Origin of the sequence: Microbacterium oxydans (assembly GCF_026559675.1) — a bacterium.
GTDB classification, from domain to species: Bacteria; Actinomycetota; Actinomycetes; order Actinomycetales; family Microbacteriaceae; genus Microbacterium; species Microbacterium oxydans_D.
The window spans coordinates 2,937,313-3,782,954 of sequence record NZ_CP092891.1; the positions used below are offsets into that span (position 1 = coordinate 2,937,313).

Sequence of the window (845,642 nt, forward strand, 5' to 3'; positions counted from 1 at the left end):
TCGTGCTCGTCGAGGCGGTGCCATCCGTCCAGGTCGGTCCACTGCACGCCGCGCTCCTCCAGGAGTGCCGGGATGGCCTCCTCCGAGGGGTCCTCTGCGTGCCACCAGGAACCCTGGTCGTTGATGATGTGCCGCACGGTCTCCATGGCGTCGGACTTGGTGTGACCGATCAGGCCGACCGGGCCGCGCTTGATCCATCCGGTCGCGTAGATGCCGGGGACGCGCTCGTTCGAGTCCTTCGCGAGCACCTGGCCCTCGCGGTTCGGGATCACGCCGTGCTTCTTGTCGAAGGGCACGCCGGGCAGCGGCGAGCCGAAGTAGCCGATCGCACGGTAGAGCGCCTGGAGCGGCACCTCGCGCAGCTCGCCGGTGCCCACCGCGCCGCCCTGGCCGTCGGGCTGGGTGCGCTCGTACACGAGGGCAGCGACGCGACCGTTCTCGTCCTTGCGGACCTCGACCGGCTTGGCCCAGAAGTGCAGGTGCAGTCGACGCGACGCCGTGCCTCCGGCGTTGTTGACCGAGTCGCGCTTGCGCCAGGACTGCAGGATGCGGTCGATGACCATGACCTGCTTGTTGCTGGCGACGGCATCCTTCGCGGCGTCGTCGTAGTCGAAGTCCTCGTCGTAGACGACCATGTCGACGTCGCGCAGCTCGCCGAGCTCGCGGAGCTCGAGGGGCGTGAACTTCACCTGCGCGGGGCCACGACGGCCGAAGACGTGGACGTCGGTGACCTCGCTGGCCTGGAGGCCCTCGTAGACGTTCGCGGGGACCTCGGTGACGAGCAGATCCTCGGCATGCTTGGCGAGCATGCGTGCGACGTCGAGTGCGACGTTGCCGTTGCCGAGCACACCGACCGAGGCGGCGTCCAGCGGCCACTCGCGCGGCACGTCGGGGTGCCCGTCGAACCAGCTGACGTAGTCGGCCGCGCCGTAGGAGCCGACCGCGTCGATCCCCGGGATCTCGAGCGAGGTGTCGCGGATCGCACCGGTCGCGAAGATCACCGCGTTGTAGTGCTTCTTGAGGTCTTCGAGGGTGATGTCCTCACCGAAGCGCACGTTGCCGAACAGGCGGATGTCACCGCGGTCCAGCACGTCGCGGAGAGCCGTGATGATGCCCTTGATGCGGGGGTGGTCGGGAGCGACCCCGTACCGCACCAGCCCGTACGGAGCGGGGAGCTGCTCGAAGAGGTCGATCGAGACGTCGAACTTGCGCTCGGCCTTCAGGAGGATGTCCGCGGCGTAGATGCCGGCGGGGCCCGCACCGACGATGGCCAGTCTGAGCTTGGTCATGGGAGGTCCTTTCGTGTGCCGTCGCAGCCGGCGCGCGACCCGACGGGCCGCCGCGCGAGATCAGCTGGAGCGTTCGGCGAGGGTCTCAGCGAATCGGGTCAGCGCCTCGCGCACCGTGCCGCGCGGCAGCGGTCCGAGTGCATCGATCGCATCCTGGGTCCAGGTATGGGCGAGTTCCAGGGTCTTCTGCGTCACGGCGTGGTCGCGCAGCTCGTCCAGCGGTCCGTCGAGGATCGCGGGATCGGCGCCGTCGGCGATGAGGGCGACCCCGTCGTCGATCCGCGCCGCGAGGTCGACGGATGCCGCATCGCCCTCGGCCTTGAGCAGCAGGTAGGGCATGGTCGGGACGCCGGCGCGCAGGTCGGTGCCGGGGACCTTCCCGGTCTCCTCCGGCTTCGCCGACAGGTCGATCACGTCGTCGAGCAGCTGGAACGCGACGCCGATCTTCTCGCCGTAGACGCGCAGGGGCTCCTCGTACTCCGAGGGAGCGTTGGAGAAGATCACCCCGCCCTGCGTGGCGGCGGCGATCAGCGAGCCGGTCTTGTCGGCGAGCACCTGGATGTAGAACGCGATCGGGTCGTCGCCCTCCTGCGGGCCGAGCGTCTCGTGCATCTGTCCGAGGACGAGACGCTCGAACGTGTCGGCCTGCAGCCGGATCGCACGCTCGCCGAGACGCGACATCAGCTGGCTGGCACGGGAGAACAGGATGTCGCCGGTGAGGATCGCGATGTTGTTGCCCCACACCGCGTGCGCGGCCGGCACTCCGCGGCGGCGATCGGCGCCGTCCATGACGTCGTCGTGGTACAGGGATCCGAGGTGCGTGATCTCGAGCGCCTTGGCGACGTCGATCACCTCGGTCCTGTTGCCGTCTCCCAGTTGAGCGGCCAGGAGCGTGAGCACGGGACGGATGCGCTTGCCACCGGCCTCGTACAGGTAGCGGCTGGCGGCATCGGCCAGAGGGTCGGCGACGCGCACGTCTTCCGCGAGTCCGGTCTCGACGAGCTCGAGGCCGTCTTCGATCGCGTGGGCGACACGACGCGCGGCGGGGCCGATGAAGACGCGATCGCTGAAGCCGAGACGGCTCGCCAGTCGCGAACCCGGGGCGATGGGGCTCGAAGTCACGTCCCCAGCCTACCTGCGTCGCGGTGCCGCGGTTCGCCCGGGAGGATCACTCGGGCTTGCGCGCTCTGTGCAGGGCGACGATGCCGAACGAGAGGTTGCGGTACGCGACGTCGCCCCAGCCCGCTTCCCGGATCCAGGCGGAGAGCCGCTTCTGGTCGGGCCACTCGCGGATCGACTCGTTGAGGTAGTCGTAGGCGTCGCCGTTGGTGCCGGCGACGCGGGCGACCCGGGGCAGCACCTGGGCGTTGTAGAAGCGGTACGCACCGCGGAACAGCTTGGCCGGCGGGGTCGAGAACTCGTTGATCACGAGCCGACCGCCCGGCTTCGTCACGCGGTACAGCTCCCGCAGCGCCTTCTTCGGGTCGTTGACGTTGCGCAGCGCGTACGACATGGTGACCGCGTCGAACGTCTCATCCGGGAACGGGAGATCGGTCGCATCGGCCTGGACGAACGACAGGTTGCGCATCGTGCCGTGGCGGCGCTCGCCCTCGGCGAGCATCCCCGGCGAGAAGTCGGCGGCGACCACCTCGGCGCCGCTGCGTGCGAGCGAGGCGGAGGACGAGGCGGTTCCCGCTCCGAGGTCGAGGATCCGCTCCCCCGGCTTCGGCGCGACCGCACGGGTCGTGGCCGCACGCCACAGGACGTCGTTGCCGAAGGTCATCGCCGTGTTCGTGCGGTCATACCCTGCGGCGACCTGGTCGAACATGCCGCTCACGCGGGCGGGGTCCTTGCCGAGATCGGCGCGGTTCTTCTCGTTCGGGGTCACGGGTTCAGTCTAGGCGCGAGGCCCAGCGCTTCGAGGCGGTCGAGCCAGGGATCGGCGGTGGCGTCGTCGAACGGCGCGACCCGTGCGCGCACCCGATCCTCGAGGTCGAGCGCGAGGGCCTCGAGGTGTGTCATGACATCGGCCGGATAGCCGTAGCGGGCGCTGTGGTCGGCCCACTCGTCGCGGTCGTCGACCCAGGTGCCGCGCGCGCCCTCGACGCGCACCACGTCGAGGTCCATGTCGATGCCGGTCGCGAGCAGGGGGTCGTCGGACCAGCGGATGTCCCACCCCAGGTCGATGTAGATCCGCATGCCCTTGCGGTGGCGGCGGTTCACCGTCAGCGCGTGGTCGCCGCTCGCCGGGACGAGGGTGACGTTCGGTCCGCCCGCGTGGAACTCGGCGCCCGGTCGCACGCTGTGCCAGCCGACGGGCTGCCCGATCCAGTCGCCCCACTCGTCGGCGCCGAGGTACACGCACTCGTGCCGCCAGTGCGGCGACCCGTCCCACTTGCGCCATTGGAAGACCATCTCGGTGCCGGGTGCGGGGCGTGCGTCGCTCATCCGCTCACCCTACGACCACGCGGATCCATGCCCCCTGAGCGGAATAGGCTGGGTTCGTGCACACCACCCACCTGGTCGTGGAGACCCGAGAGATCGACCCGGTCGAAGACCTCCTGGCCTACGCGGACCCCGCCCGTCCTCTCGCGTGGCTGCGCCGCGGAGACGGGATCGTGGCGGTCGGCGCACCGCTCGCCCAGCTGCGCACGCGCCCGGGCTCCCGGGTGCCGATCGCGACGACCTGGCGCGGCATGGCGGCCGAGGCGGAGATCAGCGACCCGCTCGGGCTTCCCGGGACCGGCCTGGTCGCGTTCGGCGCATTCACCTTCGACGAGGAGTCGGCCGCCGACAGCGTGCTCGTGGTGCCCACGAAGGTGCTCGGCCGGCACGGGGACCGATTCTGGGAGACCCGCATCCGCCTCGCCGGATCATCGGACCCCGACGAGGAGTTCGCCACCCAGCCGTACGGACCGCACTGGGCCGGCACCGTCGGCCCCGGCGCCCAGAGCCCGCAGGGATACCAGGACTCGGTGCGCCACGCCCTCGCCCGCATCGCCGACGGCGAGCTGAGCAAGGTCGTGCTCGCGCGGGACCTGACCGGCAGCATCCCCGCCGGGTCGGACCTGCGCCGTCTCGTGCGCGCCCTGTCGACCGGCTACCCCGACACGTGGGCCTTCGCCGTGGACGGACTGATCGGCGCGAGCCCGGAGACCCTGGTGACGGTGCACGGTGGGACCGTCACCGCGCGCGTCCTCGCCGGCACGATCGGCCGTGGAGCCGATGCGGATGCCGACACCGCGGCATCCACCCACCTCGCCTCCAGCACCAAGGACCTCGACGAGCACGAGTACGCCGTCCAGAGCGTGCTCGCCTCCCTGCGCTCGCACACCAGGGCGCTGGCCGCGAGCGAGCAGCCCTTCCTGCTGAAGCTGCCGAACCTCTTCCATCTCGCGACCGACGTGGAGGGCGAGCTGGCCGACGGCGAGTCGGCGCTCGACCTGGTGCGGGCGCTGCATCCGACCGCCGCGGTCGCCGGAACCCCGACCCCCGCGGCCATCGCCGCGATCCGCGAGCTGGAGCCCTTCGATCGCGGGCGCTACGCCGGTCCGGTCGGCTGGGTGGATGCCGCGGGCAACGGCGAATGGGCCATCGCGCTGCGCTGCGCCCAGTTCACCGGGCGCCAGGGCGACATCGGCGTGACCGCCTACGCGGGCGCCGGGATCGTCGCCGGCTCCGACCCGGAGAGCGAGCTGCTCGAGACGCGCGTGAAGTTCCGACCGCTGGTCGACGCGCTGGCCTGAGAGCGACGGCGCGGACGTTTCGTCTCGTCGCTGCGCTCCTCGCTCAACGACCGGGGGCTCCTCGCTGGGAGGAAAACCGGTCGTCGAGCGAGCGGAGCGAGACGAGACGACGCTCAGCTGGCGGAGAGGCGCTTCTTCTCGGCCTCGATGTCGAAGTCGGCGACCGGCCACTGCGGATCGATGTCCTCCAGGGCCGCGAGCAGCAGCTCCTGCACGGCGAGGCGCGCGTACCACTTGGCGTTCGCCGGGATCACGTGCCACGGCGCTGCCTCGGTCGAGGTGCGGTCGAACACCGTCTGGTAGGCCTCCATGTACTGCGGCCACAGCAGCCGCTCGTCCACGTCGCCGGGGTTGTACTTCCAGTGCTTGTCCGGGCGGTCGAGGCGCTCCATCAGGCGGGACTTCTGCTCCTCGGGCGAGATGTGCAGCATGACCTTGACGATGCGGGTGCCGGATGCCGCGACACGGGCCTCGAACTCGTTGATCGCGTCGTAACGGCGCTCGATCTCCTCGGGCGCGGCGAGCTCGCGGACGCGCCCGATCAGCACGTCCTCGTAGTGGGAGCGGTCGAAGACGCCGATGAACCCCGGCTCGGGCAGCCGCTTCTCCACGCGCCAGAGGAAGTCGTGCTCGCGCTCCTCCGCGGTCGGCGCCTTGAACGCGGCGAGCGCGACGCCCTGCGGGTCGACGCCGCCGACCACGTGCCGCACGATCCCGCCCTTGCCTGCGGAATCCATGGCCTGCAGCACCAGCAGCACCGCATCCTTCGCCACGCCGACCCGGCTCTCGGCGAACAGGCGCTCCTGCAGGTCGTTGAGGGTCTCGAGCCCGGCGGCGAGATCGCGGGCGCCGTGCGACTTCCCGCCGACGTAGCCGGGCTTGGTGTCGGGGTCGACGTCGGCGAGACGGAACCCCTCGTCGACACGGAGCTTCTGCGTCCAGGTGTGCGCGTTCATACGCACATCCTGCCAGTCAACGGGCCAGCGGGACCTCGATGATCTGACGCCCGCCGCGCGGCGAGGTCAGCGCCTGGTCGAGCGCCGTGCGGGTGGTGACCCGCTGGTACTCCCAGCCGTAGGCGAGCGCAAGGTGCTCCAGGCGCACGGTGTGGGGCGTGTAGAAGGCGCGGTCGAGATCGCCGGGACGCGCGGACGCCGCGACCTCCAGCGAGTCGAAGATGGTGCCGCCGCCGTCGTTGCCGACGATGACCTGCAGCCGCGGCTCGGTCTCGTCCGGGGGCAGCAGCAGGGCGCCGACGTCGTGCAGGAACGCGAGGTCGCCGAGCAGCACGCGGGTCACGCCCGGCGCGCCCGCCGCCTGGCTGGCGAGCGCGATCCCGGTCGCCGTGGCGATCGTGCCGTCGATGCCGGCGAGACCCCGGTTGGCGTGCACGGGGACCTTCTTGCCGCCGAGCACCTGGTCGGCGACCCGCACGAGCCGCGACGAGCCGAACACCAGGCGGTCGTGCGGCCAGGTGGCGCGCCACACGGCGTCGGCCAGCAGTGCGCGATCGAGCGGACGGCGGACCGCGTCGAGCTCGGCCTTCACGGCCTCCCTGCGCGCGGCGAAGTCGGTGGATGCGAGGCCCTCCGGGTCGGGGGCGCTCTCGCTCAGGTCGACGGCTTCGGCGGCCGACGCCTGCAGCCACTCGCCGAGCCAGACGCGGTCGGCGGCACCGGGGGCGACGACGACCGCGCCGACGCCGCGCGAGCGGTGGTTGAGGTTCAGTTCCTCGCCGCCGCGGCGCACCGCGATGATGTCGACATCCGTGCGGGCGAGGAGGGCGGCGACCTCGCGGCTGAGCGTCGGATGCCCGAGCACGACGGCCCGCTCGACGCGTCCGCCGAGGTCGTCGCGTGCCAGCAGGCGACGGTAGCCGTGCACCACCTGGCGTCCGAACCGCGCCCCGCTCACGATCTCGGCGATCAGCGGCCAGCCGCCGGCGTGCGCGATCTCCTCGGCATCGGCACCGGCATCGGCACCCGCGATGACGACCGTGCGGGGACCGCGATCGAGCTCGAACGGCTCACCCCCGAGCGGGGCGGGCGCCTCCCCCGGGGTGACGACGATCGGGGGCAGCCCGCCCGAGAGCGGCTCGCGGGAGGGCAGGTTCAGGTGCACCGGGCCCGCGACACCGGGGACGCCGCCCTCGACCTCACGGGCGCCGGTCGCCGCGGACACGGCTCGCTCGGCGAGGCCGGCCCATCCTCCGTCGCCCGGCACGGGAGCATCGACCTGGTCGCGCACCCACGGGTGGAACAGGCCGTCCTGCAGCGTCGCCTGGTTCGCGCCGACGCCGCGCAGCTCGGGCGGACGGTCGGCCGTGAGCAGGAGCAGTGGCACCCCCGCGTGGAACGCCTCCAGGACCGCGGGCAGCAGGTTGGCGACGGCCGTCCCCGAGGTGCAGACGACCGCGGCGGGCACGCCCGTCTCCCGCGCGATGCCGAGCGCCGTGAACCCGGCCACCCGCTCATCGATGCGCACGTGGACCCGCAGGTGCCCGTCATCCGCGAGACGGACCGCGGCGAGCGCGAGGGCCTGCGAGCGCGAGCCGGGAGACAGCACGATGTCGCGCACGCCGTGGGCGACGAGGTCGGCGAGCAGGGATGCCGCAGCATCCATGGCCGGCGACGAGGTCACGGGCGCTGATCCGTGGCGGGAGGCTCGTCGGTCTCCTCATCCAGCCGGGCGAGCTCTTCCTCGAGACGACGGATGCGGGCATCCTGCTCGGTCTTGCTGATGCTGCGGAGGAACGCGGGGTCGTCGTCGGGAGCGATCACGGGGCGGACGCCGGGATCGTTCGCGCGGCGTCGGCCGATCACGAACCAGAGGATGCCGCCGATGACGGGAAGCAGGACGACGATGAAGATCCAGGCGGTCTTGGACACACCCCGGTGCCGCGTCGCCGGCTGCACTGCGCAGTCGACGATGCTGAACACCCAGAACACGGCGGCGAGGAAGCCGCCGATGATCAGTAGTCTCGCCACCCCTCCAGTGTAGGCGTGTCCGCGGCACCCCGGCCCCGGTGGGACCAAGGCGCGGTTGCTAGACTTCGCGGCAAATGCTGCCCTCATCGCCGGATCGGATACCGCGAGCGCGGGCCGAGCGGATGCTGATCGCCCGGGTGATCACGGCGGTCGGCCTCGCGCTCCTGCTCGTGATCGGCGCGTGGTCCACCTCCGGCGGATCCGCCGATGTGCACGCCTCGCTGTGCCTCGCCTCCGGTGTCTCGGCCCCGGCCGGCGCCGCCCCCACCGCGTCCGCCACCGACGGCGCGACGGCGGTCGACGTGCTCGGCTCCGACCTGGGGGTCTGCCTCCTCGCGGTGCTCTGCGGCGTCGCTCTGGTCCTGCTCTTCCGTCGAGTCGTCGGTCACGGCACCCGTCCGCTCGGAGCCCGCGCCCCGCGCGCCGTGGCACCGAGCCGCGCCGGTCCCCTCCCCCTCGTCCACGCCCTCTCCCTGACACAGCTCTCGATCTCTCGCACCTGACCCGCGACGTGCGCATCGAGCCGCCCCGCGCGGCATCCCTCCCCTGTCGTACCCGTGTGTCTGGAGCCCCCTGTGAAGAACTCTGTCAAAGCGACCCTGATCGCCATCGCCGTCGCCATCGTCCTGCTGATCGTCGGCATCGTGTTCGCCATCACCCAGCAGCAGCAGCCTGCCGCCTCGCCCGAGGGCGGCTCGCAGCCCACCGTCCGCACCGACTCCCACGTCCTCGACGACGGAGGCGAGGGTGCCGTGACCGTCGTCGAGTTCCTCGACTTCGAGTGCGAGGCGTGCGGGGCGTTCTACCCCGTCGTGGAAGAGCTCCGCGAGAAGTTCGACGGGGAGATCACCTACGTCGTCCGGTACTTCCCGCTGCCGGGGCACATCAACTCGACCCAGGCCGCCCTCGCCGCCGAGGCCGCGGCGCAGCAGGACCGCTTCGAGGACATGTACCACCGGCTGTTCGAGACCCAGGCGCAGTGGGGCGAGCAGTCCGAGGAGACCCCCGAGGTGTTCCGGGCCTTCGCCGAGGAGCTCGGGCTCGACATGGCCGCCTACGACGCCGCCGTCGCCGATCCCGCGACCGCCGCGCGCGTGCAGACCGACAAGAGCGACGGCGAGAAGCTGCAGGTGAACAGCACCCCGACGTTCTTCGTCGACGGCGAGAAGGTCGAGCTGCAGGAGTGGGACGACCTCGAGCAGGCCATCGAGAAGGCCCTCGAGGGCTGAGGCCGCGCGACTCCGACTCAGGCGTCCTCGCCGCCGTGGGCGCCCGAGTCGGAGAGGGCGGGTGCCAGCATGTCGGCGAGGCGGCGCCGCGCAGCCTGATAGCGCCCCCGAGCCGTCGGACTCGTCGGCGATCCGTCGCGGTCAGAACACCGCGATCCTCCGCGACGCGGCGGACAGATACCGCGTGACCGGATTGGTGATCGTCTGCCGGAGCTCCCGGATCGCCACCGCCTCGGCGACGCTGTCGGTGATGACGCCGTCGACGCCCCGGTCGATGTACTCGGCGAGCAGCCCCGGGTCGTCCACGGTCCACACGAAGAGCTGCTTCTCCTCGCCGTGGAGGCCGACCAGCATCTCGTCCGAGTACGACCAGTCCTCGACCGCCACACCCTGCGCCGGGGTGCGCGGAGCATCGCCGATCTGGAGCCCGGTGACCAGCACCACGGGGCGCTCCGGATCGGCGGCGGTGATCCGCGCGACGATGTCCACGTCGAGCGACTGGATCAGATGATGCCGCGCAGGGTCCAGCCGATCCAGTTCCCGCACCACGCGATCCGCGAGGCCCGGCTCCTCGTGTCCGTGCGGCTTGACCTCGACCAGGACGCGGATGGCGAGCTCGTCGGCGGTGCGCAGATACTCCTCCAGCGTCGGGATGCGATCGCTGAACGCCCCCTGCCGCACCACGAGCCGCGTGACCTCCTCGGTGTCGAGGTCGTACACGTTCCGCGGGTCGCCTGTCAGCCGCCCGAGGTTCACGTCGTGGATGACGACGAATCCGCCGTCGGCCGTCTCCTGGACGTCCATCTCCACGACATCGGCTCCGGCCTCCGCCGCGGCGCGCAGGGAGCCGAGCGTGTTCTCCGCTCCCCCGGCGACGTACCCGCGATGGGCGATCACCAGGGGCGGGGCCGACGGCGCCGTCGCCAGCGTCGCGAACACCGTGGGCGGAACGGCGAGGACCCCGAACAGCACGAGCGTGACGGTCGCGAGCACCCGCGACGGTCGGTCCCGCACCGGGGCCGGGGCGGGGAGGGAGACGGCGCCGCGGTTCACGGCCACGAAGAAGAACGACAGGAACGCCGCGACGACTCCGGTCACGACGAAGCGCACGAGATCGAGGATCGCGAGCATGGTCCCCGCCACGGCCGCCCCGCCGTCTCCGGCGAGCGCGACGGGCACCGCGCCGAGCAGCCCCGTCAGCGTGAGGACCGCCGCCGCCGCCGCTCCCGTCAGGAGGAACAGCACCGCCACGAGCACCTGCGTCCGCCGGGTGAGCGCGATGCTCCGACGCATCGCCGCCCACACAGTCTCCTGCTCCCCGGCGAGCGCGGCCGCGGTTCCGGCGAGACGCAGCCCCAGATAGACCAGTCCGATGACCACCACCGTGTAGGCGACGGTGCCGGGGACGGTCTTCGTGAGCTCTCCGCTGATGAACTTCGGGATGGCGATGTGCGAGGTGACGGTCGTGCCGACGCCGATGTGCGACAGCGGGACGAGGAGCAGTGCGTACCCCGCGAACAGGACGATCTGCCAGCTCAGCGCCCGACGACCGATGCGCGCGAGGCCACGGAGCAGCGCCCGCGCGGACGGAGCCTCACCACGCAGACAGAGCTCGGCGACGACGGTGAAGACGCTGACGGCGACGAGGGCGAACAGCGTCGCGACGAGAGCGATCAGGACGAGGGCGAGGATCGCGACCGGACTGCTCGACAATCCGGGGAGGCCCGCCGTGCTGATCCCGTCGACACCGGCCGCGCGCAGGGCTGCCTGGAACAGGGTCAGCAGGAGCGGAAGCACGCCCCAGACGTAGAGGCCCTCGACGAGGATCGTGACGACGACCACGAGGAGGAGCCGTCGACGCAGGATGCTCCCCGCCATCACGACGGCGGAAGGGACGAGTGACCAGGCGGAGGGCGGACGAGAGCCCGCGACGTCGGTCTGCATGGTCAGAGAGTAGCGTCCGGCGCCGAACCGCTCCGCCATCCCGATACGCTGAGACCAGAATCAGGGAGAGGGCCCGGACGACGATGGAATTGACTTCGGTTCTGCAGGGAACGCACAACGCTCGCGAGCTCGCCGGGTTGCCCACGTCCGGAGGCGGAACGCTCGCCTCCGGTCTCCTCTTCCGATCCGATGCCCTCGCCACGCTGACGGATGAGGGGCTGCAGGCACTCGTCGATCTCCGCATCGGAACGGTGATCGACCTGCGCACCGACGGCGAGCGCTCGCGCGCGGCCGATCGTCTTCCGGCGGACGGCAGCGTGACCCTGCTGCCGCTGCCCATGCAGGGCGGCGCCATGGACGAGATGGTGAAGCACCTGCTGCCCGCCGCCGGCGGAGCGAGCCTGTCGGTGACCCAGGTCGCCACCATCCTGCAGCAGGTGCCGACGCTGGAGGATCTGTACGTCTCGATCCTGGAGGCCAGCGCCGTGCCGTTCGCGGCGGTGGCGCAGACCGTGCTCCAGGCTTCGCGCACGGAGCGACCCGGCGTGCTGTTCCACTGCACCGCCGGCAAGGACCGCACCGGTCTCGCCGCCGCGATCCTCCTGCTCGTCGCCGAGGTGCCGCGCGAAGAGATCGTGGCCGACTACACCGAGACCGGGGAGAACCTCGCGCACGGATTCGCCGAGGCGCTGACCGCGCTCATCACCTCGCTGGGTGTGCCCCTCACCCCGGCACTGAAGACCCTGGCGACCGAGTCTCCCGCGTCCGCGATCGAGGCCGCGATGGACTGGATCGCCGCGAACCACGGCGACGTGGCCGGCTACCTGCGCAGCGGCGGCATGACCGCGGCGGAGATCGTCGACCTGCGTCGCGTGCTGCGCGGGGAATAGCGACTCGGCACGACCACTCCCCGTCGGAGGAGGCACCCGCTCGCTACGCTGAGCGCATGACTGAGGAGCGCTCCCCCTCGCCCCACCCGGCCATCGCCGTCGTCCGCCGCATCCCGGCGACGCTGACCATGGTGCTGCTGATCCTCGTGGTGGGGGTCGTCTGGAACGGCCTGTGGGCGCCGTTCGAGGACACGACGCTCTTCCAGACCGTCGCCTACGGTCTGCCGAATCTCACCGACGGCAAGTGGTGGACGCCCCTCACCGGCACGTTCTTCGTGAACCAGCCGTGGGTCTACGCGTTCACGATCGCCGGATTCTGGGGCATGGCGTTCCTGGAGTTCCGTCGCGGGACGCGCGTCGCACTGGCCTACTACTGGGTCGGTCAGCTGTTCGCGATCTTCGCCACCGCGCTGCTCCTGCTGGTGCTCTCCCAGTTCCCGTGGGAGTGGGCGGCCGACCAGGCGCAGGCGCTCGACGTCGGAGCCTCCGGCGGGACCATGGCCTGCATCGCCGCGGCCGTGGGGCTGTTCCGTCCACCGTGGCGCGTGCGCGGCTGGCTCATCCTGCTGGGGTTCGTGTTCATCGCGATGCTGTTCTGGGGCAAGGTCGCCGACCTCGAGCATCTGCTCGCCGTACTGCTGATCCTCGCGGTCGACAGGTCGCTGCGGGTGCGGCACACCACCGTCCGCGAGCAGCGCCTGATCGCGGTGATCGCGGTCCTCGTGCTCGGCGCGGTCGAGATCATCACGACCCTCGTGCCCACCGACGGCCCGTTCGGACCGACCGACCCGGCCTCCGGAGGGTTCATCGACCTGGCGATCGACCTCGTGGTGATCCTGGTGCTCGTGAACGGTCTGCGTCGCGGCCGGCGCTGGACCTGGGTGCTCGCTCTCCTGCTCGGCATCTTCAACGTGCTGGTCGCTGCGCTCGTGCTGACCCTGATCACGGTCTTCAGCCAGGCCCAGGTGGACTTCCGCTGGGACGGCGAGACCGAGCTCGCGCTGGCGAACGGCTTCCTGTGGCTGATCGTGCTCGTGTACCTGATCTGGGTGCGCCGGGCCTTCCGCGCCAAGCGACGGGCGAGACTCGGCGCGCAACCCGCCCCCACGGCGGAGGACATGAAGCGCGAGCTGCGCGCCCACGGCGGCGGGACGCTGTCCTGGATGACGACCTGGGACGGCAACAGCTACGCCCGCGTGACCGGCGGCATCGTGGCGTACCAGCGGCGGAACGGCGTCGCGCTGGCATTGGCCGATCCGATCGGCCCGGCGGAGGGGCGCGCCGAGGCGGTGACCGACTTCATCCACGCCGCGGAGCTGGCCGGTCTCGTGCCCTGCTTCTTCAGTGCGGACGAGGCCACGCGCGCGGCCGTCCCCTCGACGTGGCGGAGCATCGTCGTGGCGGACGACACGATCGTCGACCTGCCGGGCCTGGAATTCACGGGCAAGCGCTGGAACTCGGTGCGCACCTCCCTCAACAAGGCCGGCCGGGAGGACATGACGTTCCGCCTGACGCACCTCAAGGCGGAGTCGTGGGGCGTGCAACAGCAGCTGCGGGCGATCTCCGAGGCCTGGGTGGGCGACAAGGATCTGCCCGAGATGCGCTTCACGCTCGGGACTCTCGACGAGGCCGAGGATCCGGAGGTGCGCCTCGCCCTGGCGCTCGCCCCCAACGGCGACGTCGACGGCTTCCTGTCCTGGCTCCCCGTGTACGGCGGCGACGGCGCGGTGCGCGGCTGGACGCTCGACCTGATGCGCCGCCGCGAGGGCGGGTTCGGGCCGGTGATGGAGTACCTGATCGGATCGTCCGCGAAGCAGTTCTCCGAGGAGGGCGCCGAGATCATGTCGCTCTCCGGGGCACCGCTCGCCCATGACTATCCGCCGGATGCGGGCGTGATCGCCGCGCTCAGCGATCGACTGGCCGAGGCCCTGGAGCCGGTCTACGGCTTCGGGTCGCTGCACCGGTTCAAGCAGAAGTTCCATCCGCGATACGAGACCATGTACCTCCTGTTCCGCGACGAGAGCGACCTCACCCGCATCGGCGGCGCGCTCACCCGGGCGTTCCTGCCGGATGCGACGCTGCGGCAGTTCGCCGGCGCCGGGCTCGAGCTCGTGCGCGGCGGCGGGAAGGACTGAGGGCGCGCCGCCACGTTCTCCGGATGGCGCGCGCAGCGGCCGTGCGAGAACCACGTGAGTACGATCGGTCTCGTGCTCGATGAAGACCGCCTCCGCTCGATGGCCGCCGACCTGTGCGCCGTGCGCGGAGTGCGCGCCGTCGCTCTCGGCGGTAGCCGCGCCCGAGGCACGCATCGACCCGATTCCGACATCGACCTGGGGCTGTACGTGGATGCCGACGTCGACCGCGCGGGTCTCGGACGAGTGGCGAGCGCCTGGACGAGCGAGCCCGTGCAGATCGCCGAGCACGGCGGATGGGGTCCGTGGGTCGACAGCGGCGCCTGGCTGATCGTGGACGGCGTCCCCGTCGACCTGATCCTGCGCGACGTGGCTCGGGTGGCCGAGCAGTGCGCTCGTGCCGCGCGGGGCGAGTTCGCCTTCCATCCGCAGCCGGGGCACCCGCTCGGCTTCCTCGATGTGGCGTACGCGGGCGAGGTCGCGACCAGTGTGCCGCTGCACGACCCGGAGGGGCTGCTGACCGGACTCGCGCGCACTGTCTCCCCCTATCCGGTGCCGCTCCGCGAGGCGTTCCTCGCGAACCTGTGGCAGGTGGACTTCCTGCTGAACGCCGCCATGAAGGGGGCGAAGGCCGGCGATGTCGCGTATGTCTCGCTGTGCGGCACCACGACGACGATGCTCACCGCCCACGCGTGGCATGCCGCTGCGGGCCGGTGGGTCACGAACGAGAAGGGTCTCGTGACGAACGTCGCTCGGTTGGAGATCGGTACCGGCGGTTTCAGCGGAGCCGCCGCCGCGGCCCTCGGGAACCTCGGGACGACGGCGGCCGAGCTGCTCGCGACGATCGCGCGACTGCGGGAGCTGCCGCGGCCGGCAGCTCCCGCAGACTGACGCTCAGCCGACCGTCTCAGCGAGGGCGACCGGAGCACCGTCCGGGGCTTCGTCGGCCGGGCGCTTCGCGGTGTTCGCGATGTGCGCGCGGCTGACCACGATCACGGCCACGATCATGAGTGCGACGCCGAGCCAGTACGGGGCGGCGTGGCTGACCAGTGCGTAGAGCGCACCCGCGATGAGCGGAGCGGCCGTGCCCATCGCCGCGTTCAGCGACTGGGTCGCACCGCCGAGCCAGCCCTGCTCGTCGTCGCCGACGGCGTTGGACATCGCGCCGTCCATGGCGGCCTGCGAGGCGCCCTGGCCCGCGGCGAGCATGAGCGCGCCGACGATGAAGACCCACGGCTGGGCGAAGACCGAGGCGACGATGGCGAGGGCGGCGAGCCCGAACATCTGCGCGACGATGCCGCTCACGATCACGCCGCGCTCGCCGATGCGCGGGAGCAGGATGCCGAGCAGCACACCCTGGATGAGGATGTCGATGATGCCGACGGCCGCCGTCAGGAGTCCGATCTGCGTGGGTCCCCATTGGATCGAGTCCAGCGCCAGGACGCTGAAGTTGTTCACGAAGAAGCCGAAGGGCAGTGCGAGCAGACCGAAGCCGATCATGAGTCCGCGCAGCTCCTTGCGGCCGAACGCATCCTTGAAGACGGCGAACGGCTGCACGTCGCGCATCTTGATCGCGGTGATGCGGTTCCCGGGCTTGAGGCTCTCGGGGAGCAGGAAGATGCTGAGGATCGCGATCGTGAGGGCTGTGGCCGCCGTGAGGAACACGGGGAGCTGGATGCTGATGGCGGCGAGGAGGCCGCCGATCGCCGGTCCGATCATGGTGCCGATGCCGGAGAGCGCACCGAGCAGGCCGAAGCGCTTCGCGCGCTGCTCGGGCGGGGTGATGTCGGCGAGGTAGGCGAAGAGGGCGGGGAGGTCTCCGGCGGTCAGCCCCTGGATGACGCGGGCGAGCACGAGCACCCAGATGGCGCCGCCGATGCCGAAGAGCGCCATCGAGAACGCGGCACCGAACGCGGCGGCGATGATGACCGGGCGACGGCCGAAGCGGTCGGAGAGGCGGCCGAGGAAGGGGGCGACCAGGAAGGCGCAGAGTCCGTTGATCGCCTCGAGCACGCCCACCCAGATGGCGAGGTCGCTCTCGTGCGAGACGTACTGCAGCACGACGAAGGGCAGGACGGGGAGGACGACCGTCATGCCGATGACGGTGAGCATCGTGAGGACGATGAGCATGATCCACGCGCGGTTCTGATCCCGTCGCGTGAGGGAGTTGGGTGAAGTCATACCGAAAGTGTATCGGTACCAGTTTTGGTGTCAAGTCAGTTTTGGAGTCGGTTCACGGTAAGCTGTTCTCCATGACGACTTCAGAGCCCCTCGGGCGCCGCGAACGGAAGAAGGCCGCGACCCGAAAGGCGATCTCCGACGTCGCGACGACGATGTTCCTCGAGCGCGGCTTCGACAACGTGAGCATCCGCGAGGTCGCCGATGCCGCGGACGTCTCTCCGACGACCGTGTTCGCGCACTTCCCGCAGAAGGAGGCGCTGGTCTTCGATGAGGACGACGAGCAGCGCGACCGGCTCGTCTCCGCGGTCCGCGATCGGCCCGCGGGAAGCACGATCAACCACGCGATCCACGACTTCTACTCCGCGGAGATCCGGGCCAATGTGGACGAGCACGGCAACGACGTCACCCGCGTCTTCATGCGCTTCCTCAACGAGACGCCGGCCCTGCGGGAGTACGCGGGCAAGATGTGGCTCCGCCACGAGGACGCCCTCGCCGACGCGATCGCCGACGAGCTCGGCCTCGCCGAGCCCACCCCCGAGATCCGGGTGTACGCCCGATTCGTCCTGCAGATGCAGCTGCTCGTGAACGACACCGACGATCAGCTCGCCACCCTGGATGCCGGGTTCCGCATCCTCGAGACAGGCTGGGCGCCGGTCGAGGCCGACCTCGCCGGCTCGTCCGACTGACCTCACGCGCCGATCAGACGGCGGCGAGGGCGCGCCACGGATAGTCCGGCAGCTCGATCGCGTCGGACTTGTCGAGCATCCGGGCGACGAGCTGGCGCATCGGCCAGTGATGCATGAGCCGCGCCGACAGGACCCGCATCCGGAGCATGAAGCGTCCGCGCGGAAGGAACCCGTCGACGCCGCCGGGCGGAAGCGCGTGCGAGGCCGCGACATACGGACGCATGATCTCCTCGTAGCGCGCGAACGCCGCCGCGTGGTCGCCCCGCGCATGCCCGAGTTCGCCGGCCAGCACGTACGCGCCGACCAGGGCGAGACTCGTCCCCATGCCGGTGAGCGGGGAGCCGCAGTAGCCCGCATCGCCGAGCAGCGCGACCCGGCCGCGGGTCCATCCGTCCATGTGCACCTGGCTGACGGTGTCGAGGTGGAAGTCGTCGTCCGCGTCGACCGCCGCGAGCAGCTCCTCGGCTCTCCAGCCCATGCCCGCGAAGACCTCGCGCAGCAGGCGCTTCTGGCCCTCGACGTCACGCCGGTCCACGTCGACGCCGGAGTCTGCGAACGCGAGCATCGCCTTCGCGGATCCGCCGCGCTCGGGCCGCAGCGCGAGCATCCTCCCCGGCTCGCTGTACATGTCGAACCAGGAGTCGAGCGGACCCGGGTCCGGCACGGTGCAGTAGCCGAGGTAGGCACCGAGGTGCACGACGTGGTCGGATTCGGGACCGAAGACGAGCGCCCGCACACCAGAGTGGATGCCGTCGGCGCCCACGACCACGTCGAAGGTGCGGCTGATCCCGCTGCGGAACGTGACCTCGACGCCGTCGGGACCGTCCGCCAACCCGGCGATGCGGTCACCGAAGATGATCTCGGTGTGATCCGCCACGAGGTCGTGGAGGATCTCCGTCAGGTCGCCCTTCATGATCTCGATCTCGGTGACGGGGCTTCCGTCGCCGACGAAGAGGTCGGCCGGCATCGTGGCGAGTTCGCGACCCGCGCTGTCGATGTAGCGCAGTCCTTTCTCATGCACGATGCGCTCGCGCACACGGGGCATGATGCCCATCCGCTGCGCCACCACCTCGCCGAGACCGCGGAGGTCGACGGCCTGGCCGCCGAGGCGGAGATCGGATGCCTGCTCGACGATCGTGGAGCGGATGCCCTGCCGGTGAAGCCAGTGCGCGAGTGCGGGTCCTGCGATGCCTGCGCCGGAGATGAGTACGCTGTATTCGTTCATGCCCTGCACGTTAATACGCAGATGTACGGCGTACAAGTGTTCTATTTAGAATCGTGGTGTACTAGTACGATGCGCGTCACTTCTCAGACCATCGCGATGGAGATCGCCGAACGGATCACGTCCGGGGATCTGGGTCCGGGCGACCGGGTGCCCTCGGCGCGCGGCATCACCCGCGACTGGGGCGTCGCGATCGCCACCGCGACCAAGGCCCTCGCACTCCTGCAGCAGCAGGGCCTCATCGTCTCCACGCCCGGCATCGGCAGCGTCGTCACCTCCCCCGCCACCGCACCCTCTCCCCGGCTCACGACCGCGAAGGTCGTCGACACCGCCGTCGCGATGGCCGACGCCGAGGGCATCGAGGCGATCTCGATGCGGCGCATCGCCGCCGAGCTCGGCACCCCGACGATGTCCCTCTACCGCCACGTCGACAGCAAAGACGGCCTCGTCCTGCTCATGATCGACACGGTCCTCGGGGAGGAGTCATTCCCCGAGCCGTCGGCGGATTGGCGTGCCGACCTCGAGGTGTCCGCACGGCTGCAGTGGGCGGGGTTCCAGCGGCACCCCTGGCTCGCGGGAGTGATGTCGATCTCCCGGCCGCAACTGGTCCCGAACGGGTTCCGCTACACGGAGTGGTGCCTGCGGGCGCTCGCCCCGCTGAAGCTCAGCATGGAGACGATGATGTATATCAGCGTCATCGTGTTCAGTCACGTCAAGTCGCTGGCGACCGACATCGCCTTCGAGGCGGAGCAGCGGCAGGACACGGGACTCACGGCGGACGAGTACATGACGACGCGATCCACGGACATCGCCGCGATGGTGTCGCCGACGGATCTGCCGCTGCTCGCCTCCCTGGTGAGGTCGGACGACTTCGACCTCGACCTCGACGCCCTGTTCGAGTTCGGGCTGCAGCGACTGCTCGACGGGATCGAGAGCTGGCTGCGGCGCTGACTCACTCGTCGCGAGGACGCCGACGCAGACTCTTGACGTCGGTGCGCCGCTGCTTCTCCTTCAGCCGTCGCTCCTTCGATCCGCGACTCGGCTTGGTCGGGCGGCGCGGCGGTGCCGGCGGGCGCAGCGCCTCGGTCACCAGCGCGACGAGCCGATCCCGTGCCGCATCCCGGTTGCGCAGCTGCGCGCGGTGCTCGGATGCCGCGATCGTCAGCACGCCGTCGACCAGACGCCCGCTGAGCCGGTCGAGCAGCCGGTCCCGCTGATGCGGGGACAGCACCGCCGAGTTCGCCGCATCCCACACGAGCTCCACGCGGGAATCGGCGGTGTTGACGCCCTGCCCGCCCGGTCCCGACGACCGCGAGAAGCGCCACGCCAGCTCGGACCCGGGGATCGTGAGACCCGCCGAGACGCGAAGACCGGGGCGATGGGCGGAAGGCATGCCTCCATCATCACCGATCCGGTCCCGCGCATCACCCCGGATAGCATGGCGGAGTACGGCAGGCTCGGCGGCCCCTCGTCACGACGATGCCGGCAGCCGTCTCACGCGGAGCACGAATGAACTCATACCGGCAGGACGACTGGGACGCGAGTCCGTCGTATCCGTCGACCGTGAACGAGCCATACCTGATGGGCACCGGCGTCGTCACCGCGGAGGACACCGGCACGCGCCCGCTCTCCCCTCCCCACAGCCACGCCGACCCGATGCTGGCCTGGTGCTACCGCGGCACCGTGTGGGTGCATCTGCAGGACGCCCGGTGGCGCCTCGCCCCCGGGCAGGGCGTGTGGATCCCCGCGCACACGCCGCACACCGCGCACCACGAGCCGGACTCGACGGGCTGCTACACCTACATCCCCGATGCCTCGCTCCTCGCACCGATCGACGGCATCACCCGCGTGCTCGTGCCCCGCGCGGTGCAGGAGATGCTGCTCCATCTCGGCATCAACGACATGCCCACCGACCTGCGCGTGCGCATCCAGTCGGTGCTGATCGAGATGCTGCAGCAGCCGCTGCCGGAGGCCGCGAGCGAGTGGGGCGAGGTGCCGATCCCGTCCGACGAACGTGTCACTCCGCTCGTGCAGACCGTGCTCGCCGACCCGGGAGACCCTCGCAGTGCGACGGAGCTCTTCCTCGCCCACGGCCTCCACGAGCGCACGGTGCTGCGGGTCTTCCAGAACGACGTGGGCATGAGCTTTGGCCGCTGGCGCACGGGGGTGCGGATGACGCTGGGGGCGCGACTGATCGTCGACGGCACCCCCATCGGCGCGGCGGCGCACCGCTGCGGTTACGCCACGACGAGCGCCTTCTCCGCGGCCTTCAAGGAGCGGTTCGGCATGACACCGCGCCAGCACGTGGCTCGCGTGCAGGCCGACGCCGCCCACCAGCTCTACTGGCGCTGACCCTCCGGCGCCGAATCCGCCCGGTGATGTCGGATCAGCGACACAAGTCGTCGCTCCCGCGACACTGACCGCGGCATCCGCGTTCTAGCATCGTTCTGTTAGGGCATGCTTACCTAACTTCCCGCCGCGTGGACGCGGCAACACCCCTCCCCCCTTCCCGAAGGAGAACCATGTCGCTCGCTTCTGCGCGCCCGAAGATCCGCCGAGGCTCCGCCCTCGTCGCCGCGGCCGTCGCCGCCGCCCTCACCCTCGCCGGGTGCTCGTCCACCCCCGAGGACTCCAGCTCCTCCTCCGCCGCCGCGGACGGCGTGGTCATCGAACACGGCCACGGGAAGACCGTGATCCCCGAGAAGCCGCAGCGCATCGTCACCCTCGGCTGGATGACCTCGGACATCGTCGCCGCGCTCGGCACGAACCCGGTCGGCATGGAAGAGGTCTGGGGCGCCGGCGAGAGCGGCTACCAGCCGTGGTTCGAGGACTACGTCACCGGGGAGTACGGCGAGACCCCCGAGATCATCCCCTTCCTCGAGGACGGCCCCAACTACGAGGCCATCAAGGAGCTCAAGCCCGACCTCATCCTGAGCCTCTACTCGGGCATCTCCGACATCGAGTACGAGCGCCTGACCGAGATCGCCCCGACCGTCCCCTACATCGAAGGCCCCTGGAACCCGGGCACCTGGGAGGACATGACCCGCACGGTCGGCAAGGCGCTCTCGGAGGAGGAGAAGGCCGAGGAGCTGATCGCCGAGACCGAGGAGCAGGTCACCACCCTCGCCGGCGAGCACCCGGAGTTCAAAGACAAGACCTTCGTCTGGGGCCTGACCCTGAACGAGGGCGGCACCGACCTCGGCGTGTACCTCGAGTACGACCCCCGCGTGCGCATCACCGAGGCGCTCGGCTTCACGTCGACCTCGGCGATGGACAGCTTCCTCAAGACCGCCGAGGGCGACAACTGGTACACGGGCGTGAGCCTCGAGAACCTCTACGACGTGGAGGCCGACCTGTTCGCCGCCTGGGGCGGAAGCGCCGACGAGGGCACCTACACGGTCGAGAACAAGGTCGTGTCCCGCTGGAACCCGATCGCCAACGACTCCTACGTGATCTACGCCGACGACGCCGAGGCCTCGGCCATCAGCGCGCCCACCGTGCTGTCGCTCAAGTACATCCTCCCGAAGTACGTCGACGACCTGGCCGCCGCGCTGCAGGGCGAGCCGACCATCACGGGCAAGTGATCCGAGAGATGTCCCCGGCGACGGAAGACGACGTGGACGTCTCGCACACGGATGCGGGGAGTCGTGCAGACGACTCCCCGCATCGCAACGGGACGCTCGTGGCCGGTCTGGTCCTCTCGGCCGTGGTGCTGGTGGTCGCCGCCATCGCCTCGCTCGCCGTCGGCAGCCGCGCGATCGACCCGATCACCGTGCTCCAATCCCTCTTCTCCTACGACGACGAGAACCCCCTGCATCTGATGGTCATGGAGCTCCGGGTTCCGCGCACCCTGCTCGGCATCGTCGTCGGTGCCGCCCTCGCCGTGTGCGGCGGGCTCATCCAGGCCTTCACGCGCAACCCGCTGGCCGACCCCGGCATCCTCGGGGTGAACGCCGGAGCATCGTTCGCCGTCACCTTCGCGGTCGGCGTGCTCGGGCTCACCACCCCCGGCGCCTACGTTCCCTTCGCCCTCGGCGGAGCCTTCGTCCTCACCATGCTCGTCTACATCCTCGGCTCGTTCGGCGCCTCGGGCGCGACCCCCATGAAGCTCACACTCGCCGGCGTCGCCCTCGGTGCTGCCTTCACCGGCTTCACCACCGCGATCGTGCTGCGCGATCACAGCACCCTTCAGGTCATGCGCTTCTGGGGCGTCGGCTCGATCGGCGGACGCACCCTCGATCAGCTCACCTGGGCCGTGCCGCTGATCGTGACCGGCCTGCTCATCGGACTCCTCTGCGCCCGCTCCCTGAACGCCCTCGCTCTGGGCGACGACCTCGCCCAGGCGCTCGGCGCCCGTGTGCGCGTGACCCGGGTGCTGGTCATCATCGCCGTCACGCTGCTCGCCGGTACCAGCGTCGCTGCCGCCGGCCCCATCGCCTTCGTCGGACTGATGATCCCCCACGTCGTCCGCTGGTTCACCGGGCCCGATCAGCGCTGGGTGCTGACGTACTCCCTGATCATCGGTCCCGCGTTCCTCCTGTTCGCCGACATCCTCGGTCGCATCGTGCTCCCGAACGGGGAGATGCGGGTCGGGATCGTCACCGCCCTCCTGGGAGCACCCATCCTGATCCTGCTCGTTCGCCGCAAGCGGGTGAGCGGACTGTGAGCATCGACCAGAAGCCGGTCACGCTCCCGGACACCGCCTCCGCGCCCACCGCGTTCACCCCCGTCGACCACGGACGCCGCCTGTTCCGGATCGAGACGTCGCGGATCGCCGCCCTCGTCTCCGTGCGCGCCGTCGTCGTCAGCATCGTGCTCGTCGTGGTGATCGTCGCCGCGGGCCTCGCCTCCATGACGCTCGGCGCCTACGAGGTGGACTTCCCCTCGGTCATCCGGGCGATCGTCGACCCCGCATCCGACCCCGACATCCGTCAGGTGGTGTTCGAGTGGCGACTGCCGCGCGTGCTGTTCGCGGTGCTGTGCGGGGCCGCGCTCGCTCTCGCCGGCGGCATCTTCCAGTCGCTCACGCGCAACCCGCTCGGCTCCCCCGACATCATCGGCTTCGGGATCGGCGCCCAGTTCGGCGTGACCCTCGTGATGATCGTCCTCGAGCTGAACACCTACATGTTCAAGGCGGCCGGCGCGCTCGTCGGGGGCCTGTTCACCGCACTGCTCGTCTACGTGCTGGCCAACAAGAACACCATGTCGTCGTTCCGGCTGATCATCGTCGGCATCGGCGTCTCCGCCGGACTCGGGTCCCTCACCTCCTGGATCCTGATCTCGGTCAGCGTCGAGAAGGCGATGATGGCGGCGACCTGGGGCGCGGGCTCGCTCGCCTCGCTCGGCTTCGACCAGCTGGTCCCCGCGGCGATCGTGTTCGCGGTCGTGACCCTGCTCTCCCTTCCCCTCGCCCGGACGCTTCCGGTGCTCGAGATGGGCGACGACGCGGCGACCGCCCTCGGCATCAGTCCGGGACGCACCCGCCTCGCGGCGATGGTGTTCGGTGTGGCCCTGGTCGCGCTCGTCACCGCCGCCGCCGGTCCCATCTCGTTCATCGCCCTCGCCGCCCCGCAGATCTCCCAGCGCCTCACCCGCTCGAACACCCCGATGGGCACGGTGCCCGTGATGCTGACCGGCGCCGCCCTCGTCGTGGTGTCCGACGCGGTCGCCCAGCTCTTCGCCGTGCCGGTCGGCGTGGTGACGGTCTCGGTCGGCGGCCTCTACCTCGCCTGGCTGCTGGCCGCCCAGTACGCGCGCCGCACCTGAAAGGAACACCCATGACCACTTCGCTGCTGGCCCGCGACATCACGCTGGGCTACGGAGAGACGCCCATCGTCTCCGACCTGTCGCTCGAGGTGCCCGACAACTCGTTCACGATCATCATCGGACCGAACGCGTGCGGCAAGTCGACCCTGCTCCGCGGATTCGCCCGCCTGCTGCGTCCGACCACCGGCACCGTCCTGCTCGACGGCGACGAGCTGCGCTCCCTCAAGCCGAAGGAGGCCGCCCGCAAGCTGGGGCTCCTCCCCCAGTCGTCGATCGCCCCCGACGGCATCACGGTCGCCGACCTCGTGGGGCGCGGACGGTTCCCGCACCAGAGCGCCCTGCGCACGTGGAGCAGCGCCGACGAGCGCGCGGTCTCCGAGGCGATGGCCGCCACCGGCGTCACCGACCTGTCGCGGCGCCTGGTCGACGAGCTCTCCGGCGGACAGCGGCAGCGCGTCTGGGTGGCGATGGCCCTCGCCCAGCAGACCCCGCACCTGCTGCTCGACGAGCCGACGACCTTCCTCGACATCGCGCACCAGATCGATCTCATGGAGCTGTTCGCCGACCTGCACCGCAGCGGCACCACGCTCGTCGCCGTGCTGCACGATCTGAACCACGCCGCCCGCTACGCGACGCACCTCGTGGCGATGCGCGACGGGGCCATCGTGGCGCAGGGCGACCCGCGCGAGATCATCACCGCCGAGCTCGTGCAGGCCGTGTACGACCTGCCGTGCAAGGTCATCACCGACCCCGTCTCGGGAACCCCGCTGGTGCTCCCGCTCGGTCGGCGGACACCGTGACGGCCACGCCGCGGAGGCTCTTCGGGATCGCGCTGAAGTCGGAGGGACGAGGCGTCGCCCTCGCCGGAGCGACCGCGCTGCTCATCGTGCACGCCCTCGCCGAGGCCACGATCCCCGTCATCATCGGAGCGACGATCGACCGCGCCGTGCTCCCCGCCGACCCGGTCGCGCTCGCGATCTGGATCGGGGTGCTGGTCGGCACGTTCCTCGTGCTGACCGTGAGCTACCAGTCCGCCTCCCGACTCATGGTGTCGATCTACGGCTACGGCGAGCAGGCGCTGCGGCACCTCACGCTCTCCCGGATGCTGCGCCCTCGGCTCTCGCGCCGCACGGTCACTCCGGGCGAGGCGCTCACCTTCGTCACCTCCGACACCTACCGCGTGGCCGGGGTCGCCTGGTCGGTGGCGCAGCAGTGCTCCACGATCGCCGCCATCATCGGAGCCGGCTTCGCGATGCTGGTGATCTCGCCCGTCGCGACGCTCGTCGTGTTCGGCTCGACCATCGCGATGATGCTCGTGATGCAGGTCGTGTCGCGTCCGCTGGAACGCCGAGGCTTCGTCGAGCAGCAGGCGGCGACCGAGGCCGGGGCCGTCGCCGCCGACTTCATGAGCGGATTCCGGGTGCTGGTCGGCATCGGTGCGCGCGAGGAAGCCGTGCGGCGCTACGTCGCAGCCAGCGACACCTCCCGCCGCGCCGCGACAGCCGCGGGTCGCTCCCTCGCCTCCTACGAGGCCGTGAGCGGCACCCTCGCCGCCGTCGCGACGACCGCGCTCGCGGGCATGTCTGCGTGGTTCGCCGCGGAAGGACGCATCAGCATCGGCGAGCTGGTCACCGTGCTCGGACTCGCGCAGTTCATCAGCGGCTACCTCGCGTACGCCGGGTCGTTCCCCTCGAACTGGATCCACAAGCTCGCCTCCGCCAAGCGTCTCGCCGAGGTGATCGACGCCGAGGATCTGCTCGATGCGCCCGCGACCTCGTCCGCTTCGGTCGGCCCGGCGGAGGACGTCGTGCTGACCTTCCGGACGGGCTCCACCTCCGCGCCCGTCGAGGTGCGCGAGCGCGAGCTGCTCGGCATCCGTCCCGCCGACAGCGACACGGCTCGCGCCCTCTCCCGGCTCCTCGGCCTGCGCACCCGGCCCGACCACGGCCTCGTCTCGCTCGCGGTCGACGGCGAGCTGCGCGACCTGACCGACCTCGATCCGGTGGAGTACCGCCGTCGCGTCGTCGCTCCGCCGCACGGGCAGACGATCGTGAGCGGATCCCTGCGTGAGTCCGTGCGCGGCCACGGCGCGGAGGAGCTCCCGCACGCGCCGTTCATCGAGATGGCGGCCCTGCACGACACCGTGGCGCAGGTCGGCGGCTGGGAGTCGGAGGTCGGCGAGGCCGGACGACGGCTCTCGGGCGGACAGCGGCAGCGGATCGGCATCGCCCGCGCCCTGCACGCGGATGCCGAGGTGCTCGTGCTCGACGAGCCCACCTCGGCCGTCGACGCCATCACCGAGGCGCACATCGCCCGCGCGCTCGCCGAGCACGACGAGACCGTGATCGTGATCACCACCTCGCCCGTGCTCCTCGGCGCCTGCGATCGGGTGGTCGACCTCCCCTCCGAAGGATCGGACGCACGCCATGAGTGACCAGACCTCGACGACGCTGCTGCCGATCGCCTCCAGCACCCGGGTGCGTGCGGTCGTGGGCGGGCTGCTGCGACAGCACCCCGGTCGCACCGCTGCCGTGGCCGCGCTCTTCCTCGCGGCATCCGGTCTCGGCATCGTGATGCCCGCGTGTCTGGGGCGCATCGTGGATGCCGTGTCATCCGACGCGGGCTTCGCGACCATCGCCGGGTGGGTCGCCGGCGCGGGTCTGGGCGCCATCGGCGCGGCCGTGGTGATGCTGTGGGCGGTCCGCGTTCTCACCGGTCTGGTGCAGGACATGCTCGCGAGCCTGCGCGAAGACGTGTTCGCCTCGGCGATGCGGCTTCCGGTGAGCTCGGTCGACGACGGCGAGAGCGCCGACCTCCTGTCCCGCGTCACCGGTGACGTGGATGCCGTGGCGGAGGCCGGAGGGAACGTGGCTCCGACGCTGCTGTCCGCGGGTTTCGCGATCGGGGTCTCCGTGGTCGCGCTGACCACTCTCGACCCCTGGCTGGCGCTGGCGGGCATCGCCTCGGCGCCGTTCTACCTCCTCGGGACACGGGCGTTCCTGCGGAAGTCGCGCGTGGTGTTCCGCGAGGTGCGGGTCCGGGAGGCGGCACGCAGCCAGGCCGTGCTCGATGCGGTCGAGGGCATCGAGACCCTCACCGCCTTCAACGAGCAGGAGCAGGCGCTGGAGCGCGTGCGTGAGCGTGCCGAGGCGTCGATCCACATGCAGATCGAGGGCGTGCGAGTGACGAACCGGCTGTTCCGGTGGATCAACGGCGGCGAACTCGTCGGTCTGGCCGCGATCCTCGGCACCGGCTTCCTGCTGCAGTCCGCCGGCGCGATCACGGTGGGAGCGGTCACCACGGCGGCGCTGCTCTTCCACCGGCTGTTCGGCCCGGTCGGACAGCTGATCTTCGGACTCAACGACATCCAGCGAGCGGCGATCGGACTCGCGCGTCTCGTCGGGGTCATCGACCTCGCTCCGGCATCCGTCGCCCGCGAGACGGCGCCCGATGCCGCGCTGTCGTCGTCCGCCGGTATCGAGGTGCGCGAACTGACCTTCCTCTACCCGGCCACGGGTCGCGGCATCAGCGACGTGACGCTCCAGGTCGACCACGGAACCACGGCCGCGCTGGTCGGCACGTCCGGATCGGGCAAGAGCACCCTCGCACGGGTGATCGCCGGGCACCATCCGCCGACCGCGGGCAGCGTGTACCTCGCGTCGAGCACGGAGGCCCCCTACTACCTGTCGCAGGAGCTGCACCAGTTCCGCGGGACGATCGCCGACAACCTGCGGCTGGTCGCTCCGCAGGCGAGTCACGACGAGATGGTCGCGGCACTGCAGGCGGTCGGCGCGCAGTGGGCGGTCGAGGCACTGACGATCGAGATCGACGACTCCTCCGCGGAGCCCGCCGTGCCGATGGACGAGGGCCGCATCCAGCAGCTCGCCGTCGCGCGGGCGTTCCTCGCCGATCCGGACGTCGTGATCCTCGACGAGGCCACCGCCGACGTCGGCCTCCACCATCGCGAGGCCGTGGAGGAGGCGATCGCCGCCCTGCGCCGAGGACGCACGGCCCTGCTCATCGCGCACCGCCTGCAGCAGGCCGTCACCGCCGAGCAGATCATCGTCTTCGCCGACGGCCGTGCGACGCAGCGCGGCACGCACGACGAGCTCCTCGCGGCCGACGGGCCCTACCGCGACTCCTGGCTCGCGCAGACCCGCAGCACCTCCCACCCGACCCCCACCGACCCATCCCCCCACGAAGAGACGGAGACTCCGTGAGCATCCACCGCGGCATCGTCAGCAGCACGACCACCCTCACCCCGACCCTGGTCCGCATCACCCTCGGCGGCGAGGGCGTCGCCGACTTCCTCAGCACCGGCATCGGGGACGAGTACGTGCGGGTGTTCTTCCCGCACGGCGACGACCCGGAGGAGGTGTCGCTGCCCGTGCCCGCGGGCGACTGGTGGGAGACGCCGGAGGGAGCACCCGAGGCTCCGATGCGCACGTACACGATCAGCGGCGTGCGCCCGGACGCCGGCGAGCTCGACATCGACTTCGTGATCCACGAGGCGGGAGTAGCGGGGCCGTGGGCCGCGCGTGCGGAGCCCGGCCACGTGCTCGGGCTGAACTCCCCGACCGGCCTGTACTCGCCGCCGGAGGGCATCACGTGGCAGGTGCTCGTCGCCGACCTGACCGGGCTTCCGGCCGTGGCGCGCATCATCGCCGAGGCGCCGGAGGGCGTGCGCACCCGGGTCGTGCTCGAGGTGCCGAGCGAGGCGGACCGCGTGCCGCTCGAGGTGGGCGCCGATGTCGAGGTCACCTGGGTGATCGGCGGCAACGGCCACGGTCCCAGTGCGCTCGGCCCGCTCGTGCGCGGCATCGTCGACGACCGGCTGTCGCTCGACGAGGGCTACGTGTGGGTGGCCGGCGAGACCGTGGCGCTGCGCGACGTGCGCAAGTACCTGCGCAAGGAGCTCGGCCTGCCCGCGACCCGGTTCAAGGTCGTCGGCTACTGGACGCCGGTCGCCGCCTGGGACGAGAAGTTCGCCGCCCTGCCCGAGTCCGTGCAGAAGGAGTTGGACGCGATCTGGGCCGACGCCGAGGGCGACGAGCCGGAGGACGTGCAGGTGCGCTTCGAGGAGCGGTTGGATCAGCTCGGGTTGTGAGGGGCGCGTGCGACCGCCGTGATCAGCACGCCCTGAGGCACGCACAAGAAGCTGAGCAGGGGGCGCCACTGCTGAGGTATCCTTGACCCATAACCACCCGGATGTTTCGACTACCGGGCGCGGCCCCCCGAGAAGTCGGGGGGCCTGCTTTTTTTACGGCCACATCGACGGTTTCCTGATCGTCTTCCCGTCAGTATCGACAAGCTCGGTCGGGAGCTGCGATGCAGACAACGTTCCGCGCCGAATCTGGCGCACGGTCTCAAGTCCCACGTCGTCGAATGCCTTGTTGTACATTCCGTTCGCCACAGACACGAGCGCGATTGCGTGGCCTCGATCGCTGAGCATACGAACGGGTGCCACCAGGTCAGAGTCATTCGTGATCACGGCATATGAGTCGGCAACCCGCTCGAACGCATCGATGATCAGATGGGAGGCGAGGGCGACATCGCTGCCCTTCTCTTCAGGTCGCTTCACCTTCACCGTCACGACTTTCCCCGACGCGTCCAGCTCCTCGGGCGACTTCGGCAGATACTGACGGTTGAATCGGAACGTTCCCTCGATGATGTCGACGCCCACGGTACGCAGGGCTCGCCAGTACACCTGCTGGCGCTGTCCGACGCCTGGGTCGTTCGTCTGCGGCTTGAGCTGCGCCGTGAAGAACTTGACGCCGACCACATCTCGATGCGGGAAGAGCCTCTGAGAAAGAGAGCTCAGATCCAGCCATTTATGCTCCGGGAACCGGCGCTGAAGAAGCCCCTTAAAGAGCGCGAAGCCGTCGACGTAGACCTGCACGGTTCGTCGCGTTCGCATCCTCCGATGCTAATCATGGGCTCACGCGGACAGCCGTTCTCCACCGATATGCAACACCGCGACCATGTGCCGAAGCGTCTTGCTCCAGCGCCGCAAGATCGTCGATACCGAAAGCTCGGGCCACCGGAGTCCGACCCGCGAGCATCTGCCACCCGCGGGGAACGAGCCCGGCTCCCGGTCGACAACCCCGCGCTCGACTGGCAGGGTGAGGGGATGCGAGGCAACGGAACCAGCACCGGCATGCAGTGGGGGCTGCTCATCTTCGGCGCCCTGTTCGGGCTGGTCTGCGCGGTACTGATCCTCACCGAGGTGCTGAGCCCGACGCTGTGGTTCACGGTGATCGCGATGGGCTGCCTGGTGCTCTCGCAGGCGCTCCTGATCCGTTCGAAGCGACGGAACCGCTGACGGCTCCGCGACGTCGTCGACGGACGGCCGCTCAGGAAGTGGACGCGACGGCGGGAGTCGAACCCGCAACGCCATCAGGTATGAGCTGAGGCCCGGGACCGCCCGGATCGCCGCGATGGGAATGACGTTACCCGGCCGTGATCTGACCCGCCAGGACCGTTCCCTGGGATAACCCTATGAGTCTGAGGATGACGGATGACGGTCACCCGGCGTCATCGGGCACCGACCCGCACCCGCCCGCTCAGCGCCGGATCGAGTCCTCGAACGGGTTCGGCTCGAGCGTGTAGTCGGTCGAGGCGTCGGACCAGGTACCTCCCCCGGCCGGCGCCGTGCGCCGACGCAGCGCGGCGAGCGCCCGCGTCGCCGGAGCGCCCACCGCGAGCGCGACCGTCCCGCGCAGCGTGCGCTCCTCCGCCCCGAGCACACTCGCGCGGTGCCAGGCCTCGTGCAGCGATCCGCCGCGGGGCGCGGGCACGCGTCGCGCCGGCAGGGCGCCCGAACGGCGCAGAGCCACCAGCTGCTCGACGCGCTCCCACCACGTCGACTCCGCCTCGGGGTGGAAGTAGTTCTCGCGCAGCCAGTCCGGATGCGGATGCCGGAAGCGCCCGGCCACGACCTCGCTGCGACCGCCGAGCAGCCCGCTCCCCACGAACACCGTGTTCAGCAGGCTCTTGCTCACCCCGAAAGAGTCGAGCGCGATGACGGGCACCCCGAGGGCGGTGGCCTCGATCGCGGCGGTCGAGCTCACCGTGACCAGTCCCGCGGCCGTCTCCAGCGACGTGCTCATCGAGTCGTACGAGAAGACGAGGTTCGCGGGCAGGCGCGAGGGCAGCAGCCCCGCGTACGGTTCGCGCTCGAGGTGCGTCTCGGACTCCCCCGGCCGTGATCGCAGCTTCACCACGACGCGACGGCCCGGGTCGGCCTCGGCCGCTCGGACGAGAGTGGCTGCGATCTCGGCGCGCTCCTCGCGCGCGACCGGCACGAGAGCCTGCGCGGCGAAGACGATGTCCGTCGCCGGAGGCCGGACCGGCGCGGTCGAGGCCGGGCGGTCGGCGACGGCGACGGCGACACCGCCGCGCGGTCCGACGACAGCGTCCACACGGGCCCGCTCCGGGTGCAGCATCCGCTGCCGCCGGCGGGCGAACGGCAGGGTGGCGAGCGCCACGGGGGTCTGCACGCCGATCCGACGGCCGAGCTCCTCGAACGCCCGCACCTCGCGATGTGAGTGCACCACCAGCAGGTCGGTGTGCCGGCGGTAGTCCAGCGCCCCGCGCTGTGCGGGGATGGCCATGCCCGGCAGTCCCGAGACCGTGACGGGCCGATGCTGCAGCGCGTCGATCACGCGCCCCATCAGTCGCACGAACGGTCCGCGCCCCGCGAGGAGGACGACGTCGGGGCGCTGACCCTCGAGCCAGGCGGCGGCCTCCGCGAACCCGATCCGGGTGACGTCTTCGGCGCCGAGCGTCGTGCCGGCGAGTGCTGTGCGCTCCTGCGCCGCGCTGGCCGTGAGCGGCGTGCGCACGAGCAGCAGGTGCGGGCGCAGTCCCGGCACGGAGCCGAGCAGCGACGCCGCCCACTTCACGAACGAGTCGGCGTCCGCGATGGCGACGACGCGGATGCCGGGGGCGGTCGTCATGCGGAGATGCGGCGCAGCTTCGCCATCGGCGCGCGCTCGCTGTCGAACACCCGCTTGACCCCGTCACCGGTCGCGCGCTCGATCACCCGGATGTCGCGCACGAGGTGCTCGAGGCCGGTCGGCTCGAGGGAGGCCGCGTGGTCGGAGCCCCACATCGTGCGATCCAGCGTGATGTGGCGCTCGACGGCGACGGCTCCGATGGCCACCGCGGCGAGGGAGATCTGGAGCCCGCGCTCGTGCCCCGAGTAGCCGACGGGCACGCCGGGGTAGCGGTCGCGCAGTGTCGCGATCACCCGCAGGTTCGCCTCCTCCGGCTCCAGCGGGTAGGTCGAGGTCGCGTGCATCAGGACCACCCGGTCGGTGCCGAGGGTGTCGAGCGCACGGTCGATCTGCTCGATGGTCGACATCCCGGTGGAGAGGATGACGGGCTTGCCGGTCTCGCGCAGGGCCACCAGGAGCTCGGTGTCGGTGAGGCTGGCCGAGGCGACCTTGTGCGCCACGACGTTGAGGTCCTCCAGGAACTCGACGCTCGGAACATCCCACGGCGACGCGAACCAGTCCAGGCCCAGCATCGTGGCGTGGTCGCCGATCTCGACGTACTCGTCGCGGCCGAACTCGACGCGACGACGGTAGTCGAGATAGCTCATGACGCCCCACGGCGTCTCACGCGGAACGTCGCGCATGTGCTCGGGAGTGGAGATCTCCGGCGTGCGCTTCTGGAACTTCACGGCGTCGGCGCCGGCACGGGCCGCGACGTCGATGAGCTTCTTCGCGATGTCGACGTCGCCGTTGTGGTTCAGGCCGATCTCCGCGATGACGTAGGCGGGACGCCCACCGCCGATCACGCGTGATCCGATGCTGACAGTCATGGTTCCTCCGGTCGTCGAGCGTTGGTGCAAACCCCTCCCTCCTGACTACGGGCCGAGGATGAACACCGCGCAAAGACCGGGTTACCGGCGTCGGTCAGCTCGACAACACCCGTTCGATGAGCTCCCGGACGGCGCCTTCTCCGCCCCGGCGGCTCAGCACGACCCGGGCCTCCTCGAGCACCCGCGGATGCGCGTTCGCCACCGCGATCGGCCATCCCACGATCCGCATCGCCGGGAGGTCGTTGACGTCGTTGCCGAGGTAGGCGATGTCGGCGAGAGCCACCTCGTTCTCCTCCGCCCAGTTCCGCAGCGCGGACTCCTTGTCGTCGATGCCGTGCAGCACGGGGACCCGGAGCTTGTCGGCACGCGCGCGGACGACGGGGTTGACCTCGGTGGAGAGGATCAGCAGCGGCACCCCCGCGCGACGCAGCAGGGCGACGCCCATCCCGTCCTCGCGGCTGACCCGCACCCGCTCGCCCCCGTCGGCGTCGATGATCGCGGTGTCGTCGGTGTGCACGCCGTCGAAGTCGGTCACGACCGCGCGCACCGGGATCGGCTGAGGGACCTCGTGCAGGGTGGCGAGCGCGCGTGCGACACGGAGCTGATCCGCGTCGTCGATCTCGATGGCCGTCCACTCCGGCACCGCCGCGATGCGGATCCTGCCGAAGAACCGATGCCTGCTCTCCCGGAAACCCGCGGCCCGGAACACGTAGAACGCCCCGGTCTCGAGGTGGTGCGGTTCGCGGTCCTGTCGACGGGGACGGTGCGCGGCGTCGTGGTTGATCGCGATCGCGTCTCCGGCGTCGCCCTCCCGCCACAGGAAGCCGTAGGTCTCGTGTGCCGCGAAGACGCTGTCCGCGCGATCGGCACGGATCTCCTCCACCGCCGCCGCGAGCGCCTCGCTCGGGATGAACGGCGAGGTCGCCTGGAGGAAGGCGACGATCTCGACCCGCAGGCCGTCCGCCTCGAGCGCGTCCAGCGCATGCAGGATCGCGCTCTCCGACGTCACGGTGTCTCCGGAGATCTCCGCCGGGCGCCGGATGACGCGGGCGCCGGCGGAGGACGCCACCGCCGCGATCTCGTCGTCGTCGGTGGAGACGACCACCAGGTCGATGCCCGGCGCCGTCGCCGCGGCCCGGACCGCCCGCTCGACCAGGGGGACCCCGCCGACGCGCTGCAGGTTCTTGCGCGGCACCTGCTTCGATCCACCGCGCGCCGGGATGATCGCCACCGTCAGGGGTCTCTGCTCGTCCATGGTCCTCATCCTCGTCATCTTCTCGTCAGCGTCCTCGTATCGCCCGCCAGGCCCGCCCGGCTCGTCGCCGTGCGCCCAGCGCGTGGAGTCGCCACTCCTCGATCCTGCCGACTCCGCCGACGGGGCGCAGTGCGCGACGCAGGGCGTTCTCCCGCGGGGACCCCGGCAGGCCCAGCTCTACCAGCCGTCGCGGGGTGAAATACCGTTCCCGCTCGGCGGGATCGAGCTCGGCAAGCAGCTCCTCGGCCCGTCCGCGCAGATGCCCGGCGATCTCCGGCTGCATCGCATAGCCGACGGCGTCGACCAGCAGCTGCAGCCGCTCGGGATCGGCGTACGAAGACGACTCGCGCGTGAGCGCATCGACCAGCGTCACGGGGATGCGGTTGCTGTTCTCATACGGCGTCAGCACCGAGAGCACGGTGTCGTTCCCCGCCGACCCGATCGCGCGCCCGAAGAGCGTGCGGACGGTCGGAAGCGCGGTCGAGAAGCCGGCGACGACCGCGACCGCATCGAGCCGTTCCGCGAGCAGCTCGGCCGCGAGCGGTCCGCGGTACTCGACGAGGGGGATGCCGTGCGCGGCCGCCCGGGCCCGGACCGCGGAGGTCACCAGGGGCGGCGCAGCCGGATGCGGCTTGAAGACGATGCGCCCCGGCGCCCATCCCGCCGCCCGATCGATGAGCTGCCGCTGCAGCTCGATCTCCTCCGCGGCCGTGATCACGCCCAGCGCCGACAGATACTGGCCGAGCACGAGCACGGTCGGCACACCATCCGACGCGGATTCGAGGGAGGATTCGAGGGCGGAGTCGCCGCCACCCGGATCCGTCTCCCTCAGTGCGGCCGCGAAGGCCGCCGGAGGCACCGGCACGATCTCGGCGTCGGGCGCCCCGACCAGCGGTCGGACGCCGGGGACGACGTCGGCGTGGACCACCCGTCCGACGCGCGCCGCGACCGAATACGGCAGCCGCACCCGCATCGGCGAGTAGGTCATGAGCCCGTCGCCCACGATCGTGATCCGCGCCCGGGGGAACAGCGACATCAGCGTGCGGGCCGGCGCCACCTGCGGGCTCTGCACGAACAGCTCCAGCTCGCCCGGATCGAGCTGCCAGGCGCGCGTGAACAGCCTCTCCAGCATCGGGAGGTCGGCCTCCGCAGGCTCCCACGAACTCGGATGCAGGGGGCCGAGCAGCGCTTCGAGCGGCTCGATGCGGTCGAACCGCGCACGCAGCGTCCGCAGCACGAGCTCGTCCGCGATGCCCACCGCCGTCTCGGGCACGCGGGCGGAGGTGAACGGCACGAGCAGGCGCGCACCGGCGCTCCCGGACGAGCTGTCGTCGAGCAGCCCGGCGTCGATCGCGGCGACGGCGGTGGCGAGCCCATAGGCGCTGTGCAGGGCGAAGATCTGCGTCATCTCGCCCGCCCCGCCTGCCGGAGGATGCGCGCGAGCACCCGGCGCCGCGGTCCGTCGAGGCGCCCGAGCACCGCGCCCACCTCGTCGGCGGGCAGTCGGCCGAGCATGTCGCGGATGCCCGTCCGCATCTCGGCGCGGAGCTGCGGACTCATCCGACGCGCGCGCACCAGGTGGTGCGAGCTGAGGGCGAGTGCGGTCCGGACGACCTTCGGCAGGAAGCGCTCGGCCTCGTGATCCTGTTCCACCACGTCGATCACCTGACCCATCGCCCGGGCGAAGTCGAGCTGCCGCCGGTCCCGCACCTGGGTGAGCGAGGTCGCGACCCCACGGCGATACAGCAGCGCCGGGGCGTCGACGACGGCGAACGACGCGGCCTGCAGGTGGAGACGCCAGATCCACGGCCGGTCCTCCGCCGTGAACAGTCCCGGAGGGAAGTCGGCGAGCCCGCGGTCGATGACCCGGCGGTGGAAGACTCCCGCCCACGCGAAGGGGTAGTCCACCATCGTCGTTTCGCCCTCCGGGAGGATCGCCTCCCGCGGCGGGAGCACACGCTCGCGCCAGGGGTACGGCGCCCGCACGAGGGTCCGCTCCCTCCCGGTGACGGCGACGTGGTCGGTGCGCAGGAAGTCGCAGTCGAGCTCCCTCAGCCGCGACACCAGCACCTCGAGCCGTCGCGGCTGCATCCAGTCGTCGCCGTCGAGGAAGCAGAAGGCGTCCCCCTCGACGTGCTCCAGGCCCTGGTTGCGGGCGCTCGCCAGTCCGCGGGCGGTCGGGTTCCGCACCACCTCGGCGTGCGCGAACCGCTCCGCGTACTGCCGCATGAGCGCGCCGGTGTCGTCGCGCGAGCCGTCGTCGATCGCGACGAGCTTGAGGGCGTCCGCGTGCGCGAACTGGCGGGCGAGCGTCTCGAGCGTCGTCCCGATGTACTCGCCGGCGTCCTTGGCGGGCAGGATGACGGTGACGAGGGGTGTGCGCACGGAGCTCCCGGGGCTGGCGGTGTCCCGGAAGAGTGCCAGGCCATCGTTGCCGGTCGGCGACCCGCAGGTGAACGCCGGGTGTCCTCGGACAGGAGGAGGGCACTGAGGTGTGGCCCCGTACCCGAACGGAGCCACACCTCCCAGTGCTTCGCACTGCCGAACGCGGACGTTCGGGGAACGGGAACCGCCGAAGGTGTTCCCGTCGCCGTGGACTGCTGACCCCCATCAGCGGACCACGAACGTTGGCACGGTCTCGCCCGCTCAAGGAGCGGTCGCGACCGATGGGTAACATGATACATGTCGCCGGAGGAGAATCCCAAAGTTCGCACCGCCTCGTCGGATCGGCGACGATGGGACCATGCTCTGGCCTTTCGGATCGACGTGGCGCCCGGTGCGGCAGCGTCGACGCGACACCGTCGATCTGCGATGGCTCAGCGCCCGCACCTGGACGCGACGCTGGTATCCGCAGGGCGTCGACCTCGGCGAGTGGCGCGGTCGGCGCACGCTCGCGGTGAGCTGGTTCCGGCAGGAGCTCTCGGGCGTGCACCTCGCGTCGCGCGTCACGTTCGTGGACCTGGAGCGCTCGCGTCACCTCGACGTCTTCCTCGTCACCGCCGACGACGACGGGGAGCTGCAGCCGGCCCCGATCCACGCCGGTGGGCTCGCCTGGTTCGGGGATCGGCTGTTCGCGGCCGCGACCGGCCGCGGCATCTGGGAGTTCGACCTCTCCGAGATCCGGGAGGTGCACGGTGCGCTCGCGCATCGGCTCTCCGGCGGGCAGGGGCGCGGACGGCGCTCGACGGCACTGGTCGTGGCGCGCACGCGAGCACATCCGGTGGCCCTCCGCTGCTCGTTCCTGGGTCGGGTGTACGACGACGCCGGCGAGCCGCTGCGGCGTGTGCTCATCGGCGAGCACCGCCCGGACGGGAGCGGCCGGATCGGCGAGTTCTCGCTCCCCGAGGGCGAGCACGACGGGTTCGTCGAGGAGGACCGCTTCTCCCCCGACATCACGAGCATGCAGGGTGCCGTCCGCTGGGGAGACCGGTACTTCGTGTCGCAGTCCGACCACCTGAGCCCCGGCACGCTGTGGAGCGGTGGGCGGACGACGCTGCAGCGGGACGCCGTGCCGCTGCCGGTCGGATGTGAGGATCTGGCCCTCGATCTCGAGGCGGGTCTGCTGTGGACGCTCGGCGAGCATCCGTGGCGCCGGGTGGTGCGCGGCATCCCCCTCGCCCGCCTCGGCATCGGCGACGGAGCCCCCGCGCGGCGAACGTAGACTGGTGGAGTGAAGAAGCCCGCGCCCATCCTCGTCTACACCGTGCTGCGGCTGCTGGCGTTCCTCGTCCCGCTCGCGATCCTCTGGATCTTCTTCCCGATCTTCCGCGAGTTCTGGTGGCTGGCCGCCATCTTCGCCGCGCTGATCGGCATGAGCATCTCGATGCTGTTCCTGCGCACGCCGCTCACCGACGCCTCCGCGCGACTGCACGAGCGGCGCGAGAGCCGCTCGTCCGGTGGCCAGGCCGACGCGGATGCCGAGGATCAGGCGATCGACGACGCGGACGAGCCGCGCGACGGCGACGTCCGGGCCTGAGCTACCCGAGTCGGATCAGCCCGAGTCGGATCAGCCCACGAACGCCCAGAACAGGGCGCCCGCGTACAACAGCGACGTCAACGACGTGAGCGCGAGCGCGGTGACCAGCTCCTTGGGCTGACGGTACAGCCACACGATCGTGATGGCCGGAAGCCCGGCGAGCAGCGCCAGCAGGGAGATCCAGGCGATCGGGAACAGCAGCGCCAGGAACACGGCGATGACGAAGGGTGCGAGCACGAAGAGCGTGAACAGCACCTGCGTCGCCCGGCGTCCGATCAGCACCGTCAGGGTGCGCTTGCCGACCTCGCGGTCCTGATCGATGTCGCGCAGGTTGTTGGCGAGCAGCACGGCGCAGGCGAACAGGCCTGCGGCGATCGCTCCGAGCCAGGCCTGCTGCGGCAGCTCGAACACCTGCACCCAGGTCGTGCCGAGCGTCGCGACGAGCCCGAAGAACACGAACACGAAGACCTCGCCGAGGCCGTAGTAGCCGTAGGGGCGCTTGCCGCCGGTGTAGAACCACGCGGCGACGATGCAGGCGGCGCCGACGGCCAGCATCCACCACTGCCCGGTGCGCACCACGATCGCCAGTCCCACGAGCGCAGCGAGCGCGAAGAAGACCAGTCCGATGACCAGGACGGTGCGCGGCTTCACCCGACCGGACGCCGTCAGTCGCGCCGGGCCGACCCGGTGGGCGTCGGTGCCTCGGACGCCGTCGCTGTAGTCGTTCGTGAAGTTCACGCCGATCTGCAACAGGACCGCGACGGCGAGGCAGGCGAGCGCGATGACCCAGTGGAACTCCGGCCCCGTGCTGCGCGCCGCGCCCGTGCCGATGATCACGGGTGCGATCGCCAGCGGCAACGTGCGCAGACGAGCGGCCCCGATCCAATCGGATACCGTCACCGGACCCGCTTCGATGACCGGACGCTTCGCCGGGTTGCCGCTGGTGCGGGCCGGGGTGCGCTTGGCGCTGGGGGTCTTCTTCTTGCGCTGGGAGGATGCTGCCACGCAGGGAATCCTACTGGCCGAGCCGATGCCCGACCTCAGCGAGACCGACGATCAGGCGTTCGGGTTGCTGTCCTTGCCGTCGAGCCAGAGCGTGTCGGATGCATCCGCGTGCGTGCCCTCCGTGCCGACGTGCTTGGCGCTGATCTGCGGGCCCTTGGTGATCACGTGCACGAGGGCCATCGCGTGCCCCTGACCGAGCTGGTAGTCCTCCTTGAGCCACGCGACGATCGGGGCCGCCTTGGTCGTCTTGTCGAACCCCTTCTCGGTGGCGAGCTCGATGAACTGCCGCGGGGTGAGACCGGTCTTGGTCTCGATGTTGTCGAGGTATGCCTGGAAGGACACGGGTGCTCCTGGTGCTCAGTCCTCGTCGAGGAACATCTGGATGAGGGGCCGGATCTGCATCGAAACGTAGCACCGGCCCCCGACGTCCGGGAGTCCCTCTCGCGGATTCCTCCGCCGCTCCCCTACTCCGCCGAGGCCACCGGGATGATCGGACGGTGCTCGTAGTACGTCTGCAGCACCACGGTCGTGCGCGTGCTGACATTCGCCGCGAGCCGCACGTCGCGCACGAGCTCCTCCAGCGCTCGGGGCGACGGGACCCGGACGAACAGCATGTAGCTCGCGTCGCCCGCGATGGAGTGGCAGGCCTCGATCGCATCGAGGTGCTCGAGCAGCTCTGGGGCGTTGTCGGGCTGGGCGGGGTCGAGGGGCGTGATCTCGATGAATGCCGAGAGCGGTGTGCCCACCTGCTCGGGGTCGAGGATCGCGCGATAGCCGGAGATCACTCCCCGGGTCTCCAACCGGCGCAGACGGGACTGGACGGCCGAGACCGACAGGCCGACGGCGTCCGAGAGCTGAGAGAGCGTGGCGCGGCCGTCACGGGAGATCGCGGCCAGGATCGCGCGGTCGACAGAATCATCCATGGCTGTAAGATTATCGTCAGGATTCCGTATATGCCGGAATCTTTCCGTTGATTTCCGCGATCGGAGGTTCCCATGTCCCTCATTTCCGCCAACAGTTCCGCTGTGCAGGCCATCGTCGGCGAACCCGAGGTCGTCGAGGACGCGTCGATCGCCGAGCAGTCCGCCGCCTGGGCGCAGCTCAAGGACGCCGCGATCGCGCTCCGCGAGATGCAGATCAAGGACGGCTCGATCCCGGACGCCGCGCACCACGCCGTGGCCCGCGAGCTCGTCGGCGCGATCACCGTGGCGATCCGCGCCCTGGCCCCCGCCTTCCCGCACGACGCCGAGTACCTGGCCGCATCCGTCGCCGACTTCGACCGCTGGTCCGCCTCGGACTTCGGCGTGCCGGACTTCCTCGACTCGCTCATGGCCTTCCAGCCGCAGCAGCACCGCGTCGACGGCATCCGTCATCTCGTCGTGTTCCCGATGTACACGCAGAACGGCTCGAGCGAGCGCCTGGTCGAGGCGCTGATCGTCGAGACGATCTGGCCGGAGTTCATCGCGGCGCTCGAAGCGGGCGACTACGGCAACAAGCTGTTCGTCTCGCTGCGCCTCGTGGACTTCACCCCCGGCTACGACACCAACTCGGCCGTGCTGTTCCCCGAGACCGTCGCGATGCGTGAGATCCCGACCTTCACCTGGGGCGCGATCTTCCAGGACCGCGAGGCCGCCCGCTACCGGCGCGTCACCCGGGCCGCGGCCGAGATCACCAACCTCGACCTGCCCGAGCGCGCGGCCGCGATGCTCGACGACCAGCAGGTGGCCGAGAAGACCTTCGTCATGTGGGACATCATCCACGACCGCACCCACATGCGCGGCGACCTGCCCTTCGACCCGTTCATGATCAAGCAGCGGATGCCGTTCTTCCTCTACTCGCTGGAGGAGATGCGCTGCGACATGACGGCGTTCCGCGAGTCGGTGAAGATCGAGCGTGCCCTCGCGGCCCGCATCGCCGCCGGTGAAGAGCTCACCACGACCGAGCAGGAGATGCACGACTACGCGCACCTCGTGCAGTACGCGGTGATCTTCGACCGCATCTTCCGCTTCTCGATCACGGGCACCCGCACGCGCAACTACGACGCGGTCGGCGGGCAGCTCCTGTTCGCGTGGCTGCACCAGCGCGGCGTGCTGCACTGGACGGACACGGCCCTCACGTTCGACTGGGACGCCGTGCCGGATGCCGTGGTGGCCCTCGGCGACGCGATCGACGACCTGTACTGGCACTCGATCGACCGCCCGAAGGTCGCGCACTGGCTCGCCGCGTACGACCTCGTCCGCAGCACGCTCACCCCGCATCCCGCGTCGCAGTGGGCCCGCGGCCTGTCCGACGAGATCCTCGCCGGGGCGCCGAAGGGCTACACGGACGCCGTGATGGACGACGAGTTCCCGCTGTCGATGTTCTTCGAGACCCTCGACAAGAAGATGAAGCCGGTCATCGAGTCGACCGTCGGCATCCGGGGCACGGACGACTGATGACCACGCGCGCACCGCGCGCGTTCCGAGTGTGACGCTGGGGCGCACCGCGCTGCGGCCGGAACCCGATCTGCGGATGTCTCCGCGGGTTCCGGCCGCAGAAGCCCCTCCGACCCGGGAGAGTGGACCACATGGCTGAACACACCGACGCCGGATCCGCCGGCCGCACCGTCGTCCTGGCCGGAGCGACCAGCGCCGCTGGCCTCGCCGTGACGCGTGCCCTGATCGCCGCGGACGCCCGTGTCGTCGCCACCGGTCGTTCCGCAGAGCGCCTGCAGGAGCTGGCGGATGCCGGGGCGCAGGTCGAGGTCGCCGACGCGAGCTCCCTCGACGAGATGACCGTTCTCGCCGCACGCCTCGGGCCCGTGGACGCCGTCGTCCCGCTGGTCGGCGGCTGGCGCAGCGGAGGGGGCCTCGCCGGGCAGTCGGACGAGGACTTCGCCGCGCTGCTGCCCGCGCTCGAAGCCGTCCGCGCCACGAGCCGGGCGTTCGACGGCGCGCTGCGCGCGTCCACCGCCGGCCGCTTCGCGATCATCTCGTCCACCGCGGTCGCGCGACCGCTGGCCGGAGGCGCGAACTACGCCGCGATCAAGGCCGCGAGCGAGGCCTGGGCCCGCGCCGTCGCCCAGGGGTATGCCAAGGCCGCACGCGAGGCCGGAGAGCCGCTGCGCGCGGCATCGATCGTGTTCCGCGCGAAGGCGCTCGATCCTGAGGTGCTGGCCGCACGGATCATCGCGCTGTGGGGTGAGGACGCCACCGAGCTCAACGACCGGGTGTTCGACCTGGACTGATCGGCGGCCGGTCACCGCTCGGTGATCAGCGCGATTCGGGTGGCATCCCCGGCACGATGGGCGGCGCATCGGCGCGACGCGTCTCGACCGCGTCGCGGCTCCGGTCGGCGCTGTCGGCGACCTCGCCGGACGACACGTCGTCACCCTCGTCGCCGTGGTCGATCTCCTGCTCCGGCGCCTCGGCGTAGAGCTCGGTGAGCTTGCGGTACGACCGGGTGAAGAACGCGAGCGTGGCGGCCACCACCATGATCAGGCCGGCGAACAGGCAGATGAGGGCGATGCCGCGGGCCTCGCCCTCACCGAGCAGCCACCCCCATTGCCGCTGCCCCTCGGCGGTGTTCATGTACGGGATGATCAGGAACTCGGCGATGGGCGCGATCAGGAACGCGGTGACCGGAGCTGCGGCCGCCTCCATCGCCGCGGCCACGCCGAACACCCGCCCCTGCCTCTCGAACGGCACGACCTTCTGGATCACGGTCTGCTCGGCGGCCTCGACCGGTGGCACCAGTGCCATGTACACCCACATGCCCACCACGTACAGCGGCCACCACTCGCGCAGCATGAACACCGCGCCGAGCAGTCCCATCGCGATGACCACGAGCAGCATCGTCCGCATGGGCCGGGGCCCGAGACCGAACTTCGCCACCAGTCCGCCGCCGATCAGGAAGCCGGTCGAGGCGAATGCCAGCGCGAACCCCCACGTCTGCGCGTTGAACAGCGTCAGCCCGTACGGGTCCATCAGCGCCATGTAGACGCCGCCGATGAGGTTGTTGAACGTGGAGAAGATGATCAGGGCGAACAGCCCGGGGGCGAGCCTGATCGCCTGCACGCTGCCCCGGAAGTCGAGGGCGCTTGACGCGTTCGGGTCGTGTTCCGGAGTGCCCTCGGGGATGCGCACGAACAGCAGATGCGCGAACGTGAGTGCCATCGCGGCGATCGCGATCACGAGCGTCCATCCCATGCCGAGGAAGCCGATCGAGAGACCCGAGAACACGCTCGTCACGAGGAACGCGATGCCCTGCACGGTGCCGACGAGACCGTTGGCGTTCGCGCGCTTCTCCGCGGGGACGAGCAGGGTGACGGTAGTCGACAGCGCGATGTTGCGCAGCTGCTCGATCACGCCGCCGAACAGGATGATGCCCGAGAACAGCCAGAACCAGGGGCCGCCCAGGTCGAGCAGCACCGCCTCCGGCTGCCAGAGGTAGAGCACTCCCGCCACCAGGAACGCGACCGCGGAGATCACGCTCGAGATCAGCATGACCGTGCGTTTGCGGTTCCGGTCGACGATCGTGCCGAACGCCATCGCGAAGAACGCGACGAAGAGCATGTAGGCACCGCCGATGATCCCGGTGGCGAGCACGGACCGCGTCTCGATGTAGACCCAGAACGTGAGCGCGAACCACAGGAAGCTCGTCGTCACGTTCGCGATGAGCGTGTTGACGAGGACGTTGGCGAAGGCCGTCTTCGCTGCGGTGCGCTCCATGCACTGAGGGTAGGACCGGTCTCCGACATCCGGAACCCCCTCTCCGGCCGGCAGGTGCCGATCGGCCAATTAGGCTGGAGAGGTGAGCATCCAGCATGACCCCGCGATCCGGGGCTTCGCCAGTGACAACTACTCCGGCATCCACCCCGAGGTCCTCGCGGCGATCGCCGCGGCGAACGGGGGCCACCAGAGCGCCTACGGCGAGGACGCGTACACGGCCCGCCTGCAGGAGGTCTTCCAGGCGCACTTCGGCGAGGGCGTGGAGGCGTTCCCGGTCTTCAACGGCACCGGTGCGAACGTGACCGGCCTGCAGTCGATGCTGCCGCGCTGGGGCGCGGTGATCGCGGCGTCCACCGCCCACATCAACGTCGACGAGGCTGCGGCCCCGGAGAAGATCGGCGGCTTCAAGCTGCTCACGGTCCCCACCGACGACGGCAAGCTCACGCCCGAGCTGATCGACCGCGAAGCCTGGGGCTGGGGCGACGAGCACCGTGCGCAGCCGCTGGTCGTCTCGATCACCCAGTCCACCGAGCTCGGCACCCTGTACACGGCCGACGAGATCCGCACCATCGCCGACCACGCGCACGAGCGCGGCATGAAGCTGCACCTCGACGGCGCCCGCATCTCGAACGCGGCCGCGGCCCTCGACCTGCCGCTGCGGGCCTTCACGCGCGATGCCGGCGTCGATGTGCTCACGTTCGGCGGCACCAAGAACGGCGCGATGCTGGGTGAGGCGATCGTGGTGCTGAACCCCGACGCCGCCGACGGACTGAAGTACTCCCGCAAGTTCAACATGCAGCTGTCGTCGAAGATGCGGTTCGTGTCGGCGCAGCTGATCGCCCTGCTCGAAGGCGACCTCTGGCTGCGCAACGCGCAGCACGCGAACGCCATGGCGGCGCGCCTGCGATCGGAGATCGAGACCGGCATCGCGGACGGGTCGATCCAGGGCGTGGGCTTCACGCAGCCCACCCAGGCGAACGGCGTGTTCGCCACGCTCCCCGACGGCGTCGCCGACCAGCTCCGCGACTCGTTCCGCTTCTACGACTGGGATGCGGCCCGCAAGGAAGTGCGCTGGATGTGCGGCTTCGACACCGAGGAGGCCGACGTCGACGCCTTCGTCGCCGAGCTCTCCCGCCTCACCACGCGCTGACCCACCGGGCGCCCTCGGGCGTCGCCTCGAACCACACGGCCGTCGGTCGCGACGGTGGGGCCGAGGCGGGAGGCCGCGGGTCGGGTGTCAGTTCTTGGCCTTGCGGTAGCCGGCCTTGACCGCTGCCGCCTCGGTGGAGAAGCAATCCTCGGGGATGGTCACCTTGTAGGACCTCCCTGACGGCACGTGGTAGATCATCGAGTTCGCGTTGCCCTTGATCGGCGCCCACGCCGGGCAGGTCTTCGAGATCGGCTTGGTGCGCGCCGGGTAGCTCACGACCCCGGTCTTGCCGGACGTGCGGGCCGCGGCGATGTAGCCGCTCTTCGTGCCCGTGACCCGCACCGTGATGGTCCCCTTCACCATGGCCGCCGTGACGACCAGCGTCGAGCCCGTCGCCCGGCTGATGGCCTTGCCGTTGCGGTACCACTGATAGGTCAGCTTCGTGCCGCTCGTCCAGGTCTGCGGAACGGCCGTGAGCTTCGATCCGACGATCGTCGAGCCGGTGATCCGCGGAACCGGAGCGGTCAGGATGCCCTTCACCGCGGCCGTCGCCTTCGAGCGCTTGGCGGCCGTCGCGTAGCCCGCCTTGGTCCCGGTGACCACGACCGTGACGGGCTTCACCGCGGCGGCTGCCGGGAGCTTGAACGACGCGGCGGTGGCCTTCGCGACCGCGACGCCGTTGATGTACCACTGGTAGGTCAACCGGGTGCCGGCCGTCCAGGTCCCGGTCTTGACCTTGAGGGTCTGTCCGACCGTCGCGGTGCCGGTGATCGCGGGCACGGGCGCGACCAGCGGACGCACCACGGCGGCCGTCGCGGCGGAGGTGGCGGACGTCGGGAAGTACGACGTCTTGGTGCCGGTGACGCGCACCGTGATCCTCTTGCCGGCGACGGCGGCGGGGAGCACGAGCGATGACGCGGTGGCCTTCGCGATCGCCGCCCCGTTCGCGTACCACTGGTACGTGAAGGCGGTTCCGGCGGTCCATGCGCCCGGTGCGGCCTTGAGCGTCTGCCCGACCGTGGTGGTGCCGCTGATCGTCGGGACCGACGTGTCCATCAGACGCAGGGCCTCGAGCTTCGCATCCACGCCGGTGCGCGACTCGGTCGCCCCGAGCGGGAAGGACTTCGCCTTCGCGAAGCCGGGAGCGTTGTCCCACCACTCCGAGGCGGCGCCGGCGGCGGCCGAGACGAAGGCGACGCGGTAGTTCCCCGCCGGCAGACCGCCGACCGCGAAGGTTCCGGCATCCGTCACGTAGTTCGCCGCAGCGGCGGTGGCGCCGGTGCCGTCGGCCGGGTAGACCGCGACCGCGACCCGCTGGCCGCTGAGGGCGACGGGTGCCGTCACCGATCCCGCGACGAGGGCCGACCGGTCGAGCGTGACGTCGTACGACGCCCCGTCCGCACCCAGCGTGAGGCTGTCGGAGCTGCCCGCGGCGAGCGGACCGCCACGGTCGAACACCGCGCGTCCCTCGGAGAGCACGCCGAGGACGACGTCGCCGAGGGGCGCGTTCATCGCGTAGCTTCCGTCGGCGGCGACGGCGGCCGACGCGAGCGGCGAGAGCGGGTCGGCCCCCGGGGCGTAGGCCACGACGAAGGTGCGGCCCCGCGTCAGATCGGTGCCGCCCGGGAACGTGACCGTCCCCGCCACGACGGCCGTGCCCTCCCCCGGCTCCGGCGCCGCGACGGCGGCCGCCGCGGCGAGGGCGAGCGGGAGCCGGTCGGCGATGCCGGCATGCGCCGGGTCGGCGACGACAGCGGTCGGCACCGGCGATGCCACGGCGGGCGCGGCGACGGCGACGAACATCGAGGCCAGCAGCGCGACGGCGACAGCGCCGGCGGCAGCGCGGATCGAACGGATCGGGGCGGCGAACACCATGGAGCATCCTTCTCGGGCAGGACGCGGTCGGTGACCGCGAAAGTCGTGGCGCTCTGAGCAGATCACCTCCGTCATGAATACACGGGAAAGCGCTGCCGGGACAAGCTCGGCGGAGGATCTCCCGAGACGGCCGGGGCGCGACGTCAGGATTCGACGACGCGGGTGAACTCCTCGCGCGTGGTGCGCAGGTGCGCGCGCATCGCGGCGTCCGCCGCTGCGGCGTCGCCGAGGCGCACCGCCTCCAGGATCTGCTCGTGCGCGTGCCAGCTCGATTCCTTCACGAAGTCGAAGCTCATCAGGTCGACGGGCTCGAACATGCGCACCCGCGCCTCCTCGACGGCATCGCGGACGAAGGAGTTGCCCGAGGCCTCGGCGAGCGCGATGTGGAAGTCGGTGTCGGCGATGCGCGACTCCGCCTTGGTGACGGCCGCCGCGAGATCACGCTGCGCCTGCATCATGGCTTCGAGGTCGGCATCGCTGCGGCGCGCGGCGGCCAGTGCGGCTCCGCCGGACTCCACGATCGAGCGAAACTCGGTGAGCTCGCCGATCTCGGCGGAGCGGGTGCGCACCTCCTCGCGGATGAGGCGCGGATCGAGCGCCGTGTCCTGCACGAACGCCCCGCCGGATGCACCGCGCGAGATGACGATCTGCCCGCTGCCCTCGAGGATGCGCAGAGCCTGGCGCAGGGTCTCCCGCGAGACGCCCAGCTGCTCGGCCAGCCGTCGCTCCGGCGGCAGCCGGTCTCCGGGTCGGATGCGGCCGAGCGCCATCTCGCGCCGCAGGAATCCGGCGACCGCCTGATATCCCGAGACGGGCTGGAGCACGGCACGGGAGAAGTCGTGCGGCGCGTCGTCACGCTCGCTCATCCTGGCTCCTCCGGTCAGAGGGGAAGCCCCGGGCGGTCGGAGCCGACGATCTGCTTCCCCACGAAGAAGTCAAGCACATCGTCGTCGCCGTGGCCGCCCAGACCGCTCGCGCCGAAGAAGCTCTGCGACGACTCCGGCGACATGTCGAGCACGCTCGTGCCGTTGACCTTGACCTCGCCCGCGACGAGTCTCGTGCCGAGCGCGGCCGCCGCGCCCTTATCATCGCCGAAGACGTAGCCGGCGAGCCCGACCTGACCCGTGTTCGCGAGGGCCACGGCCTCATCTTCGGTGTCGTATCCACCCACGAGCAGCATCGGGCCGAACACCTCGTCGGCGAGGCCGGGCCCGTCGAGCACGGCGACCGTCGGCTCGAAGAACCATCCCTGCGCCGGCACCGCCGCGACCCGCAGGATCTCGGCGCCGGCGCCGGCCAACCGCTCGCGCTGCGCGGTGAGCTCCTCGCGGCGCGCGGCGAACGCGACCGGGCCCACCTCGGTGTCCTCGTCCAGGCTCGACCCGATCGTCCGACGACCGAACTCGGCGATCAGGAGTCCGGCGAGCTCGTCACGTCGTCTCCGATCGACCAGCACCCGGCGCGGCGCCTCGCACCACTGACCGGAGAGCTTGAGCACACCGTCCGCCAGTACCTTCGCGGCGGCGGGCAGGTCGGCATCCGCGCGGACGATCGCGGCGTTGTTCGATCCCAGCTCCAGCTGCAGACGGGCGAACCGCGGAGCGGCGGTCGCGGCGATCGCACGGCCGGTCGGCGTGGAGCCGGTCATCGAGATCGCGGCGATGCGCTCATCCGCGACGAGGGCGCGCCCGACTCCGCCGCTGCCCTGCACCAGCCCGACCACTCCATCCGGGATGCCGACCGCGTGCACGCCCTCCAGCAGGAGCTGCGCGCTCCATGGGGAGAAGGACGAGGGCTTGAGCACCACGGTCGCCCCTGCGGCGAGCGCGAACGCGGTCTTCTTGACGGCCATGGCCGACGGAGCGTTCCACGGCAGGATCAGCGCGGTCGGCCCCCACGGCACGCGATGCCCGCGCACACCGCCCTGCGCGGAGGGGAGATCACGCACATCGCCGATCGCGACCGCACGCCGAGCGGCATCCCGCAGGGTTGCCCCGTTCGCCCCGCCGAACAGCCGTGTGACCGAGATCGGCACCCCGCTGTTGAGGGCGTCGAGGTGCGCGATCTCCTCGGCCCGGGCGTCGATCCAGTCCGCGAGGGCGGCCAGCCTCTCGGCACGGCTCTCGGGAGCGAGTCCCCGCCACCGACGGTCATCGTGCGCGTCCTGCGCCGCCGACACGGCCCGGCCGACCTGATCGAGCGAGCTCGACGCGGAAGCGACCAGGGCCTCCCCGGTGTTGGGGTCGTGCAGCCAGGTGCCGTCGCTCTCCGGGCTCTCCTCGGCGACACCGCCGATCCAGGTGCGCAGGGCGGGGTAGGTCATGTCAGATCCGATCGAAGTAGCGGTGCAGGTCCCAGTCCGTGACGCGGGACATGAACGTCGACCACTCGTGGTCGAGCAGCACCTGCTGGTGCGAGATGAGCTCGGGCGCGAGCAGGTCCTGCACGAGCGCGCTCTCGCCGAACAGGGCGCTCGCCTGACGCGGATCCGCGGGCATCGCGCCGTCGGCCGGGAGGTCGTAGGCGCTGCCCACCACGTGGTCCCCGAGCACGGACTGCCTCTCCATGCCGTCGCGCGCCGACGCCAGGACGCCGGTGAGGGTGAAGTACGGGTTGGTGTCGGCGCCGGGGAGGCGGAACTCGAAGCGCAGCGCCTTCGGGGAGTGCCCCACCACGCGCACGGTGGTGGTGCGGTTGTCGAAGCCCCAGGTGCGCCCGCTCCCCGCCACGTCGGAGGAGTTGCTGCGGCGGTAGGAGTTGACGGTCGGGGCGTACCAGGCCATCAGCGCCGGAGCGTGCTCCAGGGCGCCGGCGATGGCGGACCGCATCCGTCCGCTGAGGCGGTCGGCGGCCGACTCGTCCCAGAACACGGCCGTCCCCTCCTCGTCCACGAACGACACGTGCACGTGGCAGGAGGATCCGGGCTGGTCGTTGAGCGGCCGGGCCATGAACGTCGCCGACATGCCGGCGCGCGCGGCCGTGTCGCGCACGGCCAGCTTGTAGAGGGCGTGGCGATCGGCCATCTCCAGCGGATCGCCGTACTCGAACGTCATCTCCCACTGTCCGAGCCCCCACTCGCTCTGGGCCGCCTCGACGAGGATGCCGCTGGCACGGAGGTCGGAGCGCAGCTTCTGGAAGAACGGCTCGTAGAGGTTCCCCTCGTGGATCATGAAGTCCGAGGGCGTGAGCGTCGTGGGGTCCAGGTCGCGGAAGCCCGAGCGACGCAGCTCCCGGGGGTCGTTGCGGAACAGGTAGAACTCCAGCTCGGTGCCCGCCAGCGGGGTGAGGCCCAGCTCCCGGATGCGCGCGAGCTCCTGCTTCAGGATCACGCGGGGCGAGATCGGCATCGGCGCGTGCGTGTGCACGTCCACCGGATCGGCGAGGCAGATCGCCACGCCCTCGAGCCAGGCCGCGGGGCGCAGCGTCTCGAGGTCGGGGATCAGCGTGACGTCGGGGACGCCGTTGTGCATGCCGCACAGGGCGAACCGGTTCGCGTCGATGAGCTCCAGCCCCTGGTCGATGTCCCACGCCCATGCGCAGGTGCAGATGTCGACGCCGTTCTCCACCACGCGGCCGAAGCCCTCGACCGGGATGCGGCGGCCGACGAGCCGGCCCTGCATGTCGGGCGTCGCGACGATCACGGTGCGGATGCCGGCCGCCTCCAACTCCTCCGGGGCGAGGCGCACGTCATCGATCATCGCGTCAGCCACCCTCCGTCGACGGGGAGCTGGATGCCGTCGATCCAGGAGGCCTCGTCGCTGAGCAGCCAGGAGACCGCGGAGGCGATGTCGGCCGGCACACCCACCCGCGGCACCAGCAGGCGCTGCTTCATGAACTCCAGGGCCTCCGGGCTCGTGACGCTCTCGTAGTCGAAGAAGTCCGTCGCGATGGGGCCGGGTGCCACGCAGTTGACGCGGATGTTCTTGGCGGCGAGCTCCACTGCGAGCGCCTTGGTGAGCATGGGCACGCCGCCCTTGCTGGCGTTGTAGTGCGGCTGCGCGGTTCCGGTGCTGGTGACGACGACGAGGGCCTCGACGGTCGAGAGGTTCACGATCGCGCCGCCGCCGGACTCGGCGATGAGCGGGGCGACCTCCTGTGCCACGAGGAACTGCCCCTTGAGGTTGATGTCGAACACGAAGTCCCACGCCTCCTCGGTCAGCGTCTCGAAGGAGTGCTCCGTGACGACACCGGCGTTGTTCACCAGGAGGTGCAGCGTTCCCCAGGCCTCGCGGGCGACGTCGACGGCCGCGCGGATCTGCTCGCGCGAGCGTACGTCGACCACGGCCGCGAGCGCGGTGCCGCCGGCCTCCTCGATGAGGCGCACCGTCTCGGCCGCACCCTCCGCCGAGACGTCGGTCACGAGGACGCGCGCCCCCTCCCCGGCGAGGCGGAGGGCCGTCTCGCGTCCGATCCCGGAACCCGCGCCCGTGAGGAAGGCGTTCTTGTCTGCGTGTCGCATTTCTTCTCCTTGTTCGATGACGCCTAGGCGACATTCTGCGTTTCGGGCGCGGCGCTCAGCGTCGCACGGGCGGCGGCCTGCGCGACCAGCCAGCCGAAGATCGGGTCGGCGTCGAAGGTCTCCGGGTGCCACTGGACACCGACGACGGGGAGCCCTTCGAGCTCGATGGCCTCGACGACCCCGTCGGGCGCCCAGCCGGTCACGACGATCCCGCGCCCCGGCACGTCGACCGCCTGATGGTGGAACGAGTTGACGCGGGTGGTCTCGCCGTAGAGGGCATGCGTCACGCTGCCCGGGGCGATGCGCACCTCGTGCACGCGGTGCGCCCGCGGGTAGGCGTAGGAGCCGTGGGACTCCCCCTCGCCGTGCGCCAGGTGCTGGTGGAGCGTTCCGCCGCGGACCACGTTGAGGAGCTGGGCGCCCCGGCACACGCCGAGCAGCGGCACGCCGCCGTCGATCGCGGCCTGGATGAGCCCCGACTCGAACTCGTCGCGCTGCGGGTCGACCAGGGCGGTGAACGGCCCCGGCGCCTGGCCGTAGCGACGCGGGTCGACGTCGTCACCGCCCACGATCACGACACCGTCGAGGCGCTCGACGAGCTCCGCGGGCGCGGCGTCCATCGGCAGGTGCACGGGCAGTCCGCCGGCACCGAGCACGGACGTCGCGTACTCGCTGAGATACGCCTCGAGCGGGGCGTCGGCGAAGCCGTGCGGCGCGCCCATGGCGGCGGCGCGCAGGCGTCGTCCGGAGATGCCGATCAGGGGGCGGGTCGGGGCGGGAGTGCTGATGATGTCCATCCTTCGTGTGCGGCGGGCGGGTGTCGAGCGTCAGGCGTTCTCGTCGAAGCGGCGCACGATCTGCGCGTAGGCCTCGGGAGCCTTCGCCCGCATGATCGCGGCCTGCACGAGGCTGATCACCGGCGCGATCACGACCACGCCGACCAGGGTGATGCTGATCGGCCCCCAGGCGGGGTTCCCCTCCGCGTCGACGTCGCTCACGAGCAGGGGGAAGTTCGCCGCGATCAGCACGGCGGACACGGCGAGGCCGAGGAAGCCGAGGATGGGGGCGATGGTGGTGTGCCAGGGGCTGCGCAGCACGCGGGTGCGGGCGAAGTAGACGACGACCGACAGGCAGGTGACCGCCATCAGGATCACGATCGCGAGGGTGCCGATGCCGGCGAACCAGGAGAAGATGTTCTCCGGCGCGAAGCCGATGAGCGCGAGGACGATGATCGCGACGCCGGACGTGGCCACCTGCACGATCGAGGCGATGTGCGGTGAGCCGTGATGCGCATGCACCGTGCCGACCCGGTCGGGCAGCACCCGGGCGTTGGCCATCGCGTGGTGGTAGCGGGTGAGCACGTTGTGCAGCGACAGCACCGCGGCGAACATGCTCCCGAGGAACAGCACGGCGACCGCGATGGAGCCGATCGGGCCGAGGTACTGCTCGGTCACGCGCGTGATCAGCGTGGTCGGGTCGGCCGCCGCCTCATCGATGACGTTCCCCTCGCCGACGCCGACCACGATCGCCCAGGCGGCGAAGGCGTAGAAGACGCCGATCACGATGGCGGACGCGTAGGTGGCGCGCGGGATCGTGCGCTCGGGGGTGCGCACCTCGTCCCGGTAGACGACGGTCGACTCGAAGCCGATGAAGCTCGCGATCGCGAACATGAGGCCGAGCGCGGGGGCGCCGGAGAGGACGTTCTGCAGCAGGAACGACCCGAAGGTCACGCCCTCCGCGCCGCCCGTGACGAGGATCACGATCCCCAGGAGCACGACGATGCCGATCTCGGCGAGCAGCACCACGACGAGCACGCGGGAGCTGAGCTCGATCTGCCGGTAGCCCAGAGCACCCACGAGCGCGACCGAGGCGAGGGTGAGCAGCCACCAGGGGATCTCGGGCCCGCCGAGGAGGACGATGCTCGAGCTGATCGTCGCGCCCAGATAGGAGAACACCGCGATCTGCACGGTCGTGTAGCAGACGAGGGCGAGGTAGGCGGTGGCGAGGCCGGGCGTGCGACCGAGCCCGTGGGTCGCGAACACGAAGAAGGAGCCGGCCTTCGGGAGGAAGCGGCTCATCGCCGTGAGCCCGACCGAGAAGAGCAGCAGGATCACGGTCGCTACGAGGAACATGACCGGGAAGCCGATGCCGTTGCCCACCAGGTAGCCGATCGGCACGAGGCCGCCGACCACCGTGAGCGGGGCCGCGGCCGCGATCACCATGAAGGTGACCGACACCGCCCCGAGATTCCCGCGGAGATTGCGCTCCGGAGGAGTTGCTGCTGCGCTGCGCGACGTCGTTGTCGAAGCATCCATGTCGAAGCATCCTTTGCCGATTGGACTAATGGTCTACTTTCTAGCCCATTAGTCGGATCGACGCAAGAGTCGCCCTCGCGACCCGGGGTCCGACGTCACGTCGAGACCCGCGCCCGTGCAGACCCGCGGCCGTGCAGACCCGCGGCCGTCGAGAGCCGCACCGGCTCGCCCAGGCGCCCGGGGTCGACGCGATGGTCGACGTCGCGACGGAGTCCGTCGGTCGACGTCAGCGCAGCAGGCCGAGACTGGCGAGAGCCTGGCGGATGAGCGTGCCGCGACCGTTCTCCATCTCGGCGGCGACCGCGTCGGATCCGGCCGCCTCCGGCGAGAACCAGGTCACCTCCAGAGCGTCCTGGCGGGGCTCGCACGTGCCGGTCACCGGCACGACGAAGGCGAGCGACACGGCGTGCTGCCGGTCGTCGTGGAACGCGCTGACACCCGGGATCGGGAAGTACTCGGCCACCGTGAACGGCAGCGGCTGCGGCGGGAGCAGCGGGAACGCCATCGGACCGAGGTCGTTCTCGACGTGGCGGAACAGGGCGTCGCGGATGGTCTCGCCGAAGCGGACGCGGCCGGACACGATCGTGCGGGTCATCTCGCCCATGGGCGTGGAGCGCAGCAGGATGCCGATCTCGGTCACCTGGCCGGAGCCGTCGGTGCGCACGGGGATCGCCTCGACGTAGAGCATCGGCAGTCGGCGCCGTGCCTCTTCGAGCTCGAACTCGCTCAGCCAGCCGGGATTCGCGTCGGGCGCCGGCGGATTCGCATCGCGGAAGCCTCCGAGACCGTCGTCTTCGGGCTCCGGATCGGGATCAGGTGTGCGGACCGCCATGTGTCCTTTCTACCAGCCGCCCTCTCCGGCCGACACCGGGTGCACGTCGGTCGTGCCTGGCAGGATGACGGTGTGAGCGAGAACCTGACGATCGACGACACCGCGACCCGATGGTCGTCCGCCGACCGCGACGGGAAGCCGTTGCTGGTGCTGCTGCACGGCTACGGGGCCGACGAGCACGACCTGTTCGGCCTCATCCCCTATCTCCCCGAGGGCATCGCCGTAGCGTCCGTCGCCGCGCCCCTCGCACCTCCGTGGCCGATGCCGGGCCGGTCCTGGTACCCCATCGACGGGCTCGACGGCCGCAGCCCCGAGGCCGTGACCATCGCCGCCGAGGCGTTCCTGCGCTGGCTCGACGCCACCGCCGGAGACGCCCCCTCGATCGCGCTGCTCGGCTTCTCGCAGGGCGCGGCGGTGTCGCTGCAGGCACTGCGGCTCGCGCCGGACCGCTTCGGAGCGGTCGTGGCGCTGAGCGGCTACGCGGCACCGGGCGAGCTGCCGAACGACGACGCCCTGGCCGAGCTGCGCCCGCCGGTGTTCTGGGGCCGCGGCACGCACGACGAGGTCATCCCGCCCGCACTGGTCGCGCACACCGCGCAGTGGCTGCCCGGGCACTCCGACCTGTCCGGCCGGGTCTACACCGGGCTGACGCACAGCATCTCGGAGGAGGAGCTGACCGACGTGCACCGGTTCCTCACGAAGTGGCTCGACGGGATCGCCGCGAGCTGATCAGCGGACGATCACGCCCGGACGAGGAAGGTCGCCTCCACTCCCCAGCCCAACGGCAGCACCTGCTCCGTCGACCAGCCCGCCGCCGCGGCGAGTTCACCGAGCGCCGTGGCGGAGCGGAACGGGGCACCCGTCATCGCGAAGCCGACGATCTGATGCTCCTCGGCACCCGGGCTGAGGGCGTCCGGCCGACTCGATTCGAGGAGGATCAGGCGCTCCGTGTGCGGCGCGATCTCGTCCAGGAGCGCGACCGCTTCGACGTCCGTCCGATGGGCGAGTGCGAGCGCGAGGACGGCGACATCGACCAGTCGACCGTCCCAGCCGAGGGGCACGTCCCGCCCGACGGCCTCGACGACGGCGTCTCGCACCTCGCCGTGCTCGTGGACGGCGATGCCGATCCCCTCCCGTCCGCCGTCCTCGAAGGCGCCGACGACCGCGGGGGCGCCGGGGCCGACCACGAGCACGCTGGCGACGTCATCCCACATCCGGCTCGCCACGAACCCGTCGAGGAGGTAGGCCAGTCGCCCCGCGTCCTCCACGAGCTCCTCGACGTGGACGGCATCCGCCTGTGCCTGTGCCGCGAGGGTGTCGCCGTGCGCACGCTGCCAAGGGGAGACGCCATCGCGCAGGGCATGGTCCAGTTCGCGGAGGGCCAGCACGGCCTCCGCCTCGAGGCCGTCGAACTCCTCGCGGTGATGCTCTTCGAGAAGGTCCTCCCCGAAGCGGCCGAGCGCCAGCGCCCCGACGTCGCCGGCGACCACCTCGGTGGTCGTGAGGATGCCGAGCAACGCCTCGATCGATCTCTCGGCCACCCCGAGCCTCGCCGCGAGCTCCGGCAGGGGAAGGGGGCCGTCCGCCAGGGCGTCGACCACGCCGAGCCGGACGGCGGCACGCACGACGAGCCACGACACGGGAGAAGCGGGTTCGACCACCGGCGGCAGCTCCGGCGCCGCGTCCTCGCCCGACGGGACTGCCTCCGCGTGCCAATAGCCGGTGATGTTGATCCGGTCCTTGGCGAGTCCGCGCTCCCGCTGCAGGTAGCGGCGCACGGGCAGGAGGGCGCGGCTCTCCGCGGCCGCCCACGCGTATCCCTCCCCCTCCGGGAGCGCGAGAGCACGCACGGCGCCCTCCAGGGCCGCCGCATCGCCGGCCGCCGCCGTCACCCACGTCACGGTGTCACCCCGGCGGAGGTTCAGCTCCTGTCGCGCATCGTCGTGCTCGACCACCAGAAGCACGTGCGCCGGGGCGTCGACAGGACGCTCGTCGAGGAACCGACCGACCGCGGGCAGGCCTGTCTCGTCGGCGATCAGCACGATCCAGTCGAGGCTCTCCGGAAGGCGCAGCGACGACTTCGGCCCGACGAAGCAGAGCTCGTCGCCCGCAGCCGCGGTCTGCGCCCACGATGCGGCCGGACCGTCCCCGTGCAGCACGAAGTCGAGCGCCAGCTCTCCGGCCTCGGCATCCACCCAGCGCGGCGTGTAGTCGCGCGCCAGTCGGTTCTCGGCGGCGGTCCACTCGATGCCGTGCGGCAGCTGGACGGGCAGCGCCGACTCCAGATCGCCGTCGGCGGCGAAGATCAGCTTGAGGTGGTCGTCGAAGCCCGGTGCCGCGAACGCGCGGTGGGTGTGCCCGTCGACGACGGTCTCCCCGAGCCCTTCCCCGCCGACGACGATGCGCCGCATGCGAGGAGTGACGTCCTCGATGCGGCGCACCGTCACGCGGCGCACGACCAGCGGATGCGAGGTGAATGCGCGATGTGCCATCTCAGCCGAACAGCTCCTCGATGATGTCGAGCAGGGCGAGCGCCTCGTCGTAGTCACCACGGGCCACCCAGTACGGGAGCACGTAGGCGGAGTCGTTCTGGAACGCGGGCAGCGCGGCGAGAACCGGGTTCTCGGACAGGGTGTCGACGTCGCCGATGTCGGTGTTGAAGCCGGTGATGAACACCGTGGGCTGGGTGATGACCTGTCCGACCTGCTCGGTCGACAGCTCGAAGGAGTCGCCGCCCGGCGTGTACGGCTCGTAGTCGCCCTCGGCGAAGAGCGGTGCCGACTCGATGCCGACGGCGTCGAAGACCACGGGAAGACCCATGTCCTCGCGAGCGACGTAGACCGTGCCGTCGGGGAGGATCGACAGGAATGCGGACGGCGCGGTCGGCACGGTGATGTTCTCGGCGACCTCGGCGACGCGGTCCTCATAGGCGGCGAGCGCCTCGTCGTAGACCTCGCCCTTGTCGAAGACGTCGTCGGCGAGGAACGAGTACTGGTCCTGCCAGGTCGCCTTGTCGCCGCTGACGAGGACGGTCGGCGCGATGTCGCTCAGGTCGTCGTAGGCGTCGGTCGCGAGGAACAGGGGGAAGCCGACGCCGCCGCCGATGATCAGGTCGGGCTCGAGCGCGAGGATCGCCTCGAGGTCGAAGCCGTCTCCGCTCCAGGTGATGAACTCCGTGCCCTGCTTCTCGGCGTCCTCCGCCCAGAAGTCGGAGAACGACGCCTCGTATCCGAAGTCCTCCGAGGTGAGCGCCGCGACGGGGACGTCGAGGTCGTACAGGTAGCCGGCGAGCGCGTAGTTCAGCACGACGACCTTCTGGGGGTCGGCCGGGATCGTGACGTCACCCTGCTCGGTGGCGACGACGCGGGTCGCCGCCTCGTCGGTGGCGCCGGCTCCCGATTCGGGGGCGGGTTCGGCCGAGCACGACGCCAGGGCGAACAGGGCGACCACGGGAAGGGCAGCGAGAAGGCGGACGGATCTGGACATGGAGACCTCTGTGTTCGACGGATGCGGGATGACCCGACGGGCACACGGCGGACGGCGCAGCTCGGGTAAGGTAAGGCTATTCTCACTAACCGGTCGAATCGTGACGCATGCGACATCGACGTTGACGGATACGACATGTCTCGGAGGGGAGCAGCGTGCGATCCACCACTCTCGCCGGCACCGTCCCGGAGAACTCGATCCGCTTCCTCGGGCACGACACCCACGAGCACGACGAACCCCACGTCGTCTACGTGGTGACCGGCTCGGCCGTGCTCACCGCCGACGGTGTCGACATCCCCCTCCGTCGGCACGAGGCCGTCTGGCTGCAGCCGCACGTCCCCCACGCCGTCCGCGTCCGTGACGGCGGAACGGTGCTCGGTCCGATCCTGGAGGACGAAGCCGCGCCCTCGGTGCGCGTGCGCGTCCTCGGAGTGGTGCCGGCGCTCGTCGATGTCATGACCACCGCCCTCGTCGCCGCCCCCAGCACCGACGAGCAGATCCTGCCGTTCCGCCGCGCGATCGCGCGGGTACTGCACACCGTGTCGCGCCCGTACTTCCCCGTCGTCTATCCCGAGCATCCGGCCGCGCGTCGGCTCGCGAAGGATGCCGTCCGCCTGCCCCTCCCCCTCGACGAGCTGGCCACCCGCCACCGCATGAGCGCTCGCCAGGTGCAGCGCATCTTCGTGACCGAGACCGGCTGGTCGTTCTCCCGCTGGCGCGGCCGCGCGCGCATGAACGCGGCCGTCGCCCATCTGATCGGCGGCGGCGATCTGACCGCGGCGGCACGGCTCTCCGGGTACGGCACCAGGGCCGGGCTGGTGAAGGCGCTGAGCCGGGAGACCGGGATCGCCGCCGATCGCCTGACCGCCGACCCGCGCAGCGCCCTCGCCGACACCTGAGACGCACCGCCGAGACGGATGCCGACGCGCGGAGCGACCGCCGGAAGCTGTTAGCGTTTCGGCGTCCCGAGGAGCCCCATGACCACCGCCACGCGCACCGAACCGCCCACCGGCATCGTCCGGCGGCCGCGGACCCGGCGCCGGGTCCTCGGACTCCTCGCGTCACTGCTGCTCCTCGCGGTGCTCTGCGTGCTCAGCGTGGCCGTCGGCTCGGCCGCGCTGCCGCTCGACGTGGTCTGGCAGGCGTTCGTGGCTCCGGACGGATCGGTGAGCCACGTCACGGTCACCGCGGCACGCGTCGACCGCACGGTGCTCGGCATCCTCGTGGGCGCCGCGCTGGGCGTCTCGGGTGCGCTCATCCAGGCCCTGACCCGCAACCCTCTCGCCGACCCCGGCATCCTCGGCGTGAACGCGGGGGCGGGTTTCGCGGTCACCCTCGCCGTAGCGTTCCTCGGCATCACCCGGATCGACCAGTACCTCCCGTTCGCTTTCGTCGGCGCCATCACCGCATCCGCGCTCGTGTATCTCGCCGCCGGCGCAGGTCGCGGCGCCGGATCCCCGGTGCGCCTGACGCTGGTCGGTGTGGCGTTCGCGGCCGTGCTCACCGGGTTCTCGCACACCCTCGCACTCATCGATACCGAGACGTTCGACCGGATGCGGTTCTGGGGCGCCGGCACGCTCGCCGATCGCCCCGCGGGAACGGTCGACGCGATCCTCGTGCCGATCGCGGTCGGGCTGCTGATCGCCGCGTTCTGCGTGCGCCCGCTCAATGCGCTGGCCCTCGGCGAGGACACAGCCAGGGCGGTGGGCGTGCGGCTCGGCACCGCGCGGGTCGGGATCATCCTGGCCGTCGCCCTGCTGTGCGGAGCGGCCACGGCCGCCGTCGGACCGCTCGTCTTCGTCGGGCTCGTGGTGCCGCATGCCGTGCGCTGGATCACCGGTCCCGACTGGATCTGGATCACGGTGTACTCCGCCGTGCTCGCTCCGGCGCTGGTGCTCGGCGCCGACATCCTCGGCCGGATCGTCGTGATCCCCGCGGAGCTGCAGGTCGGCGTGATGCTGCCACTGATCGGTGCACCGGTGCTGATCGCGCTGGTCCGCGGCCGGAAGGCGAAAGCACTGTGAGCGCGGTGCTCGTCCTCCGCGCCGGCCCGCTCTCGGTGCGCACCACGCGCCGGATGCTCCTGGTGTGCACGGCGCTCGTCGCGATCGCCCTCTGCCTGGCCGTCTGGGCGATGACGCTCGGAAGCTACGGCCTGAGCGCCGGCGAGGTGATCGGCGCGCTCCTCGGTCGCGACGACGGCGTCGTGCGCAAGGTCGTCATCGAGTGGCGTGCACCCCGGGTCGTCGCGGCGCTGCTGTTCGGCGCGGCTCTGGGCATCTCGGGCAGCATCTTCCAATCGCTCACCCGCAACCCGCTCGGAAGCCCCGACGTGATCGGCTTCAGCACCGGCTCCTACACCGGCGTGATCCTGATGATGCTCACCGGAGCGACCGGGTACGCGGCCTACGCGACCGGAGCGCTGATCGGCGGGGTACTGACGGCGACGATCGTCTACCTCCTGGCGTTCCGCCGCGGCGTGCAGGGATTCCGGCTCATCATCGTGGGCATCGCGATGGGCGCACTCCTCGGCTCCCTGAACACGTGGTTCAGCACGCAGGCCGACGTCGACCTCGCCCTGCGTGCCGCCGTCTGGGGGGCGGGTTCGCTCGCGGCGGTCGATTGGCCGACGCTCGGAATCGCCTCGATCGCGGTCGTCGTCGTGCTGCTGTGCGCACCGGCGGCCCAGCGTCGGATGCGCCGGCTCGAGCTCGGCGACGACGCCGCGGCGATGCTCGGCATCCCCCGCGAGCGCACCAGGGCGATGCTCATGCTGCTCGGTGTGGCCGCGGTCGCCGCGGTCACCGCCGCTGCGGGGCCGATCGCGTTCGTAGCCCTCGCCGCCCCGCAGATCGGACAGCGCCTCACCGGACGCGGCACCTCGGTCGACGTCGTCGGCGCCGCGTTGACCGGGTCGGTGCTGCTGCTGGTCGCCGACGTGATCGCCCAGCACGCGATCCCGGACGTGACCCTGCCGACCGGTGCCGTGACCATCTGCATCGGCGGCATCTACCTGCTCGCACTGCTCGTGCGCGAGAGCAGGCGCTTCACCGGAGGAGGACGACGATGACCCGATTGGCGACCGAGGACCTGCGCGCCGGCTACGGAGGCCGCGGCGTGCTGGACGGCCTCGACGTGCGCATCCCCGACGCGGAGCTGACGGTGATCGTGGGCCCGAACGCCTGCGGCAAGTCGACGCTGCTCCGCGCACTCGCCCGGCTGCTCCCCGCGACGGGCGGGCGGGTGCTCCTCGACGGCGGCGACATCACCCGGCTGTCCACCAAGGAGGTGGCTCGGCGGATGGGGCTGCTGCCGCAGAGCCCCCTCGCGCCGGAGGGGATCACCGTGTCCGACCTGGTCGGTCGCGGTCGCTACCCGCATCAGAGCGTGCTGTCGAGCTGGTCCGTGGAGGACGAGCGCGCCGTTGCCGATGCCATGGCCGCCACGAACGTCACCGACCTCGCGGATCGGAACGTGGACGAGCTCTCAGGGGGTCAGCGTCAGCGCGCCTGGATCGCGATGGCCCTGGCCCAGGAGACCCCGATCCTGCTGCTCGACGAGCCGACGACCTTCCTCGACATCGGCCACCAGATCGAGGTGCTCGAGCTCGTCACGCGGCTGTATCAGGAGGGTCGCACGGTCGTGGTCGTGCTGCACGACATCAACCAGGCGGCCCGGTACGCCTCGCACCTCATCGCGATGAAGGACGGGCGCATCGTCGCCGAGGGCGCACCTCGCGACATCGTGGACGCCGCGCTGCTCACCGAGCTGTTCGATCTCGAGGCCCGCGTCATCGCCGACCCGGACACGGGCGCACCCGTCGTACTGCCCGGTCGCTGACCGCGACACGCCCGGGGTTGCGGAACGCCGACACGCCCGGGTATCGTCGGGGAGTCCTGTCCGCCGTGTCTGGAAGTCCTTTGATCTGATCCGTCGCCTCCGCGCTTCTCTTTCCGCGCGCTGACCCGACGATCGCCGACTCCACGGCTGACCTCCCTCCTCCCGCGACGCTTCCGCATCCGGTCGAGGACCCGGCAGAGGTCCGGTGTCAGTGCACCCTCGCACTCGACAGGAGACACTCATGTCAACTCCCACCACCCTGCACGCAGCGGTCGTCCTCGACCGCCTCACGTTCACCTGGCCCGACGGCTCGACTGCGCTCGACGGCATCTCCGGGGCGTTCGGCTCCGGTCGCACCGGCCTGGTCGGCCGCAACGGCGCCGGCAAGTCCACCCTGCTGCGACTGATGGCCGGCGAGCTCGACCCCTCGTCGGGCGGCGTGACCGCTTCCGGCGAGGTCGCCTACCTCCCGCAGCAGCTCACGCTCGACGTCGACCGTCGGGTCGCCGAGCTGCTGGGGGTGTCCGCGGCACTCGACGCGGTGCGCGCCATCGCCGCCGGCGACGTCGACCCCGCCCGCTTCGATGCGGTCGGCGACGACTGGGACATCGAGGCCCGCGCCGAGGCGTCGCTCGCCGAGGCCGGCCTCGATCCGGAGTTCCTCGACCGCAGCGTCGGGGAGCTGTCCGGCGGCGAGGCCGTGCTCGTCGCGATCGCCGGCATCCGCCTGCGCCGTGCACCGATCACGCTCCTCGACGAGCCGACCAACAACCTCGACCGCGACGCCAGGGCGAAGCTCGCGGCGATGGTGCGCGCCTGGAAGGGCACGCTCATCGTCGTGAGTCACGATCTGTCGCTGCTCGAGCTGATGGACGAGACCGCCGAGCTCTACGCCCAGGATCTGAGCGTGTTCGGTGGGCCGTACTCGGAATGGCGTGCCTGGCTGGATGCCGAGCAGGATGCGGCGAAGCAGGCCGAGGCCACCGCGGCGCAGGCGCTCCGCAAGGAGAAGCGGCAGCGGATCGAAGCCGAGGTCAAGCTCGCCCACCGCAGCCGCACGGCGAAGAAGGCCGAGATCGAGAAGAGAGTGCCGAAGATCGTCGCGCACGGTCGCAAGATGGCCGCCGAGGTGTCGGCTGGAAAGCTCCGCACCGAGGTCGGGGCGAAGGAGGTCGCGGCGCACGCCGCGCGGGAAGAGGCCGGACGCCGCGTGCGCTCGGATGCCTCGATGAAGATCGAGCTGCCCGACCCGCAGGTGTCCCGCAGCCGCCGCATCGCGACGATCGGCGACGAAGAACGGTCCTGGGTGATCCAGGGGCCGGAGCGCGTCGCCCTGATCGGCCGGAACGGCGCCGGGAAGACGACGCTGCTGGAACGCCTGGTCACGGACGGCGGCACCATCGGCGCACTGTCCGCCGAGGCGCACACCGACCTGATCGGCTACCTGCCGCAGCGGGTCGACGGTCTCGACGAGACGCGCTCGGTGTTCGAGAACATCGCCGCCGCGGCGCCCCAGGTTCCGGAGAAGGAGCTGCGAAACCGGCTCGCCCGATTCCTGATCCGCGGGGCGACCGCCGAGCGTCCGGTGGCGGCGCTCTCGGGCGGCGAGCGCTTCCGGGTCGCCCTCGCGAAGCTGCTGCTGTCCGACCCCGCTCCGCACCTCGTGGTGCTCGACGAGCCGACGAACAACCTCGACCTCGACACGGTCGACCAGCTCGTCGAAGCTCTGCGCGCGTACCGCGGTGCGGTGCTCGTGGTGAGCCACGACGACGCGTTCCTGCGCCGGCTCGACCTCGACCTCACCCTCGAGATCGACGGCGAGGGCGCGCTGCACGAGGTCGGGTGACGTCGCAGCCGCACGATCGAGTCACGCCTGCCCGGCCGAATCACCGTTCGACCCGTGCAGGCGTGGCCTCGTCGCGGCCGATGTCCGACCCCGATGTCGGTGCCGTCGACGAAGATGGAGGGATGAGCGACGTGCTCGACCGCTTCACCCCCGCGACGCAGGACTGGTTCCGGGGTGCGTTCCCCGCGCCCACGCCCGCGCAGGCGGGGGCCTGGAACGCGATCTCCGCGGGCAAGCACGCGCTCGTGGTGGCCCCGACCGGCTCGGGCAAGACGCTGTCGGCGTTCCTGTGGGCGATCGACAGCGTGTTCCGTGAGCGCATGGGTGAGACCACCCCTCCCGCGAAGGGCGAGCCGCGCACGCGCATCCTCTACATCTCGCCGCTCAAGGCGCTCGGCGTCGATGTCGAGCGCAACCTCCGCTCCCCGCTCATCGGCATCGGGCAGTCGGCCCGGCGGCTCGGAATCCCCGCCCCCGCGGTGACGGTCGGCGTGCGCTCGGGCGACACCACGTCGAGCGACCGACGCAAGCTCGTCTCCGATCCGCCCGACATCCTGATCACGACCCCCGAGTCGCTGTACCTCATGCTCACGAGCCGCGCGGGCGAGACGCTGCGCGGCGTGCACACCGTGATCATCGACGAGGTGCACGCCGTCGCCGCCACCAAGCGCGGCGCGCACCTGGCGGTCAGTCTGGAGCGGCTCGACGCCCTGCGCCGCGCCGATGGCACCGAGACGCCGGCCCAGCGGATCGGCCTCTCGGCCACGGTCCGCCCGATCGACGAGGTCGCGCGGTTCCTCGGAGGATCGGCACCTGTCGAGATCGTCGCACCGCCCGCGTCAAAGACCTTCGAGCTCGGCGTGGTCGTGCCGATGGACGACATGACCAACCCGCCACCCCCTCCCGGCGTGCCAGGGGATGCGGAAGACGCCGAGTACTCCGAGGTCACCGGGTCGGTCTGGCCACACGTCGAGGAGGCGATCGTCGACCGCATCCTGCAGAACAACTCGACCATCGTGTTCGCCAACTCGCGTCGCCTGGCCGAGCGCCTCACCGGTCGCCTGAACGAGATCTACTCCGAGCGGATCGGCGTCGAGCTACCGGCCGCGACCGTGCCCGCGGCGATGATGGCGCAGGCCGGAGCCACCGCCGGGGCCGATCCGGTGCTCGCCAAGGCGCACCACGGCTCGGTGTCGAAGGAGCAGCGCGCGCAGGTCGAGGAGGAGCTCAAGTCGGGGGTGCTGCGCTGCGTCGTCGCGACGAGCAGCCTCGAGCTCGGCATCGACATGGGCGCGGTCGACCTGGTGATCCAGGTCGAGGCCCCGCCGTCCGCGGCGTCCGGTCTGCAGCGCGTTGGCCGCGCCGGGCACCAGGTGGGCGAGATCAGCCGCGCCGCGCTCTTCCCGAAGCACCGCGGCGACGTGCTGCACACGGCGATCGTCACCGAGCGGATGCTGGCGGGCAAGATCGAGGCGATCCAGGTGCCGCGCAACCCGCTCGACATCCTCGCCCAGCAGACCGTGGCGGCGAGCGCGCTCGGCGCCATCAGCGTGGAGGAGTGGTTCGAGACGGTCCGCCGTTCCGCGCCGTTCCAGTCGCTCCCCCGTTCGGCCTACGAGGCGACGCTCGACCTGCTGGCCGGGCGCTTCCCCTCCGACGAGTTCGCCGAGCTGCGGCCGCGACTCGTGTGGGACCGCGATGCGGGCACGCTGACCGGACGCCCGGGGGCACAGCGCATCGCGGTGACCAGCGGCGGCACCATCCCCGACCGCGGCCTGTTCGGCGTCTTCGTGGCCGGCGAGACGACCGGCGCCCGGGTCGGCGAGCTCGACGAGGAGATGGTCTACGAGTCGCGGGTGGGCGACGTGTTCACGCTCGGCACGACGAGCTGGCGGATCGCCGAGATCACCCACGACCGCGTCAACGTGATCCCCGCCTACGGCCAGCCGGGCAAGGTGCCGTTCTGGCACGGCGACGGCATCGGCCGCCCGTTCGAACTCGGCGAGGCCCTCGGCGCCTTCTCCCGCGAGGTGTCCGCCGCGTCGCCCGAGAAGGCCGCCCAGCGCCTGATCGATGCGGGTCTCGACGAGCAGGCACGGGCGAACCTCATGGCGCATCTCACCGAGCAGCGCGAGGCGACGGGCACGCTCCCGACCGACCGCACCCTCACGGTCGAGCGCGGCCGCGACGAGGTCGGCGACTGGCGCGTGATCCTCCATTCCCCGTACGGCATGAAGGTGCACGCTCCGTGGGCGCTGGCGATCAACGCCCGGGTGCGCGAGCGCCTCGGCGTCGAGGGATCGGCCGTCGCGAGCGACGACGGCATCATCGTCCGCATCCCCGATGCCGAGGCCGAGCCGCCCGGCGCCGAGCTGTTCGTGTTCGACCCCGACGAGCTGGAGCACCTGGTCACCGAGGAGGTGGGCGGCTCCGCCCTGTTCGCCTCCCGCTTCCGCGAGTGCGCGGCACGGGCGCTGCTCATGCCCCGCATGAACCCGAACAAGCGCACGCCCCTGTGGCAGCAGCGGCAGCGGTCGGCCCAGCTGCTCGAGGTGGCACGGCGGCACCCGACGTTCCCGGTGATCCTGGAGACGCTGCGCGAGGTGCTGCAGGACGTCTACGACCTGCCCTCGCTGCGCAAGCTCGCGACGTCGATCGCCGATCGCCGCATCCGCCTGGTCGAGACCGAGCCCGGACAGCCGTCGCCCTTCGCCCGCGATCTGCTGTTCGGCTACGTGGGCGCGTTCATGTACGAGGGCGACTCGCCCCTCGCCGAGCGCCGGGCGGCCGCGCTGTCGGTCGACCCCGCGCTGCTCGGCGAGCTGCTGGGCACGGTCGAGCTCCGCGAGCTGCTCGACCCCGAGGTCATCGCCCAGTTCGAGCGGGAGGCACAGCGCCTCGATCCCGAGCGCCGCGCCCGTGGGCTCGAGGGCGTCGCCGACCTGCTGCGGATGCTCGGCCCCCTCGACCCCGAGGAGGTCGCGGCCCGCCTCGATCCGGAATCGATCGACGGCACCTCGGCGGCCGCCCTGCTCGACGACCTCATCACCGCGCGTCGGGCGATCCCCGTCACGATCGCGGGTGCTCCCCGCGTGGCCGCGATCGAGGATGCGGGTCGACTGCGCGATGCGCTCGGCGCCGCGCTGCCCACCGGCATCCCGGTCGCCTTCCTCGAGCCGGTCGCCGATCCGCTCGGCGACCTCGTCGCCCGCCACGCGCGCACCCACGTGCCCTTCACAACGGACGCGATCGCCTCCCGGTTCGGACTCGGCGCCGCCGTCGCCCGGCACACGCTTCAGCGCCTGGAGACCACGGGCCGGCTCACCAGCGGCTACTTCCTCCCCGAGGCCGCGGGCAGCGGGGACGCGATCGAATGGTGCGACACGGAGGTGCTGCGGCGGCTGCGGATGCGCTCGCTCGCGGCCATCCGCGGGTCGGTCGAGCCGGTCTCCCCCGAGGCGTACGCACGCTTCCTCCCCGACTGGCAGCACCTCGGCCGGCCGCTGGAGGGCGTCGACGGCGTGCTCACCGTGATCGAGCAGTTCGCCGGGGTGCCGATCCCCGCGAGCGCCTGGGAGTCGCTGGTCCTGCCCTCTCGGGTGCGCGACTACTCCCCCGCGATGCTCGACGAGCTCACGGCGGCGGGCGAGGTGATCTGGTCGGGTCACGGCACGCTCCCCGGGCGCGACGGCTGGGTGTCGCTGCATCCGGTCGATCTCGCGCCGTTCACCCTCCCGGAGCGTGACGCCGAGATCGCATCGGACTCGCTCGAGTCGCGCATCCTCATCGCGCTCGACGTCGGCGGCGCCTACTTCGCCGCGCAGCTGAAGGACATGGCCGCGGCCGAGAACGAGCAGTCCGTGCTCGAGGCGCTGTGGTCGCTGACCTGGTCGGGCTATGTGACCAACGACACGTTCGCCCCCATCCGGTCGCTGCTCGCCGGCGGCTCGCAGGCGCACAAGGTCAAGCGCCGCGCACCCCGCGCCCGCACCTACCGCGGCGTGTCCTTCACCGGCTCCGCCGCCCCGCGGCCTCCGTCGATCGGGGGGCGCTGGTCGCTGCTGCCGACGCTCGAGACGGATGCCGCCCGCCGCGCGACCGTCACCGCCGGTCTCCTGCTCGACCGTTACGGCGTCGTCACCCGCGGTGCCGTGCAGGCGGAGGGGGTGCCCGGCGGCTTCGCCCAGGCGTATCGGGTGCTGGCCGGTTTCGAGGAGGCGGGGCACTGCCGACGCGGCTATGTGATCGAGAAGCTCGGCGCCGCGCAGTTCGCCGCCTCGGCCACGGTCGACCGGCTGCGCACCTACGCCGGGCTCGCCGACCCCGCGCCGCGGAAGGCCGTGACCCTCGCCGCGACCGACCCCGCCAACTCCTACGGCGCAGCGCTCGGCTGGCCCAAGCTCGACGGCGTCTCCCACCGTCCGGGTCGCAAGGCGGGCGGTCTGGTCGTGCTCGTCGACGGCGCCCTCGTGCTCTCCCTCGAACGCGGGGGGCGCACGGTGCTGTCGTTCAGCGACGACGGCGAGACCTTGCGCGCCGCCGCGTCCGACCTCGCGGCCACCGCGCGCGCCCGTCGCCTGGACACCCTGACGGTCGAGAAGGTCAACGGCGACGGCGTCTACGGCACCGAACTGGCGCTGGCCCTCCAGGAGGCCGGATTCGTGGCGACCCCGCGGGGCTACACCCTCCGCAAGGCGGTCTGACGATGCGCCTACGCTGGAAGCCATGATCCGAGAGTTCGCCACCGGCATCCGCACGCTGCTGCGCGGATTCGGCCTGTGGCGAACCCGCCCCGGCCTCATGGTGCTCGGTCTCATCCCCGCGCTCATCGCCCTCGTGGTCCTCGCCGCCGCGCTCGTGCCGCTGGTGATCGGCATGCCCTCGGTCTCCGCCTGGCTGACCCCGTTCGCCGAGGGATGGTTCGAGCCGTGGAAGGGTCTGCTGCGCGCCGCGGTGGGCTTCGTGGTCGTGGCAGCCGCACTCGCGCTCGCGAGCGTCGTCTTCAGCGCGCTCACGCTGACCATCGGCGACCCGTTCTACCAGCGCATCTGGCACGCGGTCGAGGCCGACCTCGGCGAGGCTCCCCCGGCCGACGGCGGCAGCTTCTGGACGACTCTCGGCGAGGGGCTGCGACTGGTGCTGCTCGGCATCCTGATCGCGATCCTCGTCCTGCTGATCGGCCTCATCCCGGCCGTCGGAGGTTTCCTCGGCCCGATCGCCGGTGTCGTCCTGACCGGCCGCCTGCTCGCCCGCGAGCTCACCGGGCGCGCGTTCGACGCGCGCGAGCTCAGTCCCGCCGATCGGGCTGCGCTCTTCTCCGGGAGCCGCGCCCGCGTGCTCGGCTTCGGTGTCGCGACCCAGCTCTGCTTCCTGATCCCCGGTGGTGCGGTCGCGATCATGCCCGCAGCGGTCGCCGGCAGCACGATGCTCGCCCGCGACATGCTCGCACGCACCGGTGCCCCGAGCGTCGCGAGCCCTTCGACCGGTGCGATGACTCCGGGCTCCGGCTCCTGGGCGCCACCGCCGGCGCCCCCGGCACCCCCGGCATCCCCGGCATCCTCGGCACCCCGCGAGGCTCCCTGATGCCCGAGGGCGACACCGTCTTCCGCACCGCGCGGCGCCTGGACGAGGCGCTGGCCGGTGCCGACGTCACGCGGTTCGACCTGCGGGTGCCTCAGGCCGCGACGGTCGATCTGACCGGGCAGACCGTGCACGGGGTCGCCCCGCGCGGCAAGCACCTGCTGATGCGCATCGGCGACAGCACACTGCATTCGCATCTGCGCATGGACGGTGTCTGGTTCGTCTACCGGGCCGGCGAGAGGTGGCGGCATCCGGCCTTCAAGGTCCGCGCGATCGTCGGCACCGCCGAACGGGAGGCCGTGGGCGTCGACATCGCCGAGATCGAGGTCGTGCCCACCCGCGACGAAGCTCAGCTCGTCGGCCACCTGGGTCCCGATCCCCTCGCCGACGACTGGGACGCAGCGGAGGCCGTGCGGCGGCTCGGAGCCGACAGCCGCAGCATCCACGTGGCGCTCCTCGACCAGCGCAATGTCGCCGGCTTCGGCAACGAGTACGCCGCAGAACTCCTGTTCCTGCGCGGTATCCTGCCGACCACGCCCACACCTGAGGTCGACGTCGCCGCGCTCCTCGACCTCGGCGTGCGCACGATCCGCGCCAACCGCGACCGCCGCAATCGGACCTTCACCGGCATCGATCGCCCCGGCCAGGCGACGTGGGTGTACGGCCGTTCCGGGCGCCCGTGCCGCCGCTGCGGCACCCTCATCCGACGGGGTGAGCAGGGCGCGGATCCGACTCGCGAACGCCTCACCTTCTGGTGCCCGTCCTGCCAGCGGTGACCACATCCATCCGAGGGAATGAATCCGCCCCACCCGTGGTTGTTGATATATCCGGAGAACTCCGGAGCACGGGAGGAATCGTGGGTAAGAACTACGTCGACATCGAGAACGACCAGGGAGCGACGCTGCGTTACCGCAAGCACGCGAACGGTCGAGGTCTCGTCGCGCATGGCGCGAAGGTGCATCCGAAGGCGCACATCGAGGCGGGTGCCTATATCGAACCGGGCGCGCGCGTCGGCGCCGGGGCGACCATCGCCCGCGGCGCCTGGATCGACGAAGACGCCGTGATCGGCGAGGGCGCGTTCGTCGACGCGCACGCGCACATCGGCCAGGGTGCCGCGATCGGCGATCACGCCTACGTCGGCGTCCGCACCGACGTCGGCGCCGGAGCGCGCATCGTCCGCGGCGCACGCATCGGCGACGACGAGACCGTCGCCGCCGGGCTCACCATCGCGACGGATCAGAAGGGTCTGTGGCTCGCGGCCTGACCGCAGCCACCCCTCGCACCGGTTACAGCAGGCGTCGCTCCGACGCCCAGGCGGTCAGCTCATGCCGCGACGACAGCTGCAGCTTGCGCAGCACGGATGACACGTGCGTCTCGACCGTCTTGATCGAGATGAACAGCTCGGACGCGACCTCCTTGTAGGCGTAGCCGCGGGCGATGAGGCGCATCACCTCCTGCTCGCGCGCCGACAGCCGGTCGAGCTCGTCCGTCGCCGTCGCGGTCTCCCCGGCGACCGCGCCGAACGCATCGAGCACGAAACCGGCGAGCCGCGGCGAGAACACCGCATCCCCCTCGGCCACGGCGTGCACGGCCCTGCTCACCTCGACGCCGGACGAGCCCTTGGTGATGTATCCCCTCGCGCCGGCGCGGATCACCCGGACGACATCCGCCGCGGCATCCGACACGCTCAGCGCCAGGAACCGGGCCGTCGTGGGCGCAGACCCGCGGATCACGTCCTCCCCGCCGGTGGCGTCCTCACCGCTCCCACCCGGCAGGTGCACGTCGAGCAGCACCACATCCGGCTGCGTCTGCGCGATCACGGCGATCGCGGACGGCACGTCGGGCGCTTCCCCCACCACCTCGACGCTCGCGTCCAGATCGGCACGCAGGCCGGAGCGGAAGATCGAGTGGTCGTCGACGATCACGACCCGGATGCTCTCAGCCACGGTTCTCCTCCCGTGCGGATGCCGGTCGCCCGGCGGTACGGTCGTGCGGAAGCCCCGTCGTGATGCGGAGGTGCACCTCGGTGCCGTTCTCATCGCTGCGGACCGCGCCCGTGCCGCCGGCCCGGCGCATCCGGCCGATGATCGACTCGCGGACGCCCAGACGGTCGCTGGGCACGTCGTCGAGCTGGAAGCCCGCGCCCCGATCGCGGATGAAGACGTCGACACCGGATGCGCTGCCCTCGATGTAGACGGAGATCTCGCCACCCGCATGACGAGCGGCGTTCAGGATCGCCTCCCTCGCCGCCGCCGCGAGCTCTCCGCTCGCGCGCTCGGCCGACAGCCCGGCGGACACGACATCGATCCGCACCGGGTAGTCGAGCTCCAGCGCACCGGCATAGTCGCGCAGATCGGTCGGCAGGTCGCTGTCGGCCGGTGCGTCGCCGTCGTACAGCCAGGCGCGCAGCTCGCGCTCCTGCGCCCTCGCGAGTCGCGCGGCCTCGCTGGAGGCGCCCGCGCGGTTCTGGATCAGCGCGAGCGTCTGCAGCACCGAGTCGTGCAGGTGGGCCGCCATCTGGCTGCGCTGCTCCTCGCGGATGCGGCGGATGCGCTCACCGGAGAGCTCGCGCCACCGAGGGATCAGCGTGGACGAAATCACCGCGGCCAACCCGGCGAGCGGGACCAGCACGAGCGCCACTCCGGATCGGGCGACGGGCCACGACAGCAGGACCGAGAAGAGCAGGGCGAGCAGCAGGATCGAGAGGATCCGGATGCTCATCGTGTGCCGCGGGCCGCGGGCGGTGTCGGTGCGGTCGATCAGCGTCGCCCACAGTCCGGCGCCCGTCGCGCACGCCACCGTGCCCGCCACGACCAGGGCGGCGGGGCCGGGCGGGATCGATCCGCTCAGCCAGTCGCTGCCGCCACGCCAGACGAGCACCACCAGCATCCCGACGGCGGCCGGTGCGAGCAGAAGCCAGGCGACCGGGACCCGTCGCGTCGGCGCATCCTCTCCCTCCGCCCACGGGGTGAACATCCAGCACCAGGCGTAGAGGAGGATGCCGGCGCCGCCGCACAGGGTCAGGGCGACGAAGAGCGCTCGCACCACCCACACCCGCGCGCCCAGGTGCCGTGCGAGGCCCGCGCTGACGCCCGCCACCAGACAGTCGCGGTCGCGGGTCAGCGGGGGGCGCGGCGGAGCAGCCACGCGCGGGGGTCGCGCGGAAGCGTGCGCCGAAGAGGACATGTCGCCATCCAATCATCCGCACGGGTCATCCGGGTCCTCCCCGGCCCGGAATCAGGGGTCGCTCAGGGGTTCCCCCCATGGCAGGGCACCGGCGGATGCCGCCAGGATCGAAGCATGACGATTCCGACTGCGCCACCGCCCCCCGCCGATCACGCCGCTCCGGCCGTCGGCACCCCCGGCGCCGACATCCCCCGCGGCGCCGATCGATTCCTGCTCTGGGTCGCCGGACTCGGCGTCGCACGGTCCGAGGGATGGCTGGGCGGCGTCGCCGCGGGCATCGCCGCACGTCTGCGCATCGACCCCCTGATCGTGCGCGGCGTGCTCGTGGTCGCCGCGCTGTTCGGGCTGCCGGTGATCTTCCTCTACGCCGCGGCCTGGGCGCTGCTGCCCGATGTCGACGGACGCGTCCACGTCCGCGACCTGCTGCGCCGCGACTACCAGCCGGTGCAGTGGGGCATCCTCGCGATGGCCGTCATCGGACTGTTCCCGACCGCCCCGCTCGCCGGCCGCCTGTTCGGCCTCGGCTACGACGGCTGGTCGGCCCTGTCGCTCACCAGCTGGGTCGTCGGGCTCGTCCTCGTCGCCGGCCTGCTCTTCCTGATCGTGCGTGCTGCGAGCCGCACCCCGGGTGCTTCCGCGTCGGACCTGCCGATGGCTTCCGCAGTTCCGACGGCCCCGGCCGCGTCCGCTCCCCTCGGTGATTCGGGTACCGCCGAGGGGGCGGACGCCACACTCTCGCAGCAGGCCTCCACGGATGCCGAGACGGTCGTGTCCGAGAGCCCGGAGGCGTCGAGCTTCTATCCGCCGGCGCCCGCCGCCCCCGCGACGCTCACCGCCACGCCCCCAGCCCCGCCGGCTCCGCTGCCGCCCGGGTCGCAGGATCCCGCCGCTCTCGAAGCGTGGCGCGCCCAGCACGCGGCCTGGAAGGAGCAGGACCAGGCCTGGCGCCGCCAGCAGCAGGATGTCGAGCGCGCCGCCCGTGAGCAGCTGCGCCGTGAGCGCCAGGCCGAAGCGGCCGTGTTCGCCGCGGAAGCGGCCGAGCGTCGGCGCATCCGTCGCTCATCGAACCCGCGAGCGGGCTTCGCCTTCGCCGCGACCTTCCTGGGCCTGGCGATCATCACGGGCGCCGCCGTCGGACTCACCAGTGGCGGAGACGCGCTCGCCGGTGCCCTCGGCCTCCTCGCGGCAGCGCTCATCCTCGCACTCGGGATGATCGTGGCCGGAGCGTTCCGGCGCCGCAGCGGCTTCCTGGCCTTCGCCACCGTGCTGACGCTGATCGGCGGACTCGTGGCGGGCGGATTCTCGACCCTCCAGGGCTTCACGCTGGGCTGGGCATCCATCGAGAACAACCAGGCCGCGCACATCCGTCAACCGTTCGGGGACCTCTCGATGACGCTCTATCCGCATGAGGACGGACCGCGACCGATCGTCGTCGAGAAGGGGACGGGCACGACGTACATCTACGTGAACGCCGGCGTCGAGCTGCAGCTGCGCGCCACGGTGGACACCGCGAACGTGGACTGGACGCGCGTCGCGGAGGGCGACGGCGAGGTCCTCGACTCCGGCGTCCTGCAGGGCACGCGCCGAGGAGGCGAATCGGTCATCGTCGAGGACATCTCCGCGGAGACCGGCTCCCCGAAGACCATCCAGCCCGTCACCATCGATCAGGACAGCGGCGACATCTCGATCACCGTCGTCGAACCCGCGAAGGAAGAACAGCGATGAGCACTCCGACGATCACCGAGACGACCACCACTCCTCGCACGCGTTGGGCAGGCATCATCTGGGGCCTCCTGTTCGCTGCGACCGCCGCGACCGCCCTCTGGATGCTCAGCGATGCCGACCGGCGGGCCACGATCGGAGACGGGCTGCTGGCCCTGACGCCGACGACCATCGTCACGATCATCCTGCTGACCATCGGCGTGCTGCTCCTCGCGAACGGCGCCGTGGGCCTCGTCCGCCGGGTGCAGCGGAAGCTCGCGTCCACGGACACCCGGCAGGACGGTGTCGTGCCCCGGGTCGAGGTGCCCGGCTCTCTCGCCGAGTAGCCTGGATCCCATGGCGAATCAGGGAAGACGGCCCGCGAAGGGCGCAGGGCGCGGCACACCGGTGCGCCGGAACAAGGCCGCTCCCGCCGAGAGGTTCCCGCCGCAGAAGCCCAAGAAGAAGACGGCCAAGGTCGTGTTCGACGCCCCGGCCCCCGAGTCGGAGGAGCCGCGCACGTTCCGCCTCGGCGCCGTGCCCGGTGCAACCCCGGGCAAGTGGATCAGCGCCTGGAAGCAGCGGATGCCGCGGGTGCCGCTCGAGCTCGTCCCGATCGAGGCCGCGACACAGCGCGCCGCACTCGACGAGGTCGACGCGGCACTCGTGCGACTGCCCCTCGCCGACGATTCGCTGCACATCATCGCCCTCTACGACGAGGTGCCCGTCGTCGTCGCCGCCGTCGACTCGCACCTGATGGCGGCCGAGAACCTCACCGCCGCGGATCTGGAGGGCGAGGTCGTGATCGGTCTGACCGACGACGTGCTCGGCACGTTCGACCTCCCCGGCACGGTCCCGGCGGCGTTCGCCGCACTGCCGACGGAAGAGGCGATCGCCACGGCGGCCTCCGGCGTCGGCATCGTGATCGTCCCCATGTCGCTGGCCCGCCTGCACCACCGCAAGGATGCCGATCACCGCGTGCTCGACGGTGGCCCGGAGTCGACGGTCGCCCTCGTCTGGCCGCGGGACCGCACGACGCCCGATGTCGAGACGTTCGTGGGCATCGTCCGCGGCCGCACGGCGAACTCCTCGCGGTGACCGCGTCGGACAGCCGCCGCACGCTCGTTAGAATCTCCTGATGGCCTCGCTTCTCTACGTCTGCGTGCGGCCCGAGATCGGGGCGGCGGATGCCGAGCATGCCTCCTTCCGGCGGGCGCTCGGCGTCGACGTGGTCGACCGGCTCGACCTCCTGGAGACGCCGCTGCACATCGAGCGCCTGCGGGGCTACCGCGGTGTCGTCGTCGGCGGTTCGCCCTTCAACGTCTCGGACACCGTGAAGTCCGCGGAGCAGCTGCGCGTGGAGGCCGATCTGCGCACGCTCGCCGACGCCGCGATGGCCGCCGAGATCGCGGTGTTCTTCACCTGCTTCAGCATCGGCGTCGTCACCCGGATGCTGGGCGGCGAGGTCGTGACGGACACCCCCGAGCCCGCGAGCGCCACCGTGATCACGACGACCGCGGAGGGCGCGGCCGACCCGGTGTTCGGCCCCAGCGGCTCCGCACTGACGGTGTTCACGGCCCACAAGGAGAGCGCGGCGGACACCCCGCCCGGCGCCGTGCTGCTCGCGACCAACGAGGTCTGCCCGGTGCAGGCCTACCGCGTGGGCACGCACCTGTACGCCGCGCAGTTCCACCCCGAGCCGACGCCCCGCGACTTCGCCGACCGGATGACGTTCTACCGCACCACCGGCTACTTCGATCCGGACGAGTTCGACGAGGTTCAGCAGCAGGTGCTCGCGGCATCCGTCACCGAGGGCGCCGCGCTGCTCCGCCGGTTCGCGGAGACCTTCGCCTGAGTCGGATCACCTGAGCTCAGCTGTCGGCCGAGCCCCGCAGCAGCGCCACCCGCTCGCGCAGATATGCCTCCAGGGGCATGTAACCGCCGGCCGTGCTCCAGCGCACCGACGGAACGCCGTCGATCAGGGCCAGCGGACCCGACGCGCCCCCGGCATCCACCGCATCCACGTCGATCACGCTCCACCCCACGTGCACGACGTCGCCCTCGTCGAAGCCGCCGCGCAGCGCCTCCGCGCGACGCTCGGCACGCTCCCTGGCCGACTCGGCCGTGTACCCCCGACGCCCGGGATCGGCGGCGCGCAGCACCTCGGCCGTGGCCAGCGCATGCGTGTCGGTGAGCAGCAGCACGCCCAGGTGCCAGGCCTCGCCGACCCGCACGATGCGTCGCCCGCGCCACCGCGAATCCCGCTGCTCCCCCAGCCCCTCCTTCGGGGCGTCGGCGAGGTCGCGCACGGCCTGGGTCAGCAGATCGGATGCGGTGGTCACAGCTCTCCCTGGGTCGTTCGGATCGCACGGGCGGGACCCGCGACCTCCTCGCGGTCGCCGCGCAGGGTCATGCCGATGAGCGGATACAGCAGCACCGACAGCATGCCGGCACCGACGAGCGCGGCGGCCGTGCCGGTGTCGAGCATCTTCTGGTCGACGCCGATCGCGGTGACCGCGACGATGATCGGGAGGCCGGTCGCGGCGAGGAGCCCCAGGGCCGCGCGGTCGCGGACGCTCATCCCGGCCGGGGCCGAGAGCTGCGCGGCCGAGCCGCGGATCACGAGCAGCGCGATCAGGAAGATCGGCACCAGGGCCAGTGCCGCCGGCGAGGTGAGGAGGGCCTGCAGGTCGAAGGTGACCCCCGTGTAGAGGAAGAAGATCGGCACGAGGAAACCGAACGCGATCGCCTCGATCTTGCTCTCCACCTCCTCCGCATCCTTCTTCGGCGCACGCGACATGATGATGCGCCAGATCGCCCCGGCCACGAACGCCCCGAGCAGCATGTCGAGGTCGAGCATCACGCTGAGCCCGACGAGCGCGGCGATCAGGAGGATCACGAACCGCACGCCGAACTGATCCGAGGTGTGCAGGGTGGCCCGGACGATGCGGTGCAGCCGGCCATGCGGCACGCGATGCGCCAACAGCACGGCGAGGCCCGCCAGCACCACGAAGGTGAGCAGGACGGCGGTCGCGATCGGCGTGGTCCGGGTGCTGAGGAAGATCGAGATCGCGATCAGCGGCAGGAACTCCCCGACGGCGCCGATCGCGCTGATCGCGCGGCCGAACGGCGTATCCAGTTCGCGCGCATCGCGCAGGATCGGCATCAGCGTCCCGAGCGCCGTGGAGCTCAGCGCGATGCCGATCACGACCATGCCCTCGCCCGGGGCGAAGAAGAAGCCCAGGCCGATGCCCAGGAGCACGCTGAGGAGCCATCCGAGCGAGGCGCGCGCCAGCGGCTTGCCCGCCACCGTCTTGAAGTCGATCTCGGTGCCCGCGACGAAGAACAGCAGCGCCAGGCCGAAGTCGCTGAGCTTCTCCAGCAGCGGACCGGGCTCGACCCAGCCGAGCACGGCAGGACCGACGAGGATGCCGAGGACCAGCTCGAACACCACGATCGGCACGCGCACCACGGGGCGCACCCCACGGGCGAGCAGGGGCGCGGCGACGGCCAGCAGGGGGATCAGCACCAGGCCGAGGTCGCTCGCTTCCACGACTCTCAGAGTAGCGACTGCGCCCGCGCGATTCGCCCGCTCGTCGCATCCACGGCAGAATCGATGCACACCCTCGAGGAGCCCCCATGTCTCAGCCCGATACCGCCCGCCTGCTCATCGCCTGCGACGACCAGCCCGGCATCGTCGCCGCCGTCGCCGGGGTGCTCGCCGAGCACGGCGCGAACATCATCTCGCTCGACCAGCACTCGACCGATTCCGAGGGCGGACGCTTCTTCCAGCGCACCGTCATCCACCTCGACGGCCTGTCCGCCGCGCGCCCCGCACTCGAGGCCGACATCGCGGCCGTCGCCGAGCGCTTCGGCATGGAGTGGTCGCTGCACGATGTCGCCCGCCGCAAGCGCGTCGCCATCTTCGTCTCGAAGTACGACCACTGCCTCATGGAGCTGCTGTGGCGCACGCAGCGCGGGCAGCTCGACATCGACATCACGATGGTCGTCTCCAACCACCCCGACCTGGCGGAGTCCGTCCGCTCGTTCGGGGTGCCGTTCGTGCACATCCCCTCCGGCGACAAGGCCGCGATGGAGGAGCGTCAGCTCGAGCTGCTGCGCGGCAACGTCGACCTGGTCGTGCTCGCGCGCTACATGCAGATCCTCACCGACGACTTCATCACCCGCCTCGAGGTCCCGGTCATCAACATCCACCACTCGTTCCTGCCCGCGTTCATCGGTGCGAACCCCTATGCGCGCGCCAAGGATCGCGGCGTCAAGCTGATCGGCGCGACCGCGCACTACGCCACGGCGGACCTCGACGAGGGGCCGATCATCGAGCAGGACGTCACGCGCGTGACCCACTCGGAATCGGCGGCACAGCTGCAGAGCCGCGGAGCCGACGTCGAGCGCCTGGTGCTCGCGCGCGCCGTGCAGTGGCATTCCGAGGACCGCGTGATCGTGCACGGCAAGTCCACCGTCATCCTCTAGCGGCCGGCTCCTCCCCGGCGTTCCGGTTCTCGTCGCTCCGGGCGTCGCTCGGGGCCGCATCGGGGACCCCCGCCGCCAGCTCGGCGAACACCTCGGCGGCGGTGTCGTACTCCACCAGCGGCGCGGCCTGCCCCATCCACAGGGACTGCAGCGCGCCGAGGTTCTGCTCCCCCGCCGCCGTGCGGAATCGTCCGGTGAGCCAGTTCTGCATCGGGAACGGCGCGATCGTGCCGCTCGCCTCGATCGCCCGCACCACGCGGTTGCGCGCGCCGCGGGCGAGACGTCCGCTCATCGCACGCGTGAGCACGGTCTCGTCGGCCGCCGTCGTGCGGATCGCGTCGCGGTGCGCCTGGTTGGCTGCCGACTCCGAGGTCGCGAGGAAGGCGGTCCCCACCTGCACCCCGGAGGCGCCCAGGGCGAACGCGGCGGCCACGCCTCGTCGGTCGGCGATGCCTCCGGCCGCGATCACGGGCACGTCGACCGCATCGACGACCTGCGGGACCAGAGCGAACGTCCCGACCAGCGACTCCTCGGCGGGGCGCAGGAACGACACCCGGTGGCCGGCCGCCTCCGCCCCGGTCGCGACGAGCGCATCGACCCCTCCCTCGGCGAGCGCGACCGCCTCCGCCACGGTGGTCGCGGTGCCGACGACCCGGATACCGCGACGATGCGCCTCTTCGACGAGGGCGGCGGACGGCACGCCGAACACCACGCTCAGCACCGCGGGCTCGACCTCCCAGATCGCGTCGAGCTGCTCCTCGAGCGAGGGGTTGTATCGCTCAGGGCGGGCGGGGACGTCGACGCCGACCGCCTCGTAGAACGGCTGCAGCGCCTGCGCGAACACCGTGTGCTGCGGATTCGGCTCGACCTCGTCACCCATCGGGAGCCAGATGTTCACCGCGATCGGTCGGTCGGTCAACGCACGCAGCTCCGCCCCGGTGGCGCGGATGCGGTCGCCGTCATAGCCGTACAGGCCGAAGGAGCCGAGCCCGCCCGCCTCGCTCACCGCCGCGGTGAGCGTCGTGGACGAGAGCCCGCCGAAGGGGCCGAGGATGATCGGATGCTCGATCCCGAGCAGGGCGCGGAGGTCACTCATGCTTCGACGTTACGCCCGCGGCGTACCCGCGAGGCCACCCGTGACGGAGGGAGCCCCGGGTCCCGGTGCTACCCTCGCTGGAGAAGGGAGCGCGCACATGAGCGAGTGGTTCGGGCAGATGCTGACCTTCGTCGCGACCGCGCTCGGCCTCGTCTCGATGCCGGACGCCGCGGCCCTCGGCCTCGCGATCGCGCTCCTCGCCGTGACCGCCCTCACGCTCGCCATCGTGCTGAGCGTGCGCCCGGAGGCCTCGTCCGACTCCCCGCATCCGTTGCGGGCGATCGACGTCGGCACCATCCTCACACAGAGCGATCCTGATGCCGCCGGGCATCCGCGCCCTCGGGCGCCGGGAGTCGCGACCGCCGCGTAGTCCGTTCCGACGGGACGACGCGGCTTTCGCCGACCCTTCCCGACGCCACGAACGGACACTTCCATGGACCCCTTTGCCTTTCCCCCACTCACCGCCCTCCTCGACGCCGCCTACGGCGCCCTGACCGGACTCTCCGATCTCCTCACCCCGATCGCCGGGGCCTCCGCCGCCGCCCTCGCCGTCGTGCTGGTCACGCTGCTGGTGCGGGCGCTCCTCATCCCCGTCGGCATCTCCCAGGCCAAGGCCGAGCAGACCAGGGCACGCCTCGCCCCGAAGCTGCGCGAGCTGCAGCGCCGCCACAAGAAGAACCCCGAGCGCCTGCAGAAGGAGATGATGGCGCTCTACAAGGCCGAGAACACCTCGCCGTTCGCGGGGATGCTCCCGGTGCTGGCGCAGGCCCCGGTCGTCGGCCTCCTCTACACGCTGTTCCTCCGCCCGGAGATCGCCGGACACCCGAACGCCCTGCTCGCGCACGACCTGTTCGGCGCTCCGCTGGGCACGAGTCTGGTCTCGGCGCTCTTCGGCGGCACGGCCACCCCGGCGACGTTCCTGGTCTTCGGGGTGCTGCTCGCCGTGATGATCGCGGTCGCCGAGGTCACCCGCCGCGTGTTCCGCCCGACTCCCGTCGAGGGCGACGACTCGCCCCTGAACTCGCCCACGATGATGCGCGTCATGTCGGCGATGCACTACCTGACGGCGGTGTTCGCCGCGTTCGTGCCGCTCGCCGCCGCGCTGTACCTCACCGTCACGGTGGTGTGGACGCTCGTGCAGCGGGTCATCCTGCGCCGCCGGTACCCCCTGCCCGTCCCGGCGGTCAGTCGGGCAGCGGTATCGGCGCGGTGAAGGGCCCGGAGGGGCCGCCGTCGCGGCGGTCCCTCCGCACACCGAGCGTGGTCCCGACGCTCGCGGCGATCACGAGGCCCACGGCCAGCATGCGCAGCGGGGTCGCGTCCTGCCCGAGGATCAGCCAGCCGGCCAGGGTCGCGAACGCCGGTTCGAGGCTCAGCAGCACCCCGAACACGCGCTGCGGCAGACGGCGCAGCGCCGCGAGCTCGAAGGTGTACGGGATGACCGACGACAGCACCGCGGTGATCGCCGCGAGCAGCAGGAGCTGCGGGTCCATCGCCACGGTCGAGACCGCCGGGATGCCGACAGGGATGAGCAGCACGGCCGCGACCACGAGTCCCATCGCCAACCCGCTGTTCCCGGGGATGAGCGCGCCGACGCGGGCGCTCATCCGGATGTACATGATCCAGAAGCCGGCGGCGATGAGGATGAAGACCACGCCGAGCGGGTCGAGGGGCTCGGCGCCGATCAGGCCGTCGATGCCGAGCACCACCATGCCGAGGAGGGCCACGCCGACCCACGCGGCATCCGCGAGCCGACGCGTGAGCACGGCCGCGAGCACGAGGGGTCCGAGGAACTCGATCGCGACCGCGGGGCCCAGCGGGATGCGGTCGATCGCGGCGTAGAAGAAGCCGTTCATCGCGGCCAAGGAGACACCGAAGAGCACCGCGGCGAGCCACTGCGCGCGCGTCCACTTCCCCGGTCGCGGCCGCACGAGCACCACGAGGAGGATGGCGGCGATCGCCACGCGCAACGAGGTCACGCCCCAGGGGCCGAGCACCGGGAACAGCTGCGCCGCGACCGCCGCGCCGAACGGCAGCGACAGGCACGATCCGATGACGAGTGCCACCCCGACGAGGGGGCCGGAGGCGGCGGGCTTCTGCACCAGACAAGCTTAGGCGGCGGCCCCCGGGGGAACCGCCGCCTCCGCGCGAAGCGTCCGGGTCAGAGCGCCTTGCCGCCCGTGACCGCGATGACCGATCCGGAGGTGTACGACGACTCCGCCGATGCCAGGTACACGTAGGCGCCCGCGAGTTCGGCCGGCTGCCCCGCCCGGCCCAGCGGGGTGTCCGCACCGAAGGTCGCCAGTCGCTCGGCGTCCCATCCGGTCGCGGGGATCAGCGGCGTCCAGATCGGGCCGGGGGCGACGGCGTTGACCCGGATGCCGCGGGGGCCCGCCTCCTCGGCGAGCGCCTTCACAAACGCGACCTGGGCGGCCTTCGTCATGGCGTAGTCGATCAGGCCCGGCGAGGGGTTGTACGCCTGGACGGACGCCGTGACGATGATGCTCGCGCCCGGTTCGAGGTCGGGATAGGCCGCCCGTGCCGAGAACAGCAACCCCGCGAGGTTCGTGTCGAACACCCGGCGCATCCGCTCGGTCTCGAGGCTCTCGAACCCGTCGATGTCGTGCTGGTAGCCGGCGTTGAGCACGAGGACGTCGAGTCCTCCCAGCTCGCGGCGCGTGCCGGCGACGATCTCGGTCGCGAACGCCTCGTCGCGCAGGTCGCCCGCGAAGCCCACGCCGGTGCGCCCGGTCTCGCGGACCAGGGCGAGCGTGTCCTCCGCGTCGTCCTGCTCCTCGGGCATGTGCGCGATCGCGATGTCGGCTCCCTCCCGGGCGAACGCGATCGCGACGGCGCGGCCGATGCCGGAGTCGCCACCCGTGATGAGGGCGCGGCGTCCCTCCAGCCGGCCGTGACCGGCATAGGTCTGCTCGCCGTGGTCGGGTTCGGGGCGGGTCTTCTCGGTCAGTCCCGGCTGGTCCTGGTGCTGGGCGGGGAAGCCCTCCTCGCGGTGCGCGTGCCGGGGGTCGGGTGTGTCGTCGGTCATGGCCGGTCCTCCTCGTCTGGTCGAACTCGTCTGGTCGAACAGGACCCAGCCTCCCCGATGCCCCTCGCCTGGCATCAGGGGGTTGACATCCCTCCGCTCCGACCCGGAAGGCGGTCGAGGCCCCGGGGTACGCCGAGACCCACCGGCGGAGGCGTCTCCACGGGTGGGTCTCGGTGGTGCCGACGGGTGTCGGCTTCAGGTGTTCGGGGTCAGAGCGGAGGCGTGACCGGGACCTCTCCGCCGCCGGGCTCGTCGCCCGCCTCGGCGGGTTCCGGCACGAGGTACAGCCCGCTCGGGGCGTTCGCGGTGAAGGCGAGCGCCTCGATCCATGCGCGGTTGATGGAGGGCTGACGGCTGCCGAAGTACTTGAAGACGAGGGAGCTGCCGGGCTGGATCCACACCGTCGTGCGCCCGCCGCCGACGCTCGCGTCCTCGCGCCAGCTGAACGGGAACGGCTCACCTCGGCGCAGCTTCGCGGTGATGACGAGCTGCAGATGAGTCAGAGCGCGATCCTCGATCTCGGTCTTGACTCCGCCTTCGTAGACGAACTTTCCCATTCCATGCTCCTTGGTTCTCTGTCGCACCGGGACAGGGGCTTGCCCCCATTCTCGCGCATGCGGGGTCGAACCATCGACGGCGGAAGTCAACCCCCTCGGCGGAACCTGACGCGGGTCCTAACGTCGGAGTCCCAGCTCGAGGAGGCACTGCCATGAACGCACGACACATCGACGACCGTCCCGACGAGGGCTACACCCCGACCACCACGCACGCCCAGTGGGGCGCGGGCAATCCGCGACTGCGGATCACGCGCGACGACGAGCGCACCGAGTTCGCGCTCGAGGCCGACGTGGTGCGGATCGGCTCCGCCGACGGCAACGAGCTCCGTCTGCCCGAGACCGACCCCGTGCACGCCACGATCACGCACGACGACCGAGACGAGTACGTGCTCACGCTGCACGGCGAGGGTGAGACGAATGCCAGCCTGGGGGCGGATGCGACCCACCCCGGCGACGACTCCGAGACGCTCCGCACCGGCGCGCACTTCACGGCGGGCCCGTGGACGCTCGTGTTCGCCCGCGACGAGTTCGCCGATCACGGACGGCCCTTCGGAGGCCGATCGGGCGGCGAGTACTCCGACCAGCCGCTGCAGCCTCCGCGCCCGGACTACGACGAAGGCGAAGAGCGATGACGACCACGCGCGACCTCATGACCCCGAGCCCGCGCTGCATCGGTGTGAACGACTCGCTGCGCATCGCGGCGTCGGTCATGGCCGACCTCGATGTCGGCGCGCTGCCCATCTGCGGCGAGGACAGCCGACTCAAGGGCATGCTCACGGATCGCGACATCGTGGTCGGGGCCATCGCCCTGGGGATGGATCCGGAGACGACCCCGGCGGAGGCGCTCGCGAAGGGCAAGCCGATCACCGTGGACGCCGACGACGACATCCACGTGGCGCTCGACCGGATGCAGGAGAACCAGATACGTCGGCTCCCCGTGATCGACGACCATCGGCTGGTCGGCATCGTCAGCCAGGCCGACATCGCCCGCTCGCTGTCCGCCGCCACGACCGGCAAGACCGTGGAGAGCATCTCGCGGTGACCGGGCAGGACGACCACTCTCAGCCGCCCGGGCCCGACGGCCCGAGTGCCCTCGAGCACCTGAGCCGGCTCGCGGTCGAGCGACGCGTGCGCGTGGGCGTCGCGGAGTCCCTCACGTCCGGCCGTCTCGCGAGCACGGTCGGCGCCGGCGACGCCGCGTCCGACTGGTTCGCCGGGGGCATCGTGGCCTATCTGACCGACGTGAAGGAGCGCGTCCTCGGCATGGCGCCCGGGACCGATCCCTGCTCCGCCGAGTGCGCCGAGCAGCTCGCCCGGGGCGCACTCCGCCTCTTCGACGCCGACCTCTGCGTGTCGACCACCGGGGTCGGCGGCCCCGGTGGTCAGGGCGGCCACCCCGCCGGGACCGTGTACCTGGGATGGGCGACCGCGGACGGCGTCGGCCATCGACGGCTGGCGCTGGTCGGGGAACCGGAGGAGGTCCTGGTCGCGAGCGTCGACGCCGCCGTCCGACTGCTCGCCTTCCACGCGGAGGGCCTGCGTCCGCTCGGACCCCGCCGTGGAGCGCGGAGCCCCGAGTAGAGCGGTCGTCAGGAGCCGGGCAGCAGCCCGATCCGCAGCGGAGCTCCCGGCGCCGCCGCCTCCCCGAGCGCCGCGTCGATGTCGGAGAGGGCGCGGACGGCGCCGACCGCATCGCCGAAGGGGTACGCCCGCCCGCGCCCGGCGAGGAACGCGACCGCCTCGGCCAGCTCGGCCCCCGTGTAGTTGTGGATGCCGGCGACCGTGACCAGGCGCCGCACGATGCTCTCCGCGTCGAACGGGACCGGGTCGGCCGGGAACACGCTGCCGACGAGCACGACCGTCCCGCCGACCGCCACCCCCGCGAGGGCCTCACCCACCGCGTGCCCCGACGCCTCGATCACGACGTCCGGGTCGCGGTCGAGACTCGTCGCGCCGAACCGTGCCGCGAGCGCGCGCCGCTCCGCGTTCGGATCGAGCACCTCGACCGTCGCACCCTGCTCCGCGGCGATGGCCGCGGCGGAGAGTCCGACCAGCCCCGCGCCGTGGATCCGCACGGCCGCACCGTCGAGGTCGCGGTCCTTCGCCGCCCGCGCCACCGCGGCCCAGGCGGTCGCGGTCGCGCACCCCGCGGGCGCGAGGACGGATGCCGGCAGCGCCTCGGGCACGCGCACGATGGTCGTCCCCTCCCGCAGCTGCACGTGGCTCGCGAACGCCCCGGTGAGATCGCCGTGCGCGCCGACCCGATCGTGGCCGTACTTGCCCAGGGCGCGGCACTTCTGCGGCATCCCCTGCAGGCAGCGGTCACAGCTCGCGCACGAGATCGTCACCGACCACACCACACGATCGCCGATGCGCAGCGGGGTCCCGTCGACCGTGTGCGCGCCGGTGTCCCCGGTCGCGATCACGCGCCCGACGCTCTCGTGACCGAGCACGAGCGGCGTCGGAGCCGGGCGACGCCCCTGCACGGTGTGCACGTCCGAACCGCAGATGGTCGACATCTCGACCGCGACGAGCACGTCGCCGTCGGCGAGCGCGACCCCCGGGACGGCGATCGTCTCGTGCGGGTGGCCTTCGCCGATCCACACCATCGCGGTCGCCGCCGGGCGCAGGGCGACGTCTCGGCGGTGGCCGGGAGGACGGATCAGCAGGGTTCCCATGTCGGCCCGCTCAGGAGGCCGCGACGAGCGGGAGCAGCTCGCGCTGGACGAGCACGTCGCGCAGGGCGGTGATGTCGCTGAGCACGGCATCGGCACCCGCGCCGCTGAGGGCAGGACGGTCGTGGGCACCGGTGAGCACACCCGCGACGAAGCCCGCACCGGCCCGACGCCCCGACTCGACATCGCTCACGGTGTCTCCGACGACCGCGACGGCCGCGACGGAGGAGGTCTGCGTGCGCAGCAGCGCGCTGAGCACGAGGTCGGGCGCGGGGCGTCCGCGACCGGCGTCGATCGGCGACAGCGCCAGGTCGATGAGTCCGTGCCAGCCGAGGCCGTCGAGGAGCGCCTCGCGCGTGACCGGCGCGAAGCCCGTGGTGAGCACGACCTTCAGCCCGGCATCCTTCAGTCCCTGGATCGCGTCGGCCGCGCCGGGGATCTCCGAGACGCCCTGCTCCGCGACGATCTCGGCGTAGGCGCCCTCGAAGGCGGCGGTCGCGCGCTCGGCCGCGACGACGTCGCCGCCGGCGAGATGCGTGAAGACGTCGATCTTCGACTGCCCCATGGTCACGCGCACGTAGTCGAGCGCTTCGGCCCACGGCATCCGGTCGGCGACGCCGGTGCGCTCGGCGGCGCGCTGGAACGCCTGCTCCACGACGCCGTCGTCGAGCACCGTGGTTCCCGCCATGTCGAGGACGACGAGTTCGAGAGGAGTGGTCATGATGTTCCTTCCATTGCTGCCGCCCACCCGAAGGCGGCGGTGAGATTCTGTTCGGCCAGGCCCAACCCCGTGGTCATCCCGATGCCGGTGGTCGCGGCGAGCACGAGCACGCCGTCGTCGCCCCGGTCGATCAGGAACTCCTGCCGGCCCTTCGCGTACACGCCCTGCCAGCGCTCGAGCACGCGGGGTGCCGGCGCATCGAACAGCGCCTCCGCCTCGGTGAGGAACGCGGAGAAGGCGGCCTCGGGCTGGAACGGCGCCGGCGCTACGGCCGTGGTGTGCGAGTCGCCGATGATGAGCGTGCCGTCGGGCAGCTGCGTGTACATCTGGTTGAGGTCGATCGCGGCGAGGTCGGGGCGCTCGGCGTGCAGACGCTCCCGCAGCGCGGTGGCCTCCGGTCCGTCCGAGAACCGGCCGTAGCGGACGAGCGACCAGCCGGTGAGCAGCGGTGCGGCGAGCGGATGCCGGAACGACACCGCCGCCCGCATCATGTCGAGGGCGCAGCGCACGACCCCGTGGCGTTCGGCGACGTCGGGCAGCAGCTGATCGATGTCGTGGTTCACGGCGACGACGACGCTCGCGCAGCCGATCGGACCGCGGGTGGTGTCCACACGGCCCTCCCCCACCGCGGTGACGGCGGTGCGGAAGCGGAACTCCACGCCCCGCTCCGCCAGGTGACGGACGATCGCGTCGGCCGCCGTGCGCGGATCGGTCTGCAGGTCGGTCTCGATGTGCGCGCCGCCGACGAGCCCCTCGGCACGGAGCGGTGCGAGGCGCAGGAGCTCGGCGGCCTCCAGCATCCGGATGCCGCCGTCACTGGCCGCGGCCTCGAGCACGGCGAGCTCGTCGTCGTGGCGGGCCGCGACGAGTGTGCCCGACTCGCGCAGCCAGAAGCCCGCATCCTGGGAGAGACGCAGCCACAGGTCGCGCGAGGCGTCGGCGTAGCGTCGCGCCTCCCCTCCCTGCGCACCGATGCAGAGGTGCCCGAAGTTGCGGATCGTGGCGCCGATCGGCGCCTCGGTGCGGTCGACCACGATCACGCGCAGACCGCGCCGCACCGCCGCGTAGGCCGCACCGAGACCGACGATGCCGGAGCCGACCACGACGAGGTCGGCCGTGTCGAGGGGACGATTCATCGGAACACCTTCCGCATCCACATGGCCAGCCCTTCGACGACGAGCACGGTGGCGAGGATCATCAGCACGATCGCCGTCACGGTCTCGTAGCGCGAGCCCTGGCTGGCGTTGAGCAGGTAGTAGCCGACACCTCCGCCGCCGACGATGCCGAGGATCGTCGCCGCGCGGATGTTCGTGTCGAGCATGTAGAAGCTGTGGCCGATGAGCGCCTGCATGCCCTGCGGCACGGTGGCCGAGGTGTAGGTCTGCAGACGTGTCGCCCCCACGGCGCGCAGCGCGCGCTCGGGGCCGCGGTCCACCTCTTCGAACGAGTCGGCGATGAGCTTGCCGAGCAGGCCGATGCCGCCGATCGCGAGGGCGATGACGCCGGCCTGCGCACCGAGGCCGGTGATGACCACGAGCACGATCGCGAGGATCAGCTCCGGGATGCCGCGGATGCCGACGAGCAGCAGTCGCGCCGTGCCCCGCGCCCCCGAGCTCGGAGCGACGTTGCGGGCCGCGAGCGAGCCGAGCACGAGCGACGGGAGCAGGGTGAGCACGGTCGCGGCGAGGGCGATGGCGACGGTGTCGCGCATGGCCTGGAACATGGTGCTCGCGTCGTAGTTGCCGAACGACGGCGGCCAGAACTTCGCGGCGACCTCGGGCAGTTTGGCCCAGAAGGTGAGAAGGTCCATCCAGTTGATCTGGCTCACCACGACGCTGCCGATCACCACGAGCACGGCGACGACGCCGGCGATCGTGTGTCGCACGCGCTGCGCGGTCCAGGGCCGACGCACGGCCGACTCCGGACTGGCCGCCCAGGCCGGGCGCCCCGCGGGAGCTGCGGCGGCGCTCGCTCCGAGACGCGGGTGCAGGAGGCGGTCCATCCACGAGCGGGTGTGCTTCTGCTCGCCGAGCATCGCCCCTCGGACCATGCTGGAGACGATCTCCATGACGATGCAGAGGAGGAAGATGACCAGCGCGATGCCGAGGCCCTTGCCGTAGTTGAGCGACTTGAAGGCGTACGACATCTCGAGGCCGAGGCCGGCGACGCCGACGTAGCCGAGCACGACGCTGCCGCGCAGGTTGATGTCGTTGCGGTGCAGCACGGTGGCCACCCAGCTGGGCAGCACCTGCGGCAGGATGCCGGACGTGAACTCCTGCATCTTCGAACCGCCGGCCGCCCGGATGGCGAGACGGGGGCCTTCGTCGATCTGCTCGATCGCGTCGGCGAACATCTTCGAGATCATGCCGATCGAGTGGATGCCGATGGCGAGGATGCCGGGAAGCGTGCCGAGCGAGAACATCAGCACGAACGCCATCGCGAGCACGACGTCGGGGAGGGCGCGCGTGAGGACGCCGACGAAGCGGGCAGCGGCGCGCCACCCGTTCCCCGGCGTCGTGTTCGAGGCGGCGAGGTAGGCGATCGGCACCGACAGCACGGCGGCGAGCAGCGTGCCCACGAGCACCAGGCCCACCGTGAGCGCGATCAGCCAGGCGAGGTCGCCGGGCTCGGGGAATGTGAGGCCGCCGACGCGCGCCATGAAGTTCTCGGCGTTGCCCCAGCTCTGCACCATCGCCGGGATCGAGATGTCGACGTCGCGGACGGCGAGGATGCCGAGCACCACGAGGGCTACGAGCGTGAGGGATGCCGCGATCCGCTCCGGCGAGATCGGGCGCTTCGGGGCGCGCTCCGCGACACCGCGTCCGCCGCCCTGAGGTGCCGATCCGCCACCGTGGATCGCGGAGTCCGTCGAGGCGTCCAGAGCCGTCATGATGCCGCCACCTGGGCCGCGGCTTCCACGAGCTCCTCCTGCACGGCACGGATCTCGGCGGTCGTGGTCGCGACGCGTCCGTAGATCTCCATGACCTCGGCCTTGGTGAGGTCACCGGTCGGGGTGTCCAGCACGACCTCGCCGTGACGCAGGCCGACGATGCGGTCGGCCCACGAGATGGCGAGGTCGACCTGGTGCAGGCTGCACACCACGGTGAGGCCCTCGTCGGCGGCGATCTCGCGGATCAGCGCCATGACCTGCTCGCTCGACTCGGGGTCGAGCGACGCGACCGGCTCGTCCGCGAGCAGGATCGCCGGCTTCTGCATGAGGGCGCGGGCGATGGCCACCCGCTGCTGCTGTCCGCCCGAGAGCGTGTCGCTGCGCTGGTAGGCGCGGTCGAGCAGCCCGACGCGGTCGAGGTGCTCGAGCGCGGTGAGCTTCGAGGCCCGCGAGTAGCCCCAGAGGCCGAGACGCGGTCCGCGCACACCGGACAGGGAGCCGGTGAGTACGTTCTCGAGCACCGTGAGCGACGGCACGAGCTCGAACTGCTGGAAGATGAAGCCGACGCGGCTGCGGAGATCGCGCAGCGCCCTCCCCTTGAGCGCGGGGACCTGGGACCCGAGCACCTCGACGGAGCCGGACGTGGGGATCTCGAGGCCGTCGAGATGCCGCAGCAGGGTGGACTTCCCCGAGCCGGACAGCCCGAGGAGCACGACGATCTCCCCGCGGGAGACCTCCAGCGAGGCGTCCTTCAGGGCGGTCGTCGTCCCGAAGGTCTTCGTCACGCCGTCGAGACGGATGAGGGCGTCGGATGCAGTCATGTCAGTTTCCTGTCGGTCTTCCGGTCGTGGAGCGAGCGAAGCTTCCCGGTCGTGGAGCGAGCGGCGCTCCCCGGTCGTTGAGCGAGCGAAGCGAGTCGAAACGCCCCACCCGGCGCGAGACGCCGGGTGGGGCGGTTCAGCGGGTCAGGCCTTGCACTGCTCCGCTTCGGTCTCCTTGCAGATGTCGCGGATCAGGTCGTAGTACGCGTCGTCGACGGGCTTCGTGGCGTAGAACACGCTGCGGAAGGCGTCGGAGTCGGCGCTGTCGATGCCGGCGGCGATGATGTCGTCGATCGTGATCTCGGAGAGGCCGTCGATGAGCTTCTTCGACACGTCGTCGGGAAGCGTGGACGAGTAGACGAGCGGCGCACCGGGGACCATCGTCTCGTCGATGACCTTGACCTTGTCGGACTTGGCGACCTCGGAGTCCTCGGCGAAGCCCGCCTCGCACTCGACGCCTTCGCCGACCTTGGTGACGCTCACGTCGTGCTTGCCCGCGAACACCGGGGTGATGTCGGTCTTGGGGTCGACGCCCGCCTTGAGGAGGTTGTACGACGGGAAGAGGTAGCCGGAGGTCGAGGACGGGTCGACGAAGCAGACCTTCTTGCCCTTGAAGTCCTCGAGGCTCTTGATGTCGCTGTCCGCGGGGACGATCGCCTGCGAGTAGTAGCCCGGCTCCTGGCCCTCGGCGGTGACGATCGAGGAGATCGGGGTGAGCTTGGCGCCGTTGTTGGTGGCGGTGACGTACGTGAAGCCGGAGAACGACGCGACGTCGACCTTGCCGGCGACGGCGGCCTCGATGAGGGCGGCGTAGTCGGTCGACTCGTGGTACTCGACCGTCTTGCCGGTGATCTCGGCGATGTAGTCCATGAGGGGCTGGTAGTTCGTCTCGGTGTCGACCGAGTCGGGGACGACGCCGAAGACGAGCGTGTTCTCGTCGACCGCGAACCCGCTGGTGGAGGACGACTCGTCGGCGCCGGGGGTGCCGGACGCGTCAGCCGAGCCGGAACACGCGGCGAGGCCGAGGGCGAGGAGCGCGACGCCGGCGAGGGCGGGGAGAGCGCGAAGCTTCATGAGGACCTTTCAGGGTGTGAGGGGTGATCCACGGAAGACTCTCGCAGGTGCCGAGCCGAGATATGTACCTAACTCGAAAGAGTTCAGGGCTCGTTTACCCAGCATTAGCCTGGATGAACACTCCTGTAACGTGCTCACGCCGGACGGGCTGACGAAGTAATGTACCTATGTGGCCGAAGCTGTGTACACCCAGATCGCTGACGACCTCCGCGCGCAGATCGCGGCCGGAACGCTCCGCCCCGGCGATGACGTGCCCACCGAGGCCGAGCTCGCCGAGAGGTGGCGCACATCGCGCGGCCCGATCCGCAACGCCCTGGCCGCCCTGCGCGGCGAGGGTCTGCTCGAGACGAGCCGAGGGCGCCCGGCGCGGGTCGTCGCCCGCAAGGCCAACCAGGCCGTGGACGTGTCCGTCCCGTTCACCCGCTGGGCGCGCGAACTCGGCGTCGCGCCCGGCGCGCAGACGCAGGAGTTGAGCCTGAGGCGCGCCGGCGACATGGCGGCGGCCCTCGGCGTCGAGCCGACCGACACGATCGTGAGCGTGGTGCGGCTGCGCCTGCTCGACGGCCGGCCGACCATGCTCGAGCGCCTCAACTACACGGAGGCCGTCGGTCGCCGACTGTTCGAGGTGAACCTCGACGAGATCTCCATCACGGAGTACCTGTCGTCGGTCGGCCACCCGATCGTCACACTGCAGCACGTCATCGACGCGGTCGCTGCCGATGAGCAGGACGCCGCGCTGCTGCGGGTGCCGCGCGGGACTCCCATCCTGCGGCTCAACCGCACCTCCCGCGATGCCGAGGGGAGGATCTTCGAGGCCTCCGAGGATCGCTACCTGAGCGAGGTGGTGCGCTTCACGGTCGCCGCATCCGGCATCTCGACCGACGGCCACTACATGCGGGCGGTCGGCGCGTAGCGAGCGGGAGAGCCGCCGCGGAGAGCCGGAGAATCGGCCCGTTAACGCAGAAGGCGATCGCGAGCGCGCAAGTGTTTCAGAAGCCAGAAAGACCGCGCCCGCGATCGCAGCGCTGGGGACGCTTTATCTGGGGAGCCTCCAGATTACGGGGGCGGGCAAGCGCTTCTGAAGAGTCGAACGTCGAGACTCTCCTAGACTTTCGTCCAGGGTCTCGGAGACGGAGAAAAAGCGCGCCTCCACACTCTAGGGCATCACACGACCGGAAGACGTGCCGACACGACCCAATGTCCCTCGACCTCTCCGGCGCTGAACTCGCCGCTCGCGCCCATGACGCGCTCGGCCATGCGGCCGAGGCCGGTACGGCTGGAGGAGAGCTCGCGGCGCGGTGTCGTCGGGAGCGGGCTGCGCAACGTGAGGTGCGCCACCTCGTCGTCGACGTGGAGAAGGATCTCCACCTGGCCCGGACCTGCGTACTTGAGGATGTTGGTCGCGGACTCGCGCACGATGCGCGCGAGGACGATCTCGACCGCCCGCGGGATCCGCTCGTCGGCGGGGTCGCCTTCTCGGACCACGGTGTGGCCGGCCGACTGGAATTCTCCCTGCGCCTCGTCGATCGCCTCGGCGAGGTCGCCGGTCTGCACACTCGACGACTGCGGTCCGTCGTCGGCGAGCTCGATCACGAAGCGGAGATCGGTCATGGCCTTGCGGGCCGCGACGCGGATCGCCTCTTGCGAGTCGCTGCTCGTCTGCGGGTCTTCGAGCATCTGCACGTGCAGCGACACCACCGTGAGGTGGTGCGCGATGCTGTCGTGCAGTTCGCCGGCGATCCATCGTCGCTCGGCGAGTACGGCCTGACGCTCCTGCTCGGCCGCCGCTTCGAGTTCACCTTCCAGTCGGCGTCCGCGAGCGAACGCCAGTCGCAGAGCGAGCCCGACTGCTCCCGCCACTGTCGCGAAGATGAGGTAGATGCCCACGTTCACAGGAACCTCGGAATCGCCGTAGGCGATGACGCCGGTGGCGACGAGGAACCCTGCTGTGTAGGACAGGATCAAGGATGTCCACCCGAGCCGCATGACCAAGGCAGCAGCGAATGCCGCCGTGATCAACACCTGGGTCTCCGTTCCGGTGAGGAAGGAGAGCCCCAAGGCCGCCCCCAGCGCGCATGTCGCGATGAGTGGGGACCACAGGTAGAGGGCGAACACGGCCGATGAGGCGATGCTCACCGCGGAGGTGAACGGGTTGACGTTCGGATCGGTGAAGAGTCCGATGACGTCGACGGCGATCATCACGCAGATGATCGCGAGGATGACGATGCGTTCCACACGGCTGAGCCGCTCGCCTCGACCGAGTCGGAAGATATCGGGCGTTGCCCGAGTCGACTGGTCAAAGGCCATGGTGCACTATCTCCTATATGCCAGCTATCCTAGCGGTAGAGACCAAAAAGCTTGCCAACCTGCTGCCAGAAAGACATAGGATTCACCTCCATTTACTAGCCGTTCGTTGATGTCTGTATTCATCTTCTCGGCGAATCCCCGCGGGCACATCGGACTCTGGTCCAGACCTTTTTGGCCAAAGGTCTACATCGCTCTCGCGCGTCGCGCGCGCCGTTAGGCTTCCCCCATGCAGGAAATCCGTGTCGTGATCGTCGATGACGATCCCCTCGTGCGCTCAGCGCTGTCGCACTTCGTCTCCCGCGACCCCGAGATCTCCGTGATCGCGCAGGCGGAGGACGGGATCGAGGCGATCGCGACCGTCGAGAGAGAGCAGCCCGACGTCGTGATGATGGACGTCCAGATGCCCGAGATGGACGGCATCGAGGCCACCGGCGTGATCGCCGAGCGCTGGCCGCACGTCCGCGTCCTCGCGGTCACCACCCTCGACGGCAGTGACACCGTGCTCCCGATGCTGAGCGCCGGCGCCTCCGGCTACCTGCTCAAGGACTCCAGCGCGGAGGAGATCGTCACCGGCGTGCGGGAGGTGCACAGCGGGGCGAGCTCGCTGTCCCCGCGCATCGCGTCGATGCTCATCAAGCACGTGCGCGACTCCACCCCGGTCGCGGCCGACGTGGATGCCCTCGAACCGCTCACCGAGCGCGAGGCCGAGGTGCTGCAGTGTCTCGCCCAGGGGATGTCCAACGCGGAGATCGCCAAGGCGCTGATCGTCTCGGAGGGCACCGTGAAGGCGCACCTCGGTCGCATGATGTCGAAGTGGCACCTGCGCGACCGCGTGCAGATCCTGGTCACGGCCGCGCACGCCGGACTGGTCAGCTTCCGCTGAGACGCGGTTCGGACACGACGATGAGCCCGCCCGTTCCCGGATGGGCCGCTCATCTCCTCGGGCTCCCGGGGGCGGTGTCGTTCCGCCGATACCTGCCGATCGTCCGCGCCGCGGGCACGCTCGGAGAGCGGATGCGGGCGCTGGACGACGCTGCTCTCCGGGCTGAGGCCGGATCGCTCGACCTCCGCACCGGCGTCCGGCAGCTGCCGCCGGACGCGACCGCCCGGTATCTCGCGATCGCGCGCGAAGCGGCCGATCGCACACTCGGCCTGCGGGCGTTCGACGAGCAGCTCCTCGCGTGCTGCGCGTTGCTGTCCGGCCACGCCGTGGAGATGGACACCGGCGAGGGCAAGACCCTGGTCGGCGCTCTCGCGGCCGCGGGGTTCGCGACCGCGGGCAGACGGGTGCACGTGATCTCGGTCAACGACTATCTCGCCGAACGCGACGCCACCTGGATGGGTGCCTTCTTCGGTCTGGTCGGGGTGAGCGTGGGCTGGGTCGGCCAGCACACCCCTCCGGAGGATCGGCGCACCGCCTATCGATCTGACGTCGTCTACGCGCCCGTGAGCGAGATCGGGTTCGACGTGCTCCGCGATCGCTTCGCCGTCGCCGACGACGAACGGGTCGGACCGGTGTTCGACGCGGCGATCGTCGACGAGGTGGATGCGGTGATGATCGACGAGGCGATGGTCCCCCTCGTCCTCGCGGGCGCCACGGACGATCAGGCGGACCCGTTCGAGGAGGCCACGGCGCTCGTGGAGAGCCTCGTGCCGGACGCGGACTTCACGGTGGACGGCGAACAGGCGACCGTGAGCCTGACCGACGACGGGCTCGACCGGGTGGAGGAGCGGCTCGGCGGGATCAACCTCTACAACCTGGAGCATCTCGGCATGCTCACCCGCATCAACCTCGCCCTGCACGCGCGGGTCCTCGTCCACCGCGACGTGGACTATCTGGTGACGGACGGCAGGATCACCCTGATCAACACCACGCGAGGGCGGACAGCGCATCTGCAGCGCTGGCCCGACGGGCTCCACGCCGCGCTCGAGGCGAAGGAGCACCTCGCCGCGTCCGCTCCCGGCGCGATCCTCGACCAGATCACGGTCCAGGACCTCCTCCTCCGCTACGAGACCCGATCGGGGATGAGCGGCACGGTCACCCCGGTGGCGGAGGACCTCCTCGAGTTCTACCGCCTGCCGGCGGGCAGGGTCGAACGCCACGAGCCGAACCGCCGGGTCGACGGACCGGATGTCATCGTCATGAGCGAGGACGAGAAGACCGCGGCCGTGATCGAGGAGATCGCCGCACGCCACCGCTCGGGACAACCGGTGCTGGTCGGCACCCAGAGTGTCGCCGAATCCGAGACGCTCGCCGATCGCCTCCGCGCGACGGGCATCCCGGTGCGGGTGCTCAACGCGAAGAACGATGCGGAGGAAGCGGCCATCATCGCCCGCGCGGGCGAGTACGCGGCCGTGACGATCTCGACGCAGATGTCCGGGCGCGGCACGGACATCAGGCTCGGCGGGCCCGACGAGGAGGACCGCGACCGCACGGTGGGAGCCGGGGGTCTCGCCGTGATCGCGACCGGCAGATACCCCTCACGCCGTCTCGACGCACAGCTCCGCGGGCGCGCGGGTCGGCAGGGTGACCCCGGCGTCAGCCGCACCTTCCTCAGCCTCGACGACGACCTCGTGCGGATGCATGCGACCGCCGAGATGCTCGCCCGCATCGACCGTCAGCGGGACGCCCTGCCCGCCCTCGAGCGTCGGCGCATCGCCGACCAGTGCCAGTCGATCGCCGAGAGCATGCGCACCGACCGTCATCGTGCGACCTGGGTCTACAACCGCGCCATCGCGGCACAGCGCGACGCCGTGCTGCGGCACCGGAGCGACGTCGTCGACGGAGATGTCTCCGACGCCCGGATCCGCGAACTCGTCCCCGAGCAGTGGCGCCGACTCGTGGCGGCCCGGGGCGCGGATGCCGTGTCCGAGACCGCGCGCGCCGTCGCGGTGCACTTCCTGGACGAGCAGTGGGTCACGCACCTCATGGTCCTCCAGGAGCTGCGCGACGGCATCCACCTCCGCGCCCTCGGTGGCGAGAAACCGGCCGACGAGTTCCACCGGCTCGCGCTCCGCGAGTTCCAGGGCTTCTTCGACGGCGCGTACGGCAGCACCGCGGACTTCCTCCGCGAACTCACCCCGGACGACGTCGGACGCGACCTCGTGGATCTGGGCCTCCGCCGGCCGTCGGCCACCTGGACCTACATGGTCACCGATGACCCCTACGGCTCCCCCGGCGACCGCTTCGTCCGCCGAATCGGGAAGTTCGTCCGCTCCCGACTCCTCGACCTGGAGTAGCCGGAGGGAGCGCTGCGGCGCGCGCCAGCGACGGTCCGGGTCCCACCATGCGGGTCCGCGGATCTGCGGGATGCCCCTGTCCATCCGGATCTCCCATCCCGACCGGTCCAGCGAGCGGTGGTGCCACCAGCACAACGGCACACCGTTGTCGGTGTGCGTCTCGCCACCCCTGGCGTGCTCGATCACATGATGGATCTCGCACCAGGAAGCGGGAACATGGCACCCGGGTATCAGGCATTCACGATCACGGGCGACGATGGCACGCCGCTGATGAACCGTGAAAACCCGGTCGGTCACGGACACACCGATGATGCGTCCCGCATCGAGGAGCACACGCTGGATCGCCCCGCCGCACGCGGCCTGTCTCGCCACCCCGAGGGGGACAGGAGCCTGCGAGCCGGCGATCGTCGACCACCCTGCTCCTGTCGCGATGTCCTTCACATCCGCCTGCACCACCAGAGTGGGTGCGGCGCCGGCCAGCTTCGGCATCTCATCGTGACGAGCTGCGATCCCCATCGCCGCGGCCAGCGCATCGTGACGCTTCTGCGCCGCGGTGCGGGCATCGATCACGGCGCGCGGATCGGCGTTCCACGGATCTGTGTTCCCAGGATCGGTGTTCCCGGGATCGCCTTCGGCCGCCACGGCGTCGGAATCTCGGAACACGACGCCCGGATGCGGCGGACCGTCGGTCTTCGGATTGCACTGCGCGTCGATGATGAGTTGCAGCTGCGCCGCGGCATCCGGCAGCAGATTCCCTCGGAGCGGGTGCACGCCGTCGCGCAACCGCCCGACCGTCACGAACCGCTGCTGTTGCGCCCGGAGGTCGGAGGGCTCCGCACCATCAGGGTCGAGGGCCATCGCCAAGGCCTGCGCGAACTGACGGATGTCGTCCGGCGTCGCCGGCGGCGCCGTACCAGCATCGGCATCGGCATCGGCATCGGCATCGGCATCGGCAGGACACCCGCGCGCGAACGCGGCGAGCGCGGCATCCGCCGTCAACCGGTCGGTGACGCCGATCCGATCCCCGGCCTGATCGATCGGTCCGGTCGCCGCGAGAACCCCGGCCACCCCGATCGCACCGTCGAGGAGTGCCTCACGAACCTCGGGGTAGCGTGCAGGAAGCCGCTCCCCCGACGACAACGCCACCTCACGTCGCACGGCGGATGCCGCCTTGAGCATCTTCGATGCACCGGGAGCGTCGACCCGCGCCACCCGCTGCAGAAGCTCGTTCGTCGAGCGGCAGCCGAAGCCGTCGGAGAACCGCGGCTCGGCCGAGGCCACCGTCGCCACGATCACCGCCTCCACGCGGCGGAGCGCGTCACCCGCAGCGCGCAGGGCGTCCATCCGCTCGGCATCCGTGAGCGCGGTGAACACATCGACGGACAGCACGCGATCGAGATCGGCGACGACCTGATCCACAGCATCCGCGAGGGAGTTCATACCCTCGATTCAACGCCGGGCCACGGACATTCCGCCCCCGAAACAGCCCTGTTCAGCAGCCCTTTTGCGGAATATCGGAATGCAGTCGAACAGAGCCGGCGCCCCACGCTCACAGCGCGAGCAGCACGATCCCCGCGACCACCACGAGGGACGCGCCGATCCGCCACCACGGCTTCGACTCCCGCAGGACGAACACCCCGAACAGACTCACCAGCACGACACTCACCTCGCGCAGCGGCGCGACCAGCGCGACCGGCGCGATCTGGATCGCCGTCAGCACCAGGATGTAGGACAGCGGCGACAGGATGCCGAACACGACGATGCGGCGCCACTGCGTGCGGCCCAGCGCCCAGACCGCTCCCCACCGGCGCCGGACCGCGATGGAGTAGAAGGGGATCTGCAGCAGCGTGGTGCCGACCATGAACGCGACCGGCGAGAGGTTCCAGGTGCGCACCGCGTGCGCATCCCAGATCGTGTAGATCGCGATCGTGACGCCGGTGAGCAGACCGAAGAGGATGCCGGGGTCGATGCGGCGGGCGCCGCCACCGCGTCCGCGGTCGACGAGTCCGATGGCCACGACACCGACGATCACGGCGGCGACGCCGATCAGCGCGATGAACGAGGGCCTCTCGCCGAGCAGCAGCACCGCCACGATCACGGACAGGAAGGGTCCGGTGCCGCGCGCGGTGGCGTACACCGTGGAGAGGTTGCCCTCCCGGTATCCACGCTGGAGCACCGCCATGTAGCCGACGTGCAGCACCGAGGACACGACGACCCCGAGGGCGAACGACCAGAGATCGTCGGTGCCGAGGCCGCCGGTGAACGGGACGACCCCGACCCACACGAGGGTGCTGCCGACGGCGCCCCACCAGAGGAACGGCACCCCGGCCCTGCTGATGCCGTGAGCGATGATGTTCCACGCGGCGTGGGCGACCGCCGCCCCGAAGACGAGGACGAACGCGAGTGCCGACACGATGAGACCCTTCCGTTCGGCGCGGGCGCGACGAACAGGGTCCTCCGGGCTTTTGTCCTGTCAGATGACGGCCCTCCTGCGGAGGAGGACCGTGGCGCCGCTCGGACCAGGCGGGTGCGAGACCCCGGAACCCTAGGCGCTATCGAGAGCAACCCTAACGCGCGCGGATGAACGGACGGGAAACGGCCGCGCCGCGTTCTCCGGGCGGGGGAGGGATCCCAGCGCCGCGAGTACGCTCGAAGCAAGCCCGTCTCCAGGAAGGCACTCCATGCCCGTCACCCCGGTCGCCCTCTCGCACGCCGAGGATCTCGCCGACTTCGTCGCCGCCTCGCCCTCCAGCTACCACGCGGCCGCCGAGGTCGCCCGCCGCCTGGAGGCCGCCGGCTTCGCCCGGCTGCAGGAGGAGGACGCCTGGCCGACTCCTGCCGGAGGACGGTACGTCGTCGTCCGTGACGGTGCGACGATCGCCTGGACGGTCCCCGAGGATGCGACCGCCACGACGCCGGTGCAGATCTTCGGCGCGCACACCGACTCCCCCGGTTTCAAGCTCAAGCCGCAGCCGACCACCGGATCCCGCGGGTGGCTGCAGGCCGCCGTCGAGGTCTACGGCGGGCCGCTGCTGAACTCCTGGCTGGACCGCGAGCTGCGCCTGGCCGGACGCCTCGCCCTCGCCGACGGCCGCGTCGTGCTCGCCGACACCGGCCCCCTGCTGCGCCTGCCCCAGCTCGCGATCCACCTCGACCGCGGCGTCAACAACGGCCTCGCGCTCGACAAGCAGGTCGAGACGCAGCCGGTGTGGGGCCTGGGCGATGCGAGCGAGGCCGACATCCTCGCCGAGCTCGCCGCGTCCGCCGACGTCGCAGCATCCGACATCCGCGGCTACGACGTCGTGATCGCCGACTCGGCCCGGGGTGCGGTGTTCGGCAAGGACAGTGCCTTCTTCGCCTCGGGTCGCCTCGACGACCTCGCCTCCGTACACGCCGGCGTGGTCGCCCTCGAAGCGCACGAGCCGGCAGCGGGAGGGCCGATCGCCGTGCTCGCGGCCTTCGACCACGAGGAGCTCGGATCGGAGTCGCGCTCCGGCGCGGCCGGACCGTTCCTGGAGGACGTGCTCGAGCGTCTCTACGCCGGGCTCGGGGCCGACGCCTCCGAGCGTCGCCAGGCCTATGCCTCGTCGTGGTGCCTGTCGAGCGACGTCGGTCACTCGGTGCACCCGAACTACGCCGCCAAGCACGACCCGGTGGTGCAGCCGGTCCTCGGTTCCGGTCCGATCCTCAAGATCAACGCCAACCAGCGGTATGCGACGGATGCGGTCGGAACCGCGTCCTGGCTGGCCTGGTGCGAGCGGGCGGGCGTGGCCACGCAGGAGTTCGTGTCGAACAACAGCGTGCCGTGCGGATCGACCATCGGCCCGATCACCGCGACCAGGCTCGGCATCCGCACGGTCGACGTCGGCATCCCGATCCTGTCGATGCACTCGGCGCGCGAGCTCGCGGGGGTCTCCGACCTGCATGACCTGACCCGCACCGCGCAGTCGTTCTTCGCCGGCTGAGTCGGTCGTCCCGCGGCGGCACATCCGCCCACCGGGGCCCCGGCAGTGCCAGGATGTCACCATGACGGACATCAAGCCGGCTCTCATCGAGCGCGCGGGCATCGAGATCATCCCCGAGTCCGAGCGGACCGCGAAGCCCCGCGACCTGTTCTGGCCCTGGTTCGCCGCGAACGTGTCGGTGTTCGGCATGTCCTACGGATCGTTCGTGCTGGGCTTCGGGATCTCGTTCTGGCAGGCGACCCTGGTGTCGGTCATCGGCATCGTGGTGTCGTTCCTGCTGTGCGGGCTGATCGCGATCGCCGGCAAACGCGGCTCCGCCCCCACCATGGTGCTCTCCCGCGCGGCCTTCGGGGTGCAGGGCCAGAAGATCCCCGGCATCGTCTCGTGGCTCACCTCGATCGGGTGGGAGACGTTCCTCGCGATCATGGCCGTGCTCGCCACCGCGACGATCATCACGCAGCTCGGCGGCGACGGCGACAGCATCGCACTGAAGATCATCGCCACCGTGATCGTCGCCGCCCTCATCGTCACGGCCTCCGTGCTCGGCTATCACACGATCATGAAGCTGCAGTCGGTGCTGACGTGGGTCACCGGCGTCGTGACCGTGCTCTACATCATCCTGGCCGCACCGACCATCGACCTGAGCGCCGTGCTCGCCCGCCCCGACGGCGGCATCGGACAGGTGATCGGCGCGCTCGTCATGGTCATGACCGGGTTCGGGCTCGGATGGATCAACATCGCCGCCGACTGGTCGCGGTACCAGAAGCGCACGGCATCCGACGGCGCGATCGTCGCCTGGAACACGATCGGCGGCTCGGTCGCCCCGGTGATCCTCGTGGTGTTCGGTCTGCTGCTCGCCGGGTCGAACGACGCGCTCCTCGCCGCAGTCCGGGACGACCCGATCGGCGCGCTCGCCTCGATCCTTCCTCCCTGGGTGCTCGTGCCGTTCCTGCTCACGGCCGTGCTCGCGCTCGTCTCGGGCGCGGTGCTGGGCATCTACTCCTCCGGGCTGACGCTGCTGAGCCTCGGCATCCGCATCCCCCGCCCCTCGGCCGCCGCGATCGACGGCGTGATCCTCACGATCGGCACGATCTTCGTGGTGTTCTTCGCGACCGACTTCCTCGGCCCGTTCCAGAGCTTCCTGATCACGCTCGGGGTGCCGCTGGCCTCCTGGGCCGGCATCCTGATCGCCGACATCCTCCGCCGCCGCAAGGACTACGACGAGGCGGCACTGTTCGACAGCCGCGGCCGCTACGGCGCCTGGGACTGGACCTCGATCGGCACCATGGTCGTCACCACGGTGATCGGCTGGGGACTGGTCGTGAACGGCTTCGCCGAAGACGCGCCCTGGAACAACTGGCAGGGCTACCTGCTCTTCCTCATCGGCGGACGCGACGGCGCCTGGGCGTTCGCGAACCTCGGAGTCTTCTTCGCGCTGGTCCTCTCGTTCCTCGTGACGTACTTCGCGCGCGCGGGGAAGATCCGTCGCCAGGAGAGCGCGTGACCTCTTCGACCGTCTCGGGAACCCCCGCTTCGGCAACCACGGCCCCCTGGCTCGTGGTGATCGATCCGCAGGCGATCTTCGCGTCCTCCGACTCCGCATGGGGGTCGCCGTTCTTCGCGGAGGCGATGCCGCGCATCCACGCCCTGGCCGCGACCTTCGGCGAGCGCGTGCTCGTGACCCGGTGGATGCCGACCGCCGACCGCTCCACGTCGTGGGGCGACTACTTCGCCGCCTGGCCGTTCGCGGATCAGCCCGCGGACGACCCGCTCTTCGACCTCGTCCCCGAAGCCGCCGCGCTGTCCCCGCATCCGACGATCGATCTTCCGACGTTCGGGAAGTGGGGCCCGCAGCTCGAGTCCGTCGTCGGGCACGGCGCGCGGGTGGTGCTCGCGGGGGTCGCCACGGACTGCTGCGTGATCTCGACGGCCCTGGCCGCGGCCGACGCCGGAGCGCACGTGACGATCGCGGCCGATGCGTGCGCCGGATCGACCGCCGAGAACCACGCGGCGGCGCTGCAGGTGATGGGCCTCTATCCGCCGCAGATCACGATCAGCGACTCGTCCGCGATCCTCGACGCGCGCTGAGCGGGTTCCGCGCGGCGGTTCAGACCGACGCGCGGACGGCGGCGGCGATGTCGGCCGGCGTTCCGTGCCACGGAGCGCCGTGCCCCGGCAGCACCCAGGACGCCGAGACGGCCGCCAGGCGGTCGAGGGAGGCGAGCGCCTCCGCCGGCTCGTCCGTGAACGGCGCGGGCTGCGCACCGGTGCGCCCGGTGAGCACGTGACGTGTCGTCAGAGCGTCGCCGACGAACACGGCATCGACGGCCGGGACGTGCACGGCGATGCTGCCCGGCGAGTGCCCCGGCATGCCGATCACGACCGGCGCGCCGGGCAGGTCGAGGACCTCGCCGTCCGCGACCTCGACCACATCGGCGACGTGGTGCGTGCGCAGCGCGTTCTTGCGGATGCCGTAGGCGAAGAACCCGAGCGTCGGGCCGAGCCGCGCCGGCCCCATCGAGGTCTTGGGCTTCTCGCCGGTGCGGACGCGATGGCTGTCCGCGGCATGGATGGACACCGGCACGCCCGCTTCCCGACGCAGGCGCTCGGCGAAACCGATGTGGTCGCTGTCGCCGTGCGTCAGGACGAGGCCGCGGATGTCGGACAGCGGGCGCCCGAGATCGGCCAGTTCGCGCTGCAGGTCGTGCCAGTGGCCGGGGAGACCGGCGTCGATCAGGGTGATCCCCTCGGGCAGGTCGACCAGGTACGAGGCGACGATGTCGTTGCCGAGGCGGTGCAGGTGCGGTGCGAGCTTCATGGCGATCCTCTCGGGATGTTTGCGATGGCTACGTTACGTAGCTATCATGGCTATTGTCAATAGCCATCGAGGAGGGCGCGATGCCGACACCCGAACGCACGTCGATCGAGGAGATCGTCTCGGCCGGACGCGAGATCCTGGAGACGACCGGTCCCGCCGGCCTCACGATGCAGGCGGTCGCGACACGCGTGGGCGTGCGCGCACCCTCGCTGTACAAGCGGGTGCGCGATCGGGATGCCCTGCTGGCCGCGGTCGCCGCCGCGTCGATCGACGCGCTCACGGCACGGCTGGAGGCGGCGGGCGACGACCTGACCGCCCTCGCGAACGCCTACCGCTCGTTCGCGCACGAGCACCCGGAGGGCTTCCGCATCATGTTCACGGTGGCAGCCCCGCACGACGCCCTCGAGCGCTCGGCGGCGCCGCTGATCCACGCGGCATCCGCCCTCGTCGGGGAGGACGACGCCCTCGACGCGGCACGATTCCTCACCGCCTGGGCGACGGGCTTCCTGCAGATGGAGCTCTCCGGCGCCTTCCGACTCGGCGGCGACGTGGACCGCGCGTTCGACTACGGCCTACGGCGGCTCCTCGCCGGCCTCACGGACTGAGGCCGCCCCCGCCCCGACCCTCCCCCGCGCACCGAACCGGAATGCTGCCACACTGAGCGGTGGGAGGGGTCCATGAGCATCGACGCGCACGCCGAAGAGTCCGCACGCCCGAAGAAGGCCCGAAAGCCCTGGCACCGGACGAAGGTGGCGCTCGGGATCATCGTCGCCGTGGTCGCCGTGGTCGCGCTCATCGGAGCACTCACGCCGTGGCCCTCGGCCATGGTCATCCGGGCGGTGTTCACCAAGGGCGGCGACGACACCGCCGCCGAGATGGACCGGCACGTGCCCGACACGAAGCTCTCGGTGCAGAAGGACGTCGCCTACGGCGACGACGGCGCGGACACCACGATGGACGTCTTCCGGCCGGCATCCGCGACCGGCCCGCTGCCCACCGTGGTGTGGATCCACGGCGGAGCCTGGATCTCGGGCGCGAAGGAGAACGTCGACCCGTACATGCGCATCCTCGCCGCCGAGGGATACACGACCATCGCGGTCAACTACACGATCGGCCCGGAGGGCGTGTACCCCCTCGCCGTGCAGCAGCTCGACACCGCCCTCGCCTACATCGACGAGCACGCCGAGGAGCTGGGCGTGGACGCGAACCAGATCGTGCTCGCCGGAGACTCCGCCGGCGGACAGCTCGCCAGCCAGATGGCCACCCTGATCACGAGCCCCGACTATGCCGAGATCATGGACATCGCCCCCTCTCTCAAGCCGGAGCAGCTGGTGGCGACCGTCCTCAACTGCGGCGTGTACGACCTGTCGGCGCTCGCGCAGCTCGACGGCATCGCCGGATGGGGATTCAAGTCGGCCATGTGGGCGTACTCGGGCACCAAGACCTGGGCGGAGGACTCCACCGGCGCGACGATGTCGACCATCGACTGGGTCACCGCCGACTTCCCTGCCACGTACATCTCGGGCGGCAACGGCGACGGGCTCACCTGGCTGCAGTCGATCCCGATGGCCCAGCGCCTCGACGAGCTCGGCGTCGAGGTGACGACCCAGTTCTGGCCGGCGCCGCACGAGCCGCAGCTGCCCCACGAGTACCAGTTCCACCTCGACCTGCCCGATGCGCGGACCGCGCTGCAGAAGACCATCGACTTCCTCGACACGCACACGACCCGCTGACGTCGCCCTTTCCTCTGCCGCACGAACATTTCACACCTGTGACGAGCGCCACGGAAGTGATATGTTCGGCGCATGCACACCGAGAACGAACGCGCCCTCGAGTCCGGCATCGTCACCGACCTGTCGGGCCGGATGACCTACGGGTCGTACCTGGCGCTGGACCAGCTGCTCACGGCGCAGCATCCGGTGAGCGAGCCCGAGCACCACGACGAGATGCTGTTCATCATCCAGCACCAGACGACCGAGCTGTGGCTCAAGCAGCTCCTGCACGAGCTCTCCTCCGCACGGGAGCTGCTCGCGCGCGATGACCTGCGCGAGGCCCTCAAGCGCATCGCCCGCGTCAAGCGCATCCAGGACGTGATGACGCAGCAGTGGTCGGTGCTGGCGACCCTCACCCCCACCGAGTACGCGCAGTTCCGCGGCGCCCTGGGCAACTCGTCCGGGTTCCAGTCGGTGCAGTACCGCGCCGTCGAGTTCGCGCTCGGCAACAAGAACGAGAAGATGCTCAAGGTCTTCGCCGACCACCCCGCCAACCTCGCGCTGCTCACCGCCGAGTGGGAGAAGCCGACGCTGTACGACGAGTTCCTGCGCTTCGCCGCCCGTCGCGGACTGCCGATCCCCACCGAGATCCTCGAGCGCGACGTGCGCGAGCCGTACCGCGAGACGCCGGGGCTCGTTCCCGCGATCCGCGAGATCTACCAGGACCCGAGCCGCTACTGGGACCTGTACGAGGCGTGCGAAGACCTGGTCGATCTGGAGGACAACTTCCAGTTCTGGCGCTTCCGGCACCTCAAGACCGTGGCCCGCACGATCGGCATGAAGGTCGGCACCGGCGGCTCCAGCGGCGTGGGCTTCCTGCAGCGCGCCCTGGACCTGACGTTCTTCCCCGAGCTCTACACCGTGCGCACCGAGATCGGCAGCTGATGCGAGCCGCCACGTTCTTCGACGGCGACGGCTGGCGCGAGGGCGTCGCCGAGGTCGTCGACGGGCGCGTGCGGCTGCGCGCCGAGACCCCGGCGGCCGGACTCCCGCGGCTCGACGGCGTCGTCACCGGCGGCTTCACCGACCACCACGTGCACCTGCAGCTCGTCGACCACGCGCTGCTGGCCGCTTCGCTGCTCGGGCGGGTGGTCGACCTCGGCGGGAACCCCGGGGTGCTGCACGATCTCGCAGGACGCCTCGTCTCGCCCCGCGTCGACTTCGCGGGGGCTTTCCTCACCCCTCCGGGCGGCTACCCCTCGGATCGCTCCTGGGCTCCGGCCGGATCCGTGCGCGAGATCCCGGATGCGGATGCTGCCGCCGACGCGGTCGCCGAGATGGCCGAGGCCGGCGCCTCCTGCCTCAAGGTCGCCGACAACAGCACGGCAGGACCCGTCTTCCCGGACGCGCTCCTCCGCACGATCGTCGAGCTCGCGGCGGCCCGGAAGCTGCCGGTCGTGGTGCACGCGGAGGGACCCGGCGAGGCGCAGCGCGCCGCCCGCCTCGGGGCAGCCAGGCTCGCGCACGCCCCGTTCAGCGAGCGCCTCGACGACGCGGAGATCGCCCTCCAAGCCTCGTCCCTCGCGTGGATCTCGACCCTGTCGATCCACGACGGCGCCGACCGTGCGACCGCCATCGACAACGTCCGACGCTTCCATGCGGCGGGCGGCACCGTGCTCTACGGCACCGACATGGGCAACGGCCCCACCCCCGTCGACCTGAACCAGAGCGAGATCGCGGCCCTGCGCGCGGCCGGACTCGACGACGACGCCCTCCTGCGCGCGCTCGCCCCGGTCGACCCCCTCGACCCCGCCTCCCTCCTGCTGCTCCTCCCCGGTCGCGCCTCCGCGACCGCCGACATCCGCAGCGCCCGCCCGCTCACCCCCGCCGACCTGAAGGTGTGACATGACCGCTCCCCGTGAATCCGACCCCCGCGACGCCGCCCTGCTCGATGCGGCCCGCGCCCTCGACGCGGCCGATCCGCTGCGCGGCCACCTGGACGCGTTCGCCGAGGCCCCCGGCGTGACGGCCTACCTCGACGGCAACTCGCTCGGCCGTCCCCTGCGCGACGCCCCGGAGAAGCTCGCGGCGTTCGTGCGCGAGGACTGGGGCACGCGGCTCATCCGCTCCTGGGACGAGCAGTGGATGGCGCTGCCGATGGAGCTCGGCGACCGCATCGCCCGCACAGCCCTCGGCGCCGCGGCCGGTCAGACCGTCGTCGCCGACTCGACCAGCGTGCTCATCTACAAGCTCATGCGCGCGGCCCTCGGACGGGCCGAGGGAACCGATGACGGAGGGACACCCCGCACGGAGCTCGTGATCGAGGCGGGCAACTTCCCCACCGACCGGTTCCTCGCCGAGGGCGTCGCCGCCGAGACGGGGATGACGCTGCGGTGGATCGAGCCCGACCCGGTGTCCGGCGTCACGGTCGCGGACATCGAGGCGGTCGTCTCCGAGGGCACCGCCCTGGTGTCGCTGAGCCACGTCGACTACCGCTCCGGTGCTCTCGCCGACATGCGCGCGATCACGGCATCCGTGCACGAGGTCGGCGCGCTGATGATGTGGGACCTGTGCCACTCGGCGGGCGTCGTCCCGATGCAGCTCGACGAGTGGGGCGTCGACATGGCCGTCGGCTGCACGTACAAGTACCTGAACGGAGGGCCGGGCTCCCCCGCCTTCGCCTACCTGCGCCGCGATCTCCAGGGCGTGCTGCGCCAGCCGATCCAGGGGTGGTGGAGCGCGGCCGACATCTTCGCGATGGGCCCGGAGTATGTCCCGTCCGACGACATCCGCCAGCTGCTGAGCGGCACCCCGCCGGTGACCTCGATGCTCGCGATGCAGGGGATGCTCGACCTCATCGAGCAGTCCACGATCGAGGGCGTGCGGGCGAAGTCCCGGTCGCTGACCGACCTCGCGGTGCGCGCCTACGACGAGGTCCTCGCGCCGCTCGGCGTGCGGCTGCTGAGCCCGCGGGACGCCGATCTCCGCGGCGGTCACGTGACGATCGGCCACCCCGACTTCCGTGAGGTCACGCGCCGGCTGTGGGCCGAGGGCATCATCCCCGACTTCCGCTTCCCGGACGGCATCCGCCTCGGACTCTCCCCGCTGAGCACCTCGCACGTCGAGACGATCACGGGCGTGCTCGCGGTGCGCGACGCCCTGGAGTCCGGTGACTTCTGACCGCGGGGATGCACCCGTCCTGGACGACATCGATGCGCGTCCCGGCAGCACCGCCTCGCTGCTGCGGACGCTCGTCGGCGTCTTCCTGCGCCCGCTCGGCGGGTGGATCTCGGCGGCCGACCTGGTCACGCTCGCGGGTGAGCTGGGCATCCCGCCCGCGCAGGCCCGCACGGGCATCACCCGACTCAAGCAGAAGGGACTGCTGCTCGCCGAGCGCGGCGACGCGATCGGCTACCGACTGAATCCGGCCGCGGTCGGGATGCTGGAGCGCGGTGATCGCCGCATCTTCGAGATGCGCGAGATGACGGACGCGGATCCGTGGTGCCTGGTGTCGTTCTCGATCCCCGAGAGCGCGCGGAGCGTGCGGCATCAGCTCCGCCGTCGGCTGCAGTGGATCGGCGCGGGAGTCGTCTCGCCCGCGCTGTGGATCTGCCCCGGGCACCTCCGGGACGAGGCCGCACAGATCCTCGAAGAGCTGGATGCCCGCCGCTGGGCGACCCTCTTCCAGGCGTCCGCCCCCGCGCCGGCCGGCACGCTCGTCGACGCCGCGGCGCAGTGGTGGGACCTGGAGGCGCTGCGCTCCGACCACCTCGCCTTCCAGGCCTCGCTCGACGCGCTCCCCGCCGAGCCGTTCGCTGCCTATGTGCAGCTCATCGACCGGTGGCGGGTGCTGCCCTACACCGACCCCGGGCTGCCCCCGTCGATGCTGCCGGATGACTGGCCGGGACGCCGCAGCTTCGACGAGTTCGCCCGCCTGTCCGCGGCTCTCGCCGAACCCGCGTGGGAGCGCGTGCGCGACCTCAGTCGTGCAGACGGGCCGTCGTCGCCCTGACGACGAGACGGGTCGGGAGCGTGACGTGCGTCTGCTCGACCTCTCCCCCGCCGAGGAGCGTGAACACCATGTCGGCGGCGACGGCGCCGAGCCGCTGCATCGGCTGACGGATGGTCGTCAACGGCAGCGCCCGCCGGGACGCCTCGGGCACGTCGTCGAAGCCGATCACCGAGAGGTCCTCCGGCACCCGCAGCCCCAGATCGTGCGCGACGTCGATCACCGCGATGGCCGACAGGTCGTTCGCGGCGAACACCGCGGTGGGGCGCGCGGGGCCCGCGAGCAGCACCCGGGCCGCCTCCCTCGTCGTCTCCAGCTCGTAGCGGCCCAGCCGGATCAGCGACGGATCGACCGGGATGCCCGCGTCGGACAGCGCCCGCCGGTAGCCCGCGTCACGCAGCCCGGCGGAGCGCAGGTCGGGTCGTCCGCCGAGGAACCCGATCCGTCGATGGCCGAGTTCGATGAGGTGGCGGGTCGCCGTGAGGGCGCCGCCGAAGCTGTCCGACTCCACTGTCGGCAGATCGGCGCGGCCGGTGTGCGGGTCGATCGCGACGACCGGGATCTCGGTGGCCGCGCTCACGACCGTCGGCGTCACCATGATGGCCGCGTCGATCAGCGTGCCAGAAAGACGACTCAGCGAGCGGCGCTCCCATCCTTCGCTGGCGCCGTGTCGGGAGCCGCTGTACGCGAGGAGGTCGAAGGCAGTGTCGTGCATGGCGGCACCGACACCCTTCAGGATCTCGGCGCTGAACGGCTCGAAGTCGGCGAGGAGCACGCCGACGACCCCGGTCCGACGCGCGCGCATGCTGCTCGCGACCAGGCTGGACTCGTAGCCCAGCTCGCGCACCGCATCGAGCACCCGCTGCACGGTGGCATCCGCGATCCCGTAGCGCCCGTTCACGGCCTTGGAGACGGTCGACACCGACACCCCGGCCGCCCTGGCGACGTCGTGGATCGTCGTTCTCCCGCTCATGACTGGTCAGCGTAGACCTCTGGGACGGCCAGAAGGAAACTGTTTTCGAAAACGTTTGACGGCTCTGTCTCCCGCCAGAAGACTGCTACCCACCGCGACCTCGCCCGAGCCGTCGTGGGGCGCCCGCACCGACGCGGCGCGCAACTCTCGATGAGGAGAACAATCACATGATCAGCAGAAGGCTCCCCCTCGCCTCCGCGGCGGTTCTCGCCGTCGGGGCACTCGCCCTCTCCGGCTGCACGGCGAACGACTCCGGCGACGACGGCGGCTCGACCAGCATGACCCTCTGGCACAACTCGACGACCGGCCCCGGGGTCGATTTCTGGAAGCAGACCGTCGCCGACTACGAGAAGGAGAACCCCGGCGTCACGATCGACATCCAGTCCATCCAGAACGAGGATCTCGACGGCAAACTGCAGACCGCGCTCAACTCGGGCGACGCCCCCGACATCTTCCTGCAGCGCGGCGGCGGCAAGATGGCGGCCATGGTCAAGGCCGGCCAGCTCAAGGACCTCACCGACGTGATCAGCGGACCGGCCGCCGAGGAGATCCCGGATGCCGCGTACTCGGCGAGCAGCCTGAACGACAAGATCTACGCGATGCCGATCGCCGTGCTCCCGGGCGGGCTCTTCTACAGCCAGGACCTGTTCGACCAGGCGGGGATCACCGAGAACCCCACCACGATGGCCGAGCTGGAGGCGGCGACCGGGGCCCTGCGCACCGCCGGCGTCGAGCCCATCGCCCTCGGCGCGAAGGACGCATGGCCCGCCGCCCACTGGTACTACTGGCTCGCGCTGCGCGAGTGCAGCCCCGACACGCTCGCGAAGGCCGCCGACGAGGGCGACTTCAGCGACGACTGCTGGGCGCGTGCCGGTGAAGACCTGCAGGACTTCGCAGCGACCGAGCCCTTCAACTCGGGATTCCTCACGACCACGGCGCAGCAGGGCGCCGGCAGCTCCGCCGGCCTCATCGCGAACCACCAGGCGGCGATGGAGCTGATGGGCGCCTGGGATCCCGGCGTGATCGGCTCGCTGACCCCCGACCAGAAGCCGCTCCCCGACCTGGGCTGGTTCCCCTTCCCCGAGATCGAGGGCGGAGAGGGACTCCCCGGATCGATGATGGGCGGTGTCGACGGCTTCTCGTGCTCGGTCGACGCCCCCGCCGCGTGCGGCGACTTCCTGAACTACCTGGGCACGTCCGAGGTGCAGACCGCGTACTACAAGGCGTTCAACGCCCCGCCCGTGAACACGGTGGCGCAGGAGGCGGTCACCGAGCCGTACCTGAAGACCATCCTGGAGACCTACAACGCGGCCCCTTACGCGTCGCAGTGGCTCGACACCGTCTACGGACAGAACATCGGCAACGCCCTGAACGTCGCCGTCGTCAGCATGCTGGCGGGACAGGGAACACCGGAGGACATCGTCAAGGCTGTCAAGGATGCCGCGGCGAAGGCGTGAGGCGACCGCCCGGCTGGAAGTGCTCCTTCTGGCCGGGCCCGCCCTGCTCGTCTTCCTCGCCTTCGTCATCTTCCCGGTGCTGATGGCCGCGTTCTACGGCTTCTTCAGCTGGCAGGGATACGGACCGCCGACGGAGTTCGTCGGCCTGAAGAACTACCTCACAATCCTGCAGGACCCGCTCTTCCACGACGCCCTCACGCACAACGGGATCATCCTCGTGATGTCGCTCGTGCTGCAGGGGCCGGTCGCGATCGCGCTGGCGCTGCTGCTGAACCGGCGGATGCGCGGGCAGTCGCTGATCCGCGTGCTGATCTTCGTCCCGTACGTGATCTCCGAGGTGGTCGTCGGAACCGGCTGGAGCCTGATGCTCCAGACCAGCGGCGCCTTCAACGCCCTGCTCACCGACATGGGGCTCGGCTTCCTGGCGAACGACTGGCTGTCCGATCCGAGCATCGCCATCTGGACCCTCATGGCGATCATCACCTGGAAGTACGTGGGCTTCGCCGTCATCCTCTTCCTCGCGGGCCTCCAGGGGATCCCCGAGGAGCTGTTCGAGGCGGCGGCGATCGACGGCGCCTCGTACTGGCAGATCCAGCGGCGCATCACGCTGCCGCTGCTGGCACCGACGCTGCGCATCTGGGCGTTCCTGTCGATCATCGGGTCGCTGCAGCTCTTCGACCTCGTGTACATCATCTGGGGGCAGTACATCGCCTCCACCGCCGGCACCTCGACCATGGCCACGTACATGGTCTCCGAGGGGCGCAACGCCGGCAACTACGGATACGGGAACGCCGTCGCGGTCGTGCTCTTCCTGATCTCCCTCGTCGTCGCCCTGATCTATCAGCGGGCGGTCCTGCGACGTGACACCCAGGGCGCGCTGACCGGATCCTCCACCCGACGGAAGAAGAAGGACCGATGACTACCACCTCCGTAATCGTCACGCGCCCCCGCGGCCTCCGGGGGCGCGCACGCCCGCGGCTGCCCTGGGCGAACCCGGCGGTGTACTTCATCGCTCTGATCGCCGTCGGGCTGATGCTCGCCCCGATCGCGTACATCATCGTGGGCGGGTTCCGCACCAACGCCCAGATCACCGCCGACCCCGCCGGGCTGCCGCAGCCGTGGGTGTTCGCGAACTACCTCGACGTGCTCACGGGCGACATCTTCTGGCGCCAGGTGCTCAACTCGCTCGTCGTCGCCCTGTCGACCACGCTGGGCGTCGTCGCGCTCGGGCTGATGGCCGCGTACGTGCTCGCGCGGTATCGGTTCGCCGGGCGCGGAGTCCTCTACGCGTTCTTCGCCGCGGGTCTGATGTTCCCGCTGACCGTCGCGATCACACCGCTCTACATCGTGGTCCGCAGCCTCGGTCTCATGAACTCGCTGGGCGGGGTCATCCTCCCCCAGATCGCGTTCGCGCTTCCGACGACGATCATCATCCTGGTGCCGTTCCTGCGCGCGATCCCGGACGAGATCCAGGAGGCGGCGTTCATCGACGGATGCAGCCGCCTCGGCTTCTTCTGGCGGATGGTGCTGCCGCTCTCCCTCCCCGGGGTGATCACGACCGGCATCCTGGCGTTCATCGGGAGCTGGAACGGCTATCTGCTTCCGCTGTTCATCCTCAACGACGCCGCCTCCTTCACCTTGCCGCTCGGGGTGCAGTCGTTCGCCTCGCAGTACTCGGTCGACACCGCGAAGGTGCTGGCGTTCACCTCGCTGTCGATGATCCCCGCGCTGATCTTCTTCAGCCTGTTCGAACGGCGCATCGTCGGCGGTCTCACCGGCGCGGTCAAGGGTTGACCGCGCAGCCGGACCGCACGACCCCGCATCAGAAAGAGAGAACCGTGTCCCCTCACCGCCTTCCCCGCCTCTCCCCCCGCGTCGAGGCGCTCCTCGCGCAGATGACACTCGAGGAGAAACAGGCACAGCTCGTGGGGTTCTGGGTCGACCAGGGCGACGAGGTGGTGGCCCCGCTCGCGGGCGAGAAGAAGAGCTCGACCAGGTACGAGGAGGCGAGCGTGCACGGCATCGGGCACCTCACCCGCGTCTACGGCACCCGGCCGGTCGATCCGCGGGAGCGCGCGCACTGGCTGTGGGCGGAGCAGGGACGGCTGCAACGGGAGACGCGGCTCGGCATCCCGGCCATCGTCCACGAGGAGTGCCTCACCGGCCTCGCGGCCTGGCAGGCGGCGACCTTCCCGACGCCGCTGGCCTGGGGCGCCTCCTTCGACCCCGAGCTCGTGGAGCAGGTCGGCGCCGCGATCGGTGCCTCCATGCGGGCCCTGGGCATCCATCAGGGGCTCGCACCGGTCCTCGACGTGATCCGCGACCCCCGGTGGGGGCGGGTGGACGAGTGCATCGCCGAAGACCCGCTGGTGGTCGGAACGATCGGCATGGCCTATGTCCGCGGACTCCAGAGCGCCGGGGTCCACGCGACGCTCAAGCACTTCGTCGGCTACTCGGCCTCCCGCGCCGGGCGCAACCACGCCCCCGTGCACGCCGGGCCGCGAGAGATCGACGACATCCTCCTCCCTCCCTTCGAGATGGCCGTGCGGGAGGGCGGAGCCCGCAGCGTGATGAACTCGTACACCGACATCGACGGCGTGCCCGTCGCCGCGGACCCGCGCTACCTCACCGGGGTGCTGCGGGAGCGCTGGGGCTTCGACGGCGTCGTGGTGTCGGACTACTTCGCGGTCGACTTCCTGCGCAGCATGCACCGGGTCGCCGCGGACTCGGCCGACGCCGCACGACTCGCGCTCACGGCCGGCATCGACGTGGAGCTCCCCTCGCCGGACGCCTACCTCACCCTCGCGGATCAGGTGCGCGACGGTCGGCTGCCCGCCGCGGTCCTCGATGCGGCGGTCAGTCGCGTCCTCGCCCAGAAGGAGGAGCTCGGGCTGCTGGACGCCGACTTCTCGCGTCCGCCCACGGATATCGACCTGGACTCTCCCGCGCACCGTGCACTCGCCCGCCGACTGGCGGAGGAGTCGGTCGTGCTGCTGCACAACGACGCGGTCCTCCCCCTGGACCCCGCGACGGCCGCCCGCATCGCGGTGATCGGCCCCAACGCCGACAGCGTCGAGGCGCTGATGGGCTGCTACTCCTTCGTCAATCACGTCCTCGCGCATCACCCCGATACGCCGCCCGGGATCGCGCTGCCGACCGTCCTCGAGTCGCTGCGCACGGAGTTCCCGCACGCGGAGATCACCCACACCGCCGGATGCACCGTGGACGGTACCGAGCGCGACGGGATCGCCGGTGCGGTCGCTGCGGCGGACCAGGCGGACCTCGCGATCCTGGTGGTCGGCGATCGCGCCGGGCTCTTCGGCCGCGGAACGGTCGGCGAAGGGAACGACGTCGAGTCGCTCGAGCTCCCCGGCATCCAGCGCGACCTGGTCGAGGCGGTGATCGCGACCGGGACGCCGGTGATCCTGATCACCATGACCGGACGCCCCTATGTGCTGGACTGGGCGCTTCCCGCCCGCGCCGGAGCGGTCGGCGCGATGGTCGGCCTCGGCGCCGTGAACTCCCCGGCTCCGACGGCCGGGACCGCCGAGCCCGAGGCCGCCCGCCCCGTCGCCGTGCTGCAGACGTTCTTCCCGGGCGAGGAGGGCGGACCGGCGCTGGCGAGGGTGCTCAGCGGTCGCGTCTCGCCGTCGGGTCGGCTGCCCGTGTCGCTGCCGCGGTCGGCCGGCGCTCAGCCGTACTCCTATCTGCACCCGGTGCTCGGCGGTCGGGCCGACGTGACCAGCGCCGACCCGACGCCCGTGCGCCCCTTCGGCTTCGGGCTCACCTACACGTCGTTCGCGCACGAGGATCTGACGGTCGACCCGGTCGTCGCTCCCGGGGGACGGCTGCGCGCATCCGTCCTGGTCCGGAACACGGGCGGGCGCGAGGGCGTCGACGTCGTGCAGCTCTACGCCCACGACGAGGTCGCGAGCGTGACCCGCCCGGTCGCCCAGCTGCTCGACTTCCGACGGATCGCCCTGGCCGCGGGAGCCGAGGAGCGCGTGAGCTTCGACGTGCCGATCGAGCGCCTGTCCTTCACCGCCGTCGACGGCGAGCGCGTGGTCGAGCCCGGGCGGATCCGGCTGTGGGTGGGCGGCGCCTGCGACGACGAGGAGGCGGTCTCGACGTTCGAGATCGTCGAGACCGCCCCGATCGTCTGACGCGCTACCCGGCGACCTCGGCGAGGAACCCCGCGACGTGCTCCTGCAGGCGCAGGATGCGCAGGTCGCGGGCGAACTCTCGGTCGAAGCCCTGGTAGGCCAGCGGCGGCAGGATCCGCACGTTCCGGTTGCAGCCGAACTCGGCGCAGGTGAGCACGCCGACGCTGTCGCCCTTGCGCCCGGCGGGCCCGGCCTTGCGGGCGACGAACAGCTGGACGTCGTTGCGGAGCGTGACGTCTTCGCACCACGAGCACTGGGCTCTGGCGATCACACGCTGCTCGGCGCGCTGCAGGAAGACGCCGACCGGGGCGTCGTCGATCCAGGTGACGACGTAGGCCCGGCGGGGCATCTTCGGGTCGACCCAGCCGAGGAAGTCGAGCGGCTCGAAGTCGAGCTCGGCGAAACCGGGCGGCAGGGTGAGGTCGGAGACCTCCTTGCGGGAGGCGTTGAGGAAGGAGGCGCGGATGCCGCGCTCGTCGATGGGACGCATGGGAGTGGTGCTTTCGGAGTGGTCGCCGCGAGGGCGAGTCGATCGGAGGAAGGATCCCGGCGACGGATGCCGGGTACGACGCGACACCGGGGACGGGGGTTCCGCCTCCGGTGGGTCCTCAGCCTCTGTCCGCGGCGCGGAAGGCGCCTGCGGCTCCGTTCTGCGCCCCGAGGGCGCTCATCGACGACAGCACCCGGCGAGCTTACACCTGTTTGTTTCACTCCGTGTCGGCCCGCCTGGGCACCGCGGAGAAGGCGACCTAGTCTTTCCGGAACGTCGAACAAGAAGGAGACCACCGTGTCCACGCCGCTGAACCGCCTTTCGCCCCTCCCGGTGCGTGAGCGTGCGGCGTGCATGTGCAGCCACGGCGGTCGGTGCTCCTCGTTCGCCCCGGGCCACGCCCTGCATCTGATCCAGGCTCGCCTCGCCTCGGCGACGCCCACGGACTGGGTCGACGCCCTCGTCGAATCCACCGACGCCGTCTCCGGCGACCTCGTCGTGCGGACGCTCGACGGCGACGACCACGCGCTCTGGAACGGCTCCGGCGCTGCGCTCGAGGCCGTTCCGGGCACTCCGGTCGCCCTGCATGCGCGCTACGGCGTGCTGGCCGTCGGCGGCACGCAGTTCAACGTCGCCGCCGTCTGACCTCTCGCGTCGACCCCTGACCGGATCGGGCGCTCAGGCGCTCACCATCAGCATGTCCTTCATGGCCGTGCAGGCATCCATGCAGGCCTGGCACGCCTGAGCGCACATCCGGCACACGTCGCTCTCGTCGGCGTGCCGGGCGCACGCGTCCATGCACGTCTTGCACATCGCGATGCAGGCGTTGAGCATCGCCATCATCGACGCCGGGGTCATGCCCTGCATCCGCATCATCGACCGCATCATCGTGTTGCACATGTCCGCGCAGTTCATGCACGCCGGCGAACAGTCCATCATCTGCGTCGAGCACACCGTGCAGGCCTGCTCGCACGCGGCGCACGCATCCATGCACGCCTGCATGACGGCCATGTCCATCATCTGCATGTCGGGCATCGACTCCATGTTCTTCGACATGGCGCCCATCATCATCGAGTCCATCGCACACCGCTTCCTTCATCGAGGTCCGCGGGCAGGACCACCCGCCTGGCGCCAGGCTAGTCGTTCCACGGGCCCGCGTCGATGGGCCGCCATCGATGGGGCGGAACGTTGACATGGCCCGCGCGGATTGTCAATCCCGTGGCCCCTTCTCGGGAGGAGTGGAAGGCTCGTAATCAATCGATCCGCCTACGAGAGGAGCAGCACATGAGTGCCGCAGATGACATCAAGAACGCCGCCGAGGAGGCCGCCGGAAAGGTCAAGGAAGGCGTCGGAAAGCTCACCGACAACGAGAAGCTCGAAGCCGAGGGCAAGGCGGATCAGGTCAAGGCCTCGGCCAAGCAGGCCGGTGAGAACGTGAAGGACGCCGCACAGAAGACCGGAGACAGTGTGCGGGACGCGTTCGACAAGTAACGCTCCCCACATGGAAAGAGGTGAGACCCGCCAGTGGCGGGTCTCACCTCGATCGGGTCAGACCTTCAGTAGTGTCAGACCTTGCGGCTGCCGCTGATGGCTCGAATCAGCCAGGCGATCACAGCGATCGCGAGGAGGACGAGCCCGACCCACAGAAGGAACTGGAGCGACTGCACCAGTCCTCCGGTGATCGCAAGGATCACTGCGACGACGATGACGATGATCAGGAGGATGTTCATCGGTCTTTCCCTTCTTTCGGGGCGCGAACGCCCGACTGCGGTGCCTCCACGCTAGCCGCGGGAGCCGATCTGCCCGAGGGGGTTGACTTCCACCCTCCGAGTGCGCGAAGGAGCAGAGCACATGCCAGGACGACGCAACAATTCGCTGAAGGATCCCGAGCTGTACGAAGAGCTGCGGGATGACGGCGCCTCCAAGGAGAAGGCCGCGCGCATCTCGAACGCGGCGGCGAAGGAGGGACGCAGCGCGGTCGGTCGTCGCGGTGGAGAGCACGGCGACTACGACGACTGGACCGTCCCGGAGCTGCGCCAGCGAGCCAAGGAGCTGGGTCTGACCGGCTACAGCGGCAAGCGGAAGTCCGAGCTGATCTCCGCCCTCAGGAATCACTGAGGCTCCGGATGGCGCGCTTCGGCATCGAGGAGGAGTTCCTGTTCCTCGATGAGCATTCGCTGGTGCCCGTCACCCTGGCCTCCGGCACGCGCGAGCGCATCACCCGGATGCGGACCGGCGGCGAGGTCACGCGCGAGTACCTGAGCTCGCAGATCGAATGCCTCACCGAGCCGGTGTCGACGGCGGCCGACGCGGAAGCGCAGCTGCGCCACCTGCGCGGCCTCATCGGCTGGCATGCCCAGGAGCAGCACGCGATCGCCGCCGGCACCGGCACTCCCTACGCCACGACCCGCTCCTCCGCGGTCTCCCCTTCTCCGCACTACGACGACGTCGCGGAGCAGCTCGGCCACCTCACCCGCGACCACGAGGTGAACGGGCTCCACGTCCACGTGGAGGTGGGCGACGACGAGGAGCGGGTGCGCGCGCTCGACCGGGTGCGGGGCTGGCTCCCGGTGCTGCTGGCGCTGACCGGCGACAGCCCGTTCGTGCACGGACGGGACTCCGGCTTCGCGAGCTGGCGGAGCATCCTGATCCGACGACTGCCCTCGTCCTGGTGCCCGCCGCGCTTCCGCGACTACGACGACTACCGCGCGCAGGTGCGACGGCTCATCGACCTGCGGGCGATCACCGAGACCGCCTCGCTCTCCTGGGCCGTGCGGATCTCCGAGCGCTTCCCCACCGTCGAGGTGCGGGTGTTCGACGCGCAGCTGACCGCGGAGGACTCCGTGTTCGCGGCGCTGCTCTCCCGCGCGATCGTGCTGACCGACGATCACCGGCAGGAGCACGTCGGCGTCGACGGGATCGACGCCTCGCTGTGGACGGCGGCCCGTCGCGGCATGGACGCCCGGCTGATCGACCCGACGACCGGCGAGGTCGACGACGCGTGGGCCGTCGCCGACCGGATGCTGGCCGTGATCGCTCCCGCGCTCCGCGAGAGCGGGGACGAGGATCGCGTCGGCGAGGGATTCGCCCGGCTGCGCACGCTCGGCACCGGCGCCGACCGGCAGCGTCGTGCGGTCGCGGAAGAGGGACCCGCCGGACTCGCGCGACTCCTCGTCGCGGGCACCCCGGTACCGCACCCGGTACCGGGCTCGCCCCCGCGGCCCGATCCGCAGCCGTCACCGGTCCCCTGACCCGCCCCGACGTCCGCCACCGGGAGTAGTGTCGGCCTGTGGCATCCTTCGCCCCGCTCCAGCGGCTCGTCATCTCCATCGCGGTGCTCGCATCGTTCGTGACCTTCCTCGACGGCACCGTCGTGAACGTCGCGCTGCCCGCGATCAGCCGCGAGCTCGGCGGCGGCATCACCACCCAGCAGTGGGTCGTCGACGCGTATCTGATCACCCTGAGCGCCCTGATCCTGCTCGCCGGCTCCGTGTCCGACGCGTACGGCCGCGTGCTCGTCATGCGCATCGGACTGATCGCCTTCGGTGTGGCGTCCATCGCGGTCGCCGCGGCATTCGATCCGCTGATGCTGATCATCGCGCGCGGTGCGCAGGGAGCGGCCGGAGCCCTGCTGGTGCCGAGCTCGCTCGCGCTGATCACCGCGACGATGCGCGCCGATGTGCAGTCCCGCGCGATCGGCGTGTGGACCGCGTTCACGACCGGAGCGCAGCTGGTCGGCCCGTTGCTCGGCGGGCTATTCGTCGACTTCCTCTCCTGGCGCTTCGTCTTCCTGATCAACGTCATCCCGATCGGGATCACCCTGCTGCTCCTCGCCCGCTTGAAGCTGCCGGAGCACCCCCGCGGCATCAAGGTCGACTGGTGGAGCGGCGCCCTCTGCGCGATCGGACTCGGCGCCGTGGTGTTCGCGCTGATCGAGCAGCCCAACATGGGATGGCAGTCGCCCGCGATCTGGATCCCGGCGCTCGGCGGTGCCGCCCTGTTCGCGCTGTTCCTCGTCCGCCAGCAGCGCTCCACCTCGCCGCTCATGCCGCTGTGGCTGTTCCGCGTGCGCGACTTCGGCTGGGGCAACCTCGCCACCCTCTTCGTGTACGCGGCGCTGTCGCTCAACGGCTTCGTCGTCGGCGTCTATCTGCAGCAGGGCGCGGGTCTCAGCGCGACCGCCGCGGGACTCGCGAGCCTGCCCATGACGATCCTGATGATCCTCGTCAGCTCCCGCGCCGGGCAGTGGGCCGGCAGGTGGGGTCCGCGCATCTTCATGACGGTCGGCCCGCTGATCATGGCGGTCGGCGCGCTGATGCTGCTCCTCGTCGCCGCCGACTTCGACTACTGGTGGCAGGTGCTCCCGGCCATGATCGTGATGGGCCTCGGCCTCTCGCTCACGGTCGCACCGCTGACCGCCGCCATCCTCGGGGCGATCGACGAGAACCACTCCGGCATCGCCTCGGCCGTGAACAACGCGGTCTCGCGCGTCGCCGGTCTGCTGGTGGTCGCGATGCTGTCGACCATCGTCGGCGGCACCCTCGACCTCGACGGTTTCCACAGCGCGGCATGGGTCACGGCGAGCCTGCTCGTGATCGGCGGCGTGGTGTCGTGGATCGGCATCCGCCGCAATCCGGTGGAAGCGGTGCCGGCCGACGTAGCCGCCTCCGGGTCCGACCCGCATTGACCGTGTCGGCGGCCGCGCGCAGACTGGACGCACCGTCGCTCAGCATCCGGAGGTCACCGTGAGCACCGCACAGACGCCCCTTCCCCCTGTCGTCGACGCCGCGACGTGGCGCCGCGAGCTCGACGCCCTGCGGGTGCGCGAGAAGGCCGCCACCCGCGAGCTCGATGCGATCGCCGCGCAGCGACGGCGGCTGCCCATGGTCGAGCTCCCGGAGTACACGCTCGTGGGCGCCGACGGCCCCGCGCGCCTCGCCGACCTCTTCGGCGGGCACTCGCAGCTCATCGTCTACAACCACATGTGGTCGGACGGGAGCGAATGGCAGTGCGCGGGGTGCACCGGCTTCACCTCGCAGTTCACGCGACTCGACGTGCTCGAGCGCTACTACGACGCCCGCTTCGTGATCGTGACGAACGGACCGATCGAGGAGGCGCTCGCCTATCGCGACCGGGTCGGCAACCGCATGGACTGGTACTCCAGCGCCGACAGCACCTTCGGCGCCGACATGGATGCGCCCCCGAACGCGGGCTTCGGCGTCAACGTCTTCCTGCGCGACGGCGACACGGTCTACCGCACCTGGCACACCGCGGGTCGCGGGACCGAGCGGCTGAGCCATCTGCAGGGACTGGTCGATCTGCTCCCCTACGGACGGCAGGAGGAGTGGGAGGACTCTCCGGAGGGCTGGCCCCAGCATCCGACCTACGCCCAGGGCATGGGCTCGAAGGAGATCGCGGAGCTGTACGGGGCGACGCACTGAACCGCCGGTTCCGGGGCGCGACACTGTCGGTCGTCGCCGCGCTGCTGCTCGCACTCGGAGGATGCGCGGCCCCGGCGGAGCCGCCGTCGCCGACCGCGTCGTTCGAGCTCCCGCCCGCCGGTGCCGTTCCCGACTACCAGCTCGGCGGCGCGTACGATCCGGCTGCCGAGGTCGGCATCGTGGGCCGGGACCGGAGTGCGGACCCCGCTCCCGGCGTGTACTCGATCTGCTACGTCAACGGCTTCCAGACACAGCCCGGCGAGCTCGATCTGTGGGCGGAGGATCTCCTCCTGCACCACGACGGCGCAGTGGTCTTCGATCCGGATTGGCCGGACGAGGCACTCCTGGACACGTCGACGGACGACCGCCGGGAGCGGATCGCCGCCCTGGCCGTCCCCTGGATCGAGGGTTGCGCGGACGCCGGTTTCGACGCGGTCGAGTTCGACAACCTCGACTCGTACACGCGCTCGGACGGGTCGCTCACCCTCGAGGACAATCTCGCGCTGGCGACGCTGTTCGTCGACGCGGCGCATGCGGCGGGGCTCGCCGCCGGGCAGAAGAACGCCGCGGAGGACGCGGAGGCGCTGCGATCCCGGGCCGGCTTCGACTTCGCGGTGACCGAGGAGTGCGCGGCCTACACGGAGTGCGGCGCGTACACCGCGGTCTACGGCGACCACGTCATCGACATCGAGTACACCGACGAGCTCCCCCGTCCATTCGCCGAGATGTGCGCCGACGACGAGTCCCCCGCCTCGATGGTGCTCCGCGATCGCGATCTGCGCACGCCCGACGCCGCCGGCTACGCGTTCGAGATCTGCCCCTAGTCGCGCCGCGGCGTCCCGTGGATCAGAGGCCGTCGTCGTCGCTCCAGTGCTCCTGCCAGCGCCAGTCGATCGGCTCGGACGCGCGCTGGTAGCGGATGTCGGTGGACAGTCGGATGCGGTCGAGCGGGTCGACGTTGTCGGTGCTGGCGTGCACCACGTACGAGGAGTGGACCATGACGTCGCCGGCCCGGTAGTCCGCGAGCAGCCATCGGGCGTCGTGCGCGTCGGCGAGCCCGGGAAGGTCGGCCGTGATGGACGCGGCCGGGCGCTTGTCACCGCGCTCGCGCTCCTCCGCGAGCGCCCAGTGGTGGCTGCCCTCGAGGTAGGCGAGCCCGCCCTGCTCGACCGGGCAGTCGCCGAGCGGGATCCACATCGAGAGCACGCGCTCGCTCCCCTCGCGGAGGTAGACCAGGTCGTAGTGGGCCTGCGTCGCGGTGCCGATCCCGGACTCGCCCGGTCGGATGTGCCGGATGATCTTCCGCTTGTGCAGGTGCACGTCCTCGCCGAGGAACCACTCGAACCAGCCGCGCACGTCGGGGTGGCCGGTCAGCGCCGCGTAGCGCTCCCCCGGCACGATGTCGTCGAACAGGGCGGAGCGGATCTTCGCGCGGTCGATCTCACCCTGGGCACCGACGCCGACGGCCGGATCGGAGCCCGGAGCGACGATGCCGGTGTCGGCCATCGCCGTGAAGTAGTACTCGCGGAACTCCTTCACCAGTGCGGGATCGAGCTGCTGCGGCAGGAAGAGGTACCCGTCACGACGCAGGCGGCTCCACAGCGCCTCCTTGTCGTCGCGGATCGCGTCCGGGACGGGCTCCATCCGGCCCATCCGCGTGGGTGATTCGTCGAGGGTGTATCCGTTGGAGGTGAACATGAATCCAGAATCCGCGACACTTGGACTTCCGTCCATGGACTTTCGCTCCGGATCCTTGGATTTCCGGGTGCCCGTATGGGCAGCTTGAACTATTCGCCCACGCCCACGCGGGACTGCTGGTCGCGGAAAACGGTCGGGGAGACCCCGGTGCGGCGACGGAACAGGCGGGAGAAGTAGGCCGGGTCGTCGTAGCCGACCCGCGCCGCGATCCGCCCCACGTCATCCCGTGTCTCGGCGAGCAGCGTCTGCGCCTGGGCGATCCGCACCTCGATCACGAGCTCGTTGACGGTGAGTCCCGTCGACGCCTTCACGACCTGGGCGAGTTCGCGCACGGTGAGCCCGGCCTCGCGCGCCCGTGCGGCGACCGAGAGCGGCCGCGCCGCCCCGCGGACGAGGAGGTCCACGGTGGGCGAGGTGGTCGCCGGCGCCCCCTCGCCGGCGTCGAGGATCGCGAGGAGGAGCCGCTGCGTTGCGACCGAGGCCGCGATCTCCGCCCGCGGGCCGACCGCGGACAGCGACTCCCGCAGAGCCCCGAAGTGCTCGTCGACCGCCTCGACCGGACGGGCGAGCGCCTGCACGGGATCGTGCCGGCTACCGAGGCCCAACTCCTCGAACACCGCGAACGGCGGCCCGGTGAAGAGCACCCAGTGCTCGGTCCAGCCGTCGGCATCGGGGCCGTAGCCGTGCTGCACTCCGGGGCGCAGCCACAGCACCGCCGGAGCCTGGACCGCGATCCGGACCGCTCTCGGGTGGAACTCCTGATAGGTCCCCCGCCCCGCCGAGATGTAGACGAGCGCGTGCGTCGGCAGCGAGCGGCCGGCGAACGGCTGCACCGGCCCGCCCTGCTCCCCCGCGCCGTGACACGAGACCAGGAGCCGCTGCGTCGTGTCGCGCGGCGACGCGTAGCGGGACCACGACGCGGGCTGAGTCATCGCCCGTCAGCCTAGTGCGACGACGATGCCGCTCCCACCCGCACGCGCCCGGCCGGTCGAGCCAGCCCGAGCCGCTCTCGCAGCGTGCCCTCCTCGTAGGCCGTGCGCGTCAGTCCGCGGTGCTGCAGCTCCGGCACGACGAGATCGACGAACTCGCGGAACCCCGACGGCTGGGTGAGCGCCTGCACGACGAAGCCGTCGGCGGCGTGCGACTCGAACCGCTCCTGCACCTCGTCCGCGATCTGCGATGCCGAGCCGACCGTCACCGACTCCCAGAACGACTGCGCGTAGAGGTCGCGGGCGGTCAGCCGCTCCCCCGCCTGCAGCCGTGCCAGCCGCCGGTTCGGCGAACGCGACTCGTTCGAGATGTCGGTGTCCGGCGCGAGGACGATCACCGCGTCGGGGTCGTCGGACAGCGTCTGCCCGATCGAGTGCGCCACGTCCTCCACGATGATCGCGGCGGGCGTGGAGGCGAGGATCCCGGACGCCAGGTCGTGCGCCTCGGCGGCGCTGCGGGCGACGACCGGACGCAGCTGCGGGAGGATCGCCAGCTCGTCGGCCTCCCGCCCGTGCGCGACCACCCGCTCCCGGAGCCCGGCGGCGAACCGCTGCGCCTCGGCGATCGGGAGGGCGCGGGCGAACACGGCATCCGCGGTCGCGGCGGCGAGCTCCTGTCCGGCCTCCGAGCCCCCGGCCTGGAACAGCACCGGGTACCCCTGCGGCGGTCGGGAGATGTTGAGCGGTCCCCGCACCGCGAAGTGCGCCCCGCGATGGTCGGCCACCTGCAGCTTGTCGGCGTCGGCGAACAGTCCGCTCTCACGGTCGGCGATGATCGCGTCGTCGGCCCAGCTGTCCCACAGCTGCTGCACGAGGTCGACGAACTCGGCCCCGCGCTCGTAGCGCAGCGCGTGGTCGAGGTGCCCGTCGCCGCCGAAGTTGCGCGCCTCCTCGTCGTAGCGCGAGGTCACCAGGTTCCACGCCGCACGGCCGCCGCTGATGTGGTCGAGCGAGGCGAGGGCGCGGGCCACGTGGTACGGCTCGTTGTAGCTGGTCGAGATGGTCGCGGCGAGGCCGATGTGCTGCGTCCTGGCCGCGAGCGCCGAGAGCAGCGTGAGCGGTTCGAGGCGGGTCTGGCCGTAGTGGTCGACGCCCGAGGGGAACCGGTCCCAGAAGTACAGGCCGTCCGCCAGGAAGATCGTGTCGAACACGCCGCGCTCGGCGGTCGCGGCGAACTCGGCGTAGTAGTCGATGTCGACGTGCCGATGCGGCTCCGCGCTCTCGTGCCGCCAGCCCGAGACGTGCGATCCGCCCGGGTGGAAGAGGAAGGCTCCGAGGAGCAGTCGACGGGTCATGCGGCATACCTTCCGGGGGGGCGTTCGAGTCCGAGGTTCTCGCGCAGCGTGCTGCCCGCATACTCGGCGGGGTAGATGCCGCGGTCGGTGAGCCGCGGCACGATGTGCTCGACGAAGCGCGTGAGCGTGTCGGGCAGGGTCGGAGCCATCAGGATGAACCCGTCGGCCGCGCCCTGCTCGTACCGTGCGATCAGGTCATCCGCCAGGGAATCGGGAGTGCCCACCGTGAAGCGGCGACGCAGCACCTCCCAGGCCAGCTCGCGGAGCGTGTACGGGCGCTGGGCGAGCAGGTCGGCGATCGCCTGGTACCCCGACTTCGACTGGTTGAAGCCGTCGACGTCGAAGTCGAACGTGAACGGCTCGTCGACGTCGCGCTCGCCCAGGTCCACGCCGAGGTAGTGCGCGAGGAGGTCGACCTGCACCCGCTCGGGGGTGAGCTCCGCGAGCTCGCGGAAACGCTCCTCCGCATCCGCCGCGGTGTCGCCGATGATGGGCGAGAACCACGGCAGCACCTTCAGGTCGTCCGCCTGCCGACCGGCCGCGACCGCGCGCCGCCGGTAGTCGGCGTAGAGCGCCTGCGCGGATTCGAGCGAGCCGCCGCCGAGGGTGAACACGGCGTCCGCCGTGCGGCCGGCGAGCGCCCGTCCCGCCTCGGAGGCGCCGGCCTGGAAGAGCGGCGGATGCCCCTGCACGGGTCGCGGGATGTTGAGCGGTCCGCGCACCGAGAAGTGCTCGCCGCGATGCTCCAGCAGGTGCAGCTTGGACCGGTCGGCGAAGCGGCCCGACGCCTTGTCGAACAGGAAGGCATCGTCGTCCCAGCCGTCCCACAGCCCGTTCACGACGTCGACGAACTCCGCGCCGCGCTCGTAGCGGATGCCGTGCTCGAGATGCGCGTCCCTGCCGAAGTTCCTCGCCTCCTCGTCGCTCGCGCTCGTCACCAGGTTCCACGCCGCGCGTCCCCCGCTGAGGTGATCGAGCGAGGCGAGCTTCCGGGCCACGTGATACGGCTCGTTGTACGTGGTCGAGACGGTCGCGGCGAGTCCGATGCGCGTGGTCCGCTGGGACAGCGCGCTCAGCAGGGTGAACGGTTCGAGCCGGACATTGGTGCCGTGGTCGATGCCGGAGCGGAAGCGGTCCCAGACGTAGAGCTCGTCGGCGAGGAACAGCGTCGCGAAGCGCCCGGACTCGGCGGTCTGCGCGAACCGAGTCCAGTAGTCCAGATCGAGGTACGAGTGCGGTTCGGCGCTCGCGCCGCGCCACCCGGTGATGTGCTCGCCGCCCGGGTAGAACACCCCGGCGGCGAGGACGAGCGGCGCGCGGCTCATGCGGCCACCGCGCGGCGCGACACCCGGTGCAGGGCGGGCGCGACCTCGGTCGTGAACAGCTCCAGCGCATCCTTCTGCTCCTCGAGCGAGTGATACAGCCCGTCGAGCTGCAGCTGGAGCTGGGTGGTGTACGCGAACGCGGGGTGGCGCGCGATCGACGCGGCGATGTCGTCGGCCGTGCCGTAGTGCAGGTTGAGCCGCTCGGCGATCTGGGCACTCGAATCGGCCTTCGGGAGGAAGTCCCGCGCCCAGTTCCATTTCGCGACGAGGCCCTCCTCGGCACGGGCGAGCGCCTCCTCACGGCTGGCCCCGGGGAAGATCCAGGTCGACAATCCGAGCCGCGGCGTCGCCCCCTCGGCGAGTCCACGGTGATACGCCTCGGCCGACACCTCGCCGGGCACGACCTGCGTGGTGCCGACCAGCACGCCCTCCCCGCGCTGTCCCGTCTCGAAAGCGCTCTGAGCCGTGAGCGTGGCATGCCAGACGCGATCCGCGATGCGGGGCCGTGCCGGCGCGAGCACCTCGCCGTCGGTGGTGACCGGTTCGCCGCGGAGCGCGGCGGTCAGCCGGTCGACCGCCTCCAGATAGGCCTTCCGACTCTGCGAGCGGTCGTCGATGTGCGGGATGCCGAACGCTGAGGCCGTCTGCGGCTGCCCGCCGTTGGCGAGGCCGAGTTCGAGCCGGCCGTCGCTGATCGCGTCCAGCACCGCGGCGTCCTCCGCCACCCGCAGCACCTGCTCGAGCGGGAGCGTGATCGCGGCCGTGCCGAGCCGCAGCGTCCGGGTGCGGGCGGCGAGCGCGCCCAGGAAGACGAACGGCGAGGGCAGGCCGCCCAGACGGCCGGCATCCGGCTTCGCCAGGTGGAACTGGCGCACCCACGCCGAGTCGACCCCCATGGCCTCCGCGTGCACGAACAGGTCGAGGTAGTCGAGGTAGGTCTGCTCGACGGCACCGCGATGATCGGCGAGGTGCGCGAACAGGCCGATGCGGAGGGAGTCGGAGGCGCCGGCAGGCGTGTGCGTGGAAGACATGGCGCCACGTTAGAGCGCCGGGACGCAGCGGCGGGCGGTGCGGTCATCCGGCGTCAACACGCGTCACGACCCGTCGACCGGCGTCATCCGCCGACATGTGCTGTCACCGTGGGGAACCATCGTCGCGCGGATCGTCGCCCTGCCGTTGGATGAGCGGGTCACCATTCTCAGGAGGAGCGATGTCCGATCCCGGTCCGGCGCTCACCGCCGCTCACGCGACGTTCCTGTACGGCGCGGAACGTCCGTCCCGTGACGGTCGATCGCGGCCCTGGCTCCCGGTCGTCGCGGTGTTCGTGTCGGTCGCGCTCTGGTCGACGACCTACGGGCTGAGCGCCGTCGCCCTCGTCACGGCGTCGCCGGCCGTGCTCGCGGAGCTGCGTCTCGTGCTCGCGGTCCCGCTGCTGCTCGGTCTCGTCGTGGTGCTGCGACCGCAGCTCGGCCTCCCCGCCCTCGGGCGTGCACTGCGACAGCCGATGGCCTTGGTCCTGGCTCTCACCGGAGTCGCGCTGTTCTACCTGCCGAGCAACCTGGGGCTGACCCTGTCCACCGCCGGCACGGCCTCGCTGATGTCCGCCTCCCTCCCCGTGCTCACCGCCCTGATCGCCTGGCGCGTGATCCGGGAGCGGATCACCGGGCGCGTGACGGCCGGCCTGGTCCTGACCACCCTCGGTGTCGCGATCGCCTCCGCCGGCGCGGTCCGACTCGGATTCGGCGCGGTGCTGCTCGTCGCCGGCCTCGCCTCCTACGCGCTGTACACCGTGCTGCTGCGGCGCACCGGGGGCTCGACACGGGATCCGGCCCTCACCGACCCGCTCGTCCTCGCCACGGCCACGGCCGTCTGGGGCGCCGCGCTCCTCGCCCCGTGGCTGCTGTGGGAGGTGTCGACCGGCACCGCGACCTGGCCGTCGGGCGGGCCCGCCTGGGCGAGCATCCTCTTCCTGGCGCTCGTCGTCACCGGACCCACGATGGCGCTCTACAACTACGGCGCCGAGCGGGTGCCCGCGGCTGTCGCCGGCACCGCCACCGGTGCCGTGCCCGCCTTCGGATACGCCTTCGCCGTCGCGCTCGGCGAGCCCGTCGAGGCCATCAAGGTCGTCGGCGGCGTGCTCGCGCTCGTCGGCATCGTCGTCGCCGCCCTCCCGGCGCGCGACCGGTCGGTCCGCATCGGCCGTACGGCAGCACCGCACAGACAAGGAGCAGGATCATGACGAACACCGCAGTCCTCGATGCCCCCGGCATCGCGACGAACGGCCTCGTGCATCTCGAACGGCACGAGGGCAGGGTCGAGGTGTGGAGCGGCGACGAACGGATCGCCTCGAGCACCCGGGTGATCGAGCTGCACGAGGTCGACGTACCCGTGCGCCTCTACTTCCCGCGCGAAGACGTCGCCCTGTCGCGCCTCCGCGTCATCGACGGCACCACCTTCTGCCCGTTCAAGGGGGTCGCGAGCGACTACTGGGCGCTCGGATCCTCGGCGGACGACGCCCCGGTGGCGTGGTCGTACCCGGATCCGATCAGCGCGTTCGCCCCCATCGGCGGGCACATCGCGTTCTACGACTCGCTGGACATCCGCCCGGCCGCCGAGCGGGCGTGACCCCGTGAGCCGCACGGGGACCGCACCTCGACGGGTCGACCGTCCGGCCGCCGATCCCGGTCCGGTCCCCGTGCGCATCCGCCACTCCAAGGGCGGGGGCGCGCGCGGGCACTTCCAGACCACCGGCGACGTCCGTGCCTTCACGCACGCGGGCCTGTTCCAACCGGGGATCCGCACCGATGTCGTCGTCCGGTTCTCGGCGACGCTCGGGTACCGGGGCAGCCGCGAGGCGTGGCGCGACCTCCGCGGCTTCGCCGTCAAGTTCCTCACCCCGGAGGGCGAGTACGACCTCGTCGGCAACAACTCCCCCGTGTTCTTCCTCCGCGACGAGGCGGCCTTCGCCTCGCTCGTCGTCGCGCAGAAGATGTACACCGACGGCGCGGTCTTCGACTACGACCGGCTCTGGGACTTCTGGACCACGCACCCGGAGTCGGCGCATCAGGTCGCGTGGCTGCTGAGCGATCGCGGGATCCCCCGCTCCTGGCGGCACCAGGACGGATTCGGCTCGCACACGTTCCAGTGGACCAACGCCGAGGGCGAGCGGTTCTGGGTGAAGTACCACCTGCGCACCGACCAGGGCATCGAGAACCTCGCCGAGCACGACGCGGACGCCGTCGACGCCACCGAGGTCGACCATCAGCGGGCGGATCTGCGCGCCGCGATCGACCGCGGCGAGCATCCGTCCTGGACCCTCTCCGTGCAGGTGATGCCCTACGAGGACGCGCGCACCGACGAGTTCAACGCGTTCGACCTGACGAAGGTCTGGCCCAAGGCGGCCTACCCGCTGATCGAGGTCGGTCGCCTCGTGCTCGACCACAACCCCGACGACGAGCTCGCCGAGATCGAGCAGGCCGCGTTCGCACCGTCGAGCTTCGTGCCGGGCATCGGCCCGAGCCCCGACCCGATGCTGCTCTCGCGCATCGACGCGTACTGGCGCTTCCACCGACACCGCGTGCAGGACGGCTTCGCGAGCCGCCCGCCCATCCCCTTCACGGCATCCGTCGAGGGGTGGGACGAGGACCTCGCCCGGCGCGCCCGCACCTGGGACCCCGATGACGACTTCCGCCAGGCCGGCGACCTCGTGCGCCGGGTCCTGGACGACGAGGGACGCGAGCGTCTGCGGGCGACCGTCGTGGCGCAGCTCGCCGAGCTGACCGACCCGGGCCTGCGTGCGCGCGCCCTCGACTTCTGGCGCCGCATCGACGAGGCCGAGGGCGCCGCGATCGCCGCTGCCCTGGGCTGAGCCGGCGCGTCCGCACCGCGGAGAGGACGCGGAGAGGAGATGACCGGGCGCGACCACCCGCTGGTCGCGCCCGGTCCTTCGCAGTCCTAGGCGGCGACGACGTCGCGGAGACTCCGCGTGGTCTCGCCGCGCAGGCTGCGGGCGGCAGCCACGAGGGATGCCGAGTACGGATGCTGAGGATCGCCCAGCACCTCATCGACGGCGCCGGTCTCGACGATGCGTCCGCCGTTGAGCACGGCCACGCGATGCGCGATGCGACGGACGACGGCGAGGTCGTGCGTGATGAAGAGGTAGGACACCCCGGTGCGCTCCTGCAGCTCGACGAGCAGGTCGAGCACGCGTGCCTGCACGCTGACGTCGAGGGCGGAGGTGGGCTCGTCGCACACGACGAGCGGGCTGCGTCCGGCGAAGGCCCTGGCGATCGCCACCCGCTGCTTCTGCCCGCCCGAGAGCTCATCCGGGAGCTTGTCGAGCACCTCGCCGGGCAGGCCGGTGGAGAGGGCGAGCTCCTCGGCATCGGTGTCGCCGTGCAGCAGCTGGATCGACCGGGAGAGCGTCTGCCGCACGGTGCGCCGGGGGTTGAGCGAGGCGTCCGGGCTCTGGAACACGAACTGCACGGGCACGGCGGTCGCGGCATCGTCCCGGTCGAGAGTGACCGTTCCCTCCGCGCGCGCGAGCCCCGCGATCACGCGGCCCAGCGTGGTCTTGCCGCTGCCGGATTCGCCGACCAGGCCGAGCACCTCGCCGCGGCCGATGTCGAGGTCGACGCCGTCGAGGGCGAGGTGCGTCCCGTAGCGCTTGCTGACTCCCCGCACCGCGAGCAGCGGCCGCGCGTGCTCGGGCTCGATCGGTCGCGACGTGGCGTCGAGCGAGGGCACGGCGTCGACGAGCAGGCGTGAGTAGGGGTGCAGCGGGGTCTCCACGATCCCCGCGGCCGCACCGTGCTCGACGAGGATCCCGCGCTCGAGCACGCCGATCCGCTCCGTGTGGCTCGCCACCAGCGGCAGGTTGTGGCTGATCAGCAGGGTGGCGAAGCCGCGTTCGCGGCGCAGCCGGTCGACGAGCGCGATCACGTCGGCTTCCACCCGGCTGTCCAGACCCGTGGTCGGCTCGTCGAGGATGAGCAGGCGGGGGTCGGCGGCGAGCGCCATCGCGATCACGACGCGCTGCTGCTGTCCGCCGGAGAGCTCATGCGGGAACCTGTGCACGAGGTTCTCGGGATCGGGCAGGCCCACGTCGGCGAAGGCCGCGACGGTCGCCGTGCGGGCGGCACCGGTGCGGAGTCCCTGCAGCCGGTAGGTCTCCGCGACCTGGCTGCCCACCGATCGGGTGGGGTTCAGCGCCCGCGCCGGCTCCTGGTACACGAAGCCGATGGCGGTGCGGCGATAGTCGCGCAGGGCCCGGGTGCCGAGGCCGAGCACGTCATGGCCGTCGACCGTGATCTGCGCGGCGCGCACCTGGGCGCCCGCGGGCAGGTACCGCGCGAGGGCGAACGCGATCGTGCTCTTGCCCGAGCCCGATTCGCCGACCAGCCCCAGCGATCCCCCCGCGTCGATGTCGAAGTCGACGCCGTCGACCGCCCGCCGCAGTCGCCCCTCGACCTCGTAGTCGACGCTCAGCCCGCGCACGCTCACCAGTGGTTCGGTCATCGTCGGAACACCTCTCGGAAGTTGTCTGCGATCAGGTTGAGGGAGACCACGAGCGACGCGATCGCGAGGGTCGGGAACGCCAGCGTCCACCACGCCGCCTGCAGGTAGGTGCGGTTCTCGTTGACCGCGAGGCCCCAGTCGGGCGACGGCGGGGCGGAGGCGAGACCGAGGAACGACAGCGACGACGAGATGAAGATGGCCCCGGCCACGCTCAGCGTCGCCTGCACGAGCACCTGCGGCCAGACGTTCGGCAGCAGCTCGCGGAACACGATCCGTCCGGCGCGCTCGCCCTGGATCCTCGCGCTGGTCACGTACTGCTTGCCCATCTCCACCAGCACGGCGGCACGCACGATGCGAGCGATGCCGGGGGCGAAGAGGATGCCGACCGCGACGATGATCGTGAGCGGGCTGCCGCCGAACGCCCCGACGATCACGAGCAGGAAGATCAGGGTCGGCAGCGTGAGGAACACGTCGAAGCCGCGCATGAAGAGCTGGTCGACCCAGCCGCGGCGGTACCCGGCGATGAGTCCCAGCGTCGAACCGAGAGCGGTCGCGAGCGCCGCCCCGAACGGTCCGACGAGCAGGGCGGGTTCCGCGCCGGCGAGCACGCGCGCGTACACGTCGCGACCGATGCGGTCGGTGCCGAACCAGTGCTCGGGGCTCGGCGGAGACAGGCGGGCGCCGCTGTCGGCGAAGGGATCGAGGCCGACCAGCCGCCAGCCCACGGCCGCCGCGATCCAGAACAGCACGATCACGGCGCTGAGGGCGAAAGTGGGTCGGCGCAGGAGGGCGACCCAGCGCCGGGGACGTCGTCCGCGCGGGGCGGCGTCGGGCCGGATGCTCGGGGCGACGGCATCCGCATCGACGGGGTCGATGGTCGTCGCGTCGGAGCGGCGCACCGCCTCGGTGAGGGCCATGTCATTCTCCTTCGTCGAAGCGCACGCGCGGGTCGATGAGCACGAGGGCGATGTCGGTGATCAGCAGGGCGAGGAGCGCGACGACCCCGGTGACCATGACTCCCGACTCGAGCAGGAAGATGTCCTTCTCGACCGTGGCCGAGACGAGGAGGGCGCCGAGCCCCGGATAGCCGAAGAGCGTCTCGACGATGGCGCTGCCGCCCAGCAGGGTGCCGACGTAGATGCCCAGCAGCGACACGGTGGGGATCAGCGCGTTGCGCGCCACGTGTCCGACCGCGAGCCGCGGGCCGTGCAGCCCCTTGATGACGGCGGTGCGGTAGTACTGCGAGTCGAGCGTGTCGAGCACTCCCGTGCGGGTCATCCGCGCCAGCACCGACAGATACCCGAGGGCGAGCGTCACGGCGGGCAGCACGAGCGCCCGCAGCACGTCCCCGGGAGGACCGTCGAGACTGATCGACGACTGGATCGGGAACCACCGGAGCCACAGGCTGAACACGATCAGCAGCAGCACGCCGACCACGAACTCCGGCACCGAGGCGAGCGACATCAGGGCGATCGTGAGCGTGCGGTCGGTGCGCGATCCCTCGCGTCGGGCCTGGATCGCGCCGAGGGCGAAGGCCACGGGCACGAGGATCACGAACGCCACGGCTCCCAGGAAGAGCGAGTTGCCGAGTCGCCCGAGCACGAGCTCCCGCACCGGGGCGCCGTAGATGAGGCTCGTGCCCCAGTCGCCGGTGACGAAGCCGATCAGCCACGAGAAGTAGCGTCCGACGAGAGACCCGGTCAGTCCGTGCGCCTCGTTCCAGGCCTGCACCTGCTCGGACGTCGCGTACTGGCCCAGGGCGTTGCGTCCCGGATCACCCGGCACGACCTCGATGAGCCAGAACACCAGCACCGACACCACGAGCAGCACGAGCGGCACCTGGATGAGGCGCTGGCCGATCAGCCGCGGCACCCGGTTGTGTCGGGAGCGGAGCACCGCCAGCCCTCGCCGGGCGGACGACGCCGTCGAGGCGGTCCCGCCCGACGAGAAGCTGACGGTCATGGTTCACTCGCTCGCGATCGAGATGCCGGCGAAGTTGTAGCCCGACCAGAAGTCGATCGGCGCGATGAACTCGCCGCGGACCCGCTTGTTCTGCAGCACCTCCGACCGCACGAGGGCGGGGATGATCGTCGGGACGTCGGTCCACTCCGTCTGCGAGATCTCGGTGAGCAGCTTCTCGCGCTCGGCGTCGTCGGTCGTGGCATCGAAGTCGGCGACGAGCGCTCCCAGCGCGGGGTTGGCGTAGTGCGCGGCGTTCCAGGCGGCGCCGTCGGCGTAGAACAGTCCGTAGTACTGCGACGGCACCCGCTTGCCCCAGCTCGTGATGGTGAGCGGCGCGTTCAGCCAGGGCGAGTCGTCGCCCTCCGCGTAGTACTGCTCGTCCGACAGCACCTCGAGCTTCACGTCGAAGCCGTCGATCGCGTTGAGCTGCTGCTGCAGCACCTCGCCGTAGAGCTGGAAGGAGGTCGTGATCGTGAACGACACGGTTCGCCCGTCGAGCAGTTCGGCGACCTTGTCGAGGTCCTGCTTCCGCTGTTCGATACCGACCGGCTGCGGCAGGTAGTCGGGCAGGACCGGGAAGTCGTTGCCGACCGACGCGGTCCCGCCGAACACGAGGTCGACGATCGCGTCGCGGTCGATCGCCCAGGCCAGCGCCTGACGGATCGTCTCGTCGTCGAACGGCGGCTTCGTGACGTTGAGGTGCACGCCGTAGAAGTGGCTGTACCCGGCGGAGAGGGTGTCGTAGTCGTCGACGTTCACGGTCGCGAGCACCTCGGGCGACACGGTGATCCGGTCGATCTCCCCGGCCTGGAACGCGAGCACGATCGCCTGGGGGTCCTTGTAGATCTTGAGCTCGACGCCGTCGAGGTCGATCTGGTCCGCGTTCCAGTAGTCGGGGTTCTTCACGTAGGTGACGCTCTGCCCGACCTCGTAGTCCTCGAGCAGGAACTGCCCGGCGCCGACCGGGTTGTCGAGCCAGGTCCCCGGCTCGTAGTCGGCGGGGAGGATGCCGGTGTTGCTGCCGGCGAGCAGCCGCGGGAAGTCCGAGAACGGCCGGGCGAGCGCGAAGGTCACCGTGCTGTCGTCGGTCGCCGCGACCGTGTCGAGGATGCCGGCGAACGCGCTCTTCGCCGGCGAGATGCTGTCTTCTCCGATGATCGCGTCGAACGTCGCCACGACGTCGTCGGCCGTGACCGGGTCGCCGTCGTTGAAGGTCGCGCCGTCGCGCAGCGTGATGGTCCAGGTGAGGCCGTCGTCCGAGGCCTCCCATGCGGTCGCCAGCCGCGGCAGCGCCTCGCCGTCGGCCGTGAAGCTCACGAGCTGCTCCGTGACGAGTCCCGTGATCAGCTGTGCGTCGCCGTCGGCGACCGTGAGCGGGTCGAGCTCCGCGCCGGGGTCGCTGATGCCGATGCGGTACACGGGCGTCGCGGCATCCGTCTTCGTGTCGGAGGCGGTGGCGGTCGCGCATCCGGCGAGCGCCAGCAGGGTCGCGCTGAGGGCGGCGACGATCGCGAGCGGTCGACGACGCCCCGTCGGGGGCGAGAGGAGAGCGGTCATGGGAGGTGTCCTTGGGTTCGGGTGCGGTGTTACTGCGGGAGGAGTTCGGCGGCGTCCACCTGGACGCGCTCGGAGTAGAAGGCGACGTGGCCGGCGATCGGCTGCAGGTAGTCGAACGGGGTCGGGTAGGACCAGGCGACGTCGACGGAGGGATCGCTCTTCAACGACCAGTAGTCGTCGGCGTCGCCCTTGACGGGACAGTGGCTCTTCGACGCGGTCTCCTGCAGCAGCTCCCAGTTCACGTCCTCCCGCGGCAGGTAGTAGCGGTCGGCGTGGTTCGACTCGTGCAGCACGATGGCCCGGGTGGAGTCGGCGAGCACCTGGTCTCCGGCGAGCACGCGCACGCGGTGGGCGGCGGGCTCGGTGGTGACGCTGTGGGTGCGCTCTGCGGTGGTGTCGGACATGGTCGCTCCTCGGATGTTCGGGTGCTCTGGTCGTCGAGCGGGACGGGATCGACGCGCTCCGCGGTGCGTCGTACGCCCATATAAGTCCCGAAGGGCGCCGGAGCCGTCACGAGGTTCCCCGTGATGACGACTCATTTCCTCGCGTGTCCTCCGACGCCGTTCTGCGACACCTCCGGGACGGCCGCACCCTCGCCGCGCGGTGCGTATGCCCCGTGCGCGCGTCTGCGTCAAGTCCCTGGAGCTGCCGGTCCGGGCACGGGAGGATGCGAGGGACCGCACCGATGGGAGCTCCCTTCATGACCGCATCCGCCCCGGCACCCGCCCCGGCCGCATCCCTCGCCTTCCGCGACCGCGGGCCGGTGAGTCGCGCCGTCATCTCCCATCTGACGGGCGACGACGACGCCGCCGACCACACGGCGCTCGCTGCGACGGCCGTCGCGACGGGCACCGACATCGTCCGCGACGACGACCTGCAGCTGGCCCTCTTCGTCCTCTACGCCTCCGCGTACGGATCGCTTCCCGCGCTCGACCCCGACCGGGAGTGGGACCCCGCGCTGCTCGCGACGCGCCGCATCCTGGAGGTCGAGTTCGAGCGTGCGCTGCGCGATGCGGTGCCGATGCCGGACCTCCCCGAGCCGACCGTGGATGCCGTCGGCCGCGCCCTGTTCGCCCTCGCCGCCGCAGACACCGGGCCGAGCCTCTCCCGATACTTCGCCAAGAAGGCGACCAGGGAGCAGGCGGAGGAGATGCTCGTCCTGCGCTCGGTGTACACGCTGCGCGAGGCGGATCCGCACTCCTGGGCGATCCCCCGGCTGGAGGGGCGCGCGAAGGCCGCGCTCGTGGAGATCCAGTCCGACGAATACGGCGGCGGACGGCCGCAGCGCGTGCACGCCGTGCTCTTCGCCCGCGCGATGCGCGCCGCGGGCCTCGACGACACCTACGGCGCGTACGTCGACGAGGTGCCGGCCGTCACCCTCGCCTCGCTGAACATGATGTCGCTGTTCGGACTGAACCGCCGCCTGGTCGGTGCGATCGTCGGACACCTGGCCGCCTACGAGATGACCTCGTCCATCCCGTGCCGGCTCTACGCGGACGGCCTGCACCGCCTGGACTTCGATCCCGAGGTCGCGGCCTACTTCGAGGAGCACGTCGAGGCGGATGCGGTGCACGAGCAGATCGCCGCGCGCGATCTCGCGGGCAGCCTCGCCGAGGACCACCCCGAGCTCCTCCCGGACATCCTGTTCGGCGCCGCCGCCTGTCTGACCGTGGACGGCTGGGGCGGAGCCGCCACCCTGGAGGCGTGGACGGAGGGTGCCTCGTCGCTCCGGACACGGGCCGGATCATGAGCGGGTCGGACGAGCGCGCGACGATCACCCCCTACCCCGACGGCCCGCTGCTGGTGCGCGGCGACGTCGAGCTGCGCACCGCCGACGGCGAGACGATCGCGCCGCACCGTCGCACCGTGGCGCTGTGCCGGTGCGGGCTCTCCACGCTCAAGCCGTTCTGCGACGGGACCCACAAGGCAGCGGGGTTCCGCACCGACGACTGATCACGGCATCCCTCCCCGGGGCGCCGGACGTCAGCGCGCGAACGGATCGATGCCGACCGCGAGGAAGAGCACCGCGAGCTGGACGATCGAGGCCCGGAAGACGAGCAGGGGCCGCAGCTCGGCGCCCTGCCTGCTCCGTGCGTGCAGGCGGTGCGCGGAGAACAGGAACCCCGCTCCGGTGACCAGCGCCGCGGTCCAGTACACCGGGCTCACCTCGGCGACGAAGGGCAGCATGAGCGAGCAGAGCACCGTCGCCCACGCGAAGCCGATCACCCGGACGGCGACGTATCCGGCGTCGCGGGTCGCCCCGAGCATGGGCACGCCCGCGCGTCGATAGTCTTCGCGGTAGCGGATCGAGAGCGGCCAGTAGTGCGCGGGCGTCCAGAAGAACACCACGAGGAACAGCACGATCGCCGGCCATTCGATGCCGCCTCGCACCGCACTCCATCCGACGAGCACGGGCATGCATCCCGCGATCCCACCCCAGACCACGTTCTGCTCGGTGCGGCGCTTGAGCACGAGCGTGTAGAGCACCACGTACAGCACGAGCCCCGCCGTCGACAGCGCCGCGGGGAGCGGGCCGACCGCCGCGACCATCCAGACGACGGATGCCACGGCCAGCACCCACGCGAAGATCAGACCCGCCCGCGGGGAGATGACCCCGGTGACCAATGGTCGGCCCGCCGTGCGCTCCATCAGCGCGTCGCTCTCCCGCTCGAGGTACATGTTGAAGGCCCCGGCAGAGCCCGCGCTCAGCGCCCCGCCGAGGAGGACCGCCGCCATCCGGCCGACGTCGGGCCGTCCGTCGGCGGCGAACACCATGACCGGGATCGTGGTGACGAGGAGGAGCTCGAGGATGCGGGGCTTGGTGAGTTCGAGGTACGCGCGCAGGATCCGCAGCACGTGTGCTCAGCCCTCCGGCCAGTAGTGGCTGTCGGGCAGGGCGCGGGCGCCGAAGATCGCCTGGCCGACGCGCACGCACGTCGCCCCCTCCTCGACGGCGATCTCGTAGTCCCCCGACATGCCCATCGACAGCTCCCCCGCGCCGATGAGATCGGGCGCGTCCTCCCTGGCCTGGTCGCGCAGGGTGCGCAGCAGGGCGAAGCACTCCCGCACCCGGAGATCGTCCGGCGTCAGGATGGCGAGGGTCATCAGGCCGCGTACCCGGAGCGTCTCGTAGGACGGCAGCGCCTCGAGGAAGGCGGGCAGCTCCTCCGGCGGCATGCCGAACTTGGAGTCCTCCGCCGAGGTGTTGACCTGGACGAAGACGTCGAGGCGACGTCCGGCGGCCCGGAGCCGCCGGTCGAGCGCCTCGGCGACGCGGAGCCGGTCGAGCGCCTGGAACTCGGTCGCGAACGCGGCGACGTCTCTGGCCTTGTTGGTCTGCAGGTGCCCGATGATCGACCACGCGACGTCGAGATCGGCGGTCTCGCCGTGCTTGCGCACCGCCTCCTGCACCTTGTTCTCCCCCAGCAGCCGCAGCCCCGATTCGATCGCGACGCGCACGCGGTCGGTCGGCACCGTCTTGCTCACGGGGAGCAGCGTCACCTCCTCGGGCGCGCGCCCGACCCGCAGAGCAGCGGCGGCGATGCGGGCATGGACGCTCGCGACGTTGTGCTGGAAGTCCTCCACGGTGAACGCCGTGGGGTAGCGATCCTCGGCTCCAGCCGGCGCTTCCATCTTTGACATAGGCCAAACACTAACATAGTCTTAGGCCGATCAGATCCGGGTGGAATCCGTCACCCGACGCCGCACGATCGAGGAGCCGCCATGCCCGCTGTCCGCACGCTTCCAGACCTGTCCGCCCCCTCCGTGCGCACCGAGGTGCCGGGCCCGCGCAGCCGGGCCATCCATGAGCGCCGGATGCGGACCGTCGCCCGCGGTGTCGGGAGCATCCTCCCCGTGTACATCGAGCACGCCGACGGCCCCTGGGTCACCGACGTCGACGGCAACCGCTTCCTCGACCTGGGCAGCGGCATCGGCGTCACCACGCTCGGTCATGTGAATCCGGCGGCGACGGCCGCCGCGGCCGCCCAGCTCGACCGGGTCACGCACACCCTCTTCACGGTGACGCCCTACGAAGGCTACGTGCGCCTGGCGGAGCGGCTCGCCGAGAAGACGCCGGGCGACCACGAGAAGCGCTCGATCTTCGTGAACTCGGGCGCGGAGGCCGTCGAGAACGCGGTCAAGATCGCCCGCCGGCACACGGGTCGCCGCGTTGTCGCCGCCCTCGACCACGCCTTCCACGGACGTACGAACCTCACGCTGGCCATGAACCACAAGGCCGCCTACGGCACCGGATTCGGCCCGTTCGCCTCGGACATCCATCGGGTGCCGAACTCCTACCCGTACCGCGACGGTCTCACCGGCGAGCAGGCGGCCCAGCGCACGATCACCCACCTCGAGCAGCGCATCGGCGTGGCCGACCTCGCCGCCGTGATCGCGGAGCCCATCCAGGGCGAGGGCGGCTTCGTCGTGCCGGCCGACGGCTACCTCCCCGCGCTCCAGGAGTGGTGCACCCGCAACGGCGTCGTCTTCATCGCCGACGAGATCCAGACCGGCCTCGGCCGGACAGGCACCTGGTTCGTGAGCGAGCACTTCGGCGTCGTCCCCGACCTCGTGCTCACCGCGAAGGCGATCGCGGCAGGCCTCCCGCTGGCCGGAGTCACCGGGCGAGCCGAGATCATGGACGCCCCCGATCCCGGCAGCCTGGGCGGGACGTTCGGCGGCAACCCGGTGTCGATCGCCGCGGCCCTGGCGGTCTTCGACGAGCTCGACGACGGCCGCTTCTTCGCCGCGGCCCTGCGCATCGGCGAGAAGCTCCAGCGCGGCCTCTCCGACCTCGCCTCCCGCCACCCCCTGATCGGCGACGTGCGCGGCGTCGGTGCGATGTACGCATTCGAGCTGAGCGAGCCGGGCACCACGCGACCGGCGGCGGGCGCCGCCTCCGCGATCGCCGAGTTCGCCGCACAGCACGGCATCCTGCTGCTGACCGCGGGCAGCGACTCGAACGTCATCCGCTTCCTGCCGACCCTCACCACGACCGACGATCACCTCGGCATCGCCCTCGACGTGATCGACCGGGCCCTGGCGACGCTCGACTGATCCCTCAGCCGGCCTCGGCGACGTCGACCACGAGGACCCCCTCGTGCCACCGCACGCCGTCGAGGTCGGCGACCACAAGATCGGGACCTCCCGCCCGGGAGCCCGATCCGACCCCGATCACGGCGCCGATGCCGGCCGCACGTGCCGAGCGGATGCCGGGGACCGAGTCCTCGAACACGATGCAGTCCGCCGGGGCGCGGCCCAGCCGCTGCGCACCGAGCAGATAGGGGTCGGGCTCGGGCTTTCCCCGAGAGACGTCCTCCGCCGCGACGAGGACCGACGGATGCGGCACCTCCGCGCTGCGCAGCCGCGCCGTGGCGACGATGCGGTTGCTGCTCGTGACGACCGCCCACGCACCCCGGGGCAGCGAGCCGACGAGCCGTGCCGCACCGGGGATCTCCCGCGTCTCGGCGGCCGCTTCCACCTCGAGGGCGATCAGGTGCGCGATCGCCGCCGGTGCCGCCTCCGGCCCGACGAGACCGGTGACGACCTCGCTCGGGCGCATGCCGTGCGGCGCATCCCGTCGGAAGTCGAACGCGGGCGCATGCCGACGCGCCCACTCCTCCCACGCGGGCGCGGCGGCGTCCACCGAATCGACGAGCACGCCGTCGCAGTCGAACAGGATGCCGGCCCCCGCGAACTCCCAGGACGACGCGCGCCGCTCATGTGATAATTTTGGCATAGGTCAAAACTATCACCCCGGCGGAGTCGCAGAACCTGCGGCAGGGAGGCTGCAGCGCCATGACGATCCTCGACCCTCGACCACGCACCGCGCTCGCGTTCCGACATGTCCCGTTCGAGGACCTGGGGATCCTCGAACCCCTCCTGTCGGAGCGCGGGTACCGGGTGGAGTATCTCGAGCCGGGCGTCGAAGCCATCGACATCGAGCAGGTCGACGCGGCCGATCTGCTGATCGCCCTCGGCGGTCCGATCGGCGTGTACGACACCGACGGCTACCCGTTCCTCCACGCCGAGAAGGAGGCCATCGCGCACCGCCTGCGAGCGGGACGGCCGCTGCTCGGGATCTGCCTCGGTGCGCAGCTGATCGCCGAGGCGATGGGTGCGGACGTGCGCCCGACCGGAGCCGTGGAGATCGGCTACGCGCCACTGGAGCTGACGGAGGAGGGGCTCGACTCCCCGCTGCACCCCCTGGACGGGGTGCCCGTCCTGCACTGGCACGGCGATGCGTTCACGATCCCCACCGGCGCCCGCCATCTCGCCCGCACTCCCGGTTTTCCACACCAGGCCTTCCGTACCGACACCGCGCTCGCCCTGCAGTTCCACGTGGAGGCGGATCCTCGGGCGATCGACCGCTGGCTCATCGGCCACGCGCATGAGCTGCACCACCACGGGATCGATCCCCGCACCATCCGCGAGCAGGCCAGGCGCGATGGTCCGCAGCTCGAAGTCGCGGCCCGTGCGGCGATCGGCGGCTGGCTGGAGGAGATCGAGTCCGCGGCGAAGCTCCGCGACGAGAGCCGCTAGACACGCACGACGAAGGGCCGGATCCCCCAGGATCCGGCCCTTCTGGTGCGGGGGTGCTCAGGCCTTGCGACGAAGCGCGACGCTCGGGAAGTCGACGGGGACGTCGAGGGCGATGTTCAGGTAGTTCGTGAAGAGGTTCAGCGCGACCTGGCCGATCGCCTCGACGATCTCCTCGTCGTTCCAGCCCTGCGCGCGCACGGCGTCGACATCGGCCGACGACACCTGACCGCGGTCCTCCACGAGCTTCACCGCGAAGGCGAGCAGCGCCGCGGTGCGCGGGTCATCGGACTCGCCGTCCTGGGCGGCGGCGAGGGTCTCCCGGGTGAGGCCGGCCTTCTTGCCGAGGGCGGTGTGCGCCGCGAGGCAGTACTGGCACGAGTTGCGGTTGGCGACGGCGACGGCGATCTGCTCGCCGATCGCGGCACCGAGCGTGCCGTCGCCGTAGGCGCCGAAAGCGCTCCACATGCTCGTGAGCGCGGCCGGAGAGTTGGCGACCGCGCGGAACATCGCGGGAACGCTGCCGAAGGCGCCGGAGATCTGGTCGAGCTGCTCCTTGACGTTTCCGGTGGCGTTCTCGCTGTCGATGAGGGGGACGTTGGGCACGGGGTGCTCCTTCGATCGTGGGATGCGGCCGGTCCGACCACCCCTCCAGTCTTCCGAGAACACTCGGACGATACGCAGCAAAGAGTCTTGCATTCATGACAGATCGTCCAGATACTGGAGACATGCCGCCGCTGGACCGTCTCACTCCCCTGCTCGAGCGCTTCCACGTGCGCACCCGTCTCTTCCACAGCGGCCCGCTGTGCGGCACGAACGTCTTCCCCGCGAGCGGAGGCCACGGCTTCCTCCACGTGCTGCGGCGCGGCGAGATGGAGGTGACGCACCGGGCAGCCGACGGCACCATCGAGCGCGAGAGCATCACGCGGCCGAGCCTGCTGCTGTTCCCCCGGCCGATCGACCACACGTTCATCAACGCCCCGACCGACGAATCCGACTTCGCGTGCGCGACACTCGACTTCGACGGCGGCGCCACGCACCCCCTCGTGCGCACACTCCCCTCGACGATCGTCCTCCCCCTCGACGAGGTCGTGACCCTCGCCCCCGCACTCGACCTGCTGTTCGCCGAGGTCGACAACGTCCGCTGCGGGCGCCCTCTGCTCGCCGACCGGATGTTCGAGGTCGTCCTGATCCAGCTGCTGCGGTGGATGCTCGATCACTCGGAGGAGCTCGACCTGCCCCCGGGACTGATCCCCGGACTCTCGGACGAGCGACTCGCACCTGCGCTGGTCGCGGTCCACGAGTCCCCGGGCGATCCCTGGAACCTGGATTCCCTCGCCCGCACCGCCAACATGTCGCGCAGTGCCTTCGCCGCCCGGTTCAAGGAGGTGCTCGGGCGCTCGCCCGGCGACTACCTCACGGAATGGCGGCTCACGATCGCGCAGGAGCAGCTGCGCGCAGGCATGTCGGTCAGCTCCGTCGCGGCAGAGCTCGGCTACGCGAGCTCCTCCGCGTTCTCACGGGTCTTCGCCCAGCGCATCGGCCACTCGCCGCGCGCGTGGCTGACGCTGGCCGCCTGAGTCCTGCCGGCGCCGCTAGTCCGTCCGCTCCCAGGAGCCGTTCTCCAGGGAGAGGGGAAGCACGACGGCGGGGGCTTCGGCAGCCGCCTGGATCGCCGAGATCGTGGTGAGCCCGTCCACGTACAGGCCCTCATCGACGCCGAGGCTGGGGAAGGAGAGGGATCCGTCGTCACGGATCACACCGATCAGTGCGCCGTTCCGGGCGACCGGGTACGCGTCCGCGGGCGCGAGACGACCGGGCTCTTCGAGGACGGCGAAGATCCGCTGCCCCGAGAAGCCCTCGCGCACCACGTCGGGGTCGGTCGCTCCGTCCAGCCACAGGACCACGTCGATCTCCGAGGGCATCGCCGTCTCCGGGTCGAAGTCGTCCCGCACCTCGACCGTGAGGACCACGGTGCGCCAGTTCGCGGCGGGATCGTCGAACGCGAGCTCGTCGCGCTGGACGGTGTCATCGTCGCGGACGCTGTCCCGGGCGCCGGTGCCGGGACGGACGTCGCGGACCACGCCGTCGATCGTCGCCTCGTAGACACGCGCCCCCGGCGCACCATCCCGGGAGATGGTGAAGTTGGGAAGGGTCTCGCGAAGCGTCCGGTCGAGCCACTGCGCGTCTCCGCCGCCACCCTGACCCGCCAGCACGTCCTCGAGGCGCTCCAGGTCTTCCGCCGACGCCGCCGCGGGAGGCGCGGAGGGCGTCACGGCGGAGTCGCTCGCTCGAACGGTGTCGACGACGGCTCCCCCGGCGACCACACCGGCGAACGCCACCGCGAAGGTGAGGACGATGGATGATGTGCGCATCGGGACCTGCCTCTCGACTCCGAGGACTCGGCATCCACGGCGATCAGTGCTGGTCAGCGTAGCCTCTCGGCGGCGCCCGCGCACCTGTCTGTGGGAGATCCGGGGAGGAGCAGGGCCGCTCGGATCAGCGCCCGGCGGTGAGCCCGGTTGAGGTGGAGGCAGGATTCGAACCTGCGTGCACGGTCTTGCGGACCGCGACCTGGCCACTCGGTCACTCCACCGGGTCGGATGCTCAGCCGCCGGGCGGGGAGTATCCGTTCAGGAACGTGCCGAACCGCTGCAGCGCATCGGTCAGCACATCGGTCTCCGGCAGGAACGCGATCCGGAGATGGTCGGGGGCGGGCCAGTTGAACGCCCTGCCGTGCACAAGGAGGATGCGCTCCGCATCGAGGAGGTCGAGCACGAGCCGCTCGTCGTCGGCGATCCGATGCACCTCGGGATCCAGGCGCGGGAAGAGGTAGAGCCCGCCGCCCGCCGGTTGCGTGCGGACCCCGGGGATCGCGTCGAGGGCCTCGAGCGCCGTATCCCGCTGCCGTGTCAGCCGCCCGTCGGGAGCCACCAGCGCATCCAGGGAGTCGTCGTGCGTGAGGGCAGCCGTGATGGCGTGCTGTGCCGGGACGGACGCGCACATCCGCATCGATGCCAGCAGCCGGACGCCGGAGAGGAAGGGGTCGTCGCGGTGGAATCCGGTCGCCGCCATCCACGCGGCCCGGTATCCCGCGACGCGATGGGTCTTGGAGAGCCCCGCGAAGGTGATGCACGGGACATCCGGGGCGACCTGCGCCGTGGAGGTGTGCGTGAATCCCGGATACACGACACGGTCGTAGATCTCGTCGGAGAGGAGCAGGAGCCCGTGGCGTCGAGCGAGTTCGGCTATCTGCTCGAGCACCGCCCGCCCGTAGACCGCGCCGGTCGGGTTGTTCGGGTTGATGACGACGATCGCCGCGGTGTGCGGGCCGATCAGCGCCTCCATCGCCTCCAGGTCCGGGGTCCAGCCGTCGGTCTCGACGCAGGGATAGTGCACCGCATGTCCGCCGGCCAGGATCGTCGACGCGGTCCACAGCGGGTAGTCGGGGCTCGGGATCAGCACCTCGTCGCCGGGCTCGAGCAGCGCCTGCAGCGTCAGCCCGACGAGCTCGGAGACCCCGTTGCCGACCGTGATGTCCTCGATGCCGAGCGCGGGGAATCTGGGACGGAGCGCATAGTGCGCGCTGATCGCCTCGCGGGTCTCGGGCAGCCCCGCGGACTCCGAGTAGCCGTGGGCCTGCGGGAGCGCGGCGCGCAGAGCCTCGACGACGACCGTCGGCGCCTCGAACCCGAACGGCGCCGGGTTGCCGATGTTGAGTCGGAGGATGGACTCGCCGCGCTTCTCCAACTCGGCCGCGCGCTCGGCGACGGGACCGCGCAGGTCGTACAGCACCCCGTCCAGTCGGGAGGAGCGTCCGACGCGGTACCCGTCGTCCACCGGACCGCCGGCGCTCATCCGTCCGCTCCCGCCGAGCGGGCTTCGCGGACGGCCGCCGCGAGATCGTCGGCCAGACGACGCTGATCCGCGTCGTCGAGGTCGTGCACGGTCAGGCGCAGCCGGGTGGATCCGGTGGAGCTGCCCGGCTCCAGCGCGAACTCGTCACCGGAGCGCGCGAGCCATCCGCGCGTCGCGAGCCGGCGGCCGACCTCGGCGGCGTCGTGACGCACGTCCGTCCACACGTTGAGCCCGCCGTCGCTCTGCGCGGGCACTCCGCGCACCCCGAGCAGCGAGAGGAAGGCGCGATTGCGGCGGACGTAGTGCTCGCCCGCTTCGGCGATCCGCGTCCGCGTGCCCTCGTCGCGCAGCATGGCGGCGGCGAGACGCTGCATCACGTGGCTCACCCACATCGTCCCCGGGCTGAGCCGTCGGGCGAGCCGCTGCGCCGTGACCGGATCGGACGCCGTGATCGCGAGGCGCATGTCGGGCCCCAGGAACTTCGACACCGAGCGCACCAGCGCCCACCGCTCGTGCGTCGGAGCGATGATGCTCGAATACGGCTCCGGGGCGAGGAGCGAGAAGTGGTCGTCCTCGATGACCAGCACGTGCGGGTGGTCGGCGAGGACCTCGCGGAGCTCCCGTGCACGGGCGGGGGACGTGCCGACGCCGGTCGGGTTCTGAGCGCGCGGCGTGCAGACGATCGCGCGCGCTCCGCTCTCGAGGGCTGCGCGAAGACCCTGCACCGTCATGCCCTCCCGGTCGACGGGGATCGGGACCGGCGTGTACCCGGCGAGGCGAGCGGTGTGAATGCTGGAGAGGAAGCACGGATCCTCCAGGCCGACGCGGTCGCCCTGGACGAGGGTCTGGGCGAGCAGCCGCTCGACGGCATCCACGGCTCCCGCGGTGACGGACAGGCGGAAGGCGCGCGGATGGTCGGCGGCGATCCACTCGGTCGCCCATTCCGCCAGGTCCGGGTCGATCACGGATTCGCCGTACAGCACATGCCCGGGGGTGACCGCGGCGAAAGCGGCGGCGAGGTCGGGGAGGTGAGCGGGGTCGGGGTTGCCGCTGCCGATGTCGCGCAGCACCGAGCCGGGAGTGAAGCCCTCGTCGGCGTTCTGCTCCGGCCCGAGCACGGTGGTCCCGGTGCGCCCGCCCGTCGCCGCGATGCGCGCGACGACCAGCGCACGGTAGGCGGCCAGGACCGTGTTCCGGTTGACGCCGAGGTGCGCGGCGAGCGCCCGGACGGACGGAAGGTGGTCTCCGGGGGCGAACTCCCCGCGCTCGACGAGATCGCGCACGCTCTCGGAGATCTCGGCGGCGGTCGCTCCCGCAATGCCGTGTGACATGTCGTCGAGATCGCCCGCTGGAACCATGGCTCGACGGTATGCGAATTTTTGGCCTATGTCAAAATCTGACGCACCAGGGCGGGCGGAGGCGGGAGCCCATCGGGTCGCTCCCCCCTCCGCCCTCACCTGCCGTCGAGGCGTTCGGCTAGGACGCGACGAGAACCGCCTGCGCTGCCTCGAGTCCGCTGGAATGCGCGCTCGCGACCGAGCTCTTGATCGCACCCGCCCAGAACAGCGTGTCCTTCGACGGCCGGTAGATCGTGTCCTGGTCGCGCTCGCCCGTCGCGTACGCACCGAGGGCGAACCTGTCGTCGCGCCAGTCGTAGTTCGATGCGTTCACGTAGTTCAGCCCCTGATCCCCCGCGAGCTTGCGCACACCGGCGAGGGCCGCGTCGAACCGCTCCTTCTCCGGCAGTGCGAGCAGCTCCCGGGCGCGGTCGCCGGTGTCCCAGGCGACGATGAGCTGGCCGTCGTAGCCGGGCATGCCCGTGGACTCGTCCCAGAACTGGCACGGTCCTTCGTCATGCTGGTTCACCATGTCGAAGTTCTCCGGGCGCACCGGGTGATCGAACTCGAGGATCGTCTTGTAGGCGACGGTCTGCTTGACCGCGTCGATCGCCGCCATCCGATCGTCCTCCAACGGCGGAGAGAAGGTGATCGAGCGCTCCTGCAGCACTCCGATCGGCACGGTGACGATGCAGGCGTCGGCCTCGAACGTCTCGGACCCCGCCTGCACGCTCACCCCGGATCCGGAGTAGTCGATCGTCTCGATCGGCGTCTCCAGACGCACCTCCACGCCCTCGCCGACGGCGTTCAGGATGTCGACGTAGGGAGCGAGCAGCTTGAAGTCGCCCGCGTACCCGTCGGGCTCGATCTTCCCGGTCTTCGACACCGTGAGGCATGCCGCGAGAGTGTCGACCACGCCGGAAGCGGGATAGACAGCGAACTGCTCGGTGTCGACCTGGATGCCCAGCAGCGCGAGCGGGTAGTTCGTCGGGGCGATGCCGAGGCGTTCCAGGTACTGCAGCGCGGACTCCTTGGCCGTCGGCTCCGGCAGCGGAACCGAGAGCGCGGGGGCGCCTTCCGGGAACGCATAGAAGTCGGGCGTATCCCAGCCCACCCACGGCGTGCTCGGGCTGTAGCGGGAGAAGGTGTTCTCGAACTTCCGCCCCTCGATCCCGAGCTTCTGCGCCCAGGCCCACGTCTCGGTGTCCGGGCCGCCGTGACACAGCGACGCGCCTCTTTCGTGCGGGATGGAGAGCAGCGTGCGGTCGGTCCACATGCGCCCGCCGACGCGGTCGCGCGCCTCGAGCACGATCACCTTCTTGCCGGCGTCCATCAGCTCCCGCGCGGCCGCCATGCCGGCGGAGCCGGCCCCTATGACGATGACGTCGTAGGACCCTCCCCCGCTTCCCGCGGACGGCGAGGGGGATGCCTCGTCCGGTCCGCAGCCGACGAGCATGATCGCTCCCGCTCCGAGCATCCCGCCCAACAATGCACGCCGTGAGAAGACGACGTCGCTCATGCGCTTTTCCATCAACGAACTCCTTTGATCGTGGAAAGACCGTGTAAACAGCTGAATGTGTGACTGCAGCCCCCTGCAGTCCCCCAGATGTCACGAGCGCCGTGTCCGGCGAAGCCCTCGTGCGCGGCGTCAGTCGCGCTCGTCGACCTCCCTTCCGAGCCGCTGCGAGATCCACACCGGGATGAAGGACGCGACGATGACGACCGTCGCGACGACGTTGACGACGTTGGCCTCGTTGGGCCTCGCCATCTGGTTCATGATCCACAGCGGGAGCGTGTCGACGCCGGGAGGAGCGGTGAAGATCGTCACGTACACCTCGTCGAAGCTGAGGGCGAAGGCGAGGATGGCCCCGGCGATCAGGGCGCTGCGGAACTGCGGGAGCGTCACCAGCAGGAACGTCTGCCAGGGACTCGCCCCGAGGTCCTTCGAGGCCTCCTCGATGCCGGGATTCATCCGACGGAGACGCGCGAGCACGTTGTTGAACACCATCACGATGCAGAAGGTGCCGTGCGCGATGATCATGCCGTAGAAGCCGACCTGGATGCCGATCGGCTCCAGGATCTGGTTGTAGGTGTTGTTCAGGGCGACGCCGGTGACGATGCCGGGGAGGGCGATCGGCAGCACCACGAGGAGGTTCACGGCGCGCTGGCCGAAGAACGAGTACCTCTGCAGCGCGAAGGCCACGAGGGTGCCGAGGATGACGGCGATCACGGTCGCGCCCGACGCGACGAGCACCGAGTTCAGGAGAGCCGCGCGCACCGGCTCGCTCGTGAACGCCTTGCCCCACCATTCGAGTGAGAAGCCGGTGACCGGCCAGCTCACGATGCGGGCGGCGTTGAAGGAGTTGAGCACGACGAGTGCGAGCGGGATGTACATGAACGCGAGCACGATCGCGACGATGATCCCGAGGACGATCTTGGAGGTGCGGGACAGTCTCAGCATGCGCGACTCACATCCTTTCCAGGGCACCGGTGCGCTGCACGCTCACCAGGTAGATGACGACGAACGCGATGGGGACCAGCGAGTAGGCCGCCGCCAGGGGCGGGTTCAGGTTGATGTTCGACGCGATCACGCTGCCGATCATCTGCGTGTCCCCGCCGACGAACCGCGCGACCAGGTAGTCGCCCAGGCTCAGCGAGAACGTGAAGACGGATCCGGCGATCAGCGCCGGCTTGATGAGCGGGAGCACCACCGACACGATCGTGCGCCAGGATCCGGCGCCGAGGTCGGCCGAGGCGTCGAAGAGGTTCGGCGGCAGCTGCCGGATCGCGGTGTAGACAGGGACCGCCATGTACGGCAGCCACAGGTAGGTCAGCGTGAGCACCACCGTGACCACCGTGAAGCCCGGCCCCGAGAGCCCGAACGGCGCCAGCGCCCAGTTCGCGAAGCCCTGCTCCGTGAAGGTGATCCGCATCGCGAGCACCTTCACCAGGTATCCGGCCCACAGCGGCAGCGTGATGGAGACCGCGAGCAGCGCACGCAGCCACGGTGAGGCGACCTTCGCCATGAAGATGCCGAGCGGGACCGAGATGAGCACGGCCAGGACGGTCACGGCGAGCGCGATCCCGAGGGTGCGCAGCGACGTCGACAGATACGCCGGATTGACGAAGAGCTGCTCGAAGTTGCGCAGCGTGAATCCGGGCTTCACCTTCGAGGTGAAGGGGTCGGTGATCCAGAAGGCGGTCACGAGGAGCATGACCAGCGAGAAGATGTAGATCCCGATGAGCCAGGTCATCGGAAGGGCCAGGAGCCCGGCGATCCGGAGGCGGCGCTTCATGTCGATCCCGTTCGTGGTGGCGGAGGTCTGCGGGGTGAGGGGGCGGATCGAGCGACCCGCCCCCTCGATGCGGGTCAGCCCTTGACCGACACCCAGGCGTCGGTCCACTGCTGGAAGTTGGTGCACGTGACATCCGTCCGACCGTCGATGCACTGCTCGATCGGCGTCGTCCAGAACCACACCTTCTTGAAGTACTCCTCGTCGGTGGCGTTGAAGTAGTCGCAGTGCGCCTTGGCCTCGTCGCTCGTGTCGCAGAACGCGGCGTTCGCGGGCGCCATGCCGAAGTTCATGGCGATCGCGCCGTTCACCTCGGGCGAGGAGGAGTAGTCCATCCAGGCGTACGCGCAGTTCGGGTTCTTCGACTCGGTCGCCAGCATCCACGCGTCCGACCAGCCGGTCGAGCCCTCCTTCGGCAGCACGCTCTTGAACTTGTCGTCCTCGGTGAGCTTGCGCAGCACCTCCCACGACGTGCCGAGCACGGTGGTGCCGCCCGCGAACGAGGTGATCTGCGCCGCCGGGTCGGACCAGTACTCGGAGACGAGGTCGTTCTGCTGCTTGAGCAGGTCGACCGCGGCCTTCAGCTGCTTCTCGTCGAGCGCGTACGGGTTGGTGATACCGAGGTCGGGCTCGTGCGCCATCAGGTACACGGCGGCGTCGGCGATGTAGATCGGGGCGTCGTAGGCGATGACCTTGCCGGCGTAGGGGCTGTCCTTCTCCCACGCGACGTCCCAGCTCGTGGGCTCCTCGGTGACGACCTCGCTGTTGTACTGGAGGATGTTCGCGCCGCGTCCGATGGGGATGCCATAGGACTTGCCGTTGATGGTGTCGTAGATCTGCCCCTTCATCCCCTCGACGATGTCGTCGCCGAAGTTCGGGATGAGCTCGAGGTTGAGCGGCTGCACGTCTCCACCGGCGATCAGACGCAGGCTCGCGTCGCCCGAGGCCGAGACCAGGTCGTAGTCGCCGGTGCGCATGAGCTGGACCATCTCATCGCTGGTGCCGGCGACGCGACGGTTCACGACGCAGCCGGTCTCGGTGGTGAAGGCATCGCTCCAGGCGGGTTCGACGAAACCGCTCCAGGCGACGATGTTGACCTCGCCCTCGTAGTCGCCGAGGGACTCCTGCATCGCGATGTCGGGAACATCGATCTGCAGTTCGCCGGATCCCTCCGCCGTCTCTCCGCCGGTGGAACAGCCGGACAGGGCCAGGGCGGCGACCGCGGTCATCGCCGCGGTGGCCAGAATCTTCTTACGCATGGATCGCTCCTTCGTGATCGGTGCTGCAGGTGTGCATGGGTGTTCGGATGGTGCGGTGTTTCAGGGGAGCCGGGCCGCGTGGTCGGGCGACCAGACGGCACGGACGTGGTGTCCTCGCCCGAGATCGGCGTCGGTGGAGTGGCGGGCGTTGGGGCGTTCGGCGATGAGGTCGATCCCCGCGTCGGTCGCGACCAGGTAGCGCGTCGCCGGACCCGTGTAGACGACCTCGCTGATCGTGCCGTCGAGCGAGACCTCGCCAGCGGCGAGCGCGGCATCCCGATCGGTCAGCCGCATGCGCTCCGGGCGCACGCTCATGGTGCGGCGGTCCCCGGTGAGGTTCTCGGCCAGGTCTCCGCCGATGAGGTTCGACAGGCCGAGGAAGCGCGCGACGAACTCCGTCTGCGGGCGCTCGTACACGTCACGGGCGGTGCCGATCTGCTCGATCCGACCGCCGTTGAACACGGCCACGCGGTCGCTGAGCGTGAGCGCCTCCTCCTGGTCGTGGGTGACGAAGATGAAGGTGATGCCGACCTCGCGCTGGATCTGCTTGAGCTCGATCTGCATCTGCTCGCGGAGCTGCTTGTCGAGGGCGCCGAGCGGCTCGTCGAGCAGCAGCACCTGGGGGCGCAGGATCAGCGCGCGGGCGAGGGCGATGCGCTGCCGCTGCCCGCCGGACAGCTGGTGCGGCAGGCGGTCGGCGACGTGGTCGAGCCGCACCTGCTCCAGCGAAGCGCGCACCCGCTCCGCCCGAGCGCTCTTGCCCTCGCCGCGCACCCGGAGTCCGTAACCGACGTTGTCCGCGATGGTCAGGTGCGGGAACAGCGCGTAGTCCTGGAATACGGTGTTCACCGGCCGCGCATGCGGCGGGGTGCGGGTCACGTCCGTCCCGGACAGGCGGATGCTGCCGCTCGTCGCGTCCTCGAACCCGGCGATCATCCGGAGCACCGTCGTCTTGCCGGAGCCGGACGGGCCGAGCATCGAGAGGAACTCCCCCGACGCGACCTCCAGGTCGAGCTCGCGGACCGCGGTGAACTCGCCGAACGACTTCGTCACCCCGCTGAGGGTCACGGTCCCCTCGGAACGGGCGGTCTCGGGGACTGCGGGTGCTGCGGGTGCCGTGGCGATCATCTCGCGCTCCTCGGAACATCGTCGAACTCGGAAGATTCCCAAAACATATAAACCCAGAGGTAATATGTCAACAGCGATTTCTTGGGTATCGTGATCGCGGAAGGGAGAATCGCAGAATGGGATCGAGCTCGCCGACGCACGCCACGCACCCTTCCGCCGAGCCCTCCCCCGATCCCGAGCACGAGCAGCCGCACCGCCTCCAGGGGGCGCTGTTCCAGCCCATCGGCGACGAGGGCCGTGCGGAGCTCGTCGAACGCCGCCTGGTCGATGCGATCACCCGCGGACACCTCCGCGCCGGCGAGCGCCTCCCCTCGGAAGCCGACCTCAGCAAGAGCCTCGGCGTCGCGCCGGTGACCGTGCGCGAGGCACTGCTCGCCCTGCGCGGTCGCGGCCTCGTCGTCACACGCCGTGGGCGCAACGGCGGCAGCTTCGTCGCGGCGCACGCCGATCCGCTGACGTTCGCCCGGGAGGCCGTGCGCCGCACCTCGCGCCTCGCGCTGCGCGACCTCGGCGCCCACTACGCGGCCATCACGGGTGCCTGCGTCCGACTCGCGGCGAGGCGCGCGGACCCCAGCGAGACGCAGCGGGTCCGTCGCCGGATGGAGCGGATCGACGAACTCGACGTGGAGCAGCAGCGGCGCCTGCTGGACGACGTGCAGATCGAGATCGTCGCGCTCAGCCAGTCGGCACGCCTGACGCGCGAGCAGATGAAGCTGCAGGCCGAGCTCTCGCCTCTCCTGCGCCTCGTCGCGCACGAGACCGAGAACCTGCGACGGCAGGCCGAACACCTCGCCGCCGTCATCGACGCCGTGGAGGCCGGCGATCCCGACGCCGCGGGCGCACGCACCGAGCTCATGGCCGCCGAGACCATCGACGCGCTCATCCGGCTCCAGGCGACGACCGGATAGATCAGAGGACCCGCATCGACGTGCACAGGAGGACGCGATGAACACAGCAAGCGACACCGCCATCCAGGCAGCAGCCGCGATCGTGGAGGACTACTTCTCCGCCCCCGTGCGCACGCTGCTCGACTGGGTGGAGCCCTTCGCCGCCCAGGTCGCCGAGGCCAGGACGAGCGGCCCGCTCACACGCTCGAAGGTCGACGCGCTCGTGGAGCCGCATGCTCTGCGCACGCTCGACCTGCGCGGCGTGCCCGTCTACGGCGCGGGGTTCATCGCGGCGATCGACCTGCTCTCGGACGCGCACAGCCACCTCGCGTGGTGGCAGGGCGAGGACCGGAGGCAGCTCGTCCTGGCCTCGCAGTCGGTAAACAAGGAGAACATCGACTACAGCGCCCTCGAGTGGTACCGGGTGCCGATGGCCACGGGTGAGCCCCACGTCGCGGGACCCTACGTGGACTACCTCTGCAGCGACGAGTACACGATCACGATCGCGGTCCCCGCCGAGGTGGACGGGGCGCGCATCGGCGTCGCCGGGCTCGACCTGCTGGTCTCCGCGGTCGAACAGGACCTGACGCGGCGCTTCGCCTCCCTCGGGTGCGAGGTGACCCTGACGAACGGCGTCGGCCGCGTCGTCGTGTCGACCGACCCGCGCTGGGCCACCGGCGATTCCGTGCGCGGCAGCGGCCTCGCCGAGCTGCCACGGGCGGCCTGTCGGGGCGTGGCGCTCGACGTGATCGTCGATCCGGCCTGAGGGGTGCGCACGTCGGAGACCGGGTCCACGATGGGAGCATGACCGACGGCTACGACCCCGACTTCCTCGGGACGCGACTTCCCCTCCCGCGCCCGACCCAGCCGGTCCGCACGCTGCCCTACTCGCGCTTCTCCGTGCTGCTGGATCCGGAGCGGCGGCTCGCGGCCGTCACGGGCGTGAACATCGACGGAGCACTGCTGCGTGATCTGCCCCGCACGGGCGAGTGGCGGCTCGATGATCGCCTCCCGCCGGACGAGCAGACCGGTCCGGACGTGTATGCGCGGAACGACCTCGATCGCGGTCATCTCGTGCGCCGGCGCGACCCCGGTTGGGGCGACGCCGAGGAGGCTCGCACCGCCACGGAGGCGACCTTCTTCTACCCCAACGCCGCGCCGCAGGCCGCCGGCTTCAATCAGTCGAAGGAGCTCTGGCTCGGCCTGGAGGACCACGTGATCGCCTATGCCGAGGCCACCGATCAGCGCCTCTCGGTCTTCACCGCCCCGGTCCTCGGCGACGACGATCCGCCCTATCGCGGCATCCGGATTCCGCTCCGGTTCTGGAAAGTCGCCGCGTGGCGGGGTCCGTCAGGACTCGCCGCCGCCGGCTTCGTGCTCGATCAGTCCGACCTGGTCGACACACGGGGCGAGGCGCTCACCATCCCGCCGCTCGGGGCGTTCCGCACGTTCCAGGTGCCGATCGCGGACATCGCCGGACTGACCGGCCTCGACCTCGGACCGCTGATCGAGGCCGATGCACTCGACCGCCCGGAGGCGAGGGAAGCCGGATGGCGGAGCCTCACCTCGGCGGATGACATCGTGCTGTGAGGGGTGCGTCGTCCGACGAAGGGCTCACACGTCCGAGACGCGCGGCGGCGAGTCCTGGTTCAGCCATCGGGTGTGCGCCTTGAGGGCGTGCAGGACCGCGAGCCTCACCACGACGTACAGTGCCGCCCCCACCACGGCGAGCACGACCAGGTACATGACGATGATGATGACGAAGTGCCAACCCACGAATCCTGTGAACATGGCCCGAGCCTACGGCGTGCGAGCCTCGGCGGCCGGTCAGACGCCCGCGCGCGCGTCCTCCAGCGAGGGGTAGTCGATGTAGCCCTCGGCGGTCGAGCCGTAGAACAGCTCCGGCCGCGGCTCGTTGAGTTCCGCGCCCCGGCGCCAGCGCTCGACGAGGTCGGGGTTCGCGATCACGGGGCGTCCGGCCGCGACGGCATCCGCGAACCCGTCGGAGAGGAGCGCCTCGGCGGCCTCGCGTGTCGTGGCGACCGAGAAGCCGGTGTTCACGATCAGCGGCACGCCCGCCGTACGCCGGATGTGCTGGACGAGCTCGCTCTTCGGGTCGGCGTGGAGCACGTCGATGAAGGCGAGACCGAGCGGCGCGAGGCCCTCGGCGACCGCGGTGTACGTCGCGCGGACATCCGCGTCGTCCTCCTCCAGCACTCCCTGGATGCCGTGCTGCGGCGAGAGGCGGATTCCGGTGCGGTCCGCGCCGACCGCGGCAGCCACGGCCGTGGTGACCTCGATCGCGAAGCGCGCCCGGTTCTCGGGCGACCCTCCGTACCGGTCCTCGCGGATGTTCGACACCGGGGACAGGAACTCGTGGACGAGGTAGCCGTTGGCCCCGTGCACCTCGACCCCGTCGAAGCCCGCGGCGATCGCGTTGCGTGCGGCCTGGGCGAACTGCTCCACGACCTCGGGAATCTCGTCGAGGGTGAGGGCGTGGGCGACGGGCAGATCGGCCTTCCCCTGGGGCGTGCGCGTCTGGCCGGGTGCGGCGAGCGCACTCGGCGCGACGACGCGAGGCTGCCCGGAGATGTCCGGGTGCCCCACGCGGCCGCCGTGCATGAGCTGCATCACGATCGTGCCGCCGGCCGCGTGCACCGTGTCGGCGATGCGGCGCCAGCCTTCGATCTGCGCCGCCGTCACGATGCCGGGCTGCCCGGGATACGACTTGCCCTCGAACGCCGGCCAGACACCTTCGGAGGTGATGAGGCCCTGCCCCGCCCGCTGGCGGTAGTACTCCACCATGACGTCGGTGGGCACCCCGTCGTCATCCGCGCGCGTGCGGGTGAGGGGCGCCATGACGACGCGGTTGGACAGCTGCAGGGCGCCGAAGACGGCCGGTTCGAAGAGAGTCACAGTGGGAGTCAAGGCTCCGTCCGGGTCTTGTATTCCCCGCCGCGTCGCGCAGCGTCACGCATCGCGGAGCGTGCGACAGCGACCGCCTCCCGCTGCGAGACGAGCCGAGCGTCGTCGCCGTACGGCTCCCCAGCCACACGGATCGCGAGCGCACTTGCCGCCGCCTGGTAACGGGCGGTGGCTCGGGCGGCCGTTCGCCCTGCATCCCGCCGCACCTTCGCACGCCAGCGCCGACGCTCGCGAAGGTTTCCGAGGGGGCGCAGCTCACCGGCTGCGATGACGCCGTCGCGCGCGAGGATCGGCAGCCCGGCGAGCACCATCCTTCCCTCGCGACGACGGAGGATGAGAGCGAGCACGAGCACGGCGAGGAAGACGGGCACCATGACGGCGCCGTAGATCTTGTAGATCAGGTACGGGTCCGTGCTGGCGAGACCAGCCCAGTCCCAGACGCCGTGCAGGACGACGGCGGCCAGCATCCCCAGGACGACGGGCAGCGCACGCACGCGGGATCCCCTCCCGGTCGCCGCGAGGCCGACACCGATACCGGTGAGCACCACCATGAGGGAGTGGAAGAACGGAACCATGACGACCCGCAGGAAGAACGTCACGCCCAGCACAGCGACCGCGTTGACGTCGGACGTGCCCGCGGACGCGAAGTCAGTCAGGGCGCGGCCGAAGTACAGGCTGTTCTCCGTGAAGGCGAAACCGGCCCCGGCGAGCCCCGCATAGACGATGCCGTCCAAGACCGAGGTGATCTCGCGCCGTCGACGCACGAGGAGCCACACCAGGAAAAGTCCCTTCAGCACCTCCTCCGTGATCGGCGTGATCAGGAGCGGGCGGATCCATGCCCCCGCATCCGTGCCCAAGGTCAGGTCGACCAGGGCATGGAGCCACTGCTGTGACCAGATCGAGCAGAACGCCGCCACCGACGCACCCCACACGAGCGCCGAGAACAGCAGACTGGGGCGTTCGCGCTCCCAGCGGTCCAGCCAGAGGAAGACGGCGACGATCGGGGCGGTGACGAAGACCGACAGCGTCAGCCCCGCTCCTACTCCGGCAACCCCGATCTGACCGGCAACCCAGACCAGCGATGCCACCCAGGTGACGGCTGCCGCCAGCGGCCAGACCAGTCGCGGCCGACCTCGCCCGTCTCGATTCTTCTCCATGGCCATGTCGTGCCTTTCCTCGTCCGTTCGACTCCGCCCGGCGCGGAGTCGCGACCTCAGCAGACACTGTGCCGTTGCGGCATACTCAAGACGAGCAAAGGAGGTACCGCATGGCGTGGAGCACGCGCGAGGTCGCCCGGCTCGCCGGGACCACCCTGCGGACGGTCCGCCACTATCACGAGATCGGTCTGCTCGATGAGCCGGAACGGATGTCGAACGGCTACAAGGCCTACCGCACGGAGCATCTCGTGCGCCTGCTCGAGATCAGACGGCTGACCGGGCTCGGCCTGCCGCTCGCGAGCATCGGGAAGGTGATGCACGAGTCCGAGGATCTGGAGAGCACCCTGGATGCCGTGGAGGCGGACCTCGTCGCGCGGATCGCCCAGCTGCAACGCGCGCAGCAGGAGGTCGCCAAGCTGCGGCGCACCCCGGTCGAGACCGATCTGCCCTTCGAAGCGGCCGTCGCCGCCCGCGACGCCGCCCTCTCCCCCGCGGACCGGTCGCTGTACGCAGTGATCACGCAGATGGCCGGTGAAGAGGGGCTTCCACACTGGAGTGCGCTTCTGCGCGGCTCCGCTCGCACTCCGGCGGCCGAGGAGTTCGACGCCCTCGACGCCGACGCCGACGAGGCGACCCGCCAGCGCATCGCCGACCTCCTCGCCCCGCAGACGGCGACACTCCTCGCGGAGCATCCGCTGCCGGAAGGCGCTGTGCCGGCGAGCGTGCGCGAGCAGTCCGCGCTGGCCCGCACGGTGATCGAGGCGATGCTCGATCTCTACAACCCGGCCCAGCTCGACGTCATCGCCCGAATCTGGCGCTCAGCCGGCGTCGCCTGACTCGCCGGCGTTGCCGCCGAGCCCGGCGAGCAGGTCGGCGAAGTGGTCGAGGTCGGCCGCCGTCCATCGGCGCAGTCGCTCCCCGATGCGCCCCTCGTATCGGGAGCGTGCGAGGGCGATGCGCTCCTGGGCGAGATCGGTGGCGACGAGGACGCGTGCGCGACGGTCATCCGGGTCGGGCACGCTCTCGACGAGTCCCAGCTGCTCGAGCTGGCGCACCTGTCGGCTCACGGCCGACTTGTCGGTCTGCAGCCGCTCGATGATGGCGCCGGCGGACGTCGCCTTCCCGGTCGCGATCGAGGTCAGCACCTGGTAGCCGAGCGGCTGCAGGTCGGCGTGCACGGTCGCGGCCGCCTCGCGCCAGCTGACGCGGATCCGGGCGAAGAGCCGCCCCAGCTCCTGCTCGACTCGCGTGACGGCCTGATCGAGCTCCGCATCCCCCAGCAGGGCCGATTCGGCGGCGGACGCAGGGGTCTCGGCGGGGCTCACAGCAGGGCTCTCAGCAGGGGTCTCAGCAGGGGTCTCAGCAGGGGTCTCAGCAGGGGTCTCAGCAGGGGGCTCAGCAGAGGGCTCAGCGGGGGCGTCGGAAGGGGCGCTCATGCTCGTCAGTGTACGGCGAAGCCCCGCTGTCGTTCGTGACAGCGGGGCTTCGGGTCAGACCTCTGCGAGCAGACGGAAGGCCTTGGATGCCGCCCGGATCTCGTCCGGAGTCAGCTCGTCGATCACGGCCTGGAGGCGGGTGCCGTACTCGCGGCGGACCTCCGCGAGAGCCGTGCACGCCGCGCTCGTGACCGTGAGCACCCGGAGCCGTCCGTCTCGCTCGTCGGGGTGGGATTCGAGGAGCTCCAGCTCCTCCAGCATCCGCACCTGGCGGCTGATGACGGACTTGTCCATCTCGAACCGCTCGGCGAGCTCGTGCGCATTCGCCGTGCCCGCCCGATCGATGAAGGTCAGCAGCTTGTACCCGGCGACCTGCAACTCGGGGTGGACCCGGGCCGCCGACTCCTTCCACAGCGACCTGGTCCTCGCGAAGATGAGGTTCAGGTGCGCCTGGAGGTCGCCGAGCGCGCTGTCGACATCCGTCGGCACGACCGCGGCAGGGGCCATGATGTCAGCGCTCCCCGTCCCGGTCCTCGCGCTCACGCTCGAGCACGCGCACGGATCCGGTGGCGGGGGCGGAACCCGTGCCCTCGAGCCGGATGGATCCGGTGGAGAGCGGGACGCCGACCTCGGCCTCGGAGACCTCGATCATCGATTCCTCGGCCTGTTCGCGCAGCTGCTCGGCGGCATTCTTCGTCGACAGCGGCTTGTTCTTGATGAACGCGATGGCGATGATGGCGATCACGGCGAGCGGGATGGCGATGATGAAGGCGTCAGCGATGCCGTGCCCGTAGGCACTCTCGACGATCGCGCGGATCGTGTCGGGCAGCTGGCCGACCTTCGGGACATCACCCGACGCCAGGTGCTTCAGCGCCTCGAGCTCGGCGGGCGACGTCGGCGTGAAACCGTCGAGCCCGTCGGTGATGTACGTCGCGACGCTGGTGGACAGCAGCGAGCCCATGACGGTCACGCCGATGGTGCCGGCGATCGTGCGGAAGAAGTTCACGTTCGACGAGGCCGCGCCCAGCTGCTGCGGAGCCGTGTCGTTCTGCACGATGAGGGTCAGGTTCTGCATGACCATGCCGAGTCCTGCACCGAGCACGAACATGTAGACGGCGACGAGCGGGAACGGGGTGTCGTAGCGGAGCGTGGCCATGAGGCTCACACCGACGGTCGCGAGGACCGAGCCGGTCAGCATCCAGCCCTTCCACTTGCCGAAGCGGCTCACGAGCTGGCCGATGATGATCGACGCACCCATCTGGCCGATGATCATCGGGATGGTCATGAGGCCGGACTCGGTGGGCGTGGCGCCACGGGCGAGCTGGAAGTACTGCGCGAGGAACACCGAGGTGGCGAACATCGAGACGCCGATCGCGATCGAGGCGATGACCGACAGCGTGAAGGTGCGGTTGCGGAACAGCGACATCGGGACGATCGGTTCCTTGACGAAGAACTCGACCGTGATGAAGGCCGCGATCGCGACACCGGCGGTGACGGCGAGCATGATGCTCGTCGAGGAGTCCCAGTCGAACTGGTTGCCGCCCATGGAGACCCAGATGAGCAGGGTCGAGACGCCGACGGCGAGGAGCACGATGCCGAAGTAGTCGATCGAGACCTTGGTGTCGCGCTGCGGCTTCGGCAGGTGCAGGGTGAACTGCAGCAGCACGAGGGCGAGGATCGCGAACGGCACGCCGACGAAGAAGTTGGAGCGCCAGCCCCACACATCGGTGAGGAGGCCGCCGAGCAGCGGGCCGCCGATGGTGCCGAGGGCCATGATGCCGCCGACGACGCCCATGTACTTACCGCGCTCACGCGGGGAGATGATGAGGGCCACGGCGATCATGACGAGCGACATCAGGCCGCCGACGCCGATGCCCTGGATGACGCGGACCGCGATGAGCATGTTCGTGTCGGTCGAGAAGCCGGCGATCACGGTACCGACCGTGAAGAGGATGAGGGAGATCTGGACCAGGACCTTGCGGTCGACGAGGTCGGCCAGCTTGCCCCAGATCGGGGTGGAGACCGCGGTGGCCAGCAGGCTCGCGGTGATGACCCAGGTGTACTGCGACTGGGTGCCGCCGAGGTCGGCGATGATGACCGGCATCGAGGTCGACACGACCGTGCCGGAGAGCACGGCGACGAACATGCCGACGATGAGGCCGGAGATCGCGGTGAAGACCTCGCGTGCCGAGCGCGTGGTCTCGGGGGCTGCGGATGAGATGTCTGTCAAGGGGAAACGCTCCTGCGTAGAAAGTTGATCGAGGTCAACCATACGCCGATAGTTGCGAAAGTGCAACTATCGGCGTGGGCTGCCCTCCGAGCCATTCCGAAACCATCGTTGACTTAATAACACTCTTGGTTTTATAGTCTCTGCAAGGCATCGATGCCTGCACGATCCGCACCACCTTGCAACCACGATGGGAGTTTCAATGAGGAAACAAGCACTCCGCGCGACGACCGCGCTGGGCACGATCGTCGCACTCACCGCGATGACCGCGTGCTCCACCGGCACCACCCCCGACGCAGGCGGTGACCTCGACCCGAAGGCCGACGTCACCATCACGATCGGCGACTACCCGACGGCCGACAAGCCCGAGGAGCGCGCCGCCTTCGACGAGCAGATCGAACTGTTCGAGAAGGCGAATCCGAACATCACGCTGAAGCCGTCGACCGAGACGTGGGATGCGCAGACCTTCCAGGCGAAGCTCGCCGGCGGCACGCTGCCGACCGTCATGGGCGTCTCCCTCACCTACGCGCACGAGCTGATCTCGAACAACAAGGTGCCGGACATGACTCCGTACCTCGAGGAACTCGACCTCGTGAAGGACCTCAACCCGCTCGCCCTCAAGAACGTCTCCGACGACTCCGGCAAGATCTACGCCATCCCGACCGGTCTCTTCTCGGTCGGCGTCGCCTACAACCGGGAGCTCTTCGAGAAGGCCGGGCTCGACCCGGATGCCCCGCCCACCACCTGGGACGAGGTCCGCGAGGATGCGAAGACCATCTCCGACAAGGTCCCCGGCGTCACCGGCTACGCGCAGATGACGAAGAACAACACGGGCGGCTGGATGCTCACGACCATGACGTACTCGATGGGCGGCAGCATCCAGGACGACGCGGGAACGAAGTCCGTCATGGGCGACGCGACCAAGCAGGCGCTCCAGCTCCTCCACGACATGCGCTGGGAGGACAACTCGATGGGCGAGCAGTTCCTCTACGACCAGGACGCGGTGCGGCAGGACTTCGCCGCGGGCAAGATCGGCATCGTCCTCCAGGCGCCGGACATCTACCAGCCCGCGATCCAGACGTACGGCATGGACAAGGACGCCCTCGGTGTCGGCGCCCTGCCCCAGGCGAACGGCACCAACGGCACCCTCACCGGCGGCACGCTGAAGCTGTTCAACGTCAAGGCCTCCCCGAACGAGCTGCTCGCCGCCGCGAAGTGGATCAAGTTCTACGAGTTCCAGAAGTACTTCGACGAAGCGGACGCCGTCGCCCGTGCGAAGAGCGACCAGGCGGCGGGCAACCCCGTCGGCATCCCGGGTCTGCCTCCCGTCGCCAACGACATCGACGAGCGCTACCTCGGATGGATCAAGGACTACATCGACGTGCCGCGAGAGCACTTCGACGGGTACATCACGTCCACCCTCCCGCTGATCGCCGAGCCGCCGACGGCCACGCAGCAGACGTATGCCGCACTCGACCCGGTGGTGCAGAAGATCCTCACCGACGAGAACGCGGACATCGATGCGGTGCTCGCCGAGGCGACCACCACCGTCGACGGAATCATCGCCCAGGCCGGACGCTGATCATCAACGCGGGTATCGGACTCCGCTCCTCGGGAGTCCGAGTCCGATACCCGCGGAGAGCATCGAGGTTCATATGAGCACCACTGTCCACGCCGCGACGCCGCCGCAGGAATCCCCCTCCCCGGCCACGCCCCCGCCCTCCCCCCGACGCAAGCGGACCCCCGCCACGTGGTTCCACGGCGGCGGCCTCACCTCGGTCCTGTTCGCGATACCGGTCGTCCTGATCTTCACGTACTTCAGCTGGGGCCCGATCCTGCAGGGACTCGTCCTGAGCTTCCAGAAGACGAACCTGGTCGCGGAGCCGAGCTGGGTCGGTCTGTCCAACTTCGAGTACGTGCTCAGCGATCCCGGCCTCGGACAGGCCGTGCTGAACACCGTCTACTTCGCGTTCCTCGCGCTCGTGTTCGGGTTCCCCGTGCCGATCATCCTCGCGGTGCTCATCAACGAGCTGCGCAAATACGACGGCGTCTACAACGCCCTCGCCTACCTGCCGGCGATCGTGCCGCCGGTGGCGGCCATCCTGCTGTGGAAGTTCTTCTACGATCCGTCGACGACGGGCATGTTCAACACCATGCTCAGCTGGATCGGGCTCGGCCCCCTGCCGTGGCTGAACTCCGAAGCCCTCGCGATGCCATCGATCGTGCTCTATGCGACCTGGGCGGGCGCCGGCTCCACGGCCATCATCTACATCGCCGCCCTCCGCACGGTGAGCACCGAGCTGTATGAGGCCGCAGAGATCGACGGGGCCAGCATCTGGCGTCGCATGTGGAGCGTCACCGTGCCGCAGCTGCGGGGAGTCATCCTCGTGATGATGCTCCTCCAGCTCATCGGCACGTTCCAGATCTTCACCGAGCCGTTCCTGTTCACGGGAGGCGGCCCGAACAACGCGACCCAGACCATCCTGCTGAAGATCTACAACTACGCCTTCGTCTACGGCGACTTCGGAGCAGCGACCGCGCTGAGCGTGATGCTGGCGGCATTCCTCTGCCTGCTCTCCGCCGTGTATCTGTGGGCGACGAAGAGATGGAGCCCGTCATGAGCTACCTCCACGACGCCGCGCCCGCCAGCGACACCGCGACCCTCGTGATCGCCGAGGAGACGCAGGCCCGACGAGGACGCCGACGGTTCGGCCGCCGCGGCCCCGCCGAAGCGAAGGAACGCGGGGTCATCTCCTTCGCCGACCGCAAGCGCCGCACCGTGCGCATCTGGCTCCGGATCATCCAGTCCCTCGCCCTCGCCGGGCTGATCTTCGCCGGCCTCGGCCCGCTGATCTGGTCCGCCAAGGCGTCGATCACCTCGACGCAGGACATCATCACCGACCCGATGGGCATCTTCTTCGCCCCCAACGAGTGGGGCAACCTGATCCTCGCCTGGAACGGTGCGGAGATCGGCCAGTCCCTGCGGAACACCGTCTTCGTGGCGGTCGGCGCGACGATCTCGACGCTCGTCATCTCGATCCTCGCGGCGTTCATCCTGTCGGTGCTCAAGCCGAAGTGGGCCCCCGTCCTCAGCGGGGCGATCCTCGCGACGCTGTTCCTCCCCGGGGTGATCTCGCTCGTCCCGCTCTACCTGACCGTGCTCGACCTCCCCGTCTTCGGGGTCAGCCTGCTGAACACCTTCTGGGCGGTCTGGCTGCCCGCCGGCGCCAGCGCGTTCAACGTCGTCGTCCTCAAGCGGTTCTTCGATTCCATCCCCCGGGAGATCCTCGAAGCGGCCAAGATCGACGGAGCCGGCCCGTTCCGCATCCTCTGGACCATCGTCCTGCCGCTCTCGCGACCGATCGTCGGCGTCGTCTCCCTCCTCGCGGCCATCGCCGCCTGGAAGGACTTCCTGTGGCCGATGCTCGTGCTCCCCGATCCGCTGCTGCAGCCCGTCTCCGTGGTGCTGCCCGCCCTGGCCAAGGGCCCCACCCCGCTGGCCGTGCAGATGGCGGCGGTGTTCCTCACCCTTCTCATCCCCGTGGTGCTCTTCCTCATCTTCCAGAAGCAGTTCCTCCGCGGAGTCGGCACGGCGGGAGGAATCAAGGGATGAGCGCTCTGCACGGAAGCCGGGTGCTGGTCACGGGCGCATCCGGCCGGATCGGCACGGTCACGACCGCACTCCTGCGGCGCAGCGGCGCCCACGTCACGACGCTCTCGGCCGGTCCGAGCGACCACCTGGAGGCCGACCGCGTACTGGTCGGCGACACCACCTCCGAGGCCGACGTGGCGGACGCCCTCGACGGCGTCGACCTGGTCGTGCACCTCGCCGCCCTCGCCCACCGCGACATCGCCCCGGCGTACGACGTGTACTCCACGAACGTGGTGTCCACCTTCAACGTGCTCGCACAGGCGGGGGCGGCGGGCGTGCGCCGGGCCGTGGTGGCCGGGTCGATCAACGCGTACGGGCTGCCGCAGAACATCCACCCCGGGCTCGTGCCGGCGTACTTCCCGCTCGACACCGACATCCCCTCCGACATCGCGGACTGGTACTCGCTGTCCAAGCGCAACGACGAGTCGACGAGCCGCATGGCCGCACGGCACTGGGGCATCGACATCGTGACCCTGCGGTTCCCGCACGTGAACACGGCGGAGCGCCTGCGCGAGGTCGCCGACGGCCTCCGCGCGAATCCCCGCACGGGCGTCACCGAGGCGTGGTCGTACCTCGACGTGCGGGATGCCGCGCGGGCCATCGAACTCGGACTGACCGCCTCCACCACCGGCGCGCACGCGTTCTTCCTCGCCGCGGACCGCACCCTCGCGCCGTACCGCACCGAGGAGATGCTGGACCGCTTCGCCCCCGCCGCCCCGCGTCTGCGGCGTTTCGTCGAGCGCGAGGTCCCGATGGATCTCACCCCGGCACGCGAACTGATCGGGTTCGCCGCGCAGCACGAGATCGACCTCCCCACGCTCGACCTGCCGGACGACGTCTGACCCATGACTGGAGACAGGAGCACCCCGATGCCCATCGACACCTTCGCCAACCCCTGGCAGCCCCGGGAGGACATCCGCATCACCTCGGTGCGGGCGATCACGACCGCACCGTTCGGCACGGCCCTCGTCGTCGTGCGGATCGACACGAACGTGCCGGGACTGTACGGCCTGGGGTGTGCGACCTTCACCCAGCGGTGGAAGGCGGTCAAGACGTTCATCGACGAGCACCTCGCCAGGCTCCTCATCGGCCGCTACCCCGGCGACATCGGCGACCTCACCCGGCTCGCGGCCTTCTCCGGATACTGGCGCGGCGGCCCGGTCACGAACAACGCCATCTCCGGCATCGACCAGGCGCTCTGGGACATCGCGGGCAAGCGGGCGGGGATGCCCGTGTACGAGCTGCTGGGCGGCAAGGTCCGCGCCGCGGCCGACACCTACCTGCACGCGTCCGGCCGCACCATCGAGGAGACCCTCGATCACGCGCACGAGCTGATCGCGCAGGGCTGGCGCCACATCCGCCTGCAGATGTCGACACCGGGAGGCGGCGGCTACGGAGCCCCCGCCGTGCCCACCGAGTACCCCGACTCCCCCTATCGGAACGGCTGGAGTGCGCGCGACTACCTGCGCCGCACACCGGAGCTCTTCGAGGCCGCTCGCGAACAGCTCCCCGCGAACATCGAGCTGCTGCACGACGTGCACTCGCGGCTGACCCCGAAGGAGGCGCTGTGGCTGGCGAAGGCCCTGGAGCCCTACCGCCTGTTCTTCCTCGAGGACATCCTGCCGCCCGAGCACTGGGACCGTCTCCCCGAGGTGCGCGCCGCGACCGCGACCCCGATCGCGGTCGGTGAGCTCACGACCTCGCTGACCGACGCGGTGCGCCTCGTGCGCGACGGCGGCGTCGACTTCATCCGCAGCCACGTCTCCGACATCGGCGGGCTCACCCCCGCGAAGAAGATCGCGGATCTCGCGGAGCTGTGCGGCGTGCGCACCGCCTGGCACGGCCCCGGCGACACCTCGCCGATCGGCGCGGCGGCCAACGTCACGCTCGACGTGGTCTCCCCCGCCTTCGGCATCCAGGAAGGACACGTCTACGCCGAGGCGACGCACGAGGTCTTCCCCGGTACGCTTCGGATCGTGGACGGTTGGCTGACACCCAACGACGCCCCCGGGTGGGGCATCGACATCGACGAGGATGCCGCTGCGCGCTATCCCGCCGAACTCTCGGGACACGACGAGTGGGCCGCCGGTGTGCGCCGACCCGACGGAGCATTGGAGGCACCGTGACCGACACGACCGAACCGATCGCTCCGCGGCGGGCGGAGGCGCGGACGTACTCGACGCGCGATCCCCGTTCGGTGGGCGACCGTCCGGGCGCGAACCAGCACGACCTCGGTTCCTTCAACGAGGTCGCCATCATCGAGACCATCCGGCAGGCGGGCACCATCAGCCGCACGGAGATCGCCGAGCGCACCGGACTCACCCAGCAGTCGGTCTCCCGCATCCTGCGCGTCCTGCTGGAGCGCGGCCTGCTCGCGGAGGGCGAGCAGCAGCGCACCGAACGGCTCGGCAAGCCGCGCACCCCCGTGCGGCTGCGCCCCGAGGCCGCCCACGCGGCCGGCATCCTCGTCGACCCCGAGGTCATCTCCGTGGTGCTCGTCGACCTCGACGGGCGCGTGCTGGAGCACCGGAGCGTGCGGCTCGACCACGAGGTCTCCCCCACCGGGCTCGTGGAGTTCATCGCCACGCAGGTCGAGGAGGTGCTCGAGGCCGCGGCCGTCGACCGCACCACGTTCCTCGGCGTCGGCGTGGCCGTTCCCGGTCCGATAACGGGCGACGGCTCGCTGCTCGACCTGCCGCTGTCGGAGGTGTGGCGCAACGTCCCGCTCGAGCGGATGCTCGAGGAGCGCCTGCCCTACCCGGTCGTGGTGGAGAAGGACGGGACGGCGGCGGCGGTCGGCGAGCGCTGGCTCGGCCGCACGGCGCGGTCCACCGACTTCGCGTACCTCTACTTCGGCACCGGCATGGGCTCCGGCCTCGTGCTCAACGGCGAGGCGTTCCGCGGCATGAGCGGGAACGCCGGCGAGTTCGGCCAGCTCTGCGCCGTCCGCCTCGGGCGGACCGACGGCGACGGGCGCCCCGAGCTCGTCCGGGAGTGCAACCCGACCGTGGCGATCCCGGAGATCGCGCGCGAGCTCGGCTACGACGGCCCCGCCCGCACGTACCGGGAGTTCTGCGCCGAGGTCGCAGCGGGCGACGCCACCGTGATCGCCGCCGTGCAGCAGGTGGCGGACGTCATCGCGCTCGGCGCCGCCGCGCTCATCGATCTGCTCGACCTGCCCATGGTGGTCGTCGGCGGTCCCACGTTCGAGCCGGAGCTGCGCGAGATGGTCATGGAGACGATCGACCGTGCGGTCAACACGTTCCCGACCGCGCATCGCGCCCGACATGTGAGCGTCGAGCGGTCGGTCGTGTCCGGGGAAGCGGGAGCCGTCGGCGCGGCATCCACCATCTTCCACGCCTCCTTCGCCCCGGTCGTGCGTCGCACGCGACCGTACGATCTCCGGTGACCGGGGGCACCGCCGGACGCCGCCACACCCTGCACTCCCCGCACGGCTCGTTCCTCGCGGCCGTCGACGAGACCGGCGCGCGCATCGCGTCGCTCGTGCATGCGGAGAGCGGGACGGAGCTGCTGTTCCGTGTGGACGGGCGTGACGTCGAGACACCGGTCGCACCCGGCGCCTCCGATTCGAACCGCGAATGGCACGAGCGGTACGCGGGCGGCTGGCACACCCTCGTGCCGAATGCCGGCGATCACCGCACGATCGACGGGGTCGACCACCCGTTCCACGGCGAGGCCGCCTGGCGACGATGGACCACGACGACGGTGCAGTCGGACGCCGTGACGCTCGAACTGGCGCTGCGGACCGTCCCGCTGCGGGTCAGCCGCACCACCACGGTGACCGAACAGGGACTGCACGTCCGGCAGCGGGTGCGCAACACGGCCGCGCAGCCGGTCGCCTTCACCTGGACGGAGCATCCGGCCTTCTCGTCCGCGGTCGTCGACCCGGCGACGCGCGTGCTCCTCGGCGACGAGCAGCTCACCGTGATGTTCCCCGAGCCCGGCCATCGGCACGGCGCGTTCCGCTCGCTCCCCGTCAGCGGGCGCGGATCCGCCGTCATCGCGGCCCCGGCCTGGACCGTCACCTTGCGCTGGGATCCCGTCCTGCTCCCCCACCTGCACGTGTGGCAGGAGCACCGGCAGACGCAGACGTTCCCGTGGTGGGGACGAGCCGACACGGTCGCCCTCGAACCCGCCTCCCGCCCCTACGCCGAGACCGGAGATCTACTCGGACCGATCGTCCTCCCCGCCGGCGAGGAGATCGCGACCGCCTTCCTCCTCGACATCACCCCATCCCCCACGAAGGAGAATCCATGACCACCGCATCCAAGACCGCGCTCATCGTGCGCGGAGGCTGGGACGGTCACCATCCGGTCGAGGCGACGGACTCGTTCGTGCCGTTCCTCCGGGACCACGGCTACGACGTGCGCGTCGAGGACTCCCCGGCGATCTACGAGGATGCGGCCTACCTGCGCACCGTCGACGTGATCGTCCAGTGCGTCACGATGTCCACCATCGAGACCGAGCAGGTGCGCGGTCTGGCCGCCGCCGTCCGCGCCGGCACCGGGCTGGCCGGATGGCACGGCGGCATCGTCGACTCGTACCGCGCGTCGAGCGAGTACCTCCAGCTCACCGGCGGCCAGTTCGCCACGCATCGGGCGAAGGCCGCACCCGCAGACCTGCCCGGTGACGGCACCGACTGCTTCGTCGACTACCGCATCGTGATCGACCCCGCCAAGGCGGACCACCCGATCGTCGCGGGGATCGCCGACTTCGACCTCACGACCGAGCAGTACTGGGTGCTCTCCGACTCCTACAACGACGTGCTCGCCACCACCACGGTCGCGGCGCCCGACTTCGAGCCGTGGCAGAGCGAGATCGTCGTCCCGGCGATCTGGACCCGCCGCTGGGGCGACGGGCGGATCTTCGTCGCGACCCCGGGTCACGACCTCCGCACACTCGCGGACACGAACGTCAGAACCATCATCGAAAGGGGCATCCTGTGGGCAAGCCGTTGAACGTGGGCATCGTCGGACTCGGAGCGATCTCCGGCCAGTATCTCGAGACCTTCGCGACGCTCGACACCGTGCGGCTCGTCGCCGTGGCCGACATGGTCGAGTCGCGGGCCGCGGAGGTGGCTGCCGAGCAGGGCGTCCGCGCGCTGACCGTCGACGAGCTGGTCGCCGATCCCGAGGTCGATCTCGTCCTGAACCTGACCATCCCGGCGGCGCACGCGGAGATCGCGCTCAAGGCGATCGCGCACGGCAAGGCGACCTACGGGGAGAAGCCGCTCGCCGCGACCATCGACCAGGCCCGCGAGGTGGTCGACGCCGCTCGTCGCGCCGGGGTCTCGCTCGGGTGCGCGCCCGACACGGTCCTGGGCACGGGCGTGCAGACCGCGCGCAAGACCATCGACGACGGAGCGATCGGCCGTCCGATCGCCGCCACCGCCACGATGGTGACGCCCGGCCACGAGCGCTGGCATCCGAACCCGGACTTCTACTACCTGCCCGGCGGCGGCCCGCTGCTCGACATGGGGCCGTACTACGTGTCGACGCTGATCACCCTCCTCGGCCCCGTCGAGTCGGTGGTCGGCTCCGCCAGCCGCAGCCGCGACACCCGCACGATCGGCTCCGGCCCGCGCGCAGGGGAGACCGTGCCCGTGGAGATCTTCACGCACGTCACCGGCGTGCTCCGGCACACCTCCGGCGCCCTGTCGACGATCGTCATGAGCTTCGACACGGTCGCCACGCACGCGTCGAACATCGAGGTGCACGGCGAGCGCGGATCGATGAAGGTGCCGGACCCGAACGGCTTCGCGGGCGACGTCCTGCTGCACTCGCTGGGTGGCGAGTGGACCACCGTCGAGCCGAGCGCAGGATACGTCGGAGCGGGACGCGGCTTCGGCGTCGCCGACCTCGCCGCGGCGGAGCCGGGGACCGGCGGCCGGGCCAACGGCGATCTCGCCCTCCATGTGCTCGACGTGATGACCTCGCTCCTGGCCGCCGCGGACTCGGGCGAGACCGTCGAGGTCACCAGCACCTGCGAGCGCCCCGCCCTCGTGCCGCTGACGGAAGCACGGCAGAGGTCGGCAAAGTCGCCAGGGTGATTCCCCCTCCGGGCCGGAGAGCCGCGCCGCGCGCGCTCGTATCGTGAGAGCAACCACGACGGGAAGGTGCAGCATGACTCTTGGCCAGGACTCCGTGTTCAGAAACGTCCTTCCGGTTCCGGATCTGGATCGACCGCACCTCACGGTGTACGACGCGAAGGACCCTGAGGCCGCGCATCCGCCGATCGAGCAGGTGCGCCCTCCGGCCGGCGCCCCCAACGTGCTCGTCGTGCTGATCGACGACGCGGGCTACGGCTCGTCGAGCGTCTTCGGCGGCCCGTGCGCCACCCCGAACCTCGAGCGGATCGCCGGTGAGGGACTCCGGTACACGCGGTTCCACACCACGGCCCTCTGCTCGCCGACGAGGGCGGCCCTCCTCTCCGGTCGCAACCACCACTCGGTGAACATGGGCGGCATCACCGAGGGCGCGACATCCGCTCCCGGTCAGACGACCGTGCGGCCGAACACCTGCGCGCCCGTCGCGGAGACGCTGCGCCTGAACGGTTACTCGACCGCGCAGTTCGGCAAGTGCCACGAGGTGCCGGTGTGGGAGACGAGCCCGGTGGGACCGTTCGACCGCTGGCCGCACCCCGGCGGAGGGTTCGAGTACTTCTTCGGCTTCCTCGGCGGCGAGACCAGCCAGTACTACCCCGCTCTCTACGAGAACGTGAACCCGGTCGAGCCGAGCGGCACGCCGGAAGAGGGCTACACGCTGAACGAGGACCTCGCCGATCACGCGATCGCGTACATCGAGCGCCAGAAGTCCCTGACGCCGGACAAGCCGTTCTTCCTCTACTACGCACCCGGCGGGACGCACGCGCCGCACCATGTCCCGCCCGAGTGGTCGGACCGCTACGCCGGCCAGTTCGACGGGGGATGGGATGCCGTCCGCGAGCACACGCTCGCTCGTCAGAAGGAGCTGGGCGTCGTCGCGGCGGACACCGTGCTCACCGAACGCCCCGAGGGCATCGCCGCCTGGGAGGACGTCGACGAGGCGATGAAGCCCGTGCTCGCGCGCCAGATGGAGGTCTACGCCGGGTACATGGAGCAGACCGACCACCACATCGGCCGCGTCCTCGACTCTCTGGAAGACCTCGGCATCCTCGACGAGACCCTGGTCATCGCGATCATCGGCGACAACGGCGCCTCCGCGGAGGGCACCCTCCAGGGGACGCTGAACGAGATGATCACCCTCAACGGCTTCGGCGCCCTCGAGACGCCGGAACGTCTCGCCGCCAGCATCGACGAGCTCGGCACCCCCGCCTCGTACAACCACTACGCGGTCGGCTGGGCCCACGCGATGAACACGCCCTTCCAGTGGACCAAGCAGGTGGCGTCCCACTTCGGCGGAACCCGCAACGGCACGATCGTGCGCTGGCCCGCGGCGATCGCGGCGAGCGGCGAGGTGCGCAACCAGTTCCACCACGTGATCGATATCGCCCCCACGATCCTCGAAGCGGCGGGCATCCCTGAGCCGACGTCCGTGCACGGCGTGACGCAGAAGCCCTACGAGGGCGTCAGCCTCGCCTACACGTTCGAGGACGGAGACGCCGACGAGCGTCACACCACCCAGTACTTCGAGATGGTCGGCAACCGCGGGATCTACCACAACGGGTGGACCGCGGTCACGAAGCACCGCACCCCGTGGGAGACCGGCGCGGAGAAACTCGCCGCCTTCGACGACGACGTGTGGGAGCTGTACGACACGACGGTCGACTGGAGCCAGGCGAACGACCTCGCCGCCGAGCACCCCGAGCGCCTGCACGAGCTGCAGCGGCTGTGGCTCATCGAGGCGGTCAAGTACAACGTGCTCCCGCTCGACGACCGATTCGCCGAGCGCGCCAACCCTGACCTCGCCGGGCGCCCGAAGCTCGTCGACGGCACGACGCAGCGCCTGCGCGGGCGGATGACGCGGCTGACGGAAGAGGCCGTGCTCAACATCAAGAACCGCTCGCACGCGGTGACCGCGCAGGTCACGGTTCCGGATGCCGGCGCGGAGGGCGTGGTGATCGCGCAGGGCGGTGTGGCCGGCGGCTGGGCCCTGTATGCGAACGACGGCGCACTGACGTATTGCTACAACTTCTTCGGCATCGACCACAGCATCGTCCGCGCCGAGAGCCCCCTCACGCCCGGCGATCACCTGCTGCGCTTCGAGTTCGACTACGACGGCGGCGGGTTGGCGAAGGGCGGCACCGTGACGCTGTTCGTCGACGAGGTCGCGGTCGGCTCCGGACGGGTCGAGCGCACGGAGCCCGGGCGCTTCTCGGCCGACGAGACCCTCGACGTCGGGATCGACACCGGCTCCCCCGTCAGCCCCGACTACGGAGCCAGGGGCAACTCGTTCACCGGCGCGATCGCCTGGGCGCAGATCGACACCGGCGACCTCGACCCGCAGCACCACGCCGCCGAGCACGAGCTGCACCTCACGGTCGCCTTCGGCACCCAGTAGGGCGCGAGTGTCTCCGGGGAGCAGGGCCGATGCCTCGCTCCCCGGAGCGGATCACTCGATGGCGTCGTCCGCGCGCTCCCGCTTCGTCGTGCTCCCGTGCGCGGGGATCAACCCGAAGTCGGTGAGGAGCTCACCCATCTGGGTGTTGTCGAGCTTGTCGAGCAGCTTGCCCTTCACGAAGTTCGGTCCGGGGATGTGCACCGCCTCGCCGTCCCGCAGCCGAGCTGTCGCCTTCAACAGGTATCGGATGTCGTAGGTCGAGTTGAACACCTCCGGCACACCGCGCTCGATGTCCAGCAGCTGATAGGTCGCCTCCATCGCGGTGCGCACCGAGTACTCGGTCGTGAAGATCGTGTCACGGGTCGTCTCGGCGAACTGGCCGAGGAACGCGAAGTTCACGCTGCCCTCCGGAACCACCTGCGGGCGGTCGCCGGCCTTGCGCGGCAGGAAGAACGAGGTGACGTACGGCATCATCACCGGCACCGTCTTCGCGGCGGAGGCGGCGAGCTCGGGGATGTCCGCGACGGGGACGCCCAGGTGGTACAGCCACTCCTGCGCGATCTCCTCACCCGTGCAGTCCTGCATCGGCTTGTTGATGAAGTCGCCCGGCGTCTCGACGAACAGCCCGTACACCCACACCACGATCTCGTTGGGCTTCTGCGACTTGAAGTGCGGCTGCCGGTTCACGGTCCAGCTCATCAGCCAGGACGAGTCCTTCGCGGTGACGATGCCGCCGGTGACGACCTTGCCCGAGAAGGGATCACGCTGCGCGATCTTCTCGATGTACGCGGGGATGCGTTCGTCGATCGTGGTGACCGTCGCCGATTCCCACTTCGTCTTGTCGATGTCGTTGCAGAAAACCTCGGGGCGGCCGAAGTCGGGCGACTTCGCCGCGATCCGCTTCCAGAAGTCCCACGCGGGGGCGGGACCGTCGAGGAGCCGCGGTGCCGTGTCCTGGTCGCCGTTGTCGGAGTTCTCCGTGAGCGACCCGATCGTCATGAGGCACAGGTCATCGGGCCCGAGGTCGACGCCTCCCGGTTCGCCGTCCGCGATCCAGTCGATACGCGTCGCCTGTTTGCGCCCGTCCGTGATGTCGAAGTGCACGTCGGTGACGGTGTGATGGAAGCGGAACCGCACCCCGTGATCGTCGAGGTACTTCCGCATCGGGAGCACGAGCGATTCGTACTGGTTGTACTTCGTGAACTTGAGCGCCGACAGGTCGGGGAGTCCGCCGATGTGGTGCATGAAGCGGTGCAGGTACAGCTTCATCTCCAGAGCCGAGTGCCACTCCTCGAAGGCGAACATGGTGCGCCAGTAGAGCCAGAAGTTGCTCGCGAGGAACTCCTCGCCGAACACCTCATCGATGCGTTTGCCCTCCATCTGCTCCCGCGTGGCGAGGATCACGTCGATGATGTCCTTCTGCGCCTTCTCGGAGAGGGTGAACAGCTTGTTCGCGTGCGCGTCCTGCCCCTGCTTCTCGGTGACGCGGCAGAGCGACGAGTTCGGATCGTCCTTGTTCAGCCAGTAGAACTCGTCGAGCACGCTGGCGCCGTCGATCTCGAGCGACGGCACCGAGCGGAACAGGTCCCACAGACACTCCATGTGGTCCTCGAGCTCGCGTCCGCCGCGGATCACGAACCCCTTCTCCGGATACTTGATGCCGTCGAGAGCTCCGCCGGGAAGCCCGAGCTCTTCGAGGATCGTGATCCTCTCCCCCGCGATCTGCCCGTCGCGGATCAGGAAGATCGCCGCCGCCATCGCGGCGAGCCCTCCCCCGACCAACCACACGGTCTTGTCGTCCGCCCCCTCGGGCTTGCGGGGCCGTGCGAACGCTTCGTAGTTTCCGTTGCTGCGATACATCTGGATCTTCCTTCCCACCCACCGGTCGATTCGCGTCCAGTAGACCGCAGGACCGCGAGGAACGGAAGGCGGAGCACGTCATCTCACCCGTAGTAGACCGAGGTGGATCAGCGGATCGCCGTCGACACCGTCCTCTGTGACGAGCCGGTCTGTGCTCCTAGTACACGGTCCCCATCGCCTCGCGCACCTCGGCGAGGGTCGTGTCCGCGATGGCGCGGGCGTGCTCGTTGCCCCGCGCGAGGACGGACTGCACGAGTTCGTCATCCGTGGCGAGCTCCCGGCGCCGTTCCCGCAGCGGGCTCAGGAACTCGTTGACCGCCGTCGCCGTCACGGCTTTCAGCGCACTGCTGCCTCCGTCGCCGATGCGGTCGGCGACCTCTTCCGGCGCCTCGTCCAGGCACAGCCCGGCCGTCGTCAGCAGCGCCGAGACGCCCGGCCGTCGTTCGGGGTCGAACGTGATCCGTCGGTCCGGGTCCGTTCGCGTGCGACGGATCGCCGCCACCGTCTCATCCGCCGTCATCGACAGGGAGATCGCGTTGCCGTAGCTCTTCGACATCTTCCGCCCGTCGAGCCCCGGCACCTCGGGGGTCGCGGTGATCAGCGCATCCGGAACGGGGAAGATCGCCCCGTAACGCTCGTTGAACCTCCGGGCGATCACCCGCGTCATCTCCACGTGCGGCAGGTTGTCCTTCCCCACGGGGACGAGGTTGCCTTTGCAGAACAGGATGTCGGCGGCCTGGTGCACCGGATAGGTCAGCAGCAGTCCGCTCAGCGCGCGACCCGAAGCCTCGAACTCGGACTTGACCGTCGGGTTCCGATGCAGCTCCGCCTCCGTGACGAGGCTGAGGAATGGCAGCAGCAACTGGTTCAGTGCAGGGATCGACGAGTGCGTGAAGATCGTCGTCCGTTCCGGGTCGATCCCCGCGGCGAGGTAGTCGAGCACAGCCCCGTACACGTTGTCGCGGACGTTCGCGGTCGTGTCCCGGTCGGTGATGACCTGGTAGTCGGCGAGGACGAGGAACGTCTCCACCCCGGCTCGTTGCAGACGCACCCGTTCTCGAATGGTGCCGAAGTAGTGCCCCAGGTGCAGCGCACCGGTCGGCCGCTCACCCGTGAGCACTCGGAAGCGCCCCGGATGCGCGGCCACCGCGGCGGCGACCTCCGTCGAGCGCTGCGCTGTGGTGGTGAATGAATCCATCTGTCTCTCCCAACGATCGGGAGCCACACGGAGTTCTCGGGTGCTGTCACGAACTGCCGTGCAGCCCGTGAACATGCTTCAACCGGCTGCTATCGCAGCCACCACCATGCGGAGCGGTTGAAGTTCATGGAACCGATGCTATCGCTCGACGCGACCACCGGACTCACGGCGAGAGCCGGTGCAGGTCGCGCGGGAAGAGCGTGACCTCCCGGATGTTGGATGCCTCGATGAGGCGGGACACCCAGCGCTCGAGGCCGATCGCGAACCCGCCGTGCGGCGGCATCCCGTGCGCGAACGCGTCGAGGTACGCGGCGTAGGCCTCCGGCGATTCACCGCGTGCCTCGATCGCGGCGACGTAGTCGGAGTGCCGGTGCAGCCGCTGCCCGCCAGTAACGAGCTCGAGCCCTCGGAAGATCAGGTCGAAGCTGTTGCTCCATCGCGGGTCGTCCGGCTGGGGGTGCGTGTAGAAGGGGCGCTTGCGCATCGGATAGCCCTCGACCGCGAGCACGTCGCTGCCATGCTTCTCCCGGGCCCATTCGCCGAGCGCGCGCTCGTGCGCGGGTGCCAGGTCGGGCTCGTCCTCCGGCGCACCGACCAGTCGCAGCGCGTCCTGAAAGTGGATCGTCGGGATCTCGTCGGGGATGGCTGGCAGCGCCACCCCGAGTTGCTCGACGGCGTCCCCGCTCTCGCTGCGGATGCTGTCGAGCATGCCGAGCAGCACCTGATGCAGCACGGCGAGCACATCGCGGTGGTCGCGGATGAAGCCGAACTCTGCGTCGAGGGACACGTACTCGGCGAGGTGCCGGACCGTGTCATGCGGTTCCGCTCGGAACACGGGCCCCGTCTCGTAGACGCGCTCGAAGACGCCGACGAGCTGCTGCTTGAAGAACTGCGGGCTCTGCGCGAGATACGCGGTCGTCCCGAAGTAGTCGACGGGGAAGACGTTCGCGCCGGACTCGGTCACGGAGTCGACGAGCTTCGGCGTCTGGATCTCGGTGAATCCCGCGGCGTCGAGCGTGCGACGGAAGCCGCGCAGACTCGCTGCGGCCAGCTCCCACTTCGCCCGTTGTGCCGGGTGGCGCCAGGTCACCGCGGCATGGTCGAGCACGGTCGGCAGGGCGGCGTCGAGCGTGGGCCGCCAGAGCTCGACGACCGGAGTGCGAGCGGGCTCCGAGAGCAGGGAGATCTCGGGCGCCGTCACCTCGATGCCGCCAGGGGCGTGCGCGTTCGCGGTCGCGGTGCCGTCGATGCGCACGACCGTCTCCTCGCCGGGGAGTCCGTCGATCGGGATCTCGTCCGGACGCACCACGACCTGGGCGAGGCCCGAACGGTCGCGGACGATCAGGAAGGAGACCTTCGCGAGCTCTCTGCGGCGATGGACGTGCCCCAGGAGGGTGACCCTGCTCCCCGATGGCGTGTCGGTGAGCTGGGCGGCGAGAGTGCGGACGGGGTCGGATGGCGACATGATTCCTCCAGATGGCGAAAGCCCTGGAGGTGCGGGCGGGGGCTAGATCGCGGTGCCACCACACCTTCGCCGATCGCTCATCGGCCTCTCGTCGATACGCCGGACGCGCGGGACCTGCTTGCCCGAGGGCCGAGGGGCGTCACTCCCTCACAGATACCGCCGTCATGCTAACACCGCCGCGGGCCTCACTCCCGGCCCGGGCCTCGCTCACGAGCACGGCCGCCACACCCGCGCCGCAGAGGGCGAAGCCGAAGAGCGTCACGATCGTGAGGGGCTCTCCGAGGAGGAGCGCTCCGGCGAGCGCCGTGGTCGGGGCGATCAGGAAGAGCAGGGCGTTCAGCGCGGTGATGCCCACGCGACGCAGCAGCCACCAGTAGAGGCCGTAGGCCGCGAGCGTCGGGAACGCGGCGGCGAAGCCGGTGGCGAGCCAGAACGAGACGGATGCCGGAGGCACGAGAGCCCCGAAGACCGCGGCGAGAGGCACGAGCGCCACGGCGGTCACGGTGACGTGGATGGTGAGGGTGACGAGCGTTCCGGTCCGCGGCTCGGAGCGCCGCTGGAGGAAGGTTCCGACGATGAGGCAGCCCATCGCCAGCGCGGGCCAGAGATACGCGGCGGGATGCGCCACGGAGTCGTCGAGCTGCGAGCACACGACCAGCAGAACCCCTCCCGCCCCGACGACGAGCCCCGCCCATTGAGCCCCGCGCACCTTCAACCCGAGCAACGGGCCGACGAGGACGGCGACGATGAGGGGCTGCACGGCGTCGATCAGCGCCGTGGTCCCCGTGGCGACACCGGACGCGATCGCCGCGTAGACCGCGGTGCAGTACCCGAACTGGGCGAAGAGGCCGATGAGCGATTGTCGCCGCACGTCGGCTCGGGTCACCCCTCGCGCGGCGCCGCTGCTCACGACGATCACGATCAGGATCACGGCCAGCGGGACGAACCGCCACACGAGCAGCGTCAGCGGCGAGACGTCGACCACGGCGATCGCGGGCACGAGGAAGCCGGAGCTCCAGGTCACCACGAACGCCACAGCCGCCCCGACGGTCACACCCAGGCGAAGTACACCGATCTGTTTACTCATTTGTTCGACTATACAGGTTGGTATACTCGATGCCATGGCCGTTCCCGTCCCCGAGCTCGCCCCCCTCACGCCGGGCGCCACCCGCGTCCTCGACGCCGCGTCGCTGCTCTTCTACGAGCGCGGCATCCATGCGGTGGGCGTCGACACGATCGCGGAGGCCGCGGGCGTCACGAAGAAGACCCTCTACGACCGCTTCGGCTCGAAGGAGGCGCTCGTCGTCTCGTATCTGCAGCATCGGGACGCCCGGTGGCGCGCCCACGTGGCCGAGCACCTCTCCCGCGTGCCCGACCCCGGCGTCGACCGCATCCTCACCGTGTTCACCGCGGCCATCGCGTGGTCGGACGAGAACAGCCCGAAGGGGTGCAGCGCGATCAATGCCCGCGCGGAGATCGGTGACGGACACGACGGTCATCCCGTGTTCCCCGAGGTCTCGCGCCAGAAGAGCTGGCTGCTCGAGCTCTTCACCGACCTGTGCGCCGAGGCGGGCGCCGCGGATGCCGACCTCATGGCGCGGGCGATGATGCTGCTCTACGAAGGAGCGATCGTCACGGTCGGCATGGAGACGTTCTCCCAGCCGTTCGAGGTCGCTCGGGGTCTCGCGCGCACGATGCTGGAGCAGGACCCAGGGCTGCGCACGGCGTCCCGCTGATCGTCACGGGCATCCGTCCATGGCGGCGCGCGATCCTTCTGCGGGCGGCGACCGAGGGGTAGCTTGTGAGCGTGTCGACAGATTCGAGGAGCGGACGGGCGCCCATCGCCCCGGCATCCCTGGACGCGGCCATCGGCGACATCGACTGGACGGTGGCGCCGACCGGATCGACGAGCTCGCGGTTCTCCGCGCCGAGTGGGGAGCTCGCCGTCGTGTCGCTCGGCGACCCCGCGCATCCCCGGGTGGTGCTGGTGCCGGGCGCGACCGGGTCGAAGGAGGACTTCGCCCTGATGCTGCCTCTCCTCGCGGAGGAGGGCTACTTCGTGCAGTCGTTCGACCTCGCCGGGCAGTACCAGTCGCATGCGGCCGGCGCGGACCGGCCGTACACCCACGAGCTGTTCATCGCCGACCTGATCGCCTTCCTCGAAGCCGGAGCACCCGCGCATCTGCTGGGCTATTCGTTCGCCGGGACGATCGCGCAGATCGTGGCCGTGCGTCGCCCGGACCTCGTGCTCTCCCTCGCGCTCCTGACCACTCCGCCGGGCAGCGGCAATGTCTTCGCGAGCATGAAGTGGCTGGGCCCGGTGGCACCGATCGCCAGCCCGCACCGCGGCGCCGGGCTCATGATCTGGGGCATCGTGACGAACAAGAACCGGGTCCCGCCGCGGCGGCTCGAGTTCGTCCGCTCGCGGTTCGCGTTCACGAGCCGCCGCAGCGTCGACGAGATCATCGGCCTGATGATGGCGTCGCCCGACCTGCGCCGCGACGTGCGGGAGCTGGCCCTGCCGAAGCTGGTCGCCGCCGGCTCGCACGACCTCTGGCCGCTCTCGGCCCACGAGCGATACGCCCGCGACATCGATGCCGAGTTCCGCGCCTACGCGACGGGCCACAGTCCGAGCGAGACCACCCCGCATCAGCTGACGGCCGATCTGCTCGAGCTCTACGCGCGAGCCCGCACCTGAGTCACCCTTCGACCGTGGACGCGGTCGCCTCCCGCCGGGCCTGCCGGCGGCGGTGCGGCGCCTGCTGCGGCAGATGCAGCCGCACGGTGGGCAGCACGTAGCTCAGTCGCCGGCGCAGGGACGCCCAGTCCTGGAACGGGCGCGCCGACACCTCGACGACGAGGCTCCGGTCGCGCAGCACCGTCATCCCCGGGCGCACATGGAACGACAGGTCGAAGTCGTCATGGATGTTCTGCTCCTCACGATGCACCTCGCCACTCAGACTCCGCCACGTGGCGGCGCGCATCGCCATGTTCGACCCGAACAGCGGCGCATGACCGAGCAACGGCGTCATCACCGCATACATGCCGCCGATGTACAGGTGCTCCCCCATCCAATGCACCAGCGGCGTCGATCCGTAGAACCGCGGATCGCCGGTCAGGAAGTCGAGGTCGTCGCGGTCGCGGAACGTGCGCTCGATCCGTTCGATCCAGTCCCGTCCCGGCAGGGAATCGGCGTCCAGCCGCGCGATGATGTCGCTCGTCGCCGCGTCATAGCCGGCCGAGGAGGCGCGCGGGATCCCCTGGATGGGCTCGGACACGACGCGCGCGCCGAATCTCTCGGCGACGGAGACCGTGGCATCGCTGCTGCCGTTGTCGACCACGACGACCTCGTCGGGTCTGCGCGTCTGGCCCTCGAGTGCGCGCAGACAGCGTTCGAGGAGGACGGCGTCGTTCCGCACCGGGATCACCACGGACACGGAACGCGGGAAGACGGTCGTCATCGCTCTCCTGTTCTGCACATCACGCTCTCAGGGACAGTCTCCACCGCTCGGCCCCCGCCGGCGCCGATTGAGAGAGGATGGACGGATGATCCGCTCCCTCCGTCCCGCACTCGACGGGCGAGGCGCGCGGACACTGCTCGCCGCCGCCGCCGCGGTCATCGGCCTCCTCGCGGGTGTCGGCTCGATCCTCTTCCTGCGCATCATGTATCCGCCGCCGCCCCGTCCGCGATCCGACCGGATCAGGGTCGCCGCGATCGGCGACAGCAACACCTACGGCGCGGGCGTGCTCCTCCTCGGCCGCCATCGACGCTCCTACCCCGCGCAGCTCGGGAGGATCCTCGGGGAGCGCCACCAGGTCCTCAACTACGGCGTGAACCGCTGCACCCTGCAGCAGGAGGGCGACTGGCCCTGGGACGCGACGCCGTTCGCCGACGCCTCCCTCCGCGCCCGCCCCGACATCGTGCTCATCATGCTCGGCTCGAACGACGCGCGCGGAGACAACTGGAACGCGGAACGGTACGAGACCGAGCTTATCGACTTCGTCGAGAGGTACCGCTCGCACGGTGCCGACGTCCACCTGCTCACCCCACCGGTGGCGTTCGCGAACCGCGGCGGCGTCTCGGCGCGGATCATCGAGGAGGAGGTCGCGCCCATCGTGCGACGTGTCGCCGAGTCCCTCGGCGTCGATCTGATCGACGTGTTCGACGTCACCGCGCGCTCCGTGAGGAGCCACCCGGACGGCATCCACCTCGACGCCCGCTCCAGCCGTCTGGTCGCGGAGACGGTGGCGGCCGCGCTGCGCTGACGCGGGGCCGTCGCGATCCGCCCGCCGTCGACCTATTCGCTGTCGAGGAAGACGCCGACGCGCTCGCCGTCGAACACGAACTGCAGGGCCCGTCCGCCGGGGAAGCGCTCGCTCAGCTCCTTCGGGACGTCGCTGTCGATCGGGACCTCGACGGTCGCGGGGAAGACGCCGACGCCGCAGGCCGCGTAGACGGGTCCGTTGGAACTCCACCCCGAAGACGAGTCGTACTCGCCCTTGTCCGGCACCTGGTCGGCGCGGACGACGGTGAGACAGTCGGTTCCGGTGGAGCCGTTGATGTACCCGCCGGCCGTCTGCACGAGGGCCAGCCCGAAGAAGTCGAAGACCGCCGAGCTCGGGCCTGCCCCCATCCACCCGCTCGGGATCTCCAGGGTCGAGGACGCCTCCAGCGTGTCGATCTGCGGAGCACCGGAGGAGGCCGGCACGGGCGAGATCGCCACCAGCGCGTACGTGACCGCCGAGGCCGCGGCGGCAGCCGCCACGATCGCGGCCACCCACAGGATCCTGCCCATCCGCGCGGACGTCCGGGACGACGACGCTCGTGTCGCGGGTTCTCCCTCCGATGAGGTCTGCTCCGGCATCGGCAGATCGAGCGCGGCGAACGGGTGCTCCCGCGCGTCGGAGTCGGCGCCGGGGGCGGGCGCACCGGGGTCCGGCTGCGCCGCCTCGTGCATCACAGGTGCGGCCGTCGCGTCCGGCAGCGGTGCGTCGACATCAGACGGCCGCCCCTGACGCTGCTCCTCCAGGTGCCGGAGACGCTCGAGCGCCGCCGGATCGCTCTCGATGTCCGCCTTCGGTCCATACGCGCGAGCCCGCAGCGCGCGGAGTTCCTCGTCGGCAGCAGTACTCATCCCCGGCATCGTCTCACGAGCCGGACGGTCAGCCGCAGAACGCCGAGACCGAGTCCTTGAGCTGGTCGATCGCCTCGATGGTCTCCGGAGCCTGCAGGTCGGTCATCCCGCCGATCTTCTCTGCACCGGAACGGATGAGGTCGCCGAGCTGTCCGTCGACGTTCGTCGCGAGCCCGTCGAGAGAGGCGACGAGGTCGTCGCGCGCCGCATCCGCCTGCTCGGCCGACACCTGCCCCTGGTCGAGCAGGGACTGATACTGCGTGTAGGCGTCGTCGATCGTCGAGCAGGTCGCCTGCACGTCGACGCCGAGCGCGTCACCGGCCATCTGCGTCACCTGCGAGCATCCCGCGAGCAGACCGATGGCGAGGACGACGGGCAGGACGACGATTCGACGCATGCCCCGAGGGTAGCCGCTCGGCCTGAGGGCATCATGCACCTCAGCCCTGATCCCCGGTCACCGACCCGGCTGACAGGGCCTGCACGGGCGCGGCCGTCTATCATCGCAAGCGCGCGGATGCCGGGGAGGTGGGCGCCTGATGAAGGTCATGCTCGTGGATGACGATGCGGACATCTGTCTCGGTTTCACGACCGCGCTGCGGCGTCGCGGCCACGCGGTGGAGACGGCGGAGGACGTCGCCTCCGCCCGTCTGCTCGCCGAACGGTCGACGCCCGACGTCGCCATCATCGACGTCATGCTCCCCGACGGGGACGGGTTCGCGCTGTGCCGCGAGATCCGTGCCCGGTGGGGGTTCCCGACCGTCATGCTCACCGCCCGGGACGAGGACGCGGACATCGTGGTCGGACTGGATGCCGGCGCCGACGACTACATCTCCAAGCCGGTCAGCGTCGCGGTGCTGGAAGCCCGGCTGCGCAGCGTGCTCCGCCGCAGCGCCCGCCCGGCCGACGAGGCCCTGCGCGTCGGCGAGCTCGAGCTCCTCGAGGCCTCGGTCGAGGCGAAGGCCGCGGGCCGGGTGCTGCCGCTCAGCGCCACGGAGTTCCGCCTGCTGCACGAGCTCGCCCTCAACGACGGGCACGCCCTGAGCCGTTCGCGACTCATCGACGCGGTGTGGGCGCAGTCGCCGCCGGACACCCCGCGGGTCGTCGACACCGCCGTCCAGCGACTGCGCGCGAAGCTGACGGCGGCGAAGATCTCCTCGCCGCAGCTGGAGACGGTCCGCGGGATCGGGTACCGGCTTCGATGACCGCCCGTCACCGCCTCACCCGTCGCCGCCTCACCCTCCGTGCGGCGATCGCCCTCGCCCTCGTCGGCAGCACGATCGCGGTGTCCGTCATCGTCACCGGGGTGGTCGTGTTCACGGCCAGCAGGATCGTGTTCGAGTCACGCCAGCAGGGGCTCCTCGACGAGTTCTCCACGACCGCGGATGCGCTGTTCACCTCCATCTCCACCGCGTCCCCCGAGGAGACGTGGAAGTACTACGCGGAGATCCTTCCCGGCGAGACGGTCATCATCGATCTCGACAGCGGCCGCAGCGCCGGCGAGCTCCGCCCCGATCAGGTCCCCGACGACCTCGACCTCGACGGCTCTCGATCCCCCGGAGAGCTGACCTCGCTGCGCACCACGCTCGACGGACGTGAGGTGTTCTTCGTCTCCGTCGTGCGAGACGATCTCGCGCAGGATCCGGGCGCCCGGCTCGCCGTCGTCACCGCCTACTCGATGGAGCCGCAGCAGATCCAGGTGCGCGAGCTCGTCGTCTCCGGCATCCTCCTCAGCGCCGGTGTCGTCGTCGTGGTGGTCCTGCTGGAGCGTCTGCTCGGCGGTGCCCTCACGCGTCCGCTCCGCCGACTCGTCGACACCGCGCACGCGGTCGGCTCCGGCGAGGGCCCACCCGCGTGGACGCCGTCCTTCGACGATGTTGACCGCGTGGCCGAGGCGCTGCATCTCTCCTCGGACCGACTCAACGCGACCATCGCGCAGCTCCAGCGTCGCGAGGCGGAGTCGCGGCAGCTCGTCAGCGACGTCGCGCACGAGCTGCGCACACCCCTCACCTCGATGCTGGCGGTCGACGAGCTCCTCGATGAGGACGAGCAGACGACTCCGGAGGAGCGGGCGGTCGCCGCGGCCGTCGTGCGCACCGGGACCCGCCGCCTGCACACCCTGACCGAGCACCTGCTCGAACTCTCCCGGCTGGACGCGGGGGTCGCGCGCGTGAACCGCACGACCGTCGTGCTCGCGGAGCTGCTGACCGACGTCGTGGATGCGACCGGCGTCGACGTGGCCGAGCGGGAAGTCGCACCCCGGCTGCGGATCCGCACCGATCCGAGCCGGCTGCACACCGTGGTCGCGAACCTCCTGACGAACGCCGCCAGGCACGGCAGCCCGCCGGTGACCCTCCGCGTGCACGAGGAGGGCGAGGCCGTGCACATCGACGTCTCCGACAGCGGCGGCGGCGTCGCGGCGGCCGACGCCGAGCGGGTGTTCGACCGCTTCGTCACCTCGGACCGCTCCCGCTCCGACGGCGTCAGCACCGGTCTCGGACTCGCGATCGCCCGCGACAACGCCCGACTGCTCGGCGGTGATCTGGTGCTGCTGCCCGGCACGTCCGGAGCGACGTTCCGGGTGACGCTCCCCCGCGTGTGACACTCGTGTGACATTCCTCGCCGACACTGGCTGCTCGCCGATGTCGAGAGGTCCTCCCATGAGCCTGCCCCCACCCGCTCCCTCGTCCCGTCGGCGACGTCGGCGTCGCCTGCGGAGGTTCCTCACGCTGACCGTCATCGGGATCCTGGTCATCGCCGGCGGCACGGTCGCGATCGCGGCGATCCGGCTCTCCCAGAACGTGACCACGGTCGAGCTGCAGCCGGTACGCGACAGCGAGGAGCCTCCCGCCGTGGCCGACTTCGACGGGGAGTTCGACGTGCTGCTCGTCGGATCGGACGGCCGCGCCGGGCAGGGCGTCCAGTACGGGGAGGGCGGCGACGTCGAAGGCAGCCGGAACGACGTCACCCTCCTGCTGCACGTGAACGAGGCGCACGACGCCGCCACCGTCATCTCCTTCCCGCGCGATCTGCTCGTCGACATCCCCGCGTGCACCGACCCCGAGACGGGGAGCACCTGGAACGCCGGCTGGCGGGTGCAGTTCAACGAATCGCTCGCCCGCGGCGGACTCGGATGCGTCGCCTCCACCGTCACCGCGCTGACCGGCATCGACCTCGCCTATGCAGCGGAGATCAGCTTCACCGGCGTCATCGAAGCCTCGAACGCCGTCGGCGGCGTCCCCATCTGCTTCGCCGGCCCCATCCACGATCGGCACTCCGGGCTGGAGATCCCTGCCGCGGGGACGTACGACCTGAGCGGCGAGCAGGCCCTGGCGCTCCTGCGCTCCCGCTACGGCGTCGGCGACGGCAGCGACCTCGCCCGCATCTCCACCCAGCAGGTGTTCCTGTCCTCGCTCGTGCGCACGCTGCGCGACCAGTCGACCCTGACCGATCCGGCGAAGCTCTACGGCATCGCCGATGCGGCGACGCGGAACATGACCCTGTCGACGCAGCTGGCCGACCTGGGCACGCTGACGTCGATGGCGAAGGTGTTCAGCGACCTCCCCCTCGAGAACATCGCCTTCGTGTCGTACCCGCACCTGCCCGCGGGCGACCGCGTGGTCCCCGACGAGGCCGCCGCGGCCGCGCTGCTGGAGCGGGTGCGCGCCGGTGACACCGTGTCGATCAGTGCCGACCGCACCGGCCGCGGCAGCGAGCTGTCCGAAGACGCCGAGCCGCCGACCTCGGAGCCCGACGACGGTGCGACCGAGGAGGGACCGCCGGCCGACGCCGACCCGCTCCCCGAGAACCTCGACGGCCAGAGCGCGGCGCAGGACACCTGCGTGCGCCCCTACGGCGGCTAGCGGTCAGCGGGCGCGGGGTGGCGCGCCGAGCGGCACCCGCGCGTTGAGCACGACCAGCGCGATGGCTCCCACGGCAGCGATCGCGGCGGGGATCCAGAAGAGCAGAGGCAGTCCCAGCCACGCCGACCCGACGCTGCCGAGGAAACCTCCGACGGCGGCGTTGATCGCGTAGGCGCTGAGGAACACGCTGGTCGCCATCCCCACCCGCGTCGGGACCAGTCGCTGCGCCACGGTGATCCCGAGCACGCCGAACGAGGCGATCACGCCCGCCATGAGCAGCTGCCCCACGACGAGCATGACGAGGTGCGGCTCCACCCAGTCCGCCGAGGCGTAGGACACATGGGCGGCGACGGCCATCAGGGCGCCGACGAAGAGCACGCGCATCACCCCGAACCGGCTCGCCAGCCGCGCCGCGAACGGCATGAGGAGGAGCTCGATGAGCGGCTGCAACCCGATGATCGCGCCGCGGACGCCGGCGTCGACGCGGAGCTCGCCGTCCATGTACAGCGGCAGGTAGGCGAGCTTGACCGTCTCGCCGCACATGATCAGCACGTAGATGCCGGTGAAGACGAGGAGCGGCAGCATCGACGCGTCGCGCCTGACGGCCGGCTGCGTGGGGGCGACGCCGGGTTCGCCCGCCGCCGTCGCGTCGTCCGGATGCCGGAGGCGCGTCACGGCCGCACTGCGCTCCGCGAGGGACGGCGCCTTCGCCCCGATCAGAGGCAGGATCGAGATCAGCACGGAGATCCCGGTCACGAGCAGGAGCGGACGAAGGCCCAGCACGGCGCCGAGCACCGCGCCGATGACCGGGCCGACGATCCATCCGAACGCCATGGCCATCCGCATCACCGCGACCACCTCGTTGTCGGCGGGAGTGGGCGTCCGGTTCAGCTCATCGCGCACCGCGGCCTGCAGCTGGGCGGCACCCGCGCCGGCCATGCTGAGGAGCAGCATGTTGATCGCGAACGGCATCCAGGGCTGCATCGCGAACGCCATCAGCACCCAGCCGAGGAAGCCGGCGAGAGCGCACAGCCGGAACACGAGCAGCCGCGACCCTGCACGATCGGACAGGGAACCGACGACGTAGCCGGCGATGGGCGCGGTCAGGTTCGTGAGGAAGTACAGCCCCGCCTGCGCGACGGAGAGGTGCAGCTCGTCGACGAGGAACAGCGTGATCTGCGGAACCGTGATCGAGATCCCGATCCCCGAGATGACCAGGCTGAGGAACGCCCCACGGAGCAGCCGCGAACGGAGGATGTACCGCGATGCGGATTCCGGTCGGCCCGCAGCATCGGCGGTTCCTGACTGCTGAGCCGCCACGCGGAACCGTCCTTGCTTGCCGGGGAGAGAGGGGGGAACTCCCAATGTATCAAGGTGGCCCGGCAGTGGACTCGCCTGGTCGGGTCTCAGCCGGTGGCGGGACGGGCGAGACGCCCGAGCGCGAGCCCCCTCCGCGCCGTCGCTCCACCCTCTACGACCGGCCCTCGCGACGTCCTTGATACGTTCGAGGCATGAACGTGTTCGGTGTGCTCCTGTCCGTAGCCGGCTCGATCCTCTTCCTGACCGCCCTGGCGATGACGCTGCGTGCGAATGCGACGAGCACGGTGCCGTTCTGGCGCAACCCGGTCGTGACCCCCGTCGGCTCCGTCGCGATGCGTTCGATCGGCGCGGGTTTCCTGGTCTTCGGAGCCGTGATGCTCACCGCTGAGGGCTGGTGGTGGCCGGTGCTGATCGTGCTCGCCGTTCCGGGGATCGCGTTCGTGGCGCTCGCCCTGCACAACCGGCGAGTCGCACTCCGGGACCGCAGCGCCTGACAGCCCGACGGTCGCGGCCTCCGCCGGAGAGCGGGAGACTCAGGAGCTGCCGACCGTGGACTCCAGCTTCGCCATGACCTGGTTGATCGTGAACGACGCCGACTTCTGCCGCGCCGGGAACTCCGCCAGCGTGCCGAGCATCCTTCCGACGTAGGCCTGCGCGGGCACGAACAGGAAGACGTGGTCGAGCACCCAGTCCCAATAGGTGTTCGACGTGATGTCGGCCCTCTCGAACGGATCCGTGCGCAGGTTGAAGAGCTTCGGGAACCGCAGCTCGATGTAGGGCTCCTGCCAGACCTGCAGGGTTCCGGCCGCACGCTGCTCCAGGAACACGAGCTTCCAGTTGTCGAAGCGCAGGGCCGTGAGGTCGCCGTCGTCCGAGACGTAGAAGAAGTGCCGACGCGGACTCTGCTCGACGGCACCCGTGATGTAGTCGAGCTGGTCGTGTCCGTCGAGATGCACTTTGTACTCGGTGCCGTGCAGCTCGGCACCGGAGGCCAGACGCTCGGCGATGTCGTCGTCGCCCACCGCGGCCAGCAGCGTGACGAACCAATCGTTGTGACTCACGATCCCGTTGAGCGTGGTCCCCGCCGGGATGCGCCCGGGCCAGCGGACCATCGCGGGCACTCGGTACGCGCCCTCCCAATTGGAGTTCTTCTCATTTCGGAACGGGGTCATGCCGGCATCCGGCCAGCTGTTCATGTGCGGCCCGTTGTCGGTGGAGTACATGACGATGGTGTTCTCGGCCAGTCCGAGCTCGTCGAGCAGATCGAGCAGACTCCCGACGACGTCGTCGTGGTCGAGCATCGTGTCGTGGTACTCCGACTGCCAGCGCCCGGCCCGCCCCTTGCTCTCCTCTTTCGAGTGGGTGCGGAAGTGCATGTGCGTCGAGTTGAACCAGACGAAGAAGGGGGTGTCGTCGGCCGCCTGCGTACGGATGAAGTCCGCCGCCGCATCGCGGAACTCCTCGTCGACGGTCTCCATCCGCTTCTTGGTCAGAGCACCGGTGTCCTCGATCCGCTGCGTGCCGTCGTCGTTCGCCCAGGAGTGGATGACGCCGCGGGGACGGAACTTCTCGCTGAACCCGGGGAACTCCTCATCGGTGGGGTAGTCCGGGTGCTCGGGTTCCTCCTCCGCGTTGAGGTGGTACAGGTTCCCGAAGAACTCGTCGAAGCCGTGGGCGGTCGGCAGATGCTCGTCGCGGTCGCCGAGGTGGTTCTTGCCGAACTGCCCGGTCGCGTAGCCGTGGTGCTTGAGCGCATCGGCGATCGTGGGGTCCTCGGGCTGGAGCCCCAGCTTCGCGCCGGGCATGCCCACCTTGGTGAGCCCCGTCCGGTACGGGTTCTGGCCGGTGATGAAGGCCGCGCGCCCCGCGGTGCAGCTCTGCTCGCCGTAATAGTCGGTGAACTTCACGCCCTCGTCGGCGATCCGGTCGATGTTCGGCGTCCGATAGCCCATGAGGCCGTCGGAGTACGTGCTGAGGTTCGCGATGCCGATGTCGTCGCCCCAGATGATGAGGATGTTGGGCTTCTCGGACATACCGACTCCTTGCTTCGACGCGTGAGACGGGGGCGATCGCCCTCGGTCGAAGCCAAGCACTCCCTCACGGGTGCGCCCAGGGGCACCTCACTCGGAACGGGTGAGGCGGAATCCGATGTGCGACATGCCCGTATCCTCGGCCTGCGGCGAGCGCGCGGCCGGTCGGAAGCGCAGGCAGTAGTCCGGCGAGCACAGGTGCGAGCCGCCCTTGAGAACGCGACGCGGGATGTCCGGGAACCCCTCCTGGGCGCTGGCGGCGGCGAGGAGGTTCGTCCGCTTGCCCGCGTCGACCGGGGTGTCCGAGAGACGGATGTGCCGCGGCGTGTAGAAGTCGGTCGTCCACTCCCACACGTTCGCGATCATGTCGTACAGGCCGTAGCCGTTGGGCGGGTAGGAGCCGACGGGAGCCGTGCCGCCCAGGCCCTGGTTGTCGTAGGGGAAGCGCCCCAGCCAGGAGTTCGCCTGGGCGACGCCGTCCGGGTAGGGCTCGTCGCCCCACGCGAACGGTGCGCCCTCCATTCCCCCGCGCGCGGCGTACTCGTGCTCGGCTTCGGTGGGCAGCCGCATCCCTACCCAGTCCGCGTAGGCGACGGCGTCTTCGAAGGCGATATGCACGACCGGATGCCGCAGCCGATCGTCGATCGTCGAGTCGGGTCCGAACGGACGACGCCAGTACGCTCCGGGCTGCCATCGCCACCAGTTGCGCCAGTCGCCCAGGTCGGTGGGGCCGGCGGTGGGGGTGAACACCATCGCTCCCGGAACGAGGTCGGCAGGATCGGCGCCGGGGAAGGCCGCGGGGTCGAGCTGACGCTCGGCGACCGTCACATACCCGGTCGCGTCGACGAACTCGGCGTACTGCTCGTTCGTCACCTCGTAGCGGTCGATGAAGAAGGAGGCGACCTCCCGCTCGTGCACGGGCCGCTCATCGGGGTAGAAGTCGTCCGACCCCATCAGGAACCTTCCCCCGGGGATGAGGACCATGTCGCGAGAGTTCGTCACGGGACTCAGCGTAGTGTCGGGGTTTCCCGCCGGGTGGGCTGATCTGAGAAGATCATCCGCATGATCACCGTTCACCTGCGCTACGAGATCGACCCCGACAAGCTCGACGAGTTCACCGAGTACGGACGGACCTGGATCCGGCTGGTGGAGAAGCTGGGCGGCGACCACCACGGCTACTTCATGCCGAGCGAGGGCGACAGCGACGAGGCGTTCGCCCTGTTCACGTTCCCCTCCCTGGCCGAATACGAGGCCTACCGGACGACGTCGCGCACCGACCCCGAATGCATCGCCGCGTTCGAGTTCGCGCGCACGACGAAGTGCATCCGTCGCTACGAGCGCCGCTTCCTCACCCCGGTCTTCGAGTAGCGGGAGCCCGGCGTCGGTCGGCCGGTGCGTCGCTCGCACGGGCCGACCGCGCGGTCTCCGCCTATGCGGTCTGCACCCAGATCGTCTTCTCGCGGCTCCACTGGGCGAACGCCTGCAGCGACTTCTCCACCCCGCCGAAGCCCGATTGACGCCATCCGCCGAATGGCACCGTCATGTCGCCCTCGCTGTAGGCGCCGACCGAGACGAGACCCGCACGGATGCCGCTGGCGAGTGCGAGCGCGTCCTCCAGGTCCCTGGTCCACACCGAGGCGGCCAGCCCGTAGTCGACGGCGTTGGCGAGGGCGATGGCCTCGTCCCGCGCGGCGAAGCGCTGCACCGTGACCACCGGCCCGAAGATCTCCGTCCGCAGGATCGCGGCGTCATCCGGAAGGTCTGTCAGCACGGTCGGGGCGATGTACCGTCCACCCGACCCCACGGCGACCTCGACGCCCCCGGTCGCGAGGCGGGCACCCGCGGCGACCGCCTCGTCGATCGCGCGCAGGATGCGGGTCGCCGCGACGTCGTCGATCACCGGGCCGATCTGCGTGGCCTCGTCGGCCGGTGACCCGATCCGCAATGCCGAGGCGGCGGCGCTCAGCCGCTCGACGACGTCGTCATGGATCGACTCGTGCACGAGGATCCGCGAACCCGCCGTGCAGTTCTGCCCCGCCGTGAGGAACGCCGCCTCCACGAGCCCCTCGATCAGCCGGTCGCCGAAGGAGAGCGCATCGGCCATCAGCACCTGCGGGCTCTTCCCGCCCAGCTCGAGGCTGACCCGCTTGAGGTTCGTGGCCGCGGACGCGGCGAGGATCTTCCGTCCGGTCGCCGTCGATCCGGTGAACGAGATCGCCTCCACGATCGGATCCGCGGCGAGCGCCGCCCCGGTCTCCGCCCCGGTACCGGGAAGCACACGCAGCACGCCGCGGGGGAGGCCGGCCTCCTCGGCGAGCCCGGCGAGATGAAGCGTCGAGCGGGGCGTCGCGTCGGCCGGTTTCAGGATCAGCGCGTTCCCGGCGGCGAGCGCCGGACCGATCTTCCAGCACGCCATCGCGAGGGGATAGTTCCACGGCAGGATCGCCGCCACCACGCCGTACGGCTCGCGCTCGGTGAAGGCCAGGACGTCGGCGGCGGTCGTCGAGACCCGGCCGTACTGCTTGTCGAGCGCCTCCGCGAACCAGCGGATGGACTCGATCGCGCCGGGCACGTCGTTGTCGCGGCACTCCGTGATCGGCTTGCCCGCATCCTCGCTGTCGAGACGGGCCAGCGTCTCGGCGTCGCGCTGCATCAGCTCGGCCAGGCGCAGCAGCGCGGCGGCGCGCTCCCGCGGCGACGCACCCGACCAGACGCCGGAGCGATGCACCTCGAGCGCATCCGCGGTGTGGCGGGCGACCTCGGCGGCCGTGGTCACCGGCATCCGGGCGATCTCGGTGCCGTCGCCGGGGTTGCGGATGATCACGGTGTCGGTGTTCGTCACGGGGTCTCCACCAGTTCGGGCACGCCGTCGCGGCGCACGATGTGTCCTGCATCCTCCAGCTGACGCAGGTAGGTCGCCAGGCCCCGCTCGCCGCGTCGACGGAACAGCGCCATCAGCCGGGGCAGGGCGTTGGGGAACAGCATCGCGACGCGCAGCAGCACGGATTCGCCGCGGCGCGGGTAGACCTCCAGCCGCGGGCGATCCAGCAGGGAGACCAGGGCGCGGGCCACCGCGTCCGGCGGCTGCGGAGGATCCTGGAACTGCAGGGAGTTGCCGCCGTCGATGGCCTCCTGCCGCAGCATCCGGGTATCCGTCGCCGACGGCATCACCGACCCCGCGATGATGCCGCGGGCACGCAGGTCGAGGCCGATCGACAGCATCGCGCCGCGGAGTCCGAACTTGCTCGCGGTGTAGATCGGCGTCTCCCCCAGCGGGAAGATCCCGCCCAGCGACACGGTGGTCGCCACCCGGGGGTCGTCGGACCGATGCAGCAGCGGCACCGCCAGGCGGGTGAGCACGAGGGGCGAGACCATGTTCACCTCGATCTCCTGCCGGATGCTGTCGACGCTGCGCTGATCGAACCGCTCCGAGTTCGTCATGCCGATGTTGTTGACCAGCACGTCGATGCGACCGTGGACGCGTCCGATGTCGTCGACCAGGGCGCGCACCGCGCTCTCGTCGGTCAGGTCGCAGAGGTGCGTGCTGTGTCCAGCCCCCGGCAGCAGGTCGACCGCCGCCTGCAGGGCACCCTCGCGCCGGTCCACGAGCGCGAGCACGGCCCCGGCCGCGGCCGCCCGCGCACTGAACGCGCGGGCGATGTCACCGGCCCCGCCCGTGACGACGATCACCGTGCCGCGGAAGTCGAAGCTCATGCGCGCACCGCCGTGCGATCGCCGACCGGGGTTCCGGAGAACGGCGGTGACTGCAGCGGCCATCCCAGCTCGCGCGACAGTGTGCGCAGGTACTTCGCATAGGCGTCGGAGTCCACGTAGCCGCGGTGCCGGGGTGAGGAGTCGAAGCGCAGACCGTTCGACATGTCGGGGTGATCCGCGCGGATCCGCTCCTGGAACCGACGGGCCGCCCCGCTGCCGGTCGCACTGTCCGCCAGGAACGCCGCGATCAGGTGCGCCTGCTGGTCGAACAGCTGATAGGCGCCGCTGTTGGTCTCGATGAAGCCCACTCCGAAGAGTCCCGCATGCTCCCGCGAGGCGAAGTTCAGGTACAGATCGGGGTGCTGTTCGTCGCCGAAGTACTCCTGCGCGACGGGGACGCGGTGCCGGTAGCCGGTCGCGAGGAGGATGAGGTCGAACTCGTCGGACGTGCCGTCGGTGAAGGTGACCGTGCGGCCGGCGGTGTCGCGGATGCCGGGTCGGGCGGTGATGTCGCCGTGCTGCAGGTAGTGCATGAGCTGGGAGTTGAGCACCGGGTGCGTCTCGAACAGCTTGTGGTCGGGCTTCTGCAGGCCGAGGCGTGTCGGGTCGCCCACGAGCAGACGCAGCAGCGGCTGCAGCACGGCCCGCTCGAGGCGCTTGGGCAGGAACGAGCCCTTCCCGCCCACGATGTCGCTCGGAACCCCGAACACGTGCTTCGGGATGAACCAGTAGCCGCGCCGCATGCTGATGCTCGCGGACTCCGCGGTGCGCGCGGCGTCGCAGGCGATGTCGCACGCGGAGTTGCCCCCGCCGACGATCAGCACGCGCTTGCCCGCGAACTCGGATGCCGACCGGAAGCTCTGGCTGTGTCGGACCTCGCCGTCGAAGGTGCCCGGCACCTCGGGGATGTTCGGATGCCACTGCGCGCCGGTGCAGACGATCACGCTCTGATGCAGGGACTCCTCCCCCGCCGCCGTGGTGACGCGCCAGAGCGCTCCGTCCCGGGCGATGTCGGTCACCTCGCTGTCGAAGCGGATGCGTGCCGTGAGCCCGTAGGCGTCGGCGAAGGCCCGCAGGTAGTGCAGGATCTGGGCGTGGCCGGGATAGTCGGGATAGTCGTCGGGCATCGGGTACCCGCTGAATCCCGAGACGGTCCGGCTGGAGATGAAGTGCGCCGAGTCGTACATCGGCCCGCCCGGGTTGTCGATGTCCCACGCTCCGCCGGCGCCGCTGTGTCGTTCGAGATGCACGTAGTCGAGACCGCGCTCGGTGAGGGCACGGGCGACGGCGAGACCGGCGGGGCCGGCGCCGATGATGCAGATGGGCGAGGACATCGCAGACTCCTTCGTAGGCGGGCGATCCGTCGGATGGTGCGGCGGATTCCGTGAGCCTACGATTCGGGTGCGGTGCGGCACGGGCCCGGAGAGCCAGCTCACCGGACCCCAGCGGCCATCGTCAATGGCCGCTCTGGAGCCTTTCGCGCATCGCGGCGGGCGAGCATCCGAACCAGCGGCGCGCGGCGCGTCGCAGCGAGCGGTCGTCGCCGTATCCGGCCGCGGCCGCCACGTCGCTGATCGGCAGAGCGCCCTGCGCGAGCATCCGGGTCACCGCCCGTCGGCGGACGTCGTCCACCAGAGCGGAGTACGTGGCCTGCACATCCGCGAGCCGGCGACGCAGGGTGCGCTCGCTCAGCGCCAGTGCCCTCGCATGGCGGCCCAGCGGGGCGATCTCGGGCAGATCGGCATCGATACGCGCGGCGAGGACCGCCACCAGCTCCTGGCGGTCGACCACGCCCGCCGACTCCTCCTCCAGCAGGGCGAGCGCGGCACGCAGCGTCCACTCGTCGGCGAACGGGCTCGGCAGACGCCACTGATCCTCCGACAGCGTCCAGGCGTTGCGGTGCGCCCCGAACTCGACCGGACATCCGAACCAGCGGCCGTGGCGTGCGGCGTCCGCGGGGGCCGGCCGGGCGAGTTCGACACGGACGGGGTGGAACCGCTTCCCGGTCACGTCGCGCGCCATCCGCGTGATGTTCGCGAATCCCTCGTCGATGAGGAAGGCGCCGACGCGATCGTCCCCCTCGGCCACCTCGGCGACGACCGACAGCTGGTCGCCGCGCGCGGCCGTCGACCACCGCACCATGGAGCCCGCCAGGTTCTGGAACCGCAGGCCGAGGTGGATGGCGTCCACGACGCGCGGGCTGCTCATCATCCCCAGCCCCAGCACCCCCGATGCGGTGATGGGCTGCGCACCGCCGACGGCGAGCCCCGCGGCGGGATCGTCGAACAGCCGGAGGGCCGCGTCGATCACGGCGCTGCCCTGCCGGAACGACACGCGCAGCGACGGCGCATCCAGCACCTCCGGTGTCAGCCCCGCCTCGCGCAGCGGCCGCTCCAGGGAGATGCCGCGACGCTCCGCCTCCTGCACGAGATACCGGATGACGTGCGGGCTGATCGTCGCCGAGGGCGCCGGCGGGCTCGGCAGGGTGGGCATCTGGACAGTCTGGCTGTCCGATGATGTCCGGTCAACGGACGCCCCGCGTCCGGGTCCCCCCGAGGGGCAGCCCTATCCTGGCGGTTCCCCTCCTCGACGACGAAAGGGCGGCCATGGCGGAGACGCTCACGGCGCAGCAGCGCATCATCCGGCTCGTGATCAAGACGCTCGGCGCCCTGCCCGAACCCGCGCAGCGCCTGATCGCCGGCAAGCCCGTGCAGATCGACGGGCAGTCGCTGCTCACCGAGGTGCAGATGGCACTGCGCCTGCTCAACGCTCTGCCCGGATCGAGCTTCGAGGAGCTGCCGCTGGCGGATGCGCGGGCGCAGGTCGACGCCGAAGCACTGATCTTCGGAGACCGGGAGCACGTCGACATCGTCGAGGAGCTGCGGATCCCCACGCGCGCGGGGTCGGTCGGCGCCCGTCGCTACCAGCACGCCGCCGGGACGCGGCCCTGGGGTGCCGTCACCTACTTCCACGGCGGGGGCTGGGTCGTCGGCGGGCTGACCTCGACCGATGCGGTCTGCCGGTTCCTGGCCGCGCGCACGGGGCTGGAGATCTACTCGGTCGACTATCGCCTGGCGCCGGAGCACCCCTTCCCCGCAGCGGTGCACGACGCGGTCGACGCGTTCCGCTGGGTCCGCACGCGGACCGCCCCCGAGCTCCCGGTGGCCGTCGCCGGCGACAGCGCGGGTGGCAACCTGAGTGCCGTGGTGTGCGCCGAGACCATCGCGGACGAGTCAGGGCGCCCCGACTTCCAGCTCCTTTTCTTCCCCGTCGCCGATGCCTCCCGCCGCACCCGCTCCTACGAGCTCTTCGCCGACGGCTACTTCCTCACCGCCGCTCAGATGGACTGGTACATCGACCACTACCTGCCGAACCCGGAGGACCGGACCGACCCTCGCGCGTCTCCCCTGTTCGCCGACCTGAACGGGCATCCGCCGGCCCATGTCGCCCTCTCCGGATTCGACGTGCTGCGCGATGAAGGACTGGCCTACGCGGAGGCGCTGCGGGGCGCCGGGGTGCCGACGACGACGCAGCTGGTCGAGGGGCACATCCACGCGTTCGTCAACGCGACCGGCGTGGGGCGGCACAGCTCCCGCGCCCTCGCCGAATCCGCGCAGGCGCTCGTGCGGGGAATGGGCGGTCCGGCTCAGACGTCGGCATCGAGTCCGAGGTGACTCCGCAGGGCCGCGGTGATGTCATCGACCTGAGCGAGCTGCTCGGCGGAGAGTGCGTCGACGAACAGGGCGCGGATGGCGCGGAGGTGCGGCACGTTCGCGGCACGGAAGGCCTCGGCTCCGGCGTCGGTGAGGAGCACGTCGACCCCGTGCACCCCGTCCGCGCACGGAACACGTCGAACCAGACCGCGCTTCTCCATCCGCCCCAGGTGGTGCGACAGGCGACTGCGCTCCCAGTCGATGAGGGCCGCCAGCGCGGATGACCGGGCCGTGTGCCCCTCGGCCTCGCTCAGGGCGAGGAGCACCTGGTAGTCACCGGACGACAGGGACGACTCGGCCTGCAGCTGTGCGGCGAGGCGCGCCCGCAGCGTCTCCGACGTCTCGATGAAGCTCCGCCAGACCCGCAGCTGATCGGGCGTCGGCGTGCTGCGGCGGTGCTCTGCGGTCATCTCGCCCTCCCGGGAATTGATATGTCAATTGTACGGTTGCATCGAGGTGATACGTCAATCCGGAGACACCGGGGCGTGCAGAAGGGTCGTGGTGGAGATGACAGAAGTCGAGTTCGGGCTGAACTCCTTCGGCGAGCTGGCGACGGACGGCGACCGCGTGATGTCGGACGGCGAGACGCTGCGGCTGCTCGTCGAGGAGGCGCAGCTGGCCGAGTCGGTCGGGCTCGACGTGTTCAGCATCGGCGAGCACTATCGCGAGGGTCACATGGACTCCGCGACGCCGGTCGTGCTGGCGGCCGCGGCACAGGCCACCTCGACGATCGGACTGGGGTCCTCTGTGACCGTGCTGTCGACACAGGATCCGGTGCGGCTCTACCAGGAGTTCGCGACGGTCGACGGACTCTCCGACGGACGCGCGCAGCTCATCCTCGGCCGGGCGTCGGCGATCGAGTCCTTCCCGCTGTTCGGGTACGACATCGCCGAGTACGAGCAGATCTTCGAGGAGAAGCTCGACCTGTTCCTGCGTCTCATGCGGGAGGAGCGCGTCACCTGGAGCGGCTCCTACCGCAGCCCCCTCGAGAACGTGCGACTGCAGCCGCGGATGCCGGAGGGCGGCATCCCGGCCTGGATCGGCATCGGCGGCAGCCCCGACTCGGTCATCCGCGCCGCCGAGCACGGACTGCCTCTGATGATGGCGATCATCGGCGGGCGCCCCGAGCGCTTCGCCGGTCACGCCCGCCTGTACCTGCGTGCCCTGGAGCAGTTCGGGCGTCCGGAGCTCCCGATCGGGCAGCACTCCCTCGGCCTGATCGCCGACACCGATGACGAGGCGAAGAACGTGCACTGGAAGCACTGGGAACCGGTCGTGACACAGATGAGCAAGGAGCGCGGCTTCTACCCGCCCACACTCGAGCGCTACGAGGAGGAGGTCGACACGGGAGCCCTCTACGTCGGCGCTCCCGAGACGGTCGCGCGGAAGCTCGCCGCAGCCGTGCGCTTCAACCACCTGTCCCGGTTCGATCTGAAGTACGACCTCCTGCACCTGCCGAAGGACGTGCGCGAACGCAGCATCCGCCTCTTCGGAGAGAAGGTCGCCCCGCGCGTGCGCGAGCTCCTCGCCGAGGAACCGGGTGAAGGCGCGTTCGGCGACCCCGGCCTCGCGCGGATCACGAAGGACGGCAAGGCCGTCCACGCCTGAGGAGGGCACGCATGAACGACACCATCGAGACCATCGAGACCATCGAGACCATCGGCATCCTCGGCGCAGGGAAGGTCGGCACCACCATCGCCCGCCTCGCCCTCGCCGCGGGATACCGGGTGCTCATCGCCGGCTCGGGGGCACCGGAGCGCATCGCGCTCACGATCGACGTCTTCGCGCCGGGAGCCACCGCGGTGCGCGCCGAGGAGGCCGCCGCCGGGGCGGATGCCGTGATCCTCGCGCTCCCGCTCGGCAAGTACCGCACGCTTCCGGTCGAGCAGCTGCGCGGAATACTGGTGCTCGACGCCATGAACTACTGGTGGGAGACCGACGGCATCCGCGACGACCTGAGCGATCCGCGCACCTCGACCAGCGAGCTGGTGCAGGAGTTCCTGCCGGAGTCGCGCGTCGTGAAGGCCCTGAACCACATGGGCTATCACGACCTGGAAGACGAGTCCCGGCCCGCCGGCGTCGAGGGGCGCAAGGCGATCGCGATCGCGGGAGACCGACCCGCCGACGTCGCGGTGGTCGCGGACGTGATCGATCGGCTCGGCTTCGACGCCCTCCCCCTCGACGCCCTCGCCGCCGGCGCGGTGCTCCAGCCCGGGAACCCCGCGTTCGGCGCCGACGTCACCGCCGCGGAGCTGCGGGGCCTGATCGGCATCGCGTCGCCCGCGACGGAGGGAGATCCGCTTCCCCTCAGCTAACTTGCACGTTGGTGTGCACGTATTGTGTAAACTCGTCCTGTGAAACAGAGCTGGAGAGTCTACAAGCGCGACGTCAAGAGACTCTCCCGCGTACCCAAGGCCTGGATCATCATCATCGGGGTGCTGATCACCCCCGCCCTGTACGCCTGGTTCAACATCAACGCGTTCTGGGACCCCTACGCCAACACCGCGAACATCCGCGTGGCCGTCGTCGATCTCGACCACGGCGCCACGTCCGATCTCACCGGTCGCATCGACATCGGCGATCAGGTCACCGACCAGCTCCAGGACAACGACCAGCTCGGCTGGACCTTCATGGGCGAGGACGAGGCACAGGAGGCGGTCAGGACGGGCGACGTCTATGCCGCCATCGTCATCCCCGCGCAGTTCAGCGAAGACCTGCTCAGCATCACCAGCGGCGACTTCACGCAGCCCGCACTGCAGTACTACGTGAACGAGAAGGCCGGGGCGATCGCACCGAAGATCACCGACGTCGGCGCCTCCGAGCTCGACAAGCAGATCACCAGCGCCTTCAAGGAGCAGGTGGCCCTCGCGGCGACGAACGCGCTCAAGGACGTCGGCGACTCCACCGAGCTGCGCCTGCTGAACGCCAGGGACAGCACCCTCAACGCCTTCGACAAGGCGACGGAGACGCTGACATCGGCCCGGGGGAACCTCGCCGAGGTGCAGGACGGCCTGTCCTCGTCGCGCGGCACGCTCTCCTCCGCCCGGAACACGCTGGCCGACGTCGACCGGTCACTCGGCGACGTGCAGAAGTCGCTCGTCCAGACGCAGTCGATCATCGCCGAGACGCAGAAGGAGGTGATCGCCTTCACCGACAGCGCCACCACCGCCTTCCTCAAGGGGACCACCCTGCTCGCCGACGCCTCGTCGAAGGCGAACGTCTCGATCACCCGTCTCACCCAGAGCCTCGAACAGGCCGGTGTGCGCATCGACGCCGGGATCGAGGACGTCTCGAAGGTGCTCGAGGCGAACGAGGCCGCGGTCGACCGTCTGCAGACCCTGCTCGACGACACCGATCTGAGCGACGAGACGAAGCAGCGTCTGAGCGAGGTCATCGCCTCCCTGCAGGAGCGCAACGCCACCGACCAGCAGCTGCTCGCCGACCTCACCGACCTCAAGGCCGGCGCATCCGACACGGTCCGCTCCGTCCAGGCGACGGCGGATGCGGTCGACAAGGCGATGCAGGACACGAGGGACGCCTCCTCGGCGATGCGCGACATCCTCACCGGCACCGTCCCCTCGTTGAACGCCGCGATGTCGCAGCTGTCGGCGAGCGTCGGCTCTTTCTCGGCGGCGCTGGGGGCGCAGAAGGACGTGCTCGCGCAGGCCGACCAGCTGCTGGCCGGGCTGGACGCGCAACTCGTCGCCACCTCGTCGTCCCTGCAGAGCTTCGACAGCGATCTCGCCGGCATCGAGGAGGGCGTGCGCTCGTCGCGCACCGACGTCGTCGCGCTCAGCGCCGCATCCGAGTGGGGCCTGCTCGGCACCCTCACCGACCTGGACCCCGCGCAGATCGCGCAGTTCGTCGCCTCGCCCGTCGAGGTGGACGAGCACCTCGTGTTCCCGGTCGCCACCTACGGGTCGGCGATGGCCGCGCTCTTCACGAACCTGTCGCTGTGGATCGGCGCCTTCGTGCTCATGGTGATCTTCCGGGTCGAGGTCGACACCGAGGACGTCGAGGGCGTCACGGTGCGCGAGGCGTACCTCGGACGCTTCTTCCTCTTCGCGACGCTCGCCATCGGCCAGGCGCTGATCGTGTGCATCGGAAACCTCATCATCGGCGTGCAGACCGTCAGCGCACTCGCCTTCGTCGGCACCGGTGTGCTCATCGCCCTCGCCTACGTGAGCATCATCTACGCCCTCTGCGTGGCGTTCGGACACGTGGGCCGCGGCCTCTGCATCCTCCTGGTGATCATGCAGATCCCCGGCGCATCCGGGCTGTACCCCATCGAGCTGATGCCCGGATTCTTCCGCGCGATCTATCCGCTCCTCCCGTTCTCCTACGGCATCGACGCCCTGCGCGAGACGATCGGCGGCTTCTACGGCGCCCACTACTGGCGCTTCCTGGGTGCCCTGGCGGTGTTCGTCGCGCTCGCGTTCCTCCTCGGCCTCGTGCTGCGGCGCCGGCTCGCGAACTTCAACCTGCTCTTCAACCGCCAGGTCCTCTCGACCGACCTGCTGATCGGCGAGAAGGTGCAGGTCGTCGGTCGCGGGTACCGGCTCACCGATGTGATCCGCGCCCTGTCGAACCGCGGCGAGTACCGCGCGGACCTGGCTCAGCGCGCCGAGCTGTTCACACGGCGCTACCCGGTGCTGCTCAAGGCGACGGTGCTCACGGGCGTCGCGGGACTCGTCGTGCTCGGCGTGATCACCTGGGCGCTGCCCGGATCGAAGGCGCTGCTGCTGGGCCTGTGGACCCTCTGGATCCTGCTCGTCATCGGGTTCCTCGTGACGATCGAGTACATCAAGCACAGCTTCGAGAGCGGCGAGGAGATCGCCGCACTCGACGACGCCGACCTGCGCGACCTCGCTCTCGCCGGTCGCGCGGGCCGCGATGCGGTCCTGTCGTCGGAGGCGCCCGGTCCCCTCCCCTCGCAGACGGAGGCGGCGACGCGCCCGCTGCTCATCGACGACCCGGCGGCGGATGACGCCGTCGCCGCCGAGGCCACCACCCGCGTCACGACGATCGTCGCGGCGGAGTCGGACGACCCGGCCTCCGCGACGGACGCCGACGCGCTGCTGACCGAATGGTTCGAGCCCGAGCCCGAGCCCGAATCCGACGACCAGTCCGAGCCCGAATCCGACGACCAGTCCGAGTCGGAGACCACGTCACGGGCAGAGACGACGTCGCCGGAGGAGGCGGATGCGCCCGAGTCGGCGGAAGCCCCGGACGAACCGGAAGCCCCGGAAGAACCGGAGCACCCGGAAGAACCGGACGAAGAGGGACAGACGGAAGAAGGGGAGCACCGCGCGTGAAGAACATCCTGCAGCTGACGCTCCGCGACGTGCGTCACGCGACTCAGAACGTGATGGCCTGCATCGTCCTGTTCGGTCTCGTCGTCATCCCCTCCCTGTTCACCTGGTTCAACGTCATCGCCAGCTGGGACCCGTTCGCCAACACCAAGGACCTGAAGATCGCCGTCGCCAGCACGGATGCCGGATACGAGAGCGACCTCGTCCCGATCCGCATCAACGTCGGCGAGCAGGTCCTCTCCCAGCTCCGCGGGAACGACCAGCTCGACTGGATCATCACCGACGAGCACGACGCCATCGACGGGACGAAGTCGGGCGAGTACTACGCCGCCATCGTGCTGCCGGAGACGTTCAGCGCCGACATGCTGACGTTCTACGCGGACGGCGGCGACCGGACGCACATCGCGCTCTACACGAACGAGAAGAAGAACGCGCTGGCCCCGAAGATCACCGGCCAGGGCGCGGAGGGCGTCTCCTCCGCGATCAGCGAGGAGTTCACCCAGACGCTCGGCGACGTCGCCCTCGGCCTCATCTCGTCGATGTCGGACTACCTCACCGACGAGGACACGCAGGCGGCGCTGACCCGCGTCGAGGCGCGGCTCGGGAGCGTGGCCGACCAGCTGCGCTCCGGCGCCCACACGGCCGACTCGTTCACCGCCCTGATCGAGGCGAGCGAACCGCTGCTCGACAGCGCCTCGGCCCTCGTCGGCACGGCCGGCGAGGCGTTCCGGGACACGTCGGGCGCTCTCGGCAGCGGTGTCGACGCAGCGGGCACGCTGAAGTCGACCCTGCAGACGGCGACACAGTCCCTGGCGGATGCCCTCGCGGCGACCTCGGACAGCTACGACGCGGTCGGCCGGCGGATCGACGAGCTGTATGCCGGAGCGGACTCGCTGAGCGGCAGCCAGGTGCAGGCGATCACCACGCTCGCGCAGCGGGTGCAGCAGCAGATCGATCAGTACACCGCGCTCAAGGAGACACTGGAGACGCAGGTCGGGCCGCAGCTTCCCGAGTCGGCACAGCCGGCCTTCGCCGCCGTGATCTCGCGGCTCGACGAGGCCATCGCCCGGCAGCAGGCGCTGCAGGAGCAGCTGCAGAAGTCGGCGACGGAGATCGCGGCGGGCAACGACGCGGCGCAGAGCTCCCACCAGGAGATCAAGGCCGCGATCGCGGATGCGAAGAAGGCGATCGCGGATGCGCGGAGCACCTATGACAACGGTCTGAAGGCGCAGCTGGACGCCCTGTCGTCCACGCTCACGCAGATCGGCTCCGACGTGTCGGCGATCCGCTCCGACCTGTCCGGGATCACGTCGGGCCTCTCCGGCGCCTCGGATTCCGTGCGGTCGACGCTGTCGCGGGCGCAAGAGGCGACGACGCAGCTGTCCACCTCGCTGAACACGATGGCCGACCGGTTCGACGAGGTGCAGCAGGCGATGGCGAAGGCCGCGGACACCGGCGACCTCGGCGAGCTGATCGGTGCCGACCCCGGGGTGCTCGCCACCTCCCTCGCCGAGCCGGTGCGCCTCGACCGCACGGCCGTCTTCCCCGTGGCGGGCTTCGGCGCGGCCATGGCCCCGCTGTACATGATCCTCGCGCTATGGGTGGGCGCGCTGCTGATGACCGTGACGATCCGCGTCGACGTGAACGCCGAGACGCTGCCCGACCGGCCGGAGCTCACCCCGACGCAGAAGTACCTCGGCCGCTACGGCATCTTCGGGTTGGTCGGCCTCGCGCAGAGCACGCTCCTGACGCTCGGCCTGATCCTGTTCGTGCAGGTTCAACCCGCCCATCCCTTCCTGCTCATCCTGGCCGGGTGGGTGATCTCGACCGTGTTCACCCTCATCGTCTACACGGCGGTCGTCGCGTTCGGCAACGCCGGCAAGGCGCTCGCGGTGCTGCTCCTGGTGATCCAGATCTCGGGCTCCGGCGGTGCGTACCCGCTGCAGCTGCTGCCCGAATGGTTCCAGAGCATCAGCCCCTTCCTCCCGGCGACCTACGCGGTGAACATGGTGCGGTCGGCGATCGCCGGCGTCTATCAGGGCGACTTCTGGCTGTCCCTGGGCGCGCTCGCGCTGTTCATCATCCCGGCGCTGCTCCTCGGCCTCGTGCTCCGGCGCCCGCTGATGACCTACAACCGCAAGCTCGTCGAAGCACTCGCCTCGACCAAGGTGATGTCGTGACCACCGCGAACACTCCGGCCCCCCGCGGTCGTCGGCGCGATGCCCTGGCGAACCGCGAGGCGCTGCTGCGCGCGGCGCAGGCCGTGCTCGCCACGAACCCGCATGCCTCCCTCGATGCGATCGCGCAGGCAGCCGGGCTCACGCGACGAGCCGTCTACGGCCACTTCGCCGACCGCGACAGCCTCCTGCGGGAGGTGATCGCCGTGGGCGCACAGCGCTTCAACACGATCGCCGAGACCACCGACGATCCCGATCCGCGGGTGACTCTGGCCCGCATGGCGACACGCCTGTGGCGGGAGGCCTCCGCGGTGCGCGCCTCGGCCAACATCGCCCTCGATGATGCTCATCTCGCGGACACCGTGCTCGCCCTCACACCGCTGCGCCGCCGCATCCGCGATCTGACGAAGACCGGCGTGGAGTCGGGGGCGTTCCGCGGCGACATGCCTCCCGTCCTCCTCGCGTTCCTCATCGAGGAGACCGCGCGGGCCACGCTGCGCGAGCTGCGTCTGACCACGGACGACGCCGACTCGACCGTCGTCCGCGTCGTGCTGAGCATCGTCGGCCTCTCCTGGACCGAGCAGGCCGAGCTCCTCCGCGCCCACCCCGAGATCTTCGCCCAGGACTGACCTCTCCGGTCGGGCGGCGCGGGTCGCGCATTCTCAGACCTGCCCTCGCCCGTGTCAACGCCTGGCGGAGACGCCGGCTCCGGAGGGAGACTCGTCACCCACCCCAGGCGATTGGAGACTCCCATGTCAGACGCTCAGGCATACCCCGACGGCGAGAGCGAAGTGGAAGCGGAGGGCATCGACCCCGACTTCCCGTCGACCGACGACGGCTCGACCGATCCCGACGAGGACGACGACGCCGACGCCTGACGCGCGCCTTGACGCGCACTCATCCCCTGCACCAGGATGAGGTCCCACACGCTCGAAGAGGGCGACAACCGGGGGGGTATCGTGCGTCGACTCGGGGAGGGAAGTCCTGGGTCGGCCCGGATGACCGCCGCAGTCACCGCCATCGGCGGACTGCTTCTGCTCAGCTCGACCATGACCGGGTGCACGGGTGAGGCGATAGCGACCCCCGGCCCGACGGAGACGTCGAGCGCGTCCCCGCAGGCCGGCGAGACGGCGGCGCCGGCGCCGACACCGATACCGACACCGACACCGGCACCGGCAGACGTGGTGCACTACGTGCCCGATGGCGAGGACATCCTCGCGAGCGTGGACAACCAGCAGGCAGCCAACCAGATCGGCGTGTTCCCTGTGACGCACAAGAACGCCGTGGTCTACCTCACCTGCACCGGCGAAGGCATGGTCGTGATCGAGATCGCTCCGTTGGGGACCTTCTCCTTGGAATGCGCAGCGACAGTTGCGTCGGAGAATCAGTTCCAGGTCAGCGAGTACGACGAGTTCCGGGTCGGCATCCGGTCCATTGCGGGCCAGACCTGGGCCGCAACCATCACGACGCGCGACTGACGTCGTCGGTCCGATGTCAGATCGGAAGCGCCCGCCGGTGAGTGCATCCGGGCCGACGCCGGGTGACGGCGGTCAGCTCTCGGAGCCGTCCGGGGTGTCGAGCACCTCGTCGACGAGCATGATTCCGCCGGTCGAGTTGGCGGAGTGCATGAGCTCCTCGATCCATCGCACGTTGAGCTGCGGCGTTTCCGGCTCGTCGAACGTGAAGCGGAGCGGGATCGACGGGTGCAGCCAGATCGTGGAACGGCCGACGGGGTCGCCCTCGGGGTGCTTCCACGAGAGCGTGAAGCTCTCGTTGCGACGCAGCTTGGTGGCGATGACCACCTTCAGATGAGCGAGCGCCCGGTCTTCGATATGGATCTCGTCACCGCTGCCGTACTGGACCGTTCCCATGTCAGAACCCTAGCCGGAATCGACCGACGACCGAGTTGAGGAGCCCCTCGGCACGTCGTACAATTCTGGTGAATTCTGGCGGGCTGACGGGCGCCCGTTCGACCAGGCGGTGCAGGATTCTGCCCCCTCGGGTGCGGTGCGCTCCTCGGCAGCCAAGGCTGACTGATGGGAGTGTTGAGATGTCTGCGATGCCCGATCCCCGGTTCGAGCTTCGGAAGATCACCGATACCGAGTGGCTGATCCTCGACCACCGGTACGCGTCGAACGATTCTCGGCAGACGGTCGCCTGCGTCTACCAGGTGGATGCCGTCGAGGTCGAGGTCCTGTGGCTGCGGGACCTCCCGCTGGCGAACTGCTACATGTCCGCCATGGACGTGCTCGAGGACGTGCAGCGGTTCCATGCACCCCGCCGTGCCGGTCGCCCGATCCCCATTCCGCACCGCCCGCCGCTGGCCACCGCCTGAACGGTTCGGGCTCGCGGACGCGCCCCGCCCCCACGTGACGGAGTGCCGACGCGGACGGGAGAATGGAGGACATGTCCGCGAGATCCCGTCGGCCGCTCCTCTCCTCCGTGCGAAGGCTGCTGCACACCGACCCCTCGGCCGTGGCGCACACCGAGGCCATGCCCGTCATCGACGAGCGCACCGTCCCCCGGGTGCTCGATCTCGCGACGCGCATCGGGGAGTCGATGTTCGCGGTCGGCGCCTCCGCCCACGAGGTCACGCTCGCGATCACGCGCGTCTGCGATGCGTACGGGATGCGGGGCGTGCAGGTCGACGTCACGTACAACTCGATCACGGTGTCGTTCCACCTGAGCGGCGAGGTCTGGCCGGAGACCCTCGTCCGGGTCGTCCGGGTGACGGCTCCCGATCACGCGAAGCTGCAGCGGGTGCAGGCTCTCGTCGCCGACATCGACGACGGGCTCGACCTCGAATCCGCCCGCACGACGTTCCGCGCGATCCGTCGGATGCCGTTCCGTTACCAGCAGCCGGTCGTGATCGTGGCCCGAGCGCTGCTCGCGGTCGGCGTCAGCATCATGCTCGGCGCCTCGCCGATCATCGTCGGCCTCACGTTCGTCGCCGCGCTCGGTGCGGCCCTGACGCAGGCCGGGCTCGCCCGGCTCCGGGTCCCGCTGTTCTTCAGCCAGATCGCGGGAGGCCTGGTCACGACGGTCGTGGCACTCGCGGTGTCGGCGCTCGGTGCCGCGGGCATCGAGCCGTTCGTGGGCATCCGCCCGTCGATCATCGTGGCCTCGGGAATCGTGCTGATGCTCGCCGGCCTCACCGTGGTCGGCGCCGCGCAGGACGCGATCGACGGCTTCGCTCTCACGGCGGGCGGGCGCATCCTCGACCTCACGATGCAGACGCTCGGTGTCGTCATCGGCATCCTCGTCGGACTCGAGCTGGGCAGCGCCCTGGGCTTCACGATGGACCTGCCCGACGACCCGGCGCCGTTCGGTCCGCTGCTGAACCAGTTCGTCGGCGCGATCATCGTCGCGGTGGCCGTGGCCGTGTTCAACGGCGCCGGCATCCGGATCATCCTCGTGAGCGCACTGCTCAGTGCCGTGACCCTCGCCGGCTACTCCGCCACGATCGCGCTGAACGTGCACCCCGCCGCGGCGAGCGCGATCGGCGCCCTGCTCGCGAGCTTCCTCGGGATGCTGATCGCCCGGAACCTGCACGTGCCGTCGGTGGCGGTGACGACCGCGGCGATCGTGCCGCTCGTCCCCGGTGTCGCGGTGTTCCAGGGGCTGCTGGAGATGGTGCACGCCGCCGGCACCTCCTCCGCGGGCGTGCTGGTGTCGGGCGGATCGCTCATCGACGCCGCGGTGATCGGCATCGGTCTCGCGTCCGGCGCCTCCCTCGGCCTGTACCTCGGCACCCCGGTGCGGGCGACGCTCGCGAGCGTCGCGAAGACCCGCGCCCGCGTGCGGCGCTGAGCAGTTCTCCGCCCCGGGAGCGGGCGGACATGCCCTAGGTCGCGACGGTGCATGTGCGTTCCAGATAGTCGTCGATCGCCGTGAGGCTGGCGCACACCAGGTGCTGATCAGACAGCGGGCCTCACCGTCCTACGGGTCGACGAGGTCGAACGTCATGTCCTCCGCGTCCGGACCCCAGGGGCCCCAGATCACGTCCGGGTCGTACACGTCGACCGAGGTCTCGTGGGCTGGTCCCCAGAATCCGTCGCCGTCGAGGGCACGGAAGGTGAAGTGGTACCAGCCCACGCCGTTCATCACGAGTCGCTTGCGCGTGTATCCGCTCTGGTCCAGCGTGATCGTCGCGGAGACGCCCTGCATCGTGTCGACGAACACCGTGCCGTTCGCGGGGCCGGTGATCGCGATCACGACACCCGTGGTCTGCGCCTCGCTCAGGAGCATGTCCTCGAACCCCTCGATGTGCTCGAACCCCTGCACGGTCAGGGGCAGCACGGTGAAGGTGCCCGACATGGCTGCCGACGGCGACACGGCGTCGTACGTCCAGACCCGATAGTCGTAGACGCCCGGTTCGAGCTCGAGCCCGCGCGCATCGAAGCTCCAGCTCCCGTCGCCGGCGACCGGTGGCGTGTAGCGCTGCGCCGCCAGCTCGACCACCACGGCGCGGCCCGGTGTCGTCTTCCCCTGGACGACGGGCGCCAGGTATCCCGAGAAGGTGGAGGGAGTGGTGACCCCGGGGGATCCTCCCGTCGAGGGGTCGATACCGGGGCCGGGGGTCTCGGGGCCGGCGGGATCCGGACGGGTGGGGGCGATCGGACCCTGCCTGTCGGGGTCGTCGGTGAGCTCCACCACGGGGATGCGGGGATCGTTCACGCCCGGCCCGATGGCCGGCTCCACCGGTTCGGGCCGCGGGGTCGTCGGCGCCGGCGTCTGCGGGACGACCACCCGGATCACGCTCGGGGCGGTCGTCGGGTCCACTCCCGCCACAGCCGGCGACGGGGCGGGAGGGAGCAGAAGCGTGGAGACGATGACCCCGCTCACCGTGAGGACACTCAGGCCCCCGGCGATGAGCCAGCCCGTGAGCCCGGCGCCGGCGGTCACCGCGGCGACGGCAGCGGCGGTCGTCCCCGAGGTCAGGGACGCCAGCGACGGCACGCCCAGCCCGGCGGAGCCCAGCAGGATCGCGAGCGTCTTGCCCTCGAGACGTGCGGATCCGCCGCGCAGGCTGTGGAGCAGGTCTCGGCAGCTGTCGCAGATCGTCAGGTGGGTGTCGACCTCGGCGGCCAGCGCGGCGTTCCGCGGCTCGGTCACGTACTGCGGGAACAGCCGCGCGACATGGGCGACGTCCTCGCGGAGCGCGAGGGGGATCTGTGTGCTGAGCCACTGGAACTTCAGCCCCGTCCGCGCTCGCCGCTGCAGGGCGGACACCGCGTTGGGTCTGATCCCGAGCTCTTTGGCGATCTCCGGTCGGCTCCGGTCGTCGACCTCGGCGAGCCAGAGCACGCGCTGCCATCGCTCGGGCAGCTCGCGGAATGCCGAGATCACCTCTGCCGAATCGGACTGCTTCTCCAGCCGGCTGAGGCCGTCGTGCGGGTCGACCTGATCCAGGTCCTCGGCGCTCAGGACGCGCTCGGCCTCCCGGTTCCACTTGATCGCCAAGTTGCGGATCACGGCTTTCAGGTACGAGCGGAACGCATACCGCGGACCCTTGTCCGTCGCCGTGACCTGCTGGTAGATCGCGAGGAACGACTCGGACACGAGGTCGTCGGCGCGCGAGGGGAACAGCCGGTGGGCGTAGCGGTACGCCGCACCGGAATGGCGACGCCACAGCGCCTCGTAACTGCGGGCATCTCCGCCGCGCAGACCGTGAAGAAGTTCCGCATCGCTGCGCGCGTCCGACACGCCGTCTCCCCCGCTCGCACTCTCCGTCAGGACCAACGTAGGGCATCCACGGGGTCCGCGGTTCTGCTCGGCGACACGGAGGAATCCCGCGTCACCTTTCACGGCCTGCCGACTCCGATCAGCACCAGCACGGCGACATACTCGCGGCTCAGCGCGACCTCATCGGTGTTCACCTGGGGAGACGTGTTCGGAGACGGCAAGGATCTGACGCTGACCCTCACCACCGTCCCCAACGGCGCGAACAACATGACCATCAACCAGGCGAACAACTTCGTGCTGGACAGCAGTCAGCAGGGCGGGGAGGCAGAGCCCAGCGTGCGGTTGTCGCTCGACACCGCCGACCTCCCGCGTCTACCTGTCCGACGGCGCGGGCACCGGCACCTACAACGCGGACTGGATCCGCGGCCAGGGCACGGGGACGAACCCCTGGCGTCCCTTCACCGGATCGCCGAACGCGGAGGTCGCGCCCGGCAGCGCGGCTGGAAACGTCGATGTCACGGCGCCATCCGCCAGCGCGTTCAGTCTCACCTTCGCCGCCAACAACTCCGGCCGCGCCCTCGGAGAGCGCCCGAACCAGAACATCTGGGTCGGGCCGTTCAGCTTCACCGCGCTGAACCCGGCCTGCGCCCTCTGACCGGGACGGAGTAGTGCGAGGCCCCGCAGGGCCGTTTCCCGTGCGGGGCCTCAGCCGTGCGTCTGCGAGCGCGGTGTCCGACGCTCGTGGAAGCTCGAAGGCGGTGCACCGAACGTGCGCGTGAACGCGGCGGTGAACGAGGCCGGAGACGCGTAGCCCAGGTCGCCCGCCACCTGGGCCACCGGCATCCGGCGCAGCAGTGTGATGCTCGCCAGCAGCCGGGCCCGCGTGCGCCACATCGACGGACTCATCCCGGTGGCCTCCCGGAAACGGCGGTCGAAGTTCCTCGTGCTCATCATCGCTGCGCGCGCCCAGTCGACGTTCGTGAGGGCGACGTCGGGGCGCCCGAGGTACTCCGTGCACAGGGATCGGAACGGCTCCGCCCGGGGGAGCGACACGGAGAGCGGAAGCGGAGTCACCCGCTGCAGCTCCTGGAGGATCAGCTGGACGACGGCACCATCACGACCGGAGGCGTCATATCCGGCATCGAAGTCGTTCGCCTCCCGCAGGAGCTCTCGGAGGAGCGGCTCGACCTCGATCACCGTGCAGGAGGCGGGCCACCACGGCACGGCGCTCGGCTCGATGTAGAGGCTCCAGGTCGTGACATCCCGCATCCGCACCTGATGGGAGGTCTGCGGAGGGATGAGGACGGCGCGGTTGGTGGGGATGGTCCAGGACCCGTCGAGGGTCTCCACCTGCATGATGCCCGTGGCTCCGTAGAGGAGCTGGGCCCGGCGGTGCGCGTGATGCGCCAGCAGGTGGTCGGGCGGATAGTCCGTGCCGATCGGGAGGACGTCGACGGGGAGCCCGTCATATCTCTCCAGCCGGACGTTTCTCACCCCTCGATCCTATTGGCTGAGACTCTATAGTCATCGGCTGATACGAGATTGTCGGCCGGGGCTCGACGCGATCGACTGGAGTGGTGTCCTTCGCTCTTCTCCTCCTCGTCGGCCTCGCTGTCGGCATCACCACGGTTCTCTTCGGTTTCGGCGGTGGATTCGTCACGGTCCCGGTCATCACCCTGATCGACGCCTCGCTCGGCGGCGACGGCGTGCGGGTGGCGACCGCGACCTCGGCTCTCGTGATGCTCGTCAACGCCGTCGTCGCGACCGCCGCGACCTCCCGCTCGGTACTGGGCGGTCTCGGCGGACGACGAGGTCTGTTCGCGCTGCTCGCGGTCGGCGGGGCGGCGGGCGCCGCGGCCTCTCGATTCGCACCGGTCGCGCTCCTCAAGTGGGGTTTCGTGGCCTACATCGTTCTCACGATCGCGGATCTCGTGGTCCGTCCCGGCTTCCTCCGACCCCTCCCCCCGCACCGCATCGCGGGCGCAGCTGTGCGCACAGGCGGCGTTCCGGATTGGCTCGGTCTCCCCATCGGGACGGTTGCGGCCTTCCTCGGTGTCGGCGGAAGCGTCATGACCGTGCCGATGATGCGCCGGGCCGGCGCCAGCATGCAGATCGCCGCGGCTCTGGCCAATCCGCTCACTCTCGCGATCGTCCTCCCCGCGCTGATCGTGTCGCTGTGCACGTCCGGAGCCCTCCCCCACTCCGAGGGCCTGATCGGATCGGTGGACGTCGTCTCCGCGGTGGCGCTTCTCCTCGGATCCATCCCTGTCGTCATCCTGCTGCGTCGGCGTCCGCCTCGGATCCCCGATCGCGTCCACTCCTGGACCTACGTCGCGCTCCTCGCCACGGCGGCGACCACCGTCGCGGTTGCCGGATAGCGCGCGAAGCGGACGGCACCCGGGGCATCGATCTCCTCGAAGAACACGGTGATTGCGCGAGACGAGGGTGGGGGACGATACTCACGCTGAGGCCATCGGCCTCACCGCGACCACGGAAGCAGGGACCTCGATGAACATCGCCGTCTGGATCGTGTCCGGCCTGCTCGCCCTCCTCTATGTGTTCACGGGCGGCGCGAAGATCCTCCGCTCGAAGGAGGCGCTGGCGCCCACGATGAGCTGGACCCGCTCCGCGAAGCCCGGGGTCATCAAGGCCGTCGGCATCCTCGAGATCCTGGGAGCTGTCGGGCTGATCCTGCCGTGGCTCACCGGCATCGTCCCGATCCTGACGCCGATCGCGGCCGTCGGGCTCGTGCTCCTCCAGGCGGGCGCGATCGTGGTGCACATCCGCATCGGCGAAGCGAAGTCGGTGCCGTTCAACGCCACGCTCCTGCTCCTCGCGGCGTTCGTCGCGGTCTTCCGCTTCATCGCTCTCTAGACGGACGGCCCGGAACCGAACCCGAGCCCGAAACCGAACCGGAGGCCCGGGCGCCCGAGGTCAACCCCCTGACGGGTCGGGGCGAGCGGGCGTACGGTCACCGGAACGAATGAAGGAGACACGATGAGCGATCCGAAGAACACCCAGGGCACGCCCGGACCCGAGGAAGAGGCAGACACCGCATCCGGCGGCGCCCCCGACGACACCGACAAGGTGCTCGAGGAGGAGACCACCGACGAGAACGGCAAGCCCCTGGAGAACCCTTCCGGCGGGTGAGCAGGAATCGAGCGGAGAGCGGCCGGTGAGGACCTCCCGGCCGCTCCTGAACCACCGGCTACGCGGCGCGCGCTCCCGACTCCGGGTCCATGAACGGCTCGCGCATCAACTCCCCGGTCGGGAGCGGAGCTCGAAGTCCGGCAGCTGCCAGGTACCGTCGAATGCGGCCGGCTCAGGACCGTAGATGCGGAAGTAGACGAACCATCCGCTACCGGGCTTCGTCTTGATCCAATGCGCGGCCTCGGCGTCCTCGTCAGGACGCTCGGGCGAGAAGTGGAGTCGAACGGTGTCGCCGACGAGGTCGGTCAGCTCGTACATCGAGCGGAGAGCGGCGGAGTTCTGCTCGGTGAGGATCTCGCTGCGGGTCTCGGCGTCGTAGACGGTGACCGACCAGAAGAGTGTCGCGGGCACCGGCAGCGGAACGTCGAGGCTGTAGGAGTTCTGCCCGTAGAGATACTCGCCCTCGGCGTCACGCAGCCCGAGCCAATACAGGGAGCCGGCTCCGGGTGCGCGAGCGAACATCGCGGGCGACTCGACCTGGGCCTGATAGAACCACTTCTCCCGGGCGTAGAGGTCAGTGTAGTCAGGGGTGTCGAAGGTTCCGTTCTGCGACTGCAGCACAGCCCACTCCCACTGGGTGCCCGCCCAGACCTGCTTCGAGGCGCTCCGGTCCGCGAACGACTGTGCCAGCAGATGCGCATGCCCGATCACCGCCGCCTTCTCGAGGATGCCGACCAGCCGATCATCCGGCTCGAATGACAGACCGCGGGCGATGCCGAGCTGGGCGAGCTCGCCGTACTCATAGCGGTACGCGGGGTTCGGAGGTTCCTGCTGCAGGGTGTCGTGCAGCACCCGCCAGAACTCGAGGTTCGTCTCCCATCGCACCGGGGTGAAATCCGCTCCGTCCAGAACGGAGAGGTCCACCCACGTGGTTTCGGGCCACTCGTCGCGTGGCTGGAGCGGGTAGACCCTGACCGATTGCATCAGCCGATCCGCAGCATCCATGTCGCCGCCGATCGGCATCGCTCGGATCAGTCCGAGCACACGATTGGTCGTCGCGTGCGCTGCGTACATCCCGTCCGGCACCTCGCCGGTCCATCCGGGAGGCAGCACGACATGCCTTCCGCCCTCAGCCTTCGCCGGACCCGGCAGACCGTAGTCCATCACCCACAGCTGATTGAGGTCGTTGAAGGTACCCATGATCGGTCCCGGCGGGACCTCCAACACGATCGGGCCGTCGGACAGGTCGAGCGCCACCGCGCCGTAGGGCGTGTCCGAATTCGGGGTGAAGACGAACTGTCGTGGTGTTCCCTTCAACGCGGGGAACACATGATTCGGAACCACGCCACCGGCGAGGTTGCCGCGCCATGTCGCTTCGAAGGAGACCGTCGGGTAGAAGAACCGATACGCGTGCAACGCCCGCACCAGGTCAGCCTCATCGAAGGCGACGGCTGCCGTCTCGGCCGTCGGAAAACCGCCCTCGATCACGCACCTCGCCTCGTCGAACATGACATCCCCCTCTGCGCGGACCGTTGCGAGAGACGCTACCCCCGCGCGTCGAGGGTGTCGACGGCGAATCGGAACCCTCTCTCGCGGCCGACCCCCGGTATCGCGACCCAGCGGCCCGAGGAGACGGTCATGGGCAGCGCTAGGCTCCTCACGTGGATCTGTCACTCACCCCGCCGTCAGCCGCGGAGTTCAAGGCCCTCTACGACGAGACGGGCTGGGCGGACATCCCCCTCTCGACGTTCGAATCCGCACTGGCCGGGACCTGGATCGTGTGCACCGCACGTGAGGCCGACGGCTCGCTGCTCGGTATGGGCCGCCTGATCAGCGACGGAGCCCTGCACGCCTTCGTGGCGGAGATGCTCGTCACCGAGCATGCGCGCGGCAACGGAACGGGCGCTCTCATCCTCGATGCTCTCGTCGCCGCCGCGAAGACACGAGGCGTCGACGACATCCAACTCTTCGCCGCACGCGGCCGCGCGGAATTCTATGAGCGCAACGGCTTCAGCCGCCGCCCCTCCGACGCTCCCGGGATGGACATCTCCACCCCTCAGCTCTAGCGGTCTGCTGCGAAAAGCTCCGCATAGTACGTCTGACTTCGCGATTGGTCGAGGGAGGCGGAGAAAGCCGTCCCCGGGTGCAGTGTGACTCCACACCGCACGACTCACGCACCGGAGGCCGACATGTATTTCCACGTCCAGGAGTTCATCAACGAGATCGCTCACGACGAGCCGGACCCCGCTGCGGCGAATGCGCTTCAGGAAGGGCTGGGTGGTCAGTTCGGTGAGATGCGGACGATGATGCAGTACCTCTTCCAGAGCATCAACTTCCGGGGGCCGGACGGCAAGGCGTACAAGGACCTCATCCAGGGGATCGGCACCGAGGAGATCAGTCATGTCGAACTCATCGGCACGACCATCTCCCGCCTCCTCGACGGCTCCCCGCAGTATCAGGGCACGCCGACCGACCCCCTGGATGAGCCGGGTGCGGGCGGGGCGACCCCGCTGCGCATCGCTGTCGACACGAGCAACATCCATCACTATCTCGTCGGAGCTCAGGGAGCTCTTCCCGTCGACGCGGTCGGCAACCCGTGGTCCGGCAGCTACGTCTACAACTCGGGCAACCTCGTGCTCGATCTGCTCTACAACCTCATGCTCGAATCCACCGGCCGGTTGCAGAAGTGTCGCCTGTACGAGATGACGGACAACAAGATGGCCCGGAGCACGATCTCGTACCTCATCGTGCGGGATCAGGCGCACGAGAACGCCTACGCCAAGGCGCTCGAGACGCTCGGCGTGAACTGGCGCACCTCCCTGCCGATCCCGAAGACGAATGCCGAGCAGTTCCCCGAGGTGAAGAAGCTCCTGGACCTCGGTCTGCAGAGCAAGCAGTACTCGTTCGATCTCACGGCCCAGTCCGAGGCCGGCAAGATCTTCCAGGGGGCGTCGCCGTCGAACGACGGGACAGAGCTCGACGCCAGCGAGCAGGCACCGGTCGGGCATCCCATGACGATCGCGCCGGAGCGCTTCGAGGAGTTCGCCCCCGGTGCGGACGACGAGCTCCGGGCACTGATCGAGGCGACGGCCGCCATGGAGATGGCCGACATCGATGCGACCTTCGGGCGCATGGAATGACGACGGATCGAGGCGTGTGATGGCGACCAACACCCGCCGGATGAGGTGCGCACCACAGGACGTGTTCCGCGTGCTGCAGGACGGCTGGCTCTACCCGAGCTGGGTCGTCGGCGCCACGCGCATGCGCGAGGTGGATGACGCCTGGCCCCGCCCGGACGCCGAGCTCCACCACACGGTGGGATCTTGGCCCTTCGTCCTCGACGACACCACGCGGAGCGTGGAATGGGACCCTCCTCACCGCATGCGACTCATCGCGCGAGGCTGGCCGTTCGGCGAGGCCGATGTCACGATCCGCGTCCGCTCCGACGAGGACGGCTGTGTGGTGCGCATCGATGAGGAACCCCGCAGCGGTCCGGCGACGCTCATCCCCCGCTTCCTGACCACTCCGATGCTCCGTGTGCGCAACGCCGAGACGCTCCGCCGCCTCGCCTACATCGCCGAGGGCAACCGGCCTCGTGCCGCGACGGGCTATGAGCCCACGTTGGGGTTGCTGTCGGCCAGCAGCACGTAGTTGTCCTCGGTGGAGGAGCGATTCTTGCGTGCGTGATCAGCCGCCGCGTGTCGACGGCGTGTGAGATGGCGGGGCGACAGACTGCGCCACAGCGAAGACACCCCAGGCGATGAGGTGGAACGCTGCCAGCGCGACGACTGTTTCGGGGAGAGTCGAGAACGTCGTCGTATCGGACCCTACGAGGGTGAGCTGCACGATCACCACGATGCTGAGTCCCAGTCCGATCAGCGCCGCGAGGAGACTGACGACCACGACGATCCAACGGCGGCCCGATCGAGCGCTCGCGAGCGCCGCGAGCACGACCACGAGGACGGACCACACGGCGAGAGGGATGCTGAACAGCTGGTACCACACCATGACGCCGAAGGCCGCTTCGAGGTCGAAGGGCAGTTCGTGCACGACGACGCCCAGCTGAACCGCGGATCCCGCGAGCCATGAGAGGGCCAGTGCCCACAACGCCGTGCGCACGTTGCGGACGCCGACGGTCAAGGACGACTCTTCGCGCCGGAGGTGTTCCGTGGCTGTCATGGGCTCGACTCCTGGAACTCGATCGCGCCGAGGAAGTTGTCGCTGGGATCGTAGAACTTCAGGAACCGTGCGAAACCGAGGTCTTCGACGCCGACGATGCGCGCCTGCGCCCGATCGAGCAAGGCGAGGAGCTCATCGAAGCGCTCGGTCTTGAGGAAGAAGACCGGCTTTGCCGCGCCTTCGACGGCGACCTGCATCGGGGTGAACTCAGCGGCTTCCCACAGCATGAGGTCGAGCCCGGGCTCCAGGCGCATCATGGCGTAGGTGCCGTAGTTCGTGAGGACTCGGAAGCCGAGGACATCCGAGTACCACGTGATCGCCTCGTCCAGATTCCTGATGGGGAGCTGGAGATGATCGAGTGCAGTGACGACGGGAACCATGGGCGGCCTTCCTGGGTCGGACCCCCAACCTATCGCCGGAACCGAGCGTGCGGCGCTCCGGTGTCGTCGCGTGTACGCTGTTTCGACCGGTGTTCAGAGCAGCGCGGCGACCTTCTCCGCGGTCTCCTTCGCGGACCCGGGGTTCTGCCCCGTGACGAGGCGGCCGTCGACGACCGTGTAGGAGACGAACGGCAGCAGCGCCTTCTCGTAGAGCGCGCCGCGGTTCCTCATCTCCTCCTCGGCGTTGTACGGGACGAGCTTGTCCACGCGGGCGAGCACCTCTTCCTGCCAGGCGAAGCCTTCCGGCCCGCCACGAGGAGAGAACCATCGGAGAGTCGCGTGTTGAGCAGCCCGCAGTAGCCATGGCACACGGAGGAGACGATCCCGCCGCGCTCCCAGATCTCTCGAGTGATCCGCTGCAGCCCCTCACTCTCGGGGAAGTCGTACATCACCGCGTGGCCGCCCGTGAAGGAGATCGCATCGTAGTGCGCCGAGTCGATCTGGTCCGGGCGCGACGTGTGCTCCAGCAGCGCCATCCGTGCCGGGTCTGCGTGCCAGGCTTTCGCAGTCCTGTCGTAGCTGGGGAACTTCAGGGAACGCGGCTCCAGGGGCGAGGCGCCTCCCTGCGGACTGACGATCCGCTGCTCGAAGCCGTGCTCCTCGAACACCTGCCACGCATGGGTCAGCTCCGACAGCCAGAGTCCGGTCGGATGAGACGGGTCGTCGTAGTGGCCGACGTTGGTGACGACGTGAAGGACGCGTCTGGTCATGAGGCTGCTCCTACCGGGGATGCGGGTCGGATGGAAACGGCGAAGATCGCCGCGACGGCAGAACGCACGCGTGCGGCCACCGCGTCGGCGGACTCGGGTCGCAGCTTGCCGTCGAGGTGGAGGAACGCCAGTCCGTGAGCCAAACTCCACAGTGCGGTGGAGAGATTCGGGACGTCGGCCTCGGGAAGCAATCGCTCGATGGCCTCACTCAGCAGGGCATGCAGTTCTGCGGATGCTTTCACCCGGTCGCTGTCGGCCTCGTCGCATCCATTACCGAACATCAGCCGGAAGACGGCGGGGCGACGCACGGCGAAGCCGACGTAGGCGATGCCGAGGTCTGCGATGACATCCGTGACGGATTCCGAGGAGGCGGCTGTCCGCGCGAGCGCGGCGGAGAGATCTGTGCGCAGGTCGGTGAACCCCGCGACCGCCACGGCCGAATCCAACGCCTCGCGGTCGGCGAAATGGCGATACGGCGCCGCCGGCGACACCCCCGCACGGCGTGCGACCGCGCGCAGGGAGAACGGCTCGCCTGCCTCGAGCGCCTGGATCGCCGCATCCAGAAGCGCGGCACGCAGATCGCCGTGGTGGTAGGTCTTCTCGGATGTTGACACTGCTAACAACTCCTCGTACCATCATGTAAGCAGTGTAAACATACCGCATCGGATGCAGCATCGGAAGTCGAGACGAAGGAATGCAGACCATACTGGGCGCGAACGGCCAGATCGCGGTCGAGCTCGCGCGCGAGCTGAACCGGAACCACACGACTGCTCTCCGACTCGTCAGCCGCAACCCGCGCAAGGTCAACGACACCGACACCCTTGCGAGAGCCGACCTGCTGGATGCGGCGCAGACCGCCGCAGCGGTCGAGGGCAGCGACGTCGTGTACTTCACCGCCGGCCTTCCGGCGGACACCGAGCTGTGGGAGCGACAGTTCCCCACGATGCTCCGTAACGCCCTCGATGCGACCCGCAACGCCGGCGCGAAGTTCGCCTACTTCGACAACACCTACATGTATCCGCAGGACGACCGGGTGCAGACCGAGGACACGCCCTTCGCACCGGTCGGCCCCAAGGGCAGGGTCCGAGCGGCGATGGCGTCGATGGTTCTCGACGAGATGGCCCGCGGCGAGATCCCTGTCCTGATCGCTCGCGCGCCGGAGTTCTACGGCCCCGGGAGAACGCAGAGCTTCACGAATGCCCTCCTCCTGGACAGGATCAGGAACGGCCGGAGACCCTTGATCCCCGTGCGCGCCGACGTGCAGCGCACCCTGATCTGGACCCCGGACGCGAGTCGCGCCCTTGCGACGCTCGGGAACACGCCTGATGCCTTCCACCAGACGTGGCACCTGCCGACCGATCCTGATCGGCCGACCTACCGAGAGTTCGTCGCCATCATCGACGATGTCTTCGACCGACGGCGCGCATCCGGGTACACCGTCATCCCGAAGTGGCTGCTGCGCGCGGCAGGCATCGTGTCGCCGCAGGCGCGTGAGATCGAGGAGCTTCTGCCGCGGTACGAATACGACAACAGATTCGACTCCTCGAAGTTCGCCGCACGGCATCCCGGCTTCGCGGTCACGAGCTACCGTCAGGGCATCGAGCTCATTCACCAGGAAGCGGGCGCCGAGGGCTCGGTCTCAAGGCGGCCTTGACCTCGAGTCCACGACGAGCGGCGCGCATGGCGGACGGCGTTTCGATGCCGCACTGACCGCGGCCCAGACTCGCAGGACGCCGCAGATCCTCGTCGCCGATGCAACACTCATGCCGCGCATGCGGGCGTTCGGGCGCGCGCGAGGCTCCGGGCTGACCTCACCCCTGAGAGCGACCCCTGAGAGCGTTCAGGAAGCGAGCTCCTCGCGAAGGAGGGCGGCGCCCGCGCTGAGCGCTCGCAGCTTGCCGCGGGCGACGTCACGTGACAACGGCGCCAAGCCGCAGTTCGTGCTCGGGATGAGCTTGTCCGCGTCGACGAAACGGAGCGCGTTCCGGAGCGTCTCGGCGACCTCCTCCGGAGTCTCGATCACGTCGCTGGCCACATCGATGGCTCCGAGCATCACCTTCTTGCCCCGGATGAGCTCGATGAGGTCCAGGGGGACGTGCGAGTGGTGGCTCTCCAGCGAGATCGTGTCGATGCTCGACTGCTGCAGCAGCGGGAACGAGGTCTCGTACTGCCGCCACTCCGCTCCGAGAGTCGCCTTCCAGTCCGTGTTCGCCTTGATCCCATACCCGTAACAGATGTGCACCACGGTCTCCGCGCGCAACCCTTCGGCCGCCCTCTCGAGCACCGCCACGCCCCAGTCCCGCACGTCGTCGAAGAAGACGTTGAATGCGGGCTCGTCGAACTGGATGATGTCCACCCCGGCCGCCTCGAGCTCCTTCGCCTCCTGGTTGAGGATCGTCGCGAACTCCCAGGCCAGCTTCTCGCGGCTCTTGTAGTGGCGATCGTAGAGCGTGTCGATCATCGTCATCGGACCGGGCAGGGCCCACTTGATGGGCTGATCGGTCAGCTGGCGGAGGAACTTCGCGTCCTCGACGAACACGGGCTTCTCGCGACTCACGGCACCGACGACCGTCGGCACGCTGGCGTCGTACCGGTCGCGGATCCGGACGGTCTCCCGCTGGTCGAAGTCGACGCCGGAGAGATGCTCGATGAACGTCGTGACGAAGTGCTGGCGGGACTGCTCCCCGTCGCTGATGATGTCGATGCCGGCCTGGCGCTGCTCGTCGACGGTGATGCGGAGCGCATCCTGCACACCCTCGACCAGGGCATCGCCCTCCAGCTTCCACGGAGACCAGAGGGTCTCGGGCTGGGACAGCCAGGACGGCTTGGGCAGGCTGCCGACGATCGAGGTGGGAAGAAGAGTGTTCATGAGCGGTGATTCTCCGGTGGTCATCCGACAGGAACGGGGTAGGTGGCGGCCCACTGCTCGAGGATGTGTCCGTGCGGCTTCACGAGGTGCTCGTGCGCGTACTTCCCCTGTTCGGCCGCGAGCCGACTGCGCTCGTCGCGGTCGTAGGCGATCTTCGTCACCGAGTAGTCCTGCTGCTCGAGGCTCGGCTGATAGATGCTCGCGGCGGCCGAGTTGGCGTTGTAGATCTCGGGTCGGTAGATCTTCTGGAACGTCTCCATCGTGCTGATCGTGCCGATGAGCTGGAGGTTCGTGTAGTCGCCGAGCAGATCGCCGCGGAAGTAGAACGCCAGCGGCGCGACGCTGCCGCGGGGCATGAAGTACCGGACCGCGAGCCCCATCTTCCCGAAGTACTCATCGGTCAGGGAGGGGTCCTTCTGCTCGTACTCGACACCGAGGATCGGGTGGTGGTTCTCGGTGCGACGGTACGTCTTGCTCGTCGAGACGCTGATGCAGATCACGGGCGACACGGTGAAGCGCTCCCGATAGGTCTCCGAGTCCAGGAAGTGCTGGAAGAGCTTGCCGTGCAGGTCGCCGAAGTCGGCCGGAACGCTGAACCCTCCTGCAGCCTCGCTGGCCGCCGGCAGTCGCACGCTGAAGTCGAAGTCGCGGACGTAGGACGAGAAGTTGTTCCCCACGATCCCGTGGCTGCGCTTCCCGGTGAGGCGGTCGACGACCTGGATGTCCAGCACCTCGAGGAGCGGGAACTCCTTGTCCTCACCCTCGGCGGCGAATTGCACCGCCACCGAGACGATCTCGAGTTCGACGGTGTAGCGGTCCCCGTCCGGGTTGTCCCAGCGCGCCAGATCGTTGAACCGACGGTCGATCATCGTCAGGGCGTTGCGGAGATTCTGCTGACGGTGCTCCCCCCGTGCGAGGTTGGCGAAGTTCGTGGTGATCCGGGAGTTGTCCGACGGCGAGTAGTCCTCGTCGAACCGGGTCGTCGTGATGCGGAACGTGAATTCGTGTGCCATGAGGGGCCAATCGGTGTGCTGATCGGCCGGGCTCGGCCTCGCGGAAGGGGGTACCTCCATGGTGCGACCCGAGGGCCCCTATCGAGAAATGTGCTCTGACTATGCGATGACATAGTCTGCAACTATGGCCAAGCGTTCGAGCGGCATCACGCTGCAGCAGCTCACCTACTACATCGAGGTCGCCGCGGAGGGATCGATCAGCGCCGCCGCCGATCTGCTCTACGTCGCTCAGCCGACGATGTCGGCGGCGATGAAGGACCTGGAGAGCCGGGTGGGGCGCGTGCTCCTCCTCCGCTCCGCCCGGGGCGTGACCCTCACCACGGACGGCGTGGAGTTCCTCGGGTACGCCCGGCAGGTCGTCGAGCAGGTCGCACTCCTCGAACAGCGATACCTCGGCCGACCACCGTCGCGACGCCTGCTCGGTGTGTCGACGCAGCACTACTCGTTCGCGGTCGACGCACTGGTGCGGATGGTCAAGGCGACCTCGGCGGCCGAGTACGAATTCTCGCTGCGGGAGACGCGGACGTGGGACATCATCGAAGACGTCCGCACCCTCCGCAGCGAGCTGGGGATCCTCTACCGGAACGACTTCAACCGCAACGTCATCGACAAGCTGCTCCGCGACTCCGGGCTCGCGTTCCACCCGCTCTTCATCGCGGAACCGCACATCTTCATCTCCCGCAAGAACCCCCTCGCCACTCGAGATCGCGTGACCCTCGCCGATCTCGCCGACGTGCCGAGGCTCACCTTCGACCAGGGCGCGAACAACTCCTTCTACTTCGCCGAGGAGATCCTCTCCACCCTCTCGAGCCCGCGCGATATCCGCGTGTCCGACCGCGCGACCATCTTCAACCTGATGATCGGGCTCGACGGCTACACCATCTCGACGGGCATCATCAGCGATGACCTCGACCCCGAGATCGTCGCCATCCCGCTCGACATCGACGAGCGCATCGAGATCGGCTGGATCGGCCACTCCGCGATCCCGCTCACCGAGCAGGCGCAGCGCTACCTCGCCGAGCTGCGGACCGTCGTGTCGGACTTCGGGGTGGAACTGCTCGGCTGAGCGTGCTCGCGCGGCTCTATGCGAGCCAGGGGGCGCGGACCGGTGTCCGCGTCGTCTCGATCCGCAGTTTCGGGTCGGAGCGGTCGATCGTCTTGTACCACTCGCTGCGGCCGTGTTGTGTGAACCCCGCGTCACCGGCACCGGGGTCGTGGGAGGCCGCGACGACTCGGCCGTCACCGCTCGAGGCGATCTGGATCGGGACGCCGGCATACGTCCCTCCGTGAGCGATGCGGAAGACGGGCAGACCCTCCTTCCGATCGATGGCCCGGAAGTAGCCGGTCTTCCCCGCTCTCTTGGTGAATCCCGGCGCCGGCGTCCACGACCGGAGTGACCAGCCGAACGTGCTGACGACCTCGTACTCCGCGCCGTCGAGCAGGGCGAACAGACCCGACTTCAGATCATCCATCCGCAGTGCCCTTCTGCTCGGGACGTCTCCCCGATGCGCGAAGCGCGAGCGCGTTCAACCGCTTCAGGTCCACGAACCGGTCCACGCGCACCGGCTCCTCGTCGATCCACACGGTCTTGCCGTCCACGCGCAGAACCCCGATGTACATCACCTCGTCCGCCTCGGAAGAGAACACGGTCAGCACCCAGGAGTCGGCCACGCGCCGGTGCGCGGCCGTGAGCCCCGACACGATCTCCTCGTCGGTACCTTCACGGATCGCCGAGACCAGAGACTGGACCGGGAATGTCGCATCCACGCCGACCACGACCGGGTTCGCGAGCACACCACCCCCACGGACCCGCCAGCGCTGCGACGGCCGAAGGATCATCACGATGCACACCGCGAAGATCACCGGCGGCAAGACGAAGGCCCCGGCGACCGCCAGCCCGGATCGCACGCGACCACCCAACAGCTCGACCGTCGCGTCCTGGTTCAGGTAGACCAGTAGGGCGACCACGACCGCGGCAGCGGCCACGACCATCCAGATCAGCATCTGCCGACGCGACCGTTCCGTCACGAACCGCTCCGGATGCGTGCGGAACCACGCGCCCAGCGACCGGGATCGGGATTGCAGCGGAGTGAAACTCACGACACGGAACCGTTCATCCGACTCAGCGTAGCCAAGAGCGGGAGCGTCCGGAGGGTGACCAGCTCGGCCTCGCGATGCACGCCGCGCCTTGTTCCCTCATCGGCATCAGACCGCGGCGCAGCGTTGCGACGGCATCACTGCTCATCCCGCGTCGAACAAGACGAAGGCCCCGCTTCCCAGTGTTTCCATGGGATTCGGGGCCTTCGTGGTGGCGGTGACGGTGGGATTTGAACCCATTCTGCAGTCCAGACCCTGGGTCCAGCTCTTGCGGAACAGCGGAAAAACAAGGAAGCGACCCACATCTGCTCACACCAGCTCACCTAGTCCCGCACGAGTTCCGTTACTGCTGCGTTACCGCTAACGCTCAGGGCAGAAGTCGGTTACGAACGTGAGCGTGAAGACGACTCAACACGCCGGGTTACGAGAGTGACGTGAGTCGCGCACGTCGCAACCCGTACCCTCAGCGACCGACTCGGCGTGGTACCGGAGCACCCGATCGCTCAGTTCGGCCTTTCGCTATTCATGTCGGTTGCCCATCGTATGCTCGCCTCAAGGAGGCCAACGTGATTGATCCGATAACTGGGGCGGCGATCTCTGCCGGCGGCAAGGTGGCTACTTCTGCTGCCGTCGGTCTCGGGAAGAAGCTGACGCTTGAATGGCGCATCGCGAGGAGCGCTGCATCCGCGGCGCAAGAGCTAGGCGTGAAAGTGCCACTAAAGCCCCTCCGCGCTGCGCTCATGAACTCTGATTTGATGACCGCCTGCAAAACAAATGGTCCTGCTGGTACGGCTGCCAGAGAACTCCTCGACACGATTAGATGCGACGGCCTCGAGGGGCCTCCAAGCGGGTTTCTGCTCCCTCTTCTGCGGACTGCGACCGCACGACAACTAAGCGCTGGTGACTCCCAAGCGCTGGTGTACGAGCAAGTTATCGTTCCGATCACAGAGATGGCGGAGCTTGGCAAGGACACGATGGAGTCCGCTCTTGCCCACTTTCCCGCGGCGCTCGCGGAGGATGCGCGAGCGCTGGAGGGTGCGATCGGCGAGCGGGCCTTGCTCCGGATGCTTCGAACGCTTGCCAAGCCGCAGGAGCGTGGCGAGACTCTCAAGGATTGGCTTCGTGCCCGGCCGTCGTGGCTCGAAGAGAGCGAAGCTGTGGACGGGTGGCTCGGTCTCCTAGCGATCACCTGCGGGAACCACACTAACGCGCGCGCCTGGATCGAGCGTGCGCTCGAAGGCGGAGCCACTCCACGCGCGTACTGGCTTGTGCAGATCGTGGGGATCAATCGTTCGGAGTCGGACGCACTTGACCTCCTCGCCCACGATCGCGGGCACCCGTTGATCGAGGCGATCTTAACGGACAACGAGCTCTCCGAGCGAGAGCAGCACCTGCTGGACTGGACTCCGCAGACAGCGATGCAACGAGCTCTCGCGGCCTCCATTCGCGCGCAGCAGCTAATCGAGGCGCGACGACTCGACGAGGCTATCGAGTTCTCGGTAGATGCGTTCGAAGCCGACGGGTTTGGAGCCGCAGGCGTAATCGGCGTTCGTGCTCTCATCGCGCGGTCCCTGGTGGGTGAGTTTCACACTCAAACCGAAGATCTGTCGGCGGCGCGGCGCCTCGCGATCGATATCAGAAACAGCCAGCGACGGACCGGAGTTCCCAACTCTGAGGCAGTCGTGCTTGCCATCGAAGCCTCCATGCTGCTTCAAGACTATGACCGCGCGAAGGCGCTTTTCACTGCTACCCCAGAAGGAGAGGCGACCGCTGCCGAAGCCGCTCACGCTAGTGTTCGCAACGCCGCGGCGCTCGCGCTTCTCCACACCGGACAGCTGTCAGGCGCGCACACACTAATGGGCGAAACCGCATCAGCCTCGATGCGACTGCAACTCGCAGCACGTGAGGCTGAACTCGAAGTGGAGGGTGACAAGGCCGTCCGACTATGGTCCGAAGCGGTAGATGCCACCGAGGACTGGAACGAGAAAGCAGCGATCTGCTCTGTTCTTGCTCATCGCGGCATCGTGCATCCCTTCGTCGAGATCATGCGCCCGCTCAACGCCCAGTTGTGCGACGAGATTGACAGTATTGCGGCCCTGTTTCGAGAGCAGCCCGGCGCTGAGTCGCGCGCGGCATCCGCGGCGCTAGATAACCCGAGGCTCGCCCGCGCCCTGGGCCAGTATTACGCCGAACACGAACGACCCGATGACGCTCTCCGCCTCGCCGAACAATCAGCGCGTCGGTGGGGCGATCCTGACGAATGGTTCCGGGCAGCGCGGTATCACCTCGATCGCGGCGACCATGAGAAGGCCGTCGACCGGGCACAACGGGCTATCGTTGCGGGCGGACAAGCCTGGGGGGCACGTGCGCGTGCCCTTCGACTACAAATCCAGGCGATGTATCAGGACAGGCAGTGGGAAGAGCTCATCCTGCCAGCGCGAGCTCTGCTGCGCATCGAACCCGATGCAGCCGACGCAGCCTGGTCATTGGTCTTTGCCTACAATCACGCTGCCGACGACCTCCAGGCGTTCAAGGAATGGAAAGCACACCCGGTGTGCCGTGTCCCTCATGACGCCGGTCAGGCGTCTATGTGGCTGCATCTTTTCCAGCGCTTCGGCACAGAGATGGCGCAGGTGAGCGAAGTTCTCAGTCTGAGCCATAGATTCTCTTCTCACGAGCAGGTTCGACGGCTAGCAGTGGGCGCATTGTTAATCGCCCCCATCGAGTATCGAGACACCGAAGTGCAGCTACTCGCCCTAGCTGACGAATATCACACGGACTTCCCCGATCGCCCCCGTCTGGTTTGGGCCGTGACGATGGAGGGAGATGATCCGAAGGAGCTGCTTGCTGCGATCGATCGAGCTGCCGGTGGTCCCCGCCCTACCAATGACCTTGATGCCCACCTGCGCGATGGGTCGTTGCCCGTCGGGTTGATCGCCCACTTCTCGCGGCGGGGCCTTGCCGAGATACTCGTCAAGAGCCGCCATTCGCCTCGCTTCGCGGGTGGTTCGGATGAGAGACCCGTGGACTACACGGCCGTCGAAATAGCCAGCTTGCGGGGCGCCGCCCTGGACACAACGGCAGCCCTAACCCTCGCAACTCTTGATGACGACCTCGCGGAAGTGCTCAGCCGTGTTCCCAAACGACTGTTCGGCACATATGGTCAACTTCGCGACGCGAATGATGCGGGGATCGATTTTGAGCGGGCCGGCGATGTCTTCGTCCCGAGCACCGTCGATCAGGGTCCGACCGTCATGTTCATTCCCGAGGAGGAGGTCGCGGAGCGCCGTCGCCTGACAGAAAAGCTGATCGTTCTCCTCCGGCTCGCCGAACGATCGGATCCGCCACAGCTGGCGCCTCCGACCGAACGATTCGAAGACCTCTTAGGAGCGTGGTCCGAGGCGATCCTCCGGGCTGCCGAAGCGGACGTTCCCCTCTGGTGCGATGATGCTGCGACTAGACAGATAGCTGGTGCCTTCGGAATATCATCCTTCGGGACGCCGACAGTTGTGGAGTACATGCGTGCCGCCGGGCAGCTCACCGAAGAGCAAGCTGACGTCATCGACGCGGCTCTTATTCGTGAACATCTCGTTGGGATTCGCTACAGGAAAAACCCTTGGGAACTGGCGGCTGCTATTGGCCTCGCACCCGCCGGGCTGGGGCAGGCAATCTTGCACGGCGGTCCGACGTCCGCGGCCAGCAAAATCGAGATCATCGTTCGTGGCATGGAAAGATGCGTAGCCGAACCGGATGCGATGCAGGATTGGGCAGCCGTAGGCGCCAGATATGTCACGGGGATCGCGGGCACAGAAGAAGAAGCAGTCGACAACCTCGCGCTCTTCATCCGAGCGGCCCTAACGATGTCGTGGACTGCGGCGCACGTTCTTCAGTTCATCTTCAAGGGGTTGCGGGAGGCAGCGACGGATCGTTGGTACCCTGCGTTTCGCCAAGCAGTGACCGCACACTGGGGAAGTTTGCGATCAATCCTCCCTACCGATCTTGCAGCGACCCTGCTCCTCGGGAAGGTAAAGCTTCTACCGGATCCTGATCGGCAACTCGTGCTGGAAGTCATCTTCCGCGACGACGACTAGGGAGAGCTCGCGGTCGCGGCCCGAGGGCTGAGAAGCACTCTCGTGCGAGCTTCGCTACTGCTGAAAACACAGGAGAACGTGGACGGCGACGTTGTCGGATAGGCCCATAAGCCTGCAGCCAACATGATGGGTGGGGCGACCTTGGTCGCCCCACCCATCATCAAACGTAAATGCTGCTCGGGAGCGGTGACGGGGGCCTGAGTATGCACCTCGTGAATCTGCCCGTGACGTAGAGCTGCACCCCTGTGGCCAGTCTCGTTGCAGGTCACGACGTCCATCGGCCGCTGGGGTCGCGGGGCTGACATGGACGAGCGTCGCCAAGGTCTGGAGCTGTTCGCCGGGCCGAGCACCTTACATATCGAAGCGACTACGAGAGCGCTTCGGGGTCCACCTTCACGGCCTTACACATGTTGTCGAAGTGCTCTCTGTCAACCGCCCGCAGGAACTCCATACAACGGCGGACTTGGCCATGCACAACCCTCGCATCGAGCACTTCGACTGTTTCGTTACCCTCGCCATGGGAAAAGCGATTGCAGAAGTCGTACACGTCACGATATGGCTCATCGGGGTCAGCCAGCACTAGTGCTTCCAGCTGCTGGAGGAAGTTCGGCAGATGCGGTGCCTTATAGCTAGCGAATGACTCGAGTACCCGCCTGGCGGCATTGGGGAGCAAGAACAGGCGCTCATGATCCTCGCCGTCGTGGACCCCCTTCATCACCATCGAGAAGAGATACGCATACTCGGATGTGCTGTTCCGCAGGAGATCCGGCAACGGGCCGACCTTCGTCGCCCGCTTCCCTTCCTTCGTGGCTGCGAACATTTCCAGGAACGCGACCCTCGGGAATCTCGCCTCATTGGTATCGCCGTCGCGCAGAGCCTTGGCAGATGCGCTCCACCTGCTCCTATGCGATGTGATGAAGAGGCGTAGCAAATTGAAGTCATGAGTCAGAACGACGTACTGACCGAAGTTCTGAAGAGTGCTAAAAAGCCACTGATGGGTGGCAAACAATGCTTCGCGGTCAAGCGAACTGGAAGGGTCGTCAATCACAACGATGCGTTCCCGCGGGTCGATACCGTGTGTCTGCTGATCTTCAAGGTTCCGGAGAAAGTAGAGCAGCGACAACGTGGTGCGTTCTCCCTCGCTCAAATTGGTGCCCGCCTTTTCACCCCGTCGACAGGTGTAGGACTTGCCATCATCGGTCACGGCGATGCTGAGATGTGCCTTCCCATAGACACGTGCCAGATCGCGCGTGAGCTTGTCGGCCATATCCTTCGTCGTGAACTGCTCCTGCCGCACGCGATCCAGATTGCGGCTGGCTAGTTCGACCGACTTGGCAGCAGTATCGCTGGCGCTCTTCGCATCTGCTACTTGCTTCTCCAAATCGCGAAAGGCCTGGCCGTGGGATCCGACGATGTGGTCCAGAACAACCGACTTGCGCTGTTCGGTAAGCTCTCGGTGGCCTTTCGCTTGTTCGTTGTGGTCGTGTACGGCCTCTGACAGAACGGTTGCGGAGACTGCGTCGCCGAGAACAGACCAGTCGGGTTCGTCAGGGACCGCACTTGGATCAGCGACCTTGGCTGCGAGAGCGGCCTCAACAAGCTCGAGACTCCTAACGCGTGCGTCGACGTCGCCGCGCGCTCGCTCGACCGCTTGTTCATAGACAACCTGCAAGTCCCTCACAAGTTCCGACGGAGCCGGCAACGAGTCGAGCCAAGCCTCCAGGTCTTGCTTGCGTCCGGTCACAACTCGAAGCAACTGCTGTGCCGCGCTTCGGATCTCCAGCCAGCTCTTATCGAAGTGCTGAGCGAGTTGCTGTCGCCGCGCACTCGTTATCTCACCGTCGCAGAAAAGGCAGTTGTCCCGCTCTTCATGGAGCGCTAGGCCCCGCTCAACCCATGTCTGTGCGTGTGGCGCTGCTTCAAGAGCGCCGAGCGCAACCCGTGTCGGCGTACGATTCAATATGAACCCCAGCTCACTCAGCTCGCCCCTCAGCGCGAGGGGCGCAACCAGTACTGGACTAATGGCAACGGGCGGTTCCTCGCCAAGTTGCACGAGAGCGTCCGCGTGGGCGCCGTCGTCTGGGAAGTCAGTCCTCGGAGCTCGTAACATCTCTCCGACCCTGACCACCGAGTAGCGGTTTCGGCTGTAGTGGCTGTAGTCGAATCGCTGAAGCTCGCTGACAATGCGGTCTTGCGCGTCGCGCACAAGCTTGGCTGCGCGCTTCTCGAGCTTGGTTCGGAGATCTTCAGCTTCGACTGCGCTGTCGCGCAAGCCGGCGATCTCCTCTTCGAGACTCTTCTGCGTCTCCTTCGAGTCGATGGCTTCCTGCCCCAGGGTGACGATGGCCTCGGCATTCTCGCCAGCCAGGAACTCTGAGAGATTTGCTTGAACCCACGCCCGGGTGAAGACAGCCATCGCCGGCGAGGGACTACTGCCGCCAGCGGGGACTGCGACCTTCACCTGATCGCTCGTCTCCCATACAACTCCGGTGGCGGCCTTTCCTGCGCCCAGGCTCAAGAGCAGCTCGGCGAGCGTGGACTTGCCGCTGCCGTTATGGCCGTACACGACGGTCGCGTGACCCAGCGGGCGATCTTCGGGCCACATGCCCTTCTCGAACAATCGCCATTGTTCTTTCATCTCGAGTCTGCGGAGCATGCTCTCACCGTACTGGTCACAATCGCTCGTCCACGCGCAGTACAGCCCGAGTATTCAGATGCGCCGTGCGTGCGGCGACTTCTCACGCGGTCACTCTCACACGAGCTCCAAGTCAACGCCTCTGCTTGGCGCGCAGCCGCCGTTCGTCACTCTCGGAGCCCTGCATGACGCGGGGACATTGGGCGAGTAGCACGACCACGATATGCAGGCTGCGCGAATCAGTTAGCGTCAGACGAGTAGTGAAGCCCCCCTCCGAACGCTTCTGCCCGCGCGCTGTCGAGTGCTGATGCGACGTCGTCGAGGTCGTCGTCAAACAGATCGGCGTACGTGTCGAGGGTCATCGCTGCGCTCGCATGCCCGAGCATGCGCTGGACCGCTTTGACGTTGGCGCCGGCGCTGATCGCGAGCGACGCCGCGGTGTGCCGAAGATCGTGGGGTGTCACGCGCGGCATGACCGCACGAAGCGCCCCTCCGCGCTCGCTCGCCTCAGCAGCAGACGCGTCCTCCAGCCGAGCGCGCTTGCATGCCCCTGCGAACCACCCGGACTTCGAGTTGCCCGGCCGAAGGTAGCCACCGGTCTCCGCAGGGAAGATCAGTTCGTCCGGTCGCTTGAGCGTGACCGCTTGAGCCATCGCCGCATCCAGGAAGGCCGGATAGACAACAGTACGACGTTCGTGCGTCTTCGGCGTCCCGACGACCACATGTCCGTTGACGATGACTGCGTTCGACGAGATGTTCAATCGGCGTCGCGCCACATCGACATCTGTAACCGTGAGTCCCGTCGCTTCACCCCAACGGAGACCTGTGTAGGCGAGGAAGCGCACCACGTCGGGATAGAGCGACGCCGTTGCGAGCCGTTCGACCTGCTGATGCGTAAGGTATGCCCTCTGCTTCCGAACCTTCCGGGGTCTTCACCTCCCGCGCCGGATTGGACTGGAGCCGGCGGTCGCGAACCGCTCCATCAAGGATCGATGCGAGGACCCCATGGCACCGCTTCACGGTCGTGGCTGAACGGTCAACGCTCAGCTCGGCGATCCAAGCAGCAACCTCGGTGTGCCGAATCGTTCCGACACGGCGGGTTCCCCACGCTGGCTCGACGTGCACGCGCCACGCACTCTCGTCACTGTGGAACGTGGACGGCTTCACCGCGACGGCATGCGCGGTCAGCCAGGCAGCACCGAGTTCACCGACCGTGACTCGAGACTCCCCCGGGGCGATATACGCGCCTTGCAGCTTTGCGGACTCCACCGAGGTGATGTACGCCTCAGCGTCCCGCTTACGCGTGAATCCGCCTTTGCGAGCGGTCTTTCCGTCTGGCTTGCGATATCGCGCTTCCCAGCGTTTACCGTTCTTTGTGTCGTACGAGTATGCGCTGCCCATCAGGCGGCTTCCTCCGACGTACTTGCATACTCTTGCGCGAGCAACCATTCGTCGACAGCCTCGGGACGATAGCGGGGGCTGCGACCGATTCGGATGAACTTCGGTCCGCGGCCAGTGATACGCCATTCGCTCAGGCTGCGCTCGGTCGTGCCGAGTCGTTCGGCTAGTGTTGCCGGCGTGATCAACGAGTCCAGCAGGCTCGTGCTCACAGGGGTGGAAAAAGACATGGATCTCCCTTAGAAGTCAAACTTCCAAGAGGACCTCGTAGCCGAACCCGTTAGCGGTTGCTTGGCGTATCCACCGGTCGGACCTGCTTTGGCCCTGCCCTTTTACTGTCATTCAGGCTTGCTCACGACTGTACACAGCACCGCAGACACTTCGACGTGTACACCGATGCCAACCGTCGATGCGTTGCCACTCGCGTCGCCCCTCCGCTAGCGCGGCACGCGGTGTGTACCTGGTACGTACCTGCGGAATCAGAGCTTCCAGTTACACCACCAGTTACATCAAGATCGGCGTCATTCTGCACCTCAAAGCTCCTCTCCCCCGGTGTGTACCTGGTGTACCTGGTCTAACTAGAAAAGGAGAAAGACATTGTCGTTGTCCACATCTCCATCTCGCCTGAGCCAGTAGGCCTCCTATATAGAGGTTTGCGTTCGAGGGCAGGTACACCAGGTACATTTGTGAAAATCGCAGATCAGACGCAAATAGTGCAAAACCTGCATCACCTCGTCCCGACGGCCCGAAAACCCCCCACGAACTGGGATTTCTGCCCCTCGGCCATGTACCTGGCGTTGCAGGAACATGTGCAGGTACACGCGCTCACCAGCGGTCAACCTGTCTGCCGAGGACCCGCATATCGAATCCCGCGGTTCTTGCAAAGTCACCTGCCACCAGAACCTGCAGCGATCGGCACGGAAGTCACGACGAACCACTCCCCGCAGCGAGATGACGTTGGACGCAGCTTGCGGGGCTTCTGTCTGTGAGCCTTCGACAAGTCAGAAGAAGACCGGGTCGAGAGATCTACAGCGTTAGCGGGCCGAGCGAAGCGACAGCCAAGCGCCCTGGGAGGTGTCGGCTACGCCGACCACCGGTCAAGTTTCCGCCGAGCGAAGCGAGGTGAGAAACGCAGCCCGGCGCCACCTCCCCTTATGCTCTTCCCTTCTTTTGGCCCCGAGGCCGAGCTTCAGCGAGGAATCGGGATCTGATCTGCTGCTTGATCGGGACTTTCACCTTGACTCAACCTCGTTGTTGACGCGCTGACTCAGGACGAAGAACGGAGCCAGCGTGTCAACAGGCGTCTCTCTTGCCCCGGAAAGTCGCGGATTCGTTGTTCACAAGCTTGCGAACGAAGTGGCACCTTGTGAACAACGAATCCGCGACGGGCTTTAGCGGAAGCAGCAGATCACTTTGAGCACAATCGTGTCCCCATCATCCATGTCCCCAAGGCCGAATCCGAAGGGCCCGCAGGGGGTCGTGGGGACATGGCGACCCTTTTGCCTTGCGAAGTCGGGGGTGGCGTGTCCCCATGGTTTAAAACGAGGTGGCACCACGGGGACAAGCCTTGAGCGAAGCGACGAAGCGCCTGTTTCCGGTCTTCGCATCATGCTTGTTCCTCCCCCGACGCGACCGCCTGGAGGCGGTTGCCTGAGGCCATCTGTTCACGCTCGACTGCTGCGACGATGACACTCATCCGACAGCTGGAAGAGACACCGCCGCTCTCGATCTCGCCGCGATGATCCAAAACGCTTCCAGACAGGCCGAGAGAGATAGCGCCCGGAGCGCGAGCGTGAGCGCGAAAGAGCCGGCACGTTCCTCCATCGATCGCACCGAGCGCAAAGTTGTCCCGCGGCTCGCAGGCGGCAAGCACCGCTTGAGATCGATTTCGGCGCTAGAGAGTATTGATTTGGTCGCCAAGCGGCCACGAAACGGTCACCACTGGGCGACTGGTGACCACATAGTGGCCATCAGATGGCCTCGAGGCGGACACACTCGAATACGAATGATCGTCTGGCCTTTTGCTGGCCTCTTGCTGGCCTCTTCGGGGCCCCGTGGTGGCCACACGGAGCTGTATAGATAGCAGGATATCCACATAGTGGGAGCGCTTCGTGACCCGCGTGTCCGTTTGGACTACTCGCTCTCTCCGGACAGTCGGTCGTATGAAGACCGTGCAGAACGGGCTAGGTTCGTGGTCCGGAGGAATGTCCGCGGTGTCAGTTACTGTCCTGATCGATGAGCACCAACGACACCTCCTCCCAGCCAGATCCAGCATCGCAGAAGTCCTCGCGTCGGCGTCGGGACGGCGGCAGGCGCTCAGGGGCTCCGCGTGCGGCGCACGCCCTCCCGCTGTGGCGACTGGCGGGCGATGGTCTCGTGCCGGTACTCCCCCAACCTTTCGCTCTCGAGACCAATCTCGAGGACTTGATCGAGTCCACACCTGAGTTAGTAGGCGAGAGGGTCCTGATCATCGGTCGACAGGTCAAAACACCATTCGGCCGTGTCCTGGATCTCCTCGGGCTCAGAGAAGACGGCTCCACTAAAACGATGGAGCTGAAGCGGGATCGCGCGAAGGATCTAGAGGTTGGTCAAGTCATCTCCTACGGTGCGTGGGTAGATGGCCTCGATCGAGCATCGCTGGAAGCCGTCTTCGAGGAGTACATCCTCGAGCGCAACCAACGGTTGAGACGAGAAGCGACGGTCGCCCCTTCTCTCGCGCAGGCATACGCTGAGTATTTCGGTAAGCCGATGCCAGCGGTCCTCAATCAAACTCAGACGATGTCTCTCGTCGCCCGACAGATCGATGCAGCCACTTTGCAGGCGGTCAAGTTCCTGCGCGAGAAGGATCTACCGATCAGCCTCTATGTGGTCGGTGCTTCTCGGCATCGCGGTGAAACCTTTGTGACAGCCAGCGAATGGATCGACCTTGGCCCCAAACAGAAACAGATCAGCGTGCGCGCGCAGCTCGAGGAACTTCACCTAGCAACGGTCGCTGCGGTTGAGCACAGCACCAGCCAGTTGCTCAGCCATATCCACAAGCAGCGGCCGGAGCGCTCCCGTTACGACGGACCATTCTTCACGAAGGGCTCGCACGGCGACATCCTGTGTTTCGCGCAGCTTTTCATGCCTCGCTTCACCACTTCGTTTGTCCCCTACCCGCTCCTGGACGCGCTTTACGACTGGTGGATCAACGAGCAAGCATCTGTCGGCGTAGAACGGTTGAAGCCCACGCACGGGTTTGCACACCAACTGAGGAACGCCGTCAGTATGGTTGGAGGCTGGCGCAAGGACAGAAAATACTGGGACGAGGATCCATCCCTCGAACATGAACGACTTCGCCTGCTCGTTGGTGGCTGGCCGTTGCCAGCCCCAGGTCAGCTGCTCAGTGGTTACGCTCGCATGTGAGATCGACTCCGCCGCGCGCGTCGCTCCGAGCACTCATCGGATTAGCGCGGTCACCAACCCGAGATTCGGGCGTCGGGACAGGGGGAAGACGGATGGACCAGCAACCTCTGACCGAGGCCGAAGTCATGCGCGCCTTAGCTCTGATTCAAAAGGGGCAGCAGCTCGGAGGGCATCAGCCGAGTGCCCAAGATCTCGACCGCGCTCGGCGCATCCTCACTGGAGAGCTATCCCCGGAAGACGCACGAGTCGAGGTTCAAGCGGCACTTCAGGCGCTCGTCGACGGCGAACGGGGGCATCCGCCTACCCGGTGAACGTGTCTTCCACCAGCGCCTGAGCAGCGCCAACAACCTCGTCGAATCGGCCCTCGCGGATGGCGGTGATGGCGGTGTCCTCTCCTCGAAGGAAGGGATTCGCGCCGATGAACCACAGCCGCGCTACGTGCTCCCCTTCAGCGTCACTGACTGAGCGCCAGACCGCATCCGCACACTCCAAACGTCTGATCGCTTCTGTGTCAGGGCGAGGACCGCTATCTTCACTCCACCTCGTCGCAGCTTGCGTGTCTTTCGCCCCAGCCAACGTCGATACGAGCGTCGGACCCAATACGGCGGTCAGACGACGAACGAGTGGTACGTGGCTAGACACGATCATGCTGAGATCTTATTCGTGCCGGTCCGACTCTCGTGATTGGGAGTTCAATCGAGCCAGCACCTCAGCAATGGAGGATCCTGTTTCCTTGACTCCGAAGTACACCAGAGTTCACAACGTACATAAGAGTTCACAGCCCGGAGGATGACCATGGAACTCGAGATCACCGTCACCCCGTGCGAGACTCTCGTATGGGCGCCAGCGGAGCGAGCCGCGCAGAACCTGCGTCGGGAGCTCACTGAGTTCGGGTACCTCGTCCGCGACGCAGACCCGTTCGAGCTGACCAGCGCCGGCCTCATCCCTAAAGGTGCGCACCTCGAGTTCGACCCCGCGCGCATCTTCGATGTAGGGATCGGCGCGGAGGCGAATGCGAGTCTTCACGCGCTGACGGACTCCGGACACTCGCTCGTCTGGCACCGATGGCAGACGCGGCTCTCACGGAAGGTCTGGGGCGTGCCTGTGGCGATACCGCGCAAGGGCCGACCGCGCGCCGTCGGCATCGAGAGAGCCACACATTTCGGCACGGCGGTGCGCAGTCACTTCGGGCTCGGACTCCGCATCTCTCGCGAGACCTACGCGACGATCAACAAGCGCTCGTCGCTGCCGCGATGGCGCCGTGAGGACAACCCCGAGCTGTGGGATTCCCTCGACTGGTCGTACGAAGACGCCGAACACCGCTTCCACTCCGACGAATGGTGCGAAGAGCATCGCGAGAGAGCACTGCAGAACTTCGACTTGAACATGGCGCACTTCGCCTCCCTCGATCGCGAGGAGTTCGAGCGCGCTCTGCAGTCGGCTGTCGCCAGCCGGCGCGGCATGGTCGAAGTCACGGACCTGACGAAGTGGGACGGCGTGCCCGGGCTCTACATCATGGTGCTCGACGAGTACTGCCAGGTGTATGTCGGCGTCGCGAACTCGTCGACGGGGATCGCGAAGCGCATCCGCCAGCACTGGACCAACCAGAAGCAGTTCGACCGACTCATCTGGGGCAACGTCACCTCATCGATTCTCTCGATCGACAGCCTCCGGGCCCTCGACACCACCCGCATCTTCGCTCTCAAGACCAAGCGCACGTTCGACGACGAGAACCCGCTCCTCGAGCAGTTCCCGAGGAAGTTCACGCTGAACCGTGTCATGGGCGGCAACGACGTCGTCCACCTCGCCGGCTTCCTCGGCGTCGCGGCCGTCATGAGGACTCGCGAGTTCATAACCGATGGCTCGTCGACGGCCGAGCTGGATCCTGCGTGACGGTCGCGGTCCACTCTCTGCCTGACGACGCCGCCGCCCGGTACAGCGAGACTCTCGCCGGCGTCGCCGCGGCACTGCCGTCGCTCGAGCTGGCCGAGCAGCGCCTCGCCCCCATTGGCGGCGAGGTGTGGATGGGTAGTCTCACGCTTCACGGCTCGACCACCGCCAGCAACGATGTGCGCACATCGCGCCACGTCTCCGACCGCACGAGAGCACAGGTGTTCCTCCGAGACGGGTTCCTCTGCACCTACTGCGGCGGCCGGACGATCCCGCGCTGCATCCTCGTCGCGATCAGCGATGTCTTCCCCGAAGCATTCCCGTACTATGCCCACTACCGCCGAGGGACGGTGCACCCCGCCTACTGGGCGCTCGCTCCCGAGGCTGATCACAAGCTCGCCCACGCCAGCGGCGGCTCAAGCGACGTCGACAACCTCACAACCCTGCACGCGATGTGCAACACCCGGAAGTCGAGCCTCGCTGCGGAGACGCTTCCCAAGGTGAACCTCGTCTCGCCTGCCGCCGAGACCCATTGGGACGGCCTCCTCTCGCGATACGCCGACATCGTCATCGCGGGCAACCACCGCGGTCGCCGGCATTCAGCCTCCGGCTACCACGACCAGTGGCTGCGGCGCTCCGACCGCCAAGCGGACGTCGCGAGAGTGCACGAAACGCTGACCTCGGACTGACACCCTCGCGACGATCAGGCCAGCAGAGCCGCCACCTCGTGGAACGCCTCGCGTCGACGCTTCACGCGGGCTGCGCGCTCCTCTACGTCGCGCACGAACAGCGCCTGAGGTGACGGATGGAACGTGCGCACGACGGTGAGTCCACGCTCCCGCTCGATGGTCGGCGCGATGCGCAAGAGTCGTCGCCACGCATGATCTGCGTCACCGCCCTGGAGCAGAACGACCTTCATCTTCGGTGCGAGCTCCAGCAGGTGCAGGATCGTCTCGACCCCGGCATCCAGCTCTGACGCCTTCGGCGCTCGGTTGATGTACCAGGGGTAAGCGTTCCACGGGAGCAGCTCGAAGGGTGAGATCCCGGCCTCCTCGAGCAACACCGCCTGCAGCTCAGCGCTGCCGTCGTTGTTCTCGACGCAGATGAAGCCACTGCCGACCTCTTCTTGCGTCGCCGGTCCCGGGTCGCGAAGGATGCTCAGCACCCGGGCCTCGATACCGCCATGGAGCGGTGCGACGTATGGCGCCCAGCCTCGACCCGCCTCGCGCAACTCGTCGACGTATTCGTTCACGGGCGCGATGTGCGGCGCATAGCGATCAGCCCACTGCTGCTCGCGGAACGCCTCGATGGCCATCTGCTTCGGCATGGCTTGACCGTAGCAGTGCGCTGCTCACCGGGCGGAGGCAGCGTCAATCTCGACGCCAGCTCGGTCTCGCCAGAGCTGCAGGTGATGCTCGATGGTCGCTTGATCTCCCCGAAGCGCGGCTTCGCTGACGGGCGTGAAAAGAGCCAGCACGTCCGATTCGTCGAGGGTGCTGAGCCAGCCCGCGAAGGCTGGTCGCTTGTCGTCGCCGTAGAAATCGGCGAGCATCTCCAGGAGATCGCGTCTGACGCCTTCGCCAGCCATACGTCGGGTGAGGCGCGTGTGGGCTGCGTCCTGACTGGCGGCGTTCCACGCATCCGAGAACGACGCGTACGCTCGCGAAAGGTCGAGGTTTGGTGGGATCTTCGGTAGATCTGTTCGTCCTCTCACCAGGATTGGAACGGCCTGCTCTCGGACCCATTCCTCTAACTGCCCCAGTTCGTGCATGAGGGTGTGCACTGTGCCGGTGTGAGGTCTCCGGACAACCACCTCCGGCCACATCGAAACGCCCATCTTCGTACCCCGGGGAACGGAAGCAAGAACGCTGCCAACTTCAGCAATCTGTTGCTCGCCGGCGCGCAATTCGGTGTGTGATCCATCCTCGAGGTCGACCCGACCGACTCGGGTCAGCGTGACGCTCGGTTCTCGGTGCTTCGCAAAGTTCGTGTGCTCTGCGAGACGTCTCAGGGGGTGCAAGTCCACGTCTCGGCGGTGGAAAGGCTGGAGCCGGTGAAGGCGTTCGTACAGCTCGCTCCCGCGGGCAAAGACGCCCAACGATCTGCGTCGCTTGTCGGAGGCCCAGTCATCGAACGCTTCCACCGAGAGCTTCGCCGGTACCTCAATCAGGGCCGCCTCTTTGCGATCCAGGTCGCGCCCCAGCTGCGACTCGACCTCCGCGAACAGACAGTGTTCCATGAGGTTGCGGGTCTGATTGAGAGCGTCGGCGAACAGCCGAGGCACTGCCTGTGGCAGCGGTGCGATCGCAGCGAGCACGACCTCCTCGGTGGTCAGCGTCAACCGCTGAGTCAGTTTCAGGGGGTCGGCAGCCAAGTACGGATGCAAGACCTGACCGAGCCGCAGAATCTGCACATCGATGTGTGCAGCGGTGTACAGCGCATGTTCTTGATGCTGCGGCAGCCAGCTCTCACTCATTCGCGTCATCCGGTCGCGGGCCACCTGAACGCTGAGCCTGTCCCATGTCGTGAGCCTAATCCCGGCGTCAGACCCTCTGATCTACTTTGCAGACGCGCGCACCCTCGCGATCCCGCTCGAGCACCGCTCAAGCAGCAGATATCAACTCAGCCCCATCTCACTTCAACGCCTGGCCCACTACCCCCGATAAGACCAGTTATCCCGACTATCGGCACCGTGGACCCGACCGTTCGTTCCTTGGACGGCGACCGCAGCGGCTGCAGGCGAGCAGCCCAGCTGAAGCGTCCAGGCGGCGGTGGGGCTACTCGCCCACACCGCCGCCTCGAACTCGGCTCACACGACTCCGGGTCAGCGGATGACTCTGCGGGCGAACTCTCGCATCTGCTCAAGACACTCCTTGGCGACCGCATTGGTCCGATGACGGTTCACGTACCCGTGCTCGAGCGAATCCACCGACTGATCCCGATAGAAGTACTCGTAGGGAAGGCCGTCGCGATCGAGAACGTCGCGCAGTGCCTCGGCTGACTGTCGGAAGAAGGGCTCGACGTTGCTGGCGTTGATGAACACCGGAGGGTAGGACCCTGCGATGTTGCCGGGAACGTCGGTCTGCTCGGCCTGCTCGCTGCCTTCGAGGTCGGTGTCCCCCAGCCAGGTCTCGGACAGCGTCCTCATGTTCTCGTCAGCTAGGTCGCCGAGCCCAAGCGCCGCTTCGTCGACGATGAGGCCGCGCACCTGTCCAGCTCGCACTGACGGCTCGATGCCGAGCCGTTCCGCGTAGCGTTCGTCGGAAACGACGAGTCCGTAGATCTCTGTGAGGTTCGCCCCCGCGCTGCCGCCCATGATCACGATCCGGGCGGTGTCCACCGCGAACTCGTCACGGTGGCTCTGCAGGAAGGAGATCACATGATCGACCTGCTTGACCTGCGTCGGATAGCGGTGGTCCGGAGCGAACGCGTACTCGGGACAGACGACGCAGAAGCCGTCGTCGAGGAACGGCTTGATGAGGGACTTCACCCCGACCTGCGTCTCGTCAGCCAGGGGGTCACCGGCGACCTTGTCTCCGAAAAGGAACCCGCCACCGTGAAAGTAGATCAGCACTGGACGTGGTTGCTCGAGATTCGTGTCCGGGTACCAGACGTCCAGGAAGCTGTTCGGATACTCCGTTCCGTAGGGGACATCGTTGATGTAGAGCACGCCGTCGTCGCCGACTTGGGAAGCGCGTTCTCTCGCCGGGGTGAAGGAGTTCGCGGGACGATTGCGCCCCAGCTTCACCATCACGGCTTCCTGCACGGCACGTGCGCGCAGGTCGGATGCATCTGGTCTGGCCATGTTCTTCTGCTCTCTCGTTCTCTCAGCGCGAGACCATGCGGTGCGATCTGGCCATGTCCCCGAGCCAGGCGAGGCTGGGGCGCGGCGCACGCACGAATGTCTCCCGGTCGACGGCGATGAGCCCGAAGGTCGGGCCCCACTCCCCCCACTCGTAGTTGTCCAGCGCGCTCCAATACAGGTACCCGCGAACATCGATGCCATCGGCGATCCCGGAGCGGACCTCATCCAAGGCTCCGGACATGTAGTCGATGCGCTGCGTGTCGTCCGCAGTGGCGACACCGTTCTCCGTCACGAGCAGAGGCGTACCGCCCGTGACGTGCCAGGCGTTGCGAAGCGCACGCCCGACGGCATCCGGTCGGAAGGGCCAGCCGGTCATGGTCTGCCGCTCAGCCGGAGAGTACGGAAGCAGTCCGTTCGGGCCGATGACTCGGGTCGTTTACGACTGGACGCCCACGAAATCATCTTCACGCGACACCTCGAGGTAACGGTCCTCCCAGGCCCACTTGACCTCCGCCATGACCTTCTCGCTGCCAGGCTGAGCTTCGAAGCCCTGCCCGGATACCGTCCATCCCAGCTTCGCGTCCGTGCGAGCGCGGAGCACCTCGATGGCCCGTCGGTGAGCTTCCGTGAGCGTCGCAGTCACAGTGCTGGACGGCATGCTGAGCGCGAGACCCGCGATCGGGCGATCATCCATGGCGGCTACGCTGCTCTCCGCAGCCGCGAGTTTCGCCGGCATCTCGGCGAGCAACGCGATCATATTCGGCTCGTTGATCGTGCAGATCCAAGGAACATCACCCAGGATCTCCGCTGCCTTCCCGGCAAACCTGGCGAACAGGTCCACGGCGTCCGGCGCGTTCCAGCCACCCCTCTGAGAGAACCACAGCGGAGTGGTGAAGTGATGCAGCGTGACGACGGGCGTGAGCCCGAGTTCGAACGCTGTGGAGATCATGTCGCGATAGTGCGCCAGTTCCTGGGCGTCGAACTCTCCGGGTCGCGGCTCGATCCGCGCCCACTCGAGGCTGAATCTGTACGAGTCGAGGCCCGCGCCGGCGAGCAGCTCCATGTCCTCGCGATAGCGGTGGTAGGAGTCCACTGCCTGACCGCTACGCTCCTTGAAAGGCGAGTTCGGCGAGGTCTCGAGGCGCCACCAGTTGGAGTTGGTGTTGTTGCCCTCGGTCTGGTGCGCCGACGTCGCGGCGCCCCACAGGAAACTTACGGGAGACCTCCCAGCGTCTCGACCGAATTGGCGATATCAGTCAATGATGCCCCGTGAACGCCGGCGCGAAGCCGTCGCCGGATGCCGCGTCAACGTGACTCCCCGCTCAGTCCCCTCGAGCTGCCTATCGGGTAAGACGCGAGGCAGCGCACTAAGCCACTAATCATGTCTTCAACTGAGCATCTGATATATTTACCTCTCATCTCAAGATTGGAACCACCGTGCGAATGCTCACCAAGGGCCTTGCAGCCGCAAGCCTCACCGCCGCCGTCCTCGCCGCCGGAATCGTGCCCGCCCAGGCCGCGACGACACAACTCCCCACAGAGAACGCCCCCACCGCCGCGCAGAATGCCTTTTCGACGATCTCGGTCGACACGGTCCATGCCGGGGACCGCTACATCACCGGAAAGGTCACCGGCGACGCGAGGACCGTACGCGTCCTCGGTGTCATCCCCGGCCGAGGCCTCGACGGTACCGTTGAGGCCGACGGATCGTTCCGCGTCGACCTCTCCCCGTTCGCCAGTCGCATCTATCCGATGCAGCGGCTGAACACGATTGCCCTCGACGCCTCGGGCCGCATGATCGGCTCATCGGTCTTCATCGTCGAGTTCGGAGAGCCCGACGCCCCGGCACCCGAACGTGATCTGCTCGTCGGGACGGTCACGTCCGACTCGACGCGCATCTCCGGTTCGGCAACGCCCGGCACGTCGGTCGTCATCGACGGTATCCCCGGCGCCCGCCCCGGCGCCGTCGTCACCAAAGACGGCAACTACACCATCGACGTCGGGCGCTACACGCTGACCGCCGGTCAGGAGCTGACGGCCGTGAACGTCAACGCCAGCACGCTCGAGCCACTCGGCAAGCAGGTCACCTTCACGGTGGGCGCCGGCTCCGAAACGCCCGCCCCCGAGCCGTCCGGCGACATCGAGGCGAACCCCTTCCGCATGGGGCAGTATGTGGTGACGGGCACCGCGCCGGCCGGATCGACCTCGGTGGCCGTCGAGATCCTCGGAACCACTCAGTTCGGCACGATCGACGAGACCGGCAAGTTCTCGGTGCCTGTCGGCAGCCTGATCTACATGCTGCGCCCCGGGGTCACCATCTCCGTGTGGGCGAGCGACGCGGACGGCAACTCTGTCGAGACCGAGATCACCGTCTCGCGCTGACGATCCCGTGGGATGCCCCGAGGTCGTGCGCCTCGGGGCATCCCGCGTATCCGGAACCGATCGACACCTCAGTTGACGAACGCCGAGGCCGGACAGGTCCTCGCACGCTCGCGCGCTCAGGCACGTGCGCTTTGCCTTCGAGCAGACGTGGCCCCCGCCGCATTCTTCAGCCAGTTCTTCTGGAGCGTCGGTGGGTGCTTGCACGCGTCAGACTCGCCGGGAGCGGATGTGGCCCGTTCCCGCATCTTCGCGTCCAGAGCTTCACTGCCACCGACTCGTCCGGGCCACCCGCGACGAACTACCACTTCACGAGATACTCATGCGGTGCCGGTAGCGGGCGGGCCTTGCCGCCTCTGCGGCGATGGCTATCCCCCGCGATCCCGGCCAGTCGAATCAGCTGCGCGACGCCCTTCTTCCCGCATCGGATCCGCAACCCGAGCCGCAGCTCCACGTGCACGCGGCGCGCCCCGTAGCTGACTCGGGAGTCCCTGCGAGTGCGGACGATCGCGACCGTCAGTTCCTCGTCGACTCGTGCTCACTCCGATGGGAGGGCGGCTCTTCCACGCGCAGTGCCGCTATGCCGCTGCGGCTCGACGATCCCGGGTCGGAGCCTGAGGATCAGCGCGCGTGGAAGCGGACAGGGTTCCGACGAGGAGTCAACCGCGGCTGGAGCTCGAAGGGTTGACCGGACAGGGCAATAGATATTGGTCGACCTGTCGATGCGCGCTTCGGCTTGGCGGGCGGGAGCGCGCCACCCGTCCACACCTAAGCATCTAACATATTCCTATGAAGTTCCGAATTATTGCAATCGCTATAGCCAGCGCTGCTCTAGCGACGACCTTGCCAGCCGCCGCGGCTGAGGCTCTGCCCTCCGCAGGTAGGGGTTCCGCAACGAGCACCAGCGTTCCTACCGAAGCAACGGCAACCAGTCTGTCAGCTGCCGCCGCGCAGCAGGTTGAGTTCATCTTGTCGAAGCAGTTACCTAGCGGGGCGATCCAGAAGACCGATGGACATATTGAGCCGTACGCCGCGAACACCGCCGCCCTTGGCCTGCTCGCTTCGGGGACCACTGTCGGGCGGACTGCAACTCACAAGTGGATGGAATGGACGCTCACTCATCTCAACGTCGGGTCAGACGTCGATGGACTCTCATACACGATCAGCGATTGGTCCGTTGCGGATGGCCAGGAACAACCGCATCAAGGCAATGCTGACCATCCGGTTCCATATGACTCGGTCGACAGCTACGCGGCGACGACTCTCATGGTGGCGGAGGCCGCTTATCGGACAGGAGACCCGGAGCTTCAGGCGTTCGTAGAGGAGAACATCCTCACGTACGAAGCGATCGCGAACCTGCTGACCTATGCCCCACCGAATGGAGTGCGCATGCCCGACGGGCTCACCCGTGCGCTCGGGCGTTTCAGTTCGGAGTACACAATGGACAACTCGGAAGTTTTCGCGGGACTGAAGGCCTTCGGTGCACTGGAGTATGAGCTTGGCCGTGCGACCGAGGAGTACAACTACTACGACATCTGGGCGGGAACAACCCGCAACGCGATGCGAGAGCATCTTTTCACGGGCGATGGTTGGGATCTCGCCAAGGGCAGCGCCGGGAATGGCGAGTTCTACCAGTCCGGCATGCCGAACTACTTTCCCATTGTCTTCGGAGTTACCTCCGCGACGTCACCGGAATCGGTCACCGCGTGGGATGCGCTTCGTACGCGGTGGCCTCACTGGGCGACCCGCGAGATCGGCACATGCGCGCCAGCGACATCTCTTGCTGCATCTGGAATCACCATGGGGAACGACGACGACGCACAGACACTTCTGGAACAGACTGTCGCGGCCTTCGCGACTGACTCCTGGTCCTATCCCGCGACGTGCCCACAGGGCACGGACAAGATCGGCTCCTACTGGCACAGCGGTGAGGCCGGATGGTTCCTGATAGCGGCGAAGGGACTTGGCGTCACCCCCGCACCCGAGATTGACTGGAACGACGCCATCAACCCTGCCGGCAGCGCCAAAGTTGAGCAACGCGGCACCATTGGGGGCGGCGTATGGCTCCACGAGGGGTGGTACTACCTGCCGACCGCCGGCCACGTCGTCTACACCCTCGGGAACCCGGAGATAGAGTTCGGGACCGGCCGCGGAATGCTGGGACGCACTTCCCACAGCACCCGGGCAAACGGCGAATCAGGAATGAGAGACATCGGACTCGTCGCGACCGGAACACGACCGATCGAGCCGCGCGTCCGGATCTCCAACACTGCGAAGGCAGATATATCTCGCATCGCAACTCCCGCTGATCTCACCGCAGGGACCGAAGTCTGCCACTCCGGCACCTCAACGGACACCCTGGCCGCGGGTGGCTACCGATGCGGCACGCTGACCAAAGACTGCAAACGATCATCCGAACTCTGCGACATGATGAACGCCGAAGGCGTCGTGAGCAGCGGCGATTCCGGCGGTCTCGTCTGGATCCGCCAACCCGATGACAGCATCACTCTCGTCGGGTGGGTCTCCGCGCGAACCGCAACCGCTGGCTACTTCGTCCCAGCCTGGGCGCTACAAGACCACACATGGACTGCTTCGCAGACATGGGTACCTGGAAACGCGGAGGCTCCCCCCTTCCCGACGGGCCGACAGGACACCGGCTGTTTCGTGACAACCGCGGGATGCGTCCGAGTCGAATGACGCCGGCGGCAATGAAGCATCGCACGGCATGCCCATCACTCCTCTTGTTTGGGATGTTGCTCTGCCCGCCGTAGACCACAGGCGCCGGCTGAGGGTGCCCGGCGTCGCCAATGTGGGGCTTTCGTTGGAGAGCTGACACACATGGCCACCACCCACTCCTGCGGCCAGTTCCCGAGGGAGTGGGTGGGGCATGCCACGAGCCAGACTCGCCGGATTCCTGCTCGTCGTAGCCATGCTCCCTTCAGCATTCGGCCGTGCCCGCCACCCGTTCCCGCATCTTGAACCCCCGAGGGTCGAGCCCTTTATTGGAGGCGGGAGACGGTTTCGATAGCGAGCTCTGCGGCGACGGGGTCGTTGTCGGTCACGGCCGCCTGCAGCCGTGGGTAGCCGTCTTCGAGGGCGGGCCATCTGGTGGTCGTCTCATCGCGGGTGGCGGTGAGCAGGTACGCGAGCGTGTCGATGATTTCCCGGGTGGCTCGCACGAGGCACGGGTTCGGGCACGCGTCGAGGAACAGGTGGATCAGTTCCCACCCTGCCTGCGCATGGGCATTCGTCTGCCTGCTTTCCCACCGACTCATGGACACATGCGGAACCGCGAGAGGCGCCCTTGCCCGACATGGTGGCTGACTACCGGTGGACACCAGGGTCCGAAGCACTCGAGACCCTGATCGCCGGACAACAAGACCAACTCCGTCTTGCCCACCGATTGTGGAAGCTCTGGAAAGCGTAGAAACCCCGAGGACACCTGCCAAGGCCCCGTACAGCCGCCAAGTGCAACCCCGCTATGACGCCATGGAAGCCGTTCAGAACGGTGCGCGTGCCCTCGGCCCTGCATTCTGCGTGCTCGACGCCGGGTTCGGGCCCGAGTTGCGAGGGCAGTCCATGCACACCGCCCCAATATGCTAACCGTCTAATATACGCTGTTGGCATGTCTATTCTCTTGAAGGTAGTTGCGTTGGCCGCCGCGCTGGTGGTGGCATCACCACTGAGTAGTGCAGGGTCAGTGATGCCGAGTGACGGCTTATCTACCCCCGCCAACGCAGCAGCGCCGTCGGGGTTGGGGCAACTCGAGGGACCCTTGGCCTTCCTCCAGCGCCAAAACCATCCGGGATTTCCGTCGTCGTATAGCTCGTACGATGCAGCGTTGAACAAGACGACGCACCCCGATGCGGCGTCCGCGATCGGCAGTCCCACAGCGGCATCTGTTCAGCTACCCCCTTTGGACACATACGGCCCCGTCATCATCAACAGTCAGTGCCTTCAGATGGGTGCACCGCAGATCCCGTCCTACCGGTACGAAGCGACTTTGGCGCCATGCTCAGGGTCCGCCTCTCAAATGATGATGGTGGACTCCGACGAGTACACCATCAGCCCCTACCTGTACCCGCAGCTGATATGGGCACCCGGATGGGCCTTCCACATACCAGACCGGACGAATTCGACGTTCTCGCTGCTACCACAGGGACTCGTCGCGACGGGCGTTTCCCCCACCTCATTGAATATCCTCACCCCGGGTGAGGGTGACGGACTGAGCACGAACGAACCAACCATCACCGGGAAGGGAGAGCCTGGCGTCACCGTCACTGTCTCCCTCCTCTCCCCGATCGGTGAGCCGTCCGGCGCGACACTGTGCACCACCACGGTCGACCCCACCGGTGCATGGGAGTGCACGACGGCACCTCTGCTCGACGGTGTCGTTCACATCGGCGCCATGCACACGGACGCAAACAACATCCCCAGCGCAGACCGACACACCTTCCATATCGACGCCGTCAACACCCCCGTGCGAATCACAACCCCCACCGACGGAGAAACCATCGCCCTCAACGCGGAGGGGTACTTCAGCTTCGGCGGCGACGGTGACACCCAGGCAACCGTCATCCTGCGCGACGCGACCGGCGCCCAACTCTGCACAGACGAAACCGACTACTCCGGAAAGTGGCTTTGCGCAGCAAAACTACCCGACGGGCCCTCCACCATCACAGCCGAACAAACGACCTCCTCCGGCCAAACCTCGATCCACACCATCACCATCATCGGAGTCCGCGACGACCCAGACTCCCCCCTCATCAACTTCCCCGCGATCGTCAGCGCACTCACCCACCTCCTCACACCGGCGCCGTAGCGCAACGAGTGTTCGCCGCCAGAAACCGTGCTTGATCCAGCGCCTACGCCTGGGGAGCCCTCTTCCGCATCCTCAAACGCCAAACCGTCTGGGACGACACCCCACGGTTCACCGGTCCACACCCGAAGCAAACCTCGCCATCGGGTAACACCCACGGGCCACCCCACCCGTGAGAAAAGCGAGGCCGCCGGCCCTACCCGGCGGCCTCGCCACACACCCACTCCCGGCCACGCCTCAACTGTCCTCTTCGGAGAACTCAGCTCAACAGGACAGTGTCCCAACCAGCGCCGAAAGTGATGCACTCGTGAACGCATTCCTCCACACTCCTGCCCGAATCTCTCTGGCAGCAGTCGTCGCCGCAGGACTACTCACCGGATGCTCCCCGAGCGCCGACGCGCGGGGAGCCGACGCAACCCAAACCGCGACGATCGCCTCGGCGCCCGCGTCAATCGACCTGTCCGCAGAGTTGGAACAGCTGGAGAGCGAATCTGACGCCCGCATCGGTGTCAGCGCGTTCGACACCGGCACTGGCCAGACCGTCTCGTACGGGGCGGATGACAGATTCGGATTCGCTTCCAGCTTCAAGGCATTCGTCGCTGGAGGGTTCCTCCTTGCAGTCCCTGTAGCTGAACGGGACACAGTCGTCACCTGGACGCAAGAAGACATCGACGCCGCCGGTTACTCTCCGATCACTAGCGAGCACATCAGCGACGGGCTCACCCTGTCCCAGCTCGCAGAAGCCGCTGTGCGGGCCAGCGACAACACCGCCACCAACATCATCCTCAGAAGGATCGGTGGGCCCGCAGGTCTTCAGGAAATCCTCCGACAGGCCGGCGACAACACCTCACAGATCGTCAACTACGAACCCGATCTCAACATCATCGAACCGGGCAGCACCGATGACACCACCACACCCGCCGCGTTCGCTGCAGGCATTGGAGCCTTCCTGACCGGAACTGTGCTCGCAGCGTCCGACAAAGCGATGCTGATGGAATGGATGAGCGGCAACCCCTCCGGCGACCCCCTCATCCGCGCAGGAGCACCCGAAGGATGGACCGTCGCAGACAAGTCCGGCGGAGCCTATGGCATCCGCAATGACATCGCCATCATCACCCCGCCGGACCGCGAACCCATCATCCTCACCATCCTCACCCTGAAGAACGCCCCGGACGCAGAATACGAGAACGCCACCGTCGCAGACACCGCGAAAGTGGTTCTTGACGCCCTGAAATAGGGGATTTCGATCCTGGCCACGCAGGACAAGAACACTCGCAAGTTGTCCCCGGAGGACACTCCAGCCCCGGCATCGAATTCAAGGGCGCATACGTCGCAAACACCAGCAACCGGAAAGTCTCCTTTCCTGTCAACTTTGCAGATGTCTCCAGCCTGACTCGATGCCTCACCCTGGCAGGCAACCCCAGCAGCTAACGTCTCAAGTAGCGCCACAACCAACCAGGACGGTGGGGACCCCAAAGCGTGGCCCCCACCGTCCTGAACCACCCCATGGCGGCTTCTCTTGCCTACTCCGCGATCAGCTAAGTGACATCGCGTCCGCGCCACCCTGTAGACGATGCCTGACCTCTTTGCCCCGCGGCTTCACATCACACCAATCGAGTTAATGAGCATTAGCCAATAATGGTTATTGTGTCAACTTATGTTGCCGATCCCTCTCGCTTCACTACATCCACGGGCGACGCCAGGGATGACCGGCGGGGTCAGCGAGTCAGCGACGATGCCCTTCTCGGCCCACAACGCGACCCGACCAGCATCCAACATATTCTTTATGATTAGATGGTCTCTTGATATGCTGGTTGCATGTATAGGAAGATGCTCGCATGGGGTGCGGTCCTGGTGACCGTCACGCTCTCGACGGTTCTGGCGTCCGCGCAGGAATCGTCCGCAACAACGCTTGAGCACAACTCGTCAGCCGTAGACACCGATGACGCGTTCCTTGAAACCAGAATGACCATGGGTTACATGGTTCGCGTCACCGGCGGCAGCGTTTTTACGATGGACTACGCCATCCGGGAATTCGAGGGAGACCTCAGCGCCGAGTGGTACAACTCGCCACCTCTTGCCGGCGAGGACGAGCCCTGGTTCGGCATCATGGCTCGCATCCCCAGCGCCAGCGCGCCAGGACCCGTAACCTTCGGCGACCGGTGTTTCATCGGGGACGATACGGACAACTCTGTCCACTTGGGCTCTTGCGAGAGCCCGGCTGTGGTCACGTTCGAAACCGTCTGGGTGCCCTTCCCCCAGGTAGGTGGGTATTCCTACAGTTTGCAACTCATCGGGACGTTCCCAGGAGGTACTCGAGGTGCGCTCTCCCCCCAGGGAGACGGTCGGCTGGTACTCGACGAAACCATGCCCGAGGAATTCCTGTCCGGGAAGGAGATGACGATCGGTGATGGCGCCGGCGAGCAGCTCACGATGACGTCACATGAGGGCGGTGAAGTCTTCACCGACGGAGAATCCATCTCTGGCACCGCCCTGCCAGGCGCGCGAATAAGTATCACCAGCGGCCCCGCAACAGTGGGTTCTTGCGCTGCCGACAAGACCATGCGGTGGGAGTGCACCGTCACCGTTCACCACGACGGCCCCGTCACACTGACTATCAACTCCGGGAACTACAGCGCGCCCCTCCAACTCGACCTGATCGTCGTAGATTCTGCTCCACCCACCCCCCTCATCGACCTTGGCGGGCTCCTCGCCCTGATCACCCGAAGCTGACGCGACTGGAAGCCATACGCCCAAGGCCCACCCCATTCCGACGGCAACTGGAACCGCGACGCCACTGCGGCGTTGCAGCGCAGTTCCAACGCAAGTCACCATCGAAGTGTCTAACGACAACGCTCACTGGGTCCATTTCGGCTCCACCACTCCCGCGTCTACCACGCAAGGAGCGACCCAAATTATCGCGCCAGGACTCGCCAACGAACGATATATCCGCATCGCTACCTCAACCTCGCCTGACACTAGGACCTTCCTTGACGAGGTCACCATCACCAACTAGTCCCCTCAGGGGCGATAACTGACGCACTAACTCCGGTGGAGCACGGCTTTGCAAACCCGAGTGACCGCCGCCACTGATCCGCCCTAGGTCTCGTTCCGACATTTCATCTGGGAGTTGGAACGATGTCGAGAATCTACCCATCCGAGGTTCGCGAACTAACGCTGCGGTTGCTGGCCGTCGCGTGTGCCGTCCCTTACATGGGGCATACCTCTGCTGCGTAGCGTGGGGGGCGCAGCTGACGCAGAGCAGAGAGGAGTCGCAGATGTTGACGAAACTACGGTCAAAGGCGGGGTCCATGGTGGGTTCCGCGATCCTTGCGGGGGCCTTGCTCGCCGGCCCCGGTGCAGCCGTCGTCGTCGCTGGCCTGATGGGAGTCACTGTCACCGTCGTCTGGGTCGACGGCGGCACCGTCTATCACGTGTGCGAGGAGGTCTCGGACATCCAGACCGGAAACGAGAAACGCACCGGCACCACCGCTCAGGCCGTCGAAGCCGGCGAGAGCCGCCTCACCCTCAAGTTCGCATCCGAACTGCGCGCCTGTGGCCTCGCCACTCCCGAGAACACTGACGAGATCGAGGTGGCGCTGCGCTCGATCCAAGGCGGCGCCGTCGACACACCCCTCCCCGCACCCGTTTGGGCCGACCCGGAAGATGCCCCCATCTCCGTTGCGGAAGTCCCCGCCACATAGTCACCCTGCAGTGTCGCGCCGCTCCGATCGCACCCTACAGTGGCTCGCTGCTGCCACCTGGGTTCACCGATCCCCGAGTTGGGCGGAACACGGCTCGACGTTTGTGACCGCGCCGCTACGACGGGTACAGGAGGTGGACCATTGCCCGCGACCTGGGTTCACCCCTCTCCGCGGAGTCCGGAATTACGCTCGGGCAATCTGCCACTCGGGCATGCAGCGTGCAGGGTGATGCTCGACCGGCGCCCAGGTGCACGTGCAGAGGGCGACGGTTCTGTCGCTGCCGAGTAGGCGCCGTAGGCGCGAAGCGAGCCAGCTCCGCCGACGCCATCGCAAGCGACTCATGCCGAGTACGCAACAGTGGGATAGCGGCCCAGGACGTGCTGCACCGCAGACAGGGCGACTCTAGTCAGCTGGCATAAACTCATCTAACCATCATAGATGCTATGTCTGTGTGTCCTCTGCGGACCGGCGATCACACGCTCTGTGTCGATGCCTTCTCCAACCTCCGCATTGCACCGCGTCTCGACGAGTTGTCGGCTGGCGCCCGAGCGAGTACAGGCTCCCAACTGAGACGTGTATGGGGCCGCGCTACACTGGCGGCTGCTGTTCAGAAATATCAAGGGAGATGTATGCCTGTTCCGGGTTCTGACGTGAGTGGGGCTGTCGAGCGTGTGTCATTGCGGATGACGGCTGCGGAGCGGATTCGTACGGCGATTCTTGAGGGCACGCTGGTGCCAGGAGAGCAATTGAACGACCAGGACCTGCAGGCCTGGTTGGGGATCTCTCGGACCCCGATCCGGGAGGCCCTGAATGACTTGGCGCGCGTAGGCCTGGTGGAGATGTCGCCGCAGCGCTATACCCGCGTCGCGACCCCCAAGCCCGAGGATCGCACTCTGATTCTGCAAACATTGGGTGCGCTCGTGGGCGGTGTCGTCCGAGTCACGACCGGCACTCTCAGCGAAAGCCAGCGCGCGGAGATCCTCGCCGCATTGGACACCGTGACCGCCACGGTCGAGCAGCGGGACACAGCCGGGCACGGGCACGCAGCATGGGCCATGGTGGATCTATTCATCGCCGCATGCTCGAATTCCTATCTGATCAACGCGACGCGCGACACAATCGAGGCGCTCAACTATCAGCTGGTTGCGACCCGAACGCCTACCTCGACCGCGTGGGACACACTCGACAGCGGATACCCGCGGCTTCGTGACGCTGTCACTGCCGGCGACGCGACCGCCGCGGAACTCGCCATCGAAACGATCTTCCGCCTCTGACCTCCATCAGGAAAGCCGCAGCTGTCGGTTGCTTCAGGCTTGTTCGGCGAGGTGGGCCCAGCGACGGCCGGCCCAGATCCCGCACGGGAAGCTGCGAGCTCATCCAACGAATGCGAACGAGTTCGCAGCTGCCATCACATCGCGCGCGGCGTCGACGGGGTGCTGGTCACGGATGAACCGGGCCGGTGCCTCGAACCCCCAGCGCGGGATTCGACCCCATCATCCAACTCTGGATCGTGGCGGCGTCTACATGATCGGTAGTTGAATCGCTGATAGCGCCCGTTGATCCATTGGCCGGGCTGCAGCGCGCCCACTCGGGAAGGCCCAGATTGCGAGGAGGGCGGGGGCTACTCCGAGGAGCAGGAGTGGCGTGGTCCAGTCGGTGGCAAGCATGGCGCCGACGAGCACTTGTGGGATAAATGCTCCGAGGGATGTGGCGGCGTAGTTGAATCCCAGGGCTGCGCCTGCGGATCGCGGACCGGCGAACGGCGCGATGTGGGTGAAGTGCGCGCCCTGCCATGCGCAGCCGGCGATCCCGGCGACGACGAAGGCTCCCACAGCGAGCGGTAGCGGAAGACGTTCGCCCCCGAAAAGCAGGCTGGCGAGGCAGACGGCTTGTAGGGCGCTGAGGGCTCGCACGATTGCGGGGCGGGTGAGAGCGGGCACGAGATCCGTGCCGACCCCCAACAGCACACGGAAGGCTCCGCCTGCGAGTTGCATCACGGCGACAACGGCGATGCCCCCCCTGCGACAGGCAGGTCGTAGATCTCGCTGAGCATCACGGGTCTATGGTCGCCGTAGTCAACCAAGTTTTGATGATTAGATGGTCTTATTGCTAGCTTTAGTTCTCATGAGCAAGTCTCGAGCACTGTCGCTCCGCGCTGTCGCTGTTGCGAGCTCGGTTGTTGGGCTGTTCTGCCTCATGGGAGTTCCCGCTGCGGCTGGAGCAACAGTGATAGCGTCATCCCCTCAGCTGTCTGCGCAATGGGTGCCGATCGGGCCGAACGGTCAGGCGGGCGCCATCGCCATCGCCCCTGGCGCCAAAGAGCACGCCGCCCTCATCCCGTCCTTTGGAGTGGAGCTTTGGGTCACTGATGATTCGGGTGTGACGTGGCGCCAGCTCCCTGATGTTCCGGGAGTGCGCAATGCCGGGGACACGAATCGGGTTGTCATTGATCCGGCGGACGGCTCCCATTGGTGGTACGCGGGGACAGCCATCGCCAGTGCTGAATCAGTGCTCCTCGAGACCGTTGACGGGGGGCAGACCTGGTCCGAGGCCGCGCGCTTCCCCGGGGAGCTGCTTACGTTCCTTGTCACCGGCCCCGAATCCGCTCTTGTCGTTGCGACGTCCACAGGGGCGACCACGACAACGGTCCATACCCGCAACGGGTCGGATGCCTGGAGCTCTCAGTCGCTAGATACGGGTGCCCGGGTCTTGAAGGTCATCTCCCACGGCGACGCACTCATTCTTCGCGGAGCTTTCGCTGCGTGGCGGCTCGATAGTCCCGGTAGCGGTTCTGATGCGGTCGAGATCTACCGGGTGAGTGACGCTTCGCGGCGTGCGGTGGAAGAGCAACAGACCAATGCACGCACCAGCGACGAGGATGTGAATCAGATCTGGGATATGGCCAGCACCGAATCGGTCGTCCTCGTGAAGGAATTGGGCGGCAAGATTGTGGGGTCGACGGACGCGGGCACCACGTGGACCGACTGGGGTGTACCGCATGATGTGTCTGCGATCTCCAGCAATGGCGATGCCCTGTACTTGGTCCGCAGCGGCCCACCCCCTCGATGGGTGGATATCACCACCGACGCGGGGGCGAGCTTCACGCCGTTGCGGATTCCCGATGACGGTGCGATCGAGCACCAGTTCACCACCTGGGCGGATGGGTCCCTTACCTCCGCGAATCCGAGATCCGGCCTCTATCGCACGACCGACAACGGGCACCGGTGGGACCGCACAGGCGTTCAAGGAACGAGCGGTCTCGATCTTCTCGCCCATGGGAACCGACTCTTCGCCGGGACCGAGTATGGACTCGCGAGCACGACCATCCCGGCGGTTTCCCCGGAGTGGGGGACAACGGGCGGCGAGGCGCGGGTGGGGACGACCACAGCCGAGCTCGCAGATGCAGGCGACGATCAGTTGGTGTGGAAAGCGGTCAACGCGACATTCAACGAACTCGATGTGCACTCGTCCGCCGACGATGGGAAGACCTGGAACAAGCGAACCAACGTGTACGGCGTGGCCCGGGAACTGCTGGTGCATCCCGCAGACCCGGACACGGTGATCCTCACCTGGCAGCTCGCATCAAGGTGCGGCGTGCACGTTACGCACGATGGTGGGAACACGTGGACCACGTCATTGAGCGAGTGCTTCGACGCCGTGATCGGCGATCCGAACGACCCGGACCGTGTCTGGTTTGGCGGCCCCGCCGGACTATTCCGCTCTGACGACGGCGGCGCGACGGGTGAACAAGTATCCGACATCCCCACGTCCACGATCCTGCTCGACAAACACCAAATCATCATCGGGGGCGACAAACTTCACACAAGCGACGATGATGGCGCGACGTTCACCCAGAGCACTCGACCTGCACCCACCTCCTCGAGCGCGAACACGAACTTCACCTCCCTCGTTCGATCCGGCCCTCGTCTCTTCGTCGGGTTCACAACCGGAGCAAACACCGCCAATACGGGCGTGCTTGTCAGTTCGGACGGCGGTAGCACGTGGGCCGGATTCTCGACCGGACTCCAAAACTCGGAAGTCCTCTCTCTCGCGATCAGTCCCGACGGCAACACGCTCTTTGCGGGAACCCGCAATGGAGGGGTCCACTCAACACCCCTCCCCCCGCGCATAGCCCCCTCAGCAACCGCTGACACCGCGCACACGGTGTTCGGCGAAATGGTATCGATCAACGTGCTCGACAATGACAGCGGGGGCGACTTGCGGATCGATCCCGAGACCGTCGCACTCCAATCTCCCGAAGACGGAACGTGGAACATGTCACTGAAGCTGCCACGTGTCGGCGCATTTACTGTTGACCCCACGGACGGCACCGTGGCATTCGTGCCCGACGCGTCATTCAGCGGCACGACCCGACCAGTGACCTACCGCTTCACGAACACGGACGGTGAAACGGCGCACGCGGAACTGAAAGTCGTCGTCGCCGCTCCGACCGCCCCCGACGACGGATCGGGATCTGGATCCGGATCCGGATCCAACTCTGGGAACGGAGTAAACCCGCCCGGCGGCTCTAAGCCGGGAGTGGGATATCTGGCGAACACCGGCACCGATCCGATGCCCATCATCGCAGCCGCTGTGGCCCTCCTTGCCGCCGGCACCACTCTGGCCGTCCGCGCACGCCGTCGTCGTCGCGCTCCACACCATCACGCAGGGATTGATCTATGAACACGATGACAGCGGGAACCGCTGAGCCGACCGACACCCGCTTCTTCGGTCAGCCATGGTCGCTGGTGCATATTTTTGGCGTGGAGATGTGGGAGCGGTTCAGCTTCTACGGCATGCAGGGCATCCTGCTTATTTACCTTTACTACTCGGCCGCGCAGGGAGGTCTCGGCATCCCCGAAGCGGTCGCCGGCGGGATCGTCGGCGCGTACGGCGGTTCGGTGTACCTGTCGACGATCCTCGGCGCCTGGCTCGCCGATCGTCTGTTCGGCTCGGAGCGGGTGCTGTTCGCCAGCGCGATCATCATCGTGGCAGGACACGTCGCCCTCGCCCTGCTGCCCGGGCTGCTCGGGGTGGGCGTCGGACTCGTGCTCGTGGCGCTCGGATCCGGCGGCCTCAAGGCGAACGCGACCTCGGTCGTGGGCACGCTCTACGCCCCCGACGACACCAGGCGCGACGCCGGCTTCTCGCTGTTCTATCTCGGGATCAATCTCGGAGCCTTCCTCGGGCCAATCCTCGCCGGTGTACTGCAGTCGACTCTCGGATTCCACTACGGCTTCGGACTCGCAGCGATCGGCATGACGCTGGGGCTTGTGCAGTACTCGTTCGGTCGACGCGCCCTGCCCGCCTCCGCCCGAGAGGTGCCGAATCCACTCCCGAAGTCCCGCTATCCGCTCGTCAGCACCATCGCAGCGGGGACTGTGGTCGTCATCGCCGTGCTGGCGCTGACCGGCGTGATCCGCGCAGACAACCTTGCGGTCATCGTCATCGGCCTCACCGTGATCGCATCGATCGCCTACTTCGCCGTGATCCTCGGCAGTCATCGGGTCGACGGCACCGAGCGGTCGCGCGTCTGGGCGTTCCTGCCGCTGTTCGTGACGAGCGTCGCATTCTGGTCGCTGTACCAGCAGCAGTTCACGGTGCTCACGGTCTACTCGGATCAGCGTCTCGACCGCAACCTGTTCGGCTGGGAGATGCCGGTGTCATGGGTGCAGTCGATCAACCCGGTCTTCGTCATCATCCTGTCCGGCGTCTTCGCGGTGATCTGGACCCGCCTGGGGAGGCGCCAACCATCGACTCCGGCGAAGTTCGGGCTCAGCGCGATCATCATGGGCGGTGCGTTCCTGCTGTTCCTGCCCTTCGCGGGCGGCGGTGCGAACTCGACGCCACTGCTGGCGATCGTCGGCATCCTGTTCGTGTTCACGGTGGCCGAGCTGCTGCTCTCGCCGGTCGGACTCTCGGTAGCGACCAAACTCGCCCCCGCCGCGTTCCGCACCCAGATGGTGGCACTGTTCTTCCTCTCGATTGCCCTCGGCACCGCGATCTCCGGCTGGCTGGTGCAGTTCTACGACCCGAAGAACGAGGTGCCGTACTTCTCGATCCTCGGCGCGATCGCGATCGCCGTCGGCATCGGACTGCTGCTCTCGATCAAGCCCGTACTCAGGCTTATGAAGGGCGTGCCCTAGCGAGCCAATCAATCGCAGGTGGGCGATGGTGGCGCAGTCGGTATGTGCGCATTCTGGAGTGGAGATCACCCCGGCGAATCTCTCTGCGTCGAGAACGCCCGCACGGCGGCCGCAGGTGATGAGGACGCAGCGTTCAGGCTGGGATGAGCACGCTGCCATTGTCGATGTTCTCAACCGCGCGGACATAACTGTGGGCGACCGCTACCGCCGACACGGGGGCAAACCCTGGGAACAAGTCGAGCGCTGAACCTTCGGCGAGGACTGTGGGGCTTACAGCATTGAGCCGCAGGCCGCGCGGAAGTTCGGCAGCTGCGCCACGCACAAACGCCTCCAACGCGCCGTTCGCGGCTGCCGAAGCAGTTCCAGCACGCACGGGTTCGCGGGCAAGAACTCCAGATGTGACAGTCAGCGAGCCCCCGTCGGAGACGAAGGGGATCGCACCCAGGATCACCCTGATCTGCTCCATGGCTTTCCCGGCGAGTGCACTAGCAATACCCTCACTTCCCAGTTGAGAGAGAGGCCGGAATGGCGCGCTTCCGAAGGCTGTAATCACAGCATCGACGCGGCCGAGCTCAGCAAAGTAGCCAACAACACCTTCGTCAGTTTCGACATCGATCGCCGGTGTCGTTGAGCGGCTGACGGCAAGCACCTCGTGACCGCGGGCACGCAAGGCCGAGCACACGGCGGTTCCGATCAGGCCGGTACCTCCGACGACCACTATCCGCCGCTGGACCATATGGCTCACTTTGCGCTCCTTATCAACGACGGGGTCAACCATCAGGATACCGGCGTATAGCGGATCTCTGCCTGCTCAAGCGGCGACGAAGTGGAGGCTGCCGGCAGTGCTAGCCGTGCAGACCTCCGCGGTACTGCCACTGTTCGGGTGACGTCAATGGCGTCGACGACCGCGACGAGCTGCCTCATCTCGGAGATCTCCAGCACCGGCACGGGCGTCAGTGGCGCGGTGGCCACTGGCGGCGCACACCCCCAAGTACGAGGACGCTCACGAGGATCGCTCCCCCGCGCAGGTGGTTCATGCGACCGGGCCCTGCTGTTCAGCGGGTACTGATTCGCCGGCGATTTCGTCGGCGCCGCCGGATGGGGCTCAGCCTGCAACGGTCGTCCCTCGAGTGGATGAAACCGCCCGAGGGATGCGCAGACAAGCGAAACGGGCCGCTTGCGATGACCCGCCTCCCCCATGAGCTGCCCTCGCGAAAGCATTGCGCCTGCTCGTGCGCTGTCCCTCGAATTTGGCGGAAGGCAATGCCTCCGAGAGGCTAATGATTGCGGCGCTCCATACGTCCGCGTTCGCGCCGCATCTCCCTCTTGTCTACGCGCCATAGGAAGACCGCCGCAACACTCAGAACAGCGAGGGCCGCGAGCTGAAGTGGCCAGCTGCCCCCAGGATCAACCTCGCTGGCGGCTGCGAGAAGAAGTGTCAACGATGCCCCCCTTCCAGGGGCTGGGCGGTCCCGGCAGATTTTGGTTCAGTGTAGCTATACAGATTCACGGCGCTCCCCAAATCGCCGCACCGTGGTCACAACCGCCCCGGACCACTCCCCCGACAAGAGCACCGAGCGTCTGCAACACGGCCGTACGATCCTCGGGTTTGGCGACCGTGACCCGCGTGTAACGCTACGGCGCGGTCTCCACCAACCCGATCCGAGTGAGGCCACTGAGCGCTTCACGCACCGGCGTACGCGACATCCCCAACCAGCGCTGCAACTCTTCATCACTGAGCCGCTCCCCCGGCACGAGCGTCCCATCAAAGATCGTCGCCCGAATCCGGTCTACCGCAACCTCTCGCAACGACACCCTCGCCGGCCTGTCGCCTCCCGCACCACCCGCTGACCGGTAGGCACAGGTTGCGGCGGCGCCCGCGAGCGTTCAGTTGATTAACAGAGCTACACATGTAATAGTATGAGCGTAGAAAATATTAGATGAGTAGCGCGGATGGGTGCTCCATGCCGCGCAATGGGGATTCGGTCTATCCGACCCCGAACACCACTGCCGGCGTGACTGCAGGGCTCGCTCTGCGTGCTGTGCAGTGACCACCCCACCAATCAAAGGAACAATCACTGTGAACAAGTTCACGAAGATCGTCGCGGGCATCGGGCTCGCGACCGCGACACTGGGCGCCTTCGCCATGCCCGCCAACGCCGCCACCGAACCCACTACCCACGCAGCGGCATCCACCGCCGCGGCCCAGGGCGACCGCGTCACAGGCATCGTCAACTTCCTCTACGAGCCGTTCCCCGGGGATGCACCGCGATTCAGCATGGCAAGACACCCGAACCCGACTCATCCGACATACACCGACCTTGTTCAGGTCGCTGATTCGACCTCAAGTCTCCCGCATGCCGCATGGGAGCTTCCTGCCGCTGGCACACACGGTCCGATCAAGCTCGCAGGAACAAACGACTGCATCACTGATAGGCCAGGAGAAAACGGCGCCAAGTGGGCGGCATGCGATGGCTCCGCCGCACAAGAGTTCACGGTCGTCTTGCGATCTGACGGCTATTACGAGGCCCAGAGGACCGACAACTCTAAGAGCGTTCTGAACAACGGCGGCGCCGTGAACAACAATGCCGCTATCGTCAGGTTCTACGCGCCAGGTGCAGCATTCATGATCTCGAACTACTCGTCCCTGACCCCGGTCCCCGGACACACCGTCGTCCCCGTTGACATCACGGGTCCGGTCGATGGTGAGGTGTCGGATACCCGTAACCCGACGATCACGGGTACGGGTGACGAGGGCGCGGAGGTCATCCTCACCGATGACGCCGGTACCGAGCTGTGCCGTGCGACGGTCTCGAGCGGTGCATGGTCCTGCACGGTGGGCGTGAACCTGCCGGACGGTCCGATCAAGATCACCGCGACGCAGACCGCGACCGACGGCACCACGACGACCGACAACGTCTCGATCATCATCGCTGACCCGCTGAACAGCCCGGTCATCGACCCCACCCTCGCCGGTGGTGCAGGCATCGCCCTGTTCGCCATCGCCGGCACCGTCATCGCCATCCGCAACCGCAAGAACAAGGCCACGATCTAACCACCCGCAGCCTTACAACGATGAAGGTCCCCCGCTCAGCGTGAGCGGGGGACCTTCTTCGTTGCCTGCGGAAGACAACTGGATGTCGAGGGGACGGCGTCGCTCGCCGAGCTCCACAGGGGACCGCTCAGCGACTGCCAACAAAGACCTGTCGCCGCTCCCCAAGGAATCAATCAAAATCAAAGGAGGCGGCGACAGTTACTACTACGGTACCCCGAACGCCTATGAGGATTCAGGATGCAAAGCCAATACTGTGAACCCCGAGAATGCCACCACAGGCGGAAGCCGCCCACGCTCCTTTGAACCGGGCGTGAGAGGCCACGAAGACCCCCGTTCGCGGGGAATGGGGGCTAGCAAAGGGCACCCCTGCGTCGAAGGCGGACGCTATCATTCCGGCCGCTCGAGCACACCCTGCAAGCCATTGACGGCCTGCTCGACGCCGTCGTACGCGTCAGCCTCCAGAACATCGACGACCCCACTCGCGCACAGCTCGCCACGAAGACGGCCGCCGCGCGTGCCCACCACACCGTGCAGTATGTCGACATCGCGTTGACCTAGACTGCCTCCGACAGCTCCGTCTCCGCTGACACGGTTTCCTTCACCGTCCCCGTCAGCGGTACCGTCACTGCAGTTGGAGCAGCTTCTGTTTTCACCATCGCGGCCACCATCCTCGCCGTCCTCAAACGCAAGAAGTCAGCCATCACTCTCGGCACCTCCTGGTCGTCGAGCGCGCATCAGCGCGGCTCTTCACAAGGTGCTCAGATCAGTGGACCGGCACTCCCACAGGCGTAGTTCCACACGACTGTCACAGAGTTCTTCGCGCAACAGTAGGAGCAGCTGCTGACCTTCGACGCGATGCGACCGCTCGTCATCCGCGGAGGCCCACCCCCTCTCCCAGGAGTAGCGCTCATGGAAAGTTGCACTCCACCGATACAACCGTGTGCGTAGAGCGCTGGAGACGTTCCCCTCGCTCAGGGGCGTCCGCCCTTGACAGCCCTCCGCGCGCCACACCGGCCACATCGAACCGAACTCGTTCTGGAGATAGATCGGCATGGCTGCTCCTTTCGACACTCAGGCGCCTGTTCTCGCCCGATACACCTTCAGAGTTCCACCCAGCCATTAACGCCACCGTAAGGCTTCGTCACGACAGACGACACTGCACGCGCACCGCGGCGAAGATACTGGGGCCGGCGCAGCCGGGCGACGATACCGGTCGTCTCGTCGTGGTCATGGAGCTCGAAGACGCGAACCTCCCTCCCGCCGCGACGCAGTGGCTGCACGCGACCTCTGACCAGGTGCAGGCCTTGGTATTCAGTGGCGCTTGAGGCGCGACTCACGGAACTCGAAAGGATCCTGAACCAGCGTGCAGTTCTACGCCCAGCCCGGGTTGCCGAGGCTAGTTGCCCCCGGCCCACGCCGAGCACCATGATGGTGCTGACCGCGCCGACACACGGGGCGGCACCACCTGTTGGAGGGCAAGCATGGGTATCGAAGATCTCACCGCAAAGGCGCAGGAGTTCCTGTCGGACGACCGTGTGAAAGACGCGCTGAAGAGCGAACAGGCCGAGAACATCAGCGACAACGTCCTCGACGGGGTTGCGGGAGTGGTGAACAAGGTCACCGGTGGCAAGTTCGAAGCCCAGGTCGACGGCGCCCGCGACGCCGCAGACAAGGCCGTCGGAAACGAGTGACCAGCTCCTCACCGGTACGGTGATCGGTGGGTGCGAGTGCGCACCGGGGTATGTGGGTGTCGAGTTCAGTCGTTCATGCAGAGTTGCGTTGTGGGCTGGTTCGGAATCTCCGCCACGATACATCTGGCCTGGGCGAGTGGTGAGTCAGCGGCGTCGAAGTTCGCGGTCAGCGTGAGCGCACCATCTCCGAACGTTGTGCGTTGGATACCGTCTGCTGGTCGCTCGAAGGATGTCAGCGACAGTGTTCCTGCAGCGTCTTGCACGGTTGTGAAGAATCTTTGGAATCGCGCGAGGTCGTCGCCGTGGTCGGTGAGGACTTGGGCATCGAGCGCGAGGATGAGGGGAGTGTTGTAGAGCATGCTCGTCAACACACGGTCACCGACGAGCCCCGGGAACTTGTACAGTCCGAGCTCCCACCGGTCGGTTGTGACGACCGAGTCGTGGAGGACGGTGCTGTACATCGGGATGCGGTACCGCGGATCGAACATGGCCGTCGCAAGGTCGTCGGGCAGAGTGACGGGTTTGAAGAAGTTGTCTGGCCTGTTCACTGGCGTGTAACCGCCCCATTGCTCCTTATCCCGCTCAAATGCCCACAAGCCGTTGGCGATCGGAGTGCTGGACCCATGGGAGAAGTCGACACCAGAGCTTGCCCACGATCCAGCTGACTCAGATCCGACCACGAGCGGAAGGCCGTTGCTGTAGCCGCCGGACATGAGCCGCTCCAGCCGTTCGAGTCGCAATGCACGATCCTCCGCTTCAGTCATCGGGTGCCCGGGACTGAAGTCCTTGAACAGTTCGCCGACGGCGTCGACATCGAGGAAGTAGGAGCTTGAGCCGTTCTGGATCAGCGCATTCACACGGTCACTGATGACTCCGCTCTGCGCGTCGGCGGCGGCGAGAGCTGCGGCACTCAGGTAGCAGCCGCGCCCGCCGAACCCGGTGACAGGGTTCCCGTCGGCATCGGTGACACATCCGTCCGGCCATAGCCCAGGCCAGATCGCGAGTGGAGTATCGGCAGTTTCCGGGTCCTGAACGTTCGCCCACGTGTCGTAGGGGCCGACCAGGAAGCCAGCGTCCTTCGCGGCTTGCACGGCAGCCGCACTGACCGGGTCCGTGTCATAGCCTAGCCATGCGTTCGTGATACCAAGATCGGTGAGCTGGTCGACGATTTCTGGTTTCTGCCCAGTCCCCCAGGTGTAGGCGTGGAATGCGCCGAGGAGTTTCGCTACCTCTGGATTCGAGGCGATCTTCTCATCAAGGGTCACGATGTCGCCCGAGGTTTCAAGGTCGCGGCGGTAGTCCTGCGCAGCAGCGACCGGATTGCCGTCCGTCGGGGACATCGCAACGCGGTAACGCTGCGTGCCGCGGCTGGCACTGAAGTTGTGCTCAGCGGTCGCCCGAATACCGTGAAGCGTGTCGTCGAAGGACAGTGATGAACCGATGTCGTCGCGCATGATGTAGCTGACACCAGCACCGTTGAACGTGGCGCCCCACACCGGCAGGGTCAGCCCGCCGGCGAAGTCCCACGATGTACCCATCAGGCCCGCCGCGTCAGACGACCAGAAGGAATCTCGAACGGGGATGCTCTGCCCTTCTCCATTCGCGAACTCGATCGAAGCCAGACCCGCCCCAGTCGGCGACACAGGCCAGGACACCCCCCGATCGGTCACTGACGTGATATCGACCTCAAGGCGACCATCGATTGCTTCCGCCGTCACGGTGATGCCGCTGTCGTAGCTCCACCGCACCTGCCCGCCCACGGTCGTCGGTACGGATGGGGTGCCGAGATCGGTCAGCGAGGGAGCAGACCACCGAGTAGATTCGGCTCCCGCCCCGCTGTAATCGACCTGGAGGTCATCGAGGGCGATCGATACCGTGCCCGAACCAACATCCACCACGACCTGCTCCACAACCGACGCGTGCGTCGGCACCGTCACCGCGGCAGTCGTTGAGACGAGGGCGAACACCGCAACACCCGACACAGTCATCGCTCGGAACAGGGGGCGGGCGAGCACGCGCTTTCGCCACGTTTGCAGCCGATTGAGGCGAGACGTCAAGAGATGTCCAATCCATCGCAGAATCGCGATCACAACCAGCCCTCGAGGCGAGGGGTTCCTGCTAACCAACCGATGACGCACGGGAGCGCGCAGGCTCCGCAAATTGTCCTTAGCGGGGGAGTTCTTTTCGTGAGCTGCCCCCAATACCCTCATGTCTACGCGCAGGGAGGTAAAGCCAGTCGAAAGAGCACGGGAAGCTCACAGGCTCCGATCAACGCCGTGGTTGCCAGTAGTCCTCCATACGCGCATGTCTCGGGGAGTAACCGGCCGTCTGTACCGGTCTGCAACACAGGTCAGGTCAGGTCGGCAACCGCGCGACCGCCTGAAGGAATGCTCGCAGCAGGAGGGCAAGGGCGTGGCCTGACTGGAAGTCCAACACGCTCCTACCGACCGCTGCGCTGTGGGACCATGAGGTCGAGGAATGGGTCGAGACGCTCGAGCTCACACCGGGCGAAACCCACGAGATCAAGTTCGGCGCCCACGGAGATCGACCGTCGACTCGATCTCGTCCTGCAGATCATATGCGGACGATTCCGGTTCGGACGGCCTGGGCTATTGCGGCTCCCCGATTATCGACACGGAGCTTGGTGTAGATGTGGTGCAGATGGGTCTTCACTGTGCCTTCGCTGACGAAGAGCGCGCGTCCGAGGTCACGATTCGAGTAGCCTCGGGCAAGTAGCTCAAGGACCTCTATCTCGCGAGACGTGAGTGCTTCGTCGGGCTTCTGAGTGCGCCCGAGGAGCCGAGTTGCAACGGTTGGCGACAAGGCCGAGATCCCGGCGGCTGCCGAGCGGATCGCCGAGAACAGGTCTGGCGGTCGCGAATCTTTGAGGAAGTACCCGATTGCGCCGGCTTCCACTGCGCGGACTATGTCTGAGTCCGTGTCATAGGTCGTGAAGACGAGCACGCGCGTCTCCGGCCGCGCGGTCATGAGCTGCGCTGTGAGGTCGAGTCCTGAGATATCCGATCCCAGGTTCAGGTCCATCAAGACAACGCTTGGGGAGAACTCCGCGGCGAGGGCAAGGACGACCTCAGGGTCGCCGGTCTCCGCCACGACAGCGAGATCGTCCTGGGTGTCGATCAGTCCAGCCATGCCGTACCGAAGCACTGGATGGTCATCGACGAGCATGACTCGGATCATCCCGCAATATCCGTATCGTGCGTCGGTACCGTGATGGAGACGATGGTTCCCATTCCCGGCGCGGATGCCACTTCGAGTTCGCCTCCCGCGGTGATCGCTCGCCAGCGCATCGCTCTCAGCCCGTAGCCGGCTTCGGGGTCAGGGGTGGCGAGAACGTCAAAGCCTGCACCGTCATCTCCGACGTCGACGCCGACCTGCGAGGCCGCGTAGGTGAGTGTGACGATGATGCGCTCAGCGCGGGCGTGACGTGATGCGTTGGCGACTGCCTCTTGGGCCACTCTGAGAAGCGCGTGGGCTTGGCTCTCGGTCACGGGCCGCTCCGTCCCGATCATGTGCAACTGCGCGCCCGCTTCTGCGGCGACGTCGGCCAGGGCTGCGCCCAGTGACCTGCCTGCGAGATCTGCAGTCGACAGCCCGTTCACCAGTCGCCGGGTCTCGACCAGATTGGCGCGCAGAACGTCCTGCGCTCTCGCGGCACCCGGAGATACCGTCCCCATGCGCTGCTCATCTGTTTCGAGAAGCAGCAGCGCGCTGGCTGTCCCCTGCACGACGGTGTCATGCAGTTCCGCGGCGACGCGTCGCCGTTCCGTCTCGATACCCGCTTCCCTCTCTGTGAGCGAGAGCCGTTGCTGCGTGTCCTCCAGTTCAGCAATCAATGCTCCACGCACTTCATGCAGCCGTTCAAGGGCAGCGTATGCGAGCGTGAGAATGCCTCCGGCGCAGAGTGGTCCGAAGAGCATTCCCGCGTCGCTCCACTCAGACCAGCGGAACAGGCTCACTCCGACAGCGATCACGATAAGTGCCGTCACGCCAAAGGCCCACCCCGTCGGATAGGCCCGGTGCGCGGCGAAGAAGAGCGGCACGGCGCACCAGGCGAAGCTTGGTGCGCCGACGACGAGCAGCATCCAGATGCCGATCGCAAGACCGGCACCGATGCGTCGACGGACCGGGGTGGGATGTCCGACTCGGCCGATGAGATATGCAATCCATGAGACGGAAGCGCCAGCGAGCACGAGTGCACCCATGTCGTCGAGACCATGGTTACCCAGATACCGGGACCCGCACACCACAAGCAGGACCGCGAACGAGATATCCACGGCGAGGTCTATGGACTTCATCTCCGCAGGACGGACGACGGAGAGGGACGCGATCTGGGTGTTCATACCTCCATCAAGTATCCCCAGTCACCTGAGAAGCGCATCAACCGTTCGATAGATCATGCTCGGGCTGAACGGTCGATGCGCGCGAATCGACCCCAGCACAGGATGGAGAAGACCCCATCACCCGAAAGGACTCACTCATGAACATCCGTCCCCGCCGCTCCTTGTTTGCCATGGCCGGCGCCACAATAGGCCTTCTTGCCCTCGTCGGCTGTACTGCGGCCACCGACTCGGCTTCCGACGAAGAACCGACCGAGGTGGCGTCCGTCGTGAGCGTGACGGAGGAGAGCGTAGTGACCCCGGCGCGCCTGAGCGCGGAGACCGCGATGGTCGCAGCCCAGGCCGCGCTCGCCCAGTGTCAGGCCGACGGCCTCGGATTCGTCAGCGTCTCGGTGGTTGATCGGTCCGGTCAGCTGCAGGCGTTCGTGCGGGGCGACAACGCGGCCGCCCACACCATCGAAGCCTCGAAGGAGAAGGCATATACGGCTGCGGCCTTCGGCGCGAACACCAGCGACCTCGCAGCCCGTGCGGATGCGTTGCGCGACCTCCCCGGCACACTGTTCCTGGCTGGCGGAGTGACCGTCAAGTCAGGCGACGCCTCGATCGCCGGCATCGGCGTAGGTGGCGCTCCCTCCGGAGATGCCGACCAGGCCTGTGCGGCCGCCGGTCTCGCCGCGATCAGCGAGGACTCTGCCAGCTAGCTCCGGTGCGCCTGGCCGCCACGTGCAGCCGGGCGCACCGACCGCTCACTCGAGATGCAGGAGCTCCGACGCCCCGGCCCTGTGCAGCCCTCGTTGACCGGGTTCAGCGCCGTCATCGCACGAAGCCCTTCGGCGTCTGCGTGGAGGCTGCTTCGGCTCGTGTCGCAGGATCTTTCTGGGGGCAGCGGCGGTTGGCCAATATCGACAACCGCATGACGCCGAAGGCACACAATGCACCGAGAGCCTGAGCCAGTGGGTTCGTGCAGGTGAGCACAGCGATCACGCAGCCTGTAGCGACACCACGCGCTCGACCCGCGGCACAGCGCCCACCGCAGACCGCATGTTCCCGACGGCGCCTGCGGCACGGTCCTTGCCACTGAAGGCCGTGAGGTACCACGCCGCTGCAGCACAGCCCGCGAAGACGAGCGCCGGGGCGATGGAGTGCGTGAGCAGGAGAGCCGCTATCAGGGCGACGCACGCGACGCCCACTTCGATCGCGACGGTCGCTCGCCATCCTTTCGTGCTGCGGCGCTTCGGCGTGACCGCGAAGACAGCCCGCTTGCCGAAGGCAACCCTGGCGGTCGAACGGATCGTGACCCAGGTGATCGAGGCGAAGAGCGCAAGCCCACGGCCGAGGAACACAGCGGCGCCGATCGGGTGACGTGCGCCGATGCGACGGAAGACCTCGCCGAGGAGCGGCGCTACACCGCAGATCGCGAGAGTCGCTCCCATCCATGTCGGCATGATCGCGCCCCCATCCGGTCCGAGTGGAAGCAAACCGCCGAGGAACATGATGATCGCGAACGCGGCACCAGCAGGAGCGATCACCGTGTCGAGCAGCAGATCGATCTTCTTGGCAGCGCTCAGACGGGACCGGATGATCGTCGATGTGTACCGTCCGACGAACTCGGTGGCGCCCTCGACGAACTTGCCGTACTGCTTCTTGAAGGCGTGATAGTCGACCGGGTAGTCCTCGCTGCTGACGAGCTCGGGCGCATAGACGATGTCGAACCCGGCTCGCTGCACTTCGAGGCTGAAGGCGAGGTCTTCCATGACCATCTCGGGGAAACCGCCGACGGCGTCCACACACTCCGCGGTGATGAGCGCACCGCGTCCCATGAAGAACGAGAAGCCGTAGGCCGAGCGAACGAGCTGCGTCACCTTCACGTGCGTCTCGAACATCGGCCCGAACTCGTCGGCGAAGCGCGACTGACCACGGTGAGGGCGATGACGCCCCTGTACGACACCGACCCCACGCGTGGCGGACTCATGGAAGAGGCGGGCGAGTGCACGCTCGACGAAGTCAGGTTGGAGCACCTCATCACTGTCGAGGATGACGAACGCGTCATAAGCGGGCCGGGTGGCGAAGAAGTGGTTGAGGTTTCCGGCCTTGTAGCCGGTCCTCTCCGCGCGCCGCATGACGTGGGCACCGGAAAGGCGGGCGAACGCGTCGATTTCGCGACGGATCGTCGCGTCAGAGGAATCGTCGAGGATGACCGTGCTCACACCAGGGTGAGTCTGACGCATCGACGCGGCGAGGGCGTCCGCGTCGAAGTCGTTCGCCGTGCAGTACAGCAAAGCGACATGGGTCTCTGAAGCGAGCTGGCTCGCCCCAGCCGTGCGCATCTCGAGTTGACGGGCCACATCGACTTTGCGTTCCCGGTGGGCGGCGAACGGGTAGGCGGCGAGGATCGCGATGGACCGCAACCCTCCGAGCCACACTGTGCCGATGAGCGTCCCAATCAGCACAGAGAAGACCACACCCGCCCAGCCGGAGAATCCGGTCGCCGCCCCGATGCCGACGGCCGCGACCGTGATGAGGCCGGCCCACAGTACGAGTGTGAAGACACCCACGACGATGTCCCGTCGTGAGGGAGGAGCAGACGGAGAGGGGGTTGATGCGGTTGGAAGGCTCATGATTCAATCCTGACCTTCTAACCATCTGAGCACATCAGACCACGGTACGAGATCTGCCATCGGCCACGGGACCCCGACCCCTGCGTACCCCGGCCGGCACGCGAAAACGCCGAGCGAGCCAAGCGCCCTGACATCCGGCGCCGACACGCGCAGTCCGATGGCCCGGTCGCCCACCTCCCCAGGCGAGCGACCGGACTGACGATACGAGATCGTCTGATTCGAGAGGCGAATCTTACTCATCTTATCATCTAATATGTTCAGATGACTAAAGCGTGGTCTGATCGAGTCCAGTCAGGACTCCACGGCACCCCGCCATTCCCTCGTCTGGAGCATCCATGAACACCCGATCCTGGGCCCCCGCTGCGGCACTGGTCGCAACTGCGGCATTCGCGCTCGCCGCCTGCAGCACCCCGGCCCCACCCGAACCGAAACCCACGACGCGAACCGGTGACGACTGGTCGTACAAGGGGTCCGAAGGCCCCGATCATTGGGGGGAGAAGGCTCCGGCATGCACAGATACCGACTCCTCGATGGAATCTCCTATCGACATCGTCACCGCCGACATGAAGGTCGACATTACCTCCCCCGCTCTGACCTTCGCGTATCACGCGGGCGACTATGAGTTGGAGAACAACGGACACACGATCGAAGCCGTCCCGGACGAGGACGACAACAACATCGTGACGTTCGGCGGCACGGAGTACGTGCTGCAGCAGTTCCACTTCCACGCGCACAGCGAGCACCTGATCGACGGTGCTGCCGCCGACGCCGAGCTCCACCTCGTCCACAAGAGCGCCGCGGGCGATGTCCTCGTCCTGGGGGTGCTTCTCGAGGAGGGCGCTGCGAACTCCTCGCTCGATGATCTGTTCGCTCAGATCCCCGAGGAGAACGGCAAAGAGGTCGAGCTGGAAACGCCGATCGACGCCTCGGATCTGGTCCCGGCCGACTCCGCGAGCGCGCGCTACGAAGGATCGCTCACTACGCCGCCGTGCACCCAGGGCGTCCAGTGGAACGTCTTCCTGGAGCCGCAGAGCATCTCGCCCGCACAGCTGTCTACCTTCACGAAGGTCTACCCCGACAACCACCGCCCCGTGCAGCCGCTGCACCACCGCGAGGTCACCGAGATCCCCGCCGATTGACCCTGTCCTTCCCCCGAGACGCAGACCGAATCCCATACGCCGCGGCGGGTGTGCACGCATCCGTCAGTCACAGAAGAGGCCCCCATGACCACTCCCCCCATCCCGCGGATCAGCCGCCTCGCTCTCCTCGTGGGCATCGCCGCCGCCACAGTCGGAATCATCTACGGATATGACTCGTCGAACATCGGCGGGGCGATGCTCTATCTGGCTGACGACTTCGGCCTCACGCTCGGCGAACAGCAACTGGTCACGACAACCGTCGTCGTCGGCGAGATCCTGGGGGCTGTCCTCGGTGGCTCCCTCGCCAACCGTGTCGGCCGGAAACCGGCCATGGTCCTCGTTGCTGCTGCCTTCGCCCTCTTCTCACTGCTTTCCGGTCTCGCGCCCACGCTGCTCGTGCTGGTGGTCGCCCGGTTCCTCCTGGGGGTCACCATCGGGGTCTCGGTCGTCGTCGTCCCCGTGTTCGTCGCCGAATCGGCACCGACCCGCTCTCGCGGAGCCTTCCTCGTCATGTATCAGGTCGCGACGGTCGTGGGCATCATCCTCGGATACCTGATCGCGATGGCTCTCGCTCCTACCGAGAGCTGGCGGTGGATGCTCGGTCTCGCGGCGGTCCCCGGAATCATCATCACGGGCGTGCTCCTCCGCCTGCCGGACACCGCTCATTGGTATCTGATGAAGGGGCGCGTCGCGGACGCCCGCCGGACGCTCGCGCGCCTGGAGGGAACCAGCATCGACATCGAGGCCGAGATCGCAGCCATCACCGCAGCGCAGTCGACGGGTCGGCGAGCGCGCTGGACCGACATGCTTCGCCGGCCCTACGTGCGCGCCACGGTCTTCGTCGTCGGACTCGGGTTCTTCGTGCAGATCACCGGCATCAACGCGATCGTCTACTACAGCCCGCGCATCTTCGAGGCGATGGGCTTCACCGATGACATCGTCAAGCTCGGCCTCTCCGCTCTCGTGCAGGTCGCCGGGCTCCTCGCCGTCTTCGTGGCACTGCTCGTGATCGACCGTCTCGGCCGACGCCCGGTGCTGCTGATCGGCATCGGAACGATGATCGCCGCGAACATCCTGCTCGTGTTCGTCTTCCTCGCAGGAGGAGGCGAGTTCAGCGGGATGCTCGTCGCACTCGGATTCGTCGGCCTGGTGCTCTTCACGGCCGGCTTCACCTTCGGCTTCGGCTCGTTGGTCTGGGTCTACGCCGGCGAGGCCATGCCCGCGCACCTGCGCTCGCTCGGCGCCAGCACGATGCTGACCTCGGACCTCGTCGCCAACGTGATCGTCGGCGCCGTCTTCCTGAGCATGCTCACCCAGCTCGGAGGCGCCGGAACGTTCGTCGTCTTCGGCCTGCTCGCTGCGGCCGCTTTCGTATTCGTCGTGTGGCTCGCGCCCGAGACCAAGGGGCGCCCTCTGGACGACATCGGGCAGTTCTGGGAGAACGGCGGGCGTTGGAAGAGCTGATCTCACATGGACAGAGGGTGCCCGACCACGTCGAGGTCCCACCCGGCGATGAGCCGGGTGAGCTCGCGTGTCTCTTCGTACGGCAGAAGATGCCCTCTGTTCGGGAAGACATGAAACGTGCCGCTCCGAAGACCGCTCCCCTCTTGTGTGCAGGCTTCGGCAGGGCTGAGCGGGTCAGCGTCGGCCCCAAGAATCAGCGTGGGCGACGCCATGGCGTCGACGAAGCCGGCCAACGTCTCCACGGATGAGGCCGCGAAGCTCTCGAGCACGACATTCCGTGACGCGAAGGACCCGGCTTCACGGAGGTGCTCCTCGCGAATCCACTTGCGAAGCGCAGGTTCTCTGGTGCTGGTCATGAGAGAACCTGCGACGCCTGCGACCAGTCTGCTCGCGAGCAGGCGATGTGCGAGGTCCTCGGGGAGAAGGCTCGCGAGGGCGTAGTACGCGCGGGCTGCGGCAGTGGCGAGCTTGCGCGGTCCGTTCATCGGCGGCTGCAGAATCGGGTTCACCAGCACGGCGGCGTCGTGCTCGGCTCCTCGTGCGATGGCCGACCCGACGATGACGGTACCGAACGAGTGGCCCAGCAGCATCCGTTGTCGGGGCATCTGCTGCGTGAGCTCAACCAGCCAGCGACCGTACCCTGCAGCGTCGTGCACGCCCTCGAGCGGGGTGGACCGACCGGCACCGGGGAGATCCGGCACGTGCACCCGATATCCGTGCGAGGCGAGCCCGACCGCGAGCGGTTCGAGACCGAAGTGCGTGCCTCGGAAGCCGTGTACCGCGAGGACACCTGGACCGTCTTCCGGCCCGTAGGCGTGGACGGCTGTCCTCGACCCGTACGCGCTGACCGTGGTGACCTCCGTTGCGTCATGCCGCATGGGGCGCCCCGACCTCGAGCCTCTGGGATCGGCGTCGTCCGTGAATCGCCTGCGCCTGTTCGTACAGCTCTTCCGCCCGGGCGGTGAGTCGACTCTGCGCGAAACTCTCAGAGGGCGGGCGCCGGGTGCCGGCCGCGAGCTCGCACCGGACGAATTCGCGGATGACTGCGGAGAACGACGCGATGGACGCGTCCGCCGCCGTGTACCGAAGGTCTTCCGGGAGGTCGAGGGCGATGTTCCTGTCTCGCAGGATCACCGGTGTACCGACGGATACCGCCTCGTAGACGGTCAGGCCCTGCGTCTCGTAGCCGATCGAGCTCTGCACGACGGCGTCAGCGTTGCGCATCGCCCAGAGCACGTCCTGGTGGGGCACGGCTCCGAAGAAGGTGACGTGCGAGTCGATGCCGAGCTCGACCGTGCGCCTCCGAGCATGGGCCAGGTCTCCCCCGGCACCGTACACATGGACATCGGCGTCGACGCCCGCCCTCGCGAAAGCCTCGAAGAAGTCGCCGATGCGCTTCTCCTGGCTGACTCTCCCCGGCCAGAGGAGAACGGGCCTGCTCCTCGGCTTTCGAGACGAAGTCCGCACGACGTCGAGCAGTGCGTCGTCGACTCCCGTCGGAAGCACATGGATCTCGTCATCGATACCGTAGGTGTGCAGGCGTGCAGCGAAATGCGTGCTCGGTGCGATCACCACGTCTGCGCGGTCGGCGAAGGCTCTCGTGTAGTCGGCGATCGTGCGAATCTTCGAGGCGTTCAGATAGTGCTGCTGCGCGGCGAAGAGCATCCGGAAGATCGCACGCGGAAACGGGAGGATCGCCGGCAGACCGACTTCGATGTTCGTGTGCATCGTATGCACGAGCGGCAGATCGTGCCGTGCCGCGAACCGATACCCGTTCCACGCACCCCAGACGTCACCCTGGATGTGCACGCAGTCGACGGGCGCCTTCCGGGCGAACGCACGGTCGATGGCCTCGTCGAATCGCGGGCCGGCGATGCTGAACGAATGCTCGCCGACCTGGGCGGCCCCGACGAGCACATCATCGGCGCGGGCATATTGGCTCGACGGGGTGCGCTTCGATTTCGGCGTGCACGCGGTGACCGTGTGTCCGCGGAGCTCGAGATGCTTCCGCTGCAGTCCGAGCGAGACCTGCAGACCGCCGAGAGTGGCGGGGTGCTGGTCGCTGAAGAACGCGATGTGCATGATGGCTGTTCCTAACTGTGGGAGACGGGGGATTCCGGGACCGAAGCCGGCGCGGGCCGGATGGTCTTCCGACGGAGCCTGCTGACGCCCGCGACGCCCACACAGGCGATCGCACCGCACGCGATCAACCCGGCGATGGCGGGAAGGGTGAGCGAGACCTCACCGAGGACCACGATCCCGACGACGGCGGCAGCGAGCGGGTCGACGATGGTGAGGGCGGCGACGACGACCGGGACGGGGAAGAACCGGTGCGAGCGCTGCAGGAGCAGGTTCGCGACGAGCCCTCCGAGCGCGACGGTGCCGAGCCCGAGCAGCGTCGCCGGCTGCGTCAGAGTGACGACCAGGCCGTCCTCGAGCACGAGCGTGACGATCGTCTTGAACACGGTGGTGATGCTGCCGAACACCATCGCCCCCATGATGAGACCGAACACGCGGGCGCCCGTCACCGATGATCTGCGGCCGAGCAGCACGGCGCTCCCCCCCAGTGCCGTGAGGCCGGCGAGGATCACTGTCGTGACGACGAGCTGCGCATGGTGATCGAGAGCTGGCGCGCCGGACGCAGGATGAGTCGCCAGGATGGCGACGAACCCGAGGATGCCGATCATGCACAGCAGCACGGACAGCACGCCGGCGCGAGTCATCGTCACCCGTCCCGCGAGGGCACCGAAAGAGGCCGAGGCGGCGAGCGCGACGACGCTCATCGACTGCACCGCGCTGACCGGAGTCAATGCGAGGGCGATGAAGTTGGTCGACACCGCCACTCCGAGAAGCAGGAGCCCGAGAAGCCAGCGGGGCGAACGTGTGAAGGTGCACCAACGCCCCTCGCTTTCGTAGACAGCGCGGGATTGCAACTCGGACCCGGATGCGAGCAGCAGTGCGCCCCCGAACGCGACGAGCAGACCGAGGAAGAAGGACAGGTTCATGACGCTCTTCCCACTGGTTCGAACGCGGCGGAGGCATCGCCGACGTCTCGACGCGGAGCCGTTGCTGGCGTGTTCATTTCGGTCCTCTTTCCGGCGATGGGCACGCTGTGACGTGCACTGTTCACGCTAGAAATCAGGCCCCGGGCGCCGATACCAACCACGGGTCGAACCTCGATGGCCGGCCTCGGCCCACTTCCACCTGTGGGTGGTGGTCAGCACTTTCGCGACCCCGTAGTGTCGGGACTCCGCGTATCTCTCACCGAGCATTCGCGGGGATGAAGCGCCAGACTGGGAGCACACGGAGAGGAGCGGAAAGCCGATGAACCACAACGCCGCGGCATACGACGAGCCAGTGCTGCGGCGACCACGCCTCGTCCGCTGGTTCGCTGATCGCCCTCGCATCGCCGATGTCGTCGTGATCCTCGCTTGCACGGTACCGGCCGTCGCCGCGCTTATCCTCAGCCCGCCTCCACATGCCTGGCTCGGATACCTGTGCGTCGCGGGCATCGCGGTCGCGTTCTGGTGGCGCCGCTCCCATCCGCTCATCGCCCTGATCGTCGTTCTCGCACTTGCGACCCTGAACCCCAGCGCAACGACGAATCCGCTGCCCGCGTTCGTGGAGGTCGTCTTCGCCGTCTACGCCGTGGCCGCCTTTGCCCGCCTGCCTGTCGCTCTGCTTGGGTTCCTCCTCAGCGAAGCGGTGATCTTCGCGGCGTCGTATGCCACGGTCTTGCTGGACTTCCGCGAGGATCCCGCATCGATCGGATTGCGACCGACTTCCCTGGTCGCTCTCGCACTCGGTATCGCGGTGCGCGCCAGCCGATCCCGACGCATGGCGATCGAAGAGGTCATCGCCCTGCGTGAGGATCGCGCGGCGGCAATGGAACGGGCGCGAATCACAGCGGAGATGCACGATGTCGTCGCCCATTCCGTCACGGTCATGATCGCGCTCGCGGGAGGGGCCGCGGCCGGCTGGGAGAAGCACCCCGAGCGGGCACGGCATGCGCTCGACCAGCTGTCCACCGTCGGCGCCAACACGCTCGAGGAGATGCAGCGCATCCTTCGGGTGCTTCGCGAGAACGACGATGATCTGGACCGCAATCTGCAGTCATCCGGCCATGATCTACCGTCGCTCGACGAGCTCGTCGAGGTGTTCCGCACGGCGGGGCTTCCCGTCGCCCTCACCGTCTGCCCGTCGGAGCACGGCCCGTTGCCGGACGCCGATCCGGCGTTGAGGACGACCGTGTACCGGATCGTCCAGGAAGCCCTCACGAACGCTCTGCGACATGCGCGCGATGCCTCCCGGGTCGACGTCGAGGTCGTCTACCTCGAAAGCCACATCACCGTGACCGTCACGGACGACGGTCACGGAGCCGCACTCGGACCGAGCGTGGGCGCGGGAGTGGGACTGCGTGCGATGCGAGAACGTGCCGCCGCCTTTCACGGCGAGTTCGAGGCGGGGCCGATGCTGACGAGCGGGGACCAGTCGAGACCTGGATGGCGAACCCGCGTATCCCTGCCGGTGAGGAGACACTCCTGATGACCCACGCGCTTCGCACACCGATCCGTGTCGTCGTCGTCGACGATCAGCCACTCGAGCGCACCGGGAATGCCTTGATCTTGGATTCCGACGACGACATCCAAGTGATCGGTGAGGCCGGCAACGGCATGGAGGCCATCGACATCGTCGGAGCCAATCCGCCCGATGTCGTTCTCATGGACGTCCGCATGCCGGTGATGAACGGCCTCGAAGCCACCAGCGTCATCACCGCGAGACACCCCGCCACTCGCGTCATCGTCCTCACGACCTTCGACCTGGACGAGTACGCGTTCGGCAGCCTGAAAGCCGGCGCCAGCGCGTTTCTCCTCAAGAGCAGCAAGCCGGCAGTCCTCATAGATGCGGTGAAGACCGTCGCATCAGGGTCAGCGGTCGCGGCCCCGAGCCTGACGGCCAAGCTCATCGAGCACTATCTCACCCCTCCAGCCCCGCATGTTTCCGTGCCGACGAACACAGACGACGCCGTGGAAGTCCGCCGTGGGGTTCTCGACGTGCTCAGCCCACGCGAGCGAGAGATCTTCTCCGCCATCGTTCTGGGCCGCACGAACTCGGAGATCAGCGTGGAGTTCTTCTTGGCGCCATCCACCGTCAAATCCCATATCAACTCGATCTTCTCGAAGCTCGCGCTCCGCGATCGCGTGCATGCGGTCATCCTCGGTTACGAGTTGGGACTGGCGACTCAGGGCTGAGGCCGGGGGCGGCGCTATGGAGCGACGGGAAGCTGCTGCCCCAGTGCGGAGAAGGTGATCATGGATGAGCGACACCTGCGCGAATGCTCTGAACGTGATGGGCATTTTCGCTCAGCTTTAGCCTCTCGCGCGTAGACATGGTCGCACGGGTCAGCCAAGAGCGGGTGGCCCGCTTTCCCCTCAATGAGGTGGGTTCCGCCGGGTTCGGGTCCCGGCGGGGCCCACCTCGACCAGTTGCCATCACTCGCGATCACCCCGGCACATCCCGACGTTGACCATCAGCATCCGACGAGATCGCGGGCTCCAAGGAGTTGCATGTCTCCCCTTCGCCGCGCGATACATCGCGCTCGCTCCGGTCTCACGAACGTTCGATCAAAAGCTCGCCTCTTCGGCTGCTTCACGGCCTGCGCGCTCTCGTCGACGCTCGTCGTCGTTCTGTGCCTGACGCTGTTCCTGGTCTGGGCTGCGTTGTCGGCGGGGAGCGCCGCGGCACTCATGCTGCTCTTCTCAGATCTTCCGATCTGACAATCTCGACGTCGAGAATCCTCCCGGCTAGTTCCTGTCTGAAACCAGCTCGTCATCGAGCTCACGGCGACGGAAGAACGAGCTCTCCCGCCAGAGAAGATAACCGCCCGTCCACACCAGCATGATCGCGATCAGGCAGATACAGGGAAAAAGCACGATGAAGTCGAGGGCCGTACCGATGGGCGGAGCCCCCGGCATCGCCGCGCGCAGCGCCGGGAAGGAGAGCATCGTCGCAGAGAGCCAGATGACATTCGAGAACTCCAGCTTGCGCCGCAGGATCGCGCTGCCGATCGTGACGACAGCCATCAGCGTCGTGATGAGGATCGCGAGCACATAGAACGACACGAGCGTCACACTGAGCGCATCACGGAAGCCATCGATCGTCACGGGCTGGACGCTGTTCCCGTCGACGGTCGTCGGTGCCTCCATGGTTCCGCTGAGCACCCAGGGGCGGGCCGAGTTCTCCATCTGGACCACGAACGGGATGCTCTTTCCCGACTCCTCGTCACGAACACTCAACTGGAAGTTCGCGAACGGGCGGTCCAACGGGTACGCGCTGTCACCGCGGTCGAGCGAGAGACTCATGGCCGTCGGGTCGACGATCGACTCCCCCGGATAGGTCACGACCGAGGTGGTCACCCCGCCACTGGAGATCTCGATGCGCAGGCCGCGCGACATCTCACCCGCTTTGTCACCGACGAGATCCCCATGAGGGATGGGCAGGATGTTCGCACTCATCACCCGATTGGTGAGGTCGACCTCCTGGACCTTCATCTGCAGCGTGAGATAGTTCTCGCTCGTGCTCTCCTCCGCCCCCTCGAGGGGGACCTTGGTGGAGGCGTCGAGGAGACCGCTGAACCCGACGATCACGTAGTAGACCGCCAGGATCGCGACGGCGGCTCCGAGGATCCAGGGCGCAGGATTGCGACGCGAGCGGACGGCGGTGTCATTCACAGTCATTCAGTGTTCTCCTGGGGACGAGAAGTGTCATCGGAATCGGTCTGGATCGGTGGGGCCGCCGCGACGCGAGCGCGGCGAGCCTGCTCGGTCACCGTCGCAGCGAGAGCGAAAAGCAGAAGAGCGAGCAGGGGGAGGAACGCTCCGGGGAAGCTCGCCATATCGAGGGTGAGGAACGACGCTGTCGCGGCCTCACCGCCACCGGCCACCTCAATCGTCGAGGTCGCCGCATTGGCCTGTTCCCGCTCGGACGAGTTCACGACCAGCTGCTGGCGGACCCTCTCCGGAGCATTGAGCGCGTCTGCGTAGAGACGGATCTTCACATCGGCGGTCTCGCCGGGCAGGAGAGTGATCGTGCACGAGAACGTGGTGGTGAGCACGGCGCATTCGCCGCCCGGTTCCACACGCACGGTGCGGTAGATCATGCCCTTGTCCACCGTGCCGCTGAACGTGATGGTGACGGCTTCGTCTGCCGTGCTGGGTCCGATGGTCCCACGCATCGCGGAGACGGTGCCGGGGACGACCGACGCCCCGGGAAAGCGAATGTTCAACGCGAGCGGACGCGTTGACGGCACGGGTGGCGTCGGGTCTGGCTTCGCCGCCGGCGGAGGTACCGGCGCGGGTGTCGGCCGCGGGGTCGCGGGCGCAGGTGCCGGACGTGATGGTCCCGAAGACGTCGGCGGTGCGACGGCGGGCGGCGAGACGACGGTCGGCGCGACCACCTGGAAGGTGCGTGTGCTGCTTCGCGGCGACGTCAGACCGCCGAGCGACTGCGTGGCCCGCACGGCGACCGTTCCGACGGCGAAAGGTTGCACCGGCGCGCAGCTCCATGCCCCGCTGCTCGACGTGGTCGCGGAGCACACGAGGGTTCCCGCCGCATCGTGCACGGAGACGGCGGCACCGGCGAGGGCGGTGCCGGAGATCGAGATCGACCTATTCGTCGTGGTGCTCCCCGCAGCGGGGCCGGTGATCACCGGGGCGGATGGCGCTGCAACCACGACATCAGCCGCAGCGACGACCGGGGAGGAAGCGTCGTTGATCGAGCTCGCCGAAGCACTGACGGTGTAGGTGGTACCGGCGGCCGTCCCCGCGGGCACCCTGCCGACGATCGAGATCACGACCGTCGTCCCCGGCGCCAGATCGCCCAGGCCGACGCCGCCACTCAGAAGGGCGCAGTCCGTCGCGGTTCCGGCAACGGTGCAGGTCGTCGCGGGAAGCCCTCCCAGTTCGACGGAAGCGGAGACCCCGGTCGCGGTTCCAGGGCCGGAGTTGCCGATGCTGACCGTTCGCTCGAACGCCACGGTCGGCACCGCGCTCGCCGGGCCGGCCTGACTCACGGTGAGCGCCGCGGGCTCGAGCACCTCGATCGTGTGCACGGTCGAGGCCGCGGACAGGTCACCTGCGGGGCTGGCCTGGGTCGCGGCGATGGCACGGCTTCCGAAAGCGAGCGGCGTCGACGGCGTGCAGCTCCAGGTCGTGCTTGCGTCAGCCGCGACGGTGCACACGCTCGCCCCGTCGACCGAGGCGATCACGCTGTTGCCTGCACGCTTGGTGCCGCTGATCGCGGGGGAGGTCTCGAGCGTCCGAAGCCCGTCGGCCGGAGCGGTGAGCGTGGGGGCCGGAGGCGCCAGTACTGTGATCCCGTAGAACGCCTCCTCTCCGCCGACGATGTTCGTGAGGGCGCTGGTGTATCCCGCAGCCGCAGTGTCGGAGATACGCAGCACGACGGTGACGATGTTGTTCGGCCCCCACCCTCCGGCCCCTGAGGGGCCGCACTGCACGCTCACACCAGCACCCGTGCACGGAAAGGGGAAGGATCCCGAGGCGGCGGACCCGCTCGCTGAGACAATCGATGTCCCGGCAGGCGCTCGCACCGTCCAGTTGGACGCGACGGGGCCGGCGAAATCGTTACGGATGACGACCGTGACATCGTCGCCGGGATACCCGGATCCCGCCTGCACCTGAGTCATCGCGTGCGCACTCGTCGCGGAGACCGGGAAGACGGCGAGGCCCGTGGCCACGAGGAGCCCTACCAACACCAACGCGAGAAGACGGGCGGGCGACGGCAGCTGCCTCCACCGCCGAGACTCGTACGCACGCATTCATCCAGGCTAGGGCAGTATTCCGGTCGACAACACGTTCGGACGTCAATCGACGGAAATAGGAAGCTCTACCCGGAATCGACAGCCGCCGGGCACCAGGTCCGCCACGACACTGCCCGCATGCGCGCTGACCACGCTGTGGACAATGGCGAGGCCCAGGCCAGTGCCCGGTGACGACATCCGTGTCGCGTCTCCCCGCCACCCCGGTTCGAACACTCGCGCGAGAGCGAGCGGATCCGCAGTTTCGCATGCATCCTCGATATCGAATCGCGCTGCGCCGCGCCCGTCCTCGGACAGCACGATCCTCACCGTCGAGCCGAATGTGGTGTAGCGCACGGCATTCTCCACGAGGTTCTGGAACGCTCTGTGCAGACGCCTCGGATCCCCCGTCACGAGCAGAGCGGAAGGTGAGGCGAGATCGATCCTGACCTCCTTCTGCCAGGCGATCGGGCGCACGGCCGCGACCACTGCAGCGGTAACGACCACGAGGTCGACCGAGTCTCGTCGCGGTGTCGCGGAAGCGGATACGACAGAGGAGTACTCGACCAGGTCGTCCACCAGGCCGGCGAGGGACTCCGTCTGCTCGGAGATGCGCCGCAGGTAGGGACCCGGGTCGGTGACGACGCCGTCTTCGATCGACTCCGCCATGGCGCGGATGCCCGCCAACGGAGTGCGGAGATCATGCGAGATCCACGAGATCGCCTCGACCCTCGCGCGCTCCAGTTGCAGCTCCCGACTGCGCGCCCTGTGCAGTTCCTGTGCGGCATCGCTCAGCGCGGCGCCCACATCGTGGAACTCGCGGTTCGTGTCGGCCCGGGGAACCGACGGCTGGGCACCGGCGGCGATCGCGCGTGTCATGGCGTGGAGGCGACGGCTGCCCGCCCGCACGCGGAGGCCGAGGGCGAGGGCGACGCCCGCCGACACCGCGGCACCGACGATGACGGCGGTGGTGATGATCGCCAGGTCTTCCGCCCCGAGCACCATGAAACGCACGGCAACCACCGAAGACCCGATCACGACGGCACTCCCCGACAAGGAGGCGATCACGACGTGCAGGAAGAGGGGCTTGTCTCGGGTCTTCCAGATGACGGCGAGCGCAGCGGCACCGATCACGAGAGCGATGACCGCGGACCACAGGGCCGCGGGCCACATCACGTACTGATCTCCGATGAGTTCGGCGCACACAGGTAGTAGCCGGCACCCCAAGAGGTGCGAAGGTAGGTCGGCTTCCCCGGATCGGGCTCGATCTTCTCCCTGAGCCGACGGATGTGCACGGTGACGGTCGACTCGTCGCCGATCTCCCATCCCCACACGTGCCGGAGCAGCGCCCCGCGGTCGAACACCTGGTCGGGGCGTCGCATCAGGAAGGCGAGGAGTCCGAACTCACGGGACGTGAGGTCCAGTTCCTCCCCGTGGAGCAGAATCCTGCGACGTGCACCGTCGAGCCGCAGGGCGCCTACAGCGGCATCGGACGCTGGAGCCGTGGTCGCGATCGAACGACGCAGCAGGCCCTGCACGCGCAGCACCACCTCGCGGGGGGAGAACGGCTTGACGATGTAGTCGTCCGCTCCGGCCTCGAGCCCGCTGATCCGGTCTTCTTCCGAACCGAGGGCGGTGAGCAGCAGGACCGGCACGGTGCTCGTTTCCCGCACACGACGACACACCTCGATCCCGTCGATACCGGGGAGCATGCGGTCGAGGACGACCACGTCGGCGCGGGACTGCTCGAGGTCGTCGAGGGCCGCGAACGCATCGCCCACGGCCGTGACGGAGAACCCCGCCTGACGTAGATAACCGACCAGGACGTCTTGGATGACGGGGTCGTCTTCGACGACGAGGACACGTCGATCGTCGAGGGCCTCGTGCTGCGTCATTTCCCCCACGCTACGTGTCCACGACCGCAGAACCGCTGGGAATCCGGCATTCCGGAGCGATCGTAAGCAGCACGTAAGAACCTGGGCCGAGAACGGGCGAACACGAAATCTAGCGTCGAAGAGGTACAGAAAGGAACCACCGTGACTTCCTCCTCGGCTGCTTCTCGCCCCCTCGCCTCCGTCCTCCCGCCCGCCTCCTTCGGGCCCGGGTCCGCGTACCCCACGACGACGGTCACCGCGCTGATCGAGGCGCAGATCGCTCGCCATCCCTCAGCCGTCGCGGTTCGGGACCCGCACGCAGAGCTCACCTACGCGGAGCTGGATCGCGAGGCGTCCGCTCTCGCTGCCCGACTTCGCGACGTCGGTGTCGGCCGTGGCGACGTCGTGGGCATCTTCCTGCAGCGCTCGGTCTCGATGGTCGTCGGCATCCTCGCCGTGCTCAAGACCGGTGCCGCGTATTGCCCGCAGGACGCGCGGATCTCCCCCGTCGCGCAACTGCGTCACATCGCCGCGAAGGCGAAGATGCCGGTGGTCCTGACCACGGCCGCGCACCGTGCCGCGATGCCGGAGGGACCGGTCGTGTTCGCGATCGACGAGGCAGCGGACGCGCTCTCCCTCGCTCCTGCCGCTCTCGGAACCCCGGAAGACCCGTGCGCCGTGATCTTCACGTCCGGAACGACCGGAACCCCCAACGGCGTGGTCGTCACGCACGCGAATCTGGTGAATCTGCTGTCGCAGCACCCGGGGAACCTCGGCATCACTCCCGGAACGACCGTCGGCCAGATCCTGAACATCGCCTTCGACATGGCGGCCTGGGAGATCCTGGGCACGCTGAGCAACGGGGGGACACTCGTGATCCGCGGCTCCGACATCGCTGCCACGGCCGAGACCGTCGACGTCGTCATCGCGACGCCCAGCATCGTCGCCGGCCTCTCTTCCGAGCGCGCGCGAGCTCGCACGGTGGCCGTCGCCGGCGAGCGCTGTCCACAGCCGCTGGCAGATGAATGGGCTGTGGGACGCCGCTTCCTCAACTCCTGCGGGCCCACCGAGATCACCATCATCAACACGCTCGTGGAGCATGCGCCGGGGAGAGACATGTCGATCGGTACGCCGATCCCGGGCACGAGCGTCTATGTGCTCGATGAGCAGCGCCACCCGGTACCGGGGGGCGAGGTCGGCGAGATGTGGGTCGGCGGAGTCGGTGTGACCGCCGGCTACCTCGGCGATCAGGAACTGACCGATGCGAGATACCTGCCCGATCCGTTCCACCCCGACGGCGGCCGCATGTTCCGCACCCGGGATCTCGGGCGGTGGACGTCCGACGGCGTCCTCGACCACCTCGGCCGGACCGACGACCAGATCAAGGTGCGCGGCTTCCGCGTGGAGCTCGACTCGGTGGCGCGAGCGCTGGAGCGGGCGAGCGGATGCGAGAAGGCCGTGGTCGTGCAGCTCGATTCCCGCACGCTGGGCGCGGTGATCACGCCGAGCACGGCAGACCCGGATGCAGCGCGTGCCGCGGCTTCCGCGGTGCTGCCGTACTACAGCGTGCCCGCCGTCATCCGCACACTCGACGCCCTGCCCCTCAGCCCCCGCGGCAAGGTCGATCGGGCCCTGCTGACGCAGACGCTCACGGAATCCGTGTCGCTGGAGAAGGCCGCATGACCGCGCTGCCCGGGCCACCGACGCAAGCAGCCGCCCTCCCGCCCGTGGGATCGGCGGCGCGCATCCGACGCTCGCGTCATCTCAAGCCCTACAACCGTCTGCTCTGGCTCGCATGCCTCGGCAACCTCGCCGCGGCCGTGGTGCTGCTGTCGACCGACGACCTCACCGCCGACACAGCCTTCACGGCGGCCGGCATCAACATCGCGGTCGCGGCCCTCGTCCGTCAGCAGCTCGTGATCAATGCGCTGTTCTGGCTGGCGACCCGGGCGAAGACGCACCTCCCGCTGCGGGTGCGGTGGGGGCTCGGCAAGATCTACAGCTTCGGTGGCGTCCATGTCGGTGCCGCGATCAGTGCCTCGTGCTGGTACGTCATGTTCTGTGTGCTCACGATCCACGCCGGTGAGGATGCGTTCCTCATCGCGACGATGCTCGCCGCGACGGTGATCCTCGTCGGCATGCTCGTGACGTCGCTGCCGCGGATGCGAGCCGGCCACCACAACGTGTTCGAGCTCGTGCACCGCTTCGGCGGCTGGTCGCTGCTGGCCGTTATCTGGGCGCAGACCATCGCACTGACTCTCGCGGAGGGCGGCGGCTCACTGTCGGTCGCCTCCTCCCCCGCGGTGTGGCTGCTCGCCGTGACCACGCTCAGCATCGCGGCTCCATGGCTCCGGCTGCGCCGTGTTCCCGTCCGTGTCGTGAAGCCGTCGGATCACGTGGCGATCGCCGAGTTCGACTACGGCGTCACGCCCTTCGCCGGGTCGTCCACGGCGGTCAGCCGCCATCCGCTTCGAGAGTGGCATTCCTTCGCCAACGTGCCGTCGCCCGGACGCTCCGGCTTCCGCCTGACCATCTCCCGGGCCGGTGACTGGACGGGTGACTTCATCGACGACCAGCCGCAGCATGTGTGGGTGAAAGGCATACCGACGGCCGGCGTGGGCAACATCGATCAGCTGTTCCGCTCGGTGCTGTGGGTCGCGACCGGCAGCGGCATCGGCCCGTGTCTCCCGCACCTCCTGGCGAAGACGGCTCCGGCGCGGCTCCTCTGGTCCACGCGCACGCCGGAGCGGACCTACGGCGAGGAGCTCGTGGCGGAGATCCGTGAGGCGATCCCCTCGGCGGTCATCTGGGACACCACGGAGCGGGGCAAGCCCGACCTGCTGCAGCTCGCCTACGACGAAGCGCTCGCTCACGGCGTGGAGGCCGTGATCTGCATATCCAACCAGCCGACGACGTGGACCATCGTCGAAGGCCTCGAACAGCGCGGCATCCCCGCGTTCGGAGCGATCTGGGACTCATGACCATGCCATACGAACATCTTGCGATCACTTCGGAGAACGACGTGACCCGCATCACCCTCATCCGACCGTCGCGCCGGAACGCCCTGACCGCGCAGATGCTGCGCGACCTCATCTCGGTCTTCCAGCACCCGCCACGGCACCAGCGCGGGGTCATCATCCACGGCTCCGGAGGAGCGTTCTGCGCCGGCGCGGACATCGAGGAGCTGAACCTGATCGGGGCCTCTGCCGACCCGACCGCCGGCGCGGAGGGGGTCGCCCGGATGGCGAAGAACCTCATGGCTCTGATCGAGGCCTCACCCGTGCCCGTGATCGCCTGCGTCGACGGACCCGCTGTCGGAGGCGGGCTCGAACTCGCCCTTGCCTGCGACTGGATCCACGCCACCGACCGGTCGTCGTTCGCGCTGCCGGAGACGACCTTGGGGCTCATCCCCGGATTCGGCGGCACGCGGCGCATCGTCGAGCGGGCGGGGGTGGCGGTCGCGAACGAGATGATCCTCGGCGATCTCGTCCTCGACGCGCACCGAGCGCGAGAGGCCGGTCTCGTGTCGCACGTGCACGAGTCACACCAAGCGAGCCTTGATGCCGCGACCGCGAGCTTCACGGCCGGACGGCCCCGCTCTCCGCACGCCATCGCGCTGGCCCGCGAGGTTCTGCGCGTGGCGGTCGACTCCGACCGGGCGACAGCGTTCACGCAGGAGACAGCTGCATACGGACGGGCCTTCGCGCACCCCGACGGCGCCCACGGCATGACGGCTTTCCTCGAGAAGCGCGTGGCCGAGTTCGGCCGCGACGCCTGAGCGCCCGAGCCTCCACGGCTAAGTGCTCACAGATGAACGATTAAGAGGGATAACCGTTCATCTGTGAGCACTTAGCTCGGGCCGCTCGCGACGGCACGAGCGCGCCATCGACGGACCCGCCACACCGCTCCGACACCCGCGCACACGACGGCGACCACGAGCAGCACGAGACCATCCGGCACCCCGGCGGTCGCCTGCTGCATCCAGCTCTCCAGCCGAGCCTGGTCACTGGCGCCGAGCACTCCGGCGAGCGCGGTCGTGCCCGAGGTGGCGAGCAGCAGAACGCCGACCGCGATGGTCAGCACACCACCGATGATGCCCGTCCAGGTGTTGCGCCAGCGGCCGATCCGCACTTCGCGGGGGCGCACGAGGGCGCGGACGAACGGGAGCCGCCCCCAGACGAGGGCGAGGATCAGCAGGGGGAGGGTCATGCCCGCCGCGAAGGTGAGGAGGATGAGTCCGCCGTAGAACGCATTCCCCCCGAGCGCCGCGAGCGTGAGGACCGCGCCGAGCAGCGGCCCTGCGCACACACCTGCGAGGCCGTACATCGTGCCGAGCGCGTAGACCGAAGCGAGCGACGTGCCCCCCGTGGCGCTGCGGCGACCGAGGAACGGCAGCGGGATGTTCAACAGCATCAGCACGCCGAGCACGATGACGATCACTCCGGCGACCGTCACGAACGTGAAGCGGTGCTGGTTGACGAACGCTCCGAGCGTGCCGGCCAGCACCCCGAGCGGCACCAGCGTCGTGATGAGTCCGAGGTAGAAGATGCCGGTGCGCGACAGCAGCGACCGCGGCGTCGTGAACGCATAGGAGAAGAACGCGGGCAGCAGCATGACCGAGCACGGACTCAGCAGAGTGAGGATGCCGCCGATCAGCGCCCCGAGCAGACCGAGTTCCACAGGCTACTCCGCCTTCGCAAGCGCGTCGTCGAGGAAGGTGCGGAACACGTCGGTTGCCTGAGCCCCCGACATCGCCGTGTCACCGGCGAGGAAGAACGGCACGGCCGTAACGCCGAGCTGCTGCGCCTCCTGCGTGCGCTGGGCAGCAGCGGCGAGGCCCGCGGGTGAGTCCAGGCCGGTGGTGAAGGCCGCCATATCGGGCACGCCGACCTGCTCGGCGAACGCGATCAGCTCTTCCCGAGTGAGCTCGGGGTGGCCCGACTCCGGTGCGACGGCGTAGACGGCCTCGAGGTACTCGACATAGAGGCCCTGGTTTCCGGCGGCCTCCAGCGCCGCGGATGCCCGGGCAGACTCCTCACCGAAGAACGCGACGTCGCGGAACTCGATGCGCACCTTGCCCCCGTCGACGTACTCGTCGAGCAGAGCCGGAAGCGTGTCGCGGCTGAACACCGCGCAAAACGGGCATCGCATGTCGGTCCAGTACACCAGCACGACCGGGGCATCGACGGCGCCGATCGCCGCGGGGTCTCCCTCGTCGCGACGAACGATCGGATGCTCGACACTCGCGCTCACGTCGGCATCGGCGGATGGCGTCGGCGCCGCGGCGCCCTGCCCGGACGCTCCCCCGCCTGTCAGCTGGGCATACGTCAGCAGTGCGGCCAGGGCCAGGGCGACGAGCCCGACGAGCCACCAGACGCGAAACGATCGAGTGCGTGAAATATTAGACACATAGATTATCGTATATCAGAACAGGGGCTTAGGCGAATGAGCAATCACCGCCCCACCCATCATGCCGCGTGCGCTCCGAGCTCCGCAGCCGCTCGTGCCTCCACCTCCAGCCAGGCAAGATACGCGGCATAGGCGCCGACGGGCTCCGTCTGCTCGAGCGGGGCGGCGCTTCGACGCTCCCTCCCCCGCGGCGCGAACCATCCTCCCCCAAGGGAGGGCCACACCTGCTCGCGTTCCATCAGCTTCGCCATGATTCCTTCTCCTTCACTCGGTGGAGATTCCAGGATGCGAGACGAGCCTTAACGCAGGCGTAAACGGCCAGAGAAAGAGATGAAGCCCGGCCGCACGGGGGGGCGGCCGGGCTTCCAGGGGTGCGGACCCTGGGGAGGGATCCGTGATTCTGGGGTGAACCAAGATAATCATAACATCAAGTATTTCAGATTACAAGATGGGGTGACCATCTGCCGTGCGCACGAAGAAGGGGGCGGCCAGCCGGCCGCCCCCTTCTTTCCACCTTGCCTCAGTCGGCGTCGCCGTCAGGCAGCCGGAAGAGCAGCTCAATGGCGAGCTCGGCCTTGATCGCGTCCTTCTCGGCGATCGCCTCGGCGAGGGCCTCGTACCGACGGGTGATCATGTCCCAGTCGAGGCTCGACGACGCACTCGAGTGCGTCGCACGGTAGAGCACCGAGTCGAGCGTGTCGGCGGTCGCGCGGACCAGCACCGGGTTCTCGCAGAGATCGAGGACGACGCGCACGAGGTTCCAGCTGACGACGTTGAACTCGGTGGCGTCTTCGGCGCGGGTCGCCTTGAGGACGGCCTCGATCTCGGCGGCGAGCCTCTTCTGCCCCGTCGCGCCGAGCGTCGGCACGGTGACGCGCACGACGCCACCGATCAGCGCACCCAGGGTCTGCAGGTAGTAGACGACGTGGTCTTCGTTGGCGACGGCAACCCGCGTGTACTTTTGCGCTGCGGTCTCGACGAGGCCGACCAGCGCCAGCTCGTTGAGCGCTTCACGGAGCGGCGTGCGCGAGACGCCTAGCCACTCCATCAGCTGGTCGTCATTGAGCCGCTCCCCGGGCGTGAGCGTGCCATCGAGAATCGCATCGCGGATGCGCTCCTTCGCCACCTCTCGAAGCGTCTTGCGCTCGGGCTTCTCGGCTGTCTTAGGCACGGGCATTGCGGGCTCCTGTCGTTCCTCTGATCACTCTAGTAGGTCACATAATGACAGGGTCAGCACATCGGCCACGCTCGGAGCCGCGCCGCACGCAAATAGATATCCGCTGGAGGGGAGCGCGGCGTCACATATCCCGATAGACGGTAAGGAAATTGCGGCGGGTGGGCTCATACAGCGCGTGAATCAGGTCACCGGTGCGCTGTGCATCACCCGATTCGGCAGCTTCGGCGATCCGAGTTATCTGCTCGACGATCAGTCCTGTGTCGAGGAGCTCTTCACGCGGGGTGAGGAATCGCAGCAGCTGGAGGTTCAGCGATTCGACGGTGTCGACGAGCACCTTGTTGCCGGTGGCTTGCTCGAAGACGAGGAAGAAGTCGCGGATCGCGGGGCCGAGCGCCACGATGTCCCCCTTCTTCTGCGCCGTGGCCGCCGCCTTGGCGAAGGCACGAAGCTCCTTCAGGTTCACGGCGTCCATCTTTCCGACCACCTGGCGCGCTGCGAACTCATGCAGCACTCCGCTCGCGAACATCCCCTCGTTGATCACGCGGAAGTCCAACGGCGCCACACGGGTGTACTTGTGCGCCACGAGCTCGACGACGCCGTCCTCGGCCAGCTTCGTGAGCGCCTCGCGCAGCGGTGTGCGAGAGGTGCCGAGCCAGGTCTGGAGCGCGTCCGCATGAAGCTCTTCACCCGCTTCAAGGGTTCCATCGAGGATCGCCCCGAGGATCTGCTCATACGCCTCGTCACGCAGAAGGCGACGCTTGATGGGCGCCGCGGCGGTCGTCGGGACTGTCACGATGTTCCTTCTTCCTTCGAACCCGGCGCGAGTCCGTCTGCGAACGGAATCAGCGCACTGCTGAAGTACGCGGCGCTTGCCTCCGCGGCCGCTTCGGCATCTCCGCCGACAGCACTGTCGATCAGCGCATACAGTTGCGGGAAGCCGGCGTCGGTGTCGATCCTCGCGCCGAAGTGATTGATGATCCGCTGCATGTGCGGGGAATAGCGCTCTACCAGGCGCAGTGTGGTGCGGTTGCCGTAGCGGTCGAGGAAGATCCGGAACAGATCGAACACATCGGTGGTTCGCTGCGGCGACGGCCCGGCCGCGACGCCCTTCTCCAGAGCCGTACGGATGCGCTTCAGCTGCTTCCGGTCGGCATCAGTGAGGAGCGGAGTCGCTTCACGGATGACGGCGGTGTCCAGTGCTCCGAGGGTCTCGATGATCTGGCCGAACTGGACGATGTCGAGCGCCGCGACCTTCGTCGCCTTCTGCGGCACGACATCGACGAGCCCGAGGTTCGCGAGCCGTCCGATCGCCTCACGAATCGGAGTGCGAGAGGCGCCCAGCCATTCTTCGAGCTGGCTGTCGACCAGGGTTTCCCCGGGTTCCAGCTCTCCGACGACGACCGCGTGAAGCAGACGTTCGAAGATCTGGTCGCGCAGGAGCGTGCGCTTCGGCGGGGCGGCGCTGGTCGGGATGGGCATATCCCCAGGATAGCCGCCAAACCGACACAACATCTAGTATTTGATATCCACAATCAGAAATACAAGCGAGAAGAGGCCCCAGCGCTGGGGAGCGCTGGGGCCTCTGCGACAGACGGCGGACCCGAGTCCCACCGCCGCCGCCAGAGGAAGGCCGTGTAGGGACAGCCTTCCCGATCGATGCCCGGAGGGGTGTGTCGGGCATCGATGGATGTGATCACGCGGCGGCGGGAACGGCGATCGATGATGTGATGGCCACCGGGGCCGGCGTCTCGACGACGCGGGTCGTCTTGTCCCACCCGGTCTTACCCCGGATCATCCGGTACAGAGCACCCCAGGCGCAGATGAACGAGAGGTAGTTCATCACGAGGAACGCGTGGCCCATCAGGATGCACTGGAAGAGGCCGGTGCGACGGTCACGCTTGAAGTACACGATGGTCGTCATGATCGACGGGGCGAAGGTGAGCAGATACCACGCTGTCAGCCCGATGACGAGGCTCACCCATCCGTCGATGTAGGAGAACACCGCGCCCGAGTTGGTGATGAATCCGAACAGCGTCCAGTGCCACAGGATTGACCACGGAAGGTCGAACAGCCACGGCACAGCCAGATAGGCGGAGATCTCCAGAGCCCGCGCGTTGTTCAGCTGCGGGTCGGCCCAGACATCCTTGATTCGGGATCCGGCCGTCATGTGGCCCTGGTACCAGCGCCGACGCTGGATGATGAGCTTCTTCAGGCTTTCGACGGCCTGCTGGTCCACCGACGCATGGGGCGTCGTCTCGAGGCTCCACCCGCGGGTCAACAGGGAGATCGCGAGATCCAGGTCTTCGGTGAGAGACGCCGACCACGGCTTGCCGCCGAGCTGCTCGAGAGCGGACAGCCGTGTGAACTGCCCGTTACCGCCGAGGCTCACCGTACCCGTCTTGCGACGGCCGAACTGTGTAACAGCCGACATCGACCAGAACTGGAAGTCCTGGAAGCGGGTGAGGAAGTTGGTGGAACGGTTACGGATGCGGACGGCGAGCTGCAGACCGCCGACCCGCTCGTTCTCGAACAGGGGAAGGATGTGCGAGAGCGCGCCGTCGGAGAGCTTTCCATCGGCATCCATCACGCAGATGAGCACTCGTGACGGGTCCTGCCCACGCTCGGCAACCATGTCGCGAACCATCTGGTACGCGGCATTGAGCGCTTCACCCTTGCCCTGGCGAGCTTCGGGGAGGACGCGACGAAGCACCGTGGTGTTCGCTCCGCCTTCACGTTCGGCGATCGCTGCCGTGTCGTCGTCCGACCCGTCGTCGATCACGATCACCGTGGAACGCGCTCCGCCGGAGAGGGCCGACACGGTCGCACCGATCACGGCAGCTTCGTTGAGGCACGGGATGAGGAAGTAGACGTCGAACGTCTCGGGGTCACCGACGAAGGGGTTCTCGTAGAGAGTGTCGCCCTGAACGCTGAGCTTGACCTTGCCCTTGCGGAGTTCGTGCATTCCGGCGCCCATGGCGGTGAGGAAGTAGACCAGCGAGAGGCAGATGACGATCGCCGCGACGGCGTTGAGTACTGCGAAGAGGATCTCCATGGCGGGGCCTCAGCTCTGCGCCATCTGGGTGCGGTGCCCTCGGAGCGAACCGAGGATCACGACACGGAAGAAGAGGAACAGGCAGCCGGCCAGACCGAACAGCATCAGGAAGCTTCCGGCGAGGCTGTGCGCCCATTCGAACGCTCCCCGGCCGTAGGTGCCGAGCACGAAGCCGAGCATCAGCAGTCGGACCTGGTTCAAGAGAAGGAGTGCGGCCACGGCGATGGTCGTGGCGGTGAAGACGCGCAGCAGACCCATCCGCGGGATGGCCGTGAGCAGGCCGCCCACCATGATGACCGGGCCGAGATAGAGGGCGATCGCGCATTCGATGGTGACGCGCAGCGCCCACCAGGTGTCGCCGACGCCGAACGCGACCGCCGGCTCACCCTGCGAGGTGGCCCGCAGTGCCTCGTCAGCGAAGACGATCGGGAAGATCTGAGACGCCAGGTCCGTCTCGAACAGGCGGATGGACCGCTCGGAGATCATCACGTACAGACCGAACGCGACCATCGCGAGAGCGATGAGGACTCGGGCGATGCGCAACAGGATGTGCGCACGGGGCGGCTTGCGGAGTTCCCTCCGGCGGGCGGCGAAGGATCTACGCCGCGGTTCTGCGATGGTGCTCATTTCAATCTCCCTACAGATCGATCGATGAAGGTGTCCGCGGCGTACCCCCGCCGCGGAATGGATTCGTCAGGCGACGTCGTCGTGGGCGATGGCTCGACGACGGACGAGCCGCGTGCGCAGAACGGCGAGACCCGCGAGGAGCAGCACGAGGCCGGTGATCGCGATTCCGAAGCTGCTGGCGCCCGTCTGGGCGAGGACGACCGTGCCGGCGATGCCGCCGACGATCGGTGTGCCGATCTCATACATCTGTGCCTGCTTCCCGCCCGAGCCATCTTGACTGGGCATCTAATATTTCTTTCAGGAGTTCAGTGTGCCATACTAATTATGTAGTCGCAACATAATCTAATATTTAAGCGCGACAGGCACTGTACATCGAACCACTGGAGGAAGTTGTGAGCAAGGACATCGCGGTAGTTCTGGGGACGCGCCCGGAGATCATCAAGCTCGCCGGCATCATCACCGAACTCGGTGATCGCGCCCGCGTGATCCACACCGGTCAGCACTACGACCACGAGCTCTCCGGGCAATTCATGGAGCAGCTCGGGCTGGGTGCCCCTGACGTCGTGCTCGAGGGCATCGGCGGAGCCGATCGCAGCACCCAGATCGCCACGGCCATCCGGGCGCTCGGAGACGAGTTCCGCCGCAATCGCCCGGCAGCGGTCATCGTGCAGGGCGATACGAACGCCGTGTCGGCCGGAGCGCAGGCCGCCAACTACGCAGGCATCCCGGTCATCCACGTCGAGGCGGGGCTGCGCTCCTACGACCGCGCGATGCCTGAGGAGCTCAATCGCCTCATCACCGGTGTGCTCGCCGACGTGCACTGCGCCGCCACGACGCACAACCGGGAGAACCTCCTCGCCGAGGGGGTCGACCCGCGTCGGATCGCCGTCACGGGCAACACGATCGTCGAGGCCACGCTGTCCTCGCTCGAGAACGGCGACGGCATGGTCGAGAAGCACTTCCCGGGTGACGACGAGCGCCCCGAGTCCTTCGTGCTCGCGACCATCCACCGTCCGGAGAACACCGATACCGAGCCGGCGCTACGGCGAGTACTGCAGGGCCTGGTCGACATCGATGCACCGGTGGTGTTCGCCATCCACCCCCGCACCCGCGCGGCGATCGAGCGCTTCGAACTCACGACGTACCTCGACCACCTCATCGTGATCGACTCTCCCGGCCACGCCGACTTCCTCGACCTGGCCCTGTGCGCCGACCTTCTCGTCTCCGATTCCGGTGGCGTACAGGAAGAATGCACCGTACTGAAGCGTCCGCTCCTCGTGATCCGCCGCAGCACCGAGCGCCCGGAATCCGTCGAGGCCGGGTTCGCGTCCCTCATCACGCCGGATCAGGACATCGCAGCGGCGGCCAACGCAGTGCTCGCAGACTCGGAGTACCAGCATCGGCTCGCGGAGACGCCGTCCCCCTATGGGGACGGAAGTGCGAGCACGTCCATCGCCGGGATCGCACGGCGCATCGCCGACGGCGCCGACGCGCAGGCGAGTGTTCTCGGCCGCGAAGCCGCCTAGCCGCCGGCCCGCAGCGCATTGGCGCTGCATCGAAGGAGCTGGCTGGTGAGGACGGCGGCCTCCGCGCCATCGGCACGGCGCACCGCCGCCCCCATCCGCTCCCCATAGTCCGCGATCCGAGTCACGTCTCCGGTCAGCGTCACCCCCACGTCTTTGTACAGCCAGGGGGTGATGCTGGCCATGAGTGCGTTGAGCGTTGCATTTTCACTCACCTCGCCGAGCTGGAGGAGCGCCGCGGAGAAGCAGGAGATGGCGGCGCCGAAGTCGCCCAGCGTGGCACCGTCCCGCATGGCGTCGTAGTGCTCGATGAGGAGCGTGCGCGCATCGTCTCCCATGTGCGGGATCACAGTGCACAGCGCCAGATCACTGAAGATCGCCAGCGCCTCGAGCGCCTCCCCGAGTCGGTACGGATCGAAGGCAGGGAGAAGCGCCTGTCGGCCGGCGAGCATCTCGACGACCCCTATCATCTCCAGCCGGTTGAGCGCTTCCTTCACCGGGGTGCGGGAGACGCCGAGCCAGGTCATCAGGTCATCCTCCCGAAGGTGGTCCCCCGCGGTCAGCGTGCCGTCCGCGAGCGCGTCGAGGATCGACGCGTACACCTGATCGCGCAATAACTTGCGCGGGATGCTGCGCCCAGCTTGCAACGGCCTCGAAGGGGGCGGTGCCAGCACCTGATCACGCCATGCTCGCATCGCCGCGTCCGCTCGCTCTCCGTCGCGCTCCACGATGGCAGCGACCAGATCATCGTGCGTGGCAGGGTCCATGCCGATCTCCTGGACGACCGCGGGAAGCACCGCTTCAGCCCATCGCAGGTGCTCGCAGATCGCACATGCCGCACGATCCAACGTGCGATTCCGCGCGGTTGCGACGATGTCGCGCAGCGCGCCCCCGACCTCGAGCGCACTGACGCGCCCGCCGTCATCAGCCGCGGTTCGTCGAGACCCGCTCCCGGGCATCGATGCCGCAGATGTGGATGGCAGAGGAGAGCCGAGGCTTGCGCGGGCCATGTACTGGAGGACCACGAGGGCATCGACCGTCGTGCGACGTGACGGTCGAGAGACCCGTGTGCCCTTCTGTGGCAGAACCTCGACGAACCCCTCCCGCGCCAGCATGCCCACTGCCTCGTGCACCGGAGCGCGGGAGACCCCGGCTCGCGCAGCGATGTCCTCTTCATTTAGTGATGCGCCAGGGGCAAGACAACCACTGACAATATCGGCGCGTAGCGCGGCATAGACCTCCTCTCTGAGGAGTGGGCGGACAAGATGTTGGGGAGTCGTCGGCACTGGCACAGAAATATCATATGGTTTGATAGTCAAGCGCTGGCGTCCTCATGACACGCCGAAGAGGGCGAGCTCCCCGGGGAACCCGCCCTCGACTCAACCTCGCGGCTTAGGCGGCGGTGGTCTTCTTGCGGTTGCGGATGGCGATGACGGTGCCGGCGATGGCGAACAGGGCGATGCCTGCACCACCGGCGAGGGTGGGGTCGATGACCGGGCTGTTCAGCGGGTCAGCGATGATGATCGAGACGTTGTCGGTCGTCGTGGTGCCGTCGGTCGCGGTCTGCGTCGCGGTGATCTTGATCGGACCGTCCGGCAGGTTCACGCCCACCGTGCAGGACCATGCACCGCTCGAGACCGTCGCACGGCACAGCTCGGTACCGGCGTCATCGGTGAGGATGACCTCCGCGCCCTCGTCACCCGTGCCCGTGATCGTCGGGTTACGGGTATCCGACACCTCACCATCGACCGGACCCGTGATGTCAACGGGGACGACGGCGCCGGGGATCGTGACCGGCTGCACGGTGTAGTACGAAAGCGAGAGTCGGCCGTGGAATCGTGTGGGATCGGTGCCTGGCTCATACCAGGCCCAGTCGCCGAGGAAGCGCCCAGTGCCTGCGTCGCTGATGACCCCGTCGGAGCCAACACTGATGTCAGGTGCTACAGCACAATCGACGGGGGCGATAGTCGGTTCGTCGGGAGTGCCGCTTCGGAACTTAGCGCCGAGACACTGGCCAGCGAAGAGCCCGTCAAGGATGTAGACCTTTCCCGTCTCCCCGAGCTGGGGGAACGCGACCTTGTCACCCCGGGTGAGGTTCGTGCTGCTGTTACTCAACTCGCCGAAGGAATTGAACCAGTGGGCCTTGTGGTTGTCCGGAAACGCGGAGAAGTAGTAGATAAGGTCTCCGACGAGCATGTCCTGGGTGGCGTTTGTGCTCGCGGTTGCGGTGGGCTTGACCGTCGTGGGTTCGGCGGCGTTGGCGGGCAGGGCGAAGGCGCCCAGTGCCGCGGTCGCGAGCCCGATGCCCGATGCCCGCGACGATCTTCGTGAACTTGTTCACAGTGATTGTTCCTTTGATTGGTGGGGTGGTCACTGCACAGCACGCAGAGCGAGCCCTGCAGCCTCGACAGCAGTGGTGTTCGGGGTCGGATAGGCCGATACCCCATTGCGCGGCGAGGTGACGCCGGCAAGCGCAGAGATGTACCGACCGAGGTGCTGGTCGGCGATGGCCGCATCGCCGCGATGTGCAGCGTCGATGGCGGCATCGATCAAGGTGTGTCGCTCGTCGTCGGACGACGAGACGTCGAGGCCGTGGGCGCGGAGCACCTCGGGCTGAAAGAAGATCCGGATCGGGGTGATCAGCTCGAGCAGCACGTAGCCGGCGACGCGGTTGACGCCGCTCTCGACGATCGCCGACGCAAGGTCGAGGAACAGCTGCACATCGGCACAGCAGTTTGACCCCGGGGCGACGCGAGCCATGGGAGCGCTGAGCGCCGCGACATCGAGCCGTGGGTCGACGAGCACGAGTCGCACCAGACGCCCGGTGACCTCGAGGCGGTCGCGGATGTCATCCGCGTCCCACTCCGCGATCTGCGTGCGGCTGTTGCGCACCACCTCGACGAAGCGGGTGGCCGCCAGACGGAGCAGCGCCTCACGTACGGGTGTGCGGGAGACACCGAACTCCTCAGCGATCGAATCAACGTTTAGCCGCTGACCGGGCTGATAGCGCATCGCGATGATGTCGCCCAAGACGCGCACGAAGATCGAGTCGCCAAGGACGTTCTTGTCGATCGCACGGTTACTCACCGGCGATGTGACGGATGACCTCAACAACGCGACTCCTCACTCAGGCCCTCTGCTCATCTAATATTTGTGATACAAAGCATGTCACAACGATCATTTAATCGCAAGCTCATCTAATATTTATTCTTTGGATCATCGTCATCAGCGCTCGCCAGATCGCTGTCCCGCCGTACGATCTCGATATGGAACGCCGCTTTCGACAGGTCGATGTGTTCGGCGACGGAACCTGCACCGGCAACCCCGTCGCGGTGGTGCTCGATGCGGAAGGGCTCGACGACGACGAGCTCCGACGCTTCTCGGTGTGGTCGAACCTGTCCGAGTGCACGTTCGTGCTGCCGCCGACGACCCCGGATGCGGACTACCGCGTGCGGATCTTCAGCCTCCACACCGAATTCCCCTTCGCCGGTCACCCCACACTCGGCACTGCACGGGCATGGCTGGACGCTGGCGGGGTGCCCTCCGACCCGACACTGCTCGTGCAGGAATGCGCGGCCGGCCTGATCCCCATCCGCATCGACGCCGAGCTTCTCGCGTTCCGCTCCCCGCCTCGCACGCGGTCGGGCACCGTCGCGCCCGAGGACCTTGCCGCAGTCATCGGCATCCTCGGCGTCGACCCTGCGCGCGTGGTCGGCGCCGAATGGCTCGACAACGGCCCCGGCTGGGTCGGCGTGCTCCTGGACAGCGCGGATACCGTCCTCGCTCTGCGCCCCGACGCATCCCGCCACCCTGGCCGCTGGGACATCGGCGTAATCGGCCCGCACTCCCCCGGCGCGGAAGCATCGTTCGAGGTGAGGGCCTTCTTCACCGAGGGAGACGAACCGCTTCGCGAAGACCCGGTCACCGGGAGCCTGAACGGCGCCGCTGCCGAATGGCTGCTCGCCACAGGCCGCGCCACCGCCCCGTACCTCAGTGGCCAAGGAACAGCGATGGGCCGCCGCGGCCGAGTTCGCATCGACCAGGATGGGGCGGGCGTCTGGGTCGGCGGACGAGCGAACGTGGTCATCTCGGGCTCGGTCATCATCTAGAGCCCCTGGACGGCGGTTCGATCCGGACGTCGCGACAGGCATCCGGATCGAACCGTTCCTTCCGCTCAGATTCACACGCTCAGCGCAGCAGTCGGTGGCGTCCTGGCCGCCCGTGCCGCCGGATACAGGCCGGCGATCGCTCCAATCCCGAGAGTCGACCCGATCGCCGCTCCGAAAAGTTCGGGCGGCACCGAGAACGGCCACCCGTTCGTCGCCCCGACGATCGCGACCACTGCGACCCCGAACACGGATCCCATGACACCGCCCAGCGCGGACAGCAGAAGTGCCTCGGCCAGGAACTGTCGGCGGATGTGCGCGCGCGTCGCGCCGAGCGCCCGGCGCAGCCCGATCTCTCGACGCCGTTCGAGCACCGAGATGATCATCGTGTTCGCCACCCCGATCCCGCCGACCAGCAGCGCGATGGATCCGAGCCCGACGAGCAGCCCGGTGAACGCATCGTCTGCGGCGTTCTTCGCGGCGAGCGCATCCGAGGGCCGGGAGACCGCGACTTCCTCCGGCGCCTGCGGGTTGACCGTGGCGGGGAGCAGATCGCGTGTCTCGTCGATCGTCTCTTCATCCACACGCAGGTAGACCGTGGTGGGGCTGCCGTCATAGTCGAACTCCGTGGTCGCGACTCCGATCCCGATGAGCGCTGCGAGGTCGAGTTCGGGAGCGAGCACCGATGGTTCGAGGATGCCCAGCACGGTGAAGTACTGCCCCCCGAGCCATACCTGTGTACCGGGAGTGTGCACCCCGAGATTCGCGGCAGCGTCGGCCCCGAGGACGACTCCGGGAAAGTCGGACGTGGCTTCGTTCAGCCAGTCCCCCGCGGCGATGTCGGTCGCGGTGACCTCGAGCAGGTCGAGATCCGCCGCGAGGACGGAGATTCCGCCGTTCGCCGACTCGTTGATGAGCTCGCTCCGGTAGATCTTCTGCCCGAGCTTGCCGGTGCCGCTCGCACCATCGGCGCCGGACATGCTGCGCGCCTTGGGGATGGTGTTGACCGGCAGCTTCGTGTCATCCCCGATCAGCGAGGTGTTCGCCTCCGCCGTCAGCAGGTTCGTGCCCAGCGCGTCGAGCTGGGCGGCGAGCTGCGCTTGGCTGGAGGTCGAGATGCCGACGACCGCGATCATCGCACCGATGCCGATGGCGATGCCCAGGGCGGATAGCACCGCACGCAGGGGGCGCGTCCGCAACCCCACTCCACCCAGATGGACGACGTCTGAGAAGCGCAAGCGTGACCGGAGTCGCGGCGCACGCTCCGTCTCCACGTCAGCCGGGCTGGAGGCGGGGGCCAACGACATACTCATGCGAGCACCTCGCTCCACGATCGGTCGTGCGCTCGGGACGAGTCGTCACGGATGCGACCGTCTTTGATCGTGACCTGCCGAGGGAACTGCAGGGCGAGCGACACATCGTGCGTGATGACGACCACGGTCGCACCTTGGGCGTTGAGCTTCTTGAGGAGCTCGACGATGGCAGCGCCCGACTCGGAGTCGAGGTTTCCTGTCGGCTCGTCTGCCAGCAGCAGGATCGGGTCCCCGACCAGAGCTCGGGCGATCGCGACCCGTTGCCGCTCACCACCCGACAGCTGATGGGGCTTGTGATCATGACGGTGGCCGAGGCCCACACGGTCGAGCGCGTGACGCGCACGCTCTCGTCGCAGGTGCCGCGGCGTGCCCAGGTAGAGCAGCCCGTCGGCGACATTGTCGACTGCGGTCACACCATCACTCAGGTGAAACTGCTGGAAGACGAATCCGATCTGGTGCCCGCGCAGTGCCGAGAGGTCTTGATCGCTCAGGGTCTGCACGTCTGCCCCGCCGATTCTCACGGTGCCACCTGTCGGACGGTCGAGAGTGCCGATGAGGTTCAACAGTGTCGACTTTCCCGATCCGCTGGGCCCCACGATGGCGACGAGCTCCCCCGCATGCACCTCGAGGTCGACGCCGTCGCATGCCCGCACCGGAGGTTCGCCGTAGGCGCGCTCGGCGCCGCGGAGTTCGATGATGGGAATCATGCGTCCGGCACCACCACTTCGACTCCGGCGGCGATGTCGTCTCCGGAGATCTCCACACGTCCGCCGGCGAACAATCCCGTGGTCACCGGCACCTGAGAGACGTCGCCCTCGGCATCGACGACCTGCACACCGAAGCCTCCACCGGGCAGCGCGATCAGCGCTTCCAGCGGCACCGAGAGAACGTTCTCCCTCGTCTCCGACGGCACATCGACCGACACGTTCGCCTTCTGGATCCCCTTCGCGTCTTCGGTGTTGTCGAGGGCGATGGTGATCGGGATGACGACCGTCTTCTGCCCGTTGCTCTCACGCTCGGTCGGCTGTCCGACCCCCGTGATCTTGCCGGTGGTCGTCACACCGCCGGGAAGCTGCACCTCGACGACGGCATCCATCACCGCAAGCTTCTGGTCAGCGAGCTTCAGATCTGCCGTCACCTCCTGCACGAGAGAGGACAGCTTGAGGACAGGCGTCCCGGGGCCGATGCCGTCACCGACCGAGGCCAGCACCTCGGCGACGCGCACGCTGGCTGCCGCGGAGAACACCACCCGACCGAGTTCGATCTTCCCGGTCTCTTCCTGGCCGGTGGCTTCCTGCCAGTCGTAGATGGCCTCGACCGTGTCCCACGTGAAGTCCTCGTCCGGGGTGTATCCGAAGTAGCCGAGCGCTTGCAGGTTTTCTTCGAGCTGCTTCACATCCGGTCCGTCCGACATGTAGCTCTCGAAGCTGCGCCAGGCGGGGATCTTTCCCGTGAACAGGAAGACACCCTGGTTGTCGACGTGGAACAGCACGCCGCCGCGCTTGATCGTGCTCCCCGGCGTGGGCGTCCCGGTGAGGGTGCCCCCGAAAGCCGACCCTTGATCGTGGGGCTGGGAGTAGTCCAGGACTCCGGGAATCGTCCGGGTTCCGGAAAGCGTCCCCTCCTCCACATGAACCGTCGTGGGCTTCGGCTCGTCCGAAGGAGCAGGGGGTGCCGCTGCGGACGCGTTGAAAGCGTAGGCACCGGCACCCCCGACGACTGCCAGGGAGACTATTCCCACGATCCACGGTGTGCGAGACCGACGGCGCCGAGGCGGCGAGTGGTCTGACTCCGGAGCTTCAGCGCTCACCTCGACCAGCACGGTCTCCGGGTCATCCTCTGGCGAGGCCCGCCGATGGTGCCTCACGGGGCGTCCTTCGTCTGGGCCATCTGCCCACCGCCGCACTCTTCGATGACTTCCTGCGTCGCATCCGACGGGAACGTGATCGACTTCGAGTCCTGCGGGTCGGGCACGTCATAGCCATGCTCGCGGTAGCACTCCGCTGCCTCCTTGGCCCACTTCAGCATCTCCTTGTCGGCCGCAGCCTGCTCGTCGGGCGACATCGGCGGCGCGTCGCCGAGCTTCTCGATGCACTTCTCGGAGGCTTCCTGAATCACCGACTGATCGATGTCACCGCTGCTCTGCCCGATCGAGATGCCATTCGACCCGGGTTCGGGATCCGGCATGTCGACGCCGTTCTCGCGCATGCATGCCGCGAAGTCGAGCCGCCACTGGTCCAGATCTCCATCGGACGAGTTCCCCGCGCCGCTGCTGCTCCCCTTCGACTCGGTCGGGGCGGCGTCGTCTGCGCTCGGTGCGCACGCGGCGAGGCCGACGACGAGGAGGGGGATCGCGAGAAGTACCGCGAGAGAACTCCGCCCGGGGCGACGTGTGATGTGGTTCATGTCCAGTCCTTTCGGTTCGACAGCGGAACGTGCTGTGTGGGGACGAGTTCATCAACCGGGGGATAAAGAGGGCGTTCAGGCCAGAATTTATGCCCGCGTTAAGCCGTGGATGCTTCACTGGTACCTCCCTCAATCACTGGAGCATCATCATGCGTGCACTCATCGTTGAGGACGAGGTCTACCTGGCAGAGGCCATCCAAGCCGGGCTCAGGCGCGAGATGATCGCGGTCGACGTCGTCCATGACGGCAACTCCGCTGTCGAATACCTGTCCGTGAATGACTACGACATCGTGCTCCTGGACCGCGACCTGCCCGGCCTGCACGGCGACGACGTCTGCGAATGGGTGACCGCCAATCGCCCGGAGTGCCGCGTGCTGATGCTCACGGCGGCTCACTCGCTCGGCGACAAGGTCGAGGGGTTCGAGAAGGGGGCGGATGACTACCTCGCAAAGCCCTTCGCGTTCCCGGAACTCATGGCACGGCTTCGTGCTCTGGGCAGACGCGGTGGGGCTTCTCATCCGCCGGTGTTGCAGGCCTATGGCGTCCGCCTCGACACATTCCGTCGCGAGGCATACCGAGAGGAACGCCTGATCCGGCTGGCGAACAAGGAGTTCGCCGTCCTCGAGCTTCTGATGACCGCGGACGGCGGCGTGCTGAGCGCGGAGACGCTGCTCGAGAAGGCCTGGGATGAGAACGCCGACCCGTTCACGAACACCGTGCGTGTCACACTCTCCAACTTGCGCAAGCGTCTCGGGGCTCCCGCGCTGATCCACACCGTCGTCGGTGCCGGCTATCGGTTCGGAGCAGCGGAGTGAGTGTGACCGGCCGCCTTCTGGAGACCTGGCGCAATCGATTCACGATCCGCACCCGGCTCACCGTCGCGTTCACGCTGCTCCTTGGACTCGCAGGAGCCGCGATCGTGCTGATCGTCACGGTGTTCATGCGCACGGTCCCTGCTTACGCCACTGTGAGCTCTGACGGCGTGCACTCGATCTATGTCTCGCCGATGCAAGAAGGGGAGCCTGCGCAGACCGTGGATGGTCTCGTGCTCAACTCGCCTCTGGCGATCTTGAACGCCTCGTTCGTCGTCTCGCTCGTCGTGCTGGCTGTGCTCATCGCCGCCGGCGCGGCGGTGGCGTGGGTGATCTCAGGGAAGATGCTCGAGCCGCTGCAGGCCATCAACCGGGCCGCGAAGCTCGCCAGCACGGGGTCACTCGATCATCGGGTGGGGCTCCGAGGACCGAAAGACGAGCTGCATGACCTCTCCGACACTTTCGACCTGATGCTCGGGCGGCTCGATGATGCCTTCGAGTCGCACAAGCGCTTCGCGGCGAATGCCTCCCACGAACTGCGCACTCCGCTCGCCGCGACCGAGACGATGCTCGAAGTCGCACTCTCCGATCCCGACATCAGCGTCAACGAGCTTCGCTTCGTCGCCGACCGGGTGCTCGAGACCAACCGCCGCAATGCCCAGACGGTCGAAGCCCTGCTCGCTCTGGCACAGGTCGGGGCGCACCCAGTGGATCCGCAACCCGTCGACCTGGAGTGGGTGGTTCAGGACTCGGTCGCTGCGGTCGCAGAGGAAGCGGAAGCGATGGGCGTCGACGTGATCTCAGTGCTGCGGGACTGCACGATCGTCGGCGATGAAGTACTCCTCCGTCAGGCACTCACCAACTTGCTGACGAACGCCGTACGGCACAACGAAGAGGGTGGCCTCGTCGAGGTGACACTCACCCGGGGCAGAGACGAGGCCCACCTGCGCATCGAGAACACCGGGGCGATGCTGACATCCGCGCGCATCGAGCAGCTGCGGGAACCTTTCGCTCGCGGCACCGGGCGGGTCGCTGGCAACGGCTCGCGGACTCGCGGGCATGGTCTCGGTCTGGCCATCGCGACGACCGCGATCGAAGGGCAAGGCGGAACGCTGGATTTGACGCCCCGTCACGGCGGCGGACTCGTCGCTCATGTGACGCTGCCGGATACCCCGTTCCGCTGAAGGTCAGCGCTTCCTCAGGGTTGCATCATCATCTGGTGTAGAGTATCAGGTAATCAGATGGTCAGTTGTCGGCCATCGATGCTCTCGACCTTCGATACGCTCCCGGAAAGCAACCTCCATGTCTCCCCTCACTCCCCTCGCCACCGGAGGATCACCGGTGCTCGCTGCATCTCTGGACTCCGTCGCGGGAGGATTGGGAGCCCTCGCGGTTGCGGGAGCGTTCGTCGCCGCCGTCTTCGTGTTCAGGAATCGCCTCGGTCGCCGCACGACAGCGCCGACCCCGCACTTCCCGACGTTCGCCCTTGCCGTCGCAATCGCCATCACGTTCGTGATCTCGCTCACGCTGGCGAACTGGTGGTTCTTCGCAATCGCGATACTCGCGCTCCCCGGACTGTTCGCCGTACGGTGGGGCATCAGCAAGTTCGAGTCGCGGCGCGCTGCCTGAAGCCGGCCTCGGCGCGTCAGAGTCGGGCGACGTGGCTGCACCCCTGACTGGGGCAGACGCCTGCAACCCCGATCCGTCTCGTGTTACCGCTGCGTTACCGCAGCCGCCACTCCAGACATGACAAAGGCCCCGCTTCCCAGTGTTTCCAAGGGGAGTCGGGGCCTTCGTGGTGGCGGTGACGGTGGGATTTGAACCCACGGTAGGGGGTTACCCTACACAACTTTTCGAGAGTTGCACCTTCGGCCGCTCGGACACGTCACCGCGGAATAGCTTACGCGACGCGGGCCCGGCACGCGAATCGAGCGCTGCGCATCACCAGGCGGCGGCGACCTCCGCGTGGGTGCGCAGGATGCCCTCGGTCGAGCCGGCGGGCGCACGGCCGATGCCGCACTCGGTCGCGACGCCGAACTCCGTGGCGTACGGGGCGGCTGCGGCGATGCGCCGAGCGGCTCCCTCCGCGCCGTCCTCCCGGTGCACGAGACCCAGGTAGAGCTCCTCGACGGGGGTGAGTTCGGCGAGCGGGGCGAAGTACGCCTCGTCGTCATGGTCGATCGGCACCGGCAGGTGCAGCCAGGTGAGCGGACGGGCGGATGCCGCCACCACGGCGTTCGCGTAGCGGACGAGGTTCGCGGCATCCGTCGGCTCGAAGAAGTGCTTCTCCCCCGCGTCGCCGTAGCAGAGGTGCACGCCTACCTCGACGTCAGCGGGCACCGCGTCGACGAGTGCGGCGAGGCGCGAGACGAGACCGTCGAACGGGTCACCGGACCACCACGCCTCCATGACCGCTCCGTAGCCGGCCGCGCGCTCGATGATGCCCATCTCGCTGGCGACGTCCCACTGCACAGCCAGGTCCTCGTGCGGGATGGCGGCCAGGATCTCGTCGAGGTCGCGCAGGATGGCCGCGGTGTAGACGGGCTCGATCGCCGCCCGGTCGTCGCCGTGGAAGAACGAGGAGATCACGGCGAGCGGCGTCGGCAGCGACACCTGGAACCGGATGCCGGCCGGGATCGCACCCTCGGCGCGGAGGCGCGTGAACACGGCGTACGACTCGATCGCCGCGGCGGCGTATCCGAGCGGAGGCAGCTCGATGTTCGCGGCATCCACTCCTTCGCCGATGCGCAGACCGCGGGCGTCGATGCCGGCCGGGAACGGGATGGGCTCATCGCCGATGCGCTCGATGCCCTCGGCCCGGCCGATCACGTCGGGCTGGAACATGATCCAGTGGAACCGCTTGCCCACCTCGCCGTCCGGGATGCGACGCAGTCGGTCGCCGAGCAGGTCGGCCGCCGCACGCATCGTGGTCTCGGCGTCGTCGTAGTTCACGCTGCCCACGAGAAGGGCGCCCTGAGGCTGAGTCATGCCCCTCAGGATATCCCCGGGGGCTCCCCCAGCGAGAGAAGGCCTTTCGAGTTAGGATTGCCTAAGAACCCGCCGCCTGTGGGGGCAGCGATGACGGGAAGGACGCGCAGCATGGGCTTCATCACCTCCGAGGCATTGGCCGACACCGGATACGTCGTCCTCGACGACCACACCTCGCCGACGGACCCGGCCGAATGGCTCGACCTGGAGTACGTCGGCTGGCGCTCCTCCGGCGTCACCCGCTTCGCCCCGCTCACCAGCTACGCCGGCGACGTCGACTGCAACGGATTCTGGAACCACACCCCGCCGCGCACCGACAAGGACGGCGTCTGGGTCGACTCGCAGGTCGCGATCGCGCCGACCCTGCAGCGGCGGGCCCAGGAGCCGGGTGCCGGCATCGGCCGCTGCCGCGTCATCGAACTGCAGCCCAACGAGTACGCCGATGCGATCTACAACCTGCACCAGGACGACAACAACCGCCTCAACGACGAGGGCACCGGCTGGGTGGTCCGCGGGTTCTTCAACCTGTCCGACGACACTGAGTCGATGCTGATCCTGCGCTCAGACCGCTTCGACCCGGCGACCGAGATCCGCCTCCCCCTGCGCGCGGGCTCCCGCATCGTCGTCGACACGCAGCGCTTCTGGCACGCGGTCTGGCACCGCGGCACCGCTCCCCGCTACGCCCTCATCACCTCGTGGACGAGCGGCCCGGAGCTCGACGCCTACATCGCCGCGAACCACGGCGACCCGCACCCGGCGACGGTCGACCTCGACCCGCAGTTCGTCGACGACGCGCAGATCGAGCTGCACCGCCGCATCGAGGAGCGCCGCCGCGCCTTCGAAGCACAGGGCATCGTGATGGAACCGCCCGTCGACATGAACGTCTGAGCACACCCACCGAGGGGCAGCCGGCTACGCGCGCGGCGCCGCCGTCGAAGCCCGCACGATCAGCTGCGAGGCGAGCGTCGCGACCTCGCCGACGACGACACCCGAGATCGACTGCAGCAGCAGATCCACACCCAGGGCACCGCTGCGTTCGATCGGCATCTGCACGGTCGTCAGACCCGGCGTGACCGCACCGGCGAGGTCGATGTCGTCGATGCCGACGATGCTGACGTCGTCGGGGCAGGTGCGCCCGAGCTCGAGCATCCCGGCCTCCAGGCCGATCGCGACGAGGTCGTTGTAGGCGACGACGGCGGTCGCCCCGCTGGCTGCGGCGAGCGCGGCCGCGGCACGCCCGCCCTGGATCGAGGCCGCGTGGTGGCTCAGCCGGGTGAGACGGATGCCGTGGCGCTCGCACGCCGAGGCGATGGTGTCGAAACGGCGCGCATCGGCCCAGGATCCGAGCGGACCGGAGGCGTAGGCGATGTGCTGATGCCCGAGGGCGACGAGGTGCTCGATCGCCTGCGCCGGCCCGTGCTCGGCATCCATGAGCACACAGGGGACGCCGTCGATCTGCCGGTTCACGACGACCGCGGGGGTGCCGCCGATCAGGGCGATCACCTCTTCGTCGGGCAGTCGCGGAGAGCACAGCAGCATGCCGTCGAGCTTGCGGCCCTGCTCGATCTGCTCCCGCTCGCGCCGCAGATCCTCATCGGCGTCGAACAGCACGATGCGGTGACGGCCGTGCCACGCCTGCCCCTGAATCGCCTTGAGCAGCTTGCCGTAGACGGGGTTCGCCACGTCGGGCACCATCACGCCGATGGTGCGCGTGGCGGTGCCGGCCTGCGGGTTCGCGTATCCCAGGTCGGCCGCGGCTTCGAGCACGCGTTCGCGGGTGGTCGGCGCGAGGCGGTCGGGCTCACCGAAGGCACGGGATGCGGTGGCGATGGACACGCCTGCCCGCTTCGCCACGTCCGTCAATGTCGCTGCCACGTTCGCCTTCCGCTTCGCCGCAATCCTAGAGCACGATGCCCGACATGAAAGCGGGTTGACAAGTTTGTACAACTCATACACACTGCTTTACATGACGATCAACGCCGATCTCCGGATCCTGGCCCGCGCCACCCCCGCGACCACCGCTCCGCTGGTCTCCCCCGCAGGCGCCGGCATCCTGCACCTCGGCCTGGGCAGCTTCCACCGTGCGCACCAGGCGATGTACACCGCCGCGGCGATGCAGCGCGACGGCGGCGACTGGGGCATCATCGGCGTCGCCTCCCGCTCGCGCACCGTCGTCGACGCGATGCACGCCCAGGACCTCCTCTACTCGGTCGCCACGATCTCCCCCGCCGGCACCTCGCTCGCGATCCCGGGCGTCCACACCGATGCGTTCGTCGGCGCCGCCCAGCCCGAGCGCGTGGTCGCGCACATCGCCGACGCGAGCATCCGCATCGTCACCCTCACCGTGACCGAGAACGGCTACAGCTACTCCCCCGCCACCGAGCACCTCGACCTGGACGACCCGACGGTGCGCGCCGACCTGCAGGGCGGAGCCCCGCACTCGACCATCGGCCAGCTCGCCCGCGGCCTCCAGGCCCGTGCAGCCGCCGGCGGCGAACCCCTCTCCGTGCTCAGCTGCGACAACCTCGCCGCCAACGGCAAGCACACCGAGAAGCTGGTCCGCGAGTTCCTGCAAGCGCTGCCCTCCGGCGAAGCCTCCGAGGCCCTCGCGTTCCTCGACCGCGCCGTGACCTTCCCCTCGAGCATGGTCGACCGCATCGTCCCCTCGACCACGGCGCAGCTGCGCGACGAGGTCGCGACCCTGCTCGGCGCGCAGGACGCGATCCCCGTCCCCGGCGAGCCCTTCACCATGTGGGCCATCGAAGACCGCTTCGCCGGCGGCCGCCCCGCATGGGAGGCCGGCGGCGCGGTGTTCACCGACGAGGTCGGTCGCTACGAGCAGATGAAGGTGCGCCTGCTCAACGGCACCCACTCCCTCATCGCCTACCTCGGCGCCCTCCGCGGCGTCGGCACGATCCCCGAGGCCATCGGGAGCGAGCGGATCGCGGATGCCGCGCGCGCCGTCATGCGCGCCGAGTACGAGCCCTCGGTCGAGGTGCCCACGGGCGTCGACATCCGCGCCTACGAGACGGAGCTGTTCGAACGCTGGGGCAACAGCGCCCTCGGCCACCGCACCAGCCAGGTCGGCTCCGACGGCTCGGTCAAGCTGCGCCAGCGCATCCCCGAGCCGGCTCTCCTGGCCCTCGGCGATGGGCGCATGCCGCACCTCATCGCCCTCACCGTCGCCGGGTACCTCTCCTGCCTCGCTCCGCTCGACGGGTTCGACCCCGGCGCGCACGCGGCCACGATGACCGACCCGGCCCGCGACCGTCTCGCGAGCCTCGCAGCGACCGCCCGCGACGGCTCCCGACTGGCCCGAGGGGTCATCGGCGAGTTGCGCCTCTTCGGCGCCGAGCTCGCACACGAAGACGCCTTCATCGACCGGGTCGGCGAGCTGGTCGACACGATCCGCCGTCACGGCGTCGACGCCGCGATCTCGGATGCCCTCTCCGCCACCCCCACCACCACGAAGGAGGGACGACGATGAAGTCGCTCGTCATCCACGGCAAGGAAGACATCCGCTGGGAGGACCGGGATGCCCCGGAGCCTCGCGAGGGCGAGGTGCGCCTGCGGGTCGCCTTCGTCGGCATCTGCGGATCCGACCTGCACTACTACTTCCACGGCGCCAACGGCGAGTACACGATCCGCGAGCCCCTGGTCCCCGGCCATGAGCTCTCCGGGGTCGTCGACCTCGACCCGTCCGGCCGCCTCGCACCCGGCACGCCCGTCACGGTGCACCCGGCACGGTACGGCGTCTCGGTTCCCGGCCTGGAGGAGCGCCCGCACCTGCGCCCCGGCGGCGACTACCTCGGCAGCGCCGCAGCGAACCCGCACCGTCAGGGCGGAGCCTCCGAGCTGCTGATCGTCGAGGACCACATGATCCGCGTGCTGCCCGAGGGCCTTCCCCTGGAGCGCGCCGCCCTCGCCGAGCCGCTGGCCGTCGCCCTGCACGCCGTGAGCCTGGCGGGTGACATCACCGGCCGACGTGTGCTCGTGATCGGCGCCGGTCCCATCGGCCTCCTCGTCGTCGCGGCCGCCGTGCATGCGGGCGCCGCGGTCGTCGGAGCGAGCGATGTGCGCCCCGAGCCGCTCGACCGTGCCCGGTCTCTCGGAGCATCCGAGCTCGCCCTCGTCGGTCGCGACACCATCGAGAACGAGTCGTACGACGTGGTGTTCGAATGCTCCGGCGTCGGCGTCGCCCTCACGCAGGCCGTCCGTGCCGCGCGCCGCACCGGCACGATCGTCCAGGTCGGAATGCTGCCGAACACCGACACCGGGGTGAACCTCGCCCCGATGCTGGCGAAGGAGCTCACGATCCGCGGTGCCTTCCGCTTCTCCACCGAGATCGATGACGCGGTGCGGATGCTCGCCGAGTCCGACGCCCTCGACCCGGTCATCTCGCACGTCATCCCGGCCTCCGATGCGGTCCGGGCGTTCGACGTGGCCCGCGACTCCTCCGCCTCCGCGAAGGTCCTCCTGTCCCTCTGACCTCTGTCATCCCCGACACCGAAACGCACTGCCCGCGCTCCCCCGCGCACGACACTTACGAAGGAGTAAACCGATGAGCAGTTCCTCAGTTCCCGGCGTGGATGCGCCCGCCCCGCCGCCCACGGCCAAGCGCTCGATGGGCGACCTGGTCCGCGCCGCCGTCTCCGGCTGGCTCGGCACCGCCCTGGAGTTCATGGACTTCCAGCTGTACTCGCTGGCCGCCGCCCTCGTCTTCAGCCAGCTGTTCTTCGCCGGCGAAGACCCCGGTATGGCCGTCGTCCTCGCCATGGCCACCTACGGCGTCGGCTACATCGCCCGCCCGGTCGGCGCTTTCGTGTTCGCCCGCATCGGCGACCGCGTCGGCCGCCGCAAGGTGCTGTTCTACACGATCCTGCTGATGGGCGCCGCGACCACGCTGATCGGCTTCCTGCCCACGTATGAGCAGGTCGGCATCCTCGCCCCGATCCTCCTCGTGATCCTGCGCCTCGCCCAGGGCTTCGGCGCCGGCGCCGAGATCTCGGGCGCAGGCGTCATGCTCTCCGAGTACGCCCCCGCCAACCGCCGCGGCGTCATCGCCTCGCTGGTCGCGCTGGGCACCAACTGCGGCACGCTGTTCGCCTCGGCGATCTGGGCACTGCTGCTCGCGGTCATGCTCGAGAGCGACGTGATCGAGTGGGGCTGGCGCATCCCGTTCATCGGCAGCGCGGTCATCATGCTCTTCGCCCTGTGGGTGCGGTTCAACCTCAAGGAGAGCCCGGTCTTCGAGGAGCGCACCGACGTCGTCGACGGCAAGGCGCTCTCCCGCGACGAGATGGTCAAGCTCGCCACCGAGACCAACGACATCCGCACGCTGGAGTCGCTCGACCGCAAGCCGATCAAGGCCGTCATCGTGTCGTTCTTCCTGCGCTTCGGCCAGGCGGGCAACTCGGGCCTCGTGCAGACGTACCTGATCTCGTTCATCACGATCACCCTCGCGATGTCGAAGGAGGTCGGCCCCGAGGTCGTCATCGTCTCGTCGCTCCTCGGGTTCCTCACGATCCCGCTCGTCGGCTTCCTCGGCGACCGCTTCGGCCGCCGCCGGATGTACATCATCATGACCGCGCTCTCGCTGCTGCTGATCGTGCCGACCCTCCTCATGATCAACACCAAGGAGGTCGTCTGGATCTTCGTCGGCTACGCGCTGATCCACAACATCTCGGTGCTCGGCCTCGCGTCGATGGAGAACATCTCGATCCCGGAGATCTTCGGCGCCCGCAACCGGTACACGCTCACCGCCATGGTGCGCGAGATCGCGGCGATCATCGCCACCGGCGTCGGCCCGATCGTGGCCGCCGCCTGGGTCTCGGCCGCGACCGGCAGCATCCTCCCGGTCATGATCCTGATGGGCATCTTCACCGCCTCGGCGCTCGTCGCCGCGATCGTGGCCCCGGAGTGGACGGGACGCGATCTCACCGATCCGCGTCCGGCCATGTGACCGCCGCCTGACCGACCCCCTGGGGCGGCCGCGCGACCGCGGCCGCCCCACCACATCACAACGAGGAAAACGACATGACCATCGAGCTCGTCGACGTCAACATCACCAGCCCCGGACGCAACTTCGTCACGCTCAAGATCACGACCTCCGACGGCATCGTCGGCTGGGGGGACGCGACCCTGAACGGCCGCGAGCTCGCCGTCGCCTCCTACCTCGCCGACCACGTCGCCTCCACCCTGATCGGCCGCGACGAGGACCGGATCGAGGACACCTGGCAGTACCTCTACCGTGGACCGTACTGGCGCCGCGGGCCGGTCACCATGGCAGCCATCGCCGCGGTCGACATGGCGCTGTGGGACATCAAGGCCAAGAAGGCCGGGATGCCGCTCTACCAGCTGCTCGGCGGCGCGAGCCGCGAGGGCGTCCGTGTCTACGCGCACGCCTCCGGCACCGACTACGCCGCCCTCAAGAACGCGATCACCGGATACGAGGAGCTCGGCTACACGGCCGTCCGCGTGCAGACCGGCGTGCCCGGCCTCGGCCAGATCTACGGCGTCTCGTCGACCGGACCCGGCGTGCGCTACGACTACGAGCCCGCCAAGCGCTCGGGTGACCGCCCCAGCGAGGAGCGCTGGGACACCCGCACCTACCTGAACCACATGCCCGGCGTGTTCGCGAAGATCCGCGAGGACTTCGGCACCGACCTGCGCATCCTCCACGACGGCCACCACCGGATGTCCCCGATCGAGGCCGCCCGGTTCGCGAAGGACATCGAGCCCTACGACCTGTTCTGGCTCGAGGACTGCACCCCGGGCGAAGACCAGTCGGCGCTGCGCCTCGTCCGCCAGCACTCCACCACACCGCTCGCGATCGGCGAGGTCTTCAACTCGGTGTTCGACTACCAGACGCTCATCACCGAGCGGCTGATCGACTACGTGCGCTCGGCCGTGACCCACACCGGCGGCATCACCGCGATGAAGAAGCTCCTCGACTTCGCCGCGATCTACGGCATCCGCTCCGGCATCCACGGACCGACGGACATCTCCCCGGTCGGCATGGCCGCGGCGCTGCACCTCGACCTCGCGATCCACAACTTCGGCATCCAGGAGTACATGCCGCACAACGCCGAGACGCTCGAGGTGTTCCAGACGTCGTTCACGTTCGACAAGGGCTTCCTGCACCCGGGTGACCAGCCCGGCCTCGGGGTCGAGCTCGACGAGACGGCCGCGGCCGGACACGAGTACACGAAGGCGTATCTGCCGGTGAACCGTCTGCTCGACGGGACCGTGCACGACTGGTGACCGTCCCGCGCGGGTGCGGTCAGACCGTGCGGCCGTCTTCGAGCCGCACCACCCGGTCGACCGTGCCCGCGGGCGGCGCCACGTGCGAGATCAGCAGCACCGACTGCTCCCCCGCCGCTTCCAGCAGATCGCGCAGCAGCGCATCGGATGCATCCGGGTCGACCCCGGCCGTCGGCTCGTCGAGCACCAGCACCGGGAAGCCGCGCAGCAGCGCACGGGCCAGAGCGATGCGCTGAGCCTGACCGCCCGACACCAGCGCTCCCCGGTCGCCCACTCGTGCGTCGAGGCCGCCCCGCTCCTGCGTCCACTCCCCGAGTCCGACGCGGTCGAGCACGGCATACAGTTCGTCGTCGGTCGCCGTGTCACGGGCGAAGAGCAGGTTCTGGCGGATGTCCTCGTCGAACAGCTGCGGGGTCTGCTCGCACAGCCCGATGATCCGCCGGAGCGCCGGACCGGACAGCCCTGCGGCGTCGCGCCCGTCGATCCGGTACTCGCCCTCGACTCGCAGGAAGCCGACGAGTGCCGCCGCGAGCGAGCTCTTGCCCGCCCCGCTCGGCCCTGCCACCAGCACGCGCTCGCCGGGCCGCAGATCGAGGTCGACACCCTTCAGCGCCGGGGCGCCGCCCGGCCAGGTGGCGCGGACGCCGTGCAGCCGCACCGTGGGCGTGCCACCGATCTCGACATCCTCCCCCGCGTCCGGACGGAGCTCCTCGGGCATCCGCTCCGGCAGCACATCGACGATGCGCTCGGCGCTGGAGCGGACGCTGCGCCAGGATGCCGCGGCGATCGGCACCGCGCCGAAGATCTCGAACACCACCATCGGCACCAGCACTGCGACCGCGAGCCACGGACCGTCGACGGCTCCGGTGGCGAGGCCCGGCGCTGCCGCCGCGAGGGCCCAGACGGAAGCTGCTCCGGCGACAGCGGAGACCACGCCCGCGGCGACGGCCTGGGCGAGGGAGGCTCGGGAGACCACCCGGCGCAGCTCCGCGTCCGCGGCAGCGATCCGCGCACGCGCCTGCTCCTCGGCGCCGTAGGCCAGGAGCACGTCGAGGCTCCCGAAGTAGTCGACGAGCGCGGCGGAGAGATCGGCGCGGCGGGCGGACACGAGCGCCTCCGCGCGGGAGCCGAAGACCCAGCCCAGACCGATGGCGGCCGCGACGGCCACGATCAGGCAGACGGCCAGGGTGAGGGCGGCCGGCGGCGACACGAACGCGATGAAGCCCACGGCCCCCACGGCGACGAGGGCCGCGACTCCGAGCGGCTGCACCACGCGCAGCGGCAGGTTCTGCAGGTTCTCGACGTCGTCCACGAGCGCGGCGAGGACCTTGCCGCGATCCGTGGCGCCGAGCCCGGCGGGAGAGAGCGGGGTCAGCCGGCGCACCATGTCGGCGCGGGTGGAGGCCAGTTGGCGGAGGGCCGCGTCGTGTCCGCTGAGGCGCTCCAGGTAGCGGGTGACCGCTCGGGTCACGGCGAAGAACCGCACCCCGACGACCGCGATCGACAGCGGCACCAGCGAGTCGACGATGGAGGCGCTCACGATGAGCCAGCCGCTGACCGCGAGCAGGCTCACGGCGGCACCGGCGGACAGCACGCCCCAGATCAGTCCGGGCAGGAATCGCCCGATCGGCGGCTGCGCGAGGCGGAGCACCTCCCGGATCCGCTGACGACGCGTCTCCCCGATCACCTGAGCGGGTCGAAGGGTCATGCGCTCACCCCCAGCGCCACGATCCGATCGGCGATGTCGCGTGCCGTTCGGCGGTGGGACACGAGGAGGATCGTCGCCCCGGCATCCGCCCTCGCGCGCAGCGAACCCCACAGCCGTTCCTCGGTCACGGGGTCGAGTGCACTCGACGGCTCATCGAGCGCGAGCACACGCCCGGGGTCGGCGGCGTGCCGGTAGAGGGCCCTGGCCACCGCGACCCGCTGCGCCTGCCCGCCCGACAGCCCGCTGCCCTGCACGCCGAGCTCGAGCGTGGGGTCGATGGTCTCGGCGCACGCGGCGTCGAGCGCGGCGCGGACACGGTCATCGTCGGGGGCCGGGTCGCCGAGCGCGACGTTCGCCGCGACGGTCCCGCGCGTGAGCCCCGGAGCCTGCCCGGCCCAGGCGAGCCAGTCGGCGGGCGAGAGCGCGCGCAGGTCCTGGCCGGCGAACACGGCCACTCCGTCGTGGTCGACCGCGCCCCGCAGCGCCGCGAACAACGAGGACTTCCCCGATCCGCTCGGCCCCTCGATCAGGGTGATGCTCCCGGGCTCGGCGGTGAAGGACACGGGCGGCAGATCGCGCACGCGGAGCTCCTCGACAACGAGGGCCCGGTCGATCCCCGCGCGCATGCGCGGTTCCGGGGGCCCGTCGACGCCTCGCGCACGGAGAGGACGGGTCTCGTCCCGCCCGCCGACGCCCTCGGCCGCCCGGGCGCGCTCTCCCGCGGCATCCAGCACGTCGAACACGTCCTCGGTCGCGGCGACCCCCTCGGCGGCCGCGTGGAACTGCACGCCCACCTGGCGGATCGGCAGGAACGCCTCGGGCGCGAGCAGCAGCACGAACAGCCCCACCTCGAGCGTCAGGTCGCCCGACAGCAGCCGGAATCCCACGCCCACCGCGATCAGCGCCACCGCGAGCGAGGCCAGCAGCTCCATCGCGAAGCCCGAGAGGAACGAGTACCGCAGCACCTTCATGGTCTCGCGTCGGTACTCGTCCGCCGTGACCTCGATACGGTCGGCCGCCCGGCGGTCCCGGCCGAACAGCCGCAGCGTCGACAGCCCCTGCACCGTATCGGCGAACCGGGCCGCGAGGTGCTGCAACGTCTGCCACTGCCGCTTCTGGACGGTGCGGGTCGCCATGCCGATCAGGATGAGGAACAGCGGGATGAGGGGCAGGGTGATGATCGCGGTGAGTCCGCTCGGCCAGTCCTGCCACCACATGACGGCGACGAGCACGGGCGTCGCGATCACGGTGAGCACGAGCTGCGGGATGTAGCGGGCGAAGTAGGCGTCGAGCGCCTCCAGTCCGTGGCCCGCGGTGACCGCCAGCGCCGTCTGATTCCGCTGCGCCAGCCAGCCCGGTCCGAGTCGCCCCACGGCGGCGATCAGGGCGGCGCGCAGCTGCATCCCGGTCTTCGCGGCGGCGCGGGTCCCCGCGGCGTCCGAGGCCGCGATCAGCAGTCCCCGCAGCAGCGCCGTCAGCAGGAGCCAGATGAGCGACGAGGTGACGTCACGGCCTGCGAGCGCCCCGGTGACGGCATCCGTCAGCAGCCAGGCGAACACGATGACGACGGCGGTCTGGACGACGCCGATCAACGCGGATGCCGCGAGGAACCCCCTCGCGGCACCCGCGTATCTCAGCAGTCTCGGGTCGACGGGTTTCACGCGTGCGCCGGCGCCCCCTCGATGGACTTCCGGGTGACGCGCTTGCGGAACACCCAGTACGTCCATGCCTGGTAGGCGATCACGAGCGGCATGGCCACCAGCGCGGTCCAGCTCATGATCTGCAGCGTGTACGGCGTGCTCGACGCGTTGGCGATCGTGAGGCTGAAGGCCGGGTCGATCGTGGACGGCATCACGTACGGGAACAGGGCCGAGAACAGCATCACGACGGCGAACAGCACGGTGAGCATGCCGGCGAAGAACGCACGACCGTCGAATTTGCGCATCGACAGCACCACCGCGCTCAGCAGCGACACCGCGGCGAGCGCACCCGTCACCACGACGAGCCACAGCAGCGGGGCCTCGCGGCCGGCCGCGATCCCGATCGTCCAGACGACCGTGCCCGCGGCGGCGAGCACCGTCGGGATCGCCGCGACCTTCGCCAGACGCTGCGCGTCCTCATGCACCTGGCCGTCGGTCTTGAGGGCCACGAACAGCACACCGTGCAGGAAGAACAGGAGCAGCGTGGTGATGCCGACCAGCAGGGCGTACGGGTTGAGCAGGGCGAAGAAGCCGCCGACGTAGATGTGGTTCTCGTCGATCGCGACACCCTGCACGATGTTTCCGAACGCGACGCCCCAGAGCAGCGCCGGCACGGCGGATCCGATCACGATCATCCGGTCGAAGCCGCGCTTCCACGCCGCGCTCTCGCGCTGATGCCGGTACTCGAACGAGACGCCGCGCAGGATCAACGCGAGCAGGATCAGCAGCAGCGGCAGGTAGAACCCGCTGAACAGCGTGGCGTACCACTCGGGGAACGACGCGAACAGACAGGCGCCGGCGACGATGACCCAGGTCTCGTTGAGGTCCCACACCGGGCCGATGGTGTTGATGACCTGACGCCGCGAGACGTCGTTCTTGCCGAGGAACGGCAGGGACATGCCGACGCCGAAGTCGAACCCGTCGAGGACGAAGTAGCCCACGAAGAGGAAGGCGACGATCCAGAACCAGAGTGTTGCGAGATCCATGATGCTCCTCCCTCTCAGTAGACGACCGACGGCAGCTGGGCCGTCTCGTCATGTGGTTGCTCTTCGGTGTCGGGCCCCTTCTGCGCGGCCCGGATGATGAGGCGGATCTCGACGACGGCGAGCGCGGCGTAGATCGCCGTGAAGGTGATCAGCGAGATGAGAACCTCGACCCCGCTGACACCGGGCGAGACGCCGTCCTGCGTGGTCATCAACCCGAACACGATCCAGGGTTGCCTGCCCATCTCCGTGAAGACCCAGCCCATGATGTTGGCGGCGAGGGCCAGCGGGAACGACCAGATCGCGAGCTTCCACATCCAGGGTGCCGGGGGCTTCTTGGCGCCCTTGCGGGTGAGCCACAGGCCGGCGACGGCGACGAGCGCCGCGGCGATGCCCAGGCCGATCATCCAGCGGAACGCCCAGTACGTGATCCACAGGATCGGCGCGAAGTCGGTCAGTCCGGTGGCCGCGTAGGTCTGGCTGTACTCGGCGTTCAGATCGTTGATGCCGTGCACGCACGCATCGAGGGTGTGCGTGGACAACAGGGACAGCAGATACGGCACCCTGATCGAGAACAGCTCGGAACTCCCGTCCGGCGTCCCCAGCGTGAAGATGCTGAACGAGGCGTCCGGACCGCAGACGGTGTTGAAGGTCGCCTCCGCGGCCGCCATCTTCATCGGCTGCGCGGCGTACATCGCGAGCCCGAGCTGGTCGCCCGTGAGCACCACGCCGGCGGTGGAGACGATCATGGCCCACAGCCCGAACTTGAGCGAGATGCGCATGGTGTCGAAGTGCTGCCCGCGGGCCAGGTGCCAGGCGGAGACCGAGATCACGACGCCGGCGGCGAACATCAGCGCGCCGAAGATCGTGTGCGGGAAAGCCGCGAGCGCGACCGGGTTGGTCAGCAGCGCCCAGAAGTCGGTGAGCTCGGCCCGGTTGGTCTCGGGGTTGAACGTGTAGCCGACCGGGTTCTGCATGAACGCGTTGGCCGCGATGATGAAGTACGCCGACAGGATGCTGCCGATCGACACGCACCAGATCGTGGCCAGGTGCAGCTTCTGCGGGAGCTTGTCCCAGCCGAAGATCCACAACCCGATGAAGGTCGCCTCGAAGAAGAAGGCGAACAGGCCCTCGAAGGCGAGCGGGGCGCCGAACACGTCGCCGACGAAGCGGGAGTAGTCCGACCAGTTCATGCCGAACTGGAACTCCTGCACGATGCCGGTGACGACGCCCATGGCGAAGTTGATGAGGAAGATCTTCCCGAAGAAGCGGGTCAGGTGCAGGTACTGGACCTTGCCGGTACGCACCCAGGCGGTCTGGAAGATCGCGGCGACGAGCGCCATGCCGATCGTGAGGGGGACGAACAGGTAGTGGTAGACGGTCGTCAGCCCGAACTGCCATCGGGAGAGGACGAGCGGATCAAGCCATTCCATGCACGACTCCTGTTCTCTGTGGCCGCTGCCTCGTGCTGTGACGCAGCCGCCCCGTTATCTCGACCAGCTGCGCGGTGGTGTCGCGCAGCTGCACGGTGCAGTCCGACGGCAGCACGGCATCGTGCACTCGCTCGGCTTCCAGGGGTCCGCCGGCCTCGTTGAGCACGCTCTGCATCAGGTCGAGATGAACCTGGCAGAGGGTCGGCCGGTCTTCCGGGCGACCGGCGGCGTGCGGGCAGGGGCTGAGGTCGATCGTGAGGCCGCGGTCGTCGACGACGGGCTCGAATCCGCTCTCCTCCAGGTGCTCGACGAGGGCGTCGAGCTGGTAGGTGGCCTCGCGACCGAGGTCGGATGCCGCGTCGGGGAGCATGCTCCGCATGAGGTCTCCGCGGCGTGCGGCGGCCTTGGCCTTGTCGCGGGCGACCGGACTCGACGCGCCGGGGGCCCCGGTCGCCGCGCTGTACATGGTGCGCGGACGCCCTCTGGTCGTGCGGTGCTCGACGGTGGGGATCACGTAGCCGCCCTCGATGAGGCGCTGCAGGTGCTCGCGGACCGTGTTCGGGTGCAGCCCGGTGGCGTCGCACAGCTCGGCGATCGTGAGCTCGGCCCGGGTCCGCGAGCTTCCCGCTTCGAAGAGCAAGTGCAGGATTCGCACCCGGGAGTAGCTCGAGATCGGCCCGCAGACGGGCCCGCCGTTGGCCATGACTTCATTATTGCGTGGGCACGGGCGCGGTACGAGAGGTTGGGCCGTGAATAATCACCTGGTCGATAGGGATGTCCGATCCCGCCGATAGCCTGGGGGCATGGCCACCCGAAAACCCGCTCCCCCTGCCTACGTGTGCACGGAATGCGGGTGGACGACCGCCAAGTGGGTCGGGCGCTGCGGCGAGTGCCAGCAGTGGGGCACGGTGCAGGAGCAGGCGGCGCAGACCGGCATCCTCCGCCGCGTGGGCCCGGTCGCGCCGACCGCTGAACGCGCCGCGCGACCGATCACGCAGATCACGACGCAGGATGCTCCGCGCCGTTCGAGCGGCGTCGGCGAGTTCGACCGCGTGCTCGGGGGCGGCATCGTGCCCGGCGCAGCCATCCTCCTCAGCGGTGAACCCGGCGTCGGCAAGTCGACGCTGCTGCTCGAGGTCGCCGCCCAGGCCGCGCGCGGCGGGCGCCGCGTCCTGTACGCGAGCGCCGAGGAATCTCCCGGTCAGGTGCGTCTGCGTGCCGAGCGCACCGGCGCCCTGCACGACGAGCTGTACCTGGCGAGCGAAACCGACCTGGCGACCATCCTCGGACACATCGACGAGGTGAAGCCGCAGCTCGTGATCGTCGACTCCGTGCAGACGGTCTCGTCGTCGCTGATCGATGGCGCCGCCGGGCAGCCGAGCCAGGTGCGCGAGGTCGCGGCGACGCTGATCCGCATCGCGAAGGACCGCGACCTGCCGATCATCCTCGTCGGGCACGTCACGAAAGACGGTCAGGTCGCCGGCCCCCGGGTGCTCGAGCACCTGGTCGACGTCGTGTGTCATTTCGAGGGCGACCGGCAGACGTCGCTGCGCTTCATCCGGTCTCTCAAGAACCGCTTCGGACCGACCGACGAGGTCGGCTGCTTCGAGATGACCGGCGACGGCATCGCCGAGGTGCCCGACCCCTCCGGCCTCTTCCTCTCCCAGGGCGCGACCGAGCCGGGGACCTGCGTCGCGATCTCGCTGGAGGGCCGCCGGGCACTCCCGGTGGAGGTGCAGGCGCTCACGGTGCCCAGCAACGCGCCGAACCCGCGCCGCATCGTGCACGGCCTCGACTCCTCGCGGGTCGCGATGGTGCTGGCGATCCTCGAGCGCCGGGCGGGCATCCCCACCGGCAGCCTCGACGTCTACGTGTCGACGGTGGGAGGCGTGCGCTTCACGGAGCCCGCGGCCGACTTGGCGATCGCGATCGCGGTGGCAGGATCCATCCAGCAGATCTCGGTGCCCCGCACGGTCGCGGCGGTCGGCGAGCTCAGCCTGGCCGGCGAGATCCGCCCGGTGACCCAGGCGGCGCAACGACGGACGGAGGCGGCACGGCTCGGCTACGAGCAGGTCGTCGACGATCGGTCGAAGACGCTCCGCGCGGCACTCGGAGATGTGCGGGCACGCAACACGTCCCGCCGCGCCGACCGCGACATCCCGCCGTTCTGACCGCGCCGCGCTTCAGGCGTCGAGGGCCTTGAGCAGCTCCGCGGGCTCGGCCTGCATGGGGTGCGGACCGGCGATGTCGAGGAACACCGTCGTGATCGGGTGCGCGGCGAGGAACTTCCGCAGCCAGTCCGCCGTGTAGATGCCGACGCCGGGAGGCAGGTTCGCGGGCTTGTTCTTCGCGTCGCTGAACAGCAGCAGCGCGAGGTCGCCGGTCTTCGGGTCGCGGTAGGTCCAGACCTCACCGCTGTCGAGCGGATTGTCCCGCGCACCCGGCTTGATCAGCGGAACGACCGTGGTGCCGTTGCGGAGGGCGAGAGCGACCGCGGCGACGTCCTGCTTCTCGAGGGCCTGCGCCAGGGCCTCCGACCGGAAGTCCTCGGGTGCGGGCTTGTTCTTCGCGGACTTCGCCTTCTTCGCTGCCATGGCTCCAGCTTATTCACGGCGCACAGCACCGCGCGCCGATTCGGCCGTGGATACGATTGGGGCCCTCTCGAGTCCTCCATTGGGGACTGGGGTACTCGAGAGGGCCCTCGGACTCTCGAGCGGCGATGTCGAAGCGCTGGGGACGCTGTAGTTCGACGCCACTGGGGATGGCATGTTGCCGCATGATGCGGAGAGTCACCTCAATGGTATCCCAAAGACGAGCACCTGTCAGCACCAGGGGGCGAAGGACGTCGAGGTCGCCGCGATCCGTACCGGATCCCGCACACCGCCACGCGATTCGTAGGCTCCCGCCGGGACCGCTTCGAACTCCGGAGGGGCGTCAGTACAGCAGGATCTGCGTGGTCGTCGGGCTCGTGAAGCCGCCGATCGAGACCTCGACGTGGTACGAGGCTCCCCCGCCGGGCGCGCGCTGTCGGTTCTCCTGCGCGCAGGTCTCGACGCTCGAACGCGTGCGGTCCCACGTGACCGGGTCCTTGCTGGTGACCGTCGTGCCCGCCGTGAGCGTGGCGATCATGCTGCTCGGGTTCTCCTGGCAGTCCGTCGAGCGCCACCACACGTCGGAGCCGCTGGAGACGGTGAAGACCTGGGTCGTCGAACCAACGTCGATCGTGCAGTCCTTCGTGCCCTTGTTGGTCAGCGAGATCGAGAGCTTCGGCAGGACTCCGGCTGCGTACGTCTCCGCGTCGGTCACGGCCGTGACCTCGACATCCTTCGCCTCGCACGCAGCGATCGCCGGGGTCTCCTCCGACGTCGGACCGGGCGTGGGCGCATCGGTTCCCGCCGTCGGCGACGTGGTCGTCGGGGAGGTCGAGGGCGACGCCGGCGGCTTCGACGCCGTGTCCGCCGCGGCCCACGGCTGCGCGATCAGCAGCCAGGCACCGATGCCGATGGCGGCGATGAGCAGGATGAGCCCCGAGACCACGACCAGTCGCCGACGGCGGTAGACGGCAGCGGAAGGACGGGGCATGCCTCCAGGCTAAGCGATCCGGTCACCGCTTCCTGGGAGGGCGCGAGGGCAGTCCTCGCATCGAGGTGGGCGTTCAGAGCACCTTGAGCATGCGGGTGTTGCCGAGCGTGTTCGGCTTGACGTGCGCGAGGTCGAGGAACTCCTCGACACCGGCGTCACCGCTGCGCAGCAGCTGCGAGTACACATCGGGGTCGACGACCTGCTCGCCGATCGGGGTGAAGCCGCGGCGGGTGAAGAACTCGACCTCGAACGTGAGGCAGAAGAGGCGCGACAGACCGAGCATCCTGGCCGTCTCCTCGAGTCGATCGACGATGGCGCGACCGACTCCGTGGTGCAGCCAGTCGTCGCGCACCAGCAGGGTGCGGACCTCGCCCAGGTCCTCCCAGATCACGTGCAGGGCGCCGCAGCCGATCAGCACCCCGTCGGCCTCCGCGACGACGAACTCCTGCACGGAGCCGTAGAGCACCGCGAGGTCCTTGCCGAGGAGGATGCGCTGCTCGACGAGCGGCTGCAGGAGGTTCCGGATGCCGATGACGTCGGCGCTGCGCGCCGGCCGGACGATGTACTCACTCACGGGTCAAGCCTAGAACCCGCGCCCCGGCGGCACCTGTACCGCGCACAGGAAAGGGGCGGATGCCGCAGCATCCGCCCCTTCCGTGATTCAGGCTGGGTCACTCCCCGCTGGCGACCGCCAGGTCGGGGGTGCCGGCGATCGCGCCGCCGCCGGTGTTGACACCGACCGCGACCTTCTCGCCGCGCGGGCCGTGCTCGAACAGGAACTCCCCGTCCTTCGCGTCGACCTTCACGTGGTCGCCCGAGTTGAGCTCGCCGTGCAGGATCTTCTCCGACAGGCGGTCCTCGATCTCGTGCTGCATCGCGCGACGCAGCGGACGGGCGCCGAGCGCCGGGTCGAAGCCGATCTCGATGAGGCGCTCCTTGGCCGACTGCGACAGCTCGATCGTCATGTCGCGGTCCAGCAGACGCTCGCCGAGACGCTTGGTGAACAGATCGACGATCTGCACCAGCTCGGTCTTGCTCAGCTGCGGGAACACGATGATGTCGTCGACACGGTTCAGGAACTCGGGCTTGAAGTGCCGCTTGAGCTCCTCGTTCACCTTGCCCTTCATCCGGTCGTAGCTGGTCGAGTCGTTACCCTCGATCTGGAAGCCGACGGGACCGCCGGCGATGTCACGCGCACCGAGGTTGGTGGTCATGATGATGACCGTGTTCTTGAAGTCCACGATCCGACCCTGACCGTCGGTGAGACGACCCTCTTCCAGGATCTGCAGCAGCGAGTTGAAGATGTCCGGGTGGGCCTTCTCGATCTCGTCGAAGAGCACCACGCTGAACGGCTTGCGCCGCACCTTCTCGGTGAGCTGGCCGCCCTCTTCGAATCCGACGAACCCGGGAGGGGCACCGAACAGACGCGAGACGGTGTGCTTCTCACCGAACTCGCTCATGTCGAGCGAGATCAGCGCGGCCTCGTCGTCGAACAGGAACTCGGCGAGAGCCTTGGCGAGCTCGGTCTTTCCGACGCCCGTGGGGCCGGCGAAGATGAACGAGCCCGAGGGCCGCTTCGGGTCCTTGAGGCCGGCACGCTGACGGCGGATCGTCTTGGAGAGGGCGGCGATGGCCTCCTCCTGACCGATGACGCGCTGGTGCAGGGCCTTCTCCATGAAGACGAGTCGGCTGGACTCCTCCTCCGTGAGCTTGAAGACGGGGATGCCGGTGGCCTGTGCGAGCACCTCGGCGATCAGACCCTCGTCGACGACCGCGGAGGTCGCGACGTCGCCCGCACGCCACTGCTTCTCGAGACGCAGACGCTCGGCGAGGAGGCTCTTCTCCTCATCGCGCAGCGACGCGGCCTTCTCGAAGTCCTGCTCCTCCGACGCCAGCTCCTTCTGCTCGCGCACGGCGGCGATCTTCTCGTCGAACTCGCGCAGCTCGGGCGGGCTCGACAGGATCGACAGACGCAGGCGTGCGCCGGCCTCGTCGATCAGGTCGATGGCCTTGTCCGGGAGGAACCGGTCGGAGACGTAGCGGTCGGCGAGGTTCGCCGCGGCCACGATCGCGCCGTCGGTGATCTGCACCTTGTGGTGCGCCTCGTAGCGGTCGCGCAGTCCCTTGAGGATGTTGATCGCGTGCGGCAGCGTGGGCTCGTTGACCTGCACGGGCTGGAAGCGGCGCTCGAGCGCGGCATCCTTCTCGAAGTGCTTGCGGTACTCGTCGAGCGTGGTGGCGCCGATGGTCTGCAGCTCGCCACGAGCGAGGAGCGGCTTGAGGATGCTGGCCGCGTCGATCGCGCCCTCGGCGGCACCCGCACCCACGAGGGTGTGGATCTCGTCGATGAAGACGATGATGTCGCCGCGCGTGCGGATCTCCTTGGTGACCTTCTTCAGGCGCTCCTCGAAGTCACCGCGGTAGCGCGAACCGGCGATGAGCGAGCCGAGGTCGAGCGAGTAGAGCTGCTTGTCCTTCAGCGTCTCGGGCACATCGCCCTTGACGATCGCCTGGGCCAGACCCTCGACGACGGCGGTCTTGCCGACGCCGGGCTCGCCGATCAGGACGGGGTTGTTCTTGGAGCGACGGGAGAGGATCTGCATGACCCGCTCCGCCTCCTTCTCGCGCCCGATCACCGGGTCGAGCTTGTTGTCGCGCGCGGCCTGCGTGAGGTTGCGGCCGAACTGGTCGAGCACGGCCGAGCCGCCCTGGGTGCCGGCCGGCGAGTCGTTCGTCTGCGCACCGACGGAGGCCGGCTCGCGGCCGGGAGCGCCGGAGAGCAGCTGGATGACCTGCTGGCGGACCTTGTTGAGGTCTGCGCCGAGCTTGACGAGCACCTGGGCCGCGACGCCCTCACCCTCACGGATGAGGCCGAGCAGGATGTGCTCGGTGCCGATGTAGTTGTGGCCGAGCTGGAGGGCCTCGCGGAGGCTGAGCTCGAGCACCTTCTTGGCGCGCGGGGTGAACGGGATGTGGCCGGTCGGCTGCTGCTGACCCTGGCCGATGATGTCCTGCACCTGCTCGCGCACCGCGTCGAGGGAGATGCCGAGACTTTCGAGCGCCTTGGCGGCGACGCCCTCGCCCTCGTGGATGAGACCGAGCAGGATGTGCTCGGTGCCGATGTAGTTGTGGTTGAGCATCTTCGCCTCTTCTTGGGCGAGGACGACCACTCGACGGGCTCGGTCCGTGAATCTCTCGAACATGCTGTGACTCCTTATTCGCACGGGGCGAAGCGCTGACTCCTCTGACGGTTCTCTGCGCCTGTACATCGAGAGTAACCACCACGCAGGGCACGTATGCCCGTGTTCGCCGTGGGCATACCGGGGGTTGACCGAGTTATCGACAGTCGTTATGTTAACGACAGTCGATAACAACGAGTCCGGAGCGGACCGTGCAGGAGGGGGACGACATGACCGAGGCACCGACGGCGACCAGAGCTGCGAGCCTGGTGGAGAAGACCGTCTTGGGCGTCATCGCCGGAGCCGCGGGGGCCATCGCCGTGGTCGACCTCGTGGGCAGCGGCATCCGTTCCGCCGTCCTCCTGACGAGCACGGCGATCACGATCCCGTCGATGCCGCTGCGTTCGGTCGACGCACCCGCGGTGCTCGCCGCATCTTCCAACATCTCCGAAGCGCAGTACGACTCCGTCACCCTCACCACCGTGGGCCTGAGCCTGTCTCCCCGCCTGCTGCTCGCGATCGCCGACGGTCTCGCCGTCCTGGGTCCGGTCGTGCTGTGCATCGCGGTCGCCTGGTTGTGCGTGCGCCTCTTCATCGGCCGCCCCTTCGGCACGGCGGCCACCTGGGGCATCGGCGTCGCCGCCCTCGCCGTCATGGCGGGTGGCCTGCTGAGCCAGGCGGTGCGCGCCAATGCGTTCAGCGAGATCGCCTACGAGCTGGACCTCGCATCCGCGGGGGTTCCGACATTCGAGATGTCGATCGATCTCGCTCCGCTCGGCTGGGCATTCGCGCTCGCGGTCGTCGCCGGCGCCTTCGAGATCGGACAGCGCCTGCAGCGCGACACGGAAGGACTCGTCTGATGACCAGCACCGCCTCCACCAGTGCCAGCACCCGCTCCGAGAAGGCGGATGCGATCACCGTGATCCTCTACGCCGCCGTGGCGCTGGTCACGGTCGGGCTCGCCACCGCTCTGCGCGTCGCCGGCACCTTCCGCGAGACCGGGATCGCCTGGACGGTCCCGATCGACCAGCAGCCGATCACCGCGTCGACCGACTCCGGCACGATCTCCATCGAGGGGTTCGCCGACGAGGCGCTGATCATCGCGAGCGACGTGAACACCGTGTCGGTCATCGCGATCATCGCCGCCATCACGCTCTGGGCGCTCGCGGCGGTCGTCGTCATCGCTGCGGTCACGCTGGTCGCCTGGAACTTCCTGCGCGGCCGGTTCTTCGTCCGCGCGAACGTGTGGGCGTTCAACGCGATCGGGTGGACGCTCGTCGGCGCACCGATCCTGATCGTGATGTTGGAGACCATGGGGCGCAACGGCGTCACCACCGCTCTGGGCATCGGCCCCGGAGAGCCCGCGCATCCGCTCGAGTTCTGGACCATCGCGCCCTTCTTCGCGACCGGGGTGACGGTCGGACTGATCGCCGTCGCGTTCCGCCGCGGCATCCGCCTGCAGCAGGAGAAGATCGCGCTCGAGAAGGAGACGGAGGGACTCGTCTGATGCTCGCCTTCAGCTCCAGCACCGATCTCGGTCCCGCTCTCGCGTTCATCGGCCTCGGACTGCTCCTGCTCGGCGCCGTCGCGGGGGTCACCATCTGGCGCGGGCGCAGGCGCGGGAGCACGACGCTCGTCATGGACGTGGCTCTCACCTTGAGCGGGTGGTGGGTGTCGCTGGGGCTGCTCGGCCTCGTCATCAACACCGTGAACATCATCGCCGGAAACGTCGGCTTCGAGGCGGGCACCTCCGTCAGCATGCCGTGGCCCTCCGGCGTCCCGTGCGATCCGACCGGGCTCGGCGACGAACCCGCCCTGTCCTGCGGATCGGGGTCGCTCACCTCTCCCTTCATCCTCAACAGCAGCATCGGCATCCGCCTTCTGGTCGCGCTGAGCCAGGTCTGCACGACGGCGCTCAGCCTGGTTCCGGCGGTGCTGATCGGCGTCGTCTGCTTCCTGACACTGCGTGGGCGCCCGTTCGCCCAGACGATCGTGCGCGCACTGTATGCCGGTTCGATCACCGTGCTCGTGCTGGGAATCGCTGCCGGAGTGCTTCCGGAGATCAGCGGGGTCCTCGCCCTGCGCGAGGCCGTGCCGCAGGACAGCGAGCTGTACCCGATGACCTTCCAGCTCGGGCTCTCCCTGCCTGCCATCGGCGGGGCACTCGCCCTGGCCGTCCTCGCCGCGGTCTTCAGCCAGGGCATGCGCCTCGAGCAGGAGCGCGCGCGCCTGCAGCAGGAGACCGAGCGCCTGCAGAAGGACACGGAGGGCCTGGTGTGAGCCCGGCCGAGAGCGACGACGAGTTCACCGGCATCCACTGCCGACTCGACGAGCTGCTCGCCGACCGAGGGATGACGCTCACCGAGCTGAGCGCCGCGGTCGGCGTGAGCATCGTGAACCTCTCGGTGCTGAAGAACGACCGCGCCCGCGCGATCCGGTACTCGACGCTGCGGGCGATCTGCGAGGCGCTCGACTGCGAGGTCGGGGAGCTGCTCGTGCTCGCCGAGCGCTGACGCAACAGCCGCGTCATTGTTCGTCATCTCCGCCCAGGGAATTCTCAGGAACTCTTAGCGTTGAGCCTCATGGCGTGCACTCGGCGCGCCGCGATTCTGGAGTCCCCCTCAATGAGCACCACCGCACGCGCCCAGAAGGCGCCTGATACCCGCGGACCGGTCCGGAAGCTGCTGACCTCGTTCGGCTTCCAGATCCTCGCCGCCCTCGTCCTCGGCATCGCCGCCGGTCTGATCGGCCGCCAGCTCGGCGCCACGGCGGACAACCCGACCGGCCTCTCCGCCACGCTGGACACGATCGGCAACTCGTACGTGACGCTGCTGCGTGCCGCCGTCGTCCCGCTGATCTTCACGGCCATCGTCGCGAGCATCTCGAACCTGCGCCGCGTGCAGAACGCCGCGCGCCTGGCCGGCCAGACGATCCTGTGGTTCGCGATCACCGCGTTCATCGCCGTGATCATCGGCATCGGCCTCGGCCTCGTGATCCAGCCGGGCAACCGCGCCGGCGAGGGCCTCGAGACCGGTGACCCTTACACGGTCGGCACCTGGTGGAACTTCCTGCTGGGCCTGATCCCGCAGAACTTCCTCGGCCTCACCGTCAGCACCTCGCCCGGCGCCGCCGACGACACCTTCTCCTCGAGCGTGGGCTTCAACATCCTGCAGGTCATCGTGGTCGCGGCCGTCGTCGGCATCGCGGCGCTCAAGGCCGGCAAGAAGGCGGAGCCCTTCCTCGTCTTCACGGAGTCGCTGCTGAAGGTCATCCAGCGCGTGCTGTGGTGGATCATCCGCATCGCCCCGCTCGGCACGTTCGGCCTCATCGGCTCGGCCGTGATCAAGTACGGCTGGGAGAAGCTCGCCGCCCTCGGCTGGTTCGCCGCCGCGATCTACATCGGCCTCGCCCTCGTGCTGTTCGTCGTCTACCCGATCCTGGTCAAGACGCACGGCCTGTCGATCAAGCAGTACTTCTCGGGTGTCTGGCCGGCCGTACAGCTGGCCTTCGTCAGCCGCTCCTCGATCGGCACGCTGCCCCTCACGGAGCGCGTCACCGAGCGCAACCTCGGTGTGCCCCGCTCGTACGCGTCGTTCGCCGTCCCGCTCGGCGCGACCACGAAGATGGACGGCTGCGCCGCGATCTACCCGGCCATCGCCGCGATCTTCGTCGCGCAGTTCTTCGGCATCGAGCTCAACTTCGTGCAGTACCTGCTGATCGTGATCGTCTCGGTCGTCGGCTCGGCCGCCACCGCCGGCACCACGGGCGCGGTCGTCATGCTCACGCTCACGCTGTCGACCCTGGGCCTGCCGCTCGAGGGCGTCGGCCTGCTGCTCGCGATCGACCCGATCCTCGACATGGGCCGCACCGCGGTCAACGTCGCCGGTCAGGCACTGATCCCGACGATCGTCGCCAAGCGCGAGGGCATCCTGAACGAGGATCTCTACAACGCGCCGCGCGAGGGCCTGCCCTTCGCCGACGACTCCGGCGACGACGACGCTCCGGAAGCGGATGCCGCCTCGGACAAGGAGCCGGTCAGCGCCCGCTGATCGCACTCCCGCCGCACACAGAGCGCCCCGCCCCTTTCTCGGGGGCGGGGCGCTCTCATGTCCGCGTCAGGCGCGTCCGGGCTGACGCGTGGCACCGCGGGTGTCGAGCGCGAGCTCCTCGGCATCCATCGCGGCGATCAGCTCGCGCATGACCTCCTCGTCGAGGTTCCCGGCGTCGCGCTCGGCGAGCAGGATCTCGCGGCGCACCTGCAGCCATCCCCTCGACAGGGCGACGAGGTCTTCGTACGACGGCCGGCTCGCGGCGTCCTCCACCTTCTGCGCCTCATCGGTGTCCTTCTCGACCCGGGTCATGCGCCTCGTGAACGCATCGAACACGCTGAGGTCGACCTCGCCGTACTTCGCCTCCCACTCGACGCGCTTCTCGGCGAGGTAGGCCTTGCCCGCCTCGCGGCTCTTCTGCCGGACGGCCTCGAGGGCGATCCGATCCTCTTCCTCGTCGACGTCGCTGGCGATGCCGAGCGCGCGGATCAGCATCGGGAGCGTCAGCCCCTGGATCAGCAGGGTGCCGACCGTGACGATGAAGGCGACGACGACGATCGCGTGCGAGGCCTCGGCATCGAGCGTCGCGAGGTCGGCCGCCGCCACCGCGATCGCGAGCGTGACCACGCCGCGCATCCCGGCCCAGGAGATGACGGCGCTGTCCTTCCAGGTGAGCTGGAGTCCCGCCATCTGCTCGCGCACGATGTGGGAGCGCAGCTCATCCGCCGTGTAATTGCTCCATCGACGCGACTTCCGGTGACGCTTCTCGAACTCGCCGGCCTCGACGCCGCGGTCCCACCGTTCGAGCCGCTTGCGGTCCTGGAAGTTCGCCCACGCGCTGGTCGGGTAGATGTAGAGCGGACGCACGACGAGCACCACGAGCAGGACCGCACCCGAGAGCAGCAGGATCTGCCCCACGGACTCGCTGCCGAGGTCGCGGAGCACGCGCGGGAACTGCAGCCCGATGTACGCGAAGACGAAGCTCTCCAGCAGCAGGTCGGCGGAGAGCCACAGCGGCTTCTCCTGCTGACGGGTCGTGTAGTCGGTGCGTGGGGAGTTGTAGCCGACGTAGAGGCCCATCGCGACGACGGCGAGCACGCCGGATCCGAGCAGGTGCTCGGCGATCGCGTAGGCGCCGAACGGGGCGAGGAGGCCGAACGTGCCGATCACGACGGGATCGCTGATGCGGGTGCGCAGCTGGTGCAGGACGATCCCGAACACGAGCCCGACCGCGACACCGACGCCGACGGCGACGAGGAACTGCCAGATCCCACCCCAGACCGAGACGGTCGCACCGGCGAGGATCGCGGCGAACACCCGGTACAGCGTGAGCGAGGTCGCATCGTTGATCAGACTCTCGCCGGAGAGCACAGTCATGATGCGCCGAGGCAGCCCGAGTCGACGGCCGATCGCCGCGGCGGACACCGCGTCCGGCGGGGCCACGATCGCGCCGAGCAGCAGGGCTCCCGGGAGGGTGAGGGACGGCAGGATCCACCACGCCACGAAGCCGACGGCGACGGCGGTGAGGAGCACGAGCCAGATCCCGAGCCGGCGGATCTGCGGCAGGCTGCGCTTGAAGCCGACGAACGACACGTCGAGCGCGGCCGAGTACAACAGCGGCGGCAGCACCAGGCTCAGCAGCACGTGCCCGTCGATGTCGAGATCGGGCACGAACGGCAGGAAGGACGCGGCGAGCGCCACGATCGTCACGAGCAGCGGTGCCGGCCATCCCCGCCAGCGCGCGAACGCGGCGATGGCGACCGACCCGACGAGGACGTAGAAGATGCCTGCTTCCATGCCATAACGGTAGCGGGGGAATGACGGCATACAGCCGCGCGTTGCAGCGAAGGATGCCCGCTACAGCTCTCTCCGTCCTCGACCTCGTCCCGGTTCGCACCGGCCAGACCAGCGCCGAGGCCATCGCCGCCTCCCTGTCCCTCGCCGAGACCGCCGACCGCCTCGGCTACCGCCGGTACTGGTTCGCCGAGCACCACAACATGCCGGCCGTGGCATCCACCACTCCCCCGGTGCTGATCGCCGCCGCGGCCACCCGCACCTCGCGGCTGCGTCTCGGCTCGGGCGGCGTGATGCTCCCCAACCACGCCCCGCTCATCGTCGCCGAGCAGTTCGCCGCCCTCGAGGCGGTCGCCCCGGGGCGCATCGACCTGGGCCTCGGCCGCGCTCCCGGCAGCGACCCCGTGATCACGCAGCTGCTGCGTGGCTCGGGCACCACGAGCGACGTCGAGCAGTTCCCGCGCCACGTGCAGGACATCGCGGCGCTGCTCTCCGGCGACGGAGCGACCGTGCGCTTCACCTCGGGCGGCGAGTACACCGTGCGGGCGACGCCGTCCGCAACCGGCTCCCCCGAGGTGTGGCTGCTCGGGTCGAGCGACTACTCGGCGCAGCTCGCCGCCTCGCAGGGCCTGCCCTACGTGTTCGCGAACCACTTCTCCGGCCAGGGCCTGGAGCGTGCGCTCGACCTGTACCGCACCGGCTACCGTCCGAGCGAGGAGCACCCCGAGCCGCGCACCTTCCTCACCGTGAACGCGGTCGCCGCGCCCACGCAGGAGGAGGCGGAGGCCCGCGCCCTGCCGCAGCTGCGGATGATGGCGCGCCTGCGCCTGAACCAGCCGCTGGTCGCCCTCGAGACGGTCGAGGAGGCGCTCGCCGCCCCGACGGATCCCGCCACCGACGAGGTCGTGCAGGCCGCCCGCTCGCGCTGGTTCGTCGGCACGGGCGAGAGCGTGGCCGCCGAGGTGCGCGCCTTCGCCGAGCGGTACGGGGTCGAGGAGGTCATGCTCTCGCCGGTCGCCGGCGCCTACGAGGCCGAGGCGAAGGACGACTCTCCCGGTCGCGCACAGACGCTCGAGCTGATCGCCGCCGCCCTCCCGGTCTGACCGCCCCCGCCGCTCGCCGTCCTGTCAAGCCCTGGCTTTCCGGGTACGGCAGGCGTAGCGTCGCGAACAGTTCCGTCGACAGGGGCGTCGCCCCTCGGCGAGCGCACTGTCTGCGGCAGCGGAAGGAGTTCGATCATGAGCACCACCAAGACTCTCGCCCTCTGGGTCGCCTACGGCCCGAACGGGGTGGTCGGCAGCGTCCGCCACGACGAGGACGGATACACGGTCACGATGGTCGGGTCAGACGCCTCGACCGGCACCTATCCGAGCCTCGCCTCGGCGAAGGGCGCCCTGCACTCGCACATGGCTCCGGGCAGCGACTGGCCGCGTTTCCAGGAGCACTGAACCACGGCATCCGTCTGACCGTGCTGGGCGGTCGGGCGGGTGACGTCAGACTTCCGGTTCGCCGGAGACGATGCCCCGCAGCCAGTCGCGTGCCTCGACGAACACGTCGTCGGAATAGCGGTCCGGGTACTGCACGATCTGCCGGTCGGCGCGTGGGTACGACCCGAGGAACACGACGCGGGGGCTGAAGCGGCGGATGCCGAGCAGCGCGTCGGCCATCCGCTCGTGCTCGATGTGCCCGTCCGCGTCGATCACGAACCGGTAGCGGCCGAGCTCGTCGCCGATGGGCCGCGACTCGATCAGCGACAGATTGATGCCGCGGGTCGAGAACTGCTCGAGCATCTCGAGGAGGGACCCGGGGTGATCGTGCGGGAGTTCGACGATCAGCGAGGTCTTGTCGGCGCCGGTCGGCTCCGGGGAACGGGTCGTGCGCGTCACGAGGACGAAGCGGGTCACGGCCTGCGCGTTGTCGCCGATGCCCTCCGCGAGGACCTCGACGTCGTAGTGGTTCACGATGCCCGGCGCCGCGATCGCGGCCTGCGCGGGGAGCGTGCCGTCGAGCACCCCGATCGCGGAGGCGACGTTGCTCGCCGCCGGGATGTGCGAGTGGGAGGGCACGTTCGCGCCGAGCCAGCCGTGGCACTGCGCGTACGCGACCGGGTGCGCCGCGATCACCTCGACCTGGTCGAGTGTGGTGCCCCGCGGGGCGACGAGCACGAAGTTCACGCGCACCAGGTACTCGCCGATGATGCGCAGACCCGGGAGGGTCGCGAGAGCGTCCTGCGTCGTGGAGACACCGCCCTCGATCGAGTTCTCGATCGCGATCATGGCGGCGTCGCTGCGGCCCTCGAGCACGTCGGCGAGGGCCTCGCCCACGTTGTGCACGGGACGCCATTCCTGACCGCGGGCCTCGGCCACCTGATCGAGCGCCGCCTCCGTGAAGGTTCCGGCAGGGCCGAGATAGCTGTAGGTGCGGCGTTCAGTCACGGGTTTCACCTTAGCCCTCGCCGGCCCGGCCGATCTTCGGATGACATCCCGGATGCGGTCCTGCCGATCAGGGGGCAGACTGAGGATATGACCAGCCGTGCCGGCCTCCCCGCGGAGGAAAGTGACCTGATCGACGTCGACGAGCTGATCGCCGCCTACTACGACCGCACGCCGAACCCGGAGGTCGCCTCCGAACGGGTCGTGTTCGGCACCAGCGGCCATCGCGGCTCGTCCCTGTCGAACAGCTTCAACGAGAACCACATCCTCGCCACCACGCAGGCGATCGTCGACTACCGCACCGCGCAGGGCATCAGCGGCCCGCTGTTCCTCGGCCGCGACACCCACGCACTGTCGCTGCCCGCCGAGCGCAGCGCGATCGAGGTGCTGCTCGCGAACGGCGTGGACGTGCGTGTCGACTCGCGGGACTCCTGGGTCCCCACTCCGGCACTCAGCCACGCGATCCTCACCTACAACCGCGACCTCGCGGCCGACGACCCGGGTCGCGCCGACGGCATCGTGGTCACCCCCTCGCACAACCCGCCGCGCGACGGCGGATTCAAGTACAACCCGCCGCACGGCGGCCCCGCCGACACCGACGCCACCGGCTGGATCGCGGATCGCGCGAACGCGCTGATCGCCGCGGGGCTCGAGGGCGTCAAGCTCGAGCGCTTCGCCGACATCGACTGGGACGCGATCACCGGCTACGACTTCCGCGACGCCTACGTGCGCGACCTGCCGACGATCATCGACATCGACGCGATCCGCAACGCCGGAGTGCGCATCGGCGCCGACCCGCTGGGCGGCGCGTCCGTCGAGTACTGGGCACTGATCGCCGAGATGCACGACCTCGACCTCGACGTCGTGAACCCCGAGGTCGACCCGACCTGGCGCTTCATGACCCTGGACTGGGACGAGAAGATCCGGATGGACCCGTCGTCGCCCTCGGCGATGGCATCGCTGGTCGCGAAGAAGGGCTCCTACGACGTCCTCACCGGGAACGACGCCGACGCGGATCGGCACGGCATCGTCACGCCGGACGCCGGGCTGATGAACCCGAACCACTACCTGGCCGTCGCGATCGACTACCTGTTCTCGCACCGCCAGGGCTGGCCCCGCGACGCCGCGATCGGCAAGACGCTGGTGTCGTCGATGATCATCGACCGCGTCGCCGAGTCGCTCGGCCGCCGTCTGCTGGAGGTTCCGGTCGGGTTCAAGTGGTTCGTGCCAGGACTGCTCGACGGCTCGGTGGCGTTCGGGGGCGAGGAGTCCGCCGGAGCGTCGTTCCTCCGCAAGGACGGCTCCGTGTGGTCGACCGACAAGGACGGCATCCTGCTCTGCCTGCTCGCGGCCGAGATCATCGCCGTGACCGGCAAGACACCGTCGGAGCGCTACGCCGAGCTGGAGCAGGCGTTCGGCGCCTCCGCGTACCAGCGCGTCGACGCTCCCGCGACCCCCGAGCAGAAGGCGACCCTGGAAAAGCTCGCCCCCGAGACCGTGACGGCGACCACGCTCGCCGGCGAGGACATCACCGCGAAGCTCTCCCATGCCCCGGGCAACGGCGCCGCGATCGGCGGCCTCAAGGTGCAGACCGAGCACGCCTGGTTCGCGGCACGCCCGTCGGGCACCGAAGACGTCTACAAGCTGTACGCCGAGAGCCTGCGCGGCCCGGAGCACCTCGCCGAGGTGCAGGCCGAGGCGCGCGCCGTGGTGTCCGCCGCGCTGGAGGGCTGAGAGCCGCGTCGAGCGTGCGTCCCGCTCCGGTCAGGAACGGCGGCGCGACTCAGGAACGGCGGCGCGGGTCAGGATGCGGCGCGGGCGAGGACGGCCCCGGCGTCGCGTAGCCACCGGGCGGGTTCGGCGAGCGCGGCATCCGCCGACCCGGCGAGATCGGTGAGCGACGCGGAAGCGGAGAACAGGGCGGTGTCGGCGTCGGCGGTGATGCGTCCGGCGGCGAGCATCGCGCGAGCGCCCGCCTCCGCGGCGAGCCCCGCCAGGTACGAGGGCACCTTGCCGTCGCCGGACTGTCCGTCGTAGGACCCCTCGCCGGTGACGACGACATCCGCGAGGGCGATCGCCTCGGGCAGGCCGATGAGCTCAGCCACCTCGGCGGCACCCGGGGCGAGCACGCCGCCCCACATGCGGAGCGCGGCACCCGTACCACCCGCGGCGCCGTTGCCGGGGCCGGCCGGGTCGACGTCCAGCAGCTGTGCGAGTCGACCCAGCCCGGCGTCGACGAGCGCGATGTCCTCCGCCGCGCGCAGCCCCTTCTGCGGACCGAACACCGCGGCGGCACCGCGCGGGCCCGTGAGCGGGTTCGTGACGTCGGTGAGCACCCGCACCTCCGGCGCCGCGCGCAGCTCGGTCAGGTCGACCGAGGCGATGTCGGCCAGCCCGCGCGCCCCGCGTGCGACCGGAGCGCCGGCGGCGTCGAGGAACCGCGCGCCGAGCGCCGCGAGCATCCCGGTGCCGCCGTCCGTGGAGGCGCTCGAACCGATGCCGATGACGAGGCGGGAGACGCCGTGATCGAGGGCCGCGGCCATGGCCTGTCCCAGCCCGGTGGTGTCGGCGTCCCAGGGGCGCAGCTCCGCCAGCAGCTCGATGCCCGAGGTCGAGCCGAGGTCGACGACGGCGGACCCGGATGGGGCGTCCGCCGTCGGCGGGAGGAGCAGCCAGGCGGTGTCGATCCGCGAACCGGCGGGTCCGTCGACCGACACCGGGATCCGTCGCGCGCCGGGCACCGCCGCCGCGAACGCCGCCACCGTGCCCTCTCCGCCGTCCGCCATGGGCCGGTGCACGAACTCGGCGGCCGGGTCGACCGATGCCCAGCCCTCGGCCAGCGCGGCCGCGGCATCGGCCGCCGTGATCGTGCCCTTGAAGCTGTCCGGCGCCAGGACGACCCTGGTCAACTCGCGATCCCCGGCGTGCTCGCACGCACGACGATCTCGAGCGGCAGCGGCGCCTGCACCCAGTCGCTGTCGACCGTCGCGCGGAACGCCTGGTATCCGACCTCGCTCAGCGGCACGCGCACCGTCGTCAGGGCCGGGGCCACATCGCTGCTCGCGGGCACATCGTCGAAGCCGCAGACCGCGATGTCGGCGCCGACCTCGCGACCGGAATCACGGATCGCGGACATCGCGCCGATCGCGACGACATCGCTGATCGCGAAGACCAGCGTGCCCGCGGGAACCCCCTCGGCGAGAGCCGCCGTCATGGACACCGCCCCGGAATCGCGCCGGAAGTCACCGCGGTGCACGGCGGCGATCGCACCGCCGGCCGCCTCGAACCCGGCACGGAATCCCGCCAGACGATCGTCCGAGGTGCGCACGCCCTCCGCGGCTCCGAGCACGACGGCGGACCGGTAGCCGAGCTCCGCCATCCGCCTTCCGAGGGCCTCGGCGCCCGCGCGGTTGTCGATCTCGATGCGGCGCTCTCCGTCGCCGTCGGGCCCGAAAGCGACGACCCGACCGCCCAGACGCGCGAACTCCGCGAGCTCGTGCGCCGTGTCCGCCTCCATCGGCTCCTGCGTGCGGGACGCGGCGAGGATCAGTCCCCGCGGCCGCTGTCCGCGCAGTGCCCGGACGATCCGTGCCTCGCGTGCCTGGTCGCGCTCCGTGATCGCGATGGTCACGACCAGCCCGTGCTCGTCGGCGCCGCGCGCGACTCCCGAGGCGATGAGGCCGAAGTAGGGGTCGGCGATGTCGGCGACGAGCAGGGCGATGACGGGCGAGGTGCCGCGGGCGGTCGCCTGCGCCGAAACGTTCGTCGTGTAGCCGAGCTTCGCGGCGGCGGACTCCACGCGTTCGCGGAAGGACTCCGCGACCTTGCGCTCGGATCCGTTGAGGACGCGCGAGGCGGTGGCCAGGGAGACGCCGGCCTCGCGAGCCACGTCGTGCAGGGTGGGCGCGGCCCCGCGGCCGTGACGAGGGGCGCGGATCGTGGACGACCGCTCCGCGGACGATGCGGGCTTTGTCATGCCCCAGAGCCTACTTCCCGACACGGCCGCACGTCGGTCACGCCCGGCCGGGAGCATGACCGACGCGCGGATGCCGGAGACGTGCTCACCCGAGGTGCGGGGAGACGGCGGCGGCGAAGGTCTCGACGGTGCGGCGCACGACGTTCTCCGGAGCATCCGCCCACACGTCCGCGTTGAAGATCTCGACCTCGATGTCGCGGTCGTATCCGGTGGCGATCACCGCGCGGGTGAGCGAGGCGAAGTCGATCACGCCGTCGCCCGTGTAGTGCCGCGAGAGCAGCACATCGGCCGCGAGCGGCGTCTTCCAGTCGCACACCTGATACGTGGCGATGCGGCCCTCGCGACCGGCCCGCGCGATCTGCTCGAGCACCTGCGGGTCCCACCAGATGTGGAACGTGTCGACCGCGGCGCCGACCACCTCGGGCTCGAAGTCGGCGGCGATGTCGAGCGCCTGCCCGAGCGTCGACACGACGGCGCGGTCGGAGGCGTACATCGGGTGCAGCGGCTCGATCGCGAGCGTCACTCCGGCGGCCTTCGCGTCGGGAGCCAGCACGCCGATCGCATCGCGGACCCGCTCGCGCGCCCCGATGAGGTCGCGCGATCCCCCGGGCAGACCGCCCGCGACGAGCACGAGCACCGCGGTCGACCCCGCGGCACCGGCAGCGGCCAGCGTCGCGGTCTCCTCGATGGCGCGGCGGTTGTCGTCGAGGGCACGCTCGCGCTCCGGACCGACCGGAAGCGTGAAGAACCCGCCGCGGCAGTGCGTCGAGAAACGCAGCCCAGAGTCGCCCAGCATCCGGGCGGCGACGTCCAGGCCGACCTCGTTCACCGGCTCGCGCCAGAGGCCGATCGACCGCACGCCGGCATCCGCGGTGACCTGCAGGGCCGTCGCGAGGTCGGCGTGCTTGATGGTCGCCTGGTTGATCGACAGCCGCGGGTCGGGCGTCGGCGAGGAGGGGCTCATGCGTCCACTCCGTTCAGGCGCAGCATGCCGTGCCACCGTTCGCGCGCGAGGTCGGGCTGCTCCAGCGCCAGCGACGTGTTCGCCAGCTCGACGATCCGGCTCAGGTGGGGCAGGCTGCGCGCCGAGTGCAGGCCGCCGACCATCTGGAACGCGGGCTGATGCCCGTTCAACCAGGAGAGGAACGCGACACCCGTCTTGTAATAGAAGGTGGGCGCCGCGAACACCTGTCGGCTGAGCTCCTCGGTCGGACCGAGGATGCGCAGGTACGCCTCGGGGTCACCGGCATCCAGCGCCTGGATCGCGGCCGACGCGACCGGGGTGATCGCGGCGAACGCGCCGAGCAGCGCGTCGGAGTGCGTGCGCACGCCCGCTGCGTCCCCCGAGTTGTCTCCGAGTGCACGGCCTGTGCCCGAGTGCACGGCCTGTTCACGCGAAGTACCCGTGCGCTCGGCGAGGTCCCGTGCACTCGACGAGCCAGCCGCGGCACCGCCGATCAGGGACACGTAGTTGAAGTCGTCGCCGGTGAACATGCGCACCCCCTCGGGGAGGCGCTCGCGGACCGAGATCTCGGACTCCGCGTTCAGCAGGCTCATCTTCACGCCGGCGACCTTGTCGGGGTTCTCGGCGATCACCTCGAGGAGCACGTCGGAGGCGGCCCGCCAGTCGTCGGAACCGAAGTAGCCGGCGAGCTCGGGGTCGAAGGCGGTGCCGAGCCAGTGCAGCACCACGGGCACGGTCGCGCGCGACAGCACCTCGCGGTACACGCGGCGGTAGTCCTCGGCATCCGTCGCGACACGGGCGAGGTGACGAGAGGCCATCAGCACCGGGCCGGCGCCCTGCTCCTCGGTGAAGTGCAGCTGCTCGAGGTAGGCCGCGATCACCTGGTCGAGCGAGATGTGCGTCTCGGCGACGTGATCGGTGTTGACGCCGACGACGACGGAGCCGCCCTCCTCGCGGGCGACCTCGGCCGTGCGGGAGATGAGCTCGCGGGTGGCCGCGGCATCCAGGCCCATGTTGCGCTGCGCGGTGTCCATGGCGTCGGCGACGCCGAGCCCCCAGGAGTAGACGTTGCGGCGGAACGCGAGAGTCGCCTCCCAGTCGATCTCGGCCGGCTGACCGGGGGTGTTGTCGGCGTGCACCTTCGGTACGACGTGGGCGGCGGCGTAGGCGATACGGCTCCGCAGCGGGGAGGTCGGACGCGCATAGGCGCCGGAGTCGTTCAGCGCGACGTCGCCGGTCTCACCGTTCGCGCGGAGGAGTCGGAGGGTGCTCATCGTGCGCCTCAGTCCAGGGCCAGCGGCTCGAGTGCGACCTTGCGGCCCTCGGCGCTCGACGTCAGCCCGGCCTCGGCGAACTGCACGCCCCGGGCGCCGGCGAGGAGGTCGAACGGGTAGTCGGTGCCCTCGACGTAGGACACCAGGTACTCCTCCCACTGCTGGCGGAAGCCGTTGAGGAACACGTCGTTGGTCGGCACCTTCTGCCAGTCCGCGTCGTAGTCGCGGGTGTCTTCGAGGTCGGGGTTCCACACCGGCTTCGGGGTGGCGTTGCGGGGCTGGATCTTGGCGCCGAACAGGCCGACCACCGCGGAGCCGTGCGTGCCGTCCACCTGGAACTCCACGAGCTCGTCGCGGTTGACGCGCACCGTCCACGAGGAGTTGATCTCGGCGATCACGCCGCCCTCGATCTCGAAGATGCCGTACGCGGCGTCCTCGGCGGTGGCGGTGTAGTGCTCGCCCTTCTCGTCCCAGCGGTCGGCGATGTGCACGGCCGCCTGGGCGTAGACGCTCTTGACCTCGCCGAAAAGGTTCTCGAGCACGTAGTTCCAGTGCGGGAACATGTCGGTGATGATGCCGCCGCCGTCTTCCGTGCGGTAGTTCCAGCTCGGGCGCTGTGCGGGCTGCCAGTCGCCCTCGAAGACCCAGTAGCCGAACTCGCCGCGCACCGAGAGGATGCGGCCGAAGAAGCCGGAGTCGATCAGTCGCTTGAGCTTCTGCAGACCCGGGAGGTAGAGCTTGTCGTGCACGACGCCGGTCTTGACGCCGGCCTCCTGGGCGAGACGCGCGAGCTCGAGCGCCTCGTCGAGCGACTCGGCGGTGGGCTTCTCCGTGTAGATCGCCTTGCCGGCCGCGATGGCCTTGCGGATGGCGGTGGCCCGGGCCTTGGTCACCAGGAAGTCGGCGTAGATCTCCCACTGCGGGTCGGCGAGGGCGGCATCGAGGTCGGTCGTCCAGTCCTCGATCCCGTGCTTCGCGGCCAGTTCGGCGAGCTTGGCCTCGCTGCGCCCGACGAGGATCGGCTTCACGGTGATGCGGGAGCCGTCGGGGAGCTCGATGCCGCCCTCCTCGCGGATCGCGAGGATCGAGCGCACCAGGTGCTGCCGGTATCCCATGCGCCCGGAGACGCCGTTCATGATGATCCCGATCTCGCGGGTGGTCGGCTGTGCCATGGTGTTCCGTTTCTCTCGCGGGAAGCTGTCCGCGCTCCATGTGTCCGGCAGGCCGGACCTCGAGTGGAAAGCGCTTTCCGTGATCTTGCCACGAGACACCATCCGCTCGCAACCACCGCTCGCCCGCGCCCCGGCGCCCCCGGCGCCCGAGCGCAGCCGCGGGTATGAGGCCAGCCGGTCGAGACCCGGTTCAGCGCACGGCGGTGCTGGCGCGCTCGACGAGGGCGGTCGGGACGACCCCAGACCCCTCGGCCTCCGGCGCACCCTCGATGGCGCCGACCAGTGCGGACACCGCGCGATGGGCGAGCGCGGTGAAGTCCTGGCGGATCGTGGTCAGCGGGGGGCGGTAGTTCGCGGCGTCGGGCACGTCGTCGAAACCGATCACGCCGACGTCCTCCGGCACACGGCGGCCGGCATCGGCGAGCGCGCGCAGCAACCCCAGCGCCATCTGGTCGTTGGCGCAGAAGACGGCGGATGCGTCAGCCAGCACTCCCCCGGCGGTGAATCCGGAATCGGCGCTCCAGTCCCCCCGGACGACGACGGGCGGACGGATGCCGGCGGCCGCGAGGGCCTCACGCCAACCCCGCTCCCGCTCGGCGGCGGCGAAGGAGTCGGCCGGACCGGCGAGGTGGTGCACGGTCGTGTGGCCGAGTGCGAGGAGCCGCTCCGTGGCCGCGGCCGCACCGCCGGCGTGGTCGCTGTGCACCGAGGTGAATCCGGCATCGGTCGGCGCATCCACCACGACCAGGCGCAGCCCCGGCGGCGTCTCGGTCCCGGGGACGAGCGCCGACGCCTCGTTCAGCACGATCGCGCCGTCGACCTCCTGCTCCGCGAGTCGCTCGAAGGCCTCGGCGACGCCGTCGGTCGCCGTGACCAGCGTGAGGGCGTATCCGCGTTCGGCGGCGGCCTCGGCCGTGGCCTGCAGCATCCGGGAGTTCCCGACCGTGGCGAGAGTGGTGACGACGAGTCCGATCGTCTGGGAGCGGCCGGTACGCAGGGCCCGGGCCGCACGATGCGGGCGGTAGCCGAGCTCGGTCATCGCGGCCTCGACACGGGCTCGGGTGTCGGGGTCGACCCGCGGGCTGTCGTTCACGACGCGCGACACGGTCTGCCCCGAGACCCCCGCACGAGCGGCGACCATGGCCATCGACACGCGCCCGGATGCCGGACGGCGACGGCCGGACATCGACCCCTCGCCCTTGTCGCGTTCGCTCTCGGCCACGCTCCTCCTCCGTCCGCCGCCCCGGTTGCTCATCGCGCGTGATCCCGGAGCCACTTTCTCCGTGTTGACGTTATCACGGCACTGTGCGTACCATGTTTACGTGAACACGAACGATCTCCCCGAGCTGCGCTCCGAGCCCCTGGGCGCCGGCGTCGTCCGACGCGCCACCACCCTCGCCGACGGCCGCGACCTGATCTACTACGACGATCCCGGCACCGCACTCGGAGCCGAGCGCGCCGTCGACGCCCGTACCCTCGATCCCCGACCCGAGACGGCCACGATGCGCCTCGATGTGCTCACCGGGGACTGGATCACCGTCGCCGCCAACCGCCAGAACCGCGTCATGATGCCCAGCGCCGACGCCGACCCGCTGGCGCCGCAGACACCGGGCAACCCCTCCGAGGTGCCGTCGCGCTACGACGTCGCGGTCTTCGAGAACCGCTCCCCCGCGTTCGGCCCTGCGCTCGCCGAGGCCGTGGGCACCGCGCCGCAGGCGGCGAACGCCCCGCGTGGCCTCGACGACCTGGCCGTCCTCGGCCTCGGCCGCACCCGCACCTCGGTCGGACGCTGCGAGGTCGTGTGCTTCAGCCCCGAGCACTCGGGATCGTTCGGCACGCAGTCCGTGACCCGCGCGCGCACCGTGATCGAGGCGTGGGCCGACCGCACGGCCGCGATCTCGCAGCTGCCGGGGATCGAGCAGATCTTCCCGTTCGAGAACCGCGGCGAGGCGATCGGCGTCACCCTCCCGCACCCGCACGGCCAGATCTACGCGTACCCGTACGTGACCCCGCGCACCACCCGCCTGCTGGAGTCGATCGACCGGACCGCACCCGACCTGTTCCAGCGCATCCTGGAGTCGGAGCAGGCATCCGAGCGCGTCGTGTTCCGCGGCGAGCACTGGACCGCCTTCGTGCCCTTCGCCGCTCGCTGGCCGCTCGAGGTGCACCTGATGCCGCACCGCCACGTCCCCGACTTCGCCGAGACCACCGAGGCCGAGCGAGACGAGCTCGCGCCGCTGTACCTGCGGCTGCTCCGGGGCGTCGACGCCCTCTACGACTCCCCGACCCCGTACATCGCCGCCTGGCACCAGGCGCCCGTGCACATCGGCCGCGACACCGTCCGCCTGCACCTGCAGCTGACGAGTCCGCGCCGCGCCGCCGACAAGCTGAAGTTCCTGGCCGGCTCCGAGGCCGCGATGTGGGCGTGGGCCGCCGAGGTGCCGCCGGAGCTGGGCGCCGCGCGCCTCCGCGAGGCGATCGAACGCGCGTCGCAGGACCCGACCGCCGAAGGAGCCTCCGCATGACCGCCGCCCACGACGCCGCCCGGGCGCTGTTCACCGACCTCACCGGCCGCGAGCCCGACGGCCTGTGGTCGGCCCCCGGACGGGTCAACCTCATCGGCGAGCACACCGACTACAACGACGGCTTCGTGCTCCCGTTCGCGATCCCGCAGCGCACGGTCGCCGCGGTCGCCCTGCGCGACGATCACCGCGGCCGGGTCCTGGTCGGCTCGACCTTCGCGTCCGAGCCGGTCGAGGTCGCCCTCGACGAGCTCGACCGGCTGTTCCCCACCGCGGCCGGCGCCCACCCGGCCGTCCCGGAGTGGGCCGCCTACCCGCTCGGGGTCGCCTGGGCCCTGCGCCAGGCGGCGGAGGACGCGAGCGGATTCGCCGGACTCGACATCGCGATCGCCTCCGACGTGCCCGTGGGCGCGGGGCTCTCCTCCTCCGCCGCGATCGAGGGCGCGACGGCGTCCGCCCTCGACGAGCTGTGGGGCACGGGCCTCGACGGCACGGCTCTGGCCCGCATCGGACGCCGTGCCGAGAACGAGGCCGTCGGGGCGCCCACCGGGATCATGGACCAGATGGCGTCGATGCTCGGCGAGCCCGACACGGCGATCTTCCTCGACTGCCGCTCCCTGGAGACCGAGCTCGTGCCGCTCGGCGTCGCGGAAGCCGGACTCGCGATCCTCGTGATCGACACCCGCGTGAAGCACGCCCACTCCACGGGCGGCTATCGCGAGCGCCGGGCATCCTGCGAGCTCGGAGCCTCGATCATGGGCGTGCCCGCGCTGCGCGACGTGACGGTCGCCGACCTGCCGCGCGCACAGGATCTGATGGACGACGTGACGTTCCGTCGGGTGCGCCACATCGTCACCGAGAACCAGCGCGTGCTCGACACGGTGCAGGTGCTCCGGGAGCACGGCGTGCGCGCGGTCGGCGACCTGCTCGTCGCCTCGCACGCGTCGATGCGCGACGACTTCGAGATCTCGACCCGCGAGCTCGACACCGCGGTCGACACCGCCCTCGCCGCGGGCGCGCTCGGTGCTCGCATGACCGGTGGGGGCTTCGGCGGGGCCGCGATCGCTCTGATCGAGCAGGACGCCGTCGACGCCGTGTCCCAGGCGGTGACCACGGCGTTCGCCGCAGCCGGGTTCGACGCGCCGCTGCTGTTCACCGTCACGCCGTCCGCCGGCCCGCGCCGCGACGCCTGACAGAATGAAGGGTCGAGCCGCCATCGCCGCGGCAGGAGAGGAACGCATGTCCTGGATCGTCACCGGCGGCGCCGGCTACATCGGCGCCCACGTCGTCCGCGCGCTCGCGGATGCCGGGCTCACTCCCGTCGTGCTCGACGACCTCTCCAGCGGCGTGCCGTCGTTCGTCCCCGAGGGCGTGCCGTTCGTGCAGGGCAGCATCCTCGACCGCGCCCTCGCCGAGAAGACGCTCCGCGACCACGACGCCGACGGCGTCATCCACGTCGCCGGGTACAAGTACGCCGGTGTCTCGGTGCAGCGCCCCCTGCACACGTATGCGCAGAACGTCGAGGGCACCCGGATCATCCTCGAGGCGATGGAGGCCGCCGGGGTCTCGAACATCGTCTTCTCGTCGTCGGCCGCGGTGTTCGGCACCCCCGATGTCGCCCTCGTGGTCGAGGACACCGCCAAGAAGCCCGCCAGCCCCTACGGCGAATCGAAGCTCATCGGCGAGTGGCTGCTGCGCGATCAGGCCATCGCGACCGCCGAGTCGGAGCGTCCGCTGCGCCACACCTCGCTGCGCTACTTCAACGTGGTGGGCTCGGCCGACCCGACGGTGTACGACGTCAGCCCGCACAACCTCTTCCCGATCGTCTTCGAGGCGCTCATCGCGGGCAGGACCCCGAAGATCTTCGGCGACGACTACGCCACCGAAGACGGCACGAACGTGCGCGACTACGTGCACGTGGGCGACATCGCCGCCGCTCACGTCGCCGCGGCGCAGCGCCTCGCCGGCGGCCAGCCGATCGAGGCCGCCTACAACCTCGGCTCCGGCGACGGACTCAGCGTGAAGCAGATCATGGATGCCGTCGCCCGCGTCACCGGCATCGACTTCACACCCGAGATCGGACCGCGCCGCCCCGGCGACCCCGACCGCATCGTCGCGACCGGCGAGCTCGCGGCCCGCGATCTCGACTGGACCATGCGCTACACGGTGGACGAGATGGTGCGCACGGGGTGGGAGGCGCGGCAGGCCGCGCAGTCGTAGTCGTCAGAGGTCGCGGGCGCGGATCGGGTAGAGCCAGAAGCAGAGCCACGCGAGCGCGGTGAAGCAGAGCGGCACCACGGCGAGCATCAGGCGGATGGCGCCGTCGACGCCGTCCGGCTGGGCGTCCTCCAGCGTCGCGTCGAAGCCGGACGACGTCAGCACCACCGCGGCGACGATCGCCTGCAGCACCACGGAGCCGCGCACCACGAAGCCGTTCACACCGAAGTACGCCCCTTCCCGGCGGTGCCCGGTGCGCACGGCATCCTCGTCGATGATCTGCGCGAGCATCACCTCGAGCAGCTGCAGCAGACCGCCCACGCCCACACCGACCGCCACACCGACCAGGGCCGCGCCCAGCACATCCGCCGGCGCGAGGTACCCGAGCACCGCGACGCCGAACACGGCCACGCTCCACAGCACGGCCGTGCGTGGGGAGGTGCGACGCACGACCGCGCTCCAGAGCACGATCGAGGGGATCGCGGTGACGAAGATGGCCCCGAGCAGGAGGCTGCCCTGTCCCTCGGGGGCATGCAGCGAGTACCGCACGTAGAACGGGATGGCCGCGAGGATCACGGCGATCGAGGTCTGCACGAACAGCGAGCCGAGCACGTACGGCACGAAGGCGCGGTTGCGGAACGTGTACTTCAGCTGGTCGCCCCAGCGCATGGCCTCCGACGCCGCCTCGGGCACGCGGCGCTCGATCATGCCGCCGAAGAACGACCAGACGAGCAGCACCAGGCACACGCCCCCGAGCACCAGCGCCATGCCGGGCCAGCCGAGCGCGCTGTAGAGGGCGGGCGCGCCGGCCGTGCCCAGCACCATGCCGAGGATCGCGAAGATCTGTCGCGGCACGTTGCCGCGGGCGCGCTCCTCCGTGGTGCGGAAGATCTCCGGGAACAGCGCGGAGATGTTCAGCACCACGACCACGAACGCGATGTCGTACACGGCCACGACGACGAGGAACCAGACGATGAGGCCGGCGACCGGCAGCTCGGGCGGCATCCAGACCAGCGCGAACGCCACGACGAGCGGCACGATGCCCAGGCCGATCCACGGGATGCGTCGACCCCACGGGGTGCGCAGCCGGTCGGAGAGCGCGCCGACCACGGGGTTCAGCAGCGCGTTCAGGATGCCGTGGGCGATCATCGCCACCGCCACCCAGCCGGCCGGCACCGCGAGGTGCGAGACGTAGAAGTAGACGACGAAGGCCGAGAAGGTCTGCGCCATGAGCTGCGTCGGGAACCCCGATGCGCCGAACGCGATCGTCTGCGCCCTGGTCGGGGCCGCGTCCAGACGACGGTCGCGGACGCGCTCGCGCAGAGACGTCATCGAGCGTCCCCGCGCTGCAGGTCCCGGAGGTCGCGCCACCCGATGCGCACGAGCGACTCGTCCTCGATGGCCTGCAGCACGGCGGGATCGCTCAGCAGGCGCAGCTCGTACCCGCGCTTCGCCGCGCTGAAGTCGACGGCCGCACGGAGCTCGTCGTCGTCGACCATCGGATGCAGGTAGATCTCGGTGACCCCGGCGGGCACGGCGCGCAGCAGCGCGATGAACCCGTCGCGCATCTGCTCGTAGGTCTCCTCCTCCGAGGTGCCCTCCCTCAGGAGCTCGAACGGATGCGACCAGAGCCGGTCGATGATCTCGACCCCGAACGCGGCGGCGGCGGCCGCGGCCTCGTCGAGCTTGCCCTGCAGCGCAGGCTCCTCCCCCACGCCGTCCATGCTGCGGGGCAACCGGAAGGGAAGCCCGTGGCGCGCGGCCAGCTCGAACACCGGGCGGAGGAAGTCGCGACCGGTGACGAGCCCGTAGACCGAGCCCATGTGGTTGTCGAGGTGCGTCACGTCGACACCGGCATCGAGTGCGGCCTGCAGCTGGGCGGCGAGCTCGGCGGCGACGTCCTCGTCGGACGCGGCGCGCTCCACGGACGCCACATCGACGGGGAAGAAGCCGGCCGCGTCGACGAGGGTCGTCGCCGTGCCGGTCAGCGGGCGCCAGCGGTAGCGCGCCCACTCGCTCGTGAGCACGAGGTGCACGCCCACGTCGAGGTCGGTGCGGGATGCGGCGAAGGCGAGGGCCTCCGGCGACCACGAGCACGGCACCATCACGGTCGTCGAATCGATCCGGCCGGCGTCGAGCAGCTCGACGATGGCCGTGTTCGCCGCGTGGCACATGCCGAAGTCATCCGCGTTGAGGATGATCGCCCGGGCGCCGGGGGCGAGGCCGAGGCGATCGGCGAGGTCGGAGGGTGCGGTCATCGGAGGCTCCTGTCGGGAAGGAACAGCGGGGCGGACGGGGGTCAGCGACCTGTCTTGGGCGCTGGGGTGAGGATCCGGGTGAAGAGGGCGACGCGGAGGGCGGAGGCGGCCTCGCCGACCGCGCCCACGAGCGGGGCCTCGGGGCCGAACGACGACACGAGGAACCGCAACGGCAGCTGGGCCGCGTACTGGTCGGCGATGCTCCGGATGGCCTCGACGAGCGCCGGGTGCGCGGCTTTGCCGCTCAGGATGAACGCCTCGGGATCGAGCACGAGCCCCACGCTGCCGGCCACGAGCACGATGCGTCGGCCGATCTCGGCGACGATCCGGAGCGCGGCCTCGTCCCCGTCCGCGGCGGCTTCGAGGTGATCCGCCAGCGAGGCGTCGGCGTCGCAGCCCTCGCCGAGCGCGAGATCGCCGACGACGGCGTCGCTCACGATGGGGGCGCCGATCGGGAGCGGGGTCTGCGGAAGGTACATGACCTCGCCGGCGACCCCGGAGAATCCCCGGTGCAGTGCCCCGTCGATCACGATGCCCGCCCCGAGTCCGTCGTCGAGGAGCAGCAGCGCGAAGCTGGCGAGGTCACCGCCCGCACCACCGGTGAGCTCGGCGAGCGCGGCGAGGTTGACGTCGTTCTCGATGCGGACGGGGCAGTCGAGGGCCGCGGCCAGTGCCGCGCGGAACGCCCCGCCGTCGGGACCGAGGTCGTCGCGGATGCCGCCGTCGGCCGTGACGATGCCGGGGACGCCGACGACCGCGAGGTGCACGGCGCCCTTCCCCACCTTGAGCGTGCGACGGCAGCGGTCGACGAGGTCGACAATGTGCGCGACGCGCTCCTCGGCGGGCGGCAGAGCAGCGTGCTGCTCCGCTCGCACGACTCCGCTCGCGTCGACGAGGACGACATGCGCGGCGTGGTGGTCGATGTGCACGGCAACCGCATATCCCAGCCGCGGGTGGAGGGCGACGCGACCGGCGGCCGGACCGCGCGTCTCCCGGTCGACGCCCGCGGAGGCGACCGCTCCCGCCCCTTCCAGCATCCGCAGCACCTGGGTGACCGCGGTGCGGGAGAGGCCCGTGGCGGACATCAGTTCCGCGCGGGTCTGGGGGCCGCTGCGTGCGAGGGATTCCAGGATCGCGCGACCGTTGAGCGTGCGTAACAGACCCTGCGGTCCCGCGAGTGGTCTGGACATGTTCTCCCCGAGATCTGGTCCGTGCGCCGATGCCCGCTCAGCATGCCACATCAGGTCGCACTCGTCGACACTTCGAGTCATACCCATCGCTCGATTTGACGCTCCCCCGTCTCGCCGTTTACATTACAGATCGGTAACGGCGGCATTCGGGGGGATCGACCGCCGCCCGCACCTGCTCTCCCCCGGAAGGATCCCGTCACGAATTCCCTGCCACCCGAGCGCGCGCACGACGCCTCGGACGCTCCCGCCGAAGTCCCTGACTCACCTCGCCCGCTGCTGCGGCGCGACCTGCGTCGATCGACCACCACCGACGCTCAGAGTCCCCGCACGGCGACCACGCCGGATGCCGCTGCCGCTCGCCCGGCCCAGCCGCAGCCGCAGCCCCAGCCGCAGGCGCAGGCGCAGGACCAGCCGCAGGCGCAGGACCAGGCCCAGCCGCAGCCTCAGACGGCCGACGAGCCCCGCCCGCAGACCCCGCGCGGCCGCCCCCTGCCCTCCGCCCCGCGCGCGGCAGCCCGAGCCCGGATTCGCCCCCGCCGACCCCAGCGTCCGTGGGCGCGGGCCAAGGCCCTCGGCGCCACCTTCGCGGTCGGTGCGATGGTCGTCGGAGCCGTTCTTCCCGCGCTGAGCCCGGTGGCCGGCCAGGTCGCCGCCGCCACCGCCAGCATCACCGCCGCGGACGGCGTCGCGCAGTCCTACACCTCGACCGACGAGATCCAGGCGGAGATCGCTCCGCGGGGAAGCTTCTCCGCGACGACGCCCGAGGAGATCACGGAGGCCCGCAACCGTGCGGCCGCGGCCGCGATCGCTGCCGGCATGCCTCTCGGCAGCGCGATCGAGATCCCGGTCGCCGATCGCATCGTCATGCCGATGGCGGCGGGGACCTACACGTTCACCGACGGCTTCGGCGCCTCGCGGCCGGGCCGCTCGCACCTCGGCCAGGACTTCGCCGCGCCCGTGGGAACGCCGATCAACGCCGCGATGAAGGGCTGCGTCTCCCGTTCCACCGAGAGCTACCAGGGCTACGGCGTGACGATCCAGATCGAGAGCATCGTCGACGGACAGGCCGTCAGCACGGTCTACTCGCACCTGAACTACGGGACCCGTGCGGTCGAGGTCGGAGAGTGCGTCGACGAGGGCCAGTACATCGGCGACGTCGGATCGACCGGGTACGTGTTCGGCTCGTGCCTGCACTTCGAGGTGCACATCAGCACGGTGCCCGTCGACCCCATGCCGTGGCTCAAGAAGAACGTGAACGCCTGACCGCACGACCCCCGCTCCGCCTCCGCGATCCCTAGGGTGGAGGGATGAGCCCGATCGTGGTCCGCGACGCCCGTGTCGACGACGCCGAGGAGGTCGCCGGCGTGCACGTCCGCTCCTGGCAGGCGGCGTACCGCGGGCTCATCGACCAGGCCGTGCTCGACGGTCTCTCCGTCGAGCAGCGCGCCGAGTCCTGGCGCGGCTTCGTCGCCGCCCCGCTGCCGACCGGTCTCGGCATCCTCGTCGCCGTCCGCGACGATCGTGTGGTCGGCTGGACCTCGTTCGGCTCCGGGCGCGACCCCGACGGCCTGTCCGACGGGGAGGTCTACGGCATCTACGCCGACCCGACCGCGTGGTCGACGGGCGCCGGGCACGCACTGCTCGAAGCCGCCGAGCAGCGGATCGCCGCCGCGGGGCACGACCGCGCCTACCTGTGGGTGCTCGACGGGAACGACCGCGCCGACACCTTCTACGCCCGCCACGGGTGGGAGGAGGACGGTGCGATCAAGATCGAGGAGCGTCCGCAGATGACCCTGCGCGAGCACCGTCGGGTGAAGGACCTGCGGCGCCGCTGATCCTGCCCGCTGGTCGTGCGCCGTACGCCACGGCACCGCACCCCACGGCATCGCACGCCACGGCACCGCACCCCACGGCACCGCACCCCAGTACTCAGTCGAGCGCGGTCATCACGTGCTTGATGCGGGTGTAGTCGTCGAACCCGTACTGCGAGAGATCCTTGCCGTAGCCGGAGTGCTTGAAGCCGCCGTGGGGCATGTCCGACACGAACGGGATGTGCGTGTTGATCCACACGCAGCCGAAGTCGAGGTCACGGGAGAACCGCATCGCCCGCGCGTGATCGGTGGTCCACACCGACGAGGCGAGCGCGTAGGGCACGTCGTTGGCCATCTGCAGCGCCTCCTCATCCTCGGAGAACGCCTGCACGGTGAGCACCGGGCCGAAGATCTCGCCCTGCACGACCTCGTCGTCCTGCCGCACGCCCGACACGATCGTGGCCTCCCAGAAGTAGCCCTGGTCGCCCTGGCGCCGTCCACCGGTCTCGATCTTCGCGTGCGCGGGGAGACGATCGATGAAGCCCTGCACCTGGGCGAGCTGCGCCGCGCTGCTCAGCGGCCCGTAGAGCACGCCCTCCTCCCGCGGGCCACCCGTGCGGGCGTGCGTCTTCACCCTGGCGACCAGCGCTTCGACGAGCTCGTCGTGCCGCGACGCGTGCACCAGCACGCGCGTGGCGGCGGTGCAGTCCTGCCCGCCGTTGAAGAACGCGCCCGTGATGATGCCGTCGGCGGCCTTCTCGATCGAGGCGTCCGCGAACACGATCGCGGGCGCCTTCCCGCCGAGCTCGAGGTGAACGCGCTTGACGTCGTCCGCCGCCGACCGCGCCACCGCCATGCCGGCCCGGACGGAGCCCGTGATGGCGACCATCTGCGGGGTCGGATGCTCCACCAGCGCGACACCGGTGTCCCGATCCCCGAGCACCACGTTGAGCGTTCCGGCCGGTGTGTGCAGGGCGACGATCTCGGCGAGCAGCAGCGTCGTGAGCGGCGTGGACTCCGCAGGCTTGAGCACCACGGTGTTCCCGGCGGCGAGCGCGGGGGCGATCTTCCACACCGCCATGTTCAGCGGATAGTTCCACGGGGTCACCTGCCCGATCACGCCGACCGGCTCGCGGCGCACGAAGGAGGTGTGCCCGGCGAGGTACTCCCCCGCGGCCCGACCCTCGAGACTGCGCGCGGCACCGGCGAAGAAGCGCAGCTGGTCGATCGACTGCATGATCTCGTCGGCGACGAGGCTGCCGCGCGGCTTGCCCGTGTCCTGCGACTCCAGGTCGGCGAACTCCTCGGCCCTCGCCTCCATCTCGTCGGCGATGCGGAACAGCGCGAGCTGGCGCTCGGCGGGCGTGGTGTCGCGCCAGAGCGGGAAGGCGGCGGATGCGGCGGCATAGGCGTCATCCACATCGCCGCGCACGGAGAGGGGCAGTTCGCCGTACGTCTCCTCCGTGACCGGGTCGATGAGCGGCAGGCGCCCCTCGCCGGTCGCGGGCACGGAGCGGCCGCCGATGAAGTTCTGCAGCGGTGCGGAGTTCTTCAGAAGGTGACTGGGCATGGCGTCATCGTAGCCTCATCCGTGCGGAATCTGTAGATCTGGTTCTTTCAAACGACTGATTCGGTTGCCATTGCGCACTTCTACTGGCAATATCGACACATGAGCACGAAATCTCCGCAGCCTGCCCTGGATGACATCTCGAAGCGGATCGTCGAGCTCCTGCAGGAAGACGGTCGTCGCCCCTATGCCGAGATCGCCCGCGAGGTCGGGCTCAGCGAAGCCGCGGCCCGCCAGCGCGTGCAGCGGATGACGGAAGCGGGCATCATCCAGATCGTCGCGGTCACCGATCCGATGCAGCTCGGCTTCCACCGCATGTCGATGATCGGCATCCGCGTCTCCGGCGATCCGCGGGCGATCGCCGAGGAGCTCACCACGATCCCCGAGCTGGCCTACGTCGTCGTCACCCTCGGCACCTTCGACATCCTCGTCGAGGCCGTGTGCGAGAGCGACGAGCACCTGATCGACCTCATCGCCACGCGCATCCGGACCATCCCCGGCGTCGCGCACACCGAGAGCCTGCTCTACGCGGGGCTCTACAAAGACCTCTACAACTGGGGAACGCGCTGAGGCGCGCCCCGCTCACATCGGAGTGAACATGGGCACCACCGTCTTCGAACGCCGGCAGCCGCCGCAGTCCGTCATCGACGATTCGCTGCGGGGCACCGCGCTCCGCGTGTTCTGGCTCGACGACGTCGATCGGCCGACGCACCCGCCCCTGAACGGCACCGTGCGCGCCGACCTCGCCATCGTCGGCGGCGGATACGCCGGCCTCTGGACAGCCGTGCGCGCCAAGGAGCGCGACCCGGAGCGTCGCGTCGTGCTGCTGGAGGCCTCGCGCATCGCCTGGGCGGCATCCGGCCGCAACGGCGGCTTCTGCGAGTCGAGCCTCACGCACGGACACGAGAACGGCGTGAACCGGTGGCCGGAGGAGATCGATCACCTCGAGGAGCTCGGCCACGCGAACCTCGACGGCATCGAGGAGACCGTCGCACGCTACGGCATGGATGCGGAGTTCGAGCGCACGGGCCAGCTGGCTGTGGCCGTCGAGCCGCACCAGGTGGAGTGGTACCGCGACGAGCCGGGCTTCCTCGACCAGGAGGCGGTGCAGGCCGAGGTTCATTCGGAGACGTTCCTCGCGGGCGACTGGGACCGCGAGGGCTGCGCGATGGTGCACCCCGCCAAGCTCGGCCTGGAACTCGCCCGCGTGGCCGCCGACCTGGGCGTCGAGATCCACGAGCACAGCCTGGTCCGCGGCATCGAGGGTGACGGGTCCGGTCCGATCACGCTGGTCACCGCCAACGGCCGAGTGATCGCGGATGCCGTGGCCCTCGGCACGAACGTGTTCCCGTCGCTCCTCAAGCGCAACCGCCTGATGACGGTGCCGGTGTACGACTACGTGCTGATGACCGAGCCGCTCTCGGACGAGCAGCTGGCATCGATCGGCTGGTCGAACCGTCAGGGCCTCGCCGACAGCGCGAACCAGTTCCACTACTACCGACTCACCGGCGACAACCGCATCCTGTTCGGCGGCTACGACGCGATCTACCACTTCGGCGGCAAGGTGCGTGCGGAGTACGAGGACCGCATCGAGAGCCACCGCAAGCTCGCCTCCCACTTCTTCACGACGTTCCCGCAGCTGGAGGGCCTGCGCTTCACGCACCGCTGGGCCGGGGCGATCGACTCGTCCAGCCGCTTCTGCGCGTTCTTCGGCACCGCGCGCAAGGGGCGCGTGGCCTATGCGACGGGGTTCACCGGACTGGGCGTGGGGGCTGCGCGCTTCGCGGCCGACGTCATGCTGGACAAGCTGTCCGGCGAGGAGACCGAGCGCACCGAGCTGCGGATGGTGCGCGAGAAGCCGATCCCGTTCCCGCCCGAGCCCGCGGCCTCGATCGGCGTCAACCTCGTGCGCGCGGCCATGAACCGGGCCGACCACAACGAGGGCAGGCGCAACCTCTTCCTCAAGACGCTCGACGCCGTCGGCATGGGCTTCGACTCGTGATCGGCCTCGCCGCGGGGGCCGGAGTGGATGCCGGCGCGCTCGTCCTCGCACACGAGCCGCTGCCGGCGGACGAGGTGCTCGCCGGCGCGCCCACGACCGCCGTGCACGAGCTGGCGACGCTCGGCGGCATCGAGGTGGGCATCTGGGAGATGACGCCCGGCACCGCGACCGACACCGAGGCCGACGAGGTGTTCGTCGTGCTGTCCGGCCGCGCCACGATCGCGTTCGCCTCGTCCGGCCTGCCCGACCTCGAGGTCGGCCCCGGCTCGGTGGTGCGCCTCGCCGAGGGCATGCGCACCACCTGGACCGTCACCGAGACCCTGCGGAAGGTCTACGTCGCCTGACGCGCACGGGTCCGCAGGAACCACACCCGGCGCTCCTGATCGCGTCGCAACCACGGCAGGAACGCCCACCACAGCAGCAGCGCCACCGCGGCCCCGCCGATCAGCCCCGCACACGTGTCGGTGAACCAGTGCGCGTTGATGAGCGTGCGCTGCCACACCATGCCGACCGCGAGGAGCACGCCGAGCACGATCCAGATCCTGCGCACCCAGACCGCGGAGGCCGGGATGAGCGCGAGCACCGTGAGGACGAGCGCCGCCATGCTCACCGAGTGGCCGGACGGGAAGGACCCGTGATCGACCTGCACGAGCGGCCCGAAGAGCCCCGTCGCCGTGCCCTCGGCCGGACGCGGCCGGTCGACGAGGTTCTTCGTGAGCTGCGACAGGAGTCCGGGACCGGCGAGCTGCACGGCGAGCACGAACAGCGCGGAGCGCCAGCGCCCGATCAGCACCAGCGCGAGCGGGAGCAGGAGCATCATGAGCACCGCACCGGGCAGCTGCCCGAGGTGCTGGAACATCTGCGCTACCGCGAAGCCGGGGAGCGTCGACTCGGGCCCCACGCCGATGCCGCTGCGCCACAGATCGTCGAGCCCCTGCGACCACGGCGCCTCCGGGGCGACCACCACGCCGACGGCGAGAGCCGCGAACACCGCGAGCAGCCCCACCGCGGTCCACAGCATCCATCGAGGGCGCAGCACAGCCACCGGCCGGGTCTCGTTCCCGTCCGCGAACGCCGTGGTCACGACACAGATCCCAGCAGCGGGCGCACGGACGCGTAGGCGTCGGCGACGTCACGCGTCGGCACGTCGTAGACCCGCGCGATGCCCTTCGCCCCCTGATGGCGCGGCCAGCCGGGGTCGCCCCCGGCGATGAAAGCGACCGCGGCGCCGTGCACCTCGTCGGCCAGCTCCTGCGGCGGGTTCGCGCCCGCGAGCGGCTCGATCGACGGTCCGTCGAGGCAGTCGAAGAAGAACGGCACGTCGAGGCAGTGCTCGGCGAAGCCGAAGTGCCCGGACGGCCACGAGAACCGGTACAGCCAGGTGGGCGCGGTGCCGCGGTCGGCCACGACCTTCAGCAGCGCGGAGCGGAACATCCGGTCGGTCAGCAGTCGACCGCCGACCCTGGCGTTGCCCAGCCCGGCGATGTCGGCGTTCGCGGCGAGATACGCCTTCCGCACGCTCTTCGGCAACCCGAGCTTGTTCAGCAGGAGCGACCGCGGCACCCAGCGCAGCTTCTTCTCGGAGCCCGAGAACACCATCGTGAACTCGTCGTCGGTCGCCCCGAGGACGAGCGGCTTGTCGGCCCCGACTCCGGCGGAGAGCGACTCCCGCGTGGGACGCGGCAGCAGGTCGCCGTCGACCGCCGGGCCCAGGGGAAGACCGTCTTCGACGACGCTCCCGAGGGAGTTCGGCCCGAGCTCGGTCGCCTTCTTCTGCAGCTCGAGGATGCGCTCCTCCGTCAGGGAGAAGAACCCGGCGACGGTCGGCGAGACCCCCGCCGCGGCGGCGAGTCCGCGCCCGAACGCCTCGGCCCGTGCGGGGGACACATCGGCGAGGGCGCCCGAGATCGCATGGACACCGTGGAACAGGTGCTGCGCCTTCTCCATGCCGAGCAGGGTCAGCACGGCACCACCGCCGGCGGACTGCCCGGCGATCGTGACCCGCGAGGGGTCGCCGCCGAACTCGGCGATGTTCTGCTGCACCCACTCCAGCGCCAGCAGCCAGTCGCGCACGCCGCGGTTGGAGGGAGCATCCTCGATCCATCCGAAGCCGTCGAAGCCCAGGCGGTACGAGAGCGACACGGTCACGACACCGTCGCGGTTGAAGTTGCGGCCGTCGTACCAGGGGCTCGCCGGAGAGCCGGCGAAGTACCCGCCGCCGTGGATCCAGACGAGCACCGGGAGACCGGTCCCCTGCTCGGCGCGGACGGGGTCCGGCGTGAAGACGTTCACGTTGAGCGTGGAGTCGCCCTCGACGCTCGGCTCGGGGATGAGCGTCACGCCGGGGTCTCCGCGCTGCGCCGTGGCGGCGAACTCGAGCGCGTCGCGCACTCCCGTCCACGGCGCCTTCGGCACGGGAGCCTGGAAGCGCAGCGGGCCGACCGGAGCCTCGGCGAACGGGATGCCGAGGAAGGCCGCCGACCGCGGATTCCCTCGCCCTCCCGTGGTCGGACGCCAGCGGCCGCGCACGGTTCCGGCGGCGGTGGCCACCTCGACGAAGTCGGCGGTCGTGTCGAAGTCGGTATCGGTCATCACAGCATTCTCCTGGTCGTTCCTGGTCATCAGCGCACTCCCTTGATCGGCGCGGTCGCGATGGCGGCGAGGATCACGAACACGATCGCGAAGACGAACAGCATCGCGTAGCCGCCCATCGTGCTGATGATCAGCAGCGCGATCGACGGACTCATCGCCTGCGGGATGTTCGTGGCCACGTTGAGGATGCCGAGGTCCTTCGCCGCCGCCCCGCTCGCGTTCGGCAGCACCTCGGTCATGAGCGCCGCATCCACCGCCATGTAGACGCCGAAGCCGATGCCGTTGATGACGCTCATCACGATCATCCCCGTCATGTTCGGCATGACCAGCGGCATCACGAAGCCGATGGCCATGATGACGGAGGACACGTAGATGAAGACCTTGCGGCGGCCGACCTTGTCGCTCCACCAGCCGGACACCCCGATCGCGAGCAGCGTCGGCACGAACGCCACGAGGGTCAGGGTGAGCACCGCGCCCTGCGCCTCGGGAAGCGAGAGGCCGATGTACTTCTGCAGCATGTAGAGCTGATAGGTCGAGACGACGAAATAGCCCAGGATCAGCAGGAAGCGCGCGGCGAACGCCCACGCGAAGTCGGGGTGCTTGCGCGGGTTCACCCAGAACCCCTTGAAGAACGCACCCCACGCGAACGGCTCGACGGCCGCATTCTTCGACGACCAGTCGCGGTTGACGACGACGAAGAGCACGGTCGAGACGATCACGACGACGCCGAACACGGAGTACGCGACACCGAACTGCGCGGCGAGGGCGCTCGCGATCATCACGCCGATCATCCCGCCGACCTGCATGCCGATGCCGAGCATCGCGCTCGCTCCGCCGCGCTTCGAGCGCGGGAAGCGGTCGGCGGTGATCGTGGTCAGCGGTGCCTGGAGGAAGTTCAGGGCGACCTGGATGACGACCCAGAACACCGTGATCCAGACGAGCTGGGTCAACGACCCCATCCCCAGCAGCAGGATGCCGCCGATGAGCGACCCTGCGAGCATCCACGGTGCGCGCCGACCGAGGCGGGAGCGGGTGCGGTCGCTGAGGGCGCCGGCGAGCGGCTGGGCGAAGAGCGTGAAGATGAACGACACCGTGGTGACGATCGCGAGGTTGGCCTCTTGGCCTTCCTCTCCGAAGATCACCTGGATCTGGGTGGGGAGCAGGATGCCGAGCAGGCCGGCGTAGCTCGCGAACAGCGTGAGACCCGCGATGAGCATGCTCGGCAGGAGGCGCTTGTTCGCCGGCGGGCTGGCGGCGGGTTCGCCCGCGGCCGGTGGTTCGGTGGCGATGACCCCGGTGGCGGCGATCTCGGTCGCCGGGTCGAGAGGGGGAAGTGACATGTCGGCTCCTCGTTGAGCGGAATCGGGTTAATACCAAACGCTGTTCGGTATTCATCCGACATGCTGACAGATGACTCGCCGTCCTCGCAAGCCATTCACGAACGTTGTTTGGTTTTCGTGATCTGGCCGTGACGGATACCCTGGTGCCATGGCGACACGAGGGGCATACGCGAAGGGCGTCGCCAAGCGCGAGGAGATCCTCCAGGCCGCCCTCACCGTCGTCGCCGAGCACGGATACCGCAAGGCCTCCGTCCGCGAGATCGCCGATGCCGCGGGCCTCAGCCCCGCGGGGCTCCTGCACTACTTCGGCTCGAAGGAGGAGCTGTTCGTCGCGATCCTCCGCGCCCGAGACGACCGCGACGAGCAGGAGTACGCGGGCGAAGACGCCTCCGCGGCCTTCCTCGCGGTGATGCGCCACAACGCCTCCGTCCCCGGACTCGTGCAGCTGTACGCGCAGCTCGCCGCCGAGGCGGGCGACCCCGCGCACCCCGCGCACACCTACTTCCGCGAACGCACCGAGCGGGTCGAGGCCCTCACCCGCGCCCAGGTCGTGGAGGACCAGGAGGCCGGCCGGATCCGGGCCGACGTCGACCCCGCCTGGGTCGTGCGCACGCTGCACGCACTGGCCGACGGACTCCAGGCCGCGTGGATGCTCGATCCGTCGCTCGACATGGTCGCCGAGATCGAGCAGTTCCTGGTGCTGCTGCGCCCCGACTGACGGACGCTCGGACTGACGGACGCCCGGACTGACGGACGCTCCGTCTCGCGAGACCCGCGGGAGGACCGAGGCCGTGGGAGCGGCTCAGTCGAGCGTCTTCGCCACGGCGTGCGGCATCCGCGCCCGCATCACCCGGACGGCCTCGGGGTTGTCGTCGACGAGCACGGCGTCGCGACCGAGCGCCGAGGCGACGGCCCCGGTCGTACCGCTGCCCGCGAAGAGGTCGAGCACCCGATCCCCCGGACGGCTGGACGCGGCCACGATGCGGCGCAGGATGCCCTCGGGCTTCTGCGTGGGGTAGCCGGTCTTCTCCCGCCCGGTCGTGGGCACGATCGTGTGCCACCACACGTCGGTCGGCAGCTTGCCGCGCGCCGCCTTCTCCGCGGTCACGAGCCCGGGCGCCATGTACGGCTCGCGGTCGACCGCCTCGGAATCGAACACGTACTCCCGCGGGTTCTTCACGTAGACCAGGATCGTGTCGTGCTTGGTGGGCCAGCGGCGCCGCGACTTCGCACCGTAGTCGTACGCCCAGATCAGCTCGTTGAGGAAGCAGTCGCGCCCGAACACCGCGTCGAGCATGACCTTCGCGTAGTGCGCCTCCCGGTAGTCGAGGTGCAGGTAGAGCGTCCCGTCGTCGGCGAGCAGCCGCCAGGCCTCCTCCAGCCGCGGCATCAGGAACGCGCCGTAGTCGTCGAAGCGGTCGTCATAGGCGCGCAGCATCCCACGGACGCGCTCGTACGCGTGTCCGTGGAACCCGTGCCGCACCTCGGTCTCGGGCTCGGCCGCGGGGCCAGCAGACTCCCGCTCCGGCGCAGACTCCCCCTCCGGCGCGGGCTCCGCGTCCGGCGCAAGCATCCGCCGTGCGGTCACCACCTGCCGCTCCTGCGTGCGGCCGGTGTTGAACGGGGGATCGAGGTACACGAGGGTGAACGAACCGGAGGGCAGCGTCGCGGCGACCGCGAGGTTGTCGCCCTCGATGACCGTGACGGCCCCCGGCACGACCGGCGCGATCACGGGCACGGCATCCGACTCGACCGCGTCGCCTGCTCCGGTCCGAGGATCAGTGTCCGGCGCCGTCACGGCACCCGATGCAGCCACGCCTCGGTGGCGAACTTCGACGCGACCAGCGCCTCCGCATCGGCGTACTCATCAGCCGAGACGGTCCCGGTCTCGGCGTCGGTCAGCGACCGGAAGGTGTCCTTGAAGCGCTCGATGATCTCGGCGCGCTCGAGCCCGGTCTGCGTGCGCAGCGGGTCGACGCGCTTGGCCGCCGAGGTGGTGCCCTTGTCGCTGAGCTTCTCGCGTCCGATGCGCAGCACCTCGGTCATCATCTGACCGTCGATGTCGTACGACAGGGTCGCGTGGTGCAGCACTCCGCCGTTGGCGAGGCGCTTCTGCGCGGCGCCGCCGATCTTGCCGGTCGGGCTCGCGATGTCGTTGAGCGGCTGGTAGACCGCGTCGATGCCGAGCGAGCGCAGCGCCTGCAGCACCCAGTCGTCGAGGAAGGCGTAGGAGTCGGCGAACGTCATGCCCGCCACCAGCGAGGCCGGCACGTACAGCGAGTAAGTGATGATCTGCCCCGCGGCCATGAGCATCGCCCCGCCGCCGGAGATGCGGCGCACCACGTCGAACCCGTGCCGGGCCGCCCCTTCCGGGTCGACCTCGTTGCGGTAGGACTGGAACGACCCGATCACGACGGCGGACTCGTCCCACTCCCAAATGCGCAGGGTCGGGCGGCGACGGCCCTCGCCGACGCGCGAGGTGAGCACCTCGTCGAGGGCAAGGTTCATGCGCGGCGAGACCGCCTTGTCGTGCACGATCTCCCAGTCGAAGTCGCGCCACCCCGGGGCGGTCACGAGGGCCCGGCGCACGGCGGTGCCGACGGCCTCGGGCGAGAAGCCGAGCAGCTGGGCGCCGTCGGGCAGCGCCCCGCGGACCGCGGCCGCGATCGCCGTGGCATCCGACTCCGCCGGCAGGCCGTTCACCGCGGCGTCGATGTCGTCGAGCGCCGAGTCGGGCTCGAGGAAGAAGTCGCCGGCGAGGCGGAAGCGGGCGATGCGGTCGTCCTCGATCTCGAGGTCGACGACGACGAGCTTTCCGCCTGGAACCTTGTATTCACCGTGCACGGTTCCAGCTTAAGCCGCGCGGGCGCCGATCCGGCGGGTCAGCCGCCGAGCACGACCACACGCTCACCGGCGCGGATCGGCGTCGAGTACCGATTCCCGGGCGGCGGGAGCGGGCAGATGAACTGGTCCGAGAACGCGCACGGCGGCAGGTACGCCCGGTTGAAGTCGATGACCGCGGTGCCGTCGTCGGCCGGCTCGTCCACCGGGAGGAAGCGGAACCGGTACGTCTCGAGCCCGTTCGTGCCGTCGGCGAAGACCGCGTTCAGCACGCCCTGCCCGTTCCTGGTCACCGTCAGGGTGTGCGGCGACCCGGCGAGCTCGAACCGCAGGCGTCCCGCGACCGGCGTCTCCCGCGCGTCGCCGTCGACCGCCGTGATCACGATCTGCTCGTCCGGCGTCTCCTCGAAGATCGCGGGCAGGCGCCAGCGCTCATCGGGCGCGTAGGCGTCGATCGCGGTGAACCACTCGCGCTGCGGACGCGCCGGATTCAGCACCCGCAGCGCGAGCGTGCCGTGCCGTTCGAACACGCGCAGCTCGCGGCGACCGAGCCGGATGCTCTCGCCGCCGCGCAGCGTGACGGTGGAGCCCGCCTGCCCGAGCTCGCTGCCACGGATGCCGCCGTCGCCGGTCAGCGCCCAGAGACCGGGGATGCCGTCGACCGCGGCCGCCTCGGTGATGAGCCAGTTCGTCGACTCGAGCGCCGACGGACCGTACTCGGAGCCCGCATAGCGCTCGCGCGCGGCGTGCCAGTCCTGCCAGTCCTTCACGAAGCTCATCGGAGCGGGTCCTCCCTTGCGAGGGCACCGCACCGCGGGGCTCTCCTCGCTCATGCGCGGAATGTTGCCCCGAATCTACGGGCGCCATCCGGGCCGCGAGGCCGCTGCGTCACACGCCTTCACCGCGCGTAACGCCGCGTCACACCAGCGCCTCCGGGAGGGAGGGAGGGAGCGCGTCTCAGCGCGCGGGGATGTGCTTGTCGAGCCAGGCCAGCACGTCGGCGCGCACCTCGTCCTGCTGCAGCTCGTTGAAGATCTCGTGACGCGCGTCCGGGTAGACCAGCGTCGTGACGTCCGTCAGCCCGGAACGGCTCCGGTACTCGTCGGCGAGCTTGTGCACGCTGCGCGGGCCGCCCACCGGGTCGTCGCGTCCGACGAGCAGGAGCAGCGGGATGTCGTGGCCCAGGTCCTTGGCCGGGCGCCCGTAGAGTCGCGCGGCCTCGATCGGGCCGAAGAGCTTGAGCAGCGGTTCGTCGGTGGTCAGCGGATCCTCGTCGAAGGAGGTCCACACGGCGGGGTCGCGGCTGAGCCACTCGAACCCGGTCGCGTCGTCGCCGGCCCACCGCGCGTTCAGGGGCGCCGCGTTGAGCGAACCCGGCATCCGCAGTGCGGAGCCGGAGAGGATCACCGCATCCCACGCCTCCGGGTGGTCGTTGACCAGCATCTGCGCCAGGAACGAGCCCCAGGAATGCCCGAGGAGCACGAGGGGCAGGTCGGGGTTCTCGTCGCGGATGATGCCGGTCAGCTGCCAGACGGCGTCCTCGGCCGCGCGCAGGCCGCCCTTGCCCAGACGGCCGAGCTTCTCGGGTCCGCCGTGCTGGCGGATGCCGGTGCGGCCGTGACCGCGGTGGTCGTCGGCGTAGACGGTGAAGCCGGCCTCGGTGAGAGCGCCGATCAGTGCTCCGTATCTTCCGGCGTGCTCGCCGACGCCGTGCAGGAGCTGCACGACTCCGCGGGGAGTCCCCGCAGCCGGATGCACGTCATAGACGATGGCGACGCCGTGGTGGTCGGTGAACTCGCGGGTATCCATCACGGTGCGAGCCTACCGACCGTGCGCGGCGGGCGGCTACCGCGCGACGGCATCCCGGATCGCGAACGCGATGTCGCGGTCGGTGACCTCGTAGCCGCCGACCCCGTCAGAGGCGGAGCCCATGCGCACGCCGCCCTCTTCCGTGACGGCGCGCTTGGCCGAGAAGTGCAGGGCATCGACCCCGGCCGCGGCGAGCACCGGGGCACTCGACACGTCGACACCGCTGCCGGCCATGATCTCGATCTCGCCCTCGGCCGCGGCGACCAGCGACCGGAGGGTGTCGAGGCCGTCGATCGCGGCGGAGGCCCCGCCCGAGGTGAGGACGCGGCGGAGTCCGAGCTCCCTGGCGCTGCGCAGCGTCGCGACCGGGTCGGCGGTCACGTCGATCGCACGGTGGAGCGTGGCGGATGCGCCGTCCGCGGCGTCCCGCAGCCGGGCCATCGCGAACAGGTCGAGACGACCCTCGGCGTCGAGCGCCCCGATGACGACGCCGGAGGCGCCCGCGGCGATCGCCCGCCGCACGTCGCGTTCCGCGACCGCGAGTTCGTCCTCGTCGTAGTGGAACCCGCCCGCACGGGGGCGGATCAGCACGTGCACCTCGGGCCCGTCGGCGCCCGCCGCCTCGACGGCGAGTTCGAGCGTCGCCGGCGACGGGGTCAGCCCGCCGAGAGCGAGGGCCGTCGCGAGCTCGACGCGTGCGGCGCCGATCTCTGCGGCGATGCGCACTCCGGCGGGATCCTGCACGGCGATTTCGAGAGCAAGCGTTCGGGTCACCCCTCCATTGTGCCCGACCCCCTTCCCGCCCCCTCGCGGCCCTTCCCCTCTCCTCCGAAAATTAGATAGGCTAACTAAGTAATGTCTGCGTCTGATGAATCCCTCCACCTCACCGCCACAGACCTGCGCATGGCCACCTTCCGCCTGGCCCGTCGACTCCGCTGCGCACGCGCCGCCGACTCGATGAGCGATGCGCAGCTGGCGGTGCTCGCCGACCTGCGCATGAACGGCCGCCGCACGATCTCCACCCTCGCCGAGCGCGAGCGGGTGACCGCCCCGTCGATGACCAGCACGATCAACGGCCTCGAGGAGCAGGGCTTCGTCGCGCGCACCCCCGATGAGGACGACCGCCGCCGTGTGCAGGTCGACATCACCGACGCCGGCGTCTCGATCGTCGTCGAGACGATCCGCCGCCGCGACGAACTGCTCGCCGACATGCTGCGCGAGGTCGACTACACGGAGGACGAGCTCACCACGCTCCGCGAAGCGAGCGCCCTGATGCGGAGGGTGGTGGAACGATGAGCGCGATGTTCCGCTCCTTCGCCAACATCAACTACCGCATCTGGTTCGCCGGCGCCCTGATCTCCAACGTCGGCGGGTGGATGCAGGCCACCGCTCAGGACTGGGTCGTGCTCACCGAGCTGACCGACAACGACGCCACCGCGATGGGCGTCACCATGGCGCTGCAGTTCGGCCCTCCCCTCGTGCTGGTGAGCATGACGGGCTGGGTGGCCGACCGCTTCGACCGACGGCACATCCTGTTCGCCACGCAGTCGGCGCTGCTCGGGCTGGCCATCGCCGTCGGCGTGCTGCTGCTGAACGACCTGATGACGCTGCCGATGATGTTCGGCTTCGCGCTCGGTTTCGGCATCGTGAACGCCTTCGACGCCCCGGCACGGCAGGCCTTCGTGTCCGACATGGTCTCCACCGGCGACACGTCCAACGCGGTCGCCCTCAACTCGGCGTCGTTCAACCTGGCCCGCATGGTGGGTCCGGCCGTCGGCGGCCTGCTGATCGTGGCGATCGGCTCCGGCTGGGTGTTCATCGTCAACGCGACGACCTTCCTCGCGATGCTCCTCGCGCTCCTCCTGATGCGGCGCAGCCTGCTCGCCCCGCGCATCAAGAGCCGCAACCGCGGAGGGCTCGCCGCCGGGTTCCGCTACGTGTGGGGGCGCAGCGACCTGAAGGTCGTGTTCGTGACGGTGTTCCTGATCGGCGCGTTCGGCATGAACTTCCCGATCTTCGCGTCGACCATGGCCCTCGAGTTCGGGGCCGGCGCCGACGGCTACGGCGTGCTCAGCTCCGTCCTCGCGATCGGCTCGCTCATCGGCGCCCTGCTCGCGGCACGGCGGGACCGGGCGCGCGTGCGCGTCGTCATCCTCGCCGCGGGCGGATTCGGCATCGCGGCGTTCATCTCCTCCGCCATGCCGAGCTACGCCTCCTACGCGGTCACCCTCACCTTCACCGGCTTCATGATCGTGACCCTGCTCACCACGGCGAACGGCTACGTGCAGATCACGACGGATCCCGCGCTGCGCGGACGCGTCCTCGCGCTGTACATGGCCGTCATCATGGGCTCGACCCCGGTGGGCGCTCCCATCGCCGGCTGGGTGGCCGACACGTTCGGTCCGCGCGCCGCGATCATGCTCGGCGGCACGGCCGGATTCGTCGCCTGCGCGATCGGTGTGATCTGGGTCGCGACGTCAGGACGACTCCGCCGCGACGAGAACCGCCGCTTCCTGCTCACGCTCGACGAGACGCGCCCGCTCCGTGTGATCGAGGTCGACCCGATCGAGTTCAGCGACGAGGCCGCCGTGACGACGCCGATCCGCACCGCCAAGAAGCACGGCCTCGAGGAGTGACGCCGGCGTCCGGCACTCAGGGCGAGGGCCAGTCGTCGTACGCGTAGGGCTCCACCGCGGAGTCGTCGCGATAGACGCCGAGCTCCTCGTTGAGGTCGTCGGAGTCGCCCCACCAGCGCGGTGAGACGAGCGAGACCACGATGGTCTGGTCATACGCGTCGATCTCGATCGTGTTCCCGTCGGGGTCGAGGAGAGCGCCCCGCTCGCCATCCGTCCATCCCCGCTGCCGGAGCTCGGCTGCGACCGCGTCCACGTCCACGGCGTCCCCCGCCGGCACGTCGTACCGGAACGCGATGTCCACGCCGTAGCTGTCGGTACCTTCGGCGAAAGTGGTCAGGTCTCCGAATCCCCGCATCGACGCCTGCCACCCGTCTTCGGCGATCATCCCGCGCACCAGAGACAGCTGCGCCTGCGCCCGGTCGTGGCGCTCCAGGGCCTGCTGCGCCTGCGCGCTCAGGGGCTGCGCCTGCACCTCGGCGACGGTCGCGCCGGCCGCGTCGCGCTGCTGCGCCGTGACGGCTCCACCGAGCCAGATCGTGGCGACGAAGAGCAGCGGGAGCCCGACGGCGGCGACCCGGGCGACGACCGTCCATCGCTTCGATGCCCAGACGTGCTTTCTCGAGGCGGTGACGCTCGCGATCGCGAGTACGGCGATCCAGCAGGCGACGACGATCCCGGCCGCGACGAGCATCACGTCGGAGAGGTAGGCGCTCGAGATCGGACGCGGCGACAGCCCCTGCATGATGGCGGGGATCGGACGCCCGTCGGTGGCTCCCGCCGGCGTGATCATCCCGGTGATGACCGCCCACCACTGCACGAACAGGAGGACGGTGATCGGTCCCGGCGTGGTGGTGCTGCCGCTCCGGCGGAGGAGGAAGCGAGGGAGCGAGCCCAGCAGGCCCGCCACGGGGACCAGCACGGGCGAGAAGAGGAGGAGCGCCAGCAGCGCCCAGCCGTTGTTGCCGATGCAGAAGATCGCGAGGACGGGAAGGAGCCAGTTCACCCACGGCCAGACCACCCATGCGAGGGAGTTGATGTCCCGGCGATCGGCATTCGGAGTCCGCCGCGTGGGCGCGGGCGGGCTCTGCAGCAGCCACGGCTGGTCTGTCATGTTCCCCCCGGGCCACAGGATACCCGGCCCCTTTCCCGCGAAGGGTCGCGACGAGATGTCAACCCCCTCGGTGCCGCGCTCGACCGCGCGTACCGTCGGTGCATGGACCAGAACACGGAACGCACCCCCCACCCGCAGGACCCGGCCGAAGGTGCACCCGGAGTCGGAGTACCCGAGGAGGACGCCGGCCAGGGCGACGGCACCGGCGGCGCGATCCAGGGCGACAGCTCGCGCGGAGAGTCGACCGGCGGCGCCATCCAAGGCGACGCGGGCCAGGGCCACCGCGCCGCGCTCGGCGGCGATGAGCACACCGAAGCGCAGCTCGATGCCGACAACGCCGCCGAGGAGGACACCCTCAAGACCCTCGACCCGGACTCGCCTCCGGCCTGAGCATCTGCGTGAGGGCAGCGTCACCGTCGCCGCCGCCATCCCCAGCGGCGGCCCTCCCCCGCGGTGGCGCTGCCCGTCACAGCACTCGGCGCGGGACTACGCGCCGAGCACCAGCTTGAGCTGCTCCACCGCCCAGTCGAGCTCGGTCGCGCGGATCACGAGCGGCGGCGCGATGCGCACCGTCTGCCCATGCGTGTCCTTCACCAGGACACCGCGGTCGAGGAGCTTCTCCGCGATCTCGCGGCCCGTGCCCCTGGCGGGGTCGATGTCGACGCCGGCCCACAGCCCCGCGATGCGCACGGCCGTGACTCCGTGCCCGATCAGCGGCTGGAGCGCCTGCTCCAGGTGCGCGCCGAGTGCGCGCGCCCGCTCCTGGAACTCGCCGGTCTGCAGCATCTCGACCACGCGCAGCCCCACGGCCGCCGCGAGCGGGTTGCCGCCGAACGTCGACCCGTGCTCGCCGGGACGGATGACGCCCAGCACGTCGGTGTTCCCGACGACGGCCGAGACGGGCAGGATGCCGCCGCCGAGCGCCTTGCCGAGCAGGTACAGGTCGGGCACGACGCCCTCGCGATCGCAGGCGAACGTCTCGCCCACGCGCCCGAGTCCCGCCTGGATCTCGTCGGCGATGAACAGCACGTTCTTCTCGTCGCAGATCTCGCGGATGCGGCGCAGGTACCCCTCCGGGGGGATCACGACGCCGGCCTCGCCCTGGATCGGCTCGACGAGCACAGCGGCCGTGTCGTCGGTGATGGCCGCGGCGATCGCCTCCGCGTCGCCGTAGGGCACCACGTCGAAGCCGGGGGTGTACGGACCGAAGTCGTCCCGTGCGGACTCGTCGTCGCTGAAGCTGACGATCGTCGTCGTGCGGCCGTGGAAGTTGCCCGCCGCGACGATGATGCGCGCCTTGCCCTCGGCGATTCCCTTGACCCGGTAGCCCCAGGCGCGTGCGACCTTGATACCGGTCTCGACGGCCTCGGCGCCGGTGTTCATCGGCAGCACGAGGTCCTTGCCGGCGAGCTCGGCGAGGGCCGCGGCGAACGGCTCGAGCCGGTCGCTCTGGAACGCACGGCTGACGAGCGTCACCCGTCCGAGCTGCTCGGTCGCGGCCGCCACGAGGGCCGGGTGCAGGTGCCCGAAGTTCACGGCCGAATACGCCGCGAGCAGGTCGAGGTACCGCTTGCCCTCGACATCCGTCACCCAGGCGCCCTCGGCGCGGGCGATGTTCACCGGCAGCGGGTGGTAGTTGTGCGCGACGTGCGGTTCGGCGCCCGCCTCGGTCGCCGCCTCGGCCTCTGCGCCCGTCGAAGACTCGACCGCGGTCACTTCGCACCCCGCAGCTCGAGCGTGCAGCACTTGATGCCGCCGCCGCCGAGCAGCAGCTCGGACAGGTCGACGGTGATGGGGTTGTAGCCGCGCTCGCGCAGCTGCTTCTCGAAGCCCTTCGCGCGCGGGGAGATGATCACGTTGTAGCCGTCGCTCGCCGAGTTCAGACCGAACACGGCACCGTCCTCGTCCGACACGAGGATCGCGTCCGGGAAGCGCTTCTCGAGCTCGGCACGGCTCGCGTCGTCGAAGGCCCCGGGGAGGTACGCGATGTTCGCGCGCTCCGGGCCGCCGTTCTCCACGCCCTGCACGGGGTCGAGCACGGCGATCGCGGTGTCGAGGTGGTAGAAGCGCGGGTCGACCAGGTTGAGCGACACGACCTCACGGCCGAAGACCTCTCCGACCTCGCGGTGGCTGTCGCCCGTGGAGCGGAAGCCGGTGCCGGCCAGGATCACGTCGCCGACGAGCAGGAAGTCGCCCTCGCCCTCGTTGACCTCTTCGGGCATCACGGTGTCGTAGCCCGCGGCGCGGAACCAGTCGGCGAACGCCGGGGCCTCGCCCTGACGCTCGACGAAGCGGAACTCGGGCACGTACGCGCGGCCGTCGATGAGGAACCCGCCGTTGGCCGTGTAGACCATGTCCGGGTAACCGGCGAGCGGCTCGATGAGCTCGACCTCGTGGCCCAGCTCGAGGTACAGGTCGTAGAGCTCCTGCCACTGCGCGACCGCGTTGGCGGTGTCGGTCGGACGCGACGGCTCCATCCACGGGTTGATGGAGTAGTTGACCGTGAAGTGCTCCGGCTTGCACATCAGGTAGTGGCGGTGGTGCGCGGTGCGCGCGGGTGCGGTGGAGACGGCGGCTTCAGGCGTCGACATGGATGCTCCTCGAATGAACGGGCGCGGCGGACGCTGTCCAGGGGCCCGGCGGTCCTTCGACCCGCAGCTCGTTCAGAGCCGGCGGCGGGGAAGATGCGACTCGGGCACGCCGGAGTCCATTGTGTCACCCACCCCCTGTGCACCGCCAGAGCCGCGACCGGCCCCGCACGGGCGGGACGGAGTCACCGCGCAGGGTGGGTGACCACGACCTTGCCGACCGTGTGCCCGGCCTCGAGGTGCGCGAGGGCGGCGGATGCCTCGGAGAAGGGGTATTCGCGCTCGATCACCGGGACCACGCGACCCTCGGCGACGAGCTCGAGGAGCTTGGCGAGGACCTCCGGGCGCGGCGACGCGGTGAGCGGGCGGATGCGGCGCGATCCCAAGGACAGCACAGCCGCGCGCAGCATCCGCGGGATCGGACCGAGCACGTGGCCGCCATCCCCCGTGACGAGCACGATCGTGCCCCCGTGCACCGTGAGGCGCTGGAGCTCGCGCAGCGGCACTCCGCCGGCGATGTCGATGATCGCGTCGAAGCGCCCGGCCGGGATGCCGCTCAACGGCGACTCCCGGTGATCGAGGGTGCGGACGGCGCCGAGGCGCTCGACCAGCGGCGCGTTCCGGGCGCTGCACGTGGCCCACACCTCGGCGCCGCGGAGGGCGGCGAGCTGCACCGCGAACGTGCCGACGCCGCCGGAAGCGCCGATGATCAGGAGTCGAGGGGTATGGCCGTGGCGCAGCCCCACTCCCGCGAGATCGAGGGCCTGCCAGGCGGTGCCGCCGGCGACCGGAAGGCAGGCGGCGGATGCGGCCGGGATGTCGGGCGGCACGGGCACGAGTCGGGATGCCGGGACGCGCACGTATTCCGCAAGGCCTCCGCCGCCGACCAACTCGCCCACCACGTCCTCGCCCATCTCGGCGCCGACGACGTCGGGACCGAGCGCGACGACGGTGCCCGCGACCTCCATCCCGCGCACCGGATGCTTCGGACGGGTGAGTCCGAACACGGGGCGCACGAGCAGCGGATCGCCGAGCAGCAGGCGCACGTCTCCGGCGTTCAGGGCCGTGGCGCGCACGCGCAGCAGCACCTCGCCGTGATGCGGCACCGGCACCGGGATCCGCTCGAGGGCGACCCCGGAGGCGGGCCCGTAGGTCTCGCGCCGCCACGCGGACATCGTGTCGGTCATGATGTCCCTCCGGAGGTGTCCGGATACCCGAACAGGTCGTCGATCCCGACGCCGAACGCGCGGGCGATCTGGAAGGCGAGTTCGAGAGTCGGCGAGTACTTCTGCTGCTCGATCGCGATGAGCGTCTGCCGCGTCACCCCGATCGTCCGGGCGAGCTCGGCCTGCGTCATCCCGGCCTGCTCACGATGCATGCGGATGCTGTTGGAGACGAGGGTGGGCTTGACCATCAGACGAGTCCCCGCCGGTAGGCGATCACGCGCGCGACGCCACCGATGAGCGCCGACACCGCGAAGCCCAGGAACATGGTGTTCGCGATCCAGAAGACATCGGCTCCGACGGCGCAGAGGGCGATGACGCCGAGGCCGGCGATCACGACGAAGGCCTGCTCGACGCGGCCGCCCATGCGGCTGATGTCGCGGTCGCGGATGTCGGAGCGTCCGACACCGTCGGGATCCTTCATCCCGGCGATCATGCCCCACACGACGCTGATCACGATCGTCGCGACGATGCCCCCGCCGATCACCCACAGCATCAGCGGGAACCAGTCGACACCGGTGAGCGGCCCTCCCCCGGCCTGCTGCAGCACCAGCACGACGTACACGACGAGCACGATGGGGCTGACGATGAGTCCCGCCCAGGCGTTGCGTTCTTCGTAGACCATGATGCCTCCGATGTAAAAGATTCTTGACACCTTCAGCGTACGTCCGCGCGGCCACCGTGTCAAGAATTCTTTACACGCCTCCGTCTGCCCGCCGTCTTCAGCCCCGCCCATCCGCTCCCGGGGGTGGGGGGGGTGGGGCCGCGAAACCGGCCGATGACGCATGATGTTCAGGTGAAGAGTTCGATCGTGCTGCCATGGATCCTGACCTGTGTGTTCGCAGGCGGCACACTCCTCGCATCCGTCGGCGTCTCCGTCGCGACGGTCAACATGCCCGGTCAGTCACCTTCCCTCAAAGACGCAGCCAATATCACGGCACTCGTCTTCTGCCTCGTGTCGCTCGGCGGCGGCGGCATCGCATCAGCGATCGCGCGCTCCGACAGGACGAAGCGCCGCATCATCGCCGGAGCGGCGCTCGGCGTGGCCGTGCTCGGCGCGATCGTCACCGCGGTCCTGATGGTGCTCGCGACCGTGCCGTGAGCCTCAGATCACGCCGCTGCTCCAGGAGTCGAGGTTGCCGTAACGGTGGGCGGTGATCGAGATCGACTGCTCGTGCACGAACGGCAGCAGTTCGATGCGGGCCGCGGCCGTCACCTCGCCGTCGTACACCGCGAGGTCGGGGTCGCCACCGGATGCCGTCGCCAGAGCCGAGCGCAGAGCGGCGACGGTGGCCCGACCGCCCACCAGGCGCACCCGATCGCTCGGCGTCGCTGACACGAGCCCGTCGGCATCGGCCTCGTGACGCATCCGCTGCATCCACTCCTCGTCGGTCTCGAGGAACACCGGGGCATCGAGGTCGCCGAGTGCGCGACGCACCTCGCCCGGCAGCCCGACCGGGGTCGAGATGACGAACCTCGCCCCCGAGCGCACCCCGGCGATCACGACGCGCAGCAGGTCCTGCAGCGCTGCGTCCTCGGTCGCGCGGATCTCGACCGGCACCGGTCGATAGCGGAACAGGTTGCGCTCCACGCCCAGGCGGGACACGTCGCGCACCTGACCGAACTCGCGGTCCCAGGCCAGCGCATCGGAGAGCGCGGACCGACGCAGCCACTCGAACTTCTCGTACTCGAGCGACGACTGCGCCGACTCGATGAGGCCCGTGATGCGGGAGTCGAGCCCGCGCAGATGCAGGGTGCTGGACGCGGGTCCGCCCGGGTGCGAGCGCCAGGAGCCCAGACCGATGAGGTAGTTCGGCCCGCCCGCCTTGGCTCCGGGCCCGACGGACGAGCGCTTCCAGCCGCCGAACGGCTGCCGCTGCACGATCGCGCCGGTGATGCCGCGGTTCACGTAGAGGTTGCCGGCCTGCACCCGCTCGAGCCAGAACGAGAGGTCGTCGGGGTCCTGGGTGTGCAGCCCGGCGGTGAGCCCGTAGGCGACCGCGTTCTGCAGCTCCACGGCCTTCGCGAGCGTCGGAGCGTGCATGACGCCGAGCACCGGACCGAAGAACTCCTCGGTGTGGAAGCGCGATCCCGGTTGCACGCCGACGCGGATACCGGGGCGCCAGAGTCGCCCGCTGCCGTCGTCCGCCTCGTCCAGCGCGGGCTCGATCAGCCACTGCTCGTCGCTCCCGAGTTCGCTCAGCGCCCAGGCGAGCTTGCCCTGCGGCGGCTCGATCACGGGACCGACCTCCGCCAGCGGGTCGGTGGGAGGTCCGACGTGCAGCGAGCGCACGGCGTCGGCCAGCTGTCGGGCGAACCGTGCCGAGCGACCGACGGGACCGACGAGGATCGCGAGCGACGCCGCGGAGCACTTCTGACCCGCGTGACCGAACGCGCTCTTGACAAGGTCGGCGACCGCGAGATCGAGATCCGCGGACGGAGTGACGATCATGGCGTTCTTGCCGCTGGTCTCGGCCAGCAGCGGCAGGTCGGGGCGCCAGGAGCGGAACAGGGCCGCCGTGTCCCACGCGCCGGTGAGGATCACGCGGTCGACAGCATCGTGCGTGATGAGCTCGCGGCCGAGCTCGCCCTCCTCGATGTCGACGAGGGCCAGCAGATCGCGCGGCACTCCCGCCTGCCACAGGGCCTCGGCGATCACCGCGGCACAGCGGCGCGCCTGCGGTGCCGGTTTGAAGACGACGCCGGAGCCCGCGGCGAGCGCGGCGAGCACGCCGCCTGCCGGGATCGCGAGCGGGAAGTTCCACGGGGGCGTGACGACGGTGACGGAGGCGGGCACGAACACGGCGCCGGCGATGGCGTCGAGTTCCCGCGCCTTGGCCGCGTAGTAGCGGGCGAAGTCGACCGCCTCGCTCACCTCGACGTCGGCCTCGGCGAAGATCTTGCCGGTCTCGGATGCCGCGACCTCGATCAGGTCCGCCCGCCGCGACTCCAGCGCGGCGGCGGCACGCAGCAGCACCTCGGCGCGTTCGGCGGCGGGACGTCCGCCCCAGGCCGGAGCCGCGCGGCGGACGCCCTGCACGATCCGCTCCAGGGACTCCGCATCCGACACTTGCGCGACGGCGATCGTGTCCGTGCCGAGGTCGGAGCCGGGGATGCGCTCGCGCACCTCGCGTGCCCAGTCGCGGTTCGCCGGCAGCGCCGGGTCGCTATCGACCGTGTTCGAGAAGCCGGGGGCGCCACCGGAATCCTGCTCCAGCTCCCGCGCGGAGTAGACGGCGGTCTCGAGGAAGGCCTCGCGGTCGCCGCCGTCGGAGCCGCGAGAGATCCCGAGCACGGCCTTGGTGAGGTCGGTCTCCGGAGCCGGGGCGACGGGGGCCGGTCGCACGGACTCGTGCACGGGTGCGAGCCGGTCCTGCGTGCGGCGCGGACCGATCCGGAGCGTGGCGTCGCCGGCGCGGTCGAGCGCGTCGAGGAAGCGGTCCTGCTCCCGCACGAACAGGGACTCGTCCTCGCCGAGGCGGAAGGCGGCGGAGAGGAAGTTGTCCGGGGAGGCGTTCTCCTCCAGCCGGCGCACGAGGTAGCTGATCGCGACGTCGAACTCCGTCGGCGCGACGACCGGGACGTACAGCAGGACGGGACCGACCTCGCGCGACACGGCCTGCACCTGGCCCTGCGCCATGCCGAGGAGCATCTCGAACTCCACCGCCTCGCGCACTCCCCGCTCGCCCGCGAGCAGCCAGGCGTATGCGATCCCGAAGAGGTTGTGCCCCGCGACGCCGAGCTTCACGGCCGCGGTGTGCTCCGGCCGCAGCGCCCAGTCGAGGCAGCGCAGGTAGTTCGCGTCGGTGTCGAGCTTGGTGTCGTAGGTCGCCGGCGTCCAGCCGTGCATCCGCGCCTCGACGTTCTCCATCGCGAGGTTGGCGCCCTTGACGAGGCGCACCTTGATGCGGACGCCGCCGTGTGCGACGCGGTCCTCGGACCAGGCAGTCAGCTCCTGCAGCGCGGGCAGGGCGTCGGGCAGGTAGGCCTGCAGCACGATGCCGGCTTCGAGGCCCGCCAGGCGCGGGTCCTCCAGGATGCGCGTGAACACCGCGATCGTGAGGTCGAGATCGCGGTACTCCTCCATGTCGAGGTTGATGAACGTGCCGTCGGCGGCTGCGGTCAGATACAGGGGCAGCAGCCGGGCGACGACGGCGTCGACGACCTCGTCGAACGCCCACATCGAGAGGTGGCTGATGATCGCCGAGACCTTGACCGAGACGTAGTCGACATCGGGGCGACGGATGAGCTCGTGGATGCCGTCCAGCCGACGCTTCGCCTCCGCCTCGCCCAGCACGGCCTCGCCGAGGAGGTTGAGATTGAGGCGCGAGCCGGTCTCCCGGAGCCGTGCGATCGCGGTGCCGAGCTTCGCCGGTCGCGCATCGACCACGAGGTGTCCGACCATGTCGCGGAGCACCCTGCGCGCGATCGGCACCACGGGAGACGGCAGGACCGGGGCGACGCCTCCGCCCAGACGCACCACCGAGCGCAGGTACCAGGGCAGGAACTCGGGCACGATCGGCGCGATCCGGTGCAGCTGGGAGGCTGCGGCGGTCAGGCTCTCCGGACGCATGACGCCGTCCACGAATCCGAGGGTGAACGGCAGTCCGTTCGCATCCTGGAGCACTCCGGCGAGCCGCGCGGCCGCGGGGTCGGGTTCGATCGCCGCGGCCTCGATCGCCCACCGCCGAGCGAGCTCGACGGCACGGTCGGCGAGGGGTGCGGATGCCACGGCATCCGATGGGGATGACGACGACTCTGCCATGGTGTCCACCCTAGGTCTGGATGCCCCCGCCGAGCGGGAGCCCGCACCCCTCTCTCCGTGCTCGCACGGCCCGCCCTATGCTGTTGCCGTGACCACGACCCCGCCGGCGAGCCCCGACCAGGGGCAGGACCCGGCCGTCGCGGCGACCAATGCGGGGGCGAGGGCGAAGGTCCTCGGATGGGCGCGACGCAGCATCGACCTCATCCCGACCTCCTGGCTCATCACCGGCGCCGGTGCCGCGCTCCTGGCGACCACCGCGGTGTTCGGTGGGCTGGAGGCCGCGGCCGTCGACCCCATCCCGGTCGTCGCGGTCGGCGAGACCTTCTCCGGGTCCGACATGGAGATGACCGTCGTCGGTGTCGAGCTGAGCGAGGAACGCGGGAACGCGGGACTGTATCCGGACGAGGAGAAGGGCGAGCGGGTACTGGTCGTCACGGTCGACGTCGTCAACACGTTCGAGCGTCCCCGGCCTGCCGCGAAGAGTGGATCGCCGTCACCGTTCGTCGACGGCATCCGCATCGACGGGCTCGAGGAGAAGGGCACGATCTCCCGCGCCGACGACGGCGGCGAAGTCTCCCTGCTGCAGCCCGACGTCCCCGTGCGCGTGCTGCTCGCCTGGATCGTCGGTCCGGAGGATTACCGGGACGGCGAGGAGATCACCCTCACCCTCCCGGACGCGGATCACTACGTCGGGCAGAGCGTGATGCGCGGCGACTACTGGGAGGACGTGCGCGTCGGAGCGACCCTGACGGCGACCGTCGACGAGGTGACGGTCCCGTGAAGAAGCACGTCCTCGTCTGGCTCGCCACCGCCGCGCTGCTCGCGTGCGCCTGGGTCGTGACGAAGGTCACCCTCCCCGACGACGCCCCCAGCGCCCCGTTCGTCACGGCCGCGCAGATCGGCGAGCAGGCCACCGCCCGCAACCTCGTCGTGACCGTGACCGACGTGCACCTCGCCGACCGTGTCACCGATGCGCGCGGATGGTCGGCCGAGGGGACGTGGCTCGTCGTCGATCTGGAAGCGGCCACCGGGGTGACGCAGGACCTCAGCACGCTGTCGTTCGCGGAGCTCACGATCGGCGAACGCACCTTCAGCGCCACCGAGCGCGGCACCACGTTCGCCCGACAGGACCTGGTCACCGCCGTCCCCCGCGCCGGCAGCCTCGCCTTCGAACTTCCCGACGACGTCCGAGGCGACCGTGCCACCCTCCGCCTGGGGGTGCCGGGGGCCGGCGTCGGCGAGGTGCAGCTCGACGGGGTGATCGACCTGCCCGTCGACCTGGCCGCCCTGCCCGTCGAAGCCGAGGTGCTCCTGGACGAGAACGGATGGGCCCGATGACGATTCCCCTCCCACCCGTCCCGCCCGCACCCCGCGAAGACCCGGCGGTGACGGATGCCCCGCCGAAGCCGCCGTCCTGGTGGCGGCGGAACACGCTGGCGCTGGTCGCGCTCGTCCTCCTCCTGCCGGCGACCGCCATCGCGGTCGGGTGGCAGGAGTGGTACCAGTACTTCGGATTCGGCGCCCGCGCGGTCACGCCCTTGGTGGTCGCCGAAGACGAGACGACGGATCTCGCCGGCGCGGGCTGGGGTCCGGTGCGCGGCGGGGAGATCGAGGATCTCTCGGGTCTCGACGTCCCCGACGGCACGCGTCTGATCGCGGTCGGTGTGCCCGTGAAAGCGGGTGCCGAGGGAGTCGCGTGCGAGACGCCGACCCTCGTGGAGCAGTCGACGGGACGTGAGTGGAGTCCCGTGCGTGCGGAGATCGGCCTGGAATCGAGCCCGGACGAGCCGGAGCTCTGTCTGCGATCGCAGACCGGCTCCTACGAGCTGATCGTCCCGTTCGTGGTGCCCGAGGAGGTCGAGGGGCCCTTCTGGGTCGACGTGCGCCCCTACGACGCCGGCGGCTCCTTCGTGAGGTTCGAGTTCGAGCCCTGACCCTCGACGCTGTCCCTGGCGGGGGCGGTGACCATCGCGGCGGCGACGGCATCCACCGACGAGGGCAGGAGGCCGGCGGCATCGGCGACCGCGCGCATCTCCCCCTCCTCCGCCGAGACGCCCGCCGTGTCGGTGCGGTCCTGCCGGCGCTTGCGCAGCCGGGCGAGGGTGGCGTCGTACGCCCCGCTGATCACCGCGATGCGCACGGGCTCCATGAGCAGGAGCGGCACGAGGGAGACGAGCGGCGTGGCGATCGCCCAGAACACGAAGTCCTGCGGGCCGACCAGCCGGGTGATGCCGAAGCCGAGGAAGGATTCGAGCGCTTTCACGATCACGTAGAGCAGCGCGTAGGAGCCGACGAGCAGCGGTCCCGCGCGCCACATGAGCAGCAGCGCCCGTCCGATGGGTCGGAAGCGGGCACCGAGCTCTTCGCCGAGATCCTTGAGTCGGCGCACGAGCGGGTTGGGGATGACGGCCGCGTGGGCACGCACCCGGGCGATCAGCTCGCCCTCGACCCGCAGCTTCTCGGCCACGATCGCCTGCCCGAACACCACACCCGCGATGGTGAGCCACGCCAGCGGGGCGAGGAGCACCGGGCCCGCCTCGGAGAGCAGCCAGCCGATCCCCTCCCACAGCCAGCGCAGCGGGGCGACGGCATCCAGGATCTGCTCTCTGACGGTCTCGAAGAAGGCCACGGCCGCACGGCTGTCGACCCATGCCTTGATCGTGTCGAAGATGTCGCCGAGCACCATCACCGAGAAGAAGACCCAGACGACCTCGAAGTAGACCGCGACCGGCGACAACCACTTCGCGAGCTTCGCCGACCACTTCGACCATGCCCAGCGGCCGGCGAACGCGAGCACGATGATCGAGATGGTCCACACGTTGATCGGCAGGTTGAGCACCGTGTCGACCGAGCTCACCGGCCCCTCGTTCCTGACAGCCGCCCACGCGATGATCCCCTGCCGCACCTCGAGTGCGCGCAGCGAGTATGCCCGGACGTCCTCGCCCAGCAGCCCCTGCGCCCAGTAGACCGCGAAGAAGGGGAGGATGCCGGCCAGCAGCGCGGACAGGAACGTGCGGCGCCGATCCGCGGCGGCCTCGGGCAGCGGTGCGACCTCCTGCAGGTTGCGCAGACCGTCTCGCAGCACCAGGAACATCGCGACCAGGCTCACCAGCCGCGCGAGGATCCCGATCGGAAGGACGAGGAACCCGAGAGTGGCGGAGGAGGCGCCGATGAACCCGGCGATCTCCGTGACCACGTAGTGCACGAGCACGCCGACGAGGTACCACGCCATCAGCGCGGGCCAGTGCCGCCAGAGCACCCGCCCCGCGGTCTTCAGGATCGCCAGCACACGCCTAAGCTATCGCGCTCGACGGCGCCGCGAGCAGAAGGCGTCAGCCCCAGACGCTCGGCGCCTTCACCCGCACCGGGGGGAGGGCGGATGCGGCGGCCCAGTCGTGCACCCAGGCGTCGATCTCCGGCACGCCCTCGGGCTTTCCGACGGCGGCGAACAGCTCCTCGTTGCTGACGGTGCCGCCCGTGCGGCGCAGCATCCGGGCCCGCACGATCGCTCGGGCGTAGACCTCACCGTCGACCACGGCGCGGTGCTCGAGGAACAGCGCCTTCTCGTCGTGCCCGATGAACCGGGACTGCACCTCGAACCGCTGCCACAGCTGCAGCGACTTGCGGAACGTGACCGTCTCGCTCGAGACGACCGCGTACCAGCCGCGGTCCTTCATCGCGTCGAACAGCCCGGTGCGGATGAGCTGGTCCCACCGCCCGAGGTCGAACAGCGACAGGTAGCGGCCGTTGTTCATGTGGCGCAGGATGTCGAGGTCGGTCGGCAGGGTCGTGAGGGTGATGCTCCCGACGGCCGTCGGGTCGAGGGTCTTCCCCCGCCGTACGCGGCGCCGGGCGCCGAGGATCACGAGGAGGGTCCGCCAGATCACGTTCACGAGGAACGATCGTAGCCAGACGTGCACGATTCGCGAACATCGTTGTGCGAACCCTCCAGCACGTGACAGCGCGTCTCGTCGGTCATCCACTCGATTTCCTGTTCGCGGATGCCGCGCGTAGAGTCACGAACATGAGCGCCGAAGCCCAGCCTGAAGTCATCGTCCGTCCGGTCCGTGATGTGGATGCGGAAGCCCTCGGTCGCGTGCACGCCCAGTGCTGGCACGAGACCTACGACCACCTGATCAGCAAGGCGGCACTGGAGAAGGTCTCGCCTCGCCGCATGGCCGAGCTCTGGACGCACTGGGCCTCGCAGGGCCCCGAGTTCAAGATGAACGCCGCGCTCGTCGACGGGGAGATCGTCGGCTTCGTCGGCTCCGGTCCCGCCCGCGACAAGGATGCTCCCGCCTTCCGCGAGCTCTACTTCATCTACCTGCTCGACGCGTGGCACTCCACCGGCATCGGCCAGAAGCTGTTCGACGCCGCCGTCGAGAAGGACGAGCCGCTGTACCTCTGGGTCGCCGAGGACAACCCCCGCGCGCACCGCTTCTACACGCGCAACGGATTCCGTCTCGACGGTGCCACACACACCGAGCCGTTCCTCGGCGAGACGCTGACCGAAGTCCGCTTCGTCCGCCCCTGATCCACTCTTCGTCTGAGACGGGCCGCTTTCCTTCGGGGAGGCGGCCCGTCTCCTTTCAGGGCGGTCAGCGGATTCGGGGAGCCGTCAGAGGCGCTCGATGATCGTCACGTTCGCGACGCCGCCGCCTTCGCACATGGTCTGCAGGCCGTAGCGCCCGCCCGTGCGCTCCAGTTCGTTGAGCAGGGTCGAGAGGATGCGCGTGCCCGTCGCGCCGATCGGGTGCCCGAGCGCGATGCCGCCGCCGTTGACGTTGACCTTCTCGTGCGGCACCCCGGTCTCGCGCATCCAGGCGAGCATCACCGATGCGAAGGCCTCGTTCACCTCGAAGAGGTCGATGTCCTCGGCGCGCAGTCCGGTCCGCTCCAGGGCCTGCCTGGTCGCGGGGATCGGGGCGGTGAGCATGAGCACCGGATCGTCTCCGCGCACGGACAGGTGATGGATGCGGGCGCGCGGGGTGAGCCCCTGTTCCTTCACCGCGCGCCCGCTCGCGATGAGCACGGCGCTGGACGCGTCGCTGATCTGCGAGGCGACCGCTGCGGTGATCCGCCCGTCGGGGGCGAGGGGCGGGAGGCCGGCCATGCGTTCGAGCGAGGTGTCGCGGCGCACGCCCTCATCGTGATCGAGGCCGTTCAGCGGCGCGATCTCGTTCGTGAAGCGTCCCTCGTCCTGTGCGCGTGCCGCGCGGCGGTGGCTCTCCAGCGCGAACCGCTCCATCTCCTCACGCGTGATGCCCCACTTCTGCGCGATCAGCTCGGCGCCGCGGAACTGCGAGATCTCCTGCTCCCCGTAGCGCGCACGCCAGCCGGGTGACTCCGCATACGGGGTGGTGAAGCCGTAGGCCTCTCCCACGGTCGCCGCCGCGGTGAGCGGCACCTGCGACATGTTCTGCAGCCCGCCCGCGATGATCAGGTCGCTCGTGCCGCTCATGACCGCCTGTGCGGCGAAGTGCACCGCCTGCTGGCTCGATCCGCACTGACGGTCGATCGTGACGCCGGGCACGTGCTCCGGGAAGCCCGCCACCAGGAGCGCGGTGCGGGCGACGTTGCCCGCCTGTCCCCCGATCGCGTCGATCGCTCCGAGGATCACGTCGTCGACGGCGCCGGGATCGATGCCCGTGCGGTCGATGAGCGCGGTCAGGCTGTGCGCGCCGAGGTCGGCCGGATGGACGCCGGAGAGCGAGCCGCCGCGCCTGCCGACAGGCGAGCGCACCGCGTCGACGATGTATGCCTCTGCCATGTTCTTCCTTCCGTGGGGTGCGCCGCCGCCTTTTCGAGACGTGGGCCGATCATCGCACGCGCACGTCTTCGACTAGCCTTAAGTCATGGGAACTATGGCCAAAAGTCATAGACGTTGGGGGAATCGCATGGAACAGCAGGGGACATCGACCGCAGTCACACGACGGACGCTGGTGCGCGCCGCGGCATGGTCCGTGCCGGTGATCGCCGTGGCGGTCGCCACACCGCTCGCCGCCGCATCCACCTCCCCGCTGATCGTGCAGATGAACCCCGCGACCGTCGACGGCTCGACCTTCGACTGGCCGGGAGCGCTCGTCACGAACACCGGGACGTCGGACGTGACGCTCACCTGGACGGTCGACGTCACGCCGGCGCTCGACTCCCTGACGGGTCCGGTCACCGGCACGATCACGATCCCGGCCGGCGGTTCCGCGATGGTCGCTGTCGGCGTGACCGGCTTCCACGTCGCCGCCGCCTGGGACTCGGAGCTGACGCTCGCCCTGCTCCGCGACGGCGCGCCGCAGACCGAGACCATCACGTTCCGGGCCGTCGAGGTCTAGGGCACCGCGTCAGCGCCCCGAGACCTTTCCGAAGGCCTTCGCGATCGGCGCGAGCACCAGCGGGCGAGCGGCCACCCAGCCGATCGCGATCACCACGAGCGCGCCGATGAACACCCAGAACCCGGTCCAGGTGACCGCGTCCTGCGCCGCGAACATGTGGTTCAGGTTGGCGAGGAATCCGGTCAGCATCACCAGCGCGACGTGGGCGATGATGAACGCCACGAAGTAGAGCATGATCGGGAAGTGCAGCGCACGCGCCCACTCGACCGGGTAGGCCTTCGACAGCTTCTCAGCGTTCTTCGGCCACAGCCCCGACATCCGGAACCCGGTGATCGCTGCGAGAGGCGCGGCGAGGAACACGGTGGCGAAGTACGCGAGCTGCTGCAGGCTGTTGTAGTTGTTCCATCCGTTCTCGTGCGGCCAGTCGAACGAGACGTACTGCAGCGCCGCCGACAGCGCGTTCGGGAACACCTCCCAGCTCGTCGGCACGATCCGCACCCAGTGCCCGGTGACGAACAGCAGCACCACGAAGATCACGCCGTTCACCAGCCACAGGATGTCGAGCGACTGGTGGAACCAGAGGTTGAGGCTGATCTTCCCCTTGGCGTTCCCTCGGGGAGTCCAGAAGACCGTCGGCCGCTTCTCGGTGCGCACCTGCAGACCGGAGCGGATGATCAGCACCATCAGGAACATGTTGAAGAAGTGCTGCCAGCCGATCCACGGCGAGAACCCGGGCTCGACGGCGATCGCCGGCTCGTAATGACCGGGGAACGCGGTGAGGAAGTCCTGCATGAACGGGAAGCTCAGCAGCGTGCGCACGAATGCGACGGCGGCGCCCGCGATCAGCCCGAGCGCGGCCGCGCCGAGCAGGACGGCGATCGCCTGCGTCCACGTCGGACGGCGGCGACCGGATTCCGGAGCCGCAGTGATGTGCCGCGGGGCGCGACCGTTCCACACCGTGCGCGTCCAGGGCAGCGGCGCGTCGAGGTCGGCGACGGCAGGGACGGCGACCGCGGACGCGGGGACGGGAACGAGATCCGCCTCAACCGTCCGGTGGTCGGGCGAGGACGGCGAAGCCGACGCGCCTCCTCGGTCGTCGAGCGAGGACGGCGAAGCCGACCGAGACGAGGCGCCCTGCAGCGCCGGAACCGTTCCCGCGGGCGGCCACGGCTCTCCGCCGGCGACGCGGGGCAGTCCGCGACGGACATTCGCCCCGGACTCCGATCCGGGCACGGCCGCGGTCTGCGCGACCGCAGCCGGAGCGACCGTCGACGCCGCGGCAGTCTCCGTCGCGACGGCGGGCGCGGTCGCGGCAGCAGCGGGTGCTGCGGCCGGAGCCGACAGCTTCGCGCGCTCCGAGGTCCCGGGTACGGAAGCCACGTCCGCCGTGACGGAGGAGGCGGTGTCGGCCGGCGGCCACGGCTCTCCACCCGGAACGCGCGGGAGCCCCCGACGCAGACCGGACCGTCCCGCGATACCCGCGGGGGCAGCCCCAGCGGAGGGAGCAGAAGCGGAGGGAGCAGAAGTGGAGGCAGAAGCAGAGGGCGTCACGACGGAAGCAGCGGTGACGGCAGCTACCGCAACTGCGTCCACCGGCGCTTCGTGGATGGGCGTCGCCTCAGCGGCCGGGCCGGCATCCGTTCCGCCGTCGGCGGCCAGCTCCGCCGCCACGGTATCCGCCGGAGGCCAGGGCTCCCCGCCCGGCACACGCGGCAGCCCGCGTCGCAGCACCCGCGTCGCCATGACTACTTCTTCCGCGCCTCGAGCGCGGCGATCACCTGCGGGACCACCGCGAACACGTCGCCGACGATGCCGAAGTCCGCGACGTCGAAGATCGGCGCCTCGGGGTCCTTGTTGATCGCGACGATGTTCTTCGACGTCTGCATGCCCGCGCGGTGCTGGATCGCGCCGGAGATGCCGAGCGCGACATACAGCTGGGGCGACACGGATACACCGGTCTGCCCGACCTGGTGCGACTGCGGGATGTAGCCCGCATCGACGGCTGCCCGGGACGCACCGACCGCGGCGCCGAGCGCATCGGCCAGCTCCTCGACGAGCACGAACTTCTCCTTCGAGGCGAGACCGCGTCCGCCCGACACGACGCGCGTGGCACCGCGGAGCTCGGGACGGGAGGAGGCCACCTCGACGGCCTCGACCGGGCCGGCGGTCGCCGCGACCGCGCCCGACGGCGTGACGGCGAGGACCTCGACCGAATGCGAGGCCACGGCCTCCGCGCGCGCGTCCACCGCGCCCTGGCGCACCGTGATCACCGGGGTGCCGAACGTGGGAGCCGAGTCGACGAGGTACGCCCCGCCGTAGACGGAGTGGTGCGCGACCACGCCCTCCTCATCGCGGGAGACGCCGACGGCATCGACCGAGAGTGCGCTCTTCGTGCGCACGGCGAAGCGTCCGGCCACATCGCGCCCGGCGATCGAGTTCGAGATGAGCACCGCATCGGGGCGCACCTGCGCCGCCGCGGCCTCCAGCGCGTCCACGATCGGGACCGTGAGAGCGGCGGGGTCCCCGTCGGCCGTCAGCACGACGGAGGCTCCGGCGGCAGCGACCTGGTCCACCGTCGCCGGACTGCCGCCGACGATGAGCGCCACGGGCGAGCCGATGGTCGATGCCGCACCGATCAGGGCGGCCGTGCTGCTCGCGGCGTAGCCCGAAGGGTCGACGTCGACGAGGACGAGGATCGGGTTCTCGGAAGAGGTCATCTCACACCAGCCTGTTCTGCACGAGGTACTCGACGAGCTTGTCGGCGGCGTCACCCTCATCGGTGATCTTCACGCCGGCCGCACGCGGGGGCTTCTCCGACACCGCGGTGATGATCGTCCGCGGAGCTGCGGCCGGATCGGCCGAGACATCCAGGTCGGCGAGAGAGAGCACCTCGAGCGGCTTCTTCTTCGCGGCCATGATGCCCTTGAAGTTCGGGAACCGGGCGTCGGGGAGCGCCTCGGTGATCGAGATGACGGCGGGCAGCGACGCCGAGACCGGCTGGCTCCCGGCGTCTGCGCCACGAGTACCCGAGACGCCCTCCGCGGTGATCTCGACCGAGGTCAGCGCGGTGGCCTGCGCGAACCCGAGGTGCTCGGCCAGCATCGCGGGGATCACACCGCCGGAGCCGTCGGTCGACAGGTTGCCCGTGATCACGAGGTCGGGGGCACCGCGGCGGATCGCGGCCGCGAGCACCTCGGCGGTGAGTCCGAGGTCGGCCCCCGCGAGCTGCTCGTCGGCGATGTGCACGGCGGAGCCGGCCCCGATCGCGAGCGCCCTGCGCACGGAGGCGGTCGAACCCTCGGGAGCCATCGATACGGCCACCACCTCGGTGCCGTCGTTCTTGTCGGCGTAGCTGAGCGCGACCTCGAGCGCGCGCTCCGTGATCTCGTCGAGCACGACGTCACCGGCCGCGCGATCGGCGAGTCCGGTCTCGAGATTCAGCTTGCGGTCGCCATAGGTGTCCGGCACCTCTTTGACCAGGACGAAGATCTTCATCGATTGCTCCTCACGACTGCTGCAATTCTAGACCGCGATACTGAGTCCCAGCCGACTTGCGACTCAGACTCAGCGGTATCGACGACGATGCGGCGCGCGCCGTCGCCGCGCCACCCACTCCCGCCACTACCGTAGAGAAATGGCCCGTCCCCGTCCGCTCCCCATCGACCCGCTCGCCGAGGCGAAGCGGCAGTGGCTCGCGCACGGGTGGACGGATGCCGCCGACGGCATGGCCCTGGTCACGTCGGTCATGCGGGCCCAGCAGCTGCTGCTCGCCCGCGTCGATGCAGCCCTCAAGCCCTTCGCCCTGAGCTTCGCGCGCTACGAGGTGCTGCGCCTGCTGGCCTTCAGCCGCGCGGGCAGCCTTCCGCTCTCGAGCGTGGTCGCCCGACTCCAGGTGCATCCGACGACGGTCACGAGCACGGCGGAACGTCTGGTCCGTGACGGTCTGATCGCCCGCGAACCGCACCCGCACGACGGACGGGCCGCGCTCCTCGTCCTGACGGACGCCGGTCGGGAACTCGTCGAGCAGGCGACCCAGGCCCTCAACGCCGATGTGTTCGCCGAGCCCGGGCTGAGCCGCGACGACGCTGCCGAGCTCGTCGCGATCGTGGCCCGGCTGCGCAAGGACGCGGGGGACTTCGCCGATCCGCGTCCGCAGCCCGAAGCCCTCTGACATGGCCCGGTTCGCGCTCGAGACGATCATCGGCGCGACTCCGGCCGAGGCGTTCACCGCGTCGCTGGACCCGTCACTGCACGTGAAGAGCATGGCTCGATACGGAGAGACCATGGTCGAGGCACCGGCGGGCGGCGTCTTCACCGAGGGCACCACCGCGACCTGGCGCGCGCGCCACTTCGGCATCCCCTTCCGCCTGCGGTCGATCGTGTTCGACGTCGATCCGCCCCACGGGTTCTCGGATCGGCAGATCGCCGGTCCGTTCGCCGCCTTCCTGCACGAGCACCGGTTCGAGGAGCATCCGGCCGGCACGCTCATGCACGACACCGTGACCTTCCGCTCGCCGTTCGGACCGCTCGGCCGGCTCGTGGACGCGATGTTCCTGCGCGCGTACATGCGTCGGCTGATCGCGGAGCGCAACGCGATTCTCGCCGCCGAATTCGAGGATCCCGGGCGTACCCTTTCGGCATGAGCGAACTGCGTCTGCACACCGTCCTCACCGGCCGTGGCCCCGCTGCGGCTATCCTGCTCAGCGACGAGCAGGTCGCGTCGTTCGGCGCCGGCAAGGCCTTCCCGGTCGCCGTCACGATCGGCGGACGCACCGCCCGCCTGCGCGTCGCGCGCATGGGCAGCGAGAACATGATCGGCTTCAGCAAGGCCGTGCGCGCCGACCTCGGGCTCGAGATCGGTCAGGAGATCGATGCCGTGATCCGGGTGGATGCCGCGGAGCGCACGGTGGAGGTCCCGCCCGAGCTCGCCGCCGCTCTCGACACCGATCCCGCGCTGCGCTCCGCCTTCGACGCCCTGTCGTACACCGTGCGCAAGGAGCACGCGCGGAGCGTGGCCGAGGCCAAGCAGGACGCGACCCGCGAGCGCCGGATCGCGAAGATCGTCGACGCGCTCCGGGGCTGACCACTCCTCGATCCCGGCACTCATCGCGTCACGCACTCGTCTCGTCAGGTGTTCGGGCGCTCAGACGCTCAGCGGTTCTGGAAGTCGGGCGACCGCTTCTCCCGGAAGGCCGACATGCCCTCCTTCTGGTCGGCGGTGTCGAACAGTGCGGCGAACGCCTGCTTCTCGTGCGCGAGCCCCTCGGAGAGGGTCGTCTCCATCGCGGCATCCAGCGCGGCCTTCGCGGCGTAGACGGACGGCAGCGACTTCGAGGCGATCGTGTCGGCGAGCTTCGTCGCCTCGGCCAGGAGGTCGGATGCCGGCACGACGCGGGACACGAGGCCGGACCGCTCCGCCTCCTCGGCGCCCATGAAGCGGCCGGAGAGCACCAGCTCCGCGGCCTTGTAGTAGCCGACCGCGCGGATCAGGCGCTGCGTGCCGCCCATGCCCGGGATCACGCCGAGATTGATCTCGGGCTGACCGAACTTCGCCGTATCGGCGGCCAGGATGATGTCGCACATCATCGCCAGCTCGCATCCGCCGCCCAGGGCGAAACCGGAGACGGCCGCGATCACCGGCGTGCGCACCGCAGCGAACTCGTGCCAGATGCCGAAGTGGTCGGTCTCGAGCATCTCCGCCGCGGACATGCCCTCCATCTCCTTGATGTCGGCACCGGCCGCGAACGCCTTCTCCGAGCCCGTCACCACGATGGCTCCGACGCCGTCGTCCGCGTCGAAGGCGAGCGCCGCGGCCGTGACCTCCTCGGCGAGCCGGCCGTTCAAGGCGTTCAGTGCCTCCGGCCGGTTCAGGGTGATCCATCCGACTCGTCCGCGCTGCTCGACCAGGATCGTCTCGTACTCGGTCATGTCGCCCTCTCCGTCGTGGTTCTCTTCAGTATGTCGCGGCGCGGGGACGTTTCGTCTCGGTCGCTGCGCTCCCTCGCTCAACGACCGGATCTCCCCCGCCCGCCCCCGGTCGTCGAGCGAGCGAAGCGAGACGAAACGTCCCGACGGCAGCGCTCACACGCGGTCGTCGCGGATGTCGGTGATGATCCCGGAGAAGTCGCGCGCCGCCCCGTCACCGGCCGCGAAGGCCGCGTAGATCTCCTGCGCCAGCCGCCCCATGCGCGCATCCGTCGAGGTCTGCTCGATCGCCTGCAGCGCGAGACCGAGGTCCTTGGCCATCAGCGCCCCGGCGAAGCCCGGCTGGTAGTCGCGGTTCGCGGGACTCGTGGGCACCGGTCCGGGAACCGGGCAGTTGGTCGTGATCGACCAGCACTGGCCGGAGGCCTGCGAGACGACGTCGAACAGCGCCTGGTGCTCGAGCCCGAGCCGCTCACCCAGCACGAAGGCCTCGGCCACCGCGATCTGCGAGACCGCGAGCACCATGTTGTTGCAGACCTTCGCGGCCTGGCCGAGTCCGGGACCACCGCAGTGCACGATGCGCGCGCCCATGACCTCGAGCAGCGGGCGTGCCGCCGCGTAGTCCTCGTCCGAGCCGCCGACCATGAACGCCAGGGTGCCGTTCTCGGCTCCGACCACGCCGCCCGACACCGGGGCGTCGACGTTGCGGTGCCCCGCCGCGAGCGCGAGCGCATGCGCGGCCCGCGCCTCGTCGACCGCGATGGTCGACGACTCGATGAAGAGCGTTCCCGGTCGCGCGGCCGCGAGCAGTTCGGTGCGATACGCCTCGATCACGTGCTTCCCGGCGGGGAACATCGTGATGACGACATCCGCCTCGGTCACGGCGTCCGCACCGCTCGCCGCCACCGTGATGCCGGCGGCCCGCGCCGCGTCGATGGCCGCGGGGACGAGGTCGAAGCCGTGCACCTCATGCCCGGCCGCCACGAGGTTCTTCGCCATCGGCAGCCCCATGTGTCCGAGACCGAGGAACGCCACCACGGGGCGGGAGGCCGGCGTGGTCATGAGGCGCTCCGCATCTGGTCTCCGCTGCTGCGCTGGAGGGAGTTCGAACCCGCGGGTCGCAGCATCTCGCGTCCGACGATCAGTCGCATGATCTCGTTCGTCCCCTCCAGGATCTGGTGCACCCGCAGATCGCGGACGACCCTCTCGATCCCGTAGTCCTGCAGGTATCCGTACCCGCCGTGCAGCTGCAGGGCGCGGTTGGCGACGTCGAAGCCGGCGTCGGTCGCGAAGCGCTTGGCCATCGCGCAGCGCATGGTGGCGTCGGGAGCGTGCTCGTCGACCGCCTGCGCGCCGTCGCGCACCATCAGTCGGGCGGCGTGCAGCTCGGTGCGCATGTCGGCGATCGCGAACAGGATCGACTGCTTCTCCGAGAGGGGCTCCCCGAAGGCGACCCGCTCGTGCACGTACTGCACGGCCCGGTCGAGCGCCCATTCCGCGCCACCGAGCGAGCAGGCGGCGATGTTGAGGCGGCCGCCGTTGAGGGCCGACATCGCGATCGCGAAACCGCGGCCCTCGTCACCGAGCATGGCGGATGCCGGCACCCGGAGGCCGTCGAAGATCACCTGTCGCGTCGGCTGTGCATTCCAGCCCATCTTCTTCTCCAGGGCTCCGAAGCTCAGCCCCTCGGCGTCGCCGGGGACGAGGAAGGCGCTGATCCCGCGGGCACCCGGCTCCCCCGTGCGCGCCATCACGACGTAGACGGCGGCCTCGCCGGCGCCCGAGATGAACTGCTTGACACCGGTGAGCACGTAGTCGTCGCCGTCGCGCACGGCACTGGTCGCGACGTTCGCGGCATCCGACCCGACGCCCGGCTCGGTGAGGCAGTAGCCGCCGAACTCCGCCATGGCGGTGAGCTTCGGCAGCCATTGGCCGCGCTGCGCCTCGTCGCCGTAGGTGTCGATCATCCACACCACCATGTTGTGGATGGAGATGTAGGCGGCGACCGCGGGGTCGCCCTTGGCGAGCTCTTCGAAGATCGCGACGGTGTCGGTGCGGCTGAGCCCGGTGCCGCCGAACTCCTCGTCGACGTAGATGCCGCCGAGGCCCAGCTCGCCGCCGCGATTCAGCGACTCCCGCGGGAACAGGTGCTTCTCGTCGCGCTCGGCGGCGTACGGGGCGAGCTCGGTCTCCGCGAACTCGCGGACGGCGCCGAGGATCGCCTCGCGCTCCTCGGCGGTGGTGGTGACGGTGGTCATGGTCATCGTGGTTCCTCGTGGGAGTGGATCAATGCATGGTGGGGATGACGAAGCTGGCGCCGTCGCGGATGCCCGCCGCCGGCCAACGGCTCGTCACCGTCTTGGTCTTCGTGTAGAAGCGGAACGCGTCGGTGCCGTGCTGGTTGAGGTCGCCGAAGCCGCTGCGCTTCCAGCCGCCGAACGTGTAATACGCGATCGGGACCGGGATCGGCACGTTCACGCCGACCATGCCGACCTCGACGCGGGCCGCGAAGTCCCGGGCGGCGTCGCCGTCGCGCGTGAAGATCGCGACGCCGTTGCCGTACTCGTGCTCGGAGGCCATGCGCAGGGCCTCCTCGTAGTCGGCGGCGCGGGCGATCACCAGCACCGGGCCGAAGATCTCCTCGCGGTAGATCGCCATGTCGGTCGTGACGTGGTCGAACAGCGTCGGGCCGAGGTAGAACCCCTCCTCGTGACCGGGGACCGTGAAGCCGCGACCGTCGGCGAGGAGCGTCGCGCCCTCGTCGACGCCCTGCTGGATGTAGCCCTCGACCCGTTCGACGGCCGCCCGCGTGACCAGGGGCCCGTAGTCGACGTCGGTCGCGAGGGACGGACCGACCCGCAGCTGCGCGACGCGCTCGGAGAGCTTTGCGGCGAGGGCATCCGCCGTCTCCTGCCCCACCGGGACCGCGACCGAGATGGCCATGCAGCGCTCGCCGGCCGAGCCGTAGCCGGAGCCGATCAGCGCGTCGACGGCCTGGTCGAGATCGGCGTCGGGCATCACGATCATGTGGTTCTTCGCCCCGCCGAAGCACTGCGCGCGCTTGCCGTTCGCCGCGGCGGTCGCGTAGATGTACTCGGCGATCGGGGTCGAGCCGACGAAGCCGACGGCGCGGATGCGGTCGTCGGTGAGCAGCGTGTCGACCGCCTCCTTGTCGCCGTGCACCACGTTGAGGACACCGGCGGGCAGCCCCGCCTCGAGGAAGAGCTCGGCGATGCGCACCGGTACCGAGGGGTCGCGCTCGCTGGGCTTGAGCACGACCGCGTTGCCGGCGGCGAGGGCGGGGCCCGCCTTCCAGAGCGGGATCATGGCCGGGAAGTTGAACGGGGTGATCGCGGCGACCACGCCGAGCGGCTGCCGCATCGAGTAGACGTCGATCCCGGCACCGGCTCCGGTGGAGTACTCCCCCTTGAGCAGGTGCGGGGCTCCGGCGGAGAACTCGATGACCTCGAGGCCGCGCTGGATGTCGCCCTTCGCATCGTCGACCGTCTTGCCGTGCTCGCTCGCGAGCAGTTCGGCGAGTGACGTCATCTCGCGCTGCACCAGGTCGAGGAAGCGGAGCAGCACGCGGGCGCGCTTCTGGGGGTTGGTCGCCGCCCAGGCGACCTGGGCCTCCGCGGCGTTCGCGATCACGCGACGCACCTCCTCGGCCGAGGCGAGCGGCACACGGGCCTGCACGGCGCCGGTGCTCGGATCGAACACGTCGGCGAAGCGGCCCTCGTCGGGTGTGAGCAGCGATCCGCATACGAAGTGCGCGATGGTACGAGTCATTGTGTGACATCCCTCCGTGCCGTCGTTGGCACATTGGCGAGTTTACTCTGGCGCCCGGACATTTACTAGGACGTCCTTGTATTTCGAGCCACTCCTTCCTCCCCCACGGATCGAGGTTGTTCGCGCCGCGTTCACCGCCGCGTCATCTGGCCCGGGTACAACTGCAGATGCGCGGACAGAGACTCAGACCGGATCGGGTGTCACGTCTACCGCGCGCACGGTGGGCACTCTCGCTCCCGTTGCGGCTCCCACGCCGCGAGACCCCCGCCGAATCGGGTCGGCGGGGGTCCTCTTCGTGGCGGTGCCGACGACCTGCCTCCGGTCGCATCAGAAGTAGAATCGACGGTGCGCCGCCACCCCTGGCGCATCCGCTTCGGCGTCCCGATCCCGGACGCCCGTCACCGAGGACTCCACCTTGTCCGAACCTCTCACCGTGTCCATCCGCCGCGAAGTCGACCCCGAGCGCATCGTCGAGGCGACCGCCTGGGTGCAGACGGGGGTGAACCTCGCGACGAAGTATCCGGGCTTCCTCGGCTCCGGCTGGGTCCGTGCCGGCGAGGATTCTCAGGTCTGGCACATGCTCTACCGCTTCGCGAGCGAGGATTCGCTCACGGCCTGGGAGCAGTCGGCCGAGCGGGCGTGGTGGCTGTCGATGGGCGAGGGCTTCGTGCGCAGCGAGCGCTCGAAGCGCCGGACCGGGATCGAGGGCTGGTTCGACGAGCCCACGACCGGCACCATCACGCTCCCGTCCCCCGACGGCACCACCGAGACGGTCGCGGTCGCGCCGGCTCCCCCGCGCTGGAAGCAGGCGACGTCGATCTGGCTGGGCTTCTTCCCCGTGAACCTCGCCTTCACGTACGCGATGAGCCCCGTCCCCGGATGGAACGAGCTGCCGATCTGGCTGCGCGTGCTCGTCACCACGCTGGTGCTCACGCCGATCATGGCGTACTGGGTGCTCCCGTTCGTGACGCGCTCGCTGCGGAGCTGGCTCACGCGCTGACCACTCCTCGGTCGTCCGCACCATCGCGACGGCCCGGGTTTTCCCGTCCCCTCGCCGAGCACGGGCGCGCACCCTGCCGCTACGGTGGGGCCATGCGACCGACTCCGCATCCCCCTCGTGCCCTCCGGATCGCGCTCGCCTCCGTCGCCTCCTTCCAGCTCCTGTCCGCACTGGCCGGGATGGTGGGGCTGACGATCGGCGGCGGGATGGGGCTGCCGAGGGAGTGGATCGAGGGCAGCGCGTTCGACTCCTACGTGTGGCCGGGGATCATCCTCGGCGTCGTCGTCGGCGGGGTGCAGGCGCTGGCGCTCCTCGCGCAGTTCGGGCGGTTCCGCCTCACCTGGGGGATGCACGCGGCCGCCGGGCTCACGATGATGATCTGGATCTTCGTGGAGATCGCCATCATGCTCGTCTGGTCGCCGCTGCACGGCATCTACTTCGCGACGGGCCTGCTCCAGACCGCGCTCGCCGTCCTCGCGCTGGGCGCCTGGCCACGGCCGTTCCTCGCCCGCGAGCCCCGGCGGATGCCCGAGCGCTGACACGCCCGCCGCGGGTCATCCTCCGGCGACGGCGAGACGGAGCATCCGGTCGATCTCGGCCACCGCGTCGGTGAGCGGTCCCGGACGGCGCACCAGGTGGATGGTGTTGATCGGCGGGTCATCGGTCTCGCACACGACGACGAGTCGGCCGTCGGCGAGCTCGTCCGCGATCAGGTAGGCGGGCAGCACGGTGACCCCGGCACCGGCGACCGCTGCCGCGGCGAGCGCACGCAGGTCGGGCACGATCAGTGCGGGCTCGCGCTCCAGCCGGACGCCGAACACATGGCGCCAGAACCGCCGCAGAATGGGCACGTCGTGCGCATAGGCGAGGAGCGGGATGCCCTCGAGCGCCGCGGGGGCCAGCTCGGCGGAGGGCGTGAGGCCTCGCGACGGAGCAGCGACGAGGACGAACTCCTCGTCGACGAGGGCGGCCGCGGGAAGGGCGCGCCCCTTCGGCCGCACGGCGGAGATCACCAGGTCCAGGCTGCCGACCCGAAGCTGCTCCAACAGCTCATCCGCGATCCCCTCGGTGACCGCGATGCGGCGGCCCGCGTCGATCAGCGGCGCCAGAGCCGGCATCGCCACGCGCTCGACGAACTCGGCGGCGCCGCCGATCCGCACCGCCGGGCTCTCGGCCGGCTCCGGACCGCCGACCACGAGCGCGAGCGCGTCCAGCGGACCGGAGAGCCGGGCGGCGAGGTCGTCGCCGCGGGGAGTGGGACGGATCCCGCGAGCATGCCGGACGAACAGCGGCTCCCCCATGCTCCGCTCCAGCGCCTGCAGCTGGGCGGTCACGGAGGACTGCGCGAGCCCCAGCGTCCGTGCGGCCGCCGACACCGACCCCGATCGGTGCGCGGCGAGGAACGTGCGCCAGAGGGCGATGTCTCCCAGACCATCGGAATTCCGATTGCTCATACCGTGAATCTATCGGAAGTGTTCCTGACAGGAGTCCGTTGTCCCCGGTATCGACTTCCGCAACGGGAGCCGTCGCCCATCCCGAAGGAGCCCTCATGTCCACCGTCCTCTTCGTCGTGACCGCCGCCCGCAGCTGGACCCTCAGCGACGGCACCGAGCACCCCACCGGATTCTGGGCGGAGGAGCTGGTGACCCCGTGGCGACTGCTGACCGCGGCGGGCCATGACGTCGTCTTCGCCACTCCCGGCGGGGTCGCCCCTGTCGTGGATGCCGCGAGCCTCGGCGACGGTGACGCCGCCGCTGTCGCGGAGATCCCCGGCCTCGCGGCGCCGCTCGTGCTGGCCGACGTCGAGGCGTCCGCGTTCGATGCCGTCTACTACCCCGGCGGTCACGGCCCGATGCAGGACCTCGCTCACGACCTCGACTCGGCCGCGCTGATCTCGGCGACCATCGCGGCAGGACGACCCCTGGCCGCGGTCTGCCACGGCCTGGCCGCCCTCCTGCCCGCGCGCACGGAGGTCGGTGACCCGGTGGTCGCCGGACGGCGGATCACCGGCTTCTCCGACGAGGAGGAGCGCCTGGGCGGGCTCGCCGACCGCGCGCCGTTCCTGCTCGAGAGCGCACTGCGCGATCTCGGCGCCGACGTCGAGGTCGCCACGGCGTGGAGCGATCACACGATCGTGGACGGCCTGCTCATCACCGGACAGAACCCGCAGTCCTCGGAGTCGGCGGCTCGCGCCCTGCTCACCGCTCTCGCCTGAGAGCCTGCGAGCGCCGGCTCCCGTCGTCCGCTCCCGTCAGGCCACTCCCCTCAGATCACGCCGACCGAGGTCAGCGCGTGCTCGGCCGCACCGAGCAGCAGCCGGTCGGCGGCGAGGGAGGCCGGGAGGATGCGCAGCCCCTCCGCGTTCTCGGCCATGGCGCGAGCGGCCACGGCGGAGGCGAAGCTCTCCGGGTCGAGTTCCTCGAGCTGCGCGAGGAAGCCGCCGAGCACGACCACCGAGGGGTTGAGGATGTTCACGGCATCCGCGATCGCCTGCGCGAGCACACCGCGCTGGCGATCGCACTCCTCACGGACCGGATCGTCGTCGGATGCCGCGGCGAGAGCGTCCGCGAGGGCCGTGTCGTCCGCGGCGGCGAGTCCGAGCAGGTCGAGAAGGCGAGCGCGGCTGACGTCGTCCTCGAGGACGGTGGTGCGATCCGCATCCACCCGGTTCTGCCCGAACTCCCCCGCGTAGCCGCCGACCCCGCCCACCGGGGAGCCGTGCACGATGATCCCGCCACCGATGCCGGAGGGTCCGCCGTTGAGGTAGACGACGTCGTTCGCGCCGTGCGCCGCCCCGAACAGGTGCTCGGCGAGAGCGCCGAGGCTCGCGTCGTTGCCCACCGCGACCGGCAGGCCCGTCGCGTCGGCGATCAGCGCGCGCAGCGGAGCATCCGTCCAGCCGAGGTGCGGCGCGTTCCGCACGAGCCCGTCGGCCGCGCGGACCAGCCCGGGCACCGCGGCGCCGACGGCGACGAGCCGTGCCTCTCGGAGCGGACCGGCGCGCCAGCGGTCGACGACCTCGGAGACGAGGGCCGCGACCTCCTCGGCCGTGAGCAGGGAGGCGGACTCGATGCGCTCACGGACCGAGATCGTGCGCGCGAGGTCGACCGCCGCGATCTCCACCGCGTCGATCTCGGGGTTCACCGCGATCACCACGGTCGAGGGCGCTGCCGCGACGACCGGCGAGGGCCGTCCGACCCTGCCCACCGGATCCGGATCGCGCTCCACGACCCATCCGTCGGTCACGAGCTCGGCGACGAGGTCGGCGATCGTGGAGCGATTCAGCCCCGTGGCGGCGGTCAGCTGCGCTCGCGACTGCGCTCCGCCCCGGTGCACGAGGCGCAGGACGCGGGCGAGGTTGCGCGAGCGCACGCCATCGCCGGGCTCCTTGGGCGCAGCGGTTCCGCCGAGCTCCGGCGCAGCATCCGTCACATCTTCCTCGCATTCGGTTTCCGGCCAGTCTAGGAGGTGGACAACCTCGACATCAGGTTATATGTTGTTGCTCACAACATTTATGCAGCGCCGCCGCGCGGCACCATGCGAAGGAGCATCATGAGCCTCACCCCGACCCGCGACGACAAGTTCTCCTTCGGCCTCTGGACGGTGGGTTACAACGGCACCGATCCCTTCGGCGGCCCGACGCGTCCGGCGCTCGACGTCGTGCACGCGGTCGAGAAGCTCGCCGAGCTGGGCGCCTACGGCCTCACCTTCCACGACGACGACCTCTTCGCCTTCGGCTCCACCGACGCCGAGCGGCAGACCCAGATCGACCGCCTCAAGGGCGCCCTCGCCGACACGGGCCTGATCGTGCCGATGGTCACCACGAACCTGTTCAGCGCCCCGGTCTTCAAGGACGGCGGCTTCACCTCGAACGACCGGCAGGTGCGGCGCTACGCCCTGCGGAAGGTCTTCCGCCAGCTCGACCTCGGCGCCGAGCTGGGAGCCAAGACCTTCGTGATGTGGGGCGGCCGCGAGGGGGCGGAGTACGACTCCGCGAAGGACGTGCGCGCCGCCCTCGAGCGCTACCGCGAGGCCGTGAACCTGCTCGGCGACTACGTGACCGACAAGGGGTACGACATCCGGTTCGCGATCGAGCCGAAGCCCAACGAGCCGCGCGGTGACATCCTGCTCCCCACGCTCGGACACGCGATCGCGTTCATCGACTCCCTGGAGCGCCCCGAGCTCGTCGGCGTGAACCCGGAGGTGGGGCACGAGCAGATGGCCGGCCTGAACTTCGCCGCCGGCATCGCCCAGGCCCTGTTCCACGGCAAGCTCTTCCACATCGACCTCAACGGCCAGCGCGGGATCAAGTACGACCAGGACCTGGTGTTCGGGCACGGCGATCTGCACAACGCCTTCGCGCTCGTCGACCTGCTGGAGAACGGCGGCCCCGGCGGCGTGCCCGCCTACGAGGGTCCGCGGCACTTCGACTACAAGCCCAGCCGCACGGAGGACGAGGACGGCGTCTGGGCGTCGGCCGCCGCCAACATGCGCACCTACCTGCTGCTGAAGGAGCGCGCCGCGGCCTTCCGCGCCGACCCGGAGGTGCAGGAGGCCCTGGCCGCCGCGCGCGTGGCCGAGCTGTCGACGCCCACGCTGAACCCCGGCGAGAGCTACGACGCATTCCTCGCGGACCGCAGCGCCTACGAGGACTTCGACGCCGATGCGTACCTCGGCGGTCACGGCTTCGGCTTCGTGCGGCTGCAGCAGCTCGCCACGGAGCACCTCCTCGGCGCACGCTGACCGGCATGGCACTCGTCCTCGGCGTCGACTCCTCGACGCAGTCGTGCAAGGTCGTGGTGTTCGACACCACGGTTCCGACCGACACCGCGGCCGATGCCGTCGTCCGCACCGGTCGCGCTCCGCACCCCGACGGCACCTCGGTCGACCCCGAAGCCTGGTGGCGCGCACTGCGGACCGCGATCGCGGATGCCGGCGGCCTCGACGACATCGAGTCCTGGGCGATCGGCGGGCAGCAGCACGGCATGGTCGCGCTGGACGCCGAGGGCCGTGTCATCCGTGATGCGCTGCTGTGGAACGACACCCGGTCCGCGGAGGCCGCGGATGCTCTGGTCGCGGAGTTCGGGGCGCAGGAGCTGGCGGATCGCACCGGGCTCGTGCCCGTGGCATCCTTCACGATCTCGAAGGTGCGCTGGCTCCGCGACCACGAACCGGAGAACGCGGCGCGGGTCGCGGCGGTCGCGCTCCCGCACGACTGGCTCACCTGGCGCCTGCGCGGCTACGGACCGGCCGGCGGCGAGGGAGTGACGCACGGCCCCGTCCTCGAGGAGCTGGTGACCGACCGCTCCGACGCCTCGGGCACCGGCTACTGGAACCCGGCGACGGGAGAGTACGACCGCGAGCTGTTCGCCGCCGCCCTCGGGCACGACGCCGTCCTGCCCCGCGTGCTCGGTGCCGACGAATCCGTGACGGATGCTGCCGGCCGCCGAGTCGCGCCCGGCGCCGGCGACAACGCCGCGGCCGCCCTGGGCCTCGGCGCGGGTCCGGGCGACGTCGTCGTCTCGATCGGCACGAGCGGCACGGTGTTCGCGGTCAGTCCGACGCCCTCCTCTGATGCCTCCGGGATCATCGCCGGGTTCGCGTCCGCCGACGGACACTTCCTTCCGCTGGTGTGCACGCTCAACGCGGCGCGCGTCCTCGACGTCACGGCCGCTCTTCTCGGCGTCGACCACGAGGAGCTGAGTCGCCTCGCGCTGGCCGCGACCCCCGGAGCCGACGGCCTGTCACTCCTCCCCTACTTCGAGGGCGAGCGCACCCCGAACCTCCCGGATGCCACCGCGACGCTGAGCGGCATGACGCTCGCCTCCACGACCCGCGAGAACCTCGCGCGCGCGGCCGTGGAGGGGATGCTGTCCGGCCTCGGCGCGGGCCTCGACGCCCTCCGTGCGGACGGGGTGCCGCTGCACCGCGCGCTGCTGATCGGCGGCGGGGCGCAGTCCCCCGCCGTTCGCGCGATCGCCCCGGCGGTGCTCGGCATCCCGGTCGAGGTGCCGCCCGCGGGCGAGTACGTCGCGCTCGGCGCCGCCCGGCAGGCCGCCGCGGTCCTCGCCGTCGGCTGAGCCGGTCGGGCCGCGGATCCGCTCAGGTCACGAAGCCGACGAGAGCGCGCGGATCCGCCAGGCTGCGGCATGCACGGCGCCCGGCTCGAGGACCACGAGGTCGACCCCGGAGCTGAAGGCATCGGGCGGGCAGGTCATCGGCTCGACCGCGAGGCCGATCCGGTGGATGCCGTCGAGGCCCGGGTTGTCGGCGGTGTGCACCTGCACCCACGGGCACCGCTCGTCCCAGCTCATCGCCACACCCGATCCGGCGTCGGTCGTGAGGCGCACCTCGGCGATGCCGTCCGAACGGGCGAGGTCCGTGAACGCATGGTCGATGAACACGTCGTCGATCCTCCGCGCCGCACGGAAGTCCCACTGCGGATGCTGCGCCACGGGCTCCACGCCGATCGGGCTCAGCCGGTCGGGCGTGACCGTGAGGACCGCGGAGGCCGGGAGCCGCAGCGTCCACGCATCCACGCGACCGGGGCCGGCCACGAGATACGGATGCGGGCCGGTGCCCCAGGGCGCGGCATCCGCTCCGATGTTGTGCGCGGTGATCGTCTGGTGCAGGCCCTCGGCGTCGAGGAGGTACTCGACCTCGACCTCGATGCGGAACGGGTAGCCCGCCTGCGGTTCGATCACCGCCGCGAGCACGACCCGGTCGTCGAGGACCAGCCGATCCGAGAACTCCGACCAGACGAGCAGTCCGTGCAGGGCCTGTCCCCGCGCCGGCTCGGTCAGCGGCAGCTGATGCTCGACGCCGTCGAAGCGATAGCGGCCGTCGACGATGCGGTTCGGCCACGGCGCGAGCGTCGCGCCGCGGTAGCCGGGGCGCACCTCATCCGCAGCGAACGGCACGACGAGGTCGCGTCCTTCGAAGGTGAGCGTCCGCAGCGAGGCGCCCACGCTCGCGACCATCGCCTCGTACCCGTGGCCGCCGATGCGGAGCTGACGTCCGGACCTCGGTTCGACCGCCATCACAGCCCCTGCGCGAGACGGTAGTAGGCCTGGTTCCAGCGCACCTGCTTCTGAAACTCCGGCAGCGTCGTGCTCTCGTCGATCACCAGCAGCTCCACCTCGGCCATCTCGGCGAAGTCGCGGAAGGCCTCGATCCCGACCGCGGTCGACATGACCGTGTGATGCGCGGCTCCGGCGGTGAGCCACGCGGCGGCGCTCGTGGTGAAGTCCGGCTGCGGCTTCCACACGGCCCGGCCGACGGGGAGCTTCGGCAGCGCGGCACGCGGCTCGACGTTCTCGACCACGTTCGCGGTCAGGCGGAACCGATCGCGCATGTCGCTGAGCGCGACCACGACGGCGGGGCCGGGGTCGGCCGTGAAGACCAGGCGCACCGGATCGTCCTTGCCGCCGATGCCGAGGGGATGCACCTCGAGCGCGGGCTTCGCGGTGGTGAGCGACGGCGACACCTCCAGCATGTGCGCGCCGAGGATCAGCTCGTCGCCCGGGGTCATGTCGTAGGTGTAGTCCTCCATCAGGCTCGCGCCGCCGGGGAGCCCCGCGCCCATGACGTTCGCGATGCGCACCAGGATCGCGGTCTTCCAGTCGCCCTCCGCACCGAAGCCGTACCCCTCGGCCATGAGCCGCTGCACCGCGAGTCCGGGCAGCTGCTTCAGGGATCCGAGGTCCTCGAACGAGGTGGTGAAGGCGCCGAAGCCGCTCTCCTCCAGGAACGAGCGCAGACCGATCTCGATCGCGGCCCCGTCGCGCAGGGAGGCATGACGGTCGCCGCCCCGCCGCAGCTCGGGCGCGACCTCGTACAGCTCCTCGTACTCGGCGACGAGCGCGTCGATGTCGGCATCGGATGCCGTCGCGACGGCATCCGCCAGCTCGTTCACGCCCCAGGTGTTCACCTGCACGCCGAAGCGCAGCTCGGCCTCCGTCTTGTCGCCCTCGGTCACCGCGACGAAGCGCATGTTGTCGCCGAAGCGGGCGAGCTTCAGGTCGCGCGACGCCGCGAGCCCGGCCGCCGCACGCTGCCAGGTGCCGAGTTCGCGTTGCACGCGCGGGTCGCTGGCGTGCCCGACGATCGTCTTGCGCGGCACGCTCAGCCGGGTCTGGATGTAGCCGAACTCGCGGTCGCCGTGCGCGGCCTGGTTGAGGTTCATGAAGTCGAAGTCGATGTCGGCCCACGGCAGCTCGACGTTCGCCTGCGTGTGCAGGTGCGCGAGCGGCTTCCGCAGCGCATCCAGGCCGGCGATCCACATCTTCGCCGGGCTGAACGTGTGCATCCACGCGACGAGCCCGATCACCCGGTCGTCGGCGTTGGCCTCCAGCGCGGTGCGCTTGATCGCGGCGGCATCCGTCAGCACCGGCTTCCAGACGATGGTGACCGGCACGTCGTCCGCCGCGTCCAGGATGCGTGCGATCTCCTGCGACTGGTCGGCCACCTGCGCGAGCGTCTCGGGCCCGTACAGGTGCTGGCTGCCGGTGAGGAACCAGACCTCGTAGCCGTCGAGGGAGGTGGTGAGTGCCATGGGTTGCCTTTCAGGGAGCCGATCGTCGAGCGAAGGGGAGGGAGGGGACACGTGGTGAGGCGTCTCGTCTCCTACGCCCGCTCGACGAACGAGAGGACGGGGAGGGAGGCGACGGCGGCGGCCTCGACCGCCAGCCCGGACCGGTAGCGGGCGAGGTAGGAGAGGAATCCGGCGACGTCGGAGGAGTCCGGGTCGGCGATCGAGACGGATGCCGTGGCGAAGACCCGCTCGTCGAGGTAGGCCCCGAGCGGGAGGGCGTCGGCGTGCGCGAGGTACGACGCGAGCACCGCGATGCCCCACGCCCCTCCCTCCGACGCCAGCTTGCCGACCGCGACCGGCGCATCGAGGGCGGCGGCGAGGAAGCGCTGCGCGACCCCGGCCGTGCGGAACATGCCCCCGTGCGCGAACATCCGGTCCAGCTCGACACCCTCCGCGGCCAGCACCTGCATGCCGAGGGCGAGCGTGCCGAAGACGCCGTAGAGCTGGGCGCGCATGAAGTTCGCGAGCGTGAACGCACTGTCGGGTGTCCGCACGAACAGCGGCCGCCCCGCGTCGAGTCCGGCGAGGGGTTCACCGGCGAGGTGGTTGTAGGCGAGCAGGCCGCCGGCGTCCGCCTCACCGCCGAGCGCCTCGAGGAACAGCAGATCGAACACCGCGTCGTCGTCGACGGGCCGCCCGGCGGCCGCGGCGAAGCGTCCGAAGAGCCCCGCCCACGCCGCGAGCTCGCTCGCCCCGTTGTTGCAGTGCACCATCGCCACGGCGTCACCCGCGGGGGTCGTCACGAGATCCAGCTCGTGATGGACCGCGGCCAGCGGACGTTCCAGCACCACCATCGCGAAGATGCTGGTGCCCGCCGAGACGTTGCCGGTTCGGGGCGACACGGAGTTGGTCGCGACCATGCCGGTGCCCGCATCGCCCTCGGGCGGACAGAACGGGATGCCGGGCCGGAGGGCGCCGGACGGATCCAGCAGCGCCGCGCCGGACACGGTGAGCGTGCCGGCGGGCGCCCCGGCCGGGAGCACGACGGGGAGCAGCTCGGCGAGCGGACGGGAGAGGCGGTCACCGGCGAGCGCGTCGTAGGCCCGCAGCATCCGCGCGTCGTAGGCGGGTGCGACGGTGGTGCCGGAGCGGGCGTCGATCGGGAACATGCCGGAGGCGTCGCCCACGCCGAGCACCCGCTCGCCGGTGAGCCGCTCGTGCACGTGGCCGGCGAGGGTGTTGATGCTCGCGATCCGCGGCACATGCGCCTCGCGGTCGATCACGGCCTGGTGCAGGTGCGCGATCGACCAGCGCAGCGGGATGTTGACGCCGAGCAGCGCCGTCAGCTCGGCCGCCGCGGTGCCGGTGCCGGTGTTGCGCCAGGTGCGGAACGGGACGAGCAGTTCGCCCGCCGCATCGAAGGCGAGGTGGCCGTGCATCATCGCCGAGATGCCGATCGCCCCGAACGAGTCGGGACGGATGCTGTGCCGCTGCTCGGCATCGTCGATCAGCGCCGCGTAGGCGGACTGCAACCCCGCCCACACCTCGTCGATCGCGTAGGTCCAGACGCCGTCCTCGAGGCTGTTCTCCCACGAGGACGACCCGGTCGCGAGCACCTCGGTATCCTCCCCGATCAGGCAGGCTTTGATGCGCGTCGACCCCAGCTCGATGCCCAGGCTCGTCCGACCGGCCCGGATGTCGTCGGCGACGCGCCCCGCGTCCTGTCGCGAGGTCATCGGCGGGCATCCCCGTTCTGGCCGTAGACGTTCTGGTAGCGGCCGAACAGGCGGTCGATCGTCTCTTGCGGGATCGGGATCAGCGGTCCCGCCTCACGGGCGAGGTGCACGGTGCGGGCGACGTCCTCGACCATCACAGCGGCCTTCACGGCGTCGGCCGCATCGACGCCGATCGTGAACGGACCGTGGTTCTGCATGAGCACGGCGCGCGAGCGGTGGCCACGGAGCGTGTCGACGATCCCCCGTCCGATCGAGTCGTCGCCGATGACCGCGAGGGGACCCACCGGGATCGCGCCCCCGAACTCATCGGCCATGGCCGTGATCACGCACGGGATCTCCTCGCCGCGGGCCGCCCACGCCACGGCGTAGGTCGAATGGGTGTGCACGACGCCGCCGACCTCGGGCAGGTGCCGATAGACGTAGGCGTGCGCGGCGGTGTCACTCGACGGCGAGCGGTCGCTGCCGGGCGTGCCGGGGACGACGCGGCCGTCGAGATCGCAGAGGATCATGTTCTCCGGGGAGAGATCGTCGTAGGAGACGCCCGACGGCTTGATCACGAACAGGTCGGCGCCGGGGACCCGGCCGGAGACGTTGCCGCCCGTCCATACGACCAGTCCGTAGCGCACGAGTTCGCCGTGCAGCCGGGCGACGTCGGCGCGGACCATGCGGATGGCCGATTCGACCTGATCGGAGAAGGTGGGGGCTTCGTTGCTCACGGGACCTCGGAGTGCTGTGACCGATCACTGTGACCGGTCACAGCAGTGTGCCACGAGCGCTCCCCCGCGTCAACCACCCCCCTCTCCCGCTCCCCCCTTCCTCCGCCGAGTGCACGGGATGTCGCCGAGTGCACGGCCTGTTCACGTCGGCAGGCCGTGCACTCGACGAGAAGCCGTGCACTCGGCGAAACGAAGGAGGCGGGCGCGAGGGCGCGCGGGCGCGGGTCAGCGGGGCGGGGCGACCGAGGCGCGGGAGATGAGCTCGGGGGCGACCGGCGCCAGGGCATCCGCCTCCACCGTGCCGATCAGGGCGGCGACCGCGCGGCGCGCCAGCTCGTCGAAGTCCTGCCGCACCGTGGTGAGCCTCGGCCAGTAGAACGCGGCGTCCGGGATGTCGTCGAAGCCCACCACGCTGAGGTCGGCGGGGACAGACAGCCCGGCCTCCTGCAGACCGCCGAGCAGCCCGAGCGCCATCTGGTCGTTCGCGGCGAAGACCGCGGTGACTCCCGCGGCCCGGATCGCGGCGGTCGCGGTGTACCCCGATCCGGCCGACCAGTCCCCCGCGATCACCGGCCCCGGCTCGAGGCCGCGCGCGGCGAGTTCGGCCGTGAAGCCCTGGACGCGCGACTCCGCTTCGAGCCAGTCCGCGGGGCCGGCGAGGTGCGCGATGCGGGTGTGCCCGGCATCCGCGAGAGCCGCGACCGCCAGCCGGGCGCCGGCGGCCTGATCGACCCAGAGACCGCGAGCTCCGCGACCGGCGGAGTGCAGCGTGACCACCGGCACCCCGATCCGCAGGGCGTCGAGGGCCTTGAGGGTGCGGGCGTGCGGGGCGACCACCACGATCCCTTCGACGCCCTGGGCGACGAGATGCTCGACGGCGGCGACGACGGCCTCGGCGTCGCCCGCATCGGCGAACGCGGCGCTGACCCAGTAGCCCGACTGGCGCGCGGTCGCCTCGAGCGCGGCGATGCTGCGAGATGGCCCGTACTGCAGCGCGTCGGACGCCAGGACGCCGATGGTGCGGGAGCGACGGGTGCCCAGCGCCCGCGCCGCGTTGTTCATGCGATATCCGAGCTCGGCCATCGCGGACTCCACGCGCTGTTTCGTGTCGGCGGCGACCTCGGGGTGGTCGTTGAGCACCCGCGACACGGTCTGCCGGGAGACCCCGGCGAGCGCCGCCACGTCACGGACGCCGACCGTTCGGCCGGACGCGCGGGGGGACTCACTCACGCCGACGAGTGTACGACCTCGCGCGGCCCCGAGCCGACGGGCCTACAGCCCCAACCGCTCCAGGTACGGATTCACCAGGCGCCGCTCGGGGTCGAAGCGCGCGGCGAGGGCCGCGAAGTCGTCGAAGCGCGGGTAGCGCGAGCGCACCTCCGCACCGTCGAGCGTGAACACCTTGCCCCAGTGCGGTCGGGCGGTGGGGGGCAGCGCGGCCTCGATGGCGGGGAGCAGTGCCCGCACGGCCGCCTCCTCCGGCTTCCAGGTGAAGTGGATGCCGACGGCATCCGTCTCGTACGAGGAACTCAGCCACAGGTCGTCGGCGCGCACCGTGCGGATCTCGTTCACGAGCAGCAGCGGAGCGATCTGCCCGGCCAGCTGTCGCACGGCCTGGATCGCGGCGACGGCGTCGGCCCGCGGCACGAGGTACTCGCTCTGGATCTCGGCGCCCGCCGAGGGGGTGAACTCGAGCCGGAAGTGCGGCAGCCGCTGGGACCACGGCCCCGCCTCGCCCTGCTGCTCGGTGCAGGCCACCGGGTCGACACCGAGGATCGGATGCCGCTTGCCCGCCGCGGCTTCGGCGCCGAGCCGCTCGAACAGCGACTCCCTGGCGGCCTCGTGCGCCTCGGGGAGACGCTGCTTGACCCAGATCTGGTCGGCGATGTCGGTGCGCTGCCAGGTGGAGAAGATGCTCACGCTGGTGCCGACACCGGTCACCTCGTCGAACTGCGCGAGGATCGCGTCCCAGTCCGGATGCTCGAACACGTGCTGCGCGACGTCGTAGGTCGGCTCGACGTCGAGTGTCACGTCGACCACGGCGCCGAGCGCCCCGAGGCTGACGACCGCGCCGGCGAAGTCGTCCTCGCCACGGGTCAGGGTACGCGTCTCGCCGGCGGGGGTGATGATCGTGAGCGCGCGCACCGCGGAGGCGAGGGAGCCCAGCGCGTCGCCCGAGCCGTGCGTGCCGGTGGCGACCGTGCCCGCGATCGAGATGTGCGGCAGGGAGGCCAGGTTCGCGAGCGCGAGCCCCTCCGCCTGGAGCAGCGGTGCGACGTCGCCGTACCGCAGCGCGCCCGAGACCCGCACCGCGTCGCGCGCCTCGTTCACCTCGAACACCGGAGGCAGGGCATCGAGGGCGATGAGCACGCCGTCGGTGTCGGCGAGGTCGTTGAACGAGTGCCGCGACCCCGACAGCCGCACGGGCCCGCCCTGCGCGAGCAGGGAGCGCAGTTCGTCGATCGATGACGGATGCTCCAGCCGGGATGCGCGGTACGTGAGGTTGCCCGCCCAGTTGCGTTCGATGCCCATGGCGCTATACAACCACGGATCACCCGCTCTACATCGATGTAGCCGTCGCGCGAAGACGCCTCGGTATGCTGAGCGGATGACAGCGCCGACGCCGCCCCGCGCGACGATGAAGGACGTCGCCGCCCTGGCCGGAGTCTCTCCCAAGACGGTCTCGAACGTCGTGACGGGAACCATCCCGGTGCGCGAGGAGACCCGGCTCAAAGTCGAAGCCGCGATGGTGCAGCTCGACTTCGTGCCCAACCTCAGCGCGCGCGGACTACGCAACGGCCGGTCGGGCATCATCGCGGTCGCCCTGCCCGATCTGACCACGGCGTTCTCGGCCGAGCTGCTGCACCGCATCGTCGAGGCAGCGCACGAGCGGGGCCTGGCCGTGCAGATCGAGGAGACCGCGACCGAGCCCGAGCGCGAGAAGGAGCTCGTCTCCCGCGCCAGGGCCCACCTGGTGGACGGGCTCATCCTCAACCCCATCCGCCTCGAGGACAGTGTGATCCGCTACGCCGACCGCCTCCCGCCCGTGGTCGTGATCGGCGAGGTCGAGCAGAACCGCGCCGACCACGTGCGCATCGACAGCCGGCTCGCGGCCGCGGATGCCACGCGGCACGTGCTCTCCCGCGGGGCGCGCCGGGTCGCGGTGATCGGCGCCGACGACGACGCCTCGATCGCGACCGCCACGAGCCGGCTCCGGCTGGAGGGCGTGCACGACGCACTGCGCGCGGCCGGGATCGCCCGCGACCCCGCCCTCGAGGTGAACCGCCTGCCCTGGTCGATGTCGGGGGGCGCGGAAGCGGCGCGGGCGCTGCTCGCCCGTCGGGTGGAGTTCGACGCGATCGTGGCCTTCACCGACTCGCTGGCGCTCGGCGCGCTGCACACGCTGCACGAGCACGGCATCCGGGTGCCGGACGACGTGATCGTCACCGGGTTCGACGACGTGGAGTTCTCGAAGTACACCGCGCCGGCCCTGACCTCGGTGGCGTTCGACCGCCAGGCGTTCGCCGTCGCCGCCCTGGGGCTGCTGGAGACGCGGATGGGCGACCGCAGCGCGCCGCCGCGGGCCCTCACGCTCTCGCATCACCTCCTGGAGCGCGCCAGCACCGACGGCCGCCCCTCCGGCTACCGCCCCTGACGCACGGCCGTCGGGCGGGCGGAGAATCGATCCTTGCGCACCCGATTACATCGATGTAATGATGAGGCGTCCACCCACCGGTCACGAAGGAGTGACGATGACGCCCCCACTCGATCTGTCTCGAAGGCAGTTCCTGGCTGCCGCCTCGGTCGCCGCGGGCACGGCCCTGCTCGCGGGCTGCGCCCCGGGTGCCGCCCCCGGCTCCGGCCCCCAGACCCTGCAGTTCTGGCACCTGCTCAGCGGCGGCGACGGCGTGACGATGTCGCAGCTCCTCGACGAGGTGAACGGTGCACAGAGCGCCTTCCGGATCCGCCCCACGGTCCTCGCCTGGGGCACGCCGTACTACACGAAGCTCGCGATGGCCGGCGCCGGAGGCCGCGCGCCCGACGTCGCGATCATGCACGCCACCCGCACGGTCGGCTGGGCGCCGGGCGGCCTCCTCGACCCGTGGGACGTGGACCGGCTCGCGTCCCTCGGCATCGACAGCTCGACCTTCCCGAAGCCGATCTGGAAAAAGGGCTTCGTCGGCGACGGCATGTACAGCATCGCCCTCGACGCCCATCCGTTCGTGATGATGTTCAACACCGACATCTGCGACGCGGCCGGGGTCCTCGACAGCGACGGTCGGCTCGAGGAGACCTCCTCCCCCGAGGAGTTCCTCGACCAGCTGCGCGCGGTCGGCGGCCAGGCGGAGGGGCACGCGCTGTCCTACGGCTACCTCGGCGACGGGGCGCAGATGTGGCGCCTGTTCTACACGTTCTACTCGCAGCACGGCGCCGCCATCGAGCTGCCGCCCGGCGGGCCCGCGGTGATCGACAAGGACGTGGCCGTCGAGTCGCTGACGCTCATGCGCACGCTCCTCGACGGGGAGATCGCCCTCGCCCAGGCCGACTACGGCAGCGCGATCGCCGAGTTCGCCACCGGCAAGAGCGGCATGCTCTTCACCGGGGTGTGGGAGCTGCGCACCATGCAGGCCGCGAAGCTGCCCTTCGACGCCACGATGATCCCCACGCTGTACGGCACACCGGCCGTCTACGCCGATTCGCACTCCTTCGTGCTCCCGCACCAGACGAAGGCGGATCCGGTCCGGCGGGACCTCACCTACGCCTTCGTCGCCGACATGCTGAAGGGCTCGTTCGGCTGGGCGGAGGCGGGCCACATCCCCGCGTTCCTTCCCGTCACGGAGTCTCCCGCGTACGCCGACCTGGTCCCCCAGGCGCACTACGCCGAAGCGGCGCAGCACGTCGTGTACGACCCGACCGCGTGGTTCACCGGCTCCGGCTCGAACTTCCAGGGCGAGTTCGGCGCCGCCGTGCAGGGCGTCCTGCTCTCGGGCGACGACCCCGCCGCGGCGATCGACCGGTTCGAGGCGCGGGTCAACACCCTGCTCCGACAGCCGAACCCCGCAGATCCCGAAGGGACGTTCGCATCATGACGACCGCCACGACCTCCACCCGTGCGATCGTCACGGGTTCGCGTGCCGCGACACCCGCGCGCAGAGCAGGCGCACGCAACCGCGAGCAGCTCATCAGCTGGGCGTTCCTCGCCCCGTTCCTGATCGCGTTCGTCCTGTTCCTCGCCTGGCCCATCGTGCACGGCATCATCCTCAGCTTCACCGATCAGTCGCTCACCGGGGCGGGTGGCGCGTTCATCGGCTTCGCCAACTACGCCGAGGCGCTGACCGACCCGAAGATGTGGCAGTCGATGGGGAACACCGTGTGGTTCACGCTGCTCTCCACCGTTCCGCTGGTCGTGATCGCGCTGGTCATGGCCGCCCTCGTCGACCGCGGCATCCCCGGCCAGTGGCTGTGGCGGCTGTCGTTCTTCATGCCCTTCCTGCTCGCCTCGACCGTGATCTCGCAGATCTGGGTCTGGATCTTCAACCCGCAGGTGGGCGCCGCGAACAACATCCTCGAGTTCTTCGGGCTCGAGCCGATCGCCTGGCTGCAGAACCCCGACACCAACATGCTGTCGATCGTGATCGCGACCGTGTGGTGGACCGTCGGCTTCAACTTCCTGCTGTACCTGGCCGCGATGCAGAACATCCCGCCGCAGCAGTACGAGGCCGCGTCCCTCGACGGGGCGGGAGCCTGGCGACAGTTCTGGTCGATCACGCTCCCCCAGCTGGGACCGGCGACCGTCCTGATCCTGATCCTGCAGATCCTCGCCTCCCTGAAGCTGTTCGACCAGGCGTACCAGATGCTCGGCGGGGTCGCGAGCGACACCACCCGCTCGATCGTGCAGTACATCTACGAGGCCGGCTTCGTCAGCTACCGGTTCGGCTACTCGGCCGCCATCTCCTATGTGTTCTTCGCCCTCATCGTCATCCTGGGCATCGCGCAGGCCCTGATCACGCGCCGCCGGAAGGAGCAGTTCTGATGTCCATCGTCACCGCCGACGCCGTCGCCACCCGAACCGAATCGATCACCACGGCCGGCAAGCGCCGCACTCGGCGCCCGCACCTGCCCGGCCAGAAGCCGTTCGGACCGCTCCGCATCGCCGCGTTCCTCGTCCTGCTGCTGCTCGCGGTCGGCTGGCTGCTGCCGTTCCTCTGGGCCGTGGCGACCGCGTTCAAGACCGAGACGGATGCCGCGTCCGGCGACCCGGGCTGGATCGGCGCCTCCGGTCCGACCATCGAGGCGTTCACGGCGATCCTCTCGCAGGGCAACGTCTACACCTGGGCGTTCAACAGCCTCTGGACCTCCGTCGCCATCACGCTGATCACGCTGACGATCTCGGCGCTGGCCGCCTACGCCTTCTCGCGGCTGGACTTCACCGGTCGGAAGTGGCTGTTCGTGGTGATCATCGCCTCGATCGTCGTGCCGCCGCAGGTGCTGATCATCCCGCTGTTCTACGAGATGCTCGCGTTCAATCTGATCGACACGTACTGGGGCCTGATCCTGCCGCAGGTGGTCGCTCCCGCCATGGTGTTCATCCTGAAGCGGTTCTTCGACGCGATCCCCATCGAGCTCGAAGACGCCGCCCGGGTCGACGGCGCCAGCCGGTTGCGCATCTTCTGGTCCATCGTGCTGCCGCTGTCCCGGCCGATCATGGCGTCCGTCGGGATCTTCGTCTTCATCGCCGCGTGGAACAACTTCCTCTGGCCGTTCCTCGTCATCAACGACACGACGCTGATGACGCTGCCGGTCGGCCTGCAGACCGTGATCAGCGCCTACGGCGTGCAGTACGCGCAGGTCATGGCGCAGGCCGTGCTCGCGGCGCTGCCGCTCATCGTCGTGTTCCTCATCTTCCAGAAGCAGATCGTCAAGGGAGTCGCGACGAGCGGCTTCGGCGGCCAGTAGCCGCCACGACGGCATCCGATCCCTTCCCCGGCCACTCACAAGGAGAGCAATGTCCCAGGCCCGCATCACCATCGACCGCGACTTCACGATCGGCGACGTCCCCCGGAGACTCTTCGGCTCGTTCGTCGAGCACATGGGCCGCTGCGTCTACACCGGCATCTACGAGCCCGGCCATCCCCAGGCCGACGCGCGCGGATTCCGAAAGGACGTGCTGGCCCTGGTGAAGGAGATGGGACCGACGGTCGTCCGCTACCCCGGCGGCAACTTCGTCTCCGGCTACCGCTGGGAGGACGGGGTCGGCCCCGCCGAGGATCGGCCCGTCCGGATCGACGGCGCCTGGCACACGATCGAGACGAACGCGTTCGGCCTGCACGAGTTCATGGACTGGGCGCGGGAGGCCGACGTCGAGGTCATGGAGGCGGTCAACCTCGGCACCCGCGGCGTCGAGGAGGCGCGCGCCCTCGTCGAGTACGCCAACCACCCCGGCGGCACGTACTGGTCGGACCTGCGGCGGAAGAACGGCGCCGAGCAGCCCTTCGACATCAAGCTGTGGTGCCTGGGCAACGAGCTGGACGGCCCGTGGCAGATCGGCGGGAAGACGGCGACCGAGTACGGCCGCCTCGCGCAGGAGTCGGCGAAGGCGATGCGACTGGTCGACCCCTCGATCGAGCTCGTCGCGGTGGGCTCCTCCGGTCGCTCGATGCCGACCTTCGGCACGTGGGAGCACACGGTGCTCACGCACGCCTACGACGAGGTCGACTTCATCTCCATGCACGCCTACTACCAGGAGCACGACGGCGACGCCGAGTCGTTCCTCGCCGAGTCCGTCGACATGGATGCGTTCATCGAGGGCGTCATCGCGACGATCGATGCCGTCAAGGCGTCCGGCAAGCACACGAAGCAGGTCGACATCTCGTTCGACGAGTGGAACGTGTGGGACCAGGTGAAGTACAACGACGTCGAGGCCGGCGAGATCGAGAAGGCGGGCTGGCGGCAGCATCCGCGACTCATCGAGGACACCTACTCGGTGACGGATGCCGTCGTCGTCGGCACCCTCCTCAACAGCCTGCTGCGCCACGGCGACCGCGTGAAGATCGCCAACCAGGCGCAGCTCGTGAACGTGATCGCCCCGATCCGCTCGGAGGAGGGCGGGGCCGCCTGGCGCCAGACGAGCTTCTGGCCGTTCGAGCGCATGGCGCGTCTGGCCACCGGGCGCATCCTGCGGCTCGCGGTGTCGGCCCCGCAGATCGAGACCAAGCGCTACGGCGGGGTCGATGCCGTCGACGCCGCCGCCACCTGGGACGAGGCCACCGGGCGGCTCGTGGTCTTCGTCGCGAACCGCTCGCTCGACGAGGAGAGCGACCTCACGATCGACCTGCACGGACTGGGTGACCTCCGTCTGCGTCAGGCCGAGACGTTGACCATCCCCGAGGGCGGAGACCGTCACGCCGCCAACCTGGAGACCGCGCCCGACACCGTCCACATGGTCCCCCTGACGGCGGCGGATGTCGTCGGCGGGGCCGTGCGCGCCACCCTCCCGCCCCTCTCCTGGTCGGTGGTCGAGCTGGAGGTCACGCGCGCCTGACGCGCACGTCCCGCGTCGACAGGCTCAGCGACCTGCGGGTCCTGAGCCTGTCGACGTCACGGCGCTACGAGCTCTTCCCACTGTCGGGCGAGACGCCCTTCTCCGCCGGTTCCACCAGGGAGAGCGGATCCGCGATGTCCTCCAGCGACTTCCCCGCGGCACTGACTCCGAAGATCCCGCAGACGATGCCGCCGAACATCATGATCGCCGCGCCGAGCACGTAGCCCCAGAACAGCGGTCCGCGGTCACCGCTCTCGGCGCTCTGACCGATGAGGGCGCCGTAGAGCACCGGCGCGATCGCACCGACCAGCTGCCCGATCGAGAAGATGTAGGAGATGACCTGGCTGCGCAGCTCGAGCGGGAAGATCTCGCTGACCGTCAGGTACGCCGCCGAGGCTCCAGCGGAGGCGAAGAAGAACGAGGCGCACCAGAACGCCGTGTGCGTCGCCGCGTTCAGCACGCCCGCGTTGAACAGGAAGGCGCTGACCAGGAGGATGAGGCCGGCGAGCATGTACGTGCCGAACAGCATCCGCCGGCGACCCCAGGTGTCGAAGAAGTGCCCGAGGATGAGCGCCCCGGCGAGGTTGCCCACGGCGAAGACGATGAAGTACTGCGACGCGGAGGCCGGCGGGGTGTCGTAGAAGTTCTCGAGCACGAGCGCGTAGGTGAAGAAGATCGCGTTGTAGAGGAACGACTGCGTCACCATCATCGTGATGCCGACGAGGGTGCGCCGCGGGTACTTGCGGAACAGCACTTTGGCGATGAGCAGGAACGGCACCCGGCCGTACTCCTTGACCGTGATCGCCTTGCTCTCATCGACCGGCGGGATCGTCTTGCCCTCCTGGCGGATGCGCTCCTCGATCTGGTCCACGTTGCGTTCCGCGGCCTCTTCCCGACCGTGGGTCATCTGCCACCGTGGGCTCTCCGGGATGTGCCGGCGCAGCCAGATGAGGAGGAGGCCGAGCACCGGACCGAGGAAGAAGCTGAGACGCCAGCCGACGTCCTCCGGGAGGATGTCGGTGTTCAGGAAGAACACGTTCGCCACCGCACCGAGCGCGGCGCCGCCCCAGTACGTGCCGTTGATCGCGATGTCGACGCGCCCGCGGTACTTCGCCGGGATGATCTCGTCGATGGCCGAGTTGATGGCCGCGTACTCGCCGCCGATGCCGGCACCCGCGACGAATCGCCAGATGTAGAAGAACCAGGGCGCGAAGGCGAGACCGGCGACGGCGGATCCGACCAGGTAGACCACCAGGGAGACGAGGAACAGCTTCTTGCGTCCGAGGCGATCGGTGAGCCGTCCGAACACCAGCGCTCCGAAGACCTGTCCGAGCAGATAGCACGTACCGGCGAGTCCCACCTCGGCCGGGCCCATCCCCAGAGTCGCGGCGTATCCGTTCGCGGCGACGATCTGCACTTCGAGGCCGTCGAGGATCCACGAGAAGCCGAGCCCGACGACGATCAGCCAGTGGAACCGCGACCAGGGCAGCCGGTCCATGCGTGCGGGGACGAGCGACTTGACCTCCTTGACGGCGGCGTCGGATGCGGACATGGACCCTCCTTCGTCGGCGGGCGGGATCGCCCCGGCATCTGTCTTACTCCTCCGCATGCACCCGCCGCACCGGGTTGACCGTGGACCGCCGTCACGCTATCGCCCACGGATCCGGGAACGCGAAAGGCCCCGACACGCAGAGGTGTCGGGGCCTTTCCGTCGTCGGGCGACGGCGGCTCGCGGTGGCCTCAGCCGGCCGCTTCCTCCGGACGCTCGAGCACGTCGATCGCCGCCGTGTCGGGCACGTACTCCTCGATGTGCCTCTCGTCCGGTCCGTCGTAGGCCGACAGCGGACGGATCAGCGCGTTCGACGCCTGCTGCTCGATGATGTGGGCCGTCCACCCCGTGATGCGCGCCGCGACGAAGAGCGGCGTGAACGTCAGCGTGTCGAAGCCGATCAGGTTGTACGCCGGTCCGGACGGATAGTCGAGGTTCGGGTAGATGGACTTGCGGGCGACGAACTCGCCCTCCAGCTTCTCGTACAGCTCGGCGACGGCCGGCTTGTCGTAGTGCGCGACGAGGGAGTCGAGAGCGGCCTTCATCGTCGGCACGCGGGAGTCGCCGCGCTTGTAGACGCGGTGGCCGAACCCCATGATCTTGCGCTTCTCGGCGAGCGCCTTGTCGAGCCATCCCTCCACCCGGTCGGCCGAGCCGATCTCGTCGAAGATGTGCATGACGGCCTCGTTCGCCCCGCCGTGCAGGGGCCCCTTGAGGGCGCCGATCGCCCCGACGACCGCCGAGTACAGGTCGCTCAGCGTCGATGTGATCACCCGCGCCGTGAAGGTCGAGGCGTTGAACGAGTGCTCCGCGTAGAGGATCATCGAGCGGTTGAACGCGTCCACCACGACCGGGTCCGGCTCCTCGCCGAACGTGATCCAGAGGAAGTTCGCCGCGTAGTCGAGGTCGTCGCGCGACTCGATCGGCTCGAGTCCGCGACGCCGGCGCTGACCGTACGCCACGATCGCCGGAAGCGCGGCGAACAGGGTGAGGCTGCGCTCGAGGTTCTCCTCCGGCGTGCCGACCGCGTCGAGGACGTTGGCGATGCCGGCGGTCTCGATCGCACCGATCACGCTCACGGCGGTCCGCACCTCGTCCATCGGGTGGGAGTCCAACGGCAGCCGGTCGATCGCGTCCTTGACGACGGGTGCGAGGGCGCGGTTCGCGCGCTCGGTGACCCGGAAGGCCGCCAGCTCCTCCGGCGTCGGCAGCTCGCCGTTCCAGAGCAGGTACGCGACCGCCTCGAACGGCTGCGTGGCCGCGAGCTCCTGCACCGGGTAGCCGCGGTACAGCAGGCTGTTCGTGTCGGGGTTGACCTTCGAGATCGCCGTCGTGTCGACGACGACTCCCGCGAGGCCTTTCTTGATGTCCGGCTCGGTCATGGTCACTCCTTCGTGATGGTGAAGTTGAAGACGCCGGAGTCGAAGTGGTTGTACGACTCGTAGTCGATCAGGTCGTAGAGATCGGCGCGGTGCTGCATCTCGCCGAGCTTCGAGGTCAGGTGCCCCTCGTCGTTCAGCGTATCGAGCGCGCGGCCCGCCGCGCCCATCGAGATGCGCAGCAGCGAGACCGGCCAGATGACGAGGTTCACGCCGGCGTCGCGCAGCTGGTCCGTGGAGAACAGCTCGCTCTTGCCGAACTCGGTCATGTTCGCCAGGATCGGCACGTCGAGCGCCTCGGCCATGGCCTCGAACTCGGCCAGTGTGCGCATGGCCTCCGGGAAGATCGCGTCGGCCCCGGCGTCCACCAGCGCCTTGGCGCGGTCGATCGCCGCGTCCAGCCCCTCGATCGCGCGGATGTCGGTACGCGCCATGATGAGGAAGTTCTCGTCACGACGGGCGTCGGCGGCGGCGCGGATGCGCTTGATCGCGGTGTTCTCGTCGACGACCGCCTTGCCGTCGAGGTGACCGCAGCGCTTCGGGTTGATCTGGTCCTCGATGTGCGTGCCCGCGAGCCCCGCATCCTCGAGCTCCTGGATCGTGCGGGCGACGTTCATCGGCTCGCCGAAGCCGGTGTCGGCGTCGACGATCGCGGGGAGGTCGGTCATGCGGGCGATCTGCTTCGCCCGGCCGGCGACCTCCGTGAGCGTGGTGAGGCCGATGTCGGGCAGCCCCAGGTCGGCCGAGAGCACGGCGCCGGAGATGTAGACGCCGTCGAAGCCCTTCTGCTCGATCAGGCGCGCGCTCAGCGGGTTGAACGCGCCGGGGAAGCGCAGCAGCTCGCCGCTCGCGAGGCGCTCACGGAACAGCCGGCGCTTCTCGGCGGGGGTGACGGTGGAATACAGCATCAGAACAGTCCCGCCGGCGCCGGAGCGGCCTCGAGCAGCCCGGGCTTCGCGACGATCGACAGCTCGCCGACCTCGGCGGCCGTGAGCTCGGGCAGGCGCTGCACGAGGGCGAGGAACCGCTCGATCTCGGCGGGCTCGAGCACGGGCTCCGCCAGCAGACGGAACTTCGCGATGTAGTTCTCGCGGGCGAACGGACGGGCTCCGAGCGGGTGCGCGTCGGCCACGGCGATCTCGTCGACCACGGTCGAGCCGTCGGTCAGGCGGATCTCGACGCGACCGCCGAACGCCTTCTCGGCGGGGTCCTCCGAGTGGTAGCGGCGCGTCCACTCGGCATCCTCCGCCGTGGTGATCTTGTGCCACAGCGCGACGGTGTCGGCGCGGCCCGCACGCTCGGGCGTGTAGGAGTCGACGTGGTGCCAGCCGCCGTCCTGCAGCGCCACCGCGAAGATGTAGGGCACCGAGTGGTCCAGCGTCTCGCGCGACGCGGTCGGGTCGTACTTCTGCGGGTCGTTCGCGCCCGAGCCGATCACGTTGTGCGTGTGGTGGCTGGTGTGGATGACGATCTGATCGATGTTCGCGGGGTCGCGCAGCGCCGGGTTCTCGAGCCCCAGCTTGCGGGCGAGGTCGATGAGCGCCTGCGCCTGATACTCGGCCGAGTGCTCCTTCGTGTACGAGTCGAGGATCGCGCGCTTGGGCTCACCGGCGGCGGGGAGCGGCACGTCGTAGGCCGCGTCCTTGCCGTCGAGCATCCAGGCGATCACGCCGTCTTCGCCTTCGTAGATCGGGGCCGGGCTGGTCTGCCCGCGCATCGCCCGGTCGACCGCCTCGACGGCCATCTTGCCCGCGAACGCCGGAGCGTGCGCCTTCCAGGTCGAGATCTCGCCCTTGCGGCTCTGGCGCGTGGCGGTGGTCGTGTGCAGTCCCTGGCCGACGGCCTGGTAGATGGTCTCGACGTCGAGGCCGAGGAGGGTGCCGATGCCGGCGGCGGCCGACGGGCCGAGGTGGGCGACGTGGTCGATCTTGTGCTTGTGCAGGCAGATCGCGCGCACCAGGTCCATCTGGATCTCGTAGCCGGTGGCGATGCCGCGGACCAGCGCCCGACCGTCCTTGCCCGTGTGCTGCGCCACGGCGAGGATCGGCGGGATGTTGTCGCCCGGGTGCGAGTACTCGGCGGCGAGGAACGTGTCGTGGTAGTCGAGCTCGCGCACGGCCACGCCGTTCGCCCAGGCCGCCCACTCCGGGCTGGTGCGGTGGTCGAGCGCCGCACCGAAGAGGTTCGCGCCGACGCCGCCGGTCGAGACGGGGTGGCTGAACGCCTGCGCGCGGGCCGCGTTGATGGGACCGCGGGTGAGGGAGGCCGCAGCCACCGACGCGTTGTCGATGATGCGGTTGATGATCATGTCGACGACGTCCTGCTCGACCTCGACCCGGTCGGCGGCGACCTCGGCGATCTTCCAGGCGAGCTGGTCTTCCCGGGCGAGGTTCTCGTCGCTGCGGTGCACACGGACGTGGTGGGTGACGGTCATTGCTTATCCTTCACTGTTGCTGTCGGGGAGGGAGTCGAGGATGCCGGCGAGCGCGTTGTGCAGATGCACGTGCGTGGCGTGGGCGGCGAGGTCGCCGTCGCGGGCGGCGAGCGCCTGAGCGATGGTGCGGTGCTCGCCGGCGGAGGCGGCGAGGCGGGCGGGCTTGTCGCGCGCCATCCGGCGCACCCGCACGAGGTGGGTCCGCACGGTGCGCAGTGCCGAGGCGATGTAGTCGTTGGCGACCGCGGCGTCGAGCGCCGCGTCGAACCGGGCGATCAGCGCGTAGTACGCGTCGCGGCCTTCCGCCCCGTCGAGGTCGACCTGCGCGAACTCGTCCGCGAGCGCGCCGAAGAGTGCGGCGTCTCCCCGGGCAGCGGCGAGACGGGCCGAGCTCTCCTCGAGTGCGCGGCGGATCTCGAAGAGGGAGCGGATGTCGTCGGCGTCGAGGTCGGCGACCACGGTGACCCGCGGCGACTGCTGCACGACGAGCCCGTCGGCGATGAGGCGACGCAGCGCTTCGCGCATCGGCGTGCGGCTCACGCCCAGCCGCTCGGCCTGGTCGACCTCGCCGAGCACGAAGCCGGCCGGAAGGGCACCGGACTGGATGTCGTCGAGCAGGGCCGCATACGCGCGATCGCTCGCGGAGGTGCGTTCGACGGCGAGGGTCATGCCCTCAGTGTATACATAAACCGGCGCTGTCGGGCCGGAGTTCTTCCTGAGGCCGCTTCCCGTATACATTCACCGCGCCGCCGTCGGCAACACAGAAGGTCGCGATCGACGGACGACGAGTTCAGACGCCCGACTCGCGAAGGACGTCCGGCACCCACGTACCCAGGAGAACGGCGATGATCACGCCGCCGGCCGGTGCCCGGTCGTCGACCGGCGCCCCTTCCGGGATCGCCCCGCGCATCCCGACGATGCTCTCCTGCTCCGGCACGCTCAACCGGGCCGTGAGGTCGGCCTGCATCCGCTCGCCGATCGCGGTCACCTCGGGGCGCATCCGGGCGAACGCGACGTTGATCGCGGTATCGATCTCCTCGGTCCCTTCCGGATCGCGCCCACGGGCCAGGAAGTAGGTGAGGAACGCGCCCGCGCCGATCACGGCGGCTGCGCCGACCACGGGAGCCGTCGTCAGCCCCCGCGAGATCTGGAACGCGGCAGCCAGGACGAGCCCGATCGTGACGACCATCAGCGGTCGGGATGCGCCGGCACTCATCGGGCGGAATCGGCTCGACAGGATGACGGCAAGGACGCCGATCGCCGCGATCGCCGCGAGAACGGCCACGACGATCGCCGTGCTCGCAGGGTCGAATCGGATTCCGCTGGCGAGCACGGCCGCGACGCCCGCGCACATCGCCGCAGCGAGCAACGTGAGCGATGCCCACCCCAGGTGCGGGTTGCGCGCACCGTACTCGGCGCGCAGCGTCGCCCAGCAGTCCCGTCGCGCCTTGTCCGCCGCTTCTCGGGCCGCGTGCCACGCCTCGAGAGCGAGGTCTTTGTGCCCGACCCGTTCGAACGCCCCCAGCTCCGCCGTCGCGGCATCGAGGAGGACGCGCTGACTCGGGACCGTCGACGTCTGATCAGCCGGCACCATCATCTCCTCTGCGACGTCGAGCAGCCGAACCCAGCCTAGGCGCTGTCCTCGCCGGCCGACTCGGGATCGCCCGCCGGCTCAGGATCGCCTGCCGGCTCAGGATGGCCCGCCGACTCAGGCCGGAGGAGACTCCCCCTCGACGACCGACAGCGGCGCCTCGGGCATGGGCTCGACGAAGTCCGCCGTTGGGGCGGGCTCACCGAGCTTGACCACGACGACACCCGCGAGCACGAGCACGCCGCCGAGGGCCTGCAGCAGGTCGGGGAGCTGTCCGAGCAGCAGCCAGCCGAACAACAGGGCGGCGACCACCTCGGCGAGCGCGACGAACGAGGCGAGCCGCGAACCCAGCATCCGGGTCGACGCGATGCCGAGCAGATACGCGAGGGCGGTCGCGACGACACCCATCGCCAGCACCGGGACGAACCACGGCACACTGCCGAACCGGTACGCGATGTCCTCCGTCGTCCACGAGATCGGCAGCACGCCGATCGCTCCCGCGACCGTCAGCCCCAGGGCGCCGAGCAGCAGTCCGCTCCCGGCGAGGGCGATGGGCGGCAGGCCGGTGTCGGCCTTGGCCGAGAGCACGAAGTACGTCGCCGCGCCCACCATGGCCCCGAGCGCCCACAGGATGCCGGCCACGTTCACGTCGGCGCCGGTGAGGATGTCGAGCATGAGCACCAGACCGACGAACGCGATGGCCGCGCCGACGATGCTCCGACGGGTCGGACGCTCCCCCCGCCGCAGCCAGAGCCACAGCAGCACCGCGACCGGAGCGGTGTACTCGATGAGGAGCGCGAGGCCGACGTCCATGACCGCGACGGCCTGGAAGTAGAAGAGCTGGGTCGCGGTGACCGCGAGCAGTCCGTAGGCGAGGATCATGCCCGCGTTGCGCCGCAGCAGCCCCCACCGCCCACGCAGGGACAGGATCGTCGGGATCAGGAGCACGAGCGCCGCGACCCAGATGCGCGCCGTGACCGCGGCGCCCGGCGTCCATCCGGCGTCGATGAGTCCGCGCGCCCATCCGCCCGACATGCCGAAGGCGAAGGCCGCGGCGATCGCGAGCGGCAGCCCGAGGCGCACGTCCCGTGCGGACCTCAGCCCTGCGTCATTGCTCACCGTGCTCATGATCGATGACGCTACTCGCGCGAGTTGTAAGATGTCAACATGATCTTCACCGATGACACCGAGGATGCACTGCGGGCCGCCGTCTGGCTCGTGAACTCCGCGGAGGATCCGGACACACTCAACGACGTGGACGACGAGGCCGCGTTCCTCCGCGACTTCCCCTACACCGGAAGGCTCGATCGCGACCAGGCCGAGGTGGCATCCCTGCGCGCGCTGCGTCCGCGCCTGCGTTCGATGCTGCTCGCTTCCCGCGACGAGATGGCCGCGCACGTCAACGAGGCTCTCGCGGAGGTCCGGCTCACCCCGCGCCTGCTCCGACACGACGGCGCCGACTGGCACCTGCACACCGTGACCGACGACCATCCCCTCGACGAACGCGTGCTCCTCGAGACCGCCATGGCCCTGATCGACGTCATCCGCGCCGACGAGGGGTCGCGCCTCTCGGTCTGCGAGGACGACACCTGCCTGGCCATCGCCCTCGACCTCTCCCGCAACCGCTCGAAGAGGTACTGCTCCACGACGTGCGCGAACCGCAACGCGGTCGCCGCGTATCGCGCGCGCCGCGCCGCCGGCTGACCGGAGCCCGCCCGAGGACGGCCGCGATCACGCCCCGGCGTGCGTGCCCGTCCAGGTGTACTCGGCGATGCTGTCCGCCTTCATCTCCATGCCCGATCCGGGCGCGGTCGGCGCCATGTAGGACCCGCCCTGGATGTCGGTCGGGACGACGAAGTGCTCGTGCAGGTGGTCGACGAACTCGATCATGCGGCCCTCGCGGGTGCCGGTGACCGCGACGAAGTCGAACATCGACAGATGCTGCACCGCCTCGCACAGCCCGACACCGCCCGCGTGCGGGCACACCGGCACGCCGAACCTGGCGGCGAGCAGCAGGTTCGCGATGTTCTCGTTGACGCCCGCCACCCGCGTCGCATCGATCTGCATGACCGAGATGGCGTCCGCCTGCAGCAGCTGCTTGAAGATCACGCGGTTCTGCGCGTGCTCGCCGGTCGCGACGCGGATGGGCGCGACGCCGCGGGCGATCTCGGCGTGACCGAGGACGTCGTCGGGGCTGGTGGGCTCCTCGACCCACGCGGGGTGGAACTCGGCGAGGGCGTTCACCCACTCGATCGCCTCCGCCACCTCCCAGCGCTGGTTCGCGTCGATCGCGATCGGGAAGTCGGGCCCGCACACCTCGCGCGCCTTGCGGAACCGACGGATGTCGTCGTCGAGGTCGGCGCCCACCTTGAGCTTGATCTGAGTGAAGCCGTCGGCCATGGCCTCGCGGGCGAGGCGCTCGAGCTTCTCGTCGGAGTACCCGAGCCACCCGGGACTCGTGGTGTACCCCGGGTACCCCGTCGCGAGCAGCTGCTGCTCCCGCTCGGTGCGGCCCGGCTCCGCGGCGCGCAGGATGTCGAGGGCGTCCTCACGGGTGAGGGCGTTGGTGAGGTAGCGGAAGTCGACGAGGTCGACGATCTCCTCCGGCGTCATGCGGGCGAGCAGCTGCCAGAGCGGGAGGCCGGCGCGCTTGGCCTTGAGGTCCCACAGCCCGTTGATCACGGCGCCGATCGCCATGTGCATGACGCCCTTCTCCGGGCCGAGCCACCGCAGCTGCGAGTCGCCGATGAGGTCGCGGAACGTGCCGCCCATGTCGTCGAGCAGGGGTTCGACCTCCCGTCCGACGAGGTGTCCGGCGAGAGCGTCGATCGCCGCGACCTGCACGTCGTTCCCCCGCCCGATCGTGAAGACGAACGCGTGCCCCTCGATGCCGTCCCCGGCATCCGTGCGCACCACGACGTAGGCCGCGGAGTAGTCCGGATCGGGGTTCATCGCGTCCGATCCGTCCAGGCTCAGAGACGTGGGGAAGCGGATGTCGGCGGTGTCGAGGGCGACGATGCGGCTCACGGGTGGGGGTCCTCTCGGAGCACGGGTCTTGTCCGTGCGGATGCTTTGGAGTGTAAACATCCGATGTCTATACTGTCAACGAGATGGGCCGCATCGCAGCGGCCACCCGACCGGTCAGGAGAAACATGAAGTTCGCGCGGCTCGGCACCCCCGGGACAGAGATCCCCGTCCTCGTGGAGGGTGACCGCTACCTCGACCTCCGCCCTGTGACATCCGATGTGAACGGCGACTTCCTCGAGAGCGACTTCGTCGCCCGGGTCACCGCCGCCCGGGACGCCGGTGAGCTGCCCGAGATCGCGGACGCCGCGACGATGCGCATCGGCGCCCCCATCGCCCGCCCGAGCGCGGTGATCTGCATCGGCATGAACTACGCGGCCCACGCGGCCGAGTCGGGGTCGGAACCGCCCACCATCCCCATCCTCTTCCTGAAGACGCCGAACACGGTGGTCGGACCGAACGATGCGGTGACCATCCCCCGCGGCAGCGAGAAGACCGACTGGGAGGTCGAGCTCGGCATCGTGATCGGCGCGCGCGCCTCGTCCCTCGACTCCCCGGCCGAATCGCTCGCGCACGTCGCGGGCTTCGTCGCCGCGAACGACGTCTCGGAGCGTGCGTTCCAGCTCGAGGTGTCCGGCGGCCAGTGGTCCAAGGGCAAGATCGCCCCCGGCTTCAACCCGACCGGCCCGTGGCTGGTCACCCCCGACGAGGTCGAGCATCAGGCTCTGGGGCTGCGGAGCTTCGTGAACGGCGAGCCGCGCCAGGACTCGAACACCAGCGACATGATCTTCACGGTCGAGCACATCGTGCACCACCTGTCGCAGTACGTGACCCTCGAGCCCGGCGACCTGATCCTCACCGGCACCCCGCAGGGCGTCGCCCTGTCGGGCAAGTACCCCTACCTCGCCGCGGGCGACGTGGTGGAGATCGAGATCGACGGCCTCGGCCGGCAGCGGCAGGAGTTCGTGGCATGGGAGGCCCGGAAGTGAGCGCATTGAACGGCCTCGTGGCGATCGTCACCGGCGGAGCATCCGGGATCGGCGCCGCGATCGCGCGACGACTGCACGCGGATGGCGCGACCATCGCGGTGCTGGACCGCGACACCACGGCAGCGGACCCCGCCTTCGCCGCGTTCACGGCCGACGTGTCCGACCGGGCGAGCGTCGACGCGGCGGTCGCCGCCGTGGCCGAGCGGTTCGGGCGCATCGACATCCTCGTGAACAACGCCGGCATCGGCGCCCAGGGCGACATCGCCGCGAACGACGACGACGAGTGGGCACGCGTCCTGTCGATCAACGTGACCGGCATCGCGCGCGTCACGACGGCAGCCCTGCCCTGGCTGCGGCAGTCGCCCGCCGCGGCGGTCTGCAACACCGCATCCATCGCCTCGACCACCGGGCTGCCGCAGCGGGCGCTCTACAGCGCGTCGAAGGGCGCAGTCTCGGCGCTCACCCGCGCGATGGCCGCGGACCACCTGCGCGAGGGCATCCGGGTGAACGCGGTCAACCCCGGCACCGCCGACACCCCCTGGGTCGGGCGACTGCTGGACTCCGCGACCGACCCCGCCGCCGAGCGTGCCGCGCTCGAGGCCCGGCAGCCGCACGGGCGCCTGGTCGACCCGGCCGAGGTGGCCGCGGCGGTCGCGTACCTGGTGGGCCCGGATGCGGGTTCGACCACCGGCACGTCCATCGAGGTCGACGGCGGCATGGCGCGACTGCGCCTCCGCGCCGAGTAGAACCGCTCCCTCCGTCAGCTCCGCGGCACCCGTGTCCGGTCGCGGTCAGCCGCGGGTGCCGCGGAGCCAGGCGCGGAGGCCGGTGCGCGGCGCCTCGGGCGGAGCGCTGTCGCGCGGGCCGTCGGTGCGATACACCCGCTCGGCGTTGGCCCACAGGATGGCGTCGAGGTCGTGCCCTCGCGACTGCGCCCAGGAGATGACGGTGTCCGCCCAGCGCGTGCGCCCCGTGGGCTGATAGGTGGCGGAGCCGTCCTCCGGCGCATGCGGGTCGTCCTCCTCGGCGGGCCCGATCACCGACACCGGCCAGTCGCTCCCCCACAGCAGTCGCTCCGGCCCGAACGCATCGGCGGCGACATCGAGGAACGGCTCCAGCTGCGCAGCGTTCCAGTCGCCGCCCGCCTCGCCCGGCAGACCGGAGAGCTTGCACGAGGCGTTCGGATGCCGTGCCAGCTCGGCGAGGTCGCGCACCCACTCCGCCGTCGGGGCGAGCGGGGCGGATGCCGTGCCGACCGCGGGCTTGCCCAGATGGTCGAGCACGATCCGCAGCTCCGGGATCGCGCCGGCGAGACGGGCGACCTCCGGCAGCTGCGCGGCGCGGACGCAGGCGTCGAACGCGAGGTCGCGCGCCGCGACCTCGCGCGCACCGGTCACGAACGCCGCCGAGACCGCCAGCCCGTCCACCTCGCCCTGCAGATTATGCCGGACGCCGACGACGAGAGGCTCGGCAGCGAGCCCTTCGAGGTGGGCGACGGTGTCGGTCCCCCGGTCGAGGCGGATGCCCGCGACGATGCCGACGAGGCCGAGGGCCGGTGCGAGTCCGGCGACCCAGCGCACCTCGTCGAGGAAGTCGTCCTCGACGGTCTCGGCCTGCACGAAGACGCACTTCTCCGGCTCGGCCTGCACGACACGGGCGAGCTCGAGCTCGAGGTCGGCGAACCGGTACGCCATCGGGCCCTCGAGCCAGGTGTAGGTCAGCACCTCGGGGTCCCAGAGGTGCAGATGGGAATCGAGAACTCGCATGCCCCCATCCTGCCGCAGACATCGGATCAATCGCTAGGATGACGCCATGGCAGTGACGGACGACGCGATCGAGAAGATCAAGGCGATGATCGTGTCCGGCGAGCTCGCCCCCGGCGACCGCCTCCCCCCGGAGAAGGAGCTGTCGGAACGGCTCGGCCTGTCCCGCAGCTCCCTCCGCGAGGCCGTCAAGGCTCTCGAGGTGATCCGCGTGCTCGACGTGCGCCGCGGTGACGGCACCTACGTGACGAGCCTGGAGCCGCACCTGCTGCTGGAGGCGATCTCGTTCGTCGTCGACATGCACGACGACGACTCGATGCTCGAGATCTTCGCGGTGCGACGGATGCTGGAGTCGCAGGCCACCGGGCTGGCCGCCACGCTCGGCACGGACGAGCAGATCGTGGAACTGCAGCGCGAGGTCGACGGCATCGACGCGTCGGTCAGCATCGAGGAGCTCGTCGACCACGACATCCGCTTCCATCGGGACATCGTGGCGATGGCCGGCAACGCGTATCTCGCGAGCCTGATCGAGCACCTGAGCAGTCAGACGGTGCGGGCGCGCGCCTGGCGCGGTCTCACCGAGACCGGGGCCGTGGAGCGCACGCTCTCGGAGCACCGGGCGATCTCGGATGCCATCGCCCAGCGCGACCCCGCCCTGGCGACCTCTCTCACCACCGCGCACATCGCCGGCATCGAGCGCTGGCTGCGCCACGCGACCTCTCCCTGAGCGCCGGTCGACGCACCCCGGACGAGTGGCCTGCGGACCACCGGAAGAGGGCCTGCCGCGCCGGCTCTCCCGGGTGTACGGTCGCCGCATGATCGCCGACGATCCCACCCTGACCAACCCCGACCACTACCGCACGCTCTGGGAGAACGAGCACGTCCGCGTGCTCGAGTACACCGACGTCCCGGGCGACGCGACGACCCCGCACGACCATCCCAACTCGGTCATGGTCACCCTCAGCGACTTCTCCCGTCGCCTCCGCGCGGGCGAGCGGACGTTCGACACGACCCTCACCACCGGGCAGGCCGTCTGGCTTCCCGCGCAGCGCCACTCCGGCGAGAACACCGGCACGACGCCGACGCACACGATCCTCATCGAGCTGAAGGGCGACGCGGCCGGAGAGCCGACGGACGCGCACCTCGGTCCCGAGCATCCCGCCGCGGCGTGACCGGCCCGAGAGGTGGCTGCACCGGCCGGTAGTCTCGATGGCATGAGCGACTGGACCAGCACCGCGATCGCCCTGCTGGAAGCCGACGCGAACCGCAGCGCCGACACGCACCTGCACCTGTTCCCACTGCCGCCGGAGTGGGGCATCGACCTGTATCTGAAGGACGAGTCCGTCCACCCCACCGGATCGCTCAAGCACCGCCTCGCGCGCTCGCTCCTGCTCTACGGCCTCGTCAACGGCCGCATCCGCGAGGACACCACGCTCGTGGAGTCGTCGAGCGGATCGACCGCGGTGTCCGAGGCGTACTTCGCCCGCATGCTGGGGCTGCCGTTCATCACCGTCGTGCCGCGCTCGACGGTGCAGGAGAAGATCGACCTCATCGAGTTCTACGGCGGCACCTGCCACTTCGTGGACCGCGCGGAGGACATGTCGCCCGAGGCGCAGCGCCTGGCGTCCGACTGCACGGGCCACTACCTCGACCAGTTCACGTTCGCGGAGCGCGCGACCGACTGGCGCGGCAACAACAACATCGCCGAGAGCGTGTTCAGCCAGCTCTCCCAGGAGCGGCATCCGATCCCCACCTGGATCGTGACCGGCGCCGGCACCGGCGGCACGAGCGCCACGTTCGGCCGCTACGTGAAGTACCGTCGCCACGACACGAAGGTCGCGGTCGTCGACCCGGAGGGGTCGGCGTTCTACGACGGATGGGCCGGCACCGTGGACCCGCCGGCCGGGCGTCCGAGTCGCATCGAGGGCATCGGCCGCCCGCAGGTCGAGGCCTCGTTCGTGCCGACCGTGATCGACGAGATGATCCGCGTGCCCGATGCCGGGTCCATCGCCGCGATCCGGATGCTGCGCGAGCGCACCCTGCACTGGGCCGGCGGCTCGACCGGCACGAACCTTTACGGCGCGTTCCAGCTCATCGCCCGGATGCGGGCCGCGGGCGAGACCGGCAGCGTCGTGACCCTGATCTGCGACAGCGGGGTCCGCTACGCCGGCACGTACTACTCGGACGAGTGGGTCGCAGCGCAGGGCTGGGACCTCGCCCCGCACCGCGCGCGGCTGGAGTCGTTCCTGGAGTCCGGCACCTGGGTGGAGTGAGACCTGCGGGCTACGCTGGCCGCATGACTACTCTGATCCTCACCGTCGCGGGTGCAGACCGTCCTGGCCTCGTGGCCGCCGTCGCCGATGTCGTGGATGCGCACGGCGGCAACTGGGAGAACAGCTCGCTGGCCGAGCTCGCCGGCACGTTCGCGGGCGTGATCGAGGTCTCGGTCGCGGACGAGCGGTCGAGCGACCTGCAGTCCGCGTTGCGGGGGCTGCAGGGACAGGGGCTGCTCACGCTCGCGGTGCTCACGGGCACGCCGGATGCCGCCGCCGCCGACGATCAGCTGCTCGAGATCCAGGTGCTGGGCAACGATCGACCCGGCATCGTGCGGGAGGTCTCGACCGTGCTGAGCGCCCACGCCCTGAGCATCGAGGAGCTTGCGACCGAGACGCGGGATGCCGCGATGGCCGGGGGCCGCCTGTTCGAGGCATCCGTGGTGGCGAAGGTGCCGGCATCCGTCGATCTGGATACGCTGCGCGACGACCTCGAGCGCCTCGCCGCCGAGATCCAGGTCGACATCACCCTCGGCTGAGCGGGGCCCGCCGAGGATCAGCACCCGGACGTGGAGAAGGCCGCCGCTCCGAAGAACGGCGGCCTTCTTCACGTCCGGCCTCAGACCAGACGGGACTTCGGCGAGACCGAGTAGGTGCCTTCGGCGTCGCGATTGACCGTGTCGCCCAGGGCGTCGTCGATCGCAGCCATCGTGTCGGCGTCGAGCTTCACGCCCGAGGCCTTGACCGTCTCGGCGAGCTGCTCCGGACGGGAGGCTCCGACCAGCGCGGCCGCCACGTTCGGGTTCTGCAGCACCCACGCGATCGCGAGCTGCGGCATCGAGAGTCCGGCCTGCTCGGCGATCGGCTTCAGACGCTGCACGGCGGTGAGGATGTCGTCCCGCAGCAGCGCCTTGATGAAGTCGGAGCCGCTGTGCGGATCGGTCGCGCGCGAGCCCTCCGGCACCGGCTGGCCCGGCAGGTACTTGCCGCTGAGCACGCCCTGCGCCATCGGCGACCAGACGATCTGCGAGATGCCGAGCTCTTCGGAGGCGGGCACGACCTTGCCCTCGATCACGCGCCACAGCATGGAGTACTGCGGCTGGTTCGAGATGAGCTGGATGCCCAGCTGCTTCGCCAGCGCGTGTCCCTCGCGCAGCTGCTCGGCCGTCCACTCCGAGACGCCGATGTAGAGCGCCTTGCCCTGGCGGACGACGTCGGCGAACGCCTGGAACGTCTCCTCCAGCGGGGTCTCGTAATCGAAGCGGTGGGCCTGGTACAGGTCGACGTAGTCGGTGCCGAGACGCTGCAGCGAGCCGTTGATCGACTCGAAGATGTGCTTGCGGCTCAGGCCGGTGTCGTTCGGACCCTTCGGACCGGTCGGGAAGTAGACCTTCGTGAAGATCTCCAGACCCTCGCGGCGCTGCCCCTCCAGAGCCTTTCCGAGGACGACCTCGGCGGCCGTGTTGGCGTACGTGTCGGCGGTGTCGAACGTGGTGATTCCGGCGTCGAGGGCGGCATGAACGGTCTTCACGGCGGCGTCGTCGCCGACCTGCGAGGCGTGGGTGACCCAGTTGCCGTAGGTGATCTCCGAGACCTTGAGACCGCTGTTGCCGAGATAGCGATAGTTGACCATGGATCCACGCTACTGGCTGGCTCGGAGGGCGGGGTCGGATGCGGCGTCCGAAGTCAGGCGACGGCGCGGGCCGGGCGCTGGCGCACAGCCCGCACGACGCCCACGACGACGAGGGCGACCGCGGAGAGAGCGCTCACGGCGTAGAGCGGCCGCGCCCAGGGCGAGTAGTCGGCACCGCTGATCCCGAAGGTGTCGGCGAGCGCCATGCCGGCGCCGAACGAGGCGGCGAAATAGCCGATCGTCCCGAGCATCAGCAGCACCAGGAACCCGATCGTCGGCACCAGGGGATGTGCGCCCGCACCGATGGAGACCACAGCGAGCACCACGGCGAGGACCACGCCGATGCCGAGGATGAAGAACATCGCGCCCTCGCTGAGGCTCTCCCCCGCATTCGCCATCTCGGAGTCGATCTCGTCGAGCGTGAGGCCGGGTGCCGCGGCGAGGGGATTGAGCACGAGGATCTGGACCGCGGCGAAGGCCGCGTAGGCCGTGACGGCGAGCACGCCCACGATCGAGATCCCCAGGGTCTGTCGCCGCATCCGGTTCATGCGGTCACCCTAGGCAGGTCCGCTGAGAGAGTCCCGATACTCGCGCCAGGCCGCACCGAGCCGACGGATCCCCTCGGCGAGCACGTCGTCCGGCGCCGTGAAGGGGATGCGGATGTGGTCGTCGGGCGAGGCCGACACCGCGAAGGCGGCGCTCCCCGCGATCGAGACGCCGTGCGCGGCGGCGGTCCTCGCGAGCGCGGCCGCGGACCCCGCGGGCACTCGCACCCACAGCGACAGTCCACCGCGCGGCGGCTCGACCGCCCAGTCGGGCAGGTGCTCGGCCATGAGGGTCTGCAGCAGTCGCAGACGCTCCTGGTGGATCCGGCTGTTCGCCCGGCGGAGGTCGTCGACGCGCGCGATCAGATCCAGCGCGAGCAGCTGACCGGGCACGCTCGTGGACTGGTCGGCGAGCTGCCGCGCACCGCGCAGGCGACGCACGAGCACGGGGTCGGCCCGCAGCCATCCGATCCGCAGGCCGGCCCACACCCACTTCGACACGGACTCGACGACGATGACCGGGGCGTCGGCGCGCTCGGCGGCGAGGGTGGGTGGCACGACGCCGTCGAAGGAGATCCCGGCGAGCACGCGGTCCTCGATCACCGGCACCCCGTACTGCGCGGCGAGCTCGGCGACACGATGCCGAGCGGCGGCCGGGAGGCGCGAGCCCGTCGGGTTCTGGTGGTGCGGATTGAGCGCGACGACGACGGGCCGCAACCGGGCCAGCGCCTGTTCGAGGGCGTCGACGTCGAGCCCGTCGGGACCCATCGGGATGCCGTGCACCGTGCCGCCGCGGAGGCCGACCGAGTCGGTGACCCCCGGCCACGTGATCTCCTCGGCGAGGACGATGTCGCCCGGACCGACGAGGGCGTTGACCACCAGGCTGATGGCCTGCTGCGCACCGTGGGTGACGAGGATCTGCTCCGGTGTGGTCGGCGTCCCCTCGGCGGAGTACATGTCCGCGATGAGGGTGCGCAGGGCGGGGAGTCCGGCCGGGTCGGTCTCGGGCAGCAGGGCGATATCCAGCCTCGGCTCGTGATCGCGGATGAGCTGCACGCCGAGGTCGGAGATCTGCGGGACGGTGCGCAGCAGATCGATCGCATTCGGGAGCGCGGAGAACAGGGCCTCACCCCGGCCGGGACGCTGCACGGACGCGACAGGCGCGACCGCACCGGCGATGCGGGTGCCGCTCCCCTGACGCCGTTCGACGAGTCCGCGTTCGGCGAGGTCCGTGTAGGCCGCGACGACCGTGCCGCGGGAGACGGAGCTCGCAGCCGCGAGCGTGCGCTCGGCGGGCAGCCGGTCGCCGGAACGCAGCTCGCCGTTCGCGATCAGCGCCTCGATGCCGCGGGCGAGTCGCGTCGCGAGGGTGCCGTCGCCGTGCGTCCAGCGGCCGAGCCGCGCGGAGAGCACGCCCGAGGAGACCTCACCGGCGCGCACCAGGTTCGTGGAATCATCCGTGGCCGATCCGTGGTCCACCGGCCGATCATTGGCCCTGTCATCGGAGCTCATGAGACCTGATTCTGGACCAATGGACGAGAAGATGACCACCCTGATGCACGATCTTGGACCAATCAGCCCGGATTGGACCATCGCGGAGCTCATCACGTGGCTGAGCGACGACGACGCCCGTCCGCACGACCCGGCGCTGCGGCATCCGCTCTCCCTGATCGAGGCGGCCCTGACCGGGGCGCCGTGGTCGCGAACGCCGTCGACCGTCGCGCTGGTCCGCTCACTGACCCTCGCCGCACCCGGGCACGCCGCGTCCGTGATCGCGGAGGTCCTGCTCCCGCCTCAGAGGCTGTCGCTCGTCGCGCGAGCGGACGACGACGGGGCGGGCGGGAGCACGACGCCGCAGCGTCAGGTCGCCTGAGCCGAGGCCGTCGCCGCGGGTGGCGTCGGAGTCGTGACGATGTCGGCGCGGTCGCGGAACCCCTCGGCCGTGACCCGGTCGAGGGCGACCTGCTTGCGGATCGCCGCCGCCTTCTCGTACAGGCTCGGGTCGCCGTAGCTCGTGAGCACCTTCACCAGCACCGGCAGCAGCTCGATCATGAAGAACAGCGCGGCGATGAGGATGTGCGCCCACAGGATCGAGGGCTCCTTCTCGCTCAGCCGGTTCAGTCCGCTGATCTGGCTGAGGAGGCCCACGGCTCCGGCGTTGCCCTGCGCCACGGCGTCGGCGCGCGCGTTGTACGCGGTGAGCGCCTGGTCATAGGTCTTGCGGGCGGTCGGCAGCTGCGACTTCGCCTGCTCGCGGTTCTGCGCCTCGGACGAGGAGGTGTTCTCCTTCGCGGCGGTGCCGGCGGCGGCGAGCTCCTCGTTGGCGGTGCGCAGCTGGGCGGCGAGCGCGTCGTACGTCTGCTGGGCCTCGGCGAGCTGGGCCTTGGCGGCGCTCGAGCTCGCGCCCTCGCCGTTGACGCCGGTGCAGCCGGGAACGGTCCCGGCGCCCTCACCGGTCAGCTCACACTGGTAGAGCGCGCGGGCCTGGTCGATCACGGTCTGCTGGGCGGTCATCTTCGCGGTCACGTCGTCGACGGTCGCCTGCGCCGCCGACTCGGTCGCCGACGAGGCGTCGGTCCCTGCCACGATGCCGGTCGCCGCCTGGTTCTCGAGCTCGGCGACCTTGGCGGTGGCCGCGTCCAGCGCGAGCTTCTCCGGCCCCGACTCGAGTGCCTCCTGGTCGGTCTGCGACTGCGTGATGTTGGTCGACGCGACTTCGCGGGCGATGTCGTTGTGGAAGATCTGCAGGACGAGCGGCTCGGCGACGACGAAGCCGATGATCGCGGCCATGATCACACGGGGGATCGCGAGGCCGATGAGCCGCCAGACGTTGCGCGTCGAGCTCATGGTCGACGTGAGGAAGCGGTCGAGGTTGAAGATGATGAGTGCCCACACGAGCGCGAGCGGCACGGCGAGCCACAGGGCTGCCTGCACGCCCGTGGTCAGGGCGAAGAGCATCGAGATCGCCGAGACGAGCGCGGTGCCGGCGAGCACGAAGAACATCTGCACGAAGCGCGGCGTCTCGCCGGGGACGCGGTCGAGGATCTCGCCCTCTGCGCCACCGAGGATGGCCAGGGTCCGGGCGCGGGAACCGGGCGTGCGCGGCGTGCGCGCCTTGCGGGGCCGGCGCAGGCGGGGCGCGCGCGGTGGCCTCACCGGGGCGGGCTCTGCAGCGGTCGACTCGTCAGCAGCGAGGGCATCGGCGATCGGGGTCGCCTCGGACGGCACGGATGCGGACGTCGCACGGGTGGCGTCGTCGGTGCCGGTGGGCTCGAACTCGCGCAGGAAGTCGAGGTCATCCGTGACGGCGTCGGGTTCGCTGTCGAGGATGATCCGACCCTGCGAGTCGTAGCGACCCGGTCGATGGGCGGAATAGGGCATTCGAACAATCTACGAAATGTCGCCTGTGCATCGCGTGGAAGAGTGCTTTGAGCGACTCACAGGTTGGATCACGGAACCGGGCCGGATCACTCCGCGGGAAGCAGTCGATCGAGAGCCGCGGCATACGCGGACAGGCCCTCGTCGAGCGTGAAGTGCCCGGCGGCGGCGAGCGTGCCGAGCCCGTGGATCAGACCCCAGAGCGCCACGACGTCGGTCGGTCGGTCGAGGCCGACCGCGGCGGCCCCCTCGGCGAGCACGGCCTCGAGTCCGTCGATCAGCGGTGCCATCGTCGGGGTCGGAGATCCGGGCACGCAGACGGTCGGGTCGTAGACGGCATCGAACGCATGCGGATGCTCGACGGCGAAGCGGACGTATGCGGAGCCGCCGTCGGCGAGTGCGGCCCGCGGGGTCGGCGCCTTCTCCGCCGCCGAGCGGACCTGATGGAGGAGATCGGCCATGGCGCGCTCGGCGATCGCCTTGAGCAGACCGAGCCGGTCGGAGAAGTGGTGGTACGGGGCGTTGTGGCTGACGTTCGCGGCCCGGGCGACCTCGCGCAGGCTGATCTCCGCCGCGGGCATCAGCTCCAGCAGCTGCATGGCGGCGTCTTCCAGGGCACGGGCGAGATCGCCGTGGTGGTAGCCGTCCTTCGAACTTGACATGAGCAACATTGTCTCCTATCTTGACACTGTCCACCCAGCTTGACACTGTCCAGATAGGAAGATGACATGCCCACTCTCGTGATCGACGGCCACCCCGACGCCCTCTCGCTGACCGCCGCCATCGCCCGGCGGTACGCCGACGGGCACGGCGATGCCCGCGTGCTCGCGCTGCGCGACCTCGACTTCGACCCGAACCTGCGCTTCGGCTACCGGGCGCGCACGACGCTCGAGCCCGACCTCGTCGAGGCGAAGCGGGCGCTGCACGAGGCCGACCGGATCGTCATCGCGACGCCGCTCTGGTGGGGGTCGGTGCCCGCCCTGCTCAAGGGCTTCTTCGACCGCGCCCTGCTGCCGCAGCAGGAGTACCGCTACACGAAGCTCGGTCTCGTCGAGGGGCTGCTGCCCGCGCGTCACGGCAGGCTGCTCCTGCTCGCGGACACCCCCTGGTACTTCGTGCCCTTCACCGGGCTGCCCGCGCAGACCCACGTCGCGCGGGGCACGATGCGCTTCTGCGGCATCCGCTCGGTGCGCACGCACCGCATGCTCGGCGTGAAGGATGCGAGCAGCGCCACCATCACCCGCTGGCTCGACCGCGCCGAGCGCCTCGGTGCCGCCGACGGGCGCCGAGCGGGCACACCTCAGGCCATCATGGAGCCTCAGGCCATCGCGGCGGAGGCGGCCTCATCCTCGGTGGTGGCGACGAGCTGACCGCATGCCCCGTCGATCTCCTTGCCGCGGGTGTCGCGGAGGGTGGTCGGGATGCCGGCGTCGTTGAGCCGGCGCACGAACTCGTTCTGCACCGGGATCTCCGACGAGGTCCAGATCGAGCCGGGAGTGGGGTTCAGCGGGATCGGGTTCACGTGCACCCAGCCGCGTCCGCGCTGGTTGAGCTTCTCCGCGAGGAGGTCGGCGCGCCAGGCGTGGTCGTTCATGTCCTTGATGAGCGCGTATTCGATCGAGACGCGACGACCGGTCTTGGCGTAGTACTCGTACGCGGCGTCGAGGGCCTCGTCGACCTTCCAGCGCGAGTTCACCGGGATGAGCTCGTCGCGCAGGTGATCGTCGGGCGCGTGCAGCGACAGGGCGAACGTGACCGGGATGTTCTCGTCGGCGAGCTTCTTGATGGCGGGCACGAGACCGACCGTGGAGACCGTGATGCCACGGGCGCTCATGCCGAGGCCGTCGGGCTGCGCGGCGACCATCGACCGCACCGCATCCATGACGCGCTTGTAGTTGGCGAGCGGCTCCCCCATGCCCATGAAGACGATGTTCGAGACACGCTCCATGCTGTGGTCGTCGGCCTTCTTGCCACCGAGGCCGCCCTCGGCGATCAGACGGTTGGCGCGCACGATCTGCTCGATGATCTCGGCGGTCGACATGTTGCGGGTCAGGCCCGCCTGTCCGGTGGCGCAGAACGGGCAGTTCATGCCGCAGCCGGCCTGGCTCGAGACGCACAGCGTGATGCGGCCGGGGTAGCGCATGAGCACCGACTCGACCAGGGCGCCGTCGTGCAGGCGCCAGAGGAACTTGATCGTGTCGCCGCGGTCGGTCTCGAGGCGTCGCACCTCGGTGAGCAGCGGCGGCAGCATCCCGGCGACCAGCTGCTCCCGGGTGTCGGCCGGAAGGTCGGTCATCTGCTCGGGGTCGGACGTGTAGTGGCGGAAGTAGTGCGTCGACAGCTGCTTCGCGCGGAAGCCGGGCAGCCCGAGCTCCTTGACCTTCTCGATGCGCTCGGTCGGGGTGAGGTCGGCCAGGTGCACCGGCGGCTTGCCGCGCTTCGGGCTCGCGAACTGCAGCAGCGGACGCCCCTCGGCATCCTTCTGCTGGGTCCACCCCTCGGTCTTCGGGCGCACCTGCGCGGTGCGGGTCTCACGGACCTTGCCCTGGGCCGGACGACCCTGCGGGGCGGACGCGGATGCTGCGGGGCGCGTCTCGCGCGTGCGGGGAGTCTCGGTCATACCCTCCAGGGTACGCGGTACCGGATGGGAAGCCCCTGGGGCGGGCGACACCGCTCCCGTAGACTCCCCCTCATGATGGACGCATGGGAGACGATCCCCTGGCTCTTCCTGGGGTTCTTCCTCGTCATCGGCGGTGTCGTCATCGGCGGCATCTGGATCATCGTGGTCGCCATGCGCAAGACGCGGCCGAAGCTGCCGGAGCCGCAGGTCTTCACACCGACGACCGCGACGTCGCACTCCGCGGTCGCCTCCTCCGCGACCACGACCGTGTCGGGTCTGACGGGCGACGTGATCGCCGAGATCGACCGGCTCGTCGCGGCCGACCAGAAGATCCATGCCATCAAGCTGTACCGCGACCGCTCCGGCGTCAGCCTGAAGGAGGCCAAGGATCGCATCGACCACTGGTCGGTCAGCACCACGGCGCCGCACCTCGCCGCGGTCTCGAACGCCACCGCCGTGCACTCCTCGATCACCCCGGCCACCCCCACCGTCTCGGCGGTCCGGGCGTCGCTCCCGGCGGCCGTGGCATCCGACATCGACCGGCTGGTCGCGGCCGGCTCGAACATCGCGGCCATCAAGGCGCTCCGCGAGCACACCGGACTGGGACTCAAGGAATCGAAGACCCTGATCGACGGCTGGGCACCGCACCGCAGCTGACCCGTCACGGACGACGCGCGGCGACGCACCCTGCGCGGGGGAGAATGGGAGCGTCCCTCACTCCAAGGAGCCTCATGACCGACCGTCTCGACACCGCCCGCGCCACCGGCATCCTCGCCGTCCTCCGCGCCCCGTCCCCCGAGCTGGCGCTCGAGGCCTCCGAGGCCATCATCCGCGGCGGGGTCACCGGCATCGAGGTCACCTTCTCCACGCCCGACGCCCCGGCCGTGATCCGTGAGCTCATCGCCCGCCACGGCGACGCCGCGTACATCGGCGCCGGGACCGTGACGACAGCGGAGCAGGCCGCCCAGGCCGCCGAGGCGGGCGCGCAGTTCCTCGTCAGCCCCGGCACGCTCTCCGACCTGACCCGCACGATGCTCGACACCGGACGCGTCGTGATGACCGGAGCGATGACCCCCACCGAGGTGATGGGCGCACTCGAACTCGGCGTCGACGTCGTGAAGATCTTCCCGGCATCGCTCGGCGGTCCGTCCTACCTCGGCGCCCTGCGCGGCCCGTTCCCCGACGCCCCGCTGATGCCCACCGGCGGCGTGAGCCCCGACAACCTGGCCGCCTGGTTCGCGGCCGGCGCGGTCGCGGTCGGCGCCGGCGGAGACCTGGCGAACGGCGCGTCGATCAAGGCCGCCGACTGGGCCGACATCGAGCAGCGCGCCGCGCGGTTCGCCGCGGCGCTGGCCGCCACGCGGGACTGAGAGCGCGCGCTTCCAGCCTCGTTTGGTATACCAGACGCATGCGTGTGCGACGGATGACGATCATCGCCGCCCTCGCGGCCGCCCTGCTGACCGCGTCGGGCTGCGCCGCGGAAGCGCATCCGTCACCGCCGACACAGGAGACCGCCATGACCGACGCCACGCACGACCTGCTCACCGCCGCCGCTGCCGGGGAAGCCGACGCCGTGCGGGCGGCCCTCGACGCGGGAGCGGACATCGAGGCGCGCGGCTCCGAGGGGATGACGGCCCTGGTCGCCGCGACCAAGGCGAACCATGTCGATGCCGCGCGGATCCTGATCGAGGCGGGCGCCGACGTGAACGCGAAGGACGACATCCAGGACTCGGCATACCTGTACGCGGGCGCTCGCGGACACGACGAGATCCTCGTGCTGACCCTCGAGCACGGTGCCGACCTGAAGAGCACCAACCGCTTCGGGGGCACGGCCCTGATCCCCGCGTCCGAACGCGGACTGCTGGCGACCGTCGAGATCCTCCTCGAGGCCGGCGTCGACCCGAACCACGTCAACAACCTGAACTGGACGGCGCTGCACGAGGCGATCGTGCTCGGAGACGGCTCCCCCCGCTACGTGGACGTCGTGCGCGCGCTCCTCGACGGCGGTGCGGATGCCGGCATCCCGGACGGCGACGGCGTGCTCCCGGTCGACCTCGCCGCGAGCCGTGGCTACGACGCGATCGTCTCCGAGCTCCAACGGTGATCGCCCTCGATCCGTGGGCGTGGACGGCCCTGGCCGTGGCCGCGGTGGTCATCGGCGTCTCGAAGACCGCGCTGCCCGGCGGCAGCATCCTCGCCATCGCCCTGTTCGCGGCCGTCCTGCCCGCCCGCACCTCGACCGCTGCGACGCTGCTGCTGCTCATGGTGGGCGACCTCTTCGCGCTGACCGCCTACCGCCGTCACGCCCACTGGCCGACGCTGCTGCGCCTCGCCCCCGCGGTCATCGCGGGTCTGCTCGTCGGGTTCGCCTTCCTCGCGCTCGCGGGCGACGGCGTGGTCCGCCGCGCGATCGGCGTGATCCTGCTGCTGATGATCGCCGTGACGCTGTGGCGCCGCTGGCGGCAGAGCAGGGCGGACACCGTCGCCCCGCCCTCCAGCGGCATCCTGCTCGCGGGCGCTTACGGCACGCTCGGCGGTTTCACCACGATGGTCGCCAACGCGGGCGGCCCCGTGATGTCGATGTACTTCCTCGCCACCCGCACCCCGGTGCAGGTGTTCCTGGGCACATCCGCGTGGTTCTTCGCCATCATCAACGTGATCAAGGTGCCGTTCCTCGCGGGCCTCGGTCTGTTCGAGGCGCCCGTGCTGCTGATGGATGCCGTGCTGGCACCGCTCGTGGTGATCGGCGCCCTCCTCGGGCTGCGGGTCGCGCGCCGCATGAATCAGCGCGTGTTCGACCGCATCGTGATCGCCCTCACGATCGTCGGCGCGGTCTACCTGCTGATCTGACCCCGCCCGGCCCGCTCTGCCACGAGCGGATGCTCTCCGTTTCGGCCTCGTCCTCCCGCGCGCGGTCGAGTGCCGGCGGGCTCAGTCGAGGAAGATGTCCGGGAAGAGCGCGCTGTCGGGGGTGCCGGGGATCGCCGCGTAGCCGGAGAAGTCGGTCACGCCGTCAGCCTCGAGCACATCCTCCACGATGAGCGTCTGGCCGGTGTACGACGCCGCCGGCTTGAGCAGCACGGCGTACGCGGCATCCGCGTAGATGTCGGGCGTGCGGCTCGCGGCCATGACCTTGTCGCCGCCGAGGAGGTTCTGCACCGCCGCCGTCGCGATCGTGGTGCGGGGCCACAGCGTGTTGGCCGCGATCCCGTCACGGGCGAACTCCGCGGCGAGGCCGAGCGTCGCCATGGTCATGCCGAACTTCGCGAGCGTGTAGCCGGTGTGCGCGCCGAGCCACTTCGGCGTCGGGTTCAGGGGCGGCGAGAGGGAGAGGATGTGCGGGTTCTCGGCGTCCTTGAGGATCGGCACCGCCGCGCGCGACAGCATGAACGTGCCGCGCACGTTCACGTCCTGCATCAGGTCGTACTTCTTGGCGTTCAGGTCGAGCGAGCGGGAGAGGTCGATCACGCTGGCGTTGTTGATCACGATGTCGATGCCGCCGAACTCGCCCTGGGTCTTCATGACCGCTTCGGTGATGTCGTCGTCATCGCGCACGTCGCCGACGATCGGCAGGGCCTGCCCGCCGGCCGCGCGGATCTGATCGGCCGCGGTGTGGATCGTGCCCTCGAGCTTCGGATGCGGGGTGTCGGTCTTCGCGAGCATCGCGATGTTCGCGCCGTCGGCGGCGGCACGCAGCGCGATCGCGAGGCCGATGCCGCGGCTGCCGCCCGACATCAGGATGGTCTTGCCTGCAAGGGACATGGGTTCTCCTGGGTTCTGATCGCGAAGGGGGAAGGCGGCCGCGGGGTCAGCGCGGTGCCATGCGGATGGCTCCGTCGAGGCGGATGGTCTCGCCGTTGAGGTAGCCGTTCTCGACGATCTGCTGCACGAGGGCGGCGTACTCGTCGGGACGGCCGAGGCGCGACGGGAAGGGGACCTGCTGGCCGAGCGAGTCCTGCGCGGCCTGCGGGAGCCCCATCAGCATCGGGGTCTCCATGATGCCGGGGGCGATCGTGCAGACGCGGATGCCGTGGCGGGCGAGCTCGCGCGCCACGGGGAGCGTCATGGCGTGGACGCCGCCCTTGGAAGCCGAGTACGCGGGCTGGCCGACCTGCCCGTCGAACGCCGCGACGCTCGCGGTGTTGACGATGACGCCGCGCTCCTCGTCGTGCAGCTCGTTCTGGGCGATCACGGCGGAGGCCTGCGAGATGACGTTGAACGTGCCGACGAGGTTGATGCGGACCACGCGCTCGAAGTCGGCGAGCACCGCGGGGTTGCCCTCGCGGTCGAGCACCTTGGCCGGCGGCGCGATGCCGGCGCAGTTCACGACGACGCGCAGCGGGGCCGCGGACTGCGCGGCTGCGACCGCCGCCCGCACCTCGTCGGCGCTGGTGACGTCGGCGGCGACGAAGAGGCCGCCGAGCTCGTCCGCGAGCTCCGCCCCCTTCGACGAGGCGAGGTCGATGATCGTGACGTGCGCGCCCGCGGCGACGAGTCGGCGCGCGGTCGCCAGGCCGAGCCCCGAGGCTCCGCCGGTGATGAGGGCACCCTGTCCGCTGATCTGCATCTGATGTTCTCCTTCGAACGTCGTCGTGCGACTGAGTTTCAGCCTACGTGGTTCCTGGTTCCACCACGAACCTCTGATGCGGTCGGTCCCGACGCACCGATCGGATGCTGCCGACGACCGGGGACCGCGTCGAGAGCGAGCCTACGACACCGTCTCGACGATCCGCTCTCGATGGCTCCGCGCCCGTCGGGCAGGATGGAGACGTGAGCATCCCCTCCGCATCCGTCGAGGTCCCGCCGCGCGTCCTCACCCTCGCCCGCGGTGCCACGCTGACCCCGGTCTGGCGCAACGGCCTCGGCGGTCTGACGTTCCGCACCTACGACGGCCGCTACATCAAGTGGGGTCCGCTGGACGACGAGGCGAACATGCGCGACGAGGCGGAGCGCCTGCGGTGGGCGCGCACCTGGATCGCGGTCCCCGAGGTGATCGAGCAGGGGCAGGATGACGCGCACGAATGGCTCGTCACCGTCGCGATCGATGCGAGCAGTGCCGTGGATCCGCGCTGGGCCGACGAGGCGGAGAAGGCCGTGCGCGCGGTCGGCGAGGGGCTCCGCGCCCTGCACGACGCCCTGCCCGTCGCCGAGTGCCCCTGGGAGTGGAGCACGGACGGGCGGATCGCGGGCGCGGCGGCGCGCGGCATCGTCGTTCCGGATGACCTGATCCCGGCACCGCCGATCGACCGGCTGGTGGTGTGCCACGGGGACGCCTGCATGCCGAACACCCTGCTGGACGCCGCCGGCCGGCCCGTCGCCTTCGTCGATCTCGCCGCCCTCGGCACGGCCGACCGCTGGGCGGACATCGCCGTCGCATCGATGAGCACCGAGTGGAACTTCGGGCCCGGCTGGGAGGACACGCTCATCGCGGCCTACGGGATCGAGCCCGACCGTCAGCGCCTGGAGTACTACCGCCGACTCTGGAACGAGACGTGAGCATGACCCCGCCGCCCCTCGACCGCCCCGCCGTGCTCGGCGCCGTCGTCGACGACATGACCCGGTGCGTGCACTACCGCGGCCCGACCGACATCATCGCGATCCGCTTCGCCTGCTGCGGCGACTACTACCCCTGCCACCGCTGTCACGAGGAGGCGGCGGGACATCCGGCGGAGCAGTGGGCACCAGAGCAGCACGACACCGCGGCGATCCTGTGCGGTGCGTGCGGGCACGAGCTCACGATCGCCGAGTACTTCGCGGTGACGGCGTGCCCGCGATGCGCGGCCCCGTTCAACGAGCGGTGCGCCCTGCATCGGGATCTCTACTTCCAGACGGAGCCCCTCGCCGGCCCCTGACCGATCCGACAGGGACGGCGGTCAGGCGCTCGGCCCGAGGATGAAGTTCCACGCCCCGGTGGCCACGGCTGCGGCGATCGCGATGCCGGAGATCGCCGCGCCGACGGCCAGCAGCGTCCACTCGGCCGCGCCGAACCGCGACTCGCGTGCCCAGGTGCGACGCCCGGGGGCGCCGAAGCCCCGCGCCTCCATGGCGGTGGCGAGCTTCGCGCCGCGGCGGATCGAGAGCACGAGCAGCGCGAAGGCCATGCCGAGGAAGCGCCGGATGCGTCCGCGATCGGCCACGCCCCTGGCACGCCGCGCGAGCTCCAGCGCACGCCAGTCGTCGAGGAAGAGCCCCACCATCCGCAGCCCCGCGAGGGCGCCGAGCACGAACCTCGCCGGCAGTCGCAGGATCTGCCCCAGCCCGTCGGCCAGGTCGGTCGGATCCACCGTGATGAACAGCACCACCGAGGGCAGCGCGATCGCGAGCACGCGCAGCATGGTGGCGAGCGCGAGAGCGAGCGACCCCTCGCTGATGCGCAGCACGAACCAGTCGACGTACACGACCCCGCTCGTCTCGCCGTAGAGCGCGATGGTCAGTCCGGTGAGCGGTGCGGCGAGCCAGACCGGCCAGGTCCGCACCCAGAACTCGCGCCAGCCGATGCCGGCGAACAGGAACAGCACGAACTCCAGCAGCAGTGCCACGGACGCCGACACCGGATCCAGCGTCAGGATCAGCGGCACCGCGATCAGGGCGCTCACGCCGAGCTTGGCCACCGGATTGATCGCGGCGATGGCACCGGTGCGCGCACGTGTGTCGAGGACGGTCATGCCGCACCCCCGAGTTCGAACCGCTCGGCCCGCAGCGCCCGCGCGACGTCGATGTCGTGGGTGATGGTCACGATCGCGGATCCCTCGTCGCGGAGGGCCGCGAGCATCGCGACGAGCTCGGCCCAGGTGCGGGCGTCCTGCCCGAACGTGGGCTCGTCCAGCACCAGCATGCGCGGCCTGGTCGCGATCGCGGCGGCGACCGTGAGCCGGCGCTTCTCACCCCCGGAGAGCGTGTACGGGTTGGCGGCGGCGAGGTAGTCGAGGCGCAGTCGGGCGAGAAGCTCGTCGCTGCGGACGGCGATCTCCTCCTCGGTCATGCCGAGCGCGCGCGGGCCGACGGCCAGCTCGTCGCGGACGGTCTTGGCGAGCAGCTGGTGCTCGGGCTCCTGGAAGACCATGCCGATGCGCGTCAGCAGGTCTTTCGACGCCCAGCGGATCGGCGACGCGTCGGCGCCGTCCGCCAGCCGAGCGGATGCCGTCAGCGCTCCGCCGGCGGGCGGGAGAAGACCGGCGAGGGTCAGCCCGAGCGTGGACTTGCCCGCTCCGTTCGGCCCCGTGATCGCGAGCACCTGCCCGGCGTGCATGTCGAGGTCGATGCCGGTGGCGACCGGACGCCCCTTGACGCGGGCGACGGCCAGGCCGCGCGCCGAGAGCAGGGCATCCCCGGGGGCCGACCGCGGAGGAGGGGGCGTGGCCGGCGCATGCCCGGGCACCCAGACACCGTCCGCGGCGAGTCGCGCCCCCTGCGCACCGAGAACCTCTGCGGGCGCTCCGTCGGCGATCACTCCTCCTGCCCCGATCACGATCACACGGGTGATGAGCGGCAGCCAGACCTCGAGTCGGTGCTCCACGACGATGAGCGTCGCCGGCCGCGCCTGCAGCATCCGCTCCACCGCGTCGCGGACCTCGATCACCCCGGCGGGATCGAGGTTCGCGGTCGGCTCGTCGAGCAGGACGAGTCCCGGACGCATCGCCAGCATCCCGGCGAGCGCCAGCCGCTGCTTCTGGCCGCCGGACAGCGCCTTGGTCGGGTGGTCGAGCGGCACGTCGAGCCCGACCGCCTCCAACGCCGACTCCACGCGCGGCCAGATCTCCGCCCGGGGCACGCCGAGGTTCTCGCAGCCGAACGCCACGTCATCCCCTGCACGCGCCAGGATGACCTGCGAGTCGGGGTCCTGCAGCACGAGCCCGGCACGGCCGCGGGTGGCGACGGCGGGAGCACCGTCGACGAGCAGGTCGCCGGTGCTCTCGCCCTCCTCCTCGCCGCCGAGCACGCCCGCGAGGCCGTGCAGCAGGGTGGACTTGCCGGCACCGGACGCGCCGAGCACCAGCACGCGCTCCCCCGGCTCGATGCGGAAGGAGACGTCGCGCAGCGCCCAGGCGAGACGACTCGCGTGCCTCCACCCCCAGCCGCGTGCCTCGACGGCGGCGGGAACGGCCCCGTCCGCCGCCATCAGACGCGGACGCGCGCCTCGCGCCCGGAGCCGAACCGGTCGAGGGCTCCGGTCGCGGCGATGCCTCGCGCCAGCACCCAGGACAGGGCTCCGGCGATGACGGCTCCGGAGATGACCGTGCTGATCAGGTAGATGGTCGTGAAGGCGGGACCGGAGCCGGCGTACCAGAGCACGAGGTTGTTGATCCCGCCGGCGAGGGCGGCGCCCGCGCCCGCGAGGATCGCCACGGGCAGCGACCAGCGACGGTAGAAGAAGAGCAGGAAGATCAGTTCGGCGCCGAGGCCCTGCACGAGGCCGGCCTCGAGCGTGAGGAAGCCACCCCACTGGTTGCCGATGAGCGCGGAGACGACGGCCGCGAGCAGCTCGACGTAGATCGCCGCGCCGGCCTTGCGGATGATGAGCCCGCCGAGCACGCCGGCGAAGAGCCACGGACCGTCGAGGAGACCCTGGACGCCGGGCAGCAGCGGCTCCAGCAGCGCCTTCGGCCCGAGGTAGCCGACGTTCCAGGCCAGGAAGATCAGGCCGGCGGCGACGCCGATGACGCTGGCGACGACGATGTCGACGATGCGCCAGCGCAGGAAGCTCCTGGCCGGGGCAGGTGCCTGCGTCTTCGCGGATGCGGACGTGGATGTGGACGTGCTCATCTGAACTCCTCCCTGCGCTGGCATGACCCAGATCAGGTTCGACGGTCGAAGCGCGATTCGCTCCCTCTCAGCCCGGCTCGCCGGACTCCCGTGGTTGTGCTGACGATCCTACCCGCTGGCGACACCCCGCGCCCCCGGGGCTCCGCGCCGCGGAACGCTCCAGGGATTCGGTACCGTAAGCGAGTGACCGCAACAGATCCCGCCGACGAGGCGACGGGCGTCGTCAGCGACGACAGCTCTCCGGCCGGTGTCCCCTCCGGCCCCGACGAGAGCCTCCCGGTCGCACCGGATGCCGCGGACCCCGCTCACGGCAGCACCTCGTTCGCGGCCGATCGGCTGTTCGCGGGCGACGCGCTGCCGCCCGATGCCTCCGTCGCTCCCGCGATCCCCGTCGACGCGGCCGTGCTCGATGCCCTGTTCACCGGGGACAAGGGGGCCGGCTCCGAGCCCGTCCTCTCGCCCGAGCCCGCCCTCACGCCCGAGGCCGTCCTCTCACCCGAACCGGGCCTCACGCCCGAGCCGGCGGTCCCGACCGACCCCACGCCTCCGCTGACCAAGCCGCCGTTCGTCCCTTCGGGGCGCCGCACCCGGGAGACCTCTCCCGAGGATGCGGATGCGGATGCGCTGGTGGATGCGGCCGCCCCGCAGTGGGCGGATGAGGAGACCACCGCGACCGCGCTGACCTGGGTCGATGCCGCGGAGGTCGCCGCGCACTCCCCGCTCGCGACCCTCGACGAGACGGCCGAGGTCGAGAAGGGCGGCGGCCTCCTGCGCGGCGCACAGCTGCGACCGGCGATCCTCCGTCCGGGGATCCTGGTGCCGCTGGCCACCCTCGTCGGCCTCGTCGCCGCATACGCCGGCACGACGCTGCTCTGGCCGCTGCACGAGGTCCCTCCGGCCGTGGAGTCCGTCGCGTTCGAGCCCGTCGCCGCGCCCGCGGCCGCCGTCACGTGGCCCACCTCGGGCAGCGGAGCGGTCGGCATCGCGGGCATGAGCACCAGCGCATCCGGCACCGCTCCGGTGAGCATCGCGAGCATCACCAAGGTCGTCAGCGCCCTGATGGTGCTCGACCGGATGCCCCTCGCGCCCGGCCAGCAGGGACCCGAGTTCTCCTTCACCTACTGGGACAGCGTCAAGTACTGGGACTACCGGCGCAGCGACCAGTCCGCCCTCGACGTCCCCGTCGACGGCGTGCTGACCGAGTACCAGATGCTGCAGGGCACCCTTCTGGGCTCGGCGAACAACTACATCGACCGCCTGGCCTCCGAGATCTGGGGCTCCGACGAGGAGTTCGCTCGCGCCGCCGAGGTCTGGCTGCGCGAGCGCGGCCTCAGCGGCATCACGGTGGTGACGCCGTCCGGCTTCGACGAGCGCAACGTCGCCACGCCCGCCGCCCTGATCGCCCTCGGCGAGAAGGCGATGCAGAACCCCGTGTTCGCGGAGATCGTCGGCACGAAGTCGGTCGACCTCCCCGGCGCGGGCACCGTCGTGAACACCAACGGCATGCTCGCCGACCCGGGCGTCGTCGGCATCAAGACCGGCACGCTCGTCGGCTGGAACCTCCTCACCGCGAAGGACGTCACGATCGGTGACACGACGGTGAAGCTGTACGCCGCCGCGCTGAACCAGGCGGACGACAAGGCGCGCCTGGCCCTCACCCGCTCCCTGTTCGCTCAGGCCGAGGCGGAGCTGGAGGCGCAGGCACCGGCCGTCCCCCAGGGCACGGTCGTCGGCCGGGTCACCACGCTGTGGGGCGAGAAGGTCGACGTCGTCGCCGACGCCGACGCCGACGTGGTGCTGTGGAACGGCGCGCTCCCCACGTCGACCGCCGCCTTCGATCTCGGCGACGAGCGCGACCAGGACGGCACGGTCGGCACGCTGACCACGGTCGGCCCGATCAACACGACCTCGACGCCGCTGGTCCTCGCGGAAGACGTGGCCGACCCGAGCCCGTGGTGGCGGCTGACCCACCCGCTGGAGCTCCTCGGCATCACGACCGAGAAGCCCTGACCGCTTCACCGACGCCTGGCGCTGCCCTCGACGCGTGGCACTACCGCCGACGCGTGGCACTACCACCGCCGCAGCACTGCCGCCGCAGCACGACGCCCCACCCCGGATGACCGGAGTGGGGCGTCGGCGTCTCGCTGATCAGGCGCGGGGGCCGGAGCCGTCCGCTCCGTCCTCGAGCAGCGACTGAGCGGCGGCGGTCTCGGCAGCCGGGACGTTCGCCCCGACCGAGGCTCCGGCCACCGCGGCGGCCGACTCGGAACGCGCGCTCTCGCCCTCGCCCGCCTCGCCGGTCACGACCACGGGCGCGGACCCGGTGAGCGCGTCCTCGGCGTCGATGTCGGTCGCCGCCTGCTCGAACTGCGACTGGTACAGCCGCCAGTAGGCGCCCTGCGCGGCGATGAGCTCGTCGTGCGTGCCCTTCTCCACGATGTCGCCGTGCTCCATCACGAGGATGAGGTCGGCGTCGCGGATGGTCGACAGGCGGTGCGCGATCACGAACGACGTGCGTCCCTCGCGGAGCGCGGCCATCGCGTGCTGCAGCAGCAGCTCGGTGCGGGTGTCGACCGCCGACGTGGCCTCATCGAGGATGAGGATCGACGGCTGCGCGACGAACGCCCGGGCGATGGTGATGAGCTGACGCTCACCCGCCGACACGTTCGCGGCGTCCTCGTCGAGCACCGTGTCGTAACCCTCGGGGAGGGCGTGAACGAAGCGGTCGACGTAGGTCGCCTTCGCGGCGGCGAGAACCTCTTCGTCGGTCGCGGTGGAGCGGCCGTAGCGGATGTTCTCGCGGATGCTGCCGGCGAACAGCCACGGGTCCTGGAGCACCATGCCGGTGCGGGATCGCAGCTCGTCGCGGGTCACCTCGGCGATGTCCTGACCATCGAGCATGATCCATCCGCCGCTGAGCTCGTAGAAACGCATGATCAGGTTGACCAGCGTCGTCTTGCCCGCGCCGGTCGGACCGACGATCGCGACCGTCTGCCCCGGCTCCACCCGGAACGACAGGTCCTTGATCAGCGGGCGATCCGGCGTGTACGAGAACGCGACGTTCTCGAACTCGATGACGCCCTTGCCCTCCACGAGCTCGGGAGCATCGGCGTCGTCGGCCTCCTGCTCATCCGCGTCGAGCAGCTGGAACACCCGCTCGGCGGATGCCGTGCCGGACTGCACGACGGCGGCCATGCCACCCAGCTCGGACAGCGGCTGCGTGAACTGCTGCGAGTACTGGATGAACGCCTGCACGTCACCGAGACGGAGCTGGCCGTTCGCGACCATCAGACCACCGAGCACCGCGATGCCCACGTAGCTGAGGTTTCCGACGAACATCATGGCGGGCATGATGATGCCGGACAGGAACTGCGCCTTGAAGCTCGCCTGGAACAGCTCCTCGTTCTCGGCCTGGAACTTGTCCAGCGCATCCTTCTCGCGCCCGAAGACCTTCACCAGCGCGTGGCCGGAGAACGCCTCCTCGACGCGGGCGTTCAGTCGGCCGACCTTGCGCCACTGCGTGCCGAACGCCTTCTGCGAGCGGGGTCCGATCACGCCGAAGATGATGCCCATCAGCGGCAGGGTGACGAGGGCGACGAGCGCGAGCTGCCAGGAGATCGAGAACATCATCACGAGCACGCCGATCACGGTGAGCACCGAGGTCAGCGCGCCGGAGAGCGACTGCTGCATCGTCTGCGTGATGTTGTCGATGTCGTTCGTGACGCGTGAGATCAGCTCACCGCGCTGCACCTTGTCGAAGTACGCGAGCGGCAGGCGGTTGATCTTCGCCTCGACCGATTCGCGCAGTCGCCACATGGTGCGCACCATGATCACGTTGATGACGTAGCCCTGGATCCACGTGAGGAACGCCGCCGCCACGTAGATCCCGAGGACCGCGGCGATGACCAGCCGCAGCGCGTCGAAGTCGACGCCCTGGCCGACGGTGAAGTCGCCGAGCGCGCCGACCTGGTTCGCGTAGTCGTCCTGGCCACCCGCGCGCAGCGCCTCGATGACGGTGTCCTGCGGCGTGCCGGCCGGGAAGCCGGGGAGGCCGTCGGTCGACTGACCGAGCTGGATCGAGATGAACCCCTTGTAGACGAGGTTCGTCGCCTCGGCGAGTACCTTGGGCGCCGCGACCGTGAGGACCACGCCGATGGCGCCGAGGATCGACACGAAGACGAACCAGAGGGCCGACGGCTTCAGCAGTCCGATCATGCGCGCGAAGCTCGGACCGAAGTTGTCGGCCTTGCCCGGTGCCACGCTGTCCCAGTCGCCGGAGTTCTGACGGGCCTGCTCCGCGAGCTCGGCCTCGTACTTCTCCTCGGCGGTCAGCTCGACCTCGGCCACTGCTGCTCCTGCCTTGCCACGGCCACGCTTGATCTTGCCCTGTTCGTTGCTCTGCTCGCTCATGCGTCCACCCCCAGCTGCGATTCGACGATCTCGCGGTAGGTGTCGCTCGTCTCGAGCAACTCCTCGTGCGTGCCGACGCCGACCATCGTGCCGCCGTCGAGGACGACGATGCGGTCGGCATCCGTGATGGTCGAGATGCGCTGCGCGACCACGATCTTCGTCACGTGCGGCAGCTCCCGCCACAGTGCCTGGCGCAGACGGGCGTCCGTCGTCAGGTCGAGGGCCGAGAACGAGTCGTCGAAGACGAGGATCTTCGGCTGGTGCACGATCGCACGGGCGATGGCGAGACGCTGGCGCTGACCGCCGGACACGTTCGTACCGCCCTGCGCGATCCGCGACTCGAGGCCGTCGGGCATCTCCTCGACGAAGTCGCGACCCTGCGCGATGTCGAGCGCGTGCCAGAGCTCTTCGTCGGTGGCGTCCTCGCGGCCGTAGCGCAGGTTCGACGCGACGGTGCCGGTGAAGAGGAACGGGCGCTGCGGCACGAGGCCGATGCTGTCCCACAGCGACTCGACGTCGGCCTCGCGCACATCGGTGCCGCCGACGTGCACGGAGCCGCCGGAGACGTCGAAGAGGCGCGGGATGAGCGAGATGAGCGTGGTCTTGCCCGATCCGGTGGATCCGACGATCGCGACCGTCTCGCCCGGCTGTGCGCCGAAGCTGATGCCGGTGAGCACCGGGGAGTCGGCTCCGGGGTAGGTGAACTCGACGTCGTCGAGCGCCACGGATCCGGGGACCGGGAACTCGGTGACGCCGTTCTCGGGCCGCACCAGGGTGGACTCGGAGTCGAGCACCTCGCCGATGCGCTCGGCCGAGACCGCGGCGCGCGGGATCATCATCGCCATGAAGCTCGCCATGATGACGCCGCCCATGATCTGGCCGATGTACTGCATGAAGGCGAAGAGCGTGCCGACCTGCACCGAGCCGTTGTTGACCTCGATGCCGCCGAACCAGATCACGGAGACGACCGTGACGTTGAGGATGAGCATGAACAGCGGGAACAGCAGCACGAACAGCGAGCCGACCTTGCGACCGACGACCATGATGTCGGTGTTGGCACCGCGGAAGCGCTCCTCCTCGATGCGCTCGCGCACGAAGGCGCGCACGACGCGGACGCCGGTGAGCTGCTCGCGCATGATGCGGTTCACGTTGTCGAGCTTGCCCTGGTAGCTGCGGAACAGCGGCACCATGCGCCCGATCACGAGGGCGGCGAGGATCAGCAGCAGCGGCACCGACACCGCGATCAGCCAGCTGAGGGTCACCTCGGTTCGCACGGCGAAGATGATGCCGCCGATGGCGAGCAGCGGCGCGGTGACGAGCATGGTGGCGCCCATCATCGCGAGCATCTGCACCTGCTGCACGTCGTTGGTGTTGCGGGTGATGAGCGAGCCGGCGCCGAATTGCGACACCTCACGCTCGGAGAAGCCGCTGACCTTGCCGAACACATCGGCGCGGATGTCGCGGCCTGCGCCCATCGCGGCGCGCGCAGCGAAGTAGGTCGCGGTGACCGAGGCGATGATCTGCCCCAGCGACACCGCCAGCATGAACAGGCCGGTGCCCCAGATGTAGCCGGTGTCACCGCGCGCGATGCCGTTGTTGATGATGTCGGCGTTGAGGCTCGGGAGATAGAGAGTACCGGCGACGCTGGCGAGCTGGAAGACCAGCACGGCGAGCAGCAGCCATCGATATCGAGACAGATAGCGGACGAGGATTTTTCCCAGCACAGGCGGACTTTCTAGGAAGGATGGAACGGCGGATTTCTCGGCAGACGGATGCCGACCGACAATCGGCCACAAGAAAGAGTGCCACGAACCGCGGACATTCGTATCCCCCTCAGGGAGGACCTTCGCTGACAGCGAACCGCTTCCCGCCGCGACCAGCGCTTTCTGCACACGGGCGAACAACGGGACGACGCTCGCGGCTGCCCCCTCTTGTATTTACGACTTGACACAACTTGTGATAGACATGCGGTACAAACAGAACGGACACCGCATGACTCCGCACCCTGCCTCCCTGATCGACCCGGGCCCGTTGCTCGGCGCCGCCCTCACGCTGCCCGTGGTCTCCTTGGTGCTCGCGGCGATCATCGTCGGCGGCATCGCGCTTCTGTCCCGCGAACCCGCGCGACGCCGGGGTCGCGTCCGGCTCGCCCCCTCGGCGGCCGCCGGGGTCGTCTCCCGCTACACGCCGGAGCACCGCGTGCTCGGCATCACCGCCATCGCCGTGATCCTGGCCTTCACGGTCGAGAACGTGGTCACGGGGTACTTCCTCGACCTCTACAACGTCGTCTCCTGGTGGCGCTACGCGACGCCGCTCTTCACGGCAGCCGTCGGCCTGGCGGTCCTGCTGATGTTCGTCGTGGGTCGCGGGAGCACACCGCCGGAGCGCCCCGTCCTGCCCGCCGTCCGTCGGACGTGGCGGAGTTTCAGCTCCGGCGTCGGGTCTGCGGGAGCCGCCATCGCGCTGCTCGCCCTCACGGCGACCACCGTGGCCGCCGGCCTCGCCTCGTCGAACATCGGCGACGGCCCCTACGTGTACCTCGAGATCGGCGTCCCCAACGAGGCGATCGATCCGATCCGTCCCTGGTTCTACGGCTGGGCGTACGGCATCCCCGTCCTGCTCTGCATCGTCGCCCTCGTTGGCCTCGCCGTCGGCGCACTCCAGGCCAGTTCCGCGCGCGCGTTCCTGCGACCCGAGACGGTCGTCGCCGAGCAGCGCGAGCGCCGAGACCTCGCGACCGGAATCGCCCGGATCGTGACCGCCTCTGCCCTCCTCGCCCTCGCGGGCGCCTGGCGCTTCATCGCGGACGCCGGTTCGGTCAGCGGGCTCACCGTCATGGGCGACGGTGGCGACGACTCGTACGAGGCGTTCTGGCGCTACGGGGAGATCGCCGCGGTGGGCGGCTGGCTGGCACCGGCGCTCGAGATCGCGGCCTTCGTGCTGCTGCTCCTGGTGACCGCGCAGCTGCGCCCCTTCACGTACGGCGCCGGGTCCGCGGAGTCCGTCGAGGCCACCGCCGACTCGGGGGCGGCACGATGAGTCCGACGCCGAAGCTCGCACCGGCCGCCGAGGCGAATCCGGCGCTCGACATCTACCGCCAGCTGCGCGGCCTCATCGTGTCGGGGCAGCTGGGCGCGGGCGAACGACTGCCGACCGTCCGCCAGACGGCGAGCGATCTGGGCGTGGCTCCCGGCACCGTCGCGCGGGCGTACAAGATGCTCGAGGGTGAGGGACTCGTGGTCTCGCGGACGGCCGCCGGCACACGGGTCGCGGAGTCGGCTGGAGTGCTCCCTGCTTCGGTCATCCGGCGCATCCGCGACCTGGTCGAGGATGCGGCGGCCGCCGACGCCGATCCCGACGACGTCATCGACGTGCTCCGCACCATCTGGCAGACGCGCTCCGACCCCTCCGTCACCGCCGACGGCGAGGAGTAGGCCCGACGCACCCCACCCTCCGCGGCCGAGAGCCACACGGGGGCACGAACCGCCGGGCGCGACGTCAGAAGAGCGGATGCTGCGGCACGTAGTCGCGCGCAGGAGCACCGGCGTCCGGGGCGAGCTCGGCGAGCGTCGGCGGGTCCCACTTCGGGTTCCGGTCCTTGTCCACCAGCTGCGCCCTGATCCCCTCGACGAGGTCGGGGTGCTCGTTCACGAACCACAGCACTCGGCGGTACTCGCCCTCCAGCGCGGCGCGCAGCCCCGGCAGCTCGCGCGCCTCGCGCACGGCGTCGAGCGTGACCGTGAGGCCGGTCGGGGCGAGCCCCTCCAGGAGGTCGGCGGTCGCGGCGGCTTCCGTCGTCCCCCGCGCCTGGAGACGCTCGATGATCTCGGTCACGGTCGGCGCCGAGAAGGCGTCGTCGATCCACTCGCGCGATTCCGGGAGCTGCGTGGGCTCGGGCGTCTCGTCGAACAGCAGCACGATCTCGCTGGGCCCGGTCGGGTCCGCGCGGAAGGCGAGCGCCTCGCTGAGTGCATCGAGACGGTCGGACGGCACGAAGTGGTCGGCGAAGCCCAGGTACACGGCATCCGCTCCGCTCATGGTCGCCCCGGTCAGGCCGAAGTACTCGCCGAAGCGTCCCGGAGCGCGGCCGAGCAGCCAGGTGCCGCCGACGTCGGGGGTGAAGCCGATGCGGGTCTCGGGCATCGCGAGCTTCGAGCGCTCCGTCACGATGCGGATCGCGGCGTGGCCGGCGAGGCCGATGCCGCCGCCCATCGTGATGCCGTCGGCGAAGGAGACGACCGGCTTCGGGTACTCCGCGATCATCGCGTTCAGTGCGTACTCGGCGCGGAAGAACTCCGCCGTCTGCTCGGCCTGGCCGGCGACGATCTGCGCGTGCAGGGCGCGGACGTCGCCGCCGGCGCACATGCCGCGCTCCCCCGCGCCGTCGATGAGCACGATCTGCACGTCGGTGTCGTCGCGCCAGGCGTGCAGGGCCTCGGTCAGGAGGCCGATCATCTCGACGTCGAGGGCGTTGATCGCCTCGGGGCGATTGAGCGTGAGCCGCCCGAGCGCTCCTTCGGTGCGGACGAGGACGCGGGATGCAGCGCGAGAATCGGTCACGCGTGCCAGGCTACCCCGTCGCCAGCGGCGGTATTCCGCGCGAAATGCGGGATCCGACAGGGTTTTCCGGCAGGATAGGGAGGAACTGTTCAATGCGACGAGAGGTCACGGATGCCTGAAGGACAGGTGCTCGAGTTCACGCACGTGACGAAGCGCTTCAATGAGGTGACCGCCGTCTCGGACTTCTCCGCGCGCGTCGAGCCCGGTGCCGTCACCGCATTCCTCGGGCCGAACGGAGCCGGCAAGACCACCACGCTGCGCATCCTGCTCGGTCAGGTGCGTGCCACGTCCGGAACCGCCACGATCGGCGGCACGGCCTTCGCCGAGCTCCGCCAGCCGCTGCGCACGATCGGCTCGGTCCTCGAGGAGACCGTCTACCGTCCCCGCCGCACCGCCGAACGACAGCTGACCATCGCCGCGAAGGCGAACGGCATCCCGCTGGCGCGCGTCGGCGAGGTCCTCTCCCTGGTCGGACTCGACGGAGAGGGCGACTCGCGGATCGGCGGCTTCTCCCTCGGTATGCGTCAGCGGTTGAGCGTCGCGCACGCCCTCCTCGGCGACCCCGGTGCGCTCGTCTTCGACGAACCGGCCAACGGACTCGACCCGGAGGGGATCCGCTGGATGCGGCTCCTGATGCGCCGCCTCGCCGACGAGGGCCGCACCGTCCTCGTGTCCTCGCACGTCCTCAGCGAGGTCGAGCAGGTCGCCGACAACGTGCTCGTCCTGTCCAAGGGCCAGCTCGTGCTGGCCAGTGGCATCGAGACCCTCGCCGACCCGAAGGGCGGCTCCGTGATCGTGGATGCCGCGGATCGCGGCGCACTCACGGCCGCGCTGTCGGCTGCCGGGTTCGACATCGAGGTGCTGCGCTCGGGCCTCACCGTCCGCGGCGGAGACGCCGGCACGGTCGGTGCCGTCGCCGCCGACGCCGGGATCGCCCTGAGCACGCTCGTGCAGCGCGGTCCGACGCTCGAAGACGTCTTCATCGACCTGATGCGCGGCGGCCGACTGAGCACGCGCATCGAGGACGCGGCCCCGCAGCTCGCTGCCCCCGCGACCGATGCCCCCGTGACCGCCGAGGTCGACGGCCCCGCCGACGACGTGACGGATGCCCCGGTCGGGCCTGTCGACTCCGTGGTCGCGATTCCCGTGGCCGCGGCCGCCGCATGGGCGGCCGAGGCCGCTGCCGCTCCGGAGGGTGAGGATGTCGCGGACGACCTCGCCGCCTCCGTCGCCGCTCCGGAAGCGCCTGCTGGAGACACGACTGCTGGAGACACGACTGCTGAGGACGCGACCGCTGAGGAAGCACCGGCTGAGGACGCTGAAGGAGAGCCCGCGGAGCATGCATCCGCAGACGTGACCTCCGCCGACGGGCCTTCTGTCGAGGAGACCCCCGCCGACGCAGCCCCCGCCGAGGACGCCCCCACGGAGGACACGCAGGACGAGACCGCGGCCGAGGAGTCGCCGGCGCCGTCCTTCGACCAGATCCTCTTCGGGGCGGCCGCGCCGGTCGCCGCCGTCGAGCCCACCCCCGCGGAAGATGTCCGCGACAGCGTCGCCGAGATCTTCACGACCCCGCCCACCGATGCGGACGAGCCCGAGCGGGCTCCCGATCACGTCGCCGACGCCGGGTCGGAGAGCGACACCTCCTCGGAGGATGACTCCCCGTCGGAGAACGAAGCCGCGCCCGAGGACGAAATGGTGTCGGAGGACGAAACCCCGTCCGAGGACGACCATGCCGGGGTCGAGATCTTCGCCGACCTCGACGCGGCGAGCGAGTCCGGCGACGACGACGCCGCGTCGTCCGCCGACGGCGACACCCGCACCGACGAGGAGAGCGACGGCGAGGAGTCGGACCCCCGCTCCGCTGCTGTCAGCTCGATGCTCGCCGCAGCGGCTCGCGCCTACTACGAGGATGAGCCACGGGACTACCCGCTGAGCTCGGACGGTCAGGAAGCCGGCGAAGACACCGCGGCGGAGGGCGCCCACTGGAGCGTCGCCTCCACGGGCGTCATCGACACCGTGCCGCTGGAAGCAGACGACAGCGCCGCAGAGGCGGAGCACGGCTCCGACTCCGGTGGCGAGCACGCCGACCACGAGCACGCCGACGACGCCGGCGAGAACCCCGCGAGTGAGCACCACGACGGCGAGCACCACCACCACGGCGACAACCACCACGGCTGAGTGCGTTCGGCCCACGAGAACGCCCTCCCGACCTGCTGGTCGCGGAGGGCGTTGTCGTTCAGGACCGATGAGCCGGCCGGCCGGTTCGTCAGGCCGGTTCGCGTCAGGCCGGTCGGGGACGGATCACGGGCCGCCGTTTCCCCTTCGACACGGGAATCGACGCGGACGCCACGATCTCCTCGACGGTCGCCGGCTCGTCGGACACGTCCAGGCGCAGCGCCTGCGTGAGGGCGACGCCGTGCCGCGTGGTGAGGATCAGTCGGCCGTACTGCTCGTCGCCTTCGAGGTCGATGACGACGCTCGGACGTCGGCGGCGGATCAGGACGAAGTCGAGGCTGCCTGCCGCCTTCCAGCTGCCGGCGGCGAGCACACCGGGGATATGCGTCCCGGGGTTCGGCACGCCGCGGAGCCAGGTCCAGGCGTCTTCCGTCAGCTGGACCTTGGTGATGGTGTCGCGCGCGATCCGGAGGTTCTCCCTGTGGAACGTCGCGGCACGTTCGATCGGCGAGAGCACGACCTCCAGTTGCGTCTGGTCCAGCAGCAACGTCACCATGTCACTTAGTCTGCCAGCGCGGCCCTGCCAGTTGTCTGGAAGTTGCTCACAGGAACGCAACGATCCCTTGTCGGTTGCCACCACTCGCCTCGACCCTCGTCCCGCATCCGAGCACATGCACGTCCCCGCGGGGCTGAGCGGCGACTGCCCGAAGGGCGCGACCTAGACTGGCGGCATGGTCGTGATCGCCGTGGTCGTCCCGCTCCTGCTGCTGTTCACCGCGGTGCTGGTGGAGCTGGCGGGCCGCGGTCGACTGCGACGCAACCGGATCGCCGGCATCCGCACGCGCGCGACCATGAGGAGCGACACCGCCTGGTCCGCGGCGCACCGATCGGCCGCCCCGACGGTCTGGATCGGCTTCGCGGTGAGCGCGGTCGCCGGCATCGTCGCGCTCGTCAGCGACGGCACCCTCTCCCTCGTGTGCGGTGTCACCGTCGTGGTCGCGTTCTTCGCCACGGCCGCGGCATCGCTCATCCAGGCGGGCAGAGCGGGCGCGGCCGCGTCATAGCCCTCGCCACCATCCGGGCGCCGAGGAGCACCGGCGAGCAGGAACGCTCGTCGCGCCCGCGCTACGGACGCGCGGCCGCCGCGGCCTCGGCGGCAGCGGGGAGTGCGGCCTCGATCTGCTGCATCTCCTCCTCGCCGTGGGCGGCGGTGAGGAACCACGCCTCGAAGACGCTCGGCGGAAGAGCCACGCCCTGTTCGCGCAGCGAGTGGAAGAACGGCGCGTAGCGGAACGACTCCTGCGCCTGCGCCTCGGCATAGTTCCGCGGCGCAGAGGCGCGGAAGGACGCGCTGAACAGGTTCCCGGCGGTCGCGACCGCATGGGTTACTCCGGCCGAGGTGAGCGCGGCATCGAGAGCGTCCGACACCCGGGCGGCTGCCGCGTCCACGGTCGCGTAGACCTCCGGCGTCGCGAGCCGCAGCGTCGCGAGGCCCGCTGCGACCGAGAGCGGATTCCCGGACAGGGTTCCCGCCTGGTACACGGGGCCGAGCGGTGCGAGCAGGTCCATGACCTCGGCGCGACCGCCGAGCGCGGCCAGCGGCATCCCGCCGCCGACGACCTTGCCGAACGTGAAGATGTCGGGGAGGTAGTCCTCGCCCGCTGCCGCCTGCAGCCCCCAGAAGCCGGCGGGGTGCACGCGGAAGCCGGTCAGCACCTCGTCGAGGATCATCAGCGCGCCGTGCGCGTGCGCGGTCTCGGCGATCAGACGGTTGAAGCCGGGCAGCGGAGCGACGACACCCATGTTGGCCGCCGAGGCCTCCACGATGACGGCGGCGATGCGCTCCCCGTGCTCGGCGAACACCGCGGCCAGAGCCTCCGGGTCGTTATAGCCGATCACGAGCGTCTGCGCCGCGATCGGGGCCGGCACTCCGGCGGAACCGGGGAGGGCCAGCGTCGCGACGCCCGAGCCCGCCTCGGCCAGGAGCCCGTCCGAGTGGCCGTGGTAGTGCCCCGCGAACTTCACCAGCAGGTCGCGCCCGGTGGCGCCGCGGGCGAGACGGATCGCCGTCATCGTGGCCTCGGTGCCGGTCGACACCAGCCGCACGCGCTCCACGGGACGGATCTCCCCGAACCGCACGCGATCGGCGATCAGCGCCGCGAGCTCGACCTCGCCCTCGGTCGGAGCGCCGAACGACAGGCCGCGCGACGCGGCCTCCTGCACGGCGGCGACGATCTCCGGGTGCGCGTGGCCGAGAAGAGCGGGACCCCAGGACGCGACGAGGTCGACGTACTCGCGACCCGCGGCATCCGTCACGCGCGCGCCCTTCGCCGAGGCGAGGAACCGCGGCGTGCCGCCGACCGACCCGTAGGCCCGCACCGGCGAGTTGACCCCACCGGGGATCACTGCGCGGGCAGCGGAGAACAGGTCGTCATTGCGGTCGGTCATGAGAGAGCTCCTCGGAGAAGTCAGTCGCGCAGCCAGCCGGCGGCCTCGGTGGCCCAGTAGGTCAGGACCGCGTCGGCCCCGGCGCGACGGATGGAAAGCAGCGACTCGAGGATGGCGGCACGGCGATCGATCCAGCCGTTCGCACCGGCGGCCTCGATCATGGCGTACTCGCCGGAGACCTGGTATGCCCACACCGGAATGCTCACGGTGTCGCGCACCTCGCGCAGCACGTCGAGGAAGGCCATCGCCGGCTTCACCATGACGATGTCCGCGCCCTCGGCCTCGTCGACGACCGCCTCGCGCACACCCTCGCGGCGGTTGCCCGGGTCGAGCTGGTACGTGCGTCGGTCGCCCTTCAGCTGCGAGTCGACGGCCTCGCGGAACGGGCCGTAGAAGGCGCTCGCGTACTTCGCGGCGTAGGCGAGCAGCAGGGTGTCGGTGAAGCCCTCGGCGTCGAGCGCCTGGCGGATCACCGCCACCTGGCCGTCCATCATCCCGGACAGTCCCAGCAGCTGCGATCCGGCGCGCGCCTGGGCGAGAGCCATCGAGGCGTAGCGCTCGAGCGTCGCATCGTTGTCGACCGATCCGTCGGACGCGAGAACGCCGCAGTGCCCGTGGTCGGTGAACTCGTCCAGGCACAGATCGGTCTGCACGACGAGCGCATCGCCCACCTCTGCCGCCAGAGCCTCGGTCGCGACGTTGAGGATGCCGCGAGGATCGTCGGCGCCGGACCCCTGCGCGTCACGCACCGCCGGCACGCCGAACAGCATCACGCCGCCGACACCCGCCTCCGCGGCCTCGACGGCCGCGGCACGCAGGGAGTCGAGCGAGTGCTGGGCGACACCGGGCATCGAGCCGATCTCCACCGACTCCGTGAGGCCCTCGCGGACGAACAGCGGCAGCACGAGCTGACGGGGCTGCAGCGAGGTCTCGCGCACGAGATCGCGGACGGCCCGCGACTGACGCAGTCGCCTCAGCCGGACGTCGGGGAAGCTCACGGCGCGAACTCGTCGGCCGCGTGCGGAAGGGTGAAGTGCGACACCGCGTCGATCAGCGCGTCGACGGTCTGTCGATCGGCGACCACCGACACGGGCAGCCCCGCACGCTCGGCATCCTTCGCGGTCCGCGGTCCGATCGCGGCGAGCAGCGTCTCGTCCGGGATCTCCGGGAACTGCTCGCGCACCTGCTCGGCGACCGATCCGCTGGTGATGAGGATCGCGTTGATGCGGCCGTTCTCCACGTCGCGACGGATGCGCTCCGTCACGGGGACACCGACCGTCCGATATGCGACGACGCCGTGCACGTCGTGCCCCGCCTCGGAGAGGAGTCGACTGAGCACGGGCTTCGCGATCTCGCTGCGCAGGGCGAGGATGCGACGCGGCTCCCGCTCCAGCGCGATGAGCTGCTGCGCCATGCCCTCGGCGGAGTTGTCCTGCTCCGGCACCAGGGTGACCTCGTAGCCGACCGCCTGCAGAGCCGCGGCGGTGGTCTCGCCGACGGCGGCGATCTTGGTCGAACGCGGCACGACCGCCCGGTGTGCGAAGAGCACGTCCACCGTGGTGGCGCTCGTGACGGTCAGCCAGTCGAACTCCCCCGCCGCCAGCTGTGCGAGCGCGGTGTCGAGCGTCGCCTGGTCGGTCGTCGGGGCGAAGTTGATGAGGGGTGCGACCACGGGGACGGCGCCCAGTGCCCGGAGGCTCGCGGCGACGCTGTCGCCCCACGGCCCGCCACGGGGCACGAGGATGCGCCAGCCGTCCAGCGGTCGGTCCTGCTTGATTTCGGAAGTGGTCATGAGGATTTATTGCTCTCGGGGTACGAGGCCGGCCGCCCCTTGATCGAGCAGCCGACGGGCAACAGTGAACCCGAGCTCGCGCGCTGCGTGCATCGGGTCTGCACCATCGGCAGCATCCGCTCCATTGCCACTGCCGTTCCGACGAATATACTCCCCGTTCAGGGCTTCGGTGACGTCGAGCCCGATCCGACGGCTGCCGTCCGTGGCGTAGACGACCGTCCTGACGCGGATCGAGGAGCCGTCGACGACGGCGTGCGCGGCCATCGGCGCCTGGCATCCGGCGTCCAGTCCCTCGAGGATCGCGCGCTCCACCGTGATGGCGAGACGGGTGTCCGGATCGTCGAGGCCGGCGAGTGCCGCGCGCAGCTCCTCGGGGGCGTCCGTCCGCGTCTCCACGGCGAGCGAACCCTGGCCCGGTGCGGTCGGCCACTCGGCGAGACCGAGCTCCTCGCGACGCAGCGGCGAGTCCGATCCCAGGCGGGAGAGTCCGGCCGCCGCGAGGATCACGGCATCCAGCTCTCCGGAGGCGACGCGTGCGAGGCGCGAGTCCACGTTGCCGCGGATGTCGACCACCTCGGCACCGGGCGCACGACGGCGCACCTGCGCGATGCGGCGGGGGGATCCGGTGCCGACGGTGCTGCCGGCGCGCAGCTCGTGCAGCGGAAGCCCGTCGCGGGTCAGGACCACGTCGCGCGGGTCTTCGCGCTTCGGCGTCGCCGCGATCACGAGCCCCTCGGGGATGGCGGTCGGCAGATCCTTCAGGGAGTGCACGAGGAAGTCGCACTCCCCCGCGAGCAGCGCCTCACGCAGACGCGTGGCGAAGATGCCCTGGCCGCCGATCTCGGAGAGCGATGCACGGTTCGTGTCGCCCTCGCTGGTGATCGGGACGAGCTCGACCCGGCACCCCGAGAGCTTCTCGAGGGCGGCGGCGACATGACCCGACTGCGCCTGCGCGAGCGCACTGCGACGGGTACCCAGACGGATGGGGGTGCTCATGGCGATTACTGGAGGACGTCCGCGATCTCGTCGAACCGGAGCCTGCGCCCCGTGTAGAAGGGCACCTCCTCCTTCACGTACATGCGGGCATCCGTGTAGCGCAGGTCGCGCATGAGGTCGACGAGGTCGGTCAGCTCATCGGCTTCGAGCGGCAGCAGCCATTCGTAGTCGCCGAGGGCGAAGGACGCGACGGTGTTGGCGAGCACGCCCGTGAAGGCGGCACCCTTTCGTCCGTGGTCGGCGAGCATCTTGCGACGCTCCTCCTCGGGGGCGAGGTACCACTCCGGCGTGCGCACGAACGGGTACAGGCACAGCCAGTCCTTCGGCTCGACGCCGCGGAGGAAGCCGGGCACGTGCGCGCGGTTGAACTCGGCGTCGCGGTGCACGCCCATGACGTTCCAGACGGGGAGGAGCGGACGCAGCAGCTCGGTGCGGCGCAGGCGACGCAGCGCCTTCTGCAGCTCCTCGGCCGTGTCGCCGTGGAGCCACACCATGAGGTCGGCGTCGGCCTTGAGGCCGGACACGTCGTAGAACCCGCGGACGGTCACGCCCGAGTCCTCGATGTAGGAGACGATCGTCTCGAGCTCGGTCGACTCGGTCTCCGTCACGGGGACGTCGGGATTCCGTCGCCAGACAGCCCAGAGGGTGAAGCCGGACGGGTTCTCATCGCGCTCTTCGGACATCATGCTCCCCAGTCTGCCTCGTTTGCGCAGGAGCCGCTAATCACCCCCCAGGGGCGACAGACGGCATCCCGGAATGCTGTGCGTCAGCGCGAGATCGCGCGCGCGATCGCCCAGACCGCGCCCCCCACGGCAGCGGCGATGCCGACCGCGGCGGCGACCGCACCGATCGGGTTGCGGTCGGCGAAGACACGCGCCCTGGCCACGGCACGCGTCGAAGCCTTCTCGACGCGGCGAGGGATGTTGCCCTTCACCTCGATCGCCGCGAGGGCGGCCTTCAACTCGGCGCGCGCCGAGGCGACGGGGTCGACGATCCCGCCGGGAACGGCGGTGCGCGGCAGCGACTCAGAATTCGTCATCGCCGGCCTCCTTCACGAGTCGGATGTCCTCGGCGACGGCCTGCGCCGGGTTCTGGCGGGCGAGCACCTTGCGGAACTTCAGGATGCCGAGCAGCGCGAACAGCAGCACGGCGACGATCAGGATGCCGAACACGGCGATCGCCGAGAGCCACACCGGCCACCAGGACGAGAGCCCGGCGATCGCGAAGACCAGGATCACCGGCACCGCCCAGAACAGGAAGAACAGCGCGACCAGGAACCACACCGAGCCGATGCCCGCGTCCTTCGAGGTGCGCGAGATCCACGCCTTCGCGGCGTTGATCTCGGCCTTCACCAGATTCGTGACGAGTTCCGGCAGATCCCCGAGGAGGGTCAGCAGGCTGTCGTCGGCACGATCTCGGTACCCGCGGGGCATGGTCAGGCCCCGGACTTCTTCGGGGCGGCCTTTGTGGCCGCCGGCTTCTTCGCGGCGGGCTTCTTGGCGGCCGTCTTCGACGCCGGCTTGGCCGACGATGCGGTCGCCTTCGCGGCCTCGACCGCTTCCTCCGTCGCCTCCGCGAGGTCTTCCGCGGCCTCGCGGCCGGTGGCGATGGCGGAGTCGAGTCGCTGACCGGGAGTACCCGAGCCGCTGACCGACTTGGCGACCTTCACGACACCGGTCCAGATCGCTCCGGGGACGGCCGCGGCCTTGTCGCCGACGAAGCCCTTGACCTTGGTGACCTGCTCCTGCACGGGATCGAGGTGCCATACCTTGAGCCACTGCGTCTTGATCTGCTCGTAGCGCTCACGTCCGGCACGGGTGCCGAGGACGTAGCCCACGCCGAGCCCGACGACGAGTCCGATCTTCCCCTTCATGGGGTCTCCTCACCTTGTTCCGGTAGTCCGGCCAGATTCGCCCGGTTGGGACCGACCGCAGGGATTGTCGCCCCTCGATCAGGTACCCAGCGTAACCCCGTATGCCGATTTCGGCATCTATGGGTCAGAGGGTTGACACGGAGAGTCTTCTCAGTCCCACAACAGGGCGCGCCGCAGGCGGTCGGCCTCTTCACGCGCGTCCGGGACGACCTGTGCGAGGCCGGTTCCGGCGAGCCAGGCGCCCACAGCGGCGATACCCGGCACCGCCTGCACCGCTGCGCGAGCGGCGGCGCGGCGCTCACCGGATCCGATGATCGACGCGGGCTGCGACTGCACGAACCGGCCGCGATGGGCGGCGATCACCGCGTCGGGAGCGAGGGCGACGCCGAGCATGGCGGCGGCCTCGGTCCGCGCGAGCGCGGCGGCGGCCTCGTCGTCCAGACCGGAAGTGGCCGCGGGCTCGCCCTGCGCACCGAACGACACCCGCACGATCTGCCGGGTCCCCGCGGCATCGCGCACCCAGCCCCACTTCGCCGTCGAGTGCGTGAGCGCCTTCGCGGTGTGGCTGCCGGGCACCGTGAGCACGCCGGTGCCGCGCGGTGCGGCATCCAGCTCGGGCGCCTCGAGCAGAAGCGTGACGATCTCGATCTCGGGCGACGAGGCGGCGTCGGTCCGCTTCAGCGCCGGGACCGCGACCGCGAGGAGTTCCCGCGCTGCGGCCTCGGGCGTCGCCACGATCACGGCGTCGGCGGAGATCTCCTCGATCACCGGATCGGCGCCGGCCTCCACCTCAGCGGCGCGCAGCTCGGCGACGATCGCGTCGGGGTCGTCCTCCGGAGAGAGACCTGCGGGGGCGACGGCGGTCTCGATCGTCCAGGATGCCCCGGCCCTGCGGATGCCGCGCACGCGCACGCCCGTCCGCACCTCCGCACCGAGCTGCTCCAGGTCTTCGGCGAGTGCATCGACGAGGGTGCTCATCCCACCGGACAGCCCCTCGACGGCGGCGCCCGGCGCCTTCGCCGCGGTCGGCGCGGCGGAGGACCGAGCCGCCGCATCGTCGCGCAGGGTCTGCACCGCGCCGGAGAGGGAGCCGACCCGGGTGAGGGCGGCATTGAGACCGGGGGCGGCGACATCGATGTCGACGTCGTCGGGCGACGCCGAGTAGACGCCGGTGGTGACCGGCGCGACGAGGCGGTCGCGCACCTTCGCCCCCATGCGCGAGGCGACCAGCTTGCCGAGGCTGAGCTGGTGGCCGATCGTCAGCGGGGGACGCACCCGGTCGAGGTAGGCACGCCAGACGCCGGACCATCCGATGATGCGACGGACGTCATCCTGGAAGGGGTTGGCGGGGATGCCGAGGATGCCGCCGACCGGCAGCGGCGCCGCCCCCACGCCGGCGATGCCGGCGAGCCACGCGCCACCCGGACGCGGGGCGACGATCCGGTCGGACAGCCCGAGATCCTTCACGAGTGCGCGCACATGGCCGCCCCGCGTGGCATAGCTCTCGGCACCGGCATCCACCGTCACGCCATCGAGCTCGACCCGGCGGATCGCGCCGCCGAGGTCGTCGTCCGCTTCGAGCAGCGTGACCCGCATGCCGACCTTCGCGCACTCGCGCGCAGCGACGAGTCCGCCGATTCCGCCGCCCACCACGAGGACGTGCTTTTCCGCCGCGCGGGCGGCGAGGTCGGAGGGCTCGGCGGAAGAGGACTCAGGGGTCATGCCCCCAATTCTCGCACCGGGACGGTTCAGGCCTCGACGGTCTCCGTGGCGCCGCGCCCGCGCTTGCGGACCTCGCGGAGCACGATCTGCTCGGGGCAGACGGTGGAGAGGAAGTCGCCGACGGAGAGCGCGAGCCGTTCGCCGACGAGGGAGTAGAGGATGCGGTTGGCGTCGCGGCGCTCGCTGATGAGTCCCGCCTGGCGGAGCACGCTCAGGTGGCGGGAGATTGTCGGGCCGCTCGCGGAGAAGCGCGCCGCGATCTCACCGGCCGCGAGCTCACCGTCTTTCAGGTCCTGCAGGATCTGGCGGCGGGTGGGGTGCGCCAGCGCCGCGAAGATGTCGGTCGCGCTGTCTGCCATGGTTGCAATATAGCACGTTCGCTAGATAGTCTTTAGCCACATAGCTAATGAGCGAAGGATGGGCGTCATGAAGGTTGCGATCACAGGCGGTACCGGCTTCGTCGGCAGGAACCTCGCCGAGCGGCTCGAGGACGCGGTCGTGATCTCTCGCCGCAGCGGTGTCGAGATCACGGATGTCGACGCCCTCGCCGCGGCGTTCGAGGGCTGCGACGCCGTCGCGCACTGCGCCGGCATCAACCGCGAGATCGGCGAGCAGACCTTCCGGCGTGTGCACGTCGACGGGACGCGGGCCGTCGTGGAGGCCGCCCGCCGCGCGGGTGTGCAGCGCATCGTCCTGGTCAGCTTCCTCCGGGCACGGCCCGATTGCGGCTCCGGCTATCACGAGTCGAAGTGGGAGGCGGAGGAGATCGTCCGCGCGTCCGGCATCCCCCACACGATCCTGAAGTCGGGAATGATCTACGGCCCCGGCGACCACATGGTCGATCACGTGACGAAGGCCGTGCGCACCCTCCCGTTCTTCTGGACGGTCGGCTATCGCGAGCGCACCGCGCGGCCGGTGCCGGTCGAGGACGCGGTCGACGTGCTCGTCGCCGCGCTCGAGGGCCGCATCCCGGATCCGACGATCGCCGTCCTGGGTGCGGACGAGGTCACGCTCGGCGAGGCCATCCGCCGCATCTCCCGCGTGGCCGGACGCCGCCCCGCCTTCCTCCCGGTGCCGACGTGGATGGTGCGAGTGCTCGCCCAGGTGACGGAATGGACGATGGTCGTCCCGCTCGTCGCGAAGGCTCAGGCGCGGATGCTCGCCGAAGGCGTGAGCGAGGCGGCGCCGTACGCACCCGAGGCTCCCGCCGACATCCGCCCCTCGCGGTCGTTCGACGACGCGCGCATCCGCGCCGCGCTGCCGACCGGCCGCTTCACGCTCGAGGACCTGCGGATCACCCGTCGCGTGCGGCGGATGCGGAGCGCCTGAGTGTCGGCCGCCCCGCGTCAGACCGCGTGCGCGAGCTCGACGATGCGGGTGAGCTGATCGGGGTCGGTCTCCGGCGGAACGCCGTGGCCGAGGTTGAGGATGTGGCCGCGCGCGGCCCGGCCCCGTTCGATCACGTCGCGGACGTGCGCCTCCAGCACCGGCCAGGGCGCGGAGAGCAGGGCGGGGTCGATGTTGCCCTGGACCGTGACGTCCGGCCCGAGGATGGCCGCTGCCTCGTCGAGCGGCAGGCGCCAGTCGACTCCCACGCCATCGGCGATGCCGTCGAGGCGCATGTCGGCGAGGAACGGGCCGGTCCCGACGCCGAAGTGGATGGTCGGGAGGCCGATCCCCTCGAGCGCCGCGCGGGAGTGCGGGGCGACGAAGGCGCGGTAGTCGGCGGTGCTGAGCGATCCCGCCCAGCTGTCGAAGAGCTGGACGACGGATGCTCCGGCGTCGCGCTGGGTCTCGAGGAACCGGCGGGACACCTGGGCGAGCCACCCGGCGAGACGGTTCCACGAGTCCGGGTCGGAGTGCATCATGGCCCGCGCGCGGAGGTGCTCCTTGGATGGGCCGCCCTCGACGAGGTAGGCGGCGAGCGTGAAGGGTGCACCCGCGAAGCCGATCAGCGGGGTGTCGCCGAGTTCCGCCGTGACGAGGCGCACGGCCTCGGCGATGGCCGTGCCGTCCAGGCCGTCCGGGTCGATCGCGGTGATGCGCTCGACGTCGGCCTTCGTGCGCACCGGGCTCGCGAACACCGGACCGCGACCGGGCTCGATCTCGACCTCGACGCCGGCGAGGCGCAGCGGGATGACGATGTCGCTGAAGAAGACGGCCGCGTCCACGCCGTGTCGACGCACCGGCTGCAGCGTGATCTCGGCCGCGAGGTCGGGCGTGAGGCAGGCGTCGAGCATCCGGGTCCCGACGCGCAGGTCGCGGTACTCGGGGAGCGACCTTCCGGCCTGCCGCATGAACCAGACCGGGGTCTGAGCGGGGCGGTCGCCGGAGAGGGCGCGCAGGAGCGGAGCGTCGGAGAGGGCCATGCCTCTATCCTCCCATTCGAGCCTTATGGAGCCGCCGAGTTCCACCGGTCGAACCTTCGCCCGCGGACGCTCCGGTACAATCGATCTGTGCTGCTGTGTGTGACGGCGAGTCACAAGACCGCCTCCTTCGAACTGCTCGAACGCCTGAGCCGCACCCCCGACGACGTCGCTCCCACTCTCGTGGGCATGACGCCGTGCGTGCAGGGTGCCGTTGTTCTGGCGACGTGCAACCGGTTCGAGGCGTACGTGGAAATGGACGAACCGGTCACCGCCGCCGGTGCGATCGGCGTCGAAGCCGTGATCGAGGCCGTCGAAGCCGCGACCGGGATCCCCGCCGCAGAACTCGACGGCGCCTACGCCGTGCACTCGGGACGTCGCGTCGCCGAGCACCTCTTCTCCGTCGCCTCCGGGCTCGAGTCCGTCGTCTCCGGCGAGGGCGAGATCGCGGGACAGGTCCGCCGCGCACTCAAGTCCGCCCGCAAGGACGGCACCACGTCGCCCGAGCTCGAGCGCCTCTTCCAGCGTGCGAGCCAGGCGCAGCGCAAGGTCAAGAACGTCACCGCCCTGGGACGCGCCGGTCGCTCGCTCGTCCGCCTCGCCCTCGAGCTCGCGGACAGCCGCATCGCCGACTGGTCCGCCGAGCGCGTGCTGCTGGTCGGCACCGGGGCCTACGCCGCGGTCACCCTCGCCACGCTCCGGGAGCGCGGCGCCGAGAACATCTCGGTGTACTCGCCCTCCGGCCGCGCGGAGGTCTTCGCCGCGAAGCACGGCATCCGTCCGATCGCCGCCGAAGAGTACGCGCACACCGCCGCCCGGTCGAGCCTGCTCATCACCTGCACCTCGGCGACCGAACCCGTGCTCGGGCCGGAGCACCTGCAGCTGCCGACCGGCCTCGCCGCCGCGGGCTGCCCCGTCGGTGCGCACAACCAGCTCGTGGTTGACCTCGGCATGCCGCGCAACGTCGACCCCGCGGTCGCTGCGCTCGAGGGCGTCGCCCTGCTCGACCTCGAGACCATCCGCCTGCACGCACCGCTCGAAGAGCTGCAGGCGACGGATGCCGCACGCAGCGTGGTCCGCGAAGCGGCCGAGACCTTCCACGTGGTGGGCGCCCGTCAGAGCGTGACCCCGTCGGTCGTGGCGCTGCGGTCGCACATCTTCGAGCTGCTCGAGCGCGAGATCGACCGTGCCCGCGCACGCGGCGATGAGGACGGCAAGGTCGAGCAGGCTCTGCGTCACCTCTCCGGTGTGCTGCTGCACACCCCGACGGTCCGCGCGCACGAGCTCGCCGCCGCCGGCCGGGCCGACGAGTTCACCGCGGCACTGGCCGCCCTCTACGGCATCGCGCCCGAGGCCGAGGCCTCCGCCGCGGACGACGCCGCCACCGCCTGACGCTGCGGGCTGTCGCCCCGGGCGCGGGGTGGGACACTGGAGGCATGGCCCTTCACATCACCGGAGACACCGCCGCCGACGCCCTGCTGACCGACAACCCGCTCGCCCTCCTGGTGGGCATGCTGCTCGACCAGCAGGTGCCGATGGAGACCGCGTTCGCCGGTCCTCTCAAGATCGAGCAGCGCACGGGAGCGGCCGACGCCGCGACGATCGCGCACATGGCCCCGGACGAGTTCCTCGAGGCGTTCAAGCAGACGCCCGCCGTGCACCGTTTCCCCGGATCGATGGCGACGCGCGTGCAGACGCTGTGCCAGACCCTCGTCGAGGACTGGGACGGCGATGCCGCAGCCCTGTGGACCGAGGGCGACCCGTCGGGCCCCGAGGTGCTGAAGCGGCTGAAGGCGCTCCCCGGCTTCGGTGAGCAGAAGGCGAAGATCTTCCTCGCGCTCCTCGGCAAGCAGTACGGCTTCACCGGCGAGGGCTGGCGTGAGGCATCCGCCCCCTACGGCGAGGACGGGTCGTACCGCAGCGTCGCCGACATCGTCTCGCCCGACTCGCTCACGAAGGTGCGCGAGCACAAGAAGGCCATGAAGGCCGCGGCGAAGGCTCCGAAGTGAAGCCCACGGGTGATGACGTCGCGGGACTCATCGCCCGCTCCTCCCCCGCCGTGCGACGCCGCGACGCCGAGACGCTGACCGCGCTCATGCAGGAGATCACCGGCCGCGAGCCGCAGACGTGGGGCACGATCATCGGGTTCGGCTCGTGCCACTACCGCTACCCCACGGGCACGGAGGGCGACAGCGGACTCCTCGGCTTCGCCCCGCGCAAGGCCGCGACGACGATCTACCTGTTCGACGGCGTCGACGCGCACACCGAGGCCCTGGCGGAGCTCGGACCGCACACCACGGGCGTCGGATGCCTGTACATCAAGGACCTCGAGCAGGTCGACCTCGACGTGCTGCGCGGCATCCTGGAGCGCTCCCTGGCCTGGGTCGAGGCGGGCGGCACCCCCGAGGTGCAGCTCACCGTCACCGGCTGAGACGCACCGGCTGAGACGCACCGGACCCACCCGCGCAGGGTGCGCACGGGTGGGCCTCGGGATCGATGCGGGCGTCAGCGCGCTCCGGCGAAGAACGTGCGGAGATCACCCGCGAGCAGGTCGGGGCGCTCCAGAGCGGCGAAGTGCCCGCCCTCGTCGAAGCGGCTCCAGTGCACGATGTTCGCGTTGTCGCGCTCGGCGAAGACCCGGATCGTCTGGAAGTCGTCGGCGAACACCGCGACCCCGGTCCGTGCGGTGTTGATCCGCGGTTCGGCACCCTCGGCGCCCTCGCCCGCGGCATCCGCCCTGGCGTTCTCCAGGTAGCTGCGGCTCATACCGGATGCGGCGTTCGCGAACCAGTTCACGCTGACCTCGAGCAGGATCTTCTCGAGCGGCACGAGAGACGTGCCGTTGCCGAACGAGTTGAACAGCTCGCTGTAGGCGAGCAGTCCGACCGGGGAGTCGCTGATCCCCACCGACACGGTCTGCGGGCGCGAGGCGTTCATCGCGTTGTACCCGCCGACCGACTGGAACCACTGCATGTGCTCGAGGCCGGCGTAGTCCGCGGGCTCCAGCTTCTCGAACTCCGCGGGGTCGCCCGAGGGGAACGAGAACAGCTGCAGCACGTGCAGTCCGAGGAAGCCCTCCGGTTCCCGCAGCCCCAGCTCGCGGGCGACCATGGCGCCGTTGTCGGAACCGTGGATGCCGTAGCTGTCGTAGCCGAGTCCGCGCATGAGGCGGTCGTAGGCCTCGGCGACCCGGGCGGTCGTCCACCCGGCGGAGGCGAGCGGCTGCGAGAAGCCGTAGCCCGGAGCATCGGGGATCACGACGTCGAACGCGTCCTCCGCCCGACCGCCATGTGCCACCGGGTCGACGAGCCGGTCGATCAGGTCGAGGTAGTCGATGGAGGAGCCGGGATAGGTGTGCGCGAGCAGCAGCGGCGTCGCGCCCTCGTGGGCCGAGCGCACGTGGAGGAAGTGGATCGTCTGGCCGTCGATCTCGGTGGTGAGATGCGGGACCGCGTTGATCCGCTCCTGGGCGGCGGCCCAGTCGAAGTCGCGCCAGGCGGCGATGGCCTCGCGCAGGTAGGAGTTGGGGGTGCCGGCATCCCAGTCATCCGTCGGCGAGGGCTGCGGAAGGCGGGTGCGGGCGAGACGATCCTGGAGATCGGCGACCTCGGCGGCGGAGACCGAGACGGTGAAGGGGCGGAAGGTGAGCGTCGTGTTGTCCATATCTCGAAGGTACGAGCGCATTAGGTTGGATCTGTTCCTAATGGATGGATGACTTCTCGAGGAGTTCCGATGGCCGATCCGACGGCTCGACTGCTCTCCCTGCTGGCACTGCTGCAGACCGGCCCGGAGCGCTCCGGGAGTGATCTCGCCGCGCGCCTCGGCGTCTCCTCCCGCACGGTGCGGCACGACATCGAGCGGCTGCGCGACCTCGGCTATCCGGTCGACGCCACGAGAGGTTCCGTCGGCGGATACCGTCTGGGCGCGGGCGGCCGCCTCCCTCCGCTGCTCCTGGACGACGAGGAGGCGGTGGCGGTCACGGTCGGCCTTCGCGCCGCAGCCGGCATCTCGGGGGTCGCGGAGTCGGGGGCCAGGGCGCTCGCCAAGCTCGAACAGGTGCTGCCCTCGCACCTGCGCCCCACGGTCGACGCCCTTCGCTCCAGCGTCGACCGCGCCCCGGAGAACAACGACACGGATGCCCCCGATCCCGAGGTCGACGCCGCGGCGCTGCAGGCGATCGCGAGCGCGATCCGCAACGAGGAGTGGCTGCGCTTCGACTACGAGGGCACGCCGGTGCTCGCCGAGCCGTACCGCCTGCTCACCTGGCACCGACGCTGGTACCTCGTGGCGCGCGATGCGGACAGCACCGAGTGGGGCACGTACCGCGTCGACTGGATGGAGCTGCGGATGCCGACGCGTCGCCGCTTCGATCCGCAGCCGCTGCCCGGGGGCGACTACACGGCGTTCGCGATGCGGACCATCGCCGTGAGCGGCTGGGTCGTGCACGCCCGACTCCGCATCGACGCGCCCGCCGAGGCCGTGCTCGCGCGGATCCACGCCGCGGTCGGCGTGGTCGAACCGGTCGACGACGAGCACTGCATCCTCGTGACCGGCGCGGACAGCCTCGACACCGTCGCCGCGTACATCGGGATGCTGATGATGGACTTCACGGTCGAGAGCCCGCCCGAGCTGCTCCCCCGCCTGCAGCTGCTCTCCGAGCGCTACGCGCGCGCCGTGGCCGGAAGCACATGAGAAGACCCCGCCGGCCTGCATGAGGCCGACGGGGTCCGGATGAAGCGTGCTCAGGCGCCGCGCAGGCGCTCCGCGAGGTACGCGTGCAGCTCGTCGATCGAGACGCGCTCCTGCGCCATGGTGTCGCGGTCGCGCACCGTGACGGCACGGTCGTCGAGCGAGTCGAAGTCGACCGTGACGCAGAAGGGGGTGCCGATCTCGTCCTGGCGACGGTAGCGACGGCCGATCGCACCGGCGTCGTCGAAGTCCACGGCCCAGGAGCTGCGGAGCGTGTCGGCGACCTCGCGGGCGAGCGGCGAGAGCTTCTCGTTGCGCGACAGCGGCAGGACGGCGGCCTTGACCGGAGCGAGGCGCGGGTCGAGCCGGAGCACGGTGCGCACGTCGGTGCCGCCCTTGGCGTTCGGCACCTGCTCCTCGACATAGGCGTCGACGAGGAAGGCCATCATCGCGCGGGTGAGGCCGAACGACGGCTCGATCACGTACGGCGTGTAGCGCTCGCCCGTGGCCTGGTCGAAGTACGTCAGGCTCTGACCCGAGGCCTCGCTGTGGCTGGAGAGGTCGTAGTCGGTGCGGTTGGCGACACCCATGAGCTCGCCCCACTCCTTGCCCGCGAAGCCGAACTTGTACTCGACGTCGATCGTGCCGGCCGAATAGTGCGCGCGGTCGTCTTCGGGCACGTCGAACTGACGCATGTTCTCGGGGTCGATGCCGAGGTCGATGAACCAGTTCCAGCAGGCCTCGACCCAGTGCTCGAACCACTCCTGCGCCTCGGCCGGCGGCGTGAAGAACTCGATCTCCATCTGCTCGAACTCGCGGGTGCGGAAGATGAAGTTCCCGGGGGTGATCTCGTTGCGGAACGCCTTGCCGACCTGGCCGATGCCGAACGGCGGCTTCTTGCGGCTCGCGGTGAGCACGTTCGAGAAGTTCACGAAGATGCCCTGCGCGGTCTCGGGGCGCAGGAAGTAGAGGCCCGACTCGTCGTCGACGACGCCGAGGTAGGTCTTCACGAGACCCGAGAACGCCTTGGGCTCGGTGTACTGGCCCTTGGTGCCGCAGTTCGGGCACGGGATGTCGGCGAGACCGTTCTCGGCCTTGCGCCCCTTGCGCGCCTCGAAGTCCTCGATGAGGTTGTCGGCACGGAAGCGCTTGTGGCACTGCAGGCACTCGACCAGCGGGTCGGTGAACGTCGCGACGTGGCCCGACGCCTCCCACACGCGCTTGGGGAGGATGATGCTCGAGTCCAGGCCCACCATGTCGCCACGGCCGCGCACGAACGTCTGCCACCACTGGCGACGGATGTTCTCCTTGAGCTCCGTTCCGAGGGGGCCGTAGTCCCAGGCCGATCGAGAACCGCCGTAGATCTCACCCGCTTGGAACACGAACCCGCGGTGGCGGGCGAGGGCGATGACCTTGTCGAGGCGGGACTGTTCGGCCATGGTGGCTCCAATGGTCGGATGCGGGAGGAGACCCGTGAATACGGGCATCTCATTCTATCCGTGGTTCCCGCGCGCTCCCTGGCCCCGGCGGCTGCGTCGGAGTACCGTCCTTGGGATGAGCACTGCAGCGCGGACACCCCCGGCCCGCAACGACGACACCCGCTTCTTCGGGCAGCCTTGGGCACTGGTGCACATCTTCGGCGTGGAGATGTGGGAGCGCTTCAGCTTCTACGGCATGCAGGGCATCCTGCTCATCTACCTGTACTACTCGGTGTCGCAGGGCGGTCTCGGCATCCCCGAGGTGGTCGCCGGCGGCATCGTGGGTGCCTACGGAGGGTCGGTCTATCTGTCGACGATCCTCGGCGCCTGGCTCGCCGACCGGCTGTTCGGCTCGGAACGGGTGCTGTTCGTCAGCGCGATCGTGATCGTCGCGGGCCACGTCGCCCTCGCCCTCCTCCCCGGATTCGTCGGCGTGGGCGTCGGCCTGGTGCTGGTCGCGCTCGGTTCCGGCGGCCTCAAGGCGAACGCGACCTCGGTCGTCGGCAGCCTCTACAGCCCCGAGGACCCGCGCCGGGATGCCGGCTTCTCGCTGTTCTACCTGGGCATCAACCTCGGCGCCTTCCTGGGACCGATCCTCACCGGCATCCTGCAGTCGACCCTCGGCTTCCACTACGGCTTCGGGCTGGCGGCCATCGGCATGACCCTCGGTCTCATCCAGTACGCGTTCGGTCGCAGAGCCCTGCCCGCGTCGGTGCGCGAGGTGCCGAACCCGCTCCCGAAGAAGCGCTATCCCCTCGTCGCGATCATCGCCGCCGCCGCGATCGTGCTCATCGCCGTGCTCGTCCTCGTCGGTCTGATCCGCGCGGACAACCTCGCGAGCCTCGTCATCTACGGCACGATCATCGCCGCGATCGCGTACTTCGCGGTGATCCTCTCGAGCCGCCGCATCGACGCCACCGAGCGCTCACGCGTCTGGGGCTTCCTGCCCCTGTTCGTCACCAGCGTCGCCTTCTGGTCGCTCTACCAGCAGCAGTTCACCGTGCTGACCGTCTACTCCGACCAGCGCCTGGACCGGCACATCTTCGGGATCACGATGCCGGTCTCCTGGGTGCAGTCGATCAACCCGGTCTTCATCATCATCCTGTCCGGCGTCTTCGCCGCGATCTGGACCCGTCTGGGGAAGCGCCAGCCGTCCACCCCCACCAAGTTCGCCCTGGGAGCGATCATCATGGGAGCGGCATTCCTGCTGTTCCTCCCCTTCGCCGGCGGCGGGAAGAACTCCACCCCGCTGCTCGCGATCGTCGGCATCCTGTTCGTGTTCACGGTCGCCGAACTGCTCATCTCGCCCGTCGGGCTCTCGGTGGCGACGAAGCTCGCGCCCGCCGCGTTCCACACGCAGATGGTCGCGCTGTTCTTCCTGTCGATCGCGCTCGGCACCGCGATCTCCGGATGGCTCGTGCAGTTCTACGACCCGAAGAACGAGGTCCCGTACTTCTCGATCCTCGGCGGCATCGCGATCGTCGTCGGCATCGGACTGCTGCTGAGCGTGAAGCCCGTGCTGAAGCTCATGCGCGGGGTGCGCTGAGCACCACCGGCAGGAGGATCACGCCGTGAAGAGGTACCCGCGCTCGTTGTCGTAGCCGGCGACCTTCAGGCCGCTGCCGAGCAGGCCCTCCATCTGCGCGCGCAGGCGGAGGCGCCACTCGTGGGCGGCCTCCGGGTCGGACACGCGCAGCGACTCGATGTCGGCAGGGATCTCGAGGGTCTCGACGACCGCGTCGTCGGCCGGCGGCTTGGCGATGTCGGCGAGGGCCCATTCGACGTCGAGACGGTCACTCTCATCGCCCGCGTCACCGCCGCCGAAGATGCCGTAGCGGTTGACCGAGTAGCCGGTCGCGCGTGCGCCCAGCACGGTGAAGAAGAAGTGCGCGTTGCGCGCCACGAGCGGATCGAACACCCAGGTGATGCGGCCGACGTCGCGCGAGAACGCCCACTGCCGCTGGTGCTCCTTGAGCTCGCGCCCCCAGCCGCGGCCGCGGTACTCGGGCAGCAGCGCCGTGATGTGCGAGTGCATCGCACGCCGGGCGGGCTCGCCGAAGAACGCGATCGACGCGCCGACCATGCGCTCGTCGTCGCCCTCGCCGTCGAAGAAGCCGACGACGTAGTTGCCCGACTGCTGCAGGGCGCGCAGGGTGCCGGCATCCACCACGCGCTGCGGACCCCGGATGGAGTCGAGCAGGCCCTGCGCGTCGAGGATGAGTTCAACGGTGTCGAGGTCACGGATGGTTCGCACGCACCCAGTCTGCCCCTCCTCGGCCGGTTCGAGGAATCGGAAGTGCCTCAGACGCTGCGCAGCGCGCCGCGGTCGAGCTGCGCCACGGCGGTCAGACCCGCGAGACCGAGCGTGATGTCGAGCTCGGCGAGCACGTTCCGGACGACCTCGCGCACGCCCGTCTCTCCCGCGATGCCGAGGCCGTAGGCGTAGGGTCTGCCGAGCGCGACGACCGTGGCCCCGAGCGCGAGGGCGATCACGGCATCCGCGCCACCGCGCACCCCCGAGTCGAAGACGATCGGCACCCGACCGGCCACGCGCTCCGCGATGTCGGGCAGCACGTCGAGAGTGGGAACCGACTGGTCGATCTGGCGACCGCCGTGGTTCGAGATCCAGATGCCGTCCATCCCGGCATCCAGTGCGGCCTGCGCATCGTCGGGGTGCACGATGCCCTTCAGGATGATCGGCAGGCTCGTCCACTCGCGGGCCTTCGCCAGGTCGCCCCAGGTGAGCGAAGGGGTGGAGAACACGTCGAGGAAGGTCTCCACCGCGGCTCTGGGCAGCGGGGAGCGCAAGTTGTCCCGCAGGGAGCCGCCGCCCGTGAGCGGTGCGCCCTTCCGGGCGATCGTGACGGCGGCGGCGACCGCCTTCGGGGTGACCCTGACTCCGGGCGCCGCGCTCTTCGGGGCGGCCGCGCGCTCGCGGACCAGCTGCTGGAACACCGGATCGCTCGTGTACTGCGCGATGCCCATCCCCCGCGTGAACGGCAGATACGCGAGATCGAGGTCGCGGGTGCGCCAGCCGAGGAGGTGCGTGTCGAGCGTCACGACGATCGCCTCGCATCCGGATGCCTCGGCGCGGGCGAGCAGCGAGCGGTTGAGGTCGTCCGAGGCGGACCAGTAGAGCTGGAACAGCCGGGAGCCGAGCGGCGTCTCCCGCGCGACCCGCTCCATCGGGAACGACGCCTGGTTCGAGAGCGTGTAGGGCACGCCGAGGGACGCCGCGGCCCGCGCGACCGCGAGATCGGCATCGGCGTGCGCCATCTCCATCACCCCGAGCGGCGCGAGCAGCAGGGGCGTGGGCCGGGTCGTGCCGAGGAACTCCACACCCAGGTCGCGCTGCGCCACGTCACGCAGCGGCCGCGGCCACACCTGCCAGTGGCCGAACGCCGCCCGATTGGCGGCCATGGTGCGCTCGGCACCGGCGCCTCCGGCGACGTAGGCGAAGGCCTCGGCGCTCAGCGCTCTGCGGGCGGCGTCCTCCAGCGCGGCGGCGTCGACCGGCACCGCGGGCTTCGTCCCGCTGATGCCGGCGCGATAGATGTCGGACTGGGTGCGCCGGGAGATGCCCCGGCTCGCTGCGGGATCGTCCGGAGCGACGCTGCTCGTGACCATGACCACATGCTAGTCAGGGCCGATCGGCCCCGCATCGCCCGATCGCCGATAGCCTGAGCCCGTGGGTGCGAACGACGACAGAGCCAGGAAGCGGCTCTCCCACACCCCGCCGCGGTGGGCCGTCGTCGCGGTGCTCGCGTTCGCGGGGCTCTGCTCCTCGTTCATGTTCACCCTGGTCGTGCCGCTGCAGGCCGAGCTGCCCCGTCTGCTCGACGCCTCTCGCGAGGACACCACCTGGGTGGTCACGATCACGCTGCTCGTCGCCGCCGTCGCCACCCCGATCTCGGGTCGCCTGGGCGACATGTACGGCAAGCGCCGCGTCGTCACCGTCCTGCTGATCCTGCTGATCGTCGGCTCCCTCATCGCGGCCCTCTCCGGGTCGATCGTCGGCGTCATCATCGGGCGCGCGCTGCAGGGCGCCGTGACCGGCGTCGTGCCGCTCGGCATCGCCATCATGCGCGACGTGCTGCCACCCGAGCGCCTCGGCACCGCGGTGGCCCTGATGAGCGCCACGATGGGCGTCGGCGGTGCGATCGGGATGCCGGTGGCCGCTCTCCTCGCCGAGAACGCCGACTGGCACATGCTGTTCTGGCTCGCGGCCGCGCTCGGCGTGGTGGGCCTCGCGCTGGTCCTGGCCATCGTCCCGGAAGACGTGCTGCGCTTCCCCGGACGCCTCGACGTGCTCGGCGCGATCGGGCTCGCGATCGGCCTTACCGGCATCCTGCTCTTCGTCTCTCGCGGCGCCGAGTGGGGCTGGACCGCTCCCCTCACGCTCACCTGCATCATCGGCGGGGTCGTCGTGCTGCTGGTGTGGGGCTGGTACCAGCTGCGCACGAAGGACCCGCTGCTCGATCTGCGCGTGGCCGCCCGACCGGCGGTCCTCTTCACGAACATCGCGGCGATCGGCATGGGCTTCGCTCTCTTCGCCTCGAACGTGACGTTCCCGCAGCTGCTCGAGATGCCGATCGGCGCGGGGTACGGGTTCGGCCTCGACATGGTCGGCGCCTCCCTGGTGATCATGCCGGCGGGCCTCGTGATGATGGTCATCTCGCCGTTGTCCGGCTGGCTGGAGCGCACGGTCGGACCGCGGCCGCTGTTCACCGTCGGGGCCACCGCGATCGTGCTCGCCTACGTGCTCGTGCTGCTCTGGTCGAGCGAGGTGTGGCACATCTTCGTCGCCAACATCCTGATCGGCATCGGCATCGGGTTCACGTTCGCCGCGATGCCGATGATCATCATGCGCTCGGTCCCGGCGAACGAGACCGGCGCCTCGAACGGGCTGAACGCGCTGTTCCGCTCGGTCGGCACCTCCAGCGCGTCCGCCGTGATGGGCGGCATCCTCGCGTCGATGAGCGTGCAGGTCGACGGTGTCGCCGTCCCGACGAGGGCCGCGTTCGACCTGTGCTTCTGGCTGGCCATCGCCGCCGGACTCATCGCCGTGGTGCTGTCGCTCTTCATCCCGAAGCAGCGGAGTTCCGAGCAGCACCCCTCGCTTCCGAGCTGATCGCCCGGCGGACCCCGCTCAGCGGGAGATCGTGCGGGGGTCCGGATCGTCCTCGCGCGGCGCTCGCAGTCGGTCGGGGATCGGCCAGGCCAGGATGAACTGCGCGGTCGGCGGACGGGTCATGTCGCCGAAGTCGTCGATCTTCACCACGATCCGCCCCGGAGCGCCCTCCTCGTCGGGCGTCACCTCGAGGATGCGCACCCGCAGCGGACGGTCGCCCTCCCCCTCGAGCATCCACGGATCGGCCAGCCAGGAGATCCCGTGATCCTCCAACGCCGCCTCGGCATCGAGCCACTCGGTCGGGTCGGATGCCGGTCGGCCGAGCACGTCCACCGCGACCCAGTCGTCGCCGGCGGGGTGGATCCAGCCGAGCAGCTCGCCGTCGTCACGGCGGTGCGGGGTCCAGTCGGGGCGTGGCATCCTTCGATGCTAGCCAGAACAGGGTCCTCAGTGCGTGTACTCCATGAGCTCGACGCCGAGGACCCGGAAAGCGTCGTGCGCGCGCAGCCGATGGGTGATCGAGAGGTCGTCGAAGCAGACGATGAGCGAGTAGGCGACGCCCGCGCGAGGACCGGCGAGCACGCCCGCCTCGGCCCGGACACCGCGGTCACGACCGGTCTTGTTCACGAACAGCAGGCCGTGGGCGTCGTGATCGTGCGAGAACGGGTCGAGCCCGGTGGACGCCGCGACCAGGCTCAGGTCCTGGTTCAGGCTTAGCCACTCCGAGACCTGGGCGCTGACGGCCGCGTCGACGACCTGCGAGTTCACGAGGGCGGAGAACAGTCCGGCGAGCTCGCGCGCCGACCCCACCGCGACCTGGGGTGCGTCGTCCGGTCCGCGCCGGTCACGGAAGCGGTCGAGCACGGCGGTACGTCGCAGACCGAGCGATTCGATGCGCTCGCGCACCCGGTCGTGGCCGACCTTCTGCAGCAGCGCGTTCACCGCGATGGGGTCGCCCGCGGTGGCGGCCAGCACGGCGAGGTCTTCCAGCGGCAGCGCCGGCGCGTGCAGGTGGCGCCACAGCCCCGAGGTCTCGACCGCATCGACGGTCGAGCGCTCGACGATCTCGAAGGGATCCAGGGTCCCGTCCTCGAACCCGGCCGCCACCTCGATCAGCAGCGGCACGACCCCGAGCCCCGCGACCGGCATCGTCACGTGGTCGTCACCGGCCAGCACGTGCACATGACTGTCGAGGTCGACGACGTGCACCGAGACCTGCGCACCGGAGTCGACCAGGCCCTCCAGGGAACGGAGCGTGGCCGTGAACGAACGACGCCCGACGGCGGCGCGACGCGGAACACGGCGACTCGTGCGGTGCGAGCGCCGGCCCGCAGCGGCGGACTCCGGAGCACCACCGAGAGACTCGGGGGCCGAGGAGTTGCGGAACCCTTCACCAGGCTCGAGAGCGCCCACGCTGATCCTTAGGGGGGTGGATGTGCGGGATACCGAGGGGAGGCGCTCCCCAGCGGCAGGGCTATCGTAACCCCACCGCCAGGGGATGCCTCACAGAGTCGGACGATTGGTCACCAGATGGTCACCCGCGACTCCGCGGGGAGCCAGAGCGCGTCGGTCTCGGCCACCCCGAAGGCCTCGTAGAAGGCGTCGATGTTGCGCACGATCTGGTTGCAGCGGAACTCGTTCGGCGAGTGCGGATCGATCGTCAGCAGCCGCAGGGTCTCGGCGTCGCGGCTCTTCTGCTGCCACACCTGCGCCCACGACAGCAGCAGGCGCTGCACGCCCGTGTAGCCGTCGATCACGGGCGCCTCGGCCCCGTCGAGCGACAGCTCGTAGGCCTTCAGGGCGATGCCGAGTCCGCCGAGGTCGCCGATGTTCTCGCCGATCGTCAGCGCGCCGTTGACGTGGTGCTCGGCGTCGAGACCCTCCGGCACCAGAGCGTCGTACTGCGCGATGAGCGCCTTCGTCCGCTGCTCGAACGCCGAGCGGTCGGCATCCGTCCACCAGTCCTGCAGCCGGCCGTCGCCGTCGTAGCGGCTGCCCTGGTCGTCGAAGCCGTGGCCGATCTCGTGGCCGATGACCGCACCGATGCCGCCGTAGTTCGCGGCCGCGTCACGTCCGGCGTCGAAGAACGGGTACTGCAGGATGGCCGCGGGGAACACGATCTCGTTCATCGACGGGTTGTAGTACGCGTTGACCATCTGCGGCGGCATGTGCCACTCCGTGCGGTCGATGGGCTTGCCCACCTTGTCGACGTTGCGGTCGTGTTCGAAGATCGAGGCCCGGCGCACGTTCCCGAACAGGTCGGCCCGGTCGATCTCGAGGCTCGAGTAGTCGCGCCACACCTCGGGGTGGCCGATCTTCGGGGTGAACGCGTCGAGCTTGGCGAGCGCGCGCTCACGGGTCTCCGCCGTCATCCACTCGAGCTCGGTGATGCTCTGCCGGTAGGCCTCGACGAGGTTCGCGACCAGCTCGTCCATCGCCGCCTTCGCCGTCGGCGGGTAGTGCCGCTCGACGTAGACCTTGCCGATCGCCTCGCCGAGAGCCCCCTCGGTGAGCGAGACGCCGCGCTTCCATCGCTCGCGGATCGTGGGGACGCCGGTGAGCTCGGTGCCGTAGAAGGAGAAGTTCTCCTGCACCAGATCGTCGGTGAGGTAGGGCGCCGCCGCGTGCACGGCCTTCGCGCGCAGCCAGGCCTTCCAGTCGTCCAGGCGCTCGGCGGTGAGCAGCGAGCCCAGGCCCTCGAAGAAGCTGGGCTGCGAGACCACGACCTCGTCGAAGGCCACGGGGTTCGAGGGCGAGACCGCCTCGCGCCACGGGGCCAGATCGACGCCCGCGAGCTCCTGCAGCTCCTCCCACGTCTTGAGGTTGTAGGTCGCGACCGCGTCGCGGCTGCGGACGTTGTCCCAGTGGTGGCCCGCGAGCTCGGTCTCGAGCGCGATGGCACGGTCGGCGTTCGCCCCGGCATCCGCGACGCCCGCCAGCCCGAGCAGGCGCTCGAGGTGCGCGCGGTACGCGGCCCGGGTGTCGGCGAAGGTGTCGAGGCGGAAGTAGCTCTCGTCGGGCAGGGACAGCCCGGCCTGCACGAGCACCGGCAGGTAGCGCTCCGGGTCGCCGGGGTCTCCGTCGACGTAGAGGCCGATCACCGACGCGCGGCCGTCGCGGTCGTAGGTGCCCACCGTGCGCAGGAAGGCCGGGATGCCGTCGATCGCATCGATCTCGGCGAGGGTCTCCGCCAGCGGGGCGACACCGGCGGCGTCGATGCGCTCGGTGTCCATGAAGCTCGCGAACAGGTCGCCGATCTTGCGGGCGAGGGTGCCCTCCGCCGCGTCCTGCGACTCCTCGATGATCGCGCGGACGTCTTTCTCCGCCTGCTCGGCCAGGAGGTGGAACGAGCCCCAGCGCGCCTTGTCGCCGGGGATCTCGGTGCGGGCGAGCCAGGCGCCGTTCACGTGGCGATAGAGGTCGTCCTGCGGGCGGATGTCGGAGCTGAACTCATCAAGGGCGAGGCCCACGGGAAGAACGTCAGTCATGCGCCCCAGCCTATGACCCGCCTCCCCCACTGTGTCGAGAAGCACCTTCCTCTCCGTGTCGGCATCCGCGACTCAGCGCCGACGGAACCAGCGTCCGCGACGGGTGGGAGCCTCGGGGGCGGCGGGCGCCGGCCGTGCCGCTCGGCGAGCGCGCCACGCCTCGACCTCGGCCTCCACGTCCCGCGGTGCGGTGACGACGGGCGGACCGCCCTGGAGCTGACGCCGCGCCTCGCGCACACGCCGGTTGAAGTCCTCCACCACGTCGCGCACGTCCGACTCGCGCCCGAGCAGGTCGAGCTGGTCGTCCAGTTCGCGATCCTCGGTGCGGAGCAGGATGGCGGGAGGGCCGAGCCCGGTGAGGTTCTCGGTCTCGATCTTGCGGCGGATCCACCAGTCCGGGTCGTGGTGGGTGCCGAGCCCCTCCAGAGGCTTCCCGGCACCGGGCAGGTCATCGAACTCGCCGCGACGGATCGCGACCTGGATGGCGGTCTCGATGAACGCCGCGCGGTCGACCGCGGCGGCCGCCCCGGGTGGCGTCCCCGTCTCCTCATCGCCGTCCGCGCTCTCGCCGTGCTGCTGATTCGCGAGGTATCGCGCCGCCGCGTCCCTGGGGTCCGTCATGATCCACCTCCGTGGCATCCGGGTTCCTCTCCACCCTACGACTCCCCTGACGGACGGTCGCGAGGACGTCGGCCCCACGCCATAGGCTCGGAGGATGACCGCGCGCACCTCCCTCAACCGAGAGATCCTGCGCCTGGCCGTCCCCGCCCTCGGCGCCCTCATCGCGGAGCCGGCCTTCCTGATCGTGGATGCCGCGCTCGTCGGGCACCTGGGCACGACTCCGCTCGCCGGACTCGGCATCGCCGGCGCGGTGCTGCAGACCATCGTCGGGCTCATGGTGTTCCTCGCCTACTCGACCACCCCCGCGGTGGCACGCCGTTTCGGTGCGGGGCAGCCGGGCGAGGCCGTGTCCGTCGGCGTGAACGGCATGTGGCTCGCCCTCGGGCTCGGCGCCGTGCTCGCGGTCGTCGGGGCGGTCTCCTCGCCGTGGCTGGTCTCCCTGTTCGGAGCGAGCGACGCCGTCGCCGCCCAGGCGGACGAGTACCTCGTGATCTCGATGTGGGGCCTGCCGGCGATGCTCATCGTGTTCGCCGCGACGGGTCTGCTCCGCGGCATGCAGGACACGATGACCCCGCTGTGGATCGCGGGACTCGGCTTCGGCGCGAACGCCCTGCTCAACTGGCTGTTCATCTACGGGTTCGGGTGGGGCATCGCGGGTTCGGCCGCCGGCACGGTGACCGCCCAGTGGGGCATGGTCGCCGCCTATGTGCTCGTCATCCGCCGCCTCGCCACCCGGCACAGCGCGTCCCTGCGCGCCCAGCGTGCCGGCATCCGCAACACCGCCACCTCGGGCGGCTGGCTGTTCCTGCGCACGGTGAGCCTGCGCGTCGCGCTGCTCGCGACGGTCGGTGTCGCGACCGGCATCGGCACCGAGGAGCTCGCCGGGTGGCAGATCGTGTTCACGATCTTCTCCGCCGCGGCCTTCGCGCTCGACGCGCTGGCGATCGCCGCCCAGGCCCTCATCGGCAAGGAGCTCGGCGCCGGCGACGAGCAGCGGGTGCATCGCGTGCTCGGTCGCACGGTCGCGTGGGGCGCCTGGTTCGGCGTGATCGTCGGCGGCCTGATAGCGGCCCTGTCCGGCGTGCTCGGCATCGTGTTCACGGGCGATGCCGAGATCGCGGCGCTCGTCCAGCCGGCATTGCTCGTGCTCGCCGTCGCGCAGCCGATCGCCGGTGTGGTGTTCGTACTCGACGGGGTGCTCATGGGCGCGAACGACGCTCGGTACCTCGCGATCGCCGGGGGCCTGAACCTCGTCCCGTTCCTGCCCGCGCTCTGGATCATCGCCGCCAGCGGGGTCGACGGCATGGCGGGACTCATCTGGCTCGCGGTCGCCTTCTTCGGGGTGTACCTGCTCGCGCGCCTCGGCACCCTGGGATGGCGCGTCCGATCGGGCCGATGGCTGGGAGCGAACGCATGACGACACCGCTGCGCGCATCGACCGGCTCTTTCCTGCACCGACTCTGCTGATCGCGACTTCTCCCCATCCCCTGGAATCCCCGGAATACAGCGTCTCCCCGCCCTGGCACGTCGACGATGATCGGGAGACACTGAAGGGATGTTGGGGATGACGGAACCACAGGTCTGGACGCTGATCGGCGTCTTCGCCGCCGGGATGTTCGGCACGATCACGCTCGTGTCGACGATCCTCCTGCGGAGCATTCAGAACGAGTTCGCGAGCATGCGGCGGGAGTTCGGAAGCGAGTTCGCGAGTGTGCGGACCGAGTTCGCGAGTGTGCGGGGAGAGATCCGGGCGGTCCACGGACGCATCGACCATCTCGACCGCGACGTCAACGCGATCTACCGCCACCTGTTCGGCATCGACCGCGGCTGACCGGCGTCGGTCCCGCGAGCGGAGCGCGCGGTCAGGCGATCTCGAGCTCCGCGATCACGATCTTCTTCATGTGCATCAGCGCCTGGATCTGCTCGGGCCGCTGCTGCAGCAGGTCGAGGCCGGCAGGGATCACCTGCCAACTGACGCCGAACCGGTCCTTGCACCGGTTCCTGAACGCGATCAGCCCGCGTATCTCCGACACCACTCGTACATGATCACGGCGGCGGCGGCGCTCGCGTTGATCGAGCGCGTCGACCCGTACTGGGTGATCTCGATGTGGGCGGATGCCGCGGCGAGCGCCTCCGCCGACAAGCCCGGCCCTTCCTGACCGAACAGGAGTACGCACCGCTGCGGGAGGTCGGCGCGATCGACCGGGACCGCACCGTCGACGTTGTCGACCGCGATGATCGGGATGCCCTCGGCCGCGGCCCACGCGGCGAACGTCTCGACATCTTCATGATGGACGACGTGCTGGTACCGGTCGGTGACCATGGCGCCGCGCTTGTTCCAGCGGCGGCGGCCGATGATGTGCACGGTGTCGGCGAGGAACGCGTTGGCGCTGCGCACGATCGACCCGATGTTCATGTCGTGCTGCCAGTTCTCGATGGCGACGTGGAACGGATGCCGCTGCGTGTCGAGGTCGGCCACGATCGCCTCCATCCGCCAATAGCGGTAGCGGTCGATCACGTTGCGGGTGTCTCCCGCGGCCAGGAGCTCGGGGTCGTACTGCGGGCCCTCAGGCCAGGCCTTCTCGCCGCCGGGCCAGGGGCCGACGCCGTAGCCGGGCTGGGCGATCGAACCCGTCGGGGCGCCTGGGGTGGTGCTCTCCGGCGCCTCGTCATCCATCCCGCCAGGCTATCGCCGCGACACGTCGGTTCCGACGCAGAGGATATTTAGGTGGACCGAAAAATACGCTACGGTTTCGGTGTGCCTAAAAATTCGGATCTCCTGATGACGACCCCGGCCGCGCCCGCGGCGAGAGCGCCTCGCAGCCTGTGGCTGCTCGGACCGGCCCTCGTCGCCGGCGTGGCCTACCTCGACCCCGGCAACGTCGCCAGCAACATGACCGCGGGGGCGCAGTACGGCTACCTGCTGGTGTGGGTCGTCCTCGCGGGCAACGTGATGGCCTGGCTGATCCAGTACCTCTCGGCCAAGCTCGGCGTCGTCACCGGGCAGAGCCTTCCCGAGGTGCTGGGCGCCCGCCTGAAGCGACCCTGGGCCCGCCGCGCCTACTGGCTGCAGGCCGAGCTCGTCGCGATGGCCACCGACCTCGCCGAGGTGATCGGCGGCGCGGTCGCCCTCAACCTGCTGTTCGACGTCCCGCTGCTCCTGGGCGGACTGATCACCGGGGCGGTCTCGATGATCCTGCTCGCGGTGCAGAACCGCGGCGGTGCACGCCCGTTCGAGTTCGTGATCATCGGGCTCATGCTCATCATCACGATCGGATTCCTCGCCGGGCTCTTCGTGGCTCCTCCGGACCCGGCGGGCGTGCTCGGCGGCATGGTCCCGCGCTTCGAGGGCACCGGATCGGTGCTGCTGGCCGCGTCCATCCTCGGCGCCACGATCATGCCGCACGCGATCTACGCACACTCCTCCCTCGCCCGCGATCGCTTCGGGGCCACCACTGCGCACGCCGGCGACGAGGCGGCGCGCACCGAGACCTCGCGCATCCGCCGCCTGCTGACCGCCACCCGCTGGGACGTCTCGATCGCGATGGTCATCGCCGGCTCCGTGAACCTCGGCATCCTGCTGCTCGCCGCCGCGAACCTCGCCGGTGTCGAGGGCACCGACTCCCTGGAGGGCGCGCACGCCGCCCTCGCCGCCGGCCTCGGTCCGGTCGTGGCGACCTTCTTCGCGGTCGGCCTGCTCGCGTCGGGACTGGCCTCGACCTCGGTGGGCGCCTACGCGGGAGCGGAGATCATGCATGGACTGCTGCACGTGCGCATCCCGCTGCTGCTCCGCCGCCTGGTGACGCTCATCCCCGCGCTCGTGATCCTCGGCGCCGGCATCGACCCCACGCTCGCGCTGGTCCTCAGCCAGGTGGTGCTGTCGTTCGGCATCCCGTTCGCGCTGATCCCGCTCGTCGCGCTCACCGCGCAGAAGCGGACACTCGGCGCCTGGGCGAATCGACGCTGGACCACGGCCGCCGGCATCCTCGCGTCCGTGCTGCTGATCGCGCTCAACGGCGCCCTGCTCTGGCTGGTGCTGACCGGCGCCTGAGCCCGGATAGGCTCGACACATGTCTGCCGAGAACGCCCGTCGCACTGTCCGCATCCTCACCTGGATCGGCTTCGCGACGGGCGTGATCGGCGGCCTGCTGATCGCCTTCCCGAAGGCCATCGGCCCCGGCAGCCCGTGGGTGCAGCTGGCGCTCGGCGTCGCCACACTCGTGCTGGCCTTCCGTGCCCGCAAGATCGGCATGGACGAGGTCGAGGGGTTCGACGGCCGGCTCTCGCTGGCCGCCGCCCTCCTCGGATTCCTCGTGCTGTTCTTCGCCGGTCAGGCCGCGTTCATCATCCTGACCACGCTCGGCTGACCGGTATCGCCGAGCGGGTCCGTCCGCCTATGCCGTGACGAAACCCGTCACCAGGTACAGCACGAACGACAGCCCGGCGGCGATGCCCGCATAGGGCAGGATCGCGAGCATGAGGTTGATCGGCTTGATGCCGATGGATCTCGACGCGAGGATGATGCCGTCGCCGTACAGGCATGTCGTGCTGCCGAGCGCGGCGCCGGAGAACACGGCGGCGCCGGCGAGGATCGGGTCCGCCCCGAGCGCGAGTGCCAGCGGGAGCACGACCGGGGTGATCACCGCGGCCAGGTCCCAGAACGATCCGGTGGCGTACGCGTAGATGCCGCACACCGCGAAGACGATCGCGGGGAGCAGCGCGGGGGTGAGCACGGGCTCGGTGACCTGGATCACGAACTCGGCGAGCTGCAGCGTGATGTTCATCTCCTGCACCATGAACGCGAGGACCGTCAGGATCATCACGAACAGCATGCTCTCGATGCCCTCGAGCGCGGCGTCCAGGACTCCGCGGATGCTGAGCCGACGCTGCACGAGCACGATCACGAGGGTCACCGCGAGCGAGGCGGCGGTGCCGGCGACGACGTTCGCATCGGTCGCGATCGTGACGCCCACGAGCACGGCCATCGCGATCAGGAAGCCCCACGGCTGGGGCTTGCGCCCGGTGCCGGTCGAGGAATCGGTCGAGGTGGCCAGCGCGGTGGCGACGCGCTGCGCGGTCGAGCCGTCCGGATCGTCGGCCTTGAGCTCGGCGAGGAGGGCCACACCCTCGGCGCGACGCTCGTCGTCGGTCGTGCCGAGCGGGAAGACGTCGCCGTCACGCTCCGCGCGGATCGCGTCGCGCTTGATCACACCGAGCTTCGGCAGCCAGCCGATGCTCATGAGGAGGGCGACCGCGAGAGCGGCCCAACCGAAGAAGATGAACGGGATCGCCTGCAGATAGGCGCCGAAGCCCGTGCCGCCGACCGTGACGCCCTGCGCCTCGAACAGTCCGGAGAAGAACAGCGCCCACGTCGACACCGGGATGAGGACGGCGATCGGCGCGGCCGTCATCTTCATGATCGCGCCGAGCTGCGTGCGCGGCACCCGGTAGCGGTCGGTCACCTGCTTCATCGAGGTGCCCGTGGTGAGCACGTTCAGGTAGTCGTCGACGAACAGCACGACCGAGAGCAGGAACGTCAGCACGGTCGACTTGCGGCGCGAGGTGACGAAGCGCTCGGCCCAGTTCGCGAAGTCGGTGACGATGCCCGACTTCTCGAACAGCATCATCAGGATGCCGAAGAGCGCCACGATCAGCAGGAGCCACTGCGCCGTCTCGTTGGACAGCGCCTTGCCGGTGTACTCGACCCAGACGTCGAACCCGCCCCAGCCGCCGAGGATCAGGGCCCCGGCGACGGTGCCGCAGAGCAGGGCGAAGAGGGTGCGCCGGGTGGCGACCGCGACGATGAGGATCACCGCGATGGGGAGGAGCGCGAGAGCGCCGAATTCAGGCATGGAAGTCACCTCAGTGTGAAGGGGATGCGGAGGAGGGTGCGGTCGAGCCGGGGGTCAGGGCTCGGTGCCGCCGACGACCGTCGCCTGTACGGGCAGGTCGGGGAGGTCGTCCGGGGAGACGTGCAGCGGGTTCTCCGCCCACACGGCGTAGTCGGCCCGGAACCCGGGGGCGATGCGGCCGAGGTCGGCGTCTCCCTGGGCCCGGGCGGCGCCGACGGTGTATCCGTGCAGCGCCTGGTACGGGGTGAGCACCTGCGCCGGCTCGAAGACCGGGGCGTCGAGGTCTCCCGGGCGGCGGCGCAGCATCGACCAGGCGAGGCCGATGCGGGCGTCGTTCTGCGCGATGGGCCAGTCGGACCCGAGGGCGAGGGGCGCTCCGGCGTCCCAGTAATCGCGCACCCGCCAGGCGCGCGCGGCGCGGACGGGTCCGAGCCTGCTCGACCAGTCGTCGGAGCCGTCGGCCTTGCGCCACTGCATGTGCAGCGGCTGCATCGAGGCGGTGATACCCGCGGCGGCGATGCGGGCGACGTCCCGGTCGGTCGTCGTCTCCAGGTGCTCGATGCGGTGCGGGGCGCCCGAGGCGCTGCGCACGCCGGCGGCGAGATAGGCGTCGACGACCTCCGCGACGGCGCGGTCGCCGATGGCATGCGTCGCGACCTGGAACCCGGCATCGGCGTACCGTCGCACGGTGCGGGCGTACGCGGCGGCATCCTTCCAGAACGGCTCCAGGCCCGCGCCGGCGGCATCCGGCTCGTGCAGCCAGGCGGTGCCGGTCTCGACCACGCCGTCGGCGTAGAGCTTGACCACGCCGCCACGCCACCGGTCACCGCGGCGGTCGCGCATCGCGAGGTTCGCGGCCGTCCGCTCCTCGTCGAATCCGGGCTCGTGGTCGATCGCCGAGACGATGCGGATCGGGAGGCCCGGCCCCTGCTCCAGGGCATCGAGCAGTGCGAGCGTCGCGAAGCCGCCGTCCATGATCGTGCCGCCGGTGAGGCCGGAGTCGCGCAGCCCGCGCAGCAGCTCGTGGCCGACGGCGAGGGTCTGGTCGCGGTTCAGCGCCGGGGCGCTCAGCCGCACCGGCTCGTAGGCGCCGAGCTCCCGCAGTTCTCCGGTGGGGCGGCCGTCGGAGTCCACGACGACGCAGGACGAGTCCTCGAACTCGCGTGCGCCGGTGATGCCCGCCCGGCTCAGTCCCGCGCGACTGGCGAGCGCGGTGTGGCCGTCGAACACGATCAGCAGGGCCGGGAGGCCGCGCACGGCATCCTCGATCGCCTCCGCCGTCATCGGCAGGTCGTGGAAGACGTCGTAGTCGAGGTTCCAGCCGCGCACCCACGGGTCGGCGTCTTCGGCGAGCGCGCGGTCGGCCTCGGCACGCAGCGCCGCGAGAAGCGCGGTTCCCGTGGTCAGGCCGCCCAGGTCGATCCCGGCCGTCAGCTCGATCCCCTGGATCGGATGCAGGTGCGCGTCGATGAGTCCGGGGGTCACGGCCGCGCCGCCGAGGTCGTGCACGACGGTGCGCGGCCCGCGCAGCTCGCGGACCAGGGCGTCATCGCCGACCGCGAGGAAACGGCCGTCGCGCACCGCGAAGGCCGAGGCGTGCGGGCGGCGCGGGTCCATCGTCACCACGTGCGCGCCGGTGACAATGGTGTCGGCGTCGAAACCGGTCATGGCTGTGCCTTCGTCAGTATTGAAAGAGTTTCAATAAAATACCAGACACCCGAGCAGAATCGAGCACGATGACGAAATCTCCGCGCAGCGTCGGTCGACCGTCCACGCAGGTGCTCACCGAGGAGCGCATCCTGAAGGCCGCGTTCCGGCTCAGCGCGCAGCGCACGCCGCGGCAGTTCACGATGACCGCACTCGCGGAATCGCTGGGCGTGCGCACCTCGGCGCTGTACCACCACTTCGCGAACCGCGACGCCGTGATCCGGGCCATGCGCGGGCAGGTGAGCCGCGCGCTCGTCTCCCCCGTGCTGCACGAGATGCCCGTCGAAGACGCGCTCCTGACCTGGGCGCACAGCTACCGCGCCGCCGCGATCGCCGCGCCGGAGGCCATGGTGATGCTCGCCACCTCGCCGATCGACGCCGACGAGGGCTCGTTCGCGGACTACGAGCAGATCGCCCGGCTCCTCACCGACGACGGGTGGCCGACCGACACGATCGTGGATGCCATCGTCGCGCTGGAGTCGTTCATCATCGGCTCCGCGCTGGACGCCCTCGCCCCGGCCGACAACATGGCGCCGGGAGAGCTCGCCCCGGAGTTCCCCGCTTTCGCCGCGGCCGAAGCCGCCCGCGCGCGCCTCAGCGACGACCCGGCCCGCCGCACGTTCGAGATCGGCGTGCGCGCACTGATCCACGGGCTCACCGCGTGGGCGCGCGAGCGCACACCGTAGGCTGGACCGGTGGCATCCCCGGCAGCTGACGACTATCTGAAGACCGTCTACGCGCATACCGAGTGGCAGGACGCGCCGATCACACCCTCCGTACTCGCCGCGAAGCTCGGCATCGCCCCGTCGTCGGTCACCGAGATGGTGAAGAAGCTCGCCGCCGCGGGCCTCGTCTCGCACGTTCCCTACGGTGCGGTGCGGTTGACGGATGCCGGCACCGTCCGCGCCCTCGCGATGGTGCGCCGGCACCGCCTGGTGGAGACCTGGCTGGTGCAGGAGTTCGACTACGGCTGGGACGAGGTGCACGACGAGGCCGAGGTGCTCGAGCACACCATCAGCGACCGACTGCTCGAAGGCATCGACGCGCGTCTGGGCCGCCCCCGCTTCGACCCGCATGGCGATGCGATCCCCGACGCCGACGGCCACATCGAGCGCGTGCCGTTCGTGCTGCTGGCCGACGCCCCGGTCGGCCATGTCGGGCACGTCCTCCGCGTGAGCGACCAGGACCCGGAGGTGCTGCGCGCCGTCGAGGCCTCGGGCCTCGCCGTGGGCGTCGAGGTGACGGTCACCGCCAACGGCTTCTCGATCGGCGGGACCGAGGCCGAGGTCGCGCACGCCGCCGACGCGATCTGGCTCACGGCCTGAGACAGGCATGGGGAATTCTCCCCCCGTCTCAAAGGGCGGTGGGCTCCGGAGAATCCGTTCACCTGGGGATCGCACCCCATCGATCCGGGCAGCCTCGACGGCGCGGTGTCGTTCGACAGCAACGGCGGCTACGCCCCGAACCGCGACGGCTCCGCCCCCACGTCGCAGCATCACGACGGTGAGCCGCTGTTGCAGACGCCCGGGCACGGAACACACGACGAGGGCGACTTCCCCATCGGCTCGACCGGTCATCCCGGCGGGTACCTTCAAGAAGGGTCCGAATCGTTCGCGAACATCGTGAACATCATCGAGACCGGCGAACCGCTGACGACCCCGGGCGGATACGGAAGCGATGATTGGTGGCTGTGGTGATCCGACGTACGCGAAAGCGCAAGCGCGCGCTGGTAGTTCTCGCATTGACATTGACAGGAGTGATGACCATGACCGGATGTGACACCGCGGAACCCGTCCCGACGGGCGAGGCACTGTACGCCGACGCGGAGCAGACCTACATGGACTACCGGGAGTTCGTGAACGGGGTGCAGTCGGTCCTGTCCACCGGCCCCTGGATCGTCGGGCAGATCGGCGACTACGGCATGCAGCCGGACAACTGCGACGACGGCAACGGGTACCAGTTCAACCTGGGGCGACGCCTCACCATGGACCTCGCGGATCGCGAGCAGAATGCCGACGCCGTCGAGCAGTACCTCACGGATGCCGGCTTGTCTCCCCGCCGTCGCACGCTCGGCGAGGGAAAGGACTCGCTCGTCCAGATCGCCGTCGCCGACGAACGCGGCTTCGAGCTGCTCCTCGTCGAGTTCCGCAAGAACGGCAACGCCCAGATCTCGGCCGCCACCACCTGCCGCCCCGGCAACGCCCACGATCTCTCCGACATGCTCTTCGGCGAGGAGGTCTTCCTCGGCGGCTACCTCCCGTCGGATTTCGAGTCCCCGACCGATCCGCTGTTCTTCGGCATCACCCCCGGCGACCCGAAGTTCGCCACCGAGACCCCTGCCCCGTAGCCTCCCGGTTTCGAATCGCCCGATTGGTTGCGTTTCGACGGGAAACTGAGCCATTTGCGCGATTCGAATGGACAGGTGCGCCCTCTAGGCTGTGCACATGGCACAACGTGACGACATCGAATGCTGGCTGACCGACATGGATGGCGTGCTCGTCCATGAGAACGACGCCATCCCCGGGGCGTCCGAGCTGCTCGCCGGTTGGGAGAGCGCGGGCATCCCCTACCTGGTGCTCACCAACAACTCGATCTTCACCGCGCGCGACCTGTCGGCACGCCTCCGCATCAGCGGACTGCACGTGCCCGAGGAGCGCATCTGGACCTCGGCCCTCGCGACCGCCGACTTCCTGAAGCAGCAGCTCCCCGGCGGCTCCGCGTTCGTGATCGGCGAGGCGGGCATCCTGACCGCCCTGCACGATGCCGGCTTCATCATGACCGAGACGAACCCCGACTTCGTGGTCGTCGGCGAGACGCGCAACTACTCGTTCGAAGCGATCACGAAGGCGATCCGCCTCATCATCGGCGGCGCGCGCTTCATCGTCACGAATCCGGATGCCACGGGCCCGAGCACCGACGGACCGCTGCCGGCCACCGGCGCGATCGCCGCGCTCATCACGAAGGCCACGGGCAAGGAGCCGTATGTCGTCGGCAAGCCGAACCCGATGATGTTCCGCTCGGCGCTCAACAAGATCGGCGCGCACTCGAAGCGCACCGGCATGATCGGCGACCGCATGGACACCGATGTCGTCGCCGGCATCGAGGCGGGCCTGCACACCGTGCTCGTGCTCACCGGGATCAGCGATCAGGCCGAGATCGAGAAGTACCCGTTCCGTCCCGACGAGATCGTGCAGTCCGTGGCCGATCTGCTGCCGCGCATCACCGAGACGATCACGACGGTCAAGACCAAGAAGTAGGCATGGGCGCGCTCGACGACGGCGAACGGATCACGGCAGCGGATGCCGCGGCCTGGCGCGCGTGGCTCGAGGAGAACCATGAGCGGGCCGCCGGCGTCTGGCTGCTGAGCGTGCGGGGCAGCGGCGCGGGCGGCGTCGGCTACGAGGATGCCGTGCGGCAGGCGCTGTGCTTCGGTTGGATCGACGGCCCCGTGCGCGTGTTCGGCGACGGATCGGACGACCGCGCCAACGGCCAGTGGTTCTCCCCTCGACGCCCCGGCAGCGGATGGGCGGCGACGAACAAGGCACGTATCGCGGAGCTCGAGGCCGCAGGGCTGCTCGCGCCGGCCGGCATCCGCGTGCTCGAGGTCGCGAAGGCGAACGGCTCCTGGGCCGTGCTCGACGGACCGGAGGCCGGGATCGAGCCGGACGAGTTCGCGGCAGCACTCGACGCCGTCCCGGCGGCGCGGGAGAACTGGGACGCGTTCCCGAAGTCGGTCAGGAAGTTCGGACTCACGCACATCGCGATGGCCAAGCGTCCGGAGACCCGGTCCGCCCGCATCGCGAAGATCGTCGCGGACGCCGCGAAGGGGAAACGCCCATGAACCAGAGTGACGTGCTCTTCCTCGTCGTCTTCCTGATCCTGCTCAGCTCGTTGACCATGTTCGTGGTGCAGTTCGTGCGCTCCCGTCGGCGCCGAGGTCCCGACGACGACGGTCGCGCCGGCTGGTGGGAAGGCCCCTGGGACGACGACGACCGCCGGCGCTGAGCCCGCCGACCCCGTGGCGGTCAGGCCTCCGTCAGCACCAGGGAGTCGATCGACGCGACCGGCTCGGGCATCTCCAGCGGTCCGACACCGGGAGTGATGGTGCCGAGGATCCGCGGTTCGCGCGCACCCGTGCCGCCGGGGACGATCGCCGGGACGCCGTGCAGCGTCGACCAGCCGATGAGCGCGAGGAGGATCGCCTCCTTGCTGTCGGCAGCGGCGCCCAGCTCGTCGGCCAGCACGACCTCGGTCGCGGGGAGGGCGGCGCGCAGTCCGTCGAGGATCAGCGGGTTGCGGCATCCGCCGCCCGACACGGCCAGGAACCCGATGCCCGCGGCCTCGACGTCGCGCGCGACCGTGCGGACCGTGAGCTCGGTGAGGGTGCGCACGACGTCGGCGACCGGGATCTCCCGGCCCTGCGCGGCGAGGTGCTCGTGCACGTAGCGGAGGTGGAAGTGCTCCTTGCCCGTGCTCTTGGGCGGAGTGAGGGCGTAGTACGGGTCCTCGAGCAGAGCCGTCAGCAGCGCCTCGTCGACCTGCCCGGTGCGGGCGATCGCGGCGTCGTCGTCGTAGCCGAGCGGGTTGAGGCCGTGCTCCACGATGACGGCATCCACCAGCGCGTTCGCCGGACCGATGTCGTAGGCGACGAGGCCGTCTTCGCGCACCACGGTCATGTTCGAGATGCCGCCGAGGTTGAGGGCGGCGGAGACGCCGGCGCGCGAGCGCAGCAGCAGCTCGTCGAGGAACGACACCAGCGGGGCGCCGTGTCCACCGGCCGTGATGTCGCGGATCCGGATGTCCGACACCACGGGGGCGCCGACCTTCTCGGCGATCCAGGCGGGCTGACCGATCTGCAGAGTGCCCAGCGCGTGCGCGCCGTCGACCCAGTGGTACACGGTCTGCCCGTGCGAGCACACCGCGTCGACCCCGCCGACCTCGGCGGCGATGTCCGCCGCGACCTCCGCGAACGCCTGCCCGATGAGAGTGTCGAGCTCGCACACCTCGGCGAGCGTCGTCTGTGCGGGCGGAAGGGCGGCGATCAGCCGCGCCCGCAGCTCGGGGGCGTAGGGCACGCTGGTGGCCGCGAGCACTGTGCCGTGCAGATCCACGCCGTGGGCGGTGAAGCCGCCGTTGGTCGCGAAGTCGACGACGGCCGCGTCGATGCCGTCGTGCGAGGTGCCGGAGATCAGTCCGAGGACACGCATCAGTTCTCCTCCAGTGCGGTGCGCAGTCGACCGTCGGCCGCGTCCAGTCGTGCGGTGGCCGCGGCGAGGTCCTCACCGCGGCGGATCATGATCGACGCGATCTTCACGTCGTAGGCGGCAGCCTCCAGTGCGGTCACGGCCGTGTCGCGGTCGACATCCGCGATGGTCTCCACCATCCGGATCGCCCGCTCGCGCAACTTGTGGTTGGTGGCCTTCACGTCGACCATCAGGTTGCCGTAGGCCTTGCCGTTCCGCACCATCGTGATGGTCGAGAACATGTTCAGCACCAGCTTCTGGGCGGTGCCGGACTTGAGCCGGGTCGAGCCGGAGAGCACCTCGGGGCCGACCTCGACCTCGATGCCGTGCTCGGCCGCTGCGCTGAGGGCGGTGCCGGCGTTGCACGACAGACCGATGCTGAGCGCTCCGAGCTCGCGGGCTCGGCGGACGGCGGCGATCACATAGGGCGTGCGCCCGCTCGACGCGATGCCGATCACGGTGTCGAGCGGTCCGATCCCCGCGGCGTCGATGGCCGCGGCACCCGCCTCCGCGTCGTCCTCCGCCCCCTCGACGGGGTTCACGATCGCCCCAGGGCCGCCGGCCATGATCGCGAAAACCAGCTCCGGCGGGGTGCTGAACGTGGGCGGGCACTCCGAGGCGTCGAGCACGCCGATGCGGCCGGGGGTCCCTGCGCCGACGTAGACCAGGCGTCCCCCCTGCGCCATGCGCGCGGCCGTGGCCTCGATCGCCGGCACGATCTGCCCGAGTGCGCGCTGCACGGCGGCGGGAACCCTGGCATCCGCTTCGTTCATGGTCTGCGCGAGTTCCGCGACGCTCATCAGGTCGAGTTCCGCGTACCGGGGATCGCTCGCTTCCGTGGCGAGCCCGCCGAGATCCTCCATGGTCATCGCTTCCTGATCTCCTCGCGATGCCGCCCGCTCGATGTGTATGAAAAGTACACGCGGACCGCTTCTGATGTAACAGTCGTTCCCCTAGTGTATGAGACATCGATCGGAGACCCCATGCCCCCTGAAGCCGTCGGCGCGCATCCCGTGCTCGTCCGCATGCGGGCGCTCCGCCCCGAGCTGCGTCCGAGCGAGCAGCGGATCGCCGATCTGTTCCTCTCCGACCCGGCCGGCACGGCGGGGCTCTCGGTAGCCGAGCTCGCGCAGCGCTGCGACACCTCGACCACCTCGGTCGTGCGGTTCTGCAAGCGTCTCGGCTACGAGCACGTGCGCGAGCTGCGCAACCACGTGCTGCGCGACGTGGAGCGCGAGACGTTCGACACCGCGGCGCTCCCCGCCGTCTCCGGAGACATCGACCGCGACGACACCCTGGCCGACATCGTCGCCAAGGTCTCGCTCGCCGAGACCCTGTCCCTCGCCGACACCGCCAAGGTGCTCGACACCGAGTCCCTCCGCGCCTCGGTCGAGGCCATCACCGCATCGAGCCGCGTCGACATCTTCGGCGTCGGCGCCAGCTCCATCGTGGGGCTCGACCTGCAGCGCAAGCTCACCCGCATCGGGCGCACCGCTCTGGAGTGGTCCGACCCGCATGCCGCCTGGACCTCGGCTGCCACGCTCGGCCCCGGCAACGTCGCGATCGCGGTGTCCCACAGCGGTGCGACCACCGACACGATCGAGTTCCTGCTCCTCGCGCGCAGTGCCGGGGCGACGACCATCGCCCTCACGAACCATGCGGGCGCTCCGCTGGCCGACCACGCCGACCTCGTGCTGACGACCGCGGCTCGCGAGACGGGCTTCCGCTCCGGCGCGCTGGGAAGCCGGATCGCCCAGCTCATGGTGGTCGACTGCATCTTCATCGGGGTCGCCCAGTCGAACTACGACCGCTCGATGGAGGCGCTCCGCGACACCTTCGCCGCCGTGCACCGCGGGCGGAAGACGAGCTGACCACTCCTCCACATTTCATGACGTCTGCGACCTCTCCACGGATGCCGGAATTCCGGCGATCGCCACCCTGGAAGCGGCGTAACGTCTCCTGCATACCCGCACACGGCAAGGAGAGCACTCGTGACCACGGACACCATGACGATCGTGATCAGCGCGATCGGCATCGTCCTCACCGTGAGCACGAGCCAGTTCGCCGGGGCGGCCTGGATGGTCCGCCGCATCGATGCCGTGGACGACAAGCTCAACGACCGGATCGACGCCGTCGAAGAGAATCTCAGCAGGCGCATCGACGCGGTCGACGAGAATCTCAGCTCCCGCATCGACGCGGTCGACGACAAGCTCAGCTCCCGCATCGACGCGGTCGCCGCCGACGTCACCGACCTCAAGATCTCCGTCGCCCGCCTCGAAGGACCCCCGCGACACCTCCTCACCGTCGGACGGAGCTGAGATCGTGGCCACGGACACCCTGACCATCGTCATCAGCGCGATCGGCATCGTCCTCACTCTCGGCACGAGCACGTTCGTCGGTGCCTCCTGGATGGTCCGCCGCATCGACGCCGTCGACGAGAAACTCAGCAGCCGCATCGACGCCGTCGCCGAGAATCTCAGCTCCCGCATCGACGCGGTCGCCGCCGACGTCACCGACCTCAAGATCTCCGTCGCGCGCCTCGAGGGACCCCCGCGACACCTCCTCAGAGCCAGCCGCTGACGCCTCGACGACGAGACGACAGAGCGCCCGCGCGGCGCCGCGTCAGCGGAGGGCGAGCGCGAGGGCGGCGGCGCCGATCAACGGCCCCTCGTCGCCCAGACCCGATCGCACCACCCGCGTACGGCGAGAGTACTCGTGCACGGCGCTCGCGGTGAGGGCGTGCTGCACGAGGTCGATGTAGTCCGGAGACACGCGCGAGAAGCCGCCGCCGATGGCGACGACGTCGAGGTCGACGAGGGTCGCGGCGTCCGCCAGCGCCTCTCCGACCGCGCGGGCCGAGCGTTCGATCGCCGAACGGGCGATCGCATCCCCCGCCGCCGCGTCTCGAGCGAGATCCTCACCCGTGGCTCCGCGCCATCCCTGCGCCTGCGCCCACGCGGCGCTCGCCGGCCCCGAGGCGATCTCCTCGAGAGTGAGACCGTCCTCACGGCGGACCTGGCCGAGGTGCCCGGCGTTGCCGGTGGCTCCGGGGACGTACGAGCCGTTCACCACGAAACCGCCGCCGACCCCGGTCGACACGACGATCGACAGCGAAGCACCAGCACCCTGCGTGGCGCCGAGCCAGGACTCGGCGAGCGCGAGCGCTCCTCCGTCGTGCCCCAGGACGGTGGGGACGTCACGGCCCATGACCGTGGACGCGGCGGCGTGGACGGCCTCGGTGAGACCGAAGCCGCGGGCGAGCGGCATGTTGACCGGCAGGATCGCACCAGCGGTCCGGTCGACGGGACCGGCGCTGCCGATACCCGCCCCGACGAGCTCGGCATCCGCGGGGAGCGCCGCGAGCGCGTGCTCGACGATCGCGATGACCGCGGCGTCCAGCGACGCGAACGTGGCCTCGCGACCGGTCGCCTGGCGACTGCGGCTGCCCTCGACGAGCACACCGTCCTCCGCGACGAGCGCGGCCTCCATCTTCGTGCCGCCGACGTCGACGGCGAGGGCGTGGCGCGTCACTGGGGGTCGAGCCCGAGGTCGTCGAGGTCGAAGGCTGCGCGCCATTCGAGACCCTCGGCTTCGATGGCGGCCTGCGCGCCCGTCTTGCGGTCGACGATCACGGCGACCGCGACGATCTCGGCGCCTTCGCGACGCAGAGCCTCGACGGCCTTGAGCGCGGACTGCCCGGTGGTGGAGGTGTCTTCGAGCACGACGACGCGCTTGCCCTTGACGTCGGCACCCTCGATCTGGCGACCGCGGCCGTGGTCCTTGGGCTCCTTGCGCACGACGAACGCGTCGAGCGGGGTACCGGCCGCGACCGAGGCGTGCAGCACCGAGTTCGCGATCGGGTCGGCACCGAGAGTGAGGCCACCGACGGCCACCACGTCGAGGTCGCCGATCAGGTCGAGCATGATCCGGCCGATCGCCGGGGCCGCCCTGTGGTCGAGTGTGAGCTTGCGCATGTCGACGTAGTACGTCGCCTTCTTGCCGCTGGAGAGGGTGAAGTCACCGTGGAACACCGCCTCGTCCTTGATGAGGTCGAGGAGTGTCTGGCGGTCTGCGTCGAGTGCGGTCACGGCATCCAGTGTAGAAGGCGCGAGCACGGTCGTCCGCGGCGGCTCGTGTCGGATGCCGCAACTAGGCTGGACGTATGCGCTTGGCCACCTGGAACGTCAACTCCATCCGCACCCGCGTCACCCGTACCGTCGAGTTCGCCGTCCGTGAGGACATCGACGTGCTGGCGATGCAGGAGATCAAGTGCAAGCCCGAGCAGTTCCCCTACGGACCGTTCGAGGAGGCCGGCTACCACGTCGAGGTGCACGGCCTGAACCAGTGGAACGGTGTCGCCATCGCGAGCCGCCTGCCCGTCACCGACGTGCGCACGTCGTTCGACGGGATGCCGGGTTTCGCCAAGGGTCATGAGGGCCCGGATGCGCCGCTCGAGGCCCGCGCGCTCGGCGTGATGGTCGACGGCGTGCGCGTGTGGAGCCTGTACGTGCCCAACGGCCGTTCGCTGGAGGATCCGCACTACCTCTACAAGCTGCACTGGCTCGAGCAGCTGAAGAAGTCGACGGCTGCCGAGCTCTCGGCGAACCCCGACCTTCCGCTCGCCCTGGTGGGCGACTTCAACATCATCCCGTTCGACGTCGACAACGGCGACCCCGACATCGTGATCGGCCGTTCCACGCACGTCTCCCCGCAGGAGCGCGATGCGTTCTTCGCCTTCCAGGACGCCGGGGTCACGGATGTGGTCCGCCCGCTCATCCCCGAGGGCTTCACCTACTGGGACTACCAACGGCTGAAGTTCCCCCGCAACGAGGGCGTCCGCATCGATTTCGTCCTGGGCTCGCGCATGCTGGCCGAGGCCGTGACCGGCGCGTCGATCCACCGTGACGAGCGCAAGGGCGAGCAGCCCAGCGATCACGTCCCGGTGGTCGTCGACCTCGATTTCGGCGGCACCGATGACGACGACGACATGCCGATGATCTTCTCCTGACGCCCCACCCGTTCGCTGCGCGAGCGAAACGAGACGAAACGCCATGACCATCCGACTGATCGCCACCGACCTCGACGGCACTCTCCTCGACTCGACGTCCACCGTCACCCCGCGCACGCGGGCGGCACTCGACGCGGCCCGTGCCCGTGGAATCCACGTCGTCCCGGTCACGGCACGGCAGCCGATCGGTCTGCGGGCCATCGCGGCCGACGCCGGGTTCGAGGGATGGGCGCTGTGCAGCAACGGCGCCTATGCCGTGCGCCTCGACGACGGACGGATGCTGTTCGCCGAAGAGCTTCCGTCCGACACGATCCGCGCCCTCGCCGAGGCACTGCGCGCCAGCATCCCGGGGCTGCTGTTCGCGAGCGTGCGCGATGCCGGCGAGACGTTCGTCGCCCAGGACGGCTACGCCGCGATCGCCCAGCTCGCCGACCATAAGCGCGACCCGGCGACGATGGGCGGTGTGCCGCTGGACCAGGTGCTCGCGGCCCCCAGCCTGAAGTTCGTGATCCGGCATCCGGAACTCGCCCCGGACGCGCTCTTCGACGCGCTGCGGTCGCTCGGGCTGACCGGCTTCGAGGCGACGCTCTCGGGAGCCCCCTTCGTCGAGGTCATGGCAGAGGGCGTCACCAAGGCCACGGGCCTCGCCCGGCTCTGCGAGCACCTCGGCATCGACCGCGCCGACGTGGTGGCCTTCGGCGATGCGCTCAACGACGTCGAGATGCTCCGCTGGGCGGGCCGCGGTGTCGCGATGGCCGGCGCCGAGCCCGTCGTGCGCGAGGCCGCCGACGAGACGACCGCCTCGAACGATGAAGACGGTGTGGCGCAGATGATCGAGCGGCTCCTCGGCTGAGTTCCCCCCCGTTTCAGTCGAACGTCCCGACCTCCGGCACCCGATCGGTGCGCCCGTAGCGGAGCAGCGTCACGCCGCCGTCGTCGGTGATCGGCTCCTGGAGCAGTTCCAGCACCGACGGGAGGGCACGGTCGTCGAAGACCTTCTTGCCCGCGCCGAGCAGGATCGGGTACACCCAGAGGTTCAGCTCGTCGAACAGTCCCTCGGCGAGCAGCGTGTGCACGAAGTCGAGGCTGCCGATCACGTGCACCTCTCGGTGGGCTGCCCGCATCGCGGCCACCTCGGCGGCCAGGTCGGCGCCGACGCGCGTGCTGCCCTCCCAGCCGAGCGCGATGTCGGCGTCCCGGGAGGCCACGTACTTCGGCACCCGGTTGAAGAGCGTCCCGATGTCGCCCGACTCCCCCTCGGTGTGATGCGGCCAGTACGAGGCGAAGATGTCGTAGGTGCGCCGCCCGAGCAGCAGCGCATCCAGGCCGCGCATCCCCTTCTCGATCTCGGGGCCGACGCCGGACGACGGATGCCCGGCCTGCCAGCCGCTGAAGCGGAACCCGCCGGAGGTGTCCTCATCGGTACCCCCGGGCCCCTGTGCCACACCGTCGAGAGATGTGAAGAGGTCGATCAGGATGCGACCCGATGTGTGGTCGTTCATGTCATGCTCCCTACTGTCATTCGTGCGATGTGGAAAGTCGCGGCGAACGAGTCCAGCATCGACTCCTCCCCGCGGACGACGGCGACGACGTCCTCCGCCAGCGCCTCCGCCGGCGTGATCTCGCCGCCGATCAGACGGCGGACGCCCGGACCGGCGACGATCACCGCATCCGGCTCCCCCTCGGGAAGGCGACCGCCGACGGGTGGCGCCGGAGGCGCGAGCTGCGCGACACGGAGCTCGCCGTCGCGCACCGACGCGCGGAGGGCGACGTCGCCGACGTGCAGCTCGTACTCGGCATCCGCCGCGGCATCCGCCTGGAACGCCGTGCGCAGGGCCATGGTGAGCGAGTCCGGGGTGACGACGTCGCCCTCCTCCGGATCGCCCATCGCCTGGAAGCCCCAGCGGCCGAGAGCGAGCATGATCGGCTCGAACGACCGGCCGTACGGGGTGAGCTCGTACACGAGGCCACAGTTCAGCAGGGGAACCCGGCGGACGACCCCGCCCTCCTGCAGCTCCTTCAGCCGCGTGGACAAGATGTTGGTCGGAATGCGCGGCAGCCCCTGCTTGAGGTCGGTGTAGCGACGGGGCCCGACGAGCAGATCGCGGACGATGAGCAGACCCCACCGCTCCCCGATCAGCTCGACGGCCGTCGTCACACCGCAGTACTGGCCGTAGCTGCGCGCTGCCACGTCAGGCCGATGCCGTGGAGTCGGCCACGTGATCCGGGCCGTTCTCCACGGCCTCCGGGGTCATGTAGAGGAAGCCGAGCGAGTTGCCGTCGGGGTCGTCGAGGTCGCGGGAGTACATGAACCCGTAGTCCTGCACGGGCTTCGGCTCCGCACCGCCCGCGGCGAGGCCCTTCTCGAGGATCGCGTCGACGTCCTCGCGCGAGTCCCGGCTGAACGCCACCGACACCTGGGCGACCTCGTTGGGATCGGCGATCGGCTTGTCGGTGAAGGTGGCGAAGAACTCGCGCTTGAGGACCATGAAGTAGATGTCCTCGCTCCACACGATGCACGCGGCGTTCTCGTCGGTGAACTGCGGGCTGATCTCGCAGCCGAGCGCCGTGTAGAACGCCTTGGCGCGCTCGAGGTCGCTGGTGGGCAGGTTGACGAAGACCTTGGTCATGATGACTCGTTTGTCGATTCCGGATGCCGAGTGGTCATTCCTGGATGTCCACAAGCTTGCAAAAAACAACCAAGCTTGTCAATAGCAAGTAGAGAATCCATCCGCCGCACGGGGGATGCGGTCCCGGCAGCCTCCGCCCTACGGTGGAAGGATGCCCGCCCCGTTCATCCGCACACCGACCGAGCGCGAACGGCGGAGCGACATCGTGCTCGCGGCGGTCATGTTCGTGGGGGCCGTGCTGAGCGCGGGCCTCTCCTCGATCGCCGAGGTGTGGGGCGACGAGCAGGCCCCGCTGTGGACCGCCCTCGTGTACGCGGTCGTCGTCTGCGCTCCCCTGGCGGTCCGACGCCGGTGGCCCGGCACGGTCGCGATCATCGTCGTGGCCGCCTACTTCACCGCCGTGACGATCCGCATCCCGGAGATCTACGTCGGCAACATCGCGATGTTCATCGCCATCTACACGGCCGGCGCATGGATGAACGACCGCCGCCGCGCGATCATCGTCCGCGTCGGGATCATCGTCAGCATGTTCGTGTGGCTGCTGATCACCATGTACCGCGACGCGATCCGCGAGGCCGACAAGGCGGACGTCATCGCCGGCGCCATGTCGCCCTACGTGGCTTTCATGCTCATCCAGCTGCTGCTGAACGTGCTCTACTTCGGCGGGGCGTACTACTTCGGCGAGCGCTCCTGGGCGGCAGCCGTGCAGCTGGCCGTGCTCGAGCAGCGCACCGCCGAGCTGGAGCGCGAGCGCGAGGTCACCGCGGCCCAGGCCGTCGCCCTCGACCGGGTGCGCATCGCCAGGGAGCTGCACGACGTCGTCGCCCACCACGTCTCGGTCATGGGCGTGCAAGCGGGAGCCGCGCGCCTGGTGCTCGAGCGTGATCCGGCCGAGTCCGCGCGCATCCTCACCGGCATCGAGGGCTCTGCCCGCGACGCGATCCACGAGCTGCGTCAGCTGCTGGAGACTCTGCGGACCCCCGGAGGAGAGACGACGGATACCGCCTCGACCCTCGCCCTCGACGACATCGCCGAACTCGTCGACGCCTCGACCGAGGCGGGACTGCCGACCGCCTACACGGTGATCGGCGATCCGGCGCCCGTCCCGTCGCTCATCGCCGTGAATCTCTACCGCATCGCGCAGGAATCGCTGACGAACGCCCGCCGTCACGCCGGCCCCGATGCGACCGCCGACGTCCGCGTGCGCTACGACGACGATGGCGTCGAGGTCGAGATCGTGAACACGGGGCGCCCGGTCGCCCAGCTGCGGCCCGGGCTCGGCCAGCTGGGGATGCGGGAGCGCGCCGCGGCCTCCGGAGGCACGCTCGAGGTGACCCCCCGACCGTTCGGCGGCCTGCGTGTGCGCGCCCGTGTGCCCTTTCCCATCGCGAGCGAATCGAGCATGAACCGATGAGCACCCCGATCCGCGTGCTGCTCGTCGACGACCACGCCCTGCTGCGCGCCGGCTTCCGCACGATCCTCGATACCCAGCCCGATATCACCGTGGTCGGCGAGGCGTCGTCCGGAGCGGACGCCGTGGCGCAGGCATCCGCTCTCCTCCCCGACGTCATCACGATGGACGTGCAGATGCCCGACATGGACGGCATCGAGGCGACCCGGCGCATCGTCGCGGACCCGGCGGTCGGCGCGGCCATCGCGATCGTGACGACCTTCGACCGCGACGACTACCTCTACCAGGCGCTGGATGCCGGAGCCAGCGGCTTCCTGCTGAAGAACGCCGGGGCGGAGGATCTGATCGGCGCCGTCCGCGCCCTCGCCGCGGGCGACGGGATGCTGGCGCCCGAGGTGACCCGGCGGGTGCTCGCGCGCTTCGCCGCGACAACGGCGGAGCAACCGGCGTCTGTCCCGGCCTCATCGGTCCCGGTCGCGACGGCGGGCGTTCCGGTCGCGAAGGTGTCCCTCGCCGAGCCGCTCACCGAACGCGAGGCCGAGGTGCTCACGCTGCTCGCGGACGCCCGGAGCAACGCCGAGATCGCGCGAGCGCTGTTCATCGGCGAGGCGACCGTGAAGACGCACGTCTCACGCGTCCTGCAGAAGCTCGGCGCCCGCGACCGGGTGCAGGCCGTCGTCCTCGCGCATCGCATGGGCCTCGCCTAGGACGACAGCCGTGACCGAGTACTGGAACCACAACGCGGCGTACCACGGGTGGATCATCAGAGCCGTCTCGGGCGCACATCGGCGCGATGCCCTCGACGTCGGATGCGGCGAAGGGCTCCTCCTGCAGCGACTCGCCCCCGGGTACGACACCGTGACCGGCATCGAGCCCCACCCGGGAACAGCCGAGCGCGCGCGGGCGCGACTCCGCGACATCCCGGATGCGACCGTCGTCCTCTCCGACTTCGCGGACTTCGACGCGGGCGACCGACGGTTCGACCTCCTCACGTTCGTCGCGACCTTGCATCACATGGATACGCGCTCGTCGCTGGCGAAGGCCGTGACGCTCCTCCGCCCCGGCGGGAGGCTGCTGATCGTCGGACTCGCCGCCGACCGCACGCCCGCGGACTGGACCCTGTCGGCCCTCGCGCTGCCGTGGGCGCGGCTCGGGTCGATGCTCCACCGCGAGTCGCGCGACATCGGCGTCCCCACCGCCGCGCCCACCGAGAGCATCGCGGACATCCGCTCCCTCGCCCGCGATCTGCTCCCCGGCGCCCGCCTCCGCCGCGGGATCTACTACCGCTACCTGCTGTCCTGGACGAAGCCGGCACCGACGCCGAGCGAGACGCCGGGTGGGCCGACCGGACGGTGAGGGTCGTCCCGCACACCGGCACCCCGCGATAACCTCGGAGCCATGCCCGACGCCGCGCCCCTGTCCCGCCCGATCATGGCGGGGGTGGTCACGGCCCTCGTCGGATTCACGAGTTCCTTCGCGGTCGTACTGACCGGGCTCGACGCCGTCGGGGCGAACGCGCCCCAGGCGGCCAGCGGACTCCTCGCGGTCAGCCTCATGATGGGCCTCGCGTGCGTGGTGCTCGCCTGGCGGTACCGGATGCCGATCACCGTGGCGTGGTCCACTCCCGGCGCGGCGCTCCTGGTGGCGACCGGCACCGTCGACGGCGGCTGGTCCGCGGCGGTGGGCGCGTTCCTGGTGACCGCGGCGCTGATCCTGCTCACGGCGCTCTGGCCGGCGCTCGGCGCCCTGATCGCCCGCATCCCGCCGTCGATCGCCCAGGCAATGCTGGCCGGCGTGCTGCTGCCGCTGTGCCTCGCCCCGATCACGGGGATCGTCACGAATCCCTGGGGCGTGATCCCGGTCGTGCTCACCTGGCTGGTGTTCGCGCGCCTGGCGCCCCGGTGGGCGGTGCCGCTCGCGTTCGTGGCCGCGACCGTGGTGGTCGCGGTCTCCCTGATCGGTGAGGGTGCCGCATTCGATCCGCGCGTGCTGCTGCCGCACCTCGAGTTCACGACGCCGACGTTCACGGTCGGCGCCCTCGTGGGCCTCGCGCTCCCGCTGTTCATCGTGACCATGGCCTCCCAGAACGTGCCGGGCATCGCGATCATGCGCAGCTTCGGCTACGAGGTGCCCTGGCGTCCGGCCATGCTGGTCACCGGACTGGGCACCGCGGTCGGAGCCACCGCGGGCGGGCACGCCATCAACCTCGCCGCGATCAGCGCGGCCCTCGCCGCTTCGCCGGATGCCGACCCCGATCCGAAGCGGCGGTGGGTGGCCGGCGTCTCGACCGGGGCGTCGTACCTCGTGCTCGGCGCGTTCTCCGCCGCGTTCGCCGCTCTCGTGGTGCTCGCACCCGCCGCCGTGATCCCCGCCGTCGCCGGTCTCGCGCTGTTCGCGGCGTTCGGCTCGTCGGTGCAGCAGGCGATCGACGAACCGGGCGAGCGCATCCCCGCCGTGGTGACCTTCCTGGTGGCCGCATCCGGCATCGCCGTGCTCGGCGTCAGCGCCGCGTTCTGGGCCCTCGTCGCCGGCCTCCTGGTCCGCACGGTCCTCCACCCACCCCGCCCCTGACCCCCTCTCTCCCCTCTCCCCCCTCCCCCCTCCCTCCCCCTCCCTCCTCGTCACCGTCGTCGAGTGCACGAGTACTCGACGAGCGCACGGCGGATATGCGCCGGGCTCCCGTGCACTCGGCGACATCCCGTGCACTCGACGCCTGAGGGAGGCAGCAGGGAGGCAGCAGGGAGGCAGGAGGCGGGGGCTCCCCCGGGTGGGTGATGCCGCGGGGTCCGCCGTGCGGGGGATGCCCCGGGGAGGGGCCCGGTCGTAGCGTGAGAGACATGACGACAGGAATGCTCGAACTCTCCGGCATCACCAAGAGCTACGGCTCTCGGCGCGTGCTCGACGACGTGTCCTTCACGGTCGCCCCCGGGCGCCTGACGGGCTTCGTCGGCGGCAACGGCGCCGGCAAGACCACCACCATGCGGATCGTCCTCGGTCTGCTCTCCTCCGACGGGGGAAGCGTGAAGCTGGATGGCGCGCCGCTCACCGCCGAGGACCGCCGTCGCTTCGGCTACATGCCGGAGGAGCGCGGCCTCTACCCGAAGATGAAGGTGCTCGAGCAGATCGTCTACCTCGCCCGCCTGCACGGCTTCGGCAAGTCGGACGCCACAGAGCGCGCGACGGCCCTGCTCACGGAGCTCGGCCTCGGCGAGCGGCTGAACGACACGATCGAGTCGCTGTCGCTGGGCAACCAGCAGCGGGCGCAGATCGCCGCCTCGCTCGTGCACGATCCCGAGGTGCTCATCCTCGACGAGCCGTTCTCGGGCCTCGACCCGCTCGCGGTCGACGTGGTCGCCGGCGTGCTGCAGTCCAGCGCGGCCAAGGGCGCATCGATCCTCTTCTCCTCCCACCAGCTCGACGTGGTCGAGCGCCTGTGCGACGACCTCGTCATCCTCGCCGGAGGCACGATCCGCGCGTCCGGCTCCCGCGACGCACTGCGCGCCGAGCACGCCCACGACCGCTACGAGCTGGTCTCGGCCGGAGACGCCGGCTGGCTGCGCACCGAGCCCGGCGTGACGGTCGTCGACTTCGAGGGCGGCTACGCGCTGTTCGACGCGGACGGCCCCGAGACGGCGCAGCGCGTGCTGCAGTCGGCCGTGCAGCGCGGCGATGTCGCGAGCTTCGCCCCCAAGCATCCGTCCCTCGCGCAGATCTTCAAGGAGGTCATCCAGTGAGCACCCCCACCCCCGCCCGCGGCTCCAACGGCATCTGGCTCGTCGCCGAGCGCGAGATCGGATCGAAGCTCCGCAGCAAGGCCTTCCTGATCTCCACCGGCATCCTGCTGGTGCTCGCGCTCGCTGGCATCATCCTCGGCGGCTTCGCGAGCAAGAACACCGATACGACGCCGATCGCCGCGACCGCCGAGACCGCGTCCGCCGTGTCGGCCATCCCCGGGGTTGAGGTGACCGAGGTCGCCGACCAGGCTGAAGCCGAGAAGCTCGTGCGCGACGACAAGGTCGACGCCGCGGTGCTGGAGGGCGACGGACCCTCGGGCTACACGATCATCGCCCTGCAGGATGCTCCGGGCTCGATCGTCTCGGCACTCTCGATCTCTCCCGAGGTCGTCATCCTGGAACCGGCGACGACGAACCCGCTGCTGCGCTACTTCATCGCGATCGCCTTCGGCCTCGTGTTCATGATGGCCGCGGCGACGTTCGGCGGCACGATCGCGCAGAGCGTCGTGGAGGAGAAGCAGACGCGCGTGGTCGAGGTCCTGCTGTCCGCGATCCCGGCCCGCACGCTGCTCGCCGGCAAGGTGATCGGCAACACGGTGCTGGCGATGGGACAGATCCTCGCCCTCGCGGCGGTGGCCACGATCGGGTTGATCGTCACCGGTCAACGCGAGGTACTCACGACCCTCGGAGCCCCGATCATCTGGTTCGCGGTGTTCTTCCTGTTCGGCTTCATCCTGCTCGCGGCGATGTTCGCGGCCGCGGCCTCGATGGTGTCGCGCCAGGAGGACATCGGATCCACGACCACTCCGATCACGATGCTGATCATGGCCCCGTACATCCTGGTCATCGTGTTCAACGACAACCCGCTGGTGCTGACGATCATGTCGTACGTGCCGTTCTCGGCCCCGGTCGGCATGCCGATGCGCCTGTTCGTCGGCGAGGCGCAGTGGTGGGAGCCGCTGTTGAGCCTGGTCATCCTGCTCGTGAGCTGCGTGGCCGCGATCGTGATCGGCGCGAAGATCTACGAGAACTCGCTCCTGCGCATGGGCTCGCGGGTCAAGCTCTCCGAGGCGCTGCGCGGCTGACGCGCACGAGAGAAGCCCCCTGCTCCGCATCACGCGCAGCAGGGGGCTTCTTCGTCCGTGCGAAGACCGGGTCAGATCACGCCGTCGGCGAGGGTGGTCGGGTTGCCGAAGCGGTGGTTCGTGATCGACACGGCCTGCTCGTGCAGGAACGGCAGCATCTCGACACGGCCGGCACCGGTCACGGCGTGCGACCACACGGCCACGTCCGGCGAACCGTCGAGCGCCTCGAACAGCGCCGCGGCATCGCCGCCGACCAGACGGACGCGGTGCCACGTGCTCGCGGCCTTGGCGTAGTGCTTGGTCCACGCGGCATCCGACTCGTGCTTCACCGTCACACCGTGCGCCCGCAGCGCCTTCTCGATGCGCGAGGGCAGGGCCGGAGCCGACACCGTGAACGGGCTGCCGCTGCGCAGGGCGGCGGCGAGCACGCGGATGCCGTCCGCGAGGGGCGCGTGCTCGGCGATGCGCACGTCCACCGCGACCGGGCGGTAGCGGAAGAGGTTGCGCTCGACCCCGAGGCCGGACTTGTCGCTCACGGCTCCGAACTCGTCGACCCAGGCGCGCTCGTCGGATGCCGCGGCGCGGTGCAGCCAGTCGGACTCGGTCGCGTCGAGCTCGGTGGCCGCGGCGTCGAGCAGTGCGCCCACCGCGGGGGCCACGGCCGCTTCGGGCGCGACCGCGGGAAGCTCCGCCGGAGCCCAGTCGCCGAGGCCGAAGAGGTAGTTCGGGCCGCCGGCCTTCGCCCCCGCTCCGACCGCCGAGCGCTTCCAGCCGCCGAACGGCTGACGCTGCACGATCGCCCCGGTGATGCCGCGGTTCACGTACAGGTTGCCCGCCTCGACGCGGTCGAGCCACGTGCCGACCTCGTCGGAGTCGAGCGAGTGGATGCCGGCGGTGAGACCGTAGTCGACCGCGTTCTGCAGGCGCAGGGCCTCGTCCAGGTCCTTGGCATGCATGATGCCGAGCACCGGGCCGAAGAACTCGGTCAGGTGGAAGTACGAGCCCTCGCGCACGCCGGTCTTCACACCGGGCGTCCACTGCTTTCCTTCGTCGTCGAGCTTCCGCGGCTCGACGAGCCAGCGCTCGCCCCTCTCCAGCTTCGTGAGCGCCGTGAGCAGCTTGCCGTTCGCCGGCTCGATGATCGGGCCCATCTGGGTGGCGGGGTCGTCCGGCAGCCCGACGCGCATCGAGGTCACGGCATCCACCAGCTGGCGCTCGAACCGCTTCGAGTCGGCGACGGATCCGACGAGGATCGCGAGCGAGGCCGCGGAGCACTTCTGCCCGGCGTGCCCGAATGCGCTGCGCGCCACGTCCGCGGCCGCGAGGTCGAGGTCGGCGGAGGGGGTGACGATGATCGCGTTCTTGCCGCTGGTCTCGGCGAGGAGCGGCAGGTCGGAGCGGAACGAGCGGAACAGCTGCGCCGTCTCGTACGCGCCCGTGAGGATCACGCGATCCACCGCGGGGCCGGCGACCAGGCGCGTGCCCAGGTCGCGCGAGGCCAGGTCGACGAGCGCGAGCAGGTCGCGCGGAACGCCGGCAGCCCACAGCGCCTCCACCATCACGGCGCCGCAGCGCTGGGTGAGCTTCGCGGGCTTGATGATGACCGCGGAGCCGGAGGCCAGACCCGCGAGCACACCACCCGCGGGGATGGCGACCGGGAAGTTCCACGGCGGGGTGACGACCGTGACCTTCGACGGCACGAACTCGGCGCCCGAGACGGTCTCGAGGTCCTTCGCGCGCTCGGCGTAGTAGTGCGCGAAGTCGATGGCCTCGCTGATCTCGGGATCGGCCTCGGCGATGGTCTTGCCCGCCTCGTGGGCCATGATCTCGATGAGCTGACCACGGCGTGCGGCGAGCTCGTCACCGGCGCGGTGCAGCACGGCGGCACGGTCGGCGGCCGGCAGCGCGGCCCACTTCTCGGCGGCGACGGTCGCGGCGGCGAAGATGCCGTCGAGCTCGGCATCCGTCTCGACCTTGGCGATCGCGATGGTGTCGAGCCCCAGCGTCGAGCTCACCGAGCGGGCGAGGATCTCGCGTCCCCAGGTGCGGTTCGCGCCGAGCGCCGGGTCGGTGTCGGCCTGGTTCTCGAAGCCGGTCGTCGTGCCGGCCGGCGCCTCCGCCGTGCGGTCCTGCACGCGGTGGGATGCCGGCACCGAACGGTCGAGCTCGAGGGCGGCGAGCGAGCGCTCGAAGCGCTCCCGCTCCCGGGTGAGGAGCGTCGGGTTCGAGGCCAGCTCGAACACGGCGGACATGAAGTTCTCGGGGCTGGCGTTCTCCTCGAGACGGCGCACGAGGTACGCGATCGCCACGTCGAACTCGGCCGGGTTCACGACCGGCGTGTAGAGCAGGAGACGACCGACGTCCTTGCGGACGGCCTCGGCCTGCCCGGTCGCCATGCCGAGCAGCATCTCGTACTCGACCAGCGGGTCCGCGCCGGACGGGTCGGCCACGCCGCGCGCCTGGGCGAGCAGCCAGGTGTACGCGATGTCGAACAGGTTGTGGCCCGCGACGCCGATACGGACGGCGTCGAGGCGCTCGGGCGTCATGGCCCAGTCCAGCACGCGCTTGTAGTTGGTGTCGGAGTCCTGCTTGGTGCCGTAGGTCGCGAGCGGCCAGCCGTGGATCGCGGCGTCGACCTCCTCCATCGCGAGGTTCGCTCCCTTGACGACGCGCACCTTGATCGGCGCTCCGCCCTTCGCCCGGCGGGCGGCGGCCCACTCCTGCAGGTGCTGCATGGCGCCGAGGGCATCGGGCAGGTAGGCCTGCAGCACGATGCCGGCCTCGAGGCCCTCCAGACCCGGCTGGTCGAGGATGCTCGTGAAGGCCGCGATCGTCAGGTCGAGGTCGCGGTACTCCTCCATGTCGAGGTTGATGAACTTGGCCTTGCCCTGGGCCTCGGCCTGGGCGGCGAGCTCGTAGAGCGGGGTGAGCTTCTCGACGACATCGGCCACGGCCTCGTCGAACGACCACATAGACAGCTGGCTCACGACGCTGGAGACCTTGATCGACACGTAGTCGACGTCGTCGCGGGCGAGGAAGTCGCGGGTTCCCTGCAGACGGTGCCCTGCTTCACGCTCGCCGAGCACGGCCTCGCCGAGGAGGTTGAGGTTGAGGCGGTTGCCGCTCTTGCGCAGCTTCGCGATCGCGGGGCCGAGCTTGGAGGGCGTGGCATCCAGCACGAGGTGCCCGACCATGGCGCGCAGCACGCGGCGCGAGATCGGCACGACCACGCCGGGGAGCTTGGGCGCCCAGAAGCCGCCGGTCTTGATCGCGGCGCGCAGGTAGCCGGGCAGCAGCGACGGGGTGATGTCGCTAAGCTCGGCGAGCTTGCGACCCGCGACGCGCAGGTCTTCCGGCCGCATCACGCCGTCGACGAAGCCGACCGTGAACGCGAGTCCGTTCGGGTCCTTGAGCACCTCGGACAGGCGCTGGGCTGCCGGCTCGACGGGGTGGGTCTCACTCTCGACGAGCCAGCGCTGCACGAGGGCGGCGACGTCTTCGGTGCGGGGGGTGGTGTCATCGATGACAGTCATGGACGGGAACCTTCCAGGCAGGAGCACACCGGGGTTTCGTGTGCGGCTGGATCATTGTCCTGCGGCTCGGTAGGCTCCGTCTATCAACCGATTTGCGTGGATTCTGTTCACTCAAGCTGAACGAAGGATACGACCGTGCTGGACGTGAGTCGACTGCGGATGCTCGTGGAGCTCTCCCGCCGCGGAACGCTCTCCGCCGTCGCCGACGCCCTCTCCTACAGCAAGGCCTCGGTGTCGCAGCAGCTGAGCGCGCTGGAGCGCGATGTGGGCGTGCCACTGCTGCGTCGGGTCGGGCGCGGCGTGCAGTTCACGCCGCAGGGGAACGTGCTGGTCGCCGAGGCCATCGGCATCCTCGATCAGCTCGAGCACGCCGAGGTCGCCGTCGCGGAGTCCCTCACCGAGGTGACCGGCACCGTGCGCATCGCGGTGTTCCAGTCGACGGCGCACTCACTGCTCCCCCGCGCACTCGAGTCCCTCAAGGACCGGCATCCGGCCCTGCGCGTCGAGGTCACCGAATGCGACCCCGAGACCGGACTGGTCGGCGTCTCCAGCCGCGACTTCGACCTGATCCTCGCGGAGCAGTACCCGGGCCGCACCCGCCCGATCCACGCCGACCTCGACCGGGTGGTGCTCGCGCACGACGCGATCGCGCTCGCCCGCCACCCGGGGGCCGCCGCGCATGACGACGCCCTCGCCGCCCTGTGGGCCACCCGCGAAGAACCCTGGGTGCTCGAACCCGCCGGCACGGCCTCACGCGCCTGGGCCGAGCAGCTCTGCCGCACCGCCGGATTCGAGCCCGACGTGCGGTTCGAGATCGCCGACCTGACCGCGCACGTGCGGCTGATCCACGCGGGTCTCGCGGTCGGGCTGCTGCCGGATCTGGTGTGGGCCGGCGACACCCCGACGGTCGACCTGGCGCCGCTCCCCCATGATCCGCGCCGCGAGATCTTCTCCTCCGCACGGCGGGTGTCGGCGGACGCCCCTTCGATCCGCGCCGTGCGCACCGCGCTCGCGGACGCCGCCTCGCACAACCTCCCGGCCTGAGCGGCGGGAGGCCGCACGGCGAGCAGCGCGGCGGGGAATACGAAGCGTCGCCCGGCGCTTGACCGTCATATGACACGTGACGTTCTACCTGCCACTCCCGACTCGGCGGCCACCGTCACGCGACTCCCGTTGAACACGTTCGCGATCTCCCTCGGGATCGCCGGCGTCGCGGAGACGTGGACGGCGGCGACCCCGGTGGCCGGGATCCCGCCCCAGGTGGCGCAGGTCTTCTGGGCGCTGTCCGCCGCGTCGATGGTCTGGCTCCTCGCCGCGCATGCGACGCGCGGGCTCCGCAGCGGATCGCCCCTGCGGGAGCAGCTGCGCCATCCGATTCAGGGGCCGTTCGCCGCCATCGTCCCGATCGTCGGGATGCTCCTCGGCAGCGACATGGTCCCGTGGTTCCCCGCGGCCGGCCGGATCCTCGTGATCGCGTCGATGGTCGTCGCGACCGGATACGCCGGATGGCTCGTCAGCACCTGGACCACCGGGGGGATCGAGCTCGCCGCGATCCACGGCGGCTACTTCCTGCCGACCGTCGCCGGCGGCTTCGTGGCCGCGAGCGCCGCCGAGACGATCGGCCTGCGCGGACTCGGCTGGGCGGCCTTCGGCATCGCCTCGCTGTTCTGGGTGGTCATGACCGCGCTCGCGCTCGTGCGGATGCTCAGCCGACCCCCGCTCCCGGACGCGCTGGTGCCGACTCTCGCCATGGTGATGGCTCCGCCGGCGGTCGGCGGGCTCGCGCTGTTCGCCCTCACCGATCAGGTCTCGTCTCCGCTGTCGCTCGCGTTCGCCGGCCTCACGGCGATCCTCGTGGTCGCCCAGCTCGCCACACTTCCGCGCTATCGGCGGCTGCCCTTCACGCTGGGGTTCTGGTCGTTCACGTTCCCGGTGGCCGCCGTCGCTTCGTACGCGATCGCGTGGCTCGAGGTGGGAGCGGTGCCCTTCGCCGGAGGCATCGCCCTCGCACTCGCCCTCGCGGTGACGGTGCTCGTCGCGGCGATCGGCGCCCGCTCGCTCTCCCTCGTCCTCGCCGCGCGCGCGAGGGGCCGCGTGGGCGCGACGGGCTCCCCGCACGGAGTGTGACGGAACATGTCGCCCTCAGGGAATATGCATGCACATGCATCTGTTGGGCCTCGATGTACCCGGACGATGGAGTCCGACCCACTCCTTCCGAAAGGCACTTCCGTGAGCACTCCCGTCATCGACCGCACCGCACCGACCGAGCACCCCGTCCTCGACGTCCTCGCCGGCCGTTGGAGCCCCCGCGCCTTCGACGCGCAGAACTCGATCGACGAGGCCAAGCTCGCCACCGCGCTCGAGGCCGCCCGCTGGACCCCCTCCGCGAACAACACGCAGCCCTGGCGCTTCATCGTCGCCCGCCGCGGCACGGCTCTGCACGCGCAGGTCGTCGACGCGCTGATGGGCTTCAACCAGGCCTGGGCGGGCAACGCCGCCGTGCTCGTCGTCGCGATCGCCGAGACGGCCACCGCCGACGGCACCCCGATCACGCACGCCCTCTACGACCTCGGCCAGGCCGTCGCGCACTTCTCGGTGCAGGCCCACCACGACGGCCTCGTCGTTCACCAGATGAGCGGCTTCGACCCGGAGGTCGTCCGCGAGTTCGCCGACCTCGAGGCCCGTTTCGTACCGACCACGGTCTTCGCCCTCGGCGAGTTCGGCGACGTCGCCACGCTTCCCGAGGTGCTGCAGGAGCGCGAGGTCGCCCCGCGCGTGCGTCGCCCGATCTCCGAGACGGTCGTCCTCAGCGCCTGACCTCCGCGCTCTCGACACCCCTCTTCGCGAACGGGGCCTCCGGATGTCCGGGGGCCCCGTTAGCGTTTCCGGATGGACTCCCTCCGCATCACCGGAGCGCGGACGAACAACCTCCGCGACGTCTCCGTCGACGTCCCCAAGAAGCTCCTGACCGTCTTCACCGGCGTCTCCGGCTCGGGCAAGTCGTCGCTCGTGCTCGACACGATCGCCGCCGAGGCGCAGCGGCTCGTCAACGACTCCTACTCGACCTTCATCCGTGCGCGGCTGCCGCAGCTGCCCGCGCCCGATGTGCAGGCCATGGACGGGCTGACCTTCACGGTGCTGATCGACCAGCGCCGCTTCACGGGCAACGCGCGCTCGACCGTTGCCACCGCGACCGACCTCGCCTCGCTCGTGCGCCTGGTGTTCTCGCGCATCGGATCACCCTCGGCCGGGTACTCGCCCGCGTACTCCTTCAACGACCCGTCCGGCATGTGTCCGACCTGCGAGGGCCTCGGCACGGTGTACGACATCGACATCGACGCGCTGATCGACCCCGAGAAGAACATCGACGAGGGGCCGGTGCGTTTCAGCCTGTTCCGCCCCGGCGTGTATCGGTGGAAGCGCTTCGCCTACTGCGGACTGTTCGACCGCGAGAAGCCGCTCAAGGACTACACGGCCGAGGAGATGGACCAGTTCCTCTACGCCGACCGGCTCAAGCTCGACGACCCGGATCCGCGGTTCCCGCAGAGCGCCCGGTTCGACGGCGTCATCACCCGGATGCGCGACGTGTTCCTGAAGCAGCGTCCGGTGAAGATGTCCGCCTCCGTGCGCGAGGAGCTCGACCGGCTGGTCACCCACCACACCTGCCCCGACTGCCACGGCGCGCGGGTGAACGAGGCGGCACGGGCGAGCCTGATCGACGGGCGGTCCATCGTGGACTGGATGCGGCTGCCGGTGGCCGAGCTGCATGCACTGCTCGAGGAGTTCGACGACCCGCGGGTGGCGCCGGCGGTCGAGGGCATCCGCCACGTGCTCGACGCCCTGCTCTCGGTCGGCCTCGGCTACCTCACTCTCGACCGCGAGTCGGCGACCCTGTCCGGCGGCGAGGCCCAGCGGGTCAAGATCGTGCGGCATCTCGGCAGCGCGCTGACCGACGTCACCTACGTGTTCGACGAGCCGAGCACGGGCCTGCATCCGGCCGACATCCAACGGCTCGTCGCCCTGCTGCAGCGCCTCCGCGACGCGGGGAACACGATCCTCGTCGTCGAGCACCACCCGCAGATCATCGCGGTCGCCGACCACGTCATCGACCTCGGCCCCGGTGCGGGTTCGGCCGGCGGCATCGTGCAGTTCCAGGGCGCACCCGACGATCTGCGCCGCAGCGACACCCTCACCGGGCGCCTTCTCGCGGAGCCGCTGCACCTCGCGACGTCGACCCGTCCGGCGCACGACAGCGTCACCGTGGAGAACGCCCGCTCGCACAACCTCCGCGGGTTCGACGTCGACATCCCGCTCGGGGTGCTCACGGCCGTCACGGGGGTCGCCGGTTCGGGCAAGAGCTCCTTCGCGACCGTGGAGCTGCCGCGTCGGCATCCGGAGTTCACGGTCGTCGGACAGGATCCGCTGCGCGGCGGGGCGCGGTCGACGACGCTGAGCATCCTGCGAATCGCCGACACCGTGCGCGGGGTCTTCGCCGCGGCCTCCGGCCTCGACCCGTCGTGGTTCAGCTTCAACTCCCGCGGCGCCTGTCCGACCTGTCGCGGGCGCGGACACATCACGACGGAGCTCGCCTTCCTCGACGACGTCTCGCTGCCCTGCGACGCCTGCGGAGGCCTGCGCTTCAACCCCACGGCTCTCGAGGTGCAGGTGGACGGTGCCTCGATCGCCGACGTCCTGGCATCGACGCCCGCCGAGGTGAGCGCCCTGTTCGCCTCGCACGACGATGTGGTGGCGGCGCTCGACTGGGTGCAGCGCACCGGGCTGAGCTACATCCCGGTCGGACGCTCGCTCGACACCCTCTCCGGCGGGGAGAAGCAGCGGCTGCTTCTGGCCCGGCACCTGAGCGACCCGCAGCGCGATCGCGCCGACCGCATCATCCTGGACGAGCCGACCTCCGGCCTCCATCCGAACGACGTCGACACGATCAACCGCCTGTTCGACGACCTGCTCGACGAGGGGGCGACGCTGGTCGTCGTGGAGCACAACCTGCGGGTGGTCGCGCGCGCGGACCACATCATCGACATCGGTCCGGGCGCCGGGTCGGACGGCGGCCGCCTGATCTTCACCGGTACCCCGGCGCAGATCGTGCGCGACACCGGCTCGCTCACCGGCCGCGCCCTCGCAGCCGCCTCTGCATCTGCCTCTGCACCCGCATCCTCCTGAGTTCCCGCCTCACTCCCCGCTCCCCGTCGCCCGCACCGCCGCGGGTCCGACGGAATATGCGACCGGGCATGTTTGTGAGGGGTGCGGCGCGATGCCCCGACCTACAATCGTCGGCATGGCAATCCAGCGCAGGGTCAAGTCCGTCGAACAGTCGATGGCGGAGACGCACGACGAGAAACGCTCCCTGAAACGCTCCCTCGGCGTCTGGGACCTCGCGGTCATGGGCGTCGCGGTCGCCGTCGGCGCGGGCATCTTCTCGGTCGGCGCCGAGGCGTCGGCGCGGCACGCCGGCCCGGCCGTCATCATCTCGTTCATCATCGCCGCGGCCGTGTGCGGACTCGCGATCCTCTGCTACGCCGAGTTCGCCTCGTCGATCCCGGTGGCGGGCTCCGCCTACACGTTCACCTACTCCACGCTCGGCGAGTTCCTCGCCTGGATCATCGGCTGGGACCTGATCCTCGAGATGCTCATGGCCTCGGCCGTGATCGCGAAGTACTGGGGCGTCTACCTGGGCGACGCGGTGTCGCTGTTCGACCTGCAGATCCCGATGACCCTCCACCTCGGACCGCTCAGCTTCGACTGGGGCCCGGTCGTGATCGTCGCGATCTTCACGCTGCTGCTCGCCCTCGGCACGCGCCTGTCCAGCCGCGTCAACAGCGTCTTCACCGTGATCAAGGTCGCGATCGTGCTGTTCGTGATCGTCGTCGGACTGTTCTTCGTCAAGGGCGCCAACTACTCCCCGTTCGTGCCGCCGGCACAGGAGGGCGCAGCATCCGAGAGCGTCTGGACGCAGTCGCTGTTCTCGTTCCTGACCGGCGCCGACCCGTCGATCTACGGTGTCTTCGGCATTCTCAGCGGTGCGGCCCTGGTGTTCTTCGCGTTCATCGGCTTCGACGTCGTCGCCACGAGCGCGGAGGAGACCAAGGACCCGAAGCGCACCGTCCCGCGCGGCATCATCCTCGGTCTCGTGATCGTGACCGTGCTGTACGTGCTGGTCGCGATCGTCATCACCGGCATGGTGTCGTACACCGAGCTCGCGAAGCTCGACGAGCCCTCGCTGGCGAGCGCGTTCGAGCTCGTCGGTGCGACCTGGGCGGCGCAGGTGATCGCGATCGGCAGCCTCGTCGGCCTCACGACCGTCGTCATGGTGCTGCTGATGGGCCTCGCCCGCGTCGTGTTCGCGATGAGCCGTGACGGCCTGCTCCCGCGCTCGCTGAGCGTGACGGACGCGAAGCGCGGCACGCCGATCCGCATCCAGCTCATCGTGGGCGTCGTGATCGCGATCATCGCCGGCTTCACGGATGTGCAGGTGCTGGGCGACATGATCAACATCGGAACGCTGTCGGCCTTCGTGCTGGTGAGCATCGGTGTGCCGATCCTCCGCAAGACCCGCCCCGACCTGGAGCGCCCGTTCACGGTGCCGCTGTCGCCGTGGCTGCCGTGGATCTCGGCGCTCGCCTGCTTCTGGCTGATGCTGAACCTCAGCACCGAGACCTGGGTGCGCTTCGCCATCTGGCTCGCGCTCGGCCTGGTGATCTACTTCGCGTACTCGCGGCGGCACTCGCTGATCGGGCGGGAACTCGAGAAGGACGCGCTCGGCGGGCTGCACCGCCCACCCCTGCGCTGACCCCGCCTCGCGCACAACACGACGAAGGGCCCGGCACGCATGACGTGCCGGGCCCTTCGTCGCGGGGTCGGGAACGTCGCGGACGTCGCCCGCGCTTCCGCGGTCCAGCGCGCCCCACCGAACCGATACTCCAGCACTTTCGTCACACGCAGCCTTCCTCCGCAAGGCTCGACCCTTTAGCCTCATATGACTGCTATATGAATCCAAACGGCATAGAAAGCCGTCATCGAGATCTGCGTGGAGGCCACGTTGCAACAACTCATCGAACGCGTACTGGCTCTGAAGATCGAGGAGATCAAGAGAGTCGACATGGATTGCTGCGTCGTCGTCGGCTGACGGCGCGGTAGACCACCCATCCAGAAGAAGCACACCACCCCACCCACACCAAGGAGAAATCATGGACAAACTCATCGACCAGATCCTGGCGGACAAGCGCACCGAGGCGAAGAACGCGGAGACCAGCTGCTGCGCCGCGCCCGCGCCGGTCGAGCTCTGACGAAAGCAGGCGAAGGAACGATGGCGCCCCAGATTCCCCTCGACGCGGGATATGCGATGACGGTGATCGATCGCATCGATGATTCGAATCGCGACACGGTCGAGCAGCAGTTCGTCGAGTGCCTCAAGTTCCTTGCGATCACCTCCTCGACCTCCGGGAGACGCATCGCCGTCATCCCGGAGGTCGACCGGGTCTGGCACGAGCTGATCCTCCAGACCGTCGCCTATGTCCGCCTGTGCGCGAGTCTGCCGGGGAAGCAGTTCTTGCACCATGAGTCCATCTCGCCGACCGGATACTACGACCGCGTCGGTGATCGAGAGTTCGTGCGCGAGTTCGTGCAGTGGATTCCCGATTACGTCCAGAACTTCGGACCATTCACGGAACGCAGCGCCGCGCTGTGGACGGTCACCGGCTTCTTGGAGAGCGAGATGGGCATGTCTCTTGCCGAGATCAACGCCTTCGGGCGCGAAGAGAGCGCGGAAGTACTCCTTCCCCACGACTCACCGTGGCTTCTCCTCGGTACGCACACGCACATCTCAGAGCTCCTGGAATCAGATCCGTCGGAGTGACGAAGGTCAGAGCTGTCCGATGAACTCGCTCGCGCATGTGCTTGAGCCCCCCAGCGGCGGGAGCTTCGCGCTTCCGGACATGACACCCTCCAGCGACTTTCAGCGGAAGATCCTCGATCGGATGAGCGCTCTTTCGTGGAACCGCTATCCGTCTGTCTCCGCGGAGGTCCTGCGGAGGACGCCCTGGGACTTCTCTGCGAGTGGTGCCACGACGATCTTCGCTCGAGGGGCAGAGCAGGCAATCCTCGAAGTCCTCCGGTCATGCGCTGCTCGACGCGTCATCATTCCCGAATACTCCTACCCGGGATACGCGAGAGCGTGCAGCTCTATCGGCGCGCAGGTGACCACCTACCGTGATGAAGCTCAACTGCTGGAGATGGCTCAGTCGCCTTCCTCCGTCGAGACGGTGATGGTGATCACCGTTCCGGGCAACCCCATCGACACCGCACAACCGATGACGGATGTCCGGAGCGGCGATCCGAGGGTTCATCTCCTCGTCGACGCCGCCTACGCGGTGCCCTTCGGAGATGAGTTTCGCGCGACCGTCTCGTGGTGGCTGGAGCGTGGAGCGGCCGTCGCCTTCACGTTGTCCAAGCTGGCCTGTCTCGCCGCCACCCGTTTCGGCGGCGTCATCCGACCGAGCGGAGCATTCCCGCGACTGCAGCAGGAACAGAAGTACTGGGATCTCCTCTCGACGGCGGTGATCGACGCCTTCGGTGACCCGCGCATCGTCGCAATGGCATTGGCCTGGAGTCGCGCGCAGCAGGCGATCGGCGCCGATCTGGTGAAGCGGATCGAGGTGGCACACATTCCGGTTTTCGGCCGTGGCGGTGGCTGCTTCGCCACGGTGCCGTTCGCCTCGATACCGCCCGAGATCAGGGTCGATCTGAGCGCAAAGGACTTCAGTGATGTCTGGACGCGCATCGATGCCTCCCGGCACAACATCGCCGTCCTGAGAGGCCGACGGTGAGCCTACGAGGAATCCGGCAGGACCTGTCCCGCGTGCTGAAGCACGCGACGCCCATGATGCTGGCGCAGGTCATCCCGCTCGGCGCCTCGTTCGTCCTGCTGGCGGTGGCTCTGGCCGTGGGACGAACCGACTTCGCCGCCATCATCGGCACGACGGCGACCATCAGTGGGCTCGGGACCCTCATCAACGTCGGCGTCGGGATCGGGACCCTGCGTGATCTGGGTCAGGCGCGCACCGATCCCGCCCGGATCGCGGACGCCCTCGCCGGCAACCTCCGCCTCGCGTCGGCGGTGTCCTTCCTCGTCGTCGCGATCAGCGCCGTCGCGGGCGTCGCCCTCAGCTCCGCCTCACCGCCCGACTCGACCCTCGTGGTGGCACTCTGGGTCGCGCTGGTCGTGCAGCTTCCGGCGAACGTCCTGTCGTCGCACACCAGCGTGCTCTCGGCCGCCTTCCAGCACCTCGGCCGCGAGAAGGACAACCTCACGATCAACCTCACCCGATCGCTGGTCGGTCTGGCCCTCGGCGTGGGAATCGTCCTGCTCGTCCCGGATCCGCTCCTCGCCATCGCGCTGCAGTCGGCGCTCGCCTCACTCATGGTCCTCGCCATGCTCGTGGAACGTCGGCGCCGACTGGTCCGAGCCGGAGTCCGCGTTCGCCTCCTCCGCGCGCCCGACTTCTCGCCTCGACGCATCGGGGATCGAGTCCTCAACTCTCTCGACGGAGCGGTCTTCCTGCTGCTGTTCATGTTCGCGCAGACGATCGCGGCGAGCATCTCGGTGGGCGTCGCCGCCCAGGTCGCCGCCGGCGTCGCGCTGTGCCGGACGATCATCATCCCCCTGAAGATGATCGGACAGACCGCCGGCCGGATGAGCCTCCAGGATCGCGATCGAGGCTCGAACCATCTGATCGCGTCGTTCGCAGCCGTCGGGATCTTCGTCGTACCGGCCGCAGCGGCGCTCCTCCTGCTCGCCGCCGTCGGCGTGAGCCCGGTGGGCGATGCGACGCTGAGCGTCCTCATCGCCGTGCAACTGCTGCTGGAGCCCTTCTCCGGATCGCTCTTCGCCTATCTGAAGGTCGTCTTCGGCGCCACCGCCGGTCTGCTCGGGCTGATCCTCACGTACCTCGTGCTCGCCCCGGCAGTGCTGCTCGCCTGCCGGTTCCTCGCGCCCGATGCCGCGGCGCTCTGGACCGGCCTCGTACTCGTGCGGTTCCTCTTCAGCGTCTCGAACGCCGCAGCGCTCCGCGCGCGATCACGCCGGGATCGCAGGAACCGGGTGGGAACCAGTCGAGCCCCGCTCGCCTGACTCCCACCCGACACACGATCAGTCGTCGAGGAGCTCCGCCTCGATCACCTCGTCCTCGTCCGGCTCGTCCGTCGGAACGGGCTCGGGCGCGGTCGAGGTGAGCACCAGTCCGGTGCCGTCGGCCGCCATGTCGACGCGCACGGTGTCGCCATCGTGCACGCCGCCGGAGAGCAGCGCGGTCGCCAGCTTGTTCTGCACCTCGCTCTGGATGAGGCGGCGCAGCGGCCGGGCACCGAACATCGGGTCGTAGCCGCGCTCGGCGAGCCACGACCGGGCGTCCGGCGTGACCGCGAGGGTGAGCCGGCGGTCCTTCAGACGCTTGTGCAGCTGGTCGATCGACAGTTCCACGATCTGGGCGAGGTCGTCCTCGCTCAGCGCCGAGAACATCACGATGTCGTCGAGGCGGTTCAGGAACTCCGGACGGAACGCCTGCCGCACGAGGGCCATGACCTGGTCGCGCTTCTCATCGGGTGCGAGCACCGGGTCGATGAGGATCGGCGAGCCGAGGTTCGACGTGAGGATCAGGATCACGTTCGAGAAGTCGACCGTGCGCCCCTGACCGTCGGTCAGACGTCCGTCGTCGAGCACCTGCAGCAGCACGTCGAACACCTCGGGGTGCGCCTTCTCGACCTCGTCGAGCAGGATCACGCTGTACGGGCGACGACGCACGGCCTCGGTCAGCTGACCGCCCTGCTCGTAGCCGATGTACCCCGGAGGCGCACCCACGAGCCGCGAGACCGAGTGCTTCTCGCCGTACTCCGACATGTCGATGCGCACCATGGCGTGCTCGTCGTCGAAGAGGAACTCCGCCAGCGCCTTGGCCAGCTCGGTCTTGCCCACGCCGGTCGGGCCGAGGAACAGGAACGAACCGGTCGGGCGACCCGGGTCGCTGATGCCCGCGCGCGAGCGCCGGACGGCATCCGACACCGCCTTCACGGCGTCCTTCTGGCCGATCAGGCGCTTGCCGAGCTCGTTCTCCAGGTGCAGCAGCTTCTCACTCTCGCCCTGCAGCAGACGTCCGACGGGGATGCCGGTCCACGCGGCGATCACGGCGGCGATGTCCTCGTCGGTGACCTGCTCGTTGACCATGCGGGGTTCCGCGGGGGTCGCGGCTTCGGCCTGCTCGGCCTCGGCGATGTCGCGCTCCAGACGCTTGATGGTCTCGTACTCCAGCTTCGAGGCCTTCGTGTAGTCGGCGTTGCGCATGGCGAGGTCGCGCTGCGTGATCGCGTCGTCGAGCTGCTTCTTCAACTCACCGACGCGGTTCAGGCCCTGACGCTCGCGCGCCCAGCGGGCTTCGAGCTCGGCGAGCTGCTTCTCCAGGCCGACGAGCTGCTCGCGCAGAGCGCCGAGGCGCTCCTTGGACGCCGCGTCCTTCTCCCGCTTGAGCGCGAGCTCCTCGAGCTTCATCCGGTCGACCTGGCGCTTGAGCTGGTCGATCTCGACCGGCGAGGAGTCGATCTCCATCTTGAGCCGCGACATCGATTCGTCGATCAGGTCGATCGCCTTGTCCGGCAGCTGCCGCGCGGGGAGGTACCGGCTCGACAGCGCGGCTGCCGCGACGAGCGCACTGTCGGAGATCGTGACCCCGTGGTGCGCCTCGTACCGGCCCTTGAGGCCGCGGAGGATCGCGATCGTGTCCTCGACCGTGGGCTCGCCGACATAGACCTGCTGGAAGCGGCGCTCGAGCGCGGCATCCTTCTCGATGAACTCGCGGTACTCGTTGAGCGTGGTCGCGCCGATCAGACGCAGCTCGCCCCGGGCCAGCATGGGCTTGAGCATGTTGGAGGCCGCGACGGAGCCCTCGCCACCGCCGGCGCCCATCAGCACGTGCAGCTCATCGATGAACGTGATGACCTGGCCGTCGGACTCGGTGATCTCCTTGAGGACCTGCTTCAGCCGCTCCTCGAACTGCCCGCGATACATGGCACCGGCCACGAGGGCGGAGATGTCGAGCGTGACCAGCTCCTTGTCCTTGAGGGACTCCGCGACGTCACCCGCGACGATGCGCTGGGCGAGCCCCTCGACGACGGCGGTCTTTCCGACGCCGGGCTCACCGATCAGCACGGGGTTGTTCTTCGTGCGGCGGGTGAGCACCTGGCTGACGCGACGGATCTCGCTGTCGCGTCCGATCACGGGGTCGAGCTTGCCCTGCCGTGCACGATCGGTGAGGTTGATGCCGAACTGCTCGAGGGCGGACTGCTGGTCTTGATTCTGGTTACCGGTCTGCGGGGTGGTCATGCGCTCCTCCTGGAGATGCTCCTTCTGGTCGTCTCCCGCCTTCCGGATCGGGAGGCGGGGTCAAAGTTGAGTCTTGTTGACTCAAGTTTAGCACTCGCCGAGTTTCTCCTCCAGTCCGCGCCTCCCGTCAGCGCTCCCGCACGATCGCGTCCCAGATCGCGGACGCGACAACGCGCTTGGACCCCGATGCGGTCGCCGACACCGCACCGCCGGGGCCCAGGATATGGACGGCGTTCTCCGCGCTCTCGAAACCGCGCTCCCAGCCGACCTCGTTCACCACGAGCAGGTCGACACCCTTGCGCTGCTGCTTGCCGCGAGCGCGCGCGAGCAGCTCGGCCTCATCCTCCGGAGTCTCCGCCGCGAAGCCGACGACGAGCTGACCCGGGCGGCGCGCCGAGGCCAGGGCCGCGACGATGTCCTCGTTCTCGATCAACTCGATCGCGGGGACTCCCCCGCCCTCCTTGGTGAGCTTGCGCTCCGAGACCGCAGCCGGGCGGTAGTCGGCGACCGCGGCGGCCATCACGACCACGTCGGCCTCGACGGCCTCCCGCTTCATCGCGTCGGCGAGCTCGGCCGCGGCCCCCACGACCACGACGCGGATCGCGGGATGCCGTACCGCGGCGAGCACGTCACCCGAGATGTTCGCCGACACCAGCGTGACCTCGGCTCCGCGGGCGGCGGCCTCCGCGGCGAGCGCCGCACCCTGACGGCCGCTGGAGCGGTTGCCGAGGAAGCGCACCGGATCGATCGGCTCGCGCGTGCCGCCCGCCGAGACCACGACGCGCACGCCGGCCAGATCACCCGGGGTCAGCAGCGCCTGTGCCGCCGCGAAGATCTCCTCGGGCTCCGCCATCCGCCCCGGGCCGCTGTCGCCCCCGGCGAGCTCCCCGTCGGCCGGACCCACGAGGTGCACGCCGCGCTCGCGCAGCGTCGCGATGTTCGCCTGCGTCGCCCGGTTCCGCCACATCTCCGCGTGCATGGCCGGGGCGATCAGCACCGGCGCCTCGGTCGCGAGCAGCGTGGTGCCGAGGAGGTCGTCGGCGAGGCCCGCGGTGATCTTCGCGATCGAGTTCGCGGTGGCGGGCGCCACGATGACGAGCTCCGCGGCCTGCCCGAGCGCGACGTGCCGCACCTTCGCCACGTCCTCGTGCACGCTCGTGGTGACCGGGTGGCGGCTGATCGCCTCCCAGGTCGGCAGTCCCACGAAGCGCAGCGCATCTTCGGTGGGCACCACGGTCACGTCGTGCCCACCCTTCGTGAGCAGGCGCACGAGGTGCACCGTCTTGTACGCGGCGATGCCGCCCGTGACTCCGACGACGATGTTCACGTCTCGATTCTGCCCCAGCATCCACCCGCTCGGGCCGACGTCTTCCGCTCGACCTAGACTTGAGCGCGTGTGCACGGTCGTGATCGATGTCGAGGATGCCGGATTCGCACGACTGCTGGCCGTGCGCGACGAAGACCCGCTACGGGCCTGGGATTCGCTCGGCACCTGGTGGCCGGAGGACTACCCCGGAGTGATCGGCATCCGTGATCGCCGCGCGGGCGGGGCGTGGCTCGCGGCGAACCCCGCCGAACGCCGGCTGGCCGTGCTGCTCAACCGTGCGGACGTGCGCGACCTGACCGACGGTCATGCCGTCTCCCGCGGCTCCCTCGCCCTCGAGTCGGTCCTCGGCCGCTCCCCCGTCGCGCCGCTGCAGATGCACGGCTTCAACCTGCTCGAGGTCGGCCCCGAGGGCGCCCGGGTGCTGTCCTGGGACGGCGTCGAGCTGCGGGAGACCCCCATCGTCCCCGGCACGCACATGATCGCCCACGACGACCTCGACGATGCGACGACCCCGCGGATCGCGGCCTGGCTGCCGGAGTTCCGCTCGCTCGGCCCGACTGCGGACAGTGCGGACTGGACGACGGAGTGGACCGCACTGCTCGCGGCATCCACCGAGCTCCCGCCCGAAGACGACCGCGCGATCATCCGTGACAACCGCCCGCACGGCTACTCCACGCAGTCGCTGCTCTACTGCGTGGCCTCGGTGACCGCCGAGGGCGTCGAGGTGCGCGACGTGGCCCTGCCGTCGCCCGCCCACTGGACCGAATAGCCGCGGGCCCCGAGTCAGGCGCCCGGATCAGGCGGCCGGCACCGCCGAATCCTCGGCGCAGGAGAACCGCGCCCGGTAGGCGGTGGGCGTGAGCCCGAGCACCCGGGCGAAGTTCTGCCGGAGCACGGCCGCCGACCCGAAGCCGCATTCGTCGGCGATGTGCTCGAGCGGGAGGTCGGTGCGCTCCAGCATCCGCTGCGCGTGGATGATGCGCTGCCGCGCGAGCCAGGCCGCGGGCGTCGCCCCGTACTCGGCCTTGAAACGTCGGGCGAAGGTGCGCGGCGACATCAGCGCCCGGGCCGCCAGCTGGTCGACGCCGAGGTCGTCGCGCAGATGCTCGACCGCCCAGTCGGCGACGGCCGCGAGGGAGTCCGTCGGGACGACGGGGATCGGCCGATCGATGAACTGCGCCTGACCGCCGTCGCGCTGCGGCGGCACGACCATCCGGCGGGCGATGCGGTTCGTGAGCTCGGCGCCCACCTCCTGGCGGAGCAGGTGCAGGCAGGCGTCGATGCCGGCGGCGGTGCCCGCGCTCGTGATGATCTTGTCGTCCTGCACGAACAGCACGTCGGGGTCGATGTCGATCTGCGGGTACATGTCGGCCATGACGTGCGCGTACATCCAGTGCGTGGTCGCGCGACGCCCGTCGAGCACCCCGGCCGCGGCGAGGATGAAGGAGCCGCTGCACACGCTCATGACCCAGGCGCCGCGAGCGACGGCATCCCTCGCGACGTCGAGCAGGAGCGGATCGATGTCGCCCCAGCTCTCCCGGGGCACGGGGCAGAACACCACGAGGTCGGCCTCGTACGCGAAGGACAGGTCGTGCTCGACGTTGACCGAGAACCCGATCTTCGATCTCACGACGCCCGCGCGGGAGGCGACGATGCGGAAGTCGAAGTTCGGAACCCCGTCGTCGGCGCGGTCCAGACCGAACGCCTCGCAGGCGACACCGAACTCGAAGGGGGCGAACCCGTCCTGGATCACGCAGGCGACCGTCTTCATGCACACTCCCCGATTGGCAGTTTTCATACGTTCATCGTCTTGTCTGCCACTCGTGGCGGTTCGGCATCGAACGTAGCGTTTCTGCCATGGTACTCCTCATCGCACTCATCGCCCTCATCGTGTGGGCGGCCGTCGCCACCGTCATCGAGCTGCGCCGTGACGGCTACCGCCGCAACCCCACCGATTGGAACCGTCTCGCCGGCCGCGACATCACCCAGCAGGCCGAGTCCGGGCACGGCTACCGCTGATCTCCTGCCTCCGCACGAGAACGGGCATCCTCCCGTGCGCCTCATGACCGCCGGGGCTACGCTCGTCGACATGAGCGACCCCCAGCAGCCTCCCGTGCCGTCGTCCGCGCAGCCGACCCCGCAGGCGCCGGCCGCTCCGCATCTACCCGCGGAACCGCAGTATCCGGCGGGGACGCATGACCTCGGCGCCACCCTGTCGACGGCCGCGCCGCAGGCCCGACCCGCCGCGCCCGGCGCACCTCAGGCGTATCCGACCGCGCCGCCGCCGGGGTATCCGACCGCAGCCCCCGTGGCACAGGCGTTCACGCCCTCCGCTCCGGGATATCCGGGGCCGTATGCGGGGCCGTATGCAGCGCCGGCACAGGCGCGCGGCGGCAACCCGCTCGGACGGACAGCTTTCGTCATCGCGGTGGCCACCTTCGCCATCAACCTGATCGCCTCGCTCGCGCGACCGCTCGTCTACAGCGGCACGGGCGGATACGAGTTCATGCTCGTCATCGACAACGGGATCGGGTTCTTCAGCTTCTTCGGCTACGCGCTGGCACTGGTGCTCGGGCTGATCGCCGCGCGTCGCGCCGCATCGCGGCTGCTCACCGGCATCGCGATCGGCATCGCCGGAGTCGGGGTGATCGGAGTTGCCTTCACGGGGGTCATCATGGTCGCGCTCCGCTACTTCTGAGGCGGCTCAGCAGCCCCTCAGCGCGCGCCGAGAGCACGCGCTCGTAGACCTCGACCATCGCCCGAGCCGGGGTTATCGGAGTCGCCTTCACCCTCAGCGCGCCGAGAGCACGCGCTCGTAGACCTCGACCATCGCCGCCGTGCGGGACGACTGGCGGAAGGCGTCGGCGACCTCGGGGACGGGGACCGGTGCCGTGCCGCCCGCGATGTCGGATGCCGCGCGCCGCAGCGTCTCGGCGAGTGCGCGGGTGCGCTGCGCCTCGCGCTCACGGGCGTTCCGCCGGTCGTCGGCATCCGGGACCGCCCAGAGTCCGCCCCCGAGCTCGGCGGCGATGTCGGGGTCGCAGATCACGGACGGGGTTCCGAGCGTCGCCGCCTCGAACGGGGTCATGCCCTGGGTCTCGAAACCGATCGATGTCTGCACGAGGGCGTCGGCGGCAGCGATCCGCGCCAGGGTCTGCGGATACGTCAGGCGCCCGGCGAAGCGCACGCCCTCGCGCCTCCGGACGATCTTCTCGGCTGCCGAGCGCTGAGCCCCGCCGCCGATGATCTCCAGGTCGGCGTCGACACCGGACGCGACGAACGCCTCGAGGAACGGCAGCAGTCGCTTCTCGGGGCTCATCCGTCCCAGCCAGACGAAGCGCGGGCGTCCGGGCTCGCGCTCCGCGGGTCCGGCGGCGAGGGTCTGCTCGCGCAGGTCGTCGTCGATGCCGTTCCAGATCACGTCCACGCGGGGGAAGACGTCGTGCTGCTCCAGACGCCGGGCGAAATGGGTCGACGGGGCGGTCACGGCTGAGGCACCGAGCGCGAGTCCGCGCAGGAAGGCCCAGCCGTCGCCGCCGCGCACCGGGCTCCCGATGCCGCGCATCGCGATGCGGCGCCAGGCGTTCAGGGCGGCCAGCGCCGGGCGGTGCAGCGGCGTGACGGCGGCGATCCCGACGTCGACGCGGTTGTGCATGGTGTGCACGACCGGGATGCCGTGCCGCTGAGCGTAGCGGTGTCCGATGAACGCACCCCAAAAGTCGGCCTGCACGTGCACGAGATCGACCGGGGGGCGACGGGTCATGGCACGGTCGAGGAAGCGGTCGGTCGCGCGTCCGGGCCAGCTCATCGAGTACTCGCGGTCGACCGTGATCGGCATCGAGGGCAGGTCGATGTACGCCCCGCAGTGAGAGCCGGACGACGTGCGCGACCCGTGCATCTTCGGAGCGACGACCGTGACCGTGTGACCGGCGCGTTCGAGGAACTCCCGCTGGAGCCGCATCGACACCTGCGCTCCGCCGAGGGAGTCCAGGTGCTGATCGCCGAAGAAGACGATGTGCATGGCGGGTTACTCCGCCGCCGCCGCGTCACCGCGGCGCGATCCGATGGGGGTACCGTGCATGGCGGGTTACTCCGGCAGCGGCTCGTCGCGGTACAGCGCCTCGAACGTGTCGAGGGTGCGGTTGATGTCGTGGATCGCGACACCGTCGAGCGAGGCCCGCTGCATCCGCTCGTACTCCGCGGGCTCCGCGGTGAGCACGTCGGTCAGGCGCGCCGCGAGCTCCGTGACGTTGCCCGGCTCGAAGAGGTAGCCGTTCTCGCCGTCGTGCACGAGGTGCGGGAGGGCGACGGCATCCGCGGCGACGATCGGCAGGGCCGAGGCCATCGCCTCCATCGTGGCGATGGACTGCAGCTCGGCGATGGAGGCGATCACGAACAGGCTCGCCCGGGACAGCAGGGCGCGGAGCTCCTCGTCGGACGTGCGTCCGTGGAACGTGACGCGGTCCGCGAGGCCGAGCTGGGTCGTGAGGTTCTCGAGCTGCTTGCGCTGGTCGCCGCCGCCGACGATGTCGAACGTCGTCTCGAGCGCGGGGTCGAGCTCGGTCATCGCCTTGAGGATGACCTCGACCTGCTTCTCGGCGGTGAGGCGGCCGACGAAGATGATGCGGTTCTTCTCGCGCGGGGCGATCACCGGGGTGTACTGCGTGCGATCGATGCCGCAGCTGACCGGGATCACACCCTTCACCTCGACCGTCTTCTCCAGGAAGTCGGCGGCGCGGCGGGTGGGCGTGGTGATCGCCCGCGTCAGATCGAAGGTGCGCTTGGCATCGGCCCACGCGAACTTGAGCACCATGTCGTCGATGAACTTCGGCATGGTCGTGTGGTCGAGGATGTTCTCGGCCATGACGTGGTTGGTCGCGATGACGGGGATGCCGCGCTCGTGCGCGACGTACGCGAGACCGCGGCCGATCACGATGTGCGACTGGATGTGCACGACATCCGGCTGCACCTGGTCGATGACCTTGCGGGCGTAGGGCTTCGAGCGCCACGGCCACACGAAGCGCAGCCAGTCGTGCGGTGCCCAGCGCACCGACGGCAGTCGGTGCAGGGTCATCGGCTCGCCCTCGATGACCTCGGTGTGCGGCTGCGCGCGGCGGTAGGCCTGGTTGGGGGCGACGACATGCACATCGTGCCCGCGCTGCACCAGGCCGGCGGCGAGGCGCTCGGCGAAGCGGGCGGCGCCGTTGATGTCGGGCGCGAACGTGTCGCAGCCGATCACGATCTTCAGCGGGCGGGGTGCGGGTTCGGCGGCGGGGCCGCTCGACGGATCGATCGGATCGTCGGAGGAGGTCACAGACATGCTGCCTTACGATGTGGCGGCCAAGGAGGAGCCCTGGTCGGGCGCTGGCCACTCTACCCGAGGGCCCTGATCGCGCGGCCGAGGCGTACCGGCATCACCCAGCACCAGCCGTTACCGTGGAGGCATGCGACTGACTGCCGACGCCGATCCCCAGCTGTGGATTCCTGTGACGGACTCGCTCGGATGGAAGGGCCGCCGACACCGCAAGGCCGCCATCCGGATGCTGCTCGGTCAGGTCAATGCCGCCGTGGGCGCCACCGAGCGCCCGGGATCGCGGTTCGGCGCGTGGGCGATGAGCCAGGCGGCGCCGATGCTGATGAAGCGGGCCGACGGACGCGTGCTGGTGTGGACGTGGAAGGCCGAGCCCGACCTGGTCGTGGCGATGGCGACCGCGCAGGTGCTGACCCCGGACGTGCGGATCGCCCGGGCCTCGATGCCGATGGACTACGACGACACCGAGTCGTTCCCCACCCGGCTCGGCGTGGGCGAGAAGCTGCTCGTGCCGATGCCTCCCTCGCCGTCGTCGCCCCCGTTCGCGACGTACACCTGGGACACCGGGACGCATCTGGTGACGCTCACCGCGGTGTGCAGCGACAAGGAGCGGTTCGGAACGCTGATCGGAGCGCTCGACGAGCTGGCGCGCAGCATCCGCATCGCCGACGACCTTGCGGGCGGGGAGTCCCCCGAGGTGCTGCGGCTCGATCCGGCCTGAGCGCGGGGACGGCGTCCGATCAGGCGGATTCCGCCGGCGGCTGCCACAGCTCGATCGCGAGGCCCTCGGGATCGTGGATGCGGGCGAACGTGCCGTACTCCGCGGTGTTCCACTCGTCCCGACGCTCCACCGGGATGCCCTCGGATTCCAGCCGCGCGGCGAGCTGCTCGATGTCGGCCACGCGCAGGTTCAGCATGAACTGCTGGTCGGCCGCGAAGTAGTCGCTGTCGGCGGGGAACGGGGCGAACACCGTCATGCCCGGCTCCTGCTGCCAGATCCCGGTGTGGCCGGCGCTGATCCCGAGATGCTCCTTGTACCAGTCGGCCCGCGCCTCCGGATCTCTGCTGCGGAAGAAGAGGCCGCCGATACCGCTCACGTCTGAGGTCATGTTCCCGTTCTAGTGCACCCCTCGGACGCGATCCAGTGGCGCGCGCCCGTGCGCGATACAAATTAGTGAATAGAGGTAACAATGCAGTAGCATCACAATCATGAACCAGCTGCTCCTCGACCGCCTGCTGCAGATCGCAGACCTCTTCCAGAAGGACATGGCGCGCGCGTTCGCCGGCACCGGCCTCACCACGGCGCGTGTGCAGCTGCTGTGGACGCTGCACCATGCCGGGCCGTCGACGCAGCAGAGGCTGGCCCGCCTGTGCGAGGTCACGCCGCGCAACATCACCGGACTCGTCGATGCGCTCGAGGCATCCGGTCATGTCCGTCGCACGCCGCATCCGACCGATCGACGCGCGGTGCTGGTCGAACTGACCCCGTCGGCGGCGGCCACGATGACGCAGATGCAGAACGAGCACGCCGCACTCAACGCGACCCTCGTCGGGGCCGTCGCGCCGGAAGACCGCGACGCCGTCGAGAGAGGCATCGGCATGATCGCCGCCCACCTCGAGGTGCTCGTGGCGCAGGCGGTCGGAGCAGAGACCGCGGAAGCGTCCGATCCGTCAGGCGCATCCGCGGCCCCCACGGCGGCAGATACGACGGCGGCGGCACGATGAGCACCGACCCGAGCCGGACCGGCCCGACCCGGACCCACGCGGCGGCGCCGTCTCGAGGCGCGCGGGTGCTCGGCGGACTCCGCCGCGCGCTCCATGCCGAGGGACGCGTCTATGCCAGCATCGGTCGCGCGATCGCTCGCCGTCCCGCCGTCCCAGCCGGCGGAACCGGGCTCAGCTACCACCGGCCGATCCTGACGATCCTGTTCGTCTTCATCGTGCTGTCCGCCGTCGAGATCCCGATCCTCGACCTGATCGTGCACCCGTGGCCGGCCGTGCGCATCCCGCTGCTGATCATCGGGATCTGGGGCCTGACGTGGATGCTGGGGCTGCTCTGCGCGATGCTCCTCCGACCGCACGCGGTGGCCTCGGACGGCATCCACGTGCGGAGCGGTCTGGAGGTCGACGTCCCCATTCCCTGGGAGGCGGTCGCGTCGGTCGCGATCGCCAAGCGCATCGACCAGCCGAAGCAGCCCCGCGTGACCCCCTCCGACACAGGGGCCGAGTACGCCGAACGGATGCAGGACGAGACGAACATCGAGATCGAGCTCGAGCGCCCGCTCGCGATCCGGCTTCCCGGCCTCCCTCCGCGTGGTGGAGAACACGAGGTCACGCGCATCCGTCTCTGGGCCGACGAGCCGCGGGCGTTCCTCGACGCCGCACGCCCGTTCCTGACCGCGGCGGGATGAGCATCGCCCGCGACCGGACGCCCGCGGGCGATGCTCAGTCCAGCCCGCGCTCCGCGAGCCAGTCCTTCGCGACCCTGGCGGGCGCCCGCACCAGCCAGGCATCGGTGACGAGCTCCGCCAGCCGCTCGCGATCGATGACGTCGAGGCGCACGAGCAGCCCCGGGTAGCCGTCGAAGTGCGGGATCGAGAACAGCGCCTCGGGCTCGGCCGCCAGCAGCGCCTCCTTCTCGCCGACGTCGGCGACGCGCACCGCGAGCACCGCCCCCTCCGGCCAGTCCCGGCCGACCTCGGCGAGCTGCCGCAGATCGGCCCCGGTCGGGCCCCGCAGCCACGCGAACTGGCCGCTCTTGAGCCTCCAGGCCGCTGCGCCGGTGTGACCGCTCACGGCCTCCACCGCGCCGGGGAGGGCGAGGGCGATCGCCCGCACATCCTCGATGCTCACCATCCCGCCATCGTCGCGCACTCGACCTCCTGCCACAATGGCCCCATGCTCCCGGCCTGGACGCGCCCACCGACACATCGCGAACTCCTCGACCGCGGGGCCGAGGCCCGCAGACGTGCCCCTCGTCGCACGCTCGCCGACCTCGCGACCGGGCAGCGAGATCCGCTCGGGATCCTCGCCCGTCAGAACCGTTCCCGCATCCCCGAGCTGCTGCCGCTGCGCGCGGAGCGGATGTCCGCCAGCCCCTTCGCGTTCTACCGCGGCACCGCGGCACTGATGGCCGCCGACCTCGCGGATGCTCCGCACAGCGGCATCCTCGTCGCCTCGTGCGGTGACGCGCACGTGTCGAACTTCGGCTTCTATGCCTCCGCCGAGCGCAGGCTCATGTTCGATCTCAACGACTTCGACGAGGCCGCGTGGGCGCCGTGGGAGTGGGACGTGAAGCGCCTGGTCGCGAGCATCGTCATCGGCGGGCAGGCCGGCGGGCGCAGCGACGAGGTCATCGACGCCGCCGTCCTCGCGGCCGTCGCAGGATACGCGCGCGGCATCGCGCGGGCGACCGAGCTGAGCCCCACCGCTCGCTACTTCACGCACTTCGACGTCGCGTCCGCACGGGCCATGCTCGACAAGGCCTCCCAGAAAGCCATCCGCAGCGCCGTGAAACAGGCCGAGCGGCGCACCGGCGAGCGCGCGGTGCGCCGCCTCACCGAGGAGGACGCGGACGGTCGGCGCCGGTTCCGGCATGAGGAGCCGACCACCTCGCCCGTCGGCCCCGCGGTCCTCGACGACGTGCAGGATCTGCTCGCACAGTACCGGCGCACCACGAGCCCGGACGTGGCTCTGCTGTTCGAGCACTTCACCGTGAGCGACGTCGCCCGGCGCGTGGTCGGCGTGGGCAGCGTGGGCACCCGCTGCTATCTCGTGCTCTTCCAGGACGGCGAGGGCAGTGCGGTCCTGATGCAACCCAAGCAGGCCTCGCGGAGCGTGCTCGCCGAGTACGGACGTATCCCGCAGCCGGCCACTCTGCGCGAGGCGATCGACGCCGGCGGCGAAGGGGCGCGCGTGGTGGCGATGCAGCGCATCATGCAGGCGCTTTCCGACCCCTTCCTCGGCCACATGCGCAACGCGAACGCCGACTTCTACGTGCGGCAGTTCCACGACATGAAGGGCAGCATCGACGTCGAGGAGCTCGACGACGGTCCGTTCATCACGTACGGGCAGGCCTGCGCCGCGACCATCGCCCGCGCACACAGCCAGTCGCTCACCGCGACGGAGGTCGCGGGCTACGTCGGCAGCGGACGGGTGCTCGGCCGGGCCCTTCTCGAATGGGCGCGCGCGTACGCCGCGGTGTCGTCGGCCGACCACGCGGCGTTCCGCGCGTCCCTCAGCGCGTGATGCGCAGCGTCCGCACCTCGAACGGCCGCAGCTTCAGCTCGCCGCCCCGGCGCGCCTCCTCGATGTCGTCCTCGATCAGGCTGACCTCGCGCACCTCGCGGTGCTCGAAGCCGACCGTCAGCTCGCCGACGGCACGCCGTCCGAGCGCCTCGTACACGCGCACGATCACGTCGCCGGAGCCGTCGTCGGCGAGCTTGACCGCCGACACCACGATCCCCTCGCCCTGCACGGACACCAGCGGCTCGACCTCGCGTGCACCGCTCATGACCGTCGGCAGGGCGTTGATCCGGATGCCCTCGGCCGTGGCGATCGCGGCATCCGCTCCGATCACGAAGCCGACCTCGATCTCGTGGTGGCCGTGGTCGGTGTCGGGGTCGGGGAACCGCGGAGCGCGCAGCAGCGACAGACGCACGGTCGTCGTGACCGCGTCGTCCGACACCTCGCGCGAGGTGTCGTAGCCGTAGATCGAGTCGTTCACGAGAGCGGCACCGAAGTCCTGCTCGCGCACCAGCACGAAGCGGTGCATCGAGGTCTCGAACTTCGCCGCCTCCCAGCTGGTGTTCGTGTGCGTCACGCGGGACTGGAACCCGAACTGCGTCTCGGCCTCGGTGTGCGTGGCCTGGATGTCGAGCGGGAAGGCGAGCTTGAGCAGCTTCTCGGTCTCGTGCCAGTCGACCTCGTTGCGCAGCAGCACGGTCCGGGAGCCCGGCATGAGGATGATCATCTGCTCGATGGTCGACTCCGAGAACGGACGGACGACCACGATGCGGGCCGACGCGCCGACCACCGATGCCTCGATCGACGACACCGCGGTGAGGTCTTCGACGCTGTTGCGGTAGTAGCGATCGATGTCCCACGCGTCCCACATGTTCGGGAAGTCCTGGTGCAGCTGGAACAGGTTCGCGGCCTTGCCCGGTGCGACGGCGTCGCGGCCGGTGGCCTTGTCGACCGCCGAGACGATGAGCCCCTCGGCCGAGACCAGCACCGAGACGAGCTCGTTCTCCAGTCGCCAGCCGCCGTCCTCTTCTTTCAGTGACACCGGAGTCGCCGTGGACTCACCCACGAAGGCCGCCCCGAGGGCACGTCCGCGTCCGACGGACGTCGGCTCGAACTGCAGCTTCCGGCCACCTTCACCCGCGAGCGAGCGGCGGGCGGCCCCCGCGATGTCCTCGGCATCCGACAGCACATCCGACAGCACCTCGACCGCCTCCCGATGCACCCACGCGATCGAGGTGCCGGGCAGGATGTCGTGGAACTCGTGTAGCAGCACCGCCTGCCACAGCCGGTCGAACTCGGCCTGCGGGTAGGCGGCGCCGGTGCGCACGGCATCGGTCGCGGCCCACAGCTCGGCCTCGATCAGCGCGTGCTCGGCCCAGCGGTGCAGCGCCTTGGTGGCGTGCTGGCTCGTGAGCGTGCCGCGGTGCAGCTCGAGGTAGAGCTCGCCGACCCACACGGCCGGATGCGGCAGCTCGGCCTTGGCGGCGTCGAAGAAGACGTCCGGGTGCTCCCACACCACCTGCGCGCTGCCCTCGAGGTCGCGCAGACGCTCGGCCTTGCCGGTCATCTCGCGGGTCGTGCCACCGCCGCCGTCACCCCAGCCGACCGGAGCGATCGAGCGCGAGCTGAGGCGGTTCTCCTTGAACTGCCGCGACGCCTTGGCGACCTCCATGCCGCTCAGCTGCGAGTTGTAGGTGTCCATCGACGGGAAGTGCGTGAACACCTGCGAGCCGTCGATGCCCTCCCACAGGAAGGAGTGGTGCGGGAAGACGTTCTGCTGGTTCCACGAGATCTTCTGCGTGAAGAACCATTCGAACCCGGCACGGCGCATCAGCTGCGGCAGAGCCGGCGAGTAGCCGAAGCTGTCCGGCAGCCACACGCCCTTCGAGCGGATGCCGAACTCGCGCTCGAAGAAGCGCTGCCCGTGCGAGAACTGCCGCACGAGCGACTCCCCCGTCGGCATGACGGTGTCGGACTCGACCCACATCCCGCCGAGCGGCAGGAAGCGCCCGGCGGCGACGGCAGCCTTGACCCGCTCCCACACCTCGGGGCGGTGCTCCTTGATCCAGGCGTACTGCTGCGCGCTGGACATGCCGTACTGGAACTCGGGCTGCTCCTCGATGAGCGTCGTCATCGAGGAGGTGGTGCGCGCGACCTTGCGAATCGTCTCGCGCACGGGCCACAGCCACGCGGAGTCGATGTGCGCGTGGCCGACGGCCGAGATCCGGTGCGCGCTCGCCTCGGCCGGAGCGGCCAGCACGTCGGCGAGGCGGGCGCGGGCGTCGGGGGCCGTCTCCACGATGCGCTGCAGGTCGAGCACGTCGAGCGCGTCGTCCATGGCCTGCAGGATGCGCATGCGCCGCGGGGAGGTCGCCGGCAGCTCGGCCTGCAGCTCGAACAGCACCTCCAGGTCGAGCGACAGGTCGAAGACCTCCGGCTCGAACACGGCCAGGTCCATCCGCCGCGCGCGGTAGAGCGGCTCCTTCGAGGAGGTGAGGATGTCACCCTCCTGCGTCGGCAGGAAGGGGTGGTAGTCCAGGAGCACCGGGTTGGATGCCGCTTCGAGGTACAGCTCCACGGGCTCGTCGCCCGCGGCCGTCTCGGTGATCGGGACCCACTGGTTGCGCGGGTTGATGCTCTTCACCGGGATCGGGTCGGACCCCGCGTCGCCGGCGCGGTACGCCAGGGCCTCGCACTGGAAGCCCGTCATGTTCACGTCGAAGCCGAGGTCGATGAGCGCCTCGACGCGGCGTCCCGCCCACCCGGCGGGCACGCGTCCAGTGAGCTTGAACCAGGTGGTCCCCCAGGCCGGCCCCCAGGGCGCACCGACGACGCCGGGCGCGTAGTCGAGCGCGAGGCCCTCGGCCGGGGCGATCGGCTCGCCGGGGAGTTCATGGATCTCGACGTCCAGCGGCACGGAGGCCGAGTGGATGGCCGGGCGGATGCGCTCCTCGAGCACGCGCTTGACGCGGCCGACGGTGAGCGAGGTGTCGTCATGCATGGGTGGGTCTCCGGGCTCGACGGTGGGTGGTCATGGGGTCAGGGCTGTGTTCGGCGCAGTCGGGGTCGACGCTACCCGCGTGATCGCCGCGGTCCGGTCGCGACACCGATGGCGGCGTCGATCGCGCAGAAGTCGTCATGCGAGAGCACGCTCCCGCCGTTCCAGGCGCGCTCGGCCATGGCCCGCAGCGGTCGACGGATGCCGGCGATGACCTCGTCGGGCGTCTGCGCGGCCGGGTCGTCCGACCAGACGGAGAACGAGGTGCCGAGGAGCGCGGACGGATAGGGCGCCGCGATCTCCTGCCGGATCCCGCCCGGCAGCGTCGGGAACAGCCCGGGGTGCCAGTCGGCTTCCCAGATGCGCGCGCTCGTCGGATAGGTGTAGCCGGCCTTCTCGCCGAGGACGTAGTAGAAGAGCCCGTCGTGGAAGTTCACGAGCGGATGCCCGGCATCGACCGCCTCCGAGAGCGGTCGCATCTGCGGGTGCCAGTTCGTCCACCACGTGAGCGTGACGTCGGCGGCGAGCGCGACCGCCTCGCTGCGCAGCATCCCGTCGTTCCAGGCCCGCGGGGCGAGTCCTCGCGCGCGGAGGTGGGCGGCGATCTCGTTCACGAACCCCGTCAGCAGGTCGAATCCGGTCGCCCGCGGACCGTGGCGATCCCGAGCCGCGGAGGCGAGCGCGGGATACTCGTCGATCCGCGCGAAGTCGACGAACTCGTCTCCACCGAGGTGCCAGCGCCTGCTGCGGGGGAACAGCTCGGCGACGTCGTCGATCAGCGCTCGCGCGAAAACGCTCGCCGCTGCACTGGTGATGTCGAGGGCATGCTCGGTCGGCAGGCCGCCGGCGTCGGCGAGCCGGTGCTCCGGATGCACGGAGAGCACGTGGCGGAGGTGCCCCGGCATGTCGAGCGAGGGCACCAGGTCGATGTGCAGGTCGGCCGCGGCATCCGCGATCTCGATCGCCTCGGTGCGGGTGACGTGGGCGTCCGAGACCACCTCGGGAAAGGCGTCGGAGCCGATCCGGAACCCCTCGTTCTCGGACAGGTGCCACTGGAACGTGGTGATGCCGACGTCGGCGAGCGCGTGCAGCAGTTGGATGATCCACGCGGCCGGGAAGTGCTTGCGGGCGGCGTCGAGGTGGAACCCGCGCTCGGCGACCGCGGGTGCGGAGGAGACCCGCCCCTGTGGGATCCCGTCCTGCGCCCGCAGGTTGTGCAGCAGCTGTCGGGTCGCCCGGAACACTCCGTCCGCACGCCCCGCCCGCACCTCGATGTCGGCGGCGACGTCGATGGCGAAGGACTCCCCGGTCTGGTCGTCCCGCCGCAGCCGGATGACCGCGTCGTCGCCGTAGGGGATCCCGCACGCGGCGAGCTCGCCCTGGAGCCGGATGGCCTCCCGCGCGAACGCGTGCTCCTCCGCGAGGACGCACACCGACGCGGGGCGCCACATGTCGGCGCGGAGATCGAGGGCCGTCGGCTGCGGGATCGCCAGCCACCGCACCGCCTGCGCGGCAGCATCCGGAATCGCGGTCACCCCTTGACGCTTCCCTCTTCGACGCCCTTGAAGAACTGCTTCTGCAGCACCGCGAACAGCACGATGATCGGGACCAGCGCGATCATCGTCCCCGCGGCGATCACCCGGGGATTGGCCGCGAAGCTCGAGCTCAGATACTGCATGCCGACCGTCAGCGTGTAGTTCGCGGGATCGGACAGCACGACGAGGGGCCACAGGAAGTCGTCCCACGCGCCGATGAAGGCGAACAGGGCGACCACCGACACCATGCCGCGCACGTTGGGCCAGACGATGTGGCGCAGCCGCTGCATCGTGTTGGCGCCGTCGATCGTCGCGGCGTCCAGGGTGTCCGGCGGGATCATGCGGCAGGCGGCCATCATGAGCAGCACGTTGATCGCCGCGATCGCGCCGGGGAGGAAGACGCCCCACAGGGTGTTCGCGAGTCCGAGCGACTTGATCGTGAGGTACTGGCTGGTCAGCGTGACCTCGCCGGGGAGCAGCAGGGTGGAGAAGAAGATCGCGAGCACGATCCACTTGCCGCGGAACTTCATGGTTCCGAGCGCGTAGCCGCCGATCGTGGCGAACACCACGTTCGTGAGCACCGTGCCGACCCCGACGAGCAGGGAGTGCCACGCGTAGTCGAGGACCGGGATCGTGCGGAACACCTCGGCGTAGTTGTCGAGCGTCGGCGCCTGCGGGAGCAGCGACGGCGGGAAGTCGTAGATGTTCTCGGTCGCCCCCTTGAACGACGTCGACATCTGCCACAGGAACGGGAACACCATGATGGCGAGCACGCCGAGCAGCAGCGCGTACTTGCCGATGAGCCCGCCGAGCGACGGCTTCATGATGTCGGCGGATCCGCGCGTGCGGTACGGCCGGTCGCGGCGCGGGCGTCCGGTGCCGTCCTCGGTCCGCTGCGTCACGTGCGCCTCGGTCTGCGTCACGGTCATCGCAGGGCCTCCTCTGCGGCGGCGATCCGCGCGAGTTTCGCGTCCCGGGCCGCACGCCGTCCGGCGAGGGCCTCCTTGATCGTGTCGCTGTTGTTGGCGATGCCCACGATCGCCAGCGGGACGAGCGTCAGCAGGAACAGCACCAGCGAGATCGCGGATGCGTAGCCGACCTGGCCGTTGAGCCCCTTGCCCATGGACTGGATGAGCATCACCATGCTCATGGCCTGACCCCCGGGGCCGCCGGAGCCGTTGGAGAGCACGTACAGCTCCGTGAACACGCGCATCGCGCCGACGCACACCAGCACCGAGACGAGCATCATCGGGCCGCGCACACCGGGCACGGTGACCGACCAGAAGCGGCGCCAGCGGCCGGCACCGTCCATGGCCGCGGCCTCGTGCAGCTCACGGCCGACGTTCCCGAGGGCGGCGAGGTACACGACCATGTAGTAGCCGAGCCCCTTCCACACCGTGAGGCCGATGGCGCAGCCGATCAGGAGCCAGCGGTCGGAGAGGAACTCCACCGGGCGATCGATCAGCCCGAAGAAGCTCAGCGCCGAGTTGATCGTGCCGCTGCCGGAGAAGAGGAACTCCCACACGATGGCCACGACGACCGCCGAGGCGATGACGGGGAAGTAGAACGTGGTCCGGAAGAAACCGATCGCCGGGATCTTGCTGTGCACGAGGAGGGCCAGCAGGAGGGGCAGGAAGGTGAGCAGCGGCACGCACACCACCACGTAGACGAGCGACGTCGTCAGCGCGTAGCCGAACCGGTCGTCGCCGAGCATCTTCTCGAAGTTGTCGAGCCCGACGAACTGGGCGGGACGAAGGGGGCGGGCATCCGTGAACGCGAGCGCGATCGTGTTCAGGAACGGCCAGAGGGCGAACACGAACACCCAGATCACACCGGGAAGCACGAGCAGGTACGGCGTGTACCAGCGCTGTCGTCTCATGAGGCGTCCACCCCCTTCATCTCGTCGTCGCCGGCTCAGCCGACGACGTTCTGCTCCGCGTACTCGACGGCCTTGTCCAGAGCGTCCTTCGCCGAGATGTCCCCCTTGACCGCGAGCGCGATCTGCTGCTTGGCGTACGTCTCCATCGCCTCGGTGAACTGCGGTGCGCCGAGCATCCGCGCGTCGTTCATCTGCGAGGCGGCGAGGTCGTTGGCCGTGGCCTGCATCTCGTTCTGGGCGGTCTCCGCGAACACCGACGGGTCTTCGTTCGCGGCCTTGGTGCCCGGGAAGAACCCGGTGGCGAGCTTGACGAACTCGATCTGGTTGTCGGTGTTCGTGAGGAACTCGGAGAAGGCGAGCGCGGTGGCCGCGTTGTCGGAGTTCGCCGAGACGCTGATGCCCTGCACGAACAGCGGCGGGTTGCCGAAGCCGTTGGTCACGTCGACGTCGGGGAGGAGCGTCGGTGCGTTGACCGCGATGTCCTTGTCGATGTAGTTCGGCCCGGCGGTCGCCCAGGCGACGGTGCCCTTGTTGAAGTTGTTGATGTTGGCGTTCGCCGTTCCGGCGTTCTGCAGCGCCTCCGGCGAGATCGCACCGGCCTTGTAGAGCTCGGCGTAGCGCTCGACGATCGCGACGGCCTCGGGCGTGTTGAAGACGAACTTCCCGGCCTTGTACACGTCCTGCGTGCCACCACCGTCGGACACCATGATCTGGAGCGACTTGGGGCTCGGCACATCGGAGATGGTCTGGATGCCGGCGGCGGCGAGCTTCTCGGCCGCGTCCATCGTCTCCTCGAACGTCTGCGGCGTCTCGGTGACGCCGCCCTTCGCGAGCAGCGCCTTGTTCCAGTAGTTGAGCTCGGTGCCGAGGTACCAAGGGAAGCCGAACGAGCCGTCGATGCCGTCGTAGGTGTACGCCGCGACGCCGCCGTCGACGTAGTCGTCGATGACCTTCGATGCGCTGCCGAGGTCGAGCAGCTGACCGGCGGAGGCGAGCGAGTACGCGTATTCGGGCGGGAGGTTGATGACGTCGGGCAGCTCGCCGGACTCGGCTTGCTGGAGGATCTTGTCCTCGTAGCCGTCGGCCGGCTGGTCGATCCACTTCACCGTGGTGCCCGGGTTCTCCTTCTCGAACGCGGCGACGACGCCCTCGAAGTAGGGCGTGAACTTGTCGTTCTTGAGCGACCAGGTCTGGAAGGTGATCTCGCCCCCGATCTCGCCGTCGGCGGCGGATCCGCCGGAGGTCGTGGCTCCGCCCGTGCAGGCGGTGAGCGCGAAGGCAGTGGCGACCGCGATGCCTGCGGCGACAGTGGTGCGGAACTTCATGGACATTCTCCTTCGAAGTGATCCAGGGTGCGGCGTCTCGTGTCGAGTCGCTGTGGCAACCTCTACTAAAACGATATAGTGACCATAGCATGACACATCGGCGTTCGAGGCGTCCACCTCCGCGAGGCCTCACCCCCCTGCCGATCCCGGAAAGGACAGCGATGCCCACCCCCACCAACGTTCCCCTGCGCTTCGGCGCCAACTACACGCCGCGCTCGCAGTGGATGCACGCCTGGATGTCGCTGGACCTCGACGAGGTGCGCCGCGACTTCGGTGCGCTCGCCGAGCTCGGCCTCGACCACCTGCGCATCTTCCCGCTGTGGACGGTGCTGCAGCCGAACCGCACGCTGATCCGCGAAGAGGCGGTCGACGATGTGCGCGCAGTGGTCGACGTCGCGGCGGAGTTCGGACTCGATGCCAGCGTCGACGTGATCCAGGGGCACCTGTCGAGCTTCGACTTCATCCCGTCCTGGCTGTTCACCTGGCACGACAAGAACATGTTCACGCACCCCGACGCCCTCAGCGGCCAGGCGGAGCTCGTGACCCGGCTCGGCGAGCGCCTGGGCGGCGCCTCGAACTTCCTCGGCTTCACGCTCGGCAACGAGACCAACCAGTTCTCGGCGCAGACGCACCCCTCCCCGTGGCCGGTCACCGAGGCCGAGGCCGCGAACTGGATCACGACGCTGCTGGACGCCGCGCACACCGCCGCCCCCGCGCAGCAGCACGTGCACAGCGAGTACGACGCCGCCTGGTACATGGACGGCCACGGCTTCACGCCCGCGCTCGCCTCCCGGCTCGGCGACATCACGACGGTGCACTCGTGGATCTTCAACGGCACCGCGCAGAAGTACGGCGGGCGTTCGGTCGCGTCGGACCGGCACGCCGAGTACATGATCGAGCTCGCGCGCGGGTTCGCCACCGATCCCGCGAAGCCCATCTGGCTGCAGGAGGTCGGCGCCCCGTCGAACTGCCTGACGCCCGAGCAGACCCCCGACTTCCTCGAGGCGACGCTGCGCTCGGTCGCCCGCACCGAGAACCTCTGGGGTGTGACCTGGTGGTGCTCGCACGACGTGAGCCGCAGCCTCGCCGACTTCCCGGAGCTCGAGTACACGCTCGGCCTCGTCGACCAGAACGGCGAGGCCAAGCCGATCGGCCGTCGTTTCGCCGAGCTGATCCCCGAGCTGCGCGAGCGCCGGCCCGCCCCGGCCCGCACCCTCGGGATCGTCGTCGAGGTGGACGAGGCCGAGACGCCGATCAGTCGCGGGGCCATGAGCCCCGGCGGCACGATCTTCCAGGCCTGGGTCGACGCCTGCGAGGCCGGCGCGGATCCGGCGATCGTCACGTCGATCGACGCCGCGAAGCCCGAGGTCCTGGCCGCACGCGGCATCACGGAGCTCGTCCGTCCGGTCGTCGAGCGCACCGAGTACGCCTCGCGGAACACCGTCGTCTGACGCCGCCGCGCGAGCACGGCCGTCAGCGCGGGGCGGCGGTGCTCTCGCGCACGGTGAGCTGCGGGACCGGGGCGCCGCGGTCGGGCAGCGGCTCCGGCGCCTCGATCTGCTCGAGCAGGAACGCCGCGGCATCCGCCCCCAGCGCGAACGTGTCACGCGTGATGCAGGTGATGGACGGATGCACGAGGCCCGCGACGACCGAGTCGTCGAAGGAGGCGATGGAGATGTCGGCCGGCACGGACAGGCCCATCTCCTGGGCGACCCGGAGACCGGCGATCGCCATCACGTCGTTGTCGAAGACCACGGCCGTCGGCCGGTCGGCCCGGCTGAGCAGACGCCGCATGGTGGCGGACGCGGCGGCGGGCGAGAAGTCGGTCGCGATGGTCTCCCCGGTGATCCCCCGTGATTCCAGGCCGGTGAGGACGTCGGTGCGGAGGCGGGTGTGCTGGAACTCGGCGGGGCCCGCGACGTAGACGACCGAGCGGTGGCCGATCGCGACGAGGTAGTCGAAGAGCGAATGCGCGACCTGGCTGTCGTCGAGCCACATGGTGGCGGGATGCCCCTCCTCCGAGGCGTCGCTGCCGATCACGATCGCCGGCAGCCCCAGGTCGCGGAGCACGGGGAGGCGCGGGTCGTCGTCGCGCGGGTCGATCACGATGACGCCGTCGACCTGGTGCGAGCTGCGCCAGCGCCGATAGGTCGCGACCTCGTCCTCCACCGACGCCACGAGCACCATCTGCATCGCGATGCGGTGCTCGGCCAACGCCGACTGCACGCCCGCGATGAGATCGGTGAAGAACGCCTCGGCGCCGAGCGTCCCGGCGGAGCGGTTGACCGCGAAGCCGATGACGCCGGCGCGCGAGCCGACCAGCGCCCGCGCCGCAGAGCTCGGGAGCCACTGGTGCTCCTCGGCGATGTCGAGGATGCGCTGCCGCGTCTGCTCGCTCACCCCCGGACGTCCGTTGAGCGCGAAGGACACCGCTCCCGGCGACACCCCCGCCAGCCGGGCGATGTCCGTGATGGTCACCCGCTTCGCTTTGGACATGCCCCAACTGTAGCGATCTAGTGACGCGGTTCCGGCGGTCTCTCCGTGGTCGCCGACAGGTGCGGTTGTTCCGTTCGATCGATATACTGCGCGAAGTGCGCGCTGGTGCGCTCTGTCGGACCGCGTCGTGTGACGTCGTGGCGACCAATCTGGGGGAGATCGATCGTGACACGAGTCCGACGGGACCGAGCGCGCCCGTTCCGCGCATTCGCGGTGAGCATCGTGACGGTGGCGAGCCTGACGCTGGCCACCATCGGCGGGGGCGCTGCCGCGTTCGCCGACGACCTCGTCAGCGTGTCGAACGGCACCGGCTCCGTCGCCGGCACCGTCCCGGACGGCACCGACGAAGCCGACCCGCCCGCCGATGCTCCGGAGTTCCCCTCGACGGGGACGCCGACGATTCCGAGCTTCATCGTCGCCGGACAGCCCGTGACGGTCGACCCCGGTACGTGGCCGGACGGCACCGTGCTCACCTACGCCTTCACCGTCGACGGCGTCCCGAGCGCCGAGCAGGACAGCCCGACGTTCACGTTCTCGCCCTCCGACGTCGGTCGCCTCGTGGGGGTCACGGTCATCGCGCGTCATGCCGACTACGCCGAGACCGCGGTGTCGAGCGACGCCCACGAGCTCATCGGCACGCTCGCGCTCATCCAGCCCGCCACGATCGTCGGGACGGTGCGCGTCGGGACGGAGCTCACGGTCAGCGCTCCGATCACCGAACCGCAGGCGATCGCCATCTCGTACTCGTGGGTGGTCGACGGCGTCGTGGCCGGGACCGGCACCACCTTCACGCCGCGGACGGCCGACTTCGGGAAGAAGCTGACGCTCGCGCTCACGGCGAGCCGTGACGGCTACATCTCCGTGGAGTCGACCACGGAGGGTGGCACGATCGGGAGCGGCGCGTTCAGCAGCGCCCCGAAGCCGACCATCGTCGGCACCGCGAAGATCGGGGTCGCCCTCAAGGTCTCCCCCGGCACGTGGAGCCCCTCCGCCAAGCTCACCTATCGCTGGCTGCGCAACGGGTCGGCCATCCGCGGGGCCACCGCCTCGACGTACAAGCTCGTCGCGGCGGACTGGAAGAAGCGGATCACGGTCGAGGTGACCGCGGTCTCCGCCGGCTACACCACCACCAAGAGCGTGAGCGCCGCCACGGCCGCCGTGGTCAAGCCGTTCGCCAAGGCTCCGCGCCCCCGCATCTCCGGAACCGCCCGGGTGGGTGCCGTGCTGACGGCGAGCGTGTCCGCCTGGTCGCCGAAGGCCTCGTTCACGTATCAGTGGAAGCGCAACGGCGTCACGATCCCCGGCGCCACCGCACGCACCTATCGGCTGTCGACGACCGACTACGGCAAGGCGGTCACCGTGACGGTCACCGGCCGCGCCACCGGCTACGCCGCCACCGGCATCACGAGCTTCGCGACGGCGAAGATCGCCGCCCCCGCGCCCTCGATCAGCCGCGCCGGAACCTATCGCGTGGGATCCGGGATCGCCCCGGGAACCTACTTCGCGAGCCCGCAACCCGGGTGCTACTGGGAGCGTCGGTCCTCTGCGGGCACGAGCTTCAGCGGCATCATCGCGAACGACTTCCGCGCCACGACCGGCCGCGTGATCGTGACGATCTCCAAGACCGACCGGTTCTTCAAGACCAATGCCCAGTGCGGGCGCTGGACGAAGCTCGTCGGAAGCCTGAGCGGGTCCGCCGGCAACGGCACCCACGCCGTGAACGTGCACCTCGCGCCCGGCGTCTACGGCACGACGACGGCGAAGGCCGGGTGCTACTGGGAGATCGTGTCCGGTTTCGGCGGCACGTTCGAGGAGATCATCGAGAACGACTACCTGACGACGGGCGGAACCCAGTACGTGCGGATCTACCCCGACGATGTGGGGTTCACATCGCTGGGATGCGGCGTCTGGACGAGGGTCGGCGACTGACCGGGCGCTCCGCGCGAGAGGGTGCTCTCGCGCGGGCGGCTAGGCGTTGCCGCGCGGGTTCCAGAGCACGACGTCGGTCGAGCGGCGGATGCGTCGTCCGGTCGGCATCGGCACGACGCCCGCGGAGCCGGCGGCGAACACGCGCACACCGGGACGGCTCTCACGCTCGGTGCGCAGGGCGCCCTCGAGCATGGCGACACGGGTGCGCAGCATCCGGTTCTCGTCTTCGAGATCGAGCAGGCGCGCGATCGCGGGAAGGCTCACGCCTTCGGAGGAGAGCTGGGCGACCTCGCGCAGCTGCTCGATGTTGCGGGTGGAGTAGCGGCGCGACCCGCCGGAGGTGCGCCCGGGCACCACGAGCCCGATGCGGTCGTACTGCCGCAGGGTCTGGGGATGAAGGCCCGAGAGCTCGGCGGCGGCCGCGATCGCGAACACCGGGGTGTCGGCGTCCATCATCGGCTCCTCGGCTCCCGGCCGCCGAGGACACCTCGGCCGCCGAGGACACTCCGGTCGTCGAGGACACTCCGGTCGTCGAGGACACTCCGGTCGTCGAGCGGGGAGCTCAGCGAGACGAAACGCGGGTGAGGCGTTTCGTCTCGCTGCGCTCGCTCGACGACCGCCGTGCGCCCCTGCGCGCGCCTGGTCATCGCCGTGCCTTCGCCATGAGCTCGGCCCGCGGGTTCTCCTCGGGCTCCAGCTCCTGGAACTTCTCCAGCGCCGCGCGTGCGGCGTCGTCGAGGTGCGTCGGCACCGCGACCTGGAGCTCGGCGAGCAGGTCGCCCGTCCCCTTCGAGGTCGCGACTCCGCGTCCCTTGACACGCAGCACCCGCCCGGAGGGCGTGCCGGGGGCGACGCGGAGCTTGACCACGTCGCCGCCGAGCGTCGGGACCTCGATCGTCGCGCCGAGCGTCGCCTCGGTGAACGTCACCGGGACGACGACGCGCAGGTTGAGACCGTCGCGGGTGAAGACCGGGTGCGGACGCACCGCGATCTGCACCACGATGTCACCGCTCTCTCCGCCGTCCGGTGAGGGACGACCGCGGCCACGCAGACGGATCTTCTGTCCGTCGGCGACGCCCGCGGGGATCTTCACCTTGAACGGCTTGCCGTCCTCGCCCTGCAGGGAGATCGTCTCGCCCTGCACGGCGGTGACGAAGTCGAGCGTGGTGCGCGCCGTGACGTCGGCGCCGCGCTGCGGACCGCCGAAGCCGCGATACCCGCCGCTCGGCTGCCCGAAGCGACCGTTGCCGAAGCTCGCGCCCTGACCCTGGTTGAACATCGCGAAGATGTCCTCGAAGTCCGCGGTCTGCCCACGGCCCTGCTGGCCGAACCGGCTGAACACGTCTTCGAACCCGCCGGCGCCCTGACCGCCCGCCGTGAAGCGGGCGCCGGAGCCCATGGCGCGGATCTCGTCGTACTCCTTGCGCTGTTCGGCGTCGGAGAGCACCGAGTAGGCCTCGCTGATCTCCTTGAACTTCGCCTCGGCCTTGGCATCACCCTGATTGGAGTCCGGGTGGTACTTCCGCGCGAGCTTGCGATACGTCTTCTTCAGATCCGCATCGCTGACGTCCTTGGAGACCCCGAGGGTCTTGTAGAAGTCCTTGTCGAACCAATCCTGGCTGGCCATCGATCACCTACTCCGCAGGGACAGCGACGACGACCTTCGCGGGACGCAGCTCGACGTCACCGAGGCGGTAGCCCACCTCGACGACCTCGAGGATCGTGGTCTTCTCGGCGCCGGGGGTCGGCTGCTGGAAGATGGCCTCGTGGCGCTGCGGGTCGAATTCCTCGCCCTTCTCGCCGTACGCGACCACTCCGAGACGCTCCACGACCACGCGCACCTTCTCGGCGATCACGGCGAAGGGCGTGCCCTCCACGAGATCGCCGTGCTGGGCGGCGCGGTCGAGGTCGTCGAGCACGGGGATGAGGCCCTTGGCGGCCTCGCCCTTCGCCCGCTCGATCTCGACCTGGCGCTGCTCCTCGGTGCGGCGACGGTAGTTGGCGTACTCGGCCTGGAGGCGCTTGAGGTCGTTCAGCAGCGTCGACTCGAGGTCGGCGAGCACGGCGTCTTCCGCCGCGGCCTCGCCGGTCTGCGTGGCACCGAGGATGTCGTCGACCGTGAGGTCGTCGTCGGCACCGTCGACAGGAGTCTCGTCCGCCCCCTCGGCAGCCTTCGCCTCGCGGGAGTCCGGGTTCTGCGGCGCGGGGCCGGATGCCTGAGCATCCGACCCCTCGCTGCGACCTTCGGCGGACTCAGGAAACTGGTTCTCGTCGAAGTTCTTGTCCGTCATGATTACTTCTTCTCGTCCTCGTCGTCGACGACCTCGGCGTCGATGACGTCTTCCTCGGAGGAGGGAGCGTCACCGGCCGGGGCCTCGCCGTCAGCCGAAGCGCCGGGAGCGGCATCCGCCTGCGAGGAGGCGTAGATGGCCTCGCCGAGCTTGGACTGCGACTGGTTGAGCTTGTCGAACGCGGTCTTCACGGCCTCGTCGTCTTCGCCGGCCAGCGCCGTCTTGAGCGCGTCGACGTCGGCCTTGACCTCGGTCTTCACGTCTTCGGGCAGCTTGTCGTCGTTCTCGGTGATGAGCTTGTCGATCGAGTACGCGAGCGTCTCGGCCTGGTTGCGGACCTCGGCGGCCTCACGGCGCGCCTTGTCCTCGGCCGCGTGCTCCTCGGCCTCGCGGACCATGCGCTCGATGTCTTCCTTCGACAGCGAGGAGCCGCCGGAGATGACGATCGACTTCTCGGTGCCGGTCCCCTTGTCCTTGGCGGACACGTGCACGATGCCGTTGGCGTCGATGTCGAAGGTGACCTCGATCTGCGGGATGCCACGGGGAGCCGGGGCGATACCCGTCAGCTCGAACGTGCCGAGCGGCTTGTTGTCGCGCGTGAAGTCACGCTCGCCCTGGAAGACCTGGATCGCGACGGACGGCTGGTTGTCGTCGGCCGTGGTGAAGGTCTCGCTGCGCTTGGTCGGGATGGCCGTGTTGCGCTCGATGAGCTTGGTCATCATGCCGCCCTTGGTCTCGATACCGAGGCTCAGCGGGGTGACGTCGATGAGGAGAACGTCCTTGCGCTCGCCCTTGAGGACACCGGCCTGGAGAGCGGCGCCGACGGCGACGACCTCGTCCGGGTTGACGCCCTTGTTCGCGTCCTTGCCGGTCTCGCGCTTGACGAGCTCGGCGACGGCGGGCATACGCGTGGATCCACCGACGAGCACGATGTGGTCGATCTCGGACACCTTGATGCCGGCTTCGCGGATGACATCCTCGAACGGCTTCTTGGTGCGGTCGAGCAGGTCCTTCGTGAGGTCCTCGAACTTCGCGCGGGTGATGGTCTCGGACAGCGACACCGGGCCGGACTCCGTCAGCGACAGGTACGGCAGGTTGATGCTGGTCGAGGTCGAGGAGGAGAGCTCCTTCTTCGCCTGCTCCGCAGCCTCCTTGAGACGCTGCAGGGCGATCTTGTCACCCGAGACGTCGACGCCCGTGGTCTCCTTGAACTGCTTGATCAGGTAGTCGACGAGACGCTGGTCCCAGTCGTCTCCACCGAGGCGGTTGTCACCGGCGGTCGAGCGCACCTGGATCGTGGAGAAGTCGTCGTCCTTGCCCACCTCGAGCAGCGAGACGTCGAACGTTCCGCCACCCAGGTCGAAGACCAGGATGAGCTCGTCTTCCTTGCCCTTGTCGAGGCCGTAGGCCAGAGCGGCCGCCGTCGGCTCGTTGATGATGCGCAGGACGTTGAGGCCCGAGATCTCGCCGGCCTCCTTGGTGGCCTGACGCTCGGCGTCGTTGAAGTACGCGGGGACGGTGATGACCGCGTCGGTCACCGTGTCGCCCAGGTACGCCTCGGCGTCGCGCTTCAGCTTCATGAGGATGCGCGCGGAGATCTCCTGCGGCGTCCACTTCTTGCCGTCGACGTCGAAGCTCCAGTCGGTGCCCATGTGGCGCTTGACGGAAGCGATCGTCCGGTCGACGTTGGTGACGGCCTGGCGCTTCGCGGTCTCACCGACGAGCACCTCCCCGTCCTTGGTGAAGGCCACGACCGAGGGGGTCGTGCGGAAGCCCTCGGCGTTGGCGATGACCTTGGGCTCGCCACCCTCGAGGACGCTGACGACGGAGTTGGTGGTTCCGAGGTCGATACCGACAGCACGTGCCATGTGTTCTCTCCTTTGTTGGAAGTTCGTTGTGGTTCGGAAATCTGCGGCGATCAGGGAAACCTGAGTCGTGATGACTCAACTGTACTCCGAGGGTCGAGAGGTGTCAAATGAACTTGATATGAGTCGGCTCAACTTTGCACGGGAGCTTTCGGCGAGTGCTCGGGGGAGCCTCCGAGGAGCGTTCGAGGAGCGCTCGGCACCGCCGCTCAGAACGGCGGGTCCTCGCACGCCTCACGGAAGGTGACGGTGTTCGGTGGTGGGGGTCGGTCGATGTAGACCGCCCCGGTCGGGCTCGTCCACGCGTAGACACCGCCGCCCAGAGCCTCGACGACCCACGGCGAGTGGTGCTTGAGCATGTGATGCCGTCGGCACAGGTGGCCGAGGTTCGATTCGGTCGTCGATCCCCCGAGCGCGGCCTCCTGATGATGATCGATGTCGCAGTCGGCGGGCGGGTATCCGCAGGTGGGGAATCGGCAGCGCTGATCCCTGGCACTCAGGTGCCGCCTCAGCTCCGCACCGGGTCGGTAGCGGTCGACCGCGAGCAACGCCCCGGTGACGGGGTGGGTGAGGATCCGGTCCCATCCGGACGCCGCGCCGGCGAGCCTGCGGGCCGTGGCGGGGTCGATCGGGATGCGGCCGTTCAGCTCGGCCGGTGTCGCGTCGACCCCGATCAGCGTCATGACGGGAACCGTGACGGACACGGAGCCGCGGATCGCCCCGAGCAGACCGTCGGGCAGATCATGTCCGGCCGGAGCACCGGTGAGGAGCAGGTCGAGGGCGATATCGGTGCGGAGCTGTACGACGGTGCGCTCGTCCACGTCGGGATGCTCCCGCGCGGAGTCGCGCTCCTGTGCGGAGTCGCGCCCCTGTGCGGAGTCGCGCTCCTGCACCTCATCGCGTTCCTGCACCGCCCCGCGTTCCTGCACTGCCTGGGCCATCCGGGTCAATCGCTCGAAGGCACCGTGGACCAGCGCGGACGGACCGAGCATCCCGAGCTGCGTCATCCCGTCGCCGACGTCTCTCACCCACACGGCCCGCTTCTCCCGCGCGTCTTCATGCCGCTCATCGAGCGACCGCGCCTGGAACCGCTCGGCCACCCGTCGAGCCATCCGCCCCACCCGAGCCGGGGACTCGGTCTCGGCGAAGACGATCATCTGGGCCGCATAGGCGTCGCGACTCGCGGCATCGTCGAGGTGCTCGCCCGCTTCGCAGACGACACGCGCGTGCGCAGCACTGAGACGCCCGGCGCCCTGCGCCTCCCACACCAGCGGGAAGCGCTCGACGACCCACGCCGCATCCGCCATCCGGCGCTGCACCGTGCGATCGCTCACCCGCAGCGCGGCGCCGAACTCCGCGGCAACGGTGCGCGCCGACATCTCTCCGTGGTCGGGGTGCTCCCCCTGCTCGGCGACCTCGAGCGCGAGCCGTGACCCCACCGCCAGGATGCCGTCGCGTGCGGCCTGCAGACTGCTGATCGTGCGCTCGACCTCGACGAGCATCTCGGTGAGCGCGGCGAGCGCATCCACCTGCTCCAGGGTTGCGTCTGCCAGCGCCGTCATACCCTCAGCGAACCACGGGCCACCGACATTCGAAGTGCCAGATCAGGGCGGAAAAGCGATATACCGGAACGGCGTGCGGAGCGGCATCGATCCGGGTCCGCGATCTCCGGCGCACGCCCCCATCGACGCGATACTTGACCCTGACACAGTGGCAGACGGGAGAACGGAGACATGTTGTCCATCGGAGCGTTCGCGCAGATCGGCCAGGTGACCCACCGCATGCTGCGGCACTGGGACACGGCGGGCCTGCTCGTCCCCGCCCACGTGGACGAGTTCAGCGGCTACCGCTCCTACGACCCCTCGCAGCTGGAACGACTGCACCGGATCGTCGCCCTGCGCCAGCTGGGCTTCGGGCTCAACGACATCTCGGCGATCCTGGACCGCGGCGTCGATGCCGAGCGCATCGCCTCGCTGCTGCGGATCCGCCGCGCCGAGGTCGAGCAGGAGCACCGGATCGCCGCGGAGAGACTCGTCGACGTCGAGCGGCGCCTCCACCTCATCGAGAAGGAGAAGCACATGTCACAGATCGAGATCATCGAGAAGCCCCTCCCGGCCGTCCGCCTCGCAGCGGTCCGCACCGTCGTCCGGGATCAGCCCGCCGTCGCGGGCGTCGTGGGCCCCTCTTTCGATACCGTGGCGGAGATCATCGGCGATGAGCATTCGCTGGCGACGCCGATCGCACAGTACGCGACGCTCGACGACGGGATGGAGGTCATCGTCGGATACACGTACGCCGGGGAGGCCGGAGACGGATTCGAGATCGTCGAGCTCCCCGCCGCGGCCGATGCCGTGTGCGGCATCCATCTCGGGTCGATGGAGCGGATCTCCGAGAGCTGGCACGCCATCCACACCGAGATCCTCGCCCGCGGCCTCGTGCACGACGGCCCCTGTCGAGAGCTGTACGTGCGCGCGGTCTCCGACGACCAGTCCGACTGGGTCACCGAGTTGCAGCAACCCGTCCGGCGCGCCTGAGCGACGCCCGGGGTCCGACTCCGGGAACGGTGGCAGGATAGGAGTAAGGCGAGCCTAACCGGCCGCCCGGCGGCGTCGCCTCGGCCGATGCCGCGCGATGGACCCGCCCTTCCGGAAGGACGACGCGGATGACGGCACCGGCGACACGGCTGACCGAGGAGCACACCGAGTACGACGTGCTCGTCGTGGGCGGGGGCCCGGCCGGCCTCTCGGCTGCGCTCAACCTCGGACGCTCGCTGGCGCGGGTACTCGTGGTCGACGCCGATCGTCCGCGCAACGCCGCCACGCTGCGTTCGCACGGGTTCCTCACGCGTGACGGCATCCCGCCGCAGGAGCTGCGGCGCCTCGCGCGTGAGGAGCTCGCCGCCTATCCGGACGTCGAGGTGCGCTCGCGGACCCGCGTGTTCGCGCTCCGCCGGCAGGGCGACGGGTTCGCGGCGGACATCGGACGACGGGAGACGGAGGCGACGGTGTCGGCCCGAGCCGTGCTGCTGGCCAGCGGGCTCCGCGAGTCCCTCCCCGCCGTGCCGAACCTGCGCGGCTTCTACGGCATGAGCCTGTTCAGCTGCGCCGCATGCGACGCCTGGGAGCTGCAGGGGCGGCGCCTCGCGCTCATCGGCGAGACACCGGACATCGCCGACCGCGCGCGGCTGATCGGCCGCTGGACCGAGAGCCTCACCGTGTTCACCCATGGTGCGGACGTCGTGACCGCGAGCGAGGAGGAGGAGCTCGCCGCCGCCGGGATCGCGGTGCGCCGCCAGCCGATCCTCGAGCTCCGGGGAGACCGCGGCCGCCTCGAGGAGATCGGTCTCGTCGACGGCACGGCAGTCTCCGTCGACGGCGGTTTCGTGCGGCCGGAGTGGGAGAGCACCCTGTCGTTCCTCGACGGGATCGCGCCGTCGCTGGACGATTCCGGGCACCTGCTCACCGACGGTTCCGGCCGCACCGACGTCCCCGGTCTGTACGCCGCCGGAGACGCGGCCGCACCGGGACCGCAGCAGCTGATCGTCGCGGCCGGGGCGGGCGCCCGCGCCGCCGCCGTCATCGTGCACGACTCCATCGGCGTGGCCACCGCGCACTGACGGGTGCGGGCGCGTGGCGGAGGCCGCGGCTAGGCTGACCGGCATGACGCGCACCTCGACCCTCACCCTGCGCCTGGCCGCGACCGCGCTCGCCGCGCTCACGATCCTGCCGCTGAGCGGATGTCTGTACGCGCAGATCCCCCCGGAGTCGGCGGCGACGGCGCCCGGCACGGGAACGGATGCCCCGGTCGACGGCGCACCGGGCTCGACGCTGACGTTCGACGAGGGCCTCGACCTGTCGAGCACCGCCCGCATCGAGTGGGGCGACGGCCTCATCGTCGACGACTCCTGGGAAATCGTGTCGCCGGACGACGGCAACGGCGGATGGACCTACGGCACGGTCGACGGCACCTGCACGGTGCGGTTCTGGCAGGGCGACATCGGCGACCTGCAGATCGTCCCGGGCGACGACAGCGCGTCATCGGACGCGGTCCTCGCCCTGCTGCTGCAGACGTCGACGGCCGAGGTCACCCCGCTCGCGACCACCGGCGAGTTCAGCTACATGGCCGGTGGGAACGGCGGGGTCGAGATGCGCCAGGTCGTCGGGCAGGAGGGCAGCCGCACCTGGCTCATGGCCGCGCGGACGTTCACCCGGACCGGGGCGAGCCTCTACACGATCGTGGACTGCACCGCCGGAGACGCCGAGGCCACGATGGACGCGGTCAACGAGGCGAGCGCGATCGTCGTCACGCCCTGACCGGGCGCCGGGCCGAAACGCCCCGGACTCACTTGCCGCCGGGAGGACCGACCAGCAGCAGGATCACGTACAGCGCGACGATGCCGACGGCCAGCAGCACCGCGAGCACCCACGGACGCTGCAGGAACCAGCGCATCAGCCGGTCGTACCAGCGGCGATCCCGCGGGTCGTCGGTCGCCTCGAGGCGCCAGGAGCCGTCGAGCCGCGCCGTGCGATGCAGCCAGATCTCGGTCGGGATCGTGGCGTAGGGGATGACCGCGCTCACCACGGCGAGCGCACCGACGCCGACGTGCCAGCGCTGGTTCAGTGCGACCAGGATCGCCGCCGCCGCGTAGGCCAGGAACACGAATCCGTGGATGCCGCCGCCCACGGTCACCACGATCCCCGGGGCGCCGACGGCGCGGGCGATGATCGCGGCGATCAGGATCGTCCAGGTGATCGCCTCCGCGATCGCGAGAACTCGGAACAGACGGTCGGGGGTGCGGAACACGCGGGACTCCTCGGGTGGGGTCCTTCCACCGTATCCGGCCGCGATCCGCCTCGAATCAACCGAATGGTTGAGGCCGCCAGGACGATGCGCGCCGTTCCGCCCTCCGAGGAGGGAAGATGTCCGCCCCGGAATACCGGGCGGCGCGAGGGTGTTGCCGAAGGCATGGTGACAGTGGACCCGGATGCGATCTCGCAGGTGCTCGGCGCCGTCGACCTCCGCGTCGGCATCGGCCGCCGCACCGCTCTGGCGGCCGGTACGCTGCTGCCGATCCCGTCCGGCACCATCACCCTCGTGTACATCGCCGAGGGCCGCGTGACCGGGCATCCTCCGCTCGGGGACACCTGCCGTCTCGACGTCGATCCCGGCTCGCACCGCCTCACCCTCGACCCGCAGAGCCGCCGCGACCTCCTCGTCGCCGGCGACGCGTTCCTCGCGCTCGGCGGATCCTCCTTCGCCCTCGAGGCGCAGGACGACACGAGTCTCATGATCGCCGACATCGTGCTCGCGGACGCGGCATCGCCGCTGCCCGCGCTGCTGCCGTCGTTCCTGACCGTCACCGGGTTCGACGCCATCGAGCCTGCCGCGGCGGCCCTCGCCCTGAACATGGGCGTGATCGACCACACCGTCCTCCCCGCACGCCAGGGCGACCCGGTGATCTGCCGCATGATGGCGACGACCGTGCTGCTGTCGGTCATCCGCGCCTGGGCGGCGAACGGCTGCGCCCCCTCCGGGTGGCCTTCGCTGTCGAACGACCCGTTCCTCGACCGCGTCGTGGACGCCATCCACGAGGAGCCGGGCCGCGACTGGACGGTCGAGCGCCTCGCCGCCATCGGCGCCATGTCGCGCTCGACCTTCGCGGAGCGGTTCCGCACCGCGGTCGGCCGCTCCCCCGCCGACTACGTCACCGAGGTGCGCGTGGATGCGGCGAAGCGGATGCTCGACGCCGGACGGAGCGTGTCAGAGATCTCGCGCGAACTGGGCTACGCCTCCGACGAGGGGTTCAGCCGCGCGTTCCGACGCCGCACCGGCCTCACCCCGTCCTCCTGGCGGATGGCGAACCGCACGCCGATCCCGGCCTGACACCGTGATCGCGTGCGGTCCGATGGCCGTCAGGCTCGGCTGCTGACGCGGTTCGACGCGCCGAAGAGCACGGCCCCGGCGACCAGCGCGACGGCGCCGATCACGTAGACCAGCTCGACGTTCAGGGTGTCGACGAGCAGTCCGCCGATGCCGGCCGCGAGCGTGATCGCGCCCTGGAAGCCCACCACGACGAGGCTGCCGCCGGCTTCGAGGCGATCCGGCATCCGGTGCCCGACCCAGGTGTTGGCGACGATCAGCCAGGACGAGAAGAAGAAGCCCCACACCAGCACGACGATGCCGACGCCCACGATCGATCCGGAGAACAGGATCATCGAGATCACGGACACGGCGATCACGGCCGGAGCGAACACGGCGAAGAAGGCGAACGTGCGGTCGATCACGAGTCCGATCGTGATGTTGCCGAGCAGACCCCCGACGCCGAACAGGGCGAGGAGCACGACGATCGTCGAGGGGTCGACCTCCGGGATCCGCTCCAGGGCCAGACGCACGTAGGTGTACGCGAGGAAGTGCCCGAGCACCACGAGGACGTGTCCGACCATGCCGAGCCCGATGCCGGGGCGGCGCAGCGTGTCGACGAGCAGGCGCAGGCTCGACGCCCGCTCCGCCGGCACCGAGGGCAGGGCGAACCGCAGGACCACCGCGAGGACGATCATGAATCCGCCGGCGAGGGCGAAGACCATCCGCCAGTCGACGAGCTCGCTGAGCATCACACCGAGCGGCACGCCGGCGACCGTCGCCAGCGAGACGCCGGCGGAGGTGAACATGACGCCGAGACCGAGGTTGGCCGGTCCCGCGAGACGCGCGGCGACCGTGATCGACATCGCCCAGAACGCGCTGATCGCCGCCCCCAGCAGGAAGCGCGCCAGCAGCACGATGATCAGGTTCGGGGCGATCGCCACGATCAGGTTCGACACGGCGGCGGCGAGCGCCATCCACACCAGCAGCGATCGCCGGTCGAGGCGCGGGAAGACGAGTCCGACGGTGGGAGCCACGATGAGGCCGACCAGCGCGGTCACGGTCACGGTCTGCCCGGCCTGACCGGGGGTGACCCCCAGGCCGTCCGCCATCTCGGTGAGCACGCCGTTGGGGAGGAACTCGGCCGTGACCAGCAGGAAGCCCATCAGCATCAGGACGATCAGTCCGCCGTAGCGGATGCGGGAGGCCGCCGAGGTCGGCAGAGTGGGAACGGGCGCTGTCGTGGTCATGGTTCCACGTTCGCAGCATCCGGATGCCGTCGCCCGACCGGTCGTCCGGGGCAACCGACCGATCGTCCGACGCGTCGGGCAGACGGCCAGCGGGTCTTCACCGAGTTCCCATCCGAAGACTCCAGGGTGGGAAACATGCGAGTCGACGGTCGGACGAACAGGCGGATGCTGCCCCTCCTCGGTGCCATCCTCGCGGTCGGGCTCCTCGCCGGATGCGCGCCCGAGGTGGGGCCGGACGAATGGACGCTGGAGCCGATCCCCTTCGATTCCCGAGGCACCGGACGTCCGGACGACACGTTCTTCGCGGACCGTCCATTCGCGGACGACCAGAGGGAGCTGGTCGACGTGGGCCTCGGGGTGTCGGTCGTCGCAGCCGACGAGGAAGGCGGATTCTGGGCGACGGCGTCGGGGTCGTGGCTGCACATCGGTGCCGGAGGCGAGACCATCGCACGTTTCGGCACGAAGCCCGAGGATCCTCTCTCCGACATCGAGTCGATGGCGGCCGTCGCGCCGGACGAGTTCGTCGTGATCCGCAACGATCCCGCGGTGCTGTCCGTCGTCGACATGAGCACCCTCACGATGCGCGATATCTCCGCCGACGGGCTGGAAGACTTCGCGTTCGCCGACGTGGCCGTGCACGACGGGGACGCCATCCTGGTGCGCACCCAGCCCGACCCGTCCGCGTACCTCGATCTCGAGGTGCTGCGCATCGACCTGGATGACGGTTCGCGCGCGCTCCTCCACCGCGCGCCGCTCGCGCTGACCGACGCGTGGGCCGCCCGACCCGGTGTCCCGCCGGTCGCGCTCGACGTCGACGCCGCCGGCCGCATCCACCTGGCCACCCCGTCGGCGCGGATCGTGCTCGACAGCGACGGGTCGGAGCTGAGCAGCGATCCGCAGACCGCCGACTTCCCGAAGGTCGCCGTGCGCCCCGACGGGACGGCACTGTGGTGGGGCGGAACCGCCGAGGAGTCGAGCGTCCGCGGCGTCGTCGTCGGCGGATCCGCGGCGGCGCGCGTCCTGGTCGAGCAGCGTTCGAGCTGTGAGGCGGTGCTGCGCCCGGATGCGCTGAGGGTGAGCGCTGACGGAACGGAGCAGCCGCTGCCCTTCCTGTGCGGGGTGAATGCGGCCGCTTGGACCGGAACGTCGTGGGTCGCTGCCATCGGCGGCGAGGGCGGCGGCGTGCTCGTGCGGGTCATCCCGCCGAAGACTCTCGGCTGAGCGCTCGGGCAGCCGCCGGGTCTGGACAAGCCCGACGCGCACGCCCTAGGCTCGACGACGCACCGGGACCGGCCCGGGAAGCCCGAGCGGAAGGAGCCGAGGACATGAACATCGTCGTTGTCGCGCTCACCGCCGACCACCTTCCCTCCGAGGCCACCCGCTCCTGATCCTGGCGTGGCCTCCCGCTCCCGGAGCCACACCTTGTCTGATCTCTTCGCTTCCTCGGAAGCCGCGTCCTTCGATGCATCCGCCTTCGATCCCACCGCGTTCGAAACCCTCGAGACCGAACTCTCCTTCGCCGACGTCGATCCCGGTGAGGGCCAGCGCTGGTCCACGTGGCCGGCGATCACCCCGTCCGAGCGCGGCCCCGAGCCGTGGCCGGCCTGGGTGGTGACCTCGGCCGGCGCGCTCGACACCGAGCGCGGCATCCTCAAGACCGGCAAGGAGGCCGACGTGTTCCTGCTGGAACGCGCGGTCCCCGGCGACCCCGCGCAGCGCACCCTGCTCGCGGCGAAGCGCTACCGCAGCGCCGAGCACCGCAGCTTCCACCGCTCGTCGGTCTACACCGAGGGCCGCAGCACCCGGAACACCCGCGACGCGCGCGCCCTCGCCCGGAAGTCGGAGCACGGACGCGAGGTCGCCGCCGCGCAGTGGTCGTTCGCCGAGTTCGAGGCGCTGTGCCGGATGTGGGAGCTCGGGGCGCCGGTGCCCTATCCCGTGCAGGTGAACGGCACCGAGGTGCTGATGGAGTTCCTCGGCGACGCCGAGGGCACGGCCGCGCCACGCCTGGCCCAGGCACGCGGCGACCGCGCCGAGCTGCAGGGGTACTACGCACAGGTGGTCGACCTGATGCGGATCTTCGCCGCGGCAGGCTTCGCCCACGGCGACCTCTCGGCCTACAACCTGCTCGTGCACGAGGGTCGGGTGCGGGTGATCGACCTCCCGCAGATCGTCGACATCATCGCGAACCCGCAGGGACTCGACCTGCTGCACCGCGACTGCGTGAACATCTGCGACTGGTTCGCCCGGCGCCGCGTGGAGTGCGACGCCGAGGAGCTCTTCGCCGAGATGCTCGCCGCGTCGTACACGTGAGGCCGGAGGCGGCGGCTCCGGCGGTGCGGCGCGGTCAGGCGGTGAGGCGGGGTCAGGCGGCGAGGCGGGCGGCCAGCAGGGTCACGAGCTCGTAGACCACGTGGCTCGCGGCGATGCCGGTCATCTGCGCGTGGTCGTAGGCGGGCGACACCTCGACCACGTCCGCACCGACGATGTTCTGCGATTTCAGCGCCCGCAGGATCCGCAGCAGCTCGCGGCTGGTGAGTCCGCCGGCCTCGGGGGTGCCGGTGCCGGGCGCGTGCGCGGGGTCGAGCACGTCGATGTCGATCGACACGTACAGCGGCTTGTCGCCGATGCGCTGCAGGATGCGGGCGATGCCGGCCTCGACGCCGTGCTCCTCGATGTACTCGCTCGACACGATGGAGAAGCCCAGGCGCTCGTCGTCCTCGAGGTCCTGCTTCGAGTACAGGGGGCCGCGGGTGCCGACGTGGCAGCTCGCGGTGAGGTCGATCAGCCCCTCCTCGCTCGCCCGGCGGAAGGGCGTGCCGTGCGTGATGGGTGCGCCGAAGTAGGTGTCCCACGTGTCGAGGTGCGCGTCGAAGTGCAGCACCGCGACGGGGCCGTGCTTCGCGGCGACCGCCCGCAGCAGCGGCAGCGCGACCGTGTGATCCCCGCCGATCGTGACGATGCGCTGCACCTGCTCGCCGAGCGCCAGCGCCGCGCGCTCGACCTCGGTCACGGCCTCGGTCAGATCGAACGGATTGACCGGGATGTCACCGGCATCCACCACCTGCGCGATCGCGAACGGCGACACGTCCTGCGCCGGGTTGTACGGCCGCAGCAGGCGCGACGACTCGCGCACGTGCGACGGACCGAACCGGGTGCCCGGGCGGTAGCTCACCCCGGAGTCGAACGGGATGCCCACGACGGCGATGTCGGCGCGGGGCACGTCTTCGATCCGCGGCAGCCGCGCGAAGGTCGCGATACCGGAGTAGCGGGGGTTCACGGACGCGTCGATGGGTCCCACGTTCTCGGTCATTGCTCGTTCCTGTTCGTCGGGGAGAGGGAGTCTCGGAGTGGGGAGGTCAGAGGGCGTGCTGCGGGATGTGCACCAGCTGCACGCCCCCGTCGGTGATCGCGGCGCGGATGCTCGACGCGATGTCGTCGCGCCGTTCCACCCGGCGGCCGGTCGCCCCGAAAGCCGTGGCGAGGGCCGCCCAGTCGGGCTGCACCAGGTCGACGCCGATCGGCTCCATGCCGCGGTCGACCTCGTTCTGACGGATCTCGGCGTACCCGCCGTTGTCGACGCACACGACCGTGACGTCGAGGCGCTGCTCCACGGCGGTCACGAGCTCGTTCACGCAGAACATCAGGGCGCCGTCGCCGATCACGGTCACCACCGGGTGCTCCGTCTGCGCGACGGCGGCACCGATCGCGGCGGGCAGGCCGTAGCCGAGGGTCGCGTAGGTGGGCGTGTAGAGGAGGGAGTGCGGGTGCTCCGACCGCAGCACGCTGCCGAGCGCCATGTACACGATCTGGGACGAGTCGCCCGCGACGATCGCATCTTCCGGGAGGGCGCCGGCGATGATCTCGGCGAGGGCCACGGTCTCGGGTGTGGTCTCCCGCACCTCGGCGTCGATCGCGGCGCGTTCGGCGGACAGGTCGCGTGGCGGGCGGGTCTCGTCCGGGAGCAGGTCCAGGAGGGCACCCGACACGGCGGCCGCGTCTCCCGTGAGGCCCACGGTCGCGGCGAGGTTCTTGTCGCGCTGCGCCGGTGAGATGTCGATGCGGATCACGGCTCCGCGCGCGTCGAGTCGCGGTGCCCACAGCTCGGCCTCGCCGAGCTTCGAGCCGACCACGAGCAGCACGTCGGCCCCCTCGGCGACCGCGCGGGCGGACGCGAGGCGGAGGTTCGAGCCGAGCGAGAGCGGATGCCGCTCGTCGACCACGCCCTTACCGTTCAACGTGGTCAGCACCGGGGCGCCGAGACGCTCGGCGAGGGTCGTGACCTCGTGCGCGGCATCCACGGCTCCGCCGCCGGCCACGATCACCGGGGTCTTCGCGGTGGCGAGCAGACGGGCCGCCTCGGCGAGCGCGGTCGACTCCCCCGAGACCCGCGCCGGGACCGGACGCGGCTGCCGCGCCTCGGCGGAGACGTCGGCCGGGGCCTCCAGCACGTCGAGCGGGATCTCGATGTGCACGGGACGAGGGCGACCGGTGCGGAACAGCGTGAACGCGTCGTGCACGGCCTCGACGGCCTCGGCCGCGCTGCTCACCCGGCGCGACCATTCGGCGATCGCGCCGACCATGGCCGTCGCATCCTTCGTCTCGTGCAGGGTGCCCACGTCGGCGAACTCCGCGCCGAGCGGCACCCCGGGCGACAGGACGATGAGGGGCCGAGACTCGCAGAACGCCGTGCCGATCGCGCTCATGGCGTTCTGCAGGCCGGGACCCGAGGTCGTGATGACCACGCCGGGGAGGCCGGTCTGCTGCGCCCAGCCGTCGGCGCCGTAGCCGGATCCCTGCTCGTGACGGTTCGTCACCGCACGGATGCCGAGGTCGGCGAGCGGGCGGTAGAGCTCCAGGTTGTGGGTGCCGGGGATGCCGAAGACCGCGGTCACGCCGTAGGCGCGGATCGTCTCCAGCACCGCCCGACCGGCGGTGTCGGCGTACTGCTCTGCCGTCGTGCTCTCGGTGCTCATCGTGTCATCCTCACACCTGGTGACGACGCGTGCCGTCGACCCAGGTCTCGCGCACCGTGATCGCCGAGATCTCCTCGGCCGGCACGGCCAGCGGGTCGCCGGAGAGCACCGCGAAGTCGGCGTACTTGCCGACCTCGAGCGAACCCAGGTCGTCTTCGCGGCCGATCGACACGGCGCCCTCGATCGTGTGGGCGCGCAGAGCGGCGAGCGCGGAGACGCGCAGGTCGTCCGGGCCGAGCTTGTGCCCGCGACGGGTGACGCGGGTGACGGCGGTCTGGATGGCCTCGAGCGGGATGGGCTCGGCGACCGGAGCATCCGACGAGATGGTGAACGGGACACCCGCGCGCTCGAACTCGCCCAGCGGGTTGAAGCGCTCGCCCGGGGTGCCGATGGCCTCTTCGACGCCCTCGCCCCAGTTGAAGTAGTGCTGGGTCTGGTTGACCGGACGGATGCCGGACACGGCCATCCGCTCGATCTGCTCGGGCGTGGGCAGGCCGCAGTGCTCGATGCGGTGGCGCGCGTCGGCATCCGGATGCTCGGCGAGCGCGGCCTCGATCGCCGACACGACCATCTCGATCGCGGTGGGCGACTGGGCGTGCGTGGCGGTCTGCAGCCCCGCGGCGTGCGCCTTGCGGATCAGCCCGGCGTATTCGGCGGGCTCGTGGTAGAGCTGGCCCGTGCGGCAGGGGTCGCCGACGTAGCCGTCCGGGAAGTACGCGGTCCAGCCGCCGAGCGTGCCGTCGGCGTAGAACTTGATGCCGGCGAAGCTGAGGTGCGCGTTGCCGAACTGTCCGACCAGGCCCATCTCGAGCGCCTCGTCGAGCAGGTGCGAGAGCAGGTACATCGACACGCGCAGCTCCAGGCGCCCGGCCTCGGCGAGGCGCAGGTACATGTCGAACTCGCGGCGCGTGACCTGGGCGTCGCCGATCGACGTGACCCCGCCGGCCAGGAAGCGCTGGGTCGCGGCGTCCAGCTGGCGCAGGTGCTCCTCCGGCTCGTCGGCGAGGTGGAAGTTCGGACCGTGGTGGCCGATCTTCACGCCGTGCACGCCGGTGAGGATGTTGCACGCGGCATCCGACAGCTCACCGGTGAGCTCACCGTCCGCATCGCGGAAGAACTCACCGCCCTCGGGGTTGGGGGTGTCGCGGTCGACGCCGTTGATCTCCAGCGTGTGGGAGTTCACGACGCCGCCGTGGCCCGAGGCGTTCATCAGGTACACCTCGCGGTCGGCGGCGACCTCGTCGAGCTCGAAGCGGGTGGGATGCCGCTTCTCGGCCAGGTTGCGCTGCTCGTAGCCGTAGCCGCGCACCGGGCGCCCCTCGGGGAGGTCGGCGGCCGCCGCCTTCAGCAGGGCCACGATCTCGGGGATGCTGCCGGCCTTCTCCGGCCCGCAGTCGACCCAGCTCATCATCTGCCCGAACATGAGCGGATGCGCGTGGGCGTCGACGAAGCCGGGGACGACGACCGCGTCTCCGAGGTCGATGCGCTCCGGAGAGTACCCACCCCGTTCGGCCGCCGCCTCGCACTCGGCGAGGGTGCCGATCGCGAGGATCCGCCCGCGGTCGGTCAGCATCGCCGTCGCGGTGGTGGCCGCGGCATCCGCCGTGTGGATCGCGTGCGCGGTCAGCAGGGCGGGTGCCGTCTGGGCCGAGCGGTCGAAGGGGGCGAGCTTTCTCATGGCAGCCTGTTCGCGGTCGTGTCGGTGCGGGCGGTGAAGGAGAGGTCGCCGATCACGGCAGCCTGTTCGCCGTCGTGTCGGTGCGGGCGGTGAAGGAGGCGGTGACGGGAGCCTCGTCGGAGTGCTGCGGCGCGAGACGCGTGCAGATGCCGGCGATCACGGCCATGCCGATGAACATCGCGATGACGGACCAGATGCTGCCGGTCCAGGCGATGAGCTGGGTCGCGAACCAGGGCGAGAACCCGGCCCAGATCGCCGCACCGACGCCGTAGGACAGCGCGATCGAGGTGTAGCGGGCCTGCGGACGGAACATCTGCGAGAGCAGCGCGGCGATCGGCGCGTAGGTCGCACTCATCGCGATGCGCACCAGCGAGGCGAACAGGAAGATGAGCGGTTCGATACGGCCGGGCATGATCAGCAGGAACGGCACGAAGGTGAGCACCGAGGTGATCAGGCCGATGTACATGACGTTCTTGCGGCCCCACTTGTCGCCCAACCAGGCGACCGGGAGGGTCACGACGAACTCCACGAACGAGGCGATCGTCATCGCGTCGAGGATGACCTGCTCGCTCACGGAGATCGGCTCGCCGGTCGCGTACGCGGTGACGAACGTGGTGGCCAGGTAGTAGCCGCCGGTCGAGATCGGCAGGATGCCGATGCCGAGGAGGATCGGACGCCAGTTGGTGCGCAGCGCGAAGGCCAGCGGCATCGACTGCTTGCGACCCTCGACCTTCGCCTCGAAGACCGGGGTCTCCTCGACGCGGTAGCGGACCCAGAAGCCGACACCGACCAGCACGATCGACAGCAGGAACGGGATGCGCCAGCCGCCGTTGATGATGAAGTCGTCGCCCATGCGGGTCATGATCGCGAAGATGCCGGAGGCCAGCAGGGCGCCGGCCGGGTTGCCGAGCTGCGTGAAGCCGCCGTAGAAGGTCTTCGACTTCTCGGGGGCGTGCTCGACGCTCATGAGCACCGCGCCGCCCCACTCGCCGCCGACCGCGAGGCCCTGCACCGCACGGAGGAGGATCAGGAGGATCGGGGCGAGGATGCCGATGTTCTCGTACGTGGGCAGGCAGCCGACGAGGACCGTGGCCGCGCCCATCATCAGCAGCGTGATGACGAGCGACGTGCGTCGGCCGAGCTTGTCGCCGATGTGGCCGAAGATGATGCCGCCGAGGGGGCGGACGAGGAAGGCGACCGCGAAGGTCGCGAAGGCCGCTGCGGTCTCGGCCAGCCGGTCGCCGCTCGGGAAGAACAGCGGACCGAAGACGAGCGCCGCGGCGGTCGCGTAGACGTAGAAGTCGTACCACTCGATGGTGGTGCCGACGAAGGCGGCGATGCCGGCGCGTCGCGCCCGGCTGTGGGTGCCGCTGGTGGGGGTAGTGGTCATGGGGGTGCCCGCTCCTTTGCGGAAGATGTCGGATAGCGAAGGATGCTACGGACGTACGGACCTGCCGGCAAGGGCAGAACTCCAGTGATAACGGGGATTCACTGGATATATGATTGCGCATCCGTGCAATGCTCGCCTTCCCGACGGCCTGCTCTGCTCCTACACTGAACTTGTGCGCGGCGAAGCGTGCGTTCGCGGGAAACTGACGAAATGGGCGGGACCATGGATTTCGACGCCGAACTGATCCGTGCGCTGCAGGAGGACGGTCGGGCCAGCGTGCTCTCGCTCGCCCAGAGACTCGGACAGTCGCGAGCGGCCGTCGCGGCCCGCCTGCGCACGATGCTCGCCGATCGCACGGTGCGGGTCGTGGCCGCGGTCGATCCTGTCTTCCTCGGCCAGCATGTGCTCGCGCACGTCTCCATCCGCACCGACGGGTCGGTGGAGCTCGTGGCCGAGCACCTCCGCGACATGAGCGAGACCGTGCTGGTGTCGGCGGTCGGCGGCGCGCACGACGTGGTCACCGAGGTGCGCGTCGGGTCGATGTCGGAGCTGCACGACCTGCTGGCCCTGATCCGCGCGATCGACGGCGTGCTCGACATCAGCACGATCATCTACTCCACCGTGATCAAGGGGTTCTTCGTCTCGGAGTACCACGGCGGCGTCACGCTCGACACGATCGACGAGGCGCTCATCGAGCAACTGCAGGCCGACGGACGCAAGAGCTTCCGCGCGCTGGGCGAGGAGGTGCGCCTCTCCCCCTCCGCCGTCGCGACCAGGGTGCAGCGGCTGATCGACGCCGGGGTCATCAAGATCAGCGCGGTGGAGGCCCGCGGGCTCGCGCACCGGCAGCTGTCGATGGGGGTCGGCATGACGCTCGGCGACGACGACGAGGCCGTGATCGACGAGCTGCGACGCGGACGCGGGGTGGACTTCGCCGCGCGCACGCTCGGTCGGTTCGACGCCGTGGCCACGCTCGTCGAGCCCTCGGCCGGAGCGCTGTACGCCAGCCTGGAGCGCCTGCGCGCCCTGCCGGGAGTGACGCGCATCGAGGCCTGGCTGCACCTCGCGGTGCTGAAGGAGGACTACGCCCGCACGCTCCGGCCGCTGCGCACGGACTGAGCGCGGGCGAGCGACCCCGGAATATCAGTACGGCGCGCCGTCACCGGCCGTTCACCGGGCACCGCCAGACTTCCAGCATGAGCGAACCCGAACCTCGCCAGGGCGTTCCCGAGCCCGTGGCGACTGCGAACAGCGGCGCCGTGGCCGTCGTCGGCCTGGATCTGCGCGGCGAGACGCCGGCCCCGAAGAAGCAGGTCTACTCCTGGGCGCTGTGGGACTGGGCGACGCAGCCCTTCAACACGGTCATCCTGACGTTCATCTTCACGGCGCTCTACCTGACGACCGACGCGTTCCTCCCCGCAGAGCTCGCCGCCCTCGACCCGAAGAGCCAGGCGCACGAGGCGGCCATCGCCGACCTCACCTCGGGCCTCGGGCTCGGCTCGACCATCGCGGCCTTCGCCATACTCCTCCTCGCGCCGGTCCTCGGTCAGCGGGCCGATGCCGCCGGGCGGCAGAAGCTCTGGCTCGGCATCGGCACCGGCGCCCTCATCCTGTGCATGTTCGGCCTCTGGTTCGTCGAGCCGACGCCCACGCTGTTCTGGCTCGGCGTCGCCCTCATCTCCGCCGGATCGGTGTTCGGCGAGATCGCGGCGGTCAACTCGAACGCCATGCTCATCGGCATCGCGAACCCCAAGACCGTGGGCCGCATCTCCGGGCTCGGCTGGGGCTTCGGCTACCTCGGCGGCATCATCGCGCTCGTCATCGTGATCGTCTTCTACATGATGGACTGGTTCGGCCTCCCGGAAGACGGCGGCCTCCCGTTCCGCATCATCGCGGTCGGCTGTGCGATCTGGGCGATCGTGTTCAGCATCCCGATCTTCCTGAATGTGCCGGAGCCGTCGCTCGGCCGCCCGGACCGCAAGGTCGGCTTCTTCGCCTCCTACCGGCTGCTGGTCAAAGACGTCATCGGCCTCTACCGCTCCCCCGAGACGCGGCCGACGTTCTGGTTCCTGCTCGCGAGCGCCGTGTTCCGCGACGGACTGGGCGGCATCTTCGCGTTCGGCGCCGTGATCGGGTCGACGGTCTTCCACTTCCAGTTCCTCGACATCGTGATCTTCGGCATCGCGGCCAACCTCATCGCGGGCGTCTCCACGATCATCGCCGGGCGCTTCGACGACCGGTTCGGCCCCAAGCGGATCATCCTGCTGTCGCTCGGCGCGATGGTGGTCGCCGGCCTCGGCGTCTTCTTCCTGCGTGACGGCGGCACGATCGTCTTCTGGATCGGCGGCCTCATCCTGTGCGCCTTCGTCGGCCCCGCGCAGGCCTCCGCCCGCTCCTTCCTCGCCCGGGTCACCCCGGCAGGGCGCGAGGGCGAGATCTTCGGCCTGTACGCCACGACCGGTCGGGCCGCGAGCTGGATGGCCTCCGGCGCCTGGACGCTGCTGATCGTGCTGACGGCCCAGACGGCATTCGGCATCCTGGGCATCGTGATCGTGCTGATCGCGGGCTTCCTGCTGCTGCTGCCGGTGAAGGCCCCACGCTGACCCGGACACACGTGCGGCGGGAGTAGCCTGACCGCGTGACCGTCTTCCTCGCCTTCCTCGCCAACGTCCTGGTCGCGGTGGCGAAGACGATCGCGGCGCTCATCACCTCCTCCGCATCGATGGTCGCCGAGGCGGCCCACTCGTGGGCGGATGCCGGGAACGAGGTGTTCCTCCTCATCGCCGACCGCCGCGGGGCGAAGGCGAAGGATGCGCGGCATCCGCTCGGCTACGGCCGCAACGCCTTCGTGTGGTCGCTGATCGCCGCCTTCGGGATCTTCACGGCCGGGTCGATCGTGTCGATCATGCACGGCATCCAGGAGCTGTCCGACACCGGTCCCGTCGAGAGCCCGATGGTGGCGTACATCGTGCTGGGCATCTCGTTCGTGCTCGAGGGTGCGTCGTTCACCCAGGCGATGGTGAAGTCCCGCCGCCTCGCGAAGGAGCGGGGTTCGTCGACCTGGGACTTCGTGCTGGAGACGAGCGACACCACGCTGCGGGCCGTGTTCTTCGAGGACTCGGCCGCCCTCATCGGCCTGGTGCTGGCGGGAGGCGCGATCCTCCTGCACCAGATCACCGGGGTCGCCGCCTGGGACGCCATCGGCTCGATCCTGGTCGGGGTGCTGCTGGGCGTGGTCGCCATCATCCTCATCCGGCGGAACATCGCGTTCCTCGTGGGCGCGACCGCCGCGCCGGAGCTGAGGGCGCGTGTCGGGAAGGCCCTGCTCGGCCTGCCCCAGATCGAGCGCGTCACCTACCTGCACATCGAGTACGTGGGACCGAACCGGCTCTTCATCGTCGCGGAGGTCGACCTGGCCGGCGACGCCCGCGAGCACGACGTGGCCCTGCGGCTGCGCGAGCTGGAGCAGCGGATCGAGGAGCATGAGGCGGTCGAGACCGCGGTGCTCTCCCTGTCGGTCGACGACGAGCCCTCGGCGGAATTCGCCTCGGCCTAGACGGAGACGAGCAGCGCGCTCTGGTGGCCCGCGCTCAGCGCTGCCAGTTGTCGGCGAGCTTGTTCAGCAGCCGGGCGAGTTCGAGCCGCTCAGCGCTGCCAGTTGTCGGCGAGCTTGTTCAGCAGCCGGGCGAGTTCGAGCCGCTCAGCGCTGCCAGTTGTCGGCGAGCTTGTTCAGCAGCCGGGCGAGTTCGACCCGCTCCTCGTCGGTGAACGGCGTGAGCGCGGCCGTGAGCATCTCCCGCCTCTCCCCGCGAGCGCCGCGCGCGATGCGACGCCCTTCGTCCGTCAGGGCGATGCGCGTGCGGCGCGCATCGTCGGGGTCGGCCTCGCGGCGCACGAAGCCCCGCTCGACCCCCTGCTGCACGAGGCGGGACGCGCGCGGCTGATCCACGCCGATCGCCGTGCCGAGAGCGCTCACGCTGAGCGGGGAGGATGCCGCGGCGAGCGCCTCCAGCATCCGCATGCGCGCGGGTCCACCGAGGCGGCCGGACGGATCCGCCATCCAGGGCGGCATCCCCGGATGACCGCGGTGGTGCTCGAAGTGATCGCGAGGGTCTTCGCCGTGTCCGCCGTGGGGGCCGCCGTGCCATCCGTGCGGACCGCCGTGTCCGCGGCCTCCGCCACGCTCCCCGGAGCCGCCGGGGCCGCCCGGGCGACGACCGCGCAGACGGGACAGGGCCTGGGCGATGGCTTCGGCGGGATCCGGCTCTGTCGGCTCGTGCGATTCGGTGGTCACCGTTCAATTTTACATGCGACTTGACATGCATCACCACTCCATGTCACACTACATGTACATGCACTGTGACATTCACATGCACACTGACAACTAAGGACTTCCCATGAACACCACGGATTCACAGAACCCCGAGAACACCTCCCGCCCCTTCGGCTACTGGCTGAAGGCCGCCGACCGCCTGATGGCGGCCGAGTTCGCCACCGCGTTCGACAGCGAGCACGCGAGCCGCCGCGACTGGCGCATCCTCAACCTCGTGGACGGGACCGTCGCGTCGGACCGCCCGCTGAACGCCCACAAGCTGCACCGCCTCGTCGAGCGCGGCTGGGTCGCCCCGGAAGGGACCGGCTGGACGCTGACCGACGAGGGCCGCTCCGCGAAGGAGCGCCTCGGCGCCATCGTCGACGAGATCCGAGCGAAGGTCGCCGACGCCGTGCCCGAAGAGGACATGGCCACCACGCTGGCCTCGCTCGAGAAGATCGCCCGCGCGTTCGGCTGGGACGAGGAGACCCCTCTTCCCCGCGGTCGCCGGCACGGCTTCGGCGGACCCCGCCACGGGCGCGGCTTCCCGCGCGGCTTCGGCCGCCCGTTCGGCCGCGGCTTCGGTCACGGCGAGGACTCCGACCACGGTCAGGACTTCGAGCACGGACGCGGACGCGGCTTCGGCCCCGGCCGCGGCTTCGGGCCCGAGATGGACGCCGAGCACGGATGCCGCCACGGCGAGCCCGGTGCCGGCCACCGCGGTCGCGGACACGGACACCCCGGTCACGGCGACCACGGCCACCGCGGTCACGGCCCGCACCGTGCCGAGCGCATCGCTCAGCACGCGTTCGAGCGTGGCTTCGACGCGGGCTTCACCCGCGGTCGCGACGCCTGACCAGCAGAAGCACCCCCACGAGACGCCTCACCCGACCTGTTCGGGTGAGGCGTCTCGTCTCGCTTCGCTCGCTCGACGAACGGGAGGGGCGGGCGGGACGGTCGTCGAGCGAGGAGCGAAGCGACGAGACGAAACGCCCCGACCCACGCCTCAGAGGTCGAGCAGTGCCACGGCCGACTCGTCGGCACCGGCGGCGCGCAGCCGGGCGCCCATCGCAGAGGCGGCGAGGGCGTAGGGACGCTCATCGTCCATCAGCAGCGAGCGCGAATTGGCCTCCTCGTTCAGAGCCACCAGCTCGAACGCGAGCACCTCCGGGTCGGCATCGATCTCGCCCGCCGTCACCGCGTGACGCAGCTGAGCCTCGACGTAGCCGTACCAGTCGACCAGGGCGGCGCGCACGGCATCGCTCACCGGTCCGGACTTCGAGTCCACGTCGGCCGCGGTCGCGGCGAAGAAGCATCCGCCCGTGAAGACGCGGTCCTTCGAGTAGGTCAGGGAGTTGTGCAGCAGCGCGGCGAGGCGGCGCACGCCGCGCGGATGCTCGCGAGCCGGCTCGACGATCCGCGCCGTGAAGATCTCCCGGGCCGCGGCGACCGTGGCGAGCTGCAGCCCCTCCTTGCTCTGGAAGAGTGTCGCGATGCTGCTCTTGCTCGACCCGGAGGCCTCCGCGAGGCGGCCGATCGTCAGCCCGTCGAGACCTTCCACCGACGCGAGATCGGTCGCGCTCTGCAGCACGATCCGCCGCGAGGCATCGCCCCGGGCTCTCCGCCCGTCCAGAACCGCGCTCTCCGACATGCCCCTAGTATACGAACGATCGTTCGCCTAGTATACGTATGATCGTTCGTATTGTTCTGGCGAAGGAGCTCCCATGCCGTCCCTCCCCGCGATGCTCGCGCGCAGCATCCACACCGCAGCCGCCGTCTCCCCCGCGCTCGCCGGCGACATCGCCTACCGCCTGTTCTTCACGACCTCACCGCGGATGGCGGTGCGCGATGCGGATGCTCCCACTCACGCCGACGCCCGCCGCGGACGACTGTCGGTGCGCGGCATCGAGGTCGTCACGTACGAGTGGGGCACCGGGCCGCGCACGGCGCTGCTCCTGCACGGATGGCGCGGACGCGCCTCGCAGTTCGCGCCCCTCGTGCGGGAACTCGTCGCCGAGGGGTTCCATGTCCTCGCGTTCGATGCCCCGGCCCACGGCTCGTCGGCCGGGCGGGGCACCGACATCCGCGACTGGGTCGACGCCGCCGAGCAGCTGCAGGACCGGCACGGCCCCTTCGCCGCGATCGTCGGGCACTCGTTCGGCGCCCTCGCCGCACTGACCGTCGCGCGGTCGACCGTTCCGACCCCGGCGGTCGTCGCGATCGCCGGGGCGGCGAGCCCCGAGGCCTTCCTCGCGCAGTTCGCCCGAGACCTCCGGCTCGACGCCGCGACGACAGCACGCCTGTCCGCGCGGTTCCGCCGGCGACTCGACGTCGACCAAGAGACCGTGTCGGAGCGCTACGATGCGGCCCGTCACCCCCTCCCCGCCGACACCGCGCTCCTCGTCGTGCACGACCGTGGCGACCGGCGGATGCCCGACCACGACTCCCTCCGCCTGCACGACGCCCACCCCGAGCGGTCCCGCCTGCTCCGCACCGAGGGCCTCGGACACACCCGGGTGCTGTCGGCGGATGCGACCCTCGACGCGGTCCTGGCGCTCGTGACGGACGGGCTGGCGGGGGTCGACGCCCTCGGCACGACGACGACCACGGCACCTGCGGCTCGGGAGACCGCGTCGATGCGAGCCTGACCGGCCGCACCGGAGCGTGATCCTCCGCAGCAGCCGGACGTAGGCTGGATCAGTGGCGGATTCCCGGGGACGAGTATGGACCGGCGTCCTGCGCGTCGAACCGCACCGCGGCGACCACCGGGTGGCGCTTCGCGCCGCGGTCAGCGTGGCGGTGCCGCTCCTCGTGCTGTGGGCCGTGGGTCGCCTCGACCTGAGCATCTACGCCAGCTTCGGCGCCTTCGCCGCCCTCTACGGGCGCCACGACCTGTTCCGCGATCGCATCCGGATGCAGGCGAGCGCCGGCGGGGTGATCCTCGCCTCGATGCTCGTCGGCACCGCGTTGTCGGTCATCGCCGCTCCCGCCGCGGTCAGCATCCTCGTCGTCGCGATCATCGCATTCGCGGTCACACTGCTCGCCTACACGATGCGGTGGCATCCGCCCGGCCCCCTGTTCCCGGTGTTCGCGGTCGGGGCCTGCGCGACCATCCCGGCGAGCGTCGCCTCCTTCGGCGACGTGCTCGTCGTCGGCGGTCCGAGCGTGCTGTTCGGACTCGCGGTCACCGCGCTCATCGGCGTCCTCACGCGCAGCACGAAGGCGGTGGCGCCGAAGCCCCCGCAACCGGTGGGGCCGATCGCGTGGGAGATGGCCGTGTCGGTCGCGATCGCCATCGCGGGCGCGGGCGTCGCGGGACTGCTGATCATGGACTCGCACTGGTACTGGGCCGCGGTCGGCGCCGTGGCGGCGGTCAGCGGTCCGCAGCTCAACGCCCGGGTGATCCGCGGCGTCCAGCGCCTCATCGGCACCCTGCTCGGCGTGCTCGTCGCGGCCGGGGTCCTGGCCCTCGATCTGCCGCCCCTCGCCGTCATCGCCCTCGTCGTGGTGCTGCAGGCCTCGGCCGAGCTGTTCGTCGGCCGCAACTACGGCATCGCCATGGTGTTCATCACGCCGCTCGCCCTGCTCATGGTGCACCTCGCCGCCCCCACCCCGGTCGACGTGCTCCTCCAGGACCGGGCGATCGAGACCGTGATCGGCGTGGCCGTCGGCACGCTCGTCGCCGTGGCGTCGGCCGCACTCCGGCGCCGGCAGATCACGAAGCGCGCCTGACCTCAGCCCTGCCCGCCTGACCTCAGCCCTGCCCGCCTGACCTCAGGCCTGCCCGCCCGACCTCAGCCGTGCAGGCTCATCAGGAGCAGCATGCCGGCCATCATCAGCAGGCACCACCAGAAGGCGAATCGCTCGGCGCGGTCCGCACGGGCGCTGCCCGCACGCAGCAGCAGCCACCCGCCGAGCACCGCGAGGCCGAGCACGACGACGACGAGCACCGCCGCGCCGGGCGCACCGGATGTCTGCCCGTGCGCATGGCCGGCGAAGCCGAGCGCCACGTAGGGCACCGCCATGAGGAGACCCATCGCGAAGGGGTCGCCCACGGCCCCGGGCGGCGACGGACGCCGTCGAGCCCGCGCCCCCGCCACGGCTGCCCAGAGGAAGAACGCGAACGTCACGCCGATGCCCGTCAGCGACGCGTGGCCCTCCGCGGCGGCGGGGATCATGAGCAGAGCCATGCCTCCCGCCGCCGCGACGTGAGCCGCCGCCCCGACAACGCCGGCAGGGGCTGCCGCCGCGCTCCGCAGCCGCGCCCGCCGAGGGGTGGCGGTGAGGCTCAGGCCGTCCACACCGTCTTCGCGTTCACGAACTCGCGGATGCCGAACGAACCCAGCTCGCGCCCGTACCCGGAGTCCTTCACGCCGCCGAACGGCAGTCCGAAGAACGACGCCGAGTTGCCGTTCGCGAACACGCTCCCGAACTCCAGCTCGGCCTGCAGGCGGGCGATCTCGTCGGCATCCGCCGACCACACGCCGGCCGCGAGCCCGAAGTCGGAGTCGTTCGCCGCGGCGATCGCCTCATCGATCGAACCCACCTCGTACACGCAGGCCACCGGGCCGAAGCACTCCTCACGGAAGATGCGCATCTCGGGCGTGACCTCGGTCAGCACGGTCGCCGGGTAGAACCACCCCGGACCTTCGGGGAGCTCGCCGCCGAGGCGGACCGTGACCCCCTTCGCGACGGCATCCTCCACCAGCTCGTGCGCGTCCGCGCGCACCTGCGCCGTCGCCATCGGCCCGAATCCGGTGCCCTCGGCGCGCGGGTCGCCGGCGGTGATCTTCGCCATCTCCGCCACGAACGCCTCGACCCATTCGGTGTAGACGTCGGCGTGCACGAAGAACCGCTTGGCGCAGATGCACGACTGCCCGCTGTTCTGCGTGCGCGATGCCGCCGCGAACTGCGCCGAGCGCGCGATGTCGGCCGAGGGCATCACGACGAAGGCGTCGGTGCCGCCGAGCTCCAGGACGCTCTTCTTGATGTTGCGTCCGGCGGCGGCGGCGACCGCGGCCCCCGCGCCCACCGAGCCGGTCAGCGTGACCGCGCGGATGCGGCGGTCGTCGAGCAGCGCCGAGGCCGCGGCGCCCTCGATCAGCAGGGTCTGGAACGCGCCCTCCGGGAAGCCCGCGCGCTGGAACAGCTCTCCCAGGTACAGCGCGGTCTGCGGCACGCTCGACGCGTGCTTGAGCAGCCCCGTGTTGCCGGCCATGAGGGCTGGGGCGGCGAAGCGGATGACCTGCCAGAACGGGTAGTTCCACGGCATGACGGCCAGGACCGTGCCCAGCGGCTGGAACACGACGCTGGCGGCCGATGCTCCGACCGACGCCGCCGGCACCGGCTCCTCCGCCGCGAGATACTCCGCGGCATGGTCGGCGTACCAGCGCATGCCGTTGGCCGACTTCGTCACCTCGTACTTCGCGGTGCCGATGGTCTTTCCCATCTCGAGCACCGCCAGGCCGGCCGCGTGCTCCAGGTCGGCGTCGAGCAGGTCGGCGGCCCGCCGCATCCACTCCGCCCGCTGCGCGAAGGTCGTCTGCGCCATCGTCGCGTTCGCGGCCTCCGCCGCCGCCAGGATGCGCTCCACCTCATCGGCGGTGTGGGCGGTGAACTCCTGTACCAGCTCACCCGTGGTCGGATCGATCGTCGCAATGGTCATGAGCACTCCCTGTGTCTCGTGTCGGTGGTGGTGGTCGTCGGGACGGTCGCGGTCACTTGCCGTAGCCCTTGGTGAGCCCGGCGATGTACTGCCGGGAGAAGACGGCGAACAGGATGACGAGCGGCACGGCGCCGAGCGTGAGCGAGGCGAGCAGGGCCGGGTAGTCGTTCTGGAACTGCCCGACGAACTGCTGCACGCCGAGGGTCACGGTCTGGTTCTGCTTGCTCGGGGCGAGGATGAGCGGGAACCACAGGTCGTTCCACACCGGCAGCATCGTGATCGACGCGACGGCCGCGATCCCGACCCGCACGATCGGCAGGGTGATCCCGAGCGTGCGCCACTCCCCCGCCCCGTCGATGCGCGCGGCCTCCTTGAGCTCGTTCGGCACGGCCCGGAAGTACGTGGTCATCAGGGCGATCGCGAGCGGCAGCTGCATCGCGGTGTACACGAGGATGAGCGCGGTGAGGGTGTCCATCAGCCCCCACGAGGTCATGATCTTGATCAGCGGCACGGTGCCGAGGCGGATCGGGAGCATGATGCCGACCACGAAGAACCCGGCGAGCACCGGCGTGATCGGCACCTTGTACTCCACGAGCGCCCAGGCGGCGAGCGTGCCGAGCACGATCGTGAGCACGATGGTGGCGAGGGTGACGATGAGGCTGTTCTGGTAGTTGAGCAGGAAGTTCCCACGCGTGAACACGTTGATGTAGCCCTGCAGGTTGAACGTCTCTGCGTCCGGAAGCGCGAACGGGGCCCCGAAGATGCCCTGCGTCGTCTTGAACGAGTTCATCAGCACGATGAGGATCGGGACGACGGAGAAGAGCCCCATGACGATCAGCAGCAGATGCACGCCGCTTCCGGCGAAGACGTCGGCCGCGCGGCGGGGACGACGGCGCCTCGGCGCCGTGGGCTCGGGGCGAGGGCGGCGGCTCGGGGCGGCCGCTGCGGGTCGGGTGTCGATGGCCATCGGGGGCTCCTAGAGCTCGTAGGTCTTCAGTCGGCGCTGTACGAGCCAGAAGTAGGCGGCGGTGGTCGCGAGGATGAGGAGGAAGATCACCGATGCGACGGTCGCGCCCAGGTCGAGGTCGGCGACCTGGCCGCTGGAGCCGAAGAACGATCGGTAGAAGAAGGTTCCGAGGATGTCGGTCGAGTAGTTCGGGCCGGGAGCCGAGCCGTTCAGGGCGTAGACGATGTCGAAGCCGTTGAACGTCCAGATGTACGTGAGGATCACGATCAGTCCGAACTGGGGCGCGATGAGGGGGAACTTGATCCGCCAGAAGGCCGTCCAGGAGCCGGCGCCGTCGATGCGGGACGCCTCGATCACATCGTCCGGGATCGCGAGGAGCGCGGTGTAGAGGAAGATCATGGGGATCCCGATGTACTGCCACACCGACATCAGCGAGATCGTCGGCAGCGCGGTGGCCTCGGTGCCCAGCAGCGGGAACTCGACCAGTCCCCACAGCGGGTTGATGATCAGGCGCCAGATGAAGCCCACGATCACGACCGAGAGGGTCGCCGGGATGAACAGCAGCGTGCGGTAGGCGCCGACGGATCGGCGCAGTCGCCCCGAGGTCAGCAGGGCGGCCATGAGCAGGCCGATCGGCAGCTCCACCAGCAGGTGGATGAGGAAGAACTCGACGTTGTTGCCGAGCGCGTTCCAGAAGCGGGCGCTCGTGGTCGGGTTCGTGAACAGGTCGACGTAGTTCGCGATGCCGACGAAGGCGCTCTGCTGCCCGCTGGACTCGAAGAAGCTGAGCACCACCGAGCTGATCAGCGGGTACACCGAGAAGGCCACGTAGACCACGAGTGCGGGCAGCACGAACATCGCCAGCAGGCGGTAGCGAGCGGGGGTGCGGATCATGCCGGGGCTCCTGTGCGGATCGGATGCCGGAGGCGGAAGCGTCACTCCCGCCTCCGGCGGAGGGTCACGGTGCGGGCGTGTACCAGGAGTCGAGTCCGGCCTGGAGCTCGGCGGTCGCCTCCTCGGGCGAGAGCCCGCTGTTGTACATGAGCTGCGCGACGCGCCAGATCTCGTCGTCGAGCGGCGGCTGTCCCGCGCTGAGCCGGTCCAGGGCCAGACGGGAGGTGAGCTCGGCGTCCACCTTGAGGTCGGCGAACTCCTGCGCGAGGGCGTTCTCGTACTTCACGGGCTCGGTGCCCATGGAGAAGAAGCCGGGGAGCTTGTTCACGTACAGCTGCTGGAACTCGCTCGTGCCCAGCCACTCCAGGAACGCGGTCGCCGCCTCCTTCTCCTTGCTCGCGGCGTTCAGGCCGAAGGCCATGTCGGCCATCTCCTGCTGGTAGCGCTGGTCACCCTCGGCGGCGGGCGGGGCGCCGAAGACGCCCACGTCGAGACCGGTCGAGGTGACCTGCGAGATCTGCCACGATCCGTCCGGCAGGATCGCGGCCTTGCCCAGCGTGAACAGCTGCGTCATGTCCTCGTAGGAGATCGACTCGTACCCCTTGGGCAGGTAGTCCTTGAAGGAGTCGAAGACCCGGAAGCCCTCCACGAAGTCGGGGTCGGTGAGCTTCTTCGAGCCGTCGATGAGTCCGAGCCGCCCCTCCTCGCCCTTCCAGGCGTTGGGTCCGACCTGGTAGAGCATGTTGTAGGCCAGCTGCCAGCCGTCGGCGCTGCCGAGGGCGAGCGGGGCGTACTGCCCGTCCGCCTTGATCGCGTCGAGCACCTCGAGGAACTCGTCCTGCGTCTTCGGCACCTCGAGACCGAGCTCGTCGAAGATCGCGGTGTTGTAGTAGAAGCCGGCGAGCACGGACGCGACGGGCACGCAGTACGGGGTGCCGTCGTCGCCCTCCCAGGCGGAGAGCGCGGACTCGGGGAACGACCCGATCGCGTCGAGTCCGTCGAGCGGCTCGAAGTATCCCTTGTCGATCCACGACCGGTTCACGTCGAACGGACGGCACATGATCACGTCGGGACCGGTTCCGCCGTCGATCTGCGACTGGATCGCGGCGTTGTAGTCGTTGGTGTCGATCGGCGCGTACTCGACCTTGATGCCGGGGTGGTCGGCCTCGAACGCGGGGATGATGTCGTTCTCCCACATCGTGGCGTCCTCGGTGCGCCAGGTGCCGAGCGTGAGGGTGACGGAATCGGGGTCGTCGCCACCGCCGGACGCGCATCCGGCGAGGCCGAGGGCGAGGGTGGTGACGGCGAGGGCGGCGAGTGGTGCTCTGGCGGAACGCATCATGACCTTCTCTCTGAGAGGACGCGCGGTCTCGGGAGGACCTGCCACACCATTGCGGCGGCGCGCGGTGCAGGTCAGCATATATAGGTCTCAATGCGGTAGCAAGAGGTATCTACCATTTCTGATCATTGTTCTTACTCTGGTCCTTCTGATAGACATTCATAAGACAAGTGGTATCTTGTGGATAACAACCTCTGAAGGAGGCTCCAGTGATTCGTGTCGGCATCCTCGGCTCCGGGTTCATCGCAGACTCGTACGCCGATTCCCTGCTGGATGTGCGCGATGGTGTGCTGGCGGCGAACTTCTCCCGCGACGCCGGACGCGCCGCCGACTTCGCCGGCCGCTGGAACAGCCCGCGCAGCTACACCGACATCGCCGACCTGTGCGCCGACCCCGACATCGACGTCGTGGTCGTGGCCCTGCCCAACGAGGCCCACGTCGACGCCGTGCGCATCGCCGCCGCCGCGGGCAAGGGCATCATCTGCACCAAGCCGCTCGCCCGCACCGGCGCCGAGGCCGCCGAGATCCTGCGCATCGTCGAGGAGGCCGGCGTCTGGCACGGCTACGCCGAGAGCTCGGTGTTCTCGCCCAACGTGGCGAAGGCGCACGAGATGGCGCAGGCCGGCGGCATCGGCACCCTGCTCACGATGCGCGCCCGCGAGGCGCACTCCGGCCCGCATGCCCCGCACTTCTGGGATGCGGAGACCGCGGGCGGCGGCGCCCTGCTCGACATGGGCTGCCACACCGTCGAATCGGCCCGACACTTCTTCGGCAAGGACAACCCCGTCACCGAGGCCTTCGCCTGGGGCTCGACGCTGGTCCACTCCGACAAGACCACCGGCGAGGACACCGCGGTCGCCCTCCTCAAGTTCGCGGGCGGACAGCTCGCCATCATCGAGTCCTCGTGGGCCGAGAAGGGTGGGATGCAGCTGCGGCACGAGTTCAGCGGCACCGACGGCCGCCTCGTCACCGACACCTCCGTGACCCCGGTGTGGGGCTTCCTCGGCAACCCGACCGGCTACCTCGTCGAGAAGGCGGACGCCGAGACCGGCTGGGTGCACCCGGTGCCGGAGGAGACGCGCGCCTACGGCTTCTCGCAGCAGATGCGCCACTTCATCGACCACTACGCGGCGGGCACGACGCCGATGGAGACGTTCGAGGACGGCTGGGTCGTCAACTGCATCCTCGACGCCTGCTACCGCGCCATGCGCTCGGGCACGTGGGAGCCGGTGCGCCTCGAACGGTGAGCACCGACCGAGGGCACGAAGACGCGCCCTCCTTCCCGCGGCCTTCGCACAGACAAGGAGAGACCTGAGAATGACGAACACACTGCCCGCCGGAGCGAACGCGCTGCTCGCGACGCTGACCGCCGCCGAGATCGTCGCGAACCGCGCGACCCTCGAGGCCGCCGGCCTCGCGACCCCGGAGACGCACTACTCGTACGTGGGGCTGACCGCCCCGGACAAGCGGCGCCTGTTCGCGGGCGAGAAGCTCCCCCGTCTGGTGCGCAGCTTCCTCATCGACATGACCACCGGGGTCTCGCACGACGTCGTGGTCGATCCGGCCGCCGGTGCCGTCGTCTCCTCCCGGGAGCTCGACCCCGTCGTCGACGGCGCCGTGCCCGTGGTGCTCCGCGAGTTCGGCTACGTCGAGGAGGTCGTGCACCAGGACGAGCGCTGGATCGCCGCGATGGCGAAGCGCGGACTGACCGACCTCTCGCAGCTGCGCGTGAACCCGCTGTCCGCCGGCGTGCTCGCCGACGACGAGAGCGGTCGCCGCATCCAGCGCTGCTTCACGTTCGTGCAGCGCACCCCCGAGGACCTGGGCTGGGCCCACCCGGTCGACGGAGTGACCGTGATGGTCGACGTCGTCACGGGCGAGGTGCTCGACGTGATCGACCACATCGACCTCCCGGTCCCGCAGGAGGACGGCAACTACCACCTGTCCTCGTGGCGCGGACCCGACCGCCAGGGCCTCAAGCCCATCGAGATCACGCAGCCCGAGGGCCCCAGCTTCACGATCGACGAGGACGGCGTGCTCGACTGGGCCGGCTGGCGCCTGCAGGTCGGCTTCGACCAGCGCGAGGGCCTCGTGCTGCACGACGTGTCGATCGCGGACGGCGACGTGCAGCGCTCCGTGCTGTACCGCGCGTCGATCGCCGAGATGGTCGTCCCCTACGGCGACCCGAGCCCGCAGCGCTGGTTCCAGAACTTCTTCGACGGCGGCGAGTACCTCTTCGGCGGCTTCGCGAACTCGCTGGAGCTGGGCTGCGACTGCGTCGGCGACATCACCTACCTCGACGCGGTGGTGGCCGGCAATGACGGCGATGCCCGCGTGGTGCGCCAGGCCATCTGCATCCACGAGGAGGATGCGGGTGTGCTCTGGAAGCACTCCGACAACTGGAACGGCTCGTCCGAGACGCGACGCAACCGCCGTCTGGTCGTGAGCTTCTTCATGACGGTCGGCAACTACGACTACGGCTTCTACTGGTACTTCGGCCTCGACGGCACGATCGAGTTCGAGGTCAAGGCCACGGGCATCGTGTTCACCTCCGCCTACCCGGGCAAGGGCTACCCGTTCGCGACCCAGGTGGCGCCCGGGCTCGGCGCCCCGAACCACCAGCACCTGTTCAGCGCGCGACTCGACGTCGCGGTCGACGGACTCGCCAACGCGGTCGACGAGGTGGAGGCGGTCGCCGTGCCGCGGGGACCGCAGAACCCGCACGGTACCGGCTTCACGCAGCAGATCACGCGGCTGCGCACCGAGTCCGAGGCTCAGCGCATCGCCGACAACCTCACCGGTCGCGTGTGGTTCGTGGGCAACACCGAGGTGCAGAACCGGCTCGGCGAGCCCGTCGGCTGGGTGCTCTACCCCGAGGGGAAGCCGCTGCTGCTGGCCGACGCCGAGTCCGACATCCACAAGCGCGCCACGTTCACGACCAAGCACCTGTGGGTCACGGCGTACGAGCCGAGCGAGCAGTACCCGGCGGGCGACTTCGTCAACCTGCACCCGGGCGGAGCCGGCATCCCGCAGTGGGTCGAGGCCGATCGCCCCATCGACGGCACCGACATCGTGCTGTGGCACACCTTCGGCCTGACGCACTTCCCGCGCATCGAGGACTGGCCGATCATGCCCGTCGACACCGCCGGATTCGTGCTCAAGCCGCATGGGTTCTTCGGACGCAACCCCTCCCTCGACATCCCCGGCGCGGCCGACCACTGCGCGACCTCGCCGGGTCACCACGACCACCACGCCGGGCACTGACCGGACGAGCACGAGCACAAGGAAAGACATGGACGGATACATCAGCTACGCCGAGGCCACCGCGGCCCAGGCCGATGGCCTCGCGACCGCGATCCCGCACATCGAGCGGCAGGTCGTCGAGCTCGCCGCCCGCGGTGCCCTGGGCGAGGTCGGGCCGCTCTTCCTCGGCATCGGCGCCAGCCTCGCCGCGGCCGCGCCCGCCGTCTGGCACCTGCGCGAACGCGGCATCACCGCCTGGCGCCTGGACGCCGGCGACACCCCGCTGCCCCTCGCGACCGGCGAGCACCCCGTGATCGCGGTCTCCCAGAGCGGACGGAGCAGCGAGACGATCGCGGCCCTGAACACGATCCCCGAGGCCCTCCGATACGGCGTGGTCAACACGGTCCCCTCCCCGCTGTCCGACCTGGCCACGCGCCTGGTCGGACTCGGCTCGATCCCGGACAGCTACGCCTCGACCATCGGCTACACCGCGACGGTCGTCGCCCTCAGCATGCTGGCCGAGGCGTGGGCCGGCGGCGAGGTCGACCCGGCCTGGCACGACTTCGCCGCGCTCTTCCGCGAGACTGAGACCATGCTCGCCCCGCAGATCGACCGCGCCGCGGATCTGATCACCTCCGTCCCCAGCCTCGACTTCGTCGGCGGCGGGTCCTCGACCGGCTCCGCCGAGGCGGGTGCGCTGCTCTTCCGCGAGGTGGCCCGGATCCCGGCGAGCGCGATGGGTACGCGCCAGTACCTGCACGGCTCGATGGAGTCAGCCGGTGAAGGCGCCCACGTCCTGTTCGGCAGCGAGCGCGAGCACGAGGTCGCCCGCATGCTCAGCGCCGCCGGGCACCGGGTCGTGCTCGTCACGACCGACGACGTCGAGAGCGCCGAACTGCTCGAGGTCGTCCGCCTGCCGCAGAGCTCGCCCAACGCCCGAGCCGTGCTCGAGGCCCTGTTCCTGCAGGGCCTCGTCGCCCGGGTCGCACAGGCCAGGGGCGTGGAGATCGAGGAGTTCGTGTTCCACAACGACGACACGAAGGTCGACGCCGGAGCGGCTCAGTGACCCCATCCGATGACGCCCTCGCCCCGCGCGAGGGACTCATCGTCGGCATGGACGTCGGCGGCACCAAGGCCGCGGTGCGCGCCACGACGGCAGACGGTCGACTCGTCGCCGACGTCGTGGCGAGTTCCGCCGAGTGGGATGCCGAGCCCGTCGATGCCGCCGCGGACTGGCTCGTCGACGTCCTGGCGCGTGCGCTCCCCGCCGATGCCGTCGTCGACGCCCTCGCGATCGGCGCCCAGGGACTCGACAACGTCCCGGTCGCGCGCGACCTCGCGGAGGCGCTGCGTCTCCGCGGCCACGCGCGGGTGCGCTGCGTCAACGACGCCGCGCTCCTCGTCCCCGCCGCGGGGCTGGACGCCGGCATCGGTCTGATCGCCGGTACCGGCGCGATCGGCGTGGGTGTCGATGCCACCGGAGCCCCGCTCGCCGCGGGCGGCTGGGGATGGGTCATCGGCGACGAGGCCGGCGCCGCGGGTCTCGTCCGCGAAGCCACCAGGGCCGCCCTGCTCGCCCATGACGACGGCGAACCCGACGACGGACTCCTCGGCGCCCTGCTCGCCGACTTCGACGTGGCCGACGCCGAGCGCCTCGCCCGTGCCGTGAACGACGAGCCCACCATGGCCAACTGGGGGCCGCACGCCGCCGCCGTGTTCCGGGCCGCCGATGCCGGTTCCGCCCTCGCGGCACGCATCGTCCACGAGGGCGCCGCACATCTCGTGCGCCTGGTCACCCAGCTGCGGCGACGCGGCGCGGTGGGCGACGCCGTGGTCGCGGCCGGCGGCGTCATCACCGCCCAGCCGCGTCTGGCCGATGCGGTGCGCGCACTGCTCGCGCAGCAGCATCCGGATCTCGGCTTCGTGCTCCTCGACGAACAGCCCGTCGCCGGCGCCTGGTACCTCGCGAACCACCTGGACTGACGCGGGATCCCACCGCCAGGCGTGGAGATTCCGGGACCGGTCTTCCACGGCCGTGGCTCGTCATGGACGCCGCCTTCGACACCGGGTAGGCTCAGAGATAGCTCCCCCTTCGCGGAGGACGGAGAAGTGAACCCGGGATTTCCTGCTGTTTGTGGGGCCCGGGTTTCGCGTTCTCCTCCACGATCCAGAGCTGATGGTCGAGCCGCCCGGACCAGACGTCGGATCCCATGATGCGCCCGTTCACGGCGCCGCAGACGGCGTCCGGCAACCACAGCAGGGGCTCGTCCGCTCCCCGTACATGATCCACCCGCATGCGGGACGACAGTCGCCGCGATGCGCGGAGGGCCTGCACCATGTTCATATCTCGCAGATCGTCCGCGGCCCCCCGCGACTCGAAGACGACGTGGCTCACGACATCGAGACCATCGAGCTCCCAGAGAATCCTCGCGATGCATGCTCTCCGCGTTCGCTCCGACCGGTCCCCCGGTGACGGACGCACCACGACAGCCCAATGCATCAAGGGCATCGCGCCGATCACATCGACGGTGTCGTCCCGGAGGGATCCCACACTGTCGTACCAGTGCAGCTTCGCTGCCCGACGTGGCTTCATGGCGTAGAGAGTACGACGCAGGTCATCGAGCTGCTCGGCATCATCACAGAGCGGAAGCGTGGCCACCATCACATACGGGCCTCCATTGCCCGCGCCCAGGGGCTCCGACTCATCGATGAAGGCGAACTGCACCGACTCAGGGTAGACGCGACCAAGGCGGCGCCATCGCACCCTGTGGAGGAGACCCTCAGCGGGCGGGACCTCAGCGGGCGGGACCTCAGCGGGCGGGGCCTCAGCGGGTGGGGCCGGCACCGCGCGTGAAGACGGTGCGCAGACGGTAGCGCTCGCCCACATAGCGGATCGTCGAGAGCGAGACCACCCGGCCGTCGGAGCCGTGCGCGACCTGGCGCATCACGAGCAGGGGGCTGCCGACCGCGACGTTGAGGGCCTCGGCCGCCTGTGCGTCCGCCTCGCGCGCCTCGACGGTGCTGTCGGCGCGCTCGGGGCCGGAACCGGCGGAGTCGAGCAGGTCGTAGAGCGAGTCGACGGCGAAGTCGATCTTCGAGACGTCGGGCAGCAGCGCGGCGGGCACGACCGAGGCGTCCAGCGCGATCGGCACGCCGTCGAGCAGACGGATGCGGTCGAGACGGAAGATCGGCGTGCCGGGAGCCACGCCGATGGCCTCGGCCTCGTCGAGGCTCGCGTGTCCGGTCTCCGCGCGCCGGACGATCGACGTGGACTCCAGTCCCATCCTCCGCGCGGTCTCGCTGAAGGACTCGAGGCTGTTCGGCCACTCCTTCGCGACGGGAGCCGAGGCGACGTACCAGCCGCGCCCGTGGGACGAGCTGAGCACGCCCTCGTCGACGAGCTGCAGCAGCGCCTTGCGCAGGGTCACCCGGCTGATGCCGAGCTGCGTGCACAGCTCGCGCTCCGGAGGCAGGCGCATGCCCTCGGCGAGACGGCCGGACGAGATCTCGACCTTGATCAGGTTGACGGCCTGGATCCACAACGGCTCCGGGTAGTCCGCACGAATCGGCGATTCACTGATGCTGCTCGTCATCCCTGCCCCCTCGGATGTGTGGCTTCCACTCTGCACCGTACACGGCGCCGACGCACCATACCAGTAACGACCATTCTAAGTCCTCAGCGTTACCGTCACTGCCAGGACCCGCCCGCGCCCCACTGCGGGTCCAGCGGCGGCACGGGATCGAAGGAGCTGGCCACGGCCACGGGAGCGCCGGCATCGACCGACTCCTCGATCGCGAGCATCGCGTCGAGCACGTGGAAGGCCAGCGCACCGCTGGCCCGAGGCTCGCGGTCGGCACGGATCGCCGCGGCCATCTCGACCACGCCGATGCCGCGCTCGCGCTCGGCGCCCGAGGGCATCAGCTCCTCGGGTTCGGGCTGCGGCCGACCGGCCGGCACGAGCACGCTCGGACCGTCGAAGCCGCTCACCGGCACGGTGAGAGTGCCGCCGGAGCCGGTGACCTCGAACAGCTGGCGCCGCACGGGAGAGTCGAAGCTGTAGATCGATGTGCCCACCACCCCGGAGCGGAACCGGGTGAGCACGCTCACGTGGGTCCAGACCTCGACCGGGATGCGGTTGCCCGCCCGCTCGCCGTAGGGCACCGTCCGCACATCGAACGCGCGATGGCCCAGCGCCTGCACGGTGTCGATCGGGCCGAACAGCAGCGCGAGCGTCGTCAGGTAATACGGGCCGATGTCGAACAGCGGACCGGCGCCGCGGGCGAACAGGAAGTCCGGGCGCGGGTGCCAGGCGTCCGGCCCGGGACCCTGCATGAGCGTGAGCACGGTCTGCGGGGTCCCGATGCGCCCCTCGGCGATCAGCTGCTGGGACTGCTGGATGCCGCGGCCGAGCACGGTGTCCGGCGCATTGCCGACGCGCACCCCGGCGGCTGTCGCGGCGTCGAGCACCGCGCGGGCCGAAGCGCGATCGAGCGTGAGCGGCTTCTCACCCCACACGTGCTTCCCCGCCGCGATCGCCTGCAGCGCGACCTGTGCGTGCACCGCCGGGATCGTCAGGTTGACCACGAGCTCGAGCCCGGGCAGGGCGAGCAGCTCCGCGGTGTCCCCCGAGAAGGGCACACCGTGCTTCCGAGCCTGCGCCGCCGCGCGCTCGCGGTCGAGGTCGGCGACCCCGATCACGTCGACGCCGGGTGCCGCGCGCAGCGTGGCGAGGTACTCGTCCGAGACGTTGCCCGCGCCGATGACTCCGACGCGCACCGGCTCGTGGGTCATGACAGGGCCTCCGCGAAGAACCGGGTGTTGCGCTCGACGGCGGGCAGCGGGTCGCCGTCCACCACGACCTCGACCACCACGAGGGCGCCGATGTCCGCGGCGAGCGCGGTGACCTCGCGCATGCGTCCGACCACGGGGACGCCGAGCGTGGGCGGGTCGTCCGGTTCCGGCTCCTCGTCGTTCACGTGCACGGCGCGGATACGGTCGGCCAGGCGCGGCAGCAGCTCGAACACGTCCGCACCGCCGACGCTCGCCCAGTAGGTGTCGACCTCCAGCACGACCCGCTCGTCGAGCAGCTCGACGAGCACCTCCCACGCCGGGCGGCCGTCGATGCGCGCCGAGAACTCGAAGTCGTGGTTGTGGTACCCGACGCGCAGTCCGTGTTCGGCGGCGCGCGCGGCGGCGAGGTTGATCCGCTCGGCGAGCGCGGTGACGCCGGCGCGGTCCGCGAACAGGGCGGGCTCCGCCCACGGCACGATCAGGGTCTCGACGCCCACCGTGCGCGCCGCGGCGATCGCCCGCTCGACGGGGGTGTCGAGCAGCTTGACGTGCGCGGTCGGCGCGGTGAGCCCCGCGGCGGCGAGCTCGCGTGCGAGCTGTTCCGGGTCGCTCAGGATGTCGTAGGGCTCGACCTGCGCGTACCCGAGCGCGGCGAGCGCGGCCAGGGTCGCCGCACGGCGGTCGCCGAGCCGGTCGCGAAGGCTGTAGAGCTGGATCGACAGCGCGGACGCGGTGTCGGCCGAGGGCGGGACGGTCGTGTCGGTCATGTCATCCGTTCCGGATCAGGCGGTCGAACGCGGCGGAGAGCTCGTCGTCGAAGGCACGGCGCGCGGCGTCCTCCTCGTGCCACGCGACGATGCGGCGAGCACCCTCCGCGAACGAGACCTTCGGGTGGTAGCCGGGCACGAGCCGCTGCAGCTTCGCGGTGTCGAACAGGATCGAGTGCCGGAAGTCCTCCTGCAGCACCTCGGCCCAGCCGGGCACCTCGCGGCCGATGGACTCGCTGGAGCGGTGCACCAGGAGCGGATCGCGCACTCCGGCGGCGGCAGCCAGGGTGGTGTGGATCTGGTCCCAGGTGAGGATGTCGCCGCTGACCAGGTTCACGCTCTCCCCGATCGCGTGCGTGTTGCCGAGCAGGGGCACGAGGGCGCGCGCGACGTCGCTCGAGTGCGTCAGGGTCCACAGCGAGGTGCCGTCGCCGTGCACCACGGTGGCGTCGCCCCGACGCAGGCGCTCGATCGCGGTCCAGGTGACCGGGAAGATCATGGTGGTCTCGTCGTACGTGTGCATCGGACGCACGATCGTGAGCGGAAGACCGCGCTCCCGGTAGGCGTCCTCCAGCACGAGCTCGGCGGCCAGCTTCTCCCGGGCGTACCCGAAGACCGGATGGCGGCGCGGGCTCGACTCCGTGATGGGCAGCTGCGGCACCGGGCGGCCGAACACGGAGCAGGTGCTGACGAACACGTACTGGCCCGTCCGCCCCGCGAAGCGCTCGACGTCGGGCAGCACGTCCTGCGGGCTGAAGCCCACCCAGTTCACGACGACGTCGTACTCCGTGTCGCCCAGCGCGGCGTCGAGGGCGGCCCCGTCGCGGATGTCGGCGCGGATGCCGTGCACCTCCGCCGGCAGGGCGCGGCGGTGCTCGCCCCGGGTGACGACGGTGAGGTCGATCCCGTGCTGCACGGCCTCGCGCGCGACGGCCGAGCCGATCATGCCGGCGCCGCCGAGGAACAGCACCCGCAGCGCGCTCATCGGGCACCCGCCGTCACGCCGTGGCCGGTGAGGTACCGGTACGACTCGTCGAGGGCGTCGAACGGATCGACGTCGAGCTTCTCCAGCTCCACGATGTGCCATTCGAGCGTCGAGGGCTCCTGCAGGGCGCCGAGCACATCGACCGATCCCTGTCCGATCGGCACGAGTGTGTCCTGCCCGTAGGTGAGGGCGGGGCCGTCCTTGACGTGCACGTAGCGCAGCCGTGGACCGATCGACCGCACGACCTCGGCGGGAGACGCCCCGCCCACCGCGGCCCAGTACAGGTCGAGCTCGACGCGGGCATCGGGGTGCAGGCGCTCCAGCAGCAGGTCGTAGGCGCTCCGACCGTCGATCACGTTCCGGAACTCGGCGTGGTGGTTGTGGTACGCCACGGTCATGCCGTGCGCCTTGGCGGCCTCGACACCGCCGTTGACCCGTTCGAGTCCGCGTTCGATCGCGTCGAGGTCGTCGAACTCCTCGGCCTCCATGCTCCAGGCGAGGTTCGGGGTGCCGAGCTCGGCGTACTCGTCGAGGATGCGTGCGGCATCGGGGCCGAAGGGGAACGGCGCGTGCGCGCTGACGACGCTCAGGCCCGTGCGATGCAGCATCCGGTTCACGTCGGTGGCCGACCGGCCGTGCAGGCCGTAGGTCTCCACACCCGTGTAGCCGAGGGCGGCGATGCGCTCCAGCACGCCCTCGAAGTCGTCGTCGAGCAGCGCGTCGACGGTGTAGAGCATGACGGCGGCACCGGGGAGGCTCATGCGCGGCCCGCCCAGCGGATCGCCTGCGCGAGGAGCCGACGGAAGGGCGGTTCGCCCCACGCCCGCATGTCGTGGCCGAGCGCGAGGTAGACGACCCGCCCCTCGCCGACCTCGCGCACGTAGAGCACGGGGATGCGCACGCCGTCGTCGCGGGTGCGCTCCGCGAGGACCGTGTGGTCGTCGGCGGCGAACGCGAACTCGTAGTACTCGTCGAAGAGCTCGAAGTCGTCGACGCCCTCGGTGATCGGGTGCGCCGCGACGATCTCGATGCGGTGCCGACCCTCGTGGTGTCCGGGGCCGTGCGAGAGGTAGTGATTGCCGAGGAGTGCGTGGAAGGCGCTGTCGGCGCCCTCGGGGTCGCCCATCACGTTCGACATGTGCAGTGCCACGACGCCCTTGCCCGCGGCCACCGATGCGGCGAGCGCCGCCTGCTGCGCGGCCGGGAACGAGGCGCCGGAGTCGTAGAGCACGAAGACGTCGGCGTCCGCCGTCTCGGGGCGCGCGTCCACGAACCGCTGCATGCCGACGGCGGGCGATGTGGCGAATCCGGCGCTCGCCCCGATGCGGGTGAGCACGTCGGCGGCGCCGAGGAGGTCGTGGTGGGTGTCGTCGCCGCCGACGACGACGAGGGCGCGGGGGCTGGTGGACATGGGACGTTCTCCTCGGGTGGTTCGGGTGGGGGCGCCTCCGGAGAGGCGCCCCCTGTGGTCACACGGCGGTGCCGCGTGCGGTCATCACCGGGGCTGGAGCTCCAGTGCGACGACCGGGTTGACGAAGGCGCCCCAGTACGGGTCCTTCTCCTGGGGCCATCCGGTGGCCTTCTTCTCGCTCCACCCGGCGTAGGCCTGGTAGTACGAGAGCACGACCCACGGGGTCTCCTCGATGAACTGCTCCTGCAGACCGGTGACGGCGGCGGTGCGCTCGTCGTCGCTGGTCGCGGCGAAGTAGTCCGTGAAGTACTGCGCGATCTCCGGGTCCTCCGTGCGCTGGATGTTCTGGTACGTCGGGATGGCCTCGCCGATCGGCAGCGAGTACGCGGGGTTCATCCACGAGTCGTACAGGTTCACCGCGAGGAGCTGGGTGGCGATCGGGTAGCCGATCGTCGCCTGGAACTCGCCCTTGCTGGTGATGCCGTTGATCGCCTCGACCGCGACGCCGTTGACGTCGACCTTGAATCCGGCCTCCTTGAGGTTGGACTGGATGATCTGCGCGGCCGCGACCTGCTCGGTGAACGCCTGCGGGATCGTGATCTGGAAGGCGAGCTTCTCGCCGTCGCGCTCGTAGTAGCCGTCGTCGCCCATCGTGAAGCCGAGGCCCTCGAGGATCTTCTTCGCACCGTCGACGTCGTAGTCGTAGAGCTCGTCCTCGAGCCCGGGTGCGATGGAGTCCTCGAACACCGGGAGCGGCAGGCCGCCCTTCCACGTCGCCGCCGGACGGTTGGCCACATCGGCGACCTGCTGACGGTCGATCGCCAGGCTCGCGGCCTCGCGGATCTCCTTCTCGTTGAACGGGAAGTTCTGGTTGTTCGTAATCAGGCCGTCGGCGCCGACGACCGACCACAGAATGTGGAAGTCGGGGCTCTTGGAGAGGAAGGTCTCCTCGACGTTGGCCATGTAGCAGCTGCACCAGTCGACGTCGCCCTGCACCATGGCCTGCGAGACCGCGGTGTTGTCCTTGTACGGGACGAAGCGGAGGCCGTCGATGGCGGGCTTGCCCTTCTGCCAGTACTTCGGGTTCTTCACGAGCGTGTAGCTCTCGGGCGTGAAGGTGTCGAGCATGAACGCCCCGGTGCCGACCGGCTTCTCGTCGGCGTAGCCGGCGACGTCGTCGATCTTGCCGTAGACGTGCTCCGGCACGATGCTCAGGTAGATGATCTTGTCGAAGAAGTTCGCCGACGGGGTCGCGAACGAGATCACGACGGAGTGCTCGTCCGGCGCCGTGATGGTGTCGAACTGGATGCCGGTGAGGTTCAGCTCGGGGTGGTCCTTGATCAGCTGGTAGCTGTAGACGACGTCTTCGCTGGTGAAGTCCTCGCCGTCGGTCCAGGTGACGCCGTCGCGGAGCTGGAGGCTGAGCTCCGTCCCCTCGGCGTTCCACTCCCACTCGGTCGCGAGCCACGGCTTGAAGTCGCCCGCCTTGGTCGTGTTCACCTGCACGAGGGGCTCGTAGATCATGCCCTCGGAGCCGAGCTGGTAGGCGGTGGTGGGCAGGTAGGGGTTGAACACCTTCTGCACGGAGGCCGACGAGCGGCCGACCGTGAGGATGGTGTCGCCTCCTCCGCTGCTGCCTCCCGTGCTGGGGGCGCAGGCGGCGAGGCCGGTGATCAGTGCTGCGACGGCCAGCGTGGCGATGGCCGCTCGTTTCGACGTGCGCATGGGCATGCCGACTTCCTTTCGTTGGGACTGCGAGGACACTGCGGTGGTCATACGGGACTGCGGTGGCGCCCGCTATGCGGCGCCCATGCCCTCCTTCCCCGGGATGCGGCTGTCGGCGAGCAGACGGGCGACGCTCTCGTCGTCGTCCCACTCGCGCGCCCAGTGGACGCCGTCGACGCCGCGCTCCTCGGTCGGGTCCGCATCGCCGACCCGCACCTCGGGATGGCGCAGGCGACGGTCGACGTCGACCTCGAACGGCTCGGAGCGCGGATCGGGGGCCGCGCGCACGAGGAGCTGCGTATAGGGGTGGACCGGCACCGCGATGACCTCGTCGCTGGGGCCGCGCTCGACCACGCGGCCGTTGCGCATGACGACGATCTGGCTCGAGAAGTGCCGGGCGGTGGCGAGGTCGTGGGTGATGTAGAGGACCGCGAGGTTGCGCTCGACCTTGAGGCGGTCGAGCAGTTCGAGGATCTCCATGCGGATCGACACGTCGAGCATCGACACCGGCTCGTCCGCGATCAGCACCTCGGGTCGCGGGGCGAGGGCACGCGCGATCGCGACGCGCTGGCGCTGGCCGCCCGAGAGCTCGTGCGGGAACTTGTCGAGGTACTCGGCCGACAGGTTCACCGAATCCATCAGGCGCTCCAGCTCCGCCTGCTCCTCCTTCGGCCCGCGCACGATGCGGTGCACGCGCAGCGGCCGCCGCAGGTGGTGCCGCACGGTGCGCAGCGGATTGAGCGAGGCGAACGGGTCCTGGAACACCATCTGCACCCGCGAGCGGTAGGGACGGATGCCGTGCTGTCCGCGCGGCACCACCTCGTCGTCGAGCCGGAGCTCGCCCTCGCTGGGATCCGTGATGCGCAGGATCATCTTCGCCATCGTGGACTTGCCGCTGCCGGACTCGCCGACCAGCGCCACCGTCTCCCCCGGCCGCACCGTGAGCGAGACGCCGTCGACCGCGCGCAGCGTGTCGCCGCGACGGCCCAGGTGGTAGTCCTTGGTGAGCTTCACCGCGTGCAGGGTGGTCATCGTGCTCCCACTTCCTCGGAGGCGGGCTCGCCGTCCTCCGCGACGTAGCGTCCGCCGCCGGAGATCGGCGCGTCGCCGCGCAGACTCGGGAACGACTTCAGCAGGTGGCGGGTGTAGTCGTCCTCGGCGTGATCGAGCAGCGCGGCCGGGGTGTTCTCCTCGACCAGGCGCCCCTTGCGCATGACGCCGACGCGGTCGCTGATCTCGAGCAGCAGACCGAGGTCGTGCGTGATGAACAGCACCGCGAACCCGAAGTCGTGCCGCAGCCGGGCGATCTCGTCGATGATGCTGCGCTGCACGATCACGTCGAGCGCGGTGGTCGGCTCGTCCATGATGATGACGCGCGGCTTGAGCGAGAGCGCCATGGCGATCATGACGCGCTGGCGCATGCCGCCGCTCAACTGGTGCGGGTAGCTGGCGAGGCGCAGCGGGTCGATGCCGACGGTGCGGAGCAGGTCGGCCGCGCGCCGCCGGCGCTCCTCCTTGCTGAGGCGCAGATCGTGGTCGATGAAGATGTCCTCGATCTGGTCTCCGATCGAGATGACCGGGTTCAGCGCGTTCATGGCGGACTGCAGCACCATCGCGACCTCGGACCAGCGGAACGCCTTCAGGTCGCGGTCGTCGAGCGCGAGCACGTCGAGCTGCTCGCCGTCGCGTCCGGTGTAGACGATCTCGCCGCTCGTGATCACGGCCGGTGGGCGGAGCAGACGAGTCACGGCGTACGCGAGCGTCGTCTTCCCCGAGCCGGACTCCCCGGCGAGACCGACGATCTCGCCGCGGTGCAGGGTGAGGCTGACGTCGTCGACCGCGCGGAACGCGCCGTTCTCGTGCGTCTGGTACTCGACCGTGAGGTTCGAGATCTGCAGCACGGTCTCCCCGGCCACGAAGTCGCCGGTGTCGTCGAGGTCGCGGCGCGGCCGACGCAGATTCAGCAGCGGCTGACGCGGACGCTTGAACTGCGTCTTGGTGCCTGCCTTCGTGCCGAGGCCCGCCGCCCGCAGACGAGGGTTGACGAACTCGTCGATGCCGAAGTTGACCAGGGCGAGCGCCGTGCCGACGAAAGCGATCGCGAGTCCCGGCGGCACGAACCACCACCAGGCGCCGAAGAGCAGCGCCGAGCTGTTCTGAGCCCAGTAGAGGATGCCGCCCCACGACCATTCGGTGACGTCGGTCATGCCGAGGAAGGCGAGCCCGGCCTGGGTCAGGATGCCGCCGGTCACGGTCGCGAGGAACGACGAGGCGACGATCGCGAGCATGTTGGGGAGGATCTCGCTCCAGATGATGCGGAACGTGCGGTCGCCGGCCACGCGCGCGGCCTCCACGAAGTCGCGGTTGCGCAGCGAGAGGGTCTGGGCGCGCAGCACGCGGGCACCCCACGCCCATCCGGTGATCGCGATCACGATGATGATGCCGACCGAGCCGGTGCTGGGCAGGTAGCCGGCGAGGATCACGACGAGCGGGAGGCCCGGGATGACCAGGAAGATGTTCGACAGCACCGACAGCAGCTCGTCGCCGAGTCCGCCGACGTAACCGGCCGTGAGACCGACGATGAGGGAGAGCGCGGTGGCGAAGAACGCGGAGACCACGCCGACGAACAGCGAGATCCTGGTGCCGTAGACCATCTGCGCGAACAGGTCCTGCCCGGTGTGCGTCGTGCCGAGCCAGTGCTCGGGCGACGGCGGCAGCAGCACCTCGGTGCTGACGGCGCTCGGGTCGGTCGTGATCAGCATCGGTCCGAAGACCCCGACGAGGATGAACAGCAGGAACACGCTGCCGCCGACGATGATCTTGGCGGAGCGGAGGCCGCGCAGCCAGTCGAGGTTGCGGCCCTTCTTCGCCGCGGGCTTCGGGGCGGCGATGGTGGCGGTGAGCGGCGTCGTCATCGGCGGGCCTCCTGTCGGGTGCGCGGATCGAGGAGCACGTAGGCGAAGTCGGCGACGAGGTTCGCGACGAGCACGGTGATCGTGATCACGAGGAAGATGCCCTGCATCAGCGGGTAGTCCTGCTGCTGCACGGCCTGGAAGAGGGTGTAGCCGAGGCCCGGGTAGTTGAAGACGACCTCGGTGACGATCGAGCCGCCGACCAGGAAGCCGAGCGACATCGCGAAGCTCGCGAGCGAGGGGAGCACGGCGTTGCGGCCCGCATAGGTCCGCATCACGCGGCTGGTCTTCAGGCCCTTGGCCTGGGCGAGCAGCACGTAGTCCTCGCTCAGCGTGGTGACCATCATGTTGCGCATGCCCAGCAGCCAGCCGCCGATCGACGACACGATGATCGTGATCGCGGGGAGCATGCCGTAGGAGATGACGCTGCTGATGAACTCCAGGTTGAAGCCGGGCACGAGGCCGGGCTGGTATCCGCCGGACAGCGGGAACCAGTGCAGGTTCACCGCGAAGATGTAGACCATGATGAGGCCGAACCAGAAGTACGGGATCGATGAGATGAACGTCGTCGCCGGGACGAGCCCGTCCATCCACGACCCGCGGCGCCAGCCGACGAGCATCCCGAGGCCGACGCCGATCACGAAGCTGAGCACCGTGCAGATGCCGATCAGCGACAGCGTCCAGGGCAGGCCCTGCAGGATCATGGTGGAGACCTGGGCGGGGTAGGCGCTGATCGACACCCCGAGGTTCCCGGTGAAGATGTTGCCCCAGTACTCCCAGTACTGGTTCCACAGGTTGTCGTCGCCCTGACCGAACAGCTGCCGGAGCGCATAGACCGCGTCCGGGCTCAGCTGTCCCTGGAATCGGGTCAGCATGCGTTCGATCGGGTCTCCCGGCATCATCCGGGGCAGGAAGAAGTTGATCGTGATCGCCGCGAACGCGGTGATCAGATAGAACAGTCCTCGCCGCAGGAGCACTCTCATGCCACGGCCTCTCTCATCTCATCCATCTCTCTCACGTCAGTACGTCGAAACGATCTCGGTCACCGGCGCCCACAGCCCCTGGTCCAGTCCGCGCTGGAGGGCGTTGTCGAGCACGTCGAGGGGCAGCCGGACCAGACCGCGGCGCACGCTCGACTCGTAGGCGGCGAAGATGATCTCCGCGGCCGCGAGTCCGTGCCGGGCGTGCAGCACGGGCTCCGCGCCGGTCTCCGCCGCGCGCACGAGGTCGGCGAGGGCGAGCGCGGTCTGCTCGATGATGGCCGGATCGACCCCGCCGAGCTCGATCGCGAACTCGGGGTCGACGCTCTCGAGGATCTCCTGCGGGTCGCGGCCGTCCACGTGCACGAGGGCCCGGCCGCCGAAGATCTCGACCCGGCCGCGGGTGCCCTGGAGCACGATGCCGTTGTCGCCGAGCGGGTGCAGGCGCTCGTCGCGTCCGGTGATGATCACGGCGTCGACGGCGGAGTCGAACCGCACCTTGACGATGCCGGCCGTCTCGGTCGGGGCTCCGTAGACGCGCTTGCGCGCCGCGACGTCGATCTGGGCGAGCACCGAGGTGGCACGCGGGTCGCCGAGGTGCAGGCGCAGCAGGTCGACCGTGTGCGATCCCCAGTCGAAGAGGTTGGCGCAGTAGCCCTGCGCGCCGGTGAGCTCGCCGATCGTGCCGTCCTGCACGAGGTCGCGCACCGCGCGGTGCATGCGGTCGAAGCGGCGCTGGTGGTTGACGGTGAGGACGGCCCCGTGCGCGGCCGCAGTCTCGACCAGGTGTCGGGCATCGCCGTAGGAGAGCGCCATCGGCTTCTCGCAGTGGATGGCCGTCACGCCATGCGCGAGGGCGAGGTCGACGACGTCGCGGTGCACGGCGGCGGGAGCGCACACGCTCAGCACGTCGACGGGGTTCTCGGTGAGCAGGCGCTCGAGGTCGCGGTATCCGCGGGCGCCGTGGCGGGCGGCGAGGGCGTCGGCCGCGTCGGCATCCACGTCGCTGATCGCGGCGATGCGCAGATCCGGGATCCGGGAGAGACCGAAGGCGTGCACCGCACCCTGTGCACCCGCACCGACCACGGCGGCGGTGCGTACCGTCGTCATCTCGGCCCTGCTCGATGGGTGAACTGGTACACTATGGCCTCTCCTTTGAGCGTTTGTAGTAGTCCATGAAAATACCACTGAGGGCCAAGCTAATACGCTTCTATGATGAGCACAACCACTTGCTGTCCATTTGAGACAAGCTCGTGGGACTCGCAATGAAGCCAGCCGGAGGAGAATTCCATGCTCATCAGCCAGGTCATCGGTCCGCGTCGCTCCGAGATCGTGTCGGCACCCGACCCGATCCCCTCGCCCTCGCAGGTCGTGATCGACGTGCTCGCCTGCGGAGTGTGCACCTCGGACCGCACTCCGTGGCGGGAGCACGGGACGCCGGAGGCACCGGTGCGGCTCGGACACGAGACCGTCGGCAGGATCAGCGCCGTGGGCGACCCCGGCGGCCGCTGGAGCGTGGGCGAGGTCGTGACCGGCCTCGGCGGCGACGGCTTCGCGACCAAGGTCGCCCTCGACGCCGACTCGATCCTGCGCGTCCCCGCCGGCTTCGCCCCGCAGCACGTGATCGGGGAGCCCCTCGCCGACCTCGAGGAGGCGCTCTCCCGCAGCGGCATCCGCCCGGGGGACCGCGTCGCCGTCGTCGGCCTCGGCTTCATGGGGCTGGGCCTGGTGCAGCTCGCGGCCGCCCGCCTGCCCGGGCTGCTGGTCGCGGTCGACCCGAATCCCGCGGCGCGGGAGCGCGCGCTCGCCCTCGGCGCCCACGAGGCCTATCACCCGGACGAGCTGCCGCCCGAGTTCGCCTCGGCATCCGGTCGGCGCGAGCAGCGCATGGACGTCGTGGTCGAGGCGGCCGGCGTGACCTCGGCTCTCGTCACCTCCTCCACACTCGTCCGCCCGTACGGCACGGTCTGCATCGTGGGCTATCACCACACCGGCGACGCCCCGATGGACATGGAGCTCTGGTACAAGGGCGCCACGATCGTGAACGGCTTCTCCCCCGCGCGCCCGCGGACGCTGCGGGCGATGGCGGACGGCCTCGCGATGATCGCCGACGGACGGTTCAGCTATCTGCCGCTGATCACGCACACCTTCGACCTCGCCGACATCGATCAGGCGTACGAGCTGATGGAGGCGCGGCCCGCCGACTTCGTCAAGGGCGTGGTGCTCTTCCCCGACCACGGATGATCAGCCGCCTTCGGTGGATCACTGTTTGATCACGAGAAGAAATACCAGTATTGACCACTTTGAGTCCGGGACAGTACCATTCGAGGAACCGCCGGCGCCCGGCCGGCCGAGAAGGAGGTCCTCCGTGCAGAAGCGCGTGTCCATCCCCCTGGCAGGTGCCACCGCGTTCGTGCTCGCCGCGAGCCTCGGCGCCTGCGCGAGCACTGAATCATCGACACCCGACCAGATCGTCGTGCAGACCAACTGGACGGCCAGCCAGGCCCAGAACAAGCCGCTCTTCGACGCCTTCGAGGCGTTCACCGAGGAGACCGGCATCGACGTCAAGGTCCTCGAGTCCGGCGACAACCTCAACCAGGTCTACGAGACGTCCCTCCTCGCCGGCGAAGAGGCCGACGTCCTGCTGGTCGGACTCCTGGAGAAGCAGCTGGACTGGGCGGTCAACGGCGCCGTCGTCCCCGTGAACGACTACATCGAGGAATGGGGCATCGCCGACCGCATCCCCGACGACGCCCTCGTGGACTGGACCGATTCCGAGGACAACATCCGCGCGTTCCCCTACTCCGGGTTCACGTGGCCCTGGTGGTACAACACCGACCTGCTGGAGAAGGCCGGGGTCGACGGCGTCCCGACCACGACCGACGAGCTCGTCGACGCCGCGAAGAAGCTGCGCGCCGCGGGCATCGCTCCCGTGGTGCTCGGCGGCATCGACTGGTCCGGCCAGAAGATCTTCCTGCAGTTCCTGGAGATGTTCCTCTCGACCGACGAGGCGAAGCAGGTCTACGCCGAGGGCGCGACGTGCGACAGCCCCGGGGCCATGAAGGGCATCGAGCTGCTGGTCGAGCTGCGCGACGCGGGCGTCTTCGTCGACGGCGTCGAGGGCTACACGGCCGACCAGGCGCAGGCCGCGTACATGGACGGCCAGGCGGCGATCGCTCCGCTCGGCTCCTGGGCGTACCCGGCGGCCTCCGAGGAGCTCGCCGCGGCGACCGTCCTCGGCGGTCTCCCGGTCGCCGACGGCGCACCGTTCGAGAAGCCGCTGGCCTACCGCGGGTCCACCTCGGCTGGTTGGTGGATCAGCCCCAACGGTGAGAAGAAGATCGACGCGGTCGAGCAGCTCATCACCTACATGTACGGCAACGACGTGCTCAAGGGCATCCTCGACGAGGGCGGCGTGATCCCGGTCGCCGACTTCGGCGGCGACACCTCCGGCGTCACCTCGCCGCTGCTGGCGCAGTCCCTGACCGACCTGCCCGAGGTGGTCGACTTCCCGGTGATGCCCGACATCTACGTGCCGGCCGACGTCTCCAACCCGATGTACCGCGCGACCTCGGTCGCGTTCACCCCCGGCACCGACGCCGCGACGATCTGCAAGACCGTCGACGACATCTACGCCGCCGCGAAGTAACCCGTCAGGGCGGCCCGGCCTCCACGCCGGGCCGCCCTCCTCACTGCTGGAGCCCTCCCCCATGACCGCATACTCCCCCGAGGTCGTCGCCCTCCGACGCGCGAAGGCCAGACGCCGTGGCGAGCTGGTGCAGCTGTCGGCCACCCTCCCGGCGCTGCTCTGGTTCCTGGTCTTCACGATCGGCCCGCTGGTCAGCCTCTTCTACTTCTCCACGGTCAACTGGCGAGGACTGATCGCGCCGCGGACGCCCGCCGGCCTCGACAACTTCGCCCGTCTGCTGAACGACCCCGTCGTCTGGCTCGCGACCGGCAACACGATCCTCCAGCTCGTCGTGACCCTCCCGATCGTCGTGGTCGGCGCGTTCATGATCGCCTACTACCTGAACCTCAAGCCCCGCGGACACCGCTTCGTGCGCGCACTCATGTTCACCCCCGTGCTGCTGTCGGCCTCGGCCCTGGCCATGGTGTTCGTCGGCGTCTTCGCCCCGAAGGGCATGATCAACGGCTTCCTCGACGCGATCGGCCTCGACCAGCTCGCGCGCCCCTGGCTCGCCAACGGCGACAGCGCGATGTGGGCCATCATCATCGTCACCATCTGGTGCAGCATGTCGGTCTCCGCGATCATGCTCGCCGCCCGCCTGAACTCGATCGACGCCTCGGTGTTCGAGGCCGCGGAGATCGACGGCTGCGGGCACTTCCGCCGCATGTGGAGCATCGCCTGGCCGATGTGCCGCGAGTTCGTCGGCGTCGTCACGATGCTGCAGTTCCTGTGGACCCTGTTCTCCTCCGCCGCGGTCGTGCTCCTGCTCACCAAGGGAGGACCGGGCAACGCCACCGCGACCCTCTCCTTCCTCGTGTACGACTTCGCGTTCAACCAGTCGAAGGTCGGCTACAGCCAGGCCGTCGCCGTGGTGCTGTTCATCGTCGGCGTCGCCGGCATCCTCGTGATCCGCCGGGCCTTCCGGCAGAAGTACTGATCGGACCCGCTCGCATGACCGCCGTCTCCGCTCCCACCGCCCCGCGCACCTCCTCGCCGCAGTCCCGTCCGGCAGCCCGTCGTCGCACCCGCGGCGGAGCGCTCGCCCGCACCGGCCCCATGAAGTACCTCGCGCACGCCGGGGTCTGGCTGTACGTGATCCTGCTCGCCGCGCCCCTGTACTACCTGCTGATCTCGGCGTTCAAGCACAACACCGACATCTTCAACCAGCCGTTCTCCCCCTTCACCCCGCTCACGTTCGACAACTTCGGGCTCGCGTTCTCGCAGGCCTCGCTGGGCACGGCCCTGCTGAACTCGGCGTACATCACGGTCGGCGCGGAGATCCTGACCCTCGCGCTCGCCGTGCCCGCCGCGTTCGCCCTGGCTCGGGCGAAGGGAGCCATCGGCCGGATGGTGGAGCGCGTGTTCGCCCTCGGGTTCCTGATCCCCGGGTTCGCGGCCCTGGTGCCGACCGTGCTGCTGTCGATCATGATGGGGCTGTTCCACACCCGTGAGTTCCTGATCCTCTTCCTCCCCGCCTCGGCCATGCCGCTCACGGTCATCCTGCTGACCCAGGCGATGCGCGCCGTCCCGGCCGAGCTCGAGGAGTCGGCGCTGCTCGACGGCGCCGGTCCGCTGCGTGTGCTGTGGTCGGTGTACGTGCCGCTCGCGATCCCCACGCTCACCGTGGTCGCGATCCTCAACTTCCTGTCGTTCTGGAACGAGTACTTCTTCTCACTCGTGATCATCGGGCCCGAAGCGTCGCTGCGCACGGCGCAGGTGGCGCTGCCGACGCTCTCGATCGCGAACGCCGCACAGTACGGTGTTCTTGCCGCCGGCATCCTCATCACCCTGATCCCCGCGTACCTCGTCTATGCCGTGTTCGCGGAGAAGATGGAGAACGCGGTCCTCGCCGGAGCACTCAAGGGCTGACATGCGCATCCTCACCACCCACCTCGGCTACGACACCGGGGCACCGAAGTCCGCGCTCGTCGAGCTGCCGCACGCCGGCGCGACGCCGCACGTGGAGCTGCTGTCGCTCGACGACGATTCCCGCCTCCGCCTCGAGGCCCGGCCGGCGACGGCCGTCGACGCCTGGCGGACCGGCGCCTACTCCCGGGTGGACTTCGATCACGTCGACGAGCCCGGGCGCTATCTGCTCGTCGCCGCCGTCGGCGACGAGGTGGTGTCGTCTCCGACCTTCACGATCGGCGAGGAGCGGCTCGCGGCCGGCACCCTCTCGGACATCCTGTTCGCGTTCAAGGCGGGGCGCTCCAGCGGCGAGATCGAGCGGAAGGATGCCGCGGCCCTCCGCTACGGCGACGACTCCGGTTTCACCGTCGACGCCCGTGGCGGCTGGCTTGATGCGTCGGGCGACACCAGCAAGTTCCTCAGCCACCTCACCTACTCGCCGACCATGAGCCCGCAGCAGATCCCGCTGTGCGCGTGGTCGTTCCTGGAGACGCGCGATCAGCTGGCCGCACGGCATCCGCGCTTCCATCGCGCGCTGGGTGCCCGACTGCGCGACGAGGCGCTCTTCGGCGCGGACTTCCTGGTGCGCTTCCGCACGCCCGACGGCGCCTTCTACAGCGGGATCTTCGATGCGCTGACCAAGAACCTCGAGGAGCGGGTGATCAACGCCCCGCTGCCGGAGTGCGTGCGCACCGACCGCTACCGGGCGTCGTACCGCGGTGGCGGCGGTCTCGCGATCGCGGCCTTGGCACGGGCCTCACGCGAGCAGGAGCACGGCGACTTCACGAACGCCGAGTACCTCGCGGCGGCGATCGGCGCCTTCGACGACCTCGAGGCGCACAACGCCGAGTACCTGTTCGGCCTGGACCTGGAGTCGGGGGCGCTCACCGCGAGCTCGGAGTCGGTCGTCGACGACTACTGCGCGCTGCTCGCCGCCTCCGAGCTCGTGGCGGCAGCGGACGCCGTCGACGCGGCTCGATTCACCGAGGCTGCCGACCGTCGGGCCGCCGCCCTGCTCGACCGCTATCGCACCTCCGGGGACGAGCCCGGGTGGTTCGAGGCCTGGGAGGACGGGCGACCGTTCTTCTCCGCGGTCGAAGCGGGCCTGCCCGTGATCGCGCTGCTGCGCTACGCCGACGTCGTCGCCGGCGCACGGCACGGCGACGCGGCCCGCGAGCTGGCGGTCGTGGTCATGCAGGATCTGCTGCGCCGTACGGACGCGGTCGCCAACCCGTTCGGCTACCCCCGTCAGCGGGTGCAGCCACGCGGCAGCGAGGTGCGCGAGTCCTTCTTCTTCCCGCACGAGAACGACACCGGGTACTGGTGGCAGGGCGAGAACGCGAACCTCGGATCGCTGGCGTTCGCTGCCCTCGCCGTCGCCGACCTGCCGGAGTGCGCACCCGGGCTCGCCGCACGTCTGCGGCGCTTCGCGGCCGACCAGGTGCAGTGGGTGCTCGGCCGCAACCCGTTCGACGTGTGCATGCTGCAGGGACGCGGTCGCAACAACGTCGAGTACTCGCCGGACTTCCCGAACCTGCCGGGCGGGATCGTGAACGGCATCACGAGCCATCCGGACGACGAGAACGGCATCGCGTTCCTGACGCCCGAGACGGCCGAGGGACCGGACTCGTGGCGGTGGGCGGAGCAGTGGATTCCGCACTCCGCCTGGTTCCTCCTGGCGGTCAGCGCGAGCTGAAGGCAGGCGTCGGAGCCGGAGCTCCGGTGATCAGAGCGACTGCGCGAGGGGGAACGGCGACACCTCGGCGCCCGCGAACGGGAAGGTCGTCGTGTTCAGCAGGTACACGCCGACCACGATCGCGGCGACGAGCAGCAGGAACAGGAACGCGAAGATCACGACCGTGAGCACGCGGTAGCCGCCGGAGGTCGGAACTTCGGGTGCGACCGACGGCTGCGCCCAGTCGTCGGCCACGGCGGCGGGCTGCTCGCCCTCGAGGATGGCGGGCGTCGGACGGGGACGGTCGGCTCCGCGACGCGTCGCGGGCGGAGGCGGCGGCAGGGCGTCGTCGTCCGACGGGATCTCCGAGGGCGGCGGGGCGAGCAGGCCGTCCGGGATCGGGATCTCGGGCGGAGGTGGCGGGATGACGACGTCGGCGGGCGGGATCACCGGCTCGTCCGGGACCACCGTCTCGTCGGGGACGACGGGTTCTTCCGGGGACGTGCCGCTGACATCGCTCATCTCAGCCTCCGACTGCTCCGACGTCGGTGACGCCGACGTCCGTTCGATGGAAATTCTGGAACGAGCGGGAGGCCGTCGGGCCGCGCTGCCCCTGGTAGCGGTTGCCGTAGGGGCCGGAGCCGTACGGGTTCTCGGCGGGCGAGGTGAGCCGGAAGAAGCAGAGCTGCCCGATCTTCATCCCCGGCCACAGCTTGATCGGCAGGGTCGCGACGTTGGCGAGCTCGAGCGTGACGTGTCCCGTGAACCCCGGGTCGATGAAGCCGGCCGTCGAGTGGGTGATCAATCCGAGGCGTCCGAGCGACGACTTGCCCTCGAGGCGGGCGGCGATGTCGTCGGGGAGCGTGACCTGCTCGAAGGTCGCACCGAGGGCGAACTCGCCGGGGTGCAGGATGAACGGCTCCTCCGGGTCGACCTCGATCAGTCGCGTGAGCTCGGGCTGGTCCACCGACGGATCGATGAACGGGTACTTGTGGTTGTCGAACAGGCGGAAGTAGCGGTCCAGGCGCACGTCGATGCTCGACGGCTGGATCATCTCCCGCTCATGCGGTTCGAGGCCGATGCGGCCGGATGCGAGTTCTGCCCTGATGTCGCGGTCGCTGAGAAGCACGGCACCAGCCTAGTTGCCACAGGCTCCGCGCGCCCCGCGGCTTTGGCCGACAGGCGACTGCCCGGTAGGCTGGCCTTCTCCCGCTCCTCGGATGCGGGTGCGGGGCTGTAGTTCAATGGTAGAACTTCTGCTTCCCAAGCAGACAGCGCGGGTTCGATTCCCGTCAGCCCCTCCACATGTGACGTCCACGCCGGCAATCCGCGGCTGCTTCCTGCGGCTGTGTCAGGAGAGTCCGCCCCCGACCAGCCAGAGGGTCACGACGACCGCGACGCACGCCAGGACCAGGATCGCCCACCCGACCCACCCGCGACCAGCCGCCGTGTTCCTCGGCGGCTGAGCGGACGTATGGCCCAGCTGTCGGCGCAGCGTCTCGGCGCGCTCCTCGAGTCCCGCCCGGTACTCGTGATTGCCCAGCCCGCCCCCGAGGCGGAAGCCCTCCTCGAGCGCTTCCGCCTGCTGCTCCTCGATCTGCGCGAGCTCGGCGGTCAGGCGCTTCCGCTCGTCGTCGGAGAGTTCTTCGGGTCGGGTCACGTCGTCTCCTCACTGGACTGAGCCAGCTAAGAGAACCATCTGTCCGCCGTCACGGCAAGACGTCGCACTTCCCGCGTCCAGGAGTTCGGCGGACCCCCGGAGCGACGACTCAGGCCTCGACGTCGGTGTCGGCCTCGACGTCGACGGTGTTGAGGGCGGCGTAACGCTCCGGGCGGCGGGCGCGGAGGACGAGCGCGATCACGATTCCCGCCACCAGGGCGAGCGGGATCGGGATCAGCAGGAGGGCGTTCACGAAGGGTTCGGCCGCGGTCAGCAGCTCCAGCTGGGAGACGCTGAGACCGACGAAGACGAAGAGTCCGATCGCGGCGAGCACCGGCGCCACGAGCACGCGCCAGACGCTGTGCCCGTGCCGGTCGCGGAGGAAGAACGCGACGACGGCGATCGCGGCGATCCCCTCGAGCAGCAGGATGCCGAGCACACCGGGAGCGGCCGACCACAGGAACACCACGAGGTAGGGATCCGCACCGGCGACGGCGGCGAAGCCGAGCACCACCACCGAGATCGCGATCTGCAGCGCCACTCCGCCGACGGGCGATCCGTGGGCGCGACTGATCCTCGCGACGCCCCGCGGCAGGATGCCTTCGCGGGCAAGGGTGAAGTGGTACCGAGAGGCGGCATTGTGGAAGGCGAGCGCGGCCGCGAACGCACTCGTGCAGAGCAGCAGCTGCGAGAAGTCCGACAGCCACGGTCCGACGAACTGCTCCATCGAGGTGAACGTCAGCAGCGCCACGTCGTCGCTCGCGGCGGCGTCCAGCGCTCCCTGCGTGCCGTAGGCGGCGAAGATGCACCACACCGAGAAGGTGTAGAAGACGCCGAGGAAGGCGATCGCGATGTAGGTGGCGCGCGGCACCGTGCGCTTCGGGTCCTTGACCTCCTCCGCATAGATCGCGGTGGCCTCGAAGCCGATGAACCCGCCGGCGGTGAGCACGAGCATCGCGCCGAAGCCGGGGTCGGCCATCACGGCCGGGTTGAAGATCGCGACCGTCTCCGCGATGTCGCCGCTGCCACCCTGACCGAGCATGAACGCCTCGTAGATCACGAGCACCGCGACCTCGAGCGCCAGGGCGATGCCCAGCACCTTGGCGCCGAGCGTCACCTTGAAGTACCCGAGCAGGGCGATCCCGATCACGGCGACTGCCGCCAGGATCACCCAGTTCACGCTCAGCCCGAACAGCGACGCGAGCATGTTCTGCGCATAGACCGCGAACCCCGCGATCAGGCAGATCGTCATGGCGTTGTACGACACGACGGCGAGCAGCGCGGAGCCGACGCCGAACGGCTTGCCGATGCCGTGGGTGATGTACGAGTAGAACGCGCCCGCGTTCTTGATCCGCGGACTCATCGCCGTGAAGCCGACGGCGAAGAGGATCAGGACGACGGCGGGGACGAGATAGCCGTACGCCGCCGACTCCCCGCCGGTGCGGATCGCCAGCGGCACGACCCCCGCGACCACGGTGAGCGGGGCGGCGGCCGCGACGACGAAGAACACGAGGTCGGCGGTGCCGAGGCCTGCGCGGCGGAGGGTCTGCGGCTCGGAGGCCTGGGCGGGGGCGTGCGGTGCTGAGGGGGCTGTCGGGGTCATCATCGTCCTCGGGTTCGGCGTTTCAGCGAGTGGGTGAGCGGTGCGGGGTGAGCTCGTCCAGCCACAGTTGTTCGCCGCGGCGAACATACCGCAGGCGGTCCTGGGCGAGGGAGCGGATGTCGTCCAGGGGATCACCGTCGACGACGAGGAAGTCGGCGGCCTTGCCCGCCTCGAGCGATCCGGTCAGGTGGTCCACCCGCAGCGCCTTGGCCCCGTTCAGCGTGGCGGCGACGATGGCGTCGGACTCCGGCATGCCGGTCTCGACCATGGTGTGGACCTCGGAGAGCGTCGATGCGCCGTAGGGGACGTCGATGCTCGAGAAGCTGTCGCTGCCGACGGCGATCGTGACCCCGGCGAGGCGGGAGGCCGTGAAGTTGTCGGCGACGCGGTTCTTCTCCTTCTCCACCATGGTGTCGCCCCGGTAGTTCTCGAGGCCTTCGCGCGGAGGCGGCGGGTACTCGTCGAACCACGGCCCGAGGAACAGCTGCAGGGTGGGGACGTGGATGACGCCGTTCTCGACCATCATCCGGCGGCACTCGTCGTCGAGCTCCTCGCCGTGTTCGAGAGTCGCGACGCCGGCGCGCAGACAGTCCTTCGCGGCGGCGAGCGATTCGGCGTGGGCGAGCACGGGGATCTTGACCATCGCCGCCTCGCGGACGACCATGCAGAGCTCCTCGAAGTCGTAGTGCTGGTCGGTCTCGAGCTCCTTGTCCCACATCCCGCCGCCGGTCGCCCAGATCTTGACGGCGTCGGCGCCCATCCGGTTGAGCAGCCGCACCGACTTGCGCAGCTCCTCCGGCCCGTCCGCGAGCATGGCCCACGGGTGGCTGCGCTGGATCATGTCGCACGGCAGGTTGTGCGCATCGCCGTGGCCGCCCGTGCGCGACAGGCCCGGTCCGCAGGCGACGATGCGCGGACCCTCCATGTGCCCGTTGTTGACGGCCCACTTGAGACGGAGCCCGTTGCGGGAGATGTCGCGGATGGTGGTGACGCCGTGCTCCATGAGCGCGCGCATCTGCTGTCCGGAGAGGATCGCCTGGCGCAGGTCGTCCTCCACGACCCAGGTCGTGTAGTTGGGCGATGAGGCTCCGCCGAGGTGGGTGTGGCAGTCGATGAGGCCCGGCATGACGGTCATGTCACCGGCGTCGACCCGTTCGGCGTCCGGCGGAACGGCCACACTGCCGCGCGGTCCGACCGCCTCGATCGTGCCGTCGCGCACGACCATCGTCGCGTCGTCGATCGCCTGCCCCGTGCCGTCGAGCAGACGCCCGGCCTGCACTACCGTGATTTTGCTCATCACGAACTCCTTGAACCGCTGATTTCATCGTCGAAGATCTGTCTGGACACGAATATAGCGGCGACTCGTTCGGACTGCAACGATTTTAGGATATTGACGGAGGCCTGACCGTCAATTTGATTGCCACGCGCCATGTCGGCGATGAGATTGACGGTTTCCAGTACGCTGACAGCGGGCCGACAGGCCGCACGAGAGGAGCACCCACCGATGCGATCCGGTGAATTCCACGGACTCGTCCCCGCACAGCTGGACGAGCTCGACCGCAAGCTCGTCCGCCTGCTGCAGGAGGACGGTCGCCGCTCGGTGACCGAGATGGCCGGAGCCGTCGGCCTCTCGCACGCGGCGGTGCGACAGCGGATCCAGCGCCTTCTCAACGAGCGCGTCGTGACGATCGGGGCGATGACCCACCCCCAGACCCACGGCTACGCGCAGTCCGCGCTCGTCGGCGTCCGCGTGGACCACCGTGTACACGAGGTGAGCGAGGCCATCTCCGCGATCGACGAGGTCTACTACCTGGTGACGACCACCGGGCACTACGACCTCATGGCCGAGCTGATGGCCACGGACAACGAGCACCTGCTCGACCTCGTGATGTCGATCCGCGCCGTCCCCGGCGTGACCGAGACCGAGACGATCAGCTTCGTCGACACCGTGAAGTGGATCTACCGGCCCGACTTCGCGACGCGCGGATCCGACTGACCCGCCGCCGCACTCGGACCGTCGAGCGCCCCGATCCGATCAGCCGCCGTACATCTCCCCCACCGGCACCGGCACGTCGAGGACGTTGCCGGGCTGCGCGAGCGGGCACGCCCACGCGGGGTCGTAGGCGCAGGAGGGGTTGTAGGCGAAGTTGAAGTCGAGCACGATCGTGCCGCGCTCGGCGTCGGAGCCGAGGTCGGCGCCCTTGATCGTGTCGATCAGGTAGCGGCCGCCGCCGTAGGTCCCGCCGGGTCGCCCGGCGAGCGCGTCCCGCACCGGGATGAACAGACCTCCGCCGTAGGACTTCAGGCGCCACACGTCGAGCGAGCCCGCATCCGGGATCTCGACCCTGCCGATCCGCTCGAACGGCACGACGCCGTCGGTCCCCGTCTCGAAGTCGAAGCCGCCGGGCTCGGCCGGGAGGATGGGCAGCTCGAAGCGCCACTCCGGGTCGTACGACGAGATCGGCAGCCCTTCGAACAGCGGCCGGTCCTCGGGCAGGAGCGCGGTCGCCGGATGCCGGAGCATCAGCTCGTCCCGCTCGATCCGCCAGAGCTCGTGCGCGTCCTCGGGCGAGTCGGCGAGGCGCACGGCCGCATAGAGGGCGAAGACCCGTCGTCTCCAGTCGACGACCTCGACGGCCGTGCGTGCGGGGGAAGTCGTCATGCCCCCAGGCTACGGGTGCCCGGCGTCCGTGCGGCCGGATGCGGCGATCATCTCCGCGTACCCGGTCTCGTACGTCGGATACTCCAGCTCGCCCAGCAGAGAGCGCAGCAGCGCCCCGTCGTACACGAACCCGCTCGGCTCCGCGGAGGCGTCGTCGGCCGGGACCTCGACGCCCAGTGTCCGCGCGATGAAGCCGACCACGTCACCGAGCGGAGCCGGCGCCGCGTCCACCGCGTGCACGAGTCGCGGCGGGTCGTCCATCCGCAGCAGCAGCTCCAGGGCGCGGACGAGGTCGGTCTCGTGGATGCGATTCGTCCGCCGTCGGTGATTGCTCGGCGCCCCCTCGCGCACCTTCTGGAGGAGGAAGTCACGACCCGGCCCGTAGATCCCCGCCGGTCGCACGATCACGGCGTCGAAGATCTCGACCGCCGCCCGCTCGCCATCCTGGAGCCCCCGCGAGCGCTCGGTCGTCGGCGCCGGCTCATCCTGCTCGGTCAGCGGCTGCCCCGCGCCCGCCCCGTCGAAGACGCCGGTCGACGACACGAACACGGTGCGCGCGGGGACGACCGGGAGGGCGTGCGCGAGATGCGTCAGGGCCTCCCGGTACGCGGATGCGGTCTCGCCCGGCGGCAGCGTCACCAGCATCGCGTCGACCGCGGGCAGCGGCGGCACCGGGGGAACGGCGAGGTCGGCGCGGACGCCCGCCGCGCCCGCCGGGAGGGGGCCGTCGCTCCGACGCAGCGCGATGACCTCGCCTCCGGCCTCGAGGAGACGCGGGGCCAGACGTGCCGCGAGCTTGCCGTAGCCGACCAGGAGCGTGCGGTGCGGCACCGGCGCGGAGGCGTCGTCCATCGCGCGCACTCAGCCCGCGGCGAGCGCAGGCAGCGCGACGCCGTGCAGCGCGTCCACCACGGGTGCCAGCTCGGGCTGGGCGGCCGCATCCTCGAGCACCTGCTCGAGAGCCGCGTCGTGGATCGGACGCGCACGTTCGTAGAGCTCGCGGCCCGCGGGGGTGAGCTCGGTGTAGATGCCGCGCCGGTCGTCGGCGCAGAGGATCCGCGTCAGGAGTCCGCGGTCCTCCAGGCGGTTCACCAGGCGGGTGGTGGCACTGGGGCTCAGGGCGGCGGCGCGGGCGAGCTGCTGCATGCGCATGTGCCACCCGTCCTGCCGGTCGAGCGCGTCCAGGACGGTGTACTCGACCACGGAGAGCTCGACGGCTTCGGCCAGGCTGCGCTCCAGCGCGGTCTCGATCAGGCCGTGCAGAGCCGCGAGCGTCCGCCAGCCCTGCGCACGCACCTCGACCGCGTCGTCACCGATACCCATGGCCATCCTCCGAGATAGTTGCTTGCGCTGTATACTTGCGTGTGCAATCATTGTCCTTCGACGCGCAATATGCCGCGTCTGCAAGTATCCCCTTCAATGTACCAGGAGAATCGTCATGCCTCTAGGACTGATCGCCCTCGCCATCGGGGCGTTCGGCATCGGACTCACCGAGTTCGTCATCATGGGCCTGCTCCCCGAGGTCGCCCGCGACTTCGGCGTCACCGAGTCGGCCGCCGGCTGGCTCATCTCCGGCTATGCGCTCGCGGTCGTCGTGGGCGCCCTCGTCCTCACCGCCGCCGCCACCCGGCTGCCCAAGAAGCCCGTCCTGCTGGGCCTGATCGTGCTGTTCATCATCGGCAACGTCCTCACCGCCCTCGCCGACGACTACGGCGTCGCGATGCTGGGCCGCATCATCGCCGCCCTCTGCCACGGCGCGTTCTTCGGCATCGGATCGGTCGTCACGGCGGGCCTCGTCGCCCCCGAGAAGAAGGCCGGCGCCATCGCGATCATGTTCACGGGTCTCACGGCCGCGAACGTCTTCGGGGTCCCGTTCGGCACCTTCCTCGGCCAGGAGCTGGGCTGGCGCTCGACCTTCTGGGCCATCTCCGGCATCGGCGTGCTGGCCTTCATCGGCATCGCGGCACTCGTCCCGCGTCTCCCCCGCCCGACCGCGCAGGTCAGCCTCCGCACGGAACTGGCCGCCTTCCGCTCCGGTCAGGTGTGGTTCTCGCTCGTCGTCACGATCCTCGCGTTCGGCGGCATGTTCGGCGCCTTCACCTACATCGCGTACACGCTCACCGAGGTCAGCGGCTTCGCGACCTCGGCCGTGCCGTGGCTTCTCGTGCTGTTCGGCGCCGGCCTCGTGCTCGGCAACTGGCTGGGCGGACGCCTGGCCGACCGCGCCATCGACCGCACGCTGGTCATCTTCATCAGCGCCCTGGTCGTCGTCCTCGCCCTGTTCGCGGTGTCTGCCCAGTCCGGCATCGCCACGATCGTCGCCCTGTTCCTCATGGGCGGCTTCGGCTTCGGCACGGTACCCGGCCTGCAGAGCCGTGTCATGCAGTACGCCGGCGGAGCGCCCACGCTCGCCTCCGGTGCGAACATCGGCGCCTTCAACGTCGGCAACGCCCTCGGCGCCTGGGCCGGCGGTGTCGGCATCTCGGCGGGCCTCGGCTACACCTCCCCGATCTGGATGGGCGCGATCCTCACGGCCGTCGCCCTCGTCGTGATGATCATCGCGGCGGCCCGCGGCCGGTCTGCGGGAGCGCAGCAGCCGGAGTCGACACCGACCACCGCGGTTCCCGTCGGCTGACCGCACGGGTTCCCGTCGGCTGACCGCACCGGCAGATGCAGAAGCGCCGCACCCTCCGAGGAGGGTACGGCGCTTCGTGCGTGCGGGGAGGGTTACTCCGCCGCCGCGATCTTCTTGGCGTCGTCCGTGTTCAGCAGACGGAACAGGATCGCGGCGATCACGGCACCGACGACCGGCGCGACGATGTAGAGCCACAGCGAGCTCCATGCGAAGTGGCCGCTGACCGACAGGCCGAGCGCGACGGCCGGGTTGAATCCGCCGCCCGAGATGGAGCCGACGGTCGCCGCACCGATGAACACGGTGGCACCGATCGCGAGGCCGTAGAACGAGTTGCCCGCGGTGTCCTTCGACGTGGCGGTGTTGAGCACGACCCACACGAGGATCAGCGTGAAGAGCGCCTCGACGAGGAACGCGGGGCCGACCTCGATGACCATGGCCTTCTCACCGGCGGGCCAGACGGCGAGCGCGACGAGCGCGGCCACGGCGCCACCGACGAACTGGGCGATGAGGTAGGCGACGAAGTCGACGACGCTGAGGCCGCCGCGCAAGAACACACCGACCGAGACGGCCGGGTTCAGGTGGGCGCCCGAGATGTGACCCGTCGAGTACACGAGCACCATCAGGGTGAAGCCGATCGCGAGCGGCGTCAGCGGGCTGCCGCTGTTGACCGCTGCGATGATCGCGAGGACGAAGAGGAAGGTGGCGATCGCTTCTGCGAGCGCCTTACGTGCGGTACCGGTCATGAGAGTGCTCTTTTCGTTGGGGATTCGATGAGGCGGCCACCCGTCCGCCCGCGCACCCCGGCCGACGCACCCGCCTTGCGGCACTGACGCTATCGGTGCGTACACCGGAATATCGGGAGCCGCGCGGAATTTCTGTGAATTCCCTGAACCCTAGGCGCGCGCTGCCATCGCGGCGATGTCCACGCCCCTCGGCAGCGCTCCGAACAAGCCGGGCACTCCTCCGAGGCGGGCGGCGATGAACCCCTCGGCGACTTCGGCCGGTGCGGTCCGCAGCAGCTGCGACGCCGACAGCGTGAGTGCGAGAGCCTCGACGAGCCGTCGCGCCGCGAGCTCGGGCATCGGATCATCTTCGAGCTCCGCGATCAGCGCCCGGGTGTGCATCAGGTGCACGTCGAAGCGCGCATCCGCTCCCCGCACCGTCGACACCTCGGCATCGAACGCCGCCAGGGACTCGGGCTCCCGGGCGATCGCGCGCAGCACGTCGAGCGCGATCACGTTGCCCGATCCCTCCCAGACCGCCATGACGGGCTGCTCGCGGTAGCGCATCTCCAGCGGCCAGTCCGTGGTGATGCCGTTGCCGCCCAGGCACTCCAGCGCCTCGGCGGCGTGAGCGGGAGCGCGCTTGCACACCCAGTACTTCATCACCGCGGTCGCGAGCCGACGGAAGGCCACCTCCTGCGTCGAGGCGTCGTCGTCGTAGGCGCGCGCCAGCCGCATCGCCACCGCGGTGCCGGCTTCGACCTCGAGCTGCAGGTCGGCGATCACCGCGGTCATCGCGGGCTGGTCGATCAGCGTGCGCCCGAACGCGGCGCGGTGCCGCACGTGCCAGGCGGCCTCGGCGACCCCCTGCCGCATCCCGGCGAGAGAGCCGAGCATCGAGTCGAGCCGCGTGCGCGTCACCATGTCGATGATCGTGCGCACCCCGCGCCCCTCCTCCCCGATGAGCGTCGCCTCGGCCTGCTCGTACTCCACCTCGCTGGAGGCGTTCGAGCGGTTGCCCAGCTTGTCCTTCAGGCGCTGGAACCGGAGCCCGTTGCGCGTGCCGTCCTCCCGCAGTCGCGGCATCAGGAAGCACGACAGCCCGCCCGGCGCCTGCGCGAGCACCAGGAACGCGTCCGACATCGGCGCGGAGCAGAACCACTTGTGACCCGTCAGCGCATACCGCCCGCCGCCGAGCGCGACCGCCGACGTGGTGTTCGCCCGCACGTCGGAGCCACCCTGCTTCTCGGTCATCGCCATGCCGAACAGCGCGCCGGGCTTGCCCGGGCGCAGCGCGGGGTCGTAGTCGCGCGACAGCAGTCGCGGCATCCACTCCGCCGCGAGCTGCGGATGCTGCGCGATCACGGGCACGGCGGAGTGCGTCATCGACACCGGACAGGCATGCCCCGGCTCGATCTGCGCGTAGAGCATGAAGGTGGCCGCCCGGGCCGCGCTCGCACCGGGACGCGGGGCGGCGAACGCAGCGGTGTGCGCCCCGTCGGCGACCGCCGCGCCGATCACCCGGTGGTACGCCGGGTCATACTCGACCTCGTCCCAGCGCTCGCCCCAGCGATCGTGCGTGTGCAGGACGGGCTCGTGCCGGTTCGCCCGCCGGGCATCGTCCTGGAAGTCGGCGGATCCGACGCGACGGCCGATCCCGTGCAGACTCTCGGCCGCCCAGCCGGCACCCTGCTGCTGCACCGCCTCGACCAGCGCGACGTTCGCCCCGAACTCGTCGACGTCGACGCGCGGCGGGGCCTGATTGAAGACGGTGTGCGTGCTCACGATGCTCCGGATCAAATCACGGATGCCCCGCCGGAGCAATGGGCGACCCGGGTGCGGGGCGAGGATGTCAACCCCGTGGCCGGTTCTCGCGCGCGCCCGTAGCGTGCAGGAGTGATGACAGAGACCGCGCCGCGCGCCGATGATCCGACCCGGCTGCGCAGAGCGATCACCGGGCCGCTCCTGTTCGCCTTCATCCTCGGCGATGTCCTGGGCGCCGGCATCTACGCCCTGATGGGGGTGCTGTCGGCGAAGGTCGGCGGGATGCTGTGGGCGCCCCTCCTGCTGGCCCTGCTGCTCGCGCTGCTCACCGCCGGCTCCTATGCGGAGCTCGTGACGAAGTACCCGCGCGCCGGAGGCGCCGCCGTCTTCGCGGAGCGGGCGTTCCACAGTCCCCTCGTCTCGTTCCTCGTCGGGTTCAGCATGCTCGCGGCCGGAGTGACGAGCGCCGCCGGGCTCGCCATCGCCTTCGCGGGCGATTACCTGAGCACGTTCATCGACCTGCCGACCATCCCGGTCGCGATCGTCTTCCTCGCGGTCGTCGCCCTGCTGAACGCCCGCGGCATCCGCGAGTCGATGGGTGCGAACCTGGTGATGACGGCGATCGAGCTCAGCGGACTGGTCATCGTCGTCGCGGTGGTGGCGATCTTCGTCGGCGGCGGAGGCGGAGACCTCTCCCGGGTGGCCGAGGCACCGGAGGGAACGAGCGTCGCCGTGGCCGTGCTCTCCGGCGCGGTCATCGCGTACTACTCGTTCGTCGGCTTCGAGACCTCCGCGAACATGATCGAAGAGGTGAAGGACCCGCGTCGCACCTACCCGCGCGCACTGTTCGGCGCCCTCGCCACCGCCGGAGCGGTCTACGTCCTGGTCGGACTCGCGAGCTCGATCGCCCTGCCTCCCTCCGAGCTGCAGGAGTCGAGCGGCCCTCTGCTCGCCGTCGTCGAGGCGACCGGGGTCAGCATCCCCTCCTGGCTGTTCAGCCTCATCGCGCTCGTCGCCGTCGCGAACGGCGCCCTGCTGACGATGATCATGGTCAGCCGCCTCACCTACGGCATGGCCGAGCAGGGTCTGCTGCCCGCGGGCCTCGGTCGCGTGCTCCCGAAGCGGAAGACCCCGTGGGTGGCGATCCTCACCACCACGCTCGTCGCGATGGGTCTGACGCTCGTCGGCGACCTGGCCACGCTCGCCGAGACGGTCGTCCTGCTGCTGCTCGTCGTCTTCCTCAGCGTGAACGTCTCGGTCCTGGTGCTGCGCCGGGACCACGTCGACAACGACCACTTCCGCGTGTGGACCTTCGTCCCGGTGCTCGGCGTCGCCTCCTGCATCCTGCTGCTCACCCAGCAGCGGCCGGTCGTGTGGCTCTTCGGCGCGATCCTGATCGCGGTCGGCGGCGTGCTGTACGTGCTGGCGCGCTGGGGCAGGAAGCACGCCGAGAAGCGGAACACCCACCCCGACGGCGACCCCGTCGACAACCAGAAGGAGTCCCATGAGCACGCCTGAGCACACGCCCGACGAGGAGATGACGAGCGCCGAGAAGCGTCACGATCAGCTGACCTCCGCACCGGATGCGACCGAGGCCGACGCCGCGCCCCGCATCGAGGTCACCGAGCACGAGGGCAACACGCGCATCGACATCGCTCCGGAGGCGCCGGTGCGACCGGGACCCGGTCCCGGCATGCCCGAGGCCGATCCCGAGGACTGAGTCCGGCTACAGCCAGCCCTTGCGCTTGAACGCCGCGTACAGGGCGAAGCCCAGCGCGACCATCATGCCGACCGCCATGGGATAGCCGAGCAGCCAGTGCAGCTCGGGCATGTGGTCGAAGTTCATGCCGTAGATCGTTCCGACGAGCGTGGGGGCGAACAGGATGGCCGCCCACCCGGAGATCTTCTTGACCTCGTCGTTCTGGCGGATGCTGAGCTCCGTCATCCGCCGCATCTCCTCGTTCTGGCGACGGGCCACGATCGTCGACTCGACCGTGAGGGCGTTGTCGAGCACCGTGCGGAAGGTCGTGGCGCGGTCGCTGACCCGCAGCGTGTGATCGAGCACGTCGCGCAGGTACCGCTGCAGCTCCTCGCTCACCCGGTACTTGTCCGATCCGCGCAGCAGTGCCTCCAGCATCCCGGACAGGGGCTGCGTCGCCCGCTGGAAGTCGATGACCTCCCTGCCCAGGTCGTAGATGCGCTGCGTGGCGTCGGTGTCCTCCTCGAACAGCTGGCTCTCGATCTCGTCGATGTCGTTCTCGAGGCCGGCGAGGACCGGCGCGTACTCGTCGACGACCTCGTCGAGGATGGCGTAGAGCACCGCTTCGGGGCCGTGCGCGAGTAGGCCGGGGTCACCCTCCAGGCGGCGTCGCACGCGTCCGAGGTCTGGCGACTCGGCGTGCCGGATCGTCACCACGAAGTCGGGGCCGACGAGCACGTGCACCTCGCCGAACTCGACCTCCTCGACATCGTCGAGGTAGCGGGCCGGGCGCAGCACCATGAACAGCACGTCGCCGTAGCGTTCGAGCTTGGAGCGCTGATGGCCGGAGAGGGCGTCCTCGACGACGAGCGCGTGGATGCCGAACTCGTCGGCGACCTCGCGGATCTCCTCCTCGCTGGGCCGGTAGAGGCCGATCCAGCTCATCCCGCCGCGTTCCCGCATGCGCTCGAAGGTCTCGCTCAGGCTCTGCGGATTCTCGGTGCGGACGCCGTCCACGTAGATCGCGTTGTCGATGATCGCCATCGTCGCCGCCTTTCCGCCGACCGGCGTCTCTCCGGTCAGCCGCTGATCACCCCGCCGGCGGGACGCAGGCGAGCGCGGAGTCCGTGATCCCCTTGTGGTACTGCTCCGCCGTGAACGGAAGGCCGAACTCCGGAGCGGTCTGGCCGGACGCGGCGGGCGCCTTCGATGCGATCGCCGCGAGCTCCCAGGAGAGCTGCTGGGCGAACCGCGACCCCATGGTGGAGTCGTTCAGCACGACGGCCACCGTGAATCCCGTCGCCGGATCCGAGTACGCCGAGGTGGCATAGCCGGGAACCCAGCCGTGCTGGCCGATCATCGAGCCCACGAGATAGGCGCCGCCGGTCGCCTGATACCAGGAGGGGCTCTTCGCGCTGGCCGGAAGCGGTGTGCCGAAGCGGTCGGGCTTCTCCTTCGTGCGCAGCGCCTGCTGCGCCTCCGCTTGGATGTAGCGGCCGAGGTCGTTGATGGTCGACACGACGCCGGAGTCCGTGTAGCCGGTGGTGGAGGAGATCTTGCTGATGTCGACCGGGGCGGCGCAGGTGAATCCGCCCTCGACGGCCGGCATGTAGTGCCCCTTCATCGGATCGGCACCGGGTGCCGCGGGCGCCGGGTCGGGAAGCGACGTGTCGGCCAGATCGAGCGGGTCCGTGACGTACTTCGCGATGAGCTCGGACGCCGTCAGGCCGGAGGCGCGCTCCAGGGCGAGGCCGAGGATGAGGTACCCCGCGTCGGAGTCGCGGTAGGTGGTGTGCGGCGCGACACCGGGCCGCGAGAGCCCGTAGCCGGCCAGCTCCAGGGGAGCCCAGACGCGCTCCGGCGTGTTCATCCAGGCCGACTTGACGGTTGCCTCGGAGGATCCGGCGCCGCTCGTGCCGTTGCACAGGTCGAGGAGGGTGATGTCCTTCATGGTGTTGCCGACGCCGGAGACGTACTTCGGGACGAGGGCGTCGAGCTTGACCGTGCCCTCGTCGGCGAGCGCGTAGAGCACGTCGCACGTCATCAGCCGGGTCACGTCGGCGATGCGGAACGACATGTCGGTGGTCAGCTCGCCCCCGCCGTCGCGATCCTGCGTGCCGACCGCGGTCACCCAGCTCCCGCTCCACGGCGCCCAGACCCCGACGATCGCTCCGGACGCACCGGACGCGGCGAGCGCGTTGTCGACCGCGGACTGCATGGTCGCGACCATGTCGTCGGGCAGCGCACCGTCGACCTGGGCCGGTGGAGTGTAGGTGAAGGAGTCTTCGGAGGAGCATCCGGTGAGGACGAGAGCGAGCACGGCCGCACTGGCCGCAGCGGCGCGCCAGCGGCGCGACGAGAGAAGCTGCATGAAGGTACCCCCGAGGATGTGTCTCCCGAGTCTAGAACGCGGATCCTGAAAGTCGGCACCGTGCCGGGCTCCGCGCGGCCCGCGTAGGGTGTCATCGTGCCCCATATCTTCGACGCCGACGTGATCGCCGCGGTCCTCCGCCACATGAACGGCGACCACACCGATGACAACCTCCTGATCGCCCGCGCCTTCGCCGAGCCCGCCGGTTCCGAGATCTCGGACTCCGTGATGACGGGGTTCGACGGCGACGGCGGCGTGTGGGAGATCACCGTGGCGGGGCAGTCCTCCGAGCTGCACGTGCCGTGGCCCGGCGGTCCGATCTCGGATCGTCCCGCTGTCCGTCGCGAGGTCGTCGCCCTGTACGACGCGGCGTGCGCACGACTCGGCGTCGAGCCCCGCCCGCACGCCTGAACGAGCCCGGATGACCGCGGAGAGCGGCGGGCCGGATCTTTCGACTTTCGCATGAGGTAAGGCGAGCCTTACACTGAAGTCATGCCCGAGATCCTCTCCTTCTCCGCCGCCCTGCGCGAGCGCTCGTCCGGATCGCACTCCCGCAGCGAGACCGCCGGCTTCATGTCCGACCTCCTGAAGGGCGAGGGCTCCCGCGAGGACTACATCTCGCTCGTCGCCCAGCACTACTTCATCTACGAGGCGCTCGAGAGCGCCGGCGAGCGCATGCGCCAGGACCCCGTGGCCGCGGTGTTCATCAGCGACAAGCTCACGCGTCTGCCTGCCCTCGAGGCCGACCTCGAGTTCCTGCTCGGTGCCGACTGGCGCGAGCAGATCGTCGCGCTCCCCACCACGCAGCGCTACGTCGACCGCATCCGTCAGGTCGGGGCCACGTGGGCCGGCGGCTTCGTCGCGCACCACTACACCCGCTACCTCGGCGACCTGTCCGGCGGCATCTTCATCGGCCGCGTGATGGCCCGTCGCTTCGGCTTCGAGACCAACGGCATCGGCTTCTACCTGTTCGACGACATCGCCGACCCGGCCGCGTTCAAGGACGTGTACCGCGAGCAGCTCGACGCCGCTCCGTGGGACGAGGCCGAGCGCGAGCGCGTGATCGACGAGGTGCTGCTGGCCTACCGGTTCAACACCGAGCTGTTCGAAGACCTCGACCGGGCGCGCGCCGCCGCCTGAGCGAGGGCGCGCAGCTCAGCTCTTCGGCAGCTCCGGGGTCGACGCGGCGAGCCAGGCCTCGCGCATGAAGCGGCGCACGTCCTCATCCACCCGGATGTCGCGGGGACGCAGCGCCCGCGACAGGTACAGCCCCTCGAGCGAGGTCAGCCGGCTCAGCGCCACATAGGTCTGACCCGGCGCGAACGCTCCGGAGCCGAGGTCGATGATCGCGCGCTCGTAGGTCTTGCCCTGCGACTTGTGAATCGTGACGGCCCAGGCCAGGCGCAGGGGGAACTGCGTAAACTCGGCGACCACGTCGCGGGATAGCTTCTTCGTGCTCTGGTCGTAGGCGTAGCGGAACCGTTCCCACACCGCCGGCTCGACGTCGACCTCCTCGCCGTCGATGTCGACGCGCACGGCACCGCCGAGGATGCGGGTCACGGTGCCGATGGTGCCGTTCACCCAGCGCGGCGGCTCACCGGACATGGCGGTGTCGTTGCGCAGGAACATCACCTGCGCCCCGACCTTCAGCTTCAGCTCGGGCTCCGCGGGCAGAGACGCCTCCCCGCGTCCGAAGTCGCCGCTCACTTCGGCGCGGGCGGTCTGCTCCTTGCCCGGCAGCGCGTTCAGGTGCTGGCTGTTGATCTTGTTCACGATGTCGTTGCGGGTGGCGAGGGTGATCATCGGCACCTCGCCCGGCTCCGGCTCCGGCGGGGTGCGCGCACCCTGGGTGTTCAGGACACCGGCGATCTCGGCCGTCACCCGCCCGTAGCGCACGGCGTTGAGCATCGATTTGAAGCCGTCGTCGGACTGCCGATGGATCTGCACCAGCTCGCGCACGTGCAGCTCGGCACGGGTGTCGACCTCGAACAGCCCCGCCTGGTCGGACGAGCCGACGCCGTGGGCGCCCGTGCCCGTCAGCGTGCCCGCCCAGACCTTCGCATCGAAGAACCAGAACGACCGGTAGTGGTCCTGCACGTAGCGCGCCTCATCGCCCCGCGGCGGCACCGGGGCGAGCTGGTACGGGTCGCCGAACATCACGACCTGCACGCCTCCGAACGGCTCACCGCGGCGGCCGCGCGCCTGGCGCAGCGAGCGGTCGATCGCATCCATCAGATCGGCGTTGACCATCGAGATCTCGTCGATGACGAGCGTCTCGATGGCGTTGAGGATGCGGCGGGTGGCATCGTTCTGATCGATGTCGGCATCGCCGATCAGGCCGATCGGCAGCCGGAACAGCGAGTGGATCGTCTGGCCCTCGACGTTGAGCGCCGCGACGCCGGTCGGCGCGCAGATCGCGATCTGCTTCTTCGTGTTCCAGGCGAAATGCTGCAGCAGCGTCGACTTGCCGGTGCCCGCTCGTCCGGTGATGAAGACGTGCTCGCCGGTGTCCTCGATCAGCCGGAACAGCTCTTGCTGCTCCTCGGAGAGGGCGGGAAGGGACACGGTGCTCACAGGGGCGGGAGGACGGACACGGGGCGCCCACCCATGCTACGTCGCCGCATCCCGTCCGGGCCGCCGACGCTCGGCGTCCCCTCAGGACCCGCCTTCTAGACTGACGCCATGGAGCGGGTCAGGAAGAGTACCTCCGGGCGTGCGCGCCTGGCCCTCGACCTGTCGATGCTCGCCGTCGTGGGGCTGGTGCTCATCGCGGCCCTCGGTGCCGGTGGTGCCACGCTCTACCAGCAGTTCTACGGCCCCTCCGCGTTCGTGGTGCGCTACCTGGATCTGCTCTCCTCCGGCCGCGCCGCAGACGCCCTCCGGGTGCCCGGCGTCGCGGTCGACCGCGAGACGCTCGAGAAGGCGGGGATCGACCCCGCGGCCTCCGAGGCGATGCTGCGCCACGCCGCGCTCGCCCCGCTGACCGATGTGGAGGTGGAGTCCGAGAAGCCCGTGGAGGGTGGCACGGCCGTCACCGTCAGCTACGAGGCGAGCGGTCACCCCGGGACCAGCACGTTCGTGATCGAGCAGGACGGCTGGGCGGGTGTGACGCCGAACTGGCGGTTCACGAAGAGCCCGCTGGCGGTCGTGGAGCTCACCGTTCGTGGTGCGGACCAGTTCGCGGTCAACAACTTCGAGGTCGATCGTCGGCAGGTCTCCGCCGACGGCCCGGCGGCCGAATCGCTCGATCCGCTGCCGCTGCTCGTGTTCACGCCCGGACTGTACTCGGTCTCGGTGGACACCCCGATCGCGACCGCGGCCGGCCACGGCGTCCTCGCCGACACGCCGCTCGCGATCACGCCGCTGGACGTGCAGACCACGCCGACCGACGAGTTCGTCGACGTCGTGCAGCAGCAGGTCGAGGAGTTCCTGACCACGTGCACGACGCAGGAGGTGCTCCAGCCGACCGCCTGCCCGTTCGGACTGCGCGTCACGAACCGGATCTCGTCGACGCCGAAGTGGTCCATCGCCACCCAGCCCCAGGTCACGGTCACGCCCGACGGCGGTCAGTGGCAGATCCCGCCGACGAACGCGGTCGCCCACGTCGACGTCGAGATCGTCTCGCTGTTCGACGGCTCCGTCACGGAGTTGTCGGAGGACGTGCCGTTCCAGGTCAACGGCACGATCGTGATCCTGCCCGACGGCAAGGCCTCCATCAGGATCGGCTCCCCCGGCGAGGTCCCGGTCGACTGAGCGTCCGGCCGCGAGCGGTCAGCGGGCTTCGCGTTCCTCGCGGCGCTGATCGCGCTCGGCGAGGGCGGCGAGCTTGGCGTTGTACTCCTCGAGCTCGGCATCCCCGGTGCGATCCGCGTGGCGATCACGTCGACGCTGCAGCTTCGTATCGCTGCGGCTCCACTGGATCGCGACCGTGATCGCCAGGATCAGGGTCGGGATCTCACCGATCGACCAGGCGATGCCGCCGCCCACGTACTGGTCGTCCATCGGGCTCGCACCCCAGTCGCGGCCCATCGACCCGAACCAGTCGGCGACCATCAGGCCCTCCTGCATCATGATGGCGATACCGAAGAAGGCGTGCATCGCCATGACGGCGATCAGGGTGATCAGGCGGCCGGGGTACGGCAGACGGTACGGCACCGGGTCGGCGCCGATCAGGCTCATCACGAACAGGTAGCCCGAGATGAGGAAGTGGATGACCATCCACTCGTGCCCGAGGTGCTCGAACATCGACCAGCGCACGAGGTCGGTGAAGTAGAAGGCCCACAGCGACAGGATGAAGATCGCGGCCGCGACGAACGGATGCGTCACCACGCGGGCGAACGGCGAGTGCACGGCCCACATGATCCACTCCCGGCCGCCCCGGGTGCCGTCGTCGCGCTTGTGGATGGCACGCAGCGCGAGCGTGATCGGCGCTCCGGAGACCAGCAGCAGAGGGATAGCCATGGACAGCATCATGTGGCCCATCATGTGGATGCTGAACAGGTACTCCTGGTAGGCGTTGATCGGCCCGCCGGTGACCCAGACGAGCATCAGCATCCCGAGCACCCAGAACACGGTGCGGTGGATCGGCCAGCGGTCTCCGCGCTGCCACAGTCGGCGCACCCCGGCGAGGTAGAGGAACAGTCCGAATCCGGCCGCGATGAGCCAGAGCACGTCGATGTCCCACGCCGTGAACCAGCGCTCGAACGTCAGCTCGGGCGGCAGGGTCGCGCCGGTGAGGATCTGCGCAGGGGTCTGCGCGAAAGCCGCGACCTCTCCGGTGGGCGGAGGCGTGCGCGCGAGCGCGGCGGCCGCCCCCGAGGCGAGACCCATCAGCGCGACCTCGCACAGCACCAGCAGCCAGAACCAGCCCGCGGCGCGAGGACCCTCGAGCTTCGGGATGAGGCGGGCGCGGTACCAGGCGCCGAGCAGGCCCATCCCGCCCAGGAGCACGACCTTCGCGAGCACGATCCAGCCGTACGGCGTCGTCCACAGCGCGTCCCAGCTCCCGACGGCCACGATCGACCGCGTGACGCCGGACACGGCGACCACGGCGAACGCCGCGATGGCGAGCGACGAGTACCGCGCGACGAAGCGGCCGGTGTCGATGTCGCCCCGTCCGCGCAGCAGCACGAGGAGCAGGAGCCCGCCCAGCCACACCGCGGCGCCGATCGTGTGCAGCAGGATCGAGTTGACGGCCATGTTGTGCCCGGCGAGGTCGCCGGCGTGGCCCTGGGTCGCGAGCGGGAGGAAGGATGCCGCCGCCAGCAGCGCGGTGATGAGCGTCGGCGTCCACGAGCGCCAGGCGAATGCGAGCACCGTGATGATCGCGCCGAAGATCGTCGTGATGAGCCACGACTGGCCCAGCGGCAGCTCCAGCAGGAAGCGGCCGAGCTGCGTGCCGAACTCGCGTTCGATGCTGAGCTTCGGGTTGAAGGCGGCCATGAAGGCGAGGAACCCGGCGAGGCCCGCGGAGATCGTGAAGACGGCCGCCCCGACCGAGGCGATGTTCAGCGCCGCATCGAAGGAGCGCTCGCCCGCACGCAGGCCGAACAGCGCGAGGACCAGGGAGCCGAGCATGACCGCGCCGGAGATGTTCATCACGAGCTTGGCGACCGGAGTGCCCCACAGCACGAGGGGTCCCGGGTCCTGCAGGAGCGGGGGCTTGGCACCGCCGCCGACGAGGAGGGCCAGGACGACGGCCACCAGCGCGGCGATGAGGAGGATGACGATCCCGGCGACGCGATACGCCGAAGTCCGACTCGTCGACTCGCTGCGGGAACTCACCCCTCCAGCCTAGGCGCGCCCGGCGGTGAGAAAGCACGAAGGCCGCCCCCGTCGAACGGGAGCGGCCTTCGAACAGGTGCGGTCAGATTACTTGACGGCAGCCTTGAGCTTGGAGCCAGCGGTCACCTTGACGCGCTTGCCGGCCGGGATCTTGATCTCGGCGCCGGTCTGCGGGTTGCGGCCCGTGCGAGCAGCGGTGTCGACCTGCTCGAAGGAGATCCAGCCCGGGATGGAGACCTTGCTGCCCTTGGCAACAGCGTCGGAGACCGTGGCGAACAGCGAGTCGAGGACACCGGAGACGGTGGCCTGGCTCTGGCCCGTGGCGCTTGCGATGCTCGCGACGAGCTCGGTCTTGGTGATGGACTTGTCAGCCATGTCATCCTCCAGCGACGAGATCCCGTCGCATCGTTGTGGGTATCGGAGCGGATGCTCCTGGTCTAGTGACCGCCTCGAATGTATCAACGACCACCCAGATTTCCCCGTCATTTCGCGGGTTTTGGGCAATTACTGGGCGTGTCGCGTCACATTCGTCACTCCAGCCACACATTCCGGACGCGTCAGTGCGGCCGGTGCGCGTCGATCACGGCTCCGGCGGTGCGCTCGAAGGCCGTCGTGACGCGGTCCTCCCCGTCGAGATATCCGCCGACGAGGGCCGCATCCCGCAGGAGGACGAGGGATGCCGCGACCTCCTCCGGGCGGTCCAGTCCGGAGGCCGCGGCGACCTCCCCCAGCGTGGACCGGAACCACTCGCGGTGCTCGTCGATGAGCCGGCGCACGGCACCGTCGGCATCCGGATACTCGGCGGCCGCGTTGATGAAGGGGCAGCCGCGCGTGTGGCGTCCGCGGATGTCGGCGGCGATGCCCTGGACCACGGCGTCGAGCAGGGCATCTGGATCTGCGACGGCCTCTCCCGCCTCGGCGAACAGCGCCCGCAGCATCTCGTCCTCGCGCGCGAGGTAGGCGAGCACGAGGTTCTCCTTGCCGCCGAACTGCTTGTACAGGGTGGCGCGGGTGACGCCGGCCTCCTCGATCACGCGGTCGACGCCGACCGCATGGATGCCCTCCTCATAGAAGAGCCGGGTGGCGGCATCCATCAGGCGGTCTCGGGCGGGGCTGGGGCGCTTCGTCGTGGTGTTCATGATCGTCCTTCCTCATCGTGGCATCCGAACCGCGGCTTCCCGGCGACGACTTCACGATTTTCGGGAATACGTTGCGGTAGATAGAACGTTCGGTCTACTATCAGCGTATCGCACTCCCGAGCAGCGGGAGCCGGAACAGAGAGAAGAAGATCATGAACACCACCGACAAGACCCCCATCGTCCTGATCCACGGCCTGTGGATGACGCCGACCAGCTGGAACACCTGGGCCGAGCGCTTCCGCGCGAAGGGGCACGAGGTGATCGTCCCCGGTTGGCCCGGCATCGACGACCGCTCGGTCGAGGACATCCGCCGCGACCCGTCCGCCCTGAAGGGCATCGGCCTGAAGCAGATCGTCGACCACTACGAGCGCATCATCCGCGCCCTGCCCGTGAAGCCGATCGTCATGGGCCACTCCTTCGGCGGCGTCATCACGCAGATGCTGGCCGACCGCGGCGTGGGCGCCGCCTACGTGGGCGTCGCCCCCGGGCAGACCGCCGGCATCACCACGCTCCCCCTGTCGACCCTGTGGACCGGCACCCCGATCCTCTCCAACCCCTTCGGGCGCAACGGCGCGAAGCCGCTGTCGAAGCGCCACTTCCACTTCACGTTCGGCAACGACCTTCCGCGCAGCGAGTCGGATCGCCTCTGGGAGGAGTCCGCGGTGAACTCCTACAACCGGGTGTTCTTCGAGGGCGTCGCCGCGGCCTTCAACGAGAAGGGCGGGGTCACGCACGTCGACTACGGCCGCACCGACCGCGCTCCCCTCTTCGTGATCACGGGAGAGATCGACCATGTGGTGCCGCCTGCCATCGGGCGCGCCATCGTCAAGAAGTACCGCTCCACCGGCAGCCCCGCTGTCGTGGACTACAAGGAGTACCCCGGCCGCACCCACCGCCTGGTCAGTCAGGACGGCTGGGAGGAGATCGCCGACGAGGCCCTCGCGTGGGCCGTCGCGCACGCCACGGCATCCGTCGCGTGAGGGCGGGTACGCGAAAGGGGCGAGGATCCGAAGATCCTCGCCCCTTCCGGCCCCTTCGACAAGCTCAGGGACCGGGGTTTCGACTTACCAGCTCGACTTGGTCACGCCGGGCAGCTCGCCACGGTGCGCCATGTCACGGAAGCGGACACGCGAGATGCCGAACTTCGTGAGGACACCACGGGGGCGGCCGTCGATGACGTCGCGCGAACGCACGCGAGCCGGCGACGCGTTGCGCGGCAGCTTCTGCAGGCCGACGCGTGCGGCCTCGCGGGCCTCGTCGGTGGCGTTCGGGTCGATCAGGGTCTTCTTCAGCTCGGCGCGACGCTCGGCGTAACGCTCGACGATGACCTTGCGCTGCTCGTTGCGAGCGATCTTGCTCTTCTTAGCCATTGATCAACGCTCCTCTCGGAATTCGACGTGCTGACGGATGACCGGGTCGTACTTCTTCAGCACGAGGCGGTCGGGGGTGTTGCGGCGGTTCTTCTTCGTCACGTACGTGTAACCCGTACCTGCCGTCGAACGCAGCTTGATGATCGGACGTACGTCCTGAGCCTTCTTGGCCATTAGAGCTTCACACCCTTCGCCTGGAGGTCCTTGACGACGTTCTCGATGCCGCGGACGTCGATCACCTTGATGCCCTTGGCGGACACGTTGAGCGTGATCTTACGACCGAGCGACGGAACGAAATAAGTCTTCTTCTGCACGTTCGGGTCGAAGCGACGCTTCGTCCGGCGGTGCGAGTGCGAGACGTTGTGACCGAAGCCGGGAACAGCTCCGGTCACCTGGCACACTGCTGCCATGATGGTGACTCCTTCTATACCGTGAGGCCGGACGGCCTCACCCAAGATCCCTTGTCTGCACGCCACGGGCCCTTCGACAAGCTCAGGGACCCAGCGGCACGCGAACTGCGCACAGGAGTGTGCGCAGACAAAGAGTCAGTTTAGCATGCCCGTCGACCCGGCCTGCGCCGCCGCCTCGGCCGCGCCCCGCCCCCAGCGGAACGGCGACACCGTCGGGTCCGCCGCGATCCAGAAGCGCCAGGGGAAGGCGTCCGTCCCGGCGACACCGGCGACCCCGACGCGAGGACCGCGTGCCACGTCGTCCCGCGCTGCGCCCAGCCACAGCTCGGCCCGCGCTCCGTGCCAGTCCTCGCCCGTCACCGCGTCGATGCCGTCGTGCAGCGGATGCCGCAGCCCCACCGCCTGACCGAGCCTTCCGGGTCCGCGCGCCAGGTCGCGGAGCGCGATGCGGCCGAGCGGCGGGGTGGCGCCCCGGCGGCGGGCGGCGGCATCCACTCCCGCGATGACCTCGCCGGCCCGCAGCAGCACGCCGTCGCCCTGGCCCTCGGGACCGCAGGCCACGTTGACGCAGGAGTGGATGCCGTGGCTCAGGTACACGTACAGGTGCCCCGGCTCGCCCCACATCGTCGCGTTCCGGGCCGTGCGCCCCATGCGGGCGTGCGAGCCCGGATCGACGACGTCGCCCGTGCCCTGCCCGTGGTACGCCTCGACCTCGGTGATGCGCAGCCGCACCTCGACGGGAGCGGCATCGGTCGCCGTCGTGACCACCGTGCGCAGCTCTCCCCCGAGCAGGCGCGGGGCGACGTCGACCGCCGAGCCGATCAGGTCGTCGCGGACCGCGCGCCACAGCGCATCCTGCGCCATGTCAGAATCGCGGAGCCGTCTGGCACCACGACGAATCGAAGCCGGTGAGGGCGACCATCTCCTTGCCGGAGTCCATGTCGATCAGGTGCGTCTCCACGTTCCCCGGCAGCGGCAGCAGCATGCCGTCGTAGGGGTTGTTCGCCAGGTCCGGCGCGACCACGATCGCGGCGTACTGGCCGCTCGGCGACGCGCACGCCTGCAGGATCGAGTCGGCCGAGCTGACCTCGACGAGCGGGGTCGCCTTGCCGTCGTCGTCCACGCGCACGACCGCCTGTCCGACCGGCAGCCCCGCCTCGTCGCGCGCGACCACGTGGCGGAGGGTGCCGCCCGGGAACGGTGTGATCGAGGTGGCCGTGCCGTAGTCCGGGTCGGAGGCCGCGAGCGGCTGCTCGGATCCGTCGGCGAGGTTGAGCTCGACCACGGCTCCGTCGAGGCGCTCGACGATCGCGGTGTACGTGCCGCGGGAGATCCCCTGGATCGTGGCCGCGAGCCCGAGGGACTGCACGCCGGCGTCGCTCGAGCGGTCGACGAGGGAGAGTGCTCCGTCGAAGTCGATGAACAGCACGGCCGCGCTGTCGGGCACGAACTGCCAGACGAAGACGCTCGCCTCGGCACCGGCGACCTCGATGATCTGCGGCTTGTCGTCGCCGCTCAGCGACTGCGTGACCAGCACGCTCGCCCGTCCCTCGGTGTCGCTGAGCTCCTTGTCGGAGTAGCTGTAGCCGACGAGTCCGCCGCGCTCGGAGACCTGGATCGCGCCCACGTAGCCGTCACCGGGCAGGGCGAGCTCGCGCTGGTTCTTCCCGTCGCGGTCCATCACCAGCAGCCGGGAGCCCTCGTCATCTTCCACGGAGACCACGAGCTGCGTCGACGTCGCTCGGAAGTCGTTGATCTTGTCGTGCTCGAAGATCGCCTTCCCCTTGCCGTCGAGATTGGTGAGGAAGATCTTGTCCTTGCCCTCGACGTCTCGCCGCAGCAGGAACATGGTCGACGGCGGCGTCGTGAAGGTCGTCGTCAGCGTGGCCGACGGTCCCCCGCTCGCGCCGGTCACGTCGGCGACGCGGATCCGGTACTCCGTCGAGTCGTCGAGCGGCACCGTGAACCGGACCCCGACCCCGCGACCGGAGGCGTCGACGGTGAACGGCACGGCCGGCTCGACCGTGACCTGCTTCGGATCGATGTCGGCGAGCGACTGGTTCGCGGTGAGGATCACCCGGCTGCCGGACGACTCGATCGCCTGCGACGCGTCCACCTGCACGTTGCTGAGCCGCGGACCCTGCATCAGGCTCACGATGCCGAAGCCCGTGCCGGCCAGCACCAGGACGCCGAGCACCGCGACCAGGGTGAGCACGAAACGGCGGGAGGACGGGGGCCGACCGGGCGCTTCCGCGTCCGCGGCGACGCCGTCGGTGGGCGTGAACGGCGGCTCCCCGCCCTCGTGCGCCGCGGGGTGTGCGGCGGGGTGTGCAGCTGCGGCGAAGGGAGCAGCGTCGGGAGAGGAAGTCTCGGTGTCGACGGGGCCCGCGCCGTGGAGGGGCGTCGCGCCGATGGACACGGGTTCGGTGGCCTCGGGCACCGGGGGCAGTGCCGTCGCTTCGACGTCTTCGCGGGCTGCGGCCTCGAACGCCGCCATCTTCCTGGCGGCGGCCTCCTGCTCCGCGACCTCGCGGTCACCGGCCTCGCGGACGGCAGCCTCACGCGCGGCGGCCTCTCGGGCAGCGGCCTCTCGGGCGGCCTCCTCGTGGGCAGGGTCATCGTGGGCAGGGTCATCGTGGGCAGGGTCGTCGCGAGCAGCCTCGTGGACGGCGTCGATGCCGCCATCCGCCTCGTCGACGGGCTGTGCGGCGTGATCGGCGGGCGCGCTCGCACGCTCGATACGCTCGGCCTCCGCCGCCTCGGCAGCCTCCCGGGCAGCACGCATCTCGGCGCGGGTCCGCGGCACGGCGGGCACCTCGGGGCGCTCGTCGTCAATACTCATACGGGTCTCCCGGCTCGTCGATCGCGACGACGTCGGTCGGCTCGATGCGGAGCTTGCCGTCGGCATCCGCCCGCACGGTTCCGGTGACCTCGACCCATTGTCCGGTCGAGTAGTCACCCGGGTCGATCGTCACCGGCAGCGCGGCCGTCTGCGCATCGATCACGCAGTGCGTGATGACCAGGCGCGTGAGGTTCACCGCGTCGTCATCCGCACTGTCCGGCGTCACGAAGCCGGTGAGCGTGACGGCGGCACCGTCGTAGGCCGCGGTGTTCGTCGCCGCGGCGAAGACGCTCGCCCAGTCGCCGACGCCGAACGTCGAGGTGTCCGCCACGCCGAGGGCGACGGTGTCGGCCCCGACGAACAGGGCGGTCTGCTCCCCCGCGCGGGACATCGCCAGCTCGACCGACAGCGATGCCGGCGGCAGCACGAGGGCGGCGATCACGACGCCCGACGCCACGACGCCGCCGGCGACCGCTCCGACGCCGGCGAGCCTGCGACGACCGGCCACCCGGGCCCTGTCGGGGTCCGCGTCGGGGTCTGCGTCATCGACGGGTTCGGGCGCGTGTCCGTGATCGTGTCCGTGGTCACCCTCTTCGCCCAGCGGGAGCGTGCACGACCAGATCGCACCGGCCAGCGTGACGACGGCGGCCGCGCACGCGAACCACACCGACTCGGGGCTGATGTAGAGATTGAGGCGCCCGGTGAGACCGAGGCCGAGCGTCACGACCGAGATCACGGCGGCGAGCCCGACACCCAACCAGCGGGTGCCGAGTGCGCGCGCACGGGTGGCGGTCTGCTCAGACAAGGACGTTCACCCCGATCCCGATGGCGAACGCCGAGGCCAGCACGATGCCGACGATCCCGACGAGCGTGCGCGTCGTGAAGGTGGTGCGCATGAGCGCGAGCATCTTGATGTCGACCAGCGGACCGACGAGCAGGAAGGCGACGAGCGCGCCGGAGGAGAACGTGGAGGCGAACGACAGCGCGAAGAACGCATCGACGTTCGAGCAGATCGCGACGGTCATCGCGAGCACCATCATCGCGACGATCGACAGCACCGGATTCGATCCGATGGCCAGCAGCCACTCGCGCGGGATCAGCACCTGCACGGCGCCGGCGAGCGCGGAGCCGATCACGAGCGCGGGCATCACGGCGCGGAGCTCGACGAGGAACTGCGTCAGGCTGCGGCGCACCGGGGTGCCGGGCTCGTGCGTCACGCGCTCGCAGGTGTCGACGAAGCGCTGCGTGAGCATGCCGTCGGGGTCGGGGTGGCGACTGTAGATCCAGCCGATGAGGTTCGCGATCAGGTAGCCGCCGACGAGACGCGCGACCAGGATGCCGCCGTCCCACCCGAACGCGGCGTGCGTGGTGAGGATCACGATCGGGTTCACGATGGGCGCCGCGATGAGGAACGTCATCGCCTCCGCCGGCGCGAGGCCGCGCATCATCAGACCGCGGGCGAAGGGCACGTTGCCGCACTCGCACACCGGGATGAGCATGCCGAGCAGCGACAGCACGGCACGTCGGGCCCAGGCGCGCTTCGGCAGCCAGCGGTGGATGACGTCGGCGGGTAGCCACACCTGCACCACGATCGACAGCAGCACGCCGAGGATCACGAACGGCAGGGCCTCGATGAGCACGCTCAGCGCGAGAGTCAGGCCGTCCTGCGCGCGGGTGGGCAGCGAGGCGGGGAACAGTTTCGGCAGGAAGGCGTCGATCAGGAACAGGGCGGCGATGATGACGGCACCGAGGCCGACGCCGATCCACGCCGATCGCGGCGAGGGTGCCGGGCGATGGGTGTGGCCGTGACGGGTCGCCGTTGCTGCGGAGGGACTCACGCGGTCGCAGCCCTCTCGGCGTCGCGCTTGTTCGCGCACGGGGTGCACAGTCCGAAGATGTCGACCACGTGGGCGGCGTCGGTGAAGCCGTGCAGGGCCGCGGTGCGGTGGGCCCACTGCTCGACGTCCTTCGCCTCGATCTCGACGGTCAGACCGCAGGATCGGCAGATGAGGTGGTGGTGGTGCCCCTGTGTGGTGCAGGCGCGGTACAGCGCCTCCCCCTCGGGGCTCTGCAGCGAGTCGGCGTCTCCGGATGCCGCGAGCCCGGCGAGGGCGCGGTACACGGTCGCCAGTCCGATGCCGGTGTTGTCGTCGCGCAGCGAGGCGTGCAGACTCTGCGCGCTCACGAAACCGCGCGCGTCGGCGAGTGCTTCGCGCACGCGTTCGCGCTGCCAGGTGTTCCGCTGAGCCATACGACGAGTCTAGGCCGCAGGGGTTGGGGAGGGCTGGGAGGGATCAGGCGGGTACACGCCGCACCCGGGCCCGCGCCTTCTGAACGATCCAGCACACGACGTAGATCGTGAACGACAGGGTGGTGATGTACGGGCTCACGGGCAGCGTGCCGGCGAGGGCGAGCAGGATGCCGCCGACCGCGGAGACGAACCCGAACAGCGCGGCCAGCAGCGGCACCGCGATGGGTCCGGCGGTGACCCGCATCGCGGCGGCCGCCGGGGTGACCAGCAGCGCCATCACCAGCAGCGCGCCGATGATGTGCACGCTCACCGCGACGATGAGCCCGAGCAGCACCATGAACAGCAGACTGACGGCACGGGTCGGCACACCGCGCGCGGCGGCCGACTCCGGGTCGAGCGAGTCGAACCGCAGCGGGTTCCACATGATCAGCAGCCCGAACAGGACGACGATGCTGATGCCGATGAGCCAGCCGAGGTCGGGGCTCGACACCGAGACGATCTGCCCGGTGAGCAGACTGAAGCGGTTGGCGCTGCGGCCGTCGTAGAGCGAGAGGAACAGGATGCCGAGGCCGAGGCCGAACGGCATGAGCACGCCCACGATCGAGTTGCGGTCGCGCGCCTTCGCGCCGAGGATGCCGATCAGGATCGCGGCGACCAGTGCTCCGCCGAGGGATCCGGCCACCACGCTGCCGCCGAAGAGGAGCGCGGCGGCGGCACCCGCGAAGGAGAGCTCGCTGACGCCGTGCACCGCGAACGCGAGGTCGCGCTGCATCACGAAGACGCCGATGAGTCCGCCGACGATGCCCAGGACGGCACCCGCGATGATCGAGTTCGCGAGGAGGGCGACGAGCTCGCCGTAGTCCTGGAAGGAGAAGACGTCGTTCCAGTCGACCAGCGGCACCATGCCCAGTGCGACGCTCATGCCGCTCCTCCGTGCTCGTGGTCGCCGTGGTCGTGGTGGGGCTCGGCGTCCGGCACGCCCACGACGACCAGTCGGTCGCCGGCGCGGAGCACGAACACCGGAGTGCCGTAGAGGTCGGTGAGCACGCGCGTCTGCAGCACCTCGTCGGGAGTCCCGAGCAGGAACCGCCCGCCGGCGATGTAGAGGATGCGGTCGACCCGGCCGAGGATCGGGTTGATGTCGTGCGTCACGAACAGCACCGCGGCCTCGCGCTCCCGGCGCTGGCGATCGATAATGTCGGTCACGGCGACCTGGTTGGCGAGGTCGAGGTTCGACAGCGGCTCGTCGCACAGGAGCAGAGCCGGCTCGTCCGCGAGGGCCTGCCCCACCCGCAGCCGCTGCTGCTCGCCGCCGGAGAGGAGTCCGACCCGGCGCTCCGCGAAGTGCGCGGCGCCCACGGCTTCGAGCAGCCGGTCGACCTTGGCCCGGTCGCCGCGGTGCGGGATCGGGAGGCCGAAGCGGCTCCCCTGCACGCCGAGGGCGACGAGGTCGCGGGCCCGCATGCTGGTGTCCGGAGCGAGCGAGCGCTGCTGCGGGATGTAGCCGATGCGGGAGTTACCGCGATGCACCGGCTCGCCCGCGACCCTGATCGATCCGGACGACAGCGGCTGCAGACCCAGGATGCTGCGGAGGAGCGTGGTCTTGCCCGACCCGGACGGGCCGAGCACCGCGATGAACTCCCCCGGGCGGACCGTGAGGTCGAGTCCCGACCAGAGCTCGCGATCGCCGCGGTGCAGGGCCGCGTCGGAGATCTCGAGGACCGGGGTGGCCCCGCTCACGACTGGACGGCGGCGGCGAGGCTCTGGATCGCGTCACTCATCCACTCAGAGTACGACGATCCGTCTTCGAGCAGCTCCGTGAAGGCGACGACAGGGATGCCGGCATCCTTCGCCGCGGCCTCGACGCGCTGGGTCTCGGAGCCGCCGGTCTGCGCATTGGTCAGCAGGGCCGTCACCTTTCCGCTGTCGATGACGTCGAGCGCCTGGAGCAGCACGGCCGGGGCGACATCGGTGCCCTCCTCGACCGCCTCGGCGAACCCGTCCGGGGTGACGTCGGTGAAACCGGCCGCGGCGGCGAGGTAGCCGGGCAGCGGCTCGGTGAGGAAGACGCTGGTGTCCGGGGCATCCGTCTTCAGCGTCGCGAGGTCGGCCTCGAAGCCCTCGAGGTCGGCGGTGAGGTCGGCCGCGTTGGCGGCGAACTCCTTCGCGCCGTCGGGGTCGAGCTCGGTCAGCTCGTCGGCGATGGCCTCGACGACGTGGATCATCGTGTGCGGGTCGAACCAGACGTGCTCGTTGAAGCCCTCGATGTGATCGTGGCCCTCGTGCCCGTCCTCCCCCTCGGCGTGGTCGTGGTCGTGGGCCTCTTCGGTGGCATCCGTCGAGGCCTCGTCGTCATGGCCCTCGTTGCCGGGGTAGTCGTGCGAGTACTCGACGGCGGTGACCACGTGCGGGTCGTTCGCGTCCTGCAGCAGCGTGTCGATGAAGGCGTCGTAGCCGCCGCCGTTCTCGATCACGAGGTCGGCCTTCTGGACGGTCAGGCGGTCACGGGCGCTCGCCTCGTAGGAGTGCGGGTCCTGCGAGGCGGAGGTGATGATCGACTGCACGTCGACCCGGTCTCCGCCGATCGTCGAGGCGATGTCGCCGTAGACGTTGGTGCTCGCGACGACCGTGATGGTGCCGCCGTCGCCCTCTCCCGCTGCGGGGGTGGAGCATCCGGCCAGCGTGAGTGCGGCGACGGATGCGAGGGCGAGGGTGAGAACGGGCTTCTTCATGCCTTCACTCTAAACGTTAATGAGAACCATTATCAAATCGGACTGTGGCGCCCGGCCGCGAAGACGGAGACGATCCGTCCTCCGCACGGCGGGTCGGCGCCCGACACCCCGCACGAGAAGCGAACCGTCTCCGTTTCCGCTACGTCAGGCGACTACCGCGCGATCCACACCGTGGCCTCGCCGGGCAGAGCCGTGGCCTCGCCGGGCAGAGCCGTGGCCTCGCCGGGCAGGGCGGAGCCCTCGAGCGGAGCGCTCGCGAGCACCACGTCGGCGGCATCCGCTCCGAGGTCGAATGGCGCGGTGCCGAAGTTCGACACGACCTGCCATCCGTTCGGTCGGGCGAAACGCAGCACGTCGGCGCGGCCGGTGTCGATCCACTCCAGGGCCTCACCGGTCTGCAGCAGGTGCCGCAGGCGCAGGGCCTCGCGATACAGCGACAGGGTCGACGACGGGTCGGCGGCCTCGACGTCGACCGCGTACTCGGCGAACCAGTCCGGCTGCGGGAGGTGGGCGTCCCCCGCGCCGAAGCCGAACGACGAGCCGGCCGCGGTCCACGGCAGCGGCACGCGGCATCCGTCCCGACCCAGACCGTCGAAGTCGGCGCCGCGGAAGAATCCGGGATCCTGACGCTGCTCCGGCGTGATCTGCGCGACCTCGTGGAGTCCGAGCTCCTCCCCCTGGTAGAGGTAGGTGCTGCCGGGGAGGCCGAGCAGCAGCAGGGTCGCGGCGTGCGCCCGGCGGAGGCCGCCCTCGCGGTCGAGTCCCTCTGCCGGACCGCCGGCCTTGACCCACTCGGTGCCCTGCTTGACGGGGCGGCCGTTCAGCGCCGGGAGGCCGTAGCGCGTGGCGTGGCGGGTGACGTCGTGGTTCGACAGCACCCAGGTCGTCGACGATCCGGTCGCCTCCGCCTGCTGCAGGTTGTCGGCGATGATGCTCCGGAACTGCGCGGCGTCGAAGTCGGCGACCAGCAGGTCGAAGTTGAACGCCTGCCCGAGTCCCTCTGCCGAGGCGTACTTCGCCCGGCGCTCCGGCGTCTCCACCCAGGCTTCGGCGACGGCGGTGCGGGGCGGGTCGTACTCGTCGAACACCGCCCGCCACTCGGCGTAGATCTCGTGCACGTCGTCGCGGTCGAGCATCGGATGCGTGCCCGAGGTGCGGTCCATCGCGTCGAGCTCGGCGCGCGACGGCAGCGGTTCGCTGAGGTCCTTCATGAGCATGTGGGCGACGTCGATGCGGAATCCGTCGACCCCGCGGTCCGACCAGAAGCGCAGGGTCTTCAGGAAGTCGGCGCGCACCTCGGGGTGGTCCCAGTTCAGGTCGGGCTGCTCCACGGCGAAGTTGTGCAGGAACCACTGCCCGTCGGCCACGCGCTCCCAGGCGCTGCCGCCGAACACGGACTCCCAGTCGGTCGGCGGCTCGGAGCCGTCGGGGCCCGTGCCCTCGCGGAAGATGTAGCGCTCACGGGCGGCCGAGCCGCGACCGGCGGCGAGCGCCTCCTGGAACCACACGTGCTGGTCGGAGGAGTGGTTCGGGACGATGTCGACGATCACGCGGATGCTCCGGGCGTGCAGGGCCTCGACCATGTCGTCGAAGTCGGCGAGCGTGCCGAGCCGCGGGTCGACGTCGCGGTAGTCGGCGACGTCGTATCCGCCGTCGGCGAGGGCCGAGGGGTAGAACGGGCTGAGCCACACCGCATCGATGCCGAGGTCGCGGAGGTAATCGGCGCGCGAGACGATGCCCGGGATGTCGCCGATCCCGTCGCCGTTCGCGTCGGCGAAGCTGCGCGGGTAGATCTGGTAGACGGCGGCCTGACGCCACCAGGCGGCGTCGTCGGCGGTGCGGGTCTCGGCGAGAAGCGCGTCGGTCATGAGAGGAGGACTCCTTCTTTCTTGCGTGGTCTCTGCGTTTCGGTGGGTGGTCATCCCTTGACGGCCCCCTGTGTGACGCCTTCCATGACCCATCGCTGCGTGAACAGGTAGGCCACGATCGCGGGCGCCATCGCCATCAGGTACGAGGCGAAGGCGACGTTGTAGTTGTTGCTGAACTGGTTCTGGAAAAGGTTCTGCCGCACGGGCAGTGTCTGCAGGGCCGGGTCCGCGATGATGAGCGACGGCATCATGAAGTCGTTCCACGCGTAGAGGAAGGCGAAGATGCCGACGGTCGCGCTCATCGGGGCGAGCAGCGGGAAGATGAGCTTCCAGAACGTCTGCCAGGTCGTGGCCCCGTCGATGCGGGCGCTCTCCTCCAGCTCGATCGGGATCGACCGCAGGAACGCGGTGAACAGCAGCACGCTGAAGCTCAGCTGGAACATCGTGGCGAGGATGATCACGCCCAACGGGTTGTCGAGTCCGACGCGTCCGGTCAGCTGGATCTGCGGCAGCGCGACGACCGGGAACGGGATGAACATCGCCGCGAGCAGGTAGAAGAATGAGTACCGGAACAGCCGGCGGTCCCAGTTGCGCACGATCGCGTACGAGGCGAAGGCGGCCAGCACGATGGTCGCGGCCACGGTCCCCGCCGTGACGAGGAGCGAGATGCCCGCGCCGACGGGGAACTTCGTCAGCGTCCAGGCTTCGACGAAGCCGTCGAAGCTGAAGGGGGCCGGGAGCGAGAACGCATTGCCGTCGACCGCCTGGGCCGTGGTCTTGAGGGCCATCGAGATGGTCACGTACAGCGGCAGGAGGACGGTGACGGCGCACAGGATCAGGATGATCGTGCCCGACCAGTTCACGCGCTCCATGCGCACCCGCGGCTTCTTGCCCGAGGTGGGGATCGTGGTGAGTGTCTGCGTCGACATCAGAGTGCGTTCCTTCCGCGCGTCAGCGACAGCTGGAGGAGGGAGATGAGCACGGCGACGATGAAGAAGATGGTCGCGTTGGCCATCTGGTAGGCGTAGTCGCCGCCGTTGAAGCCCGCGATGATGGTCATCGCGACGCTGCGGGTCGAGGTTCCGGGACCGCCGTTGGTGAGGCCGACGATGATGTCGTAGGCGTTCAGGAAGCCCTTGAAGCCGAGGATCACGTTGATCACCACGTACCCCGCGACGAGCGGGAGCGTGATGCGGGTGAGCTGCTGCGTCTTGCTGGCGCCGTCGATGCTCGCCGCCTCGTACACCTCGCCGGGCACCGAGAGGAGACCGGCGATGTAGATGAGGAGCGTGCCGGGCACGGCCTGCCAGGCGGTGACGATGACGATCGCGACCCAGGCGAGGTCGGGGTTCGCGAGCAGGCTCGTCTCCAGCCACGGGATGCCGGCGGCGGAACCGGCCGCCGGGATCGAGTTCGAGAACAGGAAGTTGAACACGTAGGCGATGATGATGCCCGAGATCACCATCGGGATCACGAAGATCGTGCGCAGGGCCGTCTTGAAGCGGATGCGCGAGGTGAGCCCGACCGCGAGCAGGAACGCGACCACGTTGACGACGATCACCGTGGCGATCGAGAACCCGAACGTGAACAGGTAGCTCTGCAGGATCGACGGATCGCTGAACAGCGCGATGTAGTTCGTGAGCCCGTTGAAGCTCCACTCCCCGATGCCGATCGAGTCGGTGAAGCTGAAGAAGATGCCGATGACGCCCGGCACCGTGATCGCGAGGGTGAAGATCACCAGCGTCGGCAGCAGGAACAGGTAGTAGATCGGCTCGACGCGACGGGTGCGCCGTCGGAGCGTGCGGTCACGGCCGGTGACGATGACCGTCGTGCTGTCGCTGGTCGCGAGGGGGGTTGTGGTGCTCATGGCGCGGACTCCTCTGTCTCGCCGGAAGCGGAGGCGTCGTCGGACGCGGTGTCCTTCGTCGACGGGATCGGAGCGCGGAAGGCGATGCGCGCCCAGTCCGCGTCCATGGTGCGCAGGGTGGAGGCCGGAGAGGCTCCGAGCACCATCGCCTGCGCGTAGTTGAAGATCGGGAGCGTCTTGGGCACGAGCACCGAGGGGCCCTGATAGATCTGCCCGCCGTCGTAGTACTCGACCATTCCCTCGATTCGCGGATCGTCGGGAGCCGGAGCGCCCTTCGTCGGGGTGAAGCCGAGCTGCGAGGCGTTGTACTCCTCGATGTTCTGCGGCTCGTAGAGGAACTCGAGGAAGTCGCGAGCGGCCTCCTGATGCTGCGACCCCTCGGGGATCATCGCGGCGAGGTCCATGTTGACGCGCACGCTCAGGTCGGCCGGGTCATCGGTCATGGGCAGCGGGAAGGTGCCCAGCTGCAGGTCGGGCGAGGTCTTCGCGATCTCGCTGAAGGCCCACGGCCCCTGCAGGTACATGGCCGCTTCGCCCTTCGCGAAGGCGAGATTGCCGTCGCCGTAGCCACGGCTCGCGGCATCCTCGTTCGTGTAGTCGTTCGCGAGCTGCAGCATCCGGTCCATCGGCTCGGCGAAGTCCTTCGAGAACGAGACGTCGGAGTCGGGGCCGACGTCCGCGCCCTCGGCCGCGAGCGCGTCGAAGAACTCGATCACGTCGACGGACCCGCCGGCGGTGTAGTCGTACCAGCCCTGGCCGACGGTCCAGTCGTCTTTGAACGTGCCGTAGAACGGGTCGATGCCCGCTTCCTTCAGCTGGTCGCACACCGCGAGCAGCTCGTCCCAGGTCTGCGGGACCTCGAGCCCCTGAGCCTCGAAGATCTCCTTGTTGTAGATGACGGATGCGGCCATCACCGAGTACGGCAGCGCGCTCGTGCGTCCAGCGCAGGAGCCGTACTGGTCCATGAGCGGCTGCAGGTCGTCGCGGATGTTCGCGGCCGCGTCCGTCTCGGAGAGATCGGTGAGCGCGCAGCGCTGCACGAACCGGGCGATCTCGTAGTTGTAGTTGCCGAGCATGATGTCGGGCGGATTGCCCCGCACGAAGCTGGCGGAGACGACGTCGACACCCGAGGTGTCGATCTCGACCTTCACGTCGCTCTGCGAGGAGTTGTACTCGGCGACGAGCGCGGTCATGAACTCGATCGCCTCGCGTTTACTGAACGTGAAGCGGATGGTCTCCGCTTCGGAGCCGGCGGCGCAGCCCGCGAGCGCGGTGCCGACCAGGGTGATCCCCAGGGCCGCGGCCGCCGCTCGCACCGCGCGTGTTCTTCTCTCAGACACCGTCGTCCTTCCATCCGTGTAAATCCGTGTACTAAATCTAGTGAGCGAATTTACTCTGTCGAACGGTACTCTCTCATTTGGGCGACAGGAAGGCAAGAGGCGTGACAGAAGTCTCGGCAGGACTCGGCACGGGCCGAGCGAGCGTCGGCGCCGTCCTCGACTTCGCCTGGACCGCGGGCGAGTTCACCGCCACCGACGCCATGACCGGCACCTCGCTGACCCGCTCCACCGCGATCGACGCGATCGACACCCTGGTCGGCGCCGAGGTGCTGCGCGAGCTCCCGAACGCCCGCGCGGCCGGGACCTATCGCGCAGGTCGCCCCTCCCGCCGCTTCGTGCTCGCCCCCGACCTCGGCGTCGTGATCGGCGTCGACGCCGGTGACACCCATCTCGCCGTCACCCTGGCCGATCCCCTCGACCAGACCCTCGTGCACCACCGCGTGGAGTTCGAGCCGTCGCAGTCCGCGCAGGAGCGACGCGCCACGATCCTCGAGCACCTCGACGACGCCCTCGCCGAAGCAGGGGTGACGCGCGACCGGGTGCTCGCCCTGTGCGTGGGGGTGGCGGCGCCGGTGAATCGCGACGGCATCTCGCCGCCTCACCCCGACGGTTTCTGGGAGCGGACGAACCCCGGCCTCGCCGAGGCGCTGCGGGAGTGGGCGCCCGTCGTGCAGATCAAGAACGACGCGCAGCTCGCCGCGATCGCCGAGGGGTCCGAAGGAGCAGCTGTCGGATGCCGCGACTACGTGGCACTGCTCGCGAGCGAACGGTTCGGCGGCGGCGTGGTGGTCGACGGCCATGTGCTGCACGGTGCGCACGGCGGCGTCGGCGAAGGCGTGGTGTTCGACCACATCGTGGGCGTCGGGTCAGCGTTCGGGCTCCGCTACGCGGTGCAGGATCAGGTGCGCGCGGCGGTTGCGTCCGGAGAGATCGCCGCGAGCAGCCCGGTCGGCCGACTCGTCGACACCGACCGCATCGACCCGCGGCTCGTGCTGACACTCGCCGCCTCGGGCGACCAGGACGCGGTACTGGTCACCTCGCGCGTCGGAGCCACGGTCGCCCGCATCGTCGGCGTGCTGGGCAGCATGTACGACCCGGCGCGCGTCATCGTGTGCGGAGCCGTGGCCGAGAGCATCGAACCCGTGCTGACCGCGGCCCGGCGCATCCTCCCCGAGGAGCTGCACCTGCCGGCCCCCGAGATCCTCGCCTCGACGCTCGGCGCCGAGGTCGTGTCACGTGGGGCCGTCGCCACCGCGCGCCGCGCGGCGAGGGAGTACGCGGTGCCGCGGCTCGCGGAGCGGCGCCTGCGCGCGAGCGCCTAGGACCGCGGGCGGTCCGCGGAGGGCACTGCCGTCTCCGGCGTCGCGCGCCTCCGCGGGCAGCACGATCAGGGCAGCAGGTATCCGGCAGCGCGGAACAGCTCGTACCACTCGGCCCGGGTGAGGGGGAGGTCCGAGCCTTGGGCGGCCGCGGCGACCCGAGAGGGCGTGGTGGTTCCGAGGACGACTTGCATCCGGGCCGGGTGGCGGGTGATCCATGCCACCGCGATGGCCTCGGCCGGAACCGCGTACTTCGCCGACAGCCGGTCGACCACCGCGTTCAGCTCCGGATAGCGGTCGGAGCCAAGGAAAGGCCCGTCGAAGAACCCCGCCTGGAACGGTGACCACGCCTGGATGGTGATGTCGTGCAGCCGGCAGTAGTCGACGATTCCGCCGTCGCGCACCACGGACTGCCCGCTCCCCTGCATGTTCGCCGCGACCCCTTGAGCGATCATCGGCGCGTGCGTGATCGACAGCTGCAGTTGGTTGACGACGAGCGGCTGCTCGACGAACCGGCGCAGGAGGTCGATCTGCCCCGGCGTGTGGTTGGAGACACCGAACGCACGGACCTTGCCCGCGGACGCCAGCGCGTCGAACGCGCGCGCCACCTCCTCCGGCTCGACCAGCGCGTCGGGCCGGTGCAGGAGGAGGATGTCGAGGTAGTCGGTACCCAGCGCCGTGAGGGACTCGTGCACGGACTCGACGATGTGCTCGTAAGAGAAGTCGAAGTACGGTCCGTCCGTGACGATCCCGGCTTTGGACTGGATCACGACCTGCTCGCGCTCGGTCGGGGTGAGCTGGAGCGCCTCGGCGAAGCGGCGCTCGCACCCGTGCGCGGATGCGCCGTAGACGGCGGCGTGATCGAGGAACGTGATGCCCGCGTCTCGAGCGGTGCGGACGAGTGTGCGCACCTCCTCGTCCGACTTGTCCTGGATGCGCATCAGCCCGAGGATGACGTTGGGGACCGCGAGTTCGGTGCCGGGCAAGGTGAAGGTCTTCATGATGACTCCTTAGTGGTGGGTGTGGGCGAGGGGACGCACTCGGCGATGGCGGTGCGTCGAGAGGCTGATCCGCTGGCGGCCGCCGCGGCGCTCAGGCGCCTTCCGACGTGGCCGGGGCCTATCATGGGCCGGGTGACGGCGCGGAGATCGTATGCGAAAGGCATCGCGAAACGGGAAGAGGTCCTGCGGGCCGGACTCGCCGTCTTCGCGGAGAACGGATACCAGAAGACCTCGATCCGCGAGCTCGCCGAAGCGGCGAATCTCAGCCAGGCCGGGCTGCTGCACTACTTCGGCTCCAAGGAAGAGCTGCTCGTCGCCATCCTCGACCGCCGGGAGCAGGAGAACCAACGCGAGGCCGCCGATAGCGACGACCTCGACCGATTCTTCGAGGTGATCCGACGCAACGTCGCCGTTCCCGGGCTCGCCCAGCTCTTCGCCGTGATGTCCACGTGCGCGATCGAAGAAGCCCACCCCGCTCACTCGTTCTTCCTGGACCGGAACGAACGGCTGCGGGAGCGGCTCGGTGACGCGATCCACGCTCGACAGCAGACCGGAGAGATCTCCTCGACCTTGGATGCCGCGCGCATCGCGACCATCCTCATCGCGACGGCCGACGGACTGCAGGTGCAATGGCTGATCGACCCCGAGGTGCAGATGAGTCACGCTCTCGACGACCTCTGGGCGCTGATCACCCGCTCCTGAGCTCGGACGGATGCGGGACACGGGGATCAGCCGTGCCCGCCCGCGCCGTCCCCGCCCGCCTCCGCGAGCGCCAGACGAGCGGCACGACGAGCTGCCTGTTCGACGGGATCCGGCACCGGGGCGGAGAGCAGCAGCCTGCGGGTGTACGGATCCTGCGGATCGCTCGTCACGGCGTCGGCATCGCCCTGCTCGACGATCCGGCCGGCGTGCATGACGGCCACGCGGTGGCTGATCGCCCGAACGACCGCGAGGTCATGGGAGATGAACAGGTACGCGATGCCGGTCCGCTCCTGGATCTCGATGAAGAGATCCAGCACGCGCGCCTGCGTCGACAGGTCGAGCGCGGAGACCGGTTCGTCGCACACGATGAGCCGCGGGGAGATCGCCAGGGCACGCGCGATCGCCACGCGCTGCCGCTGCCCGCCCGAGAACTCGCGGGGAAGGCGCTCGGCGGCGTCTCCGGGGAGCCCGACCTGGTCGAGCAGCACGCCAATCCGTCCCTTCGCCTCCGCGGCCGACACGCCCTGAGCCGTCAGCGGTTCGGTGAGGATGTCGCCGACGGTCATGACGGGGTTCAGGGAGGTGTACGGGTCCTGGAACACGACCTGCCTGCGCGCGGCGAGCGTGCGACGCGACCGGCGGTCCAGTTCGACGACCGGGTCGCCCTCCAGGGTCACGGTCCCGGCTGTGATCGGCGCCAGGCCGAGCACGGCACGACCGAGTGTGGTCTTGCCGGACCCGGATTCGCCGACCAGACCCAGTGTCTCCCCCGGGCGGATCCGCAGTGAGACATCGTGGAGCGCGCGGAACGGCTTCGCGCGCCATCCGCGGCCCGGGTACTCGACGACGAGATCCCTGACGTCGAGCGTCAGGCCGTCGGCGGTCACGATGCCAGGGAGCTGCGAAGCGGCGCTCCCTCGACCGTCGATGCGAGAAGCATGCGGGTGTACTCATCCTTCGGATCGTGGAAGATGTCGGCGACCGGACGGTCCTCGACGATGCGCCCCGACTTCATCACGGCGACGCGGTCGCACAGGTCGGCGACGACGCCGAAGTTGTGCGTGACGAGTAGGACTCCCATGTGGCGTTCGCGCTGCAGGTCGCGGATCAGGTCGAGGATCTCGGCCTGGACCGTGACATCCAGCGCGGTCGTCGGCTCGTCGGCGATGAGCAGTGCCGGATCGCAGGAGACGGCGCCGGCGATCAGCACACGCTGGGCCATGCCACCGGAGATCTGATGCGGATACGACGACATGACCCGTGGCGGATCCACGATGCCGACGCGGTCGAGCAGCGCCAGGGCGCGTCGCACGGCCTCCGCGCGAGAGATCTTCAGCACGTGCATCATCGGCAGAGTCAGCTGGGTTCCGATCTTGAACGACGGGTCGAGGTTGCTCATCGGCTCCTGCGGGATGTAGCCGATCGTCGCACCGAGGATGCGCCGCATCTGCACCGACGACAGTGTCGAGAGGTCGACGCCGTGCAGGCGCACGGCCCCGGCATGGACCTCGCCGCCGGCGGGGAGCAGAGACAGCGTGCTGAGGGCGATCTGGGTCTTCCCCGATCCCGACTCGCCGACCAGGCCGACGATCTCCCCGCGGTCGACGGTCAGGTCGACGCCGTGGACGACGTCCGTCCGGGCACCGTGCGAGTTCGTGTAGCCCACCACCAGGCCCTCGATCTGCAGCAGGCTCCCGTTCTCCGACGCACGCAGAGGCACGTCGCTCGTCGGAGCCGTGCGTGCGCGCTTTCGGCGGCGGACCTTCGCCTCGTCGCCGTCGAGCGCGTCACGCACACCGTTCGCGATCAGGATGAACGACGCCACGGTGATGCCGATCGCCAGGCCGGGCGGCAGGACCAGGTGACGACCGTTGTAGAGGTTCGAGAACGCATCCTGCAGCATCCCGCCCCAGGTCGGGGTTCCGGGGTCGCCAAGGCCGATGAACTCCAGCCCGGCCTGCACGACGATCGCCGCCCCCGCGATGGTCGCGGCGAGGATGATGATCGGTGCGCGGACCACGAAGAGGATGTGCCTGGCGATGATCCTCGCGTCCCCGAGACCTGACACCCGTGCCGCGTCGACATACAGCTCGTGCTTGACCGAGATCACCTGGTTACGCACCAGACGGAAGAAGTTCGGCGCGAACATGATGCCGAGCACCACCATCGACAGCAGGATGTTCGGACCGAGCACCGAGAACATCGCGACGAGGACGATCGTGCCGGGGAGGACGATGACGAGGTTGGCGGCCCATCCGGACAGCTGGTCGAACCAGCCTCCGAAGTAGCCGGCGACGAGGCCGGTGACCACACCGATCACTACCGCCACGCACACGGTGATCGTCGCGCCGAGCAGAGTCAGCCGGCCCGCCCAGATGAGGCGGCTCAGCACGTCGCGCCCTGCTCCGTCGCCACCGAGCAGGTATTCGCCGCCGGGCGGCGCATTGACCATGTCCAGTCGGGCGAATGTCGGACTCCCGGGGGCGATCAGCGGGGCGAACACGCTGATCAGGACGACGAGGGTCAGCACGACGGCCGCCGACATCGCCAGGGGGTTGCGCACGAAACGGCGCACGACGCCGCTGCGCCGAACGCGGGCCGGGGCCTTCTCACTGCCGATCAGGAGATCGCTCATTGCACTCTCGCCTTCGGGTTGATCCAGGTGATCGCGAGGTCCACGACCAGGTTGATGACGACGACGATGACGGCCGTCACGACGAGGACGCCCATGATCACCGGGATGTCGCCGAGGATCGCCGCGTTCACCGCGAGACTCCCCATGCCGGGGAGCGCGAAGACCCGCTCGATGAGGACGGCGCCCGAGAGCATGCCGATGAACTGCAGGGAGATGACGGTGACCGCCGGTGGAGCGGCGTTGCGCAGCACGTTGCGGAACAGGATCGATCCCTCCGACAGCCCCCGTGCGCGGAGGGTGCGGACGTAGTCCTTGCGGAGCACGTCGATCACCGCACTCCGGATCTGCTGCGCGCCGGAGGCGATGCTGCCGATGACGAGGGCTGTCACTGGCAGCGCGATGGTCGAGAGCCACCCGCCCAGCGACTCGTCGATGGGCACATAGCCGGTGGCGGGGAAGAGACCCAACCCGATCGCGAAGGTCGAGACGAGCATCAGACCGACCCAGAAGTTCGGCAGCGACTCGGCGACGACGGAGAAGACCTGGATCAACCGGTCGACGCCGCCCCGTCGGACCGCCGCCGTGATGCCCAGCGCGACCGCGATGACGGTGGCGATCAGGATCGAGACCGTGACCAGGGAGAGAGTGACCGGGAGTCGGGTCGCCAGCGAATTGACGACGGGCGTCGCCGTGAAGTAGGAGACCCCGAAATCGCCCTGGATCGCGTGCGAGAACCAGTCGAGGTACTGGACGACGAGCGGGCGATCGAGTCCCAGCTTGTGGTTCAGGGCGTCGATCTGCTCCTGCGTGGCGAGTTCGCCGAGGACGTTCCTGGCGACGTTCCCGCTCGAGGAGTAGATGAGGCTGAACGACAGCGCGGTGATCGCGATCAGCAGGATGACGGCGGCGACGAGGCGTCGCGCGAGGAAGACGACCATGAGGTCCTTTCGAGGGCGAGAGCCGGCGGACCCCGCGGGGGGATCCGCCGGCACGTCTCAGTCGGCGGGACGGAAGTCCTTGATGAAGGGGACGACGTTCATCGGATGCACCGAGACCTCCACCTCGGGAGACGCGAGGTAGATCACGTTCTCGAGGTACCAGATGTCGAACCAGGCGTTCTCGACGACGTAGCGATTGATGTCCTTCATCGCGTCGGCGTAGGCGTCGCCGGACGCACCACGGGCCTCCGCGATCAGGGCATCGAGCTCGGGCGTCGAGGTCGAGAACGGGTTCCACGGAGCGTCGGCGGGGATCTGCTTGCTCATGTCCCACCAGGCTTCCGCCGTGGAGTTCGACATCCAGAACATGCCGTACTTGCCCGACTGCACCTCGGCGACGTAGTTCGTCGGATCGACCTTCACCCACTTCACGGTGATGCCCACCTCGGCGAGCTGCTGCTCGACGATCGGATTCGACTTCTCGCCGGCGCTCTCCGGCATCACGACCTCGAACCCGTCGGCGTAGCCTGCCTCGGCGAGCAGCTCCTTCGCCTTCTCTGGGTCGTACGGATAGAGGTCGTTGAGCTCGGGCAGGTAATTGACCGATGTGGGGTTGAAGACCTGGTTCGACCTCTCACCGAAACCGAGCTGGATCCCCTCGAGGATCCCGTCCGCGTCGATCGCGTAATTGATTGCCTGACGGACACGGACGTCCTTCAGCGCCGGGACGACGGTGCCGTCGCGATCGGCGAGATACAGTCCGCGTCGATTGAGCGGCCACTCGTAGACGTCGAGGTTCGCACCTTTCGCCTCCTGGACGACGGAGCCGTCGGCGGCGATGCCCTGCACCTGACCGGAGCGCAGCGCGTTGACCCGCGCCGTGAGCTCGTTCATCACGACGAGCTCGAGGTTGTCGTACGGGTACGACTCCTGGTCCCAGTAGTCGTCGTTGCGCGTGAAGGCGAAACGTACGCCGGGCTCGGACGCGGCGGCGTCCAGCACGTAGGGGCCCGATCCGACCGGGGTCGTGGTGATCGCATCGGTGCCCAGTGCAGCGGGGCTGCCCATGACTCCGCCCGCGAGCGTCAGGTAGGTGAGCAGCGCGGGGTCGGGAGCACTCAGACGCAATTCCACCGTCAGCTCGTCGACGGGCACCACGTCGTCGACGGACTTCATCATGACCGCGTTCTGACCGGTGCCGTTCTTCAGGTTGAAGATGTTGGCCTTGACGGCCTCGGCGTCGAACTTCGCCCCGTCGGTGAACGTGATGCCGGGGCGGAGGGTGAGGGTGAGCACGGTGTTGTCGTCGTTGTACTCCCACTTCTCGGCCATTCCCGGAACGATCGACGCATCGGACTCCATGTGGAGCAGCGTGTCGTACACGGCGTTCCAGTACTGCGCCTGGTGTCCGTTCTGCAGCAGCGCCGGCTCCCAGGAGCCGCTGTCGATCGTGACGGCCAGCGTGAGCTTGTCCGTTGATCCGGTGGTCGAAGAAGAGCCGTCGGTAGTGTTCGTACCGCCGGCGCAGCCGACGACGAGCGCCAAGGCGGCTGCCAGAGCAGCGATCGATTGGACCGCCCGACGGGCGCGAGGGTTTCTCATGATCAGGACTCCTTTGTCGTGTGGGTGGGGTGCGGTCCGGCGGCGGGCGACCGCCGGACCGCCGTGCTCAGCGGAGGTCGAGCTTCAGCGACTCGATCAGCTCGACCATGTCGGTCAGGGAGTCGAAGTCGTGCGCGCCGAGAGGGTACGCGCCCGGCATGCGGCTGGTCGCCGTGATGTCGAGCTGGCCGGTCGCGGCGAGCAGCTGCTTCGCCGAACTCGGATAGGCGAGGTTGATCATGCGCTCGAAGATGCTCATGATGCGCTGGACGGTCCTGACCTGCTCGTCGTCGCGGTGAGCGTTGGCGCACAGCCAGACCATGAGGTCCGGGTTCAGGCTCGAGGCGTAGCCCGAGTGACCGTGGGCGCCGGCGATGATCGACTGGTAGGTCGAGGTGATCTCACCGTTGTAGATGCGGAGATCCGTCCCCCGTGCGGCATCGATCTTGTCCTGCATGTCCTGCGGGTCGAAGGTCAGGTCCTTGTGGAACACGAATCGTCCGGTCTCCGCAGCCCAGCGGAAGACGTTCGCCGGGATGAGGCGCTTCCATGGCGTCGGGCACTCGTAGAATCCGAGCTTGATGTCGCCGGTGCCGTCGACGATGCTCTCGAGCTTGCCCGTCCACGTCGCCTCGGACGCGGCCTGGTTGCCGAGGTGGTTCGTGAGGATGATGACCGCGTCCGCACCGACGTCGGCGATGCGCTTGATGGAGTCGATCTCCTCCTCCGCCGAGCCGCCATAGGTGCCGGTCGCGACGACGGCAGCCCTCCCGTCTGCACGAGCGACGACCCGCTCCGCGAGTCGCACGCGCTCATCCGCGGACAGGAACTCGACCTCGCTGGAGCGCGAGTTCGTGAACAGCCCGGTGATGCCGTGCTCGATGTACCAGTCTGTGATCTCGTCGACGCCACGCCAGTCGATCGTCCGATCGGCGTTCATCGGCGTCAGCATGACCGGCCACACCTGATTCGTCAGCAGCATTTCCTGAGTGCTCGGCATCGAGCGCTCTCCTCTCATTCGCGGCACATTTTCCAATTAGCGTGCGCCGCACGGTTTTTGTGTGTCGGCGATACTGTGTCACCCGACATGGGGCTTCGTCAATCGCGAAAAGTCCCGCAAACACCCGGGAGACCGCTGCTGATGCCGTGACTTACCGTTGGAATGACGAGCGGTGTCGAGTTCACTATTCGGGTCAATTCGAGGTGCTTTCCCTTGCCGGGAAGCCATCGGAGAGGTCATAGTTCTAAGGAGCAAAACATTGCGTAACGCTTATCCACCTTTGGCAAGGATTGGAGAGACGATGAATCTCCCGCTGACGAGTCTTGTAACTTTTCTGCATCTCACCGAGACCCTGAGCTTCGCGAGGGCCGCAGAGCGGGCGGAGGTCAGCCCGTCGACCGTCAGCAACCAGATCGCGTCGCTGGAGCAGGAGATCGGCGAGTCGCTGTTCGCGCGCACCCGCGGACCGAAGCCGACCGTGACCCTGACTCCGGCCGGAGAGGAACTCGCGCGACTCGCCCGTGACGTCCTCGCCGCGCACACCGCCGTGAACGACCACTTCCGCCCCAGCGTCTCGGCCGGAATCGCTCGACTGGCCGTGACCGACGACATCGCGGCGAGTCCGCGCCTCGGCGATGCGCTCCGCGGCTTCCGGCTCCGCAACCCCCACGTCAAGGTCGAGATCACCGTCGGGCAGAGCGGACCGCTGTATCGACGGTTGCGGGGCGGCCAGTTCGATCTGGCGCTCATCAAGCGGATGCCCCAGGACGACTGTCTCGACGTCCTGCGCTCCGAGGAGATCTCGTGGGTGATGCATCCGGCGGCGAGGCTGGAGCAGCGGCCGCTGCCGCTCGTCGCGTATCCGCGCTCCAGCTTCCTCCGCAATCACTCGATCGCGGCGCTGGACGACCGTGGGATCGCCTGGCGCATCACGAACGTCGTGCGAGGCGTGAACGGCCAGCTCGCGGCCATCCGCTCCGGACTCGGGATCGGCGTGATGGCGTCCGGCATGATGCCGTCTGACCTCGAACCCACGCCGTCGTCGTGGAACCTCCCGTCACTCGGCCGGGTCGACACCGTCCTCATCCGCGGGAGCAAGGCCACCGAGGCCGCTTCACGGCTGGAGGCCGGTCTGCGCCTGATCGGCCGCGACCTGCTGCCGTGACTCGCTGGTCGGCGGCACGGCACCGATGAAGTTGGCGAAGAAGCTGACCGTGACGGCCCAGTCGCGAGACAAGCCGGCCCGCACGGAGGCATCCGGACTCTTCTTCGTGCCGGGAGACCTCTGAGAAGAGCGAGGGCGCTGGACCTCAGTCCACGAGCAGCGCGGGCTCCTCGAGCACGGAGGCGACATCGGCGATGAAGCGGCTCATGCCGTCGCCGTCGATCACACGGTGGTCGAACGATCCGGCGACCGTGGTCACCCAGCGTGGACGCACCTCGCCGTCGACGACCCACGGCTTCTGGCTGATGGTGCCCATCGCCACGATGCCGGCCTCGCCGGGGTTGATGATCGGGGTGCCCGCATCCATCCCGAACACACCGATGTTCGTGATCGTGATGGTGCCGCCCTGCTGATCGGCCGGCGGGGTCTTGCCCTCGCGCGCCGTGAGCGTCAGACGGTTCAGCGCCCGCGCCAGGTCCTTCATGCCGAGGTCCTGCGCGTCCTTGATGTTCGGCACCAGCAGGCCCCGCGGGGTGGCGGCGGCGATGCCGAGATTCACGTAGTGACGCACGGCGATCTCGGCGCCGGCTTCCGTCTCGATCCAGGCGGCATTCACCATCGGGGTACGGCGGGCGGCCCAGATCACGGCGCGGGCCATGATCAGCAGCGGCGAGACCCGGATGTCGGCGTAGTCGGGCGAGGCCTTGAGGCGCTTCACGAGCTCCATCGTGCGGCTGGCGTCGATCTCCTTCCACACCGTCACGTGCGGAGCGGAGTACGCGCTCTGCACCATCGCCGAAGACGTGGCCTTGCGCACACCCTTGACCGGGATCGACTCGGTGCGGTCGTCGCCGGCGGCAGAGGGCCGGGTCGCGGTGAGGCCGCGTGCGAGTCCGGCCGGTGCGGCCTGCGGCGCCGGCACGGTCTCCTCGCGCACGGCTCCCCACTCGGGGGTCTCGATGTTGCGGAAGACGCTCGCCTGCGACGCATGCTTCATGACGTCGTCCCTGGTGACCTCGCCGTCGGCACCCGTCGCGGCGACCGTCGTGAGGTCGACGCCGAGGTCGCGGGCGAGCTTGCGGATCGGCGGCTTCGCGATCACACCCACCGAGGAGCGGACCGGACGCTCGGCCGGACGCTTGCGGCGCGAGGTGGCGCCGCCGCCCGTGCCGTAGCCGACCAGCACCGAGCCGCCGCCCTCCTCCGCAGCAGGAGCGGCGGGGGCCGGAGCAGCCGGTGCACCCGCAGCGGGCTCGGTCACGAACGTGATGATGGGCGTGCCGACCTCGACCGTCGCGCCCTCCTCGACGAGCAGCTCGCCCACCACACCGGCATGCGGCGACGGCAGCTCGACGAGCGACTTGGCCGTCTCGATCTCGCAGACCACGTCGTTGATCGCGACCGTGTCACCGGGGGCGACCTTCCAGGCCACGATCTCGGCCTCGGTCAGTCCTTCTCCGACGTCGGGGAGATTGAAGTTCTGCGTGCTCATGACGAGTCCTTTCGGCCGAGCGGGGATGTCAGTAGGCGAGGGAGCGGTCGACGGCCTCGAGGATGCGGTCGGCATCCGGGAGGTAGGCGCCCTCGAGCTTCGCCGGCGGGAACGGGGTGTCGTACCCGGAGACGCGCAGCACGGGAGCCTCGAGCGCATAGAACGCGCGCTCCATGACGGTCGCCGCGATCTCACCGCCGATGCTGCCGAAGCCCTGGGCCTCCTGCGCGTAGACCATGCGTCCGGTCTTGCGCACCGAGTCGAGGATGGGCTCGTAGTCGACCGGCGACAGCGAACGGACGTCGACGACCTCGCAGCTCGTGCCCTCGGCCTCGGCGAGCGCCGCGGCCTGCAGCAGCGTCGTGACCATGGCGCCGTGTCCGACCAGTGTCACGTCGCTGCCGGTACGGACGACCCGCGAGGAGTGCAGCGGCACGGCGGAGGCGTCGAGCTCGACCTCGCCCTTCTGCCAGTAGCGGCTCTTCGGCTCCATGAAGATCACGGGGTCGTTCGAGGCGATCGCCTCCTGGATCATCCAGTAGGCGTCGTTGGGCGTCGACGGCGAGACCACGCGCAGGCCGGGGGTGTGCGCGAAGTACGCCTCCGGGCTCTCCTGGTGGTGCTCCACGGCGCCGATGTGCCCGCCGTAGGGGATCCGGATCACGATGGGCATGCTGATCGCGCCCTCGTGCCGGTTGGTGAGCTTCGCGAGCTGCGTGGTGATCTGGTCGAACGCCGGGAACACGAAGCCGTCGAACTGGATCTCGATGACCGGGCGGTAGCCGACCATCGCCATGCCGATCGCGGTGCCGACGATCCCGGATTCAGCCAGCGGGGTGTCGAGCACCCGGCGGTCGCCGAAGTCGCGCTGCAGATGCTCCGTCACGCGGAAGACGCCACCGAGCTTGCCGATGTCCTCGCCCATGAGCAGGACCTTCGGGTCGTCCTCCATCGCCTTGCGCATCCCCGCGTTCAGCGCCTTGCTGAGCGGCATCGTCTCCAGGGTCACCGGACTCCTCCTTCGACCGAGGCGTTCTCGAACGAGGCCTCGTACCGTGCGCGCCAGGCCTTCTGCTGATCGATCAGCGGATGCGGCTCGCTGTACACGTGGTCGAACATCTTGTCGGGGCTGGGGGGTCCGAGCTCGACGGTGCGAGCACGCAGGTCCTCGGCGGCATCCGCCGCCTCGGCCTCGACGTCGGCGAAGAGTTGCGCCGAGGCGCCGCGCCCCTCGAGGAACGCCCGCATGCGGACGATGGGGTCGCGTCCGGCCCAGTACTGCTCTTCGTCGCTGCCGCGATACTTCGTGGGGTCGTCGCTCGTGGTGTGCGCGCCGAGTCGGTACGTGACGGCTTCGATCGCCTGGGGGCCTCCGCCGCTGCGGGCGTCGTCGAGCGCGACGCGGGAGACCGCATAGCTCGCGAGCACGTCGTTGCCGTCGACCCGGACGCTGGGGATGCCGTAGCCGGCGCTGCGCTGCACCAGCGGCACGCGCGACTGCGTGGACACCGGCACCGAGATCGCCCAGTGGTTGTTCTGCAGGAAGAAGACGGTCGGCGCCTGGTAGCTCGCGGCGAAGACCATCGCCTCGTGCACGTCGCCCTGGCTGGAGGCGCCGTCGCCGTAGTAGACGATGACGGCCTCATCGCGGTCGAGGGCGCCGGTGCCGGTGCGGCCGTCGAAGGCGAGGCCCATCCCGTAACCGGCGGCGTGCAGCACCTGGGAGCCGAGCACGAGCGTGTAGAGGCGGGTGTTCCCGTTCTTCGGGTCGGTGGGATCCCAGCCGCCATGCGAGACGCCGCGCATCAGCTTGATGATGTCGAGCGGGTCGACGCCGCGGATGCGCGTGACGGCGTGCTCGCGGTAGGAGGGGAAGATCGTGTCCTGCGCGCGGGCGGCACGGCCGGAGCCGACCTGCGCCGCCTCCTGCCCACGGCTCGGCGGCCACAGCGCGAGCTGCCCCTGCCGCTGCAGGTTGGTCGCCTGGGTGTCGATCGCGCGGATGACGACCATGTCCCGGTAGAACTGCTCGAGTTCCGCGTCGCCGATCGCTTCGATCAGGGGAAGGTATCGTTCAGCGGCGGCGGACGGGGCGTACCGTCCGGTCTCGTCCAGAACGCTCACAAGGGGTGTCTCGGAGGTGGTCACGCTCTCACGCTACCCGCGCCCGCATGCTTGGTCACGCATACCTAGGACGCCCTTGTAACTGCCCGGAAACCGGAGAAAACCGCGGGAAACCGCCCGAGGCCGGGCGCGGGGGCGACTCAGCGGAGCGTGGCCGCGACCTCGAGCACGCGCGCGATCGAGTCTTCCTCGCCGACGGAGATGCGGATGCCGTCGCCCGAGAACGGCCGCACGATGAGGTCGTTCTCGACGAAGGTCACGGCCGCGGCATCGGTGCGGTCGCCGGTCGGCAGCCAGACGAAGTTCGACTGCGAGTCCGGCACGTCCCAGCCCTGCGCGCGGAGGCCGGCCACCAGGCGCCCGCGCCGCTCGACGATCACGGCGACGCGCTCGAGCAGCTCGGCCTCGGCGTCGAGGCTCGCGATCGCGGCGTTCTCGGCGGCGGACGTGACGGACAGCGGGATGCCGGTGGTCCGGGCGGCGTCGAGGACCTTCTCGTGCCCGATCGCGTAGCCGATCCGGAGGCCGGCGAGACCGTAGGCCTTCGAGAAGGTGCGCAGCACCACGACGTTCGGGTGCTGCTCGAACACGCGCTCCGCGAGGCCGTCGACGGCGTCGGGCGCCGTCACGAACTCGGCGTACGCCTCGTCGAGGATGATCAGGACGTCGTTCGGGACGCGCTCGACGAAAGCGGCGAACTCGGCGCTCGTGATGATCGGGCCGGTCGGGTTGTTCGGCGTGCACAGGATGATCGCGCGGGTGCGATCGGTGACGGCATCCGCCATCGCGTCGAGGTCGTGACGGGAGTCGGCGGTGAGCGGCACCGGAACCCCGGTCGCACCGGCCACGAGGGGCAGGCTCGGGTAGGCCTCGAACGAGCGCCACGCGTAGATGACCTCGTCGCCCACGGATGCGGTCGCCAGGATCAGCTGGTGCAGGATCGCGACACTGCCGGAGGCGACGTGCACCTGGTCGGGCCCGACGCCGTAGCGCGCACCGAGTCGCTCGCGCAGGCGCGCCGCGGTCGCGTCCGGGTACCGGTTCATCGGCGTCGTGCGCTGCAGCGCCTCGACCACCGACGGCAGCGGATCGAACGGGTTCTCGTTGCTCGAGAGCTTGAACGCATCGGGACCGGCCTGCTTGCCCTGGCGGTACGGCGCGAGAGCGGCGATGGCGGGACGGATACGGGGCAGGATCGGCTCGGTCACGAGGTCGAGTCTACGAGAGTCGGTCGGAGCCGAAACAGGGCGGACAGGTCATCGCCGCGCACACCCCGAGGACACCGCGGGCTGACACCCGCAGGCGTCCGTGGGACACTGGTCGGACTATGCGCTTCATCATCCGCGTCGTCGTCAACGCCTTCGCCCTCTGGGTCGTCACGCTGATCCCTGCCCTGCAGGTCACGATCACCGCGTTCCCTCCCGGTGAGACCCTGCAGCTGGTCCTGACCCTGCTCGCGGTGGCCGCGATCTTCGCGCTGGTGAACACCATCATCGGCACGGTCGTGAAGATCGTCGCCTTCCCGCTCTACATCATCACGTTCGGCCTGATCGGCTTCCTGATCAACGGCTTCCTGCTGTGGCTGACCGCGTGGATCACGAGCGGCTTCGGCTGGGGCCTCACCGTCGGCGACTTCTGGTGGGGCGTGCTCGCAGCGCTCATCATCTCGGTGATCAACGGCATCTTCGGCTTCATCCTGCGCCCGCAGAGCAAGAGCTCCCGCCGCGACTGAGTCGAGCGCTACTCGGTCGGACAGAGCCGAAGCGGGCTGACCTCCGCGAGGAACTCGAAGTCACGATCGCCGTGCAGCAGCGCCACGTCGCTGCGGATCGCCACGGCCGCGATCAGGCAGTCGGTCATGCTCCGGATCGGGTGCCCGTTGAGCGCGGACGCACGGTACAGGTCGGCGGCGTCCCGGAAGTCGCCCACCGGGTCGATCCCGATCAGCGGCAGCCCGTTCGTCAACACCTCCACCCTCGCCCGCTCCCGCGGCCTGGCGGCGCCCGCCAGGAGCTCCATGATCACCGGTTCCGTGATCGCGAGGTCTGCCCCCTCGGCGATCAGCCCGTTCAGCTGCTCGGCGGCCGGTGAGTCGGTCCCGCGGAGATAGGCGATCCAGACGGAGGTGTCGACGAGGATCACTCGTCGCCCCAGGACGCCGGTGCGTCGTCGCGCATCGCGTCGAGATCGCCGCTCCAGCCCGTCCCCCGCAGGCCGAGGAGGAACTCCTTCGTCAGGGGCACTCCGACGAGGCGGCGGAGCGCGAGATCGACGGCCTCCTTCTTGGTGGAGAGGCTGTACCTGCGCATCACCTCACGCACCAGGTCTTCGTCGATGTCGATGTTCGTGCGCGCCATACACCGACCGTACACCTCGGATACACCCTCGGTCAGAGTCATGCTCAGCGCCTCCGCTCCGCGTGGTACTCGGTGCGTTCGATCTCGACCGCCTCGCCGAGTTCCTCCCAGTAGTCGTCGAGAGCCTCGGCGCGCGGGTCGTCCGAGGCATCCACCAGCTCGGCGGTCTCGATGTAGGTCTCGATGCCGTGCGCCTGCAGCGTCAGGTCCTGGAAACCGTCGTGCGGGTCACCGACCCTGCTCGCGGTGAAGCTGTCGTCCGACCCGGTCCCCGCCGCCGAGCCGCCCACCGCCAACCCGGAGACGAGGTCGTCGGTGTGGCGGAGCTGGATCAGCGTCTGGTCGTCGCCGAGCGTCGACTCGGTGGGGCTCCCCGCGGTCAGCTGCATCGAGACGTCGTACTCGCTCTCCATCGCCAGGTGGGTGGCGATCATCCCGCTCTGGGAGTAGGCGACCACGTCGACCCGGTCGCCCGGTTCCGCCCCCGCGGCGTCCAGCGCCTCGAGCGTGGCCCGATACGAGGCCGAGGTGCGCCCCTGGTAGAGCTGCACGTTCGACTTCATGTCCCACGGCTCCGCCTGCCCCGCGTGCCAGGGCGAGGCGTTCTGCGTGCCCTTCAGGTAGGTCACGAAGCGCGTCGCACCGTCGGCCATCGTGTACTTCTCGACCGCCACCTGCGCACTCCCCGACGGCAGCCGACGGAAGGCGCCGGCGACGCTCGTGAGCGCGGACGGCCGCGACGTCTTCCCCGCGGTCACGCGCACCGGGTCGCCTCTCCCGGTCAGCGTCATGCCAGGCAGCACCTTCCCGAACCCCGTCGCACCCCCGACGATCGCTCCGGCCATGAACACCGGCGGGAGCAGGCCGCCCAGGTCGAACTGATCGCCCAGCCCCTCGAAGCGACGCCCTTCCCAACCGGACACCAGTCCGTCGGCGATGGCCCCGATCCGTTCGTCGCCCGCGAGCAGCCGCGCCAGCCGGATCCGGATCACGCCCGCCGCCACCGCATCCGTGAGGGCCAGCGCCTCGGCCCGCGCCCGCAGCTCGACCACCTCGAACGCCTCCGCCATCAGGAGCGTCCCCGCGCACGCCTCCTCCAGCTCACCACGCAGCGAGCCGAGCCGCTCCCCGCTGCGGCGCAGCGCCCCGCCGTCGACGTGCGAGAAGAGCTCCGGCTCCGACACGACGAGCGCGTGCGCGCGGTCCACGGCGGCGCGCGCCTCGTCGAGCTGGGCCGCCACCCCGCGCACCCGGGCGCCGACGTCGCGCAGCTGCTCGGTGTCGACCGCGATCGCCCCTCCGTGATCGATGCTGAGGCCGTCGGCGGACGCGGCGGCGCTCGCACCGACGACGCGGCTCACTCGCCCGCTCCCGCGTCGAGCTCCCACTGGCGCACCCGCAGCTCGCCGATCTCGGCACCCGCGTCGTCACGCAGCCGCCCGAGCAGCTCATGCAGGGCGCGGAGCCCCTCGGACTCCCAGTCGGTGTCGGCGGCGAGGGGCACAAGGGCGGATCCGGCGTGCTCCAGCGCCGAGAGGGCCGCGCCGATCTCCCCGCTGACCAGCATCCAGATCCAGAGCTCGTGAGAGGCGACGGCGGGGTCGTGTGCGAGGGAGAACATGCCGTCAGCCTCTGCGATGTGCGGGGTCTCACGCGGCCCAGATCACGCGACCGGTGGAGAGTCTCACGGTGCTTCCGCGCGTGCAGAGGCGGTGCCCGTGGCTGTCCGCGCTGGGCAGGAGAGCCGCAGGCGGGCAGAATGTATCTGTGACATCCCCGGATCCCTTCCGCGTGATCTTCGTCTGCACGGGGAACATCTGCCGCTCTCCCATGGCCGAGATCGTGTTCCGCGACCTCGCCGAACGCCAGGGACTCGGCTCGCGCATCGTCTCGCGCAGCGCCGGCACGGGCGACTGGCACCTCGGCGAACGCGCCGATCACCGCACGATCGACTCCCTGGCCCGCCGCGGCTACGACGGCTCGCAGCACCGCGCCCGGCAGTTCACCGCCGCGACCTTCGCCGACAACGACCTCGTGGTCGCCCTCGACCGCACGCACGAGCGCATCCTGCGGGAGTGGGCGCACGACGAAGACGAGGAGGGGAAGGTCACGCTCCTGCTGGCCTTCGACCCGAACGCCTCGACCCACGACGTGCCCGATCCCTACTACGCGGGCACGGACATGTTCGATTCCGTGCTCGGTATGATTGAGGCGGCGACTCGGGGCCTGTTCCGCCAGCTCGAACCCGCTCTGCGTCTCCCCCGCACGCCCCGCATCTGAGGGGCCCGATCAGGAGGACTCCCCTGACTTTCCAGCCCTCGCTCCCGCCGCAGCCCCTGAGCCCTCTCGACGGTCGCTACCGCGGCGCCGTCACCGGACTCGCCGACTTCCTGTCCGAGGCGGGCCTGAACCGGGCTCGCGTCGAGGTCGAGGTGGAGTGGCTGATCGCCCTCACCGACCGCTCGCTGTTCGAGACCTCCCCGCTGTCAGACGCCGACAAGGAGCGTCTGCGCGCGCTGTACCGCGACTTCGGCCAGGCCGAGATCGACTGGCTCGCCGAGAAGGAAGCCGTCACGCAGCACGACGTGAAGGCGATCGAGTACCTGGTGCGCGACCGGCTCTCGACCCTCGGGCTCGACGGCATCGCCGAGCTCACGCACTTCGCCGCCACGAGCGAGGACATCAACTCCGCCTCCTACGCCCTGACCGTGAAGCGCGCGGTCGAGGAGGTCTGGCTCCCGGCCCTCGACACCGTGATCGCGAAGCTGCGCGAGCTGGCGGTCGAGCATGCCGACGCCGCGATGCTGTCCCGCACGCACGGCCAGCCCGCCACGCCCTCGACCATGGGCAAGGAGCTCGCGGTCTTCGCCTGGCGCCTCGAGCGCGTGCGCGGCCAGATCGCCGCCTCCGACTACCTGGCGAAGTTCTCCGGCGCGACCGGCACCTGGTCGGCGCACCTCGCGGCCGACCCCGACGCCGACTGGCCGACCATCGCCCGCGAGTACATCGAGGGCCTGGGGCTCGGCTTCAACATCCTCACCACCCAGATCGAGTCGCACGACTGGCAGGTCGAGCTCTACGACCGCGTCCGTCACGCCGGCGGCATCCTGCACAACCTCGCCACCGACATCTGGACCTACATCTCGCTCGGCTACTTCGCGCAGATCCCTGTCGCCGGGGCCACCGGGTCGTCGACGATGCCGCACAAGATCAATCCGATCCGCTTCGAGAACGCCGAGGCCAACCTCGAGATCTCGGGTGCCCTGCTCGCCTCGCTCGGCCAGACGCTGGTCACCAGCCGCCTGCAGCGCGACCTCACCGACTCCACCACGCAGCGCAACATCGGCGTCGCGTTCGGGCACTCGCTGCTCGCGCTCGACAACCTGTGCCGCGGCCTGAACGCGATCTCGCTGTCGCGCGACGTGCTGCTGGCCGACCTCGACGTGAACTGGGAGGTGCTCGCCGAGGCCATCCAGACGGTCATCCGCGCCGAGGTCGTCGCCGGACGATCCACGATCACGGACCCGTACGCGCTGCTCAAGGAGCTGACGCGCGGTCACCGTGTGGGCGCGGCCGACCTCGCCGAGTTCGTGCAGGGTCTCGAGATCGGCGACGCCGCCAAGCAGCGTCTGCTCGCGCTCACCCCCGCGACCTACACGGGCATCGCGGAGCGCCTCGCCCGCTGACCCGGGTTCCGCCCCCGCTGCACTCCGGCACGATCGCCGAGTGCACGGGGGGCTAGGGCGCGGGCTCCCCGGAGTGCGCCTCCACGGTGTCCTTCGGCATGAAGGCGGCGGCCAGCAGGGTGAGCACGGCGGTCACGGCGACCGCGACGAACACCCAGACCGAGGCGTGGATGATCGTGTCGGGGTCGTCGGGCCCGGCGCCCTGCGCGATGACCGCGTTCGAGATCGCCCCGAACACCGCGACGCCCACGGCGCTCCCCGCCGAGCGCGCGAACGCGTTCATGCCGGTCACGGCGCCCCGCTCGCCCCAGCCCACCGAGGACTGCGCGGCGATGAGGGTCGGCGCGGCGCTCCATCCGAGTCCGAAGCCGAGCACGAACGCGATCAGCGCCATCACGTAGGGGTTCGGCCACGACGACACCGAGGCCAGGACGATCGCGGCGACGCTGGCGATGCTCATGCCGATCAGCGTGGTGCGGCGGAATCCGATGCGCAGGTACAGGCGGCCGACGTTCGCCGCGGCGATGGGCCACCCGAGCGTGAGGGCGGCGACGGCCAGGCCCGAGAGCAGCGGAGCGATCCCGAGCGAGCCCTCGAGGTAGGCGGGGGCGAAGCTGGTGACCCCGATCATGAGCGCGCCCACCCCGAGCGACACGAGCGTGGTGGTGAGGATGAGCGGTCGGGCCGCGAGGCGGAGGTCGACGATCGGCTCCGCGGCACGGCGCTCGACGACGGCGAAGAGCGCGAGCGCCACGAGGCCGACCCCGAAGCACAGCGCGCTCTGGACCGAGACCCAGGCCCAGGCGTTCCCGCCCTCCAGCATCCCGAGGATCAGACCGGTCAGCCCGACCGTGAGGAGCACGGCGCCCGCGTAGTCGATCCGATGCCGGTGCGTCTGCTTCTCCTCCGTGTACTTGCGCAGGAGCATCCACGCGGCGATCAGGCAGAGAGGGATGTTCACCCAGAAGATCCAGCGCCAGGCGTCGAGCTGCGCGAAGACGCCGCCGAGGGCGGGACCGACGACGGAGGAGATCGCCCACACGCTCGCGATGTAGCCCTGCACCTTCGCGCGCTCCGCGACCGTGTAGATGTCGCCGACGATGGTCATCGCCATGGGGGCCACCGCGCCGGCGCCGAGGCCCTGGACGATGCGGAAGGCGATCAGCGCGGGCATGCTCCACGCGAATCCGCAGAGCACCGACCCGAGCAGGAACAGGGCGATGCCGAGGAGGATGATCGGCTTGCGGCCCACGGTGTCGGCGAACCGCGAGTAGATGGGCACGCTCACGGCCTGCGCCAGGAGGTACACCGAGAACAGCCACGGGAACTGCTGGTAGCTGCCGAGGTCGCGGACGATGCTCGGAACCGCGGTGGCCAGGATGGTGGCGTCGATGGCGATGAGTCCGGTGGCGAGCATCAGCGCGCCGAGGATCGGCCCTCGCTTCGACCGGAGTCCGATGGAGGTGCGGTCGACGGAGGCAGTCACCTCAGGGACAAGCGGTTGCGCGTCGCCGATATTCCGGAAGCACCCGGAAGACCGCCGCGGTCGGCCCGCCCGTCGGTCACGAGGAGGAGGTGCGACCGGGCTCCTCGGAGTCGGGGGTCTCGCCCTCGGGCTCCGGGTCGTACAGCACCGGGCGATCGATGGTCTTGGTGACGTCGGCGGGGTCGACGGCGAGGATCAGCATCGCCAGGACCAGCAGCGTGACGATGAACGCCCCGCCTCCGACCACGAGCCCCAGGGCGACCGGGGTGAGCCCGTCGTAGGTGCCGTTCGCGATCGACGCGTTGACCCGCGCGGTGAAGGCACCGGTCGAGACGAGCGTGACGATCATGGCGAAGATGCCGCAGGCCAGGGCGATCCCCAGCAGGTGCAGGGGGCGCAGGATGTCCCGACGGGTGGGTTTCTCGTCGCTCATCGCTGCTCTCCTCCATGCTCCGCCGGTGCGGTGCCGTGATTCGATTCGGGGGCCGCGGTGGCGGCATCCACCCGCTTCGGCGTCAGCCCGGCGATGCCGAGGAACACCGCGACGATCGCGGCATAGCCGCCGAACATCCCGACGCCGAGGATGATGCCGGACAGCACGAAGGTGCCGGCCTTCTCGATCGTGTACTCCTGCAGGAAGCCGGCCGGGATCAGCAGCAGGACGATGCCGAGCAGGATGCCCAGCGCGCCGACCGTGATCGCGTCGCGCGCCAGGGTGTCGCCGGTGCGGCGTGCGCGGATGCCGGCGAGGAGCTCGATGCCTCCGCTGACGATCGCCCACACCGAGACCACGAAGAAGAACAGGTCATCCGAGCGCCAGGCCGGGATGCCGCTCACCATGCCGGCGACGACGCCGAGCGCCGCGAGCAGCACGTAAGACCAGCGCGACCCCGCCGGAAGGACCAGCCAGGCGGCGAGTGCCTGCACGAGGGCGGTCACGAAGACGAAGCCGCTGAAGACGGCGAGGCCGACCGGTGCGGAGTGGTCCGACGAGAACGTGATCATCAGCGCGGCGACCGCGGCGAACAGGGCGCGCAGCAATTGCACGTGGCGCATGGTGAATGCGCGAGCAGGGGCAGACATGACGGTCCAGAGTCCTCCGGGGTGTTCCTCCCAGTCTACGCGGGGGCGCGGAGCGGTATCGCCCGGCGGCGGGCGGAGGAGGGTTTCGTGAAGCCCGGCGGATCTCCCCAGATCGATTGCCGGGCTTCACGACATACGCAGCAAGGGGGCATCACTGCGTCAGGCCGGTCAGTCGCAGGATCGGGCACCCTGCCCGCGACGACGGCCAAGTGACCCCACGTGCCCACCCGGTCCCCTGAGGTTTGCGCATGCGGTCGTAAGCTCACTTTAGGGCGGTTCGCTTCACATACCGGACGGGGGCTGTGATGAGTGACGAATATGACGAGCGCAGGTCCGGGTCCGACACTTTCGCCGGCGCGCTGCGTGACGCGGTGAACGCCAGGGATGTGACCCTGTCCTGGTTGCAGCAGCAGCTCTCCACCCGCGGCAACCGCGTGTCGATGGCGACGCTGAGCTACTGGCGCTCGGGCGCCCGACGCCCTGAGGGCGCCCAGTCGCTCGCGGCGCTGATCGACATCGAGGAGCTCCTCGGGCTCGAGGTCGGCGCGCTGCGACGCCACCTCGGCCCCACCAATCGGACGGGCCCGCTCGGGCCGAACCGGTTCCCGATCGACGAGGAGGAGCTCGAGCGCGCGGTGATGCACGCCTTCCGCTCCCTCGGCGCGACGTACCCGGACACCTCGCGCGAGCTCACGACCCATTCCGTGACGGACGTCGGCCCCGACGGCAACGTCACCCGCAGCATCACCCGCAGCATCGTGCAGTCCACGGTCGGCACGATCACGGCGATCCCGTTCCTCGAGATCACGCCCGGCGTCCGCACGCCCGCGCCCTTCCTGGACGCCGTGTCCGGAGGACGCGCCGCCGCGCACTACTCGCATCCCGACGGCGAGGTGCACGGCATGCTGTTCGAGCTCGACGTGCCGCTGACCGCACCGGACACCGCGATGGTCGAGTGGTCGGTCGCGTACCCGCCGGACTACCCGCCGACGCGCGACACCGGCCACGCGCTGGCGCAGAAGTGCCGCGAGCTGCTGGTGTGGACGCGCTTCCATCCGGATGCCCTCCCCGACTGGTGCGAGGAGGTCGTCGAGACGCCGGACGGGGTGACCGTCACCCCGGTGTCGCTCACCCGCGGCACTTCCGTGCATCAGGTGCGCCGCGCCTTCGGTCCCGGGACGCTGGAGCTGCGCTGGGGCTACGGCCCGCGGGACTCCGCCGATCAGCCGGGCTGATCACCCGTCGCGACCGGACGACCGGGAGAGTTCGACCACTGGCTCCACGAGCCCGGGAACACCTTCGCCTCGATGCCGACCTCGTGCAGGATCAGTGCGGTGTGGGCGGCCGTCACACCCGAACCGCAGTACGCGGCGACGGGCGTGCCAGGGGTGACACCCACGTCGGCGAAGGTCTTGCGCACCGTCTCCGGGTCGAGGATCCGCCCCTCGGGGTCGAGGTGCAGCAGGGTCGGGAGGTTGCGGGCTCCGGGGATGTGGCCGGCCACCGGGTCGAGCGGTTCGGTCTCGCCGCGGTAGCGCTCGGGCGCACGCACGTCGAGCAGCACGCCGGACTCGGGGAACGCGGCGGCCTCGTCGATCGACAGGGCATCGCGACCGATCTCCTCCAGCACGATGTCGCCCGGCTCCGGGCTCACGTCATCCGTCGCGACCTCGAGCCCCGCGGCCTGCCAGCCCCGGATGCCGCCGGCGAGGACGCGCACGTCGACACCGGCCTGGCGCAGCAGCCACCAGGCGCGGGCAGCGGAGATGCCCTTGGAGTCGTCGTACGCCACGACCGTGTCGCCGTCGCGGAGGCCCCAGCGGCGGGCGGCCGCCTGGAGCTTCTCGGTCGAGGGGAGCGGATGCCGCCCCTCCGACGGGTCGCCGTGCGTGGACAGCTCGCCGTCGAGCGAAACGAACACCGCGCCGGGGATGTGCCCGGTGAGGTAGTCGCCGTGTCCGGCCTCCGGACGATCCAGGCGCCAGCGCACGTCGAGCACGCGCACCGGCGCACCCTGGGTCAGGAGGTCGTTCAGCTCGGCCGCACTCACGAAGTCGCTCATGCTGCGAGGCTACCGAGTCGATCGCGGCATCCGGCGCCTCGCCGTCTTCCCGCGTCACGTTAGGCTCGACCCGGCAACGTCGAGAAAGGGCCGCGATGCCCTCACGTCTCCGCTGGATGCGCTTCCGCCCGCAGGAGGCCGCGCTCATCGCGATCACCGCGGTGTGGGGCGGCACGTTCCTGCTCGTGCACTGGGCGATGGAGCACTCCGGGCCGTGGTTCTTCGTCGGGGTGCGGTTCCTCGTGGCAGGGCTGATCAGCATGGTGATCTTCCGCCGCGTCCTGCGCGGCATCCGCTGGCGCGACATCGGCGCCGGAGCTGCGATCGGCGTGATGATCTACCTCGGCTACGGCCTCCAGACGCTCGGTCTGCAGACGATCGACAGCAGCACCTCCGCCTTCATCACCGCGATGTACGTGCCCCTGGTGCCGTTCGCGCAGTGGGCGGTGTTCCGCAAGCGCCCGCCCGTCATGGCCTTCGTGGGCGCGGGGCTCGCCTTCCTCGGACTCCTGCTCATCGCCGGCCCCGACGCCTTCTCCCTGACGCTCGGCGCGGGCGAGATCGCCACCATGATCAGCACGCTTCCCATCGCGGCCGAGATCATCCTGATCAGCCTGTTCGCGGGGAAGATCGACCTCGGCCGCATCACGGTCGTGCAGCTGCTGACCGCCGGCGTGCTCGGCATCCTCACCATGCCCGTCGCCGGCGAGGGCGTCCCCGAGTTCTCCTGGATCTGGGTCGGCTGCGCGGTCGGGCTGGGCGCGGCGAGCTGCCTGATCCAGCTGACGATGAACTGGGCGCAGAAGTCGGTCTCCCCCACGCGCGCGACCATCATCTACGCGGGCGAGCCGGTGTGGGCCGGGGTGATCGGACGCATCGCCGGCGAGCGCCTGCCGCTGACGGCGCTGATCGGCGGGGCGCTCGTCGTGCTCGGCATCCTGGCCAGCGAGCTGAAGCTCGTGCGGCGGCGGACACGGGACGCGACGGGCCCGGACGTCAGACCGTGAGCAGGACCTTCGTGGCGCGGCGCTCGTCCATGGCCCGGTAGCCCTCGGCGGCCTCCTCCAGCGGGAGGGTGAGGTCGAAGACCTTGCCGGGGTCGATCTTCCGATCCCAGATGAGCTGGATCAGCTCCGGGAGGAAGCGGCGCACCGGGGCGGGCCCGCCGTGCAGATGCACGCCGGAGAAGAACAGCTCCTCACCGGGCAGTGCGACATCGTGCGAGACGCCGACGAAGCCGACATGGCCGCCCGCACGGGTCGAGCGGATCGCCTGCATCATCGATTCCTGCGTGCCGACCGCCTCGATCACCGAGTGGGCGCCGAGGCCGTTCGTCAGCTCCTTGATCCGCGCCACTCCCGCATCCCCGCGCTCCTCGACGATGTCGGTGGCGCCGAACTCGCGGGCCAGCGCCTGCCGGTCGGCGTGCCGGCTCATCGCGATGATGCGCTCGGCGCCGAGCTCCCGGGCCGCCAGGATGCCGAGCAGACCCACGGCCCCGTCGCCGACGACCGCGACGGTCTTGCCCGGTCCGACCTCGGCGGCGACCGCTGCGAACCATCCCGTGCCGAGGACGTCGGAGGCGGCGAGCAGCGAGGGGATCAGGTCCGCATCGGGCTGCCCGGGCGTGACGACCAGGGTGCCGTCGGCGTGCGGGATGAGCGAGTACTCCGCCTGCGTCCCGTAGCGGCCCATCGGCACGACGTGCACGCAGCGGGACTGGTAGCCGGCCCGGCAGATCTCGCACGTGTTGTCGGACGCCATGAACGAGCCGACGACGAAGTCGCCGACCTTCAGCGTCTGCACCTCGGCGCCGATCTCCTCGACCACGCCGACGTATTCGTGGCCCATCGGGGCGTGATCGACCTCGTTCGCGCCGCGGTACGGCCACAGGTCCGACCCGCAGATGCACGTCGCGGCGATGCGGATGACGGCATCCGTCGGCCGGGTGATGGTGGGCTTCTCGCGCTCCTCGACCCTGACGTCGCCGGGGGCGTACATGACTACTCCGCGCATTCCTGATGCTCCTTCTGTCGTGTACGTCCAGTCCACACCGATTCCGCGACGGATGGGAGGTACTGAGGGAACCCCTTCGAGATCGGCCCATCCGGGAATACTCGGCGGGATCGCGCGTTGCACCCGGCATGATTGAAACTTCAACCGTCGCTCCGGTCGCCACGGAGCGCACCCGCGTCCGCGTGCCGCTGCGCTTCGGCGACGGCTTCTCCACCACCGCGGACGTCGTCACCTTCGACGGCCTCGTCGACGGCCGCGAGCACCTGCTCCTCGGACTCGGCGACTGGCGCGCTGCGCTCGAACGCGCGACCGACGGCGGAGACGCGCCGCTGGTGCGCCCGCACAGCGAGTGCCTCACCGGAGACGTCTTCGGCTCGGAGCGCTGCGACTGCGGCCCCCAGCTGCGCGAGGCCGTCGAGCGCATCGCCGACGAGGGCGGATTCCTGCTCTACCTGCGCCAGGAGGGTCGCGGCATCGGCCTGTACGCCAAGCTCGACGCCTACGCCCTGCAGGACGCGGGGCTCGACACCTACGAGGCGAACGTCGCCCTGGGCCACGGGGAGGACGAGCGCGACTACACCGTCGCCGCCCAGATGCTGAACGCGGTCGGCGTGGACGGCATCCGCCTGCTGAGCAACAACCCCGACAAGGCCGTGCAGCTCGAGGCACTCGGCATCCGCGTCACGGAGCGGGTCCGCACCGAGGTGCACCTGTCGGAGTCGAACTCCCGCTACCTGCAGGCCAAGCGGGACCACACCGCGCACACGCTCGACCTGTCGGCGGCGTGACACCCGGACTGACACCCGGCCTGACGCTCCAGGAGGACATCATGACGGCGGAGCAGCAGCATCCGCGTCGACTCGACGACACCGAGATGGAGACGTGGCTCCCCGTCATCCGGTTCGTCCAGCTGCTGCCCCAGGTGCTCGACCGCACCCTGAAGGAGGAGGTCGGGCTCAACCACGCGCGCTACGCGATCCTCGTCACGCTGGCCGGGCAGGGCGAGGGCGTCGTCACCATGACTGAGCTCGCCCGCATCGCCGGGCTCAGCCGCTCCCGCCTCAGCCACGCACTCGACTCCCTCGAGGAGCGCGGCTGGGTCGAGCGCACATCGTGCAGCACCGACAAGCGCACCCTCTCCGCCGCGCTCACCCCCGAGGGCCGGGAGATGCTGCGGACGGCGGCGCCCGTGCACGTCGAGCAGGTGCGCGAGCTGGTGCTCGACCCGCTCACCCCCGAGGAGCGCGCGCAGCTGAGCGGCATCCTCGGCAAGCTGCTGCCCGGGGTGACCGCGGCCCTGTAGGCGATCGGCTCACGCCTCGGGTCCTGCTCACGCCTCGGGCCCTGCTCACGCCTCGGGGATGGGGCGGCCGAACGCCTCGAGAGTCACGTCCTCGGGCGCGGGGCCCCGGCGCACGCCGGTGTCGAGCGCGTCGATCGACGACAGCTCCGCGTCCGTGAGCTCGAAGTCGAACACGTCGAAGTTCTCGGCGATGCGGGCCGGACGCACCGACTTCGGCAGCGCGGAGCGGCCCTGCTGCAGGTGCCAGCGCAGCATCACCTGGGCGGGGGTCCTGCCGTGCGCGGCGCCGATCGCCCGGAGCGTCTCGTCCTCGAACGCGGAGGCGCCGTCGGGGCGGTACGCGGTGATCCCGCCGATGGGCGACCAGGCCTGGGTGACCGTGCCGACGGCGGCATCCGCCTCCTGCACCGCGCGCTGCGAGAAGTAGGGGTGCGCCTCGATCTGATTGACCGCCGGGATGATGCTCGTCTCCGCGGCGAGGCGGTCCAGGTGCTCGACCATGAAGTTGCTCACACCGATGGCGGCGACCCTCCCGTCGGCGAGCAGCCTCTCGAGCGCCCGGTACGCGCCCACCGTGAGGTCGAACCGCGTCGGAAGGGCCTGGTGCAGGATCAGCAGGTCGAGCTGGTCGACGCCCAGCTTGCCGGTCGACTTCTCGAAGGCGTGCAGGGTCTCGTCGTACCCGTAGTCGCTGATCCAGACCTTCGTCTCGAGGAAGACCTCGTCGCGCGGGATGCCGACGCGGCGGAGTGCCTCGCCCACCTCGCGCTCGTTGCCGTAGGCCGCCGCGGTGTCGATGAGGCGGTAGCCGGTCTCGAGCGCGGTGGCGACGGCATCCACCGTCTCCTCCGGAGCCGCCTGGTACACGCCGAACCCGAGGGCCGGCATCGTGACGCCGTTGTTGAGGATGAGTTCCTTGGTCATGTCTCCAGTGTGCGCCCGCTCGACGGCAGGAGGGAGGGCCTGGCGTCACCCCCTTCCGCCACCGGAGAGCTCGACGACGGGTACTGGCAGTACCTCCCTCGCGACCCGCGGACGGCGTAGCGTCGGTGTCATGGACACCCGCAGCGAGGTGCGCGAGTTCCTCTCCACGAGGCGCGCACGCATCACCCCCGACCAGGCGGGCCTGCCCGTGTTCGGCGGCAACCGCCGGGTGCCGGGACTCCGCCGCGAGGAGGTCTCGCTGCTCGCGGGCGTCAGCGTCGACTACTACACGCGCCTCGAACGCGGCGACCTGTCCGGAGCCTCCGACAGCGTGCTCGATGCGCTCGCCCGCGCGCTCCAGCTGGACGACGCCGAGACCGCGCACCTGTTCGACCTCGCCCGCACCGCCAACGCCTCCCCCCTGGCGCGCACGCCGCGGAAGAAGGCCGAGGTGCTGCGCCCCAGCATCCTGCGCCTGCTCGACGCGATGACCGAGGCGCCGGCGCTGCTGCGCAACAACTACTTCGACTACCTCGCCGGGAACGCCCTGGGCCGCGCGCTCTACGCCCCGCTGTTCGCCGAGCCCGCACCGAACAGCGCCCGCTTCGCGTTCCTGAACCCGGCGGCGCACGACTTCTACCCGGAGTGGGAGCGCAACACCCAGGAGCTCGTCGCGGCGATGCGCGGAGAGGCCGGGCGCAATCCGTTCGACCGGCGGCTCACCGATCTGGTCGGCGAGCTGTCGACGCGCAGCGAGCGCTTCCGCACGCTGTGGGCGGCACACAACGTCCGCTATCACCGCTCGGGCGTCAAGCGTCTCAACCATCCGGTGATCGGCGAGATCGAGCTGACCTACGAGGCGTTCGAGCTCCCCGCCGATCCCGGGCTGCACCTCTCGACCTACACGGCGGAGCCGGGGACGGCCTCGGCCGACAAGCTCAGGATGCTCGCCAGCTGGGCGGCGACGGATGTGGCGGCACCCGCCGCCGCGAACACTCCCGAGCCTACGCCGGAGCACAACGCCGGCCGACCCGACTTCTGAACGCCCGACGCGGCCGGAAGGGCCCGTGAGCCCGCACGATTCCGCCGGTTCGGCGCTGCTCAGCGGGCGCGGACGGTGAGGCTCTGCATCGAGACGCCGAAGGGACCGGACGCGTCGTTCAGGACGGTGTGGGTGAGTCCGATCCCGGATGCCCCGAAGGTCACCGTCGTGTCGAGGCCGATCCAGCCGGCGTCCGGCGTGCGGAACAGATGCGCGGTGAGATCGACGTTCGGATAGAACGCGTCCCCGACCGGCACGCGCGGCGTCAGCCCGTTCGCGAGGTCGATCATGCCGAGCGCCCGCGCGGTCGTGCTCACGGTCTCGCCCTCCAGCAGCGGATGGTGCGGCATGATCCACGCCGATGCGCGACCGGGCTCCTCCTGCCGATGCCGGAAGTCGCCGGAGCGGACGAACGCTCCGGGCCAGATGGCACCCGCCTCCCACGCGGCGTGGGCGTCGAGCGGCGGCATCACCGGCAGCGCCCCGCCGGCGATCGCGGCCGTGTCCGTCGTCTGCATCAGCCAGGCGCGGAGGATCACGGCGGGCCGCTCGTCGTGGCTCAGCGTGGCCTCGACGAGCTCGATCGTCCGCCCCGGACGGATGACCCGGATCTCGACGTCGACCACGTCGATGGGCAGCACGCCGAGGATGTCGTACGAGACCCGCCCCAGCGTCAGCGCATCGTCACGGCGCGCGTCGCGATCGACCTCCACGAGGTGCGCGAGCAGTCCGATCGTGGGGGCGATGTGCTGCTCGGCGGTGTTCCAGGCGCCCTGCACGGCAGCCGTGGCACGGAACTCGGTCGCGGAGAGCCTCTCGAAGTACGCGGTCACCCTCGGATCGTAACGCGGCACGGCATGTCGCCTCCCGACGGTTGGCCTGGCGGAGCCGCAGGGATAGCATGTGTCTCCCGCGGAGGGCACCGGCGCTCACTGCCCCGATGACCTGGAGGAGCCATCGACCACGACGACCTCCCGCACGTGCAGGGCGGTGCGGACAGCGGCGGATCGGGGAGCGAGATCGCCGACTTCGCGTCGACGCTGCGACGGGCCGTGAAGCGGCGCGGACACTCCCTGCGGATGCTCCGCGGACGGCTGCGGGATCGGGGATACGAGCTCAGCGTCGCCACGCTCTCCATGTGGCAGTCCGGTGCGCGGCGTCCGGAGAAGGACACGTCGTTCGACGCCATCCGCGAGCTGGAGCACCTGCTGCTGCTGGACCCCGGGACCCTCACCGACACGCTGGGCCCCTCCCGTCGCATCCCGCCGAGCCTGCATCGGACATACGCCTCGCTGACCGATCTGCCGAACAGTCCGTTCACGACCGAGCCGACGCCCGAGCTGCTGGAGCGGTCGGGATCGCTCCTCATCGACATCGACGCCGGGAGCAGGATCACGCGCACGGTGAACCGCACGCTCTGGCAGGCGCATCGAGACGGCGCACGCCGCGCGACCGTCTTCTACGGACTGAACCCGGCCGACTCCGCGCCGCCCGAGATCCGCGGCATCCTCGGCTGCGACCTCGTCGACGCACGGATCGACCTCGACCAGCAGCTCGTCCGGGCCACTCTCCAGCTGAGCGCGCCGCTCCGCAAGGGCGAGTTGGCGCTCACCGAGCGGGAGTCGATCGCGCCGGAGGGCTCGGTGCCGGAGAAGGGATTCACGGTCGTGGCCCCGCGCCGTCAGGCCGAGATCCTGGTGCATCTGCGCTTCGACCCGCAGCGTCTGCCGCGGCGATGCCGGGTGCTCGTCGAATCCGGCGACACCTCGCGCACCCACGCGGTGACGCTCAACGGCGCGGGGGTCACGCATGCGGAGTTCGCCTTCGGCCCCGGCACGGTCACGCTGATGTGGGAGTGGTGACGGCGCCGACGCGATGCGGCACGGAGGAGCGGGGAGCGAAACGTCCCTCCTCTGCCTCGCCCCTCGCCCTTCCCCTGCGCGCCAGCCCCAGTCGGGCGTGTGCCGGTCGCAGCCCCAACCGCCACCGGCGCGCAGAAACGTACCAGCAGTCCGTTCACGCACCTGTTCCCGCCGCGTGAACGGCGACGGGCGGAGGGTGTCGCGCACGGGTTCTGCTCTGAGCAGAACCGCTCGAACCCTGTGAAGGCCGCGGATTATCGTGAGGCATGGCCGACATCGTCCCGTTCCCGCGCTCCCCTCGTCCCGCCCGTCCGCAGCCCGGCGACCCCGAGCCGCTGTGGCGTCAGCTGCTCGGCGACCAGCTGCGTCGCCGACGCCACGACCGCGAGGAGACGCTGAGCGAGACGGCCGAGAAGGCCGGCGTCTCGCCCCAGTACCTCTCCGAGGTCGAACGCGGGCTGAAGGAGCCGTCCAGCGAGATGATCGCCGCGATCGCCGGCGCCCTCGACACGAGCCTCATCGAGCTGACGAGCGCCGTGGCCGACGAGCTGCGGTCGGTGCCGGTGTCCGCCGTGGTGTCGGTGTCCGCCGCGCGCGGCACCTTCGCCCTCGCCGCCTGAGCTGCCCGCACTCGATCGTCACGCGGCCCGCGGCCCCAGCACGGTGTCGATCAGCCCGTAGCCGAGGGCGGCCGTGGCGGTGAACACCCGGTCGCGGTCGGTGTCGGCGCGGAGCTCGGCGACCGTCCGGCCGCTGTGCCGGGCGAGGATCTCCTCCATGTCGGAGCGCACCCGCACCACCTCGTCGGCCGCGAGGATCAGGTCCGGGATCGCACCGCGCGACTGGCCGGCCGGCTGATGCAGCACGATGCGGGCGTGCGCGAGCGCGGCCCGCTCCCCGGGAGCACCGGCGGCGACGAGCAGGGCCGCGGGGCCGATGGCCTGGCCGACGCACGTCGTCGCGATGCGCGGACGGATGTGCTGCATCGTGTCGTAGATCGCGAGCGCCGCGCCCGGATCGCCGCCCTCGCTGTTGATGTAGAACTGGACGCCCGACTCGGGGCTGTCCGCGTCGAGGTGCAGCAGCTGCGCGATGAGAGCGTTCGCGACGCCCGCGTCGATGCCGGTGCCGAGGTAGATGACCCGCTCCGCGAGCAGGTGCGAGTAGACGTCCATGATGCGCTCGCCTCGGGGATGCTGCGCGATGACGTTCGGGATCGTGTAGCCGCTCATGCGTCCGCCCCCAGCCCGACGCGCGCGCGTCGTCGCGGCATCACCTCGGCGATCGAGGCCACGATCCCGTCGATGAACCCGTACTCCTGGGCCTCTCCCGCGGTGTACCACCGGTCGTGCAGCGAGTCCTCGAAGATGCGCGCGATGGGCTGACCGGTGTCGTCGGAGATGAGTCCGAGCACGGTGTCGCGCATGTGCCGCAGGTCGTCGGCCTGCGTCTCGAGCTCGCCCGCAGAACCGCCGATGCCCGCGGACCCCTGATGCATGAGGATCCGCGCGTGCGGCAGCGCCCGCCGCTTGCCCGGGGTGCCGGCCGAGAGCAGGAACTGCCCCGCACTGCAGGCGAGCCCGAGCGCCAGGGTCGCGACGTCGTTGGGGATGAGCCGCATGATGTCGCGGATCGCGAGCATCGACGGCACCGAGCCGCCCGGCGAGTGGATCCAGAGGGCGATGTCGGCGGTCGGATCCTCGGCCGAGAGCGCGAGCAGCTGCGTCATCAGCAGCGTGCCGTTGTCGTCGTCGAGAGCGCCGTCGAGCACGAGCACCCGCTCGTGGAACAGCGCGCGCCGGGCCTCGGGGCCGAACTGCGGGATGGAGGGGTTGTCTTCGCTCATGTCCCCAGCATCCGCCGCCGGGTCCGACGCCGGGGTGGATTCTGCCCTGAGCGGCTCTGCTCTGAGCGGTGCTGCTCTGAGCGGTGCTGTCCGACGACACTGTCCGACCACGCTGTCCGACCACGCCGTGCCGAAGCGGATGCCGGTGGGGCGGCATCCGCTTCGAGGTGGGACGGGGATGGGGTGGGGTCAGGCGGCGAGCGCCAGGGACCGGCGGTGCGTGATGCGGTGACCGACCCAGAAGCCGATCGCGATCAGCCCTGCCAGCGCGATGCCGAGGATCCAGGGCAGCATCGACGGTGCGGCGCCGGCGGTCGCGGTCGCGAGCGTGCCCGAGCCGTCGGCGATGAGGCCGTTGCCCGTCGCGAGGTCGGCGGCGCCGGCTTCGAGCTTGTCGCCACCCGCAGCGAGGTCGCCCGAGCCTGCCGCCAGGGTGTCCGCACCGTCGGAGAGCTTTCCGATTCCGGCGTTGAGGTCCTCGGCACCGGACTGCAGCGTGCCCACCCCGGTGGCGAGCGTGCTCGCGCCGTCGTTCAGCCGGCTGGCCCCCGCATCGAGCTTTGCCGTGCCGGCGTACAGGGAGGACGCTCCGGTGGACAGCGTCTGCAGACCGGAGGCGAGCTTGGTCGCACCGGCCGTGAGCTGCGAGGTGCCCGACTGCAGGGCGATCGACCCGGCGACGAGCGCAGGAGCCCCCTGCGGGGAGACGAGCGCCACGGTGCCCGGCCACTTCTTCGCCGGGTCGCCGTTGACGATGGCGCCGACCCCGGCGGTGACGCGGGCCGATCCATCGGCGGCGGCGACGAGTCCCTGGGCGAGGGCGGGAGCGGCGGCCGCCGGCGCGGCCAGGGCGTCGACCTCCTTGTCGACCCCCGCGGCGAGCGCCGCGAGACCCTGCAGCCTCGGGTTCTGCGGGTCGGCGGCGAGCATCCCGGCGAGGGCGTCGGCGAGCTGCTGCGAGTGTCCGGGGGCCGTGGCCGCGAGGCCCTCGAGCGCCGCCTTCGAGTCGGGGTGCGCGAGCTGCTGCACCTTCGCGTCCACCTTCGCGTGCAGGGCCTCGGAGAGCGTGGTCGCGCCGTCGAGGACGCCGTTCGAATACCGGTGCGCCCCGTCGACACCGGCCGCGAGCCGGGCGGTGCCGTCGGCCAGGGTCTGCGCCCCGGCATCCGCCTTCGCCAGCTTCGCCGCGAGCTCCTGCGCTCCGTCGAGGGCGGACTGCGCACCGCCGCTGACCCGGCCCGCCCCGTCCACGGCGCTGGCCGCACCGGCGGCCAGGGTGCCGGCCCCTTCGGCGAGGTCCGTCGCGCCGGCGGCCGCCTTCGTGGCGCCGTCGCTCAGCTTCTGCGAACCCGTTTCCGCGGTGGCCGCGCCGGCAGAGAGCTCGTCGCTGCCGTCGGCGAGCCGATCGGCACCGGAGGACAGATCAGCGGCACCGGCGGCGAGATCGGCAGAACCGTCCTTCGCGGACGTGGTGCCGACCGCGAGTTCGGAGGCGCCGGCGGCGATCCTGCTGGTCGTCGCGAAGAACAGGATCACCATCGCGGCCAGCAACAGGCTGAGCACGATCACCGCGATGCGCATGCCGGTTCCGTGGGTGTGAGCGTGGGGCTTCGTACTCGTCATCGAGAACTCCCGAGGTCAGTGGCGTCGTTGCCACCGGCGACTGTATGGGTGCGGTCGATCGCGACCCTCGGATTTGCCGTTCGAAACCAAGTCTCATGCCACCTGGGACTCAGTTTCTTGTGGTGAGTGCACAAAGCCGCGCCCGCGCGCCTGTGCCCTCCCCGAAAACCGGCCGTAACATCGCGGACTCACGGTCCGCCTACCCTCGTGCTCATGGTGAAGCAGAAGACGCCGGCCTGGCAGTGGTCGGAGGACGGGCTCAACTTCCGGACGCGCAAGTGGGTGCGGCCGGAGGATCTCAACGCGAACGGATCACTGTTCGGCGGGAGCCTGCTGAAGTGGATCGACGAGGAGGCGGCGATCTACGCGATCGTGCAGCTGGGCAACTACCGCGCGGTGACCAAGCACATCTCCGAGATCAACTTCGAGGCCTCGGCCGTGCAGGGCGACCTGATCGAGATCGGCCTGCAGGCCACGCATTTCGGCACGACCTCGCTCACCATGCGCGCCGTGGCCCGCAACATGATCACGCGCAAGCGCATCCTGACGATCGACAAGATCGTCTTCGTGAGCCTCGACGAGGACGGCGTCCCCACGCCGCACGGCTACCGCGAGATCACCTACGACCGCGATCGCATGCCCACCGAGCGCATCGCCACCGGCACGATCCGGCTGCCCTCGATCTGACGCACGTCCGCCGAACCGCCGAGCCACCTCCTCAGGCGCGAACCGCCCCCGGTGTGTCGCGCGGGAGGGGGTGACCCGGTCGGAGAGGGGCGGCTCGACGTCGAGGGCCGTGACCCCCGCGAACGCCTGGGCGAGGTCGGCGATCAGATCGTCCACGTCCTCGAGCCCGATCGACAGACGCAGCACATCGGCGGCGGGGCGCGCCTCCGGCGGGACCGGGCGGTGCGTGAGCGCGGCCGGATGCTGGATCAGCGAGTCGACGCCGCCGAGCGAGACCGCGTGCGTGAACAGGCGCGTCGCCGAGGTGATCGCGGATGCCGCGGCGAATCCGCCCCGCATCCGCATCGCGATCATCGCCCCCGTCCCGCGCATCTGCCGTTCGAGGATGCCGCGCGGATCCCCGTCGAGCCCCGGATAGAAGACCTCGGCGACCTCGGGGCGGTCGATCAGCCACTGCACCACCCGTCGCGCGCTCTCCTGCTGGTGCCGCACCCGCACCGGCAGGGTCGTGAGTCCGCGGTGCAGCAGGTACGCCCCGAGCGGATGAAGCAGCCCCCCGGTCACCGCCCGCACGCGGCGCAGCGCCTCCGCGGTCTCTTCGCTGCAGGCGACGACTCCGGCGATCACATCACCGTGGCCGCCGAGGTACTTGGTGGCGCTGTGCAGCGACATCGCGGCGCCCAGGTCGATCGGGTCCTGCAGCACCGGGGTCGCGAACGTGTTGTCGACGACGACCGGCACCGCCCCGGCTTGGCGCACCACGTCGGCGATGTCGGCGATGTCGAGCGTGGGGTTCGCCGGGGTCTCCACGACGACGAGTCCGGTGTCGGGCCGCACGGATGCCGCCACCTCGTCGGGGTGGCAGTACGTGGTCTCGACGCCGAGCAGCCCGGAGCCGAGCAGGTGATCGGTGCCGCCGTAGAGCGGACGCACCGCGACGACGTGACGGGCCCCGGTCGCACCGGTGTGCGCGAGGATCACGGCCGTCATCGCGGCCATGCCGGAGGCAAACGCGACCGCGGCCTCCGCGTGCTCGAGCTCGGCGAGCGCCTCCTCGAAGCGGGCGACCGTGGGGTTCCACAGCCGGGCGTAGACCATGCTGCCGTCGGCCGGTGGGCGGCCGCCCGTCGCCATCGCCTCGTACGAGTCGCCTCCGCGCTCGATATCGGGGAGCGGGTTCGTCGTGGACAGGTCGATCGGCAGCGCGTGGACCCCGAGACCCTCGAGATCGGAGCGCCCGCTGTGGACGGCGACGGTGTCAGGATGCAGCGGTGCAGTCATGCTTCCACGTTGCCGGAATCACGAGGAATCCGCAGGAAGTCGACAGGATCCGCCATGATTCCGAGGGAGAACGCTATTCTGTGCAGAACCTGACGGGCAAGGAGGCCTGACGTTGGCGAAAGCACAACTCGACGAGATCGATCTCGACCTGCTCGCGATCCTCAGCCGCGATGCCGAGACGACCAACAAGGCGCTGGCGCATCGACTCGGACTCGCCGAGTCGACCTGTGCCCACCGGGTGCGGGCATTGCGTGAGCGCGGCGTGATCCGCGACACCCGCATCCGCATCGACGGGGCGGCGCTCGGCTTCCCGCTGCAGGCGATCATCAAGGTGCGCCTCGCGAACCACACCGGCGACAAGGTGACGGCGCTCTTCGACGCTCTGGCCGCCATCCCGCGGGTGCTGCAGGTGTTCCACGTCGCCGGCGTCGACGACTTCCTCGTGCACGTGGCGGTGCAGGACGCGACGGCGCTCCGCGACATCGTGCTCGAGCACATCACGGTCCATCCGGTCGTGCGTGGCACCGAGACCCAGCTGGTGTTCGAGCTGCGCGACGGACCGGGAGTCCTCGCCCGCTAGCACTCGGTCCCGCTCACCTCACCGGGCGGCGGCCACCACCTCGACGAGCTCTTCGGCCACGGCATCGAAGCGGTCGATGGCCCCTTCGGCGCGCGCCACGATCACGGCACCCTCGCTCGCGGCGATCAGCAGGGACGCGAGCGACGCTGCTCTCGCCGACGGGACGCCACCCGTCGCGAGGAGATCCGTCAGTATCCCCTGCCACTCGCGGAACACGGCGGCGGCCTTCTCCACGAGCGGCTCCGCGTCGGCGGCGACGGTCACCGCGACGACCGCACAGCCGGCGGAGAAGTCGGAGGCCGACAGCACATCGCGCCAGAGCTGCACGAACGCACGTGCCACGTCGGGGGCGCTCTCCCCCCGATGGCGCTCCAGCTCATCCATCGCCCGCGCCTGAGCGAGGGCGAGCGCCTCAGCCACCAGCTGATCCTTGCCCTCGGGGAAGTGATGGTAGATGGATCCGCGCGGTGCACCGGAGGCGGCGAGCACCTCGGAGAACGACGCGCCCTGCAGCCCGCGCTTGGCCAGCAGCAGCGCCGCCGTGCGCACCATCTTCTCGCGCGTCTCCGTGACCATCTCACCCTCCGCATTGACTATGACGACAGTCATATCCTACAGTTCTATGACGGTCGTCATAGTGACGCCCGATTTACACATACCGGAAGGGGCTCACCATGCCCATGATCGACATCTACGCCACCGCAGGCACGTTCGCCGATGCGCCCGCCCTCGCCCGGGAAGCGGCCACGATCGTGAAGGAGGTCGAGCAGGTGCCCGACATCCCGATGTTCCGTTCCAACACCGCCGCCTTCGTCCACGAACTGCCCCCGGGGAACCTCTCCGACGTCGACGGCTCCTCGCACCATGTCCGGGTGCAGGTGCTCACGAATGCCGGCGCACTCGACCGCGAGAAGCAGATCGCCGTCGTGCGCCGATTGACCGATCTCGTCGCACGGGCTGCGGGTGACGAGGAACTCGCCCTGCGCACCTGGGTCACCCTCGGCGAAGCGACTCCCGGCGGATGGGGGCTCTGGGGCCACGCCCACACCAACGACGAGATCGTCACCGCCGCCCGCTCCGAGATCGCCACCCTGCAGGGAGGAACACCCGCGTCTTGAGCACCCGCGGCGGTGACGTGCGCGAGGATGGAACGCACGTCAGCAAGGGAGCACAGGAGCACCATGAGCCGCATCGCCACCGCCGCCACCCACACCATCCGCGAGATGCGGGACTTCCTCTTCGCGAACGCGACCGACTACGCCGCCGCCCGCGCGGGCTTCGCCTGGCCCGAGGTCGACGAGTTCAACTTCGCGCTCGAGTGGTTCGACGTCGTCGCCGCGGAGACGCCCGACCGACCGGCGGTCCAGATCGTCGAGGCCGACCTGAGCCTGCGCACCTGGACCTACGGCGAGCTCTCGACGCGCTCCGACCAGGTCGCCGCCTGGCTCACCGGCCTCGGCGTCCGTCGCGGCGACCACGTGATCGTGATGCTGAACAACACGATCGAGCTGTGGGAGGTGATGCTGGCGATCACCAAGATCGGCGCCGTGTCGATTCCCACCTCGACCCTGCTCTCCGCGTCCGACCTCGCGTACCGCATCGACCACGGACGAGCCAGCGCGGTCATCACCCTCGGCAGCCTCGCCGACCGCCTCGACGGCGTCGACGCCGGCATCCTCCGCATCGGCGTGGGTGACGACGCCCCGACCGACTGGGTGCGGTTCGCGGACTCGACCGCGGCCCCGGCCACCTTCGATCCCGACGGCCCGACGCCCGCCTCCGACACCGCGCTGCTGTATTTCACCTCGGGCACCACGAACCGGCCGAAGCTCGTGCAGCACACGCACGTGTCGTACCCGATCGGGCACCTGTCGACCATGTGGTGGCTCGGGGTGCGGCCCGACGACGTGCACCTCAACATCTCCTCCCCCGGCTGGGCGAAGCACGCGTGGTCGAGCTTCTACTCGCCGTTCCTCGCCGAGGCCACGGTGTTCGTCTACAACTACGCCCGCTTCGACGCGAACACTCTCATGCAGGTCATGGACACGCACCACGTCTCGACCTTCTGCGCCCCGCCGACGGTGTGGCGGATGCTGATCCAGGCCGATCTGGCCCGCCTCACGCACCCGCCGCGCGAGCTGGTCGGCGCGGGCGAGCCCCTAAACCCGGAGGTGATCGACCGCGTGCGCGACGCCTGGGGAGGGACCATCCGCGACGGCTTCGGCCAGACGGAGATGACCGCGTGCATCGGCAACTCCCCCGGTCAGACCGTCAAGGTCGGGTCGATGGGGCGTCCGCTGCCCGGCTACCCCGTGGTGCTGCTCGATCCGGTCAGCGGAGAGGTCGTGGAGGGCGAGGGAGAGATCGCGCTCGACCTGGCCCAGCCGCCGCTCGGACTCATGGCCGGGTACTACGACGACCCCGAGAAGACCGCGGAGTCACGGACCGGCGGCTACCACCACACGGGCGACATCGCCGTGCGCGACGACGACGGCTACCTCACCTATGTCGGACGCTCCGACGACGTGTTCAAGGCCTCCGACTACAAGATCTCGCCGTTCGAGCTCGAGTCGGTGCTGCTCGAGCACGACCTCGTGATCGAGGCCGCCGTGATCCCCAGCCCCGACCCGACGCGTCTGGCCGTGCCGAAGGCCTACGTCTGCCTGACGCCCGACGCCACCGCCGCGGAGGCCGACGCCGCCCGAGCGATCTTCGCGTACGCACACGAGCGGCTGTCGTCGCACCTGTGGGTGCGCATCATCGAGTTCGTGCCGGAGCTGCCCAAGACGATCTCCGGGAAGATCCGGCGCGTCGAGCTCCGCGCGCGCGAGGCCGCACGGGTGGAGTCCGGCGACGACGCCGGACAGCACCGCGACCGCGACTACCGCTGAGCGCTCAGGAGACGACGCTCAGGAGACGACCGGGATCGACGACGTCACCGCGGCCTTGGTCGCGAGCGTCGGCTTGGCGACGGGCTCGGCCTTCGAGGCGGGCACCGCCTTCGGCAGCGCCTCGTCGACCTCGCGGTCCGGTCGCCCGAAGCCGGACGCGTTCACGATCCCGCGCACGACGCCGCCGATCACCAGCATCGCGACGAGCGCGGCACCGGACACGATCAACGGCATCCACTGACTCGCGAACGAGGCGGTGAAGCTCATCAGCGCGCACACGATCCAGAGACCGACCGCCCCTCCGGTGAGCCCCGCCTTCGCGCGGACGATCGCCACCCCGGCGACGATCGCGCAGAGCGCGGCGAGCGCCGCGCCCACGTAACCGATCGGCACCAGAATCGCAGCCAGATCGCTGGCCATTCTCATTGTCGTCATGACGACCCCCCGTCAGCGGAAACTCCGCTACCTCGACACTAGAAGTGTGTCCCGGAAAGGCCATCCGTCTCAAGTCCGATCCGCATCATCCTGCAGACGGATATCCGGCCGGGCCGAGAAGGCGCCGGCGGAGGGTGTCAGCGACGGTTCAGCCACCGCAGCCGGCGGGTGCGCACGACGCGCACCGGCTGGGTGACGACGGCGTCGACGACCATCGAGCCGTCGGTCGGTCCGACGATCGCGATGGCCGAGGTCTCCGTCGCCTCCGCCGGATCGATGGGCAGGCGTCCGAGCGCCCGGTGGGCGCGGACGTACGCGGGCACGAGGAGCACGATCGCGCCGATCCAGGCGAGCGGGTTGCTCAGCGCGACACCGTCGAAGCCGATCCACGCGCCGAGCACGATGGCCGCACCGACTCGCATGACGAGTTCGATCACCCCGGTCACGGTCGGCACGAGCGTGTGACCGAGTCCCTGCAGGGCACCGCGCAGCACGAACAGCATGCCGAGCGCCCAGTAGCCGCAGCCGTTGATGATGAGCATCCGATGGGCACTGTCGACCACGCCGTCCGCCCCCTCGCCGATGAACAGGCGCACCATCGGGGCGCCGAACGCGATCAGCAGGGCGCCGAGCACGACGCCGGCGCCGACCGACATCCACGTCGCCTCGACCACACCGCGGCGGATGCGGTCGGGACGACGGCCGCCGTGGTTCTGCGCCGCGTACATCGACACCGCGAGCCCGAGGGAGGAGAGGAGGGCGACCGCGAGGCTGTCCACACGCGAGGCCGTCGTGTAAGCGGCGACCGCGTCGGCGCCGATCGTGTTCAACGCGACCTGCACCGTGAGCGTGCCGATCGCGATGATCGAGGCCTGGAACCCCATCGGGAGTCCGAGGCGCAGGTGCTCGGCGATGTCGTCGCGCGTGATGCGCCAGTCGGCGCGACGCAGGTGCAGCATCGGCAGGCGGCGGCGCACGAACTCGAGGCACAGCGCCACCGAGACCGCCTGTGCGACGACCGTGGCGAGCGCGGCACCGCCCACGCCCCATTCGAGCGGGCCGACCATCAGCACGACGAGGCCGACGTTCAGCGCGCAGGAGACGGTGAGGAACACCAGCGGCGTCTTGGAGTCGCCGATCGCGCGGATGATCGCGGAGAGGTAGTTGAAGAACATCGTCGCGCTCGCACCGAGGAAGCTGATCTGCGTGAAGATCGTTGCCTCGGGCATCAGCTCCGCCGGCGTCTGCAGCAGCGCCAGGATCGGGCCGGCGAGGAGCGGGGCGGCGACGGTCAGGATCACACTCGTGATGGCGCTCAGGAACACGCCGGTGGCGACCGAGCGGCGCACCGCCGCGTCATCCCTCGCCCCGAACGCCTGGGCGATCGGGATCGCGAATCCGCTGGTCAGACCCCAGGCGAACCCGAGCAGCAGGAACAGCAGGCTTCCGGTCGCGCCGACGGCCGCGAGGGAGGTGACGCCGAGGTGCCGGCCGACGACGATCGCGTCCGCGAACTGGTACAGCTGTTGCACCACGTTGCCGAGGAGGAGAGGGATCGAGAAGGCAAGGATGACGCGCCACGGACGGCCCGTGGTGAGGGAGGTGGCCATGAGGGAGCGGCTCGCAGAACTGGGGAAACGGATCGGGGCCGCACAAGCCTATCGAATCGATTCGGCGGAGCACATCCCCCCGTTCTCTCTCCGAGGCCATACCGGGTCGGTTTCGGAGGTCGGCGGCATCGTGAACTACTCTGCATCAGCATGCCGCCCGCCTCGCGGGCCGGCGGCGGAGTCGATGACGACCGGAGGAGCGAGAGAGTGACGAAGCAGTATGCAGGGGGACACGAACAGGCACCGGATGCGGGGGCACCCGGGGACGAGCAGCATCTGCGGCGAGCGCTGAGCAACCGCCACATCCAGCTGCTCGCGATCGGCGGCGCGATCGGCACCGGCCTGTTCATGGGAAGCGGCAAGACGATCTCGGTCGCCGGGCCGTCCGTGATCTTCGTGTACATGATCATCGGGTTCATGCTGTTCTTCGTCATGCGGGCGATGGGCGAGCTGCTGCTGTCGAACCTCAAGTACAAGTCGTTCAGCGACTTCGCGAGCGACCTGCTCGGGCCGTGGGCGGGGTTCTTCACCGGCTGGACCTACTGGTTCTGCTGGGTGGTCACCGGTGTCGCGGATGTGATCGCCATCGCGGGATACACGGATGCGCTCATCCCCGGTGTCCCCCTGTGGATCCCGGGCGTGCTCGTGATCGTCATCCTGCTCGCCCTGAACCTCCCCACCGTCGCCGCGTTCGGCGAGATGGAGTTCTGGTTCGCGCTGATCAAGATCGTCGCGATCGTGGCGCTCATCATCACCGGTCTCGTGATGATCTTCACCGGGTTCCAGCACGATGCGGGCACCGCGAGCTTCTCGAACCTGTGGGACCACGGCGGCATGTTCCCGCACGGGTTCATGGGCTTCGTGGCCGGCTTCCAGATCGCGGTGTTCGCGTTCGTCGGGATCGAGCTCGTCGGCACGGCCGCGGCCGAGACCAAGGACCCGAAGCGCAACCTGCCCAAGGCCATCAATGCGATCCCGATCCGCGTGCTGCTGTTCTACGTGGGCGCGCTCATCGTGCTGATGGCGGTCACCCCGTGGACCGAGTACGTCGCCGGCGAGAGCCCCTTCATCGCGATGTTCGCCCTGGCCGGACTCGGCATCGCCGCGACCGTGGTGAACCTCGTCGTGCTGACCTCGGCGATGTCGAGCGCGAACTCCGGCATCTACTCGACCTCGCGCATGGTGTTCGGCCTCGCGCAGGACGGCGACGCCCCGCGGATCTTCGCCCGCCTCTCCCGCCGCCGGGTGCCGCAGAACGCCCTGTTCCTGTCATGCATCCTGCTGCTGTCCGGCGTCGTGCTGCTCTACGCCGGCAAGGACATCGGCACCGCCTTCGACATGGTGACCACGGTCTCGGCCCTGTGCTTCATGTTCGTGTGGACGATCTTCCTGTGCAGCTACCTCGTCTACCGACGCACCCGCAAGGACAAGGTCGCGGCCTCCACGTTCCGGATGCCGGGAGGCGTGTTCATGGTCTACGTGGTGCTCGCGTTCTTCGTGTTCATCCTGTGGGCGCTCACGACCCAGCCCGACACCCTGACCGCGCTGCTGGTCACGCCGATCTGGTTCGCGGTACTGATCGTGGCGTGGCTGTTCGTGCGGCGGTCGCCGAACCACCTGGCACGGCACGAGGCGCACATCGCCCACCTGCGCGACGACTCGGTGGAGGCGGACTCGGACTGAGGCCGCGGTCGGGGCGTTTCGTCTCGCTGCGCTCGCTCAACGACCGGTCGTCGAGCGGGGAGCAGAGTGGCGGGACGAAACGTCCGCCGTCGAGGCCGCCAGGCGCGTGCGGAGGGCGAGGAACAGCAGCACCATGCCGGCGCTGAGCAGGATGTGGCCGAGGCCCGCGATGCCGGCGATCATGCTCGACGACTCCTCGCCGAGCACGGTGAGGGAGCCGTGCCACACCAGCATCGCCGAGGTCAGCACGAGACCGGCGTTGTAGATCCAGAAGAACCAGCCGAACAGGCGGCTCTCGGAGAGCGCGAAGACCTTCTCCAGGAGCAGGACGATCAGCAGGACGACGAAGCCCAGCACCAGCAGGTGCGTGTGCACGAGGCCGAGCTGGGTCGACTCCCCCTCGGGGAAGTCATTGATCTTGGTGAACTCCCGGTAGAAGAGTCCGGAGGCGACGCCGACGATCATGTAGGCGAACGCGGCGTAGAACAGGCGGCGCATCGGGTTCCTTTCGGTCTGATTCCAGCCTCGGCGGAGCCGCCGATCCGGGGATCCATCGAACGGTTGAGAAGCCGAGGCGGTCGCCTCTTGTGCCTCCGATGGGGCATGTGATGACCTGGCAGCATGGACTTCTTCCCGCCTGACCCGGAGACCCCCGAGCCCGACGTGAGCATGTCGGTGCGTCAACCGCGCTGGCAGGCTGCGGATGACGAGCTGCCCGTGCTGCTCCCCGTCTCCGAGACCCTGGCGGTCACCGACCATCTCGCGTTGGGCCTGTTCGGGATCGCCGTCTACAGCGACGGCGTGGAGTTCCACCTGGAGGGACGCCTCCGGCGGAACGACATGCCTCCGCGGGAGTGGAGCGAGCTGTGCACGGACTTCGTCGGACACGGTGGGATGGGCGGCCTGCCCGATCCGGGCGGACGACTCCGTTTCGGCCTCGTCCTCGGCGACGGCGAGAAAGTCCTCGACGAGGGATTCCCGTACTTCGGTCACGGTGACCTGCCGTCCGATTCCGAGGTGCACTCCCTGTCGCGCAACAGCAACGGCGCGGGCGGAGATGACCGCCGCTTCACGTCGAGCGACCGCCTGTGGCTCTGGCCGCTCCCTCCGGAGGGGCCGATCGAGTTCGTGCTGCAGTGGCCGGCGCTCGGCGTCGAGGAGCGGAGGATCGTGCTCGACGGCACCGCGATGCGCGAGCTCGCCACCCGCGTGCAGCGGTTCTGGAGCTGAACGCGACGACTCGCGGGTGAGGGCTCAGAGGAGTCCGGTGTCGCGGGCGATCGCGATGGCGCGGGCCCGACTGTCGGCGCCGAGCTTCTCGAACACGTGCACCAGGTGCGTCTTCACGGTGGCCTCGGTCACGAACAGGGTCTTCGCGATCTCGCGGTTCGACGCGCCCGTGTCGAGCAGTCGCAGCACGTCGAGCTCGCGGTCGGTGAGACGCACCCGCGGCGCGCGCATCACCTGCACGACCCGCTCGCTGAGCTCGGGGGTGAGGACGAGTCCGCCCGAGGCCGCCTGCCGGATCGCGCGCACGATCTCGTCGGGGGCGACGTCTTTGAGCAGGTAGCCGGCCGCTCCCGCCTCGATCGCTCCGAGGATCTCGGCGTCGCGGTCGAACGTCGTGAGGATCAGCACCGCAGGGGCCGGCTGCTGCGCGCGCAGCGCCGCGGTCGTCTGCACCCCGTCCATGCCCTCGCCGAGCCGCAGGTCGCAGAGCACCACGTCGGGGTGCAGGTGCCGGGCGAGCGCCACGGCCTCCTCCCCCGACGCCGCCTCCCCGACCACCTCGACGTCATCGCGGCGGTCGAACAGCGAGCGCACGCCGGCGCGGACGATGGGGTGATCGTCGACGAGCAGCACGCGCACCGGGGTCATGCCTCCCCTCCCGCCCGTCGCGCCGGGGCGGTCCGCCCGAGCGGGACGTGCGCCGAGAGCGCGGTGCCGTCTCCCGGGGCGCTCTCCACGTCGAGTCCTCCGCCGAGCTCCCGCAGCCGCGCCCGCATCGAGCGCAGACCGTAGCCACCACCGCGACTGCCGACCCCGCTCTGGTCGTCCCAGTGCCGCGCGTCGAACCCGATCCCGTCATCGACGATGTCGAGCCGCACGGCGTCGCCGGCATCGGCGAGGGTGACCACGACGCGGGAGGCCGATGCATGGGAGCGGACGTTGGCGAGGGCCGACTGCGCCGTCCGCAGCAGGGCGACCTCGGCGTCGAGGCCGAGCGACGGCAGATCATCGTCGGCGTGCAGCGTCGCCTCGAGCCCGGTCTCCTCGGCGAGGCGCTCCAGCATCCGGGCGAGGGCGTCACCGAGAGCGCTGGACTCCAGTTCGGCCGGCATCAGCGCGTTCACGATGCGCCGCGCATCCGCCATCCCCTCGGCGGCGAGCGCGTCGATCTGCCCGAGGGCGCGCGTGCTCTGCGCCGGGTCATCCGCCTCCAGGGCCGAGCGCGCCAGCATCCCGATCGACGACACGCTCTGCGCGACGGTGTCGTGGATGTCGCGTGACACCCGGGTGCGCTCGGCACTCGCCCCGGACTCACGCTGGGTGCGGGCGAGCTCGTCCTGGAGCGCCGCCATCTCCTCCTGCGTCGCGACGAGCGACGCGATCAGTCGTCGCCGCTCCCGCCCGTCACGCACGAGTTCGAGGTACCCACGGGAGATCCCGAGAGCGAACACGCCCCCGACGAGCGGGCCGATCACGTTCGCGTAGCTCGTCGTGCCGGTGTGCAGCAGCGGGGCGGTCACCACGACGGCGAGGATCGCCACGCTCAGCAGCAGCGCCCACCGCAGGCGCATCACGAAGCCGGCGAGCAGCCACAGCGGGAACGCGAGCCAGACGAACTCGGGCGAGACCACGACCGCGCCGAGCCAGATGAGCGTCAATCCGAGCAGCCACCAGGTCGCCAGCCGACGGTCGGAGGTGCGTTCGCTGAGCAGCAGCCCGCCGCCGTACCAGCCCAGGAAGACGAGGGAGAGGGCGAGCACCCACGGCAGCGGGACCCCGTCCACTGCGGCACGCCAGGCGCCGACCACGAGCAGCACGACCGTGATGACGGCCTGGCCGATCCGGATCGATCCGACCAGGCTCGCCCAGGTGCGGGCGGGCGACGGCGGCGACGACTCGGTGGGCGGCATGGTCACATTCTTCCCCCGACCCGGCTGCGGCGCCTCCATCGTTCGGTCGATCCGCCGGAGGATGAGGGGTTCCGGCCAGCGGGGTTCCGACAGACCCTCCCCCGATGCGACGCCCGCGCGTAGCGTCGGAACCACGGCCGCGGATCCGTCCGCGGCCACGACGAAAGGACAGCTCATGCACACACGCACTCTCGGACAGGGCCTCCGGGTCTCGGCGGTCGGACTCGGCTGCATGGGCATGTCGCAGAGCTACGGGCCCAACCCCGGCAGCCGCGACGACATGATCGCGGTGCTGCGCTCGGCGGTCGACCACGGCGTGGACTTCTTCGACACCGCCGAGGTGTACGGACCGTACGTGAACGAGGAGCTCGTCGGCGAGGCACTCGAGCCGATCCGCGACCGCGTCGTGATCGCGACGAAGTTCGGGTGGGACATCCAGGACGGGAAGAGCGTCGGGCTGAACAGCCGTCCCGCGCAGATCCGCCGAGTGGCCGAGGCCTCGCTGCGGAGCCTGCGCACCGACGTGATCGACCTCTTCTACCAGCACCGCGTCGACCCCGACGTGCCGATCGAAGACGTCGCCGGCACCGTCGGCGAACTGATCGCCGAGGGGAAGGTGCGCCACTTCGGGCTCTCGGAGGCGTCGGCCGACACCATCCGCCGCGCGCATGCCGTGCACCCGGTCACCGCCCTGCAGAGCGAGTACTCGCTGTGGACCCGCGAGCCCGAGGCTGAGGTCCTGCCGGTGCTCGCCGAGCTCGGCATCGGGTTCGTCCCGTTCAGCCCGCTCGGCAAGGGCTTCCTCACCGGGACCGTCGACACGACGGCCGACTTCGCTGCCGGCGACATCCGTGCCACGATCCCGCGCTTCACGGCCGAGAACCGGGCGGCGAACCGGGCGCTCGTGGCGCACGTGGCCGAGCTCGCCGCGGCGAAGGATGCCACGCCGGGACAGATCGCCCTGGCCTGGCTCCTCGCGCAGCAGCCGTGGATCGTGCCGATCCCCGGGACGAGGCGCACGACCCGCATCGCCGAGAACGCGGGAAGCACGGCGGTCGCACTGTCGGCGGACGAAGTCGCCGATCTCTCCGCCCTCGCGACGCGGATCGGCGTGGCGGGCGACCGCTACAACCCGCAGCAGATGGCGTTCGTCGACCGTTGAGCCGCCCGCGGCCTCGGTATCGTGAGGCGGGTGACCTCCGCCCGCAGCTACCCCGCGACCATCGCGGCCGCGGTGGACCACGAGACGGTCATCCGGAAGTCGCGGTTCCTCACCCGCATCCAGCCCGTCTCCTCGGTCGAGGAGGCCGAGGCGGTCATCGCCGGCATCCGCAAGCGGGCGTGGGACGCCAACCACAACTGCACCGCGATGGTGACCGGGCTGCTCGGCGACCAGGCCCGCTCGTCGGATGACGGGGAGCCGTCCGGCACCGCGGGGATCCCGATGCTCGAGGTGCTGCGACGCCGGGAGCTGACCGACGTGGTCGCGGTGGTGACGCGCTACTTCGGCGGGGTGAAGCTCGGAGCGGGCGGACTCGTGCGCGCGTACTCCTCCGCGGTGTCGGAGGCGCTCGACCGGGCCGCGCTCGTGCACCGCGCCGCCCTCCGGCAGGTGACGCTCGAGGTGCCGCACGCCGAGGCCGGCCGCTACGACAACCTGCTCCGCGACTGGGCGGGGCATCACGGTGCGACACTCGGCGAGCCGACGTACGCGGCCGCGGCCACGCTCGAGCTGTGGACGCCGGAGGCCGAGATCCCCCGGCTCACGGCCGACCTCGCCGCGGCATCCGGTGGCGCGGTCGTCCCCGTGCTCGGCGTCGAGCGCATCGTCGACGTCCCCGCCTGAGCCCTCGGAGGATCGGCGAACGCACAACGACCGCCCGATATCCTGGATGCCGCGATCGCGGAAGGAGAGCGATGTTCGACAGCCCGCTCTCGGCCTCGGCCTACGAGATCCTCGGAGTCGACCCGTCCGTCGATGACGTCGAGCTGCGCCGCGCCTACCGTCTGCGCCTGCGCCAGACCCATCCGGACACCGGCGGCGACGCCGCGATCTTCATCCAGGTGCAGCGGGCGTGGGAGCTGATCGGCACCGTCGAGGGCCGCGCCGCCTACGATCGCCGCACCGGTGTGAGTCACGACGCCGGCGACGAGTGGAGTGGATGGCGACCGCCCGCGACGCGCACCGACACGCGTCCGCGCGCCCGCTCCTACGGGCACCCCGGTGGCTGGCGCCGCGAGCGCTACCTCACGCTCATCCGCGAATGGGCGGGCCGGGGCGTCGAGGTCCCCGACCCCTACGACCCCGCGCTCGTGCGGTCGGCACCTCGCGATCTGCGGCGGCTCCTCGCCGATGCCCTGGCCGAGGAGGCCACTGCGCGCACGGTGTCCGACCTCGGCATGGGCTTCACGGTGTGGCACGACGTCGCCGTGGGGGCCGACCCCGACGACAAGCTCGATCACGTGATCCTGGGCCCGTCCGGCCTGTACGGCGTGATGTCGGAGGACTTCGGCGGGGTGGTCGGCTTCCGCCGCGGCGAGATCACCGGCCCGAGCCTGGGAACCCGGGCGCCGGTGACCGCCGCCCTCGGTCGGATGCGCGCGGTCGCGAAGGCCGCCCGCGTGCGATTCGGCGGCGCGATCATCGTGCTGCCCGACGACGACCTGTCCCAGGCCGTCACACCGCTCGGGACGAGCCGGGGCGTGCCGGTGGTCGTGGTGCGCCGCAGCGCCCTCGCGATGGTGCTCCGCCAGGGCGTGCCTCAGGCGCGGGCGATCGGCGGCAACGAACTGTTCGACGTGCGCACCCGTCTGCAGCAGACCGTCCGCTTCGTCTGAGCCCCCGCTTCCCCCTGCCCGACCGCAGGCGGCCTCACCGTTGACACCGTGAATCAAACCGGTTTACACTCGTGTTCATACTCATCAAACCGGTTCACGCCGCGCATGTCGTGCCGCCCGGTCCCCCGAGGAGGTGGCATGAGCCGCACGACGATCGCCGATGTCGCTCGCGAAGCAGGCGTCACGAAGGCCACGGTCTCGCACGCCCTCAGCGGCAACCGCCCGATCTCCGAGGAGACGAAGGCGAAGGTCCTCGCCGCGGCCGAGAAGCTGAACTGGGCACCGAGCCAGAGCGCGCGGGCCCTCGCCACCCGGCGCGCCAACGCGGTCGCCGTCGTGCTGGCGCGTGACCCCGAGGTCATCGCGAACGACTCGTTCTTCCCCGCCTTCATCGCCGGCGTCGAATCGGTGCTCGCCGAGACCGAGACGGCACTCCTGCTCCAGGTCGTCTCCGGCCGAGACGCCGAGGAGCGCGCCTACCGCACCCTCACCCACGGCCGAGCCGACGGAGCTCTCCTGCTCGACCTGCGCACCGACGACTGGCGCGTCCCGTTCCTCGACGACCTCGGCCTGCCCACCGTCCTGGTCGGCACCTACGACCAGCCGACGGGATTCTCCTGCGTCCGCACCGACGACGCCGCCCCGGTCCGTGAGATCATCGCGCACCTCCGCGCCGCCGGGCACGAGCGCATCGCCCATGTCTCCGGACCTCTCGCCTACGTCCACTCCAAGGCGCGCGCGGCGGCGTATGTCGAGGCGATCGGCGGCGACGAGCTGCTCCGCGAGGGCGACTTCACCGCTGCCAGCGGGCGCACGCGCACCGCCGAGCTCCTCGCCCTCCCGGAGCGGCCGACCGCGATCCTCTACTCGAACGACACCATGGCGATCGCCGGTCTCTCCTACGCGCGCTCCCAGGGCCTCGCGATCCCGCAGGACCTCGCGATCTCCGGGTTCGACGACGACCACCTCTCCGCCCACCTGTCCCCGGCGCTCACCAGCGTCTCATCCGACCCCGCGGCCCGAGGCCGCGCCGCCGCCCGCCTCCTGCGGGCAGACATCCTCGGAGCGCAGCCGCGCACCGAGATCGTCGACTGCAACGTCGTGCACTTCCGCGACAGCACCAGCTAGTCGGCATCGCCATCCCCACCGGGTCATCACCCGCCGTGTCAAGGAGGACACCATGAAGAAGCTCCCCGCACTCGCCCTGATCGGCGCCTTCGCACTCGTCGCCACCGGATGCTCGTCCGGCGGCGGAGGCGGAGGAGAGGGCGCCGCCGAAGGCACCGGCCCGATCACGATCTGGCTCTCCAACAACGAGCAGGAGGTGGCCTGGGGCAAGGCCGTCGTCGAGGCCTGGAACGCCGATCACCCCGACGAGAAGGTCAAGGCGCAGGAGATCCCCGCCGGCTCCTCTTCAGAGGAGGCGATCACCGCCGCCATCACCGCCGGCACCGCCCCCTGCCTCGTCTACAACGTGGCGCCCGCCGCGGTCTCCGGCTGGGTCAAGCAGGGAGGACTCGTCGACCTCAGCAAGATCGACGGTGGCAGCGACTACATCACGAAGCGCGGCGGCGAGATCGACTCCTATCAGAGCGACGGCAGCTTCTACCAGCTCCCGTGGAAGTCGAACCCCGTCATGGTCATGTACAACAAGGCGCTCTTCCAGGCCGCGGGCATCGATCCCGAGGACCCGCAGATGAACACGTACGACGCGTTCCTCGAGGGGTCGCGCAAGATCGTCGCCTCCGGAGTGCAGAGTGCCATCTGGCCGGCGCCGACCAGCGAGTTCTATCAGCCGTGGTTCGACTTCTACCCGCTCTACCTGGCCGAGACCGACGGCACGATGCTCGTCGAGGACGGCGAGGCCACGTTCGACTCGGATGCCGGACGCACCGTCTCCGAGTTCTGGAAGACCTTCTACGACGAGAAGCTCTCGCCGAACGAGGCGTCGACCGACGACGCGATGTCCGCCGGCACCACCGCGATGCAGCTCGCCGGCCCCTGGGCGATCCCGTCCTACGCCGACACGGTCGACGTGGGCTTCATGCCGGTGCCGACCAGCGACGGCCGCGAGAACCCGACGACCTTCGCCGACTCCAAGAGCGTGTCGATGTTCACGGCCTGCAAGAACCAGGGCACGGCGTGGGAGTTCCTGAAGTTCTCCACCAGCGAGGACAGCGACGGGCAGCTCCTGGAGGCCACCGGGCAGATGCCGATGCGCACCGGGCTCACCGACACCTACGCCGACTACTTCGCGGCCAACCCGAACTACGTGGCGTTCGCCGAGCAGGCCGAGAAGACGGCCGACGTGCCCAGCATCCCGAACTCGGTGGAGGCCTGGCAGGCGTTCCGCGACGAGTACTCCTCCGCCGTGATCTTCGACAAGGAGTCGATCGACGACTTCCTCGGGAACGCGGCGACGAAGATCGACAAGCTCGTCGCCGAGTGACACCGTGACCGACCAGAAGCGGTTGCGCACCCGATGGCTGGGTGCGCAACCGATCGGCGGACTGTTCGCGCTGCCGTACTTCGTGTTCGTGATCGCGATCTTCGCGTATCCGCTCGCGTTCGCGGTGTACATCGCCTTCCACGCCTACTTCTTCACCGCTCCCGGCACCGAGGTCGACCGCCCCTTCGTGGGCTTCGACAACTTCGCCACGGTCCTCACCGACCCGCGGGTGCTCGGCTCGTTCCGCAACACCCTGATCTTCCTGGTCATCAACGTGCCCCTGACGGCGGTGCTCTCGCTCGTGCTGGCGGCGGCGCTCAACACCGGCATCCGCTGGGTGGCGGCGTATCGCGTCGCCTTCTACGTGCCGTACCTCACGGCGAGCGTCTCGCTCGTCGGCGTGTGGATGCTGCTGTTCTCGGGCAACGGGCTGATCAACACCATCCTCGGCCCGCTCGCCCCCGATCCGTCCTGGCTCGTGAACAGCGGGCTCGCGATGCCGATGATCGCGTTCTACGTGACCTGGAAGCAGCTCGGGTTCTACATCCTGCTGTACCTGGCGGCGCTGCAGAACGTGCCGAAGGAGCTGTACGAATCGGCGGAGACCGACGGGGCCGGGGTGCTCTCGCGCTTCCGTCACGTCACCGTCCCCGGCGTGCGCAGCGCCACCACCCTCGTGCTGATCCTGTCGATCATCACCGGAGCCAACCTCTTCACCGAGCCCTACCTGCTCACCAACGGCGGCGGGCCCGACGGCGCATCGACCACACCGGTGCTCCTCATCTACCAGCTGGGCATCCAGCAGCAGAACCCCGACACCGCAGCGGCCATCGGCATGATCCTCGTGATCCTCGTCGGGATGCTGTCGCTGGCGGCCAACCGCGCGACCAGGGAGCGATGATGCGAAAGAAGCGTTCACTGCCCCGCGTCCTGAGCATCATCCTGCTCACGATCGCGGCCATCGGCTTCGCCTTCCCGTTCTACTTCATGATCGTGGGGGCGTTCCAGGAGAATCCGACGAACTCCCCCAGCGAGCTGTTCCCGACGAGCGGCTGGACCGTCGACAACTTCATCGCGATCGACTCGCGCATCGATCTGGTCGGCTCACTGCTGAACTCGCTGATCTTCACCGCGGGGGTGCTCCTCGGCACCGTCGTGTTCGGCCTGCTCGCCGGCTACGCGATCGCACGCCTCGACTTCCGGGGCCGCGGCGTGATCTGGGTGCTGATGCTGCTCGTGCAGATGGTGCCGTTCCAGCTGCTGATGATCCCGCTCTACGTGCAGATCACCCGCAGCTACGGCCTCGGCGACTCGTACCTGGGCATGATCCTGCCGTTCCTCATCAACACCACGGCGGTGTTCATCTTCGTGCAGTTCTTCAAGGCGCTGCCGGTGGAGATCTTCGAGGCGGCGCGCATCGACGGCGCCGGCGAGATCCGTCTGCTGACCTCGGTCGCGATCCCGCTGATCCGTCCCGTCCTGGTGACGGTCGTCCTCGTCACGTTCATCGGCCCCTGGAACGAGTTCCTCTGGCCCTTCCTCATCACGAAGGATGCGAGCCTGCAGCCGCTGGCGGTGTCCCTCGCGAACTACATCTCCAACGTGGCGCAGTCCACGGCCAACCCGAACGGTGCGATCCTCGCCGGCGCCACGGCGCTCGCGTTCCCCGTCGTGATCCTGTTCGTCGTCTTCCAGCGGTTCTTCCGCGCCACCGACCTCGGTGCAGCCGTCAAAGGCTGACCAGAAAGGGACCCCATGTTCACCGGAGCCTCCTTCCCCCTCGGACCGTTCACGCCGTACGACGGCAATCCCATCCTGCGCCCGCGCGGCGACAGCTGGGAGTCGGCCAACCTTTACAACCCGGCCGCGCTCGTCGACGGCGACGAGGTCGTGCTGCTCTACCGCGCACACGCCGACGACATCATCTCCCACATCGGCATCGCCCGCTCCCGGGACGGCGTCACCTTCACCCGCGAGGATGCGCCGATCCTCTCGCCGTCGGAGGACTACGAGCGGTACGGCTGCGAGGACCCGCGCATCGCGCTGATCGAGGGCACCTACTACCTCACCTACACGGGCTGGGACCGGCGCAGCGCGCAGCTCTGCCTGGCGACCTCGACCGACCTGCGCACGTGGACCAAGCACGGGCCGCTGTTCGACGACTTCGACACCTTCAAGACAATGGACCCCCGTGGATTCAACTGGTCGAAGGCCGGCGTCATCGTGCCGCAGCGGATGCACGGGAAGTGGTGGATGTACTTCGGTGAGGGCGCGATCTACTGGGCGACCAGCGATGACCTCATCCACTGGACACCGGGCACCCCCGACACCGAGCCGATGTACTCGCCGACGCCCGGCACCTGGGACGAGGCCCTCGTCGAGATCGGCACCTCGCCCGTGGTGACCGACAACGGACTGCTGCTCTTCCTCACGAACGGTGCGACCCGCATCGTGCACGAGGACGGCTCGGTCGACGTCGACTACCGCTGCGGGCAGATCGCCATCGATCCGGATGAGCCGACGACGGTCATCGCCCGCCTGCAGGAGCCGTGGCTGCGCCCGCAGACCTTCGAGGACATGCACGGGCTGGTCTCGAACGTGACCTTCGTGGAGGGACTCGTGAAGTTCCAGGAGAAGTGGTTCGCGTACTACGGGCAGTCCGACACGACGCTGGCCGTGGCGATCCACGATCCCGCCGAGCCGTGGGGTCGCGCGCTGCGCGACGGCGCCGATTCCCGCGTGGATGCCGGGGAGTGACGCCATGGACGCCTCTCGGCGCACGTTCCTGACCTTCGCGGCAGCCGCCTCCGCCCTGGCGCTCGTCCCGGTGGATGCGGCCGTCGGTGCGACGACCCCGACCACCGGCGCCGGTGTCGCCACCGGGACCGGGTCGCACCCGCTCGAGGCCGATCGGCGCGGTCGGCTGACGAACCTCGCCCATCTGCGTTTCCTCCTCGCCGAGGTGCCGGTCGCGGCGAGCGCGGCGCACACGACGTTCGGCATCGACTCGCAGCCGACCGTGCGCGCGCCCTGGACCTACGCCGACACCGACGGTGCGGGCGGATATCGTCCGGTCGGCGGGGGCACCCGCGATGCCGTCACCGGCTACTGGTCGCAGGGCGCCTACAACGCCGACGACATCGCCCGCGCGGCGATCGTGTTCCTCCGCGACTGGAGGGCGACGGGCGATACCCGGAGCCGCGACGAGGCGCGGGATGTGCTCCGCTCGCTGGCCTTCCTGCAGACGACCTCCGGCCCGAACGCCGGGCGCGTGGTGCTGTGGCAGCAGGAGGACGGCACCCTGACCCCCAGCGCGATCCCGGTCGAGCTGCCCGACCCCTCGGACTCGGCCGAGTCGTACTGGCTCGCCCGGTCGGTCTGGGCGTTCGGCGAGGGCCATGCGGCCTTCCGTCGGGCGGACCCGGCGTTCGCGGCGTTCCTCCTCGACCGGCTGCACCTGTGCCTGGATGCGCTCGGGCGGGAATCGCTCTCGCGCGCCGGGCAGTGGGTGCGCAGCGACGGGCGGCGGCTCCCCGCCTGGCTCATCGCGGGCGGTGCGGATGCCACGGCAGAGGCCATGCTCGGCCTCGCCGCGGCCACCGAGGCGGGCGACTCCCGCAGCCGCAAGGCCCTGCTGACGTACGGGGAGGGTGTGGCCGCGATGGCCACCGACCCGGCGCGGGGCTGGCCGTTCGGGGCGGTGCTGCCGTGGACGGGTTCGCTCGGGTTCTGGCACGCGTGGGGTGCCGCCGCACCGGAGGCTCTCGCCCGCGCCGGGGCCCTGCTCCGGCGCCGGGACTGGTCCTCCGCCGCACTCGCGGATGCCGGACGCTTCACGCCGCAGGTGCTCGCCGCGGGCGGGCCGCACAACGCGTGGGCGCCGCTTCCAGCCGAGGCGCAGATCGCCTACGGCGCGCACGGTCGCGTGGCCGGGGCGCTGCAGGCCGCGGCCGTGGGCGGGGTCGGACTCCGCGCGGTCGCCGGCCTCGCCGCCGGCTGGTTCTTCGGCGCGAACACGGCGGGGGTGCCGGTGTACGACCCCGCGACGGGTGTGACGTTCGACGGGGTCGAGACCGACGGACGGGTGAACCGCAACTCCGGCGCCGAGTCGACGATCCACGGCCTGCTCACGATGCAGCTGCTCGACGCGAATCGGGACGTGGCGGAGCTCGCGACGTCGATCACGGGGCTGCGGGCGCACTCGGGCCTGCGGGTGATCGACGCCGAGACGGCACGGCTCTCTCCCGGCTGCGTCGTGGAGCGTCCCGAGGGCGGCGCCTGGACGGGCGAGGGCAACCTCTCGGGCGGGGCGTATGTGCGCATCCCTCGCGGCGAGTGGGTCGAGTTCGACGTGACGGAGGCGGGTGGCATCCTGCACGGGCTCGTGTGGCGGCAGGCTGCCGCTGCCGGCGAGGCGGAGTGGGAGGTGCGCCGCGGGCGTCGCCGGGTGTGGCGCACGCGCACGCCCGCGGGCGGGGCCGGCGACCGCGGGCTCACCGAGGCCGACGGGATGCTCGTGCCGCAGCTCCTCGGCGGCGATCTGCCGGAGACCGCGGTGACGGTGCGCTGCACGAGTCGCGGCGACGTGCGCCTGGATGCGCTGGTGATCCAGCCGCGGGTCGTGAGCGCCGTGTACGCGACGACCTCGGGAGCCGCCGTGCTCTATGCGAACGGCGCACGGAAGGACCAGCGGGTCGCTCCGCTCGCACCCGGCGAGGGGCGAGCTTACGAGGCGGACGGCTCTCCGGACGGCCGGGCGACCCAGGGCGGTCGGGTTCGCGTGCGCGGAACGGGCTTCACGATCACCCGCGGCTGAGGCCCGCCGAACTCGATCGCCGTCGGGGTATCCGATGCCGCGCCGACGGAGTAGCGTGCCCGCATGGCGATCGCGACGGAGACGATGGACTGGCTGCTCGACGGGGATCCCGCGCTGCGCTGGCAGGTCGAGCGCGATCTGCTGCGGGAGCCCGAGGAGGTGTGGCAGGCGACGCGGGCACGGGTCGCCTCCGAGGGCTTCGGCGCCGCGCTCCTCGCCCGGCAGGACGATGACGGTCAGTGGGCCGGAGGCGCCTTCTTCCCGGCAGGGTTCTTCGGCAGTGCGGAGGCGGAGGAGCCGGGGCAGCCGTGGACGGCCACGACCTGGTCGCTGAACGATCTGCGCGAATGGGGCGTGGACGCCGCGGTGCTCGGCGACACCGCGGAGCGCCTGGCGCAGAACAGTCGATGGGAGTACGACGACCTGCCCTACTGGGGCGGCGAGGTCGACGTGTGCATCAACGCCTACACGCTGGCGAACGGCGCCTGGCTGGGTGCCGACGTCTCCGCGCTCGCCCGCTGGTTCCCCGCCCACCGGCTGGAGGACGGCGGATGGAACTGCGAGGCGGAGGAGGGCGACTCGGTGCGGTCGTCCTTCCACTCCACGCTCAACGCCCTGCGCGGGATGCTCGCCTACGAGCGACTCACCGGCGACACGTCGTTGCGGGAGGCACGGCACTCGGGCGAGGAGTACCTGCTGCGGCGACGGCTGCTGTACCGCGAGTCGACCGGAGAGCAGGTCGGTCCCTTCGTCGGGCGCTTCGTGTATCCGAACCGCCATCGGTACAGCGCGATGACGGCCCTGGACCACTTCCGCGAGGCGTCGCTCGTCGAGGGCCGTGCCCCCGACGAGCGGATCGCGGATGCCGTCGAGCTGGTGCGTGCCGCGCGACGGCCCGACGGCTCGTGGACGCAGGGCGCTCCGCTCGCCGGTCGCACCTGGTTCCCGGTCGATGCCGGGGAGGGCCATCCCTCCCGCTGGCTCACGCTGATCGGCACGCGCGTCCTCGACTGGGCCGGCGGCGCCTGAACCGAGAGCCCCTCGACGGGAGCAGCATCCCGACATGCTGTTCTTTTGAGTTATTCAAATGACGGGGTACACTCGAGGCATGGAGACAGAACTCGACTCGGCGCTTCGCTCGGTCACGCGCGGCTAGGCAGCGGGAGTTGCTAGAACCAGTCGAGTTCGAATGCTCCTTGCGGCAACTGTGCTCTGGTCTGGTTTGATGATCATCATGGACAGCATCGTGGCCGCATTGGCGTCGGGGCTTTCCGCGACCGTCTTTTTGATCGGGTTTAGCTCGATCAGGTTACGATCGGAGCGCGACCGGGCGCTGAACCGATCAGATGCGGTGTTCGCGGATTTAGCGAAGGCGGCGCATTCGGGTTCGGCGATTAGCGACGCCGAGGTCGCCGCTGCGGCGGACGGCCTGAAGGAAGCAGAAACGCGCGACCCGATCGGCCGATGGACACTGTTCACGACGATCGGCATCGGCCTCACGATGGCCGCGGTTGCGATCACGGCAGGAGCGCGATCGGGGCTCGCTTTCAATCCGAACCCGTTCGCGTGGTCCGCGGAAGCTGCGAGTCTCTCCTTTCTCGTCGTAGCGAACGCGACGATAGTAGCTCTGGGCGTTGCCGACTATCTCTGGGTCGTCAGAGATCTTGATCGACGACTGAAGGGCAGCCCGGTGGCCAAAGCAACCCATGCAATCGACCGGCTCCGGCAAAGAGACTGGGAAGTGGCCGTATCACTAGCTGAGGAGCTACGGGCTCAGCTCCCTTCGTGGCCCTGGGTACGTGCTTTTCTCGCGCATGCCCTCGCCTCAGCCGGCAAACGGGACCGGGCACTGACTGAGATTGAAACGGCTCGAAGACTCGAACCGTCAAATTCATGGTGGAACTTGGCGCATGTCGAGTTGCTACTCGAAGAAGATCAGTTCTCAGATGCTTTGGATCTCATCAGCACAGTCGAGGCGTCCGTAGTTGGACAGGCCGCGGTCGTAAGCCTTCGCGGCGCAGCGCTATACGGCCTGGGACAACGCGAAGAGGCAATCACGGAGTTCAACTCGGCCATTCGGCTCGATCCACGGGACGCCGAACACCGCTACCGCCGTGGTCGCGCAATCATGGATGTGTCACGCCACACGACGCTCGGCGAACCAACGGCAGCTCTGGCCGAGATCATCCTCGATGACGGCGAACGCGTAGCTGTGCGCGCAGTAATGCGCGCCGGTCACAAGCGGCTGAGAGCACGAGACGCGCTGAGGGCTGTGGAAGACTTCACGTTCGCGCTCGCTCAGCGCGAAGACGCCGACACATACTTATGGCGAGGTACTGCACGCTACCAAGCGAACCAGATAGAGCTCGCTGAAGAGGACTTCCAGCAGGCAACGGCGCTCGGCGCCAAGGCAGACTCAGTTCATCGGCGTCGCGCTGCCGGCTTAGCGGCATCCGGGATGGTATCCGCCGCCGAAGAGGAGCTTGGTCGAGCAATCAACACCAGAGCAGAGCCTCGCGACTACTTCCAGCGGGGCATGATTCGCCTCCAGCTGCGTGACTTCGATGGAGCTCTCCAAGACCTCGAACACGTTCTCTTGTTAGAGCCTGATGATCTGGACGCAGCGGCTCATCGCGCCGAAGCCCTGGCCTTCCTGAAGCGGAGCGACGAATCGCAGACCGCATTCGAAGCTGCCGTGGCATCAGGATTGCATCTCGCCCACACTTACGAGGTGTGGCTACAGTCATTGCTGTCGTCTGACCAGGCCTCCGCCGCTGAAGCAGTAGTCGAACGGGCGCTCGGCGAAGAGCTGGATGATAATTCAAGGACACGAATCCTCACCATCGCTGGATCGATCTATGCGCGGCTACGCCTCTTCAACCGAGCATTGGAGGCGTTCGAAAACGCCGATACGCTGAGCCCCGGTTCGCCGAACGTGGCGTATCGGCGCGCAGTATGCCACCTCGATATGGGCGAGCCGGATGTTGCTCTCGAACTACTCGACCGGGCAGTTGCTGAGCCCTGGAGCATGCGGTTCGCTGCGTACGCGACAAGGTCGTCCTTGCATCGATCACAAGGTCGTTTCCCTGCGGCATTTGCTGACATCGAATCTGCCCTAAGTTTGCAGCCAGGGCACGCGCGTCTTCTCGTCACTCGAGGATGCCTTTCGATGGGCGTAGGCAAGATGGCCGAAGCGCTCACGGACTTGAACCATGCTCTCGAGTTAGAGCCCGACAGCAAGTCTGCGCTGTCCCATCGCCTCCCCGCTCGAATCGCTACTGGAGACATCGCAGGCGCAAAAGAAGACCTTGAACGCCTCGAAGCTCTCAAACCAAGCGATCGAAGAATTCTGATCGCGCGAGACGAGTATTGGAGCGCCGTAGCGGACTGGCCGCAGGTTGTAGCGGTGCGTCGCCAGCTTCTTGATCTAGCCCCTGAGAACTCAGACGCGGCTTGGAGCCTCGCCGCAGCCTACGTCAACTCGGATCAGCCAGCCGAGGCCGAAGCACTCTTTGGAATCCTCATGTCGAAGGACAGTGAAGACATGCGAGCGGCTCTCAGCCATGCTGTAGCGATCAGCATGCAAGGTCGCGCGGAGGAAGCTCAACGACGCTTCGCGAGCATCAGTCACACCCACGGATCGGCAGCAGCGCACTGGATGACGTCTTCACTCAGGCCCGACTTACTGCCTCGATACGACCAAGTCATGGCTGACTGGGCTTCAGCCACCTAGCGTCCGCGTTCATCGGCGCTCCCATACACTCGCCATCCATGTCGTCGAACTCCGCGGATCCATTCTTGGAGCAGCATCCCGACATGCTGTTCTTTTGAGTTATTCAAATGACGGGGTACACTCGAGGCATGGAGACAGAACTCGACTCGGCGCTTCGCGATGCCGGGCTTCGGGCGACCGCGGGCCGCGTCGCCGTTCTCGAGGCACTGGACTCCATGGCCCACACGGATGCGGAGCGGATCTACCGCGCCGTGTCCGACGTGCTTCCGACCACGTCGATCCAGTCGGTGCACAACATCCTCGCGGACCTGACGACGGCGGGTCTCATCCGCCGGATCGAACCGGCAGGTTCCGCGGCGCTCTACGAGCGACGTATCCACGACAACCACCACCACGTCGTCTGCACCTCCTGCGGTGCCGTCGGCGATGTGGACTGCGTCGTGGGCGAAGCTCCGTGTCTCACCCCGTCCTCGACGGGGGGATTCACCGTCCAGACAGCCGAAGTCACCTTCTGGGGCCTGTGCCCCAGTTGCCAGAACGCCGCGCAATAGCCGACCGCTGATCGCCCATCCACGGATGGGGGTATTCGTCGCGCCCGCGCGGAGAAGGAGAACACCATGACGAAACCTGCCACCACCACGCAGGCCGGAGCCCCGATCGCGAGTGACACCCACTCGCTGACGGTCGGCGCCGACGGCCCCACGGTCCTGCACGACCACCACCTCGTCGAGAAGATCGCCGCGTTCAACCGCGAGCGCGTGCCGGAGCGCAACCCGCACGCGAAGGGCGGCGGTGCGTTCGGCGAGTTCGTCGTCACGGAAGACGTCTCGGCGTACACCCGGGCGGCGGTCTTCCAGCAGGGCGCGAAGAGCGAGGCGCTCATCCGCTTCTCCTCGGTCGCCGGCGAGCAGGGCTCCCCCGACACCTGGCGCGACGTGCGCGGCTTCTCGCTGCGGCTGTACTCGGAGGAGGGCAACCTCGACATCGTCGGCAACAACACCCCGACCTTCTTCCTGCGCGACGCGATCAAGTTCCCCGACTTCATCCACTCGCAGAAGCGCCTGGGCGACTCGGGACTCCGCGACCCCGACATGCAGTGGGACTTCTGGACGCTCTCCCCGGAGACCGCGCACCAGGTGACCTATCTCATGGGCGACCGCGGGCTCCCGCGCAGCTGGCGCCACATGAACGGCTACGGCTCGCACACCTTCTCCTGGGTGAACGCGGAGGGCGAGCTCTTCTGGATGCGCTACCACTTCGTGTCGCACCAGGGCGTCGAGGCCATGGGCGCCGAGGAGGCGCAGCAGCTCGCCGGGTCCGACGCCGACTACTACCGGCGCGACCTGTTCGATGCGATCCAGCGGGGCGAGCACCCCTCGTGGGACCTGTACGTGCAGATCATGCCCTACGACGAGGCGAAGTCGTACCGGTTCAACCCGTTCGACCTCACCAAGACGATCTCGCTCAAGGACTACCCGCGCATCAAGGTCGGCACGCTGACCCTGAACCGGAACCCGGAGAACTTCTTCGCCCAGATCGAGCAGGCCGGCTTCTCGCCGGGGAACCAGGTGCCCGGCACCGGCATCTCGCCGGACAAGATGCTGATGGGTCGCATCTTCGCGTACCCGGATGCGCAGCGTCACCGCATCGGGGCCAACTACAACCAGCTGCCGGTGAACCAGCCGCACGCCGCCGAGGCGCGCAACTACCAGCACGAGGGGGCGATGCGGTACCAGTACAACGGGGCGGCGCACCGCACCTACCAGCCGAACTCGTTCGGTGCGGCCGGCGGCCCCGAGGCCGACCCGTCGAAGGGGATCGAGGCGAACTGGGAGGCCGATGGCGAGCTCGTCCGCTCGGCGGCCACGCTGCACGCCGAGGACGACGACTTCGGGCAGCCGGGCACGCTCTACCGCGAGGTCTTCGACGACGAGCAGCGCGCCCGGTTCATCGAGACGCTCATCGGGCAGGGGCGTTCGATCACGGTCGATGAGATCCGCGAGCGCTTCTTCCAGTACTGGACGAACGTGGACGCCACGCTCGGAGCGGCCCTGCGCACCCAGGTGTGATCCCTGATCGGCCGGGCTTCCTCGTCCGGCCGATCACGCGGACGCGCTGACATCTCCTGCGACGCGGCGTGCGGTGGCCGAGGTCCCGCGCGTCGCGTCGTACTGCGTGCGCGACTCCTCGATCGCGGGGTGGTTCGCGAGGGCCCAGTCGCCGATGGTCTTGGCGATCGGGATGAGGGTGCCGCCGAGGTCGGTGAGCTCGTACTCCACGCGCGGCGGGACCTCCGCGTAGGCGGTGCGACTGATCAGTCCGTCGCGTTCGAGCTGGCGGAGGGTGAGCGTCAGCATCCGCTGCGAGATGCCGGGGATGTGTCGGAGCAGCTCGCTGAAGCGGAGCCGGTCGTGCCGCAGCGTGGCGATGACCAGGAGCGACCACTTGTCGCCGACGCGATCGAGCACCTCGCGGATCGCGCGGCCCGCGCTCTCGTCGAGCTCGCAGGAGCTCTCGTATCCGGGGAATCCGGCGAGCGCGGTCTCGTCGATGTGCGTCAGTGACATCGGTGTGCCTTTTGCAGCGGTCATCCGCATCCTCCATTCTTGGTTACTGATCGTAACAAAGACACAGAACGGAACCTCGGATGCTCATCGCACTCTGGATCGTCAACGGGCTGCTCGCCCTCGCCATGCTCGGCGGCGGCTTCATGAAGCTCGTCACCCCGAAGGCGACGCTCGCCGAACGCGGGATGGCCTGGACGGAGGACTTCTCCGCCGGGACGATCAAAGCCATCGCGGCGCTCGAGGTGATCGGCGCGTTCGGGCTCATCCTGCCGCTGGCCACCGGCATCGCCCCGATCCTCGCCGCGCTCGCCGGCACCGGGATCGCGATCATCATGATCGGCGCGGTCGTCGTGCACCTGCGCCGCAAGGAGTCCGCCGCGCCGGCGCTCGTCCTGGCGGTGCTGGGCGTCGCGAGCGCGGTGCTCGGCTTCCTCGTCGTGCTCTGACCCTCGGACCGGGAACAGGGCCAAGATGGAAGGGTGGCCGTCCCCCTCTCCGACCTGACCAGCATGCCCGACCCGCAGCACGTGTACGCCGGCGACGGCACGCGGCTGGCGACCTACACCTGGGGTGAGCTCGACGCCCCGGTCGTGGTGACCGTGCACGGGTTCGCATCGAACGCGCGGGACAACTGGGTCCTGACCGGGTGGGTGCGCGAGCTCATCGCCGCCGGGTACCGGGTGCTCGCCCTCGACCAGCGCGGTCACGGACTCAGCGAGAAGCCGCACGAGGCCGGCGGCTACGGCATCCGCACGCTGGTGACCGATGTCGAGACCGTCATGGACACCTATCTCGTGGACGATGCGTCCTACGTGGGCTACTCCCTCGGGGCGCGCGTGGGCTGGGAGGTGGTCCGCGAGCTGCCGCATCGCATCGGCCGCGCGGTGCTCGGGGGCGTGCCGGACGGCATCCCGCTCGCTCGCCTCGACCTCGATCAGGTGCGCGCCTACATCGCCGACGGCACGCCGGTCGAGGACCGCACGACGCAGAACTACATCGCGCTGACCGAGCGGGTGCCGGGGAACGACCTGCGGGCGCTGGTCGCGCTGGCGGAGGGCATGCGGTCCTCGGGCATGATCGACCCCGACCCGACGGATGCGCCGACGCGGCCGATCCTGTTCGCCACCGGATCGAAGGACGCGATCATCGAGGGGTCGCGGGCCCTGGCGTCGGCGGCTCCGGACGGGCACTTTTTCGAGATCCCGAACCGGAACCACTTCAACGCTCCGGGTTCGCGCGACTTCAAGGAAGCCGCGCTGTCGTTCCTCGCCGAGGGGTGACCCCGGCGAGGAGTCGCCGGTCGCGCCCTAGACCGCGGAGCTCTCCGCACGCTTGGGCAGCACCCATCCCGCGCGCGGGAAGTGGCAGGTGTAGCCGTTCGGGTACTTGATCAGGTAGTCCTGGTGCTCCTCCTCGGCCTGCCAGAACGGGCCCTCGGGCTCGATCGTGGTGACGGCCTTGGCGGGCCACAGGCCGGAGGCGTCGACGTCGGCGATCGTCTCGCGCGCGACGGTCTCCTGCTCGGGGCTGAGCGGGAAGATCGCCGAGCGGTAGCTCGAGCCGATGTCGTTGCCCTGACGGTCCTTGGTGGACGGGTCGTGGATCTGGAAGAAGAACGCGAGGATGTCGCGGTACGTCGTCTTGGTCGGGTCGAACACGATCTCCACGGCCTCGGCGTGGCCGGGGTGGTTGCGGTAGGTCGCGTGGTCGTTCGATCCACCCGTGTAGCCGACCCGGGTGTCGAGCACGCCGGGCTGGCGGCGGATCAGGTCTTCCATGCCCCAGAAGCAGCCGCCTGCGAGGACGGCCGTCTCGGTCCCGGGCGTGCGGGTGATGGTTCCGGTGTCGGTCATGACTGCTCCTCAGAAGAATCGGTGGTGGGGTTGGCGAAGAGGGGACTGTAGCGACCGTACCCCTCCTGTTCGAGACTTTCCGCAGGGATGAAGCGGAGGGCCGCGGAGTTCATGCAGTAGCGCAGTCCGCCCGCGTCGCGAGGACCGTCGTCGAAGACGTGCCCGAGGTGGCTGTCCGCACCGGCGGAGCGCGCTTCGGTGCGCTTCATCCACAGCGAGCGGTCGGTACGGGTGGTCACGGCATCCGCCTCGATGGGCTTGGTGAAGCTGGGCCAGCCGGTGCCGCTGTCGAACTTGTCGGTCGACGAGAACAGCGGTTCGCCCGAGACGACGTCGACGTAGATGCCGTCGTCGTGGTTGTTCCAATAGGCGTTGCGGAAGGGCGGCTCGGTGGCGTCCTGCTGGGTCACCTCGTACTGCAGATGGGTGAGGTCGCTGACGGCCTCGGGGGTCTTGGCGTAGTCGTTCGACATGATCTGACTCCTTGTCCGACGTCGCTGGCTGCGGCGTCATAGAGGAGAACCGTCGAGCGGCCCGTTTTGGTCCCGCCGCGCTGGGAGCGGGCTGTGAGTTTCGGCGGTGTCGATAGAGTTGCCTCCGCACTGCACACCTGCCGAGGGGAAACACCCATGTCCGTTGGACTTCTCGCCGTCGTCGACGACATCCTGAGCGCCGCGATGAAGGCCTCGGCGAAGGCGGCCGGCGTCGTGATCGACGACGCCGCGGTCACCCCGCAGTACGTGCAGGGCCTCACGCCTGCCAGGGAGTTGCCCGTCGTCGGCAAGATCGCCCTGGGGTCGCTGGCGAACAAGTTCCTGATCATCATCCCGGTGGCGCTGCTGCTGACCGCGTTCGCGCCGTGGGTGCTGCCGTACCTGCTGATCCTGGGCGGGGCCTACCTGTGCTTCGAGGGTGCGGAGAAGGTACTGGAGTGGTTCGGCGTGCAGCACGGTCACGCCGATGAGGGTGCGCGCGACGAGAGGAAGCTCGTGCTCGGCGCGGTGCGCACCGACCTGATCCTCTCGACCGAGATCATGCTCATCTCGCTCGCGAGTCTCGAGAAGGGGCTCGACATCTGGGCGACCCTGGCGATCCTCGCCGTGATCGCACTCCTGATGACGGGTGTCGTGTACGGCGCCGTGGCGCTGCTGGTGAAGATCGACGACATCGGTCTGAAGATGGCGAAGAACCCGGTGCAGCGCGTGCGACACACCGGCACCAGGATCGTGCGGTCGATGCCGGCCGTGTTCCGCTTCATCAGCATCCTCGGCACCGTGGCGATGCTCTGGGTCGGAGGCCATCTCGTACTGGTGAACCTCGGCGAGGTCGGCTGGCACTTCCCCGTCGACGTGCTGCACGGGATCGAGCATGCGCTCGAGCCGCTCGGCGGATTCGTGGTCTGGGTGGTCGAGACGATCGTGTCGGCGATCGCCGGGCTCGCGCTGGGGCTGCTGATCGTCGGGATCATCCTGGGCATCGCGCGGCTGTTCGGCAAGACCCCGAGCTTCCACGAGGGCGAGGAATCCCCCGCCGACGTGCACGTCTGAGGCTGAGGCTGAGGCTGAGGCTGAGCCGGCGTCTCGCAGCGATCCGCCGTCGCTGTCCGCCGCACGGGGGATGCGGTCTGTCGTCCACTCCGGTTTGATCGGAGCATGAGCCCTGATCACGCCACTCAACTGCGCCGGACCCGGCGCCTGATCTCCGCCGTCGCCATCGCGGGGATCGGTGCGGCCGTGATCTGGTTCGTCTTCGCCGCCGTCGGCGAGTCCGGTGGCCAGCTCACCGCCGCCAGCGCCACGGCCGCGGGGTTGGGCGCCGCCTGGTCGGCGGGGTTCGCCGCCATCACGTCCCGGCTGAAATCCATCGAGCCCGCCTCGACCTCGGCGGGCTGAGTCCACCGGACGAGCGTGCGCGACGGACGGCGCGCTCATGCCGCGATGTCGTAGCGCGCCCTGCCCCCGAGCCTGGGCCTGCGGTGCGGACAGGTTCGCATATCGCCACGTCGGCACCGCGTGCACTCCTCGTGCGCTCGAAGCCCCGGCATCCTGCTAGCGTCGGCGATGCGCACCCGAAGCGCAGAAGCAGAAGAGAGACCGCCCGCCGATGACAGCCGTGCGAATCCGAGACGCCGAGACCGCCGATCTCGACACGATCACCGCGATCCACAACCACGCCGTGGTGCATACCACCGCGATCTGGAACGAGGAGGCGGTGGACCTCGCCGACCGCGCCGCGTGGCTCGCCGACCGCGCCGCCCGGGGCTACCCGGTGATCGTCGCGGTCGACGACTCCGGGGTGCTGGGCTACGCGTCGTACGCGCAGTGGCGCCCGCACAGCGGCTACCGCCTCACGGTCGAGCACTCCGTCTACGTCCTCGACGGCCAGCACGGCCGCGGCATCGGTACCACGCTGATGGCCGCGCTCATCGAGCACGCCCGCACCGCCGGGATGCACGTGATGATCGCCGGCATCGAGAGCGGGAACACCGCCTCGATCGCCCTGCACGAGCGGCTGGGCTTCACCGAGGTGGGACGGATGCCGCAGGTCGGGGCGAAGTTCGGGCGCTGGCTCGACCTCAGCATGCTCCAGCTCGTGCTCGACGAGCGCGCCGAACCCGACGCGGGGTCCTGACCATGGACCCGCTGCAGTGGCTCGTCGACGCCTTCAACTCGCAGTGGATGCTGCCGGGCGGACAGACGCTCCTGGTCCGCGAGGTCGTCGGCAACGCGTTCGGACTCGCGAGCGCACTCGGCGGCATGCGCCGCAAGGTGTGGGCGTGGCCGGTCGGCATCGTCGGCAACCTGCTGCTGCTCACGGTCTTCCTGGGCTCGGCGCTCAGCCCCGACCCGTCGCTGCCGCACCTGCTCGGTCAGGCCGGACGCCAGATCATGTTCATCGCGGTCGCGATCTACGGGTGGGTGCGCTGGCGCAACCTCGACGGCGGACGCGTGGTGCCGCGCTGGGCGCCGACGAGCGCACGCATCGGCATGGTCCTGGTGATGATCGTCGGGACCGTCGCCCTGACGCCGCTGTTCCGCCTGCTCGGATCGTGGGAGCCGGTATGGGCCGATACCTGGACGTTCGTCGGCTCGCTGCTCGCGACCTACGGCATGGCCAAGGGCTGGACCGAGTTCTGGCTGATCTGGATCGCCGTCGACGTGGTCGGCGTGCCTCTGCTGTTCGGCTCCGGCTATTACGCGACCGGCCTCATGTACGTGTTCTACGGCGTCTTCACCGCGGTCGGGTTCGTGATCTGGTGGCGGGCGCAGCGGATGGCCGCGCATCCGATCGAGATCATCCCGCCGGACCCGAGCCCGCGCCGGCCGGACGAGGAAGAGCTCGCCTGAGCGCTCCGAATGTGTCCGCCCATGTCGGCGGCCCTGGATTCGCCCGCGCGCATCGCCTTTCATGGGTCGCATGACCCGCGAGATCCGCTTCAACGCCTTCGACATGAACTGCGTCGCCCACCAGTCGTCCGGCCTGTGGCGGCACCCCGACGACCGGTCACGCCAGTACAACACCATCTCCTACTGGACGGATCTCGCGAAGCTGCTGGAGAGCGCGACCTTCGACGGCATCTTCATCGCCGACGTGCTCGGCACCTATGACGTCTACGGCGGCACCAACGAGGCCGCGATCCGCAACGGCGCCCAGGTCCCGGTGAACGATCCGATCCTCCTGGTGAGCGCGATGGCCGCGGTCACCGAGCACCTGGGCTTCGGCATCACGGCCGGCACCGCGTTCGAGCACCCCTATCCGTTCGCCCGCCGACTGAGCACGCTCGACCACCTCACCCAGGGCCGGATCGGATGGAACGTCGTGACCGGCTACCTGCCCAGCGCCGCGCGCAACATGGGCCAGGAGGACCAGCTCGCGCACGACGACCGCTACGACCACGCCGACGAGTACGTCGAAGTGCTCTACAAGCTCTGGGAGGGCTCGTGGGAGGACGACGCGGTGGTCGAGGACCGCGAGCGCGGCATCTTCACCGACCCGGGCAAGGTGCATCCGATCGGACACGAGGGCAAGCACTTCAGCGTGCCCGGCATCCACATCTCCGAGCCGTCACCGCAGCGCACGCCGGTGATCTACCAGGCCGGCGCGAGTCCGCGCGGAGTGAAGTTCGCCGCCGAGAACGCCGAGGCCATCTTCGTCGCCGCCCCCTCGAAGGAGGTGCTCGCCGGCACCGTCAAGCGCATCCGCGACGCCCTCGAGGCGGCGGGCCGCGACCGGTACGACGCCCGTATCTACACGCTGCTCACCGTGATCACCGCCGCCACCAGCGAGGAGGCGACGGCGAAGCACGCCGAGTACCTCTCCTACGCGAGCCCCGAGGGCGCGCTCACGTTCATGTCGGGCTGGATGGGCGTCGACCTGTCGCAGTACGCCGAGGACGAGCCGGTCGGGAACGTCGAGTCCAACGCGATCCAGTCGGTGCTCCAGCACCTCAAGGAGGAGGCGGATCTCGGCCGCGAGTGGACCGTCGGCGACTTCGGCCGCCACAACGCGATCGGCGGCCTCGGCCCCACGATCGTCGGATCGGGCGTCGAGATCGCCGACGAGCTGCAGTCGTGGGTCGCGGAGACCGACATCGACGGCTTCAACCTCGCCTACGCGGTCACGCCCGGCACCTGGCAGGACGTGATCGAGCACGTGATCCCGGTGCTGCGCGAGCGCGGCGCCTACCCGGAGGAGTACACGCCGGGCACGCTCCGCCACAAGCTCCACGGCCGCGGCGACCGTGTGCAGGACACGCACCGCGCCGCGCAGTACCGCGTCGGCGCCTTCGCTCGCGCGTGAGCGCGCAGGGCGTCAGTCGTCGCTGCGGCTGAACAGTCCGCGCAGCACGAGGAACACGACCACGGCGACGACCGCCACGATCCCGAGCTTGAAGATGAACGCGAGGACCGAGAACAGCGCGCTCACGATCCACCACGCGATCACGACGGCGAGGATGACGCCGAGGATGGTCCAGATGTTCTTGGTCATGCCTCCAGCCTACGGAGTCGCGGCTGAGGGGATCTCCTCGAGCGACCGGTAGACCGCCAATCCGAGCTCGTGCGCGATCTCGACGTCCTTGTCGGCGCCCGCCGATTCCCCGGGCAGGCGCAGCACGGCATCGCAGTGCTGCAGCAGCCGGCGCGCGGTCTCGTACATGACATCGCCGTCTGCGGCGGTGGCCTCGTCGAGGGTGCGCAGGATCGGCAGCGCGACCCATTCACCGATCATCGGGATGTGTCCGAGGCGGAAGATCGGCCCCGAGGCCTCCTCCAGGCGCGCCAGATTGCGGGCGATGAGGGCGGGGTCGCCGTTCGTGCCGGAACGATAAGGGCCGGCGATCAGGATCAGGAGTGGCTTCGTCATGGGGATGACTGTAGTCTGAAACATGCAAGATCGTGCAACTTCGTGAGGAAACATATGCTGGCCGCGCAACGCAAAGCCCACCTTCTCGAGCTCCTCGACCGTGACGGCCGGGTGGTCGCGAAGGCCGTCGCCGACGACCTCGGCGTCTCGGAGGATGCGATCCGACGCGACCTCCGCGAGCTCGCCGAAGACGGCCGGCTGCTGCGCGTCTACGGCGGCGCCCTGCCGCTCCCCGCCCCCGATCGACCCGTGAGCGAGCGGCAGGAGGTCGCGACCGAGAGCAAGGAGCGGGTCGCGCGACGAGCGGTCGCCGGCATCCGCCCCGGATCGACGATCGTCCTGGATGCGGGCACCACCACCCTCGCGATGGCGAAGCTGCTCCCCTCCGGCACCGACCTCACGGTGATCACACCGAGCCCGGCGGTCGCCCTCGCCGTCGCCGAGCACTCCGACGCCCGCGTGATCATGATCGGAGGCGAGCTCACCCGACACTCGATGGTGGTGGGAGGGGGCCTGGCCCTCGAGGCGATCCAGCACCTCGCCGCGGACACGTTCTTCCTGGGCGCGACCGGCATCGACCCCGCACACGGCCTCACCACCGGCGAGCTCGACGACGCGGTCACGAAGCGCGCGATCGCCGCGCGGTGCACCGAGACGGTCGTGCTCGCGAGTGCGGACAAGGTCGGCGCCGTGTCGCGCTACCCCGTCCTGCCGTTCGACGCGATCGCCGCGATCATCACCGATCCGCTCGACACGAATCCGCTCGTCGCGGCGGTCGAGGCGGAGATCGACGCGCGGGGTCAGCGGTAGAGCAGGTCCTCCGCCACAGCATCCCGCCACCCTGGGACCGCGAAGCGCTCCGGATCGTCCCACTCGCCGGCGACGATCTGCGTGAACGCCCCCTCGACCCCGAAGAGCTTCTCGAGCGGGGACCAATCGGACTCCCCCGGCATCGGCACCAGCGAACGCTCCACGAGCGCCCCGGGATGGACCTCTTCGATGAGGGACAGCAGACGCGCACCGGTGTGCACGGGTCGCAGCGCCTCGGCATCCGTGACATGCAGGATCACCCCCTCGCACGCCTCGCCGGCGTGGTCGCGCACCAGCGGCGTGAAGCCGTAGGGGACGGCGGCGATGCCGGGCAACCCGGCGGCGGCGATGGCGGCGGCATAGCGCTCCCCGTCGATGAAGGGCGCGGCGATGACGCGGAACGGCACGGCCGTGCTCCGCCCCTCCGACACGTTCACGCCCTCCGCCAGACAGGTGCCCGGGTACAGCAGCGCCGTCGTGGGGCTGGGGAGGTTCGGCGACGGCGGCATCCACGTGCCCTCGCCGCCCCCGATCGGCGCAGCGCGGGACCACCCGTCGACCTCGACCACGTCCAGCTCGACATCGATCCCGCGCGTGCGCACCCAGTGCCGCGACAGCTCGCCGATCGTGAGTCCGTGCCGGATCGGCATGCTCCACCGCCCCACGAGGGACTGCGCCCGCTCGTCGAGCAGCGGACCCTCCGCGCGATCGAGCCGACCGCCGATCGGGTTCGGACGGTCGAGCACGACCACCGCCACCCCGGCATCGGCGCACGCCTCCAGCACGTGACTCATGGTCCAGATGTACGTGTAGAACCGCGCGCCGACGTCGGGCAGATCGATGAGTATCACATCGAGATCGGCGAGGTCGGCGGCGGCGGGACGGACCGCGTCGCCGTACAGGCTGCGCACCTCGACCCCCGTGAGCGGATCGAGGAGATCGCCGACCAGCTCACCCTCCCTCGCGCGACCGCTGAGCCCGTGCTCCGGCGCGAACAGCCTCGTGAACCGCCAACCGCTCGCGGCCAGCGGCTGTCGTCCGCGCAGCAGGTCGGAGGTCAGCGCGAGGTCGTTCGTGACCAGACCGAGTCGGCTCGCGGTGAGGCGCGCGAGGAGATCGGGGCGGATGTCGCGGCGGATCAGGCGGTCGATGCCGAGGTGCATGAGGATCAGTCGATTCTGTGATCGGTGACAGCGTTGTAGGTGCGCTGAAGGTTGTCGGAGATGGTGTCGTAGTCGGCCTGGGCGATGCGGGTGAACAGGAAGTCGAGCACGGCGAGCTGCGCGATGCGACTGGCCATGGCACCGGATCGGAACGTCGACTCCGAGACGGCCGTGACCAGGACGAGGGTGCTGACCCGCGCGAGCGGCGACCGCGGATTGTTGGTGATGGCGATGGTGGTGGCCCCGGCGCGCGCGGCGACCTCGGCGGACTGCACGATCTCGAGCGTGCGCCCGGAGTGCGAGATCGCGATCGCGACGTCGCGCTCGTCGAGGAGCGCCGCACCGGTGAGCGCGAGGTGGAGGTCGGTGCGCGCCTGCGCCACGAGACCCGCGCGATGCAGCTTCTGCTCCAGATCCTGAGCCGCCAGACCGCTCGCCGCCGCGCCGTAGATGTCGATGCGGCGGGCGGCGCGCACGGCACCGACGCAGCGTTCGAGCTCGTCGATGTCGATCTGGCTCGCCGTGCGCTCGATGGCGGACGCCTCCGCGAACGCGATCTTCCGCACGGTGGTGAGCGCGTCGTCGTGCCGGCTCACGTCGCTCTCCGAGACGTTGAACCGCTCGCGGTCGGAAGCACGGCGATCCAGTTCGGTCGCGAGCGCCAGCCGGAGCTCGGGGTACCCCGAGAAGCCCAGGCTCTGCGTGAAGCGCACGATGCTCGCGATCGAGGTGTCGCAGGCCGCGGCGAGCTGCGTGATCGACGACTCGACCGCGCTCTGGGGATCGTCGAGCACGTGCTGGGCGATCCGCCGCTCGGTGGGCGTGAGCGCGGAAAGACGCTGATGGATCGCGGTCATCGCACTGGTGGACACGCGAACAGGATCGCAGACCCGAGGTCGGAATGGAAGGAATTTTCCGCTAGGGCTTGAAATCTTGTAACAAATTGCCCAAAGTGGGCGGGAGGCTTTCACAGCAGAGACGCCCGGTCTGTCAGACGGCTCTCATAACCCGAGAGGAACCCCATGCGACACCGCACCACACGACTTGCCCTCCCCGCAGGTCTTCTCGTCACAGGCCTTGCTCTGGCCGGCTGCGCGCCTGCCGCATCCAGCGGCGACGGCGCCGGAGACATCACCCTCACCGTCTGGTCCTGGCAGGCGTCGTCCTCGCCGAAGTGGGAAGCGGTCTTCGACAAGTACGAGGAGTCGCACCCCGGGGTGACCGTCCAGTTCGAGGGCTTCCAGCCCACCGAGTACAACCAGATCCTGGCGACCGGTCTCGAGGGCAGCGACGGCCCCGACATCGCCATGCTCCGCGCCTACGGCGGCATCCAGCCCGCGATCCAGTCCGAGCAGATCGTCCCGATCGATGACATCGTCGACGGCCTCGACCAGTTCGACCCCACCGTGCTCCGCGCGGCCCAGGGCAAGGACGACGGCAAGACCTACGGCGTGCCCTTCGCGTACCAGACCATGCAGATGTTCTACAACAAGACGATGTTCGACGAGATGGGCCTCGAGGAGCCCACCGACTGGGACGAGTTCATCGAGCTGCAGGAGACCCTGCTCGAGGAGGGCGTCACCCCGATGGCGCTCGGCGCCCGCGAGGACTGGGTGCTGCCGATGTTCCACGACATCGTGGGCTCGGCGAACTACGGCGGCGCCGACTTCGAGGAGAAGGTGCTCAGCGGCGAGGTCGACTTCACCGACCCGGCGTACGTCTCGTCGCTCCAGATCGTCAAGGACATGCAGAAGTATCTCGACAAGAACGTCAACGCCATCGCGGTCGCCGACGCCGTGCTGCAGTTCACCTCCGGACAGGCCGCGCAGTGGCCCGGTGGATCCTTCGACCTGCCGACGTTCCAGAACTCGGCTCCGGACACCGAGTGGGGCGTCTACGAGGTGCCGCCGGCCCCGGGCAGCGCGCTCGACCACGCGGTCACCCCCGGCTACGCGGACGGCAGCTTCGGCATCAACGCCTCGAGCGACCAGCAGGAGGCCGCGACCGAGCTGCTGAACTGGATGACGACGGCCGAGTTCGGCCAGCTCGTCGCCGACGAGGTCGACCAGTTCTCGGCACTGCCGGGCGTGAAGTACTCCGACCCGCTGATGCAGGAGATGAACGAGCAGTACACCGCCAACCCGGCGCCGTACCTGCTGCTCGTCGACTTCCGCTACGGCGACCCGACCGGGACGGCCGTGCTCGGCCCGGACATCCAGGCGATGTTCCTCGGCGACAAGACGCCGGAGCAGCTCGGTGCCGACCTGCAGTCCGGCATCTCCACCTGGTTCACCCCCGCATCCTGACCCGACCGTGGTGGGGGCGCCGGTCCGGCGCCCCCACCACGCAGTGAAAGAGGCATCATGGCCCTGACCCTCCCCCTCCGCCGGGAGAAGACGCGGCGCACGCGCACGGGGATCGCGCTGTCGACTCCGACGGCGACGCTGTTCGTCCTCCCCGCCGCGGTGCTGTTCGCCGTGCTCATCCTCTATCCGATGCTCGCCGCGCTCAGCTACTCGTTCTTCGACTGGCAGGGAACCAAGCAGGGCGGTTTCGCCGGCGTCGCCAACTACATCACCCTCCTCACCAAGGAGCCCTACGCCTCGCAGCTCTGGAACGCCTTCGGGCACAACCTGCTGCTGTTCGCCGGTGCCCTGGTCTTCCAGAACTCCCTCGGCCTCGGCATCGCGACCCTGCTGCACCGCCGCAAGCGCACGAAGCGCTTCTTCCAGACGATCTTCGCGCTGCCCTACCTCGTGAGCCCGATGGTCATCGGCTACCTCTGGTCGCTCATGCTGTCGCCGCTGTTCGGTCCGGTCAACGCGATCCTGCGCGGCGTCGGGCTCGAGAGCCTCGCGCTCCCCTGGCTCGGCGATCCGCAGCTCGCGATCTGGGTGATCGTGCTCGTGAGCGCCTGGCAGTGGATCGGCTTCCCGATCCTGCTCTACGGCGCGGCCCTCGGCGGCATCCCCGAGGAGATCGAGGAGGCGGCCGCCCTCGACGGCGCCACCGCCGGCAAGCGATTCCGGTACATCACCCTCCCGATGCTCACGCCGACCATCGGCATCATCACCGTGCTCACGTTCATCGGCAGCATGGAGGCGATGGCCATCCCGTTCGCCCTCGCCGGCTCCAACGGGGCACCGGCCGGATCCACCGACGTCATGATGCTGCTCTTCTACCGCACCGCCTTCGAGTCGGGGAATCCGAACTCGATCGGCGTCTCCTCCGCGCTCGCGACCGTCCTGTTCATCTTCATCATGGTGATCTCGGTCTTCATCACCTCCACGATGCGTCGCGCCGAACGAAAGCTGTTCTGATGAGCACCGCCACCGAAACCCGCACCGAGCCGACCACCGAGGCGATCGTCTCGGGCCGTCACCCCTCCTCGCCGCGGCGCCGCACGAGCCGCACCTCGGACACCCCGTTCATCGGGCGCCTGTTCGCGAACATCTTCCTGTGGGGGTACGCGCTGGTCGCGATCGGCCCGCTGCTGCTCATGGTCAACAACTCGCTGCGCACCCAACAGCAGATCGCGACCGAGCCGCTCGGCCTCCCGGTGCCGCCCACGTTCACGAGCTTCCAGAGTGCGTGGATCACGGCATCCTTCGACACCTACTTCGTCAACTCGATCACCGTGACGGTCGGCTCCGTCATCGTCACGACCGTCGTGTCGGTGCTCGCGGCCTACGCGTTCGCGCGTGCCAGGGCGAAGTTCTTCCGCGGCGTCGAGGCGGTCTTCCTCTCCGGGCTCATGCTCCCGGTGCACCTGGCGATCCTGCCGCTGTTCTACCTCCTCGACTCGCTGAAGATGACGAGCAACATCTTCAGCCTGATCCTGGTCTACGGCGCGCTGGGGATCCCGTTCACGACGTTCGTCCTGACCGTGTTCTTCCGCGCTCTGCCGATCGAGCTGGAGGAGGCCGCGCGCATCGACGGCGCCGGGCCGTTCCGCACGTTCATCCAGATCCTGCTGCCGCTCGTGCGACCCGCGCTCGCGACCGTGATCGTGTTCCGCTTCGTGCCGGTGTGGAACGACTTCTTCTACCCGTTGATCCTGCTGCGGGACCGCAACTCGTACACGCTGCCCGTCGGCCTCACCCGCTTCTTCGGCGAGTACTCCACCGACTGGCCGCAGCTGTTCGCCGGCCTCACGATCGCGACGATCCCGCTGGTCGTCCTGTTCCTGCTGGCGACCAAGCAGATCATCAACGGCCTCACCTCCGGCATGAGCAAGTGAGTCGGACGTGGTGAACGGGGCACCGGGCTCGGCGTGGGCCTCGCTGCGGAGCACGCAGCGAGCGGATGCCGGGGAGCTGACGCTGCTCGGCACCCCGGCGGACGACGACCCGACCCCGCTGAACGCCGCGCACCTGTTCGACCTGGCGTCGCTCACCAAGATCTTCACGACGGTGGCCGCGCTGCGTCTGGTGGACGCGGGGATGCTCGACCTCGATGCGCCGGTGTCGAGCATCCTCCGCGTCGGCACCGGCGACGGGTCCGCGCGCATCACGCTCCGCCACCTCCTCACGCACACGTCCGGGCTCCCGGCCGAGGGCGGTGCCTGGCGGACGGGGCTCGCGGGCGAAGAGCTGCGCGCGGCGGTGCTGCGCAGCGGACTGCGTGCCGAGCCCGGGGAGACGCACCTCTACTCGGACGTCGGATTCATCTCCGTCGGCGAGCTGCTCGAGCGCGTCTCGGGGCGGCCGCTCGCGGCCCTCGTCGCGGATGCCGCGGAGGCGATCGGCGCTGCGACCCTCACCTGGGAGCCGCCCGTCGACCGCGCCGTGGCCACCGAGGTGCAGCCGCATCGCGGCCTCGTCCGCGGAGAGGTGCACGACGAGCTGGCGCATGCACTGGGGCACCCCTCCGGTCACGCCGGGCTCTTCGGGACGGTGCACGACGTCGCCGCCCTCGCGCGCACGATCCGCGACGATGGCGAGGGTGCTGCCGGACGCGTGCTCACGGCCGACAGCGCACGGCTGCTCCGCACGCCGGTCGTCACGGCCGCCGCGGGGTATGACCAGGCGATCGGTCTGCGGGTGCGCGATTCGGCCTGGATGGGGGAGGCGGACGCCGCCGGACACACCGGCTTCACAGGTACGGCCTTCGCCGTGGACCTCGAGTCCGGCGCATACGGGGTCCTGCTGACCAACCGCGTGCACCCCTCGCGGGAGGACGCGGATGTGACGGCGGCACGTCGGGGGTTCTTCGGAGCCGTGTGACCGCAGGCCCGGCCGTGGCAGCCGGCGACGCTGGTCAGCCGGCGATGCGGTTGTCGAGCAGCTCGTGGAGCCATCCGGCCGCGGCGAGGAGCGCGACGCTGCGGCGGGTGAGATCCGCGAGCCGGCGCGTGAGGATGCGCTCGACCTCGTCCGTGTCGGCGTGCGAGCGCACCTCGTCGAGGATGCGGGCGATCGCGGGGATGCCGTAGCCGCCGGACCGGAGCGCGGCCACGATGCGCGCCTCCGTGATGGCGACGGACCCGTAGGAGCGCGCGGATGCCGAGCGGCGGGCGGGATGGACGAGCCCTTCCCTCTCCCAGTGCCGCAGCGCGGATGCGCGGACGCCGAGGGCCTGGGCGAGCTCGCCGATGGTCATCGCGTCGGCGTCGTCGAAGACGTCATCCGCCTCCGCCACGGCGACGTCGAGTCCGCGCAGCGCCTCGCGCACCCGGGCGCGTTCGTCCGCGAGCCCGGCGTGCAGCAGGTCGATCCTCTCGGCGGCCCCCTCGACCGTGCCTCCGATCACGACCGGCATCAGTCGCCGAGCGGGCACCGGGCCGATCGCCGCGGCCAGCGCCCGATACGCCCGCAGCGCCGTCTCGTGCCGCGCTCCGTAGCGTCGATACCCGTTGGCTCCGCGCTCGGCGGGTGGGAGGACGCCGAGCCGCTCCAGGTCGCGCACCTGCTGGGTCGAGTACCCCACGCGTCTGCCGAGCGCGACCGTTGTCAGCACCTGCTCTTGAGGGTTCGGCATCGTCATCCCCGCTTTCTCGGACCCTGAGTCCACATAGGCACGTCAGCTTCACCATTGAAGGATGGAAATGCAGGAGATCATCGAAACGGTCCGTGGCCTCGACGGCGCCCTGGTCGTCGCACCCGAGAAGGGCGACGACGCCCCCGAACTGTCCTGGGGAGACGCCTACTTCTTCCACGCACCCGACGGACGGATGCCGGAGCGCACCCAGCCCTACGGGACGATCATCACGAAGGATTACCCGGACGACACCTCGTCCGCCCTGAGCATCCCCGGCCGTTTCCGGGTGAACATCCACGTCGGGAGGGAGGGGGCCGACTCGCTCCCCCTCTCCGACGCCGACCCGACCGCAGTCGATGTCTTCCACCGGCATCCGCTCTACGGCGCGGCCGGCTGGGTGTGCGTGATCGACCCCGCGGGGCGGACGGCGGAGACCGTGCTGGCTCTGCTGCGTGAGGCGCACGAGGCCGCGCGAGCCCGCACCGAACGCCGGGCGAGGTGAGCATGGCCAGCCGCCCGCAGGGCATGAGCGAGGCCGACCGGCGGATCGTCGCCGTGTGGGCCGCGGACTGCGCCGAGCACGTGCTGCCCCTGTTCGAGGCGGAGGCCCCGGAAGACGATCGCGCGCGCGACGCCATCGCCCGGACCCGGGCGTTCGCCCGCGGAGAGCTCGCGGCCGCGGGCGAGATCCGCCGCCGGTTCATCGCGGGTCGGGCCGCCCGCAGCGCGAGGTCCCCGGCGGGCGTGGCCGCGGCCCGCTCGGCGGCGCAGGCAGCGGGTGTCGCGCACATGGGCGCCCATGCCCTCGGAGCCGCCGCCTACGCCGCGAAGGCCGTCGAGCTGGCGCACCCGACCGTGTCAGGGGCTCGGGCCGAGGAGGTGCGGTGGCAGCTCGACCGCCTCCCTTCCGGAGCCGTCGCCGCCCTCCGGCGGCTTCCGGCGCTCGGCACCGACACCGCCGGCCCGCTCGGGCCCGGACTCCTCGCCGCCGGCGCGCTCGGCGAGGTCATCCGCGAGATCCAGGTGTGGCTCGAAGCGCAGCCGGTTCCGGATCCGGAGGAGGCAGCGGGAGACGAACCCACGGCGTGACAGCCGACTCGTACGTGCTGAGTCGTTCCGGCCGCGCGCCGGCTTCAGCCGCGATTCAGCGTCGAGCCGCCACACTGGAGGCATGCGGATCCTGGTGGTGGACGACGAGGTGCGCCTGGCCGAGGGCGTGCGTCGGGGCCTCGAGGCCGAGGGCTTCGCCGTCGACGTCGCGCACAACGGCGTCGACGGGCTGTGGCGTGCACGGGAGACGCGGTACGACGCGATCGTGCTCGACCTGATGATGCCGGGCATGAGCGGGTGGAAGGTGTGCGAGGCGCTCCGTGCCGAGGAGAACTGGACCCCGGTGCTCATGCTCACCGCGAAGGACGGCGAGTGGGATCAGGTCGAGGCGCTCGAGACCGGGGCCGACGACTACGTCACGAAGCCGTTCTCGTTCGCGATCCTCGTCGCCCGGCTGCGCGCGCTCGTGCGTCGCGGAGCCGTCGCCCGGCCGGCCGTCCTCGAAGCGGGCGACCTGCGCCTCGACCCCGCCGCGCACCGGGTCTGGCGCGGCGAGACGCCGGTGACGCTGACCGCCCGGGAGTTCTCGGTGCTCGAGTTCCTGATGCGCCACCGCGGCCAGGTGCTGTCGAAGCGCGCCCTGATCGACGGCGTCTGGGACGACGACTTCGACGGCGACCCGAACATCGTCGAGGTCTACGTCGGGCATCTGCGGCGCAAGCTCGACAAGCCGTTCGGACGCGAGGCGATCGAGACCATCCGCGGGGCGGGCTACCGGCTGGCGGCCGACGGTGGCTAGCCGCGGCTGGCGTTCGGTGCGCGGCCGCACCACGCTCGGTGCGACGGTGGTCGTCGCCGTCGCGCTCCTCATCGGCGCCTTCTCGTTCTACGGCGTGCTCAGCGCCAGCATCCACGGCAGCACGGAGCGCGCGGCGGAGCAGCGGCTGGAGGAGCTCGCCGAACGGGCAGGCGGGCCGGGCGGCAAGGGCGTCGCGGGTGTCGACGCCCTCGACGACGAGATCCTGCAGGTCATCGGACCGGACGGCTCCGTGCGCGCTGCGAGCGAGGACGCGCGGGAGAAGCTCGGCTCCACGCCGCTCCCGGTCGACGACGACCCGCAGACGACGACCGTCGACGGCGACCCCGTCCTCGTCGTCTCGGAGGACCTCGACGACGATCACACGCTCGTGCTCGCCGTCTCGACGGAGGACGATGCCGAGACCCTGGCGACGGTCGCGACCCTGCTGGCCATCGCGCTTCCGCTGCTCCTGCTGCTCGTGGCCGTGACCACCTGGCTCGTCGTCGGACGCGCGCTCCGCCCGGTCGAGCGCATCCGCGAAGAGGTCGACGGCATCACCGCCGAGCGTCTCCACCAGCGCGTGCCCGTGCCCGACACGGCCGACGAGATCGCCGCGCTCGCGACGACCATGAACGGCATGCTCGACCGGCTCGACGCGGCCGCGACCGCGCAGCGGCGGTTCGTGTCGGACGCCTCGCACGAGCTGCGCTCCCCGCTCGCGACCATCCGCCAGCACGCCGAGCTCGCGCAGGCCCACCCCGAGGTGACGAGCATCGGCGAGCTCGCGGAGGTCGTATCGGAGGAGGGACTCCGGCTGCAGGGGATCGTGGAGTCGCTGCTGCTCCTCGCGCGCCTCGACGAGGGGGCGAGCACGCACGACGAGGCGGTCGACCTCGACGACATCGCCCTGGGCGAGGTGCGTCGGCTCCGCGCGGCAGGGCTCGACGTCGACGGCTCCGGCATCGGCGCCGCCCGCGTGCACGCCGACCCCCGCCTGCTGGGGCAGCTGGTGCGCAACCTCGCCGACAACGCCGCGCGCCACAGTCGGGGCCGCGTCGCGATCGGGGTGACCCCGGCGGACGGATACGTGTTCGTGACGGTCGAGGACGACGGCACCGGCATCCCCGCCGCGGAGCGGGAGCGGATCTTCGAGCGCTTCGTCCGGCTCGACGAGGCCCGCAGCCGCGACGCCGGTGGCAGCGGCCTCGGCCTCGCGATCGCGCGCGGCATCGCCACCTCCGCCCGCGGAACCCTCACGGTCGACGAGTCGCGCTGGGGCGGCGCGCGCTTCGTCCTCACACTGCCCGTCGACGCCTGAGTCGGTCGGTCGCGGTTTCCTGAAGAGGTCTTCAGGACGCTTCAGGGAGGCTTCAGCGCCCGCGCGAGACCATCGGGACATGGACGACAAGACACCCACCCCCGACCAGACGCCCGAGAGCACCCCGGATGCCCAGACCGTTCCGGTGACCCCGACGGCGGATGCCTCCACTCCCGGTGCCGGCGCAGGGCAGCACCCGACCTTCCCCGCCGCCGCGCCCGCCCCCGCTGCTGCCTCCGCACCGAAGCCCGGCCGCAAGCGTGCCCTCCTCATCGGCGGCGGCATCGCGGCGGCCGTGGTCCTCGCGGGTGGCGGCATCGCGGTCGGCGCGGCCATCGGCGACGAGTTCGGCGACGACGACCGCGCCTCGATGTCCGACGGCCCCCGCCACGACGCGGATGACCACGGCCAGCGTGACGACGACCGCGGCGACCGTCGGGACGACGACGGGAACGGCCCCGGGAGTGGCCGCGGCCCGGTGACCGGCATCGGCACGGCTTCGGCCGACGAGCTCATCGCGATCGCGGAGGCCGCGCGCGGCGCCGCCGAGGGCGAGGTCACCTCGATCGATGCCAAGCGCGACGGCACCTGGGAGGTGCAGCTGACGACCGCTGCCGGCGACGAGACCGAGGTCCGCGTCGGCAAGGATCTCGCCGCTTCCGTCGTCTCGACCGATGCGGCGGACGGCGACGACACCGGCTCCGCGCTCACGCTGGACGACGAGGCGATCCGCGCCCTGGTCGCCGCCGCGCTGGCCGAGGCGGAGGGCATGATCACCGACCTGGATGTCGACGACGACGGCGTGAGCCCCTACGACGCGTCGGTCCTCACGTCCGACAACCGCTCGATCGACATCGACTTCGATGCCGACTTCGCCGTCGTCGGCACCGACATCGACTGAGCGACCCGGGGCTCAGCCGGCGACAGCCCGGACCGCGGCGAGCGCCGCCTTCGCCCGGGCGCGGAGGCCCGGGAGGTCTCCGGATGCGACGGCGTCGCCGAGCAGCGGGGAGCCCATCCCCACCGCGAGCGCCCCGGCCGCGAGATAGTCCGCGATCTCGTCGACCCGGACGCCTCCCGTCGGGATCAGCGGGACGTCGTCGAGGGGAGCCCGGACCTCACGGATGAAGCGCACGCCACCGAGCACACCGGCGGGGAACACCTTCACCGCAGTCGCCCCGGCCGTCCAGGCGGTCTCGATCTCGGTCGGGGTGGCGGCGCCGGGGTACCAGCGCAGTCCGGCCGCGGCCGCAGCGGCGCCCACCGGCAACGACACCGTGGGCGTGACGATGAAGGAGGCTCCGGCATCCGCCGCCATGCGCACGTGGTCGACCGTGCGCACCGTGCCCATGCCCACCTCGGTCGCCCCCGCGGCGACCAGGTCGGCGACCACCCGGGCGGCGCCGGGGGTGTTGGTCGTCACCTCGAGCACCGAGACCCCGGCGTCGAGGAGCGTGTCGCATGCGGCACGCAGATGCGTCCCCGTGCGGTCGCGCACGATCGCGACGATCCGGGTGCTCCGCACTCCGGGACCAGGCTGCAGTCGACTCACCATTCCGCGTGACTCCCGTCCTCGTGACGCCACAGCGGTGAGCGCCAGAGTCCGACGCCGGCGGCCTTGCGCACGGCGGCCTCGTCGACCTCGATGCCGAGTCCCGGTCGGGTCGGCCGTTCGAACCAGCCGTCCTTCACGGTGAGCGGCTCCGTGTCGACGAGATAGTCGAGGAGGTCGGCGCCGTCGTTGTAGTGCACGCCCAGGCTGGACTCCTGCAGGACCGCGTTCGGGCTGGCGATGTCGACCTGCAGGCAGGCCGCGAGGGCGATCGGCCCGAGCGGGCAGTGCGGAGCGAGTCCCACGCCGTGCAGCTCGGCCAGCGCCGCGATGCGTCTGGTCTCGGAGATGCCACCCGCATGCGAGACGTCGGGCTGCGCCAGCGCGATGCCGGATTCGAGCGCGGAGCGGAAGTCCCACCTCGAGTAGAGGCGCTCCCCCGTCGCGATCGCCACGGAGGTGCCCGCGCAGAGCTCGCCGAACCGGTAGGTGAGCTCTGGGGCGAGCGGCTCTTCGAGGAACAGCGGGGCCACGTTGTCCTCCAGCGCGCGGCACATGGTCCTGGCCACGCTGACGGTCCAACGCCCGTGGGCGTCGATCGCGACGTCGCCGCCGGCCATCGCCTCGGAGGCGGAGGCGACGCGTTCGACCACTCCGCGTACGGCATCCCGCGACTCGAGGTGGCGCATCCGTCCGGAGGCGTTCATCTTGACCGCGGTGTAGCCCTCGGCCGCACGGGCAGCTGCCTGGGTGGCGACCTCCGCCGGGTCATCCCCGCCGATCCAGACATAGGCGCGGATGCGGTCGCGCACCGCCCCGCCCAGGAGATCGTGCACCGGCACGCCCAGGACTTTGCCGCGGATGTCCCACAGCGCCTGGTCGATGCCGGAGATCGCGGAGGAGCGCTCGGGACCGCCGCGGTAGAAGCCGCCGCGGGTCATGGTCTGCCAGAGATCCTCGATGCGCGTCGGGTCGGCTCCGATCAGGATCTCGGACAGGGATTCCACCGCCGCAGCCACGACGTCGGCGCTTCCCTCCACGATAGGCTCGCCCCAACCGACCACTCCGTCGTCGGTCTCCATGCGAAGGAACTGCCAGCGCGGGGCCACGCTGAACGTCTCGATCCGACTGATGCGCATCCGGCTCCCTCGCTGAGATGTCTCCCGCGCCGGGTGATCGACGCTAGATAATACTATTATCATAGTATGCACCGCCGGCCTTGTCCGGCAATGCGAGGAAGCAGGGTTGAGCATGGCGACAGTGGCACCTCCAGGGGGAGGGAGCGGCACCGCGAGCGGCGCCGGGACTCTCGACGGCGAAGTGATCCTCGTGACGGGCGGCGCCCAGGGCATCGGCAACGCCGTCGTCCGCGCCGCACGCGCACAGGGCGCGGCCGTCTCGTTCTGCGACCTCGACGCCGCGCGCGTGGACGCCGCGGTCGCCGCCCTCGCCGCCGACGGCCTCGACGTGCACGGCATCGTGGCCGACGTCACCGACGAGGCCGCCGTCACCCGCTGGGTCGAGGCCGCCACGGATGCCCTCGGCGCACCGACCGGCCTGGTCAACAACGCGGGGCGCAACGCCTACAGCGACCCGGCGACGATGACGGTGGACGAGTGGGACGACTTCTTCGACCTCGACCTGAAGGCCTCGTGGCTCTGCGCACGGGCGGTCCTTCCGGCGATGTTCACGGCCGCCGCCGGCTCCATCGTCTCGATCTCGAGCATCCACGCCAAGATGACGATGTCCGGCATGTTCCCCTACGCCGCAGCGAAGGCGGGCCAGCTGGGGTTCACCCGCTCACTCGCTCTCGACGTGGCCGGGCGGGGCGTCCGCGTGAACGCCGTCTCCCCCGGACTCGTGTGGACGCCGCTGTCGGAGACGCACTTCGCCGAGAGGCCGGAGGAGCTCGCCGCCACTCTCGCCGTCCAGCCCATGGGGCGCCCTGCACAGCCCGAGGAGATCGCCGCCGTCGTGTGCTTCCTGCTCTCGCCGGGAGCCTCCTTCGTGAACGGCGCGGACTGGGCCGTCGACGGCGCCTACAGCGCGAGGTTCGCCTGATGGCCGCGCGGCGCGGCCTGCATGGCGTCGTCGTCGACGACCTCGGTCGCCGCATCGTGCACCACGAGATCGTCCCGGGGACGCAGCTCCCGCTGGACGAACTCGGCGAGCAGTACGGGGTGTCCCGCACGGTGGTCCGCGAGACGGTGCGGGTCCTCGAGGCGAAGGGACTCATCGCCGCCCGGCAGAACGTCGGCACGCGTGTGCTCGCCGAGGAGTCGTGGCACGCGCTCGACGTCGATGTCCTCCGCTGGCGGCTCTCCGGGCCGGATGCCCAGAGCGCCCGGCAGGACCTCCTCGAGCTGCGATCCGCGGTCGAGCCCACCGCGGCGCGCCTGGCCGCCCTCCGCCGGGACGCCGAGACCGCCGACCGACTCGTCGCCGCGGCGCAGCGCATGCGCGATGCGCTCGGTCCGAAGGACGTCGACGTCTTCACCGCAGCGGATGTGGACTTCCACGCGACGCTCTTCCAGGCCGCGGGGAACCCGCTGATCGCGGAGCTGCTCTCCCTCGTCGGCGCGGCGCTCGACGACCGCATCCAGGTCGTCGCGAGCCACGGCATCTCGGCCGTCGCGGTCGACCTGCACTGCGAACTCGCCGCCGCCGTCGCAGCGGGAGACGCCGATCGCGCGGCGAGCACCGCCGGCGACCTGATCGTCCGGTCCTACGAAGACTCTCTGTGAGCACACTCTCGTTCGCCGCCGTCGACCTCGCGGACGGCGCACGGACCTCCCGCCTGCGCGGCACGGAGGAGTGGCTGCATCAGCCGACCGGTGAGCGCACCCTCACGGACTTCACCGCCTCCGCACTGGGGGGCTGGGACGAGATGCTGCCGACCGTCGACGCCTGCCGGGTGCCGCACGGGGACTCCTTCGAGGAGTGGGGCGATCACGGAGAGGCGTGGAACCGACGGTGGTCGGGGCAGGAGGACTCGCACTGGGTCGACGTCCGCGGACTGCGACTGCGCCGCACGATCGTCCCGGAGCCGACCGGCGTGCGGCTCGACTACGAGCTCACCTCCGCGCAGACGCGCCCCGTGCAGTGGGCCGCGCATCCGCAGTTCGTCTGGACCCCCGGCACGACCCTCGAGCTCGGCGCCGCGGTGTCGTGGCGGCGCGTGTACCCGGCGGACGAGACGCGGAACCTCGGCCCCGAGGTCGACCCGGGTGCGCTGATCGACTCCGCCGCCGGAGCGAAGTGGTGGTCGATCACCCCGCTCGACCGGGTCGTGCTGCGTCGGCTGGACGGCCGGGGACTGCGCCTCCGCTGGGATCCGGCCGAGCTTCCCGCCGTCGCGCTGTGGATCGATCCGGGCGCCTTCGCCTCCGCACCGGTGATCGCGATCGAGCCCGCGCTCGCACCGTACGACTCCCTCGCGGATGCCGTGTCGGCCGAAGCCGCGCCGATCGTCGGCCCCGGGCGCCCGCTGCGCTGGTGGCTGCGCCTCGAGGAGATCGGCTGATCCAGCGGAGAGGTGGTGCGAGGCGCCGCCACGCCCCGCACCACGAGCGTCATCCGGGGATGCCGATGCGACGCTCCCCGGAGCGGAGCTGCTGGATCACGACCGCGATCACGAGCAGGGCGCCCTGGGCCACATTCTGCCAGAAGGTGTTCACGCCGAGCAGGGTCATGCCGTTGGTCAGGACGCCGAGGAGCACGACCGCGAGGATCGTCCCGGCGATCGTCCCCTTGCCGCCCTTGAGCGCGGCACCACCGAGGGCGGCCGCCGTGATCGCCTGCAGCTCGAGGCCCTCGGAGCCGGAGATCGGCTGACCGGAACCGGTCCGGGCCGTGATCAGGATGCCCGCCACCGCCGCGATCGCACCGGTGACCATGTAGACGCCGATGATGTAGCGGTTGATGTTGATGCCGGCCAGGCGCGAGGCGATGTTGTTGCCGCCGACCGCGTAGATGTTGCGACCGAGCGAGGTGTAGCGCAGCACGACGTGCGCGAGTACCGCGACGATCACGAGCACCCAGATGAGGGTGGGGATGCCGATGATGCCGCCGCGCGCCAGGAAGATGAAGAACGGGTCGGCGCCGGTGTAGCCCTGCGCGCGCCCGTCGGACAGCAGCTGCGCGATCCCCTTGAAGGCCGCGAGCGTGGCCAGGGTGGCGATCACGGGGTTCACCCGTCCGAACACGATGATGCAGCCGTTGACGAGGCCGCACAGCACGCCGATCCCGATCGCGCCGACCACCCCGATCGCGGGGCCGGCGACGGTGAAGATCATCGCCGAGGTCACCGAGGTCAGGCCCGCGATCGATCCGACCGAGATGTCGAGCGCCCCCAGGATGATGACGATCGTCTGGACGACCGCCAGCAGACCCATGATCGAGATCGCCGTGCCGATGACCTTGAGGTTCTGCACGCTGAAGAACAGCGGATTCTGGAGCCCGATGATCGCGACGACGATCACGATGGCCAGGATGAGCGAGAGGTTCTGCACGCCGATCGCGCCGATGGCTCGGCGGAGCGGGGAGAGCGGCCGCGCCTCTGCGGCTGTCGTGTTCGCGACGGTGGTGGTCACGGTGGTGGTTTCCTTTCGGGAGTCGATGCTCATGCGGCGGCCTCTTCGTCCATCGCGAGCGCGAGGATCTTCTCTTCGGTGGCCTCGGTGCGCGGCAGCTCGCCGCTGATGCGCCCGCCGGCCATGACGTAGATGCGATCCGAGACGCCGAGGACCTCGGGCAGCTCGCTGGAGACGACGATGACGGCGACGCCCTCGTGGGCGAGGCGGTCGATGATCGCGTAGATCTCGGATTTCGCGCCGACGTCGATGCCGCGGGTGGGTTCGTCGAGGAGGAGCAGCTTGGGTTTGGTCGCGAGCCAGCGCGCCAGCACGACCTTCTGCTGGTTGCCGCCGGAGAGCTTGCCGACGTGCTGCTCGGTGGAGGGGGTGCGGATGCGCAGGGCGTCGACGTACTCCTGCGCAAGGGCGCGCTCGGCGCGGTCCTTCACGAAGATCCAGCGCGAGAGCTGACGCAGCACGACCAGCGCGGCGTTGTCGCGCACCGAGCGCTCCAGCAGCAGCGCCTCGGCCTTCCGCTCCTCGGGCGCGAAGCCGATGCCGGCGCGGATGCTGTCGGCGGGCTGACGGATGCGGCGGCGCGTGCCGAGCACCCGGATCTCCCCCGAGTGGAGGGCGAAGTCCCCGGCGATCGTCTTCATCAGCTCGCTGCGACCGGCGCCGACGAGTCCGGCGATCCCGACGACCTCACCCGCGCGAACCGTGAGGTCGATGTCGCTCACGTACTGGTTGGAGACCCCGGCGAGCTCGAGCACGACGTCGCCGAGCGGCGCGGGCTCGCGGTGGAAGAACTGGGTGAGGTCGCGCCCCACCATCATCCGGACGAGCTCGTCGTGATCCGTCTCGCCGACCAGCTTGGTGCCGACGAACGCCCCGTCCCGCAGGACCGTGATGCGGTCGGCGAGCTGGAAGATCTCCCCCATCCGATGGGACACGTAGGCGATCGCGACGCCCTCGCTCTGCAGCTTGCGGATCAGCGCGAACAGCAGGGACACCTCGTCATCGCCGAGGGACGAGGTCGGCTCGTCGAAGCAGATGATCTTCGGGCGGCTGATCACCGCGCGCATGATCTCGACGATCTGCCGCTGCGCCGGGGAGAGCTCGGAGCCGAGCGTGTCCGCCTTGATGACGCGGTGGAAGCCCCAGCGGGTCAGCTCCTCGCGGGCGCGGGCGAGCAGGTCGCCGCGGCGGTAGGCGAGTCCGCCGAGTGCGCCGACGTAGATGTTCTCGGCGACCGACACCCAGGGGATGATCTCCGGCTCCTGGGCGATGACGCGCAGGCCCGCGGCCCTGGCATCGGCCGGCTCGGCGAAGTGGACGGGCTCTCCGTCGATGAGCAGCTCACCGTCGTCGGGCCGGTAGTCCCCGTTGAGGATCTTGAGCAGCGTCGACTTGCCCGCCCCGTTCTCGCCCATCAGCGCGGTGACCTCGCCCGCGCGCAGTTCCAGCTCGACGCCACGGAGTGCTCGCACGACGCCGAAGCTCTTCGTGACACCCGTGGCCCGTAAAACGATCGATTCTTCCGGCACTTCCTCTTCACCTCTCCGTCGTCGGGATGTCGACGCGGGGGCGACCCGTCCGGCCGCCCCCGCGTGTGCAGCCGATCAGGTGCAGACCACGCCCTTGTCCTCCCAGTTGGTCGCATCCACGATCTCCGTGTTCGCGACCGTCTTGGGGGGCAGCTCCGTACCGTCGCGCAGCAGCGCGATCATGGAGCCGACGGCGGCCTTGCCGACCTCGACGCCGGAGATGAACAGGGCCGACCTGTTGCCGGTCTCCTGTCCGGCGTTCCAGTCCTTGCAGGTCAGGTAGGCGCCGAGTCCGACGCCGGCGATGTCGGCGGGGGCGACGCCCGAGTTCTGCAGCGCCGTCACGACGCCGGTCTCGTTCTCGTCGTTGCAGCCCCAGACGACCCAGTGCTTCACGCCCGAGTTCGCGGTGATGACGGCGCCGGCCTTGTCCTGCGCGTCGGTGGCCGAGTTGTCGGTGCCGATGTCGATGACCTTCGGGCCGTCGGCGACGGCCTCCGCGAAGGCGGATGCCGCGCCCTCGACGCGCTCGACGCAGTTCGGCTGGTCCTGGCGGTAGGCGGAGAGGATGCGGGTGTCCGCCGCGGTCCATCCGGCCTCCTGGTACAGGCGCGCGGCTTCGGCGCCGACCTTCTCGCCCATCGACGTGCCGTCGAACCCGGTGAAGGCGGCGGCCGCTCCGGCACTGTCCTCGATCGGGTCGTCGGCGGCCATGATCGGGATCCCGGCCTCGTTGGCGAGCTGGATCACCTGCGGGCCGATCTTGCCGTCCGGCACGACGATGATGATGCCGTCGACCTGCTGCGCGATCGCGGCCTCGACCTCGGAGATGGCCTTGTTGGCGTCGGTCCCGAGGTCGACGACGTTGACCGTGACGTCGCCCGCGGCCTTGGCCGCGTCCTTCGCGCCGGTCGCCTCGTCGATGAAGTACTGCTGGTCGCCCTGCTTCTGCAGGAGGGCGATGGTGAGGGCTCCGTCCTTCGCACCACCGGAGGCGACGGGTCCTTCCGTGGTCTCCTGCCCGGAGGAACAGGCGGCGAGTGCGGCGATGGTCAGTGCCGTGACCCCGGCTGCGGCGAGCCGGAGCCATGCGGGTCGAGCTGCGTGCTGCTTCATCAGCGATCCTTATCTTCTTCGATGCGCCGGCATCGCTGCCGGTGGGATGTGATCCGCTCCTTGCGCGGGTAAACATATAATATGCATAATCGACGGCAACGCAACGAATATTGCCTATTCGCGATTCGAGATGGTGTTCGACGGACGCCTGCACCCCGGCATCGATCAATGGAGAACGAAGTGCGCCCGAGACGAGACACAGCATGAGCGCCGAGAACATCGGACGCCGCCCCCTGCGCTCTCGCGCCTGGCTCGGCGAGAACGGGAAGAACGGGTTCATCGCCCGCCATCACCTCCGGCAGTCCGGCCTCTCCGGGCGCCAGTTCGACGGCCGGCCGGTGATCGGGATCGCGAACACCTGGTCGGAGCTGACGCCGTGCAACATCCACCTGAAGGGGCTCGCCGACGCCGCGCGCCGCGGCATCCAGCAGGCGGGCGGCACGGCGTTGGAGTTCCCGGTCCTGTCCCTCGGCGAGCCGTTCATGCGCCCCTCGTCGATGATCTACCGCAACATGATGGCGATGGAGCTCGAGGAGCTCTGCCGCGCCAATCCCCTCGACGCCGTCGTGGTCCTCACCGGATGCGACAAGACGACTCCCGCCGCCCTCATGGCGCTCGCGAGCGTCGACATCCCCTCGATCATGCTCACGGGCGGGCCCATGCTGAACGGCCGGTTCCGGGGTCGTGCCGTCGGCAGCGGCACCGACATCTGGCGGATGACCGAGGGTCTGCGCGCCGGAGAGGTGACGCAGGAGGAGTTCGCCGAGTTCGAGAGCTGCCTGAACCGCTCGGCCGGCCACTGCATGACCATGGGAACCGCGTCCACGATGGCGAGCATCACCGAGGCCCTGGGCATGCAGCTGCCGGGCGGCGCCGCGCTCCCCGCCGTCGACTCGCGGCGGCTCGTGCTCGCGGAGGACACCGGAGCCCGCGCCGTCGAACTCGCGCTCGAAGGTCTGCGACCGTCGGCGATCATGACGCGGGAGGCGATCGAGAACGCCCTCGTCGTCAATGCCGCATGCGGGGGTTCCACGAACGCCGTGCTGCACCTGCTGGCCATCGCGGGGCGACGGGGGGTGCCGCTCTCCCTCGACGACATCGACGAGTTCAGCCGCGCGATCCCGCTGCTGGTCGACCTCATGCCGAGCGGCCGGTTCCTCATGGAGGAGTTCGCCTACGCCGGCGGAGTGCCCGCGCTGATGAAGGAGCTCGGCGACCTGCTGCACACCGCTGCGCCCACCATCACGGGCCGCACCCTGGGCGAGAACGTCGCGGCCGCCCGCAACGACGACCCCGAGGTGATCCGGCCGCTGTCGAATCCGGTGCAGCCCGCGGGTTCGGGGACCGCGGTGCTGCGCGGCAATCTCGCGCCGGACGGCGCCGTGATCAAGGTGAGCGCCGCCGAGCCCCACCTGCTCGACCACACGGGCACGGCTCTGGTCTTCGACGATCTCGAGTCGTACCTCGCGGTCGCCGCGGACCCGGATCTGGACGTCACGGCCGACACGGTGCTCATCGTCCGGGGCTGCGGACCGCGGGGGTACCCGGGCATGCCGGAGGTGGGCAACCTGCCGCTCCCGAAGAAGCTGCTCGATCAGGGGGTGCGCGACCTGGTGCGGATCTCGGATGCGCGGATGAGCGGGACGGCATACGGCGCGTGCGTGCTCCACGTCGCTCCGGAGTCGGCGGCGGGCGGCCCGCTCGCGCTCGTGCGGACCGGAGACACGGTGCGACTGAACGTGGCCGAACGGTCGCTCGACATGCTCGTCGACGACGCGGAGCTGGCGCGCCGGCGGACCGAGCTTCCGGCACCGCCCGCCGCGAGCACGCGCGGCTGGACCCGGCTCTACACCGACCACGTGCTGCAGGCCGACCAGGGCGTCGACCTCGACTTCCTCGTCGGCTCCAGCGGCGACGAACCGTCGCGCAGCCCGTTCTGACCCGAAGGAGCCGTTCCCGTGAACCGCACACTCATCGAAGGCGTCTGCCCCGTCGTGGAGACGCCGTTCACCACGGAGGGCCGGATCGACCTGGCGTCGTTCCGTGTCCTCATCCGGTCACTCGCCGCCGCGGGGGTGCGGAACGTGATGTACCCCGGGTTCGCGAGCGAGTTCTACAAGCTGACGGATCAGGAGCGCGACGAGCTCACCGGCGTGCTGCTCGATGAGGCGCACCGTCACGACATGATCGTGGCGGTGTCCGTGCCCGACCACGCCACCGTCGTCGCCGTCGAGCGCGCGCGCCGCGCCGTCGAGCAGGGCGCCGACATGATCAACATCCTCCCGCCCCACGTGCAGAGTCCGAGCGGCGTCGCCGTCCGTGCGCACATCCGCGCCGTGCTCGATGCGATCGGTTCGACGCCGGCGATCCTGCAGTACGCGCCGGCGCAGACCGGCACCGCGCTCGACGCGACCATCATCGCCGATCTGGCCGCGACGAGCCCGAACCTCGTGCAGGTGAAGGTGGAGTCCGTCCCGCCCGGGCAGCTCATCTCGGCGCTGCGTGAGGCGGCGCCCGCCCTGTCGTGCGTCGTGGGTTACGCGGGCGTGCAGCTCATCGACGCCCTGCGCCGTGGAGCGGTCGGCGTGCAACCCGGCTCGTCGTTCCCTGAGATCTACCTCGCCATCTGGGCCGCCTGGAGCGGCGGCGACCACGAGCAGGCGGCCACGGTGCACGCGCGCCTCCTCCCCTACATCTCGTACTGGATGCAGTCGGTCGAGCTGATCATCGCCGCGGAGAAGGAGATCTCCGCACGTCGCGGCATCCTCGACACCGCGATCTGCCGCGCGCCGGCCCGCGACCTCGACGCCGAGGAGCACGCGATGATCGACCGGTTCCTCGTCGAGTTCGACGATCTCCTCCGACCCGGCTCGAAGGCGATTAGCATTCAAGGATGACGAACACCGATCCGATCGACGACATCTCCATCGGCGGTGAGGTGATCCGCCTCGGGCAGTTCCTCAAGTTCGCCGGCCTCCTCGACTCGGGCGGGGACGCCAAAGAGGTCATCATCGACGGCTACGTGACGGTCAACGGCGAGGTGGATCGTCGCCGGGGACGCCAGTTGCGCGACGGAGACCTCGTCTCGTTCGAGGGCCGCACCGTCCGCGTCCGCCCCTGACCGCAGGCCTCAGCGGCTGTCCGACGGAAGCACGCTCCGAACCGTGACCACGATCAGCGCGACGAGGAGCCCGACGATCGCCAGGTCGGCGGCGATGTACGCGTAGTGCGCCCAGTTCGTGCCCGGCGCCTCGGCCCCGGCGATCACGAGATCACTGCGCTGGTTCAGCACCGGCCGGATGACGATGACCTCGATGAGGAAGACCACCCAGATCGCGCCTAGGATGCCGAGCATCGTGCGCCCCGCCCTCGCCCGCACGCTCACGAGCGTGAGCGCGATCAGGACGACGCCGGCGAGCACGTTCAGCGCCGTGAAGACGAGCCGCCCGATCCCGAGGCCGATCGGGATCGTCACCTCGGGTGCGAGGAACTTCAGCGGCGCCTCGAGGAATGAGATCGCGATGATCGCACCGAGCAGGAACGCCGGCAGCAGCAGACGGAGGGCGGTGGTCGTGCGCGCCATGGAAGTCACGAAATCCTCATCTCCCGCTCATCGCCGGTGCTTCGACGCTACTCCGACCGGATGCGTTCGCGGCGCCTGACGGCCGGAGAAATGCGACTGGCCGTCACAGCCACTCGATCACCTGCTCCACGAGGATCGCGCAGCCGATGACGATCATGGCGATGCCCGCGAGTCGCGTGACCAGGGCGCTCGCCCGCGGCCGGGTCCGCAGCAGCCGACGCGCGAGCAGTCCGACCGTCGTGTAGACGATCGCGATGTTGAGGATGTGGAGCCCGCCGAGGGCGAGCATCTGCACCGTCGAGGACCATCCGTCCGGGCTGGTGAACTGCGGCAGCAGGGCGAGCAGGAGCAGCAGACCCTTGGGGTTGATGCCGCTCACCCCCGACCCGCGGAGGAACTGCGCCCAGCCGCTGCTCGCGATCGGTTCGCCGCTCTCGGCGATGGGTGCCGGCCGGCTGGCGAGCGTGGTGCCGCCGAGGAACACGAGGTAGAGGGCGCCGACCACGGTCAGGGTCGTGAGAGTCACCGGGTAGGCGGTGACGAGGGCACCGAGACCCACCGCCACGGCGACGATCACCACGATGTACCCGGCGATCATGCCGAGGATGGAGGGCGCGATGGAACGGGCCCGGAGCCCGGCGGAGATCGCGTACGCCCAGTCGGCGCCCGGCGTCAGCGCGAGCATCGCGGCGACGACCCAGAACTGCATGACCAGGGTGATGTCCATCGGTCCTCCTCAATCCGAGGAAGAGACTACGAAGAATCCGGCGAGAGGTGCTTCGATTCTTCGCCTGATCACGCCTTCCACGTGCAAGGATTGTCGCCATGGATGCGCTTGACCGGGAGATCCTCTCACTGCTGCAGGATGATGGCCGGATGAGCGCCACGAACCTGGCCGCGCAGGTCGGTCTGAGCCTCTCCGCCTGCCATCGCCGGCTCAAGGAGCTGGAGCAGTCCGGCGCGATCGAGCGTTACCGCGCGGTGGTCGCCCCCGCGGCCGTCGGACTCACGTTCGAGGCGATCGTCTTCGTCACGATCGGCCGCACGGACAAGGACACGATCATCGCGTTCGAGGAGGCGGTCGTGTCCATCCCCGCCGTCGTCGAGGCGCAGCGCCTGTTCGGCGACCCGGACTACATGCTGCGCATCCTCACGCGCGACATGGGCTCGTACCAGGAGCTGTACGACAACACGCTCGGAGCTCTCCCCGGCGTGCAGCGCCTCACGTCGACCATGGTGATGAAGCGCCTCGGCGCCGACCGCGCGGTCCCGATCCCCTGAGACGCACGGCCGGCCGTCAGCCGCGATTCCAGTGCCGGAGCTTGTCCGGGTTGCACACGACCCACACGCTCGACAGCAGCCGGGCACGCGCTTCGGCGGTCACAGCAGCGACCACGACGTCCTTCCGGGAGAGGACGAAACCCGGCACCCCGTTGATCGATGCCACGGTGGCCGACGTCTCGTCCGCCGACACCGCGACCAGGGCGGCCGCGGCGGCGAAGCGTCCCTCCACGGGAGTCGTCGGCACGGCCACGAGTCCTCCGCCGTCGATGATCGCGACCGCATCCGGGCGGAGGATGTCACGGATCGCGCACTCATCCGCCGCCACCATCGCGTCCGCGAGGTCCTGCATCATGCGCCGGTCGGGGGCACCACGACGTCTCCGGCGCAACCACGCCGGGTACTGCCTCGGGATCATGCGCCGACCGCGGTGACGTGGCCGAGCTTGTGCGGACTCATCACCCAGAGGAGCTGGAGGATGCCCTCGGCCGACGTCGTCACGGTGACGACCGTGGTGACCTCGCCGTTCTCCGTGAGCGTCGCCGCCGGCTGCCCGTTGACGTGCACCCAGTCGATCGACTTGCCGGTCCAGAAGTGATGCGCGAACGCCGCGACGAAGGTCGCGACCCGCCCCCGCCCGCTGACCGGGATCCGCGCCGCGAGCTTCACCCCGTTGCCGTCCGTGTAGCTGACGACGTCTTCGGCGAAGAGCTTCTCGAGCTCGTGCGCATCGCCCTTCTGCGCGGCGATCAGGAACGCCTCGAGAAGTCGGCGCTGCTCCGACGGCTCGACCGTCGTCTGGCGCGCAGAGGCCAGATGCCCTCGCGCTCGGCTGACGAGCTGCCTGGCGCTCACGACGCTCGACGAGATCACTTCGGCGATGCGCGGATACGGATAGTCGAAGGCCTCACGCAGGATGTAGGCGGCACGTTCGGTGGGTGTCAGCTTCTCGAGGGTCAGCAGGATCGCGAACTGCAGCGCTTCGGCGCGCTCGGCCCCGAGCGCCGGATCGGCGTCCGTGTTCACGGGCTCGGGGAGCCACGGGCCGATGTACGTCTCGCGCCGCGTGTGGGCGGACTGGAGGACGTTGATCGAGAGTCTCGTCGCGATCGTCGCCAGGAACGCCGCCGGTTCCGCCACCTGAGCCCGATCGGTGTTCTGCCATCGGATCCAGGTGTCCTGGACGATGTCCTCGGCATCGGCCACGGTGCCCAGCATGCGGTAGGCGATCCCGAACAGACGGCGGCGCTGCGCGGCGAAGACGTCCACCGCATCGTCGAGGTCGGCGGGCTGCCGGCCGGAATCGCTCCTGGAGTTCACTCGTCCGGTCTCCTTCTCCTGCGTGTGGCCAACGTAGCGCTTTCCCTCGGAAGCTCAGACCGCGCAGCACGCCGATCCGTGACAGGGCGACGACAGCTCTGTCACACGCGCCCCGCCACCCCGGTCATACCTGTAGGCGCCGCACGGACGCCGTCCCCATCGAAAGGCTTGGAAATGGCAAAGATCGTCGTCATCGGAGGAACGGGCCTCATCGGCTCGAAGGTCGTCGCGAAGCTCGCCGAGCACGGCCACGAGGCCGTCGCGGCATCGCCCAACACCGGCGTCAACTCCCTCACCGGCGAAGGGCTCGCCGAGGCCCTGGCCGGCGCGAGCACGGTCGTCGACGTCTCCAACTCGCCGTCGTTCGCTCCGGCCGACGTGCTCGAGTTCTTCACCACGTCGACCCGCAACCTGCTGGCCGCCGAGGCCGCGGCCGGGGTGACCCACCACGTCGCGCTCACCATCGTGGGGACGAACCGGCCGCAGAGCATCCCCTACTTCGCGGCGAAGGTCGCGCAGGAGAAGCTCATCCGCGAATCCGGCATCCCCTACTCCCTCGTGCACGCCACCCAGTTCTTCGAGTTCGTCGGCAGCATCGCCGACATCTCGACCGAGGGCGACACGGTGAGCCTTCCCGGCGCTCTCATCCAGCCCATCGCCGCGGAGGACGTCGCCACCGCGGTGGCGCGCGCTGCGGCGGGCGAGCCGGCCGGTGACGTCGAGATCGCGGGTCCGGAGGCGTTCGGCATGGATGAGTTCGCGCGCCGCGCGCTCGCATTCCGCGGCGACCCCCGCACGGTCGTGCGTGACGACACCGCGCCCTATTACGGTGCCCGGATCGAGGAGCGCACCCTCATCCCGGTCGAGGGGGCGCACATCTTCGAGACGCGCCTCGAGGAGTGGCTGCCACTGAACCCGCCCCGCAAGTAGCCGAACCCTGCGCGGGGCGTACCGTGTCGACACGGTACGCCCCGCGAGACGGACGGGCCGACCTCAGCGAGCGGTACGACCGAGCTTCGCCGAGGCGACGTCGGTCAGGGTGCGGTTCGCCGTCTCGGGCGCGAAGAGCTGCGAGACGATCGCGCCGATCACGCAGATCACGGCCATGATCCCGATCGCGACCGGCGCGTTCCAGGCCAGCAGCTGCGGGAACAGGAAGGTGCCGACCGCCGAGCCGACGCGCGTCATCGAGGTCGCGAACCCGACGCCCGTCGTGCGGATGCTCGTGGGGAACAGCTCCATCGGATAGACGCCGCACAGCACCGATGCGACGCCGTACGCGAAGAGGTAGACGAAGAAGCACGCGATGATCACCGGACCGGGCAGCGCCCGCTCGAAGATCACGAGCACCAGCGCCGCGGACATCACCCAGAACGGGATGATCAGCAGCTTGCGGCGTCCGACCCGGTCGATGAGCAGGGTGCCGAGCAGCACGCCGACGACCACGACCACGGTGCCGAGCAGCGCGGTGAGGATGGGGTTCTCGATGCGGAGCGACTCGTACACGCCGGCCTGGAAGAAGATGATCGCGAAGTAGGGCAGCACGAGCGCCATCCAGAACGCGCAGACGAACACGGTGCGTCCGAGCTGGCCCGGACGGAACAGGGCGCGGATGCTGGTGTGCTCGGACTGCTCCCGTTCGAAGTCCCCGTGCTCGAGCTTCCAGCCGAGCCGGTTCAGCACCTCGCGGGCTTCCTCCACCCGCCCCTTCGACAGCAGCCAGCGCGGGGACTCCGGGAGACCGTGCCGGGCGATGAGGCAGAGGATGGCCGGGACCGCCGCGGAGACGAGCACCCAGCGCCACGCGTCGGGGTGCGACACGGTGATGAGGAACCCGATCAGGAACGCGATCATGTACCCCACGTTCCAGGCGATCTGCAGGCTGGAACCCAATCGACCGCGCACCGTTCGCGGCGCGAACTCGCTGAGCAGCGGGGTGCCGATCGCGTAGTCGGCTCCGACGGCGAGCCCGAGGATCACCGCGAGCACGAACATCTGCCACGGCTCCTGCACGAAGAACATCAGCACGGCCGCCACCACGAAGCACGCCAGATCCGCGATGAACAGCGGCCGCCGTCCGTACCGGTCGGTCAGCCAGCCGAACAGGAACCCGCCGATGAAGATGCCGATCAGCGTCGCGGAGGAGATGAGTCCGAGCCAGAGGTCATCGACGCCGAGCTCCGTGCGGAACGTCTGCAGCGCGAGCGTGACACCGATCACCGCGAAGATGTAGCCGTCGATGAACATGCCACCTGCGGTCACGATCGTGAGACGCGTGAGGAAGCGCCGTGCCTGCGGATTCATCCGCTCGGCATCGCTTCCGACATTGACCAGCCCTGTGGGCGCCGGCTGAGACATCGTTGTACCGGTTTCCTCTCTCATCATCGAGTTCGTCGTCGTGACACGCCCTCACCATCGGGGTGCATGACATCGCGAACGAACCGATGCTCGCCCGTCCTCTCCTTATGTGCAAATCATGTAGGCGATATGGCAACTCGGTCAGGCGTCCGAGCGGTCCGCGTAGCCCAGCTGCCGGGAGAGCTCCGCCGCCGCCGAGGAGACGTAACGAGCGAGGCTCTCCAGTCGGTCTCCGATGCGCATCTTCGGCGCGCTCACGTTGAGGGCGGCGATGATCCGCCCGTTGTAGTCCCGCACCGGCGCGGACGCACCGACCACGCCGAGTTCGAGCTCTTCGTCCAGCAGCGCATAGCCCGTCTCGCGGATCCGCTCGAGCTCCGACCGCAGCGAGGGCAGGTCCGAGACGATGACCTTGTCGGCGGGCGGCGCCTGCAGCACCGCGAACCCCGCGGAGTGCGAGGGAAGCGGCCCGACGATGACCTGATCCTGGCCGTGCTCCTCGTACCACCGCTCGAGCGCGACCTCGTCCCAGTCGCTCAGCAGTGCCCGCCCCGAAGGAGTGCGCCAGGCCGCGGTCGTGACACCCTCCCAGCCGGTCGTGCGGAACTCGTGCGGACTCAGCTCGCTCGCAATGGTGAGCACGTTGCCGCCCCGGAGCACGCAGAGGTGAGTGGTCTCGCGAGCCTGCTGCGCGGTCCTGCGCAGGATCGGACGCGACTTCCAGACCAGTCGGCTCTCGAGGGTGAGGCCGGCCATCGCATACAGGCGCGACCCGAGGCGGTAGGCGAGCGTGCTCTCGTCGCGCTCCACGAGCCCGGCCTCGGCGAGGGTCGCGAGAGACCGCGAGACGACGGCCTTGTCGCGCCCGGTGAGCTGGGCGACACGGACGACGCCGAGACCACTCGGGGCGGCTTCCGGACTGCCGAGAATCTCGAGGATCTCGATGTCACGGGTGAGGCCGGAGGTGTTCCGACGGGGGACGGTGACTTCGCTGCTCATGCCCTCATCGTAGGTTGCCATATTTGCATCAGCAAGTGGCAAAAAGGCATCGCCGTTCGTAGTGTGTTCTCGCCAGCACCTCGATGGAGAGAAAGGACCCCACATGAGCGATCCGAGAATCGGAGAGAGCTTCGTCGGCGAGGGCGTCAATGCCGCCCACATCAACACGGTCGCGGGAGCACGTTCCGGCCCCGCAGGCACCGCCTGGGCCACCGCCCTCGGCTCCCCCAGCACCGGTCACGTCCCGTTCGTCGCCGTGCTCCAGCCGTCGCTGCCCGTGAAGCCGCTCACCCTCTTCGTCACCAAGTCTGCACCCGACTCGGACGCGCACGGCCTCATGATCTGGGGTCCCGCGCAGGCCGGCGTCGCCGCAGGTGTCGCCGATGCCGTCGCGGAGGGCGTCATCACCGAGGAGCAGGCCGACACCGACGTGATCATCGCGGCCGTGTGGGTGAACCCCGGCGCCGACGACGCCGACGCCGTCTACCGGCACAACCGCGAGGCCACACGCACCGCCCTGCACAATGGGGTCGAGCACCTGCCGGCGCTGGCCGACGTGCTCGCCGCCCGCAACGAACCCCGCAACCCCTTCTACACGGCACCGGCCGACTGATCCGCAGAGAGACGCACCCCTGATGACTGAGAACCTCCCCACCGTCGGCTTCATCGGCCTCGGCAGCATGGGCAGCGGCATGACCCGCAACCTGCAGGCCGCGGGATTCCCGCTGGTGGTGACGGACCTCCGCCCGGAGGCGGCCGCAGAGCTCGTCGCCGGCGGCGCCCGCTGGGTCGACACCGCCGCCGCCGTCGCCGCGAACAGCGATCTCGTGATCACCATGCTGCCGACGCCGCGGCACGTCGCCGATGCGCTGCACGGCGCGGAGGGGATCCTCGCCGGCATCGCCGACGGCGGCACCTGGATCGACATGTCGACGTCCGTCCCGGAGGTCGCGAACGCCGTGCGCGCCGACCACGCCGCCCGCGGTCTGCGCGTGCTGGACGCCCCGGTCAGCGGCATGTCGGTCGGGGCCGCGAACGGCACTCTCCAGATCTTCATCGGCGGCGACGCGGAAGACGTGGAGCGCCTGCTCCCGGTGTTCCACGCGATGGGCGATCCGGACCGCGTCCTGCACGTGGGCGCGCACGGCGCCGGATACGCCGTGAAGCTCATGATCAACCAGCTCTGGTTCACCCACCTCGTCGCGACCGCCGAGGTGCTCTCGGTCGGCGTCAAGGCGGGCGTCGACCTCGAGGTGCTCCGCCGCTCGCTCGTGGCGAGCCCGGCGAACAGCAACTTCCTCGAGCACGATGTGCTGTCGATCCTCGACCACGGCGACTACGACGAGGGGTTCGCCCTGGTGCTCGCTTGCAAGGACCTCGGCCTCTCGGTCGACCTCGCACGCTCCGTCGGCATGCCGTTCGAGCTCTCGGCCCTGGTCGAGCAGCAGTTCCGCCGCGCGAAGGCCATGTTCGGCGACCGCGCCGGTGAGATGACCCCCTTCAAGCTCTACGAAGACCTCGTCGGCGCACCACTGCGCCGCACCCCCGCGGAGGAGATCGCACGATGAGCCAGCCCGCTCCCCTGGATGAGACCTCCCTGGTCGCCGACCTTCCCGTCGACCTCTACATCGACGGCCAGTGGCGCCCGTCCTCCACTGGCAACCGCTTCGACGTGATCGACCCGTCCACCGAGCAGGTGCTCGCGACCGTCGCCGACGCCTCGCCGGACGACGGCGACGCCGCCCTCGCCGCCGCGCACGCGGCACAGAAGGCCTGGGGCCGCACCGCACCGCGGGAACGCGCCGAGATCCTCCGGCGCGCGTTCGACCTGGTCACGGAGCGCGCCGAGGAGTTCGCCCTCACGATGACGCTCGAGATGGGCAAGCCGCTGGCCGAGGCGCGCGGGGAGGTCGCCTACGGTGCCGAGTTCCTGCGCTGGTTCAGTGAGGAGGCCCCGCGCATCTCCGGCCGCTACGCCACGGCGCCAGACGGCCGCAACCGCCTCGTCGTTGTGCAGCGCCCGGTCGGACCGAGTCTCTTCATCACGCCGTGGAACTTCCCGCTGGCGATGGCGACCCGGAAGATCGCCCCGGCGATCGCGGCCGGATGCACCATGGTGCTCAAGCCCGCCGCCCTCACGCCGCTGACCGCGCTCCTGCTCACGCAGGTGCTGGAGGAGGCAGGACTCCCCCGGGGCGTGCTGAACGTCATCCCGACGAGCCGTGCCGGCGCCGTGACCGCCCCGCTCATCGCGGACGAGCGCCTGCGCAAGCTGTCGTTCACGGGGTCGACCGAGGTCGGACGACGACTCATCGCCGATTCCGCCCATCAGGTGCTGCGCGTCTCGATGGAACTCGGCGGCAACGCCCCGTTCATCGTGTTCGAGGACGCGGACATCGATGCCGCGGTAGATGGCGCCGTCGCGGCGAAGATGCGCAACGGCGGTGAGGCGTGCGTCGCGGCCAACCGCTTCCTCGTGCACGACTCCGTCGCTGCGGAGTTCTCCGAGAAGTTCACCGCGCGGATCGCCGCGTTCGTCCCGGCCCGCGGCACTGAGCCGCACTCGACCATGGGCCCGCTGGTCGACGCCGCGACGCGCGACAAGGTCGCCGAGCTCGTGACCGGCGCCGTCGCACAGGGCGCTCGCGTCGCCGTCGGCGGCAACGCGATCCCCGGCGCCGGCTACTTCTACGAGCCGACCGTGCTCGTCGACGTCCCCGAGGGCGCCGACATCCTCGGCGAGGAGATCTTCGGACCGGTGGCCCCGATCACCACGTTCTCCACCGAGGAGGAGGCGATCCGACTCGCGAACGCCACCGAGTTCGGGCTGGTGTGCTTCGCGTACACGCGCGACCTCGACCGCGGTCTGCGCCTGGCAGAGGAGCTGGAGACCGGCATGCTCGGCCTGAACGCCGGCGTGGTCTCCAACCCCGCAGCGCCCTTCGGCGGCGTGAAGCAGTCCGGCCTGGGCCGCGAGGGCGGGTTCGAGGGCATCCACGAGTATCTCGAGACCACCTACGTCGGTATCGCGGATCCCTTCGCTTCACGGGAGGCTTGAGTCATGGAGATCACCGACTTCAGCACGGCGCTGTTCTCGCTCGCCGGCAAACGCGCGATGGTGACCGGCGGCAACGGCGGTCTCGGTCGTGCGTTCTCCGTGGCACTCGCGGCCGCGGGCGCCGATGTCTTCGTCCCCTCGCTCGCCGACGACGACGGCACGACGCGTCGCCTGGTCGAGGAGACCGGACGCCGCTACGTGTTCGCTTCGGTGGATGCGACCGAGGCGGGTGCACCGCAGCGCATGGTCGACCAGTGCATCGACGAGCTCGGTGGCCTCGACATCCTCGTCAACGCCGCGGGCATCAACCTGCTCAGCGAGGACGTGCGCGAGTTCGGCCGTGAGAAGTGGGACCCGATGATCGGGGTGAACCTCACGGCGACGTTCGAGTTCTCCGAGGCCGCCGCGCGGACCTTCATCCCCCAGGGATCGGGGAAGATCGTCAACATCGCCTCCCTGTTCGCGTTCCTCGGCGGCAAGCAGTCCCCCGCCTACGCCGCGAGCAAGGCCGGTGTGATGGGCTTCACGAAGGCGTACGCCGACGAGCTCGGTGCCTACGGCATCCAGGTGAATGCGATCGCTCCCGGGTACTTCGCCACTCCCCTCACCGCGCAGACCAGAGCGGATGAGACGGCGAACTCGCGCATCGTCGACCACGTCCCCGCCGGCCGCTGGGGCGACCCGGCCGACCTGATGGGCGCACTCGTGTTCCTCTCCAGCCCCGCCGCGAACTACGTCAACGGACACACGCTGGTCGTCGACGGCGGCTACCTCGTCCGCTGACGCCCGCGCAGACACCACCCGCAGACCACCCCTTCCACCAGGAGAAGATGATGGCAGATTCCCGTTCCCCGCTCACCGGCGCGCAGATCGTCGAGCAGCTCACCGCGCTGGTCGGCCCGGACCAGATCGACACCGACGAGACCGCGTTGCGCGAGGCGAGCGTCGACCGCTTCAAGAAGTACTCCGCCGTGCACGGCATCTTCGACGGGCCGTTCCCCTCGGCGATCGTCTACCCGACGTCGACCGAGCAGGTCGCGCAGATCCTGCGCTTCGCCAACGAGAACCTCATCGCCGTGGTGCCGCGCACCGGCCGGACGGCGACCGAGGGCGGACTCGAGGTCGTCGTGCCGGACACGATCGTGCTCGACGGCTCGCGGATGGACCGCACGCTCGCGGTGAACACCACCGACATGATGGTGACGGTGCAGGCCGGCGCTCCGCTGCAGCGGGTCGAGGATGAGCTGCGTGCGATCGGCTACACGACGGGCCACTCTCCGCAGTCGAAGCCCCTCGCACAGTACGGCGGCCTCGTCGCCACGCGCTCGATCGGGCAGTTCTCCACCCTCTACGGCGGCATCGAGGACATGGTCGTCGGGCTGGAGGCCGTGCTGGCCGACGGCACCGTCACGCGCATCAAGAACGTGCCGCGCCGGGCGGCCGGCCCCGACATCCGCCACCTCATCATCGGCAACGAGGGCGCGATGAGCTTCATCACCGAGGTCACCGTCAAGATCTGGCCGTACCAGCCCGAGAACCTGCGCTTCTTCGGCTTCCTGACGGAGGAGTTCGGCACCGGTGTCGAGGCCCTGCGTCAGCTGGTCACCCAGGGGTACCGCCCCTCGGTCGCGCGGGTCTACTCGCCGGAGGACGCCCGTCAGCACTTCTCGCACTTCTTCGACGACAAGAACGTCGTCGTGCTCGTGGCGGAGGGCCCGAAGCGCCTCGCCGACGCGACGGCCGAGGCGATCGTGGAGGTGTTCGCCGACAAGGAGCACGTGCGCGTCGACGACGCCCTGATCGAGCAGTGGTTCCAGAACCTCAACTGGGGGCAGGACAAGATCGACCGCGAGAAGGCCGACATGCTCACGAACGCCCACCTCGGCTACACGACTGAGGTGTCGGTCGACTGGTCGCGGGTCGTGGATCTCTACGAGGCCGTCATCCGCCGCGTGCGCGAGGAGTTCCCGCGTGCCGCCGATCTGACCATGCTCGGCGCGCACTCCTCGCACAGCTACCAGACGGGCACGAACCTGTACTTCGTGTACGACTACAACATCACCGTCGAGCCGCGACAGGAGATCACCGAGTACCACGAGCCGCTGAACGCGATCGTGGTCGAGGAGGCGCTGCGCCACGGCGGCTCCATGGTGCATCACCACGGCATCGGCAAGTACCGCACGCCGTGGACGCACGAGGAGCACGGCTCGGCGACGGTGCTGCTGGAGCGCCTGAAGGCCGTCCTCGACCCGAACGGCATCATGAACCCCGGCACCATCTTCGCGCTGGAGGACTGAGGTGGGGTTCGTCGTCGCGATCGACAACGGATCGCAGTCGACCAAGGTCCTCATCGTGGACGAGGGCGGGCGCGTGCATGCGTTCGCCCGGGTCGGGCTGCGTCCCTACGAGACACCGGCTCCGGGGCGCAGCGTGCACCCCGAGGACGACGTGTGGGACTCGATCGCGGCGGCGTGCCGCATCGCGATGTCGCGCTTCACCGGCGACGTCGCGGACATCACGGCGGTGGGCCTGTGCACCATCCGCTTCTGCCGCGCGCTGCTGCGTGCCGACGGCAGCCTGGCCGAGCCCCTGCTGAGCTGGATGGACGAGCGCGTCGGCCGGGCCCACGAGCCGGCCGACGGTGTCGCGCGCGTGACGACCTCGTCCGGATACGTGTCCCATCGCCTGACCGGACGCTTCACCGACGCGGCGGCGAACTACCAGGGCGTGTGGCCGATCGACCTCGAGACCTGGGCGTGGAGCGAGAACCCCGAGGCCTACGAGCGCACGGGCATGACGAGGGACATGCTGTCCGCGCTCGTCGAACCGGGCGGGCTCCTCGGCGAGATCACGCGAGACGCCGCCGCTGAGATGGGACTGCCGGTGGGCCTCCCGGTGTTCGCGACGGCGAACGACAAGGCGGTCGAGGCACTGGGCGCCGGACTCGACTCCCCGGACGACGTCCTGCTCTCCCTCGGCACCTACATCGCCGCGATGACCGTCTCCGACTCCCCCGACAGCGGACGGGACCACTGGAGCAACTTCGGCTCACGCCCCGGCCAGTACCTCGCGGAGTCCACGGGCATCCGCCGCGGCATGTGGACGGTGAGCTGGCTCCGCTCGCTCGTGCAGACCTCGGGCGACGGAGGCGACGACATCTACGCCCTGGACCGCGAACTCGGTGAGGCCGCGTCCGCCGTGCCCCCGGGTTGCGAGGGGATCGCCGCGGTCCTCGACTGGCTCGCACCCGCCGAGGCGCCGCACCGTCGCGGCGGGTTCGTCGGCTTCTCGGGCATGCAGGGGCGCGGGCACCTGCACCGCGCGATCCTCGAGGCCATCGCCTTCACCATGGCCGACCACATCGACGCGATGGCCGAAGAACTCGGCCGCCCGTTCCGCTCGGTCATCGTGACCGGCGGCGGCGCGCAGTCCCCCCTGCTGGTGAGCATCATCTCGGACGTGCTCGGCCTGCCGGTGCGCAGGGCGGGCGTGGACGACGCGGCCGGCATCGGTGCCGCCGTGTGCGCGGCCGTCGGCAGCGGACTGCACCCGGATTGGGACACGGCCGTCCGGGCGATGGTCGGTCGCACCGAGGAGCAGCCCCCGTCGGCCGCAGCCGAGGCTTACGGCCGTCTGCGGCCGTGGCACCGCGGTATCCGCGAGCAGATGGACGCGCTCACCTCGTGGTCCGCCGCGCACCTCCCCGCCTGACCCCGTTCTCCCCCTCCCCTCCTCCGACCCGAAAGGTCTCCGATGTCCCGCGCCTACGCCGGCCCCGGCAAGTACATCCAACGTCGCGGCGAGATCTCCCGCCTGTCCCAGCACCTGGCACCGCTGGGTACGCGTGCGCTCGTGCTCATCGACCCGTTCCTGCTCGAGCGGCTGCGTGACGTCATCTCGACCGACCTCACGGGTGCCGGCATCGACGCACGGATCGAGGCGTTCGGCGGCGAGACGACGGATGCCGAGATCGATCGGGTCACGGCCATCGCCCGTGAGCACGGTGCCGACACCCTGGTGGCCGTGGGCGGAGGCAAGACGGCGGACACCGTGAAGATCGCCGCGCACGCCGTCGGCGCGTGGACCGTCATCGTGCCGACCATCGCGTCGACGGATGCGCCGTGCAGCGCCGTCGCGGTGCGGTACACGCCCGAAGGTGTCTGGAACGGCTCCGACCGTCTGCCGCGCAACCCCGACCTCGTGGTGGTCGACAGCGAGATCGTCGCTGGCGCTCCGGCCCGCTTCCTGGTGTCCGGCATGGGCGACGCGCTGTCCACGTGGTTCGAGGCCCGCTCGAATCTCGAGTCGCGCACGCCGAACTACGTGCAGGGCGGTTTCCCGCCCACCCTCACGGCGATCGCCCTGGTGAAGGCCTGCCATGAGGCGCTCCTGACCGATGGTGTGAAGGCGAAACTCGCCGTCGAGCAGGGGCTGCACACCCTCGCCGTCGAGAACGTGATCGAGGCGAACATGCTCCTCTCGAGCGTGGGCTTCGAGAACCTGGGCTGTTCGGCCGCGCACGCCATCCACGACGGCCTCACCGCCATCCCGGAGGCCCACGGCGTGCTGCACGGCGAGAAGGTCGCGTTCGGCACGCTCTGCCTGCTCCTCCTGGAGAACCGTCCGTTCTCCGAGCTGCTCGAGATGATCGAGTTCTGCGAGGCGGTCGGACTGCCGACGACCCTCGCCGAACTCGGCATCACGACGAACACGCGCGAGATCGCGGAGCGGATCGGCGAGGGAGCGATGGCCGAGGGCGAGTCGGCCGTCGCCTGCCCCGTGGAGGTGTCGGTCCCGATCATCCGCGACGCGATCCTGGCCCTCGACGCGATCACGGCGGCACGTAAGCACGCCTGACCCCACGCAACCGAAGGAGCCCCGCACGATGTCCGTGCGGGGCTCCTTTCGTCACCGGATCTCGACGCGAGGGATCAGCCCACCGTGTACCGCGCGACGGCGTCGTGGTCGATCTCGACGCCGAGGCCCGGGGCATCGGGCACGAGCAGGTCGCCGTGCGCGTCGATCATCAGGGGCCGCAGGAAGAAGTCACGGCGCTCCGGCGTCCATCCCGGCGGGTCGAAGGGGAACTCGATGTAGGGCCGGGCGTCGATGCCCGCCGCGACCTGCAGGTTCGCGAGCAGTCCGAGACCGTTCGACCAGGTGTGCGGCGTGAACATGCGGTGCTTCGCGTCGGCGGCCTCGGCGACCTGCCGGGCGCGGTACATGCCGACCGCGAGCGCGACGTCCGGCTGGTAGATGTCGAAGGCGTCCTGCTCGACGAGCGCGAGCATCTCGGGGAGACTCCGCACCATCTCCCCGCCCGCGACCTGGATGCCGGTCTCGGCGCGCACTCTGCGGGCACCGGCCACATCCACCTGCGGCAACGGCTCCTCGAGCCAGAGCACCCCGAGGTCATGCAGCTCCGCTGCGAGGCTCCGCACCTTCGCGAGCGGCAGCGCGGCCTCGATGTCGCCCGACATCCGCCACATCTGGTTGAGGTCGACCATGAGGTCGAAGTCCTCGCCGACCGCTTCCCTCGCGGCCCGGACGGAGGCGATCCCCTCGCGCAGCCGGTCGCGGGCGATCCGGATCTTCATGGCCCGGAAGCCGAGCTCCTTGGCGGCCACGGCGGCCTCGGCCCGAGCCTCCGGGGCCTTCAGCTCGCCGGAGGAGGCGTAGGCGGGCAGTCGGTCGCGGGCGCCGCCGAAGAATGCGGCCACGGGGAGGCCCGCGACCTTGCCGATGATGTCCCACAGGGCGGCTTCGAGGGGCCAGTACCGGCCGCCGTGGAAGTTGATGGTCTCGATGCGGCGCACCTGACTGAGGATCTGCATCGGGTCCGTGCCGAGGAACAGGTCACGGTAGGCGTCGAAACCGTCCATGGTGTCGCCAGAGCCGTAGCCGGTGATGCCCTCGTCGGTGCGGACGGTGACCAGGGTGGCGGGGAAGTCGGTGCGGGGGTTCGGGTCCCAGGCCGCGTGGAACGGCGGCGTGAGCGGCAGGTTCAGTCGGGTGAGTTCGATCGCGGTGATCTTCATGACGTCGTCTCTCGTCGGTGCGTGCGGGTCGGGATGCAGCACGGCCCCCGTTCCGCGAGGCGGATCGGGGGCCGTGGGGATCAGATGAAGTCGTTCTCCTTCAGCCAATCCGTGGCGACATCCGCCGGATCGTCGCCGTCGACGTCGACCCGGGCGTTGAGCTTCTGCATCTCCTCGACCGTGAGCAGCTCCGACACCGGGGCGAGGACGTCGGCGATCGCCGGGAACTCGTCGAGGGTGTCCTGCTTGAGCGTGAAGGCGCCCTGGTAGGAGGGGAAGAACTGCTTGTCGTCCTCCATCACGACCAGGCCCAGGGCCGGGATGCGGCCGTCGGTCTGGAACACCTCGCCGAAGTTGCAGTCGTCGCCCTTCGCGGTGGCGGTGTAGATGACGCCCGTGTCGAGCATCGCGACGTTCGAGTCGGGCACGTCGATGCCATACTCCGCCTTCAGCCCCGGCCAGCCGTCGTCACGGGTGGAGAACTCGCTCTCGACGCAGAAGGTCGCATCCGCGGGGTCGAGCTTCGCGACGTCGGAGAGGGTCTTCACACCGAGCTTCTTCGCCTCGTCTGCACGGATCGCGAAGGCGTAGGTGTTGTTCAGGGGTGCCGGGTCGAGCCAGGCGATGCCCTTCTCCGCATCGGCCTTCTTCGTGGCCTCGAACTGCTCCTCCGCGCCCTTCACCGGCGCGGTGTTGCCGTTGTAGGTGATCCACGACGTGCCGGTGTACTCCCAGTAGCCGAGGAACTGGTCGGTCTCGAGGGCCTGGCGGACGTTCGCGGACCCGACGAGGTTCGTGTTCGCCTCGGTGGAGGCACCGTGGGCGTTGAGCAGCTGCGAGGTGATGTGGGCGAGGATGAACTGCTCGGAGAAGTCCTTGGCGCCGATGTCGCCGGACAGCCCGGTCAACTCGTCGCCCTTGCTTCCGCTCGCGGCGTCCGTGCCACCGGAGCAGCCGGCCAGGGTGAACGCGGCGGCCGCAGCCAGCGCGACGATGGGGAGGAGCTTGCGCCTCATTGTGTATCTCCTATTCGGGTGGGTGATGCAGGATGCGGTCAGATGCCGCGCGGGGTGAGGATGTCTTCGGCGACGGCGGCGATCCAGTCGATGAGCAGCGCGATGCAGGCGACGAGCACGGCGCCCACCACGAGCACGGGGTAGCGCTGCAGTTTCAGGCCGTTGACGATCATGTCGCCGAGGCCGCCGGCGTTGATGAAGGTCGCGATGGTCGCGACGCCGACGCAGAACACGAGAGCGGTGCGCAGCCCGGCCAGGATCACCGGCACGGCCAGCGGCAGCTCGATCCGCGCCAGGACACCGGCCGGGGTCATGCCCATGCCGCGCGCGGACTCGCGCACGTTCGGGTCGACCTGCTGGATGCCGATCATCGTGTTGCGCAGCACGGGAAGGAACGAGTAGATCACCAGCGCGACCAGTGCCGTCGTGTATCCCGTCTGCCAGATGATGGCCAGCAGGATCACGACACCGACGGCGGGGGTGGCCTGGCCGACGTTGGCGAGTGCCAGGACCACGGTGCGGAACGCCTTCGACGGGACCTTCGCGACGGCGATGCCGAGCGGGATCGCGAGGACGGCGACGAGGGCGGACGCCGCGATCGTGAGGGAGAGGTGCTCCCCGACGCGGAGGCTGATGTAGTCCCAGTTGATGGTGCGCTGCTCGATCGAGTCGAGCTGCAGGGTCGACACGTACAGGTAGAGCAGGGCGAGGACGACGACCACGACGAGCGGCGTGATGAACCGCTTCAGGGTGATGATCCGGCGCTTCGGCGGCACGATCCGCACCGCCGACAGCGCCTGGGTCTCGGTGACGACCGTCATCGCGCACCCGACCGGCTCAGGTGCGCGGGGTCGGCGCCGAGCACGTCCGCGATCCGCTGCAGATCGATCGATCCCACCGCGGTTCCGGTGTTGTCGACCACGTCGATCGACGGGGTGCCCGCCAGCACCAGCGTGTCCAGCGCATCGCGCAGGGTGGCGTCTGAGGCGACGCTCACCACTGAGGATCCGCCCGTCGACGACCCCAGTGCGGCCTCGGCGATCGGGATCAGGGCGAGACGCTTGAGCGCGGCGCCGTGCCCGATGAACGACCGCACATAGTCGTTGGCCGGAGCGGCGAGGATGTTGGCCGGGGTGTCGAACTGCTCGATCCGGCTGCGGTCGCTCAGCACGGCGATGCGGTCACCGAGGCGGATCGCCTCATCGAAGTCGTGCGTGACGAAGATGATGGTCTTGCCGATCGTGTCCTGCAGGCGGAGGAACTCGGCCTGCAGCTTCTCGCGCGTGATCGGGTCGGTCGCGCCGAACGGCTCGTCCATCAGCATCACGGGCGGGTCCGCCGCGAGGGCACGTGCGACACCGACACGCTGCTGCTGCCCGCCCGAGAGCTGCTTGGGGTAGCGACCGGCGAACTGTCCGGGATCGAGCTGGACCGTGAGGAGCAGTTCGTCGACGCGCTCCGCGATCCGCTGCTTCGACCACCCGAGCAGCTTCGGCACGACCGCGATGTTGTCGGCGATCGTCATGTGCGGGAACAGGCCGATCTGCTGGATGACGTAGCCGATGTGGCGACGCAGCTCGTTCGGGTTCAGGCCCATGACGTCCTGACCGCCGACCGTGATCCGGCCGGAGGAGGGCTCGATGATCCGGTTGACCATCTTCATGGTGGTCGTCTTGCCGCAGCCCGAGGGGCCGACGAACATGACGAGTTCGCCGGGTGCGACCTCCATCGAGAAGTCCTCGACGGCCTTGACCGACTGGCCGGGATAGATCTTCGAGACATCTTCGAGGACGATGCCGGCGGCCTCGGAGGCGGGCTTCGCCCCGGTCGCGGTGCGGGTGGTGGAGTCAGACACGGAGCCCCCTCGGGGTGGTGAGACGTGAGATCAGGACGAATGCTCCGTCGACGAGCAGAGCGAGGATGACGACGCCGAGGGTGCCGGTGAGGGCGAAGTTCAGCGCGTTCAGGGACCCGAGCGACGACAGTCCCTGGAAGATGTATCGGCCGAGACCGGGGCCTGCGACGTAGGCCGCGATCGCCGCGATCCCGATCGTGAGCTGCGCGGCGACGCGGACACCGGTGAGGATGATCGGCCAGGCGAGCGGGAGCTGCACGCGGAACAGCGTCATCGTGCTGCTCATCCCCATGCCTCGGGCGGACTCCATGATCGCCGGCGAGACGTCGCGCAGCCCGACAACCGTGTTGCGCACGATCGGCAGCAGCGAATAGAACACCAGCGCGACGACGGTCGGCGTCCAGCCCAGACCGAACAGCGGGGTGATCAGGGCCAGCAGCGCCAACGACGGGATCGTGATGGCCACGCCGGCGGCGGCGATGGTGAAGGCGCGACCGGTCGGGCGGTTCCAGACCGCGATGCCCAGGAGCACGCCGATCGCGATCGCGATCACGGTGCTGAGTGCGACGACCGCGAGGTGCTGGAGCACCAGGTCGAGGATGTCGTCCCAGCGCTTCACCCAGAACTGGAGGAGACCGTCGGGGGTGAGTCCGTTCACACTGCCTCCTCTCATCTTCGAGATGCGCCGGACCATTCCGGCGTCGTCTGTAAGGTAACGAGGCTGTCGTGATTGTCGCAACCGAAGGTGTTGATATGGCAACGCCTGGGCCGTTTCGGGGCGCTCTCGATCCACACGAGGACCGCGATCGCCGATCGCGCGGCGCGATGTCCCGCTAGATGCGGAGGGCCGACTGCCACACGGCCTGGTGGGAGTCGGCGTAGTCGACCGCCGCCTCCCAGTGCGCCCCGTGCCCGTCGCCGAACATGCTCGCCCAGGGTTCGCGGTGCTCCGCGTGGGCCGAACGGAGCATCTCGAGCATCGCCGTCGCCCTTCGCGTCATGGCATCAGGCAGTGCAGCGCGGAGCTCTTCATCAGCACCGTAACCATCGACGAATGCTCGGAGGTCGCCTGCCGCCTGCTCAGGGGGCGTCTGCAGTCGAGAGAGGGCGAAGGCCTGCGCCGCGTAGGCGAGATCCCACAGGCGGGTGCTCGGAGCGGCCGCGTCCCAGTCGATGAAGAGCCATCGCTCCCCGATGATGAGGTTCCACGGGGCCAGGTCGTTGTGACACACCAGGTCGGCGCCGGGCGCGGGAATCACGGAGTCCCATGTCGCATCCGCGGGCGGCAGGAAGTCGGCGCTCGCATCATGGATCGCCCGCACCATCGCTCCCACGCGGTGCAGTTCGACAGGCGACAACGGCTCCGCGTCGATCGCGAGCCGGCCGGGGACGAACTCGATGATCTGACGTCCGCGTTCGTCCTGCCCCCTCGGCGCCGGGGCATCGACCCCGCGGCTCCGCACGAACTCCAGGAATCCGACGACGCTCGGGGTGCTCTCCGTCCACGCCTTGCGCACCGTCCCACCGATCTTCACGACCGATTCGCTCGCGTTGCCCCCGGACAGCGCCTCCTCGTGATCCATCCCCCCATTCAACCCCGCCGAGGCGCGCACACCCGCTCGGAAGCGGACGGCTTCCGGGCGGGTGCGGGGTCACCAGTCGTGGACGGTGCCGTCGTGGAGGCGGTTGTAGGGGAGGTAGGCCTGCTCGTACGGGTACTTGCCCGCTTCGTCGAGGTCGAGGTCGACGCCGAGTCCGGGTTTGTTCCCGGGGTGCAGCATCCCGTCGGTCCAGGTGAACGACTGCTGGAACACCTGGTCGGTGCGGGAGCCGTGCTGCATGTACTCCTGGATGCCGAAGTTGTGGATCGACAGACCCAGGTGCATCGCGGCGGCCATCCCGACCGGGGAGATGTCGGTGGGGCCGTGCATCCCGGATTTGATCTGGTACATGGCCGCGTAGTCGAGAGTCTTCTTCAACGCGCTGATCCCACCCATGTGGGTGACCGCGCCGCGGACGTAGTCGATGAGCTGGTCGCGGATGATGTCCTTGAAGTCCCAGACCGTGTTGAAGATCTCCCCGATCGCGAGCGGCGTCGTGGTGTGCTGGCGCACCAGACGCAGAGCTTCCTGGTTCTCCGCCGGGGTGCAGTCCTCCAACCAGAACAGGTCGAACGGTTCGAGGTCCTTGCCCAGCCGTGCGGCCTGGATCGGTGTCATCCGGTGATGCCCGTCATGCAGCAACGGCAGGTCCGCCCCGAACTCGTTGCGCACCGCCTCGAACACCCCGGGCAGATGGTTCAGGTACGCCCGGGTGTCCCAGTCCTCCTCCACCGGACGCGCACCGCGGCGGGCGGGCTCGTGGTCGTACCGCGCCTCCCCACCCCCGGCGTCCGCGGCCTGCGACGCGATCCCGTAGATCGCCTTCAGGGTCGGCACCCCGGTCTGCACCCGGATCGCCCGGTATCCCTGCGCCTGGTGCGCACGGATCGAGTCGAACAGTTCGGGCAGCTCCTTCCCAGACGCGTGCCCGTAGGCGAGGAGTCCGTTCCGGCTCGCACCGCCCAGCAGTTGGTACACGGGGAGCCCGGCGACTTTCCCCTTGATGTCCCACAGGGCCATGTCGACCGCGGCGATCGCGGCCATCGTCACCGGACCCCGCCGCCAATAGGCGCTGCGGTAGAGGAACTGCCAGGTGTCCTCGATCCGCGACTCATCCGCCCCGATCAACAGCGGCACCACATGCTCGGTCAGATACGCGACCACCGCGAGCTCCCGCCCGTTCAACGTCGCATCCCCCAACCCCGTCACCCCATCCGCGGTCGTGATCTTCAACGTCACGAAATTCCGATCCGGACTGGTGACGATCACCTCAGCCTTATCGATACTCATGCGAGGGTCCCTTCGGGTGTGAGGTGGTCGATGACGGTACGTGTGCGGTCCGTCGCGGGCACGGCGGAGAGGGCCCGGGCGACGGCTGCCGTCCCGGAATCGGTCGGGTCGAGTTCGAGGAGCGAGCGGATCCAGGTCTCCACAGCGTGCCGCTGCGCCTCGTCCACGGCGTCGTCGGCGTCTTGCCGCCGGCGGAGGGGTGCCACGAGCCGCAGAGCGACCTTGATCGGGCTGTCGCGTCGGATCTGATCGAGTCGGTGGGCGATGCGCGGGTTGGCGAAGCGGATCCGCAGCGCGTCCAGCCAGTCGTCGAGCTCGGCGGAGGGCAGGTCGACCGCCGTCCGCTGCGCGGCCCAGAGCGCTTCGGTGTCGGCGCGCAGCACGGCATCGTCGAAGGCCTCGGCGATCGTCTCGTATCCGCGCAGTCGGCCGGCCGCGGCGAGGAAGCTGTGCCCGGCGTTGAGCAGGTAGAGCTTGCGGGCCTCATAGGGCCCGACGTCGGCCACGAATCGCGCCCCGGCCTGTGCCCAGTCCGGTGCTCCGCCGGGGAAGTCGCCGGCGAGCACCCATTCGCTGAAGGGCTCCGTGACCACCGCGGCGGGGTCGTCGTACCCGGTGATGTCCCGCACGACGGCGATGTCCTCCGCGGTGACGGCGGGGGTGATCCGGTCCACCACGGTGTCGACGAACGACGCGATGTCCGAGACGCTCGTCGCTTCGGCACCGGCGGCGGCCAGCACGACGTCGCGCAGCATCCGACCGTTGCGGGGCAGGTTGTCGCAGCTCACGACGGCGATCGCGCCGGCCTCGGCGGCGGCACGGCGGGCGAGCGCCGTGGCGATGCGACCGGGCACGGAGGAGGTCGCGGAGTACGCCGTCTCCGTCACCGTGACCGTGAGCACCCGGACCTCCGGATCGGCGATCGTGTCGAGCCACGACCGTTCGTCGGCACCGGGAACCGCGCGCACGATCGACTGCACCGTCTCCACCCGGTCACCCTCCGCCGACCTCTCGAGCAGCGTGTACACGCCGTCGCTGCCCGACAGGACCTCGGCGGCGGCCGGGGTGCGACCGGTGAAGGCGGCGATGCCCCAGCCCTCCTCCGCGCGCGTCCGATCGTTGGCCTGCTGGGTGTACCAGGCCTGGTGCGCACGGTGGAAGGCACCGAGGCCCAGGTGGGCAGCGCGGACCGGAGGATGCTGCGTGCGCGCGGGCCCCGTCACGACCCGATGCCCGCGGCGTCGGCCGACGCACGGAGGAACGCGAGATCGTCGATCAGCCTCTCCTCCAGCGGAGCCTCGGTCGAGAAGTCCTCCAGCGTCACCCAGCCGTCGTACCCGACCTCGGCGAGCGCGCGGAAGTAGTCGGGAACGCTGGCGATGCCCGCGCGGAGCGTCGCCCACGCCGACTCCCAGCGCACGTCGCCGTCGACGCCGATCTCACCGGTCCGCTGCCACGTGGCGTTCTTCACGTGCACGTGAGCGAGGTACTCCCCGAGGAGCTGGAGCCCGGCATGCGTGTCCTCCTGGCCCTCGATCACGAGGTTGCCCAGATCGTGGATCACTCCGATGGTGCCCGGATCGAGGCCGTCGACCAGTCGACGCGCGGCCGAGGCCGATGACGTGATCGTCTGGTGGTGCAGCTCGATGAGCACCTTCACGCCGAGCCGCCCCGCCTCCGCGGCCGCCCATTCCAGGTCGGTCCTGGTCCGATCGAACACCGCCTGGTAGCCCTCCTGGAGGAGGTCGGTGGACGGGATGCGCATCCGGACCTGCCGGGCGCCGAGCTCGGCCGTCGCGCGGAGCATCCGGAGCGCGTCGTCACGGTCGGAGGCGGGCGCGTAGCCGCCGATGCCGCTGAACTCCAGACCCGCCTCGCGAGTGACCCTGGCGATCTCCGGTACCACCTGCTCGAGACCCGTGAGCGGCCAGGTCGCCCGGTTGCCGGCCCAGAATCCCGGCGGTTCCGCCTCCTCCTGGTCGGTGATGCGCCACTCGACGCCGTCGTAGCCGATCGCGGCGATGCGTCGAGCCGCCTCTGCGGGCTCCCAGTCCGGCACTGACGCCGTGAACACCGAGAATTTCATGCGATGCCTCCCGTTCGCACTTCACTGTCATCGACGGTGCCGTCGATGAGATCGGCGATGCGCACCGGGGAACCGGTGGTCGCCGAGACATAGATGCCGCGCACCGTGGCGAGGGCCATCAGCGCCTCGGGCACCCCGACCCGTGAGGGGCGTCCGCTGCGGATGCTGTCGACGATGTCGGCGTACTGACGGGCGTGGCCGTCGGCGAAGGCCTGCGGGTCCCGCTCATCGCCGAGCCGATGGCCCGCGGGGACCCAGTCGGCTGTGCGGTCGATCGTCTCCCCGTCCACCCACAGGTGGGCGAGCTGGTCGTTCTCGACGATGCCGGTGCCCTGTGCACCGTGCACCGCGACGCGCACCGGCTGATCCGGGAACGCCGCGGTCGTGGCGTGCAGCACGGCGAGCGCGCCCGACCCGAAGCGCAGCGTGACGACGGCCACGTCCTCCACCTCGACCCGTTCGTGGGCGAGCAGCGCCGTGTGGGCGAAGACCTCGACCGGGGTGCCGAGGAACCACAGCAGCAGATCGACGGTGTGCACCCCCTGGTTCATGACCGCGCCGCCGCCGTCGAGCTCCCAGGTGCCGCGCCACGCTCCGGAGTCGTAGTACTCCTGCGAGCGCCACCAGGGCACGGTGGCGACCGCGCTGGTGATCCGCCCCAGCCGTCCGGTGTGCGCGGCCTCGGCCACCGCCACCGCTCCGGGGTCGTAGCGGTGCTGGCTGATCACCGAGATCCGGATGCCGCGCGCCTCGGCGTCGCGGGCGATCTCCGCCAGGCGGCGCCCGCGCGCCATCGAGACGTCGAGCGGCTTCTCGAGCACGACGTGCATCCCGCGCGCGACGGCCCGTTCGGCGAGCTCGACGTGGGATCCGCTCGGCGTGCAGATCACGACCACCGACACCCCGTCCGGGATCGCCTCGATCTCGGCGTGCGTCGTGGGCCGCTCTCCTCCGAGCTCGTCGACGATGAGCGCGGCCAGGCGCTCGGTCGCGGCCGGCACCTCGTCCACGAGGGCGGTGATCCGCATTCCGGGGATGAGCGCGATGGCTCTGGCGTGGTTGACGCCGATGATGCCGCATCCGACGATGGCGACGTCGAGGGTTCCTTCGGTCATGAGAGGGTGACTCCGATCTCGTCGGTGAGGGTGCGCAGGGCTCGCCCGGCCCGGCCGAAGGCCTCGGGACCGGAGAATCCGCCGAGCGTGTGGACATCGGCGAGGTGGGGCTCGAGCGAGGCGAATCCCGCGTAGCCGTCATCGCGAAGGGCGGTGAGGGTCTCGCGCAGCTCGCCGTCGCCGTCGCCCACCGGCACCACCTCACCCGTCACGGCGAGCGCGTCCTTCAGCTGCAGGTACTCCAGATGCGGGCGCAGCAGCGCATATCCGTCGGTGAACGGCCGGACGCCGACCTGCACGAAGTTCGCGTTGTCCCACGCCACCCGGAGCCGCTCGGAGCCGACCGATTCGATCACGTCGAGCACGCGGGAGGGGACGTCGCCGTAGATGTCCTTCTCGTTCTCATGGACGAGCGTGACGCCGGCCGCCTCGGCCGTGCGGGCGAGCGCCGCCATGCGGACCAGCACGTCGTCGCGGATGTCCTCCGCGGCCAGGTGCTCGGCGCGGAAGAAGGAGAAGATGCGGATGTACGGGGTCCCGAGGACCTCGGCCGCGTGGATCGCCCGCTGCAGGCGACCGACCTCGTGCTCGACTGGCAGGGACACGTCGACCTTGCCCACCGGAGACGCGATCGCCGAGACGGCCATGCCGCGCTCGTGCAGCACCGCGGCGAGCGCGTCGAGCCGGGTGTCGTCGAGGTCGACGATGTTCACCCCCCACGCGCTCCGCACCTCGATGTGCCGCGCACCGAGCGCCTGCAACACGGCGACCTGCACGACCGGATCGGCGTCGATCTCGTCACCGAAACCTGAGAGCTGCCACGGGGTCATTTCACTCCTCCTGCGGTCAGACCGCCTACGAGATACCGCTGGAACACGAGATACAGCACGACGACGGGGATGGCGCAGATGAGCGAGGCCGCCATCATCTGGCCGTACAAGGGCACCGCGCCCGTCTCCTGCGTGGCGCCGAAGATCTGCAGGGCCACCGCCGCGGTGCGACTGTCGCGGTTGGTCATCACCGACGCGAACAGGACGTCGTTCCACCCCTGCAGGAACGCGAAGATCGCGGAGACCACGATCCCGGGCCAGCTCAGGGGCAGCACGATGCGGGTGAGGACACGGATGTTGGAGGCGCCGTCCATGCGGGCGGCCTCTTCCAGCTCGCGCGGGAGGCCGCGGATGTAGGTCACCATCACCCAGGTCGAGAACGGCAGCGCGAAGGTGAGGTACGTGATGAAGACCGACCAGTGCGTGCCGATGGTGGGGATGCGCAGCACGGAGGACAGCGTCGAGAACATCACGAACACCGGCAGCAGCATCAGCGTCCCCGGAACCGACTGCAGCCCGAGCAGTCCCCGGAGGATCGTGACGCGTCCGATGAAGGTGAACCGCACGAGCACCCAGGCCATGGACACCGCCACGGCCGCGCAGACGACGGCGACCGCTCCGCAGATCAGGAGGCTGTTGGCCAGACCCCCGGCCAGGTCGACGCTGCGCCAGACCTTGACGTAGTTGTCGAGGCGCAGCTCGGTCGGCCAGTACGCGCCGCCGGCGACCGCGACGTCCGCGTTGATCGAGGCGAACAGCATGTACGAGACGGGTCCGAAGACGAGCAGGCACAGGACGACGTTCGCGGCGACGAGCAGCGGTCGCGGCAGCAGCCGATCCACCTGGCTGTGTCCGCCAGGGCGGCTCCGGCGCGGGTTGACCTGCGCGATCGTTGTGGTGACGCTCATCGCTTCGCATCCTCTCCGGTGTCGAGGCGCACGGCGCGCAGGTAGATGAACAGCGGGATCGCCACGATCGCCAGCGAGGCGACCGCCATCGCGGCGGACAACCCGAACCGGAAGCTCTGGAACGCGGTGACGTAGGTGAGGACGGGCAGCACCTCGATGTCGACGGGCGCCGGGATGCCGAAGAGGACGAACGGCATGGTGAAGGCGTTGATGCTGTGCAGGAAGGTGAGGATGAACGCCAGCAGGATCGATCCGCGCAGGTACGGGAGGACCACCTTGCGCAACTTGATCCCCCAGCCGGCTCCGTCGAGCGCCGCCGCCTCGTGCACCTCCGCGTCGACCGCCTGGAGCCCGGCCAGCGTCAGCAGGTACACGAAGGGCCAGCTCACCCAGAGCTGCGTGACGATGAGCGTCCAGTAGCTCTGCGGACCGTTCAGCCACAGCCCGGGATCGACCCCGAACACCCCGAAGGCCTCATCGACCACGCCCTCGGGCTGGAACATCGCCCGGAAGACGGTGGCCACGACGAACGCGGGAAGGATGTACGGGATCAGGTAGACCGAGCGCACCAGCCCGCGTCCGCGGAACGCGTTCTGCGTGGCCAGCGCCGCGAGCACGCCGATCGGGATCGCGGCCACCGACACGATCAGCGCGTAGCTGACGCTCAGCCAGATGCCGCGCAGCAGCGGCGAGGTGGTGAACGCCTCGACGAAGTTGCCGAACGCGATGAACGGGGCCTGCAGCCACTGGCGGATCGTGTACTGGTCCAGATCGAGGAGCGAGATCCAGAACGCCAGCAGCAGCGGCACCAGGATCAGCAGCGCCATCAGCACGCCACCGGGGAGCAGCATCCACAGCGGTCGGGGCCGCTCGCTCGGCGGGGTGTCGTCGGCGCGTCTGCGCCTCGTCGGTGTGGCGATCGCCATGTGCGGTCCTCGCCCCGCTACTTGGACTTGTCCAGCGAGGACTGCGAGCTCGCCTGGGCCTCGGCGATCGCTGAGGCGATGTCGCCCTCGCTCAGGCTCCCGGCCTGCAGCGACGGAAGCGACTGCACCACGACGTTGGTCAGAGCCAGCTGCGTGTCTCCCCAAGCGCCGGTGAACGGCGTCGCGACGGACTTGGACGCAGCCTGCACGTTGGCACTCAGATCGGGGTTGTCCTTTTCCACCTGCGCGGCGGCATCCACCCCGGTGGGCAGCTCGCCGAAGGTGTCGAAGTAGTCGATCTGCGACTCGGTGCTGGTGAGCATCTCGATGAGCGCGAAGGCCAGGTCCTGGTTCGGCGAGTACTGGGCGACGACGAGGTTGTCGCCGGAGAGGATGCTCGCGGCGTCCTTGCCGTCCTTCGGGCGCTCGGTCGCGCCCGGCGGCACGGTCGGCAGCAGCGCGTAAGCGTAGGAGTCGGCGACCGGAGACTCGGCGAACGTGGGCTTGGACACGGCCGCCGTCATCGGGAGGAACCCGGCCTTGCCCTCGGCGAACGCGGCCACGGCCTGGGCGTTCTTCCATCCGACGGACGCCGGGTCGACGAGCCCGTCCTGGAACCAGCCGAAGTAGGTGTCGTAGGCGGCGGCGACCGTCGGGTCGTCGATCTTCGCCTTCTTCGCGTCCACATCGATGAGGGGGTTGCCCGCCTGCACCGACATGCCCCAGATGAACTTCCACGGGTCGAAGCTGTCGGCGTAGCCGATCGCGAGGCCCTGCACATCGCCGGAGTCGATCTTCGCGGCGGCGGCGGTCAGCTCGTCCCAAGTCGTCGGCACCTCATCGATGCCGGCGGCCTTGAGCAGTTCGGTGTTGTAGGCCATCACGAACGGCCGGCTCACGAACGGGATGGCGATCTCGTCCTCGTCGCTCGGGCCCGAGATGCCCAGGGTGGACGGCACGAAGCGATCCCGCCCGCCCACCTTGTCCCAGTCGGCTTCGGTGAGCTTGACGAAGGCGCCCGTCGCATACGCGGTCGGGGTGAAGGTCGTGCCGAGGCCGTAGACGTCGGGCCCCTGGCCCGAGAGCACGGAGGTCTGGATCTTCGTCAGCTCGTCGTTGGCGCTCGCGAAGGTCTCGAACTCGACCTTCGCGCCGGTCTTCTTTTCGAAGGCGTCGGAGACCTGCTGGAACCACTCCTTCTGCTGCTCGGGGTAGAGGCCGTTGGCCGCCACCATCACCGAGAGCGTCTTGCCGGTGCCGTCGACGGCACCGCCGGAGCCGGCGTCGTCCGGTCCGGAGGTACCCGTGCATCCGGTCAGGGCGATCGCCGCTGCGGCCGTCGCCGCGAGGGCGATCAGGGGTCGAGACTTCATTGAACTCTCCTTCGAGACAGTGAGGGACGTGACTGCGTCCTGGCCAAGGTAGGCAGCCATGGCAATTCTTTGCAATCCATTGCCAGGAATTGCCATGCTGTGATTCTGTTGCCCTATGCCGCCCCCCTCCGTTCCCCCACATCGGCCCACGCTCGCCGATGTCGCCGCCGCCGCCGGCGTCGCGATCTCCACGGCATCCCGCGCGCTGGCGGTCCCCGGCCGCGGCAATCCCGACACCCGAGATCGCATCATCCGCATCGCGAAGGACCTCGGATACACGCCGACCGCCGCCTCGTCCGGCGACGCCGCACCGTCGACGCGCATGGTCGCCGTGCTCGTCTCCGACGTCACGAACCCGTTCTACTTCGGCATCATCCGCGGCACGCAGCAGGCGCTGCGCGTCGCCGGCTACTCGCAGATCCTCGTGCACACGGAGGAGTCGCCCGAGATGGAGGAGAGCACCCTCGAGACGCTGCGCAGCTCGTACGACGGGGCGATCCTCACCGCGTCGCGGCTGTCCGACGAACGGCTCGCCGAGCTCAGCGCCGAGCTCCCGCTCGTCGCGTTGAACCGCGCTGTGCCGGGGGTGCCGTCGGTGTTCATCGACACGCCGCTCGGCTTCGACCAGGCCGTCGAGCACCTCGCCTCACTCGGCCACCGGCGCATCTGCTACGTCGCCGGGCCGCCGACCAGCTGGGCGAGCGACCTTCGCCGCCGTGCCGTGGAGACCGCGTGCGAGCGCCTCGGCATCGAGTACACGAGGGTCGGGCCCTATCAGCCGCGCACCAAGGCGGGGGCGGCCGCGGCGGATGCCGCGCTCAACACCGGGGCGACAGCCTGCGTGGCGTTCAACGACCTCCTGGCGATCGGGATGCTCATCCGCCTCAAGGAACGGGGCGTGCGCGTGCCGGAGGACATGAGCATCGTGGGCTGCGACGACATCTTCGGAGCCGACTTCTGCAATCCGCCCCTGACGACCCTCACCGCCCCGGTCGAGCAGGCGGCCCGCGTATCGGTGTCGATGCTCCTCGACCGGCTGCAGAGCGAGCGGGTCGGTGCGGGTGCCCTCCAGAGACGTCATATCGCCGCGCTGCCCACGCACCTGACCGTGCGGGAGTCGACCGGCCCCGCACCGCGCCGACAGACCCCCGAAGGAGACTCATGAGCACCGTGCTCAGCCCGCACGCCGACCGGCTGCTGCCCGCCGATCCCGGCGTCCGCGACCTCGCTCGACGCCTGTACGAGGCCGTCGCGCATGCGCCGATCCTCTCGCCGCACGGACACGTCGAGGCCGCGCTGCTCGCCGACGACACCCCGTTCCCCGATCCGGCGACGCTGCTGATCACGCCCGACCACTACGTCCTGCGGCTGCTCCACGCCGTCGGCGTCCCGCTCGACGCCCTGGGACGGGGCGACGCACCCGCCGACCCGCAGGATGTCTGGCGCGCGTTCTGCACGAACTGGGACGCATTCCTGGGAACGCCGGTGCGCTACTGGTTCGAGACGTCGCTCTCGGAGATCTTCGGGGTGACGGAGCAGCCCAGCGCCGCCAACGCCGACGAGCTGTACGCGCACATCGACGCACTGCTCGCCACGCCCGCCCTGCGCCCGCGAGCGCTGTTCGACCGCTTCCGCATCGAGACCCTCGCGACGACCGACGACCCTGTCGCGGACCTCGCTGCGCACGCGCGTCTCCGCGAGGACCCGACGTTCCGCGGGCACGTGCTGCCGACCTTCCGGGCGGACCGCTACATGGACCCGTCGACGCCCGGGTGGGTGGTGGCGGTCGAAGAGCTGTCGGATGTGTCCGGCATCGACGCCGGCCGGTACTCCGGGTTGCTGGACGCGTTGCGGCGACGTCGTGAGGCCTTCCGTGCGGCCGGTGGCACGGCCACCGACACCGGAGTGCTCGACGCCGGCTCGTGGCCTCTCGGCAGCGGCGAGGCGGAGCGCATCCATGCCGCCGGTCTGCGCGGCGAGGCGACCGCGGAGGAGGCGATCGCGTACCGCCACAACATGCTCTATCGCCTGGCCGAGATGTCGTCCGAGGACGGCCTGGTCATGCAGCTGCATCCGGGCGTCATCCGCAACCACCACCGGGACACTCTCGCGCGGTTCGGGCCCGACAGCGGACACGACCTCCCCGACGTGGTCGCCTTCACGCGGCCGCTCACCCCGATCCTGAACGACTTCGGGACGAACGAGACCTTCCGCCTGGTCCTGTTCACGGTCGACGAGACCTCGTTCAGCAGGGAGATCGGACCGCTCGCCGGCTTCTATCCCACGGTGTACGCCGGCGCGCCGTGGTGGTTCCTCGACACCCCGGATGCCATCTCCCGGTATCGCCGGGCGGTGACGGACAGTGCGGGGTTCGCGAAGACCAGCGGCTTCGTCGACGACACCAGGGCGTTCTGCTCGATCCCTGCGCGCCACGACATGTCCCGTCGACTCGACGCCGGGTACCTCGCGGCACTCGTCGCCGAGCACCGCCTCACCGAGGACCAGGCGTTCGACCTCACGCACCGGCTCGTCGACGACATCCCCCGGACGACCTTCCGCCTGCCCGGAGCGAGATCATGAGGTGGACGTCGTCGTGACGCGCCGCACGACGTACTCCACGACGTCGCCCTCCGGGATCGCACGCGGCCGGAAACGCGCTCCGGTCGGCGCACGCGGCACCATGCGATCGACGCGGAAGATGCGCCAGTCATCACGATCGAGGTCCCAGGCGAGCAGGTACCAGACCGGTCCCCAGCTCACCAGGCGCTGCGGTTCGGTGTACCGCTGCTCTTCGACGCCGCCGGGTTTCGTGTAGCCGAAGCGGAGCCGCTCGTGACCGCGGATCGCCGAGGCGACCGTGCTGAGCGCCGCGAGGTCCAACGGCGGTTCCGCTCCGGGAACCACGCTCGTCGCCGCGCGGATCGCGTCGACACGGCGGCGCAGACGCGAGGGCATCACCTGCTCCAGCTTGGCGAGGGCGGTGAGGGACGTCTCTTCGACGCCGAGCCGCCAGGTCGCGGCCGCTCCCAGCCCGACCGCGACCGCGACGGCCTCGTCATCGTCGAGCAGGAGTGGAGGCATCGCCGTCCCGGCGGCCAGCCGGTACCCGCCGGCGACACCCGGACGCGCGTCCACCGGATAGCCGAGCGAACGCAGCTTGCCGATGTCGGCGCGGATCGTCCGTGTGCTCACCCCCAGCCGGTCGGACAACGCGGAACTGGTCCAGTCACGCTGGAGCTGGAGCAGCGAGAGCAGTTCGAGCAAGCGGGCCGAGGTCTCGAGCATGTCTGATCCTCTCAGCAAATGCGGAAGCTGATCTTCCGCATTGCCTGGGAGCGTGAACAGCATGACCCAGAACACCTCCCTCACCCCTTTCCGCATCGACATCCCGCAGGACGCCGTCGACGACCTCCACGATCGTCTGGCCCGCACCCGCTGGCCGTTCCCGGTTCCGGGACGCGACGATCGCACCGATTTCCGCCGCGGCATCCCCCTCCCGTACCTGAAGGAGCTCGCCGAGTACTGGCGCGAGGGCTTCGACTGGCGTATGCAGGAGGCGGCCCTCAACACGTACGAGCAGTTCACGACGGTCGTCGACGGCCAGCCGTTCCACGTGCTGCACGTCCGTTCGGCGAACCCGGAGGCCACACCGCTGCTCCTCAGCGACAGCTGGCCGGCGTCGTTCGTGGAGTACCAGCGGCTGCTCCCGTTGCTGACCGACGAGTTCCACGTGGTCATCCCGTCGCTGCCCGGCCTGGGCTTCTCGACCCCGCTGTCCGGTACCGGGTGGGACCTCGCGCGGACGACGGAAGCCTACGCCGAGATCATGACGCGCTTCGGCTACGACCGGTTCGCGGCTCATGGCAGCGATGTCGGCACCGGCCGGAGCGCGGCTACATCGGCATGCACAACCACCAACCGGACACCATCGGTCCGGCACTCACGGACTCGCCCGTCGCCCAGCTCGCGTGGATCGTCGAGAAATTCAAGCGCCGGACCGATGACGGGTTCCGGGCCTCGGACGTCGATCGCGACCAGCTGCTGACGAACGTCAGCCTGTACTGGTTCACTCGCAGCGGCGCCTCGGTCGCGCAGTTCTTCTACGAGTCGGAGCACGCCGCGCTCGACGTCGTCATGCCCTCCGGGGTGCCGACCGGCTGGGCCGTCTTCGACGCCCATCCGCTGATCCGGCGAACGATGGATCCGACCGGCGCGGTCGAGCATTGGAGCGAGTTCACCGAGGGCGGGCACTTCCCCGCGATGGAGGAGCCGGAGCTCCTCGCGGAGGACATCCGCGGGTTCTTCCGCAGTCTCGGCTGATCGGCGCTGGGGGCGCCCCGCCGCATCGGTCAGACCGCGACAGCGCTGATCGACGCGTGCGGGCGCCGCCCGTCCTGCGCCCGCGCATCGCTGTCGATCACGGAGAAGCCCGCGCGCTCGAGCAGCGTCGACATCCCGTCCACCGACCAGTAGTGGGCCGTGGTGACGGCGTGCGGGAAGGGCTCGCCGTCCGGCCCGTCGAAGAACCCGATCAGCAGACGTCCGCCGTCGCGGATCGAGCGCCGCGCGGCCGTGAGGAGGAGCGGCAGCTCATCCGGGCTCGCGTGGATCAGCGAGTACCAGGCAAGCACGCCGCCGAGCGAGCCCGCCGAGATGGCGGCGTCGGTCAGCGATGCCACCCGATACGGAATCTGCGGAAACCGTGCGGAGGCGCCGGCGACGAACTCCGGCACGAGATCGATGCCCTCGGCGTCAGCGCCTCGGTCGGCGAGGAAGGCGGTCCAATGACCGGGACCGCACCCGGCATCGAGGATGCGCCCGTCGACGCCATCCGCCCAGCGCCCGATGCGCTCACGGTCGACGTCGTCCATCTGCCCGATGTCGCCGAACAGCTCCGTGTACTCGCAGGCACGCGCGGCGTATCCGTCTCGGATGCGCGTGTCGCTTCCGGAGTCGTCTGCCATGGCGCTCCTCCCTCGCGATCGCTTCTCTCCACGGTATCGGCAGCAGCCTGGGGCCGGAGGAGCCGATCGACACCAGCCTGCCGCGCGACGGGGTCTCCGCGCCCCCGGAGTACTCGACCGGCCGGATGCATCGATAGCCTTCAGCGGTGGAACACGAACCGCGATGGAACCTGACCGTCGGACACACGCCGTCTCCGATGCTGGACGAAGGCACGATCGAGCATCACCGGCTGCCTGACGGCGCCGGGCTTCCGCCCTCGTACGTCTCGTTCGTGCGGACGTTCGGCTGGGGGCGCCTGTTCGGACTCTGGCTCGTCTACACGCCGGTCCCCTCCGGATTCGGCGATGGTGTCGTAGGCCGGGGCGGGCACCTGACCGATCGGCTGCACGAGGAGTTCCGCGAAGGCCAGACCGAGGGCGATGACGGGAAGATCGAGCCCGACGGCTCCTGGGAGATCGCGGAGCGACTGGTGGTCTTCGCGATGAGCGAGAACGGCGACTACCTCGCCTGGGACACCGGCGCCCGCGACCGCGACGGCGAGCTACCCATCTTCCACACCGCCCGCTTCGACTCGCTGACCCGCATCGGCGACGACCTGCACGAAGCGGTCGAGGCGCTCCGCGGGCACAGGTTCGGCCAGGCCGACGATCCCATCGACTTCAGGCCGCTCATCCCCGCCGCGCTGTGAGACGCGAGGCTGCGATCAGTTGAAGTCGCCACCCGGCGCCATGTCCATGAAGCGCGAGTAGTGACCCTGGAACGCGACGGTGATGGTCGCGGTCGGGCCGTTACGGTGCTTGGCGACGATCAGGTCGGCCTCGCCCGGACGCACGTCCTTGTCGTAGACCGAGTCGCGGTGCAGCAGGATGACCATGTCGGCGTCCTGCTCGATCGAGCCGGACTCTCGCAGGTCGCTGATCGCGGGCTTCTTGTCCGTGCGCTGCTCGGGACCACGGTTCAGTTGCGACAGGGCGATGACAGGAACCTGCAGCTCCTTGGCGATGAGCTTGAGGCTTCGCGAGAACTCTGAGACCTCCTGCTGACGCGACTCCACGCGCTTGCCCGAGGTCATGAGCTGCAGGTAGTCGATGATGACCATGCGCAGACCCTCGCGCTGCTTGAGTCGACGGCACTTCGCACGGATCTCGACGAGGGTCATGTTGGGGCTGTCGTCGATGTAGAGCGGCGCGTCGTTGATGCGCCCACGCGTCGCGGCGACGGTGGTCCAGTCGCGCGGGTCGAGGTTTCCCTTGCGCATGTTCTGCAGCGGGATCGCACCCTCGGCGCTGAGCAGACGCATCGCGATCTCGCTCTTGCCCATCTCGAGCGAGAAGAAGACCGAGGGAAGGTTGTGCCCGATGGATGCCGCGCGCGCGAAGTCGAGCGCGAGCGTGGACTTACCCATGGCGGGTCGCGCGGCGACGACGATCATCTGCCCGCCGTGCAGGCCGTTCGTGAGCTCGTCGAGCTCCTTGAAGCCCGTCGGCACACCCGTCATCGAGCCGTCCCGACCGCTCGCGGCCTCGATCTCCTCGAGCGCGGCGTCGACGGCGATCTGCAGCGGGACGTAGTCGACCGCGGTCTCGGACCCGGTGATCGAGTAGATCTCGGCCTGGGCGTTGTTGACGATGTCCGTCGCATCGCCCTCGCCCGCGTAGCCGAGCTGCACGATGCGGGTGCCGGCGTCGACGAGGCGGCGCAGGATCGCACGCTCCGAGACGATGCCCGCGTAGTAGCCGGCGTTCGCCGCGGTCGGCACGATCGAGGTGAGGGTGTGCAGGTAGTCGGCGCCCCCGGCGCGACCCAGCTCGCCGGTCTTGATGAGCTCATCCGTGACGGCGACGACGTCGGTCGGCTCGCCGTGCGAGTACAGCGAGAGGATGGCCTCGAAGATCAGCTCGTGCTTGGGGACGTAGAAGTCGGCGCCCTTGAGCGTCTCGATCACATCGGCGACAGCGTCCTTCGAGAGGAGCATGCCGCCGAGTGCGCTCTGCTCGGCGAGAAGATCGTGGGGAGGCGTGCGCTCCGGTGCGCGCTTGGCGCCCATGCGCTCCTCTGAGATGTCGGCGATCGACACAGTCTTCCCTTCGATGCGACGTTTCCGATGCGATGTTCTGATGAGACGCTTCGACGGCGGGGCCCGTGTGGCTCTCGGCCGCCACGCCACCCTGCACAGCGAAACAGGTGCCTCCGACATTCGGTCGCTCGCCCACGCTACGAGCGACGCTTTCCACATGCAACACAGCCTGTGGATAACCATGTGGAAAGCGTGCGGACAAAGTCGGAGTGTCTGTGCACAACGGGTGTGGATAACCCCGTGGAGGACTCCCCGAGCAAACTTTTTTCTTGGCCTTGAGCTGGGATTTTCCCTTTCCCCAGCCTGTGGATGAGAATCAGTTTAAATCGGGCGTTGAAGGTTGCCTCTCTTCGGGCAGGGATGTGTAGAACTTGGGGAAAGTCAAGCCGAGATTTCGCCGGGCGCGTCACACCCGGACATCCCCGGAAACCCGCGGGTAACCCCCTAGACAGGCGAGGTGCACACGAGTATCGTCACCCGCAATCGATGCACTCGCCTCGATGTACGTTGCCTTCGGAGGGGGAGGTCGACGTGGACGCTCGGGCCACCCGACGCGGCGTTCCTGCCGTCGTCATCTGGGGTGCTCTCGGCGTGCTCGCCTGGGCGACTTTCACGATGCTCCTCGGAGGCGGTTCCGCCCACGCGGACGAAGAGGACGACGGTCCGCTCGACGGACTCACCTCTCTCGTCAGTGACACGGTCTCGGCCGTCACGGCGCCGGTGAAGCCGGTCGTCACGAAGGTCGTCGCCCCGGTCGTCACGAAGGTCGTCGCGCCCGTGCAGAAGGCCGCGCCGGCCGTCGTCGAGACGGTGACCAAGACCGTGTCCAAGACTCCGGTCGTCGGACCCGTCACCGCCCCGGTCGTGCACGCGGTGACCGAGACGGCCGCATCGGTCGTCACGCCGGTCACCGAGGTCCTGACCGACGCTCCCGTCTCGCAGATCACCGATCCGATCCTCGACACGGTCGCCGGGATCCCGGTGGTCGGTGGCCTGGTGAAGGATCTGGGTGTGATCTCCGCGGTCGACGATGTCGTCGGGGTGGTCGATGACACGACCGCCCTTCTCGGCGGCGTCGCGAACCAGACCGTGCCTCCCGTGCTCGAAGCCCTCGATCCGACGACGCCCGTCCCCGGCCCCGGTGCCGGCGGCATCATCGACGCCCCGTCGGCGCCGTCACCGGCCGACCTCACGACGACGCCCGCGTCCACATCGGCATCCGTCCCGGCATCCGTCTCGTGGTCCTCGGGCTTCGATGGCGCGCTCCCCTCGGCGAGCGCGCCCACGGACGAGGCCGTCGAAGCCGCCGACTCCCCCGCACTCGCGCCCACGGGCACTCCTTCCGGGAGTCCGCCCGGTGCTCCCGTACCCGCGTCCTCCTCCGCCGGTCCCGGCGGAGGCTCCGGTGCTGCCCACGCGCGCCTGAGCGACGTGAATCCTGCTCCGCTCCGTGCTGGCGAGCGGACATCCGGCGCCACCGACGACGTGCTTCCCGCGTCGCTGGTCGCCGACACCGAGGTCTCTCCCGACTGACGGACCGTCACGTCGTTCCCCCGGGAACGACAGATGCCGTGCTGCGCGCGCACTTTCCTCGCGCGCACCCATCAGACGATCCATCCAGTCAGGAGACATCATCATGCGCACTTATCTCAAGCGAGCCCTCTGGGGCACGCTCATCGCCGGGGGCATCACGCTCCTCGGTGCGACGGCCGCGAATGCGGCCGAGACATCCGGAGACGACGGACTTCTCTCCGGCACGCAGGCGGAGACCACCATCTCGGCACCGATCAAGGTCGTGGGCAACGCGATCTCGGTGCTCGGCGATGCGGTCACGCCGGCACCGGCACCGGCACCGGCCCCAGCTCCGGCACCGGCCCCAGCTCCGGCTCCCGCGCCGGCGCCCGCTCCGGCACCCGCTCCGGCCGCCGTCACCGACGGCTCGTCCGGCACGGCATCCGGCACCCAGGCCGTGGTCACCGTGAACCTCCCCGTCACCGTGTCGAACAACGCGGTGAGCGTGCTCGACACCTCTTCGACCAGCGCCCCGGCCGCAACTCCCCAGAGCTCGGCTCCCCAGGCCGAGACCCCGGCCGGGGCGCCTCTCGTGACCACGAACGGCCTGGACGGCGTGCTCTCGGGCACCCAGGCGCTGCTCGCGGTCAACGCCCCGATCACCGTCACCGGCAACGCCGTGTCACTGCTCGGTGACAGCGAGAGTGCGGCACCGAGCGGACAGGGCGCCGCAGCACCGGCCCCCTCGACCCCGGTCGGCGCGGGCACATCCGGAGCGGACGGGATCGGCAGCGGCACACAGGTCGTCGCCCCCATCACGGCACCGGTGACGGTGTCGGGGAACGCGATCTCGCTGCTCGGCGACACGAGCTCGACGGGAACCGGCGCCGCCGGCCCGACCGCTTCGTCCGCTCCCGCCACCGCGGCGGGCGCCTCAGGTGACGACGCGATCCTCGGCGGCACGCAGGTGACTGCGCCCGTCACGGCACCGGTGACGGTGTCGGGGAACGCGATCTCGCTCCTCGGTGACACCTCGGCGACCGGAACCGGCGGAACCACCGCACCGACCACGCCCGCGACCGGAGGGAACACCACCACCGGAACCGACAGCATCCTCGGCGGCACCCAGATCACCGCACCCGTCACCGCCCCCATCGGCGTGACCGGCAACGCGATCTCCCTGCTCGACGACGCCACCGTCACCCGCACCGGGACCGGCGGAACCACCGCACCGGCCGCACCCGTGACCGGAGGCAACACCACCACCGGAACCGACGGCATCCTCGGCGGCACCCAGATCACCGCACCCGTCACCGCCCCCATCGGCGTGACCGGCAACGCGATCTCCCTGCTCGACGACGCCACCGTCACCCGCACCGGGACCGGCGGAGCAGCCGCTCCCGCACCGGCCGCACCCGCGACCGGAGGCAACACCACCACCGGAACCGACAGCATCCTCGGCGGCACCCAGATCACCGCACCCGTCACCGCACCCATCGGCGTGACCGGCAACGCGATCTCCCTGCTCGACGACGCCACCGTCACCCGCACCGAGACCGGGGGAACCACCGCACCGACCGCGCCCGCGACCGGAGGGAACACCACCACCGGAACCGACAGCATCCTCGGCGGCACCCAGCTGGCGCTGCCGATCAGCCTGCCGATCACGATCGGGGGGAACGCCATCTCCGTCGTCGGCGAGAGCACGGTGATCGACCCCGGAACGGACCCGGGAACCGACCCCGGAACGGACCCGGGAACGGACCCCGGAACGGATCCCGGGACCGACCCGGGGACCGACCCCGGCACGACCCCCGGCACCTCGACCGGTGGCGCCACCGCCTCGGGCGCGGCGACCACCGGCCAGGCGGAGGGTCTCGCCATGACCGGCGGGAGCTCGCCTGGGGGCCTGATCACCCTCGCCGGAGTCCTGCTCCTCCTCGGAGCCGCAGGACTCCTGCGACGTCGTCGGCTGACGGCGTAGTGAAGGCGCCGGTGGTGCGGTCATCCTCGGGGGAGGAGATCCCGCGCCACCGGTGCGCCGCGTCGTTCCCCACCCCGACGGGATCGTAGCCCCAGCTCACCGTCGCTCGACGTCGGCGCAGAGGGCGGATGCCCCGTGGTCACCCCACCACGGGGCATCCGTCGCGCCCGCACCGCCCTGCGTGCCGCGGCCGCGACCCCGATCGCGCCGATCCCCGATGAGGCGTTCACGGCCGCGGCGTCAGTCGACGACGGGCAGACCGTCCTCATCGAAGACGACGCCCTCGGCGATCAGGCGCTCCCTGGCGGCGTGATGCACCACGCCGCGCCGGGGCGGGTGGGGTTCGAGCAGGCCGAGCAGGATCTCCCTGGTGGCATTCTGGTGATGGGCGACCTCGATCCGCACTCCCCAGAACCGGTCGTGAGCGAAGCGGGCGAGCGCCGCTTCGTCGGCATCCGGGTTGTGCGCCGCGGCGGCACGGATCGCCTGATGGGGATCGGTGACGAGCTGCTCGAACTCCTCCGGGGTGTGCGCGCCGCGCGCCAGCCGATAGCGGCGCTCCTCGTCTGCCAGCTGCTCCGGTGTCTTGCGCTTCCCCATGGCGTCTCCTCCCCCGCAGCGCCCATGCGGCCCCGGGAGCGTCAGTCTATTCAGCGCATCGGACGTGCATCGCCGAAGGACGCGAGTGACCGCACGGGCTCAGCCGAAGAGCGCACCGGCGTCCGCGAAACGCGGGACGAGGAGAAGCCCGCTCAGGCGACGAGAGAGCCGCTCCGCCTCGGCCTCCTGCTGCTCGGGCTGCTGCTGATCGGACTGCTGCCCCGCGAGCATCCCGACCGACGGCGCGGCCGCTCCTCCGGGCGCGCTCGCCCCCGCGAGCACGCTCACGCCCGCACGGGTGTGCAGGTCTTCGAAGGTCATGGGCAGGCTCTCGCACCGGGAGTGCCCGCACAGCAGGTGCGAGAGCTCATGGCTCACGACGTGGAGCCGGTACCAACGAGGATCGGACTTCCGCAGCGGGATCCGCGCGTGATCATCGCTCACGAGCGTGCCCCTCGCCACGGACGCCCAGTCGCACTCCTCGAGGAGCTCGATCTCGATGTCGAGCCCCGTCAGCTCCGCCACCCGCTTCGTGACGGTCTTCACCGTGCCCCCGCACGCGCTCTCGAGCTCCTCGAAGAGCTCCTCCACTCCCCCTCGATCGTCCATGGTCCTCCGCCCTCCGGTCCAGGCCGCTGATCGGCCTGAACGTCTCCCACTGGAGAGACGCAGGGCCGGGCCGACTCATTACGGCGAAGGCCTGTGCACCTTCGGTCAGTCTTCTCGACGAAGGTCTATGTCCGGGGTCGCACGCGTGCGCCGTGGGCGGGTGCTCTCCGCTCAGGACGCACCGCGCGGCCATCGATCCGGCAGGTGTCCACCCGCGGGTGGAGGCGGATCAGCCCGCGGGAGGATGACCGGGCGCGCTCGACCCGGCAGGCTCGGAAGCGTCGATCGTGTCGTCGGAGCTCAGTCGCATCTCATCGGACTGCGCCGGGACCCACGGATCCGGCACAGGACGACGAGGTCCGGCCGATCCCGGCGGCTTCCGCGCCGCGCGCACGCTCCTCGCGTGCTGCCGCGCCCCAGCCGAAAGCACCTCACCGCTCCATGTCGTTCCTCACGCGCAGCAGCCTCAAGAACCGCCTCATCCTCTCGCTCGCGACACTCGCGATCGTCGTGCTCGGCCTCGTGGCGATGGGCTCGCTCAAGCAGGAGCTGATGCCGTCGATGCAGGTGCCCACGGCCTACGTGACCGCGCAGTCGCAGGGTCTCGCACCCGAGGAGATGTCGAGCAGCGTCACCGAGCCTCTCGAGCAGGCGGTCCGCGCCGTGCCCGGTGTGACGAGCGTCACGTCCTCGACGTCGAGCGGATCCGCACAGATCCTCGTCCAGTGGACCTTCGGCGAGGACGATGAGGAGACGCTGCGCACGATCCGCAGCGCGACCGATTCGATGAAGCAGGGCTTCCCGTCCGGCACCGAGGTCCAGGTCGCCTCCGGCGGTGCCGGTGACCTGCCCGCGATGGTGCTGAGCGCCGGGAGCAGCGGCGACCAGGAGGCGTTCGGCGAGGCGCTCCAGCAGACGGTCGTCCCGGCGCTGCAGGGCGTACCCGGAGTGCGCGATGTGGAGCTCGCGGGCCAGGAGACGCAGCGCATCACGATCGACCTGCGCCCGGCCGACGTGACCCGCCTGAAGGTGGAGCCGTCGGCGCTCGGACCGATCCTCCAGGCGCACGGGGCGGCGCTCCCCGCCGGGCAGGCGAAGTCCCCCGAGGGCCCGATCTCGGTCACGGTGGGCTCGCGCCTGGTGACCCTGGAGGACATCCAGACCCTGTCCGTGCCCACGCCGGACGGTGCCGTCACGGTCGCCGACTTCGCCGACGTCTCGATCGAGACCGTGCCGGCGGAGACCATCTCGCGCGTCAACGGGAACCCCTCGCTCACGCTGCAGGTCACCCCGTCGCAGGGCGCCAACGTGGTCGACATCTCGCACGGGGTGAACGCGGAGCTCGACCGGCTCGCTCCGACCCTCGACGCCGAGTTCGTGACGCTGTTCGACCAGGCGCCCTACATCGAGCAGTCCATCCACGACCTGTCCGTCGAGGGCGGGCTCGGCCTGATCTTCGCGGTACTCGTGATCCTCGCCTTCCTGCGGTCCTGGCGCTCGACGGTCATCGCGGCCGTGTCGATCCCGCTGTCGCTGCTCATCACGCTCGTCGGCCTGTGGTGGAGCGGCAACTCGCTCAACATCCTGACCCTCGGGGCCCTGACCATCGCGATCGGACGCGTCGTCGACGACTCGATCGTGGTGATCGAGAACATCAGCAGACGTCGCGGCGACGGTCCGCTCACGACCGAGGGCGTGGTCGCCTCGGTCCGGCAGGTCGCGGGCGCGATCACCGCGTCCACGCTCACGACGGTCGCGGTCTTCCTGCCCATCGCCTTCGTGTCGGGCATCGCCGGCCAGCTGTTCCGCCCGTTCGCGGTGACGGTGTCGATCGCCCTGCTCGCCTCCCTCGTCGTCTCGCTCACGATCGTTCCGGTCCTCGCGTCCTGGTTCCTGAAGAACGCGCCGGCGCACCGCCCGGCCGCTGCCGACGACGCCGCTCCCGCCGTCCCGGACGATGCCGCTCCCGCCCTGGCGGACGATGCCGAGCCGACCGAGGCCGCGCTCCCCGCGACCTCGTCCTCTACGTCGACCACGACCACTGCGACCGCCGCGACCGCCGCGACCGCCGTCCTCTCGCCGCCGGTCGAAGAGACGCGTCCGCCGGCGGAGCCGTCCGAGCTGGACGAGATCCACAGCGCCCCGGACCGCCTGCAGCGGACGTTCATGCCGACGCTGAACGCCACGCGTCGGCATCCGGTGATCACCCTCGTCGTCTCGGGTCTGCTGCTCGTCGCGACGCTGGGGATGACGCCGTTCATCCAGACGGACTTCCTCGGATCGTCCGGGCAGGAGAGCCTGCAGGTCGTCCAGACTCCCCCGAAGGAAGCGGTGGGGGATCTCGTCGCGGCCGCGGAGCCCGTGGAGAAGGCGCTCGGCGGCATCACCGGCATCTCCGACGTCATCACGTCGATCCCGATCCCGATGCCGGGCACGCCGACCGCCATCACCTACGACCTGCAGCTGGCGAAGGACTCCGATGTCACGGAGGTCGAGTCGCAGGTGCAGGATGCGCTCGATGCCCTGCCCGACAGCGGCGAGATCGAGCTGGCGTCCCAGGACGCGTTCGTCGGGGGCGCCGGTGACGGCATCGCCCTGCAGATCGCGGGCAACGACCCCGAGGCCCTCCGCACCGCGAGCGATCTGCTCGAGGAGCAGCTCGCCGACGCGGACGGTGTGCGCTCCGTGAAGAGCGAGCTCGCGGGTGAGCAGCCCGTGCTGCGCGTGCAGGTCGACGAGCCCCTCGCCACGCGCCTCGGCTTCGACCGCGCGACGATCGCCAAGGCCGTGCAGGAAGCGCTCGCGGGCTCGACCGTCGGCACCCTCATGTTCGACGGTCAGGAGCGCGACATCGTCGTGCGCACGCCGGGTGCGGAGCGCACCGCCGACAAGCTCGGCGAGATCGTGCTCCCGATCACGCCGCAGCAGACCGCAGCGGCGCAGAAGGCCGCCGCCGAGGCCCTGGAGGCGAAGGCCGAGGCGAAGGCGGAGGATGCCCGGATCGAGGCGGAGAACGAACTCAACTCGCAGATCGACGCGGCGGGTAGACAGCGCTCCGAGCTCTCCGCCCAGGTCGGCGCCCTGAACAAGCAGCTGGCGGCTCTCGCCGCCGCCCCCATCGTCCCCGAGGACCCGCTGGACCCCGACGCGGAGGCGATGCGTCGGGCCCAGGAAGAGCGGGCCGAGCAGGTCTCCTCGCTGCAGGGCGCGATCGCCGCTGCGCAGTCCGGCATCGCCGGTGCGGACGAGCAGATCACGGCGCTTCGCCAGGCGCGGTCCGATGCGGCGGCCCAACAGGCCGAGGCCGAGGCGGCCCAGGCCGAGCAGAAGGCGGCGACCGAGGTCACCGGGAAGGCGATCCCGCTCTCGGCGATCGCGACCGTCGAGGAGGAGCTCACGGCCCCGACGATCACGCGTGCCGACGGCGAGCGCCAGGTGACCCTGACCGTGACCCCGAAGGACGGTGCGCTCTCGGCGGCGAGCCTCGCGATCGATCGTGCGATCGCCGAGACGGACCTGCCGGCGGGAGTGACCTTCGAACAGGGCGGCGCGACGGCGCAGCAGGACGAGGCCTTCGGTCAGCTCGGCCTCGCCATGCTCGGCGCCATCGTGCTCGTGCTCCTGGTGATGGTCGCGACGTTCCGCAACTTCCGCGGGCCGCTCGTGCTGCTCATCTCGATCCCCTTCGCGGCGACCGGTGCGATCCTGGGCCTCCTGCTCACCGGGACCCCGATGGGCCTGCCGGCACTGATCGGCCTGCTGATGCTCATCGGCATCGTGGTCACGAACGCGATCGTCCTCATGGACCTCGTGAACCGTCTGCGCGAGGCCGGCGCGACGCTCGACGAGGCGGTGGAGCACGGCACGCGTCTGCGCCTGCGCCCGATCCTGATGACGGCTGCGGCGACGGTGTTCGCGCTGATCCCGATGTCGCTCGGGCTGACGGGCGGCGGGGTGTTCATCTCGAAGCCGCTGGCCATCGTCGTGATCGGCGGGCTCGTGTCGTCGACGCTGCTCACACTCGTCCTGGTCCCGGTGCTGTACACGCTCGTCGAACGCCGCCGCGATCGCCGGATCGCCCGGCGCGCCGAGCGCCGGATCCGACGCGAGGAGCGACGCGCCGCCGCCTCCGAGGCCTCGACGGGTGTCTTCGACATCGAGGAGGACGCCGTGAAGGAGGCCCCCTAGGGCGTGTCGGCGAGACCCGCCGTGTCGCGCGTTCTGTCCGGGGACGCGGACTCGTCCTCCTCACTGATCGGTCCGTCGAACTGAGCGCCGGCCGCGCGCGAAGCTCTGGCCATCATGAGGAGCAGGATGACGGAGCCCAACGGACCGAGCAGCAGGAGGAGGAGCCATGACCCTGTGCAGTCGGAGTCGTGGAGGCGCCTCACCGCGAGGGTGATCGCGGGGATGAAGGTGAGGACGGACCAGACCACCGCGAGGGTCGCAACGATCGGGGGCGTCTCGACGAACGCCGCCGGCTCCTGAGAGAAGACGGCGAAATCGAACGCCCCCCAGGCTCCGACCGGGCCGATCCTCAGTTCGAGAGTGCCGTCCGTCGGGGCGACGAGCCACCCCAGAGCTGAACTGACCAGGATGTGGATGAGCGTCCACCACCAGTACTCGCTCAGGCTGGCCCGCCCGCGAAGGTGGAAGGCCCGTCCGAAGAACCTTCGCACCGCTGCGACGGGGCTCGCGCCGACCAGCGGAGCGTACGGCGAGGAGTGCGGTGTCTGGAGGGGAGTAGTCATACCCAAGGTCTCGTGATCGGAAGCGCGGCTCGAACGGCCGGAAGCGTGGACGGGTCCGCTTCGAGCATTTCGCGGGCGCCGACGCTTGTCTGTAGGCATTTCGGGGGACAGGGCATCGGGAGGCCCCGGCATCTTCCGTGTGCCAAGCTGGGCGCCATGGAAGCCAGCGATGACCTGTTCGTCCAAGCCCGCGCGACCGTCGGGTTCTTCCGCGTCTTGCTGGACGATGAGCACGAGATCGCCTACTCCGCCGGGTACCTCAGCGACACCGCAGTGACGGCGGGAAGCAGCACACGGAGCGAAGACCACACCTTTTCTGCCGTCGCCTGGCCGGCGGCCCTCGCACCGGCCCCTGGCCCTCGTCTGCACCACGAGAACGATGTCGATGCGTATCTCGACGGCGCTTTCCTCGAGCGCTCGTCCTGGCGACGGACGGAAGACGCCTGGGTGACCTGGCTCCGTGTCGCGGACGATGTGCGACTCGAGGTGTCCCTCGTCGGCCGGGTCGCCGGCCCTCCGGCTGAACTTTCCATCGCGCGAGACACCCCGTCGCTCTGATCCGCCCGACGCCGGCCGAACGGCTCGCACGGGGCTATCCGTGGATCAGCTGCGCGATCAGGAATCCGAGGTAGAACACGATGAATCCCAGACCGGGATCGCCGGGTCGCGGTCGGCGTCGTGCTCAGCTCGGCACGTTGTCGTCGAGCAGCGCGCGGAAGCTGCCGGCGAGCTGCACGACCTCGAAGCCGTTGTTGTGATCGATGAGATGCACCGGTCCGTTCGGGGAGATCCAGATCGGATTGCCGGCGCCGTCATCCGCGATCACGAGACCATCGACGAGATCCCCGTAGTCCGCTCGGCTCCGCATCGTGAGGTCCATACAGGTCTCGCTTCCGAGAAGGGACGCGTTGCCCCACCCGTGGACGGGCACCCCGACGAAGCAACCGCCCCAACGGCTCACGAACTCGACATAGTCCTCGTCGGGCAGCAGTCCGATGGCAGACAACCGCTCGCGGATCTCCGCGGCGGAGACGGGGTGACCGGCGCCGTACAGGGCCACGGTGCGCTCGATGCGCGCGACGAGCTCCTCAGACAACGGCATGCCGCAAGCCTATTCGCGGAGCACCGGTGATGCGCCCGAGGCCGCAGCCTGGATCAGGGTCGCGAGTTCGCGCGGCCGACTCCACATCGGCCAGTGCCCCGTGGGGAGGTCGACGACGTCGAGGTGATCGAGCGTCGCGACCTCGGCGAACATGGCGTGTCCGGCACGCGCCAGTTCGAGCACCTGCGCACTCTCGATCGAGCAGCACACCAGCGTGGTCGGGATCGTGCGGCGCCGATCGTTCACGAGCTCGACGGGCTGACGCAGCACGGGACCGGGCTCGGGGATGGCCCGCTCGCGGAAGCGCTCGAGCGTCCCTGGGCACAGGCCCTCGAGGCTCGCCTGCTGCGCGAGCACCTCGAAGGGCGGGAGCGGAAGCTCCTCCACCTCCTCCGGAAGGTCGGGAGCGAAGACGCTGCCGGTCGCGACCGGTCCGGAGTCGACCCACACCACACGACCGATCAGTTCGGGGTGCCGATCGAGGACGAGACTGACGGGGGCGTTCGCCCCGCTGTGCGCGACGATGATCGCGGGCTGCTCCTCAGAGACACCGAGCCGAGCCATGACGTCGAGGATCCCGGCGGCCTGATCGTCGAGACTCCTCGTCGCGCGCTCGGGATCGTTCGCGTCGAGACCCGCCAGCGTCACCGCGACCTGACGGGAGCGGTCGGTGCCCAGGTGTTCGAGGACCTCGTCCCACGCCCAGGCCCCCAGCCAGTGGCCGGCGATGAAGAGGATGGTCGGACTGCTCGTCGTCTGTGTCATGGCACCAGCCTCGTCCCCGCTCCGGGCAGGTGTGTGTCACTATTTATGTCATGAATTCCGGGACGGCGATTCGATGAAGCGCGCCGAGCGCCTCCACGCCCTGTCCGAGATGCTGCGCCGCAGCGGATCGCGGGGCACGTCCGCCGAGCGCCTCGCCCGGGAGTTCGAGGTCTCCGTACGCACCGTCAAACGCGACCTGGCGGCGCTCGAGCGCAGCGGCGCACCGCTCTGGTCGCGCCCGGGTCCGGGCGGCGGCTATGGACTGGCGGTCGGCGCGACCCTGCCTCCTGTCAGCCTGTCCCCCGCGCAGGCCGTGGCGCTCCTGGCGGCGGTGGCAGCGGCGGCCGATGCTCCGTACGCCGACTCCGCGACAGCCGGCGTCCGGAAGATCCTCGACGTGCTCGATCCCCGTACCCGCGCACGCGCCGATGAGCTGGCCCACCGCGTCTGGGTCGATGCGCCACCCTCCCCCTCACGCGCGATCAGGTCGGCGCTGGAGCCGAGCAGCGCGTCGTCCGCATCCGCTACACCGCGGGAGACGGCAGCACCACCACCCGCGACGTCGAACCCGTGCTGTTCGCCTCCACGAACGGCCGGTGGTACCTGGTCGGGTGGTGCCGGCTACGAGACGCCGTGCGCTGGTTCACCGTGTCGCGGGTCGAGCGCGCCGACGTGACCGCGATCGCCTGCACCGGCCACACGGTCCACGAGGTCGGCGAGCCTCCGGCGAACGCCAGACCGGTGCACGGCGGAGCCGCGTGAGCGCGGGTCGATCACGCTGAGGAATGCAGAACGCCCCCTGTCCCGGAGGACAGGGGGCGTTCTCGACGTGCCTTACTTGGCGGCGACGACCTGCAGCGTGATGACTGCGGTGACGTCGTCGTGCAGACGCACGGTCGCCTCGTGCTCACCGGTCACCTTGATGGGCGACGTGATGTGCACCTTGCGCTTGTCGATCGAGCCCAGGCCGGCGGCTGTGACAGCATCCGCGACGTGGTCCGTCTTGACCGAGCCGAAGAGACGACCCTCCTTGCCGGCCTTGACCGTGAGGCGCACCTTCGTGCCCTCGAGAGCGTTCTTCAGTGCGACAGCGTCGTCACGATCGTGGATCGCGCGTGCCTGACGCGCGGCCTGGATCGATGCGACCTGCTTTTCGCCACCGCGGGTCCACGCCGTAGCGAAGCCCTGCGGGATGAGGAAGTTGCGGGCGTACCCGTTCTTGACCTCGACCACGTCACCGGCGCTACCGAGCCCGGCGACCTCGTTCGTGAGAATCAGCTTTGCCATCTCGATACCCCTTACCGGCCGGCGCCAGCGTAGGGCAGGAGCGCCATTTCGCGCGCGTTCTTGATCGCCGTGGCGATCAGACGCTGCTCCTGCACCGAGACACCGGTGATACGACGGGCGCGGATCTTGCCGCGCTCCGAGACGAACTTGCGGAGGGTGGCGACATCCTTGTAATCGATGACACCGACCCGGATGGACTTCGCGGGAGCGGCGTTCTTCGCGCCCTTCCGCGGCTTGCGGCGGTCGCCGCTCGACTTTCCAGCCATTGTTTTTCCTTAGTGATGAGCGGATGCCGGCCGTGCGGGCCGGATCCAGAAGTTGTTCAGAACGGGGTGTCGTCGCCGAAGCTGCCCGGAGTGCTCCAGGCATCCGCGCTGGTCGACGAGCCGGGCGTGGACCACGGCTCCTCCGACACCTGCTGCTGCGCGGGGCGCGACTGTCCGCCGCCGCCGGCACCACCGGCACCGCCGGTCGAGGCCGCACGGGTGACCTGCGCGGTCGCGTACCGGAGCGAGGGGCCGATCTCGTCGACCTCCAGCTCGATCGCGGTGCGCTGGTTGCCCTCGCGGTCCTGGTAGGAGCGCTGACGCAGACGGCCCTGCGCGATGACGCGCATGCCCTTCGTCAGCGAACCCGCCACGTGCTCGGCGAACTCGCGCCACACGGATGCACGGAGGAACAGCGCTTCGCCGTCCTTCCACTCATTCGCGGCGCGGTCGAAGTTCCGAGGCGTCGATGCGATGGTGAAGTTCGCCACCGGCAGCCCGTTCTGCGTGTAGCGCAGCTCGGGGTCGGCCGTGAGGTTTCCCACCACGGTGATGACGGTTTCGCCGGCCATGGACGTCAGGCCTTCGCAGCCTTGGCGGCCTTGCGAGCAGCCTTCTCTTCGGAGCGCTTGGCCTCCGAAGCGACCATCGCCTGAGCCTCTTCCGAACGGAGGACCTTGGTGCGCATGATCTGCTCGTTCAGCTTCAGCTGACGGTCGAGCTCCTGCGTGGCCTCGCTCGTCGCGGTGAAGTTGACGACAGCGTAGATGCCCTCGGTCTTCTTCTGGATCTCGTAAGCCAGACGGCGCTTGCCCCAGATGTCGACCTTGTCAATCGAGCCACCATCGTTGGTGATGACCTTCAGGAACTTGTCGAGCGTCGGGGCGACCGTGCGCTCGTCGATCTCGGGGGTCAGAATGACCATGAGTTCGTACTGGTGCGTCACTTACCCACCTCCTTCGGACTAGAACGGCTCTCGGGACTTTCCCGGGAGCAGGAGGGTGTGTGCACGTGCCCGCCCCGAGAATCCCGAATGGACGCCGGAGGGCAGACAACCTCGACAGTCTAGCGGACTCAAGCCGGAGTCGCGAACGAGCCCTCCGCCGCACCGGGCGCGATGGCAGCAGCCCGCGATGGTTTGGCATGCTGGATGGCAGTGCCCGGTGATCGTCACCGGGCATCCGACCAGAGGGGGGACGCCATGCGCGTCAACAAATGGGGGGTCGGCGTGATTCTCGCCGCCGCCGTTCTGCTCACCGGCTGTGCAGGAGGCGGAACCGACACCGCCACCGACGCCAAGACCGGCAACGGCGCATCGCAGGAGGCGGAAGCGCCGAAGACGGACTGCCCCGAGCTCAAGGAGGGCGCGACCGTCGACGGCTCCGAGCTCGGCGCCTGCATCGCGGACGCGATGGCGGACACGGCCGGCTACGCGGCGAAGACCAGCATCATGGGCATCGACTCGACGTCGCGCTTCAACCCGTCCGAGAAGGCGGTCGAGTCGCTCTCGCCGGCCGGTTCGGTGATCGCCATCGGCGACGACGTGTGGGTGAAGTCCGCGACGAGCGACTGGCAGCCCGCCGACCCGAAGTCGAGCGACCCGGTCATCGCCGCGCTCAGCACCAGCGCCGCCGACCTCACGTCGATGGACCCGGCCACGGCCGCAGAGGCCCTCTCCGGTGAGTTCACCGTGACCGGCACGGGCGAGCGCCTCGGCCAGAAGGTGTTCCTCCTGAACGGGACCATCGAGCAGCAGGGCACCTCGATCGAGGTCCTCTTCGAGGTCACGCCCGACTACGTGAACCTGGCGTCGACCAGCACCGCGTCCGTCGAGGGCCAGTCGGTGGAGGTCGTGCTCGAGATCACCGAGTGGGACAAGAAGCAGGACATCGTCGCACCGCTCTGAGCGGAAGCGGACACGGCGGGCCGGGGGTGATCCCCCGGCCCGCCGTTCTGTCCGCAGAAGCGGTGTCGTATGCGGCGTCAGTACATGACGGGCGGGATCTCCGCCCACACCGTCCGGTCGTCGACCGAGGGAGCGGCGGGGATGCGTCCGGCGCCGTCGGGCTCCGGGATCGCGGCCAGCAGCGCCTGCGTGTACGGATGCTGCGGCGCGGCCCAGAGCTGATCGGTCGGTCCGGACTCGAGCACGCGCCCGCCGAACATCACGAACGTGCGGTCGGCGATGCGACGGACCACCGCGAGGTCGTGCGAGATGAACAGCATCCCCGCGCCCGACTCCGCCACCAGGTCGCGCATCAGGCCGGCGACACTCGTCTGCGTCGAGGCGTCGAGCGCCGAGATCGGCTCGTCGGCGACCAGGAGCGACGGCCGCGCGGCCAGTGCCCTGGCGATCGCGATGCGCTGCTTCTGTCCACCGGAGAACTGGTGCGGGAAGCGGGTGCTCACGTTCGTGGGCAGCCCGACGCGCTCGAGCCATTCGTCCACGGTCGACCCTTCGGCACCACGAGCGCGGGCGGTGGCGATGCCGTCGGCGATCTGGTCGCCGACGCGGCGTCGCGGGTTGAGCGAGGTCGCCGGGTCCTGGAACACCATCTGGATGCCGGTGAGAGCGATCGAGCGGCGGCGGATGCCGAGCGGCGACACGGGAGCATCGCGGAACCGCACCGTGCCCCCGGCGATCTTCTCGATGCCGACGACGGCCCGGGCGAGGCTGGACTTGCCGCTGCCGGACTCGCCGACGAGCGCGACGGTCTCCCCCGCCGCGACGCTGATCGACACGCCGTTCACGGCGATGACCGGCGGGCTCCCGGCGTAGCGCACGACCACGTCGTGCGCGTCGAGGACGGCGACCTCACTCATCAGCGGCCTGCCCTTCCGGTGCCTCGTCGATGCGCGAACCCGGCAGGGCCGCGAGCAGCATGCGCGTGTAGTCGTGCTGCGGATCACGGAACAGGGTCGCGCGGTCGGCGAGCTCCACGATCCGACCGTCCTTCATGACGGCCACCCGGTCGGCGATCGCGCTCATCACGCCCAGATCGTGCGTCACGAGCAGCACGGCGAGGTTCCGCTCGATCGCGAGGTCGCGCAGCAGCTTCAGGATGCCGGCCTGCACCGTGACGTCGAGGGCGGTCGTCGGCTCGTCGGCCAGCAGCACCTCGGGGTCGCACGCGAGAGCGCACGCGATGGCGATGCGCTGACGCTGGCCACCCGAGAACTGGTGCGGATAGCGCTTGAGAGCCTCGGCGGGGTTCGGCACCTGCACGGTCTCGAGCAGCTCGACCGCTCGTTCCCGCGCCGCCGCGCCCTTGAGTCCGAGGTGCACGCGCATGTGGTCGGTGAGCTGGCGTCCGACCGGCAGCTGCGGGTGCAGCGAAGCCGACGGGTCCTGGAACACCATGGCGATCCGCTTGCCGCGGACCCGGTTGAGCGCGCGGCGCTTCAGACCGACGAGCTCCTCCCCCGACAGGGAGATCGATCCGCCGGTGCGCGCCTGGCGCGGCAGCAGTCCGAGCACGGCGAGCGAGGTGAGCGTCTTGCCCGATCCCGATTCGCCGGCGAGACCGTGGATGCGCCCGGCCTCGAGCTCGAGCGACACGCCCTTCACGAGGGGCCGTCCGATGTCGATCGTCAGGTCGCGGATGCTGAGCACGGAGGCTCCCTGCCCGGTCATGCGGCCACTCCCGTCGCAGAGGCCTTGTGCTCGGCGGCCTTCTCGTGCGTGATCTCGGCCGTCGGGTCGAGCACGTCGCGCATCGCGTCGCCGAGGAAGTTGAACGCCAGCACCACGGTCAGGATCGCGAGACCCGGGAACACTCCGAGCCACCAGGCATCGAAGTTCTGCATCGCGCCCGAGATCATCGAGCCCCACTCGGCCGTGGGCGGCTGTGCGCCGAGGCCGAGGAAGGAGAGCCCGGAGAGGAGCAGGATCGCCGCGCCGATGTCGAGCGTCGCCAGCACCAGCACCGGGCCGGCGATATTCGGGAGGATGTCGACGAACAGCGTGCGCGCGGGCGAGTGTCCGAGCAGGCGTCCGGCGATCACGTAGTTCTGTCCGCGGAGTCCGAGGACGATGCTGCGTGTGACGCGGGAGTACTGCGGCCACGACACCACGATCGCGGCGATCACCGCGTTGAACAGCGACGGTCCGAGCGACGCGGCGACCACCATGGCGAGGATCACGGTCGGGAAGGCCATGAACAGGTCGGTGATGCGCATGAGCGTCTCGTCGACCCAGCCGCCGAAGTATCCGGCGAGCGCGCCGATCAGCGTGCCGATGATCATCGCGGCGATCACGAGCATGAGCGCGAGCGGCAGGCTCACGGTGGCACCCGTCATCAGGCGGGAGAAGATGTCGCGCCCGTTGCCGTCGGTGCCGAGGAACGTGTCGATGCCGGGCGCCTGCAGACGCGGGAGCACCTGTGCGTTGGGCGGGTACGGGACCCACCACTGCGCCGTGAAGGCCACGATGACCCAGGCGCCGGCGATGACGGTGCCGATGATGCCGAGCGGGGTGCGCCAGGCACGGGGCCAGCGGAAGCGGAAGCGCCCTGCCGGGGAGGCGGCGGCGATGCGGCTCATGCGATCCTCACTCTCGGGTCGAGCACGCCGTAGAGGAGGTCGACGATGAAGTTGATGAGGAGGTAGATGATGCCGACCACGAGACCGACCCCCATGATGCCGGGGAGGTCGAGGTTCGCGGCCGAGTTGTAGGCGTACGTGCCGAGGCCGGGCCAGGCGAACACCGACTCGACGAGCACGGTGCCGGAGAGCAGGGCGCCGAACGCGACACCGACCACCGTGAGGATCGGGAGCGAGGCGCCGCGCAGCACGTAATCGAGGATCACGCGCATGGCCGGGAGCCCCTTGGCGCGAGCGGCCCGCACGTAGTCGCTGCCGAGGACCTCGAGCACGGAGGTGCGGATGAAGCGGGTCAGCAGACCGATCGTCACGAGCGAGAGCACCATCACGGGAAGAGCCAGGTGCGCGAGGGCGTCGAAGAAACCGACGCCGTCGCCGTTCAGGAGGTAGTCGACCGTGTAGAGGCCGGTCACGCGCGGCGGCGGTGTGATCGACGGCGAGATGCGTCCGGAGCCCGGCGCGATGCGCAGCTCCAGGAAGAAGACGTAGAAGCTGACCAGCGCCAGCCAGAACGTCGGCACGCTCAGTCCGACGAGCGTGACCACGCGGATCACCTGGTCGGTGACGAGTCCGCGACGGTATGCGGCGAGGGTGCCGAGCACGATGCTGACCGCGAGGCTCACGATGATCGCGCCGATGGCGATCTCGATGGTCGCGGGCACCGCGGTGGCGAGGTCGCTGGTGACCGGGCGTCCGGTCACCAGCGACGTGCCGAGGTCCCCGCGGAGCAGGTTCCCCATGTAGATGAAGTACTGCACGAACAGTGGCTGGTCGAGACCGTGCTCCTTGATGAAGGCGTCACGGGTCGCCGGGTTCTGCGACGCACCCTCACCGAGTGCGGCCGAGACCGGGTCTCCCGGCACCAGGTTGGTGAGCGCGAACGTGACGATCGTCACGCCCACCAACAGGAGCAGGGAGGTGCCGGCCCGCCGCAGCAGGTATCCGATCAGAGGCGATCGGCGCCGCTGCGCCTGCCTCTGCACGGCCACTGTCGTCATGGGATGTCCGTTCAGCCGGCCGGCGTGATCTCGGCGATGTCCATCTCCCAGACGGAGTTGTACACCGCACCCTTCACGCTGTCCGCGGAGGAGATGTTGCGACCGGGGACGATCAGCGGGACGAACGGACCCTCGGCCTGCATCGCCTCGGCGAACTCCGTGAAGGCGGCCGTGCGCTGGTCGGCGTCGGTCGCGGCGGCAGCTCCCGCGGCGATGCCGGCGATCTCCGGGTTGGCCTCGGCGGCCCAGCCGGCGCGGAGGCCGACCTTCAGACCCGGACCGAAGGGGAGGAAGTTCGCGGAGTCCGCGTAGTCCGGGCCCCAGAACCACAGACCGAAGCCCTCGGTGCCGTTGACGTAGGAGTCGAGCTCGGTCGCGAACGGGGCGGGCGCGAGGTCGACCGTGATGCCGGCGTCCTCGAGCTGCGCCTGGATGCGCTCGGCGAGCGGGGTGAACTCCACGCCGCCGACCGGGTAGTCGTTCGGGAACTGCAGCTTCAGCGTCTGACCGGTGTACCCGGCCTCGGCGAGCGCGGCCTTCGCCTTGGCGAGGTCCTGCTTCACACCGCCGTCGAGTGCACCTTCGAATCCGGGCGGGATGACGCCGGTCGCCTGCACGGAGCCGGCACCGGCCAGCTCGAGCAGCGCGTCGTAGTCGAGCGAGTAGCGGATCGCCTCGGCGATCTTGACGTTCGCCAGCTCTCCGGCGACGGCCTCGGACTGGTTCAGCAGCAGGAAGATCGTCTGACCGGACGGGACGGAGTCGACCGTGATGTCGTCGCCGAGACCGGCGACCTGGTCGCCGTTGAGGTCCATCGCGACCATCGAGTCGCCGCCCTTGAGGTTGGCGAGCTGAGTGGCGCTCTCCGAGACGTTGCGCACGACGACGCGCTTGTAGGCCGACTCCTCGTCGCCGTTGTACTCGTCGTTCTTCGTCAGCACGACCTGCGAGCTGAGGTCGAGCGTGTCGAGCACGAAGGGTCCGGAGCCCGCGGATGCGCCGTCGAGGAACTTCTGCGCCGTGTCCGTGCCGTCGGTGGTCCCGCCGTTCTCGATCACGACGTCGGAGTTGACGATGCCGAGCGCCGGGTTCGCGAGGATCGCGGGCAGCTGGAGCAGCGGGGTCTCCGAGGTGAACTGGATGGTCTTGTCGTCGACCTCGGTGATGGTGAGGCCGCCGAGGAGGAAGTTCGGCTTGGCGTCGGCCATGCCCTGGATGCGCTGGAGCGAGAAGACGACGTCCTTCGCCTCGATCGGCGAGCCGTCGGAGAAGACGCGGTCGCCCTCGAGCGTGAAGGTGAACTCGGTCGCCTCGTCGTTCTGCTCCCACGACGCGAGTCCGGGGACAGGGGTGGAGACGTCGGAGCCCTCGAAGTCGACGAGGGTCTCGTACAGGGCCTTCGCGATCATGTTGCCGGTCGGGTCGTAGGTGTGACCCGGGTCGGTGGTCTCGATCGAGAACGCGGTGTCGATGACGAGGGAGTCGGAGCCGGAGGACTGCTCGCCGTTGCCTGCCGAGTTCCCTCCCGAGCAACCTGCGAGCGCCAGGAGCGCGACGGCTCCGAGCGCGATGACCGGCGTGATACGGCGTGACGACATGAGGGCCTCCAAAGGCGAGGAGTACATTCGGGTGAGTCGCCACCGATGTGGACGACCGTGGATCAGATTCGCATCATATGCGACGATGTGTCCAGCAAGTGCGGGTCACACCGACACGCTCTGTCCAGAACCTCGGATGTGGAGAGCAATATGTCCAGCATGGATGCGGAACCGTCGAAGCATTCTGGACGAAGTGCCGCCCCTTTGGACGAGACCGCATACAGAATCCTCGAAGTGCTCCGGGATAACGGTCGTGTCTCGATCGCCGCCCTCGCGGACCGGGTCGGGATCTCGCGGGCGAACGCCTACACGCGGGTCGAGTCGCTGGTCCATGACGGCGTGATCACGGGCTTCAGCGCCCGGGTGGATCAGGCGAAGGCAGGGCTCTCGATCGGGGCGCTCGTGTTCGTCACGGTGATGCCCCAGGCGTGGACCTCGTTCCGGGAGCGCGTGCTGGAGATGCCCGACGTGGAGTGGTGCGCCATCACCACCGGGGAGCACGACGCGATGCTGCTCATCCGTGCCGTCGACGTCAGCGGCGTGCACGAGTTCTCCACCGGGGTCATCGCCCAGCTGCCCGAGGTGCGCACGGTCGTCAGCGTCGTCGTGCTCGACGAGGTGATCCGCCGGCCCTATCTGCTGCCGGCCGATCTGCCGGAGCGCAGCACGGAGATCCCGCTCGGGATGACGCGCTGGACGCCGGCCTCACCCGGCCGCGACGCCCTGCCGCCCCGCTGAGCGTTTCGTCTCGGTCGCTGCGCTTCGTTCGCTCAACGACCGGTCGCGGTCGTTGAGCGAGCGAAGCGAGACGAAACGCCGTCAGACCGCGATCTCCTCGCACACGCTGAGCTGCGGGAGGCCGTGCATCTCGTAGTGCTCGACCAGGCGGATGCCGCCGTCCTCGGCGAGTTCCAGCTCGCTCTCGCCGTCGCCCGTCACGACCGATCCGTCCGCGACGAGCACGTGCACGAAGGACACCCAGATCGTGTCGCCGGTGCGCGTACCGACGAACTTGCCGAAGGTGACCGTGTCGCCCTCGTATCCGCCCCAGATCGCGCCGTCGCGCTCGAAGTACTCGAAGATGCTGGGCGATTCGGGGTCGACCGCCGAGGTCGTGGACGAGATCATCCGGAAGCGGCGGCCATGGAGGGAGGGGAGGGTTGCTGTCGCAGTCACATCCTCGATTATGCGGGATGGCGTCGCAGCCCGGATGCGACCGGGTTCCTGCCGCAGGGGCTCGCGGCCCCGCCGAGGATCACCCGGAACAGGTGAACGAGGCCATCCCCGACCGCGGAAGCGTGCCTACGCTGTGCCGCAGGAGGCGCCGTGACATCGCGCCGCGATTCCGAGGAGTGAGCATGACCGAGCCCCAGCGTTCCAGCCTTCCGATCCCCGACCTGGGGTACTCCGGCACGGTGACGTACGACGCGACCGACCCCGACACCGCGTTCCCGCCGATCACTCCCGTGCGCCCGCCGAAGGGTGCCCCCAACGTCCTCGTCGTGCTCATCGACGACACCGGATTCGGCGCGTCGAGCGCGTTCGGCGGACCCGTGCACACGCCCAACTTCGAACGTGTCGCCGCCGCGGGCCTGAAGTACACGCGCTTCCACACCACGGCGCTGTGCTCGCCGACCAGGGCGGCGCTGCTCAGCGGGCGCAACCACCACACCGTGGGCATGGGCGGCATCACCGAGATCGCGACCTCGGCGCCCGGCTACAGCTCGCTGCGGCCCAACAGCTGCGCCCCGCTCGCCGAGACGCTCAAGCTCAACGGCTACAACACCGCCCAGTTCGGCAAGTGCCACGAGGTCCCGGTGTGGCAGGCGAGCGCGATCGGACCGTTCGACGGCTGGCCCTCTCCGGGCAACGGCTTCGAGTACTTCTACGGCTTCATCGGCGGCGAGACCAACCAGTGGTACCCCGCGCTCTACGAGAACACCACCCCGGTGGAACCCTGGGGCACTCCCGAAGACGGCTATCACTTCATGGGCGACATGACCGACAAGGCGATCGCGTGGACGCGGGAGCAGAAGATGCTCGCCCCCGACGTGCCCGCGTTCACCTACTTCGCGCCCGGCGCCACCCACGCCCCGCACCACGTTCCCGCCGAGTGGGCGGACCGGTACAAGGGCGAGTTCGACCAGGGCTGGGATGAGATCCGCAAGGAGACCTTCGCCCGCCAGCTCGAGCTCGGCGTCATCCCGCCGGACGCCGTCCTCACCGAGCGCAGCGCCGGCATCCCCGCGTGGGATGACATGAGCGACCTCATCAAGCCCGCCCTCGCGCGACAGATGGAGGTGTACGCGGGATTCCTGTCCTACGCCGACCACCACGTCGGCCGCCTGCTCGACGCGTACGAGGAGCTCGGCATCCTCGACGACACCCTCGTCTACGTGATCATCGGCGACAACGGCGCGAGTGCCGAGGGGTCGATGCACGGCACGACGAACGAGGGCTTCACGATCAACCACATGAACGACATCGAGACCGAGCAGTACGTCGTCGATCACATCGACGACATCGGCACTCCCCGCTCCTACAACCACTACGCGGTGGGCTGGGCGCACGCGATGGACACCCCGTACCAGTGGACCAAGCAGGTGGCCAGCCACTGGGGCGGCACCCGCAACGGCACGATCGTCAGCTGGCCGAACGGCGGGGTCGAGAAGGGCGGCATCCGCAATCAGTTCTCGCACGTGATCGACGTCGCGCCGACCGTGCTCGAGGCCGCCGGCATCCCGGAGCCGACGAGCGTCAACGGCGTGACCCAGCGCCCGTACGAGGGCACGCCGATGAACTACACGTTCACGGATGCCGCCGCCGAGGAGCGACACGTCACCCAGTACTTCGAGATGGTCGGCAACCGTGCGATCTATCACAAGGGCTGGACCGCGGTGGCGAAGCACAAGGACCCCTGGCTCGGCTCCGACCACGGTCTCGACGACGACGTCTGGGAGCTCTACAACGTCGAGGAGGACTGGACGCAGTCGAACGACCTCGCCGCGCAGGAGCCGGAGAAGCTCGCCCACCTGCAGCAGCTCTTCCTCATCCAGGCCGCGCGTTTCAACGTGCTGCCGCTCGACATCCGCACCGCCGAGCGCTTCAATCCCGATCTCGCCGGTCGGCCCGTCCTCTCGCTCAGCGACACGCAGAAGTTCTATCCCGGCATGAGGCGGCTCAGCGAGAACACCACGATCAACATCAAGAACAAGTCGTGGACGGTCACCGCGCAGGTCTCGGTGCCGGATGCCGGTGCGGAGGGCGTGCTGATCGCGCAGGGCGGAGCCTACGGCGGCTGGTCGTTCTACGCGAAGGACGGGCATCTGGCCTTCGCCTACAACCTGCTCGGCATCGACGTCGACATCGTCCGCTCCGACAGTCCGATCCCCGCCGGGGAGCAGGAGCTCCGCGCGCACTTCGCGTATGACGGCGGTGGACTCGCCAAGGGCGGCACCGTCACGCTGTACGTCGGCGAGGACAGGATCGGTGAAGGGCGCGTGCAGAAGACGATCCCGTTCCAGTTCACGTTCGACGAGACGGTCGACGTCGGCTGCGATCTGGCCTCCCCGGTCTCACCCGACTATCCGGCGGCCGGGAACGGATTCACCGGAACCCTCCAGTGGGTGCGCATCGACCTCGGCGACGACGATCACTCGCACCTGATCGACGACGAGCACAAGCTCGCGGTGGCGATGCTCAAGCAGTAGCGCCGGAGCCCAGGCGCCACTCGTCCTCGAGGAGCGCGTACACGAGGAGCGTGGTCCACTCCCCCTTGAACCACTCGCTCTCCACGAGCCGTGCCTCGCGCCGGAAGCCGAGCCGCTCGGCGACTCGCGCGGACGACGTGTTGCGGTCGTCGATGCGCGCGACGATCCGGAGCAGTCCCAGGCCGTCGAAGCCGAGGGCGAGCAGCGCTGCCACCGCCTCGGTCGCATAGCCACGCCCGCCGACCCGGGGGTCGAAGATGTAGCCCACCTCACCGGCGCGGTCGGTCTCGCCGCGCCAGAACAGCACCACGTCGCCGAGGAGCGCTCCGGTCTCGCGGTCCTCCACCGCCAGGGAGACCGCGTCGCCCTCCTGCGCGAACTGCGTGTTCGCCCAGGTCGTGGCGATGCGCCGCTCGACGTCGGCGAGGGTCAGCGGCTCGTACGGCACGTAGCGCACCGCATCCGGATCGGACTTGTACGCGTGCATCGCCTCGGCATCCGCGAGCACGATCGGGCGCAGGAGCAGGCGCGCGGTGCGGATCGGGAACTCCGGGGCGTGGCCGCCGGTCGACGCGTGGACGGTCGGCGCGACGGCGTCCGTCCGTGCACCGCGCAACCGGCTCGCCGCCCAGACCAGTGCCCCTGCCGCCAGGATTGCGGCGAGCAGCCCGGCGATGTGGAGGAGCAGCGACGTGATCCCACGTTCGGGGAGGAGGAATCCGTAGGGCACCCATCCGTCGGTCGCGCCGCGCATGAGCACGACGGCGAGCCACAGGATCGGATACGGCAGGAGCAGCCACAGCCGACTCCAGGGAAGACGCGCACGGTCACGGCTCAAGAGCCAGTCCAGGGCGAACAGCACCGGGAAGATCGCATGGAGGAGGGCGCTCATCCAGGGCGGAGCCGATCCTGTGCCCGGCACGAGGACGTTGTAGACCACCGCCACGACGATCAGGTAGGCCGTCACGATTCCCCGCAGCAGGATGAGTGCGCGGGACACCCCACGACCCGCGACCACGACCGCCCCCGTCACGACCAGGAGGAGGGCGGCGAGCAGACTCGTCTGGTTGGTGAAGTAGCCGAAGTAGTCGAACGGATTCCCGTCGCCCGCCTCGAGGCGCAGCGTGTAGCCGTACCCGAGGACGCCGATGACCGCGGCTCCGACGACGATGCGGGCGATCGCCCACGCGAAGGCGGACGGGGGCACGGTGTCGGACTTCACGTCGACAGCCTAGGAGGCCATCCTGCGGATCGATGTCCACGCACGGCGGAGACGACCGTGTTGGGTAGCGTGGGGGCATGGAGTGGATATCTGATCCCTCGACGGGGACGTGGCTGCGCGAGCGGATCGATGAGAGCTACGAGACCATGCACGGCGTCGTCCCGCGAGGCTTCCCCGCCTACGCACGCATCCTGCATCCGGCGATCGTCCGGTCCCTGCGGGGGCGTGCGATCCCGACATCCGACGAGTGGGAGCGGGTGTCGGACAAGGAGCGGAGCGCACTCTTCGATCAGCTCGTCGCCGATCCGGTGACGTGGGCGCAGACCGCAGAGGTCTTCGGCACCGTCCTGCATCCGCTGGCGCAGTGGCAGCGGATCGTACGTACTCCGGAAGATGCCGACTGGGGCTCGCGGATCGCCCCCGACGGTCGTGAGTTCCTCGCCCCGAACGACGGCGAGGTCGAGCCCGAGCTCCTGACGACGATCGCCTCGCACCTCATCGCGCACACGGAGACGCCGGATGCCGGCGTGGCCGCGCTCTGGGAGGGTCGCGGCGGTCTGGTCGGCTTCTTCGGCCACACGCCCTCGCGCGGCTTCCTGACCTTCTCCGACGACCCGAACCATCAGGCGATGCTCGACCGCAGCGTGCACGATCCGTTCAACAACGCGTTCCGCAAGCCCACCTGGCAGGAGGGCATCCTCTCGCGGGAGATCTCCGAAGGACCCCGGTTCGAGCTTCCGGGGAGATCGCACGTGCTGTTCTCCGCGGCGCCCCGTGCCTTCGCCGATCCGGATTGGGTGCTGCATGTCCCGTGGCGCGACCGTCCCGCCGAGGAGCACGGCCTCCCGCCGGCGGCGCAGAGTCCGAGCATCCTCTGGCCGGAGGACCGCGCCTGGGTGATGGTGAGCGAGGTCGACTACGACTCGACGATCGTGTCCGGCTCCCCCGCCCTGATCGCGGCGCTCTGCGCGGACGACCGCCTGGAGGCGTTCCCGATCCCGGAGGGGGCCGACCTGACCTGGGGCGGCGACACGGTGAACCGGTGACGACGCCGCAGACGTTCGACGCCCGCCCCCTCACCGAACCGGTCGATCCGGCAGCCGTGCGGGCCTTCGCGGCAGAGCTGCGTTCCCGGCAGTCGACCTCGATGTCGGCCTCCACGATCATCGGCATCGTCGCGGTGGCGGTCGCGGCGGTCGTCATGCTCCCGATCCTGGTGACCCTGTTCGTGAGCCTCGCATCCTTCGGCGACTCCGCCGCGTCGGCGGCAATCCCTCTGGTGCTCATCGCCCTCCTCCTCGCGGCGGTGGGGGTGATGATCTGGCTCGGGGTGCGCAACGCACAGGCGACCCGGTACCGGCTGCACCGCTTCGCACAGGCGAACGGCATGACGTACGAGCCGAAGGTCGTCGACCCGCCCCTGCCCGGCATGATCTTCAGCCTCGGCCGGTCACGCCAGTCGACGGATCTGGTCCGCGGCTCGCGGCCCCGCTTCGTCGAGTTCGGCAACTACCAGTACACGGTGCAGTCGGGGAAGAACTCCACGACCTACCGCTGGGGGTACGTCGCCGTGAAGCTCGACGTGCCGCTGCCGAACATCGTGCTCGATGCGAAGGGCAACAACGGCTTCGGCTCGAACCTGCCGGCGTCGTTCCAGAAGGCGCAGCGGCTGTCGCTCGAGGGCGACTTCGATCAGCACTTCACGCTGTACTGCCCCGCCGGATACGAGCGGGACGCCCTGTACCTGTTCACGCCGGACATCATGGCGCGGTTCATCGACAACGCGGCCGAGCTCGACGTGGAGATCGTCGACGACTGGCTGTTCCTGTACACGCAGCGCAAGGCATCGACGCTGGACCCGGCGACCTGGGCCTGGCTGTTCGGCGCGGTCGGCGCCCTCCTGACGAAGCTCGACCAGTGGGCACGCTGGCGTGACGAGCGGCTCGTCGCCGAGAACGCGGGCGTGGCGGTGCCGGCGATGTCACCGAGCGCCGCGCTCCCCTTCGCACCCCCGGTGGGGCTGCTCACGCCGCCGCCCGGCGTGGCGCCGCAGGGACGACGGCTGAAGCGCGGAGGCACCTGGCTGCCGATCATCATCGTGATCGGCTTCGTCGCGTTCTGGATCCTGAGCCGGATCAACTGACGCGGACCCGAGTGTGGGGGTGGGTGTCGGCTGGGGACCGAACTCCCACCCCATCCCCCCTCGGGATCGAAAGAAGATCGACTCTCCCTCCGCATGACGGCTGTGCCGTCCCGCCCGCGGTCAGCTGGGGACTGACGCTGCTGGGCGTATACGAGAATGGTATACCGGATGGGGTTGCATCACGTTGCATCCATGCAGGGGAATGCGCTTTCGCGCACGGCCTCAGCGCCGAGCACCGCTGCGGAGGATGCCCCATCGCTCCACGAGCTGGTCGAGCGCACCGTGGAGCGACCGCCAGGCGTCCGCGTCGCGCATGGCCGCACCGATCCGCTCGGCGTTCGCACGGAACGACGGGTCGGACCGCACGAGATGCACGGCGCGCGCCACCTGGGCCGGGGTGGCGGTGCTCGTGCGCAGGTTCACGCCCGCACCCGACCATCCGACCCGGGCGCAGACCTCGACCTTGTCCTCGGTCTGCCCCGCGACCACGAGCGGGATGCCATGGGCGAGGCCCTGCTGCACGCCGCCGTAGCCGCCGTTGGTGACTAGCACGTCGACGAGCGGCAGCAGTCGGTCGTACGGGAGGTACTCGGCGACGCGGACGTTGTCCGGCAGCTTCCCGGCGAGCGCATCGACCGACCGTCCGCCGGTCGACACGACGACGAGGGCGTCGGATGCCGCAAGCGCCGCGATCGTCGGGACGACGAGCTGCCCGAAGTCGGAGTTGGCGATGGTGCCCTGCGTCACGTGCACCACAGGACGGGTGCCGTCGAGATCGGACCACCACGTCGGCACCGCGGGGTCGGAGGGTGAAGGGGGCAGCGGCCCCGCGAAGTGCACGGTCGCCGGAAGGTCGGCACGCGGGTACTCGAACTCGGGCACGGTGAACTGCACGTAGGCGTCCGCCCGGCCGGCCCAGTCGAGCACGAACCCGCCGAGGTCGCGCCCCACCTCGCGCCGCGCCATCGCGTCGGCCTCCTTCTGGATGCCGCCGAAGATCGCGCGCTCCGCGACGGTGCGCAGAACCGAGTTCCGCAGGCGGCCGATCGGCCCCGGCAGGGGCGGGACCCCGAGCCCGAACGGCGCCGTGTCCCTGCTGCGGGCGCCGAGGGGGAAGATGCCGAGCACGACCACGGGCGGTCGTTCGTGCGCGGGCAGCAGCTGCAGGAGGGCACCGCCGACGAAGAGCGGCTCGGTGAGCACGGCATCGACCGGGCGGGCCTCCAGCTCCGCGCGGACGGCGGCGAGCTGCGCGGCGCCGGGCCGCACGAAGAGGTTGCTCATGTCGAAGCGCAGCGCCGCGGGTCCGGTGAGCCCCACGCGCTCGGGGAAGGCTCCGTCCGCGTCGTCGAGATCGACATCGGCGTCGGCGGGGAGCGGAAGGAAGCGCGCCCCGGTCGACTCGACGCGCTCGGCGTAGCGGCTGCTGGTGAGGAAGCTCACGTCGTGACCGCGGGACAGCAGGTGGCGGGCGATCTGCAGCAGCGGCACGACGTGGCCGTGTGCGGGCGTGCAGGTGATGAGGTAGCTGGACATGGACGGTTCTTTCCCTAAGATTGAATGTACCGTCGTAGTATTCATCACCCCGATAGGAAAGTCAATGGTTGAGGCAGCTCCTCGCGCCTACCGATCCGAACTGCGCGCCCGTCAGGCCCAGGAGACACGGGCTCGGATCGTCTCCGCATCCGCCGCCCTGTTCGCGTCGCAGGGCTATCAGGCGACCACGATCGCCGCGATCGCGCGTGAAGCGGGGGTCTCCGCCGAGACGGTGAAGACCACGGCCTCGAAGGCCGAGCTGCTGATCGCGGCGTTCGAGGTGACGTTCTCGGGATCGGAGGCCGCCGAGTCCCTCACCGACACCGAGGTCGCGGCCGGCGTGCTCGACCTCCCGGACGACGCCTTCCTCGACGCGGTGCTCACCCAGATCACCACCGCGAACGCGCGCGGACACGGCCTGTGGACCGTGCTCCTCGGGGCCGCGCTGTCCGACCCCGTGGTCGACGAGGCGCTCGGCCGGATCCTCGTGCACCGCCGCGCGGACTATCGCCGCCTGGTGTCCGAGCTGCTCCGGCGGGGGATCGCGGGGGCCGGGATCGACGAGGCCGCCGCCGCCGCGGCACTGTCCTTCCTGCTCTCGCCCGAGAGCTACCAGCAGCTCGTCGCCCAGTCCGGCTGGACGTCCGACCACTACGCGACCTGGCTGCGCGCGGCGGTCCTCAGCGAGGTCGCGTCGGGTCACTGAATCCGGAGCGCCGGCATCCGCTCACCGCACGAGCGTCGCGCGCGCATCCTTCGTCAGCAGGTGCAGCGTGCGCCGTGCGCCCGGACACGCCGTGAATCCGCACCGCTCGTAGAACGGCACCACATCGTCGTTGATCGCATGCACCAGGACCGCGTGGATGCCGATGGTCTCGGCCGCGTCGAGAGCCCTGAGCGTCGCATGCTGCAGGAGGGAGACACCGAGGCCGCGGCCCGCGAACGACGTCAGCGACGGAGGCCGAAATACTCCAGCTCTGCGTCGTTCAGCATCCGCGACCGGATCAGGAACCGCATCCCCGTCGGGCCCTCGACGGAGAACCCCGCGCCTCGCCCCGGCACCACGTCGATGGTCAGGTGCGTGTACTTCCAGTACTCGAACTGCGACTCCGACATGTACACCTCGACCGGCACCTCCAGGCCGACGTCGAGTCCGCCCAGGAGCACGTCCCCGGGGCCGGTGAGGAACATGCCGAGGGGATAGCACATGGGCGATGAGCCGTCGCAGCACCCGCCCGACTGGTGGAACATGAGCGGTCCGTGCTGCAGGGTCAGCTCGCGCACGAGGGACGCCGCGGCATCCGTCACGTCGACCCGCTGGTAGGTGCCGATGCTGACCATGGTTCGTCCTTCCGGGGACGGGTCCGGGCGGACGCGGGGAGCGTCCGCCCGGAGAGTGCGGATCAGAAGAAGCCCATCGGGCCTTCCGCGTAGGAGACCAGGAGGTTCTTGGTCTGCTGGTAGTGGTCGAGCATCATCTTGTGGTTCTCACGGCCGACGCCCGACTGCTTGTATCCGCCGAACGCCGCGTGCGCCGGGTACTGGTGGTAGGTGTTCGTCCACACACGTCCGGCCTCGATCGCCCGGCCCGCACGGTAGGCCGTGTCGCCGCTGCGGCTCCACACCCCCGCACCCAGCCCGTACAGGGTGTCGTTCGCGATGGAGATCGCGTCGTCGAAGCCGTCGAACGAGGTGACTGACAGCACCGGGCCGAAGATCTCCTCCTGGAAGATGCGCATGTCGTTCGTGCCCTCGAACACGGTCGGCGCGACGTAGAACCCGTCGCTGAGGTCGCCGCCGAGATCCACCCGCTCGCCGCCGGTGAGCAGTCGCGCACCGCCCTGCTTGCCGATGTCGATGTAGCTGAGGATCTTCTCCAGCTGGTCGTTCGACGCCTGCGCGCCGATCATGGTGGCGGGATCCAGCGGGTTGCCCTGCACGACCTTGCCGACCCGCTCCAGCCCGTCGGCCAGGAATCCGTCGTAGATCGACCGCTGGATGAGCGCCCGCGACGGACACGTGCACACCTCCCCCTGGTTGAGCGCGAACATCGTGAAGCCCTCGAGCGCCTTGTCGTAGAACGGGTCGCTGGTCGAGCGCGCGACGTCTTCGAAGAACACGTTCGGGCTCTTGCCTCCGAGCTCCAGCGTGACCGGGATGAGGTTCTGCGAGGCGTACTGCATGATCAGTCGTCCGGTCGTGGTCTCGCCCGTGAAGGCGACCTTGCGGATGCGCTTGTGCTGCGCGAGCGGAGCGCCCGCCTCGATGCCGAATCCGTTGACGATGTTCACGACGCCGGCGGGCAGCAGGTCCCCGATGATGTCGAACAGGAAGAGGAGCGACGCCGGGGTCTGTTCGGCCGGCTTGATGACGACGCAGTTTCCCGCGGCGAGCGCGGGCGCCAGCTTCCAGACGGCCATGAGGATGGGGAAGTTCCACGGGATGATCTGTCCGACCACCCCGAGCGGCTCGTGGAAGTGATACGCCACGGTGTTCTCGTCGAGCTGGCTGATCCCGCCCTCCTGCGCCCGCAGCACGCCGGCGAAGTAGCGGAAGTGGTCGACCGCGAGGGGGATGTCGGCGGCCAGGGTCTCGCGCACCGGCTTGCCGTTCTCCCACGTCTCGGCGACGGCGATCTCCTCGAGGTGCTGCTCGATGCGGTCGGCGATGCGGTTGAGGATCACGGACCGCTCGGCCGGACTGGTCTTGCCCCAGCCCGCGAACGCCTGCCAGGCGACGTCGACCGCGCGATCGATGTCTTCGCTCGTGCCGCGGCCGACCTCGGTGAAGGGCTTGCCGTTGACGGGGCTCACGTTCTCGAAGTACTGGCCCTTCACAGGGTCGACGAACTCGCCGCCGATGTAGTGGCCGTATCGCGGACGGTAGTTCGCGAGGGCACCCGGCTGACCGGGAGCGGCGTAGGCGAGGGACACGTCTTCTTCGACGATGCTCATGGGGGTCTCCTTCGACGGGCCGCGCTTCGGTTCACGGCTGTCCTCCGAAGGTAGGTCGCGCGGGGTTGCGCCCCGATGCGCAACGTTGCGCCCGGTTGCATCCCTCAGTCGGCCTCGAGGCGCTCGATCCGCGCGACGAGGCCTGCGCGCTTCGGCGAGCGGGCGGGGAGCATCTCCAGTGCGAGGCGGAGGGCTTCGGCATCGCCCTGCCCCTCGGGGATCTCGGCGTAGGCGAGCAGGACGTCGAGGCTCGCTTCGGAAAGCATCGCCTCTCGCAGCGCCGATCGCACCGACTCGCGGAACTCCTCCACGCCCGGCGACGTCGACTCCGGCAGCACCGGTCCCCGATACGCGGTGAGCGCGACCCGGTGAGCACCGCGATCGAGCAGGGACAGCACGTCGTGCGCATCCGTGTCGAGGGGAACGGGAAGGCGATAGGGACGGGAGTCGGGCACCAGATCGGGCGCGGAGCGTTCGAGCACCTTGCGCAGACGGACCATCTCCGGGCGCAGGGTGTCGGGCGAGACCCCGGAGCCGTACACGAGCTCGCAGAGGCGCTCGGCCGAGAGGCCCTGACGATGCACGGCGAGCATCAGCAGGATCGCCGCGTGCCGTGCGCTGAGTTCGATCATCGACTCGCCGTGCGCGGACTCGGTCTCCAACCGCGCCCGGTCGCGGCCGAGCACATGCAGGGTCGCGCGGGCGGTCGTGAGAGCGCGTGCCTTCGGCGTGGTCGCTCGGGGTCGTGGCTCCTCGCTCCGCGCGCGCAGACGGGCCACCATCAGCTCCGACTCGACAGCGCGGGCCGTCGCATCCACCAGCAGCCGCGCCTGCAGCGAGACGACCTCCGGCCCACCGGTGATGTCGATGACACCGAGCACCCGCTTCGTCTCCGGGTCGCGAACCGGAGCGGCAGTGCACGACCACGGATGCACGAGGCGGTTGTAGTGCTCCGCGCCGCGGATCTGCACCGACTGGTCGAGAGCGAGTGCGGTTCCGGGCGCGCTCGTGCCGACGGCTTCCTCCGACCAGTTCGCCCCGGCGACGAAGCCCATGCCGTCGGTGAGCGAGCGCAGCTGATCGTCGCCCTCGATCCACAGCAGGCGGCCGGCCTGGTCGCCGACCGCGATGATCACTCCGGTGTCCTCCGCCTCGCCCGGCAGCAGCAGTGCGCGGATCATGTCCATGACCGAGGCGAGCGGATGGGCGAGGCGGTAGGCCTCGAGCTCGTCGCTGACCAGTTCGAGCGGCGGGGCACCCTCGGGGCCGACGCGACCGCGCCAGGACCGCTCCCACGACTCGCGGACGAGGGGCCGCACCTCCTGCAGTCGCCGGTCGTCGAGGTTGCCGGCGAGCAGCTCCTCATGCGCACGCTCGATGAGAAGTCGCGAGGTCGGGGGGAGGGACTCGCGAGATACCTGCCACGGCGCAGACACAGCGGTCTCCGATCGTCGAGAGCGTGCGTTGCCTCAGTGTACGAGCAGCGCGCCTCGGAGGGAACACCCCACCCGTGTCAGCGGATGAGCCCGGCGACGAGGTCGTCGATCACCTCGTCGGTGGAGGTATCCGGATCGATCGGCGTGGTGAGCCTGTCGAGCAGCAATCCGTCGATCGCATAGTGGAACAGGGCGATCTCACGCCGACCGCCGGGAAGGCCCGCCGCGGTGTTGAAGGCCACGTCGCCGTCGAAGCCGGCGCGCTGCCAGGCACCCAGCACCGCGGCGACCTCCGGACGCCGCGCACTCTCGAGTCGCAGCTCGAACAGCGCGAGCGTCACGTCCCGATCCTCGGTCAGCCGCCGCACGATGTCGCGGATGTAGTCGGCGAAGAGCGCGCGGCCCGGGGTCGCCGGCGCACGCCGCTCCAGATCGTCCGGGGTGGGTGCGAGGCGTTCCCCGATGCGCTCGACGAGTCCCTCGATGAGGACATCGCGACTGCGGAAGTAGTTCGAGGTCGTCCCGGTCGGAACCTGCGCGGCGATGTCGACCGCGCGGTGTGTGAGGCCCCGCGATCCCTCTCGGGCGAGGACCGTGAGGCCGGCATCCGCGATCGTCCGCCGGCGGGAGTCGTTCTTGACCATGAGAGGAACCCTAGCGCAATCACTACGCCTGTTGTAGTGTAACTGCGACAGCTGTAGTGATTGGAGAATCATGCGAGAGCTCGTGTACTACGCGGCCGTCACCCTCGACGGCTACATCGCCGGCCCGAACGGCGAGTTCGATGCGTTCCTCGTCGAGGGAGATCACATGGCGGGGATCAACGCCCGCTTCGCCGACACCCTCCCCACCGTCGCCGCCGAGGCGCTCGGCATCCCGCAGACGCGCGAGGTCTTCGACACCGTGCTGATGGGATGGAACACCTACCGCGTGGGCGGCCTCCCCAGCCCATACGCGCACCTGCGTCAGATCGTGTTCAGCCGCACGAGGACCGCGGAGGCCGAGAGCCTGGAGGTCACAGCGGAGGACCCGGTGGCCGTGGTTCGTCGACTGAAGGAGGAGAAGGGCGGCGCGATCTGGCTCTGCGGGGGCGGCGCTCTGGCCGCGACCGTGGCCGACGAGATCGACCGCCTCATCCTCAAGCGGCAGCCTCTGCTGTTCGGCTCGGGCATCCCGCTGTTCGGCGACCGCCCGTACCGCCCCGAGCGGTTCGACCTCGTCGAGACGGTCGCCTACGAATCCGGTGTCGTGTTCACCGAGCTCGAGCGCCGACGCCAGGGGGCGACGACGAGAGACGCGGGTGCTAGCATTCTGCTGTCAGGAGGGTGAGCATGGCGACCGTGACCATTCGGAATCTCGGCGACGATGTCGTCGACGCGCTGAAGGAGCGTGCCCGACGCAACTCCCGGTCCATGGAGGCGGAGGTGCGCGACGTGTTGACGAGACTGGCCCGGAACGGTGGCAGCGGGCTCGAAGCCGACCTCGCGCAGCGCATGGCACGTCCGCGTCGGTGGTCGGTCCCATCGAGCGAGATCATGGCGAGAGTCGACGCGAACCCGTCGACCCCGGAACAGGCCAGGCTGCGACGGGAATGGGCGGAAGAGCTGGAGGCGGACAGGCAGGACCCCTTCTTCCTCGACACGTTCCGCGACCCGTGGGAGAGCCGTGATCCTTCTTGACACGAACGTGCTGATCCAGCTCGACACGGTGCGGTTGCCCCCGGACGACGTGGCTCTGAGCGCCATCGCCTACGCCGAACTGCAGCTCGGGGTCGAGCGCGCGACGGATCCGGTTCTCCGCCGCCGTCGCCGCAACGAACTGATGCGCCTCTCCTCACTCCTCGAAGCCGACTGGCTCCCGTTCGATCAGGCCGCTGCGGACGGATACGCGCGTCTTGCCTCCGAGGTGATCCGGACCCGTCCCGCGCACGCTCGGAGCAAGGACCTCATGCTGGCCGGGCACGCCTATGCCCTCGGCGCCGCGCTCCTCACCTTCAACCCGAAGGACTTCGAGCTCGTGTCCGATGAGGTCGAGATCATCGTCCCCGAGCTGCGCTGAGGGAGGTCAGCCGCGCGCGGCCCACCACTCCCGAAGGCGCTGCTCCGCGACCTCGGGCCCGAGCACGCCCTCGTCGAGACGCAGATCGAGCAGGAACTTGTACGCCTCTCCGACCTCGCGCCCCGGCGTGATGCCGAGCACCTCCTGGATGCGGTTGCCGTCGATCTCCGGACGGATCGAGTCGAGCTCCTCCTGCTCGCGCAGCGTGGCGATGCGCGACTCGATGTCGTCGTATGCGCCCGCGAGGCGGCCGGCCTTGCGCTTGTTCCGGGTGGTCACGTCGGCACGGGTGAGGATGTGCAGGCGCTCCAGCAGGTCGCCCGCGTCGCGCACATAGCGCCGTACCGCGGCATCCGTCCAGGCCCCCTCGGCATAGCCGAAGAAGCGCAGGTGCAGTTCGATGAGCGTCGCGACGGCGTCTGTCGTATCGGTGTCGAACCGGAGGGCCTGCAGCCGTTTGCGCGCCATGCGCGAGCCGACGACGTCGTGGTGGTGGAAGGTGACCACGCCCCCGGCCTCGAGCTTGCGGGTGCGCGGCTTGCCGATGTCGTGCAGGAGGGCGGCGATGCGCAGCGGCACGTCGGGCGCGGCGCCGGGGTGCCGGGAGTGCTCGAGCTCGATGGCCTGGCTGAGCACGGTGAGGGAGTGCTCGTAGACGTCCTTGTGGTGATGATGCTCGTCGACCTCGAGGCGCAGCTCGGTCACCTCGGGCAGGAACTCGTCGATCAATCCGGTGTCGACCAGAGCCCGGATGCCGCGCACCGGGTCGTCGGTCTGCATGAGACGCACGAGCTCGGACTGGATGCGCTCCGGGCTCACGATCTTCAGGGTCTCGCGCAGCTCGGTGATCGCCTCGGCCGTGGCGTCGTCGATGCGGAACCCGAGCTGGGCGCTGAAGCGCGCCGCGCGCAGCATCCGCAGCGGGTCGTCTCCGAACGAGACGCGAGGGTCGGCGGGGGTGCGCAGCACTCCCGCGACGAGGTCTTCCACGCCGCCGGTCGGGTCGACGAGCTTCACGGCGGGCACCTGCAGGGCCATGGAGTTGACCGTGAAGTCGCGACGCACGAGGTCGCCGTCGATCGTGTCGCCGAACTCGACGGTCGGCTTGCGGGTCACGCCGTCGTAGCTGTCGGCGCGGTAGGTCGTGATCTCCACCTGCTCACCCTGCACGCGGGCGCCGATGGTGCCGAACGCGCGGCCGATGTCCCACTGCGCGGTCGAGACCGGCGTGACGATCTTCAGGATGTCATCGGGCGAGGCGTTCGTCGTGAAGTCGAGGTCGTGCGTCTCCCGCCCCAGCAGCGCGTCGCGCACCGGACCGCCGACCACGGCGAGGTCGAACCCCGCCTCGGCGAACGACGCGGAGAGGGTGCGGACGACCGGATTCTCGGCGAGCGCGCCGAGACGGGCGAGGCCGTCGGCCATGTTGAGCATGGTTTCCAGCGTACCGGGGCGGGTGGGCGCATCCGGGTGGTTCCGGCGCGGTCGCCCCGCGCTACTGCGCCGCGAACCACCCCAGAACCTGTCCGTAGATCGGAAGCGTCACGACCGCGACGATCTCGATCACCGCCACCGTCCCCGCCACGACCCACGCCCCGACGATGAGCGGGCGTCGCCGATCCGTGCTCTGGCGACGCTGCCAGGTCGCGATGACCGCGAGCACCAGCGCCACGGGCGGCAACGGGCTCGCGAGGATCGCCAGCGCCGCGAACACCCGCCACGGATCCGATTCCCCCCGCGTTTCGACCTTCTCCAACCGCGCTATCTGAGCCAGGAGGCTCGATCGTGCGACGGCGAACAGCGGGGACGAAACTCGTCCTCGGCCGCGAGGCAACACGAGCGCCGCGACGATCATGACCGGCGGAAGCGCGATCAGCAGCCCATACGTCAGCCCGGTGAGGTACCGGCTCTGATCCTCCCCGCTGGCGAACCGCATCGCCGTGGTGGCGCCCTCGAGCACGACGACGACCGTGACCAGCGCCGGCGGCACCAGCACGATCACCGTGTCCAGGATCTTCGCCTGGAGCACGGAGGGGATCATCTGGGCGGCGGTGCCCAACGCGAACACCGACAGCGCCGTGGCGAAGAACGCGTACGCGGCCGTCAACCCCGCGTGCCCGATCATCCCGTGGACGAGAGCCGACCCGGCGCCGATCACCACGACGCCGACAACGACCCCCTGGATGACGAGGGACCGCTTCGGGGATTGGTCTGCCCGGCCCGGTATGCGCGACACCGCCGCGCGCGTCCGTTCGATCGCCTCCGCGGTCCGCGTCGAGGCGAGGCTCAGCCTCACTGCTTCGAGGTCCGCCTGGGTCGCCGCATCCGCAGCGATCAGCAGCGCCAGCACTGCGCCGGCGGGGACGCCGAACATCTCCACCACATCGAGAGAGTTCACGGTGACGTTGGCGACGGCCGCGTTCACGAAGGTCGAGAGGGCGACGAATGCGGATGCCATCGCCACCACCGCCGCCATGCGTCCCCAGAACTGCCGATGCGCGACGGCATCCTCCGGCTCGACGTTCTCGTGGTCCCGGGGCATCCGGAGGAGAACCTGGAGGGCGATCGACGAGGGGAGCAGAAGCAGCAGTGCGGCACCTCCCTGCTGCCCGTCGAGCGTCGCCGGGGAGACCACCGAGACGGCCGTCTGCTGGGCTTCGGCAGCCGTCCTCGTCAACCACGCCAAGAGCACCTGCACGCCCACCAGGAGGGAGCCGACGAGCGCCGCCACACCGACAGCCCGTCGAAGGGAGCGAGCGTACTTCGTCTCCGCCGCGACCACGGCCTCGCCACGGACGGGGTCGCTCCTCACCTCCGCCGGTGCTTCGACGGTCGATGCGACGAGACGATGCAGCACCCCTCCGAACCCTCTCCTGTCATCCCGGTCCGCCATGACACACCCCTCCCTGGTTGCCCGCTCCGCGGACCATATCGAAGGCGCGCACCGATCGATCCCAGGCGCTCGGTTCCGCGGCGCCAAGATATCGGCTTCGAATCAGCCGCCGGGGTGCGCGCAACCGCGGCCGGACGTGGGTGCGGCGCGTGTCGCGACAGCCGTTCACCTCCCGGTCGCCCGGAGGTCAGGCCCCGGTCATCCCGCTTCGATGGGCTGGACGGGCCCCGTGCGGCTGAGCACGGAAACCCCCACCTCACAAAGGACTGACATGACCTCCCCCACCCCTGCGGTGCGGTGGCGGCGTCGCGGACTGACGTCCGTCGCGCTCCTCGCCCTGCTCGGCGGCGCCGTCGTCGCCCCCGCGGCCCTCGCCGCACCCGATCCCGAGGTCCCGACGGGTTCGCTGATCACCGGCGAGACCGCCTGGCACTACCTCGACGACGGCTCCGACCCGTCTCCCGCGCCCGCCGCCCTGCGCGACTGGACGCTGCCCGCCTTCGACGACGCCGCGTGGAAGACCGCTCCCGGCTCGTTCGGCGCGAAGGGCGGAAAGCTCGCCCCGGTCGGCCCGCACACCCCGAAGACGCTGCTCAACCACTACCTCGACGGCACCAAGGCCCCGACCGTGCCGACCTACTTCTTCCGCACGACGTTCGAGCTCGAGGCGGGCGTGGCCGAACAGGTCGCCGCCCTGCAGAGCACGATCACCTACGACGACGCGATCATCGTCTGGATCAACGGCGAGGAGGTCGCGCGCTACGTCGACGGCCGCATCACCGACACCAAGAACGTCGAGTACGCGGGCGACTCCAACGGCGACCCGCTCACGAGCACGTTCAGCGCCGAGGGCGAGCTGCTGCACGACGGCACGAACACCATCGCGGTGTCGCTGTTCCAGGACCGCGAGACGAGCTCCGACATCTACTTCGACATGTCGTCGCTCACCCTCGTCAAGGCCTCGGATCCCGGCGCCCCCGTGGTCGCCCCGCCGACCCGCGTCATCCTCACCCCGACCGAGCAGCCTGCGGTCTCGCAGTCGTTCTCGTGGCTCGCCGGCGATGCCTCGCACACGGTCGGTCAGGTCGAGATCGCCCCGTCCGCCGGTGGCGACACCCGTACGGTCGACGCCTACGACGCGGGCGTCGTGAACGGCAACCCGAACAAGCACTTCTCGGCGACCGTCACGGGGCTGACCGCCGCGACCGAGTACCGGTACCGCGTGGGTCTCCCCGGCAGCTGGAGCGACTGGTTCCTGTTCCGCACGGCGGACCCGAAGGCGACCGACTTCCAGTTCATCTACTACGGCGACGCCCAGATCGGCCTCGACACCACGTGGCCGAGCGTCGTGAAGCAGGCTGAGGCCAACGCACCCCGGTCAATCGGCTCCGTGCACGCGGGCGACCTGATCAACACGTCGAGCAACGAGAACGAGTGGGTCAACTGGTTCAAGGGCATGAAGGACTCGGCCGTGCGCACCAACGTCATGGCCGCCCCCGGCAACCACGAATACTCCGGCGACAAGCTGCTCACCGCCTGGAAGGCCGCGTTCGAGTACCCGCACAACAACCCGTCCACGAGCTCGATCGGCGAGCTGGCCGACCTGGCCAAGGGCGACTCCGCCGTCGCGCAGCAGTACCGCGCGTTCTTCGACCACTGGAGCTCGTTCGCCGCTGAGACCGCGTACTACACCGACTACCAGGGCGTGCGCTTCATCACCCTGAACGCGACCCGCGACACGACCTTCCTCACCCCGGCCGGACTCCCCTCCTGCACCGGTGCGGAGTGCCCGTCGTCGCAGATCGGCGTGCTGTGGACGCGCTTCCAGGCGGCATGGCTCGACCTGCTCCTGCAGAACAGTCCGTCGAAGTGGAACGTCGTCACGTTCCACCAGCCGGTGTTCTCGGCATCCGAGGGTCGTGACGAGCCGGTGCTGCGCGCCGAATGGCTGCCGGTCTTCCAGCGCAACGACATCGACCTGGTGCTCATGGGTCACGACCACACCTACGCCCGCGGCTACGTGAACACCGATGCCACCGAGACCCCCGGAATCACCACCGGCCCGGTCTACGTCGTGTCGAACTCGGGCGCGAAGCACTACGACCTGGAGACCCCCGAGAAGAACGTCTGGACCAACAACGGCGCCACCCAGGTGCTGCGCGGCCAGGGCGTGACGACCTACCAGGTCATCGACGTCTCGAAGAACCAGCTGGTCTACCGCTCGTACCTCGCGGAGAAGCAGCCGGGCGCCACGACCGACCTCCCCGTCGGCGCCGTCTACGACACGTTCACCGTGACGAAGTCGGACGCCGGCGAGAAGTGGGTCACCGAGAAGGGCGTCACTCCCCCGGTCACTCCGGAGCCCGAGGTCCCGGCCGAGATCGAGCTGGGCGCGGCATCCGTGAAGGCCGGCGGCACGGTCACGGTGTCGGGCAGCGGCTTCGCGGAGGGCGCTGAGCTGCGGCTCGAGCTGCGCTCCGACCCGGTGCAGCTGGGCACGGCCACCGTCACGGCGGATGGCTCCTTCCAGCGCACGGTCACGATCCCGGCGAACACCCCCGCCGGTGCGCACACCCTCGCCGTGATCCTCCCGGACGGCACCGAGGTCACCGCCGCGATCACCGTCACGGCGGCGCCCGGCGGTGGCGTGGTCGCTCCGGGTGACGGCTCGGGCGGTGTGTCGGACGGCGATCTCGCCACGACCGGTGCCGACAGCATGCCGTACATCGTCGCGGCGGTCGTGCTGCTCGCGGCCGGCCTCGGCCTGTTCGCGATGCGCCGTCGTCGCCAGCACGCCACGGTGGAGGCGACCGAGGCGGAGTAGCCCGCCTGGTCCGCACGAGGGCGTCGTCGGGGCTTCGGCCTCGGCGGCGCCCTTCGTCGCGCTGCGATATCCCGTCGATAACGATGCGGATCCGGCCCTCACGGGGAGCCGGCCCCTTCCTTCGCACACCCTAGGCTCAGGCCATGCGCCATCCTTCTCGCCTCGTCCTCGCTTCGGTCGCAGCGGCACTCCTGGGCTTCTCGCTGGTCGCCTGCTCCCCGGCGAGCACGGACGGTTCAGCGACACCGTCACCGTCGCCGTCATCGTCGCCCGTCGTCTCTGCGTCCCCCACCCCTGCGGAGCGGGTCGTCGAGATCTCGGTCGACGGCCTCTCGGTCGACGATGGGGCCGTGATCGCCTACGACGACCCGGACGGCGCTGTCGCCGCCCTCACCGACGCCTTCGGATCAGCTCCGACGGAAGGAGCCGTCGAGGGCCCGTACGGCGCGGTGTCCTCCGGATACGACTGGCAGGGCACGAAGGCGACGGTCCGCGAGACCCGTATCGACCTGGTCGTGTCGACGGATGCCCCCGGTGTGATCTTCCGCACCCCGGAGGGCATCGGCATCGGTTCCACGCGCGCCGAGGCGATGGCCGCCGGAGCGGTGGACGGCTGGGATGAAGACGGCGATGGCGTCGCCGACTACCTGAGCATCGGTGTGCGAGAGGTTCCCGGCACGTCATCTCTTGTGAATCCCGGAGAGGTCGGTGTGGAGTACATAGACCTCAAGATCACCGGCGATGTCGTGAGCCGCCTCAGCACCGGCGGCAACGACTTCAGCGACATCTGACGCACACGGGCAGGCTCGCCGACGCCTCGACGACCCCGCCGACTGGGATAACCTTCACCCGAGTCCGTCCCCGGTGAAGGAGAACCCGTGCCCGCGAACGATGTGATGGCCGACGAGACCGATCGGATCGTCGCCGCGGCCCTGCAGGTGAACGGCCGCGCGTCGTGGGGAGAGATCGCCCGCGTGGTCGACCTCCCCGAGCGCACCGTGGCCCGACGGGGCCAGCGACTGCTCGACCGCGGACTCGTGCGCGTGTCCACGTACGTCGATCCTGCCCGCGTGCTGCATGCCCGCGCGGTGCTGTTCCGCATCACCACCGAACCCCACGCGCTGTGGCACGTCGCGCGCACGCTGGCGCGTCGGGCCGACGCCTCCTCGGTCTCGGTACTGGAGGGCAGCAGCGACATCGCGGGCATGCTGCTCCCCCACGACGACGCCTCGATCCGCGAACTGCTCTTCACCGACTTCCCCGAGCTCGAGGGCATCGACTCGATCAACGTCACGACCGTTCTGAAGTTCTTCCGCTCGGGCCATGACTGGCGCGCGGGCGTGCTCACCGACGAGCAGGCGCGTCAGCTCGACGAGTCGTCCGGCTCCGAGGTCGACCCGGCGGATTCACTGAGCGAGGACGAGGAGGCTCTCATCCGGCTGCTGCTGAAGGACGGACGGATGCCGGTGGCCCAGCTCGCCCGATCGCTGGGCCTCAACGTCACGACCACCCGTCGGCGGATGGACTCCCTCAGCCGCCGCGGCCTGATGCACCCGCGCACCGAGGTCGTACCGCGACTCTTCGGCCTCGGGCTCGAGGCCCTCGTGTGGCTGCGGGTGCCGATGGCCCGACTGGAGAAGGTCGGCGCGGCACTCGCGGCCGCCCCCGAGGTGAAGTTCATCGCCGCGACGACCGGCACGTCGCAGCTGCTCGCGAACGTCCTCGTCAAGGACGCAGACGAGTTCTACGAGTTCCTCACCGGGCCCGCGGTCGCCGGTCACGACGGCCTCGAGGTCGTGGAGTCGCTGGTGGTCATCACGCCCGTGCTGCGCGGCTCGCTCATCGTCGACGAGGCACCCGAGGCGCTGGCCAACGACATGCCCACCGGCGCAATTCGGTTGTAGTCCGATTCTGTTACTGGCATGTAACGAAATGGCGAGATCGTTCGTGACAGCTTGACCTAGTGGCGAAATAGGGCGAGTATCCTCTCCAGGGCCATCACCCCTGGAGAGGACGACCGTGTTCACGGCTACTGGAGACGACTGGGCGGATCGCGCTGCGACCCTGTCCCTGCGCACGCGCATGTTCATCGACGGCGCGTGGGAGGAGGGCTCGGCCGAGCCCCTGGCACCCGTGAGCCCGCGAGACGGTCGTGTGCTCCCGCAGATCGCGGCCGCGTCGGCCGCAGACGTCGACCGGGCCGTCCGCTCGGCACGCGCCGCGTTCGACTCCGGCGCCTGGTCGCGCATCGCCCCCCGCGAGCGCGGACAGCTGCTGATCGCCTTCGCCCAGAAGATCCACGACAACGCCGAGGAACTCGCGCTCACGATCTCGCTCGAGATGGGCAAGCCGGTACGCGAGGCGCTGCAGACCGAGCTCCGTGCCGTCGTGAACTGCTTCCGCTGGTACGGCGAGGCCGCCGACAAGGTGCTCGACGAGATGCCGGTCACGGCTCCGGGGAGCCTGGCCCTCGTCACCCGCGAGCCCGCCGGTGTCGTCGCCGCCGTCGTGCCCTGGAACTTCCCGCTGACGATGACCGCCTGGAAGCTCGCTCCCGCCCTCGCGGTCGGCAACAGCGTCATCCTCAAGCCTGCCGAGCACACCACGTTCTCGGCCCTCCGCCTCGCGGAGCTCGCCGTCGAGGCCGGCATCCCCGCCGGGGTGCTCAACGTCACCCCCGGCACGGGACAGGTCGCCGGCCGCGCGCTCGGCGAGCACCACGACGTCGATGTCGTCACCTTCACCGGATCCCCCGAGGTCGGCCGGATGTTCCTCGGCTACTCGGCCGCCTCGAACGGCAAGCGCGTCTGGCCCGAGCTCGGCGGCAAGACGGCCAGCCTGGTGCTGCCGGATGCCGACCTCGAGCGTGCGGTCCGCGCCACGGCCGACGGCTGCTTCTACAACCAGGGCCAGATGTGCACGGCATCCTCGCGCCTGCTCGTCCCCCGCTCCCAGTACGACCGCGCACTGGAGATCGCCGCCGAGGTCGCACGCACGAGCCTTCCCGCCGACCCGTTCGCCGTGGACACCTCGATGGGTGCGATCGTGAGCGAGAAGCAGCTCGCGGGCATCGCCGGTTTCGTCGAGCGCGCGCAGGCCGAGGGCGGACGGCTCGCGGCCGGCAGTGCGGACCGCTTCCACGCCGTCGACGGCGGCAGCTACTTCGCCCCCGTCGTGCTCGGCGTCACGCCCCGGCACGAAGTGGCGCAGCGCGAGGTCTTCGGACCCGTGCTCTCCGTCATCGCCTACGACGACGTGGACGACGCGCTCGAGATCGCCAACGGCACCGAGTTCGGCCTCGCGGCCGCGCTCTGGAGCACCGACCTCAACGCCGTGCACACCCTGTCGCGACGCCTCCGCGCCGGGATCGTGTGGGTCAACTGCTTCGAGGAGGGCGACATGACGATCCCCTTCGGCGGGGTCAAGGGTTCGGGCTTCGGTCGTGACAAGAGTCTGCACGCCCTGGAGAAGTTCACCGATCTGAAGACTACCTGGATCGAGCTCTCGTGACCCGCCCGTTCATCGGCGTCACCACCTGGCGTCGCTTCATCGACACCGACCTCGGCAACGGCCGCCCCGCCCACAGCCTGGGCACGGAGTACACCGCGCCGGTCGAGGCCGCGGGGGGAGCCGTCGTGCTGCTGCCGCCGACCGCGGGCGTCGACGAGGTGCTCGACCGCCTCGACGGACTCGTCCTCTCCGGCGGGGAAGACGTGCACCCCTCGCACTACGGCGCCGACCCCCAGGAGGGGAAGACCTACGACCCCGCCCGCGACGGCTTCGAGATCGCGCTCGCGCTCGGTGCCCGGGAGCGCGGTCTGCCCGTGCTGGCGATCTGCCGCGGGCTCCAGGTCAGCAACATCGCCTTCGGAGGGTCTCTCCTCGTCGACATCCCCCACACGGAGCACCACGGACCCGTGCGCGCTGCCGACCAGCAGCTCGCCGCGCGGCACCCGATCACGATCGCCGAGGGCAGTCGCCTCGCCGCCGTCTACGGCACCCGGCAGCGGACCGTGAACACCATCCATCACCAGTCGATCGACGTCCCCGCCCCCGGCCTGCACCCGGTCGCCTGGGCTCCGGACGGGATCGTCGAAGCCGTCGAGGCCGACGGCGACTGGCCCTTCTGGGCGGTGCAGTGGCACCCCGAGAAGATGATCGACCCCGATGAGGCCGCAGAGGAGATGCCGCTGTTCGCGGCGTTCGTCTCGGCCGCCCGTGAACGAGCAGCGGAACACCCCGCTGCGGAGAAAGGAACACGATGACCAAGCAGGTCTTCCTCGAGTACGAGAACGGCGTCCGCGCCGTCGCCACCCTGTTCGAGGACCTCGCCCCTCGCACCTGCGAGGCCATGTGGGGTGCGCTGGAGAAGCCGGTCACCATGCAGGCCATGCACGCGATGTACGCCGGCCCCGAGGTGATGGTCGGGCTTCCCGAGGAGGCGCAGAACTTCGACCCCGAGGCCGTGCCCGCGGAGAACCAGCAGGTCGTGCCCGCACCCGGTGACCTGCAGTGGTACTGGCAGCGCCCGATGCAGATGGGCGGACTGCCGTTCGAGTGGTACGAGATCGGAGTCTTCTACGATCGTGGTGCCCGTATTCTCGGCCCGCTCGGATGGACACCCGTCAACATCTGGGCCGGCATCACCGAAGGACTCGCGGAATTCGCTCAGGAGAGCGCCGCGATCCGTATCGACGGAGCGAAGCAGCTCACCATCGGACGCCTGGTCTAGGCGTCTCTACCCCCGTGCTGGACCCATCCCGAAGGAGCAGTGCATGAATACCCGAAGAATCCTCACCACCGGAGCGCTCATCGCCACCGGCGCCCTCGTCCTCGCCGGCTGCTCGGCCGGTGACGACAGCGCATCGTCGGGCGACAAGGAGTTCGCCGGCGAGACCATCGTCGTCACCTCGTTCGGCGGCGACTGGGAGAAGGCCTTCATCGAGGCCGTCGTCGATCCCTTCGAGGAGGAGACCGGCGCCAAGGTCGAGCTGATCACGCTGTACAGCGCCGACGCCCTCGCGCAGGTCACCGCCCAGAAGGCGAGCCCGCAGATCGACGTCGTGCACTTCTCCGGCGGACAGGAGTTCACCGCGGCGAAGGACGGCCTCATCGCGCCCATCAAGGCCGACGAGCTGTCCGAGTCCGGCGACCTGATCGACCTCGCGACCGCGGGGCTCGAGCGGGGCGAGGGACCGGTCATCCAGCTCGCGCCGATCGGACTCGTCTACAACACCGAGGCGGATGCTCCGGCCCCCACCTCGTGGCTGGACCTGTTCGACGACGCCTACGCGGGCCACGTCGCGCTCACGGACTTCTCGAACACCTACGGCGTGCTCTCGATGCTCCGCGTCGCCGACGCACTCGGCGGCGGCATCGACGACCCGTCGAAGGCGATCGCCGACCTCGGTGCGCTCGCCTCCTCGGGTGACGCGATCGTCGTCCCGACCTCGCCCGACCTGCAGACCGCGTTCGCCCAGCGCGACACGTGGCTCGCACCGTACGCGATGGACTACGCCGGCACGCTGCAGGACGCGGGCCTTCCGGTAGAGTTCATCGTCCCGGAAGAGGGCGTCACCGCCTCTCTCATCACCGCGAACGTGGTCGAGGGCCGGGACAACCCGGAGCTCGCCAAGCTCTTCGTCGATTTCGAACTGCGTCCCGAAGCGCAGGCCGTGTTCGCGGAGAACATGCGGTACTCCCCGGTCAACACCAAGACCGAGCTCTCCGACGACGCCGCGGACGCGGTGCTGACGGGTGACGAGCTGGACTCGGTCGTCGTCTACGCTCCGGGCGATGTCGCGGCTTCGCGGCAGTCCTGGACCGATGAGTGGAATGCGCTGATCACCAAATGAGTGTTCGAACCCGTAGGGAGCCCTGGCTCCTGCTCCTGCCGGCGATCGTGCTGCTCGCGCTCGCCTTCGTGACCCCGGTGGCAGGCATGCTCCTCATGAGCGTGCAATCGTCGGCAGGCGGGTTCAGCCTCGACAACTTCACCCGACTCTTCTCGAGTGAATATCACCTCCAGGCGGCGCTGCGCTCGCTCCGCCTGGGGGTGATCCAGACCGTGATCACCCTGGTCATCGCCATCCCCCTCTCTTACGTGATGGCCCGCGCCGGATCGAAGGTCCGCTCCTTCCTCCTGATCGTGGTGATCCTGCCGCTCATGACGAGCGTCGTGGTCCGCACCTTCGGCTGGGTGGTCCTGATGGGCCCGTCCGGACTCCTGATGAAGATCCCCGGCGCCGAGTTCCTCGTCGGCGGCACCCAGGGCTTCCTCGGCACCGAGACCGGTGTCGTGATCGCGATGGTGCAGGTTCTCCTGCCGTTCGCGGTCCTCAGCATCCTCGGCGTCATCTCCGGCATCCGGCCGCAGCTGGAAGAGGCGTCGCGCACTCTGGGCGCCGGGTTCTGGCGCACGCTGTGGCACGTCGTCCTCCCCCTCGCGATCCCCGGCATCGTCGCCGGCGCCTCGCTCGTGTTCGTCCTGTCGGTGAGCTCGTTCATCACTCCCCGCTTCATCGGCGGGGCCCAGATCCCGGTGTTCGCCCAGACGATCTACGTCGACGCGACCACCAACCTCGACTGGTCGTTCGCCGCCGCCCAGGCCGTGCTGCTGTTCGCCGGCGTCATGCTGGTGCTCGCGGCGACGTCCCGACTCGGGAAGCAGAAGGTGTGACCATGGTCCGTTCCGTTCCGATCCTCGGCAGGGTCCTCGCCATCGTCCTCGGCGTGGTCGTGACGCTGTACATGCTCGTGCCGCTCATGGTCGTCGCCGGCGCCTCCGTCGGCGAGAACCGCTTCCTCACGTTCCCGGGTCAGGGTTTCACGCTCGACTGGTACGTCGAGGCGCTCACGTCCGACACCTACCTCGAGCCGTTCCGGCTGAGCCTGCTGGTCGGCGTCACCGTCGCCATCGTGGCCGCGGCCATCGGCACGGCGGCCGCTCTCGCCCTCACCCGGTTCAAGGTTCCGGGAGGCGCGGCCATCCAGGCCCTGCTGATGTCGCCGCTGACGATCCCCACGATCATCCTCGCGATCGGCGCCCTGTCCATCGCGTCGCTCACGATCGGCGCCCCCAACGTCGGCGTCCTGATCGCCATCCACGTGGTGATCGCGATCCCCTACGTGATGCGCACCGTCACGGGCGTCATGACCAGGGCCGACCACTTCACGGAGGAGGCGGCGCGCACGCTGGGTGCCAGCACCTGGAACCGCTACCGCCTGGTCGTGCTCCCCATCGCCCGCCCCGGCATCGCCGCCGGCGCGTTCTTCGCCTTCAACATCTCGTTCGACGATGCGGTCATCGCCCTCTTCCTGCGCACCCCGCAGCTCGAGACGTTGCCCATCGCCATCTACGGCCAGCTGGAGTTCAGCACGTCGCCCACCGTGGCGGCCGTCTCGACCCTCATGGTCCTGCTCACCGTCGTCCTCATGATCGTGCTCGAACGCATCATCGGCCTGGGAAGGTTGTTCGTCTGATGACAACACTCACCATCACTGCTCTCACCAAGGACTTCAAGGGGACCCAGGTGCTCAAGGGCATCGACCTCTCGATGCAGTCCGGGGAGTTCGTCTCCCTGCTCGGCCCCTCGGGCTGCGGCAAGACCACGCTGCTCCGCTGCATCGCGGGGCTCGAGTCGCCGAGCGGCGGCACGATCGAGATCGCGGGTCAGGACGTGACCAAGCTCCCGCCCGAGAAGCGCCACCTCGGCATGATGTTCCAGAGCTACGCGCTCTTCCCGCACATGAGCGTGGTCGAGAACGTGCGCTTCGGTCTGCGGATGTCGGGCGAGAAGTCGAAGGCCGAGCAGAAGGAGCTGGCCGTGCGCGCCCTGGAGCGCGTGCAGATGGGCCACCTCGCCGATCGGATGCCGGCACAGCTGTCGGGCGGACAGCAGCAGCGCGTCGCCCTGGCCCGCGCCATCGCGTTCGAGCCCCGCGTGCTCCTGCTCGACGAGCCGCTGTCGAACCTCGACGCGCGGCTGCGTGAGGACATGCAGGTCGAGCTGAAGGAGCTGCACCGCACGCTCGGGCTCACCACGGTGTTCGTGACGCACGACCAGGAGGAGGCGATGAGCCTCTCCGACCGCATCGTCCTCATGAACGGCGGCGTGATCGAGCAGGAGGGTGCACCGGCGGAGCTCTACGGCGCACCGCGCACCCCCTTCGCGGCCGACTTCATCGGCGCGGCCAACCTGCTGCCCGCGACCCGCTCCGGCGCGGTCGCGACGCTCGACGGCACCGCCATCCAGGTGCCGATGACCGGTGCGGGTCCGGACGGCGCCGGAGAGGTCGTGCTCCGTCAGGAGGACCTGCGGCTGTCGCCCGTCGTCGGCGCCGATGCTCCCGTGAGCGTCGAGGTCGTCACCCACGTGTACCGCGGCGCCGACATCGTCTACATCGTCGAACTCGCCGGCAAGCGGATGCGCGTCGTCCGCCCGCGGCACGAGGAGCCTATCCCCGAGGGCACCGCCGGTCTCGGCTGGCGCGACGGCGCGGTGCTCTGGATCGCCGCCGCCTGACGTCGTGGTCGACGGAGCCGACACCGCGCGCGGCGGAGGAGCCCCGCAATAGGATCGCCTCGTGGCCGATGACGACTCCTCCTCCCCTGCGGTTTCCGACACGTCTCGCCGAGGCTTCTTCAAGATCGGCGGTGCGGCGCTCGCGGGCGCGGTCGTCGGCGGAGCCGGTGGTGCGGCGATCGGAGCGTCCGTCGCGGGAGGTGCGCGCGACGGCTTCGCGGACGCCCCCGATCCGTTCGCCGCTCTCACTCCGCGCAGCGAGCCGGGCTTCGACCACCTCGTCGTCGTGATGGGCGAGAACCGCTCCTTCGACAACCTCCTCGGCTATCTGTACTCCAAGGAGAATCTGCCGGACGGGGAGACGTTCGAGGGACTGGCGTTCGGAAAGCACAGCAACGCGGCCTCCGACGGCACGGTGATCGAGGCGCACGTCTACGAGGGCGACACCGATCGGATCATGAGCCTCCCCGACCCGGATCCCGGGGAGGAGTACCCGCACGTCAACACGCAGATCTTCGGCACGGTGGACCCGAAGACCAACGCCGACCTCTTCGTCGACCAGATGACGGCGCCGTTCAACGCCCCGACGCACGGCGAGAAGGCCACGATGTCGGGCTTCCTCCAGGACTACATCATCAACTTCCGCCGTCTGCGCAAGGGCACCGACCCGAGCGTCGACGAGGCCAAGCACATCATGGGCTCGTTCTCGCCCGAGATGCTCCCCGTGCTGTCGACGCTCGCCGCCGAGTTCGCGGTGTTCGACCACTGGTACGCCGGTGTCCCGTCGCAGACGTTCTGCAACCGCTCGTTCTTCCATGCGTCCACCTCGCACGGCTTCGTGACGAATCAGGCGGGCGGCGGCTACGACAAGTGGATCGATGCGCCCGCGGCACCGACGGTGTTCAATCGGCTCGAGGACAAGCACGTGAGCTGGAAGGTCTACATCGACAAGCTCCAGCTCGTCTCGTTCACGGGGATGCTGCATGCCGCGGTGCTCGAGAAGTACTGGCGCACCGACCACTTCGGCACCATGGAGGACTTCTACGCCGACGCGAAGAACGGCACCCTCCCGGCGTACGCGTTCATCGAGCCGCGGATGGTCTACGACCACAACGACTTCCATCCCCCGTTCGGCGCACCCCGCGCGAGCGATGTCGCGGGACGAGAGGTGTTCGACAGCGCGATCTCGGATGTGCGCGCCGGGGACCGACTCATCCACGACATCTACGAGGCCGTGCGCACGAGCGCGTCACCTCAGGGGTCGAACGCCGTGAACACCCTCCTGCTCATCACGTTCGACGAGCACGGCGGATGCTACGACCATGTGCCACCGCCCGCGGCGACGAAACCCACCCCGGACACGAAGGCCGGCGAGATGGGCTTCACCTTCGATCGCCTCGGATGCCGGGTCCCGGCCATCGCCGTGTCGGCGTACACGAGACGCGGGTCGATCATCCACGACGAGATGCACCACGGCTCCGTCACCGCGACGCTCTCCCGCCTGCACGGCCTGAAGCCGCTCAACGACCGCGACGCCTCGGCGAACACCCTCTACAACGTCGTGAACCTGGATCGTCCACGGCATCCCGCGGACTGGCCGGTCACGACCCCCGCGTACACTCCTCCGAACCCCGAGGACGGGACGCCGCAGCCGAACGAGCAGGACCACCTCAAGCCGCTCACCCCGCCGGCACGCGGCCTGCTCGGCCTGCTCCTCGCGCGCTACGGCAAGCCCGGGGAACGCGACCCCGAGACGTTCGCCGACGCCTACCGGCTGCTGCACGAACACGGTGAGGAGCTGTTCGGCCCTCCGAAGAGCAGCTGACCCGCCCGCGTCTCAGCGCCGCGAGCGGCGGTGGCCGACGATCAGGAGAGTCGCGCCGAGGACGACCACGGCCGCACCCCCGGCCGCCCAGGCGAACGTCTCGGGTCCGAGTCCGGTCGTGGGCAGAGAGCCGTTCCCGCCGCCCGTCGAAGGCGTGGGTGTCGGCGTCGGCGTGGGGGTGGGTGTCGGCGTCACGATGACATCGGCGGCGAGGGTGAAGTCCTGCTCCGGAACCGCCTCACCGGCTGCGGTGATCACGACCGTACGGGTCGCGGCGCCGACGACGGAGGTTCCGGTCGGGGGCACGACGGTGAGGGTGTAAGTTCCGGGCGGCAGTGCCCCCAGCCCATAACTGCCGTCCGCATCCGAGGTGAGCTGCTGCGGGGCGCCGGGTCCGGTCACTTCGACCACCACGCCGGCGACGGGTCCTCCGTCGTCGTCGCGGACCGTGCCGTCGATCGCGCCGAGACGCGCGAGCTCGAAGTCCACGTCGTCGACGTCGACCGCGTCCACCTGCTCATCGCGGACCACCGGGGTGGTGGCGACGTATCCCGCCGGTGTGCTCATCGTGATCTCGTAGGATCCGGAGACCAGTCCCGGGAAGGTGTAGGCACCGGAGGCGTCGGTGACCCGCGTGAGGGTCACTCCTCCCGGTCCGACCGCCGTCACCGTCACACCGGGCACGCCCGCGCCGTTCGAGCGCACGACGCCGCTCAGATCCGGGTTCTCGGCGAGCTGGAAATCGACGTCCGTGATCGGCACCTCGCTCTCCTCCGGCACGGAGAACGGCGGCGGTTGGACGGCGATCGTGTACCCCGTCGGCGTCGTGATCGTGGCCGTGTGCGTTCCGACCGCCACCTCGTCGAACAGATAGCGACCGTTCGCGTCGGTGGTCGTCGTGTTGCCGTCGATCGTGACGGTCACTCCGGCGATCGGTGCGCCCGTGGTGTCCGTCACGTGGCCGGAGACGGCGACGGGGACGATGTCGCGCACCGTGAAGTCCGCGACGCCGTCGACGGTCGTGAGGTCGACGGCCGCGGTCGTGGCGCCGACCGCGATCTTGCCGTCGGGCGGTTCGACACGCACCGTGTAGCCGTCCGTCGCCACGAAGCCCGGGAACGAGTAGCTGCCGTCGACGGCCGTCGTCGTGGTCGCGACGACCGTGCCGTTGCCGTCGGTGAGCGACAGCGCGACGCCGGGCAGCGGTCCTGTGGCCTGGTCGGCGACCACTCCCGTGATGTCGCGGGAGATCGAGGCGAACCAGGTCTGGTAGACGGGGAAGCCCGCGCGACGGGTGAAGATGAAGCTCAGCGAGCTGATCGGGGTGGACGGTTCGAACCAGGCTGCGGACCCGCTCGTGTCGGCCGCCGCGGCATTGCCGGTCAGCGTCAGGGTGGCAGCGTCCCACGTGGGGACGTCGTCCACGGCACCGGTACAGGACGGCTTTCCCACCACCGCCGGGGCGCAGTAGTTGAACCGGTCCCTGAGGCCGATCTCGGTGGCGTCGAGCACGTGCCCGTCGGGGGCCACGGCGCGGATGCGCACGCTGTCGGAGTCGATGTCGCCGAGCGCGAATGCCCATCCGGACGTCGGGGTCGGTGCGGCGAACGAGTAGGTCGTCGTGGACGGGCTCGTCGCGTTGTCCGCCTTGGGTCGCAGGTTCAGGTATCCCTGGTCCCTGCTGGAGCCGTACTTGGCACCGATGGGCGTCCCTGCGGACAGCCACGTCGAGGCACCGGAGATCACGCCCACCTGGCCGGACCGCGAGTCGCTCGTCATCGTCGCGGTGAGCGCGGGCTGAGCCGCGATCTGCACCGTCGTCGTGTACGCACCGCCCGTGCCGGCGAGCGCCTGCCAGCTCGCCCAGGACGTCGTCGTGGCAGCGGCAGCGGGTGTCGTCCCCACCATCACGGCGACGAGGGCGAGGGTTGCGACGAGGATTCCGCTGCGACGCAGGCGCATGCGGTCAGCGTACTGGTATACCGGACGATCGAAAAGTGAATGTTTGCTGCGACTACTCGTCGGAGATCAGCCGCTTGCCCAGCGCGATCGTGTCATCGACCTCGTACCCCAGCCGCCGGTAGAAGTCGACGACCTGCGCGTTGGCGGTGCGGACCTGGAGCGAGACCTTCGGGCAACCGCGCGCGCGGAGCTCCGCCTCGACGTGCGCCACGAGGTCGCGGCCGACCCCCAGCCCCCGCGAATCCGGCTGCGTGGCGAGGAAGTTCATCCAGCCGCGGTGCCCGTCGTATCCGGCCATGACGGAACCGAGGATGCGTCCGGAGTCGTCTTCCGCCACCACGAAGAGCTCGGGCTGCACCGTCGCCTTCCGCGCGATGTCCTTTCGCGGATCGTTCCAGGGTCGGGTGAGTCCTGCCGCCTCCCAGAGAGCGATGACGGGCTCGGTGTCTTCGGGCTGGAACGGACGGATGCGCATCCCTCCAGCCTTCCAGATCGCGGGGTCCCGCCCCGTCAGCCCTCGCGTGAGAACGTGACGTGGACCACGCCGGACTCGGCGACCTCCGAGGTCGCCCGGTACCCGTTCTCGAGCCCGCGGAGGTCGTCCCACAGGCGGATGCCGCTGCCGATCAGAATCGGCGTGATGCCGACGTGCAGCTCGTCGACGAGACCCGCGCGCAGGTACTCGCGCACGGTCGTCGCGCCGCCTCCCACGCGCACGTCCTGTCCGCCCGCGGCCTCGACGGCCAGGCGGAGGGCCTCTTCCGGCGACGCGGAGAGGAAATGGAAGCTCGTGCCGTTCGCGAACTCGATCGACGGACGCGGCGTGTGGGTGAGGACGAAGACCGGCGCGCGGAACGGCGGCTCTTCTCCCCACCAGCCGCGCCAGTCCGGGTCGTCCGGGTTGGCGTGGAGTCCGAACATCCCGGCGCCCATGATCTCGGCGCCGATGTTCTCGAAGTAGTGGGCGGCGTACTTCTCGTCCACCCCGGTGGTGCCCGCGCCGCTGGTGTCGTGGAAGACGCGCTCGTGGAAGGTGCGCGTCGCGGTGTATGCGGCCGTGAGGCGCCCCCAGTCCTCGCCGAACGGGTTCTCCGGCGTCTGATCCGTGGTCGTGGCGAAGCCGTCGAGCGAGATGTTGAGATCGACGCGAACACGGGTCATGGGTGCCTCCGGAGACTGCGCGGGATTGCCCCGTCGAGCGACGGGCCGTCCCCAGCGTCCGCGCTCCCTCCGCCCGATGTCAGGAGCGCCGTCCGCCGACCTGCGGATCCCACGGGCGCAGGAAGGCGTTCGGCGCTCACGACCTCAGACGGGATCGCCCTGGACCGGGCCCTCCGTGTTCGGCTTCCATCCGAGTGCCGGAGCCACGTGCGTGGCGAAGGCCTCCAGGACGTGCAGGTTGTACTCCGGTCCGAGCTGGTTCGGGATCGTGAGCAGGAGGGTGTCGGCGGCCATCACGGCCTCGTCCTGCTTCAGCTGCGCGATCAGCACGTCGGGCTCCGCGGCATACGTCTTGCCGAACGTGGAGCGGAACCCGTCGATGATGCCGATCTGGTCGGCGTTCTCCTCGCTGCGCAGCCCGAAGTACGCGCGGTCCATGTCGGACACGAGCGGGAATACGCTGCGGCTGACCGATACCCGCGGCCGACCGGTGTGTCCGGCGGCCTTGTACGCGGAGCGGAACAGCTCGATCTGCTCGCGCTGCAGCTCGTGGAACGGCTGTCCGGTGGCCTCGGTCACGAGCGTCGAGCTCATCATGTTGAGACCCTTGCGCCCGGTCTCCTCGGCCGTGGCACGAGATCCGGATCCCCACCAGATGTGGTCGCGGAGGGTCGGAGACTGCGGCTCGATCTGCAGGTAGCGCCCGGCGCCCACCATCCGCGGATCCCCGGGGGCGATGCCCTCGCCGTCGATCGCACGCAGGAACAGGTCGAACTTCTCGCGCGCCAGCACGCTGCCGCGCTCGGTGTCCTCCTCGTCGACGTAGCCGAACGTCTCATAGCCGCGCAGCGCCGTCTCGGGTGACCCACGGCTCACGCCGAGGGCGATGCGGCCGTCGGCGATCAGGTCGAGGGCGGCCGCCTCCTCCGCGAACTGGAACGGGTTCTCGTACCGCATGTCGATCACACCGGTGCCGACCTCGATGCGCTTCGTGCGCGCGGCCATCGCGGAGAGGAGGGGCATGGGAGATGCCGCCTGGCGGGCCCAGTGGTGCACGCGCACCGAGGCGCCGTTCACGCCGATCTCGTCGGCCCCTTCGGCGATCTCGATCGTCTGCTTCAACATGTCGCCCGCCGTGCGGGTCGCCGAACCGGGAACGTCGGCGTAGTGCCCGAACGAAAGGAATCCGAAAGCCTTCATGATCTATTCCAACGCATGGATCGCTTCTCTATTCCTCGGGCACCAGGATGCCGTCCAGCACGAGCGATCGGATGCGGGGCTCGAGCTCCGCCCAGAGGTCGGGCAGGGGCACCTCGAAGAGCTCGGCCAGCGCGGCGGCGATCTGCACCACCGTGAGCTCGCCATCGCAGGCGCCGACGAATCCGGCGAGCGCCGGGTCGACGGCGACCGTGCGGCTGAAGCCGCCGCCCTGTCGCAGCTCGATCACGCTTGGGTCGTCGTTGCCGGGGAGGAGGTGCCGTGCTTCGGTGACGTCGGCCGCCACGACCAGCGTCGCGGGCATCCCTTCTGCGAGGGCATCGTGCGCGACGAGCCCCGTGCCCAGCGCGGCGCCCACGTTCGACACGTGCTGGGCGAGGCGCTCCGTGCGGCGCAGGGGCAGGCCCGATGTCCCTCGGCGCATCAGGACGTAGCCGAAGCCGATCGAGGTGACCGCGCGCGCCGCGAAGTCGTCCAGCCATGCGGTGAGCAGCGGCGTGAAGGAGGGGTCGCGGGGCGTCGTGCCTCCGTCGCGGATCCACAGTTCCGCGTAGCCGAGGGGCGAGAGCTCCTCGCGTTCGATCACCCAGAGGTCGAGCTCGGCCGGCACCCAGGCTTCCAGTCGTGCGAGCCCGGAGACTCCGGCCCGGGACTCCCAGTTCCCGAGCAGCTGCGCGATGCCGTTCTGCGTGAGGAAGGCCGGCGCGGAGCGGACGAACTGCTCGACCAGGGCATCGCCCACCAGCCCGCCGTCGCGGTACTCGTACGCGGGCACGCCCTCCACGCGCGGCGTGATCACGAACGGCGGGTTGGAGACGATGAGGTCGAACGCCTCGCCCGCGACCGGCTCGAACATGCTGCCGTGCCGGAACTCGATGTTCGCCACCCCGTTGAGGCGGGCGTTGAGCTCCGCGAAGGCGAGGGCGCGGGCCGAGATGTCGGTGGCGACGACGGTGCCCGCCCTGCGCGCGACGAGAAGGGCCTGGATGCCGCATCCGGTGCCGAGGTCGAGCGCGCGATCGACCTCGATCGGCACGATGGTCTCGGCGAGCGTGCGGGATGCTCCTCCGACGCCGAGCACGTGATCGGGCGGCAGCGCGCCGTCGAGCGCCACCTCGTCGAGGTCGCTCGCGATCCACCACTCCCCGACGCCATCCGCGTCGACGAACGACTGCGGGCGCAGCAGGGCCGTGGGCGTCACGGTGTCCGCGTCGGCGGTCGCGAGACCGAGCGCGACGAGCCCGGCCACTCCGAGCTGCGGCAGGGCGTCCGCGACGGGTCCGCGTGCTTGCGGCATCCCCAGCACGAGAAGCCGCCCGAGCGTGGCGAGCACACCGTCGTCTCCGGCGATCGCAAGCAGGATCGGCTCCCGCATCCCGCGGGCGAGGGCGTCGTCCGCCTCCTCGCCCCACAGCCGCCGGAGAGGCTCGGAGCGGAGGTCCGCCGCGTCGAGGTCGGCGGCGAGAGCGGCACTGCGGAGCGGGTCGGGGACGGGTGCGGGGGCGACGGACACGGCCGTCACTCTACGCGTCTTCAGGGTTCTCCTGCCCCGGGCCTCCTAGAATCGCTAGGTCAGTACTCACGAGCAGCCTCCTTTCCGGGCGTTCGAGGAAGACCTTCATGACCGCGACCACCCCCGATACCGGCCTCCGTGCGCGCCTGCGACGGCTCGCAGGCAGGACCGCGGTTTTCGCGATCGTCCTGGGCGGCTGCGCCCTCGCCGCTCCGGGCTCGGCGTTCGCGGCGGATCAGTCCTCGTCCGACGACGAGCAGAGCGTGGAACTCCACGTGTCGGCGGGTCTCCGCGGCATCGTCACCCCCGGGTCGTCGACCACGGCTGTGCTCACGGTGGAGAACGACACGGAGTCGCCTCTGTCCGGCGGTCAGGTCCAGGTCGAGCTCAACCGCACGCCGTTGACGGACGATGAGGCGCTGTCGGCCTGGCTCGACGACGGTGAGGCAGCGGGCAGGTTCGCGGCGATCGGCGCCGATGAGACCGACGCGATCCAGGCCGGGGAGTCGGCGACGACCACGGTCTTCGTGTCGGAGAACACGCTCGGCACCCTCTCACCCGGCGTGTACCCGCTGCGCGCCGAGCTCACGGGCACGACGGTCGGCGGCGCCGACGACAGCGAGGATGCCGGGACCGCGACGGCGACCAGCGTCCTCGTCGTGCCCCGCACCGGGACGGCGCAGATCGGGGTTCTCGTCCCGATCACCGCGACCCCCGAGGGCGGATCGCTGCTCACGGCCGACGAGCTCAACACGCTCACGGGGCCGGAAGGGGCGCTGACCGCGCAGCTCGACGGCGTCGCGGGGACCACCGCGGTGCTCGCCATCGACCCGTCGATCCCCGCCGCGATCCGCGTGCTCGGCACGTCCGCTCCGGAGAGCGCCAAGCAGTGGCTCTCTCGCCTCGACGACCTCCCGAACACCCGGTTCGCCCTGCAGTTCGGCGATGCGGATGCCGCGGCACAGGCCCAGGCGGGTCTGCCCGAGCTCCTCCAGCCGACGACGTTCGCCCCGTTCCTCAACGCCGCGAACTTCCCCCAGACACCGGCCACGGTCCCGCCGACCGGTGCCGCCGACGCGACGCCGGGTCCGACGCCGGAGCCCACCGAATCGCCCGCCCTCCCCGGCGATGAGGAGCTCACGGCGATCGACGGCGCCCTGCCGAACATCCTCTGGCCCGACGACGGTCTCACGCAGAAGGATCTCGCCGCCTTCGCGGGATACCTCGGAGAGGACACGACCACGATCGTCTCCTCGTCTTCCGTCGGTGGGAAGAGCGCCGCGCACGCCAAGGCCGGCGGTCACGATCTCCTCGTCACCGACGCCCCGTCCTCCGCGACCCTGTCGGACGTCGCCGCCGAGACCAACACTCTCGATCGCCAGCGACTCCTCGCCGCTGCCGCCGGCCGTCTCTCGCTGGCGCAGTCGCGGACGCCGGGCGCCCCACTGCTGATCGGACTCGATCGCGACGAGAATCGGTCGGCCGATGCGCTGCGCGATGCCATCGCCGCGGCCGACACCGTCGGGTTCGAGCTCTCGTCACTCCGCGCGAAGCCGACGGTGAGCGCGACCGTCGTCGACGATGCCGATCCCGCCCGCGCGGCCGCCGTGAAGAGCCTCCTCGCCGATGAGACGTCGCTCACCTCCTTCTCCTCGATCCTCGCCGACCCCCAGGTGCTGCTGAGCCCCGAGCGGATCAAGATCCTGCGCACGATGGCCGTGGGCACCTCGCCGACCGCGTTCGCCGAGAACCTCCAGGCGCACCGCTCGCAGACCACCGCGACCCTTGCCGCCGTCAGCATCCCCCCGTCCAGCACCATCCAGCTGCTCACGGCCAACGCCGACCTGCCGATCGCGGTGCGCAATGACCTGCCGTGGCCGGTCAAGGTCCGGCTCTTCGTCTCGCCCACCGATGCGCGACTCGACGTCAAGCCGATGAACGAGACCGACGTGCAGGCGAACTCCACCACCCGCGTCAAGGTGCCCGTCTCGGCGCGCGTGGGCAGTGGCGAGGTCGATCTCCGGCTCAGCCTGTACAGCCCCACGGGCGTGCAGATCCAGGGAACCGAATCCATCCGGGTGGCTGTCCGGGCCGAGTGGGAGACCATCGGGCTCGCCATCTTCGGCGGCATCACGGTCGTGCTGATCGCGCTCGGCGTCATCCGCACCGTCCGTCGGAAGCGTCGCGAAGCCGCCGAGGAATCCGCCGTCGAGGCGCAGATCGAAGCATTGGAAGAGGACGCCGTGGAAGATCGACCGGGGGCCACCGCGACCGAAGACAAGCATGAGTAGTCTCGGTCGCGCCAGCGCCATCATCGGCGCCGGCACCATGGTGTCGCGCGTCACGGGACTGTTGCGCAGCATCGTGCTGGTCGGAGTGATCGGGTCGGTCAGCTCCGAAGCGGCCGATGCGTTCGCCGTCGCCAACCAGCTTCCCAACAATGTCTTCTCCTTGATCTCGGTCGGCATCCTCACCGCGGTGATCGTGCCGCAGATCGTGAAGGCGTCGGCAGCGGCCGACGGCGGCAACGCGTACATCTCCAAGCTGTTCACGCTGGGAACCGTCGTCCTCGTCGCGATCGCAGGCCTGGCGACTATCGCGTCCCCCTGGCTCGTCTGGGTGTCCGCCGACGGCGATCCGGCCCAGCAGGCGCTGGCGACCGCGTTCGCCTACTGGTGCATGCCGCAGATCCTGTTCTACGGGCTCTACGCCCTACTGGGCGAAGCTCTGAATGCCCGTCGGATCTTCGGGCCGTTCACCTGGGCTCCCGTCGTCAACAACCTGATCTCCATCGTCGGCTTCCTCCTCATCGCCGCGTTCTTCGGCGGACCGCTGACCGACGTTCCGGACTGGACTCCGGAGATGATCGCCGCACTCGGGGGGACGGCGACGCTCGGCATCGTGGTGCAAGCGGGAGTCCTCCTGCTGTTCTGGCGGCGGACCGGGCTGTCGCTGCGACCCGATTTCCGCTGGCGCGGTGTCGGTCTGGGGGCGACCGGCCGCCTCGCTGGTTGGACCCTCCTGATGGCGATCGCCAGTCTCACTGCCGGCACGATCCAGGGCCGGATCGCCTTCGCCGCGGCCGGCGACGGGGCGTCGGTCGCGACGATGCAGTACGCCTGGCTGATCTTCATGCTTCCGTATTCGATCATCGTGCTGTCCATCGGGACGCCGTATTTCACACAGATCAGCGAGCACGCGGTGGCAGGGCGGGATGACGAGGTCCGCGCCGACATCGCCCGCAGCATCCGGACACTGTTCTTCTTCATCGCGGCGGCGATGGCGGCGATCATCGCGGCGATCCTCCCGGCGTCGCGCGTGTTCACGGCGAACGCCTCCGACGCGCAGGCGGCCGCCCTCGTCCTGCTCTGCTATCTGGTGAGTCTGCTCCCCCTGACGGTGCTCTTCATCGTGCAGCGCACCTTCTACGCCTATGGGGATACACGCACACCGTTCTGGTTCACGCTCTTCCAGAGTGCTCTCATCGTCGTCACCGCACTCGTCGCGCAGTGGCTCTACGTCTCGGACGTGATCCCCGTCACCGCCCTCGCAGCGGCCATCGCGCTCGGCCAGTCGCTCGCCAGCACCGTTCAGACCATCGTCGCGAGCTGGCTGCTGCACCGGAAGATCGGCGGGCTGAAGATCGGCTCGTGGTTCACGGCCATCCTGCGCTTCGCGGTCGCCGCGGTTCCCGCGGGGCTCGCGGGCTGGGGAGTGTTCCTTCTCCTCGGCGGCGCCGACGGCTGGACGACCAGCAACAAGGTTCTCGGAGTTCTCGGCACCGCGATCATCGGCCTCGTCGTCGTGGTCGTCTACGTCGCGATCCTGGCCCTCATGCGCGCACCCGAGCTCAAGGCCGCCGGCGCGCTCGTGCGCCGTTTCCTCCCCGGCCGCTGATCGCACACGGAGGCGTCTCCCAGGGCGGTGGCGCACACTGCTGAGGGAATGCCCCGCGGTTACCATGGGTTGAAGCAGTCGAAGGTCATTCGACCGCAGTTTCTACGACGGAGAGCACATGCGTCAGGTCATCATCATCGGTTCCGGCCCCGCCGGATTCACGGCTGCCATCTACGCGGCCCGAGCGAACCTCAAGCCGCTGCTCATCGCGAGCTCGGTCGAGGTCGGTGGCGAGCTGATGAACACCACCGAGGTCGAGAACTACCCGGGCTTCCCGGAGGGCATCCAGGGTCCTGAGCTCATGGCCAAGTTCCAGGAGCAGGCCGAGAAGTTCGGCACGGAGGTCGTCTACGACGACGTCACCGAGCTCCAGCTCGACGGACCGGTCAAGAAAGTCATCCTCGGCAGCGGTGCGGAGCACGAGACCCAGTCCCTCATCTACGCGACCGGCTCGGCATACCGCAAGCTCGGCATCGAGGGCGAAGAGCGCCTCTCCGGCTACGGCGTCTCCTGGTGCGCGACCTGCGACGGGTTCTTCTTCCGCGAGAAGACGATCGCGGTCGTCGGCGGCGGCGACTCGGCGATGGAAGAGGCCACGTTCCTCACCCGTTTCGCTGAGAAGGTCTACGTGATCCACCGCAAGGACACGCTGCGCGCCTCGAAGATCATGCAGGAGCGTGCGTTCGCGAACGAGAAGATCGAGTTCGTGTGGAACAGCGAGGTCGCCGAGGTGCTCGGTGGCGACTCCGTGACCGGTGTGCAGCTGCGCTCCACGGTCGATGGCACCCTCAGCGACCTCCCGCTCGACGGCCTGTTCATCGCGATCGGCAACGACCCGCGCACGCACCTCGTGCACGACAAGCTCGAGCTCACCGCCGAGGGCACCATCTGGGTCGACGGCCGTTCGTCGAAGACCTCGGTCCCCGGTGTGTTCGCCGCCGGCGACGTGATCGACCCGACCTACCGTCAGGCCATCACGGCGGCCGGTACCGGCACGATCGCCGCCCTCGACGCGGAGCACTTCCTCGCGGATTTTGAGGACGCTTCCGTGGAGGTCCCGGCTGCGGAGGCCGCCGAGGTCCTCACCGCCACGGCGTAGATCGGGAACACTTTCCCCTCGTCCGCTGTTGTAGCAGGCGAACCTCGAATCAAGGAGAACTCTGATGAGTGCAAAGGCTACGAGCCAGGCGACCTGGGAGCAGGACGTTCTGCAGGCCGACGGTCCCGTGCTGGTGGACTTCTGGGCCGAGTGGTGTGGTCCGTGTCGTATGGTCGCGCCGGTGCTGGATGAGATCCAGGCCGACAACCCCGACAAGATCACGATCCTCAAGCTGAACGTGGACGAGAACCCCGAGCTGGCGATGAAGTACCAGATCACGTCGATCCCGGCGATGAAGGTCTTCCACGGCGGCGAGGTCAAGACGACCATCATCGGCGCCAAGCCGAAGTTCGCGCTCGAGAAGGACCTCGCCGCTTTCATCGGCTGATCCTCTGACGCGAAAGGGCCGTACCTCCCGGGGAGGTACGGCCCTTTTCTGTCCCCTTGCGCCCGCGAGCGCGAGTTCCACGTCAGGAGGCGTCGGCGACGCTCGGATCCCAGCGGCGGTGGCGCTGTTTCTCGTCCAGGAGCCCCCAGACGGCCGAGGTGAGCTCCGGGTACTCCAGGGCGATCTGACGCAGCACACGGTAGTGCCGGGCGGCGTTGGGACGCACTCCGTCGTTGGCGTTGATGTTGTCGGCGCGCAGGAGGTACACGACGAGCTCGTCGACGCTCGGAAGCTCCTCCATGAACTCCCAGGGGTCTTCCCCGCCGAGGAGTCTCTCCTGGATGAGCACCGCGAGTTCGTCGGCGGCCTCGGCGCGCAGCACTTCCAGGCTGGCACGACGCTGAACGGACTCGGTCATGCATCAAGCCTACGTCGGCTGCGGACCCCTCCGTCGCTCCACCTTCATGTTCTCGGTCATCTCCTCGAGCTCCTTGCCCTTGGTCTCCGGCACCTTGAAGAAGACGAAGAAGAACGACAGGAGGGCGAAGAACGCGTAGAAGCCGTACGCGAAGGTGAGCCCGATCTCGGCGAAAGCCGGGAACGTCGTCGAGATGAAGAAGTTGGCGACCCACTGCGCGGCGGCGGCCACGGCGAGAGCGCCGGCCCGGATCGAGTTCGGGAAGATCTCACCGAGGAGCACCCAGACCAGCGGACCCCAGCTCGCGCCGAAGAACACCACGAACCCGTTGGCGCAGATCAGCGCCACGGTGGCCCAGGGGTCCGGGAGCGTGGCCGTCCCCTGCGCGTCGAGCGTCCCGAACGAGAAGGCGAGCGCCATCAGTCCCAGCGTCACCGTCATTCCGACCGAGCCCACCAGCAGCATGATCCGGCGTCCGATCTTGTCGACGAGCAGGATCGCGACGATGGTCACCACGATGTTCGTCACCGACGTGATCACGGAGGTGAGGAGCGCACTGGATTCATCGAATCCGACGGACTGCCACAGCGTCGTCGAGTAGTAGAAGATCACGTTGATGCCGACGAACTGCTGGAAGACCGAGAGCAGGATGCCGATCCAGACGATCGGTTTCAGGCCGAGTCGGTTGCCACGCAGATCACGCAGCGACTCGGAGCGCTCCGTGTTGATCGTGCCGGTGATCTCGTCGATCTTCCCCTGGACGTCGACGGTGCCGGTGACGGTCTCGAGCACCTCGGCTGCACGTTTCAGCTCGCCCTTGCGCACCAGATATCGTGGCGACTCCGGAAGGCGCAGTGACATGAGGCCGTAGACCAGCGCGGGGATCGCGGCCACCATGAACATCCAGCGCCAGGCCGTGAGGCCCCACAGCGGCTGGTCCGCCTCCCCCGCGATCCCGGCCAGCAGTGCGTCGGACAGCAGCGCGGCGAAGATACCGGTGACGATGGCGAGCTGTTGGAGGGAACCGAGTCGTCCACGGATCGCTGCCGGTGAGACCTCGGCGATGTACGCGGGGGCGATGACGGATGCCGCGCCGACGCCGAGTCCGCCGATCACACGCCAGATGATCAGGTCCACCACGCTGAAGGCGAGGCCGGATCCGATCGCGGAGACGAAGAACATCGCGGCCGCGACGACCATGACGGGGATGCGTCCGAACTTGTTCGAGACCGGTCCGGCGAACCACGCACCCACCGCACAGCCGATGAGCGCGGACGAGACGGCGAAGCCCTTCAGCCCGGTACCGAGGTCGAATCCGGAGACGTCTCCGGCCAGAGCATCGACAGCGCCGTTGATCACGGCGGTATCGAAGCCGAAGAGGAAGCCACCCAACGCGGCGGCGATACTCACCGCGATCACGCGGCGTCGGATACCTGCGGCATCCACTGGTTTGGACATGACATCCCCCTCATCGTCGATGATGACGCGAGTCTAAGGGACCGGTATATCCCCGGGGGTGTTATCTCGTGGAACCGTAACCGCTCTCGCCGAGCTCCTCGAGAATGCGATTGAGGTCCTGGATCGAAGCGAAATCAATCGTGACCTGGCCTTTACGCGCACCGAGAGCGATCTTCACGCGCGTGTTCAGCCGGTCACCGAGCTTGCCGGCGACCTCGTCCAGGTAGGCACGGCGTGCCCCGGGAGTCGGCTTCACGGACTTGCCGGCCGAGGGGTGCGCCTTGGCTGCTTCCTCCGTGGCCCGCACCGACAGGTCTTCGTTGACGACCTTGTCCGCGAGACGCTGCATGGACTCCGGCGTCTCCAGGCTGAGGATCGCGCGAGCGTGTCCGGCGGTCAGGACCCCGGCCGCCACCCGCTGCTGCACCGGAACGGGCAGCTTCAGGAGACGGATGGTGTTGCTGATCTGGGGGCGCGAGCGACCGATCCGTGTGGCGAGCTCCTCCTGCGTGATGCCGAAGTCCTCGAGGAGCTGCTGGTAGGCCGAAGCCTCTTCCAGCGGGTTGAGTTCGGAGCGGTGGAGGTTCTCGAGCAGGGCGTCGCGGAGGAGATCCTCGTCGGCGGTGTCGCGCACGATCGCGGGGATGACCTCGAGGCCTGCCTCGCGCGCGGCGCGCGTACGCCGCTCCCCCATGATGAGCTCGTACTCACCCTCGGTGTTCTTCCGGACGATGACCGGCTGCAGCACACCGAACTCACGGACGCTGTGCACGAGCTCAGCCAGGTCTTCGGGATCGAAGTGCGTGCGCGGCTGACGGGGGTTCGGGACGATCGCGTTCGGGTCGACCTGGATCAGGTGGATGCCGGGTACCGCCTCGAGCTCAGGGCCCTCGGTGTTCTCCTCGACCGTCGCATCCGGAGTCGTCGGGCGAAGGCTCGCGCCGGGGAAGAAGACGTCGACGGGACGCTCAGCCTGATCCGCCGTCGGGATGAGGGCACCGATGCCCCGGCCCAGTCCAGTGCGCTTCGCCATCATTTCTCCTTGCTCTGCGTCGCGGTGCGCGACGCGATCTCGACAGCGGCCTCGCGGTAGGCGATCGCGCCGGCGGATTGCCCATCGTAGGCGATCACGGTCTGCCCGAAACTCGGGGCCTCGGACACGCGGACCGAGCGCGGGATGACCGTCTCCAGCACCTGTTCCGGGAAGTGAGTGCGCACCTCGTCCGCCACCTGCTGTGCGAGACGGGTTCGTCCGTCGAACATGGTGAGCAGGATCGTGGAGAGGTGAAGAGCGGGGTTCAGGTGCTTCTGGATCATCTGGATGCTGCCGAGCAGCTGGCTCAGACCCTCGAGTGCGTAGTACTCGCACTGAATGGGGATGAACACTTCCGATGCGGCCGTGAAGGCGTTGATCGTGAGCAGCCCGAGAGACGGCGGGCAGTCGATGATGACGAAGTCCATCGGGTTGTCCGCGAGATAGTCGAGGAGCGCTCGGCGCAGACGATGCTCACGTGCGACCTGGGCGACGAGCTCGATCTCAGCGCCGGCCAGGTGAATCGTGCTGGGTGCACAGAAGAGGTTGGGGTCTTCCGGGCTCTGCTGCACGATCTCCGCGAGGGGGACTTCCTCGATGAGCACGTCGTACACGCTGGGAACGTCCGCGCTGTGCGGAACGCCGAGCGCGGTCGAGGCATTGCCCTGCGGGTCGAGGTCGATGACCAGTACCTTGGCACCGAGGCCGGCCAATGCCGATGCGACGTTCACCGCGGTCGTGGTCTTACCCACGCCACCCTTCTGGTTCGACACCGTCAGAACCCGGGTCTCCCCCGTGAACTCGACCGTCGCGGCCTCGAGGGCTCGCCTTCGGGCGGAGAGGTCGGCGAGTTCCCGCGCCAGGGGCGTGTCCATCCCGAAGGAGTCGTTCGCCGGTGTCTTCTCGGATTGTTTCACGTGAAACATCCACTCCTTTCGGGGCCGCGTTCCACTCTAATCGCAAGCGACGACGTTGGATTACGGCTCAGCGGGCCACGGAATGGGGATAGGGGACAGGATGGCCCCGTCCAGCGGAATTCCGCGGGTATTCGTGATGCGGGCAGACAGTGAATCCACCCTGTTTCCTCTTACGCGGCCTATAGAAGTGTCGACTTCGTCCGGTGTTTCACGTGAAACATGCCCGCCCGATCCTGTGGGGGCAGGTTCAGAACCGGCGACGCCCTCGGGAGTAGTCCCTTCCCCCACTCCCCGGCCCGACCGTCTCTCTTCTTCACCTCCCAGTGGAGGTCCCGGATATGATCGATCTCTCGCGCACAGGCACGTACGGCGCCACGGGACGCAGGACGTGCCCGGCCGTCCGGGCGGCGCCCTGCGAGCAAGGACTCGGCCGTTTCACGTGAAACATCTGCGTATCTTCCCCTTCCCGCCCTTCACTCGTGTACCTAGCGAGGAGAGGTCCTTTTCACTGGCGCGCTGGTAGGGCAATCACCTGTTGGTCAGCTCTACGCCGTGACGCCGGAGCCACCCAAGCCAGATACCCAAGCGCGACGAAGGAACGACACAGCAAAGGACCGCAGCACTCTTCGCTGCAAGGTGCCGCTTGGTCCGTCGTTCTGCCGCACCAGTCCACGTCTCCCCTCCCCTCCAGCGCGGCGCTCACGTAGATGCACCAGCGGGACAGATCGGCGTGAGCAGATCAGCGTGAGCGGACCGAGGGTACGGAGCTTCTTCTGCGAGGAGAAAGTGCGCGCCCGGGTCGTTCCCTGATCCCACCGCTGTACTGTCGTGGGCTCCAACCCCGCCAGATATCTCCGTTCATCAAGCCCTCATCAGTCCCGAAACAGGGACAAGCGAAGGATCATGACCGACGCGGGCCAACGAGCTATCCGTTTCACGTGAAACATCCGGGCACCCCTGCCCACCTTGGCCAGCGATGAGTCTGTTGACGCGCCGCTTCGCTGTTGTCGACGAAGCTGGACGCCGCGAGGTCGCGCTGTTCGAAGCGACGAGCGCGCCACGTGATCGGGATCATGAGTGGCAGCGACTTCCGGCAACGCGGTGGGCACGAGCTGCGTGACTTGAATCAGCAAAGCTGACCTCGATAGGACCTGAGGAGAGTTCGTGAAGAGTCCAGATACTTCCACTCTGAAGAGGACTACACGTACCCGACGGGACTGGACGCAGAGCAAGCGGACCCCGAGGACCACTCGTCCCCCGTCGATTGCTCACATTGTGGCTTCAACACCGACGCCATGAGCGGACTCGCGACGGTGGACCGCCTCAACCCCGACGTCACCAGCGGATTCAAGACAGTAGGAGACCTCGGATACCCCACACCACGCGTTCCCCGTCTCCACACTGCACTCCAGCGAAACCGTCTCGCGGTGAGTACTACCCAGAGCGCGCTTCCCGCTCCCTTATGCATCCCCGCCGACGCGCATGAAGCGGGCGAAACTATCGGGCACCCGGTGGGGGGGCCACTGCCCCGCTATCCGTATGTTTCACGTGAAACATGCTGATTCCAGCGAACACCAAGGCCCAAAACCGCCGGTACTGCATCCCGGGGGCATCTCTTCGCGCCTCATCGGGCAGTCGAGTCGGCGTCTAAACGGCATCTACCAGCCCGGCCATCGCCACTGCTCCCCTGTCCAGATGTCGCAAACCCGACCGGATCCGCACCGCAATGAACTCCTGCAAAGCAAAAGCGGGATGTTTCACGTGAAACATCCCGCTCGCCGACTTCTGGAAACCTACCGGACTCTTGCCCGAACCGCCCTCGTCGTCTCGGTGAGCACACCCTCGCCGAGAACCTCGACGCGGACGTCACTGAGCCGGAACTTCTTGATCTGTTTCTGCGCAGCTTCGATCTCGTTCGCAGCATTCATGCCTTTGAGAAGCGTGAGCTCTCCCCCGTCACGCACGAGCGGCGCCGTGATCGGGATGAGTGTGCGCAGCGCACTCACGGCCCGAGCAGTGACCACATCGAAGCCATCGGTGGGCTTGACGTCTTCTGCGCGAGCACGATGGACGATGACGTTGGTCAGCTCCAGCTCCTGCACCTGCTCATTGAGCCAGGTGACGCGACGTTCCATCGGTTCGATGAGCGTCCATTCGACGTCAGGACGAGCAATCGCGAGCACGAGTCCGGGGAGACCCGCCCCGGAACCGATGTCCGCGACGCGACCATGGAAGAGCGGGGCCGCGATCACACTGTTGAGGATGTGTCGCGACCACAGCCGCGGGAGTTCCAGCGGTCCGATCAGACCTCGCTCCTCGCCCTCGCGAGCGAGCGCAGCAGTGAACTCTCGTGCCGCGTCGATCCGATCTCCGAAGAGATCCTCGGCGATGGCCGGCTCGACCTCGACATCACTCATGGGACGAAACGATCCGACGATGTTTCACGTGAAACATCAACGACGACGGAGGACCGTGTGCCGGTCAGCGCCCTCACCGTAGGACTCGGAGACGAGTCCACGCTCGGCGGCGATGTCATGTACGAGCTTGCGCTCGTAGCTCGACATCGAGGGCAGCGAAGCCTGCGACGAACCCTCGTCCAGCTTGGCTGCAGCGGCATCGACCAGAGTCTCGAGCTGGCGACGACGCGTGTCGCGCGAACCCGCGATATCGAGGATCAGCCGCGAGAACGAACCCGTCTTGCTCTGCACGGCGAGGCGGGTCAGTTCCTGCAAGGCCTGCACCGTCTCCGGAGCGGAGAGCAGCGCGAGTGCATCGCCTTCGGCCTCCACCGAGACGTAGGCCCGACCCTGGCGGACATCGAGGTTCAGATCCCCATCGATATCCGCGATGTCGAGGAGCTCCTCGAGGTAGTCCGCGGCGACGTCGCCCTCGTTCTCGAGCTGAGCCACGGTGGGCTCGGTGTTCTCGGTCATGGTCTCGCTCATGAACCGCTCCCCTTCTTCTTCGCACGCTTCTTGCCCACAGGCTGCTGACGCTTGGGGGCCTCGGCCTTCGCCTTCTCGGCCTCTTCCAGCAAACGCTGCTGCTCGGCTTCGTAGGCGGCCATCGGAACGACCTTGCCCGACGAGTCGATCGCCTTGCCCTTGCGAGCGAGTCGCTCTTCGCGAGCCTTGGCCGCTTCCGAGCCCGGGGTGGGCATCTCACGGATGACGAGGAACTGCTGTCCCATGGTCCAGAGGTTGGAGATGAACCAGTACACGACGACGCCGAGGGGGAAGAAGACGCCCGAGAAGATGAAGCCCAGCGGCAGCACGTAGAGCATGATCTTCTGCATCTGGTACGCCTGGCCGGTCTTGGCCTCGGGCGACAGGTTCTTCGAGATGATCTGCAGCTGCGTGAAGAACTGCGAACCGATCATCAGGACGACGAGCGTCACCAGGATGATGATCGCGGTCGTGTTCTGAGCGTCGACGGCGTTGCCCAGCGTCTCGTGCAGGGAGGCGACACCAAACAGCTTGGCGTCGTAGAACTCCTTCGTCAGCTCCGGGCTGAGCAGTCCGACACCACCGGTGTTGTCCCGCGCATGCTTGCTGACGTCGCTCAGCACGCTGTAAAGGGAGAAGAAGATCGGCATCTGCACGAGCAGCGGCAGACAGCTCGACATCGGCGTCGTGCCGTGCTTCTTGTACAGAGCCATGGTCTCGCGGCTCATGGCCTCGCGAGACAGCTGATCCTTCTTGCCGCGGTACTTCTCCTGAACTTTTCGCAGTTCAGGAGCGATTTCCATCATCTTTCGCTGGCTCTTGATCTGCTTCACGAAGAGCGGGATCAGCGCAGCACGGACGACGATGACGAGACCGACGATCGACAGCACCCAGGTGATGCCCGATGCCGCGGGAAGACCGACGGCGGTGAGCAGCCAGTGCCAGGCGACGAGGATCATCTCGACGACCCACTTGAGCGGCCAGAGGATGGTGCCGAGCAGATCGAATCCACCGGCAGCGGGGGCGTCGCTGGGAGTGGAGCTGGCTAGCAGAAGGTCAAGACCCACCGATCAGTCCTTTCGGGAAGGGACGACGAAACCGTGTGCAGTCAGGTCGTAGCGGAAGTGGTCATGCGGTCGGACGTCGTCGACGCCACCGCTGGTCCAGGGGTTGCAGCGGAGGATGCGCCACGCCGAGAGCGCCGCTCCCTTCGCAGCACCGTGCTGCTGTACCGCACCTACAGCGTAGGCGGAACAGCTGGGGTAATACGCACAGACATCTCCGTACATCGGGGAGATCACCTTGCGGTAGGCCGTGAGGAATCCCAGGACCAGATTGCGTGGGATCAGCGGGATGCTGCGGACGAGGTCGTGCGCGTGCATCCGCGCCGTGCCGATCGACGAGGCCGGGAGCGCGGTCACGACGATCCTGCAGTCTGCGCCGGTGCGAGCCGGCCGAGGCATCGAAGAACGTCCGCCTCGAGCTCCGAGTAGGAGGCGAGAGCGGACGCAGGAAGGGCACGGATGACGACATCCGTGCCCTCGGGAACCCGTGGCAACGCCCCGGCGCATACGGCTTTGAGTCGCCGGCGCACGGTGTTGCGCACCACTGCGGTGCCTACCTGCTTGCTGATGATGAATCCGAACCTCGCGGCTCTGCTCTCGCCCGTCGACAACATCGAGGTGATGACGCGGGCCCCGCCACAACGGGAGCCGCGTCGAACGACCAGACGGTAGTCGCTCCCGCGGGTCAATCGATACGGGCGGGCGAGCACAGCGGACTACGCAGAGAGCTCGGTGCGGCCCTTCGCGCGGCGTGCAGCGAGGATGCCGCGGCCGGCACGCGTACGCATGCGGGCACGGAAGCCGTGCTTCTTGGCGCGACGACGGTTGTTGGGCTGGAAGGTGCGCTTGCTCATGGAATCACTCCGGGAATGCTGCCACCGGATTCACTTCGACCGGAGACATGGGGAACTGCCAAAAATGGCATAAGTCAACCGACTTAGGGTACGTCTTACTGGCGCGCAGAGCAAATCTGCGCGCATCCGTGGTCGCCGTCCGGCACGAACCGCACAGCCATTATCCACAACCGTGGCACGCCCGGCAGGCGCAACACGCGCGCGTATTTCCAAGGGCAGGTTGCCGTTCACAGCCGCGGTGACTACCGTGGCATCCTAAGTTATCCACAGGGGAACGGTACGTCTGCCCCGCCTCGATTCCTCGTCCGGAGCGTC

Annotated in this window: 817 protein-coding genes, 4 tRNA genes, 3 pseudogenes and 1 riboswitch (1 of these 825 running past the window's edge); of the genes and pseudogenes, 381 read left to right on the plus strand and 443 right to left on the minus strand. The window is 69.7% G+C overall.

Translation table 11 applies throughout. The features are described 5' to 3' along the window. The 4 genes in view from MME74_RS14240 to MME74_RS14255 are tightly spaced (at most 60 nt apart) and all read right to left on the minus strand, a layout consistent with a single transcriptional unit that may run on beyond the window. Positions 1 to 1,289: the 5' portion of an FAD-dependent oxidoreductase gene (locus MME74_RS14240; RefSeq protein WP_267415707.1), read on the minus strand. Its footprint begins 85 nt before the window's first position; the window shows 1,289 of its 1,374 coding nt (coding positions 1-1,289); the start codon lies at positions 1,287 to 1,289; the stop codon falls past the left edge of the window. Between the two features lie 60 nt (positions 1,290 to 1,349). Next, positions 1,350 to 2,411 carry a polyprenyl synthetase family protein gene (locus MME74_RS14245; RefSeq protein WP_267415708.1) on the minus strand — a complete coding sequence of 354 codons (1,062 nt, stop codon included), beginning with the start codon at positions 2,409 to 2,411 and terminating at the stop codon, positions 1,350 to 1,352. 46 nt (positions 2,412 to 2,457) lie between these two features. Continuing rightward, the gene (locus tag MME74_RS14250) at positions 2,458 to 3,177 is read right to left on the minus strand and encodes a class I SAM-dependent methyltransferase (RefSeq protein WP_267415709.1); all 720 of its coding nucleotides are present in this window, start codon (positions 3,175 to 3,177) and stop codon (positions 2,458 to 2,460) included. After that, a complete protein-coding gene (locus MME74_RS14255; RefSeq protein ID WP_267415710.1) occupies positions 3,174 to 3,737 on the minus strand; it encodes a hypothetical protein in 564 nt (187 codons plus the stop codon). Before MME74_RS14255 ends, MME74_RS14250 begins: the two co-directional genes overlap by 4 nt. A gap of 56 nt (positions 3,738 to 3,793) precedes the next feature. On the opposite strand from MME74_RS14255, the gene MME74_RS14260 reads away from it, so the two are divergent. Next, positions 3,794 to 5,035, plus strand: coding sequence for an isochorismate synthase (locus MME74_RS14260; RefSeq protein WP_267415711.1), 1,242 nt, complete (start codon positions 3,794 to 3,796; stop codon positions 5,033 to 5,035). Positions 5,036 to 5,148: 113 nt separating this feature from the next. On the opposite strand, the gene MME74_RS14265 is transcribed toward MME74_RS14260, so the two are convergent. From MME74_RS14265 to MME74_RS14275, 3 genes are read right to left on the minus strand one after another with little or no spacing between them, the layout of a single operon-like run. Next, the gene (locus tag MME74_RS14265; protein ID WP_267415712.1) at positions 5,149 to 5,991 is read right to left on the minus strand and encodes a PPK2 family polyphosphate kinase; all 843 of its coding nucleotides are present in this window, start codon (positions 5,989 to 5,991) and stop codon (positions 5,149 to 5,151) included. Between the two features lie 16 nt (positions 5,992 to 6,007). After that, positions 6,008 to 7,657 carry a 2-succinyl-5-enolpyruvyl-6-hydroxy-3-cyclohexene-1-carboxylic-acid synthase gene (gene menD / locus MME74_RS14270; protein WP_267418585.1) on the minus strand — a complete coding sequence of 550 codons (1,650 nt, stop codon included), beginning with the start codon at positions 7,655 to 7,657 and terminating at the stop codon, positions 6,008 to 6,010. A gap of 14 nt (positions 7,658 to 7,671) precedes the next feature. Next, positions 7,672 to 8,022, minus strand: coding sequence for a PLD nuclease N-terminal domain-containing protein (locus MME74_RS14275; RefSeq protein ID WP_267415713.1), 351 nt, complete (start codon positions 8,020 to 8,022; stop codon positions 7,672 to 7,674). Positions 8,023 to 8,096: 74 nt separating this feature from the next. Between MME74_RS14275 and MME74_RS14280 the strand changes: the two genes are divergently transcribed. Next, complete coding sequence (locus MME74_RS14280; protein ID WP_267415714.1) at positions 8,097 to 8,525, plus strand: hypothetical protein; 429 nt, start codon at positions 8,097 to 8,099, stop codon at positions 8,523 to 8,525. Between the two features lie 72 nt (positions 8,526 to 8,597). Continuing rightward, positions 8,598 to 9,251, plus strand: coding sequence for a DsbA family protein (locus MME74_RS14285; RefSeq protein WP_267415715.1), 654 nt, complete (start codon positions 8,598 to 8,600; stop codon positions 9,249 to 9,251). A gap of 141 nt (positions 9,252 to 9,392) precedes the next feature. On the opposite strand, the gene MME74_RS14290 is transcribed toward MME74_RS14285, so the two are convergent. After that, the gene (locus MME74_RS14290; RefSeq protein ID WP_267415716.1) at positions 9,393 to 11,234 is read right to left on the minus strand and encodes a glycerophosphodiester phosphodiesterase; all 1,842 of its coding nucleotides are present in this window, start codon (positions 11,232 to 11,234) and stop codon (positions 9,393 to 9,395) included. A 44-nt stretch (positions 11,235 to 11,278) separates the two neighbouring features. Between MME74_RS14290 and MME74_RS14295 the strand changes: the two genes are divergently transcribed. From MME74_RS14295 to MME74_RS14305, 3 genes are read left to right on the plus strand one after another with little or no spacing between them, the layout of a single operon-like run. Next, a complete protein-coding gene (locus MME74_RS14295) occupies positions 11,279 to 12,085 on the plus strand; it encodes a tyrosine-protein phosphatase (RefSeq protein ID WP_267415717.1) in 807 nt (268 codons plus the stop codon). A 56-nt stretch (positions 12,086 to 12,141) separates the two neighbouring features. Then, complete coding sequence (locus tag MME74_RS14300) at positions 12,142 to 14,220, plus strand: bifunctional lysylphosphatidylglycerol flippase/synthetase MprF (RefSeq protein ID WP_267415718.1); 2,079 nt, start codon at positions 12,142 to 12,144, stop codon at positions 14,218 to 14,220. Positions 14,221 to 14,274: 54 nt separating this feature from the next. Next, positions 14,275 to 15,108, plus strand: coding sequence for a nucleotidyltransferase family protein (locus MME74_RS14305; RefSeq protein WP_267415719.1), 834 nt, complete (start codon positions 14,275 to 14,277; stop codon positions 15,106 to 15,108). Positions 15,109 to 15,111: 3 nt separating this feature from the next. Here the strand turns inward: MME74_RS14305 and tet(42) are convergent, their stop codons facing one another. Continuing rightward, positions 15,112 to 16,398, minus strand: a complete 1,287-nt coding sequence (tet(42), locus tag MME74_RS14310) for a tetracycline efflux MFS transporter Tet(42) (RefSeq protein ID WP_267415720.1) — start codon at positions 16,396 to 16,398, stop codon at positions 15,112 to 15,114. Between the two features lie 71 nt (positions 16,399 to 16,469). Between tet(42) and MME74_RS14315 the strand changes: the two genes are divergently transcribed. Then, complete coding sequence (locus MME74_RS14315) at positions 16,470 to 17,084, plus strand: TetR/AcrR family transcriptional regulator (protein WP_267415721.1); 615 nt, start codon at positions 16,470 to 16,472, stop codon at positions 17,082 to 17,084. A gap of 13 nt (positions 17,085 to 17,097) precedes the next feature. Here the strand turns inward: MME74_RS14315 and MME74_RS14320 are convergent, their stop codons facing one another. Further along, positions 17,098 to 18,309 (minus strand): FAD-dependent monooxygenase, encoded by a 1,212-nt coding sequence (locus tag MME74_RS14320; protein ID WP_267415722.1) that lies wholly within the window; start codon positions 18,307 to 18,309, stop codon positions 17,098 to 17,100. 69 nt (positions 18,310 to 18,378) lie between these two features. Here MME74_RS14320 and MME74_RS14325 point away from each other — a divergent pair, with 69 nt between their 5' ends. Further along, a complete protein-coding gene (locus MME74_RS14325) occupies positions 18,379 to 19,257 on the plus strand; it encodes a TetR/AcrR family transcriptional regulator C-terminal domain-containing protein (protein WP_267415723.1) in 879 nt (292 codons plus the stop codon). Between the two features lies 1 nt (position 19,258). Here MME74_RS14325 and arfB read toward each other — a convergent pair whose 3' ends face one another. Further along, complete coding sequence (gene arfB / locus MME74_RS14330; RefSeq protein WP_267415724.1) at positions 19,259 to 19,699, minus strand: alternative ribosome rescue aminoacyl-tRNA hydrolase ArfB; 441 nt, start codon at positions 19,697 to 19,699, stop codon at positions 19,259 to 19,261. Between the two features lie 116 nt (positions 19,700 to 19,815). Here arfB and MME74_RS14335 point away from each other — a divergent pair, with 116 nt between their 5' ends. The 8 genes from MME74_RS14335 to MME74_RS14370 all read left to right on the plus strand — a co-directional run bounded on the left by MME74_RS14335 (position 19,816) and on the right by MME74_RS14370 (position 29,179). Next, positions 19,816 to 20,658 carry a helix-turn-helix transcriptional regulator gene (locus tag MME74_RS14335; protein WP_267415725.1) on the plus strand — a complete coding sequence of 281 codons (843 nt, stop codon included), beginning with the start codon at positions 19,816 to 19,818 and terminating at the stop codon, positions 20,656 to 20,658. Positions 20,659 to 20,828: 170 nt separating this feature from the next. Further along, positions 20,829 to 21,890 carry an iron-siderophore ABC transporter substrate-binding protein gene (locus MME74_RS14340; protein WP_267415727.1) on the plus strand — a complete coding sequence of 354 codons (1,062 nt, stop codon included), beginning with the start codon at positions 20,829 to 20,831 and terminating at the stop codon, positions 21,888 to 21,890. An 8-nt stretch (positions 21,891 to 21,898) separates the two neighbouring features. Further along, complete coding sequence (locus MME74_RS14345) at positions 21,899 to 22,972, plus strand: FecCD family ABC transporter permease (RefSeq protein ID WP_267415729.1); 1,074 nt, start codon at positions 21,899 to 21,901, stop codon at positions 22,970 to 22,972. Next, positions 22,969 to 24,072 carry a FecCD family ABC transporter permease gene (locus tag MME74_RS14350; protein WP_267415730.1) on the plus strand — a complete coding sequence of 368 codons (1,104 nt, stop codon included), beginning with the start codon at positions 22,969 to 22,971 and terminating at the stop codon, positions 24,070 to 24,072. The genes MME74_RS14345 and MME74_RS14350 overlap by 4 nt, the downstream gene beginning before the upstream one ends. 11 nt (positions 24,073 to 24,083) lie before the next feature. Then, a complete protein-coding gene (locus tag MME74_RS14355; protein ID WP_267415731.1) occupies positions 24,084 to 24,872 on the plus strand; it encodes an ABC transporter ATP-binding protein in 789 nt (262 codons plus the stop codon). Beyond that, positions 24,869 to 26,506 (plus strand): ABC transporter transmembrane domain-containing protein, encoded by a 1,638-nt coding sequence (locus tag MME74_RS14360; protein WP_267415732.1) that lies wholly within the window; start codon positions 24,869 to 24,871, stop codon positions 26,504 to 26,506. Before MME74_RS14355 ends, MME74_RS14360 begins: the two co-directional genes overlap by 4 nt. Then, a complete protein-coding gene (locus MME74_RS14365; RefSeq protein WP_267415733.1) occupies positions 26,499 to 28,292 on the plus strand; it encodes an ABC transporter ATP-binding protein in 1,794 nt (597 codons plus the stop codon). The genes MME74_RS14360 and MME74_RS14365 overlap by 8 nt, the downstream gene beginning before the upstream one ends. Beyond that, positions 28,289 to 29,179 (plus strand): siderophore-interacting protein, encoded by an 891-nt coding sequence (locus tag MME74_RS14370; protein ID WP_267415734.1) that lies wholly within the window; start codon positions 28,289 to 28,291, stop codon positions 29,177 to 29,179. Before MME74_RS14365 ends, MME74_RS14370 begins: the two co-directional genes overlap by 4 nt. Positions 29,180 to 29,332: 153 nt before the next feature. On the opposite strand, the gene MME74_RS14375 is transcribed toward MME74_RS14370, so the two are convergent. Beyond that, the gene (locus MME74_RS14375; protein WP_267415735.1) at positions 29,333 to 29,989 is read right to left on the minus strand and encodes an NYN domain-containing protein; all 657 of its coding nucleotides are present in this window, start codon (positions 29,987 to 29,989) and stop codon (positions 29,333 to 29,335) included. Positions 29,990 to 30,202: 213 nt separating this feature from the next. On the opposite strand from MME74_RS14375, the gene MME74_RS14380 reads away from it, so the two are divergent. Then, on the plus strand, positions 30,203 to 30,394 hold the full coding sequence (locus MME74_RS14380; RefSeq protein ID WP_267415736.1) for a hypothetical protein: 192 nt from the start codon (positions 30,203 to 30,205) through the stop codon (positions 30,392 to 30,394). Between the two features lie 39 nt (positions 30,395 to 30,433). Here the strand turns inward: MME74_RS14380 and MME74_RS14385 are convergent. The 6 genes from MME74_RS14385 to MME74_RS14410 all read right to left on the minus strand — a co-directional run bounded on the left by MME74_RS14385 (position 30,434) and on the right by MME74_RS14410 (position 36,539). After that, positions 30,434 to 30,509, minus strand: a tRNA-Met gene (locus MME74_RS14385). Between the two features lie 126 nt (positions 30,510 to 30,635). Then, positions 30,636 to 32,030: a DUF6716 putative glycosyltransferase gene (locus MME74_RS14390; protein ID WP_267415737.1), complete on the minus strand. Its 1,395-nt coding sequence runs from the start codon at positions 32,028 to 32,030 to the stop codon at positions 30,636 to 30,638. Then, positions 32,027 to 32,899 (minus strand): N-acetylneuraminate synthase family protein, encoded by an 873-nt coding sequence (locus tag MME74_RS14395; RefSeq protein WP_267415738.1) that lies wholly within the window; start codon positions 32,897 to 32,899, stop codon positions 32,027 to 32,029. Before MME74_RS14395 ends, MME74_RS14390 begins: the two co-directional genes overlap by 4 nt. Positions 32,900 to 32,993: 94 nt before the next feature. Continuing rightward, positions 32,994 to 34,154, minus strand: a complete 1,161-nt coding sequence (locus MME74_RS14400) for an acylneuraminate cytidylyltransferase (RefSeq protein WP_267415739.1) — start codon at positions 34,152 to 34,154, stop codon at positions 32,994 to 32,996. A 25-nt stretch (positions 34,155 to 34,179) separates the two neighbouring features. Further along, complete coding sequence (locus tag MME74_RS14405) at positions 34,180 to 35,562, minus strand: polysialyltransferase family glycosyltransferase (RefSeq protein ID WP_267415740.1); 1,383 nt, start codon at positions 35,560 to 35,562, stop codon at positions 34,180 to 34,182. Next, entirely contained in the window at positions 35,559 to 36,539 is a 981-nt protein-coding gene (locus MME74_RS14410; RefSeq protein WP_267415741.1) for a glycosyltransferase family 2 protein, read from the minus strand. Before MME74_RS14410 ends, MME74_RS14405 begins: the two co-directional genes overlap by 4 nt. A gap of 358 nt (positions 36,540 to 36,897) precedes the next feature. Here MME74_RS14410 and MME74_RS14415 point away from each other — a divergent pair, with 358 nt between their 5' ends. Beyond that, entirely contained in the window at positions 36,898 to 37,815 is a 918-nt protein-coding gene (locus MME74_RS14415) for a hypothetical protein (RefSeq protein WP_267415743.1), read from the plus strand. Positions 37,816 to 37,824: 9 nt separating this feature from the next. Next, positions 37,825 to 38,130 (plus strand): DUF4229 domain-containing protein, encoded by a 306-nt coding sequence (locus MME74_RS14420; RefSeq protein ID WP_267415744.1) that lies wholly within the window; start codon positions 37,825 to 37,827, stop codon positions 38,128 to 38,130. A 30-nt stretch (positions 38,131 to 38,160) separates the two neighbouring features. On the opposite strand, the gene MME74_RS14425 is transcribed toward MME74_RS14420, so the two are convergent. From MME74_RS14425 to MME74_RS14435, 3 genes are all read right to left on the minus strand, one after another. Next, the gene (locus MME74_RS14425; protein WP_267415745.1) at positions 38,161 to 39,135 is read right to left on the minus strand and encodes a 1,4-dihydroxy-2-naphthoate polyprenyltransferase; all 975 of its coding nucleotides are present in this window, start codon (positions 39,133 to 39,135) and stop codon (positions 38,161 to 38,163) included. Between the two features lie 51 nt (positions 39,136 to 39,186). Beyond that, positions 39,187 to 39,477: a DUF4287 domain-containing protein gene (locus MME74_RS14430; RefSeq protein ID WP_267415746.1), complete on the minus strand. Its 291-nt coding sequence runs from the start codon at positions 39,475 to 39,477 to the stop codon at positions 39,187 to 39,189. 122 nt (positions 39,478 to 39,599) lie between these two features. After that, positions 39,600 to 40,058, minus strand: a complete 459-nt coding sequence (locus MME74_RS14435) for an Lrp/AsnC family transcriptional regulator (RefSeq protein ID WP_267415747.1) — start codon at positions 40,056 to 40,058, stop codon at positions 39,600 to 39,602. A 72-nt stretch (positions 40,059 to 40,130) separates the two neighbouring features. Between MME74_RS14435 and MME74_RS14440 the strand changes: the two genes are divergently transcribed. Further along, positions 40,131 to 41,570 (plus strand): DUF6421 family protein, encoded by a 1,440-nt coding sequence (locus MME74_RS14440; RefSeq protein WP_267415748.1) that lies wholly within the window; start codon positions 40,131 to 40,133, stop codon positions 41,568 to 41,570. 131 nt (positions 41,571 to 41,701) lie between these two features. Further along, positions 41,702 to 42,361, plus strand: coding sequence for an SDR family oxidoreductase (locus MME74_RS14445; RefSeq protein WP_267415749.1), 660 nt, complete (start codon positions 41,702 to 41,704; stop codon positions 42,359 to 42,361). A gap of 25 nt (positions 42,362 to 42,386) precedes the next feature. Here MME74_RS14445 and MME74_RS14450 read toward each other — a convergent pair whose 3' ends face one another. Beyond that, positions 42,387 to 43,844 (minus strand): MFS transporter, encoded by a 1,458-nt coding sequence (locus tag MME74_RS14450; RefSeq protein ID WP_267415750.1) that lies wholly within the window; start codon positions 43,842 to 43,844, stop codon positions 42,387 to 42,389. Between the two features lie 82 nt (positions 43,845 to 43,926). Between MME74_RS14450 and MME74_RS14455 the strand changes: the two genes are divergently transcribed. After that, positions 43,927 to 44,994: a threonine aldolase family protein gene (locus MME74_RS14455; RefSeq protein WP_267415751.1), complete on the plus strand. Its 1,068-nt coding sequence runs from the start codon at positions 43,927 to 43,929 to the stop codon at positions 44,992 to 44,994. A gap of 87 nt (positions 44,995 to 45,081) precedes the next feature. On the opposite strand, the gene MME74_RS14460 is transcribed toward MME74_RS14455, so the two are convergent. The 8 genes from MME74_RS14460 to MME74_RS14495 all read right to left on the minus strand — a co-directional run bounded on the left by MME74_RS14460 (position 45,082) and on the right by MME74_RS14495 (position 54,475). Beyond that, positions 45,082 to 46,869: a hypothetical protein gene (locus MME74_RS14460; protein ID WP_267415752.1), complete on the minus strand. Its 1,788-nt coding sequence runs from the start codon at positions 46,867 to 46,869 to the stop codon at positions 45,082 to 45,084. Positions 46,870 to 47,012: 143 nt separating this feature from the next. After that, positions 47,013 to 47,735, minus strand: a complete 723-nt coding sequence (locus MME74_RS14465; protein WP_267415754.1) for a FadR/GntR family transcriptional regulator — start codon at positions 47,733 to 47,735, stop codon at positions 47,013 to 47,015. A 14-nt stretch (positions 47,736 to 47,749) separates the two neighbouring features. Next, positions 47,750 to 49,192 carry an aldehyde dehydrogenase family protein gene (locus tag MME74_RS14470; RefSeq protein WP_267415755.1) on the minus strand — a complete coding sequence of 481 codons (1,443 nt, stop codon included), beginning with the start codon at positions 49,190 to 49,192 and terminating at the stop codon, positions 47,750 to 47,752. A gap of 1 nt (position 49,193) precedes the next feature. Continuing rightward, positions 49,194 to 50,567, minus strand: coding sequence for a glutamine synthetase family protein (locus tag MME74_RS14475; RefSeq protein ID WP_267415756.1), 1,374 nt, complete (start codon positions 50,565 to 50,567; stop codon positions 49,194 to 49,196). After that, entirely contained in the window at positions 50,564 to 51,328 is a 765-nt protein-coding gene (locus tag MME74_RS14480; protein ID WP_267415757.1) for an SDR family NAD(P)-dependent oxidoreductase, read from the minus strand. Before MME74_RS14480 ends, MME74_RS14475 begins: the two co-directional genes overlap by 4 nt. A 23-nt stretch (positions 51,329 to 51,351) precedes the next feature. Further along, the gene (locus tag MME74_RS14485; protein WP_267415758.1) at positions 51,352 to 52,125 is read right to left on the minus strand and encodes a gamma-glutamyl-gamma-aminobutyrate hydrolase family protein; all 774 of its coding nucleotides are present in this window, start codon (positions 52,123 to 52,125) and stop codon (positions 51,352 to 51,354) included. Positions 52,126 to 52,155: 30 nt separating this feature from the next. Continuing rightward, positions 52,156 to 53,643, minus strand: coding sequence for an APC family permease (locus tag MME74_RS14490; protein WP_267415759.1), 1,488 nt, complete (start codon positions 53,641 to 53,643; stop codon positions 52,156 to 52,158). 226 nt (positions 53,644 to 53,869) lie between these two features. Next, a complete protein-coding gene (locus MME74_RS14495; protein ID WP_267415760.1) occupies positions 53,870 to 54,475 on the minus strand; it encodes an NUDIX hydrolase family protein in 606 nt (201 codons plus the stop codon). Positions 54,476 to 54,547: 72 nt separating this feature from the next. On the opposite strand from MME74_RS14495, the gene MME74_RS14500 reads away from it, so the two are divergent. Next, the gene (locus tag MME74_RS14500) at positions 54,548 to 55,204 is read left to right on the plus strand and encodes an alpha/beta hydrolase (protein ID WP_267415761.1); all 657 of its coding nucleotides are present in this window, start codon (positions 54,548 to 54,550) and stop codon (positions 55,202 to 55,204) included. 11 nt (positions 55,205 to 55,215) lie between these two features. Here the strand turns inward: MME74_RS14500 and MME74_RS14505 are convergent, their stop codons facing one another. Both MME74_RS14505 and MME74_RS14510 read right to left on the minus strand, forming a co-directional pair. Beyond that, the gene (locus tag MME74_RS14505; RefSeq protein ID WP_267415762.1) at positions 55,216 to 56,967 is read right to left on the minus strand and encodes a siderophore-interacting protein; all 1,752 of its coding nucleotides are present in this window, start codon (positions 56,965 to 56,967) and stop codon (positions 55,216 to 55,218) included. Position 56,968: 1 nt separating this feature from the next. Beyond that, on the minus strand, positions 56,969 to 57,961 hold the full coding sequence (locus MME74_RS14510; RefSeq protein ID WP_267415763.1) for an ABC transporter substrate-binding protein: 993 nt from the start codon (positions 57,959 to 57,961) through the stop codon (positions 56,969 to 56,971). A 155-nt stretch (positions 57,962 to 58,116) separates the two neighbouring features. On the opposite strand from MME74_RS14510, the gene MME74_RS14515 reads away from it, so the two are divergent. The 9 genes from MME74_RS14515 (at position 58,117) to MME74_RS14555 (ending at position 70,491) form a co-directional block, all read left to right on the plus strand. Beyond that, on the plus strand, positions 58,117 to 58,860 hold the full coding sequence (locus tag MME74_RS14515) for a helix-turn-helix domain-containing protein (protein ID WP_267415764.1): 744 nt from the start codon (positions 58,117 to 58,119) through the stop codon (positions 58,858 to 58,860). A gap of 78 nt (positions 58,861 to 58,938) precedes the next feature. After that, positions 58,939 to 59,985 carry an iron chelate uptake ABC transporter family permease subunit gene (locus tag MME74_RS14520; protein WP_267415765.1) on the plus strand — a complete coding sequence of 349 codons (1,047 nt, stop codon included), beginning with the start codon at positions 58,939 to 58,941 and terminating at the stop codon, positions 59,983 to 59,985. After that, positions 59,982 to 61,031, plus strand: coding sequence for a FecCD family ABC transporter permease (locus MME74_RS14525; protein ID WP_267415767.1), 1,050 nt, complete (start codon positions 59,982 to 59,984; stop codon positions 61,029 to 61,031). Before MME74_RS14520 ends, MME74_RS14525 begins: the two co-directional genes overlap by 4 nt. Continuing rightward, positions 61,028 to 61,801 (plus strand): ABC transporter ATP-binding protein, encoded by a 774-nt coding sequence (locus MME74_RS14530; protein WP_267415768.1) that lies wholly within the window; start codon positions 61,028 to 61,030, stop codon positions 61,799 to 61,801. Before MME74_RS14525 ends, MME74_RS14530 begins: the two co-directional genes overlap by 4 nt. A gap of 241 nt (positions 61,802 to 62,042) precedes the next feature. Further along, positions 62,043 to 63,647: an ABC-F family ATP-binding cassette domain-containing protein gene (locus tag MME74_RS14535; protein ID WP_267415769.1), complete on the plus strand. Its 1,605-nt coding sequence runs from the start codon at positions 62,043 to 62,045 to the stop codon at positions 63,645 to 63,647. A 122-nt stretch (positions 63,648 to 63,769) separates the two neighbouring features. Further along, entirely contained in the window at positions 63,770 to 68,350 is a 4,581-nt protein-coding gene (locus tag MME74_RS14540; RefSeq protein WP_267415770.1) for an ATP-dependent helicase, read from the plus strand. A 22-nt stretch (positions 68,351 to 68,372) separates the two neighbouring features. Beyond that, complete coding sequence (locus MME74_RS14545; RefSeq protein ID WP_267415771.1) at positions 68,373 to 69,230, plus strand: EI24 domain-containing protein; 858 nt, start codon at positions 68,373 to 68,375, stop codon at positions 69,228 to 69,230. Next, the gene (locus MME74_RS14550; protein ID WP_267415772.1) at positions 69,230 to 70,003 is read left to right on the plus strand and encodes a DNA-formamidopyrimidine glycosylase family protein; all 774 of its coding nucleotides are present in this window, start codon (positions 69,230 to 69,232) and stop codon (positions 70,001 to 70,003) included. Before MME74_RS14545 ends, MME74_RS14550 begins: the two co-directional genes overlap by 1 nt. Before the next feature lie 80 nt (positions 70,004 to 70,083). Continuing rightward, on the plus strand, positions 70,084 to 70,491 hold the full coding sequence (locus MME74_RS14555; protein ID WP_183150821.1) for a DapH/DapD/GlmU-related protein: 408 nt from the start codon (positions 70,084 to 70,086) through the stop codon (positions 70,489 to 70,491). 22 nt (positions 70,492 to 70,513) lie between these two features. Here the strand turns inward: MME74_RS14555 and MME74_RS14560 are convergent, their stop codons facing one another. Both MME74_RS14560 and MME74_RS14565 read right to left on the minus strand, forming a co-directional pair. Next, positions 70,514 to 71,173: a LuxR C-terminal-related transcriptional regulator gene (locus MME74_RS14560; RefSeq protein ID WP_267415774.1), complete on the minus strand. Its 660-nt coding sequence runs from the start codon at positions 71,171 to 71,173 to the stop codon at positions 70,514 to 70,516. Further along, a complete protein-coding gene (locus MME74_RS14565; RefSeq protein ID WP_267415775.1) occupies positions 71,166 to 72,413 on the minus strand; it encodes an ATP-binding protein in 1,248 nt (415 codons plus the stop codon). Before MME74_RS14565 ends, MME74_RS14560 begins: the two co-directional genes overlap by 8 nt. 114 nt (positions 72,414 to 72,527) lie before the next feature. On the opposite strand from MME74_RS14565, the gene MME74_RS14570 reads away from it, so the two are divergent. Genes MME74_RS14570 through MME74_RS14585 form a run of 4 tightly spaced genes read left to right on the plus strand, consistent with a single transcriptional unit; the run spans position 72,528 to position 75,969 of the window. Further along, positions 72,528 to 74,138 (plus strand): PspC domain-containing protein, encoded by a 1,611-nt coding sequence (locus MME74_RS14570; RefSeq protein WP_267415776.1) that lies wholly within the window; start codon positions 72,528 to 72,530, stop codon positions 74,136 to 74,138. Beyond that, complete coding sequence (locus MME74_RS14575) at positions 74,135 to 74,461, plus strand: hypothetical protein (protein WP_267415777.1); 327 nt, start codon at positions 74,135 to 74,137, stop codon at positions 74,459 to 74,461. The genes MME74_RS14570 and MME74_RS14575 overlap by 4 nt, the downstream gene beginning before the upstream one ends. 10 nt (positions 74,462 to 74,471) lie before the next feature. Beyond that, entirely contained in the window at positions 74,472 to 75,212 is a 741-nt protein-coding gene (locus MME74_RS14580) for a LysR family transcriptional regulator substrate-binding protein (RefSeq protein ID WP_267415778.1), read from the plus strand. A gap of 40 nt (positions 75,213 to 75,252) precedes the next feature. Further along, positions 75,253 to 75,969, plus strand: a complete 717-nt coding sequence (locus MME74_RS14585) for a glutamine amidotransferase-related protein (protein WP_267415779.1) — start codon at positions 75,253 to 75,255, stop codon at positions 75,967 to 75,969. A 16-nt stretch (positions 75,970 to 75,985) separates the two neighbouring features. On the opposite strand, the gene MME74_RS14590 is transcribed toward MME74_RS14585, so the two are convergent. Both MME74_RS14590 and MME74_RS14595 read right to left on the minus strand, forming a co-directional pair. After that, entirely contained in the window at positions 75,986 to 76,456 is a 471-nt protein-coding gene (locus MME74_RS14590; protein ID WP_267415780.1) for a glutaminase, read from the minus strand. Next, positions 76,453 to 77,667: a cation:proton antiporter gene (locus MME74_RS14595; protein ID WP_267415781.1), complete on the minus strand. Its 1,215-nt coding sequence runs from the start codon at positions 77,665 to 77,667 to the stop codon at positions 76,453 to 76,455. Before MME74_RS14595 ends, MME74_RS14590 begins: the two co-directional genes overlap by 4 nt. Before the next feature lie 86 nt (positions 77,668 to 77,753). On the opposite strand from MME74_RS14595, the gene purU reads away from it, so the two are divergent. Next, entirely contained in the window at positions 77,754 to 78,605 is an 852-nt protein-coding gene (gene purU, locus MME74_RS14600; protein WP_267415782.1) for a formyltetrahydrofolate deformylase, read from the plus strand. Here the strand turns inward: purU and MME74_RS14605 are convergent. Then, on the minus strand, positions 78,595 to 79,701 hold the full coding sequence (locus MME74_RS14605; protein WP_267415783.1) for an NAD(P)H-dependent flavin oxidoreductase: 1,107 nt from the start codon (positions 79,699 to 79,701) through the stop codon (positions 78,595 to 78,597). The genes purU and MME74_RS14605 overlap by 11 nt on opposite strands. Before the next feature lie 97 nt (positions 79,702 to 79,798). Here MME74_RS14605 and MME74_RS14610 point away from each other — a divergent pair, with 97 nt between their 5' ends. Together MME74_RS14610 and MME74_RS14615 are read left to right on the plus strand one after the other, a co-directional pair. Next, positions 79,799 to 80,071, plus strand: coding sequence for a DUF6412 domain-containing protein (locus tag MME74_RS14610; RefSeq protein WP_267415784.1), 273 nt, complete (start codon positions 79,799 to 79,801; stop codon positions 80,069 to 80,071). A 63-nt stretch (positions 80,072 to 80,134) separates the two neighbouring features. Beyond that, positions 80,135 to 80,914 carry a YidC/Oxa1 family membrane protein insertase gene (locus tag MME74_RS14615; protein WP_267415785.1) on the plus strand — a complete coding sequence of 260 codons (780 nt, stop codon included), beginning with the start codon at positions 80,135 to 80,137 and terminating at the stop codon, positions 80,912 to 80,914. Here MME74_RS14615 and MME74_RS14620 read toward each other — a convergent pair. The 3 genes from MME74_RS14620 to MME74_RS14630 form a co-directional block, all read right to left on the minus strand. Further along, positions 80,886 to 81,803, minus strand: a complete 918-nt coding sequence (locus MME74_RS14620) for an EamA family transporter (protein WP_267415787.1) — start codon at positions 81,801 to 81,803, stop codon at positions 80,886 to 80,888. The two genes, MME74_RS14615 and MME74_RS14620, sit on opposite strands and share 29 nt — an antisense overlap. Before the next feature lie 59 nt (positions 81,804 to 81,862). Further along, positions 81,863 to 82,747, minus strand: coding sequence for an SDR family oxidoreductase (locus MME74_RS14625; protein WP_267415788.1), 885 nt, complete (start codon positions 82,745 to 82,747; stop codon positions 81,863 to 81,865). Between the two features lie 209 nt (positions 82,748 to 82,956). After that, positions 82,957 to 83,304, minus strand: coding sequence for an ATP-dependent DNA ligase (locus MME74_RS14630; protein ID WP_267415789.1), 348 nt, complete (start codon positions 83,302 to 83,304; stop codon positions 82,957 to 82,959). Between the two features lie 152 nt (positions 83,305 to 83,456). On the opposite strand from MME74_RS14630, the gene MME74_RS14635 reads away from it, so the two are divergent. From MME74_RS14635 to MME74_RS14645, 3 genes are read left to right on the plus strand one after another with little or no spacing between them, the layout of a single operon-like run. Next, positions 83,457 to 83,936 carry an FHA domain-containing protein gene (locus MME74_RS14635; protein WP_267415790.1) on the plus strand — a complete coding sequence of 160 codons (480 nt, stop codon included), beginning with the start codon at positions 83,457 to 83,459 and terminating at the stop codon, positions 83,934 to 83,936. Then, a complete protein-coding gene (locus tag MME74_RS14640; protein WP_267415791.1) occupies positions 83,933 to 84,346 on the plus strand; it encodes a CBS domain-containing protein in 414 nt (137 codons plus the stop codon). Before MME74_RS14635 ends, MME74_RS14640 begins: the two co-directional genes overlap by 4 nt. Beyond that, entirely contained in the window at positions 84,343 to 84,885 is a 543-nt protein-coding gene (locus MME74_RS14645; RefSeq protein WP_267415792.1) for a CinA family protein, read from the plus strand. Before MME74_RS14640 ends, MME74_RS14645 begins: the two co-directional genes overlap by 4 nt. A gap of 8 nt (positions 84,886 to 84,893) precedes the next feature. On the opposite strand, the gene MME74_RS14650 is transcribed toward MME74_RS14645, so the two are convergent. From MME74_RS14650 to MME74_RS14675, 6 genes are all read right to left on the minus strand, one after another. Continuing rightward, positions 84,894 to 85,982 carry an alcohol dehydrogenase catalytic domain-containing protein gene (locus MME74_RS14650; RefSeq protein ID WP_267415793.1) on the minus strand — a complete coding sequence of 363 codons (1,089 nt, stop codon included), beginning with the start codon at positions 85,980 to 85,982 and terminating at the stop codon, positions 84,894 to 84,896. Positions 85,983 to 85,992: 10 nt separating this feature from the next. After that, positions 85,993 to 86,700, minus strand: coding sequence for an HAD family hydrolase (locus tag MME74_RS14655; RefSeq protein ID WP_267415794.1), 708 nt, complete (start codon positions 86,698 to 86,700; stop codon positions 85,993 to 85,995). Beyond that, the gene (locus tag MME74_RS14660) at positions 86,697 to 87,836 is read right to left on the minus strand and encodes a TIGR03364 family FAD-dependent oxidoreductase (RefSeq protein ID WP_267415796.1); all 1,140 of its coding nucleotides are present in this window, start codon (positions 87,834 to 87,836) and stop codon (positions 86,697 to 86,699) included. Before MME74_RS14660 ends, MME74_RS14655 begins: the two co-directional genes overlap by 4 nt. Further along, the gene (gene phnE, locus MME74_RS14665; RefSeq protein WP_267415797.1) at positions 87,833 to 89,590 is read right to left on the minus strand and encodes a phosphonate ABC transporter, permease protein PhnE; all 1,758 of its coding nucleotides are present in this window, start codon (positions 89,588 to 89,590) and stop codon (positions 87,833 to 87,835) included. The genes MME74_RS14660 and phnE overlap by 4 nt, the downstream gene beginning before the upstream one ends. After that, positions 89,587 to 90,411, minus strand: a complete 825-nt coding sequence (gene phnC, locus MME74_RS14670; protein ID WP_267415798.1) for a phosphonate ABC transporter ATP-binding protein — start codon at positions 90,409 to 90,411, stop codon at positions 89,587 to 89,589. The genes phnE and phnC overlap by 4 nt, the downstream gene beginning before the upstream one ends. A gap of 144 nt (positions 90,412 to 90,555) precedes the next feature. Then, complete coding sequence (locus MME74_RS14675; protein ID WP_267415799.1) at positions 90,556 to 91,485, minus strand: phosphate/phosphite/phosphonate ABC transporter substrate-binding protein; 930 nt, start codon at positions 91,483 to 91,485, stop codon at positions 90,556 to 90,558. 169 nt (positions 91,486 to 91,654) lie between these two features. Here MME74_RS14675 and MME74_RS14680 point away from each other — a divergent pair, with 169 nt between their 5' ends. After that, positions 91,655 to 92,398, plus strand: a complete 744-nt coding sequence (locus MME74_RS14680; RefSeq protein WP_267415800.1) for a GntR family transcriptional regulator — start codon at positions 91,655 to 91,657, stop codon at positions 92,396 to 92,398. A gap of 251 nt (positions 92,399 to 92,649) precedes the next feature. Here the strand turns inward: MME74_RS14680 and MME74_RS14685 are convergent, their stop codons facing one another. After that, positions 92,650 to 93,720, minus strand: a complete 1,071-nt coding sequence (locus MME74_RS14685; protein WP_267415801.1) for a sensor histidine kinase — start codon at positions 93,718 to 93,720, stop codon at positions 92,650 to 92,652. A 298-nt stretch (positions 93,721 to 94,018) separates the two neighbouring features. Between MME74_RS14685 and MME74_RS14690 the strand changes: the two genes are divergently transcribed. Together MME74_RS14690 and secA2 are read left to right on the plus strand one after the other, a co-directional pair. Further along, positions 94,019 to 94,675, plus strand: a complete 657-nt coding sequence (locus tag MME74_RS14690) for a response regulator (protein WP_267415802.1) — start codon at positions 94,019 to 94,021, stop codon at positions 94,673 to 94,675. A 20-nt stretch (positions 94,676 to 94,695) separates the two neighbouring features. Then, positions 94,696 to 97,032 (plus strand): accessory Sec system translocase SecA2, encoded by a 2,337-nt coding sequence (gene secA2, locus MME74_RS14695; RefSeq protein WP_267415803.1) that lies wholly within the window; start codon positions 94,696 to 94,698, stop codon positions 97,030 to 97,032. Between the two features lie 255 nt (positions 97,033 to 97,287). On the opposite strand, the pseudogene MME74_RS18375 reads toward secA2, so the two are convergent. Continuing rightward, positions 97,288 to 98,472 (minus strand): annotated as a pseudogene (locus tag MME74_RS18375) (DUF222 domain-containing protein); the annotation flags it as partial. A 109-nt stretch (positions 98,473 to 98,581) separates the two neighbouring features. After that, on the minus strand, positions 98,582 to 99,445 hold the full coding sequence (locus MME74_RS14700; RefSeq protein WP_267415804.1) for an EamA family transporter: 864 nt from the start codon (positions 99,443 to 99,445) through the stop codon (positions 98,582 to 98,584). Positions 99,446 to 99,713: 268 nt separating this feature from the next. On the opposite strand from MME74_RS14700, the gene MME74_RS14705 reads away from it, so the two are divergent. The 3 genes from MME74_RS14705 (at position 99,714) to MME74_RS14715 (ending at position 103,085) form a co-directional block, all read left to right on the plus strand. Beyond that, on the plus strand, positions 99,714 to 100,997 hold the full coding sequence (locus MME74_RS14705) for a M18 family aminopeptidase (RefSeq protein ID WP_267415805.1): 1,284 nt from the start codon (positions 99,714 to 99,716) through the stop codon (positions 100,995 to 100,997). Between the two features lie 61 nt (positions 100,998 to 101,058). Then, entirely contained in the window at positions 101,059 to 102,501 is a 1,443-nt protein-coding gene (locus tag MME74_RS14710) for a purine-cytosine permease family protein (RefSeq protein ID WP_267415806.1), read from the plus strand. Then, positions 102,498 to 103,085 carry a cysteine hydrolase family protein gene (locus MME74_RS14715; protein ID WP_267415807.1) on the plus strand — a complete coding sequence of 196 codons (588 nt, stop codon included), beginning with the start codon at positions 102,498 to 102,500 and terminating at the stop codon, positions 103,083 to 103,085. The genes MME74_RS14710 and MME74_RS14715 overlap by 4 nt, the downstream gene beginning before the upstream one ends. A 19-nt stretch (positions 103,086 to 103,104) precedes the next feature. On the opposite strand, the gene MME74_RS14720 is transcribed toward MME74_RS14715, so the two are convergent. After that, positions 103,105 to 103,815 (minus strand): MBL fold metallo-hydrolase, encoded by a 711-nt coding sequence (locus tag MME74_RS14720; RefSeq protein WP_267415808.1) that lies wholly within the window; start codon positions 103,813 to 103,815, stop codon positions 103,105 to 103,107. 80 nt (positions 103,816 to 103,895) lie between these two features. Between MME74_RS14720 and MME74_RS14725 the strand changes: the two genes are divergently transcribed. From MME74_RS14725 to MME74_RS14750, 6 genes are all read left to right on the plus strand, one after another. Then, positions 103,896 to 104,420, plus strand: a complete 525-nt coding sequence (locus MME74_RS14725) for a TetR/AcrR family transcriptional regulator (protein WP_267415809.1) — start codon at positions 103,896 to 103,898, stop codon at positions 104,418 to 104,420. A 72-nt stretch (positions 104,421 to 104,492) separates the two neighbouring features. Beyond that, complete coding sequence (locus MME74_RS14730) at positions 104,493 to 105,548, plus strand: alpha/beta hydrolase (protein WP_267415810.1); 1,056 nt, start codon at positions 104,493 to 104,495, stop codon at positions 105,546 to 105,548. A 72-nt stretch (positions 105,549 to 105,620) separates the two neighbouring features. Continuing rightward, the gene (locus MME74_RS14735; protein ID WP_267415811.1) at positions 105,621 to 106,472 is read left to right on the plus strand and encodes a tryptophan 2,3-dioxygenase; all 852 of its coding nucleotides are present in this window, start codon (positions 105,621 to 105,623) and stop codon (positions 106,470 to 106,472) included. After that, positions 106,472 to 107,431 carry a hydrolase gene (locus MME74_RS14740; protein ID WP_267415812.1) on the plus strand — a complete coding sequence of 320 codons (960 nt, stop codon included), beginning with the start codon at positions 106,472 to 106,474 and terminating at the stop codon, positions 107,429 to 107,431. Before MME74_RS14735 ends, MME74_RS14740 begins: the two co-directional genes overlap by 1 nt. 1 nt (position 107,432) lies before the next feature. After that, positions 107,433 to 108,707, plus strand: coding sequence for a kynureninase (locus tag MME74_RS14745; protein ID WP_267415813.1), 1,275 nt, complete (start codon positions 107,433 to 107,435; stop codon positions 108,705 to 108,707). After that, entirely contained in the window at positions 108,697 to 109,539 is an 843-nt protein-coding gene (locus MME74_RS14750) for a PaaX family transcriptional regulator C-terminal domain-containing protein (protein ID WP_267415814.1), read from the plus strand. Before MME74_RS14745 ends, MME74_RS14750 begins: the two co-directional genes overlap by 11 nt. On the opposite strand, the gene MME74_RS14755 is transcribed toward MME74_RS14750, so the two are convergent. Further along, entirely contained in the window at positions 109,508 to 110,509 is a 1,002-nt protein-coding gene (locus tag MME74_RS14755) for a LacI family DNA-binding transcriptional regulator (RefSeq protein WP_267415815.1), read from the minus strand. The two genes, MME74_RS14750 and MME74_RS14755, sit on opposite strands and share 32 nt — an antisense overlap. Positions 110,510 to 110,676: 167 nt before the next feature. Here MME74_RS14755 and MME74_RS14760 point away from each other — a divergent pair, with 167 nt between their 5' ends. The 4 genes from MME74_RS14760 to MME74_RS14775 all read left to right on the plus strand — a co-directional run bounded on the left by MME74_RS14760 (position 110,677) and on the right by MME74_RS14775 (position 116,129). Next, positions 110,677 to 111,966 (plus strand): extracellular solute-binding protein, encoded by a 1,290-nt coding sequence (locus MME74_RS14760; RefSeq protein WP_267415816.1) that lies wholly within the window; start codon positions 110,677 to 110,679, stop codon positions 111,964 to 111,966. After that, the gene (locus MME74_RS14765; RefSeq protein ID WP_267415817.1) at positions 111,947 to 112,885 is read left to right on the plus strand and encodes a carbohydrate ABC transporter permease; all 939 of its coding nucleotides are present in this window, start codon (positions 111,947 to 111,949) and stop codon (positions 112,883 to 112,885) included. Before MME74_RS14760 ends, MME74_RS14765 begins: the two co-directional genes overlap by 20 nt. Then, the gene (locus MME74_RS14770; protein WP_267415818.1) at positions 112,882 to 113,760 is read left to right on the plus strand and encodes a carbohydrate ABC transporter permease; all 879 of its coding nucleotides are present in this window, start codon (positions 112,882 to 112,884) and stop codon (positions 113,758 to 113,760) included. The genes MME74_RS14765 and MME74_RS14770 overlap by 4 nt, the downstream gene beginning before the upstream one ends. A 101-nt stretch (positions 113,761 to 113,861) precedes the next feature. After that, positions 113,862 to 116,129, plus strand: a complete 2,268-nt coding sequence (locus MME74_RS14775) for a beta-glucosidase family protein (RefSeq protein WP_267418586.1) — start codon at positions 113,862 to 113,864, stop codon at positions 116,127 to 116,129. A 4-nt stretch (positions 116,130 to 116,133) separates the two neighbouring features. Here the strand turns inward: MME74_RS14775 and MME74_RS14780 are convergent, their stop codons facing one another. After that, entirely contained in the window at positions 116,134 to 116,619 is a 486-nt protein-coding gene (locus MME74_RS14780; protein ID WP_267415819.1) for an FBP domain-containing protein, read from the minus strand. A 297-nt stretch (positions 116,620 to 116,916) separates the two neighbouring features. Between MME74_RS14780 and MME74_RS14785 the strand changes: the two genes are divergently transcribed. Beyond that, a complete protein-coding gene (locus tag MME74_RS14785) occupies positions 116,917 to 117,264 on the plus strand; it encodes a hypothetical protein (protein WP_267415820.1) in 348 nt (115 codons plus the stop codon). A 33-nt stretch (positions 117,265 to 117,297) separates the two neighbouring features. Here MME74_RS14785 and MME74_RS14790 read toward each other — a convergent pair whose 3' ends face one another. Further along, positions 117,298 to 117,675, minus strand: coding sequence for a hypothetical protein (locus tag MME74_RS14790; protein ID WP_267415821.1), 378 nt, complete (start codon positions 117,673 to 117,675; stop codon positions 117,298 to 117,300). A 228-nt stretch (positions 117,676 to 117,903) separates the two neighbouring features. Here MME74_RS14790 and MME74_RS14795 point away from each other — a divergent pair, with 228 nt between their 5' ends. Next, complete coding sequence (locus tag MME74_RS14795) at positions 117,904 to 118,110, plus strand: CsbD family protein (protein WP_267415822.1); 207 nt, start codon at positions 117,904 to 117,906, stop codon at positions 118,108 to 118,110. Between the two features lie 74 nt (positions 118,111 to 118,184). On the opposite strand, the gene MME74_RS14800 is transcribed toward MME74_RS14795, so the two are convergent. Further along, a complete protein-coding gene (locus MME74_RS14800) occupies positions 118,185 to 118,349 on the minus strand; it encodes a hypothetical protein (protein WP_017201713.1) in 165 nt (54 codons plus the stop codon). Positions 118,350 to 118,470: 121 nt separating this feature from the next. Here MME74_RS14800 and MME74_RS14805 point away from each other — a divergent pair, with 121 nt between their 5' ends. From MME74_RS14805 to MME74_RS14825, 5 genes are read left to right on the plus strand one after another with little or no spacing between them, the layout of a single operon-like run. Continuing rightward, on the plus strand, positions 118,471 to 118,737 hold the full coding sequence (locus MME74_RS14805; protein WP_267415823.1) for a DUF7218 family protein: 267 nt from the start codon (positions 118,471 to 118,473) through the stop codon (positions 118,735 to 118,737). 8 nt (positions 118,738 to 118,745) lie between these two features. Continuing rightward, the gene (locus tag MME74_RS14810) at positions 118,746 to 119,870 is read left to right on the plus strand and encodes a carboxylate-amine ligase (protein WP_267415824.1); all 1,125 of its coding nucleotides are present in this window, start codon (positions 118,746 to 118,748) and stop codon (positions 119,868 to 119,870) included. A gap of 38 nt (positions 119,871 to 119,908) precedes the next feature. Beyond that, positions 119,909 to 121,306 carry an MFS transporter gene (locus tag MME74_RS14815; RefSeq protein WP_267415825.1) on the plus strand — a complete coding sequence of 466 codons (1,398 nt, stop codon included), beginning with the start codon at positions 119,909 to 119,911 and terminating at the stop codon, positions 121,304 to 121,306. Between the two features lie 58 nt (positions 121,307 to 121,364). Then, on the plus strand, positions 121,365 to 122,060 hold the full coding sequence (locus MME74_RS14820) for a DUF899 domain-containing protein (RefSeq protein ID WP_267415826.1): 696 nt from the start codon (positions 121,365 to 121,367) through the stop codon (positions 122,058 to 122,060). After that, entirely contained in the window at positions 122,057 to 122,884 is an 828-nt protein-coding gene (locus tag MME74_RS14825; RefSeq protein WP_416383349.1) for an endo alpha-1,4 polygalactosaminidase, read from the plus strand. Before MME74_RS14820 ends, MME74_RS14825 begins: the two co-directional genes overlap by 4 nt. Positions 122,885 to 122,906: 22 nt before the next feature. Here MME74_RS14825 and MME74_RS14830 read toward each other — a convergent pair whose 3' ends face one another. The 5 genes from MME74_RS14830 to MME74_RS14850 all read right to left on the minus strand — a co-directional run bounded on the left by MME74_RS14830 (position 122,907) and on the right by MME74_RS14850 (position 128,398). Beyond that, positions 122,907 to 123,758 (minus strand): phytanoyl-CoA dioxygenase family protein, encoded by an 852-nt coding sequence (locus MME74_RS14830; RefSeq protein ID WP_267415827.1) that lies wholly within the window; start codon positions 123,756 to 123,758, stop codon positions 122,907 to 122,909. A gap of 89 nt (positions 123,759 to 123,847) precedes the next feature. Beyond that, positions 123,848 to 124,690 (minus strand): helix-turn-helix domain-containing protein, encoded by an 843-nt coding sequence (locus MME74_RS14835; protein ID WP_267415828.1) that lies wholly within the window; start codon positions 124,688 to 124,690, stop codon positions 123,848 to 123,850. 11 nt (positions 124,691 to 124,701) lie between these two features. Beyond that, positions 124,702 to 126,042 carry an NtaA/DmoA family FMN-dependent monooxygenase gene (locus tag MME74_RS14840; protein WP_267415829.1) on the minus strand — a complete coding sequence of 447 codons (1,341 nt, stop codon included), beginning with the start codon at positions 126,040 to 126,042 and terminating at the stop codon, positions 124,702 to 124,704. Continuing rightward, entirely contained in the window at positions 126,039 to 127,367 is a 1,329-nt protein-coding gene (locus MME74_RS14845; RefSeq protein ID WP_267415830.1) for an LLM class flavin-dependent oxidoreductase, read from the minus strand. The genes MME74_RS14840 and MME74_RS14845 overlap by 4 nt, the downstream gene beginning before the upstream one ends. Further along, entirely contained in the window at positions 127,364 to 128,398 is a 1,035-nt protein-coding gene (locus tag MME74_RS14850; protein ID WP_267415831.1) for an LLM class flavin-dependent oxidoreductase, read from the minus strand. The genes MME74_RS14845 and MME74_RS14850 overlap by 4 nt, the downstream gene beginning before the upstream one ends. 179 nt (positions 128,399 to 128,577) lie before the next feature. On the opposite strand from MME74_RS14850, the gene MME74_RS14855 reads away from it, so the two are divergent. Genes MME74_RS14855 through MME74_RS14865 form a run of 3 tightly spaced genes read left to right on the plus strand, consistent with a single transcriptional unit; the run spans position 128,578 to position 131,235 of the window. Further along, positions 128,578 to 129,606 (plus strand): DMT family transporter, encoded by a 1,029-nt coding sequence (locus MME74_RS14855; protein ID WP_267415832.1) that lies wholly within the window; start codon positions 128,578 to 128,580, stop codon positions 129,604 to 129,606. Continuing rightward, on the plus strand, positions 129,603 to 129,992 hold the full coding sequence (locus tag MME74_RS14860; RefSeq protein ID WP_267415833.1) for a DUF427 domain-containing protein: 390 nt from the start codon (positions 129,603 to 129,605) through the stop codon (positions 129,990 to 129,992). Before MME74_RS14855 ends, MME74_RS14860 begins: the two co-directional genes overlap by 4 nt. A gap of 4 nt (positions 129,993 to 129,996) precedes the next feature. Beyond that, positions 129,997 to 131,235: a catalase gene (locus MME74_RS14865; protein ID WP_267415834.1), complete on the plus strand. Its 1,239-nt coding sequence runs from the start codon at positions 129,997 to 129,999 to the stop codon at positions 131,233 to 131,235. Positions 131,236 to 131,321: 86 nt separating this feature from the next. On the opposite strand, the gene MME74_RS14870 is transcribed toward MME74_RS14865, so the two are convergent. From MME74_RS14870 to MME74_RS14890, 5 genes are read right to left on the minus strand one after another with little or no spacing between them, the layout of a single operon-like run. Then, positions 131,322 to 132,884 carry an ATP-binding cassette domain-containing protein gene (locus tag MME74_RS14870; RefSeq protein ID WP_267415835.1) on the minus strand — a complete coding sequence of 521 codons (1,563 nt, stop codon included), beginning with the start codon at positions 132,882 to 132,884 and terminating at the stop codon, positions 131,322 to 131,324. Continuing rightward, positions 132,881 to 133,801 (minus strand): ABC transporter permease, encoded by a 921-nt coding sequence (locus MME74_RS14875; RefSeq protein ID WP_267415836.1) that lies wholly within the window; start codon positions 133,799 to 133,801, stop codon positions 132,881 to 132,883. The genes MME74_RS14870 and MME74_RS14875 overlap by 4 nt, the downstream gene beginning before the upstream one ends. 1 nt (position 133,802) lies before the next feature. Continuing rightward, on the minus strand, positions 133,803 to 134,846 hold the full coding sequence (locus MME74_RS14880; protein ID WP_267415837.1) for an ABC transporter permease: 1,044 nt from the start codon (positions 134,844 to 134,846) through the stop codon (positions 133,803 to 133,805). A gap of 3 nt (positions 134,847 to 134,849) precedes the next feature. Then, complete coding sequence (locus MME74_RS14885) at positions 134,850 to 136,403, minus strand: ABC transporter substrate-binding protein (RefSeq protein WP_267415838.1); 1,554 nt, start codon at positions 136,401 to 136,403, stop codon at positions 134,850 to 134,852. Positions 136,404 to 136,432: 29 nt separating this feature from the next. After that, positions 136,433 to 136,807 carry a DUF427 domain-containing protein gene (locus MME74_RS14890; protein WP_267415839.1) on the minus strand — a complete coding sequence of 125 codons (375 nt, stop codon included), beginning with the start codon at positions 136,805 to 136,807 and terminating at the stop codon, positions 136,433 to 136,435. A gap of 296 nt (positions 136,808 to 137,103) precedes the next feature. Between MME74_RS14890 and MME74_RS14895 the strand changes: the two genes are divergently transcribed. Next, positions 137,104 to 138,153, plus strand: a complete 1,050-nt coding sequence (locus MME74_RS14895) for an iron-containing redox enzyme family protein (protein ID WP_267415840.1) — start codon at positions 137,104 to 137,106, stop codon at positions 138,151 to 138,153. Beyond that, positions 138,150 to 138,356, plus strand: a complete 207-nt coding sequence (locus MME74_RS14900; protein ID WP_267415842.1) for a CDGSH iron-sulfur domain-containing protein — start codon at positions 138,150 to 138,152, stop codon at positions 138,354 to 138,356. The genes MME74_RS14895 and MME74_RS14900 overlap by 4 nt, the downstream gene beginning before the upstream one ends. A gap of 30 nt (positions 138,357 to 138,386) precedes the next feature. On the opposite strand, the gene MME74_RS14905 is transcribed toward MME74_RS14900, so the two are convergent. Further along, positions 138,387 to 139,259, minus strand: a complete 873-nt coding sequence (locus MME74_RS14905; protein ID WP_267415843.1) for a heme o synthase — start codon at positions 139,257 to 139,259, stop codon at positions 138,387 to 138,389. A 6-nt stretch (positions 139,260 to 139,265) separates the two neighbouring features. Beyond that, positions 139,266 to 140,045 (minus strand): YggS family pyridoxal phosphate-dependent enzyme, encoded by a 780-nt coding sequence (locus MME74_RS14910; protein ID WP_324170116.1) that lies wholly within the window; start codon positions 140,043 to 140,045, stop codon positions 139,266 to 139,268. Between the two features lie 81 nt (positions 140,046 to 140,126). On the opposite strand from MME74_RS14910, the gene MME74_RS14915 reads away from it, so the two are divergent. Beyond that, complete coding sequence (locus tag MME74_RS14915) at positions 140,127 to 141,461, plus strand: aminotransferase class III-fold pyridoxal phosphate-dependent enzyme (protein ID WP_267415844.1); 1,335 nt, start codon at positions 140,127 to 140,129, stop codon at positions 141,459 to 141,461. 4 nt (positions 141,462 to 141,465) lie between these two features. Here the strand turns inward: MME74_RS14915 and MME74_RS14920 are convergent, their stop codons facing one another. Further along, the gene (locus MME74_RS14920; protein ID WP_267415845.1) at positions 141,466 to 142,143 is read right to left on the minus strand and encodes an HAD-IA family hydrolase; all 678 of its coding nucleotides are present in this window, start codon (positions 142,141 to 142,143) and stop codon (positions 141,466 to 141,468) included. Positions 142,144 to 142,202: 59 nt separating this feature from the next. Here MME74_RS14920 and MME74_RS14925 point away from each other — a divergent pair, with 59 nt between their 5' ends. After that, positions 142,203 to 142,946, plus strand: a complete 744-nt coding sequence (locus MME74_RS14925) for a glutamine amidotransferase (RefSeq protein WP_267415846.1) — start codon at positions 142,203 to 142,205, stop codon at positions 142,944 to 142,946. 57 nt (positions 142,947 to 143,003) lie between these two features. Here MME74_RS14925 and MME74_RS14930 read toward each other — a convergent pair whose 3' ends face one another. After that, the gene (locus MME74_RS14930) at positions 143,004 to 143,549 is read right to left on the minus strand and encodes a carboxymuconolactone decarboxylase family protein (protein ID WP_267415847.1); all 546 of its coding nucleotides are present in this window, start codon (positions 143,547 to 143,549) and stop codon (positions 143,004 to 143,006) included. 122 nt (positions 143,550 to 143,671) lie between these two features. Between MME74_RS14930 and MME74_RS14935 the strand changes: the two genes are divergently transcribed. Further along, positions 143,672 to 144,523 carry an AraC family transcriptional regulator gene (locus MME74_RS14935; RefSeq protein ID WP_267415848.1) on the plus strand — a complete coding sequence of 284 codons (852 nt, stop codon included), beginning with the start codon at positions 143,672 to 143,674 and terminating at the stop codon, positions 144,521 to 144,523. A gap of 15 nt (positions 144,524 to 144,538) precedes the next feature. Here MME74_RS14935 and MME74_RS14940 read toward each other — a convergent pair whose 3' ends face one another. From MME74_RS14940 to MME74_RS14980, 9 genes are all read right to left on the minus strand, one after another. Next, a complete protein-coding gene (locus MME74_RS14940; protein WP_267415849.1) occupies positions 144,539 to 145,318 on the minus strand; it encodes a hypothetical protein in 780 nt (259 codons plus the stop codon). A 150-nt stretch (positions 145,319 to 145,468) separates the two neighbouring features. Then, positions 145,469 to 145,539 (minus strand) — tRNA-Cys (locus MME74_RS14945). A gap of 11 nt (positions 145,540 to 145,550) precedes the next feature. Then, entirely contained in the window at positions 145,551 to 146,801 is a 1,251-nt protein-coding gene (locus MME74_RS14950; protein ID WP_267415850.1) for a pyridoxal phosphate-dependent aminotransferase, read from the minus strand. Beyond that, a complete protein-coding gene (locus MME74_RS14955; protein WP_267415851.1) occupies positions 146,798 to 148,159 on the minus strand; it encodes an aminotransferase class I/II-fold pyridoxal phosphate-dependent enzyme in 1,362 nt (453 codons plus the stop codon). Before MME74_RS14955 ends, MME74_RS14950 begins: the two co-directional genes overlap by 4 nt. Before the next feature lie 118 nt (positions 148,160 to 148,277). Continuing rightward, positions 148,278 to 149,669 (minus strand): NAD(P)/FAD-dependent oxidoreductase, encoded by a 1,392-nt coding sequence (locus tag MME74_RS14960; protein ID WP_324170117.1) that lies wholly within the window; start codon positions 149,667 to 149,669, stop codon positions 148,278 to 148,280. Positions 149,670 to 149,786: 117 nt separating this feature from the next. After that, positions 149,787 to 150,599: an ABC transporter permease gene (locus MME74_RS14965; protein ID WP_267415852.1), complete on the minus strand. Its 813-nt coding sequence runs from the start codon at positions 150,597 to 150,599 to the stop codon at positions 149,787 to 149,789. Between the two features lie 7 nt (positions 150,600 to 150,606). Then, on the minus strand, positions 150,607 to 151,542 hold the full coding sequence (locus tag MME74_RS14970) for an ABC transporter permease (RefSeq protein WP_267415853.1): 936 nt from the start codon (positions 151,540 to 151,542) through the stop codon (positions 150,607 to 150,609). Next, on the minus strand, positions 151,509 to 152,690 hold the full coding sequence (locus MME74_RS14975) for an extracellular solute-binding protein (protein ID WP_267415854.1): 1,182 nt from the start codon (positions 152,688 to 152,690) through the stop codon (positions 151,509 to 151,511). Before MME74_RS14975 ends, MME74_RS14970 begins: the two co-directional genes overlap by 34 nt. Before the next feature lie 60 nt (positions 152,691 to 152,750). Then, positions 152,751 to 153,818 carry an ABC transporter ATP-binding protein gene (locus tag MME74_RS14980; protein ID WP_267415855.1) on the minus strand — a complete coding sequence of 356 codons (1,068 nt, stop codon included), beginning with the start codon at positions 153,816 to 153,818 and terminating at the stop codon, positions 152,751 to 152,753. Positions 153,819 to 153,934: 116 nt separating this feature from the next. Between MME74_RS14980 and MME74_RS14985 the strand changes: the two genes are divergently transcribed. From MME74_RS14985 to MME74_RS14995, 3 genes are read left to right on the plus strand one after another with little or no spacing between them, the layout of a single operon-like run. Next, the gene (locus MME74_RS14985; RefSeq protein ID WP_267415856.1) at positions 153,935 to 154,726 is read left to right on the plus strand and encodes a FadR/GntR family transcriptional regulator; all 792 of its coding nucleotides are present in this window, start codon (positions 153,935 to 153,937) and stop codon (positions 154,724 to 154,726) included. A 37-nt stretch (positions 154,727 to 154,763) separates the two neighbouring features. Next, positions 154,764 to 155,471 (plus strand): cache domain-containing protein, encoded by a 708-nt coding sequence (locus MME74_RS14990; RefSeq protein WP_267415857.1) that lies wholly within the window; start codon positions 154,764 to 154,766, stop codon positions 155,469 to 155,471. A 38-nt stretch (positions 155,472 to 155,509) separates the two neighbouring features. Further along, positions 155,510 to 156,295: a DNA/RNA non-specific endonuclease gene (locus MME74_RS14995; protein WP_267415858.1), complete on the plus strand. Its 786-nt coding sequence runs from the start codon at positions 155,510 to 155,512 to the stop codon at positions 156,293 to 156,295. A 24-nt stretch (positions 156,296 to 156,319) separates the two neighbouring features. Here the strand turns inward: MME74_RS14995 and MME74_RS15000 are convergent, their stop codons facing one another. From MME74_RS15000 to MME74_RS15010, 3 genes are read right to left on the minus strand one after another with little or no spacing between them, the layout of a single operon-like run. Further along, positions 156,320 to 156,496, minus strand: a complete 177-nt coding sequence (locus MME74_RS15000) for a hypothetical protein (RefSeq protein WP_267415859.1) — start codon at positions 156,494 to 156,496, stop codon at positions 156,320 to 156,322. A 36-nt stretch (positions 156,497 to 156,532) separates the two neighbouring features. After that, positions 156,533 to 157,621, minus strand: a complete 1,089-nt coding sequence (locus tag MME74_RS15005; protein ID WP_267415860.1) for an alkene reductase — start codon at positions 157,619 to 157,621, stop codon at positions 156,533 to 156,535. 8 nt (positions 157,622 to 157,629) lie between these two features. Next, on the minus strand, positions 157,630 to 158,787 hold the full coding sequence (locus MME74_RS15010) for a PrsW family intramembrane metalloprotease (protein WP_267415861.1): 1,158 nt from the start codon (positions 158,785 to 158,787) through the stop codon (positions 157,630 to 157,632). Between the two features lie 110 nt (positions 158,788 to 158,897). Between MME74_RS15010 and MME74_RS15015 the strand changes: the two genes are divergently transcribed. Then, positions 158,898 to 159,623, plus strand: a complete 726-nt coding sequence (locus tag MME74_RS15015; RefSeq protein ID WP_267415862.1) for a MerR family transcriptional regulator — start codon at positions 158,898 to 158,900, stop codon at positions 159,621 to 159,623. Here the strand turns inward: MME74_RS15015 and MME74_RS15020 are convergent. The 3 genes from MME74_RS15020 to MME74_RS15030 are packed head-to-tail and all read right to left on the minus strand — an operon-like array spanning position 159,606 to position 162,453. Continuing rightward, positions 159,606 to 160,223: a MarR family winged helix-turn-helix transcriptional regulator gene (locus MME74_RS15020; RefSeq protein ID WP_267415863.1), complete on the minus strand. Its 618-nt coding sequence runs from the start codon at positions 160,221 to 160,223 to the stop codon at positions 159,606 to 159,608. The genes MME74_RS15015 and MME74_RS15020 overlap by 18 nt on opposite strands. Positions 160,224 to 160,277: 54 nt before the next feature. Beyond that, positions 160,278 to 160,730, minus strand: a complete 453-nt coding sequence (locus MME74_RS15025) for a MarR family winged helix-turn-helix transcriptional regulator (protein ID WP_267415864.1) — start codon at positions 160,728 to 160,730, stop codon at positions 160,278 to 160,280. A gap of 4 nt (positions 160,731 to 160,734) precedes the next feature. Then, positions 160,735 to 162,453, minus strand: coding sequence for an MDR family MFS transporter (locus tag MME74_RS15030; protein WP_267415865.1), 1,719 nt, complete (start codon positions 162,451 to 162,453; stop codon positions 160,735 to 160,737). Positions 162,454 to 162,652: 199 nt separating this feature from the next. On the opposite strand from MME74_RS15030, the gene MME74_RS15035 reads away from it, so the two are divergent. The 10 genes from MME74_RS15035 to MME74_RS15080 all read left to right on the plus strand — a co-directional run bounded on the left by MME74_RS15035 (position 162,653) and on the right by MME74_RS15080 (position 174,621). Further along, positions 162,653 to 164,032, plus strand: coding sequence for an ABC transporter substrate-binding protein (locus tag MME74_RS15035; RefSeq protein WP_267415866.1), 1,380 nt, complete (start codon positions 162,653 to 162,655; stop codon positions 164,030 to 164,032). Positions 164,033 to 164,105: 73 nt separating this feature from the next. Next, complete coding sequence (locus MME74_RS15040) at positions 164,106 to 165,071, plus strand: carbohydrate ABC transporter permease (RefSeq protein WP_267415867.1); 966 nt, start codon at positions 164,106 to 164,108, stop codon at positions 165,069 to 165,071. After that, a complete protein-coding gene (locus tag MME74_RS15045; RefSeq protein ID WP_267415868.1) occupies positions 165,068 to 166,063 on the plus strand; it encodes a carbohydrate ABC transporter permease in 996 nt (331 codons plus the stop codon). Before MME74_RS15040 ends, MME74_RS15045 begins: the two co-directional genes overlap by 4 nt. Continuing rightward, entirely contained in the window at positions 166,060 to 166,944 is an 885-nt protein-coding gene (locus MME74_RS15050; protein ID WP_267415869.1) for an NAD-dependent epimerase/dehydratase family protein, read from the plus strand. Before MME74_RS15045 ends, MME74_RS15050 begins: the two co-directional genes overlap by 4 nt. Positions 166,945 to 166,971: 27 nt before the next feature. After that, complete coding sequence (locus MME74_RS15055; protein WP_267415870.1) at positions 166,972 to 168,228, plus strand: enolase C-terminal domain-like protein; 1,257 nt, start codon at positions 166,972 to 166,974, stop codon at positions 168,226 to 168,228. After that, entirely contained in the window at positions 168,225 to 169,511 is a 1,287-nt protein-coding gene (locus MME74_RS15060; RefSeq protein WP_267415871.1) for an ROK family transcriptional regulator, read from the plus strand. Before MME74_RS15055 ends, MME74_RS15060 begins: the two co-directional genes overlap by 4 nt. Next, a complete protein-coding gene (locus tag MME74_RS15065; RefSeq protein WP_267415872.1) occupies positions 169,508 to 170,380 on the plus strand; it encodes a hypothetical protein in 873 nt (290 codons plus the stop codon). The genes MME74_RS15060 and MME74_RS15065 overlap by 4 nt, the downstream gene beginning before the upstream one ends. Continuing rightward, on the plus strand, positions 170,377 to 171,081 hold the full coding sequence (locus MME74_RS15070; RefSeq protein WP_267415873.1) for a ThuA domain-containing protein: 705 nt from the start codon (positions 170,377 to 170,379) through the stop codon (positions 171,079 to 171,081). The genes MME74_RS15065 and MME74_RS15070 overlap by 4 nt, the downstream gene beginning before the upstream one ends. Further along, complete coding sequence (locus MME74_RS15075) at positions 171,066 to 172,172, plus strand: Gfo/Idh/MocA family protein (protein ID WP_267415874.1); 1,107 nt, start codon at positions 171,066 to 171,068, stop codon at positions 172,170 to 172,172. The genes MME74_RS15070 and MME74_RS15075 overlap by 16 nt, the downstream gene beginning before the upstream one ends. 73 nt (positions 172,173 to 172,245) lie before the next feature. Then, on the plus strand, positions 172,246 to 174,621 hold the full coding sequence (locus MME74_RS15080; RefSeq protein ID WP_324170118.1) for an arylsulfatase: 2,376 nt from the start codon (positions 172,246 to 172,248) through the stop codon (positions 174,619 to 174,621). Between the two features lie 51 nt (positions 174,622 to 174,672). Here MME74_RS15080 and MME74_RS15085 read toward each other — a convergent pair whose 3' ends face one another. The 4 genes from MME74_RS15085 to MME74_RS15100 form a co-directional block, all read right to left on the minus strand. Then, positions 174,673 to 176,481: an oleate hydratase gene (locus MME74_RS15085; RefSeq protein WP_267415875.1), complete on the minus strand. Its 1,809-nt coding sequence runs from the start codon at positions 176,479 to 176,481 to the stop codon at positions 174,673 to 174,675. 157 nt (positions 176,482 to 176,638) lie between these two features. After that, the gene (trpS, locus tag MME74_RS15090; protein WP_267415876.1) at positions 176,639 to 177,679 is read right to left on the minus strand and encodes a tryptophan--tRNA ligase; all 1,041 of its coding nucleotides are present in this window, start codon (positions 177,677 to 177,679) and stop codon (positions 176,639 to 176,641) included. 163 nt (positions 177,680 to 177,842) lie between these two features. After that, on the minus strand, positions 177,843 to 179,144 hold the full coding sequence (gene aspS / locus MME74_RS15095) for an aspartate--tRNA(Asn) ligase (protein ID WP_267415877.1): 1,302 nt from the start codon (positions 179,142 to 179,144) through the stop codon (positions 177,843 to 177,845). Between the two features lie 139 nt (positions 179,145 to 179,283). Continuing rightward, positions 179,284 to 180,231: a DMT family transporter gene (locus MME74_RS15100; protein WP_267415878.1), complete on the minus strand. Its 948-nt coding sequence runs from the start codon at positions 180,229 to 180,231 to the stop codon at positions 179,284 to 179,286. A gap of 34 nt (positions 180,232 to 180,265) precedes the next feature. On the opposite strand from MME74_RS15100, the gene MME74_RS15105 reads away from it, so the two are divergent. After that, a complete protein-coding gene (locus MME74_RS15105; protein ID WP_267415879.1) occupies positions 180,266 to 180,880 on the plus strand; it encodes a TetR/AcrR family transcriptional regulator in 615 nt (204 codons plus the stop codon). 71 nt (positions 180,881 to 180,951) lie between these two features. Next, complete coding sequence (locus tag MME74_RS15110; protein WP_267415880.1) at positions 180,952 to 181,842, plus strand: alpha/beta fold hydrolase; 891 nt, start codon at positions 180,952 to 180,954, stop codon at positions 181,840 to 181,842. 1 nt (position 181,843) lies between these two features. Here the strand turns inward: MME74_RS15110 and MME74_RS15115 are convergent, their stop codons facing one another. Then, positions 181,844 to 182,605 carry a glycosyltransferase gene (locus MME74_RS15115; RefSeq protein ID WP_267415881.1) on the minus strand — a complete coding sequence of 254 codons (762 nt, stop codon included), beginning with the start codon at positions 182,603 to 182,605 and terminating at the stop codon, positions 181,844 to 181,846. Between the two features lie 85 nt (positions 182,606 to 182,690). Here MME74_RS15115 and MME74_RS15120 point away from each other — a divergent pair, with 85 nt between their 5' ends. Then, positions 182,691 to 183,410, plus strand: coding sequence for a GDSL-type esterase/lipase family protein (locus MME74_RS15120; protein ID WP_267415882.1), 720 nt, complete (start codon positions 182,691 to 182,693; stop codon positions 183,408 to 183,410). A gap of 32 nt (positions 183,411 to 183,442) precedes the next feature. Here the strand turns inward: MME74_RS15120 and MME74_RS15125 are convergent, their stop codons facing one another. After that, positions 183,443 to 184,279: a hypothetical protein gene (locus tag MME74_RS15125; RefSeq protein ID WP_267415883.1), complete on the minus strand. Its 837-nt coding sequence runs from the start codon at positions 184,277 to 184,279 to the stop codon at positions 183,443 to 183,445. Positions 184,280 to 184,307: 28 nt separating this feature from the next. After that, a complete protein-coding gene (locus MME74_RS15130; RefSeq protein WP_267415884.1) occupies positions 184,308 to 184,676 on the minus strand; it encodes a hypothetical protein in 369 nt (122 codons plus the stop codon). A 139-nt stretch (positions 184,677 to 184,815) separates the two neighbouring features. Here MME74_RS15130 and MME74_RS15135 point away from each other — a divergent pair, with 139 nt between their 5' ends. Genes MME74_RS15135 through MME74_RS15145 form a run of 3 tightly spaced genes read left to right on the plus strand, consistent with a single transcriptional unit; the run spans position 184,816 to position 188,139 of the window. Next, a complete protein-coding gene (locus MME74_RS15135; RefSeq protein WP_267415885.1) occupies positions 184,816 to 185,481 on the plus strand; it encodes a response regulator transcription factor in 666 nt (221 codons plus the stop codon). After that, positions 185,478 to 186,878, plus strand: a complete 1,401-nt coding sequence (locus MME74_RS15140) for a sensor histidine kinase (protein WP_267415886.1) — start codon at positions 185,478 to 185,480, stop codon at positions 186,876 to 186,878. Before MME74_RS15135 ends, MME74_RS15140 begins: the two co-directional genes overlap by 4 nt. Positions 186,879 to 186,936: 58 nt before the next feature. Continuing rightward, positions 186,937 to 188,139, plus strand: coding sequence for an LCP family protein (locus MME74_RS15145; protein WP_267415887.1), 1,203 nt, complete (start codon positions 186,937 to 186,939; stop codon positions 188,137 to 188,139). A gap of 3 nt (positions 188,140 to 188,142) precedes the next feature. Here MME74_RS15145 and MME74_RS15150 read toward each other — a convergent pair whose 3' ends face one another. Further along, complete coding sequence (locus MME74_RS15150; RefSeq protein WP_267415888.1) at positions 188,143 to 189,459, minus strand: MFS transporter; 1,317 nt, start codon at positions 189,457 to 189,459, stop codon at positions 188,143 to 188,145. Between the two features lie 191 nt (positions 189,460 to 189,650). Here MME74_RS15150 and MME74_RS15155 point away from each other — a divergent pair, with 191 nt between their 5' ends. Next, positions 189,651 to 189,953, plus strand: coding sequence for a hypothetical protein (locus MME74_RS15155; RefSeq protein ID WP_267415889.1), 303 nt, complete (start codon positions 189,651 to 189,653; stop codon positions 189,951 to 189,953). 39 nt (positions 189,954 to 189,992) lie between these two features. On the opposite strand, the gene MME74_RS15160 is transcribed toward MME74_RS15155, so the two are convergent. Together MME74_RS15160 and MME74_RS15165 are read right to left on the minus strand one after the other, a co-directional pair. Further along, positions 189,993 to 191,492: an arylsulfatase gene (locus MME74_RS15160; protein ID WP_267415890.1), complete on the minus strand. Its 1,500-nt coding sequence runs from the start codon at positions 191,490 to 191,492 to the stop codon at positions 189,993 to 189,995. An 87-nt stretch (positions 191,493 to 191,579) separates the two neighbouring features. Further along, positions 191,580 to 192,473 (minus strand): formylglycine-generating enzyme family protein, encoded by an 894-nt coding sequence (locus tag MME74_RS15165; RefSeq protein ID WP_267418593.1) that lies wholly within the window; start codon positions 192,471 to 192,473, stop codon positions 191,580 to 191,582. 78 nt (positions 192,474 to 192,551) lie between these two features. On the opposite strand from MME74_RS15165, the gene MME74_RS15170 reads away from it, so the two are divergent. Then, positions 192,552 to 192,857 carry an NIPSNAP family protein gene (locus tag MME74_RS15170; RefSeq protein ID WP_267415891.1) on the plus strand — a complete coding sequence of 102 codons (306 nt, stop codon included), beginning with the start codon at positions 192,552 to 192,554 and terminating at the stop codon, positions 192,855 to 192,857. 61 nt (positions 192,858 to 192,918) lie between these two features. On the opposite strand, the gene MME74_RS15175 is transcribed toward MME74_RS15170, so the two are convergent. From MME74_RS15175 to MME74_RS15190, 4 genes are all read right to left on the minus strand, one after another. Continuing rightward, positions 192,919 to 194,331, minus strand: a complete 1,413-nt coding sequence (locus MME74_RS15175; RefSeq protein ID WP_267415892.1) for an aldehyde dehydrogenase family protein — start codon at positions 194,329 to 194,331, stop codon at positions 192,919 to 192,921. Further along, a complete protein-coding gene (locus MME74_RS15180) occupies positions 194,328 to 195,203 on the minus strand; it encodes an SDR family NAD(P)-dependent oxidoreductase (RefSeq protein WP_267415893.1) in 876 nt (291 codons plus the stop codon). The genes MME74_RS15175 and MME74_RS15180 overlap by 4 nt, the downstream gene beginning before the upstream one ends. After that, positions 195,200 to 196,537 carry a flavin-containing monooxygenase gene (locus tag MME74_RS15185; RefSeq protein WP_267415894.1) on the minus strand — a complete coding sequence of 446 codons (1,338 nt, stop codon included), beginning with the start codon at positions 196,535 to 196,537 and terminating at the stop codon, positions 195,200 to 195,202. The genes MME74_RS15180 and MME74_RS15185 overlap by 4 nt, the downstream gene beginning before the upstream one ends. Positions 196,538 to 196,658: 121 nt before the next feature. Continuing rightward, a complete protein-coding gene (locus tag MME74_RS15190) occupies positions 196,659 to 197,696 on the minus strand; it encodes an AraC family transcriptional regulator (protein ID WP_267415896.1) in 1,038 nt (345 codons plus the stop codon). Positions 197,697 to 197,809: 113 nt separating this feature from the next. Here MME74_RS15190 and MME74_RS15195 point away from each other — a divergent pair, with 113 nt between their 5' ends. Beyond that, complete coding sequence (locus MME74_RS15195) at positions 197,810 to 198,877, plus strand: alpha/beta hydrolase (protein WP_267415898.1); 1,068 nt, start codon at positions 197,810 to 197,812, stop codon at positions 198,875 to 198,877. Here the strand turns inward: MME74_RS15195 and MME74_RS15200 are convergent. Continuing rightward, positions 198,850 to 199,326, minus strand: coding sequence for a MarR family winged helix-turn-helix transcriptional regulator (locus MME74_RS15200; protein WP_267415899.1), 477 nt, complete (start codon positions 199,324 to 199,326; stop codon positions 198,850 to 198,852). The genes MME74_RS15195 and MME74_RS15200 overlap by 28 nt on opposite strands. A 97-nt stretch (positions 199,327 to 199,423) precedes the next feature. Here MME74_RS15200 and MME74_RS15205 point away from each other — a divergent pair, with 97 nt between their 5' ends. The 7 genes from MME74_RS15205 to MME74_RS15235 all read left to right on the plus strand — a co-directional run bounded on the left by MME74_RS15205 (position 199,424) and on the right by MME74_RS15235 (position 207,883). Next, positions 199,424 to 200,524, plus strand: coding sequence for an LLM class flavin-dependent oxidoreductase (locus MME74_RS15205; RefSeq protein ID WP_267415900.1), 1,101 nt, complete (start codon positions 199,424 to 199,426; stop codon positions 200,522 to 200,524). An 11-nt stretch (positions 200,525 to 200,535) separates the two neighbouring features. Then, positions 200,536 to 201,231, plus strand: a complete 696-nt coding sequence (locus MME74_RS15210) for an NADPH-dependent F420 reductase (protein WP_267415901.1) — start codon at positions 200,536 to 200,538, stop codon at positions 201,229 to 201,231. A 39-nt stretch (positions 201,232 to 201,270) separates the two neighbouring features. Next, positions 201,271 to 204,231 (plus strand): YhgE/Pip domain-containing protein, encoded by a 2,961-nt coding sequence (locus MME74_RS15215; protein ID WP_267415902.1) that lies wholly within the window; start codon positions 201,271 to 201,273, stop codon positions 204,229 to 204,231. Further along, the gene (locus MME74_RS15220; protein WP_267415903.1) at positions 204,228 to 206,408 is read left to right on the plus strand and encodes a YhgE/Pip domain-containing protein; all 2,181 of its coding nucleotides are present in this window, start codon (positions 204,228 to 204,230) and stop codon (positions 206,406 to 206,408) included. Before MME74_RS15215 ends, MME74_RS15220 begins: the two co-directional genes overlap by 4 nt. Continuing rightward, the gene (locus MME74_RS15225) at positions 206,405 to 207,034 is read left to right on the plus strand and encodes a TetR/AcrR family transcriptional regulator (RefSeq protein WP_267415904.1); all 630 of its coding nucleotides are present in this window, start codon (positions 206,405 to 206,407) and stop codon (positions 207,032 to 207,034) included. Before MME74_RS15220 ends, MME74_RS15225 begins: the two co-directional genes overlap by 4 nt. A gap of 123 nt (positions 207,035 to 207,157) precedes the next feature. Next, positions 207,158 to 207,283, plus strand: coding sequence for a hypothetical protein (locus MME74_RS15230; protein WP_267415905.1), 126 nt, complete (start codon positions 207,158 to 207,160; stop codon positions 207,281 to 207,283). 120 nt (positions 207,284 to 207,403) lie between these two features. After that, positions 207,404 to 207,883, plus strand: a complete 480-nt coding sequence (locus MME74_RS15235; protein WP_267415906.1) for a hypothetical protein — start codon at positions 207,404 to 207,406, stop codon at positions 207,881 to 207,883. 72 nt (positions 207,884 to 207,955) lie between these two features. Here the strand turns inward: MME74_RS15235 and MME74_RS15240 are convergent, their stop codons facing one another. Beyond that, the gene (locus MME74_RS15240; RefSeq protein ID WP_267415907.1) at positions 207,956 to 208,276 is read right to left on the minus strand and encodes a hypothetical protein; all 321 of its coding nucleotides are present in this window, start codon (positions 208,274 to 208,276) and stop codon (positions 207,956 to 207,958) included. Between the two features lie 188 nt (positions 208,277 to 208,464). Between MME74_RS15240 and MME74_RS15245 the strand changes: the two genes are divergently transcribed. After that, positions 208,465 to 208,740, plus strand: a complete 276-nt coding sequence (locus MME74_RS15245) for a hypothetical protein (protein ID WP_324170119.1) — start codon at positions 208,465 to 208,467, stop codon at positions 208,738 to 208,740. A 71-nt stretch (positions 208,741 to 208,811) separates the two neighbouring features. Continuing rightward, positions 208,812 to 210,215 carry a threonine/serine ThrE exporter family protein gene (locus tag MME74_RS15250; RefSeq protein ID WP_267415909.1) on the plus strand — a complete coding sequence of 468 codons (1,404 nt, stop codon included), beginning with the start codon at positions 208,812 to 208,814 and terminating at the stop codon, positions 210,213 to 210,215. A 129-nt stretch (positions 210,216 to 210,344) separates the two neighbouring features. On the opposite strand, the gene MME74_RS15255 is transcribed toward MME74_RS15250, so the two are convergent. Beyond that, the gene (locus MME74_RS15255; RefSeq protein WP_267415910.1) at positions 210,345 to 212,111 is read right to left on the minus strand and encodes an RNA polymerase sigma factor; all 1,767 of its coding nucleotides are present in this window, start codon (positions 212,109 to 212,111) and stop codon (positions 210,345 to 210,347) included. Between the two features lie 684 nt (positions 212,112 to 212,795). Then, on the minus strand, positions 212,796 to 213,584 hold the full coding sequence (locus MME74_RS15260; protein WP_267415911.1) for an AraC family transcriptional regulator: 789 nt from the start codon (positions 213,582 to 213,584) through the stop codon (positions 212,796 to 212,798). An 83-nt stretch (positions 213,585 to 213,667) separates the two neighbouring features. On the opposite strand from MME74_RS15260, the gene MME74_RS15265 reads away from it, so the two are divergent. The 3 genes from MME74_RS15265 (at position 213,668) to MME74_RS15275 (ending at position 215,240) form a co-directional block, all read left to right on the plus strand. Next, positions 213,668 to 214,468, plus strand: coding sequence for a sulfite exporter TauE/SafE family protein (locus MME74_RS15265; RefSeq protein WP_267415912.1), 801 nt, complete (start codon positions 213,668 to 213,670; stop codon positions 214,466 to 214,468). 130 nt (positions 214,469 to 214,598) lie between these two features. Continuing rightward, positions 214,599 to 214,964, plus strand: coding sequence for a DoxX family protein (locus MME74_RS15270; protein ID WP_267415913.1), 366 nt, complete (start codon positions 214,599 to 214,601; stop codon positions 214,962 to 214,964). 123 nt (positions 214,965 to 215,087) lie between these two features. After that, positions 215,088 to 215,240, plus strand: a complete 153-nt coding sequence (locus tag MME74_RS15275; protein ID WP_267415914.1) for a hypothetical protein — start codon at positions 215,088 to 215,090, stop codon at positions 215,238 to 215,240. Between the two features lie 105 nt (positions 215,241 to 215,345). On the opposite strand, the gene MME74_RS15280 is transcribed toward MME74_RS15275, so the two are convergent. Beyond that, a complete protein-coding gene (locus tag MME74_RS15280) occupies positions 215,346 to 216,749 on the minus strand; it encodes a DUF1254 domain-containing protein (RefSeq protein WP_267415915.1) in 1,404 nt (467 codons plus the stop codon). A 152-nt stretch (positions 216,750 to 216,901) separates the two neighbouring features. On the opposite strand from MME74_RS15280, the gene MME74_RS15285 reads away from it, so the two are divergent. The 3 genes from MME74_RS15285 to MME74_RS15295 all read left to right on the plus strand — a co-directional run bounded on the left by MME74_RS15285 (position 216,902) and on the right by MME74_RS15295 (position 218,891). Then, on the plus strand, positions 216,902 to 217,306 hold the full coding sequence (locus MME74_RS15285) for a GNAT family N-acetyltransferase (RefSeq protein ID WP_267415916.1): 405 nt from the start codon (positions 216,902 to 216,904) through the stop codon (positions 217,304 to 217,306). Between the two features lie 123 nt (positions 217,307 to 217,429). Continuing rightward, positions 217,430 to 218,380: a manganese catalase family protein gene (locus tag MME74_RS15290; RefSeq protein WP_267415917.1), complete on the plus strand. Its 951-nt coding sequence runs from the start codon at positions 217,430 to 217,432 to the stop codon at positions 218,378 to 218,380. Positions 218,381 to 218,399: 19 nt separating this feature from the next. After that, entirely contained in the window at positions 218,400 to 218,891 is a 492-nt protein-coding gene (locus MME74_RS15295; RefSeq protein ID WP_267415918.1) for an SRPBCC family protein, read from the plus strand. 36 nt (positions 218,892 to 218,927) lie between these two features. Here MME74_RS15295 and MME74_RS15300 read toward each other — a convergent pair whose 3' ends face one another. The 5 genes from MME74_RS15300 to MME74_RS15320 all read right to left on the minus strand — a co-directional run bounded on the left by MME74_RS15300 (position 218,928) and on the right by MME74_RS15320 (position 221,183). Then, on the minus strand, positions 218,928 to 219,419 hold the full coding sequence (locus tag MME74_RS15300; RefSeq protein WP_267415919.1) for a hypothetical protein: 492 nt from the start codon (positions 219,417 to 219,419) through the stop codon (positions 218,928 to 218,930). Beyond that, positions 219,416 to 219,799, minus strand: a complete 384-nt coding sequence (locus tag MME74_RS15305; RefSeq protein ID WP_267415920.1) for a VOC family protein — start codon at positions 219,797 to 219,799, stop codon at positions 219,416 to 219,418. Before MME74_RS15305 ends, MME74_RS15300 begins: the two co-directional genes overlap by 4 nt. A gap of 93 nt (positions 219,800 to 219,892) precedes the next feature. Next, complete coding sequence (locus tag MME74_RS15310) at positions 219,893 to 220,066, minus strand: hypothetical protein (protein WP_267415921.1); 174 nt, start codon at positions 220,064 to 220,066, stop codon at positions 219,893 to 219,895. Next, on the minus strand, positions 220,027 to 220,569 hold the full coding sequence (locus MME74_RS15315) for a type 1 glutamine amidotransferase domain-containing protein (protein WP_267415922.1): 543 nt from the start codon (positions 220,567 to 220,569) through the stop codon (positions 220,027 to 220,029). The genes MME74_RS15310 and MME74_RS15315 overlap by 40 nt, the downstream gene beginning before the upstream one ends. Then, on the minus strand, positions 220,566 to 221,183 hold the full coding sequence (locus MME74_RS15320) for a TetR/AcrR family transcriptional regulator (RefSeq protein ID WP_267415923.1): 618 nt from the start codon (positions 221,181 to 221,183) through the stop codon (positions 220,566 to 220,568). The genes MME74_RS15315 and MME74_RS15320 overlap by 4 nt, the downstream gene beginning before the upstream one ends. 80 nt (positions 221,184 to 221,263) lie before the next feature. Here MME74_RS15320 and MME74_RS15325 point away from each other — a divergent pair, with 80 nt between their 5' ends. After that, positions 221,264 to 222,223 carry an NAD-dependent epimerase/dehydratase family protein gene (locus tag MME74_RS15325; RefSeq protein WP_267415924.1) on the plus strand — a complete coding sequence of 320 codons (960 nt, stop codon included), beginning with the start codon at positions 221,264 to 221,266 and terminating at the stop codon, positions 222,221 to 222,223. A gap of 186 nt (positions 222,224 to 222,409) precedes the next feature. Here the strand turns inward: MME74_RS15325 and MME74_RS15330 are convergent, their stop codons facing one another. After that, positions 222,410 to 223,438, minus strand: a complete 1,029-nt coding sequence (locus tag MME74_RS15330) for a methionine synthase (RefSeq protein WP_267415925.1) — start codon at positions 223,436 to 223,438, stop codon at positions 222,410 to 222,412. A gap of 20 nt (positions 223,439 to 223,458) precedes the next feature. Continuing rightward, the gene (locus tag MME74_RS15335) at positions 223,459 to 224,451 is read right to left on the minus strand and encodes a DUF1852 domain-containing protein (RefSeq protein WP_267415926.1); all 993 of its coding nucleotides are present in this window, start codon (positions 224,449 to 224,451) and stop codon (positions 223,459 to 223,461) included. A 124-nt stretch (positions 224,452 to 224,575) separates the two neighbouring features. Here MME74_RS15335 and MME74_RS15340 point away from each other — a divergent pair, with 124 nt between their 5' ends. Beyond that, positions 224,576 to 225,517, plus strand: a complete 942-nt coding sequence (locus MME74_RS15340; protein WP_267415927.1) for a LysR family transcriptional regulator — start codon at positions 224,576 to 224,578, stop codon at positions 225,515 to 225,517. Positions 225,518 to 225,533: 16 nt separating this feature from the next. On the opposite strand, the gene MME74_RS15345 is transcribed toward MME74_RS15340, so the two are convergent. Both MME74_RS15345 and MME74_RS15350 read right to left on the minus strand, forming a co-directional pair. Next, on the minus strand, positions 225,534 to 225,923 hold the full coding sequence (locus MME74_RS15345; RefSeq protein WP_267415928.1) for a hypothetical protein: 390 nt from the start codon (positions 225,921 to 225,923) through the stop codon (positions 225,534 to 225,536). Further along, positions 225,916 to 226,551 (minus strand): hypothetical protein, encoded by a 636-nt coding sequence (locus tag MME74_RS15350; protein WP_267415929.1) that lies wholly within the window; start codon positions 226,549 to 226,551, stop codon positions 225,916 to 225,918. Before MME74_RS15350 ends, MME74_RS15345 begins: the two co-directional genes overlap by 8 nt. Before the next feature lie 563 nt (positions 226,552 to 227,114). Between MME74_RS15350 and MME74_RS15355 the strand changes: the two genes are divergently transcribed. Further along, complete coding sequence (locus MME74_RS15355; RefSeq protein ID WP_267415930.1) at positions 227,115 to 230,639, plus strand: PIN domain-containing protein; 3,525 nt, start codon at positions 227,115 to 227,117, stop codon at positions 230,637 to 230,639. Positions 230,640 to 231,006: 367 nt separating this feature from the next. Here the strand turns inward: MME74_RS15355 and MME74_RS15360 are convergent, their stop codons facing one another. The 4 genes from MME74_RS15360 to MME74_RS15370 form a co-directional block, all read right to left on the minus strand. Next, positions 231,007 to 233,295, minus strand: coding sequence for an AAA family ATPase (locus tag MME74_RS15360; RefSeq protein WP_267415931.1), 2,289 nt, complete (start codon positions 233,293 to 233,295; stop codon positions 231,007 to 231,009). Between the two features lie 218 nt (positions 233,296 to 233,513). Beyond that, positions 233,514 to 234,122, minus strand: coding sequence for a site-specific integrase (locus MME74_RS15365; RefSeq protein ID WP_267415932.1), 609 nt, complete (start codon positions 234,120 to 234,122; stop codon positions 233,514 to 233,516). Next, the gene (locus tag MME74_RS18380; protein ID WP_416383322.1) at positions 234,082 to 234,723 is read right to left on the minus strand and encodes a phage integrase central domain-containing protein; all 642 of its coding nucleotides are present in this window, start codon (positions 234,721 to 234,723) and stop codon (positions 234,082 to 234,084) included. Before MME74_RS18380 ends, MME74_RS15365 begins: the two co-directional genes overlap by 41 nt. After that, positions 234,675 to 234,902, minus strand: a complete 228-nt coding sequence (locus MME74_RS15370; RefSeq protein WP_267415933.1) for a helix-turn-helix transcriptional regulator — start codon at positions 234,900 to 234,902, stop codon at positions 234,675 to 234,677. Before MME74_RS15370 ends, MME74_RS18380 begins: the two co-directional genes overlap by 49 nt. Positions 234,903 to 236,907: 2,005 nt before the next feature. On the opposite strand from MME74_RS15370, the gene MME74_RS15375 reads away from it, so the two are divergent. The 4 genes from MME74_RS15375 (at position 236,908) to MME74_RS15390 (ending at position 240,656) form a co-directional block, all read left to right on the plus strand. After that, entirely contained in the window at positions 236,908 to 238,077 is a 1,170-nt protein-coding gene (locus tag MME74_RS15375) for an endonuclease NucS (protein WP_267415934.1), read from the plus strand. A gap of 180 nt (positions 238,078 to 238,257) precedes the next feature. Beyond that, positions 238,258 to 238,542 carry a hypothetical protein gene (locus MME74_RS15380; RefSeq protein WP_267415935.1) on the plus strand — a complete coding sequence of 95 codons (285 nt, stop codon included), beginning with the start codon at positions 238,258 to 238,260 and terminating at the stop codon, positions 238,540 to 238,542. 330 nt (positions 238,543 to 238,872) lie between these two features. After that, entirely contained in the window at positions 238,873 to 239,970 is a 1,098-nt protein-coding gene (locus MME74_RS15385) for a hypothetical protein (protein ID WP_267415936.1), read from the plus strand. Further along, entirely contained in the window at positions 239,967 to 240,656 is a 690-nt protein-coding gene (locus MME74_RS15390; protein ID WP_267415937.1) for an HNH endonuclease, read from the plus strand. The genes MME74_RS15385 and MME74_RS15390 overlap by 4 nt, the downstream gene beginning before the upstream one ends. Before the next feature lie 14 nt (positions 240,657 to 240,670). On the opposite strand, the gene MME74_RS15395 is transcribed toward MME74_RS15390, so the two are convergent. From MME74_RS15395 to MME74_RS15410, 5 genes are all read right to left on the minus strand, one after another. Further along, positions 240,671 to 241,282: a uracil-DNA glycosylase gene (locus MME74_RS15395; RefSeq protein WP_267415938.1), complete on the minus strand. Its 612-nt coding sequence runs from the start codon at positions 241,280 to 241,282 to the stop codon at positions 240,671 to 240,673. Positions 241,283 to 241,318: 36 nt separating this feature from the next. Beyond that, positions 241,319 to 242,443: a hypothetical protein gene (locus tag MME74_RS15400; protein WP_267415939.1), complete on the minus strand. Its 1,125-nt coding sequence runs from the start codon at positions 242,441 to 242,443 to the stop codon at positions 241,319 to 241,321. Between the two features lie 348 nt (positions 242,444 to 242,791). After that, positions 242,792 to 243,718 carry an alpha/beta hydrolase gene (locus MME74_RS15405; RefSeq protein ID WP_267415940.1) on the minus strand — a complete coding sequence of 309 codons (927 nt, stop codon included), beginning with the start codon at positions 243,716 to 243,718 and terminating at the stop codon, positions 242,792 to 242,794. Between the two features lie 76 nt (positions 243,719 to 243,794). After that, positions 243,795 to 244,196, minus strand: a complete 402-nt coding sequence (locus MME74_RS18355) for a family 1 glycosylhydrolase (protein WP_324170139.1) — start codon at positions 244,194 to 244,196, stop codon at positions 243,795 to 243,797. A gap of 12 nt (positions 244,197 to 244,208) precedes the next feature. Then, positions 244,209 to 244,979, minus strand: a complete 771-nt coding sequence (locus MME74_RS15410; protein ID WP_324170140.1) for a family 1 glycosylhydrolase — start codon at positions 244,977 to 244,979, stop codon at positions 244,209 to 244,211. Positions 244,980 to 245,215: 236 nt separating this feature from the next. Here MME74_RS15410 and MME74_RS15415 point away from each other — a divergent pair, with 236 nt between their 5' ends. Then, the gene (locus MME74_RS15415) at positions 245,216 to 246,154 is read left to right on the plus strand and encodes an Ig-like domain-containing protein (protein WP_267418594.1); all 939 of its coding nucleotides are present in this window, start codon (positions 245,216 to 245,218) and stop codon (positions 246,152 to 246,154) included. A 298-nt stretch (positions 246,155 to 246,452) separates the two neighbouring features. On the opposite strand, the gene MME74_RS18385 is transcribed toward MME74_RS15415, so the two are convergent. After that, positions 246,453 to 246,671, minus strand: a complete 219-nt coding sequence (locus tag MME74_RS18385; RefSeq protein WP_416383350.1) for an IS3 family transposase — start codon at positions 246,669 to 246,671, stop codon at positions 246,453 to 246,455. A 269-nt stretch (positions 246,672 to 246,940) separates the two neighbouring features. Between MME74_RS18385 and MME74_RS15420 the strand changes: the two genes are divergently transcribed. Then, positions 246,941 to 248,848, plus strand: a complete 1,908-nt coding sequence (locus tag MME74_RS15420) for a hypothetical protein (RefSeq protein ID WP_267415941.1) — start codon at positions 246,941 to 246,943, stop codon at positions 248,846 to 248,848. Between the two features lie 302 nt (positions 248,849 to 249,150). On the opposite strand, the gene MME74_RS15425 is transcribed toward MME74_RS15420, so the two are convergent. After that, a complete protein-coding gene (locus tag MME74_RS15425) occupies positions 249,151 to 249,426 on the minus strand; it encodes a hypothetical protein (RefSeq protein WP_267415942.1) in 276 nt (91 codons plus the stop codon). A 350-nt stretch (positions 249,427 to 249,776) separates the two neighbouring features. Here MME74_RS15425 and MME74_RS15430 point away from each other — a divergent pair, with 350 nt between their 5' ends. From MME74_RS15430 to MME74_RS15460, 7 genes are all read left to right on the plus strand, one after another. Then, entirely contained in the window at positions 249,777 to 250,973 is a 1,197-nt protein-coding gene (locus MME74_RS15430; RefSeq protein ID WP_267415943.1) for a hypothetical protein, read from the plus strand. A 304-nt stretch (positions 250,974 to 251,277) separates the two neighbouring features. After that, complete coding sequence (gene bla, locus MME74_RS15435) at positions 251,278 to 252,207, plus strand: class A beta-lactamase (protein WP_267415944.1); 930 nt, start codon at positions 251,278 to 251,280, stop codon at positions 252,205 to 252,207. 581 nt (positions 252,208 to 252,788) lie between these two features. Beyond that, a complete protein-coding gene (locus MME74_RS15440; RefSeq protein ID WP_267415945.1) occupies positions 252,789 to 253,703 on the plus strand; it encodes a hypothetical protein in 915 nt (304 codons plus the stop codon). Positions 253,704 to 254,281: 578 nt separating this feature from the next. Then, positions 254,282 to 254,674 carry a hypothetical protein gene (locus MME74_RS15445; protein WP_267415946.1) on the plus strand — a complete coding sequence of 131 codons (393 nt, stop codon included), beginning with the start codon at positions 254,282 to 254,284 and terminating at the stop codon, positions 254,672 to 254,674. A gap of 683 nt (positions 254,675 to 255,357) precedes the next feature. Then, positions 255,358 to 255,948 (plus strand): GntR family transcriptional regulator, encoded by a 591-nt coding sequence (locus MME74_RS15450; protein ID WP_267415947.1) that lies wholly within the window; start codon positions 255,358 to 255,360, stop codon positions 255,946 to 255,948. Between the two features lie 988 nt (positions 255,949 to 256,936). Further along, entirely contained in the window at positions 256,937 to 259,357 is a 2,421-nt protein-coding gene (locus MME74_RS15455; RefSeq protein WP_267415948.1) for an Ig-like domain-containing protein, read from the plus strand. Positions 259,358 to 259,362: 5 nt separating this feature from the next. Continuing rightward, positions 259,363 to 260,820: a peptide MFS transporter gene (locus tag MME74_RS15460; RefSeq protein WP_416383351.1), complete on the plus strand. Its 1,458-nt coding sequence runs from the start codon at positions 259,363 to 259,365 to the stop codon at positions 260,818 to 260,820. Positions 260,821 to 260,953: 133 nt separating this feature from the next. Here the strand turns inward: MME74_RS15460 and MME74_RS15465 are convergent, their stop codons facing one another. Beyond that, positions 260,954 to 261,556, minus strand: a complete 603-nt coding sequence (locus MME74_RS15465; protein WP_267418595.1) for a short chain dehydrogenase — start codon at positions 261,554 to 261,556, stop codon at positions 260,954 to 260,956. Between the two features lie 899 nt (positions 261,557 to 262,455). Beyond that, positions 262,456 to 262,635, minus strand: coding sequence for a GntR family transcriptional regulator (locus MME74_RS15470; protein ID WP_324170120.1), 180 nt, complete (start codon positions 262,633 to 262,635; stop codon positions 262,456 to 262,458). 265 nt (positions 262,636 to 262,900) lie between these two features. Between MME74_RS15470 and MME74_RS15475 the strand changes: the two genes are divergently transcribed. Beyond that, complete coding sequence (locus MME74_RS15475; RefSeq protein WP_267415950.1) at positions 262,901 to 263,875, plus strand: hypothetical protein; 975 nt, start codon at positions 262,901 to 262,903, stop codon at positions 263,873 to 263,875. 387 nt (positions 263,876 to 264,262) lie between these two features. Here MME74_RS15475 and MME74_RS15480 read toward each other — a convergent pair whose 3' ends face one another. After that, positions 264,263 to 264,400, minus strand: a complete 138-nt coding sequence (locus tag MME74_RS15480) for a hypothetical protein (RefSeq protein WP_267415952.1) — start codon at positions 264,398 to 264,400, stop codon at positions 264,263 to 264,265. A 956-nt stretch (positions 264,401 to 265,356) separates the two neighbouring features. Here MME74_RS15480 and MME74_RS15485 point away from each other — a divergent pair. Further along, entirely contained in the window at positions 265,357 to 265,566 is a 210-nt protein-coding gene (locus MME74_RS15485; protein WP_267415953.1) for an antitoxin, read from the plus strand. A 65-nt stretch (positions 265,567 to 265,631) separates the two neighbouring features. Here MME74_RS15485 and MME74_RS15490 read toward each other — a convergent pair whose 3' ends face one another. From MME74_RS15490 to MME74_RS15500, 3 genes are all read right to left on the minus strand, one after another. Further along, complete coding sequence (locus tag MME74_RS15490; protein WP_267415954.1) at positions 265,632 to 267,533, minus strand: glycoside hydrolase; 1,902 nt, start codon at positions 267,531 to 267,533, stop codon at positions 265,632 to 265,634. Between the two features lie 607 nt (positions 267,534 to 268,140). Continuing rightward, a complete protein-coding gene (locus tag MME74_RS15495) occupies positions 268,141 to 268,752 on the minus strand; it encodes a response regulator transcription factor (protein ID WP_324170121.1) in 612 nt (203 codons plus the stop codon). A gap of 8 nt (positions 268,753 to 268,760) precedes the next feature. Next, the gene (locus MME74_RS15500; protein ID WP_267415956.1) at positions 268,761 to 269,927 is read right to left on the minus strand and encodes a sensor histidine kinase; all 1,167 of its coding nucleotides are present in this window, start codon (positions 269,925 to 269,927) and stop codon (positions 268,761 to 268,763) included. Positions 269,928 to 270,064: 137 nt separating this feature from the next. Between MME74_RS15500 and MME74_RS15505 the strand changes: the two genes are divergently transcribed. Further along, entirely contained in the window at positions 270,065 to 270,625 is a 561-nt protein-coding gene (locus MME74_RS15505) for a GlcG/HbpS family heme-binding protein (protein WP_267415957.1), read from the plus strand. A gap of 279 nt (positions 270,626 to 270,904) precedes the next feature. Here MME74_RS15505 and MME74_RS15510 read toward each other — a convergent pair whose 3' ends face one another. Beyond that, on the minus strand, positions 270,905 to 272,542 hold the full coding sequence (locus MME74_RS15510; protein ID WP_267415958.1) for a glycosyltransferase: 1,638 nt from the start codon (positions 272,540 to 272,542) through the stop codon (positions 270,905 to 270,907). A 335-nt stretch (positions 272,543 to 272,877) separates the two neighbouring features. On the opposite strand from MME74_RS15510, the gene MME74_RS15515 reads away from it, so the two are divergent. Both MME74_RS15515 and MME74_RS15520 read left to right on the plus strand, forming a co-directional pair. Continuing rightward, a complete protein-coding gene (locus MME74_RS15515; protein ID WP_267415959.1) occupies positions 272,878 to 273,681 on the plus strand; it encodes a carbonic anhydrase in 804 nt (267 codons plus the stop codon). Positions 273,682 to 273,765: 84 nt separating this feature from the next. Then, positions 273,766 to 275,145 (plus strand): sugar porter family MFS transporter, encoded by a 1,380-nt coding sequence (locus MME74_RS15520; protein WP_267415961.1) that lies wholly within the window; start codon positions 273,766 to 273,768, stop codon positions 275,143 to 275,145. A 2-nt stretch (positions 275,146 to 275,147) separates the two neighbouring features. Here MME74_RS15520 and MME74_RS15525 read toward each other — a convergent pair whose 3' ends face one another. The 3 genes from MME74_RS15525 to MME74_RS15535 are packed head-to-tail and all read right to left on the minus strand — an operon-like array spanning position 275,148 to position 278,150. Then, positions 275,148 to 276,023 (minus strand): alpha/beta fold hydrolase, encoded by an 876-nt coding sequence (locus tag MME74_RS15525; protein ID WP_267415963.1) that lies wholly within the window; start codon positions 276,021 to 276,023, stop codon positions 275,148 to 275,150. Then, positions 276,013 to 277,227 carry a glycosyltransferase gene (locus MME74_RS15530; protein ID WP_267415964.1) on the minus strand — a complete coding sequence of 405 codons (1,215 nt, stop codon included), beginning with the start codon at positions 277,225 to 277,227 and terminating at the stop codon, positions 276,013 to 276,015. Before MME74_RS15530 ends, MME74_RS15525 begins: the two co-directional genes overlap by 11 nt. Before the next feature lie 11 nt (positions 277,228 to 277,238). Beyond that, positions 277,239 to 278,150, minus strand: coding sequence for a hypothetical protein (locus MME74_RS15535; protein ID WP_267415965.1), 912 nt, complete (start codon positions 278,148 to 278,150; stop codon positions 277,239 to 277,241). A 319-nt stretch (positions 278,151 to 278,469) separates the two neighbouring features. On the opposite strand from MME74_RS15535, the gene MME74_RS15540 reads away from it, so the two are divergent. Together MME74_RS15540 and MME74_RS15545 are read left to right on the plus strand one after the other, a co-directional pair. Continuing rightward, positions 278,470 to 279,690 (plus strand): sensor histidine kinase, encoded by a 1,221-nt coding sequence (locus MME74_RS15540; protein ID WP_267415966.1) that lies wholly within the window; start codon positions 278,470 to 278,472, stop codon positions 279,688 to 279,690. Further along, positions 279,690 to 280,397 carry a response regulator transcription factor gene (locus tag MME74_RS15545; RefSeq protein ID WP_267415967.1) on the plus strand — a complete coding sequence of 236 codons (708 nt, stop codon included), beginning with the start codon at positions 279,690 to 279,692 and terminating at the stop codon, positions 280,395 to 280,397. The genes MME74_RS15540 and MME74_RS15545 overlap by 1 nt, the downstream gene beginning before the upstream one ends. A gap of 552 nt (positions 280,398 to 280,949) precedes the next feature. Here the strand turns inward: MME74_RS15545 and MME74_RS15550 are convergent. The 4 genes from MME74_RS15550 to MME74_RS15565 all read right to left on the minus strand — a co-directional run bounded on the left by MME74_RS15550 (position 280,950) and on the right by MME74_RS15565 (position 285,855). After that, complete coding sequence (locus MME74_RS15550) at positions 280,950 to 281,882, minus strand: DUF4436 family protein (protein WP_267415968.1); 933 nt, start codon at positions 281,880 to 281,882, stop codon at positions 280,950 to 280,952. Continuing rightward, positions 281,879 to 283,603, minus strand: coding sequence for a hypothetical protein (locus MME74_RS15555; protein ID WP_267415970.1), 1,725 nt, complete (start codon positions 283,601 to 283,603; stop codon positions 281,879 to 281,881). The genes MME74_RS15550 and MME74_RS15555 overlap by 4 nt, the downstream gene beginning before the upstream one ends. Positions 283,604 to 284,026: 423 nt before the next feature. Further along, positions 284,027 to 285,133, minus strand: coding sequence for a sensor histidine kinase (locus MME74_RS15560; RefSeq protein ID WP_267418596.1), 1,107 nt, complete (start codon positions 285,131 to 285,133; stop codon positions 284,027 to 284,029). Beyond that, a complete protein-coding gene (locus MME74_RS15565) occupies positions 285,133 to 285,855 on the minus strand; it encodes a response regulator transcription factor (RefSeq protein WP_267415971.1) in 723 nt (240 codons plus the stop codon). The genes MME74_RS15560 and MME74_RS15565 overlap by 1 nt, the downstream gene beginning before the upstream one ends. Before the next feature lie 141 nt (positions 285,856 to 285,996). Here MME74_RS15565 and MME74_RS15570 point away from each other — a divergent pair, with 141 nt between their 5' ends. The 3 genes from MME74_RS15570 to MME74_RS15580 are packed head-to-tail and all read left to right on the plus strand — an operon-like array spanning position 285,997 to position 289,612. Beyond that, positions 285,997 to 287,517: an amino acid adenylation domain-containing protein gene (locus MME74_RS15570; protein ID WP_267415972.1), complete on the plus strand. Its 1,521-nt coding sequence runs from the start codon at positions 285,997 to 285,999 to the stop codon at positions 287,515 to 287,517. Then, entirely contained in the window at positions 287,514 to 288,815 is a 1,302-nt protein-coding gene (locus tag MME74_RS15575) for a hypothetical protein (RefSeq protein WP_267415973.1), read from the plus strand. The genes MME74_RS15570 and MME74_RS15575 overlap by 4 nt, the downstream gene beginning before the upstream one ends. A gap of 41 nt (positions 288,816 to 288,856) precedes the next feature. Beyond that, complete coding sequence (locus MME74_RS15580) at positions 288,857 to 289,612, plus strand: enoyl-CoA hydratase/isomerase family protein (protein WP_267415974.1); 756 nt, start codon at positions 288,857 to 288,859, stop codon at positions 289,610 to 289,612. Between the two features lie 71 nt (positions 289,613 to 289,683). Here the strand turns inward: MME74_RS15580 and MME74_RS15585 are convergent, their stop codons facing one another. The 9 genes from MME74_RS15585 to MME74_RS15625 all read right to left on the minus strand — a co-directional run bounded on the left by MME74_RS15585 (position 289,684) and on the right by MME74_RS15625 (position 296,384). Next, positions 289,684 to 290,514: a cytochrome c biogenesis CcdA family protein gene (locus MME74_RS15585; protein WP_267415975.1), complete on the minus strand. Its 831-nt coding sequence runs from the start codon at positions 290,512 to 290,514 to the stop codon at positions 289,684 to 289,686. Positions 290,515 to 290,517: 3 nt separating this feature from the next. After that, positions 290,518 to 291,243, minus strand: a complete 726-nt coding sequence (locus MME74_RS15590; protein WP_267415976.1) for a DsbA family protein — start codon at positions 291,241 to 291,243, stop codon at positions 290,518 to 290,520. A gap of 59 nt (positions 291,244 to 291,302) precedes the next feature. Beyond that, a complete protein-coding gene (locus MME74_RS15595; RefSeq protein ID WP_267415978.1) occupies positions 291,303 to 291,494 on the minus strand; it encodes a hypothetical protein in 192 nt (63 codons plus the stop codon). A gap of 269 nt (positions 291,495 to 291,763) precedes the next feature. Beyond that, the gene (locus MME74_RS15600; RefSeq protein WP_267415980.1) at positions 291,764 to 292,420 is read right to left on the minus strand and encodes a GntR family transcriptional regulator; all 657 of its coding nucleotides are present in this window, start codon (positions 292,418 to 292,420) and stop codon (positions 291,764 to 291,766) included. 121 nt (positions 292,421 to 292,541) lie between these two features. After that, the gene (locus tag MME74_RS15605; protein WP_267415981.1) at positions 292,542 to 293,213 is read right to left on the minus strand and encodes a GntR family transcriptional regulator; all 672 of its coding nucleotides are present in this window, start codon (positions 293,211 to 293,213) and stop codon (positions 292,542 to 292,544) included. Then, entirely contained in the window at positions 293,210 to 293,929 is a 720-nt protein-coding gene (locus tag MME74_RS15610; RefSeq protein WP_267415982.1) for a GntR family transcriptional regulator, read from the minus strand. The genes MME74_RS15605 and MME74_RS15610 overlap by 4 nt, the downstream gene beginning before the upstream one ends. Before the next feature lie 184 nt (positions 293,930 to 294,113). After that, the gene (locus MME74_RS15615) at positions 294,114 to 295,472 is read right to left on the minus strand and encodes a glycosyltransferase family 2 protein (protein WP_267415983.1); all 1,359 of its coding nucleotides are present in this window, start codon (positions 295,470 to 295,472) and stop codon (positions 294,114 to 294,116) included. Positions 295,473 to 295,481: 9 nt separating this feature from the next. Beyond that, positions 295,482 to 296,099 (minus strand): exosortase R, encoded by a 618-nt coding sequence (xrtR, locus tag MME74_RS15620; RefSeq protein WP_267415984.1) that lies wholly within the window; start codon positions 296,097 to 296,099, stop codon positions 295,482 to 295,484. A 66-nt stretch (positions 296,100 to 296,165) separates the two neighbouring features. Beyond that, the gene (locus MME74_RS15625; RefSeq protein WP_267415985.1) at positions 296,166 to 296,384 is read right to left on the minus strand and encodes a hypothetical protein; all 219 of its coding nucleotides are present in this window, start codon (positions 296,382 to 296,384) and stop codon (positions 296,166 to 296,168) included. A gap of 107 nt (positions 296,385 to 296,491) precedes the next feature. Between MME74_RS15625 and wecB the strand changes: the two genes are divergently transcribed. After that, positions 296,492 to 297,625 (plus strand): non-hydrolyzing UDP-N-acetylglucosamine 2-epimerase, encoded by a 1,134-nt coding sequence (gene wecB, locus MME74_RS15630; RefSeq protein ID WP_267415986.1) that lies wholly within the window; start codon positions 296,492 to 296,494, stop codon positions 297,623 to 297,625. On the opposite strand, the gene MME74_RS15635 is transcribed toward wecB, so the two are convergent. From MME74_RS15635 to MME74_RS15645, 3 genes are all read right to left on the minus strand, one after another. After that, positions 297,622 to 298,914, minus strand: a complete 1,293-nt coding sequence (locus MME74_RS15635) for a GntR family transcriptional regulator (RefSeq protein ID WP_324170122.1) — start codon at positions 298,912 to 298,914, stop codon at positions 297,622 to 297,624. The genes wecB and MME74_RS15635 overlap by 4 nt on opposite strands. A 100-nt stretch (positions 298,915 to 299,014) precedes the next feature. Then, entirely contained in the window at positions 299,015 to 299,818 is an 804-nt protein-coding gene (locus tag MME74_RS15640) for a hypothetical protein (protein ID WP_267415987.1), read from the minus strand. A gap of 174 nt (positions 299,819 to 299,992) precedes the next feature. Next, entirely contained in the window at positions 299,993 to 300,709 is a 717-nt protein-coding gene (locus MME74_RS15645) for a GntR family transcriptional regulator (protein ID WP_267415988.1), read from the minus strand. Between the two features lie 179 nt (positions 300,710 to 300,888). Here MME74_RS15645 and MME74_RS15650 point away from each other — a divergent pair, with 179 nt between their 5' ends. Next, a complete protein-coding gene (locus MME74_RS15650) occupies positions 300,889 to 301,731 on the plus strand; it encodes a PhzF family phenazine biosynthesis protein (RefSeq protein WP_267415989.1) in 843 nt (280 codons plus the stop codon). A gap of 71 nt (positions 301,732 to 301,802) precedes the next feature. Here the strand turns inward: MME74_RS15650 and MME74_RS15655 are convergent, their stop codons facing one another. The 4 genes from MME74_RS15655 to MME74_RS15670 form a co-directional block, all read right to left on the minus strand. Continuing rightward, positions 301,803 to 302,903: an ABC transporter permease gene (locus MME74_RS15655; RefSeq protein WP_267415990.1), complete on the minus strand. Its 1,101-nt coding sequence runs from the start codon at positions 302,901 to 302,903 to the stop codon at positions 301,803 to 301,805. Between the two features lie 134 nt (positions 302,904 to 303,037). Continuing rightward, entirely contained in the window at positions 303,038 to 303,748 is a 711-nt protein-coding gene (locus tag MME74_RS15660) for an ABC transporter ATP-binding protein (protein WP_267415992.1), read from the minus strand. Beyond that, positions 303,745 to 304,533 carry a peptidoglycan-binding protein gene (locus MME74_RS15665; RefSeq protein WP_267415993.1) on the minus strand — a complete coding sequence of 263 codons (789 nt, stop codon included), beginning with the start codon at positions 304,531 to 304,533 and terminating at the stop codon, positions 303,745 to 303,747. The genes MME74_RS15660 and MME74_RS15665 overlap by 4 nt, the downstream gene beginning before the upstream one ends. Before the next feature lie 371 nt (positions 304,534 to 304,904). Continuing rightward, a complete protein-coding gene (locus MME74_RS15670; protein ID WP_267415994.1) occupies positions 304,905 to 305,249 on the minus strand; it encodes a hypothetical protein in 345 nt (114 codons plus the stop codon). 347 nt (positions 305,250 to 305,596) lie between these two features. Here MME74_RS15670 and MME74_RS15675 point away from each other — a divergent pair, with 347 nt between their 5' ends. The 3 genes from MME74_RS15675 to MME74_RS15685 all read left to right on the plus strand — a co-directional run bounded on the left by MME74_RS15675 (position 305,597) and on the right by MME74_RS15685 (position 307,888). Next, positions 305,597 to 306,262: a response regulator transcription factor gene (locus MME74_RS15675; RefSeq protein WP_267418598.1), complete on the plus strand. Its 666-nt coding sequence runs from the start codon at positions 305,597 to 305,599 to the stop codon at positions 306,260 to 306,262. A 104-nt stretch (positions 306,263 to 306,366) separates the two neighbouring features. Next, positions 306,367 to 307,443 (plus strand): sensor histidine kinase, encoded by a 1,077-nt coding sequence (locus tag MME74_RS15680; protein WP_267415995.1) that lies wholly within the window; start codon positions 306,367 to 306,369, stop codon positions 307,441 to 307,443. A 157-nt stretch (positions 307,444 to 307,600) separates the two neighbouring features. After that, entirely contained in the window at positions 307,601 to 307,888 is a 288-nt protein-coding gene (locus tag MME74_RS15685) for a hypothetical protein (RefSeq protein WP_267415996.1), read from the plus strand. Positions 307,889 to 308,058: 170 nt separating this feature from the next. Here the strand turns inward: MME74_RS15685 and MME74_RS15690 are convergent. After that, positions 308,059 to 308,149, minus strand: a tRNA-Ser gene (locus MME74_RS15690). Between the two features lie 51 nt (positions 308,150 to 308,200). Then, positions 308,201 to 309,247: a hypothetical protein gene (locus MME74_RS15695; RefSeq protein WP_267415997.1), complete on the minus strand. Its 1,047-nt coding sequence runs from the start codon at positions 309,245 to 309,247 to the stop codon at positions 308,201 to 308,203. 111 nt (positions 309,248 to 309,358) lie between these two features. Between MME74_RS15695 and MME74_RS15700 the strand changes: the two genes are divergently transcribed. Next, positions 309,359 to 310,135, plus strand: a complete 777-nt coding sequence (locus MME74_RS15700) for a hypothetical protein (protein ID WP_267415998.1) — start codon at positions 309,359 to 309,361, stop codon at positions 310,133 to 310,135. Between the two features lie 24 nt (positions 310,136 to 310,159). Here the strand turns inward: MME74_RS15700 and MME74_RS15705 are convergent, their stop codons facing one another. Next, positions 310,160 to 311,122 carry a LacI family DNA-binding transcriptional regulator gene (locus MME74_RS15705; RefSeq protein ID WP_267415999.1) on the minus strand — a complete coding sequence of 321 codons (963 nt, stop codon included), beginning with the start codon at positions 311,120 to 311,122 and terminating at the stop codon, positions 310,160 to 310,162. A gap of 91 nt (positions 311,123 to 311,213) precedes the next feature. Here MME74_RS15705 and MME74_RS15710 point away from each other — a divergent pair, with 91 nt between their 5' ends. The 4 genes from MME74_RS15710 (at position 311,214) to manD (MME74_RS15725) (ending at position 316,510) form a co-directional block, all read left to right on the plus strand. Next, complete coding sequence (locus MME74_RS15710) at positions 311,214 to 312,734, plus strand: mannitol dehydrogenase family protein (protein ID WP_267416001.1); 1,521 nt, start codon at positions 311,214 to 311,216, stop codon at positions 312,732 to 312,734. After that, complete coding sequence (locus MME74_RS15715) at positions 312,731 to 313,735, plus strand: L-idonate 5-dehydrogenase (protein WP_267416003.1); 1,005 nt, start codon at positions 312,731 to 312,733, stop codon at positions 313,733 to 313,735. Before MME74_RS15710 ends, MME74_RS15715 begins: the two co-directional genes overlap by 4 nt. A gap of 73 nt (positions 313,736 to 313,808) precedes the next feature. Continuing rightward, positions 313,809 to 315,209, plus strand: a complete 1,401-nt coding sequence (locus MME74_RS15720) for an MFS transporter (RefSeq protein ID WP_267416004.1) — start codon at positions 313,809 to 313,811, stop codon at positions 315,207 to 315,209. 74 nt (positions 315,210 to 315,283) lie between these two features. Next, the gene (gene manD, locus MME74_RS15725) at positions 315,284 to 316,510 is read left to right on the plus strand and encodes a D-mannonate dehydratase ManD (protein ID WP_267416006.1); all 1,227 of its coding nucleotides are present in this window, start codon (positions 315,284 to 315,286) and stop codon (positions 316,508 to 316,510) included. A gap of 19 nt (positions 316,511 to 316,529) precedes the next feature. Here manD (MME74_RS15725) and cydC read toward each other — a convergent pair whose 3' ends face one another. The 5 genes from cydC to MME74_RS15750 are packed head-to-tail and all read right to left on the minus strand — an operon-like array spanning position 316,530 to position 323,037. Then, positions 316,530 to 318,218 (minus strand): thiol reductant ABC exporter subunit CydC, encoded by a 1,689-nt coding sequence (cydC, locus tag MME74_RS15730; RefSeq protein ID WP_267416007.1) that lies wholly within the window; start codon positions 318,216 to 318,218, stop codon positions 316,530 to 316,532. Then, a complete protein-coding gene (gene cydD / locus MME74_RS15735) occupies positions 318,215 to 319,879 on the minus strand; it encodes a thiol reductant ABC exporter subunit CydD (RefSeq protein ID WP_267416008.1) in 1,665 nt (554 codons plus the stop codon). The genes cydC and cydD overlap by 4 nt, the downstream gene beginning before the upstream one ends. Beyond that, complete coding sequence (gene cydB / locus MME74_RS15740; RefSeq protein ID WP_267416009.1) at positions 319,876 to 320,904, minus strand: cytochrome d ubiquinol oxidase subunit II; 1,029 nt, start codon at positions 320,902 to 320,904, stop codon at positions 319,876 to 319,878. The genes cydD and cydB overlap by 4 nt, the downstream gene beginning before the upstream one ends. Positions 320,905 to 320,918: 14 nt before the next feature. Next, entirely contained in the window at positions 320,919 to 322,334 is a 1,416-nt protein-coding gene (locus MME74_RS15745) for a cytochrome ubiquinol oxidase subunit I (protein WP_267416010.1), read from the minus strand. After that, positions 322,321 to 323,037 (minus strand): helix-turn-helix transcriptional regulator, encoded by a 717-nt coding sequence (locus MME74_RS15750; RefSeq protein WP_267416011.1) that lies wholly within the window; start codon positions 323,035 to 323,037, stop codon positions 322,321 to 322,323. Before MME74_RS15750 ends, MME74_RS15745 begins: the two co-directional genes overlap by 14 nt. A gap of 100 nt (positions 323,038 to 323,137) precedes the next feature. Here MME74_RS15750 and radA point away from each other — a divergent pair, with 100 nt between their 5' ends. After that, a complete protein-coding gene (gene radA, locus MME74_RS15755; protein WP_267416012.1) occupies positions 323,138 to 324,505 on the plus strand; it encodes a DNA repair protein RadA in 1,368 nt (455 codons plus the stop codon). A 12-nt stretch (positions 324,506 to 324,517) separates the two neighbouring features. Here radA and MME74_RS15760 read toward each other — a convergent pair whose 3' ends face one another. From MME74_RS15760 to MME74_RS15775, 4 genes are all read right to left on the minus strand, one after another. After that, positions 324,518 to 324,928 carry a dehydrogenase gene (locus tag MME74_RS15760; RefSeq protein WP_267416014.1) on the minus strand — a complete coding sequence of 137 codons (411 nt, stop codon included), beginning with the start codon at positions 324,926 to 324,928 and terminating at the stop codon, positions 324,518 to 324,520. A 340-nt stretch (positions 324,929 to 325,268) separates the two neighbouring features. Beyond that, positions 325,269 to 325,916 (minus strand): hypothetical protein, encoded by a 648-nt coding sequence (locus MME74_RS15765; RefSeq protein ID WP_267416016.1) that lies wholly within the window; start codon positions 325,914 to 325,916, stop codon positions 325,269 to 325,271. Between the two features lie 73 nt (positions 325,917 to 325,989). Further along, complete coding sequence (locus MME74_RS15770) at positions 325,990 to 326,490, minus strand: amino-acid N-acetyltransferase (RefSeq protein WP_267416018.1); 501 nt, start codon at positions 326,488 to 326,490, stop codon at positions 325,990 to 325,992. A gap of 97 nt (positions 326,491 to 326,587) precedes the next feature. Beyond that, the gene (locus MME74_RS15775) at positions 326,588 to 329,119 is read right to left on the minus strand and encodes an ATP-dependent Clp protease ATP-binding subunit (protein WP_267416019.1); all 2,532 of its coding nucleotides are present in this window, start codon (positions 329,117 to 329,119) and stop codon (positions 326,588 to 326,590) included. Positions 329,120 to 329,325: 206 nt separating this feature from the next. Between MME74_RS15775 and MME74_RS15780 the strand changes: the two genes are divergently transcribed. The 5 genes from MME74_RS15780 to MME74_RS15800 all read left to right on the plus strand — a co-directional run bounded on the left by MME74_RS15780 (position 329,326) and on the right by MME74_RS15800 (position 333,144). After that, positions 329,326 to 329,955, plus strand: a complete 630-nt coding sequence (locus MME74_RS15780) for a hypothetical protein (RefSeq protein WP_267416020.1) — start codon at positions 329,326 to 329,328, stop codon at positions 329,953 to 329,955. Beyond that, positions 329,955 to 330,602, plus strand: a complete 648-nt coding sequence (locus MME74_RS15785) for a hypothetical protein (RefSeq protein WP_267416021.1) — start codon at positions 329,955 to 329,957, stop codon at positions 330,600 to 330,602. The genes MME74_RS15780 and MME74_RS15785 overlap by 1 nt, the downstream gene beginning before the upstream one ends. Next, on the plus strand, positions 330,602 to 331,375 hold the full coding sequence (locus MME74_RS15790) for a hypothetical protein (protein ID WP_267416022.1): 774 nt from the start codon (positions 330,602 to 330,604) through the stop codon (positions 331,373 to 331,375). The genes MME74_RS15785 and MME74_RS15790 overlap by 1 nt, the downstream gene beginning before the upstream one ends. Continuing rightward, entirely contained in the window at positions 331,372 to 331,608 is a 237-nt protein-coding gene (locus MME74_RS15795) for a helix-turn-helix domain-containing protein (protein WP_267416024.1), read from the plus strand. The genes MME74_RS15790 and MME74_RS15795 overlap by 4 nt, the downstream gene beginning before the upstream one ends. A gap of 111 nt (positions 331,609 to 331,719) precedes the next feature. Next, entirely contained in the window at positions 331,720 to 333,144 is a 1,425-nt protein-coding gene (locus MME74_RS15800; protein WP_267416026.1) for a dicarboxylate/amino acid:cation symporter, read from the plus strand. Positions 333,145 to 333,210: 66 nt separating this feature from the next. On the opposite strand, the gene MME74_RS15805 is transcribed toward MME74_RS15800, so the two are convergent. Continuing rightward, the gene (locus tag MME74_RS15805) at positions 333,211 to 334,941 is read right to left on the minus strand and encodes a cation:proton antiporter (protein WP_267416027.1); all 1,731 of its coding nucleotides are present in this window, start codon (positions 334,939 to 334,941) and stop codon (positions 333,211 to 333,213) included. 53 nt (positions 334,942 to 334,994) lie between these two features. Here MME74_RS15805 and MME74_RS15810 point away from each other — a divergent pair, with 53 nt between their 5' ends. After that, a complete protein-coding gene (locus MME74_RS15810) occupies positions 334,995 to 336,041 on the plus strand; it encodes an LLM class flavin-dependent oxidoreductase (RefSeq protein ID WP_267416028.1) in 1,047 nt (348 codons plus the stop codon). Positions 336,042 to 336,176: 135 nt separating this feature from the next. Beyond that, positions 336,177 to 336,386 carry a methyltransferase gene (locus MME74_RS15815; protein ID WP_267416029.1) on the plus strand — a complete coding sequence of 70 codons (210 nt, stop codon included), beginning with the start codon at positions 336,177 to 336,179 and terminating at the stop codon, positions 336,384 to 336,386. 45 nt (positions 336,387 to 336,431) lie between these two features. On the opposite strand, the gene pheA is transcribed toward MME74_RS15815, so the two are convergent. Further along, positions 336,432 to 337,382 carry a prephenate dehydratase gene (gene pheA, locus MME74_RS15820; protein ID WP_267416030.1) on the minus strand — a complete coding sequence of 317 codons (951 nt, stop codon included), beginning with the start codon at positions 337,380 to 337,382 and terminating at the stop codon, positions 336,432 to 336,434. Between the two features lie 78 nt (positions 337,383 to 337,460). Here pheA and pgm point away from each other — a divergent pair, with 78 nt between their 5' ends. Further along, a complete protein-coding gene (pgm, locus tag MME74_RS15825) occupies positions 337,461 to 339,104 on the plus strand; it encodes a phosphoglucomutase (alpha-D-glucose-1,6-bisphosphate-dependent) (protein ID WP_267416031.1) in 1,644 nt (547 codons plus the stop codon). 68 nt (positions 339,105 to 339,172) lie between these two features. Here pgm and MME74_RS15830 read toward each other — a convergent pair whose 3' ends face one another. The 6 genes from MME74_RS15830 to MME74_RS15855 form a co-directional block, all read right to left on the minus strand. Next, positions 339,173 to 340,279 carry a glycerate kinase gene (locus tag MME74_RS15830; RefSeq protein ID WP_267416033.1) on the minus strand — a complete coding sequence of 369 codons (1,107 nt, stop codon included), beginning with the start codon at positions 340,277 to 340,279 and terminating at the stop codon, positions 339,173 to 339,175. After that, positions 340,276 to 341,346, minus strand: a complete 1,071-nt coding sequence (locus MME74_RS15835; RefSeq protein ID WP_267416034.1) for a LacI family DNA-binding transcriptional regulator — start codon at positions 341,344 to 341,346, stop codon at positions 340,276 to 340,278. The genes MME74_RS15830 and MME74_RS15835 overlap by 4 nt, the downstream gene beginning before the upstream one ends. Before the next feature lie 85 nt (positions 341,347 to 341,431). Further along, positions 341,432 to 342,310 (minus strand): sugar phosphate isomerase/epimerase family protein, encoded by an 879-nt coding sequence (locus MME74_RS15840; protein ID WP_267416035.1) that lies wholly within the window; start codon positions 342,308 to 342,310, stop codon positions 341,432 to 341,434. Then, entirely contained in the window at positions 342,307 to 343,584 is a 1,278-nt protein-coding gene (locus MME74_RS15845; RefSeq protein ID WP_267416036.1) for a dihydrodipicolinate synthase family protein, read from the minus strand. Before MME74_RS15845 ends, MME74_RS15840 begins: the two co-directional genes overlap by 4 nt. A gap of 8 nt (positions 343,585 to 343,592) precedes the next feature. Next, positions 343,593 to 344,756: a Gfo/Idh/MocA family protein gene (locus MME74_RS15850; protein WP_267416037.1), complete on the minus strand. Its 1,164-nt coding sequence runs from the start codon at positions 344,754 to 344,756 to the stop codon at positions 343,593 to 343,595. 190 nt (positions 344,757 to 344,946) lie between these two features. Continuing rightward, positions 344,947 to 345,903, minus strand: a complete 957-nt coding sequence (locus MME74_RS15855; protein ID WP_267418599.1) for a LacI family DNA-binding transcriptional regulator — start codon at positions 345,901 to 345,903, stop codon at positions 344,947 to 344,949. A gap of 175 nt (positions 345,904 to 346,078) precedes the next feature. Between MME74_RS15855 and galT the strand changes: the two genes are divergently transcribed. Genes galT through galE form a run of 3 tightly spaced genes read left to right on the plus strand, consistent with a single transcriptional unit; the run spans position 346,079 to position 349,498 of the window. Next, positions 346,079 to 347,281, plus strand: a complete 1,203-nt coding sequence (galT, locus tag MME74_RS15860) for a galactose-1-phosphate uridylyltransferase (RefSeq protein ID WP_267416038.1) — start codon at positions 346,079 to 346,081, stop codon at positions 347,279 to 347,281. Further along, entirely contained in the window at positions 347,278 to 348,471 is a 1,194-nt protein-coding gene (gene galK, locus MME74_RS15865; protein ID WP_267416039.1) for a galactokinase, read from the plus strand. Before galT ends, galK begins: the two co-directional genes overlap by 4 nt. Positions 348,472 to 348,517: 46 nt before the next feature. Next, complete coding sequence (gene galE, locus MME74_RS15870) at positions 348,518 to 349,498, plus strand: UDP-glucose 4-epimerase GalE (RefSeq protein ID WP_267416040.1); 981 nt, start codon at positions 348,518 to 348,520, stop codon at positions 349,496 to 349,498. A 3-nt stretch (positions 349,499 to 349,501) separates the two neighbouring features. Here galE and MME74_RS15875 read toward each other — a convergent pair whose 3' ends face one another. Genes MME74_RS15875 through MME74_RS15885 form a run of 3 tightly spaced genes read right to left on the minus strand, consistent with a single transcriptional unit; the run spans position 349,502 to position 352,943 of the window. After that, a complete protein-coding gene (locus tag MME74_RS15875) occupies positions 349,502 to 350,827 on the minus strand; it encodes an MFS transporter (RefSeq protein ID WP_267416041.1) in 1,326 nt (441 codons plus the stop codon). Continuing rightward, complete coding sequence (locus MME74_RS15880) at positions 350,824 to 351,753, minus strand: polysaccharide deacetylase family protein (protein ID WP_267416042.1); 930 nt, start codon at positions 351,751 to 351,753, stop codon at positions 350,824 to 350,826. Before MME74_RS15880 ends, MME74_RS15875 begins: the two co-directional genes overlap by 4 nt. A gap of 41 nt (positions 351,754 to 351,794) precedes the next feature. After that, positions 351,795 to 352,943 (minus strand): ROK family transcriptional regulator, encoded by a 1,149-nt coding sequence (locus MME74_RS15885; protein ID WP_267416043.1) that lies wholly within the window; start codon positions 352,941 to 352,943, stop codon positions 351,795 to 351,797. A 597-nt stretch (positions 352,944 to 353,540) separates the two neighbouring features. Between MME74_RS15885 and MME74_RS15890 the strand changes: the two genes are divergently transcribed. Both MME74_RS15890 and MME74_RS15895 read left to right on the plus strand, forming a co-directional pair. Beyond that, positions 353,541 to 354,206 carry a M23 family metallopeptidase gene (locus MME74_RS15890; RefSeq protein ID WP_267416044.1) on the plus strand — a complete coding sequence of 222 codons (666 nt, stop codon included), beginning with the start codon at positions 353,541 to 353,543 and terminating at the stop codon, positions 354,204 to 354,206. A 44-nt stretch (positions 354,207 to 354,250) separates the two neighbouring features. Then, positions 354,251 to 354,778 carry a GNAT family N-acetyltransferase gene (locus tag MME74_RS15895; RefSeq protein WP_267416045.1) on the plus strand — a complete coding sequence of 176 codons (528 nt, stop codon included), beginning with the start codon at positions 354,251 to 354,253 and terminating at the stop codon, positions 354,776 to 354,778. Positions 354,779 to 354,872: 94 nt separating this feature from the next. On the opposite strand, the gene MME74_RS15900 is transcribed toward MME74_RS15895, so the two are convergent. Then, a complete protein-coding gene (locus MME74_RS15900; RefSeq protein ID WP_267416046.1) occupies positions 354,873 to 356,324 on the minus strand; it encodes a gamma-aminobutyraldehyde dehydrogenase in 1,452 nt (483 codons plus the stop codon). A gap of 99 nt (positions 356,325 to 356,423) precedes the next feature. Here MME74_RS15900 and MME74_RS15905 point away from each other — a divergent pair, with 99 nt between their 5' ends. The 3 genes from MME74_RS15905 to MME74_RS15915 are packed head-to-tail and all read left to right on the plus strand — an operon-like array spanning position 356,424 to position 358,667. After that, positions 356,424 to 356,891, plus strand: coding sequence for an Lrp/AsnC family transcriptional regulator (locus MME74_RS15905; RefSeq protein WP_267416047.1), 468 nt, complete (start codon positions 356,424 to 356,426; stop codon positions 356,889 to 356,891). 28 nt (positions 356,892 to 356,919) lie between these two features. Next, a complete protein-coding gene (locus MME74_RS15910; protein WP_267416048.1) occupies positions 356,920 to 358,323 on the plus strand; it encodes an NAD(P)/FAD-dependent oxidoreductase in 1,404 nt (467 codons plus the stop codon). After that, positions 358,320 to 358,667, plus strand: a complete 348-nt coding sequence (locus MME74_RS15915) for a cupin domain-containing protein (RefSeq protein WP_267416049.1) — start codon at positions 358,320 to 358,322, stop codon at positions 358,665 to 358,667. The genes MME74_RS15910 and MME74_RS15915 overlap by 4 nt, the downstream gene beginning before the upstream one ends. Here the strand turns inward: MME74_RS15915 and MME74_RS15920 are convergent. Genes MME74_RS15920 through MME74_RS15930 form a run of 3 tightly spaced genes read right to left on the minus strand, consistent with a single transcriptional unit; the run spans position 358,655 to position 362,255 of the window. Then, complete coding sequence (locus tag MME74_RS15920; RefSeq protein WP_267416050.1) at positions 358,655 to 359,407, minus strand: phosphatase PAP2 family protein; 753 nt, start codon at positions 359,405 to 359,407, stop codon at positions 358,655 to 358,657. The genes MME74_RS15915 and MME74_RS15920 overlap by 13 nt on opposite strands. Further along, entirely contained in the window at positions 359,404 to 360,915 is a 1,512-nt protein-coding gene (locus MME74_RS15925) for a carboxylesterase/lipase family protein (RefSeq protein WP_267416051.1), read from the minus strand. The genes MME74_RS15920 and MME74_RS15925 overlap by 4 nt, the downstream gene beginning before the upstream one ends. Before the next feature lie 29 nt (positions 360,916 to 360,944). Then, entirely contained in the window at positions 360,945 to 362,255 is a 1,311-nt protein-coding gene (locus MME74_RS15930) for an MFS transporter (protein ID WP_267416053.1), read from the minus strand. A gap of 148 nt (positions 362,256 to 362,403) precedes the next feature. On the opposite strand from MME74_RS15930, the gene MME74_RS15935 reads away from it, so the two are divergent. Further along, complete coding sequence (locus tag MME74_RS15935; protein ID WP_267416055.1) at positions 362,404 to 362,973, plus strand: TetR/AcrR family transcriptional regulator; 570 nt, start codon at positions 362,404 to 362,406, stop codon at positions 362,971 to 362,973. A gap of 84 nt (positions 362,974 to 363,057) precedes the next feature. On the opposite strand, the gene MME74_RS15940 is transcribed toward MME74_RS15935, so the two are convergent. The 5 genes from MME74_RS15940 to MME74_RS15960 all read right to left on the minus strand — a co-directional run bounded on the left by MME74_RS15940 (position 363,058) and on the right by MME74_RS15960 (position 367,679). After that, complete coding sequence (locus MME74_RS15940) at positions 363,058 to 364,071, minus strand: DNA-methyltransferase (protein WP_416383323.1); 1,014 nt, start codon at positions 364,069 to 364,071, stop codon at positions 363,058 to 363,060. Beyond that, positions 364,050 to 365,099 (minus strand): lipoate--protein ligase family protein, encoded by a 1,050-nt coding sequence (locus MME74_RS15945; RefSeq protein WP_267416056.1) that lies wholly within the window; start codon positions 365,097 to 365,099, stop codon positions 364,050 to 364,052. The genes MME74_RS15940 and MME74_RS15945 overlap by 22 nt, the downstream gene beginning before the upstream one ends. 38 nt (positions 365,100 to 365,137) lie before the next feature. Further along, the gene (locus MME74_RS15950) at positions 365,138 to 365,875 is read right to left on the minus strand and encodes a DUF1684 domain-containing protein (protein ID WP_267416057.1); all 738 of its coding nucleotides are present in this window, start codon (positions 365,873 to 365,875) and stop codon (positions 365,138 to 365,140) included. Between the two features lie 178 nt (positions 365,876 to 366,053). Further along, the gene (locus MME74_RS15955) at positions 366,054 to 366,905 is read right to left on the minus strand and encodes an alpha/beta fold hydrolase (RefSeq protein WP_267418601.1); all 852 of its coding nucleotides are present in this window, start codon (positions 366,903 to 366,905) and stop codon (positions 366,054 to 366,056) included. Between the two features lie 36 nt (positions 366,906 to 366,941). Continuing rightward, a complete protein-coding gene (locus MME74_RS15960; RefSeq protein ID WP_267416058.1) occupies positions 366,942 to 367,679 on the minus strand; it encodes a copper homeostasis protein CutC in 738 nt (245 codons plus the stop codon). A gap of 81 nt (positions 367,680 to 367,760) precedes the next feature. Between MME74_RS15960 and MME74_RS15965 the strand changes: the two genes are divergently transcribed. Beyond that, on the plus strand, positions 367,761 to 368,201 hold the full coding sequence (locus MME74_RS15965) for a MarR family winged helix-turn-helix transcriptional regulator (protein ID WP_267416059.1): 441 nt from the start codon (positions 367,761 to 367,763) through the stop codon (positions 368,199 to 368,201). 5 nt (positions 368,202 to 368,206) lie between these two features. Beyond that, positions 368,207 to 369,541: an MFS transporter gene (locus MME74_RS15970; RefSeq protein ID WP_267418602.1), complete on the plus strand. Its 1,335-nt coding sequence runs from the start codon at positions 368,207 to 368,209 to the stop codon at positions 369,539 to 369,541. A 16-nt stretch (positions 369,542 to 369,557) separates the two neighbouring features. Here MME74_RS15970 and MME74_RS15975 read toward each other — a convergent pair whose 3' ends face one another. Further along, the gene (locus MME74_RS15975; protein WP_267416060.1) at positions 369,558 to 370,652 is read right to left on the minus strand and encodes a hypothetical protein; all 1,095 of its coding nucleotides are present in this window, start codon (positions 370,650 to 370,652) and stop codon (positions 369,558 to 369,560) included. A 102-nt stretch (positions 370,653 to 370,754) separates the two neighbouring features. On the opposite strand from MME74_RS15975, the gene MME74_RS15980 reads away from it, so the two are divergent. Next, positions 370,755 to 371,042 (plus strand): hypothetical protein, encoded by a 288-nt coding sequence (locus MME74_RS15980; RefSeq protein ID WP_267416062.1) that lies wholly within the window; start codon positions 370,755 to 370,757, stop codon positions 371,040 to 371,042. 96 nt (positions 371,043 to 371,138) lie between these two features. Here the strand turns inward: MME74_RS15980 and rocD are convergent, their stop codons facing one another. The 5 genes from rocD to MME74_RS16005 all read right to left on the minus strand — a co-directional run bounded on the left by rocD (position 371,139) and on the right by MME74_RS16005 (position 375,088). Beyond that, positions 371,139 to 372,368: an ornithine--oxo-acid transaminase gene (gene rocD / locus MME74_RS15985; protein ID WP_267416063.1), complete on the minus strand. Its 1,230-nt coding sequence runs from the start codon at positions 372,366 to 372,368 to the stop codon at positions 371,139 to 371,141. Then, positions 372,365 to 373,243 (minus strand): dimethylargininase, encoded by an 879-nt coding sequence (ddaH, locus tag MME74_RS15990; RefSeq protein WP_267416064.1) that lies wholly within the window; start codon positions 373,241 to 373,243, stop codon positions 372,365 to 372,367. The genes rocD and ddaH overlap by 4 nt, the downstream gene beginning before the upstream one ends. A 182-nt stretch (positions 373,244 to 373,425) precedes the next feature. Further along, positions 373,426 to 374,427 (minus strand): NAD(P)-dependent alcohol dehydrogenase, encoded by a 1,002-nt coding sequence (locus MME74_RS15995; RefSeq protein ID WP_267416065.1) that lies wholly within the window; start codon positions 374,425 to 374,427, stop codon positions 373,426 to 373,428. After that, positions 374,424 to 374,654: a helix-turn-helix transcriptional regulator gene (locus MME74_RS16000; RefSeq protein ID WP_267416066.1), complete on the minus strand. Its 231-nt coding sequence runs from the start codon at positions 374,652 to 374,654 to the stop codon at positions 374,424 to 374,426. The genes MME74_RS15995 and MME74_RS16000 overlap by 4 nt, the downstream gene beginning before the upstream one ends. Continuing rightward, the gene (locus MME74_RS16005; RefSeq protein WP_267416067.1) at positions 374,654 to 375,088 is read right to left on the minus strand and encodes a hypothetical protein; all 435 of its coding nucleotides are present in this window, start codon (positions 375,086 to 375,088) and stop codon (positions 374,654 to 374,656) included. The genes MME74_RS16000 and MME74_RS16005 overlap by 1 nt, the downstream gene beginning before the upstream one ends. Positions 375,089 to 375,259: 171 nt before the next feature. Here MME74_RS16005 and MME74_RS16010 point away from each other — a divergent pair, with 171 nt between their 5' ends. Then, positions 375,260 to 375,565 carry a hypothetical protein gene (locus tag MME74_RS16010; protein WP_267416068.1) on the plus strand — a complete coding sequence of 102 codons (306 nt, stop codon included), beginning with the start codon at positions 375,260 to 375,262 and terminating at the stop codon, positions 375,563 to 375,565. A 3-nt stretch (positions 375,566 to 375,568) separates the two neighbouring features. On the opposite strand, the gene MME74_RS16015 is transcribed toward MME74_RS16010, so the two are convergent. Further along, positions 375,569 to 379,228 (minus strand): proline dehydrogenase family protein, encoded by a 3,660-nt coding sequence (locus MME74_RS16015; RefSeq protein ID WP_267416069.1) that lies wholly within the window; start codon positions 379,226 to 379,228, stop codon positions 375,569 to 375,571. 88 nt (positions 379,229 to 379,316) lie between these two features. Between MME74_RS16015 and MME74_RS16020 the strand changes: the two genes are divergently transcribed. The 3 genes from MME74_RS16020 to MME74_RS16030 are packed head-to-tail and all read left to right on the plus strand — an operon-like array spanning position 379,317 to position 381,162. Next, a complete protein-coding gene (locus tag MME74_RS16020) occupies positions 379,317 to 380,009 on the plus strand; it encodes a hypothetical protein (RefSeq protein WP_267416070.1) in 693 nt (230 codons plus the stop codon). Beyond that, entirely contained in the window at positions 380,006 to 380,566 is a 561-nt protein-coding gene (locus MME74_RS16025) for a hypothetical protein (protein ID WP_267416071.1), read from the plus strand. Before MME74_RS16020 ends, MME74_RS16025 begins: the two co-directional genes overlap by 4 nt. Then, a complete protein-coding gene (locus MME74_RS16030) occupies positions 380,563 to 381,162 on the plus strand; it encodes a hypothetical protein (RefSeq protein WP_267416073.1) in 600 nt (199 codons plus the stop codon). The genes MME74_RS16025 and MME74_RS16030 overlap by 4 nt, the downstream gene beginning before the upstream one ends. On the opposite strand, the gene MME74_RS16035 is transcribed toward MME74_RS16030, so the two are convergent. Continuing rightward, positions 381,117 to 382,517 carry a hypothetical protein gene (locus MME74_RS16035; RefSeq protein ID WP_267416074.1) on the minus strand — a complete coding sequence of 467 codons (1,401 nt, stop codon included), beginning with the start codon at positions 382,515 to 382,517 and terminating at the stop codon, positions 381,117 to 381,119. The two genes, MME74_RS16030 and MME74_RS16035, sit on opposite strands and share 46 nt — an antisense overlap. Before the next feature lie 43 nt (positions 382,518 to 382,560). Further along, positions 382,561 to 383,121, minus strand: a complete 561-nt coding sequence (locus MME74_RS16040) for an acyl-CoA thioesterase (protein WP_267416075.1) — start codon at positions 383,119 to 383,121, stop codon at positions 382,561 to 382,563. A 131-nt stretch (positions 383,122 to 383,252) separates the two neighbouring features. Between MME74_RS16040 and MME74_RS16045 the strand changes: the two genes are divergently transcribed. Next, positions 383,253 to 383,762 (plus strand): GNAT family N-acetyltransferase, encoded by a 510-nt coding sequence (locus MME74_RS16045; protein ID WP_267416076.1) that lies wholly within the window; start codon positions 383,253 to 383,255, stop codon positions 383,760 to 383,762. Between the two features lie 84 nt (positions 383,763 to 383,846). Here MME74_RS16045 and MME74_RS16050 read toward each other — a convergent pair whose 3' ends face one another. Beyond that, a complete protein-coding gene (locus MME74_RS16050) occupies positions 383,847 to 384,998 on the minus strand; it encodes an acetyl-CoA C-acetyltransferase (RefSeq protein WP_267416077.1) in 1,152 nt (383 codons plus the stop codon). A 127-nt stretch (positions 384,999 to 385,125) separates the two neighbouring features. Between MME74_RS16050 and MME74_RS16055 the strand changes: the two genes are divergently transcribed. Next, a complete protein-coding gene (locus MME74_RS16055) occupies positions 385,126 to 385,557 on the plus strand; it encodes a hypothetical protein (RefSeq protein ID WP_267416079.1) in 432 nt (143 codons plus the stop codon). 9 nt (positions 385,558 to 385,566) lie between these two features. Here the strand turns inward: MME74_RS16055 and MME74_RS16060 are convergent, their stop codons facing one another. The 3 genes from MME74_RS16060 to MME74_RS16070 all read right to left on the minus strand — a co-directional run bounded on the left by MME74_RS16060 (position 385,567) and on the right by MME74_RS16070 (position 389,052). Further along, complete coding sequence (locus MME74_RS16060; RefSeq protein WP_267416081.1) at positions 385,567 to 386,937, minus strand: cytochrome b/b6 domain-containing protein; 1,371 nt, start codon at positions 386,935 to 386,937, stop codon at positions 385,567 to 385,569. A 365-nt stretch (positions 386,938 to 387,302) separates the two neighbouring features. Further along, positions 387,303 to 388,274, minus strand: a complete 972-nt coding sequence (locus tag MME74_RS16065) for an electron transfer flavoprotein subunit alpha/FixB family protein (RefSeq protein WP_267416083.1) — start codon at positions 388,272 to 388,274, stop codon at positions 387,303 to 387,305. A 1-nt stretch (position 388,275) separates the two neighbouring features. Then, positions 388,276 to 389,052, minus strand: a complete 777-nt coding sequence (locus MME74_RS16070) for an electron transfer flavoprotein subunit beta/FixA family protein (RefSeq protein ID WP_267416085.1) — start codon at positions 389,050 to 389,052, stop codon at positions 388,276 to 388,278. A gap of 139 nt (positions 389,053 to 389,191) precedes the next feature. Here MME74_RS16070 and MME74_RS16075 point away from each other — a divergent pair, with 139 nt between their 5' ends. From MME74_RS16075 to MME74_RS16085, 3 genes are read left to right on the plus strand one after another with little or no spacing between them, the layout of a single operon-like run. Beyond that, a complete protein-coding gene (locus MME74_RS16075; protein ID WP_267416086.1) occupies positions 389,192 to 389,728 on the plus strand; it encodes a MarR family winged helix-turn-helix transcriptional regulator in 537 nt (178 codons plus the stop codon). Position 389,729: 1 nt separating this feature from the next. Further along, complete coding sequence (locus tag MME74_RS16080) at positions 389,730 to 390,200, plus strand: SRPBCC family protein (protein ID WP_267416088.1); 471 nt, start codon at positions 389,730 to 389,732, stop codon at positions 390,198 to 390,200. Then, entirely contained in the window at positions 390,197 to 390,640 is a 444-nt protein-coding gene (locus MME74_RS16085) for a YdeI/OmpD-associated family protein (RefSeq protein ID WP_267416089.1), read from the plus strand. The genes MME74_RS16080 and MME74_RS16085 overlap by 4 nt, the downstream gene beginning before the upstream one ends. Positions 390,641 to 390,708: 68 nt before the next feature. On the opposite strand, the gene MME74_RS16090 is transcribed toward MME74_RS16085, so the two are convergent. The 4 genes from MME74_RS16090 to MME74_RS16105 all read right to left on the minus strand — a co-directional run bounded on the left by MME74_RS16090 (position 390,709) and on the right by MME74_RS16105 (position 395,271). Then, on the minus strand, positions 390,709 to 391,485 hold the full coding sequence (locus tag MME74_RS16090) for an enoyl-CoA hydratase (RefSeq protein ID WP_267416090.1): 777 nt from the start codon (positions 391,483 to 391,485) through the stop codon (positions 390,709 to 390,711). Positions 391,486 to 391,638: 153 nt separating this feature from the next. After that, entirely contained in the window at positions 391,639 to 392,544 is a 906-nt protein-coding gene (gene mmsB / locus MME74_RS16095; protein ID WP_267416091.1) for a 3-hydroxyisobutyrate dehydrogenase, read from the minus strand. Further along, entirely contained in the window at positions 392,541 to 393,746 is a 1,206-nt protein-coding gene (locus MME74_RS16100) for an acyl-CoA dehydrogenase family protein (protein WP_267416093.1), read from the minus strand. The genes mmsB and MME74_RS16100 overlap by 4 nt, the downstream gene beginning before the upstream one ends. Positions 393,747 to 393,768: 22 nt before the next feature. After that, positions 393,769 to 395,271: a CoA-acylating methylmalonate-semialdehyde dehydrogenase gene (locus tag MME74_RS16105; protein WP_267416094.1), complete on the minus strand. Its 1,503-nt coding sequence runs from the start codon at positions 395,269 to 395,271 to the stop codon at positions 393,769 to 393,771. A gap of 415 nt (positions 395,272 to 395,686) precedes the next feature. Between MME74_RS16105 and MME74_RS16110 the strand changes: the two genes are divergently transcribed. Both MME74_RS16110 and MME74_RS16115 read left to right on the plus strand, forming a co-directional pair. After that, a complete protein-coding gene (locus MME74_RS16110; protein ID WP_267416096.1) occupies positions 395,687 to 396,271 on the plus strand; it encodes an antibiotic biosynthesis monooxygenase in 585 nt (194 codons plus the stop codon). 92 nt (positions 396,272 to 396,363) lie between these two features. Continuing rightward, a complete protein-coding gene (locus MME74_RS16115; RefSeq protein ID WP_267416097.1) occupies positions 396,364 to 396,810 on the plus strand; it encodes a hypothetical protein in 447 nt (148 codons plus the stop codon). 15 nt (positions 396,811 to 396,825) lie between these two features. Here the strand turns inward: MME74_RS16115 and MME74_RS16120 are convergent, their stop codons facing one another. Further along, a complete protein-coding gene (locus MME74_RS16120; protein ID WP_267416098.1) occupies positions 396,826 to 397,725 on the minus strand; it encodes a LysR family transcriptional regulator in 900 nt (299 codons plus the stop codon). Positions 397,726 to 397,820: 95 nt separating this feature from the next. Here MME74_RS16120 and MME74_RS16125 point away from each other — a divergent pair, with 95 nt between their 5' ends. Beyond that, the gene (locus tag MME74_RS16125) at positions 397,821 to 398,486 is read left to right on the plus strand and encodes a type 1 glutamine amidotransferase domain-containing protein (protein ID WP_267416099.1); all 666 of its coding nucleotides are present in this window, start codon (positions 397,821 to 397,823) and stop codon (positions 398,484 to 398,486) included. A gap of 50 nt (positions 398,487 to 398,536) precedes the next feature. On the opposite strand, the gene MME74_RS16130 is transcribed toward MME74_RS16125, so the two are convergent. Next, positions 398,537 to 399,703, minus strand: a complete 1,167-nt coding sequence (locus MME74_RS16130) for an ROK family transcriptional regulator (protein ID WP_267416100.1) — start codon at positions 399,701 to 399,703, stop codon at positions 398,537 to 398,539. 120 nt (positions 399,704 to 399,823) lie between these two features. Between MME74_RS16130 and xylA the strand changes: the two genes are divergently transcribed. Further along, on the plus strand, positions 399,824 to 401,014 hold the full coding sequence (gene xylA / locus MME74_RS16135) for a xylose isomerase (protein WP_267416101.1): 1,191 nt from the start codon (positions 399,824 to 399,826) through the stop codon (positions 401,012 to 401,014). 5 nt (positions 401,015 to 401,019) lie between these two features. Continuing rightward, positions 401,020 to 402,351 (plus strand): xylulokinase, encoded by a 1,332-nt coding sequence (locus tag MME74_RS16140; RefSeq protein WP_267416102.1) that lies wholly within the window; start codon positions 401,020 to 401,022, stop codon positions 402,349 to 402,351. A 27-nt stretch (positions 402,352 to 402,378) separates the two neighbouring features. Here the strand turns inward: MME74_RS16140 and MME74_RS16145 are convergent, their stop codons facing one another. The 6 genes from MME74_RS16145 to MME74_RS16170 form a co-directional block, all read right to left on the minus strand. Continuing rightward, complete coding sequence (locus MME74_RS16145) at positions 402,379 to 403,311, minus strand: aldose 1-epimerase family protein (protein WP_267416103.1); 933 nt, start codon at positions 403,309 to 403,311, stop codon at positions 402,379 to 402,381. Further along, positions 403,311 to 404,825 (minus strand): L-arabinose isomerase, encoded by a 1,515-nt coding sequence (gene araA / locus MME74_RS16150; protein WP_267416104.1) that lies wholly within the window; start codon positions 404,823 to 404,825, stop codon positions 403,311 to 403,313. The genes MME74_RS16145 and araA overlap by 1 nt, the downstream gene beginning before the upstream one ends. A 71-nt stretch (positions 404,826 to 404,896) precedes the next feature. Beyond that, complete coding sequence (locus MME74_RS16155) at positions 404,897 to 406,540, minus strand: xylulokinase (protein ID WP_267416106.1); 1,644 nt, start codon at positions 406,538 to 406,540, stop codon at positions 404,897 to 404,899. Next, positions 406,537 to 407,205, minus strand: a complete 669-nt coding sequence (locus MME74_RS16160) for an L-ribulose-5-phosphate 4-epimerase (RefSeq protein ID WP_416383352.1) — start codon at positions 407,203 to 407,205, stop codon at positions 406,537 to 406,539. Before MME74_RS16160 ends, MME74_RS16155 begins: the two co-directional genes overlap by 4 nt. Positions 407,206 to 407,481: 276 nt before the next feature. Continuing rightward, positions 407,482 to 408,486 carry a LacI family DNA-binding transcriptional regulator gene (locus MME74_RS16165; RefSeq protein ID WP_267416108.1) on the minus strand — a complete coding sequence of 335 codons (1,005 nt, stop codon included), beginning with the start codon at positions 408,484 to 408,486 and terminating at the stop codon, positions 407,482 to 407,484. A 42-nt stretch (positions 408,487 to 408,528) separates the two neighbouring features. After that, entirely contained in the window at positions 408,529 to 409,788 is a 1,260-nt protein-coding gene (locus MME74_RS16170) for a D-arabinono-1,4-lactone oxidase (RefSeq protein ID WP_267416109.1), read from the minus strand. Positions 409,789 to 409,864: 76 nt separating this feature from the next. Between MME74_RS16170 and MME74_RS16175 the strand changes: the two genes are divergently transcribed. From MME74_RS16175 to MME74_RS16195, 5 genes are all read left to right on the plus strand, one after another. Next, complete coding sequence (locus MME74_RS16175; protein WP_267416110.1) at positions 409,865 to 410,911, plus strand: LacI family DNA-binding transcriptional regulator; 1,047 nt, start codon at positions 409,865 to 409,867, stop codon at positions 410,909 to 410,911. 97 nt (positions 410,912 to 411,008) lie between these two features. Next, complete coding sequence (locus MME74_RS16180; RefSeq protein ID WP_267416111.1) at positions 411,009 to 412,346, plus strand: extracellular solute-binding protein; 1,338 nt, start codon at positions 411,009 to 411,011, stop codon at positions 412,344 to 412,346. Continuing rightward, on the plus strand, positions 412,343 to 413,290 hold the full coding sequence (locus MME74_RS16185; protein WP_267416112.1) for a carbohydrate ABC transporter permease: 948 nt from the start codon (positions 412,343 to 412,345) through the stop codon (positions 413,288 to 413,290). The genes MME74_RS16180 and MME74_RS16185 overlap by 4 nt, the downstream gene beginning before the upstream one ends. Next, positions 413,290 to 414,213, plus strand: coding sequence for a carbohydrate ABC transporter permease (locus tag MME74_RS16190; protein ID WP_267416113.1), 924 nt, complete (start codon positions 413,290 to 413,292; stop codon positions 414,211 to 414,213). Before MME74_RS16185 ends, MME74_RS16190 begins: the two co-directional genes overlap by 1 nt. A gap of 49 nt (positions 414,214 to 414,262) precedes the next feature. Beyond that, on the plus strand, positions 414,263 to 415,798 hold the full coding sequence (locus MME74_RS16195; protein ID WP_267416114.1) for an alpha-N-arabinofuranosidase: 1,536 nt from the start codon (positions 414,263 to 414,265) through the stop codon (positions 415,796 to 415,798). Positions 415,799 to 415,862: 64 nt separating this feature from the next. Here MME74_RS16195 and MME74_RS16200 read toward each other — a convergent pair whose 3' ends face one another. The 7 genes from MME74_RS16200 to MME74_RS16230 form a co-directional block, all read right to left on the minus strand. Then, on the minus strand, positions 415,863 to 417,350 hold the full coding sequence (locus MME74_RS16200; RefSeq protein WP_267416115.1) for an MFS transporter: 1,488 nt from the start codon (positions 417,348 to 417,350) through the stop codon (positions 415,863 to 415,865). A 188-nt stretch (positions 417,351 to 417,538) separates the two neighbouring features. Beyond that, a complete protein-coding gene (locus MME74_RS16205; protein WP_267416116.1) occupies positions 417,539 to 418,729 on the minus strand; it encodes a bifunctional 2-methylcitrate synthase/citrate synthase in 1,191 nt (396 codons plus the stop codon). Positions 418,730 to 418,731: 2 nt separating this feature from the next. Continuing rightward, complete coding sequence (gene prpB / locus MME74_RS16210; protein WP_267416117.1) at positions 418,732 to 419,634, minus strand: methylisocitrate lyase; 903 nt, start codon at positions 419,632 to 419,634, stop codon at positions 418,732 to 418,734. Next, a complete protein-coding gene (locus MME74_RS16215; protein WP_267416118.1) occupies positions 419,634 to 421,160 on the minus strand; it encodes an MmgE/PrpD family protein in 1,527 nt (508 codons plus the stop codon). Before MME74_RS16215 ends, prpB begins: the two co-directional genes overlap by 1 nt. Before the next feature lie 3 nt (positions 421,161 to 421,163). Next, positions 421,164 to 421,829 (minus strand): GntR family transcriptional regulator, encoded by a 666-nt coding sequence (locus MME74_RS16220; protein WP_267416119.1) that lies wholly within the window; start codon positions 421,827 to 421,829, stop codon positions 421,164 to 421,166. A 121-nt stretch (positions 421,830 to 421,950) separates the two neighbouring features. Then, positions 421,951 to 422,751 (minus strand): hypothetical protein, encoded by an 801-nt coding sequence (locus MME74_RS16225; RefSeq protein WP_267416120.1) that lies wholly within the window; start codon positions 422,749 to 422,751, stop codon positions 421,951 to 421,953. A 117-nt stretch (positions 422,752 to 422,868) separates the two neighbouring features. Next, positions 422,869 to 423,870, minus strand: a complete 1,002-nt coding sequence (locus MME74_RS16230) for an EamA family transporter (RefSeq protein WP_416383324.1) — start codon at positions 423,868 to 423,870, stop codon at positions 422,869 to 422,871. A gap of 48 nt (positions 423,871 to 423,918) precedes the next feature. Here MME74_RS16230 and MME74_RS16235 point away from each other — a divergent pair, with 48 nt between their 5' ends. Continuing rightward, entirely contained in the window at positions 423,919 to 424,455 is a 537-nt protein-coding gene (locus MME74_RS16235) for a CGNR zinc finger domain-containing protein (protein WP_267416122.1), read from the plus strand. A gap of 27 nt (positions 424,456 to 424,482) precedes the next feature. On the opposite strand, the gene MME74_RS16240 is transcribed toward MME74_RS16235, so the two are convergent. Beyond that, positions 424,483 to 425,778 (minus strand): L-fuconate dehydratase, encoded by a 1,296-nt coding sequence (locus MME74_RS16240; RefSeq protein ID WP_267416123.1) that lies wholly within the window; start codon positions 425,776 to 425,778, stop codon positions 424,483 to 424,485. Between the two features lie 125 nt (positions 425,779 to 425,903). Between MME74_RS16240 and MME74_RS16245 the strand changes: the two genes are divergently transcribed. Both MME74_RS16245 and MME74_RS16250 read left to right on the plus strand, forming a co-directional pair. Further along, on the plus strand, positions 425,904 to 426,764 hold the full coding sequence (locus MME74_RS16245; protein ID WP_267416124.1) for a fumarylacetoacetate hydrolase family protein: 861 nt from the start codon (positions 425,904 to 425,906) through the stop codon (positions 426,762 to 426,764). Next, positions 426,746 to 427,510: an SDR family NAD(P)-dependent oxidoreductase gene (locus MME74_RS16250; protein WP_267416125.1), complete on the plus strand. Its 765-nt coding sequence runs from the start codon at positions 426,746 to 426,748 to the stop codon at positions 427,508 to 427,510. Before MME74_RS16245 ends, MME74_RS16250 begins: the two co-directional genes overlap by 19 nt. Positions 427,511 to 427,555: 45 nt before the next feature. Here the strand turns inward: MME74_RS16250 and MME74_RS16255 are convergent, their stop codons facing one another. Continuing rightward, on the minus strand, positions 427,556 to 428,530 hold the full coding sequence (locus MME74_RS16255; RefSeq protein WP_267416126.1) for an amidohydrolase family protein: 975 nt from the start codon (positions 428,528 to 428,530) through the stop codon (positions 427,556 to 427,558). Positions 428,531 to 428,576: 46 nt separating this feature from the next. Here MME74_RS16255 and MME74_RS16260 point away from each other — a divergent pair, with 46 nt between their 5' ends. From MME74_RS16260 to MME74_RS16275, 4 genes are all read left to right on the plus strand, one after another. Continuing rightward, positions 428,577 to 429,254: a FadR/GntR family transcriptional regulator gene (locus tag MME74_RS16260; protein WP_267416128.1), complete on the plus strand. Its 678-nt coding sequence runs from the start codon at positions 428,577 to 428,579 to the stop codon at positions 429,252 to 429,254. Between the two features lie 88 nt (positions 429,255 to 429,342). Beyond that, the gene (locus tag MME74_RS16265; RefSeq protein ID WP_267416129.1) at positions 429,343 to 429,699 is read left to right on the plus strand and encodes a cytoplasmic protein; all 357 of its coding nucleotides are present in this window, start codon (positions 429,343 to 429,345) and stop codon (positions 429,697 to 429,699) included. 42 nt (positions 429,700 to 429,741) lie between these two features. After that, on the plus strand, positions 429,742 to 430,800 hold the full coding sequence (locus MME74_RS16270) for a PLP-dependent cysteine synthase family protein (protein WP_267416130.1): 1,059 nt from the start codon (positions 429,742 to 429,744) through the stop codon (positions 430,798 to 430,800). A 23-nt stretch (positions 430,801 to 430,823) separates the two neighbouring features. After that, positions 430,824 to 431,339: a glycine cleavage system protein R gene (locus MME74_RS16275; RefSeq protein WP_267416131.1), complete on the plus strand. Its 516-nt coding sequence runs from the start codon at positions 430,824 to 430,826 to the stop codon at positions 431,337 to 431,339. Between the two features lie 80 nt (positions 431,340 to 431,419). Here the strand turns inward: MME74_RS16275 and MME74_RS16280 are convergent, their stop codons facing one another. Genes MME74_RS16280 through MME74_RS16290 form a run of 3 tightly spaced genes read right to left on the minus strand, consistent with a single transcriptional unit; the run spans position 431,420 to position 434,490 of the window. Then, positions 431,420 to 432,433: an aldo/keto reductase family protein gene (locus MME74_RS16280; RefSeq protein ID WP_267416132.1), complete on the minus strand. Its 1,014-nt coding sequence runs from the start codon at positions 432,431 to 432,433 to the stop codon at positions 431,420 to 431,422. Between the two features lie 53 nt (positions 432,434 to 432,486). After that, positions 432,487 to 432,981, minus strand: a complete 495-nt coding sequence (locus MME74_RS16285) for a hypothetical protein (RefSeq protein WP_267416133.1) — start codon at positions 432,979 to 432,981, stop codon at positions 432,487 to 432,489. A 9-nt stretch (positions 432,982 to 432,990) separates the two neighbouring features. Further along, entirely contained in the window at positions 432,991 to 434,490 is a 1,500-nt protein-coding gene (locus tag MME74_RS16290) for a PLP-dependent aminotransferase family protein (protein ID WP_267416134.1), read from the minus strand. Between the two features lie 19 nt (positions 434,491 to 434,509). On the opposite strand from MME74_RS16290, the gene MME74_RS16295 reads away from it, so the two are divergent. Further along, entirely contained in the window at positions 434,510 to 434,851 is a 342-nt protein-coding gene (locus MME74_RS16295; RefSeq protein ID WP_267416135.1) for a hypothetical protein, read from the plus strand. Here the strand turns inward: MME74_RS16295 and MME74_RS16300 are convergent. Both MME74_RS16300 and MME74_RS16305 read right to left on the minus strand, forming a co-directional pair. Continuing rightward, entirely contained in the window at positions 434,839 to 436,359 is a 1,521-nt protein-coding gene (locus MME74_RS16300; RefSeq protein ID WP_267416136.1) for a DUF4407 domain-containing protein, read from the minus strand. The genes MME74_RS16295 and MME74_RS16300 overlap by 13 nt on opposite strands. An 86-nt stretch (positions 436,360 to 436,445) precedes the next feature. Beyond that, positions 436,446 to 437,018, minus strand: a complete 573-nt coding sequence (locus MME74_RS16305; protein ID WP_267416137.1) for a TetR/AcrR family transcriptional regulator — start codon at positions 437,016 to 437,018, stop codon at positions 436,446 to 436,448. 66 nt (positions 437,019 to 437,084) lie between these two features. Between MME74_RS16305 and MME74_RS16310 the strand changes: the two genes are divergently transcribed. Continuing rightward, on the plus strand, positions 437,085 to 437,726 hold the full coding sequence (locus MME74_RS16310) for an NAD(P)H-dependent oxidoreductase (protein ID WP_267416138.1): 642 nt from the start codon (positions 437,085 to 437,087) through the stop codon (positions 437,724 to 437,726). Here the strand turns inward: MME74_RS16310 and rlmN are convergent. Beyond that, complete coding sequence (rlmN, locus tag MME74_RS16315; RefSeq protein ID WP_267416139.1) at positions 437,675 to 438,976, minus strand: 23S rRNA (adenine(2503)-C(2))-methyltransferase RlmN; 1,302 nt, start codon at positions 438,974 to 438,976, stop codon at positions 437,675 to 437,677. The genes MME74_RS16310 and rlmN overlap by 52 nt on opposite strands. Before the next feature lie 72 nt (positions 438,977 to 439,048). Here rlmN and MME74_RS16320 point away from each other — a divergent pair, with 72 nt between their 5' ends. The 4 genes from MME74_RS16320 (at position 439,049) to MME74_RS16335 (ending at position 441,826) form a co-directional block, all read left to right on the plus strand. Further along, positions 439,049 to 439,633: a ribosomal protein L7/L12 gene (locus MME74_RS16320; RefSeq protein WP_267416140.1), complete on the plus strand. Its 585-nt coding sequence runs from the start codon at positions 439,049 to 439,051 to the stop codon at positions 439,631 to 439,633. A gap of 74 nt (positions 439,634 to 439,707) precedes the next feature. Next, on the plus strand, positions 439,708 to 440,346 hold the full coding sequence (locus tag MME74_RS16325) for a bifunctional 4-hydroxy-2-oxoglutarate aldolase/2-dehydro-3-deoxy-phosphogluconate aldolase (protein WP_267416141.1): 639 nt from the start codon (positions 439,708 to 439,710) through the stop codon (positions 440,344 to 440,346). 38 nt (positions 440,347 to 440,384) lie between these two features. Next, the gene (locus tag MME74_RS16330; protein WP_267416142.1) at positions 440,385 to 441,080 is read left to right on the plus strand and encodes an ankyrin repeat domain-containing protein; all 696 of its coding nucleotides are present in this window, start codon (positions 440,385 to 440,387) and stop codon (positions 441,078 to 441,080) included. Then, the gene (locus MME74_RS16335) at positions 441,077 to 441,826 is read left to right on the plus strand and encodes a sulfite exporter TauE/SafE family protein (RefSeq protein WP_267416143.1); all 750 of its coding nucleotides are present in this window, start codon (positions 441,077 to 441,079) and stop codon (positions 441,824 to 441,826) included. Before MME74_RS16330 ends, MME74_RS16335 begins: the two co-directional genes overlap by 4 nt. 81 nt (positions 441,827 to 441,907) lie before the next feature. Here MME74_RS16335 and MME74_RS16340 read toward each other — a convergent pair whose 3' ends face one another. Both MME74_RS16340 and MME74_RS16345 read right to left on the minus strand, forming a co-directional pair. Further along, positions 441,908 to 442,738: an SDR family oxidoreductase gene (locus MME74_RS16340; protein ID WP_267416144.1), complete on the minus strand. Its 831-nt coding sequence runs from the start codon at positions 442,736 to 442,738 to the stop codon at positions 441,908 to 441,910. A 46-nt stretch (positions 442,739 to 442,784) separates the two neighbouring features. Beyond that, positions 442,785 to 443,543: an SDR family NAD(P)-dependent oxidoreductase gene (locus MME74_RS16345; protein ID WP_267416145.1), complete on the minus strand. Its 759-nt coding sequence runs from the start codon at positions 443,541 to 443,543 to the stop codon at positions 442,785 to 442,787. Positions 443,544 to 443,746: 203 nt separating this feature from the next. Between MME74_RS16345 and MME74_RS16350 the strand changes: the two genes are divergently transcribed. Together MME74_RS16350 and MME74_RS16355 are read left to right on the plus strand one after the other, a co-directional pair. Further along, the gene (locus MME74_RS16350; RefSeq protein WP_267416146.1) at positions 443,747 to 444,472 is read left to right on the plus strand and encodes an aminoglycoside 3'-phosphotransferase; all 726 of its coding nucleotides are present in this window, start codon (positions 443,747 to 443,749) and stop codon (positions 444,470 to 444,472) included. Between the two features lie 2 nt (positions 444,473 to 444,474). Beyond that, entirely contained in the window at positions 444,475 to 444,828 is a 354-nt protein-coding gene (locus tag MME74_RS16355; protein ID WP_267416147.1) for a CHY zinc finger protein, read from the plus strand. 21 nt (positions 444,829 to 444,849) lie between these two features. On the opposite strand, the gene MME74_RS16360 is transcribed toward MME74_RS16355, so the two are convergent. The 3 genes from MME74_RS16360 to MME74_RS16370 all read right to left on the minus strand — a co-directional run bounded on the left by MME74_RS16360 (position 444,850) and on the right by MME74_RS16370 (position 447,739). Continuing rightward, entirely contained in the window at positions 444,850 to 445,641 is a 792-nt protein-coding gene (locus tag MME74_RS16360) for an energy-coupling factor transporter transmembrane component T family protein (protein WP_267416148.1), read from the minus strand. Beyond that, complete coding sequence (locus MME74_RS16365) at positions 445,638 to 447,095, minus strand: ABC transporter ATP-binding protein (RefSeq protein WP_267416149.1); 1,458 nt, start codon at positions 447,093 to 447,095, stop codon at positions 445,638 to 445,640. Before MME74_RS16365 ends, MME74_RS16360 begins: the two co-directional genes overlap by 4 nt. Beyond that, a complete protein-coding gene (locus tag MME74_RS16370; protein ID WP_267416151.1) occupies positions 447,095 to 447,739 on the minus strand; it encodes an ECF transporter S component in 645 nt (214 codons plus the stop codon). Before MME74_RS16370 ends, MME74_RS16365 begins: the two co-directional genes overlap by 1 nt. After that, a riboswitch (TPP riboswitch) is annotated at positions 447,730 to 447,841 on the minus strand. (Overlaps the previous gene by 10 nt.) Positions 447,842 to 447,922: 81 nt before the next feature. Between MME74_RS16370 and MME74_RS16375 the strand changes: the two genes are divergently transcribed. Continuing rightward, positions 447,923 to 449,749: a D-alanyl-D-alanine carboxypeptidase gene (locus MME74_RS16375; RefSeq protein WP_267416153.1), complete on the plus strand. Its 1,827-nt coding sequence runs from the start codon at positions 447,923 to 447,925 to the stop codon at positions 449,747 to 449,749. Between the two features lie 138 nt (positions 449,750 to 449,887). Here the strand turns inward: MME74_RS16375 and MME74_RS16380 are convergent, their stop codons facing one another. Further along, positions 449,888 to 452,149: an ABC transporter ATP-binding protein gene (locus tag MME74_RS16380; RefSeq protein ID WP_267416154.1), complete on the minus strand. Its 2,262-nt coding sequence runs from the start codon at positions 452,147 to 452,149 to the stop codon at positions 449,888 to 449,890. Next, on the minus strand, positions 452,146 to 453,873 hold the full coding sequence (locus tag MME74_RS16385) for an ABC transporter ATP-binding protein (protein ID WP_267416155.1): 1,728 nt from the start codon (positions 453,871 to 453,873) through the stop codon (positions 452,146 to 452,148). Before MME74_RS16385 ends, MME74_RS16380 begins: the two co-directional genes overlap by 4 nt. Before the next feature lie 268 nt (positions 453,874 to 454,141). Here MME74_RS16385 and MME74_RS16390 point away from each other — a divergent pair, with 268 nt between their 5' ends. After that, entirely contained in the window at positions 454,142 to 455,188 is a 1,047-nt protein-coding gene (locus MME74_RS16390; protein WP_267416156.1) for a hypothetical protein, read from the plus strand. Next, positions 455,185 to 455,583 (plus strand): GntR family transcriptional regulator, encoded by a 399-nt coding sequence (locus MME74_RS16395; protein WP_267416157.1) that lies wholly within the window; start codon positions 455,185 to 455,187, stop codon positions 455,581 to 455,583. The genes MME74_RS16390 and MME74_RS16395 overlap by 4 nt, the downstream gene beginning before the upstream one ends. Positions 455,584 to 455,647: 64 nt before the next feature. Here MME74_RS16395 and MME74_RS16400 read toward each other — a convergent pair whose 3' ends face one another. After that, positions 455,648 to 456,709 carry an enoyl-CoA hydratase/isomerase family protein gene (locus MME74_RS16400; protein WP_267416159.1) on the minus strand — a complete coding sequence of 354 codons (1,062 nt, stop codon included), beginning with the start codon at positions 456,707 to 456,709 and terminating at the stop codon, positions 455,648 to 455,650. Positions 456,710 to 456,820: 111 nt separating this feature from the next. Between MME74_RS16400 and MME74_RS16405 the strand changes: the two genes are divergently transcribed. Next, positions 456,821 to 458,890: an ATP-binding cassette domain-containing protein gene (locus MME74_RS16405; RefSeq protein ID WP_267416160.1), complete on the plus strand. Its 2,070-nt coding sequence runs from the start codon at positions 456,821 to 456,823 to the stop codon at positions 458,888 to 458,890. 103 nt (positions 458,891 to 458,993) lie between these two features. Here the strand turns inward: MME74_RS16405 and MME74_RS16410 are convergent, their stop codons facing one another. Next, positions 458,994 to 459,443, minus strand: a complete 450-nt coding sequence (locus tag MME74_RS16410) for a hypothetical protein (protein ID WP_267416161.1) — start codon at positions 459,441 to 459,443, stop codon at positions 458,994 to 458,996. A 175-nt stretch (positions 459,444 to 459,618) separates the two neighbouring features. Here MME74_RS16410 and MME74_RS16415 point away from each other — a divergent pair, with 175 nt between their 5' ends. Then, positions 459,619 to 459,951, plus strand: a complete 333-nt coding sequence (locus MME74_RS16415; protein WP_267416162.1) for an SdpI family protein — start codon at positions 459,619 to 459,621, stop codon at positions 459,949 to 459,951. 61 nt (positions 459,952 to 460,012) lie between these two features. Here MME74_RS16415 and hemL read toward each other — a convergent pair whose 3' ends face one another. The 10 genes from hemL to MME74_RS16465 all read right to left on the minus strand — a co-directional run bounded on the left by hemL (position 460,013) and on the right by MME74_RS16465 (position 468,077). Beyond that, positions 460,013 to 461,335, minus strand: a complete 1,323-nt coding sequence (gene hemL, locus MME74_RS16420; protein WP_267416163.1) for a glutamate-1-semialdehyde 2,1-aminomutase — start codon at positions 461,333 to 461,335, stop codon at positions 460,013 to 460,015. 20 nt (positions 461,336 to 461,355) lie between these two features. Further along, complete coding sequence (gene hemB, locus MME74_RS16425; protein ID WP_267416164.1) at positions 461,356 to 462,333, minus strand: porphobilinogen synthase; 978 nt, start codon at positions 462,331 to 462,333, stop codon at positions 461,356 to 461,358. Beyond that, positions 462,330 to 463,127, minus strand: a complete 798-nt coding sequence (locus MME74_RS16430) for a uroporphyrinogen-III synthase (protein ID WP_267416165.1) — start codon at positions 463,125 to 463,127, stop codon at positions 462,330 to 462,332. Before MME74_RS16430 ends, hemB begins: the two co-directional genes overlap by 4 nt. Before the next feature lie 6 nt (positions 463,128 to 463,133). Beyond that, entirely contained in the window at positions 463,134 to 464,123 is a 990-nt protein-coding gene (hemC, locus tag MME74_RS16435) for a hydroxymethylbilane synthase (protein ID WP_267416166.1), read from the minus strand. 5 nt (positions 464,124 to 464,128) lie between these two features. Further along, positions 464,129 to 464,809 (minus strand): hydrogen peroxide-dependent heme synthase, encoded by a 681-nt coding sequence (hemQ, locus tag MME74_RS16440; protein ID WP_267416167.1) that lies wholly within the window; start codon positions 464,807 to 464,809, stop codon positions 464,129 to 464,131. An 80-nt stretch (positions 464,810 to 464,889) separates the two neighbouring features. Further along, a complete protein-coding gene (locus tag MME74_RS16445; protein WP_267416168.1) occupies positions 464,890 to 465,162 on the minus strand; it encodes a hypothetical protein in 273 nt (90 codons plus the stop codon). Next, positions 465,149 to 465,556, minus strand: a complete 408-nt coding sequence (locus MME74_RS16450) for a phage holin family protein (protein ID WP_267416169.1) — start codon at positions 465,554 to 465,556, stop codon at positions 465,149 to 465,151. Before MME74_RS16450 ends, MME74_RS16445 begins: the two co-directional genes overlap by 14 nt. Before the next feature lie 2 nt (positions 465,557 to 465,558). Beyond that, positions 465,559 to 465,996, minus strand: coding sequence for a hypothetical protein (locus tag MME74_RS16455; RefSeq protein WP_267416170.1), 438 nt, complete (start codon positions 465,994 to 465,996; stop codon positions 465,559 to 465,561). A 150-nt stretch (positions 465,997 to 466,146) separates the two neighbouring features. Next, positions 466,147 to 467,718 (minus strand): protoporphyrinogen/coproporphyrinogen oxidase, encoded by a 1,572-nt coding sequence (locus MME74_RS16460; protein ID WP_267416171.1) that lies wholly within the window; start codon positions 467,716 to 467,718, stop codon positions 466,147 to 466,149. Between the two features lie 26 nt (positions 467,719 to 467,744). Then, positions 467,745 to 468,077, minus strand: coding sequence for a metalloregulator ArsR/SmtB family transcription factor (locus tag MME74_RS16465; protein ID WP_267416172.1), 333 nt, complete (start codon positions 468,075 to 468,077; stop codon positions 467,745 to 467,747). A gap of 67 nt (positions 468,078 to 468,144) precedes the next feature. On the opposite strand from MME74_RS16465, the gene MME74_RS16470 reads away from it, so the two are divergent. Next, entirely contained in the window at positions 468,145 to 469,047 is a 903-nt protein-coding gene (locus tag MME74_RS16470; RefSeq protein ID WP_267416173.1) for an NAD(P)H-binding protein, read from the plus strand. Positions 469,048 to 469,064: 17 nt separating this feature from the next. Here the strand turns inward: MME74_RS16470 and hemE are convergent, their stop codons facing one another. Then, positions 469,065 to 470,087 carry a uroporphyrinogen decarboxylase gene (gene hemE / locus MME74_RS16475; RefSeq protein ID WP_267416174.1) on the minus strand — a complete coding sequence of 341 codons (1,023 nt, stop codon included), beginning with the start codon at positions 470,085 to 470,087 and terminating at the stop codon, positions 469,065 to 469,067. Between the two features lie 87 nt (positions 470,088 to 470,174). Between hemE and MME74_RS16480 the strand changes: the two genes are divergently transcribed. From MME74_RS16480 to MME74_RS16490, 3 genes are read left to right on the plus strand one after another with little or no spacing between them, the layout of a single operon-like run. Beyond that, the gene (locus MME74_RS16480; RefSeq protein ID WP_267416176.1) at positions 470,175 to 471,476 is read left to right on the plus strand and encodes a glutamyl-tRNA reductase; all 1,302 of its coding nucleotides are present in this window, start codon (positions 470,175 to 470,177) and stop codon (positions 471,474 to 471,476) included. A gap of 44 nt (positions 471,477 to 471,520) precedes the next feature. Then, positions 471,521 to 472,093: an HhH-GPD-type base excision DNA repair protein gene (locus MME74_RS16485; protein WP_267416178.1), complete on the plus strand. Its 573-nt coding sequence runs from the start codon at positions 471,521 to 471,523 to the stop codon at positions 472,091 to 472,093. After that, positions 472,090 to 472,515, plus strand: a complete 426-nt coding sequence (locus tag MME74_RS16490; protein WP_267416179.1) for a DUF1801 domain-containing protein — start codon at positions 472,090 to 472,092, stop codon at positions 472,513 to 472,515. Before MME74_RS16485 ends, MME74_RS16490 begins: the two co-directional genes overlap by 4 nt. Positions 472,516 to 472,589: 74 nt before the next feature. Here the strand turns inward: MME74_RS16490 and MME74_RS16495 are convergent, their stop codons facing one another. Then, a complete protein-coding gene (locus tag MME74_RS16495) occupies positions 472,590 to 473,747 on the minus strand; it encodes an epoxide hydrolase family protein (RefSeq protein WP_267416181.1) in 1,158 nt (385 codons plus the stop codon). Positions 473,748 to 473,816: 69 nt separating this feature from the next. Between MME74_RS16495 and MME74_RS16500 the strand changes: the two genes are divergently transcribed. Continuing rightward, a complete protein-coding gene (locus tag MME74_RS16500) occupies positions 473,817 to 474,776 on the plus strand; it encodes a helix-turn-helix transcriptional regulator (RefSeq protein WP_267416182.1) in 960 nt (319 codons plus the stop codon). A gap of 50 nt (positions 474,777 to 474,826) precedes the next feature. Here MME74_RS16500 and MME74_RS16505 read toward each other — a convergent pair whose 3' ends face one another. Continuing rightward, the gene (locus MME74_RS16505; RefSeq protein WP_267416183.1) at positions 474,827 to 476,212 is read right to left on the minus strand and encodes a glycine--tRNA ligase; all 1,386 of its coding nucleotides are present in this window, start codon (positions 476,210 to 476,212) and stop codon (positions 474,827 to 474,829) included. 115 nt (positions 476,213 to 476,327) lie between these two features. Here MME74_RS16505 and MME74_RS16510 point away from each other — a divergent pair, with 115 nt between their 5' ends. Continuing rightward, positions 476,328 to 477,797 carry a peptide MFS transporter gene (locus MME74_RS16510; protein WP_267416184.1) on the plus strand — a complete coding sequence of 490 codons (1,470 nt, stop codon included), beginning with the start codon at positions 476,328 to 476,330 and terminating at the stop codon, positions 477,795 to 477,797. A gap of 18 nt (positions 477,798 to 477,815) precedes the next feature. Here the strand turns inward: MME74_RS16510 and MME74_RS16515 are convergent, their stop codons facing one another. Together MME74_RS16515 and MME74_RS16520 are read right to left on the minus strand one after the other, a co-directional pair. Beyond that, positions 477,816 to 478,505, minus strand: a complete 690-nt coding sequence (locus tag MME74_RS16515; protein ID WP_267416185.1) for a GNAT family N-acetyltransferase — start codon at positions 478,503 to 478,505, stop codon at positions 477,816 to 477,818. 47 nt (positions 478,506 to 478,552) lie between these two features. Then, positions 478,553 to 479,878, minus strand: coding sequence for an alpha-hydroxy-acid oxidizing protein (locus tag MME74_RS16520; RefSeq protein WP_267416187.1), 1,326 nt, complete (start codon positions 479,876 to 479,878; stop codon positions 478,553 to 478,555). Between the two features lie 61 nt (positions 479,879 to 479,939). Here MME74_RS16520 and MME74_RS16525 point away from each other — a divergent pair, with 61 nt between their 5' ends. After that, positions 479,940 to 481,382 carry an MFS transporter gene (locus MME74_RS16525; RefSeq protein WP_267416188.1) on the plus strand — a complete coding sequence of 481 codons (1,443 nt, stop codon included), beginning with the start codon at positions 479,940 to 479,942 and terminating at the stop codon, positions 481,380 to 481,382. Between the two features lie 18 nt (positions 481,383 to 481,400). On the opposite strand, the gene MME74_RS16530 is transcribed toward MME74_RS16525, so the two are convergent. From MME74_RS16530 to MME74_RS16545, 4 genes are all read right to left on the minus strand, one after another. Beyond that, positions 481,401 to 481,802 carry a hypothetical protein gene (locus tag MME74_RS16530; RefSeq protein ID WP_267416189.1) on the minus strand — a complete coding sequence of 134 codons (402 nt, stop codon included), beginning with the start codon at positions 481,800 to 481,802 and terminating at the stop codon, positions 481,401 to 481,403. A gap of 27 nt (positions 481,803 to 481,829) precedes the next feature. Beyond that, positions 481,830 to 482,795 (minus strand): serine hydrolase, encoded by a 966-nt coding sequence (locus MME74_RS16535; protein WP_267416190.1) that lies wholly within the window; start codon positions 482,793 to 482,795, stop codon positions 481,830 to 481,832. Positions 482,796 to 482,905: 110 nt separating this feature from the next. After that, positions 482,906 to 484,870, minus strand: coding sequence for a M13 family metallopeptidase (locus MME74_RS16540; protein ID WP_267416191.1), 1,965 nt, complete (start codon positions 484,868 to 484,870; stop codon positions 482,906 to 482,908). 72 nt (positions 484,871 to 484,942) lie between these two features. Next, entirely contained in the window at positions 484,943 to 485,491 is a 549-nt protein-coding gene (locus tag MME74_RS16545; protein WP_267416192.1) for a DUF1992 domain-containing protein, read from the minus strand. 94 nt (positions 485,492 to 485,585) lie between these two features. On the opposite strand from MME74_RS16545, the gene MME74_RS16550 reads away from it, so the two are divergent. Together MME74_RS16550 and MME74_RS16555 are read left to right on the plus strand one after the other, a co-directional pair. Further along, positions 485,586 to 486,908, plus strand: coding sequence for an MATE family efflux transporter (locus tag MME74_RS16550; protein ID WP_267416193.1), 1,323 nt, complete (start codon positions 485,586 to 485,588; stop codon positions 486,906 to 486,908). Positions 486,909 to 487,055: 147 nt separating this feature from the next. Beyond that, positions 487,056 to 487,322: a hypothetical protein gene (locus tag MME74_RS16555; protein ID WP_267416194.1), complete on the plus strand. Its 267-nt coding sequence runs from the start codon at positions 487,056 to 487,058 to the stop codon at positions 487,320 to 487,322. Positions 487,323 to 487,502: 180 nt separating this feature from the next. Here MME74_RS16555 and MME74_RS16560 read toward each other — a convergent pair whose 3' ends face one another. Continuing rightward, on the minus strand, positions 487,503 to 488,168 hold the full coding sequence (locus tag MME74_RS16560; protein WP_267416195.1) for a TrmH family RNA methyltransferase: 666 nt from the start codon (positions 488,166 to 488,168) through the stop codon (positions 487,503 to 487,505). A gap of 105 nt (positions 488,169 to 488,273) precedes the next feature. On the opposite strand from MME74_RS16560, the gene MME74_RS16565 reads away from it, so the two are divergent. After that, entirely contained in the window at positions 488,274 to 489,542 is a 1,269-nt protein-coding gene (locus tag MME74_RS16565) for an Nramp family divalent metal transporter (protein WP_267416196.1), read from the plus strand. A gap of 19 nt (positions 489,543 to 489,561) precedes the next feature. Continuing rightward, the gene (locus MME74_RS16570; protein ID WP_267416197.1) at positions 489,562 to 489,858 is read left to right on the plus strand and encodes a hypothetical protein; all 297 of its coding nucleotides are present in this window, start codon (positions 489,562 to 489,564) and stop codon (positions 489,856 to 489,858) included. Positions 489,859 to 489,885: 27 nt separating this feature from the next. Here MME74_RS16570 and MME74_RS16575 read toward each other — a convergent pair whose 3' ends face one another. Both MME74_RS16575 and MME74_RS16580 read right to left on the minus strand, forming a co-directional pair. Continuing rightward, complete coding sequence (locus MME74_RS16575; protein ID WP_267416199.1) at positions 489,886 to 491,343, minus strand: Na+/H+ antiporter NhaC family protein; 1,458 nt, start codon at positions 491,341 to 491,343, stop codon at positions 489,886 to 489,888. A gap of 54 nt (positions 491,344 to 491,397) precedes the next feature. Continuing rightward, the gene (locus MME74_RS16580; RefSeq protein WP_267416200.1) at positions 491,398 to 493,011 is read right to left on the minus strand and encodes an amidohydrolase; all 1,614 of its coding nucleotides are present in this window, start codon (positions 493,009 to 493,011) and stop codon (positions 491,398 to 491,400) included. Positions 493,012 to 493,079: 68 nt separating this feature from the next. On the opposite strand from MME74_RS16580, the gene MME74_RS16585 reads away from it, so the two are divergent. From MME74_RS16585 to MME74_RS16615, 7 genes are all read left to right on the plus strand, one after another. Next, entirely contained in the window at positions 493,080 to 493,736 is a 657-nt protein-coding gene (locus tag MME74_RS16585) for a TetR/AcrR family transcriptional regulator (protein WP_267416201.1), read from the plus strand. Between the two features lie 9 nt (positions 493,737 to 493,745). Next, the gene (locus tag MME74_RS16590) at positions 493,746 to 494,375 is read left to right on the plus strand and encodes a metal-dependent transcriptional regulator (protein WP_267416202.1); all 630 of its coding nucleotides are present in this window, start codon (positions 493,746 to 493,748) and stop codon (positions 494,373 to 494,375) included. A 105-nt stretch (positions 494,376 to 494,480) separates the two neighbouring features. Next, on the plus strand, positions 494,481 to 494,747 hold the full coding sequence (locus tag MME74_RS16595; RefSeq protein ID WP_267416203.1) for a hypothetical protein: 267 nt from the start codon (positions 494,481 to 494,483) through the stop codon (positions 494,745 to 494,747). A 68-nt stretch (positions 494,748 to 494,815) separates the two neighbouring features. Continuing rightward, positions 494,816 to 495,397, plus strand: coding sequence for a hypothetical protein (locus tag MME74_RS16600; RefSeq protein WP_267416205.1), 582 nt, complete (start codon positions 494,816 to 494,818; stop codon positions 495,395 to 495,397). A gap of 97 nt (positions 495,398 to 495,494) precedes the next feature. After that, entirely contained in the window at positions 495,495 to 496,307 is an 813-nt protein-coding gene (locus MME74_RS16605) for an HAD-IIA family hydrolase (protein WP_021198233.1), read from the plus strand. 2 nt (positions 496,308 to 496,309) lie between these two features. Next, on the plus strand, positions 496,310 to 496,891 hold the full coding sequence (locus tag MME74_RS16610; protein WP_267416210.1) for a YdeI/OmpD-associated family protein: 582 nt from the start codon (positions 496,310 to 496,312) through the stop codon (positions 496,889 to 496,891). After that, positions 496,888 to 497,055: a hypothetical protein gene (locus tag MME74_RS16615; RefSeq protein ID WP_267416211.1), complete on the plus strand. Its 168-nt coding sequence runs from the start codon at positions 496,888 to 496,890 to the stop codon at positions 497,053 to 497,055. The genes MME74_RS16610 and MME74_RS16615 overlap by 4 nt, the downstream gene beginning before the upstream one ends. Before the next feature lie 20 nt (positions 497,056 to 497,075). On the opposite strand, the gene MME74_RS16620 is transcribed toward MME74_RS16615, so the two are convergent. Together MME74_RS16620 and murQ are read right to left on the minus strand one after the other, a co-directional pair. Then, complete coding sequence (locus tag MME74_RS16620; RefSeq protein ID WP_267416212.1) at positions 497,076 to 498,257, minus strand: anhydro-N-acetylmuramic acid kinase; 1,182 nt, start codon at positions 498,255 to 498,257, stop codon at positions 497,076 to 497,078. Beyond that, positions 498,257 to 499,162, minus strand: a complete 906-nt coding sequence (gene murQ / locus MME74_RS16625) for an N-acetylmuramic acid 6-phosphate etherase (protein WP_267416214.1) — start codon at positions 499,160 to 499,162, stop codon at positions 498,257 to 498,259. Before murQ ends, MME74_RS16620 begins: the two co-directional genes overlap by 1 nt. A gap of 114 nt (positions 499,163 to 499,276) precedes the next feature. Between murQ and MME74_RS16630 the strand changes: the two genes are divergently transcribed. From MME74_RS16630 to MME74_RS16640, 3 genes are all read left to right on the plus strand, one after another. After that, on the plus strand, positions 499,277 to 500,164 hold the full coding sequence (locus MME74_RS16630) for a MurR/RpiR family transcriptional regulator (RefSeq protein ID WP_267416215.1): 888 nt from the start codon (positions 499,277 to 499,279) through the stop codon (positions 500,162 to 500,164). A gap of 120 nt (positions 500,165 to 500,284) precedes the next feature. Then, complete coding sequence (locus tag MME74_RS16635; RefSeq protein WP_267416216.1) at positions 500,285 to 500,611, plus strand: hypothetical protein; 327 nt, start codon at positions 500,285 to 500,287, stop codon at positions 500,609 to 500,611. Between the two features lie 4 nt (positions 500,612 to 500,615). Beyond that, positions 500,616 to 500,873 (plus strand): hypothetical protein, encoded by a 258-nt coding sequence (locus MME74_RS16640; RefSeq protein ID WP_267416217.1) that lies wholly within the window; start codon positions 500,616 to 500,618, stop codon positions 500,871 to 500,873. A gap of 42 nt (positions 500,874 to 500,915) precedes the next feature. On the opposite strand, the gene MME74_RS16645 is transcribed toward MME74_RS16640, so the two are convergent. Continuing rightward, entirely contained in the window at positions 500,916 to 501,824 is a 909-nt protein-coding gene (locus MME74_RS16645) for an ROK family protein (RefSeq protein WP_267416218.1), read from the minus strand. Then, positions 501,821 to 502,381, minus strand: coding sequence for an orotate phosphoribosyltransferase (gene pyrE / locus MME74_RS16650; protein ID WP_267416219.1), 561 nt, complete (start codon positions 502,379 to 502,381; stop codon positions 501,821 to 501,823). Before pyrE ends, MME74_RS16645 begins: the two co-directional genes overlap by 4 nt. 74 nt (positions 502,382 to 502,455) lie before the next feature. Between pyrE and MME74_RS16655 the strand changes: the two genes are divergently transcribed. Both MME74_RS16655 and MME74_RS16660 read left to right on the plus strand, forming a co-directional pair. Beyond that, complete coding sequence (locus MME74_RS16655) at positions 502,456 to 503,301, plus strand: exodeoxyribonuclease III (RefSeq protein ID WP_267416220.1); 846 nt, start codon at positions 502,456 to 502,458, stop codon at positions 503,299 to 503,301. Positions 503,302 to 503,344: 43 nt separating this feature from the next. After that, on the plus strand, positions 503,345 to 504,154 hold the full coding sequence (locus tag MME74_RS16660) for a Cof-type HAD-IIB family hydrolase (protein ID WP_267416221.1): 810 nt from the start codon (positions 503,345 to 503,347) through the stop codon (positions 504,152 to 504,154). Positions 504,155 to 504,167: 13 nt separating this feature from the next. Here the strand turns inward: MME74_RS16660 and MME74_RS16665 are convergent, their stop codons facing one another. The 3 genes from MME74_RS16665 to MME74_RS16675 are packed head-to-tail and all read right to left on the minus strand — an operon-like array spanning position 504,168 to position 505,931. Then, a complete protein-coding gene (locus MME74_RS16665) occupies positions 504,168 to 504,803 on the minus strand; it encodes a dihydrofolate reductase family protein (RefSeq protein WP_267416222.1) in 636 nt (211 codons plus the stop codon). After that, on the minus strand, positions 504,800 to 505,492 hold the full coding sequence (locus MME74_RS16670) for a winged helix-turn-helix transcriptional regulator (protein WP_267416224.1): 693 nt from the start codon (positions 505,490 to 505,492) through the stop codon (positions 504,800 to 504,802). Before MME74_RS16670 ends, MME74_RS16665 begins: the two co-directional genes overlap by 4 nt. A 1-nt stretch (position 505,493) precedes the next feature. Then, a complete protein-coding gene (locus MME74_RS16675) occupies positions 505,494 to 505,931 on the minus strand; it encodes a VOC family protein (protein ID WP_267416225.1) in 438 nt (145 codons plus the stop codon). 151 nt (positions 505,932 to 506,082) lie between these two features. Between MME74_RS16675 and MME74_RS16680 the strand changes: the two genes are divergently transcribed. The 6 genes from MME74_RS16680 to MME74_RS16705 all read left to right on the plus strand — a co-directional run bounded on the left by MME74_RS16680 (position 506,083) and on the right by MME74_RS16705 (position 512,161). Next, the gene (locus MME74_RS16680) at positions 506,083 to 507,345 is read left to right on the plus strand and encodes a sensor histidine kinase (protein ID WP_267416226.1); all 1,263 of its coding nucleotides are present in this window, start codon (positions 506,083 to 506,085) and stop codon (positions 507,343 to 507,345) included. Continuing rightward, on the plus strand, positions 507,342 to 508,049 hold the full coding sequence (locus MME74_RS16685; protein WP_267416227.1) for a response regulator: 708 nt from the start codon (positions 507,342 to 507,344) through the stop codon (positions 508,047 to 508,049). Before MME74_RS16680 ends, MME74_RS16685 begins: the two co-directional genes overlap by 4 nt. A gap of 10 nt (positions 508,050 to 508,059) precedes the next feature. After that, entirely contained in the window at positions 508,060 to 508,698 is a 639-nt protein-coding gene (locus MME74_RS16690; protein WP_267416228.1) for a class I SAM-dependent methyltransferase, read from the plus strand. A 42-nt stretch (positions 508,699 to 508,740) separates the two neighbouring features. Next, positions 508,741 to 509,913 (plus strand): benzoate/H(+) symporter BenE family transporter, encoded by a 1,173-nt coding sequence (locus tag MME74_RS16695; RefSeq protein ID WP_267416229.1) that lies wholly within the window; start codon positions 508,741 to 508,743, stop codon positions 509,911 to 509,913. Between the two features lie 278 nt (positions 509,914 to 510,191). Next, entirely contained in the window at positions 510,192 to 511,076 is an 885-nt protein-coding gene (locus tag MME74_RS16700) for an ABC transporter ATP-binding protein (protein ID WP_267418603.1), read from the plus strand. Then, positions 511,073 to 512,161 carry an ABC transporter permease gene (locus MME74_RS16705; RefSeq protein ID WP_267416230.1) on the plus strand — a complete coding sequence of 363 codons (1,089 nt, stop codon included), beginning with the start codon at positions 511,073 to 511,075 and terminating at the stop codon, positions 512,159 to 512,161. The genes MME74_RS16700 and MME74_RS16705 overlap by 4 nt, the downstream gene beginning before the upstream one ends. A 71-nt stretch (positions 512,162 to 512,232) precedes the next feature. On the opposite strand, the gene MME74_RS16710 is transcribed toward MME74_RS16705, so the two are convergent. Beyond that, positions 512,233 to 515,694 carry a proline dehydrogenase family protein gene (locus MME74_RS16710; protein WP_267416231.1) on the minus strand — a complete coding sequence of 1,154 codons (3,462 nt, stop codon included), beginning with the start codon at positions 515,692 to 515,694 and terminating at the stop codon, positions 512,233 to 512,235. Between the two features lie 135 nt (positions 515,695 to 515,829). Between MME74_RS16710 and MME74_RS16715 the strand changes: the two genes are divergently transcribed. The 8 genes from MME74_RS16715 (at position 515,830) to MME74_RS16750 (ending at position 525,841) form a co-directional block, all read left to right on the plus strand. Then, positions 515,830 to 516,738 (plus strand): LysR substrate-binding domain-containing protein, encoded by a 909-nt coding sequence (locus MME74_RS16715; protein WP_267416232.1) that lies wholly within the window; start codon positions 515,830 to 515,832, stop codon positions 516,736 to 516,738. A gap of 69 nt (positions 516,739 to 516,807) precedes the next feature. Continuing rightward, entirely contained in the window at positions 516,808 to 517,821 is a 1,014-nt protein-coding gene (locus MME74_RS16720) for a transporter (protein ID WP_267416233.1), read from the plus strand. Between the two features lie 102 nt (positions 517,822 to 517,923). Beyond that, positions 517,924 to 518,511 (plus strand): nitroreductase family protein, encoded by a 588-nt coding sequence (locus MME74_RS16725; RefSeq protein ID WP_267416234.1) that lies wholly within the window; start codon positions 517,924 to 517,926, stop codon positions 518,509 to 518,511. A 72-nt stretch (positions 518,512 to 518,583) separates the two neighbouring features. After that, a complete protein-coding gene (locus MME74_RS16730; protein ID WP_267416235.1) occupies positions 518,584 to 520,875 on the plus strand; it encodes an excinuclease ABC subunit UvrA in 2,292 nt (763 codons plus the stop codon). Positions 520,876 to 520,990: 115 nt separating this feature from the next. Continuing rightward, the gene (locus tag MME74_RS16735) at positions 520,991 to 522,502 is read left to right on the plus strand and encodes an APC family permease (protein WP_267416236.1); all 1,512 of its coding nucleotides are present in this window, start codon (positions 520,991 to 520,993) and stop codon (positions 522,500 to 522,502) included. A 516-nt stretch (positions 522,503 to 523,018) separates the two neighbouring features. Then, complete coding sequence (locus tag MME74_RS16740) at positions 523,019 to 523,567, plus strand: hypothetical protein (RefSeq protein ID WP_267416237.1); 549 nt, start codon at positions 523,019 to 523,021, stop codon at positions 523,565 to 523,567. 121 nt (positions 523,568 to 523,688) lie between these two features. After that, entirely contained in the window at positions 523,689 to 524,537 is an 849-nt protein-coding gene (locus MME74_RS16745) for an aminotransferase class I/II-fold pyridoxal phosphate-dependent enzyme (protein WP_267418604.1), read from the plus strand. Next, the gene (locus MME74_RS16750) at positions 524,534 to 525,841 is read left to right on the plus strand and encodes a hypothetical protein (protein ID WP_267416238.1); all 1,308 of its coding nucleotides are present in this window, start codon (positions 524,534 to 524,536) and stop codon (positions 525,839 to 525,841) included. The genes MME74_RS16745 and MME74_RS16750 overlap by 4 nt, the downstream gene beginning before the upstream one ends. A gap of 18 nt (positions 525,842 to 525,859) precedes the next feature. On the opposite strand, the gene MME74_RS16755 is transcribed toward MME74_RS16750, so the two are convergent. Both MME74_RS16755 and coaBC read right to left on the minus strand, forming a co-directional pair. Beyond that, the gene (locus tag MME74_RS16755) at positions 525,860 to 528,082 is read right to left on the minus strand and encodes an ATP-dependent Clp protease ATP-binding subunit (RefSeq protein WP_267416239.1); all 2,223 of its coding nucleotides are present in this window, start codon (positions 528,080 to 528,082) and stop codon (positions 525,860 to 525,862) included. A gap of 127 nt (positions 528,083 to 528,209) precedes the next feature. After that, complete coding sequence (gene coaBC / locus MME74_RS16760) at positions 528,210 to 529,409, minus strand: bifunctional phosphopantothenoylcysteine decarboxylase/phosphopantothenate--cysteine ligase CoaBC (protein ID WP_267416241.1); 1,200 nt, start codon at positions 529,407 to 529,409, stop codon at positions 528,210 to 528,212. Between the two features lie 67 nt (positions 529,410 to 529,476). Here coaBC and MME74_RS16765 point away from each other — a divergent pair, with 67 nt between their 5' ends. Continuing rightward, positions 529,477 to 530,178, plus strand: a complete 702-nt coding sequence (locus MME74_RS16765; protein ID WP_267416242.1) for an NRDE family protein — start codon at positions 529,477 to 529,479, stop codon at positions 530,176 to 530,178. A 27-nt stretch (positions 530,179 to 530,205) separates the two neighbouring features. Here MME74_RS16765 and MME74_RS16770 read toward each other — a convergent pair whose 3' ends face one another. After that, a complete protein-coding gene (locus MME74_RS16770) occupies positions 530,206 to 531,180 on the minus strand; it encodes a GlxA family transcriptional regulator (RefSeq protein ID WP_267416243.1) in 975 nt (324 codons plus the stop codon). 86 nt (positions 531,181 to 531,266) lie between these two features. Here MME74_RS16770 and MME74_RS16775 point away from each other — a divergent pair, with 86 nt between their 5' ends. Together MME74_RS16775 and MME74_RS16780 are read left to right on the plus strand one after the other, a co-directional pair. Continuing rightward, entirely contained in the window at positions 531,267 to 531,428 is a 162-nt protein-coding gene (locus MME74_RS16775; protein ID WP_267416244.1) for a hypothetical protein, read from the plus strand. 70 nt (positions 531,429 to 531,498) lie between these two features. Beyond that, positions 531,499 to 532,107 carry a hypothetical protein gene (locus MME74_RS16780; RefSeq protein WP_267416245.1) on the plus strand — a complete coding sequence of 203 codons (609 nt, stop codon included), beginning with the start codon at positions 531,499 to 531,501 and terminating at the stop codon, positions 532,105 to 532,107. Positions 532,108 to 532,200: 93 nt separating this feature from the next. On the opposite strand, the gene MME74_RS16785 is transcribed toward MME74_RS16780, so the two are convergent. Both MME74_RS16785 and MME74_RS16790 read right to left on the minus strand, forming a co-directional pair. Beyond that, positions 532,201 to 533,430 carry a glycosyltransferase gene (locus MME74_RS16785; RefSeq protein WP_267416246.1) on the minus strand — a complete coding sequence of 410 codons (1,230 nt, stop codon included), beginning with the start codon at positions 533,428 to 533,430 and terminating at the stop codon, positions 532,201 to 532,203. A 66-nt stretch (positions 533,431 to 533,496) separates the two neighbouring features. After that, positions 533,497 to 534,729 (minus strand): glycosyltransferase, encoded by a 1,233-nt coding sequence (locus MME74_RS16790; RefSeq protein ID WP_267416247.1) that lies wholly within the window; start codon positions 534,727 to 534,729, stop codon positions 533,497 to 533,499. A gap of 124 nt (positions 534,730 to 534,853) precedes the next feature. Between MME74_RS16790 and MME74_RS16795 the strand changes: the two genes are divergently transcribed. Further along, entirely contained in the window at positions 534,854 to 535,441 is a 588-nt protein-coding gene (locus MME74_RS16795; protein ID WP_267416248.1) for a hypothetical protein, read from the plus strand. A gap of 19 nt (positions 535,442 to 535,460) precedes the next feature. Here MME74_RS16795 and MME74_RS16800 read toward each other — a convergent pair whose 3' ends face one another. Further along, positions 535,461 to 535,829, minus strand: coding sequence for a VOC family protein (locus MME74_RS16800; RefSeq protein ID WP_267416249.1), 369 nt, complete (start codon positions 535,827 to 535,829; stop codon positions 535,461 to 535,463). Positions 535,830 to 535,929: 100 nt separating this feature from the next. On the opposite strand from MME74_RS16800, the gene MME74_RS16805 reads away from it, so the two are divergent. Together MME74_RS16805 and MME74_RS16810 are read left to right on the plus strand one after the other, a co-directional pair. Continuing rightward, the gene (locus MME74_RS16805) at positions 535,930 to 536,445 is read left to right on the plus strand and encodes a MarR family winged helix-turn-helix transcriptional regulator (RefSeq protein ID WP_267416251.1); all 516 of its coding nucleotides are present in this window, start codon (positions 535,930 to 535,932) and stop codon (positions 536,443 to 536,445) included. Further along, entirely contained in the window at positions 536,442 to 537,131 is a 690-nt protein-coding gene (locus tag MME74_RS16810; RefSeq protein ID WP_267416253.1) for a hypothetical protein, read from the plus strand. Before MME74_RS16805 ends, MME74_RS16810 begins: the two co-directional genes overlap by 4 nt. A 34-nt stretch (positions 537,132 to 537,165) precedes the next feature. On the opposite strand, the gene MME74_RS16815 is transcribed toward MME74_RS16810, so the two are convergent. Next, a complete protein-coding gene (locus tag MME74_RS16815; RefSeq protein WP_267416254.1) occupies positions 537,166 to 537,576 on the minus strand; it encodes an MmcQ/YjbR family DNA-binding protein in 411 nt (136 codons plus the stop codon). 42 nt (positions 537,577 to 537,618) lie between these two features. On the opposite strand from MME74_RS16815, the gene MME74_RS16820 reads away from it, so the two are divergent. Continuing rightward, on the plus strand, positions 537,619 to 538,968 hold the full coding sequence (locus MME74_RS16820; protein WP_267416255.1) for a DUF2252 domain-containing protein: 1,350 nt from the start codon (positions 537,619 to 537,621) through the stop codon (positions 538,966 to 538,968). Here MME74_RS16820 and MME74_RS16825 read toward each other — a convergent pair. The 5 genes from MME74_RS16825 to MME74_RS16845 all read right to left on the minus strand — a co-directional run bounded on the left by MME74_RS16825 (position 538,958) and on the right by MME74_RS16845 (position 546,702). Beyond that, positions 538,958 to 541,966 (minus strand): alpha-mannosidase, encoded by a 3,009-nt coding sequence (locus tag MME74_RS16825; RefSeq protein WP_267416257.1) that lies wholly within the window; start codon positions 541,964 to 541,966, stop codon positions 538,958 to 538,960. The two genes, MME74_RS16820 and MME74_RS16825, sit on opposite strands and share 11 nt — an antisense overlap. Before the next feature lie 71 nt (positions 541,967 to 542,037). Continuing rightward, entirely contained in the window at positions 542,038 to 543,498 is a 1,461-nt protein-coding gene (locus MME74_RS16830; RefSeq protein WP_267416258.1) for a family 20 glycosylhydrolase, read from the minus strand. Continuing rightward, complete coding sequence (locus MME74_RS16835) at positions 543,495 to 544,427, minus strand: carbohydrate ABC transporter permease (protein WP_267416259.1); 933 nt, start codon at positions 544,425 to 544,427, stop codon at positions 543,495 to 543,497. The genes MME74_RS16830 and MME74_RS16835 overlap by 4 nt, the downstream gene beginning before the upstream one ends. Further along, positions 544,424 to 545,377, minus strand: coding sequence for a carbohydrate ABC transporter permease (locus MME74_RS16840; RefSeq protein WP_267416260.1), 954 nt, complete (start codon positions 545,375 to 545,377; stop codon positions 544,424 to 544,426). The genes MME74_RS16835 and MME74_RS16840 overlap by 4 nt, the downstream gene beginning before the upstream one ends. Positions 545,378 to 545,412: 35 nt before the next feature. After that, on the minus strand, positions 545,413 to 546,702 hold the full coding sequence (locus MME74_RS16845; RefSeq protein ID WP_267416261.1) for an ABC transporter substrate-binding protein: 1,290 nt from the start codon (positions 546,700 to 546,702) through the stop codon (positions 545,413 to 545,415). Positions 546,703 to 546,863: 161 nt separating this feature from the next. On the opposite strand from MME74_RS16845, the gene MME74_RS16850 reads away from it, so the two are divergent. After that, positions 546,864 to 548,153 carry a glycoside hydrolase 5 family protein gene (locus MME74_RS16850; protein WP_267416262.1) on the plus strand — a complete coding sequence of 430 codons (1,290 nt, stop codon included), beginning with the start codon at positions 546,864 to 546,866 and terminating at the stop codon, positions 548,151 to 548,153. Positions 548,154 to 548,175: 22 nt separating this feature from the next. Here MME74_RS16850 and MME74_RS16855 read toward each other — a convergent pair whose 3' ends face one another. Further along, positions 548,176 to 549,198, minus strand: coding sequence for a LacI family DNA-binding transcriptional regulator (locus tag MME74_RS16855; protein ID WP_267416263.1), 1,023 nt, complete (start codon positions 549,196 to 549,198; stop codon positions 548,176 to 548,178). Positions 549,199 to 549,411: 213 nt separating this feature from the next. Here MME74_RS16855 and MME74_RS16860 point away from each other — a divergent pair, with 213 nt between their 5' ends. Then, complete coding sequence (locus tag MME74_RS16860) at positions 549,412 to 551,127, plus strand: hypothetical protein (RefSeq protein ID WP_267416264.1); 1,716 nt, start codon at positions 549,412 to 549,414, stop codon at positions 551,125 to 551,127. Positions 551,128 to 551,166: 39 nt separating this feature from the next. On the opposite strand, the gene MME74_RS16865 is transcribed toward MME74_RS16860, so the two are convergent. From MME74_RS16865 to MME74_RS16885, 5 genes are all read right to left on the minus strand, one after another. Then, positions 551,167 to 551,580 (minus strand): heat shock protein transcriptional repressor HspR, encoded by a 414-nt coding sequence (locus MME74_RS16865; protein WP_267416265.1) that lies wholly within the window; start codon positions 551,578 to 551,580, stop codon positions 551,167 to 551,169. A 190-nt stretch (positions 551,581 to 551,770) separates the two neighbouring features. Beyond that, entirely contained in the window at positions 551,771 to 552,754 is a 984-nt protein-coding gene (locus MME74_RS16870) for a DnaJ C-terminal domain-containing protein (protein WP_267416266.1), read from the minus strand. Between the two features lie 7 nt (positions 552,755 to 552,761). Next, on the minus strand, positions 552,762 to 553,418 hold the full coding sequence (locus MME74_RS16875; protein WP_267416267.1) for a nucleotide exchange factor GrpE: 657 nt from the start codon (positions 553,416 to 553,418) through the stop codon (positions 552,762 to 552,764). Positions 553,419 to 553,420: 2 nt separating this feature from the next. Beyond that, positions 553,421 to 555,286, minus strand: a complete 1,866-nt coding sequence (dnaK, locus tag MME74_RS16880; protein ID WP_267416268.1) for a molecular chaperone DnaK — start codon at positions 555,284 to 555,286, stop codon at positions 553,421 to 553,423. Positions 555,287 to 555,492: 206 nt separating this feature from the next. After that, a complete protein-coding gene (locus MME74_RS16885) occupies positions 555,493 to 556,845 on the minus strand; it encodes an HNH endonuclease signature motif containing protein (RefSeq protein ID WP_267416269.1) in 1,353 nt (450 codons plus the stop codon). A gap of 171 nt (positions 556,846 to 557,016) precedes the next feature. On the opposite strand from MME74_RS16885, the gene MME74_RS16890 reads away from it, so the two are divergent. The 3 genes from MME74_RS16890 to MME74_RS16900 all read left to right on the plus strand — a co-directional run bounded on the left by MME74_RS16890 (position 557,017) and on the right by MME74_RS16900 (position 559,596). Further along, a complete protein-coding gene (locus tag MME74_RS16890) occupies positions 557,017 to 557,817 on the plus strand; it encodes a MerR family transcriptional regulator (RefSeq protein WP_267416270.1) in 801 nt (266 codons plus the stop codon). A gap of 128 nt (positions 557,818 to 557,945) precedes the next feature. Further along, positions 557,946 to 558,899, plus strand: coding sequence for an NAD(P)/FAD-dependent oxidoreductase (locus MME74_RS16895; RefSeq protein WP_267416271.1), 954 nt, complete (start codon positions 557,946 to 557,948; stop codon positions 558,897 to 558,899). A 43-nt stretch (positions 558,900 to 558,942) separates the two neighbouring features. Beyond that, on the plus strand, positions 558,943 to 559,596 hold the full coding sequence (locus MME74_RS16900) for a hypothetical protein (protein WP_267416272.1): 654 nt from the start codon (positions 558,943 to 558,945) through the stop codon (positions 559,594 to 559,596). Positions 559,597 to 559,624: 28 nt separating this feature from the next. Here MME74_RS16900 and MME74_RS16905 read toward each other — a convergent pair whose 3' ends face one another. Continuing rightward, on the minus strand, positions 559,625 to 560,086 hold the full coding sequence (locus tag MME74_RS16905) for a DUF3817 domain-containing protein (protein WP_267416273.1): 462 nt from the start codon (positions 560,084 to 560,086) through the stop codon (positions 559,625 to 559,627). A gap of 162 nt (positions 560,087 to 560,248) precedes the next feature. Here MME74_RS16905 and MME74_RS16910 point away from each other — a divergent pair, with 162 nt between their 5' ends. Then, entirely contained in the window at positions 560,249 to 561,166 is a 918-nt protein-coding gene (locus MME74_RS16910) for a helix-turn-helix domain-containing protein (RefSeq protein WP_267416274.1), read from the plus strand. A 29-nt stretch (positions 561,167 to 561,195) separates the two neighbouring features. Here MME74_RS16910 and MME74_RS16915 read toward each other — a convergent pair whose 3' ends face one another. After that, positions 561,196 to 562,392, minus strand: coding sequence for an MFS transporter (locus MME74_RS16915; RefSeq protein ID WP_267416275.1), 1,197 nt, complete (start codon positions 562,390 to 562,392; stop codon positions 561,196 to 561,198). A gap of 135 nt (positions 562,393 to 562,527) precedes the next feature. On the opposite strand from MME74_RS16915, the gene MME74_RS16920 reads away from it, so the two are divergent. Beyond that, positions 562,528 to 563,613, plus strand: coding sequence for a hypothetical protein (locus tag MME74_RS16920; protein WP_267416276.1), 1,086 nt, complete (start codon positions 562,528 to 562,530; stop codon positions 563,611 to 563,613). A 201-nt stretch (positions 563,614 to 563,814) separates the two neighbouring features. Beyond that, positions 563,815 to 564,705 (plus strand): serine protein kinase RIO, encoded by an 891-nt coding sequence (locus tag MME74_RS16925; protein WP_267416278.1) that lies wholly within the window; start codon positions 563,815 to 563,817, stop codon positions 564,703 to 564,705. 52 nt (positions 564,706 to 564,757) lie between these two features. Here the strand turns inward: MME74_RS16925 and speB are convergent, their stop codons facing one another. Genes speB through MME74_RS16945 form a run of 4 tightly spaced genes read right to left on the minus strand, consistent with a single transcriptional unit; the run spans position 564,758 to position 570,436 of the window. Continuing rightward, the gene (gene speB / locus MME74_RS16930; protein WP_021201678.1) at positions 564,758 to 565,705 is read right to left on the minus strand and encodes an agmatinase; all 948 of its coding nucleotides are present in this window, start codon (positions 565,703 to 565,705) and stop codon (positions 564,758 to 564,760) included. A 46-nt stretch (positions 565,706 to 565,751) separates the two neighbouring features. Continuing rightward, entirely contained in the window at positions 565,752 to 567,368 is a 1,617-nt protein-coding gene (locus MME74_RS16935) for a thiamine pyrophosphate-binding protein (protein WP_267416279.1), read from the minus strand. A gap of 10 nt (positions 567,369 to 567,378) precedes the next feature. Further along, entirely contained in the window at positions 567,379 to 569,046 is a 1,668-nt protein-coding gene (locus tag MME74_RS16940) for an amidohydrolase (RefSeq protein ID WP_267416280.1), read from the minus strand. A gap of 52 nt (positions 569,047 to 569,098) precedes the next feature. Next, positions 569,099 to 570,436: an MFS transporter gene (locus MME74_RS16945; protein WP_267416281.1), complete on the minus strand. Its 1,338-nt coding sequence runs from the start codon at positions 570,434 to 570,436 to the stop codon at positions 569,099 to 569,101. Between the two features lie 210 nt (positions 570,437 to 570,646). On the opposite strand from MME74_RS16945, the gene MME74_RS16950 reads away from it, so the two are divergent. From MME74_RS16950 to MME74_RS16960, 3 genes are all read left to right on the plus strand, one after another. Continuing rightward, entirely contained in the window at positions 570,647 to 571,555 is a 909-nt protein-coding gene (locus tag MME74_RS16950; RefSeq protein ID WP_267416282.1) for an Lrp/AsnC family transcriptional regulator, read from the plus strand. Between the two features lie 77 nt (positions 571,556 to 571,632). Then, the gene (locus tag MME74_RS16955; protein ID WP_267416283.1) at positions 571,633 to 573,039 is read left to right on the plus strand and encodes an MFS transporter; all 1,407 of its coding nucleotides are present in this window, start codon (positions 571,633 to 571,635) and stop codon (positions 573,037 to 573,039) included. Between the two features lie 35 nt (positions 573,040 to 573,074). Next, positions 573,075 to 573,992, plus strand: coding sequence for a cation diffusion facilitator family transporter (locus MME74_RS16960; protein WP_267416284.1), 918 nt, complete (start codon positions 573,075 to 573,077; stop codon positions 573,990 to 573,992). A 144-nt stretch (positions 573,993 to 574,136) separates the two neighbouring features. Here the strand turns inward: MME74_RS16960 and MME74_RS16965 are convergent, their stop codons facing one another. Further along, positions 574,137 to 574,730: a MarR family winged helix-turn-helix transcriptional regulator gene (locus MME74_RS16965; protein ID WP_267416285.1), complete on the minus strand. Its 594-nt coding sequence runs from the start codon at positions 574,728 to 574,730 to the stop codon at positions 574,137 to 574,139. 103 nt (positions 574,731 to 574,833) lie between these two features. Here MME74_RS16965 and MME74_RS16970 point away from each other — a divergent pair, with 103 nt between their 5' ends. Next, the gene (locus MME74_RS16970) at positions 574,834 to 575,604 is read left to right on the plus strand and encodes a hypothetical protein (protein ID WP_267416286.1); all 771 of its coding nucleotides are present in this window, start codon (positions 574,834 to 574,836) and stop codon (positions 575,602 to 575,604) included. A gap of 150 nt (positions 575,605 to 575,754) precedes the next feature. Here the strand turns inward: MME74_RS16970 and MME74_RS16975 are convergent, their stop codons facing one another. After that, positions 575,755 to 576,399, minus strand: a complete 645-nt coding sequence (locus MME74_RS16975; protein ID WP_267416287.1) for a TetR/AcrR family transcriptional regulator — start codon at positions 576,397 to 576,399, stop codon at positions 575,755 to 575,757. A gap of 73 nt (positions 576,400 to 576,472) precedes the next feature. Between MME74_RS16975 and MME74_RS16980 the strand changes: the two genes are divergently transcribed. Together MME74_RS16980 and MME74_RS16985 are read left to right on the plus strand one after the other, a co-directional pair. Continuing rightward, a complete protein-coding gene (locus MME74_RS16980) occupies positions 576,473 to 577,396 on the plus strand; it encodes an alpha/beta hydrolase family protein (RefSeq protein ID WP_267416288.1) in 924 nt (307 codons plus the stop codon). A gap of 52 nt (positions 577,397 to 577,448) precedes the next feature. Then, positions 577,449 to 578,480, plus strand: coding sequence for an FUSC family protein (locus tag MME74_RS16985; RefSeq protein ID WP_267416289.1), 1,032 nt, complete (start codon positions 577,449 to 577,451; stop codon positions 578,478 to 578,480). Positions 578,481 to 578,542: 62 nt separating this feature from the next. On the opposite strand, the gene MME74_RS16990 is transcribed toward MME74_RS16985, so the two are convergent. From MME74_RS16990 to MME74_RS17010, 5 genes are all read right to left on the minus strand, one after another. Next, positions 578,543 to 578,938: a hypothetical protein gene (locus tag MME74_RS16990; protein WP_267416290.1), complete on the minus strand. Its 396-nt coding sequence runs from the start codon at positions 578,936 to 578,938 to the stop codon at positions 578,543 to 578,545. Between the two features lie 98 nt (positions 578,939 to 579,036). Further along, entirely contained in the window at positions 579,037 to 580,413 is a 1,377-nt protein-coding gene (locus MME74_RS16995) for an aldehyde dehydrogenase family protein (protein ID WP_267416291.1), read from the minus strand. Positions 580,414 to 580,465: 52 nt separating this feature from the next. After that, positions 580,466 to 581,380, minus strand: a complete 915-nt coding sequence (locus MME74_RS17000) for a carbohydrate ABC transporter permease (protein WP_267416292.1) — start codon at positions 581,378 to 581,380, stop codon at positions 580,466 to 580,468. A 9-nt stretch (positions 581,381 to 581,389) separates the two neighbouring features. Further along, positions 581,390 to 582,274: a carbohydrate ABC transporter permease gene (locus MME74_RS17005; RefSeq protein WP_262001835.1), complete on the minus strand. Its 885-nt coding sequence runs from the start codon at positions 582,272 to 582,274 to the stop codon at positions 581,390 to 581,392. A gap of 64 nt (positions 582,275 to 582,338) precedes the next feature. After that, a complete protein-coding gene (locus MME74_RS17010) occupies positions 582,339 to 583,613 on the minus strand; it encodes an ABC transporter substrate-binding protein (RefSeq protein WP_267416293.1) in 1,275 nt (424 codons plus the stop codon). 209 nt (positions 583,614 to 583,822) lie between these two features. On the opposite strand from MME74_RS17010, the gene MME74_RS17015 reads away from it, so the two are divergent. The 4 genes from MME74_RS17015 to MME74_RS17030 all read left to right on the plus strand — a co-directional run bounded on the left by MME74_RS17015 (position 583,823) and on the right by MME74_RS17030 (position 588,839). Continuing rightward, positions 583,823 to 584,860 (plus strand): Gfo/Idh/MocA family protein, encoded by a 1,038-nt coding sequence (locus tag MME74_RS17015; protein WP_267416294.1) that lies wholly within the window; start codon positions 583,823 to 583,825, stop codon positions 584,858 to 584,860. 70 nt (positions 584,861 to 584,930) lie between these two features. Then, a complete protein-coding gene (locus MME74_RS17020) occupies positions 584,931 to 586,877 on the plus strand; it encodes a primary-amine oxidase (RefSeq protein WP_267416295.1) in 1,947 nt (648 codons plus the stop codon). Between the two features lie 28 nt (positions 586,878 to 586,905). Continuing rightward, the gene (locus MME74_RS17025) at positions 586,906 to 587,922 is read left to right on the plus strand and encodes an SIS domain-containing protein (protein WP_267416297.1); all 1,017 of its coding nucleotides are present in this window, start codon (positions 586,906 to 586,908) and stop codon (positions 587,920 to 587,922) included. After that, a complete protein-coding gene (locus MME74_RS17030) occupies positions 587,919 to 588,839 on the plus strand; it encodes an N-acetylglucosamine kinase (protein WP_267416298.1) in 921 nt (306 codons plus the stop codon). The genes MME74_RS17025 and MME74_RS17030 overlap by 4 nt, the downstream gene beginning before the upstream one ends. A 91-nt stretch (positions 588,840 to 588,930) precedes the next feature. On the opposite strand, the gene MME74_RS17035 is transcribed toward MME74_RS17030, so the two are convergent. The 12 genes from MME74_RS17035 to MME74_RS17090 all read right to left on the minus strand — a co-directional run bounded on the left by MME74_RS17035 (position 588,931) and on the right by MME74_RS17090 (position 601,538). Further along, positions 588,931 to 589,581 carry a hypothetical protein gene (locus tag MME74_RS17035; RefSeq protein ID WP_267416299.1) on the minus strand — a complete coding sequence of 217 codons (651 nt, stop codon included), beginning with the start codon at positions 589,579 to 589,581 and terminating at the stop codon, positions 588,931 to 588,933. A 100-nt stretch (positions 589,582 to 589,681) separates the two neighbouring features. Further along, positions 589,682 to 590,449 (minus strand): GntR family transcriptional regulator, encoded by a 768-nt coding sequence (locus MME74_RS17040; protein WP_267416300.1) that lies wholly within the window; start codon positions 590,447 to 590,449, stop codon positions 589,682 to 589,684. A 95-nt stretch (positions 590,450 to 590,544) separates the two neighbouring features. Further along, the gene (locus MME74_RS17045) at positions 590,545 to 591,648 is read right to left on the minus strand and encodes a Gfo/Idh/MocA family protein (protein WP_267416301.1); all 1,104 of its coding nucleotides are present in this window, start codon (positions 591,646 to 591,648) and stop codon (positions 590,545 to 590,547) included. Then, positions 591,645 to 592,415, minus strand: a complete 771-nt coding sequence (locus MME74_RS17050) for a sugar phosphate isomerase/epimerase family protein (RefSeq protein ID WP_267416302.1) — start codon at positions 592,413 to 592,415, stop codon at positions 591,645 to 591,647. Before MME74_RS17050 ends, MME74_RS17045 begins: the two co-directional genes overlap by 4 nt. A 1-nt stretch (position 592,416) precedes the next feature. Beyond that, positions 592,417 to 593,400 carry an NAD-dependent epimerase/dehydratase family protein gene (locus tag MME74_RS17055; protein WP_267416303.1) on the minus strand — a complete coding sequence of 328 codons (984 nt, stop codon included), beginning with the start codon at positions 593,398 to 593,400 and terminating at the stop codon, positions 592,417 to 592,419. Then, the gene (locus tag MME74_RS17060) at positions 593,397 to 594,161 is read right to left on the minus strand and encodes a sugar phosphate isomerase/epimerase family protein (RefSeq protein WP_267416304.1); all 765 of its coding nucleotides are present in this window, start codon (positions 594,159 to 594,161) and stop codon (positions 593,397 to 593,399) included. Before MME74_RS17060 ends, MME74_RS17055 begins: the two co-directional genes overlap by 4 nt. Then, complete coding sequence (locus MME74_RS17065) at positions 594,158 to 594,811, minus strand: ThuA domain-containing protein (RefSeq protein WP_267416306.1); 654 nt, start codon at positions 594,809 to 594,811, stop codon at positions 594,158 to 594,160. The genes MME74_RS17060 and MME74_RS17065 overlap by 4 nt, the downstream gene beginning before the upstream one ends. An 84-nt stretch (positions 594,812 to 594,895) precedes the next feature. Beyond that, the gene (locus MME74_RS17070; protein ID WP_267416307.1) at positions 594,896 to 596,542 is read right to left on the minus strand and encodes an ABC transporter substrate-binding protein; all 1,647 of its coding nucleotides are present in this window, start codon (positions 596,540 to 596,542) and stop codon (positions 594,896 to 594,898) included. Positions 596,543 to 596,608: 66 nt separating this feature from the next. Then, a complete protein-coding gene (locus MME74_RS17075) occupies positions 596,609 to 597,568 on the minus strand; it encodes an ABC transporter ATP-binding protein (protein WP_267416308.1) in 960 nt (319 codons plus the stop codon). After that, positions 597,565 to 599,451, minus strand: a complete 1,887-nt coding sequence (locus MME74_RS17080; RefSeq protein WP_267416309.1) for a dipeptide/oligopeptide/nickel ABC transporter permease/ATP-binding protein — start codon at positions 599,449 to 599,451, stop codon at positions 597,565 to 597,567. The genes MME74_RS17075 and MME74_RS17080 overlap by 4 nt, the downstream gene beginning before the upstream one ends. Further along, complete coding sequence (locus MME74_RS17085; RefSeq protein ID WP_267416310.1) at positions 599,448 to 600,431, minus strand: ABC transporter permease; 984 nt, start codon at positions 600,429 to 600,431, stop codon at positions 599,448 to 599,450. Before MME74_RS17085 ends, MME74_RS17080 begins: the two co-directional genes overlap by 4 nt. A 36-nt stretch (positions 600,432 to 600,467) precedes the next feature. Next, a complete protein-coding gene (locus MME74_RS17090) occupies positions 600,468 to 601,538 on the minus strand; it encodes a Gfo/Idh/MocA family protein (protein WP_267416311.1) in 1,071 nt (356 codons plus the stop codon). A 180-nt stretch (positions 601,539 to 601,718) separates the two neighbouring features. Here MME74_RS17090 and MME74_RS17095 point away from each other — a divergent pair, with 180 nt between their 5' ends. The 5 genes from MME74_RS17095 to MME74_RS17115 all read left to right on the plus strand — a co-directional run bounded on the left by MME74_RS17095 (position 601,719) and on the right by MME74_RS17115 (position 607,720). Beyond that, positions 601,719 to 602,672 carry a zinc-binding dehydrogenase gene (locus MME74_RS17095; RefSeq protein ID WP_267416312.1) on the plus strand — a complete coding sequence of 318 codons (954 nt, stop codon included), beginning with the start codon at positions 601,719 to 601,721 and terminating at the stop codon, positions 602,670 to 602,672. Between the two features lie 124 nt (positions 602,673 to 602,796). Further along, complete coding sequence (locus MME74_RS17100; RefSeq protein ID WP_267416313.1) at positions 602,797 to 604,077, plus strand: ABC transporter substrate-binding protein; 1,281 nt, start codon at positions 602,797 to 602,799, stop codon at positions 604,075 to 604,077. 61 nt (positions 604,078 to 604,138) lie between these two features. Beyond that, positions 604,139 to 605,053, plus strand: a complete 915-nt coding sequence (locus MME74_RS17105; RefSeq protein ID WP_267416315.1) for a carbohydrate ABC transporter permease — start codon at positions 604,139 to 604,141, stop codon at positions 605,051 to 605,053. 14 nt (positions 605,054 to 605,067) lie between these two features. After that, on the plus strand, positions 605,068 to 605,985 hold the full coding sequence (locus MME74_RS17110) for a carbohydrate ABC transporter permease (protein ID WP_267416316.1): 918 nt from the start codon (positions 605,068 to 605,070) through the stop codon (positions 605,983 to 605,985). 1 nt (position 605,986) lies between these two features. Continuing rightward, on the plus strand, positions 605,987 to 607,720 hold the full coding sequence (locus tag MME74_RS17115) for a glycoside hydrolase family 9 protein (RefSeq protein ID WP_267416317.1): 1,734 nt from the start codon (positions 605,987 to 605,989) through the stop codon (positions 607,718 to 607,720). A gap of 30 nt (positions 607,721 to 607,750) precedes the next feature. Here MME74_RS17115 and MME74_RS17120 read toward each other — a convergent pair whose 3' ends face one another. Continuing rightward, positions 607,751 to 608,221 (minus strand): hypothetical protein, encoded by a 471-nt coding sequence (locus MME74_RS17120; protein WP_267416318.1) that lies wholly within the window; start codon positions 608,219 to 608,221, stop codon positions 607,751 to 607,753. A 1-nt stretch (position 608,222) separates the two neighbouring features. Beyond that, positions 608,223 to 608,828, minus strand: a complete 606-nt coding sequence (dcd, locus tag MME74_RS17125; RefSeq protein ID WP_267416319.1) for a dCTP deaminase — start codon at positions 608,826 to 608,828, stop codon at positions 608,223 to 608,225. A gap of 101 nt (positions 608,829 to 608,929) precedes the next feature. Here dcd and MME74_RS17130 point away from each other — a divergent pair. Next, positions 608,930 to 609,003: transfer RNA gene (locus tag MME74_RS17130), tRNA-Gly, on the plus strand. A 47-nt stretch (positions 609,004 to 609,050) separates the two neighbouring features. Here the strand turns inward: MME74_RS17130 and MME74_RS17135 are convergent. The 3 genes from MME74_RS17135 to MME74_RS17145 form a co-directional block, all read right to left on the minus strand. Continuing rightward, positions 609,051 to 609,359 carry a hypothetical protein gene (locus MME74_RS17135; RefSeq protein WP_267416320.1) on the minus strand — a complete coding sequence of 103 codons (309 nt, stop codon included), beginning with the start codon at positions 609,357 to 609,359 and terminating at the stop codon, positions 609,051 to 609,053. Between the two features lie 109 nt (positions 609,360 to 609,468). Continuing rightward, positions 609,469 to 610,962 (minus strand): APC family permease, encoded by a 1,494-nt coding sequence (locus MME74_RS17140; RefSeq protein WP_267416321.1) that lies wholly within the window; start codon positions 610,960 to 610,962, stop codon positions 609,469 to 609,471. A 22-nt stretch (positions 610,963 to 610,984) separates the two neighbouring features. After that, the gene (locus MME74_RS17145; protein WP_267416322.1) at positions 610,985 to 612,259 is read right to left on the minus strand and encodes an amidohydrolase family protein; all 1,275 of its coding nucleotides are present in this window, start codon (positions 612,257 to 612,259) and stop codon (positions 610,985 to 610,987) included. A 207-nt stretch (positions 612,260 to 612,466) separates the two neighbouring features. On the opposite strand from MME74_RS17145, the gene MME74_RS17150 reads away from it, so the two are divergent. Beyond that, the gene (locus MME74_RS17150) at positions 612,467 to 612,958 is read left to right on the plus strand and encodes an Lrp/AsnC family transcriptional regulator (protein WP_267416324.1); all 492 of its coding nucleotides are present in this window, start codon (positions 612,467 to 612,469) and stop codon (positions 612,956 to 612,958) included. 39 nt (positions 612,959 to 612,997) lie between these two features. Here MME74_RS17150 and MME74_RS17155 read toward each other — a convergent pair whose 3' ends face one another. Genes MME74_RS17155 through MME74_RS17165 form a run of 3 tightly spaced genes read right to left on the minus strand, consistent with a single transcriptional unit; the run spans position 612,998 to position 614,947 of the window. After that, positions 612,998 to 613,624, minus strand: coding sequence for a DUF1684 domain-containing protein (locus tag MME74_RS17155; RefSeq protein ID WP_267416326.1), 627 nt, complete (start codon positions 613,622 to 613,624; stop codon positions 612,998 to 613,000). 9 nt (positions 613,625 to 613,633) lie between these two features. Continuing rightward, positions 613,634 to 614,476, minus strand: coding sequence for a sugar nucleotide-binding protein (locus tag MME74_RS17160; protein WP_267416327.1), 843 nt, complete (start codon positions 614,474 to 614,476; stop codon positions 613,634 to 613,636). A gap of 9 nt (positions 614,477 to 614,485) precedes the next feature. Beyond that, positions 614,486 to 614,947: a MarR family winged helix-turn-helix transcriptional regulator gene (locus MME74_RS17165; protein ID WP_105525993.1), complete on the minus strand. Its 462-nt coding sequence runs from the start codon at positions 614,945 to 614,947 to the stop codon at positions 614,486 to 614,488. A gap of 115 nt (positions 614,948 to 615,062) precedes the next feature. Here MME74_RS17165 and MME74_RS17170 point away from each other — a divergent pair, with 115 nt between their 5' ends. Further along, entirely contained in the window at positions 615,063 to 616,259 is a 1,197-nt protein-coding gene (locus MME74_RS17170) for an MFS transporter (RefSeq protein WP_267416329.1), read from the plus strand. Between the two features lie 92 nt (positions 616,260 to 616,351). On the opposite strand, the gene MME74_RS17175 is transcribed toward MME74_RS17170, so the two are convergent. Together MME74_RS17175 and MME74_RS17180 are read right to left on the minus strand one after the other, a co-directional pair. Further along, entirely contained in the window at positions 616,352 to 617,002 is a 651-nt protein-coding gene (locus tag MME74_RS17175) for an MIP/aquaporin family protein (RefSeq protein WP_267416330.1), read from the minus strand. A gap of 150 nt (positions 617,003 to 617,152) precedes the next feature. Next, positions 617,153 to 618,766 (minus strand): acyl-CoA dehydrogenase family protein, encoded by a 1,614-nt coding sequence (locus MME74_RS17180; protein ID WP_267416331.1) that lies wholly within the window; start codon positions 618,764 to 618,766, stop codon positions 617,153 to 617,155. A gap of 114 nt (positions 618,767 to 618,880) precedes the next feature. Here MME74_RS17180 and MME74_RS17185 point away from each other — a divergent pair, with 114 nt between their 5' ends. Both MME74_RS17185 and MME74_RS17190 read left to right on the plus strand, forming a co-directional pair. Further along, positions 618,881 to 620,263: an APC family permease gene (locus tag MME74_RS17185; RefSeq protein WP_267416332.1), complete on the plus strand. Its 1,383-nt coding sequence runs from the start codon at positions 618,881 to 618,883 to the stop codon at positions 620,261 to 620,263. Further along, positions 620,250 to 620,465, plus strand: a complete 216-nt coding sequence (locus tag MME74_RS17190; RefSeq protein WP_267416333.1) for a multidrug transporter — start codon at positions 620,250 to 620,252, stop codon at positions 620,463 to 620,465. The genes MME74_RS17185 and MME74_RS17190 overlap by 14 nt, the downstream gene beginning before the upstream one ends. Before the next feature lie 6 nt (positions 620,466 to 620,471). Here the strand turns inward: MME74_RS17190 and corA are convergent, their stop codons facing one another. Together corA and MME74_RS17200 are read right to left on the minus strand one after the other, a co-directional pair. Further along, positions 620,472 to 621,488: a magnesium/cobalt transporter CorA gene (gene corA, locus MME74_RS17195; RefSeq protein ID WP_267416334.1), complete on the minus strand. Its 1,017-nt coding sequence runs from the start codon at positions 621,486 to 621,488 to the stop codon at positions 620,472 to 620,474. Between the two features lie 46 nt (positions 621,489 to 621,534). After that, a complete protein-coding gene (locus MME74_RS17200; RefSeq protein ID WP_267416335.1) occupies positions 621,535 to 622,815 on the minus strand; it encodes a serine hydrolase domain-containing protein in 1,281 nt (426 codons plus the stop codon). Positions 622,816 to 622,911: 96 nt separating this feature from the next. Here MME74_RS17200 and MME74_RS17205 point away from each other — a divergent pair, with 96 nt between their 5' ends. Beyond that, positions 622,912 to 623,226: a DUF2470 domain-containing protein gene (locus tag MME74_RS17205; RefSeq protein WP_267416336.1), complete on the plus strand. Its 315-nt coding sequence runs from the start codon at positions 622,912 to 622,914 to the stop codon at positions 623,224 to 623,226. A gap of 81 nt (positions 623,227 to 623,307) precedes the next feature. Continuing rightward, positions 623,308 to 623,955 (plus strand): heme oxygenase (biliverdin-producing), encoded by a 648-nt coding sequence (locus tag MME74_RS17210; RefSeq protein WP_267416337.1) that lies wholly within the window; start codon positions 623,308 to 623,310, stop codon positions 623,953 to 623,955. A 15-nt stretch (positions 623,956 to 623,970) separates the two neighbouring features. Here the strand turns inward: MME74_RS17210 and MME74_RS17215 are convergent, their stop codons facing one another. Then, a complete protein-coding gene (locus MME74_RS17215; protein ID WP_267416338.1) occupies positions 623,971 to 625,380 on the minus strand; it encodes an ATP-dependent DNA helicase in 1,410 nt (469 codons plus the stop codon). Between the two features lie 117 nt (positions 625,381 to 625,497). Here MME74_RS17215 and MME74_RS17220 point away from each other — a divergent pair, with 117 nt between their 5' ends. After that, a complete protein-coding gene (locus MME74_RS17220; protein WP_267416339.1) occupies positions 625,498 to 626,568 on the plus strand; it encodes a hypothetical protein in 1,071 nt (356 codons plus the stop codon). An 18-nt stretch (positions 626,569 to 626,586) separates the two neighbouring features. Here MME74_RS17220 and MME74_RS17225 read toward each other — a convergent pair whose 3' ends face one another. The 3 genes from MME74_RS17225 to MME74_RS17235 form a co-directional block, all read right to left on the minus strand. Then, positions 626,587 to 628,599 (minus strand): cytochrome c oxidase assembly protein, encoded by a 2,013-nt coding sequence (locus MME74_RS17225; protein ID WP_267416340.1) that lies wholly within the window; start codon positions 628,597 to 628,599, stop codon positions 626,587 to 626,589. 87 nt (positions 628,600 to 628,686) lie between these two features. Next, positions 628,687 to 628,974 carry an HU family DNA-binding protein gene (locus MME74_RS17230; protein ID WP_017203554.1) on the minus strand — a complete coding sequence of 96 codons (288 nt, stop codon included), beginning with the start codon at positions 628,972 to 628,974 and terminating at the stop codon, positions 628,687 to 628,689. 182 nt (positions 628,975 to 629,156) lie between these two features. Continuing rightward, positions 629,157 to 629,738, minus strand: coding sequence for a TetR/AcrR family transcriptional regulator (locus MME74_RS17235; RefSeq protein WP_267416341.1), 582 nt, complete (start codon positions 629,736 to 629,738; stop codon positions 629,157 to 629,159). Positions 629,739 to 629,890: 152 nt separating this feature from the next. On the opposite strand from MME74_RS17235, the gene MME74_RS17240 reads away from it, so the two are divergent. Beyond that, on the plus strand, positions 629,891 to 630,718 hold the full coding sequence (locus MME74_RS17240) for an alpha/beta hydrolase (RefSeq protein ID WP_267416342.1): 828 nt from the start codon (positions 629,891 to 629,893) through the stop codon (positions 630,716 to 630,718). 84 nt (positions 630,719 to 630,802) lie between these two features. On the opposite strand, the gene rpsN is transcribed toward MME74_RS17240, so the two are convergent. From rpsN to MME74_RS17315, 15 genes are all read right to left on the minus strand, one after another. Beyond that, entirely contained in the window at positions 630,803 to 631,108 is a 306-nt protein-coding gene (gene rpsN, locus MME74_RS17245) for a 30S ribosomal protein S14 (RefSeq protein WP_017203557.1), read from the minus strand. Positions 631,109 to 631,111: 3 nt separating this feature from the next. After that, on the minus strand, positions 631,112 to 631,282 hold the full coding sequence (gene rpmG / locus MME74_RS17250; RefSeq protein ID WP_017203558.1) for a 50S ribosomal protein L33: 171 nt from the start codon (positions 631,280 to 631,282) through the stop codon (positions 631,112 to 631,114). Beyond that, a complete protein-coding gene (gene rpmB, locus MME74_RS17255; RefSeq protein ID WP_017203559.1) occupies positions 631,282 to 631,518 on the minus strand; it encodes a 50S ribosomal protein L28 in 237 nt (78 codons plus the stop codon). The genes rpmG and rpmB overlap by 1 nt, the downstream gene beginning before the upstream one ends. Before the next feature lie 135 nt (positions 631,519 to 631,653). Continuing rightward, a complete protein-coding gene (locus tag MME74_RS17260; protein WP_267416343.1) occupies positions 631,654 to 632,382 on the minus strand; it encodes a DNA-3-methyladenine glycosylase in 729 nt (242 codons plus the stop codon). A 1-nt stretch (position 632,383) separates the two neighbouring features. Next, on the minus strand, positions 632,384 to 634,360 hold the full coding sequence (locus MME74_RS17265) for a hypothetical protein (RefSeq protein WP_267416345.1): 1,977 nt from the start codon (positions 634,358 to 634,360) through the stop codon (positions 632,384 to 632,386). Beyond that, positions 634,350 to 635,165 (minus strand): TIGR03943 family putative permease subunit, encoded by an 816-nt coding sequence (locus tag MME74_RS17270; RefSeq protein ID WP_267416346.1) that lies wholly within the window; start codon positions 635,163 to 635,165, stop codon positions 634,350 to 634,352. Before MME74_RS17270 ends, MME74_RS17265 begins: the two co-directional genes overlap by 11 nt. Continuing rightward, positions 635,158 to 636,198 carry a permease gene (locus MME74_RS17275; protein WP_267416347.1) on the minus strand — a complete coding sequence of 347 codons (1,041 nt, stop codon included), beginning with the start codon at positions 636,196 to 636,198 and terminating at the stop codon, positions 635,158 to 635,160. The genes MME74_RS17270 and MME74_RS17275 overlap by 8 nt, the downstream gene beginning before the upstream one ends. Continuing rightward, the gene (locus MME74_RS17280) at positions 636,195 to 636,611 is read right to left on the minus strand and encodes a Fur family transcriptional regulator (protein WP_141873431.1); all 417 of its coding nucleotides are present in this window, start codon (positions 636,609 to 636,611) and stop codon (positions 636,195 to 636,197) included. Before MME74_RS17280 ends, MME74_RS17275 begins: the two co-directional genes overlap by 4 nt. Before the next feature lie 43 nt (positions 636,612 to 636,654). Further along, positions 636,655 to 637,533 carry a metal ABC transporter permease gene (locus tag MME74_RS17285; RefSeq protein WP_416383325.1) on the minus strand — a complete coding sequence of 293 codons (879 nt, stop codon included), beginning with the start codon at positions 637,531 to 637,533 and terminating at the stop codon, positions 636,655 to 636,657. After that, positions 637,530 to 638,351, minus strand: a complete 822-nt coding sequence (locus tag MME74_RS17290) for a metal ABC transporter ATP-binding protein (protein ID WP_267416349.1) — start codon at positions 638,349 to 638,351, stop codon at positions 637,530 to 637,532. The genes MME74_RS17285 and MME74_RS17290 overlap by 4 nt, the downstream gene beginning before the upstream one ends. After that, positions 638,348 to 639,343, minus strand: coding sequence for a metal ABC transporter solute-binding protein, Zn/Mn family (locus MME74_RS17295; RefSeq protein ID WP_267416350.1), 996 nt, complete (start codon positions 639,341 to 639,343; stop codon positions 638,348 to 638,350). Before MME74_RS17295 ends, MME74_RS17290 begins: the two co-directional genes overlap by 4 nt. A 152-nt stretch (positions 639,344 to 639,495) precedes the next feature. Beyond that, positions 639,496 to 641,211, minus strand: coding sequence for a glycoside hydrolase family 13 protein (locus MME74_RS17300; RefSeq protein ID WP_267416351.1), 1,716 nt, complete (start codon positions 641,209 to 641,211; stop codon positions 639,496 to 639,498). 50 nt (positions 641,212 to 641,261) lie between these two features. Next, positions 641,262 to 642,140, minus strand: a complete 879-nt coding sequence (locus MME74_RS17305) for a carbohydrate ABC transporter permease (protein ID WP_267416352.1) — start codon at positions 642,138 to 642,140, stop codon at positions 641,262 to 641,264. Continuing rightward, the gene (locus MME74_RS17310; RefSeq protein WP_267416353.1) at positions 642,140 to 643,078 is read right to left on the minus strand and encodes a carbohydrate ABC transporter permease; all 939 of its coding nucleotides are present in this window, start codon (positions 643,076 to 643,078) and stop codon (positions 642,140 to 642,142) included. Before MME74_RS17310 ends, MME74_RS17305 begins: the two co-directional genes overlap by 1 nt. After that, positions 643,075 to 644,418: an ABC transporter substrate-binding protein gene (locus tag MME74_RS17315; RefSeq protein ID WP_267416354.1), complete on the minus strand. Its 1,344-nt coding sequence runs from the start codon at positions 644,416 to 644,418 to the stop codon at positions 643,075 to 643,077. Before MME74_RS17315 ends, MME74_RS17310 begins: the two co-directional genes overlap by 4 nt. A gap of 101 nt (positions 644,419 to 644,519) precedes the next feature. Here MME74_RS17315 and MME74_RS17320 point away from each other — a divergent pair, with 101 nt between their 5' ends. Continuing rightward, positions 644,520 to 645,740: an ROK family protein gene (locus MME74_RS17320; RefSeq protein WP_267416355.1), complete on the plus strand. Its 1,221-nt coding sequence runs from the start codon at positions 644,520 to 644,522 to the stop codon at positions 645,738 to 645,740. 65 nt (positions 645,741 to 645,805) lie between these two features. Here MME74_RS17320 and MME74_RS17325 read toward each other — a convergent pair whose 3' ends face one another. Then, positions 645,806 to 646,738 carry an aldo/keto reductase gene (locus MME74_RS17325; protein ID WP_267416356.1) on the minus strand — a complete coding sequence of 311 codons (933 nt, stop codon included), beginning with the start codon at positions 646,736 to 646,738 and terminating at the stop codon, positions 645,806 to 645,808. 132 nt (positions 646,739 to 646,870) lie between these two features. On the opposite strand from MME74_RS17325, the gene MME74_RS17330 reads away from it, so the two are divergent. Beyond that, positions 646,871 to 647,440, plus strand: a complete 570-nt coding sequence (locus MME74_RS17330; RefSeq protein WP_267416358.1) for a TetR/AcrR family transcriptional regulator — start codon at positions 646,871 to 646,873, stop codon at positions 647,438 to 647,440. A gap of 26 nt (positions 647,441 to 647,466) precedes the next feature. On the opposite strand, the gene MME74_RS17335 is transcribed toward MME74_RS17330, so the two are convergent. The 5 genes from MME74_RS17335 to MME74_RS17355 form a co-directional block, all read right to left on the minus strand. Then, positions 647,467 to 648,327 (minus strand): ATP-binding cassette domain-containing protein, encoded by an 861-nt coding sequence (locus tag MME74_RS17335; RefSeq protein ID WP_267416359.1) that lies wholly within the window; start codon positions 648,325 to 648,327, stop codon positions 647,467 to 647,469. Beyond that, positions 648,324 to 650,075: a dipeptide/oligopeptide/nickel ABC transporter permease/ATP-binding protein gene (locus tag MME74_RS17340; protein WP_267416360.1), complete on the minus strand. Its 1,752-nt coding sequence runs from the start codon at positions 650,073 to 650,075 to the stop codon at positions 648,324 to 648,326. Before MME74_RS17340 ends, MME74_RS17335 begins: the two co-directional genes overlap by 4 nt. Next, positions 650,072 to 651,013 (minus strand): ABC transporter permease, encoded by a 942-nt coding sequence (locus MME74_RS17345; RefSeq protein WP_267416361.1) that lies wholly within the window; start codon positions 651,011 to 651,013, stop codon positions 650,072 to 650,074. Before MME74_RS17345 ends, MME74_RS17340 begins: the two co-directional genes overlap by 4 nt. A gap of 57 nt (positions 651,014 to 651,070) precedes the next feature. Then, complete coding sequence (locus MME74_RS17350) at positions 651,071 to 652,615, minus strand: ABC transporter substrate-binding protein (protein ID WP_267416362.1); 1,545 nt, start codon at positions 652,613 to 652,615, stop codon at positions 651,071 to 651,073. 67 nt (positions 652,616 to 652,682) lie between these two features. After that, positions 652,683 to 653,615 (minus strand): dihydrodipicolinate synthase family protein, encoded by a 933-nt coding sequence (locus tag MME74_RS17355; protein ID WP_267416363.1) that lies wholly within the window; start codon positions 653,613 to 653,615, stop codon positions 652,683 to 652,685. 301 nt (positions 653,616 to 653,916) lie between these two features. Here MME74_RS17355 and MME74_RS17360 point away from each other — a divergent pair, with 301 nt between their 5' ends. Continuing rightward, a complete protein-coding gene (locus tag MME74_RS17360; RefSeq protein ID WP_267416364.1) occupies positions 653,917 to 654,780 on the plus strand; it encodes a LysR family transcriptional regulator in 864 nt (287 codons plus the stop codon). A gap of 145 nt (positions 654,781 to 654,925) precedes the next feature. Here the strand turns inward: MME74_RS17360 and MME74_RS17365 are convergent, their stop codons facing one another. The 4 genes from MME74_RS17365 to MME74_RS17380 form a co-directional block, all read right to left on the minus strand. Beyond that, entirely contained in the window at positions 654,926 to 656,272 is a 1,347-nt protein-coding gene (locus MME74_RS17365) for a dihydrolipoamide acetyltransferase family protein (RefSeq protein WP_267416365.1), read from the minus strand. A 28-nt stretch (positions 656,273 to 656,300) separates the two neighbouring features. Further along, positions 656,301 to 657,266 (minus strand): alpha-ketoacid dehydrogenase subunit beta, encoded by a 966-nt coding sequence (locus MME74_RS17370; RefSeq protein WP_267418607.1) that lies wholly within the window; start codon positions 657,264 to 657,266, stop codon positions 656,301 to 656,303. An 11-nt stretch (positions 657,267 to 657,277) separates the two neighbouring features. Next, the gene (locus MME74_RS17375; RefSeq protein WP_267416366.1) at positions 657,278 to 658,420 is read right to left on the minus strand and encodes a thiamine pyrophosphate-dependent dehydrogenase E1 component subunit alpha; all 1,143 of its coding nucleotides are present in this window, start codon (positions 658,418 to 658,420) and stop codon (positions 657,278 to 657,280) included. 116 nt (positions 658,421 to 658,536) lie between these two features. Beyond that, complete coding sequence (locus MME74_RS17380; protein WP_267416367.1) at positions 658,537 to 659,604, minus strand: histidinol-phosphate transaminase; 1,068 nt, start codon at positions 659,602 to 659,604, stop codon at positions 658,537 to 658,539. A gap of 119 nt (positions 659,605 to 659,723) precedes the next feature. Here MME74_RS17380 and MME74_RS17385 point away from each other — a divergent pair, with 119 nt between their 5' ends. Further along, positions 659,724 to 660,128 (plus strand): phage holin family protein, encoded by a 405-nt coding sequence (locus tag MME74_RS17385; protein WP_267416368.1) that lies wholly within the window; start codon positions 659,724 to 659,726, stop codon positions 660,126 to 660,128. Between the two features lie 8 nt (positions 660,129 to 660,136). On the opposite strand, the gene MME74_RS17390 is transcribed toward MME74_RS17385, so the two are convergent. From MME74_RS17390 to MME74_RS17405, 4 genes are read right to left on the minus strand one after another with little or no spacing between them, the layout of a single operon-like run. Then, positions 660,137 to 660,538 carry a PIN domain nuclease gene (locus tag MME74_RS17390; RefSeq protein ID WP_267416369.1) on the minus strand — a complete coding sequence of 134 codons (402 nt, stop codon included), beginning with the start codon at positions 660,536 to 660,538 and terminating at the stop codon, positions 660,137 to 660,139. Further along, a complete protein-coding gene (locus MME74_RS17395) occupies positions 660,535 to 660,753 on the minus strand; it encodes a type II toxin-antitoxin system VapB family antitoxin (protein ID WP_267416370.1) in 219 nt (72 codons plus the stop codon). Before MME74_RS17395 ends, MME74_RS17390 begins: the two co-directional genes overlap by 4 nt. Before the next feature lie 44 nt (positions 660,754 to 660,797). Further along, positions 660,798 to 662,114 (minus strand): hypothetical protein, encoded by a 1,317-nt coding sequence (locus tag MME74_RS17400; protein ID WP_267416371.1) that lies wholly within the window; start codon positions 662,112 to 662,114, stop codon positions 660,798 to 660,800. Then, on the minus strand, positions 662,111 to 662,374 hold the full coding sequence (locus tag MME74_RS17405; RefSeq protein WP_267416372.1) for a hypothetical protein: 264 nt from the start codon (positions 662,372 to 662,374) through the stop codon (positions 662,111 to 662,113). The genes MME74_RS17400 and MME74_RS17405 overlap by 4 nt, the downstream gene beginning before the upstream one ends. 209 nt (positions 662,375 to 662,583) lie before the next feature. On the opposite strand from MME74_RS17405, the gene MME74_RS17410 reads away from it, so the two are divergent. Together MME74_RS17410 and purB are read left to right on the plus strand one after the other, a co-directional pair. Next, complete coding sequence (locus tag MME74_RS17410) at positions 662,584 to 663,033, plus strand: low molecular weight protein-tyrosine-phosphatase (protein ID WP_267418609.1); 450 nt, start codon at positions 662,584 to 662,586, stop codon at positions 663,031 to 663,033. Positions 663,034 to 663,056: 23 nt separating this feature from the next. Continuing rightward, positions 663,057 to 664,439, plus strand: coding sequence for an adenylosuccinate lyase (purB, locus tag MME74_RS17415; protein WP_267418610.1), 1,383 nt, complete (start codon positions 663,057 to 663,059; stop codon positions 664,437 to 664,439). Between the two features lie 52 nt (positions 664,440 to 664,491). On the opposite strand, the gene MME74_RS17420 is transcribed toward purB, so the two are convergent. The 3 genes from MME74_RS17420 to MME74_RS17430 all read right to left on the minus strand — a co-directional run bounded on the left by MME74_RS17420 (position 664,492) and on the right by MME74_RS17430 (position 667,008). Continuing rightward, positions 664,492 to 665,925, minus strand: a complete 1,434-nt coding sequence (locus tag MME74_RS17420; RefSeq protein ID WP_267416373.1) for an MFS transporter — start codon at positions 665,923 to 665,925, stop codon at positions 664,492 to 664,494. Positions 665,926 to 666,001: 76 nt separating this feature from the next. Continuing rightward, positions 666,002 to 666,358, minus strand: a complete 357-nt coding sequence (locus tag MME74_RS17425; RefSeq protein WP_267416374.1) for a hypothetical protein — start codon at positions 666,356 to 666,358, stop codon at positions 666,002 to 666,004. Continuing rightward, complete coding sequence (locus MME74_RS17430) at positions 666,355 to 667,008, minus strand: acyl-CoA synthetase (RefSeq protein WP_267416375.1); 654 nt, start codon at positions 667,006 to 667,008, stop codon at positions 666,355 to 666,357. Before MME74_RS17430 ends, MME74_RS17425 begins: the two co-directional genes overlap by 4 nt. 305 nt (positions 667,009 to 667,313) lie before the next feature. Here MME74_RS17430 and MME74_RS17435 point away from each other — a divergent pair, with 305 nt between their 5' ends. Then, positions 667,314 to 668,243 (plus strand): hypothetical protein, encoded by a 930-nt coding sequence (locus MME74_RS17435; protein ID WP_267416376.1) that lies wholly within the window; start codon positions 667,314 to 667,316, stop codon positions 668,241 to 668,243. On the opposite strand, the gene MME74_RS17440 is transcribed toward MME74_RS17435, so the two are convergent. Continuing rightward, a complete protein-coding gene (locus MME74_RS17440; protein ID WP_267416377.1) occupies positions 668,231 to 669,070 on the minus strand; it encodes a sulfurtransferase in 840 nt (279 codons plus the stop codon). The two genes, MME74_RS17435 and MME74_RS17440, sit on opposite strands and share 13 nt — an antisense overlap. Before the next feature lie 95 nt (positions 669,071 to 669,165). On the opposite strand from MME74_RS17440, the gene MME74_RS17445 reads away from it, so the two are divergent. Further along, positions 669,166 to 670,077: a DMT family transporter gene (locus MME74_RS17445; protein WP_267416378.1), complete on the plus strand. Its 912-nt coding sequence runs from the start codon at positions 669,166 to 669,168 to the stop codon at positions 670,075 to 670,077. On the opposite strand, the gene MME74_RS17450 is transcribed toward MME74_RS17445, so the two are convergent. Beyond that, complete coding sequence (locus tag MME74_RS17450) at positions 670,067 to 671,086, minus strand: zinc-dependent alcohol dehydrogenase family protein (RefSeq protein ID WP_267416379.1); 1,020 nt, start codon at positions 671,084 to 671,086, stop codon at positions 670,067 to 670,069. The two genes, MME74_RS17445 and MME74_RS17450, sit on opposite strands and share 11 nt — an antisense overlap. 128 nt (positions 671,087 to 671,214) lie before the next feature. On the opposite strand from MME74_RS17450, the gene MME74_RS17455 reads away from it, so the two are divergent. Then, on the plus strand, positions 671,215 to 671,874 hold the full coding sequence (locus tag MME74_RS17455; protein WP_267416380.1) for a GTP cyclohydrolase II: 660 nt from the start codon (positions 671,215 to 671,217) through the stop codon (positions 671,872 to 671,874). Between the two features lie 41 nt (positions 671,875 to 671,915). Continuing rightward, positions 671,916 to 672,389: a MarR family winged helix-turn-helix transcriptional regulator gene (locus tag MME74_RS17460; RefSeq protein WP_267416381.1), complete on the plus strand. Its 474-nt coding sequence runs from the start codon at positions 671,916 to 671,918 to the stop codon at positions 672,387 to 672,389. Between the two features lie 45 nt (positions 672,390 to 672,434). Here MME74_RS17460 and MME74_RS17465 read toward each other — a convergent pair whose 3' ends face one another. Continuing rightward, on the minus strand, positions 672,435 to 673,313 hold the full coding sequence (locus MME74_RS17465; RefSeq protein WP_267416382.1) for an aldo/keto reductase: 879 nt from the start codon (positions 673,311 to 673,313) through the stop codon (positions 672,435 to 672,437). A 130-nt stretch (positions 673,314 to 673,443) separates the two neighbouring features. Between MME74_RS17465 and MME74_RS17470 the strand changes: the two genes are divergently transcribed. Then, on the plus strand, positions 673,444 to 674,355 hold the full coding sequence (locus MME74_RS17470) for a helix-turn-helix transcriptional regulator (RefSeq protein WP_267416383.1): 912 nt from the start codon (positions 673,444 to 673,446) through the stop codon (positions 674,353 to 674,355). A 59-nt stretch (positions 674,356 to 674,414) separates the two neighbouring features. On the opposite strand, the gene MME74_RS17475 is transcribed toward MME74_RS17470, so the two are convergent. Beyond that, entirely contained in the window at positions 674,415 to 675,188 is a 774-nt protein-coding gene (locus tag MME74_RS17475) for a thioesterase family protein (RefSeq protein WP_267416384.1), read from the minus strand. Between the two features lie 147 nt (positions 675,189 to 675,335). Here MME74_RS17475 and MME74_RS17480 point away from each other — a divergent pair, with 147 nt between their 5' ends. Together MME74_RS17480 and MME74_RS17485 are read left to right on the plus strand one after the other, a co-directional pair. Then, complete coding sequence (locus MME74_RS17480; RefSeq protein ID WP_267416385.1) at positions 675,336 to 676,217, plus strand: hypothetical protein; 882 nt, start codon at positions 675,336 to 675,338, stop codon at positions 676,215 to 676,217. A gap of 266 nt (positions 676,218 to 676,483) precedes the next feature. Beyond that, positions 676,484 to 676,837, plus strand: coding sequence for a helix-turn-helix domain-containing protein (locus MME74_RS17485; protein ID WP_267416386.1), 354 nt, complete (start codon positions 676,484 to 676,486; stop codon positions 676,835 to 676,837). Between the two features lie 18 nt (positions 676,838 to 676,855). On the opposite strand, the gene MME74_RS17490 is transcribed toward MME74_RS17485, so the two are convergent. From MME74_RS17490 to MME74_RS17500, 3 genes are all read right to left on the minus strand, one after another. Then, the gene (locus tag MME74_RS17490) at positions 676,856 to 677,449 is read right to left on the minus strand and encodes a ClpP family protease (protein ID WP_267416387.1); all 594 of its coding nucleotides are present in this window, start codon (positions 677,447 to 677,449) and stop codon (positions 676,856 to 676,858) included. Further along, on the minus strand, positions 677,446 to 678,063 hold the full coding sequence (locus MME74_RS17495; RefSeq protein WP_267416388.1) for a ClpP family protease: 618 nt from the start codon (positions 678,061 to 678,063) through the stop codon (positions 677,446 to 677,448). Before MME74_RS17495 ends, MME74_RS17490 begins: the two co-directional genes overlap by 4 nt. A 189-nt stretch (positions 678,064 to 678,252) precedes the next feature. Next, entirely contained in the window at positions 678,253 to 679,686 is a 1,434-nt protein-coding gene (locus tag MME74_RS17500; protein ID WP_267416389.1) for a hypothetical protein, read from the minus strand. A gap of 213 nt (positions 679,687 to 679,899) precedes the next feature. Here MME74_RS17500 and MME74_RS17505 point away from each other — a divergent pair, with 213 nt between their 5' ends. Next, a complete protein-coding gene (locus MME74_RS17505) occupies positions 679,900 to 680,373 on the plus strand; it encodes an acyl-CoA thioesterase (protein ID WP_267416390.1) in 474 nt (157 codons plus the stop codon). Between the two features lie 117 nt (positions 680,374 to 680,490). Here the strand turns inward: MME74_RS17505 and MME74_RS17510 are convergent. Further along, a pseudogene (locus MME74_RS17510) lies at positions 680,491 to 681,654 on the minus strand (trans-sulfuration enzyme family protein); the annotation flags it as partial. A 112-nt stretch (positions 681,655 to 681,766) separates the two neighbouring features. Here MME74_RS17510 and MME74_RS17515 point away from each other — a divergent pair. Beyond that, complete coding sequence (locus tag MME74_RS17515; protein WP_267416391.1) at positions 681,767 to 682,234, plus strand: Lrp/AsnC family transcriptional regulator; 468 nt, start codon at positions 681,767 to 681,769, stop codon at positions 682,232 to 682,234. Between the two features lie 18 nt (positions 682,235 to 682,252). Here the strand turns inward: MME74_RS17515 and MME74_RS17520 are convergent, their stop codons facing one another. After that, on the minus strand, positions 682,253 to 682,810 hold the full coding sequence (locus MME74_RS17520) for a TetR/AcrR family transcriptional regulator (RefSeq protein WP_267416392.1): 558 nt from the start codon (positions 682,808 to 682,810) through the stop codon (positions 682,253 to 682,255). 98 nt (positions 682,811 to 682,908) lie between these two features. Here MME74_RS17520 and MME74_RS17525 point away from each other — a divergent pair, with 98 nt between their 5' ends. Then, the gene (locus tag MME74_RS17525; RefSeq protein ID WP_267416394.1) at positions 682,909 to 683,352 is read left to right on the plus strand and encodes a tautomerase family protein; all 444 of its coding nucleotides are present in this window, start codon (positions 682,909 to 682,911) and stop codon (positions 683,350 to 683,352) included. Between the two features lie 63 nt (positions 683,353 to 683,415). Further along, the gene (locus MME74_RS17530) at positions 683,416 to 685,125 is read left to right on the plus strand and encodes an AMP-binding protein (protein WP_267416395.1); all 1,710 of its coding nucleotides are present in this window, start codon (positions 683,416 to 683,418) and stop codon (positions 685,123 to 685,125) included. A gap of 18 nt (positions 685,126 to 685,143) precedes the next feature. On the opposite strand, the gene MME74_RS17535 is transcribed toward MME74_RS17530, so the two are convergent. Then, positions 685,144 to 685,545, minus strand: a complete 402-nt coding sequence (locus MME74_RS17535; protein WP_267416396.1) for a hypothetical protein — start codon at positions 685,543 to 685,545, stop codon at positions 685,144 to 685,146. 152 nt (positions 685,546 to 685,697) lie between these two features. Next, positions 685,698 to 687,170, minus strand: coding sequence for an MATE family efflux transporter (locus MME74_RS17540; RefSeq protein WP_267416397.1), 1,473 nt, complete (start codon positions 687,168 to 687,170; stop codon positions 685,698 to 685,700). A gap of 207 nt (positions 687,171 to 687,377) precedes the next feature. Between MME74_RS17540 and cycA the strand changes: the two genes are divergently transcribed. After that, a complete protein-coding gene (gene cycA, locus MME74_RS17545) occupies positions 687,378 to 688,853 on the plus strand; it encodes a D-serine/D-alanine/glycine transporter (protein ID WP_267416398.1) in 1,476 nt (491 codons plus the stop codon). A 36-nt stretch (positions 688,854 to 688,889) separates the two neighbouring features. On the opposite strand, the gene MME74_RS17550 is transcribed toward cycA, so the two are convergent. After that, positions 688,890 to 689,351, minus strand: coding sequence for a DUF2871 domain-containing protein (locus MME74_RS17550; protein WP_267416399.1), 462 nt, complete (start codon positions 689,349 to 689,351; stop codon positions 688,890 to 688,892). Between the two features lie 123 nt (positions 689,352 to 689,474). Here MME74_RS17550 and MME74_RS17555 point away from each other — a divergent pair, with 123 nt between their 5' ends. Then, complete coding sequence (locus MME74_RS17555) at positions 689,475 to 690,083, plus strand: hypothetical protein (RefSeq protein ID WP_267416400.1); 609 nt, start codon at positions 689,475 to 689,477, stop codon at positions 690,081 to 690,083. A 24-nt stretch (positions 690,084 to 690,107) separates the two neighbouring features. Here MME74_RS17555 and MME74_RS17560 read toward each other — a convergent pair whose 3' ends face one another. Beyond that, entirely contained in the window at positions 690,108 to 690,731 is a 624-nt protein-coding gene (locus tag MME74_RS17560) for a response regulator (RefSeq protein WP_267416401.1), read from the minus strand. Further along, entirely contained in the window at positions 690,728 to 691,993 is a 1,266-nt protein-coding gene (locus MME74_RS17565; protein WP_267416402.1) for a sensor histidine kinase, read from the minus strand. The genes MME74_RS17560 and MME74_RS17565 overlap by 4 nt, the downstream gene beginning before the upstream one ends. A gap of 175 nt (positions 691,994 to 692,168) precedes the next feature. Here MME74_RS17565 and MME74_RS17570 point away from each other — a divergent pair, with 175 nt between their 5' ends. The 13 genes from MME74_RS17570 to MME74_RS17630 all read left to right on the plus strand — a co-directional run bounded on the left by MME74_RS17570 (position 692,169) and on the right by MME74_RS17630 (position 707,898). Further along, positions 692,169 to 693,155, plus strand: a complete 987-nt coding sequence (locus tag MME74_RS17570) for an aldo/keto reductase (protein ID WP_267416403.1) — start codon at positions 692,169 to 692,171, stop codon at positions 693,153 to 693,155. 30 nt (positions 693,156 to 693,185) lie between these two features. After that, positions 693,186 to 693,839 (plus strand): IMPACT family protein, encoded by a 654-nt coding sequence (locus tag MME74_RS17575; protein ID WP_267416404.1) that lies wholly within the window; start codon positions 693,186 to 693,188, stop codon positions 693,837 to 693,839. 71 nt (positions 693,840 to 693,910) lie between these two features. Further along, positions 693,911 to 694,831: a J domain-containing protein gene (locus tag MME74_RS17580; RefSeq protein ID WP_267416405.1), complete on the plus strand. Its 921-nt coding sequence runs from the start codon at positions 693,911 to 693,913 to the stop codon at positions 694,829 to 694,831. A 138-nt stretch (positions 694,832 to 694,969) separates the two neighbouring features. Next, positions 694,970 to 695,959 (plus strand): LacI family DNA-binding transcriptional regulator, encoded by a 990-nt coding sequence (locus MME74_RS17585; RefSeq protein WP_267416406.1) that lies wholly within the window; start codon positions 694,970 to 694,972, stop codon positions 695,957 to 695,959. 52 nt (positions 695,960 to 696,011) lie between these two features. Next, on the plus strand, positions 696,012 to 697,280 hold the full coding sequence (locus tag MME74_RS17590) for an extracellular solute-binding protein (RefSeq protein ID WP_267416407.1): 1,269 nt from the start codon (positions 696,012 to 696,014) through the stop codon (positions 697,278 to 697,280). Between the two features lie 4 nt (positions 697,281 to 697,284). Continuing rightward, on the plus strand, positions 697,285 to 698,181 hold the full coding sequence (locus MME74_RS17595) for a carbohydrate ABC transporter permease (RefSeq protein ID WP_267416408.1): 897 nt from the start codon (positions 697,285 to 697,287) through the stop codon (positions 698,179 to 698,181). Further along, complete coding sequence (locus MME74_RS17600) at positions 698,178 to 699,020, plus strand: carbohydrate ABC transporter permease (protein WP_267416409.1); 843 nt, start codon at positions 698,178 to 698,180, stop codon at positions 699,018 to 699,020. The genes MME74_RS17595 and MME74_RS17600 overlap by 4 nt, the downstream gene beginning before the upstream one ends. 15 nt (positions 699,021 to 699,035) lie before the next feature. Then, positions 699,036 to 700,037 (plus strand): glycoside hydrolase family 130 protein, encoded by a 1,002-nt coding sequence (locus MME74_RS17605; protein WP_267416411.1) that lies wholly within the window; start codon positions 699,036 to 699,038, stop codon positions 700,035 to 700,037. A gap of 4 nt (positions 700,038 to 700,041) precedes the next feature. Continuing rightward, on the plus strand, positions 700,042 to 702,096 hold the full coding sequence (locus MME74_RS17610; RefSeq protein ID WP_267416412.1) for a hypothetical protein: 2,055 nt from the start codon (positions 700,042 to 700,044) through the stop codon (positions 702,094 to 702,096). 63 nt (positions 702,097 to 702,159) lie between these two features. Next, entirely contained in the window at positions 702,160 to 703,125 is a 966-nt protein-coding gene (locus tag MME74_RS17615; RefSeq protein WP_267416413.1) for a squalene cyclase, read from the plus strand. A gap of 160 nt (positions 703,126 to 703,285) precedes the next feature. Continuing rightward, complete coding sequence (locus tag MME74_RS17620) at positions 703,286 to 705,829, plus strand: tetratricopeptide repeat protein (protein WP_267416414.1); 2,544 nt, start codon at positions 703,286 to 703,288, stop codon at positions 705,827 to 705,829. Positions 705,830 to 705,957: 128 nt separating this feature from the next. Further along, positions 705,958 to 706,380 carry a Fur family transcriptional regulator gene (locus MME74_RS17625; RefSeq protein WP_267416415.1) on the plus strand — a complete coding sequence of 141 codons (423 nt, stop codon included), beginning with the start codon at positions 705,958 to 705,960 and terminating at the stop codon, positions 706,378 to 706,380. A gap of 66 nt (positions 706,381 to 706,446) precedes the next feature. Then, positions 706,447 to 707,898 carry a catalase gene (locus MME74_RS17630; RefSeq protein WP_267416417.1) on the plus strand — a complete coding sequence of 484 codons (1,452 nt, stop codon included), beginning with the start codon at positions 706,447 to 706,449 and terminating at the stop codon, positions 707,896 to 707,898. A gap of 33 nt (positions 707,899 to 707,931) precedes the next feature. Here MME74_RS17630 and MME74_RS17635 read toward each other — a convergent pair whose 3' ends face one another. Beyond that, the gene (locus tag MME74_RS17635; RefSeq protein WP_267416418.1) at positions 707,932 to 708,420 is read right to left on the minus strand and encodes a winged helix-turn-helix transcriptional regulator; all 489 of its coding nucleotides are present in this window, start codon (positions 708,418 to 708,420) and stop codon (positions 707,932 to 707,934) included. 56 nt (positions 708,421 to 708,476) lie between these two features. Here MME74_RS17635 and MME74_RS17640 point away from each other — a divergent pair, with 56 nt between their 5' ends. Next, positions 708,477 to 708,842: a DoxX family protein gene (locus MME74_RS17640; protein ID WP_267416419.1), complete on the plus strand. Its 366-nt coding sequence runs from the start codon at positions 708,477 to 708,479 to the stop codon at positions 708,840 to 708,842. 33 nt (positions 708,843 to 708,875) lie between these two features. Next, positions 708,876 to 709,676, plus strand: a complete 801-nt coding sequence (locus tag MME74_RS17645) for an alpha/beta fold hydrolase (protein ID WP_267416420.1) — start codon at positions 708,876 to 708,878, stop codon at positions 709,674 to 709,676. A gap of 27 nt (positions 709,677 to 709,703) precedes the next feature. Here MME74_RS17645 and msrA read toward each other — a convergent pair whose 3' ends face one another. Together msrA and msrB are read right to left on the minus strand one after the other, a co-directional pair. Beyond that, positions 709,704 to 710,249, minus strand: coding sequence for a peptide-methionine (S)-S-oxide reductase MsrA (gene msrA / locus MME74_RS17650; RefSeq protein WP_267416422.1), 546 nt, complete (start codon positions 710,247 to 710,249; stop codon positions 709,704 to 709,706). Further along, positions 710,246 to 710,722, minus strand: coding sequence for a peptide-methionine (R)-S-oxide reductase MsrB (gene msrB / locus MME74_RS17655; protein WP_267416423.1), 477 nt, complete (start codon positions 710,720 to 710,722; stop codon positions 710,246 to 710,248). The genes msrA and msrB overlap by 4 nt, the downstream gene beginning before the upstream one ends. 156 nt (positions 710,723 to 710,878) lie before the next feature. Here msrB and MME74_RS17660 point away from each other — a divergent pair, with 156 nt between their 5' ends. From MME74_RS17660 to MME74_RS17680, 5 genes are all read left to right on the plus strand, one after another. Further along, entirely contained in the window at positions 710,879 to 711,796 is a 918-nt protein-coding gene (locus MME74_RS17660; RefSeq protein ID WP_267416424.1) for a DUF808 domain-containing protein, read from the plus strand. Between the two features lie 105 nt (positions 711,797 to 711,901). Continuing rightward, positions 711,902 to 712,141 (plus strand): hypothetical protein, encoded by a 240-nt coding sequence (locus MME74_RS17665; RefSeq protein WP_267416425.1) that lies wholly within the window; start codon positions 711,902 to 711,904, stop codon positions 712,139 to 712,141. A gap of 211 nt (positions 712,142 to 712,352) precedes the next feature. After that, the gene (locus MME74_RS17670) at positions 712,353 to 712,880 is read left to right on the plus strand and encodes a GNAT family N-acetyltransferase (RefSeq protein WP_267416426.1); all 528 of its coding nucleotides are present in this window, start codon (positions 712,353 to 712,355) and stop codon (positions 712,878 to 712,880) included. Positions 712,881 to 712,882: 2 nt separating this feature from the next. Next, a complete protein-coding gene (gene pnuC, locus MME74_RS17675) occupies positions 712,883 to 713,596 on the plus strand; it encodes a nicotinamide riboside transporter PnuC (protein ID WP_267416427.1) in 714 nt (237 codons plus the stop codon). A 70-nt stretch (positions 713,597 to 713,666) separates the two neighbouring features. Next, positions 713,667 to 715,049, plus strand: a complete 1,383-nt coding sequence (locus MME74_RS17680; RefSeq protein ID WP_267416428.1) for an LLM class flavin-dependent oxidoreductase — start codon at positions 713,667 to 713,669, stop codon at positions 715,047 to 715,049. Positions 715,050 to 715,061: 12 nt separating this feature from the next. Here MME74_RS17680 and MME74_RS17685 read toward each other — a convergent pair whose 3' ends face one another. Together MME74_RS17685 and MME74_RS17690 are read right to left on the minus strand one after the other, a co-directional pair. After that, positions 715,062 to 715,238 (minus strand): hypothetical protein, encoded by a 177-nt coding sequence (locus MME74_RS17685; protein WP_267416429.1) that lies wholly within the window; start codon positions 715,236 to 715,238, stop codon positions 715,062 to 715,064. A gap of 9 nt (positions 715,239 to 715,247) precedes the next feature. Next, positions 715,248 to 715,613: a DUF4406 domain-containing protein gene (locus MME74_RS17690; RefSeq protein WP_267416430.1), complete on the minus strand. Its 366-nt coding sequence runs from the start codon at positions 715,611 to 715,613 to the stop codon at positions 715,248 to 715,250. Positions 715,614 to 715,667: 54 nt separating this feature from the next. Between MME74_RS17690 and MME74_RS17695 the strand changes: the two genes are divergently transcribed. Further along, positions 715,668 to 716,423, plus strand: coding sequence for a DeoR/GlpR family DNA-binding transcription regulator (locus MME74_RS17695; protein ID WP_267416431.1), 756 nt, complete (start codon positions 715,668 to 715,670; stop codon positions 716,421 to 716,423). Here MME74_RS17695 and MME74_RS17700 read toward each other — a convergent pair. Together MME74_RS17700 and MME74_RS17705 are read right to left on the minus strand one after the other, a co-directional pair. Beyond that, on the minus strand, positions 716,414 to 717,586 hold the full coding sequence (locus MME74_RS17700; protein ID WP_267416432.1) for a DUF1343 domain-containing protein: 1,173 nt from the start codon (positions 717,584 to 717,586) through the stop codon (positions 716,414 to 716,416). The two genes, MME74_RS17695 and MME74_RS17700, sit on opposite strands and share 10 nt — an antisense overlap. Before the next feature lie 5 nt (positions 717,587 to 717,591). After that, positions 717,592 to 718,458, minus strand: a complete 867-nt coding sequence (locus tag MME74_RS17705; RefSeq protein ID WP_267416433.1) for a MurR/RpiR family transcriptional regulator — start codon at positions 718,456 to 718,458, stop codon at positions 717,592 to 717,594. Positions 718,459 to 718,608: 150 nt separating this feature from the next. Here MME74_RS17705 and MME74_RS17710 point away from each other — a divergent pair, with 150 nt between their 5' ends. The 4 genes from MME74_RS17710 to MME74_RS17725 are packed head-to-tail and all read left to right on the plus strand — an operon-like array spanning position 718,609 to position 722,811. Then, on the plus strand, positions 718,609 to 719,892 hold the full coding sequence (locus MME74_RS17710; protein WP_267416434.1) for an ABC transporter substrate-binding protein: 1,284 nt from the start codon (positions 718,609 to 718,611) through the stop codon (positions 719,890 to 719,892). A 57-nt stretch (positions 719,893 to 719,949) separates the two neighbouring features. Further along, on the plus strand, positions 719,950 to 720,906 hold the full coding sequence (locus tag MME74_RS17715; RefSeq protein WP_267416435.1) for a carbohydrate ABC transporter permease: 957 nt from the start codon (positions 719,950 to 719,952) through the stop codon (positions 720,904 to 720,906). Further along, a complete protein-coding gene (locus tag MME74_RS17720; protein ID WP_267416436.1) occupies positions 720,906 to 721,826 on the plus strand; it encodes a carbohydrate ABC transporter permease in 921 nt (306 codons plus the stop codon). Before MME74_RS17715 ends, MME74_RS17720 begins: the two co-directional genes overlap by 1 nt. A gap of 10 nt (positions 721,827 to 721,836) precedes the next feature. Then, positions 721,837 to 722,811, plus strand: coding sequence for a serine hydrolase domain-containing protein (locus tag MME74_RS17725; protein WP_267416437.1), 975 nt, complete (start codon positions 721,837 to 721,839; stop codon positions 722,809 to 722,811). A gap of 34 nt (positions 722,812 to 722,845) precedes the next feature. On the opposite strand, the gene MME74_RS17730 is transcribed toward MME74_RS17725, so the two are convergent. Next, positions 722,846 to 723,565 carry a MerR family transcriptional regulator gene (locus MME74_RS17730; protein WP_267416439.1) on the minus strand — a complete coding sequence of 240 codons (720 nt, stop codon included), beginning with the start codon at positions 723,563 to 723,565 and terminating at the stop codon, positions 722,846 to 722,848. Positions 723,566 to 723,632: 67 nt separating this feature from the next. Between MME74_RS17730 and MME74_RS17735 the strand changes: the two genes are divergently transcribed. From MME74_RS17735 to MME74_RS17755, 5 genes are all read left to right on the plus strand, one after another. Next, entirely contained in the window at positions 723,633 to 724,067 is a 435-nt protein-coding gene (locus MME74_RS17735; protein ID WP_267416440.1) for a DUF6194 family protein, read from the plus strand. A 2-nt stretch (positions 724,068 to 724,069) separates the two neighbouring features. Beyond that, complete coding sequence (locus tag MME74_RS17740; RefSeq protein WP_267416441.1) at positions 724,070 to 724,654, plus strand: putative immunity protein; 585 nt, start codon at positions 724,070 to 724,072, stop codon at positions 724,652 to 724,654. 82 nt (positions 724,655 to 724,736) lie between these two features. After that, positions 724,737 to 725,414 (plus strand): response regulator transcription factor, encoded by a 678-nt coding sequence (locus MME74_RS17745; RefSeq protein ID WP_267416443.1) that lies wholly within the window; start codon positions 724,737 to 724,739, stop codon positions 725,412 to 725,414. Further along, positions 725,407 to 726,732 (plus strand): sensor histidine kinase, encoded by a 1,326-nt coding sequence (locus tag MME74_RS17750; protein WP_267416444.1) that lies wholly within the window; start codon positions 725,407 to 725,409, stop codon positions 726,730 to 726,732. The genes MME74_RS17745 and MME74_RS17750 overlap by 8 nt, the downstream gene beginning before the upstream one ends. Positions 726,733 to 726,811: 79 nt before the next feature. Further along, a complete protein-coding gene (locus MME74_RS17755) occupies positions 726,812 to 727,633 on the plus strand; it encodes a hypothetical protein (RefSeq protein WP_267416445.1) in 822 nt (273 codons plus the stop codon). Between the two features lie 12 nt (positions 727,634 to 727,645). Here the strand turns inward: MME74_RS17755 and MME74_RS17760 are convergent, their stop codons facing one another. Next, positions 727,646 to 728,257: a bifunctional 4-hydroxy-2-oxoglutarate aldolase/2-dehydro-3-deoxy-phosphogluconate aldolase gene (locus MME74_RS17760; protein WP_267416446.1), complete on the minus strand. Its 612-nt coding sequence runs from the start codon at positions 728,255 to 728,257 to the stop codon at positions 727,646 to 727,648. 23 nt (positions 728,258 to 728,280) lie between these two features. Then, positions 728,281 to 729,423, minus strand: a complete 1,143-nt coding sequence (gene dgoD, locus MME74_RS17765) for a galactonate dehydratase (protein WP_267416447.1) — start codon at positions 729,421 to 729,423, stop codon at positions 728,281 to 728,283. Between the two features lie 112 nt (positions 729,424 to 729,535). On the opposite strand from dgoD, the gene MME74_RS17770 reads away from it, so the two are divergent. The 3 genes from MME74_RS17770 to MME74_RS17780 are packed head-to-tail and all read left to right on the plus strand — an operon-like array spanning position 729,536 to position 731,807. Further along, complete coding sequence (locus MME74_RS17770; protein WP_267416448.1) at positions 729,536 to 730,345, plus strand: SDR family NAD(P)-dependent oxidoreductase; 810 nt, start codon at positions 729,536 to 729,538, stop codon at positions 730,343 to 730,345. Next, complete coding sequence (locus MME74_RS17775) at positions 730,345 to 731,028, plus strand: FadR/GntR family transcriptional regulator (RefSeq protein WP_267416449.1); 684 nt, start codon at positions 730,345 to 730,347, stop codon at positions 731,026 to 731,028. The genes MME74_RS17770 and MME74_RS17775 overlap by 1 nt, the downstream gene beginning before the upstream one ends. Beyond that, positions 731,025 to 731,807 (plus strand): hypothetical protein, encoded by a 783-nt coding sequence (locus MME74_RS17780; protein ID WP_267416450.1) that lies wholly within the window; start codon positions 731,025 to 731,027, stop codon positions 731,805 to 731,807. The genes MME74_RS17775 and MME74_RS17780 overlap by 4 nt, the downstream gene beginning before the upstream one ends. Before the next feature lie 49 nt (positions 731,808 to 731,856). Here MME74_RS17780 and MME74_RS17785 read toward each other — a convergent pair whose 3' ends face one another. The 3 genes from MME74_RS17785 to MME74_RS17795 all read right to left on the minus strand — a co-directional run bounded on the left by MME74_RS17785 (position 731,857) and on the right by MME74_RS17795 (position 735,521). After that, entirely contained in the window at positions 731,857 to 732,909 is a 1,053-nt protein-coding gene (locus MME74_RS17785; protein WP_267416451.1) for an ABC transporter permease, read from the minus strand. Continuing rightward, positions 732,906 to 734,405: a sugar ABC transporter ATP-binding protein gene (locus MME74_RS17790; RefSeq protein WP_267416452.1), complete on the minus strand. Its 1,500-nt coding sequence runs from the start codon at positions 734,403 to 734,405 to the stop codon at positions 732,906 to 732,908. The genes MME74_RS17785 and MME74_RS17790 overlap by 4 nt, the downstream gene beginning before the upstream one ends. A gap of 75 nt (positions 734,406 to 734,480) precedes the next feature. Continuing rightward, positions 734,481 to 735,521, minus strand: coding sequence for a substrate-binding domain-containing protein (locus tag MME74_RS17795; protein WP_267416453.1), 1,041 nt, complete (start codon positions 735,519 to 735,521; stop codon positions 734,481 to 734,483). Positions 735,522 to 735,724: 203 nt separating this feature from the next. Between MME74_RS17795 and MME74_RS17800 the strand changes: the two genes are divergently transcribed. Genes MME74_RS17800 through MME74_RS17810 form a run of 3 tightly spaced genes read left to right on the plus strand, consistent with a single transcriptional unit; the run spans position 735,725 to position 738,642 of the window. Continuing rightward, a complete protein-coding gene (locus MME74_RS17800) occupies positions 735,725 to 737,461 on the plus strand; it encodes an IlvD/Edd family dehydratase (RefSeq protein ID WP_267416454.1) in 1,737 nt (578 codons plus the stop codon). A gap of 18 nt (positions 737,462 to 737,479) precedes the next feature. Then, positions 737,480 to 738,418: a dihydrodipicolinate synthase family protein gene (locus MME74_RS17805; protein ID WP_267416455.1), complete on the plus strand. Its 939-nt coding sequence runs from the start codon at positions 737,480 to 737,482 to the stop codon at positions 738,416 to 738,418. Further along, the gene (locus MME74_RS17810) at positions 738,415 to 738,642 is read left to right on the plus strand and encodes an RNA-binding S4 domain-containing protein (RefSeq protein ID WP_267416456.1); all 228 of its coding nucleotides are present in this window, start codon (positions 738,415 to 738,417) and stop codon (positions 738,640 to 738,642) included. The genes MME74_RS17805 and MME74_RS17810 overlap by 4 nt, the downstream gene beginning before the upstream one ends. Positions 738,643 to 738,651: 9 nt before the next feature. Here MME74_RS17810 and MME74_RS17815 read toward each other — a convergent pair whose 3' ends face one another. Both MME74_RS17815 and MME74_RS17820 read right to left on the minus strand, forming a co-directional pair. Next, the gene (locus MME74_RS17815; protein ID WP_267416457.1) at positions 738,652 to 739,104 is read right to left on the minus strand and encodes a hypothetical protein; all 453 of its coding nucleotides are present in this window, start codon (positions 739,102 to 739,104) and stop codon (positions 738,652 to 738,654) included. 103 nt (positions 739,105 to 739,207) lie between these two features. Next, the gene (locus MME74_RS17820; RefSeq protein ID WP_267416458.1) at positions 739,208 to 739,831 is read right to left on the minus strand and encodes a LysE family translocator; all 624 of its coding nucleotides are present in this window, start codon (positions 739,829 to 739,831) and stop codon (positions 739,208 to 739,210) included. Between the two features lie 98 nt (positions 739,832 to 739,929). Here MME74_RS17820 and MME74_RS17825 point away from each other — a divergent pair, with 98 nt between their 5' ends. Continuing rightward, positions 739,930 to 740,385, plus strand: coding sequence for an Lrp/AsnC family transcriptional regulator (locus tag MME74_RS17825; RefSeq protein ID WP_267416459.1), 456 nt, complete (start codon positions 739,930 to 739,932; stop codon positions 740,383 to 740,385). A gap of 16 nt (positions 740,386 to 740,401) precedes the next feature. Here the strand turns inward: MME74_RS17825 and MME74_RS17830 are convergent, their stop codons facing one another. After that, the gene (locus tag MME74_RS17830) at positions 740,402 to 740,803 is read right to left on the minus strand and encodes a hypothetical protein (RefSeq protein WP_267416460.1); all 402 of its coding nucleotides are present in this window, start codon (positions 740,801 to 740,803) and stop codon (positions 740,402 to 740,404) included. Beyond that, positions 740,800 to 741,705, minus strand: coding sequence for an RNA polymerase sigma-70 factor (locus MME74_RS17835; RefSeq protein WP_267416461.1), 906 nt, complete (start codon positions 741,703 to 741,705; stop codon positions 740,800 to 740,802). The genes MME74_RS17830 and MME74_RS17835 overlap by 4 nt, the downstream gene beginning before the upstream one ends. Before the next feature lie 174 nt (positions 741,706 to 741,879). Between MME74_RS17835 and MME74_RS17840 the strand changes: the two genes are divergently transcribed. Next, on the plus strand, positions 741,880 to 742,635 hold the full coding sequence (locus MME74_RS17840; RefSeq protein ID WP_267416463.1) for an SDR family oxidoreductase: 756 nt from the start codon (positions 741,880 to 741,882) through the stop codon (positions 742,633 to 742,635). Positions 742,636 to 742,698: 63 nt separating this feature from the next. Here MME74_RS17840 and MME74_RS17845 read toward each other — a convergent pair whose 3' ends face one another. Next, a complete protein-coding gene (locus MME74_RS17845; RefSeq protein WP_267416464.1) occupies positions 742,699 to 744,063 on the minus strand; it encodes an MFS transporter in 1,365 nt (454 codons plus the stop codon). Between the two features lie 141 nt (positions 744,064 to 744,204). After that, on the minus strand, positions 744,205 to 745,062 hold the full coding sequence (locus MME74_RS17850; RefSeq protein WP_267416465.1) for an IclR family transcriptional regulator: 858 nt from the start codon (positions 745,060 to 745,062) through the stop codon (positions 744,205 to 744,207). A 103-nt stretch (positions 745,063 to 745,165) separates the two neighbouring features. Here MME74_RS17850 and fae point away from each other — a divergent pair, with 103 nt between their 5' ends. From fae to MME74_RS17885, 7 genes are read left to right on the plus strand one after another with little or no spacing between them, the layout of a single operon-like run. Next, positions 745,166 to 745,675, plus strand: coding sequence for a formaldehyde-activating enzyme (gene fae, locus MME74_RS17855; protein WP_267416466.1), 510 nt, complete (start codon positions 745,166 to 745,168; stop codon positions 745,673 to 745,675). A 22-nt stretch (positions 745,676 to 745,697) separates the two neighbouring features. Next, complete coding sequence (locus MME74_RS17860) at positions 745,698 to 746,630, plus strand: NAD(P)-dependent oxidoreductase (protein ID WP_267416467.1); 933 nt, start codon at positions 745,698 to 745,700, stop codon at positions 746,628 to 746,630. Then, on the plus strand, positions 746,627 to 748,120 hold the full coding sequence (locus MME74_RS17865) for an NAD-dependent succinate-semialdehyde dehydrogenase (RefSeq protein WP_267416468.1): 1,494 nt from the start codon (positions 746,627 to 746,629) through the stop codon (positions 748,118 to 748,120). The genes MME74_RS17860 and MME74_RS17865 overlap by 4 nt, the downstream gene beginning before the upstream one ends. Before the next feature lie 3 nt (positions 748,121 to 748,123). After that, positions 748,124 to 748,903, plus strand: coding sequence for an SDR family oxidoreductase (locus tag MME74_RS17870; protein ID WP_267416469.1), 780 nt, complete (start codon positions 748,124 to 748,126; stop codon positions 748,901 to 748,903). A 50-nt stretch (positions 748,904 to 748,953) separates the two neighbouring features. After that, entirely contained in the window at positions 748,954 to 750,417 is a 1,464-nt protein-coding gene (locus tag MME74_RS17875) for an FAD-binding oxidoreductase (protein WP_267416470.1), read from the plus strand. 1 nt (position 750,418) lies between these two features. After that, entirely contained in the window at positions 750,419 to 751,831 is a 1,413-nt protein-coding gene (locus tag MME74_RS17880) for an FGGY-family carbohydrate kinase (RefSeq protein WP_267416471.1), read from the plus strand. Positions 751,832 to 751,873: 42 nt separating this feature from the next. Next, positions 751,874 to 752,977: a glycerol dehydrogenase gene (locus MME74_RS17885; protein ID WP_267416472.1), complete on the plus strand. Its 1,104-nt coding sequence runs from the start codon at positions 751,874 to 751,876 to the stop codon at positions 752,975 to 752,977. 74 nt (positions 752,978 to 753,051) lie between these two features. Here MME74_RS17885 and MME74_RS17890 read toward each other — a convergent pair whose 3' ends face one another. The 14 genes from MME74_RS17890 to MME74_RS17955 all read right to left on the minus strand — a co-directional run bounded on the left by MME74_RS17890 (position 753,052) and on the right by MME74_RS17955 (position 767,158). Continuing rightward, positions 753,052 to 754,158 carry a mandelate racemase/muconate lactonizing enzyme family protein gene (locus MME74_RS17890; protein WP_267416473.1) on the minus strand — a complete coding sequence of 369 codons (1,107 nt, stop codon included), beginning with the start codon at positions 754,156 to 754,158 and terminating at the stop codon, positions 753,052 to 753,054. Between the two features lie 80 nt (positions 754,159 to 754,238). After that, the gene (locus MME74_RS17895) at positions 754,239 to 755,174 is read right to left on the minus strand and encodes a glycine betaine ABC transporter substrate-binding protein (protein ID WP_267416475.1); all 936 of its coding nucleotides are present in this window, start codon (positions 755,172 to 755,174) and stop codon (positions 754,239 to 754,241) included. 38 nt (positions 755,175 to 755,212) lie between these two features. Beyond that, positions 755,213 to 755,995, minus strand: a complete 783-nt coding sequence (locus tag MME74_RS17900; RefSeq protein ID WP_267416476.1) for an ABC transporter permease — start codon at positions 755,993 to 755,995, stop codon at positions 755,213 to 755,215. Next, positions 755,992 to 757,029, minus strand: coding sequence for a betaine/proline/choline family ABC transporter ATP-binding protein (locus tag MME74_RS17905; RefSeq protein ID WP_324170123.1), 1,038 nt, complete (start codon positions 757,027 to 757,029; stop codon positions 755,992 to 755,994). The genes MME74_RS17900 and MME74_RS17905 overlap by 4 nt, the downstream gene beginning before the upstream one ends. Then, the gene (locus MME74_RS17910) at positions 757,022 to 757,648 is read right to left on the minus strand and encodes an ABC transporter permease (RefSeq protein ID WP_324170141.1); all 627 of its coding nucleotides are present in this window, start codon (positions 757,646 to 757,648) and stop codon (positions 757,022 to 757,024) included. The genes MME74_RS17905 and MME74_RS17910 overlap by 8 nt, the downstream gene beginning before the upstream one ends. Before the next feature lie 214 nt (positions 757,649 to 757,862). Continuing rightward, complete coding sequence (locus tag MME74_RS17915) at positions 757,863 to 758,612, minus strand: phosphotransferase (RefSeq protein ID WP_267416479.1); 750 nt, start codon at positions 758,610 to 758,612, stop codon at positions 757,863 to 757,865. A 69-nt stretch (positions 758,613 to 758,681) separates the two neighbouring features. Beyond that, positions 758,682 to 759,920, minus strand: coding sequence for a D-mannonate dehydratase ManD (gene manD / locus MME74_RS17920; RefSeq protein WP_267416480.1), 1,239 nt, complete (start codon positions 759,918 to 759,920; stop codon positions 758,682 to 758,684). Further along, positions 759,917 to 761,143, minus strand: coding sequence for a mannitol dehydrogenase family protein (locus MME74_RS17925; RefSeq protein ID WP_267416481.1), 1,227 nt, complete (start codon positions 761,141 to 761,143; stop codon positions 759,917 to 759,919). The genes manD (MME74_RS17920) and MME74_RS17925 overlap by 4 nt, the downstream gene beginning before the upstream one ends. Next, entirely contained in the window at positions 761,140 to 762,006 is an 867-nt protein-coding gene (locus MME74_RS17930) for a sugar phosphate isomerase/epimerase family protein (protein WP_267416482.1), read from the minus strand. The genes MME74_RS17925 and MME74_RS17930 overlap by 4 nt, the downstream gene beginning before the upstream one ends. After that, complete coding sequence (locus tag MME74_RS17935; RefSeq protein ID WP_267416483.1) at positions 762,003 to 763,121, minus strand: Gfo/Idh/MocA family protein; 1,119 nt, start codon at positions 763,119 to 763,121, stop codon at positions 762,003 to 762,005. Before MME74_RS17935 ends, MME74_RS17930 begins: the two co-directional genes overlap by 4 nt. Further along, entirely contained in the window at positions 763,118 to 763,951 is an 834-nt protein-coding gene (locus MME74_RS17940; protein ID WP_267416484.1) for a sugar phosphate isomerase/epimerase family protein, read from the minus strand. The genes MME74_RS17935 and MME74_RS17940 overlap by 4 nt, the downstream gene beginning before the upstream one ends. After that, positions 763,948 to 764,859, minus strand: a complete 912-nt coding sequence (locus MME74_RS17945; RefSeq protein WP_267416485.1) for a carbohydrate ABC transporter permease — start codon at positions 764,857 to 764,859, stop codon at positions 763,948 to 763,950. Before MME74_RS17945 ends, MME74_RS17940 begins: the two co-directional genes overlap by 4 nt. Beyond that, entirely contained in the window at positions 764,856 to 765,785 is a 930-nt protein-coding gene (locus tag MME74_RS17950) for a carbohydrate ABC transporter permease (protein WP_267416486.1), read from the minus strand. Before MME74_RS17950 ends, MME74_RS17945 begins: the two co-directional genes overlap by 4 nt. A 17-nt stretch (positions 765,786 to 765,802) precedes the next feature. Then, positions 765,803 to 767,158 (minus strand): extracellular solute-binding protein, encoded by a 1,356-nt coding sequence (locus tag MME74_RS17955; RefSeq protein WP_267416487.1) that lies wholly within the window; start codon positions 767,156 to 767,158, stop codon positions 765,803 to 765,805. 115 nt (positions 767,159 to 767,273) lie between these two features. On the opposite strand from MME74_RS17955, the gene MME74_RS17960 reads away from it, so the two are divergent. Together MME74_RS17960 and uxaC are read left to right on the plus strand one after the other, a co-directional pair. Beyond that, complete coding sequence (locus tag MME74_RS17960; protein WP_267416488.1) at positions 767,274 to 768,323, plus strand: LacI family DNA-binding transcriptional regulator; 1,050 nt, start codon at positions 767,274 to 767,276, stop codon at positions 768,321 to 768,323. Further along, the gene (uxaC, locus tag MME74_RS17965) at positions 768,320 to 769,738 is read left to right on the plus strand and encodes a glucuronate isomerase (RefSeq protein ID WP_267416489.1); all 1,419 of its coding nucleotides are present in this window, start codon (positions 768,320 to 768,322) and stop codon (positions 769,736 to 769,738) included. The genes MME74_RS17960 and uxaC overlap by 4 nt, the downstream gene beginning before the upstream one ends. On the opposite strand, the gene MME74_RS17970 is transcribed toward uxaC, so the two are convergent. Further along, positions 769,733 to 770,443: a helix-turn-helix transcriptional regulator gene (locus tag MME74_RS17970; RefSeq protein ID WP_267416490.1), complete on the minus strand. Its 711-nt coding sequence runs from the start codon at positions 770,441 to 770,443 to the stop codon at positions 769,733 to 769,735. The two genes, uxaC and MME74_RS17970, sit on opposite strands and share 6 nt — an antisense overlap. A 61-nt stretch (positions 770,444 to 770,504) precedes the next feature. On the opposite strand from MME74_RS17970, the gene MME74_RS17975 reads away from it, so the two are divergent. Together MME74_RS17975 and MME74_RS17980 are read left to right on the plus strand one after the other, a co-directional pair. Further along, positions 770,505 to 771,203 (plus strand): epoxide hydrolase family protein, encoded by a 699-nt coding sequence (locus MME74_RS17975; RefSeq protein ID WP_267416491.1) that lies wholly within the window; start codon positions 770,505 to 770,507, stop codon positions 771,201 to 771,203. 89 nt (positions 771,204 to 771,292) lie between these two features. Then, positions 771,293 to 771,478: a hypothetical protein gene (locus MME74_RS17980; RefSeq protein ID WP_267416492.1), complete on the plus strand. Its 186-nt coding sequence runs from the start codon at positions 771,293 to 771,295 to the stop codon at positions 771,476 to 771,478. 29 nt (positions 771,479 to 771,507) lie between these two features. Here MME74_RS17980 and MME74_RS17985 read toward each other — a convergent pair whose 3' ends face one another. Then, entirely contained in the window at positions 771,508 to 772,122 is a 615-nt protein-coding gene (locus MME74_RS17985; protein ID WP_267416493.1) for a class I SAM-dependent methyltransferase, read from the minus strand. A gap of 146 nt (positions 772,123 to 772,268) precedes the next feature. On the opposite strand from MME74_RS17985, the gene MME74_RS17990 reads away from it, so the two are divergent. Then, the gene (locus MME74_RS17990; RefSeq protein ID WP_267416494.1) at positions 772,269 to 772,811 is read left to right on the plus strand and encodes an SMI1/KNR4 family protein; all 543 of its coding nucleotides are present in this window, start codon (positions 772,269 to 772,271) and stop codon (positions 772,809 to 772,811) included. A 15-nt stretch (positions 772,812 to 772,826) separates the two neighbouring features. Here MME74_RS17990 and dnaB read toward each other — a convergent pair whose 3' ends face one another. Continuing rightward, positions 772,827 to 774,200, minus strand: a complete 1,374-nt coding sequence (gene dnaB, locus MME74_RS17995; protein ID WP_416383326.1) for a replicative DNA helicase — start codon at positions 774,198 to 774,200, stop codon at positions 772,827 to 772,829. Positions 774,201 to 774,731: 531 nt separating this feature from the next. Here dnaB and MME74_RS18000 point away from each other — a divergent pair. Together MME74_RS18000 and MME74_RS18005 are read left to right on the plus strand one after the other, a co-directional pair. Then, the gene (locus MME74_RS18000) at positions 774,732 to 775,733 is read left to right on the plus strand and encodes a hypothetical protein (RefSeq protein ID WP_267416496.1); all 1,002 of its coding nucleotides are present in this window, start codon (positions 774,732 to 774,734) and stop codon (positions 775,731 to 775,733) included. A 103-nt stretch (positions 775,734 to 775,836) separates the two neighbouring features. Beyond that, the gene (locus tag MME74_RS18005; RefSeq protein ID WP_267416497.1) at positions 775,837 to 777,696 is read left to right on the plus strand and encodes a chaplin family protein; all 1,860 of its coding nucleotides are present in this window, start codon (positions 775,837 to 775,839) and stop codon (positions 777,694 to 777,696) included. Positions 777,697 to 777,936: 240 nt separating this feature from the next. Here the strand turns inward: MME74_RS18005 and MME74_RS18010 are convergent, their stop codons facing one another. Beyond that, positions 777,937 to 778,296 (minus strand): hypothetical protein, encoded by a 360-nt coding sequence (locus MME74_RS18010; protein ID WP_267416498.1) that lies wholly within the window; start codon positions 778,294 to 778,296, stop codon positions 777,937 to 777,939. Between the two features lie 99 nt (positions 778,297 to 778,395). Continuing rightward, positions 778,396 to 778,905 (minus strand): hypothetical protein, encoded by a 510-nt coding sequence (locus MME74_RS18015; RefSeq protein WP_267416499.1) that lies wholly within the window; start codon positions 778,903 to 778,905, stop codon positions 778,396 to 778,398. Positions 778,906 to 779,346: 441 nt separating this feature from the next. Here MME74_RS18015 and MME74_RS18020 point away from each other — a divergent pair, with 441 nt between their 5' ends. After that, positions 779,347 to 783,093, plus strand: a complete 3,747-nt coding sequence (locus tag MME74_RS18020; RefSeq protein ID WP_267416500.1) for an efflux RND transporter permease subunit — start codon at positions 779,347 to 779,349, stop codon at positions 783,091 to 783,093. Here MME74_RS18020 and MME74_RS18025 read toward each other — a convergent pair. Next, positions 783,090 to 783,656 (minus strand): DUF805 domain-containing protein, encoded by a 567-nt coding sequence (locus tag MME74_RS18025; RefSeq protein ID WP_267416501.1) that lies wholly within the window; start codon positions 783,654 to 783,656, stop codon positions 783,090 to 783,092. The two genes, MME74_RS18020 and MME74_RS18025, sit on opposite strands and share 4 nt — an antisense overlap. A 156-nt stretch (positions 783,657 to 783,812) precedes the next feature. On the opposite strand from MME74_RS18025, the gene MME74_RS18030 reads away from it, so the two are divergent. Further along, on the plus strand, positions 783,813 to 784,214 hold the full coding sequence (locus MME74_RS18030; protein ID WP_267416502.1) for a hypothetical protein: 402 nt from the start codon (positions 783,813 to 783,815) through the stop codon (positions 784,212 to 784,214). Positions 784,215 to 784,338: 124 nt separating this feature from the next. On the opposite strand, the gene MME74_RS18035 is transcribed toward MME74_RS18030, so the two are convergent. Together MME74_RS18035 and MME74_RS18040 are read right to left on the minus strand one after the other, a co-directional pair. Beyond that, a complete protein-coding gene (locus MME74_RS18035; RefSeq protein WP_267416503.1) occupies positions 784,339 to 784,758 on the minus strand; it encodes an SMI1/KNR4 family protein in 420 nt (139 codons plus the stop codon). A 9-nt stretch (positions 784,759 to 784,767) separates the two neighbouring features. After that, the gene (locus MME74_RS18040) at positions 784,768 to 785,523 is read right to left on the minus strand and encodes an alpha/beta fold hydrolase (protein WP_267416504.1); all 756 of its coding nucleotides are present in this window, start codon (positions 785,521 to 785,523) and stop codon (positions 784,768 to 784,770) included. Between the two features lie 73 nt (positions 785,524 to 785,596). On the opposite strand from MME74_RS18040, the pseudogene MME74_RS18045 reads away from it, so the two are divergent. After that, a pseudogene (locus MME74_RS18045) lies at positions 785,597 to 786,285 on the plus strand (helix-turn-helix transcriptional regulator). A gap of 72 nt (positions 786,286 to 786,357) precedes the next feature. Here MME74_RS18045 and rplI read toward each other — a convergent pair. From rplI to rpsF, 4 genes are read right to left on the minus strand one after another with little or no spacing between them, the layout of a single operon-like run. Continuing rightward, positions 786,358 to 786,810: a 50S ribosomal protein L9 gene (gene rplI / locus MME74_RS18050; RefSeq protein ID WP_267416505.1), complete on the minus strand. Its 453-nt coding sequence runs from the start codon at positions 786,808 to 786,810 to the stop codon at positions 786,358 to 786,360. An 11-nt stretch (positions 786,811 to 786,821) separates the two neighbouring features. Continuing rightward, a complete protein-coding gene (rpsR, locus tag MME74_RS18055) occupies positions 786,822 to 787,076 on the minus strand; it encodes a 30S ribosomal protein S18 (protein ID WP_017203799.1) in 255 nt (84 codons plus the stop codon). A 56-nt stretch (positions 787,077 to 787,132) separates the two neighbouring features. After that, positions 787,133 to 787,648: a single-stranded DNA-binding protein gene (locus tag MME74_RS18060; RefSeq protein WP_267416509.1), complete on the minus strand. Its 516-nt coding sequence runs from the start codon at positions 787,646 to 787,648 to the stop codon at positions 787,133 to 787,135. A gap of 5 nt (positions 787,649 to 787,653) precedes the next feature. After that, positions 787,654 to 788,022 carry a 30S ribosomal protein S6 gene (rpsF, locus tag MME74_RS18065; protein WP_017829852.1) on the minus strand — a complete coding sequence of 123 codons (369 nt, stop codon included), beginning with the start codon at positions 788,020 to 788,022 and terminating at the stop codon, positions 787,654 to 787,656. Positions 788,023 to 788,277: 255 nt separating this feature from the next. Here rpsF and MME74_RS18070 point away from each other — a divergent pair, with 255 nt between their 5' ends. Continuing rightward, positions 788,278 to 788,982 carry a hypothetical protein gene (locus tag MME74_RS18070; protein WP_267416510.1) on the plus strand — a complete coding sequence of 235 codons (705 nt, stop codon included), beginning with the start codon at positions 788,278 to 788,280 and terminating at the stop codon, positions 788,980 to 788,982. A 77-nt stretch (positions 788,983 to 789,059) separates the two neighbouring features. Here the strand turns inward: MME74_RS18070 and MME74_RS18075 are convergent, their stop codons facing one another. The 5 genes from MME74_RS18075 to MME74_RS18095 are packed head-to-tail and all read right to left on the minus strand — an operon-like array spanning position 789,060 to position 794,274. Next, positions 789,060 to 789,899: an ABC transporter ATP-binding protein gene (locus MME74_RS18075; RefSeq protein WP_267416511.1), complete on the minus strand. Its 840-nt coding sequence runs from the start codon at positions 789,897 to 789,899 to the stop codon at positions 789,060 to 789,062. After that, the gene (locus tag MME74_RS18080; RefSeq protein WP_267416513.1) at positions 789,892 to 790,710 is read right to left on the minus strand and encodes an ABC transporter ATP-binding protein; all 819 of its coding nucleotides are present in this window, start codon (positions 790,708 to 790,710) and stop codon (positions 789,892 to 789,894) included. Before MME74_RS18080 ends, MME74_RS18075 begins: the two co-directional genes overlap by 8 nt. Beyond that, positions 790,707 to 791,618 carry an ABC transporter permease gene (locus MME74_RS18085; RefSeq protein ID WP_267416514.1) on the minus strand — a complete coding sequence of 304 codons (912 nt, stop codon included), beginning with the start codon at positions 791,616 to 791,618 and terminating at the stop codon, positions 790,707 to 790,709. Before MME74_RS18085 ends, MME74_RS18080 begins: the two co-directional genes overlap by 4 nt. Continuing rightward, entirely contained in the window at positions 791,615 to 792,676 is a 1,062-nt protein-coding gene (locus tag MME74_RS18090) for an ABC transporter permease (RefSeq protein ID WP_267416515.1), read from the minus strand. Before MME74_RS18090 ends, MME74_RS18085 begins: the two co-directional genes overlap by 4 nt. An 11-nt stretch (positions 792,677 to 792,687) precedes the next feature. Beyond that, positions 792,688 to 794,274, minus strand: coding sequence for an ABC transporter substrate-binding protein (locus MME74_RS18095; protein ID WP_267416516.1), 1,587 nt, complete (start codon positions 794,272 to 794,274; stop codon positions 792,688 to 792,690). A 159-nt stretch (positions 794,275 to 794,433) separates the two neighbouring features. Between MME74_RS18095 and MME74_RS18100 the strand changes: the two genes are divergently transcribed. Further along, on the plus strand, positions 794,434 to 795,012 hold the full coding sequence (locus MME74_RS18100) for an Lrp/AsnC family transcriptional regulator (RefSeq protein ID WP_267416517.1): 579 nt from the start codon (positions 794,434 to 794,436) through the stop codon (positions 795,010 to 795,012). An 81-nt stretch (positions 795,013 to 795,093) separates the two neighbouring features. Here the strand turns inward: MME74_RS18100 and MME74_RS18105 are convergent, their stop codons facing one another. Continuing rightward, positions 795,094 to 795,450, minus strand: coding sequence for a hypothetical protein (locus MME74_RS18105; RefSeq protein WP_267416518.1), 357 nt, complete (start codon positions 795,448 to 795,450; stop codon positions 795,094 to 795,096). A 182-nt stretch (positions 795,451 to 795,632) separates the two neighbouring features. Here MME74_RS18105 and MME74_RS18110 point away from each other — a divergent pair, with 182 nt between their 5' ends. Beyond that, positions 795,633 to 797,984 (plus strand): arylsulfatase, encoded by a 2,352-nt coding sequence (locus MME74_RS18110; RefSeq protein ID WP_267416519.1) that lies wholly within the window; start codon positions 795,633 to 795,635, stop codon positions 797,982 to 797,984. On the opposite strand, the gene MME74_RS18115 is transcribed toward MME74_RS18110, so the two are convergent. Continuing rightward, on the minus strand, positions 797,974 to 799,206 hold the full coding sequence (locus MME74_RS18115; protein WP_267416520.1) for a GNAT family N-acetyltransferase: 1,233 nt from the start codon (positions 799,204 to 799,206) through the stop codon (positions 797,974 to 797,976). The two genes, MME74_RS18110 and MME74_RS18115, sit on opposite strands and share 11 nt — an antisense overlap. Before the next feature lie 77 nt (positions 799,207 to 799,283). Here MME74_RS18115 and MME74_RS18120 point away from each other — a divergent pair, with 77 nt between their 5' ends. Both MME74_RS18120 and MME74_RS18125 read left to right on the plus strand, forming a co-directional pair. Beyond that, positions 799,284 to 800,252: a hypothetical protein gene (locus MME74_RS18120; protein ID WP_267416521.1), complete on the plus strand. Its 969-nt coding sequence runs from the start codon at positions 799,284 to 799,286 to the stop codon at positions 800,250 to 800,252. Further along, positions 800,249 to 801,349, plus strand: coding sequence for a hypothetical protein (locus MME74_RS18125; protein WP_267416522.1), 1,101 nt, complete (start codon positions 800,249 to 800,251; stop codon positions 801,347 to 801,349). Before MME74_RS18120 ends, MME74_RS18125 begins: the two co-directional genes overlap by 4 nt. A 222-nt stretch (positions 801,350 to 801,571) precedes the next feature. Here the strand turns inward: MME74_RS18125 and MME74_RS18130 are convergent, their stop codons facing one another. Next, positions 801,572 to 802,885 (minus strand): glycosyltransferase, encoded by a 1,314-nt coding sequence (locus MME74_RS18130; protein ID WP_267416523.1) that lies wholly within the window; start codon positions 802,883 to 802,885, stop codon positions 801,572 to 801,574. A gap of 64 nt (positions 802,886 to 802,949) precedes the next feature. Between MME74_RS18130 and MME74_RS18135 the strand changes: the two genes are divergently transcribed. After that, positions 802,950 to 803,591, plus strand: a complete 642-nt coding sequence (locus MME74_RS18135) for a TetR/AcrR family transcriptional regulator (protein WP_267416524.1) — start codon at positions 802,950 to 802,952, stop codon at positions 803,589 to 803,591. Between the two features lie 21 nt (positions 803,592 to 803,612). On the opposite strand, the gene MME74_RS18140 is transcribed toward MME74_RS18135, so the two are convergent. The 5 genes from MME74_RS18140 to MME74_RS18160 all read right to left on the minus strand — a co-directional run bounded on the left by MME74_RS18140 (position 803,613) and on the right by MME74_RS18160 (position 807,919). Next, the gene (locus MME74_RS18140) at positions 803,613 to 803,735 is read right to left on the minus strand and encodes a hypothetical protein (protein ID WP_267416525.1); all 123 of its coding nucleotides are present in this window, start codon (positions 803,733 to 803,735) and stop codon (positions 803,613 to 803,615) included. Between the two features lie 98 nt (positions 803,736 to 803,833). After that, entirely contained in the window at positions 803,834 to 804,226 is a 393-nt protein-coding gene (locus MME74_RS18145) for a DUF779 domain-containing protein (RefSeq protein WP_267416526.1), read from the minus strand. A gap of 62 nt (positions 804,227 to 804,288) precedes the next feature. Next, positions 804,289 to 805,839, minus strand: coding sequence for an aldehyde dehydrogenase family protein (locus tag MME74_RS18150; RefSeq protein ID WP_267416528.1), 1,551 nt, complete (start codon positions 805,837 to 805,839; stop codon positions 804,289 to 804,291). Between the two features lie 104 nt (positions 805,840 to 805,943). Continuing rightward, positions 805,944 to 807,275: a transcriptional regulator gene (locus MME74_RS18155; RefSeq protein ID WP_267416529.1), complete on the minus strand. Its 1,332-nt coding sequence runs from the start codon at positions 807,273 to 807,275 to the stop codon at positions 805,944 to 805,946. 77 nt (positions 807,276 to 807,352) lie between these two features. Then, positions 807,353 to 807,919 (minus strand): TetR/AcrR family transcriptional regulator, encoded by a 567-nt coding sequence (locus tag MME74_RS18160; RefSeq protein ID WP_267416530.1) that lies wholly within the window; start codon positions 807,917 to 807,919, stop codon positions 807,353 to 807,355. 70 nt (positions 807,920 to 807,989) lie between these two features. On the opposite strand from MME74_RS18160, the gene MME74_RS18165 reads away from it, so the two are divergent. Genes MME74_RS18165 through MME74_RS18175 form a run of 3 tightly spaced genes read left to right on the plus strand, consistent with a single transcriptional unit; the run spans position 807,990 to position 809,333 of the window. After that, entirely contained in the window at positions 807,990 to 808,604 is a 615-nt protein-coding gene (locus MME74_RS18165; RefSeq protein ID WP_267416531.1) for a dihydrofolate reductase family protein, read from the plus strand. Between the two features lie 11 nt (positions 808,605 to 808,615). Further along, complete coding sequence (locus MME74_RS18170) at positions 808,616 to 808,954, plus strand: FitA-like ribbon-helix-helix domain-containing protein (protein WP_267416532.1); 339 nt, start codon at positions 808,616 to 808,618, stop codon at positions 808,952 to 808,954. After that, positions 808,941 to 809,333, plus strand: a complete 393-nt coding sequence (locus tag MME74_RS18175; RefSeq protein WP_267416533.1) for a PIN domain-containing protein — start codon at positions 808,941 to 808,943, stop codon at positions 809,331 to 809,333. The genes MME74_RS18170 and MME74_RS18175 overlap by 14 nt, the downstream gene beginning before the upstream one ends. A gap of 6 nt (positions 809,334 to 809,339) precedes the next feature. On the opposite strand, the gene MME74_RS18180 is transcribed toward MME74_RS18175, so the two are convergent. Together MME74_RS18180 and MME74_RS18185 are read right to left on the minus strand one after the other, a co-directional pair. Beyond that, a complete protein-coding gene (locus MME74_RS18180; protein WP_267416534.1) occupies positions 809,340 to 810,767 on the minus strand; it encodes a CCA tRNA nucleotidyltransferase in 1,428 nt (475 codons plus the stop codon). 61 nt (positions 810,768 to 810,828) lie between these two features. Continuing rightward, complete coding sequence (locus MME74_RS18185; RefSeq protein WP_267416535.1) at positions 810,829 to 812,226, minus strand: hypothetical protein; 1,398 nt, start codon at positions 812,224 to 812,226, stop codon at positions 810,829 to 810,831. Between the two features lie 271 nt (positions 812,227 to 812,497). On the opposite strand from MME74_RS18185, the gene MME74_RS18190 reads away from it, so the two are divergent. The 11 genes from MME74_RS18190 to MME74_RS18240 all read left to right on the plus strand — a co-directional run bounded on the left by MME74_RS18190 (position 812,498) and on the right by MME74_RS18240 (position 825,400). Further along, positions 812,498 to 815,050: a purple acid phosphatase family protein gene (locus MME74_RS18190; RefSeq protein WP_267416536.1), complete on the plus strand. Its 2,553-nt coding sequence runs from the start codon at positions 812,498 to 812,500 to the stop codon at positions 815,048 to 815,050. 143 nt (positions 815,051 to 815,193) lie between these two features. Continuing rightward, complete coding sequence (locus MME74_RS18195; RefSeq protein WP_267416537.1) at positions 815,194 to 815,841, plus strand: hypothetical protein; 648 nt, start codon at positions 815,194 to 815,196, stop codon at positions 815,839 to 815,841. Between the two features lie 87 nt (positions 815,842 to 815,928). Then, a complete protein-coding gene (locus MME74_RS18200; protein WP_267416538.1) occupies positions 815,929 to 816,954 on the plus strand; it encodes an Lrp/AsnC family transcriptional regulator in 1,026 nt (341 codons plus the stop codon). Between the two features lie 115 nt (positions 816,955 to 817,069). After that, a complete protein-coding gene (locus tag MME74_RS18205) occupies positions 817,070 to 818,560 on the plus strand; it encodes an aldehyde dehydrogenase family protein (RefSeq protein WP_267416539.1) in 1,491 nt (496 codons plus the stop codon). Next, entirely contained in the window at positions 818,557 to 819,315 is a 759-nt protein-coding gene (locus tag MME74_RS18210; protein ID WP_267416540.1) for a gamma-glutamyl-gamma-aminobutyrate hydrolase family protein, read from the plus strand. Before MME74_RS18205 ends, MME74_RS18210 begins: the two co-directional genes overlap by 4 nt. Beyond that, the gene (locus MME74_RS18215) at positions 819,312 to 819,782 is read left to right on the plus strand and encodes a DUF3830 family protein (protein WP_025102846.1); all 471 of its coding nucleotides are present in this window, start codon (positions 819,312 to 819,314) and stop codon (positions 819,780 to 819,782) included. Before MME74_RS18210 ends, MME74_RS18215 begins: the two co-directional genes overlap by 4 nt. A gap of 43 nt (positions 819,783 to 819,825) precedes the next feature. After that, positions 819,826 to 820,905, plus strand: coding sequence for an ABC transporter substrate-binding protein (locus tag MME74_RS18220; RefSeq protein ID WP_267416543.1), 1,080 nt, complete (start codon positions 819,826 to 819,828; stop codon positions 820,903 to 820,905). Further along, positions 820,902 to 821,729, plus strand: a complete 828-nt coding sequence (locus MME74_RS18225; protein WP_267416544.1) for an ABC transporter permease — start codon at positions 820,902 to 820,904, stop codon at positions 821,727 to 821,729. Before MME74_RS18220 ends, MME74_RS18225 begins: the two co-directional genes overlap by 4 nt. A gap of 2 nt (positions 821,730 to 821,731) precedes the next feature. Further along, positions 821,732 to 822,532: an ABC transporter permease gene (locus MME74_RS18230; protein ID WP_267416545.1), complete on the plus strand. Its 801-nt coding sequence runs from the start codon at positions 821,732 to 821,734 to the stop codon at positions 822,530 to 822,532. After that, complete coding sequence (locus MME74_RS18235) at positions 822,532 to 823,575, plus strand: ABC transporter ATP-binding protein (protein WP_267416546.1); 1,044 nt, start codon at positions 822,532 to 822,534, stop codon at positions 823,573 to 823,575. The genes MME74_RS18230 and MME74_RS18235 overlap by 1 nt, the downstream gene beginning before the upstream one ends. A 61-nt stretch (positions 823,576 to 823,636) precedes the next feature. Continuing rightward, entirely contained in the window at positions 823,637 to 825,400 is a 1,764-nt protein-coding gene (locus MME74_RS18240) for an alkaline phosphatase family protein (RefSeq protein ID WP_267416547.1), read from the plus strand. A 12-nt stretch (positions 825,401 to 825,412) separates the two neighbouring features. Here the strand turns inward: MME74_RS18240 and MME74_RS18245 are convergent, their stop codons facing one another. The 5 genes from MME74_RS18245 to MME74_RS18265 all read right to left on the minus strand — a co-directional run bounded on the left by MME74_RS18245 (position 825,413) and on the right by MME74_RS18265 (position 831,263). Beyond that, on the minus strand, positions 825,413 to 827,362 hold the full coding sequence (locus MME74_RS18245; protein ID WP_267416548.1) for an MSCRAMM family protein: 1,950 nt from the start codon (positions 827,360 to 827,362) through the stop codon (positions 825,413 to 825,415). A gap of 52 nt (positions 827,363 to 827,414) precedes the next feature. Next, complete coding sequence (locus tag MME74_RS18250; RefSeq protein WP_267416549.1) at positions 827,415 to 827,837, minus strand: GNAT family acetyltransferase; 423 nt, start codon at positions 827,835 to 827,837, stop codon at positions 827,415 to 827,417. Between the two features lie 35 nt (positions 827,838 to 827,872). Then, positions 827,873 to 828,523, minus strand: a complete 651-nt coding sequence (locus tag MME74_RS18255) for a dihydrofolate reductase family protein (RefSeq protein ID WP_267416550.1) — start codon at positions 828,521 to 828,523, stop codon at positions 827,873 to 827,875. 144 nt (positions 828,524 to 828,667) lie between these two features. Then, positions 828,668 to 829,723: an LLM class flavin-dependent oxidoreductase gene (locus MME74_RS18260; protein ID WP_267416551.1), complete on the minus strand. Its 1,056-nt coding sequence runs from the start codon at positions 829,721 to 829,723 to the stop codon at positions 828,668 to 828,670. Positions 829,724 to 829,751: 28 nt separating this feature from the next. Beyond that, complete coding sequence (locus MME74_RS18265; RefSeq protein ID WP_267416552.1) at positions 829,752 to 831,263, minus strand: DUF7059 domain-containing protein; 1,512 nt, start codon at positions 831,261 to 831,263, stop codon at positions 829,752 to 829,754. Between the two features lie 98 nt (positions 831,264 to 831,361). On the opposite strand from MME74_RS18265, the gene MME74_RS18270 reads away from it, so the two are divergent. From MME74_RS18270 to trxA, 4 genes are all read left to right on the plus strand, one after another. Beyond that, positions 831,362 to 833,545 carry a DUF6049 family protein gene (locus MME74_RS18270; protein WP_267416553.1) on the plus strand — a complete coding sequence of 728 codons (2,184 nt, stop codon included), beginning with the start codon at positions 831,362 to 831,364 and terminating at the stop codon, positions 833,543 to 833,545. Then, on the plus strand, positions 833,538 to 835,151 hold the full coding sequence (murJ, locus tag MME74_RS18275; protein WP_267416554.1) for a murein biosynthesis integral membrane protein MurJ: 1,614 nt from the start codon (positions 833,538 to 833,540) through the stop codon (positions 835,149 to 835,151). The genes MME74_RS18270 and murJ overlap by 8 nt, the downstream gene beginning before the upstream one ends. 118 nt (positions 835,152 to 835,269) lie before the next feature. Beyond that, positions 835,270 to 836,250 carry a thioredoxin-disulfide reductase gene (gene trxB / locus MME74_RS18280; protein WP_267416555.1) on the plus strand — a complete coding sequence of 327 codons (981 nt, stop codon included), beginning with the start codon at positions 835,270 to 835,272 and terminating at the stop codon, positions 836,248 to 836,250. 64 nt (positions 836,251 to 836,314) lie between these two features. Continuing rightward, positions 836,315 to 836,638, plus strand: a complete 324-nt coding sequence (gene trxA, locus MME74_RS18285; protein WP_021201395.1) for a thioredoxin — start codon at positions 836,315 to 836,317, stop codon at positions 836,636 to 836,638. Between the two features lie 82 nt (positions 836,639 to 836,720). Here trxA and MME74_RS18290 read toward each other — a convergent pair whose 3' ends face one another. The 10 genes from MME74_RS18290 to rpmH all read right to left on the minus strand — a co-directional run bounded on the left by MME74_RS18290 (position 836,721) and on the right by rpmH (position 845,327). Further along, positions 836,721 to 837,056 carry a hypothetical protein gene (locus tag MME74_RS18290; protein ID WP_017829903.1) on the minus strand — a complete coding sequence of 112 codons (336 nt, stop codon included), beginning with the start codon at positions 837,054 to 837,056 and terminating at the stop codon, positions 836,721 to 836,723. A gap of 9 nt (positions 837,057 to 837,065) precedes the next feature. Then, positions 837,066 to 838,514 (minus strand): sugar porter family MFS transporter, encoded by a 1,449-nt coding sequence (locus MME74_RS18295; RefSeq protein WP_267416558.1) that lies wholly within the window; start codon positions 838,512 to 838,514, stop codon positions 837,066 to 837,068. A 61-nt stretch (positions 838,515 to 838,575) separates the two neighbouring features. Further along, complete coding sequence (locus MME74_RS18300) at positions 838,576 to 839,547, minus strand: ParB/RepB/Spo0J family partition protein (protein ID WP_267416560.1); 972 nt, start codon at positions 839,545 to 839,547, stop codon at positions 838,576 to 838,578. Continuing rightward, positions 839,547 to 840,473: a ParA family protein gene (locus tag MME74_RS18305; protein ID WP_267416562.1), complete on the minus strand. Its 927-nt coding sequence runs from the start codon at positions 840,471 to 840,473 to the stop codon at positions 839,547 to 839,549. The genes MME74_RS18300 and MME74_RS18305 overlap by 1 nt, the downstream gene beginning before the upstream one ends. Before the next feature lie 1,784 nt (positions 840,474 to 842,257). After that, entirely contained in the window at positions 842,258 to 842,881 is a 624-nt protein-coding gene (rsmG, locus tag MME74_RS18310; RefSeq protein ID WP_267416563.1) for a 16S rRNA (guanine(527)-N(7))-methyltransferase RsmG, read from the minus strand. 36 nt (positions 842,882 to 842,917) lie between these two features. Continuing rightward, positions 842,918 to 843,409, minus strand: coding sequence for a protein jag (locus tag MME74_RS18315; RefSeq protein WP_267416564.1), 492 nt, complete (start codon positions 843,407 to 843,409; stop codon positions 842,918 to 842,920). After that, a complete protein-coding gene (yidC, locus tag MME74_RS18320) occupies positions 843,406 to 844,476 on the minus strand; it encodes a membrane protein insertase YidC (protein WP_267416565.1) in 1,071 nt (356 codons plus the stop codon). The genes MME74_RS18315 and yidC overlap by 4 nt, the downstream gene beginning before the upstream one ends. A 3-nt stretch (positions 844,477 to 844,479) precedes the next feature. After that, entirely contained in the window at positions 844,480 to 844,830 is a 351-nt protein-coding gene (gene yidD / locus MME74_RS18325; RefSeq protein WP_267416566.1) for a membrane protein insertion efficiency factor YidD, read from the minus strand. Then, a complete protein-coding gene (gene rnpA, locus MME74_RS18330; protein WP_267416567.1) occupies positions 844,827 to 845,183 on the minus strand; it encodes a ribonuclease P protein component in 357 nt (118 codons plus the stop codon). The genes yidD and rnpA overlap by 4 nt, the downstream gene beginning before the upstream one ends. A gap of 6 nt (positions 845,184 to 845,189) precedes the next feature. Next, complete coding sequence (rpmH, locus tag MME74_RS18335) at positions 845,190 to 845,327, minus strand: 50S ribosomal protein L34 (protein ID WP_013584598.1); 138 nt, start codon at positions 845,325 to 845,327, stop codon at positions 845,190 to 845,192. Between the last annotated feature and the right edge of the window lie 315 nt (positions 845,328 to 845,642).

What these genes read in the sequence shown, in the direction of transcription:
- MME74_RS14255 (WP_267415710.1), bottom strand. Translation starts at nt 3,737, where the DNA reads ATGAGCGACGCACGCCCCGCACCCGGCACCGAGATGGTCTTCCAATGG.
- MME74_RS14265 (WP_267415712.1), bottom strand. Translation starts at nt 5,991, where the DNA reads ATGAACGCGCACACCTGGACGCAGAAGCTCCGTGTCGACGAGGGGTTC.
- menD (WP_267418585.1), bottom strand. Translation starts at nt 7,657, where the DNA reads ATGGATGCTGCGGCATCCCTGCTCGCCGACCTCGTCGCCCACGGCGTG.
- MME74_RS14280 (WP_267415714.1), top strand. Translation starts at nt 8,097, where the DNA reads ATGCTGCCCTCATCGCCGGATCGGATACCGCGAGCGCGGGCCGAGCGG.
- MME74_RS14290 (WP_267415716.1), bottom strand. Translation starts at nt 11,234, where the DNA reads ATGGCGGAGCGGTTCGGCGCCGGACGCTACTCTCTGACCATGCAGACC.
- MME74_RS14295 (WP_267415717.1), top strand. Translation starts at nt 11,279, where the DNA reads ATGGAATTGACTTCGGTTCTGCAGGGAACGCACAACGCTCGCGAGCTC.
- MME74_RS14300 (WP_267415718.1), top strand. Translation starts at nt 12,142, where the DNA reads ATGACTGAGGAGCGCTCCCCCTCGCCCCACCCGGCCATCGCCGTCGTC.
- MME74_RS14315 (WP_267415721.1), top strand. Translation starts at nt 16,470, where the DNA reads ATGACGACTTCAGAGCCCCTCGGGCGCCGCGAACGGAAGAAGGCCGCG.
- MME74_RS14320 (WP_267415722.1), bottom strand. Translation starts at nt 18,309, where the DNA reads ATGAACGAATACAGCGTACTCATCTCCGGCGCAGGCATCGCAGGACCC.
- MME74_RS14325 (WP_267415723.1), top strand. Translation starts at nt 18,379, where the DNA reads ATGCGCGTCACTTCTCAGACCATCGCGATGGAGATCGCCGAACGGATC.
- arfB (WP_267415724.1), bottom strand. Translation starts at nt 19,699, where the DNA reads ATGCCTTCCGCCCATCGCCCCGGTCTTCGCGTCTCGGCGGGTCTCACG.
- MME74_RS14335 (WP_267415725.1), top strand. Translation starts at nt 19,816, where the DNA reads ATGAACTCATACCGGCAGGACGACTGGGACGCGAGTCCGTCGTATCCG.
- MME74_RS14340 (WP_267415727.1), top strand. Translation starts at nt 20,829, where the DNA reads ATGTCGCTCGCTTCTGCGCGCCCGAAGATCCGCCGAGGCTCCGCCCTC.
- MME74_RS14345 (WP_267415729.1), top strand. Translation starts at nt 21,899, where the DNA reads ATGTCCCCGGCGACGGAAGACGACGTGGACGTCTCGCACACGGATGCG.
- MME74_RS14355 (WP_267415731.1), top strand. Translation starts at nt 24,084, where the DNA reads ATGACCACTTCGCTGCTGGCCCGCGACATCACGCTGGGCTACGGAGAG.
- MME74_RS14365 (WP_267415733.1), top strand. Translation starts at nt 26,499, where the DNA reads ATGAGTGACCAGACCTCGACGACGCTGCTGCCGATCGCCTCCAGCACC.
- MME74_RS14375 (WP_267415735.1), bottom strand. Translation starts at nt 29,989, where the DNA reads ATGCGAACGCGACGAACCGTGCAGGTCTACGTCGACGGCTTCGCGCTC.
- MME74_RS14380 (WP_267415736.1), top strand. Translation starts at nt 30,203, where the DNA reads ATGCGAGGCAACGGAACCAGCACCGGCATGCAGTGGGGGCTGCTCATC.
- MME74_RS14390 (WP_267415737.1), bottom strand. Translation starts at nt 32,030, where the DNA reads ATGACGACCGCCCCCGGCATCCGCGTCGTCGCCATCGCGGACGCCGAC.
- MME74_RS14395 (WP_267415738.1), bottom strand. Translation starts at nt 32,899, where the DNA reads ATGACTGTCAGCATCGGATCACGCGTGATCGGCGGTGGGCGTCCCGCC.
- MME74_RS14400 (WP_267415739.1), bottom strand. Translation starts at nt 34,154, where the DNA reads ATGGACGAGCAGAGACCCCTGACGGTGGCGATCATCCCGGCGCGCGGT.
- MME74_RS14405 (WP_267415740.1), bottom strand. Translation starts at nt 35,562, where the DNA reads ATGACGCAGATCTTCGCCCTGCACAGCGCCTATGGGCTCGCCACCGCC.
- MME74_RS14415 (WP_267415743.1), top strand. Translation starts at nt 36,898, where the DNA reads ATGCTCTGGCCTTTCGGATCGACGTGGCGCCCGGTGCGGCAGCGTCGA.
- MME74_RS14435 (WP_267415747.1), bottom strand. Translation starts at nt 40,058, where the DNA reads ATGGATGATTCTGTCGACCGCGCGATCCTGGCCGCGATCTCCCGTGAC.
- MME74_RS14440 (WP_267415748.1), top strand. Translation starts at nt 40,131, where the DNA reads ATGTCCCTCATTTCCGCCAACAGTTCCGCTGTGCAGGCCATCGTCGGC.
- MME74_RS14445 (WP_267415749.1), top strand. Translation starts at nt 41,702, where the DNA reads ATGGCTGAACACACCGACGCCGGATCCGCCGGCCGCACCGTCGTCCTG.
- MME74_RS14450 (WP_267415750.1), bottom strand. Translation starts at nt 43,844, where the DNA reads ATGGAGCGCACCGCAGCGAAGACGGCCTTCGCCAACGTCCTCGTCAAC.
- MME74_RS14460 (WP_267415752.1), bottom strand. Translation starts at nt 46,869, where the DNA reads ATGGTGTTCGCCGCCCCGATCCGTTCGATCCGCGCTGCCGCCGGCGCT.
- MME74_RS14465 (WP_267415754.1), bottom strand. Translation starts at nt 47,735, where the DNA reads ATGAGCGAGCGTGACGACGCGCCGCACGACTTCTCCCGTGCCGTGCTC.
- MME74_RS14470 (WP_267415755.1), bottom strand. Translation starts at nt 49,192, where the DNA reads ATGACCTACCCCGCCCTGCGCACCTGGATCGGCGGTGTCGCCGAGGAG.
- MME74_RS14475 (WP_267415756.1), bottom strand. Translation starts at nt 50,567, where the DNA reads ATGATCGATGACGTGCGCCTCGCCCCGGAGGAGTTGGAGGCGGCCGGC.
- MME74_RS14480 (WP_267415757.1), bottom strand. Translation starts at nt 51,328, where the DNA reads ATGCGACACGCAGACAAGAACGCCTTCCTCACGGGCGCGGGTTCCGGG.
- MME74_RS14485 (WP_267415758.1), bottom strand. Translation starts at nt 52,125, where the DNA reads ATGGACATCATCAGCACTCCCGCCCCGACCCGCCCCCTGATCGGCATC.
- MME74_RS14490 (WP_267415759.1), bottom strand. Translation starts at nt 53,643, where the DNA reads ATGGATGCTTCGACAACGACGTCGCGCAGCGCAGCAGCAACTCCTCCG.
- MME74_RS14495 (WP_267415760.1), bottom strand. Translation starts at nt 54,475, where the DNA reads ATGGCGGTCCGCACACCTGATCCCGATCCGGAGCCCGAAGACGACGGT.
- MME74_RS14505 (WP_267415762.1), bottom strand. Translation starts at nt 56,967, where the DNA reads ATGGCACATCGCGCATTCACCTCGCATCCGCTGGTCGTGCGCCGCGTG.
- MME74_RS14510 (WP_267415763.1), bottom strand. Translation starts at nt 57,961, where the DNA reads ATGTCCAGATCCGTCCGCCTTCTCGCTGCCCTTCCCGTGGTCGCCCTG.
- MME74_RS14520 (WP_267415765.1), top strand. Translation starts at nt 58,939, where the DNA reads ATGACCACCGCCACGCGCACCGAACCGCCCACCGGCATCGTCCGGCGG.
- MME74_RS14530 (WP_267415768.1), top strand. Translation starts at nt 61,028, where the DNA reads ATGACCCGATTGGCGACCGAGGACCTGCGCGCCGGCTACGGAGGCCGC.
- MME74_RS14535 (WP_267415769.1), top strand. Translation starts at nt 62,043, where the DNA reads ATGTCAACTCCCACCACCCTGCACGCAGCGGTCGTCCTCGACCGCCTC.
- MME74_RS14540 (WP_267415770.1), top strand. Translation starts at nt 63,770, where the DNA reads ATGAGCGACGTGCTCGACCGCTTCACCCCCGCGACGCAGGACTGGTTC.
- MME74_RS14545 (WP_267415771.1), top strand. Translation starts at nt 68,373, where the DNA reads ATGATCCGAGAGTTCGCCACCGGCATCCGCACGCTGCTGCGCGGATTC.
- MME74_RS14550 (WP_267415772.1), top strand. Translation starts at nt 69,230, where the DNA reads ATGCCCGAGGGCGACACCGTCTTCCGCACCGCGCGGCGCCTGGACGAG.
- MME74_RS14565 (WP_267415775.1), bottom strand. Translation starts at nt 72,413, where the DNA reads ATGTCCTCTTCGGCGCACGCTTCCGCGCGACCCCCGCGCGTGGCTGCT.
- MME74_RS14570 (WP_267415776.1), top strand. Translation starts at nt 72,528, where the DNA reads ATGACGATTCCGACTGCGCCACCGCCCCCCGCCGATCACGCCGCTCCG.
- MME74_RS14575 (WP_267415777.1), top strand. Translation starts at nt 74,135, where the DNA reads ATGAGCACTCCGACGATCACCGAGACGACCACCACTCCTCGCACGCGT.
- MME74_RS14580 (WP_267415778.1), top strand. Translation starts at nt 74,472, where the DNA reads ATGGCGAATCAGGGAAGACGGCCCGCGAAGGGCGCAGGGCGCGGCACA.
- MME74_RS14585 (WP_267415779.1), top strand. Translation starts at nt 75,253, where the DNA reads ATGGCCTCGCTTCTCTACGTCTGCGTGCGGCCCGAGATCGGGGCGGCG.
- purU (WP_267415782.1), top strand. Translation starts at nt 77,754, where the DNA reads ATGTCTCAGCCCGATACCGCCCGCCTGCTCATCGCCTGCGACGACCAG.
- MME74_RS14605 (WP_267415783.1), bottom strand. Translation starts at nt 79,701, where the DNA reads ATGAGTGACCTCCGCGCCCTGCTCGGGATCGAGCATCCGATCATCCTC.
- MME74_RS14610 (WP_267415784.1), top strand. Translation starts at nt 79,799, where the DNA reads ATGAGCGAGTGGTTCGGGCAGATGCTGACCTTCGTCGCGACCGCGCTC.
- MME74_RS14615 (WP_267415785.1), top strand. Translation starts at nt 80,135, where the DNA reads ATGGACCCCTTTGCCTTTCCCCCACTCACCGCCCTCCTCGACGCCGCC.
- MME74_RS14625 (WP_267415788.1), bottom strand. Translation starts at nt 82,747, where the DNA reads ATGACCGACGACACACCCGACCCCCGGCACGCGCACCGCGAGGAGGGC.
- MME74_RS14630 (WP_267415789.1), bottom strand. Translation starts at nt 83,304, where the DNA reads ATGGGAAAGTTCGTCTACGAAGGCGGAGTCAAGACCGAGATCGAGGAT.
- MME74_RS14635 (WP_267415790.1), top strand. Translation starts at nt 83,457, where the DNA reads ATGAACGCACGACACATCGACGACCGTCCCGACGAGGGCTACACCCCG.
- MME74_RS14640 (WP_267415791.1), top strand. Translation starts at nt 83,933, where the DNA reads ATGACGACCACGCGCGACCTCATGACCCCGAGCCCGCGCTGCATCGGT.
- MME74_RS14650 (WP_267415793.1), bottom strand. Translation starts at nt 85,982, where the DNA reads ATGGGAACCCTGCTGATCCGTCCTCCCGGCCACCGCCGAGACGTCGCC.
- MME74_RS14655 (WP_267415794.1), bottom strand. Translation starts at nt 86,700, where the DNA reads ATGACCACTCCTCTCGAACTCGTCGTCCTCGACATGGCGGGAACCACG.
- MME74_RS14660 (WP_267415796.1), bottom strand. Translation starts at nt 87,836, where the DNA reads ATGAATCGTCCCCTCGACACGGCCGACCTCGTCGTGGTCGGCTCCGGC.
- phnE (WP_267415797.1), bottom strand. Translation starts at nt 89,590, where the DNA reads ATGACGGCTCTGGACGCCTCGACGGACTCCGCGATCCACGGTGGCGGA.
- phnC (WP_267415798.1), bottom strand. Translation starts at nt 90,411, where the DNA reads ATGACTGCATCCGACGCCCTCATCCGTCTCGACGGCGTGACGAAGACC.
- MME74_RS14675 (WP_267415799.1), bottom strand. Translation starts at nt 91,485, where the DNA reads ATGAAGCTTCGCGCTCTCCCCGCCCTCGCCGGCGTCGCGCTCCTCGCC.
- MME74_RS14690 (WP_267415802.1), top strand. Translation starts at nt 94,019, where the DNA reads ATGCAGGAAATCCGTGTCGTGATCGTCGATGACGATCCCCTCGTGCGC.
- secA2 (WP_267415803.1), top strand. Translation starts at nt 94,696, where the DNA reads ATGAGCCCGCCCGTTCCCGGATGGGCCGCTCATCTCCTCGGGCTCCCG.
- MME74_RS14705 (WP_267415805.1), top strand. Translation starts at nt 99,714, where the DNA reads ATGCCCGTCACCCCGGTCGCCCTCTCGCACGCCGAGGATCTCGCCGAC.
- MME74_RS14710 (WP_267415806.1), top strand. Translation starts at nt 101,059, where the DNA reads ATGACGGACATCAAGCCGGCTCTCATCGAGCGCGCGGGCATCGAGATC.
- MME74_RS14720 (WP_267415808.1), bottom strand. Translation starts at nt 103,815, where the DNA reads ATGAAGCTCGCACCGCACCTGCACCGCCTCGGCAACGACATCGTCGCC.
- MME74_RS14725 (WP_267415809.1), top strand. Translation starts at nt 103,896, where the DNA reads ATGCCGACACCCGAACGCACGTCGATCGAGGAGATCGTCTCGGCCGGA.
- MME74_RS14730 (WP_267415810.1), top strand. Translation starts at nt 104,493, where the DNA reads ATGAGCATCGACGCGCACGCCGAAGAGTCCGCACGCCCGAAGAAGGCC.
- MME74_RS14735 (WP_267415811.1), top strand. Translation starts at nt 105,621, where the DNA reads ATGCACACCGAGAACGAACGCGCCCTCGAGTCCGGCATCGTCACCGAC.
- MME74_RS14740 (WP_267415812.1), top strand. Translation starts at nt 106,472, where the DNA reads ATGCGAGCCGCCACGTTCTTCGACGGCGACGGCTGGCGCGAGGGCGTC.
- MME74_RS14745 (WP_267415813.1), top strand. Translation starts at nt 107,433, where the DNA reads ATGACCGCTCCCCGTGAATCCGACCCCCGCGACGCCGCCCTGCTCGAT.
- MME74_RS14755 (WP_267415815.1), bottom strand. Translation starts at nt 110,509, where the DNA reads ATGAGCGGGAGAACGACGATCCACGACGTCGCCAGGGCGGCCGGGGTG.
- MME74_RS14760 (WP_267415816.1), top strand. Translation starts at nt 110,677, where the DNA reads ATGATCAGCAGAAGGCTCCCCCTCGCCTCCGCGGCGGTTCTCGCCGTC.
- MME74_RS14765 (WP_267415817.1), top strand. Translation starts at nt 111,947, where the DNA reads ATGCCGCGGCGAAGGCGTGAGGCGACCGCCCGGCTGGAAGTGCTCCTT.
- MME74_RS14770 (WP_267415818.1), top strand. Translation starts at nt 112,882, where the DNA reads ATGACTACCACCTCCGTAATCGTCACGCGCCCCCGCGGCCTCCGGGGG.
- MME74_RS14775 (WP_267418586.1), top strand. Translation starts at nt 113,862, where the DNA reads ATGACACTCGAGGAGAAACAGGCACAGCTCGTGGGGTTCTGGGTCGAC.
- MME74_RS14780 (WP_267415819.1), bottom strand. Translation starts at nt 116,619, where the DNA reads ATGCGTCCCATCGACGAGCGCGGCATCCGCGCCTCCTTCCTCAACGCC.
- MME74_RS14790 (WP_267415821.1), bottom strand. Translation starts at nt 117,675, where the DNA reads ATGTCGAAGAACATGGAGTCGATGCCCGACATGCAGATGATGGACATG.
- MME74_RS14795 (WP_267415822.1), top strand. Translation starts at nt 117,904, where the DNA reads ATGAGTGCCGCAGATGACATCAAGAACGCCGCCGAGGAGGCCGCCGGA.
- MME74_RS14800 (WP_017201713.1), bottom strand. Translation starts at nt 118,349, where the DNA reads ATGAACATCCTCCTGATCATCGTCATCGTCGTCGCAGTGATCCTTGCG.
- MME74_RS14805 (WP_267415823.1), top strand. Translation starts at nt 118,471, where the DNA reads ATGCCAGGACGACGCAACAATTCGCTGAAGGATCCCGAGCTGTACGAA.
- MME74_RS14810 (WP_267415824.1), top strand. Translation starts at nt 118,746, where the DNA reads ATGGCGCGCTTCGGCATCGAGGAGGAGTTCCTGTTCCTCGATGAGCAT.
- MME74_RS14830 (WP_267415827.1), bottom strand. Translation starts at nt 123,758, where the DNA reads ATGTTCACCTCCAACGGATACACCCTCGACGAATCACCCACGCGGATG.
- MME74_RS14835 (WP_267415828.1), bottom strand. Translation starts at nt 124,690, where the DNA reads ATGACTCAGCCCGCGTCGTGGTCCCGCTACGCGTCGCCGCGCGACACG.
- MME74_RS14840 (WP_267415829.1), bottom strand. Translation starts at nt 126,042, where the DNA reads ATGACCCGTCGACTGCTCCTCGGAGCCTTCCTCTTCCACCCGGGCGGA.
- MME74_RS14845 (WP_267415830.1), bottom strand. Translation starts at nt 127,367, where the DNA reads ATGAGCCGCGCGCCGCTCGTCCTCGCCGCCGGGGTGTTCTACCCGGGC.
- MME74_RS14850 (WP_267415831.1), bottom strand. Translation starts at nt 128,398, where the DNA reads ATGTCTTCCACGCACACGCCTGCCGGCGCCTCCGACTCCCTCCGCATC.
- MME74_RS14855 (WP_267415832.1), top strand. Translation starts at nt 128,578, where the DNA reads ATGTCCGATCCCGGTCCGGCGCTCACCGCCGCTCACGCGACGTTCCTG.
- MME74_RS14860 (WP_267415833.1), top strand. Translation starts at nt 129,603, where the DNA reads ATGACGAACACCGCAGTCCTCGATGCCCCCGGCATCGCGACGAACGGC.
- MME74_RS14870 (WP_267415835.1), bottom strand. Translation starts at nt 132,884, where the DNA reads ATGACCGAACCACTGGTGAGCGTGCGCGGGCTGAGCGTCGACTACGAG.
- MME74_RS14875 (WP_267415836.1), bottom strand. Translation starts at nt 133,801, where the DNA reads ATGGCCCTCACCGAGGCGGTGCGCCGCTCCGACGCGACGACCATCGAC.
- MME74_RS14880 (WP_267415837.1), bottom strand. Translation starts at nt 134,846, where the DNA reads ATGACCGTCAGCTTCTCGTCGGGCGGGACCGCCTCGACGGCGTCGTCC.
- MME74_RS14885 (WP_267415838.1), bottom strand. Translation starts at nt 136,403, where the DNA reads ATGACCGCTCTCCTCTCGCCCCCGACGGGGCGTCGTCGACCGCTCGCG.
- MME74_RS14890 (WP_267415839.1), bottom strand. Translation starts at nt 136,807, where the DNA reads ATGTCCGACACCACCGCAGAGCGCACCCACAGCGTCACCACCGAGCCC.
- MME74_RS14895 (WP_267415840.1), top strand. Translation starts at nt 137,104, where the DNA reads ATGACCGCATCCGCCCCGGCACCCGCCCCGGCCGCATCCCTCGCCTTC.
- MME74_RS14900 (WP_267415842.1), top strand. Translation starts at nt 138,150, where the DNA reads ATGAGCGGGTCGGACGAGCGCGCGACGATCACCCCCTACCCCGACGGC.
- MME74_RS14910 (WP_324170116.1), bottom strand. Translation starts at nt 140,045, where the DNA reads ATGTCAAAGATGGAAGCGCCGGCTGGAGCCGAGGATCGCTACCCCACG.
- MME74_RS14915 (WP_267415844.1), top strand. Translation starts at nt 140,127, where the DNA reads ATGCCCGCTGTCCGCACGCTTCCAGACCTGTCCGCCCCCTCCGTGCGC.
- MME74_RS14920 (WP_267415845.1), bottom strand. Translation starts at nt 142,143, where the DNA reads ATGCCAAAATTATCACATGAGCGGCGCGCGTCGTCCTGGGAGTTCGCG.
- MME74_RS14925 (WP_267415846.1), top strand. Translation starts at nt 142,203, where the DNA reads ATGACGATCCTCGACCCTCGACCACGCACCGCGCTCGCGTTCCGACAT.
- MME74_RS14935 (WP_267415848.1), top strand. Translation starts at nt 143,672, where the DNA reads ATGCCGCCGCTGGACCGTCTCACTCCCCTGCTCGAGCGCTTCCACGTG.
- MME74_RS14940 (WP_267415849.1), bottom strand. Translation starts at nt 145,318, where the DNA reads ATGCGCACATCATCCATCGTCCTCACCTTCGCGGTGGCGTTCGCCGGT.
- MME74_RS14950 (WP_267415850.1), bottom strand. Translation starts at nt 146,801, where the DNA reads ATGAGCGCCGGCGGTCCGGTGGACGACGGGTACCGCGTCGGACGCTCC.
- MME74_RS14955 (WP_267415851.1), bottom strand. Translation starts at nt 148,159, where the DNA reads ATGGTTCCAGCGGGCGATCTCGACGACATGTCACACGGCATTGCGGGA.
- MME74_RS14960 (WP_324170117.1), bottom strand. Translation starts at nt 149,669, where the DNA reads ATGGAAAAGCGCATGAGCGACGTCGTCTTCTCACGGCGTGCATTGTTG.
- MME74_RS14965 (WP_267415852.1), bottom strand. Translation starts at nt 150,599, where the DNA reads ATGCTGAGACTGTCCCGCACCTCCAAGATCGTCCTCGGGATCATCGTC.
- MME74_RS14975 (WP_267415854.1), bottom strand. Translation starts at nt 152,690, where the DNA reads ATGCGTAAGAAGATTCTGGCCACCGCGGCGATGACCGCGGTCGCCGCC.
- MME74_RS14980 (WP_267415855.1), bottom strand. Translation starts at nt 153,818, where the DNA reads ATGATCGCCACGGCACCCGCAGCACCCGCAGTCCCCGAGACCGCCCGT.
- MME74_RS14985 (WP_267415856.1), top strand. Translation starts at nt 153,935, where the DNA reads ATGGGATCGAGCTCGCCGACGCACGCCACGCACCCTTCCGCCGAGCCC.
- MME74_RS14990 (WP_267415857.1), top strand. Translation starts at nt 154,764, where the DNA reads ATGAACACAGCAAGCGACACCGCCATCCAGGCAGCAGCCGCGATCGTG.
- MME74_RS14995 (WP_267415858.1), top strand. Translation starts at nt 155,510, where the DNA reads ATGACCGACGGCTACGACCCCGACTTCCTCGGGACGCGACTTCCCCTC.
- MME74_RS15000 (WP_267415859.1), bottom strand. Translation starts at nt 156,496, where the DNA reads ATGTTCACAGGATTCGTGGGTTGGCACTTCGTCATCATCATCGTCATG.
- MME74_RS15010 (WP_267415861.1), bottom strand. Translation starts at nt 158,787, where the DNA reads ATGGAGAAGAATCGAGACGGGCGAGGTCGGCCGCGACTGGTCTGGCCG.
- MME74_RS15015 (WP_267415862.1), top strand. Translation starts at nt 158,898, where the DNA reads ATGGCGTGGAGCACGCGCGAGGTCGCCCGGCTCGCCGGGACCACCCTG.
- MME74_RS15020 (WP_267415863.1), bottom strand. Translation starts at nt 160,223, where the DNA reads ATGAGCGCCCCTTCCGACGCCCCCGCTGAGCCCTCTGCTGAGCCCCCT.
- MME74_RS15025 (WP_267415864.1), bottom strand. Translation starts at nt 160,730, where the DNA reads ATGGCCCCTGCCGCGGTCGTGCCGACGGATGTCGACAGCGCGCTCGGC.
- MME74_RS15035 (WP_267415866.1), top strand. Translation starts at nt 162,653, where the DNA reads ATGAGGAAACAAGCACTCCGCGCGACGACCGCGCTGGGCACGATCGTC.
- MME74_RS15040 (WP_267415867.1), top strand. Translation starts at nt 164,106, where the DNA reads ATGAGCACCACTGTCCACGCCGCGACGCCGCCGCAGGAATCCCCCTCC.
- MME74_RS15045 (WP_267415868.1), top strand. Translation starts at nt 165,068, where the DNA reads ATGAGCTACCTCCACGACGCCGCGCCCGCCAGCGACACCGCGACCCTC.
- MME74_RS15050 (WP_267415869.1), top strand. Translation starts at nt 166,060, where the DNA reads ATGAGCGCTCTGCACGGAAGCCGGGTGCTGGTCACGGGCGCATCCGGC.
- MME74_RS15055 (WP_267415870.1), top strand. Translation starts at nt 166,972, where the DNA reads ATGCCCATCGACACCTTCGCCAACCCCTGGCAGCCCCGGGAGGACATC.
- MME74_RS15070 (WP_267415873.1), top strand. Translation starts at nt 170,377, where the DNA reads ATGACCACCGCATCCAAGACCGCGCTCATCGTGCGCGGAGGCTGGGAC.
- MME74_RS15080 (WP_324170118.1), top strand. Translation starts at nt 172,246, where the DNA reads ATGACTCTTGGCCAGGACTCCGTGTTCAGAAACGTCCTTCCGGTTCCG.
- MME74_RS15085 (WP_267415875.1), bottom strand. Translation starts at nt 176,481, where the DNA reads ATGTATCGCAGCAACGGAAACTACGAAGCGTTCGCACGGCCCCGCAAG.
- trpS (WP_267415876.1), bottom strand. Translation starts at nt 177,679, where the DNA reads ATGGATTCATTCACCACCACAGCGCAGCGCTCGACGGAGGTCGCCGCC.
- aspS (WP_267415877.1), bottom strand. Translation starts at nt 179,144, where the DNA reads ATGTCGCCATCCGACCCCGTCCGCACTCTCGCCGCCCAGCTCACCGAC.
- MME74_RS15100 (WP_267415878.1), bottom strand. Translation starts at nt 180,231, where the DNA reads ATGAGTAAACAGATCGGTGTACTTCGCCTGGGTGTGACCGTCGGGGCG.
- MME74_RS15105 (WP_267415879.1), top strand. Translation starts at nt 180,266, where the DNA reads ATGGCCGTTCCCGTCCCCGAGCTCGCCCCCCTCACGCCGGGCGCCACC.
- MME74_RS15115 (WP_267415881.1), bottom strand. Translation starts at nt 182,605, where the DNA reads ATGACGACCGTCTTCCCGCGTTCCGTGTCCGTGGTGATCCCGGTGCGG.
- MME74_RS15120 (WP_267415882.1), top strand. Translation starts at nt 182,691, where the DNA reads ATGATCCGCTCCCTCCGTCCCGCACTCGACGGGCGAGGCGCGCGGACA.
- MME74_RS15125 (WP_267415883.1), bottom strand. Translation starts at nt 184,279, where the DNA reads ATGAGTACTGCTGCCGACGAGGAACTCCGCGCGCTGCGGGCTCGCGCG.
- MME74_RS15130 (WP_267415884.1), bottom strand. Translation starts at nt 184,676, where the DNA reads ATGCGTCGAATCGTCGTCCTGCCCGTCGTCCTCGCCATCGGTCTGCTC.
- MME74_RS15135 (WP_267415885.1), top strand. Translation starts at nt 184,816, where the DNA reads ATGAAGGTCATGCTCGTGGATGACGATGCGGACATCTGTCTCGGTTTC.
- MME74_RS15140 (WP_267415886.1), top strand. Translation starts at nt 185,478, where the DNA reads ATGACCGCCCGTCACCGCCTCACCCGTCGCCGCCTCACCCTCCGTGCG.
- MME74_RS15145 (WP_267415887.1), top strand. Translation starts at nt 186,937, where the DNA reads ATGAGCCTGCCCCCACCCGCTCCCTCGTCCCGTCGGCGACGTCGGCGT.
- MME74_RS15155 (WP_267415889.1), top strand. Translation starts at nt 189,651, where the DNA reads ATGAACGTGTTCGGTGTGCTCCTGTCCGTAGCCGGCTCGATCCTCTTC.
- MME74_RS15160 (WP_267415890.1), bottom strand. Translation starts at nt 191,492, where the DNA reads ATGTCCGAGAAGCCCAACATCCTCATCATCTGGGGCGACGACATCGGC.
- MME74_RS15165 (WP_267418593.1), bottom strand. Translation starts at nt 192,473, where the DNA reads ATGGTCCTCATCCCCGGGGGAAGGTTCCTGATGGGGTCGGACGACTTC.
- MME74_RS15170 (WP_267415891.1), top strand. Translation starts at nt 192,552, where the DNA reads ATGATCACCGTTCACCTGCGCTACGAGATCGACCCCGACAAGCTCGAC.
- MME74_RS15180 (WP_267415893.1), bottom strand. Translation starts at nt 195,203, where the DNA reads ATGAGCTTCGACTTCCGCGGCACGGTGATCGTCGTCACGGGCGGGGCC.
- MME74_RS15185 (WP_267415894.1), bottom strand. Translation starts at nt 196,537, where the DNA reads ATGTCCTCGCCCATCTGCATCATCGGCGCCGGCCCCGCCGGTCTCGCC.
- MME74_RS15190 (WP_267415896.1), bottom strand. Translation starts at nt 197,696, where the DNA reads ATGCCCACCCTGCCGAGCCCGCCGGCGCCCTCGGCGACGATCAGCCCG.
- MME74_RS15195 (WP_267415898.1), top strand. Translation starts at nt 197,810, where the DNA reads ATGGCGGAGACGCTCACGGCGCAGCAGCGCATCATCCGGCTCGTGATC.
- MME74_RS15200 (WP_267415899.1), bottom strand. Translation starts at nt 199,326, where the DNA reads ATGACCGCAGAGCACCGCCGCAGCACGCCGACGCCCGATCAGCTGCGG.
- MME74_RS15205 (WP_267415900.1), top strand. Translation starts at nt 199,424, where the DNA reads ATGACAGAAGTCGAGTTCGGGCTGAACTCCTTCGGCGAGCTGGCGACG.
- MME74_RS15210 (WP_267415901.1), top strand. Translation starts at nt 200,536, where the DNA reads ATGAACGACACCATCGAGACCATCGAGACCATCGAGACCATCGGCATC.
- MME74_RS15230 (WP_267415905.1), top strand. Translation starts at nt 207,158, where the DNA reads ATGTCAGACGCTCAGGCATACCCCGACGGCGAGAGCGAAGTGGAAGCG.
- MME74_RS15235 (WP_267415906.1), top strand. Translation starts at nt 207,404, where the DNA reads ATGACCGCCGCAGTCACCGCCATCGGCGGACTGCTTCTGCTCAGCTCG.
- MME74_RS15240 (WP_267415907.1), bottom strand. Translation starts at nt 208,276, where the DNA reads ATGGGAACGGTCCAGTACGGCAGCGGTGACGAGATCCATATCGAAGAC.
- MME74_RS15245 (WP_324170119.1), top strand. Translation starts at nt 208,465, where the DNA reads ATGCCCGATCCCCGGTTCGAGCTTCGGAAGATCACCGATACCGAGTGG.
- MME74_RS15250 (WP_267415909.1), top strand. Translation starts at nt 208,812, where the DNA reads ATGTCCGCGAGATCCCGTCGGCCGCTCCTCTCCTCCGTGCGAAGGCTG.
- MME74_RS15270 (WP_267415913.1), top strand. Translation starts at nt 214,599, where the DNA reads ATGAACATCGCCGTCTGGATCGTGTCCGGCCTGCTCGCCCTCCTCTAT.
- MME74_RS15275 (WP_267415914.1), top strand. Translation starts at nt 215,088, where the DNA reads ATGAGCGATCCGAAGAACACCCAGGGCACGCCCGGACCCGAGGAAGAG.
- MME74_RS15280 (WP_267415915.1), bottom strand. Translation starts at nt 216,749, where the DNA reads ATGTTCGACGAGGCGAGGTGCGTGATCGAGGGCGGTTTTCCGACGGCC.
- MME74_RS15290 (WP_267415917.1), top strand. Translation starts at nt 217,430, where the DNA reads ATGTATTTCCACGTCCAGGAGTTCATCAACGAGATCGCTCACGACGAG.
- MME74_RS15295 (WP_267415918.1), top strand. Translation starts at nt 218,400, where the DNA reads ATGGCGACCAACACCCGCCGGATGAGGTGCGCACCACAGGACGTGTTC.
- MME74_RS15300 (WP_267415919.1), bottom strand. Translation starts at nt 219,419, where the DNA reads ATGACAGCCACGGAACACCTCCGGCGCGAAGAGTCGTCCTTGACCGTC.
- MME74_RS15305 (WP_267415920.1), bottom strand. Translation starts at nt 219,799, where the DNA reads ATGGTTCCCGTCGTCACTGCACTCGATCATCTCCAGCTCCCCATCAGG.
- MME74_RS15315 (WP_267415922.1), bottom strand. Translation starts at nt 220,569, where the DNA reads ATGACCAGACGCGTCCTTCACGTCGTCACCAACGTCGGCCACTACGAC.
- MME74_RS15325 (WP_267415924.1), top strand. Translation starts at nt 221,264, where the DNA reads ATGCAGACCATACTGGGCGCGAACGGCCAGATCGCGGTCGAGCTCGCG.
- MME74_RS15330 (WP_267415925.1), bottom strand. Translation starts at nt 223,438, where the DNA reads ATGAACACTCTTCTTCCCACCTCGATCGTCGGCAGCCTGCCCAAGCCG.
- MME74_RS15335 (WP_267415926.1), bottom strand. Translation starts at nt 224,451, where the DNA reads ATGGCACACGAATTCACGTTCCGCATCACGACGACCCGGTTCGACGAG.
- MME74_RS15340 (WP_267415927.1), top strand. Translation starts at nt 224,576, where the DNA reads ATGGCCAAGCGTTCGAGCGGCATCACGCTGCAGCAGCTCACCTACTAC.
- MME74_RS15345 (WP_267415928.1), bottom strand. Translation starts at nt 225,923, where the DNA reads ATGGATGATCTGAAGTCGGGTCTGTTCGCCCTGCTCGACGGCGCGGAG.
- MME74_RS15360 (WP_267415931.1), bottom strand. Translation starts at nt 233,295, where the DNA reads ATGCTCCGCAGACTCGAGATGAAAGAACAATGGCGATTGTTCGAGAAG.
- MME74_RS18380 (WP_416383322.1), bottom strand. Translation starts at nt 234,723, where the DNA reads ATGGTTGCTCGCGCAAGAGTATGCAAGTACGTCGGAGGAAGCCGCCTG.
- MME74_RS15370 (WP_267415933.1), bottom strand. Translation starts at nt 234,902, where the DNA reads ATGTCTTTTTCCACCCCTGTGAGCACGAGCCTGCTGGACTCGTTGATC.
- MME74_RS15375 (WP_267415934.1), top strand. Translation starts at nt 236,908, where the DNA reads ATGAGCACCAACGACACCTCCTCCCAGCCAGATCCAGCATCGCAGAAG.
- MME74_RS15385 (WP_267415936.1), top strand. Translation starts at nt 238,873, where the DNA reads ATGGAACTCGAGATCACCGTCACCCCGTGCGAGACTCTCGTATGGGCG.
- MME74_RS15395 (WP_267415938.1), bottom strand. Translation starts at nt 241,282, where the DNA reads ATGGCCATCGAGGCGTTCCGCGAGCAGCAGTGGGCTGATCGCTATGCG.
- MME74_RS15400 (WP_267415939.1), bottom strand. Translation starts at nt 242,443, where the DNA reads ATGAGTGAGAGCTGGCTGCCGCAGCATCAAGAACATGCGCTGTACACC.
- MME74_RS15405 (WP_267415940.1), bottom strand. Translation starts at nt 243,718, where the DNA reads ATGGTGAAGCTGGGGCGCAATCGTCCCGCGAACTCCTTCACCCCGGCG.
- MME74_RS15415 (WP_267418594.1), top strand. Translation starts at nt 245,216, where the DNA reads ATGCTCACCAAGGGCCTTGCAGCCGCAAGCCTCACCGCCGCCGTCCTC.
- MME74_RS15420 (WP_267415941.1), top strand. Translation starts at nt 246,941, where the DNA reads ATGAAGTTCCGAATTATTGCAATCGCTATAGCCAGCGCTGCTCTAGCG.
- MME74_RS15425 (WP_267415942.1), bottom strand. Translation starts at nt 249,426, where the DNA reads ATGAGTCGGTGGGAAAGCAGGCAGACGAATGCCCATGCGCAGGCAGGG.
- MME74_RS15430 (WP_267415943.1), top strand. Translation starts at nt 249,777, where the DNA reads ATGTCTATTCTCTTGAAGGTAGTTGCGTTGGCCGCCGCGCTGGTGGTG.
- MME74_RS15440 (WP_267415945.1), top strand. Translation starts at nt 252,789, where the DNA reads ATGTATAGGAAGATGCTCGCATGGGGTGCGGTCCTGGTGACCGTCACG.
- MME74_RS15445 (WP_267415946.1), top strand. Translation starts at nt 254,282, where the DNA reads ATGGTGGGTTCCGCGATCCTTGCGGGGGCCTTGCTCGCCGGCCCCGGT.
- MME74_RS15450 (WP_267415947.1), top strand. Translation starts at nt 255,358, where the DNA reads ATGACGGCTGCGGAGCGGATTCGTACGGCGATTCTTGAGGGCACGCTG.
- MME74_RS15460 (WP_416383351.1), top strand. Translation starts at nt 259,363, where the DNA reads ATGACAGCGGGAACCGCTGAGCCGACCGACACCCGCTTCTTCGGTCAG.
- MME74_RS15465 (WP_267418595.1), bottom strand. Translation starts at nt 261,556, where the DNA reads ATGGTCCAGCGGCGGATAGTGGTCGTCGGAGGTACCGGCCTGATCGGA.
- MME74_RS15485 (WP_267415953.1), top strand. Translation starts at nt 265,357, where the DNA reads ATGGGTATCGAAGATCTCACCGCAAAGGCGCAGGAGTTCCTGTCGGAC.
- MME74_RS15495 (WP_324170121.1), bottom strand. Translation starts at nt 268,752, where the DNA reads ATGCTCGTCGATGACCATCCAGTGCTTCGGTACGGCATGGCTGGACTG.
- MME74_RS15500 (WP_267415956.1), bottom strand. Translation starts at nt 269,927, where the DNA reads ATGAACACCCAGATCGCGTCCCTCTCCGTCGTCCGTCCTGCGGAGATG.
- MME74_RS15505 (WP_267415957.1), top strand. Translation starts at nt 270,065, where the DNA reads ATGAACATCCGTCCCCGCCGCTCCTTGTTTGCCATGGCCGGCGCCACA.
- MME74_RS15510 (WP_267415958.1), bottom strand. Translation starts at nt 272,542, where the DNA reads ATGAGCCTTCCAACCGCATCAACCCCCTCTCCGTCTGCTCCTCCCTCA.
- MME74_RS15515 (WP_267415959.1), top strand. Translation starts at nt 272,878, where the DNA reads ATGAACACCCGATCCTGGGCCCCCGCTGCGGCACTGGTCGCAACTGCG.
- MME74_RS15520 (WP_267415961.1), top strand. Translation starts at nt 273,766, where the DNA reads ATGACCACTCCCCCCATCCCGCGGATCAGCCGCCTCGCTCTCCTCGTG.
- MME74_RS15525 (WP_267415963.1), bottom strand. Translation starts at nt 276,023, where the DNA reads ATGCGGCATGACGCAACGGAGGTCACCACGGTCAGCGCGTACGGGTCG.
- MME74_RS15530 (WP_267415964.1), bottom strand. Translation starts at nt 277,227, where the DNA reads ATGCACATCGCGTTCTTCAGCGACCAGCACCCCGCCACTCTCGGCGGT.
- MME74_RS15535 (WP_267415965.1), bottom strand. Translation starts at nt 278,150, where the DNA reads ATGAACCTGTCCTTCTTCCTCGGTCTGCTCGTCGCGTTCGGGGGCGCA.
- MME74_RS15540 (WP_267415966.1), top strand. Translation starts at nt 278,470, where the DNA reads ATGAACCACAACGCCGCGGCATACGACGAGCCAGTGCTGCGGCGACCA.
- MME74_RS15545 (WP_267415967.1), top strand. Translation starts at nt 279,690, where the DNA reads ATGACCCACGCGCTTCGCACACCGATCCGTGTCGTCGTCGTCGACGAT.
- MME74_RS15550 (WP_267415968.1), bottom strand. Translation starts at nt 281,882, where the DNA reads ATGACTGTGAATGACACCGCCGTCCGCTCGCGTCGCAATCCTGCGCCC.
- MME74_RS15560 (WP_267418596.1), bottom strand. Translation starts at nt 285,133, where the DNA reads ATGTGGCCCGCGGCCCTGTGGTCCGCGGTCATCGCTCTCGTGATCGGT.
- MME74_RS15565 (WP_267415971.1), bottom strand. Translation starts at nt 285,855, where the DNA reads ATGACGCAGCACGAGGCCCTCGACGATCGACGTGTCCTCGTCGTCGAA.
- MME74_RS15575 (WP_267415973.1), top strand. Translation starts at nt 287,514, where the DNA reads ATGACCGCGCTGCCCGGGCCACCGACGCAAGCAGCCGCCCTCCCGCCC.
- MME74_RS15595 (WP_267415978.1), bottom strand. Translation starts at nt 291,494, where the DNA reads ATGGCGAAGCTGATGGAACGCGAGCAGGTGTGGCCCTCCCTTGGGGGA.
- MME74_RS15600 (WP_267415980.1), bottom strand. Translation starts at nt 292,420, where the DNA reads ATGCCCGTGCCTAAGACAGCCGAGAAGCCCGAGCGCAAGACGCTTCGA.
- MME74_RS15615 (WP_267415983.1), bottom strand. Translation starts at nt 295,472, where the DNA reads ATGGAGATCCTCTTCGCAGTACTCAACGCCGTCGCGGCGATCGTCATC.
- xrtR (WP_267415984.1), bottom strand. Translation starts at nt 296,099, where the DNA reads ATGAGCACCATCGCAGAACCGCGGCGTAGATCCTTCGCCGCCCGCCGG.
- MME74_RS15625 (WP_267415985.1), bottom strand. Translation starts at nt 296,384, where the DNA reads ATGCCCAGTCAAGATGGCTCGGGCGGGAAGCAGGCACAGATGTATGAG.
- MME74_RS15640 (WP_267415987.1), bottom strand. Translation starts at nt 299,818, where the DNA reads ATGCTCGTCGGAGACCTTATCTACTACTTCTCCGCGTTTCCGGACAAC.
- MME74_RS15650 (WP_267415989.1), top strand. Translation starts at nt 300,889, where the DNA reads ATGGAACGCCGCTTTCGACAGGTCGATGTGTTCGGCGACGGAACCTGC.
- MME74_RS15660 (WP_267415992.1), bottom strand. Translation starts at nt 303,748, where the DNA reads ATGATTCCCATCATCGAACTCCGCGGCGCCGAGCGCGCCTACGGCGAA.
- MME74_RS15670 (WP_267415994.1), bottom strand. Translation starts at nt 305,249, where the DNA reads ATGCGCGAGAACGGCGTCGACATGCCGGATCCCGAACCCGGGTCGAAT.
- MME74_RS15675 (WP_267418598.1), top strand. Translation starts at nt 305,597, where the DNA reads ATGCGTGCACTCATCGTTGAGGACGAGGTCTACCTGGCAGAGGCCATC.
- MME74_RS15695 (WP_267415997.1), bottom strand. Translation starts at nt 309,247, where the DNA reads ATGACTCAGCCTCAGGGCGCCCTTCTCGTGGGCAGCGTGAACTACGAC.
- MME74_RS15700 (WP_267415998.1), top strand. Translation starts at nt 309,359, where the DNA reads ATGGGCTTCATCACCTCCGAGGCATTGGCCGACACCGGATACGTCGTC.
- MME74_RS15710 (WP_267416001.1), top strand. Translation starts at nt 311,214, where the DNA reads ATGACGATCAACGCCGATCTCCGGATCCTGGCCCGCGCCACCCCCGCG.
- MME74_RS15715 (WP_267416003.1), top strand. Translation starts at nt 312,731, where the DNA reads ATGAAGTCGCTCGTCATCCACGGCAAGGAAGACATCCGCTGGGAGGAC.
- MME74_RS15720 (WP_267416004.1), top strand. Translation starts at nt 313,809, where the DNA reads ATGAGCAGTTCCTCAGTTCCCGGCGTGGATGCGCCCGCCCCGCCGCCC.
- manD (WP_267416006.1), top strand. Translation starts at nt 315,284, where the DNA reads ATGACCATCGAGCTCGTCGACGTCAACATCACCAGCCCCGGACGCAAC.
- cydC (WP_267416007.1), bottom strand. Translation starts at nt 318,218, where the DNA reads ATGACCCTTCGACCCGCTCAGGTGATCGGGGAGACGCGTCGTCAGCGG.
- cydB (WP_267416009.1), bottom strand. Translation starts at nt 320,904, where the DNA reads ATGGATCTCGCAACACTCTGGTTCTGGATCGTCGCCTTCCTCTTCGTG.
- MME74_RS15745 (WP_267416010.1), bottom strand. Translation starts at nt 322,334, where the DNA reads ATGGAATGGCTTGATCCGCTCGTCCTCTCCCGATGGCAGTTCGGGCTG.
- MME74_RS15750 (WP_267416011.1), bottom strand. Translation starts at nt 323,037, where the DNA reads ATGGCCAACGGCGGGCCCGTCTGCGGGCCGATCTCGAGCTACTCCCGG.
- radA (WP_267416012.1), top strand. Translation starts at nt 323,138, where the DNA reads ATGGCCACCCGAAAACCCGCTCCCCCTGCCTACGTGTGCACGGAATGC.
- MME74_RS15760 (WP_267416014.1), bottom strand. Translation starts at nt 324,928, where the DNA reads ATGGCAGCGAAGAAGGCGAAGTCCGCGAAGAACAAGCCCGCACCCGAG.
- MME74_RS15765 (WP_267416016.1), bottom strand. Translation starts at nt 325,916, where the DNA reads ATGCCCCGTCCTTCCGCTGCCGTCTACCGCCGTCGGCGACTGGTCGTG.
- MME74_RS15775 (WP_267416019.1), bottom strand. Translation starts at nt 329,119, where the DNA reads ATGTTCGAGAGATTCACGGACCGAGCCCGTCGAGTGGTCGTCCTCGCC.
- MME74_RS15780 (WP_267416020.1), top strand. Translation starts at nt 329,326, where the DNA reads ATGACCGAGGCACCGACGGCGACCAGAGCTGCGAGCCTGGTGGAGAAG.
- MME74_RS15785 (WP_267416021.1), top strand. Translation starts at nt 329,955, where the DNA reads ATGACCAGCACCGCCTCCACCAGTGCCAGCACCCGCTCCGAGAAGGCG.
- MME74_RS15790 (WP_267416022.1), top strand. Translation starts at nt 330,602, where the DNA reads ATGCTCGCCTTCAGCTCCAGCACCGATCTCGGTCCCGCTCTCGCGTTC.
- MME74_RS15800 (WP_267416026.1), top strand. Translation starts at nt 331,720, where the DNA reads ATGAGCACCACCGCACGCGCCCAGAAGGCGCCTGATACCCGCGGACCG.
- MME74_RS15805 (WP_267416027.1), bottom strand. Translation starts at nt 334,941, where the DNA reads ATGGAAGCAGGCATCTTCTACGTCCTCGTCGGGTCGGTCGCCATCGCC.
- MME74_RS15810 (WP_267416028.1), top strand. Translation starts at nt 334,995, where the DNA reads ATGCCCGCTACAGCTCTCTCCGTCCTCGACCTCGTCCCGGTTCGCACC.
- MME74_RS15815 (WP_267416029.1), top strand. Translation starts at nt 336,177, where the DNA reads ATGAGCACCACCAAGACTCTCGCCCTCTGGGTCGCCTACGGCCCGAAC.
- pgm (WP_267416031.1), top strand. Translation starts at nt 337,461, where the DNA reads ATGACCAGCCGTGCCGGCCTCCCCGCGGAGGAAAGTGACCTGATCGAC.
- MME74_RS15835 (WP_267416034.1), bottom strand. Translation starts at nt 341,346, where the DNA reads ATGACAAAGCCCGCATCGTCCGCGGAGCGGTCGTCCACGATCCGCGCC.
- MME74_RS15840 (WP_267416035.1), bottom strand. Translation starts at nt 342,310, where the DNA reads ATGAGCCCCTCCTCGCCGACGCCCGACCCGCGGCTGTCGATCAACCAG.
- MME74_RS15845 (WP_267416036.1), bottom strand. Translation starts at nt 343,584, where the DNA reads ATGAGCACCCTCCGACTCCTCCGCGCGAACGGTGAGACCGGCGACGTC.
- MME74_RS15850 (WP_267416037.1), bottom strand. Translation starts at nt 344,756, where the DNA reads ATGGCACAGCCGACCACCCGCGAGATCGGGATCATCATGAACGGCGTC.
- MME74_RS15855 (WP_267418599.1), bottom strand. Translation starts at nt 345,903, where the DNA reads ATGGCCATGGTCGCCGCTCGTGCGGGGGTCTCGGGGCAGACCGTGTCG.
- galK (WP_267416039.1), top strand. Translation starts at nt 347,278, where the DNA reads ATGACCGCCGCCCACGACGCCGCCCGGGCGCTGTTCACCGACCTCACC.
- galE (WP_267416040.1), top strand. Translation starts at nt 348,518, where the DNA reads ATGTCCTGGATCGTCACCGGCGGCGCCGGCTACATCGGCGCCCACGTC.
- MME74_RS15875 (WP_267416041.1), bottom strand. Translation starts at nt 350,827, where the DNA reads ATGACGTCTCTGCGCGAGCGCGTCCGCGACCGTCGTCTGGACGCGGCC.
- MME74_RS15880 (WP_267416042.1), bottom strand. Translation starts at nt 351,753, where the DNA reads ATGACCGCACCCTCCGACCTCGCCGATCGCCTCGGCCTCGCCCCCGGC.
- MME74_RS15885 (WP_267416043.1), bottom strand. Translation starts at nt 352,943, where the DNA reads ATGTCCAGACCACTCGCGGGACCGCAGGGTCTGTTACGCACGCTCAAC.
- MME74_RS15890 (WP_267416044.1), top strand. Translation starts at nt 353,541, where the DNA reads ATGGTCGTCGGAGCCGTTCTTCCCGCGCTGAGCCCGGTGGCCGGCCAG.
- MME74_RS15895 (WP_267416045.1), top strand. Translation starts at nt 354,251, where the DNA reads ATGAGCCCGATCGTGGTCCGCGACGCCCGTGTCGACGACGCCGAGGAG.
- MME74_RS15900 (WP_267416046.1), bottom strand. Translation starts at nt 356,324, where the DNA reads ATGCCCAGTCACCTTCTGAAGAACTCCGCACCGCTGCAGAACTTCATC.
- MME74_RS15905 (WP_267416047.1), top strand. Translation starts at nt 356,424, where the DNA reads ATGAGCACGAAATCTCCGCAGCCTGCCCTGGATGACATCTCGAAGCGG.
- MME74_RS15910 (WP_267416048.1), top strand. Translation starts at nt 356,920, where the DNA reads ATGGGCACCACCGTCTTCGAACGCCGGCAGCCGCCGCAGTCCGTCATC.
- MME74_RS15925 (WP_267416051.1), bottom strand. Translation starts at nt 360,915, where the DNA reads ATGACCGATACCGACTTCGACACGACCGCCGACTTCGTCGAGGTGGCC.
- MME74_RS15930 (WP_267416053.1), bottom strand. Translation starts at nt 362,255, where the DNA reads ATGTCACTTCCCCCTCTCGACCCGGCGACCGAGATCGCCGCCACCGGG.
- MME74_RS15935 (WP_267416055.1), top strand. Translation starts at nt 362,404, where the DNA reads ATGGCGACACGAGGGGCATACGCGAAGGGCGTCGCCAAGCGCGAGGAG.
- MME74_RS15950 (WP_267416057.1), bottom strand. Translation starts at nt 365,875, where the DNA reads ATGAGCTTCGTGAAGGACTGGCAGGACTGGCACGCCGCGCGCGAGCGC.
- MME74_RS15955 (WP_267418601.1), bottom strand. Translation starts at nt 366,905, where the DNA reads ATGGATACCCGCGAGTTCACCGACCACCACGGCGTCGCCATCGTCTAT.
- MME74_RS15965 (WP_267416059.1), top strand. Translation starts at nt 367,761, where the DNA reads ATGTCTGCGTCTGATGAATCCCTCCACCTCACCGCCACAGACCTGCGC.
- MME74_RS15970 (WP_267418602.1), top strand. Translation starts at nt 368,207, where the DNA reads ATGTTCCGCTCCTTCGCCAACATCAACTACCGCATCTGGTTCGCCGGC.
- MME74_RS15975 (WP_267416060.1), bottom strand. Translation starts at nt 370,652, where the DNA reads ATGACAGACCAGCCGTGGCTGCTGCAGAGCCCGCCCGCGCCCACGCGG.
- MME74_RS15980 (WP_267416062.1), top strand. Translation starts at nt 370,755, where the DNA reads ATGGACCAGAACACGGAACGCACCCCCCACCCGCAGGACCCGGCCGAA.
- ddaH (WP_267416064.1), bottom strand. Translation starts at nt 373,243, where the DNA reads ATGTCGACGCCTGAAGCCGCCGTCTCCACCGCACCCGCGCGCACCGCG.
- MME74_RS15995 (WP_267416065.1), bottom strand. Translation starts at nt 374,427, where the DNA reads ATGACCGACACGATGTCCGCGTGGCGGCGCGAGACCTACGGGCCCGCC.
- MME74_RS16000 (WP_267416066.1), bottom strand. Translation starts at nt 374,654, where the DNA reads ATGGTCAAGCCCACCCTCGTCTCCAACAGCATCCGCATGCATCGTGAG.
- MME74_RS16005 (WP_267416067.1), bottom strand. Translation starts at nt 375,088, where the DNA reads ATGGTCTACGAAGAACGCAACGCCTGGGCGGGACTCATCGTCAGCCCC.
- MME74_RS16015 (WP_267416069.1), bottom strand. Translation starts at nt 379,228, where the DNA reads ATGGCAGAGTCGTCGTCATCCCCATCGGATGCCGTGGCATCCGCACCC.
- MME74_RS16030 (WP_267416073.1), top strand. Translation starts at nt 380,563, where the DNA reads ATGACGATTCCCCTCCCACCCGTCCCGCCCGCACCCCGCGAAGACCCG.
- MME74_RS16045 (WP_267416076.1), top strand. Translation starts at nt 383,253, where the DNA reads ATGAGCGCCGAAGCCCAGCCTGAAGTCATCGTCCGTCCGGTCCGTGAT.
- MME74_RS16050 (WP_267416077.1), bottom strand. Translation starts at nt 384,998, where the DNA reads ATGGCAGAGGCATACATCGTCGACGCGGTGCGCTCGCCTGTCGGCAGG.
- MME74_RS16055 (WP_267416079.1), top strand. Translation starts at nt 385,126, where the DNA reads ATGGAACAGCAGGGGACATCGACCGCAGTCACACGACGGACGCTGGTG.
- MME74_RS16065 (WP_267416083.1), bottom strand. Translation starts at nt 388,274, where the DNA reads ATGACCTCTTCCGAGAACCCGATCCTCGTCCTCGTCGACGTCGACCCT.
- MME74_RS16070 (WP_267416085.1), bottom strand. Translation starts at nt 389,052, where the DNA reads ATGAAGATCTTCGTCCTGGTCAAAGAGGTGCCGGACACCTATGGCGAC.
- MME74_RS16075 (WP_267416086.1), top strand. Translation starts at nt 389,192, where the DNA reads ATGGCCCGTCCCCGTCCGCTCCCCATCGACCCGCTCGCCGAGGCGAAG.
- MME74_RS16080 (WP_267416088.1), top strand. Translation starts at nt 389,730, where the DNA reads ATGGCCCGGTTCGCGCTCGAGACGATCATCGGCGCGACTCCGGCCGAG.
- MME74_RS16085 (WP_267416089.1), top strand. Translation starts at nt 390,197, where the DNA reads ATGAGCGAACTGCGTCTGCACACCGTCCTCACCGGCCGTGGCCCCGCT.
- MME74_RS16090 (WP_267416090.1), bottom strand. Translation starts at nt 391,485, where the DNA reads ATGACCGAGTACGAGACGATCCTGGTCGAGCAGCGCGGACGAGTCGGA.
- mmsB (WP_267416091.1), bottom strand. Translation starts at nt 392,544, where the DNA reads ATGACCACGCCGGCCTCCCGCCCCGTGGTGGCGTTCCTCGGTCTCGGA.
- MME74_RS16100 (WP_267416093.1), bottom strand. Translation starts at nt 393,746, where the DNA reads ATGACCATGACCACCGTCACCACCACCGCCGAGGAGCGCGAGGCGATC.
- MME74_RS16105 (WP_267416094.1), bottom strand. Translation starts at nt 395,271, where the DNA reads ATGACTCGTACCATCGCGCACTTCGTATGCGGATCGCTGCTCACACCC.
- MME74_RS16115 (WP_267416097.1), top strand. Translation starts at nt 396,364, where the DNA reads ATGCGACCGACTCCGCATCCCCCTCGTGCCCTCCGGATCGCGCTCGCC.
- MME74_RS16120 (WP_267416098.1), bottom strand. Translation starts at nt 397,725, where the DNA reads ATGAGCAATCGGAATTCCGATGGTCTGGGAGACATCGCCCTCTGGCGC.
- MME74_RS16125 (WP_267416099.1), top strand. Translation starts at nt 397,821, where the DNA reads ATGTCCACCGTCCTCTTCGTCGTGACCGCCGCCCGCAGCTGGACCCTC.
- xylA (WP_267416101.1), top strand. Translation starts at nt 399,824, where the DNA reads ATGAGCCTCACCCCGACCCGCGACGACAAGTTCTCCTTCGGCCTCTGG.
- MME74_RS16140 (WP_267416102.1), top strand. Translation starts at nt 401,020, where the DNA reads ATGGCACTCGTCCTCGGCGTCGACTCCTCGACGCAGTCGTGCAAGGTC.
- MME74_RS16145 (WP_267416103.1), bottom strand. Translation starts at nt 403,311, where the DNA reads ATGGCGGTCGAACCGAGGTCCGGACGTCAGCTCCGCATCGGCGGCCAC.
- araA (WP_267416104.1), bottom strand. Translation starts at nt 404,825, where the DNA reads ATGGCACTCACCACCTCCCTCGACGGCTACGAGGTCTGGTTCCTCACC.
- MME74_RS16155 (WP_267416106.1), bottom strand. Translation starts at nt 406,540, where the DNA reads ATGACCTCGCGACAGGACGCGGGGCGCGTCGCCGACGACATCCGGGCC.
- MME74_RS16160 (WP_416383352.1), bottom strand. Translation starts at nt 407,205, where the DNA reads ATGGTCCGCGCCGACGTCGCCCGGCTGCACGGCGAACTCGTGCGCTAC.
- MME74_RS16170 (WP_267416109.1), bottom strand. Translation starts at nt 409,788, where the DNA reads ATGGGCATCGAACGCAACTGGGCGGGCAACCTCACGTACCGCGCATCC.
- MME74_RS16175 (WP_267416110.1), top strand. Translation starts at nt 409,865, where the DNA reads ATGACAGCGCCGACGCCGCCCCGCGCGACGATGAAGGACGTCGCCGCC.
- MME74_RS16180 (WP_267416111.1), top strand. Translation starts at nt 411,009, where the DNA reads ATGACGCCCCCACTCGATCTGTCTCGAAGGCAGTTCCTGGCTGCCGCC.
- MME74_RS16185 (WP_267416112.1), top strand. Translation starts at nt 412,343, where the DNA reads ATGACGACCGCCACGACCTCCACCCGTGCGATCGTCACGGGTTCGCGT.
- MME74_RS16190 (WP_267416113.1), top strand. Translation starts at nt 413,290, where the DNA reads ATGTCCATCGTCACCGCCGACGCCGTCGCCACCCGAACCGAATCGATC.
- MME74_RS16195 (WP_267416114.1), top strand. Translation starts at nt 414,263, where the DNA reads ATGTCCCAGGCCCGCATCACCATCGACCGCGACTTCACGATCGGCGAC.
- MME74_RS16200 (WP_267416115.1), bottom strand. Translation starts at nt 417,350, where the DNA reads ATGTCCGCATCCGACGCCGCCGTCAAGGAGGTCAAGTCGCTCGTCCCC.
- MME74_RS16205 (WP_267416116.1), bottom strand. Translation starts at nt 418,729, where the DNA reads ATGACCGAGCCGGACATCAAGAAAGGCCTCGCGGGAGTCGTCGTCGAC.
- prpB (WP_267416117.1), bottom strand. Translation starts at nt 419,634, where the DNA reads ATGCTGTATTCCACCGTCACCCCCGCCGAGAAGCGCCGGCTGTTCCGT.
- MME74_RS16215 (WP_267416118.1), bottom strand. Translation starts at nt 421,160, where the DNA reads ATGACCGTCACCCACCACGTCCGTGTGCACCGCAGCGACGAGAACCTC.
- MME74_RS16220 (WP_267416119.1), bottom strand. Translation starts at nt 421,829, where the DNA reads ATGACCCTCGCCGTCGAACGCACCTCCGCGAGCGATCGCGCGTATGCG.
- MME74_RS16235 (WP_267416122.1), top strand. Translation starts at nt 423,919, where the DNA reads ATGATCTTCACCGATGACACCGAGGATGCACTGCGGGCCGCCGTCTGG.
- MME74_RS16245 (WP_267416124.1), top strand. Translation starts at nt 425,904, where the DNA reads ATGAAGTTCGCGCGGCTCGGCACCCCCGGGACAGAGATCCCCGTCCTC.
- MME74_RS16250 (WP_267416125.1), top strand. Translation starts at nt 426,746, where the DNA reads ATGGGAGGCCCGGAAGTGAGCGCATTGAACGGCCTCGTGGCGATCGTC.
- MME74_RS16255 (WP_267416126.1), bottom strand. Translation starts at nt 428,530, where the DNA reads ATGCGAGTTCTCGATTCCCATCTGCACCTCTGGGACCCCGAGGTGCTG.
- MME74_RS16260 (WP_267416128.1), top strand. Translation starts at nt 428,577, where the DNA reads ATGGCAGTGACGGACGACGCGATCGAGAAGATCAAGGCGATGATCGTG.
- MME74_RS16265 (WP_267416129.1), top strand. Translation starts at nt 429,343, where the DNA reads ATGATCGCCGACGATCCCACCCTGACCAACCCCGACCACTACCGCACG.
- MME74_RS16270 (WP_267416130.1), top strand. Translation starts at nt 429,742, where the DNA reads ATGAGCGACTGGACCAGCACCGCGATCGCCCTGCTGGAAGCCGACGCG.
- MME74_RS16275 (WP_267416131.1), top strand. Translation starts at nt 430,824, where the DNA reads ATGACTACTCTGATCCTCACCGTCGCGGGTGCAGACCGTCCTGGCCTC.
- MME74_RS16280 (WP_267416132.1), bottom strand. Translation starts at nt 432,433, where the DNA reads ATGGTCAACTATCGCTATCTCGGCAACAGCGGTCTCAAGGTCTCGGAG.
- MME74_RS16285 (WP_267416133.1), bottom strand. Translation starts at nt 432,981, where the DNA reads ATGAACCGGATGCGGCGACAGACCCTGGGGATCTCGATCGTGGGCGTG.
- MME74_RS16290 (WP_267416134.1), bottom strand. Translation starts at nt 434,490, where the DNA reads ATGAGCTCCGATGACAGGGCCAATGATCGGCCGGTGGACCACGGATCG.
- MME74_RS16295 (WP_267416135.1), top strand. Translation starts at nt 434,510, where the DNA reads ATGGACGAGAAGATGACCACCCTGATGCACGATCTTGGACCAATCAGC.
- MME74_RS16300 (WP_267416136.1), bottom strand. Translation starts at nt 436,359, where the DNA reads ATGCCCTATTCCGCCCATCGACCGGGTCGCTACGACTCGCAGGGTCGG.
- MME74_RS16305 (WP_267416137.1), bottom strand. Translation starts at nt 437,018, where the DNA reads ATGTCAAGTTCGAAGGACGGCTACCACCACGGCGATCTCGCCCGTGCC.
- MME74_RS16310 (WP_267416138.1), top strand. Translation starts at nt 437,085, where the DNA reads ATGCCCACTCTCGTGATCGACGGCCACCCCGACGCCCTCTCGCTGACC.
- rlmN (WP_267416139.1), bottom strand. Translation starts at nt 438,976, where the DNA reads ATGACCGAGACTCCCCGCACGCGCGAGACGCGCCCCGCAGCATCCGCG.
- MME74_RS16320 (WP_267416140.1), top strand. Translation starts at nt 439,049, where the DNA reads ATGATGGACGCATGGGAGACGATCCCCTGGCTCTTCCTGGGGTTCTTC.
- MME74_RS16325 (WP_267416141.1), top strand. Translation starts at nt 439,708, where the DNA reads ATGACCGACCGTCTCGACACCGCCCGCGCCACCGGCATCCTCGCCGTC.
- MME74_RS16330 (WP_267416142.1), top strand. Translation starts at nt 440,385, where the DNA reads ATGCGTGTGCGACGGATGACGATCATCGCCGCCCTCGCGGCCGCCCTG.
- MME74_RS16340 (WP_267416144.1), bottom strand. Translation starts at nt 442,738, where the DNA reads ATGTCCCTTGCAGGCAAGACCATCCTGATGTCGGGCGGCAGCCGCGGC.
- MME74_RS16345 (WP_267416145.1), bottom strand. Translation starts at nt 443,543, where the DNA reads ATGCAGATCAGCGGACAGGGTGCCCTCATCACCGGCGGAGCCTCGGGG.
- MME74_RS16355 (WP_267416147.1), top strand. Translation starts at nt 444,475, where the DNA reads ATGACCCCGCCGCCCCTCGACCGCCCCGCCGTGCTCGGCGCCGTCGTC.
- MME74_RS16360 (WP_267416148.1), bottom strand. Translation starts at nt 445,641, where the DNA reads ATGACCGTCCTCGACACACGTGCGCGCACCGGTGCCATCGCCGCGATC.
- MME74_RS16365 (WP_267416149.1), bottom strand. Translation starts at nt 447,095, where the DNA reads ATGGCGGCGGACGGGGCCGTTCCCGCCGCCGTCGAGGCACGCGGCTGG.
- MME74_RS16370 (WP_267416151.1), bottom strand. Translation starts at nt 447,739, where the DNA reads ATGAGCACGTCCACATCCACGTCCGCATCCGCGAAGACGCAGGCACCT.
- MME74_RS16380 (WP_267416154.1), bottom strand. Translation starts at nt 452,149, where the DNA reads ATGAGCGAGCAGAGCAACGAACAGGGCAAGATCAAGCGTGGCCGTGGC.
- MME74_RS16390 (WP_267416156.1), top strand. Translation starts at nt 454,142, where the DNA reads ATGACTCCGCACCCTGCCTCCCTGATCGACCCGGGCCCGTTGCTCGGC.
- MME74_RS16395 (WP_267416157.1), top strand. Translation starts at nt 455,185, where the DNA reads ATGAGTCCGACGCCGAAGCTCGCACCGGCCGCCGAGGCGAATCCGGCG.
- MME74_RS16405 (WP_267416160.1), top strand. Translation starts at nt 456,821, where the DNA reads ATGCCTGAAGGACAGGTGCTCGAGTTCACGCACGTGACGAAGCGCTTC.
- MME74_RS16410 (WP_267416161.1), bottom strand. Translation starts at nt 459,443, where the DNA reads ATGGTGACGTTGCTGCTGGACCAGACGCAACTGGAGGTCGTGCTCTCG.
- MME74_RS16415 (WP_267416162.1), top strand. Translation starts at nt 459,619, where the DNA reads ATGGTCGTGATCGCCGTGGTCGTCCCGCTCCTGCTGCTGTTCACCGCG.
- hemL (WP_267416163.1), bottom strand. Translation starts at nt 461,335, where the DNA reads ATGACCGACCGCAATGACGACCTGTTCTCCGCTGCCCGCGCAGTGATC.
- MME74_RS16430 (WP_267416165.1), bottom strand. Translation starts at nt 463,127, where the DNA reads ATGACCACTTCCGAAATCAAGCAGGACCGACCGCTGGACGGCTGGCGC.
- hemC (WP_267416166.1), bottom strand. Translation starts at nt 464,123, where the DNA reads ATGAGCACCCCCATCCGTCTGGGTACCCGTCGCAGTGCGCTCGCGCAG.
- hemQ (WP_267416167.1), bottom strand. Translation starts at nt 464,809, where the DNA reads ATGATGTCCGAAGAGCGCGATGAGAACCCGTCCGGCTTCACCCTCTGG.
- MME74_RS16445 (WP_267416168.1), bottom strand. Translation starts at nt 465,162, where the DNA reads ATGACGAATTCTGAGTCGCTGCCGCGCACCGCCGTTCCCGGCGGGATC.
- MME74_RS16450 (WP_267416169.1), bottom strand. Translation starts at nt 465,556, where the DNA reads ATGCCCCGCGGGTACCGAGATCGTGCCGACGACAGCCTGCTGACCCTC.
- MME74_RS16455 (WP_267416170.1), bottom strand. Translation starts at nt 465,996, where the DNA reads ATGAAGGGGAAGATCGGACTCGTCGTCGGGCTCGGCGTGGGCTACGTC.
- MME74_RS16460 (WP_267416171.1), bottom strand. Translation starts at nt 467,718, where the DNA reads ATGACCCCTGAGTCCTCTTCCGCCGAGCCCTCCGACCTCGCCGCCCGC.
- MME74_RS16465 (WP_267416172.1), bottom strand. Translation starts at nt 468,077, where the DNA reads ATGGCAGACAGCGCGACCGACATCTTCGCGGCGCTGGCGCACCCCACC.
- MME74_RS16470 (WP_267416173.1), top strand. Translation starts at nt 468,145, where the DNA reads ATGAAGGTTGCGATCACAGGCGGTACCGGCTTCGTCGGCAGGAACCTC.
- hemE (WP_267416174.1), bottom strand. Translation starts at nt 470,087, where the DNA reads ATGGCCCTCTCCGACGCTCCGCTCCTGCGCGCCCTCTCCGGCGACCGC.
- MME74_RS16485 (WP_267416178.1), top strand. Translation starts at nt 471,521, where the DNA reads ATGGCCCTTCACATCACCGGAGACACCGCCGCCGACGCCCTGCTGACC.
- MME74_RS16495 (WP_267416181.1), bottom strand. Translation starts at nt 473,747, where the DNA reads ATGGACAACACGACGCTCACCTTCCGCCCCTTCACCGTCTCGGTCTCC.
- MME74_RS16500 (WP_267416182.1), top strand. Translation starts at nt 473,817, where the DNA reads ATGGCCGATCCGACGGCTCGACTGCTCTCCCTGCTGGCACTGCTGCAG.
- MME74_RS16505 (WP_267416183.1), bottom strand. Translation starts at nt 476,212, where the DNA reads ATGGCCGAACAGTCCCGCCTCGACAAGGTCATCGCCCTCGCCCGCCAC.
- MME74_RS16510 (WP_267416184.1), top strand. Translation starts at nt 476,328, where the DNA reads ATGAGCACTGCAGCGCGGACACCCCCGGCCCGCAACGACGACACCCGC.
- MME74_RS16520 (WP_267416187.1), bottom strand. Translation starts at nt 479,878, where the DNA reads ATGGTCACGAGCAGCGTCGCTCCGGACGATCCCGCAGCGAGCCGGGGC.
- MME74_RS16530 (WP_267416189.1), bottom strand. Translation starts at nt 481,802, where the DNA reads ATGCCACGCCCCGACTGGACCCCGCACCGCCGTGACGACGGCGAGCTG.
- MME74_RS16540 (WP_267416191.1), bottom strand. Translation starts at nt 484,870, where the DNA reads ATGACTGACGTTCTTCCCGTGGGCCTCGCCCTTGATGAGTTCAGCTCC.
- MME74_RS16545 (WP_267416192.1), bottom strand. Translation starts at nt 485,491, where the DNA reads ATGACGGACCCCAGGGACGCGGCGGCGCGATACCTCGCGAATCAGCAG.
- MME74_RS16550 (WP_267416193.1), top strand. Translation starts at nt 485,586, where the DNA reads ATGACCGCGCGCACCTCCCTCAACCGAGAGATCCTGCGCCTGGCCGTC.
- MME74_RS16555 (WP_267416194.1), top strand. Translation starts at nt 487,056, where the DNA reads ATGACGGAACCACAGGTCTGGACGCTGATCGGCGTCTTCGCCGCCGGG.
- MME74_RS16560 (WP_267416195.1), bottom strand. Translation starts at nt 488,168, where the DNA reads ATGGATGACGAGGCGCCGGAGAGCACCACCCCAGGCGCCCCGACGGGT.
- MME74_RS16565 (WP_267416196.1), top strand. Translation starts at nt 488,274, where the DNA reads ATGACGACCCCGGCCGCGCCCGCGGCGAGAGCGCCTCGCAGCCTGTGG.
- MME74_RS16570 (WP_267416197.1), top strand. Translation starts at nt 489,562, where the DNA reads ATGTCTGCCGAGAACGCCCGTCGCACTGTCCGCATCCTCACCTGGATC.
- MME74_RS16575 (WP_267416199.1), bottom strand. Translation starts at nt 491,343, where the DNA reads ATGCCTGAATTCGGCGCTCTCGCGCTCCTCCCCATCGCGGTGATCCTC.
- MME74_RS16580 (WP_267416200.1), bottom strand. Translation starts at nt 493,011, where the DNA reads ATGACCGGTTTCGACGCCGACACCATTGTCACCGGCGCGCACGTGGTG.
- MME74_RS16585 (WP_267416201.1), top strand. Translation starts at nt 493,080, where the DNA reads ATGACGAAATCTCCGCGCAGCGTCGGTCGACCGTCCACGCAGGTGCTC.
- MME74_RS16600 (WP_267416205.1), top strand. Translation starts at nt 494,816, where the DNA reads ATGACCGGATGTGACACCGCGGAACCCGTCCCGACGGGCGAGGCACTG.
- MME74_RS16605 (WP_021198233.1), top strand. Translation starts at nt 495,495, where the DNA reads ATGGCACAACGTGACGACATCGAATGCTGGCTGACCGACATGGATGGC.
- MME74_RS16610 (WP_267416210.1), top strand. Translation starts at nt 496,310, where the DNA reads ATGGGCGCGCTCGACGACGGCGAACGGATCACGGCAGCGGATGCCGCG.
- MME74_RS16615 (WP_267416211.1), top strand. Translation starts at nt 496,888, where the DNA reads ATGAACCAGAGTGACGTGCTCTTCCTCGTCGTCTTCCTGATCCTGCTC.
- MME74_RS16620 (WP_267416212.1), bottom strand. Translation starts at nt 498,257, where the DNA reads ATGCGTGTCCTCGGACTGATCTCCGGCACCTCGCACGACGGCATCGAC.
- murQ (WP_267416214.1), bottom strand. Translation starts at nt 499,162, where the DNA reads ATGACCATGGAGGATCTCGGCGGGCTCGCCACGGAAGCGAGCGATCCC.
- MME74_RS16630 (WP_267416215.1), top strand. Translation starts at nt 499,277, where the DNA reads ATGCCCCCTGAAGCCGTCGGCGCGCATCCCGTGCTCGTCCGCATGCGG.
- MME74_RS16655 (WP_267416220.1), top strand. Translation starts at nt 502,456, where the DNA reads ATGCGCTTGGCCACCTGGAACGTCAACTCCATCCGCACCCGCGTCACC.
- MME74_RS16660 (WP_267416221.1), top strand. Translation starts at nt 503,345, where the DNA reads ATGACCATCCGACTGATCGCCACCGACCTCGACGGCACTCTCCTCGAC.
- MME74_RS16665 (WP_267416222.1), bottom strand. Translation starts at nt 504,803, where the DNA reads ATGAACGACCACACATCGGGTCGCATCCTGATCGACCTCTTCACATCT.
- MME74_RS16675 (WP_267416225.1), bottom strand. Translation starts at nt 505,931, where the DNA reads ATGACCAAGGTCTTCGTCAACCTGCCCACCAGCGACCTCGAGCGCGCC.
- MME74_RS16680 (WP_267416226.1), top strand. Translation starts at nt 506,083, where the DNA reads ATGCCCGCCCCGTTCATCCGCACACCGACCGAGCGCGAACGGCGGAGC.
- MME74_RS16685 (WP_267416227.1), top strand. Translation starts at nt 507,342, where the DNA reads ATGAGCACCCCGATCCGCGTGCTGCTCGTCGACGACCACGCCCTGCTG.
- MME74_RS16695 (WP_267416229.1), top strand. Translation starts at nt 508,741, where the DNA reads ATGCCCGACGCCGCGCCCCTGTCCCGCCCGATCATGGCGGGGGTGGTC.
- MME74_RS16700 (WP_267418603.1), top strand. Translation starts at nt 510,192, where the DNA reads ATGCTCGAACTCTCCGGCATCACCAAGAGCTACGGCTCTCGGCGCGTG.
- MME74_RS16710 (WP_267416231.1), bottom strand. Translation starts at nt 515,694, where the DNA reads ATGACTGTCATCGATGACACCACCCCCCGCACCGAAGACGTCGCCGCC.
- MME74_RS16720 (WP_267416233.1), top strand. Translation starts at nt 516,808, where the DNA reads ATGACACGTGACGTTCTACCTGCCACTCCCGACTCGGCGGCCACCGTC.
- MME74_RS16730 (WP_267416235.1), top strand. Translation starts at nt 518,584, where the DNA reads ATGGACTCCCTCCGCATCACCGGAGCGCGGACGAACAACCTCCGCGAC.
- MME74_RS16735 (WP_267416236.1), top strand. Translation starts at nt 520,991, where the DNA reads ATGGCAATCCAGCGCAGGGTCAAGTCCGTCGAACAGTCGATGGCGGAG.
- MME74_RS16740 (WP_267416237.1), top strand. Translation starts at nt 523,019, where the DNA reads ATGGCGCCCCAGATTCCCCTCGACGCGGGATATGCGATGACGGTGATC.
- MME74_RS16745 (WP_267418604.1), top strand. Translation starts at nt 523,689, where the DNA reads ATGAGCGCTCTTTCGTGGAACCGCTATCCGTCTGTCTCCGCGGAGGTC.
- MME74_RS16755 (WP_267416239.1), bottom strand. Translation starts at nt 528,082, where the DNA reads ATGACCACCCCGCAGACCGGTAACCAGAATCAAGACCAGCAGTCCGCC.
- MME74_RS16770 (WP_267416243.1), bottom strand. Translation starts at nt 531,180, where the DNA reads ATGAAGACGGTCGCCTGCGTGATCCAGGACGGGTTCGCCCCCTTCGAG.
- MME74_RS16775 (WP_267416244.1), top strand. Translation starts at nt 531,267, where the DNA reads ATGGTACTCCTCATCGCACTCATCGCCCTCATCGTGTGGGCGGCCGTC.
- MME74_RS16780 (WP_267416245.1), top strand. Translation starts at nt 531,499, where the DNA reads ATGAGCGACCCCCAGCAGCCTCCCGTGCCGTCGTCCGCGCAGCCGACC.
- MME74_RS16785 (WP_267416246.1), bottom strand. Translation starts at nt 533,430, where the DNA reads ATGCACATCGTCTTCTTCGGCGATCAGCACCTGGACTCCCTCGGCGGA.
- MME74_RS16790 (WP_267416247.1), bottom strand. Translation starts at nt 534,729, where the DNA reads ATGTCTGTGACCTCCTCCGACGATCCGATCGATCCGTCGAGCGGCCCC.
- MME74_RS16795 (WP_267416248.1), top strand. Translation starts at nt 534,854, where the DNA reads ATGCGACTGACTGCCGACGCCGATCCCCAGCTGTGGATTCCTGTGACG.
- MME74_RS16800 (WP_267416249.1), bottom strand. Translation starts at nt 535,829, where the DNA reads ATGACCTCAGACGTGAGCGGTATCGGCGGCCTCTTCTTCCGCAGCAGA.
- MME74_RS16805 (WP_267416251.1), top strand. Translation starts at nt 535,930, where the DNA reads ATGAACCAGCTGCTCCTCGACCGCCTGCTGCAGATCGCAGACCTCTTC.
- MME74_RS16810 (WP_267416253.1), top strand. Translation starts at nt 536,442, where the DNA reads ATGAGCACCGACCCGAGCCGGACCGGCCCGACCCGGACCCACGCGGCG.
- MME74_RS16815 (WP_267416254.1), bottom strand. Translation starts at nt 537,576, where the DNA reads ATGGTGAGCATCGAGGATGTGCGGGCGATCGCCCTCGCCCTCCCCGGC.
- MME74_RS16820 (WP_267416255.1), top strand. Translation starts at nt 537,619, where the DNA reads ATGCTCCCGGCCTGGACGCGCCCACCGACACATCGCGAACTCCTCGAC.
- MME74_RS16825 (WP_267416257.1), bottom strand. Translation starts at nt 541,966, where the DNA reads ATGCATGACGACACCTCGCTCACCGTCGGCCGCGTCAAGCGCGTGCTC.
- MME74_RS16835 (WP_267416259.1), bottom strand. Translation starts at nt 544,427, where the DNA reads ATGACCGTGACGCAGACCGAGGCGCACGTGACGCAGCGGACCGAGGAC.
- MME74_RS16840 (WP_267416260.1), bottom strand. Translation starts at nt 545,377, where the DNA reads ATGAGACGACAGCGCTGGTACACGCCGTACCTGCTCGTGCTTCCCGGT.
- MME74_RS16845 (WP_267416261.1), bottom strand. Translation starts at nt 546,702, where the DNA reads ATGAAGTTCCGCACCACTGTCGCCGCAGGCATCGCGGTCGCCACTGCC.
- MME74_RS16850 (WP_267416262.1), top strand. Translation starts at nt 546,864, where the DNA reads ATGCCCACCCCCACCAACGTTCCCCTGCGCTTCGGCGCCAACTACACG.
- MME74_RS16855 (WP_267416263.1), bottom strand. Translation starts at nt 549,198, where the DNA reads ATGTCCAAAGCGAAGCGGGTGACCATCACGGACATCGCCCGGCTGGCG.
- MME74_RS16865 (WP_267416265.1), bottom strand. Translation starts at nt 551,580, where the DNA reads ATGGACGCCGACACCCCGGTGTTCGCGATCGCGGCCGCCGCCGAGCTC.
- MME74_RS16870 (WP_267416266.1), bottom strand. Translation starts at nt 552,754, where the DNA reads ATGGCCAGCCAGGATTGGTTCGACAAGGACTTCTACAAGACCCTCGGG.
- MME74_RS16875 (WP_267416267.1), bottom strand. Translation starts at nt 553,418, where the DNA reads ATGACGGACAAGAACTTCGACGAGAACCAGTTTCCTGAGTCCGCCGAA.
- dnaK (WP_267416268.1), bottom strand. Translation starts at nt 555,286, where the DNA reads ATGGCACGTGCTGTCGGTATCGACCTCGGAACCACCAACTCCGTCGTC.
- MME74_RS16885 (WP_267416269.1), bottom strand. Translation starts at nt 556,845, where the DNA reads ATGACGGCGCTGGCAGACGCAACCCTGGAGCAGGTGGATGCGCTCGCC.
- MME74_RS16890 (WP_267416270.1), top strand. Translation starts at nt 557,017, where the DNA reads ATGTTGTCCATCGGAGCGTTCGCGCAGATCGGCCAGGTGACCCACCGC.
- MME74_RS16895 (WP_267416271.1), top strand. Translation starts at nt 557,946, where the DNA reads ATGACGGCACCGGCGACACGGCTGACCGAGGAGCACACCGAGTACGAC.
- MME74_RS16900 (WP_267416272.1), top strand. Translation starts at nt 558,943, where the DNA reads ATGACGCGCACCTCGACCCTCACCCTGCGCCTGGCCGCGACCGCGCTC.
- MME74_RS16910 (WP_267416274.1), top strand. Translation starts at nt 560,249, where the DNA reads ATGGTGACAGTGGACCCGGATGCGATCTCGCAGGTGCTCGGCGCCGTC.
- MME74_RS16915 (WP_267416275.1), bottom strand. Translation starts at nt 562,392, where the DNA reads ATGACCACGACAGCGCCCGTTCCCACTCTGCCGACCTCGGCGGCCTCC.
- MME74_RS16920 (WP_267416276.1), top strand. Translation starts at nt 562,528, where the DNA reads ATGCGAGTCGACGGTCGGACGAACAGGCGGATGCTGCCCCTCCTCGGT.
- speB (WP_021201678.1), bottom strand. Translation starts at nt 565,705, where the DNA reads ATGACCGAGAACGTGGGACCCATCGACGCGTCCGTGAACCCCCGCTAC.
- MME74_RS16935 (WP_267416279.1), bottom strand. Translation starts at nt 567,368, where the DNA reads ATGAGCACCGAGAGCACGACGGCAGAGCAGTACGCCGACACCGCCGGT.
- MME74_RS16940 (WP_267416280.1), bottom strand. Translation starts at nt 569,046, where the DNA reads ATGAGAAAGCTCGCCCCCTTCGACCGCTCGGCCCAGACGGCACCCGCC.
- MME74_RS16945 (WP_267416281.1), bottom strand. Translation starts at nt 570,436, where the DNA reads ATGACCACTACCCCCACCAGCGGCACCCACAGCCGGGCGCGACGCGCC.
- MME74_RS16950 (WP_267416282.1), top strand. Translation starts at nt 570,647, where the DNA reads ATGGGCGGGACCATGGATTTCGACGCCGAACTGATCCGTGCGCTGCAG.
- MME74_RS16955 (WP_267416283.1), top strand. Translation starts at nt 571,633, where the DNA reads ATGAGCGAACCCGAACCTCGCCAGGGCGTTCCCGAGCCCGTGGCGACT.
- MME74_RS16970 (WP_267416286.1), top strand. Translation starts at nt 574,834, where the DNA reads ATGAACACCACGGATTCACAGAACCCCGAGAACACCTCCCGCCCCTTC.
- MME74_RS16975 (WP_267416287.1), bottom strand. Translation starts at nt 576,399, where the DNA reads ATGTCGGAGAGCGCGGTTCTGGACGGGCGGAGAGCCCGGGGCGATGCC.
- MME74_RS16980 (WP_267416288.1), top strand. Translation starts at nt 576,473, where the DNA reads ATGCCGTCCCTCCCCGCGATGCTCGCGCGCAGCATCCACACCGCAGCC.
- MME74_RS16990 (WP_267416290.1), bottom strand. Translation starts at nt 578,938, where the DNA reads ATGGCTCTGCTCATGATCCCCGCCGCCGCGGAGGGCCACGCGTCGCTG.
- MME74_RS16995 (WP_267416291.1), bottom strand. Translation starts at nt 580,413, where the DNA reads ATGACCATTGCGACGATCGATCCGACCACGGGTGAGCTGGTACAGGAG.
- MME74_RS17000 (WP_267416292.1), bottom strand. Translation starts at nt 581,380, where the DNA reads ATGGCCATCGACACCCGACCCGCAGCGGCCGCCCCGAGCCGCCGCCCT.
- MME74_RS17005 (WP_262001835.1), bottom strand. Translation starts at nt 582,274, where the DNA reads ATGATCCGCACCCCCGCTCGCTACCGCCTGCTGGCGATGTTCGTGCTG.
- MME74_RS17010 (WP_267416293.1), bottom strand. Translation starts at nt 583,613, where the DNA reads ATGCGTTCCGCCAGAGCACCACTCGCCGCCCTCGCCGTCACCACCCTC.
- MME74_RS17020 (WP_267416295.1), top strand. Translation starts at nt 584,931, where the DNA reads ATGACGAACACACTGCCCGCCGGAGCGAACGCGCTGCTCGCGACGCTG.
- MME74_RS17025 (WP_267416297.1), top strand. Translation starts at nt 586,906, where the DNA reads ATGGACGGATACATCAGCTACGCCGAGGCCACCGCGGCCCAGGCCGAT.
- MME74_RS17040 (WP_267416300.1), bottom strand. Translation starts at nt 590,449, where the DNA reads ATGACGAGCAGCATCAGTGAATCGCCGATTCGTGCGGACTACCCGGAG.
- MME74_RS17045 (WP_267416301.1), bottom strand. Translation starts at nt 591,648, where the DNA reads ATGACCCACGAGCCGGTGCGCGTCGGAGTCATCGGCGCGGGCAACGTC.
- MME74_RS17050 (WP_267416302.1), bottom strand. Translation starts at nt 592,415, where the DNA reads ATGACCGACACGACCGTCCCGCCCTCGGCCGACACCGCGTCCGCGCTG.
- MME74_RS17055 (WP_267416303.1), bottom strand. Translation starts at nt 593,400, where the DNA reads ATGAGCGCGCTGCGGGTGCTGTTCCTCGGCGGCGCCGGCATGATCGGC.
- MME74_RS17060 (WP_267416304.1), bottom strand. Translation starts at nt 594,161, where the DNA reads ATGAGCCTCCCCGGTGCCGCCGTCATGCTCTACACCGTCGACGCGCTG.
- MME74_RS17065 (WP_267416306.1), bottom strand. Translation starts at nt 594,811, where the DNA reads ATGTCCACCAGCCCCCGCGCCCTCGTCGTCGTCGGCGGCGACGACACC.
- MME74_RS17070 (WP_267416307.1), bottom strand. Translation starts at nt 596,542, where the DNA reads ATGCCCATGCGCACGTCGAAACGAGCGGCCATCGCCACGCTGGCCGTC.
- MME74_RS17075 (WP_267416308.1), bottom strand. Translation starts at nt 597,568, where the DNA reads ATGACCACCCTGCACGCGGTGAAGCTCACCAAGGACTACCACCTGGGC.
- MME74_RS17080 (WP_267416309.1), bottom strand. Translation starts at nt 599,451, where the DNA reads ATGACGACGCCGCTCACCGCCACCATCGCCGCCCCGAAGCCCGCGGCG.
- MME74_RS17085 (WP_267416310.1), bottom strand. Translation starts at nt 600,431, where the DNA reads ATGAGAGTGCTCCTGCGGCGAGGACTGTTCTATCTGATCACCGCGTTC.
- MME74_RS17090 (WP_267416311.1), bottom strand. Translation starts at nt 601,538, where the DNA reads ATGACGACGGTACGCACCGCCGCCGTGGTCGGTGCGGGTGCACAGGGT.
- MME74_RS17095 (WP_267416312.1), top strand. Translation starts at nt 601,719, where the DNA reads ATGCTCATCAGCCAGGTCATCGGTCCGCGTCGCTCCGAGATCGTGTCG.
- MME74_RS17105 (WP_267416315.1), top strand. Translation starts at nt 604,139, where the DNA reads ATGACCGCATACTCCCCCGAGGTCGTCGCCCTCCGACGCGCGAAGGCC.
- MME74_RS17110 (WP_267416316.1), top strand. Translation starts at nt 605,068, where the DNA reads ATGACCGCCGTCTCCGCTCCCACCGCCCCGCGCACCTCCTCGCCGCAG.
- MME74_RS17115 (WP_267416317.1), top strand. Translation starts at nt 605,987, where the DNA reads ATGCGCATCCTCACCACCCACCTCGGCTACGACACCGGGGCACCGAAG.
- MME74_RS17120 (WP_267416318.1), bottom strand. Translation starts at nt 608,221, where the DNA reads ATGAGCGATGTCAGCGGCACGTCCCCGGAAGAACCCGTCGTCCCCGAC.
- MME74_RS17140 (WP_267416321.1), bottom strand. Translation starts at nt 610,962, where the DNA reads ATGACCCCGACAGCCCCCTCAGCACCGCACGCCCCCGCCCAGGCCTCC.
- MME74_RS17145 (WP_267416322.1), bottom strand. Translation starts at nt 612,259, where the DNA reads ATGAGCAAAATCACGGTAGTGCAGGCCGGGCGTCTGCTCGACGGCACG.
- MME74_RS17150 (WP_267416324.1), top strand. Translation starts at nt 612,467, where the DNA reads ATGCGATCCGGTGAATTCCACGGACTCGTCCCCGCACAGCTGGACGAG.
- MME74_RS17155 (WP_267416326.1), bottom strand. Translation starts at nt 613,624, where the DNA reads ATGACGACTTCCCCCGCACGCACGGCCGTCGAGGTCGTCGACTGGAGA.
- MME74_RS17160 (WP_267416327.1), bottom strand. Translation starts at nt 614,476, where the DNA reads ATGGACGACGCCTCCGCGCCGGTGCCGCACCGCACGCTCCTGGTCGGC.
- MME74_RS17165 (WP_105525993.1), bottom strand. Translation starts at nt 614,947, where the DNA reads ATGGGTATCGGTGACGACGCGGTCGAGGTGCGTGCGCAGGGCTGGCGG.
- MME74_RS17170 (WP_267416329.1), top strand. Translation starts at nt 615,063, where the DNA reads ATGCCTCTAGGACTGATCGCCCTCGCCATCGGGGCGTTCGGCATCGGA.
- MME74_RS17175 (WP_267416330.1), bottom strand. Translation starts at nt 617,002, where the DNA reads ATGACCGGTACCGCACGTAAGGCGCTCGCAGAAGCGATCGCCACCTTC.
- MME74_RS17185 (WP_267416332.1), top strand. Translation starts at nt 618,881, where the DNA reads ATGACAGAGACCGCGCCGCGCGCCGATGATCCGACCCGGCTGCGCAGA.
- MME74_RS17190 (WP_267416333.1), top strand. Translation starts at nt 620,250, where the DNA reads ATGAGCACGCCTGAGCACACGCCCGACGAGGAGATGACGAGCGCCGAG.
- corA (WP_267416334.1), bottom strand. Translation starts at nt 621,488, where the DNA reads ATGGCGATCATCGACAACGCGATCTACGTGGACGGCGTCCGCACCGAG.
- MME74_RS17200 (WP_267416335.1), bottom strand. Translation starts at nt 622,815, where the DNA reads ATGCAGCTTCTCTCGTCGCGCCGCTGGCGCGCCGCTGCGGCCAGTGCG.
- MME74_RS17210 (WP_267416337.1), top strand. Translation starts at nt 623,308, where the DNA reads ATGCCCGAGATCCTCTCCTTCTCCGCCGCCCTGCGCGAGCGCTCGTCC.
- MME74_RS17220 (WP_267416339.1), top strand. Translation starts at nt 625,498, where the DNA reads ATGGAGCGGGTCAGGAAGAGTACCTCCGGGCGTGCGCGCCTGGCCCTC.
- MME74_RS17230 (WP_017203554.1), bottom strand. Translation starts at nt 628,974, where the DNA reads ATGGCTGACAAGTCCATCACCAAGACCGAGCTCGTCGCGAGCATCGCA.
- MME74_RS17235 (WP_267416341.1), bottom strand. Translation starts at nt 629,738, where the DNA reads ATGAACACCACGACGAAGCGCCCCAGCCCCGCCCGAGACCGCCTGATG.
- MME74_RS17240 (WP_267416342.1), top strand. Translation starts at nt 629,891, where the DNA reads ATGAACACCACCGACAAGACCCCCATCGTCCTGATCCACGGCCTGTGG.
- rpsN (WP_017203557.1), bottom strand. Translation starts at nt 631,108, where the DNA reads ATGGCTAAGAAGAGCAAGATCGCTCGCAACGAGCAGCGCAAGGTCATC.
- rpmG (WP_017203558.1), bottom strand. Translation starts at nt 631,282, where the DNA reads ATGGCCAAGAAGGCTCAGGACGTACGTCCGATCATCAAGCTGCGTTCG.
- rpmB (WP_017203559.1), bottom strand. Translation starts at nt 631,518, where the DNA reads ATGGCAGCAGTGTGCCAGGTGACCGGAGCTGTTCCCGGCTTCGGTCAC.
- MME74_RS17260 (WP_267416343.1), bottom strand. Translation starts at nt 632,382, where the DNA reads ATGGCGCAGGATGCGCTGTGGCGCGCGGTCCGCGACGACCTGATCGGC.
- MME74_RS17265 (WP_267416345.1), bottom strand. Translation starts at nt 634,360, where the DNA reads ATGAGTATTGACGACGAGCGCCCCGAGGTGCCCGCCGTGCCGCGGACC.
- MME74_RS17280 (WP_141873431.1), bottom strand. Translation starts at nt 636,611, where the DNA reads ATGGCTCAGCGGAACACCTGGCAGCGCGAACGCGTGCGCGAAGCACTC.
- MME74_RS17285 (WP_416383325.1), bottom strand. Translation starts at nt 637,533, where the DNA reads ATGAGCGTCGCACTGGGCATGGTGCCGCTGGTCGACTGGAACGACGTC.
- MME74_RS17295 (WP_267416350.1), bottom strand. Translation starts at nt 639,343, where the DNA reads ATGAAGAAGCCCGTTCTCACCCTCGCCCTCGCATCCGTCGCCGCACTC.
- MME74_RS17300 (WP_267416351.1), bottom strand. Translation starts at nt 641,211, where the DNA reads ATGACCGACGCGCTTCTCGCCGAGACCCGCACCGCCGACGACGCCGCC.
- MME74_RS17305 (WP_267416352.1), bottom strand. Translation starts at nt 642,140, where the DNA reads ATGTCGACGCAGACACTCACCACGATCCCCACCTCGGGCAAGAAGCCG.
- MME74_RS17310 (WP_267416353.1), bottom strand. Translation starts at nt 643,078, where the DNA reads ATGAGCACCACAACCCCCCTCGCGACCAGCGACAGCACGACGGTCATC.
- MME74_RS17325 (WP_267416356.1), bottom strand. Translation starts at nt 646,738, where the DNA reads ATGAAGACCTTCACCTTGCCCGGCACCGAACTCGCGGTCCCCAACGTC.
- MME74_RS17340 (WP_267416360.1), bottom strand. Translation starts at nt 650,075, where the DNA reads ATGAGCGATCTCCTGATCGGCAGTGAGAAGGCCCCGGCCCGCGTTCGG.
- MME74_RS17345 (WP_267416361.1), bottom strand. Translation starts at nt 651,013, where the DNA reads ATGGTCGTCTTCCTCGCGCGACGCCTCGTCGCCGCCGTCATCCTGCTG.
- MME74_RS17350 (WP_267416362.1), bottom strand. Translation starts at nt 652,615, where the DNA reads ATGAGAAACCCTCGCGCCCGTCGGGCGGTCCAATCGATCGCTGCTCTG.
- MME74_RS17355 (WP_267416363.1), bottom strand. Translation starts at nt 653,615, where the DNA reads ATGCCGAGCACTCAGGAAATGCTGCTGACGAATCAGGTGTGGCCGGTC.
- MME74_RS17360 (WP_267416364.1), top strand. Translation starts at nt 653,917, where the DNA reads ATGAATCTCCCGCTGACGAGTCTTGTAACTTTTCTGCATCTCACCGAG.
- MME74_RS17365 (WP_267416365.1), bottom strand. Translation starts at nt 656,272, where the DNA reads ATGAGCACGCAGAACTTCAATCTCCCCGACGTCGGAGAAGGACTGACC.
- MME74_RS17370 (WP_267418607.1), bottom strand. Translation starts at nt 657,266, where the DNA reads ATGCCGCTCAGCAAGGCGCTGAACGCGGGGATGCGCAAGGCGATGGAG.
- MME74_RS17385 (WP_267416368.1), top strand. Translation starts at nt 659,724, where the DNA reads ATGCGCTTCATCATCCGCGTCGTCGTCAACGCCTTCGCCCTCTGGGTC.
- MME74_RS17395 (WP_267416370.1), bottom strand. Translation starts at nt 660,753, where the DNA reads ATGGCGCGCACGAACATCGACATCGACGAAGACCTGGTGCGTGAGGTG.
- MME74_RS17405 (WP_267416372.1), bottom strand. Translation starts at nt 662,374, where the DNA reads ATGTTCTCCCTCGCACACGACCCCGCCGTCGCCTCTCACGAGCTCTGG.
- MME74_RS17410 (WP_267418609.1), top strand. Translation starts at nt 662,584, where the DNA reads ATGGCCGAGATCGTGTTCCGCGACCTCGCCGAACGCCAGGGACTCGGC.
- MME74_RS17425 (WP_267416374.1), bottom strand. Translation starts at nt 666,358, where the DNA reads ATGAGCGACGAGAAACCCACCCGTCGGGACATCCTGCGCCCCCTGCAC.
- MME74_RS17430 (WP_267416375.1), bottom strand. Translation starts at nt 667,008, where the DNA reads ATGTCTGCCCCTGCTCGCGCATTCACCATGCGCCACGTGCAATTGCTG.
- MME74_RS17435 (WP_267416376.1), top strand. Translation starts at nt 667,314, where the DNA reads ATGAGTGACGAATATGACGAGCGCAGGTCCGGGTCCGACACTTTCGCC.
- MME74_RS17440 (WP_267416377.1), bottom strand. Translation starts at nt 669,070, where the DNA reads ATGAGCGACTTCGTGAGTGCGGCCGAGCTGAACGACCTCCTGACCCAG.
- MME74_RS17445 (WP_267416378.1), top strand. Translation starts at nt 669,166, where the DNA reads ATGCCCTCACGTCTCCGCTGGATGCGCTTCCGCCCGCAGGAGGCCGCG.
- MME74_RS17450 (WP_267416379.1), bottom strand. Translation starts at nt 671,086, where the DNA reads ATGCGCGGAGTAGTCATGTACGCCCCCGGCGACGTCAGGGTCGAGGAG.
- MME74_RS17455 (WP_267416380.1), top strand. Translation starts at nt 671,215, where the DNA reads ATGATTGAAACTTCAACCGTCGCTCCGGTCGCCACGGAGCGCACCCGC.
- MME74_RS17460 (WP_267416381.1), top strand. Translation starts at nt 671,916, where the DNA reads ATGACGGCGGAGCAGCAGCATCCGCGTCGACTCGACGACACCGAGATG.
- MME74_RS17465 (WP_267416382.1), bottom strand. Translation starts at nt 673,313, where the DNA reads ATGACCAAGGAACTCATCCTCAACAACGGCGTCACGATGCCGGCCCTC.
- MME74_RS17470 (WP_267416383.1), top strand. Translation starts at nt 673,444, where the DNA reads ATGGACACCCGCAGCGAGGTGCGCGAGTTCCTCTCCACGAGGCGCGCA.
- MME74_RS17485 (WP_267416386.1), top strand. Translation starts at nt 676,484, where the DNA reads ATGGCCGACATCGTCCCGTTCCCGCGCTCCCCTCGTCCCGCCCGTCCG.
- MME74_RS17490 (WP_267416387.1), bottom strand. Translation starts at nt 677,449, where the DNA reads ATGAGCGGCTACACGATCCCGAACGTCATCGCGCAGCATCCCCGAGGC.
- MME74_RS17495 (WP_267416388.1), bottom strand. Translation starts at nt 678,063, where the DNA reads ATGAGCGAAGACAACCCCTCCATCCCGCAGTTCGGCCCCGAGGCCCGG.
- MME74_RS17500 (WP_267416389.1), bottom strand. Translation starts at nt 679,686, where the DNA reads ATGACGAGTACGAAGCCCCACGCTCACACCCACGGAACCGGCATGCGC.
- MME74_RS17505 (WP_267416390.1), top strand. Translation starts at nt 679,900, where the DNA reads ATGGTGAAGCAGAAGACGCCGGCCTGGCAGTGGTCGGAGGACGGGCTC.
- MME74_RS17520 (WP_267416392.1), bottom strand. Translation starts at nt 682,810, where the DNA reads ATGGTCACGGAGACGCGCGAGAAGATGGTGCGCACGGCGGCGCTGCTG.
- MME74_RS17525 (WP_267416394.1), top strand. Translation starts at nt 682,909, where the DNA reads ATGCCCATGATCGACATCTACGCCACCGCAGGCACGTTCGCCGATGCG.
- MME74_RS17530 (WP_267416395.1), top strand. Translation starts at nt 683,416, where the DNA reads ATGAGCCGCATCGCCACCGCCGCCACCCACACCATCCGCGAGATGCGG.
- MME74_RS17535 (WP_267416396.1), bottom strand. Translation starts at nt 685,545, where the DNA reads ATGGCCAGCGATCTGGCTGCGATTCTGGTGCCGATCGGTTACGTGGGC.
- MME74_RS17540 (WP_267416397.1), bottom strand. Translation starts at nt 687,170, where the DNA reads ATGGCCACCTCCCTCACCACGGGCCGTCCGTGGCGCGTCATCCTTGCC.
- MME74_RS17550 (WP_267416399.1), bottom strand. Translation starts at nt 689,351, where the DNA reads ATGCGCCGCCTGTTCTACGCCGCGTTCGCCTACATGATCGTCGGCGTC.
- MME74_RS17555 (WP_267416400.1), top strand. Translation starts at nt 689,475, where the DNA reads ATGGACTTCTTCCCGCCTGACCCGGAGACCCCCGAGCCCGACGTGAGC.
- MME74_RS17560 (WP_267416401.1), bottom strand. Translation starts at nt 690,731, where the DNA reads ATGACCCCGGTGCGCGTGCTGCTCGTCGACGATCACCCCATCGTCCGC.
- MME74_RS17565 (WP_267416402.1), bottom strand. Translation starts at nt 691,993, where the DNA reads ATGCCGCCCACCGAGTCGTCGCCGCCGTCGCCCGCCCGCACCTGGGCG.
- MME74_RS17570 (WP_267416403.1), top strand. Translation starts at nt 692,169, where the DNA reads ATGCACACACGCACTCTCGGACAGGGCCTCCGGGTCTCGGCGGTCGGA.
- MME74_RS17580 (WP_267416405.1), top strand. Translation starts at nt 693,911, where the DNA reads ATGTTCGACAGCCCGCTCTCGGCCTCGGCCTACGAGATCCTCGGAGTC.
- MME74_RS17585 (WP_267416406.1), top strand. Translation starts at nt 694,970, where the DNA reads ATGAGCCGCACGACGATCGCCGATGTCGCTCGCGAAGCAGGCGTCACG.
- MME74_RS17590 (WP_267416407.1), top strand. Translation starts at nt 696,012, where the DNA reads ATGAAGAAGCTCCCCGCACTCGCCCTGATCGGCGCCTTCGCACTCGTC.
- MME74_RS17600 (WP_267416409.1), top strand. Translation starts at nt 698,178, where the DNA reads ATGATGCGAAAGAAGCGTTCACTGCCCCGCGTCCTGAGCATCATCCTG.
- MME74_RS17605 (WP_267416411.1), top strand. Translation starts at nt 699,036, where the DNA reads ATGTTCACCGGAGCCTCCTTCCCCCTCGGACCGTTCACGCCGTACGAC.
- MME74_RS17610 (WP_267416412.1), top strand. Translation starts at nt 700,042, where the DNA reads ATGGACGCCTCTCGGCGCACGTTCCTGACCTTCGCGGCAGCCGCCTCC.
- MME74_RS17615 (WP_267416413.1), top strand. Translation starts at nt 702,160, where the DNA reads ATGGCGATCGCGACGGAGACGATGGACTGGCTGCTCGACGGGGATCCC.
- MME74_RS17620 (WP_267416414.1), top strand. Translation starts at nt 703,286, where the DNA reads ATGCTCCTTGCGGCAACTGTGCTCTGGTCTGGTTTGATGATCATCATG.
- MME74_RS17625 (WP_267416415.1), top strand. Translation starts at nt 705,958, where the DNA reads ATGGAGACAGAACTCGACTCGGCGCTTCGCGATGCCGGGCTTCGGGCG.
- MME74_RS17630 (WP_267416417.1), top strand. Translation starts at nt 706,447, where the DNA reads ATGACGAAACCTGCCACCACCACGCAGGCCGGAGCCCCGATCGCGAGT.
- MME74_RS17635 (WP_267416418.1), bottom strand. Translation starts at nt 708,420, where the DNA reads ATGACCGCTGCAAAAGGCACACCGATGTCACTGACGCACATCGACGAG.
- MME74_RS17640 (WP_267416419.1), top strand. Translation starts at nt 708,477, where the DNA reads ATGCTCATCGCACTCTGGATCGTCAACGGGCTGCTCGCCCTCGCCATG.
- msrA (WP_267416422.1), bottom strand. Translation starts at nt 710,249, where the DNA reads ATGACCGACACCGGAACCATCACCCGCACGCCCGGGACCGAGACGGCC.
- msrB (WP_267416423.1), bottom strand. Translation starts at nt 710,722, where the DNA reads ATGTCGAACGACTACGCCAAGACCCCCGAGGCCGTCAGCGACCTCACC.
- MME74_RS17660 (WP_267416424.1), top strand. Translation starts at nt 710,879, where the DNA reads ATGTCCGTTGGACTTCTCGCCGTCGTCGACGACATCCTGAGCGCCGCG.
- MME74_RS17665 (WP_267416425.1), top strand. Translation starts at nt 711,902, where the DNA reads ATGAGCCCTGATCACGCCACTCAACTGCGCCGGACCCGGCGCCTGATC.
- MME74_RS17670 (WP_267416426.1), top strand. Translation starts at nt 712,353, where the DNA reads ATGACAGCCGTGCGAATCCGAGACGCCGAGACCGCCGATCTCGACACG.
- pnuC (WP_267416427.1), top strand. Translation starts at nt 712,883, where the DNA reads ATGGACCCGCTGCAGTGGCTCGTCGACGCCTTCAACTCGCAGTGGATG.
- MME74_RS17680 (WP_267416428.1), top strand. Translation starts at nt 713,667, where the DNA reads ATGACCCGCGAGATCCGCTTCAACGCCTTCGACATGAACTGCGTCGCC.
- MME74_RS17685 (WP_267416429.1), bottom strand. Translation starts at nt 715,238, where the DNA reads ATGACCAAGAACATCTGGACCATCCTCGGCGTCATCCTCGCCGTCGTG.
- MME74_RS17690 (WP_267416430.1), bottom strand. Translation starts at nt 715,613, where the DNA reads ATGACGAAGCCACTCCTGATCCTGATCGCCGGCCCTTATCGTTCCGGC.
- MME74_RS17695 (WP_267416431.1), top strand. Translation starts at nt 715,668, where the DNA reads ATGCTGGCCGCGCAACGCAAAGCCCACCTTCTCGAGCTCCTCGACCGT.
- MME74_RS17700 (WP_267416432.1), bottom strand. Translation starts at nt 717,586, where the DNA reads ATGCACCTCGGCATCGACCGCCTGATCCGCCGCGACATCCGCCCCGAT.
- MME74_RS17710 (WP_267416434.1), top strand. Translation starts at nt 718,609, where the DNA reads ATGCGACACCGCACCACACGACTTGCCCTCCCCGCAGGTCTTCTCGTC.
- MME74_RS17715 (WP_267416435.1), top strand. Translation starts at nt 719,950, where the DNA reads ATGGCCCTGACCCTCCCCCTCCGCCGGGAGAAGACGCGGCGCACGCGC.
- MME74_RS17720 (WP_267416436.1), top strand. Translation starts at nt 720,906, where the DNA reads ATGAGCACCGCCACCGAAACCCGCACCGAGCCGACCACCGAGGCGATC.
- MME74_RS17730 (WP_267416439.1), bottom strand. Translation starts at nt 723,565, where the DNA reads ATGCCGAACCCTCAAGAGCAGGTGCTGACAACGGTCGCGCTCGGCAGA.
- MME74_RS17735 (WP_267416440.1), top strand. Translation starts at nt 723,633, where the DNA reads ATGCAGGAGATCATCGAAACGGTCCGTGGCCTCGACGGCGCCCTGGTC.
- MME74_RS17740 (WP_267416441.1), top strand. Translation starts at nt 724,070, where the DNA reads ATGGCCAGCCGCCCGCAGGGCATGAGCGAGGCCGACCGGCGGATCGTC.
- MME74_RS17745 (WP_267416443.1), top strand. Translation starts at nt 724,737, where the DNA reads ATGCGGATCCTGGTGGTGGACGACGAGGTGCGCCTGGCCGAGGGCGTG.
- MME74_RS17755 (WP_267416445.1), top strand. Translation starts at nt 726,812, where the DNA reads ATGGACGACAAGACACCCACCCCCGACCAGACGCCCGAGAGCACCCCG.
- dgoD (WP_267416447.1), bottom strand. Translation starts at nt 729,423, where the DNA reads ATGCGCATCAGTCGGATCGAGACGTTCAGCGTGGCCCCGCGCTGGCAG.
- MME74_RS17770 (WP_267416448.1), top strand. Translation starts at nt 729,536, where the DNA reads ATGGCGACAGTGGCACCTCCAGGGGGAGGGAGCGGCACCGCGAGCGGC.
- MME74_RS17775 (WP_267416449.1), top strand. Translation starts at nt 730,345, where the DNA reads ATGGCCGCGCGGCGCGGCCTGCATGGCGTCGTCGTCGACGACCTCGGT.
- MME74_RS17785 (WP_267416451.1), bottom strand. Translation starts at nt 732,909, where the DNA reads ATGAGCATCGACTCCCGAAAGGAAACCACCACCGTGACCACCACCGTC.
- MME74_RS17795 (WP_267416453.1), bottom strand. Translation starts at nt 735,521, where the DNA reads ATGAAGCAGCACGCAGCTCGACCCGCATGGCTCCGGCTCGCCGCAGCC.
- MME74_RS17800 (WP_267416454.1), top strand. Translation starts at nt 735,725, where the DNA reads ATGAGCGCCGAGAACATCGGACGCCGCCCCCTGCGCTCTCGCGCCTGG.
- MME74_RS17810 (WP_267416456.1), top strand. Translation starts at nt 738,415, where the DNA reads ATGACGAACACCGATCCGATCGACGACATCTCCATCGGCGGTGAGGTG.
- MME74_RS17815 (WP_267416457.1), bottom strand. Translation starts at nt 739,104, where the DNA reads ATGGCGCGCACGACCACCGCCCTCCGTCTGCTGCTGCCGGCGTTCCTG.
- MME74_RS17820 (WP_267416458.1), bottom strand. Translation starts at nt 739,831, where the DNA reads ATGGACATCACCCTGGTCATGCAGTTCTGGGTCGTCGCCGCGATGCTC.
- MME74_RS17825 (WP_267416459.1), top strand. Translation starts at nt 739,930, where the DNA reads ATGGATGCGCTTGACCGGGAGATCCTCTCACTGCTGCAGGATGATGGC.
- MME74_RS17830 (WP_267416460.1), bottom strand. Translation starts at nt 740,803, where the DNA reads ATGATCCCGAGGCAGTACCCGGCGTGGTTGCGCCGGAGACGTCGTGGT.
- MME74_RS17840 (WP_267416463.1), top strand. Translation starts at nt 741,880, where the DNA reads ATGGCAAAGATCGTCGTCATCGGAGGAACGGGCCTCATCGGCTCGAAG.
- MME74_RS17845 (WP_267416464.1), bottom strand. Translation starts at nt 744,063, where the DNA reads ATGTCTCAGCCGGCGCCCACAGGGCTGGTCAATGTCGGAAGCGATGCC.
- MME74_RS17850 (WP_267416465.1), bottom strand. Translation starts at nt 745,062, where the DNA reads ATGAGCAGCGAAGTCACCGTCCCCCGTCGGAACACCTCCGGCCTCACC.
- fae (WP_267416466.1), top strand. Translation starts at nt 745,166, where the DNA reads ATGAGCGATCCGAGAATCGGAGAGAGCTTCGTCGGCGAGGGCGTCAAT.
- MME74_RS17860 (WP_267416467.1), top strand. Translation starts at nt 745,698, where the DNA reads ATGACTGAGAACCTCCCCACCGTCGGCTTCATCGGCCTCGGCAGCATG.
- MME74_RS17865 (WP_267416468.1), top strand. Translation starts at nt 746,627, where the DNA reads ATGAGCCAGCCCGCTCCCCTGGATGAGACCTCCCTGGTCGCCGACCTT.
- MME74_RS17870 (WP_267416469.1), top strand. Translation starts at nt 748,124, where the DNA reads ATGGAGATCACCGACTTCAGCACGGCGCTGTTCTCGCTCGCCGGCAAA.
- MME74_RS17875 (WP_267416470.1), top strand. Translation starts at nt 748,954, where the DNA reads ATGGCAGATTCCCGTTCCCCGCTCACCGGCGCGCAGATCGTCGAGCAG.
- MME74_RS17885 (WP_267416472.1), top strand. Translation starts at nt 751,874, where the DNA reads ATGTCCCGCGCCTACGCCGGCCCCGGCAAGTACATCCAACGTCGCGGC.
- MME74_RS17890 (WP_267416473.1), bottom strand. Translation starts at nt 754,158, where the DNA reads ATGAAGATCACCGCGATCGAACTCACCCGACTGAACCTGCCGCTCACG.
- MME74_RS17895 (WP_267416475.1), bottom strand. Translation starts at nt 755,174, where the DNA reads ATGAGGCGCAAGCTCCTCCCCATCGTCGCGCTGGCTGCGGCCGCCGCG.
- MME74_RS17900 (WP_267416476.1), bottom strand. Translation starts at nt 755,995, where the DNA reads ATGACGGTCGTCACCGAGACCCAGGCGCTGTCGGCGGTGCGGATCGTG.
- MME74_RS17915 (WP_267416479.1), bottom strand. Translation starts at nt 758,612, where the DNA reads ATGGATCACGAGGAGGCGCTGTCCGGGGGCAACGCGAGCGAATCGGTC.
- manD (WP_267416480.1), bottom strand. Translation starts at nt 759,920, where the DNA reads ATGAGTATCGATAAGGCTGAGGTGATCGTCACCAGTCCGGATCGGAAT.
- MME74_RS17930 (WP_267416482.1), bottom strand. Translation starts at nt 762,006, where the DNA reads ATGAAATTCTCGGTGTTCACGGCGTCAGTGCCGGACTGGGAGCCCGCA.
- MME74_RS17935 (WP_267416483.1), bottom strand. Translation starts at nt 763,121, where the DNA reads ATGACCGAAGGAACCCTCGACGTCGCCATCGTCGGATGCGGCATCATC.
- MME74_RS17940 (WP_267416484.1), bottom strand. Translation starts at nt 763,951, where the DNA reads ATGACCCCGTGGCAGCTCTCAGGTTTCGGTGACGAGATCGACGCCGAT.
- MME74_RS17945 (WP_267416485.1), bottom strand. Translation starts at nt 764,859, where the DNA reads ATGAGCGTCACCACAACGATCGCGCAGGTCAACCCGCGCCGGAGCCGC.
- MME74_RS17950 (WP_267416486.1), bottom strand. Translation starts at nt 765,785, where the DNA reads ATGGCGATCGCCACACCGACGAGGCGCAGACGCGCCGACGACACCCCG.
- MME74_RS17955 (WP_267416487.1), bottom strand. Translation starts at nt 767,158, where the DNA reads ATGAAGTCTCGACCCCTGATCGCCCTCGCGGCGACGGCCGCAGCGGCG.
- MME74_RS17960 (WP_267416488.1), top strand. Translation starts at nt 767,274, where the DNA reads ATGCCGCCCCCCTCCGTTCCCCCACATCGGCCCACGCTCGCCGATGTC.
- uxaC (WP_267416489.1), top strand. Translation starts at nt 768,320, where the DNA reads ATGAGCACCGTGCTCAGCCCGCACGCCGACCGGCTGCTGCCCGCCGAT.
- MME74_RS17970 (WP_267416490.1), bottom strand. Translation starts at nt 770,443, where the DNA reads ATGCTCGAGACCTCGGCCCGCTTGCTCGAACTGCTCTCGCTGCTCCAG.
- MME74_RS17975 (WP_267416491.1), top strand. Translation starts at nt 770,505, where the DNA reads ATGACCCAGAACACCTCCCTCACCCCTTTCCGCATCGACATCCCGCAG.
- MME74_RS17980 (WP_267416492.1), top strand. Translation starts at nt 771,293, where the DNA reads ATGCCCTCCGGGGTGCCGACCGGCTGGGCCGTCTTCGACGCCCATCCG.
- MME74_RS17985 (WP_267416493.1), bottom strand. Translation starts at nt 772,122, where the DNA reads ATGGCAGACGACTCCGGAAGCGACACGCGCATCCGAGACGGATACGCC.
- MME74_RS18005 (WP_267416497.1), top strand. Translation starts at nt 775,837, where the DNA reads ATGCGCACTTATCTCAAGCGAGCCCTCTGGGGCACGCTCATCGCCGGG.
- MME74_RS18010 (WP_267416498.1), bottom strand. Translation starts at nt 778,296, where the DNA reads ATGGGGAAGCGCAAGACACCGGAGCAGCTGGCAGACGAGGAGCGCCGC.
- MME74_RS18015 (WP_267416499.1), bottom strand. Translation starts at nt 778,905, where the DNA reads ATGGACGATCGAGGGGGAGTGGAGGAGCTCTTCGAGGAGCTCGAGAGC.
- MME74_RS18020 (WP_267416500.1), top strand. Translation starts at nt 779,347, where the DNA reads ATGTCGTTCCTCACGCGCAGCAGCCTCAAGAACCGCCTCATCCTCTCG.
- MME74_RS18025 (WP_267416501.1), bottom strand. Translation starts at nt 783,656, where the DNA reads ATGACTACTCCCCTCCAGACACCGCACTCCTCGCCGTACGCTCCGCTG.
- MME74_RS18030 (WP_267416502.1), top strand. Translation starts at nt 783,813, where the DNA reads ATGGAAGCCAGCGATGACCTGTTCGTCCAAGCCCGCGCGACCGTCGGG.
- MME74_RS18035 (WP_267416503.1), bottom strand. Translation starts at nt 784,758, where the DNA reads ATGCCGTTGTCTGAGGAGCTCGTCGCGCGCATCGAGCGCACCGTGGCC.
- MME74_RS18040 (WP_267416504.1), bottom strand. Translation starts at nt 785,523, where the DNA reads ATGACACAGACGACGAGCAGTCCGACCATCCTCTTCATCGCCGGCCAC.
- rplI (WP_267416505.1), bottom strand. Translation starts at nt 786,810, where the DNA reads ATGGCAAAGCTGATTCTCACGAACGAGGTCGCCGGGCTCGGTAGCGCC.
- rpsR (WP_017203799.1), bottom strand. Translation starts at nt 787,076, where the DNA reads ATGGCTGGAAAGTCGAGCGGCGACCGCCGCAAGCCGCGGAAGGGCGCG.
- MME74_RS18060 (WP_267416509.1), bottom strand. Translation starts at nt 787,648, where the DNA reads ATGGCCGGCGAAACCGTCATCACCGTGGTGGGAAACCTCACGGCCGAC.
- MME74_RS18070 (WP_267416510.1), top strand. Translation starts at nt 788,278, where the DNA reads ATGCGCGTCAACAAATGGGGGGTCGGCGTGATTCTCGCCGCCGCCGTT.
- MME74_RS18075 (WP_267416511.1), bottom strand. Translation starts at nt 789,899, where the DNA reads ATGAGTGAGGTCGCCGTCCTCGACGCGCACGACGTGGTCGTGCGCTAC.
- MME74_RS18080 (WP_267416513.1), bottom strand. Translation starts at nt 790,710, where the DNA reads ATGACCGGGCAGGGAGCCTCCGTGCTCAGCATCCGCGACCTGACGATC.
- MME74_RS18085 (WP_267416514.1), bottom strand. Translation starts at nt 791,618, where the DNA reads ATGAGCCGCATCGCCGCCGCCTCCCCGGCAGGGCGCTTCCGCTTCCGC.
- MME74_RS18090 (WP_267416515.1), bottom strand. Translation starts at nt 792,676, where the DNA reads ATGACGACAGTGGCCGTGCAGAGGCAGGCGCAGCGGCGCCGATCGCCT.
- MME74_RS18095 (WP_267416516.1), bottom strand. Translation starts at nt 794,274, where the DNA reads ATGTCGTCACGCCGTATCACGCCGGTCATCGCGCTCGGAGCCGTCGCG.
- MME74_RS18100 (WP_267416517.1), top strand. Translation starts at nt 794,434, where the DNA reads ATGGATGCGGAACCGTCGAAGCATTCTGGACGAAGTGCCGCCCCTTTG.
- MME74_RS18110 (WP_267416519.1), top strand. Translation starts at nt 795,633, where the DNA reads ATGACCGAGCCCCAGCGTTCCAGCCTTCCGATCCCCGACCTGGGGTAC.
- MME74_RS18120 (WP_267416521.1), top strand. Translation starts at nt 799,284, where the DNA reads ATGGAGTGGATATCTGATCCCTCGACGGGGACGTGGCTGCGCGAGCGG.
- MME74_RS18130 (WP_267416523.1), bottom strand. Translation starts at nt 802,885, where the DNA reads ATGTCCAGCTACCTCATCACCTGCACGCCCGCACACGGCCACGTCGTG.
- MME74_RS18135 (WP_267416524.1), top strand. Translation starts at nt 802,950, where the DNA reads ATGGTTGAGGCAGCTCCTCGCGCCTACCGATCCGAACTGCGCGCCCGT.
- MME74_RS18145 (WP_267416526.1), bottom strand. Translation starts at nt 804,226, where the DNA reads ATGGTCAGCATCGGCACCTACCAGCGGGTCGACGTGACGGATGCCGCG.
- MME74_RS18150 (WP_267416528.1), bottom strand. Translation starts at nt 805,839, where the DNA reads ATGAGCATCGTCGAAGAAGACGTGTCCCTCGCCTACGCCGCTCCCGGT.
- MME74_RS18160 (WP_267416530.1), bottom strand. Translation starts at nt 807,919, where the DNA reads ATGGTCAAGAACGACTCCCGCCGGCGGACGATCGCGGATGCCGGCCTC.
- MME74_RS18165 (WP_267416531.1), top strand. Translation starts at nt 807,990, where the DNA reads ATGCGAGAGCTCGTGTACTACGCGGCCGTCACCCTCGACGGCTACATC.
- MME74_RS18180 (WP_267416534.1), bottom strand. Translation starts at nt 810,767, where the DNA reads ATGCTCAACATGGCCGACGGCCTCGCCCGTCTCGGCGCGCTCGCCGAG.
- MME74_RS18185 (WP_267416535.1), bottom strand. Translation starts at nt 812,226, where the DNA reads ATGGCGGACCGGGATGACAGGAGAGGGTTCGGAGGGGTGCTGCATCGT.
- MME74_RS18190 (WP_267416536.1), top strand. Translation starts at nt 812,498, where the DNA reads ATGACCTCCCCCACCCCTGCGGTGCGGTGGCGGCGTCGCGGACTGACG.
- MME74_RS18195 (WP_267416537.1), top strand. Translation starts at nt 815,194, where the DNA reads ATGCGCCATCCTTCTCGCCTCGTCCTCGCTTCGGTCGCAGCGGCACTC.
- MME74_RS18215 (WP_025102846.1), top strand. Translation starts at nt 819,312, where the DNA reads ATGACCAAGCAGGTCTTCCTCGAGTACGAGAACGGCGTCCGCGCCGTC.
- MME74_RS18220 (WP_267416543.1), top strand. Translation starts at nt 819,826, where the DNA reads ATGAATACCCGAAGAATCCTCACCACCGGAGCGCTCATCGCCACCGGC.
- MME74_RS18225 (WP_267416544.1), top strand. Translation starts at nt 820,902, where the DNA reads ATGAGTGTTCGAACCCGTAGGGAGCCCTGGCTCCTGCTCCTGCCGGCG.
- MME74_RS18230 (WP_267416545.1), top strand. Translation starts at nt 821,732, where the DNA reads ATGGTCCGTTCCGTTCCGATCCTCGGCAGGGTCCTCGCCATCGTCCTC.
- MME74_RS18235 (WP_267416546.1), top strand. Translation starts at nt 822,532, where the DNA reads ATGACAACACTCACCATCACTGCTCTCACCAAGGACTTCAAGGGGACC.
- MME74_RS18245 (WP_267416548.1), bottom strand. Translation starts at nt 827,362, where the DNA reads ATGCGCCTGCGTCGCAGCGGAATCCTCGTCGCAACCCTCGCCCTCGTC.
- MME74_RS18250 (WP_267416549.1), bottom strand. Translation starts at nt 827,837, where the DNA reads ATGCGCATCCGTCCGTTCCAGCCCGAAGACACCGAGCCCGTCATCGCT.
- MME74_RS18255 (WP_267416550.1), bottom strand. Translation starts at nt 828,523, where the DNA reads ATGACCCGTGTTCGCGTCGATCTCAACATCTCGCTCGACGGCTTCGCC.
- MME74_RS18260 (WP_267416551.1), bottom strand. Translation starts at nt 829,723, where the DNA reads ATGAAGGCTTTCGGATTCCTTTCGTTCGGGCACTACGCCGACGTTCCC.
- MME74_RS18270 (WP_267416553.1), top strand. Translation starts at nt 831,362, where the DNA reads ATGACCGCGACCACCCCCGATACCGGCCTCCGTGCGCGCCTGCGACGG.
- murJ (WP_267416554.1), top strand. Translation starts at nt 833,538, where the DNA reads ATGAGTAGTCTCGGTCGCGCCAGCGCCATCATCGGCGCCGGCACCATG.
- trxB (WP_267416555.1), top strand. Translation starts at nt 835,270, where the DNA reads ATGCGTCAGGTCATCATCATCGGTTCCGGCCCCGCCGGATTCACGGCT.
- trxA (WP_021201395.1), top strand. Translation starts at nt 836,315, where the DNA reads ATGAGTGCAAAGGCTACGAGCCAGGCGACCTGGGAGCAGGACGTTCTG.
- MME74_RS18290 (WP_017829903.1), bottom strand. Translation starts at nt 837,056, where the DNA reads ATGACCGAGTCCGTTCAGCGTCGTGCCAGCCTGGAAGTGCTGCGCGCC.
- MME74_RS18295 (WP_267416558.1), bottom strand. Translation starts at nt 838,514, where the DNA reads ATGTCCAAACCAGTGGATGCCGCAGGTATCCGACGCCGCGTGATCGCG.
- MME74_RS18300 (WP_267416560.1), bottom strand. Translation starts at nt 839,547, where the DNA reads ATGGCGAAGCGCACTGGACTGGGCCGGGGCATCGGTGCCCTCATCCCG.
- MME74_RS18305 (WP_267416562.1), bottom strand. Translation starts at nt 840,473, where the DNA reads ATGTTTCACGTGAAACAATCCGAGAAGACACCGGCGAACGACTCCTTC.
- rsmG (WP_267416563.1), bottom strand. Translation starts at nt 842,881, where the DNA reads ATGAGTGATGTCGAGGTCGAGCCGGCCATCGCCGAGGATCTCTTCGGA.
- MME74_RS18315 (WP_267416564.1), bottom strand. Translation starts at nt 843,409, where the DNA reads ATGAGCGAGACCATGACCGAGAACACCGAGCCCACCGTGGCTCAGCTC.
- rpmH (WP_013584598.1), bottom strand. Translation starts at nt 845,327, where the DNA reads ATGAGCAAGCGCACCTTCCAGCCCAACAACCGTCGTCGCGCCAAGAAG.